This is a genomic window from Pseudonocardia sp. ICBG1034 (assembly GCF_020131375.1).
In the GTDB taxonomy this organism is placed as follows: Bacteria; Actinomycetota; Actinomycetes; order Mycobacteriales; family Pseudonocardiaceae; genus Pseudonocardia; species Pseudonocardia alni.
Window position 1 is genome coordinate 1303047 of record NZ_JAHLEK010000015.1, and the last position, 918213, is coordinate 2221259.

Genomic DNA, 918213 nt, shown 5'->3' on the forward strand with positions numbered 1-918213 from the left:
GTGGTGTGCATGGTCGGGGTCGCCCCGGTCCTGTCGCCGACCGCGCGGGTGCTGGGGCTGTGGCTGCCCGTGCTCGCCGCGGGCGCGGTGCTCGCCGTCTCGGCCGAGCGGCTGCCCGGCCACCGTCTGCGGCCGTACTGGGGGCGGGCCGTCGAGATCGTCGAGTCGCTGACGGCGGTCGCGGTGCTCCCGCTGCTGCTGCAGGTGCTGGGCGTGTTCGCCTGGATGCGCGGACTGGCGGGCTGAGCAGGTGCAGTCGCGTCGGGACCAGGTCCAGGCCTACTTCTACGTCGTCGGGCGGATGACCTCCGCGGTCACCCACGGCCGGCCGGACGTCGTCCGTCCGCCGGGGCGGCGGCTCAGCACCGGGTTCGCCATCGGGGTGCTGGTCGCGGCGGTCCTCTGCGCCGGGTTCGGGGTGTACGGGCTGTTCAAGCCGGGCGGGAACACCTCGTGGCGGACGGCGGGCGCGATCGTCACGGAGAAGGCCTCCGGGGCCCGGTTCGTCTACCTCGACGGGACGCTGCACCCGGTGCTCAACCTGGCCTCGGCACGGCTGGCGACCGGGTCGACCGCGGCACCGACGTCGGTGTCGGCGGCGTCGCTGGCCGGGACCCCGGTGGGGGCACCGATCGGCATCCCCGACGCGCCGGACTCGGTGCCCGCCGCGGCGTCGCTGAACCGGTCCCCGTGGACGGTGTGCGCGAGCCCGCCCGCCGCGGGTACCGTCGGACCACCGACCCTGTCGCTGCTGCTCGGCGCCCCGGCGGGTCCCGAGCCGGCGGACGACGAGGGGCTGCTCGTCGCCACCCCCGACGGCCAGGAGAGCCTGGTCTGGCAGGGCCGGCGCTACCGGCTCGGCGGGGCGGGCGTCGCCGCCGCCCTCGGCTACGACGACGTCGCCCCGGCACCCGTGCAGCCCGGCTGGCTGGCCGCGGTCCCGGCCGGACCGGACCTGGGCGTCCCGGCGGTGGGCACCCCCGGCGCGCCGGGGCCCACCATCGCCGGGAAGCCCAGCCGGGTCGGGCAGGTGTACCAGGTCAGCAACCCCGCGCTCGCCTCCGACGACCTCTACCTCGTCCGTGCCGACGGCGTCGCCCCGCTCAGCCGCACGATGGCCGCGCTGGCGATGTCGGGTGGCGGCAGCACGGTCCGTGTGGGGCCGGCGGACATCGCGGCGGTGCCGCGGTCGTCCGGCCCGGAGCTGGGCCGTGACCTGCCCCCCGTGCCGCCGCGGCTGGTGGTGACCCATCAGGAGGACATCCCCTGCGTCCGGGTCGACGTCGCCGATCCCGACGCCCCGGTGCGGATCGGGACGCTGCCGACGGCGGCCGTCGCGGCGGCCACCGTCCCGGCCGGGACGCACACCCCGGGGCTCCAGGCCGACCGGATCGGCATCCCGGCCGCGTCCGGGGTGCTCGCCCGGGTGGCGGCCGCGCCGGGAGCCGCGCCCGGGGCGGCGTTCCTCGTCACCGACATCGGGGTGCGGTTCCCGGTCGCCGACGACGAGGCGCTGACCGCGCTCGGCATGCAGGGCGGCAGCGCCGTCGCGGTGCCCGAGCAGCTGCTGGAGCTGCTGCCGACCGGCCCGGTGCTCGACCGGGAGCCGGCGTTGCAGACCCGGTCACCGCAGTCGTGACCGTCCGCATGCGACTTGGCGGGGGAAATCCCCACCGATCCGGCGAACGGACGTAAGCCGTTACGTCTCCGGCGAGCGGGACCGATTCACTTCAGGCGTCGGGAACCCGATCGACGGAACGCACCAGGAGGCTCGGCCGGACTGGGCCGGGCCCCGACCCGGAGGACGAACATGGCGCTGACCAAGGCGGACATGCCGCGGATCGAATCGACCGCGGCGCAGCACGACGAGACCGGCAACGGCGTACAGCAGCTCATCCGCACCGCCGCGTCCGAGGTCGAGGGTCAGTTCGACCCGACGTCGAGCGAGCTGGCGAAGGCGACCCACGCGGCCTGGCTCGACCTGCAGGAGTTCGGCAAGAAGGCGCAGGCGGACCTGCAGCACATGGGTGAGGCCATGCGCCGCGCCGCCACCGAGAACATGCAGACCGACGTCGAGAGCGCCGGCAGCGTTCCGCAGGCCAACTGAGCCCGACCCCTCTGACCAGGTAAGGAGTCCCTCACATGGACACCATGTTCTACCAGTACGAGCAGATCGAGGAAGCGCTTGCGGCGATGAAGCGCTCGGCGCAGACGCTGCAGGACGAGACCTCGCAGCTGCGCAGCGCGGTGCAGCAGCTGTTCGGCGCGGACTTCGTCGGTGCCTCGGCGGACCAGTACAACACCACCGCCAACGAGCTCCAGCAGCAGCTGCAGGCCAAGAACCAGTACATCGACGACCTGCACCGTCAGGTCATGGACTCGATGGAGCGCATGCGCGCGTCCGACCGCGCGGGTGTCAACGCGTTCTGATGCCCCGGCCGGTGTCACCCCGTCGGGGTGACACCGGCCTTCGGCCGTTGCGGAGAACGGAGCAGGGATGGGCGAGCACACGAAGGTCGACCGGGCCGCCATCGACGAGGCGGCGGGCAAGCTCGGCAAGCTGATGGACGACATCAAGGCGTTCACCGACCTCGACCCGCACTGGCCGGACGCGGGCAAGTTCTCCGTGGCCCAGTACGTCGAGCGGCGGGTCGACGACCGGCGCAACGCGGTGATCGACCACGCGAAGCGGATGAAGACGATCCTCGAGGCGATGGAGCCCTCGCTCAAGGACGTGTCGAAGATGCTGGTGGACGTCGACTCCGACAGCGCGGCCGCCGTCGGCAAGCGCATCGACGAGATGCGCGCCGACGCCGACGCCGAGATCGTCGAGCGCGCCAACGAGATCGAGCACGAGCAGCACAACTTCACCACCGACGACGAGTCGGAGGCGAGCAACACCTCCGACGGCGACGGGTACGACGACACCCAGGGCCAGATCATCACCGGTGTGCCCAAGGGCGAGGAGGGCGTGGGCAGCGTCCCGCAGGACGAGGTGCTCAACGCCCCCAGCCAGACCGAGGACACCGACCAGGACACCACCGACGACGAGTTCCTGGACGAGTACGAGGACGACCGGCCCGACTCCTGAGCCCGGTCGCCGCCCGCACCGGCTCCACCCTTCCCGAGAGGACACCCAGGACCATGGCCGATCAGACCCGCGTCGACGTCGGCGCCGTCACCGCATCCGCCGACGCCGTCGGTGCCCTGCTGCCCCCGAGCTCCGGCTCCCGGGACCGGCTCGGCGCGGACTGGTCGCCCTCGGGGCCGTTCGCGGCGGCGCAGCAGCTCGACGGGGTGTCCGATGCGCGCGCCCAGGAGCTGCTGAGCTACGTCACCGCGCTCCGCACCGAGCTCGGGGAGTTCGGTGCGTCCCTCGCCGACACCGCCCGCAACCTGGTCGACACCGACGTCGTCTCCGGCACGCGGGTGACCGACCTGCCCGGTGACGAGGTCGTCGATGCCTGACGCCGACGACTCGGACGCGTTCGGCCTCGCCGGACAGGACACCGCACCCCCTCCGGCGTTCAACGCCTCGGACTTCAAGACCTGGACGACGTTGCAGTTCCAGGTCGAGGGCATCGCACCCCAGGAGGGTCAGTCCGCCGCCCCGGAGGCGTGGAAGAAGTTCGGCGACCAGTTCGAGACGGCCGCGAAACGTCTCCAGTCGATCAACGACGACGTCGCCAAGCTGGTCAAGCAGGTCGACGAGGCACTGGAGGGACAGGCCGGGACGGCCTTCCAGGACTACGCCGACGGGGTGCTGAAGGAGAGCAAGGCCTTCGCCGCGGTCCTGGCGGACAAGAAGTACGCCGACACCGTCCGCGGCGTCGGCACCGACATCGCCACCTTCCGGGACACGTGGTGGGAGACGGTCGAGCAGAGCTGGGAGGACCGTCGCGCGGCCCAGGACAAGGTGCGCGCGAAGGCGATCTCGGCGGTGACGCTCGCGGCGGCGGCGGGGGACTCGTCGCTGATCGCCGACGTCGTGCAGACCTACAAGAACGTGGTGCGCCGGATCGAGAACGAGTACGAGGACAAGCTCGTCACGGCACTCCAGAAGCTGCTCGGCGGGCTGGCGGACGACTACTCGACGGCGGCCGGGGACATGGCCGCCCTGGAGATCGTGCGCGGCGAGAAGGCGCGCGGGTCGAAGGAGGCCGTCGCCAAGCTCGACAAGAAGGGCGACGAGGACTCCGACGACGACTCCGAGGGCTCCGGGTCCGACGACGACGATGACGACTCCGAGGGCTCCGGTTCCGGGGACGACGATGACGACACCGGTTCGGACTCCGACTCCGACTCCGACTCGGCCCCGCCCACCGTCGAGGAGCTGGAGCAGCAGATCGAGGACCTCGAGGAACGCGTCGAGGAGCTGGAGACGGGTGGGTCCGGCGACGGTGCCGGTGACGGCGTCGGCGGCTCCGGCGACGGGCTCGGCGACGGGCTCGGCGACGGCGAGGGTTCCGGGTCCGGCTCGGGTTCGGGTTCGGGTTCCGGCTCGGGCGAGGGCTCGGGTTCCGGCGGCACCGGTGGCGCCCACGGCGGGGGCAATGCCGGTGGCGGCGCCCGCGACAAGGCGCTGGACGACGCCCGGAACGCGGCGGGCCAGGCCATCGACGACCTGGCGGGCGGTGGCGGCACCGGCGGCGGCACGGGCGGTGGCGACTCCGGCTCCGGCTCCGGCTCCGGCTCCGGCGAGACCGGGGGCTCGGGCGGGGGTGTCCCGGCCCCCCAGATCCCCGACCTGTCGACGGGCGGCGAGGACACCGGCGGCGCCGGGGGATCGACCGCGGACCCGCAGCGGCAGGCGGCGCTCGACCAGGCGAAGAAGGCCGCCGGCGACGCCATCGACGGTCTCCGCGGCGAGTCGTCCGACCCCACACGCGACAAGGCGCTCGAGGACGCCAGGAACGCGGCGAACCAGGCGATCGACGATCTGTCGGGCAGCGGCTCCGGCGGCACCGGCGACGGCTCGACGGGCGCGGGCGGAGGTCTGACCGGCTCGCCGGGCGGCGGCTCGCCGGGGTCGGGCTCGGGTGGCGGTGCGAGGTCGCCGGGGTCGGGTGGCGGCAGCGGACCCGGCTCCGAGGGCGCCAAGCGCGACCAGGCGCTGGAGGACGCGAAGAAGGCCGCGAACGAGGCCATCGAGGACCTCCAGGACCCGGTCTCCGAGGGCGGCTCCGGGGACGGCAGCGGCTCCGGCGGTGGCCCGGGCTCCGGGGAGGAGAGCGGCAACCCCGCGCACGACCAGGCGATGCGGGACGCGAAGGAGGCTGCCGACAAGGCGATCGACGAGCTGCGTACCGACGACCCGGTCCGCAACGACGCCCTGGACCAGGCCAAGGAGGCCGCGAACCAGGCGATCTCCGACCTCGCCGCCGACGGGGCCGACACGGGCGGCACGGCGTTGGGGCCCGACGACCGTGGTCTGCTCGACCAGGCCCACGGGGCGGCCAACAAGGCACTCGCCGAGCTGGGCCCGGACGCCACGCCCGAGCAGGCGAGGGCGGCTGTCGAGAAGGCCATCGACGATCTCGGCAACCCCACCGGCGACCCGCACCGCCAGGCCGTGCTCGACGAGCTGAAGAAGACCGCGACCGACGCCCTGGGCGACGAGCCGCCCGGTCGCGTCTCGGACGCGATGGACAAGGCCTTCGAGGAGCTCGGCCAGGACGCGGCCGACAAGACCGGCGTCGGGGACGACCCGGGGGCCCGGACCGCGACCGAGGGCGACGGCGCCGGCGGTGGGTCGTCGGCGTCCCCGCCGGACCTGCCGTCGGCCGAGGAGCTGATGGGTGAGTCCGGTGGCGCGGGCGGCGGCGCGGACGACGGTGCCGGTGGTGCCGGTGGCGGCCCGGAGGGCGGCGCGGGCGGAGGCGGTCCGGTGTCGCCGCCGGACCTGCCGTCGGCCGAGGAGCTGATGGGCGAGTCCGGTGGCGCGGGCGGCGGCGCCGACGACGGTGCCGGTGGCGCCGGCGGCGGCCTCGGCGGTGGTGCCGGTGGCGGCCCGGGTGCGCTGGACCCGAGCTCGGCCCGGTTCGACACCGACGTCGCCGCCGAACGCGGGTTCGGCGTGCCGACCGGCGGCGTTCCCCACGGGCAGGTTCTCCCCGCGGCCAACGCCGCGGCCGGCGGACCGATGGGTGGCGGCATGCCGATGGGCGGCATGCCGATGGGTGGCGCGGGGATGTCCCCGCAGGGCATGGGACAGGAGCGTGAGCGCGAGCCGCACACCTGGCTGCAGGCCGAGGGCGGGATCTGGGACGAGGACACCGACCATCTCGCACCCGGTGTGATCGGACGGACCTGACCGTGACCACCCCCGTGCCTCCGGTGGACACCGGGTTCGACGCGATCGTCGCGCAGCTGCTCGCGGCCGATCCCGACGTGCTGTACCGGCGGGCGGACGCCGTCGACGCCGTCGTCGTCGAGCTGGAGACGGCCCGCGACGGGCTGCGCCGCGAGACCCGCCGCGTCCAGGAGGCGATGCTCGGCGCGACCGCGGACGGGTTCGCCGCCGAGTCCGCGGCGAAGGTGGCCGCACTGGAACGGTCGCTGGAGGCCGTCCGGACCTGGCCGCTCGCCCTGCGCGGCGCCGGCGACGAGCTCGCGCGCGCCCGCAGCGCGGCGATGTCGCTGCGCGAGCAGCGCGCCGCCTGGGCCGGCCACCCGCAGGCGGCCGAGGTCGAGGAGACGTTCGCCGCGGCTGCGCGCGCGGAGCTGGCCCGGGTGGAGACGGCCTTCGCCTCCTCGGGCGGTGCGCAGCAGCCGATCGCGGCGGTACCGGGGTCGTCGCCGACCGGCGGGCCGACGGTGTCCGCGGTGTCGACCACCGCACCGCCGCAACCGGAGGTGGTCACCGCGGTGCACCCGGGGGCGGCGGGCCCGACGGCCGGGATCCCGGGGCTGACCACACCCGGCCCGGAGGCGGCGGGCATCCGCGCGGCCGCGCTCCCGGCGGCACCCGGCCCGGTGACGGACGGATCGCCCACGGCGCCGGGGGACACGGCACTCGCCCCGACGGCGTTCGCGCTCGGTGGCCAGACCCTCGGTGCCCCCGCGGCCGTCCCCTCCGGGACGCTGCAGTCCGCGCCGGTGACCCCCGCGCCGATGACTGCCGCGCGGACCACGGCCGTGGCCCCGTCGGGGGTGCTGGGGCGCCCGTCGGACAGCAGCCGCACCGGCACACCGGCGACGGTCACCGCGCCGGCCGGCGCCCTCTCCCCGGAGTCGCCCGGGGCCGACCCGGACCGGTCCGTCGACGACGGCGGAGCGCTGCCCGGAGGGCTGGTCGGGATGGCGGCGGGCGGCGTGCTCGGACGCGGTACGACCGGGGGCAGGACCCCGGCAGGGACCGGGCCGTCCCCCGCCACGGAGCGGACGGACGCGACCCGTCGCGAGGCAGGGCGCACCACCGGTCCGGACGCGGTCGGGTCCGTGTCGCTGCCGGAGGTCGAGGCGCTGCAGGCCACCACGTCCGGAGGCGGCCCGGCCACGCCGTCCGACCGGGTCCGCGCGGGTTCCGGCCCGCTGCCGTCGTCGGTGGGCCTGCCGCCCTCGCCGTCCGTGTCGTCGGGCGGACCGGCGGTGCGGGTGCCGACGCTGCCGGTCACCGGCGACGCGGCGGCGATCGCGACGCTGCCGGTCACGACCCCCACCCCGGACCCCCGGAGCGCCGGACGCCTCCCGCTGTCCCCGGCTGCCGGCGAGGCGGGGATGCCCGGCGGGGCGCCGATGGGCGGACCGTTCATGCCGATGGGGGCCGGGATGGCTGCCGGGATGAACCAGAACGACGACCGCACCCGCGAGACCTCGCTGACCGCTGATCCCAGCAACTGGCAGGACGACGGGGTGCCGGGAGTGCTGGGCCGCAGCTGAGGCCCGGCACCCACCCGCCCGACCACACGAGGAGGAGACACCCATGAGCGACGCCACGGACCACGAGGGGTACTACGCCCGGCGGCTCGACGAGGCCTTCGAACAGGTCGAGCAGGAACGCGCCCGGGTCGGGGAGGTCGGCCGGGTCTGGAAGGAGGAGCAGACGACGGTCGTCGCCAAGGACCGCTCGTTCACCATGACCTTCGACGGCCGTGGTGATCTCGCCGACCTCAGCTTCCACGGAACCCGGTACCGCTCGCTGGCGCCCACCGAGCTCGCGCACCTGATCGTCGGGACGCTGCAGGCCGGTCGGCTGCAGGCCCTGGAGCGCACCGCCGCGATCGTGCAGGAGGGCGGTGGCGCGGAGGGGCTGGACCTGGTCGGGCTGGCCACCGGGAAGGTCGACCCCTCCGAGATGATCGAGTCGCTGATGGGGTCGATGTTCGCCGAGATGGGCGTCGAGGACCCGACCCGGGGTGAGCGTCGTGGCCGATGAGACCTACGTCGACCTCCCCGGCGTGCGGCGCAACGCCGAGGGGGTGCGCCGCATCCGGAGCGACCTGGCCGGGCCGTTGGAGCGTCTGAACGCGCTCAGCGCGGAGTACGAGGGCTGCTGGGGCAGCGACGACATCGGCAGGGCGTTCGGGGAGAAGTACTCCCCGGACTCGACCGAGGCCCGCGCCGGGGTCGGCGAGACGGCCGAGGGGCTCGACATCTACGCCGACAACCTCGAGATCTCGGCGGACAACCTGTCGCGGCTCGACGAGGACAACGCCTCCCACGTCCCTCCCGCGTAGCGCACGCCGGCCCGGGACGCGCCGACCACGGGCCCCGACGGGCCGGCCGACCGCTCCCGCGCGGCATCCACCCGATCCGGTCGCACCGCCGGCGTCGGGCCGTCACAGCATCGGTGGAACGAGGAAGGAGGGAATCCTGCGATGGCAGGACAAGGTGGGTCGACCGAGCTGCCCGACTCCCTCCAGAAGTTCTTCAAGGTCACCCTCGGGATGGAGTGGCCGGAGGGCAACGAGGGCAACCTGCGGGCGCTGAGCGGCGCCTGGGCCGACCTCGCCGCGGCACTGGAGCAGGCCGCGCTCGACGCGCGGCGGTCCGGGGCCGAGCTCGACGACGTCCTGCGCGGCGACACCGGGGCCGCGAACGCGAAGCTCCTCGGTGAGGACTACGCCGCCAGTCTCACCGAGATGGCCCAGGGTGCCGACGAGTTCCGCAAGGCGACGAAGAACGCCGCGGCGGACATCCAAAAGGGCAAGATCATGTTGATCGTGATGGCCGCGATGACCCTCGCGGCCGTCATCGAGCTGATCGCGTCGTTGTTCGGGGCGATCTTCGTCCCGGCCGTCCTCGCCGCCGCCCGGGTCGGCCTCTGGGCGCTGCTGCGGCAGATGGTCAAACAGATGGTCCAGGCGGTCGCGCGGCTCGGGCTGAACAAGGCGACCGCCCAGACGCTGCTGCGTGGCATCTCGAAAGCCCTCGCGGAGGCGACCAAGCGGGCGGCACTCTACGGTGCGGCCGGCGCCGGGATCATGGGCGGCCTCGACGGTCTCATCCAGGTCGGACAGAACGAGGCGGGTGGCCGCGAGGGCTACGACCTCGACTCCATCGGGCACAGCGCGATCGGTGGAGCGATCGGCGGCGCCGGTGCGGGGCTCGCGCGCGCGGCGGCCGGGGGTGTGCGCAGCTGGAGCAACAGCGCGATGCGCAACCTCAACCGGGCCCGTCCGCCCGGAGCCCCTCCCCAGCAGCTCGCCCGCCACGTCCGCGCGTTCGGCATCCTCGGCTACGCCGGTGCACAGATCATGACCGCGCCGGCGTCCGGCGCGGTCATCAACGCGGTGTTCGGCGAGGACTCCAACCCGTTCTTCGGTGCGATCGGCGCACTCGGCGGAATGCGCAGCCGCCCCGGCGGGGACTTCGGCCTCGCGGCGAGCAAGTTCCCCGTCGTCAGCCGGGCGTCCCTGCTGGACCACATGAAGAAGGAGGGGCTGGGCCCCTCGGCGACCCCGCCGCCCTGGATGACCTCCGCCGGTCCCGACGACGTCCTCCGGATCCCCACGACGTCCGACGGGGCGGGGCCGCCTCCCGGTACGCGCCCGTCCGGCGAGGACCCGGCGACGACCCGGGGCGACGACGGGGACTCGTCGGCTCCGTCGCGGTCGTCGGGGCAGGGGGGACCGGAGAGCCGGCCGCCGCTGGTCATCCCGTCGTCGCCGACGGTGAGCTCGGCGTCGACGCCTGAGTCCGTGCCGGCGGCGGTGACCGGCGGATCGTCCGGCACCCCGTCCGGCCCGACGTGGGGCTCGGCCGCCGGCGCCCGCCCGGAACCGGTGTCGGAGCCTCCGGCCTCCTCCGTCGCGCCCGTGTCGGGCGAGTCGACGACCGTGTCGATCCCGGACGGAACACCGGTCCCGGGCAACGGCGACACCAGCGGCGACACGGGTGGCGGCGCCGCGGGCGGCCGCGATGCGCCGGGGAACAGCGCGCCGGGGAACAGCGCGCCGGGTAGCAGTGCGCCGGGTAGCAGTGCGCCGAGCAGTTCTGCCACGGTCGACTTCGCGTCGGGCAGCAGTGCATCGGGCAGCAACGTGCCGAGCAACTCCGCCACGGTCGACTCCGCGCGGGGCAGCGATGCGCCGGGCAGCAACGTGCCGAGCAGTTCCGCCACGGTCGACTCCGCGCGGGGCAGCGATGCGCCGGGCAGCAACGTGCCGAGCAGTTCCGCCACGGTCGACTCCGCGCCGGGCAGCAACGCGCCGGCCACCAACGCGCCGGGGAACAGCGTGCCGAGCAGTCCTGCCGCGGTCGACTCCGCGCCGGGGGACAGGGCGCCGGGCACCGGGGCTCCGGAGAACAGCACGCCGGGCAGCGCGGCTCCCGGGAGTGCCGCACCGGGCAACACCGCGACGGGTGGCGACGCACCGGGCAGCATCGCACCGGGAAGCGACGCTCCGCTCGGCGCCGTGCCCGGTCACGGCGCGCCGGTCGGCGCAGCGCCGGCCGGCACCGCGTCGGGCAGCCCTGCCTCGGGCAGCACCGCGTCGGGCAGCACCGCGTCGGGCAGCACCGCGTCGGGCAGCCCTGCCTCGGGCAGCGCCGCGTCGGGCAGCCCTGCGTCCGGCAACGCCGCGTCCGGGGGCAGCTCGACCGCGCCCCGGACGGCGTCGGACACCCCGGTCAGGAGCACCGGCGGGGAGACAGCGAACCCGGCGGCACCGGTCAGCGAGGGCCGGGACCAGGGCTCCACGCCTCAGCGGGGCAGCGTCGAGGGGGAGGGCACCGGCGGCCGCGGGACCGACGTTCCGGGCCCGGCGGCGACGGTGCAGTCCGACGGCGCCGCCCCGCCCGGGCGGGCCACGACCGGCGACGGTCCCTCCACACCGGACGGAACCCGCGACACCGGCGGGGCCCGTCCGACCGAACCCACCGCCTCCACCGGGACCGTGCGCGACGCGACCACGGACTCCGCCGGCGGTCCGGTCCGCGAGCCGGTCCGGGGCGAGCAGGCGCCCCCGGTGGGCGGCGACGTGCGCACCCCGGAGATCGCCCCGTCCCGCGTCCCCGACGACGCCGACGGTCGTGGGACGGGTGGCCCGGTCGCCACCGCGCAGCCGCCCGCCGTGTCGTCGACCACCCAGCCGGCCACGACTCCGCCGGCCACGTCCGGGACCGGTCGCGACACAGCCGCGACCTCCGGCGTGGGCCGCAGCGACGCCACCCCGTCCGGTCAGGGCTCGGGGGCGAACACCCCCCGCTCCGCCCAGCAGACGCCGTCGACCGGCACGTCGGCGGGGGAGGGGCGCACCGTCGGCGGCGAGTCCGCCACCCGCACGGCCGGTGGTGGGCGCGACGCCGCCCCGGCCGCCGCCGACGGCGCCCGTTCCACGGACACCTCCCGCCCCGGGGGATCCCCGCTCACTCCGGCCGCCGGGGACCGGGCCACCTGGGAGACGTCGGGGTCCCCGTTCACCGACCTCGACCGCACCCCGCCCACCGCACCCGCCGAGCCCGCGGTACTGCCCGCGGTCGTGTCGTCGACGCCCGCGACCGGCACGCCCCCGCCGGTGTCCACCTCGGTCACGGCGGGGTCGGCGCCGGTGGCCCCGGTCCCGACGCCCTCGTCCTCGTCCTCGACCCCGACGTCCCCGTCCCCCTCCCCGGCCGCGTCGTCGTCGAGCCCGACTCCGGCTCCGCCCCAGGCCCCGACGTCCGCCCCGCCCCGCACCGGTACCGACGGTGCCCCGCCGCCCGTGCCGCGCACCGACGGCAGCACGCCGGCCCCGGCACGCACCGCCGGGTCCGGCGGCCCGGACACGACCCGGACCGGCGACCCGGCGTCCGGCGAGCACCGTCCGGCCACCGCCCGCGGTTCCCGCACCCCGGACCCGGACCCGCGCGTCCCGGAGTCCCGCCCGGCCGAGTCCGGCGGGCGCTCGCGCACCCGCGACCGCGACGACGGCACCGTCGTCCTGCCGGTGCCGACCCCGGACCCCGCCGAGGCCGGTCCGCCTGCCCCGCGCCGCGGCGACGACGGGGGGCGGTCCGCCGCACCCCGGCCCGAGCACGGCGCGCCGGTCACCCCGGTCCGGTTCCGCGAGTCCACCACCTCGATCGGCGAGGACGCCCGCGGCCCGATCCGCGACGCCACCGACGCGTTCGTCCGCGACGTCCTGGCCACGCCGCCGGACCGCCGGGCCCCCGCCATGACGATCACCGGCCACGGCAACGGGACCATGCGGCGCACACCGTGGTCGATCGACGGCACCGGCACCGGCCGGGCCCGGGCCGACGCGGTGCGGGCCGTCGTCCTCGAGCGGCTCGACGAGCTCGCCAGGGAGGGCGGCCTGGGGGGCCGGGACACCTCCGAGTTCCGGGTGCTGGCGCGGACGGACGCGACGCCGCTGACCTCCGGCGCGCTGCGCGGCACGAACCGGATCGCGATCATCGACTACACCACCGAGGACGTCACCGGCCCCCGGTCGGAGAGCACGGTGACCTTCTCCTCCGGCCAGCACCGTCCCGGCCCGGGTGCCGACGCCGACATCGTCGCGCTCGCGGGTCAGGTCCGGGAACGCCTCCGCGACGGCGGCCCGGTGCGCGTGGAGATCGTCGGCGACGGCACCGGCCGTCCGGCGCAGCGCCTGGCGCACCGCGGCGGCGCGCTGATCGAGACCTCCGGCCGGGTCGCGAAGACCAGGCTCGGCAGCGCCGAGAAGTGGACCCGTGACCTGCTCCGGCACCCCGCCGACGACCCCCGTCCCCCGGGGCGGTGGGTGGTCCGGCCGCCGTCGGCCGGCCCCGAGGCCCTCCTGGAGCAACGGCGCGCCGCCGGCCGGGAGCGGGCCGACGCCGTCGCGAACCGGCTCCGTGAGCTGCTCGGCGACCACGCCGACGGGGTCCGCATCGTGACCCGGGCCGCGGTCGACCCTGCTTCGGACGGCCCGGCCGGGCCCCCGTCCCGGTCGGTGCGTGCCGTCGTCGAACAGGACGCGCAGCGCCCGCCGGAGGCGGTCGGCCGCCGCGGGCCCGGCGAGGACGGCGTGCTGCGGAACGACGGCGACGGCGCCCACGACGGTGACGGCGGCGGCCCCCGCGACAGCGTCGACAGCGCCCGGAGCGACGCGGCCCCCGCCGGCGCGCCCGTCCGCATCCCGTTCGCCGAGGGTTCCCACCGGATCGCCCACCGCGACCGTGCAGCGGTCGAACGCGCCACCGACGCGTGGATCGACGACGTCGTCGCCGCGCGTGCGGCCGGCGGCCCGACGCCCGCCCTGGTGGTCACCGGGCACGGCAACGGGTCGCGCGACCTCGTCCGCCCGTGGGCCGACCGCACCGGCGCCGAGGTCACCGGCCGCGACCGCGCCCGCTCCGTGCACGACGTCGCCGAACAGCGCCTGGCCGAGCGGCTGCGCACCGATCGGGCGGGCGGCCTCACCCGCGAGGACTTCCGCATCGTCTCCGGCGGCAGCGCCCGCCCGCCCGTCCCGGACGCGTCCGTGGAACAGCACCGCGTCGCCGTCGTCGAGCAGCGCACCGACGACGTCGCCCGTACCGACTCGGTGCACGACGTGGCCTTCGACTCCCACGTCACCCGCCTCGACGACGACGCCCGCCGCGACCTCACCACCGTCGCCGGCGAGGTCCGCGAACGCGCCCGCCTGGCCGCCGCGGCCGGGAACCCCCCGCCCCGGGTGCTGCTCGTCGGCGACGGCATGGGGCACCGCGCCGACCGGGCCCGCGGTACCGCGGAGTCCCTCGTCGGCCGGGCCGACACCGACCGGGCCGGCCGGCCCCGCAACGACGTGGCCCAGCGGCTGGCGACGGGCCGGGCGCGGGCGCTGGCCGCGGCGGTGTTCCTGCGCGGGCAGCTCGCGGACGTCCCCGGGGTCCGGATCGTGCACCGCGCCGCGGTCGACGCACCGGACGGCGTCGTGCCCCGGCCGGGCCGCGGCGTGCAGGCGCACGTCGACGCGCCGCTGCCGCGCACCGTCATGGGCGACCCGCAGGGCCGCCACCTGCAGGACGTGCCCCGCCGGGTGCACGTCCCGCTGCTGGGCGGACGGTTCACCGCCGACGTCCGCCGCGCCCTGGAGATGTGGATCGCCCGGACCGGCGACCCCTCCGCCGTGCACGTGTGGGCCGACACCCGCGCCGACGGTCCCGGCGGGCTCTCGGCGAGGTCCCGGCGCCGCCTCACCGACCTCGGGGTCACCGTCCGCGACGTCGCCACCGACCTCCCGTCCGGTACCCGCGCGACCGACCGGATCCTCAACCACCGGCTCCGCACCGGTTCCTTCACCGGGGTCGGCACGGACGTCGCGCTGTCGGTCGTCCACTCCGAGGGCGGCGTCTGGGCCGACCCGGCCGTGCGCGCCACCGGGGACGGCCCACCCGCCCCCCTCCCCGCGACCATGCCCCGCATGCCCGGCGGCGTCACCGACGGCGAGCCGCTGTTCCCGCTGCTCACCGGCCGCGCGGACGGGCTCGACGGTCCCGGTACCGGGCTGCTCGTCGCCCCGCCCGGCTCGGCGCTGCTGCAGACCCTGCTGAACTCCGACCGGCTCGGCGAGGACGGGTTCCTCACCGGCCGTCTGCAGGAGCACCTCGACGGGCGCCCGGTGGACCTGGCCGCGCGGGCCGACCGCGGCACCGAGGCCGACCTGCGCACCGACCTCGGTTCCGGCCGGTTCCGGGTCGACGACCACGTGCTGTCGCCGTGGACCGGCCGTGACGTGCCCGCTCCGGCCGCCGCGCCCCGCTCGCTGCTGCGGGTGCAGTCGGTGGGGCCCGAACAGCGGCGTGCCGTCGCGGACCTCATCGCGTCGATGGTCCCGGGTGCGTCGGCACGGCGGTCGGGGACGGCGACGTCGTCGCAGCTCGACGCGATGCTCACGCACCGGCCGTCGGCGCTGCACCAGGGGCTGCCCTTCGACGTCGAGGTCGGCGGCCGCCGCTACGAGGCCCTCGTCGCCGTGGACCACGACCCCGGCCGCCGGGGCGAGGGCCCCGACCCCGCCGCGGCGCGGACCGACGGCACCGAGCAGATCCGGCGCGGCACCGACAACCTCGTCGAGGGCCGCTACGACGACAGCAGCCGCGCCGTCCCGATCGCCGGCTCCGGCGGCTCGCTCGCCGGATACGGCGGTGCCGCGGTCACCGCGACCGGGGGCGACACCGTCGGGCACCGGACCCGCAAGACGGTCAACAACGACGTCGGCTACGACGCCAAGCACACCCCGGCCGCCGACGTCCCGGTCCGCTTCACCGTCACCCTGCGCGACGAGTCCGGCGCCGTCGTCGGCCCCGGCCCGCGCGTCCTGGACGGGACCGCCACCGGATGGTTCGACGAGCCGACCCCGAGGGCCGGCGCCCGGCCCGCCGTCGAGCTCGGTCCCGGTGCCGGGCCCGCGCTGTCCGACGCCGCGGTCCTCGACGTCCGCGGACCCGGCCCGGACACGGTCCTGGCCGCGCTGGCAGACCAGCTCCCGCCCGGACTGCTGCAACCGGGGTCCCCCGGCCGCAACCGGCTGCTGCACTTCCTGTCCGACAACCACCTCGCCCACCACTACGAGCGGTTCACCACCGGCTGGGTGCGCTCGGACGAGCTGCGCAACCCCGGCGGACCACCGGTGTACGTCGAGTCCCGGCTGGTGCCGAAGAAGGGGTCGTGGCTGGCCGAGCTCGACGGCAAGACCACCAAGCAGCAGCGCATCGACTGGGGTGTCGAGGGCAGCAGCACCTCCCGGCTCGGTGTCTCCGGGGAGATCCGCGGGGGCTGGCGGTTCTTCCCGAAGGTCGCCTTCCTGCACCTGGGCCCGTACCTCGGGGTGGGCTGGAACCGGAGCCGCGGCTGGGCGGCCACCCACATCGGAGCGTCGCGGCGCAACGTCGACCAGAGCTCCCCGGGCGCCTACGACGTCGAGTTCGTGCGCGAGACCCGGGTGCGGTGGGGGTCGACCAGCGCCGTCGCGCCGCCGGCCCGGACACCGGTCGAGCTGGTCCTCGCCGACTCCCCGCACAACGCCCGCGACGCGGGACTGCCCGTCTCCGAGTCCGTCCGCGACGCACGCAACACCGACCGCCGGACCGACACCCTCCCGCCCTACCTGGCCGCGGGCCTGGGCATCGGCCGGGGACACATGCACTCCCTCGGCGACGCACCGACCCGGCTGCGCGAGCGGATCGACCAGATCATCGCCTCGGTCGGCGGCCCGTTCGCGGCTCTCGCCGACGGCGACGGGACCCACCGCGCGTCGAGGAGCAGCTCGACGGTGCGCGACCTCGGTGAGACCTGGCGGATGCTCGACCACAACACCACCCAGACGCTGCTGGGCACCAGCGCCGACTCCCTCTACGACGGCGGCGTCGACCTCGTGCTCGCGCGCAACCGCTTCCGCAGCACCGAGTACCTGCACCTGAGGATCACCGCCGAGATGCTCGACGTCGGCGACGAGGGCCCGCTCGACGGGATCAGCGTCAAGACCAGTGCCGGCAACCGCACCGAGTCCGTCAGCGGTGCCGCCACCGGGATCGAGGGGACGCTGGGGCTGCGCGCCGGGCTCGGGTTCGAGGCCGGCGCGGTCTACCCGGGCCTGGGGGCACGGGCCTCGGCCGGTCTCGGCCACAGCGACAGCGGCGCCGGCGGCACCATCACCGGCCGGCGCGCGGTCGCCGGTCCCGCCGGGCCCTCGCACCGGGTCACCGGCGAGAACCTCTACACCATCACCGCGGAGCGGTTCAGCGAGACCAACGCGTTCGGGCGGCTCACCGGAATCGGTGCACCCGGTCGGCACGTGAGCCCCCGGACCCCGGTGGAGCTGCCCGACGGCCCGCCGATCCGGGAACCGTTCGCGCTGGACGTGCCCGCCGACGAGATGCTCACCCCGGGCACGCCGCCGGAGGCCCAGGGCATCCGCAGCCGGCCGCGGATCACCATGGACAGCCCGGTCGGTCCGCGGCGCCGGGACTTCGCGCAGACCCTGCTGGCCGACAGCACGTTCACCTGGATCGGTGGGGTCAAGGAGCGCCGCACCGCCGCCGAGGCCGCGCTCACCGCCGCCGCCGGGGGAGACGCGGTGCTGGGCCGGCGCGGGACCGAGGACGGCCGCGCGCTCGAGGCCGTCCTGGCCCCGCAGCGGGTGTCCAACGACCGCGGCGTCACCGAACGCGGGCTCGCCACCCCCGAGCAGGTGCACAAGCGTCGCTGGCGGGACCGGCGAGGCACCGTCGTGTCCACCCTGGGCCTCTACGACCTGCGGGTCGTCGACGTGCGGCACGCGCCGCCGACCGGCCGCGCCCGCAGCGAGGTCGTCTACGGCGGCTACGTCGCGTCGGGCTCGTCGTCGAACGCCCGGGGCGCCCAGGGGCGGGCCGGGTTCGAGGTCAACGACTCGTCGCTGACCGCCCAGGAGCTGGAGCAGTCCGCGCGCCACCCGACCGGGTCGGGCGGGATCCACGGCGGCTACCAGGTCGGCGCCCGCGACACCGCGGCCCAGGGGACCCTCGGTGCGCGGGAGACGTTCGACGACGGGTCCGGGGGCCGGTCGTTCGTCGTGAAGGCCCGTGGGGTGGTCACCCACCGGGCGACGTCGTGGGAGAGCAACCAGCTCCTCGACACCGTGCACACCCCCACCCGCCGGACCGCCACCCGCTACGTCGACCTGCCCGACCACGTGTTCCTGTCCGTCGGCGAGGAGCAGATGCGGGTGTGGGGCCTGCTCCCGCAGGAGGAGCACCGCCCGCACCAGGCACCGGTGGACCTGCAGGTGCCGCCGACGCTGCGCGGCGACGACCCCGTCACCGGTCTGGGCTGGCCCACCGACGAGGCGCTGCGCGCCCCGCTGGCCGACATCAACGACCAGCTGCCCGGGCACTTCGCCGGCCGGCTCGACGCCGACGAGATCGCGCTGCTGACCGAGCGGCTCACCGATCCGCAGCGGGGCATCTCCGCGGCCGACCTGAAGGGGCTGCACAGCAGCCTCGGCGGGGACGGGGTGCCGTTCAGCGCCTCCCGGCGGGGCTTCCTCGTCCACCACGACCTGTCCGGGCACCTGTCGTTCGTGCCGGACACCACCCCGGGAGCGACCCGCGTCGAGCAGGTCGTCCACGACGGGCACGCCCCCAAGGTGGAGCAGTACTTCGCCGACCAGCGCTCGTCGACGTCGGTGCGCAGCTCCGGCCCGGTCGCACAGTTCGGCGGCACCCTCGGCGGCCGGGGCGGCAGCGGCGGTGAGGACCCGTACTACGGCGGCGGCTCCGGCGGGCTCGCCGCGTCCTCGTCGCGGACCGACGTGCACACCGACACCACGTCCGACACCGTCCGGGTGTGGCGCTTCCTCGGCTACGACGGGCCCACCGCGATCATCGGGCAGACCGGTCGTCTCTCGCTGACCGTCACCCGCGACGGCGAGACCATCCCCGGCCCGACCTCGGCGCCGTTCACGCTCCGCCACCGGGTGCCCGCGGCGTTCCTGTCGTCCCTGCCGGACCTGCCGCAGCCGCCCCCGGACCAGACCCGCCGAGCCGGGCCCGGGGGTGACGCGCCGCGGATCGACCCGGACACGGCGATGGGCGTCGTCCGCACCGACGCCGTGGCGATGAGCCGCGCGGTGCAGGACCACCTCGCGACGGTGGACGTGCCGGACGCGTTCCGCCGGCCCGGCGAGGCCGGCCGCCACCAGCTCGACGTGCTGTTCTCGCCCGAACACCTCGACTCCTGGATCCCGTCGATGCTGAAGGGCTCGGCGACGCTCCCGCCGGTCGTCCACCCCACCCAGGTGGGCGTGACGCTGACCCCGCGGATCACGGTGACCCCGGTGTCGCTGCACACCGACGGGGTGTCCGCGGCGATGAACCTCGGCGCCGAGTCCAACTTCCACATCGGGACCCAGACCGCGTCGTCGCAGACCCACTCCGGCGACGTCGTCGGCTCGGTCGTCGGGGAGGGACGCGACGTCGGCAGCAGCCGCGGCGACGCGCGCGCCGACGGCGAGGCGGGGGCCTCCACCAGCAACCGCGGCGGCCAGGCGCCCTTGATCGGGCGCGAGCACGAGACGAAGCTCGGCGACCCCGTCCGGCTGCTCGGCGGCCGGTTCGACTACCGGATCGAGCTGGAGCTGAACCGGCCGGGCCGGGCCCCGGAGACGTTCACGGTACCGACGGTCACCGGCACCGGGATGCGGCTGTTCCTGGCCGAACGCCACGCCGCGGACCTGCTCGGGCCGATGCCCGGGACGGTGCGCACCGCGATGGAGCAGGAGAAGGCCCGCGCCGGCGAGTGGCGGGCCGCCGACACCGCGCTGGTGGAGCTGCAGCGTCGGAACGACCAGCTGTGGCTCGACGCCGGCCCCGGCGGCCGCGCCACCCTGGCCCGGGACCGGGCCACCGAGATCGCGGCGATCGACGCCGACCGCCGGACCGCCGCCACCCGGTTCGACGAGGCGGCCCGGGCCTGGGCGCAGGCCAAGACCGACCTCGACCGCCGCGTCCGCGAGTGGGTGAGCCCCGGTGCCGGCCGCGACGACGCCGTCCCGCCCCCGCCCGTGCGTCCCGCCCCGCCGCCCCCTCCGGCCCGCCCGGCCCCGCCGGTCCCCGCGCCGGCCCGGGACGTCCCGCCGCCCGCACCCACCCGCGCGGCCCCGCCGCCGCCCCCGGGAACCCCGCCGGAGGCCCCCACCCGGCCGGCGCCCGCACCACCCGCACCGCCGGCCCCGGCACTGCCGCAGCGTCCGGCCGCGGCCGGCCCGGCCCCGTCGCCGGTCCCCGGGGGGACGCCCCCGGCCGTGCCGCACCCGTCGGTGCCCGAGGTGCCCACCGACGCCCAGGCCGCGGCGATCGGCCAGGCCCTGCAGGTCTACGACCGGCCGTCCGGCCCGGACGAGGTGCGCGAGGCGTACGCGCAGTGGCGCGGGCGCGGCGAGCCGATGCCGCGCGGCGGCCACTGGTCGCTGGCCGCGGCCGTCGCGAACCCGGACCTGGTTGGTGACGGGCCGGGGGCCCGTGCGATCGGTGTCGAGGCGGAGTTCCTGCGTCACCGGCTGGTGAACCTCGAGGAGTACGTCTCCTCCGGTGACGAGCTCGCCGGGTCCGCGGCGCTGACCGCGGTGGCCGAGATCGGCACGTCGGGCATGACGCTGGAGCTGGTCACCCAGCCGGCCCGCCTGCTCGACGGCGACGCGGGTCGGGTGCCGCTCCACGAGAGCGCGGCGGCGCTGGACCGGGTGCTGCAGCGGCTGGCCGCCCTGACCGGCCCCGCGCCGCTCTCCACGATCTTCCCGTCGCCCGAGTACCGGCTCTCGTCGGAGGCCGACGGGGTCCGGGTCGAGCCCCTGACCGGGTCCGGCGGGGTCACGGTGTCGCCCCACTACACCGCCGGGACCGCCGTCGCCGGTCTCGCGGACCTACTGACCTGGCTGTCCGGCCGTGCGGCGGCGGTCAACGTGTTCCCGGCCCACGCGGCCCGCCTGCACCTGGCGGACGGGCTGGACCTGGGTCGCCGGGTGGCCGCGGACATGATGACCGACCCCGCGTTCGCCGGCCGGCCGCCGCACACCCTGGCCGCGACCCGGACGGCCGTGCACGGCACCGTCGCCGCGCTCTACCTGCAGTTCGCGGCCATGGCCCAGCGCCTGCACGCCGACGGCGGGGTGTCGCTGACCAAGAACTTCTCCGCGTTCAACCTGCGGCACTTCCCCGACCACGTCGTCGAGGGCACCGGCCCGGAGGGCGCCGCCTGGCTGCACCGCAACACGGGCCCGGTGATGGAGCGGTTCGCCTCGACGTTCCGTGCCCTCGACCCGCGGGGACACCGCGGTGACCCCGACCCCGGCCTGCTCGACCGCAGGCTCCCCCCGCGCTGGATGAGCGACTCCGGCCAGAGCACCGCGACCCTGCGCGAGTGGCTGTACGGCGGGCTCGGCGACGACCCGCAGCGCCGCCGGGTGGGCCCCGACGAGGCGCTGGGCATCCGCACCACGCTGCCGGAGCTCGACCACAACCGCACCGCGGACGGCACGCCCCGGCTGACCCCGCCCGCCGCCGTGGGCGAGATGCGCCACGAGGGGCCGCGCACCCTGCGCGTCGGCGGGTCGCCGTTCGCCGGTCCCCAGGACCTGCAGACCGGCATCCGTGAGATCGGTACGGCGAGCCGGGAGGCCTACAGCGCTGCCGAGGCGCTGCTCGCCCAGGCGTCGCTCGCGGCGACGCCGTTCGCCGCCCCGGGGACGTGGGCCCCCGCCCTGCGCGGTGGGGGCCTCGGCGCCGGACTCGACGCGGGGCTGGCCGCCCACGAGACCTGGCGGGGGACCCCGCGGGTCGCGTACGGCTCCGCGGCGACCCCGCTCGCGGCCGCCGTCGCCGACGTCGAGAACGCCTTCGGCGCTCCGCTCGCCCCGGTCGGGGAGGGACCGGCGGCGTTCGGGACGGTCGTCGACCGGATCCGGCGGGCCGGCCACGGGGCCGACGCGATCGTCCACGCCTACCCGGAGGCCGCCGAGCCCGGCCGCTCCTACGGGCGCGGCGACTGGGTCGGGCCGGTGCGTCGCGTCTGGAACGTGGTCAACCACGAGGGCACCGTCTGGCTCGTCGACCCGCGGACCGGCACGGCGACCGTCGCCGGTCCGGACCCGATCCCGCGGATCGGCCGGGTGTTCGCCGTGGGCGCCGATCCCGACGCTGCCCCGATCCGGTTCACCCCCGACGACGCGGCCCGTACCGCTCCGGACGACCCGGGCGCGGGGGCCCGCCCCGAGACCGGCCCGCCCGGCGACGGGCCGACCACCGCGGCCGGTCCGGACACCGGGCCGCCCGTCCCCTCCCGGTCGTGGCGCCCCGGCCCGCTCTGGCGCACGGACGCGACGCCGGCCGCCCCGGTGCTCCGGGACCCGCTGCTGCCCGCGCAGTGGGAGGCCCGCCGTGGCGACGCGACGCCCGGGACCGCGCACACCGAGCAGATCCGCGTCCTGCAGCAGCCGGACGGCACCCTGACCCCGCAGGGCAACCCGGTGACCGTCGACGTGCGCCGCATCGAGGTCGAGCCGGGACGGTGGGTGCGCGAGCTGACCCTGCCGCTGCACCTCGTCGGGGACCCGGCGCACGTCGCCCGCGCCACGGAGCTGGCCACGCAGGCGCTGCGCGACCACGTCGACGGCCGCTACACGCTGCCCGGCGGCGACCAGCTGCACCTGCGCATCGAGCCGACGACGCGGGCCGACGCCAACCGCATCCTGGTGACCTCCGAGCCCGGGTACACCGGGGCGAACTCGACGTCGCTGCACTGGCGGATGGAGCATCTCGAGCGCGGCGACGACCCCGCGCTGGCGGTCGGCCGCACGCTGCACGAGCTGCTGCACCGGGTCGGTCTGCCCGACCGCTACCGGGTCCCCGGCGCGGTCCTCGGCGGGGTCGTCGACGGGACCGGTGTGATGGGCACGGACTGGCGGAGCACGCTGCTCACCGGCACCGACCTGGCCCGGATCGACGAGGTCGCACGCCAGGCCCCCACCCACGACCTCCCGCTGCCGGCGCCGCGGGACGCCACCCCACCCGCCCCGCCCGCCGTGGAGGGCCCGCCGGTGCGCGGCGCCGACGGCGCCCCGATCGCCCCGGACTCCTTCGACTGGGGCACGGCCCGCTCCGGCACCGACGCCCCGGAGGACGCCGGGGACCCGCTCGGGCCGGAGAGCACGCACGGCTCGTCCGACACCGGGAGCACGCACGGCCCCGGCGACGCGACCCGGCTCACCGTCGCGTTCGGCGAGGGTGTCCACCGTGTGGACGCGACCGGGCGGGCCGCCGTGCAGGCCGCCACCGACCGGTGGATCGACGACGTCGTCGCGGCCCGCGCCGAGGGCCGCCCCACCCCGGCGCTGACGGTGACCGGGCACGGCAACGGCTCCCGCTCGGCGTCGCGGGCGTGGGCCGACCGCACCGGTGCCGAGCGGACCGGGCTCGACCGGGCCCGCGACGTCGAGTCGATCGCCCGGGCCCGGCTGCGCGCACGGGTCGTCAGCGGCGCGACCGGCGGGCTCGCGGAACGGGAGTTCCGGATCGTCGCCACCGGGACCGTGCGTCCGCCCGCGCCCGGGGCGTCCCCGGCCGAGCACCGTGTCGCGGTGCTGGGGCGCGACACCACCGACGTCACCGCCGTGGACTCGGTGCGCGACGTGCCGTTCCGCAGCCACGCCACCCGCCTGGACGCCGCCGCCCGCCGGGAGCTGCAGGGCCTCGCCGAGCAGGTACGCGAACGGGCCCGCCTCGCCCGCGACCGGGGGCTGCCGCCGCCGCGGGTCCGGCTCGTCGGCGACGGCATCGGCCACCGCGCCGACCGGCTCCGCGGTGATGCGCGCAGGCTGCTGGGCGACGCCGACACCGACCGGGCCGGTCGCGCGCGCGACGACGTCGCCCACCGTCGCGCCACCGGGCACGGCCGGGCCACCGCGGCCGCGGTCTACCTGCGCGGCCTGCTCGCCGACGTCGAGGGCGGGGTCCGGGTCACCGCCCGCTCCGCCGTCGACGCGCCCGACGGTGTCGTCCCACCGCCGTCGCGCGGGGTGCAGGCGCTCGTCGACCAGCCCGTCCGGCGCACCGTGATGGGCGACCAGGACGGGCGCCACCTCGCCGACGTCCCGCGCCGGGTGCACCTCCCGATGCTGAACGGGCGGCTGGACGCACGGATCCTGCGGTCGCTGGACGTGTGGTCGACGCGGACCGGCGACCCCGCCGCCGTGCACGTCTGGACCGACGCGGGCCGGCTCACCGACACCGCCCGGGTCAGCCTGGAGCGGCGTGGGGTCACCCTCCGCGACGTCGCCACCGAGTTCCCCGCGGGCACCCGACCCGCGGACCGCATCCTCAGCCGGTTGATCGCCGGCGATCTCGACCGGGCCGGGGCCGACGTCGCCGTCGCGGTCCTGCACCGCGACGGCGGCGTCTGGGCCGAGCCCGGCGTCGTCCCGGACACCGCCGGTGCGCTGCCGGACACGATGCCGCGGATGCCACGCGGCCTCGCCGACGGCGAGCCGCTGTTCCCCCTGCTCACCCGCCCCGACGACGGCTCGGGAACGCCGCCCACCGGGCTGATGGTCGCCCCGCCCGGGTCCCCGTTCCTCGGTGCGCTGCTGGACTCCCCGCGTCTGGCCGAGGACGGTTTCGTCGCCGGTCGCCTGCACCACTACCTGGAGACCCGGGGCCTGGTCGACCTCGACGCGCCCCGCGACCCGAACGCGGTGCGCGCGCTGCGCGACGACCTGGAGTCGGGCCGCTACCGCTTCGACGACGACGTACTCGCCCCCTGGACCGGTCCCGACGCCGGTCCCCGGCGCGGCGACGGGCCCGCGGGGACCGGTACGTCGACCCGCGCAGGCGGGCCCGGCCCGGACCGGCTGCTGCGTGTCCGGACCGTCGGCGCCGACCAGCGCCGCGCCGTCGCCGAGCTGATCGACGAGATGGTCCCCGGCCGCCACCGGCGCCGGGACCGGGCCGTGGCCGAGCAGCTCGACGAGATGCTGCAGGCCCGTCCGGAGGCGCTGCACAGCGGCCTGCCGTTCGACGTCCGGGTCGGCGGCCGGGTCTACGAGGCGGTCGTCGCGATCGGCGAGGACCCCACCCGGCCCGGTCCGGCCCGCGGCGCGGACGCCCCCGCGGCCACCGACGGCACCGAGCAGATCCGCCGGGGCACCGCGAACCACGTCGAGGGCCTCGCCCACACCTCGGGCCTGTCGGTCCCGGTCGTCGGCACCGGCGGTTCCATCACCGGCTTCGGTGGCGGCGGGATCACCCTCGGCGGCAGCGACACCGTGCACCACCGCACGCGCAAGACCGTGAACGTCGACGTCGGCTACGACGGCAAGCACGCCCCGGCCGGTGACGTCCCGGTGCGGTTCACCGTGACGCTGCGCGACGACTCCGGGGCCCTCGTCGGACCGGGCCCGCGTACCGTCGCCGGCACCGCGAGCGGCTGGTTCGACACCGCCGACCGCAGGCCCGGCGGGCGGGTCCCCGCCCCGCTGGACGGGACCGCGGGCCCCGCGCTGTCCAACGCCGCGGTCCTCGACATCCGCACCCCCGGCGTCGACGCCGCGCTGGCCGCGCTGGCCGGTCAGCTCCCGCCGGAGCTCGTCAGGCCCGGGACCCCGGGACACAACCGGCTCGCGCACTTCCTGTCCGACAACACCCTCACCCACCACTTCCAGCGGCTGACCGGCGGCTGGATGAAGTCCGACGAGCTGGCCGTCGGCGGTGGCCGGTCGGCGTTCGTCATGGCCCGGCTGGTCCCCAGGGCCGGGTCGTGGCGCGGTCCGGTCGCCGGGAAGACGACGCTGTCCCAGCGCATCGACTGGGGTGTGGAGTCCGGCCGCAGCCGGAGCCGCGGTGTGTCCGGCGAGTTGCGCGGCGGCTGGCGGGTCGCCCCGAAGTTCCTGTTCATGAACCTGGGCCCCTACGTCGGCGCGGGCTGGAACCACCGCCGCGGGTGGTCCGCCAACCACATCAGCGCCTCCCGGCGCAATGTCGACCAGACCCGGCTGCAGGCCTTCGACGTCGACTTCGACCTGGAGATGACGGTCGCCTGGGGCTCGACGAGCGAGACCGCCCCACCGGTGCGGGTCCCGGTCGAGACCCTGCTCGCCGACGACCCGCACAACGCCCGCGACGCCGGTCTCCCGGTCCCCGACGAGATCCGCGACGCCCCCCGTTCGGCCCGCACCGACACCCTGCCGCCCTACATCGCGGCGGGCCGCGGCATCGGTCGCGCCCACGTGCACTCCCTCGGCGACGCCCCGGCCCGGCTGCGGGAGCGCATCGAGCGGATCGCCGCCTCCGAGGAGGGCGGCATGGCCTCGCTGGTCGACCACGACGGGTCGCAGCGCACGGCGTCGAAGGCGGGCACGGTCGAGGGCTTCAGCGAGAGCTGGCGGATGCTCGACCACCAGACGACCCACGCCGTCCTCGGTGCGACGGCCGACCAGCTCTACGACGGCGGCGTGCACCTGCTGTTCTCCCGGGACGGGGTACGGCACACCGAGTACCTGCACGTCCGCGTCGACGCGGTGATGTCCGACGTCGTCGACGAGGGCCCGCGGGCGGGCGTCGCGGTGAAGACCAGCGCGGGCCACCGCAAGGAGTCCACGGCGAGCTCGGGCAGCGCGTTCGACGCCGGGTTCGGCGGCCGGTTCGGCCTGAGCTTCGACGTCGGCCCGATGTACCTGGGCGGGACGGCCCGCGCCGGGTACGCGCACGGCGGCGACGCCGGGGGCGCGGTCGGCACCGTCACCGGCCGGCGCAGCGTCGGGGGCCCCGGCGGCGACGCGCACCGTGTCACCGGCGTCAACACCTACCGGGTCACGGCGGACAGGTTCGCGGTCACCAACGCGTTCGGCCGGGTCACCGGCGTCGGCACGCCGGGCCTGCAGGCCGTCGAGCGGACCCCGGTGCGTGACGTCGCCGAGCCGCCCGTCGTGGAGCCGTTCGCCCTCGACGTGCCCAAGGACGAGATGCTGCGGCCGGACGCGCCGCCGCACCTGCGGCGCATCCCGATGCCGGGCGCCCCGACGGCCACCCCGATCCGGCCGAATAGGACCGACCTCGCCCCGACCCTGCGGCCCGACACGATCATCACCTGGGTCGGCGGGGCGGGCGCCCGGCGCGCGGCCATGGAGGCGGCGTTCGACGCGACGACCGGGGCCGGTGTGCTCGCCCGGTCCGGCACCGACGACGGCCGCGCCCTCGACATGACCTTCGGCCCGGAGCGGGTCGCCAACGACCGCACCGTCACACAGAAGGGGATCGGGACACCGGTCTTCGTGCACAAGGGGCGCCTGTTCGACCGGCGCGGCACGGGCGAGGGCGAGCTGATGCTGTACCGCCCGCGGATCCTGTCGGTGGACCACGCGCCGCCGGTGGACCGCTCCCGCAGCGAGGTCGTCTACAGCGGGGGCCTGGCCTCGGGCGGCAGCAACCGCACGCACACCGTCACCGGGCGTGCCGGAATCGAGGCCAACGACACGGCGCTGACGGCACAGGACATCACCGCCGCGAACGGGCACCCGACCGGATCGGGGGGCGTGCACGCCGGCTACCGGGCGTCGCACCGGGCCGGGCGGTCGCGCGGCACGTCGGGGGCCAGCGAGACCTTCCACGACCTGGGCAGCAGCCGCTCCTACGTGGTCGTCATGGACGGTGTCTTCAAGGCGACGGCCCGCACGACGGTGACCAACCAGCTCCTGGACCTGGTGCGCACGCCCACCGAGCGGACCGCGACCCGCTACGTGGACCTGCCACGGCAGGTCTACGTGTCCGCCGGTGAGGCGCAGCTGCGGGACTGGGGACTGCTGCCCCCGGAGCTCCCTCGACCCGACACCTCCGACGTGCCCCTGCTGGTGCCGTCGCGGCTGCGCGGGACCTCGCCGGTCGTCGGCCTGGGCTGGGCCATGGACGAGGACATCGCGCGCCCCCTCGCCGACCTCGCCGCGAAGATCCCCGGGCACTTCGACGGCGTGCTCCCGGCGGCCGACGTCCGCACCCTGACCGAGCGGTTCACCGACCCGCAGCGCGGGTTCACCGCCACGGACCTGAAGGGCATGCCGGACAGCCTGGGCGGCGACGGCCTGACCTTCACCGGCTCCCGCGGCGGTGTGGTCGGCCACCACGACCTGACCGGGACCCTGCGGTTCGTGCCCGACCCGGGCGCGGACGCCGCGCGGGTGGAGCGGGTCGTCCACGACGGGCACGCGCCGAAGGTCGAGCAGTACTTCAGCGACCAGCGGATGAGCGTGACCGCGGTGTCGTCCGGGACGAGCGCCGACGTCGGTGGCAGCGTGGGAGGCCGGGAGGGCTCCGTCGACGGGAGCCCGCACTACGGCGGCGGGCTCGCCGCCGCGGGCGCGTCCTGGTCCTCGACGGGCCACCGCCCCGACGCCACGGCCCACACCTACCGCGGCTGGCGCTGGCTGGGTTCCGACGGTCCGACCGCGGTCCTCGGCCGCGACGGGCATCTGGAGCTGTCGGTGTCCCGGGACGGGACGACCACCCCGTCGCTGGCCTCGGTGCCGTTCACGCTGCGCCGGCGGGTCCCGGTGTCCTTCCTGTCGACCCAGCCCGACCCGGCGCTCCCGCCGCCGGACCAGATGCGTCCGGCAGCCGACGGGCGCCCCGCGGCGACGGTCGACCCGGAGACGGTCCTCGGCAACATCCGGGGCGACGCGCAGCGCGCCCGGTCCGCGTTGCAGCAGGCGCTGCAGGCCGCGGACGTCCCCCGGGCCTGGACGACCCCGGGGGAGCCCGGCCACCACGCCCTCGACGCGATGTTCACCCCCGAGTACCTCGACACCTGGATCCCGCTGCTGCTCGACGGCCCGACCGACCTGCCGCCGGTCGCGCACCCGAGCCTGCCCGGGTACGTGCTGACGCCGCGGCTGCGCATCGTGCCGGAGTCGCTGTACACCGAGGCCGTGTCGGCCCAGCTCGGGGTCGGCGCGGAGTCCCACTCCATGACCTCGACGGTCGCCGGTCCCTACAGCGACGTGTCCGGTGGCGTCGGCGCCGGGCTGCTCGGGGACGGCCGCACCGTCGGCGAGTCCCGCGGGGACCTGCGCAGCGACGCCCAGGGGCAGGCGTCGGCGAGCAACCGGTCGATGCAGCTGCCCCTGACCGGACGCGAGCACGAGACCAAGCTCGGCGGCTCGGTCCGGATCCTCGGGGGCTCCTACCGCTACGACGTCGAAGCGGTCCTCACCCGGCCCGGTCGCGACGACCTGCACGTCAGGGGTACGACGCGCGGCCCGGACCTGCGCCTGTTCATCGCCGAACGCGACGCCGAGACGCTGCTGGGCCCGATGCCGGCCGATGTCCGTTCCGCGATGACCGAGGAGAAGGCACGCGCGGACGACTGGCGCGCCGCCGACAAGGAGCTCGTCGCGGTCCAGCACCGCTTCGACGCGCTCTGGCTCGGCACCCCCGCGGCGGACCGCCGCCGCCTGGAGAGCCTGCGCGGCGAGCAGACCGGTGACATCGCGACCGACCTCCGCGTGGCCGGTGAGAAGTACACCGAGGCCGCCCGCGGGTGGGCCGAGGCCAAGACCGAGCTGGACCGGCGCACCGCGGAGTGGGTGCAGCGGCGTCCGGTGGCGGCCGCACCGCTGCCGCCCCGGGTGCCGCGGCTGGCCACGATCCCGGAGGGCGAGGAGCCCCCGGCTACTCCGCCCCCGCCGCCGCGCCCCGCCGACACCTCCTCGGGGCGGGCCCCGCGCTCGTCGACGGTCACCGTCCCGGGGCCGGTCACGGACCCCGGGACGGTCGTGCACCCGCTCCTCCCGGCGCCGGAGACGCCGACGCGGCCGCAGATGGACGCCGTCCGCGTCGCCCTGGACAGCCGCGGGCTGCGCTCCGGCCGCGACGACTCGTTCGAGGTCTACCGGCGCTGGCGCGAGCAGGGCCGCCCGGCGCCGGAGTCCCCGACCGAGCTGGCCCGCGCCGCGGTCGAGCACGCCGACCGGAACGGGTACACCGCCGAGGGGCGTCTCACGACCGCGGTCACCGGCCGGGACGGGGTCCCACGGCCGTTCGTGTCGCCGGACCGCTGGGCGCACCTGCTGCAGGGCGACACCGTGGACTCCGCCGTGGCCGTCGTCGAGACCTGGCACGGGGCCCCCCGGTTGCCCGACGCGGGTCACCGCCGCCCGGCGGACGAGGTCGTCGCCGAGGGGCTCGGCACCGAGCTGGTCGCCGTCGGCGACGGCGCGGGCGCGTGGGCCGCGGTGGCCACGGCCGTCCGGAACGCGGGGCACGGCTCCTCGGCCGTCGTGGAAGCCGTCCGGGACACCGGCCGGCGGGGACCGCGCGTCGCTCCCACCACCTGGGTGCTGCTCCAGGACGGGGACACCCAGTGGCTGGTCGACCCGCGTGCGGGCACCGCGACGCGGGTCGGGCCGGACGGTCCGCCCGCCGTCCGCGGGGTGCGCGCCGCCGCGGTCACCGGCGGCCGGGCGCCGCTGCCGCTGCCCACCCACCCGGTTGGGCCGGAGACCGGGCCGCGCCCGGAGCCGACCCCGCTGCGGGTCGCCGAGATCCGGTCGGTGCTCCGGGACCCGCGCGAGGACGCCGGGCCGCCCCGGCCCGCGCGGGATGCGACCGACCTCGACGCCACGGCTCCCGGGCCGCCGGCGGCGGACAGCTGGGTCTCCCCGGACACCCCGGTCTGGGGCGACGACGCCGTGCCCGCCGGGGTGCGCCCGGTCCCCGACCCGACCCCGTGAACGGAGCGCGATGAACACCACCGACGACAGCGGCCCCGACCCCGATGCGCCGGCCGAGGACCGGATCGCCTACCTCGTCGACCCCGCCTGGCGGCCGACCCCGGAGCAGTCCCACCCCGACCCGACCCGGATCGTGGGGGCCTGGATCCTGCGTGCCGACGGCTGCGTCGAGGGGTTCCAGACCAACCCCGACTACGTCCCCGCGGACCCCGGGTCGCCGACCGACCCCGTCGACGCCGTCCTGCAGATCCTGGCCCTGGACCGGGCGGACGGCCTGCGTCCCGAGGACGAGACCCTCGAGCTGCTCGACACCGTCCTGCTCGAGGCCCGTCTCGGGGTGGCCCTCGACGAGACCGGCGTCGCGGTGGTCCGGCCCGCGCCCGGCGGCGGCGTGGTCCCCGTCGTCACCGCCGCCGCGCACCGCGACCGGGTCACCGGCGTCGCGTCCTGGCGCGAGACCACCGCCGCGGAGCTGGCCGCCGCCCTGCCCGCCGAGGGCGTCGACGTCGTGGTCAACCCCGACTCGCCCGCCCCGGCGCTGATCCCGGCCGCCACGCTGCGCTCGCTCACCGGCGGGGCCCCCACCGGCTGACCGGTTCGCGGGGGATCTCCCCCGTGGGACGCGCGCGGGTCCCGTCGCCGCTCCGCGGTGCCGGGGTCCGCACTAGACAGGGGAGGACCGCCGGAACCGACTCTGCCGAAGGGGTGCGATGGAGCCGCGACGCCGTACGGGACCGGTGCCGCGATGAGCGCGGCGCTGGCCGTCTCGCCGATGGGCGGGTCCGGACACCGCAGCCTGGCCGAGGCCGTGGCCGCGGCTCCGGAGGGTGCCGTCGTCAGCGTGGCGCCCGGCACCTACACCGAGCCCCTCGTGCTGCGCCGGGCGATCACCATCACCGCGGAGGAGGGCCCCGGCACCGTCCGGATCGCCCCGCGCGAGGGGGTCGCGGTGGTGCTGGCCGGGCCCCCGTCGGCGACCGCGCAGCTGTCCGGGATCACCGTGCAGGGCGCGCCGGGCGTCGTCGCCGCGGTGCTGGTGACGAGCGGGGCGCTACGGCTCACCGAGTGCACCGTCGCCGGCGCGGGCTGGTCGGCGGTGCTCGCCCGCGACGACGGCGCGGTGCACGCCGGTGACTGCACCCTGACCGCCCCGGCGGGCGCGGGGGTCGTCGTCAGCTCCCCGGTGGGCAGCTCCGTGTCGCTGAGCCGCATCACCGGCGTCGGCACCACGGCGGTCGTGGTGGCCGGGGACGGCGTACTGGACCTGACCGCGACCCGGATCGACGACCCCGCGGGCAACGGCGTGTTCGTCCACGAGCGGGGCCGCCTCACGCTCTCCCGGACCGCGGTGACCGGGGCGGGCAAGCCGGCCGTCGCCGTCGAGCAGGACGGTGCCCTCACCGCCTCCGACCTGCAGGTCACCGACGCCGCCGGGGTCGGCCTGTACCTCGCGAGCAGCTCGTCCGTGCAGGTCGACGGGGCGGGGATCGGACCCTGCGGTGCTGCCGGTGTGCACGTCGACCAGGCCTGCCGCCCGCAGCTGCGCTCGGTCACCGTGCGCGGCGCCACCGGGGCGGGTCTGCTGTGGACCGGCAGGGCCTCGGGCACCGCCACCGGCTGCACCGTCGGCTCCACCGCGGGCGACGGGCTGCGGGTGACCGGGCGCAGCACCCCCGAGCTCGACGCCGTCGAGACCGCTGCCGACAGCGGCGCCGGCGTCGTCGTCGACGACGGCGCGGACCCGTTCCTGCGCCGGCTGCGCGTCCTGGACGCCGGGACCTGCGCACTGGTCGTCTCCGGCGGTGCCCGAGGTCGTCTGGAGAACGTGGAGATCGAGCGGGCCGGCGCCGACGGCGTGCGGGTCACCGACGGGGCGCGCCCGCAGATCGGCGGGCTCACCCTGCGCGGTGCCGCCGGGTCCGGTGTGGCCGTCACCGGCGCGGCGTTGTCGCTGGCCGACTGCCACCTGTCGGCGGTCGGCGGCGACGGCGTCGCCGCCGGCACCGGCGCGGACCTGACCCTGCAGCACTGTCGCGTGGCGGGCGCCCCCGGAGCGGGGTTCCGGCTGGGTGCGGGCTCCGGCGGCACGCTGGAGGAGTGCACCGCCGGCGACGGCGGGGCGGACGGTGTCGTCGTCGCCACGGCCGAACCGGTCCGTCTCATCGGCTGCACCGCGCAGGGCAACGCGGGCGCCGGTCTGCGGGTGACGGCCCCTGCCCCGTCGCTCACCGTCGAACGGCTGACCAGCCTCGCCAACGGGATCCCGGACGCGCCGGGGCCCCGCTCCGGTGGTCCGGCCGCGGCGGCCGCCGGCGGCCCGCAGGAGGCCGTCGCCTCCGCGCCGGGTGCGGCACCGTCCCGGCGCCCGACCAACGACCCGCTCGACGCCCTGCACGCACTCGTCGGGCTGGAGGGGGTGAAGGCCGACGTCACCTCGCTGGTGAACCTCAACAAGATGGCCAAGCGCCGGGTCGACGCCGGGCTGTCCGCCCCGCCGATGGCCCGCCACCTGGTGTTCGCCGGCGCGCCGGGCACCGGCAAGACGACCGTCGCCCGGCTCTACGGCGAGGTCCTCGCCCGCCTCGGGGTGCTGCGGTCCGGGCACCTGGTCGAGGTGGCGCGCGCGGACCTGGTCGCCCAGATCATCGGCGGCACCGCGATCAAGACCACCGAGGCGTTCACGAGCGCGCTGGGCGGGGTCCTGTTCATCGACGAGGCGTACACGCTGTCCAGCGGCCGGGGCGGGACCGGCCCCGACTTCGGGCGCGAGGCGATCGACACCCTGGTCAAGCTGATGGAGGACCACCGGGACGACGTCGTCGTCATCGCGGCCGGCTACTCGAAGGAGATGCAGCAGTTCCTGGAGGCCAACCCGGGCATGGAGTCCCGCTTCAGCCGGACCATCGAGTTCGCGAACTACGACGCCCCCGAGCTGGTCACGATCGTGCGCAGCCAGTGCGAGCGCCACGACTACCGGCTCGCCCCGGAGGCGGAGCAGGCCCTGCTCACCTACTTCGAGCAGATCCCGAAGGACGGCACGTTCGGTAACGGCCGGACCGCTCGCCGGGTGTTCGAGCGGATGGCCGACCGGCAGGCGTCCCGGCTCAGCGCCGGGGGTGCCGTGGCTCCCGCCGACCTGACACTGCTGACCGCGGATGACCTCGAACTCGCCGTCTGAGGCCGTCGCGCGCCGGGGGCACGACCGGTCAGCCGGTGAACCCGGGGTCCTGCATCGCCGTCATCAGCTCGGTCCGCGACCGGTAGCCGGCGCGGGCGAACATCCGGCCCAGCCGGCCCTCCACGCTCTTCTCGCTGACCTGCAGGATCGTGGCGATCGTGCGGTTGCCGAAGCCCTGCCCCACCAGCAGCCCCAGCAGCCGCTCGTTCTCCGCCACCACCGTGGTGCGGCCGGGTACGGTCACGCCGGCACGGGTCATCTGACCGCGGACCCAGTTCCGGCACAGCAGGGCGCCGAGGTCCCCGAAGAGGTCGTAGCACTCCCACAGGTCGTCGGGCCCCACGAGGTCCTGCTCGCCCAGGATGCCGATGACCGTCGCCAGCTCGAGCGGGAGGCCGCGCTCCCGGGCGATCCGCAGGCAGCTCTCGACGGTCGTCGGGTGGCGGTCGACGAGCGAGCGGACGAGCAGGAGGTACAGCTCGGTCCGCGAGGTGCCGAGCACGTCGTGCAACCGTTCCAGCGCCCGGCCCGCGCGCCGCGCGCCGTCGAGATCGCCGCGGGCCATGGCGATGCGCGCGATCTGGAGGTGGCTCGCGTCGGTGCCGATGAGGATGCCGCGCTCCTCCGCGTCGGCCACCGAGCCCTGCAGCCGGTCGACCGCCTCGTCGAGGTCCCCGACGGCGACGTCGGCGACGGCGCGCGGGGCGGCGAGCAGGTGCCGCAGCGAGGACTTCGCCGCGATCGCCTCGTCCAGGAACTCCCGGGCCCGGGTGATCTCGCCCCGGGCGAGCAGCAGGAAGGCGTGGTGCTGCTGCATCAGTTCCAGGCCCGCGTCGTGCCCGACGACGAACCCGCCGACGCGGTAGCGGCGGGCCAGGTCCTTGGCCTCGGTGGTCCGGCCCTCCAGGAACGCCAGCGAGGCCCGGTCGGACAGGCTCAGCATCTCCGGGGTCAGGCCCTCGTCCGCCATGAGCCGGCGGGCCCGGCCGACGTCGCTGAGCAGGAGCAGGAGCGTGACCAGCCCCTGGGTGAAGGCCAGCCGGCGACGGGCGGAGTTGTCGGCCGGCCACAGCCCCGGATCGGCGAGCAGCGTCTCGAACGTCCCCGGACGCCCCGCCCCCAGCTCGGCCATCATCGAGAGCGTGTCCCCGAGGTAGGAGGTCGCCCCCGGTCCGCGCCACGCCCACCGCGTGTCGTCGAGCAGCTCCAGGGCGTCCCGCCACCGGCCGAGCATGAACAGGGCCAGCGCACGCCACGAGGACCGGGCGGCCACGTCGCCGGGGAGCTCGCGGCGGCCGTGGGCGACGGCGCGGAGCCCGTCGAGGTCGCCGAGGCTGCGCATCGAGCCGAGCATCGTCGCACCGGCGTCGACGACCCAGTGCTCGGGCAGGACGTCGCCGAGCTCGTCCAGGACGGACTCGATGGTCGTGACGGCGGTGGCGTAGTCACCGGTGCGGTAGCAGCTGGTGGCGTACATCCAGCGGGCCATCGCCTCGTCGGCGCGGTCGGGCGACAGGTCCGCGGCGGTCAGCCACCAGGCCTTGGTCCGGTGCGGGTCGTCGGCCGCGCGGATCGTGGCCCGCTGGACCAGCTCGGACCGGGCGCGGTCGGTGTCCAGCAACGCGCCCGCCTCGGCGATGCGGTCCGTGAGGTAGTCGGGGTCCTCGGCGTGGGCGACACCCGTCCACAGGGCGACGACGGCGGTGACGGCCACCCAGCGCCGCTCGTAGGGCCGCAGACAGGCCGCGAGCTCGACAGCCACCTGGGGAACCGGGAAACGCCAGCCGTCGTCGGCCCCGCCACGGTGCAGCACCCCGGCGTCGACGAGCTCCTCGAGGTGCTCACGGGCCTCGTCGACGTCGATGTCGAGGCTCGCGGCGAGCAGCCGGGGCAGCGCGGGCCCGAGGGGTGCGAGCAGGGCGACGGCGGTCGCGACCGGCCACATGGCGGGCCCCAGACGGCGGACCGGACGCAGCAGCGGCCCGTCCGGCCGGGGCCCGGGCTCCGGTCCCGGGCCGAGATAGGCGTGCCGGTCGGAGATCACGACCCGGCCGCCCGCCGACAGGCTCCCCAGCAGGTCCAGCACGGCCTCCGGCACCCCCCGCGTCCGCTCGAGCACGAGGTCGACCAGCTCGGGTGCCGGGCGGCTGCGCAGCTGCTCGGCCAGCAGCCTCGCGGTCTGCGCCCGGTCGAGCGGCCGCAGCCGGTGCGAGTCGAGGACGCCGTCGCGGCGCAGAGCACGGACCACCGCGACGAAGGGGCGCAGGAATCCGGGGACGGGTGTCTGGACGGTGAACACCGCCCGGACACCGGCCTCGACCAGGGACGGCACCAGCGCGGCGAGCACCGCGACCGAGTCGGGGTCGCTGCGGTGCAGGTCGTCGACGAGCAGTGTCAGCCGGTGCCGGTCGAGCACCATCGCGATCGGCGCCGCCATCCGGGCGGCGAGGGCGGGGGAGTGCCGCGCGCCGTCGACCGGGTGCAGCAGCGTCGGGGGGACCCGGGCGAGCACCGCCGTGCTGCCGTCGATCACCGGACCGTCGGGGGTGTAGCGCAGGCGCAGGACGTCGCCGCCCTGCTCCCCGACGCGGGCGGCCAGCCGGTCGAGCACGGCCGTGCGCCCGATCCCCGGCGGTCCGTGCACGAGTGCCGAGCGGGTTCCGTCGTCCGGAAGGTCCGGGACGGGCAAGGGTGCCTCCACAGGGCGGTCGTCGACGACGGTGCGACGGGGCGAGGAACTCCTCGCACCACGGGACGACGAGCGGACTTCGGGCGGGGACCACGCCGGCCCCGGGTACCGGTCCCGGCGGTGCCGACCGGGAACCTGCTGTCCAGCGTACCGTTCCGCGGCACATGTCATGATCTTCGCAGCCCGCGAGGCCGCACGACCGGGACGGTGACATGAGCAGGGAACAGATCGAGTTCTGTGGTCGGGACGAGGTGCTGGACGCCCTGCGAGGCACGCCGGAGGCGTCGCTGACGGTCCTCCGTGGACCCACCTCCAGCGGACGTACCGCCCTGCTCACCCGGATCGGTGACGAGCTGCGGGAGTCGGGCTCCACCGTCCTGTTCGTGGACGCGGACCGGGACCACGCCGGCTGGGACCGGTTCGGGGTCCGTCCGCTGCTGGGCGCGGTCGGCCGGTCCTTCGAGCAGCTCGACCCCGGCCCCGAGCTGCCCGGAGCGATGAGGTCGGTGCGCCGCCTGGCCACCGCCGAGACCTACGAGTCGATCGCCGGCCGTTCCCGGTTGCGCGCCGAGACCGGTCGTCTCCTCGCCGCGGTCGGGACGCGGGGTCCGGTCACCCTCGCCGTCGACGACGCCGACCACGTCGCGGCGCCGCTGTTCGTGCTCGCGGAGGCCCGGCGCGCCGGGCACCGGGTGCTCGCCGCGATGCGGTCGGTCCAGCTGCCGACCGAGCAGGTCGCCGAGGTCGGCGATGCCGCCGACGAGATCGTCGACCTCCCGATGCTGTCGGACGAGGCGTCGGTGGAGATCCTGCGACGGGCGGCAGGCGGCCCGGTCGACCCGGGACTCGTCGACGCCCTGCGGGACGCGCTGGGGCTGCTGTTCGGGTGTCCGGGGACCCTGATCCGCACCCTGGCCGCGTTGCGCGAGGACGACCGGGTCGTGCGCGTGGACCGCACCCTCTGCCTCCGCGACGACCGCGCGCCGATCGGGCTCCCGGCCGGCCACTTCCTGGTGGGAACGGTGCGCTCCGCCGGCCGTGCCGCGGAGGAGCTCGTCGCACTCGCCGCCGGGCCCACCGGGCTCCGGATCGCCGACCTCGACGCCGTCGCGGGGGCCACCGGACGGACCGCGGTGGGCTGTGGTGCCCTCGTGGACGCCCTCGCCGCCGAGTCCGCGCTCGAGTGCGACTTCCGGGGTCGGCTGACCCCGCTGTGCCGGGCACTCGGGACGACGGTGCGGGCCGGGCTGGGGGAGGACGCGCTGCGCGACCTGCATGTGCGGATCGGTCGCCGGGTGCAGTCGACGGTCGGGCTCAGCAGCCGTGACGACCTGTCCGCACTCGCCGGCCACGTCGCCGCGGCCGGGACCACGTGGCCCGTCCGGCAGCGGCTGACGGTGGTGCTGCACGACGAGGCCGTCCGTCTCGCCGACAGCGACCCCGACCTCGCCATCAGCCACCTCCGTAGTGCGTGGCGGCACGCGGGGCCCGGACACGGCCGCCGTCGCGTGCAGGCGGAGCTGGTCCGCGCGACCAGGGCCGCCGGCCGCTTCGACGAGCTGGCCGACTTCGTCGCCGACGCCGTCGACGAGGGTGGGTACCGGACGACGGGGTCACGCACCGAGCTGGCCGCGTCCGCCGCGCTCGCCGCCCTGCAGCTCGGCCGCCGGGTGAGCACACCGGTCCGCTCGGCCCTGTCGGGGATCGGGGACCCCTCCTGTCCGCTGCAGCTCTGCGAACGGTGGTGGCGCGGTGAGCACCTCTCGATCGGTGAGCTGGTGCAGGGCTTCGCGCCGCTCGCGCCGGGCGGGCCGGTCCTCGCACTGCGGGACCTGTCCGCGGACTCGCTGCGGGTGCCCGCGGACGTGCGGCACGCGTTCTCCCGGCGACGGCTGGTGCCGATGCTCCGGTGGCTGCTGGGTCCCGACTACCGGCCCCCCGCCGACGGTCCGTTCGCGGCGTTCGAGCGGATGATGGTCGCCTACGGTGACGGGCGCTGGAACCGGGCGCTGTCGGCGGCGCGGGCGCTGCAGACCCAGGAGTCCGCGGACGTGGTCTCCCGGCCGTGGGCGGCGCTGGCCGCCGCGGCCGTCCACCGTTTCCGGGGCCGGGAACGGCGTGCCCACGCGTGGGCACGGACGATTCCCGAGACCGACCACACCGACACCGACACCGCCGTGCCCGCGCTGCGCGAGTGGGCCGAGGCCCGGCTCGCCCACACCGGCGAGAACGCGCTGGAGGCGCTGCCGGCGACCTGGGCGGTGTACAGCGGCGAGCTGCGACGCGGTTCCCGGGGGCCGCACGCCGGGGAGGTCCTGAACTGGCTGGCGATGCTCGCACGCAGCAGCGGCGACGACGGCTGGCGGCGCCGGATCGGGGAGGCGGTCGAGGACGCGGTGGCCGTGGAACCGGAGTCGGTCGGCCCGGAGTACGGCGAGCTCATCGAGGCGATGCTCCACGACGACCCGGCGGCGGCGCGCCGGGGCGTCGCGTGGTGGCGCGAACGGGGCAGCCTGCCGGACCTGGCACAGGCGTGCCTGCAGGCCGCCGACGTCGTCGGGCCCGAGGAGGCGGAGCCCCTCTTGCACGAGGCACTCGCCATCGCCGACGACCTGAAGGCGACCCGGATCCGGCGGTCGGTACGGCGGGCGATGTCGCGGTACGGGATCGCCGTCCGGACCCCGGAGCTCGGCGAGCAGCGGCTCTCCGAGCTGGAGATGCAGCTGGTCGGGCTCATCACCGAGGGCCGGTCGAACCGGCAGATCGCGGCCCGGATCACGATGAGCGAGAAGACGGTCGAGAACCACCTCACCCGGTTGTTCGGCAAGACCGGCTGCCGCAACCGCCGTGAGCTGGTCGTCGCGAACCTCGCGGGCCGTCTCACCGGACTGGGTCCCGAGCCGTGGGAGCCCGGTGCCGGACCCCGTTAGAGTCCGCTGCGTGACCGAATTCGTGAGCCTGTCCGTGGACGAGGGCGTCGGGACGATCCGGATCGACCGCCCGCCGATGAACGCCCTGAACCGCCAGATCCAGGGTGAGCTGCTGGAGGTGGCCGACGAGGCCGCCACCCGCGCCGACGTGCGTGCGGTCGTCGTGTACGGCGGGGAGAAGACCTTCGCCGCGGGTGCGGACGTCAAGGAGATGGCGTCGATGTCCTACTCGGACATGGCGCCGCAGGCGCGGCGGCTGTCCGCCGGGCTGGGCGCGATCTCCACCATCCCCAAGCCGACCGTCGCCGCGGTGACCGGGTACGCCCTCGGCGGCGGCCTGGAGGTCGTCCTCGGCGCGGACCGCCGCATCGCCGGCGACAACGTCAAGCTCGGCTTCCCCGAGATCCTGCTCGGCATCTTCCCGGGTGGCGGCGGCACCCAGCGCGCCGCGCGGCTGATCGGGCCGTCGCGTACCAAGGACCTGATCTACACCGGCCGCATGGTGAAGGCCGACGAGGCGCTGGCGATCGGGCTGGTCGACGAGGTCGTCCCGGCCGACGAGGTCTACACCCGCGCCGTCGCCTGGGCGCAGCAGTTCACCGCGGGCCCCGCCCTGGCCTACGCCGCCGCCAAGAAGGCGATCGACAACGGCCTCGACACCGACCTGCGCACCGGCCTGGACATCGAGTCCGAGCTGTTCGCGGGCGTGTTCGCCACCGACGACGCGAAGGCCGGCATGGCCAGCTTCGTCGAGAACGGCCCCGGCAAGGCCACCTTCACCGGCCGCTGAGCCGTCCCGCCCCCGCCCGGCCGCGCGACGCGCCCGGGCGGGGAGCAGGCCGGCGGCCGTGTTCTGCGAAACTCCTACTCATGAGTTCGGACCCGGCGCCCACCCCGCACGCCACCGCCGAGCAGGTCGAGGCGGCCTGGCACGACCCGAAGCTCGCCAACGTGCTCTACCACGACTGGGAGGCGGGCACCTACGACGAGAAGTGGTCGATCAGCTACGACGAGCGCTGCATCGACTACGCCGCGGGCCGCTTCCGCGCCGCGGCCCCGTGGGACGGCCGCCCCTACCTGCGCGCCCTGGAGCTGGGCAGCGGCACCGGGTTCTTCCTGCTGAACCTGATGCAGGCCGGCGTCGCCGAGCGGGGCGTCGTCACCGACCTGTCCCCGGGCATGGTCGCCGCCGCCACCCGCAACGCCGAGCACCTCGGGCTGGAGGTGGAGGGCGCCGTCGTCGACGGCGAGCACATCCCGTTCCCCGACGACAGCTTCGACCTCGTCGTCGGGCACGCGGTGCTGCACCACATCCCCGACGTCGAGGCTGCGTTCCGTGAGGTCCTGCGGGTGCTGGAGCCGGGCGGGCGGTTCGTGTTCGCGGGCGAGCCCACCACCGTCGGCGACGCCTACGCCCGCAAGCTCGGGCAGTGGACGTGGAAGGCCACCACCACCCTGACGCGGCTCGGCCCGCTGCAGGGCTGGCGCCGCCCCCAGCACGAGCTCGACGAGTCCTCCCGTGCCGCCGCGCTGGAGTCGGTCGTCGACATCCACACCTTCGACCCGGCCGACCTGGAGCGCACCGCGACCCGGGCCGGGGCCGAGGGGGTGCGGGCCTCCACCGAGGAGTTCGCCGCCGCCATGCTGGGCTGGCCGGTGCGGACCTTCGAGGCCGCCGTCCCGCCCGGCAAGCTCGGCTGGAACTGGGCGATGTTCGCCTACCACGGCTGGCAGCGGCTGTCCTGGCTCGACGAGCACGTCCTGAACCGGGTCGTGCCGCGCAGCTGGTTCTACAACGCCCTGATCACCGGTACCAAGCCGAGATGAGCGATCGGCCCCGGCGCGGCGCGCTGTCGGTCAGCATGGACGACGTGGAGCACCCGCTGGAGCCGTTCTGGCGCGGCGTCATCGCCTACCGCCTGCTCACGCTGCTGACCGTCGTCGGCGTGACGCTCTACCACCTGCGCACCGGCTACGAACGTCCGCTCGCCGCGGTCGGCGTGCTCGTCGTGATGGCGGTGTGGACGGCCGTGACGTCCTGGGGTTACCTCGGCGGGCTGCCCGGCGCCCCGGACCGCCGCGGCCTGCTCGCCCTGGCCGACCTCGGCGTCTGCGTCGCGATCATGGCGACCACGCCGCTGGTCGTCCGGGTCGCCCACCTCGACGAGGGCGGCCCCGGCATGGGGTCGATCTGGACCTCCGGCGCGGTGCTGGCCTGCGCGGTCGCGTTCCGGATCACCGGCGGGGTGCTCGCCGCGGCCGTGATCTCGGCGGCGCTGGTGCTGTCCAAGCAGCGGTTCGGGGTGCTGGAGCTGGGCGACATGCAGCTGCTCGGACTGGCCGGGCTGACCGTCGGGTTCGCCGCGCACGTGCTCGACCGCACCGCCGCCCGGCTGCGCCGCCTCGTCGCCGAACAGGCCGCCGCCGCCGAACGCGAGCGGCTCACCCGGGCCGTGCACGACGGAGTCCTGCAGGTGCTGGCGCACGTCCAGCGCCGCGGTGCCGAGCTGGGCGGCGGGGCGACCGAGCTCGGTGTGCTCGCCGGAGAGCAGGAGACCGCGCTGCGTGCGCTGCTGTCCGGGCCGGGGACCACCGACGCGTCCGGGTACCGCGACCTCGCCGCCGCGCTGCGGATCCTCGCCTCGGACCGGGTCACCGTCTCGGCCCCCGGACGTCCGGTCGAGCTGGGCGGGCCGGTCGTCGACGAGGTGGAGGGCGCGGTGCGGGCCGCGCTCGCGAACGTCGCGCTGCACGCCGGCCCGGACGCGCGCGCGTGGGTGCTGGTCGAGGAGCTGCCCGGGGCGGTCGAGGTCAGCGTCCGCGACGACGGCCCCGGCATCCCCGAGGGCCGCCTCGCCGAGGCCGAGGCGCAGGGCCGGATGGGGGTGTCCCGCTCCATCCGTGGCCGCGTCGGCGACGTCGGCGGGACACTGACGCTGGACACCGGACCGGACATCGGGACCGAATGGGTCATCCGGGTCCCCAGGGAGGACACATGAGCATCCGGGTGATGGTCGTCGACGACCACCCGATCTGGCGCGAGGGCGTGGCCCGCGACCTCGCCGAGCGCGGCCTCGAGGTCGTCGCGACGGCCCCGGACGCGCCCGCGGCCGTCCGGATCGCGACGGCCGTGCGGCCGGACGTGATCCTCATGGACCTCAACCTGGGCGTGACCTCCGGCGTGGACGCGATCGCCGCGATCGGGCAGCAGAGCCCGGACAGCCGCGTACTGGTGCTGTCGGCCTCCGGTGAGCACGCAGACGTCCTGGAGGCGGTCAAGGCCGGTGCGCTCGGCTACCTGGTGAAGTCCGCCGGGGTCGACGAGCTGCTGGAGGCGATCCGGCGCACCGCCGACGGCGTCGCCGTGTTCACCCCGGGGCTGGCCGGGCTGGTGCTGGGGGAGTACCGGCGGCTCGCCGACGCCCCGCGTCCCGCCGACGGCGCGCCCGCCGTCCCGGCGCTCACCGACCGCGAGACCGAGGTGCTGCGCCTGGTCGCGAAGGGTATGACGGCCAAGCAGATCGCGGCGAAGCTCGTCGTCTCGCACCGGACCGTCGAGAGCCACGTGCAGAACACCCTGCGCAAGCTGCAGCTGCACAACCGCAGCCAGCTCGTCCGGTACGCCATCGAGCAGGGCCTCGCGGACTGAGCGGGCGGGGCGGTGGGTTCCCTGCGGTGAGCGGAGTGAACCCGTAACGGGGGCCACCCCCATCACGAACAGGTCACGGGACCGGGCAGACTCGGCTCCGCCCCCGACGCTCGACCTCCGGAGAGCCCGTGACCGACCCGAGCGCCCTGATCGGGTACCTGCTCCAGAGCCCCTGGCTGGTGCCCCTGCTCGCCGTCGCCGTGATGTGCGACGGGCCGCTCCCGTTCCTGCCGAGCGAGCCGGTGCTGTTCAGCGCCACGGCCGCCGCACTGGCGGAGGGCGACCGGTGGCGGATCGCGGCCCTGTTCGGTGCCGCGGTGGTCGGGTCGCTGCTCGGTGACGCGGTGCTCTACGGCGCGGGACGCAGCTCCAACTCGGTCGTCCGGGGCGCCCGTCGCGGCGACGGGACCGGCGCCTGGGTCCGCCGCCACTTGCACCGCCGACCGGTCGCCGCGCTGGTCGCGACCCGGCTGCTGCCCGGCGGACGGCTGGCGAGCGTGTCCGCGGCCGGCCGGGTCCGGCTGCCGCTGCGCGCGTTCCTGCCCGCGACCGTCGCGAGCGCCCTGGTGTGGAGCACCTGGATGACCGGCATCGGCGTCCTGGTCGGGCCGATCACGCACGGCGACCCGCTGATGTCGGTGCTCGCCGGGGTCGTCCTCGCGGCGCTCGTCGCCTCGGCGGCGGCCGCGGCCAGGGCGCTGCTGCGGCTGCGCCGTCCCGTCGTCGCGGTCTGACGCCCGCCGGACCCGTTCGCGCCGAACCGGCGGGTTCCGCGCCGTTCGGACGGCCTACTGTGCTGCGGCACATGGCAAGCTGGGCCGTCCGGACGAACGGGGCGGGGAGAACTGAGGACGTGCACGACGACGGCGACCGGGTCTCGGCGGTGGCGGTGGGGCGGCCGGTGGTGCCGCCGGGGGTCGAGGTCGTGGCCCACGTGCCGCCCGTGCCCGCGGAGGGGGCCGCGGCCGCGGTCGACCGCGCCCGGCCCGGTCTGGTCCTGGTCGACCTGACCGGCCCCGAGGGTGTGGCGCCCGCGGTGATCGCCGCCGTGCTCGCCCGCGTGCCGGACGCGGCGGTGCTCGCCGTCGCCGGTGCGGTCGCCGACCACGCCCGGGTCCTCGACGCCGTGCGGGCCGGGGCGACCGGCGTCGCGACCGGTGCCGACCCCCGGGAGCTGGCCGCCGTCGCCGCCGCGGCCGCCGCCGGGCGTCCCGCGTTCTCCCCGGGGCTGGCCGACGTCGTCCTGGAGTCGGTCGCGGCCCCCACGCACGCGGTACCGGAGCTCAGCCCGCGCGAGTCCGAGGTGCTGCGGCTGGTGGTCGAGGGGCTCACCGCCAGGCAGATCGCGGCCCGGCTCGTGCTGTCCCCGCGCACGGTCGAGAACCACGTGCAGCGGCTGCTGCGCAAGTTCGAGGTGCCCGGTCGTGCGGCCCTCGTCCGGCACGCCATCGAGTTCGGACTCGCCTGAACGTCGTTTGTGCGTTTCCACGTACTTCCGTACTTTGAGCTGCGTGAGCGAGATCGAGGAGCGGCTGCGCGCCGTCGAACAGGCCGTCGTGGAGCTGCAGGAGGCCCGGCGGGCCGCCGACCGACCGGACGCCGTCGGGTCCGCGGACACCGCCGTCCCCGACGACGACGCGCTGTGGGCGCTGACCGGGCTGGAGGCCCGCAGCCCCGGCGCGGTGCTGATGGCAGGCAGCGTCGGGCTCCCCGGCGACGAGGGCACCGTCCGCTGGCAGTACGCCCGCCCGGGCGAGGTCCTGCTCGACGCCGACTGGCCCGAGCTGAGCGCGACCCTCGACGCGCTCGCCCACCCCGCGCGGCTTGCGATCCTGCAGCACGTGCTGGGTGGCGTGCACAGCACCGCCGAGCTGCTGGAACAGCCCTCGGTGGGCACGACCGGGCAGCTGCACCACCACCTGCGCCAGCTCGTCGCCGCCGGCTGGCTGGCCTCGACCCGGCGCGGCCACTACGAGGTCCCGGCCGCCCGGGTCGTCCCGCTGCTGGTCACCGTCCTGGCCGCGCACCGATGAGGGGATACGTCACGACCGCCTCCGTCACCGGTCACCGGGTCGGGACCGTCGCGGCCGTCGTCGCCGTGCTGGCCGTGCTCGTCGGGGCGCTCGCCGGCCCGGAGCGCCAGCGGCTCGGCCCGCAGGACGCCGGGGACCCGGCCCTGGCGGACCGGGTCCGGGCCGCCGCCGGGCCGCTCGGCGGCCTGCGGTCGCTCGCCGTCGCCGAGGTCACGCCGACGACGGTCACCACCGCCGGGCTCGGCCCCGCCGACGCCGCGGCCCCCTTCGAGATCGGGTCGGTCACCAAGACCTTCACCGCCGCGCTGTTCGCCGACGCCGTGACCCGCGGCGAGGTCCGCCCGGACGAGCGCCTCGACCGCGTGCTCGGGGAGCTCGCGGGCACCCCGGCGGGCGGGGTGACCCTCGGTGCGATCGCCCAGCACCGCTCCGGCCTGCCGCCGCTGGGCGCCACCGCCGCCACGGGCGCCCTGGCCGCGCGGGCGTTCAACGGCAACCCCTACCTGTCGACGACGACCGCACAGCTGATCGACGACGCCCGCAGCGCCCCCGTCGACCCGCAGCAGCCCCCCACCTACTCGAACTTCGGCGTCGCCCTGCTCGGGACGGCGCTCGTCCGCGCGGCGGGCGCCGCGGACTATCCGGCCCTGGTCCGGGACCGGATCACCGGTCCGCTCGGCATGACCGCGACGACCTTCGCCGCCACCGACGCGCAGATCCCGCCGGACGCGGTGCCCGGCCACCTCGACAACGGGCGCCCGGCACCGCGCTGGTCCGGCGAGGGCTATCTGCCCGCCGGGAGCTCCACGTTCTCCACCGCCGGCGACCTGGCGCGCTGGGCACAGGCCCAGCTCACCGGCGTCGCACCGGGGACCGCGGCGCTGACCCCGACCGCGCAGGACGACCCCGGCACCTCGATCGGCTGGATCTGGGTCACCAGCACGGCCACCGGCGCGGACGGCGCCCGGCACCCGTTCGTCTGGCACAACGGCGGGACCGGCGGGTTCCGCAGCATGCTCGCCCTCGACCGCGAGACCGGTCGGGCCGCGGTCGTCCTCGGCGACACCACGGCCGGGGTCGAGCCGGTCGCCGCGGCGCTGCTGTTCGGCACGCCGCCGTCCGAGGACGCCCCGGACCCGCTGGTCTGGGTGCCGGTCGGCATCGCCGCGCTGTTCTCGCTGCTCGCGCTGCGCCGCGCGGTGCGGGCGGATGCGCGCCTGCCGATCGCCGACGGTCTGCTGACGGCGGCGTTCGGGCTGGTGCTGCTGTGGAACCGTGGTCCGTGGGCGTCGGCCGGCGGCTGGGTCTGGGGCCTGGTGCTCGCCCCGGCCGCGGCGGCCCTGGCGGTCGCGGTGCTGCGCGGCCGGGAGCTCCCGACGGTCCCGCCGCGGCGCGCCGTCACGGCCTGGGGCGGGCTCGTGGTGTCCGTCCTCCTGCTCGCGGCGGCGGTGTGGGCGGGCTGAGCCGCTACGGGCGCGCGGTGAGCCTGGCCAGCGCCGCGTCGAGGACTGCCGGCACGTCCGGCGCGGACAGCACGTCCACCGGGCGGGTGCCGGGTTCGGCGGGCACGGTCGCCCCGCGGGCCGGGCCGAACCCGGTGTCCACGGTCAGCGCCGTCGGCGTCGGTGTCAGCGACCCGGGTGCGACGCACTCCAGCAGCGCCGTCGCGTCGTGCAGGGCGACCGCGTCGCGGCCGTAGCGTTCCCGGTAGAACCGCATGTACGGGGCGATCATCGCGGCCAGCTCGGCGCCGACCGGGTCGGCGTCGCCCAGTGCGGCGACCCACTCCGGGCCCGCGGCACAGCCCAGTGTGGTCTCCAGGGGCACCAGCGCGACCGGCACGGAGCCCTCGCCGGGGTCCTGGGCCAGGACACGGTGCGCGGCCTCCGGGTCGGCGTGGACGTTGAACTCGGCGGCACCGGTGACGTTCCCGCCGCCGATCGCCCCGCCCATGACGACCACCCGCTCGATCCGGCCCACCAGATCCGGGCGCGCGGCCAGCAGGATCGCGGTGTCGGTGAGCGGGCCGATCGAGGCGATCGTGACCGGCTCGGTCGCCTCCTCCAGCACCCGCGCCATCAGGGCGACCCCGGCCCCGGCCACCGGCACGACCGGCTCCGGCAGCGCCGCGGCGCGCCCGCCGAGCCCGTCGGAGCCGTGCACGTGCCCGGCCCGCCGCTCGCGCCGGTGCACCAGCGGCCGGGCGGCGCCGACCCCCAGCGGGACGTCCGGGCGTCCGGCCAGGGCGAGCAACCGTCCGGCGTTGGGCAGGGTGGCGTCCAGGCCGACGTTGCCGAACGTGGCGACGACGGCCCGGACGTCCACCTCGGGACTGCGCAGGGCCAGCACGAGCGCGACGGCGTCGTCGACACCGGGGTCGGTGGAGATGATCAACGGGCGGGGCACACCGGCGAGCCTACGACCGGCCCGCCGGGGAGATCACTCGCTGCGGGTGGGCTCGTCCTCGTGCTCGGCCTCGACCTCGCGGGCGGCCGCTCCGGTGGCCCCGGAGTCGTCGGTCGTCGCGTCGGGGCGGGGGTTGCCCGCCTTGTCGGTGTCGGCGCGGGAGGTGCCGCCGCCTCCGGAGGTGAGTTCGTCGGTACCGACGTCGGTGCCGTCGTCGGGCTGGCGGTGGTCGCTCACGGGCGGACCTCTCGGGTGGGGGACGTGGTCCCCGGGAGGTACCCGTCGTCCGAGGGGTGCACACGCCTAGGGTCTGACGGGTGCGACGTCCGCCGATCCCCGACGCCGACCCGGAGCAGGCGAAGCTGTTCAGCCTCACCTCGCTGCGCTGGATCCTGCGCCACCGCGCGTACAGCCCGTGGTACCTGCGGCGGTACTGGCGGCTGGCGAAGCTCCGGCTGCGGCACCCGCACGTCGTGCTGCGCGGGATGGTGTTCCTCGGCAAGGACGTGACGATCGAGGCCCGCCCCGGGTTCGGCCGGCTCGAGATCGGCCGCTGGGTGCACATCGGCGACGGCACCGCCCTGCGCTGCCACGAGGGCTCGATGCGGATCGGCGACAAGGTCGTGTTCGGCCGGGACAACACCGTCAACTGCTACCTCGACGTCGAGATCGGCGCGACGACGCTCGTCGCCGACTGGGTCTACGTCACCGACTTCGACCACCGCACGGAGGATGTCCGGCGACCGATCAAGGACCAGGGCATCGTGAAGTCGCCGGTCCGGATCGGCGAGGGCTGCTGGCTCGGGGTGAAGACCTCGGTGCTGCGCGGCACCCGGATCGGCCCGGGCAGCGTGCTCGGGGCGCACGCGGTCGCGCGGGGGGACATCCCCGCGGAGTCGATCGCCGTCGGGACCCCGGCCCGGGTGGTGCGCGACCGGCGGGCCGACTACGAGGCCGCGGCCGCCGAGCGCGCCGCGGTCGCGGACATGGCACGCAAGGCCGACCGGGCCCTGCAGGCCCGGCTCGACCGGGCCTGAGCCGGCGGCTCAGGCGTCGAACAGGTTCCCGGTGGGGATCTTGGGGCGGGGGAGCTCGCGGGGCCCGGCCGCGGTGGCGCCGGCGTAGATGCGGGCGGTGTGCCCGGCGATGACCGGCCAGGCGAAGTCGGTGCGCAGCCGGGCCCGGGCCGCGCGGGCCCGGCGGCGGGCGGCGGCCGGGTCGGCCAGCGCGCGGTCCACGGCGTCGGCGATCCCGGGGACGTCGCCGGGGGCGAACCCGAGGCCGGTCTCGCCGTCGCGGACCAGCTCGCCGAGCCCGCCCGCGGTCGAGGCGACGAGGGTCGCGCCCACCGCGGCGGCCTCCAGCGCGACGATCCCGAACGGCTCGTAGCGGCTCGGCAGCACGACGGCGTCCGCGCCGCGCAGCAGGGCGGTCAGCTCGCCGTCGGGCAGGTGGCCGAGGAAGGTCACCGAGCGCGTCACCCGGTGCCGCGCCGCGCGCTCGGCCAGCATCTCCTGCTGCGTCCCGCTCCCGGCGACGAGCAGCCGGGTCCCGCGGTGCCGCCGCCGGATCCGGGGCAGTGCCGCGATCAGGTCCTGGACGCCCTTCTCGTACTCCAGACGTCCGAAGTAGACGATCCGCGGCCCGTCGCCGGCGTGCGCGGGAGCGGCGCGGGACCGCCAGCGACGCGGGTCGATGCCGTTGTGCACCACGTGGACGGCGGCCGGGTCGAGGTCGTGCAGTGCCGACACCTCGGTGCGCATCGCGGCGGAGCAGGTGATGACCTCGTCCGCGCGCTGCGCGAGCCACCACTCGGTGGAGTGCACCTGCCGGTTCAGCGGCCCCGGCAGCCAGCCGGAGTGCCGGCCCGCCTCGGTGGCGTGCACGGTCGCGACCAGTGGGACCCTGAGGACGTCGGCGAGCGCGATCGACGGGTGCGCGACGAGCCAGTCGTGGGCGTGCACGACGTCCGGCCGCCAGCCCGGCAGCAGTGCGCTCAGCGCGTGACGCAGCATCGCGTGCCCCATCGCGAGCGTCCACGCGACCAGGTCGGTGCCGAACTCCAGCTCCGGCGGGTCCTCGGCCACCCGCAGCACCCGCACCCCGTCGACGGCCTCGGTGCGGGTCGGGTGGGTCTCGGCGTCGGTGCCGGTGGGGGCCCGGGAGAGCACGACGACCTCGTGCCCGGCCGCGACGAGCTCGCGGGACAGCGCGTGCACGTGCCGGCCCAGCCCGCCGACGACGACCGGCGGGAACTCCCAGCTGACCATCAGCACCCGCATCGCTAGATCCTGACAAACACCGGACCGGCGGTAACCCCCGGGGCACCGTCCGCTCACCGGGTGAGCGGGTTCGCGGTCAGACCCGTCCCAGGTCCCGGGCGTCCACGTGCCCGAAGGTCGGCAGCGGCGCGTCCGCCCAGGCCGCGACCCGGCGCTGTGCGGCCCGCCGTCGCCCGGCGCGCAGCAGCCCGGACAGCTCCGCCACCCGTCCGGCGTGCAGGTCGGCGCGGGAGCGGGCGTACCCGGCGGCGGAGTCCTTGCTGACCATGAACGCCCAGTCGCTGGACAGGGCGTGCAGCGCCTGATCGGCGAGCAGGTCGGCCAGCGGGTCCCGGAGGGGGCCGGGCAGCGGGGCGGCGAGCAGGTCGGACTGGACCTCGGCGTTCCGCGCGACCAGGTCGGCGACCTGCGGCCCGGCCCAGACCCGCCAGTCCTTGCCCGAGCCCCAGGACGACTCCCGCAGGTCGACCGGGTCGCCGACCAGACCGTCGTCGACGGCGTCGCCGAGGGTGCGCACGGCGACCCCGGCCTCGGGCAGCCTGCGCAGCACCGCGGCCAGCCAGGCAGGTCCCTCGTGCCACCAGTGCCCGAACAGCTCGGTGTCGAACGCGGCGACGGTCAGAGCCGGGCGGCCGCGCTCGGCGCGCAGCGCGGTCAGCCGTGCGACGACGGTGTCGACGAAGTCGTCGGCGTCGCGGGAGACGGCGCGGGCCGCGAGCGCGGGGTCGTAGGGCCTCTTCCGATCGGTCGGTACCCGCCGTCCGGTGACCCGCGCCGGCTTGAGGCCGGACTCGTGGTCCCAGGTGTGGAAGTCGCGGTACTCGGCCGAGCCGGGGTAGCCCTTGCGGGGCGACCACACCCGGTAGGTGATCTCCAGGTCGCGGCCGACGCACACGACGTCGGAGGTCCCGACCGGCCGGGCGAACGCGGTGTCGCCGCGCAGCGCGGGGCCGTCGACGAGGAAGCGGCGCACCCCGGCGGCGGCGTAGTCGTGCTCCATCCCGGGTGCGAAGCCGCACTCGGGCGCCCAGATCCCGGCCGGTCGGGCGCCCAGGCGCAGGGCGTGGTCGTCGAGACCGGCGCGCAGCGAGAACGCCCGCACCCGCGGGTCGAGCAGCGGCTGGAACGGGTGCGCGGCCGGCCCGCCCAGCAGCTCGACGGCGCCGGAGTCGCGCAGACCGCGCAGCGCGGGCGACCCGCCGTGGCGCCAGTGCCGCTCGAACTCGGCCGTCGCCGCCGTCGACACCCGGTGCTCGTGCGCGGCCAGGTCCGGCAGCCGGCCCGCCGCCGAGTGCGCGCGCAGCGTCCACCCGCCGAGCCAGTCGTGCACCCCGCGCAGGCAGTGCGGGTCGTCGAGCTGCGCGGCCAGCACCGGCGTCACCCCGAGGGTGGCCAGGCCGGTGCGGCCCTCCTCGGCCAGCTCCCGCAGCGTCGCGACGACGGGCAGGTAGGAGTGCGCCCAGGACTGGTAGAGCCACTCCTCGCCGACCGGCCACCGGCCGTGCCGGGCCAGCAGCGGCAGGTGCGAGTGCAGGACGAGGCAGAACGTCCCGACGGGCGCGCCGCTCACGGCCGGGTCGCCGTGACCAGCAGGTCGAGCGAGGCGTCGAGGTCGGTGTGGTCGCCGGTGCGCAGCACGAAGTCCGAGCACCGGACTCCGGCGACGTCGACGGCCAGCGCCTGCGGCCACGGCTCCCCGGACAGCGCCAGCCGGGTCTGCGCCTCGATCAGGCCACCGTGGCGGGCGTCGAGCTCGCGCAGCCGCGGGCCGTGGTGCAGCCCCTGCACGACGACACGGCCGAACCCGGCGTCGTCGACCAGGCCGGCCAGCTCGCGCGGGTCGAGCTCGCGGGTGTGGAACGGGTTGAGCGGGGTGTCCCGACCGGGGGAGAAGGTGATCCGGTTCGGCGTCGACACCATGAGCCGCCCGCCGGGACGCAGCACCCGCCTGCACTCGCGCAGGAACCGCTCCTGCTCCCACAGGTGCTCGATGACCTGCAACGACACGACGACGTCGACGCTCCCGTCGGGCACCGGCAGCGCCACCAGGTTGGCCCGGGCCACGCCCACCCGCGGGTAGCGGGCCCGGACGTGGGCCACGGTCGTCGCGTCGTAGTCCAGCGCCAGCACCGAGCGGGCGGCCCCGGCGAGCAGGTCGGCGCCGTAGCCCTCGCCGCAGCCGGCCTCCAGCACGGCGACACCCGAGCAGTCGGCGGCGATGGCCGCGTAGACCACCTCGTGGCGGCGGAACCAGTAGTTCTCGTGGCTGATGCCCGGGACGGTGCGCTCTCCGGTGAGGGGCAGGCTGCTGGTCACCCACCGACTTCACCACGCCCGTCGGGGGGAGTTCGCACCGGTCCCCTCGCTTGCGCTACCGCTCGTCGACGTGGAGCAACGCAGTGTCACCACGGACGTCTGATGACGTGGAGCCCGACCGACATCCCGCCAGGCACGACGGAGGGGGACACATGACCGACATCGCGACCGACGAGGACACGGTGACGCTGACCATCACCGGCCGCAGCGGATCCTGGCTGGTGTCGGGTGTGCTCGGCCGGGAACCGCTGCCGCTCAAGGGGTTGGACGACGGCGCACTCGCCGAGATGCTGTGGGCGATGCTGCCGGTGGCACCGTCGGCGGCGCACGGGCCCGCGTACCCGGCCCCCGCGCCCGGTCGCCGTCACCCGGGCTGAGCCGCAGTCCGGTCGCGCACGTCCGGTTCGCGGTCGGCGCACGGTTCGTGCCGGTCGGCGTGCGGTCGGTCCCCGGACGGGTATCAACCGCCCACCGACGGGTATCCGCCGTACCCCGGGTCCGTGCGGGCCAGGGGTGACGCCGAGGGCGTCGTGCCGAGAGGAGCCCAGGATGAACGATCCGGCGGACGAGAACGAGACGCTGTCGCTCACCATCACCGGGCGGTCCGGGTCCTGGGTGGTGTCGGGTGTGCTCGGCGACGAGCCGGTCGAGCCGCGGGCGATGGACGACGAGGCACTCGGCGAGGTGCTGTCGATGGTCGTACCCGAGGAGGACCGCGTCCACGCCGAGCCCCCGCCCGGCCGCCGCGTGAGCTGAGCACAGGCGTCGGGGCTACAGCCGTCCCCGCAGCAGCGACGCCGCCAGCAGCGCCACCTCGACCTGCAGCCGGTCCTCCCCGACCGGGCGTCCGAGCAGCTCCTCGGCCTTGCGCACCCGGTAGTGGACCGTGTTCTTGTGCAGGTGCAGCCGGGCCGCGGCCTGGATGTAGCTGCCCCCGGCGGCCAGGAACACCCGCAGCGTCTCGCGCAGCTGGTCGGTGCCGGGCTCGTCGGCGGTCAGTCCGGACAGGGTCCGGGCGACCCAGCGGCGCAGGTCCTCGGACCGGTCGGTGAGCAGCGCGGCGACGGCGACGTCGTCGAACCGGACGACCGCGGGCCGGTCGTCGGCGGTCTCGGCGACGGCACGGGCCCGCTGCGCCTCGGCGAGCGAGCCGCGGAACCCGTCGATCCCGGCGGCCGACCCGCCGACGGCGATGCGTACCCCGGCCGGGAGCCGGTCGCGGAGCAGGCCGACGTCCAGCCGCACCTCGTCGGGCCCGGACAGCCACGCCCACAGCGTGCGGCTGTCCGCGAGCACCGTCAGCGGGGTCCGCCCGCACGCCTCGTAGAGCAGCCGGGCCCCGGCCTGCAGCGCGTGCCCGTCGGCGGGGCCGTCGCCGGACGCGGGGGTCCACACCAGCGCCGCGGTGTGCCGGCCCGTCACCGGGATCCCCAGCAGCTCCGAGGCGGCCGCGTCGGTCAGCGGGTCGGTGTCGAGCACCATCCGGACCCGGGTCGCCAGCCCCGCTCCGGACCGGGTGCTCCACCGCCGTCGCTCGGCTTCGTAGATGTCGATGAGCCCGGCGATGACCTCGTCGATGTAGCGGTTCGTGCGCCCGCTCAGCACCGACACCGCGTCGAGCACGTCCGGGTCCCCGTGGTGCGGCCCGGCCCGCAGCGCGTCCAGCGCCCACTGCGCGAACATCTGCTCGCCGAGCCGGTAGGCCCGCAGCAGCGCCTCCAGCGACAGGTCGTGCTGGGCGAACCGGCGGGCGTACTCGGCGGCCGCGGGCGGCACCGTGATGCGGTCCATCGGGATCGAGTGGACGAGCATGTCCATGATCGCGACGAGGTTCGCCGAGGTGCTCGCGACCATCAGCCTGCGCAGCGTCTCGTCGTGCCGGAACTCGGGGATCACCTCGACGAACCAGTCGGTCATCGCGGTCGTCAGCTCGGGCAGCCGGGCCTCGACGTCGCGGGCGACGGCCGCCACGACCTCGTCGACGTGGGCGGACACCCGCGCGACGCTAGCGGGTCGGCCGGGCCCCGGACCGGGGGGCACGTCCCGGTTGTGTCCCCGGCACAACCGGCCGCCCGCGATTCGTGATCGCCGTACATGGCGTCGGTCACACCCGGGGACCTACGTTTCCCCGACACCGATCCCGACGGCGGCCGGCGTACCCGCGCAGCGCCCGGCACCCGTCCCCGGCACCCACCGACCTCCCGCGGACCCGCACGGTCCGGCGGGGGAGCCGTCCTGCCCGGACACCGCCCGCGGACGGCCACCGAACCTTCCACCGGAGAGGACCGCACGATGGGGTTCAAGACGGGGGACTTCCCCCCGGTCGATCTCGACACCTTCCTCGACAGGCCGTTGTTCGAGCGGACCAAGGCGCTCGCCCTGCACTGGACGCAGTACGGCTTCGGGTCGCCGAAGATGATCCCGACGACCTACGTCGTGAAGCTGCTCGTCCTCTACGGCGTCATCGGGACCGCGCTGATCACCTGGACCTCCGGCGTCGGCCCGTTCTGGGACGTGTCGGGCTGGTGGGACCAGCCGGTCGTCTACCAGAAGCTGGTGCTCTGGACGGTGCTGCTGGAGGTCGTCGGCGTCGCCGGGTCCTGGGGGCCGATCGCGGGCAAGTTCAGGCCGATGACGGGCGGCATCCTGTTCTGGGCCCGCCCCGGCACCATCCGGCTCCGCCCGTGGAAGGCCGTCCCCGGTACCGACGGCGACACCCGCACCCTGTTCGACGTCGTCCTCTACCTGGGCCTCGTCGCCTCGCTGCTGACCGCGGTGGTGCTGCCCGGCGTGCCGAGCGCGTCGCTGTCGGCGGTGCTGCCCGACAACACCTCCGGGCTGGTCGCGCCCTGGCTGATGATCGCCCCGATCGTGCTGCTGGTCCTGTGCGGCCTGCGCGACAAGACGATCTTCCTGGCCGCCCGCGGCGAGCAGTACCTGCCCGCGATGGTGTTCTTCGGGACGCTGCCGTTCGTCGACGTGATCGTCGCGGCGAAACTGCTGATCTGCATGGTGTGGATCGGTGCGGGCGTGTCGAAGTTCGGCAGGCACTTCACCAACGTCATCCCGCCGATGGTGTCCAACAGCCCCTGCATCCCCTCGAAGTGGATCAAGCGGGCGCACTACCGGGACGCGTTGTCGGGCGACCTGCGGCCCTCGCGGCTCGCGACGTTCATGGCGCACGTCGGCGGCACGACGGTGGAGATCATCACCCCGCTGGTGCTGCTGTTCTCGACCGACCACCGGCTGACCCTGGCCGGTGTGGTGCTCATGGTGGTGTTCCACCTCTTCATCACCTCGACGTTCCCGCTCGCGGTGCCACTGGAGTGGAACATCCTGTTCGGCTACCTGGCGGTCTTCCTGTTCCTCGGCTTCCCCAACGGCGACGGCTTCGGCGTCGGGGACATGTCCTCCCCGGTGCTGACCGTCGCGATCGTGGCCTGCCTGGCGTTCTTCCCGGTGCTGGGCAATCTGCGACCCGACCTGGTGTCGTTCCTGCCGTCGATGCGCCAGTACGCCGGCAACTGGGCGTCGGCGCTGTGGACGTTCACCCCCGGCGCGGAGCAGAAGCTGAACCGGCTGCCGCACCGGCCCACCACCAACCAGGTCGACCAGCTGCAGGCACTGGGCTACCCGCCGGCGGTCGCCGAGGTCACCATGCAGCAGACGATCGCCTGGCGGTCGATGCACTCCCAGGGCCGCGGCCTGTTCTCGGTCCTGGCCGCCCGGCTCGACGACCTGGACTCCCGCACCGTCCGCGAGGCCGAGTTCGGCTGCAACTCCGTCATCGGGTTCAACTTCGGCGACGGCCACCTGCACGACGCCCAGCTCATCGCCGCCCTGCAGAAGCGGATCGGGTTCGCGCCCGGCGAGTTCGTCGTCTGCTGGGTGGAGTCCCAGGCCATCCACTCGTCGGTGCAGCACTACCAGCTGATCGACGCCGCCCTCGGCGTGGTCGAGCGCGGGTACTGGAAGGTCGCCGACGCCGTCGCCGAGCAGCCGTGGCTGCCGAACGGGCCGATCCCGCTGACCGTCACCTGGCGCGCCCCGCAGCGGGCGACGGCCGGCGACGGCGTCGAGGCCCCGGCCCCCTGAGACCCGGCGGGACGGGCGGAGACACCGCAGCCCGCCCGTCCCGCCGGACCGACACCGCACGACGAGAGGGACACGACATGGGAGACGCACTGGACGGCCGCGTCGCGCTCGTCACCGGCGCGGGCAAGGGCCTCGGCCGGGCGATCGCCCGGCGCTTCGCCGAGGAGGGGGCGACCGTCGTCGTCTCCGACATCGACGGCGACGCCGCGCGGCGCACGGCGCAGGAGATCCCGGACGCCACGCACCTGTCCTGCGACGTCCGCGACGAGGAGCAGGTCCAGGAGCTCGTCGCGCACACCGTCGAACGGCACGGCGGGCTGCACGTCCTCGTCCCCAACGCCGGGGTCGGGCGCCCGCAGCCGCTGCTGGAGATGAGTCTCGCCGACTGGCGGGAGGTCACCTCGGTCAACCTCGACGGTGTCTTCCTGTCGATCCGCTACGCCGCGCCCGCGATCATCGCCTCCGGTGGCGGCACGATCGTCACGCTCGCCTCGGTCACGGCGACGGCGGGCTCCCCGCTGATCGGGCACTACGCCGCGGCCAAGGCCGGCGTGGTCAACCTGACCAGGACCGCGGCGACCGAGCTGCGGCCGTACGGTGTGCGGGTCAACGCGTTGCTGCCGGGCTTCGTCGACACCGACCTGGTGACGTCGGCCCGGCCCGGCTTCGAGGCCGCCCTCGGCCTGCCCGCCGGTGGCTTCGACGGGCTGATCGAGCAGAAGCAGGGCGGCTACGGCACCCCCGACGACGTCGCGGAGGCCGCGCTCTTCTTCGCGAGCGACCGGTCCCGCTTCTGCACCGGCAGCGGGCTCGTCCTCGACGGCGGCCTCGACGCGTCGCTGCTCTGACCCGGTACCCCAGGAGGACGCCATGACCACCGCGACCGTCGTCGGATCCGGGCCGAACGGGCTGGTGGCCGCGGCCCTGCTGGCCCGCGCCGGGGTGGCGGTGACCGTGCTGGAGGCCGCCGACGAGATCGGTGGCGGCACCCGCACGGTGGAGGCGATCGTCCCGGGGCTGCTGGTCGACCACTGCTCGGCGGTGCACCCGATGGCCGTCGGCTCGCCGGTGCTCGAGGAGCTGGGCCTGGACCGGTACGGGCTGCGGTGGCGGCTGCCGGAGGTCGACTGCGCCCACCCCCTCGACGGCGGCGACGCCGGCGTCCTGGTCCGCTCGGTCGCCGGCACCGCGGCCGGCCTCGGGGCGGACGGCGCGCTGTGGCGTGCGCTGTTCACCGGACCGGTGCGCGACTACGACACCTTCTCCCCGGACTTCCTCGGCCCGCTGGTGCGGATCCCGCGCCACCCGCTGCTGCTGGCCCGGTTCGGTGCTCCCACCGTGCTCCCGGCGGAGGTGCTGGCCAGGGCGTTCCGCACCGAGCGCGGACGGGCGCTGTTCCTGGGGTCGGCGTCGCACGCGTTCCGGCCGCTGAACCGGCCGCTGTCCTCGGCGATCGGGCTCGGCCTGTTCACCGCCGGGCACCGGCACGGCTGGGGCGTCGCCGAGGGCGGGTCGCGGGCGATCTCCGACGCGCTCGCCGCGGTGCTCGCCGAGCACGGGGCGAAGGTCGAGACCGGGGTGCACGTGCGGACGGCGGACGAGCTGCCGCCGTCGGACGTCGTGGTGTGGGACGTCGGCCCGGACCGGCTGCCCGCCCTGCTGGGGGACCGGCTGCCGGCACGGGTCGCGCGGGCCTACCGGCGCTTCCGCCACGGCCCGGCCGCGTTCAAGGTCGACTACGCGGTGGCGGGCGGCGTGCCCTGGACACACCCCGACGCGCGACGGGCCGGGACGCTGCACGTCGTCGGGTCGGCGGCGGAGAACGCACTCGTCGAGCGCGAGGTGCACGCGGGCCGGATGCCGGAGCGGCCGTTCGTCCTGGTCGGGCAGCAGTACCTGGCCGACCCGTCCCGGTCGGCGGGCGACGTCCACCCCGTGTGGGCCTACGCGCACGTCCCCCGCGGGTACACCGGCGACGCCACCGAGGCGGTCACCGCGCAGATCGAACGGTTCGCGCCCGGGTTCCGGGACCGGGTCGTGGGCACGATGGTCACCGACCCGGCCGCGTTCGCGGGCAACCCGAACTTCGTCGGCGGGAACATCCTGACCGGGTCCAAGGACCTGCGGCAGCTGCTGCTCGGGCCGCGCACGACGCTGCAGCCCTACGACACGGGGGCGCCGGGCCACTTCCTCTGCTCGGCCGCGACGCCACCCGGCCCGGGTGCGCACGGGATGTGCGGCGCGCACGCCGCGCGTCGCGCGCTCGCCCACCTGGGCCGCTGAGGGCGGCTCAGACGGGTTCGGGCTCCCCGCTGACGGCCACCACCCCGCCGATGTCCTGGCGCAGCCACGCCAGCAGCGTCGCGTCCTCCAGGGTCAGCGGGACCTCCGGCCCGCCCCACCCCAGACGGGTGGTCGGCCGGTGGACCAGCGCGTCCTCCAGCATCGCGGCCAGACCGTCGGTGGCCCGGACGGTGCGACCGCCGTGCTCCACGGTCCGGCTGCCCGGTACGTCCTCGTCGGCGTGCGGCCCCGTGCTGAGCACGTAGCCGGTCCCCAGACGGTCGTCGAACCCCGTCACCTGCACGACGGCTCCCTCCTGCCGAGTGCGCGAGGTGCCGACGGTAGCGAAACCGGACCCCCGATCAGGGGTTGCGGCGTGTGACCTCGTGCGCGCACCAGGTGAGGAGGGCCGCGCGTGAGTACGGTCACGACCTGCCCCGGTTTGCCGGGACGCTACTCGTTGGTAACAATGAACGTCACAGTGGCACGGCGTGCCATTACGGCACCAGCAATGGCAGAGTCACCGGCTACGACGGGCGCGACGCCGCGGCCCACCCCCGCTCCGACCAGAGCGCGCGGCGCAGCACCGTCACGGTGACGCGAGACGATCCGGCCCCGGGACGACCGGGACGGGACGCGACGAAGGACGACGCGGTGTGCGCGTGGGCGCAGGCCGCCGCGGCAGGAGGTCGAAGAGGTCCTATGAAGATCGTGACCCTGGTGAAGCAGGTGGCCGACACCTACTCGGAGCGGAAGCTGTCCGACTCCGACCACACCCTCGACCGTGAGGGTGCCGAGGCGGTGATCGACGAGATCAACGAGCGCGCGGTGGAGCAGGCTCTGCTGCTGAAGGAGGCGCACGACGGCTCCGAGGTCGTCGTCGTGAGCATGGGCCCGGACCGGGCCACCGACGCGATCCGCAAGGCCCTGTCGATGGGCGCGGACTCCGCGGTGCACCTGTCCGACGAGGCCATCCACGGCTCGTGCGCGGTGCAGACCGCGAAGGCGCTGACGAAGCTGATCGGCACCGTCGACGGCTGGGACATGGTCATCGCGGGCAACTCGGCGTCCGACGGCCAGATCGGCGCGGTCCCGGCGATGATCGCCGAGCTGCTCGGCGTGCCGTCGCTGACCCACGCCAACGAGCTCTCGGTCGAGGGCACCACGGTGAAGGCCAAGCGGGAGACCGACGAGGGCGTCACCCACCTGACCGCGGAGCTTCCGGTCGTGGTGTCGATCGGGGAGAAGTCCAACGAGCCGCGCTACCCCTCGTTCAAGGGGATCATGGCGGCGAAGAAGAAGCCGGTGCAGACCCTGGACCTGGCCGGTGCCGGGATCGACGCCTCCGAGGTCGGTCTGGCCAACGCCCTGACCTCGGTCGTCTCCGCGTCGCCGAAGCCGCCGAAGCAGGCCGGCGAGAAGGTCACCGACGAGGGCGATGGCGGCGCGAGGATCGCCGAGTTCCTGGTCGGCCAGAAGCTGATCTGACCCCGGTTCTTCCTGGCTTCCCTCTTCGTTTGGAGATAGAGACTCATGGCTGAGGTTCTGGTCCTCGTCGACCACGTCGACGGCGACATCAAGAAGACCACCTACGAGCTGCTGACCGCCGCCCGCGCGCTGGGCGAGCCGTCGGCGGTCGTCGTCGGTCCCGCGGGCACCGCGGACAAGCTGGCCGACGGCCTGACCGAGCACGGCGCCGAGAAGATCTACGTCGCCGAGACCGACTCCACCGACTTCCTCTCCCCGGAGACGACGGTCCTGGAGTCGCTCATCGGGTCGGCGTCCCCGGCCGCGGTGCTGCTCGCGGCCACCGGCAACGGCAAGGAGGTCGCCGGTCGGCTCGCCGTCCGGACGAACTCCGGGCTGCTGTCCGACGTCGTCGGCGTCTCGGCCGACGGTGTGTCGCACTCGATCTTCGGTGGTGCCTACACCGCCGAGGCGAAGTCGAACACCGAGCACCCGGTCATCACCGTGCGTCCGGGCTCGATCGAGATCGAGGCCGCCGCCGGTGCGGGTGCCCGCGAGACCGTCGAGGTCCCGGCCCCGTCCGGGCGTGCCGCGACCGTGACCGGCCGCGAGCCGATCCAGGGCGGGTCCCGTCCGGAGCTGACCGAGGCGACCGTGATCGTCTCCGGTGGGCGCGGCGTGGGCTCGGCCGACGACTTCACCGTCGTCGAGGGCCTGGCGGACTCCCTCGGTGCCGCCGTCGGTGCCTCGCGCGCCGCGGTCGACTCCGGCTACTACCCGCCGCAGTTCCAGGTCGGCCAGACCGGCAAGTCGGTCTCGCCGCAGCTCTACATCGCCCTCGGCATCTCCGGCGCGATCCAGCACCGCGCCGGCATGCAGACGTCGAAGACGATCGTCGCGGTGAACAAGGACGAGGAGGCGCCGATCTTCGAGATCGCCGACTTCGGCATCGTCGGCGACCTGTTCAAGGTCGCGCCGCAGCTGCAGGAGGAAGTGGCCAAGCGCAAGGGCTGACCCCTTCCGGTCCTCCACCGCGTCGACGCCCGGGTGCCGCCTGCACCCGGGCGTCGTCGTGTGTGCGGGGCCCGTTCACCCGCTTCTGCCTGCGACGACACCTGTCCGGGTCCGTTCACCCCGACGCCACCGACGTGTCGGTCCGCAACCGCTCGGGTGTCGCACCCGGCCGGTACCAAGCCGGGTGTGAACCAGGTGATCGTCTCGACCCCGGAGACCGCGGCCCGGCGGTACTCCCTGCTCCTCACGACCGACGACGGCGACGTCGCCGCGGCACAGGCGCTGCGGCACCGGGTGTTCGCGGGTGAGCTGGGCGCCCGGCTCGACAGCCCCGTCCCCGGCCGCGACGTCGACCGCTTCGACGCCCACTGCGACCACCTCGTGGTCCGCGAGGACGCCACGGGCGAGATCGTCGGCACCTACCGGATGCTCCCGCCGCAGCGGGCGCGCGCCGCGGGCGGCCTCTACGCCGACGGCGAGTTCGACCTCACCAACCTCGACCCGCTGCGCCCCGGCATCGTCGAGACCGGGCGCTCCTGCGTGCACCCCGACCACCGCGGCGGCGCCGTCGTCGGGCTGGTGTGGGCCGGGCTCGCCCGCTACATGCTGCTCACCGGGCACCGCTGGCTGATCGGCTGCGCCAGCGTCTCCCTCGCCGACGGCGGCACCCAGGCCGCCGCGGTCTGGGACCGGGTCCGCGCGAAGCACCTCGCGCCCGAGGAGTACCGCACCGTCCCGCGCCGTCCCTGGGACCCGACCGGCGCCCCCGCGGGCCGGGGCGGCGGCATCCCGCCGCTGCTGCGCGGCTACCTGCGCCTGAACACCTGGGTGTGCGGGCCGCCTGCGCACGACCCGGAGTTCGGTGTCGCGGACTTCCCGGTGCTGCTGGGGATGGACCACATCGACCAGCGCTACCTGCGCTTCTTCCTGGGCGAGGACGCCGCCGGGGTGACGGGCGCATGACCCTCGCCGCCGGGCCGGAGGGCGACGCCGGCGCGCCCCTCCGCCCGCGCCGCCGGTTCCGGCCGCGCGGCCGTGCCTCCACCGTCCCCGTCCCGTCCGCCGGGGCCGCGGTGCTGTCGTCCGCTCCGCCGGGAGCCCCGGCCGCCCCGGTCGTCCCGGCTGTCGTGGGGGACCCCCGTGGCGCCGTGCACCACCCGGCCCGCGCCGCCCTGCGGACCCCGGTGCACCCGCTCGTCGACCACCCCACGCACCCGCCGGCACCGCCCGCGTCGCGGCGTCCCGGCGGGCCGTGGGCGGCATGGTCGCCGTGCACCCCGCAGGAGTGCCTGCCCCCGCGCGCGACGACCGGCACGCTGCGCCTGGCCCGCCGTACCGCGGCACTGCTCTCGGTGCTGGCGGTGGCCGTGACCGTCGTGCCGGCCGCCGCGCTGCTCGGCGCCCGCGTGCTGGACCCGGTCCTGCGGGCGCTGCACCGCGCGGTGCTCCGCGCCGCCGGGGTCCGGCTCGTCGTGCGCGGTGGGCCGCTCGCGCCCGCGGACGGGCGGGGCGCGCTGGTCGTGGCCGACCACACGTCGTGGATCGACATCCCGGCGCTCGGTGCGATCGGCCCGGTCACCATGCTCGCCAAGCGGGAGGTCCGGGACTGGCCGCTGATCGGCGCGCTCGCGGCCCGCATCGGGACCCTGTTCGTACACCGCGAGGGACTGTCCCGACTCCCCGGCACCGTCGCGACCTGCGCCGACGCGCTGCGGGACGGCACGCTGGTCGGTGTCTTCCCCGAGGCGACGACGTGGTGCGGCGCGATCTCCGGGGACTACCGGCGCGCCCCGTTCCAGGCCGCGATCGACGCGGGTGCCCCGGTCCGGCCGGTCACCGTCGCGATCACCACCCCGGACGGCCGGCCGACGACGGCCGCCGCGTTCGTCGGCGAGCAGACCCTCGGTGACACCGTCGGACGGGTGCTGCGGCTGCCCGGCCTGGTCTGCGAGGTCACCGTGGGCGAGCTCGTCGAGCCGGGCCCGCACACCGACCGGCGCGCGCTGGCCGCCCGTGCCCGCGACCGGGTCCGTCACCCGCGACCGGTCACGACCGCCACGGCCGTGTGAGACGGACGGTCGTCCACGACGGGTTCGGCACGCACCGCTGTCACGACGGGGTCTACCCTGGTGGCCGATGACGTACCTGGACCACGCGGCGACCACACCGATGCTGCCCGCTGCCGTCGCCGCCATGAGCGACGCGCTCGGCCGCACCGGCAACGCGTCGTCGCTGCACTCGTCGGGCCGCCGCGCCCGGCGCGCGGTCGAGGAGGGGCGCGAGCGGATCGCCGAGGCGGTCGGCGCGCGCCCGTCCGAGGTCGTGTTCACGACCGGCGGCACCGAGAGCGACAACCTCGCGGTCAAGGGCCTGTTCTGGGCCCGCCGGGCCGCGGACCCGCGCCGCACCCGGGTGCTGGTCTCGGCCGTCGAGCACCACGCGGTCGTCGACGCGGCGGAGTGGCTGGCCACCCACGAGGGCGCCCGGCTGCGGATGCTCGAGGTCGACGCGACCGGCCGCGTCCACCCGGAGACGCTGCGCGCCGCGCTCGCCGAGGACCCCGACGGGAACGCCCTGGTCTCGGTCATGTGGGCCAACAACGAGGTCGGCACCGTCAACCCGGTGCGCGAGCTCGCCGCCGTCGCCCACGAGTTCGGGGTGCCGTTCCACACCGACGCCGTGCAGGCCGTCGGCGTCCTCGACGTCGACTTCGCCGCGAGCGGCGCCGACGCCCTCACCCTCACCGGGCACAAGCTCGGCGGCCCCTACGGCGCGGGCGCGCTGCTGCTCGGCCGCGAGGTCACCTGCACCCCGTTGCTGCACGGCGGCGGCCAGGAACGCGACGTCCGCTCCGGCACCCTGGACGTGCCGTCGCTGGCCGGGCTGGCGACGGCCGTCGTCGAGTCGGTGGCCGCCGCGCCGCGCCGCCGCGTGCACCTGGCCGGGCTGCGCGACGAGCTGGTCCGCGTCGTGCGCACCGAGGTGCCCGACGCGGTCCTGAACGGCGACACCCCCGACTCCCGGGTCGACGGCGGTCCCGGCAGGCTGCCCGGCAACGCGCACCTGTCGTTCCCCGGCTGCGAGGGCGACAGCCTGCTCATGCTGCTCGACGCCCACGGCATCGACTGCTCGACCGGCTCGGCCTGCACCGCGGGCGTCGCCCAGCCCAGCCACGTGCTGCTGGCGATGGGCGCCGACGAGTGCACCGCCCGCGGGTCGCTGCGCTTCTCCCTGGGGCACACCAGCACCTCCGCCGACGTGGCCGCGGTCGCCGGGGCCATCGGGTCGGTCGTGGAGCGCGCCCGCAACGCGAGCCGTCGCACCCCCGCCTCGGTCACGGGCTGAGCCGTGCGGGTCCTCGCTGCGATGAGCGGCGGCGTCGACTCCGCGGTGGCCGCCGCGCGGGCGGTCGCCGCCGGGCACGACGTCGTCGGGGTGCACCTCGCGCTGTCGCGCACCCGGGACGCCATGCGCTCCGGGTCACGGGGCTGCTGTTCCAAGGAGGACGCGGGCGACGCCGCCCGCGCCGCCGACGTCCTCGGCATCCCGTACTACGTCTGGGACCTGTCCGAGGAGTTCACCCGCGACGTCGTGGACGACTTCGTCGCCGCCTACGCCGCCGGGGAGACCCCGAACCCCTGCCTGCGCTGCAACGAGAAGATCAAGTTCGCGGCCGTGCTGGACCGGGCGCTCGCCCTCGGCTTCGACGCCGTCTGCACCGGTCACTACGCGCGGCTGGACCCGGCCGGGCCGGTACTGCGCCGCTCGGCCGACGCGGGCAAGGACCAGTCCTACGTCCTGGCGGTGCTGCGCGCCGACCAGTTGCGGCACGCGATGTTCCCGGTCGGCGACACCCCCAAGCCGGAGATCCGGGCCGAGGCCGCCCGGCTCGGGCTGCGCGTCGCCGGGAAGCCCGACAGCCACGACATCTGCTTCATCCCCACCGGCGACACCCGCGGCTTCCTGGCCGACCGCCTGGGCACCACTCCCGGCGCGCTGGTCGACGCCGCCTCCGGCGAGACCCTCGGCACCCACGACGGCGTGCACGGCTTCACCGTCGGGCAGCGCAAGGGCCTCGGGATCGACCGGCCGGCCGCCGACGGCCGCCCCCGCTACGTGCTCGGCATCGAGCCGGTCAGCGGCACCGTGCGGGTCGGGCCGGAGACCGCGCTCGACGTCACCGCGATCACCGCGCGCACCCCCGTGTGGACCTCGGGCTCGGCGCCGGACGCACCGTTCGGCTGCGTCGTGCAGGTCCGCGCGCACGGCGGCACCGCACCCGCCACCGTCACCCCGCTCGACTCCGCCGTGCAGGTGGAGCTGTCCGAACCGCTGCGCGGTGTCGCCCCGGGGCAGGCCGTCGCCTTCTACCGCCCCGACGACGACGGCGACGTCGTCCTGGGGTCGGCGACGATCACCGGGACGGCCTGACCGAGGTCGCCCGGCGGCGCCTGACCGGCCCCGGGCCCGTCCGGTCGCGGCCACCCCGACCCGCCTCCGCCTGATCGCGGCAGCCCGGGCCGGGACCGCGTGAACGGGGACCGGGCCCGGCCGGCCGCGGCCGCCGGCCCCGGAGCCCACCGCGCCCGCCGGCGCCGTGAGCGCCCTGATCCAGGATCGCCTCTGCGCCGAGATGCACTCCAGCGGGCTGCGCGGAGCCGTTCGAGCCCGCTGACCTGCATCTCGGCGCAACCCGCCCTGCTGCACCGACTGCAACGAGAGCACTGCTCTTGCTTTCGTGCGAGGAATGGCGAACACTGCTCTCATGACGAACCAGCGCTCTCAGGGCCACTACCTCGCCCCCGGCCGCATCACCCGCCGGGTGATGAACCCCCTGGTCGCCGGGCTGACCCGGCTCGGCCTCCCGCTCGCCGGCTCCGCGGTGCTCGGCGTCCGCGGCCGCCGCTCCGGCGAGGTCCGCACCACGCCGGTCAACCCGCTGCGCCACGACGGCGCCCGCTACCTCGTCGCCGCGCGCGGCGAGACCCAGTGGGTGCGCAACCTGCGCGTCGCGGGGGAGGCGGAGCTGACCGTCGGCCGTCGCACCGAGCGGGTGGCCGCGACCGAGCTGACCGAGCCGGCCGCCGTCGTCCCGGTGCTGCGGGAGTACCTGCGTCGCTGGGCCTGGGAGGTCGGGGCCTTCTTCGACGGCGTCGACGCCTCCTCGTCGGACGCCGAGCTCGCCGCCGTCGCCCACCGCCACCCGATCTTCGTCCTGGCCGCATGATCCTTCTCTGCGGAGCCGGGAGCGCCCCCTCGGTCGCCGTGGGCTCCGGGAGGAGGGATCACCGGAGCGACGGACGACGTGATCGGTGAGAGGCTGTCGCCATGAGCGACCGTGACTACCGGGCACCCGGCATCGTGGTGCGCCGCATCCTCAACCCGCTGGTCGGGGCCCTGGCCCAGCGCGGCATCACCCCGGGCGACACCGCCGTGCTCGCCGTCCGCGGCCGGCGCAGTGGCACGATCCGCACCGTCCCGCTGACCCCGGTCCTGCTCGACGGGACCCGCCACCTCATCTCGCCTCGCGGTGAGACCGACTGGGTCCTCAACCTGCGCGCGGCCGGCGGGAGCGCCGAGCTGCGCGGTCGTGGGGGAGCGGAGCCGGTGTCGGCCACCGAGCTCGACGCCGCGGCGGCCGTCCCCGTGCTGCGCGCCTACGTGCGCGGACTCGGCCGGGCCGCCGGGATGCTGTTCGACGACGTCGGTCCCGCCTCCACCGACGCCGAGTTCACCGCTGCGGCTCGGCGGCACCCTGTCTTCGCGCTGCACCGACCGCCTGAGCTCTGACCTCGCGGGCCGACGGCCCTGTGCCGGCCCTGCGGGCCGACCGCCCGCAGCGCCGGCCCCGTGCCGCCCGTGCGGTGTCCATCCTGTGGTCCCCTTCCGGCGCCGCCCCGGTGGTGATCGCCGAAAGTGGAGCGTGGAGTGCAGAGCACTGTGTCCTGCACTCCACTCCCGCCGATCATGTCCGCCCATCCTGCGCCGCCCCGCGGGCCCCGGGGTCGGCCGCGGCGGTCCGGAGTGACGGGGGGAGACTGGGGGTGTGACCGTCCCGGACCCCACCGACCCGCTGGCCGCCGCGCTCGCCGCCGCCGGACTCGGCGACGTGCGTCCCGGTGAGACCCTCCCGCCCCCGCCGCGCATCGAGGTCGTCGACGACGCCCCTGCCGAGCCCGCCGCGCCCCGCGCCCTGTGGCCCGCGGGCGTCGGCACCGGCGTCGGCTCGCTGCCCGGCACCGACGTCCGCGAGGCGTGTGCGCTGGTCACCGGCGAGACCCCGGAGTTCCCGGCGCTGCCCGAGCTGCCCGCCCGCGGTGTCGGCGCGGACATCGTCGGCCGCACGGCCGGGCTGCTCGTGGACCTGGCCGTCGAGGTCGTGCCGACCGGCTGGCGGGTCACCGCGCGTCCAGGTCGCGACCTGCGCCGGGCCCGCGACCTGATGTCCGGCGACCTCGACGCCTTCGACGACGCCTGTGACCGCATCCGCCCGTCCTGGGTGAAGGTCCAGGTCGCCGGCCCGTGGACGCTCGCCGCCTCGGTCGAGCTCGCCGCCGGGCACCGGGTGCTCACCGACCGCGGCGCCGTCCGCGAGTTCGCCGCCAGCCTGACCGAGGGGCTGCGCGCCCACGTCGCCGAGGTGGCGCAGCGGACCGGGGCGACGGTCGTCGTCCAGCTCGACGAGCCCGGCCTGCCCGCCGTGCTCGCCGGGTCGCTGCCGACCGCGTCCGGCTACGGCACCGTCCGCTCGATCGCCGCGCCGGACGCCCAGGACCTGCTCCGGGACCTGATCGCCGGCATCGACGCCCCCGTCGTCGTGCACTGCTGCGCGGACCGCCCGCCGATCCGGCTGCTCGCCGGGACCGGTGCGGCCGCGGTCGGGATCGACGCGACCCGGCCGGCGTTCGCCGGGGCCACCGCCGAGCCGCGCGCGCTCGACGCGATCGGCGAGACCTGGGACAGCGGTGTCCCGCTGTTCCTCGGGCTGCTGCCCGGCACCGCGCCGGCCCGCGAACCGGCGGTCGGCGATCTCGCCCGCATCGGCTACGACCTCGCCGACCGGCTGGGCTTCGACCGGCCGCGGCTGGCCCGGCTCGCCGTCCCGACGCCCGCCTGCGGGCTCGCCGGGGCGACCCCGGCCTGGGCACACCGCGCCCTCGCCCTGTCCCGGGAGCTGGGGAAGGCCTTCGCCGACCCCGACGAGGTCCCGCCCGCCGACGAGCGCTGACCCCCATGCGCTCTGCGCTCGCTCCGGGCCGCCCCTCGAGCTGATCCACTCCCCGCGCGGTGATCCGCGCCGCGCGCGTGTCCGGGCGCGCGCGCCGGGCGGATCACCTCGCGGCGGAGGGATCACGGTGCCGCGGGCGGATCACCGTGCAGCGGCCGGATTGCGGGGCAGAGGGGACCACCGCCCCGCGCGCTGATCCACTCCTCGCGCGCTGATCCGCGCCGCGCGCGTGTCCGGACACGCGCGCGCCGGACGGATCACCGCGCGGGGAGTGGATCGTCGCGCGCGGGGCGGATCAGCGTGCGGAGGAGGGTCCCGCGCCGGTCAGCGCTGCCCGTTCACCTGCTCCGGGCGCACCGCGAGCACGAGCAGCCCACCCGCGACGAGCACCCCGCCGAACAGGTACAGGCTGCTCGCGGTCGACCCGGTGGCGTCGGAGACCACTCCCACCAGCGAGGTGCTCACGGCTCCGGCGACGTTGCCGATCGAGTTCACCAGGGCGATCCCGGCGGCCGCCCCGACGCCGGACAGCAGCGCGGCGGGCAGGCTCCAGAACGCGGCCTGTGCACTGGAGATCGCCGCCGCGGCGACCGTCAGTGCGAGGAGGGCGAGCACCGTGCTCGACTGGGTCAGTCCGACCGCGACGAGCCCGAGCCCGCCGACGACGGTCGGGACCGTGGTGTGCCAGCGCCGCTCGCCGGTGCGGTCGCCGTGCGTGGCGACGGCGACCATCGCCACCACCGCGACCAGGTAGGGCACGGCGGACAGCAGCCCGACGGCCAGGGTGGACTCCACGCCGCTGCGGGAGATGATCGTCGGGAGCCAGAAGCTGATCGTGTAGATCCCCAGCGCGACGGCGAAGTAGATCCCGCCGAGCAGCCACACTGCGGGGCTGCGCAGGGTGCCGCGCACGGAGGCGTGCGCGCCGGACTTCGCGTCGTCGTCGGCGGCGACGGCGGCGGTCACCAGGTCGCGCTCGGCGGGGGTCAGCCAGGTCGCGTCGGCCACCCGGTCGTCCAGGCGGCGGAGCACGACCAGGCCGAGCAGTACCGCCGGGACCGCCTCCACGACGAACATCCACTGCCAGCCGCGCAGGTCGCCGACGCCGTCGAAGACCTGCATCAGCCAGCCGGACAGCGGTCCGCCGACGATCGTCGCGACCGGGATCGCGGCCAGGAAGAGCGCGGTGATCCGCCCGCGCCGGTGGGCCGGGAACCAGTAGGTCAGGTAGAGCAGGATGCCGGGGATGAACCCGGCCTCGGCCACCCCGAGCAGGAACCGCAGCAGGTAGAAGGTTGCGGGCGAGTTCGCCAGCGCCATCAGCCCGGACACCAGTCCCCAGCTGACCATGATCCGGGCGATCCACCGCCGGGCGCCGACCTTGTGCAGGACGATGTTGCTGGGCACCTCGAACAGGATGTAGCCGAGGAAGAACACCCCGGCCCCGATGCCGTAGACGGCGTCGGAGAACCAGAGCTCGTCGTCCATCTGCAGCCGTGCGAAGCCGACGTTGACCCGGTCCAGGTACGAGACGGCGTAGCAGACGAACAACAGCGGGACGAGGCGCAGTGCGACTTTTCGGTACACCCTGTCGCTTTCAGGGCGCTCCGCGGTGCAGGCGGGATCGGGCTGTACTGCCATGACAGGACTCCTCGACGCTGAGGGGTGTGGCGCCCGACACCTTCCGGCATTCTGAATTCAGAAGTCAACCGGAAGGCCGGAGGCGTGTGCCCCGCGGCGGGTCAGGAGGCGGCGGTGCCGGCGTCGTTGTCGTGCTCGGCGGCCAGTGCCTCGAGGATGAGCTGCTCGCCGTGCTCGGCGTGCCGGCGGGCGAGCGACTCGGCCCGCTCCGCGTCGCCGGCGACGACCGCGGCGAAGATCGCGGAATGGTCCTCCCAGACCCAGCGCGGGGCGCTGCCGCGGAACAGGAGCTCGCCCATCACCCGCTGCACGTTGCGCCAGATGACCGCGGCGCTCTCGACCAGCAGCGGGTTGCCCGAGTGCTCGGTGACGAACCGGTGGAAGTCGATGTCGGCGGCGACCATGCCCGCGTAGTTCTTGTCGGCCTCGGCCCGTTGACCGGCTGCGACCAGCGAGAACCCGTACGACGCCTGGTCCGCCGTCAGTCGCCCGGCCGCGCTGCGGGCGGCGTAGCCGTCGAGCACCGCGCGCAGTCCGTAGAGGTGGCGGACGAAGTCGGCGTCGACCGGCGCGACCTCCAGGCCGCGGCGGCCGAAGTCGCGCAGCATGCCCTGGTTGCGCAGCAGCAGCAGAGCCTGCTGCACGGGCTGGCGGGAGACCGAGAACCGCTCGGCCAGCTGCTCCTGGCGCAGCGGGGTGCCCGGGGTCAGCTTGCCGGTGCAGATGTCGTCGACGATCGCGTCGTAGACCTGCTGCACCCGTGAGGGCGGGGCCGGGAGGGCGGTCATCGGGCCGGTCCTTTCGCGCCGTGAGATGTCCCGCGGGACAACGGATCGAGCTTACCCAGCGGCAGGAACTCCAGTCCTTCCGGTTGACTTCTGAATTCAGTATGCCCACAGTCGGTGGTGTACGTCACCCGGTCGTCGTCGCCCGAGGAGGCCCGCTCGATGCCCGAGCACCCTGCGCCCGAAGAGGCGCGCACCGCCGCCGCACTGGTGGCCCGGTTCCTGTACCAGCGCGGGGTCCGCCGCGTGTTCGGTCTGCAGGGCGGGCACATCCAGCCGATCTGGGACCAGCTGGCCCGGCTGGGCGTCGCCATCGTCGACGTCCGTGACGAGGCCGCCGCCGTGCACATGGCGCACGCCCACTCCGAGCTGACCGGCGAGATGGGGATCGCGCTGGCCACCGCCGGTCCCGGTGTCACCAACACCGTCACCGCCGTCGCGAACGCCTCGGTCTCGCGGATCCCGCTGATCCTCATCGGCGGCTGCCCGCCGCGGCCGCAGGCCAACAAGCACCCGCTGCAGGACATCGCGCACACTGCGATCCTCGCGCCGGTCACCCGGCAGAGCCGCACCCTGCGCGTCGCCGACGAGGTGCTGCGTGAGTTCGACGAGGGCTGGTCGCGCGCCCTCGGCGACGCCGGCGAGCCCGGCCCGGTCTACCTCGAGATCCCCACCGACGTGCTGCGCGACACCGTGCCGACCGCCGTCGTCCTCGACGACCACCTGCGCCCGCCGCCGGTGCGCCGCTCGCGCCCGCACCCCGCCGACGTCCTGGCCGCCACCGAGCTGATCGGCGCCGCACAACGTCCGCTGGTGATCACCGGCCGGGGTGCGCGCACCGCACCCGAGGCCCTCGTCCGGTTCCTCGACGCGACCGGCGCCGCCTACCTCGACACCCAGGAGGGTCGCGGCCTCGTCGCGCAGGACCACCCCGCGGTGGTGGGCGCGCTGCGCAGCAGGGCCATGCGCGAGGCCGACCTGGTGATCACCGTCGGGCGCCAGCTCGACTACCAGCTCGGCTTCGGCTCGCCCGCGGCCTTCCCCGCCGCGCGCTGGCTGCGGATCTCCGACACCGCGAGCGAGCTGTTCGACAACCGGCGCGGCGAGGTCGAGATCCTCGCCGACGTCGCGTCCACACTGGACGAGCTGGTCGAGACCGCCGCCGGTGACGGCGCCTGGCGCGACGGGCTGCGCGAGGCGCACCTGGAGCGGTCCTCGGGCTACCGGGACAAGCTCGCCTCCACCCCGCCCGGCGACGACGGTCGCATGCACCCGAACCACATCTTCGCCGCACTGCACGACATCGACCTCGACGGCGCCACCGTCGTCGCCGACGGCGGGGACCTGCTGTCCTTCGCCCGGCTCGGCGTCCCGCCGCAGGCCCGCTACCTCGACGCCGGCGCGTTCGGCTGTCTGGGTGTGGGGGTGCCGTTCGCCATCGCCGCCGCACTGGCCCGCCCGGACCACCCGGCGATCGTCGTCACCGGCGACGGCGCGTTCGGCATCAACGCGATGGAGGTCAACACCGCGGTCCGGCACGGCGCGCCGATCGTCGTGATCGTCTCCAACAACGCCGCCTGGAACATCGAGCGCTACGACCAGGCCGAGAACTACGGCCTCGTCGTCGGCACCGAGCTGGAGCACAACGACTACGCGCGGCTCGCCGAGGGGCTCGGCGCGCACGGCGAGCGGGTCACCGAACCCGGGCAGATGGCCGACGCGCTCACACGGGCCCTGGCCAACGCACCGGCCGTCATCGACGTCGTGACCAGCCGCGACGCTCCGTCCCCGGACGCAGGCAAGGGTCTGGGCTGGGTCCCCGACTACCAGGCGCTCACCCCCTGGAACGACGCCGAGATCGAGCGGAGGAGGTCCTGATGGGACAGATGGAGGAGTGGCACTTCCCGGCCGGGTACGACCAGAGCTACCTGCCCGACCCGGACAGCCCGTACTGGTTCCCGCACCGGGAGACGATGGACCCGGCCGAGCGCGACGCTGCCGTCCTGGTCCGGCTGCAGGAGGTCCTGCGCTACGCCTACGACAGCTCGCCGTTCTACCGGCGCAAATACGACGAGGCCGGGCTCGACATCGGTGACATCACCACCTGGGAGGCCTTCGAGCAGGTCCCGGTGGTCACCAAACAGGAGCTGCGCGCCTCGCAGGAGAACGCGCCGCCCTTCGGCGACTACGTCTGCGTCGACGACGCCGAGCTGCACCACATCCACGGCACCAGCGGCACCACGGGCACGCCCACCGCGTTCGCCATGGGCCGCCGCGACTGGGAGGTCATCGCCGACAACCACGCGCGCATCCTGTGGGGGATGGGCGTGCGGCCCGGCGACACCGTGTTCGTCTCCGCGCTGTTCTCGCTCTACCTCGGCTCGTGGGGCGCGATGAGCGGGGCGGAGCGGCTGCGTTGCAAGGTCTTCCCCTACGGCGCCGGCGCCTCGGGGATGACCGCGCGGGCCGTGCAGTGGCTCGCCCGCACCCGGCCGAAGGCGTTCTACTCGACGCCGTCCTACGCGCTGCGCCTCGCCGAGGTCGCCGAGCAGGAGAAGGTCGACCCGCGCGAGTTCGGCATCGACGTCATGTTCTTCTCCGGCGAGCCCGGCGCCTCGGTGCCCTCGGTCCGCAAGGCGATCGAGTCCGCGTTCGACACCCGCGTCGTCGACTGCGGGACGATGGCCGAGATGACGCCGTTCATGTCGGCGTCGGCGACGGCCGGCAGCCCGGACGGGATGCTGCTGTGGCAGGACATCGTCTGGCACGAGGTGTGCGACCCGGACACCTTCCGCACCGTCCCGTACGGCTCCGAGGGCACCCCGGTCTACACGCACCTCGAACGGACCTCGCAGCCGATGATCCGGCTCGCGTCGAACGACCTGACCCGCTGGGAGATGGGCACCAACGGCTGCGGGCGCACGTACCCGCGGCTGCCCGCCGGCGTCTACGGCCGGATCGACGACATGATCCACATCCGGGGCGAGAACGTGTACCCCACCGAGATCGACAACGTCCTGCGCGAGATCGAGGGCTACGGCGGCGAGCACCGCGTGCACGTCACCCGCACCGGCTCGATGGACGAGATCGTCGTCCGCGCCGAGTGCGCGCCCGAGCACGCCGAGAGCTTCGAGCGCGCGGCCGGCAGCGGACTGCACCGCGTCGTCGGCCTGCGGGTCGGGGTGGAGGTCGTCGCCCCCGACACCTACGAGCGCAGCGAGCACAAGGCCCGCCGCGTGGTCGACGAGCGCGACCACACGAAGCGTCCCTGAACAGGCGATCCCTGTACCCCCCCGTGGCAAGGAGGCCACCGAGCATGTCCGTCACCACCCGTGCACTGGCCCTCGACCCCGACGCACGCACCGCCGACCAGGTGGCGATGTTCGTCGACGGGCAGTTCGTCCCGGCCGCGGCCGGCGCGACCTTCCCGACCGTCGACCCCAACACCGGGCGCACCATCGCCGAGGTCCCGCGCGCCGACGGCACCGACGTCGACCGCGCCGTCGCCGCGGCCAAGCGCGTCGCCGTCGAGTGGCAGTTCACCGACGCCATGGCCCGCGCCGCGCTGCTGCGCAACCTGGCCGCGCTGGTCACCGAGCACGCCGACGAGCTCGCCCGCCTGGAGGCACTGGACTCCGGCCACTACCTGGCCAAGGCGAGCGAGCTCATGGGTGCGATCCCGCTGTGGCTCGACTACTGGGCGAGCCTGGCCGACAAGGTCGGCGGGCGCACCATCGAGGTCCCCGGCAACAAGCTGTCGTTCACCCTGCTCGAGCCGCTCGGCGTGACCGCGCACATCGTGCCGTGGAACTACCCGCTGCTGATCATGGTGCGGTCCTGCGCCCCGGCGCTCGCGCTCGGCAACACCTGCGTCGTGAAGCCCGCCGAGGACACCTCGCTGTCGGCGCTCAAATTCGCCGAGCTGGTCAAGGAGGCGGGCTTCCCGGACGGTGTGTTCAACGTCGTCACGGGGTTCGGCACCGAGGCCGGCGCGTCGCTGGCCGCGCACCCCGACGTCGCGGGCATCACCTTCACCGGCTCCACCGAGACCGGCAAGACGGTCGCCAAGCTCGGCGCCGACCACGTCGCCCAGGTCAACCTGGAGCTCGGCGGCAAGTCCCCGACGATCGTGTTCCCCGACGCCGACCTCGACGACGCCGTCGAGGCCGCCGTGCAGGGCTTCTGCTCGCACACCGGGCAGGTCTGCGTCGCCGGGACCCGGCTGTTCGTGCACGCCGACGTCCGGTCGGCGTTCCTGGAGAAGCTGACCGCGCGCCTGGAGCAGACCCGGGTCGGCGACGGGTTCGCCGAGGGCACCCAGATGGGGCCGCTGGTCTCGCAGAAGCAGTACGACCGCGTGCGGGACTACATCGAGATCGGCAAGACCGAGGGCACCCTGCACTACGGCGGCGGCCGCCCCGCCGGAGCCCCCGAGGGCGGCTACTTCGTCGAGCCGACGGTGTTCGTCGACGTCGCCCATGACGCCCGGATCGCCCGCGAGGAGATCTTCGGCCCGGTCGCCTCGGTGCACTCCTGGAGCACCGAGGACGAGCTCGTCGAGGCCGTCAACGACTCCATCTACGGGCTGTTCGCGGTGCTGCTCGGCAGCGACATCAAGAAGCTGCTGTCCACCGCGCGACGGCTCCAGGTCGGCGGCGTGATGATCAACGACTGGTTCGGCGAGCTGCCGATGACGCCGCACGGCGGGCACAAGCAGTCCGGCACCGGCCGCGAGGAGGGCCTGGAGGCCGTCCACGGATACACGCAGGTCAAGCACATCAGCGTCAACCTCGACCCGTCGCTGCGGGCGGGGTCCGACTGGGCCGGCGCGCCCCTGTAGCCCCGGCGTCACGCCAGAGAGGAGAGCATCCGATGAACGACGCACCCGCTCCCTTCGGAGCACCCGCGGAGACCGCGAACCCGGGTGAGGCCGGCGGCTTCTTCGAGGCCGGGCGGCCCCGGATCGGCGGCCTGCTGCACCCGGTCCGGTTCAGCGACGAGCAGGCGGCCGTGCTGAACGCCGTCGCCGACACCCTCATCCCGCCGGACCCGCGCTGGCCCACCGCGAGCGAGGTCGACCTGGTGACCTTCGTCGGCCGCTACGTCACGCCGTCGGGCTACCGGAACAAGCACTTCCCGTTCGCCGAGGAGGACGCGTTCAAGGTCGGTCTCGACCGGCTCGGGCAGTCCTTCGTGGACGGTGGCACCGCCGCCCGCACCGAGGCGATCGGCGCGCTGGAGTCCGCCGAGGACCCGCTGTTCGAGCAGCTGCGCGCGCTCGTCTACTACGGCTACTACTCCCGGCCCGTGGTGACACTGGCGATCAACCGCAACCTGCCCGCCGGGCGCGACTACCACGGTCCGCCGCTGCCCTACGGCTACCTGCAGACCACCGAGCCGTGGGACGAGGACCTGCTGACCCAGGCCCAGGAGAACGGCTCCTACCTCGAGACCGACGACGTCGTGCGCGTCGACCTGTCCCAGCTGTCCTGGACCACGTGAGGAGTACGTCATGGCTGCCTACGAGGAGACCGATGTCCTGATCATCGGTGCCGGCCCGGGCGGGGCCGGGATCGCGCTGAAGCTGGCCAAGGCCGGCGTGAAGGTGGTGTGCCTGGAGCAGGGCCCGTGGGTCACGCCCCAGGAGCACCCGCACTACCACGACGAGTGGGAGCTGGAGAAGCAGCGCGGCTGGGCCTACGACCCCAACGTGCGCCAGTTGCCCGAGGACTACCCGGTCACCGGGGTCACGACGCCGTACATGATGAACAACGTCGGTGGCTCGACGATGCACTACGCCGGCCACTGGCCGCGCTACAAGCCCGTCGACTTCCGCAAGGGCACCGAGCACGGGCTCGAGGGCACGATCGACTGGCCCATCAGCTACGAGGACCTGGCCCCGTTCTACGACGAGAACGACGAGATCTACGGCATCTCCGGCCGGATCGGGGACCCGTCCTACCCGGACCGCAAGCAGGCCGTGCGGGACCCGGAGGTGCTGCCGGGCAAGCTCGGGCTCAAGTACGCGAAGGCCTCGCGTGACCTGGGCTGGCACTGGTGGCCGTCGGACAACGCGATCATCACCCGGGACCGGGAGAACCGGCAGGCCGACCAGGCGATGGGCAACGAGCTGTCGGGCAGCCCGACCGGGTCGTTGTCGACGCCGGCCAACGCCCACTGGCCCTACGCGATCCGGCACGGCGCCGACCTGCGCACGATGGCCCGGGTCGAGCAGATCAACGCCGCGAACGGGAAGGCGACCGGCGCGACCTACATCGACCGGACCACCGGTGACCGGCACGAGGTGCGGGCGAAGATCGTGGTGCTCGCGGCCAACGGCATCGGGTCGCCGCGGCTGCTGCTGCAGAGCGCGCAGAAGGGGCACCCGGACGGGCTGGCGAACTCCAACGGGATCGTCGGCAAGTACCTGATGCACCACGTGTTCGCGTTCTGCGACTCGTGGTTCGACGAACCGATCGAGGGTTACAAGGGCAGCTTCGGCGCGCCCCTGTACAGCCACGAGTTCTACCACACCGACGTGAGCAGGGGATTCGTCAACGGATTCGGTATGCAGGTGGCGCGCAGCTTCGGGCCGGCCTACGCCGCGATGGGCACGCACACCGGCTACACCGCGCCGTGGGGGGACCGGCACCGCGAGTTCTTCGACGGGCACTTCGCCAACCACCTCATGGTCTTCATGTTCGGCGAGGACCTGCCGGTGGAGACGAACACGGTGACGCTGAACCACGACGTGACCGACAGCTCGGGCCTGCCGGCCGCGCACGTGAACTACGAGCTGCACGCCAACGACATCGCGCTCGCGAAGTACGGGATCGACAAGATCTTCGAGGCCACGCGGGCGGTCGGGGCGGTCGAGACCAACGACACCGGGGTGCTCTACCCGCCGCCGGCCTGGCACCTCATGGGCACCTGCCGGATGGGCAACAACCCCGGCGACTCGGTGCTCAACAAGTGGTGCCAGACCTGGGACGTGCCGAACCTGTTCGTCTGCGACGGCAGCACGCTCACCACGGGTGCGGCGGTCAACCCGACCAGCACCATCGGCGCGCTGTCCCAGCGCACGGGGGAGTACATCCTGCGCAACTGGGACGCCCTCGTCGCGCAGACGACGACGCCGTCCAACGCGGACGCGCCGGACATGTGAGACCGGGGACCGGGCCGGCGCAGCGTGGCGCCGGCCCGGTCGCCGCTCAGTTCAGCTTGCGGGTGCCCTCGGGCAGGCCACCACCGGCGTAGACGTCGGTGGCGAGGTCCTCCAGCGCGGTCAGCGCCACGTTCTGGCTCCACGGCCCGTAGGACACGCGGGCGACGCCCAGCTCCTGCGCGCGCTTCAGCGGGATCGACCCCGGGATGCCGATCAGGTTGACCCGGCGCTCACCGAGCGCCTCGACCAGGCGTCCGACCTGGGTCTCGTCGAGCTTGCCCGGCACGAAGAAGTTCGACGCGCCGGCGTCGAGGTAGGCCTTTCCGCGCTCGATCGCGTCCGCCAGGACGGCCTCGGGGTCCTTGTCGCCCGCCTTGAGGAACGCGTCGGTGCGGGCGTTCAGCACGAAGTCCACGCCCGCCGACTCCGCCGCGGCCACGGCCGCCTCGACCGCCTTCACGGCGTCGGCGAGCGGCTTGACCTGGTCCTCCAGGTTCGCCCCGACGATGCCGACGTCGATCGCGCGGGCCACGGTGCCGCCCGGGTCGCCGTAGCCGGCCTCCAGGTCCGCGGTGACCGGCAGGTCGCCCGCGACCTTCGCGATCAGCCCGACCTCGGCGATCATCAGGTCGCGCGGGATGTTCTCGCCGTCCTCGTAGCCGCGGGAGGCGGCGATGCCGTGGCTGGCGGTGGCCAGGGCCTTCGTGCCCGGCGTCTCGGCGACGACCTTCGCGGTGATCGCGTCCCAGACGTTGACGACGAGCAGCAGCTCGGACGCGGCGTGCAGTTCCTGCAGCTTCGTGGCCTTCTCGGCGGTGGAGGTCATGGGGTCACCGTAGGGCGGTTCCGGGTCCGCCGCCGCGTACCCAGAACTGAGGATCTGTCGTGTCCCTGACAGCGGTGGAGCCGTCCGACCCCGATTCTGGTGCCGTGCTCCGAGACCGGCCCGACAGCCGACACCCGACCGCCCCGCGGGGTGGCCTCGGGTCGTCCGCGCTCGTCCTGGGAGCGCTGGGCTCGGTCTTCGTCGCCGTCGCCATCGCGCTGTCCGCGGTGTCGCCGCTGACCGTCACCGGTCTCGCCCTCGCCTCCGCCGGGGTGGTCCTGACGATCGGCGGTCTGGTGCTCGGCACCCTGGGCGCGGTCCGCGCCTGCCCGGGCCGGTCCCGCACCGCGATCTCCGCCGCGGGGCTGTCGATCGCCGGGCTGGCCGGCGGGCTGATCTGGCTGGCCGCCTTCGTGATCCTCGCCGTCACCGGGCCGGGCCCCGCCCCGCTCGACGGTCCCGACACCACACCGGCCTGTGCGCCGGACGTCTGCCACGTCCACTGACATGCGGGCCGACCGCCCGGCCCGGTCACCGCGGGGCCCGCGCGGCACGGTCGGCAGGGGGCGTCGCCCGGCGGAGGTGAGGGCCTCGATGCGCGAGCACGGCGCCGAGCTCGCCCTCGCGCTGTCGTCGGTGGCCGGCGACGACGTGACGGGCCGCCCGTGCCGGTGCCGGGGGATGGGCGACCTGATCACGGGGTAACCGGTGGTGTGCCACCGATTCCCTGCACCGACGCCGTCGCACGGCGGCAGCCCGACGTGCCCGAGCCGGGCGCCTCCGGCGCGTCCGCGACCACTGTCACCGTCGCGACGCCGACGTTCCTGCCGCAGCACGCCCACGCGCCGTCGCGCCGGGTGTCCGCCGGCGACCCGATCGCGTTCCGGCCGTGGCACGGGCTCGCCGTGCACCGCCCGACGGGACCGGTGGACCGGCTCCGCGCCTGCGACGAGCTCGGCGCGCGGTGCGGCGGTGCGGACTCGGTCGCGGTGACCGGGATGCGGTCCGCCTCGGAACGGCCCGCCTGATGGCCGCCGTGTTCGTCGTCGGCGCGGGGCCGGGCATCGGCCGCTCCGTCGCCCGCCGCTTCGCCGGCTCCGGGCACCCGGTCGGGGTGCTCGCCCGCTCGTCGTCCACCGTCGACGGTCTGCTCGCCGACCTGCCCGACGGGGCGGCCGGCGCCACCGCCGACGTCGCCGACGAGGCCGCGCTGCGCGCCGCCCTCGGCGGCCTGGTCGAGCGGCTCGGGGTGCCCGAGGTCGTCGTCTACAACGCCGGGGTGATCCGCACCGACACCGTCACCGGGCTCGATGCGGCCACGTTGCTCGACACCTGGGCGGTCAACGTCGGCGGCGCGGTCACCACCGCCGCGGCGCTGCTGCCGGCGATGGCCGACGGGGACGGCGGCAGCTACCTGATGACGGCCGGCATGCCGCACCCGCTCCCGCAGCTGACGAGCCTGTCGCTGGGCAAGGCCGGGCTGCGCGCGCTGGCCGAGCTGCTCGACGCCGAGTTCGGGCCGCGGGGGGTGCGGTCGGCGACCGTGACCGTGTGCGGGCCGGTCGCGCCGGGAACCGCCTACGACCCGGACGACATCGCCGAGCACTACGCCCGGCTGCACCGGCTGCCCGCCGGGGCGTGGCCGGTGGACGTGCGCCACGGCGACCCGGCCGACGCGGCGGGCTGACCCCCTCCCCGCCCTGTGGCGTCCTGCTCTGTCGTGCCCCGCCCGCCGTACCCCGCCGCGCCGGGGGCGGGCGCGCCGCGTCGGTTCGGGAGCCGGTGCGGCGCGGCCCGCAGAACGGTCGTGCGCGATTGATCATCGGGTGGAACGGGAACCCGGAACATGCACGTCCCGCCATGCGATCCGGAGGTCGTCCCGTGCCCGAGTTCCCCGCCATCCACCACCTCGCCCTCTCGGTCACCGACCTGGAGGTCAGCGAGCCCTGGTACTCGAAGCTGATCGGCTCCGAGCCCGCGATGACGTTGTCCGACGGGCCGTTCCACCGCCGCGTGTTCGCGCTGCCCTCGGGCCAGCTGCTCGGCCTGACCCGGCACGACTCCGTCGACGCCGGTGACGCGTTCGCCCCGGACCGGCCGGGCATGGACCACGTCGGGTTCGGCGTCGCGGACCGGGCGGAGATCGAGCAGTGGCGCGACCACCTGGACTCGGTCGGGATCGCCCACGACGGGATCGTCGAGGCCGACTACGGCCTGGCCCTGTCGTTCAAGGACCCCGACGGCAACGCCCTGGAGTTCTTCCACCTCGCCTCGTAGCCCCGCTACGACGCCCGCCCACCGGGCCCGTGGGCGGGCGCGGGGTCCTCGGCGGAGCCGGATGTGCCCGAACAGGGCTTGACCTCGAGCGGGGTTCAGCTCCGAGCATGGGCCCATGACCACCGAACCGGCCCGCTGGGCCTACCTCTTCGAGCACCCCGGCGCCGACCCCGACCGTGACCGCCTCGTGCTCGAGTCCGGTGGGCAGCGCTCGATGGTCGTCGCCGTCGCGTCGACCGCGGACGCGCCCGTCGTCGCCGCCGGCCTGGTCCGCGACGAGCGGGTCACCCTGGTCGAGCTGTGCGGCGGCTTCGGCAGCGGTGACGTCGCCGCCGTCGCTGCGGCCGTCGGGGACCGCGCCGCCGTCGGGCACGTCGTGTTCGGCGCCGACCAGATCCCGGCCGCCGCGGCCTACGCGAGCGCCGCGGCCGTCGCGGCGGCCGGTGCCGCGCCCGCGGGGTGAGGGTCCCGAGAGTCGGCCGGGCGGGCCGCCGCACCTGCGGCAGGGTCGGCGTGTGCGGCAGCCCCACCGTCGGCGGGCAGCTCACCTGCTCGAACCGCGCGCTGCGGGCAGCACGACCACCTCGGGCCAGCTGACGACGGTCCGGCCGGCGCCGTAGCGGCGATGGGCCCCGATCGCGTGCTCGTGGCTCGCCAGATGGGCGTCACGACCGCTCGCAGGCGGGTCGGGTCGCGCGGCCGGTCTCGACGAGCGCACGGAGCCGGTCGAGGTCGCCGCGCAGCCCGCGGGCGAGCAGCCACCGCAGCGGGCCGGGGACGAGCCGCAGCAGACCCGGCGGCCGGACGCGCAGCCCCAGCCGGACCCGGCACGAGCCGTCCGGCAGCGGCTCGACCTCGCGCGACCCGTCGGCGTCGACGCCGGACGTGGTCCGCCAGGCGAACCTGCGGCCGGGGGTCACGTCGGTGACCACGCCGTCGTTGCGGGTGGTCCGGCCCGCGGCCCGCAGCACCTCCCGGGTGGTCGTACCCGGCCCCACCGGGCCCGGCGGGGTGGGGACCATCGAGCGCACCCCCGCCCGCCACTGCCGGTCGCGGGCGTAGTCGGCGAGCACGGTCCAGGCGTCGGCCGCCGGCGCGCCGACGGTCGTGGCGGCGGAGACGGTGAGTGTCGTCATGCTCGAACAGTACGATGTCGAAATATTTGAGCACAATGTTTTCGACGGCGACCTACGATCGAGGTGTGCCCGAACGCGATGCCGTCGACGACCTCGTCGACCAGTGGCGACACGAGCGCCCCGACCTCTCCCCGGACGGCCTGGCGGCGATGGCGACAATCGGCCGGCTCGGCCGGTTCGCCGCACTCGTCGCACCCCGGGTCGAGCGGGTGTTCGCCGCGCACGGGCTGCGGACCGGGGAGTTCGACGTGCTTGCCGCGCTGCGCCGGGCCGGTGCGCCGTACGTACTGACCCCCACCCGGCTCAGCCGCGCGCTCATGCTGTCCCCGGCCGCGACGACCCACCGTCTCGACCGGCTCGACGACGCGGGCTGGGTGGAGCGCAACCTCGACCCGGAGAACCGCCGCAGCATCCTGGTCCGTCTCACCGACCCCGGCCGCGAGCTCGTCGACCGGGCCGTCGCCGACCACGTCGACAACGAGCGGCGGATCCTCGGCCCGCTCGGCCCGGACGACCGCGCCCTCCTCGACGGGCTGCTACGACGCCTGCTCGCCGGTGTCGAGGACCCCTGACCGCTCGCCGGGTTCGGCGCTCGCCCGCGCGAGCGCGACCGTCGCCACCACGAGCACGACCACCAGGATCGCGACGAGCAGCCACCCCGCCCCGCCGGTGGCCAGCCGCTCGTCGAGCACGGTCACCCCGACGACCGCCGCGACCACCGGTTCCCCGACGACCACCGCCGGCAGCGAGGCCCCGAGCGCGCCGGCCTGGAACGCGGTCTGCTGCAGCAGCGTGCCCCCGACGATGGCGACCGCGAGCGCCCAGGTCTCCCACGACGTCAGCAGCGCGACGAGCCCGTCGGACAGCGTGTCGACCACACCGAGGGTGAGTGCGGCGACGACGCCGTAGGCGATCCCGGTCGACGCGGCGAGCAGCAGCGCCCGGGCGGTGCCGGTCGCGCTCCGGGCCGCGACGAGGCACGCGGCGAACAGCACGAGCAGCACCGACCCGGTCGGCGCCCAGGCCGCGAGGCCCGCCCGGTCGACCCCGGCGGTCGGCTCGCCGACGGTCACGAACAGCACCAGCGCCACCACCAGCACCGCGGCCCAGACCAGCTCGCGGCGCGACGGGCGCCGCCCGGCCCACCACGCGGCCAGCGGCAGCGCGAACACCAGCTGGGTCACGATGAGCGGCTGCACCAGCAGCAGCGACCCGAACCCGAGCGCGACGGCCTGCATCGCGAACGCGGCGGTGTCGCCCAGCGACCCGGCCAGCCACCGCGGGTCGCGGACCAGCCGCGCCAGCATCCGCAGCCCCCGGTCGTGCGGGTCCGCCGCCGCCGAGGTCTGCTGGGCGACGGCGGCGAGCGCGAAGAGCAGCGCCGACAGCAGCGCGGCGCCGACCGCGGCGACGGTGCTCAGCGGATCAGGAGATCGACGATCCGGCGGGCATGGCCTCGAATCGCATGTCCGGGAACTTGCGCTGGATGATGTCCATCCGCCACTTGTTGGTGAACAGCGCGAGGTGCTCGCCGTCGGCGTCACGGCGCAGGACCTCGCACTCGGACTGCCCGGCCAGCTTCTCGACCGCCTCGGCGTCGACCAGGCGCGCGATCTGGTACGGCAGCCGGTCCAGGGTGACCGGGGCGTTGAACTCGGTCTCCAGCCGCGTGGTGACGACGTCGAACTGCAGCGGCCCGACCGCGGCGAGCACCGGCGCCTGGTCGCCGCGCAGGTCCGAGCGCAGGATCTGGATGACCGCCTCGTTGCCGAGTTGCTCGATCCCCTTGCGGAACTGCTTGTACTTGCCCGCGTCCTTCGCGCGGATCACCGCGAAGTGCTCGGGGGCGAACGCCGGGATCGACGGGAACTCGACCGGGTCGGCGGCGTAGAGGGTGTCGCCGGGGCGCAGCGCGGTGGCGTTGACCAGGCCGACGATGTCGCCGGGGAACGCCTCCTCGACGGTCTTGCGCTCGGCGCCGAACACCGACTGGGCGTACTTGGTGGCGAACGGCTTGCCGGTCGCGGCGTGGGTGAGCACCATGCCGCGCTCGAACCGGCCCGAGCAGATCCGCAGGAACGCCATCCGGTCGCGGTGCGCCTTGTCCATGCCGGCCTGGACCTTGAAGATCAGTCCGGAGGTGGGCGCCTCGAGCGGGCGGTCGTCGCCCTTCACGTCCGGGCGGGGGGCGGGCGGCGGGGCCAGGTCGACCAGGGAGTCGAGCAGCCGGGCGACGCCGATGTTCGACAGCGCCGACCCGAACAGCACCGGGGTGGCCTTGCCGGAGCGGAAGCCCTCCTCGTCGAACCCGGCGCCGATCTCGTCGAGCAGGCCCAGCTCGTCCTGCGCGTTCTGCCAGTACTCCGGCTCCTGCGCGGCGATGGTCTCGGCGTCGACGACCTGCGCGGTGGCCTTGGTGGCGCCGCCGGCGGCCCGGGTGAACGCGGTGTACTCGCCGGTGGTGCGCTCGATGAGGCCCTTGAACTGTCCGGCGATGCCCAGCGGCCAGGTCAGCGGCATCGGGCGCAGGCCGATGGTCTGCTCGACCTCGTCGAGCAGCTCCAGGGCCTCGCGGCCGGGCCGGTCCCACTTGTTGACGAACGTGACGATCGGGACGCCGCGCGAGCGGCAGACGTCGAAGAGCTTGAGGGTCTGCGGCTCGAGGCCCTTCGCGGCGTCGAGCAGCATCACCGCGGCGTCGACGGCGGCGAGCACCCGGTAGGTGTCCTCGGAGAAGTCGCCGTGGCCGGGGGTGTCGAGCAGGTTGATCACGCAGTCGCGGTAGGCGAACTGCAGCACCGCCGAGGACACCGAGATGCCGCGGGCGCGCTCCATCTCCATCCAGTCCGAGGTGACGCCCTTGCGGCCGGACTTGCCGTGCACCGCACCGGCGGAGTCGATGACCTCGGCGTGCAGCGCCAGCGCCTCGGTCAGGGTCGACTTGCCCGCGTCGGGGTGGGAGATCACCGCGAACGTGCGCCGGCGGGCGGTCTCGCCGACGACGCGTGCGTCGGTGGCGGATCCGGGCTGCCGGGCGTCGCTCTCGGTGGTGCTCACACCCGCATTCTAGGCGCCGCCACCGACAGCCCCCGACGACGGCGCCCGGCTCAGGTCGACCACACAGAACACGTTGCCGTCGGGGTCGGCCAGGACGACGAAGTCCGGCTCGGCGGGGTAGCCGTCCCGGTCGGGCAGGGTCGCCCCCAGCGATCCGAGCCGCGCGACCTCGGCCTCCTGCTCGTCGGTGGTGTCGACCAGGAGGTCGAGGTGCAGGCGGGGCCTCGGCTCGGGTGGGGAGGCACTGCGCATCAGGCCGAGTACCCGGTCGCCGCCGGGGCCGGTCAGGGTGCGCCAGGACGGGCTCGCCCACTCCTCGGAGACCTGCAGGTGCAGCGCGGCGGCCCAGAACGCGGCGGCCCGGTCGAGATCGGCGACGCCGACGACCGGGAACCCCAGCCGCAGCACGGCTCAGGCCCCCGCTTCCAGCAGCGCCCGCATGTCGGGCAGGTCGAAGTGCTCGACGGTCGCCCACGCCGACGGGCTGCCGTGGTGCGGGTCGGCCCCCGCGGCGAGCAGCGCGGTCACCGACGGCGCCGACCGGGCGAACAGCGCGGCGGCGAGCGCGGTCTGGCCGCGGTCGTTGGTGTGGTCCGGCGCCGCGCCGCGGGCCAGCAGGTCGACGACGACGGCGTCGTGGCCGTAGTAGGCGGCGAGTATCAGCAGGGTGTCGCCCTTGGGATCGGTCAGGCCGACCGGGACGCCCGCGTCGAGGTAGGCGGCCAGCTGCTCCGCCGCACCCTCACGGGCCAGGTCGAACATCCGGTGCGCGAGTTCCACGGCGGCCTGGTCCACCCCGCCACGGTAGGGGTGCCGCGGCCACCCCGCCGGGCGGCGACCGCGGTACCGGACCGGCCCGCCACCCGTCCGGGAACCCTCGGCGACGGGTGGCTGTCGGGGGTCGCCGCTAACCTGCGCGTCGTGAGCTCCCAGTCCGACGCCCCGCAGGCCCGCGAGCGCCACGCGCAGCTGGCGGCCGAGGTGGCCGACCACCAGTTCCGGTACTACGTGCTGGACGCGCCGGTCGTCTCCGACGGCCAGTTCGACGAGCTGTGGCACGAGCTGCTCGCGCTGGAGGAGGCGCACCCCGAGCTGGTCACGCCGGACTCGCCGAGCCAGCGCGTCGGCGGCACGTTCTCCACCGACTTCACCGCCCACGACCATCTCGAGCGGATGCTGTCGCTGGACAACGCCTTCTCGCCCGAGGACCTGCGCACCTGGCAGGAGCGGGTGACGAAGGAGGTCGGCGAGGACCTGCACTACCTGTGCGAGCTCAAGATCGACGGACTGGCGGTGAACCTGCTGTACACCGACGGGCGGCTCACCCGCGCGCTGACCCGCGGCGACGGGCGCACCGGCGAGGACATCACGCTCAACATGCGCACCCTCGCCGAGGTGCCCGAGCAACTCACCGGCACCGACGAGTTCCCGGTGCCGGGGCTGGTCGAGGTCCGGGGCGAGGTCTACTTCCGGCTGGAGGACTTCGAGCGCCTCAACGCCTCGCTGGTCGAGGCGGGCAAGGAGCCGTTCGCGAACCCCCGCAACACCGCGGCCGGCTCCCTGCGGCAGAAGGACCCGCGGGTCACCGGCTCGCGCAACCTGCGGCTGATCTGCCACGGCCTGGGCAAGCGGGAGGGGTTCACCCCCGACACCCAGTCCCACGCCTACGACGCGCTGGTCGCCTGGGGCCTGCCGATCTCCCCGCGCACGACCGTGCTGCAGGGCATCGAGAAGGTGATCGAGTACGTCGAGCACTGGGGCGAGCACCGGCACGACGTCGAGCACGAGATCGACGGCGTCGTCGTGAAGGTCGACGAGGTGGCGCTGCAGCGCAGACTCGGTGCGACCTCCCGGTTCCCGCGCTGGGCGATCGCCTACAAGTACCCGCCGGAGCAGGCCACCACGCGGCTGCTCGACATCCGGGTCAACGTCGGGCGCACCGGCCGGGTCACCCCGTTCGCGGTGATGGAGCCGGTGAAGGTCGCCGGGTCCACGGTCGAGATGGCGACCCTGCACAACGCCGACGAGGTGCGCCGCAAGGGTGTGCTGATCGGCGACCGGGTGGTCATCCGCAAGGCGGGCGACGTGATCCCCGAGGTGCTGGGTCCGGTCACCGACGTGCGCGACGGCTCCGAGCGCGAGTTCGTGATGCCGACGCACTGTCCCGAGTGCGGCACCGCGCTCGTGCAGCAGAAGGCGGGCGACGTCGACCGGCGCTGTCCGAACGCCCGCTCCTGCCCGGCTCAGCTGCGGGAGCGGCTGTTCCACGTCGCGGGCCGCGGCGCGTTCGACATCGAGGGGCTCGGCTACGAGGCCGCGGTGGCGCTGCTGACCTCGGGCGTGCTGACCGACGAGGGTGACGTGTTCGCCCTGACCGAGGACGACCTGCTGCGGACCGAGCTGTTCCGCAACCAGAAGGGCGAGCTGACGGTCAACGGCCGCAAGCTGCTCACGAACCTGGAGGCGGCGAAGGACCGGCCGCTGTGGCGGGTGCTGGTGGGACTGTCGATCCGCCACGTCGGGCCGACCGCCGCGCAGGCGCTGGGCCGCGAGTTCGGGTCGATGGAGGCCCTGGAACGCGCCGCGGCGCAGGCGAGGGCGGACACCGAGGCGGCCGGGGTCGCGATCGTCTCCGACGGGACGGCGGGGGAGGACGACGCCGCGGCCGAGGCCGCGGCGCCGACGGCCGAGGGGGCCGCCGCCGAGGCGGCCGGCGACGTCGAGACCGCGGAGGCGGAGGCTGCGACCGCCGCCGGGGCGGCGGACTCCCCGCAGGCCGTGGACGGCGCCACGGGTGTGGACGGCGCCGAGGGCGTGGACGGCGCGGAGAACGCCGACGAGAACGCCGCGGCCGCCGAGGCCGCGAAGCAGGAGCGGGCGGCCGCGCGCGCCCGGGCGAAGGCGGTGGCCGAGGCACTCGCCCCGATCGCCGGGGTCGACGGTGTGGGCCCGACCATCGCGGCGGCGGTGCGGGACTGGTTCTCCGTCGACTGGCACCGCGAGGTCGTGCAGAAGTGGCGGGCGGCGGGCGTCGCGATGGAGGACGAGGTCGACGACTCGGTGCCCCGCTTCCTGGAGGGCCTCTCGATCGTGATCACCGGCTCGATGGAGAACTGGTCCCGCGACGAGGCCAAGGAGGCGATCATGGCCCGCGGCGGGCGCGCGGCCGGGTCGGTGTCGAAGAAGACGGCGTTCGTCGTCGCGGGGGAGGCGCCCGGCTCGAAGTACGACAAGGCCGTCGAACTCGGGGTGCCGGTGCTGGACGAGGCCGGGTTCTCGGTCCTGCTCGACCGCGGTCCCGATGCGGCGCGCGAGCAGGCCGCCGACGCCTGACCGCCGGGCCCGGCGCCGTCCGGTCCGCGCCGTCCGGCGACACGGCGTGCGCCACGCCGACGGTGAGCGACCGTTCACCGGGCGTGTTCGTCGTCCGGCGCGGCCCGGTGGCCGGACGTCGACGTCCCCCGGGCGCGCCCGCGCCCGGCCGCGGGCCGGGGTCGATCACCGCCTACTCTCGGTCGCACGGCGGGGCCCTCCCGCGGGAGCACGACCACTCGGATCGGGGAACACACGGTGTTGCAGGCGGCGCTCAACGGCTCACGACCGGCGGACGCGCACCCGGCGCTGCCGACCCTGGCCCGCCACCTCGCCCGCGACGCCCGGGCCGTCGCCCGGCTCGGCGTCACCTCGGTGCACGTGCACCCGCGCGACGACAGCGGTGCCGAGTCGATCGAGCCCGCCGTGGTCGGCGACGTCGTCTCGCTGATCCGCCAGGAGGCCCCGGGCATCGAGATCGGGGTCCCGACCGGGCGCTGGATCCAGCCCGACCCGAAGGACCGTGTCGAGACCGTCCTGTCCTGGGGCCGGCTCGGCTCCGGCAAGCCCGACGTGTGCGGCGTCAACGTGCACGAGCTCGGCTGGACCGAGGTCTGCCACGCCGCGTGGTCGGTCGGCATCGCCGTCGAGCTCGGCGTCTGGACCAGCGGCGACGCCGTCACCCTCCGCCAGAACGGGCTGCCCCCGGGGACCCGGCGGGTGATCGCGGAGTCGACGGTGATCGACCCCGAGACCGCCGTCGCCGAGGGCATCCGGATCCTGCGCGCCCTCGGTCAGCCCCCCGTCCCCGTGCTGCTGCACGGCGAGGAGGAGGGCGCCTGGCCGGTGCTGGAGTACGCGACCCGGGTCAACATCGACAGCCGGATCGGCTTCGAGGACGTCCTGGTCCGCCCCGACGGCTGGCTCGCGACCGGCAACGACGACCTCGTCCGCACCGCCCTGTCGATCCGGGTCTGACCCGCCGGGCCGTCGCCCCGGCCGCTCGTCCACTCCCGGCGCTGCTCCCAGGGGAACTCTCGTGGCTTAGAGCGCTACGAGAGTTCCCCTGGGAGCAGCCCCCGGGCCCGGGCCCGGGGGGGGGGGGGGGGAGGGGTGCGGTGGCGCGGCGGTCAGGCCTTCAGGACCGTCGCGACGATCCCGGCCAGGTGCGCCAGCCGCGCCAGCTCCGACGGCCGGAACACCGGCCCACCCGGCCGCCCGACCACCAGCGTCTTCGGGGGCACCCCGGTCCCGAACGGCGCGGCGGCCAGCTCGGTGTCCATCGCCCGCCAGGGCTCGGGCACCCAGTGGCTCTCGTCGAGGGCGATCGCCCGGTCCAGCGGCAGCCAGGGCAGGTCCCCGGACCGGGTCTCGGGCGCCGCGGAGCTCTCCGCGATCCGGTAGGAGCGGCCGTGCTCGCTGACCGCGACGAGCGCCCACCCCGCGCGGAACAGTCTGGGCACCTCGGCGGCGAGCAGGTCGAGCCCGTGCGCGTGGTCGCCGGCGATCTCGTCGAGCAGCTCCAGCTCGCGGTGGGTGTCCAGCTGCCCGGTGTGCGGGCGCACCGACTCCACCGACACCCCGGGCACCGACTCGGCAGCGGTGATGAGCACGTCCGGCGGCCGGTTGGTCGGCAGCTCGACGGCGATGTCGTCGACCGCCTGGCCGTCGCCACGCTCCACGACGTCCACGCTCAGGATGTCCGCCCCGGCCCCGCCGAGTGCGGACGCGACGGCGCCGAGATTGCCGGGCTTGTCCGGGAGGACGACCCGGAGCAGGAACGACACGGAGTGGATCCTCTCCCTCGACAGCGGGCGCCTCGTCGGCACGCGCATGCACCGCACCGGAGCGGCGGGGAGCGGTTCCGGGCGGGAACGATGATCCTGCCACCCACGGTCCCCTCGGTCACCCGCCACCCGCAGCGGCGTGTGCGCGCCCGGTCACCGGGGGGCGACCGGCCGGTGGACCGGCGGGAATAGACTCGACGGGTAGACCGGCGCGCGCGGGAGCGACCGGGTCGTGTCGGCAGCCGGACCGGCGGTCGCACCGTCGTCGCCGCTGCCACGGCACCGCCACGACCGTCCACCCGCCGTCGTCATCATCGGACACCATCTCGAGGAGGGGCATGACCGCCGATTCCGCGGAGCGGACGGGCGGGGTCATCACCCGGGACGAGGTCGCACACCTCGCCCGGCTGGCCCGCCTGGCCGTCACCGACTCCGAGCTGGACACCTTCGCGTCCCAGCTCGACGTCATCATCGGGTCGGTGGCCCGGGTCGGGGAGGTCGCCGCCGACGACATCCCGCCGACCTCGCACGCCGTCCCGCTGGAGAACGTCTTCCGCCCGGACGAGCGCCGCCCCGGCCTGAGCCAGGAGCAGGCGCTCGCCGGCGCCCCGGCCGCCGAGGACGGGCGCTTCCGCGTCCCGCGGATCCTGGGGGAGGAGCAGTGAGCGACCTGATCCGGCTGACCGCCGCCGAGCTCGCCGAGAAGATCCACTCCCGTGAGGTCTCCGCCGTGGAGGCCGCGCAGGCCCACCTCGACCGGATCGCCGCCGTCGACGGCGAGGTGCACGCGTTCCTGCACGTCGGAGCCGAGTCCGCGCTGGCCGGCGCCGCGCTGGTCGACGAACGGATCGCCGCGGGCGAGGCGCCGGAGTCCCCGCTGGCCGGGGTGCCGCTGGCGCTCAAGGACGTGTTCACCACCTCCGACATGCCCACCACCTGCGGCTCGCGGATCCTCGAGGGCTGGCAGCCGCCCTACGACGCGACGGTCACCGCGCGCCTGCGCGCCGCCGGGATCACGATCCTGGGCAAGACCAACATGGACGAGTTCGCGATGGGCTCGTCCACCGAGCACTCCGCGTACGGCGTCACCCGCAACCCTTGGGACACCTCCCGGGTGCCGGGCGGCTCCGGCGGCGGCTCGGCGGCCGCGCTGGCCGCGTTCGAGGCGCCGCTGGCGATCGGCACCGACACCGGTGGCTCGATCCGCCAGCCGGCCGCGTTCACCGGCACCGTCGGCGTCAAGCCCACCTACGGCCAGGTCTCCCGCTACGGGCTGGTCGCCTGCGCGTCGTCGCTGGACCAGGGTGGGCCGTGCGCGCGCACCGTGCTGGACGCGGCGCTGCTGCACGAGGTCATCGGCGGTCACGACCCGCGCGACTCGACCTCGATCGACCGGCCGGTCCCGGCCGTCGTCGAGGCGGCGCGCCAGGGCGCGACCGGGGACCTGTCCGGGCTGAAGGTCGGCGTCGTGCGCGAGCTGGGGGGCGAGGGCTACCAGCCCGGCGTCCGGGCGGCGTTCGACGCGTCGCTGCGCAGCCTGGAGAAGCTGGGCGCCGAGATCGTCGAGGTCGGGTGCCCGCACTTCGAGTACGGCATGGCCGCGTACTACCTGATCCTGCCGAGCGAGGTGTCGTCGAACCTCGCCCGGTTCGACGCCATGCGCTACGGCCTGCGCGCGGCGCAGGGCCGCTCCGCGGAGGAGGTCATGGCCAACACCCGCGAGCAGGGCTTCGGGCCCGAGGTCAAGCGGCGGATCATGCTCGGCACCTACGCGCTGTCCAGCGGCTACTACGACGCCTACTACGGGCAGGCGCAGAAGGTCCGCACGCTGATCAGCCGGGACTTCGACGCGGCGTTCGCCCAGGCCGACGTGCTCGTGTCGCCGACCGCGCCGACCGTGCCGTTCCCGATCGGGGACAAGGTCGACGACCCGCTGGCCATGTACCTGAACGACCTGGCCACCATCCCGACCAACCTGGCCGGGGTCGCCGGCATGTCGGTGCCCAACGGGATCTCCGAGGGGCTGCCGACCGGTCTGCAGATCATGGCGCCCGCGCTCGGCGAGGCCGTCATGTACCGCGTCGGGGCGGCGTTCGAGGCCGCCCGCGACGCCGACGAGGGCGGTCCGCTGATCGCCCGTGTCCCGGAGGTTGCTGGGGTGAGGGCATGACCACGTCCGTGGAGCTGGTCGACTTCGACGACGTCGTCGCCCGTTACGACCCGGTGCTGGGCATCGAGGTGCACGTCGAGCTGTCGACGAACACCAAGATGTTCTGCGGCTGCCCGACGGAGTTCGGCGCCGAGCCGAACACCCAGGTCTGCCCGGTCTGCCTGGGCCTGCCCGGCGCGCTGCCGGTGGTGAACCGGGCCGCGGTGGAGTCGGCGATCCGGATCGGCCTGGCGCTGAACTGCTCGATCGCGCCGTGGGGCCGGTTCGCCCGGAAGAACTACTTCTACCCGGACATGCCGAAGAACTTCCAGACCTCGCAGTACGACGAGCCGATCGCCGTCGACGGGTTCCTGGACCTGACCCTGGACGACGGCGAGGTCGTCCGGATCGGCATCGAGCGCGCGCACATGGAGGAGGACACCGGCAAGTCGCTGCACGTGGGCGGCTCCGACGGTCGCATCCACGGCGCGGACCACTCGCTGCTGGACTACAACCGGGCGGGCGTCCCGCTGATCGAGATCGTCACGAAGATGATCCCGGACACCGGGGCACGCGCCCCGGAGGTGGCCCGCGCCTACGTCACCGCGCTGCGCGACCTGATCCAGTCCCTGGGCGTCTCCGACGTCCGGATGGACCAGGGCTCGATGCGCGCCGACGTGAACCTGTCGCTCTCGCCGAAGGGCGGCGCGCTGGGTACCCGCACCGAGACGAAGAACGTCAACTCGCTGCGGTCGGTCGAGCGCGCGGTCCGGCACGAGATGGGCCGGCAGGCCGGCGTGCTCGACGCGGGCGGCGAGATCGTGCAGGAGACCCGGCACTTCGACGAGTCCACCGGCCACACCCGCGCCGGGCGGCGCAAGGAGACCTCGGAGGACTACCGGTACTTCCCGGAGCCCGACCTGGTCCCGATCGCGCCCTCGGCCGAGTGGGTCGAGGAGCTGCGCGGCACCCTGCCCGAGCTGCCGTGGGAGCGCCGCCGGCGCATCCAGACCGAGTGGGGCATCTCCGACGAGGAGATCCGCGACCTGGTCAACGGCGGGGCGCTGGAGCTGGTCGAGGCCACCGTGGCGGCGGGCGCGCCCTCGCAGGAGGCCCGCTCGTGGTGGGTGTCCTACCTCGCCCAGCAGGCGAACACCCGCTCGGTCGAGCTCGCCGACCTGGCGATCACGCCGGAGCAGGTCGCCCGGGTGATCGAGCTGGTCGCGTCCGGCGAGCTGACCAACAAGCTCGCCCGCCAGGTCGTCGACGGCGTGCTCGACGGCGAGGGCGGCCCGGACGAGGTCGTCGCGGCCCGCGGGCTGAAGGTCGTCTCCGACGAGGGCGCACTGATCGCCGCCGTCGACGCGGCGCTGGCCGAGCAGCCCGACGTCGCGGAGAAGATCCGCGGCGGCAAGGTGCAGGCCGCCGGGGCGATCGTCGGTGCGGTCATGAAGGCGACGAAGGGCCAGGCCGACGCCAAGCGGGTCCGGGAGCTGATCGTCGAGCGGGTCGGGGCCTGACCCCTCCTGCGCCACACGCACGGGCCCCGGCCGGACACCGTCCGCCCGGGGCTCGTGCGTCAGGAACGCCACCCGCCGTCAGTTCCTCGCCGCGGTCGGCACGGCGGGCCTGCTCGCCGCGTGCGGCTGCTCCGCGGCCACCGTCGTGCTGCTCGGCTGAGCGGCCGGGCCGCTCAGCCGGAGGCGCGGGTCGCCGTCGCGTCGGGGCCGGCGGCGCCCGGGTCCCCGCCCGGTGCCTCGGGCACGTCCCCGGCGAACTCCAGCGGAGCGGCGCCCGGCAGCGGCCTCCCGGCGGGCTCGACGAGGAACCACACGCTGACCAGCCCGACCAGCCCGGCGCCGATCAGGTAGTAGCCCGGCCAGTCCAGGTTCCCGGTGGCGGTCACCGCGGCCTCGATCACCGCGGGCGCCGTCCCGGCGAACAGCGACACCGCCAGGTTGAACGTCAGCCCTAGACCGGCGTAGCGGACCAGGGTGGGGAACTGGGCGGGCAGCGTCGACGGGCAGACGCCCGCGAAGCAGACCAGGATCGCGGCCAGCAGTACCAGGCCGGTGGCCTGCCCGGCGAGCCCGAGCTGCAGCAGCCACACGATCGGCAGGCCGAGCACGACCAGCCCGATGCTCCCGGCCGCCAGCAGCGGGCGCCGTCCGATCCGGTCGCTCCAGCGCCCGACGACGACCACCGCGGCCAGCGCGAGCACGGTGACCCCGACCTGCAGCAGGGTCGCGACCTCCCGGCTGGTGCCGGCCGCGCCGGAGCGGGGCAGGGTGCCGGTGAGGTAGGTCGGCACGTACGCGGTCAGCACGTAGTTGGTGACGTTCCAGGCGATCACCAGACCGGCGGTGACCAGCGCCGCGGAGCGGTAGCGCTTCACCAGGATCCCGAACGCGCGGCCGTGGGTCATCGTGACCAGCGCGGGGGAGCGCTCCATGAGCTGGCGGAACGCCGGCGTGTCCTCCAGGCGCAGCCGCAGGTAGACGCCGGCGATGCCGAGCGGGAACGCCAGCAGGAACGGGATCCGCCAGCCCCAGGCGAGCAGGTCGTCGTCGGGCATCAGGGTCACCAGCGCCGCGGTGACGCCGGCACCGAGCGAGTAGCCGACGATCGTGCCGAACTCCAGCCAGCTGCCGAAGAAGCCGCGCCGCCGGTCGGGGGCGTACTCGGCGACCAACGTGAGCGCGCCGGTGTACTCGCCGCCCGCGGAGAAGCCCTGCAGCATCCGGATGAGCACGACCAGGACCGGCGCCGCGACGCCGATCGTGCCGTGCGACGGGACGAGCCCGAGCAGCACCGTCGCGACGGTCATCAGCAGCACCGTGGCGGCCAGCACCCGCGGCCTGCCCACCCGGTCGCCGAGGTGGCCGAACACGAACCCGCCGAAGGGCCGGGCGACGAACGCCGCCGCGAACGCGGCGAGGGTCAGCACCAGCGACCACCGGCCCGCGTCCGGGAAGAACACCCGGTTCAGCACCACCGCGGCCAGGTAGGAGTAGATCCCGAAGTCGTACCACTCGGCGACGTTGCCCACCGACGCCGCGGTGGCGGCCCGGCGGACGGTGGCCTCGTCCTCGACCGCGGTGTCGAGGATCCGGCGACGGCTCCTGCGCGGCTTCTCGATCATGTGGCCCCTTCGCCGTCCGGGCGCGTGCCGGGACGTCCCGGCATGCGGTGCGGCGCCTGTTCTAACATTGATATATTAGACCGTGCAACAGTGGGCGACAGCGGGATGCAGGATCGGTACCGGGCGGCGTCAGATGGCGCTGGCGCCGCCGCCGGTCGGCGGCTGGATGCGTACGACCCGGTCGTCGGTGGCGCCGGGGGAGCCGCCGTCGCGGTTGACCGTCCCCAGCCACAGCAGGCCGTCCGGAGCGAGGGTGACCGGGCCGATCCGGCCGTAGGTGCCCTCCAGGACCGGCTTCGGGTCGCCGGTGAAGGTGCCCTCGGCGCCCGGGTTGAGCACGAACAGCGCCCTGCCGGTGCTCTGCGCGACGACGACCGCGCCCGGCAGCACCGTGCACCCGGCGACGCCCGGGCGGTCCGGCCAGGTCCAGGCGGGCGCACCGAGCGTGCCCGGCGTGACGCGGTGCAGGACGTCGCGCCCCGGGGTGCGGTCGGTGACCCAGGTGGTCCGCGCCGCGGGGTCGACGCACACCCCGCCCGGCGCGGTGAGCCCGCGGGCCAGGACCGGCGAGGCACGGTCGGGGTTGCCCGGGGCCGGACGGCCCAGGGTGTCGATCCGCAGCACCGCCCCGGCGAGCGGGCCCGCCCCGGCGGGCGTGGCGACGAGCAGCGAGGAGCCGTCGGCGTCGACGGCCAGCGCCCCGCCCGGCGGCAGCCCCTCCAGCACCGGCTTCGGTGCCTCACCGGGTGCGATCCGCCAGACCCGTCCCTCGGACAGGGCGTAGAGCAGGCGGTCCTCGGCGTAGCCGGGGGACAGGACCAGCCCGGTCAGCCCGCCGGCCGGGTCGACCGGCACGGTCGCGACCGGCTGCGGGGTGGCGTCGCGGCGGACCTCGAGCACCCGCCCGGTCCGCCGCTCGGCGACGAGTGCGCGGTCGCCCTGCGGGAGCACCGCCACCGCCCCGACCGGCCCCAGGCAGGCGGCGACGACCTGCGGGTCCGGGTCGACACACGGCTGCGGCGCCGGCGCGGCCCCCTGCTGCTGCGGCGACGGCGCGCCGCTCGGCGGCGGTGTCCGCTCCTCCGGCGCCACCTGCGGCGGCCCGCCGAGCTCGCCCTCTCCTTCGGCCTGGGGGCGCCAGTCGCGGGAGCCCGCGTCGGGGAAGGTGGCGCAGCCGCCCAGCAGCACGACGAGCGTCGCGACGATCAGCAGCAGCCGGGCGGTCACGAGGAACCAGGCTAGGGCCCGCGAGGTGAGTGCCCGGTGAGTACGGTCGGGCGCCATGAGCAGCCCCGTGACCGTCCTGGTGCCGCACACCGTCGGAGCCGAGATCCTGTCCGGTGTGGACGGGCTGGCCCCGGTCGTCTACGACCCGGAGAAGCCGCTGCCCGACGAGGCCGCCCACGCCCGCGTGCTGGTCGCGCCGTTCCTGGCGGGCTCCGACGCCGTCGGGATCATCGAGCAGGTCCCGAACCTCGAGCTGGTGCAGCTGCTCACCGCGGGTGCCGAGACGTGGATCGGCCGGCTGCCGGAGGGCGTCGGCCTCTCCGACGGGCGCGGCGCGCACGGCGGCGCCACCGCCGAGTGGGTGGTGTCGGTGCTGCTGGCCGTCTACCGGCACCTGGACCGCTTCGTGCGTGCCCAGGACCGCGGCGAGTGGGACTACCACCAGACCGAGGAGCTGGCCGGCAAGAAGATCCTCATCGTCGGGGCGGGCGACGTCGGGCAGAAGACCCGGGCCCGTCTGGAGCCCTTCGAGGTGGAGACCGCGCTGGTGGGGCGCACCGCCCGCGACGGCGTCCACGGCTGGGACGAGCTGCCCGCGCTGCTGCCGCACCACGACGCGACCGTGCTGATCGTCCCGCTCACCGACGAGACCCGCGGCATGGTCGACGCGGGTTTCCTGGCCGCCATGCCCGACGGATCGCTGCTCGTCAACGGCGCCCGCGGGCCGGTCGTGGACACCGACGCGCTGGTCGCGGAGCTGGCCTCGGGACGGATCCGGGCCGCCGTCGACGTCACCGACCCCGAGCCGCTCCCCGCGGGCCACCCCCTGTGGTCGGCGCCCGGGCTGCTGCTCACCCCGCACGTCGGCGGCAGCGTGCCGCTGGCGATGCGCCGCGCCTACGGCGTCGCGGCCGAGCAGCTCGCGGCGTTCGCCGCCGGTGACGCGCCGCCGAACCTCGTGACCGGCGCCTACTAGGCGCGCGCCGGTACTGTCGCCGACCATGAGCGGGCCCACGCAGCAGTACGACTGGGGCAACATCTCCGGCGACGAACCGGCGGAGAGGACCCGTCCGGAGCGCATGCCGGTCCCCGCCCACCTCTCCTCCGACATCGGGCTGCTCGTGCTGCGGCTGGTCGTCGGGGCGTCCTTCGCCGCGGCGGGCGCACGCAAGCTGTTCGGCGTCGCGGGCGGGATCGGCCTCGACGCCAGCGCGACCGCGCTCGCCGACGCCGGGTTCACGTCCTTCGCCGGCCCGCTGGCCTGGGTGCTCGCGGTCGGCCAGCTGGTCCTCGGCGTGCTGCTCGTGCTGGGGCTGCTGACGCCCTTCGCCGCGGCGGGCCTGCTCGCGACCAAGGGCGTCGCCGTGGTGGTGGCGCTGGTGCCGGCCCTGTCGGTGCCGCTGTTCGCCTCGGACGGCGCGAACTCCCTGGAGCTGGACCTGCTGCTCGGCGCCGGGGCCGCGGCGCTGGTGTTCGCCGGGGCCGGGCGGATCGCCCTCGACGCCGGGCGTACCTACCAGCGACGCCCGCTGCCGTGGTCGGTGCTGTCGCTGCTGGTCGCGGTCGCGGTGGCGCTGCTGGTCCTGTTCGTGCTGCGCCGGTGACCCCTGCCGACGACGCCTGGCTGCGCCCGCTCGCCCGTCGCCGCCGTCGCGACCTCGCGGTGCGGGCACGCACGCCGCTGACCGGCGGGTACGCCTCCGGCGGGGCCGAGCGGATCGACCTCGACGACGGCACCGCGGTCGTCCTGAAGCGGACCGGTGCGGTGGAGACGGCCGCGCTGCGTGCGGTCGCGGTGGTGAACGGGCCCGTCCGGCTGCCCCGGATGCTCGGCTCCGGCGACGGCTGGGTGCTGCTCGACCACGAGCCCGGCGCGCCGCTGCCGGTCGGGGCCCCGGTACCCGACGACGTGTGGCGCACCCTCGCGCTGGTCCACGCGCACTGGCGGCGCAACCGGCCGCGCGGCGTCCCCGTCGTCGACGACGCCTGGTGGGCGCGGCTGTGCGGGCACGCCGCGGACCGGCTGAGGGCGGCCGGGCACGACACCGCGGCCGCGTCCGTCGTGGCCTGGGCCGGGGACGACCGCGCCCGCACCGCGCTGCGCGCCCTGCCCCGCACCCTGTGCCACGGCGACGCCCACCGCGGCAACGTGGTCGCCGGTCCGGCCGGTGCGGTGCTGCTGGACTGGGGCAACGCCCGCGTCGCGGTGGGGTCGCTCGACGTCGTGGTGCTGGCCGCACCCCCGCCCGACGGCCCGGCCGACGCGCCGTCGGCGCCGGTGCCCGCGGTCTACCGGGACACCCTGTCCGGCGCGCTCGGCGCGCCGGACCCGCCCGCCCTGGTCGCGGTGGAGACGGCGTGGGCGCGGGCGGCGGCGCACGTGCAGTACCTGCCGTTCGCCGCCGACCACCAGGACCCCGACCGGGTCGCCTCGATGGTCCGGGTCGCCGCCGCGGCCCTCGACGAGCTGGGCGACCTGCTCGTCACCGCCCGCCGCGGCTGATCCCGCCACGGGCGGTGGCCGGGCCCTCGGCTCAGCCCTTCGGCTTGGCGGTGCGACGCAGCCGGGTGTTGACGAACTCGCCCATGCCCCAGCGGCCCAGCTCGCGACCGAAGCCGGAGCGCTTCACCCCGCCGAAGGGCAGCCCGGGCAGCGTCGTGCCGTGCTCGTTGACGTAGGCCATGCCCACCTCGAGCCGGTCGGCGATCTCCTGCGCGCGCTCGATGTCGCCGCTCCACACCGACCCGCTGAGCCCGTAGCTCACGTCGTTGGCCAGCGTGACCGCCTCGTCGACCGAGTCGACGCCGTACACCACGGCCACCGGCCCGAAGATCTCCTCGGAGTAGGCGTCCATGTCCTTCGTGACGCCGGTCAGCACGGCCGGGCGGAGGAACGCGCCGTCGCCGTCGGGCACCTCGCCGCCGGTGTGCAGGGTGGCGCCCTGCTCGACGGCGCGACGCACCTGCTCGGCGACGCCGTCGCGCGCCGCGACCGAGGACAGCGGGCCGAGCCGGGTGCCGGAGTCGGTCGGGTCGCCGTGCTCGGTGGCTTCGAACGTCGAGACGAGCACCGACACGAACTCCTCGACCTTGTCGGTCGGCACGATCATCCGCTTCGGGGAGTTGCAGGCCTGGCCGCCGTTCATCAGGCGGGCCCGGGCGGCGACCTTCGCGGTGCGGGCGACGTCGGCGTCGTCGAGGACGATGAACGCGTCCGACCCGCCCAGCTCCAGGACGGCCTTCTTCAGGTTGCGCCCCGCCGTCTCGGCGACCGAGGCACCGGCCCGCTCGCTGCCGGTCAGCGAGATCCCCTGGATCCGCGGATCGGCGATCATGTCGGCGATCTGCTCGTTGGTCGCGTAGACGTTGACGTAGACGTCGTCGGGCACGCCCGCGGTGTGGAAGATCTCGTCCATCACCTCGGCCGAGGCGGCACAGATCGGGGCGTGCTTGAGGACGATCGTGTTCCCGACGACCAGGTTCGGCGCGACGAACCGCGCCACCTGGTAGTACGGGAAGTTCCACGGCATGACCCCGACCAGCGGTCCGATCGGCTCGGTCTGCACCACCGACTCCTGCGCACCCTGCGGGTCCAGGGTCTCCCGGGTCAGCAGGTCCGGGCCGTGCTCGGCGTACCAGCGGTAGATCGACGCAGCGAGCGCGACCTCACCCGCGGCCTCCTTGACGGGCTTGCCCATCTCGGTCGCGATCAGCGCGGCCAGCTCGTCGCTGCGGGCCTCGTAGGCCTCGGCCACCCGGACCAGGATCTGTGCCCGGTCGGCGGCCGGGGTCGCGCGCCACCCGGGGTAGGCGTCGGTGACGCGGCCCAGGACGTCGGAGACCGCCGCGTCGTCGAGCTCGGGGAACGTCCTCTCGGTCTTCCCGGTGGCGGGGTTCGTGGTCACGTAGGCGGTCATGGTGTCCTTCCGTCGCGGGGTGGCGCGGATCGCGCTCCTGCCCGACGGATGTCCGTCGCGGGGGGACCGGCAAACATCGGGTCCGCCTCGTCACCCCACCCCGGCCGCGGGGCAGCGCCGCGCCGCGGCCGCCGCCTCCGGCCGAGACGGTGACCGGGATCCCTGCTCAGCGGCCGACGTTGCGCTGCAGGTGCGCCGGGTAGCGCTCCCCGGCCACCGCGGACGCCGGAGCGGCCGCCTCGATCTCGGCCAGCTCGTCCGCGGACAGCTCCAGCGCGGCGGCCGCGACGTTCTGCTCCAGGTAGGTCCGCCGCTTGGTCCCCGGGATCGGCACGACGTGCTCCCCGCGGCTCTGCACCCAGGCCAGCGCGAGCTGCCCGGCGGTGACCCCGCGGCGCTGCGCGACGGCGGTGAGCGCCTCGACGATGGCCAGGTTCGCGGCCATGTTCTCGTCGGAGAAGCGGGGCAGGCCGCGGCGCATGTCGCCCTCGCCGAGCTGCCCGGTCGAGGTGATCGCGCCGGTCAGGAAGCCGCGCCCGAGCGGGGAGAACGGCACGACGCCGACGCCCAGCTCGGCGCACGTCGGGGCGACCGACTCCTCGATGCCGCGTGTCCACAGCGACCACTCCGACTGCACCGCGGCGGGCGGGTGCACGGCGTGGGCGCGGCGGACGGTGTCCGCGCCGCACTCGGAGAGCCCGTAGTGGCGGATCTTCCCCTCCTCGATCAGCCCGGCGAGCGCGCCGACGGTCTCCTCGATCGGGGTGTCCGGGTCGACGCGGTGCTGGTAGTAGAGGTCGATGTGGTCGACGCCCAGGCGGCGCAGCGACTCCTCGGCGCACCGCCGGACGTAGGCCGGGTCGCCCTGCGCGCCCTGGTTGCCCTGCGCGTCGCGCACGATGCCGAACTTCGTCGCCAGGACCACGCGGTCGCGGCGGTCGGCGATCGCGGCGCCCACGAGCTCCTCGTTGGCGCCGTCGCCGTAGACGTTCGCGGTGTCGAGCAGGGTGACGCCCAGGTCGAGGGCGCGGTGGATGGTCGCGATCGACTCGGCACGGTCGGAGGTGTCGCCGTAGGCCTGGCTCATGCCCATGCAGCCCAGGCCCTGGGCAGAGACGGTGAGATCGCCGAGTCGACGGGTTCCGAGGCCGGTTCCGGTAGCCATGACAACCAACCTAGACGCGAACGGCCCCGGTCCGCAGGAGGGCGGACCGGGGCCGTCGTGCGTGCCGGGTCAGGGGATGCGGCGGACCGCACCGGTGTCGGCGCTGGTCGCCATGTGGGCGTAGGCGCGCAGCGCCTTCGACACGACGCGCTGCCGGTCGACGGGCTGCCACGGCCGCTCCGAGGACTCCATCTTGGCGCGCCGGTCGGCGAGCGTCTCGGCGTCGACGAGCAGCTCCAGCGACCGGGCGCGGACGTCGAGCCGGATCCGGTCGCCGTTCTCCACCAGGCCGATCGTGCCGCCGGCGGCCGCCTCGGGGGAGACGTGGCCGACCGAGATGCCCGACGAGCCGCCGGAGAAGCGGCCGTCGGTGATCAGGGCGCAGACCTTGCCCAGCCCGGCGCCCTTGAGGAACGCGGTCGGGTGCAGCATCTCCTGCATGCCCGGCCCGCCCGAGGGGCCCTCGTAGCGGATGACCAGCACGTCGCCGGGCTTGATCTCCTTCTTCAGGATCGCCGAGACGGCGTCCTCCTGGCTCTCCAGGACGACGGCCGGGCCCTCGAACTCCCAGATGTCCTCCGGGATGCCGGCGGTCTTGATCACGGCGCCGTCGATCGACAGGTTGCCGCGCAGCACGGCGAGCCCGCCGTCGGCGGAGTAGGCGTGCTCCAGGTCGCGGATGCAGCCGCCCGCGGCGTCGGTGTCCAGGCTCGACCAGCGGTTCTCCGTCGAGAACGCCTGCGTGGTCCGGACCCCGCCCGGTGCGGCGTGGTAGAGCTCGACCGCGGTCTCCGACGGGGCCGACGACCGGATGTCCCACTCGGTGAGCCACTGCTCCAGCGACGGCGAGTGCACCGTGTGCACCCCGGTGTTGAGCAGCCCGGCTCGCCACAGCTCGCCCAGCAGTGCGGGGATGCCACCGGCCCGGTGGACGTCCTCCATGTGGTAGTCCGAGTTCGGCGCGACCTTGCTCAGGCACGGCACCCGGCGGGAGACCGCGTCGATGGCTGCGAGGTCGAAGTCGATCTCACCCTCCTGCGCGGCGGCCAGGATGTGCAGCACCGTGTTCGTGGAGCCGCCCATCGCGACGTCGAGCGCCATCGCGTTCTCGAACGCCTCGCGGGTGGCGATGTTGCGGGGCAGCGCGGACGCGTCGTCGTCGCGGTACCAGCGGGTGGCCAGGTCCATCACGGTGCGCCCGGCGTTCAGGAACAGCTCGCGGCGCGCGGCATGCGTGGCCAGGGTGGAGCCGTTGCCCGGCAGGGACAGCCCGAGCGCCTCGGTGAGGCAGTTCATCGAGTTCGCGGTGAACATCCCGGAGCAGGACCCGCAGGTCGGGCAGGCCGAACGCTCGACCTCGGCGAGACCCGCGTCGTCCACCTCGGACGACGCCGACGCCGAGATCGCGGTGATCAGGTCGGTGGGTGCCTGCGCGACCCCGCCGACGACGACCGCCTTGCCGGCCTCCATCGGCCCGCCGGAGACGAACACGGTCGGGATGTTCAGCCGCATCGCGGCGTTCAGCATGCCCGGCGTGATCTTGTCGCAGTTGGAGATGCACACCAGGGCGTCGGCCGCGTGGCCGTTGACCATGTACTCCACCGCGTCGGCGATGATCTCGCGGCTGGGCAGCGAGTAGAGCATCCCGCCGTGGCCCATCGCGATGCCGTCGTCGACGGCGATCGTGTTGAACTCCTTGGCGACCCCGCCCGCCTCCTTGATCGCGCCCGCGACGAGGTCTCCCATGTCCTTGAGGTGCACGTGGCCGGGCACGAACTGGGTGTAGGAGTTGGCGATCGCGACGATCGGCTTGCCGAAGTCGTCGTCGCCCATCCCGGTCGCGCGCCAGAGCGAACGCGCTCCGGCGGCGTTGCGACCGTGGGTGGTGACGCGGGAACGCAGGGCGGGCATCGGTCTTCTCCAGCCGGGTCTTCCGTGGTGGTTCCTGAGGGACCCCGGTGGGCGCGTCGCGGAGCGTGCGCACGAGCCGCCCGGGGGGTGCGGCGCGACGGCGGCGGGGCGGGTCGCGTCCCGCCGGCCGGCGGGCCGATCGCCCGCAACCGTACGCCCCGCGACGGGCGTCAGTGACCCTCGGCCGGATCCTCCGCGTCGCCCACCGCGGCCGGGTCGGCGAACCGGCCGCCGCTGGCGACCGAGAGCGCGGGCAGGTCGCGCGCGTGCACCGCGGGCAGGACGAGGTCGTCGTCCTCGCCCAGCACCGCGCTGACCCGCGAGCGCGAGCCGATCCGCAGACCGCGCACGTCGTCCCAGTCCACGGTGCGGGAGGAGAACGCGCCGCGGACGGTCAGCGTGTCCGGGTCCACGGTGGTGCGGACCCGCAGGATCCAGGCGATCGCCGCGACCGGGGCCACCAGCGCGACCCAGAACCACGGCAGGCTGAACACCAGCGGCGTCGACCCGACGACGGCGACCAGGATGGCGAAGATGGTCAGCCGGCTCGGCTTGAACACCAGCGCGCGCGAGCCCACGCGGAGCTTGCGGCCCTCGTCGCGGACCCGGGGGGTCCACGCCAGCTCGCCGTCCACCTGCTGGGACGCCCCCGGGGCCGACTGCGGCTCGGCAGAGGTGGGGTCGGCGGGGACGGCGCGGTCGTCGGTGCTGCTCACGACCCCAGTGTGACAAATCCGGACCGTGACCCCACGGCCCGGACGGGTGGGGTCGTTTGACTCCGTCCGTGGGACGCGTGCTAGCGTCGATGCATGTTCGCCGTTCGAATTCTCGTACTTCTTGGGCGCGTCGTCGCCTGAGTTCGACCTTCTCGAACGACGACGCGCTCACCCTCGCAGCGCCCGGAGTACCGGGCGGCGGGGGTTTTTTCATGTCCAGCTCCGAGTTCAGCCCATGTCCGGCATCTGATCGACACGATCTCCAGCGAGGCAGACCCAGATGACCACCGTCCCCGCCAAGCCCGGCTCGTCCGGCCCGAAGCCGGGCCCGCCGCCCGGCCGGTCCGCGGCCTCCGGCACGTCCCGCAGCGCGGCCCCGGCACCCGGTGAGACCACCGTGCCCGGTCCGCGCATCGTGGACGAGCCCATGACCGGCGCCCAGTCCCTGGTGCGTTCGCTCGAGGAGATCGGCTGCGAGGTCGTCTTCGGGCTGCCCGGCGGGACGATCCTGCCCGCCTACGACCCGCTCCTGGACTCGACGAAGGTGCGCCACATCCTCGTCCGCCACGAGCAGGGCGCCGGACACGCGGCGACCGGTTACGCGCAGGCCACCGGCAGGGTCGGGGTCTGCATGGCGACGTCCGGGCCGGGGGCCACGAACCTGGTCACCCCGATCGCGGACGCCCACATGGACTCGGTGCCGCTGGTGGCCATCACGGGTCAGCAGACCCGGCCGCTGATCGGTACCGATGCCTTCCAGGAGGCCGACATCACCGGCATCACCATGCCGGTGACCAAGCACAACATGCTGGTGACCGACGCGACGGAGATCCCGCGCGCGATCGCCGAGGCCTTCCACCTGGCGTCCACCGGCCGGCCCGGCCCGGTCCTGGTGGACATCCCGAAGGACGTGCTGCAGGAGCAGACCACGTTCTCCTGGCCCCCGGAGCTGCAGCTGCCCGGCTACCGGCCGACGACCCGGCCGCACGGCAAGCAGATCCGCGAGGCCGCCCGGCTCATCCGCGAGTCGGCCAAGCCGGTGCTCTACGTCGGCGGCGGTGTCCTCAAGGCCGAGGCCGCCGAGGAGCTCAGGGAGCTGGCCGAGCTGACCGGGGCGCCCGTCGTCACCACCCTGATGGCGCGCGGTGTGTTCCCCGACAGCCACCCGCTGCACCTGGGCATGCCCGGGATGCACGGCACCGTCGCCGCGGTCGCGGCGATGCAGCGGTCCGACCTGCTGGTGGCACTCGGCTCCCGGTTCGACGACCGGGTCACCGGCAAGCTGGAGAGCTTCGCCCCCGGGGCGAAGATCATCCACGCCGACATCGACCCGGCGGAGATCTCCAAGAACCGGCGCGCCGACGTGCCGATCGTCGGGGACTGCAAGGAGGTCCTGGCCGACCTGGTCGAGGCCGTCCGTGCGGACCGCGCCGAGCACGGTGAGCCGGACCTGTCGTCCTGGTGGAAGCAGGTCGGCGGCCTGCGCGACCGCTACCCGCTCGGCTACGACGAGCCGACCGACGGGGCGCTCTCGCCGCAGTACGTGATCGAGCGGATCGGCGCGATCGCCGGGCCGGACGCGATCTACACCGCGGGCGTCGGCCAGCACCAGATGTGGGCCGCGCAGTTCGTCAAGTACGAGAAGCCGCGGACCTGGCTGAACTCCGGCGGGCTCGGGACCATGGGCTACGCGGTCCCGGCCGCGATGGGCGCCAAGGTCGGCGAGCCGGACGCCGTCGTCTGGTGCATCGACGGCGACGGCTGCTTCCAGATGACCAACCAGGAGCTCGCCACCTGCGCGATCGAGGGCATCCCGATCAAGGTCGCCGTCATCAACAACGGCAACCTCGGCATGGTCCGCCAGTGGCAGAACCTGTTCTACGGCGAGCGGTACTCCAACACCGACCTCAACACCCACAAGCTGCGCATCCCGGACTTCCCGATGCTCGCGCAGGCGATGGGCTGCGAGGGACTGCGGGTCGAGTCCAAGGAGGACGTCGACCGGGTCATCCACCAGGCCATGGAGATCAACGACCGGCCGGTCGTCGTGGAGTTCGTCGTCGGTGCCGACGCCCAGGTGTGGCCGATGGTCGCCGCGGGCACGAGCAACGACGAGATCAACGTCCGGCGCGACATCCGGCCGGAGTTCGAGCACGACGAGCTGGCCGCGTCGGTCGACGCGGTCGCCGACGTCACCGAGCAGGCCCTGGAGGGCGAGAAGTGAGCGAGCTCCACACCCTCTCGGTCCTGGTCGAGGACAAGCCGGGTGTCCTGGCCCGGGTCTCCGGGCTGTTCTCGCGGCGCGGGTTCAACATCAACTCGCTCGCGGTCGGTCCGACCGAGCACCCCGACGTCTCCCGCATGACGATCGTCGTCGAGGTGGACGAGCTCCCGATGGAGCAGGTCACCAAGCAGCTCAACAAGCTTGTGCACGTCATCAAGATCGTCGAGCTGGAGCCGGACGCCTCGGTGCAGCGCGAGCTGCTGCTGGTCAAGGTCCGGGCCGACGCCACGGTGCGCAGCCAGGTCGTCGAGACCGTGCAGCTGTTCCGCGCCAAGGTCGTCGACGTCTCCCCGGAGGCGGTCACGGTCGAGGCCACCGGGTCGGCCGACAAGCTCAACGCGCTCCTGCGCATGCTGGAGCCCTACGGGATCCGCGAGATGGTGAAGTCCGGGATGGTGGCCGTCGGCCGCGGCCCCCGGTCCATCACCGCCGCGGCCGTCCGCTAGACAGTCGTCGCTACACAACCTCCGAGAGGAACCGTCCCAGAGCCATGAGTGTCAACATCTACTACGACGCCGACGCCGACCTGTCGATCATCCAGGGCCGCAAGGTCGCCGTGATCGGCTACGGCTCCCAGGGGCACGCGCACTCGCTGTCCCTGCGTGACTCCGGGGTCGAGGTGAAGATCGGTCTGCCGGAGGGTTCCAAGTCCCGGCAGAAGGCCGCCGACGAGGGCCTCGAGGTCGGCACGCCGGCCGAGGTCTCCGCCTGGGCCGACGTGATCATGGTCCTGGCGCCCGACACCAAGCAGCGCTTCATCTACTCCCAGGACATCGAGCCGAACCTCAAGGACGGCGACGCGCTGTTCTTCGGCCACGGCTTCAACATCCGCTACGAGCTGATCAAGCCCCCGGCGAACGTCGACGTGGCCATGGTCGCGCCGAAGGGCCCGGGCCACCTGGTCCGCCGCCAGTTCGTCGACGGCAAGGGCGTCCCCGCCCTGATCGCCGTCGAGCAGGACGCCTCGGGCAACGCCAAGGCGCTCGCGCTCTCCTACGCGGCCGGGATCGGCGGCGCCCGCGCGGGCGTCATCGAGACCACCTTCAAGGAGGAGACCGAGACCGACCTGTTCGGTGAGCAGGCCGTCCTCTGCGGCGGTGCCGCCGCGCTGGTCCAGACCGGCTTCGAGGTGCTGACCGAGGCGGGCTACGCCCCGGAGATCGCCTACTTCGAGTGCCTGCACGAGCTCAAGCTGATCGTCGACCTCATGTACGAGGGCGGCATCGCCAACGAGCGCTTCTCCATCTCCGACACCGCCGAGTACGGCGACCTGACCCGCGGCCCGCGCGTCATCACGCCCGCGGTCAAGGCCGAGATGCAGAAGATCCTGGGCGAGATCCAGGACGGCACCTTCGCCCGCGAGTGGGTGGCCGAGGACGAGGCCGGCCGCGGCAACTACACCAAGCTGCAGCAGCAGGGCGCCGAGCACCCGATCGAGCAGGTCGGCGAGAAGCTCCGCGGCCTGATGAGCTGGGTCGGCGAGAAGGCCAAGTGATCCACTGCCGGACGCGTCCGGCAGGATGAATCGCGCGGGCCCCAGACGGCCCGCGGATGCCCGGGCCCGGACGCACCCATCCGGACCAGGCGACGTGGAACCCCCGTACCGGCGACACCGGGCGGGGGTTTCGCGCGTCCGGTGGGGGTGCCGCGCGGCGACCCGTCCGCCCGTCCGGGTCCACGAGGGCCCCCGCGGTCCTAGGATGGTCGACGTTCGCGCACCGACCTCGGGGAGCACTCGCACACCGTGAGCACCGCAGCCACCGACCACCGTCCCGTCGTCCTGCTCGCGGAGACGCTCGCGCCCTCCGCCGTCGAGCTGCTCGGGGACGGCGTCGAGATCCGCCACGTCGACGGCACCGACCGCCCCGCCCTGCTGGCGGCGCTCGCCGACGCCGACGCGCTGCTGGTCCGGTCCGCCACCCGGGTCGACGCCGAGGCGCTGGCCGCGGCCGGCCGCCTCAAGGTCGTCGCCCGCGCCGGGGTCGGCCTGGACAACGTCGACGTCCCCGCCGCCACCGCGCGCGGGGTGATGGTCGTCAACGCCCCGACCTCGAACATCGTCTCCGCCGCCGAGCACGCCATCGCGCTGCTGCTCGCGACCGCGCGCCACATCCCGCCGGCGGACGCCGCGCTGCGCTCCGGGGCGTGGAAGCGCTCGTCCTACGGGGGCGTCGAGCTGGGCGGCAAGACCGTCGGCATCGTCGGGCTCGGCAAGATCGGGCAGCTCGTCGCGCAGCGCCTCGCCGCGTTCGGCATGACGCTGGTCGCCTACGACCCCTACATCGCGCCGTCGCGCGCCGCGCAGCTCGGCATCGAGCTGATGGGCCTCGACGACCTGCTCCGCACCGCGGACATGATCACCGTGCACCTGCCGAAGACCCCGGAGACCCTCGGGCTGATCGGCAAGGACCAGCTCGCGCTCACGAAGCCGGGGGTGCTCGTCGTCAACGCCGCCCGCGGCGGCCTGATCGACGAGGACGCCCTGGCCGAGGCGGTCCGCTCCGGGCACGTCGGCGGCGCCGGGATCGACGTCTACGTCACCGAGCCGACCACGTCGAGCCCACTGTTCGAGCTGGAGAACGTCGTCGTCACCCCGCACCTGGGCGCCTCCACCGCCGAGGCGCAGGACCGGGCCGGGACCGACGTGGCCCGCTCGGTGCAGCTGGCCCTGGCCGGGGAGTTCGTGCCGGACGCGGTCAACGTGCAGATCCACGGCGCCGTCGGCGAGGAGGTCCGGCCCTGGCTGCCGCTGGTGCAGAAGCTCGGCACCACCCTGCACGCCGTCGCCGGGCGCACCCCGACCTCGGTCACCGTCGACGTCGCGGGCGAGCTGGCCACCGAGGACGTCCAGGTCCTCGGCCTGGCCGCGCTGCGCGGGGTGTTCACCCACGTCGTCGAGGACCAGGTGACGTTCGTGAACGTGCCGCAGCTCGCCGAGGAGCGCGGGGTCACCGTGGAGATCACCACCAGCCCGGAGAGCGCCAACCACCGCAGCGTGGTGCAGCTGCGCGGCGCCATGCCCGACGGGGAGAAGGTCACCGTGTCCGGCACCCTGACCGGCCGGGCCGAGGTCGAGAAGCTGGTCGAGATCAACGGACGGCACTTCGACCTGCGTGCCGAGGGCGAGGTCGTCCTGCTGGAGTACGCCGACCGCCCCGGCGTGATGGGCCGGGTCGGGTCGCTGCTGGGGGAGGCCGCGGTCAACATCGAGGCCGCCCAGATCTCGCAGACCACCGACGGCACCGACGCCGTCATGCTCCTGCGGGTGGACCGCCAGATCGACCCGGCGGTGCTGGAGCCGATCGGCGCCTCGGTCGGCGCCCGGACGATCCGGCTCATCTCCTTCGACGACTGAGCGACCCGGGCCCGTCCCGCACTGCGGGAAACGGCTGCGCGGACCCGGCCGCTCGTGGGATCGTGTCTGCTCGCCACGAGCGGAGGGGGACCCGGTGAGCTGGCTGCGGGCACTGGTACTGGCGGGCACGACGGTCGGTGTGGGGTGCCTGGTGCTGCTCGGCGTCGGTTTCGTCACCGGGCTGTCGCTGACCGTGCCCTACGTCGTGTCGGTGATGGCGATCGTGACCGGGCCGCCGTCGGCGACGATGACGATCGGCCCCGGCATGCTCGTCGTCCTCGCCGCGCTCGTCGCGGTGATCGAGGCCCCGGGCCGGGTGCGGGCCCGCCGGGCGCTGCCCCGCGCCGGGCACTGAGCCCGGCGCGGCCGCGCCGCGGGGGCCGGGTCAGCCGCGCGGCGCCCAGCCCAGCGCGGGTCCGAGCGCGCCGGCGATGTCGGTGACGATCTGGACGTAGTCGTCGTGCGGGAAGCCGAACGGCAGCGCGAACACCGCCTCGTCGACCTCGCGGAACCCGGCGTCGGCCCACAGCCGTTCGGCGATCTCGGCGGAGGAGCCGACCAGGTCGCGGGCGAACAGCAGACCGGCCGGGCCCTGCGGGACGCCGACCCGGGCGTCGCGCTCGCGGGCGTAGGCGGCGTAGCGCTCGCGCTGGGCGGGCGTCGCCGAGTCGGTCGGGACGACGACCAGGCCCTGCGACACGCGCCCGGCGGGGTTCGCCTCGCGGTACGCCCGGATCTGCCGGGACTGGATCGTGGCGAAGTCGGTCTCCCCGCCGGAGCGCACGACGTTGCTCGTCAGCAGGTTCAGGCCCTGCCCCGCGGCCCACACGGCGGAGGAGTCGCTGCCCGCGCCGTACCACATCCGCCCGGCCAGACCGGGGGAGTGCGGCTGCACCCGCTCGGAGAACGACTCGATCCCGACCGTCCCGGAGAAGGTGCTCGCCCGCTCCCCGCGCACCAGGCGCAGCAGCCGCGACACCCGCTCGCGGCCGAAGTCCTCGACGTCGGCGGTGTCCGGGTAGAGCGCGTCCCGCACGTGCTCCCACTGCATCGGCGGCCCGACCGAGACGCCCGGGTTCAGCCGGCCGCCGGAGAGCACGTCGACCGTCGCGAGGTCCTCGGCGAGGCGCAGCGGGTTCTCCCAGCCCAGCGGGACCACGGCCGTCCCGAGCTCGATCCGCGTGGTCCGCTGGGTCGCCGCGGCGAGCACCGCGACCGGCGAGGAGATGCCGAACTGCAGGTGACGGTGCCGGACGAAGGCCGAGTCAAAGCCCAGACGCTCGCCGAGGGCGATCATCTCCAGGGTCGTCTCGTGTCCGGGGCGGGGGTCGTCGCCGTCGAAGGAACCGATGGTGAGGAAGCCGAGGCGACGCAGCGGGCGGTCGGGCGTGGGCACGTCCGGGGCAACGACGCCGTCGTCGTGCTTCTTCCCCACCGCCCTCCGGACGGGTGACGGCCGCGGCGGCCGTCCCACCCCTCGGAACGGACCGGAGTCCCCGGAACGGCCGCGTGTCGCGGGTACTCCGACCGCGTGCGGCGCACGCGTCACCCGGACGGGACCACCCCACCGGGTGGCCGAACGATGACCCTGCGTCGGCAGGCGGTAGCGTGCGGCCAGCAGTACGACGAGAGGACGAGGTCATGCGCCTTGCGGTCATCCCCGGTGACGGCATCGGCCCGGAAGTGATCAACGAGGCACTCAAGGTCCTGGGCGAGGTCGCCCGCGACGTGGAGACGACCGAGTACGACCTCGGTGCCGCCCGCTGGCACTCCACGGGCGAGCTGCTCCCGGAGACGGTGCTGACCGAGATCAAGCAGCACGACGCGATCCTGCTGGGCGCGGTCGGCGACCCGTCGGTGCCCAGCGGCATCCTCGAGCGCGGCCTGCTCCTGCGTCTGCGCTTCGAGCTGGACCACCACGTGAACCTGCGCCCCGCGCGGCTCTACCCGGGGGTGCGCGGCCCGCTGGCCGGCAACCCGGAGATCGACCTGGTGGTCGTGCGCGAGGGGACCGAGGGGCCGTACGTCGGCACCGGCGGCCTGCTCCGCAAGGACACCCCGCACGAGATCGCGACCGAGGTCAGCCAGAACACCGCGTTCGGCATCGACCGTGTCGTGCGCGACGCGTTCGCCCGTGCCCAGCGGCGGCCGAAGAAGCACCTGACGCTGGTCCACAAGACCAACGTCCTGACCTTCGCCGGTGCGCTGTGGTCGCGGATCGTCGAGGAGGTGTCGCTGGAGTACCCCGAGGTCTCGGTGGCCTACCAGCACGTCGACTCGACCACGATCCACCTGGTCACCGACCCGGGCCGGTACGACGTGATCGTCACCGACAACCTGTTCGGCGACATCCTCACCGACCTCGCGGCGGCGGTCACCGGCGGCATCGGCCTGGCGGCCAGCGGCAACATCGACGCCAGCCGTACCAACCCGTCGATGTTCGAGCCGGTGCACGGCTCCGCCCCGGACATCGCGGGCCAGGGCATCGCCGACCCGACGGCCGCCGTGCTCTCGGTCGCGCTGCTGCTCGACCACATGGGCCAGCGTGACTCGGCCCGCCGGATCGAGGCCGCGGTCGCGTTCGACCTGGCCACCCGGGACCACGCGGCGACGGGCAACACCTCGTCGATCGGGGACCGGCTCGCCGCGCTCGTGTCGAGCCGTGAGGTCGCCACCAACTGACCCACGCACACACCGACGGGGTGGCACCGGATCTCCGGGGCCACCCCGTCGTCGTGTGCGGGCGGGTCAGACCTGGTTCGACGGACCGGTCAGCAGGGTCACGCCGGCGCCGGCGAAGTTGTCGAGGTCGGCCACGGCGGCCTGTCCCTCGGCGCCGCCCATCCCGGACTGGAACGCCGCCGCGTCGGGGAACTCCAGCACCGCCACGAGGTGGTACGGCGGCTGCGCCCCGTCCGGTCCCGGCGCGGGCCGGGAGACGGTGAACCGCTGCACACCGGGGATCTTCTTCGCCAGCGGGGCGTGCACGGTGTCGTAGTGCCGGTCGAACGCGGCGGCGTCCTCGGGGTGGTTGTACAGAGCGGTCAGCTGGAACACGGGGTTCCTCCTCGCCTCGTCCCGCGACGCTCCGGTGCGTCGCGACTGCCGTCCACCATGGTCCATCCGGCGCCCGCGTGCACCACCCCTCCGTACGGGGTCGATACGCTGGACCGACCATGAGTACTCCAGCCCAGGTCCGGGTGCGGTTCTCCCCGTCGCCCACCGGTACCCCGCACGTCGGCCTCATCCGCACCGCCCTGTTCAACTGGGCCCACGCCCGCCACCACGGCGGGGCCCTGGTGTTCCGGATCGAGGACACCGACGCCTCCCGCGACTCCGACGAGTCCTACCGGGCCCTGCTCGACGCGCTGGAGTGGCTCGGCCTCGACTGGGACGAGGGCGTCGAGAAGGGCGGCCCGCACGGGCCGTACCGGCAGAGCGAACGCGGCGCGGTCTACGCCGACGCCCTGCACCGGCTGATCGACGCCGGCGAGGTCTACGAGTCGTTCTCCAGCGCCGAGGAGATCGAGGCCCGGCACCGCGCCGCGGGCCGTGACCCCAAGCTCGGCTACGACAACGCCGACCGCGACCTCACCGAGGACCAGCGCGCCGCGTTCCGGGCCGAGGGCCGCGCCCCGGTCTACCGGCTGCGCATGCCCGACCACGACATCACCTTCACCGACCTCGTCCGCGGCGAGATCACGTTCCGGGCCGGGCAGGTGCCCGACTTCGTGCTGGCCCGCGGCGACGGCACCCCGCTCTACCCGCTGACCAACCCGGTCGACGACGCGCTGATGGAGATCACGCACGTCCTGCGCGGGGAGGACCTGCTGGCCTCCACCCCGCGGCAGATCGCGCTGCTGGAGGCGCTGGCCCGGGTCGGCATCGGCCACGGCCCCTTCACCTACGCCCACCTCCCGCTGGTCACCGGTGAGGGCAACCGCAAGCTGTCCAAGCGGGACCCGCAGTCGAACCTGTTCCACTACCGCGACCGCGGGTTCGTGCCGGAGGGGCTGCTCAACTACCTCGCGCTGCTCGGCTGGTCGATCGCCGAGGACCGCGACGTGTTCTCCCTCGACGAGATGGTCGCCGCTTTCGACGTGTCCCGGGTGTCGAGCAACGCCGCCCGCTTCGACCTGAAGAAGGCCGAGGCGATCAACGCCGCACACCTGCGCCTGCTCGCCCCCGACGACTTCGCCGAGCGCGTCGTGCCCCACCTCGCCGCCGAGGGGATCACCGACCCCGACCGCTCGGTGCTCGCCGCTGCCGCGCCGCTGGTGCAGGAGCGCAGCCAGGTGCTGTCGGACGCGGCCCGGATGCTGGCCTTCCTCTTCCGCGACGAGGACACCTTCACCCCCGACGACGACGCCGCCGCGAAGAACCTGGGCGCCGACGCGGCCCCGGTACTGGAGGCCGCCGTCGCCGGGCTCACGGACCTGCCGGAGTGGTCGGCCGCCGCGATCGAGGAGTCGCTCAAGACCTCGCTCGTGGACGGTCTGGAGCTCAAGCCGCGGAAGGCGTTCGCCCCCGTCCGCGTCGCCATCAGCGGCCGCACGGTGTCCCCGCCGCTCTACGAGAGCATGGAGCTGCTGGGCCGCGAGCGGTCGCTCGCCCGCCTGGGGGCCGGTGTCAGACGCTCCCAGGGCATGGGTTAGAGTACCTACATCAACGGAGAGCGGGCCTCGCTCCGGAACGGGGCCCGCTTTTCGATGGGGTATGGTGTAATTGGCAGCACGACTGATTCTGGTTCAGTTAGTCTAGGTTCGAGTCCTGGTACCCCAGCGGAAATCACGAGTTCCTCGGAATGATGATTTCTGACAATCGGCACGGTCTCGTCCAAGGTCCCGTCGTCTAGCGGCCTAGGACGCCGCCCTCTCAAGGCGGTAGCGCGGGTTCAAATCCCGTCGGGACTACCACGGACTCCCTCGCAGGGTGTCCGCAATCGAGATCGAGCCGAATGTCCTGGTCCCGTCGTCTAGCGGCCTAGGACGCCGCCCTCTCAAGGCGGTAGCGCGGGTTCAAATCCCGTCGGGACTACTCCACGAAGGCCCCGCTCCACGGAGCGGGGCCTTCGTCGTGTCCGGGGATCCTCAGTGCACAGCCCGGATGCACCCCCGGGAGCCTTCTTCCGGCCTTCTCGGTGCGATTCGGTGATCGCCTCGGGAGAGGGCTCCGGTGCCACATTCGGCACCGGAGCCCTCAGCCGTGGTGACCATGCTCGCAGCCCGGGCCGGAGCGGTGAGCCAGCGATGCGCCGTCGCGTGTACGACGGCTCGGCGACCCGGATCGAACGGCGGGTCTCAGGGTCAAGTGCCCGGCGGAACCCGGTTTCCCTCCGGCGGCACAAATGTCGAGCTGTCCGGCGGAGGCGGCGTCGATGGCGTCGGATCCTCAGGGCACGGCTGGAGGATTCCCGCCCTCTGCACCACCCGGACTGCCCGGAGCGGGAACATCGACTGATGTCGTTGTCGATGCAGTAGTGGTCGGGATGGGCGTCGTCGTCGGGGCCGGGGCCGGCGTCGTGGTCACCACCGGTGGCGGTGCGGGGGCCGGGGCGTCGGTCGTCGTCGGAGCGACCTCGGTCGGCCGGTCCCGGGTCCGTTCCGGCTCGCGCACCGGCTCCTGCTCGTCGGTCGTCGGGGGCGGGGCCTGGGTCGTCGTCGGTACCGCCGGCAGCTCGGGGGTCGCATTGCTGATCGTGCGGTCCTGCGGCCAGAAGAACACCGTGCCCAGCACGGCCAGCGCCGCGACGACCCCGCCGGCGCCGATGAGCAGTGCGGGGGAGCGGCGGACGGGTGCGGGCCCGGGGGCGACGGTGGTCTCCCCGTCGTCGTAGCCGCCGTACCCGCCGTAGCCGTGCACGGCGGTCTGGTCGTAGCCCATCGGCGGCACGACGGGGATGCGGTCGGTGGGCGGGTCGGCGCGGGCGCCCTCGAGGTAGGCGGTGCGGTCGCCGTCGAGCTGGGTCGTGCCGCCGGTCGGCATCCGATCGGTGACCGGGTCCGGGTTCTCCCAGGGCAGCGGGCCGGGGTCGGGGGCGAGCGCGGGACCGCTGCTCGCCGCCACCGCGCCGAACCCGCCCGAGCCGGTGCCGGGGACCGGGTCGGCCGGCCCGAGCGCGACGACGGCGCCCTTCGCGATGGTGTTCTTCGGGTCCGCGTCGACCTGCACGGGACGCCCGAGCCCGGTGGAGACGAGCTCGGCGACCAGCGGGACCCGCGAGGACCCGCCCACGAGCAGCACCACCGACGGCCCGGACGCGGCCAGCCCGGCCGAGGCGATCGCCCGCTGCAGCGCCTCGACCGACTCCTCCAGCCGGGGCCGGATGCGCTCCTCGAAGTCGCTGCGGTGCAGGCGCACCGTCGTGCGGACCTCGCCGAGCCACACCGGGATCGAGACCTCGGTGTCGGCCGACAGGCCCTCCTTGGCCTCGCGGCAGTCGCGGCGCAGCCGGGCCATCGCGGACAGGACGTTCGGGTCGGTCTCGTCGAGCCCCTCGAAGGCGGCCGGGACGGCGTCGCGCACGTGGTCGACGACGGCCTGGTCGAAGTCGGCGCCACCGAGCTGCTCGACGCCCTCGGGCCTGCCGAGCAGCGTGAACCCGCCGCCCGCGGCCTCCTTGCGCACGACGGCGGCGTCGAAGGTCCCGCCGCCCAGGTCGTAGACGGCGACGGTCGCGCCGGGCTCGACCCGCTCGTTCGTCGCGTAGTGCAGCGCGGCGGCCTGCGGCTCGGTGAGGAAGGTGACGGTCAGGCCGCGCTCGGCGAGGGCCGCGGCGAACAGGTCGCACTTGTGCGTGCCCCAGGACGCCGGGTGGGTCACCGCGATGCGTTCGGGCGCGCCGCCCTCGGTGCGCGCGACGACGTCGACGACGTGCTCGGCCAGCAGCGCGGACAGCTGCTCGGGGGCGAAGGACTGCTCGCCGAGCGGGATCGGCGTGGGATCGCCGATACGCCGCTTGAACTCGCGGGCGACGCGGTCCGGCTCGGTCAGCGCGCGGCGCTCGGCGGCCTCGCCGAACAGCAGACCGCCGTCGGGCGCCACGTACACCACGGACGGGATGTCGACCGAGTGATCACCGAGTGTGACCATCTCGACGGTGCCGGAGCCGATGACCGCAGCCGCGGTGCGGGTGGTGCCGACGTCGATGCCCAGCAGGTAACCCATCGTCTCCCCGGTGTGCCGACCATGTCCGAAGGGTCCGGCCCGGTGCCGGACCTCCACACGGTAGTGGAGACCGGAACCGTCACCTCAGTCGCGTCGGTACCGCAGGCAGGGGCCGATCAACCGCAGGCAGGGGCCGATCAGGTGAGCCGGTGCTGCAACGCGTCCGCCGCGGCGAGCAGGTCGGCTGCCCAGCGGACCCCCGGACGGCGCCCGATCCGGTCCACCGGCCCGGACACCGAGACGGCGGCGACGACCTGGCCCGACGCGTCGCGCACCGGGGCCGACACCGACGCCACCCCGGCCTCACGTTCGGCGACGCTCTGTGCCCAGCCGCGGCGGCGGACGTCGACGAGCACGCGCTCGGAGAAGCTCGCGTCGGCGAGGACGAGCCGCTGCGTGGCCGGGTCGCACCAGGCGGCGAGCACCTTCGCCCCGGAGCCCGCGGTCATCGGCAGCCGGGACCCGACGGGCACGGTGTCCCGCAGGCCGGACGGCGGCTCGGCGTGCGCGATGCAGATCCGGTGGATCCCGTCGCGCCGGTAGAGCTGGACGCTCTCGCCGGTGATGTCGCGCAGCCGGGGCAGGACGGCGGCCGCGGCGTCGAGCAGCGGGTCCGGTCGCCCGCCCGCGAGCTGGCCGAGGGTCGGGCCCGGGTGCCAGCGCCCGTCCGGTGTGCGCAGCAGCATCCCGTGCGCCTCGAGCCCGACGGCGAGCCGGTGGGCCGTGGCCCGGGGCAGGCCGGTGCGCTCACAGAGTTCCGCCAGGCCGCACGGCCCCTCCGCCGTCGCCCGGAGAACCCCCACGGCCTTGTCGAGCACGCCGATCCCGCTAGACTGTCCCACGTTCCGATACTAGCTTCCCACGATCTGGGAAGTCCACCGCGATCAGATCACAGAGGAGGCGGGCGTGACCACCGCAGAGAAGCCGCGCACGCTGGCCGAGAAGGTCTGGGACCGGCACCTCGTCCGCAAGGGCGAGGGCGACGAGCCCGACCTGCTCTACATCGACCTGCACCTGGTGCACGAGGTCACGAGCCCGCAGGCGTTCGACGGGCTCCGGCTCGCGGGCCGTCCGGTGCGCCGTCCGGACCTCACCATCGCCACCGAGGACCACAACGTCCCGACCCTCGACGTCCTCGCCCCGATCGCGGACGAGGTCTCGCGGACCCAGGTGGAGACCCTACGTCGCAACTGCGAGGAGTTCGGCGTCCGCCTGCACCCGATGAACGACCCCGAGCAGGGGATCGTGCACGTGGTCGGGCCGCAGCTGGGGCTGACCCAGCCGGGCACCACGGTGGTCTGCGGGGACTCCCACACCTCCACCCACGGCGCGTTCGGCGCGATGGCCTTCGGCATCGGCACCTCCGAGGTCGAGCACGTGCTCGCCACCCAGACGCTGCCGCTCAAGCCGTTCCGGACGATGGCGATCGAGGTGACCAGCGCCGACGGCACGCTGCGCCCGGGGGTCACCTCCAAGGACGTCATCCTCGCCGTGATCGCGCGGATCGGGACCGGCGGCGGGCAGGGCCACGTGCTGGAGTACCGGGGCAACGTCATCGAGAACCTCTCGATGGAGGCCCGGATGACGATCTGCAACATGTCGATCGAGGCCGGTGCCCGTGCGGGCATGATCGCCCCGGACGAGACGACCTTCGCCTACCTCGAGGGCCGCGACCACGCCCCGGCCGGCGACGACTGGGACGCCGCCGTCGCCGACTGGCGGTCCCTGCGCACCGACGACGGCGCCGAGTTCGACCGGGTCGTGCGGATCGACGCCGACGAGCTCACCCCGTTCGTCACCTGGGGCACCAACCCCGGTCAGGGCCTGCCGCTGGGCGAATCCGTGCCCGACCCGGCCGCCATCTCCGACGACGGCGAGCGCGCCGCCGTGGAGAAGGCTCTGTCCTACATGGGCCTCACCGGTGGGACCCCGCTGCGGGAGGTGCCCGTCGACGCGGTGTTCGTCGGCTCCTGCACCAACGGCCGGATCGAGGACCTGCGCTCGGTCGCGGAGGTGCTCGACGGGCGCTCGGTCGCGAAGGGCGTGCGGATGCTCGTCGTCCCGGGGTCGATGCGGGTGCGCTTCCAGGCCGAGGAGGAGGGCCTGGACAAGGTCTTCACCTCCGCGGGTGCCGAGTGGCGCTCCGCGGGCTGCTCGATGTGCCTGGGGATGAACCCCGACCAGCTCGCGCCCGGTGAGCGCTGCGCGTCCACCTCGAACCGCAACTTCGAGGGGCGGCAGGGCAAGGGCGGCCGTACCCACCTGGTGTCGCCGCTGGTCGCCGCCGCGACCGCCGTGCGCGGCACGCTGAGCAGCCCGGAGGACCTGGACTGATGGAGAAGTTCGACACCCACACCGGGATCGGCGTGCCGCTGCGCTGGTCCAACGTGGACACCGACCAGATCATCCCGGCCGTCTACCTCAAGCGGGTCACCCGCACCGGCTTCGAGGACGGCCTGTTCTCCGCCTGGCGCGACGACCCGTCCTTCGTGCTCAACAACGAGCCCTTCGACCGGGGGTCGGTGCTCGTCGCGGGCCCGGACTTCGGCACCGGCTCCTCGCGCGAGCACGCGGTCTGGGCGCTGATGGACTACGGCTTCCGGGTCGTCATCTCGTCGCGGTTCGCCGACATCTTCCGCGGCAACTCGGCGAAGGCAGGGCTGGTGGCCGCCGAGGTCGCCCAGCCCGACGTCGAGCTGATCTGGAAGAAGCTCGAGACCGAGCCCGGCACCGAGATCACCGTGGACCTGGGTGAGAAGACCGTGCAGGCCGGCGACCTGACCGTGCCGTTCGAGATCGACGACTACGCCCGGTGGCGGCTGCGCGAGGGTCTCGACGACATCGGACTGACCCTGCGGCACGAGGGGGACATCACCGCGTTCGAGGGAACCCGGCCCGCCCGGATGCCACGCACTCTGGCCTGATCCGAACACGGGTGGTCACCATGCTCCGACAGATGTCGTGGTGATCACCCGTTCGGCCCTGTACTGACGGATGGTATGCGACCTGGACTCGCGCCGGGATCTGGTGCGCGGCAGGGCGCAGCCTTACCTTTCGTGACCATGAACAAGGCTCAGCTCGTCGATGCGCTGACCGCCCGGCTCGGAGACCGTCGTGCCGCCACGTCGGCCGTCGACGCGATGGTCGAGGTGATCGTGGACGCCGTCGGCCGTGGTGAGACCGTCACCCTGACCGGGTTCGGGGTGTTCGAGCCGCGACGACGCGCGCCGCGCACCGCCCGCAACCCGCGGACCGGGGAGACGGTGCCCGTCGGGGAGACCGTGGTGCCGTCGTTCCGGCCCGGCGCCGCCTTCAAGGAGCGGGTGGCCGCCAGCGAGGCCGCCGCCGCGAACGCGACCAGCGCCCCCCGCCGTACCGAGCGAGCCGCGACGGGCACCGGTCGCAGCACCGCGACCCGCAAGACGATCCCGCCGGACACCGCGGGCGCTCCGGCCGCCGCGGCCGCTCCGGTGAAGAAGGCGGCTGCCCCGAAGAAGGCGGCCGCCTCGGCGAAGAAGCCGGCCCGACGGAAGGCCGCTGCGGAGAAGTAGCCGCGCCACCGCGCAGCCGCGCCGGCGTGACGATCCCGCGCGCGACGGCCTCCGCCCCCCCGGAACGGCTCCTCCACCCGCGCACCCTGCGCCCCGGCCCGCGCCCGGCGGGCCGGAACCAGTGGACCCGTTCGCGATCGCACACGCCGCCGCGGGAACGGCACACCGCCCCGGCTCCGGTCGACCAGTGCACCAGTGCTGCCGACCCGGGGCCGAACAGCTCTCAGGTACTGATCGACGACCGGGAGCGGGACGTCGGGTGCGGGGCGCGGGGAGCGGCTGCGCGCCCGAGCGACGAGTACACGGAACGACAGGCCGGCGGGGTGGTGTGCGGACGGCGTCCGAGGTGCGGCGCAAGCGGTTCGGTGGGCGCGGCAGGGAGGCGCTGAGCGGCGAGGCGGGTCAGGAGGGCGGGCGGCGGTAGTAGTCGGCCGACAGCAGGGCGCCGTCGTCGTCGAAGCCCAGGACCCAGGTGCTGGCCTTGTGCGAGGGCAGGTCGGGGTCGGGGGACCGGCCCGCGGCGGCGAGCAGGTGCCCGACGACGTCCGGGATGACCCCGCCCTGGCTGCACAGCAGCGTCACGCCGGGCTGCGCCGCGAGGGTGCGGAAGCGGGCCAGGCCGTCGGCGGGGGAGACCCAGTAGCCGTGCTCGCCGAGCAGCGGCTCCACGTCCGGTTCGCCCGCGCCGGACGCCTGGGCGTACGGCTCGATCGTCTGGCCGCACCGCAACGGCGGGGCGGTCGCGAGCCGGTCCGGGCCGAAGCGGTCGAGGAAGTCCGCGAGCCGGTCGGCCTGGGTGAACCCGGTACCGGACAGGGGGCGCAGGTCGTCGTCGCCCTCCCAGGCGGTCCGGCTCCCCGCCTTGGCGTGGCGCACGAGCACCACCGTCGACGACGGCGGCCCCACCCGGTCGAGCCGGTCCAGCAGGTCGGCGTCGGTCGGGCGGGTGAGGAGCGCGGCGGCCTCGTCGCGGGACAGCCAGCGCAGGTCGTCGGTCTCGTCGGTGACGGAGAAGCCGTGGTCGCGGACGGCCTCGGCCGCCCAGTAGTGCACGACCTTCTGGCCCTTGCCGGGCACGGCGTACGCGGTGTGGCCGAGCCGGGCGCCGAGGCGGCACCCCAGGTGCGCCTCCTCGGCGGTCTCGCGCAGCGCGGTCAGGGTCAGCGCCTCGCCCGGGTCCTGGTGCCCCTTGGGCCAGGACCAGTCGTCGTAGCGGGGGCGGTGGACCAGGGCCACCTCGACGGTGCCGTCGTCCGCGCGGCGCCACGGCACCGTCCCGGCCGCGACGACGTCGGCGATGCCCGCCGGATCGATCTCGGCGCCGTCGGTCCGGAGCTGTGCGGACAGCATCAGTCCTCGCTGCTGCCGCGGCGGGAGTTCATCATCTCGACCTGGTGGTCGCGGACCCGGATGTTCTCCGAGCCCGGCGCGGGCGACGGCGACCAGGTCCCGTCCGGCCCGAGCGTCCAGCAGCGCGTCGCCGGGTCCAGGCAGGAGTCGAACATCGCGCCGAGCTGGTCGGCCAGCTTCGGGTCGGCGACCCGCAGCATGACCTCGACCCGGCGGTCCAGGTTGCGGTGCATCATGTCCGCCGAGCCGATCCAGTACTCGTCGGCCGAGCCGAAGTGCAGCACCCGGGAGTGCTCCAGGAACGGCCCGAGGATCGACCGGACGGTGATGTTCTCGCTCAGCCCGGGTCGGCCGGGGACGATCGCGCAGATGCCGCGCACCACGATGTCGACCGGCACGCCCGCCTGCGACGCCCGGTAGCAGGCGTCGATGATGGCCTCGTCGACCAGCGAGTTCGCCTTGATCTGCACCCGCGCGCCGGCTTCGCCGGACAGGTGCGCCTCGATCTCGTCGTCGATGCGGCGGACGATGCCGCGGCGGATCCCGTACGGCGCGACGAGCAGGCTCCGGTAGGAGGTCTGGCGCGAGTAGCCGGTGAGGGAGTTGAACAGGTCGGTGAGGTCCGCGCCGATGGTCGGGTCGGCGGTGAGCACGCCGACGTCCTCGTAGAGCCGCGCGGTCTTCGGGTTGTAGTTGCCGGTGCCGATGTGGCAGTAGCGGCGGATCTCCGACCCCTCCTGGCGCACGACCAGGCAGGTCTTGCAGTGCGTCTTGAGCCCCACCAGGCCGTAGACGACGTGCACGCCGGCCTTCTCCAGCTCGCGTGCCCAGCGGATGTTGGCCTGCTCGTCGAACCGGGCCTTGATCTCGACCAGGGCGACGACCTGCTTGCCCGCCTCGGCGGCGTCGATCAGGGCGTTGACGATCGGGGAGTCGCCGGAGGTGCGGTAGAGGGTCTGCTTGATCGCGAGCACGTTCGGGTCGGCGGCGGCCTGCTCGATGAAGCGCTGCACCGACGTCGAGAACGAGTCGTAGGGGTGGTGCACCAGCACGTCGCCCTCGCGCAGGGTCGCGAACACGCTGCGCGGGGTCTCCCGCTCGGCGAAGGCCGGGTGCGTGGCGGGGCGGAACGGCTCGTCCTTCAGGTCGGGACGGTTGACCCCGTGCACCTGCCACAGACCGGTGAGGTCGAGCAGCCCGGGGACGGTGACGACGTCGTTCGGGTCGACGTCGAGCTCGCGCAGCAGCAGCTCCAGCACGTGCTCGGACATCGTGTCGAGCACCTCGAGGCGGACCGGCGGACCGAACCGGCGCCGGGCCAGCTCGCGCTCCAGGGCCTGCAGGAGGTCCTCGTCGCGGTCCTCCTCGACCTCGAGGTCGGCGTTGCGCGTGACGCGGAACGGGTGGACCTCGGTGACCTCCATGCCGTTGAACAGGTCGCCGAGGTGCGCGGAGATGAGGTCCTCGATCGGCAGGAACGTGCACTGCCGGTTCCCGGCGCGGGTGTCGGTGTCCGGCGGGTCGACCGACACCAGACGCGGCACGTTGTTCGGCACCTTGACCCGGGCGAACCGCTCGGTCCTGCCCTCGGGGTCGCGGACGGTCACCGCGAGGTTGAGCGACAGCCCGGAGATGTAGGGGAACGGGTGCGCCGGGTCCACCGCGAGCGGGGTGAGCACCGGGAACACCGTCTCGGTGAAGTAGTCCGACAGCCGCAGGCGCTCGGCGTCGGTCAGGTCCTCCCAGCTGCGCAGGTGGACGCCGGCCGCGTCGAGCTCGGGGAGCAGCTCGTCCATGAACACCTCGGCGTGCGCCCGCGACAGCGCGCGGCTCCGCTCGGTGATCCGGGCCAGCTGCTGGCGCGGGGTCAGCCCGTCGGCGCTGCGCACGGACAGGCCGGTCTCGTCGCGGCGCTTCAGACCCGCGACCCGGACCATGTAGAACTCGTCGAGGTTGGAGGCGAAGATCGCGAGGAACTTCGCGCGCTCCAGCAGCGGCTGGCTGGAGTCCTCGGCCAGGGCCAGCACCCGGGCGTTGAAGTCGAGCCAGGACAGCTCGCGGTTGAGGTAGCGGTCCTCGGGGAGCAGCTCGGCCATCGTCGACGCCGGGGTGGTCGCCCCCGCGGGCGGCGCGATCGGAGCGGCCCCCTGGACCTGCGACGACGCGGCGGCCGGCGGCGCGGGCGGCGCCGCGGGTCCCGGCGGCACGTGCTGCTGGGACGGGATCTCCGCGGCCGGTGCCTGGTCGGCGACGCTGCGGCTCGCGGTGTGCAGCCGCCGCGATGCCGGACGCGGGGCACGGCGCGACGCCGTCCGGGGACGGCCCCCCGGGTGCGCGGAGGTGCCGTTCCGTCCGTCCGGGGTCGCCGAGTCGTCACTCACGTAGCAATTGTTTCGTACCGCTCCGCAACCGTCCACGCGGACACGGCCCTGTCCGGCGATGTCACGTACGTGGTGTGCCACACCGTCGGGCGACGGCGTCACCGGGCGGGGGACATCCGGGTGGGTGAGGTGTGGCGGGCGGCCCGTGCCGGGCGTCGACCACGGCCCGGGTCCACACCCCCACCCCGAGGGCGACGGCGTCGTCGAGGTCGGCGGCGGTGTCGACGTCGCGGCGCAGACCGGGACGGACACCGGGCAGCGGGCGTGCCCCGGAGGCGCTGTGCCGGGCCGCCGAGCCGCGGCCGAAGTGCGGGTCGAGGTCGTGGCCCGGAGCGACGAGCAGCAGCGTTGTGCCCTCGCCGGGGGCGTCGGGCTGGAAGGCGCGGGTCGCGCCGGCGGCGAACAGCACGGCGGCCGCGGCGACGGCGTCGTCGAGCTCGGCCGGGCGCAGCGCGGGCAGGTCGGCCTGCAGCGCTCCCAGCGCGGCGTGCGGGTCGCGCGAGCGCAGCAGCGCGGCACCGTGGCGCAGCGCGCCGTTGAGCCGGCGGCCGGGGTCGGTGACGACCTCCGCGCCGAGCGCGCCGACCTCCATCGCCACCGCCGGGTCCGAGGAGATCACCAGCACGTGCCGGACCGCCGTCGCGGCGACGGCGGCGGCCACCGTGTCGCGGGCCAGGGCCAGCGCGAGCCGCTGGTGCGCGTCGAGATCACCCACCCCGCCGTCGGCGGCACCGCGCAGCCGGGTCTTGGCGCGGGGCAGCGGTTTCACCGGTACGACCAGGTCCACCCGCAGGGTCACGGCCCCAGTCTGGCACCCCGCGTGACACCGTGGGGCCTCTGTGGGGAGACTCCACGGACGAGATCCGGATCATCCCGATCCGCGACGACCCCACGACCCGCCACCGAGGCGGGCAGGAGGAGGCCGCCGGTGGCACGCGAGAAGGGCGGATTCTGGGTCGGTTTCGCCGTCCCGTTCTTCTACTCGATCGGCTGGCTCACCGGCCGGCCGCGATACCAGGGCCGTGAGCACCTCCCGGCCCGGGGCGGCGCGCTGCTGGTCGGCAACCACATCTCGCACCTGGACCCGATCCACACCGGGACCTACGTGCACAGCGCGGGGCGGGTGCCCCGGTTCCTGGCCAAGAGCAGCCTGTGGCAGGTGCCGGTGCTCGGGCAGGTGCTGCGCGGCTCGGGGCAGATCCCGGTCTACCGCGACTCCGCCGACGCCCAGCAGAGCCTGGCCGCCGGGACGCAGGCCCTGGCCGACGGCAAGATCGTCATCATCTACCCGGAGGGCACCATCACCCGCGACCCCGACGGGTGGCCGATGCGCTCGCGCACCGGCGTCGCGCGGATGGCGCTGGCCTCGGACGTGCCGGTCATCCCGATGGTGCACTGGGGGACCCGCGAGGTCCTCGACGGCTACGAGAAGAAGTTCCGCCCGCTGCCGCGCACCGACGTCGTGCTGCGCGCGGGGGACCCGGTGGACCTGAGCGCCTACCGCGGGCGCCCGCTGGACGCCCACGTCCTGCGCGAGGTCACCGACCTGATCATGGGCCGGGTGCGGGAGCTGCTCGCCGAGGTCCGCGAGGAGGACGCGCCGGAGGAGTTCTACCGCCGCCGCCCGGAGAGCGAGGCGGGCCGATGAGCGTCCCCCCGGCCCCGTCGTTCGGGGAGCGTCCGGTCAACGAGCCCGTGCACTCGATCCACCGCGTCGCCGTGCTCGGCGCGGGCAGCTGGGGCACCGCGTTCGCGAAGGTCCTCGGCGACGCCGGCCGCGACGTGCGGCTGTGGGCCCGCCGGGTGGAGGTGGCCGAGGCGATCAACGCCGACCGGCGCAACCCCGACTACCTGTCCGACGTCGCGCTGCCGGACACGCTGCGGGCCACCCACGACGCGGCCGAGGCCCTCGACGGGGCCGACGCGGTGATCCTCGCGGTGCCGTCGCAGTCGCTGCGCGACAACCTGGAGCGCTGGCGCGACCTGGTCCCGGCCGGGGTCACCCTCACCAGCCTGGCCAAGGGCGTCGAGCTGGGGACGCTCAAGCGGATGACCGAGGTCATCGACGACGTCACCGGCGTCGGGGTGGACCGGCTCGCCGTCGTGTCCGGGCCGAACCTGGCCGCGGAGATCGCCCACGAGCAGCCGACGGCCACCGTCATCGCGTGTGAGGACCACGACCGCGCGGTGGCGCTGCAGACCGCCTGTGCGACCGGCTACTTCCGCGCCTACACCAACACCGACGTCGTCGGGGCGGAGCTGGGCGGGGCGGGCAAGAACGTGATCGCGCTGGCGGTCGGCGTCGCGTCCGGGATGGGGCTGGGCGACAACTCGCGGGCGTCGCTGATCACCCGCGGGCTGGCCGAGATGTCCCGGCTCGGGATGGCGCTCGGTGCCTCGCCGCTGACCTTCGCCGGCCTGGCCGGCATGGGCGACCTGGTGGCGACGTGCAGCTCCCCGCTGTCGCGCAACCGCACGTTCGGCGAGCAGCTCGGCCGCGGCGCGAGTCTCGCCGAGGCGGAGAAGGCCAACCACGGCCAGGTCGCCGAGGGCGTGAAGTCCTGCCTGTCGATCTGCGAGCTCGGTGAGCGCGCCGGGGTGGAGCTGCCCATCGCCGACGCGGTGCGCCGCGTCTGCCACGAGGGCATGACCGCCCACCAGATGGCCAAGGAGCTGATCTCCCGGGCCCCGAAGCCGGAGTGAACCCCATGCTCGGAGACGGCACCCGCTGCGTGCGCGGCGGGGAGAACGACGCCCACGCCGTCGGCGATCCGGTGCACCGCGGGCCGGTGCTGACCAGCACGTACCACCTCGGGCGCCCGGAGGAGGCCGACCAGGGCGCGGACTTCTACGCCCGCGCGGACAATCCGACGTGGCGGCAGTTCGAGGCCGCCGTCGGCGAGCTCGACGGCGGGCCGTGCACGGTCTTCCCGTCCGGGATGGCCGCGGTCGCCGCGGTCCTGCGCGCCTTCGCCGGTACCGGGCGCGGCGTGCTGCTGCCCAGCGACGGCTACTACGTCGCGCGCCTGCTCGCCGACGAGGAGCTCGCCCCGCTCGGGGTGCCGGTCGCGTACTGCGCGACCGCGGGCGACTGGGCCTCGGCGATCGCCCGGCACCGGCCCGCACTGGTGATGCTGGAGACGCCGTCGAACCCCGGCCTGGAGGTCTGCGACGTCGCCGCGGTCGCCGCCGCCGCGCACGCCGCCGGCGCGGTCGTCGCCGTCGACAACACCACGTGCACCCCGCTCGGGCAGCAGCCGCTCGCGCTCGGGGCGGACCTCGTCGTCGCCAGCGACACCAAGGCGCTGTCCGGGCACGGGGACCTGCTGCTCGGGCACGTGTCCGCGGCCGACCCGGTGCACCACGAGCGGGTCCGCGCCTTCCGCACCCGCGGCGGCGCGATCGCCGGGCCGATGGAGACCTGGCTGGCGCTGCGCGGGCTCGGCACCCTGGACCTGCGGCTGGCCCGGCAGGCCGAGAACGCCCGCGCGCTCGCCGTCGCGCTGCGGGAGACCCCGGGCGTGCACGACGTGCGCTGGCCCGGGCTGGCCGACGACCCGTCGCACGTGCTCGCCCGGACCCAGATGCGGCGCTGGAACGGGATCCTGCGGTTCACCCTGGCCGACACCCACGCCGTCTCGGACTTCCTGGCCGCCGCCACGCTGGTCGACTCGGCGACGAGCTTCGGTGGGCTGCGCACCGCCGCGGACCGGCGGGCGCGCTGGGGCGACGCGGTGCCGGACGGTCTGGTGCGGCTGTCCTGCGGTGTCGAGGACACCGACGACCTCCTCGCGGACGTGATCGGCGCACTCGGGGGGTGACCCGCGGGACGGTCCGGCCCGACCGCGGCGGCGCTGCGCCGCGACACGAGGTGCCGTCCACGACCACCGACCACGCCGGACGACGAGCGCGTCGTGCCGGACCGGCCGAGCGGGGCTCAGCGCGCGGCGCCGGCGACCCGGACCGGGGCGACCGGCGCCGCGCCGGAGCCGCCCCGGGTGCGGCGGTAGGCCCAGCGGGTCGGCCCCGGCGCGAGCAGCACCGCGGCGGCGACGGCGAGGGTCCGCGGGTCGGTCCGCTCCCGCAACGCGGCCCGGACCCGGGCCCGCGCGGTCGGGACGTCGCCCTCGAACAGCGCGACCCGGGCCCCGACGACGCCGCGGCGGTGCCTGCTCCGGCGCAGCTCCCGCTCCAGCGCGGCGGGCACGGCCGGGTCGTCCGAGTGCGCGGCGGCCGCGCGGACCGCCCGCTCCCGGGCCTGCTCCACGGCCAGCACCGCGGGCCCGCCGCGCGACAGCGACTGCGGGGCCTGGGTGTAGCTCGCGAGGCGCTCGGGCAGGGTCACCATCCGGTGGCCCGCCGCGACGATCCGCAGGAACAGGTGCAGGTCCGCGACGGTCACCCCGGCGTCGTCGACGTGGCCGTGGGCGTCCCACACCTCCCGGCGCACCGCCCCGGTGTAGTACGGGCACGGCCCCTCGATGAGCTCGGGCAGGGTCAGCACGTGCTCCGGGTCCGGTGCGGGCGCCCCGGCGTTCTCCAGGTAGGAGGCGGGCAGCCGTTCCCCGGTCGCGGCGTCGGTGAACCAGGCGTCGCAGGTGACGGCGGCGAGGTCCGGGCGGGAGTCGAGCACGTCGCCGAGCCGGGCGCAGAAGTCGGGCAGCACCTGGTCGTCGGAGTTGAGCAGGGTGACGTAGCGGCCCGACGACTCGGCCGAGGCGCGGTTGATCCCGCCCGCGGCGCCCCGATTGGGCTGGCGGACGAGCACGATCCGCGCGTCGCGCTCGGCGTGGGAGCCGACGATCCGGGCCATCTCGTCGGACATCCCGTTGTCGACGACGACGAGCTCCCAGTCCGGGTCGGTCTGGGCCAGCACCGACGCGATCATCCCCGACACCGCGTGCTCGGTGCGGTACGCGGTCGACAGGAAGCTGAAGCGCGGACGTTCCTGACGGTGGTGGCCCATGGTCGTCCGTTCTGTCGGGGTCGCTGGGATGACCGTCGTACCGGGGCGGCGCCGGTGTTACGCCGCCGCGTCGTTGATCTCCGCCACAGGGGGTAACGATCCCCGGTGGACGGCCGAATGCACCGCCGTACGGACGGGTCTCGGACGGCGGGTGGAGGCGGGGATGGTGCAGCAGACCGCACCGGCCGGGGTGGTCCTGCGGGACACCGGTCCGCGGCCCGGCACCCCGCTGGTGCGCGAGGTCGCCACCCGCACACCGGCGGCCCGGCTGCTGCAGGGGCTGGTGTTCCTGACCGTCGGCGTGGCCTCCTGCGAGGGCTACCTGCTCGACGTCAACGACGTCGTCACCAAGGTCCCCGCGGCGACGCTCGTGCTGGTCTGGCTGGTCGCCCGGCTGCGCCCGTTCCGGATGCCGCGCTTCCACCCGGTCCACGTGCCGCTGGCCGCCCTGGCCGTGGCCGTGCTCGCCTCGACCGCGGTGCACGCCGGCGACACCTTCACCATGACCTACGCCCAGCGCTGGGTGTCGTTCCTGGTCACCGTCACGGTGCTGATCGACGTCTGCTCCCGGGAGGTCCCGGTACGGGTCCCGGTGTGGGCCTCGGTCACCGGCGCGACGGTCGCCGCGAGCGGGGCCCTGTGGAGCTTCCTCATCGAGGGCTCGCCGCGCGCGACCGGGCCGCTGGAGGACCCGAACGACCTGGCCTACGTGCTGGTCTCGGCGGTGCCGCTGCTGCTCGCGCTGTGGCTGCGCCGCCCGCGCCGCGACGGCCGTGTGCGCGCCCCCCGGGCCGCGCAGGTCCTGGTCGGGGTGGTGCTGGTGCTGCTGGTGCTGGGCGCGGCGGTGACCGTGTCCCGCGGCGGGATGATCGCGCTGGCCGTCGCGCTGGTGTGGCTCGCGGTGCGCGGGGCGATCGCGCCGCGGGTGCTCGTCGCGGCCGCCGTCGCCGTCGTGGTCGCCGGGGTCGCGCTGGTCGCGGCCTTCGGTGACGACGTCGGCCGCGCGCTGTCCCAGAAGGACCAGGTCGCCGCCTCCAACATCGACAGCCGGGCGCTGCGCTGGGAGGTGGCGGCCACGCTGCTGCCCGAGCACCCGCTGCTGGGCGTCGGGCCCGGCGGGTTCCGCTCGCACTACCTCGCGGCCTCGCACAACGCCGAGCTGGAGGAGCAGACCCCGGTCGCCCACAACATGTACGTCGAGGTCGCCGCCGAGCTCGGGGTGCTCGGTCTGGCCGGGTTCGTCGGGATGATCGCGGTGGCGCTGTGGTCGGCCGAGCGGGCGGTCCGGGCCGCCGGCCCCGGCCCCGGTCGGCTGCTGCCGCTGGCGGTGCAGACCGCGCTGATCGCGGTCTGCGTCGCCTCGGCGTTCCTGTCCGAGCAGTACTACATGCCCCTGTGGGCACTGACAGCCGCGGCCTGCGCCGTGGGCCTGCGCAGCGAGGGAGCGATCCGGTGAAGGTCCTGCAGGTCGTCAACGAGATGGGGACCGGGGGAGCGGAGCGCGTCGTCGCCGACCTGGCCCGGCACGGGACCGGCCTCGGCTGGGACACCGTGGTCCTGTCCTCGGGCGGGGTGCGGGCCGACGAGCTGGCCGCACAGGGGTACCGCACCGAGACGATGCCGGTGGTGCGCCGCACCCCGGCCGGGATCCTGCGCGGAGCCCTCGCCGTGGCCGCCGCCGTCCGGCGGCACCGCCCGGACGTCGTGCTCGCCCACAACGTGCTGGTCGGTCTGGTCTGCCGGCTCGCCGCGCACACCCGGCGCCGCAGCCCGACGCTGGTGACGGTCTTCCACGGGGTCGCCGCCGACGACTACCCGGCCGCGGCCCGGCTGCTGTCGCGCACCGCCGACGTCGTGGTGGCGGTGTCCGCGGCGGTCGCCGACCGGCTGCGGGCCGCGGGCCTGCACGACACCCGGATCGCGGTTCTGCGCAACGCCGTCACCCCGCCGGTGCTGCCCGGCCGGGCCGAGGCCCGGCGCGCCCTCGACCTGCCCGCCGACGCCGGTGTCGCGCTGTGCGCGGCCCGGCTGGTCCCGCAGAAGCGCCACGACGTGCTGCTCGACGCCTGGCGCTCGCTGCCGGGCCGGCCGGTGCTGCTCCTCGCCGGGGACGGCCCGCTGCGCGCCGACCTGGAGGACCGGGCCGCGGACCTGGGGGACCGGGTGCGGTTCCTCGGGGCCCGCGACGACATGCCCACCCTGCTCGCCGCCGCCGACGTCGCCGTGCTGACCAGCGACTGGGAGGGCCTGCCGATGGTCGTCCTGGAGGCGATGGCCGCCGGGCTCCCGGTGGTCGCCACCGACGTCGACGGCGTCCGCGAGGCGCTCGGCCCGCGCGGCGACGCACCCGCCGCCGGGCTGCTCGTCCCGCCGGGGACCCCGGCCGCCGTCGTCGCCGCGCTGAACAGGCTGGCCGACCCGCGCCGCCGCGAGGTGCTGGCCGCGGCCGGCCGGGCCCGGGTGGCCGCCGAGCACGACCCGGCCGCGCTGGCCGCCGGCTACGACGCGCTGCTGCGCGACGCCCGCGCCCTGGGCACCGGCGGTCCCGGCCGGATCTGGCTCGGCGCGGTCGCCGCGCTCGCGGGACTCGCGACGGCCGTCGCGGTGCTGCTGGCCGTCGCGCTCGGGCCGGGCACCGAGCAGGCCACCGTCACGCTGGTGGCCCGGCCGGACGTCGGCGCCACGATCTCGCTGAACACGGCCCGTCCGGTGGTCTCCACCAGCTACGGCGAGGTCGTCTCGCTGGCCCTGCCCGCACTGCCCGAGATCGCCACCGGGCCGTCGCTGCTGGGCCGCGCGGCCGCCGCGGTGCCCGGCGGCCCCGACCCCGAGCAACTGCGCCGCGCCGTGTCGGTGGAGCTGGTCCCGGCGTCGGGGCTGGCGCGGATCTCGGTGCGTGACCCCGACCCGGCCCGTGCGGCGGCGCTGGCCGAGGCCGTCGCCGACCAGGTCGTGGCGGCCGACGTCCTCGACCCGGCCGGACGCCTGGTCCCGGTCGACCCCCGCGCCTCGGTGACCCCGGTCGCCACCTCGACCACGCTGGCCGCGGCGCTCGCGCTGTCGGCGGGGATCGTCGTCGCCGTCGTGACGGGGGCGGCGCTGCTGCCCCGGCGGCGGGCCACCCCGCATGCGGCGCTGCTGCGTGCCGTCGCCGCGGCGGGCCGCGGCCCGGTCGCGGTGCTGGACGCGGCGGACCCGGTGCTCGTCGACCGGATCCGGCTGCTGGCCGGGACGGACGTGACGCGGGTGGTGCCGGCCGGGCCCGGCCTGGAGACCGACGCCCGGCGGATCACCGAGGCGCTCGCGCTGCGCGACGGCCCGGCGCCCGGACGGGCCCGGCCCGGCGCGGTCGTGGCACTCGCGGACCCGCGGCGCACCCGCACCGACGACCTCACCGGCGCCCTCGCGGCCGTCCCGGAACGGGAGCGCGTGCTGGCCGTCGTCCTGACCTGACGAGCGGTCGCGCGGTCCGGGACGGCCGTCGTGCGGTGCCGGCGGTCCGGTGTGCGGTCCCGGGGAGCCTGCGCCGCGCGGTCACGTCCCGGAGGCCTCATCATCACTCTCGCGTAACCGGGCTTCCGTATGGTCGACTACATCACGGACCTCGTGCGTTCCGGAGGTGGTCGCGTGCCGTACCGACAACCCGTCCCCAGTGGTGCCGAGATGATCGTCCCTGGCGACCTGAGAGCGGTCGATCCGCTCCCCGACGATCCCGTCCCGGCACCGGGGACCGAGCCGCCGACCACGGCTCGCATCCCGGCGGGGTCCCGGGTCCTGCTCCTCAACGCCAGCTTCGAACCGCTGGCCGTCGTCACGTCCAAACGCGCGATCTGCCTGCTGCTCTCCGGCAAGGCCGAATGCCTCCAGGAGGCGCTGGAGGGCGCGGAGTTCCGCTCCGAGTCCCTGTCGCTCCCCGCCCCGTCGGTGCTGCGCCTGTCCCGCTACGTCCGGGTGCCCTACCGCCGCGTCGTCCCCATGACCCGGGCCGGTGTGCTGCGCCGCGACGCCCGCCGCTGCGCCTACTGCGCCAAACGCGCCGACACGATCGACCACGTCGTCCCGCGCAGCCGCGGCGGGGCGCACAGCTGGGAGAACTGCGTCGCCGCCTGCAAGGCGTGCAACTCCCGCAAGGCCGACCGGCTGATCGAGGAGATCGGCTGGACGCTGCGCACCACCCCGGCACCGCCGGCCCGCAACGGAGCCGGGGTCCTGGTGCTGGCCGTGGAGCCGTTGCCGGCCTGGGAGCCGTGGTTGACCGCCGCCGCGTGAACCGCTCGTCCGCGGTCGGGCACACAGGGTCACGAAAGTGGAGATCATGCCCTGATCGTGGGTAACCTCGCCCCGTCATGATCGTTGCATCCTGCGATGCGGCGGACCCGGTGACCGAGCCGGGCACGGGGCGAGGGAGAGCGGGATGCAGGGGCGTGGGCGGCTCGCCGTTCTGGTCGGCACGATCCTGCTCGCGGTCGCGGCGGGACTGGCGTTCTCGCCGGTCGCGGGCGCGGCGCAGCCGGTCGGGCAGCTGCGGCTGGGCCATCTGTCGCCGGGGACCGGTGCCGTCGTCGCGACGATCACCGGCCCCGAGGGCGCCGGTTCCACCGAGCAGGTCGTCGCCCGCGACGCCGCCTACGGCGACGTCACCGGCTACCTGGGGCTCGTCCCGGGTCGTTACACGGTGTCCATGCGTCCGGTCGGGAGCGACCCGTCCGCACCCGCCCCGCTGTCGGCCGGGCTGCAGATCGCGCCCGGCACCGCGCAGTCGCTGTTCTTCTTCGACACCGGCTCCGGGCAGGTCCGCGGCGACCTCGTCACCGACGACCTGACCGCGCCCGCCGCCGGCTCCGGCCGGGTCCGGGTCGTCCAGGGCGCGGAGACGGCCACCCCGCTGCAGGCGCTCGCGGTCGGCGGCCCCCGGCTGGCGACCGACCTCGGCTACGGCGCCGTCACCGAGTACGCGACCGTCGCCGCCCGCACCTGGGACGTGCGCCTGTCCTCCGGAGCCGCGACGAAGGCCGCGCAGCTCCCGGTCGGCGGCGGGTCGGTCACCACCGTCGTGGTGACCGGCGGCCCCGGCGGGACGCTCGCGGTGCACCCGATCACCGACACCCCCGGCCTGCCGGTCGGCGCCGCGCAGCCCGCCGCCACCCACGACGGCACCCCGCTGCCCCGCGGCGGTGTCCCCGCCGGGGCCGGCGGCACGGCGGGCGACGACGGCCCGGGCGTGCTGCCGCTGGTGCTGTGCCTGCTCGCGGCACCGGTCCTGGTCTACGGGACCTCGGTGCTGCGCGCCTCCCGCCGCCGGGCCTGAGGATGTCCGCGCCCCGCACCGACGCCCCCCGCACCGACGGCTCCCGCACCGGTGCGGCCGGCGCCGCCACCCCCGACCCCACGCGGCTCGACGCGACCGGACTGCCCTGGCGGGCGCCGCTGCGCACCCCGACCGCCCCCGCCTGGACCCCGCCGCTGCGGACCCCGCCCGGACCGGTCCGGCGGCTGCGGACGGCGGTGTCCGGGGTGGGTGCCTCCGCCCGTGCCGGGGTCGCCCGGACGCCGGCCGGGCCCGCGGTCCGGGCCGCCGTCGCCGCCGCGGTGCTCGCGCTGCCGCTGATCCCGGTGCTGACCCCGGCGGCGGAGCCGGAACCGGCGTCGCCGCCGATGGTCACCGCCGCCTCGGTCACCGGGCCGTCCGCCCCGGAGGCGACCCGCGCCGCCGCCGTCGCGACGACCGGGGCCCGGGCCGCGCGCCCGGTCGCCCCGCCGTCGGGGCTGGTCGTGCCCGCGATCGGGCTGACCGCGGGCGCACCGGAACAGCTGGCCGTCGGCCCGGACGGGACGCTCGGCGCCCCGGCCGACTTCGGCCGGATCGGCTGGTGGGCCGCCGGTCCCCGGCCCGGCCAGGCCGGGCCCGCGGTGATCGTCGGGCACGTCGACTCGGTCGCCGGGCCCGCGGTGTTCTGGCGGCTGCGCGACATCCCGGTCGGTGCGCAGATCGTCGTCCCGCGCACCGACGGGAAGCGGACCACGTTCACCGTCGACCGGGTCGCGACCTACCCGAAGGACGCCTTCCCCGCCGCCGAGGTCTACGGCGGCACCGCCAACGCCCAGCTCCGGCTGATCACCTGCGGCGGGTCGTTCGACCGTGCCGTCCGCTCCTACACCGACAACGTCGTCGTGTTCGCCTCCGTCCACTGACCGCACCCGCGGAGCCCCGATGACCCGACCCCTGCGCGTCCTGCACGTCAGCCAGCCGGTCGACGGCGGTGTGGCCGGCGTCGTCCGCACGCTGTGCGCCGACCAGCACGACCGCGGCTGGGACGTCCGGCTCGCCTGCCCCGACGGTCCGCTCGCCGACGCCGCCCGCGCCGCGGGGGTACCCGTCGAGACCTGGGCGGCGACCCGCTCACCCGGCCGGTCGGTCCCCGCGGAGGTCCGCACACTGGCCCGGATCGTGGCCCGCACCGCACCGGACGTCGTGCACCTGCACTCGTCGAAGGCCGGGCTGGCCGGGCGGCTCGCCGTCCGCGGCCGGGTGCCGACCGTCGTGCAGCCGCACGCCTGGTCCTTCGACGCCGTCGCCGGGCCGGTCGCCCGCGCCGCCCGGACGTGGGAGCGGGTCGCGGCCCGCTGGACGTCGCTGCTGCTGTGCGTGTCCGCCGACGAGCTCGCCACCGGCCGCGCGGCCGGGATCGGCGGGGCGGCCGTCGTCGTGCCGAACGGGGTCGACCTCGACCGGTTCAGCGCGGCCGGACCCGACGACGTTCGCACCGCGCTGGGCCTCGACCCGGGACCGTGGGCGCTGTGCCTGGGCCGGGTCACCGCACAGAAGGGCCAGGACCTGCTGCTCGACGCCTGGCCGTCGGTCCGTGCGCAGGTGCCCGGGGCGCGGCTGCTGGTCGTCGGCGACGGCCCGGACGCCGCCACGCTGCGGGAGCGCTGCGCGGCCGACCCGCTGCTGCGCGACTCGGTGCTGCTGCACCCGGCGACGACCGACCCCGCGCCGTACCACCGGGCCGCGGACGTCGTCGTGCTGCCGTCGCGGTGGGAGGGCATGCCGCTGGTGGCGCTGGAGGCGATGGCGAGCGGGCGCCCGGTCGTCGGGTTCGCGGTGACCGGCATGGCCGAGGCGGTCGGACCGGCGGGACGGACCGTCCCGCCCGGTGATGTGCCCGCCCTCGCCGACGCGGTCGCCCTCCGGCTGGCCGCGCCCGACCTGGCCGCCGGGGAGGGCCGGGTGGCGCGTGCCCGGGCCGAGGAGCTGTTCGACCGGACCCGGGTGACCGCCCGGGTCGCCGCGCTCGTCGCGGAGCTGGCCGGGCGGGAGTGGCCGACGTCATCCCCGCCGGGCGCGGCTCCGGGAAACGGATCGACGGCCGGGAGCGACTCCGGAGTAGCCGGATGATCGACCGGCCGGAGCAGCGGGGGAGGAACGCGGTGAGCAGGTCGAACGGCGTGGTGCACGATCGGCACGTCCCGGGCGCGGCGCCCGTGGACCCCGGCCCGCCGCCCGCCCGCACGGGCCCGGCCGCCGGGCCGCGTCGCCCGGGGCTGCGGGTCGCCGCGGTCGCGGTGCTCGTGGGCCTGCTGGTGACCGCGCTCGTCGCGGGGGTGTTCGCGCTGCTGCCCGGCCGCTGGGAGGGCCGGGTGGGGCTGCTCGCCCTGCCCTCGGGCTCCACCGGCTCCGCGCTGATCAGCGAGTCCGGGGTGTCCACCAGCTACGGCGAGGTCGTCACCCTGGCGATGCCGTCGATCGCGGACCTGGTGACGTCCCCGTCGACCCTCGACGCCGTCGCCGCCGCGGTGCCCGGCTCCCCGCCCCCCGACGAGCTGGCCGACGACGTGTCGGTGGAGCTGCTCGCCGGTTCCGGCGTGGCCCGGGTGTCGGTCCGGGCGGGCTCCCCGGAGCTCGCCGCGCGCCTGGCCGAGGCCTTCGCCGGCCGCGTCGCCGCCGCCGACCTGCTCGCCCCGGCCGGCACCCTGCGGGTCCTCGACCGGCAGGCCACCCTGCTGGAGAAGGGCCCGGACCTCACGCTCGGCGTCGGGCTGGGTCTGATCGCCGGGACGCTCGCCGGGCTGGGCACCGCCGCGGTACTGGTCCGACGGGTGCGCGCCCGCCGCGGGGACGCGCGTCGCTCGGTGCTCTCGACGCTGGTCGCGGCCGGGCACGGGATCGTCCCGGTGCTGAGCGCCCGCGACGCCGACGCCGGTGAGCGCCTCCTCGTGCTGGCCCGTGCCGCGGGCGGCCCGGTCCGGGTCGCCGCCGGGTCGCCCGGCGTCGCCGACGCGGTGCTCGCCCTGCAGTCCGACCTGGCCCGCGAGCCCGGCACCGGCGCGGGCGGGGGGACCGACGAGTCGCTCGTGCTCGTCGTCGACCGCGCCGCCGACGGGGCCGACCTCGACGCCGCGGTCCGCGCGCTGCGCCCGGGCACCCGGGTGCTCGCCGCCGTCGTGTCCTGAGATGACCGTGACGCCGACCGGGGCCGGCACCGGACCCGACACCGGTCTCGCCCGCAGCGCCACCCGCGGGACCCTGTGGCTCGGCCTGGTCAACCTGCTGGCCAAGGGCAGCCAGATCGTCCTGACGGTCGTGCTCGCGGCGTTCCTCACCGAGTCCGAGCTGGGCCTGGTCACCGTCGCCGTCGCGCTGGTCGGCGTCGGGCAGATCGTGCAGTCGATGGGCGTGTTCGACATCGTCGCGCGCACCGACCGCGACCCCGACGTGATGGCCGGCGTCCTCATGACGGTCTCGGTCGGCATCGGTGCGCTGCTGGCGCTGGCCGGGCTCCTCGGGGCCGCCCCGATCGCGGCCGCGATGGGCGTTCCCGAGGCCGAGCCGCTGGTGCGGATCGCCGCGCTGTCGCTGCCGTTCACCGCGGCGGGCGGCGTGCAGATGGGGCTCATGCACCGCACCCTGCAGTTCCGTCGCCGGATGGTCCCCGACGTCGGGTCCGCGCTGGTCGCCACGGTGCTCGCGGTGTCGCTGGCGGCGGGCGGGTTCGGCGCGCTCTCACTGCCGGTCGGCCTGCTCGCCGGTGCCGTGGTGCTGCCGCTGCTCGGGATCGCCGCCGGGGTGCGCATCCGTCCCTGCTGGGACACCGCGGCCGCCGCCGAGGCGCTGCGCTGGACCCGGGTCGTCGGGCCGGGCGCGGTCGTCGCGGTGCTGCTGGTGAACATCGACTACCCCGCGGTGTCCCGGACCCTCGGCCCGCACGCGGTCGGTGTCTACTCGCTGGGCTTCCGGATCGCCTGGGCGCCGTACGTGATGGTGTCGCTGGTGCTGGGCGCGGTGTCGTTCCCGGTGTACGCCCGGCTGCGCCGCGAGCACCGCGACCTGCGGCCCGCCGTGACCCGGTTCGTCCGCGCACTGCTCGTGCTCACCGGGGTCCCCTACGTGGCGTTCGCCCTGCTCGCGGAGCGGATCGTCGTGCTCGACGGGCGCTGGGCCCCGGCCGCGCCGGTGCTGGTGGTGCTCTGCGGCTACGGCATCGGTTTCGGCGTCCAGTACATGCTGCAGGAGGTCGTACGGGCCGTGGACCGGCCCGGTGCCTACCTGCTGCTGCAGCTCGCCCACCTGGCGCTGCTGGTCGCCGGGCTCGCGCTGCTGGTCCCGCACGGTGTCGTCGCGACGGCCTGGGCGCAGCTGGTCGCGGTGTGGCTGGTGGTCCCGCCCGCGCTGCTCGTGCTGCACCGGGCCGGTGGTCTCCCGCGGGTGTGGCCGGTGCTGCGGACCGCGGGCGGGCTGGTCGCGGCGCTCGTCGCGGGCGGGCTGGCCCACCTCGCCGTCCGCGCCGCGGGGGCCGACGACCCGGCCTCGGTGCCCGCGCTGCTGGCGGCCGGCACCGCCGTCGTCGTGACGGTGGCCGCGGTCGTCGCGGCGACGAACCTCGACCTGCTGCGCGACCTGCGCGGCGGACTGCGCGAGGCCCCGGACGACGGGGCCCGCCCGACCGACCAGGAGGTGGGGTGATGCTCGCACCCGCGCACCGTCTGCACGCGTTCGTCGAGTGGCCGGGCGAGCCGCTGCACGTCGGCGACACCCCGGTCTACGTCGACTTCACCACCAGCGTCCTCGACCGGGACCGGCTGCTCGCCGGCGGCGCCGCCAGCGAGATCGACCGGGGACGCGGCGCGCTCGCCGCCCTGCGCCGGAACCTGCGCCGGGTCACCAATCCCGACGGCGGCACCCGCCGCAATCTCGACGTGTTCCTCGACCGGCTCCGCGCCCGGCACACCCGCCCGACGGTGCTCGTCGTCGGGGGCGGGGAGATCGGCAACGGCGCGGACCGGCTCTACTCCGACCCCGGCGTCGAGGTCCTCGCCTTCGACATCTACGCGAGCCCGCACGTGCAGTTCGTCGCCGACGGGCACCGCATCCCCTTCGCCGACGGCGTCGTGCACGGCGTGGTGGTGCAGGCCGTGCTGGAGCACGTCCTCGACCCGGCGACGGTCGTCGCCGAGATCCACCGCGTGCTCGTCCCCGGCGGTCTCGTCTACGCCGAGACCCCGTTCCTGCAGCAGGTCCACGAGGGCCCCTACGACTTCACCCGGTTCACCGAGTCCGGCCACCGCTGGCTGTTCCGCGGCTTCGACCGCATCGGGTCCGGGGTGGTCGGCGGGCCCGGTGTGCAGCTGATCTGGACGGTCGGCGCCGTCGTGACGGGCCTGACCCGCTCCCGGGCCGCCGGGCGGGCGGTGCGCCTCGCGCTGTTCTGGCTGCGCCTGCTGGACCGGGTCATCCCGGAGCCCTTCCAGTCCGACGGCGCCAGCGGCGTCTGGTTCCTGGGCGCGCGCTCGGACACGCCGCTGCCCGCGTCGGCGATGCCCGGCGAGTACCGGGGCGCCCAGTGAGCCCCGCGGGGCCGCCGCGGGTCGCCCTCGTCCTGACCCAGGACCGGGGAGGGCCGGTCGAGGTGTGCCTGGCGCTGGCCCGCGAGCTGCACCGCACCGGTGCCGCGACGGTCCGGGTGTTCGGCCCGCGCCCCGCCCGCGGCCCCGGCGTGCCGGACGGGCTGTTCACCGAGTCCGGGGTGGGGGACAAGACCGACGTCGCCGCGGGCCGCGCGCTGCTCGGCCGGATCGCGGACTGGGGACCGGACCTGGTGCACGCCCACGACCGCCGCGCCGGCCTCGTCCTCGCGACGGCGGCGTGGCGACGGCGCCGCCCACGGCTGCTGCAGACCTACCACGGGGTGCCCGAGGACGTCGGCGAGGCGTGGTTCCGCGGCACCGCCGGGGCACCCGCCCCGTCGCGCTACACCCGGGCGACGCTCGCCGCGGACGCCGTCGTCGGGCGGGTGCTGGACCGCACCGTGGTCTGCGCCGAACCGATGCGCCGCTTCCTGTCCGGGCGGCTGCGGCTGCCCGCACGGCGCCTCGTGCACATCGACAACGGCCTGGACCTCGGCCCGTCCGACCCGCCCGCCGGGCCGGTGCGCCACCTCGTCACGGCCGGGCTCCTGCTGCCCCGCAAGGGGATCACCGACCTGATCGACGCGTTGGAGCGGCCCGGGGCGTTCCCCGCCGACGCGACCCTCACCGTCGTCGGCGACGGCCCCGAGCGCCCCGCGATCGAGGCCCGCGCGGCCGCCTCGGGCGGCCGGATCCGGCTGCTCGGGTTCCGGGCGGACGTGCCGGAGCTGATGCGTGCCGCCGACGCGGTCGCCGTGCCGTCGCGGATGGAGCAGCAGCCGCTGGTCGTGATCGAGGCGATGGCCGCGGGCAAGCCGGTGCTCGCGACCGACACCGGCGACACCGCGACGATGCTCGCCGCCCCCGGCGCCGCCCGCTTCATCGCCACCCCCGGCGACCCGGAGTCGCTGGCGACGGCGCTGCGCGCGCTGTTCGCCGACCCCGACCCGGGCCTGACGGGGACGCTCCTCGCCGCCCGGGCCGCCGAGCGGTACTCGGCCCCGGCGTCGGCGCGGTCGCACCTGGCGCTCTACCGCTCGCTGCTCGGCGGGCCGGGGCCGGACGGACGGCTCAGCGTCGTACCAGGACCGTCGCGTCGGCCGACCCGACGGTGACCGTGCCCCCGGCCTGCGCCCCGTCGACGGTCCGCAGCCCGTCCGGGACGGGCACCTCGGCGTCGTCGGCGGTGGGGTTGAGCGCCACCCAGCCGCCGGCGAACCCGCGGGTCCACACGCCGGTGCGGCCGTCGCGGACCGCGGGCCCGCTCGCCGCGCCCAGGTCGAGCGACCGGTAGCCCGACCACTCGGGACGGGAGTAGTCGCGGGTCGTCGACGGCGTCCAGCAGGTGCGGGGGCCGCCGAGCAGGGCGGCCCCGGCGAACCCGGCCCGCTCCGCCGCGCCGGGCCGGGCCTCGGGCCGCCCGGCGGTCGCGGTGACCAGCAGGGTCAGGTCCTGCGGCGGGGCGGCGAGCATCTCGTCCCACTGGTGGCCCTGCCAGGTGGTCAGCGCGCCGTCGTCGCCGTACTGGGCGAAGTTCTCCTCCATCGCCCCGCCGAAGCGCGCGTGCCGGGCCCACCGGCCGGGGAACAGCCGCGCCTCGGACAGGTTCGGCACGAGCACCTTGCCCCGCTCGGCGAGTGCGGTCCCGGCCCGGGTCACCAGCGCGTCGAGTCCGTCGCGCAGCAGGGCGTCGGTGGCGGCGGCGTCGGCGGTCCCGGCGACCACGGCGTCGGAGTAGAAGCGCAGGGAGGACATGTCGTTGTCGGCGAACACGCCGTCCCAGCCGTCGCGGACGGCCTCGGCGACGACGCGGTCGGTCCAGGCCCGCTGGTAGCCCTCGTCCCACACGGTCATCTGCCAGTGCTGCGGGTAGGGCGCCCATTCGATGCGCCGCCCCGCGGTGTCGGTGGCGAACCAGGCCGGGTCGGCGGTGGCGCCGTCGACACCGGTCGGCAGGAGCCCGCCGTGCAGCCCGACCTCGGCGTAGCCGCGGGTGGACGACAGGTCCTTGTAGACGAGCAGCGTGATCCCCGGGTCCTGGGCGCGCAGCCGCCGTGCGACATCGGTCTCCCAGGCGTTGAGGACGACCACGCCGTAGCGCCCCGCCGCGTAGCGGACCTGCTCGTCGGTGGGGGTGCCGCCGGTGGCGACCCACAGCCCGCACACCGCGGGGGCCGTCGCGGGCTCGGTGCCGGGCGGCGCGGGGGGAGCGGCCGCGGCGCCGCAGCCGGCGAGCACCGCCACGACCAGCACGAGCGTGACGAGGACGCGGCGGTGACACACGCTCCCGATCATGCCAAGATCCCTGCCCCGGGGCGTAGGGGACGGGAGGGGCCGCGATGACGGAACGGGCGGTCGTGACGGGCGCGTCGAGCGGGATCGGTGCCGCGTTCGCCCGCGAGCTGGGCCGCCGCGGGATCCCGGTGCTGCTGGTGGGACGCGACGCGGACCGGCTGGAGGACGTGGCGGCCGGGGTGCCGCGGTCGCGGACACTCGTCGCGGACCTGGCGACCGAGGCCGGTCTGGCCGCCACCGAGGAGGCCATGGCCGGTGACCCGGTCGGGCTGCTGGTCAACAACGCCGGGACGACGGGCCCGGGCACCCTGTCCGAGCACGCCGACCGCGACATCGACGCCCAGGTCGCGCTGAACCTCACCGCGGTGGCGCGGCTGTCGCGGGCCGCGCTCACCCCGATGCTGCGCCGTGGCCGGGGCGGGATCGTCATGGTGTCCAGCTCGGCGGCGGTGCATCCGACGGCGGGCACCCCGGTCTACTCGGCGACCAAGGCCGCGGTCGAGGCGCTCGCCGGGGCACTGCGGCACGAGGCGGCGCCGCGCGGGGTGCGGGTGACCGTGGTGCGCCCGGGGTTCACCCGGACCCCGTTCCACGACCGGCACGGCGAGGACGTGTCCTGGGTCCCGGCGTGGCGGTGGGCGACCCCGGAGCAGGTGGCCTCGGCCGCGCTGGACGCGAACGACCGGGACACCGCGGTGGTGGAGGTGCCCGACACCCGGCTGCGCGACGCCGCGGGCCGCGTCCTGGGGCCGGTGAAGCGGATGCTCGGCGGGCGCAGTCGTCACTGAAGGTGATCATTCGGTGGCGTAACGCCGCTGTTCCTGCCGGTCGGCGCGGCGTGGGTCGTGGTCATCGCGACACCCCGTAACAACGATCAGCGGTGCGACGACCTCGCCCGTGGTGCGGCCGATCGGGCCGCCGGCCGCGAGGGAGCCACTGGTGGACGTCGAGACGACCGCGCTCGAAGGTGTACTGCTCTTCCGGCCGAGCCCCTTCCGCGACGACCGCGGCTTCTTCTCCCGCACCTACGACGACGCCGTGGCGCGGGAGTGGGGCATCACCCGCGCCGACTACGTCCAGGACAGCCAGTCCCGCTCCGGGCACGGGGTGCTGCGCGGGCTGCACGGCCGCAACCACGGCGGCGAGGGCAAGATCATCAGGGTGGCGCACGGCGCGGCGCACCTGGTCGTCGTCGACGGGCGGCTGGAGTCACCGACGCTGGGTCGCCACGTCGCCGTCCGGCTCGACGACCACGACCTGGTCTCGATCCGGGTGCCGCGCCGGATGCTCGTCGGGTTCCAGGTGGTCGGCGAGGTCGCCGACGTCTGCTACGCCATCGACCGCGTGCACGACCCGATCCAGGCCGTCTCGGTGCACTGGGCGGACCCGGACCTCGGTGTCGACTGGCCGATGCCGCCGTCGGCCACCAGCGAGCGGGACCGGGTCGCCCCGTCCTGGGCGGACTACCTGCGCACCCTCGACGGCGCCCCGGTCGAGGTCCCGGCCCCGCGCGGGGAGGCGGGCCGGTGACGGCCTGCCGGTTCTGCGCGGGCACCGACGGCGAGGTCGTGCTCGACCTCGGCGTCCAGCCGGACTGCAAGACCTTCCCGCCCGCCGCCGACCCGGGCCCGGACGCGGTGTTCCCGCTGCGCATGTGGCTGTGCGACGCGTGTGGGCTGGCCCAGCTCGCCGAGGACCCGGGCGGGATCGAGGAGGTCGTCGGGCTGGAGCCCGCGGCACTGGTCGAGCAGGGCCGGGCCGCCGTCGCCGCGCTCGCCGCGGCCGGGGTCGTCGGGCCGGGCGTGGGCTTCACCGAGTACGGCAGCCCGCACGGCGGCTCCTGGGTGGCCGACCTGACCGCGATCGGCGCCACGCCGGTGGCACCGGGGGAGCGGGCCGACGTCGTCGTCGACAACCTCGGTCTCATGCACGACGCCGACCAGGCGGCGGCCCTGCGCGAGCGGGCCGACCGGCTGCGGCCGGGCGGGACGCTGGTGGTCGGGTTCCACACGCTGCGCGCGATCGTCGACGGGGCGCAGTGGAACGACCTGCGCCACGGCCACTTCGCCTACTACTCGACACCGGCGCTGGCCGCGATGCTGGAGACGGTCGGCCTCACCGCGGTGCGGGCCTGGTGGTTCCCGCTCTACGGCGGCACCGTGCTGCTCACCGCGCGGGCCGGCGGTGAGCCGGAGGACTCGGTGCGGGCGCTGGTCGCCGCCGAGGACGCCGCCGGCATGCGCGACGCGGCGACGGTCGCGACGCTGCAGCGGGCCGCGGACCGGACGACGGCCGGGGTGCGGGGGTTCCTGGAGGCCGAGCGCGCCGCCGGGCGCCCGGTGTGGGGCTACAGCGCGGCGTCGCGGGCGGTGGCGCTGCTGTCGCGGGCCGGGATCGGACCGGACCTGCTGACCGCGATCGCCGACGGCTCGGCGGCCAAGCAGGGCAGGCGCACCCCGGGGACGGCGATCCCGATCGTCGCCCCGGACGCGCTCGTCGCGGCGGTGCCGCGGTCGGTGCTGCTGTTCGTCGACGACCTGCTCCCGGAGGTGCGGCGCGCGCTGCCGCAGGTGGAGGCGACCGGCGGCACGTGGCTGCTGCCCGACGCGGTCCCGGTCCGGGCGTGAGGCGGGGGCGGCACCGGACGCGCGAACGCCCCCGCCTCACGGGAGGAGGCGGGGGCGTTCGTGGAACGTCTCCCGGCGGACCGTCCGGGGACGGAGCGCAGGGGTCAGCGGCGCCGCAGCAGGGCCGAGGTGAGACGGGCGGCGCGACCGGCCGAGCGGCCGGCGGCGGAGCCGGTGCGGGCGTGGAAGGCGCGGCAGGCGGTGCCGCAGATCCCGCAGTCGGTGCCGGCGCGGTAGTGGTCGTGGGTGTCGCGCTCGTGCCCGCAGCGGCACAGGTCGACCGCGACGGGGGTGGCCGCGACGGGCGGCAGCGCGCCGTTCTCCGCGGCGCCGCGCGGCGCCGGGATGGCGACCGGAGTGGTGCCGGTCTCGACGGTGGCGGGGGTCTCGGGCGTGACGCTCATGGGTTCCTCCTCGGTCCGCGACGGCCGTGCGGCCGTTCTGCCCCTGACTTCGCCTGGTCCGTCCGGACCATTAGCGAGAGGGCCGTCGGTTCCCCACATCTGATGACACAGCACCCCCTGTGACTGCGCTGTGTGCGCGCTGAGCCGCTGACCTGCGACGACCGGTGACGTTGTGCGGCATCGGGAGTGGGACCGTGCGGCGGCACGTAACACCGGGGGTCCGGGAACGACGAACCGGACGACCGCCCATGGAGACCGAGGAGACCCGATGCGCAACGCCGTCCCCCCGACCGGGCACGACGACGTCGTGCCCGGCCTGCGCGACGGGCGGCCCCGGCGTCGCGGGCGGCGGGTGCTCGCCGTCCTCCTGGCGCTCGTGCTCGTGCTGCTCCTCGCGCTCGGGGGCGTGGTCGCCTACCTGACCTCCAGCATCGGCGGCGGCATCGCCCGCATCCCGGACGCGTTCCGCGGGATCGACGCCGGCAGCCGTCCGGCGACGTCCGGCGGCACCACGTTCCTGCTCGTCGGCACCGACTCCCGCGCCGAGGCCCCCACCACCGGCACCGACGCCGCCCCGGGCGTCGACGCGGGCTCCCAGCGCTCCGACGTGATCATGCTCGGCACCCTCGCCCCCGACGGCGAGCACGCGAGCGTCGTGTCCGTCCCGCGCGACTCCTGGGTCGACATCCCCGGCCGCGGCATGAACAAGATCAACGCCGCCTACGCGTTCGGCGGCGCCCCGCTGCTCATCGAGACCGTGGAGAAGCTGACCGGGGTGCGGGTGGACCACTTCGGCGTCGTCGACTTCGCCGGGTTCACCTCGCTCGTCGACTCCGTCGGCGGCATCGACGTGCAGGTGGCGCAGGCGACGAGCAACGCCGGCGTGGACTTCCGGGCGGGGGAGAACCACCTGGACGGCGCCCGGGCGCTGGCCTACGTGCGCCAGCGCTACGGCCTCCCGAACGGCGACCTCGACCGGGCCGCCCGCCAGCAGAACGCCATCAAGGCACTGCTCGCGACGGTCCAGGAGAAGGCCACGACCGACCCGGCCGCGCTCTACGCGTTCGCGACCAGCGTCGGCGACGCGGTGAGCGTGGACGACTCGCTGTCCAACACCGGGCTGGTGCAGCTGGCCCTGGAGAACCGCTCCCTGCGCGGCTCGGGTGTGGCGTTCGTGACCGCGCCGGTCGCCGGCCTGGGGCGCGAGGGGGAGCAGTCGGTCGTGTACCTCGACGAGCGGCGCGGCGCGCAGCTGTGGGGGGCGGTGCGCAACGGGTCGGTGGCGCAGTACGCGGACCTGAACCCGACGGAGGCGCTGAGCGCGACGCCGTCGTAGGAGACGACGGCGGCCGGCCCGCCCGGGGAGCGGACCGGCCGTCGCCGACGTCGGTCAGGCCCAGATCTTCCAGGGCGCCTCGCCGCGCGCCCACAGGCTGTTGAGGTACTCGAAGTCCTTGAAGGTGTCCATCGCCGACCAGAAGTCCTCGTGGCGGTGCACGTTGAGCTGCCCGTCGCGGGCCAGGCGCTGCAGCGGCTCGTGCTCGAGCCACACGCCGTCGTCGCCGGGCTCGCCGAGGTAGGAGTCGAGGAACTCGCGGCGGAAGGCGAAGTACCCGCCGGACACGAAGCCGGTCACCTGGGTGGGCTTCTCGTTGAACTCCACGACCCGCTCGCCCTCGACGTTCATCTCGCCGAACTTCGACGTCGGGTGCACCCCGGTGACGGTGCCGATCTTCCCGGACTGCTCGTGCTCCTTGGCCAGGGCGGTGATGTCGACGGTGCCGACGCCGTCGCCGTAGGTGAGGAAGAAGTTCTCGGTGTCGACGTACTGGGCGATCTTCCGGATGCGCGAGCCGGTGGCGGCCTCCAGGCCCGTCTCGGCGAAGGTGATCTCCCAGTCCTCGTCGACGCCGTTGTGGAAGTCGATCCGGTGCCGGTCGGACATGGACAGGGTGAAGTCCGCGGAGCGGGCCCGGTAGTCGAGGAAGTATTCCTTGATCGCCCAGCTCTTGTACCCCAGGCACAGGACGAAGCGCCGGAAGCCGTGCTCCCGGTAGGTCTTCATGATGTGCCAGACGATCGGCCGGTCACCGATCTCGACCATCGCCTTGGGCAGGCTCTCCGATGCCTCGCGGATGCGGGTGCCCTTGCCTCCGCAGAGGATGACGACGGGGGTCTGGGGGTCCATGGGGGGCCTTCCGTTCCTTCGTGGGGAGCGTGGTGGGGCGACGGCGTCGTAGTGGTGCAACCGAACACCACTACCGCACTGTTATCGCCGTCGGGCTGTCTCCCGCCTCACATCGGGCGACACCGGACAGCGCGGGTCGCCTCGCCACGACCTGTCCGCAGGTCATCCAGGGCTCCGGTGGGGACGGGATGATCGGCCCCGTCGTTTCCGTTTCGGAAACGACGGCCGCCCCGCCGGAGGTCAGGTGCGGGTGTCGACGAGGTCGAAGACCCGGATCCGGCCGGCCGGCCGGGCCGCACACGTCAGCGGCCGGTCCACCTCCACGAACCGTTCCCGCACCTGCACCACGCAGTCCGGGTGGTGGAACGCGACCCGCCAGGACGTGTGCCCGGGGGGCCTCCCGTCGGAGTCGACGTCCGCGACGCCCAGGTCGTCCACCCCGGTCGCGCCGGTGACGGCACGCGCGTGGTGCTGGGCGGCCTGCACGGCGGGCGGCAGCGCGGAGCGCCCCCGCAGCAGATTGGGGACGACGAGCCCGCGTCCGTACTCCCGCACGACGGCGGGCCCGTCGGCCGGGGTCACGCCGCCGTAGGTCAGGCCGTGGGGGAGCAGCACCAGGGCGGGGGCGAACCGGCAGCCGCCGATGTGGCTGCACTCCCAGGTGCCCTCGGGGTCGTCGGCGACGAGCGCGGCGGCGAGCGGCCGACCGCGGACGGCGCAGCAGGCGTCGTGCCGGCCGTGCGCGCAGACCAGCACCAGCGGGTCGGGGTGCGGTTCGCCGTCGGTGTGGACGGCGGCGGCCAGCTCGGCGGGGGAGGACCAGGTGCCGGTGCGGACGTCCTCGCGCCCGGGCCGGGCGTCGACGCGGAACCAGCGCCGCCCGGGTGCGACGGCGTCGCGGTCCCGGCGCCCGGGCCGGCGCACGAGCACGACCCGCGCGCCCACCTCCCCGGCCCAGGCCCCGAGCGCCGCCGCGGCGGCGGGATCGAGCCCGGCCAGGGCCTGACGCGGCCACGGCCCGGGGTGCTCGACGAGGAACCAGTGCCGCGCGGGCGGCGCGGTGCCCTCCGCCGGGTCACCGGCCGTGTCGGCGAGCTCGGCGCAGCGCCGGTACTCCCGGGCCGCGGTCACGCCGTGGCCGGGACGAGCACGCCCTCGCGCAGCAGCCGCCGGACGAGGACGATCTGGTCGTCGGCGTCGAGCCCGGGCAGGTCCCCGACGGTGTGCGTGCCGCCGCCGAGCAGGGCCGCCAGAGCGGGTGCGACGAGGGCGGGCAGCGTCAGCGTCTTCTCCGCCAGTTCCAGCACGACCCGATCATCACCCGGGACGAGGCGGTGGTGCACCCCGAGACGCCGGCGCACGGTGTCCCCGGGCGCGAGATCGCGGGCGAACGCGGCGGCGGCGACCGGCCGGACCGGCTCCGGGCGCCCGCCGGACCACACCCGGCCCCGGACCCGGCGCGACACGTCCTCGGCGGGGACGGCGGCGAGGGCACCGGTCAGCGCGGCGCGGACCGCGTCGAGGTGCGGGGCGAGCTGTTCCGGGTCGGCCAGGTCGACGCCCAGCGGCAGGCTCGCGCGCAGCCGCTCGTCGGCGGCGACCAGCGCCAGCAGCGACTCGACCAGCGCGTACCGGGTCACCACGTGCACGCCGACGGTCAGGTGCGCCGAGACGTCGCCGAGTGCGGTGGCGGAGTGCAGCCAGCCGCGGGGGAGGTAGAGCACGTCACCGGGTTCGAGGACCCGGTCGATCACGGGCTCGTCGTCGCGGGCGCGGGCGGCGACGGCGTCGCCGTGGTCGCTCCAGGGCTGGCTGCGCAGCGGGTCGGGGTGGACCGGTGCGTGGACGCGCCAGTGCTTGCGCCCGGCCAGCTGCAGCACGAACACGTCGTGCACGTCGTAGTGGGCGGAGAAGCCCTGGGACTGGGGCGGGGTGATGTAGGCGTTCGCCTGCACCGGGTGGCCGAGGTCCTCGGCGAGCGCGGTGCAGAAGTCGATGACGCCGGGCCAGACGCGGTGCAGCGCCTGCAGGACGACGGTGCTGCCGTCGCCGAACAGCGCGGCGACCCTGTCGTCGCGGACCTGGTCGCCGATCTCGGCGCCCACCCCGCCCGGGCCGGTGAAGTCACCCGAGCCGACGACGGACCCGTTGCGGGCCAGCCGCAGGAACGGGGTGCGCAGCCCGCGGCGGGACAGCAGCTCGTCGACGCCGTCGAGGTCGAGCAGGTCGCGGAACGCGCCGGTGTCCGCGCCGGTGCGCAGCAGCGCGGTGGTGCCCCAGTACCGGGCGCCGAACGTGTCGGTGTCCGAGCCGACCAGCCGCGCGAGGGCGCCGTTCCCGGACGCCGCACGTGCGCCGGCCGGCGCCGGGGTGCCCGCGGGGGGCGATCCGGCACCGGCCGTCGGCTCGCTCAGCTCAGTTCGCACCGCTGTCGGCGCCACCGTCGGCGCCGCCGTCGTGCTGGCCCGGGGTGCCCTCGCCGGCACCGGAGTCCGCGGGGCCCTCGGCGCCGGAGTCCGCGCCGCCGTCGTGCTGGCCGGGGGTGCCCTCGCCGGCACCGGAGTCCGCGGGGCCCTCGGCGCCGGAGTCCGCGCCGCCGTCGGCGCCGCCGTCGTGCTGGCCGGGGGTGCCCTGGCCGGCGCCGGAGTCCGCGGGGCCCTCGGGGCCGGAGCCGCTCGAGGTGGTGATGTCGTCGTCGTTCAGAGCCATGGTGGTCTCCTGGGTCGGTCGGGACGGTCGAGGGGCGGCTACCCCACCGGGAGCCCGGCCATGCACGTGCTCGCACCTCGGAACGACGACGGCGGCGACGCAGGCTGTGGGAGTGCTGCCGCCGGACGGGAGGATCCTGCGCCGGAGGTGCTCCGATCCCGCTGAAGCGAGGGCCCCGTGCTGGTCCGAGGAGGCTCGCCACCGGGACTCTCGTCAGAACTGACGATGTGCGACCCACGCATCCGTTCGGCGGACATGGACTGCCCCTACCGTGGGGCTCCACGGAGTACGAACCGTGGGGGAGGGACGATGACGTCGCTGGACGAGCGTGCCGAGGCGCACGAACGGGTGCCGATGCCGCCGCGATCGTTCCCGACCGGGTCGACGGCACGCCGGCCGCAGGTCCCCGCGCAGCCCGGGGCGGACGACCGGTTCCGGATCCTGATCGTGTGTACGGGCAACATCTGCCGCTCGCCCGCGGCCGAGCTTCTCCTGCGGTCCCTGCTCGTCGGACGGCTCGGAGGGCGGGAGGCCGCGCGGGCGGAGGTGTCCAGCGCGGGTGTGGCCGCCGTCGTGGGGTCGGGGATGCACCCGTTGTCCCGTGCTGAGCTCGCGCCCTGGGGACTCGACGCGCGTGCCGAGGGGTTCCGGGCCCGCCAGCTCGACGATCGCACCGTCGCCGGGGCCGACCTGGTGCTCGGCGCCGGCGTACGGCACCGCTCCACCGTGCTGGAGCGCCACCCGTACCTGCTCGACCGCACCTTCGCGCTGCGCGAGTTCGCCCGCCTCGTCGAGGCCTCCGACACCGCCGTCCTCCCGACGGACCTGGTCGAGCGCGGCCGGGGCCTGGTCGGCCTGGCCCGCGCCGCTCGCGGCACCGTCCCACCCGCCGACGACACCGTCCCCGACCCGATGGGCGGACCCGAGGCTGCACACCACGACGCGGTGCGACGCATCTTCGCGGCCGTGCACACGATCGTCGGCGAGCTCGCCCCGCGGCCGGCCGGCGCGCGCGTTCAGTAGGCGCCCCGCCCGCCCAGCACGGCACCCACGGTCTTCCAGAGGATCAGCAGGTCCAGCGCGGGGGTCCAGTTCTCGACGTAGCGCAGGTCGAGGCGGACCGACTCCTCCCAGGTGAGCGAGCTCCGTCCGCTGACCTGCCAGAGCCCGGTCATGCCGGGTTTGACCAGCAGGCGGCGTCGGGCGTCGTCGGCGTAGACGGCGACCTCGTGCGGGAGCGGTGGGCGTGGCCCGACGAGGCTCATCGACCCGCCGAGCACGTTGAGCAGCTGCGGCAGCTCGTCGACGGAGTAGCGCCGCAGGAACGCCCCGACCCGGGTGACCCGCGGGTCGTGGCGCATCTTGAACAGCGGGCCCTCACCGTCGGGGACCAGCGCGTTGCGCAGGGACTCGGCGTCGATGCACATGGACCGGAACTTCAGCATCCCGAAGGTCCTGCCGTGGGTGCCGACGCGTTCCTGTCGGAAGAACACCGGGCCGCCGTCGACGCTCTTCACCGCCGCCGCGACGAGCACGAACAGCGGTGCCGCGAGGACGAGCAGCAGGCCCGCGCCCAATCGGTCGGCGACGTGCTTGAGCAGCCGCGCCGGCGTCGACGGCCGTGGTCGAGACAGCCGCAGCAGCGGCAAGCCGTCGACCGGGGTGATGTGCATGCGTGGCCCGGCGATCTCCATCAGCCCCGGGTCGACGGCGAGCTCGACCGCGGAGCCCTCCAGCTCCCAGGCCAGCCGGTGCAGACGGGCAGACCCCCAGCCGGGGGCACGGCACACGGCGACCACCCCGTGCGACCCCGCCGTCGCGAACCGGGGGACCGAGTCCAGGTCACCCAGCACCGGCACCCCCTCGATCGCGGGCCCCGCCCCGGTGGGGACGCACACTCCGGTCACGACCCAGCCGAAGTACGGGTCCCGGCGGGTCCGCCGGACCAGCCCGGCGACGGCCTCCTCGTCGCCGACCGCCAGGACCGCGGTCAGCCCGCTGCCCCGGCCGCGGTGCCGGTGCAGCACCTTGCGGAGCCCGAACCGCACCCCCAGCAGGGCCGCCCCGGTCAGCGGGACCAGCGCGAACACCCATTCGCGGACCGACTCCACGAGCAGCCCCAGCCCGATCATCGCGAGCGCGACGTCGGCCAGGAGCACGGCGCGACCGACCCGTGCGAACTCGGCCGACCCCTGTCCCACCACCACCGGATCCCACGCCCGCGCGGCGGGCAGCGCCAGGGCGAGCAGCACCGCCGCGACGGCACCGGAGCCGATGCGCGCCAGATCGGTGGTCGGGTCCCCACCCAGGCCGGCGACCACCGCCACCGCGACGGTCACCCCGACGACCGTCAGGTCGGCGGCCACGACCGTCCGCACCGGGCGGTGCAGCCAGCGCGGCAGGGCCGGCGCCGCACCGACCGTCGTGGTCGTGCTCCCCCCGGTGGACGTGATGATGGGCATCGTCGCCGCCTCCTGGTGCGCGGTCCGTGTTGCGACCTCTCTCGCACCGTGGCGGCGCCACGTTAGCCGTCCTGCGGTCCGATTCCCGACGAAACCGCTGGCCATGCACGATTCGCAGCCGGATGCGTGCGATCAGTGAGGATCATTCCTCCCGACGGAGTACCGCGAGATCCTGCCCGTAACGACTCGCCGATTCCGACGAAGTCGTTGGCACGAACGCGGGGTGAACCTCCGGCGACGGTGCCACGGCGGCGCCCACCGCCGGGGTGCACCCGACCGGTACGGGTCGAGCTGGAGGTCTCGGGTGATGACGGTCGCAGGCTGTCTGCGCATCCTGCGCGAACGATGGCTCGTGGTCCTTCTGGCCACCGTTCTCGGTGCCGTCGCGGGCGGGGGCGCGTTCCTCCTGCTCCCCCCGACCTACACCGCGCACGCCACGCTCTACGTCTCCGCACGCGCCGCGGTCGACACCCAGCAGGCCTACCAGGGGGCGCAACTGTCCGAGCAGCGCGTCCGGTCCTACACCGCGCTGGTGACCGGCCGCCGGGTGACCTCCGACGTGGTCGCGGAGCTCGGTCTGCCGGAACGCCCCGAGGACCTGGCCGACCGGATCACGGCCACCTCCGCGGAGGACTCGGTGCTCATCGACGTCGCCGTCCGGGACGGCGACCCGGGCCGGGCCGCACAGATCGCCAACCGGATCGGCGAGGCGATGACCGGGATCGTCGCCGAGATGGAGACCCCACCGGGCTCCGGTGCCCCGGCCCCCGTCGCGCTGCGGGTCGTCGAGCCCGCCGTCGCACCCGACCGGCCGTCGTCGCCGGGACTGCTGCTCCTGCTCACCGTGGGCACGACGGTCGGACTCGCCCTCGGCTGCGGTGGGGTGCTGGCACGCCGGCTCCTCGACGTGTCGGTGCGCTCCACCGAGCGTCTGGAGGAGGTCAGCGGCGTGCCCACCCTGGTGTCGGTCCCGACCGACACCGCACTGCGCGGGTCGCGGCTCGTCGCCCCCGGGGCCGTGACCGGGCCGTTCGTGGAGGCGTTCCGCCGACTGCGGACCACACTCTCGTTCATCGACGTCACCCGGCCGCGCCGGGTCGTGCTCGTGACGAGCGGCGGCTCCGGGGAGGGGAAGACCACCACCGTCGTCAATCTCGCCGCGACGCTGGCCACGGCGGGACGCCGGGTCCTCGTCGTCGACGCCGACCTGCGTCGCCCCGCCGTCGCGGAGTCGCTGGGCGTGGAGCCGACCGTGGGTCTCGCCGACGTCCTGCTGGGACGGGTGTCGTTCGAGCGGGCGCTGCAGCACGCCGGGTCCGCGGGGGTCTCGGTCCTCGCCGCCGGGTGCCCCGTCCCCGATCCGGGTGAGCTGCTGGCGAGCGACGGCATGACCGCGCTGCTGGCGTCGGCCCGGTCCCGCTTCGACGTCGTCCTCGTCGACACCGCGCCGCTGCTGCTGTTCACCGACGCCTCGGCGCTCGCGCCCGCGGCGGACGGTGTCCTGCTGGTGTGCCGCTACCGCACGGCGACGTATCCGAGGGTCGCGGAGTCGCTGCACGCCCTGGCCACCGTCTCGGTGCGTCCGCTGGGGACGATCCTCACCGCGACCCCGCCGTCGCACGACGCCGAGTACGCCGGCTACCGGCGCGAGCAGCGTTCCGTGCCCGGCGTGGTGGAGAGGACGACCCCTGCCGGCCCCGTACAGCCGGCCAGGGTGGAGTCCGAACCACGGGTCCGCACGTGACCGACGCGGCGACGCCGGTACGGACGCCCGTCGTGGCGGTCCGCCGGCTGCTGCACGGCACCGCGGCGGCTCCACAGGCGACGGCCAGTCTGTACACCCTGGCCGCGACCGCCCTGGTGGCCCGGGAGCTCGACGTGGTCGACTTCGGCCGGTTCGCCGTGGTCCAGCTCGTGCTGATGTTCGCGGTCGGCGTGCAGCGCGCCGGGCTGCTGATACCGGTGATGATCCGGCCCGGTGCGGGGGAGCGCCCGCCGCAGGCCGGGGTCCGTACACGGGTCCTGCTGCAGTCGCTCGCCGCCGCGGCGGTCACCGCGGCGGTGGGCGTCGTCGTCGGCGGGGGAGCGCGCGACATCTGCCTCGCACTGGCCGTCGCCGTCGTGCCGGTCCTCTACTGGGACACCGTCCGCGCGCACCTGCAGGGCACCCGTGGCTACCCCGCGCTCACCCGCGGCGAGCTGACCTGCCTGGTCACCGGCGTGCTCTGGTTCGCGGCGGTTCCGCTGCTCGCCCGTGACGTCCTCGTGGTCGCGGCCGGGCTCGCCGTCGCGCCGGCCGTCGCCGCCCTCACCGTGCTCCCGCCGTGGTCGGCGCGCTGGCAGACCGGCCCCGAACGGCACGGGTCGCGCGCCGGACGCCACCTGCTGCTCGACTACCTCGTCTACACCGGACTGGACCAGGTCGTGCTGGTCGTGGCCGGGGCGTTCCTCACCGTCGTCGCGACCGGCGCCCTGCGGCTGGGACAGACCGCGCTCGGCCCGGTCACGGTACTGCTGCTCGCCTGCGAGACCACCGCCGTGCCCCGGCTGCGGGACCTGTCCGGCGGCCGGTCCCATCGGCTGCGGGTGGCGGCACCGGTCTTCACCGGAGTGGCCCTCGCCGCGCTCGCCTGCGGCGTCGCCCTCGCGCTGCTCCCCGCGGACTGGGGGACGGCCCTGCTGGGACCTACCTGGACGGCCGCCGGGGGTGTCGTCGCGGCGCTCGCCGTGCGTCAGGCGGTGTCCGCGCTGGCGGCGGTCCCGACCCTGGCCCTGCTCACCTCGGGCGCGACCCGCACGATCATCCGCTGCCGCGTCCTCACCGCCCCGCTCGTCGCGGGCGGGAGCCTGCTCGCCCTGGCCGGTGGCGACGTCGTCACCTTCGCCTGGTCCTTCGCCTGCCTGCACCTGGTCGCGTCCGGCGCGTTGTGGGTGGCGGCGCTGCGCCCCGGGGCGTCGCAGGAGGCACGGTGACCGCCGGACCGGCGCCCGACCGGCGGGTCCGCGACGTGCTGCGTCCCTGGCTGCCGACCGTCCGCATCGCGGGGATCGACGTGGTCGACCTCGCGCGCCGCGACCTCGTCGACCGTGCCGTGGACGCCGTCAAGCGCCCGGCCCCGGCACCGACCGTGATGTTCGCCCTGCACGTCGGCGGGCTGAACGAGACCGCGGACCCCGCGTTCGTGCGGGTCATGAATGCGGCCGACTTCGTCTACGCCGACGGTATGTCCGTCGTGCTGCTCGGCCGGTTGGCGGGCGCGCGGTGGATGGAACGCACGACCACGACCGACGTCGGCCCGGAGATCCTCGAGCGGCTCGCCTTCGAGCTCGGCCGCCCGCCCCGGGTCGCGATCGTCGGGGGCCCTCCCGGTCTCGCGGAACGGGCGGTCGCGGTGCTCTCCGGGCGGTACGGCGTGCTCGACGCCGGCACCTGCGACGGCTACCGCGACGACTACACCGCTCCGCTGGCCGCGATCGGTGAGCGCGAGCCGGACCTGCTCGTGGTCGCGATGGGCATGCCGCGGGAGGCGGAGTGGGTCCGCCGCCACCGGGCGGGGATCACTGCCCCGCTGGTGCTCACCGCGGGCGGGCTGCTGGGGTTCCTGACCGGCGACGAGACCCGGGCGCCCCGGCTGGCCGGCCGTACCGGCCTGGAGTGGGTGTGGCGGCTCGCCCAACGCCCGGCCCTCGCCTCGCGCTACGGCCACGGCGCGCTGACCGTCGCCCGGCTCGCACTGCGCGACCGCCGGACGACCGGGGGGCCACCGTGACGGCCGGCCCGGCCTTCCGGCCGGCAGGACTGGTCCTCGCCTACGCCGTGCTGTGGACGGCCGGGCTCGCGGCCGCGTTCTGGGTGCTCGCCGTCGTCGTGCTGCTCCCGGCGCTGCTGCGCGCTCGGCTCGGCGCGGCGTCCGGGGCGCTACTGGTCGTCGCCGTCGCCCTGGTGCTGTCCTCGGCCGTCGGGACCGCCGCCGGATACGCCTCGGCGGACCGGTTCGTCGGGCTGGCCGCGAACGTCGCCGTCTGGGTCGCGCTCGCCGCGATGATCGCCGTGGTCGGGACGGCCCACCCCGACGATCTCCGACGGCTGGTACGCGCGGCTGTCACGGTCGGTGTGCTGCACAGCGTCGTCGCAGTCCTCGCGGTGTGGCTGTATCCGACGCCGTCGCCGGTTCCGCTGCTCGGCGCGTACGCGGGCGCGCTACCTCCCGGGGTCGCCGCGTTCACCACGAACGACCTGGTGGTGCACGGCTGGCTCGACGGCAGCGTCCTGCGCGCCACCGGGATGATGGGCAACACCACGTGGTCCGGGGCGGTGTCCGCGCTGACCCTGCTGGTGCTGCTGCATCCGGCCGCCCGCAGCTGGGCGCGGCTGCCGTGGCGGGTGCCCGCCGTCGTCGCCTGCGCGGTGTCGGTGTACCTGTCCTACAGCCGTGCCACCCAGATCGCGCTGGTCCTGGCCCTGCTGGGGACCGCGCTCCGGCACGTCTGGCGGGCCCACCGGGCGGGCCCCGCCGCGGTCGTCGCGGTGTGCGGGGCGTTCGTCGCGGGGGTGGTCGGGTTCGCGCCCGGCCTCGTCGACGCCGTCACCGAGGTCAACGCGGCCCGCGCCGGGTCCGCGGAGTCCCGCGGTGCCATCTACGCCGCGACCGTGGACCGGCTCGTCGGGCTCGGCGTCCCCGTCCTCGGGTTCGGGCTCAAGCCGCGCGACGACGGCCTCGTGGCGAGCGTCGCCACCCACAGCACGTACCTGGGCCTCGCCTTCCGCGCCGGCCTGCTCGGGCTGGGCGCGCTGCTGGTGTGCGGTGTCGCGCTGTGGCGCGCCTGCGCGGCCCGTTCCGCACTGCCCCGGGCGATCGTCGCGACCGTCGCGGTCTGGGCGGTCTTCGAGGACCTCGACGCCGGGCACCTCGTGCCGGTGTTCCTCGTCGTCGCTCTGGCCCTGGCCCGGCTCGACCCGCCCGCGGCACCCATCGACAAGGAGCACGACCATGCCCGTCACCTCCCGCATCGAGGGCCTCGTCCGCGCCTGGCGCGCCCGGACACGGCGCCTGGCCCGGCTCCGCGCGGTGCCGGAGAACGCCGACATCCGGCCCCGGACGGCGCTCGCGCTGGCCGCGCACCGGCTGGCCGGGCGGCTCCCGGTGCTGGGCCCGGTGCACCGGCGCCGGCACGCCGCGTCCTTCCGTGAGGACCTGCTGCTGCTCAACGACGTCCTCGCCGGGACCCGCTTCGGCGGGCACTACTGGGTGTGGGGCGGCATGCTGCTCGGGTGGGCCCGCGAGGGCGGGCTGCTCGCCCACGACGTCGGTGACGCCGACTTCTGCTTCGACTCGAGCGCCGACGGCGACTTCGCCGCCGCCGTGCCCGCCCTGTACGCCGCCGGGTTCCGGCCGTGGTTCAGCTACCGGGACTCCGACGGCGAGCTGCGGGAACGCGTCTTCGTGCGCCGCGGCTCGAAGTTCGAGTTCTTCCGGCTCACCGCCGCCGACGGCGACCAGGAGTACCGGATGTTCGGCAGCGACGGCGTCGATCCGGTCGAGGTCGTCGGCCGGTTCCCGGCCCAGCGGTCGGAGGTCTTCTCCTTCCTCGGGCGCCACTGGAACAAGCCCACCGACCACGAGGCGCTGCTGGCGCGCCACTACGGCGACTGGCGGACACCCGTGACCGACTGGGACTACCTCACCCAGGACGGCACGGTGGTCACGACCCGGCCCTGGGTCACGGCGCCGGAAGGTAGAGGTTGAACCGGACCGCGGCGTTCGCGTAGCCGAGGCCCAGCTCGGCGCGGTGGACCTCGGCCCCGGGAAAGGCCGAGATCAGCCGCTCCGCGTCCATCGCCAGGTGGTCGTACACCGCGCGGTCGTAGGCGCGCTCGCGGGTGTCGGTGAGCCGGCTGTCCGGGATGTCCAGCACGGCCACTCCGATGCCCGCGTCGTGCATCCGCCGGATCAGGTCGACCGCGGTCTCCTCGGAGTCCATGTAGAGGAATCCGCCGACGGAGAACGCCTGGGTGAGCCCGTAGGACTCGAACTCGAGGTCGTTGAGATCGGCCCAGTGGTACTCGACGTTCGGCAGGTCCCGGCGCTCCCGGGCGACGCGCAGCACGGTCTCCGAGTAGTCGAAGCCGTGCACCGCGCGCACGTGCGGGGCGAGCTGCGCGGCGATCCGGCCGGTGCCGCAGCCCAGGTCGCCGACGACGTCGTCCGGGCCGAGCCGCAGGTGCCGGCGGACCAGCTCCGCGGTGGCGGCGGTGAACAGCTCGTAGTCCCGTGCGGGCATCGTGGCCTCGTAGCCGTTCCAGTCGGCGCGGTCGTCGTCCCGGTCGTTCCACACCGAGCGCCACACGTCGCTGCGTGTCATCGGGACACCACCTCCTGGGAGACCGGGGCGAGCCGGCGCAGGCACCCGCACAGACGCCGGTTCTCCCCCGTGGAGCGGACCGCGAGTCGCCACAGCCGCCGGTCACCGGTGAACTTCGCCGAGACGTTCTTGACGAGGATCTCCTCGTCGACCAGCAACCGCTGCTCCAGCTCCGCCACGTCAGCGGCACCGGGGACGAGCTCCACCAGCAGGAAGTTCCCGCCGCTGGGGTGCACCGCCGCGACGACCGGCAGCGCCCGCAGCTCCTCCGCGAACAGGTCCCGGTCGAGCTTGGTGCGCTCGAACGACGCCGTCAGCTCCGACGGGTACTTCAGCAGCGACTCGACGTAGTGCTCGGCTACCGAGTTCATGTTCCACACCGGCAGGTCGTCGCGGATCCGGGCGGTCCATGACGGATCGGTGCTGTAGACGTAGCCGATGCGCAGGCCCGGTACGCCGAGGGACTTGCTGAGACTGGTGAGCACGACCACGCCGTCGCGGGGCTCGCGTTCCAGGATCGGCACCAGCGAGGGCTCGTCGGAGAAGTCGACGAACGACTCGTCGACGACGACCGTGGTCCCGGTCCCGCGCAGCCGGTCCAGCACGGCGACGACGTCGGCGGTGCGCGCGGTGGTGCCGGTGGGGTTGTTCGGGTTCACGACGACCAGCAGGTCGTGGTCGCGTGCGGCGGCCGCGACGGCGTCGGGGTCGAAGCGGCCGCGGTCCTCGTAGACGCTCGCGCCGGGAAAGGCACGCGGGTACTCACCGAACGTCGGGGACGGGAGCAGCACCCGCTTCCCGATGAAGGCCGCCCGCAGCGTCGGGAAGAACTGGGCCGCGCCGTTGAGCAGCACGACGTTCTCCGGGCGGCAGAGCAGGTGGTGGGCGAGCTTGCGGTCGAGCACGGTCTGTGCGGAGCCGTAGTTCTCCATCAGCCGCGGCAGGTAGGCGCGCATCTGGGAGACCAGCGAGTCCGGCGGGAAGTGCATGTTGCGGATGAACGCGAAGTCGAGCACCTCGTGGTTCCAGTAGCCGCCCCAGGACGACTCCAGCTGCGTCCGGCGCCGCTCCGGGGCGAACAGGTACTCGGCGTTGCGCAGGTCGTTCGGGTCGTCGACCTCGGCCCAGGTCTCGCCGTCGAGCTGCTCGGCGTGGATCCGGGCCTGTCCCATGTAGACGAGCATCCCGAGGATCAGCTCGTAGTAGCACTGGTTGTCGAAGTTCTGCGTGTAGTAGCGCAGGAGCTTGCTGAACACGTCGCGGCAGAACTCCGCCGAGAACCGGTAGAGGTTCAGCGTCTTGAACTTGTCGGTGAAGTCGAACGCCGCGTCCTGCAGCGACGCGGGGATGACCTGGGTGACGACGTCCGACGTGGACACCGTCACGACGGTCCCGTCCAGCCCCATCCGGTACCGGTCGACGAGTGCGACGTTGGGCCGGTCGCACTCGATCAGCCGGCGCATGACGGCCGGCTCGAAGATCAGATCGGACTCCAGGAGGAGCAGGTCGTCGTCGATGTCGATCTGCTCGAAGGCGAGGGCGAGGGAGTAGATGTTGTTGGTCTCGTCGTAGCGGGTGTTGCGCACGAACGAGATGTCCAGGTGTGGGTAGCGGTCGAGCAGGTGCTGTTCGAGCTGCTCGTGCAGGTATCCGGTGACCACCGTGATCGTCATGACGCCGTTGTCGGCCAGGGACCCGACGAGCCGGTCGATGATCGTCCGGTCGCCGACCGTCAGCAGCGTCTTGTGCGTGTCCCGGGTGAGAGGGAGCATGCGGCGGCCGAGTCCGGCCGCCAGGATGATCGCGCGCACTATCAGGTCCTCCCGCCGCCCTGCCGGCCCGCGGGGGTGCCGGTCGTCGGGTGTGGACTCGCACGTGCCCGACCTGCCGTTACCCGTCGAGGGGACCCACCTCCGGGTGGTCCCGCCGCTGCCGCGCAGCGTGATCGGGCGACACGGACAACGGTGACGACCATGACCGCACACCGCGCACCTCTGTTGATCGGACTGCTGTCGGCCGGCCTGCTCGTCGCCGGATGCGGCGGCGCAACCGAGCCGGCGGCCCAGGCACCGGCAGCGCTGTCGTCGGCACCGACCACCGCGCCGCCGCAGCCCACCGAGGACGCCTCCCGTGCGGCCGGACAGGTGGCCCGCTGTACCAGCAACACCGTGCAGGCGTCGGTCGGCACCACCCTCGGCGACAGCCAGAAGGACACCACCATCGTCTGGCGCAACACCTCCGACGCGCCCTGCACGATGACCGGGTTCGGCGGCGTCGACCTGCGCGGTCCGGACGACCCGCAGTTCGGGCCGTCCTACTCGCTGCCCCGGGCGGGGGAGGAGCCCACCGCGGTCGTCGTCAAGCCGGGCGGGACCGCGCACACCGTGATCACGTGGCTGCCCGGGGACAGTTGGACGCCGATCGACATCGTCGTGACCGCGCCGGACGAGACGACGTCGACGACGCTGAAGTGGGACCAGGGCCCGGTCTCCCGTCAGGACGGCGCGACCCGCCCCGGCACCTACATCCACCCGGTGGCGCCCGGCTCCGTCTGACCCCGTCTCGGTCACCCCGTGCCGCGGGTGGCACACACCCCGTCACGGCCGGAGTCGTGTGCGCCACCCGCGCGGGGGTCCCCGATAACGGTCGACCGGCCCTGACCGATGATGCCGGGCGTGGAGATCCAGCAGACCCCGCTCCCCGGATCGGCTCTCATCGACTTGAAGCGACTCTCCGACGACCGCGGCTTCTTCGCCCGCGCCTTCTGCGAGGAGGAGTTCCGCGACGCCGGGCTCGACCCGACGATCACCCAGTGCAACCTCTCGTACAACCACGAGGCGGGCACCCTGCGCGGCTTCCACTACCAGCTGGAGCCCAACGCCGAGGTCAAGGTCATCCGCTGCGTCCGCGGCGCGATCTTCGACGTGATCGTCGACCTGCGCCCGGACTCCGACACCTACCTGCAGTGGTTCGGTGCCGAGCTGTCCCAGGACAACTACCGGGCGATGTACGTGCCGCGGAACTTCGCGCACGCCTACCTCACCCTCACCCCGGACGCGACGACGATCTACCAGGTCTCGACGCCCTACACCCCGGGCGCCGAGCGCGGCCTGCGCTGGAACGACCCGGCCCTGGACGTCGAGTGGCCGCACGCGGTCGACCACGTCTCGGACAAGGACGCGAACTGGCCGCTGCTGGCCGACAACTCCGACTTCCCGTCGGTCACCGGAGCCCGCTGATGCTGATCCTCGACACCGCCCTCGCGAAGCGCGCCGCCGAGAACCGCCCGATCCGGGTCGGCCTGGTCGGCGCCGGGTTCATGGGCCGTGGCCTGGTCAACCAGATCGTGAACTCCACCCCCGGGATGGACGTCGTCGCGATCGCCAACCGCACCGTCGCCACCGCCGTGCGTGCCTACACCGAGGCCGGTCTGGAGCCGGTCGAGGTGTCGACGACCGCGCAGGTCGAGGCGATGGTCGCGAAGGGCGTCCCGGCCGTGCTCGGCGACGCGTTCGCGCTGCTCGCCGCGGAGAACATCGACGTGCTCGTCGACGTCACCGGCGCCGTCGAGTTCGGCGCCCGGGTCACCGTTGCCGCGATCGAGCGCGGGCTGCCCGTCGTCACGATGAACGCCGAGCTCGACGGCACCGTCGGCCCGCTGCTCGCGCACCGCGCCCGCGCCGCCGGGGTCGTCCTGACCGGAGCCGACGGCGACCAGCCCGGCGTCCAGGCCAACCTGCTGCGCTTCGTGCGCGGCATCGGGGTCACCCCGCTCGTCGCCGGCAACATCAAGGGCCTGCAGGACGAGTACCGCACGCCCACCACGCAGCAGGCGTTCGCCGAGAAGTGGGGGCAGGACCCCTACATGGTCACCAGCTTCGCCGACGGCACCAAGGTGTCGTTCGAGCAGGCGATCGTGGCCAACGCGTTCGGCTTCACCGTCGGCAAGCGCGGCATGTACGGCCGCGACCACGCCGGGCACGTCGACGAGCTGACCGCGGCCTACGACGTCGACGAGCTGCGCGAGCTGGGCGGCGTCGTCGACTACGTGGTCGGCGCCAAGCCGGGCCCGGGCATCTACGTGCTGGGCACCCACGACGACCCGAAGCAGCGCCACTACCTGAACCTGTACAAGCTCGGCGAGGGCCCGCTGTACAGCTTCTACACCCCGTACCACCTGTGCCACTTCGAGGTCCCGAACACCATCGTGCGGGCCGTCGACTTCGCCGACGCCGCGCTGAGCCCACCCGCCGGGCAGCGCGTCGACGTCGTCGCCACCGCCAAGCAGGACCTGAAGGCAGGACACACGGTCGACGGGCTGGGCGGCTACGACACCTACGGCGTCGCCGAGTCCTCGCCGGTCACGCGCGCGGAGCGGCTGCTGCCGATGGGCGTCGCCGAGGGGTGCACGCTGGTGCGCGACGTCGCGAAGGACGCCGTGCTCACCTACGACGACGTCACCCTGCCCCCGGGCCGGCTCGTCGACGCGCTCCGCGAGGAGCAGGAGAAGCTGTTCGCCTGAGCGGCCCGCAGGCCGCGGCGCCGGGTCGGTAGGCGCCGCGGCTGCGGAGCACCGCGCCGACGGTCTTCCACAGGATCAGCAGGTCCGGTGCGGGGGCCCGGATCTCGACGTAACGCAGGTCGAGACGGACCGGCTCCTCGCAGGTCAGCGAGCTGCGTCCGCTGACCTGCCACAGGCCGGTCATGCCGGGCTTGACGAGCAGGGCGGGGAGAAGGGGCCACGGACCGCTGGGGTCGGCGTCGTCGCCCGCTCGGTGCCGGGAGTGCACCGTTCGCTGCTCCTGCATTCGACAGGCGGACGCCTACCGTGAGCGACCGCTCCCTCACCGGCGCGCACGTTGCGCCGTTCACCGTAATCCACGCGAAGGGTTGTCATCAGGAGTGACGATCGCGGCGTCTCATCAGAATTGAGTAACGCCCACGCCGCCGGATGCGACAGGTGATCGAACGATCATCCTGCGTGAGGAGGCGACGGGTGCCGTTGCGCCGCTTCGACCGGACGTCCTGGCCCGAGCACGGCCCGCACCGCGACCTGCTCGATCTGCTCGACGACGTCCACGTGCACCACGGCTGCCCGTCGGAGCGTGTGCTCGCCCGCCGGCTGCGGACCTCGACCGCGCGGGTCCGCGACGTCGTCCGCGGCCGTGCCCTGCCCGGCGACGCCGTCGGGGTCCGGGACCTGGTCGCCGCGCTCACCGCGCAGGACCGGGCCGATCCGGCGACGGTGGACCGGGCCGAGGCCCTCACGGTCGCGGCCCGCCGCGAGCGCGACGGTGCCGGACCCTGGCCCGCCGGGCGCCGGACGGGCCGACCGCTCTGGTCGCCTCCGGGCGTCGCTCCGGCGGCGGGTCCCGCGACGACGGGCACCCGCCGGACCGCGGTCGCCGCGCTCCTGCTCGTGCTCACCGCGGCGGTCGCGACGGCCGTCGTGCTGTCGGGGCACCTGCCCTTCTGACCCCGCCGGCCGGTCCGTCCCGTCATCAGAACTGGGGACCTCGGCGGAGTTCGCGATGGATCATCAGAATCGATGATCCGACACATCGCGTAATGATGAGCTAGGCCGTTCGGCCCAGGGCCGTGCGGCCGAAGAGATCATCCACGTCGGGGTTTCCCCTGCTCACCGCACCTCTCGATCACGACACGGTCACGGCGGGTCCCGGGGGCCGGCGCGGACGGCGCAGTCCGGCCGCCACGCGTCGTAACGGGGTGTCGGGACGCGTCGATGGACGCTCCACACGGGAACGATCACGCCCCCAGGGGGCCGGCCGGGACACGCGCCGAGCCCTCCCTCCGGCGTGCCCACCGCACGTTCCCGACCGAGATCTGGGAGGTACGCCGGTGACCGCGAGCGTCGCGTCCGGCACCCCGCAGAACCGGGCGCCCGCCGTGGGGGCCCGGTCGCTGCACGACTTCAGCCGCATCTCCGGCGAGGTCACCGAGCCGCCGCCGGCAGGCGAGACGTACCGGGTGCGGTACCGCAACCTGCACGACGGTCAGGGCCGCCGCTGGGCGGGCACCCTGGCCATCATCGGCGCGAACGTCGCCTTCGAGGTGCTGTTCGTGGTCTGGCTGCTGCAGCCCTCCCACCATCCCGACGTCGACGAGCGCTGGTGGATCCAGGCCGCGAACGTCTTCGTCATCGGCTCCATCGCGCTGGTCGAGACGATGCGGCTGGTCAACGTGTTCTCGCTGTCGCTGGCCTCGGTGCTCGCCCGCGACCCGGTCCCGGTCCGGCCGGACCCGGCGCTGCGGGTCGCGTTCCTGACCACGATCGTCCCCGGCTCGGAGCCGATCGAGATGGTCCGCGCGACGCTGGAGGCCGCGCGGCGGATCCGGCACGAGGGCACCTTCGACGTCTGGCTGCTCGACGAGGGCGACGACCGCGAGGTCCGGCGGATGTGCGCCGAGATCGGTGTCCGGCACTTCTCCCGCAAGGGCGTCGCCGCCTACAACGAGCCGTCGGGTTTCTTCATGGCGCGCACCAAGCACGGCAACTACAACGCCTGGGTGCACGCGGAGGGCCACCGCTACGACGTGTTCCTGTCCGTCGACCCCGACCACGTGCCGCTGGCGAACTACGCCGAGCGGATGCTCGGCTACTTCCGCGACCCCGACGTCGCGTTCGTCGTCGGGCCGCAGTGCTACGCCAACTGCGACAACTTCGTCACCACCGCCGCGGAGTCCCAGCAGTTCCCGTTCCACTCGCTGATCCAGCGGGCCGCGAACGCCTACGGCATCCCGATGCTCGTCGGGACCAACAACGCCGTGCGGATCGACGCGCTGCTCGCCGTCGGCGGGCTGCACGACTCGATCACCGAGGACATGGCGACCGGGCTGGCGCTGCACGCCCGGCGCAACCCGTGGACCGGGCAGCGCTGGCGCTCGGTGTACACACCGGACGTCGTCGCGGTGGGGGAGGGGCCGTCGTCCTGGACGGACTTCTTCTCCCAGCAGCTGCGCTGGTCGCGCGGCACCTTCGTGATCCTGCAGGGCATCTTCCTGAAGCGGCTGCGCCGGCTGTCCCCGCCGCGGGCGCTGCACTACCTGCTGATCACCGCGTTCTACCCGTCGATGGCGATCGGCTGGATCCTCGGCGCCGTCAACGCCTCGCTCTACCTGGCGTTCGGGGTGTCGGGCATCGTCGTCCCGCCCGCGCTGTGGCTGGCGCTCTACGTCGACGCGACCGCGTTCCAGCTGTGGGTCTACATCCGCAACCGCCGCTACAACGTCAGCCCCTACGAGCACGAGAACTCGACCGGGCTGACGGGGATGGCGATGTCGGTGCTCTCCGCGCCGATCTACGCGTCCTCGCTGGTCGCGACGGTGCTCCGGCGTCCGGCGACGTTCGTCGTCACCCCGAAGGCGGAGGCGGCGAGCCCGGACCGCGTCGTCACCTTCGCCCGGCACCTGCGCTGGTCGGGGTTCCTGGCGGCGGCGATCGCGGCGTCGTTCGCGTTCGGCTACGCCAACCTCGACGTCCTCATGTGGCCGGCGCTCGCGCTGGTCGTCTCCCTGGTCCCGATGGCGATCTGGCTGGGCGGCCTGCTGCGCACCCGCGGCCGGGTCGCGTCCGCGGCCGAGCTCGTCGAGCTCGTGCCCGTGATCCCCGAACCCCGTGACGAGAAGATCGGAGCCGTGGCGTGAGACGCCTGCTCTCCCGGGCGGCGCGTGCCGTCCTCGGCCGCCGCAGGCTGATCGCGATGATCGGCGTGCCCACCGTGCTGCTGGCGGTGAACGCCCCGCCCGCGTTCGCCTGGATCTCCGAGGTGCGCCACGAGGCGTGGCTGCACAGCGCCGAGTACACCGCCGCGAACGGCCGCTGGGACGTGGTCGAGCTGCCCGCGGACGTCCGGATCAACGCCATCCACGCCGCGATGCTGCCGACCGGCAAGGTCCTGCTCGTCGCCGGCTCGGGCAACGACCAGAAGCAGTTCGACGCCGGCACCTTCCGCACCCTGGTCTACGATCCGGTCACCGGCGACGCGACGGAGATCGACACCCCGTCGGACCTGTTCTGCGGCGGCCACACCTTCCTGCCCGACGGGAAGCTCCTCGTCGCCGGCGGCACCCAGCGCTACGAGGTCCTCGACGGCTTCGTCACCCGCGCCGCCGGCGCGATGCGGATCCGCAACGAGAACCCCGACCGCGAGCTGCACCTGGACTCCGGCACCGTGTTCCGCGACCCCGACGGACGCGAGTACACCCTCACCAGCCCGGCCCACGTCATGTCCGCGACCAAGACCGGCGAGGGCGACGGGACCGTCGTCACCGCCAGCGAGACCATCGGCTTCGTCGAGTCCACCGAGGAGGGCGCCGCCGGGGTCACCGACCGGCCCGCCCAGTACACGATCCCGTCGCTGGACCCCGGGGACGCCGCGAACGTGTACGGCATGGGCGACAGGATGACCCTGGACAAGCAGGACTTCCAGGGCATCGCCGACTCCTACGAGTTCGATCCGTTCGCCGAGAAGTACGTGCGCGTCGGGGACATGACCCAGAAGCGCTGGTACCCCACGCTCACCGGGCTGCCCGACGGCCAGGTGCTCGCGATCTCCGGTCTCGACGGCACCGGGCAGATCCTGCCCGGCCAGAACGAGGTCTACGACCCGGCGACGAAGCGCTGGACCGACCGGCCCGACCTGTTCCGCTACTTCCCGACCTACCCGGCGATCTTCCAGACCCGGCAGGAGGGACGGCTGTTCTACTCCGGCTCCAACGCCGGCTACGGCCCGGCCGACGCCGGACGCGTCCCCGGGTTCTGGAACCTGGCGGACAACTCGTTCGCCCCCGTCCCGGGGCTGCGCGAGCCGGAGCTGATGGAGACCTCCGGGTCGTCCTGGGCCGGGCCGGTGCAGGACCAGCGGATGGTCGTCGTCGGGGGCGGCGGGGTCGGCGAGTCCCCGGTGTCCTCGGCGCGGATCGACACCATCGACCTGCGCGCGCCGGCGCCCGCGTTCACCCCCGGCCCGGACCTGCGCACCCGCACCCGCTACCCGAGCGTCGTGCAGCTGCCCACCGACGACCTGCTGATCACCGGCGGCTCGGCGGACTACCGCGGCAAGGGCGCGAGCGACATCCTGCAGGCCAACCTGTACCACCCGGGCACGAACACGCTCTCCGCCGTCGCCGACCCCGCGGTCGGGCGCGACTACCACGCCGAGGCGCTGCTGCTGCCCAACGGCCAGGTGCTCACCGCGGGCGGGAACTCCCTGTTCAAGAACGTGGACAACACCAAGCCCGCCCCGTTCGAGCAGCGGCTGGAGATCTACACCCCGCCGTACCTGTTCCACGGCCCGCAGCCGGTGATCGCGACGGCCCCGGAGGAGGCCGGCCTCGGCACCACCATGACCGTGACCAGCCCGGACGCGGCCCGGGTCACCCAGGCCCGGCTGATCCGGCCCAGCGCGGTCACCCACGCGACCGACGTCGACCAGCGCTCGGTGCGCCTCGACATCGCCCGCGGCCCGGACGGCTCGCTCCGCCTCGCCGTACCCGCCGAGCCGACCCTGGTGCCGCCGGGCTGGTACATGCTCTTCCTCGTCGACGACGCCGGGGTGCCGTCCGTGGCGTCATGGGTGCACCTCAGGTGACACACTCCAGCATCGTGCGCTCGCTGCTGGCAGTCTCCTCCGGTGCCCTGGCCGCCGCCCTGACTCTCGTCTCGTGCGGGGCGGGCGCGCCCACCGCGCCCGCACCGGGCGACCCGGCGTCCGCCCCGCCGAGCGCGACGGGGCTGTTCGTGGACCCGCGCAGCGCCGCGGCCGACCAGGTCGTCCGGTGGCGCGACGAGGGCCGCGACGCCGACGCCGACCAGATCGAGAAGATCGCCTCGCAGCCGTTCCCGCACTGGGTGAGCGGCGACGTCGCCGCGGCCCAGGCCGACACGAAGGACTACGTCGACCGGGCCACCGCGGCCGGTGCGCGCCCGCTGCTGGTCGCCTACAACATCCCGCACCGCGACTGCGGCAGCTTCTCCGGCGGCGGCGCCCCGGACGGCGGCTACTACCGGAACTGGGTGACCGAGATCGTCCGCGGACTGGGCGGCACGACGGCCACGGTCGTCCTGGAGCCCGACGCGGTGCCGCACGAGCTGTCCGGCTGCGTCGACGGCGACCTGCGCGACGAGCGCTACCAGCTGCTGTCCGAGGCGGTCGCGGCGTTCAAGACCGCGGGTGCCCGGGTCTACGTCGACGCGGGCAACCCCGGCTTCATCAGCGACGTCGACGCCCTCGCCGGCGCGCTGGAGCGCTCCGGGGTCCGGGCCGCCGACGGGTTCGCCCTCAACGTCGCGAACTTCTACCCCACCCCCGAGGTCGTCGCGTTCGGGCGGCAGCTCTCCGACCGCCTGGGCGGGGCGCACTTCGTCGTCGACACCAGCCGCAACGGCCAGGGTGTCGCCGACGAGGCGTCGCTGGGCGGGGTGCCCGCGTTCTGCAACCCGCCCGGTCGCGGGCTCGGGGCGGACCCGACCACCGAGACCGGCGACGACCGCGTCGACGCGCTGCTGTGGGTTAAGCGTCCCGGCGAGTCCGACGGTGCCTGCCGTCCGGGGGAGCCCGCCGCCGGGCAGTGGTACCCCGAGTACGCCCTCGGGCTCGCGCAGCGCCAGGCCGGCTGACCCGCCCGGGCGGCCGCTCAGTGCCGGCCGCGCCGGACCAGCTCCCGCGCCGTGCGCACGACGATCTGGGCGTCGAGCCAGAGCGACCAGTTGGCGATGTAGTAGTTGTCGTGCCGGACCCGGTCGGCGATCGAGGTGTCGCCGCGCAGCCCGGAGATCTGGGCGAGCCCGGTGAGCCCGACCGGGACGCGGTGGCGGGCGGTGTAGCGCTCGTGCTCGGCGGAGAAGCGTTCGACGAACGACGGCCGCTCCGGGCGCGGCCCGACCAGGCTCATGTCCCCGCGCAGGATGTTCCAGAGCTGGGGCAGCTCGTCGAGCGAGGTGCGGCGGATGAGCCTGCCGACCGGGCCGACCCGGGCGTCGCCCGCGATGGACCACCGGGTCTGCTGCTCGCGCTCGTCGACCGGGCGCATGCTGCGGAACTTCAGGACGGTGAAGGGCAGGTTGTCCAGGCCGATGCGTTCCTGACGGAAGATGACCGGCCGCCCGCTCTCGACGAGCACGGCGAGGGCGACCGCGACCAGCAGCGGTGAGGCCAGCGCCAGGGCGAGCGCGGACACCACGACGTCGCCCAGGCGCTTGAGCCGCCAGGACAGCCGGTTCCTCGGGTCCGCGGGCAGCCGCAGCAGCGGGATGCTGCGCAGCCGTTCGACGCCGGAGTGGTCGTGCACCAGCTCCGAGAGCCACGGCAGCAGCAGGACGCCGAGCCCGTCGCGGCGGGCCTCGATCGCCGCGTCGAGGACGGCGGCGTCGTCGACGCCGTGGCAGGCGAACACGACGACGCGCACCCGGTGCCGGGCGGCGGCGTCCCGGATCCGCGCGGACAGCGCCGCCCGCTCGCGCGCGACCAGGAGGTCGAGGTCCTCGGAGAGGACGTGGCCGAGTGGGCGCAGGCCGTACTCGGGGTGGGCGCGCATGGTCTCGTCGAGCTCCACCGCCCGCGATCCGGTGCCGACGATCAGCGTGGGCTCGCCGACGGCCCACCGGACCCGCAGCAGCCGGGCGGCGAACAGCACCGCGGCCCGCAGGGTCAGGGCGACGAGGGTGGCCAGCAACACGACCTCGACCGGCCCGGCGACGTCGATGCGGGTGTCCAGGTTCTGCTGCAGGGCCATCGCCCCGGCCAGCACGAGCCCCATCGTCACGACGAGGGCGGCCAGCTCGCGGGGCAGGTCGTCGAACCAGGACAGACGCAGCCGGGAGCGGTGCAGACGCGCTGCCGAGCGCACGGCGAGCAGCAGCGCGGAGGCGGCGACGACGCCGTCGTGCCCGGTCGGCGCGACCACGACCGCGGCGGTCCCGACGGCGACGACGTCGGTCAGCACCAGCACCGTCCGGACGAGGCTGACCCGGGCGGCCAGCCTGCGCACCGGCGCCGGGGCGGAGGAGGTGTCGGCCCGGGCGGGCGGCCCGACCGGGCGGGGGCCCCGGCCCGCGACCCGCCGCCGGAGCAGGGGCCGGTGATGGGTACGGGGTGTGGCGCGTGCGGGGCGACGGGCCTGCGTCGGTCCGGCGCTCACGGCCGGCCGGCCGCGCGGAAGATGCACTGCGACAAGAAGATCCACATGATGCGCCGCCCGTTCGTGCGACGGAGCGTTGCGGCGGATGGTGCGAGCGATGTCACGACGAGTAACCACCAATCGCGAGGGCGTGGACCGGAACGGCGCACGGCGTTAACCCATTCAGAGGTATTGCCTGAGAACTGGCCGCACACATGGCGAGGTCGTCGTGCACGCTACGTGCGTTACGGCAGCGAACGTGGGATTCGCATCACTCGTTTGCCCTGGTTGTCTTCTCAAGAAGACGAGCGCTGCGTGACGATAAGTGCCACAACGGAACCCGGGTCGATGCCGTCGATCGACCACGGAGAGTCAGGACCCGGACGCGCCGTCGGTGGTGACCACGAGGCCCGCCGTCGCTGTCACCGCGGCGAGGACGGCGGCGCCGTGCCGGGCTACGACCTGAACTGATCCGCGACGGCCATGACGTACTCGCCGTAGCCCGAGCCCGCCTGCTGCGCCCCGAGGGTGTGGCAGGCGGCGGCGTCGATGAAGCCCATCCGCAGGGCGACCTCCTCGACGCAGGCGATACGGATGCCCTGGCGGTTCTCCAGGACGCGGACGTACTGGCCTGCCTCCATCAGCGACTCGTGGGTGCCGGTGTCGAGCCAGGCGAAGCCGCGTCCGAGGTCCTGCAGGCGGGCGCGGCCCTGTTCGAGGTAGGCGCGGTTGACGTCGGTGATCTCGAGCTCGCCGCGGGCCGAGGGGGTGATGCGCGCGGCGATGTCGACGACGCGGTCGTCGTAGAAGTAGAGACCGGTGATGGCACGGTCCGAGCGGGGGTGCTCGGGCTTCTCCTCGATCGAGAGCAGGGTGCCGTCGGGGGCGGCCTCGCCGACGCCGTAGCGCCGCGGGTCGCGCACCGGGTAGCCGAACAGCACGCAGCCCGCGTCGCCGGAGGCGACCTCGGCGGCGCGGCGGCGCAGCAGGTCGCCGAATCCGGCGCCGTGGAAGATGTTGTCGCCCAGCACGAGCGCCGACGGCCCGCCGCGGACGTGGTCGGCGCCGATGACGAAGGCCTCGGCCAGGCCGTTGGGGTGCTCCTGGGCGGCGTAGGTGATCTGCAGGCCGAGCCGGCCGCCGTCGCCGAGCAGGCGCTGGAACCCGGGCAGGTCGTGCGGGGTGGAGATGAGCAGGATCTCCCGGATCCCGGCCAGCATCAGCGTGGTCAGCGGGTGGTAGATCATCGGCTTGTCGTAGACCGGCAGCAGCTGCTTGGACACCGCCGCGGTCAGCGGGAACAGCCGGCTGCCGGTGCCACCGGCCAGGATGACGCCCTTCACCGGGCGGTCCCGAGGTGGGCGCCGAGCCCGTCTCGCCACGGCGGCATGGTCACCCCGGCCCGGGTCGCGCGGGACAGGTCGAGCACCGAGTTCGCCGGCCGGCGCGCCAGGTGCGGCCGGTCCGCGGCGTACTCGGCGGTCGACACCGGGCGGACGTCGCCGGGGTCGCGGCCGCAGCGGGCGAACACCTCCCGGGCCAGTCCGTGCCAGCTGACCGGCTCGCCGTCGCCGGTCACGTGGAAGGTGCCGTGCCGCCCGGACCCGGCCAGCACGAGCAGCGCCGCGGCCAGGTCGGGGGTGAACGTCGGCCGACCCACCTGGTCGTCGACGACGGCGGGGGAGACCCCGTCGCGGGCCAGCCGCGCCATGGTGGCGACGAAGTTGCCGCCGTCGCCGACGACCCAGCTGGTCCGCACGATCACGTGCCGCTCCGGCAGTGCCGCCCGCACCGCCAGCTCCCCGGCTGCCTTCGACGCGCCGTACACCCCGAGCGGGGACGGCGGGGCGTCCTCGGGCACCGGGCCGGGCGCGGTGCCGTCGAAGACGTACTCGGTGGAGACGTGGACCAGCAGGCAACCGTGCTCGCGGGCCGCCGCGGCCAGGTGCGCGGGGCCCGCCGCGTTCGCCCGCCACGCCGCGCCCGGTTCGGTCTCCGCACGGTCGACGGCGGTGTAGGCGGCCGCGTTGACCAGCACGTCGACGCCGGTGAAGTCGTGCGCGGCGACGGCGCCGGCGTCGCCGATGTCCAGCGCCGCACGGTCGAGTGCCACCGCGCCGGGCAGCGCGGCGACCAGCGCCCGCCCGAGCTGCCCGTTCGCCCCCAGCACGCACGCGCGCACGCGCCCACCTCCCGATCGTCGGGGCCGACTCTGACACGCTGGCGGGGCCGGACAGTGAGCGGGGAGGGGCACGTGCGCATCGTGGTGACCGGCGGGGCCGGGTTCATCGGGTCCTGTTTCGTCCGGGAGGTGCTGGGCGGGGAGCACCCCGAGCTGGCCGGGGCCGGGGTGACCGTGCTCGACGCGTTCACCTACGCCGGCCGGACCGAGAACCTCGCGGCCGTCGCCGACGACCCGCGACTGACGGTCGAGCGCGGCGACATCCGTGACCCCCGGCGCGTCGCCGAGGTGCTCGACGGCGGTGCCGACCTGCTCGTGCACTTCGCCGCCGAGACCCACGTGGACCGCTCCATCGCCGGCGCCGCGGACTTCGTGACGACCAACGTCGTCGGCACCCAGGTCCTGCTGCAGGCCGCGCTGGACGCGGGCGTCGGCCGGTTCGTGCACGTCTCCACCGACGAGGTGTACGGCTCGATCGTGTCGGGCTCGTGGCCCGAGACCCACCCGCTGGAGCCGAACTCGCCCTACAGCGCGGCGAAGGCGGGCAGCGACCTGCTGGCGCGCAGCTACCACCGCACCCACGACCTCGACGTGGTGGTCACCCGCTGCTCGAACAACTACGGGCCGTACCAGTTCCCGGAGAAGCTGGTCCCGCTGTTCACCACCCGGCTGCTCGACGGCGGCACCGTCCCGCTCTACGGCGACGGTCTCAACGTCCGTGACTGGCTGCACGTCTCCGACCACTGCCGCGGGATCGCCCTGGTCGCCGCGGCGGGCCGCGCCGGGGAGGTCTACAACATCGGCGGCGGCACCGAGCTGACCAACCTGGACCTGACCCGCGCGCTGCTCGCCGCCGTCGGCGTGGGGGAGGACCGCATCGAGCGGGTCGCCGACCGCAAGGGGCACGACCGCCGCTACTCCGTGGACTGGTCGAAGATCCGCGACGAGCTCGGCTACGCCCCCCGGGTGCCCTTCGACGAGGGCCTGGCCGCCACCGTGGCCTGGTACCGCGACCACCGGAGCTGGTGGGCGTGAAGGCGACCCCGCTGTCGATCGAGGGCGCCTGGCTGTTCGAGCCGACCACCTTCGCCGACCACCGCGGCTCGTTCACCGCGCCCTTCCAGGGGCCGGCGTTCCGCGACGCGCTCGGGTTCGACCTGACCGTCGCCCAGACCAACCAGTCGGTGTCGGCGCGCGGGGTCGTGCGCGGCGTGCACTACGCCGACGTGCCGCCCGGCCAGGCCAAGTACCTCTACGTGGCCGCCGGCGCCGTCCGCGACGTCGTGGTGGACCTGCGGGTCGGGTCGCCGACGTTCGGGCGGGTCGAGGCCGTCGACCTCGACGCCGCCTCGATGCGGGCGGTCTACCTGTCCGAGGGGCTCGGGCACGCCTTCCAGGCGCTCGCCGGCACCACCGTCGTCGGGTACCTGTGCTCGACGTCGTACACCCCGGCGGCCGAGCACGGGATCAGCCCGCTGGACCCGGCGCTCGCGCTGCCCTGGGCCGAGGGGGTCGAGCCGGTGCTGTCCGACAAGGACCGCGGCGCGCCGACCCTGGACGAGGCCCTCGCCGCGGGCGCCCTGCCGACCTGGGAGAGCTGCCGCGCCCGCCTGGCGGAGCTGCGCGGGTAGCGGCTCAGTTCCCGGCCCACCCGGACCGCACCGCGAAGTAGGCCCGGACGAACGGGTCCCGCGCCGCCCCCTGGGCGACGAGCGCCGCGCGGTGCTGCGCGACCCCGCGCGTCTGGGCGTCGATCTCCGGCGGCAGGACGTCACCGGCGAGGTCGGTGAGCCCCAGCAGCGCGAGCAGCAGGCCGTCGTGCCCGCCCGGCGCCGTCTCGGTGACCAGCAGCGACGCCAGCCGGGTGCGCAGCGCCCGGGCCGGCTCCGGGTCCTGCTCGGTGAGCAGCACCCGGCGGAACAGCCCGAACCGGCGGTACTCCTGCGCCGCGAGGATCCCGTCGGCGACCAGCTGCCCCACGGCCCCGCCCGCCGAGCCCGCGGGGGTCCGTGCGAGGTGCGCCGCGGTGGCGGCGACGGCGTGCGAGCCGGTGTCGGTGCCGTCCCGGGTCACCGCGGCCAGCGCCGCGGCCAGCGCGGGGTGGTCGGGCTCCCCGCCCGACGGCGTCACGGTGTCGCCGCCGTCGGGACCGTCCCCGCCGTCGAGGTGCAGTGCGCCGGCGTCGACCAGGTCGCGCACCAGCGCGACGGGCAGGACCCGCCCGTCGAACCGGTCACCGATCCGGCCGGTCGAGCGGTCGAGCCCCAGCAACAGCAGTTCCTCGGCCAGCAGCAGGGTCCGCACGGCCGAGGACGTTAGTGCCGGCGCGACACCTCGGCGTCACCGGGACGCACACTGCCCGACGTCTGCGACAGCCCGTCCGGGGCGGCAGCTAACCTCCGGCCATGTCGGAGAACACCACCCCGCTGAAGCTGTCGGTCATCGGGTGCGGCTACCTCGGAGCCGTGCACGCGGCCTCGATGGCGGAGCTGGGCCACGAGGTCGTCGGTATCGAGGTCGACGTCGCGAAGGCGGAGTCGCTGGCCGCGGGCCGGGTCCCGTTCTTCGAGCCGGGCTTCGAGGAGCTGCTGCGTCGGTCGCTGGACTCGGGGCGGCTGTCGTTCTCCTCGGACATGGCCGACGCCCGGGGCGCCGCGGTGCACTTCGTGTGCGTCGGCACCCCGCAGCGGCGCGGCGAGTACGCCGCGGACCTGACCTACGTCGAGGCGGCGACGGCGTCGCTGATCGAGGTGCTGGGGCCCGGCGAGCTGGTCGTCGGCAAGTCCACGGTGCCGGTGGGCACGGCCGCCCGGCTGGCCGAGCAGGTCGCGGCCCGGGTGCCGGACGCCGCGCTGGCGTGGAACCCGGAGTTCCTGCGCGAGGGCTTCGCGGTGGCCGACACCCTGCACCCGGACCGGCTCGTCTACGGCGTCCCGTCGCTGTCCGGCGCGGACACCGCGGTGGACGCGGAGAAGGTCCTGGACACCGTCTACGCGCGGATCGTCGCCGACGGCACGCCGAAGGTCGTCACCGACTACGCCACCGCGGAGATGGTCAAGACCGCCGCGAACTCCTTCCTCGCCACCAAGATCTCCTTCATCAACGCGATGGCCGAGCTGTGCGAGGCCACCGGCGCCGACGTGAAGCAGCTCGCCGACGCGATCGGCCACGACGACCGGATCGGCCGCAAGTTCCTCAACGCCGGGCTCGGCTTCGGCGGGGGCTGCCTGCCCAAGGACATCCGGGCGTTCATGGCCCGCGCCGGCGAGCTGGGCGCCGACCAGGCGCTGACCTTCCTGCGCGAGGTCGACAACATCAACATGCGGCGCCGGATCCGGATGGTGGAGCTCGCCCGCCAGGTGTGCGACGACTCCCTGCTCGGCAAGCGGATCGCCGTGCTGGGCGCGGCGTTCAAGCCCGACTCCGACGACATCCGCGACTCTCCGGCGCTGAACGTGGCCGCGCAGCTGCAGCTGCAGGGCGCGAACGTCCGGGTGACCGACCCGCAGGCGCTGCCCAACGTGCGGCGGCACTGGTCGCAGCTGGACTGCGTCGACACCCCGGAGGAGGCCGCCGAGGGCGCCGACGCCGTCCTGCTGCTGACCGAGTGGAAGCAGTACCGCGAGCTCGACCCGGGTTCGTTCGGGAAGGTCGTGCGGACCCGCCGCGTGCTCGACGGCCGCAACGCCCTGGACCGCGAGGCGTGGGAGTCCGCGGGCTGGACCTACCGCGCGCTGGGCAGGCGCAACGTCTGAGGCCGGCCCACGGCCCGCGCCCACGCCGCGAACCCGACGGGGGCGAGCCCGAACTCCCGCGCCCGCTCCGGACCGGCGGCGCGGGGGTGGGCGTCGAGGAAGGCGTGGGACTGCACGAACGCCTCGGCCAGCCCCTCCGCGCGGGCCTGTTCCGGACCCTCGGTCAGGGTGAACGGCACGTCCCAGACCTCGGTGAGCGCCGCGGCCGCCTGCCGGTAGCTCAGGCGCTCGCCGACCAGGTCGAGCGCGACGCCGTCGAACCGGTCCGGGTCGGCGAACGCGGCGGCCGCGGCGGCCCCGATGTCGGCGACCGCGACGAACGGGTGCACCAGGTCCGGGTCCAGCGCCAGCAGCAGCCGCGGCGCGTCGCCCCCGGCCAGGTACATCGACCACGGCACGAAGTTCTCCATGAAGCCGCTGGGCCGCAACCGGGTGACCCACCGGGCCCCGGCCCCGGCGAGCGCCTCCTCCGCGACGGCCTTGGACCGCCAGTAGTGGGCCATGTGCTCGCCCCAGACCGCGGCGTCGACGGCACCGGGGTGCCCCAGCTCGCCGACCCCCGACACCGAGGTGTGCACCACCTGCGCGACGCCCGCCTCCCGGACCGCCGCCGCGATCGCGTCGGCGTGCCGCAGCTCCCGGTCGCCGAGCAGGTCGTCGAGGTCGGGCATCTGCACCGAGAACACCCCGCGGGCGCCGCGGGCGGCCGCCGTCACCGACGCCGGGTCGTCGAGGTCGCCGGTGACCAGGGTGGCGCCGGCGTCGGCGAGCGCCCGTGCCGCGGCGGTGCCGGGGTCGCGGACCAGCGCCCGGACCGGGGTCCCCGCGGCGACCAGCGCCCGTGCCGCCGCCCCGCCCTGCCTGCCGGTCGCGCCCGTGACCAGTACCGGATCGTCCATGTCGCGCTCCTCCCGATGAAACGGGGTGGCCCCCCGTTTTCCGTGGACTACGATATGGAGGACCACCCCGTTTTGTCGAGCCGTCCGGGAGGACCCATGCCGCGCGACGCCACGGCCGCCCCGCGGGCCGACCGCCTCCGCAACCGGGAACGCCTGCTCGGCGCCGCGATGGAGGTCGTCGCACGGGACGGGGCGCAGGCGTCGATGGAGGAGATCGCCCGCCGGGCGGGGGTCGGGTCGGCGACCCTGCACCGGCACTTCGCCTCCCGCCGGGCGCTGCTCGAGGCGGTGTTCGCCGACGGCGTCGACACCCTCTGCGCCCGCGCCGAGGCGCTCTGCCGCGCCGAGCCCGCCACCGCGCTGTGGACCTGGCTCGACGAGTTCGTCCACTACGTCGCGACCACCCGCGGCGTGGTCGAGGTCCTGCTCGCCGAGCCCGCCGAGGACGCCCCGGTCTGCCACACCGACCGGGTCCGGGCCGCCGTCCGCCCGCTGGTGGCCGCCGCGGCCGACGCCGGCGGGCTGCACCCCGACGCCCACCCCGAGGACGTCGTCGCCCTCACCGCGGTGGTGTCCACGGCGGCGGGGGAGGACCCGTCCACCGCACGGAGACTGCTGCGCCTGACCGTCGACGGGCTACGGGGAGCGGGCTGCGGTAGAACGCAGGCGTGACCTCGCACCCCGTCCTCGCCGGCTCGGACCGCGCGGCGTTCGGCTCGCTGCAGCGAGCCTCCACGCCCCGCGCCGAGCGCTACCGCATCGGCAAGGGGCTGCGGAAGGTCGCGCCCCGGTCCGGGCTCGCCGAGTGGTCCGCGCAGCTGCGCCGGGCCGACCCGGTCGACGTCGTCGAGGCACAGAACGCCGGGCGCGTGCACGAGCTCGTCCCGCTGCGGATCCAGCGGATGACCGCATCCCCGCACGCGTTCCTGCGCGGCGCCGCCGCCCTGCACGCCGCGGACTTCGCGGTCCTGCCCGAGACCGGCGTGCACCCCGTCATCTGCGGCGACGCCCACCTGGGCAACTTCGGCTTCTACGCCTCGCCCGAGCGCGACCTGGTCTTCGACCTCAACGATTTCGACGAGGCCCACCCCGGCGCCTGGGAGTGGGACCTGCGACGCCTGGTGTCCTCCACCTGGGTCGCCGGCCGGGACTCCGGCGCGACCGAGGAGCAGTGCGGCGAGGCCGTCACCCGCTGCGTGACCTCCTACGCCGAGCACCTGCGCCATCTCGCCGACGAACCGCTGCTCGCCCGCTCGTTCGACATCATGGACATCGACACCCTGCGCTCGGACGCCGACCACAAGACCTCGCGCCGGGTCATCGACAAGGCCGCCGAACGGGCGCGCCGGCGCACCAGCGACCGCGCGCTGCCCCGGTTCGTGACCGAGGAGGGCGGGGCGCGGCGGATCGTCACCGAGCCGCCGCTGATCACCCACCCCGACGACGAGCACACCGCGCGCATCCTGGCCGCCCTCGACGAGTACCTCGCGACGCTGCCGCCGCACTGGAGCCGGATCCTCGGCGGCTACCACGCCGTCGACGTCGCCCACAAGGTCGTCGGGGTCGGCTCGGTCGGGCTGCGCGCCTACCTCGTGCTCTGCGAGGGTTCCAGCCCCGACGACGTGCTGTTCCTGCAGCTCAAGCAGGCGCGCCGGTCGGTCGTCGCGCCGTTCGTGCACGGCGGCGAGGCCTGGCACGCCCACCAGGGCCAGCGGGTCGTGGAGTACCAGCAGGCCCTGCAGACCGTCTCCGACCCGCTCCTGGGCTGGACGACGATCAACGGCCGCCAGTACTACGTCCGCCAGTTCCGTGACATGAAGGGCGCGATCGTCCCCGACACCCTCGACGCCCCCGCGCTGGCCGACTACGCCGACGTCTGCGGCAGGCTGCTCGCCAAGGGGCACGCCCGCACCTCGGGGGCGTCGATGGTCGCCGGCTACCTGGGGAAGGGCGGGAAGGTGGCCGCGGCGCTCGCGGCGTTCGCCAGGGCCTACGCCGACCAGACCGAAGCCGATCATGACGCGCTGGTCCGCGCAGTGCGGTCCGGGCGGCTGTCGGATCGGACACCTGAGCAGGTGCCGGGCACGGCGATCGGCTAGGTTCTGGCCCCGTGACCGTCGTCGAAACCCTGCTGGTCTTCGTGGTCGCGCCGGCCGTCCTGTACTTCGCGATCTGGGGCTGGATCGCGGTGCGGAACCGGAGCAACCGCCCCCGCTACAACGCGGGTGACCCCTGGCCGTACGAGCCGCTGTTCTGGATCGCCGAGCCGTCCGCCGCGGGGCACCACGCCGCGCACGCCGGACACGGCGACACCGCCCCGTCCGAGGGCGGCGACACCCGAGGAGGTACCGGTGGCAAGTGGTGACCTCGCCGTCTTCACCGGCAACGAGGAGGACCTGCCCGAGGGGTCGGTCGTCACGAACTCCGGTCGCCTGTCGGTGGCCGAGAACTTCGTCGAGCCGTCCGCGGCCGCGCACCCGTTCACCCCGGTGCAGCTGACCCGTCTGGACGAGGCCCTGTACCTGGCCAGCCGCGAGACCGGCCTGCGGTTCGCGCTGTACCTGGGCGACCTGGGTGCCGACGCGCGGGCCACCGCGGTCGATCTGCACGGACGCGTCGACGACCACGAGGACGCGGTGCTCGTCGCCGTGAGCCCCGAGCAGCGGCTGCTGGAGATCGTGACCGGCGCCGACGCGAAGGTCCGGCTCCCGGACCGCGGCGCCAAGCTCGCTCTCATGAGCATGGTCGCGTCCTTCAAGGAGGGCGATCTGTTCGGTGGAATCCTGTCCGGGCTGAGGATGCTGGCGGACCAGGCCGGCAGTCGTCCCTGAGCTGGGGATTCCCGTCCGGTGGACACCACGGGTGGACACCCGGGTGCGTCCGTGGACAGCGCCGCTCCCGCGTGTCCGTCACACGGGGGCGACCGCGATCGGCGCAACGGCTCTAAGGTGTCCCCCATGGTGCGCAGCGGGAGGACCGAGCGGTGACCGGCCCCACCGGCAGCCCGATCCTAATCGTCGACGACCACGAGCTGGTCGGGTCCGCCCTCGCCCTCAACCTGCGCGCCGAGGGCGAGGACGCCACCTTCCAGCCGGTCCGCTCCGCCGCCGCGGTGCTGGAGCACGCCCGGCGCGTCACACCCGGGCTGATCGTGCTCGATCTCGACCTGGGGCGTGACCCGGAGGGCAACCGCATCGACGGCGTCCGGCTCGTCGGCCCCCTCTGCGAGGCGGGCTGGCGGGTGGTGGTGCTGTCCGGCAGCTCCGACGCCGGCCGGGTCGGCGCCGCCCTGGACGCGGGCGGGTTCGTGTTCGTCCCCAAGAACGCGCCGTTCCCGGCGCTGCTCAGCGCCATCCGTGAGGCCCACGCCGGGCGCTCGATCATGCCGCCGGGCCGCCGCGAGCAGTTGATCCGGCTGCACCGCGACCGGGAGCACGAGCGTCGCGACCTGCACGAGAAGCTGGGCAGGCTGACCCAGCGCGAGCGCGAGGTCCTCGCCCTGCTGGCGGGCGGCAAGCGTGCACAGTCGGTGGCCGACCACTTCGTCGTCTCCCTGGCCACGGTCCGGACGCAGATCCGCGCGGTGCTGACCAAGCTGGAGGTCGGTTCCCAGCTGGAGGCCGTCGCGCTCTACCGCAAGGCCGCGGGTATGTGACCCGTTCGGCCCACAACACGGCCACCGAACGTCACCGAGAATGACGAGTCCTATCATCGCTTTCTCATCAGTCCGGCGACATCTTCGGAGCGGAGGGGACGTGGCGTCCGGTTTCCTCGGCGCGCTCCTGGGCCCGCAGCGGCGGGCCCGGTTCCTGGCCGGACACCTGACCGACGTGCTCGTCGTCGCGGTCCTGGCCGTCCTCGTGGTGGCGGTGAGCCGCCCCGCGGTGGTCGACGGACGGGTCGACCTCTCCGACGCGACGGCGGTGCTCACCCTCGTGGCGGCCGCGGTCGGCTCGGCTGCGGCGATCGTCGCGCTGGTGACGGGGCGGCTGTCCGGGGACCCCCGTCCGTCGTGGTTCGGGGCGGCCCTCCTGCTCTACGGCGTCGTGCTCCTCCCGCTGTCCGCGCTGGTCCTGCTGCAGTACCCGGCGGGCACCCCGCGACTGGCGGTGCTGACGATGTTCGTGATCAGCCTGTGCATCCTGGTCGCCGCGCTGCGGCCGCCACCGGCCCTCGGGGCCTGGGGCGGCTGGGCGCTGGCGGCGGTCGCCCTCGTCATCGGCGGGGTCGTCGCATCGCAGGCGGAGAGCCCGTTCACCCGGATGGTGGCGACCTCGCCCCTCTACTCGATCGTGGTGCAGAGCGGCTGGGCGCTGGTCGCGGTGCTGTTCCTGCTCGACGGCTACCGGCGCCCGAGCCGGATCCGGGCCCGGATGGGGCTCGGCCTGCTGATCGTCGCGGTGTCCCAGCTGTACCGGGCGATCGTGCCCGGCCGGGAACCGACGGCCGGCCTGGTCTACCCGTCGCTGCGGGTGCTCGGGATGGCCGTGGTGCTCACCGCGCTGCTGACCATGGCACTGCGGGCGGTGACCCAGATGCAGGACGACTACGACCAGCTCCAGGACACCCTCGGCGAGGCGTCGGCGCTGCTCGAACGGGCCACCGGCCAGACCGCCGAGCGCGACCACGAGTTGCGCAACGGCCTGGCGGGCCTGGCCGGGGCCGCGCAGCTGCTGACGACCCGCCCCGGCGACGACCCCCAGGTCGCCCGGATGCGGGAGGCGGTGCTGGCCGAGCTGAACCGGCTCCGCCAGATGCTGCAGACCCCGATCACCGTCGAGGACACGGTGGCCGACCCGATGGTCGACGAACGCGACGCCGCCCTGCTCGACTACGGCCCGGCCTACGCCCCGGTCGTCCCCTCGCCGGGCGCGGACACCGCCGAGCACGACGTCGGGGAGGCCCTGCGCACCCTGGTGGACCTGCGCGACGGCCGCTGCATCACCCTGGACACCCAGGACGACCTGCCCCCGGTCGCCGCGCCCGAGTCGCTCACCCGCCAGGTCGTGACGAACCTGCTGGCCAACTGCGACCGGCACGCGCCCCGGACCCCGGTCGTGGTGCGGGCCCGCCTCGCCGACGAACCGGGTCTGGTCGCCGTCGAGGTCCGTGACCACGGCCCCGGCCTGCCCGACGGGCAGGAGCAGCTCGAGATCGTCCGCGGGCGGCACGACGAGGCCGCCGGCGGCTCCGGGCTCGGGCTGCACATCAGCGCCCAGCTCGCTCGGGAGCACGGCGGCACCCTGGTGCTCCGTACGGTGGATGCGCCCCGCGGCTGTCTCGCCGTACTCACACTTCCGGTGGCCCGCTGATCGGGTGGCGGCGTGTCCACGACCAGCCGTTCCGTCCACGGAAGGTCTTTTCGTCGCCGCGAGCCATTCCCACGCGCCCCACGCGATCTCATACTGGGTGACGCAACGGCACGGTGCGATGACGCGATGGTCGTCCGCGCTGCCGTTCGCCGGCACGAAGGAGGTCACCATGGCGCACGAGAACGACGGCACCGACCGCAGGACCCCCGCCACCCCCGCGGCCGCGGTCCTGACACCGCCGACGGGCCTGGAGGCCGTCCCGGCGCTGCCCCGGCCGCGTACACCGTCCGAGCCGCGGACCCCGGCCGGTCCGCCCGCGCCCGTCGTCCCGCAGGTGGGACTGTGCACCTGCGGTCACCCGGAGGACCTGCACGACCACTACCGCGCGGGCACCGACTGCGGCAGTTGCGGACCGCGTGTCTGCGCGGGCTACCGCCCGGCCGACGAACCGGCGTCGACGAACCCGCTGCGGCGGTGGCTGCGCCGCCGCTGACCCCATCCCGACACACGAACGGCGCCCCGGGAGCACGACTCCCGGGGCGCCGTCGTGCGTGGGTCAGGGCTGCTCGACCGCGGTGGTCCGCTCCGGGTCAGGGGTGGCCTGGCCGTCGAACTCACGGGCGGCCAGCGCGCGCACGATCCCGGCGCGCCCCTCGGACACGAGCCGGCGCAGCGACGCCGGCTTGGACTGGTCGGCGAGCCAGGCGTCCGCCGCCGCGACGGTCGGCTCCGCGACCGCCCAGGACGGGAACAGCCCGACGACGACGTTCTGCGCGAGCTCCGAGGTCCGGCGCGCCCACACGCCGTCGATCTCGTCGAAGTAGCGCTGGACGTAGCCGTCGAGCAGCCCGGGGCTCACCGTCGACAGTGCGGGGTGGGAGAACCCGGAGATCGCCGACTCGTTGATCGCGTTCGGCAGCGAGTCGTCGTGCACGGCGCGCTGCCACGCCCGCTCCTTGGTCTCCGCGGTCGGGATCAGCGCTCGGGCCCGCTCGGCCTGCCGCGCCCCGGTGGAGGTGGCGTCACGCTCGGCCTCCTCGGCGATCTCGGTCTCGCCGGCCTTCCCGTGCGCGACGAGTGCGTGCAGCAGCCGCCAGCGCAGGTCGGCGTCGACGGTCAGTCCCTTCGGCACGTCGACGTCGAGCAGCCAGCCCTTCATCCGGTCCAGGGTGTTCTCCGGCAGCACCGAGGCGGTCAGCGCGTTGACCACGGCCAGCTGGACGTCCGACCCGGGCGGGGCGGTGTCCAGGCGGAACCGCAGCGCGTCGGTCAGCAGCGGCCAGCCGCGGCCCTGCGCCCACTCCGGGGTGCAGTACGACGCCGTCGCGGTCTGGGCCTGGAGCAGCAGCCGCTGCACGACGCCGATCTCGGACTCGGTGTCGAACCCGCCGGCGACCAGCGTGACGAAGTCACGGGCCTTCAGCTCGGCCTCACGGGTCATCTCCCACGCCGAGGACCAGCACAGCGTGCGCGGCAGCGACTCGGCGATGTCGCCGATCCGGTCCACCAGGGTCGCGAGCGAGCCCGGGTCCAGGCGCAGCGCGCAGTAGGTGAGGTCGTCGTCGTTGACCAGGACGAGCTTGCCGCGGGACAGCCCGACCAGCTCCGGGACGGCCGTGCGCTCGCCGGAGATGTCGAGCTCGACGCGGTGGGTGCGGACGAGCTTGCCGGTCTCCGGGTCGTCGTCGTAGACGCCGACGGCGATCCGGTGCGTGCGCAGCTCACCGGCACCCGGCCGGGCACCGCCCTGCACGACGTCGAACGAGGTGAACGTCCCGGCCTCGTCGACCTGGAACGACGGGCGCAGCAGGTTCAGGCCGGTGGTGCGCAGCCACTGCGCGCCCCAGTCCGACAGGTCCCGGCCGGACGCCTTCTCCAGCGAGCCCAGCAGGTCGTCGAAGGTGGCGTTGCCCCAGGCGTGGGCGGCGAAGTAGTCGCGCAGCCCGGCCAGGAACGGCTCCAGACCGACGTAGGCGACGAGCTGCTTGAGGACCGACGCGCCCTTGGCGTAGGTGATGCCGTCGAAGTTGACCTCGACGGCCTGCAGGTCCGGGATGTCCGCGGCGATCGGGTGCGTCGAGGGCAGCTGGTCCTGCCGGTAGGCCCAGGACTTCTCGAGGTTCGCGAACGTCGTCCAGGCGCCCGTGTACTCGGTCGCCTCGGCCTGGCACAGCACCGACGCCCAGGTCGCGAACGACTCGTTGAGCCACAGGTCGTCCCACCAGCGCATGGTCACGAGGTCGCCGAACCACATGTGCGCCATCTCGTGCAGGATCGTCTCGGCGCGCCGCTCGTAGAGCGTGCGGGTCACCCGCGACCGGAAGACGTAGTCCTCCAGGAACGTGATCGCGCCGGCGTTCTCCATCGCACCCGCGTTGAACTCGGGCACGAACAGCTGGTCGTACTTGCCGAACGGGTAGGTCACGCGGAAGTTGCGGTGGTAGAAGTCGAAGCCCTGCCGGGTCTCGGTGAAGATCCGCTCGTGGTCCATGTGCGGGGCCAGCGAGGCGCGGCAGAAGATTCCCAGCGGGATCTCGGCGTGCTCGTCGCGGTAGGTGTCGTGCCAGCTCGCGTACGGCCCGGCGATCAGCGCGACCAGGTAGGTCGAGAGGATCTCGGTCCGCTCGAAGCGGTGCACGCCGCCCTCGACCGTCGCCGGGGCGTTGGAGATGACCTTCCAGTCCTCCGGCGCGGTCACGGTGAGGGTGTAGCGGGCCTTGAGGTCGGGCTGGTCGAAGCAGGGGAACAGCCGCTTGCAGTCGGCCGTCTCGAACTGCGAGTACAGGTAGACGGCCTGGTCGACGGGGTCGACGAAGCGGTGCAGGCCCTCACCGGTGTTGGTGTAGAGCCCGGTCGCGACGATCGTCAGCTCGTTCTCCGCGGCGAGACCGGGCAGCGCGAGGCCGTCCTCCTCGGTCCACGCGGCGGCGTCGAGCCCGGTGCCGTTCAGCGTCGCCGAGGTGATGCCGTCGCCCACCCACTCGATCCACGTGCTCCCGCCGGGCTCGGCGGCGGTGAAGCGCACCGTGGTCGTCACCGCGAACGTCCGCTCGGAGGGGGCTCCGGCGCCGTCGGTCAGGTCGATCGTGACGTCGTAGGTGGAGACGTCGAGCAGCGCCGCGCGCTCCTCGGCCTGGGCACGGGTGAGGTTGGGCGGGGTCACGTCGTTCGGGGTCCTCTCGGGGAGTGGTGTCGTCGGCATCCAATCACGGTGCCCGGGGCGCGGCCCGTGGAATCCGCGGCCGGTGCCCGGTGTTGCGCCGGGTATGACGACTCCTGCTGCCGACGGCCGTGCCCGCATCGACATCTGGTTCGACCCGCTGTGCCCCTGGGCGTGGCTGACCTCCCGCTGGGTGCTCGAGGTGGAGAAGGTCCGCGACGTCGACGTCACCTGGCACGTCATGAGCCTGTCCGTGCTGAACGAGGGCCGTGAGCTGCCCGAGCAGTACGTCGAGCTCATGTCGAAGGGCTGGGGCCCGGTGCGCGTGTGCATCGCCGCCGCCGAGCTGAAGGGCCCGGAGATCCTGGCACCGCTCTACACCGCGCTCGGCGAGCGCATCCACAACCAGGGCAACAAGGACTTCGACGACGTCATCGCGGGCGCGCTGAAGGAGCTCGGCCTGCCGGAGTCGCTGGCCGAGGCCGCACACTCCACCGAGTACGACGAGAAGCTGCGCGCCAGCCACCACGAGGGCATGGACCCGGTGGGTCTCGACGTCGGCACCCCGACCATCCACGTCGACGGCGTGGCGTTCTTCGGGCCGGTCATCTCCCGGGTCCCGAAGGGCGAGGACGCCGGCCGCCTGTTCGACGGCGCCCGGCTGCTGGCCGAGAACCCGCACTTCTTCGAGCTCAAGCGCACCCGCACCGAGGACCCGTCCTTCGACTACTGAGCCGGTGACGGCGTGATCGCCGCGATCGAGGGGGCCGGTGCCGGACGGGGCACCGGCCCCCTCACCCGTGACGGTCGCCCGGCGGCGCCGCTCGCGATCGCGAACGGGATCGCCCGTTCGGCCGTGGCGGGCGCCGCGGGGGCGCACAGTGCCCGGCCGTGGACACCTGGTTCTCGCGACGGACGACGTCGGTGCTCGCAGCGGTGGCGCTGGTCGCCGGGACGCTCGTGGGCGGGCAGCTCGCGGTCGGCGCCGTGCTGGACCGGGGCGCGCTCGCCGACGCGGTGCCCCGGACGTCGCTGAGCCCGTACTCCGACGGCGCGTTCACCGTGCGGGCCGCGGCGGTGGACAGCCGGGTCGACATCGCCGGGGCCGAGGACGGCTCCTACGTGCTCGGCCACACCCCGGCGGGCAGCGACGTGGTACTCGACCTCGACCTGCTCTCCGGCGACACCGCGCGCCCGTGGTGGGTGCAGCCCGCGACCGGGACGACGCTGGAGCTGGCCCAGCTCGCGAGCTCGGGGATCGCCCGGTTCCCGGCCCCGCAGGGCCCGGGCGGCGGCCGCGACTGGGTCCTGGTCGTCGACGACGTCGCCGCCGGGTACGGCGCGCCCGACGCGGACGCCGTCGCACGGGCGGTGGGGGAGCGGGTGCGGTCCGCGGTGGCGCGGGCGGGGTCCGGCCGCGGCTCCGGGTCGGACGGTCCCGGTTCGGACGGCTCGGCCGGGGGACCGGGCCCGGCGGGGCCCTCCGGCGGTTCCGGCGACGACCAGGGCTCCGGCGACGACCAGGGCTCCGGTGACGGCCGGGGCGCGGATGACGCGGCGGGCGGCGGGGGCCGGGACGGCACGGGCAGCGGCGCCGGCGGCGCCCCGGACAGCGCCGGGCCGGACAGCGGCTCGGACGGCGACGACGGGGACGACGACGGCTCGGACGGCGACGGTCCGACCGGCGGGGACGGCGGCACCGGCGGCGGGGGCGACGACGGCTCCCGCAGCGGCTCCCCGTCGGGCTCCGGCGGTTCCGGCCACCCCTCCGGCGGCAGCGCAGGCGACGGCCCGGCCTCGGGATCGGAGCCGGAGGACCGCGACTTCCGCGGGTCCGGCGGCGACGGAGCCCCTCCCGGCGGGAACGGTGGACCGGCCGATGGCGACGACTCCGCCGAGGGCGGCAGCGGCGGGTCCGGCAGCGACGAGGGCGGCGGCGACAAGGGTCGCGGCGACAAGAGCGACGAGAGCCGCGGGGACGAGCCGGACGACGACCGCGGGAACGGGAGCGGCGATGCCGACGCCCCGGCCCCCGCGGCCCCCGCCCCGAAGCCGGAGACGAAGAAGGAGCCGGCGCCGTCGTCGTCGGCGAAGGCGGCCGACGGCACCTGGGACGAGCTGGCGCAGTGCGAGTCCTCCGGCGACTGGTCCATCTCGACCGGGAACGGCTACCACGGTGGTCTCCAATTCGACAAGGGCACCTGGAGCGACTTCGGCGGCACGACGTACGCCCCCACCGCCGACGGCGCCACGAAGGAACAGCAGATCGAGATCGCGACCAAGGTCCGCGACGCCCGCGGCGGTTACGGATCGTGGCCGGCGTGTGCCGACAAGTTGGGCCTTCCGAGGTGATCGATGGTCCTGTGGTGTGGCGTACGGTCGCTGGCTGCGCGACCGGTGGTCGCGTAGGGTCCGTGGTCCCTCTCCCGGTCGTTCGCAGCACCTGCCCTGCCGACGGCGGCCCGGCCTCGATTCCCTACCCTTGGACCTCATGAGTTCGCCCATCCCCGACGCCCACCGGATCGGGAACCGCTACCGGCTCGACGAGCGGATCGGTGCCGGTGCGATGGGTGCCGTGTGGCGGGGGACGGACGAGCTGCTGAACCGCACGGTGGCCGTCAAGGAACTGCTCGCGGCGGCCCTGCCGTCCGACGAGCAGCTGGAGGAGTCCCGCCAGCGGATCCTGCGCGAGGGCCGGATCGGCGCCCGCCTGCAGCACGCGCACGTGATCAGCATGTTCGACGTCGTCGTCCACGACGACCGGCCGTGGCTGGTCATGGAGTACCTGCCGTCGCGCTCGCTGGCCGCGGTGCTCGCCGAGAAGGGGCCGATCCCGCCGCGGGAGGCCGCCGCGATCGGCCGTCAGGTCGCCGACGGGCTGGCCGCCGCGCACACCGCGGGCGTCGTGCACCGGGACATCAAGCCGGGCAACGTCCTGATCGCCGAGGACGGCCGGGCCAAGATCACCGACTTCGGCGTGTCCCGCGCCGTCGACGACGTGCAGCTCACCCGTACCGGCGTCATCGCCGGCACCCCGGCCTTCCTGGCCCCGGAGGTCGCCCGCGGCCAGGAGCCGACGGCCGCCTCGGACGTCTTCGCGCTCGGCGCGATGCTCTACGCCTCGGTCGAGGGCGAGCCGCCGTTCGGCCTCGACGACAACGCCTACGCCCTGCTGCACAAGGTCGCCACCGGCGCGATCACCCCGCCGCAGGAGGCGGGCCCGCTGACCGCGCTGCTGATGCGCCTGCTCGCCAACGACCCCGCCGAGCGGCCCAGCTCCGCCCAGGCCCGCGAGGCGCTCGCCCGGATCGCCGCGGGCCAGTCCGTCGCCGGTCTCGCGACGCCGTCGACGGCGACCGCGGTGATGGACACCGGCGACGGCGCGGGTGCGCCCGACGGGCTCGAGGCGCAGGGCGGCGGGACCGTGGTCGACGCGCCGGCCGTACCCGCACCGCAGGTCATCCCCGGCCCCGGCGGTCGTGGCGGCCGACGGGGCGGTGCCACCCGCTCCCGGGACGGGCGGGGTCGTCGGACCCCGGTCGTGCTGGGCGCGGTGGCCGTGCTGCTCGTCGTCGGTGGCGGTGTCGCGTTCGGCGTCTACTCGACCAGCCGGCAGCAGGACGCCCCGCCGGTGATCGCCGCCCCGACGACGAGCGGGTCGCCGACGCCGAGCGCGGCCCCGACGACGACGGCCGCGCCGACGACCACCCCGACGCCGACACCGACCACCGCGACCGGCGAGGTCCAGGATCCGGTGTCGTTCGTGCAGAACTACTACCGGATGCTGCCCGGCGACATCGACGGCGCGTTCGCGATGCTCAGCCCGCAGGCGCAGGCCCAGAGCCAGGGCATCCAGGGTTTCCGGACCTTCTACAGCACCGTGCGGAACGTCTACGCCGAGAACCTGCGCAACGCCGGCCCGAACACGGTCACCGCGACCGTCGTGTTCATGCGCAACGACGGCACGACGACCCGGGAGAACTACCGGTTCGTCGTCGGCACCGACAGCGAGGGCCAGGAGATCCTGCAGTCGTTCAGCACGGCCTGACCGTCCCGACCGGTCAGCCGGGGCGCAGCGACGTCACGACGTCCGTGGTCGCGGCGACGATCTGCCGTTGTGCGGTCGCCCGGTCCACGCCCGGCTCGCCGTCGCCGGTCTGCGGGCCGTAGTCCCCGAAGTAGGCGTGCACCCCTCCGTCGACGACGACGAAGCGGGTCCCCGCGGGCAGCTGCGCCCAGGAGTCCGCGATCGCGTCCGGTGTGGCCAGGGCGTCGCGGGAGCCGGACACCGACAGGGCCGCGACCGGCGCTCCCGACACGTCGGCGGCCGGGTAGGACGCCCACAGCACCAGCCCGCGCACCCCGGGCACGTCCAGCGCCCGCGCGGCCGCCACTCCGCCGAGGGAGTGCCCGCCGACCGCCCAGGTACGGACCTCGGGCGCCGAACCGACCGCCCGGCCGACGGCCCCCGGATCGGTCAGTGCGACGCCCAGGGGCGGCGCGGTCACGATCACGCGCACCCCCTGCTCGGCCAGCGGGCGCAGCAGCGCCAGGTAGGCCCGCGGGTCGACCAGCGCCCCGGGGACGAACACCAGGCCCCGGCCGGACGGCGCGGTCGGGCGCAGCTCCCACGTCGTCGCGGTGTGCACCACCGCGACCCGGTCCGACGGCGTGGTCGCGGCGAGCGCGGTCTCGTCGGCCGCGTAGGGACGCAGCCACAGCACGGCGGCGACCAGCGCGACCAGCAGCACCGCTCCGGCGGCCCGCCCGGTCGCCCGCAGCCGTCCGGGCCGTGCCGGGCGCCCCGACCGCACCACCAGGACCAGCCCCACCAGGGCGACGACGGCGAGCAGCACCGGGTAGGCCGGGTGCCCGGCGAGCAGTACCGGGCCCGCGACGACGACGATCCCCACCACGACGACCACGGCCACGATCCCGACCAGCGCCCGCACCGCGACCGCCCACCCGGGCCGGGGCGCCCGGTCAGCCACGGGCCACCGTCGCGGTCACGAACTCCACGATGCGGGCGTTCGCCGCGGCCCGGGTGTGCCGGTCGTGCACCTCGTGGCCCTCGTCGGGGATGCGCAGCAGCTCCACCGGCGCACCGCGCGCGGCCAGTGCCGCGTGGATCGCGAGTGCCTGCGCCAGCGGGACGTTCGTGTCGTGCTCGCCGTGCACGACCAGCAGCGGTGCGGCGATGCGGTCCGCGGCGCGCAGCGGGGACAGCTCCTCCAGCAGCGCGCGGTCCCGCTGCGGGTGTCCGTACTCGGTGGTCGCGGGCCCGCTGATCCACGGCTCGGAGTCGGCGTAGAAGGCGGTCATGTCGGACATGCCGCACACGTCGACGCCGGCCGCGAACAGCTCCGGGAACCGGGTCAGCGCGGCCAGGGTGAGGAACCCGCCGTAGGACCGGCCGCCGACGACGATCCGGCGCGGATCGACGTCGGGCACCCCCGCCAGCAGCCGGGCCGCGGCCCGCACGTCGGCGATCGAGCCCGGCCGCAGCGGGCCGTCGTCGAGCCGGGCGAAGGCCCGTCCGCGCCCGGAGGACCCGCGCACGTTCGGCGTGAGCACGGTGACCCCGGCGGCGACCAGGCCGTGCAGCAGCGGCGCCCAGCCGGGCCGCTCCTCGGACTCGGGCCCGCCGTGCAGCCACACGAACCCCACCCCCGTCGGCGACGACGGCCGGTGCAGCCATCCGGCCAGCCGCAGCCCGTCCTCGGCCGGGAAGCCGACCGCCTCCGGGCGCGGGGGCCGCGGCGTCACCGGGGTGCCGCCGAGCAGCGGTGTGGCCGGGCGCGCGTCGAGCGGCATCCGCACCACGTACGGCGCCACCCCCGGCGCGTGCCCCGCCACCAGCAGTGACACGCCGTCGCGGGCGAACGCCACCCCGGTGACGACGTCGCACGGCGCGGGCAGCCGCTCCGGCCTGCCGCCACGCAGGTCGGCGATCTCGACCTGGCTGCGCCCCCCGACGTTCCACACCAGCGCGGCCCGCGGACCAGCCGGGTCCAGTGCCACGACCTCCAGGTCGGCGCCGGGCCGGACGGCGACCGGGCGGGCGGGGGACAGGCGGTGCTCGCCCGCGGGGCCGAGCGCGACGGCGAGCAGCGCGGTGTGCTCGCGGTCGGCGTCGGTGTGCACCCAGAGCGTGCCGGGGGCGCTGCCGAAGCGGGCGGCCGCGGTGAGCGCCCCGCCGGGCCCGCCGATCACCCGGTCCCGCGTGCCGCGGTGCAGGTCGACCAGCTCCAGGGCGCGCTCCCCGCGGCGGCCGGTGCGCAGCACGACCCGTCGTCCGTCGGCCGACACCGCCTGGACGACGGCAGCCTGCCCGGAGCCGAGCACGGTGGAGGAGCCGTCGCGCACGTCGACCAGGCAGGCGGTGCCGTCGCCCGGTTCGGCGCCGCGCGGGGTCGCGTCGGACAGCACGGTGACGCCCAGCGACCGCCCGCTCGGCGCCCACGCGCCCAGCACGACGGCGGTGGCGTGGGTCGCGATCCCGTCGGCGGGCCCGCCGTCGGGGTCCAGCAGCGCCACCCGGGTGCGGTCGCCGCCGCACGGGGCGACCTGCACCGCGATCCGGCTGCCGTCGGGGGACCAGGACAGCGCGGTCACGTCGGCGTGCGGGCCGGGGGCCTCCAGTACCCGCGCCCCGTCCGGGTCGACCGGTCCGTCCGCCGGCAGCGCCGCGACGTGCACCCGCGGGCGCCCGGTGCGGTCGGAGATCCAGGCGATGCGGGTGCCGTCGGGGGACACCGCGGGCGAGTGGTGCCCGGGCTCGGCCCCGGCGACGGCACGGTCGGGGGCGGTCTGGGTGATCTGCACGGTCTGCCCGGCCTCCACCGATCACATCCCCCGTTCCTGCTGTCGTGTGCTGCGGTTCCGCGCGGCCGGACGCCGAAACTACCCGGTGGGTCCGCACCGGGCTCCACCTCACGTGCGCCGGGGCCCGCCCGCAAGACCCACTGCGTTTCGCCGGTGGTGACAAGCGCTACGGCGAACGAGGGATTCGTTCGTGCGGAACACGAACAAATCCTGGACCTGGACCGCTGCCGGGAGCATGCTCGCCGGAGCCGCCCCCACACCTCCAGGAGCAGACGATGGCCGTCCCCGCCCCGACCCCCGCCGACAAGTTCTCCTTCGGACTGTGGACCGTCGGCTGGACCGCGGCCGACCCGTTCGGCTCGCCCACCCGCCCCGAGCTCGACGTCGTCGAGGCCGTCGAGGAGCTCGCCGAGCGCGGCGCGTGGGGACTCACCTTCCACGACGACGACCTGTTCGGCTTCGCGCCGGACCCGGCCCACCGGGACCGGCAGATCGCACGCCTGCGCACGGCCTGCGAGGCGACCGGCATGACCGTTCCGATGATCACCACGAACCTGTTCTCGCACCCGGTGTTCAAGGACGGCGGGTTCACCTCCAACGACCGGACCGTGCGGCGCCTCGCGCTGCGCAAGGTGCTGCACAACGTCGAGCTGGCCGCCGAACTCGGTGCCCGCACCTTCGTGCTGTGGGGCGGACGGGAGGGCTCGGAGTTCGACTCCGCCAAGGACGTCCGCGCCGCCCTGGACCGCTACCGCGAGGCCATGGACCTGCTCTGCGGGCACGTCCTGGAGCAGGGCCACGACATCCGGTTCGCGATCGAGCCCAAGCCCAACGAGCCCCGCGGGGACATCCTGCTGCCCACCGTCGGGCACGCGCTGGCCTTCGTCGAGCGCCTCGCCCACCCCGAGCTCGTGGGCGTCAACCCCGAGGTCGGGCACGAGCAGATGGCCGGGCTGAACATGACCCACGGTGTCGCCCAGGCGCTGTGGGCAGGGAAGCTGTTCCACATCGACCTGAACGGACAGCGCGGCATCAAGTACGACCAGGACCTGGTGTTCGGCCACGGTGACCTGCTGAACGCGTTCTCGCTGGTCGACCTGCTCGAGTCCGCGGGCTACGACGGGCCGCGGCACTTCGACTACAAGCCCTCGCGTACCGAGGACCGGCGCGGGGTGTGGGACAGCGCCGCGGCGAACATGCGCACCTACCTGCTGCTGCGCGAGCGGGCGGCCGCGTTCCGGGCCGACCCCGAGGTCGTCGCCGCGCTCGCCGAGGCCGGGGTGCCCGCACTGTCCGAGCCGACGCTGGGGGCCGGGGAGACCGTGGCCGACCTGCTGGCCGACCCGGCGCTGGACACCGCGGACCCGGACGCGCTGGGCCGCCGCGGCTACGGCTTCGTCCGGCTCCACCAGCTCGCGTGTGAGCACCTCACCGGGGCACGCTGACCCCGTGCACGAGCGATCTCCCCGCCCGCAGGCCCCACCCGCGCGTCCACCGGCGGTGCGCCGGCACAACCTCGGCCTGCTGCTGGGGGCGCTGCGGGCGGCGCCGTCGTCGCGGGCGTCGCTCGCCGCGGCGACCGGGCTGACCCGCGGCACCGTCGCGGGGCTGCTGGACCCGCTGGTCGCCGCGGGCGTGCTCGCGGAGGGGGAGCCGGACCGCAGCGGGGTCGGGCGGCCCGGGACGCCCCTGGCGTTCGCCGGTACCGGGCCCGTCGTACTGGCCGTGTCGGTCGAGGTCGACGGCGTCGACGCGCTGGTCACCGGTCTGGACGGGCAGGTGGTGCACCGGTCGCGCCGGCGCCGCGACCACCGCGGCCTCGACCCGGATGCGGTGTTCGGGCGGGCCGCGCGGACCGCGGCGAACCTGGCCGCGCGCACCGGCCGCACGGTCGCCGGGGCCGGGATCGCCGTCCCCGGACCGGTGCGCGGCTCGGACGACGCGGCGGTGCTGCTGCGGGCCCCGAACCTGCCCCGGCTCGACGGCTGCCGCCCCGCCGAGCACGCCGGTGCGCTCGGTGAGGTGCCGCTGCTCGTCGGCAACGAGGCCTCGCTCGGGGCGCTCGCGCACCTGGGGCAGGCCGACGACTTCGTCTACGTCTCCGCCGACGTCGGGATCGGTGGCGGGATCGTCGTCGACGGGCGGGTGCTGCCCGGCGCCCGCGGCGTCGCCGGGGAGATCGGGCACGTCGTGATCGAGCGCGACGGGCGGCGGTGTGGCTGCGGCGGCACCGGCTGCGTCGAGGTCTACGCGGGCCTGCCCGCCCTGCTCGGCGATGCGGGCGCCGCCGACGTCGCGGCGCTGCGGACCGCCGCCCGCACGGGGGACCCGGCCGCGACGGGGGCGCTGGCCCGGGCCGGCGCCGCGCTCGGGACGGCGCTGACGTCGGTGCTGCACGTCGTCGACGTCGGCACCGTCGTCCTCGGTGGCAGCTACGCCGAGCTGGGCGCCTGGCTGGTCCCCGCGGTGCACGCGGAGCTGGTGCGACGCGGGGTCGCGACCGGGCCGGACGTCGCCGTGCTCGTGTCCCCGCACGGCCGGGCGGCCACCGTCACCGGGACCGCCCGCGCCGTCGCCGACCGGGTGCTGGGCGAGCCGGACCTGCTGCTCGCCGGCTGAGCCCGTCTCAGGCCAGCACCCAGGTGTCCTTCGCCCCGCCGCCGCGCGAGGAGTTCACGATCATCCCGCCGGGCGGGGCGACCCGCGACAGCGCCGCGGGCAGCACGTCGACCTCGGGCACCCCGCCGGCGCCGGGGGACTGCACCGCGAAGACCCGCAGGTCGACGGCCTGGGGCCGGAGGGCGCCGTCGGTGAAGGTGGGATGGGTGGAGATCCCGACGAGGTCCTGGGCGACCCAGCCGGCCGGGGTGTCCCGGATCGCCGCGGCCACCCGGTCCAGCTCGGCGCGCCCGGCGTGCGGGCCGATCACGATCCCGGCGCCGCCGTAACCGTCGACGGGCTTGAGCACCAGCCGGTCGAGCCGGTCCAGGACCTGCTCACGGGCGAGCGGGTCGACGCAGGGCAGCGTCGGCACCGAGGCCAGCACCGGCTTCTCGCCGAGGTAGTAGCGGATCATCTCCGGCACGTAGGCGTAGACGAGCTTGTCGTCGGCGACGCCGTTGCCGGGCGCGTTGCGCAGCGCGACCCGCCCGCGGGCCATCGCCGCCCACAGCGCGCGGCCGAGCGGCCGGTGGTCGGCGCCGCGGGCGGTCGCGAGCTCGTTCTCGTCCATCCGACGGTAGAGGGTGGTGATCCGGCGCCGCCGCCCGCCGCCGACGAGGAACAGCGCGCCGTCGGTGACCTGCAGCCGGGCCGGGGTCACCAGCGGGACGTCCATCGCCTCGGCGAGCAGCCGGTGCTCGAAGAACGCCGGGTCCACCTCGCCCGCGGTCAGCAGCGCGGCCTCCCCGTCGGGTCCGTCGGGGTCGCCGGCCGCGAGCGCCGCCCGCAGCCGGTCCGGCACGTCGTCGAGGTGGCGCACCTCCGAGGGCGACTCCAGGTCGGGCAGCACGCTGCGGATCAGGCGCCGGCTCATCATCGAGAAGCCGATGCCCGAGGGGACGCGCAGGTTGTCCTCCAGCACGACCCAGCCGTCGGCGTCGTCGCGGACCAGGTCGATGCCGCCCACGGCGATCCGCACCGCGTCCGGCGGCACCAGCGCGCCGGCGCGGGTGCGGCCGGGCGCCTGCTCGACCACCGACGCCGGGACGACCCGGTCGCGCACGATCTCGCGGCGGCCGTAGACGTCGCGGACGAAGCACTCCAGGGCCCGGATCCGCTGCTCCAGCCCGGAGGCGAGGTGCGCCCAGTCCTGCGACTCGATGATCCGCGGCACCAGGTCCAGCGGGAACAGCCGCTCGCCGTCGTCGCCGGGCTCGATGCCGGGCACCGGGAAGGTGACCCCGCGGGCGCGCTGCTCGGTGCGCAGGGCGTTCTCCGCCGCGGCCAGCCCGCGCGGGCCGAGCCGCTCCAGCGACCGGAACAGCCAGCCGTAGCCGGGCCGGACGGCGCCGGTCGCGTCGACGGCCTCGTCGTAGCGGGGTGGGACGTAGCCGTGCAGCAGCTCCGGAGCGGACGGCACGGTCTCCGCCGGTGCCGACGGCGGCCGCTCGCCGTACGTGCGGGCCAGCAGGTCGTCGACGACGTCGGCCAGCGACCCGCGACGCCCGAACGCGCGCCGCTGCGCCGCCGCGCCCGACCCGCGGGCCAGGACGCCCTCGGCCAGTTCGGCGACCTGCTCGTGGTCGCCGACCTCCTCCAGCCACGGCCGCAGCTCCTCGACCAGCGCGCGCAGCTGCACCGACGGGGAGCTCAGCGTCGGGGGACCGCCGGGGGCCCGGCCGATCTCGACGAGGTCGCCCTCCAGCCCGGACCGCGCGGCCCGCCATCCGGCCGCACGCAGCAGCTCGTGCCGGGCGCGGGGCAGCGGCCTGCCCGCCTCGGTGTCGGCGCGGGCACGGGCGACGAGGGCACGGAAGAGTCCCGCCACGAGCACGACGTCGTCGACGTCGGGGCAGGCGTCGCACAGCCGCAGCTCGACGGTCGGCAGGTGCGCGCTGGGGCGGACGTCGAAGTAGAGCATCCCGGCGTCGCTGATCGTCCCGGACGCGATGAGCTCGTCGATCATCGTGTCGTACTCGGCGGCGGTGGTGACGTCGCCGGGCGGCCCTGCGGTGGGCCAGCGCTGCCAGATCATGCTGCGGTAGCTGGCGTAACCGGTGTCGTGGCCGCGCCAGTACGGCGAGCTGGCGGTGATGGCGAGCAGGGTCGGCAGAGCGGGGGAGACCCGGCGCGAGACCTGCACGGCGGTGTCGCGGTCGGGGACGTCGACGTGCACCTGCACCCCGCAGATGTGCTGCTCGCGCACCAGCATCTGGTACTCGTGCTGCATCCGCTCGTACCGGGCTCCGGCGGAGATGTCGTCGCCGGACAGGTCGACCAGTGGCACCGTCCCGGCCGCGACCACACCCAGCCCCAGCGGTTCGGCCGCCTCGCGCAGCCGGGTACGCAGGCGTCGCACGTGGGTGCGCAGCTCGTCCAGCGACGGCGTCGCGGGCGAGTTGGTCTCGACCAGCGACCGTTGCAGCTCGGGGAAGAACTCCGCCCCGTCCAGGTGCTCCAGCAACCGTTCCGCGTCGGGCGCGGCCCGGCGGTCGGCCAGGCCGACCACGTGGAACTCCTCCTCGACCCCCACCAGCGGCACGTTCCCCACGGCCGGTGACGCTAGGTGTCCGCTGTTACGTCCGTGTGTCCCGCGGTGATCGCGCCCGACGCCACTCCGTTCGCTGGTCCGTACGGCGGTATCCGAACGTCTGTCCGGACCAGTTCCCACCTGCTGTTCTCGCTAGCGTGTCCGGATCCGCCGACCCCACGGAGCCGCCCATGACCGCCGGTCGCCGCGCGCGGGCCCTGGTCGCGCTCGTCCAGGTGCTCGGGCTCGCCGTGTGGTTCTCCGCGTCCGCGGTGCTGCCCGAGCTGCGCGCCGAGTGGGACCTGTCCGCGACGGCCGGGGTGTGGCTGACGACGTCGGTGCAGCTCGGCTTCGCGGCCGGCGCGGTCGTCTCGGCGGTCCTGACCCTCGCCGACCGGGTCCCGCCGCAGCGGCTGCTCGCGGGCGGTGCGGCCGCGGCGGCGTCCTGCACGCTGCTGCTCGCCGCCGTCGTCGACGGTCCGGTGGCCGCGCTGGTGCTGCGGACCCTGACCGGGGTGTGCCTCGCGCTCGTCTACCCGGTCGGCATGAAGATCATGACCTCCTGGTCGGACCGCTCGCGCCGGGCCCGCGACCTCGGGGTGCTGGTCGGGGCGCTGACCGTCGGGTCGGCGCTGCCGCACCTGATCGGCGGGCTGCCGGGGCTGCCGTGGCGCGGGGTGCTCGCCGGCGCCGCGCTGTGCGGTTTCGTGGCGGCCGCGCTGGCCCGCTGGTGCCTGCGCCCCGGCCCGGCGCTCGCCCCGGCCCCGCCCCCGGACACCGGCTACGCGCTCCGGCTCCTCCGCGAGCCCGGACCGCGGCTGGTCGTGCTCGGCTACCTCGGGCACATGTGGGAGCTGTACGCGCTGTGGACCTGGCTGGGCGCCGCACTCGCCGGCGGGGACCCCGGCCCGGCGGAGCACCTGCTGGTGTTCATGGCGGCGGGGCTGGGCGGCGCCGCCGGCTGCGTGCTGGGCGGCCGCGCCGCGGACCGCTACGGCCGCGTCCCGGTGATCGCGACGTCATTGCTGGTCAGCGGGGTCTGCTGTGCGGTGTCCCCGGTCGTGCTCGGCGCCGCGCCCCTGCTGGTGGGCGGGTTCTGCGTGCTGTGGGGCGCGGCCGCCGTCGCCGACTCCGCGGTCCTGACGACGGCGACGATCGAGGTCGCCGACCCCCGCTACACCGGCACCGCCCTGACCGTGCAGACCGCACTGGGCTTCCTGCTCACCGTCGCCGGGATCGCGACGGTCCCGGTGGTCGCGGCGGCGGTCGGATGGCAGACGGCGCTCGTCGTGCTCGCCGTCGGGCCGGCGCTGGGCCTGCCCGCGGTGCTCGCACTGCGCCGGTACCTGCCCACCGCGCTCCCGGCCCCGTCCCCCTCGGCCCCGTCCTCCTCGGCCCCGTCCCCCGCGGACGCTCCGGCGGACGCGCCGACCGTCGAGCTCCCACGGATCGCGATGGACGACCGTCCGACGGCGCCGCTGTCCCGCGTCGTGGACGGGCCGCCGACCGTGGAGCTGTACCGCCTGCGCCGGGCGGCGGGACCGGACCCCTCCGGCTTCGCCGACCGCCTCGCGCGGGCGCTCTCCGACCGGTCGCGGACCGCAGCCGCACCGACCGCAGCCGCGCCGACCGCAGCCCCGCCGACCGCAGCCCCGCCGACCGCAGCCCCACCGACCGCAGGTTCGTCGAACCTCGCCACGCCGACGGCCGCCCCACCCGGCTCCGGCGCCGCCGCGGCTGCGCGGCGGCGGGCTCGACCGGGCGGATGACTTCGCCGCGTCGCGTGGCCGGTCGTCGCGGCCGACCACCGCCGACGGGCCATCGCGGCCGACAGCAGCGGATCCGGTGACGTCGCTTACCGGGTGAGCGATTTCGCGGAGGGAACTCTCGTCGCGCGGCGTCGGGAGAGCTCGCCGAGTGGGGTACTCGCCACCCGGCACCTGCAACGCCGGCGCACGACGATCTGCACCGCGGCTCGCGGCTCGCCGGGGGCGACAGGTCCTCTGTCCACGAATCCGCTTACCCGGTAAGCGAATCTGCAGAGGGAGCCCGCAGAACCGGCGCGCCGGAGGGGCCGGCGGCCCGGGCGATCCGCAGCAGGTCCGTGTGCTGTGCCGCCGCCTCGTCGGGCGACAGCGGATCGCCGTGCCCCGGGACGAACACCCGTGTCCCGGTGGCGGCGGGTGCTGCGCCGACGTCGAGCAGTAGCCCCACGGCGGCCGCCCAGTCGCGGCGGTAGGAGTCCGGCCCGAACGACGGCGGTGCCCCGTTCTCCAGCAGGTCCCCGGCGAAGAGCACGCCCGCGTCCGGGACGTGCGCCACCAGGTCGTGTCCGGTGTGCCCGGGGCCGGGGTGCACGAGCTGCACGACGCGTCCGCCCAGGTCGAGCGGGTGCACGGAGGCCGGGCGGGCGCAGACCGGGCGGTCGGGGAGGACCGGGACCGTGGCGGCGAGCGCATCGGCCGTCGCGGCGGCGGAGCTGCCGGACGCCCCGGAGCTGCCGGCGTTCCCGGCGACACGGTAGTGCCGGGTCCAGTGGGCGCGCTGGGCGGCGGCCGTCGCCAGGAGCGCGCCCGCGCAGCCGGCCTGGGCGTACACCGGGGCGCCCGGGAACGCGGCGGTGCCGAAGCAGTGGTCGAAGTGGGCGTGGGTGAGGGCCACGACGACGGGCAGGGCGGTCACCGCGCGCACCGCGGCGGCGAGCTCGGCGCCCTGGGCGGTGTCGCCGCGGGTGTCGATGACCAGGGCGGCGGACGTGCCGAGCACGAGGCCGGTGGTCAGGTCGAGCTCGTCGTGGCGGCGGGCGAGTACCCCGTCGGCGAGCTCGAGCCAGCGCCCGTCCGACCGCTGCCTCTCCGACCGCTGCCCGTCCATCCGGTGATCCTCGCGCTCAGACCGCGATCGCGGTGGACCGGCCCAGGGCGTCGGTTCCCGGGCCGAGCAGCTCCGCGGTCCCGCGGGCCACGCGCTCCGCGGTCCAGGCGCAGGCCAGCGCGTCGAGGACGTCGTCGAGCCGGGCGGCGGTGGGCAGGTCACCGAGCGACGCGGCGGAGGGGACCCACTCCGACAGCGCCGCGACCCGCTGGCCCGCCCCGCGCGCGGTCTTCTTCGACGCGAACGCACGCGACGGTGCCATGGTGCGGAACGTCAGTTCCGGGTGCGCCTCCACCACCGACGACGGCAGTCGCACCTGCTGGAACTCGCGGATCTTCCCGACGATGTACCAGGTCTGCAGGCTGATCTTCTTCCCCGTGACGGCCTGGGCGGCGGTGCAGGCCTCGTCGTAGGAGCCCGCGTCGAGCACCGGGGCGGGCGGGGTCGGGAACAGGGAGGACCGGGCCCGGCCCAGCCGCGCCGACGCGAGGATCTCGGCCTCGCGGCGCTGCGCACCGGCCGGGACCGACAGCGGGATGTCGACCCCGACGGCGTCGCACCCGGCCGTCGCGGCGAGCACCGACGCCGCGTCGGGGACCACCGTCCACGTCACCTCACGTGTCCGTCCGCTGCCGGAGAGCACGCACACCACCCAGCCACCCGGGACCCCGTCCACGCCGCTGATCCGCATGGGGGAGGATCGTGCCCCGTGCGCGTCTACCTGGGCAGTGACCACGCCGGTTTCGAGGTCAAGAGCAAGCTCGTCGAGTACCTGACCGAGCAGGGGATCGAGGCGATCGACGTCGGGGCCCCGACCTTCGACGCCCTCGACGACTACCCGGCCTGGTGCATCGAGACCGCGCGGCGCGTGGTCGAGGACCCGGAGTCCCTCGGCATCGTGCTGGGCGGATCCGGCAACGGCGAGCAGATCGCCGCCAACAAAGTGCAGGGCATCCGCGCCGCGCTGGCGTGGAACGAGGCCACCGCGAAGCTCGCCCGCGAGCACAACGACGCCCAGGTCATCGGTGTCGGCGCGCGGCAGCACAGCTTCGACGAGGTCGTCGCGATCGTCGACGCCTTCCTGGCCACCCCGTTCTCCGGCGACGCGCGCCACCAGCGGCGCATCGACCAGGTCCTCGACTACGAGCGGACCGGCGAGATCGAGCTCCCCGCGTCCTGACCCGGAGCCGGGATGCCCGAGGGACACACGCTGCACCGGCTGGCGCGGCTGCACCGCAAGCTGTTCGTGCGCCGGCCGGTCGGCGTGTCCAGCCCGCAGGGCCGTTTCGGAGCCTCTGCGGCGCTGCTCGACGGCGAGGTGATGACCGGGGCCGAGGCCCACGGCAAGCACCTGTTCCACCGCTACGGCCGCGACCGCGTCGTGCACGTCCACCTCGGGCTGTACGGCACGTTCGTCGAACAGCCGCTGCCCGCACCGGAACCGGTCGGGCAGCTGCGGATGCGCCTGGTCGGGCAGACCCACTACGCCGACCTGCGCGGCCCGACCGCCTGTGAGCTCCTCACCTCGGCCGAGGCCCGCGCCCTGCGGGCCCGGCTGGGTGCGGACCCGCTGCGTCCCGACGCCGACCCGGACACGGTCTGGGCCCGCATCTCGGCCTCGCGCAGCCCGCTCGCGACGCTGCTGATGGACCAGAAGGTGCTCGCCGGCGTCGGGAACGTCTACCGCGCGGAGGTGCTGTTCCGGCACGGCCTGGACCCGCAGCTCCCGGGCCGGTCGCTGGACCGGGAGACGTGGGACGCGATGTGGGCCGACCTCGTCGTGCTCATGCGCGACGGCGTGCGGACCGGCCGTATCGACACCGTGCGTCCCGAGCACGACCCGCGCCGGCGCGGTCGGGCCGGACGGAAGGACCGGCACGGCGGCGAGGTCTACGTCTACCGCCGCACCGGGATGGACTGTCTCGTCTGCGGGACGCCGGTACGGCACGCCGAGCACCAGAACCGCAACCTGTTCTGGTGCCCGGCCTGCCAACCGGCGCGGGTCTAGGGTCGGTCCCGTGGAGCAGAAGCCGATCGAGTGCTGGATGACCGACATGGACGGCGTCCTCGTCCGCGAGGGCAGCATCGTCCCGGGTGCGGACACGCTGCTGTCGCGGCTGCGGGACAAGGGCGTGCCGTTCCTGGTCCTGACCAACAACAGCATCCACACCCCCCGCGACCTGCGCTACCGGTTGCAGGCCACCGGCCTCGACGTGCCGGAGGAGTCGATCTGGACCTCGGCGCTCGCCACCGCCGCGTTCCTCGGCGAGCAGCGCCCGCAGGGCAGCGCCTACGTGATCGGCGAGGCCGGGCTGACCACCGCGCTGCACGACATCGGCTACGTCATCACCGACCGCAACCCCGACTACGTCGTGCTCGGCGAGACCCGCACCTACAGCTTCTCCTCGATCGCGACCGCGATGCGTCTGGTCGAGCAGGGCTCCCGGTTCGTGGCCACCAACCCCGACGCGACCGGACCGTCCCCGGAGGGCATCCTCCCCGCGACCGGCTCGGTCGCCGCGATGATCTCCAAGGCGACCGGGGTCGACCCGTACTTCGTCGGCAAGCCGAACCCGCTGATGATGCGGGCCGCGCTCAACCGGCTCGGCGCGCACTCGGAGTCCACGGTCATGATCGGCGACCGGATGGACACCGACATCCTCGCCGGGCTGGAGGCCGGGATGCGCACGGTCCTGGTGCTCTCGGGCATCACCAAGGAGCACGAGATCGACCGGTTCCCGTTCCGCCCGACGCGGGTCGTCTCCTCGGTCGCGGACCTGATCGACGACGTCTGACCCGGCCCGGACCTGCGGGGTTGCGAACTACACCGATGTGGTTCACCCTCGAACACATGTACGGAGAACTGGTGTCCTGGCAGCGGTGCGCCGGCTGCGGCGCGGAGGCCGAGCTCCCCGGTGACGAGACGGCGGGCGTCGCCGTCCCGTGCCCGGACTGCCCCGGCTCGATGACCGAGGAGTTCAGCTGGGACGCGGTCGCGGCCTGAGCGGCCGCTCAGACCTTGAACCCCAGCGCGCTGGGCTCGCCCCGGCGCAGCGCCGCGACGTGCTCGACGACCGTGGTCAGCGAGTGCAGGTCGTGGCCGTTGCGCATGGCCGAGACCAGCGCGCGCTCGGCGGCCTCGATGCCCTCGGCGGTGTCAACGACCTCGGCGAGCCGGTCCGGCGCGGCGATCAGCAGGCCGTCGTCGTCGCCGCACACCAGGTCGCCCGGGCTCACGACGAGCCCGCCGAACGACACCATCTCGTCGACGGTGCCCGGGTCGTTCGTGCTGCCCGAGGCCGGGCAGGTCCCGCGGGCGAACACCGGCAGCCCGATCCCGCGCAGCCCGCGGACGTCGCGGACCAGCCCGTCGACGACGATCCCGGCCAGCCCGCGCCGCTTCGCCTCGGTCGCGAACAGCTCACCGGACACGGCGCGGTGACCACCCGCCCCGGCGACCACGAGCACCGAGCCGGGGCGGGCCGCGGACAGCGCGGCGAACATCGGCAGGTGGTCGTCCACGCAGGACACCGTCACCGCGGGCCCGGCCATCGACACGTCCGGCACCAGGGCACGGATCGCGGGGTCCACCACGGGGAGCGACTTGTCGGCGTCGCAGATGGAGGACACCTGCAGCTCGCGCAGACGGTCCAGGAGGTCGGTCATGGACGTCATCCTGTCGCACCGTCCGCCGTTGCGCGCCGTCGAGCGTCCGCGGCGCGCGCGGCGATCTCCGAGCGGCGCACCTTCCCGGCGTCGTCGCGCAGCGGGTGGTCGACGACGTCGATGCTCCGTGGCTGTTTCGCCCTGCTCAGACGCCCGTCGAGGAACTCGCGAAGATCGTTCTCGATGCCCGGTTCGGCCTGCACGACGGCGTGCACGACGTGCCCGTAGTCGGTGTCCGGCAACCCGACGACGACGGCGTCCCGCACCCCGGGGTGCGCGGTCAGCGCCGCCTCGACCTCCGCCGGGTACACGTTCGCGCCGCCGACGAGGATCATGTCCGCGCGTCGGTCGGCCAGGTACAGGTAGCCCTCGGCGTCCAGCGAGCCCATGTCGCCGAGTGACTCCCAGCCGTCGCGCTCGCGGGCGGAGGCGCCCAGGTAGTGGTACGTCGGCGCCCCGCCCGACCGCATCCAGATCTCACCGGTGACACCGGGTCCGAGCTCGCGGCCGTCGTCGTCGCGGACGGTGATCTCGCCGCGGGTGACCCGCCCGACCGACCCCGGGTGGGCCAGCCAGTCGTGGCCGTCGATCGCGGTGCCGGCCTGCGACTCGGTGCCGGAGTAGATCTCGAGCACCGTCTCCGCGCCGACCCGGTCGATCCAGCCGCGCTTGACCTCCGGCGGGCAGGGCGCGCCGACGTGCAGCACGGTCCGCAGGGTCGCGGTGTCGCAGGCGGCCCAGTCGGCGTCGGGCAGGCGCAGCATCCGGCTCATCATGGTCGGCACCGCGTAGAGCCAGGTGACGCCGTACGCGGGGATCAGCGCGAGCGCGCGGGCGGCGTCGAACCGGCCCATGAGCACGACGTGGTGGCCCTGGAGCAACGCCATCAGCGTGAACATGAAGGGCGCGTTGTGGTGCAGCGGCGCGGTGCAGCCGAAGACGCCGTCGCGGTCGATGCGCAGCCCGTCGGCGCGGGCCAGGACCTGTTCGACGCAGGCGGCCTGACCGGCGACGATCACCTTCGGGGTACCGGTCGACCCGCCCGAGGTGGGGGCCTTCCAGCTGGGCCCGACGACGTCGGGGAGCGGGCCGTCGGCGTACGAGCCGGCGTCGACCGGGGTGTCGACGACGAGTGCCGGCGCGGCGACGGCGAGCACCGCGTCGCGCTCGGCGGCGGGCAGCCGGGCCGACAGCGGCTGGGGCACCGCGCCGACCTTCCACGCCGCGACCGAGCTCTCGAGGTGCGCGGCGGTGTTCGGCAGCGCGATCGACACCAGGTCCCCGCGCCGCACCCCGCGGTCGGCGAACGCCCTGGCCAGACGGTTGGTGCGGGCGTCGAACTCCGCGCGGGTGCGCACCACACCGGGGCCGTCCGCGGTGTCCTCGGTGACCAGCGGGCGGTCCGGGTCGGCGGCGACGAGCGCGCGCAGCCGGGCGGCGAGCGCGGTCGCGCCGGCGGGCACCTCGGGCTCGGGGAAGCGGGGCTCGCGGAGTCGTGCGGTCATGCGGTCCTCATGGTGGTGCCGGTGACGGCGGGGTCGAGCCGCTCGTCGTCGGGGACCGGTCCGCGGGCCAGCACGTACCGGGCCGCGGCGAGCGAGACGAGCACGATCACCAGCGAGTACCCCACGACGGGCACGATCGACCCGGTCGCGGCCAGCAGCGACTGCCCGACGAGCGGGGCGGTGCCGCCGAACAGCGTGCCCGCCAGCGCGTAGGACAGCGAGATCGCGGTGTAGCGCATCCGCGCGGGGAACGCCTCGGCCAGCATCCCGGCGAGGATCGCGTAGTACATCGTGTGCGGCAGCGTCGCGAGCGCCATGCCGAGCGCGGCCAGCCCGAAGCTGCCGGTGGAGATCAGCCAGAACATCACCGGGAACAGGGGCAGCTCGATCAGCAGCAGCGCGGTGACGACCTTCCGCGGGTTCCACCAGGTCGCCATGAACGCCCCGAGCGGCTGGGTGAAGAACTGCACGGTCGAGCTGATCAGCACGACGTTGAGGAACACCTGGCGGTCGAAGCCGAGGTCGTTGACCGCCCAGGACAGCGCGAACGTGTTCTTGAAGTACGCGGCCGCCGCCACCAGCGCGCACGCGCCCACCGAGACGACCACCAGCATCGTCCGCTCCCGCAGCAGCTCCGCGAGCGGGAACCGCGCCGTCGTGCCGCGCGACCGCATCGCGACCAGCGCCGGGCTCTCCTCGATCCGCAGCCGGATCACCAGCCCGACGACGACCAGCGCCGCCGACACGAGGAACGGCACGCGCCAGCCCCAGGACAGGAAGGCGTCCTCCGGCAGCATCGCGACGAGCGCGAACGAGCCGGTGGCGAGCATCTGCCCCGCCGGGCTGCCCTGCTGGGCGAAGGCGCCGTAGAGGATCCGGCGGTTCTTCGACGCGTGCTCCGAGGCGATCAGCACCGCGCCGCCCCACTCCCCGCCGACGGCGAGCCCCTGCACGAGCCGGGCCACGACCAGCAGCACCGGGGCGAGGACGCCGATGTCGTCGTAGACGGGCAGCAGCCCGATCGCGAGCGTCGAGACGCCCATCAGCAGCAGCGTCGCGACCAGCGCGGTCTTGCGGCCGAGCCGGTCACCGAGGTGGCCGAAGACGATCCCGCCGATCGGCCGGGCGAGGAACCCGACCCAGAACGTGGCGAACGAGGCCAGCACGCCGGCGGCGGGGGAGGCGTTCGGGAAGAACAGCGGCCCCAGCACCAGCGCGGCGGCGGTGCCGTAGATGTAGAAGTCGTACCACTCGATGGTGGTGCCGACGAACGAGGCGATCCCCGCCTTGCGGCGCATCGACGGTGTGCTCGTGCTCAACCCGGTGCCCCCTTGCACTCGTCGTGGAGCGACGGTCACGACCACGCCGTCGTGACCACCGCCACGCAACGGTAGAACACCATTGGGACGCCATCGGGACGCTCTTGCTTCCGTTCCTGTCGTTGTATCGACATGATCGGAGGGTGGAGCTACGGCAGCTGGAGTCGTTCGTCGTCGTCGCCGAGGAGCTGCACTTCGGCCGGGCCGCGGCCCGCCTGCAGGTCTCGGGGCCGCCGCTGTCCCAGCAGATCCGCAGGCTCGAACGCGAGGTCGGTGCCACGCTGTTCGACCGGCACACCCGCGCCGTCGCCCTCACCCCGGCGGGGGCGGCGTTCCTGCCCCGGGCCCGCCGTGCCCTCGCCGCCGCGGACGAGGCCGTCGAGGGGCGCGCGAGGCCGCCGCCGGCGGCACCGGCTCGGTCCGCCTCGGGTTCGCCGGACCCAGCTCCAACGCCTGGCTGTACCGGACCGCCCGCCGCTTCCGCGCGCACCGGCCGCAGGCCCGGCTGGTGCTGGTCACCGGCCGGTTCTCCGGCGAGCTGGCCGAGGACCTGCGCACCGACCGGGTCGACGCCGCGCTGATCCGCACCCCGGTCGACGACGACGGCCTCGTCGTCCACGAGATCGACCGGCATCGGCTCGTCGCCGCGCTGCCCGAGGAGCACCCGCTCGCCGGGCGGGACACGATCGACCTGGCGGAGCTGGCCCACGACCCGTTCGTCACCTACCCGGCCCGGCGGATGGCGGTCATGCGCACGTCGGTCGACGCGGCCTGCCTGCACGCCGGATTCCTGCCGCGCATCGAGCAGGAGGCCCCCGAGACGCACACCCTGCTGTCCCTGGTCGGGGCCGGTGTCGGGGTGGGGCTGGCGCTGGACGCGACGGCGGAGCTGCGCACGCCGGGGGTGGTGCTCGTACCACTGACCGACCCGCCGGAGGTGCCGCTGGCGCTGGCGTGGAAGGCCGGTGCGGTGAACCCGGTGCTGGCGGGGCTGCTGGAGGCGGCCGGTGTGGGTGGGGCGGGGGTGCGGGGTATCGGGCCGGTCTGATCCCCGGCCTCCCGCCCCACCGGCTCAGCCGGTGACCCCGGCCCGGGCGATGTAGTCGATCATCGCCTGGTCCGGGCCACCCGCCGCGGTCACCTCGTCGGGGTTCTCGTCCCGCAGCCGGTACAGCTGCCGCTGCAACGACTCGTCACCACGGTGGAAGGTCGCCAGCAGCTCCGACCACCGCGCGGCGAGCGCCTGCACGCGCGGCTCCGCCGGGTCGGTGCCCGCGTCCATCTCGGCCTGCACGTCGGCGATCAGTCCGGGCCACGCGGCCGCTGCCGTCTCGCCCTCGGTGCGCCGCGCACGGAGCGCGGCGACCTGCTCGGGAGTGAAGTACTGCGCGAAGGTGTCGTTCACCCTGCTCACCTCGTCGATCATCATCAGCACGTCCGACGGGTCGGGGTCCGGCGCGTCCCGGAGCCGGTCGACGACCGCCGCGAGCGTGCCCCGCAGGGCGTGCAGCGCCGCCAGCCGGGCGTCGACCTGGTCCAGGTGCGCGGTGAGGACGTCGGCGAACGACCCGGACGAGAGCAGCCCGCCGATCGCCTCCAGCGGCAGGCCCAGCTCCCGCAGGGCGACCACCTGGTAGACGCTGCGGACGTCGCCGTCGTCGTAGACCCGGTGGCCGGAGGCCGTCCGCGCCGACGGCACGACCAGCCCCCGCTCCTCCCAGTGGTGCAGTGTCCGCACGGTCAGCCCGGTCACCCGGGCCAGCTCGCCCACCTTCACCGGAATCCCCTCCTGTCGGACCGCCACGTCGTGGCGGCATGATGGACGGTGCCGCCTCACGTCGCGTCAGGTGCAAGCCCCGGACGCCACGGTCCCGCCGCGACACGCCGGGTCCCGCGACACGCCGGTCACGGATTCACCCCCGCGGGTGGTCGGCCCCCGCCCACGGTCCGGTCGGGCGATCACCCTTCGCATCGGCAGCCCCGGACGTGGGGACGGAGGGTGTCCGGCGTCCTGGGAGAACCGGTTCCGTCCGTTTCACACCACACTTTTGGCACCCGTGGTGATCGGGTCACTCGTTGGTGTCGCTGCCGTATCCCCGCCGGTGAGCGGCTGCCTACTGTCCGCTTGCCGCGACGCACAGGCGTCCCGGTGGTGCTCACGGGAATCGTGAGACACGTCCGTCCCACCGGACACGATCGGGGAGAAAGACATGCGCAGGAAGCTTGCGGTCACCGGCGTCGCCGTCATCGCCACCATGGTCGCCTTCAGCCCGCTGGCGTCGGCTGCGCCCGCGCCGAAGGACGACGACGGTGACTCCTTCGTCCAGGACGTCGGCAACACCCGGGGCGACCAGTTCGGCCTGGTGAACCTCGACGACGTCAACGTCCTCAACAACGCCAACATCTGCCCCGGCGTCAACGCGGCCCTCGGCAACGTCCTCGGGATCCTCGGCGGCGGGGCGGCGCAGAACCGCGACAACCCGACGTCCTGCGACTGACCCCGACGACGACCTCCGCCCCCTGCCTCCCGCCGCCACGGGACGCAGGGGGCGGTTCCGTCCTGCCCGGCGCCGGCCGGGGCTCAGTGGAAGACGTAGTCCGACGGCTCGACGCGGCGGGTGCGCTCGTCGTACTCGCGCATGTAGCCGGGCCAGTTGGTGACGATGCGCCCGGTGTCGTCGCGGTACCAGGAGTCGCAGCGGGTCCACGCGGTGCCGGGGAAGCGGGCCTGGACCTCCTCGTCGTAGGCCTGCTCGACCTCGGGGCGGACCTCCACGCCGGACGCGCCGCGGCGGGCGGCCTCCTGCAGGGCCTCGCGGACGTAGCGGACCTGGTGCTCCAGGTACCGGATGATCGAGCCGCCGGAGGTGTTGGTGTTCGGGCCGTAGAGCACGAACAGCGACGGGAACCCGGGGACGGTCATGCCGAGGTAGGCGTGCGCGCCGTCGGACCACTCGGTGCGCAGCGACCGTCCGCCCGGGCCGCTGATCTCCATCGGGAACATGAAGTCGGTCGCCGCGAACCCGGTGCCCCAGATGATCGTGTCGACCTCGTGCAGCGTGCCGTCCTCGGTGCGCACCCCGGTCGGCTCGACGGCGGTGATGCGTGACGTCTCGACCGCGACGTTGGGCCGCTGCAGCGCGGGGAGCCAGTGCGAGCTGAACAGGATGCGCTTGCAGCCGAAGGTGTAGTCCGGCCAGACCTTCCGGCGGACCTCGGGGTCGCGCAGCTGGGCCCGCATGAACAGCGTCGCGTAGAGCCGCCCCAGCCTGCCCCAGGTGGCGGGGTGGCGGATCATCAGTGTCAGCGCCTCGCAGTACTCGGTGATGAACCGGCGCCGAGCGGCCTGCAGGCCGGGCACCCGCGCGATCGCGGCCCGCCACCACGCCGGGAACCTCCGGTTCCGTCGCGGCAGGAACCAGTTCCCGGACCGCTGGAACACCGTCATGTGCCCCACCTCGGGGGCGATCGCCGGCACGAACTGCACGGCGCTGGCTCCGGTCCCGATCACGGCGACGCGACGTCCGCGCAGGTCGTGGTCGTGGTCCCAGCGCGCGGAGTGGAACATCGTCCCGGCGAACGAGTCGACGCCGGGCAGGTCGGGGGACACCGGCCGGTTCAGCTGACCGGTTGCGACGATCAGCACGTCGGGGGTCCAGGTGCGGCCGTCGTCGGCGGTGACCGTCCAGGGTCCGTCGGCCTCGTCGCGCCGGGCGTCGACGATCCGCACACCGGTCTGCACGAGCTCGTCGACCCCGAACTCGGCGGCGACACCCCGCAGGTAGGCGAGGATCTCGGGCTGCGGTGAGCAGAGCCGCGACCAGTCGGTGCGCTGGGCGAACGAGTACGAGTACAGATGGCTCGGCACGTCGCAGGCGGCGCCCGGGTAGGTGTTGTGCAGCCACGTACCGCCGATGCCGTCGGCGGCGTCGACGATCGTGACGTCGCGGATGCCGTGGGCCCGCAGCTCGATCGCGGCGGCGATGCCGCCGAACCCGGCGCCGACCACGAGAACGCTCGGTGCGTGCACGGGACCTCCCTGTCTCCGGAATGCAGCAGCGATCACCGTAGCGATGCGGCCCGGGGCCCCGGGTGCCCGTCCCGGCCCGTGCGGGCCGTCTCCGACCTCACACGACGGGGCCGTGCGACCCGGCCCGCGAGGGAGCACAGTGGAGGGTGAACGGCCGACACCGGGCCGGCCGGGAACGGAGCACAGTGATGAGCACCGTCGTCGTCGGCGTGGACGGATCGGACGCGGCCCTGGACGCCGTCGCGTGGGCGGCCCGCGAGGCCGCCGCCCGGCACGCCGACCTGCTGCTCGTGCAGGCCTTCGACGTGGCCGGACTGTACGCGGACGCCGCCGTCGCCCCCCTGCTCGACGACGTCGAGGAGTCGATCCGCGAGGAGTCCCGAGCGACCCTCGACGCGGCCCGGCACGCCGCCGCGCAGGCCGCACCCGAGGTCGCGGTCGACGTCGCCGAGGACCGTCGGGCGCCGTCGACGGCACTGGTCGAGCGGTCCGCCACGGCGGAGCTGCTGGTGCTGGGGTCCGCCGGGCGCGGGGCGATGGGCACCGCGCTGGGGTCGGTGACCCTCGCCGTGGCCTCGCACGCGGGCTGCCCGGTCGTCGTCGTCCGCGGCACGTCGTCCGACGGGCCGGTCCTGGTCGGGATCGACGGCGGCCCGCTGTCCGACGTCGCGCTGGAGCACGCCTTCGCCGCGGCCGCCGAGCACGGCACCGGGTTGGTCGCCCTGCACGCCTGGCACGACGGCCGGTCCCCGGCCCTGCGTGCGACCGGTGCGTTCGACCGGCTGCGCGAGGCCGAGGAGCGGGCGCTGGCCGAGCGGCTCGCCGGCTGGTCGGAGCGCTATCCCGACGTCGCCGTCGAGCGGGTGATCGAGCGCGCCGAGCCGGGACGGGTGCTGGCCCAGCGCAGCGGGGCGGCGCGGCTGGTCGTCGTCGCCACCCGGGGGCGGGGCGGGTTCACCGGGCTGCTGCTCGGCTCGACCGGGCTCGCGCTGGTCCAGCGCGCGGACTGCCCGGTGATGCTGGTCGGGCCCGCCGCGACGGCCTGAGCGGCTACGACCGGAGCGCGGGGTCCAGCGCGGCGGTGAGCGCGGCGACCGTGACGTCGCCGCGGTACCGCTCGCCGTTGACGAACAGGGTCGGCGTGCCGCGCACGCCCGAGCGCACCGCCGCGTTGAACCCGGCCTCGACGCGGTCCTCCGCCAGCCGCGTCGCCGGCCAGACGACCCGGTCCGGCCGCACCCCCGCGGCGACGGCGTGCTCCCGCAGGTCGTCCTGGCGCAGCCGCGGCGGACCGGGGGCGAACAGGGTGTCGTGCATCTCCCAGAACCGGCCGTCGAACCCGGCCATCTCCGCGGCGAGGGCGGCCGCGATGGCGTGCGGGTGCACCTCGTGCAGCGGGAAGTGCCGGAACGCGAACCGCAGCCGCCCCTCGAAGCGGTCGCGGACCTCCTCCAGCACCGGTGCGGCGTCGCGGCAGTAGGGGCACTCGAAGTCGCCGTACTCCACCAGCGTCAGCTCGGCCTCGGGCGGGCCCAGGACGTGGTCGTACGGTCCGACGGGTGGATCCAGGCTGATGACGGCCTCCTCGTTGCGTCCCGCGACGGGCGGTGCAGGATCAGCACATGGCGGTGGTGACCTTAGCCGAGCGCGGCGACCTCTCCGATGCAGCGCGGCGGTTCCTCGGGACCGAGTCCGGATCGGCGGTCCTGCTGGTCGGGGCGGCCGTCGTCGCGCTGCTGTGGGCCAACCTCGGCGGCGGGTACGAGACGTTCTGGCACACACCGCTGGCCGTGTCGTTCGGGGAGTCCGCGCTCGACCTGGACCTGCGGCACTGGGTCAACGACGGCCTGATGGTGCTGTTCTTCCTCTCCGTCGGGCTGGAGATCGCCCGCGAGACGACGCTGGGCGAGCTGCGCGGGTTCCGCGCCCTGGCCGCACCGGCCGCGGCCGCGCTCGGCGGACTCGTCGTGCCCGCGCTGTTCTTCCTCGCGCTCAACGCCGGCGGCGAGGCGGCGGGCGCCTGGGGGATCGCGATCTCCACCGACACCGCGGTGATGCTGGGTGTGCTCGCGCTGCTCGGGCCGCGCTGCCCCGACCAGCTGCGGGTGTTCCTGCTGGCTCTGGCCATCGTCGACGACATCGGCGCGGTGCTGGCGATCGCGCTGTTCTACACCGACGAGGTCGACCTGCTCGCGCTGCTCGTCGCCGTGGTGCTGCTCGCCGGGCTGCTCGCGCTGCGCTGGGTGCGGTTCTGGCGGACGCCGTTCTACGCCGTCGTCGGGATCCTGTGCTGGGTCGCGGTGCTGCGGTCGGGGGTGCACCCGAGCGTGGTCGGCGTGGCGCTCGGGCTGCTGGTCAACGCCTACGCGCCGCGTCGCACCGAGATGGTCGAGGCCGTCCGGATCGGGAAGAACTTCCTGCTCGACCCCACCCCGGAGCGGGCCCGCACCGCCCGCGCGGTCGCGGTCGCCGCCGTCTCCCCGAACGAGCGGCTCCAGCAGGCCATCCAGCCGTGGAGCAGCTACGTCATCGTGCCGCTGTTCGTGCTCGCCAACGCCGGGGTGGTGCTGTCGTCGGAGACCCTGTCGGCCGCGGCGACGTCGATGCTCACCTGGGGCATCGTGCTCGGCCTGGTCGTGGGCAAGCCGATCGGCGTCGCCGCCGCGACCTGGGTCGCGCTGCGCACCGGGCTGGGCCGGGTGCCCGACACGCTGCGCTGGGGTCAGCTGATGGGCGGTGCCGCGCTGTCGGGCATCGGGTTCACCGTGGCCCTGTTCGTCACCGAGCTCGCGCTCACCGACGAGCTGCTCGTCGCCGAGGCGAAGATCGGGATCCTGGCCGGGTCGGTGCTGGCCGCGCTGTCGGGCTGGCTGGTGTTCCGGCTGGCGGGGGAGCGGGGCGGGCAGTGCGCACCGAGCGGCCTGCCGACGCTGCCGCCGCGTCCGTGGCGGCCGGCCGACTGAACTCCGTGGTCCTACGGAGGTCCGCCGGGTCCGCGCGGGCCAGGGTGGCGGGGAACCGAGGAGAGGGGACTCCCGTGTCCGGCGCACTGCGTGCCATCCCGGTGGGGCTGCTCGCCGGGACCTGCGCGGCCGTCGTCGCCTGGTTCCTGATCGGCGACGTCAGCCCCGCATCCGACCTCGCCGACGGGATCCGGGCGTACGACCCGCCCGCGCTGCCGTGGCCCGTCGGGGTGCTCGCCGGGGCGGGGCTGGTCTGCTGCGTCGCCGCCGTCGTCCGCCGGTGGGCCGTGGCGTCACCGGTGGCGCTGTGCGTGGTGGCGGGCCTGCTGGTCGGGTGGGCCGGACGCGTCATGACGGCTGCGTCGATCGGCGCGAACATCGGTGGCGGCCTGATGCTGCTGATCGGGCTGCCGCTGTCCGGGATCCTGGTGCTCGCCGCGGTCGTGACCGCGCTCGTCCTCGCCCGGAGGTCTCAGAGGGACGCGAGGATGTCGAAACCCGACCCGTCGGCGACGGCCATGTAGATGCGCTGCTCGGCGCGGCCGTCGCGTACGGTCACGGGTCCGCGCGGGCCGACGTAGTGGCACCGTCCGGCGGCCTCGGACAGCCGGACCGCGTCGGTGGTGCCGACCCGGTTCACCAGAGCGGCGAGGACCCCGACGCCCTCGTAGCAGGACTCGCCGGGCGCGCACGGCAGCGGTGCGCCGGGGCCGAACCGGCGGGCGTAGCGGGCGCCGAAGGCCAGGCTCTCCGCGGTCGGGAGGGCCTCGAAGTAGCCGGCGGCGGTGAACACGTCCTGCGACGCGCCGGCCCCGGCGCAGGCCAGCATGCTCTCGTCCATCAACGGGGAGAACCGGGCGTACCGGCTCTCCAGCCCGCGCCGGGCGAACTCGCGGTGGAACGCGACGGCGTCGGAGCCGACGAGCAGCGTCAGGATCCCGTCGACGTCGAGGTCGGCCAGGTCGTCCAGCACCGCCCGGTGGTCCGAGGTGCCGAGCGGTACGAAACGGGTGTGGTCGAGCATCGGCCCGCCGGACCCGTCGAGCGCGGCCCGGGTCCGCGCGATCGACCGGTGCGGCCAGCGGTAGTCGTTGCCGATCACCGCCCAGCGCCGGACGCCGATCTCCTGGGCCATCCACCGCAGCGCCGGGGTGAGCTGGATGTCCGGTGTCTCACCGATCGGGACGACACCCGGCGTGGTCTCACCGCCCTCGTAGAGCGCGGTGAACACGTACGGCACCAGCCCGCGCAGCGCCGACGCGAGCCGCACCCGCACCGGGGAGATGTGCCAGCCGACGACGGCGTCGATCGCCCCGGTCCGTGCCGCCTGCGCGACCGCCGTCGCCACCTGCTCCGGCGCCCCGGACCCGTCGAGGATCCGCAGGTGGACGGGGCGGTCGAGGACCCCGCCCACCGCGTTCAGTTCCTCGACGGCCAGCCGGGCGCACAGGATGCACGACGGCCCGTAGATGCGGTCGGAGCCGGCCGAGGGCACGACGAGGCCGACGGTGAACGACGGTCTCGCACTCGACGGCATCGGACGCACCCCCACGGACGCTTCGACGACCGGAACGCCGGCGCGGGGCGGGGTGTTCCCGCCGTCACAGTGCTGCCCCGGAGGAGCTGGTCGTCGGCGACGGCCGTCCTACGGCCCGCGACCTCCGTCTGCACACATCCGGGTGATCGCGGATCGGCCCGTGTTGTCCGGTTCCCGGTTCCGGACCGGTGGCTGGCAGGGTGGCCGCGAGACCGCGGACGTTCGTCCTGCGGAACCGGTCCGCGGCCGCCCTGGCTCGCGGACCAGAGAAGAGGAACCCGATGTCACAGCCGTACGCCGGCGGCCCCGCGCCCACGCCGGCCGACAGCAGCCGGATCGCCGCGATCCTGGCCCACCTGTCGGCGCCGATCGCCGCGGTGCTGAGCGCCGGACTGCTGAGCCTGGTCGGCCCGCTGCTGGTCTGGCTGGTCAAGAAGGACGACCCGTTCGCGCGCCGGGCCGCCGCCGGGGCGTTCAACTTCAACCTGTCGTTCTGGGTGCTGTTCATCCTCTGCTGGATCCTGATCTTCACCGTGGTCGGGATCGTGGTGGCGCTGCCGCTGATGCTCGTGCTGTTCGTGGTGTCCGCGTGGTGCCACGTCAAGGGCGCGGTGCGGGCGTCGAACGACCGGCCCTACGACTATCCGTTCCAGCTGCGCGTGCTGTCCTGAGCGGGGTGGCCCTCAGCCGGCGTCGGCGGGGGTGAACGTCTCCCGGTGGATCAGGCGGGGGGCCATGCGGCGACGCTTGAACGCCCTGACCCCGGCCTCGACCATCGCCGGTGGTCCGCAGAGCCAGCCCGACCAGCCCCGGGCCGATCCGACGTCGTCCAGGAACAGGTCGGTCGGGAGCCCGGTGCGGTAGAAGGTGCCGTCGGGCGGGCTCTCGTGGGAGAGCACGGGAACGACGTTGACGTTCGGGTGGGCCTCGGACAGACGGGCCAGGAGGTCCAGGTCGTAGAGATCGGCCGCGCCGCGGACCCCGTGGTACAGGAGGATCTCGCGGCCCGGTCGGCCGGCGAGCGCGGTCCTCACGATGCCCAACAGGGGGGCCAGCCCCGTACCGCCCCCGATCAGCACCATCGGCTCGCCGCCGTCGTCGTCCTCCGGGTCGAGGAAGAAGTCGCCCAGGGGCCCGGCGGCCCGTACCCGGTCGCCGACGGCGAGCCCGTCGAAGATCCAGCGGTCGGTGGCCGTCCCTCCGGGGACGAGCCGTACGTGCAGCTCCAGGGCCTGGTCGTCGTCGGCGACGTTCGCCAGCGAGTACTGCCGCCGAGCACCCGAGCCCGGGACCGTGAGCTCCACGTACTGGCCCGCGTGGAAGGCGAGCGGGTCGGCCAGGCCCAGCCGCACCCGGCGGGTGTCCCGCGCCATGTCCTCGATGTCGACGACGACGGCGTCCAGATCGCGCAGGGGGTGGGTCCGACGCCCCGCGCTCCCGCCGCCCGGCCCCGACGGTGCGACCTCCGCGTCGGAGCGGAGCCTGGCCTGGCAGGCGAGCGCCAGACCGGCGGACCGCTCGTCCTCGGTCAACGTGCCGAGCGGGGAGTCCCGGTGGTCGACCTCGCCGCTCAGCACGTGCACCTTGCAGGTGCCGCAGGTGCCCTGGTTGCACGAGTTCGGCATCCACGCCCCGGCGCGGAGGAACGCGTCGAGGACCGACTGGTCCGGCCCGCACGTCACCCTCCGCCCGGCGACGGTCGCCGTGAACGCCATGCCCTCACACCTCCCACACGGTGTGCAGGGTGGTCGGACCGCGGAATCCCCAGCCCCAGAACTCGACGTCGGAGGAGGTGTCGCGCTCCAGGTTCGGGATGGCCTCGAGCAGCTCCTCGAGCGCGATGCGCATGACGTGGTTGGCGTAGTAGATCCCGGCGCAGGCGTGGTTGCCCGCCCCGAAGGCCAGGTGCGGGAGCGGGGGACGGTCGATGTCGAACCGGGTCGGCGCCTCGTACCGGTCGTGGTCGTGGTTGGCGGAGCCGTAGGAGAGGATCACCGGGGTGCCGGCCGGGAGGTCGACGCCCGCGACCGTCACGGGCCGGGTCGAGATGCGTGCGGTGGCCGACCAGATCGGCGACGTCCAGCGCATCCCCTCCGAGACCGCTCGCGGGATCAACGCGGGGTCGTCGACGACCCGCTCCATCTGCTCGGGCTCGCCGAACAGCCCGACGAGGGTGGACGCGATCCCGTGTCCGGGCTCCTGCATCGCGCCGAGCAGGTACACGTAGACGGTCGGATAGATGTACTCGCGGTCGCGGGTGCGCCCGGGGGGCATGCCGTCGTGCAGCCAGCGCGAGATCGCGCTGTCGTCGGGGTGGGTGATCCAGTGGTCGATCAGCGGGTCGACCACGGCCTGGATCTCGGCCTTCGCCCGGTCACCCTCGACGAAGCCCTCCGGGTTGGCGAACTCACCGCTCTCGGTCATGGCCGCGTTGGTGAACGAGCGGTTGAGCTTCGCGAACCAGTCGCGCAGGACGTCGGACTCCACGTCGCGGAGCCCGAGGAGGTCACCGAGGGACCGCACACTGACCGGCTCGCAGTACTGCGCGACCAGCTCGGCGCGGCCGTCGTTCTCGAAGCTCTCCAGGTAGCGGCGGGCGATGGGACGGACGAGGTCCTCGACGTAGCGGTCGACCTCGACCGGCTGCAACGCGGGCTCGACCATCCCGCGCAGGTCGGCGTGGACGTCCCCGTTGACCCCGATGATCGCCGGATGTCCGAAGGTGCGCCCGCCCGCCGGGGTGATGACGGCCTCGAAGGCGGCGCTCGTGGCCACCTCGCGGCAGACCTCCTCGGTCGACGCGACGTAGGAACCCAGTACCGGGACGTAGGCGAGTGGTGCCTCGGCGCGCAGCCGCTCGTAGGTCGCGTACGGGTTCCGCTCGAGGTCGGACATCGTCACGTCGTCCAGCCACGAGAGGTCCGGGGTGCGGGCGTCGTTCACCGCCGTCATGGGGGTGGCTCCTTCACTGCGTCGGTTCGGGACGGCGAGAAGGTAGGCGGGGTCGTCGGGGCCTGACGACACCGATCGCGCGGTTTCGGCACCGATCGCGCGAGGAGTTCGGACCTGATCGGTGTCGGTTACGATCGAGGGCATGGCCGCACGCAGGGGTGCGCCACCTCGGGACTGGGACCAGGTGTCGCAGAGCGTCGCTGACGTGTACTTCCCGCACGAGCTGACGCCCATCGGCCCTCACAGCAGGCCTCGGCTCACCCTGCAGACACTCGATCTCGGCCCGGTGCTCCTCGGCTACGTCGGCTGGGGCGCCGACATCGCCATCGACTGCGACTATCCCGGAGCGTACGAGGTCAACATCCCGTTGACCGGTCACTTCGTCAGCCAGACCCGTCGCGGATCGATGACCTCCGTCTCCGGCCAGGCGGCGGTCTTCCGGGCCGACAGCGCGTGCCGGATCACGCACTGGGACGCGACATGCACCGTGCTGGGGGTCAAGTTCGACCGCACCTGGCTCGATCGCGAGGCGGAACGCGTACTGGGCAGTGACCCCGTCCGGGTCGCCGGCGTCCTGCCCGACCAGCTCGATCTCGACCGGGGCGGAGGTGAGGACTGGCGGAGACTCGTCAACAGTCTCGCCAGCCACCTTCGTCGCCCGTCACTGTTCGCCGGCTCTCCCGTGGTCTCCGAGCAGCTGGCCGGCGCGGTGGCCGCGGGATTCCTGCTGACGAGCTGCCCCGACCTGGGCACGGGGTCGCCCGCGCGGCCGCGCACGGTGTCCCGGGTCGTGGACGCGGTCCGTGACGACCCGGCCCGGCCCTGGACCGTGGCGGACATGGCGGTCCTCGGGAGCACCACCGTGCGACGGCTGCAGGAGGGCTTCCAGGAGTGGATCGGATGCTCCCCGATGGAGCACCTCACGACCGTCCGCCTGCAACGGGCGAAGGCGGACCTGGAGAGCCGGACGTCGCACTCGGTCAGCGACGTCGCGGCGAACTGGGGGTTCTCGAGTCCGAGCCGGTTCGCCGCCGCATTCCGCCGTCGCTACGGCCTGTCGCCCTCGGAGTTCCGTCGGCACCACCACGGCGGCTCCCCCTGAGCACGTCGCCGCTGCGGGCGGGCGGCCGGACCACGGCTCGGTGCGGGCGCCGGGCTGGACCACCGGCCGGGGCCGGGCGCTGTCGGACGTCGCTGTCAGCCGCCTCCGGAACGCCGCTCGCGGCGACGTTTCCGCTGGTCGGGGTGGCGGGATTTGAACCCACGGCCCCTCGCTCCCAAAGCGAGTGCGCTACCAAGCTGCGCCACACCCCGTCGCCCGCAGTCTAGCCCCGTCCCGGCCGCGCCCCGGCGCCGCCGTCGACTCCCGGTGTGTCCCGCGCTACAGCGACCGGGCGTTGCTCCCTCCGCTCCCGTCTTCCTAAGGTAAGCCTTCCCTTAGTGAAGGAGGAGCGCCACGTGGCACCGTCCGGACTGCACGACCCCGCCGCCGAGCACGCGAGCTGCGGCGTCGGGCTGATCGTCCGCAAGGACGGGGTGCAGACCCACGACGTGCTCACCCTCGCCCATCGTGCCCTCTGCTCGGTGCCGCACCGCGGCGGGATGTCCGCCGAGGGTGTCGGTGACGGCGGCGGCGTCTCGGTGGACCTGTCGGTGCCGTTCTTCTCCCGGCTCGCCGGCCGCGAGCTGACGCCGGGGCGGTTCGCCGTCGCCAACGTCTTCCTCCCCGCCGACCCCGGACGCGCCGCGGCGGCCGCAGCGCTGGTCACACTCACCCTGACCGCGCACGGCTGCACCGTCCTGGCCGTCCGCGACGTGCCGGTCGACCCGTCGGTGCTGCGCCCGGCGGCCGTGGCACAGCAGCTGCCGGTGCGGCAGTGGATCGTCGAGGTGCCGGACGTCGCGGACCCGGAGCGCCTGGCGCACGGCGCACTGCTCGACATCGAGTCCGTCGCCTACACCGATGACGCCGTCGCCGGTCTCCACCCGCTCAGCCTGTCCACCCGCACCCAGGTCCTCAAGGGACGGCTGAACTCGTGGGAGGTCGTGCCGTACTTCGCCGACCTGACCGATCCGGACCACCGGGTGCGCAGCCTCTACTTCCACACCCGCTTCTCGACCAACACCGACCCGCACCCGTCGATGGCGCAGCCCTTCCGGCTCCTCGCGCACAACGGCGAGCTCAACACCGACCGCAAGAACCGGATCGCCGACGAGGCCCTCGCCCGCGCCCGGGGCCGCCGGATCGTGCGCCCGCCCGGGCAGTCCGACAGCGCGCGGTTCGACCAGACCCTGCACGCGCGCGTGGCGGGCGACGGCCTCGACCTCGTCGCGGCCGTCGTCGCCGCGATGCCCCCGGCCTGGGAGAACGACCGCACGCTGTCCGCGCCGGTGCGCGCGATGCTGGAGTACCGGTCGCTGGTCGAGGAGATCAACGACGGCCCGGCCGCGCTCGTCTTCTCCGACGGCGAGGTCGTCGGCGCCCGCCTCGACCGGCTCGGCCTGCGTCCACTGCGGACCTGCGAGACCGCCGACTACCTGACCGTCTCGTCGGAGGCGGGCCAGTGGGCCTTCCCCGACGACGACGTGCTGCGCCGCGGCCGCATCGAGGCCGGCGGGATGCTGTGGTGGAGCACCCGCGAGCGTCGCAGCTACGACACCGCGCAGACCCTGGAGCTGCTCGCCGCCCGCGCCGACCACGAGGCCCTCCTGGCCGGGGCCCGCACCCCGGCGGCCGCGCTGCCGCCCGCCCCCGACGAGGCCGGTGCCGAGGTCCCCGGGCCCGCCGGGAGCGGTGACCTCACCGTCCACCAGCGCTACGTCGCCTACGGCCTGGACGCCGAGGCGTTCCGCGTCCTGCTCGACCCGATGCTCGACACGGGGACCGAACGCGTCTCCGCCATGGGCTACGGCAACGCGATCAACGCCCTCAGCGACCGCGAGGGCGGCGTCGCGCACTTCTTCTCCCAGCGCTTCGCCCAGGTCACCAACCCGCCGCTGGACCCGATCCGCGAGGCCGACGGCATGACCCTGCGCGTCGCGCTCGGCGCCCGCCCGGTGCACGACGGCCCGTTCCACCGCATCGTCCTCGGCTCGCCCGTCCTCGACGCCGACGGCCTCGCCCGCATCGGCGCCCAGCACGTCGTCCCGGTCGGCCGGTTCGCGCTGCTGCACGAGCCCGGCACGCTGGAGGCCGCGGTCGAGGGACTGTGCGCCGAGGTCGTCGCCTTCGCCCGCGACGGCGGTGGCATCGCCGTCCTCGACGACCGCGCCGTCGCCCGCGACCGGGCCGCGGTCCCCGCGGTACTCGCCGTCGCCGCGGTGAACCGTGCGCTGATCGCGGCCGGTCTGCGTCCCGCGGTGTCGCTGGTCGTCGCCACCGGGCAGGTGTGCTCGGCGCACCACCTCGCCGTCGTGCTCGGGTTCGGGGGCTCGGCGGTGCACCCGCACACCGCGCACCTGCGTGCCGCGCAGCAGCATCCCGGCGACCCCGGCGCGGCGTTCGCCCGCTTCCGTGCCGCCGCGGAGAAGTCCCTGCTCAAGACCATGGCCCGGATCGGGCTGTGCACGATGGAGAGCTACGTCGGCGGCGAGTTCTTCGAGGCCGCCTACCTCGACACCCGCGACCCGGTGCTCGCCCGCTGGCTCCCCGAGGTCGATGCCCCGGTCGGCGGCGCCGGGTTCGCCGACATCGAGCGCTCGGTGCGCGCCTGGCACGCCCACGCGCTGACCGTCACCGGCCCCGAGGACCTCCCGCAGCTCGGCCTGTTCAAGGAACGCTCCGACGGCGCCGGGCACTCCTACGGCGCCGCCGCCGTCACCGCGTTCACCGGCCTCGTCGACGAGCGGACCGGCCTCACCGCAGGCCCGGCCGACCGTGAGCTGCGGCTGCTCCCACTCGCCGCGCTCACCGACTCCCTCGGCCTGCACGACGACGCCTACGTCCACACCGGACTGGGTGCGCTCACCGCCGCCGAGATCGACGCGTCCACCCCCACGCCCGGCTACCGCGAGCTCGTCCGGTCCCTCACCGCCGAGCGTGCGCGACGCCCGTCCGCGCTGCGCGACGTGCTGGTGGGACCGCCGGACCTGCGCGACGGCCGCCCCGCCGAGGTCCTCGACCGGATCGACCCGGCGGGCAACGCGTGCATCGCCGTACGTGGCCTCCGTCGCGACGGCGACCTGCTGCACGTCGACGGCGACGCCGCCCCGCTGGCGTCCTGGCTGGCCGAGCGGTTCGGCGCGTCCGTCGCACGCCTGGACCACGGGACCCTGCGGGTGGTCGCGGCCGGGACGGCGGAGGACTGGCTGGACCTGCTGGTCACCGCCCCCGACCCGGTCGCTCTCGACGACGTGCAGCCCGCCTCGGGGATCACCCGCACCCTGGCCTCGGGTGCGATGAGCCACGGCGCGCTCGTCGCCGGGGCGCACGAGGCCGTCGCGCACGGCACCAACATGGTCGGCGGGCTGTCCAACTGCGGCGAGGGCGGCGAGTCCCGCAGCCGGTTCGGCACCATCCGTGGCTCCCGGATCAAGCAGTTCGCCTCCGGCCGCTTCGGCGTGTGGGCGGGCTACCTCGCCGACCCGATGCTGGAACAGGTCGAGATCAAGATCGCGCAGGGCGCCAAGCCCGGCGAGGGCGGCCAGCTGCCCGGCGCCAAGGTGACCGTCGACATCGCCGCCGCCCGCGGTGCGACGCCCGGCGTCGAGCTGGTGTCCCCGCCGCCGCACCACGACACCTACTCCATCGAGGACCTCGCCCAGCTCATCCACGACGCCACCGCCGCGCGGGTGAGGGTGGTGGTCAAGCTGGTGTCCTCGGAGGGGATCGGGACGATCGCCGTCGGCGTCGCGAAGGCCGGCGCGCACGTCATCAACGTCGCCGGCAACACCGGCGGCACCGGCGCCGCGAACGTCACCAGCCTGAAGTTCGCCGGGCGCTCCGCCGAGCTGGGCGTCGCCGAGGTGCACCAGGCGCTGTCCGCGCACGGCCTGCGCGACGCCGTCGAGCTGCGGTGCTCCGGGGCGCACCAGACCGGCGGCGACGTCGTCGTCTCCGCGCTGCTCGGCGCCGACGGCTTCGAGTTCGGGACGACCGCGCTGATGATGCTGCGCTGCGTCATGGCGAAGAACTGCAACGTGAAGTGCCCGGCCGGGATCACCACCGACGCCGACGCGTTCGACGGCGACCCCCGCGCGCTGGCCCAGTACCTGCTCGGCGTCGCCCACGAGGTCCGCGAGATCCTCGCCTCGCTCGGGCTGCGGAGCCTGCGCGAGGCCCGCGGCCGCGCCGACCTGCTGCACCTGGCGCGGCACCCGTCGCTGGTCGGGCGCCTGGACCTGCGCCGCCTGCTGCACCGGGTGACGACCCCGCAGGTCGCCGACCCGGTGCGGGTCGGCGCCGACCACGACCACGACGAGCGCTGGTCGGCGACCGTCCGCGCCGCCCTGACCCGCGGTGAACCCGGAGTGGACATCGACGGGGGAGCGCTGGGCAACCGGCACCGCTCGGTGGGCGGGCGCCTCGCCGTCGACGTCGAGCGGATGCTGAACCACGAGCACGTCCCGGGGCCGGCACTCGTCGACGACCGTGGCCGCCGCTTCCTGCCGCAGCGGTGGCTGCGGATCCGCACCCGCGGCGCGGCGGGGCAGTCGTTCGGTCTGTTCTGCAACGACGGGATGTGGCTCGCCCACACCGGCACCGCCAACGACGGCGTCGGCAAGTCCGCCTGCGGCGGCACCATCGCGATCCGCTCACCCGGCGCCGTGCACGACGACCGGCCCGGAAGCAACGTGCTCGTCGGCAACTTCGCGCTGTTCGGGGCCACCGGTGGCCGGCTGTTCGTCCACGGGGAGGCGGGGGACCGGTTCGCGGTGCGGAACTCCGGTGCGAGCGCCGTCGTCGAGGGGCTCGGCGACTTCGGCTGCGAGTACATGACCGGCGGGGCCGTGCTGAACCTCGGCGCCGCCGGGTCCGGCCTCGGCAACGGCATGTCCGGCGGGTTCCTCTACCAGTACGACCCGGCCGGGACGGTCGGGTTCTCGACCGACTCGGTCGACGTCGCACCGGTCTCGGGGTTCCACGTGACCGCCGTCCGGCTGCTGCTGGAGTGGCACGCCGAGGCCACCGGCTCGCCGCTCGCCGTCCGGCTGCTCGAGCACTGGGACCGCGAACGCGCGCACCTGCTCGTGGCGACCCCGCGGGCGCTGCGGCTCTACCAGGACGCCGGGGAGATCCTCGCCGCCCGCAGCCGCCGCGAGCTCGTCGACGAGCTCGCCGCCGCCCTCGCCGCGCACCAGCTGCGCCGACACAAGCTCGCCCAGCGCGACGGCGTCCCCGTCGCGTCCGGGGCGGTACCCGACGGCGACGCCGGGGAGGAGATGTTCGTCCTGCTCAACGGCCTGACCGTGCAGACCGTCGCCGAGGAGGTCGCCGCCCGCCGCGGCGTCGACGCCCGCACGCTGCTGCTCACCGAGGACCACGCCGTCCGCACCCGGCTGGTCCGCTACGCCCGCGACGCCCTGGCCGGCTACACCGACGACGAGCTCGCCGTCCTGGTCTCCGACAAGCGCGTCGGCGACCTCAAGCGCTCCCTCGCGCTGCGCGACGTGTACGGCACCGACAGCCCCGGCACCTACGGCTGGATCCTCGCCCAGGACGCCGCCAACACCGCGCGGCTCGGCCGCATCCCGGGCGTCGAGGAGCTGTTCGCGGCCCGCGCCGCACCGGACCTGGTGGGCGCCCCGTGACCGCGCCGCCGCCCCCGACCGAGCTGAGCAGCCTGGCGATCTCGCCGGACGCGCCGTTCACCGCCGAGCAGCGGATCTGGCTGTCCGGCTACCTGGCGGGCGCCCGCAGCGCTGCCGCCGCGCCCGTCCGGAAGGAGACCGGGATGACCCCGGTGCACGTGCTGTACGGCACCGAGACCGGCAACGCCGAGTACGTCGCCGACCTGCTCACCGAGCGCCTCACCGAGGCGGGGGTGCCGTGGGAGCTGCACGAGCTCGACGCCGTCGGCGCCGACGCCCTCGCCGCCATGAGCAGGGTGGTCGTCGTCTGCTCCACCTACGGCGACGGCGAGATGCCCGACAACGCCGACCTCTTCCGTAAGATGATCACCGCCGACGACGCGCCGCGCCTGGACGCGACGTCGTTCGCGGTGTGCGCGCTGGGCGACGAGTCCTACGAGGACTTCTGCGCGGCCGGGCGGCTGCTCGACACCCGCCTCGCCGAGCTGGGGGCGACCCGGATCCTGGAGCGCCGCGACTGCGACGTGATGTGGGAGGACGCCTCCGCGCAGTGGTTCCCCGAGATCGTCGCCGTGCTGGCCGCCGCTCCGGCCGCGACCGTCGCGCCGGAGCCCGCACCCGGGCCGGAGCCGGTCCGCCGCCGCGAACGCCCGGCCCCGGTGCCCGCGGTGCTCGCGCACCGGGTGCGGCTGTCCGGTCCCGCCTCGGACAAGGAGATCCACCACCACGAGTTCGACCTCACCGGCACCGGCCTGACCTACGCCGCGGGCGACTCGCTCGCCGTCGTGCCCGCCAACGACCCCGCGCTCGTCGAGGCGTTCCTGGCGCACCTCGGCCACGACGGCGACGCCCCCGTCGGCGACCGTCCGCTGCGCGAGCTCCTGACCAGCGCATGCGAGATCGTCACCCCGTCGCGCGACCTGCTCGACGTGCTCGCCGAGCGTGCCGCCGACGCCGGGCTGCGCGCCGCCCTGCGCGACGACCGGGCGGCCTGCCTGTGGGACCGGGACCTGCTCGGGCTGCTGCACGCCGCGCAGCTGCGGCTCGACCCGGAGGAGCTCGTCGGGCTGCTGCGCCCGCTCCAGCACCGGGCGTACTCGATCTCGTCGAGCCCGTTGCTGTTCCCGGACCGGGTGCACCTGACCGTCGCCGCGGTCCGCTACCGGTGCGCCGATCGCGCGGTCGGCGGGGTCTGCTCCACCCACCTCGCGGACCGGCTCGCGGTGGGGGACACCGCCGTCGTCTCGCTGCAGCCGAACACCGGGTTCCGGCCGCCCGCCGACGACGTCGACATGATCATGATCGGGCCGGGGACGGGTGTGGCCCCGTTCCGCGCGTTCCTGCAGGAGCGCGCCGCCCGCGGGGCGCGTGGCCGGAACTGGCTGCTGTTCGGCGACCGCCGCTCCGACCACGACTTCCTCTACCGGTCCGAGCTGCTCGGCTGGGCCTCCGACGGTCTGCTCACCCACCTCGACCTGGCGTTCTCCCGGGACCAGGCGGAGAAGGTCTACGTCCAGGACCGGATGCGCGAGCACGGGGCCCGGCTGCACGCGTGGCTGGCCGGGGGCGCCCACCTCTACGTGTGCGGCGACGCGAGCCGGATGGCCCGCGACGTCGACGCCGCGCTGCACGAGATCCTCGCCGCCCACACCGGGGGCGGGGACGGCGCGGCCGAGTTCGTCGCCGAACTCAAGCGCGGGAAGCGGTACCTGCGTGACGTCTACTGACCCGGAGCGTGTCCCGTGACCCTGCCCCACACCGATCTCGACGTCCTGCTCTCCCACCTCGTCGGCGACCGGCTCGACCTCGACGCCGGCACGCTGGCGCGGCACCTGCCGCTCCTCGACGAGGTCGTCGCGACCACCGCGAACGGCAACGCCCTGATCAGCGAGCTCGGCACCTACGCCGAGCCGAGCTTCACCGGCGAGGCGTTCCCGGTCCGGCCCGACGCGGTGACCCTGCGCCTGTCCCGCCCCGCGGTCGCCTCGGTCGTCGCGACCCGCGCCGACGACGGGCGTCGCGAGCCCGCCGCCCTGTGGCTGTTCGACGGCGACGGCGCGGCCGTGCACCGCGCGCACCTGCTGTCACCCGACGCGCCGCTGGTCACCGAGGTGCTCCGGCTCGCCCCGCGCGCCGACGACCCGCCCGCCGCCCCGGCGCCCGGTGCCCCCGACGAGCTCGACCACCTCGGCCTGCTCGACGCGCTCACCGACGGCGGTGGCCGCGTACCCGACGGGCTCGTCCCGGCCACGCCGCCCTGCGATGTCGCCCGGGCCGTGGACCTGCTGTGCCTGCTCTGCGAGCACGGCGTCCCGGCCGGGCTGGCGGTGCCGAACGGCGGCTGCCTCCAGATCGGGACGGGGTCGGTCGACCACGTCGAGACCGGCGACGTCGTCGGCGTCGTGTCCGGACCGGTGCAGTTCGCGTTCGCCCCCGCCGAGGTCGACGCGGTCCGCCCGGTCCGCACCCACGGCCCGCACGGTCCGATGACGACGGTGCTCCTGACCGCCGCGGACGGTCGCTGCCTGGCCCTGTTCGGCCAGTTCGGACTGCCGTCGACCGGAGTCGTCGCGGCCTGGGAACGCATGGTCAGGGACGTGCTCCTGCACCCGATCGGGTGAGTCGTGAACGCGGCCGACCCGGCGGTCGTAGAGACGGGCAACCAAGGATGAACCCGTCAGAAAGGACACCGGGATGCGTCGCACCCTGCCCCGTCTCGCCGCCGTCACCGCCGTCACCGCCCTCGGCTTCGCCGCGACCGCGGGCATCGCGTTCGCCCAGGAGACCGAGGTCCCCGAGCCCTCCACGTTCACCAGCATGTACACCGTGAGCGCCACGCCGGACACCATCATCAACAACGACGGACAGTCCGTCCCCGGCGAGGCCGGCGCGACCGGTGAGTTCAACTTCCGGATCAACTCCGACGACGAGATCATCTGCTACGACATCACCCTGCGCGGGGTGACCGGCGAGTACCAGAGCCCGGCCAAGACCGCGACGCACATCCACGAGGCCGCCGTCGGCCAGCCCGGCCCGCCGCGCCTGGCGTTCCCGAACCCCGAGGGTGACGGCGACGTCCGCACCTCCTCCGGCTGCATGCAGGGCCCGTTCACCACCGGGCTCGAGGGCGACAACGGCCAGGACACCGCGACCGGCTTCTCGCTGAAGCAGATCGAGGCGAACCCGACCGGCTTCACCGGTGACACCCACACCGCCGACTTCGCGGCCGGCACGGTGCGCGGCCAGCTCGCCGCCGTCCCGATGGGCGGCGTCGAGACCGGCGCCGGTGGCTCCTCCTCCGACTCGACCGCGCTCTACGCGGTCGGCGCCGCCGGTCTGGCCGCCGCGGCCGGAGCGGGCGTGCTGATGGCCCGCCGGGGCCGTGCGCAGAGCTGACCACACGCGTGACCGGCGCCCGGGAGCCCTGCTGCTCCCGGGCGTCGTCGCGCTGGTGTTCCTGCTCGTGGGGTGCGCGGCACCGCCCGCCGCCGCCCCCGCCGCTCCCGCCGTTCCCGCGCCCGCGGCACCGTCCGCGGGCGCGCCGCCCGCCGCGGTTCCGGCCTCGGCCGGTGTGCCCGTCTCGCTGCGCATCCCGGCGATCGGGGTGGACGAGGCGGAGCTGCTGCGGCTCGGCATCGCCGCCGACGGCACCGCCGAGGTCCCGCAGGACTACGACCGCGTCGGCTGGTTCGACCGCGGCACCGCGCCCGCCCCGACCGTCCTGCTCGGGCACGTCGACTCGCGTGACGGGCCCGCGGTGTTCATCGACCTGCGGGACCTCGTCCCGGGCGACGTGATCGAGGTCGGCCGCGAGGACGGCTCCGTCGACCGGTACGCCGTCGAGCGGACCGAGCAGATGCCCAAGGACGCGTTCCCGACCTTCGCCGTGTTCGGCGGTGCGTCACCGGACCAGCTGCGCCTGGTCACCTGTGCGGGCGACTTCGACCGGGGGGCGCTCAGCTACCTCGACAACATGGTCGTGCACGCCCGGGCGCTGTGACCGTTGCCCGACGCGCCGAGACGTCCGGTTCCGCCCCCGACGCCCGGTCCGGGACGACACTGATCGGGTGACGGTGCCGCGACAGCGCGACCCGCGCCCGACGGGCGCCGCCGCCGGACGCCCCCGGGCGTCGCGGCTCGCCCGGCTGCGCCGCGTCCCACCCCTGCACCTGCTGCTCGGAGCGACCGGCACGCTGCTGGCGGTCGGCGTCGTGATGGTGCTGTCGGCGTCGGCGGGCGGGCGGACCGTCGCCGACGGGATGGTGCTCACCGTCTTCGTCCGTCACCTGATCTTCCTGCTGCTCGGGGTCGGCGCGTTCGCGCTCGGGATGTGGGTGTCACCGGTCCGGCTGCGCCGGTGGACGCCGTGGCTGCTGTTCGGCTGTCTCGCCGCGCTGGTGCTCGTGCTGGTCCCGGGGATCGGCGAGGTCCGCGGCGGTGCCCGCCGGTGGATCTCGGTCGCCGGATTCACGGTGCAGCCGGGCGAGGCGGCCAAGGTCGTGCTGCTGCTGTGGGGTGCGCACGTGCTCGCGCTGCGCGGTCGCGCCGTGCGCCACGGCCGCTACGCCGTCCTCCCGCTGGTCCCGGTCGCGCTGCTGGCCGGGGCGCTGCTCATGCTGCAGCCCGCGCTCAGCACGACCGTCGCGCTCGGCGTGATCGTGCTGTCGCTGCTGTTCTTCGCCGGTGCGCCGCTGGTGTTGCTCGCGGGCCTGTCCGGCGGGGCGCTGCTCGGCGTCGCCGTCCTGGGGCTCACCGCGGACTACCGCCGCGACCGGATCAGCACCTTCCTGGGCGCCGGCGACGAGCTCGGCGCCGGCTACCAGTCCCGCCAGGCGCTGCTGTCCCTCGCCGACGGCGGCCTGTTCGGCACCGGCCTCGGCCAGGGGCGCGCGAAGTGGGACTACCTGCCCAACGCCGCGAACGACTTCATCTTCGCCGTCATCGGTGAGGAGCTCGGGCTGGTCGGCGGGCTCGCCGTGCTGGCGCTGTACCTGCTGCTCGCCTGGGTCGGGCTGCGCGTCGCCGCCCGCACCCGGGACACGTTCCTGCGGCTGGTGACGGCGGCGACCGCGACCTGGGTGGTCGTGCAGGCCGTGATGAACGTCGGCTACGTCGTCGGACTGCTCCCGGTGACCGGTCAGCAGCTGCCGCTGGTGTCGGCGGGCGGGACGGCGCTGGTCAGCACCCTGTTCCTGCTCGGGCTGGTCGCCAACGCCGCCCGCCGCGTCAGGTAGCCAGGCTGCCGCGCAGCACCGTGGACCCGGCGCCGTCGACGACCCGGAACTCCTCCGCGTCGGCCCGCAGCACCGAGGAGTTGAGGTTGCAGACCATCGGGGCGGTGCCCGTGCCGATGAACTCGCCCGCGCTCACCTCACGCCCGTCCTCGGCCTCGACGACGACGCGGTAGGTCGCACCGGAGCGGAACCCGTCGCCGTCCAGCACGATCTCCACGCCCCAGGTGTGCGGGATCGCGACCGCCGTGGCCTGCACCGCGGGATCCATCGCCTGGACCGTGACCGGCTCGCGGGGGATCCCGTCGTGGTCGCCGACCAGGTACCCGGCGACGCCACCGACGAGCAGCGCGGCCGCGGCCGCCGCCGCGACCGGGGCCCACCGGTTCCGTGCCCGGGCCGCGGCCGACGCCGTGCGCTCGGCCCGCGCCGCCGCCACGATCCGGTCGCCCAGGTCCGGTGGGGGAGCGGGTGTGTGGTCGAGCCGGTCGGGGGCGACCCGGCCCAGTGCGGGCAGCACACTCGCGACCTCGGCCAGCTCCTCGCGGCACGCCGGGCAGCCCTGCAGATGGGCCTCGAGGGTCGCCAGCTCGTCGCCCTCCAGCCGGCCCATCGCGTGGTCACCCAACGACTCCCGCATCGCCCGGTGCTCGTCCGGAGTCACGGTTCCACCCCCATCTCGTCCATCGCCAGTCGCAACGCCTTCAACCCGTAGAAGACCCGGCTGCGGATCGTCCCCACGGGCACCCCCGCCTCCGCGGCGATCTCGGCGTGTGGACGCCCCCGCAGGTAGGCCTCGACGATCGCCTGCCGGTGCTCCGGACGGAGCCGCCGCAACGCCTCCTCGACCAGCCAGCCGTCGACGAGGGCGTCGTCGGCGGGGCCGATGGAGTCGTTCCCGGTCTCGGGCTCGTCGGTGAGCTGACGACGCCAGGGTCGCACGCTCACCCGGCGGATCTCGTCGATGACCACGTTGCGCGCGATGGCGAACAGCCACACCCGCAGGCTCGCGACCGACGGATCATAGGAGTCGGCGCGACGCCAGGCGCGCAGGAAGACCTCCTGCACCGACTCCTGGGCCGCGCCGTCGTCGCCGAGCTGGCGCAGGGCATAGCGGTAGAGTTCGGCTCCGTGCGCGGTGTACGCGGCGCGGAGCCCCGGCTCGGAGTCGAGCCCGGGTTCGGCGGGGCGCGCGTCGACGGAGCGCAGCCTGCGGTGGGGCGCTTTCATCGGTGTCTGCGAACCTCCTGAACGTCCCTGTCCTCGTTGTGTACGCACCCGGGGGCGGGGGTGTTCACGGGGTCGGAGTGGGATACGCTGCGGAGGTCCTGATCGACGAGATCGGGGCATGCGGGCGTAGCTCAATGGTAGAGCCCCAGTCTTCCAAACTGGCTACGCGGGTTCGATTCCCGTCGCCCGCTCCACCATCTGACCAGCGAAAACGCTGATCAGCTCTGATCTTGAGACAGACTTCGTGCATCAAACGTGGTGCGAGTCGGTCCTAGCGTTGACTGCATGGCAGGTCGACAGCCCGCGAGCACGGCTCGCGCCCGCGGCAGCATCACCACGCTTCCGAGCGGCACCATCCGCGTCCGGGTCTACGCCGGGATCGACCCGGTGTCCGGACGCCGGCACTACCTCACCGAGCTGGTCCAGCCGGGGAAGAAGGCGCAGCGCGAGGCCGAGGCCGTGCGGGCCCGGCTGCTCGCCCAGGTCGAGCAGCGCCGCAACCCGCGGACCAACGCCACGGTCGACGAGCTGGTGCGGCGCCACCTCGACCAGTTCGCCGGGGCGCCGAACACCCTGCAGATGTACCGCGGACACGTGAAGAACCACATCTCCCCGTTGCTCGGGCGGATCAACATCGGCCGCCTGGACCCCGAGATCCTGGACTCCTTCTACGCCGAGCTGCGCCGCTGCCGGATCCACTGCTCCGGGTCCGGGCTCGTCGACCATCGGACCCGCCGGGATCACGAGTGCGACGACCGGTGCGGCCCGCACCGCTGCAAGCCGCTCTCGGCGACGACGATCCGGCACATCCACTTCATCCTCTCCGGCGCCTACAAGCGCGCCGTGCGCTGGCGCTGGGTGGCGGTGAACCCGCTCGCCCAGGCCGAGCCGCCGCCGGCCCCGAAGTCGAACCCGCGGCCGCCGAGCGCCGAGCAGGCCGCGCAGCTCCTCAACAAGGCGTGGGACGACCCGGACTGGGGCGCCCTGATCTGGACGGCGATGACGACCGGCGCCCGCCGGGGCGAGCTGTGCGCCGTCCGCTGGACGTGGCTCAACTTCGAGGAGGGCCGCGAGACGCTCTGGTTGCAGAGCGGGATCCGCAAGAGCGACGACGGCTGGGCCGAGGGCGACCTCAAGACCCACCAGCAGCGCCGGATCGCGCTCGACGCCGAGACGGTCGCGGTGCTCACGGATCTGCGCGCCCGGGCGGTGAACCGCGCCGGGATGCTCGGGATCGAGCTGGCGCCGGACGCGTTCGTGTTCAGCACCGCGGCCGACGGCGCCACGTTCCCGACGCCGGACAGCGTGACCCAGCGCTACGACCGGATGGCGAAGAAGCTCGGGATCGTGACGACGTTCCACAAGCTGCGGCACTACTCGGCGACGGAGCTGATCGTGGGCGGGGTCGACCCGCGGACGGTCGCGGGGCGGCTCGGACACGGGGACGGCGGGACCACGACGCTGAAGACCTACACAGCGTGGGTGTCGGAAGCGGACCAGCGGGCGGCGGCCGGGCTGGGGGCGCGGATGCCGGAGCGGCCCACGCGGGTTGATGAGGGGCGTCGTGCTGTTCGGGTGTCGGAGTATCCGTACGAGCAGCTGGCCGACGCGATCATCGCGAAGGTCGGGGCGGGCGAACTTGCGGTAGGCGATCTGCTCCCATCAGCGGTGCAGATCGCCAGAGAGGCAGGCGTCTCGTTGTCTACGGCACGTCGGACTATCCGGCTCCTCAGGGATCGCGGCACGGTGGTCTCCGTTGGAGGCCGCCCGGTGCTCACCGCGGCGGCGCTAAACTGCTGTGCTGACCGCAGACGTTGATCGAGCTAGAGGTGGCGGATATTTCAGGACCCCGTCGACGGGCCGCCGACGAACGTATACTGGATGGTGACACTTCGCGGCCAGTAGGATGCACTCGGGCTCCCAAAGAATCAGCGATTCGCTAGCGAGCCCCGTCGGGCTTCGGCACACCTCCTTGGGTTGCGCGGATTGCAGACTTGATGAGAGTGACGATGTATAGCCTCGATCGGGAATGCGAAGCGGACTCATTTCGACCGACGGGCGCTCGAACAGAATCGTGTTGCTGGGGGAGCGTCTTGTTCGACACCGGAGAAGGCGCGCCGAGCTGCATTCTTGCTTAGCCGGCCGTCCAGTCTGGGGGCGAGTCCATGGGTGTTCGGATTGACGGTGAGCGTCTAGTTGCATGTAGAAGAGTTGTGTAAACTCCACCGAGCCGCAGGCCACGGCCCGGCATCGCCCTGGGGCCCGCGCACCGCACACCCGGAGCGAGGTATCGCCGATTCACACCTCGGGCGGACGTTATCCGAGAAGACGAACCCCGGGTGACGTTGCGTAGCGTTGCTGTTGATCCAGACTTGGAGGCTTGCCGTTTCCGCCGCCGACAGACGGTGCTCGCAGATCAACCTCGATGCGGTAGTAGTTCTCACCCTGTCGGAGGCTCGATCGGAGCACGTCGGTCTTTAGCCAGCCGGTCATCGGTAAAGGACCGAAGGTGCTTCGTGCTACTTCGCGGTACGTACAAGAGTTGCACTCGGCTACCGACAAAATTTGCACGCCTCCTCCGCATAGTCCGGCGGTGTTTATTCGTGCATTCGCTCGCACTTCGCCGTCAATTAGGAGGGGCCCGGCGAACTCGATCCCGGCGCGGGAAGGAAGAAAAGCGCCGCAGTCCGAGTAGTCGATACCTGGATCATTCTTCTTTCCTGGGGTGTAAAGATCCTCTGCGCGGTCGTCTCGATCTCCTGCTGTTTGTGTCGGCCGAGCGCCTGCGAGAAAAATCCTGCTGCTGCCCTGACTTGTTCCGCATCGATCTCTAAGTTCTATCTGGATTGTGCTACCTCCTCCGTCTGATGCTAGATACCGAGTAAGGTCTGGTATTTCGTTCACACTAAGCGGCGCCAGCGGTCCGTTGCTGCACTAATTGCTAAAGTCGTGATGCCATGAATGACTGCTTCCTGACTTTAGGTTGGTAATCCTGATCGTAATCTCATCGTCCACTATAAAAGGGGCGGTTGAATTGGCATCGCCGGTGAGCGTGAGACTCTCCGGCTTCATTGGAATGTAGTACGTCTTACTGAGGAAAATGTGTCCGGTAACGCTGGGGCGCGAAAATTCGCCTGTTATACGTGTGAGAGGGACATCGCCGTCGGCCGAGGATGGTGGGTCGGCCCAGGCGGTGGAGCTTGTGCTGCCGAGGGCGAGAGTAGTGGCCAGTGCTGCCAATAGGATCGATCGTACGCGTCTCCAGCTCCGTCGCTGGCCAGTTGCTCTCGAGTTGCTCATCGTTGAGGATGTCTCCGCGTCTAGAAGGGGGTGTCTCGAACAGACTCGCGGATGACTGCAGCAACGTTACTGGTCAAACTTGGGCTCCCCGTGCTGCCCTCTCGTTCAGGGTCGTGTACATCGTCGCCCTAAGCTGTACGGATGGGCAACATTCTCTCTGTTTCCACGGCGGCACCGAGTCGTGACGCTGCGATCAGGATGGCCAGACTGGCGATCTCGGTTGGGCTCGCTGCTGGTGGGCAAATCAGCGGCCCGGTCGCCTCCGTCTTCTGGCATGCCGGTGAGTTCGGCGAGAGTGAGGAGTGGGTGGTCTCGTTCAAGACCACCGCCGCCCGCTACGACGAGCTGGAGGCGCACCTCATCGAGCACCACGAGTGGCAGAACCCCGAGGTTACGGCGGTGCCGATCGCGCGGGCGTCAGCGGCGTACGTCGAGTGGGTGGAGCGCGTCACCGCGAAGTAGCTCCCGCACGGCGGGGACGTCGCCGTGGTGCTGCCCGAGCCGCCCGGCGACCTCGGCGAGCCGCTGGCGCGGTCGCACCGAGGCGACGTTCCCCATCACCCGCAGGCTGGCCGTGATCGTCTCGGCGGCCTGTTCGACCTCTCCGGCGTCGGCGTAGCTCTGCGCCAGCCACGAGGAGTAGAGCGCCTTGTCACGGGCGTGCGCGTCGCTGTAGCGGCCGAGCGCGCTCTCCAGGACGGGGACGGCGCGCAGCGGCCGGCGGAGTTCGGACCAGCAGCGGCCGGTCATGATGGCCAGCTCGTCAGCGTCGATCCACGCGGCGTAGTCCGGGGTGCGAGCCCCCGCGACGGCGTGGGCATCCTCGGCGAGGCCGAGGCAGCGGGCGGTGGTGTCGGCGTCGCCGTCGAGGGCGAAGGTCCAGGCGGCTCGGGAGTAGAGCAGGGCGCGGACGCCGGGGTCGACGCCGTCCTGGCCGGCGGCCTGGACCGACTTCTCCGAGATCGTCCGTGCGGGCTTGCCGAGCGCGATGAGCTGGTAGGCGTAGAAGGCGAGGGCGTTCCCGGCCAGGCCGGGGTCGCCGGACTCGAGGGCGGCGGCGTGGCTGCGGCGGAAGTGCTCGCGGGCCAGGTCGTGCCATCCGGCGTCGAACGCGGCCCATCCGGCCTGCTGCGACTGCTCGGCGTGCACGGACAGGAGGGCGCGCTGCACGACGTCGCGGGCGGTGCCGCCCTGGAGGATGCGCGCGGAGAGTTCGGCCTCGGCGTTGTACAGGCGATAGGTGTCGGCGCCGCCGAGGGTGTCGTCGAGGCGCCGCAGGCTGGTGAGCCGGTCCGACAGGTCGGTGGCGACGTCGATCGTCGCGGCGTTCGAGTCGGTGTCGCCGAGCACGCTCCCGAGGAGGCCGGAGAGCGCGAGCGAGCCGCTGGCTCGCAGGAAGTCACGTTGCGGCACTGAACTGTCACCGTCCCAGGCGTCGGAGTCCCGATCGGACGGCGTCGACGCTACGGAGACGGGCTCGGCAGGAGCAGGGCATCCACCCGGCATATCCGCGACCGGCCTGGTGACGGCGGGCACGCGCCGGGCCGACTGGACGGGGGCGCCGAGCTGGTCGAGCAGTCGTCGGTACACGGCCTGGGGCCGCTGCACGGAGCCGGTCTCCCAGCGGCCGACGAGCCGGACGTCGAGCTTGGTGCCGCGCTCCTCGTTCGTCGTGAACGCCAACCGCACCACGTGGTCCACGAGGTCCTGCTGCGACCAGCGCTGCACCTCGTCACGCCAGCGCCGGAGCTGATGACCCCAGGGCTCGTCGCTTCTGTCGTGATCCACGCCGACGGCCACCCCCGATCGCTCGCAGAGCTCAGTCTGCTCGCCGCCTTGCTCACGGCGAGCACGGAGACCGGCGAGGTCATCGACATCTATGAGGCCGCCGGAATGCCGAAGCCGGAGCTGAGCGACCTGACCCCGGCATACATCAAGAAGGTTCAGGACGCGTCGAACCCGCAGCTCGCGATCGAAGCGCTCCGCAAGCTCGTGCTCACTGAGTCCGGCCGCGCGACCCGCAGCAACGTCATCCGGGAGCGGGCGTTCTCTGAGCGCGTACGGAAGTTGATGAATCAGTACACGAACCAGCAGCTCACTTCTGCACAGGTCATCGCCGAGCTGGTCGAGCTGGCGAAGGAGGTGCGCGAGGAGAAGGAGCGCGGCGCGACCTTCGACCCCCCGCTGGACGACGACCAGCTTGCGTTCTACGACGCCGTCGCCGACAACGAGTCCGCGCGCTTGGAGCAAAGTGACGATGTCCTCGCCCAGATCGCCCGCGACCTCGTCGGGATCATGCAGCGAGACGTGCGGACGGACTGGACCGTGCGCGACGATGTCCGGGCCAAGCTGCGGTCTTCGGTGAAACGCCTACTCGTGAAGCACAAGTATCCACCGGACCAACAACCTGATGCGATCGTGCTCGTGCTCGAACAGATGGAACGGCTCGCTCCGCGGTTCGTCGATGATGCGGCATAGGACGCGATCTCGGTCGTGAGCGTAGAGATTGAGTTCTCCATGAGCGCGTTACTGTAGGAATCGCCTACCGAGCCCATGAGTGCGAGAAATCCGTGACCTCTGAGTTGCTGCCTGAATCGCGCAGATATGAACTCGAGCCGCGGTCGGAGTGTCGGAGTATTGTTCGCTGGCGATGTTGCCGGTCCAAGCCGCCTACTCGAGCGCGCCGAGGATGAGGTCGGTGTCGCAGCGGTCCGAGCAGCCTCACCCGACGATGCGGCTGGAGAAGACGTCGCGGACCGCGGCAACCCAGAGCACGCCCTCCTCCCTCCGGATCTCGTTGACCCGGCGCAGTTCGGTCTTCTCCTTGCGCAGCTGGCGCAGTTCCTCGGGCTCGGCGGTCGTCGGGCGGTCGTGGCGCTCGCCTCGGTCGGCCTCGGCCTATTCAGCTTTGCAGGGCTTCGTGGTGCACGCCCAGCTGTTCGGCCAGCCGCCGCATCGCCGGCTTGGTGTGGACCTCCCGATATAGGCGGACGGCGCGCTCATGCAGCTCGTCGGGGTACTTCTCAGTGCCACCACGGAGACTCTTTACACGACCCTTTGGCCATGATCTTCGCTCTCCGAGCGAGCGGGGAAGCTCAATGTGCACATGAACCACTAGCACCACGGCTCCCGCTGCACCTGGGGCGGCGCGAGGCCCGAGTAGACCCGGTTGTTGGCGCTGTCGGTCCTAGGTGGTAGGTCATTCGTATGAGTGGCGTGCACCATCTGTCGATGCGTGTCCCGTGGCGGGACCGGCCGTGGGACCAGTTCGTGTGTGACGATCCGCTGGGCAACTCGTCCTGCACGTTGCTGGCCAACGTTGGACCGCGTCGGGAGGACGCGTTCGAGGTCGAGCACGCCGGCGCCGCGATCGACACGCTGGATCAGGACCGCCTGCCGTGCCTGAGCGAGCGTGCGACGTTCATGTCGCCGGTTGGGTACACCGTCACGAAGACCCACCCGTACGCGCGGAACCGCGCCTTGCAGAACCATCTGCACCCGACCGACGTCACCATGCCGGGCTACGCGTTCGAGGCGGTTCCGTTCCGCTGGCTGAATCGGTCCCTGCTCACCAACGAGGTGGGCCTCGGGAGGATCGCCGGGTACGACGGCGCGGCCGAGGCCGCGGTGGACGAAGTCGTCGGTTTCGACGGTGTCGCCTGGGTCATGGATGGGGGCAACCAGCGGGCCGTCCTGTCCTCGTTCTTTGAGTCGGTCGTCCCGCAGGACTCCCTAGTCTTCGTGTACCTCAAGCATTCGCCACTGCAGGAGCAGCGGACGGACCGGCTGCTGGTTGGCGCGGCCCGGGTCTCGGGGGTTACCGCGCCGCCGATGTGGAACCAATCCGGTGCCCCGCCGTTCTCCTCGTCGATGTGGGAGACGGTGGTGGAACACAGCCTCCGGCCGGCGATGGACGACGGGATCCTGCTCCCTTACCAGCAGCTGATCCCCCTACTGGATAACGGGATCGCCGTCGACGGGGCGCTGGCTTGGGCGCCCGAGGGTCGGCAGGTCGAGTTCTCCTACGTCACCGAGCACGTCTCGGACGACGCCGCGATCGAGTCATTGGCTTCGCTGGAGCGTGCGGCGTACGGCATACGCGAACTCGGTGTGGAGGTGCCGGACCGTGCGCTGGATTGGGTGGCCGAGCAGACGCGGCGGCTTTGGTTGGCTCGCGGCCCGGTGCCGGGGCTCTCAGCGGTACTCGGCTACCTGGGTGTCGCCGAGCCGCTCGCGGCGACCAGGGCGGTCCGCGGCTGCACGACGTCCGACCCGAGTGGAAGAGACCCATGGCCGCTGCTCGACGCCGTTCTCGATGATCCGTCAGTGATGCCTGAGGCACTCGCCTCGCACCTGGTGAAGCCGGTTCGCCGGATCTGGTCGAAGCTCCAGGCCGAGCATCGCTCGGTGCTTCGCTTGCTCTCCGGATTCGACCTGTCTGTCGAGACGGTACGGCTGCTGATGAGCGACCAGACCGACGTCCCTCTGCCGCCGGAGGACCTGCTCGTCAACCCCTATCTCGCGAACACGTGCACGCACGGCATGGCCGAGCGTGTCCCGTTCGCGACAGTGGACCGGGCGCTCTACCCGCCCTCTTACGTTCCGTGGTCTCCGGTGGTTCCGGCCGAGGTCTCGCTGGACGGCCCGCTGGACCGGCGTCGGATCGAGGCACTGCTCGCCGAGGTGATCGAGCGCAAGGGAGCCCAGGGAGACACAGTCGTACCGGTCCTGGAAGCGATTGACGCGGCCAACGAGACGAGCCTCGGCCAACCCGCGACGCTCACCCTGCAGGTCTTGATCGGTCTGGGGCTCGATCATGAGGCGGTCCTCGACCTGCCGGACTGGTCGCCGCTCTACAGCATCGAGCTGGGCGGCGACGCGCACGCCTTCAAGCTGACACGGTTTGAGGAGACCACCCGCGCTGTCCGGGAGCCATTGGAGCAGCAGCGGGGACACGCGGCGCTCGGGGCGCTCCCGGACGCGCGGGAGATCCTCGACGCGACGTTCGACGGCGACGAGGATGTGCGGGCACCGACGGCGGGCACGGATTCGGAGCTGGAGGAGCGGGCACGGCAGGAGAAGGCCGAAGGGCTGTCGTCGTTGTACTGCTCTCCACTGTCGGTACTGATCGGGCCGGCAGGGACGGGGAAGACGAAACTGCTGAAGGCGCTCGTAGAGGTCCCGGGAGTGGCCGACGGCGGCCTGCTACTACTGGCGCCGACCGGCAAGGCGAAGGTCCAGCTGGGGTCGAAGATCGGACGGGAGGCGCGGACGCTCGCGTCTTTCCTCACGCCCTCCGGCCGGTACGATGGCGCTACCGGGCGGTATCGGGTGCTCGGCGACACCGCGCCTCGGCAGGGTTTTGGGCTGGTGGTGATCGACGAGGCGTCGATGCTCACCGAGGAGATGCTCGCAGCCACGCTTGATGCCCTAGCGGGGGTCCGCCGCCTCATCCTGGTCGGGGACCCTCGCCAGCTTCCTCCGATCGGGCCAGGCCGGCCGTTCGTCGATCTGGTGGCCGAGCTGTGCCCGGAGAGTTTCGACGGCTGGACCCGGGTAGCCCCGGGTTACGTCGAGCTGCAGGTCCCGCGCCGCCAGTTGCCGGACGGCAGCGTGGATGGGCCGCGGCACGATCTCGAACTCGCAGCGTGGTTCGGCAACGGTGGCCTCGGTGCCGCGGATGACGCCATCTGGGGTGACCTCGTAGAGGATCCCGATCGACCGACGCTGCGCTACGAGCCATGGGGCGATCGGAGCGCCACCGCGGTGCTCGCCGACGTGATGAGCCAGGAGCTGCCGTTGGACGCCCACCCCGACCCGGAACGGGCGTTCGCCCTCACCTACGGGGGAACCGAGAACGGCCAGTATCTCAACTGGGAACCCGGCGCGGCCCAGGATGTCGAGAGCTGGCAGATCCTCTCGCCGACCCGCTCGCGCGTCTACGGAACTGTCGAGCTGAACCGACACGTCAAGCGCACCTACCGAACAAGCGACACAGAGTTCGCCCAAAAGTGGCGGAAGTACAACATCGCCTCGCCGGTCGGGCCGGAGCAGATCGTCCGGGGCGACAAGGTCATGCAGACCGTCAACAAGCGGATGAAGGCGTGGCCGTCGAGGGAGCAGGGCTATGTTGCCAACGGCGAGATCGGGGTCGGGATCGGACGCCTCACGGCCGCACAGAAGCGCCCGAAGCGATCCCTGTGGTTGAACGTCGAGTTCTCCTCGCAGCCCGGGGCCCAGTACGGCTACCGGCCGACGTCCCGCGAGGACCCGCCGCTGGAACTGGCGTGGGCAGTCACCGTGCACAAGTCGCAGGGCTCGGAGTTCGGGACGACGTTCGTTGTGCTCCCGGCACGCGCGAACGTCTCCCGTGAGCTGATGTACACGGCGCTGACCCGGCAGCGGGAGCGCGTCGTGATCCTTCACGAGGGCACGCTCGCGGACCTACGAGACCTCGCGGCCCCGTGGCGCTCCGAGACGGCCCGACGCCTCACCGACCTGTTTGCCACGCCAGATCCAGTCTCGATCAAGCTGCGTGGTCAGGCCCGACGCTACGACCGCAAGCTGCTACACGTTGCGGCGAACGGAGTCCCCATGGCGTCGAAGAACGAGGTGATCATCGCTGGCTTACTGGACCAGCTCGCACCGGGACGATGGGAGTACGAGCGGCCCCTGAGCGGATCCGACGGACGGGAAGTCCTACCCGACTTCACGATCACGACCCTATCCGGTCAGACCGTGTATTGGGAACACGCGGGAATGCTGGACCATCCCGACTACGCTCGGAAGTGGGAGCTCAAGAAGGTCTGGTATGCCGAGAACGGCATCCGTCCGCATTCTGAGGGTGGCGGGCCAAACGGTGTGCTCATGTGGACAGACGATCTTGAGGGTGCCAACGCCCAAGCGTGGCAAGCGCACGCGGCCGAGGTCCTCGGCGTCGATCAGCCGACCGACGGCACGACCGCCGGAGGCGCGAGCGGACGGCGCACCCGCACGAAGCTGGTGCCACGTCGCTGAGCCGGGTTGTGAATGCGTCCTGCGATCCATCCGGGGAACGCTCGGCTCAAAGCCGCACGGCCAAGACCTCTTATGGAACGCCTGCGGCGTGGCCTGCCGGCCCGGTGGCTTAGCACGGCCGGTCTCACGTTCAAGGGCGCTCCGGCTTGCGCTACGCGTCGCCTTCGGCGACCGGCCCTTGAGCGTGAGTCTCGTCGGCCGTGCGGGGACGCCTTGCGGCGGCGGGGAACAAGCGCCCCGCCACCCCAAGGGGTACCCGGGCCGACAGGCCCGACGTCGATCGGAGGCCAGCATGGCGAGCAGCCGGAACTACGTCACCACCAGCACGACGACCACTGTCGCCGAGAGGACGTGACGCGCGGGTTCTCCTCGCTCGGGTCGATCGCGGTCCGCGTCGCCGGGCTCGTCCCGACGCGGGTCGACCTGCGATTCGCCGGTACACCTCAGCAACAGCTCGAGATGTCGCTGGGGACGATCCTGGTCTACATGTCTACGCACCTGACCGCGTTGACGATCGCCGGGAAGTGGGCAGCGGCGGCGCCGCTGGCGCGTGGGCTATCGCACGTACTCCCCGTCGCGCGACGTCTGTCGATGGTGACCGGGCCGTGGTTGTTGTCGGCGATGGTGCGGTTCGCCGGAACCCCGGCGGTGACGACCGAGGTGATGACCGCACAGCCCGGCCGGGACCTGCCGCCGATGCTGCGTGTCCATGCCGGTCCGGTGCCGTGGGAGTTGGCCGACGCGGTCGCATACTCGTCGATGCTCCACGCGTGGCGGATCGCCGCCGATCTGCTCGCCGTCCGAGGCCCCGAGCGCGGTGCATGATCGACATGTGGACAACTCGCCCCGGCGGCTGGCGCGGCCGGGGCGCTGCGCGTCACGCTCGGCTCATGCGATGGCGAGTGGGCGTACTGAGGTCGGGTGCCGAGAACGTCAACTGGACTGACGCGGGGGAAGGCGTCGGCTGGCAGGACGCGCGGGACGAGGCGGTGGAGGCGCTGTACCGGCGCGCGGAGCTAGAAGGGGCGCAGGAGTTCCGGCTGCTCGTGGGGGAGCAGGAGGCGTACTGCTGGCCGGGCGTGACCGAGGCTGGCGAGCTGGACCTGTCCAACGTCCGCGGCATCATGTCGAGCCGCTAGGCGTCAGTCTTATCGAGCGTTCGCGTGCATCAATTGTGGTGCGAACTGCCGCCAAACCCCGGAGATCCAGACGACCCTCGACTTCGACACTCCGGCCACAGAACTGTTGCGCCCGACTTCGTTACGACGCCGGAAATTCAGGTCGGGGCGCCAGGGGGTGCGGCCACCAACATCGAGCCCGCGGTGGGTCTGATCAACCACCAGGATCCGGTCCCTACCGCACTGCGGCCTTCTCGGGCTCCAAAGAGGCCCTTGCGGCGATCGGATGCATGTCGGTGACCCATTCCTCGCGATGCGGCGGACGCCTGTCCTCCTGTCCGTCAAGGCCGAAGGGTAACGCCAGTTTCGGGTCGACCGAGGTTGGTGACGATGCCTCCGTTCGGAACTCTCACCTCTGGTCGATCCGGCCATCGCCCTCTCGGAGAATGAAGCATGCCCGAGCACCGCTCGTCCGATCATCACCCCGACACTTCGCCGGATGATCGGGATGATGACAGCCACGACCTTCCAGGGCGTCCCAACGACGGTCCCGACCTGGTGGTCCGCGGCGTCGCGCCAGTAGCGTCGGAGGCCGCCCCACCCCTGGCTGGAGAGCCAGCCGACAGGACCACACAGGATCCTGTCGCCGATCTTATAGAGAGGATCGAGACCACGCTCGCCGGGACCGCCCGTGCTTTGCAGGACGGCGCAGAGCGCGCCGCCGCCCGCGAACGGGTGATCGACCGCCAGCATGCTGAGATCGAGCGGCTCAAGGCAGTCGAGCGGATCGGCGTGATGCGGCCGGTGATCGTCGAGCTCGGGCGGCTGCGCAACGACCTCCGCCGCCAGGCCCGCTCGTTGCGCCCGGACACGACCGTCGAGCGGTTCGCGAGCCTCCTGGAGTCCTTCGCGGACAGTGTCGCCGACACGCTCGAGGGGTGCGGCGCCGAGCCGCTAGTCGTCGAGCCGGGGTCGCCGTTCGTCGCGCAGCGCCACCGGGTCGCCTCCGTTTTGCCGACAGCCGACCCCAGCCTCGACGCCACTGTGGCCGACGTCGTCGCGGACGGCTACGCCGAGACCGACAGCGGCAAGGTCGTCGCCCCGGCCCGGGTCGTGCTACACCGGCTGACCGAGCCCGCCGCCGAGGGCGCGACGCCGGCGGAGACGCGGACCGGGATCGGTACCCCTCTCGACACCCCCTCCACCGCCACCAGCGAGGTGCCCCCCCATGACTGACGCCACCAGCGGGACCGGCCGGGTCTTCGGCATCGACCTCGGTACCACCTACTCGGCCATCGCCTACATCGACGAGACCGGCCGCCCCACGGTGTGCCGCAACGACAACAGCGCGGAGATCACGCCGTCGGTCGTGCACTTCGAGACGCCGGACAACGTGGTGGTCGGTGAGACGGCCAAGCAGTCGGCGTTCATCGACGCGGACAACGTCGTCAAGCTGATCAAGCGCCGGATGGGCGACGAGATCGAGCTCGAGTTCCACGGGAAGGCCTACACCCCGGAGTCGATCTCGGCGCTGATCCTCAAGCGACTGGCCGCGGACGCGGCGGCGCACACCCAGGGCCCCGTCGAGCAGGCCGTGATCACGGTCCCGGCCTACTTCGGGGTCCGGCAGAAGGAGGCAACCCAGAAGGCGGGACTGATCGCTGGGCTGGACGTCGTCGGCGTGCTGCCCGAGCCGGTGGCCGCGGCCGTGCACTATGACCTCACCAGCGGCGGCGCCGACAAGACGGTACTGGTCTACGACCTCGGCGGCGGCACGTTCGACACCACGGTGATCGAAGTACGCGGCAAGGAGATCACCGTCGTGTGCACGGACGGCGCCACGAACCTGGGCGGGGCGAACTGGGATGAGCGGCTCTCCGAGCACGTCCTGGCGCGCTTCGTGGAGACGGCCCGGCCCGAGGAGCCGCCGCAGGACGACGACGAGTTCCTGCAGGAGGTCGCGATCAAGGTCGAGGACCTGAAGAAGCAGCTCTCGCTGCAGGAGTCGCGGTCGGTGCAGCTGCGCTTCGCCGGCGCCGCGGCCAAGATCGACGTGACCCGCGCCGAGTTCGAGTCGATGACCGCGGACCTGCTCGACCGCTCGGCGGAGATCGTCAAGCGGACCCTGGCCGCGCTGGAGGAGAAGGCTCCCGGTACCCGGATCGACGAGGTGCTGCTGGTTGGCGGGTCGACGAAGATGCCGATGGTCGCCGATCGGCTGACCCGTGAGTTCGGCTGGACCCCGAAGCTGCACGACCCGGACCTGGCGGTGGCCAAGGGCGCGGCGCTGTGGGGCCTGTCCCGCGTGGTGTACCGGCAGCAGCAGGAGGCCCAGCAGAACGCGGACACCCCGGAGCAGGCCGAGGAGCAGGCGGCGGAGGTCGTGCGCCGCGCCGCCCGCGACTTCGGCATGTCCGAGGCCGCGATGACCCGGCTGACCGACAAGCAGACCACGTCGGTCCTGCCCAAGGCGTTCGGCATCAAGCTGCAGGACAATGACGACGCCACCCGCGACTACGTCTTCCACCTCGCCCACGCCAACGACGAGCTGCCGGTCGTCGACCGCCACCTCCCGGCACAGACCACGCACTCGGCCCAGACCCAGGTGCAGATCGAGCTCTACGAGCAGGCCGGCGCGGTCGCCGACGAGGAGCTCGCGGCGAACAACCGGGTGCTCAACGTCGACGGCACGGGCCTGATCAGGGGCATCCCGCCCCAGCCCCCGGGGCAGACCGCCAAGGTCGACATCCTGCTGTCCGTCGACGTCGACGGCCTGCTGAAGGTCACGGCCACCGAGCGCGGCACCGGCCAGAACTGCGTGATCGAGGTGAACGTCGGTCTGACCGCCGCCGAGGTGAGCGACGCGATCGACGCCGTCTCGAAGATCTCGGTGTCGAGCTGACCGTGACCGCGTTCGACCCGAGGGCCTACGAGGACGCCGTCCTCAAGCCGCTGCGCCGCAGCATGCCGCACCTGCCCGACGACCTGCCGGGCCGGTACGCGGTCGAGTCCGGCATGGACGACGCGGCCGTGAAGGCGCGGGTGGACAGCGTCGTGCGGCTGTGGAACAAGCACGCGCTCAAGACGGGCAGCCCGATCGGCATGGTCGCGCAGCTGCTGCTGCGCGAGCACGAGAAGCACGTCTCCGCGGGGGACGCGCTGACCACGGCCGCGTTCTGGCGGTCGCACGCCGCGCAGCGCGAGGCGCGCCTGGGCGGTGCCGTCGCCGAGGTGGCCGAGCAGCTCGACGACATGTACGCCCCGCTGGGCGTGCTCACCGCCGGGCAGCTGCGGGCGGTCGCGGCCGGGCACACCGCCCTGACCGAGGCCGACGTGGAGCGGGCCCGTGACACGGCGGGCCTGCGGGTGGTGGAGCCGGTCGAGCTGCCGACGTCCGGGGTGATGCGGGGCCGGCCCGAGACGCTCGCGAACGCGTTGGCCCGGGCCGGTGTGGGCAGCGTCGCCCAGCTGCTGGTGCCGGACCTGACGTCGTTCGAGATCGTCGCCGGCCTGACCGTGGCCGGCCGCCCGCTCGCCGGCGGGGCCGTCACCGGCCGCGCGCTGGAGTTGGAGAAGCGGCCGGACAGCCCGGAGGTCCGGGCACAGAAGGAGGCCGTGGGCCTGCTCGCCACCGAGACGAAGGCCGGCTCGGACCTCACCCGGATCGCGCTGGTCCTGCTGCTCGCCCCGGTCCGGACCAAACGTGCGGAGGGTGCGCCGCCGCGGGTGCTGTTCGCGATGCTCACCGCCGCACGGCTCGGGAAGGACGACGCGGCGCTGCTCGCGGTCAGCGTGTTCGCGGAGTCCGGCTCTCCGGTGCGGGACCCGGCGGGCGTCGTGCACGAGCTCCTGGCCGAGGGCAGGCTGGTCGCCGCCGAACAGGCGGCCGCGGCGCTGGCCGGCGACGACGGGGAGCAGGCCCGCGCGGCCGCGCGCCGGCAGCGCAGCTCGGTGGAGGACCTGCGAGAGCGGGCCCGGCAGGCGTTGCGCAGCGGCCGTGAAGACGAGGCGGGGTCACTGCTGGGGCAGGCACTCGGCCTGGCCGTGGACCTGCCCGGGCTGGCGGAGGAGGCCGGCGCGGTCCCGGCCGCGCCGGTACTGGCGGTCTCGGCGGCGGCGGCCGGCACTGGCGTGCGGATCTCGTGGCGCCCGGCGCCGGGCCACCGGCCGGACACCGAGTTCGCGGCGGTCCGTGGCACCGGGCGTGCCCCCGCGGACCCAGGCGACGGCGTCGCGCTGCCCGGTACCGGGGCCGGACCGGTCACCGACACCGCGCCGCCGGTCGGGCGCCCCCTGCACTACGCCGTGTTCGCCCGCACGCCCGGCGGACGGTGGTCGCGGCCGTGCACGGCCGAGGCCTGGGTCGTCCCGCCAGTCGGGGACCTGCGGGTCGAGGGCGGGAACGGCGTCGTCACCGGGAGGTGGACCCTGCACCCCGACGCGATCGGGGTCGATGTGCGCCGCACCGAGGTCTCGGCGTCGGGCGGGAGGGGCGATCCGGTCCCGGTGGAGCGGGACCGCGGGTTCCGGGACACCGGTGCCGTGGACGGCGTCCGGTACCGCTACTCGGTCGTCGCCTGCTACCGGGCGACGGACGGCACGGTGCTGCGCTCGGAGCCGGTCGCGACGAACGGGGCCACCCGCCTGGCGGCGAAGCCGGTCCCCACGATGCAGGCGAACTCGGTCACCGGGGACGGGCTCGCGCTGCGGCTGTCCTGGCAGACCCGGCCGGGCAGCGACGTCGTCGTGCGCCGTGCCGACGTCCCCTGCCCGTGGGAGTACGGCGCCACGGTCCCGCTGGACCGGTTGAGCGGCTGGGGCCGCGAGCTCGGGGGCGACCTCACCGAACGCGGCCGCTCCACCGTGCTGACCGCCCCCGTGCCGCCGGGGCGGTCCTACTGCGTGGCGTTCACGGTCGGGACCGGCGAGGCCGTCCGGGGCGCGGAGCAGGTCGTCGACCTCACCGACCCGGTACGCCGGGTGCAGGCCCAGCGCTTCGGCGACGACGTGCAGGTCACCTGGCTGTGGCCGGACGCCGTCGCCGAGGCCGAGGTGCTCTGGCCGGGCGGCCGGCGACGGATCACCGTCACCCAGTACCGCAACGAGGGCGGCTGCCTGCTGCGTGGCGTGCCGGACGTCCGGCGGGTCGAGGTGGGGGCGCTCGTGCTCGGCGGAATCGGGGACGAGACCCGTGCCCCGGCCGTCTCGGTGGAGGTCGACGACCGCCCGCCCCGGCTCGGCTACCGGCTGCACCGCAGCGGAAACCGGATGTTCGGCGGGCTGCGGTGCACGGTCACCTTCGATGCCGACGTACCGGTCCCCGGCGTCGAGGTCGTGCTCGTCGGCGCCAGCGGGCGGGTCATGCCGCGCGACGCCGACGCCGGCGTCGAGATCCTGCGCCGACAGGTCGCGGTCACACCGGGCGTCCCGCTGACGCTGCCGGAGGTCACCCTGCCGCCGGTCCTGCGCAAGCCGTTCTGGCTGCGCTGCTTCCTCGTCGATCCCGGGACGGCGCTGCTCGTCGACCCACCCGTCAGCCAGATGAAGGTGTCGTGATGGCCACCGTTGCCTGCCCGTACTGCTACCACCGGATCGACCAGTCGCGGCTGGCGTACCTGTGCCGCGGTCGCAGCGCCCCGGGTGTCCGGAAGCGCTGCGAGAAGAAGGTCGACGAGGACCGCGCCCGGCTGACCAACATCAGCGTCCCGATGCTGCCGGTCTTCACCGTCGAGGCCCGCCCGCTGCTCGGCAGCCCGGCCCAGGCGGACTGTCCGACGTGCCAGGGGTCGACCGGGATCCGGGCCTGCCCGACCTGCCACACGCCGCTGCCGTCGACGTTCGTCGACAGCCGCAGCCCGATGATCGGGATCGTCGGCGGCAAGGGCGCCGGCAAGACCGTGTACACCGCCGTGCTGCACCACCAGCTGCGGACCACGGTGCGACGGCGCTTCGACGCCGGCATCCGGCTGGTCGGTGACCAGCAGGGCGGGGTGGGCTCCTCCCGGCAGTGGCTGGAGCTCAACGAGGAGACGCTGTTCGACGACGGCAAGCTGTTCGAGACGACGGCCAGCGCGGAGGCCGGGATGCGGGCCCCGGTGGTGATCGAGTGGCGGCAGCCGCGACGCCGGCTCGGCCGGACGACGCTGGACACCACCATGCTGTCGTTCTACGACGCCGCCGGCGAGGACCAGACCAGCCAGGACGCGGTCCACACCCAGACCTACCTCGGTGTCGCGGACGGGCTGGTGCTGCTGCTCGACCCGTGGCAGCTGCCCGGCGCCCGCTCCCGGATCTCCGTACCGGAGGAGAACAAGCGTGACGCCGCCCCGCCGCACGAGGTGCTCGGCATGATCACCGAGATGCTGCGGACCACGCACCGGGTGAAGTCCCGCAAGAAGATCCCGACGCCGCTGGCCGTGGTCTTCGCGAAGATGGACGAGTTCTTCCCGGTGCTCGGCGCGGACCACCCGCTGCTGAGCGCCCCGCCGGAGCGGCCGGGTTACCACGAGCCGGCCGGGCAGGACACCCACGAGCAGGTCCGGGCCCTGCTCTACGAGTACGGCGCCGACGAGATCGACGACCTGCTGGAGCTGAACTACAGCTCCTTCCGGTACTTCGCGGTCTCCGCGCTCGGTGCCCCGCCGGACTACGAGGCGAAGGCGGTCGACCAGGGCGGGGTGCGCCCGTTCCGGGTGGAGGAGCCGCTCCTGTGGCTGCTCAGCAGGTTCAACGTGATCGACCGGGTGACGGAATGACCGCCGGGTTCGGATCCCTCTACTACACCGACTGCGTCCCCGGGCAGGGGTTGCAGGGCGGCGCCGGCTTCCAGTTCCAGGCCGCTACCCCCGGCGTCGCGAGCGAGGCGATGACCGCGGTCCAGCGCGGTGCGCTCTACGAACCGCCGACGGCATGGATGCGCGAGCAGCGGCCGGTGGGCGACTACCCGCGCTCGCTGGCCCACGTCTCGAACGGCGAGCTGTACGCCACCGCGGCCGGCCGCTACCTCGGCCGCGAGGCCAACGGCAGCCGGGAGGGCAACCAGTTCACACACGCCGTGGTCACCCGGCACGAGCAGGACTACGGGGCGCACCGGCCGGCCCAGCTCTGGGGTGCGTCCTGGTGGGTCGCGGAACCCGCGCCCGGTACCGACGCTCCCGGGCTGCCGGCGCTCCCGGCGCCCGGACCGCTGGACACTGAGACGGTCCAGCAGCGGCTGCGCGCGGCGGACGGCGGGGGCGGGACGCTCGTCGCGTTGCTGTCCGCGCTGCACCACCTCGCCGACCCTGAGCGCCGGCGCTCGGTCGTGCTGGTGACCGAGGACCCGGAGCGGGCCGCCTGCTGGCTGGCCGGGGCGACGCTGCTGCTCCCGCGCCGGGCCGCGCTCGCGATCGGGTTCAAGATCTTCGTGGCGGACCCGCAGCGCGGGCAGCACGACGTGATCGGCCTGCACCCGGAGTGGGCGGGTCGCTGGCGCAGTGTCGACCGCGGCAGCGGACTGGCCGTGTTCGACCTCGACACGATGCGCCACACCGAGATCGAGGAGACCGAGGCGGCCCGGTTCTGGGCTCCCCGCTTCCTCGACGACGACGCCTTCGACATCGTGGACGCGGTCGAGTTGGCCGGGCAGTTCACCGACGGCGCACCGGCCGCGGGCCCTAGCGACCGGTTGGTCGCGCTCGTCGCCGCAGCGGGCCGCCCGCTGCAGGGTCCGGCGGAGGTCGAGGCGGCGGCGACCTGGCTGCGCACGTCGGCCGCGTCGGCGACCGAGCTGGTCCGTGACACCGTGCTGGAGGCGGTCCTCGAGACCTGCCCGGACGCGGGAGTGCTGCGGACGCTGGTGGCCGCGTCGTCGTCGAAGGACTGGGGGGCGACGGCCGAGCGGCTGCGGGCCGGGCTGCTCACCCGCGAGGTCGCGGAGGTGGCGGCCGCGTCGACCGGGCTCGCCGCGCTCGCCGCGATCCGCGGGCTCGAACCGCTCGGCGCCAGCGGGCGCACCCCGCGGCCGGGGGTGACCGAGATCGAGCACGCGGTGCGCCGGCTCGACGTCGACCGGATCCCGGCGCTGTGCGCGCTGGCCGACCGGCACCGCCTCGAGCTGTCGGCCGGCTGGGCCGACGGGGCGACGCTGGACCGGGCCGCGCGCTGGTGGGTCACCCGCCCGGAGCCCGAGTTCGCGCACGGCGGCTGGCCGGCGCCCGCGGAGCTGCTCGACCAGGTCCGGGACGTGCTGCGGTCCGGTCTGGCCGGTCCCGACCCGGCCGGCCGGGAGCGGGCGCACGCCGCGATCCACCGCGCGTGGGGTCGCGTGCTCTGGCATCCCGGCGCCGACCTGGCCGACCCGCTGGACCGGGCGCTGGCCGGGTACGCGTTCGGCCGGGCCACCGGTGCCCAGCGGTGGGCGGTGCTGGACCAGGTGCTCGACGCGGTGGCCGCCGACGGCGGCCCGGACCCCGCGGCGCGGGCATGGTCGGTCCTGTTCGCCCGGACCCCGGCGTCCGGCGATGTGCGGGTCGTCCTCGACGGGCTGTACCGGCGCCGGCTCGCGCCGTCCGCGGTCGTCGTCGGCGCGGCGCACGAGGTCGTCGAACGGGCCGCGGAGCCCGGCCCGGACGAGCTGCAGATCGTCGATCTGCTGATCGAGATGGAGGTGCCGCTGCACGGTCTGGCCGGCCGGATCGAGGACCAGCGCCGCGACGTCTGGCGGATCGAGCGCGACCTCACGGCGCGGAAACTGCGCCTGAGGCTCCCGGCCATGGCCGGGGTGCTGGAGACGACCCCGCTGGCGATCCTGCGGGCGCACGCCGGGTCGCTGGCCGAGGCGCTCGAGGCCGCGACGACCACGCACGCGTTCGGGCTCGTCGGGGGATGCCGGCGCGAGACGCTCGGCCCGGTGTACAAGGCGCTGGAGTCACGACTGCCCCGGCCGGGCAGCACGCCGACCGACGCCCAGTGCCGCACGGCGGCGTTCGTGTTCCTGCTCACCGGTGGGGACGCACGCTCGACGCAGCAGGCCGCCGACTTCCGCATCCTGCGCGGACACCTCGCTGACGCCGTGCGCGGCCTCCCGGCCGGGGAGCTGGCCAGGATCGAACGCGCACATGAGACCCGGCTGGGCAAGCCCTGGTCGGAGTGGGTGCGTGAGCAGCAGTCCGGGAAGCTGCGGCGCCTCGCCCGCCGCCTCGCCGGCAAGTCCTCGTCACGGGAGGGATGACCGTGCCGTACGTACTCGGTTTCGTCGCCGTCGCCGTCGCCGTCGCCATCTACGTCTGGCTGTGTGTCCAGGCGTTCGTCTACGTCGTCGCGCCGATGTTGCCGTGGGTGACCCTGTTCGGCGTGGTGGCCGGCACGCTCCTGGTCGTCGTCGTGCTGGCGGCCGGTCTGCTGGGCGCGACCGTCGCGGCCGCGCCGACCGTGACCCCGGCCCACGCACGCACGCGCCTGCCGCGGGTGTCCTCCCCACGCGGGCGGGACGGGGCCTGGGCGCATTACCTGTTCGCGCAGGCCCCGGACGACCTGCGGGCGACGACGGCGTACACCGGGCAGGTCGTGGCCGCCATCTGGGCGTGGGCGGTCGCGCCGATCGCCGCGACGCCGATGTTGCTCGTCGCCGGTCCGCTGCTGCTGGTCCCCGCAGCGGCGCTGATCTCGGGGACGGTGGCGGTACTGGTCACCGCCCTCGTCGTCTACGGGGTGGTGGTCCTCGCGCTCGGCGTGACCTGGCTGCTCTGGCTGACCGTCGCCGGTGCGCTGCGCGCCGTCGACGCCGGGGTACGCAGCCTGCGCCGGGCCAAGGCGACCTGCCACCGGTCGGGCTGCAACCACCGGGGCACCCTGCCCGGCTACCGGTGCGGCTGCTCCGTGGTCCACTTCGACATCCGGGCCGGCCGCCAGGGACTGTTCAGCCGTCGGTGCGAGTGCGGGCGGCGACTGCCGACGACGGTGCTGCAGGCCGCGGCCGGCCTGACACCGGTCTGTCAGAGCTGCGAGCGTGACCTGCAGACCGGGTCGGCGGTGATGACCGACGTCGCGCTGCCGGTGTTCGGCCCGGCCTCGGCGGGCAAGACCCGTCTGGTGCGGGCTGGGATCGTGGCCCTCGGCCGGCACCTGGCTGCTACCGGCGGCACGATGCGCTCCGCGGGCGAGGACAGCGACGCCGTGCTGCGCGAGTCCGAGGAGATCATGCGGACCGGAGCCCGTACCGCCAAGACCGACGCCGGCGCCCCGCCCGCCGCGGTCAGCGTGCGGCTGACCGCCGGCCGGCGCCAGGCGCTGCTGCACCTCTACGACGCGGCCGGTGAGTTCTACTACGACCGGGAGCAGAGCAGCACACTGCGGTTCCTCGACGACGTCGAGGGGCTCGTGTTCGTCGTCGATCCGTTCTCGGTCCGGTCGGTGGCCGGTGCGTTGCGCGGCTCGCTCGCCGAGCGTCTCAGCGCCGCGGATCCGGCGCGCCAGGACCCGGCGGACGCATACCGGGTGACGGCGCTGTGGATGCGTGACGCGGGTACCGCGCTGACCCGGCTCCCGCTCGCCGTCGCCGTGGTGAAGGCCGACCTGCTCCTCGGCCTTCCCCCGGCGGCCGGCCTGGATGCCGACAGCGACTCGGCGGCCGTGCGCTCCTGGTTGCAGGACCAGCAGATGGAGGACCTCGTGGACGAGATGGAACGCGACTTCGGTTCGGTCAGCTACCACCTGGTGTCCTCGCGCGACCCCGGCGTCGACGCGCGCGGTCTGGCAGGCCCGCTCTCGGCGGCGCGGCCGCTGCTGACCCTGCTCGCGCGTTCCGGGCTGACCGTCCCTACGCCGGAGCCGGCGGTGACTCCGTGAGCCGGCCGCCGTCGGTCCCCGTGCCGACGCACTACACGGCGTTCCGGCTCTCGCTGCTTCTGCTCGTGCTCGCCCTGCTCGCGGTGCTCGTGTGGTGGGTGCTGGACCCGATTGTGATGGCAGAGGTCTACGACTTCCTGGGGCTCCCGTGATCCTCGGCATCGACTTGGGGACGACCTACAGCGCGGTCGCTGCCCCGGACGCCACCGGGCGGGCGCGGGTACTGCCCAACCGGCTCGGCGAGCTGACCACACCATCCGTGGTGTCGTTCCCGGGCCCGGGGGAGGCGCTGGTCGGGGGGATGGCCAAAGAACGGGCCGCACACGACCCGGACCACACCGTCGCGCTTTTCAAGCGGCGGATGGGCACCGAATTCCCGCTGGAGTTCCACGGCGAGAGGCACACCCCCGAGTCGGTGTCGGCTGTGCTGCTGCGGGCACTGGTCGACGACGCCCGGGCCGCGCTCGGCGCTGACCTGGACGAGCCGGTCCGCGCCGTGGTGACCGTCCCCGCATACTTCGGCATCCGGGAGAAGGAGGCCACCCAGCAGGCCGCGCGGATGGCCGGAATCGAGGTCCTCGACCTGGTTCCGGAGCCGGTGGCCGCGGCGCTGCATTACGGCGTCGCGGACACCACGGACCGGACCGCGCTGGTCTACGACCTCGGCGGCGGCACCTTCGACTGCACCGTGCTGCGGATCTCCGGCGGAACGGTCACGGTGCTGGCCACCGACGGCGAGAGTCACCTCGGCGGCGCCGAGATCGACGACCGGCTCGGCGACGTCCTGCTGGACCGGCTGGCCGCCGGGCTGCCCGCCGACGTCGACGCGGACGATCTGCGTGACGACCCGGCCCTGCGTGAGGAGGTGCTCGGGCTGGCCGAGGTCGCCAAGCGGACGCTGTCTGGCCGGCAGCGCCACCGGGTGACCCTGCGGTATCAGGGGCACACCGTGCGGACCGAGGTGGACCGGGAGTTGCTGGCCGCCGAGGCCCAGGACCTGGTGGACCGCACCATGGCGATCGTTGAGCGGCTGCTCGTCCGGGCAAGGGGAGCCGGGCTGGACGAGATCGTGCTGGTCGGGGGCTCCAGCCGGCTCCCGGCCGTGTCCGCGGCGCTGTCGGCTCGGTTCGGTCGGACACCGCTGCTCTCCGACCCGGAGCTGGCCGTCGCCCTCGGGGCCGCGGTGCGGGCGGGCGACTCGCAGACCGTCCCGGTGCTGCCCCGTGGCCTTGGGATCCTGTTGCGCGACAGCTACGACCCGGCCGGGCTGCGGGAGTTCGTCGAGCCCGTGCTCGAGGCCGGCACAGCCTTCGGGGTCAGCCGCACGCTGCCGTTCGCCACCGTCGTCGATCGCCAGTCGGCGGTGCGGATCCAGGTCTACGAGCAGGCCGGGGCCGTAGCGTCGGAGGAGGTCGCCCACAACCGCCGGGTGCTCGACGGCGAGTTCACCGGCCTGGCCGACCTGCCGGCCGGATCGCGGGTCGACGTCACACTCGCCATCGGGACCGACGGCCGGTTGTCGGTCTCGGCGACCGACGTCCTGCAACGTCGGGAGCTGGTCCTGCAGGCCTACGTCGACGGCGTCGTGGACGACGCCGACGCCTCGCGGCTGTCGGCGACAGCCGCCTCGCTGGTGATCCGGCAGTGAGTGGGCTCGCGTCTTGGGCTCGCCGCGACTTCGGATCGGCCGGGCTCACTCAGTACCCCCCCGGTCCGCACGTGGGCACAGTCGCCGCTAACCTCGCGTCGACCGCGTTGCTGTGCATCGACGTCAGCGGTTCCATGTCGGGTCGTCCGCTCGAGGAGGCGATACTCGGCGGTGTCCAATTCCTGGACGAGGCCGCCCAGGCCGGGTACCGGTGCGGCCTCGTGTTGTGGCACCACGGGGTCGCGCGTCATGTTCCGGTTACCGCCGAGCCCGAGGAGGTCGGGCGCCAGCTGCGCGCGGCCATCTCGTCGGGCGGCAACGACCTGTGCCCGACACTTCGGGTGGTGATCACAGAGTTGGGGGAGCGGCCCGGGGACCGGGTCGTATGCGTGTTCGGCGATGGGGACGTCGGCCCGGAGGCGCCGGTCGCTGAGCTCGCCGCACAGGCCCGCGCACTCGGGATCCGGTTCGTCGTGCGCGGTCTGGGGTCGGGCGCGGCGGAGTGCCTGTCCCGCACGCTCCTCCCGGACTCCGCCTCAGAACCGGACGCGGGGCCGTTACGGACGGTGCACGACGTGGCCGGCCTCCGCGCGGGCATCGCCTCGATGGCGTCGTCGCTGCGGGGGCCCCGGTGAGCCCGCGCCGCCGCTACTTTGATGGCGTCGCCGGGCTCACCCAGTACCCGGCCGGCCCGCACGCGTCGGCCTGCGCGGAGGCAGTCGAGGGCCCGATCGGGCGGTTCGCCGCGACCGCGCCCGGCGAGCGGCCGCCTACCGGTCCGGGCCCGACCGCGGAACGCCTGCGGCACTACGAGGCCGGAGCGATGATGGCCCGGGCCGGCCTGGCCCGCAGCCGGCCCGACGCCGGCCGGACGGTGGACCGGACGAGCGCCGAGGACATCGTCGTCCTGCCCGGCGCGTACGACCGGGTGCAGGACGTCCTGGACCGCCTCGACCTGCCGTACACGATGCTGCCGCCGGCCGAGCTGGCGGGAACGACGCTGGACCCCAGCCAAATCCTGATCGCGAACTGCCCCGGCGACGTCGGTACCGGGATCGGGGAGGTCCGGCGGTTCGTCGCCGAGGGCGGGACGCTGCTGTCCACCGACTGGGCGCTGGACCGGCTGGTGGCGCAGGCCTTCCCCGGCACGGTCGAGCCGACCGGCGGGAGCACAGCCGACGCGGTCGTCGGGGTGCGGCCCGGCTGCGGGACGCATCCCCTACTCGAGGGTGCCTTCGGGCGCGGCGACAGCGCCCGGTGGTGGCTGGAGGTCGGCTCCTACCCGATCCGGGTGCGGTGGTGGTCGGGGGTCACCGTGCTGCTGGAGAGCGGGGAGCTGCGCCGCCGATGGGGCGCGTCCCCGGTCGCGGTCCTGTTCGGACACGGTCGTGGAGAGGTCTATCACATGATCAGCCACTTCTACCTCCAGCGCAGCGACGAGGCCGGGGCCCGCCCCGGGCGCAGTGCCCGGGAGTGGGCGAAACAGCGGGGCACCCGCTTCCGGCCCGGAGAGCTCGAGGGCATCACCGCCCGGCAGTTGGAGTCCGCGACGAGCAGTGCCCGGCTGCTGCTGAACCTGATCGCGGACAAGCGCGTGCGGGTGGAGGAGGACCGTCGTGCCGCAGGGTGACGCGGCCCGTCTGTGGGGCGCCGTCGGGGTCGTCGCGCTCGTCGTCCTGCTGGCCGGGGTGGCGTCGGTGCTGCTCCGCGGCATCCCCGAGCTCAGGAGCGCGACTGGGCCGACGACGGGTTCGGGTTCGACCACCGCGGCCAGCCCGTCGGTGACGGCGGAGCCGGCCGTACCGGCCGCCGGCGGGCTGGTCTCGATCGACACGGCGGCGGCCGGCCACCCGGAGTCCGCGGCCGTCGTCGACGTGCTGAACCGGCACTTCGAGGCGATCAACCAGGGGGACCACGCCACCTGGACGGGCACCGTCACTGCCCGCCGGGCCGCGGACCAGCCGGACAGCCGGTGGCGGGCGGACTACCGCAGCACCACCGACTCCGACGTGGTCGTCACCGGCCTGGCGAGCTCGGCGTCCGGGGTCGCGGTGGGGCTGCGGTTCGTCAGCACGCAGGACCCCGCCGACGCGCCGGCGGACCTGCCGGTCGGCCGGATCTGCTGGGCCTCGACCTGGCCGCTGACAGACGACGGGTCCGGCCTGCGGATCGACGTCCCGGCCCGCGGCTCGACCAGCATGTCCGCCTGCTGAGACGGCCGTCAGCCGGCGATCGTCAGCACCACCCGGCGGTTCGCCGCGGCGGCCGCGAGATCGTGCACGCCACCCGGCCACTCGTCCACCGCCGGGTCGGTGGAGCCGACCCCCCTGGCGCGCACGTCCTCCCGGGCGACGCCGAGCGCGACCATCCGGTCGGCGACGGCGCCGGCGCGGCGGGACGAGATGCCGGCCTGGTAGGCGGTGTCGCCGAAGTCCGCGCTGTGCCCGGTGACGGTCACCCGCGCCCCGGCGGTCATCGCCTCGACCACCGGTGCGAGCACCCGGTCGGCGCTGTCCAGCAGCGCGGCGCTGCCCGGCGCGAACAGCACCGCGTCCGGCACGGTCACGGTCCGCGTGCTACCCATGGTGACCGTGGCGGTCGCCGGGACCGGCACCATGTCGGCGGGCAGTCCGGTAGCCGCCGTCGCCTCAGGGAGGGGCTCGCGGTCGATCACGAGCCGGCCGGCGGGGACCCCGGCCCGCAGCAGGCTCTCCGACCAGATCCGCTCCAGGTTCGCGCGCACCGGCTCTGGCAGCGGATCCGCCGTCCCACCGATCCCGGACCAGATCACCGCGACGCCGTCCAGGCCGTCGGTGAGCAGGCCGCGGGCGAGCTGGTCGGCGACCTGACCGGGGTCGGCGTCCAGCCCCGCCGCACCGAGGTCGAGGGGGCCGGCCGTCGCCACTCCGTCGGAGATCACCAGCAGTCGCACCGGTCCGGAGCGCGCGGCCTCGTTCAGCGCGCCAATGAGGTCCGACCCGGGAGCGGTCGGAGCTGCCTCCGGTCCGGTGACCAACTGCCACACGCAGTCCGGGACGAGGGCGCGGGCCCGGTCCGCCTGGTCGGATTGCACGCCGGGGGCCGGGTCGAGGGCCAGCCCGCGCAGCACCGTGCGCGGTGCGGCGCCCGTGCCGTCGACGGCGATCACGTCGAGGACGCCGCCCTCGCCGGCGGCCTCGCGCAGGCCGGTGCGAACGGCGCCGGTCGGGACGGGCGGCTGCCCGGACGCGGTCGCGTCGACGATCAGCGCCGTGCGGGGCGCGCCGTCCGGCGGGGGTACCGCGCGGATCCGGGCGCAGTCCTCAGCGTCGGCGCCGGGGGTGGCCGCCGGGTGCGTTCCGGCGGTACCGCACCCGGTGAGTACGGCGATCAAAAGGGCGAGCAGGGTGCTGAGCAGGGCCGGGCGAGTCATCGTTCCTCCAGGGTCTGCCGGGTGATGGCGGCGATCGCGCCGCCGAGGGCGACGGCGGTGTCGTCGGCGTCGTGGCCGTCGAACCGGATCGGTGCGGCGGCGGGGAAGGTGGTGCTCCACTGCGCGGGCACTTCCACGTCCTCGCCCGGGGCGAGCAGCTCGAGGTCGTGCACGTCGTGGGCGGTGAGGACGGCGCGTCCGCGGTCCGCGGTCGCGGGCAGGTCGGCGAGCAGGCCGTCGGACAGCAGCAGCACCGCGCGGTCGCAGGGCCCGCCGGGCTGCGCGCGCACCTGGTCCAGGACCGGGCCGAGGTAGGTGGTGTGGCTGTCCCGCACGGCCGCCGCGACCGCCCCGTCCGCCGGGCGCAGCGCGTCCACGGTGGTCACCGGCAGCCGGACAGCGGACCGTTCGGCGAAGTCGACCACCGTGATCTCGTCGTCTGGGCGGAGGTTGTCGCCGGCCCAGCCGAGCAGCTGGGCGAGCGCGCTGTCCCGGGCTCCGGCGTAGCCGGCCATCGAGCCCGAGACGTCGACGGCGATCACCAGGCGCAGGCAGGACGGCCCCCGGGCGCCGGTCAGCCGCTGGCCGGCCAGGCTCCGGTCGCGCTCCGGCAGCAGCGCCCACCCCGCCGCGGTCAGCAGCGCGACCGCGGCGAGAATCGCGAAGAGCCGGCGCGGTGATCCGGTACGGCGCAGGCGGGCGTCGCTGAGGCCCGTACCGCGCCCCAGTGTGGCGGGCCCGCTCACGACCGGCTCCCAGTGACGTGCCACGGCATCCGGTGTCCGTTCGCGCTCCGTGGAGCCGGCACGACGACCGGAGCGGCGCCGGTCCCGCCCACCGCGGTCAGTCGCCGTCGCAGGTCCTGGAGGATCTGCGCGCTGTCGCCGCTCCCGGCCGGCGGGTATGCGGCGAGGACGTCGATCGCGTCCGCGACGTGCCGGAGCGGGAACGGGATGTGGTGGTCGCCGTCGAGGATCCGCTGCCGCCCGGCATGCGGCAGCGCCCGGCCCTCGGCCCCGCCGGCGTGCGCCGGGACGGCGGGCCCCGCGACGGCGGCGGGTGCGTCCGCCGTCGTGACGACGACCGCGTCGGTGATCAGCGTGTCCCCCGCGACGACGACCAGCTCGGCCGCGGTCAGCGCGTCCTGCACCCGGGTGCGCAGCACGTTCCAGGCGTTCCGGGTGCGCGCGTCGGCGGCCAGCACCGCGGCCGCGGCCCGGGCGGTCCGCCGGCGGTCGGCTCGCACGTCGCGGTCGCGGCGGACGCGGTCCTGGTGCGACTGCGAGACGCCCAACGCGCGCAGCAGCACGTCGAGCACGACGACGAGCCCGAACACCAGCGCCATGGCGGCCGCCGGCACGGCCACCGCGCCGATCCCGGCGCCCGCGGTGAACCGCCAGTGCGCGAGCCACCCGATCACGGCCACGGACGCCGCGGCGAGCGAAAGACCGCTGACCGCGCCGATCCGCTCAAAGCGCCCGACCCCTGGGTAGCCACGCAGCAACCGGTGGGCCAGGGTGCCGCCCAGCCGCGCGCCGGCCACGCCCAGCAGCGGGGTGACCAGCGCCAGCAGGCCGGCGGCCACGTAGGCCGGGGAGTACCAGGGTGACCTCCGGTCGATCTCGGCCGCCCAGGTCGCGAACCAGAACGTCCACTCGAACGCGACGAGCACCACCTCGACTGCGGTGACCCAGCGTTCGCCGACGGCCGGCCGGTGCACGTCGACCGGGGTGGCCAACCGGGCGCGCTCGGCCGCGGCCGCCTCGCGCTCCCGGTCCGCGGCGCCCGGGCGGGAACCACCGGACCCGTGCGCGGCCAGCGCGGCCGCCGCGGAGGTCGCGGTGGACACGAGATCGCGGGCGCCGGTACGCAGGCCGCGCCGTCGCCGTCGCTGGGTGGCCAGGGCTCCGGCGAGGACGGCGCCGCCCACTCCGAGCCGGGCATGGGGGCCGACGCTGCTACCCAGCACACGGGCACGTCGTCGTTCGGTGCTCGGGTACCCGAGCCATCCGGCGGGATCCATCGGTGAGCCTCCTCGTACGGGGTCGATGCCTCGGGTACCGATCCCGGTCCGGCGGGATCCGCGGCGTCCGGGATCGGTAGGAGGGGTGGGGCCACCGGGGACCCGGACGCGGAGGACACCGATGATCACGAGCCTGGTTCTGACGGCTGTCGCGCTGCTGGTGGGCCTGGTGGCCCTGCGTGCGTTCGGAGGCCGGAGCAGGGCGGACGTCACGACGGCGGACCTGGCCGTGCTGCTCTCCGCGGGCGAGGTCGGGCAGGTGCTCTACACGCTGTTGAAAATCGACGCGTCGCTCGGCCTGCCGGCCGGGTCGCTCGTGCTGATCGGCGTCGTGTGCCTGGGGATGGTCGTCGGCGGGGTGCTCGTGCGGTGGATGGCCGCGGTCGTCACCGGGGTCGGTCTGCTGGCGGCGGTGACCGACGCGCTGATCAGCGACGGCCCGGCGCTCGCGGGGAGCCTGCTGCTGACGATCGTGTCCCTGTGGGTGGTCATCCGCCTGCTGCGGCTGATCGTCCCGCGCTGAGCGCGGGCACCGACCAGTCGACAACGGTGTCCGCGCGGACCGGGTCGAGGTAGCTGCGGGCCCGCTCCAGCGGCTCGGCCAGGGCGGCCGAGCCCCACGGGGTGCGCAGCTGGACGGGCAGGCCGAGGGCGGTCCGCCCGGCGCCGGCGGGTACGGCACCGGATCCCGCCGCCTCGGCGGATCCGCCGCGCCTGCCGTGATCGCCCTGTTGCGGGTCCTGACCGACATGGGCGAGCAGCTCGTCGAGGGAGTCCGCGGGCTCGGTGGACGGCTCCGGCAGGCTCGCCCCGCGCACCACCTCTAGCAGCTCACCCAGCTGACGGACGTACCCGAGGGCCGCGGCCGACCGGCACGCCAGCGCGAACCCCTCGGCCGCGATGCCGGCCCATCGGCGGCGGCGCCCCGCATCGGGCAGCGTGAACCGGACCGCGTCCAACGCGAGCGCCGCCGGCAGCGCGACGTCGTAGGCCCGGGCCGTCTCGCCGTCGTCGAACAGCATCCGGGCACGGTGCACGGCGGTGCGGGCGGCGAGCACCCCCGACCCGGCGGCCAGCTGCAGTGACTCCAGCTCCGCCAGCCCGGCCAGCGAACCCGGCCGGTCACCGGCGTGCTCGGCGAGTGCGACGCGCGCGGTGACCACCGTCATGCCCAGCCAGCGCAGCATCCCGTGCCCGGCCCCCGGTGGCGGGTCGTCGAGGCAGAGCCGGGCCGCGGCCAGCGCGGAGCGGGCGGGCAGCGGGGAACCCCGCCGCAGCAGCCACATCGCGTGCTCCAGGTCGACGACGAGGGCCTTGATCGGTTCGCCCGCGTCACGCAGCAGCGCGAGGGTGCACCGGTGCAGCCGGTCGGCCCCAGCCTCGTCCCCGGCCTCCCGGGCCAGCACCTCGGCCATGTGGGACGCGGTCGCGTCCCGGTCGAGGCCGCGCCCGCCCGTCTCCCGCAGCAGGGCCGCGGCTCGCTCGTCGCCTCTGGGGTCACCCGCGTAGACGATGGAGAGCAGCTGGGACCGGACGGTGTCGGCGAGCTCCTCGTCGCCGTCGTGCACGGCCTGCGCGAGCGCCCGGCGCAGCGGCGCCTCGGCGGACACCGCATCCCCCAAGGTCAGGGCGGCGTTGCCCTCGGCGAAGTCGAACCGCGCCCGCCAGCCGGCGACGACCGCCGGATCGTGGTCGAGCGCGTCGTACTCGGCGCGGGCCGTCGCCGCCCACCCGCGGATCTCCGCCATCGGTGCGCTCAGGTCGGCTGTCGCGACGGTCACGAAGAACAGCAGGTGCACGGCCTCCTGGTCGGCGCCGTGGCGCCGGGCGAACGCGCGGGCGGCGAGCGCGTCGTCGCGCAGCCGGCGGGGATCCCACCGCCCGCCCGCGACCTTGAGCACGTCGATCGCGTACACCGACGCGTTCGTCCCGCAGATCCGTGCGTCGTCGAGCTCCCCTGCGCGGGCGAACAGCTCGCAGGCGGTGGTCCAGCGGTCCCGCAGCTCGACGGCGCCCGGCCGGGCGGCCGGATCCGGGAGGGAGGTCAGCAGGTTCGCCGCGGACGCCGCCGCCGCCGCGGCCGACGACGGGTCGCCCGCCGTCTCCCACAGCTCGCCCGCCCGGTCCCAGTGCGCGACCGCGGCACCGTCCCGGTCCTGGGCTTGCGCGATGAGCCCCAGCAGGATCTGCGCCCGTGCCGCTTGTTCCGGGTGGACGTCCGGGTCCAGCCGGCCGGCGACGTGCTCGGCCCGGGTCCGGGCGCCGTCGAGATCACCGTCGTCGCCGTCTAGTTCGGCCAGCCGGAGCGCGGCCGCCGCGGCCGTGGGCTCCCGGTGCGGGGGCGACAGGAACGCGGCGAAACGCGTCACCGCCACGGCCGCCCGCCGGGCCGCCTCGACGTCGTCGTAGGTGCTGGTGAGCACGCCGGCCAGCTCGGCGAGCAGGTCGTCACCGGCCCGTGCGGCGATCCGGGCGAGTTCGGCGTCGTCCGCGTCACCGGCGAGCACCCGTGCCGCAGGGCCGGTCATCCGGCGTCCGGGGCGAGATAGGTGACCAGCGACGCCCACAGCAGCGGCACGTCCTCCACCGCGCCGTGCGCGCGCCAGGCGGCCAGCCGCGCCCGCTGCCATTCCCCGAGTGCGGCCAGCGGGTCGGGGGAGCCGTGCGCGTCGTCCACGGCCATGCCCAGCGCCCGGGTCGGGCAGGTGTCCGGGCGGGTGCGGTCCACCGGCAGCATCCACCGGGTCGCGGTCACCAGCCCGGCACCGGCGTTGATCGCCGCGACCGGCATCCCGGACTGCTCGAAGCCGGCGCTGTCGTCGCTGCCGCAGGCGATCAGCGCGATCCGCGGCGGCGCCGGGAACCGCTCCGGCTCGGCCAGCCACCGGAACGCGGTAAACAGCTCCGCCGCCCGGCCCGGCCCGGTCAGCACCAGACCGGCCGCGGCCGGGGCGTCGTCAGTGCCCGGTTCGGCGTGCCCGTAGTAGACCAGCCGGGACGGCCGCCCGTCGGTCAGCTGCCGGGAGAGCGCGGCGACCCCGAACCGGCCGCGCTGCGGATGGATCACCTCGGCGTCGTCGCACAGCTCCCACCACGGCCCCACCCCACGGGGGCACAGTCGGCCGTGGGTCTCCGGGCCGGGGTCGACGATCCGCAGCACCGGCCCGTCGGCGCCGGCGTCGGGCAGCCGGGACCGCCCGACCTGCAGGGTCGCCGGCAGGCCCGCGACGACCGTCGCGCACTCGACGAGCCTGCGGTCGCCCCGGTCGTCGACGGCCACGGCGTCCCACGGGACCCGGGCAAGCCAGCCGCGGACCGCCACCGAGACCGTGTGCCGCCCGGCGGGCCGGGCGAGCAGCGCGTCGCGTAGCGCCCTCGGGAGCAGCCGCCGGCCCAGCACGACGGCGAGGTCGCACTCCGAGCCCCGCGAGGACAGCGCACCCGACCAGGACCGCTCGGCCAGCTGCTCCGATGTCGGCAGAGCGTCGGTCACCAGCCGGCGGACGAAGCCCATCCGGGGCAGCAGGCCGGCGTCCACCGGTCCGTCCGGCGCCTGCCCGTCGACGACGAGGGTGAGCGCCCACACCACGTCGTCGCCGAGCGGTTCCATCGAGAGCCACCAGGCATGCTCGTTCATCCCCACCACACCCCGGGGCCGGTCAGCGCGTGCTCGGCGGCCAGCGGACGCCAGCCCGGCCGGTCCAGGTCCGGGACCGCGACGTCGGCCGCCGTGACCGGCTCCCCGACGTCCGTCCACGCACGACCGATCGCGGACGCCTGCCGGTCCTCGCCCGCGCGGACGAGGACTGCCCGGCGCAATCCCGCGCACCGGGCGGCGCAGCGCAGGGCGAGGGCGCGGCGCTCGTCGTCCGGGTGGGTCTCGGCGACCTCGTCGTGCAGCGCCTCGGCCTCGCGCAGCGCCTCCGCGGCGACACCGTCCGCCGTCACGCCGGTCCCGGCCAGCCGCACCAGCGTCACCCCGCGGGCGGCCCACCGCAGCGCTCGCGCCCCGACCGCGTCCACCCCGAGGCGGGGTCGCCGGCGGTCGGTCGCGTCGAACACGTCCACGGCGAGACCGCCGGGCCCGGTCGCGGTCGGGCGCAGCCGGGTTCGGCCGCGGAACCGGGTGCCGTCCGGGCTGCGGTGCAGCGTCGAGCGCCCGAGCGGGAACGGGTCGCTGGGTGCGTATACCCGGAACGCCAGGCCCGGATGGTCCGGGCCGCCCGGGCGGGCCCGCACATTCACCTCGATCACGTCCCCGCTGACGGTCCAGCTCACCGTGTCCTCCGCGGTGTCCAGCACCCCGCGCGGCACCTGGTGCCAGTCGACCGATCCCCGGTACCCGGGGTCGTCTGCACCCCCGGCCGCGCCTGCGGCGGCCGGTTCGCGGCCGCCGACCTCGGGGATCGCGGCCAGCGCGGACCAGTCGATCGTGCGCCCGGCGGCACCGAACCGGCGCAGTGCCTCGCCGAGATCCTGTTCGTGGCGCAGCCGGTCGGCCGTCGCCGCGTCGAGTGGCGCCCATTCCAGGGTCGCGACAAGCGCGGATGCGAGCAGCTCGGGCAGTCCCGGCGGGGTCGGCGGCAGGCCGGGGATGCGTGCCAGCTCCGACAGCCGCGCCGCGGTGGCGGCGGAGCCGCTGAGCAGACCCTGCGCGGCGGTGTGTTCCCAAGCGTCGAGTTCGGTGGCGGTCGCCGCCACGCCCTCGTCCAGGTCCAGCAGCGCAGCCGGCAGCACGTCCGGGCCGTGGCGGCGCAGCCAGCGGCACAGCCCGGCCCGGCGCACGGCGGCCCAGCCGGAGCCCGGGCTCCACGCCGTCGTGACGGGACCGTCGGCGGCCCGCCGGACGGCGTCCAGTGCCGCGGGGCCGAGCAGCTCGGCGACCGCGGGGCCGGCCTCCGCCGGGTCGCGCAGCACCAGCAGCGGCGGGTCGTCCGGCGCCGCCGGGTCTAGGTGCACCTCCCCGCCGGGCAATGCGACGATCGCGCGCCCGGCCGGGCAGGCCGGTACCGGCCCGGCCAGCAGCGCCCGTCCGGCACCGGACCGGACGACAATCTCGTCGGCCGTGGCCATCTCAGCTCGCCTCCGGGAGGTCGTGCATGAAGTCGAACACCGCGTCCGCGCTGAGCGCCCCGTCCAGGCCAGCGACGATCTCGGAGTAGAGCTGCCGCCACCCCGCCTCGTCGCCGTCGAGCATCATCGCCGTCATCCGCGGGGTGCGCGGGTCGAGCCCGAGCACCCCGAACGTGCGCTGCTGCGCCTCGGTGAGGTCGGCGGCGGCCGCTGGCGGCTCGTCCGGCGAGCGGTCGGCGGCGGACGAGACCGCCGGCTGAGGTGGGCCGTCGGGCGGCTCGTCGTACTCCAGGAGGTGCCGTTGGAACGCGCCGCGCAGCTCCCGGACGAGCCCGGCCCGGTCGACCGGGGTGTCCCACTCGACCTCCCGGCCGTGCAACCGGTGCCACACCCGACGTGCGACGGCCCTGCCCAGGGACGCGGCATCGAGTTCCAGCACCTCGGCGAGGTCGGTGTTCGCCGTCCACTCGACAGCGAACGCGGCGACGGCGCGGGTCAGATCAGGGTCCGGGCCGACCGGCAGCGGGTCCGCCGCCTCCGACCACGCCGCGAGCAGGCCTACCCCGTCGACGTCGCGGACCAGAGCGCGGCGCGGGTTCGGGCGCAGTGCGTTGGCGACTGCCGTCACCCCGGCCACGTGCCCGGTCACGGCCAGGCCGAGCGGGGCGGCGGCCCGCCTCAGCTCCTCGACGACGATCACCGACGGATCCCCGCCGAGGTAGCGGCGGGTGATGTGGCGTTCCGGCGCCACGCCGGGCGCCGCGATCCGGGAACGGTTGTCGAAGTAGCGGCGGTAGCGCAGGTGGACCGGGCGGTCGGTGCCGGCTTGCCAGTCGCCGGTGCGGCCGTACATCGGCGGTCGCTCGGCCCGGCCAAGGCCGAGACCAACGGCCGATGGCGGGGCGGCGGCCCGGTCCTTCGGCCAGACGCGGTCCCACTCCGGGTCGGCGACCGCATCGAACGCAGGGCGCTCCAGGCGCAGTGTGCGCAACGGTCCCTCCCGATGGGAGCTGGCCTGGTAGCGGTCGGCGGTCTCTGCGAGGTCCGCGACGGTCGGGTATCGCCCGTGCCGCCAGTGGAAAGCACCGACGACGCCCAGGGCCCAAGAGCCGACGTCTCGGGGCGTCACGGTGACGCCGCCGGCCCGCAGCGTGGCGACCGTCTCGTCCTTCATCGTGCGGGCGGTCCGGGACAGGTCCCGGACGACGTCCCAGCCCGGACCGCCGAGCCAGCGCTGCAACGCCACCGCCTCCTCGGGGTCCAGCCGCACAGTCGAGCGGACCCGGCCGCCGCCGGACTCGGTGTGCGCGGCCAGCCCGAGCCACCGGGCCGCCACCGCGCGCCCCAGCCGGCGCCGGGTGTCGCTGGCGCCGAGCCCGTGCATCCATTCCGGCGCCCCACCCGCCGTGTGCCGGGCCCACACCGCGGCGAGGACCTCTTCGAGGGTGACCGTGTGCGTCATGTGCCGCCTTCCCGTTGCCCGTGTCCGGCTGCCCGTGGTCGCCAATGCGCCACCGCATCAGCGCGCAACGGGTGGCTGTAGTGCCGCGCATCGTCCAGCGCGTCGGCGAGAGCGTGGCCGCCGGCCGGCCCGCTCCACGGCGTCCGCAGCTGCGCGGGCAGCCCGAGACCCGTGCGCCCAGGATTCCCGGCCGCGGCGACGACGGCTGCTCCCGACAGTGTGGTGTCCTGCGCCATCGTGGTCGGCGCCGATGCCGGGGGCGCCGTGACATCGGCGAGGTCGGCGAGCGTGCGGGCGAGGTCACCGGGGCCGCCCTCGTCCGGGTCGGCCAGCGCGACCGGGATCGCGTGCCCGCGCACGACCTCGAGCAGCTCGGCGACGAGCCGGGGCCGACCGCAGGCGACGGCGGCCCGGAACGATGTGTCGAACCCGGCGGCCGCCACACCCGCCCAGCGCCGGCGGCGCCCGGCGTCCGGCATCATGAACCGCAGCGAGTCCACGGCCAGCGCGGCGGGAAGGGCGGTTTGCAGCGCCCCGCCGGGGTCGTCGTCGAGCAGGTCGCGGGCCCGGTCCAGCGCGATCCGCGCTGCCAGCAGCCCCGCGCCGAGCCCGAGCAGCTCGTCCTCCAGCTCGGCCAGCCGGTCGCGGCGCTCCTGCCGGTCGCCCGCCAGGTAGGCGATGGCCCCGCGGAGCTGGGCCAGGGTGAACGCCACCCGGACCACGTCGTCGACGGCCGCGGTCCTGGGGTCGTCGCGCAGCCGCTCCAGCTCGGCGATGCTGCGCAGTGCACCCGGCCGGTCGCCGTGATCGGCCAGCCGCACCAGTGCGGCGAGCCCGGCGAACGTGGCGGCGCGTGCGGCCAGACCGTCGCCGGCCGCGGTGCTGGCGGCCCGCTCGAACTGCTCCGCCGCGTCGTCGACCCGCCCGTCGGCCAGTGCCGCGACGGCCTGGAGCGCCAACGCACCGGCCCGGAGCTCCGGGATTGACCAGCGTTCGGGTGAGCCCACCTGCGCTCCGGGCACCGCGGTGCCGTCGCCGGCCGCGCCGACGGCCAGCAGCATCGCCTCGGCCCCCTCGATCTCGTCCCGGCTGCCGGACATCCGCAACTCCGGCAGGGCGGCGTGCAGGAGGGACTCGGCCTCGGTCAGCCGGTAGGCGGTCAGCAGGGCGCGGGCCTCGAACAGGTCGACCCGCGCCAGGTCGATGCGGTTGCCGGGCCCAGGCAGGCCGAGCAGGACGCGTGCGGTGGCGAACCGCGGCAGCGCCTCGGCCACCGGAAGCCCGGCACCGCACGCGAGGTGCGTCGCCAGCGCTCCCAGCTGCCCGGTGAGGTCGTCGGGTCCGTGCCGGTGGCTCAGCGCGTGCGCCGCGCCGACCAGCTCGGCGGCGCGGGCCTCGTCGCCGTGGACGCGCAGTGCCGCGACCGCCTGAGCCGCCGCGGCCGCGGCCTCCTCCACGCAGCCCCGGATCCAGTCGGCGGTCCCGTCATCGGCCGTGTACTCGCTGCGGGCGACCAAGTCCGCGGACTCCGCCCAGAGCGCGAGCGCCTCGTCGATCGGGGTGTCCGGCAGCTCGGCCAGCGCGGCGCAGGCGAACGCCGCGTCGATCGGCCGGTCCTGTTCCCGGAAGCCGTGCTCGGCCATCCGGAGCAGGGTGCGGGCGTCGCCGAGAGCGGGATCGTGGCCGGCGCAGCGGCCGGCCACCCAGGCCCAGTCCGGCAGCGCCTCGGGCAGGACCGCGGCCACGTCGTCGGCGCATCGCCGGACCAGCATGGCTGCGGTCTCCCGGTCGTCGTTCAGCTCCGCCTGCACTGCAGCGGTCATGTCGAGCTCCGCCCGCTCGCGCCGATCACTCGACACGGGCACCTCCGGGGCGGGCGCCCGCCCCGGACGTCCCGCTCAGCGGCGGGCGCGCAGGGGGTCGGGCGTGCTGACGAAGTTGTCGTCGTCGTCGTCTCCACCGGTCATCGCGATCGCTCCCGTTCGGTCGTGTCCGGCGGATGCCGGACACTCCCGGTACCGATCCCGGTCCGGTGGCGACGGTGCGGGCACACGGGAGGGGCTGCCCGCACGGATCGGTCACGTCCACCTCCCACGATCGACGGCGGCGGGTGCCGCGACACCGCAGTCGGTGCCGGTGCGCCGGTCGTTACCGCGGCGGGTGGGCATGTTCCGGTTCGCCCCGGGGCTCAGCCGTCTCCGGCCCGACCAGCGCGTCCAGCCGCCGTTGCAGATCTTCGATCTCGACGTGCCTGGCATGCGTGCCGGTGACCCCGGCCGGTGTACTCCGCTCCCACCGCCGGGCGTGCCCGAGCAGCTCCGCGACCAGCGCGCGGTCGTCCGGACGGGTGCCGGGCGCATCCAGCTCGGCGGCGAGCAGCACCGCCGGGGCGGCCAGCAGTGCGAGCCGGTAGGCCTGCTCGGTAGTCGCGGTGAGCACGGCGTCGGTGCCGGGTTCCTCGAGCACCGAACGAATCCAGCCGAGGCCCTCGGCCGCGTGCCCCCGGGCCCGCTCCGGCGAACCCTCGGCTAGCGCCGCTGCCGCCTGGGCTCCTGCTGCCCGGGAGGCGATCTGGAGCGCGTGGCGCAGCGGCTCGTCGGGGCCGCCACGGTCCCGGAACTCCTGCCGGGCCGGGATGACCACGCTGCGGTATAGCCGCATCGCGAGCGCTAGATCCTCCGGCGACCCGGGGTGCGACGCGAGAAACGCGGCGTAATTGTGCAGGTGGAACCCCACCATGCCGGGGCCGGGCTCGGTGACCCGCCCGGGGTCGAGCTCGACGGCGTCGAACCAGACCCGCCAGCTCGCGCGCAGCCGTTCGTCGAGGACTCCCGGGGACGGCAGTCCGGGCTGCCGTCCGGCGTTGTGCCGCCGGATCGCGTTGATCTCGATGTTCGCCGCGCCGAGGATCTCCGCGGTCGCTCCGCGGTCGAGGCTGCCGGCCCGGTAGGCGTCGATGCAGTCCCCGGCGGCGGTCAGCAGCGTGTTCAGCGGGGCGGACAGGTCGTGCTCGGTGCTGTGCCGCAGGCACTGGACAATGATCAGCGCGGCCCGGCAGCGCACGACCGCCCGGACCGGGTCGTCGTCGGCGAGCACGGATTCCGCGAGTTCCGCGGTGCGCTCGGCCACCTCGACAGCGCCGGTCCGGTGGCGTTCCCGACGCCGCGGAGTGGCCAGCACGTGCCGGACGACGCCGAGCAGCGCGAGGAGCGTCGCGCGCCGGCTCAGCGGGGGTGCGGTACCGAGTGTCGCGGCGTCCGGCGGACGCGGGAGCGGTGGGTCCGGTGTCGCCGGCAGCACCTGCCCGACGAACTCGTGCACCAGCCGGGTCGGCGGGACCAGGGCCTCCACGACGACCTCGCCCGGGCGCCGCTCGGAGAGCCACAGGTGGCTGGAGTCCTGAAGCGACCCGGCCGCGCGCAACCGGCGCAGCAGCCGGTCGACGATCTCGTCGTGGCGCAACCTGCGGGCAAGCTCGGGCCCGGACGGATCGTCCAGACCGAGGGCGGCGAAGGTCGCGTCCACGAGTTCGAGCTCGTTCGGCTGCGAGGGCGAGCGCGGACGGTCCGACGAGCTGATCTCGCAGCGGGTGAAGGGCGTCGAGCCCAGCGAGTCCGCGCGCGGCAGGTCCCATGCCGACATCAGCTCGCGCTGGACTGTGCGCGCGCCGGTGCCCGCCGCGACCAGCGCGGGCTGTGAGCGGAAGGTCTCCACCACCAGCGCCGCCCAGGCCGCGAGGCGCAGCTCCGGATCGAGCGGTGCCCCCGTCGCGTCGCGCAGCAGGGAGAGGGCGTCGTCGATCGACCGCCGCACCGGGTCGAGCAGCCGGTTCACGGCCGTCAACAGCACCGCGGAGCGGGTGTCCGGGCCGAACCGGTTGAGCGTGGCATTGGCGATCTCATTCGGCAGGTTGCCGCGCTGCGCGGTGACACCGACCCGATCGATGATCCCCCAGACCTCACCGGCCGCCGGGCGGACCGACTGGGAGCGGGTCGGTTGTGGCGCTCCGCGGGCGATCTCGGACAGCGTGATCCGGCTGTGGTCGCTGACCCAGGTCCGGGGTCCGAACGGACCGTCTTCCCAGGTGACCCCAAACAGCGGGCCGACCTTACGCGCGAGTCGCGCTGGGACTATCCCCGCGCGGTCTTCGGGGATTTCCGGTATGCGCGCCGGCAGCAGCGTCATGCGATCAACTCCTTGATCGGATCCTAACCGGTAGTGCAGGGCATCGTGGTCGTCTTCGCCGTTTACAAAATCTGCCTCAAGTCGTAAAAAGTATGCATGACCACCTTGTATCGCCGTCCTCCTCGGGTCCGGGCCGGTCTTGCGGCCCTTGGGCAGGGCTCGCGCGCCGAGGTCCTGCGGGCGGTGTGGTGGGAGACGCGCACCGTGCGTGCAGTCATCCACCGTCACGCGCTGCGTGACGGTTGTGATCTCTCGCTGCGTTCCGGATCCACCGTGCTCGGCGCCGGGAGGGGCGTCCCCGGGACCGGCGCCGATCTGGTCGTAGCTGGGGACTGTCCGTGCCGGGACTACGTGATCGACGTGTTGGCGGGAGCCGACCGCTTCCTGGCCGGGCGGAAGCTGTCGAATCCGGCGGGAGCGGTGCGTCGGCACATCCGGATGCGGCTGTCTGGAGACTGGATCCGCGACCGGCGTGCCGCGGCTGGCGCTCAGACCCGGATCGATCGCATCCGCCGGGGCGGACGCGCACGGTTACTACCGGACGAATTCCACCGCGCGCTGCTCGAGTATCTGGTCGACGAGGCTGGGTTGCCTGCGCCGCTTAACGGCGAGGAGCATCTGCTGCGACGACTCGCCGAGCGAGCCGCCGCGGAGTTTGGCGGCAGTACCGACGAGTGGCTGGAGAAGGCGCGGTCAGCGATGCCGGCGGTCAGCCGGGCCGGTCGCTCCGGTCCGCGCTTCCACATGTCTGACGGGCGGTCGTTGACCTGGTGGGATCGCTACGTTGACGAGCCGCTCGGCCGCCGTCCGCACCCGGGTGTCCTCAGCCTGGACACGCCCGACGATGGTGCCCGCATCTTCCACGTCGTGGCCGGAGCCGACTGCGGGTCGACGAATGCGGGACCTGATGAGACCGTCGTACGCGCATTGGTCCTGTTGCCCGCGGATCATGATCTTGTCGAGGGTGTGCGCCGGACCGTGCATGACTTGGTCGGGCTCGAGGCGGTGCCGGCTGGCGTCGCCGCCCGGTTCCTCTCCGACCCACAGCGGATGGATGTCGTCGTCGAGGTGTTGCGCTCCCTCGCCGCGGATATCAGAGCGAGCCGCCCGTCGGTGGCCGTTTGTCGCACCGTGGGGACGTGACCCTGTGACCTCCCCTCTATGGCACTCACTCCGGCTAGCAGGACACCATGAGCACTCGGGAGGTGGTAAACCTTCCATGACCGAGCGGGGCGTGCATCAATCCTGGTGCGAACTCTTGTCGAACCGCGGAGGATCTTGCACCTGCTGAGGTCGCGAGCGCTGCTGTCGTGCAGGTCAGTGGTCTGGGTGGGAGGTCACGGCTGCCTTCCACACTGGCTACGCGGGTTCGATTCCCGTCGCCCGCTCCACGCTCTGACCAGCGCGAAACGCAGTCTGATGCAAGATCGACAGACAGACTCGTGACACGGAGCATGACACGAGCGCCTCTAGCGTTCGTGTCATGGCTCGTCTCCGGCCCAGGCCCGTGGGGCGCCAGAAGGGCAGCATCGACGTCCTCCCGAGCGGCGCGTTGCGCGTGCGCGTGTACGCCGGTCAGGACCCGATCACCGAGCGCCGGCACGACCTCGTCGAGATCGTCCCGGCCGGCCGGATGCCGAGAAGCAGGTGTACGCGGTCCGGGACCGGATGCTGCGTGACATCGAGGAGCGCCGGAGCCCGCGCACCAGCGCGACGGTCGCGCACCTGCTGGACAAGCACCTGGATCAGTTCTCCGGGGCGCCGAACACATTGCAGCTCTACCGCGGGTACGTGAAGAACCACATCGAGCCGCTCGTCGGCAGGCTCGAGGTCGGCGAGCGGGACGCAGAGATCCTCGATTCGTTCTACGCCGAGCTGCGCCGCTGCCGGGATCCACTGCACCGTCGGGCCTGTGGCGGACGGGCCACCAGATCGCCGGCTGAGAGGCCGACGGATCCTGCGACGTGGTGTACTCCGCGCCGCTCGGTGACGAGACGATGGTCATCCTCGAGGGGTCTGGGGGCCCCGATCACCTGGACCTCGAAGACCCCGTACGTGAAGAAGTTCTGGGTCATCACGAACGAAGCGGTACCGACCGCCTGATCCACGGTTCCCCCGCCGCGGACGCCGGCGGGGCCTCGTCGTGCTCCGCCAGGGCTGCCGGGCGGTTCACCGGCGGCTGCGGAGCCGGCACTCCCGTGGCGTCAGCCCGAACCGCGCGGTGAACTCCCGGCTGAAGAACGAGGCGTTGGTGAAGCCGTGCTGCGCGGCGATCCGATGGATCGGCAGGTCGCCACCGCCCGGTCCGGACAGCGCCCGCCGGCACGCGTCGAGACGGCGCGCCTTGATCCATCCGGCGACGGTCAGGTCGTGGCGGGCGAACAGGCGGTGCAGTGTACGGGTGGAGATGTAGAGCTCCTGCGCGATGCACCCGGCATCGAGTCCGGGGCGGGTCAGGTTGTCCTGCACGAACTCCTGCACCTGCACGAGTAGGTCGTGCTGCGGGTCGACCGGGAGGTGCCCGGCCGCCTGATGGTGGTCGGTGGCCGCGAGTACGGCGAGCTCCATCACCTCGTCGGCGAGCCGGACGGCAGTGGTCGGTGCGAGCGGTGTCGACGGGGAACGGTCGTCGGCGAGCCGGTCGAGCATGGGAGCGAGCAGGGTTCCCACCGCGGATGCCGGCGAGACGGTGCGCGCGGTGAGCGCTTCGAGCTCGAGGTCGGTGAACGGTACGCCGTTGCGCGGCCAGGTGTAGACGCGCATGTCCCAGGAGCCGTCGAGGCTCCAGGTGAAGGGGCGGGTGGTGTCGTAGAGCGCGAACCCGCCGTCGGCCACGACGCACCGGCGGCCGTCCTGCTCCAGATAGCCGGTGCCGCTGCGGATCACGCCGACCGCGAACACGTCGGACTCGGACGCCGTGACCAGTGCGCGGGTCCGCCGGAAGGTCTGCGGCACGGACCGGACCCTCGCGACCTGGAGGTGCCCGATGTGCCGGGTCCGCACCGCGCCCCGAAGGTCGGACGGACCGTGCGTGGTGATCTGTAATGGGACGAAGCGGTCCCGGATCAGGTCGGCCCAGTTCGTCAACGAGTCGGCTCGCTCGACCGAGGCGTCGACGGGACCGGAGCTGGGCACTCGCACAGAGTACGAGCAGACGTGGTCCACGTCACTGCGTTGCGGCCGGGTCTGTGCGGCTGGCGCCGTGGTGCAAGTCGGTGGCGGCGGGAGAACACAACCGACGACGACCGGTGCCTAGCGTGCTGTGCGTCACGGTTCCGGCCCGCCCGGGCCGGGCAGAGAGGAAAAGGCGATGACCTCGGTAGCTGAGTACAGGGTGCACGGCAGCACGCCGAACCCGGCCCCGGAGGAGTGGGGGCCGTTCGAGTGGGACGAGCCCCGTCTGGGCAGACAGGTCGCCGGCGAGATGACGGTCTTTCGTCCGCACGGCACCAGCGGTTCGCTGCAGGCCGGATTCTGGCGCACCGGTCCGACCGCGCCCGGTGCGAACCCGGACGGTTCGCACACGATCGTCTACTCGTCCCCGCTGGGTGACGAGACCGCGGTCGTTCTCGAGGGATCGGCGACGGTCACCGTGAACGCCACCGGCGAGAAGCACGAGCTGGTCCCCGGGTCGGTGCTGAGCCACCCCAAGGGCGTCGAGCTGACCTGGGAGGTGCGAGCCCCGTACTTCAAGAAGTACTGGGTGATCTGGGACGGCACCGACGTGAACCCCGCCGCGCCGACGGAGGTCACGGTCGTCAACCACAACGACAACCCGCAGGAGTGGGCCGAGTACCACTTCATCGAGCCCGCCGAGGGGCCGCAGGTGGCGGGGGAGCTGTTCTTCATCCGGGAGGGCGGCTCCACCGGCACGCACCTGAGTGGGGTGTGGCGCTCGGGCAAGGGGATCGCCGGCTCGGACACCGACCCGGACGGCACGCTGCGGACGCCGTACACGGGGGTGCTGGGCGACGAGACGATCCTGCTGCTGGAGGGGGAGGTCGAGGTCCGCGAGACCGAGTCCGGGAGGGTGACGAACTACCGTGCGGGCGACCTGATCGGTCTCAACTCGGGCCAGCACATCACCTGGACGTCGAAGGGGCCGTTCACCAAGAAGCTCTGGGTGATCACCAAGGATCGGCTTCCGGAGTGACGGTCTGCTGCCGGTCCGTTCGCGGACCGGCAGCAGACCTGCCTCCGGCGCCCGGCTCGGCGTCGGGGCCGTCAGGACCGCGCGGGCTCCTGCTCCGTGCCGGCTTCGGCGCTGCCGCCGTTCGGGGGACCGTCGAGCTGGTCGAGCGGGACGTCCTTGAACACCGCGAAGCTCGACGGCTGTTCGGTCATGTACGGGAAATGGAACCCGCACTTGGGGCACTGCTCGCGCAGTACGGCCTGTTCCTGGGCGAGCTCGTACTTCTTGTCCTGCAATTCGTTACAGCAGGGACAGATGCGCAGCAGTCGAGTTCCGACCAGTTCGAAGTTCGTGATGATGTCTTCCATGATCGCGCCGTTGGCTGCCCAGGCCTTGGCGTGCTTGTGGTAGGTGTCGGTGTGCCAGTCGTAGAGCGCTTCCTTGCTGGTCCAGAAGCTGCACTCGTTGTACCAGCTCCGGTCGTCGGGGTGCTCCCACCAGGTCAGGTGCAGGAATCCCGGGAGCTGCATCAGGTGGTGGCGGGTGTCGCCGAAGACCACCTTGAACTTCTCGTAGGCGTCCGGGCTGGAGAATCGGACACGTTGCATGCTGAGGTAGATGGGCACGGTTTCGGATCTCCTCGAGATGGGTGGCGACGTCGTCGGGAATCGACCGGCGGGCGCCCGCATCCGGCGGTGCCGTGTTGCGGGTCGATGACATTCGGAGTGTTTTTCTGGCTACCGGTTGGTTCCTGAGATTAGCGTTCACTCATGGGTTTGCCAGAGCCAATTCACGAGTGGGCAAGGGAGCCACGTGAGACCTGTCGGTAACACCCCGGAGGGCGACGGGCACCTGACCGCTGCCGGCGGCGCGGGCCCCGTGCCGGCGTACAAGGCGTTGTACGAGCAGCTCCGTACCGCCATCCTGAACGGGCAGTTCGCGGCCGGAACCCGTCTTCCCCCCAGTCGCTCGCTCGCCGAGGAGACGGGCCTGTCGCGTAATACCGTGCTCGCGGCCTTCGACCAGCTCCGGTCCGAGGGGTACATCGACGGCCGGCAGGGATCGGGGACCTACGTCGCCCGGATCCTGCCCGAGCAGATGACCACCGCGGAGCCTGCCGTCGGCCCGCGGTCGACCGTGGTGCCGGCCCGGGCCCGGCTGTCGGCTCGGGGGGAACGACTGGTGCGGACCCGGCGGGTGCCGCTGCCCGCGGTGCTGGGCAGCCGGCCGCGCGGCACGTCGTTCCTGATCGGGCTTCCCGCGCTGGACGCCTTCCCGTTCGAGACCTGGGCGAAGCTGTACGCGTCCCGGTTCCACCGGTCGGCGCCGCAGCTCATGCGCTACGACGACCCGGTCGGTTACCGGCCGCTTCGGGAGGCGATCGCGGGCTACATCGGGACGGCGCGCGGGGTGCACTGCACCGCCGAGCAGGTCCTGATCACGACCGGATCGCAGCAGGCGCTGGAGTTCTGTGCCCGGATGCTGCTCGATCCCGGTGACGCCGCGTGGCTGGAGGACCCCGGCTACCTCGGCGCCCGCGCGGCCTTGGTCTCGGCCGGGGCGCGGATCGTGCCGGTCCCGGTCGATGCCGACGGCCTCGACGTCGCTGCCGGGATCCGGTGCGAGCCGGCCGCCCGGCTGGCCGTGGTGACCCCGTCGCACCAGTTTCCGCTGGGACACACGATGTCGCTACCGCGCAGGTTGTCGCTCATCGACTGGGCGAACGATCACGACGCGTGGATTGTCGAGGACGACTACGACGCCGAGTTCAGGTATGCGGGCAGGCCGCACGCTGCGCTGGCCGCCATCGACCCGCTGCACCGGGTCATCTACGTCGGAACCTTCAGCAAGGTGCTGTTCCCCGGGCTGCGGCTCGGTTACGTCATCGCCCCGCACGAGCTGGTGGATGCGTTCGCCGCCGCGCACCTGAGCGCCGACATGCACGCCCACCTGGCGGACCAGGCGGTCGTCGCCGACTTCATCGACCAGGGGCACTTCGCACGTCACCTGCGTCGGATGCGCGTGCTCTACGCCGGACGCCAGCACGACCTGGTGCGCCGGGCGCGGGCCGCCGACCTGCCGCTGGACATCGCCCCGTCGGAGGGCGGCCTGCACCTGGTCGCACGTCTCACGGACGGTCGTGACGACGGGACGGTCGCCCGCACGGCGCTGCGCCGCGGGGTGCACGTCTGGCCGCTGTCCGCGCACTACCTCGGGGACGCGCGCGAGCAGGCCCTGCTGCTGGGCTACGCCGGTACGACGGCGGAGGACATGCGCACGGGGACCGAGGTGCTGGCCGACGTCCTCGGCCGGCGACAGTGACCTCGGGATGGACCCGGTTGAATCCCCCCGGCGTGTCCGGAGAGCGAACGGGTTGACTGCTCTGGCTCGGGTCGGACGTCGTGGTGACGGTAGTGCGCGGTCTCGAGTTCGTCCGGTTTGGCCCCTTGATGTCCGGCGCGCATCAATCGTGGTGCGAACTGCCGCCGAACCGCGTGGGTTCCTGCACCTCCAGTACCCACCGACGTTGCTGTCGTCTCAGGTCAGAGGTTGTGTGAGAGGTTTCGGCTGCCTCTGGCTACGCGGGTTCGATTCCCGTCGCCCGCTCCACCCTCTGACCAGCACGAACGCAGTCTGATGCACCATCGACGGACAGACTCGTGACACGGATGGCTTGTCTCCAGCCCCAGGCCCGCGGGGCGCCGGAAGGGCAGCATCGACGTCCTCCCGAGCGGCGCGCTGCGCGTGCGCGTCCGCGCCGGCCAGGATCCGATCACCGAGCCACCCCCTCGTCCAGCGATCGTCGGCCGTTGCGAACTCGGGTCGCGGAGACGATTCGGTCCACGAGGGTGCCTGCGGTGTGGTCTTCGCGGAGGGTCTGAATGGACTCGAAGAAGTCCTGCAGGGTCTCGTGGACGATCGCGTGCGGCCACGTGGTGCTGGGTCTTGCTCATCCGGGCTCGGCCGTCGGCGGGCGCCACACCGGCGTTCGTCATCGCCCCGATCGCCGCTGCTCTCGGCCCGTCCGCGTCGATCGCGAACCCCCGCACGTTCAGGGGCCGTCCTCTCGAGGTCGTCGGATCAGCTACGAGTGCAGCTGAGGCGGGGCACCGCGGCGCGGCGTCCGGGCCGGTGTGCCGATGACGGGTAGGCCGAGGGGCGAACGAGGCTCCTCCCTTCGTAGGAGCGTGGTCCTCCGCCGGAACGATGCGCAGCATCGGGTGGGATCAATACCGTGCCGTCCCATGTCGCGAACCCGTCGGACCGCGGTCGGTGGGGTCTCCCCGACACCGGACTCGGAGCGCCTCCTGGCGCCGGACCTGGCGCGGGGGGTGATGCTGCTGCTCATCGCCCTCGCCCACTCCCGGATGCTGCACGCGGGTGGGAACCTGCTCGCCAGGCCTGCCGGTGGTGGCCCGGTGGACGTCGCTGTGCAGTGGCTTCTGACCTCGGTCGTCGACGGGCGGGCCGCGCCCCTGTTCGGGCTCCTGTTCGGCTACGGCCTGGTACAGATGACCCGGCGCCAGACCGGCCCGGGTGGGGACGCCGCGAACGCGCGGCGGCTGATCCGGCGGCGCGGTGCCTGGCTGGTCGTGTTCGGCATCGCCCACGTCGTCCTGCTCTACAGCGGTGACATCATCGGTTCCTACGGCATGTTCGCGCTGCTGTTCGCGGGGGTGGTGACCTGGTCGGGGCGTCGGTTGTGGACGGTGTTCGTGGTCACGCTCGTGTTCGGGGTCGCGTCTGCTACTGCTTTGCAACAGTTCGCTGCGGACGCTCCGCTGGCTGTCGGGGCGACCCTGCTCGACAGCGCGGTGCTGCGTGCGTCCGCCCTCGTGGTGTTGCCCCTCGCCGGGTTGAGTGTCGCGCCCGCGGTACTGATCGGGGTCTGGGCCGGCCGGATGCGGCTGCTCGAGCAACCCGACCGCTACCGGCGTCTCCTGACGCGGGTCGTGCTGGTCGGTTTCCCGGTGGCGGTGCTGGGCGCGCAGCCGGTCGCGCTGCAGGCGGTGGGTGTGTGGGCTCCGGGCTCGGTCGTGGCCGGTGGGCTGGCCGAGGTGACGTTCGCGGCGACCGGTGTCGCCGGGGGGCTGGCTTTCACGGCCGCGATCGCGCTCGTGGCGGACCGCCTCGGGCGGCGGCGCGGACCGGTCACGAACGCGTTGGTCGCCTGCGGTCGCCGGTCGATGACCTTCTACATCGCGCAGTCGCCGGTGTGGTTCGTCGCCACCGAGCCGGCGTTGCTCGACCTCGGCGGGCGGCTCGGCGCCGCGACGGCTGCCGCGGTCGCCGTCGCCACCTGGGTGATCACCGTGGTCGTCGCCGCTGGTCTGGATCGCGCGGGCCGGCGCGGGCCGGCCGAGGCTCTGTTGCGCCGCCTCACCTACGGCGCCGGGCGGACTGCTCCGCGTCCGGCGACAGCCTGACCACGTGCGCAGGGCGCGTCAGCATCACTGCGTGTGCGGGAGCTGCAGACAGAACAGGTTCAGTGCCACCTCGCAGGGCTGGACGGCGGTCGCAGGACGGGACGCCGACCGAGCAGCACTCGACGTCGATCACCACGCTGAGGCGGTCCTCGTCGCTCGCAAGGTTGCCCGGGGCGAGATCTCCATGGACCCGGACCGGCCTCCGCGCTGGCACGGTTCCGGCCACTACGCCGGACACTCCGTCGCCGATCACCGCGGGCGGTGTCGTCCGGTCGCGGCAGTCGCCGCGCCGGGCCGGGCCTCCAGGTCGAGGGGATGCCGCGGCGGGTGTCGTCGACGCCCCGGACCCGCACGTTGCGCCGCCCCGGTGCGGGGCGAGGTAGGCGATCCGGGTGCCGTCGGGGGAGATCGACGGGTTCGTGAACTGCGGGTCGGCGAAGAGGTCCTCGATCCCGACCAGTTCGGGCGGCGGACGGTGGGGTGGGGTGGTCATCGGTGTTCCGCCCCGGGTCGCGTCCCGGTCGCGCGGACTCAGGTGAGGAAGACCGGCGGGTTCGCCCCGCGGAGCCGGTAGTCGGGTCGGGGCCGTTCGAGACGGATCGACTCGAGCACGGTGTAGGCGTGGTACTCGGTCTGGCTGGTCGCGCCGGCCAGCCGCTCCCACCACAGCTGCCCGGTGCTCGTCTCCTTCTCCAGCACGTACTTCGTGGCGTGGTTCGCCATCGAGTTGATCCAGTTCTCGGTGCCGACGAAGACCCGGTCCCACCCGGCGCCGTCGAGGACGGTGAGCAGGGCGTCGGAGCGGCTGAACCGCTCGACCGCCGCCGTGGCGCCGTCGAGGACGTCGGCGAAGTACTCCACGCAGGTCCGGACGTCGTCGTAGGTGCCGAAGTGCATGTGGTGGCCACCGACGAAGTAGTCGAAGTCGTACTCGAGGATCTGCGCCTGGGCCTGGTACCAGCCCATGATGTTCTGCGAGGCGTCGCAGTGCATGAAGGTGACGCTGCCGGGGCTGACGATGTCGACGGCGGTCAGCACCTTCTCCGCCGGGGCGTGGATGAAGATGTTGCCCGGGCAGTGGTTCTCCCCCTTGTAGGACAGCTCGAGCGTCACCCCGCCGACGACGAGGGTGAGGTCGTCGTCGAAGACCGTCGTGGGCGGTGGACGCAGCGGGTCGGGGAAGCGTTCGAGGAGCTCCCCGGTGATCCGGTGCGCGATGATCTCGACGTCGGCCCCGTACACGGCAGCGGCGCCGATGTGGTCGGCGTGCCAGTGGCTGTAGACGACGTGGGTGACCGGTTCGTCGGTGACATCGGCGATCGCGGCCAGCATGTTCTCCCCGATCGTCGGCGGAGCGTCGATGGCGACGACGCCGTCGTCGGTCACGACGAACGCGGCGTCGTAGCCGCCGCTGGTGACCCAGTGGAACCCCCCGCGCAGTTGCTGGACGTGGTACCCGAGCCGCTGGAAGCGCTCGCTCCGGAAGTACGGCGGGTAGTACGTGGCGGGGTCGCTCGGGTCGTCCTGCCCGGCGCGCGGGAAACCGTAGTGGTCGATGGCGAAGAACGCCCGCTCGTCGGTCGCGACGATGGGCTTCTGGGGCATGGCGTGGTTCTCCTGGTCGTTCTCGGGGCGCCGCTGGGGATCAGGCCGGGGTGGGGAAGCGCAGGACGGCTTTGAGCACCGCTCCGGAGGCCACGTCGTCGAACGCCGTGTCGATGTCGGCGAAGTCGTAGTGGGTGGTGAGCCGGTCGATGGGGAAGCGCCCGTCCCGGTGCAGCGAGATCAGCTCGTTGATCAGCAGGGCCGACACCGCGTCGCCCTGGATGATCCCGTGCAGGCTCTGCCCGACGGCGAGCCTCGACGCGTCCACCATCGCGTCGGCACCGTCGTGGAAGGCGACGAAACCGAAACGGCCCATCGGGGCGAGCGCGTCGACCCCGGCGGTGAGGTTCTGCGTGCGGCCGCTGGTGTCGAGGGCGAAGTCCGTCCCCCGTGGGACGACCGCGCGCAGTGCGGCCGACAGGTCGTCCACCCGGCCCGCGTCGACGACATGGGTCGCGCCGAGCTCCCGGGCCAGGTCCAGCCGGGTCTGCTCGACGTCCACGGCGATGACGGTCGCGGCGCCCGCGATCCGTGCGGCCATGACTGCTGCCAGCCCGACCGCGCCGGTCCCGAACACCGCGAACGACGAACCGCGCGTCACGCCGAGTGCGGTGAGGACGGCTCCCGCCCCGGTCTGGAACCCGCAGCCGAGCGGTGCCAGCACGTCCAGCGGCACATCGGCGGGGACCTTGACCGTGTTGCGCTGGTGCGCCAGCGCGTACGTCGCGAACGACGACTGGCCGAAGAAGTGCCCGCGGGGCGCGACGCCGGCCGCGCCGTCCGCCGCGTGCAGACCGTTGGTCCCGTCGAGCCGGGCACCGGCGAAGTTGGCGTCCCAGACCCGGTCGCAGTAGGCCGGGTGCGCGGCGACGCACGGCGGGCACACCCCGCACGAGTGAAAGGACAGGACGACGTGGTCCCCGGGCCGGACCGCGGTCACGGCCGCTCCGACCCGTTCCACGACACCGGCGCCCTCGTGGCCCAGCACCACGGGCAGCGGGGTCGCGATCCGCCGTGCGCGGACGTGGGCGTCGGTCGCGCAGATGCCGGTGGCGACGATGCGCACGAGCACCTCGTCGGGGCGGGGCTCGTCGACGGTGATGTCGCGCATCTCGAAGGCGCCGTCCTTCGTCTCCAGGACGGCGGCCCGCGCTGACACGCTCATCCGGCGGTTCCCGTGGTCCCGGCGCGACGGGCGGCGGTGCCGGGGCGATCGATCACGTGGGTCATGGCCTGCTTCCGGTGGCGATGGGTGCGGTGCACTCCATGCACGGTAGGAGCGATTCGGGCAATCCGGATCAGTCGCCCTATCCGACGTCGGGGCGCGTAACCGGGCAGGACGCGGCCTGTGGACCCCGGCGCGGCAATGACGGATCGACCATCCGATCCGCCGGGACGGCGGAGCTTCTAGCGTGTTCCGACGACCGGTGCACCGCCGGGCCGGGGGGAGAGTGGACGTTCGTGACCGAGTCCGACTACGGACAGCGTCTGGAGTTCGGTGTCCGGCTGCCCGGCGGGCCCGACCCGGCGGCGACGGTCCGGCTCGCCCGGGCGGCCGAGGAGCTGGGGCTGGACCTCGTCGTCGTCCCCGACCGGCCGGACCGCCCGGACGCCGAGGCGTGGACGCTGCTGGCCTGGATCGCGGCGGTCACCGACACGGTCCGGCTCGGCACCGCCGGGCACGACGGCGCCGCGCGGAACCCGGCGGTGCTCGCCAGGACCGCCGCCGGCCTCGACCATCTCAGCGGGGGTCGGGTCGAGCTCGGGATCACGGTGGGGGAGCCCGGGAACGACGGCGCGGAGACGATCGACGTGGTCGCCGGACTGTGGGACGTCCTCGAGCACGGGCTCGCCCGCGTGGACGGCCCGCGACACCGGCTCGCCGGGGCGCAGCGGGCGGCACCGGCGCACGACGTGCCGATCACGGTGAGTGGCCCGGATCCGCGCGACCCGGACCTGGCGCGCCTGGCGGGACTCCGCGCCGACGGCTGGTCGGTGCCCCTGGCCGGCGCCGACGACCTCGCCGCCGGTCGGCTCCTCGTCGACGCCGCCGCCCGGGAGGCCGGTCGTGACCCGCGCGAGATCCGCCGGTGGGTGACCGTTCCCCCCGCCGGTGCCGACGGCGGGGCGGCCACGCTGCTGGACCTCGTCGTCGAGCACGGTGTGGGGACGATCGTGCTCGACCCCGGTCCCGGCCGCGACGCCGTGGCGGCGCTGACCCGGTTCGCCCGCGACGTCGTTCCCACGGTCCGGGCGGGCGCCGATGCGGCTCTCCCGCACGGCGCGGGCGGGGTGCGCGTGCGCCGGTCCTCGGCGCTCGCCCGGCGCCGGCCCGGCATCGACTACGACGGCGTCCCGGCCGGGCCGGTCGCCGTCGAACCCGGGGACCTCGCCTACGCCCGCCTGCGCGGCGGATACCTGCGGGGCGGTTCGCCGGGCATCGTACTGCGGGCCGCGACCGTCGAGCAGGTCGTGGACGCCCTGGCGTTCGCCCGCCGGCACCCCGACCTGCCGCTGTCCCGGCGCAGCGCGGGCCACGGGCTGTCCGGGCGCTCCACCAACGACGGCGGCATCGTGATCGACGTGTCGCCGATGAACGCCGTCGAGGTGCTCGACGAGGCGGAGCGCCGGGTCCGGATCGGACCGGGCGCCCGCTGGACCGACGTCGCGACCGCCCTCGCCCGGTACGGCTGGGCGATCAGCTCGGGCGACTACGGCGGCGTCGGCGTCGGCGGGCTCGCCACCGCAGGTGGGATCGGCTATCTGGCCCGCGGGCACGGGCTGACGATCGACCGGCTCCGCGCCGTCGAGATGGTGCTGTCCGACGGCTCGGTGGTGCGGGCCGGCGACACGGAGAACCCGGACCTGTTCTGGGCGGTCCGCGGTGCCGGGGCCAACTTCGGGATCGTCACCGCGTTCGAGTTCGTCGCCGACGAGGTCGGCCCGGTCGCTTTCGCCGCACTCACCCAGGTGGTCCCCGACGTCGCGGGCTACCTCGTCGAGTGGGGCCGGGTGGTCGAGGAGTCCCCGCGCGACCTCACCGGCTTCCTCATCCTGCCCCCGCCGGACGGCCGGCGTCCGGCGGTGGCACTCACCCGCACCGTCGTCGAGTCGGCGGACCCGGACACCGTGCTCGCCCGGCTGCAGCCGCTGGCCGGGCTCGCCCCGATGTACGAGCAGCAGGTGGCGATCACGTCCTACGCCGACATCATGGCGAACGCGAGCGACGACGCACCGGTCTCGCGCGGTGAGCCGGTCTCCCGCAGCGGGCTCGTGCACCACCTGACACCGGAGTTCGCGGCGGTCGCCGCCCGGGTGCTCCGCAGCGGTGCCGTGCACTGGTTCCAGCTGCGCTCGGTGGGCGGTGCGGTCGCCGACGTCGCCCCGGATGCCACGGCCTACCCGCACCGGTCACCGAACTTCTCGCTCGTCGTCATGGGCAGCGATCCCGACGCCGTCGACGCGCAGTGGGCGTCGCTCACGCCGTTCCTCGACGGGCTCTACCTCAGCTTCGACACGAGCCTTCGACCCGAGCGGATCCAGCAGGCATGGCCTGCCCACACCCTCGCCCGGCTCCGGGCGCTCAAGGCGACCTACGACCCCGACGGCGTCTTCGACGACAACTTCGCCCTGACCCCGACCCCGCCCCCGGAAGCGAGTCCCCGATGACCGACTACGGCCACGAGCTGACCTTCGGCTGCTTCCTCACGCCGGTCGCCGTACCCCCGACGCGCCCGGTCGAGCTCGCGCTCGTCGCCGAACGGGCCGGGCTGGACCTCGTCACGTACCAGGACCACCCGTACCAGTCGGCGTTCACCGACACCTGGACACTCATGTCGTTCGTCGCCGCCCGCACCGAACGGGTCCGGATCTGCGGCAACGTGCTCAACCTGCCGTTGCGTCCGGCCCCGGTGCTGGCCCGCGCCGCCGCGAGCCTGGACCTGCTCAGCGGCGGCCGGGTTGAGATGGGGCTGGGAGCCGGGGCGTTCTGGGACGCCGTCGTCGCCATGGGCGGTCCGCGCCTCGCACCCGGCGAGGCCGTCCGGGCGACCGAGGAGGCGATCGCGGTGCTGCGCGGGATCTGGGCGGTCGACGAGCCCGGCCCGCTGCGCGTGCCCGGCGAGTTCCACCACGTCGACGGGGCGAAGCGTGGCCCCGCCCCGGCCCACCCGATCCCGATCCGGATCGGGGCGCTGGGACCCCGGATGCTGCGGCTGACCGGGCGGCTCGCCGACGGGTGGCTGCCGTCGCTGATGTTCCTGCCGGACGGCCCGGCCTCGCTGTCGGAGATGAACTCCCACATCGACGACGGCGCCGCCGGGGCGGGCCGCGACCCGCGCGCGGTGACGCGCTACCTCAACATCGCCGGGACGTTCACCGACACCGGGAAAGGGCTCTTCGACGGGACACCGGGGCAGTGGGCCGAGCAGGTCGCCGACATCGCCCTCACCCACGGGACGTCGGGGTTCGTCCTGGCCTCCGACGAGCCGGGCGCACTCGAGCTGTTCGGCCGGGAGGTCGCGCCCCGCGCCCGCGAGATCGTCGCCGCCGAGCGGACCGGGTGAGCCCGTGCACGATCGGTCACGATCCTCGCCCGGCCGTCGTGCTCCTGCTGACCGTACCGACGCGACGCGGTGCCGAGTGGGACCGGGCGGCCGAGGAGAGTCATGTGTCCCACCGGAACCGGGTGCGGTCCGGCCCCGGGGCGGCGGTCCCGCCGGCCGCCCTTGAGTGTGCCCCAGGGGCACGGTGTCTCGTCGAGCCACGACGACCGACGGGGAGGACCACATGGTGGAGAACGGCGTGCTCCGGTGACGTGGAGTACCCGCGAGATCGCGGAGTTCACCGGCACCAGCGTGAAGGCGGTGCGCTACTACCACGAGATCGGGTTGCTCCCCGAACCCGACCGGGCGCCCAACGGCTACAAGAAGTACGAGGTCCACCACCTGACCCGGCTGCTGCACATCAGGCGCCTCACCGATCTGGGAGTTCCGCTGGCGCAGGTGGACGCGGTGACGCGGGACGGCAGCCACGCGTCGGTCTTCCGGGCCGTCGACGCCGAGCTGGCGAGAACCGTCGCACGCCTGCAGGCCGTTCGCAGCGAGCTGTCCGCGCTGTCGCTGCCGGGCGCGACACCCGAGGTCCCCACCGAGTTCGGTGCCGTCGCACGACGGCTGCGGGAGAACGACCGCGCCTTCCTGACGATCTGCGCCCAGGTCTACTCCGAGGAGTCGATGACCGCGGTCCGGGAGCTTCTCGAGGCCGCCCCGAACGACGAACTCGACGAGGCGTTCCGGGACCTGCCCGAGGACGCCGACGAGGAGCGCCGGCAGGCCCTCGCCGAACGGCTCGCGCTCGTGACGGGGCCCGGCGCCGACGGCTCCGTGGCGTGGCAGCCCAAGGCCGTCACGCCACGGCAGGCCGACGCGGCACGGAAGGTCGTCGGGCACGCCGTGGAGGCGCTGTTCAACCGCGCCCAGATCGACGTGCTGCGGCGTACCCACGAGATCAACGCCCACGAGATCGACGCCCATGAGACCGACGCGGCCGCCGGCGAGCCCTGAGACCCCTTCCGTGCCCCGCCGGCGGACCCGCGCAGCCGCCACACGATCGCATCGCCGCCCGAGCCGGACGGTGACACCGCAACAGGAGAACCCGATGACGAACCAGACCGTGCTCGACGACCGGGGCCGGATCCGCGGCCTCGCCTGGAACATCGACTTCCGCCCGACGAACGCGCTCGCCACCCTGGTCCTGGACCCGGGGAGCTCGGTTCGCGCCGAGGCCGGCGCGATGGTCGCCATGGGTCAGGGGATCGAGCTGACGACCGCGGTCGAGGGCGGCCTGTGGAGCGCGGTCAAGCGCTCCGCCGGCGGCCGCTCGATGTCGGTGTCCACGTTCACCGCGCGGGAGGGCCGGGACCGGCTGCTGCTCGCGCCGCCGACCCCCGGTGATCTGGTCGCCATCGGGCTGAACGGCCAGGCGTACGACATCGCCGGCCACGCCTACCTCGCCGCGTCCCAGGACGTGGCCGTGGACACCCGGTGGGGCGGCGCGACGGCGTTCTTCGCCTCCGACAATGCTCTGGTCGTGCAGGCGAGCGGGAACGGGGTCGCGTTCCTCGGTGCCTTCGGGGCGTTGCTGCCCCAGCAGCTCGCACCGGGGGAGAAGCTGGTCGTCGACACCGGGCACCTGGTCGCCTGGGACGCGTCCCTGCACTACGAGATCCGCAAGGCGGCGAAGAGCGCCTGGAAGTCGATGACCTCCGGTGAGGGGCTGGTCGCCGAGTTCACCGGCCCCGGCAACCTGTTCCTCCAGTCCCGCAACATCCAGGCACTCGCCGTCGCCCTGAAGCGGCACCTGCCCGGCTCGGGATGAGCCGCCGCCGCGCCGCCGGCCCCCGAACGATCACGACATCACCACGACCGAGGTTGCTCGAGAACCATGGACAGCCGTTCCGCCGCCGAGCTCGGCGCGCTCATGACCGAGAAGCTCGCCGGGTTCCAGATCGCCCAGGCCCTCCACGCCGTGGCGAGGCTGGGTATTCCGCAGGCCCTGCTGGACGGGCCCCGCACCGTGGCCGACCTGGCGGCGGGCGCCGAGGTGGACGAGCACCTGCTCGGCCGGGTGCTGCACACCCTGACCGGGCAGGGAGTGTTCACCCACCAGCCGGACGGGACCGTCGCGGTCACCGAGCTGGGGGCCACGCTCGCCCCGGGGACCCGTGGGTCGGTGTACGGCACCGCCCTGTTCTGGATGGAGACGCACTACGCGCCCTTCGCTGCGCTGACCGACGTCCTGCGCACCGGGCGCACCGCGTCGGAGCTGGTCAACGGGATGCCGTTCGTGGAGTTCCTGCAGGCCCACCCCGAGCACGTCCCGGCGCTGACCGCCGCCATGGCCGACGTCACCCACGGCGCGCAGTCCGAGGTTCTGGAGGGCTACCGGCTCCCGCCCGGCACCGTCGCCGACATCGGTGGCGCCGACGGATCGGTGCTGGCCGCGCTGGTCGCCGACGAACCCGACCGTCGCGGATGGCTGGTGGACCTCCCGGCCGTCGCGGAGACCGCGCACGAGCAGCTCGCGACGGCGGGCCTGGCCGACCGGGTCGAGGTGCTGGGTGGGGACTTCTTCGAGTCGGTGCCGTCGGCGGAGGTGTACCTGTTGTCCACTGTGCTGCACGACTGGGACGACGACGACGCGTTGCGCATCCTCGGGCGGATCCGGGCGGCCGCGGCTGCCGGAGCGCGTCTGGTGGTCGTCGAGGTCGTCCTGCCGGACGGGGACGAGCCCCATCTCGGCAAGATCTCCGATCTCGCGATGCTCACGATGGCGGGTGGCCGCGAACGCACGCGCTCGGAGTTCGCCGGGTTGCTCGACCGGTCGGGTTTCGCGCTGGACCGGGTCGCCCGGTCGAGCGTGTCGGGGTACTCCGTCCTCGAGGCGACCGTGCGGGACGCCTGAGTCCGGTGCCGGCCACGGCCCCCGGCGCGGGTCCGTGCCGGGAGCGGTCCTCACTCGCCGTCCCGGACTCCTGGTAGGTGTCGAGGCCACGACAGGAAGGACCGGCACGGCGGGCATCGGCCGTGTTGTCCGTCGTCGCTTCCGTCATCACCGCCCGGCGAGACCGGCGGCCGCGAGGTCGCGGCGGGAGCGCAGCCCGAGCTTGGCGAACACGTGGGACAGGTGATGCCCGACGGTGCGGTCGCTGATCCGCAGCCGGGCCCCGATCTCCCGGTTCGTCAGGTTCTCGGCGGCGAGCTGGGCCACCCGGAACTCCTGCGCCGTCAAGGTCGCCGCGCCCGTTCCTGCGCCGTGGGCACGGCGTGCGGGCGCCGTCGTGAGGCGCTGCTCGCGCCGGGCCCGCTCGATCATCGGGCGGGCTCCCAGGGCATCGAACATCTCGACGGCGGCGTCGAGCTGCCGGCGGGCGTCGCGGCGCCGGCGCTGTCGCCGCAGCCACTCGCCGTAGAGCAGGTGCGCCCGGGCGTGGTCGAACGGGCGCCGGGACGCGCCGGGCTCGTCCAGCGCCGCCCGGTAGGACCGTTCGGCGGTGGGCTCGTCCAGCAGCGCGTGCGCCAGGTGCGCGGTGAACCTCGCCCAGGGCGCGCCGGTGCGCCTGGCCCACGCGTCGAGCGTCGCGGCGCGTCGCTCGCCGATCTCGGGCCGCCGCGCCTGCACGGCGGCCTCGACCGTGTCCAGGCCGGCCAGCAGCGCGACGACCGGATGAGCCGCGGGATGCCCGCGCTCGTCCAGGCGGGACAGCAGGTCGAGTGCCGCATCGGCGCGACCGGCCCCGAGCGCGGTCATCCCGCGGCTCCAGAGCGCCGAGGCTCCGGCCGCACGGTCGCGGCGCGGCCCGGCCAGCTCCAGGGTCCGAGTGGTCAGAGTCTCGACGTCGTCGCGGTCGCCGCGGACGGCGGCGAGCCATCCGAGGCAGCTGCGACACTCCGCGGCGATGTGCTCGGCGCCGATCCGCTCGGCCGACCCGAGCCCCTCGGCCGCGGCGTCCCGGGCTGCGTCCCACCGCCCCGCGGCGATGTCGAGTCGCGCGCTCCGGGCCAGTGCCGCGGCGAGCGAGGTGCGGTCGGCGTGGCTGCGGTGCCGGTTGAGCAGGGTGTGCACGGCATCGGCGAGCGGCTCGTCGATGCCCCAGGCCAGTCCGAGCAGCGAGGCGGGGAGCAGCTGTGACTCCACTCCGGCGATGCGCGCCATGATGTCGCCGAGATCGGCCGACGGTACGGCTCCGACGGGGTCCGTCGCCGGCGTCCACCATGTCCGGACGACGGGGAGGACGTCCGGCAGCCCGGGGGCCGCCAGGTTCGCGAGCCGGGCGAGGGTCTCGCGTACCAGGTCGTCGCGGGCCGCGGACCATCCCGCGTGCAGGGCGGCGACGCCGAGCTCGACGCCGCTGTGCGGATCGTCGAGCTCGACCAGATCGCGAGTGAGTGACCGGTGCGCTCGTTCCAACGATCCCTCGGCGAGCTCGAGCACCCCGCGCAGGCCGCGGCTGGCGCGGGTGGCCCGGTCCTCGTCGGTCAGGCTGCGGGCGTCGGCCAGCAACCGGCGCGCGGTCGTGGCGTCCCCGCCGTGCCAGGCGGCGACGGCCGCACGGGCGAGTCTGCGGGTCGCCGCGGCGGGGTCGGGGGAGAGCTCGGCGGCCCGCCGCAGGATCTCTACCGCACCGGCTCCCGCCGGCGACGTCCGCTCGAGCGCCCCGGCGATCTCCTCGTCGACGTCGTGGACGGTTGCGGCCCGGTGCCAGAGATATCCGCGACCACCCGGGGGGAGCGCGGCGGCCAGGTGCCGGTGGGCGGTCCCGCGATCGGTCGGGGAGGCGCCGGCGTAGACGGCGGCCCGGACGACCGGGTGCCGCAGCGCAGGCCGGTCGGGCGTCCCGGCGAGCAGCCCCGACCGGGCCGTCTCGTCCCAGACCGGCTGCTCGCCGTCGAGGGGACGTGCCGACCGGGCGAGCGTGAGCTGGTCACCGTCGGAACGGGCGGCGGCAAGCAGCACCAGCAGTTCACGTGCCGGGGGCTGCATGGTCTGCAGACGTTCGGCGAAGGCCTTCCGCAGCCGGGGGCCCACGGGCACCGTGCCGGTGAGGTCGCCGTCCGACGTCGGCAGCTCGTGCAGGGCCAGCGGGTTGCCGCCGCCCGCGTCGACCGCCCGGGTGACCGCGGCTCCGTCGATGCCGGGATGTGCGGCGGTGACCAGCAGGGCGGCGTCGTCGTCGGTGAGCGGGCCGACCGGGAGCGGTTCGAGCCCCTCCCACGGTCCGCCCGTGGGCGCGTCGTGGTCGGCGACCAGGACCACGACGGGATCGGTCCGCACCCGCCGGGCGACGAAGCCGAGCACGAACGCGGTGTCGGCGTCGAGCCGGTGCGCGTCGTCCACGACGATCAGCAGCGGACGATCGAGGGAGGGAGCCGACAGCAGGGACAGCACCGCGACCGCGGTGAGCAGCCGGCCCGGTCCACCCGCCGCACCCGCGAGCACGGCGCGGAGCGCGGCGGCCTGGGAGACCGGGAGGGACCCGATCAGGTGCTCGACCTGCCGGAGCAGCGTGTACAGGCCGGCGAAGGGAGTCGCGGACTCGCACAGCGACGGTCGGACCGCCCACGACGTGATGTCGGGGGACAGGGCGGTGACGTGGTCGAGCAGCGCGGTCTTGCCGATTCCCGGCTCGCCCCAGAGCACCAGCGCGCCCCCGGCGCCCCGGCGGGCCCGATCGAGCACCTCGGTCAGGGCGGCGACCTCCGCCTGCCGTCCGACGAGCGTGGCCGGGGCACCGGACGCCGTCATCGGAGGAGGCGCGCGGTCGGCCGGGCCGGGGCGTCGTACTGCAGGAGGTGACCGGCGTCGTCGATCCGCGCCCTCGGCACGGTCCCGGCGTCGGTCTCGTACCACCCGGGCCGCCCCCGGTCCGCGCCGACGTTCATGACGATCCTCCGGTGTCCGATGACATGTCTTTCCTGCATACCCGGGTCGACGATCACGGGCGAGCGTTCAGCGCGCCGAGCGAGGGGCGGATCTGCGCCGCCTCTCGTGCCACCGGACCACCACCACCATCGCGACGTTGACCGTGCCGAGGATCAGCAACGGCGGGCCGCCGGTCTCGGTGGACCGGTCGACGGCCGCGGTACCGCCCCCGGCCATGACGTTGTTGGCGATGCCGGCCAGCACGTTGTTGACGACATGGAACGCGATCGGTGCCTCCAGCCCCCCGCTGATCACCGACATCAGTCCGGTGCTCAGCGCGATCAGCGCGATGTACCCGGCCAACCACGGGTCCGCCGAGCCGTGCAGCGCGGCGAACACCAGCGACGACACGACGAGGCCGACGGCCAGGGCCGGGCGGACGGCGCGTACCCAGCTCGCCGTCGCGGGGAACAGGACGCCGCGGTACATCAGCTCCTCGCCGGTCGCCTGGATCGGGATGGTGAGCAGGGTGACGGCCAGCAGCGCGAGGGTGGTGTCGGTGATCCCGAAACCGGTCCATCCGGTGGCCTCGGGCCCGACCGCGGCCACGGTCCCGAGGCCGGCGGCCACCAGGACGGCGGCGCAGGCCGAGTAGTAGCCGAGCCGGCGCCGGTCGAACCGGCGCTGCGGGCTGAGGAGCACCCGCCACGGGACCCGGGTCATCCACACGAGCAGCAGGACCGCGACCACACCCGTCGCCCCGATGGCGAGGTTGGCGGCCAGCGCCTTCAGCGGGGTGAACTCGGCGGAGAACGCGTCGTCGGAACCCTCGATGGCGCCCACGGCCGACCAGGCCAGCACCTGGGAGCCCAGCAGGACCACCGGCAGGACCGCGAGCAGCACCAGCGGTTTCCACCAGCTCATCCGCAGGTGCGCACCGAACGGCCGCGTGCCGTCGACCACGGCCGGGAGGAGCCGGGTCACCTCGTCGGGTGTGGAGTGCCGTCGTCCGCCGGCAGCGGAACGAGGGCCGGAGACCGGCCTGTGCATGTGAACCTCCCGAGTGCTTCCGTCGAGCAGACGACCTACGCGCACCAGCACACAGCGTGCCCCTGGGGCAGGGTCAAGGGAGCAGCAGCACCGGATCGATCCCCAGGACCCGGTCGTGGCTCCGGGCCCCGGCTGTCACGGGACCAGCAGCAGCTTGCCCCCGGTGTGTCCGGCCTCCAGCGCCCGGTGGGCCTCCGCCGCCAGGCGCAGCGGGAAGGTACGGGCGATCCGGGTGCGCCACCGCCCCGCTGCGATGTGCTCCAGCGCCTCCCGCACCGGGCGAGTGTCCCGGTTGCCGGGGTGCCCCGCGCTGAACGTGACACCCTGGGCGGCCGCGGCCGGATCCGCCAGGGTGACGACGCGCCCGGTGCCGCCGCGCAGGTCGAGCAGCGTGGACACGAGTCCCTTCCCCGCGGTGTCCAGTGCTGCGTCGATCGGGCCGGGAGCGACCGCACGCACGCGGTCCGCGAGGTCGTCGCCGTGCTCCACGGCGATCGCCCCGAGGCTCTCCACGTACCCCAGGCTGGACCGTCCGGAGATCCCGATGACGGTGAGTCCCTGCAGCCGGGCGAACTGCACGGCCGCGCCACCGAGAGCTCCGCTCGCCCCGGTCACGACGATCGTCTCCCCGGGATCCGGCCGCAGGAGCGAGAGTCCGCGCGCCGCGTTGTCCGCGGCGATGACGGTCGCGGCCGCATCGGTGAAGGAGACCCCGTCGGGGATGATCGTGTAGTTGCTGCTGAGCGTGAACTCGGCGTAGGAGCCCTGCGCGAAGCCGTCCGGCCAGCCGGCGACACGCGCACCGACCTCGATCCCGGTGACGTCGTCGCCGAGCGCCGCGACGGTGCCGGCGAACTCGAACCCGATGATCGCCGGAGCCGGCAGATCGAAGCCGCCGGACCGGGCGAGGAGCTCGGCGGGGTTCAGCCCCGCCGCGCGGACCTCGACCAGCACCTGGCCGCGTCCCGGTACCGGGGTGTCCACCTCGGCCTCGTGGAGGACGTCGGCCGCGCCGAAGGACGTGATGACCGCTGCTCTCATGACTGCTGCTCTCCCTGTTCCATCCGTCGTGTGGGGCCCGCGCGCTGCAACGGGGTGTCGTGGTGGCAGAACCACGGCCTCGAGGTGGGGGTTCCGCCGCGAACAGACGTCGGCTTCTTCCTGGCGGCGTCGTGTCGCGAGCGGATCCGGGCACGGATCGGTCGTGGTTCGGACGTCGGCCGACGGTGGGGTACCACCTTCGCGATCGTCGGTGTCGGCTGCGCGGCGAGTGCGGGGACGGGGGCCCACCCGCCCGGCTCGCACGGGTGCCGGGCCCGATGAGGCCGGCGCGGATCGGACTGTTCGTCGTGGTGACGTGCTCCGTTCGTCACGGGTCGATGTCGGCGACCCGGACCAGGGACTTCCCCGTGTTCCGTCCCTCCAGCAACACGAGGGCCGCGGGCGCGTCGGTCAACACGGGGGAGATCTCCTCCCGATGCCTGATCCGGCCGGCTCGGAGCCATCCGGCCAGCTCCTCGATGACGCCGTCGATCCGGTGCAGGTGATCGGTCGCCAGGAATCCCTGCATGGAGATCCGGTTGACCAGGATCCGGCGTTCGATCCGGGGGCCGTCGGCCTCGCCGTCGGGCGGCAGGCCGATGGTGCCGCACACGGCGACGCGGGCGCCGACGTCGAGGTTCGCCAGGGCACCGCCGCGGTCGCCGGGTTCGGCGGAGCTGCGGGCCATGACGATCGTGAACGCCGCACCGTCGGCTCCGGTGGCGAACCATTTCCGTCCGTCGATCCGCCAGCCGCTGTCGACCTGCGATCTCGTCGGCCGGCTTCGGCGTCGCCGTCCGCGGCGCTGTGGTGCGCGGGCGGTCGTTCTTCGTGGTCTCCTCGTCCGAGGGCGCGGCCGCCGTCGGAGAGGAGTGGTGGTCTTCGGCGGGTCCCGCGGCAGTGCCTCGCTCGGGTTCACAGATCGGGGTTCATCCGGTCGGGGCGGGACAGACGCTGCCGATGACCTTGTCCAGCGGCCCGTGTGATCGCCTCGAGTACCCGGTGGCGGTCGAGTGCTGCCGCGAAATCCGGCGCATCGGCGGTTCCGTCGCGGAGGTCGGCGGCGAACTGGGCGTACAGGCGGGCGACCCCCGCTGCGGGTGCGTCGAGTCGCAGGTCAGGAGCCGCGTAAGCGGAGGGGACCTGTAGCACGTGGACAGGCTCGCTGCCGCGGCGCAGCGTGATGGTGAGGTCGGTGAAATGAATGTAGCCCGACGCCGATTCCACACGCACACTGCCCTCGGTGCCCTGGATCTCCCATACCGTCGCCGAGCCGGCAGACTGCCCGGCACTGTAGTGCAGCGAAGTGACGATCCCGCTTTCGAGAACGCCGGCGACGACAATCTCATCCGGCGCGTCCTTCGGCAGCGACGTTTCATCGGAGAGGCGGACGCCGTCACCGCGCTGATTGGCGACGACGGCGGACAGGCTCTCGAACGTGCCCAGCACGCGCGCAAGCGGTTCGAGCCCGTGGCCGACCATGATGCTCAGAAGCGTGGCCCCATGCTTCGCATGAGCCATGTACTCGACCGGCGGATCATATCGGCCGACCCACATGTCGTCGGTCAGATGCGCTCGGATGCTCGTGCTGAGCGGCGTGCCGATCACGCCTTGCGCGATGAGGTCGCGAAGGAAGCGGATCGGCGGGTGCAGGCCGCCCTGTAGCCCGACAACAGTCCGCAGCCGCCGCTCGCGGGCACGCTCCTCCAGCACTGCGGCCTCCGACAGGTTTCTCGCGAGCGGCCATTCGCAATAAACCATCTTGCCCGCGGCCAGTGCATCGGAAACAATCTGCTTGTGCTCCGGCACCTTGACCGCAACGACCACCAGGTCGACCTCCGGGCGCACGACCAGAGCCTCATGTGTGTCGAAGGCGAGATCGGCGCCCAGCCGACGAGCGGTCGCGTTCGCGCTCTCCATACGAGTCGTACTGACGGCGCGGATCTGGAAAGCGTCGAGCGCCTGCAGCGCCGGGACGTGAGCAGTACCGCCCCAACCTCGACCGGCACTGGCCCCGATGAGGCCGACGCCGATCCGGGCATTTGCTGAATTCGTCACAGGATGCTCCGCCTTGTGGAGCCCGGCAACGTTCTCCGGGCTGCGTCACGAGAATCTGTTGCCGGACAAGTGCGTGGGCTCTCGGGCTTCATGGCGGGGAGCAATGATTGCCGTTCGCGTAGCGCCCGCGGGAGTGGGCCCCGAGTGGCTCGAGCGCAGGTTCTACACGCGAGCCCAGTGGGCCTCGAGTTCGCGCGCGACATCGGCCGGACGCTCCAGCATCGGCCAGTGCGAGCTACGCAGCTTGAAGACGGCACGTGCGCGTGTGGCATTACCGAGCTCATCGGCGAAGCGGTGCGGAAGAAACGGATCGTCCAGGCCCCAGATCACCAGCGCTGGTGCGGTCACGTCGCTCAGGCCTGGCTTCCACTCCGCCCCGACCTCGATCGCCGAACGGTAAAGGGCCAGAATGCTTGCTCGCATGGTGGAGTCGAGATGCCGGACCGATTCGTAGGCCGCGTCGCGCGGCATCTGCGCCTCGTTGAGGCTTGCTGCGAACGCCTCGAGGTCGAGGTCCGCCATCCATTGCTCGCCCTCACCCGGCGTCTGCCAGATCTTGGCAAGGTAGTGCCACGGATACTCCGGATCGATCGGTCCGCTGATGCCTGTCCATGTCCGCACCAGATCTGGTCGGACAGATGCGAGACGGCCTGTGAGTAGGGAGCCCCAATCGTGACCGACCAGGTCGACGGGTTCTCCGAGTTCTTCGACCTTCTCGGTGAGCCAATCGAGATACTCTTCCTTGGTCGACGTGAATCCGGCTGGTACGGGTACCCCAAATCCGGGGAGGTCGATCGTCACAACATCTTCGCGTCGAAGACGGAGGCGGACGGTGTCCCAGATCCGGTGGGTATCAGGTACACCATGAACGAGGACAGCTGGCATTTCGGACTCTCCAGTCGAGTGTTGTCGTGGTCGAACGGCCGGTCGGCCGATTCAGGGAAGGAGGACGACCCCGGATCGGGGATATGGGCCGGTACCGCCGTCCGGCGTGCCCGAATCTACGTCCGCTGCCTGAGCTCCGCATCGGTCGCCCTATACGTCACGACTGCCGATGACCAGTTCTCGCGGCCTGTTCGACTCGGGCCATCAGGCGGCTGTTGTGGACGGCGTGCCCGAATCCCGGGGTGTGGTGGGTGCCGTTCGGGATGTCGCGCGCCAGGCCGGCGTACACCTCGCCCACATTGATGGATGCACCGTTCCAGATCGCGGCGGCGGTCGGCCGGTGCCGGCGGCGGGGCTGTCCGGAGCGGTGAAGTCCACGTTCGATGACAGCGCGAGGTCGCCGACCTGGACACCTGCGGGGTGATTTCCGGTCAGCTTCAGCCAGCCTTCCGATCCGCGGACCTCCAGGCTGAAGTGGGCGTCGGGCGCGGGCACGCCCGCCAGGATCTGCACCCCGACCGGGGCGTCCGACGAGGTCTTGGCGATGACGTCGAGGTGCTCCGGCACTTCCCGGAGGGAGATCGCGCCGGTGTCCACCAGCGTCACCTGTGGCCAGAGAAGCTCGGTGCGCGCATCGATCTCGGTGATGTCCCCGAGAACCGCCTCGACGACGTCCAGAACGTGGCCCGCAGCGATCGGCAGGAGTACACGGCCTTGTCGGCCGCGAGGGCTGCGAGCACGAGCTCGCGGTGGGCCGGGACCTTCACGGCCACGGTGACCAGGTCGATCGACGGATCGTGGACGAGCTCGAGCGGGTCGGCACACCACCGTTGAGCGCCGAAGGCCTCGGCTGCGCTGCGGGCGCTCTCTTCGTGCCGTGTCGTCCGGTTCCTCAGCGGTCGATGGCGGCCATGTCCGGCGCGGCATGGCGATCACCGGACGCGGGCGTCAGATCGTCCAGCCGGGCGATCTGCCCGGCGTCGAGTCGGATGCCGTCCGCGGCGCTGTTCTCTTCGAGCCGGTCGACACGCGTGGTGCCCGGAATGGGCGCGATGTCGTCGCCCTGTGCGAGCAGCCAGGCCAGAGCGACCTGTGCGGGCGTGGCTCCGACGTCGACCGCGACCTCGCATACCTCGTCGACGATGCGGAGGTTGCGCGTGAGGTTGTCGCCGATGAACCGAGGGTTCGTACGGCGCCAATCGGCGGCATCCAGGCCGTCGAGGGAGCGGATGCGACCGGTGAGGAACCCGTGCCCGAGCGGCGCATAGGGAACCAGACCGATCCCCAGCTCACGCAGCGTGGGCAACACGTCCACCTCGGGGTCGCGGGTCCACAGCGAGTACTCGGTCTGGACGGCGGCCACCGGATGAACGGCATGAGCGCGGCGGATCGTCGCTGCCGCCGCCTCCGACAGTCCGATGTGGCGTACCTTCCCCGCGGCCACCAGCTCGCTCAACGCCCCCACCGTCTCCTCGATCGGGACGTCCGGGTCGACCCGGTGCTGGTAGTAGAGGTCGATGTGGTCGGTTCCGAGTCGCCGCAGCGACCCGTCGACAGCCGCACGGATGCCGGCGGGCGTGCTGTCCGGGCCCGGTCGGCCGGTGTGCGAGAGGAGGCCGAACTTGGTGGCGAGAACGACCTCGTCGCGGCGGCCCCGCAGCGCGCGACCCACCAGCTCCTCGTTGACGTAGGGCCCGTAGGCCTCTGCGGTGTCCAGGTGGGTGATGCCGAGGTCCACTGCACGACGGATGGTGCGGATCGACTCGGCGTCGCCACGGCCGGCGCCGGTGTAGAAGGCCGACATCCCCATGACCCCGAACCCGATGCGCGAGACCTCGAGCGCTCCCAGCGACGTGACGTGCATCCGATGGTCCTCCCTCGACCCAGTTCGAACTTGACGCTTCAATATCTACTCGCTTCGAATTGAAGGGTCAACAAGTCGCTAGGGTGGGGGCATGGCGAGAACCGCAGCGGCGTCGGAGACGCGATGGCTGAGCCGCGAGGAGCGAGCGGCCTGGCTGGCCAACTCCGCGATCATGATCAGTCTTCCCGCGGCCCTGGATGCACGGATGCGGCGCGAGACCACCCTGACGTTCTTCGAGTACATGGTGCTCTCGGTCCTGTCCGAGGAACCGGAGCGCACTCTGCAGATGAGCGACCTGGCCGCGCGGACGTCGGCGTCGCTGTCCCGCCTGTCGCATGTCGTCGGACGCCTGGAGAAGCGCGGACTGCTCAGCCGGGCCCGGCTCCCCGGCTCCGGCCGACGCACCAGCTCGACGCTGACCGAGGCGGGCTACGAGACGGTCGTCGCCGCGGCTCCCGGACACGTCACAGCGGTCCGCGAGTACCTCATCGACCTGCTCGAACCCCACGAACTGGCGGCGTTGCAGCGCATCGGCACCGCGGTCGACGCCGCCATCGGCCGAGGGGCGCTCGATCCCGACCCGACGTCGTCGGCTCCGTCCGGCACATGACGATCGAGATCGCGGTGGCTCGTGCCTCACCCCGCCCCACGACGACGATCACGCGGGCGCCCGGGTCGTCGGAGGCGATGGTCGCGTCGGCGCCATGCCGGCGGCGGCCGCGGGTTGGACTCGCCGACCCCGCCACCACCTCAGGGTCCTACTTGCTCGCCTGCACGATGGCGCCGGCGAACGTGTCGGGCGCCTCGACCGGGACGAAGTGGCCGACCCCATCCACGGGCTGCACGGTGACCTGCGCGAAGAACTCGCCGACACGGTCGGACCAGGCGCCCGGGAACAGGGGGTCGTGCTCGGCCCAGAGGAACGTCGTGGGGACCATGATCTTCTCGTCGGGGACCGTCTCGCCCAGGTAGCGCGCCACGACGTCTCCGGCTGCTCGGTAGTAGCCGATCGACGCAACGAATGCGCCGGCAGGGCCGTACGCCGACGTCAGGTGCTCGAGCCGGGCGGCGTCCACGATGAAGTCAGGGCCGGACCAGTGGGTCCAGAAGTACTCCAGATAGTCCCGCACGGCGTCGGGGTTCCCGTCGAGGAGCTTCTCGGCCAGGTCGAGATGATGGAATGACTGATACCAGAACTCGCGAAACGGACCTTCGTCGAGTATCCGTGACCCGACGCCTGGAGCTGGTGGCGTGATGACCATGGCGCTGAGCAGGTCGGGCCTGTCCCTCGCGAGCTGCTGACCGACCCTGCTTCCGATGTCGTAACCGCCCAGCACGACTCGGGACAGCCCCAGCTCTTCGATCAGTCCCGTGACACTGCGGGCCTGGGCCACCAGGCTGTAGTGGTCGCCGGGGTCGCGGAGGTGCTTGTCCGAGGCGCCGAAACCGCGCAGGTCCGGCACGACGACGTCGAACTCGTCCCCAAGTCTCTCGGCGACGGACGCCATGTCCGTCCGGTCCCCAGGCCAACCATGAAGCAGGACCACCGGCGGCCGACCGACCGATCCCAGACGGTCGAAGCTCAGGGTGAACCCATCGACCGGGGCGCTCATCGACATGGAGAACACGCTCCTTCCAGCAACGCTTGCCCGTGACCCGAGCCGACACACGCTCTCGCGCGTCGAGCGACCCAGCATCGACGATCGCCTTCCGCGAGCTCCAGTGGCTGGACGGACAACAACCGTCACGATCAGGCCACTCCCTCGACGGCGAGGGACTCGGCATGATCGAGGACGTCGTTCACAGCGGACGAGTCCGCTATGGCCCGTCGGTCGAGCTGCACGGCGTCGGGGGGCGTGCGGTGGAACTTGGGCGAACGGGCCTCGGTGACGGCGCCGGCAGTGGGCGCTGTCGGTATGACGGTTCCGACCTCGACGGTGCGCTGCGCTGTCTCGGCCTCGACCCCGACGACCCAGCCGATGCGCGCGATGCCGATGCGGTCACAGGGTTGTGGAGCGGCCGTGCCCTCGGACCTGCACCAGGCCGGTTCGTCGTCGAGTGCGGCAGTGGCTGTCCGCGGCTGCAGATCTCGGGTCACGCGCGCAGCATCCGATCGTCCGCGGGCGCGGCACCGATCCGCCGTAGCGATGCCTGTGCGAGGGCGCCGTTCGGTCAATGTGCGGCTCCGAGCTCGAGGGCGAGCACACCGGCGATGACGAGCGCGATGCCGCCGAACTGCACCGGGGTCAGAGTGTCACCGAGGAACACCGCGCCGATGACCGCGACGAGCGCAACCCCGGCGGCTGCCCAGATCCCGTAGGCGAGCCCGACCGGCACCCCGGCCTGCAGCACCTGGGAGAGCAGGCCGAACGCACCGACGTAGCCGATGACCACCAGGACCGCAGGGACGAGTCGGGTGAAGCCCTCGGAGAGACGCAGGTTGATCGTGGCCACCACCTCGAGCACGATCGCCCCGGCCAGGAGCAGATAGGGCACGGGTCAGTCCTCCCTGGCGGCGTGGCCGCCGAGGTGGCGGGCCAGGAACCGCTCCAGGGTGCGGTAGAGCTCGATGTTGCTGTCCGGGTTGACGAACCAGTGTCCTTCGCGCTCGTTGAGCAGGTACTCCACCTCGGCACCGCGGGCCCGTAGCGCCTCGGCGACGCGGTCGGCGTTGCGGCGGTGCACGCGGACGTCGTTGGCGCCGTGGATCAGCAGGACGGGGGCGCTGATGTCGTCGACCCGGCTGATCGGGGAACGGGCGAGCATGTCGGCCTCCTGGGCCGGGTCGTCGGGGTCGCCGATGTAGCGGCCGTAGCTGTTCCGCACGGCCTTGCGGGCGAAGGGGACGACCGACCTCGTGAGGTCGGTGAGGTCGGACATCCCGGTGTAGCTGATCGCGGCGGCGAAGCGGTCCGGGGTGAAGGCGGCGCCGACGAGGGCGGCGTAGCCGCCGTAGGAGCAGCCGTAGATCGCGACGCGGCCGGGGTCGGTGCAGCCCTGCTCGACGGCCCAGTCGAGGGCGTCGATGACGTCGTCGTGCATGCGCCCTGCGAACTCGCCGATCGCGGCCTGGGTGAAGGTCTTGCCGTAGCCGGTCGAGCCGCGGAAGTTCACCTGCAGCACCGCGTAGCCGCGGGCGGCCAGGAGCTGGACCTCGGGGTCGTACCCCCAGCTGTCGCGGTACCAGGGTCCGCCGTGCAGCAGCACCACCGTCGGCAGGTCCCGGGGCTCCACCCCGACCGGCAGCGTCAGGTGGCAGGGCAGGTCGAGGCCGTCGCGCGAGCGGACGGTGACCGGGGTGACCGGGGCCAGCCGGGCCGGGTCGAGATGGGGGTGGGGCCGGAACAGGCGCCGCGCCGTGCCGGTGGCGTGGTCGTAGAACCAGGTGACCCGGTGGTCGCGGTCGTGGGTGAAGTCCACGACCCAGCGCAGGCCTGCGTCGTCGCAGGACACGTGGGCGAGATCGCCGTCGGACAGCTCGGCCAGCCGGGGCAGGACCTCGGCGAAGTGCGGGTCGAGGGCGTGGACCACCTGACGGGTGCCGAGGTAGCGGGCGCCGAGCAGCTCACCGGTCGCCGGGTGCACGATCAGCGGCGGCGCGAACCGGGGGTCGGCTGTGGGGCGCTGGGCGTCCAGGTCGAACACCGGGTGGCTGTCCACCCCGTTCTGCTCGCCGGTGTCCAGGTCGAGCCGGGCCAGCCGGGTGCGGTCCGAGCCTCGCGGCGTGCCGATCCACAGCCCTGCTCCGTCCGGCGTCGGCACGCAGGGCAGGACGCCGAAGGGATAGTCCAGGCCGGAGAAGCTGATGACCGGGCGGGCCGTACCACCGGTCCACTCCGACAGCAGGTGGGTGCCGTCCTCGGCGAGGCCGAACGACAGGATCCGTCCGGTCGGTGTCCGCAGCCAGCCGGTCACGTCGCCGGGGCTCTCGGCGAGCACGGTCGACCGGCCCGTGTCGAGGTCGATCTCGTGCAGGTCGATCAGGTCGGGGCGGCGGGCGTTGAGCTGGACGAAGGCCGACGCCGGCCGGTCGGCGCAGAACTGGGTGCCCAGCACCCGGACCCCGGGGAACGGGGTGAGGTCGACGGCGGGCTCGTCCGGCCGGGCCGGGTCGACGCGCATCAGGTGGTGGTTCTCGTCGCCGTCGGTGTCCTGCAGGTGGAGCAGGTGCCGTGAGTCGGGGCTCCAGGAGAACATGTCGATGCTGCGGTGGTCGTCGGAGGTGAGCCGGCGGGCGGCCGGGTCGTCCGGGGAGTCGGTCTCGGGCCAGTCGCCGTCGAGGTCGCGGACGAACACGTTGAGCCGGTCCCGCCACGGGGCGAGGTAGGCGACGGTCGTGCCGTCCGGGGAGATCCGGGCGTCGATGCGGGCGGGCGGGGCGAAGAACTGCTCGACGGTGATCAGGTCGGGCGCGGTCGTCGTCATGGCGGACCTCCGGGGTCGAGGGGCGGACACGGTGCAGTCGAATCCATGCCGTCGCGGCCGGGTCAAGACCTGCCGGTGTGACCTCGGCCCCGCCGGCACCGGCGTCGCGGCGCGCGACGCGGGATTCGTCGCCGTCGACCGGGTACGGGGCTGGTGCCCCGGTCAGGGCGGGTGCGACGTGGCATGACCTCGAACGGGTGAAGCTCCCGGGTGGCTGGGCGATCGCCCAGCCGCAGGTCAGGTCCCGGTCCGGTAGCACCTCGGAGCTGCCGGGTGGGGAGCCGGAGCACCGGTAGGAGTCCACCTGCGGTGTCGATGCCCCCGGGCGTCCTCCACCACCGGATCGGGGCGCGACATCGCGTCCGGCGTGGTCGACCGGTCCGCGTTCGAGCGTCACGCCGCCGCGTCCACGCCGAACAGCCGCTGCAGGAGCACGTCGCGGGGCCGTTCGTCCCGTCCGGTACGCGGGTCGGTCCCGGCGGTGCGCCGAGTCGTGAGACACCCGGGTCCACGGGCCGGACGGCACGGCGGGTCGGCCACGTCGCGGTCACCCGGGCGGCGTCCAGCGGAATCCCTGCGATCGACGGTGCCGTCGTGAGACCTGCGCCCTGCGACCGTGGAACGACACCGCACGATGCCCGGGCGGACCGCCTACGCGACGAGCAGTACCCAGGTCCGTCCCGGGTGCAGGGGCACCTCACGACCATCGGGCGCGGTCAGACGGGTGGGGTCGCCCGCGGCGGGACGGGACCACCGGGCGGGGAACGAACGGCCGTCACGCAGGACCTCGGCGTCGCCCGCACCGACGGTGAGCGCGATCGGGGAGGCCGAGCCTGCGCTGTCCCGGACCGAGGACTCGACGACCCCGACCCGTTGCACGACCACCGTGTCCGCCCGCACCGGCCGCCGGTCCGGACCGGCGACGGCGATCTCGTCGCCGGTCGCGATCGTCCAGGCGTCGTCGGGTGCGCTCCAGGTGACGGTGACGGCGGTGGAACCCACCCGGACCGTGCGCTCCGGGGCGGGGGCACCGCCGTCCGGCGCCGGCCCGAAGCGCAGGCCGATGTCCTGGACCGGCCCGGCCTCCGGCACCCGGCCGCGGAGGTCCGCCAGGTCCACGTAGACGTTCACCGGCGCCGGCCGCCGGTCGTCACGCCGGAACGCCGCCGGGAACCCGCGGGGCACGGCCGGGACCAGCGGCGCGGCGACGAGCTGGTCCAGGACCGGCGGTGCGGCGCCGGAGAAGACGAGGGCCGGGCGGCCGTAGGCGCCGAGCACGCCGATGTCGGTCTCCCGGGCACTGCGCACCGGCCCCACCGAGCCCGGCAGCTGCGAGGCGAACACGGCGAGCAGCCGGGTGAGGCCGCCCTCGACCGGCTCGACGTAGACGACGTCGGCGAACTCGACGCCGTCCCACGGGCGCGCCTGCGCGGTGTTGTCGATCTTGACGGCGAACACTCTCGCTCCGGGCTCGGAGGGCAGCCCGGTCAGTGGTGACAGGAGCGGCGCGGGCGGCGCCGGAGCGGTCGCCGGTGGCGGTACCGGCACGGACGGAGCGCATCCGACGGCGCCCACCAGCAAGAGTCCGACGAGGGCTCTCACCGCCGGGTTCCCACGCACCGGCGCACCGTACTCCGCCCCGTCGTGCGTCCTCCGGTTACCCGGCCGAGCGCGAGCCGGTGCCGGACCGGTCCCGGGGCCTGCCGCCGGCCGACCGCGGCCGAGACGGCCCGGGTGCTCGCTCACGCCGGTGTCGAGCCCTGCTCGGGGACGACGCCGGGTCAGGCCCGTCGGGTTCGACCCGGCCGAGCGGAGGTCGCAGGTCGCGAGGCGGCCCCGGACCATCCGCTCGGGCGCGGGACGGTGCTCAGAACGGGTACTGCGGCAGGTCACCGCGGACCGTGACCCACTGGGTCTCGGTGAACGCCTCGATGTTGGCCTCGGCGCCACCGTGGCGCGATCCGTTGCCCGAGTCCCCGACCCCGCCGAAGGGGGCGACCGCCTCGTCGTTGACCGTCTGGTCGTTGATGTGGACCAGTCCGGACGGGATCCGGTCGGCCAGCGCGAGGCCCTTCATCACGTCCCGGGTCAGGATCCCCAGCGAGAGGCCGTACCCGGTCCCCGCCGCCAGCCGGACGGCCTCGTCGAGGTCGTCGAAGGGGACGACGGGCGCGACCGGCCCGAAGATCTCGTCCGCGTAGGCGGGCGCGGTCAGGGGCACGTCGCCGAGCACGGTGGGGCGGTAGAACAGGTCCTCGTAGCTGCCGCCCGCGAGCACCCGTGCCCCGGCCGACACACTGCCGGTGACGATCTCGTGCACCCGGTCGCGCTGGCCCGCGTCGATCAGCGGGCCGATGGCGACCGCGTCCGAGGCGGGGTCGCCGACGGGAAGCTTCTCGGCCCGTTCGGCCAGCAGCGCCGCGTAGTCCGCCGCGATGCCGGACGCCACCAGATGACGGCTGGACGCCATGCAGATCTGGCCGGCGTGGTTGAACGAGCCGAACGCCCCGACCGAGGTGGCCCGGTCCAGGTCGACGTCGTCGAGCACGACCAGGGCGGAGTTGCCGCCGAGCTCGAGGTGCACCCGCTTGAGCCGGTCCGCCGCGGCCCGGGCGATGGCCTGCCCGGCCCGGGTCGAGCCGGTGAAGGCGATGACCGGGACCTCCGGGTCGTCGACCAGCGCTGCACCGACGTCCGCTCCGCCCGGCAGCACGTGCAGCAGCCCGGGGGGCAGCCCCGCCTCCTCGAACACCCGCGCGAACACGACTCCGCCGCTGACGGCGGTGCGGGGGTCCGGCTTGAGGACCACCGCGTTGCCCAGGGCGAGCGCCGGCGCGATGGCCCGGATCGCCAGGATGATGGGGGCGTTGAACGGCGCGATGACGCCGACGACCCCGACCGGGCGTCGCCGCTCCATCGACAGCCGCGGCTGGGTCGACCGCAGGAGCCTGCCGTAGGGGTGGGCGGCCAGTGCGGCCGCCTCGCGGCACTCCTCGGCGGCGACGGCCCGCGTCTGGAAGCCGGCGAACGGGCGGATCGCCCCGGACTCGCGGATGAGCCAGTCGTGGATCTCGTCCTCGTGCTCGACGAACAGGTCCGCGGCGCGGCGCAGCACCGCGGCGCGGGCGTCGTACGGCTGCGCGGCCCACTCCCGCTGGGCGGCGACGGCCGTGGTCGCCGCCGTGCGGACGTCCGCGGCGGACGCCGCGCCCACCTCGGCCAGGGTCGCGCCGGTGGCCGGCTCGACGGACGGGTAGGTCCCCGCCCCGCCCTCGACCCACCCCCCGGAGTAGATCCGCCCCTGCCAGCGGACGGCGTCCAAGAAGCTCATGCTGTCACCTCGTCGTGGTAGTCCGGTGGAACCCGGGTCGGGGCGGATCACGGTGCGACGGTGACGTCGAGCACCAGGGGTGTCGTGCGCCGCTCCAGCGTCGGTACGACCTTGTCCAGCACCGCGGTCAGGTCGCCGTGGTCGACCACCCTGTGGGACTCGCAGCCCAGCGAGGTCCCCAGCCCGCTGATGCTGATCTCCTCGAACGCGGGCCACGGGGCCGCGCCCGGTGTGCCGGTGGCCGAACCGCGGCCCCCGGCGAGCCGGTCCATGATCGCGTAGCGGCCGTTGGACAGCACGATCACGAGCACTCCGACGCCGTAGTGGGCCGCGCTCCACAGCGCCTGGATCCCGTAGAGGGAGGAGCCGTCCCCGATCACCGCCACGACGGGTCGCTGCGGCGAACCCAGCCGCACCCCCACGGCGGCGGGCAGTCCGAAACCCAGGCCGCCCATGGCGGCGCTGAGGAACCCCAGCGGAGCCCGGGCCGGCACGAGCTCGTGCAGCAACGCCCGGCTCGACGGGGTCTCCTCGACCACCACGGTCTCGCGCGGCAGCCGTTCCGCGAGCGCGGCGAAGACGTGCTCGGGACGCAGCGGCTCGCCGGCGACGGGCGGCGCGACGACCCGGGTGCGGCGGAGGTCCGCCGGTACCGCGTCCCGGGCCGGGACCCGCCGGGCCAGCTCGGCGCACACGGCCGCGGGCGCCGCGACGACGGCCAGTTCGGCAGGGCTGCGCAGTGCCTCGTCCGGATCGTCGGTGATCACGACGATCCGGGTGCCGGGTTCGACGAGCGCCCCGTCCTCGAAGGGGTACTGGCGGAACGCCGCCGCGCCCACCACCAGCACCAGGTCGTGCCCGGCCAGCGACGAGCGCACACCGGCGCGTCCGGCCGGCAGGTGCCCGGCGAAGCGGGGGTGGTCCTGCGGGAAGCCCGCCCGCGCGCCGAACGGCTCCTGCCAGACCGGCATCGCGAGCCGGTCGGCGAGGGCCACCAGCGCCGCCCAGGTCTGCTCGTCGTCGGCGCCCGCCCCGGCCACCAGCGCCGGGGACCGCGACCCGGTGAGCAGCTCGGCGACCGCGTCGCACGCTGCGGGATCGGCAGCGGCGGTGCGGAGCGACCGCACCGGGGCGGCCTCGGCGGCACCGTCGTGTTCGGCGTCCCAGTCGTCCATCGGCACGATCACCACGGCGGGGCCGCGGTGCAGGTTCGCCTCGTGCCAGGCCCGCGCCACGGCTCCGGGCACGTCCTGGGCCCGGACGGGCTCGCACACCCAGACCGCGTGGGGACGGACGAGCTCGTCGAGGCGCTGCCCGGCGAGGAAGGGCTCGAACGCGAGGTGGCGGCGGTCCTGCTGCCCGACCACGACCACCAGCGGTGCCCGGTCGACCTGTGCGGTCGCCAGCGCGCCGACCGCGTTGCCCAGGCCCGCCGTGGTGTGCAGGATCGCCACCGCCGGCCGCTGCCGCGCGAGCGCCCACCCGGTCGCCATCCCCACCACCGAGCCCTCGTGCAGGGCCAGCACGAACTCCAGGTCGTCGGGCAGGTCGGTGAGCAGGGAGATCTCGGTCGAGCCGGGATTCGCGAACAGCGTCGTCGCCCCCTGGCGGCGCAGCATGGCCAGCGTGGCGTCGCGGACGGTCGTCATCGCGCGCCCGTCCCGGTGCCGGCCGCGATCGCGACGTCGGTGGCGGGCTCGCCGATGCTCGCCGCGGCGGCGCGGACGCGCTCGGCGGCGTGCCGCAGGGCGGACCGTTCCTCGTCGGCGAGATCCCACTCGAGGACCTCCTCGACCCCGCCCGGGCCGAGCCGCACCGGCACCCCGATCCCGACGCCGTCGATGCCGTACTGGCCGGTGAGCACGACCGAGGCGGGCCACGGCTCGCCGGATCCGGTGGCGACGGCCTCGACGAGAGCGGCGGCGCCCGCACCGGAGCTCCACGTGGAGGTGCGCCCGGAGTCGAGCGCCACGTGCCGGGAGTACCAGGTGGTCATGTACTCGTCCGCGACGGCGCGCTGCGCATCGGTCAGGACCACCGGCTCGCCGCGCAGCCGCACCCGGCTGTAGAGCGGGACCTGGGCCTCGCCGTGCTCGCCGAGCACCCACGTCTCCACGTCCTGGGGCCGGGCGTCGAGCGCCCGGGCAACCCCCGTCCGCATGCGGAGTCCGTCGTTCACGGTGTAGCCGATGATCCGCCGCGGATCGAGGCCCGTCCGCTGCTGCAGGCGGGTGAGGAGCGCGTCGACCGGGTTGGTCAGCACCATCAGGATCCCGCCCCAGCCCGCCGCGACGAGCGGGTCCACGATGCCGTCGAGGAGCGCGGCGTTCTCGGCGAGGAAGACCGAGCGCGACGCGTTGAGCCGCAGCGGGACGGCGGCGCTCAGCACCACCACGTCGGCGTCGAGCGCGTCGTGCGGCTCGCCCCCGCGGACCGACCGTGCCCCGCCGAACGCGAGCACGTCCTGCAGGTCCATGACGTGGCTGGTGATCATGTTGGGCCGGGAGTCGACGAGTACGACGTCGTAGGGGGTGTCGGTGCGGAGGAGGTTGTAGGCGAGCGACGACCCGATGCCGCCTGCGCCGCCGACGATGACGACCTTCACGAGGTGGGCTCCGTTTCCTGGGTGGTGGAGCGGTCCGCCCGCCGGGGGAAGGCCGCTGCGCGGACCTCGTCGTAGGGGCGGCCCGCGACGCCGGGCCGGGAACGTCCGACGGCGCTGCCGACCACGGCCAGCAGGAACGCCGCGGGGACCGAGACCAGCGCGGGGATGGACAGGGGGAAGATCGCGTTTCCGGCGCCGAGGACGTCCGGGCCGAGTGCCACGAGCACCAGCGAGATGAGCAGGCCGCCGATGATGGCCACCTCGGCTCCCAGCCGGTTGAACCCGCGCCAGTAGATGCTCAGCACGAGGACCGGCGTGAGCGTGCTGGCCGCGATCGCGAACGCGACGTTGGCGAGGAACGCGATGTTCAGGTTGCGGGCACCGAACGCGAGCAGGATCGCGACCACGGCGAGCACGACGCCGGCGATGCGGCCCATGAGCAGCTGCTGCTTCGCGCCGACCGCACCCCGCTTGACCACGTTGGTGTACAGGTCGTGCGCCGCGGCCCCGGACGCCGCGATGGCGATGCCGCTGAGCACCGCGAGGATCGTCGCGATGACGACGCCCGCCAGCACGGCGAACAGCAGGTTGCCGCCCAGCATCTCGGCCAGCCGTGCGACGGCGAGGTTCCCGCCGGGGCTGTCGGCGACGATCTGCTCCCGTCCGACGATGTCGAGCGCGGCGTAGCCGAAGACCGGCAGCAGCAGGAAGAACACCGAGAAGATGATCATTCCGTAGAAGGCCGACGTCCGCGCCGCCCGCCCGTCCCGGGTGGTGAGGAAGCGCAGCATCACGTGCGGCAGCCCCATGATGCCCAGGCACAGGCCGATCATCAGGGACACGTTGTTCAGGGAGTTCGTCAGCGGCAGCGGGTGCGCGCTCACCACGTCGTCCCCGAACCGCTCGGCGGCGACCTGGAGCGGCCCCAACGGGTTCCAGTCGTAGTGGGCGACGACGAACAGCAGCAGGAGGAAGACGGTGGCGAGCAGCAGGACGGTCTTGAAGATCTGGATGTAGGTCGCGGCGACCATCCCACCCATCACCATGTACACCGTCATGAGCACGGCGAGCAGGACGACCGCCAGCTCGTAGGGCACCCCGAGCAGCAGCTGGGCCAGCACACCGGCGCCGACGAACTGGATCGTCATGTAGATGACGCTGGTGACGAGCGTCGTCGACGCGATCGCTCCGCGCAGCAGCCGGCCCTCGAACCGGAAGGCGACCACGTCGGCGAGGGTGAACCGGCCGAGGTTGCGCAACGGGACCGCCACCACGAGCAGCACCAGCAGGAACGCGGTCGGGATGCCGATCGCGAGGTAGAAGCCGGCGAAGCCGGTCAGGGCGACCGCACCGGTGATGCCCAGCAGGGCCGCCGACGAGATCTGCTCGCCGGCCAGGGCCAGCCCGTTGCCCAGGCCCGACACACGACGACCGGCGACGTAGTGGTCGCCCGCGTCCGCCGTGCGGCGCGCCGCGAGGAATGCGAGGACCAGCGTCACGGCGATGATCGAGCCGGCGACGGCGATGGAGGTGATGTTCACGGGGCGATCTCCCCGGCGGTCTCCGCGCGGTTCTGCGCGCGGACGTACAGCCCTGCCGCGACCACGACGAGGACGAAGTCGAGGAAACCGATCACGTAGCCGATCCCGATCCCCCCGACGGTGCCGGCGAAGAGCGGCGTGAACAGCATGAGTACGACCAGCACCAGCAGCAGGACGAAGGCGATGGCGCCCGTCGTCAGACTGCGGCGGATCTGTGCGGAGACGACGGTGTCGTCAGGACCGTGGTGACGCATCGGTGCGTTCCTCTCGACGGACGGACGTTGTCCTTCGGTGCGAGCGGGGACGCTAGGTCGACCGGACCCGGCGGAGAATGGCACTGTCTCTGTATGCGAGACACCGGGCTGCTGCAGACCCTCGACCGGGGGCTGACGATCCTGGAGGTCCTGGCCCAGGCGCGGTATCCGCTGACTCTCGCCGACCTGTCGGAGCGGCTGGGCGTCCACCGTTCCATCACCCACCGCCTGGTGCGGACGCTCCAGGCGCACCACCTCATCGCCCGTACGCCCACCGGGTACGTGCTCGGCACGGGCACCACCGCACTGGGACGGGCTGCGCTGCCCGTGGTGCAGCAGGTCGCGAAGGGCGAGGTCTACCACCTCGCGCGCCGCACCGACCTGACCGCGTTCCTGGTCGTCCGCGACGGGCCGGACGTGGTCACCCTCATCTCGGTGGACACCAGCAGCGCCCGGCTGAACGTCGTCTACAGTCCGGGCGCACGCCATCCCCTGGAGGTCGGTTCACCGGGCCTGGCCGTGCTGGCCGGGGGAGAGGCACGACCGGACGAACGGCCCGAGGTCACCCGCGGTCGCGCCGCGGGCTACGTCGTGACGTTCGGGGAGGTCATCGAGCACCAGGGCAGCGTCGCCGCCCCCATCCGCTCCGCGCCCGGCAGGGCCATCGGTTCGCTGGCCCTCACCTTCGGCCACGAACGTCCGGGCAGCCGGCAGATCGATGCGCTGCTCGACAGCGCCGCCGTGGTCTCCGCCCGCCTCGTCCAGGCGCAGCTGCGCGGCGCCGTCGTCCCGGACCTGGACGCGTCCGGCGACCCGTCGGGAACGCCCTGACCCGGTATCTCCGTCAACGCCGTCGCGCAGGACCGGCCCGCGGTCAGTAGAACCCGTCGCGGGTGGCGCCGAACCGGGAGCCCGAGGGCCGTCCGAGGCTCCGGCTCAGGCGTTCGGCCGTGGCCAGTACGTGCGGCAGGACGGTCTCGACCAGCCTCTCCGGTGAGCACCGGCCGACGCTGGTCGCGGACGCCAGCGCCGCGACGACCGTCCCCGTGTGGTCCCGCACCGGGACCGCCACGGCCATGAGGTCCGGGTCGAGCTCGCCGACGGCCAGCGCCCAGCCCCGGGTCTGCACCTCCCGGAGGATCCCGCGCAACGCCTTCGGGTCGGTGACGGTCCGCGGGGTGCAGGCCGGGGGACCCGCGGCGAGCACCCGGGCGATGGTCGGTTCCTCGGCCCAGGCCAGCAGGACCCGCCCCATCGCGGTCGCCGTGGCCGGGACCCGGGTGCCGGGGGAGACGTCGACCTGCATGATCCGGCGTACCGGCACCCGGGCGACGTAGACGGCGTCCGTGCCGTCCAGCACGGTCAGCGAGGCGGACTCGTCGGTCTGCTCGGCCAGCTGCGTCAGGTAGGGGCGGGCGGCGTCGACGATCGAGTGCGTCGCGGTGTACCGCTGTCCGACCGACAGCACGCGCGGCGTCAGCCGCCAGTGGCCGTGCGCCTGCTCGACGTAGCCCAGGTGCTCGAGGGTCAGCAGGATGCGGCGGACGGCGGGCCGGGACAGGCCGGTCGCCGCCGCCACGTCCGAGCTGGTCGGCCGGGGCCGGTCGGCGTCGAAGGCGAGCAGCACGGCGAAACCCCGCTCGATGCTCTGGATGCGGTCCCGGTCGCCGGCACCGTCGGCCACATGGGTCATTGGGACGGGATTCCTCTCAATTCATCGTGACCCGGTCCGTGCGGGTGCCGTAGGGGCGTTGACCAGCGCGAACTCACCCGACACAGTGGTCGTGAACGCAAAGCGGGCAGTACGTACGCAGAGCGTACAGGAAGGAGCGATCGATGGCGATCGACCCGCGAGAGCTGCGCCGGTGCCTCGGGCACTTCGCCACCGGCGTCACCGTCATCACCTGCCAGGGAGCCGACGGCACGCCGCACGGCGCGACGGTGAACGCCTTCACCGCGGTGTCGCTCGACCCGCCGCTGGTGCTGGTGTCACTGGACCGGCGGTCCCGGCTGTGCGCGCTCGTCGAGCAGGAGCGGCGGCCGTTCACCGTGAACGTCCTCGCCTCGGGGCAGAAGGAGCTGGCGCTGCACTTCGCGGGCCGGCCCAACCAGGACGTCGGCTGGCTGCCCGACAGCGCGTGCGGCGCGCCCCGGCTCGCCGGCGCCCTGGCGCACATCTCCTGCACCCCCTGGCAGGCCTACGACGGCGGTGATCACGTTCTCTACCTGGGCGAGGTCCAGGAGTTCCTGATCCACGACGGAGCCCCGCTGCTGTTCCACACCGGCCGGTTCCACCACCTCGGCGACGACCACGAGCCCGTCCTCTGGGGCGACTCGGCCGACGGCCCGGCGGGCCAGAGCTGGATCACCGGCGCGGCGGTCCGCTGACCACGACCCCCCACGGCGCCGTGCGCCCGTACGGCCCGAACCGCATGCCCGAACGACGAAGGAGTCGACGATGACCCTGCAGCAGGACTCGGTCGCCACCCCCACCGGGGCGGACGGCCGCGTGACCCGGCCCATGACCGGTGACGAGTACGTCGAGAGCCTCCGCGACGACCGCGAGGTCTACCTCTACGGCGAGAAGGTCGCCGACGTGACCACGCACCCGGCGTTCCGCAACGCCGTGCGGATGACCGCGCGGCTCTACGACGCGCTGCACGACCCGACCCGGTCGGAGAAGCTGACCGTCCCCACCGACACCGGCAGCTCCGGCGTCACCCACCCGTTCTTCCGGACCCCGCACTCGGTCGAGGACCTCAGGAAGGACCGCGAGGCGATCGCCGAGTGGGCGCGGATGACCTACGGCTTCATGGGCCGGTCCCCCGACTACAAGGCCGCGTTCCTGGGCACCCTGGGTGCGAACTCCGAGTTCTACGACCCCTACGCCGCCAACGCCCGGCGCTGGTACGAGGAGTCGCAGGAGAAGGTTCTCTACTGGAACCACGCGATCATCAACCCGCCGGTCGACCGGCACCGCCCGCCGGACGAGGTCTCCGACGTGTTCATGCACGTCGAGGAGGAGAACGACAACGGCGTCGTCGTCTCCGGGGCCAAGGTCGTCGCCACCGGTTCGGCGATCACCCACTTCAACTTCCTCGCCCACTACGGCCTGCCGATCAAGAAGCGCGAGTACTCGCTGGTCTGCACCGTGCCGATGGGTGCGCCCGGGATGAAGCTGATCTGCCGGCCGTCCTACGCCCAGCAGGCCTCGATGATGGGCAGCCCGTTCGACTATCCGCTCTCCTCGCGGATGGACGAGAACGACACGATCTTCATCCTCGACAAGGTGCTCATCCCCTGGGAGAACGTGTTCATCTACGGCGACGCGGAGAAGGCGTCGACGTTCTTCCCCGGGTCCGGCTTCCTGCACCGCTTCACCTTCCACGGCGTCACCCGGCTCGCGGTCAAGCTCGACTTCATCGCCGGCCTGCTGATGAAGGGTCTGGAGGTCACCGGCTCCAAGGACTTCCGCGGCGTGCAGACCCGGGTCGGCGAGGTCATCGCCTGGCGCAACATGTTCTGGGCGCTGTCGGATGCGATGTGCGCCAACCCCGACGAGTGGGTGGGCGGGGCGAAGCTGCCCAAGCTCGACTACGGCCTGGCCTACCGCTGGTTCATGACCCTGGGCTACCCGCGGGTCAAGGAGATCATCATGCAGGACCTGGGCGCCTCGCTGATCTACCTGCCCAGCCACTCCGCGGACTTCCTCTCCCCGGAGGTCCGGCCCTACCTGGACAAGTACGTCCGTGGCTCGAACGGGTACGAGGCCGTCGACCGGGTCAAGCTCATGAAGCTGATCTGGGACTCGATCGGCTCGGAGTTCGGTGGGCGCCACGAGCTCTACGAGCGCAACTACTCCGGCAACCACGAGGGCGTGCGTGCCGAGCTCCTGTTCGCCGCCGAGGCGTCGGGCACCGCGTCGGCGATGAAGGGCTTCGCCGAGCAGTGCCTCGACGAGTACGACCTCAACGGCTGGACCGTGCCCGACCTGATCAACAACGACGACGTGCGGCTCTTCGGCCGCAACGGCCGCTGAACCCGGGGCGCGCCATGACCACCACCGACCACGACACCGTCCCCTCCGGCGCCGGGCTCGCCGGCGCGAACGCCACCGAGTCCGCCCGCCTGGGCCTGTCCAGCAGGCGCACCGCGGCGGGCGGCGGCGCCGACGCCGACCGCGTCGCCGCCGTCGTGGGCGCCGCGCTGGAGGGGATCCGGGCGGCGATCCGCGACCACAAGGTGACCTACTCCGAGTTCGACGCGTTCAAGCGCTGGCTCATCGAGGTCTCCGACACCGGCGAGTGGCCGCTGTTCCTCGACGTCTACCTCGAGTTCGAGGTCGAGCGGGTGGCCGCCGAGTCCCAGCAGGGTTCGACCGGCACCATCCTCGGCCCGTTCTGGCTCGACGGCCAGGTCCGGCTGCAGTCCCCGGCGACCCTGCCGATGCGCGAGGACGAGCCCGGCACCCCGCTCGTCCTCGCCGGCCGTGTGACCGGCACCGACGGCACGCCGCTGCCCGGGGCGACGGTCGACATCTGGCACACCGACGACGAGGGCTGGTACTCCGGCTTCGCGGAGAAGCCCCCGGCCGGGAACCTGCGCGGCGTCGTCGCCTGCGACGAGCAGGGCCGGTTCGAGATCCACACCCGCCGGCCCGCCCCGTACACGATCCCGCTGGACGGCCCGACCGGGAAGCTCACCACGACCGCGGGATGGAGCCCGTGGAGACCGGCCCACCTGCACCTCCTGGTCTCCGCCCCCGGGCACCGCACGGTCACCACCCAGCTGTTCTTCACCGGTGACCCCTACCTGGACTCCGACGTCGCCTCGGCGACCAAGCCGGAGCTGGTACTCGACCCGCAGCCCACCGGCGACGGCGACGAGGTCCGCTCGGACCACGACTTCGTCCTCGAACCCGAGTAGTCCGAACGGGTGGGGCGGGCCCCGGCACGGGGCCCGCCCCACCCCTCGGCGCAACCGTGACGTGGAGGTCCCGGTCATGACCGCCGCCCAGGCACCCGAGCGCACCCCGAGCCGGCCCGTCGTCCCGCTGTGGTGGGGCGTCGACGCCGTCCCCGACTCCTTCGGCCCCTGCGTGGTGACCGTCGGTGTCTTCGACGGCGTCCACCGTGGCCACCGACGCCTCATCGACCACGCCCGAGCCGTCGGGCGGGAGCGGGGGCTCCCGGTCGTGCTGCTCACCTTCGACCCGCACCCGGCCCGCGTGCTCGGGGTCGACCGCGACACCGCCGTCCTGACCACCGTGGACCACCGCGCCGAGCTCGCGGCCGCCGCCGGTGTCGACGCGGTCTGCGTACTGCGCTTCACCGCCGGGCTGGCCGCCCGGACCCCGGACGAGTTCGCTCGCGACGTCCTGGCCGGCGGGCTGGGGGCCGCGGCGGTCGTCGTCGGCGCGAACTTCACCTTCGGCGCCCGCGCCGCCGGGGACGTCACCACGTTGGCGACCCTGGGGACGGGGTTCGGCTTCACCACCCACGTGGTGCCGCTGCTGCGCGTGGTCGACGCCCCGTGCTCGTCCACCCACGCCCGGCGGTGCATCCGGTCGGGCCGGCTCGACGCCGCGGCGCGGGCCCTCGGCCGCCCGCACCGGGTCGACGGCGCGCGCCGCGGTGACGTCGTCCGTCCCGAGCCCGGGACGGCGCTCCCACCGCCCGGCCGCTACCACGGCCTCGTCGACGGCAGGGCGGCCGACGTGGAGGTGCTGCCCGACGGGCAGATGCGGATCGTCGCGGCCGCGGGGGACCGGCCGTCACCGGACGCTCCGGTCTCGGTCGTCTTCGCCGGGGACGGCGGCGCGCTCCGATGACCAGCGCGGAGCAGCGCCTCGCCCGCCTGGAGGCCATCGAGGAGATCCGGGCCCTCGACGCGCGCTACTGCCGGGCCCTCGACGACGGCGACTGGGACACCCTGGTCTCGCTGTTCACCGACGACGGCGAGTTCGTCGGCCTCCGCCACGCCCGGGGCCCGGTCGGTCTGCGCCGCTTCTTCGCCGGCCTGGCCCGTGAGGGGCTCACCTCGTTCTGGCACCACGTGTCCAACCTGGAGGTCGAGCTGGACGACGACGCCGTGAACGGCGAGCCCGCGGCGGCGCGTGTCCACTCGCTGCTGTGGCAGCCCTGCGTCCGCGACGGGGTGCCGCACGTGGCCGCCGGTCGCTACGACGACCGCGTCGTGCGCCTCGACGGTGAGTGGCGCTACCGGCGCAAACGCGTCTCGTTCGACTACTTCGCCCCGCTCGCCGACGGCTGGGAGAAGGGCGTGTTCAGCGTCGAGGACGCCGCCGCGACCTTCCGGACGGGCGCGCCCGAACCGGAGGTCGAGTTCGTCCACGCCCCGATCGACCTGGCGCACCGGATCGACGGCCGCGAGGGTGCCCCCGTCCTCGTGCTCGGACCGTCGCTGGGCACCGACCTGCACCTGTTCGACGAGCAGGTCGACGCCCTGGCCGACGACTTCCGCATCGTGCGCTACGACCTGCCCGGGCACGGTGCGAGCCCGGCACCTGCCGGGCCGTACACGATGGCCGGCCTCGCGCGCGACGTCGTCGCGCTGCTCGACCGGCTCGACATCGGCCGCGCCCACTACGCGGGGGTCTCGATCGGCGGCGCCATCGGCCAGCAGATCGTCCTCGACCACCCCGGCCGTCTCGAGACCCTCACGGTGATCGCCTCGGCCGCACGGTTCGCCGAACCCTCCAGCTGGCCGGCGCGTGCGCAGGAGGTCCGGGCGAAGGGGACGGCCGCGATGATCACGAGCCGGGCCGGGGTCTGGTTCACCCACGACTTCGTGCGCACCCGCAACGAGGAGGCCGTCCGGCTGCTGCGGATGCTCGGGGCGACCGACCCGGAGGGCTACGCCGGATGCTGCGAGGCGATCGGCGCCTTCGACGTCCGGCGACGGCTGCCGGAGATCACCGTCCCGACACTCGTGATCGCCGGTGGCGCCGACCCGGCCACACCGCCGGAGATGGCGAAGATCGTCGCCCACGGGGTGGCGGACGGGCGCTACGTCGTCATCGACGGGGCCGCGCACCTCACCAACGTGGAGGCGGCCGAGCGGGTCACCGGACTGGTGCGGAGCTTCGCCGCCGGCCCGCGCGGCGCCGCCGCCCCGACACCGGGCGGAGGAGAGGCTCGAGGAGGTCGGCGCGCGAGCCACTCCTGATCGTGGGCGGGTCCGGTCGCCGGAGCGGCACGGCCGGGAGCCGACGGCGGTCCGTGCCCGCCACGCCGCCCCTCCCGCTGCTCAGCCCGCCCACAGCGGTTCGTCGCGGTCGACGGTCCAGGCGACCATGGCGCTGTCGAGGTAGGCGCGGACCTCCACGATCCGGGCGCCGGGCCGGGCCGATCGAACCGGCGGGCCCGGCGGTAGCCGTTGTCGAACGGCGCCCCGTCGAGGGTCACCGAGGTCGCGCGCAGCTCGGCGACGGTGATCTCCCCGGCGACGTGGAGGTGGCTGACCTCGAGGCGGATCCCGTCCCGCATCAGCGGTCCGGGTCCGCCGTGACCGGCGTTGTCGCTGTCCGGGGTCAGGTCGCGGCGAGCCGGTCGGCCAGCTCGCGGCACACCTCGTCCAGGGTCGCCAGCCCGGCGGCCACCGCGGGCCGGTGCCGCGCACCGGCGCGGACCGCGGCGACCACCCGGCGGATCGGCACCGGCGGCGTGCCGATCCGGATCCGCCGGGTCTCGTGACGGGCCGGGACGTCGGCCAGGCGGGGGACCAGCGCGACGCCGAACCCGCGGGAGACGAGCGCGGCGCCGGTGTCCCACTCGTCGGCGTGGTGGGCGATGTCGGGCGCGAACCCCGCGCCGGCGCAGGCCATCGTCACGAGCTGGTGGTAGGCCCGTCCCGGATTGCTGCAGATCCACCGCTCCGCGGCCGTGTCGGCCAGCGCCACGTCCGCGCGCCCGACCAGCGGGTGGTCCGGGCCGACCAGCAGGTCCAGCGGCTCGTCGAACAGGGTCCGCTGGTCGAACGCCGGGTCGGTCACCGGCGGGAGGCTCGACGTCGCGACGACCACCACGATGTCGGTGTCACCCGCGGCGAGCAGGTCGAACGCCCGCGCCGGCTCGCACTCCAGCAGCTGCAGCTCCCACCCGGGGTGGGCGGTGCGCAGCCGTCCCAGCACCTCCGGCACGACGGCCGCCGCCGCGGTGGAGAACCCGCAGAACCGCAGCGCCCCGCCGGTGTCGCCGTCGCGGTGGGCCGCGAGGTCGGCCTGCGCCCGTTCCCACTGCGCCCGCAGGGTCTCGCCGTGCGTCAGCAGGGTCCGCGCCGCGGCGGTCAGGCGCACGCGTCGTCCGTCGGGTTCGAGCAGCGTCACCCCCAGCTCGCGGGCCAGCGCCTGCATCTGGTGCGACGCCGCCGACGGCGTCATCCGGCACACCTCGGCCGCCGCGGTCACCGTCCCGTGCCGCGCGATCGCGGCCAGCACCCGCAGCCTCCGGTCGATCATTCGCCGAAAGTACAAGATTCCGGGTCCGATTCTGCGATGGACCTGAACGGTTCCCGACGCCCACCCTGTCGTCGTCAGCACACCGCGCAACGGCAGGAGCACGACGGATGGGTGCGTACCGCGCGATCGTCATCGGCCTCGGGGGGCTCGGCTCGGCCGCGCTGCACCGGCTCGCCACCGAGCTCGGTCCGGGGGTCCTGGGTCTGGAGCAGTTCGCGCTCGGCCACCACCGGGGCGCGTCCCAGGACCACTCCCGGATCATCCGGCTCGCCCAGCACCAGGACGCCTACGCCGCCCTGGCCGCACCCGCCTACCGGGCCTGGGCCGCCGTCGAGGAGGAGTCCGGCCAGCGGCTCGTCACCCGCACCGGCGGGCTGGTGATCGAGGACCGGGTCGCCCGGGCGGGCACCGCGACCGGCACCCGCAACATCGAGGGATACACCGCGCTGTTCGACCGCCACGGCGTCGCGTACGAGCTGCTCGACGCCGACGCCCTCACCGGGCGCTGGCCCCAGTTCCGGACCTCCGGCGGCGAGCAGGCCCTGTACCAGGAGGACTCCGGCATCGTCGACGCCGCGCGGGCGAACGCGGTGCACGTCGCGCTGGCCCGGGCGCACGGCGCCGAGGTCCGCCCGCACACCCCGGTCCGGTCGATCCGGGCCGACGGCGGCGGGGTCGCGGTCCTCACCGACGGGGGCACCCTGCGCGCCGACCGCGTCGTGCTGGCCGCCGACGCCTGGACCAACCAGCTGCTCGCCGGGGTCGGGCTGCGGCTGCCGCTCACCGTGCTGCGCGAGCAGGTCACCTACTACGCGACCCCGCACCTGGCCGAGTTCTCGCCCGGCCGCTTCCCGGTGTTCATGTGGCACGGCGAGCACAACTTCTACGGCTTCCCGGTGTACGGCGAGGTCGCGACCAAGCTCGGCCAGCACATGGGCGGCGAGGAGACCACCGCCGACGGCCGCTCGTTCGACCCCGACCCGGTCCGCCGCGCGCGCTACGACGCCTTCCTCGCCCGGCACCTGCCGCGGTTCCGCGGTCCGGAGCTGTACTCGCGGACCTGTCTCTACACCGTCCCGCCGGACCAGGACTTCGTCCTCGACACCCTGCCCGGCACCCCGCAGGTCGTCGTCGCCATCGGGGCGGGGCACGCGTACAAGTTCGCCGCGCTGATCGGTGGGCTGCTCACCGACCTCGCGCTCGGCACGGAGCCGGCGCATCCGGTCGGCGCCTTCTCCGCCACCCGGCCCGCACTGACCGACCCCGCCTTCCCGCGCAGCTTCCACACCTGAGCCCGCCCGTCCCGCGACGAGAGGAGACCCCCGTGAGCATCGACCTCCCGGTCACCCCGGGCCCGGCGCCCGCCCCCCACGACGCCCTGCCCGCCCGGCCGGTCGACCCCGCCACGTTCGGCGACGAGGCCACCTACCGGCACACCCGCCTCCCCGTGGACCAGGCGTCGACCCTGCTGCCCGACGCCTACACCTCGCCGGAGTTCTTCGCCCTCGAACGGGAGCGGGTGTTCGCGACCGGCTGGGTCGCGGTCGGCCTCACCGCCGACGTCGACCGGCACGGCGCCTGCGTCGTCGTCGAGGTCGCGGGGCGGTCGGTGATCGTCACCCGCAACCGGCACGGTGCGCTGCGCGCCTTCCACAACGTCTGCCGCCACCGCGCCACCCGGCTGCTCGACGCCGACGCCCGTGAGGTCGGCAGGCGCGGCCGCATCCGCTGTCCGTACCACAGCTGGACCTACGACACCGACGGCGCGTGCCTGGGCACCCCGCTGTTCGAGGGCTCCGACGTCCCGGCCGGGCAGGAGCCCGTGTTCGACACCTCGGTCGCCACCGGCTTCGACCGCGCCGACCAGGGGTTGCTCCCCGTCGCCGTCGACAGCTGGGGGTTCCTGCTGTTCGTCCACCTCGGCCGCGACCCGGGCCCGTTGCGCGAGCAGCTCGGTGACCTGCCCGCCCGGTTCGCCGACCACCGGCTGGAGGCCTGGTCGCCCCGCCGTCGCCGCCGCTACGACGTCGCGGCCAACTACAAGCTCGTCGGCGAGAACTTCATGGAGTACTACCACCTGCCGTGGGTGCACCCCGAGCTCAACCGGGTCTCCCGGTTCTCCGACCACTACCGCTGGCAGGGCCCCGGCATGTACACGGGCATGTGCACCACCCCGGTGTCGCGCAACACCGAGGCGGGCGGCTGGGACGGCCCGGCGCCGCTGAGCACGCTCGGCCCCGACGACGCGGACAGTGGCCGCTTCGTCTGGCTGTTCCCCAGCTGCGCGCTGGTGGTGCTGCCCAACCACGCCTTCGTGCTGCTCAACCGCCCGGTGGCCGCCGACCGGACGGAGGAGACCGCGGTGCTGCTCACCCACCCCGAGTTCGTCGACGACGAGGACGGCCGTGCGGGGCTCGACCAGCTCGAGGCGTTCTGGGACCTGGTCAACCGCCAGGACCTGGACATCGTCGAGCGGGTCCAGCAGGGCCTGGCGGACCCGGCCTTCCGCGGCGGCCGGATGTGCTTCCGCTTCGAGGAGCCCGTCCACCGCTTCCAGAACATGGTCGTCGACCGGATGGTCGGCCTCGACCGGGTCCCGGCCGGCGACGACGTCACCGCCGTGCGGATGTTCCCGGACCCGAATACTGTCGTCTGATACCTGTCTTGTGACAGCTATTGGGTGTACCGTGACGGCGTGGACGACGACCAGGAGACCCGGCTGTTCGAGCTGGCCGACCGCATCCTCGCGGTCGGCAGGCTCATCCACGCGTCGAAGGAGCCCGCGTTCGCCGGGCAGAGCTGGACCCCGCTGGAGAGCGCGGTGATGCGCGTGGTCGACCGGGAGCCGGGCATCACCGCCGGTGCCGTCGCCCGGGCGACCCGGCTGATCTCCAGCAACACCAGCCGCGCGCTGCGCAACCTCGAGGCCAAGGGCCTGGTGCGGCGCGTGCCCGACCCCGACGACGCGCGCCGGGTCCTCCTGTACCCGACCGACCGCGCCGAGCAGAACCTGCGCGAGCTGCGTCGCATCTGGAGCGAGCTGCTCGACGGGGTCGCCGACGACCCCGCGGGGATCGACACGGCCGTCGTCCTGCTGCGCCGGATCGAGAACGGGCTCGCCGGCGACCCCCGCACCCACACCCAGGAGCAGACATGACCGACCGCACCGCACTCGTCGTCGGGGCCTCGCGCTCACTCGGGCTCGCCCTGGCGGGCGAACTCGCCGAGCGGGGGTTCGACGTCGTCGCCACCGTGCGTGGTGAGACCCCGGAGGCCCTCGCGGCACTCGCCGACCGGACCGGGCGGGTGACCGTCGAGCACCTCGACATCACCGACACCGGGCAGATCGACGCGCTGCGCGAGCGGCTCGGCGACCGCCGGATCGACCTGTTGTTCGTCAACGCCGGCATCACCGACGCCGACGTGCCGGCCGCCCAGGTGCCCACCGAGGTGTTCGTCGAGGTCATGGTGACCAACGCGCTGAGCCCGATGCGGGTCGTCGAGGGGCTCGCCCCGCTGGTCCCGCCCACCGGCACGATCGGTGTCATGTCGTCGCGGCAGGGCAGCATCGGGTTCAACACCCGGGGCGGGCACGAGGTCTACCGGGCGAGCAAGTCCGCGCTCAACCAGCTCATGCGCAGCTACGCCGCCCGGACGGCGCAGGACCCGCGCACGCTGCTGCTCCTGCACCCGGGGTGGGTGCAGACCGAGCTGGGCGGCCCCGGGGCCCGGCTGACCGTCGCGGAGAGCGCGCGCGGGGTGGCCGAGGTCCTGGTGGGCCACGCGCACGACGGCGGCCTGCAGTTCCTCGACCACACCGGAGCGGTCGTCCCCTGGTGAGCCCCGGCACGCCTCACGGTCAGGACAGGTGCGACACCTCCGGCCGGGACTTGTGGCTGTCGTCGTCGCCGACCGCTCCCTGGGCGCCCCGCGGGTCGCACTCCTCGCTCCCGGCCACGCCGAGCCGGACCACCACCGACTTCGACGCCGGCTGGTTGCTCTTCAGCGCGGTGGCGTCGAGCGGGACCAGCGGGTTCGTCTCCGGGTAGTACGCCGCCGCGGTACCCCGCGGGACGTCGTAGGCCACCAGGCGGAAGTCGGACGCGCAGCGCACGTGCTCGTCGCCCTCCCAGCGCGTGATCAGGTCCACGTGGTCGCCTTCGGAGTACCCGAGCGCCGCGATGTCCTCGCGGTGGCAGAACACGACCCGGCGCCCGCCCTCGATGCCGCGGTAGCGGTCCGACAGGCCGTAGATGGTGGTGTTGAACTGGTCGTGGCTGCGCAGGGTCTGGAGCAGCAGGTGCCCGTCGGGGACCTCCAGCACCTCGATCGGCGACACCGCGAACTCGCCGCGTCCGGACCCGGTCTCGAAGGTCCGCGAGTCCCGCGGCGGGTGCGGCAGCACGAACCCACCGGGGCGACGGACGTTCACCTCGTAGCTCTCGCAGCCGGTCACGACGCGGGAGATGTGGTCGCGGATGCGGCGGTAGTCCCCGCGCATCGCCGCCCAGTCGATGCCGTACCGGTCGCCCAGGGTGGCCTCGGCGATCCCGGTGAGGATCGCGACCTCCGAGCGCAGGTGCGGGCTCGCCGGCGGCAGCGGGCCGCGGGACGAGTGCACGGAGCACGTGGAGTCCTCGACCGAGACGAACTGCGGTCCGGACTCCTGGACGTCGCGCTCGGTCCGGCCCAGGGTGGGCAGGATCAGCGCGGTCCGGCCGCCGTGCAGGTGCGACCGGTTGATCTTCGTCGAGATCTGCACGGTCAGCCGGGTGCCGGTCAGCGCCGCGGTCGTGACGTCGGTGTCCGGTGCGGCCTGCAGGAAGTTGCCGCCGAGGCCGACGAAGACCTTGACCTTCCGGTCACGCATGGCCCGGATGCTGTCGACGGTGTCCAGGCCGTGCTCACGGGGCGGGTCGAACGCGAACTCGGCCTGCAGGGCGTCGAGGAAGGAGTCCGGGACGCGCTCCCAGATGCCCATGGTCCGGTCGCCCTGGACGTTGGAGTGGCCGCGGACCGGGAAGAGCCCGGCGCCCGGACGGCCGATGTTGCCCTGGGCCAGGGCGACGTTGACGACCTCCTTGATCGTCGCGACGCCGTTGCGGTGCTGGGTCAGACCCATCGCCCAGCAGAAGACGGTCTTGCGCGAATCCCGCAACAGGGCCGCGGCCCGGGTGATGTCGGCCCAGGACAGCCCGGTGGACCGGGTGACGGCGTCGCGGTCGATCGAGGCGACGTGGTCGCGCCAGGCGTCGAAGCCGCTGGTGTGCCGGTCGAGGAACTCGTGGTCCAGTGCGTCCCACTCGACGAGCAGTGAGCCGATGGCCTGGAACAGCGCGAGGTCGCCGTTGACCCGGACCGGCAGGTGGAGGTCGGAGATGTCGGTGCCGCGTCCGAGGACGCCCGTCGGGGTCTGCGGGTTCTTGAACCGCATCAGCCCGGCCTCGCGCAGCGGGTTGATCGTGAGGATCGTGGCGCCGTTGCGCTTGGCGTGCTCGAGCTGGGTCAGCATCCGCGGGTGGTTGGTGCCCGGGTTCTGCCCGGCGATGACGATCACGTCCGCCTCGAGCAGGTCGGGCAGCGTCACGCTGGCCTTGCCGATCCCGATCGACTCCTGCAGGGCGATCGAGGTCGACTCGTGGCACATGTTCGAGCAGTCGGGCAGGTTGTTCGTCCCGAACGCCCTGGCGAAGAGCTGATAGACGAACGCGGCCTCGTTGGACGCCCGGCCGGAGGTGTAGAAGGTGGCCTCACCGGGGTCGTCCAGGGCGTTCAGCTCGTCGCCGATCAGCCGGAACGCCGCGTCCCAGCCGATCGGCTCGTAGTGGGTCCCGCCCGGTCGCCGGACCATGGGGTGGGTGATCCGGCCCTGCTGGCCGAGCCAGTACTCCGACCGCTCGTCGAGCTCGGCGACGCTGTGGCGGGCGAAGAACTCCGGGGTCGCGCGCCGCGTCGTCGCCTCCTCGGCGATCGCCTTCGCGCCGTTCTCGCAGAACTCGGCCACCGAGCGGTGCCCGGGGTCGGGGTCCGGCCAGGCGCAGCTGGTGCAGTCGAAGCCCTCGGCCTGGTTCAGCTTGAGCAGCGTGCGCGCGGTGCGGGACGGTCCCATCCGCTCCAGCGACCGCTTCATCGACACCGCGACGGCCGTCGCCCCGACGGCGTGGTCCTCGGGCGTGCCGACCTCCAGGTCGGCCTCCGAGTAGTCGTCGCTGTGTCCGTCCATGGGGCTACCTCCGCGTTCGACGACCGTCGGGCGGCGCCCCGTCGGGGGCGCGCCCGCTGTGGACGCGCTACCCGGCCGGAGCGATCCCAACCGTCCACGGACCCGATCGGGGCCGGACCGGTGGCGTGCGCCGGGGCCGCCCCGGGGGAGGAGGATCACGCAGGGTAACCGGTCGGCGGTCCGTCGACCACCGGTCGTCCCGGTCGCCGCGCCCGGCGTCCCCGGTCGCCCGGTTGTCGTGGCGGGCAAACGGATCCGCCTCGTCCTGCGGCGGTCGATCGTTGTCCGAGACGTGGTGCACGCCGACCGGGAGCCCGGCGTGCGGCACCGGCCGGTCCGAGGCGCGTCGCCCCCGCCAGGGCGGTCACGTCCCGGACCGGCCGTCCCCTCGGCCGGGCGTCGTCCGACGATCGCGGGGCCGAGCCCGCACCGGCGCAGCACGCCTATCGGATCCGAAGGAGCCTCAGGTGGACATCCTCGACGTCCGGGACGAGCTGTTCCGGCACCGCCCCGCACGGGCCGACATCGGACGCGCGGAGGCGGCGACGACACTCCGGTTCGCCTGCGCCGGGACCCTCGACCGGACCGTCGGGGCGTCATCGGTCCCGGTGCTGGACGTCCCCGCCGGGTGCGCGCGCGCCGTCGGTCGCCTGGCCCGGCAGATCACCGACCTGTTCGAGATCCCCGTCGTCCGGCTGTCCGCCGAGTCCCTCCGGGTCGTCGCACGGGTCCCGGAGCTGGCCCGCCGCACCCGGCTGTGCGACAGCACCGGCCGCTGGGTCCGCGGCCTGCCGCCGCCGGTCGTCGCGGGCGACGACGCGGTCCTGGCCGGGGCCTGGCGCGCCGCGTTCCTGGCGGCCGGGGCGCTCGGCGGCCGCGGCCGGGCCGGGCTGGAGCTGCTCTGCCCGTCCCCGGAGACGGCGATGGCGCTCGCCGGAGCGGCCCGGCGCCTCGGCGTCGCCGCGCTGACCCGCCCCGGCACCCACGGCGACCGCGTCGTCGTCCGCGACCCCGTCGACGTGCGCGCGGTGCTCGGCCGGATGGGTGCGCCGCGCGCGGCGCAGGCGTGGACCCCCGACCTGCGGCGCGGGACCGGGGAGGTGCCGGTCAGCGGCGCCCTGCACGACGCCAACCGGGAGCGCGCCTCCCGGGCCGCGGCGACGACGACCCTGCGCGTCCAGGCGCTGCTGGCGGACCCGCCCGCCGGGGTGCCCGAGCGACTGCTGGCCACCGGCCTGCTGCGGGCCCGCAACCCGGAGCTGTCGTTGCAGGAGCTGGGCCGCCTCGCCGACCCGCCGATGACCAAGGACGCGATCGCCGGGCGGCTGCGCCGGCTGCTCGAGCACAGCGAGCGCCTCACCCGCTGAGCGCCCTGCCCGACGGCCCGGCCCGCCGTCGCTCAGCCGCGGGCCGCGGCGACCCCGGCCGCGGCCAGCGGTGCGGTCGCCTCGCCCACGGTCGCGAACCCGTCGCCGCGGGTGTCGCCGCGCAGGTGCCGGGCGTGGATGCCCTCGGCGATGACGGCCACCTTGAGGTAGGCCAGGCCGCGGTGGAACGCCCAGTCCCGCGGCTCGCGCCCGGACGCCGCGGCGTAGCGCTCCACCAGCTCGTCGGCACCCGGCATCCGGGGGCTGGTGGAGGCCGCGGCCCCGGCCAGGACCGGGGCGAACACGGGGTCGCCGTAGACGACGTGCAGGGCCAGGTCGGCCAGCGGGTCGCCGAGGGTGGCCATCTCCCAGTCGACCAGGGCGCGCACCACGGTGGGGTCGTCGCGGTCGAGGATGGCGTTGTCGATACGGAAGTCCCCGTGCACGACGGTGTGGTCGCTCTCGGCCGGGCAGGTCGCCTCGAGCAGGCCGTGCAGGGTGTCCACGTCGGGCAGCTCGCGGGTGGCGACGCGCTGCCACTGGCCGTACCAGCGCTCGACCTGGCGGCGCAGGTACCCGGCGGGGCGGCCCAGCTCGGACAACGGGCCGATGGCGACGTCGACGGCGTGCAGCGCGGCGAGGGTGTCGACCAGGGAGAACGCGGTCGCCCGCACGCCTGCGTCGTCGAGGGCGGCGAGGTCGTCCTCGCTGCGCACCACGATCCCGTCGACGAACCCGGTGAGCGCGAACGGCACCCCCAGCACCGACTCGTCGGCCAGCGCCACCGCCGGCGCGACCGGGACCCCGGACCCGGCGAGGGCGGCGACGACCCGGTACTCGCGGCCCATGTCGTGCGCGGACGGGGTCAGCGTGCCGAGCGGGGGGCGGCGCAGGATCCAGACGTGTTCCCCGTCGGTGACCCGGTAGGTGAGGTTGGACCGCCCGCCGGAGACGAGCTCGGCGGTGAGCCCGCCGCGGTAGCCGTCGACGTGCCGGTGCAGGAACGCGTCCAGCGCGGTCAGGTCCAGGCCGTCGGGGCTCATCGGGTGGCCCGCGCCACGGTGCGGCGGGCGATCGACCAGCGGTGGGTCTCCGAGGGGCCGTCGTAGATGCGGAACGGGCGCACCTCGCGCAGGAACCGGCCCAGCAGCACGTCCCCGGAGACGCCGCGCCCGCCGTTGAGCTGCAGGGCCCGGTCGACGACCCGCCACACGGCCTCCGCGGTGAAGGTCTTGGCGATCGAGACCTCCATCCCGGCGGGGCGGCCCTGGTCGAGCTCCCAGCAGGCGCGCAGGATCAGCCCGCGCGCGGCGGCGATGTCGATCTCGTTGTCGGCGATCATCGCCTGCGCCATCCCGAGGTCGGCCAGCCGTGACCCGAACACCTGCCGCTCCGCCGCCCAGGCCACGGCGATGTCCTGGGCGCGGCGCGCGATGCCCAGCCAGCGCATGCAGTGGGTCAACCGGGCCGGGCCGAGGCGGACCTGGGCGTAGCGGTAGCCCTCGTCGACCTCACCCAGCACGGCGTCGTCGGTGACGCGGCAGTCGGAGAACCCGACCTCCAGGTGCCCGCCGTAGAGCGACTCGTCCAGCGTCGGGATGTGGCGGCCGATCGTCATGCCGGGGTTGTCGGCGTCGACGAGGAACATCGTCGCGCCACCACGGTCCCCGGGCACGCCGCTGGTCCGGGCCATGACGATGGCGAACGCGGCGCCGTCGGCGCCGGTGATGAACCACTTCCGGCCGTCGATCCGCCAGCCGCCGTCGACCCGGGTCGCCGTGGTGGACAGCGCGTCGGGGTCGGACCCGGCGCCGGGGGAGGGCTCGGTCATCGCGAAGCACGAGCGCACGCCCCCGGCGGCGAGCGGGGCGAGGTAGCGGACCTTCTGGTCCTCCGAGGCGACCCGCTCGAGCAGGTGGATGTTGCCCTCGTCGGGCGCGGCGATGTTCAGCGCGATCGGGCCGAGCAGCGAGTACCCGGCCTCGGTGAACACCGCGGCGCGGCCGCACATGTCCAGGCCGTGCCCGCCGAACTCGGGGGCTGCGTGCGGGGCGAACACCCCCGCGGCGCGGGCGGCGTCCTGCAGCCGGACCCGCTCCCGATCCGACGGCAGGACGCCGTCGTGGGCCTCCTCGACCGGGACCACCACCTCCCGGACGAAGCGTGCCGTCCGCTCCGCGAGGTCCTGCACGTGCGCGTCCTGGGCGAGGTCGACCGCCATGTCTCCTCCATAGGCTAATGACTGTTAGCCAACTTGTAGCAGCATCGTGGCAGCCGAGGACAGCGCCGGGAGCCGCATCTCACATCACGGCTATAGACTGCTAGCCGTGCGGAGCGATCAGATCCGGTCGGCGGCGCTGGCGGAGTTCGCCCGCCGCGGCTACGAGGCGACGACGATGGCCGACATCGGAGCCGCCGTCGGGATCCGCGGGCCGAGCCTCTACAAGCACGTCCGCTCCAAGCAGGAGCTGCTCGCCTCGGTCATCGACGCCACCATGGACGCGCTGATCCGCGAGCACGACGCCGCGGTGGCCGGGATCGACGACCCGGTCGAACGGCTGCGCCGCGCCGTCGAGGCGCACGTGCGCTTCCACGCCCGGAACCGGGTGGAGGCCTTCGTCGGCAACCGGGAGCTGCGCAGCCTGACCGAGCCGCACCGGTCGGAGATCCTCGCCAGACGCGCCGACTACGAGCAGCGCTTCCGGCGGTTGATCGCCGACGGCGCCGACGCCGGGGTGTTCTCGGTCGCGTCGCCGCAGCTCGCGTCGTACGCGATCCTCGACCAGGGGATGGGCGTCTCGGTGTGGTTCCGCGACGACGCGGGCCCGGGGGAGAACGAGGTCGCCTGGCAGCTCGCGGAGTTCGCGCTGCGCCTCGTCGGGGCCGGGCCCGCCGCACTCAGGCCCCGGTGAACCGGGGCCGCCGGCGCTCGGCCAGCGCCCGCGCGCCCTCCAGGATCGGCATCCGGGCGTCCGGCCCTGGACCGCCGGGGTGGGGACACGGACCGTCGTCACCCGGGCCGGCGTGGTGTCCGCCGACGCCGACCGGGTCACCGCCCTGCTCTACTTCACGCAGGAGGCCGTCCGCACCGGCGAGCCGCCGCGCACCACCGCGGGCCGCGCCGAGGTCACGGTCCAGCGGGTCGACGGCCGGTGGCTCGTGTCCGACCTGCGCAACTTCTAGGCGAGAAGGAGACGTGACCCCATGACGGGTGTCGAGGTGAAGGTCGAGGGACTGACGAAGTCCTTCGGTCGGGCCAACATCTGGTCGGACGTGACCCTGACGCTGCCCGCGGGTGAGGTGTCGGTGCTGCTCGGACCGTCGGGTACCGGTAAGTCGGTGTTCCTGAAGTCCCTGATCGGGCTGCTGAAGCCGGAGCGGGGGTCGATCGTGATCGAGGGCGTCGACCTGTGCAAGTGCTCGGAGTCCGAGCTGTACGAGATCCGGAAGCTGTTCGGGGTGCTGTTCCAGGACGGTGCGTTGTTCGGGTCGATGAACCTGTTCGACAACATCGCGTTCCCGTTGCGGGAGCACACGCGCAAGTCGGAGTCAGCGATCCGCGACATCGTCATGGAGAAGATCGACATGGTCGGTCTGGTCGGTGCCGAGGGCAAGCTGCCGGGTGAGATCTCGGGGGGTATGCGCAAGCGGGCGGGGTTGGCGCGGGCGTTGGTGCTGGATCCGAAGATCATTCTGTTCGACGAGCCGGACTCGGGTCTGGATCCGGTGCGGACGGCGTATCTGAACCAGCTGATCATCGATCTGAACGCGATGACGGATTCGACGTTCCTGATCGTGACCCATGACATCAACTCGGCGCAGACGGTGCCGGACAACATCGGGTTGCTCTATCGCAAGCACCTGGCGATGTTCGGTCCGCGGGAGGTGTTGTTGACCTCCGACGAGCCGGTGGTGGCGCAGTTCCTGAACGGGCGTCGGGAGGGTCCGATCGGGATGTCGGAGGAGAAGGATGCCGCGCAGGCCGCCCGTGAGATGGAGGAGGCGGGTGAGCTGGAGGGTCGTCCGCCGATGAAGCCGCAGCTGGTGGCGTCGACCGGGATGCCGGATCGGCAGGCGGTGCACCGTCGTCGTGAGCGGGTGCAGGAGATGCTGCACGAGTTGCCGTCCTCGGCGCAGGAGGCGATCCGGGAGCAGTACGCCGACGCCGACGCGGCGTCCACCGGTCCGTCGCGGGACGGGACGACCCGGCAGGAGGTGCGGGCGGGGGCGGGCGACGACTGGCCGACCGACGTGCAGCCTCGGGTGCGCGGCTGAGCCGTCGTCAGAGATGCCCGGTCGGACGTCGTACTCGATGCGGCCGACCGGCGCCGTCCTCAAGATTGTGGAGTGGTGCTAACGGCGGAGTGCGCGCCGTCGCTTGTGGTGGCAGGGACCGAGCTGGACTCAAGGAGAACTATGCCGCGCCGCCGCACATCGACCGCCGTCAACGGAGAACTCGACCTCACGGGCCCCGAGCGCGTGGTGGGTCTCGCCCTGTGTGCGGCACTGCTGCAGCGAGCTGTGAACGTGGTCGGCGACAAGCGTCGTGCGGCGCGGGCCGACGCGCAGCAGGCCGTGGTTCGTCAGCTTCTCGACGAGCTGGAGGGCTGTTCGGACACTGCCTGGTGTCGGGAGCTGGTCGACGATCTCGCGGTGACCGATCCCGAGATCCGGGCGGCCGCCGTCGCGCACATGGCCGGCGATCTCGCCGCGCATCTCCGCTCGCGGTCGCGGTCCCTGTTGGTGCTGATCGACGTCTGCATGTTCGATGCCCCGGACGTCCGATGGGATGCGCGGCTCCGGCGAACCGTGCTCGTCCAGCTGACCTCGTTCCTGGAGGTTCTGGATTGGAGGGACATTGACCGGGTCACGGCCGAGATCGCGGCGGTTCGGCGCGCCGTCGCCCGCCGACAGACGAAGTGGGGGCGGGTCGCGGTCGCTTCGACTGTCGGCGTGGGGATCGGCGTGGCGACGATGGGGGCCGCAACTCCTGCGATCGCCGCCGCGGTGGCCGGAGCGGGTCTGAGTGGAGCGGCTGCGACGTCGGCAGGTCTCGCGGTACTGGGCGGGGGCTCTCTGGCAGCCGGTGGATTCGGGATGGCGGGCGGCTCGATCCTTTTGGCCGGTATCGGCGTCGTGTCCGGGCTGGGAGCGGGTGCGACCGGGTCGTGGCTTGCCGGCTGGAGCGCCGGCCGGGTCACCGCCGAGGCGCTCCGTCTGGCTGTCGCCACACGGTTGGTCGTCCTCCACGAAGATCACGACGAGGAACTGGCAAAGCGCATCGTCCTGGCGATGCAGGAACGGCTCGACGACGTGACGGCCGCATTGGACGTGCTGTCCCGGCGTCTGCACGAGCTCCGTGAGGCGAACACCTTGCTCACCGCCGAGAACAGGCAACTCCGTGCCCAGCTCCGCGTCGAGCGCGTCGAGGCCCGCCAGATCGAGACCGCACTCGGCACTGCCCTGGATCGGATCCGTTCGGCGGACCCGAATGATGATGCCGGCGACGACTCGGTCGTCTCCGCGGGGGCGGCGGGTTGATGGACGAGACGATTCTGCGCAACCTCGACACCCAGAGCCGCCGCCTCCGAGAGATCGAGGAGGAGCTGGGCCGGCTCATGGACGACGACGCCATCCGGCCGGTCGCCACGCCGCGGGAGCGGGTGGCGAGGGCCGGGAGTTATGCCGGACTGACCCAGGTCAACGATGCTCTGCGTGGCGCGCGGGGCTGGACCGACGTGGACGCGGCAGCTGCGCTCACCGCAGTACAGCAGGACGCGTTCGACGCGTGGAGGGATCGGGAGCGGCTGCCGTGGGCGATCGACGACCTCGTGGTCGTCGGACTTGCCGGAGCAGTGGGATTCGCCGCGACCTGGTTCGACGCGGACCTGGATCGTGCTCTCCGTCGGCGTCTGGCGGGGCTGAAGGACACGGAACTCATCCGCTCGTGGGAGCGCGACGGACGCCGGTTGGCGATTGATCACACCGGTCCTGGTTTCGGCGGCCCCGACCATCGTGTCCGGTCCTCAGGACATGATCTCGGTCGGCCGATTGCGGCGCTGCGTCAGATCCGTGACGGAGTTTTCACCGGTGTCGCCTGGGACGACGGGATCCGGCATGACGTCGAACGTCCAGGATTCAGGACGGTGGGTTCGCTGACAGAGGCACTCGGCCTGTGGGCGAAGCATCTCGCGGCGGACTTCGTGACCCCGATGAGCCTGCCGTTGCCCGGGTGGACCCTGCTGTACGAGATTCCACACCGTGGACTCCGAAAGTTCGCACACGAGGTCTACCGGGGGACAGAGTTGGGAGCCGGACTCAACATCCGGTCGGGAGCGGTGTCGCCGTCCCTCGCCCTCCTCGCGACCGAGACCATCATCCGGACCCACGTCCACGCTCGGGCCGCGGTCCGCACGGGGAACTCCGGGCTGACCGCGTCCGAAGAGGCACTCCGGGACGAGTTGCTGCTGTCTGCGCACGCGGTGACCGCTGTTGCGAGCATGGGCAAGGCCGTGGCCCGGAGCCTGGTGATGCCCACGGGAAAGATGGCCCTGCGTCATGTCAATGTGCCCGTCCTGCTCAGGCTCGGCATGCTCGCCGTCGACGCCAGGGGGCGGGCCCGCGCCAGGACGGACGCTGCCGCGCCGGATTGGAACACTGTTCTCACCGAGCTGGACCGGATCGACGCCGACATTGCCGCAGGTCTCAACCTTCTTCCGTGACCCGACTCGTCCACGACGGACCGCCATCACGGGAACAGCACGGAGCGCACGTGGTGCGCCTGCGCATCGTCGATGACCGCCTCGTCCACGAGCCTGCGGATGCGGGCCTCCATCTCCTCCTTCCGGCCGTCCGCCCGTACCTCCGGGACCGGAACCCGTTCGGCAGCGGACGGCTCGGGTGCCCGTGTCGTGACGACCGACGGCTTGCGTGGCGACGACGGAGACGGGGCCGGCGGGGAGGCCACGGTTGACGGCGCGTCCGGGATCCCGGCGGCACGGCGGAGCAGGAGCTCGTCCTCACCGGCCATGAGCTGCCCCAGGAACACCTCGCTGCCGTCACCACACCGGACCGAGAGCTTCGGCAACCTGCTGATCGTGGCGGGCTCGGTGTTCAGGGCGACGATGTCGTGGAGACGGGCGCTGCGCAGCCCGGGAGGGGCGTGAGCGAGGTCGGCGACATGACCCGCGAGCACACGCTCCGACGTCACCGCGATGTAGTCGGTCATCGGGCGCAGCGTGTTCGCGAGGAAGAAGCCCCGCATCGCCTCGCCGGGTTGCAGGCAGGCACGGAGCCCGGCCTGGGTCCTGCGCCACTTGCGCGCTGCCCGGTGACCGAGGACGAGGTCGTTGTCCTCGTCGCCGGGGTCGTCGACGTCCTGCTCCGTCGCGGATACGGACCAGAACGACCAACCCGGTGGGGCGGGACCCCATGCGGGGTCGGGTTGCCAGCCGGGCGGCGGCGTCCACCCCTGGGGCGGGACGGGCCAGTTCGGTGGTGGGCGCCATTCGGAGGTGGGCACGCGTGCTCCTGGGGGAGGGGATCACACCGGGACGGCGGTGTGGCCGGCGATGGTGAGACTCGCGCGCCATTCCTCGGCCTCGGCGAGCTCGGTGAACTGCAGGACGTTGTCGCCCTGGTCGGTGCGCCGCAGCACGTCGAGGACCTCCGCCGGAGTGGCGTGGAAGAACTCCCGGCGCAGATTGACACGGTTGACGCGTCGGTCGGCGAGTGCGCGGTGCAGGTGGTTCTCCAGTGCGACGGCGTCGGAGCTGAAGACCAGGGCGTGGATGTCGAACTTGAACGGAACCGAGGCATCGCCCAGCTCCCGGACCCGGTCGTGGGGATCGAGGCGACGGGTCATCCCGATCTTCACCATGTGCTCGCCGAAGGCGCCCACGTTGGAGATCACGTAGACGTGCCCGGTACGGACGTTGGCCTCGCGCGACTCGACGCCCTGGATGGCGGAGTGGAGCTGGTCGAGCTTGCTCTCGGCCTCGGCGACCTTCACCTCGTCACCCTGGGCCCGCCACTTCTCCTGCACCAGTTTCCAATGGTTCTGCTCCTTCATCAGTCTGGCCTTCTCTCGCTCGAACTCCTTACGGGCTGCGTCCTCGTCGCGCTGCCGCTCCCGTTCGGCTCGGATGCGTTCCTTCTCCTGCTCCTGCTGGGCGAGGTAGTCGGCAGTGAGCTCGAGCTCCTCGACCCGGGCGCGGTGGTAGGGCTCGCTGACCCGGATCTGCATGGTGCGCCCGAGCTTGGCGATGGTGTCGCGTGCCTTGGTGAGTCGGTCGATCGACGTCGTGAGCCGGTGGGGACGCATGGTCCGGATGCAGTTGTCCGCCTCGGCGTTGTAGGCACGCAGCATGAGCTTCGTGTAGTCGCGCAGCATCCGTTTGCCTTCGGACGCCGAGCCGTTGACGGTCCACCCGGATGCGGCCAGGACTGCTTCGTCGTTGCGCTGCAGGGACTTGTAGCTGTCCTTGAGCTGCTCCAGACGGGCCTTGTATGCGACGGCGTCATCGAGACGGTGCCGGAACTCGTAGATTCCGGCTTCCTGCAGCATCGCAAGGTCCTCGGTGACGACGATCTGCCGGTCCAGCTCCGCGACCCGCGCTCGACGCTCGGCGAGCTCGGCGTCGACGGCACCTTCCACCTCGGAGGCCCTGGTGCGTGCGGAACTCACGATCCTGTCCGCCACCGTCACCGCCTCGGCGAGGACAGAGCGGCTCTGCTCGGCGATCTCGCGTGCCCGCAGGTGCTGGCCGCGTACGGACTCCGTGGCGGCTGCGAGTGTCGTCCGCACCTCGGCGAGCCGGTCGGCAGCCTGCTCCGCCTCTCTCTCGTAGGCGACGGCGTCCCTGTTCCGTAGCCCCAGGTTCTCCTGTTGTAACCGTTCGATCCGGCGGCGGAGCTCACCGATCTCGTACTGGGCCCGCCGGCCTTCGGAGTGGAGCTGCGATTCGAGTCGGTCGATCCGCTGCCGGAGCCCGGTGTTCTCTCCCTCTACCTCGCGCAGTACTCGCCGGGCCCCGAGCAGCCCGACGGGACGGGCTTCCGGACGTGGTGGTGGCTGGTCTGGACGGCCCATGTCTGCTCCTGACGCAGTGCGGAGTTCTCGTCGATCGTCCCCATTCGCCATCCAGGTTGGCGAGACCTCGTCGTGAGAGCAAACGGGGGCAGTGAGCGGAGCAGTTCCTTCGCAGTCTTCGCAGTTCCCGCCGGTTACCCGGCTGCGATTCACCTCGTACACGCCCTGGCCCCGCGCATCCCCGCCGGGCCAGGGTCGGTCCCACGGCCGACCGCCGTTCACGAGGAGGAGCCCGCATGACCGTCGACCACAAGGTCCGGGTGCACCGCAGCGAGGAGAACCTCGCTCGCACCGACCAGCTCGCCTGGAAGATCGCGGAGGTGGCCGCCTATCCGGTCGCCCCGCCCGCCGAGGTCGCCGACATGGTCGTGAACCGGCTCGTCGACAACGCCGGTGTGGCGACGGCGTCGATGGACCGCGGCCCGGTCGTCGCCGCCCGGGCGCAGGCGCTGCGGCACGCGGCGGCCGGGGACCGTGCGGGCTCGGTCGTGTTCGGCACCCGGGATCGGGTCTGGCCGGAGTGGGCGGCGTGGGCGAACGGCGTCGCGGTGCGGAGCTGGACCTCCACGACACGTTCCTGGCGGCCGACTACTCCCACCCACGGGCGGTCCGGGATGTGCTCAGGGGGAGAGCACGACCAGCGGGCAGTCCGCCGACGGATGGTCCAGCACCGTCGCGGTGACGCCGTACACCGCGGAGATCCGCTCGGGTGTCAGCACCTCGGCGGGGGATCCCGTCGCCACGGCCCGGCCACCGTCGAGCAGGCACAGCCGGTCGCAGTAGCGCGCGGCCAGGTTCAGGTCGTGCAGCGCCACCAGGGTGGGCAGGCCCAGGTCGCGGACGAGCTCCAGCAGCGCCAGCTGGTGGCGGACGTCGAGGTGGTTGGTCGGTTCGTCCATGACCAGCAGCGCGGGCCGCCCGACCAGCGCCCGCGCGACCAGGGCGCGTTGGCGCTCGCCTCCGGAGAGGGTGGCGAACCGGCGCCCGCCCAGGGTGGTGAGGTCGAGCAGCTCCAGGGCGGAACCGACCAGGCCGTGGTCGACGGGGTCGTCGGCGGCCAGCGGCCGCTTGTGCGGCGAGCGCCCCATCGCGACGACCTCGCGCACGGTGAGCGGGAAGTCCGACGGCATGTCCTGCAGGACCACCCCGACCCGCTGCGCAACCCACCGGGCCGGGCGGCTCCGGACGTCGGAGCCGTCGACCAGCACCGAGCCGGACGCCGGGACCCCGACCCGGTAGACGGTGCGCAGCAGCGAGGACTTGCCGCTGCCGTTCGGGCCGAGCAGCCCGACGACCTCACCTGCCCTGACCGACACCGAGACCCCGTCGACGAGGGTCGCCCGCCCGGCGACGACGTGCACGTCGCGGATCTCCAGCGGGGTCATCGGGTGTCCTGCCTGCGGCCGTCGCGGCGCAGCAGCCACACGAAGAACGGCCCGCCGACCAGGGCGGTCACGATGCCGACCGGCAGCTCCTCGGGGATGACCACGGTCCGGGCGACGAGGTCGGCGAGCACGGTGAACAGCGCGCCGACCAGCACCGCGACCGGCAGGCCCCGCCGGTGCCCGGAACCGACCAGGAACCGCACGACGTGCGGCAGCATGAGGCCCACGAACCCGATCACCCCGCTGACCGCGACGGTCACCCCCACCAGGACCGCGACGACGACGAACATCGCCAGCCGGAACCGGTTCACGTCGAGCCCCAGTGCACCGGCGCTCTCGTCGCCGGCCAGCAGCAGGTCCAGGTCGCGGGAGCGGGAGACCAGCACCGTCACCCCGGCGGCGAGCACGGCGGCCGGGACGACCAGCACGTCCCAGCGGGCAGCGCCGAACCCGCCGAGAGTCCAGAACAGGACCTGGGACGCCAGCGTCGGGCTCGGCGCGGTGAGCACCAGCAGGCTGGTCAGTGCGGACAGCACCGACCCGACCGCGACCCCGCCGAGGATCAGCCGCAGCACGGTGATCCGCCCGGCCGAGCGGGCGACCGCCAGCACGACGGCGAGCGTGAGCAGCGCTCCGGCGAAGGCAGCCACGTTGAGGGTGAGCGCCCCCGCACCGAGCAGTCCGAACCGCATGACGACGACGGCGCCGGTCGCCGCGCCCGACGACACCCCGATCACGCCCGGGCCGGCCAGCGGGTTGCGGACCACGGCCTGCAGCACCATCCCGGCCACGGTCAGCGCCGCGCCGACCAGCCCGGCGAGCAGCACCCGGGGCAGCCGGGTGTCGGCGATGATCAGGTCTTCGGCCCGGGACCAGTCCGGGTCGGACACCAGGGCGGTGCCACCGAGCCGGTGGGCCAGGATCCGCCAGGTCTGCGACCACGGCACCGACACCGATCCCGTCGTCAGGGCCAGGCCTGCGGCGAGGACCAGCAGCACGCCGAGGACGGCCACCGCCGCCGTCGTCGACACACGGCCGTGCCCGGCGGTGCCGCGCGGTGCTGGCCCGGCCGCGGGGAGCGGACCGTCCGGGCGCAGCGCCGCGACGAGCTGCTCCCGCCGGGTCACCGGAACCGGTCGGGGTGCAGCTCGCGGGCCAGTCGCTCGACGGCGTCGACCGACCGCGGGCCGGGCTGGGCCTCCGACAGCGGGACGGTGGGGAAGGGGCGCGTCAGCGCGGGCATCCCGGCGACCGCGGGGGTCGCCCGCAGCGTGGCGATCTTCGACTCGACACTCGGGTCCAGGTAGTCGTAGATCAGGACGACGTCGGGGGCGCGCCGCGCGACCTGCTCCCACGACACCTCGCCCCAGCGTTGGTCGAGGTCGGCGAACACGTTGCGGCCGCCCGCGCGCTCGATCATGTCGGTGAGCAGGGCCCGCCCGCCCGCGGTGCGCGGGGCGTCGGTGCCGCTGTTGTAGACGAACACGTCGACCGGCTCGACCGTCCCCAGCCGCTCGGCGACGGCGTCGAGCCGCGTGCGCAGGGCATCGACGCTGCGTCCGGCCCGCTCCGGCACCCCGAAGATCGCCCCGATGCGGGTCATCTCCCCGAACAGGTCGTCGAACCCGGAGCGCCCCTCGCGGCAGGACTCGGGGTTCAGGTGGGTGTCGATCCCCAGCTCCGCGAGCCGGGCGCGGGTGTGTCCGTTCGACTCGGAGAAGCCGTCCGGGTAGCCGGAGTAGACGAAGTCGGGCTCGGCCGCGAGCAGCTGCTCCAGCGACGGCTGACCCGGCGCGAGCACCGGGACGGAGGCGTACGCCTGCGCGTAGCGCTCGCCGATCGGCCGGTTCTTCAGGTACGCGGTGCCGACCATCGACCGCTCCACGCCCAGCTCGAGCAGCAGCTCGGTGGCGTTCGAGGTCAGGGTGACCGCGCGGGTGGGCGGCGCCTGGTAGGTCGTGGTGACGCCGCAGTTGTCGTCGACGACGGGGAACCCGGCGGCCGGGGAGCCCGCGGTGGGGGCGTCGGTGACCGCGGCACCGCAGCCGGTCAGCAGGAGGGCGGTGAGCGCGGCGGTCGCGGCGCGGAGGCGGGGTCGGGACACCGGACCAATGTATGAAAACCTGCTCAGATGTCCATAGTGTCTGGTGTGAGATGGGGCGTGCTCACCCACGGCGCGGGTCCCCGCGACGCCGCGTCCGAGCTGGACGACACCGTCCGGCTCGCGGTGCTCGCCGAGGAGCTCGGGTTCTCCTCGTTCTGGGTCGCCCAGCACCACCTCGGCGCCCAGCAGGGCCACGTGTCCTCGCCGCTGGTCGTCCTCGCCGCGGTCGCGGCCCGTACCGCGCGCATCCGGCTGGGCACGGCCGTCGTCGTCGCGCCGCTGGAGCACCCGCTGCGGCTCGCCGAGGACGCGGCCACGGTGGACGTGCTCAGCGGTGGCCGGCTGGAGCTCGGGCTGGGTGCCGGGTCGGACCCGGGGGTGTGGGAGGCCTTCGGGGCCGACCCGGTGCAGCGGTACGCCCGGCTCGACGAGGCCGTCGACGCGCTGACCGGTGCCGTCACGCCGGCGGCCCCGGGGCTGCGGGACCGGGTGTGGCTGGCGACGTCGTCGGCGGGTGGGGTCGACACGGCGGTCCGGCACGGCCTGGGGCTGCTGTCCGGTCGCCGTTCCGGGCCCGCGGGCCCCGACGACCACCGCTCGGCCCGGCTGCTCGGGCGGTTCCGCGCGGCCGGGGGAGCCCGGGTGGGGCTGTCGCGGCCGGTGCTGCCCGGCGCGTCCCGTGCGGCCGTCCACGCCCTGCTCGCCCCGCACGTCGCCCGGCGCGGGCACGACCCGTCGGCCTGGTTCGCCGCCGGGAACGTCCACGCCGGGACCGGCCCCGAGGTCCTCGCCGCGCTCGCCGCCGACCCGTGCCTGCCCCACGCCACCGAGCTGCTCTGCCACGTCCAGCCCGCCCGGCTGACCCTCGACGAGCTACGCCCCGTCCTGCGGGGGCTGGCGGCTGTGGCGGCCCGGGCCGCTCAGCCGCCGGCCGACACCGGATAGGGCACGAAGGTGCTGCGGTCCTCCAGGATCTGGGTCGCGTGGTCGAGGCGCGGGAAGGCCCGCTGCGGGCAGCGGGTCCGGCTGCAGACCCGGCACCCCGCGCCGATCGGGGTGGCCGCCGCGGGGTTGTCGAGGTCGAGCCCGTCGGAGTAGACGAGCCGGTGGGCATGGCGCAGCTCGCAGCCCAGCGCGATCGCGAACGTCTTGCCCGGCCGCCCCCAGCGGCGCTGCGAGCCGGTGACGGTGCGCGCGACCCAGAGGTAGCGGGCGTCGTCGGGCATCGCCGCGACCTGCACGTCGATCTCGCCGGGGGAGGCGAAGGCGCGGTAGACGTTCCACAGCGGACACGTCCCGCCGCCGCGGGAGAAGTGGAAGCCGGTCGCGGACTGGCGCTTGGACATGTTCCCCGCCCGGTCCACCCGCACGAACGAGAACGGGACCCCGGGCTCCGACGGGCGCTGCAGCGTCGACAGCCGGTGCGCGATCGTCTCGAAGCCCTGTCCGAAGTGGTCGGACAGGCGCTCGATGTCGTAGCGGAAGGTCTCCGCCGTCGTGCGGAACTCGCCGTAGGGCAGGGTCAGTGCGGCGGCGAAGTACCGGGCCAGGCCGATCCGGGTCAGTGTGTGGGTGTCGGCGTCGACGGGCTCTTGCGCGGCGAGGGCCTCGATCGTGTCGTCGTGCTCCAGCAGGGCGAGCTGGGTCGCCATCCGGAACGCCTGCTGTCCGGCGCGGAGTGTGGGCGAGAGCCGCAGCACCCGGTCGACGGGGTCGTAGCGGTGCAGCTCGCCGGCGCCGCCGCGGTCGTCCTCCAGGCCGGCGATGCCGACGCCGTGCACGCTGCGCAGCCGCTCCGCCAGCGCGCGCCGCACCTCGCCGCGCCGGACCCCGATCCCGGTGGCCAGCGACTCGGCGGCGTCGTCGAGCTCGGCGACGTGGTTGCGACGTCGGTAGAAGTAGTCGCGCACCTGCTCGTGCGGGGACGCCGACCGGACCCGGTCGCTGCCGTCGCGCGGGCCGTCGGCCGCCGCGGCCAGGTGCTCGTCGGCGCGCCGCCAGCGTCGGTACAGCTCCAGCACCGCGTCGGCCGCCGAGGGCAGCTCCGCGGCCAGCCGTTCGATCTGGCCCACCGGGACCGACCCGGCGGCCGAGGTGGTCTCGGCGAACACCTCGTGCAGCTCGGCGACGAGGCGCTCGGGCCGCCGGGCCGCGAAGAACGCCGCGTCGACGCCGAACACCTCGGTGATCCGTAGCAGGACCGGCACCGTCAGCGGGCGTGAGCCGTGCTCGATCTGGTTGAGGTAGCTGGGCGAGATCTCCAGGGTGCGGGCCAGCTGGGCCTGGCTCATCGAGCGGGTCTCGCGCAGCGCGCGCAACCGGGTCCCCGGGATGCCTGACGTCGCCATGTCGCGGACTGTAGCCGGGGCACCCTTCGCAACCTTCGCAGAATCCGGCCGGAAGATGCGCAGGAGTTGGCAGCTCGCCACCGTCGCCGGACGCCGGTCCCGGCTCCGATGCTGGTCGCGCCCCGTTCGAGAGATCGCCACACCCTCCGGTCACCACCGGCCGGGCCGTGAGCGCGGACACGGACGAGACCTTCGCAGAGGAGCACGACATGACCGGGACCCATCGCCAGGAGCGGATCGACGAGCTGGAGCGGCAGTGGGCGCAGGACCCGCGCTGGGCCGGAACCACCCGCGGGCACACTGCACAGGACGTGCTGGCGCTGGCCGGCAGCGTCCGCGAGGAGCACACCCTGGCCCGTCTGGGCTCCGAGCGGCTGTGGCGGCTGCTGCACGAGCGCGACTACGTGCACGCACTCGGCGCGCTGACCGGCAACCAGGCGGTGCAGAGCGTGCGCGCCGGGCTGGAGGCGATCTACCTGTCCGGCTGGCAGGTGGCCGCCGACGCCAACCTGGCCGGGCAGACCTACCCCGACCAGAGCCTCTACCCGGCGAACTCGGTGCCGTCGGTGGTGCGCCGGATCAACAACGCGCTGCTGCGGGCCGACCAGATCAGCACCCTGGAGGGCCGTGCGGCCGCCGACGGCGGAGACGACCCGCACTGGCTGGTGCCGATCGTCGCCGACGCCGAGGCGGGCTTCGGCGGTCCGCTCAACGCCTTCGAGCTGATGCGGGCCATGATCGCCGCCGGGGCGGCGGGCGTGCACTGGGAGGACCAACTCGCGTCGGAGAAGAAGTGCGGGCACCTGGGCGGGAAGGTGCTGGTCCCGACCTCGCAGCACGTCCGCACGCTGAACGCGGCGCGGCTCGCGGCCGACATCGCCGACGTGCCGTCGGTGATCGTCGCCCGGACCGACGCCCAGGCCGCCAATCTGATCACCTCCGACGTCGACGAGCGGGACCGGCCCTACCTCACCGGCGAGCGCACCGCGGAGGGCTTCCACCGGGTCACCGGCGGTATCGAGCCCTGCATCACCCGCGGTCTGGCCTACGCGCCGTACTCCGATCTGCTGTGGATGGAGACCTCGGTGCCGGACCTGGAGCTGGCGCGCAAGTACGCCGAGGCGATCAAGGGCGAGTTCCCGGACCAGTTGCTCGCCTACAACTGCTCGCCGTCGTTCAACTGGCGCAAGCACCTCGACGACGGCACGATCGCCCGCTTCCAGCGTGAGCTGGGCGCGATGGGCTACGCGTTCCAGTTCATCACCCTCGCCGGTTTCCACGCACTCAACCACTCGATGTTCGACCTGGCCAAGGGCTACGCCGCGAACGGCATGACCTCGTACGTGGCGCTGCAGGAGCGTGAGTTCGGCGCCGAGGCCGACGGCTATACCGCGATCAGGCACCAGCGCGAGGTCGGCACCGGCTGGTTCGACGCGGTCTCCACCGCGGTCAACCCGGAGTCGTCGACGACGGCGCTGGCCGGGTCCACCGAGTCCGAGCAGTTCCACGGCTGAACGGGTGCGCTGATGCTGCAGACCGACGTCCCCCCGGTCCGCAGGCGGACCGGGCTGCGCGCGGCACTCGCCCGTGCCCGGCCGGGGGCGCGACCGCTGCGCTTCCAGACCGTCACCACCACCGCGGCCGCCCGCCAGGTCGCCGCGCTCGGCCTCGACGGCGTCCACGTGACGGCGGCGACCGCGGGCGCGGAGGAGCCGGTCGCGCTGACCGCGCGGATCGTGCGGGCCACCCCGCTGCCGGTCCTCGTGGACCTGGGCGGTGCCGGCGGCGACGACGACGTCGCCCGGTTCGAGGCCGCCGGCGCGTCCGGTGTGCACCTCGACGACACCGATCCCACCGACCACGCGGCCGACGACGTCGCGGCCCGGGTCCGCGCCGCCGTGCGGGCCCGCCGCGACCCGGACCTCCTGATCGGGGTCCGCACCACCGCCGGCGCTGCCGGCGGCCTGATCGAGACCATCGACCGTGCCCGCGCCTGTGTGGGCGCCGGTGCGGACGTGATCGTCGTCGAGGCGCCCGCGTCGCGGACCGCGTACACGGTCCTGCGCGAGGCCCTCGCCGTCCCGCTGCTCGTGACCGCGACCACGGTCACCGGCGGCGACCCGACCCCCGTCCTGCTGCCCACCGTCACGCAGCTCGCCGCCCTCGGCATGGACGTCGTGATCCACCCCGTCACCGGCCCGCGGGCCCCGGCCGCCACCGACCGTGGCCGCCGGGACCCGCGCGACGCAGGAACACCACGAGGTCCCGCCGGCGCGCTCCCGCCCGGAGCCCACGGCGGCGACCGCACCCGGGACCGCGCCGCGGCTCCCGCCGGAGGAGGACACCGATGACCGAGAACCCGAGGGACACCCACGTCCGGCGCGGCCTGGTGGGGGTCGTCGCCGACACGACGTCGATCTCCGACGTCGACCCCTGCCGCAACGTGCTGCTCTACCGCGGCTACCCGGCGCCCGGGCTGACCGAGCGCCACACGTTCCTCGACGTGGCGCACCTGCTGTGGACGGGTGAGCTGCCGGACGCGGCCGAGCTCGCCGCGTTGGAGCGTCGTGAACGGTCCCTGCGGGCGCTGGACCCCGCGTGTGAGGCGATGCTGTTGTCGCTGCCGACCGACTGCCACCCGATGGACGTGCTGCGCACCGCCGTGAGCCTGATCGGTGCCGTCGACCCCGCGACGGCGGACCGCTCCACCGACGCGAGTGCGGACAAGGCCGTGGAGTTGCTCGCGGTGCTGCCGACGGTCGTCGCGCTGGACCAGCGGCGTCGCCGCGGCCTGGACCCCATCCCACCGGACCCCGGCCTCGGCCACGCCGAGAACGTGTTCCACATGACCTTCGGGGAGGTCCCCGAACCGGAGATCGTGCGGGCGTTCGAGATCGCCATGATCCTCTACGCCGACCACGGCTTCAGCGCCTCCACCTTCGTCGCCCGGACCGTCACCTCCACCCGGTCGGACCTCTACAGCGCGGTCGTCGCCGCGCTCGGCGCGCTCAAGGGCGAGCTGCACGGCGGGGCGAACGAGGCGGTGATGACCCAGTTCGCCGAGATCGGCGACCCCGACCACGTCGACGACTGGCTGGCCGCCCGGCTCGAGGCCGGCGAGCGGGTGATGGGCTTCGGGCACCGGGTCTACAAGCGCGGTGACTCGCGGGTGCCCGCACTGCACACGCAGATGCGACGGGTCGCGGAGCTGCGCGGCGGCCGGGACCTGATGGCGCACTACGAGGTCCTCGCCGGCGCGATGCTCCGGGAGAAGGGGCTGCGCCCCAACCTCGACTACGCCGCGGGTCCGCTGTTCCACCTCATGGGGTTCGACACCCCGCTGTTCACCGCCCTGTTCGCGATGTCGCGGATCAGCGGCTGGACCGCGCACGTGATCGAACAGGCCGCCCACGACGTCCTGATCCGCCCTGTCGCGCACTACGACGGAAAGGCACGCAGGGAGGTGAGTGGCATTCGGTGACCGCCCACCAGCCCGGCGAACCGGACCTCACCGGCGGGTTCGCCGCCCCGCTCGTGGTCGACGACCTGCGGCTCGTCGACGGCGCTGCCGGTGAGGCCGGCGTCGGCACCGCGGTCGGCAGGCGCGCGACCGGGCGGAGGGAATGGGCGGCCTTCCCCGAGAAGCGGCCCGCGCTGTTCAGCCGTCCGGAGCACCCGGGGGCAGCGCCGGATCGGCCTTGAGCGCGACGCCGGACAGCTTGAGCCGCCGCGCCTCGCTCATCAGCAGGGCGAGCGTGGTCGCGGCGGCGGCGTAGCCGGTGCCGTGCGGCGGGCGGACGTTGGAGATGCAGTTGCGCTCGGAGTCGCGGCGGCCCCGGTGGGCGTCGTAGGTGAAGTACAGCCCGAGCGAGTCGACCGAGCTCATCCCCGGCCGCTCCCCGACGAGCACGACGACGTGCCGCGCCCCCACCGCGGTCGCGATCTCGTCGCCGAGCGCGACCCGGGCCTGGGTGGCGACGACGACCGGCGCCACCCGCCACCCGTCGAGCCGGTCGAGGATCTCGGCCAGCATCCCCGGGGCGTGCTCGGCGACCGCGCGGGGCGAGAGCCCGTCGGCGACGACGAGCACCACGTCGTGCTCCCCGCGCGGCAGGTCGGCGCCGTCGGCGAGGCGGCGGCCCAGGTCGGGCCGGGTCAGGTACTCGGTGCGGTCGGCCGGGGCCCCGGCGGCGCGCAGCGTGTCCACCCCGAGCGCGGCGATCCGGTCGGTGAGCGCGTCGACGTCGAGCGGGGTGTGCACGGCGTCGCGGGCCGCGGCGTGCGCGGCGCGCAGCTCCAGCAGCCGGGCGGTCGGCAGCGCGTCCCCGGCCCGCCCGAGTGCCACCCGCGCCCGGGTGGAGGCCCGCAGCAGCTCCAGCGGATCGGACCCGCTCACCGCACACCCGCCGTGAGCGCCCGGACCGCGGACGGCGCCAGCTCCTTGAGCCGCCCGTCCGGCGCCAGCATGTCCATGGTGGACAGCCACCCCTCGAACTCGGGGGCGGGACGCAGGCCCAGCACCTGACGGGCGTAGAGCGCGTCGTGGAAGGACAGCGACTGGTAGTGGAGCATCACGTCGTCGCCGCCGGGCACGCAGATCACGAACGAGCAGCCGGCCGCGCCGAGCAGGGTGAGCAGGGCGTCGGTGTCGTCGGCGTCGGCCTCGGCGTGGTTGGTGTAGCAGACGTCGACGCCCATCGGGACCCCCAGCAGCTTCCCGCACAGGTGGTCCTCCAGCCCGGCCCGGGTGATCTGCTTGCCGTCGTAGAGGTACTCGGGCCCGATGAACCCGACGACGGTGTTGACCAGGAGCGGGTCGAACGCCCGGCACACGGCGTAGGCGCGGGCTTCGAGGGTCTGCTGGTCGACGCCGTGGTGGGCGTCGGCGGACAGCGCGGAGCCCTGCCCGGTCTCGAAGTACATGCAGTTCGTGCCGACGGTGCCCCGGCCCAGTGACAGCGCCGCGTCGTGCGCCTCGCGCAGCATCGCCAGGGTCACCCCGAACCCGGTGTTCGCCGCCTCGGTGCCGGCGACGGACTGGAACACCAGGTCCACCGGGGCGCCGCGCTCCATGATCTCGATGGAGGTTGTGACGTGGGCGAGTACGCAGGACTGGGTGGGGATGTCGTAGCGGGTGCGGACCTCGTCGATCAGGTGCAGCAGGTCGGTGGTGCGCTGCGGTGAGTCGGTCGCCGGGTTGATGCCGATGACGGCGTCGCCGCAGCCGAGCAGCAGCCCGTCGACGATGGACGCGGTCACCCCGGCCGGGTCGTCGGTGGGGTGGTTGGGCTGCAGCCGGGTCGCCATCGTGCCGGGCAGCCCGACCGTCGAGCGGAACGCGGTGACGACCGGGGTGCGCCGCGCGACGGCGATGAGGTCCTGCAGCCGCATCAGCTTGGCGGTCGCCGCGACCATCTCCGGGGTCAGGCCGGGCGCGAGCGCGGTGGTGTCGGTGGTCGGGTCGAGCAGGTGCTCGCGGAACCCGCCGACGGTCATCGACGCGACCGGGGCGAACGCCGCGCGGTCGTGCGAGTCGACGATCAACCGGGTCACCTCGTCGTCCTCGTAGGGGACGACCTGCTCGGTCAGGAACGTCGCGAGCGGCAGGTCGGCGAGCACCGTCTGGGCGGCCACGCGCTCGGACTCCGAGCGGGCGGCGACACCGGCCAGCACGTCCCCGGAGCGTTCCGGGGTGGCCGCGGCCAGCAGCGCCCGCAGGTCCGCGAACTCGTGGGTGTGCCCCCCGACGGAGGCCCTGCGGGTCGTCACGTGAGCTCGGCCTCCGCCTGTGCCAGCGCCGCGAACTCCTCGTCGGGGGCCGCGGCGACCAGGTGGTGTCGGGAGTAGAGCGCGAAGTACAGCATGAACAGGGCGAAGGCGCCGAGGGTCGCGCCCGCCGCGACCGGGTCGACGAGGAACGTCGCGATGACGGCGAGCACGGCGACGGCCAGCGCGAACCCGGTCGTGACGACGCCGCCGGGGGTCCGGTAGGGCCGCGGCATCTCCGGCGCGGTCCGGCGCAGCACGATGTGGCTCACCATCATGAGCACGTAGGACAGGGCCGCGCCGAACACCGCCATGTTGAGCAGCACCGCGCCCTGCCCGGTGAGTGAGAGCAGGAAGCCGATCGCGCCGGGGACGATCAGCGCGAGGGTGGGGGCCTTGCGGCCGTTGGTCACCGACAGCACCCGCGGCAGGTACCCGGCGCGCGACAGCGCGAAGGTCTGGCGGGAGTAGGCGTAGATGATCGAGAAGAAGCTCGCGACGAGCCCGGCCAGACCGACGTAGTTGACGACGACCCCGGCGGTCGACCCGCCAAGCGCCTCGACCAGCGGGTTGCCCGACTCCGACAGCGCCTGTGCGCCGAGCGCGCCGGTCGCGAGCACCAGCACCAGAGCCCCGGTGACGAGCAGGACCAGCATCGCGGCGACGATCCCGCGGGGCACGTTCCGCTCGGGGTCGCGTGCCTCCTCCGCGGCCAGCGGGACGCCCTCCAGTGCGAGGAAGAACCAGATCGCGAACGGCACCGCCGACCAGATCCCCAGGTAGCCGAAGGGCAGGAACGGTGACGCCCCGGCGGCCGTGGTCGGCGCGATGTCGACGAGGTTGGCGGTGTCGAACAGCGGCACCGCGGCGACGGCGAAGATCAGCAGCCCCAGCACGGCGATCGCGGTGATCACGAACATGACCTTGAGCGCCTCGCCGACGCCGGCGATGTGGATGCCGATGAACAGCAGGTAGGCGGCGAGGTAGACCCACCAGCCGTCGGTGATCCCGAACAGGCCGAGCGACTCGACGTAGGCACCGATGAAGGTGGCGATCGCCGCGGGGGCGATGGCGTACTCGATGAGGATCGCGGTGCCGGTCGCGAACCCGCCCCACGGGCCCAGCGCGCGGCGGGCGAAGGTGTAGCCGCCGCCCGCGGCGGGCAGCGCCGAGGACAGCTCGGCCATGCCCAGCACCATCGCGAAGTACATGCCCGCGATGACGACACCGGCGATCAGCAGCCCGCCGAACCCGCCCTGGGCGAGGCCGAAGTTCCAGCCGGAGTAGTCGCCGGAGATGACGTAGCTGACGCCGAGCCCGGCCAGCAGGACCCAGCCCGCCGCCCCGGTCCGCAGCCGGCGTCGCTCCAGGTAGTCCGACGGATCCTGGGCCATGTCGTCCTCCTGGGCGCGTCCGCACCGGCGGGGACCGCCGGGTGTGGGGACAAGCTAGGGAGTACGGGCCGGACCGGGGTAGGGCCGCGCGGGGTAACCGTGTGAAGAGTGTGTGTCCGCCGCGGGGTGCGGGACGGTGCGGCGGTGACGCGCGCACCGCCCCGCACCGGGCTGCTCAGTCCGCGAGCTTGCTGATCGCCTGCGCCCAGAGGAAGAACTTGTTGGTGCCCAGGTCACGGACGGTCGTGATGTTGAACGCCTCCTTGAGGAGCTTCGCGTCGCCCTCGGAGACGCCCTTGAGCGCGTCCACGGGGGCGTCGGCCAGCTCGGCCACGCTCTTGTCCTCGTACGCCTTGTCGATCTTGCCGGCGATGTCGCCCACGGTGGTCCCTTCTCACTGCGGCCCCACGGCCGCGTCGGACGGTTGACGGGACCCACCCTGGCAGCGATCGGTGCACGGTAGAACGATCGCCACCGGCGTCTCGGCGAACGGGTCGGGTGGCCCGACGAACGTGACGGCCGGTCAGCCGTCCAGCGCCGCGTCCACCATCCCGAGCAGGTCCGCCTCCAGCCGTGCCCGCGCCGGCGGGGCCAGGTCCGCCGCCCACAGCGGCCGGCCGCCGATCCCGTCGGCGGCGGCGAGGACCAGCGTGCGCGTCGCCTCCGGCACCCCGTCCGCGGCCAGCGCGGCCTGCCAGCGCTCGTCGTCGAGCCGGGCCAGGTCGAGGACCTCCGGCACCGCCAGCAGCTGCGCGATCAGGGTGAACCGCTCCAGCGCCTCGCCCTCGTCGACCGGGGCCAGGCTCGCCCGCACGTAGGCGCGCACGAGCCGGCCCGGTGTCCCCTCGGGACGGTCGAGGTGGGCGTGGACGGCGTCGCGGAAGGTGTCGAGCTCCACCTGTGCCAGCGCGACGAGCATCGCGGTCTTGCTGGGGAAGTGGTAGACGAGGCCGCCCTTGGAGACCCCCGCCTCGCGCGCGACGAGGTCGAGGGTCGCGCCGACGCCGTCGCGGCGGATGGCGGAGCCCGCGGCGTCGAGCACCAGCCTGCGGGTGTCCTCGGGGGACCGTCCGGACGTGCGACCCATCGGTCCATCCTCCCGTCCCGGGTCGGCGAGGCGGACACCACGTCGAAACTAGACTGACCAGTCGGTACAGTTTCACGCATGTCCGACGTCGTCGCTCCCCGGGAGCTCACGCCCCGCCGCCGCTGGGCTGCCCTCGCGGTGCTGTCGATCGCCGTCCTGGTCCTGGCGATCGACAACACCGTGCTCTACCTCGCGGTGCCCTCGCTGACCGCCGACCTGTCGCCGACGGCGAACGAGATCCTCTGGATCGGCGACGTCTACTCCCTCGCCCTGGCCGGGCTGCTCGTCGTCATGGGGTCGCTCGCCGACCGCGTCGGGCGCAAGCGGCTGCTGCTCGTCGGCGCCGCGGCGTTCGGTGCGGCGTCGCTGTTCGCGGCGCTGTCCACCAGCCCCGCCATGCTGATCGCGGCCCGGCTGCTGCTCGGCGTCGCCGGGGCGACTCTGATGCCCTCGACGCTGTCGCTGATCCGCACCGTGTTCACCGACCCGGCCGAGCGGGCCCGGGCGATCGCGGCCTGGGCGGCCGCGGCGAGCGGCGGCGCCGCGGTCGGGCCGCTGGTCGGCGGCGCGCTCCTGGAGCACTTCTCCTGGGGATCGGTGTTCCTGATCAACGTGCCGATCATGGTCGTGCTGGTCGCGGCCGGTGCGTGGCTGCTGCCCGAGTCCCGCGACCCCGAGCCCGGCCCGTTCGACCTGGTCTCGGCGCTGCTGTCGATGGCCGCGATCGTGCCGGTGGTGTGGGCGGTCAAGCACACCGTCGCCGCCGGGGTCGACGTCACCGGGGTCGCCGCGCTCGCCGCCGGTGCCGGTGCCGGCGTGCTGTTCGTCCGCCGTCAGCGACGCCTGCCGGTCCCGCTGATCGACGTGTCGCTGTTCGCCCGCCCCGCCTTCGCAGGGTCGGTGTTCGCCGGGTTCATGGCGGTGTTCGCCCTGATCGGGACGCTGTTCTTCTTCTCCCAGTACCTGCAGCTCGTGCGCGGGTTCTCGCCGCTGCAGGCCGGGCTCGGGGAGCTGCCGACCACGCTGTCGGCGATCGCCGTCGTCGCCGTCGTGGGGCGGTTCTCGCGCGCGCTGGGGCTCGGCCGGGCGATCGCGACCGCCCTCGCGCTGGTCACCGCCGGGCTGGTCGCCGTCGCGGTCACCGAGGGGTTCACCAGCTACCTGTGGCTGGCGCTGGCGCTGGTCCCGCTGGGGCTCGGCGTCGGCCTGACCCAGACGCTCACCACCGACGCGGTCGTGTCCTCGGTCCCGCCGCGCAAGGCGGGCGCGGCCTCGGCCATCTCCGAGACGGCCCTGGAGCTGGGGGTCGCGATGGGTGTCGCCGTGCTCGGGTCGGTGGTCTCGCTGGTCTACCGCGGGCACCTCACGCTGCCCGACGGGCTGGACCCGGCCGCGCGGGCCGCGGTGACCGACTCGCTCGCCGCGGGCACCCACGCCCTCGACCCGGCCTCGCCGGTCCTCGACGACGCCCGCGCGGCGTTCACCACGGCGATGCAGACGACCTCGCTGATCGCCGCGGCCGTCACCCTGGCCGCCGCGGTCGTCGCCTGGCGGACCATTCCGGCGACGGCCGGTGCGGTCGCGGAGGACGAGCCGTCGCGCCCGGTCACCGACCGGGGCTGAGCGCGCCGAGCACGATGTCGAAGCGGGCCCGCGTCCAGGTCCCGTCCGGGACCCGCCCGTCGGGGGCCGGGGTCCCGGCCGGGTGCCGCTCGAACGTCGTGACCAGTGAGTCCCGCACCCCGAACACGGCGTCGTGGTCCAGCAGCGCGTCGCCGCGCACGAAGATGTGGGTCACCAGCCGGCGCCTGCCCGGCGCGGTGACCAGGAAGTGCAGGTGGGCCGCCCGCATCGGGGACCGGCCCGCGGCCGCGAGCAGCGCGCCGACCGGGCCGTCGTGCGGTATCGGGTACGGGGTCGGGGTGACACCCCAGAACCGGTAGCGGCCCTCGGCGTCGCTGAACAGGTGCGCGCGGCCCGCGACCCGGCCGTCGTCGTACTGGACGTCGTAGCGGCCGTCGTCGTCGGCCTCCCACACCTCGATCCGGGCGCCCGGGACGGAGCGGCCCGCGTCGTCGGTGACGGTGCCCTCGACCAGGCACGGCTCGCCGCGGGCGCCGCCGCTCACGTCACCGCCGAGCGGGACCTCGGGGGAGCCCTCGACGAAGAAGGGGCCGAACACCGTGGCCTCGGTGACCCCGCCCTCGGCGCGGTCGTTCACCGTGATCGTCTGCATCGACAGGCCGAGCACGTCGGAGAGCAGCACGAACTCCTGGCGGTGCCCGTCGGTGACCTCCCCACAGCGGGTGAGGAACGCGACCGCGGCCGCCCACTCGTCCTCGGTGAGCCGCACCTCGCGCACGACGGCGTGCAGGTGGGTCACCAGCGACACCAGCACCTCGCGCAGCCGCGGGTCGGGGCAGGCGTCGAACGACCGGGCCACCCGGTCGACGAGCGCGTCGGCGGGGGACGGGGCCGTCTCGTGCGGGAAACGCATCGGAAATCCTCCCGGAACCGTCGGCCTGAATCGCACGCCGACGCTAGTGCGCGCGATTCCCGGCAGACCAGTGCCGATTCCCTCGGGCGGCATGAGGGAAATCTTCAGTGCCGTTGGCGCAACTGCGGATGGAGTACGCGGCGGCACCGGTGTTGTCTCGGTGGACCGTGTGCCGCGCCGCACAGCGACCCCGCTGAGCTGCGCGTCCACCCCGCCGATCCGCCGACCCGAACCGGGGGACCCGCTCCATGACCACCGCACCGGACCCTGCGCCGCCCCGTTCCAGCCTGCTCCGCGTCGCCGTCGCCAGTGGTGTCGGCACCTCGCTCGAATTCTACGATTTCGCGATCTACGGCACCGCGACCGCGCTCGTGTTCACCGATACGTTCTTCCGCACCGGCGATCCGTGGTTCAGCACGTTCATGGGGCTGGCGACCTTCGGCACCGGGTTCCTCATGGCCCCGCTCGGCGCGGTCCTGTTCGGCTGGGTCGGCGACCGCCGCGGCCGGCGCACCGCGCTCATGCTGACCTTCCTCGGCATGGGCGCCGCGACCGTCCTGATGGGGCTGCTGCCGAGCTACGCGACGATCGGCGTCGCCGCACCCGTCCTGCTGGTGTGCCTGCGCCTGGTGCACGGGCTCTGCCGCGGCGGTGAGACCGGCGGGGCCGCGACGCTGGCGATGGAGCACGCCCCACCGGAGCGTCGCGCGCTGTGGGGCGTGTTCACCGCGCTCGGCTCCCCGGTCGGGACGATCCTGGCCAACGTCGCGTTCATGTTCGTGCTGTTCCTGCCCGCCCAGGACGTGTCGGACTGGGGCTGGCGGCTGCCGTTCCTGTTCGGCGGGGTCGTGCTCGTACTGGGCATCTGGGTGCGGCGCGGGGTGCGGGAGAGCCCGGAGTTCCGGGTCCTGCACGACTCCGGGGTGCTCGCGACCCGGCGCGCCCCGGTCGTCGAGGTCCTGCGGACCGGCTGGCGGCGGGTGCTGCTCGCCGCCGGGGTCAACATCGGGCTCAACTCGACGACCTTCGCCCTGTCGATCTTCATGCTGTCCTACGCCACCGCCGCCGCCCCGCAGGGGCTCGGGCTGCCCCGCCAGCCGATCGTCAACGGCGCCATCCTCGCGCTCGTCCTGCACGGGGTGTTCAACGTGGTCGGCGCCGTCGCCTCGGACCGGTTCGGCCGCCGCCCGGTGATGATGTCCGGCGCGGTGCTCTCGATCGTCGCCGCGCTCTCGATCTTCCCGCTGTCGGCGCAGGGCACCGTCGGCGCGGTCACCCTCGCCATGTGCCTCGGCTTCGCCGCCACCGGGATCCTGTTCGGACCGATGTACGTCTACTTCGGTGAGCTGTTCGGCCGCGAGCAGCGCCAGACCGGGATGGGGATCGCCTTCCACGTCGGCGCCGTGCTGGGCGGCGGGATCTCCCCGCTGGTGGCGAACCGGATCCTCGCCTGGACCGGCGACGCGGTGAACATCGGCTACTACCTGGCCGGCGCGCTGGTGCTGTCGCTGGTCTGCCTCGCCGCACTGCCCGAGACCGCACCGCGCCGTCTCGCCGCACGGGCCGGCGCACAGCCGTCGCCCGCCTCCGTCTGACCCCTCCCACCGACGCGAAGGGACCCTCATGTCCGTCGACGCCCCGCCGCAGACCACCGTCGCCGCCCACCCGTTGTCGATGCTGACCGCCGCCGAGGTCGACCGCGCCCGGGAGATCGTCGACGAGGCGGGCCTGCTCACCCCCGACACCCGCTTCTCCTACGTGATGCCGCGCGAGCCGGACAAGGCCGACGTCCTGGCCTGGGACGGCGTCACCCCGCTGCCGCGTGAGGTGACGCTGCTGCTGACCCGGCTGGAGCCGCTCGCGCTGCGCTCGGTCGTCGTCGAGCTGGGCGGCGGCCGGGTCGTGTCCGACGTGATGCTGGACCCGGCGCAGGTCGGCGTCGGGCCGTGCCTCGACGAGGACTACGCGTTGGTCGACGCCATCGTGAAGGCCGACCAGGGCTGGCTCGCCGCGCTCGCCCGGCGCGGGGTCACCGACGTCTCCACCGTCCGCCCGGTGCCGCTGTCGGCCGGGGTGTTCGGCTACGACGACGAGGTCGGCCGCCGGGTCTACCGGGTGCTGTCGTTCGTCCAGCCCGACCCGTCCACCCCGCCGTGGGCGCACCCGGTCGGCGGCGTGGTCGCGCACGTCGACGTCGACGCCCGGCGGGTCCTGCGCGTGGTGGAGACCCACGTCGCGCACGTGCCCCAGGAGTCCGGCGACTGGGCCGACCCGGCCGTACGCGGCCCGGAGCGCACCGACCTGAAGCCGATCTCGATCACCCAGCCCGAGGGCGTCTCGTTCACCCTCACCGACGACGGCGTGCTGAGCTGGCAGAACTGGACCGTCCGGCTCGGGTTCAACGGCCGCGAGGGACTCACGCTGCACCAGCTGTCCTTCGCCGGCCGCCCGGTCGCCTACCGCGCGTCGATCGCGGAGATGGTCGTCAACTACGGCGACCCCGGTCCCACCCACGGCTGGCAGAACTACTTCGACCTCGGCGAGTACCAGTTCGGCCGGCTCGCGAACTCCCTGGAGCTGGGCTGCGACTGCCTCGGCGACATCACCTACGTCGACACCGTCGTCGTCGACGACCACTGCCGCCCGCGGACCATCCGCAACGCGATCTGCCTGCACGAGGAGGACACCGGCATCCTCTGGAAGCACAATGACATCTTCACCGGGCAGACCCACACCCGGCGCCAGCGCCGGATGGTCGTGTCGTTCTTCGGCACCGTCGGCAACTACGACTACGGCTTCTACTGGTACCTCTACCTCGACGGCACGATCGAGCTGGAGGCCAAGGCCACCGGCATCCCGTTCCCGTCCGGCTGGGACGGCGCCGACCCGCACTTCGACCCGGTCGGCCCCGGCCTCGGCGCCCCGGTGCACCAGCACCTGTTCTCCGCCCGGCTGGACATGACCGTCGACGGCGTCCGCAACGCCGTCGAGGAGCAGGATGCCCTCGGCGTACCGATGGGCGGGGCCAACCCGTGGGGCAACGCCATCGCCCGCAGCCGCACCCGGCTGCGCACCGAGGGCACGGCCCGCCGCGACGCCGCGAACGACCGCAACCGGGTCTGGCGGATCTGCAGCACCGAGCGCACCAACCGGTTCGGCGCCCCGACCGCGTACGCGCTGCTCCCGCAGGGGTACCCGACGCTGCTGGCCGACCCCGCGTCCCCGATCGCCGCGCGCGCCGCGTTCGCCCGCCACCACCTGTGGGTCAGCCGCTACGACCGCGACCAGCTCTGGCCCGCCGGCTACACCGTCAACCAGAATCCCGGCGGCGACGGGCTGCCCGCCTACACCGCGGGCGACCGGTCCGTCGACGGCGAGGACGTCGTGCTGTGGCACACCTTCGGCCTCACCCACTTCGTCCGCCCCGAGGACTGGCCGGTCATGCCGGTCGACCACGCCGGGTTCCGCCTCAGGCCGGACGGCTTCTTCGACCGCAACCCCACCCTCGACGTACCCGACCTCGGCGCGCACGGTCGCCCGGCAGACGGGTGCTGCCCCACCGACGGCACCACCACCGGGAGCTCCGCATGACCGGCACGCTCACCCCCACCGCCGACCTCCTGCTCGACGGCGCCCGCCGCCCGGGCGGCGGCGGGACGTTCCCGACCGTGAACCCGGCGACCGGGGAGGTCCTCGCCCACGTCGTGGCCGCCGACACCGCCGACGTCGACACCGCGGTGGCCGCCGCGGGCCGTGCGGTCCGCGGGGAGTGGGCGGCCGTCCCGCCGTCGGGGAAGGGGGCGCTGCTGACCCGGTTGGCCGACCTCGTCGAGCGCGACGCCGACGAGCTCGCCCGGCTGGAGTCGCGCGAGATGGGCGCCCCGCTCGGCGTCGCGGCGGGACTGTTCGTGCCGAACCTGGTCGCGACGCTGCGGTACTACGCCGGCTGGGCCGACAAGATCACCGGGGAGGTGGTGCCGACCGACGGGTACCTCGGCGCCCGCACCCTGTCCTACACCCGTCGCGAGCCGCTCGGCGTGATCGCCGCGATCGTGCCGTGGAACGCGCCGCTGATGATCCTCGGCTGGAAGCTGGCACCCGCGCTGGCCTGCGGCAACACGGTGATCGTGAAGCCCGCCGAGGACGCGTCGCTGGCCGTGCTGCACCTGGCCGGCCTGGTCGGCGAGGCCGGGTTCCCGCCCGGGACGGTGCAGGTGCTGCCCGGGCCGGGCGGCGTCGTCGGCGAGGCGCTGGTGTGCCACCCCGGCGTCGCGAAGGTCAGCTTCACCGGGTCCACCGCGGTCGGCCGCCGGATCCTGCGCCACTCCGCCACCCACCTGACCCGCACCACCCTCGAGCTGGGCGGCAAGTCCCCGCAGATCGTGTTCGGCGACGCCGACCTCACCGCCGCCGTCGCCGGGATCGCCGCGGGCCTGTTCACCAACCAGGGACAGGTCTGCGCGGCGGGCACCCGCGTGCTGGTCCACCGCTCGGTGTACGACGACGTCGTCACCGGTCTGGCCGAGGCCGCCCGCGCCCAGGTCCTCGGCGACCCCCTGGACCCGGCGACGACGATGGGCCCGCTGGTCAGCGCCGCGCAGCGCGACCGGGTGCTCGGCTACGTCGGGACCGGCCGCGCCGAGGGCGCGACCCTGGTCGCCGGCGGCGAGGTCCCGCCGGGACCCGGCTTCTTCGTCGCGCCGACGGTGTTCGCCGGCACCAACGACCTCACCGTCGCCCGCGAGGAGATCTTCGGCCCGGTCGGCACCGTCATCGGCTTCGACGACGACGCCGCGGCCGTCGGCCTGGCCAACGACTCCGCCTACGGGCTGGCCGCCACCGTCTGGACCCGCGACGTCGGCCGCGCACACACCGTCGCCGCGCAGCTGGAGGCCGGCGCCGTCGGCGTCAACGGCTGGTCACCACTGGCCCCGCAGCTGCCCTGGGGCGGGGTGAAGGCGAGCGGCCTGGGCCGCGAGCTCGGCCACGAGGGGATCCTCGCGAACACCGAGACCAAGACCGTCACCGTCGTCCTGTGAGGAGCAGTCCCGTGACCACCACCGAGAACGCCACCACGCTGCAGGCGCTGGCCCGCCGGGTCGAGGTGCTGGAGGCCGAGGCCGACATCCGGCGCCTGCAGGCCCGCTACATGTGGCTCTGCGACACCCCGATCCCCGAGTACGGCGTGACCGGCGACGAGGAGCGGATCGAGCTCGTCATGAGCCTCTACACCGACGACGCCGTCTGGGAAGGTGTGGGCGAGTACTACGACGGCCAGTTCGGACGGGCGGAGGGAGCGGACGCCGTGCGGGCGCACTTCCGGTCCTTCTGGGGTGAGAAGCGGGATCCCGCGCTGCTGCTCAACGCCCACTACCTCACCTCCGAGCAGATCCACGTGCACGGTGACACCGCCGACGGCCAGTGGATCCACATGCAGCCCTGGCTGTTCTCCGACGGCACCGCGCTGCTGCGGTCGAGCCGGCTCAACAACGCCTTCCGGAAGGTCGACGGCCGATGGCTGATCTCGCGTACCCGGACCGAGAACGTCTTCGTGGCGCCGTTGCCGGCGGGCTTCGCGAGCGACCACCCGTCGGCGTCGGTCCTGATGCGGCCGTGACGTCGGGACGGGACACCGACCGGGCCGGCACCGCAGGCCCGGTCGACCCCGTGGTGCACGTCGTCGACGACGACGACGACCTGCGCCAGTCACTGCGCTTCCTGCTCGGGAGCGTCGGCATCCAGGCGCTGGACTACCCCGACGCGGCCACCTTCCTCGCCGAGTTCGACCCGGCCGAGCCCGCGGTGGTCGTCGTCGACGTGCGGATGCCGGGGATGAGCGGGTTCCAGCTCCAGGAGGAGCTCCTCGCCCGCGAGTACCCGGCCCCGGTGGTGTTCTGCTCCGCGCACGGCGACATCCCGATGTCGGTGCGCGCGCTGCGCGGGGGAGCGGTGGACTTCCTGGAGAAGCCCTACGACACCCAGCGCATCCTCGAGGTCGTCCAGCACCAGCAGGGCCGCGCACGCGAGCTGTTCGCCGCGCACGCGGCCCGCGCCGCGGTCCGGGAGCGGGTGGAGACGCTCACCCCGCGCGAACGCGAGGTGCTGGCGCTGGTCATCGAGGGGATGGCCAGCCAGGCGGTCGCGCACCGGCTGGGCACCAGTGTCAAGACCGTGGACGTGCACCGGGCCCGGATCAAGGCCAAGACCGGGGCGGAGAGCCTCGGCACGCTGGTCCGCGACATCCTCACCCACCGGGTCGAGGTCTGAGCACGCCGGCGACCCGGCAGCCGGTGGCGAGCAGATCGCCGTCCTGTCCGGCCCGGCCGACGAGCTGGACCCCCAGCGGGAGCCCGGCGTCGTCGTGCAGGCCGGGCACGGTGACCGCGGGTAGGCCGAGCGCCTGCCACGGACGGCTGCACACCGGGTCCCCGGTGGCGCCCAGCCCGTACGGGGCGGGCCCCGGCGCGGCGGCGGCGAGCACCGCGTCGTAGCCGTCGACGGCCGCGGCGAGCGCGTCGCCGTGTCGGGCGACCCGGTCGCGGGCGGCGCGGTACTCCGGCTCCGGCATCGCCGCGCCGCGCGCCAGCAGGTCGGCCAGCGGGACGCTCAGCGACCCGGCGTGGGCGAGCTCCGCGGCGCGCTCGCGGGCCGCCTCGAACGCCATGACGACCGGGTGCGCGGCGGTGAGGTCGTCCACGTCGACCCCGTCCAGCGGGTCGACGACCATCCCGGCGGCCCGCAGCCGCTCGGCGGCGTGGTCCACCAGTGCGGCTCGCATCGACGGCTCCAGCGGCCCGGCCGTGCACAGCAGCAGCCGGGGTGCCCGCGGTGCCCGCGCGGCCGGGTCGGGCTCGCCGGTCAGCGCGGCCCAGGCGCACGCGAGGTCGTCGACCCCGGCGGCCAGCACGCCGTGCGCGTCCAGGCTGGGGGCCAGCCCGGTGACGCCGTCGACGGGGTACCGGCCCCGGCTCATGACCAGCGCGGCGATCCCGCAGTAGGCGGCCGGGCGGGTCACCGACCCGGCGGTCTGCGACCCCAGCGCCAGCGGGACGTGCCCGGCGGCGACCGCGGCGGCCGACCCGCTGGACGACCCGCCCGGGGTGTGGCCCGGCGCGGCCGGGTTGGCGGTCGGGCCGGGGGAGAAGTACGCGAACTCGGTGGTGACGGTCTTGCCGACCGGGACGGCACCGGCGCGGCGCCACGCGGCGACGATCGCGGCGTCGTCGGAGGCCGGGGCGGCTCCGGCGCGCAGCACCGAGCCGCAGCGGGTGGGCAGCCCGGCGACGTCGACGATGTCCTTCACCCCGAGGGGGATCCCGCCGAGCGGCCCCGTGGCGGCAGCGGTCGCGGGGCCGGGGACGAGTTCGACCCAGGCGCGGACCTCCGGCTCGGTCGCGGCGATCGCGCGGCGCGCGGCGTCCACGGCGCCGGTCGCCCCGTCGCGCACGGCCGCCCGCAGCGACCACGGCGTCACGACCGCACCCACTCGGCGTCGGCCTCCCAGAAGTCGGTGCCGCTGGGCCCGACCCGGTGCCGCCACGGGGTGGTGCGACGCAGCTGCGGCTCCGTCCGCGCGGTGGCCGCGTCGGCCGCGTCCGGGCCGTCGGCCCCGACCTGCCAGTGCACCCAGCCCAGCTCGCGCCCATCCGCGTCGTGCTCGAACAGGTCGACGTGCCGCCAGCCGTGGCCGTGGGTGTCGACGTAGCAGGTCAGGGTCAGCCGGGTCGGCGGTGCGGACGGGCTCACGGACGCTCCTCGGGGTGGGTCAGGCGCTCAGGCGGGACGTGCCGACGGGGTGGAAGGACCGCTGGAAGTACACGAGCCCGCCACCGCCGTCGCGGGTGCTCACGTGCTCGATCTCGACGAACAGCACGGTGTGGGTGCCCTGGTCCCGCACGCTTCGCACGGTGCCGACGAGCGCGGCCGCCGCGTCGCGCAGCACCGGGACCCCGTGGGTGTCGTGGTCCCAGGAGCCGGTCGCGAACCGCTCCGCGGTCGGCACCCGGGTCGCGCCGGCGAAGTGCAGGGCCAGGTCGGCGTGGTCGTCGCCGAGCACGTTCACGCAGATCCGGCCGTTGCCGACGAGCACCGCGTGCGACCGGCTGGACCGGTTGACGCACACCAGCACGGTCGGCGGGGTGTCGGTCACCGAGCAGGCCGCGCTCACGGTCATCCCGGCCCGGCCCCGCGGGCCGTCGGTGGTGATCACGTTGACCGCGGCGGACAGGTTCGCCATCGCGGAACGGAAATCGGACGGGGACGGGGTCGGTTCGGACACGATTTCCTCCGGTGGGTTCTCGGGCTTCTCTCGACCATTGCGAACGTACGCGCGGAACGCGCCCGGCCGATATCGATAGTCATCCGGAATCGTCTAGGGAATTCCCTTCGTCTCCGACGAGTGGCAGCGCGAACCCGAACCGGGTGCCGCCCCCCACGCGCGGCGCGGCCCAGATCCGGCCGTGCTGGCGGGTGATGATCCGGTAGCTCAGCGCCAGCCCGATGCCGCTGCCGTGCTCCTTGGAGGAGAACGACTCGGCGAACGGGTCCCGGTCGATCCCGCGTCCGCGGTCGGCCACGGTGACCACGGCCTCGTCGCCGTCGACGGCGGTGGTCACGACCAGCTCGCGGCGCTCCGGCGGGAGGTCGGCCGTCTCCTCGACCGCGTTGAAGCACAGGTTCAGCAGCACCTGCCCGGTCAGGACCCGCTCGCAGCGCGCCCGCAGCGGGCCCGGGTGGCGTTCCACCCGCACCCGGACCCCGGCCGGGTCGGCGCGCAGCCCGACGAACCACAGGCAGTCGTCGAGGACGTCGTGCAGGTCGAGGACCTGCTCGGTGTGCTCCAGGTGCCCGACGAACGCCCGCACGGCCGCCACGATCGCGCTCGCCCGGCCCATCTGGCGCAGCGCGCTGCCCAGGCCGTAGCCGATCCGGTCGGCGTCGGCCGCGGACAGCGCACCGCCCCGCACGAGCTCCTCGGTGTGCCGGCGGGTGCCGTCGAGGAAGTTGCCCGCGGCCGCCAGCGGCTGGCCCAGCTCGTGCGCGATCGCCATCGCCATGTCGCCCATCGCGGTGTAGCGGGCCAGGTAGTTCTCCCGGTGTGCCGCGCGCTCGCGGGCCGCCTCGGCCAGCACCCGCCCCGACACGTCGTGCAGGATCATGAGCAGCCCGGACGCGGGGTCGGTCCTGTCGTCGGAGGGCTCGGCGAGCCGCTCCAGGGTGCCCTCCAGCCACACCGGCCCGCCCCGGGTGCCGGGCACCTCCAGCTGGACCGGCACGGTCGGGTCGGCCAGCCGGACCAGCTCGTCCAGCGCCGCCGGGCGGCCGTCGCGGCGCAGCCGCCCGTACTGGTCGAGGTGCCCCAGCGGGGCGCCCGGGTCCATGCCGAACAGCTCCAGCGCGGTGTCGGTGGCGAACCGGATCGCGCCCGACGGGTCCAGGGTGAGCGCGATCGTCGAGGTGTGGCGGGCCAGCGCGTCGATCGACGACGTGGTGCGCCGCAGCGCGCGTTCCAGGCCCTGCTCGTGCTCGATGTCGCGGAACTGCACCAGGATCGCGGGCCCCTGCGCGAGCTCCACCCGCACCGCGACGGCGTCGGTCGGCACCACCCGGCCGGTGCGGGTCCGGTAGTGCCACTCGATGCGGTTGCTGCCCCGCTCGACGGCCTCGTGCAGCCAGGCACGGCCGAGCACCCGGTGGTACTGCGGCGCCGTGCTCGACATGTGGTTGGCCTTGAGCGGGCGCAGCTCGGCGAGGCTCCAGCCGAGCAACCGGCAGGCCGACGGGTTGGCCCACAGGATGTTCTTGGTCGCCGCGTCGTGCAGCAGCACGCACGTCGTGGTCGCCCGCATCATCGCGACGAAGTCGCCGGTGACGAGCTCCGGGGCCTGCGGCTCGACCTGGTCCATCGACCCAGCCTAGGCGGGGACCACCCCGGGCCGCGCTGAAGGAATCCCCTAGCGCCACTGCGGAGGCCCCCTATTCGTGCGAGGGCGGTTGCCGATTCCTGGACGGTCACCGGAATTCCTACTCTCGATGCCGGAAAGCGAATCGAGAAGGAGGTGCGATGGTGAGCGCACAATTGGCCGCGGCCACACCGGCGATCGCGTCGGAGGCGGCGTTCGACACGATGCTCGCCGAGCTCGCGGTGCGCCGCACCGAGTTCCGCGAGCAGCGCCACGTCCCGCGGGACTTCGTCGCGACCCTGAAGCGGGCCGGGATCTACCGCTCGGCCACCCCCGCCGTGTTCGGCGGCGAGCCGCAGCCGCCCGCGGTGTTCCTGGACCGCATCGAGCGGATCTCGGCCGTCGACGGCTCCACCGGCTGGGTCGCGAGCTTCGGCTCCGCGCTGGTCTACCTCGCCGCGCTGCCCTACGACACCCAGGCGCAGCTCTACGCCGACGGCCCCGACGTCGCGTTCGCCGGGGCCCTGTTCCCGCCGCAGGCCGGCGAGCCCACCGCCCGCGGCTACCGCCTCGACGGCCGCTGGAAGTTCGCCAGCGGCTGCTCCGGGGCCGACGTGCTCGGCGTCGGGATGCCCGGCGACGCAGACTCCGACGGCAAGCCCCGCACCGCAGTCCTGCGGCCCGACCAGGCCGAGATCGTCCCCGAGTGGGATGTCGTCGGGATGCGCGGCACCGGCTCGTTCGACGTGGTCGTGCGCGGGGTGGAGGTGCCGCGGGAGTGGACGTTCGTGCGCGGCGGCACCCCGACCGTCGACGAGCCGCTCTACCGCTACCCGACCATCGCCTACGCGGCGCAGGTGCTCGCCGTCGTCGGCGCCGGGGTGGCCCGCGCCGCGCTCGACCACGCCGTGCGCGTCGGCGGCGGCTACGCCGGGGTCACCGGAGCGCCGAAGCTGGCGGACCGGGCGTACTACCGCGACGCCGTCGCCCGCGCCGAGGCGGAGCTGCGGTCGGCGCGGGCCTGGTTCTACGAGGCCACCGGGCAGGTGTGGGACACGGTGCTGGCCGGGGACCCGGCCACCGACCGGCAGAACGCCGAGCTGCGGCTGGCCTCGGCGCACCTGGCCCGGACCTCCTCCGACGTCGTCGCCCGCCTGATCGAGGTCTCGGGCACCGCGCCGATCCACACCGCGCACCCGCTGCAGGACCTCGCGGGCGACGCGCTGGTGCCCAAGCAGCACGCCTTCCTCGGCCCCGCGGTGTTCGACGCCGCCGGAGCCGTCCTCATGGGCCTGCCGGCCACCACCCCCGGCTTCCGCTGACCCGACCGCACCACCCCGAGGAGACCGCCATGGCCGCCCCACCCCTGCGGGTGCTGTTCTGCATCGGCATCAACCAGAACTTCTTCGACCTGCCCACCGACGGCATCACCACCGGCGACGTCTGGGCGGCCTTCGTATCCATGATGGACGGCATCAGGGCGCTGCCCGGCGTCGGCTTCATCGGCGACATCGACGACGACTCGCACATGGTCGGCCCGTCCGACGGCTGGCCGTGGACCTGCTACCTGCTGGCCGACGTCGACACCGCCGACACCGTCAAGGCCGCCTGCAACCTGTTCCGCACCACCGCGGTCGGCGACGGGGACGCGAAGCTCTGGCGCTTCGCGAAGGTCGAGGCCCGTATCGGGCGCGCCCTGACCGTCCGCGACGACGTCGCGCTGCCCACCCGGGGAGACGCCCGATGAGCGCCGACCCCACCGGCGCCGACGTCACCGGCGCCACGGCTGCCGAGCTCGTCCGCGCCGACCGCGTCGCCGGGCGCCTCTACACCGACCCGGAGCTGTTCGAGCTGGAGATGACCCGCATCTTCGAACGGGCCTGGGTGTGGGTCGCCCACACCAGCGAGCTGCCCGGGCCGGGGACCTTCAAGTCCACCCACGTCGGCCGCCAGCCGGTGATCGTCACCCGGGACCGCAAGGGTGAGATCCGCACCCTGCTCAACCGGTGCCGGCACCGCGGCGCCAGCGTCTGCGAGAAGCCGCAGGGCAGGGCCAACGGCTTCACCTGCCCGTACCACGCCTGGTCCTACGGCCTGGACGGCGCGCTGCGCGGCGTCCCCTACCCCGACGGCTACGAGGGCGTGCTGGAGAAGCGGGACCTGTCGCTGCGCCGGCTGCGCACCGAGTCCTACGGCGGCATGGTCTTCGCGACCCTCGACCCGGACGCCGAGCCGCTGGAGACCTTCCTCGGCGACGCCCGGCTGTGGATCGACCGCTTCATGAAGCAGGGCGGCGGCTACCCGGTCAAGGTGCTGGGCAGGCACCGGTTCACCTTCCGCGGCAACTGGAAGATCCAGCTGGAGAACACCACCGACGGCTACCACTTCCCGATCGTGCACCGGTCGTGGATGGCCTCGGTCGACGCCGAGACCGCCGACATGATGTCGTTCATGACCGACCCGACGGCGGTCACCCACGACCTCGGCCACGGGCACAGCGTCATGCAGATGGTGCCCGCCCACTCCGACCTCGACGCCGACGACGGCAGCGAGCCCCTGCAGGCCCGCTTCGACGGCCTCGTCGAGGAGCTGTCGGCCACCCTGGACCCGGCCGCGGTCCGCAAGGTCGTGCGCGCGATGCACGGCACCGGGTTCAACCTGAACCTGTTCCCCAACGTGTCGCTGTCCGCGGCGTTCTTCCGGGTGCTGCGCCCGGTCGCGGTGGACGAGACCGTCATCGAGCACGTCGCCATCGGCCCGGACGGCCCGCCCGAGCTCGACGCCGTCAACCGCGCCCGGTTGCGGATCCACGAGCACTTCCAGGGCCCGTTCGGGTTCGGCACCCCCGATGACGCCGAGGGCTGGGACCGGGTGCAGCGCGGCGCGGCCGCCGCCCCCGACATGCCGATCCTGATCAATCGCGGCTCGGCCCGGGAGAAGGCCGACGCCGACGGACACCCCACCGCGCACGTCACCGACGAGACCGGCATGCGCGCCGCCTACGGGCGCTGGAAGGAGATGATGGGTGATGACTGAGGCACCCGAGAGGGTCCCGGCGCCGGTCCCGACGACCGACCCCGCCGTGGTCCGCGCGATCGAGCTCGTCTGGCGTGAGGCCGAGCTGCTCGACCGGGCCGCCTACCTGCGGTGGGAGAGCATCTACACCGACGACGCCACCTACGTCGTGCCGATCGACCCCGACACCGAGGACTTCGACGGCACCCTCAACATGGTCTACGACGACGCCCGGATGCGGCAGATGCGCGTCGTGCGGATGACCGAGGGCTACGCCATCGCCGCCGTCGACGCCGCCCGGACCGTGCGCACGGTCTCCCGGTTCGTGCCCGAGTCGGTCACCGGCCCGGCGGGCGGCACCGAGGTCGTCCTCCGCTCCGCACAGGTGCTGGTCGCGTTCAAGCGCGACCGCCACGACCTGTGGGCCGCCGACCTGCGCCACCGGATCCGGCTCGCCCCCGACGGGCCCGCGGGCGACCGGATCGTGCAGAAGGTGGTCCGGCTGGTGAACAGCGAGAGCGCCGTCCCGGCCGCGGGGTTCCTGCTGTGAGCGCGGTGCACGCCGTGAGCGCTCCGGTCGCCGTCGTCACCGGCGGAGCCAACGGGCTCGGCCGGGCGGTCGTCGAGCGGCTGCACGCCGACGGCCACCGGGTCGCCGTCGCCGACCTCGACGGCGACGCCGCCCGCACCGTGGCCGGGCGGCTCGACCCGTCCGGAGCGACGGCCGTCGGCATCAGCGCCGACATCGCCGCCCCGTCCGCCGCGGAGGAGCTCCTCGCGGCGGTGCTCGACACGTTCGGCTCGGTCCAGGTGCTGGTCAACAACGCGGCGCTCACCCGCGCCACCCCGCTGCTGGAGATCACCGCGGACGAGCTCGCCGACGTCGTCGGGGTCAATCTGAACGGCACCTTCCGGGCCTGCCAGGTGTTCGGCCGTCACCTCGCCGGGGCCGGCTACGGCCGGATCGTCAACATGGCGTCGCTGGCCGGTCAGAACGGCGGCACCGCCACCGGCGGGCACTACGCCGCGTCCAAGGGCGCGGTCCTGTCGCTGACCAAGGTGTTCGCCCGCGACCTCGCGGCCCGCGGCGTCACGGTCAACGCGGTCTCACCGGGTCCGCAGGACGGCCCGGTCGTCCGGGCGATCGTCGGGGAGGACCGGCTCGCCGACTACACCGCGTCGGTCCCGGTCGGTCGGCTCGGCGACCCGGCGTTCGTCGCCCGGATGGTCGCGCTGCTCGCCGACCCCGCCGCCGCCTCGGTCACCGGCGCCTGCTGGGACGCCAACGGGGGCCTGTACCTGCGCTGAGGGCGCCCACCGAACGAGAGGACTCCTGCCATGACCACGATCCCGGTCCGGGTCGCCGACGTCGTCGACGAGGCGGACGGCATCCGCAGCCTGCGCCTGGTGCGCCCGGACGGGCGGCCGTTCGGGCCGCACCGGGCGGGCGCGCACGTCGACGTCGTCGGCCCGACCGGGGTGCTGCGCCAGTACTCGCTGTGCGGCCCGCCCGACGACGCCGCGTCGCTGCTGATCGCGGTCAAGCGCGAGCGTTCCTCCCGCGGCGGGTCGGCGGCGCTGCACGAGGTCGCCCCCGGCGACGAGCTGCACATCGGGGTGCCCCGCAATCTGCTCGGTGTCGACCCCGACGCCGACCGGCACGTGCTCGTCGCCGGTGGCATCGGGGTCACCCCACTGCTCGGCATGGCGCACGCGCTGCACCGCGCCGGCGCCGACTTCACCCTGCACTACTTCGCCCGGTCGCGGTCCGAGGCGGCCTTCGCCGACCTGCTGGAGACCGGCTTCGCCGGGAGGGTCCGCCTGCACCTGGGCGTCCCGCGCGCCGGGCACGCCGCCGTCCTCGGCCCGGTCGCGGCCGGGCTCGGTCCCGGTGCGGCCGTCTACACCTGCGGGCCGGAGGGCTTCATGGACGGCGTGCGCGCCGTGTTCGCCCCGGTCGTCGGCGACGACCGGGTGCACGTCGAGCGGTTCTCCGCCACCGAGGTCGACACCAGCGGCGACACCGCCTTCACCGTCGCGCTCGACACCGGGGAGGAGTTCGAGGTCCCCGCGGACCGGTCGATCCTCGAGGTGCTCACCGACAACGGGATCGAGGTCTTCCGATCCTGCGAGGAGGGCGTCTGCGGCTCCTGCGTGTCCGGCGTCGTGGAGGGCGTGCCCGAGCACCGCGACAGCTGCCTGTCCGCCGCGGACCGGGCCGCGGGCGACCAGATCGCACTGTGCGTGTCGCGCGCCCGTACCCCGCGGCTCGTCGTCGAGCTGTACTGACCCGGCGGCGTCACCCGTGCTCCCGGCGGAACACCTCACGACCGGCGAACCAGGTCGCCAGGACCCGGGTCCACGCGATCTCGTCGTGCGGCACGGTCAGCGGGTCGGCGTCGAGCACGGCCAGGTCGGCCGAGCGGCCCGGGGTGAGCGCGCCGGTGACGTCGTCGATCCCGGCGGCCCGGGCCGCGCCGAGGGTCGCCGCGTGCAGCGCCTCGGCCGGGGTCAGGGCCTGCTCGGGCCACAGCGCGCCCGGCGCGGTGCCGATCGGGTCGGCCCGGGTGACCAGCCCCTGCAGGCCCGGCCACGGGTCCGGCGATCCGACGACCGGCCAGTCCGAGCCGACGGCGAGCAGCACCCCCGACCGCAGCAGGTCCCGGTTGGGGTGGATGCGCCGCGCCCGCTCCCGCGGCACGCAGGCGCAGATCGCCTCGACCACCGGCGAGGGGAACCACAGCGCCGGGGACAGGTCCGCGACGACACCCAGCGCGGCGAGCCTGCCCAGGTCGGCGTCGGCGACGTACTGGCCGTGTGCCAGGTGGAAGCGGGTGCCGGTGTGCCCGGCCGCCCGGACCGCGGCGACGGCATCGAGGAACACCCGGACCGACCGGTCGCCGGTGCAGTGCACCTTGGCCCCGATCCCCGTCGCCGCGAAGCCCAGCAGGTGCCCGGTGAGCTCCTCGGTGGTCATCGCGGTGTGTCCGCGCCAGTCGTCGCCGTGGGTGTCGTCGGGCAGGTAGGGGTCGAGGAACGCTGCGGTGCGCGAGGGCGGGATGCCGTCGAGGAAGACCTTCACGAACGTCGGGCGGTGCCGTCGCCCGGCCAGCGGCAGCGCCTTCTCGACCAGCTCGGCGCCGACCGGTGCGGACCCGAACACCGGGTCGAGTACCGGCATCGAGGTGACCGCCCAGGCGTCGAGCCGGTCCTCGGAGTCGAGCCGGTGCAGCGCCTGCAGCAGCGGCAGCGACGACGCCGCGTCCTGGAACCCGGTGACGCCGTGGGAGTGCAGGATCCCCACCGCGTGCCGGACCGCCTCGGCGTCGTCCACCCCGTCGCCGTCGGCGGCGCAGACCCGCTCGACGGCGACCGCGGCGGCCTCGACGAGCACCCCCGCCGGGCTACGGCCGTCGGCGTCGCGCAGGATCCGCCCGCCCGCCGGGTCGGGGGTGTCCACGGAGATCCCGGCCCGGTCGAGCGCCGCGGAGCTGACCCAGCGGTTGTGGCAGCTGTCGTCGCGCAGCAGCACCGGCCGGTGTCCCGCGGCGGTGTCGAGGCGGGCCAGCACCCCCGGCGCGGCGAGTGCGTCGAGCAGCCCGCAGTCCCAGCCACCGCCGACCAGCCAGGCGCCCTCCGGGAGTCCGGCCGCGCGCCGGGCGACGGCGTCGAGCAGGGCGCCGACCCCGGCGTCGCCGGCCAGACGCAGCTCGGCGAGCTCCGCCCGGCCGGCGACGAGCACGTGGTTGTGCACGTCGACCAGGCCCGGGACCAGCACGGCGTCGCCGTGGTCGACCCGGTGGGCCCCGGTAGGGGCGGCGTCGAGCAGCTCGTCACCGCCGACGGCGACGATCGTCTCGCCGGCCGTCGCGAGGACGGTGGCGGCCGAGCCGTCGGGTGTGTGGACGCGGGCGGCGCGGTGGACGGTGTCGATCCCGGTCACGGGCGGGTCCCTCCTGGGCGGGGTGCGGGGGAGCGGAACGGATCAGTGCAGGGCGGGGTCGTCGTGTGCCGGTTCCGGTGCGACGGCCGTGCGGCGTGCCCCGCCGAGGACGACGCCCCCGGCGAGCACCACCACGACCAGGGCGAGCAGGACGCCGGCCAGGCCGGCCGACCCGCCGATCAGCGTGGTGAAGTTGACCAGAACCAGGGTGAGGATCCCGGCGATGCCGAGCAGCCCCAGCGTCGGCGCGACCCGGGTGTTCCAGCTGCGGGTGTCGGCCCGGGTGCGGGCGAAGAACACCAGCACCGCGACCGCGGTGAGCAGCATCAGGACGAGCACCGCGACCGTCGCCAACCCGGACATCCAGGGGAACAGCGTGGTGACCGGGTCACCGCCGGCGACGGCGAACAGCGCCAGTACGAGTACCGCGGACACGGTCTGCACGAGCGAGCCGACGTGCGGGGAGCCGTGGCGGGGGTGGGTCCGCGACAGCACCGTGGGCAGCGCCCCGCGGCGACCCAGGGAGAACAGGTACCGGGCGACGGCGTTGTGGAAGGCAAGCAGCGCGGCGAACAGGCTGGTCAGCAGCAGGATCGGCAGCATGTCGGCGAACCACGGGCCCACGTAGGTGGCGGCCGCGGCGAACACCAGCCCGGTCGGGTCGGCCTGCGCGGCGGCCTCGACCCGGCTCGGCCCGAACGCGACGACGACCGCCCAGCTGGCGACGGTGTAGAACGCGCCGATGAACAGCACCGCCACGTAGGTCGCGACCGGCACCGTGCGGCGCGGCTCGCGGGCCTCCTCGGCGTAGATGGCGGTCGCCTCGAAGCCGACGAACGAGGCGACGGCGAACATGACCGCGATGCCGGGTGCCCCGGACAGGAACGTCGTGGGGGAGAACGAGCCGGGCGACCAGCCCTCCGGGCCGCCGGTCACCAGGATCCCGGCGACCAGTGCCGCGACCACCGCGACCTCGACGACGAGCAGCGTGCCCAGCACCTTGGCGCCGACGTCGATGCTGCGGTAGCCCAGCAGCGCGACGACGGCGACGAGCACCGCGGCGAGCAGCCACCACGGCAGCTCCGGTCCGCCGAACTGCACGACGATCCCGCGCAGCGTCACCGCGGCGAGGCCGTACACCGCGGCCTGGATGGCGGTGTAGGCCAGCAGCGCGAGCCCGCCCGCGCCGAGCCCGAGCCGGGAGCCGAGACCGTGGGAGACGTAGGCGTAGAACGCCCCCGCGTCGACGACGAAGTGGCTCATGGCCGCGTAGCCGACACTGAACAGCAGCAGCACCACCGCGACCAGCGCGTAGGCCAGCGGCACACCGGGCCCGTTGGACCCGGCGAGCATCACGGGCAGCGCGCCACCGACGGTGGTCAGCGGGGCCGCGGCGGCGACCACCAGGAAGACGATCCCCGCGACGCCGATGGAGCCGCGCAGCGAGTGCCCGGGGTCAGCCACGTCGCACCCCGCGGTCGGTCGCGGTGCCGGGACGGTTCGCGGTGCGGGTCGGGCGCGGTGTCATCGGGTTCTCCTCGGTCACGGGTGGGAGAAGGCTGGTCCGCGCTCGTGCCTCCGACAAGGCCCCGCGCCGGGCCGCCGCGCCCCCGCCGCACGGGCCGCACCCGTCGGCCCGCACCGGCGATCCGGCCGCCGACCTGCGGATCCGGCCCCGCCGACGGCGACGTCCGCCCCCGGTCCCGCCCGCCCACCCGTGCGCCGACGGTCAAGGCGCACTGCGCCCAGGTCCAAGCCGCCCACCACCCGTCACCCCGGAGGCACCGATGACCGACACCGCCCCGTGGCCCGCCCCGCCCGCGTCCCGCGACCTCCGTGCCTGGTCGCGCACGGTGGGCGACCACTTCCCGTCGCTGCGGCTGACCGCGCACGGCGCCGTCGACCGGTTCGCCGGGCACGGCGTCGTCCGGCGGTCCGGGCCGCTGGTGCTCGGGGACCTCGCCGCGGGCACCGCGCACACGGTGCGGCGCGTCCCGGGCGGCGAGCGCCTCGGCCTGTGCAAGGTCTCCTACCAGCTCGCGGGACGCTCGGTGATCACCCAGGACGGGCACCGCACGGTGCTGCGGCCGGGTGACATGGTCGTCTACGACGTCGACCTGCCCTACGCCGTGGACAACGAGGCGGGGTTCCGCAGCCTGGTGCTGATGCTGCCGCGCAGCGACCTGGGCCTGGACGGCGGACCGGGGGAGGGCAGCGGGGTGCGGATGTCCGACCGCGACGGCCTCGGCCTGCTCCTCGGGCCGATGCTGCGCCAGCTCGCGGCCGCCGAGGAGCTGCTCACCGGGACGCGGGCGCCCCGGGTCCGCCGGGTCCTGACCGACCTGCTGGCCGCGGCCGTCGCCGAGCGCCGTCGCGACGGGCACCCGGCCGGGCCGCTCGCCCCGGTCCTGGACTGGCTCGACGACCACCTCGCCGACGACGACCTCTCACCCGGCCGGGTCGCCGCGGCGCACTACATGTCGACCCGGCGGCTGCAGGAGCTGTTCCGGGCCGAGGGCACCTCGGTGTCGTGCTGGGTGCGCGCCCGCCGTCTGGAGCGCTGCCTGCGCGACCTGCGGGACCCGCTGCTGGCGGGCGAGCCGGTCGGGTCGACCGGGCGCCGGTGGGGCTTCACCGACCCGGCGCACTTCTCCCGCAGCTTCCGCGCCCGCTACGGAGCGACACCGGGGCAGGTGCGGTCCTCGGAGGGCACGACACCCGCCCTGCGGTGACCGGGCGGACCCCGATCAGCGCCGCCGGCGCAGCAGTCGGTGGGCGACGACGGCACGAGCAGCCGACCCGCGCCGGCGGGTCAGTTCCCGCCCGCGCCGCCGCCCGGACGGCCCGGCGTCGCCTCGACGGTGGCCTGCGGCAGCAGGACCTGCTGGCCGTCGTCGAGGCCGGACCGGACCTCGGTGAACTGGTCGCCGACCAGGCCGGGGACGAACTGCCGGGTCACCGCGGCGCCGTCGTCGCCGGGCACGTCGACGACCGAGCGGCCGCCCTCCTGCCGGACGGCGGTGTTCGGCACCCGCAGCACCCCGTTGCGGGCCTCGGTGCGCACGTCGGCCTGCGCGGTCTGGCCGTCGCGCAGCTGCGGGTCGGTGCGGTTCAGCACGACGGTCGCGTAGTAGCTCACGACGCCCGACAGCTGCGTCGCGGTCGGCGCGACCGCCACCACGGTCGCCGGCAGGCTCACCCCGGGCAGCGCGTCGACGGTGACGTCGACGGTCTGGTTCGGGGCGACCCGGGCGGCGTCGCTCTCCTCGAACGGGACGACCAGCTGGTAGGTCTGCAGGTCGTTGAGGGTGAGGAACGGCGCCCCGCCCGCCGCGGACGCGCCGCCACCGGTGGCCCCCGCGCCGCCCGAGGCCGCCGACGCCGACCCGACGGCCTGCGGGATCCGGGCGTCGGTGCCGGGGGCGAGCGCGGTCGCGGCGCTCGCGGCGGGCACGACGTCACCGACCGCGCCGTTGATCGCGGACACGGTGCCCGCGACCGGGGCGCGCAGCAGGGTGTCGTCGAGCGCGCGCTGGGCGTCGGCGAGGGTGTTGCGGGCGTCGGCGACCACGGCGTCCTGCACCGCGACGTCGGCCGGTGCGTCGTTGTTCGCCCCGGTGAGCTGCGAGCGGGCGTCGGACACCGCGCTCTCGGCGTTCGCGATCGAGACCCGGCCGGAGGCGGCGCCGGTGTCGCGGGTGCCCTCGGCCTGCGCCAGCGCCGTCTGCGAGGTGATGACCTGGCCCTTCGCCGTCGTCACGGCCTGCTCGTCGGTGGCGACGGCGGTGCAGGCCGGGTCGGTCGTCGCCGCGCCGAGGCCGGACCCGCCCGAGGTGCCGGACCCGCCGGACAGACCGCCGAGCAGCCCGCCGCCGGACGGGGCGGCTGTGGGCTCCGGGGTCGCGGACGCGGTGCTGCCGCCGGAGCGCTTGCAGGCCCGCCGGTCGGTCTCCAGCTTCTCCTGGGCCGCGGCGAGCTGCTTGCGGTCGAAGGAGAGCTGGACCCTCGCCCGCTCGACGGCGGTGTCGTTCGCCGCGTTCTGCGCCCCGACCTGGTCGCGGGTCGCGGCCAGTACCGACTCGGCCGAGGCCAGCGACGCCTGCGCGGCCTCGACGGTGTTCGCGCCGGTCAGCTTGCCCAGCGACGCCTGCTGCTGGTCCAGCCCGGCCTGCGCGGCGGCGACCTGGGACAGGGCCTCGGCGTCGTCGAGCCGGGCCAGCGGCTGCCCCGCCGCGACGGTCTCGCCGACCTCGACCAGCAGCTCGGTGACCCGGCCGCCGTCGGTGAACCCGAGGTTCTGCTGGGTGATCGACACCAGCGACCCCGACGCCGACACCCCGGTGGAGACCACACCCCGGTCGACGACGGCCGTCGGCGGCGGCTGGTCCCCTCCGGTGCAGGCCGTGAGGCCGACGAGTCCGGCGAGCAGCAGGCTGCCCGCGAGCCGCAGTCGGGTCATGAAGTGCTCCTCGGTGCTGTCGCGGGCGCTGTCACTGGTGCCGCAGGGCGTCGATGGGCCGCATCCGCGCGGCCCGGTTGGCGGGGAAACCGCCCGCGAGCAGACCGATCAGCAGGCTCACCCCGAAGGCGAGCACCACCGATCCGGCCGACACCGTCGGGGCGGGGAAGTCGGGTACGAGGCGGGGCAGGACGATCCCGGCCAGCACGGACACACCGACGCCGACCAGGATCCCGATGACCCCGCCGATGCCGGTGAGGACCATCGCCTCGATGAGGAACTGCTGCAGGATCGCGCGGCGGCGCGCGCCGATGGCCTTGCGGATGCCGATCTCGCGGGTCCGCTCGGTCACCGTGACCAGCATGATGTTGGCGACGCCGATGCTCCCGACCAGCAGCGAGATGCCCGCGACCGCCGCGACGAAGATCGTCACGAAGCTCAGGACCTGCGAGGACTGGTCGAGCAGGCTCTGCAGAGCGGTGACGGTGTAGTCGCGGTCCTGCGGGTCGTCGATGCGGTGCCGGTCGTCGAGGACCGTCGTGACCTGCTCGACCGCCTGCGGCACCGCGTCGGTGGACACCGCGCGCACGGTGATCTGGTCGACGACGTCGCCGCCACCGGTCAGGTAGGCGCGCGCGGCGCCCAGCGGCATGACGGCGACGTCGTCCTGCTGGCCGTTGGCGGCGAGCACGCCGATCACCCGGAACGAGGTGCGGCCGATCCGCACCTCCGAGCCCAGCGCGTCGCCGGCCCGGCCGCCGAACAGCGTCGCCACCGGGTTGGGGCCGAGCACGACGACCTTCGCCCGGGTCGTGGCCTGCCGGTCGTCGAAGAACGACCCGACGACCAGCTCCCGGTTGGTGATGTCGAGGTAGTCGGCGTCGGCGCCGGTCACGCCGCTGCGGACGCTCCCGCCACCGGCCAGCTGCAGCTGCGCCGAGCCGGTCACCGTCGGGCTGACCGAGGCGACCGCCGGCGCGGAGGCCCGGTCCCGCAGGGCGCGGACGTCGGCGTCGGTGAGGTCGCGCGGGGTGCCGCCGCCGCTGATGCCACCGCGGTCCGGGGTGATCTGGATCTGGTTGGCGAGCGGGCCGAACGCGTCGGCGACGAAGCGCTGCAGGCCGTTGCCGAACGCGACCAGCACGATCACCGCGGCGACCCCGATGATGATCCCGAGCATCGTCAGCAGCGACCGCAGCGGCCCGGCCCGCAGGCCCCGTACCGCGATCCGCGCGGACTCCCAGATCGTCATCGGCGCTCGTCACCCACGATCCGGCCGTCGCGCAGGGTCACCACGCGCTTGGCGAACTCCGCGACCTCGGGCTCGTGGGTGATCAGCACGACGGTGCGGCCGCTCTCGTTCAGCTCCACGAACAGGTTCATGACGTCGGTGGTCGAGGCGGTGTCGAGGTTCCCCGTCGGCTCGTCGGCCAGGATCATCGAGGGGTCGGTGACCAGGGCACGGGCCACCGCGACGCGCTGCTGCTGGCCACCGGAGAGCTCGTTGGGCCGGTGGTCGCCGCGGTCGCCGAGCCCGACCCGCTCCAGCGCGCGCCGCGCCCGGCCCCGGCGGTCGCGCCCACCGGCGTAGACCAGCGGAAGCTCCACGTTGGCCAGCGCCGAGGTGCGCGGCAGCAGGTTGAACGACTGGAAGACGAAACCGATCTTCTGCAGCCGGACGTCGGCGAGCCGGTTGTCCGACATCCGGCCGACGTCGATGCCGTCGAGCCGGTAGGCGCCGGAGCTCGGCACGTCGAGGCAGCCGAGGATGTTCATCATCGTGGACTTGCCCGAGCCGGAGGGGCCCATGATCGCGACGAGGTCGCCGTCGTCGACGTGCAGGTCCACGGCGTCGAGTGCGCGCAGCTCGAGGGTTCCGGTCCGGTAGACCTTGGAGACCCCCTCCAGCTCGATCACGATTCCGGAGATTACGCACGGGGCGGTTCCGGGAAATGGTCGGGTCGCCGTCGGGAATGGTGTACAGAATCGCGTCGTCACCCGATCGGGTGGATGGTTGTGCAGGGCCGTCACCTGCGGGTCGTCGATCAGTTAACGCGGAATCGTCCCCATTCGGCGGCCGAGGGCGGGGAGGTGTCCCCGAAACGGCGTCGCGAATTCGTGACCACCTCGTGACCGGTCCCGCCGCGGATGCGGCCGGGCCCGTCCGGCTACGGTGCCGTGGACCGACGCCGGGAGGCCGCATGGGCGAGCGACGACACCTGCTGGAGGGGCTCGCCGGCCCGACCGTCGCGCTGGAGGCGGTGAACCGGGCCACCCACGAGTTCACCGGCAGGCAGGCCCGGCGGGCGGGGCTGCACCCGACCGACCTGTGGGCGCTGCGGCTGCTCGACGTGCACGGCTCGCTCGGGCCGACCGAGCTGGCCAGGCGGCTGGACCTGCGGCCGGCCTCGACCACCGCGCTGATCGACCGGCTCGAGGCGGCCGGCCACCTCGAGCGGGTGCCCGACCCGCACGACCGGCGCCGGGTCACCGTGCGCTCGCGGGAGGAGTCCTTCCGCGCGCGGCTCGCGCAGTGGGAGCCGGTCGTGCGGGCCCTCGACGACGTCGCCCGCCGCCTCTCCGCCGACGAGGGCGAGGTCGTCGAGCGCTACCTGCGCGCGGTCGCCGCCACGCTCGACGAGCTCGGCGCCGGGTAGTCCGGGAGCCGGAACGCGTCGACCGCGCCGGTCGGGGTGGCCCCGAGCAGCCCGGTGACCCGCTTCCCGGCCGGGCTCGCGACGGCCCGGAACGCGGTGCGCAGCGTCCGGATCCCGGCCCGGGTCCGCGGGTTGGCCAGCGTCAGTGGCGGCAGTTTCTGCGCCTGCTCGGTCGCGGGCCTCAGCAGCTCCTCGTAGCGGCGCAGTGCGCCTGTGGTGTCGCCGGGGCGGGAGGCCAGCTCCCCGGCCAGTACGTAGGCACCGATCAGGGCCAGGCTCGTGCCCCCGCCGCCCAGCGGCGACGGGCAGTACGCGGCGTCGCCGAGCAGAACCACCCGTCCCGAGCTCCACTGCGGGGCCGTGACCTGCCCGACGGCGTCGAAGTACATCGGGGCCCCGTCCGGCCCGTCGCCGAGCTCGCGCAGGATCCGCGGGGCGACCCAGCCCGCGTCGGCGAAGGTCTGCCGCAGCACGGTGCGGACGTCGGCGTCGCCGAGGGTCTCCAGGCCGCGCACCCCGGACAGGAAGGTCAGCATGGCGCGTGTGGTGCCCAGGTTGTCCGGGCGCAGGTGCACCCCGCGCGAGCCGGTCTCGTGGAACCAGTTCCACCAGGCGTCGTCGTCGGCGGTGCGGGGGATCGTCAGGTAGGCGCCGTACAGGCCGGTCTCACGGACGGTGACGTCGTCGAACACCAGGTCGCGGGTGCGCGACCGCAGCCCCTCGGCGACCACGACGAGGTCGGCGGTGACCGTGGTGCCGTCGTCGAGGGCGACGCGGGCCGGGCCGTCGCCGGCACCCCGGTCCTCGACGCCGGTGATCCGGGTGCCGAACCGGAACGTCGTGGACGCCGGTGCGGCCTCGACCAGCACCCGGGCCAGCTCGCCGCGCAGGATCTCCAGCTCGGCGGTCGGACCGTCGGTCGACCCGGTCGGGTCCATCGGGATCTCGGCGACCGGGCGCCCGTCGTCGCCGATCACGCGGAAGCCGACCTCGCGGGTGCCGGCGGCCCGCACGGCGTCCTCCAGGCCCATCCGGCGCAGGACCTCGCGGGCGGTGCCGCGGACGTCGATGTTGTGCCCCTCGTCGCGCCGCCGCGGCGCGCGCTCCAGGACGGTCGTCCGCCAGCCGTACGCGGCCAGGCGCAGGGCGAGCGCGGAGCCGGCGATGCCGGCGCCGGAGATGAGGGCGTGCCGGGAGGAGGTCATGGTAGTTAGATGACCGAACTACCGGGTCGGCTAAACCCGCGCGACGATCTCGTCGGCCACCCAGCGGGCGACGCCCTGCGGGAACGGGGCGGGCAGCCCGAGGACCACGTGCCCGAAGCCCGCGCCGACGGCGGCGGACACCCGCTCGCGGGCGTCCGCCGGGTCGTCGTAGGAGACGCCCAGGTGGATCGACCGGGTGATCTCCGCCGGGTCCCGGTCGATGTCGGCGCACAGCTCGTCGAGCAGCGCGCTGCGGGCGACGGCGTCGTCGAGGTCGCCGCCGGGGATGTTCCAGACGTCGGCGTGCCGGGCCGCGATCCGCAGCGTCGCCCTGGCCCGTCCGCCGATCACGATCGGCGGACGGGCCTGCACCGGCTTCGGGCTGCCGAACGCGCCGGTGAGCCGCACCTGCTCGCCGTCGACGTCGAACGGCTCGGTCTCGGTCCACAGCCGCCGGATCACCTTGCAGGCCTCGTCGAGCGCGGTGACGGCGTCGGCGGTGGCGGCGAAGGGCAGGCCGTGCGCCTCGTACTCGCGGCGGGCGAGCGGGTGGTCCGGGCGGGACCCGACGCCGATGCCCAGGTCGAGCCGTCCGCCGGAGACGACGTCGACCGTCGTCGCGATCTTGGCCAGCACCGCGGGTGGGCGGAACCGGTTGCTGGTGACCAGCAGGCCCAGACGCAGCCGTCGGGTCCGTGCGGCGAGCGCGGACAGGGTGGTCCAGCCGTCGAGGGTCGGTCCCAGTGGGTCGCCACCGATCGGCATGAGGTGGTCGAACAGCCAGGCGTGCTCGATGCCGGGCAGTTCGTCGGCCTCCAGCCAGACGCGCAGCAGGTCGTCGTAGGTGGTCTGCATCTGGGCGGTCATGATGCCGATGGACGCTCGGGACACGGGAACTCCTGTGCGGGGCGAGTGCGGACGATGAAACGGAACAGTGTTCCGGGTACGATACGGAACAGTGTTCCGGGCAGCAAGGGAGCGTGCGGTGGGAGTGCAGCGGGAACCGGTCCGGTCCGACGCCCGGCGCAGTCGTGCCGCCCTGCTCGAGGCCGCCGCGGCCGAGTTCGTGACCGCGGGCGTCGATGCGCCGGTCCGGGCGATCGCCGCCCGCGCGGGGGTCGGCGTGGGGACGGTCTACCGGCACTTCCCGACCCGGCCCGACCTGGTCGTCGCCGTCTACCGGCACCAGGTCGAGGGGTGCGCGACGGCCGCACGGACCTGCCTGGACGCCGGTCCGACGCCGTTCGACGCCCTCACGGCCTGGGTCGGGGAGTTCGTCGACCTGCTCGTCACCAAGCACGGGCTGGTCGCGATGCTCGTCCACGACGACGGCCGCTCCGCCGCGCTGCACGAGCTGTTCCTGGAGCGCCTGCTGCCGGCGGCGGAGGAGATCGTCCGGGCGGCGCGGGAGGCCGGGCAGCTGCCGTCCGACGTCACCGCCTACGAGGTGCTGCGGGGGATCGGCAACCTGTGCTTCGGTGCCGAGGACGACTCCGCCTACGACGCCCGCCGCGCCGTCGGCTTCTTCCTCGCGGGCCTCCGGGTTGCGTAACCGGAACAACGTTCCTATATTTCCGGAGGAGGCTCCGTTTCGAGCTCTCCACTCCGTCTCCCGAAGGAGCGCACCATCGTGGACTCCACGATCTCCCTCACCGTCGACGGCCGTCGCCACGAGCTGACGGTCGACACCCGGACCACCGTCCTCGACGCGCTGCGTGACCGGCTCGGCGTGACCAGCGCCAAGAAGGGCTGCGACCACGGCCAGTGCGGTGCGTGCACCGTCCTGCTGGCCGCACCCGGCGAACAGGGGCCGGGCCGCCGCGTGCTGTCCTGCCTCTCGCTCGCCGTCGCCCACGACGACGCCGCGGTCACCACCGCCGACGGCCTCGGCGCCGGTGCGGACCTGCACCCGCTCGCCGAGGCCTTCGTCGCGCACGACGCCTACCAGTGCGGCTACTGCACCCCCGGCCAGATCTGCTCGGCCGTCGGGATGCTGGACGAGGCCCGCGCCGGGCACCCCAGCGCGGTCACCGCCGACCTGTCCGGCGACGGACCGGCCGTGCTGGACCGCGCCGAGATCGCCGAGCGCCTGTCCGGGAACCTGTGCCGCTGCGCCGCCTACTCCGGCATCGTCGACGCCGTCGGTGCCGTGGCCACCGGGACGGGGGCGTCGCGGTGAAGCCGTTCGCCTACACCCGTCCCGGCGACGCCGCGGCTGCGGTCGCCGTCGTCTCCGCCGACCCGTCCGCCGCCTACCTGGCCGGCGGGACCAACCTCGTCGACCACCTCAAGCTGGGCCTGGTCGAGCCGGGCACGCTCGTCGACGTCACCGGTCTGCTGCCCACCGGGATCACCCCGACCCCCGACGGCGGCCTGTCCATCGGCGCGGGCGCCCGCAACACCGACGTCGCCGTGGACCCGCGGGTCCGGCGCGACTACCCGGCACTGTCCGCGGCGCTGCTCGCCGGGGCCTCGGGGCAGCTGCGCAACATGGCGACGACCGGCGGGAACCTGCTGCAGCGGACCCGCTGCTCCTACTTCGCCGACCTCACCGCGCCCTGCACCAAGCGCGACCCCGGGCAGGGCTGCTCCGCGCAGCACGGCTGGGCCCGCCACCACGCGATCCTCGGCGCACCCGAGGGCGGCTGCATCGCGACCCACCCGTCGGACATGGCGGTCGCGCTGGCCGCGTTCGACGCCCGCGTGCACGTCGTCGGCCCGGACGGGGAGCGCACCGTCGCCGCCACCGAGCTGCACCGGCTGCCCGGCGACGACCCGGGCCGCGACACCGTGCTGGAGCACGGGGAGCTGATCACCTCGGTCGAGCTGCCCGCGCTGCCGGTCGCCGCGCACTCCACCTACCGCAAGGTCCGCGACCGCGCCTCGTACGCGTTCGCGCTGGTGTCGGTCGCCGCGGCCCTCGACGTCGCCGACGACGGCACCGTCCGCGACGTGCGGATCGCCCTCGGCGGGGTCGCGCACCGGCCGTGGCGGGCGCACCGCGCGGAGCAGGCGCTGCTCGGCGGGCCCGCCACCGACGAGGCGTTCCGCGCCGCCGCGGCGGCCGAGACCGCCGACGCCCGCGCCGTCGACACCGCCGTCGGCGGCAACGCCTTCAAGATCCCGCTGGTGGCCGGCACGGTCACCGCCACCCTGCGCGGCCTCGCCGCGCACCGGACGGAGGCCGCATGACCAGCACCGTCACCCCCGGCACCACGACCGACGGCGCCGCGGGCACCTCGCACACCCGGATCGAGGGCCCCGCCAAGGTCACCGGCAACGCCGTCTACGCCTACGAGCAGGACGCGGTCGACCCGCTGCACCTGCGCGGCGTCGGCGCGACGGTCGCCCGCGGCCGGGTCCGCGCCGTCGACACCACCGCCGCGGCCGCGGTCCCCGGGGTGGTCGCGGTGCTCACCCCGGACACCGCGCCCCGGATCGACGGCAGCGCCACCCCCGAACAGACGGTGCTGCAGTCCGGCGAGGTGCACCACCGCGGCCAGTACGTCGCCGCCGTGCTCGCCGAGACCGCCGAGGCGGCCCGGGAGGCGGCGGGCCTGGTCGTCGTCACCTACGACGCCGAGCCGGCCACCACCGCGTTCGACCCGGCCTCGCCGGAGGCCTACACCCCCGAGGTCGTCGTCGCGTTCCCGCCGGACGCCACCACCGGCGACCCGGACGCCGCGTTCGCCGCGGCCCCGGTGCAGGTCGACGCCACCTACCGGACGCCGATCGAGTACCACCACCCGATGGAGCCGCACAGCACCGTCGCCCGCTGGGACGGCGACCACCTCACGCTGTTCGAGGCCTCGCAGGCGGTGTGGTCGGCCCGGCGCGAGGTCGCGCAGATGTTCGGTATCGGCGACGACGACGTCACCGTCGTCTCACCGCACGTCGGCGGCGGGTTCGGTACCAAGGGCACGCTGCACGGCGGGTCGGTGCTGGCCGTCGTCGCCGCCCGGGCGGTCCCCGGACGGTCGGTCAAGCTGGCGCTGACCCGCCGAGAGATGACCGACCTGACCGGCTACCGCCCGGCGACCGTGCAGCGGGTCCGGCTCGGTGCCGGGACCGACGGGCGGCTGCACTCCCTCGCCCACGACGTCGTCGAGTCCGGCGCGCGGATGGCCGAGTTCGGCGAGCCGACCGCAGTGATCAGCAGGCACCTCTACGCGTCGCCGCACCGGCGGACCTCGCACCGGGTCGTGCCGCTGGACCTGTCCACGCCGACGTACATGCGCGCACCCGGCGAGGCGCCCGGCAGCTTCGGCGCGGAGTCCGCGCTGGACGAGCTCGCCGTCGCGCTCGGGATCGACCCGGTCGAGCTGCGGATCCGCAACGAGCCCGACGTCGACCCCGACACCGGCAGGCCGTTCTCCAGCCGCAACCTCGTGGCCTGCCTGCGGCGCGGCGCCGAGCGGTTCGGCTGGGCCGACCGGGACCCGCGCCCGCGCACCCGGCTCGTCGACGGCTGGTGGCACGGCACCGGCGTCGCCGCCGCGTTCTTCCCGACCTTCGCGATGCCCGGCTCCGCCGCCGCGATCCGGTACGCCGACGGCGGTGCCGGTGCGCCGGGCCGCTACCGGGTGGACATCGCCGCGGCCGACATCGGGCAGGGCGCACGCACGGTGCTCACCCAGATCGCGGCCGAGGCGCTCGGGGTGCCGCCCGCGCAGGTCGACCTGAACCTCGGCGACACCGGGCTGCCGCACGCGACCATGGCCGGTGGGTCGGCGGGTACCGCGTCCTGGGCGACGGCGATCGTCGAGGCCGCCGACCGGTTCCGCGACAAGTGGGGCACCGACCCCGAGGACGCGGCGGAGGCCGACGGCGTCGCCGGGCACAACCCGGCGATGGCCGAGTACGCGATGGGGGCGCACGGGGCGCACTTCGTCGAGGTCGCGGTGCACGCCGACACCGGCGAGATCCGGGTGCCGCGGATGCTGGGGGTGTTCGCCGCGGGCCGCATCCTCAACCCGCTGACCGCGCGCTCGCAGTTCCTCGGCGGGATGGTGTGGGGGCTGTCGATGGCGCTGCACGAGGAGGGCGTCGTCGACCCGGCCCACGGGCACGTCGTCAACCACGACCTCGCCGGCTACCACGTGGCGGCGAACGCCGACGTCGGCGACATCGACGCCGAGTGGGTCGAGGAGGACGACCCGCACGTCAACCCGGTGGGCGCCAAGGGGATCGGGGAGATCGGGATCGTCGGGGTGGCCGCGGCCGTCGCGAACGCCGCCCACCACGCCACCGGCGTGCGGGTCCGGTCGCTGCCGATCACCCTGGAGCACTTCCTGGGGGTCTGAGCGCGAGCGCCAGGACCCGCTCGGCCCGCTCGGCGAGCCGCTGCGGGTCCTGGGCCGCCGTCGCCGCCCGCAGGCCCCGCGCGTCGAGGCCGCCGGGCACACCGAGGGTGTACCAGCGCTCCAGCAGGTCAACGGTCATCTCGGGGTGGAACTGCACGCCCACGCTGCGACCGGCCACGAACGCCTCGTGTCCGGCCCCGCCGGTGGCGAGCAGCTCCGCCCCGGGCGGCGCGACGAGCTGCTCGGCGTTCCAGCAGAACCACGGCCCGGCCGGGAGGCGGCCGTCGGCCGGGTCGACCGGGTGCCATCCGATCCGGGCGGCCGGCAGCGTCGTCCGGGAGCCGCCGAGCGCCTCGGCGAGGAGCTGGGCGCCGAAGCAGATCGCCAGCACCGGCACACCGGCGTCGTGCGCCCGGCGCAGGAACGCGACCTCACGGACCGCCCACCCCGCGATCCGCTCCCTCGGCCACGGCGCGCCGAGGGTGACCACCAGGCCGGCCCCCGTCGGGTCGGGGAACGCGGCGTCGACGTCCGGGGTGTCGTACCGGTCCGCGGGCACCACCGTCGTCCACTCCGGACGGATCCCGCGTCGTTCCAGGGCCGGTCCCAGCGCTCCGAGGCCGGCGACGTGGTCGTGGCCGATCACGATGGCGCGCACCGGCACATCGTGCCACCGCCCGGGTTTGTGCCGCGCGGTCGTGGGTAGTCCTCCGGCGGCCCGCGCCCGTGTGCGCACGGCGCCACCCCGGACTCCACCGCGTTCCCCGCGGCCGTCGGGTGGCCAGGGCTCCTCCGCGGTCGAACAGCCGGCCCCGCTTCCCGTATCACCTGCACGACCGACGGAGCCGTCGTTGATCCCGCACCACCCGAACTCCCCGGCCTCCCCGTTCACCGAGGGGCTGCGCCACCGCATGCGACTGGCGTGGCGGGCCGGCGCCGCAGCCGGCGCGGCCTGGTACCTCGCCACCCTCGTCCCCGGTGTGCTCGGCCAGTACCCCTACTACGCACCGCTCGGTGCCCTGCTCGTCTGCTACCCGACCGTCTTCGACTCGCTGCGCCAGAGCCTGCACGCCGTGCTCGCCACCGGGCTCGGTGTCGGTCTCGGCGCCGCCGCCCTGCACCTGGGCGGCGCGCAGTGGTGGGCGGTGGCCGCGGCTGTGCTGGCCGGGATCGCGGCGGGTGCCGTCCCCGTGCTGGCCACCGCCCGGGACCTGATCCCGACCGCGGCGTTGTTCACCATCCTCATCGGAGCCACCGACCCGTCCGGGTTCATGGCCGGCTACCTGGGGCAGACCCTGCTGGGGGTGCTCGTGGGGGTCGCGGTCACCCTGGTCCTGCCGCCCCCGCCGCAGAACGCCCGCGCGCACCGCGTGGTGGCGCGGCTGCGTGACGGCATCGCCGACCACCTGCAGGAGATGGCCGAGGTCCTGGCCGAGCAGTGGCCGCCGGAGCGCGAGGAGTGGACACGCCACCGCCACCACTTCGAGCCCCTGATCGACGCGACCCGGGAGGCGGTCCGTTCCGCCGACGCCGGCCGGCGGGCCAACCTGCGGGCACGTGCCTACCGGGCCCGCGGCCAGCAGCTCTACGAGGCCGCGCAGACCCTGGAGCAGCTCGCGGTGCTCGTCCGCGACATCAGCACGGTCCTGGCCCAGACGGCGTGGGCCGAGCGCACCGTGCTCGTCCTCGACCCCGCGCTGCGCACCCCGGTCGCGGAGGCGATGGGCGACCTGGCCACCGCGATCCGGTCGGCGGACCTCGCGCACCTGACCCGCGGCCCCGCACCCGCCGGGCTCGACGGGCACCGCCGCCACCTGGCCGCCGCCCGGGAAGCGCTGGACCGGGTCACCGACCGGCTCGACTCCCAGCGCGCGGGCTGGGAGGACAGCCTCGCCGCGTCGGGGATCGTGCTGCACCTGCGGCGTTGCCTGGACCACCTGCACGCCGGACCGGCCGACCGCAGCCCGGATCTGCATCCGGCGGACCGGTGACGTGTGGGCGGCCGCCGACGGGGTACGTCAGGTCCATGTCGGCGCTCGTACCCGGGGCGTACGCCGGCCCAGGTCCTGTCGGTTGAGATCCTGCAGCCGGCGGGGCCGCCCCCAACCCTGGACCGAGACCTGTCGGAAGGGCGTCGTCGGAGTTCCGCGCCGACGACGACGCCGAGCAGGGGTCAGTCCGCCAGCGGGCGGAACCGGCGCAGCCGCAGGCTGTTGAGCACCACGCACACCGAGCTGAACGCCATCGCCGCCCCCGCGATCATCGGGTTGAGCAGTCCGAACGCGGCCAGCGGGATCGCGGCCGTGTTGTAGGCGAACGCCCAGAACAGGTTGCCCCGGATCGTGCCCAGGGTGCGCCGGGAGAGCCGGACGGCGTCGGCCGCGGCCCGCAGGTCACCCCGGACCAGGGTGATGTCCGACGCCTCGATCGCCACGTCGGTGCCGGTGCCCATGGCCAGGCCCAGGTCGGCCCGGGCGAGCGCGGCCGCGTCGTTCACCCCGTCGCCGACCATCGCGACGACCCGGCCCTGCTCCTGGAGCCGCTCCACCACGGCGAGCTTGTCCGCGGGGAGCACGTCGGCGACGACGCTGTCCGGGCCGGGCTCGATGCCGACCTCACGGGCCACGGTCTCGGCGACGGCCCGGTTGTCCCCGGTGAGCAGCACCGGGCGCAGCCCGAGCCTGCGGAACTCCGCGATCGCCTCGGCCGACGTCGGCTTCACGGTGTCGGCGACGACGAACACGGCACGGGCGGCCCCGTCCCACGCGACGGCGACCGTCGTACGGCCCCGCGCGGCCTCGTCCGCGGCGACCGCGGCGAGGTCGTCCGGCAGCGGGACCGACCACTGCTCCAGCAGCCGCGGACGGCCGACGAGCACGGCGTGGCCGTCGACGACGCCCTGCACGCCGAGGCCCTCGTGGTTGGTGAAGTCCGTGACGGCCGGCAGGTCACCGACCCGCTCGGTCGCCGCACCGGCGATCGCGGCGGCCACCGGGTGCTCCGAGGCGCTCTCGAGGGCCCCGGCGAGGCGCAGCGCGGTCGCCTCGTCGGTGCCGTCGGCGGTGTGCACGCCGGTCAGCGCCATGGTCCCGGTGGTGACGGTGCCGGTCTTGTCGAGCACGACGGTGTCGACCCGCCGGGTGGACTCCAGGATCTCGGGGCCCTTGATCAGGATGCCGGTCTGGGCGCCGCGCCCGGTGCCGACCAGCAGCGCGGTCGGCGTGGCCAGCCCGAGCGCGCAGGGGCAGGCGATGATCAGTACGGCGACGGCGGCGGTGAACGCCGTCGAGGCGAGGGCGCCGGTCAGGATCCAGACCAGCAGCGTCGCGGCGGCGATCACGGCGACGACGGGCACGAACACCGCGGAGATCCGGTCGGCCAGGCGCTGGACCTCGGCCTTGCCGTTCTGCGCCTCCTCGACCAGCCGCGCCATCTGGGCGAGCGCGGTGTCCGAGCCGACCCGGGTGGCCCGCACGACGAGCCGCCCGCCGGAGTTCACGCACCCGCCGACGACGGTGTCCCCGGCCCGGACCTCGACCGGAACCGACTCACCGGTCAGCATCGAGACGTCGACCGCCGAGCGGCCGTCGACGACCTCGCCGTCGGTGGCGACCTTCTCCCCGGGGCGCACGACGAACTCCTCGCCCACGGCGAGGTCGTCGACGGCGACGCGCACCTCGGCGCCGTCGCGGAGCACCGTCACGTCCTTCGCGCCCATCTGCAGCAGCGCGCGCAGCGCGGCACCGGCCCGGCGCCGGGAGCGGAGCTCGACGTAGCGCCCGGCCAGCACGAACGTGACGACCGCGGCGACGACCTCCAGGTAGATGTTCCCGCTGCCGTCGGTGCGCGAGATCGTCAGCTCGAAGGGGTGCACCATGCCGGGCATCCCGGCGGTGCCGAGGAACAACGCGTAGAGCGACCAGGCGAGCGCGGCCGTCGTCCCCATCGAGACGAGGGTGTCCATCGTGGCGGCGCCGTGGCGCAGGTTCGTCCAGGCGGCGCGGTGGAACGGCGCGCCCGCCCAGCCCCAGACCGGCAGCGTCAGCAGCAGCGACACCCACTGCCAGCCGACGAACTGCCACGCGGGCGTCATCGCGAGGACGACGACCGGCACCGACAGCACGGCGGCGCCGATGAGCCGGTTCCGCAGGTCGCGCAGGTCGCGCTCGGGATCCTCGTCGGCTCCGGCGCTCGGCGGGGTGGCGGTGTAGCCGGCGGCCTCGACGGTCCCGAGCAGGGTGTCGAGCCCGACGCCGCCCGGGGCGCTGATCCGCGCCTTCTCGGTGGCGTAGTTGACGGTGGCGGTGACGCCGTCGAGCTTGTTGAGCTTGCGCTCGATGCGGTTGGCGCAGGACGCACAGGTCATGCCGCCGACGGCGAGCTCGATCTCGGTGACGGTGCTGCCCGCGCCGTTCTCGGCGACGGTCCCGGTCGCGGCTGCGCGGGGCAGGGCGGTGACGGGTCCGTGGGCCGGGGACGTGTCGCTCATGGTCGGTCCTCCGGGGGTGACCCGGCGCGGGTGGCGGTGGCGACCCGCGCCGGGTGGGTGGTCAGGGGTGCTCAGACGAGCTGGTAACCCGCCTCGTGCACGGCGTCACGGACGGCGTCGGGGGAGATCTCGTCGTCGCTGGTGACGGTGACGGCGCCGGTCGGCAGGTCGACGGCCACGTCGGTGACGCCGGCGATCTCGCTGATCTCCTCGGTGACCGAGGCGACGCAGTGCTGGCAGGTCATGCCGGTGACGGTGACGGTGTAGCTGGCGGTGCTCATCGTGCTCTCTCCCGTTCGGGGTTGGGGAACATCGGGGTTCAGGACCGGACCAGCCGGGCGATCGCCGCGCTGGCCTCCCGGATCTTCTCCTCGGCGACGGGGCCACCCTCGGTGGCGGCGTCGGCGACGCAGTGCTTCAGGTGCTCGTCGAGCAGACCCAGCGCGACGGCCTCGAGGGCCTTGTTGACCGCGGCGACCTGGGTCAGCACGTCGATGCAGTACTTGTCGGACTCGATCATCTTCGTGATGCCGCGGACCTGGCCCTCGATCCGGCGCATCCGCTTGACGTGCGCGTCCTTGGTGTCGGCGTAGCCGGGCATCGCGTCCTCCTCGGGGTCCACCGTCATCATACCCCTAGGGGGTAACGGTATCCACCGTGGCGGTAGCGTGCGGGGTGTGACGGACCGGACCCGGCTGCTCGTGCTCGTGCTGCCGGTGCTGCTCGGGCTGCTGGGGATGCACGCGCTCGCGGCGCCGCCCGCGTCCTCCGGTGTACACCACGCTCCCGCCGCCGCACCCGTCGTCACGCACGGGGGCACGCTCCACGACTCCCCGGGGCCGTCGCATCCCGGCCCGCACGGGGTCGCGCCCGCCGGGGAACCGGGGGCTGCGCATCCCGACCCGCACGGCGCGCCCCACGACGGGGCGTCGCACCTGCTGCACCTGTGCCTGGCCGTGCTCGCGGCCGGGGTCGTGCTGGCCGCGGCGGTGCTGCTGGCCGGGGTCGTGCCGCTGCCGTCGTCGCGGGGGCCGGCCGGTCCGGGGAGTCCGCGGACCGCACCGGCGGCCCGTCCGCCCCCGGTCCCGCGGCGGCTCGCGCTGCTCTGCGTGTCGCGGACGTGACCGGCCTCCGGCGCGGGAGAGCGCCGGAGCCGCCGAGCACCCACGACACGGGAGTACCGACACATGACACGCACGAACGTGGCGCTCGCCGCCACGGCACTGGCCGCCGCCCTCGTCCTGACCGGCTGTGCCGGCGGGGGAGCGTCCACCCCGCCCGCGGCCTCGTCGAGCAGCGCCGACGTCGCCTTCGCCCAGGGCATGATCCCGCACCACGAGCAGGCGGTCGCGATGGCGCGGCTCGCCGACGGCCGCGCCGGAGCCCGGGTGCGCGACCTCGCCGCCCGGATCGAGGCGGCCCAGGGCCCGGAGATCGGACGGCTCCAGGGGTTCCTGGCCGAGTGGGGCGCCGCGCCCGCCGCGGACCACCACGGCGGTCACGGCGACATGGCCGGGATGGCCGGGATGATGTCCGACGAGCAGATGGCCGCTCTGGGGCGCGCGTCCGGCGCAGCGTTCGACCGGTCGTTCCTCCAGATGATGATCGCCCACCACGAGGGGGCGGTGACCATGGCCCGCGCCGAGCTCGACGCCGGGGTGGACCCGCGGGCGCGGGAGCTGGCGCAGCGGATCGTCGACGCCCAGCAGGCGGAGATCGCGGAGATGCGGACGCTGCTGGGCTGAGCGGAGATCGTCACGGCTGAGGGGTCCGGTGCCGGGAACGGCACCGGACCCCTCGGACGCGGCGATCGTCGTCGCGATGTCAGGTGAACGAGATGTGCACGTGGTCCATGTGGTTCGCCGTCGCCCCGCCCCGGTCCTCCTGGGCCTTCCAGCCGCTGCCGGTGTCGATGCGCTGCTGCCAGATGATGTAGGAGATCCCGAGGTCGTCCCGGTTCTGCCGGGCGTAGGCGGCGAGCCGGTCGCCCGTCGCCTTGTCGACCATGAAGTCCAGGGCCTTGCCGCTGGGGTGGTCGGAGGCGTTGCCGCGGCTGCCGATGCCCAGCACGGAGTCGACGCCGAACAGGCAGCGCAGCTTCTCCCCGGCCGCCGCCACGTTCGCGGCGACGCCCTCCATGCCCGCGGTGCCCAGGGCACACGTGGTGGGCCCGGTCGGGCCGCCACCCGAGGGGGCGCCGGAGGTCCCGGCCGAGGACCGCGCGGAGTCGGCGGCGCGGGCGGCCGCATCCCGTGCCTCGCGCGCGGCGGCACGGGCGCGCTCGCGCGCCTCGTCGCGGGCCTTCACCGCGGAGCCGACCGCACCGTCCGCGGCGCCGACGATCGCGTCGACGTCGACCGGGGGCGGCGGCTCGGCCAGCGACCGGGCCGCGCCGGCGTGCGCCGTCGGCGTGGCCGGGACCGCGTCGGCGAGCGAGGCGTCCGCGGCCGGGGTGCTGAACGCCTGCAACGCGAGGTCGTCGACCCGGGGGAGCCCACCGCCCGTCGCGGCGTGCGCGGCGACGAGGCCGCCACCGGCGAGCGCGGAGGTGAGTGCCTGCAGGGTGCGGGCCCGCCCCGCGCGGCGGTGCCTCCCGCCCCGCTCCGGGCCGAGGTCACGGGTGACGACGGTCGTCGACGGCAGGGGTCGGCTCGGGTCGGTCCGGCTCGGGGAGCGCCGGGCCGCCACGGAGCCGGGGATGTTCCTCGGCACGCAGGGCGTCCTTCCTCGTCGGAGACGGCTGCGCCCGGGTGCCTGGGGAGCGGGGCGCGCGGGTCCTGCTGGGGATCAGGACCGTGACCGTTCCGTGATCGACCGTACGGATCGGGTTGTCCGCGTGGGGCCGGTCCGCGACCACCGGCCGTCGCGGTGCTGCGAGTGGCGTGCCGCTCGGCCGGAAGGATCAACCGTGATCCACCTGTTGCCGAGGTCGGTCAGACGTCCTGGACGTCCCAGGTGCCCGCGGCGTAGTCGAGGGTGACCCGCAGGGCGCCACCGTCGCCGTGGCTGACGTAGACGAGCCGGTCGTCGGTGGCCTCGGCCACCTCGGTCCGCGCGTCGTACAGCCAGGGGTGGCGCCTGCGCAGGCCGATCAGCTCCTGGTGCACGGCCAGGACGTGCGGGTCGGCGCCGGAGGGGAGGGACCCGTCGGCGGGGAACTCGGGGCGGACCGCGTCGTCGCCGCCTGCCCGCTCCTCCTTGACCCCGGTCAGACCGAGCTCGTCGCCGGCGTACACCGACGGCGTGCCGCCGACCGTGCACAGCACGGCGACGGCGAGCTCGATGTGGCGGCGGTCGTGCAGCTGCGACGCGAGCCGGGTGACGTCGTGGTTGCCGACGAAGGTGTTCGGCACCGCGGCGGCGACGAACCGGTCGTGGCGCTGCAGCGCCCACGCCAGCTCGTGCGGGTTGCCGTCGTTGAGGCTCGACCAGATCGCCTTCCACAGCTCGTACTGGGTGAGCGCGTCGATCGTGGTGGCGGCGGTGACCGCGTCGTGCTCGCCGTGGATGACCTCGCCGAGGAACCAGGCGTCCGGGTGGCGCTCGCGGACGCGGGGGAGCACGTCGGCCCAGAAGTCGTCGGGGACGGTGTAGGCGGCGTCGAGCCGCCACCCGTCGGCGCCGCGGTCGAGCCAGTGGCACAGCACGTCGGTGACGTGGTCGCGGACGGCGGGGTTGTCGTGGTCGAGGGTGTGCAGGCCGGGGTGGCCCTCGAAGACGGCGATCTCCCCGTCGTCGGTGTGCCGGAACCAGGCGTCGTCCGGCCCGCCGGGGTCGGCGCGGGCGGCGAGCAGCCGCGGGTGCTCGGGGCCGACGTGGTTGAACACGCCGTCGAGGAGGATCCGCAGGCCGCGTCCCTTCGCCTCCGCGACGAGCGCGTCGAAGTCGGCGTCGGTCCCCAGGCGCGGGTCGATCCGCAGGTGGTCGGTGGTGTCGTAGCCGTGGGTGGCCGAGGCGAACACCGGGCCGAGCAGCAGTCCGTTCGCCCCCAGCGCGACGGCGTGGTCGAGCCAGCCGATGATCCGCCGCAGCGAGTGGTCCGCGCCGTCGCCGCGGTCGGGGTGGGCCCCGGTGAACCCCAGCGGGTACACGTGCCACCAGATCGCATGCCGTACCCAGTCCATCCGCGCGACCCTAGTCGTCGAACGGGTCCCCGGCCCGCGCCCCGCCGAGCGCGCGGAGCAACGAGGCGAACCCGGCCGCCACGTGCTCCTCGGTCGCGACGGCGGCCCGGTCGGCGTCGCCGTCGGTCACCGCGTCGAGGATCGCCCGGTGCTCGGCGGCCGAGGCGGCGGCGCGGTCGTCGTCGTGCAGGGTCAGGTCCCACGGGAACGCCTGCCACAGCGCGGCGATCCGCTCCGGCAGCGCGGGCACGCCGCACCGGTCGTAGAGCAGGAAGTGGAACTCGCGGTTCCGCTCGCGGGCGGCGGCCGGGTCGTCGGCGGGGCGGTCGAGGACGGCACGGGCCCGGGCGAGGTCGTGCCGCGAGACCCGCGGCGTCGCGCGGCGGACCGCGTGGGCCTCGGTGAGCCGGCGCACCACGTAGGTCGCGGTCACCCGGTCCACGTCGACGCCGGCGACCCGCACCCCGCGGTGGTGCTCGGCGACGACCAGCCCCTCGGCGGACAGCAGGCTCAGCGCCTCGCGGACCGGGGTGATGGACGCGCCGAAGCGGCGGGCCAGCTCGTCCTGGCGCAGCGGCGTCCCGCGGGCGAGGCCGCCGCCGAGGATGTCGCGGCGCAGCTCGTCGACGATCCGGTCCCGCTTGGTGCTCACCGCTCGTCGAGCCAGGCGAGGACGGCGTCGGTGTGCTCGCCGACGGCCGGGACGGGATCCATCCGCGCGGTCCGTCCGGCGACGGTGATCGGCGGCTGCAGTGCGCGCAGCGGCCCGACCGGGCTGCCGACCTCGGTCCACCGGTCGCGCGCGGCGAGCTGCGGGTGCTCCAGCACCTCGCCGACCTCGCGCTGCCGGGCGTGCGCGATCCGCGCCTCCACCAGCCGCGCGACGAGCTCGTCGCCGGTCAGGCCCGTGAGCACGGTGTCGATCTCGGCGTGCAGGTCGGGTCGGTTCTCCACGCGGGCCCGGCCGCTCGCGAACCGCGGGTCGGTCGCGACCTCCGGGCGTCCCAGCACGACCTCGCAGAACGTCGCCCACTCCCGTTCGTTCTGGATCGACAGGACGACGTCGGTGCCGTCCCCGGCGGAGAAGGTGCCGTACGGGGCGATCGCGGCGTGGCTGGTGCCGGTCCGCTGCGGGGCGGTGCCGCCATAGCCGGCGTAGTAGAGCGGGTAGCCCATCCACTCCACCAGCGAGTCGAACAGGCTGACCTCCAGGTCGGTGCCCTGCCCGGTGCGTTCCCGCTCGTAGAGCGCGGACAGGATGCCCGAGAAGGCGTACATGCCGGCGCCGATGTCGGCGGCCGGGATGCCGCTCTTCGCGGGCGCGTCCTCGGTGCCGGTGATCGAGACCAGCCCGGCCTCGGACTGGATGAGCAGGTCGTAGGCCTTGGCGTCGCGGTACGGGCCGGACGAGCCGTAGCCGGAGATCGAGCAGGTCACCAGCCGCGGGTACCGCTCGCGCAGCGCCGCGGCGCCGAGCCCGAGCCGCTCGGCGGCGCCCGGGGCGAAGTTCTGCACGAACACGTCGGCCCGGTCCAGCAGCCGCAGCATCGTGGCGCGGCCGTCGGCGGACTTGAGGTCGAGGGTGACCGACTCCTTGGACCGGTTCAGCCACACGAAGTGGCTGGACATGCCGTGGACGGTCTCGTCGTAGTCGCGGGCGAAGTCGCCCGAGCCCTCGCGTTCGATCTTGATGACGCGGGCGCCGAGGTCGGCGAGGTGCCGGGTCGCCAGCGGGGCGGCGACGGCCTGCTCGCAGGACACGACGAGCAGCCCGTCCAGGGGGAGCGCCATCAGATGCTCCGCCCGCCGTCGACGGGCAGGACGACGCCGGTCAGGAACGCGGCGGCGTCGGAGGCGAGGAACACCGCGGCGTCGGCGACGTCACCCGCGTCCGCGAGCCGGGCCAGCGGGATGCCCGCGACGAAGCGCTCGCGGGCGGCCTCGGGGTCCTCGGTACCGAGGAACTTCGGCAGCATCGGGGTGTCGGTGGCGACCGGGGCCAGGCAGTTGACCCGGATGTCGGGCGCGAGCTCCAGGGCCAGGGTCCGGGCGAGGTGGTTGGCGGCGGCCTTGGACGAGGCGTAGGCGCCGAACCCGGGACGGGTCCGCTCGCCCATCACCGAGCCGGTGATCGTGATCGCGCCGCCGCCGGTGCGCCGCATCGCGGGCACCGCGGCCCGAACGCCGAGCCAGACGCCCTTCACGTTGACGTCGAAGATCGCCGAGAACTCCTCGGGGTCGGCGTCGAGCGCGGGGACGGGGAATCCGGTGAGCCCGGCGTTGCAGGACAGCAGGTCCAGCCGGCCGAACGCGGCCTCGGCCCGCTCGACGGCGGCGGCGTTCGCCGCGGCGTCGGTGACGTCGACCCGGAGTCCGACCGCCCGCTCACCGAGCTCGGCGGCGGCGCGCTCCGCCGCCTGCCCGTCCAGGTCGGCGACGACGACCGACGCCCCCTGTTCGACGAACCGCCCGGCCGTGGCCCGGCCGATGCCGGACGCACCCCCGGTGACGATCGCGACCTTGCCCTGCAGTGCGCCCGCGGCCATGACGGCTCCTCGACGTCGAGACGGTGCCTGATCACCGGAATAATGCACGATCCGGCGAGATCATGCATCCTCGAGGTCGAGCCGCGTCGATCAGCACGTTGCGGCCCCGGTGGGGCGGAGACGTGCTGATCGGATCGGCCGCGCGGTCCTCAGCCGACGGCGCGGGCGGCGGCGACGAAGTCGCGGACGCGGGCGTGGTCCTTCACGCCGCGGGACGACTCGACGCCGCTGGAGACGTCGACGCCCCAGGGACGGACGCGGCGCACCGCGGTGGCGACGGTGTCCGGGTCCAGCCCGCCCGCGAGCAGCCACCTCCCGGCCGGTCGCGGGTCGAGCGCCTCGGCGTCCCAGCGCTCGCCGGACCCGGCGACGGGGGAGTCGAGCAGCAGCACGTCCTCGCCGTACAGGCCCACGGTGAGGTCGGGGTCGTGGGCCAGCGAGGTCGCCCGCCACAGGGTGATCGGCGCGCGGGCGGCCGCGGTGAAGTCGTCGCGGGTGTAGCGGCCGTGCAGCTGCAGCACGTCGGCGCCGGCGTCGGCGGTCACCGCCGCGGCCCGGTCGGCGGGCAGGTCGGCGACGACGACGACCGACCGCACGCCGTCCGGCACCCGGGCGACGAGCGCGCCGAGGTCGGCCGGGTCGACGTGGCGGGGGCTCGGCGGGTACACGACGAACCCGACCGCGTCGGCGCCGGCGGCCACGGCCGCGTCGACGTCACCGGGGGTCCGCAGCCCGCACACCTTGACGAACACGCGCCCGACCCTACGGGGCGCCCGGCCTCAGAGCTCGAGCACCAGCCGCGGCGACCGGGAGCGCGACACGCACAGCATCATCACCTCGTTCGACGCCTGCTCCTCCTCGGTGAGCAGCGAGTCCCGGTGGTCCGGCTCGCCGGCGAGGACCCCGGTCTCGCACGTCCCACAGGTCCCCTCCCGGCACGAGGACAGCGTCGCGATCCCCGCGCCCTCCAGGGCGTCGAGGATCGAGCAGCCCGCCGGGACGGCGACGACCGTCCCCGACCCCGACAGCTCCACCTCGAACGCCTCGTCCGGGCCGTCGAGCGCGCCGGGCCGGGCGGAGAACCGCTCGACGTGCACCGGCACGCCGAGACGCTCGCCCTCGGCCTCGACGGCGGCCAGCAGCCCCTCCGGCCCGCAGCAGTACACGGGCCGCCCGGCGGCCGCGGCCAGGATCCCGGCGACGTCGAGCAGCCCGGCCTCGTCCTGCGGCACCAGGGTCACCCGGTCGGGGTGACGCCCGGCGAGCTCGGTGAACGCCATCGACGCCCGGCTGCGCCCGCCGTGGACGAGCCGCCAGTCCGCGCCCGCGGCGTGCGCCGCCGCGATCATCGGGACCAGCGGGGTGATGCCGATCCCGCCGGCGACGAACACGTAGCCCGGGGCGTCGACGAGTGCGAACCGGTTGCGCGGCCCGCGGACGAGCACCGTGTCGCCCTCGGCGACGACGTCGTGCACGTGCGCCGAGCCGCCCCGCCCGGTGGGTTCGCGCAGCACCGCGACCCGGTAGACCGAGCGCTCGCCCGGGTCCCCGCACAGCGAGTACTGCCGGACGAGGTCCGCGGTCAGGACGAGGTCGAGGTGCGCACCGGGCGTCCACTCCGGGAGCTCGGCGCCGGACGGGTCGCGCAGGGTCAGCAGCACGACATCGTCGGCGAGGAGCTCCTTCTTCTCCACCACCAGGTGCAGCTCGAGGTCGGTCACGACGTACTCCAGGTCTCGTGGTCCACCGGGCAGCCCAGCAGCCAGTCCCACAACGGCACCGGGTCGTCGAAGACGCGTTCGGCGCCGCAGTGGCACACCGCGCGCAGCAGGTCGGTGCCCAGCACCCAGTGGATGCGCTGGACACGGTGCCCGTGCAGGACGGGCGGGGCCTCGGGGATCGCGCTCACCGGGCGGGCGCCGGGGACGGGACCGCCGGTGCCGCGCCGGCCATCCGGGCGAGCATCCGGCGCGCGGCGAGCCCGCCGGTGTCGATGTTGACCGACAGCTCCTGGTAGCCCGCCGGCTCGGTCGCGATCACCTTCTCCAGCACGTCGAGCGCCTCGACGTCCTGCAGCACGACGGTGCGGTTCTGCTCGGCGAGGAACGCCGAGACCTCGACGTCGGCGAGGGCGAAGTCGCGCGCGACCATCCAGAAGTCGTGTGTGGAGTGCTCGGTCTCCGGGGTGATCGCGTAGACGACCTCCACGTGGAAGGCGTCCGGGTCGGAGCCGTCGGCGTGCGGGACCGAGCCGACCGGCGCGATCCGGGAGTGCAGCTTGTACAGGCACGGCGGGGTGTACTCGATGTCCTGCCAGCGCGAGATCCGCCCGGACAGACCGGTGGAGCGCTCGTAGAACGGCGGGCACTCGGCGTCGGCCATGTGCCGCGAGACGTAGACGACGCCGGCGTCCTCGTCGACCTCGGTGGAGATCGGGGTGGCGGCGACCTCCGGGGTGCCGATGTAGCCGCCGTGCAGGTAGGTCTCGTGCGACAGGTCGAGCAGGTTGTCCACCAGCAGCGAGAACCGTGCGGCCAGCGGCTCCATCCCGCGCACCGTGGTCCACGCGGCGTCGTCGAGGTAGGTCGCGCGGGGGATGCGCAGGGGGTCGACGCGCTCCGGGTCCCCGATCCAGACCCAGATCAGCGAGTCCTGCTCGACGACGGGGTAGGCCGCCAGCCGGGCCGTGCGCGGCACCCGGTTCTGCCCCGGCACCGCCACGCACTTCCCGTCCGCGCCGTAGGTGAAGCCGTGGTAGCCGCAGACGACGGTGTCGCCGACGAGCCGGCTCGGTGCCTGGGACAGCGGGAACCGGCGGTGCACGCAGCGGTCGGCGTGCGCGGTGACCTGGCCGGCCTCGGTGCGCCAGAACAGGATCGGCTCGTCGCAGATCGTGCGGCCGAACAGCTCGCGGCCGATCTCGGCGGAGTAGGCGGCGACGTACCACTGGTCGCGGGGGATCGAGCTCATGCGGGGACTCCCTGGGTGGTGGGGGTGTCGGATCGGCGGAGCAGCAGGACGAGGGCGGCCGCGCCGACGAACACGCCCGCGAAGAGCAGGTAGAGCGACTGCGGGGTCGCGCCACCGTCGAGCAGCGCCCCGGCCAGGGTCGGCGCGAGGATCGCCCCGGACCGGCCGACCGCGAGCGCGGTGCCGACGCCGGTGGTGCGCACGTCGGCGCCGTAGGAGGTCGGTGCCATCGCGTACAGCCCGGCGACGCAGCCGTTGACGAACAGCCCGACCAGCGCGGCGACGACGAACGCCACCGCGAGCGAGGAGGTGCTGGCGATGAACACGGCCAGCAGCACCGCGGTGGCCAGCAGGTATCCGGCGAGCACGTGCCGCAGCGCGAACCGGGCGGCGAGCAGGCCGAGCCCGGCGGCACCGAAGATGCCGCCGACGTTGAGCAGGGTGCCGCCGGCGATGCCCGCGTCCGGGGAGAGCCCGGCCTCGACCAGCAGGGTCGGCGTCCAGCTGGTGACGAAGTAGAACCCGGCCATCACGCAGAAGAAGCTGATCCAGAGCAGCACCGTGGTGCGGCGCAGCGCCGGGCGCAGCAGCGCCCCGTACCCCGCGGCGACGCCGGTCCGCACCGGGGCGCCGTCGGGGAGGGCGGGCAGCGCCGCGTGCCCCATCCGCGCCAGCAGCGCGTTGACCCGCTCCAGCGCCCCGGCCGGGCGGCGCACGAGCAGGAAGTCCAGGGACTCCGGCAGCCGCCACCAGACCAGCGGGACCGCGGCCAGGGTCGCCAGGCCCCCGGCGAGGAACACCGAGCGCCAGCCGAACTGCCCGATCAGCGTGGCCGCGAGCACGCCGCCGAGGACGGCCCCGATCGCGTAGCCGGTGGAGTTCAGGCTGACCGCGAGCCCCCGCCAGCGGGCCGAGGCGTACTCCGCGGCGACGACGTTGCTGGTGGCGAGGATGCCGCCGACACCGAGCCCGGTGACCAGCCGCAGCGCGCCGAGCTGACCGGGGGACTGCGCCGCGGCCGAGCCCAGCATGGCGAGGCCCGCCACGACCAGGCAGCCGAGCACGATCGGCCGCCGCCCGACGCGGTCGGCCCACGGTCCGATGAGGACCGAACCGGCGGCCATGCCGACCAGGCCCGCGGACAGGAGCAGCCCGAGCTGGCTGCCGGACAGGTCCCACTCGGTGGCGACCGAGCGGCCCGTGAAGGCCATGACCAGCACGTCGAAGCCGTCGAGCACGTTGAGCAGGACGCACGCCGCGACCGCGCCCCACTGGTACCGGGACATCGGTGCGTCGTCGAGCAGGCGGCGGACGGTGTCCGCCGCGGGGGGTGGGCGCATGGTGGGACTCCGTCGTCTCCGCGCGGTCGTGGTGGTGCAGCGAGGATGCGGGGCGACGAAGGCCGCGCCGTACGTTCCTTCCGGAGAATGGAAGGGTTTCAGCGCGTGGAGGTGCTGAGCGCGCGGCTGATCCCGGCGGCGGTGGTGCGCACCAGCGGGGCGAGTGCGCGGGCGGACACGCTGCCGTGCCGCACGACGAGCGAGACGGCCGCGACGACCTGGCCACGGGCGTCGGAGACGGGGGCGCCGACCGACAGCGCGTCGTCGGTGACCTGCCGGTCGCTGACCGAGTGGCCGTCGCGGCGGACGTCGGCGAGCATGCGGCGCATCCGCTGCGGGTCGGTCACCGTGAACGGGGTGTAGCGCTCGATCCGCGCGCCCAGGACCTCGTCCTGCAGCTCCGGCGGCGAGTGCGCGAGCAGCACCAGCCCGACCCCGGTCGCGGTGAGCGCGAAACGCCCCCCGACCCGGGTCTGCACCGGGACCGCGCCGGACCCCGCGAGCCGCTCGACGAACACCACCTCGGCGCCCTCGCGCACCGCGAGCTGCACGTTCTCCCGGGTGACCCGGGACAGGTCCTCCAGGAACGGCAGCGCCGTCTCGCGCAGCGCCTGCCCGCGCGGGGCGAGCGCGCCGAGCTCCCAGACGCGCAGCCCGATCCGGTAGCGGCCCTCGTCGTCACGTTCCAGCGCGCCCCACGCCGCCAGGTCGGCGACGAGCCGGTGCGCGGTCGACAGCGGGACGTCGGCGTGCCGGGCGAGGTCGCTGAGCGACAGCGCGGGCCGGTCGGGGCCGAACGCGTCGAGCAGGCCGAGCGCGCGCACCACGACCGACCCGGTCGGTCCCACCGGGTGGCCGCGACGCGACGTGGTCATGCCCGCCAGTATCAGGCGTCGTAGTCGACCGTGGCGGTGTCGGTCACCGGGCGGGACTGGCAGGTGAGGACGAACCCGGCGGCGACCTCGTCGTCCTCCAGCGCGTAGTTGCGCCGCATGGTCACCTCGCCGTCGGTCACCCTCGCCCGGCACGTCCCGCACACCCCGCCCTTGCAGGCGAACGGCAGGTCGCCGCGGACCTTCTGGGCGGCGTCGAGGACGTACTCGCCCGCCGGGACGGCCAGCGTCGTCGACCGTCCGTCGAGGACGACCGTGACCTGGGCGCCGTCGCCGTCCGGCCCGGGCTCGTGGCGGTCGAGCTCCGGCGGCGGCTCGTCGACGTAGAACAGCTCGCGGTGCACCCGGCGCCGCTCGACGCCCAGCTCACCGAGCACCGCGACCGCGGCCTCGGTCATGCCGAGCGGGCCGCACAGCCACCAGTCGTCGACGTCGCCGGTGTCGACCAGCGCGGTGAACAGCAGCCGCAGCCGGTCGGCGTCCAGCCTGCCGTTGACGATCTCGGCCTCGGTGGGCTCGCGCGAGAGCACGTGCAGCAGGTGCAGCCGCGGGCCGTAGCGGTTCTTCAGGTCGGCGATCTCCTCGGTGAACATCACCGTGTCGGTCCGCCGGTTGCCGTAGACGAGGGTGACGCGGGTGTCGTCGTGCGCGGCCAGCAGCGACGCCGCGATCGACAGCACCGGGGTGATCCCGGACCCGGCGGCGACGAGGCCGTGGTGCGTGCCCGCGGTCAGCTCCGGGGTGAACGACCCGGCCGGCGGCCCGACCTCGACGACGTCGCCCGGGGTCACCTCGTCGACCAGCCAGGCGGAGAACAGGCCGCCGTCGACCCGGCGCACCCCCACCCGCGGCGCGGTCCCGGCGGCGGAGCAGATCGAGTACGACCGGCGCTCCTCGCCGTCGGCGGTGACCTTCCGCAGGGTCAGGTACTGGCCGGGCCGGAAGTCGTAGTGCCCGCGCAGGTCCTCGGGGACGTCGAAGGTGACGGCCACGGCGTCGTCGCACAGCCGGTCGACCTCGGTCACCACGAGCCGGTGGAAGCCGGCGGGCAGCGCGTCGTCCCCGGCCAGCAGGGCCTCGATCTCGTCGTCCAGGGCGAGCGTCGTCCGGCCGTACGCCTGGTTGGCCCGGGCTTGCCACGCCGCCGCGCGCCGCTCGCTCATCGGATCTCCTCGCCGGTCCGGTCGATCACCGGGCGCGCTCCGCTCCTCGCTCGCCGGGGCTCGCTGCGATGCTCACACACCCTCAGATCTCCTTCATGTGCTCGAACGGCTCCCGGCAGGTGGTGCACCGCCGCAGCGCGGTGCACGCGGTCGGGCCGAAGCGCGACAGCTCCTCGGTCGCCCGGGACCCGCACTGCGGGCAGGGCACGACCGTCGACGGCGCGTCCAGCGTCAGCGGGATCGGTCCATCCGTCCGCGGGGCGCTCCCGGGGGGCGCGACGCCGGCCTCGGCGAGCTTGCGCCGCCCGGCCTCGCTGATCCAGTCCGTGCTCCAGGCGGGGGAGAACACCGTCCGCACCTCGACGCGCGCGTACCCGGCCGCGGTGAGCGCGCCGCGGATGTCCGCGCGCATCTCCTCGATCGCCGGGCAGCCGGAGTAGGTCGGGGTGATCGTGACCGTCACGCGGTCGTCCTGTTCGGACACCGAGCGGATCACGCCGAGGTCGTCGAGGGTGAGCATCGGCATCTCCGGGTCGACGACCTGCGCGACGACCGTGCCCGCCCCGCTCACCAGGACGCCCCGGGGTGCCGGCGCGCGAGGCTCTGCAGCACGACGAGCGCGGGCTCCAGCTTCTCGGTGTGCACGCCCTGGCGGCCGCCGCGGCCCCCGACCGTGCCGGTGGCCGGGACCTGCGGCACGGTCAGCGTGGCGCGCCCGATCACCTGCGCGAGGACCGCGTCGACCTCCTCGCGGGTGTCCGCCGGGTCGACGGCGACACCGGCGGCGACCAGGCGTCGCTCGGTGTCGGTGGTGCGGAACAGCTCGCCGAGGTGCGGCCACACCCACTCCAGCGCGTCCTGCATGCGCCGGTGCGACTCCGGCGTGCCGTCGCCGAGGCGCAGCGTCCACCGCGCGGCGTGGTCACGGTGGTAGGTGACCTCCTTGACCCCCTTCGCGGCGACGGCGGCGACCACCGGGTCGGCGGAGCCCGTGAGCCGGTGCAGCAGCGCGAGCCGCCAGGTGGAGAACACCAGCAGCCGGGCGATGGCGCGGGCGAAGTCCAGGTCGTCGGACGGCTCGACGAGCCCGACGCAGCGGAACTCCGACACCTCGCGCCAGTAGGCCAGCGCGTCCTCGTCGCGGCCGGTCAGGTGCCCGGCGCGCGACAGCAGCACCCGGGCCTGGCCGAGCAGGTCGAGCGCGGTGTTGGCGAGCGCGACCTCCTCCTCCAGCTCCGGGGCGTTGGAGACCCATTCGGTCAGCCGGTGGGACAGGACCAGCGCGTCGTCGCCGAGCATCAGGCAGTACTCCGCGAGGTCCGCCGGATCGGTGCCCGCGGGAACCGGCGCGACGATGTCCGCCTCGCTGTCCTCGAACCCCGACCCGAACGCCCAGCGCGGGTCGTCGCCCTCCTCGGTGAGGCCGTCGTAGACGGAGCCGCTCACAGGTGCGGCACCTCCTCCGGGATCGCGTAGAACGTCGGGTGCCGGTAGACCTTGTCCCCGCTCGGGGCGAAGAACGGATCCTTCTCGTCCGGGCTGGACGCGGTGATCGCGTCGGCGCGGACCACCCAGATGCTCACGCCCTCGTTGCGGCGGGTGTAGACGTCGCGGGCGTTGTGCAGGGCCATCTCGTCGTCCGCGGCGTGCAGCGACCCGACGTGGACGTGGTTGAGCCCGCGCTTGCCGCGGACGAACACCTCGTAGAGCGGCCAGGCGCGCCGGCTCGGCTTCGCACCCCGCCCGGTCTCGACACCCGTCGTCGGGACGGCGCCGTGGCCGCCCTCGGTGGTCATGCTCGTTCCGCCTGCGCTGCTCTCGGAGCCCATGTCCTGCTCGCTCATGCCCGTGCCCCCTGCTTCCCGGCCTGCTTCTCGGCGTAGGCCTGCGCCGCCTCGCGCACCCACGCCCCGTTCTCGTGCGCGCGACGCCGGTGGTCCAGTCGCTGCCGGTTCGCCGGCCCCGCCCCGGACACCACGGCGGTGAACTCCGACCAGTCCGGCTCGCCGAAGTCGTGCGCCTGCCGCTCGGGGTTCCAGCGCAGGTCCGGGTCGGGCAGCGTGACGCCCAGTACCGCCGCCTGCGGGACGGTCATGTCGACGAAGCGCTGGCGCAGCTCGTCGTTGGTGTGGCGCTTGATGCCCCACGCCATCGACCGGTGGGTGTTGGGGGAGTCGCCGTCGGCCGGGCCGAACATCATCAGCGACGGCCACCACCAGCGGTCCACCGACTCCTGCACCATGCGCTTCTGCGCCTCGGTCCCCGCGGTCAGGGCGAGCAGCGACTCGTAGCCCTGACGCTGGTGGAACGACTCCTCCTTGCAGATGCGGATCATCGCCCGGGCGTAGGGCCCGTAGGAGCAGCGGCACAGCGGGACCTGGTTCGCGATCGCCGCGCCGTCGACCAGCCACCCGATGACGCCGATGTCCGCCCAGGACAGCGTCGGGTAGTTGAAGATCGAGCTGTACTTCTGCTTGGAGTCGATCAGCTTCTCGGTGAGCTCCTCGCGGTCGACGCCGAGGGTCTCGGCCGCCGCGTACAGGTACATGCCGTGACCGGCCTCGTCCTGCACCTTCGCCAGCAGGATCGCCCGGCGCCGCAGCGACGGCGCCCGCAGCAGCCAGTTGCCCTCGGGCTGCATCCCGATGATCTCCGAGTGCGCGTGCTGGGCGATCTGGCGGATCAACGTCCTGCGGTAGGCCTCGGGCATCCAGTCCCGCGGCTCGATCCGCTGGTCCGCCGCGATCGTCGCGTCGAACCGCTCCTCCAGCTCCGCCGGGGATGGCGCGGTGCTCGTCACTGGACACCTCCGTACCGAATGTTCGTTCGGCTACGAGTGTGGCGGATGACCGGGGGATCCCGCAACCCCGTGTCCCTGAGGCGTCGATCAGCACGTTCTCGCCCCGTGCAGGGCGGAAAGGTGCTGATCGACGCGCGGCGGCGGGTGCCCGACCGGGGACGTCGGGGAACCGGTCGGCGGGCGAGGCGGTCCAAGGGGCATGGATCTCGCGCGACCGTTCCTCGGCGCTGCGGCGGTGCGCGCCGGGGTGGTCACCTCCAAGCAGCTGCGGGGGCCCTGGTTCCGCCCGGTCGTGCGCGGGGTGTTCGTCGCCGCTCACATCCCGGACTCCTTCCTGCTGCGGTGCGAGGGCGCGGCGGTCGCCGTCGGGGCGATCGGGGCCGGGACCGGCCGGGCGGCACTGTGCGGGTGGGCCGCGGCCGAGATGCTCGGCGCGGACTGCGCACCGCGCGGGGTCCCGGTGGAGGTCGTGGTGGCGCTCGGGCATCGGCGCAGCCGGCCCGGACTGGTCCTGAGACACCGCGACATCCCGGCCGCGGACGTCGTGACCGGTGTCCGGATCCCCGTCCCCGGTGAGCGGAGGCCCCGCTACCTACCGGGCCGGACGGTCGTCACGACGTCGCCGGTGCGGACCGCGTTCGACCTGGCCTGCCGGGTCGGGCGGACCGACGCCGTGATCGCGCTGGACGCGCTGGCCAGGGTCGGCGGCTACCCACCGGGGGAGGTCCTGGCGTTCGCCGCCGCCCGTCCGGTCGCCCGGGGGAGCCGGCGGCTCGCGGACCTGGTCGCCCTGGCGGACCCGCTGGCCGAGTCCCCGATGGAGACCCGGGTCCGGCTCGCCCTGCACGACCACGGGATCCGGCGGCCGGTGCTGCAGCACCCGGTGGGCCCGTTCCGGATCGATCTCGCCTATCCCGACCAGCGCTTCGGTATCGAGTACGACGGGGAGCACCACCTGGACCGCAGCCGAGCCCGGGCGGACCTGCGACGGCAGGCGTTCCTGACCGCGCAGGGCTGGGAGATCCTCCGTCCCGAGGCCCGCGTGGTCCTGGCCCACCCCAACCTCCTGGCCGTCGAGGTCCGTCGCCGCCTGACGTCCCGAGGCGGTCACGCGTGATCGATCAGCACGTTTCCGCCCCGTCGCGGGCGAGAACGTGCTGATCGACTGCTCAGCCGTGCAGGCGCAGGAGGCCGGCGTCGGTGGGAGGGAGGGCGCAGGAGCGGTAGAAGGGGGTCAGGTGGGGGGCGAAGTCCACGTGCAGCCAGGTGCAGCCGGCCGCGGTGGCCTGCTCCACGGCCCCGGCGACCAGCGCCCGGCCGATCCCGCGGCGGCGGTACCCGTCGGCGACGACGAGGTCGAGCAGGAACGCGTGCCGGTCGCCGTCCCAGGCGAGGTTGACGAACCCGGCGAGCGCGTCGCCGTCGCGGGCGTCGAGCCAGCTCAGGCTGTGTGCGGCGAGCTGGGCGGACCAGCGTCGCAGGCGTGGGGTCTCGTCGAACCCGGCGGCGTGCAGCGCGGAGAGCGCGACGTCGTCGACCTCGGGGCGGACGCGGACCCGGAGGTCGGTCACGGCGCCGGGACGATGCCGGAGAACGCGGCGCGGACGACGTCCTCGGGCAGGGTGGCGGTCCCGGGGCGGCCGGGGCGGTACCACTCGACGATCGAGTTGATCGTGCCGGACAGCAGTCGTGCGGCCAGGGCCGGGTCGACGTCGGAGCGGACCTCGCCGGCGTCGACGGCGTCGCGGACCAGGGCGCGCACGGCCGCGTCGAACGCACGGCGGCGTTCCAGCGCCCAGCGCTCGGTCTCGGTGTTGCCGCGCACCCGGAGCAGCAGGGTGACGTACGGCAGCTCGGCCATCAGCACCCCGACCTGCGCGGCGACGATCACCCGCAGCCGGTCGGCGGGGGAGCCGGTGCGGGCCTCGGGCAGGTCGAGCACGCCGAACAGCCCCTCGACGGCGCGTTCCAGCGCCGCGCGCAGCAGAGCCTCCTTGCCCGCGAAGTGGTGGTAGAACGACGACTTCGTGATCCCGGCGGCCCGCGAGAGGTCCTCCATCGACGTCGCGTCGTAGCCGCGGTCGATGAACTCGCCGACCGCGGTCTCGAGCAGTGCGTCGCGGCCGCCGCTGGGCCGCCGGGCCCGCTTGACCGGCGAGCTCATCGGCCCTCGAAGACGGGCTTCTTCTTCGCGAGGAAGTCGCTCACGGCCTGCTGGTGGTCGCGCGTGGTCGACAGCCGGACCTGGGCGTCGGCCTCGTACTCCAGGACGGCGGGGAGCTCGTTGACCGCGCCGAAGCGCAGCGCGCCCTTCACCTCGGCGTAGGCGCGGGTGGGCCCGGCGGCCAGCCGGCGCGCGAGCTCCAGTGCGGTGCCGAGGACCTCGTCGGCCGGGACGACGTCGCGCACCAGGCCCCAGTTGCGGGCGTCCTCGGCGGTGAACTGCTCGTTCAGCAGCACCAGCTCCGTCGCCCGGGAGACGCCGACGGCGTGCGCGAGCGACGCCGCGAGGCCGCTGTCGGTGGACAGCCCGATCCCGGTGAACGCGGTCGCGAACTTCAGCCCCTCCGCGGCGATCCGCAGGTCGGTGGCCAGCGCGATGCCGAGACCGGCGCCCACACAGGGCCCGTTGATCGCGGCGACCACCGGCTTCGGTGCCTCGTTGAGCGCGCGGATCAACGGGTTGTAGTGCCGGCGCACGGTGCCCAGTGCGTCGACCGGGTCGGCGTCGAGCGCTGCGGCGTGCTCGCCCAGGTCCTGCCCGACACAGAACGCCTTCCCCGCGCCGGTCAGCACGATCGCGCGCACGGACTCGTCCCCTGCGACCTCGACGACCGCGGGGAGCAGCGCCTCCTTGAGCTCGACGGTGAGCGCGTTGTACTTCGCGGGCCGGTTCAGCGTGACCACCGCGACCGAGGGGTCGGTCTCGTCGCGGGTCACGAGGACGGCGGGATCGGTGCCGGCGGGGGAGGTCATCCGGTGAGCGTAGCGGCCGACCGAACGATCGGTCCCCGGTGCGACGTGAGTCTGGTGCGTCGGCGAGGTCCGGTGCTAGGTTCTCCCGAACGAACGGTCGGTTCAATGCTGACTTCGACGACGAAGCGCGACGGAGGCTCGCCGATGACCATGCTCCGCAGCCACCTCTCCGGTACCTGGCAGACCGGATCCGGGGACGGTCGCCCGTTGTACGACGCGGTGACCGGCGACGAGGTCGCCCGTGTCTCCGCCGAGGGTCTGGACCTCGGCGCGGCCCTGGCCCACGGTCGCCGCACCGGTGGCCCGGCCCTGCGCGAGCTGACCTTCCACCAGCGCGCCGCGCTGCTGAAGGCACTCGGCGGGCACCTGCGCGAGCACCGTGAGGAGCTCTACGCCGTCTCCGCGCGCACGGGCGCGACCCTCGGCGACTCGAAGTTCGACATCGACGGCGGCATCGGGGTCCTGCTCGCCTACGCCTCGAAGGCCAAGCGTGAACTGCCCAACGACACCGTGTTCGTCGAGGGCGCGGTCGAGCCGCTGGGCCGCGGCGGCAGCTTCCTGGGCCAGCACGTGCTGACCCCGCGACACGGAGTCGCGGTGCAGGTCAACGCGTTCAACTTCCCGGTCTGGGGGCCGCTGGAGAAGCTCGCCCCGGCGTTCCTCGCCGGTGTACCCACGCTGATCAAGCCGGCGTCGCCGACCGCGTTCCTGACCGCGAGGCTGGTCGAGCTGATCGTGGACTCGGGTCTGCTCCCCGACGGCGCGGTCCAGTTCGTCGCCGGGTCGCTGGGGGACTGCTTCGACCACCTCACCGGGCAGGACCTGGTGAGCTTCACCGGCTCGGCGTCGACCGCGCAGACCCTGCGCAGCCACCCCGGGATCGTCCGGAACTCCGTGCGGTTCTCCGCCGAGGCCGACTCGCTGAACCTGGCCGCGCTCGGCCCGGACGCGACGCCCGGCACCGAGGAGTTCGACCTGTTCGTGAAGGCCCTGACCACCGAGATGACGGTCAAGGCCGGACAGAAGTGCACCGCGATCCGGCGCGCGTTCGTGCCGCGCGCACACGTCGACGCCGTCGTCGAGGCCGTCACCGCGCGGCTCGCGTCGGTCGTGGTGGGCGCCCCCGGGGCCGAGGGCGTCCGGATGGGGGCGCTCGCGAGCCTCGACCAGCGTGAGGAGGTCCGCCGCAGCGTGAAGGCCCTGCGCGACGCCGGCCGGATCGTGTTCGGCGACCCCGACCGCGTCGAGGTGACCGGCGCCGACGCCGACCGTGGCGCGTTCGTCTCCCCGCTGCTGCTGGTCGGTGACCCGGACCGCGCCGAGCCGCACGAGGTCGAGGCGTTCGGCCCGGTGTCGACCGTGCTGCCCTACGACACTCCTGCGCAGCTGATCGACTACGCCGCCCGCGGCCAGGGCTCGCTCGCCGGGTCCGTCGTCTCCGCCGACCCCGGGTTCGTCCGCGAGATCGTGCTCGGTGTCGCGCCGTTCCACGGCCGCGTGCACGTGCTCAACGCCCGCGACGCCGGCGAGTCCACCGGGCACGGGTCGCCGCTGCCGCAGCTCGTCCACGGCGGCCCGGGCCGCGCCGGCGGCGGCGAGGAGATGGGCGGCGTGCGCGGGGTGTTCCACCACATGCAGCGCACCGCGGTCCAGGCCGACCCCGACTCGCTCGCCGCGATCACCGGCCGCTGGGTCACCGGCGCGCAGCGCCACACCACCGACGTGCACCCGTTCCGCAGGCATCTCGAGGAGCTGCGCCCCGGCGACTGCCTGGTCGCCGGCCCGCGCCGGGTGACCCGGGAGGACGTGGAGCACTTCGCCGAGTTCACCGGCGACACGTTCTACGCGCACATGGACGAGGCCGCCGCCGCGGCGAACCCGCTGTTCGGGCAGCGCGTCGCGCACGGCTATCTGGTCGTCTCGCTGGCCGCGGGCCTGTTCGTCGACCCGGACCCGGGCCCGGTGCTCGCGAACTTCGGCGTCGACGGGCTGCGGTTCCTCACCCCGGTCCGCTTCGACGACGAGCTCACCGTGACCCTGACCTGTAAGCAGCTCACCCCGCGCGAGTCCGCCGGCTACGGCGAGGTCCGCTGGGACGCCGACGTCACGCGGCAGGACGGCGAGTCCGTCGCCCGCTACGACGTGCTCACCCTCGTCGCGAAGAAGGACGCGTGATGACGACCGCCACGAAGCGCCCGGGCGACGCGCCCCCGGCCGAGCTGCTGGACCCCGCCGAGCGGATGTCGGTCGACGAGCTGCGCGCGCTGCAGCTGGAGCGCCTGCAGTGGTCGCTGCGGCACGCCTACGACAACGTGCCGCACTACCGGCGGAAGTTCGACGCCCACGGCGTCCACCCCGACGACTGCCGCGAGCTCGCCGACATCGCTCGGTTCCCGACGACGACCAAGGCCGACCTGCGTGAGACCTACCCGTTCGGCATGTTCGCGGTGCCGCGTGAGCGGATCGCGCGGATCCACGCGTCGTCGGGCACCACCGGCAGGCCCACCGTCGTCGGCTACACCGCGGGCGACCTCGACCGGTGGGCCTCGCTGGTCGCCCGCTCGATCCGCGCGGCGGGCGGGCGCCCCGGGCACCGCGTGCACGTCGCCTACGGGTACGGCCTGTTCACCGGGGGGCTCGGCGCGCACTACGGCGCGGAGAAGCTGGGTGCGACCGTCATCCCCGTCTCCGGCGGGATGACCCCGCGCCAGGTGCAGCTCATCGGCGACTTCTCACCCGAGGTCATCATGCTGACCCCGAGCTACATGCTCACCCTGCTCGACGAGTTCGAGCGCCAGGGTGTCGACCCCCGGTCGACGAGCCTGCAGGTCGGGATCTTCGGTGCCGAGCCGTGGACCGAGCAGATGCGCGCCGAGATCGAGGAGCGGGCCGGCATCCACGCCGTCGACATCTACGGGCTGTCCGAGGTCATGGGACCCGGTGTCTCGCAGGAGTGCGTGGAGACCAAGGACGGCCTGCACATCTGGGAGGACCATTTCCTGCCCGAGGTCGTCGACCCGCTCGACGGCACCCCGCTGCCCGACGGCTCCGAGGGCGAGCTGCTGTTCACCAGCCTCACCAAGGAGGGGCTGCCGATCATCCGTTACCGCACCCGCGACCTCACGACGCTGCTCCCGGGCACCGCGCGGCCGCAGATGCGGCGGATGGCCAAGATCACCGGCCGGTCCGACGACATGATCATCCTGCGCGGGGTGAACGTCTTCCCGACCCAGATCGAGGAGATCGTGCTCCGCACCCCCGGGCTCGCACCGCACTTCCAGTTGGAGCTGACGACCCGGGGCAGGCTCGACGCGATGACCGTGCGCGTGGAGGCCCGCGGCGACACGCCCACCGACCGCCGCGCCCCGGCCGCCGCGGAGCTCGTGCGCGCGGTGAAGGAGACCGTCGGCATCTCCGTGACCTGCGACGTCGTCGACCCCGACACCCTGGAGCGCTCGGTCGGGAAGCTGCAGCGGCTCAAGGACCACCGGGAGCCGAAGGCCTGACCCGTCAGCGGGACTCGTCCTCGAAGATCAGGATCGTCCGCGTCGACACGACCGTCGGCAGCGCCTGCAGGCGTTCGAGCACGACGCTGCGCAGCGCGTCGTTGCCGGTGGTGCGCACCAGCAGCAGCACGTCGAAGTCCCCGCCGACCAGTGCCATGTGCCGGACCTCGGGGATCGCGCGCAGCTGTTCGCGCAGCTCGCGCCAGCTGTTCTGGCGCACCGTCAGCGTCACGTACGCCGAGGTGTGCAGCCCCACCTTGTCCGGGTCGACGAGTGCGGTGAACCCGGTGACCACGCGATCGTCGACGAGCCGGGCGAGGCGGGCGTAGGCGTTCGCCCGCGAGATCGTCAGGCGCTCGGCCAGCGCGCGCCCGGTCAGCCTCCCGTCGCGCTGCAGCTCCGCGACCATCCGCCGGTCGATGTCGTCGAGCACCGGCCCCTCCGTTCGTCTCGCCGCGCCCCGCCGGGCACCGGTGACCCGGACCACTCGTCCGGAGCGGTGCCGCGCTGCGGACCGATCGTCTCGTCATCTCTCTGCTTCGAGTCGATCGTACGGATCATGCGCCATTCTCGAGCCACTGTGTCCGCACGGGGGGGAGTCATCGTGGACGACCGGCGCGAGACCGTCCGCCTGCTGGAACCGGACGGCACCACCGTGCCCGGCGCGCAGCTCCCGCCGCCGGACCGGCTGCTCGCCGGCTACCGCGGCCTGGTGCACGCCCGGCGGCTCAACGAACAGGCCGGTGCACTGGTCCGGCAGGGACGCCTGGCCGTGTACCCGTCCTCGCGCGGCCAGGAGGCCTGCCAGGTGGCCGCGGCGATGGTGCTGGCCGAGGACGACTGGCTCTTCCCGACCTACCGGGACACCGCCGCGATCGTCGCCCGCGGCGTCGACCCGGTCGAGGTGCTGACGATGCTGCGCGGGGACCGGCACTGCGGGTACGACGTCGCCACCCACCGCGTCGCCCCGCAGGCGACCCCGCTCGCGACGCAACTGCTGCACGCGGTCGGCGTCGCCCACGCGGCACGGCTCAAGGGCGAGCCCGACGCCGTCCTGGCGCTCTGCGGCGACGGCGCCACCAGCGAGGGCGACTTCCACGAGGCGCTGAACTTCGCCGCGGTGTTCCGCGCCCCGGTGGTGTTCCTGGTGCAGAACAACAAGTACGCGATCTCGGTGCCGCTGCACCGGCAGAGTGCCGCGGCCCGGCTCGCGGACAAGGCGCTCGGCTACGGCATGCCCGGGGTGTGCGTCGACGGCAACGACCTGCCCGCCCTGCTCACCGTGCTCGACGAGGCGCTGCGCCGCGCCCGCGACGGGGGCGGCCCGACCCTGGTCGAGGCCGACACCTACCGCATGGAGGCCCACACCAACGCCGACGACGCCGGCCGCTACCGCGACGAGAGCGAGGTCGCCTCCTGGGCCGGCCGCGACCCGCTGCTGCGTCTGCGCGCCCGGCTGCGCGCCGACGACCTGCTCACCGACGACGCCGAGCGCGCTCTCACCGACGACGCCGAGCGGATGGCCGCCGACCTGCGCACCGGCATCGCGGCCGAGTCCCCGGTGGACCCCGAGGACCTGTTCGCGCACGTCTACGCCCACCCCACCCCGCAGCTGCGCGAGCAGCGCGACCGGCTGCGCGCCGAGCTGGAGGTCACGCCGTGAACGTCGGACCCGTGAAGCTCACCATGGCGCAGTCGATCAACACGGCGCTGCGCGAGGCGATGGCCGCCGACCCGACCGTCGTCGTGTTCGGGGAGGACGTCGGTCCGCTCGGCGGGGTCTTCCGGGTCACCGACGGGATCGCCGCCGAGTTCGGCGAGCACCGCTGCTTCGACACCCCGCTCGCCGAGTCCGGCATCGTCGGCACGGCGGTGGGGATGGCGATGAACGGGCTGCGGCCCGTCGTCGAGATGCAGTTCGACGCGTTCGCGTATCCGGCGTTCGAGCAGATCGCGAGCCACGTCGCGAAGTTCGGCAACCGCACCGCGGGCCGGATGCGGCTGCCGATGGTCATCCGGGTGCCCTACGCCGGCGGGATCGGCGGCGTCGAGCACCACTGCGACTCCTCCGAGGCGTACTACGCCCACACCGCCGGGCTGACCGTGCTCGCCCCGGCCACGAACGCCGACGCCCACGGCCTGCTCCGCGCGGCGATCGCGTACCCGGACCCGGTGGTCTTCCTGGAGCCGAAGAGGCACTACTTCACCAAGGAGGAGGTGGACACGACCGTCCCGGTGCCGCCGATCGGACGGGCCGTCGTCCGCCGCCCGGGGGTCGACGCGACGCTCATCGCCTACGGCCCGACGGTGCCGGTCGCGCTCGCCGCCGCCGAGGAGGCCGCCCGCGAGGGCCGTGACCTGGGCGTGGTCGACCTGCGGTCGATCGTCCCGTTCGACGACGAGACCGTCTGCGCGCAGGTCCGCCGGACCGGGCGGGCGGTCGTCGTCGCGGAGGCCCCGGGGTTCGCCTCGGTCGCCTCGGAGATCGCCGCCCGGGTCTCCGAGCGGTGCTTCCACCACCTCGAGGCGCCGGTGCGCCGGGTGACCGGGTTCGACGTGCCCTACCCGCCGCCGAAGCTGGAGCGGCACCACCTGCCCGGGGTGGACCGGGTGCTCGACGCCGTCGACTCGCTCGGCTGGGAGGACGCGGCGTGAGTGCCCAGGTGTTCACCCTGCCCGACCTGGGGGAGGGACTGACCGAGGCCGAGCTGGTCCGCTGGCTCGTGGCCGACGGGGACACCGTCGGCGTCGACCAGCCCGTGGCCGAGGTGGAGACGGCGAAGGCCGTGGTCGAGGTGCCGTCGCCGTACGCGGGCACGGTGCTGACCCGGCACGGCGCGGAGGGCGAGACGCTGCGGGTCGGGGAGCCGCTGGTGTCGGTCGGGGACGCCGAGGAAGCCGGGTCGGGCAACGTCCTGATCGGGTACGGCACGTCCGGCGGGCACGAGGGGGTCCGCCGGCGCCGCCGCGTCGCGATGCGTGCCGCCGCGCCCGCGGCTCCGCCCGAGCCCGAGCAGGCTGCCGCGCCCGCGGTCGTGGCGGCATCCGTCGCCGAGCGCGCGCCGGGGGAGCGCCGGCCGGTGCAGTCCCCGGTGGTGCGGCGGCTCGCCCGCGACCACGGCATCGACCTCGCGACGGTCGAGGGGACCGGCCCCGGCGGCATGGTGCTGCGCCACGACGTGGCGCTCGCCGCCGCCCGCGCGGCGGAGGCTGCCGCCGCCGCGCCGTCCGCTGCCGCGTCGGCCGCTCCCGCCGCGCCGACCGCCGCCGCCGCGCCTGCTGCTGCACCGTCCGCTCCGACGACCGGCACCGCACCGGGCCGCGACCCCCGCACCGGGCTCGCGGTGCGGGGGATCGTGCCGCTGCGCGGGGTCCGCCGCGCCGTTGCCGAGACCCTGACCCGCAGCCGCGCCGAGATCCCCGAGGCCACGACCTGGGTCGACGTCGACGCCACCGACCTGCTCGCCCTGCGCCCGCAGCTCACCGGCGCCGACGGCCGCCCGGTCGGGCTGCTCGCGATCCTGGCCCGGTTCGTCGTCGCCGGTCTCGCGCGGTTCCCCGAGCTCAACGCCCGGGTCGACACGCAGGCGGGGGAGATCGTGCACCTCGACGGGGTGCACCTCGGTATCGCCGCGCAGACCGACCGTGGCCTGGTCGTCCCGTCGGTGGCCGACGCCCATCGCCTCGGGATGCGCGGCCTCGACACCGAGATCCGCCGGCTCACCGCAGCCGCCCGGGACGGCTCGGTCACCGCCGCGGAGCTGACCCGCGGCTCGTTCACCCTGAACAACTACGGGGTGCTCGGCGTCGACGGCAGCGCCGCGATCATCAACCATCCCGAGGTCGCGATGCTGGGCGTCGGACGGGTGCTGCCGCGGCCGTGGATCGTCGACGGCGCGGTCGTCCCGCGGTCGATCACCCAGCTGTCACTGGTGTTCGACCACCGGGTCTGCGACGGCGGCACCGCGGGCGGGTTCCTCCGCTTCGTCGCCGATGCCGTCGAGTCGCCGCTGTCCGCGCTCGCCGACCTCTGAGCCCGCCCGGCGCTCAGCGACGGCGGGTGATCACCACCGGCTCGATCCGCTGGGCCCGTCGGCGCGAACACGAGGTCACCGCGTTCCGCGGTGAAGACGTCGTTGTGGTACTCGCCGTCGGGGTGATCACCTCCGACGGCTCCCGTGATGGCGGGGTCACGGATCGGCACAGCTCAGCGTGCCGGGACGACCGTCCACGCCGGGGCCTTCGCCGGGCGGCCGTCCCCGGAGGACCGGCCCCGGAGCCGTCGTCCGACCCAGGGCAGGACGTGGGCACGGTAGTAGGCGAGCCCCGCGGCCGGCCCGGTCGGCGAGGTCGTGGCGACGGTCGTCGCGGGCGTCGCGCCGCGCACCCCGAGTGCCTCCAGCACCAGCCCGGCGGCGCGCAGGTGCCCGGGCGTGCCCAGGTGCAGGCGGTCGTCCGACCAGTAGCCGGGCCTGCGGATCTCGGCGTCGCCGAACACGTCGACGAAGGTGAGCCCGTGTGCGGCGGCGAGCGTGCGCACCGTGGCCGTCAGCTCGGCGCCGCGGCGGTGGACGACCCGTCCCAGCGGGAGCCGGTCCGACGGGTCGGCGCCGCTGAGCAGCACCAGCCGGACCCCCGCCGCCGCGCAGCGGTCGACGGCGCGGGCGGTCAGCGCGGCGAGCCCGGCGACGTCGGTGCGGGGCCGCAGCATGTCGTTGCCGCCACCGTTGAGCGTGATCAGCGTCGGTGCGGGGTCCAGCGCCAGCGCGGCGTCCAGCTGTGGCCCGACGACGTCGGCCAGCAGCCGGCCCCGTACGGCCAGGTTCGCGTAGTGCACCGGTTCGCCGGAGGCGCCGGCCAGCCCGGCGGCGACCCGGTCGGCCCAGCCGCGGGGGACGCCCGCCGCGTCCTCGTCGCCCACGCCCTCGGTGAAGCTGTCCCCGATCGCCACGTACCGCACGGGGTCAGCATCCGCGTCGCGGCCGCCACGGCTCGGCCCGGGGGTGGTGACGGCTGTTACCCTCGGCCCGTGCGCGGTCGGATCATTACCCGGCGCGCCGGCTGAAGCCAGGGAGCCGGCGCGTGGCACGTCGTGCCCGCCGGACCTGGCCGGATCCTGACGTTCGCCCTCGAACACCGGAGATCCGATGAACGCCCCCACCGCCGAGCGCACCCGTCCCGGAAGCGATCCCGCCGAGCACGGTCACGTCGTCTCGCTGCTGCTGACCGACGCCGACGACGGCCTGTACAAGGTCCTCACCACACTGCGGTCGCGCCGCTGGAAGGTCCGCTCGCTGCGGGTCGACATGTCCGGCGAGATCGGCCGGGTCGACCTCGTCGTCACCCGCGACGGCCGGGACGCCGACCTGCTCCTCGAGCAGCTGCGCCGGGTCGTGCCGGTGGTGCGCGCCGACCTGGGCTGATCCGGGGCTACCCCCGAGGGGTCAACCGCGCGTTCGGCAGCTCCGGCGCCGGCAACGTCGACTCCCAGGCGTCCGGGAACGCCCCGAAGCGCCCGCCGTCCCGCCCCCCGGCGGCACGCTCGTCCTGCCACTGCTCCCGGAAGGCCGCGATCTCGTCGTGGGTGGAACCGACGAAGTTCCACCACATCACGATCTGCTCGCCCAACGGCTCCCCGCCGAGCAGCACCAGGCGCGCGCCGTCGTCGCCGGCGTGCAGGTCCAGGGTCGTCCGGCCCGGCGGGAGGTACACGAGCTCGGCGGACGCGGCCGCCGTCCCGCACACCCGCGCCGCGCCGGTGTCGACCAGCACGCCGTGCTCGAACCCGGCGTCGACGTCGAGCGTCACCGCCGCCCCGGCGGGCAGCACGACCTCGGCGCCCAGCAGCGGGGTGAACGTCTCCACCGGCGACGACGACCCGGCCAGCGACCCGAGGAACACCCGCAGCGCGGCGTCCCCGGCCCGCACCCGGGGCGGCGCGTAGTGCTCGAAGCGGGGTGCGGTGTCCCGGTGCGCGGCGGGCAGCGCCAGCCACAGCTGCACCCCGTGCAGCACCTCGGTACCGGGCGTGGAGAACTCCGAGTGTGCGATGCCGGACCCCGCGGTCATCAGGTTCAGCTCGCCCGGGCGCACGACCGCGTGCGCGCCGGTGGTGTCGCGGTGCTCGACCTCCCCGGTGAACAGCCACGACACGGTCGCCAGCCCGGTGTGCGGATGCCCCGGCACGGCCATCCCGCCGGTGTCGGCGACCCGGTCCGGGCCGTAGTGGTCCAGGAAGCACCAGGCCCCGATCAGCGACCGGGTGCGACGGGGCAGCGTGCGGCGCACCGTCATCGCCCGCGGCCCGCCCAGCGGCACGTCGCGCGGGGTCACCAGCTCCGCGGCGGCGGTGTCGCCCCCGCAGACGACCTCCTCCGGCGCGGTCTCGACGTTGCTCACCGTGCCCTCCGCCGGACGGTGGCGACGGCGTCGGGCGTCACCGGGTCGAGGATGTCGGCGTAGCCCTGGTGGGTCGACACCCAGCGCCGCACGTACGGGCAGACCGGCACGATCCGCTTCCCGGCGGCGCGGGTGTCGTCCAGCGCGAAGCGGACCAGGGTGCTCGCGAGCCCGCGCCCGGACAGCTCCGGGTCGACCTCGGTGTGGTGGAAGATCCGCTGCTCGTGGTCGTCGACGTACTCGGCCCGGCCGACCACGGTGCCGTCGAGCAGGATCTCGTAGCGGTGGTGGCCCGTGTCGTGGGTGACCACGGTGTCGTCGGTGTCGCCGGACATGTGCTCAGCCTCTCAGGACGCCCGGCGGCGCACCACGCGGCCGTCGGTGTCGCGCTCGGGGACGGGGTGCGCCGACAGGATCGAGACCCGGTTGAACGCGTTGATGGTGATCGCCGCCCAGACCAGCACCGACACCTCGTCGTCGGTGAGGTCACCGCGGACGGCGGCGTAGGCGTCGTCGTCGAGGTGGGTCCCGGCGGTCCGGGTGACGGCCTCGGCGAGACCGAGCGCGGCGCGCTCGCGCGCGTCGTAGAGGGCGCTGTCGCACCAGGCCGGGAGCAGCGCCATCCGCTGCGGGGTCAGCCCGGCCGCCAGTCCCGACCGCCAGTGCGTGTCCAGGCAGGTCTCGCAGCCGTTGATCTGGGAGACCCGCAGGTTCACCAGCTCCAGCAGGTCCCGGTCCACCCCGGCCGCGGCGGCGCGCTCGCGCACGACCGCGACGACGTCGGTCATCGCCCGGAACACCTCGGGGGTCTGCTTGTCGATCCACACCCGGCCCATGTCACCTCCGAACCCGTCACGCGGCGACGGTGTTCCGGGCGGGTGCTGTCTCGACGGTCACGACCACCGCCACCATCACCACCGCGGCGACGACCGGGGTGAACGGCGCGAACGCCGACAGCCCCAGCAGCCCCGCCAGCACGACGACGGCGGCGCTGCGCCCGGCGGTGAGTGTGGGGCGCAGCGCGAGCGCCCACACCCCGAGGACGAACAGCGCGACCGGCACCGTCAGCGTCGCCCCGGCCGCGGCGGCGGACAGCCCGGTCGCGGTGGTGTCGACGTCGACGGCCACCTCGATGCCCGCCGAGAACGCCCCGGCCGCGGCGAAGACGAGGTAGTGGCCGTAGCCGTGCACCAGCGCCCGTGGCATGGCCCGCAGGTGCTCGTGCTGGTCGCGGGCGAAGTAGACCCACCACATGCCCGCCGCCAGCACGAGCCCGCACGCCGAGAGCAGCAGCAGCGGGCCCAGGTGCTCGGCGGAGGACAGCGCGTCGACCACGGCCGTCGTCGACGCCAGGACCGACTCGCCCAGCAGGATCAGGGTGAACAGGCTGTATCGCTCGGCGATGTGGTGCGGGTGCCACGGCGTCGTCCGCGCCCGCTCGGCGACCACCGGGACCGCCAGCTCGGCCAGCGCCAGCACGACGAACCCGACCGGGTGCGGGTCCACGAGCACCCAGGCGATCCACAGCAGCTGGACGACGACGATGCCGCCCGCGTAGCGCAGCGCCGTGACCCGCAGCTCCGGGTGCGAGCGGGCCGCCCGCAGCCACTGCGTGACCATCGCCAGGCGCATCACCACGTAGCCCGAGACGAGCACGCCGTAGCCCTCACCGGCCATCGCCGACGGGGTCCCCGCGGCCAGCACCAGCGCCCCCGCCATCTGCACCAGGGTGGTGACGCGGTAGAGCCAGTCGTCGACGTCGAAGGCCGAGGCGAACCAGGTGAAGTTCATCCAGGCCCACCAGATGCCGAAGAACACCAGCAGGTACGACCCGACCCCGGCACCGACGTGTCCGCCGGACTCGGAGTGGTGCAGCGCGGCCGACGACAGCGACACCGCCACCACGAACACCAGGTCGAAGAACAGCTCCAGCGGACTGGCCGCCCGGTGGGGCTCGTCCGGGTCGCGGGGGCGCATCGCGCGCAGACCGAGGTTCACACCGGCCATCGTTGCGCGCCGCACTACCCTTCGGCTGCGCCGACACGGGGAAGGACCCACCGATGACCACACCGGACACCACACCGGACGCCCGGCCACGGGTGCTGCGCCGGGCGGGCGACTCCGAGGTCGCCCCGATCGAGCTGTTCTTCGACCTCGTCTACGTGTTCGCGATCGTCCAGGTCTCGCACACGCTGCTGTACCACCTGACCCCGGTCGGGGCGCTGGAGACGGCGGTCCTGTTCGCCGCGGTCTGGTGGCTGTGGAACTACTCGGCCTGGGCGATGAACTACCTGGACCCGGCCCGGCCGTCGGTCCGGATGCTCAACGCCGGGCTGATGCTCGCGGCACTCGGGATGGCCCTGGCGCTACCGGGCGCGTTCGGCGACTCGGGCCTGCTGTTCGCGCTGTGCTTCGCCGCCGCCCAGATCGGCCGCCCGCTGTTCCTGGTCGTGACCGTGCGCGGGCACGTCATGGCCCGCAACTACCGCAACCTGCTGGTGTGGAGCACGGCCGCGTCGGTGCTGATGGTCGTCGGCGCGTTCCTCCCGCCGGTGGCGCGGCTCGTGGTCTGGGCCGTCGCCGTCGCCGTCGACATGGCGGGCCCGCGGTTCGAGTTCCGGGTGCCGGGGCTCGGCCGCACCCCGATGGAGGAGTGGCCGACCGACGTGGAGCACCTCGCCGAGCGCAACCGGCTGGTGTTCATCATCGCGCTCGGCGAGTCGATCCTGATCATGGGTTTCACGCTGTCGGAGATGGAGGTCGTGACCCCCTACGCGGTGGTGATCACCCTGCTCGGGTTCGCCGGACTGGTCGCGCTGTGGTGGTCCTACTTCGCGCTCGCCGGACACGGCACCCGGGCGGCCTCCGGCGACGGGTCGACCCGCGCGGCGCGGGCCGCGTTCGCCTACGCACACGGCCTGATGGTGGCCGGTGCGGTGCTCTTCGCGGTCGCGATCGACCTGCACCTCACGCACCCGGAGAACACCCCGGCCCTGGTGCTGACCTCGGTCGGCGGTCCGCTGCTCTACCTCGTGGGCAACAAGCTCTACCTGCAGGGCCGGACCGGGACGGTCGGGCGGTCCCGCTACGTCGCCGCGGCCGTGCTGGTCGTGGCCGCGGCGGTCGCGCTCGCCGCCGGGCACGCGCTGCCCGCGATCGTGATCGGCCTGGTCGTGCTCGCCGTGGTGGTCGGGCTGGCCGTGGTCACCGAGCTGACCGAGCGGCGGGCCTAGTCCTCCCCGACGGCGTCGCGCAGCGCGTTCTCCAGCACCTCGGTCAGGGCGGGGTGGATCCAGTACTGGACGTCGGCGAGCCGCTGCGCGGTCACGCCCAGCGCCATCGCCTGCACCAGCTGCTGGACCATCGTCGACGCCTGCGGGCCGAGCAGGTGCGCCCCCAGCAGCGTGCCGTCGGGGGCGACGAGGACCTTGCAGAACCCGCGCTGCTCCTCCAGCGCCCAGCCGAAGGCGACGTCGGCGTACTCGTGGAGCCCGACCCGGAACTCCAGGCCCTCCTCGCGGCACTGCTGCTCGGTGCGCCCCACGGAGCCGATCTGCGGGGTGGTGAACACCGCGGCCGGCACGGACCCGTGGTCGACCTCGCGCAGGTCGTCGGGGTGGGCGAGGTTGTGCCCGACGACCTCGGCCTCGTGGTTCGCGACGTGCTTGAGCGGGTGCGGGGTCGAGATGTCGCCCAGCGCCCACACCCCGTCGGCGGTGGTGCGGCCGTGGGCGTCGACGACGACGCGGCCGGCGTCGTCGGTGTCGACCCCGGCGTGGTCCGGGTCGAGCCGGTCGGAGTTCGGACGGCGCCCGGCCGCGACGAGCAGCCGGTCGGCCCGGACCTCGGTGCCGTCGTCGAGGTGGAGCCGCACGTCGCCCTCGCCGCCGGTGACCTTCTCCACCGTCCGGCCGGTGTGGACGGTGAAGCGCTCGCGGGCGGCGTCGGTGAACCGCTCCACGACGGTCTCGTCCATCCCGCCGAGCAGGGTGTCGGCGCTCTCGACGATCGTGACCTCGCAGCCCAGCCCGCCGAACACGTGCGCGAACTCGGCCGCGATGTAGCCGCCGCCGATGATCGCCAGGTGCTCGGGCAGCTCGTCGATCCGCATGATCGTGTCCGAGGTGTGGAACGGGACGCCCGAGTCCGCGACCGGTGGCGGGACGACCGGCCGTCCCCCGACGGCGAGCACGATCCGGTCCGCGGTGAACTCCGCGGTGCCGCCGTCGGTCAGTTCCACGGTCATCGCGCGCGGCCCGGTGAAGCGGGCCGCGCCGTCGTAGACGGTGCCGTGGGCACGGCGGTGGTCGCGGCCCTCGTCGCCGATCGGGTCGAGCCGGGCGAAGACCCGATCGCGGATGTCGCTCCAGCGGATCCGGTCGATCCGGGCGTCCACGCCGTAGGACGACGCCGCCCGCACGGTCTCGGCGACCTCGGCGGTGTAGGCGAGCATCTTGGTCGGGATGCAGCCGACGTTGAGGCAGGTCCCGCCGAACCGGGTCGCCTCGACGTGGGCGACGTCGAGACCGTCGAAGCGGTCGTCGACGATCATGTTCCCGGATCCGGTGCCGACGATTGCGAGATCGTGATGGGCCACCCGCCGAGCGTAGGAAGACCGGCGGCGCCCCGCGCGTCGACGGGCCGAGGACACCGCCGCCATCGGGCGACCAGCGTGCGGTCCTGGCACTCTGGCCACCGGCGGTGGCGCGGCGCCCCGCGGGAGGCGGCCGGTGATGACCGATCCGAAGGAGGGCCCGGGAGGAGTGCCCGGCCTGTCCGCCGCGACCGCGGAGGGCGGCGGCCTGGCCCTGGAGACGGTGCCGCACCCGTCGGGGCCGGTGGCGCTGCACGCCGTCGGCGACGTCGACGTCGCGACCGCGCCGTTCCTGGCCGAGCAGGTGGTCGCCTGGTTCGCCGCGGCCCCGCGGATCGTGCTGAACCTGTCCGCGGTCGGCTTCCTCGGCTCGGCAGGGGTCGCGGCGCTGCTGGACTGCCACCGCGACGCGGCCGCGGCCGGGGTCGTGCTGGAGCTGTACTGCGGCGCGGCGCGCCAGGTCCGCCGGGTCCTGCAGGTGACCGGCACGTGCGAGCACCTGCGGGTGCTCGACCCGCACCCGCCGCCCGAGGGCCCCGGGGGTCACGCCCCGCTGTTCCCGGTGCCCGACTGACCCCGGCCCTCAGCCGAGCAGCTCCCGGCCGGTCCGGTGCCGGTGCAGCACCTGGACGTCGGTCGTGCCCTCCCGCAGCGACGCCGAGGTGTCGGACATGTGCTCCAGCAGCGTGTCCGCGAAGGCGATGACGGCCGGGGTGGGGGCGATGTCGGCCCGCCGCGCCAGCGCCACCGTGCGGTGGATCGCCGGGTTGAGCACCGTGCGCCGCAGCCGCGGCCGCCCGATGAACGTCAGGTCCGGCACCACCGCCACCCCGGTGCCGGCCTCGACCATGCGCAGCACCGCGTCCATCTGACCGCCCTCGACGGCGATCCGCGGCGTGACCCCGGCGACGGCGTAGGCCCGCAGGGTCACCTCCCGCAGGTCGTAGCCCTGGCGCACCATCACCAGGTCGTGCCGGGCGAGCTCGGACACCGTCATCGACCCGCGCGGGGTCAGCGGCCTGCGCGCCCGCGGCGAGGCGACCGAGAGCCGTTCGCGCAGCAGGGGAGCGGTGTGCAGGGTGGGGTCCACACCGTCGGGGGGCACGATCACCAGCGCGACGTCCAGCTCCCCCTGCACCAGCGCCGCCTCCAGCGGCTGCGAGCCGTCCTCGGCGAGCTCGACGGCGATCTCGGGGTGCCGGGCGTGGAAGACCCGCAGCACGTCGGACAGCACGCCGATGCACAGCGACGGCGTCGCCCCGACCCGTACCCGACCGCTGCGCAGTCCGACCATCTCGGCCACCGTCGTGCGGACCATGTCGGAATCGGCGAGCATCCTGCGTGCCAGTGGCAGCACCGCCTCACCGGCCGGGGTCAGCGTGACGGCCGACCCGCGGTTGATCAGCGGGGAGCCCAGTTCGTCCTCCAGCGCCCGCAGCGCGCGGCTCAGGGTCGGCTGGGCGACCCCCACCTGGTCGGCCGCCCGAGTGAAGCTGCGCACGTTCGCCACGGCGACGAAGTACATGAGCTGCTGAAGTGTCACGTGCATAGCTTACGGCTATGGGCGGAGACCGTTTCATGCATTGGACTGCCTTACCCGTTGGTATGTCCACTGGAGGACGTGGTCACGATGTCCGAGAAGTCCCGGGCCGGCGGCGGAGCCAAGCCCGCCGCACCCCGGCGCCCGCGCACGCCCAGTGCGCTGCTGAAGTTCGTGATGGCGGTGAGCGGCGTCGTGCTGCTCGGCTACGTCACGCTGCACATGATCGGGAACCTGAAGATCTTCTTCGGCCCCGAGGCGATCGATCACTACGCGGCGTGGCTGCGCACGATCCTGGAGCCGGCGCTGCCCTACTCGGGCATGCTCTGGATCGTCCGCGTGGTGCTGGTCGTCGCGGTGGTCGCCCACATCTGGTCGGCGACGATGCTCGCCCTGCGTGCGCGCAGGGCCCGCCCGATCAAGTACGCGGGTGGCTCCTACCAGGTCAAGGGCAGCTACGCGGCCCGCACCATGCGCTGGGGCGGCGTGATCATCGCGCTGTTCGTGATCTACCACCTGCTCGACCTCACCGCGGGCACGCTGAACCCGAACGGCGTGCACCTCGCGGTGGCCGACAACCTCGCGGCCGACTTCACCCTCGCCCGCTGGTACGTCACCCTGTTCTACGTCCTCGCGGTGGTCGCGCTGGGCTTCCACGTCCAGCACGGCATCTTCTCGGGCATCCAGACGCTCGGGTGGTCGTCGAACAGCCGTGAGCGCACCATCAAGGTGGTGTCGACGGTCTTCGCCGCCGTGTTGACCCTCGGCTTCATCTCGGTGCCCCTCGCCGTCACGTTCGGAGTGGTCTGACCCATGACTGACGCCTCGTCCCACCACGTTTCCTACGCCGACTACGCGACCGGTGAGCCGGTCGTCGACAAGGCGGTCCCCTCGGGCGCCATCGAGACCCGCTGGGAGCGCCGTCGTTTCGGCGTCAAGCTGGTCAACCCGGCGAACAAGCGCTCGAAGAAGATCATCGTCGTGGGTTCCGGCCTGGCCGGCGGCTCCGCGAGCGCCACGCTCGGCGAGGCCGGCTACCACGTCAAGACGTTCTGCTACCAGGACAGCCCGCGGCGCGCGCACTCGATCGCCGCGCAGGGCGGCATCAACGCGGCGAAGAACTACCGCAACGACGGCGACAGCGTCTACCGGCTGTTCTACGACACCGTGAAGGGCGGCGACTTCCGTGCGCGGGAGTCCAACGTCCACCGGCTCGCCGAGATCTCCCGCCAGATCATCGACCAGTGCGTCGCGCAGGGCGTCCCGTTCGCCCGCGACTACGCCGGTCTGCTCGACAACCGCTCGTTCGGCGGCGTGCAGGTCTCCCGCACCTTCTACGCCCGCGGCCAGACCGGCCAGCAGCTGCTGATCGGCGCCTACCAGGCGCTGGAGCGCCAGGTGAAGGCCGGCACCGTCGAGATGTACGCCCGGCACGAGATGCTGGAGCTGATCGTCGTCGAGGGGCGGGCCCGCGGCATCGTCGCGCGCGACATGGTCTCCGGCGAGATCGAGGTGCACACCGCCGACGCGGTCGTGCTCGCCTCCGGCGGCTACGGCAACGTCTTCTACCTGTCGACGAACGCCAAGGGCTGCAACGTGACCGCCTCCTGGCGGGCGCACCGCAAGGGCGCGCTGTTCGCGAACCCCTGCTTCACCCAGATCCACCCGACCTGCATCCCGGTCTCCGGCGACCACCAGTCGAAGCTGACCCTGATGTCGGAGTCGCTGCGCAACGACGGCCGCGTCTGGGTCCCGAAGAAGCTCGGCGACGACCGCGGGCCGAACGAGATCCCGCACTCCGAGCGCGACTACTTCCTCGAGCGCAAGTACCCGGCGTTCGGCAACCTGGTGCCCCGCGACATCGCGTCCCGGGCCGCCAAGGAGGTCTGCGACGAGAAGCGCGGCGTCGGTCCGTCGGGCCTGGGCGTGTACCTGGACTTCGACGACGCCATCCAGCGGCTCGGCCGCAAGGCGGTCGAGAACAAGTACGGCAACCTGTTCGAGATGTACGAGCGGATCACGGGTGAGAACCCGTACGAGGTCCCGATGCGGATCTTCCCCGCCGTGCACTACACGATGGGTGGCCTCTGGGTCGACTACGACCTGCAGTCGACCGTCCCGGGTCTCTACGTGGCGGGCGAGGCCAACTTCTCCGACCACGGCGCGAACCGGCTCGGTGCGTCCGCGCTGATGCAGGGCCTGGCCGACGGCTACTTCGTCCTCCCGGTCACGATCGGCGACTACCTGGCCAAGAACGAGCTCGACGCCGTCCCGGACGACGCGCCCGAGGTCGTCGAGGCCGTGCAGTCGGTCACCGACCGGATCGACCAGTTCCTGTCGATCAACGGCACCCGCACGGTGGACTCGTTCCACCGCGAGCTGGGCCAGATCATGTGGGACTACTGCGGGATGGAGCGCACCGAGGAGGGTCTGCGCAAGGCGCTGGACCGCATCCCCGAGCTCCGTCGCGAGTTCTGGAACAACGTCAAGGTGCCGGGTACCGGCGCGGAGCTCAACCAGAGCCTGGAGAAGGCCGGCCGGGTGGCCGACTTCCTCGAGCTCGGCGAGCTCATGTGTCTCGACGCGCTCGTGCGTCGCGAGTCCTGCGGCGGTCACTTCCGCGGGGAGAGCCAGACCGAGGACGGCGAGGCGCAGCGCGACGACGAGAACTTCTCCTTCACCTCGGCCTGGGAGTACACCGGCCGCGGGCAGGCTCCGGTCCTGCACAAGGAGGAGCTCACGTTCGAGTACGTGCACCCGACCCAGCGCAGCTACAAGTAAGAGGACCGACGGACATGAAGCTCAACCTGAAGGTCTGGCGCCAGCGCGACGCGGTCGACAAGGGGCGCCTGGTCACCTACACCGTCGACGCCGACGAGGACATGTCGTTCCTCGAGATGCTCGACGTGCTCAACGAGAAGCTGATTTTCTCCGGCGACGAGCCGGTCGCGTTCGACCACGACTGCCGCGAGGGCATCTGCGGCTCGTGCAGCATGGTCATCGACGGCCGGCCGCACGGCCCGCAGCGGGCGACCACCACCTGCCAGCTGCACATGCGGCACTACTCCGACGGCGACACGATCGTCATCGAGCCGTTCCGCTCGGGCTCGTTCCCGGTCATCAAGGACCTCGTCGTCGACCGCGCCGCGTTCGACAAGATGATCCAGGCCGGTGGCTACGTCTCGGTGAACACCGGGTCGGCGCCGGAGGCCAACTCCAACGCCGTGCCGAAGGTCGCCGCGGACCGCTCGTTCGCCGCGGCGAACTGCATCGGCTGCGGTGCCTGCGTCGCAGCCTGCCCGAACGGGTCGGCGTCGCTGTTCCTGGGCGCGAAGCTGACCCACCTGGGTGAGCTGCCGCAGGGCCAGCCGGAGCGCTACGAGCGCGTCGTCAGCATGGTGGAGGAGCACGAGGCCGCCGGGTTCGGCGGCTGCACCAACACCGGTGCCTGCGCCACCGCCTGCCCGAAGGAGATCCCGCTCGACGTGATCTCCCAGCTGAACCGCGACTACCTCGCGGCCACGGTGGGCGGCCGGAAGAAGTAGGACACACCGTCGCGACGGCCCGGGCCACCCCTTCCACGGGGTGCCCGGGCCGTCGTGCGTCGTGGGGAGGGGTCGTGGACGGACTGTTCGGACGGGAGCGGCGTGCGCTCGGGCCCGGCGCGGTGCACGTCCCGGACTGGCTCGACCTCCCCGGGCAGCGCAGGCTGGCCGACGCCTGCCGGGAGTGGGTCCGCGACGGCCCCGGTCTGCGCACGGTGACGCTCCCCGGCGGTGGCGTGATGTCGGTCCGCAGCGTCTGCCTGGGATGGCACTGGCTGCCCTACCGCTACTCGCGCACCCGCGACGACCAGGACGGCGGTGCCGTCCCACCGGTCCCGTCGTGGCTGGCCGACCTCGGCCGGGCCGCGCTGGCCGCGACCGGCCACCCGGACGCGCAGGCGTACCGGCCGGACGTCGCGGTGGTCAACTTCTACGACGGCGACGCCCGCATGGGCCTGCACCAGGACCGCGAGGAACGCTCGCCCGCCCCGGTGGTGTCGCTGTCGGTCGGGCGGGCGTGCCTGTTCCGGCTCGGCTCCGCCGGGCACCGCGGGCGGCCGTGGACCGACGTCGAGCTGTACTCCGGTGACCTCGTCGTGTTCGGCGGGGCGAGCCGGCTGGCGTTCCACGGGGTGCCCCGGCTGCTCGACGACCCCGGACCGCCCGGTACCGGCCTGCGGTCCGGGCGGCTGAACGTCACGCTGCGCGAATCGGGTCTCGACGGCCCGTGACGTGTGAGCCACGTCTCGATGCGACGCCCAATCACGGTCCCGACGTAGATCACATGTGATGTGGGTCGTACTCTCTGGCGACCACCGCACCGTGTGTGCGGCGGGTGTTCACGAGGACACGACGTCGTGTCAGGTCTCTTCGGCGTCGTCGAGACGACAGGAGCTCCCGTACGTGTCATCCACCACTGACGCGTCCACCGGCCGGGCCACCATCGCCGCGCGCACGCTGCGCACGGACCGATGGTGGCTTCCCCCGCTGGCCACCTTCGTGGCGTTCGTCGCCTGGGTCGCCTACGCGACCGTGCGGGCGTTCATGCAGGACTACTACTTCGTCCCCGAGTACGGCTATCTGACGCCGTTCTACTCGCCGTGCGTCTCGACGGGCTGCGTCGAGGAGGCGTCGCACTTCGGCCGGTTCCTGCCCGACGTCTGGTGGCTGCCCTACGCGGCGGTCTCCCTGCCGTTCCTGCTGCTGTTCCGGCTGACCTGCTACTACTACCGCAAGGCCTACTACCGGGCGTTCTGGCTCTCCCCGCCGGCCTGCGCGGTGGCCGAGCCGCACCGCCGCTACACCGGTGAGACGCGCTTCCCGCTGATCCTGCAGAACGCGCACCGCTACTTCTTCTACATCGCCGGGATCATCACGCTGATCAACGCCTACGACGCGGTGCTGGCCTTCGCCAAGCCCGGCGGCGGGTTCGGCCTGGGGCTGGGCAACATCATCCTGGTCGTGAACGTGGTGCTGCTGTTCGGCTACACGCTCTCGTGCCACTCGTGCCGCAGCGCCGTCGGCGGGCGGCTCAACCACTTCTCGAAGCACCCGGTCCGCTACAAGCTCTGGACCCAGGTCTCGAAGCTGAACACGCGGCACAACCAGTTCGCGTGGGCGACGCTGGTGAGCCTCGCCGTCACCGACTTCTACGTCATGGCCGTCTCCGCCGGCTGGATCAGCGACCTGCGGATCGTGGGGTGAGCACCGAGATGGACGAACAGATCGAGCGGCACGACTACGACGTCGTCGTCATCGGGGCCGGCGGTGCCGGCCTGCGGGCGGCGATCGAGGCGCGGCTGCAGGGCAAGCGGACGGCAATCATCTCCAAGTCGCTGTTCGGCAAGGCGCACACCGTGATGGCCGAGGGCGGCTGCGCGGCGTCGATGGGCAACGCCAACCCGAACGACAACTGGCAGGTCCACTACCGCGACACCATGCGCGGCGGGAAGTTCCTCAACAACTGGCGGATGGCCGAGCTGCACGCCAAGGAGGCCCCGGACCGGGTCTGGGAGCTGGAGACCTACGGTGCGCTGTTCGACCGCACCACGGACGGCAAGATCAGCCAGCGCAACTTCGGCGGGCACACCTACCCGCGGCTGGCGCACGTCGGCGACCGGACCGGCCTGGAGCTGATCCGCACCCTGCAGCAGAAGGTCGTCTCGCTGCAGCAGGAGGACCTCGCCGAGACCGGCGACGCCGAGTCCCGCATCCGGGTCTTCCACGAGTGCACGATCACCGAGCTGTTCACCACCGACGGCGCGATCTCGGGCTGCTTCGGCTACTTCCGCGGCGACGGCCGGTTCGTGCGTTTCGACGCCCCGGCGATCGTGCTCGCCACCGGCGGGGTCGGGAAGAGCTACTCGGTCACGTCGAACTCCTGGGAGTACACCGGCGACGGCCACGCGCTGGCCCTGCGCGCCGGCGCGACGCTGATCAACATGGAGTTCCTGCAGTTCCACCCGACGGGCATGGTGTGGCCGCCCTCGGTGCGGGGCCTGCTGGTCACCGAGTCGGTCCGCGGCGACGGCGGCGTGCTGCGCAACACCGACGGCAAGCGGTTCATGTTCGAGTACGTGCCGGACGTGTTCAAGGAGCAGTACGCCACCTCCGAGGAGGAGGGCGACCGCTGGTACACCGACCCGGACAACAACCGGCGCCCGCCGGAGCTGCTGCCCCGCGACGAGGTGGCCCGGGCGATCAACTCCGAGGTCAAGGCCGGGCGCGGGACCGAGCACGGCGGGGTGTTCCTCGACGTGTCGACCCGGCTGAAGCCCGAGGAGATCCTCAAGCGGCTGCCGTCGATGCACCACCAGTTCAAGGAGCTGGCCGACGTCGACATCACCAAGGAGCCGATGGAGGTCGGCCCGACCTGCCACTACGTGATGGGCGGGGTGGAGGTCGAGCCGGACACCGCGATGTCGAAGGTGCCGGGGCTGTTCGCCGCGGGCGAGGTCGCGGGCGGCATGCACGGCTCCAACCGGCTCGGCGGCAACTCGCTGTCGGACCTGCTGGTGTTCGGCCGTCGCGCCGGGCTGCACGCCGCGCAGCACGCCGACGCCGGCCGGCCCGCCGTGGCCGAGTCCGACGTCGCCGCCGCGCTGGAGCGGGCGATGCTGCCGTTCTCCAGCGCCACCGAGGGCGGGGAGAACCCGTTCGTGGTGCAGCAGGAACTGCAGAAGACGATGCACGAGCTCGTCGGGATCATCCGCAAGGGCGACGAGATGGAGCTCGCCCTCAAGAAGCTCGAGGACATCGCCACCCGCACCCGCACCGTCTCGGTCGAGGGGCACCGCCGGTTCAACCCCGGCTGGCACCTGGCCCTGGACCTGCGGAACATGCTGCTCGTCGCGCTGTGCACCGGCAAGGCCGCGCTGGAGCGCCAGGAGTCCCGGGGCGGGCACACCCGCGACGACTTCCCGGTCATGGACTCGGACTGGCGGCACCTGCTGCTGGTGTGCCGGGCGATCGGCGAGGACGACGTCGAGCTGACCCGTCAGGAGCAGCTCCCGATGCGGTCGGACCTGTTCGACCTGTTCGAGATGGACGAGCTGAAGAAGTACTACACCGGAGACGAGCTGGGCGGTCACCGCGCCGACTCCGCGGAGGGGAACCAGTGAGCAGTCACCTGCACCACTTCCGCGTCTGGCGCGGCGACGACACCAAGGGCGAGCTGGTCGACTACCCGGTGGAGGTGAACGAGGGCGAGGTCGTCCTCGACGTCATCCACCGGCTGCAGGCCACCGAGGCCGGCGACCTGGCCGTGCGGTGGAACTGCAAGGCGGGCAAGTGCGGCTCGTGCTCGGCGGAGATCAACGGCCGGCCGCGGCTGATGTGCATGACGCGGATGAACACCTTCGACGACGCGGAGGTCGTCACCGTCACGCCGCTGCGCAGCTTCCCGGTGATCCGCGACCTCGTGACCGACGTGTCGTTCAACTACACCAAGGCCCGCGAGATCCCCAGCTTCACCCCGCCCGAGGGCGTGGCTCCGGGCGAGTACCGGATGGCGCAGGTCGACGTCGAGCGGAGCCAGGAGTTCCGCAAGTGCATCGAGTGCTACCTGTGTCAGAACACCTGCCACGTGGTCCGCGACCACGAGGAGAACAAGGAGGCGTTCGCCGGGCCGCGCTACCTGATGCGGATGGCGGAGCTGGACATGCACCCGCTCGACGCGCACGGCAACCGCGCCGTCGAGGCCCAGGAGGAGCACGGGCTGGGGTTCTGCAACATCACCAAGTGCTGCACCGAGGTGTGCCCCGAGCACATCAAGATCACCGACAACGCGCTCATCCCGCTCAAGGAGCGCGCGGTGGACCGCAAGTACGACCCGCTGGTGTGGCTGGGGGACAAGATCTTCCGGCGCTCCGGGAGCTGAGCGTGCCCGCGCACCCCGGCGGCGGGCGTCGCACCCGCCGCACGGGGTGCGGGGACCGCGCCGGGGGTGCGACGGGTCGCTCAGCGCTCCATCGACCGGCGGATCTCGGCGAGCCGGTCGGCGGCCTTGCGCTCGCGCTCGGCGAACGCGTCCTCCGCCTCCGCGGCGCGCGCGTCGCCGCCCGCGAGCTCCTCGGCGGCCGCCGCGGTGGCGGCGCGGCCCTCGATGCGGTCGCGCACGTAGGAGAACGTGGGGACGCCGTCGTCGGTGTAGTCGGTGACGGGCTCGACCGGGTCGGGGACGGCAGGGTCGGGCACGACCGGCTCCGGGTCGGGGACGGCGGGCAGGTGGGTCGGGTCGGTCATCGGGCCTCCTCGGTTCCGCCCTCGACGGTAGGCGATGAGAACGCCCCCGGTGGGCGGTCGTCACCGGTATGACGACCTTCGCGCTGGTCCCCGGGGCGGGGACCGACACCTGGTACTGGGGTCCGCTGGAACGGGAGCTGACCCGGCGCGGCCACCGCGCGGTGCCGGTCGAGCTGCCCTGCGACGACGACACCGCCGGGCTGGAGACCTACGCCGACGCCGTCGTGGCCGCGGTCGGCGGTGCCGACGACCTCGTGGTCGTCGCGCACTCCTTCGGCGGGTTCAGCGCACCGCTGGTGTGCGACCGGATCGCGGTGCGTGGGCTCGTCCTGGTGACGGCGATGGTGCCGCTGCCGGGCGAGTCCGCGGCGCAGTGGGGCGACGCGACCGGCGCCGGGGTGGCGCTCGCCGAGCAGGACGCCCGCGACGGGCGCGACCCCGACGACGTCGTCGGGCTCTTCTACCACGACGTCGAGGAGTCGGTGGCGAACGAGGCACTGCGTCACGAGCGCGACCAGTCCGCGACGCCGTGGACCCAGCCGTGGCCGCGTGCGGCCTGGCCGGACGTGCCGACCCGGTACCTGCTGTGCCGCGAGGACAAGCTGTTCCCGGCCGCGTTCGTCCGGACGATGCTCGCCCGGCGGCTGCGCGGCGTCGTGCCGGAGATGGTCCCCGGCGGGCACCACCCGATGCTGTCGCACCCCGGCGCGCTGGCCGCGGCGGTGCTCGGTCGCTGAGCGCAGGCGATGATGGCGTCGTGGCGCGCACGCGGATCCGGGAGCTGGTGGTGGTGCACGACGCGGCCTGCGCGCCGTGCTCGCGGATCGCACGGGAGCTGCCGGGCTGCGTGACCGTCCGGGTCCGTGCGCGGTCCTGCCACGAGCCACGGCTGGCCGAGATCTACCCGAACCTGCCGGCCGCCGTCGCCGGGTGCCGGGCGCCTGCGGTCGGTGTGCTCCGCACCGACGGGCAGGTCCGCTGGTGGACCGGGATGCGCGGGATCGTCGGGCTGGCGCCGGTGCTGCGGCCCGGCGCGCTGCCGGTCGCGGCGAGGCTGCTGCGGGAGGCGGCGTCGGTGCGACGCTGAGCCGCCCCGCGTGTCCGCCGCGCCGATCCCGGCGCGGCGGACGATCCTGCATTCCGACGCCCGTCCCCGTCCCCTCCGGAGGAACTCCACCGTGGACCCCATCGTCCGCCCCCTCGACCACGGGCCGGCCCTGCTGTTCTGCCCCGGCGACCGGCCCGACCGGTTCGCCAAGGCGCTCGCCGCGGCCGACGCCGTCATCCTCGACCTGGAGGACGCCGTCGGCCCGGACGACAAGGACGGCGCCCGGGACGCCGTCGTCGCCGCGCTGGCGGAGCTGGACCGCACCCGGGTGGTCGTGCGGGTCAACGCGCCCGGCGCCCCCGCCCACGACGGCGACGTCGCCGCGCTGGCCGTCCACCCCGACCTCACACTGATGCTGCCGATGGCGACGAGCGCCGCCGCGGTGGAGGCGCTGGCCCCGCACCCGGTGATCGCGCTGTGCGAGACCGCGCACGGGGTGCTGGAGGCGCCGTCGATCGCCCGGGCGTCGAACTGCGCGGGCCTGATGTGGGGCAGCGAGGACCTGCTCGCCGACCTGGGCGGGCGCACCGGGCGCGCGGCCGGCGGCGGCTACGGACCGGCCCTCGCCGAGGCCCGCACCCGGATCCTCTACGCCGCCCGCGCCGCGGGCCGGGCCCCGGTCGACACGGTGCTCACCGACATCGCCGACACCGACACCCTGCTCGCCGACACCGTCGATGCGGCGAACGCGGGGTTCGCGGCGAAGGTGTGCATCCACCCGTCGCAGGTGGAGGTCGTCCGCCGCGGGTTCCGGCCCGGCGACGCCGAGACCGAGCACGCCCGCGCCCTGCTCGCCGAGGCGGAGCGGCACCCCGGGGTCTTCCGGTTCGGCGGGGAGATGGTCGACGCACCGGTGCTCGCCCGGGCCCGGGCGACCCTGCGGCTGGCCGAGGCATAAGAGACGGTCATCGCACAGGTCGGGACCATCGATCGCGCGACGGGACTGTGCGGCGCCCGGTCGTCGGCACCCGGTCCGCGGCTGCCGGCGCGGCGACGGCGTCGGCGCGCACCGCCCGACCCGCGACGGTCGGGCGCACCCCGCGCGGCAGCCGCTCCAGCAGCGGGTGCCGATCTCGCGTTCGAGCCGGGCCTGCTGGTGGGACAGCGCGGGCCGGGACAGGTGCAGGGCCGCGGCCGCCCCGGTCGCCGACCCGTGGTCGAGGACGGCCACCAGGCATTCCAGCGCACGCAGTGTCGGCACGGCGACAACCTACGGGCACGGCGGCCCGGCGATGACTAGCGTGGGCGCCGTGACGATCTCCGGGTACGGGTCGTGGCCGACACCGGTCACGTCCGAAGTGGTGGTGACGGCCGCGGTGCGGCTCGGGGAGGTCCGCCCCGACGGTGCGCCCGGCACCGAGGACACCGGCGTGGTCTGGGCCGAGGGCCGCGCCGCGGAGGGCGGCCGGACCCAGCTGGTGCGCCGCACCGGCGGCGACGCCGCGGGCTCGCGCACCGACCTGCTGCCCGAGGGCGCGAACGCCCGCTCGGCGGTCCACGAGTACGGCGGCGGCGCGTGGTGGCTGCACGCCGGCAGCCCCGGCGTCGTCTGGTACGTCGAGTGGGCCGACCAGCGCCTGTACCGGCTCGACCGCGGCGCCGCCCCGGTCGCGCTCACCCCGGAGCCCGCGGTGCCGCGTGGCGACCGCCACGCCGACGGCGACGTCGCCCCCGACGGCACCTGGATGGTCGTGGTCCGCGAGCGCCACCACGCCGCGCACACCCCGGCCGCCGAGGTCGTCAACGAGATCGTGTGGCTCGACGCCCGCGCCCCGTCGGAGCCTGAGGTGCTGGTCGGCGGCCCGGACTTCGTCGCCGCGCCGCGGATCTCCCCGGACGGCGGCACGCTGGCCTGGCTGTCCTGGAACCACCCGTCGATGCCGTGGGACGACGTCGAGCTCACCGTCCGCGACCTGGCGTCCGGGGTGGACACCGTCGTCGCGGGCGGGCCGGGGGAGTCGGTCACCGAGCCGCAGTGGCAGCCCGACGGGTCGCTCACCTTCATCAGCGACCGCACCGGCTGGTGGAACCTCTACCGCTGGCTGCCCGGCCACGACATCGAGGCGCTCGTGCGCATCGACGCCGAGATCGGCGTGCCCGGCTGGGTGCTGGGCGGGTCGCGCTACGCCGTCCTGGAGGACGGCCGCGTCGTGTTCGCCCGCTCCTCGCGGGGCTTCGACGCGCTGGTCGTGCGGGAGGTCGACGGCCGGATCATCGAGCTCGACACCCCGTTCACCGCGATCGGCTCGGTGCGCGCCGACGGGCCCTACGCCGTCGTCTGCGTCGCCGGGTCGCCCACCGCCGAGCCGGGCGTGCACCGCGTCGTGCCCGCCCCGGACGGCGCGGGGGAGCCCGGCGCGGCCGGGGTGCAGACCCTGCGCGCCCCGCGCGACCTCGGCCTGCACCCGGAGACCGTGTCGGTGCCCGAGCCGATCACGTTCCTGTCCTCGGACGCCGCGGGCAGCCCGCGCACCGGCTACGCGCTGTTCTACCCGCCGCCGGCAGGCCACGACGCCCCCGAGGGCGAGCTGCCGCCGCTGCTCGTCGTCATCCACGGCGGGCCGACCGGCTCCGCGACCCCGGTCCTCTCGGTCGCCGTGCAGTACTGGACCAGCCGCGGGTTCGGCGTCGTCGACGTCGACTACGGCGGCTCCACCGGCTACGGCCGCGCCTACCGCGAGCAGCTGAAGGGCGCCTGGGGGATCGTCGACGTCGCCGACTGCCTCGCCGCGGCCCGCACGCTCGCCGACACCGGCCGCGTCGACCCGGCCCGGATGGCGATCCGCGGCGGCTCCGCGGGCGGGTTCACCACCCTGGCCGCCCTCGCCCGCGACGACACCCCGTTCTCCGCCGGGGCGGACCACTTCGGCGTCGCCGACCTGGCCGCGCTCGCCCGGGACACCCACAAGTTCGAGTCCCGCTACCTCGACGGCCTGGTCGGGCCGTGGCCCGCGGCGGAGGCGGTGTACACCGAGCGCTCCCCGCTCACCCACGTGGGGCGTTTCCGCACCCCGCTGATCGTGCTCCAGGGCGACGAGGACGCCATCGTCCCGCCCAACCAGTCGGAGATGATCGTCGACGCGCTGCGCGGGCGCGGGGTGCCGGTCGCCTACCTGCTGTTCGCCGGGGAGCAGCACGGCTTCCGGCAGGCCGCGAACATCCGCCGGGCCCTCGACGCCGAGCTCGCGTTCTACTCCCGGGTGTTCGGGTTCGCGCTGCCCGCGGAGGAGGGCATCGAGCCGGTGGAGATCGAGAACCTGTGAGCGCGGGGCACTTCATCGCCCGCATGTCCCTCGATCCCGCGGCCCCGTCGCGCGGCTACCCGTTCGAGCTCCCCGTGGTCCGGTGGCTGCGCGAGCACGGCGGGCTCGCGCTCTACCCGGGCGTGACGTTCCTGGTGGGGGAGAACGGGTCCGGGAAGTCGACGCTGGTGGAGGCGGTCGCCGTCGCAGTGGGGCTGAACCCCGAGGGCGGGTCGCGGTCGTTCCGGTTCGCGACCCGGGCCAGCGAGTCCGACCTCGGGTCGCACCTGCGGGTCGCCCGGCGGCCGGGCCGGGAGCGCACCAGCTTCTTCCTGCGTGCGGAGTCGTACTACAACGTCGCGTCCGAGGTGGAACGACTCGACCGGGAGCCGGGCGGCCCGCCGCTGCTGCCGGCCTACGGCGGCTCCGGGCACGAGCGCAGCCACGGCGAGTCGTTCCTGGCGCTGCTGCGCCACCGGTTCTTCCCGCGCGGCCTCTACCTGCTCGACGAGCCGGAGGCCGCCCTGTCGGTCACCGGGGCCCTGGCGGTGCTCGCCCGGATGACCGACCTGACCGCGCGGGGCAGCCAGTTCGTCGTCGCCACCCACTCGCCGGTGCTGCTCGCGCTGCCCGGGGCGACGATCCTGGAGATCGGCGACGACGGCGCGGTCCGCCGCGTGGGGTACGACGAGGCGCTCCCGGTCGTCCTGACCCGGAGCTTCCTCGCCGACCCCGACGCGTTCCTGCGGCACCTGTAGGGCGACGGGCCTCAGACCGACGCGCCGCCGGCGGGCACGGGCTCCGGAGCCGCCTGCGCGGTGGCCTTGCGCGGGCCCTGCGACAGCCGCTTCTCCACCAGCCGGGACAGCCCGGTCAGGATCAGGCACAGCCCGATGTAGATGACCGCGACGACGAGCGCGACCTGCAGGATCGGCGACCCGAGCTGTACCTGGCTGCCGAGCTGGCGGGCCACGAGCAGCAGCTCCTCGTAGAGGATCAGGAAGCCGAGCGCGGTGTCCTTCAGGACCACCACCAGCTGCGACAGGATCGTCGGCAGCATCGAGCGGACCGCCTGCGGGAGCAGCACCGAGGACATCACCTGGGTCTTGCGCAGCCCCAGGGCGTAGGCGGCCTCGCTCTGTCCGCGCGGGACCGCGTTGATCCCGGCGCGGAACACCTCGGCGAGCACCGAGCCGTTGTAGAGCATCAGGCCGAGCACGACGGCCCAGAACGCGGTGATCTCGATGCCCGCGCCCTGCGACATGCCGTAGTACATGATGAAGATCAGGACGAGCAGCGGGACGGCGCGGAAGAACTCCACGATCACGGTGCACGGGACCCGGATCCACGCGTGGTCCGACAGCCGCCCGGCGGCGAACACCGCCCCGAACACCAGGGACAGGACCGCCGCGACGGCGAACGCGCGGATGGTGTTCCACAGCGCCTCGAGGATCCGGATCTGGATCGCCTCGTAGGTGATCCAGTCCCACATCCGGCCGCTGAACTGGCCGGTGGCCCAGAAGCGGTAGACGACGAACCCGAGGATCGCCACGATCACCGCGACGCCGACGACGCCGATCGTGCGGTTGCGGGCGCGGGCCGCCGGGCCCGGGATGTCGTAGAGGACCGAGCTCATCGGGCCACCCCCCAGCGGGCGTCGAGGCGGCGCTGCATCCAGGTCAGCGGGGCCACCAGGATCACGAAGATCAGCGCTACCCACAGCAGCCCGACGAGCACGTTGTAGCCGCGCTCGGAGAGGTTCTGGTAGATGCCGCCGGCCTGGAACACCGAGAAGCCGGACGCGATCGTGGTGTTCTTCAGCAGCGCGATCTGGATGTTCGTCATCGGCGGGACGGTGGCGCGCACCGCCTGCGGGAGCACCACCTGGCCGAGGGTCTGGGTGAAGGTGAAGCCCAGTGCCCGGGAGGCCTCGGCCTGTCCGACCGGGACCGTGTTGATGCCCGACCGCACGACCTCGCACACGAACGCGGCGGTGTAGAGGATCAGGCCGACGCTCGCCAGCGCGAAGAAGCTGAGCTGGACGAGCTCGAGGCGGGGGTAGGCGAACGCGAAGAAGAACAGCACCAGCGTCAGCGGGGTGTTCCGCAGGATCGTCACGTAGCCGGTGCCGAAGGCACGCAGCGCGGGGACGGGGCTGACCCGCATGCCCGCCACCAGCGTGCCGAGCAGCAGCGACCCGATCGCGGCGACGACGAAGAGGCCGATCGTGCCGGCGAACCCGCCGACGTAGAGGTCGAGGTTGTCCAGCAGGACATCCACCGGGCGGCTCTCCTTTCTCTGGTCCCGACGTGTCTGGACCCGCCGCGGCCCGGCGGGGTGGTGACGCGGTCACCCCCCCCGCCGGGCCGCGGGCGGGATCAGTAGCGCTCGATGGCCGGCGGCTCGGTCTGGGTACCGGACTTGCCCAGGGTGCCGTCGTAGATGGTCTTCCAGGTGCCGTCGTCGATCGACGCCTGGAGCAGGTCGTTGATCTTGTTGCGGAGCGCGGTGTCGGCCTTCGGGACGCCGATGCCGTAGGGCTCGGAGGAGAACTTCTCGCCGACGACCTTCAGCTGCTCCGGGTTCTGCGCGGCGTAGCCGAGCAGGATCGCGTCGTCGGTGGTGACGGCGTCGACCTGGTTGTTGATCAGCTGGTCGACGCACTGGGTGTAGGTCTGGAACTCGACGACCTGGTCGGTCAGCTTCTGGTCCTTGACCCGCTGGATCGGGGTGGAGCCGGTGACCGAGCAGACCCGCTTGCCCTGCAGGGTCTGGGGGCCGGTGATCGTGTCGTCGTCGGCGCGGACGAGCAGGCTCTGCCCGGCGACGTAGTACGGACCGGCGAACCCGACGCGCTGCTTGCGCTTGTCGTTGATCGTGTAGGTGCCGACGTAGAAGTCGACGTCGCCGCGCTCGATGTTGTCCTCGCGCGCCGCCGACGGGATGACCTTGTAGTCGATCTGGTCGGGGGAGAAGCCGAGACCGCCCGCGACCATCCGGGCGATGTCGATGTCGAACCCGGAGAACTCGTTGGTGGTGGCGTCGCGGAAGCCCAGGTTCGGCTGGTCGTCCTTGACACCGATGACGACGCGGCCGCGCTGCTTCATGGCGTCGAAGGTGGGAGAGCCCTCGACGGTCACGTTCTGCGCGACGGTCGGCTGGTAGCCCGAGCCCTCGGCGCCGGGGGCTCCCTCGCGGCCGCAGCCGGCCAGGGCGAGGGTGGCGGCCAGGGCGGCAGCCACCAGGATGCGGGTTCTCTTCACGTTCGCTCCGCTCGTCGGGGTGGGGTGGGTCAGTGGGAGAGGATCTTGCCGAGGAAGTCCTTGGCCCGGTCGCTGCGCGGCGCGGTGAAGAAGTCGTCGGGCGTGGAGTCCTCGACGATCTCGCCGTCGCTCATGAACACGACGCGGTGCGCGGCCCGGCGGGCGAAGCCCATCTCGTGGGTCACGACGACCATCGTCATGCCCTCCTTGGCCAGCGAGGTCATGGTGTCGAGCACCTCGTTGACCATCTCCGGGTCCAGCGCCGAGGTCGGCTCGTCGAAGAGCATCACCTTCGGCTTCATCGCCAGCGCGCGGGCGATCGCCGCGCGCTGCTGCTGGCCGCCGGACAGCTGCGCCGGGTACTTGTCGCGCTGGTTCGCGATGCCGACGCGCTCCAGCAGCGCCAGCCCGGTCTTCTCGGCCTCGGCCTTGGAGGCGCCGCGGACCTTGAGCGGGGCCAGCGTGACGTTCTCCAGGATCGTCTTGTGCGCGAACAGGTTGAACGACTGGAAGACCATGCCGACGTCGGCCCGCAGGGCGGCCAGCGCCTTGCCCTCCGCCGCCAGTGCGGTGCCGTCGATCTCGATCGTGCCGGTGTCGATCGGCTCGAGCCGGTTGATCGTGCGGCAGAGTGTGGACTTGCCGGAACCGGAGGGGCCGAGGACGACGACGACCTCACCACGGGCGACGTCGAGATCGATGTCGCGCAGCACGTGGAGGTCGCCGAAGTGCTTCTGCACCCCGGCCATCCGCACCATGGGAGTGCTGGACGCGGGCGGGCTGGTCATGCTGCCTCCGGACATGGCGAGAGCCTGGACGGAACGGACATGCGAGTCCACCACCTTGAGGAACCTTTAGGGTCTCGGCCACGTAACGGAAAGGGCGGGCAGCGGTGCACATCCTGCTGATCGAGGACGACGACCGGGTCGCCGCCGCGCTGCGCCCGGCGCTGCACCGGCACGGGATGACCACGACCCGCCTCGACCGCGGCCGCGGCGCCGTCGACCACCTCGACGGCGTCGACGTCGTGCTGCTCGACCTGGGCCTCCCCGACGCCGACGGGCTCGACGTCTGCCGTGCGATCCGCGCCGTCTCCGAGGTCCCGGTGCTGATGGTGACCGCCCGCGGCGAGGTCACCGACCGCATCGCCGGGCTGCACACCGGCGCCGACGACTACCTGGTCAAGCCCTACGACATCGGCGAGCTCGTGGCCCGGGTGCACGCGGTGCAGCGCCGCCGCAAGGTCGGTGACGACGGCACGGTCGCCCCGGCCGGGTCGGCCCCGGTGACCGTCGGCGACGTCCGCGTCGACCCCGAACGGCACGAGGTCACCGTCGCCGGGGAGCAGGTGGTGCTCACCCGCAAGGAGTTCCAGGTGCTGTCGCTGCTCGCCCGCGCCGACGGCGCCGTCTGCACCCGCGCCCAGATCGTCGCCGAGGTGTGGGGGCGCGGCTGGGCGGGCGCGAACCGGACCCTCGACGTGCACGTGGCGACGCTGCGGACCAAGCTCGGCCGCCCCGAGCTGGTGCGCACCGTGCGCGGCGTCGGGTACCGCTTCGCCGCCACCGAGGACTGACCCGTGCGCAGCCGGCTGCTGCTGGTCGTGCTCGTGCTCGTCGGCCTGCTCGCCGCCGGGCTGGGCGTCCCGCTGGCCTGGACCGCCGCCCAGCGCGCCCAGGAGGAGGTCTTCACCGACCGGCTCACCGACACGATCTCCTTCGCCTCCACCGCGCAGCGCCCGCTCATCGAGGCCCCCGCGGGCAGCTCCGCGCTCACCACCTTCACCGACGAGATCACCCGCTACGACGACGTCTACGGGGTCGCGGTGCTCGTGTTCGACCGGACCGGCCGGACACTGACCGCGTCCCGCCCGGCCGAACGGCTGCCCGAGCTGGGGGACTACGCCACCGAGCGGACCGCGGTCGCGCTGGCCGGGCGCCGCTCGTCGACCTACCCGCTGCTGATGCCGTGGGACGCCCGGCCGCTGGTGCTGGCGGAGCCGGTGCTCGTCGACGGCGAGGTCGTCGGCGCGGTGGCGACGGTGTCACCGACCGACGCACTGCGGGCCGAGGCGGTGCGCACCTGGTCGCTGATCGCCGGGGCCGCGGTGTTCGCGCTGCTCGCCGGCACCCTGGTCGCGCTGCCGCTGACCGCCTGGGTGCTGCGCCCGGTCCGCCGGCTCGACGAGGCGATGGGCCGGGTCGGGACGGCCGTCGTCGCCGGGGGGCCGCCCGGTCCGCCGTCGCGGCGCAGCGGCCCGCCGGAGCTGCGCTCGCTGGCCGGGTCGTTCGACCGGATGACCGAGACGGTGCGCGAGGCGCTGGCCGCGCAGCGCGCGTTCGTCGCCGACGCCTCCCACCAGCTGCGGAACCCGCTCACGGCGCTGCGCCTGCGGCTGTCCAACCTCGACGGGCACGTCGACCCGGCCGCCGCCGACGACCACCTCGCGGCGATGGAGGAGGCCGAGCGGCTGTCCCGGGTGCTCGACGGGCTGCTCGCGCTGGCCCGCGCCGAGCGCGCGGTGGAGGACCCGGGTGACGCCGAGGACACCGACCTCGACGTCGTCATCGCCGAGCGGGTGGACAACTGGCGGCCGCTGGCCGAGCACTCCGGGATCGAGCTGCGCCGCAGCGGCCCGCACGGCCTGCACGCCCTGATCGGCGAGCCCGCGCTGGAGTCGGTGCTCGACGCGCTGCTGGACAACGCGCTCAAGTACACCCCGGCCGGGCGACGGGTGCGGGTCGCGACGCTGCGCACCGCGGACCGGATCGGCGTCAGCGTCGTCGACGGCGGGCCCGGCCTGGCGCCGGAGGACCGGGCCCGGGCCACCGACCGGTTCTGGCGGGCGCCCGGTCAGACCAACGTCGAGGGCAGCGGGCTGGGTCTGGCCATCGCGGTGCGGACCGCCGCCGCGGCCGGCGGGAGCCTGCAGCTGGGCGCCGCCCCGGGCGGCGGGCTGCGGGTCACGCTGTGGCTGCGCCCGGGGGCGGCTCAGTAGCCCTTGGTGGCCCGGTAGAACGCGACGGCGCCGTCGTGCAGCGGGATCGGCTGGGTGCCGATCGCCGAGCGGGAGTCGACGGTCACCGCGGCCGGGCTGGCCTGGGCCAGTCGAGGCTGTTCGTCGAAGGCGGCGCGGATGAGTGCGCCGGCCAGGTCGGCGTCCATCCCCTCGGTGACCAGCAGTGCGTTGCGCACCGACAGGCACGACACCGGGCCGGGCAGGCCGTAGGTGTTCGCGGGGACCGTCGCCACCGAGTAGACGGGGTACCGGTCGCGCATGCGGTCGAGCACGCCACCGAGCTCCAGCAGTCGGATCGGGACCTGTGCGGCCAGCTCCCGCACGCCGTCGGTGGGGACCCCGCCGGACCAGAAGAACGCGTCGAGGCCGTTCTCGCGCAGCGCCGCCGCCGCGTCCGGGAGGCCCAGCTCCGCGCGGGTGCCCAGGCCCGCGACGCCGATCCCGGCGACGTCGAGCAGCCGGATCGCGATCGGCTGGTAGCCGCTGCCGCCCGGGCCGATCGACACCCGTCGTCCGCGCAGGTCGGCGATGCTGCGCAGGCCGGAGTCGGCGCGCACGACGATGTGGGTGACGTCGTCGTAGAGCCGGGCCAGTGCGCGCGGCTCGGCCGGGCCGGTGGTGCGGGCGGCGACGTCGGCGGCCACGTCGACCTGGCTGATCGTGACCGCGGCCGCCCCGGTGGTCAGGAGCTCCATGTTCTGTGCGCTGCCCGCGGTCTCCAGCACCTGCGGGGCCGCGGCGAGCCCGAGCCGTTCCCGCCAGATCTCCGACAGCGTGTGCGCGAGGTTGATGTACACCCCCGGCTGCACCCCGCCGGCGATCACCAGCGGGGCGGCGGGCCGCGGCCCGGTACAGGCGGCCAGGCCCGCCCCCAGACCGAACGCCGCCCCCGCGCGCAGCACGGTGCGCCTCGTCAGCGGGGGCCCGGGCCGGTGCACCCGCCCATCATCCCCGACGGCCCCGTCCCGGCGTCGTCGCACCGGGGCGCCTACCCTCGGGTGTGTGAGCCGCAGCTACACCGTGCGCACCTACGGGTGCCAGATGAACGTGCACGACTCGGAGCGGATGGCCGGTCTGCTGGAGGACGCCGGGTACGCCCGGGCCGAGGACCCCGACACCGCCGACGTCGTCGTGTTCAACACCTGCGCGGTGCGGGAGAACGCGGACAACAAGCTCTACGGCAACCTCGGGCACCTGCGCCCCCGCAAGGTCGCGAACCCGGACATGCAGATCGCCGTGGGCGGCTGCCTGGCCCAGAAGGACCGCGACACGATCACGCGGCGGGCCCCGTGGGTCGACGTCGTGTTCGGCACGCACAACGTGCACGCCCTGCCGACGCTGCTGGAGCGGGCCCGGCACAACGAACAGGCGCAGGTCGAGATCGCCGAGGCGCTCGAGGTGTTCCCCTCGACGCTGCCCGCGCGCCGCGACTCCGCCTACGCCGGCTGGGTGTCGATCTCGGTGGGCTGCAACAACACCTGCACGTTCTGCATCGTGCCGTCGCTGCGCGGCAAGGAGCGCGACCGGCGCCCCGGCGACGTGCTCGCCGAGGTGCAGACCCTCGCCGCGGACGGCGTGCTCGAGGTGACCCTGCTGGGCCAGAACGTGAACGCCTACGGCTCGGACATGGGCGACAAGCAGGCGTTCTCCAAGCTCCTGCGGGCCTGCGGCGAGGTCGAGGGGCTGGAGCGGGTGCGGTTCACCAGCCCGCACCCGCGCGACTTCACCTCCGACGTGATCGCCGCGATGGCGCAGACCCCGAACGTCTGCCCGCAGCTGCACATGCCGCTGCAGTCCGGCTCCGACGACGTCCTGCGCCGGATGCGCCGCAGCTACCGCTCGGAGCGGTTCCTGTCGATCCTGGCCGAGGTCCGGGAGTCGATCCCGCACGCGGCGATCACCACCGACATCATCGTCGGTTTCCCCGGCGAGACCGAGCAGGACTTCCAGGACACCCTCGACGTCGTCGAGCGGGCCCGGTTCGCCGCGGCGTTCACCTTCCAGTACTCGAAGCGCCCCGGGACGCCCGCCGCGGACCTGCCCGACCAGCTGCCCAAGGCCGTCGTGCAGGAGCGCTACGAGCGCCTCGTCGCGCTGCAGGAGCGGATCTCCTGGGAGGAGAACCGCAGGCAGGAGGGCACCGAGGTCGAGCTGCTCGTGTCCACCGGCGAGGGCCGCAAGGACGCGGCGACCGCCCGGCTCACCGGCCGCGCCCGCGACGGGCGGCTCGTGCACTTCGCGCCCGGGGACGCGACCGGCATCCGGCCGGGCGACATCGTCACCGTCCGGATCGACCGCGGTGCCCCGCACCACCTCGTCGCCGACGGCGGTGTGCTCACCCACCGCCGCACCCGCGCCGGTGACGCCGCCGAGGCCGGCGAGCGCCCGTCCGGGGCGCCCACCACCCTGGGACTGCCCGCGTTCGGCGCCCCGGTGCCCGAGCCGGTACCCGCCGCGCCGTCCTGCGGCGTCGCCGCCACCACCGGAGGTACCCGATGAGCGACGTGTCCCCGGAGACCCGCGCCGAGATCGACCGGGCCGGGCGCGGTGTCGCCCGCCGGATCGACCCGGGCGCGCGCGCCATGCTGATCGCGGTGGCGATCGTCGCCGCCGTCGCCGCGCTGCTGCTGCCGTGGGTGGCGGGCACCCCGGGCTGGCAGGTGCTGGCCTCCGGCACCTCCGGGCCGCTGCCGACGCTGTTCTCGTTCACGATGACCGGGTTCGCCGTCGTGGTGTCCGCGGCCGCGCTGCTGACCCGGCTGTGGGCGCTCGCGTGGCTCGCGGCCTTCGGCTGCGGGATCTCCTCGGTGAACGGGCTGTGGGCGATCTGGTCGCAGCAGACCGGCGCCGAGGCCGGCCCCGGGCTCGGGATGGTCCTCGGCGTGATCGCGGTCGTCCTGCTGACCTTCGTGTGGGCGGGCGCCGCGCTGCAGCGCGACTGACCCCCTACCGCTCGTCGACCGCCTGTTCGGCGGCGGTCAGCCACTCCCGCCACTGCGCCGCCTGCGCACGGGCCTGCTCGGCGCGCCTGCCGTCGCCGGCCGCCTCGGCCTTCTCCGCCTGCGCCTCGAACTGCTCGACCCGCACCCGGAACTGCTCCACGCGGGCCTGGGCCTCGGGGTCGGTGCGGCGCCACTGCGCGTCCGCGGCGGCGGCGACCTTGTCCTCGATCCCGCGCAGCCGCCCCTCCAGGGTGCGGATCTCCTCGCGCGGGACCTTGCCGATGGCCTCCCAGCGCTCCTGGACCTCACGCAGCCGGGCCCGTGCTCCGTCCGGGTCGGACAGGTCGATCGTCTCGGCCTCGGCGAGCAGGGCCCGCTTCGCCTCGGCGTTCTCGGCGAACTCGGTGTCGCGGGCGGAGAAGTGCTCCCCGCGGCGGGCGAAGAAGCGGTCCTGCGCGCCGCGGAAGCGGGCCCACAGCGCGTCGTCGGCCTCGCGGTGGGCGCGGCCCGCGGCCTTCCACTCGGTCATCAGGTCGCGGTAGGCGGCCGCGGTCGCGTTCCACTCGTCGGAGTCGGCCAGGGCCTCGGCCCGGTCGACGAGCTCCTCCTTGCGGGCCTTCGCGGTGACCCGCTGGCGGTCGAGGTCGGCGAAGTGCGAGCCGCGCCGCCGGTTGAACGCCTCACGGGCCTTCGAGAAGCGCTTCCACAGCTGCTCGTCGGTCTTCTTGTCGACGCCGCGGACGGTGCGCCACTCGTCGAGGATCGCCTTGAACCGGTCCCCGGCCTGCTTCCACTGGGTGGAGTCCGCGGCCATCTTCTCGGCCTCCACGGCGAGCGCCTCCTTGCGGGCGACGGCGTCGTGCCGGGCGCGCTCGCGCTCCTCCTTCGCCGCGCTGACGCCCTGCTCGGCCCGGCCGACCAGCTCGTCGAGCCGCTCGCGCAGGGCGGGCACGTCCCCGACCACGTGCGCCTCGCCGAGGCCCTCGCGCAGCGCGGTGAGCGCGGTCAGCGACGCCTTCGCGTCCCCGCCGCCGGCGATCCGTGCGGCGAGCACCTCGGTCTCGGTGACCAGCGCGTCGAACCGCTTCGCGTAGTGCTCCAGGCCCTCCGCGGGCGGACCGGCCTGGTAGGAGCCGACGACCCGCTCGCCGTCGGCGGTGACCAGGGTGATGGTCCCGTCGTCGTCGGCGCGGCCCCAGCGGCCCGGGTCACCGGCCGCCGAGGGCACCGGCGACGGCAGCGCTGCGGGCGGCGCGGGCGGTGCGACCGCGGCCGGGGTGGGCGCGGGTCGCGCGGCGGGCGGCGGTCCGGGCCGTGGGCCGGGCCGGGGCGGACCCGGCTTCGGCGGGGTGGGCCGGGTGGGCTCGGCACCCTGTCCTGCAGCGTCGGTCGCGTGGGTCTCGGACACCGGTAGGTCCTCCTCGTTCGGCCCGCCGCGGGGGCGGGCGCCCCGGTGCGGATGTCCGTCCGGGGCCGTGCGCGCACCGGGCCCCTCGCGCGGTGCGGAGGCCGGAACGGCGATTCAAGCAGGTCCACCGCCCTCGGGGGAACCGCGTGCCCCCCGGCCGGGTACGGGCGTCGCGGCGGGGGAACGCTGATTACCCTCGGATCCCGTGCCCGCCGCTATCGCCGTCCTGCCCCAGCCCCCGCTCCTCGTCCCCGCCCTGAGCGGCGACGCGGCGGTCGAGACCGAGGGGCTGCGCGAGGCCGTCGCCACCGCCGTGGCGGGTCTGGCCGCGGCCGCGGACAGCTGGGTCGTCGTCGGCGCCGATCCCGGCGGGCGGCGCACCGTCGCCCCGGGTACCCGCGGCACCTTCGCCGGCTACGGCCGCGACGTCCCCGTCGCGCTGCCCGGTCCGGCCGGCCCCGACGAGGGCCCGGAGCTTCCACTCCCGCTGCTGGTCGCGGCCTGGGCCGCGGTGCCGGCCGGGGTCGGGTCGGCGCGCGGCGAGCTCGTCGCGCCGGACGCCCCGGTCGCCGACTGCCTGGCGCTGGGCGCGGAGCTCGCCGGCGAGGGGGTCGGGCTGCTCGTCGTCGGTGACGGCGCGGCCAAGCACACCGCGAAGGCCCCCGGCGGGTTCGACGCCCGCGCCGAGGCGTTCGACGCCGTCGTCGCCGCCGCGTTCGACGCCGGTGACCCCGAGGCGCTCGCCCGGCTCGACCCGGACGGCGCCGCCGCGCTCTGGGCGTCCGGCCGCGCGCCCTGGCAGGTCCTCGCGGGTGCCGCGCGCGGGCGGGCCTGGACGGCGGCGCACCGGCACACCTCGATGCCCTACGGCGTCGCCTACCACGTGGCGCTGTGGGAACCGGCGTGAACGCCCCTCCGTCGACGGCACCGCCGCTCGTGGTCGTGGTCGGGCCGACCGCGACCGGCAAGTCGGACCTCGGGCTGGAGCTGGCACTGGCGCTGGGCGGGGAGGTCGTCAACGCCGACGCGATGCAGCTCTACCGCGGCCTGGACGTCGGCACCGCGAAGCTCGCCCCGCACGAGCGGCGCGGCATCGTCCACCACCAGCTCGACGTCCTCGACGTCACCGAGACCGCCTCGGTCGCGGCCTACCAGCGCGAGGCCCGGGCCGTCGTCGAGGAGCTGCGCGCCGCCGGACGCACCCCGGTGCTCGTCGGCGGCTCGGGTCTCTACGTGCAGGCCGTGCTGGACGAGCTGGAGTTCCCCGGCACCGACCCGGAGCTGCGCGCCGCGCTCGAGGCCGAGCTGGACCGCGACGGGTCCGGCGCGCTGCACGCCCGCCTCGCCGCGGTCGACCCGGTCGCCGCGGAGCAGGTGCTGCCCTCGAACGGGCGGCGGATCGTCCGCGCGCTCGAGGTGATCGCGCTGACCGGCCGACCGTTCCGGGCGACGCTGCCCGGCGCGGGCACCCCCCGCTACGACGCCGTGCTGCTCGGCGTGGACCGCGACGTCGCCGAGCTCGACGAGCGCGTCGCGCTGCGGGTGGACCGGATGCTCGACGACGGTCTGGTCGACGAGACCCGCGCCCTGCTCCGCCACGGGCTGGCGCAGGGCCGCACGGCGTCCCGCGCGCTGGGCTACCGGCAGGTGATCGAGGCCCTCGACCGCGACCCCGCCCACCCCGACCTCGCCGGTGTCCGGGAGGAGACGGTCCGGGCGACCCGGCGGTTCGTGCGCCGCCAGCGCTCCTGGTTCCGCCGCGACCGCCGCATCCACTGGCTCGACGGTGCCGACCCGGACCTGGTGGCCTCGGCGCGCGCGGTGCTCGCTCGTAGGCTGGTGGCATGACCGGCGGCATCGCGTTCAGCAAGGGGCACGGCACGCAGAACGACTTCGTGGTGCTGCCCGACCCGGACGCCGCGCTCGACCTCACCCCGGCGCGCGTCGCCGCGCTGTGCGACCGCCGCCGCGGCCTCGGCGCGGACGGGGTGCTGCGGGTCGTGCGCTGGGCGAAGCTCGCCGGGGAGCCCGGCGTCGGTGAGCCCGCCGACGGCGTCGAGTGGTTCATGGACTACCGCAACGCCGACGGGTCGCTCGCCGAGATGTGCGGCAACGGCCTGCGCGTGTTCGCCCGCTACCTGCACGAGCGCGGCTGGGCCACCGGCGGGCCGGTCGGCACCCGCAACGGGGTGCTCGACACCGCGGTCGGGCGGGACGGGGTCTCGGTCGGGCTCGGCACGGTCGGCGTCGGCCCGGCGTCGGTCGCCACCAGCGGCGACGCGCGTTTCGACGGCATCGCCCTCGACGTCGGCAACCCGCACCTGGCCTGCGTCACCGCGGCCGACCCGGACACCCTCGACCTGACCCGCGCGCCCTCGTTCGACCCGGCGCTGTTCCCGAACGGGGTGAACGTCGAGTTCCTGACCCCGCTGGACGGTCCCGCCGACGGCGGCCGGATCCGGATGCGGGTGCACGAGCGCGGCGTGGGGGAGACCCGTTCCTGCGGCACCGGGACCGTCGCCGCCGCCGTCGCCGCGCTGCGGCACGCCGGGCACTCCGCCGGCGACGTGCAGGTCACCGTCCCGGGCGGGCTGCTGCGGGTGACGGTGGAGGCGGGTACCGACGAACGGACCGGGCCCACGACGCTGCACGGCCCGGCCGTGCTGCTCGCGTCCGGGGAGCTGGACCGGGCGTGGTGGGACGCGCCCGCCTGAGCGTCGCGAATCCGGGCGGACACGGGCCCCGCGACGTGGGAGGATGGGGTCGAGATGACTGATGCCCACACGCACCCCTCCGTGACCCCCTCCGCGTCGAACCCGGTTCCGACGGGTGGCGAGCTCGACCTGGAGGAGCGCACGTCGTTGCGCCGGGTCCACGGGCTGTCCACCGAGCTCACCGACATCACCGAGGTCGAGTACCGCAAGCTCCAGCTGGAGCGGGTCGTGCTCGTCGGCGTCTGGACCGAGGGCACCGCCGAGCAGGCCGAGAACTCGATGACCGAGCTGGCCCGCCTCGCCGAGACCGCCGGTTCCGAGGTAATGGACGGCCTGGTCCAGCGCCGCTCCAGCCCGGACCCGGCCACGTTCATCGGCTCCGGCAAGGTCGAGGAACTGCTCGGAACCGTCCGCGCCACCGGCGCCGACACCGTCATCTGCGACGGCGAGCTGTCACCCGGCCAGCTCCGCCAGCTGGAGGAGCGGCTCAAGGTCAAGGTCATCGACCGGACCGCGCTGATCCTCGACATCTTCGCCCAGCACGCCCGTTCCCGGGACGGCAAGGCCCAGGTCGAGCTCGCGCAGCTGTCCTACCTGCTGCCGCGGCTGCGCGGCTGGGGTGAGGCGCTGTCCCGGCAGGTCGGTGGCCGCGCCGCGGGCGGTGTCGGTATCGGTGGCCGTGGCCCCGGTGAGACGAAGATCGAGCTGGACCGGCGCCGGATCCGCGCGCGCATGTCGAAGCTGCGCCGCGAGATCGGCGCGATGCGCCAGGTCCGCGAGACCCAGCGCGGCAGCCGTCGCCGCAACGAGATCCCGTCGGTCGCGATCGTCGGCTACACCAACGCGGGCAAGTCGAGCCTGCTCAACCAGCTCACCGACGCCGGCGTGCTGGTGCAGGACGCGCTGTTCGCGACGCTGGACCCGACCACCCGGAAGGCGCAGACGCCCGACGGGCACGAGTACACCCTCACCGACACCGTCGGGTTCGTGCGGCACCTGCCGCACCAGCTCGTCGAGGCGTTCCGCTCCACGCTGGAGGAGGCAGCCCGGGCCGACCTGCTGGTGCACGTCGTCGACGGGTCCGACCCGCTGCCCGACGACCAGATCGCCGCGGTCCGCCAGGTGCTCGTCGAGGTCGGTGAGGCTGCGGGCGACACGATGCCGCCCGAGCTGCTCGTGATCAACAAGACCGACGCGGCCGGTGACCTCGCGCTGGCCCGGCTGCGGCACGCCCAGCCGGACGCGGTGTTCGTCTCCGCGCACAGCGGTGACGGGATCCGCCGGCTCCGGGAGCGCATCGCCGAGCGACTGCCGCGCCCGGAGTACGAGGTCGACCTCCTGCTGCCCTACACCGAGGGTGCGCTGGTCGCCCGGCTGCACGACGACGGCGAGGTCCTCGCCGAGGAACACACCGCCGACGGCACCCGGATCCGGGCGCGGGTGAAGCCCGAGCTGGGCACCGCGGTGCTGCCGTTCGCGGTGGCGGGCTCGGCCCTGCCGACCGGGACCGGCACCGACCTGCCGGCGACGGCGGCGGGCCACTGAGCGTCCCACCGGCCGGGCGGCCGGGTCCCGGGACCGTGGCCCGCCGCCTGACCGCGGTCCTCTGCCTGGCCGGTGCGCTCACGGGTGCGGCCGCGCCGCCGCCCGGGGCGACCCCGGCCTGCTCGATCGACGACCCGCGGCTGGCGGAGCTGTCCGGGCTGGTCGCCGAGGGCCCGCCCGGCGCGGCCCCGCAGCGCTACCACGCCGTCGTCGACGGCGGCGGGACCGCGCGGGCGTTCACCCTGGATCCGGCCGGCTGTGCGGTCACCGGCACCCGGCAGGCCGACGTCCCGGTCACCGATGTCGAGGACCTCGGCCTCGGACCGGGCGGGGAGCTGTGGCTCGCCGACACCGGCGACAACGGGGCGCGGCGCGGGTCGGTCCGGCTCGTCGTGCTGCCCCCGGCCGGGCCGCCACGGGTGCACGACCTGGTCCACGCCGACGGTCCGCGCGACGTCGAGGCACTGCTGGTCGGCGACGACGGCGTGCCCCTGCTGGTCGACAAGACCACCGGGGCCGCCGGGGTGTACCGGCCCGCCGCGCCGCTGCGCGACGGCGGGGACCCCGTGGAGCTGCGCCGGGTGGCACAGGTGGTGCTGCCCTGGTCCGGCACCGGCGGCGGGCCGCTCGGGGCCGCCGGGTCGCGCACGGTCACCGGCGGCGGGCTCTCGCCGGCCGGGGCCGGCGGCGGGCGCGCCGCCGTGCTGCGGACCTACACCGACGCCTGGGTGTTCCCGCTGCCCGCCGGCGGACCGGCGACGGCCGACGCGCTGGTCGCGGCCCTGGGCGGGGCACCGCTGCCGGTGCCGTTGCCGGGGGAGGCGCAGGGTGAGGCGGTCGCCCCGGACGGCCGGGGCGCGCTGCACTCCGGGAGCGAGGCGCGGGGCCTGACCGCGGCGGCGGTCACGGTCGTCCCGGGCGCGGTGTCCGCGGCGACCGTTCCGCAGGCACCGGTCGTGCCTCAGCCCGCCGCGGTGCCGGAGTACCGCACGTACCCGTCGTGGCTGCCTGCCGCGGGCGGGGCCGCGGCGCTCGGGGCGCTGCTGGTCGCCGGCGCCGTCGCGATGTCCCTGCACGGACGGCGCCGCCGGTCCCGCTGATCGCGGGAGCGGGCGCCGTCCGAGGAGGTCAGAGGCGGCGCAGGACCGCCACGACGCGGCCCAGGATCGACGCGTCGTCACCCGGGATCGGGTCGTAGGCGTCGTTCGCGGGCATCAGCCAGATGTGCCCGTCCTTGCGGCGGAACGTCTTCACGGTCGCCTCGCCGTCGATCATCGCGGCCACGACCTCGCCCTGCTCGGCCACCGGCTGCTGGCGCACGACGACCCAGTCGCCGTCGGTGATCGCGGCGTCGACCATCGAGTCGCCCTTGACGTTGAGCAGGAACAGCGTGCCCTCGCCGACGATCTCGCGCGGCAGCGGGAACACGTCCTGCACGGCCTGCTCGGCCAGGATCGGGCCACCGGCGGCGATGTCGCCGATGAGCGGCACGAACGCCGGCGCCGGCCGCGCGGAACGCAGGTCGGCGGTGTCGGTGTCGGAGTCCGTCCCGTCGGTACCCGCGATCTGCTCCGGGCTGCGGACGTCGACCGCGCGGGTGCGGTTCGGGTCGCGCCGGAGGAAGCCCTTGCGCTCCAGGGTGCGGAGCTGGTGGTGCACCGACGAGGTGGACGTGAGGCCCACCGCGTCACCGATCTCGCGGACGCTGGGCGGGTAGCCGTACCGGTCCACCCAGTCCCGGATGACGGCCAGGACCTTCTTCTGCCGCGGGGTCAGGCCGCGGGTGTCGGCCGCGGGGTCGGGGAACTCCCGGACCTTCGCGGATCCCCGGTCCGCGGCGGTGCCGGTCACGCCGGGACCACCGTGTCCGGTGTCGTCCGCTGCCATCGCATTCGCCTCCTCGGGGTACTTACGGCGACGACCCTAGCCGCCACGGGCCCGTTCGCCAAACATGCGTTCGAAGTCGCCCGGGGCGTGTCGTGGATTCCGCCGGGCCGCAGTGGTACAACATCGCACAGGCGTTCGATCGAACACTGGTTCGATCGAACGCGGTCCGCGCCGCCGTCCGGCCGCGCGGGGGCGACCGGCAGCGGGAACGGCAGCGGGGGTGGCGATCGTGGGTGCGGCGGTCATCGGGGACGTGACGGTCATCGGGCGGGTCCCGGTACGCACCACGACCGGCGGGGTGCGGCCCGGCCGGGTGCCGGGCGTCGTGCGCCGTGCGGTGGCCGCGTCGGGTGTCCTGCTCGCCTCGGCGGCCGCGGTCGTCGGGCTCGGGGTGCTCGCCGACGTCGCGGTCGCCACCCACGGCCCGGCCGGGCCGCCCGCGGTCGGCGCACCACGCTGAGAACGTCCCCGGCACGGGCGACGACCTGCGGGAACGCGGTTGTTGTCGGTGCCGGGTGCTACACCGCTCGTACGCCCGTTCGACCGGGCTCGGGGAAGGGCCGGTCGGGAGCGGGGGAGACGAGACCGCCCGGGGGACGGGCGGTCCGACGGCAGGAGGAACCATGCGAGAGCTCGACGAGCGGATCCGCGACCACGGGGCGGTCGGCTGCCTGACCGGCGCCCCGGCGCCCGGCACCCCCACCTCGCGCGCCCGGCGCGCCGCCCGGGAGCGGGTGCGGGCCGCCGACGGTCTCGCCGGTGCGGCGGGTGCCGGCTCGTCGGCCGCTGCGCGCGCGGCCCACCGGTGGGCCGCCCACGGGGCGCGCGAGCGCGCACTGACCGAGTCGGTGGCCCGTCATCCCGCCGCCCGTTCCCGGCGCGCTCCGGTGTCCGGCGCCCCCGGGGCCGGTGTCCCGGTGTCCGGTCCCACCGGTGGTCCGAACCCCGCGGTCCGGACGCCCCGCTGCACCGCCGCGGGCCCGGCCCCGGCGGCGACGGCGACCCTGACGCGGCCCGCGCCGGCCGCGGCGCCGCCCCGTCCTCGGTCGGTGGCCGTGCCGGCACCGCGCACCGTCCGTCCGCCGTCCCGGCGCTGCCTGGTCCCGGCCCGCCCGCGTCCGGCCCGCAGCCGCGCCCGCGGGCGCCTGGAACGGTTCCTCGCGGGGGTCGCGGCCCTGCTGTGTGCGACGACCGCGGTGGTGGCGCTCGGGCTGCTGGGCGACGCGGCGGCGGGCTGGAACGCCCCCGCGGCCGCCGTGCCGTCGGTCGGCGCCGTGCGTTGACATCGGCGGCGCCGCGCGGCGCGACGCCGCACCCCGTGGTGCGCACGGCCGTGCGCTGCGGGGCGGTCCGAGGTGGTGACGGTGCGGAGCGACGGACGCCGCGTCGGCGTCGCATCGGGTGACGGCTGCGTGGGGTGGCGCGCGGATGTCGGGACGTGGTCGCCGGGATGTCGCCGGAGGAGTCGGCGACGTGCCGCCGGGCGCGTCCGCAGGGCGTGTCCCCGCATCGGGTGGCCGCCGGTCGCGGTCCCTCCGGCGCGACGGACGGCGCCGCCCGCGACGTTCCTCGGCGCCACCAGCGCCGATGCCCCGCTCCATGATCGTCGGCGACGGACCGGTCGCGGAACGTGGTGTGCGAGGCTCGGTTCCCGATCGGGCGAAGCTCGGCGTGGCACCGGGCCCGGGATGGCGTACCCCTAGATGTAGGGGTTACATTGGTGTCGTTCCGCCACTGGTTGGGGGGACGGATCGCTGCGGAGAGTTTCCGGAACGTCACGGAAGAGGGGTGTGAGCGTCCATGCGCTGCCCGTTCTGCCGACACCCGGACTCCCGCGTGATCGACTCCCGGACCGCCGACGACGGGACCTGCACCCGCCGGCGCCGGTCCTGCACCTCGTGCGGACGACGGTTCACCACGGTCGAGGAGGCCGTGCTCGCCGTCGTCAAGCGCAGCGGGGTGACCGAGCCCTTCAGCCGGCAGAAGGTCGTCGGCGGGGTTCGGCGGGCGTGCCAGGGCCGGCCGGTCGACGAGGACGACCTGCAACAGCTCGCCCACCGGGTCGAGGAGACGGTGCGGGCGCGCGGGGCGGCGGAGCTTCCCAGCCACGAGGTCGGGCTGGCGATCCTCGGGCCGCTGCGTGAGCTCGACGAGGTCGCGTACCTGCGGTTCGCGAGTGTCTATCGGTCCTTCTCCTCCATCGAGGACTTCGAGAAGGAGATCGCCGACCTGCGTTCGGCGGCTGCCGGGGAAGCAGCCGACGACGAGGCCGGTCACCACCCGGACGGCTGAGCGGCGCGTCGTCGTCGCCGGTCGTACCGGGAAGAGAGCCGTCCGCGCACCCCAGCGTGCGGGCGGAGAAGCGTCGGATGTGCGGAGGCAGTTCATGACCGAGACCGTCGGGGGCCCGACGACAGACACCGGTGAGAGCGCGGCGGCCAAGCCGTCGCGTGGCCGCGGGAAGACCGGCGCCAAGCGCGCGCCCGGCCTGACCGTGCAGCGTGTCTTCACCACCGAAGGGGTCCACCCCTACGAGGAGGTGGAGTGGGAGCGCCGCGACGTCGTCATGACGAACTGGCGCGACGGCACCGTCAACTTCGAGCAGCGCGGCGTCGAGTTCCCGCGCAGCTGGTCGGTCAACGCCACCAACATCGTCACCAGCAAGTACTTCCGCGGCGCGGTGGGCTCGGACACCCGTGAGTCCAGCCTCAAGCAGCTCGTCGAGCGGGTCGTCGGCACCTACAAGCGGGCCGGTCTCGAGCACGGCTACTTCGCCACCGAGGGCGACGCCGAGATCTTCGACCACGAGCTGACCTGGATGCTGATCCACCAGGTGTTCAGCTTCAACTCGCCGGTGTGGTTCAACGTCGGGACCGCCAGCCCGCAGCAGGTCAGCGCCTGCTTCATCCTCTCGGTCGACGACACCATGGAGTCGATCCTGAACTGGTACCGCGAGGAGGGCCTGATCTTCAAGGGCGGCTCCGGTGCCGGCCTGAACCTCTCGCGCATCCGCTCGTCGAAGGAGCTGCTGTCCTCCGGCGGCACCGCCTCGGGCCCGGTCTCGTTCATGCGCGGTGCCGACGCCTCCGCGGGCACCATCAAGTCCGGCGGAGCCACGCGGCGCGCGGCGAAGATGGTCGTCCTCGACGTCGACCACCCCGACATCGAGGAGTTCGTCGAGACCAAGGCCAAGGAGGAGGCCAAGGTCCGCGTCCTGCGCGACGCCGGCTTCGACATGGACCTGGGCGGCTCCGACATCACCTCGGTGCAGTACCAGAACGCCAACAACTCCGTCCGCGTCACCGACGAGTTCATGCGCGCCGTCGAGGGGGGCACCGACTTCGGTCTGCGTGCCCGCATGACCGGTGAGGTCATCGAGCGCGTCGACGCCCGCAAGCTGTTCCGCGGCATCGCCGAGGCGGCCTGGAACTGCGCCGACCCCGGCATCCAGTACGACGGCACGATCAACGACTGGCACACCACCCCGGAGTCGGGGCGCATCAGCGCGTCGAACCCGTGCTCGGAGTACATGCACCTGGACAACTCCAGCTGCAACCTGGCGTCGCTGAACCTGCTGAAGTTCCTCGACTCCGACGACCGGTTCGACGCCCGGACCTTCGCCAAGGCCGTCGAGCTGATCATCACCGCGATGGACATCTCGATCTGCTTCGCGGACTTCCCGACCGAGCCGATCGCCGACACCACCCGGAAGTTCCGCCAGCTGGGCATCGGCTACGCCAACCTCGGCGCGCTGCTCATGGCGACCGGCCACGCGTACGACTCCGAGGGCGGCCGCGCGCTCGCCGGGTCCATCACCTCGCTGATGACCGGTGCCGCGTACAAGCGCTCCGCCGAGCTCGCCGGCGTCGTCGGCCCGTACGAGGGCTACGCCCGCAACGCCGAGTCCCACCAGCGCGTCATCCGCAAGCACGCCGCGGAGAACGACCGCATCCGCACCTTCGCCTCCAGCACCCCGGTGCAGAAGCTCGCCACCGAGGTCTGGAAGCAGTGCCAGGACATCGGGCAGGTCAACGGCTGGCGCAACGCGCAGGCGTCGGTGCTGGCCCCGACCGGCACGATCGGCCTGATGATGGACTGCGACACGACCGGCATCGAGCCGGACCTGGCGCTGGTCAAGTTCAAGAAGCTGGTCGGCGGCGGCTCCATGCAGATCGTCAACCAGTCGGTGCGCCGCGCCCTGGACAACCTCGGCTACCAGGCCGAGCAGGCCGAGGCGATCGTCGAGTACGTCGCCGAGCACGGCCACGTGGTCGACGCCCCGGGCATGAAGCCCGAGCACTACGAGGTGTTCGACTGCGCCATGGGCGACCGGACGATCGCCCCGATGGGCCACGTCCGCATGATGGCCGCGGCGCAGCCGTTCCTGTCCGGCGCCATCTCCAAGACGGTCAACATGCCCGAGCGGGCGAGCGTCGAGGACGTCGAGCGGATCTACCTCGAGGGGTGGCGCCTCGGTCTCAAGGCCCTGGCGATCTACCGCGACAACTGCAAGGTCGGCCAGCCGCTGTCCGCGGGCAAGGGCGGCGACAAGAAGGCCGACGCCGAGCCGGAGAAGCACGTCGTCGTCGAGCAGCGGCCGGTCCGCAAGCGGCTGCCGAAGAAGCGGCCCAGCGAGACCGTGTCGTTCACCGTCGGTGGCGCCGAGGGCTACCTCACCGCCGGCAGCTACCCCGACGACGGCCTCGGCGAGATCTTCGTCAAGCTCGGCAAGCAGGGCTCGACCCTGGCCGGCGTGATGGACGCCTTCTCGATGTCGATCTCGGTGGGCCTGCAGTACGGCATCCCGCTGGAGTTCTACGTCTCGAAGTTCTCCAACCTGCGCTTCGAGCCTGCCGGGATGACCGACGACCCGGACGTCCGGATCGCGACCTCGGTGCTGGACTACCTGTTCCGCCGCCTGGCGCTGGACCACCTGCCGTACGAGAAGCGCGCCCAGCTGGGCATCTTCTCCTCCGACGAGCGGTCCGCCCAGGTCGAGAACGACTACGGCACCGGCGAGAAGCTCGACATGGAGGAGTTCCGCTCCTCCGTGCCGACGACCGAGGAGCGCAAGGAGGCCGGTGTCGAGCCGGCGCCGGTCGAGGTCGGCAGCTCCACCGAGCTGCTCGAGCTGCGTCTGGGCAAGGCCGCCGACGCACCGCTGTGCATGACCTGCGGGACGAAGATGCGCCCCGCCGGGTCCTGCTACCTCTGCGAGGGCTGCGGCTCCACCAGCGGCTGCAGCTGACCGACACCGCACCGCGCCGGGGCGGCTCCGACACCGGAGCCGCCCCGGCGCGTGTGGTGGAGGCAGGGATCGGGGACCACGTGACCGAGGACCGCACCGCGGAGGTGGCCGGGCGCCTCGGCGTCGACCCGCGGGTGCTCGCCGTACTCGTCGCCGCCCCGTGGCGCGTCGCGGACGGCCACGACACCGGGCCCGTCGCGGAGCCGGCGGGGGAGCGCGGGACCGTCTACGTCGGTGTCCCGTCCCCGGCGGAGCTGCGCGAGCTCGACCTGCCCGCCGGCGGGCTGCGGCACTTCGGGCTGACCCCGGCCGACCTGCGTCGCGGCGGCTGGACCGACGCCGACCTGCGCTCGGCGGGGCTGCTCCCGCCCGGCGCGACGCCGGACCCGGTGGCCTGGTTCGTCGCCGGGGAGCCGCCGCAGCTGATGCTCGGGTTCGCCCCGGCGGGTCCGGTGCTGCTGGCCCGCCCGGAACCACGACGGGACGGCCGTCTCCCGGTGCTGGACCCGGCGGACGCGGTGGAGGTACCCGTCCTGCCCGGCTGCGACGACCCGGACGGCGACGCCGGGCTCGCCGTCCGCCAGGTGCGCGACGGTCTGCTGCGCCGGGCCCGGCGCCGGCTGACCCACTGCGTGATCTGCCTGCGCCCGGTGCACCGCGCCGCGACGACGCACGGCGCCTGCCACGGCTGTGCCGGCACCTGGCTGGGGTTCGTGTTCTGACCGCGGGCCCGGGGTCAGGTCGCCGAGACCGGTCCCGGCCGCGCCCCGGCGACGCCGGCGGGCGGGGGAGCGGGGCAGCGCAGCAGCTGGCGCCACTGCTCCGGGCTCCACCGCGCCGGGTCGGTGGACCCCAGGAACTCCTCCAGCACCCCGACGAACCGGGCCGGGTCGCTGTGGTGCGGGAAGTGCCCGGCGTCGTCGAAGACCTCCAGCCTGCTGCCCGGCATCGCGGCGTGCGCGGTGCGGGCGTGCGCCAGTGGCACGACGGCGTCCCGGGCGCCCCACACGAGCATGGTCGGCATCCCGCGGGTCAGGTAGCAGCGATCGAGCATGGTCACCACCTGCCCGCGCCAGTCGACGACGGCGCGCAGCGTCCGGATGAACGCCGTCCGGGACGTCGCGTCGGGCAGCGCGTCGACCAGCCGGAGCAGGTCGGCGGCGTCGCGGCCGAGGTCGGCCCCGACCAGGCGCAGCGCGTCCAGGGCCCACCCGAGCTGCCACCGTAGCGGCGGCAGCTGCGAGGCCGCCAGCACCGCGTGCGCACCGGGCAGGCTCACCGCGCGCAGCAGCGACGTGACCTCCGGTCCCGCCCCGCCGGTGCCGACCAGCACGAGACGCTCGGTGCGTTCGGGGTACTGGTAGGCGAACTGCATGGCGACGCCGCCGCCGAGCGAGTGCCCCACCAGCGTCGCGCGGGGCACCCCGAGGACTCCGAGCAGGTCGCGGACCCCGTTGGCGTAGGCGGCGACGGAGTAGTCGGCGCGCGGCTTGTCCGAGTGCCCGTGCCCGAGCAGGTCCGGGGCGATCACCAGGTGCCGGCGGGCCAGTGCGGGGAACACCGCCTCCCACGTGGCCGAGCTGTCGCCGATCCCGTGCACGAGCACGACCGCGGGCCCGGAGCCGGCCACCCGGAACGCCCGCCGGTAGCCGTGCACGGTGCGGAACCGCAGCTCCGAGTCCCGCGGCGGCACGACGCCGAGCCGGTCGCCGACCGGTGCCGGGCGCGAGGTGGGGGCCGCCATCCGCCCGACGGTAGGACCGCCGGGTTACCCCGGTGTTGCCGTCGGCGAACGGCGGTACGGCACCTAGGGTCGACGGCGTGAGCGAGCGCTACCGGGTCGTCCCGGCGTCCTACGTCCTGCTGCTGCGCGGCACCGGTGAACGCACCGAGGTGCTGCTCCAGCTGCGCGCGGGCACCGGCTTCATGGACGGCCACTGGGCCGCCGCCGCGGCCGGGCACGTCGAGGCGGGCGAGGACGCGGCCGCCGCCGCGGTGCGCGAGGCCCACGAGGAGCTCGGCGTCACCGTCGACCCCGCCGACCTCGTCCCGCTGACCGCGGTGCACCGCACCCGGCGCAACGGGAACCCCGTCGACGAACGCGTCGACTTCTTCTTCACCTGCCGACGCTGGGCCGGCGAGCCACGTCGCGCCGAGGACGGGAAGACCGCGGGCCTGGACTGGTTCGCCCTCGCCGACCTGCCCGCCGACACGGTCCCGCACGAACGCGCGGTGCTCGAGGCCCTGCGCGTCGGCGGCGTCGCCGCGATCCGCAGCCACGGCTTCCGGTAGCGGGCTACTCCGGGTCGACGAGCTGGATCTCGACGGTGACGTCCGGGCTGTCGGTGTCGTCGGGGTCGATCGCCCAGTGCAGCACCCAGTCGACCTCGTAGTCGTCGCGCCGCCGGCCGGGCGGGGCGAAGTTGACCCACTCGCCGGCCCGGGGCAGCGTCTGGAACAGGCGCACGAAGTCGGGCTGCTGCCCGATCCTCACCCGCGCGGTGATCGGTGTCTGCGACGACGGGGAGCCCACGGCCGCGATGCTGCCCGACCGGCGCCCCGCGCGCCACGCCCGCCGGTTCAGGGCCGGACGGCGCCCAGGAACCAGCGGTCCACCGAGAAGGGCTCGTCGCCGCAGGACGCGACGCCCGACGCCCACGCGTCGACGTCGGCCCGGGTGAGCCCGCACCGGCCCGGCGCGGCGTCGGCGACCATCTCCCGCAGTGCGGCGCCGTAGCCGGTGGAGGCCGGCCCGCGCATCGGCATCCGGCGCGTCCACTCCCCGTCGAACCCGGCGCGCTGCAGCAGCGGGCCCAGCTCGTAGGGCAGCCGCGACCGCGGCACCGTGGTGCACCACGCGTCGCGGACGCGGCGGTGCCGGTCCTGCCCGGGCCCGGGCCAGTGCAGCGAGGTCCAGTCCGTGTCCAGGACCAGCAGCCGACCGCCCGGGCGCAGGACCCGGTACAGCTCGGCGACGGCCGCCGGCAGGTCCTCGAGGAACTCGAGCACCTGCAGGCAGGCCACCGCGTCGTACGGCCCGCCGGGCAGCGAGCCCGGACCGGCCAGCGCGCGCTGCGTGACGACGGCCCGGGTGCCGCACCGTCGTCGGGCCAGCGTCACCATCACCGGGTCCGGATCGACACCCGTGGCGCCCGGACCGATGGCCCGGGCGACCTCGTCGAGCAGCTGTCCCGGCCCGGTCCCGACGACCAGGATCTGCTCACCGGCCCGCGGATCCAGCAGCTCCAGGGTCCGCTCCCGTTCGGTGCGGGCCTCGGCGGTGTCGTAGGTGTCCGCGACCCGCCGCGCGCTCGCGGCGTCGATCGGCATCATTCCGGCTCGGTGTCTCACCCGCCGGTGTAGCGCGCCGACTCGATCAACGCCTCGACCGACTCGGGTGGTACGCGGAACGAGCGCCCGAAGCGCACCGCGGGCAGCTCCCCGGAGTGCACCAGCCGGTACACCGTCATCCGGGAGACCCGCATCCGGTCGGCCACCTCCGCCACGGTGAGGAACGGCGCGTCCTTCCCGGACCGTTGCTCCGGGATCCCTGCCGCCATGCTGCGCCCCTCCTTCGCCGACCCGCCCCCAGGCCGACCTCTGATCACCGAACGCAGGGACGGTAGCGCGGATCGGACCACCCTCCCGGTGCGAACATGTCCCACCCTCGGGTGGACTGTCCGGAAACTGTCGGCTCTCGGTGTCCGTCCGGACACGCGGGGTGATGACGGGACCCCGTGGGAGGTGCCACGGCCCCGGACGCGCGTGCGCGGTCATCTATCGTCGGGAGGTGACCGCCGCTCCCACCGTGACCGATGACGACCCGGACGGCGACTGGACCGCGCCGGGCGTGTTCCGCAGCGCCCCCGGCGTCTACCGGATCCCGTTGCCGCTGCCGCAGGACGGGCTGCGTGCCGTGAACGTCTACGCACTCGCCGACGACACGGGCTGGACCCTGATCGACTCCGGCTGGGCGATCGACGAGGCCCGCGACCTGCTCGGCAAGGCGCTGGCCGCGCTGGGCTCCGGCTTCGGCGACGTCCGCCGCTTCCTCGTCACCCACGCCCACCGGGACCACTACACCCTGGCCGCGGTGCTGCGCCGCGAGTACGGCACCCGCGTGCTGCTCGGCGCGGGGGAGCGGCCCAACCTGGAGGTCATCACCGATCCCGCCCGCCCGCAGGGCGAGCCCGACCGGACCCGGCTGCTGCGTGCCGGCGCCGCCGGCCTCGTCGACGAGCTCGGCCGGGCCGGGCCGTGGCCGCGTCCGCTCCCCGAGGAGTGGGAGGCCCCCGACGAGTGGATCGCCGACCGTGCCGCCATCGCCGTCGCCGACCCGGCGGGTACCCGCACGCTGACCGCCGTGGAGACCCCGGGGCACACCCGCGGGCACCTCGTGTTCGCCGACGAGGCCCACGAGCTGCTGTTCGCCGGCGACCACGTGCTGCCCCGGATCACCCCGTCGATCGGCCTGCAGCCGTCGCCGGTGGCGAGCCCGCTCGGGCAGTTCCTCGACTCGCTGCGCCTGGTCCGGTCCCGGCCGGACGCGACCCTGCTGCCCGCGCACGGCCCGGTCGGCGGCAGCGCGCACGCCCGCACCGACGAGCTGCTGGCCCACCACGACGTCCGGCTCGCCCAGTGCCGCGACGCCGTCGCCGCGGGCCACCCGACGGCCGATGCCGTCGCCCGGGTCCTGCGCTGGACCCGGCGGGAACACCGGCTGGAGGACATGGACCTGTTCAACCGGACCCTCGCGGTCCTGGAGACCGGGGCGCACCTCGACGTGCTCGCCGACCTCGGCGAGCTGCGCCGGACCGAGGTTCCCGACGCCGCCACCGGGGTCGCCGTCGCCACCTACACCGCCTGACCCGCGCGCCGGGCCACGACACGCCGGGCGCCGTTCACCCGGTCGTCGTGTCGGGGTGGCTCCCCGGAGCGGAATCGGGCAGAGTGAGGCCACCGAAGTCCACTCACGCCACGGAGGTCACCACACCCACATCCAGCACATCAGTACCGCGGGTCCGAGCACCGGCCGCGCTGCGCCGAGGACGTAGGGGAAGACGATCCTCGTCGACGACAGCGGAGGTTGGCAGTGAGCACACGCGGAGTGGTGTTCGTCCACTCGTCGCCGACTGCGGTCTGTCCGCACGTCGAGTGGGCGCTCTCGGGCGTTCTCGGAACGCGGGTCTCCCTCGAGTGGTCCGCGCAGCCGGTGGCGTCCGGTCAGATGCGGGCCGAGTGCACCTGGAGCGGTCCCGCCGGTAGCGGCGGGGCTCTCGCGGGGGCGCTGAGGGCCTGGTCGATGCTGCGGTTCGAGGTGACCGAGGAGCCGAGCCCCGGCGTGGACGGGGAGCGGTTCATGCACGTCCCCGGCCTGGGTATGTGGCACGGCCGCACCAGCGCCAACGGCGACGTCGTGCTGCCCGAGGACCAGCTGCGCACGGTCATGGCCGAGCACGGCGGCGCCGGGCTGTCCCGGCGTCTCGACCAGCTGCTGGGCACGGCCTGGGACGACGAGCTGGAGTCCTTCCGCTTCGCCGGCGACGGCGCGGCGGTGACGCTGCTGACCCACCGGGTCGGCTGAGCCGAGCCGGGCCGGGCAGACTGTCGTCCCATGGGGGGCGAGGAATGAACGGCCGGGCCGCGATCACGGTCGGCGTCCTGCTGGTGGCGCTCGTGGCCGTCGGCGGTGTCGCGTGGACGGTGTCCGGGACGACCCGTTCCGGCGTCGCCCCCGCCTCCGCGCCGCAGACCGTGCCCGACAGCGGCGCGGGCAGCAGCGAGGTGACGATCAGCGCGGGCGCGGCCGAGCATCCGGCGGCCCAGCTGGTGATGCAGCAGGTGCAGCTCTACTTCAACGCCGTCAACGGCCGCGACCACGCCACCTGGACCCGCGTGGTGAACCCCGAGACCGCCGACCGGCAGCCCCGCGAGTCGTGGCTGGAGGGGATCGGCTCCACCACCGACGGCACCATCCGCATCGACCGGATCGACTCCGCGACCGGCGGCGGTGTGCTCGCCCTGGTGCGCTTCATCAGCGTCCAGGACCCGAACGACGGCCCGCCCGGCCTGCATGTCGGCCGGATCTGCTGGCAGGTCGCCTTCCCGATGGCGGGCTCGCCGCCGCGGATGGACGTCGGGAACCCCGACGGGATCCTGCGCGCTCCCTGCTGAGCGGGCGTGCGGGTCCCCGGCCGGGGACCCGCACGGAACCGTCAGGCCTTGGTGAACACCAGCGAGGCGTTGTGCCCGCCGAAGCCGAACGAGTTGTTGACGGCGGCGTCCACGGTCATCTTCCGCGGCTCGCCGGCGACGACGTCCAGCTCGACCTTCGGGTCCTTGTCGGTGAGGTTGAGCGTCGCGGGGACGATGTCGTCGCGCACGCTGAGCAGCGCGATGATCCCCTCGACGGCCCCGGCCCCGCCCACGAGGTGCCCGAGCGCCGACTTCGGTGCGGTGAGCACCGGGTGGTCGCCGAACGCCCGCTTCACGGCGGTCGCCTCGCCCACGTCGCCGACCACCGTGGAGGTGGCGTGGCAGTTGACGTGGACGATGTCGGAGGCGGTCAGACCGGCCCCGGCCACCGCCTTCTGCATCGCCCGGATCTGGCCCTCGCCCTCGGGGTCGGGTCCGGTGATGTGGTACGCGTCGGACGTCAGACCGATCCCGGCGAGGCGGCCGTGCACGGTGGCGCCGCGGGCCTTCGCGAACTCCTCGCGCTCGAGCACGAGCACGCCCGAGCCCTCACCGAGGACGAAGCCGTCCCGCCCGGTGTCGAACGGCCGGGAGGCGCGCTCCGGGTCGTCGTTGCGGGTGGACAGGGTCCGCGACTGCACGAACCCGGCCACGGTGATCGGCACGATGCAGGACTCGGCGCCGCCTGCGAGGACGACGTCGACCTCCCCGTCGCGCAGCAGCTTGTAGGCCCAGGCCAGTGCCTCGGCGCCGGTGGCGCACGCCGAGGCGGGGGAGTGCACCCCGCCCTTGGCCTTGTACTCCAGGCTCACCAGCGCGGCCGGCCCGTTGGGCATGAGCATCGGCACGGTCAGCGGCGAGACCTTGCGCAGCCCGTGCTCCTCGAGCAGGTCGTCCTGCGCGAGCAGGGTCGGCGCGCCGCCGATGCCCGCGCCGATGACGACGGCGAGCCGCTCGGCCTCGACCGCGGCCCCGTCCTCGCCGGGGATCGCGCCGAGCCCGGCGTGCGCCCAGGCCTCCTTGGCGGCGACCATCGCGACCTGCTCGCACCGGTCCATCCGGCGGGCCTGCACGCGGGGCAGGACCTCGGTGGGCTCCACGGCGAGCTGGGCCGAGATGGACACCGGCAGGTCGAACCGCTCGGTCCAGTCGGCCCGGGTGGTTCCCACCCCGGACTTCCCGGCGAGCAGCGCCTCCCAGGTGGAGGCGGCGTCCCCGCCGAGCGGGGTGGTGGCCCCGAAACCGGTGACGACCACTCCGTCGGTCATGACGTCTCCTTCTCCCCGGCGGACAGCGCTACCGGTGCGAGCCCGCCGGTACGGATCACTGGTGCTTGGCGATGAAGTCGACGGCGTCGCCGACGGTCTTCAGCTCGGCGAGCTGGTCGTCCGGGATCTTGGCGCCGAACTTGTCCTCGGCCTGCACGGCGATCTCCACCATCGACAGCGAGTCGATGTCCAGGTCGTCCACGAAGGACTTCTCGGGGGTCACCTCGGCGGTGTCGATGCCGGCGACCTCCTCGACGATCTCGGCCAGCCCGGTGAGGATCTCGGCGTTGTCAGCCACGATGGTTCTCCTTGCGCGGTGGATGGGTGCGGGTGCCAGGTCTCCGGTGCCCCGTCAGGGACAGACGACGACCTGTCCGGCGTAGGACAGTCCTGCGCCGAAGCCTACGAGGAGCAGCACGTCGCCGGACCGTACCCGGCCGGCCGTGCGCATGTGGTCCAGCGCCATCGGGATGGACGCGGACGAGGTGTTGCCGGAGTGCACGATGTCGTCGGCGACGACCATGTCCTCCCGGGCGCCGTGGCGGCGCAGCTTCTTCGCGATCGCCTCGACGATGCGCAGGTTCGCCTGGTGCGGGACGAGCACGTCGATGTCGGCGGGGGTGAGCCCGGCCCGCTCGACGGCGTCGAGCGCGACGGGGGAGATCGCCGTCGTCGCCCACCGGAAGACGGCCTGGCCCTCCTGGTGCAGCTTGTTCGTGGTCTCGCCGAGGATCCGGATGGTCGACGCGTGGTCGCCCGCACTGCCCCAGCTGACCGGGCCGACGCCCACCTCGTCCTCGCCGTCCGCCGGTCCGAGCAGGGCGGCGCCCGCGCCGTCGGCGAAGATGATGCAGGTCGAGCGGTCGTCCCAGTCGACCCAGTCCGAGAGCTTCTCGGCGCCGATGACCAGCACGTGACGGGCCGAACCGGCGCGGATCATGTCCGAGGCGACGGCCGTGGCGTAGCTGAAGCCGGCGCAGGCCGCGTTGAGGTCGAACGCCGCGACGCCGTTCGCGCCCAGGCCGGTCGCCACCTGGGCGGCGGCGTTCGGGATCGGGTTGGGCATCGTGCAGGTCGCGACGATCACGGCGTCGAGCCCGGCCGGGTCGAAGCCGGCGTCGGTCAGCGCCGCCGCCCCGGCCGCCGTCGCCATGGCCGTCAGCGAGGTGCCGGCGTCGGCGATCCGGCGCTCGGCGATCCCGACGCGGCTGCGGATCCACGCGTCGTCGGTCTCGACCCGCTTCTCCAGGTCGGCGTTGGTGACCACGTGCTCGGGCTGGAAGCTGCCGAGGCCCAGGAAACGGGCCCCGGCGACGGTCGGGGTCGCTCGCATGGGGCTCACTTCCCGTGCTCGGAGATCAGGTCGACGGCGGCGTCGAGCTGCTCGGGGGTCTTGAGCGCCAGCGTCGGGGTGCCCTTGACGGCGCGCTTGACCAGCCCGGTCAGCGTCGCGCCCGGGGGCAGCTCGAGGGTCGCGCCGGTCCCGCGGTCGGCGAGGGTCTGCATGCAGGCGTCCCAGCGGACCGGCCGGGTGACCTGCGCGACGAGCCGGCGCAGCGCCTCGGCGCCGGTGTCGACGGTCCCGCCGTCGGCGTTGGACAGCAGCGTGAGCGTCGGGTCCGACACCGGCACCGACGACGCGTGGCTCTCCAGCGCGGCACGCGCGGGCTCCATGTGCGCGGTGTGGAACGCCCCGGCGACCGGGAGCTCCTTGACCCGCGCCTTCTCCGGCGGCGACGCGACGAGCTCGGTGATCGCCTCCTTCGCCCCGGCGGCGACGATCTGGCCCGCCCCGTTGCGGTTGGCCGGGTCGAGACCCAGCTCGGCGAGGCGGGCCAGCACGACCTCCTCCTCGCCGCCGAGCACGGCGGCCATCGAGGTCGGCGCGACGGCGCAGGCGGCGGCCATCTCACGGCCGCGGACCCCGGCGAGGGCGACGGCGGCGTCCTCGGTCAGCACGCCCGCGATCGCGCAGGCGGTGATCTCGCCGATCGAGTGCCCGGCGACGACGGTCCCGGACGGCAGCTCGACCCGCTCGCGCAGGCGGCGCGCGGCCAGCAGGCCCAGGGTGACGATCAACGGCTGGGTGACCGCGGTGTCGGTGATCTCCTCGGCGTCGGCGGTGGTGCCGAGACGCGCCAGGTCGAGCCCGACGGCGTCGGACCAGCCGGCCACGGCCTCCGCCGCGGCCGGGTCCTCCAGCCACGGAGCGAGCATGCCGGGGGTCTGGGCCCCCTGGCCGGGTGCGAGCAGGGCGATCACGGGGACATCACACACCTCTCGGGGGCGGCACCGGGATACCGGTTACGACGAAGTCGGACCACCGAAGTTGTAGGAAACCTACGAACCGCAGGTGTGACCGGGGCCTCGTTACCGATCCGTAGGGGCCGGTGTTTGTAGGGTTCACGACAACGCCCCGCCCACCGGGACACGGACGTCGTCGACCTCCTGATCATGCTCCCCGGTCGGGTCCAGAGGAGTCAGCGGGGTGTGCGCGGCGACGGCCGGGCCGTCGGACGCGCGGGCGGTGCGGTCGGCGACGAGCGCGGCGCGCAGCACGAACGCCTCCCGGGGGTCGGTGGGGGAGCGCCCGACGAGCTCGCCGATGCGGCGCAGGCGGTAGCGCACCGTGTTGGGGTGCACGTAGAGCGCGCGGGCGCAGCCCTCCAGGCTCGCCCCGCCCTCCAGGTACGCGGCCAGGGTGCGCAGCAGTTCGCCACCGGTGTCGTGGAGCGGGGCCAGGACGTCCTCGGCGAGCCGGCGCCGCGCGGCCGGGTCGCCGTGCAGGGCGCGCTCGGGCAGCAGGTCGGCGGCGTCGACCGGGCGCGGTGCGTCGGGGTGACCCGGGGCGGCGGCCAGCCCGGCCAGTGCCTCGGCGACGGCGGCACCCGCGGTGGCCAGATCGGTGCTGGGCGGGCCGGAGACGACCGGTCCGGCCCCGAAGTGCGCTGCGACCTCGGCGAGCACCCGCGCGGTGACCGCGCTCGCCCCCGGGGCCGGCCCGGGCCCGGTCGGCGCCGCACGCGCCGATGTGGTCTCGGCGAGCCGGTCGGCGACCCGGCGCGCGGGCCGCCCGGTCAGGTGCAGCAGGACCACCAGCCGTCGCCCCTGGACGCCGACGAGCACGTCGTGGCCGAGCCGCGCGGCGACCCGGCGCAGCTCGACGATCAGCTGCGGGGACTCGGGGCCGGAGCCGGGTGCGGAGCCGACCAGGCAGTGCACCGGGGCGGCGGGGTCCCAGCCGAGCGCGGCGGCCCGGGACACGAGCGCACCGTCGGTGTCGCCGCGCAGCACGGCGTCGACGACGAGCGCCTCCAGCCGGGCGTCCCAGGCGCCGCGGGACTCCGCGGCGCCGGCGTACACGGTGGCGGCGGCGAAGGCGATCTCCCGGCCGAAGCGCAGCACGGCCTCGGTGAGCTCGTGGCGCTCGGTGCCGTCGTCGGCGAGCGGGGGCAGGTGCTCCTCGAACACGTCCGCGGCGATACGCACCAGCTCGACGGTCTGGCGCAGGCTGATCCGCCGGGCCAGGTCGCGCGGCGCGATCCGGAACGCCTCGGCGGTGAGCGGGGTGGTGCGGTCGGGCTCACGCAGCCAGGACACGAAGTTCGCGACGCCGGTCTGGGTCACCAGGGCCACGCCCGCGCGCTGGTCGGCGGGCAGCCCCGCGAACCACGGGCAGCGCCGCTCCATCTCCGCCAGGCAGGCCGCGGCCAGCCGGGACGAGGCGAGCTCGAGGCGGCGCAACGTCGCGTCCGCGACCGGGTGGCGGTGCACGTCGGGCAGCATGACACGACGATGGACGCACCCACAGGACACGTCACGCTGTACCGCGCCGGCTCGCGGGCGCGCACGGAGACCGGCTGGCTCGACTCGCGGCACAGCTTCTCCGCCGGGGCGCACTACGACCCGGCCAACACCCACTTCGGGCTGCTGCTGCTGCACAACGAGGACCGGCTCGTCCCGGGGCGGGGCTACGACGAGCACCCGCACCGCGACACCGAGATCCTCACCTGGGTCCTCGACGGCGAGCTGGAACACCGCGACAGCACCACCGGGCGGACCGCACGGGTCGGGCCGGGCGGGGCGCAGTACCTGGGAGCGGGATCGGGGGTGCGGCACTCCGAGCACGCGACGCCGGACGGGGGCGTGCGGTTCGTGCAGATGTGGGTGGTGCCCGAGGAACCGGGCGGCGACCCGCACCACCTCGTGCGTGCGGTGCACGCGGGGGAGCGCGGGGACACGGTCGTCCTGGCCTCGGGCCTGGAACGGCACCGCGAGTCGACCCTGCTGCCGCTGCGTCAGCGCGCGGCGGCCCTGTCGGTGGCACGGCTCGCGCCGGGGGCGGCCATGGAGCTGCCGACCGCCCCGTTCGTGCACGCGTTCGCGGCACGTGGGGGCGCGACGCTGGAGGACGTGCCCGGTGACCAACTCGGTACGGGCGACGCGGCCAGGGTCGTCGACGACGGCGGCCGGCGGATCACCGCCGGACCGGACGGGGCCGAGATCCTGGTGTGGGAGATGCACGCAGCGCTGGGGTGGTGACACCCGGGCACCGCGGAACCGGCCGGAGCGCGAGACCTCGGCCGTGACGGGCTGCTGCCGGTCACCACGACGGACGGGTGACCGGACGGCTCAGAGCGGCGTGACCCCGCTGGCCTGCGGCCCCTTCTGCCCCTGCTCGATGTCGAACGACACGCGCTGCCCCTCGTCGAGGCTCTTGTAGCCGTTCGTCTGGATTGCCGAGTAGTGCACGAACACGTCCGCACCACCACCGTCGGGGGCGAGGAAGCCGTAGCCCTTCTCGCTGTTGAACCACTTGACGGTGCCTTCTGCCATTCCTGCTCCCTGGAGATCATCGGCCCGGAGCACCTCGCCCGGAACCGCGGGCCAGCGACGCACACGGTCGACGCCCTGGTCAGGACGGCGAGTCGCGAGGACGAGTGATCACCGCCACCGCCGTCGCGCGGAGCCTATCGTGATCTGCGCCGCCCTGGGAGGGGCGAAAATCGGCGACGGCCCGCCGCCCCGTGCGGGGCGGCGGGCCGTCGTGTGCCGGTGGGGTCAGGCGGCCCCGCCGTCGCCGATCTGCGGGCCGGCGGCCTGCGGGTCGTCGATCTTGTAGCCGGCCGCGGCCTCGGCCGCGGTCTCGGTCTTCACCAGGCCCTGCCTGGCCAGCACCGAGAGCGCGCCGACGACGATCGACTCGGCGTCGACCGCGAAGTGGCGGCGCACGGCCGGACGGGTGTCGGACAGGCCGAACCCGTCGGTGCCCAGCGACAGGAACGGCGCCGGGGACCACTGGCGGATCTGGTCGGGGACCGCACGCATCCAGTCGGAGACCGCCACGACCGGGGCGTCGCCGTGCTCGCCGTCGCCCAGCTTCTGGGTCACGTACGGCACGACCGGCTCGTCACCGGGCTTGAGCAGGTTGGCGTGCTCGGCCTCGACGCCGTCGCGGCGCAGCTCGCCCCAGGACGTCACCGACCAGACCTCGGCGCGGACGTCCCAGTCGTCGGCCAGCATCTTCTGCGCGGTCAGCGCCCACGGCAGCGAGACACCGGAGGCGAGCAGCCGCACCACGGGCCCGTTGCCCTCGGGCGCGGGGGCGAACCGGTGCATCCCGCGCAGGATGCCCTCGCGGTCCACGTCCGCCGGCTCGGCCGGCTGGCGGTAGGGCTCGTTGTAGACCGTCAGGTAGTAGATGACGTTCTCGGGCTTCTCGCCGACCATCCGGCGCAGCCCGTCCTGGACGATGTGCGCGACCTCGAAGGAGAACGCAGGGTCGTAGGCGACGACGGCCGGGTTGGTCGCCGCGAGCAGCAGCGAGTGACCGTCGTTGTGCTGGAGACCCTCGCCGGTCAGCGTGGTGCGACCGGCGGTGGCGCCGACCAGGAAGCCGCGGGCCATCTGGTCCGAGGCGGCCCAGATCGAGTCGCCGGTCCGCTGGAACCCGAACATCGAGTAGAAGATGTAGACCGGGATCATCGGCTCGTCGTGCGTGGCGTAGGACGTGCCCGCCGCGGTGAACGACCCGACCGAACCGGCCTCGTTGATGCCCTCGTGCAGGATCTGGCCCTGCTCGGACTCCTTGTAGGCGAGCATCAGGTCGGCGTCGACCGAGGTGTAGTTCTGGCCGTTCGGGTTGTAGATCTTCTGGCTGGGGAACATCGAGTCCATACCGAAGGTACGGGCCTCGTCCGGGATGATCGGCACGAAGCGCGCGCCGATCTCCTTGTCCTTGATGAGCTCGCGCAGCAGCCGGACGAACGCCATCGTCGTGGCGACCTCCTGCTTGCCGGAGCCCTTCTTGACGAAGTCGTAGACCTTGTCACCGGGAAGCACCAGCGGCTTGCTGGCGGTCCGGCGCGACGGCAGCGGCCCGCCCAGCTGGCGACGGCGCTCCCGCAGGTACTGGATCGCCTCGTCGGACTCGCCGGGGTGGTAGTACGGCGGCAGGTACGGGTCGGCCTCGAGCTGCTTGTCCGAGATCGGGATGCGCTGCTCGTCGCGGAACTGCTTGAGGTCGTCGAGCGTGAGCTTCTTCATCTGGTGGGTGGCGTTGCGGCCCGCGAAGTGCGTGCCCAGGCCGTAGCCCTTGATGGTCTTGGCCAGGATGACGGTCGGCTGGCCGTGGTGCGCGGTGGCGGCGGCGTAGGCCGCGTGCACCTTGCGGTAGTCGTGCCCACCGCGCTTGAGCTTCCAGATCTCGGCGTCGCTCATCGGGTCCACGAGCGCCTTGGTCCGCGGGTCGCGGCCGAAGAAGTGGTCGCGGACGTAGGCGCCGTCGTTCGCCTTGTAGGTCTGGAAGTCGCCGTCCGGCGTGGTGTTCATCAGGTTGATCAGCGCGCCGTCACGGTCGCCGTGCAGCAGCGAGTCCCACTCGCGGCCCCAGATGACCTTGATGACGTTCCAGCCGGCGCCCCGGAAGAACGCCTCCAGCTCCTGGATGATCTTGCCGTTGCCGCGGACCGGGCCGTCGAGGCGCTGCAGGTTGCAGTTGACGACGAAGTTCAGGTTGTCCAGGCCCTCGTTGGCCGCGACGTGGATCAGGCCGCGCGACTCGGGCTCGTCCATCTCGCCGTCGCCGAGGAAGGCCCACACCTGCTGCTGGGAGGTGTCCTTGAACCCGCGGTCGCCCAGGTAGCGGTTGAACCGCGCCTGCATGATCGCGTTCATCGGGCCGATGCCCATCGAGACCGTGGGGAACTCCCAGAAGTCCGGCATCAGCCGCGGGTGCGGGTAGGACGGCAGCCCGCCGCCCGGGCCCGCGTGGGACAACTCCTGGCGGAACCCGTCGAGGCGGTCCTCGCCCAGCCGCCCCTCGAGGAAGGCGCGGGCGTAGATGCCGGGGGAGGCGTGACCCTGGATGTAGATCTGGTCGCCGCCGCCGGGGTGTTCCTTGCCACGGAAGAAGTGGTTGAAGCCGACCTCGTAGAGCGTCGCCGAGGAGGCGTAGGACGAGATGTGCCCGCCGACGCCGATACCCGGGCGCTGCGCGCGGTGCACGGTCATCGCGGCGTTCCAGCGCAGCCAGCGCCGGTAGGTGCGCTCGACGTCCTCGTCGCCGGGGAACCACGGCTCGCGGTCGGTCGGGATGGTGTTGACGTAGTCCGTCGCGGTCAGCGACGGGACGCCCACGTGCTTCTCACGGGCGCGCTGCAGCATCGTCAGCATGAGGTAGCGGGCGCGCTGCTGCCCGGCGTTGTCCAGGACCGCGTCCAGGGAGTCCAGCCACTCGGCCGTCTCCTCGGGGTCGATGTCCGGCAGGTGGGCGGCCAGCCCGTCCCGGATGACGTTGACGCGGCGCTTGTCGTCGCCGGGCGTGCTGCTCTGCGCGGTCAAGGGTTCTCCCTGCCTGATTCCGTCGGTGGCCGGGATCGCCCGGCCCTGTCTGTCCGCCGCCGGCTGTGGGGCGACGTCGCCGGCCGGACTCGACGGTCGTGGCCGTGGCTCGGTCCATCGTGCCTGTTCCGGCGCGGTCCCGAAACTCGTCGTTCACGAAGTCGGGCTCTGGCCGCGAGGATAGGTACTACTCGTACGTAACTGAACGGAGGGCGGGGTGACCTGCGCGTCACCGCGCCGCGGACCGCGAGCCGGTTGCATCCGGTCGTGCCCCCGTGATCGGATGCCCCATCCGATTTCGCGCGAAGGGTGGCGCCCGCACGCGGAACCGAAGACGATGGACTGCGTGAGCAGCGTGAAAGGGGAACGAGTGGTGACCGCGGCAGATGCCGGTGCGTCCGACATCGCGGCAAAGCTCGGCATCGAGCCGGGCATGATCGTCCAGGAACTCGGGTACGACACCGACATCGACGACCAGGTCAGAGAGGCCGTCGAGGACACGACCGGTGAGGAGCTCCTCGACGAGGACGCCCAGGAGGTCATCGACGTCGTCCTCCTGTGGTTCCGCGACGGGGACGGCGACCTGATCGACACCCTGGTCGACGCCCGAACGCCCCTCTCGGACGAGGGCTTCGTGTGGGTCCTGACACCCAAGACCGGCCGTGACGGCCACATCCAGCCCTCCGAGATCGCCGAGGCGGCCCCGACCGCCGGACTGTCGCAGACGTCCAACGCGACGCTCGGGGACGACTGGGTGGGGTCGAAGCTCGTGCCACCGAAGCAGGGGAAGGGCAAGCGCTGAGCCCAGTCGTCGAGGGGGCGGCCGCCCCGGACTTCGAGCTCCCCGACCAGAACCGACAGCCGGTCTCGCTGGCATCGGTCCTCGGGTCGGGGCGCTCGGCGCTGATGGTCTTCTACCCGTTCGCGTTCTCTGGGATCTGCGGCGGGGAGCTGGCGGCGGTCCAGGCATCGCTCCCGGAGTTCCAGAACGACGCCACCCAGGTGCTGGCCATCTCCTGCGACCCGACGTTCTCGCTCGGGGCCTGGGCCTCGTCCGCGGGGTTCGGGTTCCCGCTGCTGTCGGACTTCTGGCCGCACGGGGCCGTGGCGTCTGCCTACGGGGTGTTCGACACCGCCAAGGGGATGGCGCTGCGGGGGACGTTCCTGGTCCGCCCGGACGGCGCCGTCTCGTTCGCCGAAGTGAACGGGCCGGGGGAGCCGCGGGACCAGGACGGGTGGCGTCGGGCTCTGAGTGCCGTGTGAAGATGTCCGTCCCGGGCGCGTAGCTCAGCGGGAGAGCACTCGGTTTACACCCGAGCGGTCGCAGGTTCGAACCCTGCCGCGCCCACTCATCTGACCAGGACTTTCTCCAGTTCCATGATCACGTGGTTCCGCTCGTGGAGCCTTTCGTGGTGCGAGGCCCTCGTATCCTGCTCCACGTGACGGCTGCCGGGAGGTCGCGTGGACGACCGCGAGGGACGATCGAGGAGCTGCCCAGCGGCGCGCTCCGGGTCTCGGTCTACGTCGGGAAGGACCCGATCTCCGGGCGGCGGCACTACCTCCGTGAGACGGTCCCCGCCGGTGCCGGGGCGAAGAAGGAGGCCGAGAAGGTCCTCCGCCGCCTCAATCACGACGTCGACGAGCAGCGGACCCCGCGTACGAGCGCGACGCTGGATCAGCTGCTCGACCGGTACCTGGAGACCCTCGACGTCGGCGCGACCACACACCGCGCCTACACCCGGTACCTGGAGCTGCACGTCCGTCCGTTCCTCGGACGGACGAAGGCCGGCGCCGTCGGTGCGGAGGCGCTGGACTCGCTCTACGCCGAGCTGCGTCGCTGCCGGGACCATTGCTCGGGGTCGGTGACGCGCGTCGATCATCGGACGCCCCGCGATCATGAGTGCGACGACCGGTGCCGTCCGCACCGCTGTCGGCCGCTCGCGCCGGCCACGATCCGGCACATCCACTTCGTGCTGAACGGTGCCTACTCGCGCGGCGTTCGCTGGCGGTGGGTGTCGGTCAACCCGGTCGAGTTCGTCTCCCCGCCCGCCAAACCGCCGCCGGACCCGCAACCGCCGTCCGCGGGGGAGGCCGCGCGGCTGCTGAACGAGGCGTGGCGGGACCTGGACTGGGGTGCCCTGGTCTGGCTGTTCATGACCACCGGGGCCCGTCGTGGCGAGTTGTGCGCGCTGCGCTGGTCGAACGTCGACCTGGAGTCGGGAACGTTGACGATTCGTCGGGCGATCGCCCAGGACGGGCGGGCGTTGCAGGAGAAGGACACCAAGACCCACCAGCAGCGGCGTCTCGCGCTGGACGCCGAGACGGTCGAGGTGCTGCGCGATCACCGGGAGCGGTGCGAGGAGCGGGTCCGGGCGCTCGGGGTCGAGCTGCGGCCGGAGGCGTTCGTGTTCTCGCTGGCGCCGGACGGGTCGGCGAGTCTGGTGCCGGGGTCGGTGACGCAGCGGTACTCGCGGATGGCGGCGAGGCTCGGGTTGGACACGCACCTGCACAACCTGCGGCACTTCTCGGCGACGGAGCTGATCGCGGCCGGGGTGGACGTGCGGACGGTCGCGGGTCGGCTGGGGCACTCCGGGGGTGGGGTGACGACGCTGCGGGTGTACGCGGCGTGGGTGTCGGAGGCGGATCAGCGGGCGGCGAGCGGGCTGGGGTCGCGGATGCCGGAGCGGCCGGCAGGGCCGAGGTCGGAGATCGAGCGGGTGCGGCGGGATCCGCGGTCGGCTAGGGAGCGGTTGGCGGTCGAGCTGCTGGAGCGGATCGAGTCCGGGGCCGTGGCGGTGGGTGGGCATCTGCCGGGGGTCAAGGTGCTGGCCGCCGAGCAGGGGCTCGCGCCGAGCACGGTGCACCGTGCGTTCGAGCTTCTGCGTGAGTGGGGTGTGCTCGTCGGGGCGGCGGGGGAGCGGCCGACGGTCGTTGCATGCCTTGTTGAGGACGTCTTTCCCCAAGCTGTCGAAGTCGATGCTCGACAGCTACCAGACTCGGTAGGTGGATTGGGTGAGAGCTACTTCTCCGTTGTTGTCCGCGGGCCGGACGGACGTCGGTATTCCCCCCGAGTGGTGACGGGTAGCCTTGCTAATCCTGAGACTTTTCGCGCTCATCTGCTCGGCATCGTGCGTATGGAGGATCCGGACAACTCGGATGATGGCGAGTCGTGGATCGGTCGATATGAGGTCGAAGTGTCGCCTCTCGCGACCTCTGACTCGGCAGTCGTGTTTCGCTGGTAGTGCGGACGTGGTCCTCGCGGGGAGTCGAGCCTGCTGTGTGCCCAGAGTTTGAACTCGGCGGGTAGCACCCTGGTTTGCCTCGCCTGTTTGGAGTCTCGGGTCATTTGTCCGAACCTCAACGTTCCGTTATGGAACCGGCGGCGGCACGGCCGGAGCGGCAGGACTCGATAGCTGGAGAGCTGCGCCAGCAACCAGTAGCACCAGTCCGCCAATTACGTAGAAGATTCTCAACTTAATCCTGGAGTGAATGCAGATAGTTTTAGAGCCGATTCCGAATGTGTACGGGCTCGATCTCGATATCGTCTGAGTCAGGCTTACCGACGGCAGAAACTTCTGAATCTCCTCCTCAATGGCTTCGCCATGCTTGACTGCGCCCAGCAGGAGTCGGTGGTACCAGACCTGATCTACGAAGTAGAACGACATCCACAGTGCGAATCCGAACAGAAGAATCAGGGTGGCGAGCTGTATATTGATGCCGAACGCATTGACGGCGGTGCGATCTTTTGCTGCAACAGCTGCGGCGCCGAGAGCAAAAGTTATTGCGGTGAGCGCGAGTTGCCGTATTCGCCATTCGATGTCGTTGAAGTGCTGCTGCACGGCCACGGTCTGTTTCCACACTTCGATGTAGGCTTTTGTCGTCTCCTCAGCAGAGAGAGGTTCGCGGTTAGTTGGTGCCGGTTCCTCTGCGTCTTTCATTCTTCTCCTCGTTTGAAGTCGAACTCTTGTAGAAGCTCAGAAAAGCTGGCTCTGAGAGTGTAGCTAGGCTTGATATGCCGGCTCTTGCCAAGTTCGCGCTCTCGCTCAATGTCTGATTGTGTCCAGTGAGATACACGTCGGAGAAGTTCGTACCCTGACCTATCTTGGGCTAGCCCGTAGGCAGCATGAACGTCGATGGCTCCGACCTGCTGAGCCATTGCGACGTCTTTCATTAGGCTGTCTCCAACGTACACCGTCTCCTCGGGCCTGGTGTCGAATCTGTCCATTATTGAGTTCAGGAGGGCGGCATTGGGCTTCAGTAGCCCGCGCCCGACATGTTCGTGAGTGGTTTTCAGTAGGCCGTATTCGTGGTCAGGCCTTGTGCGGATTTCTCTGGGGTGCACTCCTGACGGAAAGTCATGATCTGGGGACGTATAGAGTGCAGTGAGAACCCCATCGAGACCTGTCTTGCGGATTCTCCACTCGGTCCAAAATGCCAACGACTCGGAATATGCGACAATGGGGACTTGAGCTTTGCGGATAGTCTGTAGCGTTTCCATAACGTCTGGATAGAGGCGAGTTCTGGTGAGGCGTTCGCGATTTTGTGCATGAGCTGCGGCGTCAAACTTGTCGGCCGGAAGTGCTGGGTGGTCGACCAAGGCCATCAGTGAAGGGAGCTCGTTCAGTAGATAAGAATACTCCGTCGTAGATCGAGCTTGATGGATCTCTCGAATCTCTCGTTCGAGCGTTTCTCGCGATACGCCACTGAGGTCTACAAGCCTGTCGAGCAGCGCTGAGAACGAATGGAACCAGATATCAAACCAGTCCCACAGTGTATTGTCGAGGTCAGTTACGAGCAGTCGTACCCGCCGTCGGTCGGTCGAGGCGTCCATGATCCAAATTGTATGGGGCGGCCCTGACAGTTTCGGGCAGGCTATGGCTGTGCCGCCGGTCGCATCGTTCCTGTCGATCGGTGTGGCTTCTGCCTCCGATGGGCTGTCTGGGGATACGCTGACAGGCCTCGTTGCCGACTCTGGAGTGTCACCCTCGTGGCCCCTCGTGGGACCTCACACCGCATCGTGGAGGATCTGCGCCACCGCATCCGCGACGGCGACCTGATGCCCGGTTCCCTCCTGCCTTCGGAGGCGCAGCTGTGCGAGCAACATGGCGTTGCGCGGGGGACTGTGCGGTCAGCGTTGGCAGTGCTCGTGGGTGAGGGCGTCGTCGAGGTCGTCCCAGGCGTCGGCCGCCGGGTCGCCGGAGGCGATGGAGCGGACCGGACCACGGCCTACGGCCGTATCGCCGGAGACCTCATTGACCAGATCGGCGCCGGAACGCTGGCTCCTGACTCGCCGCTACCGAGCGAGGCGACGGTGATGGAGCAGTACGGCGTCTCGCGGAACACTGCGCGACGGGCGTTCAAGGTCCTTGCGGACTCCGGAGTCGTCGTTGTACGGCACGGAGTGGGCGCCTTCGTGCGACCTGCTGAGTCCTAAGCAGGAGCGCTACGGTCGCTCCATGACGAGCTCAGAGGGCGTCTCGCCGGACGTCTGGCATGTGCACGGTGAGCGCGTGATCTACGACAACGAGTGGGTCACCGTCGGGTTGGCCGACATCTCCCAGCCGTCGGGCGAGCGCTTCGAGCACCACACCGTCACACTTCCTGCGGCCGCCATGACCGTCGTCCTGGACGACGACGGCCGCAACGTCCTCTTGTCCTGGCGCCACCGCTTCGTGCCGGACCTGTGGAACTGGGAACTCCCCGGCGGCCTGCTCGACGACGGCGAGTCACCCGCCGAAACCGCGGCGCGGGAGGTCGAGGAGGAGACCGGCTACCGGCCCCGGACGGTCGAGCACCTGGTGACCTTCGAGCCGATGGCCGGGACTGTCCGCAGCGCGCACCACGTGTTCCTCGCTCGCGGTGCCGAACGGGTCGCCGATCCGACCGAACTCAACGAGGGCACGTTCCGGTGGGTGCCGCTCGCCGACGTCCCGGACCTGATCGCGACCGGAAAGGTCGGGAACTCCGGCGCGCTGGTTGGACTGCTGCACGTCCTGGCACTGTCTGGGCCGACAGCCGCATCACGGGCCGAGTAGCTCTCGGATCCGGCGGCGCTGTCGTTCGGACCCGGTCCGGCCGGCCAGGCGACCGGCGCGCTCCGCCTGGGCTCGTGACTCGGCGGCCTCCCCGCGTGCCCGCAGTGCCAGCGCGAGGTCGACGCGCAGGCTGACCTCCGCGCGGCCGAACTGGCCGTCCGGCATCGCGGCAAGAGCGGTGCCCAGGTCGTCGATCGCGGACGTCTCGCCGAGGCGGGCGAGGCAGTGTCCGCGCCACCGGGCGAGGTGTCCGGCGTCGAGCATCAGGTAGGGCAGGGCGTGCTCCGGCTGCGTCGGGAGGGCCGCCGCAGCGGCGTCGAGGGACCGGAGCGCGGCGTCCCGGTCGCCGAGGGCAGCGAGCGCCTCGCCTTGCGCGGCGTGTAGCCAGGCCAGCAGTTCGCGCGGGACCGGGCCGCTGGTGATGTCGTGGGCCGAGGTGATCAGGTCGAGGGCGTCCGCTGCTCGTCCGGCGTCGAGCAGGATGAACGCCTGCTGTGCCCGCGCGTAACCGAGCCCGGCCGGCTGACCGCTCTCGCGTGCCGCCGCGGTGGCGACCTCGTGCAGTCGCCACGCCTCCGGGAGTCGTCCCATGTCGAGGGCCTGCCATCCGGCGAGCGCCGCGGCCTGGCCGAGTTCGTCGGCGGCGTGCTCGCGCGACGTCCCGGGCAGGGCGTTGCGGACCAGGCTCTCCACGGTTTCGACGTGCGCGACGGCCTGGCCGTGCACCGTCGCCCCGCCGAGCCGGCGGTCCAGCAGTCGGATGGTCTGCGTTTGCGAGCGCAGGAGGTCGACCAGGCCGGAGTCGAGGCGGGTGAACTCCGGCAGCTCCAGCGGCTCGGTAACCGGCGCCGCGGCGACCGGCTGCGGCTGCGGTGGTTCAACGAGGCCCAGCTCGACCGCGGAGCAGCGGTACACCTCGCACAGCAGCTCGCGGTAGAAGTCGCCGACGACGCCGCCCTGGTTCTCCCAGACGGCGATGCGGCGCGCGAGGCTCTCGTCCTTCGGGAGCTGCTCGCCCCGTCGGGCGGCCGCGGCTCGCAGCTCGTGCAGCAGCCGAGCCTTCTTCCAGCCGCGCTCCTCGCGGACCCGCGCGAGCCGGTTGCCCATCGACGCCCCCTCGTCCCGAGATCAACGGTGACCCGCTGAGCTGGGGAAATCAACCCTGATGCGGATGGTCGCATCACCTCACGTCACCCCACGTCATCTCCCGACAACACCGTTCACGACTGCAATCTCAGATCACGGAAGGCCCCGGCGATTGACTCCGATCGCCACTCGTGCCTTACTTGTTCAGTACATGTACCTAACATGTACAGATTGGGGTTGTGATGAGTGATCTCCGAGGGACGGAGACGGTGCCGGTGGCGCCGAGGTTCTACAGCGTGGCGAAGGTCGCGGAGCTGCTCGGGATGTCGCCGATGACGGTGTACCGGGCGATCGCGGCCGGTGAGTTCCCGGCGGTCCGGATCCGTGGGCGGCTGATCGTCCCGGCGAAGGCGATCGAGGCGATCGCGGACCTCGCGATCGCCGAGCAGACCGTCGTCGACGCGTCGGGCTGGGTGCCGGTCCAGCACGGGAGCGCGGGCTGATGGGCAGCGTCGGGGTGCTGATCCTGTTCATGGTGCTCGGCGCGGTGATCTGCGCGAAGGCACGGGTCGCGATGGGCGCGGTCGTGTTCTCGCTGATCGCCCTTGTGCTGTTCATCGCTACACCGGTCGGTGCCGGGCTGCCGGACGCGATCTCGACGTTCATCTCGGCGTTCGACCAGGCCGCCACGCCCGCCCTGAACGGTGCGGGTGCGTCGAGCGGGAGCGGGCAGTGAGCCCGGCAGCCGGACCCGACGGGGGAGACCTCGCCCTCACGGCCGGGCAGGCCGAGGACCGGGTGGACCCGCCTGCGGCGGGGCGGAGGGCCGTCCGGCCCGAGTTTGGCCCGGCCTCCCTCCCCGTAAAGGGCGCTGCGCGTCGCTACGCGACCGGACTCCGTCCGGCCCTTGACGGCGAGCCTCCGAGGCCGTGCGCGCTGCGCGCAAGGCGGCGGGGCGAGCGCCCGCCACCAGTGGGCCGGACCAGCCGACCCTCCTCGATCCCTTCGGAGGCCAGCATGACCGCGATCTTCCTGTCCGGCCCGCCTGTCGTGGACCTGGGCGACGACCCCGTCGACCTGGTCGACGTGACCGACCTGGTGTGCCCGGGCTGCGCCGGCCCCGTCGTGGACGCCCCGCCCTCGGACTGGCCCGCCCGCGCCGGCCGCTGCCCGGACTTCTCCCACCTCGACGGGTCGGTGCTGTGCCCGGACTCGTGGGGGCGGGTCCCGGACCCGGTGGAAGCGGCGTCGCTGCGCTACGGCCTCACCGATGCCGGGGCCGTCGCGGCCGTGGACGAGGCGCGCGGGTGGTCAGCGTGAGCGCCCGCCCGTCGCCGGAGTGGACGGTGCCGGAGCGGGTCGTGCGACCCGAGGACCTGGACCCGCGTTTGCTGCGTCCTACCGGGCGGACGGACCGGTTGCAGGTGGTGGTCGAGCACTACGTGCCGGGAGCGGGGCGGTGCCCCGGGTGCGGGTGGCCAGTACTGCGCCGCCTGGAGTGCCCGTCGCGGCAGGTCGCGGTCTGCCTGCTGGACAACCGGCCGCTGCCGGTCCGGCTCGCGCACCTGGCCGACGTCGTGCCCGGCGCCCGCACCGGCCGCGACACCGCCGCGGACCGGGACGAGCAGCGCCGGATCGAGGACGGGCTGCCGGGGCTGTTCGCCGCTCCGGTTCGGGCCCCGGAGCGGGGGCAGCCGTGAGCGAGCAGCAGCAGACGCAGGAGATGGGACGGCCCGGCGACGGGTTCTTGGCGGAAGCACACCGCCGGGCCGCTCTCACCAACCAACAGGAGGTAGGAGAGATGTTCACCGTAGACCCGGGCCCCGTACGGGGCGAGGAGCTGGACTGGCGGGCCCGCGCGGCATGCCGCGACGTCGACCCCGACCTGTTCTTCCCGACCGCCGTCAACGGCGCCACCCTAGCCGCGGAGGAGCGGCGGGCGCTCGCAGTGTGCCGGGTGTGCCCGGTCCTGAACGCCTGCCGGGCGTGGGCCATCGTCGAGCAGCCGCACGGCATCGCCGGTGGGCTGACCGAGGACGAGCGCCGCCGCGCCCGCCAGACGATGCCCCGCCGTACCGGTCGCGCCGAGGCCCCGGCCGTGGTGCCCGGCCCGTCGCTGCGCACCGACCGGGCCCCGGTCATCGCCGCGGGCCACACGGCGCTCACCGCCGGAGCCGACCGCGGAGACATCGCCCGTGTGCTGGGCGTCACCCGCCGGACCGTGGACCGCTGGGCCGCCGCCCTCGCGATCCCTGCTGGGGGTGGTCGGTGATGAGCGAGACGTTCAAGGTCACCGAGTCCGGACAGGCCGCCGGCCGGATCCGAGAGCTGATCCGCCGGATCGCCGTCGAGGTCTTCGGCACGACCGAGACCGAGGTCCCGATCCCCGGATTCACGATCTTCACCGACCGGCGCCTCGACGACCCGCTCGCCGGGATCCGAGCCGCGCTGCTGATGCGCAGCGTCGCCGAAGGACAGCTCTACGACTACGCCCGCACCGCCCGCGCGGCCGGGCGGTCGTGGGACGAGATCGGCGCAGTCCTCAGCCTGCCCACCGGCGGAGTGCCGGTAGGGGAGGCCGCGTTCGACTGGCTCGTATGCGGCCGCGTCCCCGACCCCGAACGCGAGGGGATCCGGTCGTTCCGGACGCCGTCGGCGTTCTGGCGCTGCTCGACCTGCGGCAAGCAGGTCACCGACGACGGCCCGTTCGAGTCCCACCCGACCGACAACGAGACCGGCCACGCCGACACCTGCACCCGCCACCGCGCGGACGTCGCGGCGTGGGCGCAGCGGACGGGATGGACCGACTGATGAGCATCCTGTTCAGCTCCACCAGCCTCGTCCTCGCCGTGTTCGCCGGAGGCGCGCTGCTGGCCTGGTCACGCGGCGCCCGCGGCCTGGCCACCGGGCTCGCCGCGCTCGCCCTGCTCCCCGCCGCGACGATCGTCACCGCCCTCTCGTGGCCCGCCCTCGTCGCCGTGGCCGGGCTGGCCGTGGTGATCGTGTGGCACCGCTGGACCCGCTCCTCCGCGACCGTCTCGCGGTGGGCGTCCCGCTCCCGGCGCAAGGTCGGGGTCGCCTCGTCGTTGGACATCGTCCGGCACGCCGGAACGTTCGCGGTCCGGCGCCGCACCGGCACCGTCCGCCCCTCGCTGGCCGAGCTGCCCCGGTGGCGGCGGGCCCGGCTCGCGACGACCGAGGCCGCGGTCGAGCTGTGCCGCACCGGAGCGCTGCGGGTGTGGGCGCTGGTCGAGGACGTCGTGATCGTCGTTGGCGGCCCCCGCACTGGGAAGACCGGCTGGCTGGCCGGGCGCGTCCTCGACGCCCCCGGCGCCGCGCTGGTGACCTCGACCCGCACGGACCTGCTCGACCTGTGCGCGCCGCTGCGCCGCCAGGCGCGGGGTGAGGTGTTCGTGTTCAACCCGGCCGGCCTCGGCGACCGGACGAGCACGATCACGTTCGACCCGCTGACCGGCTGCACGGATCCGGTGACTGCGACCGAGCGGGCCACCGACATGCTCGCCGCCGTCGCCTCCGGTGGTGGTGGGGATCGGGAGTTCTGGGACGGTCAGGCCCGCCGCGTCCTCGCCGCCCTCCTGCACGCCGCCGCCCTCGGCGACCGGCGGATGGCCGACGTCCTGGGCTGGGTCGCCGACCCCGACGCCGCGGGCCGCGAGGTGCCCGCGTTGCTGCGTCGGTCGGGGGTGACGGCGTTCGAGCAGGACGCGATGCAGTTCATCACCACCAACGAACGCACCCGCTCCTCGATCACCTCATCGGTGATGCCCGCCCTCGGCTGGCTGACCCACCCGGCCGCCGCCGCGGCCGCGGAGCCGGGCGCGGGGTTCGACGTGGCCCGGCTCCTGGACGAGCGGGCGACGGTGTTCCTGCTCGGCGCCGAGGAGGCCCAGACCGCACCGCTGGTGTGCGCGCTGACCGGGCACATCGCCCGCGAGGCCCGACGGCTCGCCGCCGGGCAACCGGCCGGGCGGCTGGACCCGCCGCTCGGGCTGTTCCTGGACGAGGCCGCCCTGATCAGCCCCGTCCCGCTGGAATCCTGGACCGCGGACATGGGCGGTCGTGGTGTAACGATCCTGTGCGCGTTCCAGTCCCGCGCCCAGCTCCTCGCCCGCTGGGGCGAGCACAAGGCCGCGACGATCCTGAACAACACCGCCGCCGTCATGATCTTCGGTGGCACCCGCGACAAGGCCGACCTGGAGTTCTGGTCCACCCTCGCCGGGGAACGCGACGAGCGCGTGTCGACGACCGACGAGCACGGCCGGGTGGCGTCCCGGTCGGTGCGCAAGGTGCCGGTGCTGGCTCCGGCGCAGATCGCGAACCTGCCCGCGGGGCGGGTGGTGGTGATCCGGCGCGGGATTGCCCCGGTGATCGGCCGGGCCCGCATGGCGTGGAAGCGGTCCGACGTCCGTCGTCGGGCGCGGCTGATGCGCCGCGTCGAGGCCGAGTCGCGCCGCCACCGGCGGAACGAGGCGGTCCGGGTGTGGCTCGACGCCCAGCTCGAACGCGCCCTGGTCGTGCTCGCCGCGCGCTGGCCTGCCCGGTTCGGGGAGGCGTTGGAGCGGGTGCGGTCGTCGAACCGGATGTTCGCCGAGCTGCGCGCCATCCGCCACGGCGACAACAACGGCAGTGAGGAGACGGCGTTGGTCGAGCCGATCCCCGGCGAACGGCCGGCCGACGGCCCGACCGGTGACGGGCGGTGGCAGCGATGAACGACCGCTACGAGCTGCTGACCCCGGCCCAGGCCGTCGAGCGCCTCGCGGCCGAGCTGCCCGGCGGGCGGGCTGACGCCGAGCAGGTTGTCGCGTCCTACCTGCGGGACGCGACCGGCGTGCATGGTCGGCCGTCGTCGGGGTGGCGGCTCGATGCGTTCGATCTCGACGACGCCCGCGCCCGGTTCGGATGGGTCGACTTCGCCCACGGCGAGACTGTCGCCGCCGCCCGCGCCCGGGCCGACGCCGCCACGATCGCGGCGACTCGTCAGGCGCGTGGGACGTCGGCGGTCACCGAGCGGGCCCGGCTGGAAGGGCTGCACTCCGACGCGGAGATGTGGGGCTACCGCGCCCACCGGGTCGGCCTCGACGAGCTGACTAACCGGACCGCGTGTGACCCGCAGCCCCGGTTGGTGACCGTCGCCCGGGAGGGGCGGGAGCGGTCGCACCGCGAGGCCACCGCCGCGCACGACGCCCGGGTCCTGGCCGACGAGGCCGCGACCGAGGCGGTGGGAGCCGCGGCCCGCTGTGGACACCCCGCCCGCGAGCACGACCTGCCGGACCACGACCAGCACGAGGAGGACCCGATGACCACCCCGAACGACGACCAGCGCGACCACAGCCCGGACCGGCCGCTCTCGCTTGGCCACGGCGGCCGGCGGGCCCGGTTGTTCAGCGACGACGACCCGGGGATGCGGGCGCTGCGTGAGGAGATGGAGTCCACCGCAGAGCGGGACGCGGTCGAGGATGAGCGCGGTGACCGCGAGCGGGTTATCGACGAGGGGCCCGGGTCGTTCGCGGGCGGTATGTGGCTCACCCCGGACGAGTCGGCGGCTGGCGGAGTCCGTCCGCTGACTGAGGCCGAGGTGCGCCGCTTCTCCGACCTGGTGCGCACCTCCCAGGCCGAGGCGGTCGCCGACCAGATTGACCCCGTCGACAGCGGCTCCCCGGGCTCGGCCACGTCGACCGATGCCGACTCCGACGGGGTGGGGTGGGCTCGGTGACCGCGCCGTCGCACCCGGCTCACCCCGACCCCGCGTCGTCCGACGGTGGGTCGCTGGCCCGGCTCGCTGGGCAGGTCGACACGCTGCGCCGCCAGGTCGCCGAGCTGGAGCCGATCCCGGACCAGGTCGGGGAGCTGGGCCGGCTCGTCGGGCAGCTCTCCGAGGCCCTGGCTGCGGTGACCGCGCGCCGGCGGATCCCGGCGGCGCCGTCGTGGCTGATGGCCCCGGGCGACACCGCGGAGACGCGGCGGCTGCTCGACGAGCTGTGCGCCTGGGCTCAGGCGGTGTTCCTGCGCTACCCCGACGCGGCGAAGGTGCTGCCCGAGTGCTGGCTGTTCCACCCCGACGTTGTCGAGGAGTTGCTCTGGCTGATGCACGCCTGGCTCGCGGCATACCAGGGCCCGGCCGCGTCGGTCGGCGCGGCGGGGGACTGGCACGACCGGCAGCGGCCCGGGGTGGTCAACCGGCTCCGCAAGGAGGCCGGGTCGTGCTCGATCGAGCGCCACCAGACCCGCCCCGGCTGGAGCGCCCCCGCTGGGGCGCCGGTGCCGGTCCCGGGCGTCGACCACGCCGAGCTCATCGCGCGGTGGTGGGCCGGGCAGCGGGACCAGGCCCCGCCCGAGCCCGCCCCGACGGTCGGTGCTGGCCCGATCGGGACGGTCCTGCGATGACCGGCACCGAGTCCCGCGTGGGCCGGTGGGGCCGGGCGTCGGTCTGGCTCCCGGGCCTGGCCGTGGCGATCGGTGCCGCGGTCGCGACCGCGCACGGCCTGTTCGAGGTCGCCGTGGCCGCCCGGGTCCCGGTCGGGGTGGCTTGGATCTACCCGCTGATCACCGACGGCCTGGCGCTGGTCGCCTACACCGCGACGGCCCGGCTGCGGGGTGGTGCGGCTCGCTACGCGTGGTCGGTGGTGATCGTCGCCGCCGGGCTGTCGGGTCTGGCGCAGGCGGTGTTCCTCGCCGGGCCCGCCCCGGCGCCCGGGGCGCCGCCGGTCGAGGCGGACGCGGTGCTGCGGTTCGGCGTCGGGGCGTGGCCCGCGATCGCCGCCGCCGTCGTCGCGCACCTGCTCTACCTCCTCGCCGACACCCACCCCGCCGACGCCCCGGCCGCCGCCGAGGCCAGCCGGGCGCAGCCCGCGCCCGGCGAGGCGTCCGAGCCTCGTGTCCGGGCCACGATCACCGTCCCGCCGTCCGACCGGACACCCGTGGAACACCCGGACACCGCGGGACGCGGGGCAGGTGTCCCGCCCGCGCTGGACGGGCCGGTGATCCCGGACCCGCCGCGGCCGGTGTCCCACCCGGCCCCGCGCCCCGCCGTGCGGCCGAACCGGCCTGCGCGGTCGGCGGCCGGTGGGACGGGCCGGACGGGTGCGGGCGCGCAGGAGCGCGCCCGCACCACCGCACTTACCCACCGCGAGCACCACGGCGCCCTCCCCACCGTCCGCGAGTTGGAGGAGCTGGCCGAAGTCGGCCGGGGCACCGCCGCCCGAGCCCTCCAGCAGCTCCGCGACACCCCGCAGCAGACCCCGAGCGCCCTGCACCTCGTCCCCGACGAGCCCCAGAACAGGACCCACCAGTGAGCACCACCAGCCAGAACACCACCGCGACCGAGCACGACATCAGAACCGAGAGCGACTACCCCGAACAGAGCAACAAGAGCCCAAGATCAAAGCCATCACACCCTTGCATCACGATCCGCGGGGCCGGGCCGGCCTCCGGCCTCCCGGCAACCCCCACCCCCGCCGCGCAGCCCCGCGCGGCCCGCGCCGTGGCCGTCGCGAGGTGGTCGCGGTGCTGAGGATCGTCAACGGCTACAGCCCGGAGTACCTGTTGAAGGAGGTCGCCACCGGGCGGGAGAACTACTACACCGGCGCCGTCGCCGAGGGCGAGCCGCCGGGCCGCTGGTGGGGCGCCGGGGCGGAGAAGCTGGGCCTGCACGGCCTGGTCGAGGCCCAGGACATGCGCGCGGTCTACGAGCGGTTCCTCGACCCCCGGGACGCCGCGTTCGGTGACCCGTCCCGGTGGGACACCGGTGGAACGCTGGGACACACCGGACGCAAGTACCAGTCCGAGGACCAGATCTACGCCGCCGCGCTGGAACACGAGCCGGACGCCTCACCGGAACGCCGCGCCCAGCTCCGGACAGAGGCCGGACAGAAGGCCCGGCATAACGTCGCGTTCTACGACGCCACGTTCTCCGTCCAGAAGTCGGTCACGCTGCTGCACACCGCGTTCGAGGCCCGCGAAGTCGCCGCCCGCCAGGCCGGGGACAAGGACACCGCGGCGGCGTGGGGCGAGTTCCGCAAGGCCGTCGAGGACGCGATCTGGGCCGGGAACAACGCTGCCCTGGAGTTGCTGCAGGACAAGGCCGGGTACACCCGGGTCGGGCACCACGGCGGCGCCGCCGGCCGCTACGCCGACGCCCACGCGTTCACCGTGGCGTCGTTCTTCCAGCACGACTCCCGCGACCGGGACCCGCAGCTGCACATCCACAACACAATCCTCAACCGCGTCGAGGGCCCCGACGGGATCTGGCGCACCGTCGACGGCCGGAGCCTGCACCGCTGGCGCCCGGCCGCCGCGGCGGTGGCCGAGCGCACGACCGAGGAGCGGATCACGGCGTCGCTCGGGCTGATGATGGCGACCCGCCCGGACGGCAAGGCCCGCGAGGTCGTCGGCGTCTCCGAGCAGGCGATGAGCCTGATCTCGACGCGACGGCACAAGGTGACCGCGAAGACCGCCGAGCTGGTCGAGGCGTTCGAGGCCCGCTACGGGCACGCGCCGAACGGCTACCAGCTCGAACGCCTCGCCCAGCAGGCCACCCTCGCCACCCGGGCCCGCAAGTCCCACCACGGCGAGACCCGCGGCGATCTGCTGGACCGGGTCACCGCCCGGATGGACGCCGAGATCGCCGGTGGCCTGGCCGGGATCGCCGACACGGCCCTGGCCGCCCGCCCAGGCGAGGTCGCGCCGATGCAGTGGTCCCCGGCCGAGGTCGTCTCCGTCGCGCTCGCCGAGGTCCAGAACTCCCGGACTGTGTGGACCCGCCCAGACCTCATCCGCGCGCTGAACAGCGCGCTGCCAGACCATCTCGGGATCAGCGACGGCGGCCAGATCGCGAAGCTGCTCGACATCCTCGCCGACGAGGCGATGACCGCCGACCTGGCCACCGTGCAGACCAAACGTCCCGCGGCCGACGTCCTGCCCGATGAATACAAGCTCGCCAACGGCGACTCCGCGTTCGAAGCTCCCGGCGCCACTCTCTACGCGACGGCCGGGCACGTGCACACCGAGCGGATCCTCGCCGGTGCCGCCGGGCGTCACGACGGCGAGCGCCTGCCCGACGCGGTGATCGACCGGTTCCTGATTGGGCTGGGCGCCGAGGGCACCCGGCTTGGGGCCGCGCAGGAGGCCGCCGTCCGCGGCGTTCTCGGTTCCGGGGCGCGAGTCGAGACCCTCGTTGGCCCGCCCGGTACGGGGAAGTCGTTCACCGTCGGGATGATGGCCCGCGCCTGGACCGACCCCGACCCGACCGGCGGTCCGCCGCGGCGGGTGTTCGGGCTCGCGACCGCGCAGGCCGCGACGTCGGTGCTGTCCGAGCAGGGCCTGACCGCGCGCAACATCGCCGCGTGGCTCGCCACTCAGGACCGGCTCACCGCCGGCCGCCCGCGCGACGACACGGATCTGGGGTTCCGGCTGCACGCCGGGGACATCGTGGTGGTGGACGAGTCGGCGATGACCGACACCCCCGCCCTGGCCGCCATCCATCAGCATGTGGAGGCGGCGGGGGCGAAGCTGCTGCTGGTCGGTGACCCGCGCCAGCTCGCCGCGATCGGCGCGGGCGGCGGGATGGATCTGATCTCGCGGGCGGGCGGGGCGCGCTACGAGCTCAACGAGGCCCGCCGCTTCACCCACGCCTGGGAGCGGGAGGCGTCGCTGCGGCTGCGTGAGGGCGACACGACCGTGCTCGACGAGTACCACCGCCGGGGGCGTCTAATCGACTGCGGTCCGCGGGAGGCGGCGGAGGCGTCGGCGGCGCGGGCGTGGCTGGCCGACACCCTGGCCGGGAAGGCGTCGCTGCTGCTGGTCGACACCAACGACCAGGCCGACCGCCTGTCCTCCGAGCTGCGCGCACAGCTGGTCGACCTCGGCCTGGTCGCCGAGCACGGGGTGCGGCTGGGCCGCACCGGCTCCTACGCCGGGGTCGGTGACGTCGTCGAGGCCCGCGCGATCGGGCACGACCTCGCGGGGTACGAGGGCAACACCCGGGCCCCGCACACCCGCGAACGCTTCCGTGTCCTCGGGGTCCGCGACGACGGTGGCCTGGACGTGACCACCGACCTGACCCGCGACGGCGACGGCGCGGGGGAGCGGATGGTGCTGTCGGCGCGGTTCGTCGCCGACGACCTGGCCCTGGGCTACGCCGGTACCCGGTACTGCGGCCAGGGCGCCACCGTGGCGACGAGCCACTCGGTGATCACCGATCGCACCGACCACGCCGCCGCGCTGGTCGGCCTGACTCGCGGCCAGGACGCCAACACCGCCTATGTCTCGACCGTGACCGAGCTGCCCGATGCCGCGGACGGCGGCGACCGTCACCAGCTGCACCGGTCCCCGAAGGCCGTCCTGGCGACGGCGCTGGAGTTGGCCGAGCCGGACCGGTCCGCGCTCGCGGTCGCTGAGGAGTCCGCGGACTGGGCCGGGTCGGTGGCGACGGCGGCGGAGTTGTTCGCTGACGCCGCGCATCAGGCGTCGGTCCGCCGCACCAGCGCGTGGCTGGATCGGCTCACCGACACCGGTGTTCTGACCGTCGAGCAGCGGGACCAGCTCGCGGCCGAGGACGCCTCGACCTCGCTGACCCGCCCGCTGCGCCGCGCCGAGGTTTCCGGCGCCGACCCTTACGCCGTCCTGCGCGACACGGTCGCCGGTCAGCCGCTGTCCGGGGCACGGAACCTAACTAACGTCATCCACGCCCGGATGCGGGACCGGCAGCGGTTCGAACCGCAGGTCGGCTCGTGGGCCGACCGGGTCCCGCAGCTCGACGACCGGCAGATGTCCCGCTACCTCGATCGGCTCGCCGAGCACCTGGACCAGCGCACCGCCGACCTCGGCGCCGAGGCCGCCGCCGAGCCGCCGCGCTGGGCCGTCGACCTCCTCGGCGAAGTCCCCAACCGAGACGCCGCCGAGGCCCGCGCCGGCTGGGAGCGCAGGGCCGGTGCCGTCGCCGCCTGCCGCGCGCTGACCGGCCGCGAGGACACCGACGACGCCGAGTGCGGCCCCGCCGAGGCGCTCGACGTCCTCGGGGCCGCACCGAAGCCGGGGATGGTGGAGCACCACGCGGCCTACTGCGCCGGGTGGGAGGCGCTGGGCCGGCCCCGCGCGGACCGGGAGGAGTTTGAGCTGTCCGACGGCGCGCTGCGGATGCGAGTGCGCGCCTACGAGCGTCAGCAGGCGTGGGCGCCCCGCTACGTCGCCAACGAGCTTGCCGGGACCCGCCAGGCCGCCGAGCACCACCGCGGCGCCGCGACCCTGCACCGCGCCGAGGCCGACGCCGCCACGGACCCGGCCCGCGCCGCCGAGCTGCACCAAGCCGCCGACGGCGCCGCCGCCCTGGCCGCCGAGCTGGACCGGCGCACCGGCGAGCTGGAAGAAGTCGAAGCCGCCCGTGGCCGCTGGCTCCTGCGGACCGCCGTCGACCGGGACAAGCACGACCGCGCGGTGATCGCGCTCGCGCACCGCAACAGCGACCGCGACGCCCCCGACGAACGGGTCACCGCCGACGAATGGCTCACCGCCCACGACGAGGCCATGCGCGCCGAGGACGAGCACCGCCCGATCACCGAGCACGACCTCGACGACACCACCGCCGACGAGCCCCAGGCCGTCGACGACGGCCCGGTCCTGGAGACCGCGGTCCCCGACCTGCGCGAGACCGCCGCGACCGAGCCGCGGGAGCGGCACGAGGACGACGTTCGGGTGCCGACCACCGCCGAGTCCGAGGACGCGGTCACCCGCGCCCGCCGGGCGCTGGACGAGATCCAGGCACAGGAGGTCTACGAGGCCGGCCTCGACACTGCGGAGGCCCGCGACGTCGACCACCACCGCGAGGACCCGTACGCCGACGAGGTCGGCGACGGCGAGAACGACTACGCCGACCGCTGGGGCTGACCCGGATCGGTCACGATCGCCTCGACGACGGCCCGCCACAGCGGCCACCGCTGCGGCGGCTCGTCGTCGGGGCGCACCGGCCACGCCATGTGATAGCCGTCGTCCTCCATATCGAGGTACGCCTCGGCGATCTCCATCGCCGACCACGCCCGCGGGGACCGCCACAGCTCCAACGCCGCGGCCACCGGCGCCGGCAACCGGCCGCCCGGGATCCGCTGCACCGGACCCCACGACGCCTCCACGACCGGACAGCCGTCCGCGCGGGTCCCGGTCTGCACCAGCTCGGCCGGGTTCCAGCGCACGACGTGCTCACCGACCCGCGGCACGTCGACCAGGACGAGCCCCGTCGGTAGTAGCTCGCCGGGGCGCTGCAACGCGATCTGTAGGTCCGCCTGCTCCCAGGCCAGCACCAGCCGCGAGGCGTTCACGAACGACGCGACGAGGCCGAGGGTCTCGACGGCCGTGTGCGCGTCGTCGCCCGGGTAGAACGGCCGCGCGCGGACGTAGCCCGCGTACGACTGACGACCCAGGTCGCTGCAGAACATATGCATGGTCGGGGGCGGGACGAACCCGCCCTCGGCCAGCATCGCATCGGTCGTCGCGACGGCGATGCTCTCCAGCTCGTCCACCAGCTGCTGCTCAGTTAGCCCCATGTCAGCAGAGTGTGAGGTCGAGCCCTGACAGTTTTGGCCCTCGGCTGGCACAGCAGCAGTGTGACGGACCTCGGGAGGAGGGAAATTACCCCTTGCTGCGCGGTTGTCGCATCCTCAACGGGCCGCGAACCGTGCGGCCACGAGAACCGGTTCGACCGTCTCTTGCAGATATGGGTGATCAAGTCCGCCCCAGCGATGCTTTCCCCATGCGCTCGGGTGGGTGAACCGGGCGAGCAGCGTTGAGACACCCCGCACGACAACGCGTGAAAGATGATCCCCGGCGTCTTCGCGGTCATCCACTATCGGCCAGATTGCTTTACCAACCTGCCCCTGGGCGATGACTAGTGTCGGTTCAAGGATCTCGATGGTTGCCGCCAAATGTCGCAGGCAGCGTTTGGTCATCAGATCTGTACCGTGCGACTTGCGTCCGGCGGAGTAGGCCGAGCAAAGTCGCAAATTTGTGGTGGCGCAGGTGTCGAAAACGTGGACTGGTCCGTCCAGGTCGAGTATCTCGCCCGCTCGGTCTCCGCCGACGGGGCGACCGAGGGTGAGGCGTAGAGCATTCGTGACGCCTTGCATATGCGGATTCCGTTGAGTCATAGATCTCGCAGCAGATTTCATGATCTGCTGGCGTCGCTGAGTGATGGAGACGTACTCGTCGCCCTCTCCCATTTCCATTCCGATGACTAGAGTACGGATCGGAACGTCGTCTTCGAAAAGATCGAAGTGTTGGCCGACGTGAGGGAGCTGAGCTTGGGCGTAGGAAACGCCTGGCCGCTTCGTTCCGCGATTAGTAGACAGTGCTGAGCGCTTACATTCGCTCGCGTTGCCGCAGATCATCTCGCCATCGGCGAGCACCTTGCGAGAAAAGTAGTCGTTCAGTCTAGAGATGCGTGCGGAGGTGGTCGATGGCTCACTGCGGAATGACACGACTGCGCTCCCTCTGACTCAGTAGGCCACGCCTCGGACGGTGAAGAGGGTTTCGAACAGCTCCTTATTGGTAGCGCCAGCCACCTGCTCGGTGATGCCGGGGGCGGTGAGGTCGAGGGCGCGCAGGTTGCCGGTCGAGTCGCGGATGACGGCGAGGACCCGGCGGACGTGGTCCGAGTGGTCGGTCGCGTACCTGGACAGCGCGGCCCACTTGGGCGCGGTGTCGGCGAGGTCGTGCCGGTGGGGGTCGACGATGTCGAGGACCAGGTCGTCGCCGTCTCGGTGAAAGAACAGGAAGTCGGGATGCATGAGCTGGGTCTTGTCCCCGAACTCGTAGGGGACGGCCAGGGCGTGGCGGCCGGAGGAGGGGTTGCGGTACCAACCGGCGAGGGTGTCGGAGTCCAGCTCCCGGGCAAGGACCTCGGCCTCCCAGGTGGACCGTGTGGTGTCCACGGGGAAGCGGCCGGCGTTCTTGTGCCGCTCCGGGATCACGTACATGTGGTGGTCGTAGGTCGGGATCTTATCGGTGCCATCGCGGCCGGCCGCCTCGGTGGCGGCGGGGTAAGTCTCGCGGGCTTCGACGGTGGTGGGCTGCATGGCAGCGCCGTCGAGGTGCCACAGCGGCTCGATGAGATCCCGTGTTGAGCGAGGCAGGCGGGCGACGGCGGAGGAATGAGCGTTGCGCCAGGTCTTGATCAGCTCAGCGGCCTGGGTCTCGATGACCTCGGCGAACCCGAGGTCGGCGAGTGCGGCGACGCGGGCGCCGGCGTCGACCTCGTCCATGCCGTGGTCGCACAGCTCGTTGTAGTACCAGGCGGCGGAGCCGTCGGGCAGGAGTCGCATGGCGCGCGTGTAGTAGCCGTCGAGGTCGCGTTCAGCCGTGGCGGCGTCGACCACGGTGGCGGCGCTGGCGGTGATGTCGGCGTCGAGGCCGACGACGACGGTCCCGACGGACAGGGTCATGAGGTCCTCGACCTTGGCGTCGACCTCGTCCTCGCGGGCCGCGTCGGCGGCCCGGACCTGGTTCACGATCCACGCGCGGGCCTTGCCCGATGCACCGTTAACCAGACCGTGCTCGTTGAGCGCAGCCGCGAGGCGCATCAACTGCGCGGTCCGGTTCGGGAAGCTTGCCCGGGGGCGGGTGTAGGAGGGCAAGGTGTCGAGCAGGGTGAACAGCTCCGCGGGGACATCGGAGGAGCGCTCGCAGAGCACGGGCGCGATGAGGACCTCGGTCTCGACGGTCTCGTCTTCGGTCAGCGCGGTGACGACGTTGACAACGTGCTGGGTGTTGAACTGCGGCAGGTAGGCGACGACCTCGTTGAGCCGGTCGTCGCCGCTGTCCACACGGCGGGCGAGCGGGGTACGGACGAGACGCCCGATGAGCTGGGCGATCTCGGTGTAGGACTCCTTGCCCTGGAAGGAGACCAGCACCTCGGCGCGCGGGCAGTCCCAGCCGGTGGTCAGGGCCGACTTGAACAGCACCACCCGAGCCCGGTCGTCGCCGGAGATCGCCTCCGGCGGCAGGTAGCGGACGGTCCGGTCCCCGACGTGCAGCGGGCCGTGGGGGTCGCCGAAAGCGTGCGCGACGGCCATGTCGGAGAGTTCGGGCCAGGCGGACTCGATGGTCGTGAGGATCTCGGCGAGCCGGGCCTGGGTGACGGCGGGCTCGACCTGGACCACGAGCAGCGGCTCGACGAGCCGGTCCCCGGTGGCCTCGTGATGGGCGCGCCAGGCCGCGCCGGCGGCCTTCAGGTCGGCGACGGCCAGGGCGAGCATGGTGTTGTCCGCCTGCTGGACCTCATCGATGGTGCGCAGCAGGATGCGGTCCTTGAGCAGCCCGGAGCGGCGTACGTCCCCGGCGGGGACGTCGACGCGGCGCATGACTCGCTCGGCGGAGGTCATGGCGGCGTTGAAGCGTTCCGGGGTCGCGGAGATGCCGAGAACGATCGGGGCGGCGACTTGGTGGGTGCCGACGTTGGTGGTGCCGCCGTCGACGATGGTGCGGGCGATGGTGCGGCGTTCCTTGTCGCTGGCACCGGCGCCGCGGTGGGCCTCGTCCCAGACGACGAGGAAGTCGACGCCGCGGTCGCGGGCAGTGTTGGAGATCATCTCCCAGGCACCGAAGGTGCGGCGGTCCGAGCGGGTGCCGTCCGGGCGCACGGCGTGCAGGGTGGAGTTCTTCTGCAGCGCCTGGATGTGGACGAAGTACAGGTAGCCTGGTTCCAGGGTGCGCTCGTCGGTGTCGGCGAGGAACCGGATGCGGTTCGCGTCCAGCCTGCCGCCGGACGCCTGGAGGATCTTCCCGATGGTCTGGGCGTTGAGGGAGCGGTCGTCGGTCAGCCAAAGCACCGTGAGGTTCGGCTGTGCCTCCCAGCGCTCGGTACCCAGGTAGAGGGCTTCGAGGACGCCGGTGGCTATGACGGTCTTCCCCGCGCCGGTGGGGGCGGTGAGGGCGACCGCGGTGTGCTCCTGGTCCAGCTCGTAGTCGCGGCGGGCCTTCGCGAGGTTGAGGAGAACCTGGTCGACGGCCTTGCGCTGGTAGTCCTCCAGCGTGAACTTCACCGGGTGCTCCTCTCGACGTTGATCGTGTAGTTGGCGAGGTAGTCCTGGTAGAGCTGCACGGTCTCGACGCCGACGGGCAGCCGCTCCACCGCATGCTGGTACTCGGTGGGGGAGTCGGTCACAATGAAGACCACCGTGGGTGCCTGGTCCTGAGCTGCCGCGGACGCGACCGCATCGGCGAAGGGCGCGAGCGCGTCGATCGTGGTCAGCACGCCGTAGAAGGGTGTCAGCGCCCAACCCGATTCGGGTTCGTCGGCGATCCGCTCGCCCCGGGCTCCAGCCTCGATCCACATCAGGGGGGCAATGGTAGAGAACTCGCGGCCCCGGCGAACTGCCCCGGGGTCGAGATATGTGAGGTGAAAGAACTCTGCGTTTGCCGCGATGCCTTGGCTGTAGACCGACCCGTCAGGACGTACACCCGAAACGACCGTCGTGAGTCTTGGTTGGCAGACGTGCTCAAATACTCCCATCTGTTCCCATTCAGGGTCGCCTGGGTGAAATCCGGATTTCCGGAGTATCTTCGCTTGCTTGGCGCCGACTTCATTATTGGTGACGAGAATGCTCTGACGGGAGCCTCCGTCAGCTTCATTGAGTCGAAGAACGGCTTCAGTTGTCGTGCCAGAGCCGCCGAAGAAATCCAGAACCGTTGCGTCGCTCGGTGCAACCATGGATATCCAGCGCATTAGAACTTCATGGTCTTTAGGAAACGGAAAACGCTTATCGCCTAGAATCTTCACGAGATGGCGGGATCCCATGAATCGCTCTCTAGTGAACGTTGGTCGAGGAGTGGCTTCTGTTCGTTCGTCGAGGAATGCGATCCCCTGTGGTGTCACGTCATCTGATGCGGGAAAATAGATGCGGCCGTCCTCGATGGCCTTCGCCATGGCCTCTCGGCTGAGTGCCCACCCGGCAGCTGGTCGCCGAACGGGCCGCCCTGTCACAGGGTGCATCAAGTCGTACTGGAGATTGGGTCGAGGGTTTGGGCTGCTGAGGTCGCCATTTAGTCGAGCGGCCCGTCCGGGAGCGAGGACAGTGTTGAAGAGTGGAAGCACGCCCTCTAGAGAACTTTTATGTGCGCGCAGCCACTTGCGATGGATTACAGTGGCCGCGGTGGCATCTCCGTCGGCCTCGCGAAAGGCGCGCTTGGCGGACTCAATGACCTCGTTTGCCCCGGCCTTTGGTTCCTTCCATCGGGGACCCTCACGTAGGACGTCGATGTCCCGTGCGTAGGCAAGCATGTAGTCTACTCCGCCGCCACTGAAGCGAGCGTCGTTCTTCATTCCGCCTTGCCACGTAATGTTTGCAATGAAGTTGCGATCACCGAAGACCTGGTCGAGCAACATTCGCAGTCTGTGATGCTCCTCGTCGCCAATCGCTGCGATGATAACTCCGCTCGGCTTGAGCAGGTCTCTTGCGATAAGAAGTCGTCTTTCGAGAAAAGATAGCCACTTAGATGACTTTGCATGGTCGTTCTGGTCGACATGGCGATCGTTATAGATCCAACCGTCGTTTCCGGTGTTGTAGGGCGGGTCGATGTAGATCAGATCGACCTTGCCTCGCCGGGTGGCGCGCAGCGCCTGCAGCACGTGGAAGTTCTCGCCGTTGATCACGATGTGCCACGGCGCGTCGGCGGGGCCCCGCTCGATCCGCTCGACCGAGCGCAGGCCCGGGTAGACAGGCTCGCCGAACTCACGGAGGACAACGAGCCTGTCTGTCGGTACCTGCCCGCCGTCGCCGTCCAGCACCGCCACAGAGCGGGTCGAGTCCGTGAAGCGGAGCACGCGCCAGCTGCCGCTCGTCGACTCGTCCCGCAGCGTCACTGTGACGCCCTTGCGGACAGGATGGTCCGGAAGGCGGACTGCCTCGGGCAGGTGTCGGTCGAAGACCATGCCGAAGCGGCGCGAGCCGCGCAGTAGATCCACCTCGCGGGCGATCCGAGCCCGGAGGGCCTCGTCCTGGATCTGGCCGATGGCCTGGTCAAGGATGCTGCCTTCGTCGCCCACGTCGCTCCCGATGGTCAGGTGTCCGCTCCGGACATCCTGTCGCACGTCGCATCTACAGCCGAAGCGCGGTCCGTTCGCGGTTCGTGTCTCCTGCCGCGCCCGACGCATCCGACCGCCGTGATAGCAGATCCGCTCGGGGCCGCAAGGCCCCGCACCCTGGTGGAACGCCCGCGGCGTGGCCTGACGGCCCGGTGGCTTACTGCGACCGGTGTCGTGCAAGGGTGCTCCGCTGGCGCTGTGCCGCACTGCGCGACCGAACTTCGTGCGGTCCTTCAGCGCGACGCGGACCGGCTGCCGCGTAGATGGCTCGCGGCCGCGGCCTGCCGGGGTTGCTGATGCGATGCACAAATGCGCTACATCCGGCGAGGCGCGGGCCAAATCTACGAAAATCGTCAGGGCGATCGCCTAAGGTGCCCGACATCGGAACGGAGAATCACGATCATGAGTAGATCGCGGATCGAGTGGACCGAAGTCACCTGGAATCCGACGACCGGGTGTGACCGGGTGTCGACCGGCTGTGATCACTGCTATGCCCTGACCCTGGCGAAGAGGCTGAAGGGAATGGGGTCGCCGAAATACCAGAACGACGGCGACCCCCGCACGTCCGGGCCGGGGTTCGGGGTCACCACCCACGAGAACACCCTGACCGCGCCGTTGCGGTGGCGCGATCCGCGGGTGGTGTTTGTTAACAGCATGTCAGATCTGTTCCACGCCCGGGTGCCGACAGAGTTCGTCGCGCGGGTGTTTGCAGTGATGGCGGCGACCCCACAGCACACGTACCAGGTCCTGACCAAGCGCGCGACCAGGCTCCGGCGGCTCGCCCCCGACCTTCCCTGGCCGCCGAACGTGTGGATGGGCGTCTCGGTCGAGAACGCCGCGGTCGCCGCACGGGTGGACGAGCTACGGCAGGTGCCCGCCGCAGTGCGGTTCCTGTCCTGCGAGCCGCTGCTCGGGCCGCTGAACCGGATCGACCTGCGCGGTATCGGATGGGTCATCGCTGGCGGAGAGTCCGGAGCGGGCGCTCGTCCGATGGACCCCATTTGGCCGGTCGGGCTTCGCGATGCCTGCCTGGCCGCGGACGTGCCCTACTTCTTCAAGCAGTGGGGCGGCCCCACCCCGAAGGCCGGCGGACGACTGCTCGACGGTCGCACCTGGGACGAGATGCCCGAAAGCAGTCCTCCGGCGACCGCGTTGGGCTGGACGTGACAACTGTGCGCGAGATCACGCACACTATCGGTGTTCGTGCCTGGTTCCTGTACTTAGGGGCGGGCTGACAGCGACGGCGGGGGCGACGCTTCATGGTGCAGGAGACTCTGTGGCCTTTGGAGCCGCACACCGGGGTGAAGCACGACATCTACGACGGCTATCTCGACGCCTGGTGGCCGATCATCATGCAGTCGTTTGGGTCAGGCACTTACGCCGAGGGATTCGCCGGTCCCGGCGTCTACACTGACGGGCAACCCGGGTCACCGATCCGTGCTCTGCGGCGACTCCAGGTTCTGCGGGCCGCAAAGCCGCACCTGAGTCGCCGGCCGGCCCGGTTCGTCCTCGTAGAGAAGCGGGCCGACCGCGTGGCCGAACTACTTGACCGGTTCCGGGACGAGCTCGGCGACCCGATGCGCGATGGGGAGTACCGCGATCCGTCGTTGCACGTGATCGTTCAGCAGGGGACCTGTGAGCAAACCCTGCCCGAGCTTCTTCGCCGGGTCGGTGTCGGGCGGTTCCCACTACTGGGAGTGCTCGACAGCTTCGGAGGCGGCAGCACCAGTGACCTCATCGGCAAGTTCGCCCGCCAAAATGCAGGGGAGGTGCTGACGACCGTTGAGCCTCAGCACTTCGTCCGCAACCTCGACCCCGCCCGCAGCGACCGGGTGTTTGGCGGCCCGCACTGGCGCGACGTCGAGAAGTACGAAGCGGACGACAAGCGTGCATTCATCGCCCGAGCGCTCGACACCGCAGTGCGCGCGGCCGGGTTCCGCTACGTGATCGCGTTCGGCCTGGAGACGGTCAAGGGCAACGAGCTACTCCTGCAGTTCGCTACCAACCATCCCCTCGGATTGGAGCGATTCAAGGAGAGCCTGTGGCGGGCCGACCCCATCGCCGGTGCTCGATTCCGCGATCCCAACGACCCCGAGCAGATGCTGCTCGACCTCACCCCCGAACGTTCCGTCGCACCGTTGCGCCGACTATTGGAGGAGTACCTCCTCAGTCGCCCCGGCGGCAGCGCAACCTTAGGTGATCTGCGCGACTTCGTGTTCGAGCGGACATTCTACCGGAAACCCGATGTCGCACCCGCTGTCAATGAGCTGCTCGAACGTGGGCTCGCCACTAGTGACCGGCGCCGACCGCGCATCGACTCCCGTACCCCGGCCGCCACCGTCATCACCGCCACTGACACCGAGCAGTACCAGCTCGCCTGAGGTGCGTCGACCTACTGGCTTACACTATTCATAGGCCTAAGGTGGCTTCAATAACTGCGAGCACAGTTACGAAGTATGGCGCGTTACCGTGCATTGAGTCTAGCGGCGGCGGAGATATGAACATTTACGCAAAGTTTGCGACTCTCTACCAATAATGCTCCTGAACTTCGTCCGGCGGGTTTGGCCTCGACTAGCAGGCGCCGCGTGGCCTGGACAAGGTGATGTCGCCGTCGGCGACTTGCGCCCAGAAACTCAAGCGTTGTCGCCAATATCATCAAGCGCCTCAGCGATCGCCGTCATGACGGCTTCATTGGCAGGCGACTCGAACCCCGCTGGCAGCAGCTTGAAGCTGTGTAGACGTTCGTCGCTGTGGCCGCTGTACCCCTGGATCTTGCCGTCTTCGTACCGACTGGGATCTGGTCGAACCTCCAGTAGGCCGAGGCGGTTAAGCATGATGTGCGCCTCGTAGGCGTCACGGCCCACGCCGTAGTGACGCAACCGAGTCTCGCCTGGGATCTTCACCTCTTCTGAGATGGCGCCGAGGGAGGCGATCATCAGAAGAAATGCGAGTTCGGTGTCTTCGAGGTAATGGACCCAGCCTTGAGTAAAGATCGAGACGGGAAGCTGAAATGTATCCTTCTCGGCAGTCTTGGGTATTTGATAGAGCTCGTTTTCTCCCTGTTCACGTACGCCGCCCTCATCCATTAGTAGAAAGCCCTCGTACTTGTTTGAGCCCGCGTTGCTGTTGGGTAGGGCGACTAGTTCCTCTTGGTTGAGGCGGCTAAGGGTCTCGTGGATCTGGCGCCGCTTCTTCGCGGCTACGTCCATGTAGGTATTGGTGCCACGGCTATGCCGGGCGGGTGAAGCGAGCAAATCAACCCAGCCAATTTCGTTATGGGTGCCTCGCAGTAGACGCTTGTTCAACGGGCGCGCACCCAGTTTGGCCACCGAGACCTGGGCCTCGAAGAGGGCGGTCAGGTAGAACCGCAGCGCGGCACCGCGGGGGCTGACGATCCGTGTGGAGGGCGGCCGCAGAGATCGGGACGGGAGTGAGCGATCCGAGTGATCACCGGGCGCTGGCTGGGCCCGACGTACGAACCGACGTCTGATGACCACGCTGTTCAGCTTCGGCTTCGCCTCGGCGAGCACGGCCATGTTGTGGGTGGCCTTGGTGGCCGAAGCCTTCATCGTCCGCAGCCGTGCCTGACGCCTGCCTAGCTGAACACGCTCTGCCCTACTAGGGCTACGTGGAGTCAGCAGCGGAGATATTTCCAAGATCTTTGTCCTTGCTGAGATGAACGTTTTGACCCGCCAGTGGCGCCATGTTCTCGTGCTTACCGCTACGTGGCGCACTGGCGGGTCAAGACGTTCCATCACTCTACACCCACCCATGCCCGAACCTGTGCAGGATGGTGCTCAGGGCCAGCGCAGAGCCGGTTCTGGAAGGAAGTGGGCGGTCTCCGGGTACGAGCCGGAGACCGCCCGATCGAACACCACGTCCCGCTACAGGAAGTAGGGCTCATGACCACAGTACGGCCTTCGGGAGGTTCATCGGGGACTCGCGGCGAGGATCGCCCCGGTCGGCGGCTGCCGCTGCGCTGGCTGGTGATCGGCGTTCTTGCCGCACTTTCCGCCGGCTCGGCATACGCCACTGCCGGTCAGGCCGCCGCGATCCTGGTCGCGGTCGGCGTCGCTGCGGCACTGCACAAGATGCTCGAGTAGTCGAACGGTCACGGATGGCGGGAGGGCCACTGCCCAGCCTGCCGTCCGTGACCAGCGTGCCGAACTATCAACGGGGCTGGCCGATGCGGCCGATGACCTTGAAGACGTGCGCACAGCAGACGGTGTGGTCGCGGTCCGTGGAGCCATCCGTGGAGCGAAACGTTGGTGAGTGACGAGGTTTCGGGCTACCACGGGGCTCGGAGGCTTGGCTGTTGTTGCTGGTCGAGGGCCCAGTCGACGTCGTCGGGGCGCTTCACACCCGAGCGGTCGCAGGTTCGAACCCTGCCGCGCCCACACTCCTGACCAGGGAATCCAGCTTCTGCAAGATCACTTGTCAGTCCGCGTGACACGTTTTAGTACTGCCGTCGATGACGTCGTCGAGAGAGTGCAGTGCCCGTCGTCGCACCTGGACGCCGGGATCCGCTGGCGCCGCACACCCTCTGCTCCCACGAGAGCAGCCTCGTTTCGAGGCCGAAGTGTTTGGCGATGGTGCGGTTCTTCAGACGTCGGACGCTCTCGACACAGGCGGGGCACTGCACGACGGCTCCTGAGAGTCCGTAGTGGAAGGTCCCTCAAGAGATGGCACCGTCGACTCCGAGTACGAAGTGCGGACGGCGCAACCTGCTGCGAACGTCGGATTCTCGTCAACCGTCCCGTCCTGGGTGGGCCGACGACCCGGGACCGGAGGAACCACCCCTGTTCGGCGCGTAGGTCGGCGTGATGCCGACTGTACGGCGACTGGGTCGGAGGGGTCGGCTGTGGTCGGAGGCCCCGGAAGAGCCGCTCGACCTCGACAACCAGCGGCGGTCCGCTGACGGAGGAGTCGCCACCGACCGACTCGACTGCGGCGACGAACTCTGGGCCCGTCGTGGGTCATGGTCGGTCGTCCACGCCGATCCCGACGAGTCGCCGGTCAGGGTGCAGTCCAGTTGGACGACGGTGTCGTGCAGGTCTCCGGCTTCGTGCGGGTGGTGCCGGTGCGGGACTGCCGGGACTTCGCCGTCGTCGGGGCTGCGGTAGCCCGTGACGGTGACCTGCTGCCGGTCGGGGAGTCGGAGATCGAGCGTTGCGCGGTGGTGCCATCAGCCCGCGGGCCGGGGCAGGAACGCGAGGTCGTGCTCGAGATCGATCAGCTCGCCGTTGTCGCCCGTTCGGAGCCCTCCGTCACTGCCAGGCGGCGGGAACCAGGTCCGCTCCCACAGACCAGGTACCGAAGCGGGGGTTTCCGTTGCTGCGGCCGGGGCGAACGCCGAGCCTTCACCCCAGTGGCCGTCGGCGTGGGCGCAGCGCTCGGCGATGACCGCGACGCCGCCCGAGCTCGACGAGACCACGGTGGCGGTGCAGCGGTGGCCGTCGTCGGGCAGCACACCGATCGTCGCCGGGGCCGGCCCGGCATCTGCGGAGTACCCCCGCGTTCAGCCGGGTCGAGCTCCATCGCCGCCGACGGGCTCGGCCCGGACCTGCGATCGTCGGTGGGATCCCGCCACGTGGTGGGAGCTCCACCGGACGGGTGGTCCACGATCGTCAGGATCTGCTGTTCACCCACTGGACGCACGGCGACCGTCAGCCGACGTAGGGTCGCCCGCGCCGTAGCTCATGGCGGGCGATGGATCGCCTGTGTACTGCGTCCGGACCGTCGACGATCCGCAGCACCCGGGCCCAGGCGTAGAAGTACGCGAGCGGGAAGTCGTCGCTCACCCCGGCTCCGCCGTGCACCTCGATCGCCCGGTCTATGACCGCGGTCGCCACGGCGGGCGCGGCCACCTTGATGGCGGCGATCTCGGCGGCGGCGCCCTGCGCACCGTGCTCGTCGATCAACCACGCCGTCTTGAGGACCAGCAGCCGGGCCTGGTCGATCTCGATCCGGGATCGGGCGATCAGGTCCTGGACCACGCCCTGGTCGGCCAGCGGCCCGCCGAACGCCTCCCGCACTCGGGCCCGTTCCACCAGCAACGCCAACGCCCGCTCGGCCATGCCGATCGCCCGCATGGCGTGGTGCACACGGCCGGGTCCGAGGCGGGCCTGGGCGATCCGGAAGCCGTCGCCCTCCCCGGCGAGCAGGTTTGCCGCCGGGACCCGGACGTCGTCGAACACGATCTCACAGTGGCCGTGCTGGTCCTGGTACCCGAAGATCGGGAGCGAGCGGACCACGTCGATGCCCGGAGTTCCGGCCGGGACCAGGACCATCGACTGCTGACGGTGCGGCGCGGCGCCGGGGTCGGTCTTGCCCATCACGATGTAGACCGCGCAGGTCTCGTCGGAGACGCCGGTGATCCACCACTTCCGACCGTTGATCACGTAGTCGTCGCCGTCGCGGACGATCGAGGTGGCGATGTTTCGGGCGTCGGAGCTGGCCACGGCGGGTTCCGTCATCGCGAACGCGGAGCGGATCTCGCCGGCCAGCAGCGGGGCGAGCCACCGTTCGCGCTGCTCGTCGGAGCCGAACATGTGCAGCGTCTCCATGTTGCCGGTGTCGGGCGCGGCGCAGTTGACCGCCTCCGGCGCGATCACCGGCGACCAACCGGTGATCTCGGCGAGTGTCGCGTACTCGACGTTCGACAGTCCCGACACGTCCGGGAGGAACAGGTTCCACAGTCCTTGTTCGCGCGCCGCGCTCTTGAGACGGTCGAGCACGGGAGGGCGGGCATGGTCGCCGTGCGTGCGTCGCCAGACGTCGTACTCGCTCTCCGCGGGGAACACGTGATCGCGCATGAAGTCCCACAGCCGGTCGGACAGTGCGGTCACACGGGGGCTCGGGGCGAAGTCCATGGTCGTTCTCCTGTCGGTCAGTGACCGGACATGCCGCCGTCGACGGGCAGCGTGATGCCGGTGATGTAGGACGCGGCGTCGGAGGCCAGGAAGATCACGGCGCCGTCGAGCTCGTGCTGGCGGCCCATCCGCTTCAGGGACGACGTGGCGTCGATGAAGGAGAGCAGCCCCTCCCGGGGGATGCCAGCGGTCATCTCACTGGCGAAATAGCCGGGAGCGACGGCGTTGACCCGGATACCTCTGCGGCCGGCCCACTGCTGTGACAGATCACGGGTCAGCCCGATCACCGCGGCCTTGCTCGCGGCGTAGGCGGCCTGGGGACTGTAGGACGTGATCAGCCCGAGGACGCTCGCGATGTTGATGATGCTCGAGCCCGGTTTCATCGCCCGGGCGCACGCCTGGGCCATCCAGTAGCTGCCCATCAGGTTGACGTCGACGACCCGGCGGAAGCTCTCCGGCGGTTCCCTCAGTGCCGGGACGGCGGTTCCGAGGCCCGCGTTGTTGACGAGGACGTCGATCCGGCCGAACGCGTCGAGCCCGGTGCGGACCAGCGCGGCGCAGGCTTCCGGATCGGTGACGTCGGTGGCGCGCGTGGCCACCCGGCCGCCGTTCGCGGTGATCACGCCTGCCACCTCGTCCAGCGCCGCGGCGCGTCGGGCCCCCAGCACGACCGCCGCTCCGGCCTCGGACAGGGCCCGGGCGAAACCGGTACCCAGGCCCGAGCTGGCACCCGTGACGACCGCGACCTTCCCGTCGAGCCGGAACCGGTCGACACCCGTGACCGGGGCGGCGCTCACAGCCGGCCCCGCAGGGTCGCGAGCCCGGACTCGGCGAGCTCGACGACACCGGCCGAGACGTCCTCGACCGACTGTCCGCCCATCTCGCCGGCGTCGGCTCGCCTCTGGACACCCTGGATGATCACCGCGAACTTGAAGCGGGCGAAGGCCAGATACCACCCGATGCCGGAGAGGTCCGCGCCGGACCCCGCCGCGTAGCGCTCCAGCAAGTGGGCCCTCCGAGGGAAGCCACCCCCGACGGTCACGAGCGGAACCAGGGGGACCTCTGGCTCGCCGGGTTCGGGCCAGTAGTGCAGGAGGAGCCCCAGGTCGGCCAGCGGGTCCCCGAGCGTGGACATCTCCCAGTCCAGCACCGCCTGCACCCGCCCCGGGTCCGAGCGCTCCAGCACGCAGTTGTCGAGCCGGAAGTCGCCGTGCAGGAGCGCACCGCGACCGGACTCTGGCACCGAGTCCTGCAGCGCCCGCGCGAGCGCGTCGAGCGCGGGAACCCGGCCGGACCCGGAGACCTCGGACTGAGCCGTCCACCGTCGCACCTGGCGGAGGAGGAAGCCGTCCGGTCGGCCGAGGTCGCCGAGTCCGACGGCGGCGGGATCCTGGCCGTGCAGCTGCACCAGCGCGTCGACCAGCGCGTCGGCCATCCGCAGGCGGTCGGCCGGGGTGTCGGCATAACCGGCCGGCAGCTCCGCCCGGATGACGTGCCCGTCGAGCCGCTCCATCACGTAGAACGGCACTCCCAGCAGGGACCGGTCCTCCCGGGCGAGCACGATCCGCGGCACCGGGACCGGACCGTCTGCCAGTGCACGCTGGACGCGGACCTCCCGGGCCATGTCGTGGGCGGTCGGGAGCAGGTCGCCCGCGGGCGGGCGACGCAGGACGAGCTCACCGGCGGGCCCGCGCAGCAGGAAGGTGAGGTTCGACCTGCCCCCGGTGATGAGGGAGAACCCGAAGGTGCTCCACCGTGGGTCACCGGTGGCCTCGGCGAGAGCCGGACCCAGCCGGTCGGGCCGCACGAGGTCGGGGTCGGGATCGGTCGACGGGGTCATCGGTGCGCCTTTGCGGTCGAGGACGGGTCGCCGGTCGTACGGCGGACGACCCGAGTGTCGGCCACCGGGCCCCTCACCTCCCGGGTGACGGCCCACAAAGATCCCGGTCCCGATTGTGGTCCGCGAACAAGCGGCCGGTGGCTACCCTGCGTCGGATGAGCGATGAGGCCGTGGTCCGCATCATCGTTGAGCGGGTCCGGGAGTCGCTCGACGAGACCGTCGCGGCGTCCGTCCTGCGGACCTTCGAGCAGGTCCCCGCCTATGCCGCCGCCGCGGACCCGACCCTGCGGTCGGACCTGTACGACCACGTGGACGCTGTGTTCCGGACCGTCCTCGACGTCCTCGCCGGACGGCGGCCGGCCGAGCCGGAGGACTTCGGGACCACGGCCGCCCACGCCACCCGCAGGGTCGCGCAGGGGGTGCCGCTCGCCGACTTCCTGCGTGCCTTCCGCATCAACCAGGTCCTGCTGTGGGAGGGCGTCGTGCGTGCGTCGGGCTCCGACGAGGCGAGCCGTGAGGTCGCGCTGCGCCTGGCCACCGACGTCATGCAGGCGATCGAGGTCGGCAGCACCACCGCCGCCGAGGCCTACCTGCTCGCACAGCAGTACGAGCTGGCCGAGAGCGACCGGATCGCGCGCGACCTGGTGGAGGACCTGCTGGCCGGTCGCGAGCCCGGGACCGGGCCCTCGCGCGAGCTGGCGGGGCGCACCGGTCTGGACGGCACCGCCCGGCTGGTCGTGTCGAGCACAGTCCTCGCCCCGTCGTCGGCCGGCGGCGGGGCGCTGCGCGACGTCGTGCAGACGTTGCGCAGCGCGGTCGCCGCGACTCGCCCCGGACTGGCGGTCCTGCGCCGGGACGAGGCCGTCGGCATCGCGCCGGTGTCCCGAGCGGGAGCCGCCACCTTCGTCGAGGAGCTGCAGCGGGTGCACGAGAGGCTGCAGCGGCAGGGCGTCGAGGCGGCGACCGGGATCAGCACCGTCCACACCGGAGCCGGATCGGTCGCGCGGGGTCACGCCGAGGCGGTCGTGGCGCGTTCGGGGCTGGCGGGGCGCACCGGTGTGGTCGCCCTGCCGTCGCTGAGCGCCGTCGACTACCTGGTCCTGCGGTCGGACGACACGGTCCGGCGGTTGATCCGGCCGCAGATACGCCAGTTCGTCGAGCAGGACGTCGCCCGCGGTGGTGCGCTCGTCGAGACGCTGCGGCAGTACGCCGCCCACGACATGAACGCCACCCTCACCGCGTCCGCCATGCACATGCACGTCAACACCGCCTACTACCGGCTGGAGCGGATCGCCGAGCGCACCGGCTGCGACCTGCGGCGGTTCGCCGACCTGCAGGAGCTACTGATCGCGGTACGGCTGCTCACGCGTCCCGGTGAGGACGCGTCGTCCCAGCGCTGACCGGCCCGGACGGTCGTTGTCCGCCCACCACAATTCGCTGTGGTGGGCGGACACGATGACCGTGGTGTCCGGGCCCGGGAGCCTTCGACGGAGCCCGTCGACACCAGGAGACCGCAATGTCGCGAACATCCCCACCCCCCGGCGCCGTCCGCCCCTCCCCGTCCCCGGGGGTCCAGCGCCGCTCGCTGACCGCCAGCACCGCGGGGCAGCTCCTCGAGTGGTACGAGTGGAGTGCCTATGCGGTGTTCGCCCCGTTCATTGCCCGCGCCATGTTCGATCCGGCGGACCAGGTGTCCGGGCTGCTGGCGACGCTGGCGGTCTTCGGGGTCGGCTTCCTGATGCGGCCGCTCGGTGGAATCGTCTTCGGTCGCATCGCCGACCGGCGGGGTCGGCGGTTCGTCCTCGTCACCACGATGTTGACCATGGCCTTCGCCTCGGTGGGCATCGGCCTGCTGCCGAGCTATGACTCGGTGGGGATCGCGGCCTCGGCGGGGCTGCTCCTGGCTCGGGTGCTGCAGGGTTTCGCGCACGGCGGCGAGTCGGCCACCGCGAACACCTACGTCGCCGAAATCGCACCGCCTCACCGACGCGGCCAGTGGGGGAGTGTCGTGTTCGTCGCGATCTTCGGCGGATCCGTCCTCGCCTACACGCTGGGTGGTGCGATCACCGGGGTGCTGGACGAATCGGCGGTCGCCGAGTGGGGCTGGCGGGTGCCGTTCCTGCTCGGTGCGGTCCTGGCGCTGGTCGCGCTGTGGATGAGGCGGGGCATGGCGGAGTCCGCCGTGTTCGACGACGGGCCCGCCGCCCCGGCCACGGACATCGACATCGCGAACCCCGTGCGGCGAGGCCGGGCCGGGTCCGTCCTGCTGGTCGTCGCCCTGGTCGCCGGCATCACGGCGGCCCATTACACCTGGACCTCCTACGTCTCGACCTTCGCCATCGTCGAGCGGGGAATGGCTCCGGACGAGGCGTACTGGTCGACGGTGGCGGCGCAGCTCGTCGCGCTCGTGGCGGTGCCGTTCTGGGGCCGGTTGTCGGACCGGGTCGGACGCAGGCCGGTCCTCTACGGGTTCGGCGCGGCGATGATCCTGCTGCAGGTCCCGCTGATGAGCCTGATCAGCAGCAGCTGGTGGACCCTGCTGGTCGCCTCGACGGTCGCGCTACTCGTCGTCGGCGCCGCGGGCGCGCAGCTCTCGTGCGTGATGTCGGAGGTCTTCCCGACCGCGACGCGGACCCGCGACATCGGGTTCGCCTACTCGATCTCGGTGGCCGCGTTCGGCGGGTCCGCGCCGTACCTCAACCAGCTGTTCAACAGCCTGGGCATGACCTGGCTGTCCAACGGCTACGTCGTGCTGCTGTGCGTGGTCACGCTGCTCGCTGTCCGGCGGCTGCCCGAGACCCGGGGCGTCGATCTCGGCTCGGTCCGCTGACCGCACGGGACGGGGGTGTGGCCGGGGCAGCGCGAGGGCGTCCCGGCCACACCCGCTCAGGCGCGGGAGGCCAGGAACTCCGTGGCGAGCCTCCCCAGCGCGTTGGCCGCCTGCGGGCTGTCGCCCGAGAGCAGGTTGCGGTCCCGGTGCACCCGCCCCGAGACGACATCGTCCCGGTTCAGGACGTCGAGCCCTTGGGCGACGAGCGCCTCGCCGACGTACCATTCCATCTCGCCGGGCAGGTACCCGCTCTCGATGCTCGGCCCGGCGTCGACCCGGTCGGGATAGGCGACCACCTCGTAGCCGGTGAACGGGTTGGTCCCGCCGTCCAGCCCTCCGGCGACCAGCGCGGCGGGCCCGTGGCAGATCGCGATCATGGTCATGTCCCGCTCCTGTACCCGTCGCAGGACGTCTCGGACGTCGTGGCTCCGGGGCAGGCCGTTCATCGCACCGTGGCCGCCGGGCAGGTAGACCGCGTCGTAGCCGTCCAGCCCGCGGTCGAGGACGTCGCGCAGCCGCTGCGGCCCGCGAAACCGCGGCAGCATGCGCTCGTAGATCCCGCGGACCGCCTCGTCGTCATGGGGGAAGGCCCAGTGCTCGAACTTGGCCATCGCACCGGACAACGTGGCCACGTCGGTGTCGAAGCCCGCGGCCTCGAGGTGCAGGAGCGGGACCAGGGTCTCCACCGGATGGTTGCCGGTGGAGAACAGGATCCCGCCCCTGATGGGGAGGTAGCGCTCCTCGGTGGCGATCATGAGGATCCGACCGCGCGTCGGCCCGTCCGGCGCCGGGTGGGCGGGTCCGTCGTAGTCCGTCGTCCTCGGTGCGCGCCGCAGGCTCGCCTGCGAGGGGAAGTACGCACCCGCCTCCGCGGGGTCCGGATTGTCTCGTGGTGCCATCGGCGATGCATCCCTTCAGTCGTGGTCCTCGGAGGGCGACGTCCGGTCGCACGGGATCCGTCCCCCGCGTCCGTCGGTAGGGTGCGTGCCGCCGGCACCGGCCCGCCGGCGGAGGAGGGGACGTGACATCCGTCGGCGAACCCCCGGGTACCCCGGTGGGGCGGGTCGCCCTCCGGATCCTGGACCGGGCTCCGGCACTCGCGACGGAACTGGCGCGGCGCATCGGTAGCCAGGTGGACTTCTACCGTACCGGCGACGTCGTGTCCGATGAGGATCTGCGCGATTCGTGCCGGGCCAACCTGGAGTTCATGTTCCGCCGGGTGGCCGGTGAGGCCGCCGTCGACCTCGCTGCACCCCGCGAGACCGGCCGCCGACGTGCCGAGCAGGGCGCGCCTCTGGCCGCGATCCAGAGCGCCTTCCGGCTGGCGGCCTCCCTGGTGTGGGAGTCCGTGGTCGGGGAGGCACGACGCGGCGGCGATCTCGGCGACGCCGAGCTTGTCGCCGCGGCGGCGGGGATGTGGGCGCTGCACGAGCTGTTCACGACCGAGATGGAGAACGCCTACGAGGAGGTGCTCGCGGAGCGGACGACACGACGGGAGCTCGAGAGGTCGGTCATGGTCGAGGCGCTGCTGCAGGGCCGGGTGGTGGACACGGCGTCGGTGTGGCACGTGGCCGACACGGTCGGGTTGCCGCACCACGGCCTGTTCGTCGTGGTGGCCGCCGAGGTGCCCGCTCTGGCCCGGCAGGCCCTGCCCGGGATCGCCGGTCTGCTCCGGGAGCAGGAGCTCGGCTCCGCGTGGTGCCTGCTCCCCGACGCACAGATCGGCATCGTGTCCCTGCGCACTCGCGCCCGCCTCGACGAGCTGGTGGACCTGCTCGGCCGGACCGCCTCGGGCCGGGTCGGTGTCGGACCGGCCTACCGCGCTCTCGCCACGACTCCGCGCTCGCTGCACCTGGCCCGGATCGCGATGGTCAGCAGCGGCACCGGTGCCCCGGCGGTGAACGTGTTCGACCGGTCGCCACTGCCGATGCTCGTGGCGAGCTCGCCGGAGCGCGCACGGCGGACTGTGGACGCCTGCTTCGGGCCGTTGATCGGCGCCGTCGTCCCCGCCGAGGTGGAGGTGCTGCTGACGACCCTGCAGACCTACTTCGAGGTCGCCGGATCCGTCCCCGACGCGGCCCGTCGCCTCGCGTGCCACCCGAACACCGTGCGGCACCGGCTCAAGCGGGTGGAGGCGCGGACCGGCCACTCGCTCGGCGACGCGCGCGGTTCCGCGGAGCTGATCGTCGCGATGCAGGCCTACCGGTGGCTCGCTGCCACCGACGGGGCGGGGCCGCCCACGTCGTACGGGAGCGGGCGGTGAGCGTCCGGCCGGTGCGCCCGCAGGTCACGAACCTGTGCAGGACCGTGCTGCGGAGGCTGCCCGTCCTGGCAGACGAGCTGGCCGAGCGCATCGCGAAGGAGGTCCTGGAGTACGCGGCAGCGGGCGAGGTCCCCCGCGACGACCTGGCGGAGTCGTGTCGCGACAACATCGACTACGTCTTCCGCCGACTCGGAGGCCTGGGACCGTACGAGCTGGCCGCGCCCCGCCGTACCGGGCGCCGCCGGGCGGAGCAGGGGGTTCCGCTCGCCGCGGCCCAGAGTGCCTTCCGGGTCGGGTTCGCGTTCATGTGGGACACGGTGGTGACCGAGGCCCGTCGCGACGGGACCGTCCCGGACGCGCAGCTGGTGGACCTCGCGTCGGAGCTGTGGGCGATCTGCGAGAGCTACACCGGTGAGATGAGCTCCGCCTACCGCGGCGTGGTCGCCGAACGGGTGCTGCGCCGCGAGCAGGAGCGCTCCACCCTGGTCGGGGCGCTCCTCGACGGTCGTCTGTCGGACGGTGTGACCGCGTGGGAGGCGACCAGTCTGCTCGGGCTTCCCTACCACGGCCGGTTCGTAGTGGTCTCGGCCGAGGCCATCGACCTCCCTCGGCAGGCACTGCCCGGAGTCGAACGGCGGCTGGCGGGCCACGGCCTCGGCTCCGCGTGGCGGCACACCCCCGATGAGCAGGCCGGGATCGTGTCGCTGCGCGCGGGAGGAGCGGTCGGGCCGCTGCTGGACGGCCTCGCGGCGCTTGCCTCCGCGCGGGTCGGTGTCAGCCCGGTGTTCGACGCCGTCGATCAGGCCCCGGCCGCCCTGCAGCGTGCACGGATCGCGATGGCGGCGGCGCGGGGCCGCGGTGACGTCCGGCAGTTCGAGGATGCGCCCCTGCCGCTGCTGGTCACCGGCTCGCCGACTGCCGCACGGCGCATCGAGCGGCAGGTTCTCGGCTCCCTGCTGGACCTGCCGGCCGAGGAACGCGACGTGCTTCTGGAGACGCTGCGCGTCTGGTTCGACACCGGCGGGTCGGCGGTGGCGACCGGTGAGCGGCTGTTCTGCCACCCGAACACGGTCCGGCACCGCCTGCGGGCCGTCGAGCACCACACCGGGCGCAGCGTTTCCGACCCGATGAGCTCCGCCGAGCTCTACGTCACCCTCGCGGCCCGTCGGGGCCTCCCGGACGCGTTCGACCCGCTCGGCGACGACCTGGTCGACTGACCCCAGTCCGTCGCGACCGGCTCATCCGGATCGCGGTTGTGATCCGGAACAAGCCGGTGTGGGATATGCGGTTCGCGCCGACAGTGACCACTCGTCGCGTCCCTGTGCAGAGTGAGCGGCGCGACGGCCGCCGGAGGAGCGCACCTGTCGTCACCCAGGATCGAGCGCCGGAGGACACGGTTGGATCTCTCGCACGGCCCGGGCGGACCCGGCTCCACGACCGGGGTGGTCCTCCGATGAACATGCGGCGCGACGGCGGTCCGGAGCCGGAGGACACCGCCGAGCTCGGCGCACCGCTGGACCTGTTGCTCACACGGGCCGCGGGCGGGCTCAGGCACCGGGTCGGGCCGTCCACCTCCACGGCGAAGCTGCTGGTCGGGTTGGCCGCCCGGCCGCGACCCGTGGCGCGCCGCGCCGGGGCACTCGCCGCCGAGCTCGGGCGGGTCGCCCTCGGCGTCTCCGACGTGGCCCCGGGGCCCCGGGACCGCAGGTTCGCCGATCCCGCGTGGTCCACCAACCCGATGCTGCGGCGCACCCTGCAGGCCTACCTGGCCACGTCGTCGGCCGCGCGGGAGATCGTCGAGCAGGCCGGTCTCGACCCGCACGACGCGACCCGGGTCCGGGCCGGGGTGTCGAACCTGATCGACGCGCTCGCGCCGAGCAACAACCCGGTCCTCAACCCGGAGGCACTCCGGGCGATCGTGGACACGGCCGGTACCCACTTCCTGCGGGGGGCCCGCAATCTGGTGCGGGACATGGCCGAACCGCCCCGGGTCCCGCGCATGGTGGAACCCGACGCGTTCGTCGTCGGCGAGACCGTCGCGGCGACCCCCGGCCAGGTCGTGGCCCGCACGCCGCAGTACGAGCTGATCCGGTACACCCCGACCACGACGTCGGTGCGGGAGTACCCGCTGGTGATCGTGCCGCCAGTGATCAACAAGTACTACGTCGTGGACATGGCGCCCGGGCGCAGCCTCGTCGAGTACCTGGTCGGGGAGGGCCATCAGGTGTTCGTGATGTCGTGGCGCAACCCGGACGTCCGGCACGCCTCCTGGGGCCTCGATGTCTACGGCACGGCCGTGCTCGAGGCACTGACGACCGCCCGGTCGCTCACCCGGGCGCCGCGCGCACTGGTGCACGCCTTCTGCTCGGGCGGGATCATCGCGTCGATGGCGCTGGCACATCTCGCCGCCGGCGGTGGCCTCGACACGGTCGCGGGCCTCGGGCTGTCCGTCGCGGTGCTCGACCAGCAGGACACCGGGCTCACCGGCGAGCTCCTCACCCCGGCCGCCGCCGAGGCCGCCGTGCGGGCCTCCGCGGCGCGCGGCTATCTCGACGGACGTGCGCTGGCCGAGGTGTTCGCCTGGCTGCGGCCCAACGACCTGGTCTGGAACTACTGGGTGTCGAGCTACCTGCTCGGCCGCTCGCCGGCCCCGTTCGACGTCCTGTTCTGGAATGCCGACACGACCCGCATGACGGCCGCCCTGCACCGGGGATTCGTCGAGATCGCCCGGGACAACGCGCTGACCCGCCCGGGCGGGGCCACACTGCTCGGCACGCCCGTCGACCTCGCGGCGGTCACCGTCGACAGCTACGTCACGGCCGGGGTGACCGACCACATCTGCCCCTGGCAGGCGTGCTACCGGAGCACGGACCTGCTCGGCGGAAGCAGCCGCTTCGTCCTCTCCTCGGCAGGCCATGTCGCGTCGATCGTCAACCCGCCGTCGAGCACCAAGGCGTCGTTCTGGACGGCGGCCGAGACCCCGGTCGCCGCCGAAGACTGGCACCGGGACGCCGAAAGGGTCCAGGGCTCCTGGTGGCCGGACCTCAGCCGCTGGCTGCACGCCCGGAGCGGCGACGAGGTGGACGCCCCGACCGAGTCGGGCAACGCCGAGTACCCGGTTCTCGAACCCGCGCCCGGAACCTACGTGCACACGACATGAGCCGCGGTGATGACACGGGCAGGCGCCGCGGGCGGGTCACCGGCACCATCCGCGCGGCCGGGCGGGCGCTGCACGTCGACCACCGACCCGGCGCCGCGGGCCGGGTCCCCCTCGTTCTGTGCAGCGGGATCGGGACGAGCTCGACCCTGTTCGATGCGCTCGTCGACCGGCTCGATCCCGACCGTCCGCTGGTGCTGTTCGACGCACCCGGCATCGGGCGGTCGCCCCGTCCGATCGTGCCGTACCGGATGCCTGCTCTCGCCTGCGCGCTGCGCGGAGTGGTCGACCGTCTCGGCTACCGGAGGGCCGACGTCCTCGGCGTCTCGTGGGGTGGTGGCCTCGCGCAGCAGTACGCCGTCCAGAACCCGCGGCACTGTCGCCGGGTCGTGCTCACCGCGACCGCGACCGGGACACTGATGGTCCCGGCCGCGCCGAGGGTGCTGCTGCGCATGGCTACACCTCGCCGCCACCGGGATCCGGAGTACGCCCGGAGCATCGCCGGTGAGATCTACGGGGGTTCGGCACGCACCGCGGGGCCCCGTGTGGCCGACCTGCTGCATCGTGAGCCGCGCGCCACCTCGGTACTGCCCTACCTGTTCCAGCTCGCCGCCATGGCCGGCTGGACCAGCCTGCCGTTCCTGCCATTGCTGCGTCAGCCGACGCTGGTCATGGTCGGTGACGACGACCCGATCATCCCGGAGGTCAACGGGAGGATCATGCAGCGACTGCTGCCGCGAGGTCGCCTGCACCGCTACCGCGGCGGGCACCTGGCCGTGCTCTCCGAAGCCGCCGAGCTCGCCCCGGTGATCGACCGGTTCCTCGACGGTCCGGACTGACCCGGCCCCGCGCCGAGCTGCGCTCGGTGGCCGCGGACGGGCATTGTGCCGTGGCACCGCCAATAGGCAGGGCCGTTGTCCCCGGGACCATCGACGGAGGGGGCCGCAGCCAGCACGCTGGTCCCGACCTCCTCGGTCGACGGCCCGGTCCCGGGCCGCTGCCCCGCGGGAGGAACACGGCCGGCGTGCCTGACGCCGGAGCCGCGACCACACGACGACGACGTCGAGGGAGACATGGCCAACCTCTCGCTGAACCTGGTGTCGAGTGCTCGGGCGCACGGCGACCGCATCGCCTTGTGCATCGACGACACCGAGATCGACTACCGGACGCTGCTGTCCCGCGCTCGGGCGGTCGCCGGGATGCTGCGCGACACGGGCGTCGGGCCCGGCGACCGGGTCGGACTCGTCTCGTCGAATGTCCCCGCCTTCCCGATCGCGTTCTACGGAGCGCTGATCGCGGGGGCCGGCGTGGTTCCGATGAACCCGCAGCTGACGCCGCGGGAGGTCGACTACTACCTCCGGGACTCGGGTGCGTCGGCCGTCGTCGCCCTCGAATCCGTGGCCGGTGCCGCGCGGACGGCCACCTCGGCGCTCGGCGTTCCGTTGATCGAGATCGGGGCGCTCGGGCCGTCGGAGGAGCAGGTCCGGGCGTCCCCGCCGCTCGCCGACCCCGTCGAACGGGCCGACGACGATCTCGCACTGGTCCTCTACACCTCGGGTACCACGGGGCAGCCCAAGGGCGCGGTGCTCACCCATCGCAACATGGCGACCAACGCGGCGACCACGGCGGAGACGTTGCTGCAGGCCACCCCGGACGACGTCATCATGGGCTGCCTCCCGCTGTTCCACGTCTTCGGCCTGACCTGCGGCCTCAACGCGACGATCGTGGCCGGAGCCTCGCTGGTGCTGCTGCCCCGTTTCGACCCGGCCACGACGCTGGACCTCATCGCGGCCAGGAAGGTCACGGTCTTCGAGGGCGTCCCCACGATGTACAACGGGCTCCTGACGGTCGACGGCGACCACGACACGACGAGCCTGCGGACATGTATCTCCGGTGGGGCCGCACTCCCGGTCGAGATCCTGCACGCCTTCGAACGACGCTTCGGCTGCCAGATCCTCGAGGGGTACGGCCTGTCGGAGACCTCCCCGGTCGCGTCCTTCAACCACCCGGGCTCGGACCGCAGGCCGGGCTCGATCGGCGTACCGGTGCGCGGAATGGAGATCAGGATCGTGGACGACGCCGGCGTCGACCTCCCGGCCGGCGAGGTCGGCGAGATCGCGATCCGCGGCGAGGGCGTCATGGCGGGATACCACGGCCGGCCGGAGGCCACGGCCGAAGCAATCCCCGACGGCTGGTTCCGCAGTGGTGACCTCGCCCGCCGGGACGAGGACGGCTTCATCCACATCGTCGACCGCAAGAAGCAGCTGATCATCCGCGGGGGCTACAACGTGTATCCGCGCGAGGTGGAGGAGGTGCTCTACCAGCACCCCGCGATCGCCGAGGTCGCCGTGATCGGCATCAAGCACGACCGCCTCGGGGAGGAGGTCGGCGCCGCCGTCGCGCTACGCCGGGGGGCCACGGCCGACGTCGACGAGATCCGGGACTTCTCCCGTACCCTGCTCGCCGCCTACAAGTACCCCCGACTCGTCTGGCTGGTCGACGAGCTTCCCAAGGGGCCCACCGGCAAGATCCTCCACCGCGAGGTGACCCCGCCGTCGGACGTGACGGCACCGTGATCGGCCGGGGTGTCAAGCCGTGAACATCGTCGTCATGGGTCCTCCCGGATCAGGTAAAGGAACCCAGTGCGATCGACTCGCCACGCGGATGGGCCTACGCCATCTGTCGACCGGGGAGCTCCTGCGCAGTGAGGTGGCCGCGGGCTCCGAGCTGGGCCGTCGGGTCGCGACCACGATGGTGTCGGGATCCCTGGTGCCGGACGAGCTGATCGTCGACGTCGTTCTCACGCGTGTCGCGGCGGCGGTCGGAGCCGGATACCTGCTCGACGGCTTCCCTCGCTCGAGTTCGCAAGCGCACGCTCTGCTCGACGGTCCGGTGCCGCCGGACCGGGTCATCGTGCTGGAGGTCGCCGGGAACGAGCTCGTCCGGCGGATGCTCGCTCGCGCAGCGATCGAGGGCCGGGCCGACGACACTGCCGAGATCATCGCCCACCGCCTCGCCGTCTACCGGGAGTCCGTGCTGCCTGTGGTCGAGATCCTCGCGGCACGCGGACCGGTGACCCGGATCGATGCCGGACGCGCCCCGGATGTCGTGGCGGCCGAGATCACCGCGGCACTGGAGACGGAGTGAGCCGGACGTCGGGTCGACCCTCGGTGCTCGCCCACGCCGACGGGCGCGGCGGATCACCCGACGGCTCGGTCCGGCGACCCCTCCGTTCCGCGCGTGGACGGAGCCGGGACTGCACCGGCGCAGGCCGACCGTCGACTCGTGTCACCCGACTCTGCAGCGCGGCGATCCCGGCGCGCCGGGCCTCGATCCCGTCCGTGATGTGCCGCGGCTGGTCGGTGGTCGCCCGGTGGGGTAGCCCCGGCGGGCCACCGACCAGTGACGACGGCCGGTCCGGTATCGCCGCCGCGACGAGCTGCTGCACCGAGTCGTGGAACCGGCGGTAGGAGTCACTCGACGTCGACATGAGCCGTCGGTCGCTCGAGTTCGCCTCCGGGACGGCGTCGGTGTGTGCACGGGCCGGTCGTTCCGGGGTCCGGGACCGGTGCAGCCGGGCCGACCCGCGGCCGCTCGGAGCGGACCACCGCGGCGAGCCGTCGGCACAGGGTCGACAGAGGACGAGGTCCTGGTCCAGTGCGCGGATGGCGCCGCACCGGGCGCACGGCAACGGGACGTCACCCGGTCGTCGTCTGATCTGCTCCATGGGCACTCCATGTCTGGCGCCCGGCGGTGGCCGGTCTAGCGGGATGCCCGCGACCTGGGGCGAGGATGCGCAGGTCAGTCTCGCGCGACAGCCCACCGTCGAACGTTGTCAGGAGCCACATCGAACCAGCGGGGATCGTGTCGTAGCGGCCATCGACGCGACGCCCGTCGCACACCACGCTGTAGCCGACGCTCGACGGAGACGCATCGTCGGGTGAGTTCGATCCACACCGGTGGGTGCCGCGTGCGAGCCCGGCACGGACGACGAGTAGTAGGGAGACGCGCAGCATGGGCGCTGACCGCGAGACCTTCTTCATCGACGGGACCTGGACCGCACCGGCGTCCGACCGCAGGTTCGACGTCCTCGACGCCACGACGGGGGAGTCGATCGCGTTCGTCCCGGAGGCGGGCGAGGTGGATGTCGACCGCGCTGTCCACGCTGCACGGCGGGCGTTCGAGGCCGGCTGGGGGACCAGTACGGGTGCCGAGCGCGCCGCTGCGCTCATGAGGTTCGCCGACGCGCTGGAGAAGCGGGGTACCGAGCTCGCGACGTCGGTGACGAGACAGAACGGCATGCCCATCGGCCTGGCGAGGTCGCTGGAAGCAGGCTTCGGGGTCGGATTCCTGCGGTTCTACGCCGACCAGGCGGCGCGGCTCGACGAGCCGGATGTCCGCCCGTCGCAGCTGGGCAGCCAGACCCTGGTCGAGCGGTTCCCGATGGGCGTCGTCGCGGCGATCGTGCCTTGGAACTACCCGGTCGTGCTGGCCCTGAGCAAGATCGCGCCTGCGCTTGCCGCAGGCTGCACGGTGGTCGTGAAGCCGTCGCCGAACACCGTGCTCGATTCCTACGTCGTCGCCGAGGCGGCCGAGGAGGCCGGTCTTCCGCCGGGGGTCGTCAACTGGGTGGCTGCCGACCGCGAGGTCGGCGCCTACCTGGTGTCGCACCCCGACGTGGACAAGGTTGCGTTCACCGGGTCGACCATGGCGGGTCGGGCGATCGGCGGGGTGTGCGCGACGTTGCTGCGTCCGGTCACGCTCGAGCTGGGCGGGAAGTCGGCCGCGATCTTGCTCGATGATGTGGACCTGGACGCCGTGTGGCCCGGACTGCAGTTCATCACCATGATGAACAACGGTCAGACCTGTGTCGCCTGCAGTCGAGTCCTGGTGCCGGCGTCGCGCTACGACGAGCTCGTCGACGGCGTCGTGGACAGGCTGCGAGGACTGTCCGTCGGGGACCCGATGAACGAGAACACCCAGATCGGCCCTCTGGCCACCGAGCTGCACCGGGACAAGGTCGAGTCCTACATCGCCAGGGGTCGGGCCGAGGGCAATCTCCTGCTGGGGGGCGGCCGACCGGCCGACGTACCCCCCGGCTGGTTCGTGGAACCGACGGCGATAGAGGTCGACAACTCTGCGACGATCGCCCAGGAGGAGATCTTCGGCCCGGTGCTGTCGGTGATCCGCTACGACGGTGACGACGACGCCGTCCGGCTGGCCAACGACTCGGTCTACGGCCTGGGTGGTGCGGTGTTCGGCTCCGACATCGAACGCGCGAAAGCCGTCGCCCGCCGGGTCGAGACCGGCACGATCGGGATCAACGGCTACCCGGTCGCGCTCGGCTCGCCCTTCGGGGGAGTCAAGGAGAGCGGGATCGGGCGTGAGTTCTCGGCCGAGACCCTCGGCAGCTACCTGAACCTGAAGTCGATCTACGTCAGCTGATCGACGAGCCTTCCCCGGTCGTCGACACCTACCGTCGGACGCAGGGACCGGTGCCTGGTAGCTCGCCGGCGTCCGCCCTCGTTCGGCGACGAGACACAGGAGTGACATGGAGCTGGCGGCCGATTCCGTCGCGCACACCCGGGCCCGCAACAAGGTCGTCACCGCGGCGGAGGCGGTTGCGCTGATCCGCGACGACGACACGATCGTCATCGAGGGCTTCGCCGGTCAGTGCTTCGCCGAGGAGCTGACGCTCGCCCTCGAGGCCCGGTTCCTGCAGTCCGGATCTCCGACCGGCCTGACGATCGCCTTCGCCGTCGCCCAGGGTGACAGGGGTGGCCGGGGTACCGAGCATCTCTGCTACGACGGTCTGCTCAAGTCCGCGCTGGGCGGCCACTGGGGAATGTCGGGCCGTCTCGGTCAGATGGCCGTCGAGAACCGGATCCAGGCGTACAACCTTCCCCAGGGGGTGATCGCCCAGCTGTTCCGTGACACCGCCGCGGGTAAACCGGGACTCTTGACGAAGGTCGGCCTGGGCACGTTCGTCGACCCACGTCACGGCGGTGGCCGGATCAACGACGTCACCACCGAGGACCGCGTCTCCCTCATGGAGATCGACGGCGAGGAGTACTTGTTCTACAAGGCCTTCGAGCGGCTCGACGTCGCCTTCCTGCGCGGCACCACCGCCGACCCGGACGGCAACGTCACGATGGAGCGCGAGGCGCTCACGCTGGAGGCGCGCGCGGTCGCGACCGCCGTCCACAACAAGGGCGGGCTCGTGATCGTGCAGGTCGAGCGCATCGCCGACTCGGGGGTGCTCAAACCGCACGACGTCGTCATCCCCGGTGTCCTGGTCGATTGCGTGGTGGTCGGCAGGCCCGAGCACCACACGCAGACGTGGGCGACCGGATACTCGGCCGCGATGAGCGGCGAGCTGCGGGTGCCTCTCGCCTCGATCCCGCCGCTGCCGCTCGACGAGCGCAAGGTGATCGCCCGTCGCGCCGCGATGGAGCTGCGACCCAACTCGGTGGTCAACCTCGGGATCGGGATGCCGGAGGGCCTGGCCGCCGTCGCCGCGGAGGAGGGCGTGCTCGACCTCATCACACTGACCGCCGAACCGGGGGTGATCGGCGGCATGCCGCTCGGCGGGCTCGACTTCGGGTCGGCAGTCAACGGCCAGGCGATCCTGGACCAGCCGGCCCAGTTCGACTTCTACGACGGCGGCGGACTCGATGCGGCGTTCCTCGGAATGGCACAGGTCGACGTGCACGGCAACGTCAACGTCAGCCGCTTCGGACCGAAGCTCGCCGGTTCCGGCGGCTTCATCAACATCAGCCAGAACGCGAAGCAGGTCCTCTTCCTCGGGACCTTCCTCGCCCCGTGCCGCACCCGCATCGAGGCCGGGAGGATCGTCGTCGACGACGGTGTGGCGGCTCCGAAGTTCCTGCTCGACGTCGAGCAGCGCACCTTCAGCGGCGCGTACGCCGCGGCGGAGGGCAAGCCGGTGCTGTTCGTGACCGAGCGGTGTGTGTTCCGGCTGACCCCCGAGGGACTGGAGCTGATCGAGATCGCTCCCGGTCTCGACCTCGAGCGGGACGTGCTCGCCCACGTCGCGTTCACCCCGTTGATCAACTCCGATCCGGTCCTGATGGACGGGCGCATCTTCCTGGACGCGCCGATGGGTCTGCACCACGACCTGCTGACCGTGCCGTTGGAGGCCCGCTTCGGGTACGACCCCGAGCGCAACATCTTCTTCCTCAACATGGAGGGGATGACGCTGCGGACCCAGGCCGATGTCGACGAGATCTACGCGGAGGTGGACCGACGGATGGCTGCGATCGGCCACAAGGTCCGGGTGGTCGTCAACTACGACAACTTCGACCTGTCACCGGAGCTGACCGACCGCTACATCTCGGCGATCCGAGCGTTGTCGGACCGCTACTACCTCGGCGTGACCCGTTACACGACGAGTTCGTTCATGCGCCTCAAGCTCGGCGGAAACCTCTCCGACCGTGGCATCGCGCCCTACGTCTACGAGAGCCGCGCCGAGGCACTCGGCTGGCTCGACGACCACCAGAACCCCTGACACATCCCCCTCGGGGAGGCCCCGCGGGGCCGTTCCAGGAACAGCCTCTCGGGCAGCCCGACGAAGGACAGGTCGACGGGTTCGCGGCCGCCACCGGTGGCCGAGACCGGATCGTCGCGGGCGAGTTCATCCCGCCCGCACCGAGCCTCCACGATGCGCGCGCTCGTCGGACCCGCGCCTATCGGGGCCCGACCGCCTACAGGTCGAGCACCGTGTCGAGATCGACGAGGACCTACGTCGGTCACCCCGTGGCGGCGCCGTCGCGGGTGTGGTCGGCGATGATCACATCGGAGGCCTTCTCCGCGACCATGTAGACGGCGGCGGCGATGAAGTAGCCGGGGATGCGGGGGAAGACGCCGGCGTCGACGACGCGCAGCCCCTCGACGCCCCGGACCCGGAAACGGGAGTCGAGCACGGCGTGCGGGTCGTCGTCGGCACCGATGGGGGTCGAGCAGGAGGCGTGGTGGCCCCAGGCCTCGTTGCGGACGTACTCGCGGACGGCGTCGCGGTCGCCGGCCTCGGCCTGCCCGGGCAGTGCCTCGTGGTCGACGAGGTCGCCGAGCCGGTCGGCGAGCGACCGGGCGAACTCGATCCCGTCGACGACGGCCTCGAGGTCCTCGGGTCGTCCGTTCCCCTCGTCGAAGTAGGAGAACCGGATCTGCGGCGGCTGGAACGGGTCGGTCGAGGCGAGTGTGACCGTGCCAGCGGTGTTCGTCGTGTGTGCCTTGAGGACCACCCAGGTCACCGCGTCCTTGTGCCGGGTGAAGTCCACCGAGTAGCCGGGGTAGTAGCCGCGGAACCAGACCGGGAGGGAGAAGACGAACAGGTCGGGGTCGGGTGTGGTGGCCCCGGAGGAGCGCTTCAGGAACGCGGCCAGGGTGCCGTTGGTGGTGACCGGCCCGTCCCGTTCGGTGGACCACTCGGTGAACAGGTCGTCCGGGCTCTCGCCGTTCGCAGGCGGGTTCAGGGTGGACCCGGCGAAGATCGGGTACTCGCGGGTGAGCGTGTCGACGACGGTGATCTCGTAGCGGTCCTGCAGGTTCCGTCCCACCCCGGGCAGATCGACGACGGTGGCGATGCCGAGGGACTCCAGCTCCGCACGGGGACCGATGCCGGAGAGCTTGAGCAGCTGGGGCGTGTTGAACGCGCCACCGGCCAGGATGACCTCGCGCGCGGCGTGGACCCGCGTGCGCGGGGCCCGGGCGCGACCGGCCTCGTCCACGGCCGGGTCCGCGCCGTAGAGGTGGTCACCCTCGGCGTACTCGACACCCGTGGCCCGGCCGTCCTCGATCAGGACCCGGGTGACGAACGCGCCGGTGCGGAGCTCCACGTTGCCCGGGTGCTCCGCAGCGGCGCGTAGCAGCCGCTCCCGGGCACCGTTGCGGGCGCCGTTCGACACCGCCACCGGCACGAAGATCATCCCTTCGTCACGGTGGTCGACCGAGCGACGGTCGTTCGGGTCGGCGGGGACGGGTCTGTTCTCGCCGGGGAACATGGCCTCGGTCGCCTGTTCCATGGTGGCGATGATGTCGAGGAACATCGGCTCCCGGCCGCCGACCGACGGTGCGGCCCGGGTGGTGCCGAGCCACCCCGCGGTCCCGTGGCCCGAAGCCGGGTCGACCGGGGTGCCGGGCTCGGCCGCCGGGTCGTGCCAGTGCTCCAGCCGCTCGAACAGCGGGCGCATCCGCTCGGCCGACCATGAGTCGTCACCGGTGAGGTCGGCGATGTGGTCCCAGTCGGCGTTGTTCGGGTACGCGGTGATCATCGCGGAGACGGCGGTGCTGCCGCCGACGGCGCTGCCGCGGGGGTAGAGCACGCCCGACCGCTCGGGGGTGTACTTCGGGTCGCGACGCTGCTGCTGCTCGTCGGCGTAGTGCCGCACGTAGAAGTCCCAGCGCAGCTCGGCGTGCTCGCTGGCCTGGGCGTGGAAGATCGGTGCGTCGTAGACGACGCAGCGGTGGTCGGCACCCGCCTCGAGCGCGAGGACCCGGAAGCCGGCCTCCGCGAGGTTCGCGGCGAGGGGTCCGCCGCCCGCGCCGGTGCCGACGACGATGAAGTCGAACTGGTCGTCCACGTCGTTCCTCCCCGTCCCGGCCCGCCGCCGACCGGCGTCGGGGGGCATTCCTACATCGTCACCGTGTCGAGCGCCCCTGCCGGCCTCGCTCGTGGCGACCTCATCCGTCGGTCGAGGTCGTCAGCTCGGCCCAGCGGTCGGCCTCGGCGCGGACCCTGGCGGTCTGGTGGCGGATGGCGCCGAGCGCGTCGGAGCCCAGGTAGAGCCGGGTGGGCGGGTCCGGCTGCTCGACGAGGGTGAGCAGGGCGCGGGCGACCAGTGCCGGGTCGCCGCCCTGCCGGTGGTTCAGCCGGTCGAGACCGTCGAGGACCCGGCGCACCGAGTCGTAGCCGTCGACGGTGCGCTCGGGACGGCGCGAGCTGCTGCTGTCGAGGAAGTCGGTGCGCACTCCGCCGGGGCAGACGGCGGTGGCCCGCAGGCCCAGCGGGGAGATCTCCTCGGCGAGTGCCTCGGTCAGCATGAGCACCGCGGCCTTGGTGGCGCTGTAGACGCCGGTGGAGGGTCCGGTCACGTCGGCCGAGATGGACGCCAGGTTGAGGATGTGGCCGCGGCGGCGGCGTCGCATCCCCGGCAGCGCGGCACGGATCACCGAGAGCAGACCGAGGACGTTGACGTCGAAGTTGGCGCGCACCTCGGCATCGGAGAACTCCTCGACGGCGCCGAGCACGGAGTAGCCCGCGTTGTTGACCAGTACGTCGATCCCGCCGAAGTGCTCTTCGGCCCGGTGGACGGCCGCGGCCACCTCGGTCTCGTCGGTCAGCGCCATCGGTACTGCGAGGAACCGGTCGGAGCTCCCGACCTCGTCGGTGAGCCGCTCGGGGGAGCGGGAGGTCGCGACCACGCGGTGGCCGGCCGCGAGTGCGGCGTCGGTGATGTGGCGGCCCATCCCCTTGGACGCGCCGGTGACGAACCAGGTCGTGCTGGACATCGGACTTCGGATCCCCTCGTCGTGCGACGGGACCGGGGGTGGCCCTCGACGGCCGCGACGGCCACCCCCGGTCGGTACGGGCCGCGCGGCGGCCCCGGTGTCAGGAGCGGCCGGTGAGGGCCTCGACGGCGAGCCGGCCGAGCGCGTTGGACGCGAGCGGGCTGTCACCGGTGAGCAGCTTCCGGTCGCGGTGCACCTGTCCGGTCATCTCGGTGTTGACGACGGTGAGGCCCTGCTTCTGCAGTTCCTCGGCGACGAACCAGCGCATCCGCCCGGGCAGATACCCGATCTCGATGTTGGGGCCCTGGTCGAGGGCGTCGGGGAAGACGCACACGCTGTACCCGGCCAGCGGGGACGTGTCGCCGTCGGCGAGGGACATCAGGGCGGCGGGGCCGTGGCACAGGGTGATGATGAACTTGTCCTCGTCCAGCGCCCACTGCAGCGCGGCGCGGACGTCGGAGCTGTGCGGGATACCGATGGCGGCGCCGTGCCCGCCCGGGACGAAGACGGCCGCGTAGTCGTCGTGCGATCCGGTGTCGCGCAGGACGTCGGCGAGCTTGCGGGGGTTCTGCAGCTGGGGGAGGAGGTCGGTGTAGGCCCGCTGGACGGCCTCGTCCTCGGCGGGCATCGCCCAGAGCTCCAGCTTGACCATGTTCCCCGAGATCGTCGCGACCTCGATCTCGTAGCCGGCGGACACGAGGTGCATCAACGGCAGCAGCATCTCCACCGGGTGGTTGCCGGTGGAGAAGAACCGGCCGTCGGCGAGCGGGAGGTAGCGCTCGTCGGTACCGATCATGAGGATCTTGCGCGGGCCGGAGGCGACCTTCTCGTGGTCGGCGCCGTCGAAGTCGGTCCTCGGCGGGACGTACTGGCCGAGCGAGTATTCCGAGGGGAAGAACGCGTTGTGCTCGGCGCGGTCGGGGACCGGGGTGCGGGAGGTCATGGCGCTCCTTCGGAACGGGTGCGGGGCCGTGCCGCTACAGGTCCGTCTCGCTCCCGGCATGTGCGCGGGGCTCACCACGGGCCTGTCGGGCCAGCCGGCTCAACAGGTGTCTGAACAGGTCGCGCTCGGGCGGGGCGAGCGCGCCGAGCACGACGTCCTCGGCGTTCCCGACGACCTGTTCGAGGTCGGAGAACACCGAGCGGCCACGCTCGGTGGCGACGATCTTGCGTGCGCGACGGTCGCCGTCGGCGGGGCGCCGTTCGACGAGGCCGTCCTCGACGAGATCGTCGATGACGTAGGGCAGGACCGTGCGGTCGATGCCGAGGTACTCGGACAGGGCGAGTTGGTTGGGAAGCTCCTTGTGGATGACGGCGTACAGGAGCTGGTAACCGCGGGACCCTCGCGGCAGCCGCTCCATGTGCGTGTCGACCTCGGACCGGTACCGGCGCTGCAGCATGCCGATCGACCAGCCGAGGTCGCAGTCGGGTTCCGGGTCCGAAGACACTATGCATCACCTATCAGTTGTCCGTCAACTCATCGCGCGGTCGCGGGGCGCCCGCATCAGACCGTAGAAGGTGGGCGGCCGCGGTGCCCGGCCCCGACGATCAGTCGTCGCTGACTGCGTTCGGCCGCGGCTGCTGGGTCGAGCTCGTCCGCCGTGTGCTGCAGGTGGCCCCGAGCAGCTACCACGCGTCCAAGCCCGCCCGGCCTCGGCGCGGGCCAGGCGGGACGTCGAGCTGACCCCGCCCCGGGTCGGGCGAGGTCGATGTTCCCGACGGTCAGTGCGGCGCCTCCTGGTCGTCGGAATCCCGGAGATGGGCGCGCCGCCTGTCGTCGCTCCTGAACAGCCGGCCCAGGTGCGCGTCGATCGCGGTGAGGGCGTCCTGGGGTTCGATCACGTCGAGCTCGATGAGGGGGGCGAAGCCGGTGAGGGCGAGGAGCAGGTTGGTCTCGGTCGCCGGGTCGCGGTCGGTGTCGATGTGCCCGTCGGCGATGGCCTGGCGGACCAGCTGCTCGACGAGGGTCCGCCCTTGGGCGAGGCCGTGGCGTGCCTGCTCGTGTACGGCGTCGTCGTGCAGTGCCTCCAGGACGTAGGCGGCGCTCATGCGGCTGGTCGCACGGGCGTCGGCATGCAGGGGCAGCATCTCCGCGAGTGTCACCCGCAGCACGTCGCGGGGGTGCGGCTGGTCCCCGAGCTTCCCCAGTCCTCGGCCTATGCGTGCGGAGGTCTGCTCGGATGCGAAGTCCATGGCGAAGGAGAGCATGGCGGTCCGGGAGGCGAAGTAGTGCTGCAGCTGCCCGAGCGACATGCCCGCCTCCTGTGCCACCACGCGCATCGTCAGCTGTGCGACGCCGCGTTGCTCCACCACCCGCCACAGTGCGCGGGCGATCGTCTCGCGGCGCCTGCGGTGGTCCACCTGCTTGGGCAAGCCGGTTCCTCCCTCGTGCCCGGGGGCTCGCCAATACGGTTGACATAATACACTTGACCTATAATCCTGGTTCTACCGGCAGGAAGCGGAGCCCGTGTCCGAGCGGGCACAGGTACGGATCGCGGAGGCACGTGCAGGAGCGCCGGGGGAGGGACATGTGGTGGCCGGCGGCATTCATGACGACCGGCCCCCTCAGGACCCTCCGCTCCGTCGTGCCCGCCCCCTTCGACCAGGTGGTCTGGGACGCGGTGATGCCGGGACCAGGCATGAGGTGTCCGTCGCGACAGGAGGATTGCCGTGGACGGGGTGGTGAGGACGAGGTCCGGCGCGGTGAGGGGTGTGCCGGATGTCGATGTGGTGGCGTTTCTGGGGATCCCTTACGCCGCTCCGCTGCACGGGGCGTTGCGGTTCCGGGCGCCGCGACCGGCTCCGGGGTGGGCTGGTGTGCGGGAGGCACGCGAGTTCGGGGCGTGGGTTCCGCAGCAGGCGATCCCGTCCGCTGTCTCCGGGGCCACCACCGGTGAGCTCGCCGATCTGCGTGGTGCGTCCGGCGCGGAGTGTCTGACGCTCAACGTCTGGACACCGCGAGCACGAGATGGTGCCGGCGGTGACGGGTTGCCGGTGCTGGTGTGGGTGCACGGCGGAGGTTTCGTCGGCGGCTCGGCGAACACTCCGGGCTTCGACGGCACACAGCTGGCGCGGGACGGGGTGGTGCTGGTGTCGGTGAACTACCGGGTCGGCTACGAAGGATTCGGCTGGGTGCGCGACGCCCCCTGGAACCGCGGGGTACTCGACCAGCTCGCCGCGCTGCAGTGGGTGCAGGACAACATCGTCGCGTTCGGCGGTGACCCGGGTCGGGTGACGGTGTTCGGTCAGTCCGCAGGTGCGACCTCGATCGCCGCGGTCCTCGCCGGGGGCCGCGCGGACGGGGTGTTCCACCGCGGGATCGTCCAGAGTCCCGGCCACGTGTTCGTCCCGCCGGAGGAAGCGCGCGCCGTCTCCACGATGATCACCGAGGAGCTCGGTGTCGCCCCGACTGCCGAGGCCCTCGCCGCCGTCCCCGCTGAAGCGATCCACGACGTGCAGTGGAACCCGGTGGCGCTGATGTCCGCCGATCCGGATGCCTGGAGTCATCCGAACAGTCCCTACGGCGTGGTCCTGGACGGTGAGCTGCTCGGCGAGTTGCCGTGGGCGGCGATGCGGCGGGGCGTCGGCCGCTGCATCGACCTGATCTGCGGATGCACCGCGGCCGAGGCGCGCATGTTCACGGCGAACCTGGACCCGGCCGCGGCCGATCCGGCCGGTGTGGCCCGTGGTGTCGGCCTGGATCCGGCCGCGATGGACGCCTATCGCCACGCCCGACCCGGTATCGGCGACAGTGACCTGTCCACGTTGGTGCTCTCCGATGCGTTCTTCCGGCTGCCCGCGCACCAGGTTGCCCGTGCCCACTCCGAGGCCGGCGGTCGCACGTTCTTCTATGAGTTCGGCTGGGTCGGGGATCCGGTGTTGGGCGCCTACCACGGTCTCGACCAGTCGTTCGTGTTCGGTCTCCCGACCGGCCCGCTCGGCTGGGACCTCGGTGCCCGACCCGGGGAGTTCCACACGCTGTCCACGGCGATGCGGTCGGCCTGGACGCAGTTCGCCGCCAGCGGGGATCCGGGCTGGCCGCGGTACCGGCCCGACGAGTGGCTGACCCGGATCTGGGACCTCCCGCCGACCGTCGGCGCGGACCCGACCGCGGTATCGGCCGAGATCTGGCAGCGACACCACCGCACCACGACATCGCAGTGAGGAGGTGCAGGTTCCACATGGCCGCAGTGAACGCGACCGTTCTGGCCGCGCCGGGGGCCGCCGAGCCACCCGCGGTGTTCGTGCACGGTGTGCTGTCCTGGGGCACCGACGACCGCTACGGGTTCGGCCACCAAAGCCCACTGGCCGCACACCGCCGGCTGATCCTGATGGACCGCCGCGGTCACGGCGACAGCCCCGACCTCGAGGGCCCGTACCGGACCGACTACGCGGTCGACGCCGAGGACGTCATCGCGCTCCTCGGCGACGGCGCCCACCTCGTCGGACACTCCTACGGCGGGGTCGCCGCGATGCTCGCCGCCTCCGCCCGGCCCGATCTCGTCCGGTCGCTGTGTCTGATCCAGCCCGGGGCGCTGCGTGTCGCCGAGGACGAACCGGTGGTGCGGGACATGCTCACCCGGGCCCGCTCCTCCACCGCGTCACTCCCTGCCGGCCTCACCGCCGCGGACTACCTGCGCCTGTCCACCGAGCCGCTCGGGATGCCCGCACCGCCCGCGACTCCGCAGCGGCTGCGTGTGGCCTGGACGTCCATGGGGGAGCGGCCCTGCTGGGAAGCCGAGATCGACCTGGACCCGCTCGCTGCCGCATCGTGGCCGGCCTCGGTGATCGTCGGCGACTGGGCCGGGGCGCCCGCGGAGTATCGACGCCTGGCCGGCGAACCGTTGACGGCGGCGGCCCGCGTCCTCGCCGAGCGCATCGGCGCCGAACTGCTCACCGTGCCGGGCTTCTACCCGCAGACACAACAACCGGATGCGATCAACGACGCGCTGGCCACCCTGTGGGCCGTGGCGTCGTGACCGAACTGCACCGTGGCACCCGTCGGGAGACGGCCGAGATGCGCCGCGTCGTCACCGATGTCTCGGCCGATCCAGCGCTGCGTCGAGGCTCCGCGCAGCCGGCAGGTGTTCGACACCCCCACCGTACGGCGCCCCGAACGGGCGCAGCCGGGCGGGCAGGCCTCGCCCGCCGAGCTCGGCCGTGCCACAGCGGCGCTCGCCGCGAATCCGGCCACCACTACCCGTCAGATGTTCGTCCACCACCGGAGATGGAGCAGATTCCATGACGCAGTACTTCCTGACCCTCCCGCACGACACCGCCGACGAGCCGACGATGGAGTCGATGCAGGACATGGACCCGGCCGAGCTGGAAGCGCTCATGACCGCCGTGGAGAAGTTCAACACCGACCTGAACGAGGCCGGCGCTTTCGTCACTGCGGGCGGTCTGGAGCCGCCGTCGACCGCGGTCACGGTCGAGACGACGAGCACCGGAACGACCCGGACCCCGGGGCCCTTCGTGAAGGCCGACCAGTACGTGGGCGGCTTCTGGATCATCGAGGCGGCCGATCAGGAGGCGGCACTGGTCTGGGCCGAGCAGGCCTCGGCCGCTCTGCACTCCCGGGTCGAGGTTCGCGCCCTGCAGTCGGCACCGGAGTAGACCTGGCCCCGACACGAGGACGCGCCCGCCGGACCGTAGGACGGTCCGGCGGGCGCGTGTGCAGGACCGCGCCTCGCTCGCCGACCCGGTGCGTGCCCCCCGATCCCGTTACCCGGCTCCCGATCGTACGCGCCGAGTCGTCGCCCCGAACGGGTCTGCGGGGGAGAACGCGTGAGTCACCCGACGGATTCAGTGCTCGAAGCTTCTCGCCGTGGAGCGTGCCGGGCGAGACGGGCCAGCACGTACACCTGTGCCACGATCGCGGCCGAACCGACAAGCGCGGCAGTCAGCGACGCGGGCAGCATGAATGCGGTGTGTGACACGAGGATCCCGCCGATGAGCCGGATCCGGTGCCGGTCGCCCCACCGGGGTGCTGCCTGCCACCGCAGCACCAGCCACCCGAACGGGACGGCGGTCATCAGCCCGACGACCAGCCGCTGGGCGGGGGACATCAGGTCGCCGAGCAGCATCGTGGGGCCGAGGCCGAGCGGGAGCAGCGTGGTGAGGAACGCCATGGTCAGGTACCCGGACACGACTCCGACCAGGGTCGGGTGAGGCGTGTTCCGGGCCCCGCGAACGCGGGCGGTGACGTCGCAGCGGGGGAGGACCACCAGCGCGACCACGCCGAGCGTCGCGATGAGCGCGAGGAACAGGAGCGTGAAGCCCCAGGGGGTCCGGTAGCCGGGGTCCTCGGTCGCCGAGATCAGGTGGCGGAGCCCGAACACGCCCAGGACCGCGAGGGCGCCCACGCCGGCCAGGCCCCGGTTGCCGAGGTAGGGCCGGTCCCGTTGTGCCGGGAAGAGGAGGTCGGTGAGGGTGATCGGAACCAGGACGCTGAGCACGACGTGCACGCCGATCTGTGATTCCCAGTAGGTCCAGTTCACACCGAGCGCCCGGAATCCCCAGTCTGCGGCGCCGTACATGCGAGGGCTGGTCAGGGCCTGCAGGCCCAGGCCGTCCTCCGCGAGCTGGTAGGCCACGCCCAGCAGTACGAGGCTCGGCCAGGTGCCACCGGCCCGCACGGTCGCCTCGCGGAGCACGAGGACGCCGGCGCCGTACATCATCATCAGCAGCGGCACCAGCAGCCAGGTGAACGGCACCGCGACTGCGGTGAAGGTGAGCTCCGCGCACACCGTGGTCAGCAGTGCGAGCGTCCAGGGCGCCCGGTTCCACCGCCGGTTCCCCGACCGGTTCATCCGGTGGCCGCCTCTCTGCGTGTCGGGTGGTGCGGTCCCGGTGGGGGCAGCGACCGTCGTGTGTGCAGGAGCTCGTCGAGCTTCGCGTTCTGGGCCTTCGCCATGGCCGTGGCCGCCCGTTCGACGACCGCGCGTTCGGTCGGGTCGTCCGGCATCGGTGGGGCGAGATCCGGATGCAGGCGCGAGGCGCGCAGCCAGGCGTCGATGTCCGGGTTCGCTGCCCAGCGCAGCTGTTCCGCGTTCGCCGAGAGGGCGAACCGGAGCCAGTCCACGTCGCTGCTCGGGTAGGGGGTGACGGGGCAGAGTTCGTTGCGCACGGTGTCGTCGGGACCGGTCACCTCGACGTGTGCGACGAGTGCGGCGCTGAACACCGGCTGGCATGCGCGGACCGGCTGCAGGGTGATCAGCCCGTCCTGGAAGATCGGTACGACGGGCAGCTGCTTCACGGCGTCGGCGGTGCAGTCCACGTGCAGCACCTGGCGGCCGGTCGGGAGCGTGCCGCCGTCGAGTTCGATGGCGTTCGGGTCGATGCGTGTGACCCGGCCGAGGCGGACGACGTCGGTGATCCTGCGCAGCTGGTCCAGCTCGGCCCGGGAGACGGTGGCGCAGCGGAACGCCGTCGGCCGCTCGTCCGGAGAGATCCTCAGCAGCGCTCCCGCCGCGTCGAGCCGGTCGAAGAGGTCGCGTACCGATTCGGCGCCCATGATCGCGGAGTGCTTCGCGGCGTGGTCCGCTGCGATGTCCGCGGCGCGGCGCAGCGGCATCGGCTGCACCGTCGCACGGTCGATGAGCCACGGCGCGCGGGGCATGATCCAGGTCAGGTCGGCGGGGTCGACGCCCTGCTCCAGCAGCCAGAGGCAGGCGTCGATCCCGGTCTTGCCCGCTCCGACGACGACGTAGCGGTCGGAGGGCTCGCGAACGGCGGGCAACTCGTTCGGCGGCACGACTCGGATCCCGTCGGCGACGGGGAACGCCGGCGGCCGCATCGCGGGCACCGTGACGCCCTGGTAGGTGGTGTCCACGATCCTGCGCCGCACGGTCACCCGGTACCGGGTGCCCGAGGTCGTCACGTGGAACCGTCCGCCACCCCGGTACTCGGCCATCGGGAAGTAGGAGACCCGCCCGGACGGCAGGAACGTCCGGCGCATCACCTCGTCGAAGTAGTCGCAGATCTCGGCGGCGCCCGCCAGCTCGTACATCCCGGCGTTCCAGCCCGTCCGGTCGACCCGGTCCTCGCCGAGCGGGCGGGAGTTCACGCCGTACATCGCCGACGGTTGGTGCAGCCGTACGAAGGGGTAGGCGACGGTCCAGTGCCCGCCGGGTCGGTCGTAGCGGTCGACCATGGTGACGGTCGCCCGCGACTCGCTCAGCACCGTGTCGACGAACGCCATCGCGGTCGCACCTGCGCCGATCACGAGGTAGTCGGTGTCGATGTCGATCACCATCGTGTCGCTCCTGTCTCTCAGTCCGTCCGGCCGGTCGGCTCAGCCCGAGGCGGCCATCGCGGCGATGGCGCCCTTCGTCCGGGCGATCGCCGTGCGCACTGCGGGACCGACGGCCTGCCCCGTGGCGATGTCGCCCATCCGTGTGCGGACCTGCCTCCGGTGACCGGTGGGCAGCGCGCGGCGCCACAGCCTCGCGGCGTGCAGCACGCCGATCAGGGCAGCGGTGCGCTCGTCGGGCTCGTGCCCGTCGAGGACGGCGTCGGCGAGCCTGCTGCGGATCTCGGATGCCGCCGAGGGGTCCTGTGTGGGGTAGCGGTGCGCCGGGATGAGACCGAGCAGCCGGCCGCGTCGGCGCCGAAGCACGCCGCGTTCGACGAGCGCGGCGATGGCGCGACCCGGCGCCCCGGCGCGCGTCCGTCGCAACAGCGTCGAGACCTTCACCCGGCCCGCGACCTCGGCGAGGACGGTGTCGAGGTGCCCGGCCCCTGTCGGAGCCGGGTCCACGACCGTGACGACGTCGTCGTCCCCCACGGCGATGCGCTCGGCGAGGGCCAGCTCGACGACGACCGCACCGGCCACGGCCCAGTCCAGGCCGAGACGGGTCCCGCCCCTGCCGGTGTCCTCGTCGAGGGCGATCAGGACGACTTCCTCGGCGACGGTGAGCATGGGGATGTCCTTTCCGGTCCGGCGGGCGGTGCGGGGCGGATCACCGGGTGGCGAAGTCCCGGATCGCTGACTGCGTACGCTGTAGCGAACTACGCGTACACTGTCTCCACGAGGACGTGAGTCGGTCAACGAATTGTGCAGAAACGCCGCTGCGAAGCGAACTAGTGCAGTGGAAGTGAACTAGTACACTTTCGCCGCTGTCGACGACTACGCTCGGGAGGTCCGCATGCCGGAGGACGCTCAGTCGGAGCCGCTCTACCGGCGGATCGCCGGGGAGTTCACCGCCCGGATCCGATCCGGTGATCTGAGGCCGGGGGACCGGATCCCGTCCATCCGGCAGATCGCCGACCGGTGGAACGTCGCGATCGCGACCGCGACGAAGGTTCTTGCCGTGCTGCGCGACGAGGGCCTCGTCGAGGCGAAGGTGGGCTCCGGCACGGTCGTCAGCGCCTCCGCGAACGGACCGCGCCGGCCGGGCCGGGCGCACACGTCCGCTTCCCGGCCGTTCCCGCCGCGTCCGGCCGGCGGAGCGAAGCAGGCGCTCAGTCGCGAGCACGTGCTGCGGACGGCTGTCGCGATCGCCGACGTCGAGGGTGCGGGCGCGGTGTCCATGCGGCGGGTCGCCGCCGAGCTCGGCGTGGGAGCCATGTCCCTCTATCGCCACATCGCGAACAAGGACGACCTGATGATCGAGATGGCCGATCTGGTCTTCGGGGAGCTGGAACTCCCCGACCCGGGGCCCGACGGCTGGCGAGCCAGGCTGGAGCTGATCGCGCGGTGGCAGTGGGGGCTGTGCCGGCGACACCTGTGGCTGCCCCGAGCGGTGTCGTTCACCCGGCCCTCGATGGCGCCGAACATGATGGCGCACACCGAGTGGACCCTGCGGGCGCTCGAGGGTCTCGGCCTGTCACTGCGCACGCGGATGCAGGAGGCGCTCGCACTGCACTCGTTGGTGATCAACGCTGCACTGTCCACAGCGGACGAGGTGGAGGCCGAGCAGGAGACAGGTGTGTCGCTGGGCCGGTGGCTGCAAGCGCAGCGTGCACGGACCGACGCGCTGTTCGCCGGCGGACGCTTCCCCTTGCTGGCGCAGGTCCATGAGCAGGTCGTCCCCGACGTCGACGAGCTGTTCGACTACAGCCTGGCCCGGCACCTGGACGGGTTCGCGGTCCTGGTGGGGGAACCGCCGTCGAGCGACTCGCGGCCGGCCCCGTGACCGCCGGCTCCGTGCCGGGACTCCTCGACGGGTCAGCCCGTGACGGGTTCGAGCAGCACCACCGGCACCTCCCGGCCGCCGGTCAGGACGGCGCGCTCGCGCAGGCCGGCGAAGAACGGGTACAGCCCGTCGGCGTAGGCGAGCCAGTCCGCGCGTTCGGTGCCCTCGGCGACGCGCGCGGTCATCAGCGTCCGGCGGGCCCCGTCCTGCAGCTGCACCGTCGGATGGGCGGTCAGGTTGTGGAACCAGCCGGGGTGCCGGGCCTGCCCACCGGCCGACGCGCCGAGGGCGTAGACGCCGCCGCGCTCGATCCGCATCAGGGCGGTCTTGCGCAGCGTGCCCGACCGTGCCCCGCGGGTGGTCAGGACGACGACGGGGCCGCCCAGCATGGTCGCACCCTCCCGGCCGTCGGTGCGTTCGTAGAGCTCGACCTGGTCGCGGGTGGTGGGGTCGGAGCTGGGGACGTACTCGCCGTCCAGCAGGTTCGGTGTCATGCGGGGTCGTTCCTTCCGTGGTGGGGTCCCGGGCACTGCGGGCCGGGTCAGAGGGTGATCACGGTCTTGCCGACGCTCCGGCCGCTCTCGACGAGCGTGTGTGCGGCCCGCATGGCCTCGGGGGTCAGTCCCTGCAGCGTCGTCGTCCCGGTCGGACGCAGGCGGCCCGCCACGACGTCGCCTGCCGCGCGGGCGAGGATCCGGCCCTGACGGGCGGCGTCGCCGCCGGTGACGATCGTGCTGAACACCGTCTCGCCGTGCAGCGACAGCGACCTGCCTGCGAGCGCCTCCAGGTCCCAGCGCCCCGGCGCGTCGACGAAGGAGAGGTGCCCGAACGGGCGCAGCAGCTCGACGAACGAGGTGAGCCGGCTGCCGGTGTCCGAGGTGGACAGCACGAGGTCGACGGGGCCGACCCCGGCGTCGCGCAGCTGGGCGGCGAGGTCGCCGTGGTGGTCGACGACGAGGTCCGCCCCCATGGCGGTGGCCCACTCCCGTGTCTCGGGCCGCGACGCCGTGCCGATCACGAACGCCCGCGTCCACGTCGCCAGCAGCTGCGTGGCCATCGAGCCCACACCGCCCGCGGCGCCGACGACCAGGACGGTCCCGACTCCGGCGGGCAGTGCGTCGCCGTCGCGGACGAGCGCCTCCCACGCGGTGAGCACGCCGATCGGCAGGGATGCGGCGTCGGCGAACGCGAGCTCGTCGGCGATCGGGGCGACGACCCGGTGGTCGACCGCGACGCGTTCGGCCCAGCTCCCGTCGCGGGTGATGTCGCCGGTGCCCATCACCCGGTCCCCGACCGCGAACCCGGTGGCCGCGGGCCCGGTCGCGACGACGACGCCGGCGAACTCCCATCCGAGGACGACGCGACCGCCCGGCGGCGCACTGCGGGTCCGCCGGATCGCGGCCTCGCCGGGGTTGATACCGATCGCCCGCACCTCGACCAGCAGGTCTCCGGCACGCAACCGCGGTTCGGCGACGTCGACCAGGTCGACGGCGAACGCGTCGAGCGGGTGCGCCCGCTCGTAGGCGAGTGCCTTCACCGCGCTCCTCCGGCCGGGTCCTGGCGCAGGGCGTGCAGGGCCGAGAGGGGGCCGCCGACCTGCATCAGCCGTCCGCCGTCGCGCAGCGGTCCGACGTCGACCGGGGCGAACCCGATGCGGTCGGCGAGCTCGTGGAACGTGGCCTTGGCCGCGGTGTCGTCGCCGGCGTGGAACAGCAGCTGCCGCCCTTCCGGGTGCCGGGGGTCGGCGGCGATGTAGCGGGCGTGGAGGGTGTTGAACGCCTTGACCACGCGTGCGCCGGGGGCCAGCGCCGCCACGAGCTCGCTCGGCGTCGCCGCGCCGGGACCGACGTCCGCCGACCCCGGCATCCGGTTGGTCGTGTCCACGAGGATGCGTCCGTCCCAGGGCGGGAGGCCGGCCAGTGCGTCGCCGATCCGCGGCCACGGCACGGTCAGGAACACCATGTCGGCCCGCGCGGCGTCCTCGACCGGCGCCGCCCGCACCGACGACCCCAGCCGCGCCGCGACATCGCGCAGCGAGTCGGGGCCGCGGCTGTTGCTCAGGGTCACGGTGTGCCCCGCCCTCACCAGATGACCGGCGACGGCCTGCGCGACCGTCCCGGCGCCGATGGTTCCGAACCGCACGAGAACCCCTCCTTTGATGATGGACGACATCAATAACTACACGACCGGAGGTGGAGGCCGTCAAGCCGGACGGCCGATTTTGATGGTGGGCATCATCGAAAATCGTCTAGACTCGGCCGGGTCCTGGCCTGGGAGGTGGTCGACATGCCCCGCGTCACACGGGAGCAGAAGCAGCGCAACCGCGAGCGGATCCTGGCCGCGGCGGGCGAGGGGTTCCGGCTGCGCGGCATCGACGGCACGGGCATCGACGGACTGATGAAGTCGGCGGGCATGACCCACGGCGGCTTCTACAACCACTTCGCGTCCAAGAGCGACCTCGCCGTCGAGGTCCTGCATCAGGGCTTCATCGACTCGCTGGCGGTGCTCGACGGCCTCCGCGCGGCACACCCCGGCTCGGCGCGTGCCGCCCTGGACGGCATGATCGACCAGTACGTCGACGCCGAGCACCGGGACCACCCCGAGGCCGGCTGCCCCTCGGCCGCACTCGTCTCCGACGCGGGACGGCACGGCGCCGACGCGCAGGCCGAGTACCGCCGTGGCCTGGACGGCTACTTCGACGCCATCGCGGACATGGTGATCGAGTACGGCCGCGAGACCGGTACCGAGATCACCCCGGCCGAGGCCAGGGAGCAGGCGGTGGCACTGTTCAGCCAGATGGTCGGCGCGCTCCTGCTCTCCCGGGCGGTCGCCGACGTCGCCCCGGACCTGTCGGACGAGGTCCTCGCGGCCAACCGGAACCGGCTCAAGGACCGGTGAGCGCGCGCCGCAGCGAGGTCACGGGTTGATGATGCGCCGCGCGTCCGCGTGGCGATCGTCGGCGGCTCAGGTCCCCGCGCGCTCCACCGGCGCCTCCCGGCGAGGTGGGTAGGCACCACGGATGCGGTGCAGGGTGTCCGTGACGACGGCGCGGACGTCGGCCTCCTGCAGTGGGGCCGGGCTCAGCGCCGAACCGAGCGAGAAGCCCTCGACCAGGGTGAGCAGCAGGAGCGCTTCACGGTGGAGTGCCTCCTCGTCGATCACACGGTCGGCCAGTGCCGCGCGCAGGAGCGACCGGATCGCCTCCGCGGCCGTGCGCGAGGTCGTGGCGACCTCGGATGCGAACTCCGGGTCGGTGCGCGCCATCACCCGGTACTCGACGAGTGCGATGTTCTCCTTGCGTTCCTGCTCGCTGGTCGGCGCGACGAGGACGACCAGCTCGGCGACCCGGGTCGCCGGGTCGCCGGACAGACCCGGGTTGCGGTTCTCGGCACGCTGGATGAGGACGCCCAACGTGAACGACATGACCTCCCGCAGGTTGTCACCGAAGTAGTGCCGGATGCTCCCGATGGCCAGACCGGAGCGTGCGGAGATCCGCGCAAGGGTCACCGAGCGGAGTCCGTGTGCGGCGATCTCGTCGATCACGGCGTCGGCAACCTGCGCACGCCGGGCATCCGGGTCCACGCGTCTGGGCATGGCACCACTCTATCGCCCGATGTGGCATGGGCATGCTACTTTTCTAGCACGTTCATGCTAGAAACAGCGTCGGTCAGGGCGTAGCACCCACCCGGCCCGCGCCGCCGTCGAGCCCGGACCCGACCAGGAGAGACATGTCCTCGTACCGCCGACGCCCGCACCGATCGCGACGGACCGTGCCGCGTCTCGCCGCAGCCGTCACCGTCATCCCCCTCGTCCTGTCGGCGGCCTGCACGTCGGCGCCCCCTCCGGAGTCCGGTGGGCAGTCGGACATGGCCGCCTACCTGACGCAGGAACTCGACTGGGGCGGCTGCACGGACACCGCGACCAACGCCGCGGACGCCGAGCTGTTCGCGAACCCCGCACTGGAGTGCGCGTCGGTCGAGGTCCCACTCGACTACGACGCTCCGGCGGGGGAGAGGGCACAGCTCGCCCTCACCCGTGTCCCCGCCCGGGGAGAGGCCGAGGGATCGCTGCTGATCAACCCCGGCGGCCCCGGAGGGTCCGGCACCAGCTTCGTGGCGTCCTTCCTGCCCCAGTGGCAGAACAGCCCCGTCGCCGAGCGCTTCGACATCGTCGGCTTCGACCCGCGCGGGATCGGGGCGTCGACCCCGGCCCTCGACTGCTACACCGACGAGGAGTACGACGCCGGAGACGTTCCCCGGTTCGGCGCCGTCTACGACATCACCAGCGCCGAGCAGGCGGCGGACCACGCGCAGCGCTGCATCGAGGGCTCCGGAGGCGTCGAGAACCTCGTCAACGCCGGATCGGCGAACGTCGTGCGTGACATGGACATCATGCGGGAGGCCCTCGGCGACGAGCGGCTGACCTTCCTCGGCTACAGCTACGGCTCCGAGATCGGCGCCATGTACCTCACCGCGCACCCCGACAAGGTCCGTGCCGTCGTGCTCGACAGCGCCGTCGGCCCCGACTGGACACCGAGCGAGCTCCGCCTCGCCCAGTTCACCGCCTCCCAGGCCCGGTTCGACGAGGTCGCCGCGCTCTGCGCCCGGTCACCCGACTGTGTCCTCGGGTCCGATCCCGCGGCGGCGAACGAGCGTCTGCACGAGATCGTCGCGCCGCTGGTCGAGACGCCGGCGCCCACCGCCGAGGGCAGGGACGTGAGCGTCTGGGACGTCTACCTCGGGATCACGGCGGGCCTGGCGGCGGAGGCCCACTGGCCCTCGCTGATCTCCGCTCTGACCGCGCTCGACGCGGGGCGGGCCGAGGAGATCCTCGCCCTGCGCGACGGCTTCTACAGCCGCACCGCCGACGGCGTCTACACCACCGACATCGATACGAACATCGCCGTGCGCTGCATGGACTGGCCCCGCCTGACACCGGAGGAACAGACCGCGCACGCGCGCGAGGTCGCGGACGTCGCGCCGATGTTCGGCATCGACCTGCTGACGGCGGGGACCTACCACAGTGAGTGCGAGGCGTGGCCGGCCCCGCCGACGCGCGACGTCCCGTGGCTCCCCGCCGATCTCGAGGGCCTGCCCGAGGCGCTCGTCGTGTCGGTCACCGGTGATCCCGCGACGCCGTATCCGGGTGGCGTGTCCATGGCGCGAACCCTCGGCGCGAGCCTGCTCACCGTCGACGGCAAGCAGCACGGTGCCTACCTCCTCGGTGGCAGCACGTGCGTCGACGATGCGGTCAACGCCTATCTCCTCGACCTCGAGACCCCGCCGGCCGACGCCCGATGCAGCCTCTGACCCGCTCGGGACCCCGTTCCGGCAGACAGGAGAAGGTGACGATGGCCCTGCGACCCGTTCGACTCCACCAGGCACTGAGCCGCACCGTCCACACGATCACGCTGCCGGACCCCGACGGCCCAGCCGTCTGGGCCGTCGAGACCTGCACCATGGAGGATCACCGCGCCCGGCTCTACCGGGACGGGCAGCGCACCAGCACGGCCGAGATGCCCGCCACCTTCACCGTTCCCGGAGGGAGGATCGAGGTCGACGCCGGGTTGTACGGCGTCACCCGGGTCCATCTCGTCACCCCCGACGGGCGGGAACGCAGACTGGCCCCGGCGCCGGGGACCCTGGAGTACCGTCGCGCAGCCCTGACCCGGGACCACCCGCGGACGAGCCGGGCGATCGCGGTCACCGCCGTGTTGATCCTGCTGGTCAACCTCGTCCTCGCCGCACCCGTATGGCTCGAGATGGTCACCTCGATCCCGGAGGTGGCGGACCGGGTCGGCACGTTCACCTCACCGGTGCTCCTACCCGGCTGGCTGCTCGGGACCCTCGCGGTCGCCGGTGTCGTCGCCGCCGTGGAACGAGCAGTCACCTGGCGGCACCACCGCGTCGTCGACGCCGAGACCCTCTGGACCTCGCTCTAGCTGCCCCCTCCCATCCCGCAACCCCACCGGCCCCGGACCGGAGCCGCACCGACGTCCGGTCAGCGGTGGCCGGTCATCGCCGGTCCTGGACCTGGGAGGGGTCCAGCGGTGCGTTGTCGCAGTAGCGCATGCCGTGGTGCTGGTCGGTGCGCGGCCCCTCCGGTCCCCATCCCCAGCAGCAGTCGTTGCCGGCCAGGACGGACGCCGACTCCCCGGCGGCGGGGGTCGCGACCGTGGCCCCCGCCGCCGGGACCCCGGCGCCGACCCCGACGGCGAGGGCGACGGCCACCGACACCCTGCCCACCGTCGACCTGATGCTCGTGCGTGATTCTGCTCGATCCATGCCGGCAATGGTCCGGATGTCGCTCGGGAGGGGGCCCGAACGTGAGGCTGGGGCAGGTGCCGTCAGCTCGCGGCCGGGGTCGCGAGCCGACAGGCCAGCCGGGTCGCCTCCGGACGCGACAGCTTTCCGACCCGGTTCTGGGGCAGGGCGTCCACGACGAGCACGTGTTCGGGCCACTTGCCCTTCGCCAGTCCCTCGGCGTCCAGATGTGCCCGGACGGCGTCGAGGTCGATGTCGGGCCGTGACGTCACGAGCAGGGCGGCCACACGTTCCCCGAGGACGTCGTCCGGGACCGGCACCACGCACACCTGCTCGACCGACGGGTGCCGGGCGAGGGCGCTCTCCACCTCGTGGATGTCGATGTTGCGCCCGCCACGGATGATGATGTCCTTCTCCCGGCCCCGCACCGACACCCGGCCGTCGGCGTCGACGGACATCAGGTCGCCGGTCGTGAGGTAGCCGTCCGCGGTCAGGTCGGGCGGTGCGAGCGCGCCTGCCCCGGCGTAGCCGGCGAACAGCGACGGGCCTCGGACCTGGGCCCGCCCGACCGTGCCTGCCGGGACCCCGGCCCCGTCGGCGTCGACGACGCGCAGGTGGGTCCCCGGGAACGGCACACCGTCGGTCCCGAGCCGCACCTCCTCGGGGTCCGACGGCGAGGACGTCGTGTGGCCCAGGCACTCGGACATGCCGAACACCCGCAGGAACCGGGTGCCCAGCCGCTGCTCCGCACGGGCGAGCGCACCGCGGTCCATCGGTCCGCCGCCGACGGTCATGGCCGTCATCGCCGACAACATCCCGGCCTCGGGGGCCTGCATGCCCATCTGCAACGCCATCGTGGGCACGCACATCGTCCACCGGGCCCCGTGCGTGGCCAGGAGCTCCACGGCCTCCGGCGGACTCCAGCGCTCGGCGAGCAGGATCGGTCCGCCGAGCATGAGCGGCAGGTAGAGCCCGAAGCAGACGGCTGCGGCGGAGGACAGGGGGACCAGGGCGCCGACCGGATCGCCCGCCCGCAGGCCGACCGCCTCGACGGTGGCACGCCCGGCGTAGCGCAACGCCGCCTCGGTCTGGACCACCCCCTTCGCGCGGCCGGTCGACCCCGAGGTCAGGCCGATCACCACGCCGTCGCCCCACCGGCCCGGCCGGGTCTCCGCCCGGCCGGTCAGGGTCCATCCGTCCAGCACCGTGGCCCGTGCCGGACCCACCGAGCCGGTGTCCCAGGTCGAGGCGCTCCATGGTGAGGTGATCGCGACGTCCGGGTCCAGGTCCTCCTGAGCCGCGGCGAACTCCGGCGCGGTCGCATGGCCGCTCAGCAGGGCGAGCGTGCCGTCCACCCGTCCGACGGCGAGGGCGCAGACCACGGTCCGCCAGGTGTTCTCGGCCTGGAGCAGGACGGTGGGCCGCGGTCCGGTGCAGCCCGCCAGCACCTCGGCGAGCTCCCCGGCCGCCGCGAGGGTGGTCGCGAGGTCGTGCGGGCCGGCGCCGTCGATCGCGACGACCTGGCCGGGGTCGGCCCCGGCCCGGCGGTCCAGTTCGGTGACCAGCGCGCGCATCTCAGCCCTGCACCATCTCGCGCTCGTCGCCGAGCAGGGCGATCCGCCTGCCCCGCATGGACCCGACGTGTGCCACGGCGGCCTTCCACTCGTCGCTGGCGAGGGCCGCCCGGGCCGACTCCTCGTCGTCGAAGCTGAGGACCGACAACCCGTCCCACCCCTCGGAGCGTTCCTCCAGTGCGCTGCTGACGGCCGTGTGGCGCCACGCGCGCAGGCCGGGCAGCGGGTAGGTCATCTCCGCGTGCTCGCCGCGCCACCAGGTGATGAACTCGTCGTGGGTCCACTCCGGTGGACGAGCGGCGAGCAGGACGAGATTGAACATGACGCCTCCTTGCGCAATGGCCGGCGGTACCGCCGGCTCAGATCGACTCGATGTCCAGCTGCGGCGAGCGACCGATCATCAGGGCCGCCACCCGGTCGTCGGCGTCGAGCCGGGCCGAGGCGACGAAGGTCGACTCGAAGGCGCCGGCGCGCCGGGCCTGGCCGAGGACCAGCTCGTCCCGGCCGACGACGGCCTCGGACAGGACGTGGTGGGTCAGCACACCCTTCTCGCGCTGGGCGAGATAGCCCTCCAGCTCGGCACGCCCACCGTGGAAGTCGGTGGCGGCCCCGCCGCCGGTGCCGAACACGATCGAGAACCGGAACCCCGGTGCGATCAGGTCGAGGATCCGCTCCGGGGTGTCGGAGTCGATGGTGCCGAACCAGCGGGACAGCACGCTCCGCGTCGCCGCGCTCACGCCGCCGCCTCCGGCTGCGGGTACAGGGAGAAGCTCGGGTGGAAGAAGACCTGGTAACGGGCGATCAACCCGCCCGGCGAGACGAGCGCGACCCCGGAGAACGCCCCGGTCCGACGACCGTCCTGTTCGGTCACGACGCCGTACACCATCTCGAGGTCGCCGTCGACCGAGCTCCGGAGCACACCGTGACGCCGTCCGACGGGGGGACGCCCGGAGATGTAGGCGGCGAGGTCGGCACGCCCGGACCCCGTCACCTCCCCGCCCGGGAGCGCGATCAGGAACTCGATGTCCGGCTCGACGAGGTCGAGCCCGCGCAGCGGCTCGGTCCCGTCCAGCCGGGAGTAGTAGTCGACGATGACCATGCGACCGTCCTCTCCGACGGGGGCGTGTGAAGAGAATGACTTGAATTCAATTCAATACGACCATACGACCCGGCCCGGGCCGGTACAAGAGGGCTCGGCCCGCGGACGGACTCAGAACTCGGAGGGCCCCTCGTCGACCATGCGGACGCAGCAGCCGCCGATGAACCCGGCGATCGCCGGCAACTCCAGCGAGCCGTCCGGGCGGTACCACCGCCAGACGCTCACGACCAGGCCGAGCAGGCTGCGCGCCATCATCAGCGGGTCGTGCCGGGCGAACTCGCCCCGGTCGACGCCGTGCTGCACGAGGTCGGCCCAGTTGCGCTCGATCCGGGCGACGAGCTTGCGGCACGCCTGGCGCTCGGCCTCCTCCCGCTCCGAGGAGCGGCGACCGGCCAGCAGCGCGATGTTCGCCTGCAGGATCCGGTTCTGCTGCACCTCCTGCGGTGACACCTCGAAGGCCGCCCGCACCGCAGCACGCAACCCGTCGTGCGCCGTCGACGACTCGGCGACCGCGGCCCGGAACGCCTCGTCGGAGTTGCGCAGCCCCAGTCGCATGATCGTCAGCAGGCAGTGCGTCTTGGACTCGAAGTAGTGGTAGAGCGCCGGCTGGCCGATGCCCACCCGGGTGGCGACCTCGGACCACCGGGTGGCCTCGAAGCCGACCTCCCCGAAGCACTCGACGGCGGCGGCGAGAATGGCCGGCCGCTTCGAGCGGGGACCGTCGTCGGGCTCGGTGAGCGCGGCGATGCTCATCGTCGGGCCCCTTTCGCGTGGCGGTCGCGCCAGCGTAGCCGTTCGCCCGAACCGGCTTCGGGTCACGTCCGCGCGGCACCGAGCACCTCGTCGAGCAGGGCCGCGGCGCCGGCGGGCTCGCCGTCCGGCAGCACCCGGCTGGTCGCGGCCCGCCGGACGTGCAGGTGGGCCGGATGCTCCCAGCTGAACCCGATGCCACCGTGCACCTGGACGTTCTCGGCCGCCACCCACGTGTACGCCCGGCCGCAGACCAGCGCGGCGGTGCGGGCGGCGATCGGGAGGGCGGCCTCGTCGTCCGCCGCGCAGGCCGCCGCCCAGAGCGACGCCGACCGGGCCGCCTCGAGCTGGACCAGCATGTCCGAGCACCGGTGCTTCACCGCCTGGAAGGTCCCGATCGGCCGGCCGAACTGCACGCGGTCGCACGCGTGCCGCACGGCCATGTCCAGGGCCGCGCCGGTCCCGCCGGTCTGCTCGCAGGCCAGCGCGGCGAGGGTGCGGTGACGGGCCCTCGACAGGACCGCGGCGGCGGTGTCGGGCCCCGCGACGAGCCGGGCCGGGCTCTCGTCCAGACCGACCTCGGCCAGCGGCCGGGTCGGATCGAGCGCGCGGACCCCGGCGGCCGTCGTCCCGGGGGACCCGGCGTCGACCGCGAGCACGACCGGCCCGTCCGGCGAGGAGGCGGCGACCAGCAGGACGTCGGCCTCGGCCCCGTCGACGACCAGGTCCTTGCGACCGGTCACCCGCCAGCCGTCCGGGGTCCGGACGGCCCGCGCCGGGGCGTCGGCCGACGCGTCGTGCACCGCGACGGCCGCCGTCGTCCCGCCCGACACCAGCCGCCCGATCAGCTCGTCCTCGCCGGTCCCGGTCAGCACGCCCAGCGCCGTCACCGACGTCGACAGCCAGGGGAGGCGGGCCAGCGAGCGGCCCATCTCCTCGGCGACGACGGCGACCTCGCGGAACCCCGCGCCGGCACCGCCGAGGCGCTCCGGGACGTCGAGGCCCGCGGCGCCGAGCTCCCCGGCGAACCGCCGCCAGACCCTCCGCCGCTCCTCGGGGCCGGCCGGGCGGCCGTGCAGGACCCCGTCGGCGTCGCCGTGGCGGCTGAGGAAGTCGCGGACGACCTCCCGCAGCGCCTCGGCGTCGCCGTCGGGGGTCAGGGTCGGGACCGGAGCCCGGGCCGGGGCCGGGGTCGGCGCCGCGGTCATCGGACGGGCTCGGCGTCGTCGGCGACCTCGGCGAGCACGTCGGCGAAGCGCTCGCGGGCCCGGGCCCGCAGCGTCGGCCGGATGTAGGGCGGGAAGAGGCCGTCGTCGGGCTCGGTCCCCCGCAGCAGCGCCTGCGCGAGGTTGATCTTGTGGACCTCGGTGGCGCCGTCGGCCAGTCCCATGTGGAACGACTCCATGACCCACTTCCCGAACGGGAGCTCCTGGGAGATCCCCAGCGACCCGTGGATCTGGATGGCGCGCCCGGCGATGTCGGCGAGGACCTTCGGCATCGCGGCCTTGACCGCCGAGATGTCGGCACGGACCCGCTTGTAGTCGTCGTAGCGGTCGATCCGCCACGCGGTGCGCAGCACGAGCAGCCGGAACTGCTCGAGCTGGATCCACGAGTCGGCGATCATCTCCTGGACCAGCTGCTTGTCCGCCAGGCGCGTGCCCTTGCTGCTGCGCGACACCGCACGGCGCTTCATCATCTCGAAGGCCGACTGCACCAGACCGACGGTGCGCATCGCGTGGTGGATGCGGCCGCCGCCGAGCCGGGTCTGGGCGACGGCGAACCCCTCGCCCCGCCCGCCGAGCAGGTTCCCGGCCGGCACCCGCACGTCGGTGTAGCGCAGGTACTGGTGGGTGCCGACCGGCTCGTCGTGGCCCCACACCGACACGTCGCGCACCCGTTCCAGGCCCGGCGCGTCGGCCGGGACCACGAACATCGACATCGACCGGTGCGGCGGCGCGTCCGGCTCGGTCACCGCCATCACGATGAGGAACTCGGCGAACAGGGCGTGGCTGGAGAACCACTTCTCGCCGTTGATCACCCACTCGTCGCCGTCGAGCCGGGCGGTGGTCCGGAACCCGGTCGGGTCGGACCCGCCGTGCGGCTCGGTCATCGAGAAGCAGGACACGATGTCGCCCTCGACCAGCGGGTCGAGGTAGGTCCGCTTCAGGTGGTCGGTGCCGTAGTGCGCGAGGATCTCGGCGTTGCCCGAGTCCGGGGCCTGGCAGCCGAACACGACGGGGCCGGAGTGGGTCCGGCCCAGCTTCTCGTTCAGCAGGGCGAGACGCAGCTGCCCGTAGCCCTCGCCGCCGAGCTCCGGACCGAGGTGGCAGGCCCACAGCTTGCGCTCCCGGACCTGCTGCTGCAGCGGTCTGATCAGCGCGTTGCGGACCGGGTCACGCGGGTTCCACGCGTGCTCGACCACCTGGTCGACGGGCTCGACCTGCTCCCGCACGAACGTCTCGACCCAGTCGAGCTCGGCCTGCCATGCCTCGTCGGACTCGAAACCCCACGACATACCTGGTCCTCCTCAGCGTGTGAGCACCGTGCAGGCGGAGATGCCCGGTGCCCCGTAGACGTGTGTGAACCCGACCCGCGGCCCGCCCGGGACCTGTCGGGGGCCGGCCTCGCCGCGCAGCTGCAGCACGTTCTCGTGCACCTGCCGCAGGCCCGACGCGCCGATCGGCTCCCCGTTGGCCAGGCAGCCGCCGTCGGTGTTGACCGGCAGGCGGCCGTCGACCGCGGTCGCGCCGGACCGGATGAGCTCGTCCTGCTCGCCGTCGGCGCACAGCCCGGTCTCGGCCATGTGCATCAGCTCGGCCCCGGACTCGGTGTCCTGCACCTGCGCGAGGTCCACCTCGGACGGGGCGATGCCGGCCTGCTCGAACACGGCGCGGGCGGCCTCGACGGTGGGGGAGTCGGCGCGGTCGGTCGCCAGCCACGGTGAGAAGACCTCGAACGAGCCGTAGCGCCGGCTGCGGAACGCCGCGCCGCGCAGGAACACCGGGCGGTCGGTGTGCTCGCGGGCCCGGTCGGCCCGGCACAGCACCAGCGCGACCGCGCCCTCGCCCGGCGAGCAGTACATGTACTGGGTCAGCGGGTCGGAGATCATCGTCGAGGCGGCGATCTCGGCCGCGCCGAGCTCCTTCCGGCGCCAGGCCATCGGGTTGGCGGCCCCGTTGCGGAACGCCTTCTCCGCGACCAGGGCGAGCAGGTCCGGAGCCATATCGTGCTCGTGCAGGTAGCGCTGGATCTTCATCCCGAAGAACTGGGTGGTCACCATGAGCCCGGTCTCGCCGTACCAGGAGCCGATGCCGTGGTCGGCCGGGTCGGTGTCGAAGGCGCCCCGGGGGTGCTTGTCGAAGCCGATGACGATGCCGAGGTCGTGCGCCCCGGAGGCGATCGCGGCCTGGGCGGCGATCAGTGCGGAGCCACCGGTCGCGCAGCCGTTGTGGACGTTGATGAACGGCAGGCCGGTGAGCCCGAGCTCGGACACGAGCGTGTCGGCGTCGCCGGCCGAGTGCGAGCCCCCGAAGCCGAAACCCATGTCGGAGAACCGGAGGCCGGCGTCGGCGAGCGCCGCGCGCGCGGCGTGCACGGCCTGCGCCCGCCCCGGGACGCCCTCGGTGCGGCCGAACCGGTGCATCCCGGCCCCGATGATCGCGACTCCGGTCATGAGAGGTCTCCCGCGGGGGCGAAGGCGAAGGTGTGCGTCGGTCCGTCGTCGGCCCGCCGGAACGGGACGATCGCGAGCTCCATCGGCATGCCGATCCGCAGCCGGGCCGGGTCGGACTCGGTGAGGCGGGCCTCGACCAGCAGCTGCCCGTCGAGCTCGACGTAGCCGACGCCGTAGGGCTCGTGGCCCGCGGTCCCGGTGTAGGGCGGCTTGGGCCGGAACCCCTGCACGGTCCAGGTCCACAGGGTCCCCGTGCGGTGCAGCGGCACGTCGGCCATCCGGTCGCCGGAGCAGCGCGGGCAGCCGGTCTGGCGGGGGAAGGTGTGGGCCCCGCAGTCGGTGCACCGGCTGCCCAGCAGCGCCGGGCCGTCGGGGGTGTCGGTCAGCAGCCCGTCGTCCACGAACGTCACGGCGCGGCCAGCCGTCCGCCGTCGACGGCCAGCAGGCTGCCCGTCGTGTAGCTCGCCGTCGGCCCGCACAGGTAGAGCGCGGCGCCCACGATCTCGGACGGTTCGCCGACCCGCCGCGACGGCCAGCTCCGGGCCATCTCGTCGACGGCCGCCATGTCCCAGGAGGCGCTGATGTCGGTGCGGAACGGCCCGGCCACGATGGTGTTGACCCGGACCGTCGGGCCGTACTCCTGGGCGAACCCCGCGGTGAGCGTGTTGAGCGCCGCCTTGGCCGCGGCGTAGGGGAGGTCGCCGGCGGTGGGGCGGCCCGAGGCCATGGAGGAGATGTTCAGCATCGCGCCGCCGCCCCGTGCGGCCATCCGCCTGCCGGCGACGGCCATCATCCGGAACGGGCCCTTGAGGTTGACCGCGACGATCTTGTCGAACAGCTCCTCGGTGACGCCGTGCAGGCTCGGGTACACCGGCGCGATCCCGGCGTTGTTGACCAGGACGTCGACCGGCCCGAGGCCGTCCTCGACCTCGTCGAGCAGACCGTCCAGCCGGTCCCACTCGCCGACGTGCGCGCCGTGCCCGGTCACCCGCCGCCCGGTGGCCTCGGCCAGCTCGGCGGCCAGCCCGGTGCAGGCGTCCTTCTTCCGGGAGACGATCGCGACGTCCGCACCCGCGGCGGCGAACGCGATCGCGATCTCCCGGCCCAGGCCGCGTGAGCCGCCGGTGACCAGCGCCCTCCGCCCGGCCAGCGGGGCGCCTGCGGCGCGGGCCCGTGCGACGGCCTCGGTGACGGTGCTGCCCGTCGCGGTGGTGCTCATCGGGGGACGTCCTTCCATGCCACACCGCGGTCGGCGCGGGGTTCCGGCGGGAGGCCGAGCAGCCGCTCGGCGATGATCGTGCGTTGCACCTCGTCGGAGCCCCCGGCGATCCGGTAGCCCGGTGCGCCGAGCACGTGCTCCACCCAGCGGTGGGTGCCGTCCCCGGCGTCGGCGACCAGCCTCGGCCCGAGGACCTGCGCGGCGGCATCGGACACGAGCGCCAGCCGCTGGGCCCACACGAGCTTGCGCAGCGAGCCGACGGCTCCGACGTCGGTGCCGGCCAGCCGGGCCTCGCGGTCACGCTGGGCGGAGAGCTCGGCGATCCGTTCGGCGACCCAGACCTCGCCGAGGACCCGGCGGACGTCGGGATCGTCGGTCCGGCCGAGCGCCCGCGCGTCGCCGAGCAGGTCGGCGAACCCGCCGCCGAGGTCGGCGTTCGCACCCGAGTGGCCGCGTTCGAAGCCCAGGGTGGCCAGGGTGACGCCCCACCCGCCGCCGACCTCGCCGAGGCGCAGCGTGTCGGGGATGCGGACGTCGTCGAGGAACACCTCGCAGAACGACGTCCCGCCCGACATCTGGCGCAGCGGCCGGACCTCGACGCCGGGGGTGTCCATCGGGAGCAGGAACGCGGTGAGGCCGCGGTGCTTGACGGCGTCGGGGTCGGTCCGGCAGATCAGCTCGCCCCAGCCGGCGAACTGCGCCCCCGAGCTCCAGACCTTCTGCCCGTTGACGACCCAGCCGTCGCCCTCGCGGACGGCCCGGGTGCCGAGCCCGGCGAGGTCGGAGCCCGCCGAGGGCTCGGAGAACAGCTGGCAGGCCAGCTCGTCGCCGCGCAGCAGCGGGGTGACCAGCAGCTCGCGCTGGGCCGGCGTGCCGAACAGGCGCACGGTCGGGGCGACGAGTGCGGTGCTGACCGAGGTGAGCTCGTGCTGACCCGGGGTCTCGAACTCGCGCTCGACCTCGGCGAACACCTCCTCGTGCAGGTCGCTGAGCCCGGCGCCGCCGTCCTCGAGCGCCCAGGTCAGGGCGCCGTACCCGGCGTCGTACCGGGTCCGCGTCCAGTCCTGGACGCGTGCGATCAGGGCCCGTTCCTGCTCGTGCGGCAGGTCGTGGAACACGGCCACCGAGCGGTCGTGGCGCTCGCGGCGCGGGGGCAGGTGCCCGGCGACCCAGGCCCGGGCGGTACGGCGGAACTCCTCGAGCTCGGCGCGGCTCGGCGGGGTGGTCGGGGTCATCGGGCGGTCCACCCCCCGTCGACGGTCAGGACCTGACCGGTCATGTACGAGCTCGCCGGCGTCGCCAGGAACAGCAGGGCGGTGTCGAGCTCGTGCGGGCGTCCGGGACGTCGCAGCATCGTGTTCCTCCCGATCCAGCGGACGGACCGCTCGTCGGCGAACAGGTCGGTGTTCATCTCGGTCGCGAACCAGCCCGGGGCCAGCGCGTTGACCCGGACCCGGTCGCCGCCCCAGTGACCGGCCAGCTCGCGGGTGAGCCCCAGGAGCCCGGCCTTGGAGGCGGCGTAGCTCGCCCCGCCGAGCGGCGCGGCCGACACCAGCCCGAGCACCGAGCCGATGTTCACGACGGACAGGCCGTCCGGCCCCGGGTGCCGGGCGGCGAGCTGGGACAGGTGGAAGGGGGCGACGAGGTTGGTGTCCAGCACCCCGGCGAAACCGGCCGCGGTCTCCTCGGCCGGCGGGCCGGAGCCCTCGACGCCGGCGTTGTTGACCAGGACGTCGACCGTCCCCGAGCCGAGCGCCCGCGCCGCCTCGATCAGGTTCTCCCGGTCGGCCCCGTCGGCGACGTCGGCGACCACCGGGTGCAGGCGGTCGTCGCCGTCGGCGACCTCGGCCAGGCGCCCGGCCCGCCGCGCGGCGACGACGACGGTCGCGCCCGCCGCGGAGAGCACGCGCGCGAACCGTGCGCCCAGCCCGGAGGACGCCCCGGTGACGACGGCGGTCCGGCCGGTCAGGTCGAACAGCTCCGCAGGGGCGGGGGCCCGGCCCTCGGCCGTCACGACGGATCCCGGTCGAGCAGGGCGGCGGCCGAGCCGATGAGCGCGCGGATCGTGGGCGGCAGCTGCTCCTGGACCGGGTCGTGGTGGCGGCCCTCGCGGTGCCGGCGCAGGTTGTGCCCCATGATCGCGGCCATCTTCAGCCGCCCGAGCGCGCGGAACCAGGTCGTGCCGGCGGCGGTGCCGCCGTCGTGGCCGCGGGCGGCCCGGTAGGCGTCGTCGAGCTCGTCCTCGTCCGGGAGGCCCGAGACGACACCGCCGACGCCCGGGAACAGCGCGCCGTCGGTGAACACCCCGAACCAGCCGAGGTCGACCCGCGGGTCGCCCAGCCCCCAGATCTCCCAGTCCACCAGCGCGGTGGGCGTGGTGCCGGTGCACAGCAGGTTGCCGAGCCGGAAGTCGCCGTGCACGAGCACCGGGGGAGCGGGCTCGGGCACCGTCGCGGCGAGCCGGTCGAGGAGCTCCGCCGCTCCCGGGCGGATCCCGGCCGGGACCGCGTGCATCGTCCGCGTCCAGCGGGCGAGCTCGTCGGCCGGCCCGGCGACCTCCGGCGGGACGCCGCCGGCCCGGACGACCCCCGCGACGAGCCGGTCGACCGGGACGGCGTGCAGCGCCCCGAGGACACGCGCGGCCGCGAGCATCCGCAGCCGGCCGAGCACGTGATCGGTGTCGGACGGCTCGAGGACGGGCTCGGACGCCGTACCCTGCGCGAAGTCCATCGCGAACCACGCCGGTGCCTCGTCGCCGCGGGCGACGACGGCCGGCACCGGTACCCCGCTGCCGGCCAGCGCCGAGAGCACGTGGGACTGGCGCAGGACGTCGTGGCGCCCGACCGGTTCGCGGCCGGGGGGCACCGCCTTGACCACCAGCGGCATCCCGCCGGCGTCGATGCGGTAGGTCAGGCCCGAGCGGCCGCCCTCGAGCGCCGTCAGGGGGCCTGCGGCGCCCGCGCCGAGCTCGGCGCGCACCCGGGCGGCGAGCTGCGGATCGGCGTCCGCCGGGGTGTGGGTCCGGGGCATCGCTGTCCTCCTCCTCGAGGTCGGTCCACCGGGACACGGGCGCCGACGACCAGCGCGGTGCGCCGGACCGCCGACACCACTCTCGTGCGGGTCAGCGACCCGTCCACTTGGGCTCGCGCTTCTCCAGGAACGCGGCGACGCCCTCGGCGGCGTCGTCGGAGTTCAGGGTGACGCCGACCGCGAGGTGCTCGAGCACCATGAGGGACGCGATGTCGGCGTCGAGACCGCGGTCGACCGCCATCTTGGTCAGCTTCATCTGGAACGGGCTCTTGTCCGTCAGGTGGCTGATGAACTCCTCCACGGTCGCGTCGAGCTCGTCCGCGGGAGCGCTGGCGTTCACCAGGTCGAAGTCCGCGGCCTCGGTGCCGCTGAGCAGCTTGCCGGTGAGCATCAGCTCCTTGGTCTTGCGGATGCCGAGCATCCGCGGCAGCCGGTAGATCGGGCCGGCGCCGCCGAACAGGGCACGACGGATGTGGAAGTCACCGATCTGCGCGGTGTCCTCGGCGATCGCGAAGTCGCAGGAGATCATGACCTCGAACCCGCCCGCGGTGACGTAGCCCTCCAGGACCGCCACCGACGGCGTGGACATGTTGTAGAGCCGGTCGCAGACCTTCGCCGAGACGACGGCGACGTCCATCGCGGTGCTCGTCCCGATGAAGTCCGCCTGCAGGCTGTCGAGGTCGAAGCCGGAGGAGAAGGTGTTGCCGCGCCCGCGCACGACGGCCACCCGCAGCTCCGGGTCCGCCTCGATCTCGGTGATGATCTCGTCGAGCCGGTGCAGCATCGGGACCGTGATGCAGTTGCGCTTGTGGGGGCGGTTGAGCCAGATCCGCGCCACGTGACCGTCACGCTCGAACTGGATGTCGTCCTCGACCGTCATGCCGTCCTCCGTAGTTGAATTGAACTCAGTTAAGGTTGCGTGACCGATCCGGTCGTGTCAAGGGGTCGGGTCCGGCCGGTCGGGGCCCAGCAGTCCCCGGATCGGTTCCGGGCCCGCCCGGCCGGCGTTCCAGCCGTCCCAGTGCACGACCTCGTCGGGCCCGGGCCGGGCTGCGGGTCGGAAGTCGGTGCCGACCGTGAACGCGAGCGGGGTGAGGCAGACCTGCTGCACCCGGTCGAAGGGGATGTCCAGCACCTCGGCGACGTCCCGTTCGCGGGCCAGGTGCATGGTCGTCCAGCAGGTGCCGAGGCCGCGGGCGCGGGCGGCCAGCATGAAGCTCCACATCGCCGGGAGCACCCCGCCGAGCAGTGAGCTGCTCGTCATCGCCGCCGCGCCGTCCAGTCGTGCCCCGTCCAGGCAGCCGATCACGATCGTCCCGACCTCGTGCAGGGCGCGTTCGAGGGCGTCGGCCGAGCGTGCGGTCCGCTCCTGCATGCGCTGCTCGGTCGGGTCGGTGCGGGGCACCCGGCCGATGTAGCCCGCCGACTCGCGGTAGCTGTCGCGGTAGACCTCGGAGTAGATGCGGGCCACCGCTCGCCGCCGTTCCGGGTCTCGGACCACCACGAACCGGGTCCGGGCCACCGCCGACCCGGCAGGGGCCTGCATCGCCAGTCCGACGCACTCCCGGATGAGCGCGACCGGTACGTCGCGCGTGGTGTCCAGCCTCCGGCGCACGGCTCGGGTGGTGGACAGTGCCTCGTCGATGAGCATATCTTGAACCAATATCAGTTCAAGTTCTGTGTCAAGTGTGCGGAGGGAACGGATGACCGAGCGTCGGTTCGAGGGCTCGACGGTGCTGCTGACCGGGGCGACCGGTGGTCTCGGCGCGGCCGTCGCCGAGCGGCTGGTCGGCGAGGGGGCGGAGGTCGTGCTGACCGACGTCGACGAGACCGGCTGCGTCGCGCTCGCCGGGCGTCTGGGTGGGCGTACCCGGACGGCGGCGCTCGACGTCTCCTCCGAGAGCGACTGGGAGCGCGTCGTGGCCGGCGCGGGGCCGCTCACCGGGCTGGTGAACAACGCCGGGATCGGCAGCCTGGGCACCGTGGTCGGCGAGTCCCGGACCCGGTGGGACGAGGTGGTGGCCGTCGACCAGCTCGGCACGTGGCTGGGAATGCGGCACTGCGGGCCGGTCATCGAGCGGTCCGGCGGGGGCTCGATCGTCAACGTGGGGTCGATCCTGGGCACCACCGGGGGCCTCGGCAACAGCTTCGCCTACGCCGCGGCCAAGGGGGCGGTCCGGTCGATGACCCGCAATGCCGCCCTGCACTGGGCCGAGGCCGGGGTGCGGGTCAACGCGGTCGTCCCCGGCTTCGTCGGCACCGACCAGCTCCTCGGTCGCTTCGCCGGCACCGACCGGCACCGGGCGATGCTGGCGAACACCCCGATGGGCCGGCTGGGGCGGCCGGAGGAGGTCGCCGCCGCGGTCGCGTTCCTGCTGAGCCGCGAGTCCGGCTACACGACCGGGTCGGAGCTGGTGGTCGACGGCGGGTGGTCGGCCCGCTGACCGGTGGCGGGGTCAGGTCCGGCCCGGTCGGGCACGAGCACGGCCCGCCCGAGCACCCGCCCGGCGCGCAGGTCGTCCAGCGCGCGGGCCACGTCGGAGAGCGGGTAGGTGGTCGTCCGGGAGCGGATCCGGCCCTCCCGGGCCAGGCCGACGGTCGCGACCAGCTCGTCGCGCGAGCCCCAGAACGGCAGGCGCAGCCGGGCCCCGGACGGCAGCGGCCCCGGCTTGCTCACCGGCAGCACGCCCCCCGCCCCACCGACGACCACCAGCTCGCCCGCGGTGCGCAGCAGCGGCCCGGCCCCGTCCAGGGTCGCCTGGGCGCCGACGAAGTCCAGCACGACGTCCGCGCCGCGCCCGTCGGAGACGACGTCCACCACGGACGCCACCTCGGCCGGCCCGCAGACGGCGTGCGCACCGCACTCGCGGGCGAGGTCGAGCGCCGCGGCGCGGGTGTCCACCGCCACGACCCGGGCGCCGGTCAGGGCGCGCAGCACGCCGACGGCCAGGTGCCCGAGGCCACCGACCCCGACCACGACCGCGACCGCCCCGGGGTCGCCCAGGAGGTCCATCGAGCCGGCCACCGCCCGGTACGACGTCAGGCCGGCGTCGGTGAGCGCCGCCGCCTCGGCGGGGTCGAGCCCGTCGGCGTCGACCAGCCGGGCCGCGTCGACGGCGATCTCGTCGGCCATCCCGCCGTCGACGCCGAGCCCGAGCCCCGCCGGTAGCTCCCGCCTGCGGTCGCAGTCGTTCGTGGCCCCCGAGGCGCACCGGCGGCAGCGCCCGCAGCCGTACGGGGCGTGCACGACCACCTGCCGGCCGAGCAGCCCCGGGTCGGTCCCTGCGCCGAGATCGGTGACCGTCCCGCAGATCTCGTGCCCGAGGGTGAACGGGGGCTCCCACATCGCGGTCGGCGCATCGAGGACGTGCAGGTCGCTGTGGCAGATGCCCGCGGCGAGGACCCGCAGCCGGACCTGGTCGGGACCGATCGGCGGCGGCGGCAGCTCGAGGAGCCGGGCCGTCCCCGTCGCCGTCATCCGGTAGGCACGCACGGTGGCTCCTGAGGTGATCGGTGGTGGTCGGTCATACCGCGGTGTACCCGCCGTCGACCGGGACGGCCGCCCCGGTGACGAAGGAGGCGGCGTCGCTCAGGAGGAACACCACCACGTCGGCGACCTCCCGGGGGTCGGCGGTACGGGCCTGTGGCGCCGTCACCCGGCCCGGCACGCCGGTACGGGACTCCGGGGTGAGCCCCGGGTGCCGGGCGCTGTTGCGGGCGAGCCCGGTCCCGACCGGGCCGGGGCAGACGCAGTTGGCCCGCACACCCCGGTCGGCGTACTCCGTGGCGATCGACCGGGTGAGGGCCAGGACGCCCCCTTTCGACGCGTCGTAGGCCGCCGACCGGCCCGCCGCCACCAGCGACGCGACCGAGCCGACGGTGACGACGGCGCCCCCGCCCGCCCGGACGAGGTGACCTGCTGCGGCGCGCACGGCGAGGAACGTGCCGGTCAGGTTGACGCCGACGACCGTCTCCCAGGTGGCGAGCGTGGTCTCTCCGGTCGGCGTCCCGTCGGTGACGCCGGCGCAGGTGACCAGGCCGTCGATCCCGCCCAGCTCGCGCGCCGCCCGGTCGAACGCCCGCGTCACCGCGTCCTCGTCGCGGACGTCGCACCCGATGTGCCGGCGCCCGCCGACCGCCGGGGCATCGGCGTCGACGTCCAGGCCGGCCACGGAGGCACCTGCGGCGCCGAGCCGGTCGCAGACCGAGCGCCCGATACCGCTCCCGGAGCCGGTGACGACCACTCTGCGACCCGCCATCGGCAGGCTCACGCCGGCTCCGCGGCCCGGCCGGTCGCGTCCTCGGCGAGGGTGCCTCCCGAGGTCTCCCGCAGGACCGCGATCACGCCGAGCCCGACGAGCGCGGCGAACACCAGGTAGAACGCCGGGGCCAGGGTGTTGCCGCTCAGTGACACGAGCGAGGTCGCGATGACCGACACCAGTCCGGACCCGATGACACCACCGATGTTGAACCCGATCGAGACACCCGTGTAGCGGACCCGGGTGGGGAACAGCTCCGAGTACAGCGTGTAGATCACGCCCTGGCAGATCCCGAACGGCACGTTCAGCACGAGGGCGGCCACGACGGCCAGCCCGATCGACCCCTGCTGCATCACCCAGTAGCAGGGCACCGCGAGCACGGCGAAACCGACGAGTCCGGCGGTCAGGACGGTCCGCCGGCCGAAGCGGTCGCTCAGCGCGCCCGCCCACGGGATGAGCCCGATCGGGAGCAGCACGATGAGCACGATCAGCCACAGTGCCCCGGTGAGCGAGTATCCGAGCACGGCCGAGAGGTGGACGAGCAGGTAGACCGAGCTGAGCCCGCCGGCCGTCATCGTCGCGTAGGCGACGCCGATCACACCGAACACCGACCGCCGGTGGTCGCGCACGACCTCGGTGATGGGCGCCTTGGGCGGCTCGGAGGTGTCGATCATCTGCTGGAACAGCGGCGAGTCCTCGACCCGCATCCGGTACAGGACCGCGCCGACCAGCAGCGGACCGGCGATGAGGAACGGGATGCGCCATCCCCAGGCCGCCAGCTGTTCGGGCGTGGTCAGCGCGGTCACGGTGCCCACGACGGCCGCCGCACCGGCGAGACCGAGCGCGATGCCCACCGAGGTGGCCGATCCGAACAGGCCCCGGCGCGTCGACGGAGCGGACTCGGTGGCCAGCGACGCCGCACCTCCGATCTCCCCACCGGCGGAGAAGCCCTGCCCGATCCGCAGCACCGTGAGCAGGATCGGGGCGAGGACCCCGACCTGCGCATAGGTGGGCAGCAGTCCGGTGAGCACGGTGGCGACGCCCATCACGGCGACGGTGACCATCAGCACCGTGCGGCGACCGCGGCGGTCACCCAGGCGGCCGAAGAACAGCCCACCGACGGGCCGGGCGAGGAAGCCGCTGGCCACGACCGTCAGCGTCGCCAGGACCCCGATGAGCCCGTCCTGGGAGGGGAAGAACAGCGGGGCGAGCACCACCGCGAGGTAGCCGTAGATGGCGAAGTCGTAGTACTCGATGGCCGTGCCGACGGCCGCGGCCGTGCTGGCTCGGCGACCGATCCGGGCGGCGTCCTGGGAGGTCGTGCTCGACATGGCGCTCCTTTGCGCGCTGGAGGGATCCGGGGTGATGGTGCGGTCAGTGCGGGGCGGCGCCCGGTGGGAGGTCGGTCCGCCGGCGGGCGGCGTCCGCGGCGGCGAGCCCGAGGACGACGGCCGGTGCGAGTCCGCCCGCATAGGCGTTGCGGTAGAGGCCGCCCACGTCCGCGCCCGCGGCGTACAGCCCGTCGAGCACACCGCCGCCGGAGGACCGGACCCGCCCGCGTCCGTCGGTGTCGATCCCGGCGAACGGGAAGGTGATCGCCGCGGTCGCCTCGACGACGTAGTACGGCGGTTCGTCCAGCGGGCGGGGGAGGACCGACCGCGGCGGGCGCGGACGCCCGCCGGAGGCGAGCCGGGCGATCTCGGCCGCGATCCGCGGGCCGTCGTAGCCCCACTCCGGCGGTACGTGGGCGAAGTCCTCCGCCGACCCGGCCACCACGCAGCGGGCGCCGCGCCGCCGGGCCAGCTCGAACTTGTCGTTCGCCGGGCCGCCTGCCACGTAGGGCGCCCGGACGCGTTCGCGGTGACCACGGGCGTCGGTCACCAGCAGGCCCCGGCACTCCGGCTGGTCCACGAGCGCGATCGTGGTCAGGTGGTCCCCGAGGCTCTCGTCGACGAACCGGTCGCCCGCGAGGTTGAACAGCAGGGCGTGCTCGCTGTAGTACAGGGCCGCCTCGACGTACAGCTCGGGCGTGAGGTGGACGCCGGCCGGCACGAGGTGGCCGTAGAAGCCGCCGCCGGAGCCGGTGACCCGGGCACCGGCAGCCGTCGCGAGGCGCAGGCCGTCCCCGGTGCTCCACGGGGTGGACCGTGCGGCGATGTCGCGGGCCCGCGGGTGCACGAGCTCGGCCCGCAGGTCCGGGTCGGCGGGGAACCCGCCGGTGGCGAGCAGCGTCGTCGTCGCGGTGACGTCCTGCCGGGTACCGTCCGCGGTCACGATCCGTGCGCCGGCGACGCGACCGGTGGGGTGCGTCAGGAGCCGCTCGGTGCGGGCGTCCAGGAGGATCTCACCGGCACCCGCGACGCGTCGGCGGCAGGCGGCGACGAACGCGCCCGTGTCGATCCGGTGGCCGGTGCCGTAGCGCAGCACGGGCACCGCGGGCCCGAGGTCGACCCCGAGACCACGGACGAAGTCGAGAGCTGCGGGGAACCCCGCGACCACGGCGTCCCGCAGCTCGGGGGAGCCGCCGGGGTTGACCTCCGCCATGACCTCGGGGGTGGCGGCCGTCCACAGGTAGCCGGCGTACCGCGCGGACCCGCCCAGGTCCGGGGCGCGGTCGACCAGGACCACCCGCAGCCCGTGCCCGGCGGCGCGCGCCGCCGCCGACAGGCCCGCCATGCCGCCGCCGAGGACCAGGAGATCGGCCCGGGATGCCGTCCGCGGCTCGTCCATGGTCCCCCCGTCGGCACGACGTAGCGGAGTGCAGGTGAATTGACTTCAGTTAGGCTAAGAGTCCGAGGAGGGGGCGTCAAGCGATCGGGCCCGACGGCCGTCGGCGGACGCCCGCGTCCGTGCGGGTGCGAGACCGGGCGCAATGCGAGGGGCGGACGCGTACGGCGGCATCGCCTCGCGGGGTTTATCCGCGTCCACGACGGGTCACCCCGACGGGTGGAGTTGACACGGCCAGAGCCGATCGGGACGCCGGACGAGTCGGAGCGCAGCACCGACGGCGCGTCCCCCGCCCCGTACGCCGCCACGGTCGACGACGCCGACGTCGTCGACCACTTCCGGCGTCTCACACCGGCGCTCCTGGACTGCGCGACGGTCGCCGAGGTGCTGGACCGGGTGCTCGACGCCGTGACACGCGTCGTGCCCGTGGCGGCGATGGTGAGCGTGACGATGCGCGACGACGAAGGCCACTACTACACACCGGTGTCCACCGGCGGGCCGGCCGAGGAGGTCGACGTCGTGCAGTACCGCAGTGGTCGCGGTCCCTGCGTCGACGCCGCCCGGGAGGACGGCCCCGCGTCCGCGGTGTCGGACGACCTGCGGCGCGAGGAGCGGTGGCCCGAGCTGGCCGGGACCGCGGTGGGTCACGGGTTCCTCTCGGTGGCCGCGGTCGAGCTGCTCCCCGACGCCCGGCCGCCCCGGCTGCCGGGGGCGCTCAACGTGTACGCCTCCGAGCCGCAGGCCTTCGGCCGCGCCGACCTCGACCGCCTGACCATCCTGGCCGGCTACGCCTCGCTCGCGCTGGCGACCACCGACGCGATCTCGGCCGCGGAGCTCAAGCAGGCACATCTGCAGACGGCGATCGAGACCCGTGATGTCATCGGCCAGGCCAAGGGCATCCTGATGGCCCGCCGCGGGCTGGACGCCGACCAGGCGTTCGACCTGCTGCGCCGGACCTCGCAGGACATCAACGTGAAGCTGGCGCGCCTGGCCCGCACCGTCGCCGAGCGTCCCCAGGACATCGACTCCCTCTAGCGGTCCCGGGCCGGCGTTTGGGCACCCGTGCAGCGGGCAGACGCGCCGCATCCCGAGCACCGGCCCCGGGGCGGTGCGAGGGCCAGGCCGGGGCGGTTGAGTTGGTACAGCCGTCCCGGCCGAACGCTCCTGCCCGGCCGGGCCTCGGGCGGGCACGTCCGCCGTCCCGCCGACGCGGTGGGGATCTCACCTGTGGACCGCCCCTGAATGAACTCCTCGAGTGTGGTGTCGAGCGCGATGCCGTCCTGCAGGAAGGTCTCGGCGAGCAGGAGGCCCCGTCGGCGACGTCGGGATGCTCGAAGTGGTGGTCCTCGATCTCCTCGGCCGGCACGGGGGCCGACCTGGGTGAGCGCCCGGCGAGCGCCGACTACGCGGTCGGCTCCGAGTTCGCGAACGCCGAGGACTTCCGGACCCGGCCGGCCCACCCGGCCCATCTCGCGGTACCCCGGGACCACGTCCGGTCCGTGCGCAGCGTCCAGTTCCTGGTGGCCGACCCGGGCTGACCCGGGGCGGGCGGCGGGTCAGTCGCGCGGGTCGCGTTCGGCCCGCTCGCGACGGAGCCGGTCGAGGTCGTCGTTCGCCAGCGCGCTCCAGAACCTCAGCGCGGCGTGCTCCATCTCCAGGCCCAGCTCGATCGTGATCATGCGCGGCTCGGCCCACTCCTCGCGACCGTGCCGGGCGACCATGTCCTCGTAGTCGGCGATCCGGGTCTCGTGCTGGCGGATCTGCTCGCGGGCGAGCTTCTCGACGTCGTCGGGGGATCCCGCCTCGTTGAAGAACAGCTTGAGCTCGGCGATGTCGCGCATCTGGAAGTGCTCGGCGGTGGGCGCCGCCAGCCACTCACGCAGGGCCGCCCGGCCCTCGTCGGTCAGGGAGTAGGTCTTGCGCCGCCGTCCGTGCTCCTCGGTGTCGAGGGCGAGCAGGCCGGCGTCGGCGAGCCGGTCCGGCTCGGAGTACAGCTGCGCGTGCGGAAAGTGCCAGAAGTAGCCGACGGAGCGGCTGACCGCGCGCTTCAGGTCGTACGGCGTCGAGGGCCCGCGCAACGCGATCATGCCCAGGACCAGATACGACGTCGTGGACAGTCGCATCCGCGCTCCTCTCGTGCCGGCCGGTGCTCCGCGGACTCTAGACGAGGCGGGTCGTCGATCCGCGGATGCGGCTCGACCCTCGCACGTGCGTCCCGCCACCGACGACCGCCCCTCCTTCTGCCGGATGTCGCCGGACGGGGTCGCTCCCGACGCCGGTGGAATCCGGGGCTTCCCCTCTGACCATCTGAACCGTATGGTCTGAAACAGACTAACGACGAGGGGGTCGGATGGACCTGGTGACGACGCTGCGATGGGCGGTCGAGCGCAACCCCGATCGGCCGGCGGTACGCGGAACCGGCAGGTGGCTCTCCTATCGGGAGTGGGACGCGCGGACCGACCGGCTGGCCGGAGCCCTGCGGAGCCTCGGCGTGGAGCGGGGGGCCCGGGTGGGCCTGGTGATGCACGGTGGCGAGCAGCTCGCGAGCCTGCACCTGGCCGTGCAGAAGCTCGGCGCGGTCTCGGTGCCGCTCTCGACCCGGTTCGGGGTCGAGGAGCTCGGCTACTGCCTGGGCGACGCCGACGTCCGCCTGGTGGTCGCCGACGCCGCGCACGCCGAGCGGGTCGACGCCGCCGGCCTGGGGGACCTGCTGCGGGACGTGGCGGCCGTCGACGAGCTCGCCGAGCGGCTCGACAGCCCCGTCTGCGTCGCCCCGGGCGAGTCGGACCTCAGCGTCATGCTCTACACGTCGGGGACCACGGGGAAGCCGAAGGGTGTCCCGCGTACCCACCGGGCCGAGCATCTGGCAGCGGTCGCGCACGTGATGCAGACCCGGCAGCGGCAGGGGGTCGCGACCCTCGGGGTGATGCCGCTGTTCCACACGATGGGCCTGCGCACGCTGCTGGCCTCCGTCGTGGTCGGGGGCACGTGGGTGGGCCAGCCCGCGTTCGACGCCGACGAGTCGATGCAGCTGATCCTCGAGGAGAACGTCGGTTCCCTGTACCTGGTGCCGACGATCTACTGGTCGCTGCTGCGCACCGGACGGCTCGGGGACGCCCGTGCGCTCGACAACCTCGCCTACGCCGGCGCCGCCATGACCCCGTCGCTCGCCGAGAAGCTGGTCGAGCAGGTCGCGCCCACCTCGTTCGTCAACCACTTCGGTTCGACCGAGATCTACACCTTCACCATCGGGCCCGACGTCGCCGCCAAGCCCGGCTGCGCCGGGCGGGCGGGGCTGTTCTCCCGGGTCCGGCTGATCGCGCCCGACGCGGGCGCCCCGGTCGACGAGGAGGTCCCGCGCGGGACGCAGGGTCAGGTGATCGTCTCGATGGCCTCGCCCGAGGCCTTCGGCGGCTACCGGAACCGGCCGGACGCGAACGCCAAGGCCATCCGGGACGGGTGGTACCACACCGGTGACCTCGCCGTCGCCGACTCCGACGGCGACCTCTGGGTCTCCGGCCGCACCGACGACATGATCAACTCCGGTGGCGAGAACATCTACCCGGACGAGATCGAGTCGGTCCTGACCCGCTGTCCCGCCATCGACGACGTCTGCGTGGTCGGGCTGCCCGACGAGCGCTGGGGACACGCGGTGACCGCGTTCGTGGTCCCCGTCCGCGGGACCGACCCGCTGGCCGCGGCCGAGCAGGCCCTGGCCTGGGCCCGGGATCAGCTGCCGTCGCTGAAGCGGCCGAAGCGGGTGATCGCCGTCGACTCGATCCCGCGGTCCGGGGTCGGCAAGACGCTGCGCCGCACGCTCGTCGCGGGCGAGTACGACCTGAGGGGAGAAGCACGTGTCTGATGTGTCCGATGTGTCCGTGGCCGCCCGCACCTGGGTCCCCAGCCGGGACGAGGACGCCGCGCTGGTCACCGGCCGGGGCGCGTTCCTCGACGACCTGGACCCGCTGCCCGGCACGCTGGTCGCCACCGTCGTGCGCTCCACCCGTCCGCACGCCCGGCTGCGCTCGGTCGACCTGAGCCGCGCCCGGGCCCATCCGGGGGTGGCGGCGGTGATCGGCCCCGATGAGGTGCGCGCCGCGCTGCGGCCCTTCCCCCTGTCGACCGGCGCGGTGATGCCCTACCTGCCCACCGGTGTGGACAAGGTGCGCTTCGTCGGCGAGCCGATCGCCGTCGTCGTCGCCTCGGACCGCTACGTCGCCGAGGACGCCGCCGAGCTCGTCGCCGTCGAGTACGACGACCTGGGTGCGGTCACCGCGGCCCGCGCCGCGCTGGAGCCGGACGCGCCGCTGCTGCACGAGGACGCCGGGTCCAACGTCGCCACCGACCGGACCTTCTCCTTCGGCCCCGTCGAGGAGCGGTTCCGCGACGCCGCGCACGTGGTGACCGGCCGCTACGACTTCCCGCGCTACTCCTCGGTGCCGATGGAGTGCTACTCGGTCATCGCGCAGTGGAACGAGGGCGACGCCGGCCCCTCGGTCGAGGCCTGGGCGAACTTCCACGGACCGTTCTCGATGGTCCCGGTCATGGCCGGCGCGCTCGGTATCCCGACGTCGCGGGTGCGGCTGCACGTCCCCGCCGACATCGGCGGCAGCTTCGGGATCAAGGCCGGCATCTACCCGTACGTGGTGCTGATGGCGCTGGCCTCGAAGCACTCCGGCACGCCGGTGCGGTGGGCCGAGGACCGCGTCGAGCACCTGATGGCGAGCTCCACCGGTGCGGACCGGGCGATGACCTTCTCCGCCGCGGTCGACGCCGACGGCACCGTGACGGCCCTGCGCACCGACCTGATCGACAACGTCGGCGCCTACCTGCGCCCGCCGGAGCCGTCCACGCTCTACCGCTGCTACGGCAACATCACCGGGCCCTACCGCATCGACGCCGTCGAGATCCGGGCCCGCGCCGTGGTCACGAACACCATGCCGACCGGGCTGAACCGCGGCTTCGGCGGCCAGCAGCTCTACTTCGGGCTGGAGCGGCTGATGGACGCGGTCGCCGCGGCGACCGGGCTCGACGTCGTCGAGGTGCGGCGCCGCAACCTGGTGTCGGCGTTCCCGCACGAGACGGCGACCGGGGGCGTGTACGACTCCGGCGACTACGCCGCGGCGCTGGACCTGGCCGTGAAGAACGCCGACCTGGCCGAGCTGGAGCGCCGGCGGGAGGCGGCCCGGGCCGAGGGCGCCTTCTACGGCATCGGCACCGCCCTGGTCGTCGACCCGTCCGGCACCAACATCGGCTACGTCGGGCTGGCCACCCCGGCCGAGGACCGCAAGCCGGGCCGGGACAAGTCCGGCTCCACCGAGCACGTCCGCATGTCGGTGGACCTGCAGGGGATCGTCACCGTGCTGCTCGGGTCGGTCCCGCAGGGCCAGGGCCACGCCACGGTGGCGCGCAAGGTCGCGGCGCAACGGCTCGGGCTGCCCTCGGAGCAGGTGCGGGCGGTCGTCGACATGGACACCGCGACGACCCCGTGGACGGTCACGTCCGGGTCGTACTCGTCGCGGTTCGCGCCGCTCGTCACCAGCGCGGTCGTCGCCGCCGCGGACACCATCGCCGCCACGGTGAAGGCGGCCGGGGCCACGCTGCTGGAGGGGGCCGACCCGGGCGAGCTGACCCTGCTCGACGGGAAGGTCGTCCACCCGGACGGCCGTTCGGTCGCCTTCCGGCACGCCGCAGGCGTCGTGCACTGGGACCCGGCGTCGCTGCCCGACGGCGTGCCCGCCCGGCTCTACGCCGAGGCCGAGTTCTCCCCGCGGGAGACCCGCGCGGCCACGGCGGACGACCGGATCAACTCCTCGCTCTGCTACGGCTTCGTCGCCGAGATCGTCGCGGTGCGGATCGACCCGGACACCCTGGAGATCGAGGTCGACCGGGTGTCCTCGGTGCACGACGCCGGGACCGTCCTCGACCAGACCCTGCTCGACGGCCAGGTGTACGGCGCGCTCGTACACGGCCTCGGCGGTGCCGCCTACGAGCAGTTCACCCACGCCGACTCCGGGCAGCCGACGGCGGCGACGTTCCTCGACTACCTGTGCCCGACCAGCGCCGAGGCCGGGTTCGACCTGCGTACCGACCACGTGGTGACCCCGTCACCGCTGACCCCGCTCGGCGCCAAGGGCTGCGGCGAGGGGTCGTCCATGAGCTTTCCCGTGGCCTACGCCAACGCCGTCGCCGACGCGCTGGCACCCCGCGGGATCGACATCACCCGCCTGCCGCTGCACGGCGAGGTACTGCACCAGCTGCTCACCGAGAAGGAGAACTCCTGACATGGCACTCACCGGCGGCGACGTCGTCCTGACCCGCGAGCACGACGGGCGGGTCGCCTACCTGACCCTGTCCCACGGCAAGTACACGGTCGTCACGATGGAGATGCGCAGGCTCGTCGCCGAGCGCTTCGCCGAGATCGACCGGGACCCGCAGGTCCGCGTCGTGGTGGTCCGCTCCGACGGCCAGCACTTCACCTCCGGCGGCGACATCGCCGGGTTCATGGAGGTCGACCCGATCGACCTCACCGACCTCGGCCAGGACGTCACCGCCCCGGCCCGCAGCACCAAGCCGGTGATCGCCGCGATCGACGGCTACTGCTTCGGTGTCGGGCTGGAGATGGCGCTGTCCTGCGACATCCGGCTCGGCACCGGCCGCACCCAGCTCGCACTGCCCGAGATGAACCTCGGCATGATCCCCGGCTCCGGCGGCACCCAGCGCCTGGCCCGGCTGATCGGCCTGTCCCGGGCGAAGTTCCACATCATGACCGCGACCCGGATCCAGGCCCAGCAGGCGCTCGACTGGGGCATCCTGGCCGGCCTGTACGACGACCGCGACGCGCTCTACGCCGAGGTCGACGCGCTGGCGCTGAAGATGGCCGGCTTCTCCCCGGCCGCGCTGCGCACCGCCAAGGAGGTCCTCGACCGCGGCGTCGACGGCCCGCTCTACACCGGCATCGAGCTGGAGCGGAAGGCCTACTCGATGCTGCGGGCGACCGAGGACTTCGCCGAGGGCGTGAAGGCCTTCGGGGAGAAGCGCACCCCGAACTTCACGGGCCGCTGATGAAGGCCGCACCGTTCGCCTACGTCCGCCCCGGCCGGCTCGACGACGTGCTCGGCGAGCTCGCCGGCGGCGACGGCAAGGTGCTGGCCGGCGGCCAGTCCCTGGTGCCGGTCCTCGCGATGCGCCTGGGCCGCCCCGGCACCCTGGTCGACATCACCGCCGTGCCCGAGCTGACGTCGGCGGGACCGGACCGGGACGGGTACCGGATCGGCGCGGCGGTGCGGCAGCGCGCGGTCGAGCACGACCGGGCCGCCCATGCCGTCCCGCTGATCGGGATGGCCATGCCGTTCGTCGGGCACCGGGAGCTGCGCAGTCGGGGCACCGTCTGCGGCAGCCTCGCCCACGCCGACCCGGCCGCCGAGCTGCCCGCCGTCGCCTGCTGTGCGCAGGCGACGGTCGAGCTGGCCGGCCCGGCCGGGCGGCGGAGCATGCCCGCCGAGGAGTTCGTGACCGGCGCGATGACCACCGCGGCCGGGCCGGAGGACGTCGTCGTCGCGGTCACGTTCCCGCACGCCCGGCCGGGGGAGGGGTTCGGGTTCGCCGAGATCGCCCGCCGGCACGGCGACTTCGCGCTCGCCGGCGTGGTCACCCGGGTCCGGGTCGGTGACGACGGCGCGGTGACCGAGGCCCGGCTGACCGGGTTCGGGATCTCCGACCGCGCCGTCACCCGCGACGTGACGCCGCTGCTCACCGAGCACGAGGACGACCTGCGTCCGGCCACCGCCGCGCTGGCCTCCGACGTCGTCGACACCGGCGGGGACACCCACGGATCCACCGGCTACCGGCGCCGGTTGTTCGGGGTCCTCGCCGCCCGCGAGCTGTCCCGTGCGCTGCACCGCGCCCGGGACCGGAAGGAGCGTTCATGACCACGGTGGAGCCGAGGCGGGCACGTACTGCGGAGCCGCGGGACCGCGTCGCCGCCGACGAGCCCGTCGGGATCACGATGACGGTGAACGGCACCGGGACGACCGTCACCGTGCCGCCCCGCGCGCACCTCGGTGACGTGCTGCGCGAGCAGCTCGGCCTCACCGGCACCCACCTGGGCTGCGAGCACGGCGTCTGCGGCATGTGCACCGTGCTCGTCGACGGCGAGGCTGCCCGCGCCTGCCTGCTGTTCGCGGTGCAGTGCGAGGGCGCCGAGATCGTGACCGTGGAGGGCCTGGGCACCCCCGAGGACCAGCACCCGCTGCAGCAGGCGTTCTCCGCCCACCACGCGCTGCAGTGCGGGTTCTGCACCCCCGGGATGCTGATGAGCAGCTACGACCTGCTCAGCAACACCCCGGAGGTGGAGAGCGAGGAACTGCCCGAGCAGATGTCCGGTGTGCTCTGCCGGTGCACCGGCTACCGCGGGATCCTCGCGGCCGTCGACGACGTGCGGCAGCGCCACCCGGACGGGGTCCCCGGGCCCCGGGCGTGCGGCGCGCGCACCCTGGTCGGGCGGGGGACAGGTGGCGGCAGCGGCGCCGGAGCCCCCGCCGAGGAGGTGCCGGCGGCGGCGCTCGCGCAGGAGGTGCGGCTGCCCTCCGGCCCGCCGTCCGCGGTCGTCGAGGTCACCAGCGCGCTCCGGCAGCCGGTCGAGCGGGTCTGGGCGGTGCTCGACGACTTCGACCTGCTCGCCCGCTGCCTGCCCGGTGCCCGGCTCACCGAGGTGCTCGACGGCGACCGCTACCGGGGCCGCGCCGTCGTCGCGCTCGGCCCGGTGAAGCTGTCCTTCGACGGCCTGGCCCAGGTCGTCGAGCGGGACCCGGCCGCGCACCGGCTGCGGTTCCACGCCCAGGGCGCCGACGCCGGCGGCAGCGCCACCCAGGCCGACGTCGTGCTGGCGGCCGAGGCCGGGCCGGACGGTGGCACGGTCCTGACCGCGCACGCCGACGTCCACCTCACCGGCCGGGTCGCGCAGTTCGGCCGGGCGCTGGCCGGTGACGTCTCGCGGCGGCTGTTCGAGCAGTTCGCCACGAGCGTCGACGAGGCCGCGGAGACCGGATCGGTCACCGAGCCGGGCCGCGGCGCGCAGCTCCGCCTGGTGGCGGGCACCGTCCGCGACACCGTCCGCGCACTCGTCCGCCGCGGGTTCGCCCGCGTCCGCGCGCCGCGGCGCCGGTAGCCGTCCCGCCCCCTGTCCGATGAGTGATCGCAAGGAGGCGACACGATGACCGCACCGACCGACGAGCCCGCCGAGGGCTCCACCGCCGCACCGCCCACCCCACCGGCCGAGCAGCGGCCGTCCCGGCGCATCGAGCCCGGTCCGGGCATCCGGTCCGGGGTGCGCGGCCTGCCCCGGCGGCTCACCCCCGCGACGATCGGGGCCGGGGTGGTCGCGGCCGTCTTCGGCTGCACCGGCCCGGCGCTGATCGTGATCGACGGCGCCGCCGCGAACGGGCTGGACGGCCGGCTGATCGCGTCGTGGATCTTCGGGATCTACGTCTTCGGTGGCCTGATCTCGCTGTTCCTCGCCCTGCGCTACCGGATGCCGGTCGTCGGCGCCTACTCCATCCCGGGCGCGGTGCTGGTGGTGGGGGCGCTGGGGACGTTCCCGTTCTCCGCCGTCGTCGGGGCGTTCCTCGTCGCAGGGCTGGTCGTGCTCGTGCTCGGGCTGTCCGGCCTGATCGGCACCGTGTCCCGGTGGCTGCCGCAGCCGATCGTGATGGCGATGATCGCCGGGGCGCTGATCCGGTTCGGCACCGGGGTGGTGACCGCGGCCGAGTCCGCGCCCTGGGTCGTCGCCGCCGCGGTCGCCGGGTTCCTGCTGCTGTCCCGGTTCGTGCCGGCGGTACCCGGCGCGCTCGGCGCGCTGGTCGCCGGGCTGGCCGCGGCCGCGGTCACGGGCGGTTTCGCCTCGCAGGCCACCGCCGTCGACGGCTGGACGGCACCGGTGCTCGTGGCGCCGACGTTCGACCTCGCCGCGATCCTGGCCGTCGGGATCCCGCTGGCGGTCCTGGTGATCGCCGCGGAGAACGCCCAGGCCTACGGTGTGCTGCTCAGCCAGGGCTACCGGCCCCCGATCAACGCGATGACGGTCGTCAGCGGTGTGGGCGGGCTGCTGGCCCCGCTGACCGGCGGCCACAACGCCAACGTCGCGGGCCCGATGACCGCGATCTGCTCGGGCCCTCAGGCCGGGCCGGACCCCGAGGCCCGGTACGCCGCGAGCGTCGTCAACGGCGTGCTGTTCATCGCGTTCGGCGTCCTCGCCGGGATCGCGGTCACCGCGGTCACGGCGCTGCCGACCGAGCTGGTGGCGGTCGTCGCGGGGCTCGCCATGATCGGGGTGCTGGTGTCGTCGTTCCGGGGGGCGTTCGGTGAGGGCCGGTTCCGGACCGGTGCGCTCACGGCCCTGGTGGTGGCGATGAGCGGGGTCGCGCCGCTGGGGATCTCCAGCCCGTTCTGGGCGCTCGTCGCGGGGGTCGCGATCTCCGCGGTGGTCGAGCCGGGTGACTTCAGGGTGCGGTCCGAGGCCGGATGAACGCGTGCGCGCCGGCACGGTGACACGGTATGGAACAGATGGCCCGGGGTGATCCGTGGAACTGCATCAACTTCGGTACTTCGTGACGATCGCGCACGAGGGGAGCTTCACTTCCGCGGCCGCCCGTCTGTATCTGTCCCAGCCGTCGTTGTCGGTGCAGATCCGCAAGCTGGAGCAGGACGTCGGTGCTCGGCTGTTCGAGCGGACCGGCCGGCACATCGTGCTGACCGCGGCCGGATCCGCGCTGCTCGAGCACACGGAGATCGCGCTCGCCGAACTCGAACGCGGCCGGGAACGGGTGGCCGAGGTCAGCGGTCTGCGCGAAGGTGAGGTCCGGGTCGGCGTGTTGCCCAGCATCGGCGCGCGGATGCTGCCCGAGGTGCTGGCCCGGTTCCGGCGCGCGCACCCACTGGTCGGGGTGCGGATCGTCGAGCACGACATCTCCCGGGAGTTCGAGCAGCTCGTACGCTCCGGGGAACTGGACCTGGCGATGACCCGGATGCCGCTGACCCTGAGCGGGCTGTGCGTCGACGTGCTGGTCCGCGAGCCGGTGCTCGTGCTGGTTCCCGCCGCGCACCGGCTGGCCGGCCGAGCGGAGGTCGCGCTCGCCGAGCTGGCCGGCGAGGATCTCGTCGGGATGCGTACCGGGTACGGCCTGCGCGACCTCGCCGATCAGTTGCTGGCCGAGGCCGGTGTCCGCCCGCGGGTGGTACTGGAGACCGGACAGTTGGCGATCGTGCACGGGATGGTGGCGGCCGGCATGGGGGTCGCGCTGCTGCCGAGGATGGCCGCGGGCGACGGCCCCACGGTCCCGATCGCCGACTCCTGTGCGTTCCGTGAACTGGGCGTGGTGTCGCGGGCCAGCGCGCACGTGTCCCCGCCGGTACAGGCGTTCCGCCGGTTGCTGCTGCGCACGGCGCGCGAGTGAGGGCGGAGCTCGGCCACGCGTCCGCTACCGGTGGACGACAGCTCGTCCGTCCCGCTCGCCGGTCCAGCGGGCGACCGCGTCGGTGTCGACGTCCAGGAGGTCGAGCGCCCGACCGGTGGTGTGCTCGACGATGTCGGCGACGCTGTGCGGGTGTGCGTAGAAAGCGGGCACCGGCGGCATTACGATCGCGCCGGAGGCGGTGACCTCGGACATCAGCCGTAGGTGGCCGGCGTGCAACGGGGTCTCCCGCAACAGGAGCACCAGGCGCCTGCGCTCCTTGAGCACCACGTCCGCGGCCCGCACCACGAGCGACTCGTCGTAGCTGGCGGCGATCCCGGACAGCGTCTTCACGCTGCAGGGCGCCACCAGCATCCCGGCCGTGCGGAACGAGCCGGAGGAGATCGGCGCGCCCAGGTCGCCGTCGGAGTGCACGACGTCGGCGAGTGCGCGCACGTCGGCGACGCTGTGGTCCGTCTCGTAGCCGATGGTCGCCCGCGCCGCCTTCGTCAGCACCAGGTGCGTCTCGACGTCGGGCACCTCGCGCAGAAGCTCCAGCGCCCGGATCCCGTACACCGCCCCGGACGCCCCGGTGAGCGCGACGATGATGCGTCTCATCGGAGGTCCCCCAGCTCCGCGAGATGGCGCTCGAGAGCCGACGGGTCGGCCGGGGCCACCGTCATCTGCCGGTAGCGGTCCCGGTCGGCGGCCGGGACGGTGGCGTCGAGGCCCAGCTTCGCGGTGAGCCCCTGCTCGGCCGAGGGATCCAGGCTGCTGCCCTTCGCGTTCGGCACCACCAGCAGGTCCCGGTCGGGTTGGGTCCGGGTGGCCACCGCCCAGGCCACCTGCTCGTCGTCGATGATGTCCACGTCGTCGTCGACGACGGTGACCTGCTTGATCGTGGACGCGGTGAGGAACAGCGTCATCATCGCGGTGGTCGGCGCTCCCGGCGTGGGCCCGCGGAGCGCGACGACGGCGGTGAGCCGGCACGAGCCGGACTCGGGTAGCCGCAGCGCCGCCACGTCCAGCCCGGCCCGGCGCAGGGCCCGCAGGCAGGCCGCCTCGCGCGGTACGCCGCCGGCGTAGAAGTGCTCGCGGCCGCCGGAGAGGATCGTCTGGAACACCGCGTCGTCACGGTGCCAGCCGTCCATCAGCTCGATCACCGGGGCGGGGCCGCCGGGACCGTAGGTGCGCGGATACTCCCCGAACGGACCCTCGGCCTCGCGGCGTCCGGCCCGGAAGCGGCCCTCCAGCACGAACTCCGCCCGGGCCGGCACCAGCGCGTCCACGGTCGGGGCGGCGACCAGCTCGACCGGAGGGGCCAGCGCGTTGGCCACGGCGTAGTCGTCGAGCTCGCGGTCGGCGGGGGACTGGCTGGCGAGTACGAGCGCCGGGTGCACCCCGACCACCAGGGCGACGTCGAGGTCGTGACCCGCCGCCTCGGCCTCGGTGAAGATCCTCCGCAGCCGCCCGGGCAGCAGCAGCGCACGCAGCTCCCGCTCGCCCGCGGCCAGCAGCCGGTTGATCGAGAGGTTCATCCGCCCGCTGACCGGGTCGCGGACGGCCAGCAGCGCCGAGGTCAGGTACCTGCCGCCGTCCTCGGAGTGCTGACGGGTCAGCGGCAGCGCCGAGAGCATCCGGTCGCCGTGCATGCGGTTCGCCAGCACCGGGGCCCCGGACGCCTCCACCTGCGGGCAGTGCTCCGGGGCGTCCAGGGCGGCGGCGAAGCGGTCGGCCACCCCGGCCGGTTCGCAGCCCAGCACCAGACCGAGGTGCGTCCGGCTCGGCACGGTGTTCCCCACCAGCGGGAACTCCGCGCCGATCACGTCGCCGAACCGCACGGCGCGCCGCCCGTCGGCACGGGTCAGCACCGCGGCGACGTCCTGGTCCGGGTCGATCGGGGACCTCAGCCGGGCGAGCTCGCCGCGGCCGTCGAGCACGTCGAGCCAGGAACGCAGGTCGGAGTTCACGTGAACACCCCACCGCCGTCGACGACGACGGTCTGGCCGGTGACGAACCCGGACGACGGCGAGGCCAGCCACATGACGGCGCCGACCAGGTCGCCCGGGGTCATCTCGCGGCCCAGCGCCCGTCCCTTCGCCGCCGCGGCGATGTAGTCGCCGGTGTTGAGTGTCCGGCTGGCGGCGTCGCTGACGAGGCCGGGCGCGACGCCGTTGACGGTGATCGCGTCGGATCCGAGCTCACGTGCGGCGGCCCGTGTGAGCCCGTCCACGGCGGCCTTGGAGGCCACGTAGTGCGCGAACCCGGGCGCACCCATCCGCGCCACGGTGGAGGAGATGTTGACGATCCGTCCGCCGCCGCGGGCGCGCATGGCCGGCGTCACCGCTCTGATCGCCTGCCAGGTGCCGCGCACGTTGACCGTCAGCACCCGGTCCCAGGACTCGGTGGTGAGCTCGGTCAGGTGCGACTTGGTGCCCAGGCCCTGGTAGATCGCGGCGTTGTTGACCAGCGCGTCGATCCCGCCGAACTCGGCGCCCGCGGTGGCGACGACGGTCTCCCAGTCGGCGTCGGAGGTGACGTCGGCCGTCACGAACACGACCGTCCCCGGTCCGGCGGAGCTCACCCGGTCGGCCAGGGCGGTCCCTACGTCCGCGGCCCCGGCGACGTCGGTGGCCACGACGTTCGCGCCCGCCGCGGCGAACGCGGCGACGTAGTCGCCGCCGATCCCGCCGCCCGCGCCGGTGACGAGGACGGTACGGCCCGCGTGCTCGTTGCTCCGCTCGTTCGTGCTCATCGTGATCCTCCCGGGAGTGCCTCCGGCCGGTCGGCCGCGGCGGTGGGTGACGGTGTCGGAACGGCGCCCGGCGGGCCCTCGCGGTCGAGCGCGCCGCGTGTCTCCGGGACGCACGCCGCCCCGATCAGGAACAGCGCGACGACCACGGCCAGGAACAGCGCCAGCCGGCTGGGGATGTCGGGCACGGTCGGGCTGGCCAGGCTGACGAACGTGGTGGTCAGCCCGCCGATGGCGAACCCGCCGTTCCAGATCAGGGCGGTCGCGGTCGCCCGCAACCGGGTCGGGAACAGCTCGTTGAGGAAGATCGGCACCGCGGCGATGGGGGCGTTGGCCAGCATCGTGATCAGCAGGCCGTAGCCGAGCAGCGCCCCGGTGTCGTCCGGCCCCAGCCCACCCATGGCCAGTGCGAGCAGCGGCAGTGCCACCAGGTTCACGATGCCGGTGGCCAGGAACACCGGCCGACGGCCGAACCGTTCGGAGGCGTGCCCGGCCAGCAACGCGATCGGCAGGATGGCCAGGCTGGTCCAGACCAGCAGCAGCCCGCGCGCGCCCGCCGGCAGCTGGTTGATCTCGGCCAGGAACGTGGGCAGGTAGCCCGAGGTGAGGTAGTACTGCGCGCCCGCGCCGATCACCAGCGCGGTGGCCGCGACCAGCGTCCGCGGCCGCACCGCCGTCGGCAGGTCCCGGGCCCTGGCCGGCGGCTCCGGGGCCGCACCGGCGGCCCGCGCCCGCGCGGCGGCCCACACCGGGGACTCCTCGAGCAGCCGGAAGAACGCGAGGCTCGCCAGCGAGGCCACCAACCCGGTGAAGAACATGATCCGCCAGCCCCACACGTCGAACGCGGGTCCGGGGAAGGCCGAGGACACGGCCAGGAACACCAGCGACGCGATGACGGCGCCGAGCCCGGGCCCGCCGCCGGCGACCAGCCCGGAGACCAGGCCGCGCCAGCGCTGGGGCACCGTCTCGGTGCCGAGGGTGTGGGTCGAGGCGACGACGCCGCCGACGAGCAGGCCCTGCACCAGGCGGAGCGCGACGAACACCAGCGGTGCGGCGACACCGATCGCGGCGTAGGTCGGCAGCGTGCCCATCAGGGCGGTGGCCAGACCGACGCCGCCCACGGTGACCAGCATGGTCTGCTTGCGGCCGTGCCGGTCGGCGTAGCGGCCGAACACCGCCCCGCCCAGCGGGCGCATCACCAGGCTCACCCCGAACGAGGCGAACGTGGCCGCGAGCGTGAGTGTGGGGCTGTCGGTGGGGAAGAACAGGGGGCCCACCGTGGAGGCCACGTAGAGCAGGATGAACAGGTCGAACAGATCGAACGCGAAGCCGACCGTGGACGCGGTGCCCGCGGTGACCATCTGACGGGTCGTCGGCGCGGGGACCGGGGCCGGGCCGGGCACGGCGGCGCTCACCAGGTCACCGGCAGCCGCCGGACGCCGAGGTGGCGCCCTCCGCCCTCGAGCGGGTCGGTCCGCTCGACGTCGCCGTCCACCCGGAACCCGGGGATGCGCTCCAGCACGACCTGGACCGCCGTGCGGATCTCGAGCTTGGCCAGGGCCATCCCGGGGCAGGTGTGGATCCCGGCGCCGAACGCGAGGTGCCGGTTCGGCCGCCGGTCGATGACGATCTCGTCGGCGCGGTCGAAGACCTCGGGATCGCGGTTGGCCGAGGCGAACAGCAGCAGCACCCGTTCGCCCGCCTTCATCTGCTGACCGTGCAGGCAGGTGTCGGCCGTGAGCTGTCGCGGGAACCAGTGCAGCGGGGTCTCGTGGCGCAGGATCTCGTCGATCATGGAAGGGATGAGCTTCGGCTCGTCGAGCAGCCGCTGCTGCACATCCGGATGCTCGGCCAGGTACAACAGCGTGTTGCCCAGACCGAGCGCCGTGGAGTCGTGCCCGGCGTAGGTCAGGATGAACATCATGTTGGCGAGCTCGTCGTCGGTCGCCCCGAGCTCGCGGTTGGCCTCGACGAGTCCGGTGAGGAAGTCCTCGCGTGGGTTCTCGCGCCGGTCGGCGAACAGGCCGACCCAGTACCGGCACACCCGGTCGATGATCTCCGGGCCGCGGGAGCCGGAGGCGTGGGTCAGGAACTCCTCGGAGTAGCCGCGGATCTCTTCGGTGTCCTCCGGACCCAGATCGTAGAGCCGGGTGATGACCTCCAGCGGAAGCGGAGTGGCGAGCTCGGCGGCGAGTTCGGCGCGGCCCCGTCCGGCGAACCCGTCGACGAGGCGCTCGGCGATGGCGCGGACCGCCGGTTCCATCGTCTTCGCCGCGGCGCCGCTGGTCAGCGGCGCGATGAGCTCGCGGAACCCGGCGTGTTCGGGCGGATCGTGGTCGATCGGGGGGAACCGGCTCCCGGACACCGGGGGCAGGTAGACGCCGCCGGTCGAGGAGTAGGTCGTGTGGTCGGTAGCGGCGTCGCGGACGTCGGCGTACCGCGAGATCGACCAGTAGCCGCCGTGGCGCTCGCCGTGCGAGACCGGGCAGTGTCGGCGCAGCTGCGCGTAGGTCGCGTAGGCGCGCTCGGGGGACAGACCGGGATCGTGCGGATCGAAGTGCGGGAGGACCTCGCGCGGACTGTTGTCGGGCACCGTTGCCTCTTCTCTATCCTCGGCTCTCCACCCGCTGGCGCGGTGTGCCCCGAGTCTGCGCGGCAGAGCGCCGCCCGACGATGCGCAGCTGGCTATGCCAGCGATAGTCGTCCGGCCAGGTCCCGACCACCGGGTGCGGGTGCGGCCCCGGCGGGACCGCCGTGCGGGACCCACCGGGCGAGCAGGTCCCGGCCGGACGATCCGTCGACGACCGGCAGGAGGCCGGCCCCGGTGGGTCAGGGCGTGGCGACCGGAGCCGGCCAGACGAAGCGGTCGTCCTCGGCGTAGTCCTCGCACCGGGCCCGCAGCGCCGCGGTGACCTGGTCGGGGGCGTCCGCCCCGACCAGGAGCCGGAACGGGCCGTCGGGCGCGTGGACGTGCCGGCGCAGGGCGTCGACCGCCTCCGCGACGGGCGCCCCGAGCGGCCCCTCGGCCCGCCACGGCACCTCGGCCGTCCCGAACAGCTCACGCCGCAGGTCGTCGTAGACCGCCGACGGGGTCGCGAAGTGCATCCCCGCGCCGGCCCAGTCCGTGTCGAACCCGCCGAGCTGGGCCACGGTGACGCGGACGCCGAACCGGGCCACCTCACCGGCGAGCGCCTGGGAGAAGCCCTCCAGCCCCCACTTGCCCGCGTTGTACAGACCCAGGGTCGGCATGGCACCGACCGCGCCGGTCGTGGAGATCTGGACGATGTGTCCCGCACCGCGGGCGCGGAGATGGGGCAGCACCGCCTGGGCGACCCACAGCGGTCCCAGCAGGTTCGTGTCCACGATGTCGCGCGCCTCCGCCTCGCCCGCCTCCTCGACCGCTCCGACGAGGCCGTAGCCGGCGTTGTTGACGACGACGTCGAGACGCCCGAACCGCGCGACACCGGCCGAGACCGCGGCCCGGACCGCGTCCCGGTCGCGGACGTCCGCCGTCGCGACGTGCAACGCCGACGGGAACTCCGTACGCAGGTCGGCGAGCGCGTCGGCCTGCCGGACGGTCGCCACCACCCGCTCGCCGGCGGCGAGCGCGGCCTGCGTCAGAGCCCGGCCCAGCCCGCGGCCGGCGCCCGTCACGAACCACACGGGTCGTTCGGTCACGGGACTCTCCTCGTCGCGACGCACACTCATGGCATCTACGATACGGAACGTTCCGTATCGATTGCTATCCTGATCGCGTGGACGACGACGGCCGTGACCGACCGCCGGTGCCGACCGGCCGCTCCGAACGGGCGCGCACGGCCGCACTCGAGGCGGCCCTGGCACTGGCGGTGGAGCTGCCGTACCCGCAGGTGACGATGGAGGCGATCGCGGCACGTGCCGGCGTCGGCAAGGCCACGCTCTACCGGCGGTGGCCCCACCGGGGGGCCCTGCTGGTCGACGCCGTGGCCCACCGCAACGCGCGCGCGGCCGTCGGCGACGGGGGGATCCCGGACACCGGTGACCTGCAGGCCGACCTCTCCGCGGTGTTGCGCGCGGTCGTCGACGAGCTCGCGGTTCCCGCATGGGACGCGCTGCTGCGGGCGCTGTGCGTCGAGGCGCTCGTCGACACCGCGGTCGGTGCGCAGGTGCTGGAGGAGGTCTTCGCCCCGCAGATCACCCTGTTCGCCCGGCGGTTCGCGACGGCGAGGACCACCGGCCACATCGACGGCTCCGTGGGGGACGTCGAGGCGTTCGAGCTGTTCGTCGCGCCGCTCTTCCACCGGTGGCAGCTGCGGACCGGGGCGCTCGACCACGCCTACGCCGACGCCGTCGTCCGGCGCGGCTGTCGCGCGCTCTCGCCCTGAGTGCCGCTAAGAGGAGGAGCGGGGGTGCAGCGTCGGAGCCGTCCGGTCGTACTCCGCGGGCCAGTCCCGGCCCGCGGGGGTGAGCCGCACCCGTGGCAGGCCGCCGTCCGGCCCGCCGGCGGGCTCCACGTGGCCGAGCTCCCGAACGGTCGCGGCGAACTGCAGCGCGATCGACTCCTGCACCTCGGAGACCTCGCCCGTCCCGAAGACGACGACGGCTGGAGCGGCGGCGTCGCCGCTCGCCTCCACCCGGCGCAGGAACTCGGCGAGCCGGGAGTCGGACTTGGCGCTCATGGGCCGACGGTAGCCGTCGGCAGGGTGCCGCGGGGACCACCGGCCGAACGGGGGTCGACGCCGAGGGCCCCCGCACCCGCCGTACCCGTGCCGCGCATGATCACCCGGGCCCTGGTCGGCAGGATGGACGTGGTCCGGGATCAGCCGGGCGTGCCGGCCGAACACCTGGATCGCGTGATGCCGTCGATGCCGTGTTCACGAGGTCGGGGTCCAGGTACCGGCGGTACACGTCGCGCGGCCACGAGTCCGTCGTCGCGAGCGAGGCCGCCTGCACGAGCGCGTCGAGGGTGTGGGCCTCGAAGGTCCGGCCGTCGGTCAAGCACTGCCGATAGGCACGGGCTGCGGTGGCACAGCGTTCGTTGCCAACCGGGTACAGGAGCACGAAGGTGCCCGCGTCCCAGCGGTCCTCCGGCTCGTCGAGCATCCGGAGCGCGAGGAGGTGGCCCAGCCAGATCTGTTGGAGGGGGAGTACCGACAGACTGGGGTACGACGCTTCGTCGAACACGGCGGTGCGTCCCGCGATCGTGCGGTAGAAGCCGTCCTTGTCCGACGCCGGCGTCCCGGCGAGGTCCTCGTGGTACTTGACCTCGATGCCGAGGAAGCTGCGGCCCCGGTCGCCGTCGTATTCGATGAAGACGTCGAATGCGGACCGATTCGCCGTGTAGGCGGGGTTGCCGCGGCCGGGCGACCACTCGAAGCGGATGTCGCGGACTCTGCGGATGTCGGGCCAGATCAGGCGCAGCGTCGCGGTTGCCAGTGTCGGATCCGACGCCAGGGGGCCGAACAGGTTGAAGCACAGCGGTTGGCTCGAGAGCAGGTCGGCCCACAGCCGTGGCCGGGACAGTAGTGCTCCGGTGCGGGGTGCGTCCGCCACAGCTTGTTGCACCTGGTCCCGGGCCTGCGGCGAGAGGAAGTTGTGCAGCTCCGGTGGATCGGCGACGGAGGTGTGCAGGCGGGAGCCGAGCTCTTCCCCATCGTGTCGGCCGATCGGGAGCGACTGCTCCTCCCGCCACAGTGCCTGATGTAGGCGTGCCCGTTGCTGCCACGGGTTGTCTCCGCGGATACGGGCCCGGTGCGCATCGAGGATGTCCCGCCTCACCATGCGCGTAGTAGATCGGAAGGGACCTCCCGGCGGTAGCCCAGCGGTGGTCACGGGCACAGGCCACAGCTCGGCGCGTCGGCACCTGAGCAGAACACGTCAGTTGCGAGTGGAGGTACGGTGCAGAGCGATCTCGGAGGCGGTGAGGAGATCCGCCACCGCGGTGACCTCGGCGGAGAGACCGGCGGTGCGGTCCACCTCGTCGTCTGCTCCCGGGGCGCGGCCGGTCGGGGCGTCGTGGAGCAACTTCTGCCGCAACCGTCGTTCCTCCGCCCGGCGGCTCCTCTCGATCGCATCCTCCGCAGCCATCCGCTCCCGGTGCTGCGTCAGCCGCGCTGATGCGCCGAGGATCTCGGTCAGGTGGCCTTCGACTGCGTCGAGTCGCCGTGCCTCCTCCGCGACATCGGCCAGCGTCGTTCTGGCGATGTCCTGTAACGCCTCGTGCTCCAGTGCGGCCTCGGCGTCGCGACGCCGCCGATCCACTGTGAGGCAGCGTCCGGCGCCCAACCAGAGCAGGACAGGCAGCTGCCGGGCGATGTCGATCGTCCGGTCCTGCCACGGCGCGGTCATAGCGATCTTTCCGGCGAGGATGCACAGCCGCCACGCCGCGGCGTCGTCGGGTGTCACGACATATGACCGCGGCTCACGTAGCCGTCTGGTTCGTGCGAGGGCGCGCTGGTCGGCGATCCGGTGGATTCCGCGAATGCTGGGGCGCATCAGCAACGGCACCGCGATCAGGAGGACGACCACGCCGAAGAGGAACGGACCCGGTCCCGTCCCTGTGATCATCACCAGGACGACGCCGATCAGCGCGATCCATCCGAGAGCCACCGCGGCCCGTTCTGTGACGCCCGTCCGATACGGGGGAAGAGAGGCCGTTCCGTCGGACCGTACGCCGAGACCGAGCGTCGGATCCGCCACCACGAACCAACCGCGCTGGTTCCCGGGGGTGCGGAAATGCGCGAGACAGGGAAAGAAGGGGAGCGTCTCCCGCTCAGGAATGTCCTCGACCACCATGCTCGTTCCCGAGGATGCATCGTCACTGCATTCGCCTCACCGCCGCGCCCGATGCGGCGCCCGGAGGACGTCGCAATGCCGATCTTGGCGGGCGTCGGGCCGTGATTCCGCACGACGCTGCGAAGTCTCATCAACTCTGATGATGTCGGCGGCCGGTGCCGGAACAGCCGGCACCTCACCGCGCGACGACGACGATCCCGTCCTCGTCGGAATAGAGGATCTCGCCCGGGGTGAAGTCGACCCCGCCGAACGTCACGGTGCCGTCGACCTCCCCGGCCCCGGTCTTGCCGCTCTTGCGGGGATTCGTGCCCAATGCCTTGAGGCCGAGGGGGAGCGCGGCGAGTGCGACGGTGTCGCGGACGACCCCGTTGACGACGATCCCGGCCCAGCCGTTCGCCACCGCCAGGCCCGCGATGACATCGCCGATGAGCGCGCAGTGGGTCGAGCCGCCGCCGTCGACGACCAGGACGGCTCCGTCACCGGGGCCGTCGAGCGTGGCGCGGAGCAGGGCGTTGTCGTTCTCGCACCGCACGGTCCGCACGGGACCGGCGAAACGGGAGCGTGCGCCGAAGGAGCGGAACTGGACGTCGCAGGAGCGGACGGCGTCGGCGAGGTCGTCGGCGAGGTCGGCGGTGGTGCGGCGGCCCAGGAGGAACTGCGGGTCGATCGACATGGTGCCCACTCTCGTCCGGACCGGGCCCGGTGTCAGCGTGCGGGTCCCGGCGCGTCCGAACGGGGCGACGGAACGGCCGAACGGGACCCCGCTCTGTGACCGTGACCGCGCTCCGTAACCGGCGCGCGTCCGAATCGTTGAATCGGCACGGCTACCAAAGGGGGGCGTCGTGCCAGGACCGAGATGGGACCCGGACTCGGGTCGCTGGGTGCTCGGGGACGAGTCGTCCCCGGTGACCCGACGTGGACGTCGCCGATCGGTCGAGGTGATGGACCGGTCCGACGATGTCGTCGAGGCGTCGGCCCGGGACCTCTCGCCCGAGGACCTCGTCGCCGGGATCGTCTTCCCGTCCGCCCGGGAGCCCGGGCCGGGGCCGGTCGCGCCCCGCGGACGTCCCCGGCCGATCACGGAGCGTGACAGTCTGGCCCGGCCAGGAGCGGACCGGACCGACCACGGCTCCCGGGGCGGGCGTCGTCGCGCACCGGAGACTCCCGGACCGGACGCGCCCTCGGCCGATCCGTACCCCGAGGGCCCGTATGCCGGGGAGCCGCGCCCCAGCGCGACGACTCCGCCCCGGCCGCTCCCGGTGCGCCGGCCGCCGGCGGTCACGTCGCCGCCCGGGTACGACCACGGTGGGCGTCCCCGGCACGGCGGACGGCGTCGGGCCGAGGAGCGCGACGCCGGGCCGTACGGCGTGGACGGGTTCGCGGTCGCCGGTCCCGGTGACGCCCCCGCCCCGTGGGACGGCCCGGAGACCGGACCGGGCCCCGACCCCCGCGACGGCCGGCCCCGGCCGATGGACCCGCACGACCTCGGGTACGACCCGCGCGACCTCGACCTCGACCTCGACCGGGACGGAGCGGAACCCGACCCGGCCCCCGGTCCCGGCGACGTCGTCGTCGAGGACCCGCCGCGCCGCGGACGCCGCCGCGCCGTGCAGGAGGACGCCCGCCGCCGCCGATGGCCGTGCGTCGTCGGCGTCGCCGCGGCGGCTGCCGCGGCCGTGCCGATCGGGCTCGCCGTGTTCGGTGGCACCGAGGACGAGACCCCGGCGGCGTGGCGCGAGGGTTCGGTCGCGTTCGGTGCGTCGACCGGTGGCGGCCAGCCCGGCGTCGTCCCGGCCACCGAGGTGTCCGCGGCACCCACGGCCCCCGCGGCGGCCCAGATCACCTACGAGGTCACCGGGTCCGGCTCGGGGGTCACGATCACGTTCGGCCGCGGCACCTCGGTCGCCCAGGTCTCCGGCGCGGACCTGCCGTGGGAACGCACCGCCCCGGCCGCCGGCGAGCCCACCGACTACTCGGTCACCGCCGCAGGCGGGTCCGGCGAGCTCTCCTGCCGGATCCTCGTCGACGGCGCCGTGATCTCCGAGGAGTCGGCCGACGGCGACTACTCCGCGGTCTCCTGCAACGGACGCCGCTGACGGCGGGCGGTCACCGGGGCCGCTCGTCCCGGAGCAGGGACGAGCGGCGCTCCTCCGTCCTGTTCCGCGGGTCACCGACCGGGGGCCGGCTCCCGCAGGGCCGCGTCCCGCGGGGTTCGCGAGGTGCTCAGTGCGGCGTCTCCCGGAACCGCTTCCGCGACGCCTCCAGCTCGGCCTCGGCCGCGGCCCGGTTCGCCCAGTCGGCGCCCTCGACGCTCTTGCCCGGTTCCAGGTCCTTGTAGATCTCGAAGAAGTGCTGGATCTCCCGGCGGTGGAACTCGGGCAGGTGGTGGATGTCGCGCAGGTTCTCCAGGCGGGGGTCGTGGGCCGGGACGCAGAGCAGCTTGTCGTCGCCGCCCGCCTCGTCGGTCATCCGGAACATGCCGATGGTGCGCACGAGCACGAGGACGCCGGGGAACAGCGGCTCGCCGGTGGTGACGAGCAGGGCGTCGAGCGGGTCGCCGTCCTCCCCGAGGGTGTCCTCGACGAAGCCGTAGTCGCCCGGGTACTGGGTGGCGGTGAACAGCGTCCGGTCGAGCCGGATGCGCCCGGACTCGTGGTCCACCTCGTACTTGTTGCGGCTGCCCTTCGGCACCTCGACCAGCATGTCGAACTCCACGGGGTCCTCCTCGACGCGGCGGCGGAACGGCAGGTTCAGTCAGTACACGGTCGGCCGCCCCGATGCACGTCCCGGCGCGCCGGACGGCCGGGTCATGAGCGATTCCGCTCCCACGACTCCCATGCGGAGAAGTCGCCGAGCCCGGCCCGGGTCAACCGTCGGGCGAAGGCGAACAGCGCCGGGCAGTCGTCCGGGTACACGTCCAGGGACTCGCGCAGCTGCGGCCCCAGGCACGGCAGGTCGGTGAACAGTCGTCGTGTCCACACGGTGCGCACGGCGTCGTCGGCACCGGTCAGGGGGCCGAGGTCACGGACTCCGGTGAGCAGCGCGACGAGGGCGTCGTGGGCGGCGACGGTGCGGGCCGCGGCGGCGACCTCGCCGAACCCGGTCCAGGCCAGTTCCTCCAGACGGTCTGCCAGGCCGTCCCGGTGGGCCCGGAACGGCGCGGCGAACCGGGCCACCGCGGTGTCCCGCTGCGCCCGCCCGCCGACGAGGTCGGCCACCACGTCCCGGAACAGGACCGCGTCCTCCACCATGGGGCGAGGCTAGGCGCCCTGGTGCGCCCCCCGGATGTGCGCTGCCAGCCGGGCCCGGACGTCCGCCACGACGTCCGGAGGGCCACCGCGCAGGTCGTAGGCGTGGTCGGCGCCGGGGACGTCGATGTGTTCGACCAGCGCACCGGCCGCCCGGAGACGGTTCGCGTAACGGACGGCCTCGTCGCGCAGTGTGTCCAGCTCGGCGGTGACGACGACGGCCGGCGTGATTCCGGTGAGGTCGGCGTCGTCGCCCGGAGCGGCCGGGGAGGCCAGCGGGTTGCGGGCGGCCTCCGGTAGCGGGAGGTAGGCGGCGTTGAACAGCCGGGAGATCCGCGGTCCGATGAGGGGCTTCGCGGTCCGTGCCCGCTTCGTCCCGGGCTCGCTGGCGAGGTCGAGTGGCGGGTAGTGCAGCACCTGCAGTGCGATCCGGGGTCCGCGGCCCGTGGCGAGGACGTGGCGTGCGGCCGCGGCGGCCAGACCGCCGCCCGCGCTCTGTCCGCCGACCGTCAGGCGGCCTCCGTCGCCGCCGTGCGCGGTCTCCGGGGCTGCGGCCCAGGCCAGGACGTCGAGCGTCTGCTCGACCGCAGCCGGGAACGGATGCTCGGGAGCGAGGACGTACTCGACGTCGAGCACGGTCACTCCGGTCGCGGCGAGTGTCCGGCACCATTCCTGGTCCTGGTGACGGCCGGGCAGGACGTAGCCGCCGCCGTGCAGGTTGACGTGCACCGGGCTCCCGTCCCCGCCGGGGTACACCGTCACCGGAGCCGCACCGTGCCGGGTGGGCGCGCTCAGCGTGCGGGTCCCGGCGGGCGCGACCCGCGACCGTGGTCCACCGGGCGCGTGGCGGAGCAGTCCGATCGCGGCCCGCACCAGCAGCGGGTTCACGCGTGCACCCGGTCGGATCCGGGATCGGTGCGCGCGGCGAAGCCGGGGGGCAGCTCGTCGGGGCCGACGGCGACCACGGTCTCGTCGTCGACGCCGACGAACTCGAACAGGGTGATCTTCGCGAACTCGGGGATCGTCTCGATCGGGTGGGTCGGCCCCGCGTCGCGCAGCTCCCGCATGCGGTCGAGGTGGTCGTTCTGGAAGCAGACGGTCTCCGTGCCGTCGTCGGCGACCCAGCGCGGGAAGAAGATGGTGCCGTGCAGACGCCGCCGGGCCGGCATCACGCAGACCACGACCGAGGTGCCGGTCGGCTCGTTCCAGGACAGCTTGTAGACGCCCTCGTCGAGCCGGACCAGGTCCACCTCCTGGTCGCGCACCCAACGCCCGCCGACGTGACCGCTGTGGATCCGGTAGTCGATGGTGTGGTCGTTCTTGACGTACATCTCGTACTGCCAGCCGGTGTCGTAGGTGTAGATGAACCGGTGCCCGACGACGGCGGTCAGATCCTCTTCGTCCATGGCAATAGTATTGCCTCAAAACTATTTTGTGGGCAATGCGTCGTGCGACACTGCCCCGGTGACGACGACCGCCGCGCTGATCGGCCGCGAGCTCGGCCCGCTGCGCCGGACCCTGCTGCGCCGCACCCGCATCGCCGCCGATCTGCCGGACCTGTCCGAGGCCCAGATCGAGCTGCTCCGCACGCTGGCGGCGGAAGGGCCGCTCGCGCCGAGCGAACTGGCGGCGGCGCTGCGTCTGGCACGGTCCACGGTGAGCAACCTGCTGCGCACGCTGACCGCCGCCGGATTCGTCGAGCGGCGGGCGGGGGCGAACCAGCGGACGGTGGTCGTCACCGCCTCCGCGCGGGCGGCCGGGGCGCTGGAACGCTACGACGCGGCGGCCGAGGCCCTGCTCGGTGCGGCGCTCGACCGCCTCGCCCCCGCCGAGCGCGCCGCCCTGGCCGCCGCCGCTCCTGTGCTGGCCCGGCTGACCGGCGCGCTCGACGCCGGCTGACCCGGCCTCCTCCCTGCGATGGAGACCCGGATCGTCCTCCGGACCGATTCGCCGGGCCGCGCCGACGGGCAGGCTCGCAGGTGTCTGTCCCCGAGCCACCGGCGAAAGGCCCCACGATGACCACCGAGAGCCCGGCCATGGTCCGCCTGCGCGACGCCGTCGGCCGCACCGTCGCGGCCGGCACCGCCCGTGCCACCCTGCTGATGGACATGTCCGGGACCCGCGCCGTGGGCGAGGCGCTCCCGCGGCGCCGGCGCCCGCTCCCGGCCCTGGCGCGGGCCGTCCTGCGCCGGGTGCCGCGGCAGGTCGTCACCAGCGGGGTCCTCGACCTCACCCGGCGCCGCGCGATGGTGGGCCACGACCACATCGCGTTCGTGCAGATCGAGGACCGGGTCTGGAGCGGGCGGCCCGGCCGCAGGCTCGACCGGCTGGGCCTCACCGATCCCGGCCGGATCGTCACCCCGCTGGCGGCGTTCGACCGGCTCGCCGACGTCACCGAGGCCCACGACCACGGCGTCGTCGCCGACCGCGGCGAGCGGTGGCGACGCCTGACCGTCACCACCGGCGACGGCGAGCCGGGCGAGGTGTGGCTCGACGGCGCCCACGTGCGCCGGATCCGGCTGCCGGAGCAGCGCCAGGACTCGACGACGGTGACGCTCGATGCGTTCGGCACCGACGTCGACGACCGCGACTGGACCCGGCTGCCCGGCTGAGAGCCCGGGTCAGCCGGCGGCTGCGGTCATCCGCTCGTTGTCCCGGCGCACCGTGCGGGCGGCGAGGAACAGCCCTGCCGACGCGATCGCCATCGACAGCGGCACGATCACGGCGAGGGCCTGCCGCAGCCCGTTCGCCGCCGCGTCGGCCGGGCTCGCGCCCGCGGCGAGGGCGTCCGCGGCGAACGCGTCCGACAGGGCACCGGCGATCACCGGCCCGACCGCGCCGCCCAGCAGGTAGAACGCGGCGAAGAACACCGCCGTCGCCGTCGACCGCAGCCGCGGCCCGACGACGTCGGCGACGGCCGGGTAGGCCGAGGTGTAGTAGAGATACTGCAGCAGCCAGCCGGCGCCGAACAGCACGACGAACGTGCCGGTCGCCTCCGGTCCCACGGACAGCGCGAACCAGGTCAGCGGGACCGACACCAGCGTCGCCACCGCACCGACCAGCACCCGCGCACCCGGCGAGCGGCGGGCGGCCCGGTCCGACACCCAGCCGCCGACGAGCAGCCCGGCCAGCCCCGTCACACCGACGACGACGCCGGTCAGCACCGCCGCCCCGGTCAGGGACGCACCGAAGTAGCGCTGGAACAGCGGCACGGTGAACGTGTTGACCGAGTAGGCGGCGAGGTTCGCGCCGATCCCGGCGACGATCAGGAACCACATCGTCGGGACGGCCAGGATCCGCCGGAACGGCCGGTCGACCGGAGCCGGCGTCGCCTCGACCGTGGTCGTCGACGCCGGTTCGGACGCCCCGCGGCGGGGCTCGCGCACCAGGAAGAACCCGGCCGCGATGAGCAGCCCGGGGATCGCGGCCAGCACGAACGGGGCCCGCCACGTCCCGAACGCCTCGGCGATCGCACCGACCGAGAAGTAGGCGAGCACGAGCCCGACCGGCAGCCCGAGCTGGAACAGCCCGAACGCCCGCGCCCGCTTCCCCGCCGGGTAGAGGTCGGCGATCGTGGAGTTCGCGGCGGGCGCGTAGCTGGCCTCACCGATACCGACGCCGACCCGCATCAGCAGCAGCGAGACGTAGTTCCAGGCCGCGCCGCTCGCGGCCGTCAGCAGGCTCCACGCGACGATGCCCCACCCCATGATCCGGGCCCGCGAGCGGTGGTCGGCGAGGCGCCCGAGGGGGAGCCCGCACAGGGCGTAGACGACGGTGAACGCCGCGGCCAGGACGCCGATCTGCAGGTCGGAGAGCCCGAACTCGAGCTTGACGGGCTCGGCGACGATCGCCGGGACGGCCCGGTCGTAGAAGTTGAACGTGTTGGCGGCGAACAGCAGCGCCAGCACCCGGCCGGCGTTGGGGGCCTGTTCGCCCTGCCCGGTGGGCAGGAAGCGTTCCCGTTCGGTCGTCATGTGACCCCCGGTCCTCGGCGTGGACGCGTCGTTGCGGCCACGCCGGCCAGACTGCCCGACGGGGACGAATCCGTCACCGTCCGCGGCTCACACCCTGGTCGGAGTCACCACCATCGACCGGGTCCGGGCCGCGGTGTGGTCGGCCGGGCGCAGCCCGACGGCGCGCCGGGAGCGCGCCGAGGCCAGGGCGAGCACCGTCGCGGCGGCGACCAGGGCCACCGGCACGGCCACCACTCCGGCCGGGAGGACCCGGTGCAGCGAGCCCGTCGCGGCGACGGCGAGCACGAAGACCGCGATGCGGGCTCCGGCGCCGGGGTTCCAGCTGCGCCCGGCCGGGTCGACCATGCCCGACACCCAGTTGGTGACGACCCCGGTGAAGTAGTTGGTGGGGGTGCCGGCCGGACCGATCCGGCGCAGCGCCGCCCCCTGCAGCCCCATCGCCAGCGTCGCCGTCCCGATCATCGGCTCCACGGGGAAGGCGTGTCCCGGCCCGCCGAGCAGCCACGCGAGGCCGAACGCGGACAGGACCGCGAGCTCCAGGCCGAGCGTGACACCGACTGCGCCCCGGGCCGGCAGCCTCCGCTCGGCCAGACCTGCCGTCACGGTGCCGGCGACCAGGCCCAGAACGTAGCCGCCCAGCGCCCAGGCCGCGGGGGCGAGCGCCGCGACCGACCCCAGCCCCCGGCCGAGCGCGACGAAGCTGCCGGTCATGGCGCTGACGACCACGTCGTGGAACGCCGTGAACGAGGCCCCGTCCAGGGCACCCGCCGCCGCGGCCAGCAGCAGCGGTACCGCCGCGAAGATCCGGGTCGTCCGCTTGTCATGATCTGTGGTGAGCACGGCGGCAGCATTCGGCCGTTCGGCCTAAGGGGACGCTAAGTGGGGGGGCAATGATCAGCTCGCCGCCCGGCCGAGTCCCCGCCCACCCGGCCTGCGCGGTGTGCCGAGGACTCGGATGGTTCGATCACCCCATGCTGCGTGCCGAGCGGACGAGCGTATGGCGCCGCGACTACGAGTTCACACTGGACGGCGCGCCGGTCAGCACCTTCAGCTCGCACTGGTGGCGCTCCGGCGGGCAGATCCAGGTCGAGGGCCGCGAGTACCGGATCGGATCGACCGTCTGGGGCAGGACCTACACGATGACCGACTCCGCGGGGACCGTCGTCGCCACGGCGGAGCGGGCTGGTCGCAAACACTGGACCGTCACCGCCGACGGCCGGTCCTACCGCTTCCGTCGGGCCTCGGTGTGGAGCTCCGAGCAGCACCTCGTCGAGGGCGACCGGACCGCGGGGACGATCCGGAAGTCGAGCTGGTGGCGCGGCGGGGCCGAAGCGACCTTGCCGGGTCTGAGCCTGCCGGCGCAGCTGTTCGTCGTCGCGGTCGTGCTCTCGGTATGGGAGCAGCAGAACGCGGCCGCCGCGTCGAGTGGGGGAGGCTGAACCGGTGGGCGAGTGTCCGGACGGATCTGTCCCCGGCCGGCGGTGCCACCCTCCGACACGATGCCCGCTCCGGGTCAGGACGCCACGACGCTCGCCGCCCGGAACGTCTCGCCCGGCATCGCGCGGCCCAACTTCCAGGTGATCGCGATCGGCTTGCTGCCCTGGTGGGAGACGTATCGGCAGGCGCCGAGGCACAGGAACGGCGCGCCCGGGCCGATGTCGTCGCCGGGGGAGTCCCGGACGAACAGCACCACGTGGCTGCCCTGCTCGGCATGGGTCAGGTAGCGCCGGCCCGTCCCCGTCTCCGGGGAGGCCGCGTTCTGCGACTCCCAGTGGAACAGGTCGGGCTGCAGCGCGAAGTCCCGGTACATCGTGGTGGGGGAGAAGTCCCGCTCGGACTTGTGCAGGTTGACCAGCAGCGCGTCGACCCGCGGGACGTCGGCCCAGACCACGCCGGTCGCATGCCCGGATGCCTTGCGGTCGAAGGAGGCCCAGTCCAGGGCGGCCAGGATCTCCTCGCGCCGGTAGTGCGCGTGGCTCTGCAGCGGCACGTTCTGCAGCCCCTCGCCCAGCGATCGCGGCAGGTGCCGGGCCTGGTCGAGCGTGTACGCGGTCAGCTCGCGGATCTCGGCGCAGACCGCGGGGTGGCGGCGCAGGTGGTCGACCCCGGCCTGGTAGCTGTCGAACCCGCCGCGGTCGGGCCAGAGCTGGAAGAACAGCATCCGGGCCAGCCGCTGCTCGCGCTCGGTCAGCTCGGCGTAGCCCGGACCGGCCGGGTCGGCGACGCGGGCGTAGACGGCGGCCCGCTCGGGGTCGTCGACGTGGGTCAGCATGGCGAGCCGCCGGAGCAGCGCGGTCTCGTCCGGTCCGGTGGCCGGGACGGTCAGGCCCGCGTCGCGGCGGAGCGCCGTCCAGGAGCCCTTGCTGCGGTAGACGTCGGCCAGCTCGCCGCCGGACTCGTGCAGGTAGCGGGCCAGGGCCGACTCGCCGTGCGAACGGACGTCGGCGATGAGGTCCCTGCGGGACAGGCGTAGCCGGCTGCGCACGTTGTCCAGCACGATGTCGCGGGCGACCGGGTCCAGCACCATCGCCGAGCCGGACGGCAGGAACGGGAAGCCCTCCTCGACGTCGCGGACGACCCCGGCCCGGCTGCTGCCGGTCAGAGCCCGGAAGCGCAGGTCGAAGCGGAACTCGCGGCGGTGCTGGCCGATGAAGTCCAGGACGGTGAGCACCGCCTTGTCCGGAGCGCGTCGCAGCCCGCGGCCGAGCTGCTGGAGGAACACCGTCGCGCTCTGGGTGGGGCGCAGCAGCAGGACGGTGTCGACCTGCGGCACGTCGAGCCCCTCGTTGAACACGTCGACGGCGAACAGGCAGTTCACCCGACGGTCCCGCAGCCGCCGCAGGGCGCCGTCACGGTCGTCGAGGGCCGTCTGCCCGGTGACCGCCTCACTGGGGATGCCGGCCGCGGTGAACACCCGCGCCATGTACTCGGCGTGCGCGACCGAGACGCAGAACCCGAGCGCCCGCATCGCGGTCACGTCGGTGACCTTGGCCCGGGTCTCGCGGACGACCTTGGCGGCGCGGGCGTCGTTGCCGGTGTAGAGGCCGTCGAGGGAAGTGGTGTCGTAGCTGCCGCGCTTCCACTCGATCCCGGTGAGGTCGACGTCGTCGGCGACCCCGAAGTAGTGGAAGGGCACCAGCAGGTCCGCCGACAACGCGTCCCACAGGCGCAGTTCGGCGGCGGTACGCCCCTCGAAGAACAGGTCACGGACGTCGACGCCGTCGGAGCGTTCGGGGGTCGCGGTCAGACCCAGGAACTCGGCGGGCCGCAGGTGGTCGAGCAACGCGCGGTAGGTGGGCGAGGCCGCGTGGTGGAACTCGTCGATCACGACGACGTCGAAGTGGTCGGGCGGGATGTTCTCCACCCCGTAGGACGCCAGTGACTGCACCGAGGCGAACACGTGGTTCCAGCGCTGCGGGCGGTCCCCACCGACGTAGGTCTCGCCGAAGGCGCCGTCGGCGAGCACGGTGCGGTAGGTGCGCCGGGACTGGTCGAGGATCTCCTTGCGGTGCGCGACGAACAGCAGCCTCGGGTGGGCGTGGCGCAGGCGCGCGTAGTCCAGCGCCGCGACGACGGTCTTGCCGGTCCCGGTCGCGGCGACGACGAGGTTGCGGTGCCGGTCGTGCACCTCGCGCTCGGTCGCGAGGGCCTCGAGGATCTGCTCCTGGTGCGGGAACGGGCGGACCTCCAGCCCGGACAACGGGGTGGTGTCGTCCTGGTGACGGCCCAGGGCGTCGGCGAGACGCTGCGAGTCGGCGGGCAGTTCCGGGTCGTAGGAGTCGAAGTCGGGCGCAGCCCAGTAGGAGTCGAACGTCGAGGTGAACTTGCGGATCAGCTCCGGCGTGGCCACCGAGGACAGCCGGACGTTCCACTCCAGGCCGTCGACCAGCGCGGACCGCGACAGGTTCGAGCTCCCGACGAACGCGGTGTCGAAGCCGGACTCCCGGCGGAACAGCCACGCCTTCGCGTGCAGCCGGGTGGTCGCGCTCGCGTAGCTGACCTTCAGCTCGGCGCCGTGCCGCCGGACGAGCTCGTCGACCGCCCGCTGCTCGGTGGCGCCCATGTAGGTGGTGGTGATGACCCGGAACGGGACGCCACGCTCGTGCAGGACGTCGAGCTCGGTCTCCAGCAGCCGGATGCCGTGCCAGCGGATGAACGCGCACAGCAGGTCGACCCGGTCGGCGCTGGACAGCTCGGACTGCAGCGCGGTGTGCAGCTTCGGTTCGCCGGCGGCGTTGGTGAACAGCGCCGCGTCCGACAGCGGGGTCAGGGGGCGCCGGACCTCGTGCACCCCGGGTGCGATCTCCCGGGTGAGCGCGATGAGCTGCTGCAGGTCGGCGGAGAGCTGTTCCTCGCGCTCGACCTGGGCGAGCAGCCGGTTGACCAGCGCGACCCGCTGCTCCGGATCCCGGTCGGCCAGCGCCTGCTCGACGACCCCGGCCACGTGCCGGGACAGCACCCGCGGCTGGGTCGCCTCCTCGACCTCGTCCCAGCGCGGGGTCAGGTCGCCGACGGCGGCGAGGGCGGTGTCGAGCCGGGCGGTGCGCAGACGTTCGTGCGCCCCGGCTCGCAGGGGTTCGCTCACGCCGTCAGCGTGCCGGGTGACCCCGGCGGACACACGGGCGTCGCGCATCGTCGCCGGCCAGCCGGCGTGTCATCCCGCCGTCCCCTCCCCGGCCCGCACGCCGGTCCCGCCGCCCACCCGCGGGGGCCAGGAGGAACGCCGCGTCCGCACCCGCACCCCGCCGGTGACCCGGCCGCCCGACAGGTCCCCCACGCGCAGGCAGAAGTGGGTCCACATGTGCAGCTGGATCTCCTTGCCGACCCGCAGCACGTCGAACACCAGCCGAGGGCCGGTCCCCGGGCCGCGACCACGTCTCGATCCGGAACGCGACGCCCCGACCGGTGTCGTGGGCGGAGAACTCGACCTGCCCGGCCTCCAGGTGCCCGGCCAGCGTCGCGAACCGGAACGAGGTCGTGTCGCGGTGCACCACCCGTACCGGCCCGTTCCACGGCGCCGGCATGTGCACGACGTACTCGTCACCGACCGCGACCTCGCCGAGCCGCCCGCGCTTCTTGCGGAAGGTCACCACCTCCGACGGGGCGGCACGGTCGAGGTCGGCGCACACCCGGTCCATCAGCGCGGCGGCGTCGAGGCCGCTGTCCCGGACGTCGACGGTGAACACCCGGTGCAGCAGGGGACCCGAGCCCTCGCCGACGGTCTTGAGGTGCGCGTCGACGAACTCCTCCGGCAGCGCCGGCGGGAGATCGGAGGCGTCACCGGTGTCCTCGGCGCGGTCGACGTGCGGGAGGCGTCGCAGGTAGCGGGTGGCGGTGAGTGCGAGGCCCGCGGGGTAGCGGAGCACGGCCCCGGCGCGGGCCACCGGGCCCGGCTGGGGGGTCGGCTCCGAGCGCCGCGCGGTGGTGAGCCGGGTCTGCCTGGCGTAGTGCTCCACCGCATCGACCAGCCGTTCCGGCTCGGCGACGGTCACGGTGACCCCGGGGTGGCGCAGCGCACCGAGGGGGTCGAGCGCCGGGACGGGGCGGTGGAACCGGATGCACGCCCCGCGCTCGGTGGCGCTGCCGAAGGTCACGCCCCGGTCGGCGAGCGACAGCCGCGCCCCGAGGGCCTTGGCCGCCCGGAACGGGCCGGTGACCTGGGCGCCCGCGAGGTTGCGGACCGGCGTGACCAGCGAGAAGTGGCCGAAGCGGACCCGCAGGCCGTCGTCGTCGAGGTCGACGTGGGCGTCCGTGGGGTCGCACACCCCGAACGGCAGCAGCGCCGCGCCGAAGCGCGGGTCGAGGTCGAACGGGTGGCGTCGTGGCGACGCGGCGAAGTCGGGCACGCCCGCGGGTACCCGCTGCACCCGGATCGACGCCGGTCGTCCGTCAGCCCCGCGCCCGCTTCATGATCACCACGACCTCGAGTGCCTGCCCGTTGCCCGTCGAGGGCACGAGGGTCCCGACCGCCTCCCACCCCTGCGAGCCGAGCTCGTTGAGCTCCTGCTCCATCCCGGGGTAGTCGAAGCCCTTCCAGCCGAGCTTGTACTTCAGCACCTTGTGTTCGAACATCGGTCGTCCTCTCCGTTCAGGGGTGGTCAGGTCAGGGGGTGGTCTGCAGCAGCGCCGCGAGGCGGACCAGGACGTCCACCTGGGCCGGGTTGTAGAGCTCCCGCATCGCCGCGCTCGTCGTCTCCGCGAGGACCTGTGCTCCCCGCGGGGCGTCGTCGTCCGGGCCGACCAGGCCCGGATGGGCCTCCCGTATCCGGCGCACGTGCGGCGCCATCCGCTCGGCGAGGTCGGCGCGGACCTCCTCACCGGAGTCGGCGGGCAGGCGGTCGAACTCGCCGTCGGTCGGGTCGGCCGGCAGGTCGCGCAGCAGCTCGCCGTAGGCGGTCAGCTTGCGTGGCCCCATGAACCGGCTCATGAGCAGCATCACCGACCGGTCGGACTCGGTCAGCGCGGCCGCCTGCGCCGGCGCCATGGCCACCGGCAGGTCCGCCGGAGCACGTCGGTCGATGATCGTGGCGAGCTCGAGGCGGGCCCGCTGCAGCCGTTCGATCGTGGCGGCGAGCTCGGCGTCGAGCGTGCGCAGCGCCTGCTCGGGATGGTCGCCCTCGTCGAGGGTGTCCGCGATCTGCGGCAGCGAGAAGCCGAGGTCGGCCAGCCGCTTGATCCGCAGCAGCCGCACGAGGTGCTCGACCCCGTACTGCTTGTAGCCGTTCGCCCGTCGTGCGGGCTCGGCCAGCAGCCCCACCTCGTGGTAGTGCCGCACCGCCCGCAGGCTGGTGCCGGCCAGCTCGGCCACCTCCCGGGTGCTCCACGTCATGGGGTGAGCCCACACCGTGCCGTCGCGGCACGGTCAAGCCGGCAGTGACCTGAACCACACGACGGGCCCTCGGGCTTGAGTGTGCCGTGGCGGCACGGCCTTCCCTCGTTGCAGCACATCACGACGAGGGAGGACGACATGACCATGACCGAGCCGCAGCACGACCGGACCCGCGACCGCGCCACCCCGAGCCTGCTCGACCAGATGGGCGGGACCGCGGGGTTCGTCTACTCGACGATCCCGGTGATCGTGTTCGTGACGGCGAACGCGTTCCTGTCGCTCCCGCTGACCATCGGCATCGCCGTCGCGACCGGGCTGGCGCTGTTCGGGTACCGGCTGCTGCAGCGGGAGAAGTTCAGCTCGGCGGTCGGCAGCCTGCTCGGCGTCGCGCTGGCGGCCGGGATCGTCGCCTGGACCGGGTCGGCGCGCGACTTCTTCGTGATCGGAATCTGGGCCTCCCTGGCCGGGTTCGTCGTCACGGCCGGGTCGCTGCTGGCCCGCCGGCCGATCACCGGCGTGATCTGGAACGCCGTCCACGGGGGCACGCACCCCTGGCGCTCGACGCCCGCGGTCCTGCGCGCCCACGACCTCGCCACCGGTGCCGCGGCGCTGGTGCTCGGTGCGCGGTTCGGGATCCAGCAGTGGCTCTACGTCGCCGAGGCGACCGGTGGGCTGGGGATCGCCCGGGTCGCCATGGGCACCCCGCTGACCGTGCTGGCCGCGCTGGTGGTCGTCTGGGCGTTCCGGCGCAGCACCAAGGCCCTGGTCCGGTGAGCACGCTGCGACGCAGCCCGGCGCTGTGGCTCGCCGCCTACGGGCTGACCCTGCTCGGCGGCGGGATCATGGCGGCGGTCCTGCCGCTGCTGGTCCTGCAGCGCACCGGGGACGTGCTGGCCGCGGGCGTGCTGGCGACGGTGACGACCACGGCGTCCGCGCTGACCGGGCTGGTCTCGGGGCTGGTCGTCGACCGCGTCGACCGCAGGCTGGTGACCGTCGTCGCCGGGGTCCTGGGGGCCGCGGTGGTCGCGGCGCTGCCGGTCGTCGACGCGCTGTGGGGGCTGGGGATGACCGCCTTCCTGGTGCTCGGGGTGCTGGGCGCGGTCGTGCGGGTGCCCGCGATGACCGCGCAGGAGGTCCTGCTCCCGGCGCTGGTGCGGCTCGACCCGCGGCCGGGCCGCCTCGACCGGCTGATCGCGCTGCGGGAGAACCTGTCCAACGTGCTGCTGCTGGCCGGCCCGGCGATCGGCGGTCTGCTGGTCGCCCTGGCCGGCCCGGCGTCGACGGTGCTTGTGGTGACCGCGTCGACGAGCCTGCTCGCGGCGCTGACCGCGGCGCTGCTGGACCCGCGGGCAGGGCGGGTCGAGGGGGTTCTGCGCACCGCTCCGGGGGGTGCGGTGCGCAGGGCCGTGCGGGATCTCGCGGCGTCGTGGGTGTTCCTCGCCGGGCAGCGGCTGGTGCTCGGGGCGACGCTGGTGTCGGCGGTGCTGGTCGCCGTCATCGCGGCCCTGCAGACGACGCTGATGCCCGCCTACTTCACGGCGCTGGACCTGCCCGCGCTCGCCGGGCTGACGCTGAGCGCGCTCGCCGCGGGCGGGCTGGCCGGCTCCGTGCTGTACGCGGCGCTGGTGAACCGGGTGCGCCGCCGGACCTGGTTCGTGGTCGGGATGCTCGGCTTCGGCACCGGCTTCGCGCTGGTCGGGAGCCTGGCCTCGCCGTGGGTGGTGCTCGGCGCCGCCGCGCTCGTCGGGTTCACCAACGCCCCGGTCGGCGCTGTGCTCGGGGTCCTCACCATCGAGGCCACCCCGGACGCCCTGCGCGGCCGCGTCCTCGGGGCGCAGAACACCCTGCTGCTCGCCGCGCCCGCACTGACCGCGGCGCCGGTCGCGGCGCTGGCCTCCGCGGTCGGCCTCGGCGCCGCCGGGATCGCGCTCGCCGCGGTCGCGGTCGGCACCGCGCTCGTCGCGCTGGTGGCGCCCGCCTTCCGTGACCTCGGCGAACCGGGTACGGCCGACGCCGCCGCCCCGGCCCCGGCGACGGCGGGTGCCCGGTGAGCCGGCGGCTGCGGCCGCTGCGCCGCCACCGGATCCCGACCGCGTTGTGACCGCCATCCCGACCGCCGCCACGACCCCGGAGACCACCATGGCCCTGCCCGACCGGATCCCCGCCCGCGACCTGCTGCGCATGCCCGACCGCACCGCCGCCACGATCTCCCCGGACGGCACCCGTATCGCCTTCCTGGCCCCGTGGAAGGGACGCCTGAACGTGTGGGTGTCCGATGTGGATGGCAGCGGCGAGCGCTGTGTCACCGCCGACGAGACCCGCACCGTGCTGCGCTACCTCTGGACCGACGATCCCCGCTACCTGCTCTACCTGCAGGACACCGGCGGCGACGAGAACTGGCACGTGTTCCGCGTCGACCTGACCGCGCCGGACGCGCCTGCGGTGGACCTCACCCCGTTCGAGGGCGCGACGACCTTCGGCCTCGAGCAGCGCCCGGAGCGGCCCGGGAGGCTGCTGCTGCAGAGCAACGCCCGCAACCCCGTGGAATTCGACCTGTGCGAGCTCGACGTCGCGACCGGGGAGATGACGGTGCTCGCGCAGAGCCCCGGCGGCGGCGACGGCTGGATCCTCGTCGGCGACGAGCTGCTGCGCGAGACCCTCACCGCGGACGGCGTCGCGCAGGTGTGGCGCGGCGACGACCTGGTCGCGACCGTCGACGGTGACGCCCATCCGATCGGCGTGTACCCCTACGAGCCGACCCCGGACGGCACCGGCATCTGGGTCGGCACGTACGGCGACGGCGACCGGCTGCACCTCGGCCGGCTCGACACCACCACCGGCGAGGTCACCGAGGTCGACCGGCACCCCGAGCACGACATCGACATCCGTGCCCAGATCTTCCCCAGCCTGCCGTCGGCGCTGATCCGGCACCGGGCCACCGGGGAGCTGCTCGGCGTCCGCTACCTCGGGGCGCGTCAGGAGATCCGCGCGGTCGACCCCGGTTTCGCCGAGGCCCTCGACGCGCTGCGCGGCCTGTGCGACGGCGACCTGTCCGGGGTCTCCGGCGACGTCGACGGGCGCCGCTGGGTGGCGACGTTCGCCCACGACCGCGACCCGCAGACGTGGTTCCACGACCACGCCACGGGGGAGTCGCGGCTGCTGTTCCGGCCGCGCCCCGACCTCGACCCGGCACAGCTCGCACCGATGGAGACCGTCACGATCACCGCCCGCGACGGACGGGAGATGCCCGCCTACCTGACGCTGCCGGTCGGCGTCGCGCCCGAGGGGCTGCCGCTGGTGCTGATGCCGCACGGCGGGCCGTGGGCCCGGGACTGGTGGGGCTTCGACGCGAGCGTGCAGCTGTGGGCGAACCGCGGCTACGCGGTGCTGCAGCCGCAGTTCCGGGGGTCCTACGGGTTCGGCCGTGCCCACATGGAGGCCGCGGTCGGGGAGTTCGCCGGCGCCATGCACGACGACCTGATCGACGCCGTCGACTGGGCCGTCGCCCGCGGGTACGCCGACCCGGACCGGGTCGCGATGTTCGGCGGCTCCTACGGTGGCTACGCGACCCTGGTCGGGGTCGCGTTCACCCCGGACCGCTTCGCCGCGGCGGTGGAGTACGTCGGCATCTCGAACCTGGCGGACTTCCTGCGCACCGTGCCGGAGTTCACCCGGCCCGGCCTGGTCAACAACTGGTACCGCTACGTCGGCGACCCGGCCGACCCGGCGCAGGAGGCCGACATGCTGGCCCGCTCGCCGGTCACCCGGGTCGACGACATCCGCACCCCGCTGATGGTGGTGCAGGGCGCCAACGACGTCCGGGTGGTGCGCGCCGAGTCCGACAACCTCGTCGCGGCGCTACGCGGACGCGGGGTCGACGTCGACTACCTGGTGTTCGACGACGAGGGGCACGCCATCGTCAACCCGGAGAACCTGGCCACCATGTTCGAGGCCGCCGACCGCTTCCTCGCCACCCACCTCGCGCCCCGCGCGGACCGATGAGTCCGTCCGCCCGGCGCGGTCCACCCCGGTGGAGAACCCACCCCGCCGGAAGGACCCGTCCATGACCACCCCCGAGCTCGTCGAGATCACCGCCCGCCCCACCGCCGTCGTCCGCGGCACGGTCCCGGTCACCGACCTGCCCGCGTTCTTCGACCGCGCCTACTCCGTCCTCCCCGGGACCGTCTCCGGGCAGGGCGTGACGGTCACCGGCCCGGCGTTCGCGCTGTACCGGGGGCCGCTGACGGCGACCGCCGACCTCGAGACGGGGTTCCCCACCGACCGCGAGGTCACCCCGGACGGCGACGTCGTCGCCGGCGCGCTGCCCGCCTGCCGGGTGGCCCGCGTCGTGCACGCCGGTTCGTTCGACGGGCTCGGCGCCGCCTGGCAGCGGCTGGGGGAGTGGGTCGCCGGCCAGGGCCTGCGCGGCGGCGACGTGTTCTGGGAGGTCTACCTCACCGAGCCGTCGCCGGACATGGACCCCGCCGACCTGCGCACCGAGCTGAACATTCCGGTGACCTGACCGGAGCGGCACCGATCGGGAGGAGTGGGACCGCGGATCGCGGGTAGGCGCTGAGCGACCCTGTCGTCGCCGCAAGAGGACGTGTTCGTGACCGATACCGCCGCCGTGGTCGCCCAGCTCCGTGTGCTGGAGCAGCTGACCCGCACCGAGAACCGGATCGCGGGCCTGCGCACCGTGCAGGCCCGCACCGACGAGACCCGCCGCGAGCTCACCGACAACGCCCGCCGCGCCGAGGCCCGCCTCGGCCGCATCCAGGACGCCCTGCGCGAGCTCGACGCCGTACCCGACCTGGTCGGTGCCGTCGGCGGCCGGATCCTCGCGTTCGTGAAGAGCCAGGTCGAGCAGGCCCAGCGCTTCGACGAGGCGCTGCTCGGCGACCTCGCGCTGGAGCGGCAGCTGCAGGACCGCGCCCGCTACCTGCAGGCGCTGACCGCGTCGGGGCCCGACCGGGTGCACCGCCTCGCCGGTGAGCTCGTCGAGGCCCACACCGAGACCGTCGAGTGGCTGACCACCGTGCTCGCCGAGGAGGCCGTCGGCGGGCCCGCACCGCTGCGGGCCACCCCGCTGCAGGTCGTGCGCGGCGCCGTCACCGACGTCGTGCGGCTACCGGCCCGCCTCGGCGTCGTCGGCCTGAACCGGGCCGGGCACGAGCTGACCCGGGCCGGGGAACGGGTGCGGCGCACCGCGTCGGCACTCGGCGACGGCGCCGACCGCGCCGGGCGCGACGCCGCCGACGTCCTCGGGTCCGGGCTGGACGCGGCCCTGGAGCGCGCCGAGGACATCGCCCGCCGCGAGCGGGCCGGCGACACCGCCCGCGCCCTGCACGACACCCGCCGGTCCCGCGGCGCGCTCGGCGCCGGCGAACTCCCGGTCGACGGCTACGACGACCTGTCCGTCCCCGACGCGGCCCGTGCCGTCCGCGAGCTCGACACGCCCGAGGACGTGCAGGCCGTGCTGCGCTACGAGGAGCAGCACAAGAACCGGGCGGGCGTGCTCACCGCGGCCCGCACCCGGCACGCCGAGGTGGCCCGCGAGACGGTCGCGCACTGACGTGGCGCCCATGCTCCTGACCCCGCCCGGGGTGTACCGGCCGCAGTCGGACTCGCAGATGCTGGCCCGCGCCGTCGCCGTCTCCGGGCGGGCCCGCGGGGCCGTGCTCGACCTGGGCACCGGCACCGGGACCGTGGCGCTCGCCGCGGCCCGCTGCGGTGCCGGCGCGGTCACCGCGGTCGACCTGTCACGGCGCGCCGTGCTCGCGGCACGGGTCAACGCCCGGCTGCACCGCACCGCGCTGACCGTGCACCGCGGTGACCTGTTCGGCCCCGTCGACGGCCGGCGGTTCGACCTGGTCACCGCCAACCCGCCGTACGTGCCGTCGCACACCGACCGGCTCGTCCGGTACCGCCGGGCCCGCAGCTGGGACGGCGGCCGCGACGGCCGCGCCGTGATCGACCGCATCTGCGACGGCGTCGCCGCCCACCTCGGACCGGGCGGCGCGCTGCTCATGGTGCACAGCGCCGTCTCCGGGGTGCAGGCCTCGCTGGACCGGCTCGCCGCGGCCGGGCTCACCGCGCGGGTCGCCGACCGGTCCCGGATCCCGCTCGGCCCGGTGATGCGGGCCCGCACCGCGCTGCACGAGGCCCGCGGCCTGGTCGAGCCCGGCGCCGCCGACGAGGAGCTCGTGGTGATCGAGGCCGTCCGTGGGTCGTGAGACCGGCGCCGGGCCCGCCCGGGTGCGGCTCACCGACGACGGCCCGGTCCTGGTGACCGGCCCGGTGGAGGTCGAGCTGCCCGACGGCACCCGGGTGACGTCGCGGCGCCCCGTCACCGCGCTGTGCACCTGCCGGCGCACCCGCCGCCCGCCGTTCTGCGACACCAGCCACCGCACCCGCGTGCGACAGGAGGACCCGACGTGACCGCACCCCCGCACCCGGGCACCGGGACCGCGCCGCTGCCGGCGGCGCGCGGCCCGCTGTCCGGCGCCGTCCTGGCCCGGCTGGGCGGCGACCCCGCCGCGTTGCCCGCCCCGGGCGACGCCGACCCGTGGGGCGAGGACCTGCACCTGGCCCTGCACTGCTGCTACGAGCTGCACTACCGCGGCTTCGCCGGGGTCGGCGACGAGCACGAGTGGGACGTGGCCCTGCTCGGCCTGCGCGTAGCGCTGGAGGACCGGTTCCTGACCGCCCTGCGTGCCGCGGTCCCGCCCGGCGACGACGTCGACGCGACCGTCGCCGAGCTGCTCGTCGAGCCGGTCGGGCCGGGCGCGGAGACCGGCGTGACCCACCACCTGCTGCGCCGCGGCGAGCTGTGGCAGCTGCGCGAGTACGTCGTGCACCGCTCGATCTACCACCTGAAGGAGGCCGACCCGCAGGCCTGGGTGATCCCGCGGCTGCCCCCGGCCGCCAAGGCGGGCCTGGTCACCGTCGAGCACGACGAGTACGGCGCGGGCGACGCCGCGGGCATGCACGCCGTGCTGTTCGCCGACATGATGTGCGACCTCGGCCTGTCCGACGCCTACGGCGCGCACGTCGACGCCGTCGGCGCCGAGACCCTCGCCGAGGTCAACTTCATGTCGCTGTGCGGGCTGCGGCGCAGCCTGCGCGGCGCGCTGGTCGGGCAGTTCGCGCTGGTCGAGCTGACCTCCTCGCCCGGGTCGGAGCGCCTGGTCCGCGCGATGCGCCGGCTCGGCTGCGGCCCCGCCGCCCTCCGCTTCTACGACGAGCACGTGGAGGCCGACGCCGTGCACGAGCAGGTCGTGCGCCGCGACGTCCTCGCCCCGCTGCTGCGGACCGAGCCGGGCCTGGCCGCCGACGTCGTGTTCGGGATCCGGGCCGCCGGGCTGCTCGGCGACCGGCTCGGCGGGCACGTGCTGGCCCGCTGGGCGGCGGGGGAGTCGAGCCTGCGCCGCCCGCTCGACGACGGGCCGGGCCGGTGACCGCCGCCCCGGTCGAGCTGGAACAGGGCTCCTTCTGGGACGACACCGACGAGCTGCGCGCCCGCCTCGCCGAGCCGCTGCCGCGGATCCCGCCCTGGTTCGGCTACGACGCGCTCGGCTCGCAGCTGTTCGAACAGATCACCGAGCTGCCGACCTACTACCTGACCCGGTGCGAGCGGGCGCTCCTGGAGCGGTACGGCACCGACATCGCGGCCCGGCTGGGCTGCCCACGCGTCGCCGAGCTGGGGTCCGGGAGCGCGAAGAAGACGCGGCTGCTGCTCGAACACTGCTCGGCGGCCCGGCCGACGACCTACCTGCCGATCGACGTGAGCCGCGAGATGCTGGTGCTCAGCGCCGAACGCATGGCGGACCTGCCGGGGCTGACCGTCACCGGGTTGTGGGGGCGTTACGAGGCCGGGCTCGACCGGCTTCGCAACGACGGCGGCGCCCCGGTGGCGGTGCTGTTCCTCGGCGCGAACATCGGCAACACCACCGCCGACGAGCGCTCCGCACTGCTCGCCCGGATCGGCGCCACGCTGCGCCCCGGCGACGCGCTGCTGCTGTCCGCGGACCTGGTCAAGCCCGCCGCGGTGTTCGAGTCCTGCTACAACGACCCGCCCGGGTACGACGCCTTCGCCCGGTTCCGGCTCAACCACCTCGACCACCTCGCACGCCGGTTCGGCGGGAGCGTCGCCCTCGACGCGGTGCACCCGGCGGCGCACTACGACACCGCCACCGACGTCGTCGACGGGCGGCTGTGGGCGCGCCGGGACCAGACCGTGGTGCTGCCCGGCCTGGACCGGACGCTGGAGCTGCGTCGCGGCGACAGCGTCAACGTCGGGTTCTCGGCGAAGTTCGAGCCCGACCGGCTGCGCACCGACGTGGCCCGGCACGGGTTGCGGGCCGAGGCCGAGTGGGTCGACGACGAGCACCGCTACGGGCTGTTCCTGTTCCGTCGGGACTAGAGCACCAGGACGACCTTGCCGGTCACGTGACCCTGTTCGACCAGGGCGAGCGCCGCCCCGGCCTCGGCCAGCGGCCGGACCTCGCGCACCAGCGGGTCGAGCTCCCCGGCCGCGACGAGTGCGGCGAGCGCGTCGAGCACCGCGGTGCTGCGGTCGCGGGTGACGTCGCGGCCGCCCAGCTGCGCGGCCAGCGGCTTGTCCGCGATCGAGTACAGCGTCGCGGGCGGGACGAGCCCGGCCACCGCGCGCAGGGCGTCGCCGCCGACCAGGTCCAGGGCGCCGTCGACTCCGCCGGGCGCGGCCGCGCGGATCCGGTCGGCGACGCCGTCGCCGTAGGCCACCGGGACGGCGCCGAACCCGGCGAGCAGGGCGTGCTTGCCGGGGCTCGCCGTGCCGACGACCGTCAGCCCGCGGCGGCGGGCCAGCTGCACCAGAGGCAGGCCGACCCCGCCGCCCGCCCCGTTGACCAGCAGCGTCGCCCCGGCGGGCAGGTCGAGGTTCGTGAGGGTGTCCCAGGCGGTGCCCGCGGCGACCGGCAGCGCCGCCGCCTGCTCGGGCGAGACCCCCGGCGGGCGGTGCGCGGCGAACCCGGCGGTGACCCGCGCCCGCGGTGCCCAGCCGCCCTGCATGTCCGGGCAGCCGCCGAACACCTCGTCGCCGGGGGCGAACCCGGTGACGCCGTCGCCGACCTCCAGCACGGTCCCGGCGACCTCGCGACCGAGCACCGCGGGCCCGGCGACGCCGTAGTCGCCGTCGCGCATCCGCCAGTCGCCCGGGTTGACCCCGGCCGCCCGGACCCGCACGAGCAGCTCACCCGGCCCGGGCCGCGGCTCTGAGACCTCGACGAACGCCTGCCGCTCCGGGCCACCCGCCGCCACGAACCCGTACCCGCGCACCCGCCACCTCCGTGATCGGTCCTGGGGCCCACGCTACGTCCGGCGGGCCCGGGATGCGCGAAGATCACGATCCGGTATACCGTTAGCATATGCAACGGACTGTGCCGACCGCGTCCGACCGCCTCCTCCGGGCCCGTGACCGGTTCGTCGCCTCCGACCCCGGCCTCGTCCGGCTCGTCTCGGCGGTCCGCGCCGTGCTGGCGATCGCCAGCACGCTGGGCGTGGAGTACCTCGTCGCGACGACGACGGGCACCCCGCCACTGGTGCCGATGATGCTCGGGGCGGTGGTGGCGATGCTGGCCTCGTTCGGGATCTTCGACGCCACCCGCGCCGGGCAGGCGGTCACGCTGTGCTTCCTGGCCCTGTCGATGCTCGCCGGGATGGGCGTGGCGCTGCTCGTCGACCGGAACCGGCTCGCGTCGCTGACCGCGTTCGTCGTGGTCGTGTTCGTCGCGGTCTGGGTACGGCGCTTCGGGCTGCGGTACTTCGTGTGCGGCATGGGCGGGTTCATGGGCTACTTCTTCGCCCTGTTCCTGAGCCTGCGTCCGGAGATGCTGCCCGGGGTCGCGTTCGTCGTCGCGGTCGCGATCGTCTGGGTGATGCTGCTGACGCTGGTGCTGCTCCCGATCCGCAACGACCGGGTGCTGCGCCGGATGCTGCGCTCGTTCGAGGCGCGGCTGGCCGGGATCGCGGGGACCGTACTGTGCGTCGCCGACCTGACGCCCGGTACCGCGGAGCGGCAGCGGGCCGAGGCCCGGCTGGCGAGCCTGCTGGAGCGGGTCACCGAAGCGGCCCTGGTCATCGACGGGCAGCTCGGGGCCCCCGGCGCCGTCGCCGACGACGACGCCGCCCGTGACGTCCGCCGCGCCGTCCTGGACGCGGAGCTGGCCGTCGCCGCCTCGGCCCGGACCGGCCCGGACGTGCTCGGCCCCGGGACCGAGCGGGACACCGGCACCGCCGGCTCGCCACGCGCGCTCCTCGCGATGCTGCACCGGGGGCGCTGGGACGCGGTCGCGCAGCAGGCGCCGGCAGCGGCGGACCGGACGGCGGCCCCCGGCCCGCGCCGGCTCCTGCTCGACGTCGCGGTGCTCGCCGGGGCCCGCGCGGAGTGGGCCGGGGCCCTCGCCGCCACCCCCACCGGCGCGGGTGCCCCGACGGTGGAGGAGGCGGATGCGTTCAGCCCGGCCGTGCAGCTGTTCGGCGGTGGCCTGCCCGGGTCCGCGGGGACGGTCACCCGGCTGCACCGCCCACCCGACGGGACCCGGCCCGCGTCGCGGCTGTCGCTGACCACCCGGCAGGCCGTGCAGGTCGCGGTCGCCACCGCCGTCGCGATCGCCGTCGGGGACGCGCTGTCGCACCAGCGCTACTACTGGGCGGTGCTGGCCGCGTTCATCGCGTTCACCGGCACCGCGACCGTCGCGGAGACGGTCCGTAAGGCCGTGCATCGCATCCTCGGCACCATGATCGGGCTGGTCGGGGCGATCGCACTGGTGCCGGTGCTCGGGCCGGACGTCGCCGTCGTGCTGCCGGTGATCCTGGTCAGCATCTTCGGCGCGCTCTACCTGTTCCGGCTCTCCTACGTACTGATGATCTTCTTCATCACGCTGATGCTGGGTGAGCTGTACGCGTTGCTGGGCACGTTCTCGGTCGACCTGATGGTGCTGCGGCTGCAGGAGACCGTCGTCGGCGGGGTCGTGGGCTGCGCGGTGTCGGTGCTGGTGCTGCCCACGCGCACCCGCTCCGCGGCAGGCGAGGCGCACCGCGGGCTGCTCGACGCGCTGACCGGGCTGCTGGAGTCGGTCGACCGCACCCTGCGCCACCCGGGTGCCGGCGACGACCTGTGGGCCGCGGCCCGCGCCCTCGACGCGGCGGTACACCAGACGCTGCTGCTCGGCCGCCCGCTCACCCGGACCTGGCTGGGCGCCACCGACCGTGACGTCGCGCGGTGGTTGGCGGCCTGCACCGCCGTGGCCGCGCACGCCCGGCGGCTCGCCCGCTCCGCGCGGCCCGGCGCCGGGACCCCGGCGGTGACCGGGGCCTGCGCGCGGCTCGCGCAGCTGACCGCGGCCGCCGTCGCGGGGCGACCGGTGCCCCCGGGTAGCTGTGACGCCGTGGTGGACCTGCTGGTCGGCGCCGCCGCGGGCAGCGGCCGGACCGCCGTGCTCGCCCGCGAGGCCGGGCTGCTCGCCGCCGAGCTGCCCGCCCTGCTCGAAGGCGCCCGGCCCGACGACCCCGCGGACGGGGCGCCCGCGGTCGGGCGGGTCCGCGGGCCTGGCGGTGCACCGGCCGCGGCGGCGGTCACCGTGGTCGACGCCGCCGGCCGCCAGCTCGACCGGGTCACCACCGCCGACGACGGGTCCTTCGCCGTGCACGTCGCCGCCGGGACCCACCTGCTGGTCGCCGCTCCGGTGGCGGCCGGGACCGCGCCGTACGGCGGGCACGTGGCGCTCGGGCCGGGGACGGTGCTGGCCGACGTGGTGCTGGACGACGGCACCGCACCCGGCGTCGTGCCCGGCGCGGTGCGGCGCGGGGCCACCCGTGCGGCCGCGGCGCCGACCGGTGCCACACCGGTGCGCGGACCGGCACGCAGTGTCGGGCGGTCGTGCGTCCGGCACGCCTGAGCCGGCCCCCGACCCGGCACGCCGAGGCCCCGGCCGCGTCCGGTCAGGCCGTGGCCGTCCGGACCCCCTCGGCCGCGGGGCGGTGTCGGCGGGACAGCAGGACCGCGGCCGTGGTGGCGACCGTGGGCACGGCGAGGAGCAGCAGCACAGGGGCACCCGTACCGCCGAGCAGGTCGGTGTGGAGCACCAGCGCGAAGGCGAAGCCGACGGTGTTGTTCAGGGCGTGCAGGACCACGGCCGTCTCGAGCCCGCCCGTGCGGCAGGTGATCAGCGCTGCGCCGACGCCGAGGCTGAGGTAGTGGATGTTGAGCCACGGGTTGCCCTGGACGTGGATCGCGGCGAACAGCACCGCCGACACCACCACGCCGAGGACCAGCGAGGTGCGCGGGTCCCGGCTCCAGCTGCTCGCGACGCGCAGGACGAGCCCCCGGAACCCGAACTCCTCGCCCGCCGCCTGCAGCGGGGTCAGCAGCAGGGTGACGGCGAGCAGACCCACCAGGTCCACGGTGGAGAACCGCGCGGGCTCGACCGGGGTCACGAGCGAGACCGCGGTGATGCAGAGGACCGAGAGCGGGCCGGCGAACACCAGTGCCCGTCCGAACTCGTCGAACCGGAACCGGGAGACGACCGAGACCAGCGAGCGCCCCCGCACGCCGTAGAGCAGGCGCTGCACGACCATGCTCCAGGGGATGAGCACCGCGACCGAGGCCGCTCCGGCGGCCTGGAAGACGATCGTGACGTCGTCCCCGCCCAGCGTCGGGTTGACCCGCCCCATGGCCAGATCGATCCGGGCCGCCAGCCACGTGATGGCGGATCCGGCCCCGAACAACCCGACGACCACGAGCGTGATGGCCGCGATCCCCCGCCCGACCTGACGACGGTCGCCGACCAGAGCCCGGTGGTAGGGAACGTCCCCCGGGTGTCCGTCGGTCCGCGCGGAACGGACCGCCCGCGCTGCCACGGTGCCGCCTGCCATGCTGTTCTCCCGTCCTCCGGTGCCGGTGGCGCGCATCCGGCGCCGCGAGCGAGTGCACACGTTGACGCGACGTCACACTCAAGACCCGGCAGGGGGTGCAGATGGCCTGGAGCACCAGGGAGCTCGCCGAGCTGGCAGGCACGACGGCACGCACGGTCCGTCACTACCACCAGATCGGACTGCTGCCCGAGCCGGAGCGGCGGAGCAACGGCTACAAGCAGTACGGCGTGAACCACCTGGTCCGGCTGCTGCGGATCGCGCGGCTCGCCCAGCTCGGGGTCGGTCTGCAGACCGTCGCGCAGCTCGGCGACGACGAGCATCCGGTGGAGGCGCTACGGGCGCTGGACGCCGAGCTCGTGGAGCAGATGGACCGGTTGGCCGGCGCACGTGCAGAGATCGCCACGATGCTGAGCGAGCAGCTCGCCACGGACCTGCCGCCGGAGTTCGCCGTGACCACGGCCGTGCCGATGTCCGACGCCGACCGGCGTCTGACGTCGGTCCTGGGACGGCTGCTCGACCGCGACGAGCGTAGGGCCTACGCGGACCTGCTGGCCTCCGACTCCCGCAGCGACGTCGACGACGACTTCGAGCACCTCGCCGCCGATGCGGGGGACGCCGCCCGGCAGGATCTCGCCGTGCGGATGAGCGCGCGCCTGAGGACGCTGCGTGCGGACCACCCCGGCGCCTTCACCCTGGGCTCGTCGGATCCCCGGCGCTTCCACCGGACCGTGGAGCAGGTCTCGCAGGAGCTCTACAACCCGGCCCAGCTCGACGTCCTGCGCCGGGTGGCCGTGCTGTTCCGGCGAGGCTAGGGCGACGGTGTTCACGGGGGCGGGACGAGCTCCGCGTCGAGACCCTCGTTGACGCTCGCGAGCGTGTACACGGGTGGGTCAGCCACACCATGAACTGGGTGTCGGAGGACCGGATCTCCATCCCGATCGCCCGCGAGACCCGGTCGAGCGTGTAGAGGGTCGTGTTGCGGTGCAGGCCCAGCCGTCGCGCGGCCGCGTCGAGGTTGCCCGACTCGGCGATGTAGGCGAGCACCACGCTCTCCGGGCTGCGGTTGTGCCCGTCCGCGCGGCGCAACGGGGCGAGCACCTCGCGGGCGAACCGCCGTCCGTTCTCGGAGTCGGCGACCTCGCGCAGGGCGACGAAGATCCGCAGGTCCTCGTAGCCGATCACCGGGGCGGCGTCGACCCGCCGGGGCCGGGGGCGCCGAACGCCACGCGTGCGGTACCGGACAGCTTCGCCTGCACCGCCGTCGCGACCGCACCGGCCAGCGCGCGCGGCTCGTTCCCGTCGGCTCCGGTTCCGACCGGCGCGACCACGACGAGCTTGACGCCGAGCTGCGCGGCCAGCACGGGGGCGCTGCCGCGGTGCTCGATGCGCTCGGCAGCCCGGGCCGCGGCCTGGAACCGGCGCACGGTCCGGGAGGAGGAAGGCCACATCTGGGTCGGCGTCGACGACGAGCCCGCCGCTCGCCACGAGCCCCACACCCGCGGTGGGCCCGGGTCAGCCGTCCCCACGCTCCGCGGCGAGTGCCTTCCCGGCGCGCACGAGCACGTCGAGCTGGGCGCGGTTGTACAGCTCCCGCATCGCCCGGCCGAGGGTCTGCTCCGCCCGCTGCTCACCGACGGGTGCGTCGGTGTTCGGCGCGACCAGGCCGGGATGGGTCTCGTAGAGCGCGCGCATGTAGGGCACCATCCGGTCGGCGAGCTCCTGGCGGGTGGCCTCGTCGGCGTCGGCCGGGAGCGTGTCGAACCGGTTCTGCGTCGGGTCCGGGCGGGCGGCGGCCAGCATGTCCGCGACGGCCTGCAGCCGCTCCGACCCCAGCACCCGCGGAAGGACGAGGGTGAGCGACCGGTCGGCTTCGGACATCGGCTGGTCGGCGGCCGCGGCGAACTCGGTGGGCAGGTCGGTGGGCGCGGCACCGTCCAGGATCAGGGCCAGCTCGGTGCGGGCCTGCTGCAGCCGCTCGATGGTGGCGGCCAGCTCGGCGTCGAGCGCGCGGGCGGCCTCCTCCGGGTGGGCGTCGGCGTCGTTCATCTCGGAGATCTGGGTCAGCGAGAACCCCAGGTCGACGAGCCGCTTGATCCGCAGCAGCCGGACCAGGTGCGCGACCCCGTACTGCTTGTAGCCGTTCGTGCGCCGCTCGGGCTCGGCCAGCAGCCCGATCTCGTGGTAGTGCCGCACCGCCCGCAGGCTGGTCCCCGCCAGCTCGGCGACCTCTCGGGTGCTCCAGGTCACGACGTCCCCCTCGTCCGGTTCCTGCTCCTTCCTGAAGCCTGCCGTATCCGGCGGGTCAGCGTCCCGAGTGGGCCTCGGCGTAGTGGTCGAAGAACAGCGCGGCGGTCAGCTCGCCGCGCCCGGAGACCCCGAACTTCGCGAACAGCCGCTTGACGTGGTCGAGCACCGTGTACTCGCTCATCCCGCACTCGCGTGCGATCCGCCGGTTCGACGCGCCCCGGACGAGCGCGGCGAGCACCTGCCGTTCACGCGGGGTGAGACCCTTGCTGCGCACCACGAGGTCGGCGACCTGGTGCGGGCGCACCTCCTCCACGACGACGGCGAGCGCCCCACCCAGCGGCGACGCCCGGAACGACAGCCACCGGCCGTCGGTCAGCGGGACCGTGCCCTCGGCCGACAGGCCCGCGGCCCGGCGGGCCGCGACCGCCTGCACGACCTGCGGGACGGCGTCGCCGCCGAGCAGGGCACGGGCGTCGTCGGACAGGTCGAGCACCCGTCCGTCGGCGTCGGCGAGGATCGTCCCGGCCGGGGCACCGCCGACCAGGTCTCGCCCCGTCCGCACCAGCGTGTCGCGCAGGGCCTCGCCGAGCGGGCGGGCGACCGCCGTGGCCGCGGCGACGTCCGCGGCGGCGAACGTGCCGCCCGCCCGCAGCAGCACCGCCGCGCCCCAGGTGGTGCGGCCGTCGTGCAGCGGCACCCGCAGCTCGTCGGTGAACCCGCGCGGGACCAGGACGTCGCGGTAGCGGGCGCTGGCCGCCGGGTCCCCGCCGGTGACGGCGCTGAGCGCCCCGGCCCGGCCGGTCGCGGCGACGTCGGTCAGCTTCAGCACGTCGTCGACGCGGTACTCGTTGTCGAACACCGCGTTCTCGAACGCCGCGTCGCGCTCCGCGCCCACCAGCACGCAGTCCGACCACAGCAGCGTCGCCGGGTCCAGCACCGCCCACACCGCGAGGTCGGCCGGGACCCGGCGGGCGAGCGCCGCGGCGGCACGGCGACGCAGCTCGGCGTGATCGGTCACGGGGCCACCCCCCTGGAAGCAGGGATGGGACCGGCGCCCGCCGCTCCCTACGGTCGTCCCAGCAGCACACCCCACAGGAGGCCGCCATGGAAGCCAGGATCATCACGACTGACGACGCCGACGCGTTCGGCATGCCGCACACCCGCGCCGTCCCGCTCGCGACCGGCGCCGACACCGGCGACGCCTGGGAGGCACTCGAGCTGACGCTGGGCCCCGGGGCCGCGTCGCCGCCGCACACGCTGTCCGCGGACAAGGTGTTCTACCTGGCCGCGGGCGAGCTCGACGTCGACCTCGACGGCGTCACCCACCGGCTGCGCGCCGGGGACGTCGCGCACGTCCCGGCCGGGGTGCTGCACCGCTACCGGGCCGACACCGACGCCCGGCTGGTCGTGCTGGTGACGGGGGCGACGCAGGTGCCGTTCCTGCGCGGGATGAGCGAGCTCGGGCGCTCCGGCCCGCCCGCGCCGGACGCGGTCGCCGCGCACGCCGCGGGGCACGGGGTGCGGATCGCGGCACCGTCGGCGGGCTGACCGGACGGTCCCCGTGATGCCAGACTGCGCCGGAGGAGGTCGGCATGGCGGTGGTGGTGATCGTCGGCTGCGGCGCGATGGGCTCGGTGTACGCCGGGCTGATGGCCGACGCCGGGCACGAGGTGCACGCCGTCTGCCGGCGCGCCGGGCACACCGCGGCACTGCGGGAACGCGGCCTGCGGGTGACCGGGCACAGCGGTGACCGCACGGTCGGACTCGCCTCGGCGGTCCTCGACGCCGCCGACGTCGCCCTCGACCGGCCCGCGGACCTGGTGGTCGTCGCGACCAAGGCCTACGACGTCGCCGTCGCCGCGCGGTCGTGCGCGCACCTGGTCGGCCCGGGCACGGTCGTGCAGACCATCCAGAACGGGCTCGGTTCCCCGGAGGTCGCGGCCGCCGAGCTGGACCCGGGGCGGATCGCGGTCGGCGTCGTCGGCGGGTTCGGGGCGTCGCTGCCCGAGCCGGGCGTCGCGCACCACAACGGCATGGAGATGGTCCGCTTCGGCCCGTGGGACGGGCTGCCCGCCGCCCAGCTGGAGGCCTCGGCGGAGATCTGGCGGTCGGCGGGGTTCGGCGTCGCGCTGTACACCGACCTGGGCCGGATGGTCTGGGAGAAGCTGGTCATGAACGCCGCGTTCTCCGGGACGACCTGCCTGACCGGGCTGACCATCGGCGGGGTGCTCGACGACCCCGACGCCTGGGCGGTCGCCCGCGCCTGCGCCGAGGAGGCCGTCGCGGTGGCGCAGGCGTCCGGCGTGACGCTGCAGGTCGGCGACCCGGTCGAGCACGTCCGCCGGCTCGGCGGCGCCATCCCGCACGCCCGCCCGTCGATGCTGCTCGACGCGCTCGCCCGGCACCGCTGCGAGGTCGACGCCATCAACGGGGCGGTGGCCCGCGAGGGCGCCCGGCTCGGCGTGCCGACCCCGGTCAACGACACCGTCGCCCGGACCGTCCGGGCCCGCGAGAGGACCTGGCTGTGACCGAGCACCTCATCCGCTACTCCGGCCGCGGCGGCTTCAGTCCCGAGGTGATCGCGCACGCGCGCGGCACCACGATCACCACCGAGAGCGGCCGGGAGCTGCTCGACTTCACCTCCGGGCAGATGAGCGCGATCCTCGGGCACTCGCACCCGGAGATCGTCGCGACCGTCCGCGACCAGGTCGGACGGCTCGACCACCTCTACAGCGGGATGCTGTCGCGGCCGGTGCTGGAGCTGTGCGAGCGGCTGTGCGCCTCGGTCGGCGGCGGCCTGGACCGGGCGATGCTGCTGACCACCGGCGCGGAGTCCAACGAGGCCGCGATCCGGATGGCCAAGCTCGTCACCGGCCGGCACGAGATCGTCTCCTTCGCCCGGTCCTGGCACGGCATGACCCAGGCCGCGGCGAACGCGACCTACGTCGCCGGCCGCGCCGGGTACGGGCCCGCCGCCCCCGGCAACTTCGCGCTGCCGGTGCCCGACCGCTACCGCCCCGACCTCGTCGACGACGCCGGGGAGCTCGACTGGCGCCGCCAGCTCGACCTCGGGTTCGCCCTGATCGACGCCCAGTCCGTCGGCAGCCTCGCCGCCTGCATCGTCGAGCCGGTCCTGTCCTCCGGCGGGGTCGTCGACCTGCCGCCGGGCTACCTGGCGGCGCTGCGCGACAAGTGCCACGAGCGCGGCATGCTGCTGATCCTCGACGAGGCCCAGACGGGTCTGTGCCGCACCGGCGACTGGTACGCCCACCAGCGCGACGGCGTGGTCCCCGACATCCTCACGCTGTCGAAGACGCTCGGGGCAGGCTTGCCGCTCGCCGCCGTCCTCACCACGGCCGCGATCGAGCAGGTCGCGCACGAGCGCGGCTTCCTGTTCTTCACCACCCACGTCAACGACCCCCTCCCGGCGGCGGTCGGGCTCACCGTGCTCGACGTGCTCACCCGCGACCGGCTCGACCTGCGCGCCCGCGAGCTGGGCACGCTGCTGCAGGACGGTCTGCGGGACCTGGCCCGCACGACCGGGACGATCGGCGACGTCCGCGGCCGCGGCCTGCTGGTCGGGCTGGAGCTGGCGGGCTCCGACACCGACGCGCTCGGGGCGGCCGTCACCGCGCGGTGCGCCGAGCTGGGTCTGCACATGAACATCGTGCAGCTGCCCGGCATGGGTGGGACGTTCCGGATCGCGCCGCCGCTGACCGCGACCGAGGCCGAGATCCGCCGCGGCGTGGACATCCTCGGCACGGCCCTGGGGGAGGTGGCTCAGCCCTCGACGGCGGCCGCGAGCCGGTCCGGTGGCGCAGCGACGTGACGGCTCGCGCTCGGCGACCTCCCGGTCACGGGGCCCGGATACCCGTCAGCGCGGCGTGACGATCGTCAGCTTCCCGTCGGGCCGGACCCGGACCGCAGCCCCGGCCGGGTCGCCGGCGAGCAGTTCCGGCAGCTCGTCGTCGCGACCGCACCCGATGAACCGCGCACCGCCGTCGTCGAGCCTGCCGACGACGACCGCGTGCCGGCTGCCGTCGCGGTCGTGGCGCACCGTCCAGGTCTCGACGGTCGCCGTGCCGTCGGCGGCGGTCGTCGTCGGGACGGTGGGAACGGCGTCGAGCCGGGCCTGGAGCGCGGCGCTGTCGTCGTCGCGCCAGGGGGCGGGGCGGGTGGAGTAGACCCCGGCGGAGTACTTGGACAGGAACCCGCCGTTCGCGCCGACCAGGCCGTACGTGCCCGGGTCGGCCCGCAGGCGTCGTACGACCTCGGCGACCGCGTGCATCGAGTAGTCGTTCCCCGGCCCGCCGAAGAACGGCAGCCCACCGGTGACGGTGAGCCCGCGCGGGTCGTCGGCGGCCAGCCCGAGGGGGGCGGCGACCGAGGACACCGCGATCGGGAAGCAGGAGTACAGGTCGATCGCGGCGAGGTCGTCCACGCCGGTCCCGGCGCGGTCCAGGGCGTGCCGGACGGCGGCCTCGGCCGCCGGGTAGGCGCCCAGGTCGGGGCGGTCGAGCACGGCGCGCTCGGTGAGGTCGGCGTGGCCGTGCAGGAACACCCACCGCTGCGGGTCGATCCCCAGGTCGTGGGCGGTGCCGACCGAGGTGAGGACGACCGCGGCGCCCTGGTTGACCTGGTCGCGCGAGACGAGGAACCGCGGGTACGGGTCGGTGATCATCCGGTTGCGGTCGTCGGTCGTGACGAGCTCGTCGGGCGTTCGGGCCTGCGGCGCGGCGGCGTGCGGGTGCCCGGCGGCGACCCGGGTGAACGGCGCGAACAGCGCGCCCATCCCGTGGGCGTAGGCGTCCCGGCCGAGGCCGAGCCGGGCGCGGCGGGCGTTCTCGCACAGCGCGTAGTAGGCGGCGGGGGAGAGCACGCCGTGTGCCTCGGCGACCGGGCTGCGCAGCTCCGAGCCGTACCCGCGGTCCTCCAGCGTGCCGCCGACGTGCTCGCCGTGGTCGGGCCGCTCGGCCTCGGGGCGCGACATCAGGTCCCGCACGGTCGACATCGCCTCGGCCCCGACGAGCAGCACCGCCCCGGCCTCCCCTCGGGCGATCGCGCCGGCGAACTCGGTGACCAGCCGTTGCGGGGACTGCCCGCCGACGACGTCGAGCACCGCCCGGCGCGGGTCGGCGCCGACGCGGCGGGCGACCGCGCGCGGGTAGTTGTCCGCCCGGCCCAGCGGCGCGACCGCCCCGGGCAGCGACATCTCGAACTGCCGCACCCCGGCGACGACGGTCAGCGCCGCCGCGACCGCGGCCGGGTCGGCGCCGGTGTCGGCGAGCGCCGCGGCGGCCGCGGCGGCGCCGAGCCCGACCGGTGACAGGGCGGCGTAGCCGGGCTCGCCGATCCGCTCGGAGGCCTCCCCGACCCCGACGACGACGGGTGTCCGCGGGTCGAGGCTCATCCGACCAGCCCCGCGAGCGCGGCGATGCGCTGCTCGCAGTCGCGCGCCATCTCCCGGGTGATCTCGCCCGCGCCGCGCAGCTCGGTGAACGCGCCGACGACCTGCCCGACGAAGAACGACTGCAGCTCCTCCGCGCCCGCGTTCCCGGCGTCGGCGGCGGCGTCGATGCTGGACCAGGCCTGCAGGGTCAGCAGCGGTTGCAGCGGCATCGGCAGCGGCGCCGGCGCGCCGGGCGCGGACCACGCGTCGTGGTAGGCGCTGCGCAGCTGCCGGGCGGGCTTTCCGGTCCGGGCGGGGGAGCGGACGGTGTCGCCGCTGCCCGCGGCCAGGAACTTGCGCTTCACCGACTCCGGCGCCACGTCCTCCACACTGGACAGCCACACCGAGCCGCACCACACCCCGGCCGCACCGAGCGCGAGCGCGGCGGCCATCTGGTCGCCCGAGGCGATGCCGCCCGCGGCCAGCACCGGACGGTCCCCGGCGACACCGACGATCTCCGGGGTCAGCACCGTCGTCGCGATGGTGCCGGTGTGCCCACCGGCCTCGGTGCCCTGCGCCACGAGCACGTCGACCCCGGCCGCGAGCTGCCGTTCGGCGTGCCGGCGGCTCCCGACCAGCGCGGCGACGACCGTCCCGGCGTCGTGCGCGCGCTCCACGAGGTGCGGCGGCGCGGTGCCGAGCGCGTTCGCGACGAGCGCGGGCCGGTGGGCGAACACCGCGTCGAGCTGGGCCTCGGCGCCGCGCCGACTCATCCCCGCCGCGATCGCGTCGCGCCCGGGGTCGACCGGCAGCCGCGGGATGCCGTAGCGGTCGAGCAGGTCGTCGACGAAGGCGAGGTGCTCGGCCGGGAGCTGCGCACGCAGCGCGGCGACCAGGTCCTCCCGGTCGGCCCCGGGGTCGGCGGTCTTCTCCGGGACGAGCAGGTCGACCCCGTAGGGCCGCCCGTCGAGCTGCTCCTCGATCCAGGTCAGCTGCGCGTCGAGCTCCTCGGCGGTGTAGGAGACCGCCGCGAGCACCCCGAACCCGCCGGCACGGCTCACCTCGGTCACCACCGCGGGGGACCGGTTGAACCCGACGATCGGGTGCTCGACGCCCAGCAGATCGGTCAGCGCTGTCCTGATCACACCGGTGAGCGTATTACGGACGGACACCGTCCAGAAGTGGGTCGGTGGTCACAGCACCGTCTGGCAGGATCGCCGCCGTGCCCCCGCCGTCGCGCCGCAGCGGACGTCCGCGCGACCCGGACGTCGACCGTCGCGCCCTCGCCGCCGCTCGCGAGGTCTACGGCGAGCGCGGCTGGTCCGGGCTGTCGCTGGAGGAGGTGGCCCGCCGGTCGTCGATCGGGAAGGGGTCGCTGTACCTGCGCTGGCCGACCCGGGCGGCGCTGCTGGTGGCGGCGGTGCGCGACCGGGCCCGCTTCGTCGCCGACATCGACACCGGCTCGCTGCGCGAGGACCTGGTGACCTTCGCCGAGCTGTGGACGGCGTTCGCCACGAGCGACGACGGCCGGCTGGTCGAGCGGCTGCTCGTGGACTCCCACCGGGTCCCGGAGATCGCGGGGGCGCTCGCCGACGACGCCTATCCCGAGCACGTCCGCGGCGCCCGGACGATGGTGCGCCGCGGCATCGAGCGCGGCGAGCTCCCGGCCGGGACGTCGGTGGCGCTGGTCGCGGACCTGGTCGCGGGGGCGGTGCGCAACCACGTCGCGACCACCCCCGCGCACCTCGCCGCCCGCGACGACGCCCGGGGTCACGCGGTGGCGGTCGTCGACACCGTCCTGGCCGGGGTGCGGGCGCGGGCTCAGCCCTCGCCGTAGGCGGCGGCGATCTCCTGCGGCCCGGCCCACCGGCTGTAGGTGGGGCCCTGCGGCCAGCCCTCCGGCGAGTCCTGCCAGACCTCCTGGCGGCCGTAGGGCAGTACGTCGACCAGCGGGAACAGGTAGGACAGCTGCTCGGTGCCGCGGCCGTCGGTGTGCCAGGTGCGGAAGACGCGGTCGCCGTCGCGCAGGAACACGTTGACCGCGAAGCCGCCCCCGGGCGGGGCGCCGACGTCGGTGCCGAAGCTGCTGTCGGCCGTCGAGTACCAGGTCATGGTGTTGCCGACGCGACGCCGGTAGGCCAGCGCCTCGTCGATCGGGCCCTGGGTGACGATCACGAAGCGGGCGTCGAACTTCTCCAGACCGGCGAGCCGGGTGAACTGCGAGGTGAACCCCGTGCACCCGCCGCACTGCCAGTCGGCGCCGTCGTGCCACATGTGGCTGTAGACGATCAGCTGCGGGTGGCCGTCGAAGATCTCGGCGAGGCGGACGGGGCCGTCCTCGCCGCGCAGGACGTAGTCGGGCATCTCGACCATCGGCAGCCGGCGACGGGCGGCGGCGATGGCGTCGAGCTCGCGGGTGGCGGCCTTCTCGCGGACGCGCAGCGCGGCGAGCTCGCGCTCCCAGGTGGCGGTGTCGACGACGGGGGGCAGGGCGGTGGTGGTCGGCTCGGTCATGTGAGGGGTGACCGGCGTCGCGCCCGGAACTCATCGCTCACAGACCGCGCACAGGAACCGGACAGGAGCGCGACAGAGCCGTGGACGACGGTGGTCCGCGTACCTCCACGACTCGAGGAGACCCCCGTGAGCACCGCGACCCCGGTCCGACCGGGACGGCACCGCGACACCCCGCCGCCGTCCGTCCCCCCACCCGTCCCACCCACCGGCTCCGGCCCGTCCGTCGCGCCGCCCGGGCGGGTGGCGCGGCTGCTCCGCGGAGCCCACGACGGCCCGCGCTGGGCGCGGCCGGGGCTGCTGGTACTGCTCGCCGCGACCGCAGTGCTCTACCTGTGGAACCTGTCGGCCTCGGGCCATGCCAACGACTTCTACGCCGCCGCGGTGCAGGCCGGGACCCAGTCGTGGAAGGCGTGGTTGTTCGGGTCGCTGGACTCCGGGAACGCGATCACCGTCGACAAGCCGCCCGCAGCGCTGTGGGTGATGGTGGCCTCGGCGCGGCTGTTGGGGTTCTCGTCGTGGAGCCTGCTCGTGCCGCAGGCCCTGATGGGTGTGGGCGCGGTGGCCCTGCTGCACGCGACGGTGCGGCGGTGGGCCGGGCCCGCCGCGGGTCTGCTCGCGGGCGCGGCGCTGGCGCTGACCCCGGCGGCGGTGCTGATGTTCCGGTTCGACAACCCGGACGCGCTGCTGACGCTGCTGCTCGTCGTCGCGGCCTGGGCCGGCTCGCGCGCCGTCGACGCCGCCTCGGTGCGGGCGTCCACCTGGTGGCTGGTCGCGGCCGGGTCGGCGGTCGGGTTCGCCTTCCTCACGAAGATGGGGCAGGCGCTGCTGGTCGTCCCGGCGCTCGGGCTGGTGTACCTGGTCGCGGGCTCGCCGCGGCTGCGGACCCGGATCCTGCAGCTGGGTGCCGCGGTGGCGGCGATGGTCGTCTCCGCGGGGTGGTTCATCGCGCTGGTGGAGCTGTGGCCCGCGTCCGACCGGCCCTACATCGGAGGATCGACGACGAACTCGCTGCTCGAGCTCGCGCTGGGCTACAACGGCCTCGGCCGGCTGCTCGGCGGCACCGGCAACGGTGGCGGCCCCGGCGGGGGAGGCGGTGGTGGCGACACCGGCTTCGGCGGCGCGGCCGGTCCGTTGCGGCTGTTCACCGGTGAGCTCGCCTACGAGATCTCCTGGCTGCTGCCGGCCGCGCTGATCCTGCTCGTCGCCGGGCTGTGGGTCACCCGGCGGGCGCCGCGGACCGACCGGACCCGTGCGGCGCTGCTGCTGTGGGGTGGCTGGACCCTCGTCACGGCGGCGGTGTTCTCGATGATGAGCGGCACGATGCACCCGTACTACACGGTGGCGCTGGCCCCGGGGCTCGCCGGAGTGGTGGCCGTCGGCGGGGCGGCGCTGTGGCGGGAGCGGGGTGCCCGGTGGGCGCGGATCGTCGCCGCGACGACGGTGCTCGTCACCGGTGGCTGGGCGGTCGCGCTGCTGGTGGTGAGCGCGGAGTCGTTCTCCTGGCTGTGCCGGCCGGTCGGGGTGGTCACGGTGGTCGCGGCGGGGCTGATGCTCGCGCCCGGCCGGGGGCGAGCGGTGGTGCGGTCCGGTCTGGTCGCGGTGCTGGTGGCGGGGATGCTCGGGACCGGGGTGTACGCGGTGGCGACGGCGTCGACCGGGCACACCGGCAGCATCCCCTCGGTCGGGACGGTGTCGAGCTCGTTCGGCACCACCGCCGGTTCGTCCGGCGGTCCCCGCCCGGGCCCGGCCGGCCCGGGTGCGGCCGTCGGCGCGGACGGGTCCGGTGGTGCCGGGGCGACGTCCCCGGGGCAGGGCGGTGGCGGGCCCGGCCCCGGCGGCGCGACCTCGGTGGAGCTGACCTCACTGCTCGCCGCGACCCGGTCCTCGTCCGGGACGACCTGGGCGGCCGCGGTCGCCACCTCCCAGACCGCCGCGTCGCTGGAGCTGGCGAGTGGGACCGCGGTCATGTCGACCGGTGGGTGGGCCGGCAGCGACTCCGCCGTCACCCTCGCCGAGTTCCAGTCCTACGTGGAGCAGGGCCGGATCGCCTACTACGTGGCGGGCGGCCAGGGCGGCGGCCCCGGTGGGCAGAGCGACTCGACGAGCAGCCGGATCGCGACCTGGGTCGCCGAGCACTACGCGGCGACGACCGTCGGTGGTCAGACCGTCTACGACCTGTCCGCCCCGACCTCCTGACACGCTCGTCGCCACCTCGCGCACCCCATCGGATCGGTGGGGTGCGCGCGGCGTCGAGGTCAGGTCGGTGCGCGCGGTGGTGGTGCGGGCGGTGGCGGTTGTGGTGCCGGACCGCGGTAGCGGTGTCCGGTCGGGGTGACGGTGACCACGATGCCGTCCGGAGCGCGGAAGACGTTCCAGCCGGGTTGTTCGCGGACGTGGTTGTGGAACTCGCACACTCCACGCCCGTTCTCCAGCTCGGTGCGTCCGCCGTCGGCATCCCGCCGGATGTGGTCGAGGTGGCGGATGGGTGCGTCGCAGTAGGGCTCGGTGCACCGGTTCTCCGCGCGTGCTGTCACGAGGGTGGCGAGGAGTCCGGTGAAGGTGCGTCTGCGGGAGTCGCCGCCGATCACGAGGCCCTGGTCGGTGAGCAGGCGGCGCAGGGACTTCGTCCCCTCCGGGGTGGCGAGCAGGTCGGCGGGGACGGGTCCGAGGCCGGGGATCTCGGCGGGCAGCGGGGAGGTGGGGTCGAGCAGGGCCTGGATCGGGACGGTGACCTGGATTTCGAGGTTCACGGCGGTCGCGGTGGCCTGGCCGATGACGCGTTCGACGAGGGTGTCGGCGAGGACCTGTCCGCGGGTGCGGGTCAGGGGCTGCGGGTCGACCTGGACCTCGACGAACGCCTTCTGCAGCGCGGCCAGGCAGGCGGCGCCCTGTTCGACCGGCACGTACGCGGTCAGGTAGCTCATCGCATCCGGCGCGGGCCGCAGGGTGACCCGGCGCTCGACCCTGGCGGCGTGGACGCGGGCGCGGAACCGGGCGGGGGCGATCTCGGCGACCAGACGCCGCGTCATCGCCCGCAGGCGCCCGATCCCGTAACGGGTCAGGTCGTGCACGGCAGTGAGCCGGGCATCGATCCGCGCGCGTTGGGTGGTGTCGAGGTCGCGGCATTCGACGGCGATCGCGGTGACCTCGGCGGCGCTGAGCTGCCCGGTCTCATGGAGGCGCCGGACGTCGTCGAGCCCGGCGCGCAGGTCGCGGGCGTCGGCGACGCGGGTGCGGGCCTCGGTGGTGGAGACCCGGCAGGCCAGTTGGATCTGGGCGACGACGCTGCGGTGGATCTTGTCGACGTCGGTCCGGTCGTCGACGCGGTGGCTGTCGACATGGGCCTGGGCGAAGGCGCGGATCCGGTCCGTCTGCAGTGCGGCGAGCGATGCCCGGAGAGTCTCGATCTCCTGGATCTGGTCGATCAGCTCGGCTTCGGACAACGTGGAGGTGTCGGCGGCGAGGGCGTGGTCGAGGTGGAACCGGAGCAGGGTGAGGTCACCCGAGGGGAACCCGCCTGCGAGCACGCCGGTGGCGTGGGCGGGTGGTTCCTGGGTGGCGGTCACACCGTCGACAACACTCGAACGTGTGTTCGATCCCTAGTTTTCGTTCGCTATCGCGAATCCTTGAGCTGGGGTGATGTCTCCGGCACGAGAGGGAAGCACCTCCATGCCGGTTCTCACCTGGACGGCGCGACCACCGTCGGCCAGGTGGCGGGGGACGGGATCACCCGACTCCCCGGGGGCGGCTGGTGGGGTGGACATCGCGCATCAACCCGTTCGTCGTCGGCCCCGCCGGCAAGGCCCACGACCGACGGGGCGGCACGAGCACGACGCAGGTGCGACCAGCGGGGCACGCCGCCCGACGACCGACCTCGGTGCCCCTGAACAGCGGCGCTCCGACAGCCCCACCCGGTCGGGACGGTGGGCTCGACCGGGTCCCACGCGAACCCCGGGACCTCAGCCCCACCTCTCCCGCACCGAGGTGAACACCTTCTGCCCGTACGAGAACTCCACGACGTTCCCGTCCGGATCGGTCAGCGCGCAGATGTACCCCACCGGCCCCGGCATCTGCCGCGGCTCCCAGTGCAGACACCCCGCGTCGCGGGCGCGGTCGGCGGCGGCGTCGACGTCGCCGCGGGTCGGCACCTCGATCCCCAGGTGGGCGAAGGGGCGCAGCAGCCCCAGCTCGCCACCCTGCTCGGCGTCGAACGACACCAGGACCAGCACCATCGGCGTCTGGACCTGACCGGCGTTGGACAGCCAGGCGCTCCGCCCGGCGTCGTCGGAGAAGCGTTCGACGACGGTGAGGGGTGTCATCGTCGTGTAGAAGTCGATGGCGGCGTCGAGGTCGCCGGTGGGCAGCGCGACGTGGGTCCACCGTGCCTCGGTCAGCTGTGCGTCGGTCACGGGGATTCTCTACCCGACGACGCCGCGGTCGTGCAGCCCGCCGATGGTGCGCTCGTCGAGACCGAGGACGTCGGCGAGTACCTCGTCGGTCTCCCGGCCCAGCTCGGGGGCGGCGCCGGCGTCACCGTGGTCGGCGTCCCACCGGATCGGCGAGCGCGCGGTGATACCGGTGGCGCCACCGGGGAGCGCCAGATCGGCGAGCAGCGGGTGCCCTCCGGCGCGGTGCTCGGCGACGACGTGGGTCATCCCCTGGTAGCGGCCCCACAGCACGCGGGCCCGGTTCAGCTCGGACTCCACGGTCGCCGAGTCGCGCGCGGCGAACCACGGCCGCAGCACCGCCGCGATCGTCTCGCGCAGCCGGTAGCGCTCGGTCTCCGAGGTCAGGTCGGCGTCGAGGGCGGGCTCCAGTGCGGCGAACACGTCACCGGTCCCGGTGACCGACACCAGGGCGTTCCACTGCGCCGGGGTCAGCGCGACGACCATCACCCGGTTCCCGTCGGAGCAGGCGAAGTCGACACCGAAGCTGCCGTAGACGTGGTTGCCGTGCCGCGGCCGCTCGTGCCCGCGCTCGTCGGCCTCGGAGAGCCAGCCCAGGTTCGCGACGCCGGCCAGCGCCACGTCGGACAGCGCGATCTCGGAGTACACCCCGGCGCCGGTGCGGGAGCGCTGGTACACCCCGGCGAGCACGGCCGTCGCGACCGACATGCCGGTCACCAGGTCCCACGCGGGCAGCACGTGGTTGACCGGGGCCGCGCCCTCCTCGCTGCCGGTGATCTGCGGGATCCCGACCTCGGCGTTGACGGTGTAGTCGACGGCGGGGCGGCCGTCCGGGTAGCCCTGCACGCGCACGTGCACCAGGTCCGGGCGACGCGCGACGAGCGCGTCGTTGGCCATCCAGCGACGGCCCACGACGTTGTCGACGAGGACACCGCGGTCCGGGCCCGGCGCCGTCGCCAGGCCCAGGACGAGCTCGCGGCCCTCGTCGGAGCGCAGGTCGATGCTGATCGACCGCTTGCCCTTGTTCAGCGAGGCCCAGTAGTAGGAGTCGCCGGTGCCGTGCCCGGCGGCGGGCCAGCGACCGTGGTCGGGGCCGCCCCCGAGCGGGTCGATGCGGACGACCGAGGCCCCGAGCTGCGCGAGCGTCATGCCACCGGTGGGACCGGCGACGAAACTCGCGCACTCGACGACGTGCAGACCGGACAGCGGACGCGACATGGCGACCATCCTGCCCGGCGACGGGGCCGGACGGATCAGAGGTGTTCGATCAGCCGCTGACGGGCCAGGCGCTCGACCATCTCGGGGAGCGCTGCGGCGGAGACGACGTCGAGGTCGCGGCGGGAACCGCGCACGACGTGGTCGACGAGGTCCGGGGAGAAACGACCGGCGAACTCGGCGGTGAGCCGGTCGACGGCGCCCCGGACGGTGGGGTCGGTGACGGGTGGGTGGACGGAGGCCTGCACAGGAATGGTCGTTTCGGTCGAGGTGGTGTCCGGTACGCGGCGGAGTGCCGCGCCGCGCGGGATCGCGCGGTGCCGGTACGGGGTCGGTGGCACCGGCCGTGGCCGGGGCGCCGGGTGGGCGCCTCCCGGGGACGGTCCGGGCGGTTCGTCGCGGCCGGCGTGTCACCGGGCGCGATCGACTGGCGCCACCGTATCGGACGTACGGGTCGCGCGTCGACCGATTACGCGGGCCCCGGCTGATCGCGGTCCAGGTGGACCTCGCGGTCGGGCTCGACCGCGGCGACCCCGGTGACACCCCGCAGGACGTCCGGGTCGTCGCACGTCCCGACGACCACCCCGACCCCCGTGAGCACCTTCTCCACCTGCAGCCCGGCGGCCGCGCAGGCCCGCGCGACGTCGTCGGCGACGTGCCCGTCGGCCACCGACACCAGCAGCCTCCCGGTCGTGCTCATCGGCCCGGGGCCCGGACGAGGCCCGCGCCGACGTCGCCCGAGGGCAGCGGCAGCCGCTGGGCGGCCTGCGTGAGCTGGGTCCACAGGTCGCGCCCGCGGGCCCCGGTGCGCTGCGACCACAGCGCCGCGATCCCGGAGACGTGCGGGGTGGCCATCGAGGTGCCCGAGATCGTGTTGGTGCGTTGGGGCATCGGCCACGACGAGTACACGTCCACACCGGGGCCGGCGATGTCGACCTGCCCGCCCTCGACCGCGGAGCTGGCCGCGGAGAAGTCGGCGATGGCCAGCGCGGCGTCCACCGCGGCGACCGCCATGATCGACGGGCTGTTCGCCGGGACGCCGACGAAACCGACGTTCCCGGTCGAGCGCTCGGCGTTGTTGCCGGCCGCGGCGACGATCAGGGTGCCCGCGTCCAGCGCGCGCCGCCCGGCGTTCTCGTAGGCGGCGGAGACCTCGTCGAGGTCCGCGCCCAGCGACATCGAGACGACCTGCGCGCCGGAGGAGATCGCCCACTCGATGCCCTCGAGGATGCCGGCGTCGGTGCCGGAGCCGTCGTCACCGAGCACCTTGCCGACCAGGATCCTCGCCTCGTGGGCGATGCCGTAGCGGCGTCCCGAACCGGGGGCGAGCGGCCCGCAGGAGGTGCCGATGCAGTGCGTGCCGTGCCCCTGCACGTCGGCGACCTCCTGGCCGTCGACGAACGAGCGCGACTCGATCTGCCGCCCGGCGAAGTCGGGGTGGCCGAGGTCGAGGCCGGTGTCGAGGACGGCGACGGTGATCCCGGCGCCGGTCTCGGCGGCGACGTCCGCGCCGGTGGCCTGCAGCCCCCAGGTGACCTGGTCGTTGTCGGCGAACCGGGCCGCGACGGGCGCGTCGGCGGTCTCCGACGCGGCGGCGCGCTCGGCCAGGAAGCCCGCCGCGTCGGCGAACCCGCGCAGGTAGTCGGCGCTCAGCCCGGGCCCGGACAGGGCGCGCAGCACGCGTTCCGGCTCCACCGACAGCACCCGGCGGTCGGCCCGCACGGTGCGCAGCCGGGCCGGGTCCAGCTCGGCGACGGCGACGCCGAGCCGGGCGAACAGCGTCGGGTGGGCCCCCGGTGTGTCGTCGCGGCTGCTGGTCACCTCGGACAGGCCGGTCAGCTCCGCCACCGCCGAGCGTGCCGTGTCGTGGTCGGCCACCAGGTCATCGCTGAGCACCAGCAGGTACCGGCCGGTCAGCGTGCCTGCGGTCCGGCCCGGGACGGCCGCGTGCGGGTCCACCATGTCGCCTCCGTCGATCGACTCGTGACCACCCATCGTGCCCCAGTGATCGCGCTCCGGCACGGTCTGCGGGCGAACGGGTGGTGACGGCTCAGGGCCGCTGCCCGACCGTGTCCGCCAGCAGCGCCTCGGCGACCACGTGCAGCTTCCGGTTCGTCTCGTGCGAGAGCCGGCGCAGCAGGGTGAACGCCTCGTCGGCGGAGCAGCCGCGCTGGGCCATGAGGGCCCCCTTCGCCTGCTCGATGCTGACGTGCCGGGCGAAGCGGGCCCGCAGGTGACTGTTCTCGGTGTCCAGGGCGCGGGCCAGCGCCGCGGCGGGGAGGTCGCTGCCGTCGGCGCCGGGGCTGATCAACCCGGTGACGTCCTCGATGTGGTGCAGCACCCCGATGACCCGCCCGTCCGGTGCGGCCAGCGGGGAGTTCACCGTGACCCACACCCGTTCGACGAAGCCGGGCGTGCCCGTCGCCGCGGGCACGTCGTGACGCTGCACCGGCAGGTGGTCGCGCAGCCCGAGGCGCAGCACCCGCGACAGCGACGCCGTCAGCCTGGCGACGCCGTCGGCGCCGGGCCGGTCGGGGTCGTCCGGCAGCGCGGCCGTCAGCGGCCTGCCGACCAGCTCGCCGGACGCGCGCAGGGTCGCCGCACAGAAGGCCGCGTTCGCCCCCACGACCATGAGCTCCCCGTCGACGACCAGGTACGGGGAGCGCGTGGCACGGAACACGGGATCGTCGCAGCAGGCGCGCAGGATCTGCGCGTCCGAGGACCCGGAAAGCATCTCGACCTCCGCCGCGCCGGAACGCGACGGTTCGGCGGGTGCCGCGGCGAGCGGCACCGGAGACCTGGCCCGGCGCGTCCGGCAGATGATGTCTGCGGAAACGGTTCCCGGGTGGACCCCGGGATGCCGGGCCGGTTGCTTGACCCTGCGTGCTCGCGTCCGGAACCTGACGGTTCGCGGACGTCGGGAAGAACGGTAGGACAGTGCGTCACGCCTGCTGACAGCGGGTGTCCGATTACTCCGGACGCCGCGTTCGCGACCCCCGGATGCACTGACCGGATAGTCCAATCCATATCTCGAGTTACGGTAGGGTCGGGCCGACCCCACCCCGGAAGCCCCCAGGAGCAACGATGCTCGGTCTGATGCAGGACCGTCCCCTGACGCTGCCGCACGTCTTCCACCGTGCCGAGCAGTACTTCGGACACAAGGAGATCGTCACCGCCACCCCGGCGGGGACGGTCCGCACCACCACGGTCGCCGAGTGGGCCGTACGCACCCGCCGGCTGGCCACCGTGCTCGACACCCTCGGCGTCTCCGCCGACGGCCGGGTCGGGACGTTCTGCTGGAACACCGACCGGCACCTGGAGCTGTACCTGGCGGTGCCGTGCACCGGCCGGGTCCTGCACACGCTCAACCTGCGGCTGTTCCCCGACCAGCTCGTCTACGTGGCCGACCACGCCGAGGACGAGGTCGTGTTCGTCGAGCGCTCCCTGCTCGGCCTGTTCTGGCCGCACGTGGACCGGATGACCACGGTGCGCCACGTCGTCGTCATCGACGACGGCGCGCCGACCGAGATCCCCGACGACCCGCGCATCCGGCTCTACGAGGAGCTCCTGGCCGCGGCCGAGCCGTTCGCGGGCCGGTTCGTGGTGGAGGACGAGAACACCGCCGCCGCCATGTGCTACACCTCCGGCACCACCGGCAACCCCAAGGGCGTCGTCTACTCGCACCGCTCGACGCTGCTGCACTCGCTCGCGACCCTGTTCGCCGACGGCGTCGGGCTCTGCGAGCGCGACGTGGTCCTGCCGGTCGTCCCGATGTTCCACGCCAACGCCTGGGGCCTGCCCTACGGCTGCCTGCTCGCCGGCACCTCGCTCGTGCTGCCCGGGCCTGGCATGACTCCGGACGCGGTCCTGACGCTGATCCAGGACCACCGGGTCACCGTCGCCGCGGGCGTCCCGACGATCTGGATGGGCCTGCTGCCCAGGCTCGGCGAGTACGACTGCTCGTCGCTGCGGGTCCTGCTCTGCGGCGGCTCGGCGGTGCCGAAGTCGATGTCGGAGGGCTTCCGCACCGCGATCGGCCTGCCGGTCCTGCAGGGATGGGGGATGACCGAGACCTCGCCGGTGGCGACCCTGGGCGTGCTGCGCTCCCAGCACGACGACCTGTCCGACGACGACAAGGCCACCGTGCGCGCCCTGCAGGGACCCCCGGTCCCGCTCGTCGACCTGCGCATCGCCGACCCCGAGACCGGTGCCGAGCAGCCCTGGGACGGCACCACCAGCGGTGAGGTGCAGGTGGCGGGCCCGTGGATCGCCTCGGAGTACTACCGCGGCGAGGGCGGCGGCACGCAGTTCACCTCCGACGGCTGGCTGCGCACCGGCGACGTCGCCGTCGTCGACGGCTCGGGCTACGTCAAGCTCGTCGACCGCACCAAGGACCTGGTCAAGTCCGGTGGTGAGTGGATCAGCTCGGTGGAGCTGGAGAACGAGATCATGGCGCACCCGAAGGTCGCCGAGGCCGCGGTCATCGCGATCCCGCACGAGCGCTGGGTGGAGCGCCCGATGGCCTGCGTCGTGGTGAAGGACGGCGAGACCCTCACCGCCGACGAGCTCCTCGCCTTCCTCACCGACCGGGTCGCCAAGTGGTGGCTCCCCGACGCCGTCGAGTTCATCGACGAGGTGCCCAAGACGAGCGTCGGCAAGTTCTCCAAGAAGACCCTGCGGGAGAAGTTCGAGGGCTACTCGCTGAGCTGAGCGGCCGCCTCGCGGTCCGTGGTCCCGGTGCGTGGCGCCGGGACCACGGCCGCGCCGCCCTGCTCGGGGATGACGCCGTCCGGGACGGCCGCGGCGGCCCCGGCGAGCAGGTCGAGGCAGTGCACCTCGCCGCACCCGTCGCCGACGACCACCGTCCCGCCCCCCACCGCGACCGCGGTCAGGGGCGCGTCCAGCGGCACCCGGCCGAGCGCCGTCGCCGAGGTCAGGTCCCACAGCACCGCCGTGCCGTCCGAGCCCGCGGTCACCGCGCGGCACCGGCCCGCACCGGCGGCCGCGGTCAGGTGCGCCGCGTCGGCGCGCACCGTCGTCACCGCGGCCGACCCGGCCCGCCAGACGTGCACCCGGCCGTCGGCGTCGCAGACCACGCCGTGGCAGCCGTCGTCGTCGACGGCGACGGCGGTGACCAGCCCGGCCGGCAGCGCCGCCGTGACCACCTCCGCCGAGGCGGGCCGCCAGCAGGCCAGCAGGCCGTCCGCGGCGAGCAGCACCGTCGCCCCGCCGGGGGTCGGCGCGGCCACCCGCGGTGCCGACGGCAGGCGGGTGGTGCGGAAGGCCCGCCCGCTGCGCGCGTCGCGCACGGCGACCGTGCCGTCCGGCTCACCGGTCACGACCAGCGCGCCCCGCCCGGCCAGCACACGGCCGGGCAGCGACACCGCACCGGCCCGCACCCCGGTCGTCGCGTAGCGCTCCTCGACGGTGGCGGTCCCGGTGACGGCGAACAGCCTCGTCCCGGACGGGTCGAACCACAGCGGGCCCGCACCGGCCGGGACGCCCCAGCGGCGCGCGCCGGTGGCCGGGTCGTGCGCGAGCAGCCCGTCGGAGCGGCGACCGGCCGAGACGACCAGGCCCGAGCCCGCGGCGACCGCACCGACCGCGGGGGAGACCCCGGCGTGCCCGCCGGCACCAGGCCGGGCCCGTGCCGGGTCCCAGACCAGGACGCGGCCGTGGTCGTCCCCGGTCGCGACGACGGTGCCCGCGGCGTCGGCGGTGACCGCCCGCACCGCGGCGCCGTGCCCGGCGAGCTCGGCGACCGGGCCGGGGCCGGTGGTCGGGACGAGCTGCACGGTCCCGTCCACCCTTCCGACGACGACCCGGCCCTCACCGGCGCACGCGGCCGCGGTGACCGCGACGCCGTCGCCGGGGACGTCGAGCCGCACCGCGTCCTGCGGCACCCCGTCGACCAGCTCGAACACGTGCAGCGCACCGTCGGCGGTGGCCGCGAGCAGCTGCCCCGCGGTCGGCACCACCACGGCGACCACGGCGGGCCCGCCCTCCAGCAGCCCCAGCGGGGCCCCGGTGGTCGGGTCCCAGGACCGCAGCGTGCCGTCCACCCCGCCGGACACGACGGTGCCCTGGCCGGTCGCGGTCAGCGCGGTCACCGGGCCGGCGTGGCCGCGGGCGACCGAGACGGCCGCGCCGCTGGTCACGTCCCACACCCGCACCGCGCCGTCGGCGCCGCCCGCGACCACCCGGGTCGGGGCGGTCCCGGTCACCGCGAGCGCGGTCACCGGGCCGGGCCGCCCGGCCAGGGTCGTGACCTCGGCGCCGCGGGCCGGGCCGTCGGTGGCCAGCACCCGCACCTCGGGGTCGTCACCGGCGAGGGCGACCAGGCCGCCGTCGGGGGACAGGGCGACCGTCCGGGCGTGGACCGTGGAGGCCGGGGGCCGCGGACCGCCGGGCCCGGCGAGCGGGTCCGGGACCGCGTGCCCGGTCCCTGCGTCCCAGGCACCGCTCTCACCGGAGGCGTCGAGCGACAGCAACAGGCCGTCCGGTCCGGCGAGCAGCGCGACGACCGCGTCCCCGTGGCCCTCCAGGACCCGGCTCAGCGCGGCCGACGGCGGCCGGGTGCGCCAGCGGGTGGTCAGCGCGGGGACGCCCTGGGCGGTGAGCCGGGCCCGGGCGGCCCCGGCCAGCGCGGCCTCCCCGGCCAGGACGGCCCCGGCGAGCAGGTGCTGGGCGACCGGCGCGGTGCCGGAGCGGCGCAGGTGGTGCGCCTCGAGGTCCAGGACGCGGCGCAGCGCCTCGGGTGTCACCCCGTCCGGCGCGACGTCCGGGTGCTCCCCGTACGGCGGTTCGCCGGCGGCGATGCGCCGTTCCAGTCCGTCCCAGAACGTCTCGACGGCCATGCGTGTGAGCCCTCCCCGGGGTCGCGTTCGGTTACCTGTCGTGGCCCCGCGCCCCATCGTTAACGCGGGAGGGGGTGTCGCCACCGAACCGGCGGTGACCGGCGGCGAGCCCTCGGTGACCGGCGCGCGGCCCGTGGGTGTCGGGGGCAGGGGCTACCGTCCGTCCCGTGCCCGCCACCACTCGTGCCGTCCTCCCGCTCGCCGAGATCGCGGTGTTCGCGCCGCTGGTCGTCGCGCGCCGCACCGCCCGGATGCTCACCTCGGGCTTCCCGCCCCCGGCGCGTGAGGTCCGCGAGATCCACCGGATGTGGGCCGAGAAGGTCGACGGGTTCTCCCGGGCCGCGGTCGTCCTGGTCACCTCGAAGCCCGGGCCGGAGACTCTCGTGCGGGCGCTGGAGCCGATCCGCACCCGGGTGCGGGCCAACGCCCGCCGTCTAGGCTGACCGCCCGGCGAGCACTCGGGGGTGCGGTGTGACGGAGGGGACGGCGGTCCGGCGCGGACGGCGGCCGATGAGCGACCGTCGCCGCACCCTGCAGCGCCTGGAGATCTCCCGGGCCGCGATCCGGCTGTTCCGCGAGAACGGCGTCGCCGCGACCGGCGGGGAGCAGATCGCCGAGGCGGTCGGGCTGTCGGCGCGCACGTTCTGGCGCTGGTTCCGCACGAAGGAGAGCTGCGTCGAGCCGGTGCTGAGCCTGGCCACCGACGCGTTCACCGCGAGCCTGGCCCGCTGGCCCGCGGGCGTCGGGCTGACCGAGCATCTCGCCGCGGACTATGCCGAGCACCCCGACGCGGGCCCGGACGACGGCGACCTCGTGCTCGCCGTGATCCGGATGAGCCGCGACGAGCCCGCGCTGCGCGCGATCTGGCTGGTCGTGCAGGAGCGGGCCGAGCCGGTCCTCGCCGGGATCCTCGCCGGCCGGTTCGGCCGTGATCCCGGCGACGTCGCCGTGCGGGTGCAGGCCGCCGCGCTCAACGGGGCGCTGCGGGTCGCGACCGAGGACATCGCCGCCGCCACCGCCGACGGGCGCCGTCCGCCCGCCGCGCAGCTGCGCGAGCGGCTGTCGGCGGCCGTCGACGCCGCGACCCACGGCGTCGACGGCGAACGCGCGGCCGGTCAGGGGCCGACCCGCAGCACGTAGCCCGCGCCGTTGACCGCGACGAGCACGGAGCCGTCGTCGGCCGCGGCGACCCCGGCGAACGGGGCGGGCCGGGCGGCCGCACCGCTGCGGCAGTCCGCGGGCACGTGCGGTGGGCGCACGTCGAAGGGCAGCCCCGACGCCGCGACGGTGACCGTCCGGTCGGCCGGGTCGATCCGCAGCAGCCGTCCCGCGGCGGCCTCGGCGCACCACAGCGCGCCCCCGGCCACGGCGATCCCCTCCGGCCGGTGCAGACCCGCGGCGAGGACGGATCCGGCACCGGCGCCGTCGGGGCCGCGGGTGAGCCGCACGACCTGCCCGCCGCCGGTCAGCGTGGCGTAGCCGGTGCCGGTCCCGTCGACGGCCACGTCCACCGGCCCGTCGAGACCCGTGGCGAGCACGGTGGCGGTGCCGTCGTCGGCGAGGTGCAGGACCCGCCCGGCGCCGGTCTCGGCGACCAGCAGCCCGTCCCGGCAGGAGGCGACGCCGGTCGCCCCGGCCAGCCCGTCGGCCAGCGGGGTCCAGGAGCCGGGATGCCCGCGCCACACCCCGGTGCCGGTGGTCACGACCGTGTCACCGTGGTGCCGGGCGAGTCCGCGGACCCCGCCGCGGACCTCGGTGACGACATCGCCGAGCGCGGTGACGGCGCCGCCGGCCACCCGGGCCAGGGAGAAGTGGTCGGCGACGAGCGCGCCCGCACCGTCGGCGGCCACGCCCCAGGGGCCGCACAGGCCCGCCGGCAGCGCCGTGGTCACCGTGCCGTCGACACCGGCCCGGACCAGCCCGCCGTGGAAGGCGCCGGTCACCCAGGCCGCGCCGTCGGCGGTGAACACGACGTTGTCCGCGCCGCCGACGCCGGTGTCGAGGGTGGCGGTGACCCGCCCGCCGTCGGCGGTCCACAGGGCGCCGCGGTCGCCGTTGGACAGGATGCGCAGCCGCCCCGCGGGGTCGAAGCGCACGGCCACCGGCCGGTCCAGCCCGGTCAGCAGCCGTTCGGGGGTGCCGCCGTCGGGGTCGACCCGCCACACCTCGCCGGAGAGCAGGTGCGGGTAGTACAGGAGCCCGTCCGGGCCGACCTCCATCGCGTTGCCGAGCGCGAGCCCGGTCGCGAGCACCCGCGGCGGCCCGCCCGCCGGGTCGATCTCCAGCAGCCGTCCGTCCGGGCACAGCTCGTTGACGAACAGCCGCCCGCGGTGCCAGGCGATCCCGTCCGGTGCGGTGATCCCGTCGGCGACGACGGCCGTCGCCCCGTCGGGGGCCCGGCGCCACACCAGCCCGGCGGGCAGGTCGACCACGAACAGCTCGCCGTCGGCACCGAACACGAGGTCGTCGGGGGCGGTGAGCGGCCCGTCCGGCCCGAGCACCGTCTCGAGCCCGCCGGTCGCCGGGTCGAACGCGGACACGGTCCCGCCGAGGAACTGCGCGATCCACAGCCGGCCGTCCGGACCGGTCACGATCCCGTTGGAGGCCCACAGCGGGTTCGGCGGGCACAGCGGCGCGGCGCGCAGCCCGGGTGCGGTCCGCACGGGTCCCCGGTCCGGTCCCGCGACCGGGCGCACGCTCACGCGTCCCCGCCGGAGAGCACGTCGTCCATCCCACCGGCGCGCCAGTCGCGCAGGATCTGGTGGAACTCGACCGGACCGCCGCCGAACTGCTCGCTGCGCGTCCGCGGGCGGCCCTCGAAGTTGTAGTAGCCGGGCGTGCACCCGGCGAGGAAGGCGTGCTGGTCGCGGGCCCGCTCGCGGATGGTGGCGACCCACGCCGCCTCCGCCGCGGCGGTCGGCTCCACGACCCGCACCCCGCGCCGCGCGGCCTCGGCGCAGACCGCCGCGATGTGCCCGGCCTGCTCGTCGAGCACGTGCGCGAAGTTCACCGACGCCGAGTTCTGCCCGGCGCCCACGTGGAACAGGTTGGGGAAGCCGCGGCTGACCCAGCCGTGCAGGGTGGACAGCCCGTCGGCCCAGTGCTCGGCGAGGGTGACGCCGTCGCGACCGCGGATGTCGGCCCCGGCCCGGGTGGCGGGGTCCGCGCCGAGCTCGAACCCGGTGGCGAACACGATCGCGTCCACCGGGTACTCGACCCCGTCGACCACCAGGCCGTCGCGGGTGATCCGCTCGACGCCCTGCCCGGCCGTGTCGAGCAGGGTCACGTCCGGCCGGTTGAAGGTCTGCAGGTAGGTGTCGCTGAAGGTGGGCCGCTTGCACATCTGGCGGTACCAGGGCTTGAGCGCCGCGGCCGTCGCCGGGTCGGCGACGATGTCGTCGACCCGGGCCCGGATCTCGTCCATCTTCTCGGCGTCGGCGATCTCGAGCGCCTCGGCCGGATCCTCGGCGCCCCGGGTCCGGGCGAGCCGCTGCGCGCCCCGGATCGGGGCGGTGTCGGTCCACCTGTCCGCGACGCCGTCGGGGCCGGACGAGCCGTGCGGCGCCGGGCGCATGTCCATGAGGTGCAGGAAGTCCTCGCGACGGCGGCGCTGCCAGCCCGGCGTGAGCGCCCGCCACCAGGCCTCGTCGTAGGGGGCGTCGTCGCGGGTGTCGACCGACGACGGCGTCCGCTGCACGACGTAGAGGTGCCGCGCGGCCCCGGCCAGGTGCGGGACGCACTGGATCGCCGTCGCCCCGGTACCGATCACCGCGACAGAGCGGTCGCCGATCCGGTCGAGCGGGCCGCCCCGTTCGTCGCCACCGGTCCAGCCGTAGTCCCACCGGCTGGTGTGGAAGGTGTGCCCGGCGAAGTCGGCGATGCCGGGGATCCCGGGCAGCTTGGGCCGGTTGAACGGCCCGGAGGAGATCACGACGAACCGGGCGGTGACCTCGTCGCCGCGGTCGGTGCCGACCTGCCAGGCCTGCGCGGCGTCGTCCCAGACCAGGGTGGTGACCTCGGTGTGGAACAGCGCGTCGCGGTGGAGATCGAAGCGCTCGCCGATGGCGCGGGCGTGCGCCCGGATCTCCCCGCCCGGTGGGTAGCGGCGGCTCGGCATCCCGCCGATCTCCTCCAGCAGCGGCAGGTAGATCGAACTCTCGATGTCGCAGGCGATGCCGGGGTAGCGGTTCCAGTACCAGGTCCCGCCGAGGTCCCCGGCGACGTCGACGATCCGGATCCGCTCGTGGCCGGCCTGCCGCAGCCGGGCCGCGGCGACCAGCCCGCCGAAGCCGCCGCCGACGACCAGCACGTCCACCTCGTCACGGACCGGGTCGCGGTCGGTGCGCTCGGACCACGGGTCGTCGGCGTAGAAGCCGAACTCGCCGGTCGAGGGCCGGTACTGGGCGGTGCCGTCGGGGCGCAGCCTGCGGTCGCGCTCGGCGCGGTAGCGCTCCCGCAGCCGGTCCAGGTCGGCCGCGGTGGGGTCGGTGGTCCCGGTCGTCGTCACGCTCGTGGCTCCCTCGACGTTGCATGATCACGTGCCCTACCAGCGTGGCACAAACTGCCAAATAGGCACTGTGAGACGAGCGTCTCGTGGCCGGCCCCGGCCGATCTCCTTACTGTCGGGCAGTGACATGAAGACACTCGACGACACCAGACGCGGGCGGGCGCCGATGAGCGACCGCCGGCGCGAGCTGCAGCGCCTCGAGATCTCCCGTGCGGCTGTGGCGCTGTTCCGGGAGCACGGCGTGCACGCCACCAGCGGCGAGCGGATCGCCGAGGAGGTCGGGCTGTCCGGCCGGACGCTGTGGCGCTGGTTCCGCACCAAGGAGAGCTGCGTGGAGCCGCTCCTCGCGCGCAGCATCGACGCCGTCGTCGCGACGCTGCGGCGCTGGCCGGCGGGGGTGGGTCTCGACGAGCACCTGCTCGCCGAGTACCGCCCGCCCCAGGACCCGGTCGACGCCGCCGACGCCGACGCCGCGATGGCCGTCATCGCGCTGTCGCGCACCGAGCCCGGGCTGCGGGCGGTGTGGCTGGCGGTGCACGAGCGGGCCGAGCCGGTGCTCGCCGAGGTGATCGCGGCCCGCGCCGGCCGCGAACCCGGCGACCTGGACGTCCGGGTGCACGCCGCCGCCGTCGCCGCCGCCCTGCGGATCAGCGGCGAGGACCTCGCCGTCGAGCTCGCCGCGGGCGTCCGGTGCGCCGACCCCGTCGACCGACTCGGCCGCGCCCTGCGCGCGGCCACCACGACCCTTCCCCGGGCAGGAGATCCCGCGTGACCACCACCCCGTCCCGTACCGAACCGGTACCGGCGAACCGGACCGGACCGCTGATCGCCGTCCTCGTCGGCGCCGCGTTCGTGATGATCCTCAACGAGACCGTGCTGAGCGTCGCGCTGCGTGACCTGAGCGTCGACCTCGGTGTCCCCGCCACCACCACCCAGTGGCTGACCAGCGGCTTCCTGCTGACGATGGCCGTGGTCATCCCCACCACCGGCTACCTGCTCGACCGCTTCACCCCGCGGCAGGTCTTCCTCACCTCGCTCGGGCTGTTCACCGCGGGCACCGCGATCGCCGGGTTCGCGCCCGGCTTCGCGGTGCTGCTCGTCGGCCGCATCGTGCAGGCCGGCGGCACGGCGATGATGATCCCGCTGCTGATGACCACGATCCTGCGCCTGGTGCCCGCGGAGCGCCGCGGCGCGACGATGGGCACGATCACGATCGTCATCGCGGTCGCGCCCGCGATCGGCCCGACGATCGGCGGCGCGATCCTGTCCGGTCTGGGCTGGCGCTGGATGTTCTGGCTGGTCCTGCCGCTGGCCGTGCTCGCCACGGCGGCCGGCGCCCGGTGGCTGCGCATCGACGGCGGCGGCCGACCGGTCCCGCTCGACGTGGTCTCGGTGCTGCTGTCCGCCGTCGGGTTCGGCGGCCTGGTCTACGGGCTGTCCTCGCTGGGCGGCCACGGCGGCGGGGGGCTCCCGCCGTGGGCGCCGGTCGTCGTCGGGCTGGTCGCGCTGGCGGTGTTCGTGCTGCGCCAGCTGCGGCTGATGCGCTCCGACCGCGCGCTGCTGGACCTGCGCCCGTTCCGGCGCCGCCAGTTCGTCGTGGCGCTGGTGCTCACCGCGCTGGTGCTGCTGTCGCTGATCGGCGTCGCCGCGGTGCTGCTGCCGCTCTACCTGCAGACCGTGCTCGGGACGAGCACGCTGGTCTCCGGGCTCGTGGTGCTGCCCGGCGGGCTGCTGCTCGGACTGCTCGGCCGCCCGGTCGGCGCGCTGTTCGACCGCGTCGGCGCCCGCCCGCTGGTGATCCCCGGCGCGGTGCTGATGGCGACCGGTCTGCTGCTGTTCTCCACCCTCGGCCCGGGCACCCCGCTCGGCGTGGTCGTCGGCTTCCACCTGGTCCTGATGGGCGGGCTCGCGCTGATGATGACGCCGCTGATGACCGAGGCGCTCGGCTCGCTGCCCGACGAGCTGTACTCCCACGGCAGCGCGATCCTGTCCACGCTGCAGCAGGTCGCGGGCGCGCTGGGGACGGCGCTGTTCGTCACCGTCGCCGCGCTGGGCTCGGCGAGCGCCGCCGGGGCCTCCCCGGACGCCGACGGGCTGCACGCCGCGTTCGCCGTCGCCGGCGGGGTCGGGGTGCTGGCCGTCCTGCTGTCCCTGCTCGTCCGCCGCCGCACCGTGGCGGAGGCCCCGGTCAGCTGAGGGCGGCGCGGTGCTCGCGCTCGGTGGCGGCGCTGAGCACCTGCACCTTGTCCCCGACCCGGAGCCCGGCGAAGAACTCCTCCGCCGGCTCCGGGTCGAGCTTCACACACCCCGCCGACGCCCGGTCCCGGTCGCCGCCGTGGAACGCGACCCCGCCGTCGGCGAAGAACACCGACCACGGCATCGGGGCGGGCTCCCCGTCGGGTGTCTCGAACTCGCCGCTGCGGTGGTCGGCGGCCTTGCGGTACACCCGGAACGAGTGCCCGACCGGCGTCTCCTGGCCCGCCCCGCCGGAGGCGACCGGGACCGGGCCGTAGGACACGACGCCGTCGGTGACCAGCCAGGCCCGCTGCGAGTCCAGGTCGACACACGCCCGCGCCGACACCGAGCACGGCGTGCCCGGCACCTGCGCTTCGGCGTGCGCCTGCCGCGCGACCTGGCTGTTCTCACCCTCGGTGGCACCCGAGGAGGTCTCGGAGGCGGCGGTCGCGCCGGCGTCCGCCGCGGCGACCCCGGCGCCCGCGACCCCGGCCAGGAGGACCAGCCCCGCCACCATGCCCGCCGCCCGCCGGCGCCCGATCGGATCCGTCACCGGCGCTCCCCGCTCGTCGAAGTCCGTCACCTCTCCAACGCACGGACGGGGATCCCGTGACGGTCGGCAGGCATTCGGTGTCACCGACGGGTGACCGTCGGTGACCGGACGGGTCACGTCCCGGCGGGCATGTGCACCGGGTCGCCGACGGCGATCGCGCCGGAGGTCAGCACCCGGCAGACCGCGCCGCCGCGGTCGTGCAGCGCGCGGCGCGCCCCCGGCCCGACGGCGGTCTCCATCACCCGGCACGGTGCGGCCTTCCGCACCACCTCCAGCTCGACGTCGCCGAGCCGCAGCAGGGTGCCGGGCGTCGTCGGGACGGTGCCGTGGTCGACGGTGACGGTGCGCCGGGTGCCGCCCGAGGGCACCGGGGCGCCGAGCGCGTCGGCGGCGGCGTCGAGCTCGTCGCGGCTCTGCACCGAGATGTGCCGGTGCCGGGTGCCGAAGAACCGGTCGCCGACGACACCACTGCCCGCGACGACCTCGACCCGCTCGACGTCGTGCATCGGCGCACCCCGCTCCGCGGCCACGTGCAGCCCGAGGACCCTCACTCCACCGTCACCGACTTCGCGAGGTTCCGCGGCCGGTCCACGTCGCGTCCGAGCGCGACGGCGGCGTGCCGGGCCAGCAGCTGCAGGGGGATCCCGAGCAGGATCGGCGCCAGCTCCGGCTCGGTGCGCGGCACCCGCAGCACGGCGTCGGCGAGCCCGGCGGGCAGCTCGGCGTCGGTCACCGCGATCACCGGCCCGCCCCGGGCCCGGATCTGCTCGATCGTGCCGACGTTCTTCGCGAGCAGCTCGTCGTCGGGCACCACGACGACGCTGGGCATGTCCGGGGTGACCAGCGCCAGCGGGCCGTGCTTGAGCTCGGAGGCGGGGTAGGCCTCGGCGTGGCAGTAGGAGACCTCCTTGAGCTTCTGCGCGCCCTCCCGCGCGACCGGGCCGCAACGGGTGCGCCCGACGAAGAACATCGACGACGCGTGCGCCCACCGCTGCGCGACCGCGGCGACCGTGCCGTGGGCGGCGTCGTCGGCCAGGACGGCCTCGACGTGGCGGGGCAGCGCCGCGAGCCCGTCGAGCAGCCGCCGCCCGTCGGCCACCGAGAGGTCCCGCACCCGGCCCAGCAGCACCGCGAGCATCGCGAACGACACGCTCATGGTCGTGACGGCCTTGGTCGAGGCGACCGACACCTCCGGCCCGGAGTGCAGGAACACCCCGGCGCCGCACTCGCGGGAGATCGCCGACCCGATCACGTTCACCGCGCCGATCACCCGGCCGCCCTTGCGGCGCAGCTCCTGCACCGCGGCGAGGGTGTCGGCCGTCTCGCCGGACTGGCTGACCGCGACGTAGAGGCAGTCCGGGTCGACGACCGGGTTGCGGTGGCGGAACTCGCCGGCCGGTTCGGCCGCCGCCGGGATCCGGGCCAGCTGCTCGACCAGCCCGGCGCCGATCTCCCCGGCGTAGTACGCCGACCCGCAGCCCAGGAACAGCACCCGGCGCACCCCGCGCAGCTCGCGCGGGCTCATCCCGAGCCCGCCCAGGCGGGCGGTGGCGAACCGGGTGTCGAGCCGCCCGGCCAGCGCGCGGCGCAGCGCGTCGGGCTGCTCGGCGATCTCCTTGGCCAGGAAGTCGGGGTGCCCGCCGAGCGCGTAGTCCTCGGAGCCGGTGTCGACGGTGGTCGGGCTGATCCGGGTGGAGCCCTCGACACCGTCGGCGCGCACGGTGACGATCTCGCCGTCGTCGAGGAACACGACCTTCCGGGTGTGCCGCACGACCGCGGCCAGATCGGAGGCGACGACCATCTCGCCGTCGCCGATGCCGAGCACGATCGGGCTGCCGTTGCGCGCGACGACGATCTCGTCGGGGGTGCGGGCGTCGAGCACTGCGAGGCCGTAGGTGCCCTCGACGCCGGCGAGCGCCGTGCGCACCGCATCGGCGAGGGTCGCGGCCCCGCCGTCGAGGGCCTCGGCGACCAGGTGCGCGAGCGCCTCGGAGTCGGTGTCGCTGCGCAGCACGACCCCGCGGGCGGTGAGCGCGGCACGCAGCGCGTCGGCGTTCTCGACGATGCCGTTGTGCACGATCGCGACCCGCCCGGACGCGTCGGTGTGCGGATGCGCGTTGGCCTCGCTCGGCTCGCCGTGGGTGGCCCACCGGGTGTGCGCGACGCCCGACCGGCCCGGGGGAGGGGCGTCACCCAGCAGCGCGCGCAGGTCCTCCACCCGCCCGGCGGTGCGCCGCACCGTCACCCTCCGGCGGTGCGCCACGGCCAGGCCCGCCGAGTCGTAGCCCCGGTACTCCAGCCGGGACAGCCCGTCGAGCAGCACGCCCGCCGCCTCCCGCGGCCCCACGTAACCCACGATCCCGCACATGCACTGTCCCCCGTCGTCCGCTCAGCCGTAGACGATCCGGCGCAGCCGCCGCTGGGAGACGTCACCGGGGCCGACCACCCGCGCGGCGAGCTCGGCCGCGATCCGCGGCCAGATCTCGTCGTTGCGCCGGTCGCGGGCCTGCAGCTCGCGGTGCCGGCGGCGGACGAACTCCTCGGTGGTCTCGCCGAAGTAGGCGACGACGTCGGCGACCACGCGGGCCGCCACCGGCTCGGCGAGCCCGGTGGTGGCGGCCACGTGCCGCACGAGATCCGGATCCACGCCGCCGATCCTGACCGGCCGCGGGGCGGAGAGCCAGGAATCTGCCCGGAATCGGGCAGGGATCAGCGATCGCGGGCGATCCGGAAGGTGAACTCCAGCAGCCGCCACTCCCCGTCGGGCTCGACGCCGTCGGGCATCGGGCCGCTGCGCGGGGCGAAGTCCACGACCAGGTCCTCCTTCACACCGAACACCGTGTCCGAGTCGAGGTGCTCCCCACCGGCGACGAACAGCTGCGTGATCAGCTGCCGGTGCCCCGGCGCCTGGATGAGGAAGTGCAGGTGCGGCGCCCGGAAGGGGTGCCGTCCGGTGGCGTGCAGCATCTCCCCGACCGGTCCGTCGGCCGGGATCGGGTAGGCGGCGGGCAGGATCGAGCGGAACCGCAGCCGGCCCGCGTCGTCGGTGCGGAACCGGCCGCGCAGGACGGGGCCCTCGGTCTCGGGCAGCTGCAGGTCGTAGAAGCCGTCCTCGTCGGACTGCCAGATGTCGACGACCGCCCCGGCGACCGGCTCGTCACCGGTGTCGGTGACGACCACGTCCACCCACAGCGGGGTGCCCTTCTTCCCCGCGGAGACGTCGGTTCCCTGGTCCAGCTCCGGCGGGCCGTCGGTGTAGAACGGCCCGAGCACGGCCGAGGACGTGGTGTCCGGGGTGCGGGAGTTGGTCAGCACGTCCACCACACTGGACAGCCCGAGGGTGTCCGAGAGCAGCACGAACTCCTGGCGCCGCTCGTCGGTGAGGTGCCCGGTCCGGGTGAGGAAGTCGATCGCGGCCTGCCATTCGTCCTGGGTCAGGTCGTGCTCGCGCGCGTAGCCGTGCAGGGTGGCCGCGAGCGCGGCCATCAGGGTGCGGAGCCGCTCGTCGGGCCCGCCGAACGACGCGGTGACCTGCGCGGTCAGCGCGTCCAGGGTGGCGCGCACCGGGTCGCCCGGCCGCTCCCCGGTCCAGGCCCGCCCGAGCAGGACGCGCACGCCGTCGCGGGTCACCGGCACCGGGTTCGGGTACGGCCGGGCGACGGCCTGGTCGGCGAGCCGGTCCAGGTCGGCCTCGTCGACGCCCAGCCCGGCCAGCGACGTCGGCCCGCCCGCGGCGACGAGCAGGTCGAACACCGTCCCGGCCGGGTCCGGTCCGAGCGCCTCGGCGATCCGCGGTGCGGCGGCGGCGTTGTGGGCGATCACGTGCGGCAGCAGTACGGCGTGGGTCGGGGCGTGCGGCAGGTCCAGGGAGCCGCCGACGGTGTGGGCGAGCTTGTGCTGCAGCGCCATCCCCGCCCGGTCCAGGCAGGTCCCGGCCAGCCACGCCCCGCGGAGCAGCGCGTCGGTGTCGCCGTCGCGCAGCCCCGCGGTGAGCAGCCGCACCGACTCCAGCGCGGCGGCGTCGGTCAGCGGGTCGCGGTCGACGCTCCACAGCGCCTCGACGGCGTGTGCCAGCGCGTTCACCGCGCTCGGTACGCCCACCCGCGACGGCAGGTCGGCGACGAGCGTCGTGTCGTAGACGACGGTCTCCGGCCGGATCGCCGGGTCGGTCCGGGTGGTCTTCACCCCCGGCGTGTCCACCCCCAGCTCGCCGAGCACCGCGGTGCACTCCGAGCCCGAGTACGTCGTGGGGACGACGACCTGGTCCGCACCGGTCCGCACCGCGAGCGCCTTGGACAGCCCGATCTGCGAGCCGCCCCCGATCGCGACGACGCAGTCCGCCCCGGCCGCGGTGAACGCCGCCAGCGCCTCGTCGGTCACCGTCACCGGGGTGTGCACGGCGGCCCGGTCGAACCGTCCGGCGAGCAGCGACCCGAGCGCGGCCCGCGCCCGGTCCGCCGCGCCCGCGGGGTGGCGGCCGCCGACGAGGAACACCCGCGACCGGCCGAGCCGTGTCACCTCCGCGGCGAGGTCGTCGATCGTGCCGGGGCCGAACACCACCCGCGCGGGGGAGGGTTCGTGGACGAAGCCGGTCATGCGGTCACCTCCGGGGTCCGGTCCAGGATGCTCGCCAGCACCTCGCGCAGCGCGGCCGCCGGGTCGGCGACGAGCGCGTCGCTGCGCCAGGCGACGTGGGCGTCGGGGCGGACGAGGACGCAGCCGTCCTCGCCGACCTCGCGCAGCCGGGCCCAGTCGTCGTAGAGGTCGGTGTGCTCGCGGCCCGGGCCGACCACGTGCGCGGCCAGGTCGATCCCCAGCTCGGCGGCGACGGTGTCCGCGGCCGTGGCCCAGGTGCCGCCCGCGATGCCGGTGAGCAGCGCGAACCGGCCCTTGCCGGTGATGTCGTGGGTGGAGACCCGGTGCCCGTCGCGGCCCAGCCAGCAGTGCGGCAGCCGGTGCCCGGGCCGGGTCGTCGGCCGGTAGAACAGCTCCGGGTCGCGCTCGGGCGGCGGCTCGGGAGTGCCGTCGGCGACGACGCCGGGGCCGGTGTAGGCCTGACCCATCTCGACGCCGTGCGCGTTGAACTCGTAGTCCTTGGCCTCCAGCGCCGCCCGCAGCTCGGCGCGCCGCCGGGCCCCGGTGGGGGAGTCGTCGGCGCGGGCCGCCATCGAGGCGCGCATGGCCTCGGGATCGGCGCCCGGGGTGAGCCCGAGCGCGGTGAAGATGGGGCCGAACTCCTCCACCGAGCGGTTGGCGCGACGCACGATCTGCTCGCCGACGGGGGCGCGCTCGGCGTCGTAGGAGTCCAGCAGCCCCGGCCCGGCGGTGCCGCGCAGCACCATCGCGAGCTTCCAGCACAGGTTGTAGGAGTCCTGGATCGAGGTGTTGGAGCCCAGCCCGTTCGACGGCGGGTGGCGGTGCACGGCGTCACCGGCGCAGAACACCCGGCCCGACCGGTAGCGGGTGGCCCACTGCTCGTTGACCGTCCACACCGAGGTCGAGCGGATCGTCACCGGCACGGAGTCGTCACCGATCAGGTCGTGGACGATCGCCGTCGCCGCGGCGTCGTCGAGCTCCGGCGGGGGACCGGCGAGGTCGTAGCCCCAGATCGCCATCCAGCGGGTCCACGGCCGCACCATGCGCAGCACGCCCATCCCGATGCCGCCGACGTCGGCACCGGGCTGCAGCACCCAGTACAGGACACTCGGCCGGTGCTCGACCAGCGCGGTGAGGTCGGCGTCGAAGACGATGTTCATGCTGCCCGCGAGCTCGCCGCGGCCGTCGAAGGGCAGGCCCGCGTCCCGGGCGACGGCGCTGCGCCCACCGTCGGCGCCGATCACGTAGCGGGCCCGGATCGTCAGCTCCGCCCCGGTGAGCCGGTCCCGCGCGGTGACGGTGACGCCGTCGTCGTCCTGGACGTGATGCAGGTACTCGGTGTCGAAGCGGACCCGGCTGCCGCGCTCGGCGGCCCGGCCCACCAGGATCGGCTCGAGGATGTTCTGGGGCAGGTCGCAGTGCGACGACGGGCTGGCCAGGGTGTAGTCGGCGCGTCGCGCGGGGTGGGTGCCCCAGGTCCGGACCCGGCCGAGCTCGTCGCCGGCGAGCGCGGTGCAGAACACCGTCTCGCCCATGAGGTGCGACGGCGTCCCCTCGGCGACGACGTCGGCCTCCACCCCCTGGTCGCGCAGGATCTCGACGGTGCGCTGGTTGGTGATGTGCGCTCGCGGGGTGTCGGCGGTCCACCGGTACTTGGTGATCACGAGGTGGTCCACGCCGAGACCGGCGAGGAACAGGGCGGCCGAGGAGCCCGCGGGCCCGCTGCCGATCACGAGGACGTCCGTCGTCACGGTGCTCACCGGCGCATCATCGTTGAAGAGTCAACGATCGTCCAGGTCCGTCGTCCGGATCCCCATCGCGCGTCCGGCCTCGGGGGAGATGTCGTCGGAGATCCGGGTGATGAAGGCGTCCATCGCGTCCTGCATGCGCGAGCGGAACGACGACAGCAGCGCCAGTGTCGCGACCGGCTGCAGCTGTTCGACGGTCTGCTGGATCCGGGGCGCGTCGCCGGCGGGCAGCCCGGCCTCGACGTGCTCGTCCCACACCTGCCGGGCGAACAGCTCGACGAACATCTCGGCGACGGCGCCGGTGTGGTCGTCGAGGCGCCGGCGCAGCCCCACCAGCGCCGCGGGCGGGATGCCCAGCCGTACGGCCTCCGCGGCGGCCCGGGCGAGGTCGGGCCGCAGGATGCGCAGCCGTCCGTGCGCCGCGGTCTCGACGACACCCGTCGCGCACAGGTGCCGGACCAGCTCGTCGGCCGACACCGCGTCCGGGTCGAGCCCGAGGTGGGTGGGCAGCTCCGTCCCGTCGACCTCGACGGGCTCCTCCGGCTGCCACGGGGCGAGCATCCCGCGGTAGAGCCGCAGCGCCTCCTCGGCGGTCCGTTCGGGGTCCTGGGTGACGAGCACCTCGATCGCCCCGAGGGAGAAGCCGCGCCGGCGCAACCCGTTGACCAGGTCCAGCCGGTCGAGGTGGGTGTCGGTGTAGCGGGCGGCCCGGCCGGCCCGCTCGCCCGGCGGGAGCAACCCGCGCGTGATGTAGGACCGCACCGTCCGCACGGTCATCCCCGCCCGGCGGGCCAGCTCCTCGATCGGGAAGTCCGCCACCCGGACGATCCTAGACAGTCGATCTCGACATCGTTGACGGAGAAACCGATGTAACGTTCCTGCAGGTCGGAAGCCGACGCCGTCCTCACTGGTGACGGGGGTGTCGCCGTCCCAACTTGCCGTCACCACCGAGATCGGGTCCGATGGTCCCCGACCGCGACGACGAGGTGGGTCATGACCGACGCCGTACTGCCGAGGGGGCTGCGCCGCGCACGCAAGGCGGCCGCCCGTTTCACCACGCCACTGCTGCCCGACGACTACCTGCTGCTGCTCAACCCGCTGTGGTCGGCGCGGGAGCTGCGCGGGCGGGTGGTGAAGGTCGTGCCCGAGACGGCCGACGCCGCGACACTGGTCATCCGCCCCGGCCTGGGGTGGTCGTTCGACCACCGCGCCGGCCAGTACGTCGGGATCGGCGTCGAGGTGGAGGGCCGATTCCACTGGCGGTCCTACTCGCTGACCTCCGAGCCGCGCCGCGACCGCAGGCACATCTCGATCACCGTGAAGGCGATGCCGGAGGGCTTCCTGTCCCGCCATCTCGTCGACGGCGTCGGGCCCGGCACGGTGGTGCGCCTGGCGCTGCCGCAGGGCGAGTTCGTGCTGCCCGACCCGCCACCGGAGCGGCTGCTGTTCCTCACCGCGGGCAGCGGCATCACCCCGATCATGGCGATGCTGCGGACCCTGGACCGTCGCGACACCGTCACCGACGTGGTGCTCGTGCACTCGGCCCCGCGCGACGGCGACGTCATCTTCGCCGACGAGCTCGACGCCCTGTCCGCGCGGCACCCGTCGTTGCGGGTGCAGCTGCACCTCACCGGTGAGCACGGCAGGCTCACCCCCGACGGGCTGGCCGAGTACTGCCCGGACTGGCGCGAGCGCAGCACCTGGGCGTGCGGCCCGGAGGCGATGCTCGACGAGGCCGAGGACCTGTGGGAGTCCGCGGGCCGGGGCGCAGCGCTGCACGTCGAGCGCTTCTCCGCGTCGTTGCGCGGGGGTGAGGCGGAGGGCGGCACGGTCACCTTCGTCCGCCGCGGTTCCGCCGCCACCTCCTCGGGCGACGGCGACGCCACCGTCGACATCGACGGCGCCACCACCCTCCTCGACGCCGGGGAGCAGGCCGGCCTCGACCTGCCCTACGGCTGCCGGATGGGCATCTGCCACACCTGCACCGTCGGCCTGCGGTCGGGCTCGGTGCGCGACCTGCGCGACGGCACCGAACGCCGCGGCGACCCCGACACCCCCGCCGAGAGGATCCAGACCTGCATCACCGCCGCCGCCGGTGACTGCGTCCTGGAGATCTGACACCGAGACCCGACACCGCTCACACCCAGGAGGAACGTCGTGGCCATCTCCGACGTCAAGGAGTTCGCCCACCTCACCGAGGCCGACGTGGAGGCGATCGGGCACGAGCTCGACGCGATCCGCGCCGACGTCGAGGAGCGTCGCGGCCAGCACGACGCCGACTACATCCGCACGATGATCACCTGGCAGCGGCGGCTGAACGTCGCCGCGCGGGTCACGCTGTTCGGCAGCCGGATCCCGCCGCTCTGGTTCGCCGGCACCGCCATTCTCTCGGTCGCGAAGATCCTGGAGAACATGGAGATCGGGCACAACGTCATGCACGGCCAGTGGGACTGGATGAACGACCCGGAGATCCACTCGTCGACGTGGGAGTGGGACAACGTGTGCCCCGCCGAGCAGTGGCGGCACTCGCACAACTACCTGCACCACACGTACACGAACGTGATCGGCAAGGACAAGGACGTCGGCTACGAGATCCTCCGGGTCCGCGCCGACCAGCCCTGGCACCCCGCCTACCTGGGGCAGCCGTTCTGGAACGTCCTGCTGATGCTGCTGTTCGAGCACGGTGTGTCGCTGCACGACCTCGACGTCGACGGCCTGCTGAAGATGCAGCTGGAGGACCCCGAGGAGTTCCGCCGCAAGCTGCTCGACGTCGGCCGCAAGCACGCCCGGCAGATGCGCAAGGACTTCCTGCTGTTCCCGCTGCTCACCGGCCCCGCCGCGGTCTCGACGCTGACCGCGAACGCCACCGCGAACGTCGTCCGCAACATCTGGTCCTACGCGATCATCTTCTGCGGGCACTTCCCCGACGGCGCCGAGGTCTTCACCGAGGAGGAGCTGGAGGGGGAGACGCGCGGCGAGTGGTACCTGCGTCAGCTGCTCGGCTCGGCCAACTTCACCGGCAACCGCCTGATGCACGTCATGTCCGGCAGCCTCGGCTACCAGATCGAGCACCACCTGTTCCCGGACCTGCCGTCGAACCGGTACCCGGAGATCGCGGTGGAGATCCGGGCGCTGTGCGAGAAGTACGACCTGCCCTACACCACGGGCCCGTTCCCGCGGCAGTTCTGGCAGGCCACACGGTCGATCTGGCGGCTGTCGCTGCCCGCCCGCGGGATCCGCGAGTCCGAGCACCGCCGGGAGCGCCGCGGGCTGCGGCGCCGCCCGGCGGCGGCCCGGGCGGCCTGACTCAGTGCGTCCGCGGTCGCCGTCCGGCGGCCGCGAGCGACACCGCCAGCACCGCGACGAGCACGAGCATCCCGGCCGGCGCCAGCACGGCCCAGGGGGCGCGCTCGACGTAGGGCATGCCGTCGGCCAGCAGCCGTCCCCACTCCGGGCTCGGCGGCTGCGGGCCGAGGCCGAGGAACCCGAGCGAGGCCAGCGCGAGCGCGGTGCCCGGCAGCCGCAGCATCGCGTGCCGCACCAGCGGGCCGGCCGCGGCGGGCAGCACGTGCGCCCCGAGCGCGCGGGCGGGCCCGACGCCCAGCACGGGCAGCACCCGCACGTGCGGCTGCGCCCGGATCTCGGCCACCAGCGACGCCGTGTGCGCGGCCAGCGGCGCCCAGCTCACCAGGGCGACGCCGACCGCGGCCCCGACGGCCGACGGGCCGAGCACCGCGGCGACGACCAGACCGGCGAGCACCGGCGGCGCCGCGTTCGCGACCTCGGCGAACCCGGTCGCGATCCGTGGCGCCAGCCCGATCAGCACGCCGACGACCAGCGCCGCCAGCACGACCAGCAGCGCGGTCCCGGTGGTGAGCAGCGCCCCGTGGGCGACCCGGGCGAGCAGGTCGCGCCCGACGGCGTCGCTGCCGAGCGGAAGGGCCGCCGAGGGCGACGCCAGCCGCGGGTGGGCGGAGGTGAACGGGTCGCGCGGCAGCCCGGCGAGCACGACGAGCGCGAGCACCCCGCCCGCGACCCCGGGCACGACCCAGCGGGAGCGGCGCACCGCCGTCACCGCGGTGGGGACGGGCACGTCGCCGGTGCGGGCGGCCCGGCCGAGCACCGCCCGGCGGGCGGCCCCCGCCCCGGCGCCGGCGAGCACGGCGACGGCGAGCAGGGCCAGCACCCCGCCCTGCAGCAGCGGTAGGTCCAGGGTGGCCGCGGCGCCGAGGGTCGTGCGCCCGAGCCCGGGCACGGCGAAGACCTGCTCGACGGCGACGGCCCCGCCGGTGAGCCCGACCAGCACCAGCCCGATCTGGGGCAGCACCGGCGCGGTCGCGCGGCGCAGCACCGCCGCGGCGGTGCGCCGGCGCGGCAGCCCGGCGGTCTGCCAGGTGCCGACCCACGGTTCGGTCGCCGCGGACGCGACGGACTCGGCGAGCAGGCGTCCGACCAGGCCGCCGGCGGGCAGGCCCAGCGCCAGCGCGGGCAGGACCGCGTACTGCGGGCCCGCCCAGCCGTAGGGGGGCAGCCAGCCGAGCCAGACCGCGACGACCACCAGCAGGAACGTCGCGAGCAGGAACTCCGGCAGTGCCGTCAGCGCGGCGCCGGCCGCACCCGAGCCTCCCGCCGTCCCGGCCCGCGCGCCGCGCACACCGCGGCGCAGGGCCGGGACGACCAGCACCGCCGCCACCAGCGCGGCGACGACGAGCGCGAAGCCCACCAGGGTCAGCGACACCCCGAGCCCGGACAGCACCGACCCGAGCACCGGCGCACCGGAGGCCCACGAGGTGCCCAGGTCCCCGGTCGCGACACCGGACAGCCAGCGTCCGACGACCACCCACGGCCCGGCGTCGAGCCCGAGCTCCGCGCGGATCGAGGCCAGCGCCGCCGGCGTCGCCTCCTGCTCGGCGGAGCGGGCCCGCAGCACGGCGAGCTCGGGGGAGCGCTGCGACAGCCAGGGCAGCACACCGACGCCGGCGACCACCGCGGCCCCGGCCAGCACCCGCGACAGCGCGACGACGGCGCCGTCGCGCGGCCCGGACCGCCGCGGCCGGACCGGCGCCGGGACGGCCACCGCGGTCACGGCGCCCCCAGCACCGTGTCCGTGGTGACCAGATCGCGTTCGCGGGGGTCGCGGGCGACCCCGTCGACGCGCGCGGACTCGCCCTGGATCACCCGCTCGTGCAGCAGCGGGACGGCGGCGTCGGCGGCGAGGACGGCGGCCTCGGCGCGGGCGGTCGCGGCGCGGCGCTCCGGTCCGGCCTCGGTGGCCGCGGCGCGCTCCAGCGCGGCCTGCACACCCGGGTCGCAGAACTGGGAGATGTTGAACCCGCCGCCGCAGCCGAAGTCGCTGGCCAGGTAGGCGACGGGGTCGCCGGAGTCGAGCACGGTCGCGCGGGACAGCACGAACGCGTCGAACGCGCCGTCGAGCGCGTCGGCCTCGATCGCCGCGTACTCGCGCACGTCCTGGGTGACGACGAACCCTGCCGCCTCCAGCTGCTGCTCCAGCAGCACCGCGACCTCGGGCAGCTCGCTGCGGTCGGTGAAGGTGCCCAGCGTGATCGGCACGCCGCGCACCGCCGCGGGCGCGGGGCGGGCGGCGAGCGCCTGCGCGTAGGAGGGGTCGTCGCGCAGCGGCGCGGCCCACGGCAGCGCGGGCCCGAGCAGGCCCTGCGCGACGTCGGCGCGTCCCTCGTAGGCGCTCGCGACCAGCGCGGCGCGGTCGACGGCGGCACGGGCGGCGGCGCGCACGGCGGGGTCGGCGAACGGCCCCCGGGCGGTGTTCAGGTAGAGCGTGTTGGTGCGCGGCATGGGGACCTCGTGCACCAGCGCGGGGTCGAGCAGCGGGTACTGGCCGGGCGGGACGGCCTCGACGACGTCGGCGGTGCCGGTGCGCAGCGCCGCCGCGCGGGCGGTGCCGTCCGGGACGAAGGTGACGTCGACGCCGGCGACGCGGGCGGGCTCGCCCCAGTAGCCGTCGTGGCGGTCGAGGGTGGCCGAGGTGGTGCCCTGCACCGCGGTGAGCCGGAACGGGCCGGAGCCGTGCCCGACCGGGTCCACGCGGTCCCCGGTGTAGGCGGCGGGGGCGAGCACGGACAGCTGCGGGCTGGACAGGCGCTGCGGGACCAGCGGGTCGGCCACACCGGTGGTGACCAGCACCGCGTCGTCGCCGTCGGCGCGGGCGGTCAGGTCGACACCGTCGAGGATCCGCGGGGGCGGCGAGGCCCGGGTCGCACGGGTGAGCACGTCCGCGACGTGCGCGGCGGTCAGCGCGGTGCCGTCGTGGAAGACGACGTCGTCGCGCAGCGTGAACCGCCAGGTCGTGGGGTCGACGCGGGACCAGGAGGTGGCGAGCATCGGCAGGGCGTCGCCGGCGGCGTCGAGCTGCACCAGGGTCTCGGCGGTGCGCCAGCGGGACAGCTTGAACGCGTCGTCGCTGAAGGGGGTCAGGCCGGAGCGGGGTGGCTGCAGCATCGCGACGGCGACGCGGTCGCCGACCGCGCCCGTCCCGCCGGTCTGCGGTGGGGCGGCGAAGCATCCGGTGAGCAGCAGCGCGGACGCTCCGAGCGCGAGGGCTGCCGCGATGCGGCGGGGTCGGGGCACAGGTGTCCTCCGGGTTCGTGGGTGGTGGGACGGTTCAGACGGACAGGGGGGCCGTGGCGCCGACGAGCGCGGCGACGGCGGGGTGCTGCGGCGCGGCGAGCAGCTCGGCGGTCGGCCGGTCCTCGACGACCAGGCCGTCGTGCAGGACGACGGTGCGCGGGCAGAGCGCCGCCGCGACCGCCAGGTCGTGCGACACCAGGAGCAGTCCGGTGCCGCGAGCGGCGCAGGTGTCGGCGAGCAGGTCGACGACCTGGTCGCGCAGCGCCGGGTCGAGCCCGCTCACCGGCTCGTCGGCGAGCAGCAGGCGCGGCCCGACGACGAGCGCGCGCGCCAGCGCGACCCGCTGGGCCTGACCCCCGGACAGCTCGCCCGGACGCCGGTCGGCCAGCGCCGCGGGCAGGCCGACGTCGTCGAGCGCGGCCGCCGCCGCACGGGTCCGCCCGGCCGCGGACCGGGTGGCCGGGCCCCCGAGGCGGCGCAGCGGTTCGGCGACGAGCTCGCGCGCGGTCATCCGCGGGTCGAGCGACCCGGCGGGGTCCTGCGGGACGTACTGCACGGCGCGGCGGAAGGCACGCAGCCGCCGCACGGGTCCGGGACGGACGTCCGCGCCGTCGGCGGTGACCGACCCCGCGTCGGCGGGCTCGAGGGCGAGCAGGATCCGGAGCAGCGTGGACTTCCCCGCCCCCGACGTCCCGGCCAGGGCGACGCGCTCGCCCGCGTGCACGGTGAGGTCGACCCCGCGCAGCGCGGGCACCGGCGCCGGGCGACGCCGTCCGGGCCCGGGGTGGACGCGGTGCAGGCCACGGGCGACGAGCAGCGGGCCACCGGGGCCGGCGGACGCCGCGGGAGCGGGCCGCCGGGTGTGTGCCGGCAGGGGAGCGGGATCGACGACGCGCCCCCCGCGCAGATGCACGGCGCGGTCGCAGAGCTCGTGTGCGGCGGCGGTGTCGTGGCTGATGAACAGCAGAGCGGTCCCGGAACCGGCCAGGCCGGACGCCAGCAGGTCGAGCACGCGCCGCCGGTTGACCGGGTCCAGGGCCGTGGTCGGCTCGTCCGCGACCAGCAGGTGCGGGCGGCAGGCCAGGGCGAGCGCCAGCTGCACGCGCTGGCGCTGCCCGCCGGACAGCTCGCCGGGATGCCCGCCCAGGACGCGGCCGGGGTCCTCGATGCCGGTCGCCGCGAGGGCCTCCCGCAGGGCCCCGGGCCGGTCGTCACCCCCGTTGGCCCGCACCGCGGCACGCAGCTGGGTCCCCACCGCCACCAGGGGATTGAGCGCGGTGCGGGTGTCCTGCCCGACGGCCGCCAGCCGGACCGCGCGGTCCCTCCGCGCGGCCGGGACCGCGCCCACGTCGGTACCGCCCAGCAGGACGCGGCCCCGCAGCGACGCGACGGCGGGGAGGCGCCCGAGCACCGCGGCAGCGGTCAGGGACTTGCCGGACCCCGACGGGCCGAGGAGCGCGACCCGCTCACCCGGTCCGACCCGCAGGCCCACCCCGTCGACGACGTCGCGACCGCCGATGGTGACCGTCAGCGCCTCGATCGCGAGCAGGGGGGTGGCGGAGCCGGGTCCGTCCGGGTGAGTCGACATCACCAGAACGATAACCACGACGGTTATCGTTTGTCCCCGATGTCCCGGTCACACGCGCCGGCCCGGTCCCGGACGGGGTGCGACGACGCCGCGCCTGCGGCCCGTCGGCCGAGCAAGCCGGGGCTGCAGCGCCACGAGCCCGCTGGCCTGCGACGATGCAGAAAACCGACCCCCCTGTGAACGGCGTCCGACGGGCCGTGTAACTTTCTTCCCGTCAGCGAGTGAGCCGGACAGAACGGGCCCTGAGGGGTTCGGTCAACAGGCCCCGCGGACAGCGACCCCCGGTGGTTCATCGAGTTTCTCGGTGTGATTGTCTTGGTGGGTCAAGGCGATCCGTCTTCAGGATCCTGCTTCCTTGTGTGGGGGTGGGTGAGTGCGGTGCGGGTGTCTTTTGAGAACTCAACAGTGTGTCGAGCTATTTTGATTCGGTTTGGCGTTTTGTGCCAAATTGTTTGTTTGGTTGCAGCATTCGATCCCGTCGGGTGTTGTGGCCAGTTGTTTGTTGCAAGTCAGGGTTTTGTTGGAGAGTTTGATCCTGGCTCAGGACGAACGCTGGCGGCGTGCTTAACACATGCAAGTCGAGCGGTAAGGCCCTTTCGGGGGTACACGAGCGGCGAACGGGTGAGTAACACGTGGGTGACCTGCCCTCCACTCTGGGATAAGCCCGGGAAACTGGGTCTAATACCGGATAGGACCACTGATCGCATGGTTGGTGGTGGAAAGTTTTTTCGGTGGGGGATGGGCCCGCGGCCTATCAGCTTGTTGGTGGGGTGATGGCCTACCAAGGCGGTGACGGGTAGCCGGCCTGAGAGGGCGACCGGCCACACTGGGACTGAGACACGGCCCAGACTCCTACGGGAGGCAGCAGTGGGGAATATTGCGCAATGGGCGGAAGCCTGACGCAGCGACGCCGCGTGGGGGATGACGGCCTTCGGGTTGTAAACCTCTTTCGCCAGGGACGAAGAGCAATTGACGGTACCTGGAGAAGAAGCACCGGCCAACTACGTGCCAGCAGCCGCGGTAACACGTAGGGTGCGAGCGTTGTCCGGAATTATTGGGCGTAAAGAGCTCGTAGGCGGTGTGTCGCGTCGGCCGTGAAAACTTGGGGCTTAACTCTGAGCGTGCGGTCGATACGGGCATCACTTGAGTTCGGCAGGGGAGACTGGAATTCCTGGTGTAGCGGTGAAATGCGCAGATATCAGGAGGAACACCGGTGGCGAAGGCGGGTCTCTGGGCCGATACTGACGCTGAGGAGCGAAAGCGTGGGGAGCGAACAGGATTAGATACCCTGGTAGTCCACGCCGTAAACGTTGGGCGCTAGGTGTGGGGACCATTCCACGGTTTCTGTGCCGCAGCTAACGCATTAAGCGCCCCGCCTGGGGAGTACGGCCGCAAGGCTAAAACTCAAAGGAATTGACGGGGGCCCGCACAAGCGGCGGAGCATGTGGATTAATTCGATGCAACGCGAAGAACCTTACCTGGGTTTGACATGCACCAGACATCCCTAGAGATAGGGCTTCCCTTGTGGTTGGTGTGCAGGTGGTGCATGGCTGTCGTCAGCTCGTGTCGTGAGATGTTGGGTTAAGTCCCGCAACGAGCGCAACCCTTGTTCCATGTTGCCAGCACGTAATGGTGGGGACTCATGGGAGACTGCCGGGGTCAACTCGGAGGAAGGTGGGGATGACGTCAAGTCATCATGCCCCTTATGTCCAGGGCTTCACACATGCTACAATGGCTCATACAGAGGGCTGCGAGACCGTGAGGTGGAGCGAATCCCTTAAAGTGAGTCTCAGTTCGGATCGGGGTCTGCAACTCGACCCCGTGAAGTTGGAGTCGCTAGTAATCGCAGATCAGCAACGCTGCGGTGAATACGTTCCCGGGCCTTGTACACACCGCCCGTCACGTCACGAAAGTTGGTAACACCCGAAGCCGGCGGCCCAACCCTTGTGGAGGGAGCTGTCGAAGGTGGGACTGGCGATTGGGACGAAGTCGTAACAAGGTAGCCGTACCGGAAGGTGCGGCTGGATCACCTCCTTTCTAAGGAGTCCCATCATGTGGTGGGGCACCACGATGCTCTGTGAGTTGTGCTCATGGTGAGTCTGTGGTTCCTTCATTGAATCGCATTTGCGGCCTCGTTCGTGGGTCGGGTGCGTTGGGTGGAACGCAGTACGTCGGACCGTTTGGCTTGGCACACTGTTGGGTCCTGAGAAGACATCCTGTGGTTCTTCGGAGCTGGTGGGTTGTTTTCTTTGGCCGCTCAGGTCGAGGGTTGTCCTAACGCCCCGGTTGGTTCCGGGTGTGGTGGTTTCTTCTTGGTCTGGTGTGGTTGTGGGTTGAGTGTTGCATAGTGGATGCGAGCATCTTGTTGTGGTCAAGTTGTTAAGAGCACATGGTGGATGCCTGGGCATCAGGAGCCGATGAAGGACGTGGGAGGCCGCGATAGGCCTCGGGGAGCTGTCAACCGAGCTGTGATCCGAGGGTGTCCGAATGGGGAAACCCAGCGCCCGTCATGGGGCGTTACCCGTACCTGAATTCATAGGGTGCGTGGAGGGAACGTGGGGAAGTGAAACATCTCAGTACCCACAGGAAGAGAAAACAATAGTGATTCCGTGAGTAGTGGCGAGCGAAAGCGGAAGAGGCTAAACCGTGTCCGTGTCAAGCCGGCAGGCGTTGCGGGTGCGGGGTTGTGAGACGTGTCGTTCATCTTCTGCCGAGGGTGGGACAGCAGGAATCTGTGTTAGCGGAACGACTCTGGGATGGTCGGCCGTAGTGGGTGATAGCCCCGTACGCGAAAACATTGGGTTCTGTTGTGGGCGTGTTCTCGAGTAGCAGCGAGCCCGTGAAATTCGCTGTGAATCTGGCGGGACCACCCGTCAAGCCTAAATACTACCTGGTGACCGATAGCGGACAAGTACCGTGAGGGAAAGGTGAAAAGTACCCCGGGAGGGGAGTGAAATAGTACCTGAAACCGTGTGCTTACAAGCCGTCAGAGCCTTTCGGGGTGATGGCGTGCCTTTTGAAGAATGAGCCTGCGAGTTATGCTTCGTGGCGAGGTTAACCTGTGTGGGGTAGCCGTAGCGAAAGCGAGTCCGAATAGGGCGTGTGAGTCGCGGGGTGTAGACCCGAAGCGGAGTGATCTACCCATGGCCAGGGTGAAGCGTCGGTAAGACGTCGTGGAGGCCCGAACCCACCAGGGTTGAAAACCTGGGGGATGAGCTGTGGGTAGGGGTGAAAGGCCAATCAAACTTCGTGATAGCTGGTTCTCCCCGAAATGCATTTAGGTGCAGCGTCGTGTGTTTCTCACCGGAGGTAGAGCACTGGATGGCCTAGGGGGCCGACAAGCTTACCGAAGTCAGCCAAACTCCGAATGCCGGTGAGTGAGAGCGCGGCAGTGAGACTGCGGGGGATAAGCTTCGTGGTCGAGAGGGAAACAGCCCAGATCACCGGCTAAGGCCCCTAAGCGTGCGCTAAGTGGGAAAGGATGTGGGATCGCCCGGACAACCAGGAGGTTGGCTTAGAAGCAGCCACCCTTGAAAGAGTGCGTAATAGCTCACTGGTCAAGTGGTCCTGCGCCGACAATGTAGCGGGGCTCAAGCGCACCGCCGAAGCCGTGGCAATGACACTTTTGTGTTGTTGGGTAGGGGAGCGTCCTGCATCTGGTGAAGCCCGGGAGTGATTTACGGGTGGAGGGTGTGGGAGTGAGAATGCAGGCATGAGTAGCGAATGCAGAGTGAGAATCTCTGCCGCCGGATGACCAAGGGTTCCTGGGCCAGGTTGTTCCGCCCAGGGTGAGCCGGGACCTAAGGCGAGGCCGTCAGGCGTAGTCGATGGACAACGGGTTGATATTCCCGTGCTCGTGATAGTGCGTCCATGCCGAGGCTGGTGATGCTAACCATCCGAACCCACCTTCGCTCCTTCGGGAGTGTTGTTTGTGGGGGAGCGTGGGATCCGATCTGGTAGTAGGCAAGTGATGGGGTGACGCAGGAGGGTAGCTCCGCCACGCGGTGGTTGTCGTGGTGTAAGCCTGTAGCCCGAGTCCTAGGTAAATCCGGGGCTCATCAAAGGGTGAGAGGTGATGCGTAGCCGATTGAGGCGAAGAGGGTGATCCCATGCTGTCGAGAAAAGCCTCTAGCGAGTGCTGTTGCGGCCCGTACCCCAAACCGACACAGGTGGTCAGGTAGAGAATACCGAGGCGATCGAGCGAACTGTGGTTAAGGAATTCGGCAAAATACCTCCGTAACTTCGGGAGAAGGAGGGCCGGTTGTCTTGAGGCTCCTTGCGGGCTAGGGACGGCCGGTCGCAGAGACCAGGCCCAAGCGACTGTTTACTAAAAACACAGGTCCGTGCGAAGTCGCAAGACGATGTATACGGACTGACGCCTGCCCGGTGCTGGAACGTTAAGAGGACCTGTTAGCTCTTCGGGGCGAAGCGGAGAATTTAAGCGCCAGTAAACGGCGGTGGTAACTATAACCATCCTAAGGTAGCGAAATTCCTTGTCGGGTAAGTTCCGACCTGCACGAATGGCGTAACGACTTGGGCGCTGTCTCGACCACAGACTCGGCGAAATTGCACTACGAGTAAAGATGCTCGTTACGCGCGGCAGGACGGAAAGACCCCGGGACCTTTACTATAGCTTGGTATTGGTGCTCGGTTCGGCTTGTGTAGGATAGGTGGGAGACTGTGAAATCGCCACGCCAGTGGTGGTGGAGTCGTTGTTGAAATACCACTCTGGTCGAATTGGGTGTCTTAACCTCGGGCCATGATCTGGTTCAGGGACAGTGCCTGGTGGGTAGTTTAACTGGGGCGGTTGCCTCCCAAAGAGTAACGGAGGCGCCCAAAGGTTCCCTCAGCCTGGTTGGCAATCAGGTGTTGAGTGTAAGTGCACAAGGGAGCTTGACTGTGAGACTGACGGGTCGAGCAGGGACGAAAGTCGGGACTAGTGATCCGGCACCACCTTGTGGAAGGGGTGTCGCTCAACGGATAAAAGGTACCCCGGGGATAACAGGCTGATCTTGCCCAAGAGTCCATATCGACGGCATGGTTTGGCACCTCGATGTCGGCTCGTCGCATCCTGGGGCTGGAGTAGGTCCCAAGGGTTGGGCTGTTCGCCCATTAAAGCGGTACGCGAGCTGGGTTTAGAACGTCGTGAGACAGTTCGGTCCCTATCCGCCGCGCGCGTTGGAGACTTGAGGAAGGCTGTCCCTAGTACGAGAGGACCGGGACGGACGAACCTCTGGTGTGCCAGTTGTCCCGCCAGGGGCACGGCTGGTTGGCTATGTTCGGGAGGGATAACCGCTGAAGGCATCTAAGCGGGAAGCCTGTTCCAAGATGAGGTCTCCCACCACCTTCGAGTGGGTAAGGCTCCCAGTAGATGACTGGGTTGATAGGCCGGAGATGGAAGCCCTGTGAGGGGTGGAGTTGACCGGTACTAATAGGCCGAGGGCTTGCCACAACGAGTTGTTCGCATCCACTGTGTGACCCTGAGTCCACAACCATCCACACTGTCCCCGGGTACGCCCGGGGCAGGTGTGGAGTCGGTTTGTGTGCTCGACCCTCGTCCCGGGTTCGGGGTGGGGTGATAGTTGGATAGTGTTGTCGGTGGTCATTGCGGTAGGGAAACGCCCGGTCCCATTCCGAACCCGGTAGCTAAGCCTTCCAGCGCCGATGGTACTGCACTCGCCAGGGTGTGGGAGAGTAGGTCGCCGCCGACATTCAACTTTCATGGGATATGCCCCGGACCTCCGAGTCCGGGGCATTTCTCGTTTCCGGGCCGTTTCTCGGTCCGATGCGTGATACCCGGCCCGGCCCGGGTGTCGGTGTGTCCGTGGTCCGGGCGTGCCGCTCCCCCGGCGGAGTCGGGAGTCGCATCTCGGTCCGGTCCTGCTGGTGGGCCGGCCGCACCTCGCACACCTTCCTGTGACCTCGCACCCGCTGCAGGGCCTGCGAGGTCACAGAAACGTGTGCGACGTGGGATGCGCGGAGGGTGACCGGCGGGATCACAGGCGCCGCGGGCGTCAGAGATCGGCGCCCACGGCGTCGTCGACACACGAGAAGCCGTCGGCGCGCAGCAGCGCCGCGAGCTCGCGGTGGACCCGGGCCGGCCAGAGCAGACCCCCGTAGACGAGACCGGACCCGCCCGACGGGCCGCGTCGAGCGAGGTCGAGCCCTGGCCGCGCACCGTCCTCACCGCGCACGTCGTCGGTCTCGGGACGCGCGGACGGAACACAGACGGGGGTCGGGTGGAACCGGACGGGCCTCGTGTACGACAGTGACGGTATGGACTGTCAGGGCTACCGCGAGGTGCTGTCCGCCCGTCTCGACGGTGAGGCGGGCGACGACGAGCGCGCGGCGGCCGAGGACCACCTCGCCGGGTGCGCGTCCTGCCGCGTCTTCGCCGACGGCGCCGACCGGCTCGGACGGCTCGCGCGGGTCGGTCCGGCGGACCCGGTCCCCGATCTCACCGACCGGGTACTCGCCGCGCTCGGCGTCTCCGCCCCGGCACCGGCACCACCGCTCCCGGCCGTCCCACGGTTGAGCTGCCTCGACGGCGGCTGCTGCAGCGGGTCGGCGGGACATGACCCGGTGGGCGCGGCGACCTCGGCCTGCGGGTGCGCGAGTACCTGCGGCTGCGGCTGCCAGCAGGGCGCGCCCTGCCGCTGCGCCGTGCGCGCCGCCTAGGGGAGCGGTGCCGACCGGGTCGGCCGGTCCGGTGCTGCCGGAACCGCCGGGCGGCGGGCTCGCCGACCGGCCCCCGGAGCCACCCCGTCGGTGGCGCCGCGGCCGGCGCGGTCGTGATGCAATGGCGGTCCCGACATCCCGGCACCGCAGTGACGACGAGGGAGCCGCATGAGCGCACCGCGTACGCCCGGCCCGGGCGCGCTGTCCCCGCAGGCGTCACCCGAGCTCGCCGACGAGCTCACCCGCATCGCATGGCGGGTCGACCGCTGGATCGACCCCGGCCCCGCCTCGGTCGTCGCCGGCGCGGGGGTCGCCGCCGTCGTCGCCGCCCTGCTCATGCCCTGGTCCACCCGCGGCGCCGGGTGGGAGGTCCTCGTCGGCCGGGCCGCGATGGGCCCGCTGCCGTGGCTGTTCACCGTGGTCGCGGTCGTCGCGGTGGGGGTGTCGGTGCTCGCCCTCCTGACCCGGTTCTGGCCGCTGGCCTGGACCGCGGCCGCCCTCACCGGCGTCGGCGCGATCACCGGGCTCTGGGCGGTGTGGTCGCGGCAGACGGCGGTCGCCGGCACCGACGACATCGGGCCGGGCCTGATCGTCACCGTGCTCGGGGTGCTCGTGCTGTTCGGCACCTGGGCGCGCACCGTCGTCGCCTGCGGGCCGCGCGCCCCGCACGGCCCGCCCGCCTGACCCGGCAGGTCAGGCCACGAGCGCGGGGACCCGACGCGCGGCCAGGTCCTCCAGGACACCGACGGCGTCCTCCACCGGCGGCAGCGCCAGCATCGCGCGCTGGGCCGAGCGCATCCGTGCGCGGACGTCGTCGTCGCCCAGGAGCCGGGCGCACGTCGCGGCGACCTCGGCGGCGTCGGGCGTGCAGTGCGCGCCCAGCCCGAGCTCGGCGATCCGGCGGGCGTTGTGCTCCTGGTCCCCGAACTGCGGCAGCACCGCCAGCGGGACGCCGTGCCGCACGGCCTCGCGGACGCCGTTGTAGCCGCCGTGGGTCAGGAACAGGTCCGCGACCTGCAGGAGCAGCGGCTGCGGCACCCACGGCGCGGGATGCACGTGTGCGGGCAGTGCCAGGTCGTCGACCGGAAGGCCGCCGGTGGACAGCACCACCTCGGCGTCGAGCCGGGACGCCGCCTCGGCCACCGTGCGCAGTGCGGCGTGCGGGTCGACGGGGGCGCGGCGCTCGGCACGCCCGGCCATCGCCGGCATCGCCGTCCCCAACCCCGCGACGACCAGCGGCCGGCTCCCGGGCAGCGCGCCGACCCAGCCGGGCAGCGTCTCTCCGCGGGAGACCTGGTCGTCCTGGCGGAACGCCCGCGCCGGCGCGATCTGCGGCCCCGCCAGCGAGAACTGCGGCGGCATGCAGTCCAGCCGCCCCCACCGGTGCAGCGCGGCCGGGTCGTCCGGGGCGGCGAAGCCGAGCTCGTCGCGACGCTCCGCCAGCGCGTCGGCCACGACGTCCGGCGAGAGGACGTTGCCCGCACCCGACGGCGCCGCCACGCACGGCACCCCCAGGTGCTCGGCCACCAGGAACCCCGCGGTCTCGCCGCCGTCGCGCAGCACCAGGTCCGGCGTCCCGTGCGACTCCACCAGCGCGAGCAGCGCCCGGGCCGAGCCCGTCACCTGCGGACCGGCGAACAGGGTGGGCAGCAGCGCCGTCGTCACCTCGGTCGCGGTCAGCGTCGCCAGCGCGGCGGGCCCACCGAGCCGGGCGAGGGCCGGGCCGAGGTGCTCGGCGGAGTCGGCCATCGTCGCGAACACCGGCTCGACCACGACCGGCGCACCGTCGAACACCCCCGCGATGTCGGGCGGGCACGCCACCACGACCCGGTGGCCCGCGTCGCCCAGCGCGCGGGCGAAGGGGAGCACGGCCCGGCCGTGCGAGGGGGAACCGGTGACACTGCAGAGGACGAGCACCCGATCATGATCGACCCGATCGTTGCGGTAAGCAAATGATCAGGTGCGGGTCCAGCGGCCCAGCACCATCAGCGTCCGGGTCCCGGTGACCGTGCCGTTGCGCCGCAGCCGGTCGATCACCTCCTGCAGGTGCGCGAGATCGCGGACCCGGACCTGCACCAGGGCGTCGAGGTCACCGGCCAGGGTGTAGACCGCCTGCACCTCCGGCTGGCGCGACGCCGAGTCGACGATCTCCGAGACGCTCGCGGTGCCGGCGTAGCGGATCTCGCTGAACGCCTCGACCGGCCAGCCCAGTCTGGCGTGGTCGACCTGCACGGTGAACCCGGTGATCACCCCGGACTCGCGCATCCGGTCGACCCGGCGCTTGGTCGCGGCGGTGGACAGCCCGACCCGCTCGGCCATGTCGGCGTAGGTGCGGCGCGCGTCCTCGTGCAGCAACCGCAGGATCGCATGGTCCAGGTCGTCGACCTCGGTCTCGGGCACGGCACCTCCAGCGCAACGGATCCACGGTCTCGTGGCCTGCTGACGGTATCCGTTGCGTATCCGCGGCGATCGCCACCGCAGGCATTGTGTCGGGGCCGTCGTCGCGCTGTCCTGGTGCGGACGCGCCGCCCGACTCGCCGAGGAGCCGAGAATGACCGTGCTGGACGACAAGTACCTCGCCGCCCACGGTCGGGCCCCGATGAGCGGGATCCAGGCGCTGGTCCGCCTCGTGCTCGAGCAGGCCCGCCTCGACACCGCCCGCGGGTTCGACACCGCCTCGTTCGTCTCCGGCTACCAGGGCTCCCCGCTCGGCACCTTCGACGCCGAGCTCGGCCGCGCCCGTGCCCACCTCGACGCCGGGCGCGTGGTCTTCCGGCCCGGGCTCAACGAGGAGCTCGCCGCCACCGCCGTCGCGGGCACCCAGCTGCTCGACGCCGTCCCCGGTCGCCGCCACGAGGGCGTCGTCGGCTGGTGGTACGGCAAGAACCCCGGCCTCGACCGGGCCGCCGACGCGATCCGGCACGGCAGCCTGGCCGGCACCGCCCGGCTCGGCGGCGCCGTCGCCGTCATCGGGGACGACCCGTCGTGCAAGTCCTCCACCGTGCCCAGCTCCTGCGAGCCGATGGCGCAGTCACTGGCGATGCCGCTGCTCGCGCCCGGCTCGGTGTCCGAGGTGATCGAGTTCGGGCTGCACGCCGTGGCGCTGTCCCGGGCCACCGGCCTCTGGACCGGCCTGAAGATCATCGCCGACGTCGCCGACGCGTCCTGCACCGTCGACCTCGGTGCGCTGCGCCCGGAACTGCTCGGCGTCCCCGCCCCGCCCGCCACCGACCGCGCGCAGTCCGGCCCGCTCGTCGGTCCCGCCGCCGTCGAGGCCGAGCACGACCAGCTCACCCGCAGGCTCGATCTGGCCCGCCAGTACGCCCGCGAGACCGGGCTCAACCGCGTCACCTTCACCTCCCGCGACCCGCACCTCGCCGTGCTCGCCTCGGGGACCGGCTACGCCACCGTGCTGCGGGCGTGCGAGGACCTGGGCCTGGGCGAGGCCGAGCTCGACGCGCTCGGGGTACGCCTGATCCGCCTCGCCATGCCGTTCCCGGTCGACGCCGACGCGCTCGCCGGGCTCGTCGGGGGCTGCGCCGAGGTGCTCGTCGTCGAGGACAAGGTGCCGTTCCTGGAGGGCCACCTGCGCGACGCGCTCTACGGACGCGACCACCGGCCCACGGTCACCGGCCGCCGCGACGAGCGCGGCCGCCCGCTGCTGTCCGCCCGCGGCCAGCTCGGCGCCGAGGACGTCGCCCGTGCCCTCGCCGCCCGGCTCACCGCCGCCGGGCGGATCCTGCCCGCCGCGGCGACCGCGCACCTGGAGCGCCTCGCACCGCCCAGGCCGTCGCGGATCGGGCTGGACCTGCTCGGGAACCGGACGCCGTACTTCTGCTCCGGCTGCCCGCACAACACCTCCACCCGCACCGGCGACGACACGCTCGTCGGGGTCGGGATCGGCTGCCACGCGATGATCGCCCTCGACGGCGAGCACCGCGGCCACCAGATCGGGCTGACGCAGATGGGCGGCGAGGGCGCCCAGTGGATCGGCCTGGCCCCGTTCACCGACGACCGCACCCTCGTCCAGAACCTCGGCGACGGCACCTTCCACCACTCCGGCTCGCTCGCGATCCGCGCCGCCGTCGCCGCCGGGGTCACCATGACCTACAAGCTGCTCTACAACGACGCCGTCGCCATGACCGGCGGGCAGCGCGCCGAGGGCCGGATGAACGTCCCCGACATCACGCGCTCGCTCGCCCTCGAGGGTGTGCGCCGGATCGTCGTCACCACCGACAGCCCGCGTGACTACCGCGGCATCGCCCTCGACCCGATCGCGAGCGTGCGTCACCGCGACGAGCTCTCCGCGGTCGAGGAGGAGCTGAAGGCCCTCGACGGCGTCACCGTCCTGATCCACGACGACCGCTGTGCCGCCGAGGAGCGCCGCCTGCGCAAGCGCGGGAAGCTGCCGGCCCCGGCCGAGAAGGTGCTGATCAACGAGCGGGTCTGCGAGGGCTGCGGTGACTGCGGCGAGGCGTCCACCTGCCTGTCGGTGCTGCCGGTGGAGACCGAGTTCGGTCGCAGGACCGCCATCCACCAGGCGTCCTGCAACACCGACTACTCCTGCCTGAAGGGCGACTGCCCGTCGTTCCTCACCGTGGTGCCCGGCACCCGGCCCCGCCGGGAGATCCCGGCGCTGCCGGTCACGCTCGTCGCCCCCGAGCCGCGGGTCGACCCGGACGCGACCCTGATCCGGATGCCCGGCATCGGCGGCACCGGTGTCGTCACCGCCTCGGCGATCCTGCAGATGGCCGCCCACCTCGACGGGCTCTTCGCCGCGGGGCTGGAGCAGGTCGGGCTCGCGCAGAAGGGCGGCCCGGTCGTCTCGGACGTCCGGATCTCCAAGCAGCCCCACCACGGGATCCTGCGCGCCTCCCGCGGCACCGCCGACGTGCTGATCGGCATGGACCTCGTCGGCACCGCCTCCGACGCGACACTCGCGGTCGCCCGGCCCGGACACACCGTCGCCGTCGTCAACACCTCGCTCGTACCGACCGCGGCCATGGTCACCGGCCGCGTCGTGCTGCCCGGCTCCACCGACGACGCCGTCGAGCGGATCGGCGTGGTCACCCGGGACCTGCTCGCCGTCGACGCACAGACGCTGTCCGAGGCGCTGTTCGACGACCACCTCCCGACCAACATGCTGCTGCTCGGTGCCGCCTACCAGCACGGGGTGCTCCCGGTGTCGGCCGAGGCGCTGGAGGAGGCGATCCGGGTCAACGGCGCGGCCGTGGAGACCACGCTGACGGCGTTCCGCTGGGGCCGGGCCGCCGCGATCGACGCCACCGCCGTGCACAGCGCGCTCGTCACGCCGCAGCCGGCCCCGGTCGCCGTCGACGAGGCGTCCGCGGCGCTGGCCCGCTCGGTCGCCGCGGGCACCGGGTTCACCGACCTGCTCGCCACCCGGATCGCCGACCTCACTGGCTACCAGGACGCCGCCTACGCCCACCGCTACGCCGAGGAGGTGCGCCGGGTCGCGGCCATCGCCGCCGCGCGGGCCGGGGACGCGGCCGGGGAGCGCGTCGGCGCCGCCTACGCCCGCGGCCTGCACCGGCTCATGGCCTACAAGGACGAGTACGAGGTCGCCCGGCTGCACCTGGACCCGGTGGAGACCGCCCGCCGCGACGCCGCGTTCGGGCCCGACGCCCGGGTGTCGGTGATGCTGCACCCGCCGGTGCTGCGCGCGCTGGGGATGAACCGCAAGATCGCTCTCGACGGACGGCTGGCCGCGCCCGCGTTCCGGGCACTGCGCGCGGCCCGGAGGCTGCGTGGCACCCCGCTGGACGTGTTCGGCCGGGCCGGGGTCCGCCGCGTGGAGCGTGAGCTGGTGGGGGAGTACCAGACGCTGGTCCGCGCGGCGCTCGACCACCTGGCACCCGACACCGTCGAGGCGGTGGTCGAGGTCGCCGGGACCGCGGAGCTGGTGCGCGGCTACGAGGACGTCAAGCTCGGCAACGTCGAGCGGTTCCGCGAGCAGGCCCGGGCCGCGCTCGATGCCCTGACCGGCTGACTCTCAGCGACTCGCGCGGGCGGGTCTCAGGCGCCCCTCAGCGTTGCGGCGCACAATCGCCGCCGTGGGGGAACGCGCGACGGCACGGCAGTGGCTCGACCGGATCCCGGGGGCGGCCCGCCTCCGGCGTCACGCCCGGGGTGGACACGGGAGTACCTGGGAGCGGGGCCGTCGCCGGGGCGGGGCGTCCGCGGCCGCGGGACGGCCGTGGCGCGCCCGGGTCGACGGCCGGACCGCGCGGCGGCTCGGCGCGGCGGTGCTGGCCGGGGGACTGGTGCTCGCCGGTTGCGCCGCACCGGCCGCGGCCGGCCTCGCCGCGGTCGCGTCCACCGTCCCGGACGGCGCCACCGGCGACCTCCCCGACGCCGCGACACTGCCGGCCGCGACCGTCCTCACCGACCGCGACGGCACCCCGATCGCCTACCTCGACGAGCAGTACCGGATCCCCGTGTCCTACGACCGGATCGCCCCGGCGATGGTCGCCGCGATCGTGGACGTCGAGGACCGCCGGTTCTTCGACGAGTCCGGGGTGGACCCCGTCGGCACCCTGCGCGCGCTGGTCACCGACGCCGCGGGCGGCGCGGTGCAGGGCGGCTCCACCATCACCCAGCAGTACGTGAAGAACTGGCTGATCGACGTCGTCGACCGCGACGACCCCGCCGCCCAGCGGGCCGACCACGCCGACACCCCCACCCGCAAGATCCGCGAGGCGGTGCTGGCCCAGCGCCTGGCGCACGGCACGTCCAAGCAGGACGTGCTCGCCGGGTACCTCAACACCGTCGAGTTCACCGGCAACGTCTACGGCGTCGAGGCCGCCGCGCGCGCCTGGTTCGGCACCGACGCCGCGCACCTCACGGTTCCGCAGGCCGCGCTGCTCGCGGGCGCGGTCAACAACCCCACCCTGTTCGACCCGTTCCGCCACCCGCAGGCCGCGACCGACCGGCGCAACACCGTGATCGCGGCCATGCGCGACGCCGGGTCGCTCACCCCCGCCCAGGCCGCTGAGGCCACCGCCGCGCCGCTCGGGGTGCGCGCCGGCGGGCCGCAGGTCCCGGGGCACAACTGCTACGGCGCCACCGACGGCGCCGGGTTCCTCTGCGAGTACGCGGTGTCCGAGCTGGAGCGGGCCGGGTTCACCGAGCAGCAGCTCGACACCGGCGGCTACACGATCCGCACCACCCTCGACCCGGCCGCGACGGCGTCGGCGCAGCAGGCGGTCGACACGAACGTGCCGCGCACCCAGGACGGCGTCGCCAACACCCTGGCGCTGATCCGGCCCGGCCACGGCGACGCCGCCACCGGCGACCACCAGATCCTCGCCATGGTCGCCAACCGGCGGCCCGGCACCGATGCCACGGCCGGCGACACCACCCGCGACCTCGTCGCCGCGCCGTCGAACGTCTTCGGCGCCGGGTCCACCTTCAAGATCTTCACCACCGCCGCGGCGCTGGAGGCGGGCACCGTCGGCTACGACAGCACGCTGCCCGACCCGGCCTCGGCGTGCTTCCCCGGCGCCGGGAGCAGCTGCTACCCCGTCGGCAACGACACGCCGGACTACCCGGACCCGATCCCGCTGCCCGTCGCGCTCGCGACCTCGCCGAACACCGCGTTCGTCGACCTGGAGGAGCGCACCGGCATCGCGAAGGTCGTCGACATGGCGCGCCGGCTCGGACTGCGCGACACGCTGGCGTCGAACGCGGCGGGCGGGACGCCGGACCCGTCGTCGCCGGACGCGCGGATCTCCCAGCCGCAGTCGGCCTTCTTCGCCGACCTGCCGTCGTTCACCCTCGGGGTCAGCCCGGTGTCCACCCTGGAGATGGCGAACGTGGCCGCGACCGTCCAGAGCGACGGCGTGTGGTGCGCCCCGGACGCCGTGCTGTCGGTGACGGACCGGGACGGCGCCGCGGTGCCGGTGAACCGGCCCGCCTGCGAGCAGGCCGTCGCCCCCGGGATCGCGCACACCCTGTCCGCCGGGCTCGGCGGGGACACCGTGTCCGGTACCTCGGCGGCCGCGGCGCGGGCCGCGGGCTGGACGCGGCCGACGATCGGCAAGACGGGTACGACCAACTCCTCGGAGTCGGTCGCGTTCGTCGGGGGCACCGGGGGGATCGACGGCGTCGCCGGGTCCTCGATGGTGTTCGCCGACGGCCCGAACCCGTCCGAGATCTGCCCCGGGGACCCCGTGCACCTGGGCGACTGCGGGCACGGCGCGTTCGGCGGGACCGTCGCGGCGCCGCCGTTCTTCGCCGCCGTCGAGCCGCTGGTCGCCGGGCGGGCCGACGTGCCGCTGCCCGACCCGGACCCGGCCTACCTGCAGCCCCGCAACGGGTGACCGGGACTACTTCAGCAGTTTCTGGACCTCGCGGAAGCGCGGGTGCGCGGCGTCGCGCAGCCACTCGAACAGCACCATCTCCGAGGTGACGATCTCGGCTCCGGCCGCGCGGGCGCGCTGCAGCGCCAGCTGCTCGTCCTCGACGAACCGTGAGCCGACCGCGTCGGCGACGAGCACCACCCGGCGGTCGTCGGCGAGCAGCTCCAGCACGGTCTGCAGCACGCAGACGTGCGCCTCCACCCCGGCGACGACGATCTCGCCGCGGCCGGGCGGGAACAGCACGTCGTCGTCGGCGGCGAAGCGGGTCTTGGGCATCACCAGGTGCGGCAGCCCGGCGAGCCGCTCGACGGTCGGGCCCAGCTTCTCCGGGACCTGTTCGGTGGCCAGCACGGGGACCTCGAGCAGGGTCGCGGCCTCGGCGAGCCGGGCGGCCCGGGCGACGACACGCTCGCCGTCGCGCATCGCGGGGACCAGGCGCTGCTGCAGGTCGACCAGCAGCAGGACGGCGTTGCCTGCGTTCATCAACACGCCTCCGACGGTACGGGCAACGCCGTCGCGGTCAGCTCCGCGACGCGTCGATCACCCGGTCCAGCACCGCCCGCAGCTCCTCCAGCTCGGGCAGCGGCATCCCGAGCCGCTCCACGATCGCCGGCGGGATCGCCTCGGCCCGCGCGCGCAGCGCCCGGCCCGGGTCGGTGAGGGAGACCGCCATCGTCCGCTCGTCGCCGGGGACCCGGCGGCGGTCGACCAGTCCGGCCGCCTCCAGGCGCTTGAGCAGCGGCGACAAGGTGCCCGGGTCGAGGGCGAGCGCGCGGGCCAGCTCGCCCAGCGAGCGGGGGGAGTGCTCCCACAGCGCGAGCATCACCAGGTACTGCGGGTGGGTCAGGCCCACCGGCTCGAGCAGCGGCCGGTAGAGCGCGATCACGTTGCGGGCCGCGACGGCGAGGGCGAAGCAGACCTGGCGGTCGAGCCGCAGCAGGTCCCCGCCGGTGTCGCCGTCGGTCGCGTCGCCGTCACCCGTGTCACCGTCACGCGTGTCACCCTCGTCCGGGGATGCGCTCGCCATGACGGACATCGTACATTGTTGGTGCACCAAGAATTGGGGGACCAACTGTGAACGAGCGGCCGAACCCACTGCGGTGGCTGGCCTACGTCTACGGCGCCGGGCTGCCCGCCCGGCACCGCGGCTGGGTGCTGCACGACGTCACGACCCGGACCTGGCAGCTGCGCCACCTCGTGCGCACCACCGTGCAGCTGCTGCCGGTCGGGGTGCTGCTGTACCTGCTCATCCCCGGCCCCGTGTACGTCCGGGCACTGTCGGTGCTGGCCGGGGCCATCCTCGGCTACTTCTACTCGGTGGCCTACATGTACGAGTCCGCCGAGCACCGCGTCGCGAAGGCCGGGTACCCGGTCGGGCACGCCGCGGCCGTGCGGGAGCAGGCCGACGCGGGGAATCGGGACGCGGCCCGGGAGCGCTACGAGCGGCGCTGGCGCGGCTGAGCCCGGACGCACGGCAGGATGGACGCGTGCGCACCGTCCTCGACCTGCTCCGGCTGCTGGCCGACCGGGCCGACGGCGGTGCCCGCGACGGTGAGCTGGACCGCGTCGTCGCGGAGCTGGCGGCCTCCGAGCCGGAGGCCGGCGCGCTGACCCTGCGGGTCCGGGCGGCGATGGACGCCGGGCGCCGCCGCGAGTCCGAGCTCGCCGCGCTGGTCGGCATCGCCCGCGACCTCGCCTCGGAGTCCGACCCCGGCTCGGTGCTGCAGGCGATCGTGCGCCGGGCCCGCGGGCTGCTCGGCACCGACGTCGCCTACCTGACCCTGCACGACCCCGAGCGCGGGGACACGTTCATGCGGGTCACCTCCGGGTCGGTCTCACACCGCTTCCAGTCGCTGCGGCTCCCGCTCGGGGCCGGGCTGGGCGGTCTCGTCGCGGCCAGCCGCACCCCGCACTGGACCGGTCGCTACGCGGGCGACGACCGCTACCGGCACACCGAGGAGATCGACACCGCGGTCGCCGAGGAGGGCATCGTCGGCATCTGCGGCACCCCGCTGCTGGTCGACGACGAGTTCGTCGGTGTCCTGTTCGCCGCCAACCGGTCCGCCCGGCCCTTCACCGCCGAGGACGTCGCCCTGCTCGGCTCGCTGGCCGCGCTCGCCGCGGTGTCGCTGGTGCAGACCCGCCGCCTCGCCGACACCGCCACCACGCTGCGCGAGCTGCGCGGTGCGCACGCCGCGATCGCCGAGGCCGCCGACGCCCACGACCGGTTCGCCGGGGTCGTCCTGGAGGGCGGCGACGTCGGCGACATCGCCGAGGCGCTCGGCAGGCTGCTCGGCGGGTGGGTCGCGGTGCTCGACGGCGACGGCGCCACCGCCGCGGCCCACGGCCCGGTCCCGCCCGGCCTGGACGCCCGCGCCGCGGCCCGCCGCGCCGGGGAGCGCGACGGCGGCGGTCGTCCGGTGCCGGTGCCGTGCGCCGGCGGCGTCTGGGTGACCGCGGTGATCGCCGGTGGTCAGCGTCTCGGGACGCTGCTGCTCGGCGGGCTCGGCGCCGGGGACCCCCTGACCCCCGGCCAGGTCCGCACCATGGAGCGGGCCGCGATGGTCACGGCGCTGGTGCAGCTGTTCGCCCAGCGCGCCGACGAGGCCGACCGGTCCGACCGCGCCGACGCCCTCACCGAGCTCCTCGCCGCGTCCGGGGCCCCGCGACCGACGACGCTGACCCGGCTCGCCGCGCTCGGGGTGTCGCCCCGGCGGCCGCACGTGCTGCTGGTCTGCCGCTGCCACCCCGCCCGGCGACGGGCGCTGGGCCGGGAGGCGGCCGCTCTGGGCGGCCGTTCCGGGCTGGTCGGGGAACGGGACGGCACGGTGGTCGTGCTGCTGCCGGGCACCGACCCGGCCGCGGCCGGTGCCCGGCTCGCGCGTCCGGCGTCGGAGCAGGACCCCGACGGGGCGGTGACGGTCGGCGGTGCCGGCCCGCTGCAGCCGGCCGACGGCGTGGACGCGGCGCTGGCCGAGGCCCGTCGCTCGGCGGAGGCGCTGGTCGCGCTGGACCGGGAGGGGGAGTGCGCGTCGGCGTCGGACCTCGGGTTCGCCGGGCTGCTGCTCGGCGGGCGCCCGGACGTCGCCGGGTACGTGCGCGGCATCCTCGGGCCCGTCGCCGAGCACGACGCGCGCCGCGGCAGCGAGCTGCTGCGCACCCTGGAGGCCTACTACGCCGCGGGTGCCAGCCCGACCCGGGCCGCGGCGGCACTGCACGTGCACGTGAACACCGTCGCGCAGCGGCTCGAGCGGGTCGCGTCGCTGCTGGGCCCGCGCTGGCAGGACCCGGACCACGGGCTGGAGCTGCAGCTCGCGTTGCGGCTGCACCGGCTGGGCACACCGCGACCGGAGGGGACACCGTGACCGACCGCAGCGCCGACCCGACCACCGACCTCGGCACCGACCTCGCGGCCGTCGCGGCGGGGCTCGACGCCGAGGACCCGCTCGCCGGGTACCGCGACCGGTTCCTGCCCGCCGACGGCGTCGTCGCCTATCTCGACGGGAACTCCCTCGGTCGTCCGCTGCGGGCGACGGCCGAGCGGATGGAGCGGTTCGTGCGCGCGGACTGGGGCACCCGGCTGATCCGCGGCTGGGACGAGGGCTGGGTCGACCGGCCGCGCAGCCTGGGGGACCGGATCGGGGCGGCCGCGCTCGGTGCCGCGCCGGGGCAGGTCGTCGTCGCCGACTCCACGACCGTGCTGCTCTACAAGCTGGCCCGGGCCGCCGTCGACCACCAGGCGGCGGCGGGGCGCCGCGAGATCGTCGTCGACACCGACAACTTCCCGACCGACCGCTACGTGCTCGAGGGCATCGCCGCCGAGCGCGGCGCGGTCCTGCGGTGGATCACCACCGACCCGGCCTCGGGCGTGACGCCCGAGCAGGTCGCGGCCGCCGTCGGGCCGGACACGGCGCTGGTGCTGCTGTCCCACGTCGCCTACCGCTCCGGGTTCCTCGCCGACGCGCCCGCGATCACCCGGACCGCCCACGACGCCGGCGCCCTGGTGCTCTGGGACCTGTCGCACTCGGTCGGGTCGGTCCCGGTCCGGCTCGACGCGTGGGGCGCCGATCTCGCCGTCGGCTGCGGCTACAAGTACCTGAACGGCGGCCCGGGCGCCCCGGCGTTCGGCTACCTCGCCGCCCGGCACACCACGACGCTGCGCCAGCCGATCACCGGCTGGTTCGGCCACCGCGCACCCTTCGCGATGGGGCCCGGCCACGAACCGGCGCCCGACGTGCGCGCCCTGCTCTCCGGCACCCCGCCGGTGCTGGCATCGGTGCCGCTGGAGTGCGGGGTGGAGCTGCTGGAGCAGGCCGGGATCGACGCCGTCCGCGCCAAGTCGGTGCGGCTCACCGGGTTCGCCCTCGACCTCGCCGACACCCTGCTCGCCCCGCACGGCGTCACCGTGGCCTCACCGCGCGACCCGGACCGCCGCGGCGGGCACGTCACGCTGCGCCGCGAGGACCTCGCCCAGGTCAACGCCCGGCTGTGGGAGCGGGGGGTCATCCCGGACTTCCGGGCCCCGGACGGCATCCGCATCGGGCTCGCGCCGCTGTCGACCTCGTTCGCCGAGGTCCTCGCCGGGATGACCGCGCTCGCCGAGGAGGTCGCCCGATGAGCGACGACGGCACGAACACCCGGCCGGTCGAGGACGGTGTGGTCCGCGAATTCGGTGAGAACCTGTCCTACGGCGGCTACCTCGACCTGGACCGGGTGCTGGGTTCGCAGCACCCCCGCAGCCGCCCCGAGCACCACGACGAGCTGCTGTTCATCGTCCACCACCAGCTCTACGCCGTGCGGACGGCGATGTGACGGGCCCTCACGGCACCTGCGCGCGCCGCCGCGCCGAGAGCCCGGACCGGTACTGCCGCGGTATCGCGTGCCCGCGGAAGTCCTGGTCCAGGGCTGCGTTCAGCGTCCAGTACGGGTCCACCAGGTGCGGCCGCGCGATCGCGCACAGGTCCGCCCGGCCGGACGCGATGATCGTGTTCGCGTCCTCCACGCTGGACACCGCGCCGACGGTGATCGTCGGGACGCCGGTCTCCTGACGGATCCGGTCCGCGAACGGCGTCTGGTAGAGCCGCCCGTAGGCCGGCTTCGCCTCGGTGCTGGTCTGGCCGGTGGAGACGTCGACGATGTCCGCGCCGTGCGCATGCAGCATCGGGGCCAGCGCGACCGCGTCGTCGCCGTCGAAACCGCCGTCGACCCAGTCGGTGGCGCTGATCCGGACGCCGACCGGCTTGTCGTCGGGCCACTCCGCGCGGACGGCGTCGAGGATCCGCAGGGCCAGGCGGGCCCGGTTCTCCAGCGGGCCGCCGTAGGAGTCGGTGCGCCGGTTCGACACCGGCGACAGGAAGCTCGACACCAGGTAGCCGTGCGCGAAGTGCAGCTCGACCAGGTCGAACCCGGCGGAGTCGGCGCGGCGGACCGCCTCGACGTGGTCGGCGACGACCCGGTCCAGGTCGGCCTCGGTCGCCTCGCGCGGGACGGCGCTGTCGGACCGGTAGGGCAGCGGCGAGGGCGCCAGGATCTCCCAGTTGCCGTCGTCGAGGGGCTCGTCGATGCCCTCCCACATGACCTTGGTCGAGCCCTTGCGCCCGGCGTGCCCGATCTGGGCGCCGATCCTCGCGTCGGTGTTCTCGTGCACGAACCGCACGACCCGGGCCCAGGCGTCGCGCTGGGCGTCGGTGTAGAGACCGGGGCAGCCGGGGGTGATCCGGCCGTCGGCGGAGGTGCAGATCATCTCGGTCATGACCAGGCCGGCGCCGCCCTGGGCGCGCCCGCCCAGGTGCACCAGGTGCCAGTCGGTCGGCACGCCGTCGACGGCGGAGTACTGCGCCATCGGCGAGACGACGATCCGGTTCGGCAGCGTCATGCCGCGCAGCCGGTAGGGGTGGAACATCGGCGGGGTGCCGGTCTCGACCTCGAGACCCAGGTCGCGGGTCCGGTCGGCGAGCCAGGCGTCGATCCGGCCGACGTAGCCGGCGTCGCGGAGCTTCAGGTTGTCGTAGGTGACCCGCTGCGAGCGCGTGAGCAGCTGGAACACGAACTGCCGGGGGTCCAGGTGCCGGTAGCGGCGGACGCCCTCGAACCACTCCAGGCTGGTCTGTGCGGAGCGCTGCAGCGATTCGACGACCGGCTTGCGGTCCTCCTGGTACGCCTTCAGCGCGGCCTCGACGGTCGGCTCCCGGTCGATCGCGCCGGCCAGGCCGATCGCGTCCTCCAGCGCGAGCTTGGTGCCCGAGCCGATGGAGAAGTGCGCGGTGTGCGCGGCGTCGCCGACGAGCGCGACGTTCCCGGCGCGCCAGGACTCGTTGCGCATCACACCGAAGGACAGCCAGCCGGAGTTGTTGCCGATCAGGCCGTGGCCGTCGAGCAGGTCGGCGAAGACCTCCTCGCAGAACCGCAGGGAGCGCTCGTCGTTCTCGCCCGGGCGCCGCTCGGCGGCGGCGAACTCGGCGAGCCCGGCGCGCTCCCAGGTGGCCTCGTCGGTCTCGACGATGAAGGTGGAGCGCTTCCCGTCGAAGGGGTAGATGTGCGCCCAGAACAGCCCGAACCGGGTCTCCACGAACTGGAAGGTGAAGCAGTCGAACGGACGGGTGGTCGCGAACCAGACGTAGCGGGCGGTGCGCCGGTCCAGGCTCGGCCGGAACTCCTCCGACAGGGCCTCGCGGATGCGGGAGTTGACGCCGTCGGCCGCGATGACCAGGTCGTTCTCGCGGCGCAGCGTGTCCAGATCGGGCGCCTCGGTGCAGTGGCGCACGTCCACGCCCAGCTCCGCGGCGCGCTCGCCGAGGATGCCGAGCAGCCGCTTGCGCTCCAGCGCGGCGAAGGCGTGCCCGTCGCTGCGCTCGCGGGCGCCGAGGACGTCGACGTCGATCGCCGACCAGTGCCGGAACTCCGCGGAGATGCGTTCGAGGGATTCCGGGTCGGCGGCCGAGATGTTGTCCAGGGTCTCTTCGGAGAACACGACGCCGAAGCCGAAGGTGTCGTCGGCGCGGTTGCGCTCGTAGACGACCACCTCGCGCGACGGGTCGGTCTTCTTCAGCAGGATGGCGGAGAACAGCCCGCCGGGGCCGCCGCCGACGGACGCGATGGAGTGGGCGCTCACGGGAGGTTCACCAGTCCTTCCTGGACGACCGAGGCCAGCGGGCGGCCGTCGGCGGAGTAGAGGCGGGCGGTGCCGAGCCCGGTGCCGCGGGTGGCGACCGGGGAGGTCTGGACCAGCGCGACCCACGAGTCCATGCGGCCGTCGTGGTGCCACCACATGGCGTGGTCGAGGCTGGCGGTGACGACGCCGTCGTCGGCCCAGGCGGCGCCGTGGCGGCGCAGGATCGGTTCCAGCAGCGTGTAGTCGCAGACGTAGGCCAGCGCGCTGCGGTGGATCGCCGGGTCGTCGGGCAGCCGCTCCCAGGCCCTCAGCCACACGGTCTGGCGGGCGACGCGCACACCGTCGTGGGTGGTGTAGAGCGCCGACGGGGCGTGCCGGATGTCGAAGGAGCGGTGGTACCGCCAGTACTCGGCGTCGCGGGTGTCCGCTCCGACCAGCACGTCGGCCGTGCTCGGCAGCTCGTCGGGGTCGCCCGCCTCCGGGGGCAGGGTGTCGGCGTGCTCGACGGCGCCGTCGACCGGCACCGCGAACTGCGCCATCGCCCGGAAGATCTCCTTGCCGCCCTGCAGGCCGCGGACCGCACGGTGGGAGAAGCCGCGGCCGTCGCGGACCCGCTCGACCTCCCAGCGGGTCGCGGTGTGGACGTCGCCGGCGCGCAGGAAGTAGCCGTGCAGGTTCGCGACGCGGCGGTCGTCGCCGACGGTGAGGGTCATGGCCCGCTCGGCCTGGGCGACGAGCTCGCCGCCGTAGGCGCGGCCCGACGGGATGACCTGGTGGTGGGCGAGGAACGCGTCGTCCCCGTCCTTGGTCAGGTCCAGCGCCGCGAGCAGCGGGGCGACGGACCTCTCGCTGGTGGAGGGCATCGGAGTGGTCATGCGCGGCGGTACCCCTCGAGGCTCGCGTCGTCGACCTCGGGGAGGTTGACGACGATGTTGTCCGGCGTCCGGCAGGTCAGCCACACCAGTTCCTCGGTGGTCGACATGTTGCCCTCGACGTGCGGCATGAACGGCGGGACGAACACGAAGTCGCCTTGCGCCATCTCGATCCACTGCGCGTAGTCCTCGCCGAACCAGATCCGGCCGGTGCCCGACAGCACGTAGCCGCCGGTCTCGGCCTCACCGTGGTGGTGCGGCAACGAGCGGTAGCCCGGCTCGTTGGAGACCCGGCCGAACCAGATCCGCGTGGCCGGGGTGTGCTGCGGCGACACGCCCGAGACGCGGACGCAGCCACCGGACTGGCCGGTGCCGGTGTCCTCGGACCCGGCGCGGGTCACGACGGGCACGGCGGACCAGGCGAGCTCGGTGCCGTCCTGCTTGCTCTGCTCACTCATGCGCACTCCTCGAACTCGATGCGGATCGGTGTGGTCAGGACGCCGACGCCCTGCAGCGACACCTCGACGACGTCGCCGTCGGCGAGGAAGCGGGGCGGGCTCGTCGCGGCGCCCACCCCGGCGGGGGTTCCGGTGAGCACGACGTCGCCGGGGGACAGACGGGTGAACGCCGAGATGTAGGCGAGCAGCGCGGGCGCGTCGAACACCAGGTCCGCGGTGTCGCCGGACTGCACGACCTCGCCGTTGACCCGGCAGGTCAGTGCGAGCCCGGCGGCGGGGTCCAGCTCGTCGGGGGTGACGAGGACCGGGCCGAGCGGGGTGGTCGCGTCGAACGCCTTGCCCGGGAGCCACTGCCCGGTGTGGTGCTGCCAGGTGCGCACCGACAGGTCGTTCGCCGTGGTGTACCCGGCGACGCCGGCCGACGCCTCGTCCCGCGTCGCCCGGTGCAGCGGGGCGCCCACGACGACGGCGAGCTCGGCCTCCCAGTCCGGACGCCCCGCCCAGTCCGGCAGCGTCACGGTGTCGGCGGGGCCGGTGAGGGTGTCGGCGAACTTGGTGAACAGGGTCGGGTGCTCGGGCAGGTCCCGGCCCATCTCGCGGATGTGCCCCGCGTAGTTGTGCCCGCAGCAGACGATCTTCGACGGCCGGGGGACGACCGGGGCGAGGCCGCCGGCGGGGGTGGCGGGACCCTCCGCGGGGGACGGGGCGGCGACCGCGCGGGCCGTCCGGAGACCGTCCGGGTCGCGGAGCAGGTCGCCGACGTCGGAGTGGGGGAGCACCGCCCACTCCGCTCCGGCGGCGACGGCGGCGACGGTCCCGTCGCCCGACCGCAGGGTCGCCAGACGCATCCCGACCTCCTGATGTGTCGTGTCCTTGACGGCAAACACTGAAACACGATGAACGCAGCCTGGGCAAGCGCGGCCGCGCGATCTGCGTCAGGCGGACAGTGGTCGCGTTTCGTGGCCATGACGTGCCGATCTCGGCTGTGGCCGGAGCATATGTGGGGGTTGCCTGCTCCCGGCGTCGCATGCTCTGATGACTGTCGTCACGTCAGCGACATACGGCTTGAGCCGGGAGAAGGGGACGCCGTGACCGACCAGCCGTTCTGGAACCCCAAGACCGAGCTCATGCCGCGCGCGGACCTGGTCGAGCTGCAGCTCGCGAAGCTGCGCCGGGTCCTGGCCTGGGCGAAGGACCGCAGCCCGCACTACCGGCGCACCCTCGCCGGCGTCGACCCGGACCGGATCCGCACCCGCGACGACCTCGCCCGCATCCCGTTCCTCACCCGCGAGGAGTGGATGGCCTCGCAGGAGGCGCACCCGCCGTTCGGCGAGCTGCCGGTCACCGGCGCCCACGACGCGATCCGGCTGCACACCACCTCCGGCACCTCCGGGCGCACCCCGCTGCGTGCGCTGGACTCCCGCAAGGACTGGTCCTGGGCGGCGGAGATGTGGTGCTACGCGCTCTGGGGCGCCGGGGTCCGCCCGCACGAGGTCGGCTACGTCGCGTTCGGCTACGGCTCGTTCATCGGGTTCTGGGGCCTGCACAACGGGCTGGAGAAGATCGGGGCGCTGACCATCCCGGGCGGCGCGCAGTCCACCGCCCAACGGGTGCGCCAGATCCACGACTTCGGAGCGACCGTCGTCGCGTCCACCCCGACCTACGCGCTGCGCCTGGCCGCCGAGGCCGAGGAGCTGGGCATCGACCTGGTGAACGGCCCGGTCCGCCGCGTGATCCTCTCCGGTGAGCCCGCCGGGTCCATCCCGGAGACCAAGGCGCTCATCGAGCGGAAGTGGGGTGCGGCGGCCTACGACACCGCGGGCATGACCGAGGTGTCGACGATCGTCATGTTCACCCCGGCCGAGCAGCCCGGCGGCTGTCACGTCATCGAGGACCACCTCCTGGAGGAGGTGATCGACCCGGAGACCGGGCGTGAGGTCGGCTACGGCGAGCGCGGCGAGCGGGTCTGCACCTCCTTCGGGCGCTCGACCACCCCGCTGCTGCGCTACCGCACCGCCGACCTGGTCGTGAAGGTCCCCGGCTCCCGGACGACGTCCGGCCGCACCTGGGACCTCTACGAGGGCGGGATCATCGGCCGGGTCGACGACATGAAGCTCGTCCGCGGCACGAACGTCTACCCGGGCGCCGTCGAGGCGATCGTCCGGGGCTTCGACGGGATCGAGGAGTTCCAGATCCGCATCTCCCGCCCCGGCGACCGCGACGAGATCGAGCTGCTGCTGGAGCCTGCGGCGACCGTCGACGACACCGGGTGGGACCTGCTGTCCGGGCGGGTCGCCGCCGAGCTGGCGGACTCCCACGAGGGCCTGCGCTTCCACGTCCGCCGCGCCGCGACCGGTGAGCTGCCCCGCTTCGAGCTGAAGGCCAAGCGGCTCACCGACCTGCGTCCGGCCGTCTGACCGGGCCCGCCGCCGACCCGACCCGCGAGGAGCCCGCCATGAGCACGACCACCACCACGACCACCGCGCCGCCCGCCCCGCGCGCCGCCGCCGACCGGGCGACGGACCTGCTCGGTGCCCCGCTCGACGACGCCGAGCAGGCCCTGCTCGACGTCTACGACCGGATCGTCGCCGCGCTGCGCCGCGACGACCTGCCGCCCTGCGTGGCGGCGAACCTGCGCGCCGCGCTCGCCCCGGTCGCCGTCGCCGTCACCGACCTCGGCCTGCGCTTCGAGCACCTGACCGACCTGGGTGTGTAGTCGCGCGGTGCGCTCCGCGCAGCGCCGATCGGACAGCGACCACGCCCACGGGATAGGCGCCACGCGATCCGGTGCCTAGCGTCGGTGCCGACGACCACCTCCCACCACCACGACCACCACGACGAGAGGACGGCCATGGCCGAACGGTCCTTCGCCGCCGAGGTGCAGAAGCTGCGCGCCGGGGCCGGCGAGACACTGCACGTCGAAGGCATCCTGGCCGTGACGAAGGCGCTGCTGCAGTCCGGCGTCGCCTACGTCGGCGGCTACCAGGGCGCGCCGATCTCGCACCTCATGGACGTCCTCGGCGACGCCCGCGAGATCCTCGACGAGCTCGACGTCCGGTTCGAGAACTCCGCCTCCGAGGCGACGGCCGCGGCCATGCTGGCGGCGTCGGTGCACCACCCGCTGCGCGGCGCGATCACCTTCAAGTCCCCGGTCGGCACGAACGTCGCCTCCGACGCACTGGCCAACCTCGCCTCCGGCGGGGTCACCGGCGGCGCGCTGGTGATCCTCGGCGAGGACTACGGCGAGGGCTCCTCGATCATGCAGGAGCGGGTGCACGCGTTCGCGATGAAGTCGCAGATGTGGCTGCTCGACCCGCGCGCCGACACCACCGCGATCGTGAACGCGGTCGAGTCCGGGTTCGCGCTGTCCGAGGCGTCACACACCCCGGTGTTCCTGGAGCTGCGGCTGCGGTCCTGCCACCTGCACGGCGGGTTCGTCGCCAAGGACAACGTGCGGCCGCCGATGACCGTCGCCCAGGCCGCGGACGCCCCGCGGCGCAGCGTCGACCGGATCGTGCTGCCGCCCGCGTCGTTCGCCCACGAGCGCGAGAAGCTGCAGGACCGCTGGCCCCGGGCGGTGGAGTTCATCCGCGAGCACGGTCTCAACGAGCTGTTCCCGGGCGACGGCACCGCCTCCGACGTGGGCATCATCGTCCAGGGCGGGCTGTACAACACGCTGAACCGGTCGATGGAGCTGCTCGGTGCCTCCGACACGCTCGGCCGCACCCGCGTCCCGACCTACGTCATGAACGTGACCTACCCGGTCGTCGACTCCGAGATCGTCGAGTTCTGCTCCGGCAAGCGTGCGGTGATCATGGTCGAGGAGGGTCAGCCCGACTACATCGAGCAGAACCTGCACGCGATCCTGCGCCGCGCCGACGTCCCGACGGTGCTGCACGGCAAGGACATGCTGGCCGCGGGCGGCGAGTACACCGCCCAGGTCGTCACCCGCGGCCTGGAGCAGTTCCTCGGCAAGTACGCCCCCGACGTCGTCACCCACCGGCCGTCGCTGCTGCGCGACCCGGCCGATCCGGCGAGCCCGTTCGCGCCGCGGGTCGCCGCCGAGGTCGTGCGCCCGCGCCCGCCGGGCCTGTGCACCGGCTGCCCGGAGCGCCCGATCTTCTCCGGCCTCAAGCTGGCCGAGCGCGAGACCGGGCAGCACCAGATCTCCGCGGACATCGGCTGCCACCTGTTCGCCATCAACGCCCCGTTCGACCTGGGTGCGACGACGATGGGCTACGGCATGGGCGCCGCGGGCTCGGCCGCGCTGGCCGGCGGCGGTGCCGAGAAGCGACCGGTGTCGATCATGGGCGACGGCGGGTTCTGGCACAACGGGCTCGTGTCGGGCGTCGGGAACGCCGTGTTCAACAAGTCCGACCAGGTCATGGTGGTCGTCGACAACGACTACGCCGCCGCCACCGGCGGGCAGGACGTGCTGTCCAGCCACGCCGACTCCGAGCGCCGCTCGACCAGGCACCCGATCGAGACGGCCGCGCGTGGTCTCGGCATCACCAACGCCACCACGATCGACCACACCTACGACGTCGCCAAGGTCCGCGACACCTTCCTGAAGGCGTTCCGCCGCAAGGAACGCGGCCCCGAGCTGCTGGTGATGCAGTCGGAGTGCCAGCTCAACCGGCAGCGCCGCGTGAAGAAGGACCGCGCCGCGAAGCTGAAGCGCGGCGAGCGCGTCGTGCGGGAGCGGTTCGGCGTCGACCTGGAGACCTGCACCGGTGACCACGCCTGCATCCGGATCTCCGGCTGCCCGTCGCTGACGATCACCGACAACCCGGACCCGCTGCGCACCGACCCGATCGCGACCGTGCTCGACTCCTGCGTCGGGTGCGGGGTGTGCGGCAACAACGCCCACGCGGCGGTGCTGTGCCCGTCGTTCTACCGCACCGACGTCGTCGACAACCCCACGGCCGGGGAGCGGGTCCGCGCCCGCCTCCGGTCCTGGTGGATCACCCTCGTCGGGCGCGGCCTCGATCGCCGCGCCGCCCGGATGGAGGCAGCCTGATGCCCACCGTGATGCCCGCACCGGCGGGTCCCACCGGGTCCTGGTACACCGGGAGCCGCCCGATCACGCTCGCGATCCTCGCGATGGGCGGCGAGGGCGGCGGGGTGCTCGCCGACTGGGTCGTCGCCGTCGCCGAGGCCGCCGGCTACCACGCGCAGACCACCTCGGTCGCCGGCGTCGCCCAGCGGACCGGGGCGACCGTCTACTACGCCGAGCTGCACCCCCCGGTGCCCGGGACCGACTCGGCCGACGGCGCGGGCCGGGCCGAGCCGGTGCTGTCGGTGTTCCCGACGCCCGGCGAGGTCGACGTCGTCGTGGCCTCGGAGCTGATGGAGTGCGGCCGCGCGGTCCAGCGCGGCTTCGCCACCCCCGACCGCACCACGCTGATCACCTCGACCAACCGCGTCTACTCCATCGACGAGAAGATGCACCTCGGCGACGGTCGCGTCGACTCCGCCGAGCTGGTCGCCGCCGCGGGCCGCGCCGCGCAGCACCTGGTCGCCGCGGACTTCGCCGCGATCGCCGAGGAGCACCGCAGCGTGATCTCCGCGGCGTTGTTCGGGGCGCTCGCCGGGTCCGGGGCACTGCCCTTCTCCCGGGACCGCTTCGAGCAGGCGATCCGCGACGCCGGCAAGGGCGTCGAGCCGAGCCTGGCCGCGTTCGCGGGCGGGTTCGACGCGGCCACCGCCGCGCTCGCCCCCGCCCCGCCCGCGCCCCGCGCGCCGGCGACGGTCGACATCGCGATCGGTCCGCGGCCCGTCTCCGCCGAGGAGCGCAAGGAGCGTGAGGAGGCGCGGCGCAACGACATCGCCGCGACCGACCCGGAGTCACTGGTGGGCGAGGACCTGCGCCCGCTCGCCCGCACCGTCGCCGACCTCCCGGCCGCGGCGCGTTCCACGGTCCTGCACGGCCTCGTGCGGACCGGCGTCTACCAGGACCTCGACTACGCCGCCCGCTACCTCGAGCGGGTCCGCGCGTTCGCCGCCGTCGACCCCGACCCGTTCGGCGACGCCCGCCTCACCACCGAGGCGGCCCGGCACCTGGCGCTGTGGATGTGCTACCAGGACACGATCCACGTCGCGCTGCAGAAGACCCGCGCGCGGCGGCTCGAGCGGGTCCGCGACGAGGCCGGGGTGACCTCGGCGCAGCTGTCCCGGGTGCGCGAGTACCTGCACCCGCAGGCCGAGGAGATCACCGACACGCTGCCGTACCGGCTCGGGAAGGTGCTGCGCCGCTCGAGGGCGTTCACCCGCGCCGTCGACCGGGTCACCCGCGAGGGCATGGTCCTCGACACCACCTCGGTGACCGGCTACGCGATGCTCGCGACGATGGCGCGGATGCGGCCGCTGCGGCCGCGGTCGCTGCGGTTCGTCGAGGAGCAGAAGGCGATCGAGGCCTGGACCGCGCTCGCGCTCGACACCGTCGCCGCCGACGCGGACCTCGCCGTGGAGATCCTCGTCTGCCAGAAGGTCCTCAAGGGCTACGGCGAGACCTACGCCCACGGCAACGACAGCTTCGCCCTGCTCAACCAGGCGGCACGGCAGCTGCGCGGCCGTACCGACGCCGCCGCGGTGCTCGCCCGGCTGCGTTCCGCGGCCCTGGCCGACGAGGACGGCGCCGCCCTGCGGCAGCAGCTGTCCGGGGCCGGCCTGCCCACCACCGTTCCGTCGAGGAAGAGGAAGCACTGACATGACCACCGGCACCACGACCGGCACCGCGTCCGACGTCGAGCTCATCAACCCGGACACCCTCGCGAAGCCGTCCGGCTTCACCCACGCCGTCCGCCACGGCGACACCGTGCACCTCTCCGGTCAGACCGCGATGGACGCGAGCGGGAGCATCGTCGACGGCGACATCGTCGACCAGTTCCGGCAGGCCCTGTCCAACGTCGTCACCGCCCTGCGCGCGGCGGGATCCGAGCCCGCCGACCTGCTGTCGGTGCGGATCTACCTGCTCGACGTGCCCGGCTACCAGGCCCGCGGCAAGGAGATCGGCGCGATCTGGAAGGAGCTGTGCGGGCGGACCTACCCGGCGATGACCGGCGTCGGCGTCACCGCCCTCTGGCAGCCGGAAGCCCTGATCGAGATCGAGGCCGTCGCGGCGCGGCGGGCCTAGCTCCTCCCTCCCCGGGCTCGCTCGCGTCCCCGGAGTTCGCGCGTGCCGCGTCACGCGCGGGCTCCGGGGACGCGCGCGAACCGTCCCGGGCAGGTCAGGGGCGGGGGAGGCGGGCGGCCACGGGGGCGAAGTCGGTCAGGTCGGGCCAGGTCCAGCGGACGACGCCCCGCACGCAGGGTTGTGCGCGCAAGGCGTCCTCACGGACCTTCTCCCGGCGGAGCGCGTCCCCGGGGGTCTCGCCGGGCCGCAGCCATCGGCCGTACTTCTCCATCCCGTCGAACTCGCCGACGAGCCCGGCCTCCGGCCACCAGAAGTCGACCGTCCCGACGTGGCGGCCGCCGGCGTCGTCGATCCGGTGCTGCAGGACCGGGGCCGGCACCCCGAGCGCGTCCATCAGGACCCGGCTGCGGGACTCGCCGGGCCCGTCGGCGCGGCCGTCGGCGAACGCGACGACGGCGCGGGCCCGCCCGATCCCGTGCCGCCCCGCCGCCGTCCGCAGCGTCCCGGCGAGGTCGGCGGGCGTCACGAGCCCGCGGTGCAGGGCGGCATCGGCGACGGTGACGGCCGTGTCGAACGGCGCCGACCGCGCGACGTCGACGACGGTGCGGGCCACCGACGTCGTCGCGAGCCCGTCGACGAGCACGGTGTCGCACGCCCGGACGGGCCCGGTGTGGACCTGCAGGCGGCGGCTCCTGCGCCCACCGGAGGTCCGGTCGCGGACGACGTGCACCACCTGCAGGTCCACCCCGCCGACCGGCAGGCCGTGCCGGACGGCAGCCGAGACGCCGCAGACCACCGCCCCGGGCGCGAGCAGCGGGAGGGTCGCGGCGACCAGCGCCCCGTGCCGGCCCGCCGCGTCCCGCCACAGCGGATCGTCGTGGTCGAGGTAGGCCCCCGGACGCAGCGGCAGCCACTCCCGGGAGCGCAGCGCGCGCCGGACGTCGTCGTCGGTCACGCCCCGGCGGAGCAGGTCGCGGCGCAGCAGTGGTCGGCCCATGTCCACGAGCCTCGCCGAGTCCCCGGGTCTCCGACCCCACGAATCCGAGACCTGTGGACAACGTCCCCGTCGTCGCGCGGGGTTCCGGTGTCCGCGCGCAGTACGACGCGCGCGAGCACCGGGGACGCGCGCGAGCGCGGCCGGGTGGGCTGCGGCGGAGTGGGTCAGGGGTCCAGGACGGTGCTGACGTGTTCGCGCGCCGGCCCGGCGAGGCGGGCGCGCAGGTCGCCGAAGAGCTCCTCGGCGCGGTCGCCGACCCAGCTCTCGGGCAGTGCCTCCAGCGGCAGGCCCGGGTCGAGGTAGGGCAGGCGTCGCCAGACCGTCACGAGCGTCACGAAGTCGGCGAAGGCCTGCTCGGGCTCGCCGTCGGCGTCCCGCCAGGCGTGCAGCACCGGCTCCTGACGGGCGACGAAGGCGGAGTACTGGGCCGCGAGGGCGTCGAGGTCCCACCAGGACGCGACGGTCTCGCGCAGCGGACGGCCGGCGACGTGCCGGCTGCGGAACAGCTCCGTGTAGCCGCGCAGACCGGCGCGGTCCAGCGCGTGCGAGACCTCGGCCTCCAGGTGTGCCGGGGCGACCCACAGGCCCGGGGCGACCGTGCCGAGGCCGAGCCGGATCAACAGGCTGCGCAGCTGATGACGCTGGTCGCGGGCCGACTCGGGCACCGAGAAGGCCACCAGCAGCCAGCCCTCCCCGGCGGCGGCGCGTCGGCGGGAGAAGATCCGCTCGTCGCCCTCGGCGAGCACGTCGGCCAGCGCGGGGGACAGGCGGTACCCGGCGGCGCCGCCGACCTTCTGCGGTTCGAGGAGGCCGCGGCGCTTCAGCCGGGACACCGCGGACCGGACGGCCTGGCCGTCCACCCCGAGCCCGCCGAGCAGCCGCACCAGCGACGCCACCGACAGGGCCCCGCCGCGCTCACGGGCGTAGAGCCCGTACACCGACACGATGAGCCGACGCGGGGGGACGGGAGCGAGGATCTCGTCCGGTTCGGCGACGGTCGTCACGACGACATCGTACGGGCGTGCCCGCACCCCCGGGCGAGCGCGACGCGCCGCACCGTCCGGGAAGGACGGTGCGGCGCGTCTCGGGGGAGCGGAGCTCGTCACCCCGCGGCCCGCAGCGGGGTGGCCCGGCGCCGGGGCGCGTCCGCGGTGACCGGTGCGTGCCGGGCGGTCAGGTCGGCGGTGATCCGGGCGTAGGCACCCGGGTCGACCGGCAGGAGCCACTCGCCGAACCGGCGCCGGCGGCCGATGCCCGCCCCGAGGTCGGACAGCATCTCGTCGATGTTGTGCAGGGAGAACGGGATGATGTTCGTGCCGCGGGCGTGCTTGCCCTCGGTGCGTTCCTCCATCCAGCGCAGCCGCTCCTGGACGAACGCCCGGCGCTCCTCCACCGACGGCAGGTCGATCCCACCTGCCAGGTGCACACCGATCCACAGCGCCGCGACCTCGGCCGACAGCGGGGACAGGAACGACGAGTTGTACCCGCAGAAACTGAGGTCCGCCACGGTGTGCGGGTGGATCTGGCGGTAGAGCTCGAAGTTGCCGCGCTCGTCGACGAGCCGGTCCCGCACGTCCTGGGACAGGAACGGCACCCGCTGGTGGAACCCCGTCGCCGCGACGACGACGTCGGCCGCGATCTCGGTGCCGTCCTGCAGGATCGCGACGGGCCTGCCGTCGCGGGCACCCAGCGCGCTGATGAGCGTGTCCCGGTGGACGGTGATCGAGCCGTCGGCGACGGCCTCGTAGAAGCCCTCGGTGGCCAGCGACACCGTGGACCGCGCGATGTCCTCCAGCGAGCCGTCCGGGACCAGGCCCAGCTTCCGCAGCTTCAGCTGCCGCACGATCTGGCCCTGCAGACTCGCCATCATGCCGTTGCGGACGCCCCGCCCGGCGCCGTGCAGGAACTTCTCGAAGCCGGCCAGCTGGGCGTAGCGGAACAGGCCCTCGCCGAGCCGGGTGAGCAGCAGGTACTTGTAGTTCAGAGCACCGCCGATCCGGCGCGGCATCTTCCACAGCAGCTCGCGCGCGACGACCGTCGTCGAGCGGGACACCGAGTCCAGTGCCACGGCCACGTCGCAGGAGGACTTGCCGTAGCCGATCACGACGACGTCGCGGTCGCGGGCGTCCTCGATGTCGGTGAAGTCCGACGGCGGGCAGTACCGCCCGCCCGCGGCGCGGTACTCCTCCGTGCCGGGGAAGGCGGGGAGGAACGGCTCGGAGAAGATCCCGTTCGCGACGACGAGGTGGTCGAACCCGCCCACCCCGGCGGCCGCTCCGGTGGTGGTGACGGTCCAGCCGCCACCGTCGCGCGGCTCGGCGGACAGCACCTCGGTGTCCGTGCGCACCAGGTCGCGGATGCCGAAGTGGCGGGCGTAGGCCTCCAGGTACTCCTGCACCTGCTGCCCGCTCGGCCACTCCGGGTAGTGCCTCGGCATCGGGAAGTCCGACAGCGAGTAGGTGCCCTTGTCGTTCTGGGTGGTCAGGCCGGGGTAGCGGCGGCTGGCGCTCCACACCCCGCCGACGTCCGGCGCCTTCTCGAACACGGTGACGTCGTGACCGAAGCCGGTCAGGACCTTGGCGGAGGAGAGGCCGGCGAATCCGGCCCCGACGACGGCGATCTTCATGGTGGTCACTCCGAAGCGGTCGCGAGCTGGGGGATGGCGGGGACGGCCTGCTCCGGGCCCATGGCGGAGTAGCCACCGTCGGCGGCCCAGTCCGCGCCGGTGACGGCGGAGGCGGCCGGGGAGAGCAGGAACGCGACGACGGCGCCGACCTCGTCCGGGTCGGCGACGCGGCCGGTGAGGTGGAACGGGGCGGCGACGCGGTCGGTGTGCGCGCGGTCGGAGCCCGACAGGTCGTCCATGATCTTCGACCAGGTCCAGCCGGGCGAGACCGAGTTGACCCGGATCCCGTCGGCGGCCAGGTCCATGGCCATCGAGCGGGTGACCTGCACCAGCGCCGCCTTGGACGCCGGGTAGACCCACCGTCCGGTCTGTGCGACCTTCGACGAGATCGAGGTCAGGTTGACGACCGCGCCGCCGACCGCGGCGAGGTGCTCCCGTGCGGTGCGGGTCGTCTGGACGGTGCTGACCAGGTTGACGTCGAGGGCGCGCAGCCAGTCGGCGCGGACGGTGTCGGCGCCGTCGTCGAGATAGCTGCACGCCAGGTTGACCAGGCCGTGCAGGCCGGACGGTGCCGCGACGGCGGAGACGCAGGCGTACACCGCGTCGTCGTCGGTGATGTCGGTGAGGTGGAACGAGACGCGCTCGCCGAGCTCGTCGAGCAGCGGCTCGGCGCCCGCGGCGTCGACGTCGGCGATCGCGACCGTCGCACCGGCGGCGTGCAGGGCGCGGACGACACCGTGTCCGACCAGGGTGGATCCGCCGGTCACGAGGATCGTGCGGCCGTGCAGGTCAGTCATGGGAGCCTCCGAAACAGAACGGTCATCTAGCGGACCCGTGATGGCAGTCATCTTTTGGCTATATAGTCGGGGTGACTATCCCCACCACGCGGTCGCTGTCCGGGGGACGCGGCCGGGACGACGGAGCCGGGGTCGAGCACGAGGAGGTGCCATGACCGAGGTGCTGAGCGGTTTCTGCCGGGTGGACTCGCCCGATCTGGAGGAGGCGCGCGAGCGCGTCGGCGAGGTGTTCTGCCCGCACCGGCTCGAACCCGTCGACCGCGGCACCCCGACGCCGGTCCGGTTCAACACGGCCGGGTTCGGGGCGGTCGGGCTGTCGTACCTGTCCTACGGGGCGTCGGTGCGGATCCGCCCGCAGCCGCTGCGCTCGTTCGTCCTGGTGCAGATCCCGCTGTCGGGCCGGGCGCTGGTGCGCACCGGCGGGACCGAGGTCGTCTCCGACCCCACGACGGCGTCGGTGCCCGACCCGGACGCCGGGCTGGACATGACCTGGGAGGCCGGCAACGAGCAGCTGATCGTGCGGATCGAGCGCGCGGCCCTGGACGCCCAGCTGCACCGCATGCTGGGGCGGCCGCCGTCGAAGCCGCTGCGCCTGGCGACCAGCGTCGACCTGCGGACGCCGGCCGCCCGGTCCTGGCTCTCGACCGTCGACATGGTCCGCACCGACCTCGACGGGCCCGGCGGCCTCACCCACCCCGTGCTGCGCGCCCAGGTCGAGCAGCTGCTGATGGGCCAGCTGCTCGCCGCGGTGCCGCACTCGGCGACCGGGGAGCTGCTCGCCGTCGCCGACCCGGCACCCGCGGTACCGAAGGTGATCCGCCGGGCCGAGGCGCTCATCGAGGGGCACGCGCGGGAGCCGCTGACCGTCGACGACGTCGCCGAGGCCGTCGGGCTGTCCGTGCGCAGCCTGCAGGAGGGCTTCCGCCGCCACCTCGACACCACGCCGACCGCGCGGCTGCGCGACGCCCGCCTCGCCGGGGTGCGCACCGAGCTCGCCGACGCCGACCCCACCCGGTGCACCGTCTCGCAGGTCGCCGCGGACTGGGGGTTCGGGCACCTCGGTCGGTTCGCCGTCGCCTACAGGGAGCGGTTCGGCGAGTCGCCGTCGGACACCCTGCGCGGATAGGCCCACGTCGCGCGGACAGTCACCGCGCACAACGGATGGCCGCACACGCATCGGTGCGACGAAGCTGTCCGGCACGCCCCGCCCGACCTGGAGGTCCCCCGTGTCCGTGCTCTCCGCCCTGCTCGACGCCGCCCGTTCCGGATCGGTGCGGGTCGTCGACCTCACCACGCCGTTGCAGTCCTCGACGCCGATCCTGGAGCTGCCCGAGCCGTTCGGGCAGACCAGCCGGTTCGAGCTGGAGGAGATCTCCCGCTACGACGACCGCGGCCCGGCCTGGTACTGGAACAACATCCGCACCGGTGAGCACACCGGCACCCACCTCGACGCGCCGAACCACTGGATCACCGGCAAGGACGGCCTCGACGTCTCGCAGGCGCCGTTGTCGACCCTCGTCGCACCGGTCGTGGTGATCGACCGGACCGCCGAGGTCGAGAAGGACGCCGACTACCTGCTGCAGATCGCCGACGTGCAGGCGTGGGAGGCCGAGAACGGCCCGCTGCCCGAGGGCGGCTGGCTGCTGCTGCGCACCGGGTGGTCGGCCCGCGGTGAGGACGAGGCGGCCTTCGCCAACGCCGACGAGAACGGCCCGCACACCCCGGGCGTCGCGCCGGAGTGCGCGCGGTGGCTGGCGCGCGAGACCCCGATCACCGGCCTGGGGGTGGAGACCGTGGGCACCGACGCGGGGCAGGCGCCGAACCTGGAGCCGGCGTTCCCGTGCCACTCGGAGCTGATGGGCGCCGACAAGTGGGGCCTGACCAGCCTGCGCAACCTCGACCAGCTCCCGGCGACCGGCGCCGTGCTCGTGGTGTGCCCGCTGCCCATCGTCGGCGGCTCGGGCAGCCCGGCGCGCGTGCTCGCGCTCGTCGAGGGCTGAGCCGTGCACGCCACGTACGACGCCGTCGTCGTCGGCGGCGGGATCAACGGCCTGGCGGCCGCCGCACGGCTGGCCCGGTCCGGCTGGTCGGTCGCCCTCGTCGACGACCACGACCGGATCGGCGGGTTCGTCGCCGCCCAGGAGCACGACGGGTTCGTCCGCGACACCTGGTCGAGCTGGCACCCGCTGTTCGTCACCGGCCCGGCCTACGCCGCGTTCGGTGCGGACCTGCACCGGCACGGCCTCGCCTACGCCAACACCGACGGCCCGCTCACCGCGACGGTCGCGGGTGACGGCTCGGTCGCGCTCGCCCACCGGTCGGTCGACGAGACCGTCGCCGGGTTCGCCGAGGCCGCCGACCGCGACGCCTACCGCGCCATGATCGACCGCTTCGGCGCGCACGCCGCCGGGATCGGCGGGCTGCTCGGCTCCGAGCTGCACGCCCCCGGCACGCTCGGCCCGGTCGCGACCCTGGCCCGCGCCGCGGGCGTCGCCGGGATGGAGACCTACGCCCGCGACACGCTGACCTCCGGCCGGTCCTGGATGCGCGCGCGGTTCACCGGTCCGGAGACCGACCGGCTCTGGGCGCCGTGGCTGCTGCACGCGGGCCTGGCCCCGGACTCCGCGTCCGGCGGGCTGATGGTCCCGATCTTCGCCGCGACCATGCACGGCGCCGGGCTGCCGGTCGTCGCCGGCGGGGCGGGCCACTTCCTCACCGCCTGGGAGCGGCTGCTCGACGAGCTCGGCGTCGCCGTGCACACCGGCCGCCGGGTCGAGCGGGTCACGGTCGGGTCCGGGCGCGCGACGGGCGCCGCCGGCGACGGGTTCGCGTTCCGGGCGCGCCGTGCGGTGCTGGCCTCGGTGACCCCGCCCGCGCTCTACGGCTCGCTGCTCCCGCCCACCGTGGTGCCCCCGCCGGTGGCCGAGGCCGCCGCCCGCTACCGCCCCGGCCGGGCCGCGATGCAGGTCCACGTGACGCTGTCCGGGCCGGTCCCGTGGGCCGACGCCCGGCTGGCCGGGGTGCCGCTCGTGCACGTCTCCGACGGCTCGGCCTCGACCGCGATCGCCTGCGCGGAGGCGGAGGCGGGGCTGCTGCCGCGCCGGCCGACCGTCGTCGTGGGGCAGCAGCACGTGCTCGACCCGACCCGGGTCCCCGAGGGTGCCGCCGCGCTGTGGCTGCAGCTCCAGGAGCTGCCGTTCGCGCCGGTCGGGGACGCGGCCGGCGAGCTGGACACCGCCGACGGCTGGGACCGTACGCTCGCCGAGGGCTACGCCGAGCGCGTCCTCGACCGGGTCGCCGCGCACGCGCCGGGCCTGCGCGAGCTCGTCGGCCGGGTCGACGTGCTCGACCCGACCGCCATCGCCGCGCACAACCCGAACGCGCTGTGCGGGGACCCCTACGCCGGGTCGGCCGAGCTGGACCAGAACTTCTGGTGGCGACCGCTGCCGACGGGCGGCGGGCACGCGACGCCGGTGCCGGGTCTCTGGCAGATCGGCGCGTCCACCCACCCCGGCCCGGGGCTGGGCGGGGCGTCGGGGTTCCTGGTCGCCGACCGGCTCACCGCCCCCGGCCCGCTGGCCCGGCTGCGGTCGCGCCTCACCGTGGCCTGAGCGCGCCGCAGCCCGGCACGGACCGCCGCCGGTCGCGACCGCCGGGGGTGGAGCACGCGGTGCGTCGCACCGGGCGTCCCACCCCCGGCGGTCATGCGCGGTGCCGGCGCGCGGTGTCCGAGGGCAGCTCCCCGTACCGGTCGCGGTAGTCGTGGGCGAAGCGCTCGAGGTGCCCGAACCCGCAGGCGTGCGCGACGTCGGCGACCGTCGTCGCGCCGGCCTCGACCAGGGCGCGGTGTGCCCGGGCCAGGCGCACCTCGCGCAGCACCGTCGCCGGGCCGGTGCCGAGCCTGCGGCGGAACTCCTCCTGCAGCCGTCGCACGCCGACCCCGGCGGCGCGGGCGATGTCGGCGACGGTGACCGGCTCGGCGTGGTGGGCCTCGATCCAGGCCAGCGCCCGGTCGACGGCGTCGGCGGGCCCGGCGGCGGCCTCGTCGCGCAACGCGTCCGACGCCGTGTGCGGCTGGGTCAGCAGCACCGCGGTGAGCAGCTGCTCCGACAGCACCCGGCGGACCAGCGGCGCGGGCCGCCCGCCGCACTCGGTGAGCACCGCGCACGTGGTGCGCCAGGCCTGCTCGAGCAGCGACGGCGGCGCGGCCGGCGTCGCCGCCCCCGGCGGGAGGAACCGCAGCGCGTGTCCTGGCGGGCGCCCGGTGAGCGCGGCCAGCTGCTCCTCCAGCCGCCCCGCACCGGCCGAGACGACCAGCGCCCCGGCGACCGGGTCGGGTTCCATCACGGTGTGCGCGTCGGCGGCCAGCACGAACGGCCCGGGCACGATCCCGCCGTCGGCGATGCCGGGGGCGCGCACCCGCATCGGGCCCAGCGGCACCGTGAGCGCGAACCGGTTGCGGGTGGGGAAGGCGTCGACGGTCACCTCGGCGCCGTAGCGCACGAACGCGACGTTGATGCCGTCGAGCCCGGCGACCGCGACCGCCCCGTCGGGACGGCCGCGGCGCACACCGATCTCGTGGACCACCGTGACCTGGGCGACCTCGTCGCGCAGCTCGGCGAGGCGGTCGCTGCGCCGCGCCGGCAGGGCGGGCGACGACGGCTCGGTCACGGTCACCTCCGGCTCAGACCGGGAGGCGGATGCCCCGCGCCTCGAGCCGGGGGAGCACCTCCTGGGCGAAGTATCCCAGCTCACCGAGGTAGTCGACGAACGACAACGTCATTCCCGCGAACCCCGCCTCGTGGAAGGCGACGATCCGGTCGGCGACCTCGTCGGGGGTGCCGACGAGCGGGCAGGAGCCGTGCCCCGCGGCGAAGCGGTGCCGGAAGGTCTCCAGCATCTCGGGGGTGAAGGACTGCGCGTGCATCCCCTGCAGCCGCATCAGGTTCTCCACCGCGGCCCAGTCGGCGTTCTCGTCGGCGTAGTACCGCAGGTAGTCCTCGGCCTCGGCGCGTGTGGGACGGCAGACGACGTGGCCGAGGGTGAACGTCCCGACCCGGCGGTCGTACTGCTCGCGGGCGCGGTCCCGGATACCCGACACGATCGCCGCACCGTCCTCGGGCCCGCCGACCACGGTGAACGCGACGTCGGCGTTGCGGGCGGCGTAGTCGCGGCCCTGTGCCGACGACCCGGCGTTGAGCACCGGCAGCGGCCCGTCGTGCGGCTTCGGCATGCCCTCGACCCCCTCGAGCCGGAAGAAGCGGCCCTCGTGTCCGAAGCGGCCCCGCTCGGTCCAGATCCGGTGGATGACGTCCCACCACTCCTGGGCCAGCTCGTAGCGGGCGTCGTGGTCGGTGGGCAGGGTCGTGCCGAGCGCCCGGTACTCGGGCTCGTTCCAGCCGGCGACGATGTTGATCCCGGCGCGCCCCTGCCCGACGAGGTCGGCGGTCGCGAGCTGCTTGGCGACGACGACCGGGTGGTGGAAGGCGGTGTGCACCGTCGCGAAGACGGTGATCCGCCGGATGCGGGCGAGCAGCGCGGCGGCCAGCGTCGTCGGGTCGAGGACGCCCTCGTGGAAGTTGGTCTCGCCGCCGTAGCCGATCCAGCGGGCGATCGGCAGCAGGAGGTCGATCCCGACGGAGTCGGCCAGCTCGGCGAGCCGGAGGTTGTCCTCCCAGCTGCCCGACCAGCGCTCCGGCACGCGGGTGACCGCGAGGCCGGAGGAGCAGTTGGCGGAGAACAGCCCGAGCTTGAAGCCCTTGCCGTCCGCGACGGGCTTGACCATGGTCGCTCCTGGGATGGGGTCGTGGAGTGGTGCGGCGAGTGTGGGCGGCGTCGCACCCACTCCACGATCCGATCCGCGCGGCCGCTGGCCGGACCGCGCACACCCCCTGTCACGAGTGCGTGGCGGCACCCCGCGGCACCAGTGCCATGACGATCGCGCCCAGTACGGCGGGGATCGCGAAGGCGAGGAAGTTCGCGGCGAACCCGGCCCCGGTCGCCATCACGACGCCGCCGTAGAGCGGGCCCGCGATGGCCCCGATCCGGCCGATCCCCAGTGACCAGCCGAGCCCGGCGGCGCGCAGGTGCTCCGGGTAGAAGGTGGCGGTGTAGGAGTTGACGATGATCGTCGTGCCGATCGTGCAGGCCCCGGCGACGGCGATCAGGCCGAGCAGCACCGGCGTCGGGAAGCGGTTCATCAGCAGCAGGATCGACGCCGCCGCGGTGAGGAACATGCCGGTGACGACCGGGCGCGGCCCGACCCGGTCGGCGAGCGCCCCGAGCAGCGGTGCCCCGACGATCGCGCCGAGGTTGAGCGCCAGCAGGAACGCCAGCGCCCCGCCCAGCGGGTAGCCGGCCTGGCGCATGATCTGGGCGAGCCAGGTGTTGAGGCCGTAGACCAGCAGCAGCCCGAACCCGGTGCCGACCCAGAACAGCAGCGTCCCGCGCAGGTGGTGGCGGTCGAGCAGCGCCCGCAGCCCGGCGCGGCCGGTGCCGGCCGGGGCGTCGCCGGGGACGGGCATCCCGTAGCGGGCGGCCAGCGCGGCCGCCTCCTCGCGGCGACCCCGCCCGACCAGGTAGGACACCGACTCCGGCAGCACCGCGGCGACGACGACCAGCAGCACCGCGCCGACCCCGGCACCGATCCAGAACAGCGCCCGCCAGCCCAGCTGCTCCAGCAGCACGATCCCGGACAGCGCCGCGACGACACCACCGACGGAGTAGCCGGAGAACATCAGCGCGTTCGCCGCGTTGCGCCGCCCCGCGGGGGCGTACTCGACGGTGAGCGCGATCGCGGTCGGCACGACACCGCCCAGCCCGACGCCCGCGACGAAGCGCAGCAGCCCGAACACCTCGGGCGACGGCGCGAGCGCACACAGCGCCATCGCGGCCGAGAACCAGGCGATGCAGAGGATCATCAGCCGCCGCCGCCCGATGCGGTCGGTGAGCGTCCCGGCCAGCAGCGCGCCGACGAGCATGCCGACCAGCGCCAGCGAGCCGATCCAGCCCGCGGTACCCGCGTCGAGGGCCCACTCGCCGGAGATCAGGGTGGGCAGCACGGTGCCGTAGACGATGAGGTCGTAGCCGTCGACGACGATCGCCGTCCAGCACAGCGCGATGACCCAGGCGCGGGAGCGGGTCCCGGTACCGGGTGGCGCGGAACGGTCGGACACGTCGGTCATACGTACCTCCTCGGACGGCTTCGTCGAGGACGCACCTTATGTCGTTTACGTGCCGCACGTCACCATCCAGGCATGACGAACGGCGTCCGGGTCCGGTCGCGCTGCGTCCGGACCCGGACGGCCCCGCACCACGGGCGACCCCGGTACGGGCGGCGGCCCCGGCAGGGGGTGCCGGCTCAGTCCGTCGGGGCGTCGACCCCGGTCCCGGCGTCGTCCGGCTCCCCGGCGCCCCCGACCGGTTCCGGTTCGGCCGCGCCCTCGGACGTGGTGTCCGCGGACTCCTCGCGGTCGGCCTCGGTGTCCCCGGCGTCGATCCGCCGGCCGAGCACCCGTTCCTCGAGCTCGTCGAGTGCGCGCTCCGGGTCGATCGGGGGGCTCTCGCGTCCGGTGTCGTTCTCGTCGTCGCTCACCCGACGGGGATACCCGGACGCCGCGAGGCCCATACCGGGCGCGGAAGCCTCAGATCCCGACGGTCGGCTGGTCCAGGCGGACCCGGGCCAGGCGCTCCACGAGCTCGGGCAGCGCGCCCACCGGGCTGCCCCGCAGGTCGTCGCAGGCCTGCGCGACGGCGGCGACCACGGCGTCGCGGCTGATGGCGGGACCGAGCTCGTCGAGCAGCCGACTGACGGCGTCGGTGGCCCGGGCGAGGTCAGGCGTCACCGCAGGCCACCGGCGGACCGGCGGCAGCTGTACGTCCGACGACGACACGAACGGAGTCCGGAACGGATACCCATCTGCGTGTCGGTCATGACGATCCTTCCGTCGATCTTCACCCGGTCGAGGGGTGGTTACCCCGGGAGCGGGCACCTCAATCGCGTCGGGACGGGTGAACCCGCGACCACGGAGCGCGATCATGACACCCTGTCCCGCTCCGGTACGGACCGCACGAGGCACTGTCCGGCGGGTTCCACCACCGCCGCGCCGCCGCCGGACGACCGGGTCAGGCCCCGCCGTGCTCGTCCCGTCCCCGTGGCGGGTCGAGCAGGCCGTGGTGCAGGGCCCGCAGCACCGCGCGGGTCCGGTCCCGCGTCCCCAGCTTCGCCAGCACGCTGGACACGTGGTTCTTCACCGTGCCCTCCGCCAGCACGAGGACCTGCGCGATCTCGCGGTTGCTGTGCCCGGCGGCGAGCAGCCGCAGCACCTCGACCTCGCGGGCCGAGAGGTCCTGCGGGGCGAGACCGGACACGTCGTCGGACGGGGGCGGGCCGTCGCGCACCGCCCGCAGCAGCCGGTCGGTGACGGCCGGGCTGATCAGGGTGCCGCCGTCGGCGAGGGTCCGCACCGCGCCGACGAGCTGGTCCAGGGTCACGTCCTTGAGCAGGTAGCCGCGGGCCCCGGCGCGCAGCGCGGACAGGACCAGCTCGTCGTCGTCGAAGGTGGTGAGGACGAGCACCGGCACGTCGAGCCCACGCGAGCGCAGCTCCGCCAGCGCCCACAGCCCGTCGTGACGCGGCATGCGCAGGTCCAGCAGCACCACGTCCGGCCCGTGCACGGCGACGGCGGCCACCCCTTCCGCGCCGTCCCCGGCCTCGGCGACGACCTCGACGCCGTCGGCCAGGCCGAGCAGCCCGCGGATGCCGTGGCGCACCAGGGTCTGGTCGTCGACGAGCACGACGCGGACCGTCGTGGCCCCCGGCCCGGCACCGCCCGGGCCCGCACCGGCCCTCACGGCAGCTCCGCGGTCACGGCGAACCCGCGCGGTACGGCCGGGCCCCAGTCGACGGACCCGCCGAACGCCCCGGCCCGCTCGGCCAGGCCGCGCAGCCCGTTGCCGGGGACCGCGCCGGCGGCGGCGCCACGGCCGTCGTCGCGGGCGGCCAGCCGCAGACCGCCGCCGGGCACGGGGGACAGGTCGATCCAGACGGTGTCGGCGTCGCCGTGCCGGATGGCGTTGGTGAGGATCTCCTGCACGCAGCGGACCACCGCGAGGGTGCGTTCCTCGTCGGCGGCGACCCCGTCGGCGACGTTCACGTGCACCACCGGGCGGGGCAGCTGCTCGCCGATCCGCTCCAGGGTGGCGGCCAGGTCGGGGGCGCGGCTGCGCAGCTGCCCGACGGTCGTGCGGACGTCGGCGAGCAGGTCACCGGCCAGCGCACGGGCCCGCGCGACGTGCCCGCCAGGGTCGTCGCCGGTGTGCGTCGCGATCTCCAGCTCCAGGGCGAGCGCGGTGAGCTGGTGCCCGACGAGGTCGTGCAGCTCCCGGGAGATCCGTAGCCGCTCCTGGGCCCGGCTGGTCTCGGCGAGCGCGGCGCCCGCGGCCGCGAGCTCGGCGTGCGCGGCGGCGAGGCGTCGTCGCGACTCCTCCTCGCGGTGCAGCGCCACGATGAGCAGCACCGAGGCGCTCTGCAGCAGCAGGTAGATCGCACCGGTGACCGCCGCGACCTGCACCGAGCTGCCCGCGACCAGCGCCGCCGCCGCGGCGACCCCGACGTTGCCGACGACGATCGCGGCGGTCACCGGGCCCCGCAGGTGGTAGGTGGAGACGGACGCGGTGACGACCAGGAGGATCGGCAGCCAGCCGAACTGCGCGCCGAGCAGGACCAGCGCCGCCGAGGCGAGCACCATCAGCGCGAGCAGCACGCGGACCGCGACCACCCCGACGACCTCGTCCAGCCAGCCCCCCACCACCAGCGCGAGGAGGAACGCGGCGTAGGTGGCCCACCACAGCCACGGCGGGCCCAGGGGGCTCGCGACCCCGGCGGCCTGCTCCAGCGCCACCGGGACGGCGAGGATGCCGCACAGGACGGTCATGATGAGCCCGGCCACGACGTTCGGGTCGATCCGGCGCATACCGGACACGGTAGGCCACGGTGCGGCGCGGGCACCGGTGCCGGAAGTCATGGTCCGGGGTCACGACGTCCGGCACTGACCCCGGCGCCGTCCGGCCGCCACCGTGGACGGCATGGATGCGATCGAGGTGCACCGGCTGCACAAGCGCTACGGCGACACGGTGGCCGCCGACGGGGTCGACCTGTCGGTGCCCGCGGGGTCGGTCGTCGGGCTGCTCGGACCCAACGGAGCCGGCAAGACGACGACCGTCGAGTGCGTCGCGGGGCTGCGCACCCCCGACTCGGGCACGGTGCGGGTGCTCGGGCTGGACCCGCACCGCGACCGGCGCGCCGTCCGCGCCGTCCTGGGGGTGCAGCTGCAGGAGGCCGCCCTGCACGACATGCTCACCGCCGCCGAGCTCGTGCACCTGCACCGGTCCCTGCACCGCACCGGGCGCGACCCGGCGGAGCTGCTCGACGCGGTCGGGTTGTCCGCGCACGCCGGGACCCGCTTCGACCGGCTCTCCGGCGGCCAGGCGCAGCGCCTGTCGGTGGCGCTCGCGCTGGTGGGGTCGCCCCGGGTGGTGGTCCTCGACGAGCTGACCACCGGCCTGGACCCGGCGTCCCGGGAGACCGTGCTCGACCTGGTGCGTGACCTCGCCGCCGACGGTGTCGCGGTGCTGCTGGTCAGCCACCGGATGGACGAGGTCGAGCGGCTCTGCGACCGGGTCCTGCTGCTCGACGCGGGCCGGGTCGTCGCCGACGCGACCCCGGCCGGGCTCGTCGCGGCCGCCGGGCTCGGGGAGTACGTCCGGTTCCGGACCGACGCCGCGTTCGACCGGGCCGCGTTGCTCGCCCTGCCCGGCGTCGCGGAGGTCTCCCGGGTCGGGCACGACGTCACCGTGACCGGCGGGGGCGGGCTGCTGGGCCCGGTCGGGGCCGAGCTCGTCCGGCAGGGCGTCGTGGCCACCGGGCTGCGTGTCGAGCGCCCCGGCCTCGACGAGGCGTTCCTGGCGCTCACCGGACACCGGAGCCGTGCGGACCGCCCGGCGACGGCGGGGGAGGTGGCGGCATGAGCGCCCCGGCCCGGTCCGGGCTGCCGCTCGCCGGGTGGCGGGCGCTCGTCGCCGCCGAGCTCAGGATGGTCGCCCGGGACACCGCGGGCCTGGTGGTCCCGTTGGTGCTGCCGCTGCTGATCCTGGTCATGGTCGGGGCCACCGCGCCGGAGCTGCCCCCCGACGTCCTCGGCGGCCGGTCGGTGGTGGAGGTCGTCGGGCTGCCGGTCGCGATCGCCACGGTGCTCGCACTGGTCGGCATGGTGAACGTCCCGAGCTTCGTGGCGGCCTACCGGCGCAGCGGGGTGCTGCGCCGGCTCGGGGTCACCCCGGCGGGCCCGGTCCCGGTGCTGGTGGCGCAGGCGGTGGTCGGGGTCGGGCAGGTCGCGGCCGGTGCCGGGGTCGCGCTGGCGGTCGCGGTGCCGGTGTTCGGCGCGCGGATGCCCGCCGCGCCGTGGGCGGCGCTGGGCGGGCTGGTCCTGGCCACGGCGGCGTTCTTCGCGGTGGGCGCGCTCGTCGCGGCGCTGGCCCCGACGGCGAACGCGGCCGTCGCGGGCGGTGTTCTGCTGTTCTTCGGCACCGGGCTGCTCGGTGGCATGTTCGGCGACCCGCGGAGCCTCCCCGGACCGCTCGCCGGGATCGGCCGGACCCTGCCCTACGGCGCGACGTCGGAGCTGCTCGGGACGGCGTGGCGCGGGGTCCCGCCGGACACCGGCGCCGTCGTCGGGCTGGTCGTCGCGGTGCTGGTCGGGGCGGTGGGCGCGGTCCGGTTGTTCCGCTGGGACCGCTGACGACCTGCGCGTTCGGTCCGCGGGACCGAACGTGGCGCCGATGTTCGGTCCCGACGACCGAGGAATCGTGCGCCGATCTCCCTATCGTCTGCCCCGACGTTCCGTCAGAGCCGACGCGAGGAGGAATCCGATGCGGACCTATGCACTGTCCGAACCGGTGGACGGTCAGCACACCTGGCACGACGGCAAGCGCTACGCCTGGCTGCTGGGTCTGCTGGTCCCGGTCCTGCCGTTCCTCGCGATCGGTCTGCACCTGGCCACCGGCTGGTCGGTGGCGCTGTGGCTGGGTCCGATCGTCGTGCTCGGCATCGTCCCGACGATCGACCTGTTCGCGGGCAAGGACCCGACGAACCCGCCGGACGAGGTGATGGAGGAGCTGGAGGAGGACCGCTACTACCGCTGGGTCACCTACGCCTACCTCCCGCTGCAGTACGCGGGCCTGTTCGCCGGGATGTTCTACATCGCCACCGCCGGGGCGCCGGTCGTCGGCAACATCGGTCTCGCGGTCACCCTCGGCACCGTCGCCGGCGTCGCCATCAACACCGCCCACGAGCTGGGCCACAAGCGCGAGGACGTGGAGCGCTGGGCCGCCAAGATCGCGCTCGCCCCGAGCTTCTACGGCCACTTCTACGTCGAGCACAACCGCGGGCACCACGTGCGCGTCTCCACCCCGGACGACCCGGCCTCGGCCCGGATGGGCGAGAGCTTCTACCGCTTCTGGCCGCGCACCGTGTTCGGCTCGCTGACCAGCGCCTGGCGTCTGGAGCGCAAGCGCTACGCCCGCCGCGACCGGCACCCGTTCCGGATCGGCAACGACGTCCTCAACGCCTGGCTGATGTCGGTGGTGCTGTGGGGCGCGATCATCGCCTCGTTCGGCTGGGGCGTGCTGCCCTACCTGCTGATCCAGGCCGTCTTCGGGTTCACCCTGCTCGAGCTGGTGAACTACATGGAGCACTACGGGATGCTGCGCCAGAAGGTCGGCCCGCCGGACCGCCGCCGCTACGAGCGCGTGCTGCCCGAGCACTCCTGGAACTCCAACAACATCGCCACCAACGTGCTGCTCTACCACCTGCAGCGACACTCCGACCACCACGCGAACCCGGTCCGCCGGTTCCAGACGCTGCGCGACTTCCCGGAGGCCCCGGTCCTGCCGACCGGCTACACCGGGATGATGCTGGCCGCGACCGTCCCGCCGGTGTTCCGCCGGCTGATGGACCCGCTGGTGGTGGCGCACTACGACGGCGACCTGCGCTACGCCAACCTGCAGCCCGGCAAGCGTGACGAGCTGCTCGCCGCCTACCCGCCGCCCGCCGACCCGGCCCCGGTCGCCGACACCGCCGCCGACGTCACCCGCCGCGCGCAGAGCGACGCCGTCACCGCGGCCCGCTGCCCCGGCTGCGGGTACACCTACGAGGTCGCCGCGGGCAACGAGGCCGAGGGCTTCCCGGCGGGAACCCCGTGGTCGCAGGTCCCCGACGACTGGTGCTGCCCGGACTGCGGGGTCCGCGAGAAGGTCGACTTCGTCGCGCTGACCACCGAGGAGGTCTGATGCGCATCGTCGCCGACCTCGACGCCTGCCAGGGCATCGGGATGTGCGAGGCCATGGCCGACGGCTGGTTCGAGGTGGGGGCGGACGACGTGGTCGTCGTCCGCGACGAGCACCCGCCGGAGTCCGAGCGGGCCCACGTCGACGCCGCCGTGCGCGCCTGCCCCGCCCGCGCACTGGCCCTGGAGAACTGAGCACCTCGCCGCGACGCCCGCCCGGCACCGGATCCCCGGAGCCGGGCGGGCGTCGCGCTACGGTCGGCCCCGTGTCGACGGTGACCGCCCTGCTCGCCCGCCTCGCCACCGAGGTCCGCGACGACGTCGAGGCGCTCGGTGCGCGGGTGCTCGTCGAGATCGACGCCGGGCTGCCCGAGCTCGGCCGCGACCCCCGCGTGCGCGAGCTGCTGGTCGCCACCGTGCAGGGCTCCCTGGAAGGGGCGCTGGTCGTGCTGACCGGCCGGGCCCAGGACGACGTGCCGCTGCCCCCGGTCGCCGGGGAGCTCGCCCGCCGACTCGCCCAGCAGGGGGTCCCGGTCACGGTCGTCCTGCGGGCCTACCGGCTGGGCCAGTCGGTGTTCCAGCAGGAGCTCATCGGCCGCATCGCCGGGTCCGGGCTGGGGACAGCCGAGGTCGGGGACGCCGTCCGTGCGCTCACCGCGGTCGCCTTCGGCTACGTCGACCGGGTCTCCGAGGAGATGGTCGCGGTCCACCAGGCCGAACGTGACGGCTGGGTCCGCCGCCGCGACGCGGCCCGCCTCGCGATGGTCGACGCGGTGCTCGCCGGGCGCGGTGGCACCGTCACCGAGGTCGAGGCGGCGCTCGGGCACCCGGTCGCGGGGGAGCACCTGGCCGCGGTGCTCTGGGTCGACCCGGACGCCCCCGATCCCGGCCGGGCCCTGGAACGTGCCGTCGCCGACGTCGGCGCCGCCCTCGGCTGCACCCGCGCCCCGCTCGTCGTCGCCCCGGACGCGGTCACGTCCTGGGCCTGGTACCCGGGCACGGGCGGGCCGGCGACCCTGCCGCCCGGACCGGTGTCGGTCGCGCTCGGCGGGCCCGGCCGCGGCCTCGACGGGTTCCGCGGCGCGCACCGCCGGGCCCGCCGGGTGCAGGAGGTGGTCACCGCCGCCGCTCCCGCCGCCCGGCTCCCGGTCACCACCGCCGACGACCTCGGCCCGCTGCTGCTGCTCGACGCGGGCACCGACCTGCTCGCCGACCGGGTCGCCGAGATCCTCGGCGACCTCGCGATCGACGACGAGCAGCACGCCCGGCTCCGCGACACCCTCGCCGCCTACCTGCGCGGCGGCGGCAGCCTCGTCGCGGCGGCGGGCGAGCTGCACCTGCACAAGAACACCGTGCAGTACCGGCTGCGCCGCGCCGAGGAGGTCCGGGGCCGGCCCCTCGGCGACGACCGGCTCGACGTCGAGGTGGCGCTCCTGGCCTGCCGGGTCCTCGGGGCGACCGTGCTGCGCCCGGCCGACTGACCGGCTCCGCGCGCCGACCCGTCGGCTGCCCCGGTGATCCGCCGGGCCACGGTGATCCGCCGGCTTCGCTGATCCGCCGGCTTCGCTGATCCGCCGGTCGCGCGTCGGCCCGCCGGTCGCGCGTCGGCCCGCCGGCTGCGTGCCGGCCCGCCGCCCCGGCAGCAATCCCTCCTGCCGCGTGCCGATCCGTTGTCCGCGTGCTGATCCACCGGCCGCGCGGTGATCCGTTTCGCGCGCGCGTCCGGACACGCGCGGGCAACGGATCACCACGCGGGGCACGGATCATGCTGCCCGCGGGAGCCGCTGCGCGACGCCGGCGAAGTCGTCGAGCTCGTCCCAGGTCCAGCGCACGACCGTCCGGATACCGGGCCGGGCCCGCAGGGCGTCCTCCCGCCGTTTCTCCCGGACGACGGCGTCGGCCGCGCTCTCTCCCGGGCGTCGCGACCGCCCGTACTTGCCAAGGCCGTCGAACTCCCCGACCACCCCGTGGTCGGGCCACCAGAAGTCGACGACCCCGGTCCGGTGGCCCCGCTCGTCGAGCACGGGATGCTGCAGCACCGGGCTCGCCACGTGCAGGCGGGCCATCCGGACGCGACTGCGTGACTCGCCCGGTCCGTCCGCGCGGGCGTCGGCGAAGGCGACGACCGCCCGGGCCCGGCCGACGCCGTGGCGCCCGCAGGCGGCGAGTACCGCATCCCGCAGCCGGTCCGGCGTGACGAGGTGGCGGTGCAGGGCCGCGTCGGCGACGGCCACGGCGGTCTCGAACGGTGCCGTGCGGGCCACGTCGACGACGGTGCGGGCCACCGACGTCGTCGCGATGCCGCGGACGTCGACGACCTCGTCGGCGGACAACGGGGAGGCGTGCACGCGCAGCCGCGGCCCGCCGCGCCCGCCGGACGCGCCGTCCCGGGTGACGTGCACCGTGGTCAGAGGCACGCCCCAGACCGGCAGGCCGTGTCGAACGGCGGCGGACGGACCGCTGACCACGGCCCCGGGGGCGAGCGAGGGGACCGTCGCCTCCACCAGCGTCGCGTGCCGCGTCGAGGCGAACCGCAGACGCTCGTCGCCGGTCTCCAGGTACACACCGGGGCCGATCCCCGTCCATCGCCCGCTGCGCAGGGCGGCGCGGATCTCGGCCTCGGTCGTCCCGAGTCTCAGCAGGTCGCGGCGCAGCAGCGGTTCGTCCACGGCCCCGACCCTGCCCGCGCCCGGCGCCCGCGCCGGAGCGGATCCGCCACCTGTGGAGCATTCCCGCGATTGTGGACGGGCACCCGATGATCGCCCTGTCGCGCGGTGATCCGCTCGGCGCGTGCGTCCGGACACGCGCGCCGAGCGGATCACCGCGCGCGCAGCGGATCATGGCTCGGGCGGAGGACCGGCGCGCGGGCGACCGATCAGCGTGCGGGCGGCGGAGCACCGCGGCAGCGGCGGACCTGTGGAGGGGCCGGGCGGGCGGTGGGTCAGAGCTCGCCCGCGAGCACCTCGTGGCCGCGCAGCCGGGGCAGCCGCAGCACGACGGCGTCGCGGTCGTCGCGGGTGGGGCGGGTGCAGTGCGGGCAGCGGACCCCGGCGGCGTCGCCGTGGCGGGCGGCGCGGCACAGGGGCACGACGGTGGCCGGTGCGGGTGCCTCGTGAGCAGGCATCGGCGTACCCCCGGGACGTCGTCGTCGTGTGGTCACCCCAGGCTAGCGCAGTCGGTGTGGTCCCCGTCACCCCGTCGTCGTCACGCCGCGGTCGGCGAGGTGGGTCCGGTAGAGGCCGGCGTGCCGGTCCGCGGCGGCGGTCCAGGTGTGGTCGGCGGCCAGCGCGCGACCGGCGGCCGCCCGCCGCGGGTCGGGGGCGGCCAGCGCGTCGGCGAGCGCGGCGGCGAACCCGGCGGGGTCGCGGGCGAACCGTGCCGCGTCGCCGAACACCTCGCGCAGCACCGGCAGGTCCCGGGTCACCAGCGGGACCCCGGCGGCCAGTGCCTCCATCGCGGCCAGGCCGAAGCCCTCCTTGGCCGACGGGAACGCGAACGCCGCCGCACCCGCCATCAGGCCGGGCAGCGCGTCGTCGTCGACGGGGCCGAGGATGTCCGGGACGACGCCCAGCTCGTCGGCCCGGGCGAGCACCCGGGCGCGGTAGTCGCGGTAGTCGAACAGCGTCTCGCCGCCGCCGATCACCAGTCGTGCACCGGGCCCGAGCAGCGCCATCGCCTCGACCAGGTCGGCGGTGCCCTTGCGCGGCTCGATCCCGCCGACCGAGAGCACGTAGCGGCCGAACCGGGCCCGCCACGGCGCGCCGGCGCCGGCGGCCCGGGCGAACCGGGCGGCGTCGACGCCGTTGCCGATCACCGTCGCCTCCCGGCCCCAGCCGGCGCGCACCTCCGCGGCGACGGCGCGGGAGACGCACACCAGCGCGGCCGGGTGCACCAGCGCGCGTTCGTGGCAGGCGGCCAGCTCGGGGGTGCTGAACTCGTCGAGGTGGTGCACGGTGCGCAGCAGCGAGCCGTAGCCGTGCGCGCGGCCCTCGGCGTTGGCGGACAGACAGTCCTGGGCGTGCCGCACGTCGACCGCGGGGGCGTCGGCCAGCCCGGCGGCCAGCAGGTCGATCGAGCGGAGGATGCGGGCACCGACCGTCTCGCCGTCGATCTCCGGAACCGGGACCAGATGCACCGCGACGCGGGGGTCGACGGCTCGGAAGAAGCCGGTGTCCCCGCCCCGGGCCAGGGAGAACACCGCGACCTCGTGCCCGGCGGCGGCGAGCGCCTCGGCCAGCGCGAGGGTGTGCACGACCCCGCCGCGCGGCTTGGTGGAGTAGGTGGACAGCCGTATCCGCACCGCTCAGCCCCGGTACAGGTCGGGTCGGCGTTCCTTGAGGTGGTGCAGCACCGCGCGGGCGGAGGCGATCATCTCGTCGGGTTCGACGTCGGTGACGGCGAGCCCGCCCTTGGACCAGGTGCGGGCCAGGATGTCCCCGCCCGGCCCGACGACCTTCGCCCGGCCCAGGAAGTGCAGGGAACCGTTGCGCCCGCTCTGGTTCGCCGAGAGCAGCAGCACCTGGTTCTCGGCGGCGCGGGACTGGTCGTAGAGGTCGAACAGCCGGGCCTGGCGGTCCTGCGCCATCCGGGGGGCCCGGTTGGTCAGCGAGGTCGGCCAGGCCGACAGGCAGGCCAGCAGCTGCGCGCCGTCGAGCGCGAGCGAGCGGGCCGACTCGGGGAAGGTCTTGTCGTGGTCGATGAGCATCCCCATCCGCCCGGCGGGGGTGTCGAACGCGGTGAACCCGTCCCCGGCGGCGAACAGCCCGGCGACGCCCGCGGGCTGGTGCACCTTGCGGTGCCTGCCGAGCACGCCGTCCCCGGTCAGGCAGACCGCGGAGTTCCACCGCACGCCCGGCTCGGGGCCGGCCTCGCAGAACCCGACGCACACCACCATCTCCCGGGCGAGCGCGGCGACCGCGCGCACCTCGGGGCCGTCCGGGTCGAGCTCGGGCGGCAGCACCGCGCCGTCGTCCGGGTCGGCGGGATCGGGGCTGCGCAGGTCGTGCACGTAGCCGCCGAGCGCGCCGTCGGGCAGCACCAGCACGCTCACGCCCTGCTCCCGGGCGTGCGCGACGATCACACCGATCCGCTCCAGGTCGAACGCGACGTCGCGGGTGAAGTTCGCGGCCGCCGCGGCGACGCGCACCTCACACCCCCGCGCGGACCGGGCCCGGCCCGTAGGTCGCCGGACGGCGGTCACGCAGGTGCCCCATCACGCGGCGGGCCGCGTCCACCTCCGCGTCCACGTCGACGGTCGCGACGGCGAGTCCGGCCTCGCTGCCGGTCGTCGCCAGCACCTCGCCCCCCGGGTCGACGATCTTGGCGCTCGCCACCAGCTGCATGTCGCCGAACGTACCGGCCTGGTTGGCCGAGACCCAGACGAACTGGTTCTCCAGTGCCCGGGAACGGTCGTGCAGGTCGAAGCGACGGGCCCACCGGTCCTCGGCGAGGACCGGGGCACGGTTGGTCCGCGACGCCGGCCACGCGGACAGGCACAGCACGGTCCGGGCGCCGTCGTCAGCCAGTGCACGGGCCGCCTCGGGGAACGCCTTGTCGTAGCAGATCATCATGCCGGTCCGGCCGTACGGCGTGTCGAACGCGGCGAACCGGTCACCCGCGGCGTAGCTGGAGTTCTCGTTGATCGGCTGGTGCACCTTGCGGTGCCGCCCGAGCACCCCGTCCCCGGTGACGGCGACACAGGAGTTGTAGGGCCGCCCGCCGGACGCGGCGTCCCCGGTCTCGCAGTACCCGGCGGCGACGACCATGTCCCCGGCCAGTGCGACCAGCCGCCGGACCTCCGGTCCGTCCGGGTCCAGCTGCGGGGGCCGGTCGGCGGGGGTGCCGGGCACGTCGTGCAGCGACGACAGGTAGCCGCCCATCGCCGCCTCGGGAAGCGCGAGCACCTGCACCCCGGCCGCGCGGGCCCGGTCGATCGTGGCGGCGATGCGGGCGAAGTCCTCGTCGAGGTCGCGGACGAAGCCCTGCGCGGCGGCGCCGAACGTCGTGGGCGTCATCGAATCTCCTCGGGGTGGTGGACGGGGGCGCCGGCGCGGCCCATGCCGGTGACACCCGCGGTGACGGCCTCGGTCTGCTCGCCGTCGGGCCAGCGCAGCCGGACCCCGGCACCGGCGACGAGCTCGCCGCACTCGGCGGAGACCGCGGGGCCCGCGTCGGGGGCGGGTGCGCCGGGGTCGTCCGCGGTGAGCAGGCCGAACCCGGGGAAGCAGGTGAACCAGTCGCCCGCGGTGGCGCCGTCCGGCCGGGGGACGGCGGCGACGTCGAGGACGGCGCCGACGCCGGAGGCCTCGGCGAGCATGCCGAGGGTGCCGGCGAGCCCGGCCATCGACACGTCCTTCGCCGCGGCGGGGCGGTGCGGTGCGTCCGGACCGATGGCGCCGACGGTCGCGGCCAGCTCGGCGCGGGTGCGCGAGGTCGTCGAGTCCCACTGGCGTCCGGTGTAGCCGGGCCGCCAGCCGCCGCCGAGATCGGTGGCGAGCCGCACCCGGTGCCCGGGCCGCCCGCCGCCGGCGGGGACGGGGCGGTCGGTGCGTCCGAGCGCGGTCAGCGACAGCGCCGCGGGCACGTCGAGCTGGGTGTGCCCGCCGAGCAGCGGGACGCCGTAGGCGTCGGCCGCCGCGCGTACCCCGCTCAGCACGCGGTGGGCGAAGGAGGCGTCCCGGGCGCCGACGGCGTCGAGCAGCCCGACCGGGGCGGCACCCATCGCCGCGAGGTCGTTGACGTTGACCAGCACCCCGGCCCAGCCCGCCCACTCCGGGTCGCGCTCGACCATCGCCGGCACGATCGCGTCGCAGCAGGCCACGACGTCGGTGCCCGGCACGGGGGCGCCGTCGTCGCCGACGAACCCGGCCGGGCCGAGGCCGCCGACCAGCGCACCCAGCGGTGCCTTGGTGGCGACGACGAGGTCCTGGACGCGGGTCACCGGCCACCGCATCGTGACGTGCGGGGCCCCGGCGACCTCGCAGTCGCGGACCCGGGTCCAGCCGAGCCGGTCGAACAGGACCGCGCCCGCGGCCTGGACGTCGGCGTCGAAACGCAGGACGCCGGCGGCCTCGGCACGCGCGCAGGCGGCGCGCACCAGTGCTGCCCCGACGCGGACCCCGGTGCGGCGTCGCGCGGTGGGGGCGACGACCAGCCTGCTGCCGGTCCACCACCCGATGTCGGGGTGGGCCGCCCGGGCCGGGCCGAGGCGCACCCCGCCGAGCAGGGTCCCGTCGGCGTCGTGGGCGAGCAGGACGACCACGCGCGGGTCGGCGTCGTGGTCGTCGAGGTCGGCGGTGGGCCGGTCGGGGAACAGCCCCTGTTCGACGCAGAACACCGCGCGGCGCAGCGCCCGGTACCCGGCGACGCCGGAGTCGCCCGCGTCGTCGGCGCGGGCCTCGCGGATAGTCACCGGCGGGGTGTCGGTGCCGGCGACCGGGCGGCCGCCGAGCAGCTCGTCGGCGATCCAGCGGGGGGCGGGGGTCAGGTGACGGGGCGCCCCGCTCACGAAGCGGGGGCGGGGGTCGGTGGTGCTCATGGCTCAGCCCCCCGCCGCCGACAGCGCACTGCACGCCCCGCAGGCCGCGCAGCCCGCGGCCTGGTCGGCGCCGCGCATCCCGGCGGCGCGGAGCACCGCGGCGACCCGGCCGGTGACGTCGGCGAGCAGGTCCGGGTCGGGAGCGGGAACCCCGTCGGCGAACGCGAGGGTGCCGGGCAGCGGCCGGTAGGGGACCACGAAGGGGTACACCCCGGCCGCGACGAGCTCCGCGGCGCCGGCGACGAGCTCGTCGGGGTCCTCCCCGAGGCCGACGATCAGGTAGGTCGACACCGAGTTCGGGCCGAACACCCGTACGGCCTCGTCCCAGGCCGCCCGGTACTGGGACAGCCCGACGGTGGCCTTGCCGGGCATCCAGCGGCGGCGGACGTCGTCGTCGAGGGACTCGACGTGGATGCCGATCGCGTCGGCGCCCGCGGCGGCCAGCTCGGCGAGCACGCCGAGGTCGTCGGGGGCGGGCGGCTCGCACTGGACCTGGATCGGCAGCCCGGGGACCCGTTCGCGGATCGCGCGCACGCAGCGCAGCAGGTGCCGGGCACCGCGGTCGCGACCGTTGGAGGTGCCGGTGGTCAGCACCATCTGGCGCACCCCGTCCAGGCGGACGGCGGCCTCGGCGACCTCCGCGAGCTGGTCGGGTGTCTTGACCGCCGTGGTGGCGCCGGACTCCAGGGACTGCTCGATGGCGCAGAAGCGGCAGCGGTCCGCCTCGCCGTAGCGCACGCAGGTCTGCACCACGGTGGAGGCGAGCACGTCGTCGCCGTGCAGGCGGGCGATCTTCTCGTAGGAGATGCCGTCGGCGGTGGTGAGGTCGTAGAACGCCGGCCGGGCGACGGTGTCGACGGCGACGCCCATGTCGGTCACGCCGCCGCCGGGCTCGCGGCGCAGCAGCCGCCCGTCCCGGAGCCGGTAGGGGGAGTCGGCGACGATCGGCACGGTGGTGGCCAGCCCGTCGACGAGCACGTGACCGTCGGCGGACGGCCCGGCCCCGCCGGGGCGGCGGAGCGGGATGACCGACCCGAGGTCGGTCACGCCGGTGGGGCGCCCAGGTCCGGTGTCGGACACGGTGTCGGGGTCGAGCCCCACGCCGCGGACGGCCAGCTCGGCGCGGGCCCGCAGACCGGGCTCGGTACGGGACGGTGCGGACATGCGGACGGACCTCCGGGGATGTGACGGGCCGGGTACGGCGGGGTGCGACCGGCGCACCCGCCCGCGCCGAGATGCAGCCCACGGCTGCCGCGACGGACGACGCGGCGCCCTGAGCTGCATCTCGGTGCGGATGCGGGACGCGGTGGCGTCCCGCCGTGTCCTCAGAGCTGGTACGTCGAGTTGATGATCGCGCCCTTGCGGGCGTAGTGGATGAGCGCGTCCTGGACGTCGAGCGGGTGCGTCGGGATGACGCCCTCGATCAGGTCCTCCTCACGGGCACCGTGCAGCGACAGCCCGAAGCGGCAGCAGAACACCTTGCCGCCCTCGCTCATGAACGTCTTGAGCTGGTCGTTGATGTTGTGCTCGCCGGGGAACGCGGACGTGCCGGTCGTCGGGAAGCCGCGGGTGGCCAGGCAGTTCAGCGAGCCCGGACCGTAGAAGTACATGGCCGACTCGAACCCCTTGCGCAGCGCACGGGTCGCCTGCAGCACGGCCACGAAGCTGACCGAGGACTCGTGCGCGATGCCGTGCACCAGGGTGAAGTAGGTCTCGCCGTCCTCGGCCTGCAGGTCCGGGAAGACCTTCGTGCCGCCGTAGATGCTCGAACCTTCGGGCAGCGAGGGGTGCGGGATCTCCTCGAGGCTCTTCTTCTCGACGTCGGACAGCTCGGCGCTGGTCATGGGGATACTCCTCGTGGTGTGACGGATCCACGCCGGGAATACGGGTGCGTGGGAGCGCCGGGGTAGGGAGAATGCGATGGAATCGGGTCCCACCGTTTCCGGCGAGCACTACGACACCAGTGATCTGTTGCCGGAACGTTGAGAGCGGACTACGACGACAATTCCGGATCAGCTTTTTGTGACCGTCGTGTTGCGTAACACGGGGCAATGTTCCCGTCGTCCGAACGACACGATTCGGTAATACGACAGGTCGACCGTGGGGCCGTTCCCCTGATCCCCCACGAGGAGGCCCCATGACCGCGGTGATCCGGCGCGAGGACCGGCGCACTCCGCCGACCGAGCTCGACGGCGAGCACCGGACGGTGGTCGTCGTCGGCGGCGGACAGGCGGGGCTGTCGATGAGCCGCTGCCTGGACGTGCGCGGCATCGACCACCTCGTGCTCGAACGCGACGTCGTCGCCTCCTCCTGGAAGCGGCACCGCTGGGACACGTTCAGCCTGGTCACGCCGAACTGGCAGTGCGACCTGCCGGACTTCCCCTACGCCGGGCCGGACCCGCACGGGTTCATGGTCCGCGGCGAGATCGTCGACTACCTGGAGGCCTACCGGGCGTTCGTCGACCCGCCGCTGCTCGAGGGCGTCGCGGTGACCCGGCTGCACCGTGACGAGCGGGGGACCTTCGTCGTGGAGACCTCCGCCGGGACGTGCACCGCCGACCAGGTCGTCGTCGCCACCGGCGGCTACCACACGCCGCTCACCCCGCCGCTGTCCGAGCCGCTGCCGGCCGGCATCACGCAGATCGGGTCCCAGGACTACCGCAACCCCGGCCAGCTGCCGCCGGGGGAGGTGCTGGTGGTCGGGTCCGGGCAGTCCGGCGCCCAGATCGCCGAGGACCTGCACCTGGAGGGGCGCAGGGTGCACCTCGTCGTCGGGCACGCGCCGCGGGTGGCTCGCTTCTACCGGGGCCGTGACGTCACCGACTGGCTCGACGAGATGGGTTACTACCGGATGCCGGTGACCCGGCACCCGCGCCGCGAGGCCGTGCGCGCCCAGGCCAACCACTACGTCACCGGGCGCGACGGCGGTCGCGACATCGACCTGCGTCGCTTCGCCGCCGAGGGCATGCAGCTCTACGGTGCGCTGACCGACCACGCGGGCGGCCGGCTCACCTTCGCCCCCGACCTGGAGTCCTCACTGGACCACGCCGACGAGGTCAGTGAGTCCATCAAGGACACCATCGACGGCTGGATCGCCGAGCAGGGTGTCGACGCGCCGGTCGAGGAGCGCTACACCCCGGTGTGGCGTCCGGAGCGCGAGGTCACCGAGCTGGCGCTCGACGGCTCCGGGATCACCTCCGTGGTGTGGTGCATCGGGTTCCGGCAGAACTTCTCCTGGATCGACCTGGGGGTGTTCACCGGCCGTGGCTCGCCGGTGCACAGCCGGGGCGCGACGGCCGTCCCCGGGCTGTTCTTCCTGGGTCTGCCCTGGCAGTGGACCTGGGGGTCCGGGCGGTTCTCCGGGGTGGGCGCGGACGCGGCGTTCCTCGCCGAGCGGATCCGCTCGCAGCGCGGTCTGACCTCGACCGGCGGCCGCGGCGACGTCTGCAACGTCCTCGCCCTGGGGTCCTGAGTGGACAATCCCGACGACTCGTCCGACCTGGGGGGCGCCTCCGGCTGGGGGCGGGTCACGGCGCCGGCCGACGTCGAGCCGGAACCGCCCTTCGGTGAGCCGTGGCAGGGCCGGGCCTTCGCGCTCACCGCGCTGACCATGGGTCGCATCTCCGGGCGCAACCTGGACGCGTTCCGGCACGCACTGTCCCGGTTGGACCGCGCCCGCTACCACGACGACGGCTACTACGGCCGCTGGCTGCACGCCGCCGAGCTGATGCTCGTCGACTCGGGCGTCCTGGCGCGCGGCGCGGTGGAGGCACGGGCCCGGCGCGGTCGCGGCGAGGACGTGCCCGAGCCGGCCGACCCCCCGGTCGCGAAGCCCGACTACGCGCCCACCGCGCCCGGGTCGCTGCGGACCGTCGACGCCGCGCCGCGCTTCGCCCCCGGCGACCCGGTCCGCGCCCGCCGCGAGCCCCCGGACGTCGCTCCGCCCGCACCGTCGGCGGGCCCGGTCGGCCGCGGGCCGTGCAAGCTCCCGCGCTACCTGCGCGGGACGCCCGGCGCCGTGACCGCGGTGCGGCCCGCACACGTGCTGCCCGACACCCACGCGGTGTTCGCCGGTGAGCACCCCGAGCACGTGTACACCGTCGCGTTCGCCGCGCCGGACGTGTGGGGCCCCGGCGCGGACCCGCACGTCACCGTGCACGCCGACCTGTTCGAGTCCTACCTGGAGCCACGATGACCGACGACGATCCCGGTCCGGCGCTGCGCACCGCGGCGCTGGAGGAGCTGCTGGTCGAACGGGGGCTGGTGGACCCGGCCGTCGTCGACGGGTTCGTGCGCACCTACGAACGCGACGTCGGCCCGCTGAACGGCGCGACGGTCGTCGCCCGCGCCTGGACCGACCCGCGGTTCCGGGAGTGGCTGCTGCGCGACGGCACCGCGGCCATCGCCTCGCTGGGGTTCACCGGACCGCAGGGCGAGCACATGGTGGTGCTCGAGCAGACCGAGCAGGTGCACCACGTCGTGGTCTGCACGCTGTGCTCCTGCTACCCGTGGCCGGTCCTCGGGCTGCCCCCGAGCTGGTACAAGGACCCCGCCTACCGCGCCCGGGTCGTGCGGGAGCCGCGGACCGTGCTCGCCGAGATGGGGCTCGACGTGCCCCCGGAGCGGCGGATCGAGGTGTGGGACTCCTCGGCCGAGGTCCGCTACCTGGTGCTGCCGCGCCGGCCCGCGGGCACCGACGGACTCACCGCCGAGCAGCTCGCCGGGCTGGTCGGGCGGGACGCGATGGTCGGGGTCGCCGAGGCGGTGGAGCCGTCGTGAGCGCTCCGCTGCTCGACGTCGCGGGCCCCGCCGCCCCGCCGCGCGCCAACGGCGAGCTGGTGTTCACCGCGCCCTGGGAGGGACGCGCGTTCGGGCTGGCCGTCGCGCTCGCCGAGGCGGGGGTGTTCACCTGGGACGGCTTCCGCGACCGGCTGGTCGCGCGGATCGCCGCCGACCCCGCCGCCCCCTACTACGGCTGCTGGCTCGCCGCCTGCGAGGACGCGCTCGTCGCCGCGGGTCGGCTGGGCGGGGCCGACGTGTCCACCCGGGCCGCGGGCCTCGCCGCCCGCCCGGCCGGGCACGACCACGCCGGGCACGACCACGCCGTTCACGGCCATGGGCACGGCCACGGTCACGGCCGGTAGGAGAACGTCCACCCGTGGTGACGGAATGGTGCGGTGGACGCATTCCGCGCACTACCCCACGCGAATGCGGAACGGAACCGGGCCGACCCGAACGGGGCCGTGCGCGACCCGGCCGGTGTCACCGCTCGATAACCGATCATGTCTTCGCGGGGCCGATGCCCCGATGCGCGGATAGATTGGGGTCATGAGCGGATCCGGGTCGGTGGTCCTGCGGACCGTCGCCTGGTGTGCCGGGGTCCTGCTGGTGGGTGCCGGAGTGCTGGCCGCCGTCGTCGTCGGGTTCGGCGCGTTCGTCGCGCCGGGGGAGGCGCGCGCGTCCCGCGAGATCGACCCGGCCACCGAGTTCGCCCGGCTCGTCGTCGACGACCCGGCCGCCGCGCTGCGTTCGTGCACCCCCGCCCGCGGGACCCTCGTCGACGCGCTGTCCGGCGCGCTCCCGGTCGGTGCGGTGCCCGGCGCCGACCGGTTCACCGCGACCGACGGGGACCTCACGTTCGTCTCGGCGCCGATCACCGGCACGCTGCGCGGCGCCGGGGACCGCGCCGTCTGGGTGTGGGGGCGGCAGGGCTTCGCCGCCGTCACCGACGACGCGCGCGCCCTCACCCCCGGGCTCCCCGGGCCGTCGCTCTACGCCACCGGCCCGGACGCGGCCGGCGCGGTCCGCTCCGCGACCTGTGTGGAGGCCGCGCAGCGCGCCGACCGCTCCGGCAGCGCGCCGACCCAGGGCCCGGTCGCGCCGCGCTGAGACGGCTCAGCCGCCGGGCAGGATCAGGCAGCTCGACGTGGCCTCGCCCAGCAACCGGCCCCCGGCGTCGGTCAGCTCGGCCCGGGCCAGCGCGGTGCGGCGCCCGGCCTGCACGACGTGGCCGGTGCACGTCACGGTGCCGGTGTCGACGGTGATCCGGCGCAGGAAGCGCACCGACAGGTCCAGGCTGGTGTAGCCGGTCCCGGCGGGGAGCGTGGAGTGCACCGCGCACCCGCAGGCGGAGTCGAGCAGCGTGGCGTACACCCCGCCGTGCACCGAGCCGATCGGGTTGTACTGGTGCTCGCCGGGCTCGAAGGCGAACGCGACGCGCCCGTGCTCGGCGGAGACGGCCCGGAACCCGACGAGGCTCGCGATGGGCGCCCCGGGGAGGCGGCCGTCGACGATCCGGCGCAGGTACTCCAGTCCGTCCAGACCGGACGCGGCGGCGGCGAGCACCATCGGGTCGGTCCACTCGTGCTCGCGGCGGCGCGTGGCGGTGGCCGGGCCGGTCGTGGGTTCTGCTGCGGAGGTCATCGTGGCTCCTGCTCGGGGACGGGGGCTCCGGGGCCCGGTTCGAGGTGGACGTCGTCGGCGCGGCCCAGGCGGTGTCCGGCGGCGCACACGCTCACCAGGCGTACCGGGGCACCACAGCCGGTGTGCACGCGGACCACGGGCGGGCCGGCGTCGCCGGCGAGGTGCCGGTCGCCGAAGTCCATGAGCGCGGCCAGGACCACGCCCAGGTCGCGGCCGCGGCGGGTCAGGCGGTACTCGGCGCGGGTCCGGGCGCCGGGCTCGCGGTAGTCCACCCGTTCGACGACGCCGTCGCCGACCAGCTCGGACAGCCGCCGACTCAGGACGGTGCGTGCGACGCCCAGGCCGTGGGCCAGCTCGTCGAAGCGGGCGACCCCGCGGCCGAGGTCGCGCACGATCAGCACCGTCCACGGGTCGGCCAGCAGCGCCGCGGTGCGGGCCACCGAGCACACCTGGGACGCGGCCGCCGTCCGTGCGTCCATCCCCGCCTCCTGGGTATCGCTGCGCTACTCAGATGGCAGGGTAGCCCGGCGCGGCGCACGGCGACAGTGCCCGGTCCCGTCGTGCGCGATTGATCGTGCGCACAGCGGGAAGTCGGGAGGGGACAACACACGAGCACGAGACCGAGGAGGAACCCACGGTGGCGAACGAACTGCAGGGCCGGACCGTCGCGATCCTGGCCACGGACGGCGTGGAGAAGGTCGAGCTGGTCCAGCCCCGCGAGGAGCTGCAGAAGGCCGGCGCCCGGGTCGAGGTGGTCTCGCTGTCCACGGACCCGATCCAGTCGATGTCGGCCGACATCAACCCGGACGAGAAGCTCGACGTCGACCGGGCCGTCGCGGACGTGTCCGCCGACGACTACGACGCGCTGGTACTGCCCGGCGGCACCGTGAACCCGGACAACCTGCGCGCCGACGCCACCGCGGTGGCGTTCGTGAAGGCCTTCGTCACGGCGGGCAAGCCGGTCGGCGCGATCTGCCACGGCCCGTGGACGCTGGTCGAGGCCGACGTGGTGAAGGGCCGCACCCTCACGTCGTTCCCGAGCATCCGGACCGACCTGCGCAACGCGGGCGCGACCGTCGTCGACGAGCAGGTCGTCAACGACAGGGGCCTGGTCACCAGCCGCAACCCCGACGACCTTGACGCGTTCTGCGCGAAGCTGATCGAGGAGTTCGCCGAGGGGAAGCACCCGGTGCACCCGGAGGGTGCGACCGCCTGACCCACCCGCACGACGCCGACGGGCCCGGCACCCCGAGCGGGTGCCGGGCCCGTCCGCGTCCGGGTCAGCCCTCGACGGGGCCGGCCATCTGTGCGGCGTCCTCCGGGTGGTCGCGGCACCGGTCGGTGTCGGGGCGCGCCTCCAGCCGCTCGTCGTCGATCTGCTCGCCGCACACGTCGCAGCGTCCGTGCTCGCCCTTGTCCAGACGGGTCAGCGCTGCCCGGACCCGCGCGGTGCGGGCCCGGCGGGTGTTCTCGTCGAGGTCGTGGGCCATGGTCTCGTAGGCCCGCGAGCCTTCGTCGCCGAAGTCGAGACCCTCGCCGACGCGGTCGTCACCCGGCGCCGGCCGCTCGGTCACCGCCGAGCTGTCCTCCAGCTGGTCCAGCTCCTCGGTCAGCAGGGTGCGTGCCCGCTGCGCGTCCATCGGGTCTCCTCTCGTGCCGCGCGACCGGACGGCCGCACGGGGACCGGACTACCCCACCGGCGGGCGCGCACACGCACGCCGTTTCGCCCCGGGCGACGCGGGTAGGCGCGGCGTGGCCGACGGGCGCGGCCGTGGTCCTCCCCGGTCGCACCGCCGGCGCACCGTCCCGGCCCGTCGGCGGGTTCGTCCCGTCGCCGGTCACGGACCGATCGAGAGGGAGCCCCGTGTCCGACAGTCCGCCCGCCCAGCAGCAGAGCCCGCCCGGTGACACCGGTGCGATGGACCCCCGGCCCCGCGACGAGATGCGCGGCTACCAGGGCCGCGACCTGCTCGCCGGCACCGTCGCCCTGGTCACCGGCGGTGACTCCGGCATCGGGCGCGCGGTGTGCGTCGCGTTCGCCAAGGAGGGCGCCGACGTCGCCCTGGCCTACCTGGAGGAGCACGACGACGCCGAGCACACCGCCGGGCTCGTCCGCGCCGAGGGGAGGCGCTGCCTGACCCTTCCCGGGGACCTCGGGGACGCCGCGCACTGCGCCGACATCGTGCGGCGCACCGTCGAGGAGCTGGGCGCGCTCGACACCGTCGTGAACAACATCGCCACCCAGGAGCCGGTCGACGCGCTCACCGACATCGAGGACGACGCCTGGCTGCGGACCTTCGAGGTCAACATCCACAGCTACTTCCGGGTCACGAAGGCGGCCCTGGAGCACCTGCCCGACGGCGGCGCGATCGTGAACACCGGATCGATCAACGGCCTGCGCGGGAACAGGAGCCTCATCGACTACTCGGCCACCAAGGGCGCGGTGCAGTCGCTGACCTACTCGCTCGCGCAGTCGCTGACCCCCCGCGGCATCCGGGTCAACTGCGTCGCCCCGGGTCCGGTGTGGACGCCGCTGATCCCGGCGACCATGCCGCCCGACACGGTCGACGGATTCGGCGAGCAGACCCCGATGGGTCGTCCCGCGTCCGCGGACGAGATCGCGCCGTCATTCGTGTTCTTCGCGGCGCCGCGGCTGTCGTCGTACTACACCGGTGAGGTGCTCGCACCGGTCGGAGGGGAGACCCTGCCGGGCTGAGCGTCCGGGCCCCGCCGCGGCCGGCGGCCCGGCGGGATTCCTCTAGTCGTCGGCCAGCCGCTCGCGCAGCCGCGCGAGGGTCCGTGACAGCAGCCGCGAGACGTGCATCTGCGAGATGCCCAGCTCGGTGGCGATCTGGGACTGGGTCCGGTCGCCGTAGAAGCGCAGGACCAGCATCCGACGCTCCCGTTCGGGCAGCTCGTTGAGCGCCGCACGCATCCCGGGGCCGTGCGCCGCGAGGTCCAGGGCCGGGTCGTCGGAGCCCATCCGCTCGGCGAGCGACAGGCCCTCACCGGAACCGTCGTCGCCGACCGGCGCGTCCAGGGACTTGGCGTGGTGCGACTCCAGCGCGCCGAGCGCATCGACGACCTCGCCGACCGGCACGCCCGCCTCGGCCGCGATCTCCGACGGGCGGGGCGGGCGACCGAGCCGCTGCCCCATCTCGTCGGCGACCCGGCCGACGGTGACGGCGAGCTCCTTGAGGTCGCGCGGCACCCGCACCGCCCACGAGTAGTCGCGCAGGTGGCGCTTCATCTCACCGCGGATGCTCGGCACCAGGTAGCCGAGCGGGCCGCCGGTCGCCGACGCCGGGTCGTAGCGGTCGACCGCCTTGACCAGGCCGAGCATTCCGGCCTGCTCGATGTCCTCGACGCCCCGGCCGGGGGCGGCGAAGCGCCGCGACAGGTTGCGCACGAGCGGACGGAACTCGCGGATCACGTGCTCGCGCAACGCATCGCGGCCCGGCGTGCCCGGTTCGGTCACGGCCAGCTGGTCGAGATCGGGGATCAGGTCGTCGTAGCCCCGCCGGCCGTCGCGGGAGGTCGTCGCGGGCCGGGTGGGTAGAGTGGGACTCTGCATGGTCCCTCGCAATCGCCGATGGCAGGTGCGGGGTCCGCTGCACGGTTGAACGGATCTCGTATGGACCGGTGGGCGGGCGGACCCGCGTCGGCGGTGTCCTACGTGCCCGGTGCCGGCAGCCCGACCGTAACCCCGGTCCGGGCGGTCCACAACCCCGGGGCGGGGACCGCGGTCCGGCTCAGGCCCGGGCGTGCGGCGGCGTCACGAACACCGCGGTGTCGTAGTAGGTGCGCAGGGCGGTGACCGTGCCCGAACCGTCCTCGTCGGTGGCGTCGGTGAGATCGAGGACGGTGACACCGCGCACGGTCACCGGGCCGCCCCCGGCGAGTACGGCGTCGCTGTGCCATTCCAGTGCGACCGAGTCCCCGGTCTGCACGGCGTGGCGGAAGGTCGTCGCGACGTGGTCGAACGGGGAGCGGTACTCCTGCCAGAACGCTCGGAGATCGGTGCGGGCCCCGCGGCCGTCGAGGCGCTCGGCCGTGGCGTCGTCGCGGAAGCGGGCGAGCAGGTCCTCCGCCCCGCCGTCCCGCTCGAACGCCTGCAGTGCGTCGGCGAAGCCGCGGACCCGCCGGTCGGTGAGTGCCGTGTCGTCGGGGCCGGGGTGGTCGCGGCCGGAGTCGTCCAGGTCGGTGTCCCGGTGCGGTGTGTCGCCGGGCGCGGCGTCGGCGGGTGCGGAGTCGTCCGGTGCGGTGTGTCGCTGCATGGTGCGCGACTACCCGCCGGAGGCGTTCCGACCCGTCTCGGACCGGACGCGTCCGGCGGGCTGCCGTCGGGGCCGCGACACCGGCCCCGGCAGGTCCGCTCAGGCGTCGGTCTCGACGACGGTGGCGCCCTCGGCGGCGCGCTGGACCGCCTCGCAGCCCTTGTGGGCGGCCGACTTGCTCTCGTAGGCCTCGCCGACGGCGACGACCTGCCCGTTGCTCGCCTTCAGCCGGAACCGGAACTTCCCGCCCCGGTCCTCGTACACCTCGAACTTGCCTGCCACAGGGGCCTCCTCGGCTTGATCGACCACCGATGGTTGGTGCGAATGGCCGCGCACGTTAGCCCAGATGGCGTTGCGACGGGCAACGGAGTGTGCCCCTCGTCGGGGCGGGCCGGGCAACCCTCCCGGCGTGTGAGGGTAGAGTCCGGTCCTTCGACGGCCTGGCCGGTGCACGTGCCGGGCCGTCCCGGCGGGAAGAGGAGGGTGCCGTGGGTCAGGACGACCGTCCCGCCGATCCCGATCGGGTACCGGTCACCCGGGTCGAGGTGCTGGACTTCGTGGGTGAGCTGTTCGGCCACGGTCCGGTGCCCCGTGCGGCGCTGCTGGCCGCGGCCCGCGCCGAGGACGCCAGGGCCCGCCTGCACGAGGTGCTCGACGACGCCCTGCCGGACCGCCCGCTGACCGGGCTGGACGACCTGTGGCGCCACGTCGACGTGCCCGAGGACCTCGGCGCGGTGCGCGGACTGCCGTCGCCGCGCTAGTCGTCCGCGTCGCCGGTCCGCGGCTCGGACAGCGCCCGCAGCTCGCGGGAGAGCAGCTCCAGCCCGTGGATCCGGGCGTGCAGCGCCTCGATCCGCGACTCGGCGGCGGTGCGGTAGAGCGCCAGCCGGTCCCGGGCGTCGTCGCCGACCGGGCGGCCCGCGTCGAGGTCGGCGCGGGCACCGTCGATCACCGCCATCAGCGCGCGGATCTGGTCCAGGCCGAGGTCGAGCGGCTTGAGCGTCTTGACGAACCGCAGGCGCTCGACGTCGTCCTCGGTGTAGAGACGGAAGCCGCCGGTGCTGCGGGCCGACGGCGTGACCAGCCCCAGCTCGTCCCAGTGCCGGATGGTGCGCAGCGACAGCCCGACACGCGTGGCCACCTCACCGATCTGCTGCACCACACCACCTCTCTCTCCCGTGCGGCCCCGACCGTACCGCCGGACCGGGGCCGGTCTCAGCGGGCTCTCAGCGGGGCGGGCCTTCTCAGGGGCGCCACAGCGAACCGTCCCTAGCGTCGTCGACATGCCGACTGCACTGGTCACCGGAGCGAGCCGCGGGCTCGGCGCCGTCTACGCCCACGAGCTCGCCGAGCGCGGATGGTCCGTCGTCCTCGTGGCGCGCGACGCCGCCCGCCTCGCCGACGTCGCCGAGCGGATCGGCCGCGCCACCGGCGCCATCGTCGAGATCCTGCCCGCCGACCTCACCGACCCGGCCGGGCTGGCCGCCGTCGAGCGCCGGATCACCGACCGGGACCTGCCGATCGAGCTGCTGGTCAACAACGCGGGCGTCGAGACCGACGCGGTCTTCGCCGAGGCGCAGGTCGAGGCGCTGACCGGCGAGATCGACCTCAACGTGACGGCCCTGATGCGCCTCACCCGCGCCGCGGTCCCGGCGATGACCGCCCGCGGCCGCGGCGGCGTGCTCAACATCGCGAGCTTCGCCGGGTACCTGGCCTCGGGCGGCAACGCCTACGGCGCGTCGAAGTCCTGGGTGCTGGCGTTCACCGACACCGTCGCGGCGTCGCTGCAGGGCACCGGCGTCACCGTCACCGCGGTCGCCGCGGGCCGGATCCGGACCGACGACGACCCGCAGGGCCCGCTGTGGCTCGACCCCCGCGACGTCGTGCGCCGATCGCTCGACGACCTCGCCCGCGGCCGCACGCTGTCCGCGCCGGGCTGGGTGTACCGGGCGCTGGTCGGCTACCTGGAGGCGCCGCGCACCGCGCTGCGGCTGGCCGCACGGGTGGCGGGCCGGGGCCGGGAGCGCTGCGAGCGCCTGGAGCGGGGGAGCGGACACACGCGGCCGTCGCCGGTCCCGACGCCGTTCCGTGACGCGCCCGCCCCCGCCCGGCCGCAGCCGGCTGTCGCGGTGCACGCGGTGGGCCCGGCGACGCCGGTGCCGCCGGTCCTCCCCGAGGAGCCGGCGCGGCCCGCGCACGTCGCCGCCGCGACCGTCCCGGCGCCGCGCGTGTCGGGTACCGGCCCGCTGCCCGTCGTGACCGGTCCGGCCGGGACCGGGGCCGCCCCGGTCCGCCCGGCCGCCGCGCGGGCGGCCGCCTCCGCGACGGCCCGCGCCGCTGTCCGCAGGCTGCCCGCCGCCCCGCGTCCGGTGCAGCCGGCCCGCGACGCCGCGACCGTCCGGCTCGCCGCGGGGTGAGGACCGCGCCCCGCCCGCCGGTCTCGCGGCCACCCCGCGGGCCCACGACGACGGCGCCGCCCGCCGGGGAGATCATCGGCGGAAACGGACAGATGTGACGAGACTCGCGTACCCCCCACTGTCGGAACCCGGAGTCATGCCCTAGCGTTCTGCACAGTCGAAGGGGAGTACTCCCGAACACGGCGTCGCCGTCATCACGGCACCGGCCCGAGCCGGTCCCGGTTGCGCCGGTCCACCGCGGTCACCGCGGCGGGCGGAGGAGACCTTCAGCGCCCCTACCTGCGCTGGAGGACCCTGTCATGAACGTTCCGCTCTGGGTGTGGCTGGCGACGCTCGCCGTCGTCGTCGGCATGCTCGTGTTCGACTTCGTCGGACACGCCCGTGACCCGCACGAGCCCACGCTGCGCGAGTCGGCGATCTGGTCGGCCGGCTACATCGCGATCGCCCTGCTGTTCGGCGTCGGCGTCGGCGTCTTCTCCGGCTGGCAGTATGGCGGCGAGTACATGGCCGGCTGGCTGACCGAGAAGGCCCTGTCGGTCGACAACCTGTTCGTCTTCCTGCTGATCATGACCAGCTTCGCGGTGCCGAAGGTGCACCAGCAGAAGGTGCTGCTGATCGGCATCGCGATCGCGATCGTCATGCGCGGTGCGTTCATCGCGGTCGGCGCGGTGATCATCGAGCAGTTCGTCGCGGTCTTCTACCTGTTCGCGGTCATCCTGTTCTGGCTCGCCTGGTCCCAGATCCGCGAGGCGATGTCCTCCGACGACCACGAGCAGGCCGACGCCGGTGACTCGAAGCTGATCCGCCTGGTCCGCAAGGTGCTGCCCACCTCCACCGAGTACGACGGCGCGAAGCTCGTCACCCGCGTCGACGGCAAGCGGCTCCTCACCCCGATGGCGCTGGTCATCGTCGCCATCGGGCTGACCGACCTGCTGTTCGCGTTCGACTCGATCCCGGCGATCTTCGGCCTCACCCAGGAGCCGTTCCTGGTGTTCACCGCGAACGCCTTCGCCCTGCTCGGCCTGCGCCAGCTGTACTTCCTCATCGGTGGCCTGCTGGAGCGCCTGATCTACCTGGCGCACGGCCTCGCGGTGATCCTGGCGTTCATCGGCGTGAAGCTCACCCTGCACGCACTGCACGAGAACAACGTGCCGTTCATCAACGACGGGCAGCCGGTGCCGGTGCCCGAGGTGCCGATCTGGCTGTCGCTGCTGGTCATCACCGGGACGATCGCCGTCGCCGCCGTCGCGAGCCTGGTCGTCTCCCGGCGCCGCGCCGCGGCCGCCCCGGAGGTCGCCGGACCCGACACCGACGGCGCGGACGACGCGACCGTGGACGCGGGTCAGATCCCCAGCACCACCCGGGCGACCGAGAAGTAGATCAGCAGCCCGGTCGCGTCGACGAGCGTCGTGACCAGGGGAGCGGACACCACCGCCGGGTCGATCCCGACCCGGCGGGCCAGCAACGGCATCGTCGCGCCGACCGTCGCCGCCCAGCCGCAGATCGCCACCAGCGTCACCGCCACCACGACGGCGACCTGGACCCCGACCAGCAGCGACGCGACGGCCAGCCCCAGCGCACCGAGCAGGGTGCCCAGCAGCAGACCGACCCGCAGCTCCCGCCACACCACGGCGGGCAGGTCGGCCAGGCGCACCTCCCCGACGGCGATCGCCCGGACCGCCGCCGACGCGGACTGGGCACCCGCGTTGCCGCCGGTGCCCACGAGCAGCGGGATGAACAGCGCCAGCGCGGTGACCTGCTCGAGTGCGTCCTCGAAGATCTGCAGCACGTTGACCGTCAGCACCGCGGCGAGCAGCAGCACCGCCAGCCACACCGCGCGGGTGCGCGCCAGCTTCGTGACCCGCACGTACATGTAGTGGCCCGACCACGGCGCCGCACCGGACTGGCGGGCGACGTCCTCGGTGTCGGCGCGCTCCAGGATCTCGACGGCGTCGTCGATCGTCAGCAGACCCAGCAGCCGGTCCTCCGAGTCGACGACCAGCAGGTCGAGCAGGTTCGCCTCGCCCATCAGGCGTGCGGCGTCCTCGGCGGCGTCGGTGGCCCGCACCCGCGGCGCCCCGTCGTCGACGAGGTCGGCGACGGCGACGTCCGGCCGGGCCAGCACCAGGTCGCGCAGCGAGACGGTGCCGGTCACCCGGCGCCCGGCGTCGGTGACGGCGAGGGTGTACACCGTCTCGGCCTGCGCGCCCTTGCGCCGCACGACGGCCAGCGCCTCGGTCACGCTGCTGTGCAGCGGCACGGCGACGGTCTCCGGCGTCATCACCCGCCCGACCGAACCGTCGGGGTAGCCGAGCAGCGCCGCGGTCATCGACCGCTCCCCGGCCGACAGCCCGGCCAGCACCCGGTTCGCGACCTTGGCCGGCGCCTCGCCGAGCATCCGGGCGCGGTCGTCGGGGTCCATGTCCTCGACCAGGGCGGTTACCGCGTCGTCGCGCAGCCCCGCCAGCAGCTCCTGCTGGTCGACCGGGTCGAGCTCCTCGAACACGTCGAGCGCGCGGTCCTTGCCGAGCAGCCGGAACACCCAGCCCGCGTCGACCGGTTCCATCCGGGCCAGCGCGTCGGCGATCTCGTGGGCGGGCCGTCCGTCGAGCCGGTCGAGGACTCCGGCGGGGTCGTGGCGTTCGACGAGATCGGTCCAGCGTTCCATGCGGGTGATCCTGCCGCCGGGGCCTGCCGCGTGCAGCGGCGGGAGTATGTCCGTTTCGGTAGGATCGGTGACGTCTACCGCACATCCCGGATGACTGCCCCCGGGAGCGGGAACCCGGTCGGTGGCACCGAGGAGGTCACGATGTCCGTCACACCCCCGCCCCTGCCGCCCCCGTCGCCCGGCGGCGGGACCGGCGACCCCGACCCACGCCCGGTGGCGCGCCCCCTGGACCGCGACGAGGAGCTCCGGCTCTCCGGCCTCGAACAGGAGCTGCGCCGCTCCGACCCGGACCTGGACACCGAGCTGACCGCACCGCACCGGCCCGCGCGCGTCGCGGGCGGCCGCGCGGACCGGATCCTGCAGGCCGTCGCGATCACCGTGATCGTGCTGGTGATCGTGCCGGGCGACTGGGTCGCCGGGCTGCTGTCGTTCGGGCTGCTGCTCGGGATCCCGGCGGCGATGGCCTGGATCGCCGTCCGTGCACACCGGGAGAACGTCGCCCGGGAGCAGGCCGAGGGCCGCGACGACGAGCGCGCCTGACCCGCGCCCGGTGCCGCGGCGCCGGTCACGGGAGCGCGGTCAGGTCGTGGGCGGGGCCGCCGTCGCCGCCTCGGTCGGGTCGGTCGTCGAGCGGACGGCCGGCAGCCCGAGGTGCTCACGCAACGTCGTCCCGGTGTACTCGGTGCGGAACGACCCGCGCTCCTGCAGCAGCGGCACGACCCGGTCGGCGAACTCGTCGAGCCCGCCCGGGGTGACGTGCGGGACCAGCACGTAGCCGTCCGCGGCGTCGGACTGCACGGCGTCGTCAATCGCGTCGGCGACCGTCCGCGGGCTCCCGACGAAGGTGTGCCGCCCGGTCACCTCGATCACCGTCTCGCGCAGGGACAGGTTCTTCTCCGCGGCGAGGGCACGCCACTGGTCGGCGACGGCCTTCGGGTCCCGGTACTGGCGCACGCTGGCCCGGCCCTTCGACACGAGCTCGCCCTCGACCGGGTCGAACTCCGGCAGCGGGCCGTCCGGGTCGCGCCCGGACAGGTCGGTGTTCCACAGCTGCTCGGCGAACACGATCGCGGTCTGCGGGCTGACCTGCTGGGAGCGGATCACCTCGGCGCGCTCGGCGGCCTCGGCGTCGGTGTCGCCCAGCACGTACGTCGCGGCGGGGAGGATCTTCAGGTCGTCCCACGCCCGGCCGTAGCGGGCGAGGCGGCCCTTCACGTCGGCGAGGAACGCGCGTCCGGCCTCCGGCTCGGCGTGCCGGGAGAAGATCGCGTCGGCCGACGCGGCGGCGAACTCGCGACCCTCCTCGGAGTCACCCGCCTGCAGGATCACCGGGCGGCCCTGCGGGCTGCGCGGCAGCGAGAACCGGCCGTGCACGTCGAACTGGTCGGAGGTGTAGGCGAACTCCCCGCGGTCGTCGGGACCGGTGCGCGAGTCCCAGATCGCGGCGGTCGCGGCCAGCTGCTCCTTGGCCCGGGAGTAGCGCTTCTCCTTCGGCAGGAAGCCGCCGCGGCGGAAGTTCTCGCCGGTGAACGCGTCCCACGAGGTCACCACGTTCCAGGCGGCCCGGCCGCCGGACAGGTGGTCCAGCGACGCGAACTGGCGGGCGACGTCGTAGGGCTCGGTGAAGGTCGAGTTGATCGTCCCGGCCAGGCCGAGCCGGTCGGTGACCGCGGCCAGCGCGGACAGGACCGTGAACGTGTCCGGGCGGCCCATCACGTCGAGGTCGTAGATCTCGCCGCGGTGCTCGCGCAGGCGCAGGCCCTCGGCGAGGAACAGGAAGTCGAACCTCGCCCGTTCGGCCGTGCGCGCGAAGTGCGCGAACGACTCGAACTCGATGTGGCTGCCGGACGCCGGGTCGCTCCACACGGTGGTGTTGTTGACGCCCGGGAAGTGTGCGGCCAGGTGGATCTGCTTGCGCGCCATGAACGGCCTCCCGAGGGGTTCAGCGGTCTCCTACCGGTGCAACACCGTGCGGCCGGTCGTGTTCCCGCCCGGCGTGGTCGCGGACGACGGAGGCCCCGACCCCGCGGGTCATCGCTTGCCGGCGCTCCAGGCGTAGGGCAGGTCGGTGCCGTTGAGGACGTGGTCCCCGACCGTCTGCAGCTTGTAGATCAGCGGGTTGTGCGTGGAGATCACCCGGGCGTTGCGCCAGTGCCGGTCCAGGCGCAGCTTCTCCGAGGTGATCGACGCGCCGCCGACCTCGAACAGCTGGGTGGTGGCGTCGAGCACGGCCGGGATGACGGCGGCCTGGGCGTGGGCGACGTCGAGCTCCACGCGGTCGAGCAGATCGGGGTCCTCCCCGCCCGCGTCGAGCAGCCGGTCGAGCTGGTCGGCGATGGTCAGCACCAGGGCCCGCGACGACCACGCCGCGGCGGACAGCCGCCCGACGACCTGCTGGACCAGGGGGTCGTGGCGGGGCAGGTCGGCCGCGGCGTGGGTGAAGGTGCGGGTGCGCTCCCGCACCCAGCCGGCGACGTCGTCGGTGGCGCGACGCGCGATGCCGGCGAGCACGGCGAGCTGGACGAGCTGCAGGTAGGACGTGCCCCAGGACCGGCCGGCGGAGCCGTAGCCCGGACCGAGGACCCGGTCGGCGGACACGGCGACGTCGGTGAACACGGTGGTGCCGCTGGCGGTGAGGCGCTGGCCGAAGCCGTCCCAGTCGTCGTGCTGGACGACGCCCTCGGCGTCGCCGTCGACGAGCACCGAGATCCGCTCGCCGTCGAGGTCGGCGGCGACGAGGATGCGGTCGGAGTAGAGGCTGCCGGTCGAGTAGTACTTCGTGCCGTTCAGCCGGTAGCCGCCGTCGCCGTCCGGGGTCAGCGCGGTCCGGTAGCGGTCGATCGCGCCGACGCCGGGCTCGGTGATGGCGTTGCCGACGAGCTCACCCCCGGCGACGGCGGCCAGCCGGGCGTCGCGGTCCGGGCCCGGGGCGGCGAGCAGCAGGTCGTCGACGTACCACCAGTGCACACGCAGCGCCTGGGGCAGGTTCGACTCGGCGGCGGCCAGGTCGACGAGCAGCCGGAACTGCTGGCGGACGGTGGCGCCGTAGCCGCCGAGGGCGACGGGCAGCCGCAGCGCACCGAAGCGTTCGGCGCGCAGGGCGGCGACCTCGTCGTGGGCGAGGGTGCGGCCCTGCTCGCGGGTCACCGCGCCCTCGGCGATCCGGGCGAAGACCGGTGCGAAGACGGCGTCGAGCTGCTCGTCGGTCCAGGCGGTCCGGCCCGCGACGCCGTCGGTGCCGGCGGGGGCGGGGGAGGTGGTGGTCATGAACGGTCCTTCCGGAGAGGGGCGCGCGGCGGTGGGCGACGACGGCGGGGCCACGGCGGGGTGCGCGGGCCCGACGGGCGCGCGGAGCGGGACGGGTGCCGCCCGGGGACGACTCGGGAGGTCGCCTCGGGACGACGGCTCAGGGTCGACAGAGTGCCGACGCCACGCGCGTGAGGTCGACATGCCCCCGCGTGGTCAGCAGCACCGATCCGGTCACGGTCGCCACGCTAGCCGCCACCCCGGGTGTCGCCCAAGCCTCCGGCGACCCGGATCACTCGCATCCTGCCTGGTGGGAGCCGTGATCGCGGCCGTCCGGACAGGTGTCCCGAGGTGTGAGAGATCTACTGTGGACGGTTCGCGATCGATGGGTGGGACGTCGTGCCGATCCTGCGGGCGCCGCCCGGGTCAGACGGTGAGCGCCAGCCCCCGGGCGCGCAGCACCCGTCGCTCCAGGGGGCGGAAGACCAGCAGTTCGACCCCGATGCCGACGATGAGGATCAGCAGGATCGCGGCGAACACCTGCACGATGTCGTTCACGTCGGCACCGTTCTTCAGGTAGGCGCCCAGTCCGACCCCGAGCGCGGGTCCGGCGGCGATGATCTCCGCCGCCATGAGCGACCGCCAGGAGAACGCCCAGCCCTGCTTGCAGCCGGCGAGGTAGCCGGGCAGCGCCGCGGGGAGCAGGACGTGGCGGGCCATCCGGTACCCCGTCGCGCCCAGGACCTGGCCGGCCCGGGGCAGGATCGGCGGCACCTGGTCGATGCCCGCAACCAGGCCGTTCGCGATCGAGGGGACCGAGCCGAGCAGCACCACGAAGAAGATCGTGGCGTTGGTCAGCCCGAACCACAGCACCGCGGCCGGCACCCAGGCCACCGAGGGCAGCGACTGCAGACCGGTGAGCAGCGGGCCGATCGCCGCACGCACCACCGGCACCTTCGCGACCACCACACCGAGCGGGGTGGCGATCACCAGGGCGAGCAGGAAGCCGAGGGCGGCGCGGCTGACCGAGGTCCACAGGATCGACCAGATCTCGCCGCTGGCGACGGTCTCGCCGAACGCCTCGGCCACGGCGCCGGGGGCCGGCAGCTTGTACTCGGGCGTGACCGCCGAGGCCCAGACGAGCTGCCAGACCACGACGATCAGGGCGAGTGCGACGAGCGGCGGCAGCCAGGTCCGCAGCAGCCGCTGCCACCACGGGGTGGTGCGCTCGACCGGGGTGTCGAGGGCGTCGAGCCCGGCGACCGCGGCCGCGGAGTCCCGGTCGTTCTCGACGACCGTGATCGAGGTGTCCTCACGCGGCATGGCTGGTGATCACCTGCCGCAGTCGTCCGGTGATGTCGTCGTGCAGCTCGGCCTGGGCCTCGGCGTCGTGGCCGTCGGCGGGCACCGTCCACTCCCGCACCACGGTGCCGGGCCGCGAGGACAGCAGCACCACCCGCTCGGCGAGCCGGACCGCCTCGCGGACGTCGTGGGTGACGAACACGATCGTGGTGCCGGTGGCCCGCCAGACGCGCAGGAGCTCGCCCTGCAGGACGTCGCGGGTGATCGCGTCGAGGGCCGCGAACGGCTCGTCCATCAGCAGCAGCCCGCCGGTGCCCTGGTTCTCGCCGAGACCGGTCGCGGCGGCGAGTGCCCGGGCCAGCGACACGCGCTGGCGCATGCCGCCGGACAGCTCGTGCGGACGCTTGCCGCCCATGCCCTCCAGGCGCACCAGCGACAGCAGCTCCTCGGCGCGCTCCTGCCGGGCCGACCGGCCGTGCCCGGCGAGCTTGAGCGGCAGCTCGACGTTGCGCAGCGCGGTCAGCCACGGCATGAGCGCGGCCTCCTGGAACATGAACGACGGCCGGGCGGACCCCACCGTGACCTCGCCCGCCGTCGGGGCGTCGAGCCCGGCGAGCAGGTTCAGCAGCGTCGACTTGCCGCAGCCGGACGCACCGAGCACACAGACGAACTCGCCGGCGCCGACCCGCAGGTCGATCCCGTTGAGCGCGGTCACCGCCCCCGGCCCGGTGCCGAAGGTCTTGGCGACCCCGGACAGGGCCACCGCGGTGTCGCGGGTCCGGGGACGTCGGGTGGTGAGGTCGACGGTCATCGGTGGGTTCCCCTCGTGGGTGGTGGTGTCAGTTCCGGGCGGCGAGGCCGGCCGGGTCCACGGCGGCCTCCCCGGAGCTCGTCCGGACGGCATCGACCGCGGTCGGGTCGAGGAAGCCGGTCAGGTCCGCCTCGCTCTTCGCGATGCCCGCCGTGACCGAGTCCTTCGCCAGCTGCGGGAAGGTCGAGGCGAGCGGGTCGGAGTCGAAGGACAGCTCGGTGAACGCGCGGTCGAGGATGTTGGCCGCCAGCGGCTTGCCGGTGATCTCGCCGATCGCCTCGTTGGAGACGGTCTTCGCCTGCGCGGGGTCGTCGCGGATGAGGGCGATGGCCTTCTGCTCGCCGCGCAGGATCGCCTCGACGGTCTCGGGGTGCTGCTGCAGGAACTCGGTCCGGACGATGACGACGGTCGTCGGGAACTTCCCGCCGGGCCACAGGGACTTCTCGTCGACCAGGACCTTCGCCCCGGCGTCGACCAGGCGCGAGCTCCACGGCTCGGGCAGCCAACCACCGGCCACCTTGCCCTGCTTGAACAGGTCGAGGGTCTGCGGGTTCTCGATGTTCTGCACGGTCACCGCGTCCGGGCCGGAGCCGATCGGGAGGTTGTTCTCCTTCAGCCAGGTCTTGAACGCGATGTCCTGGGTGTTGCCGAGCTGCGGCGTCGCGATGATCGTGCCCTTGAGCTGCTCGGGTGAGGTGATGTCGGGCCGGGTGACCAGCTGGGCGCCGGCCGAGGTGGAGCCCGCGACGAGGCGCACGGCCTCGCCGCCCGACTTGGTGAACGCGTTGATCGCCGGGCCGGAGCCGATGAACGCGACGTCGATCGAGCCGCCGAGCAGGGCGTTGACCTGGTCCGGACCCGCGTTGAACGTCTGGGTGGTGAGCGTCGTGCTCCCCAGCTCGGCGGCGAACAGGCCCTGCTTCACACCGACCAGGGCGGGGGCATGGGTGATGTTCGGGAAGTAGCCGAGGCGGACCTCGGTCGCGGGGGAGGTGGCGCCCGCGGCGGTGGTGCTCTCGTCGGCGCGGGAGCAGCCGGCCAGCAGCCCGAGCGCGGTGAGGAGCGCGAGCAGGACGGCGGCGGTGCGCGCCCGGGATCCGGGGCGCAGGACGTGCGGGGACATCGCGGAACGGGGTCCTTCCGTGGGGGGCGGGCGGTCGGGGACGACCGCGGCGCGCCGGGGCCGGCCGGCCCTGGGAGGGCGTGCCGGGGTTCGGGACGGGTGGCGGGCCGGAGTGGTGTCCGGCGGGCGGTTCCCGGTCCGGCGGGTGCGTCGCACGCCGGGTGCGTGGCGTTACGGCCTGCGGGACGGGGACCGGTCAGCGACAGAGTTCGCTGTAGGCGGGGGCGCGCCGGCTCGGCCAGAACGGCTCGAGGCCGGTCGGGCGCAGGGGCACCGCGTGCCACGCGGTGCGCGTCTGCCGCTGGGGGACGGGGGCCGTCGCGTCCCCCACGAGCCGTGCGGTGCGCGAGGGCCGCCGCTGGCTCGTCGTCACCCGACCAGGGTGCGCGGTGGTCACCTCTCCGGACAACCCGGAGTCCACCAACCAGGAACGGCCGCGGGATGTCCGGACACCTTCCGCGGCATCCGGGTGATGATTCCGCAGGTCGGGAGGTCTGCTGCGGTGCGGGTCACTCGATCGCGATGCGGGTTGACACCGTCGGGCACCGGATACCTACAGTCGGGACGCACACCATCCGGAGCGGCCGAGAGACCCGGCTCGACGACGCCGCAGCAACCCCCCGCAGCACGCGGGTGCGGGTGCTCCAGCCGGGTCCGATGGAGGATCCCATGCGCACGGTCGCCGAGCAGGTGCGCGCCGCGCACCATCCCCGGTACCGCCGCCACGTCGACCTGATGCGGGTCGCGGGCGCCACCTGTCGGGCCTGACCGGCGTCCCGCCGGGCGCCCACCCGCCCCGCCCCGGCCGTCCACGACGGCCACCCGTCCCGGCCGCCGCGGTCCGCGGTCCGCTCCGACGTCCTCTTCGTCCCGTCGTGCCCCCCCCCGGGCGACGAGAAAGCGATGCCGTATGTCCACATCGGACACCACTACCGGCGGCCCACTGCACCTGGCCGTCGCCCTCGACGGCGCAGGCTGGCACCCCGCCGCCTGGCGCGACCCCGCCGCACACCCCCGTGGGCTGTTCACCGCCCGCTACTGGACCGACCTGGCCCGCACCGCCGAGCGCGGGCTGCTGGACCTGGTGACGATCGAGGACGCACTCGGCCTGCAGTCCGGGGACCACCTGAGCGGCGCCGACCGGCGCACCGACCGGGTGCAGGGACGCCTCGACGCCTCGCTGGTCGCCGCCTTCCTCGCTCCGACGACGTCGCGGATCGGGCTGGTCCCGACCGTCACCACCACCCACACCGAGCCGTTCCACGTCGCGTCCGCACTGTCGACGCTCGACCACGACAGCCACGGCCGCGCCGGGTGGCGGGTGCAGACCTCGGTCCGCGCCGACGAGGCCGCCCACTTCGGGCGCCGCAGCGTCCCCGGCCTGCGCCGTGCCGACCTCGGCACCCCGGCCGCCCGCGAACTCGTCGCCGAGCTGTTCGGCGAGGCCGCCGACGCCGTCGAGGTCGTGCGCAGGCTCTGGGACTCCTGGGAGGACGACGCCGAGATCCGCGACGCCCTGACCGGGCGCTTCGTCGACCGGGACAAGCTGCACCGGGTCGACTTCGCCGGGGAGCACTTCGGCGTCGCCGGGCCGTCGATCGTGCCGCGCCCGCCGCAGGGCCAGCCGCTGGTCGTGTCGCTGGCCCACGGCTACGACCCGGCGCTGCTCGCCGCCCGGGTCGGCGACGTCGTGTTCACCACACCGCACGACGCCGACGACGCCGCGCGCATCGTCTCCCAGGTCCGCTCCGCGGAGGCCGCCGCGGGCCGCACCGCGCCACCGCTGCGGATCCTCGGCGACGTCGTCGTGGTGCTCGCCGGCACCCAGCGGGCCGCCCGCGAGCGGCTCGCCCGGCTGGACGCACTCGACCCGCTCTCCTCCGACGCCGCGATCCTCGCCACCACCCCCGCCGGGCTCGCCGACACCCTGCTGTCCTGGCGCCGCGCCGGGCTCGACGGCTACCGGCTGCGCCCGGCCGTCCTGCCGGCCGACCTCGACGCCGTCGTCGACGGCCTGGTCCCCGAGCTGCAGTCCCGCGGCGCGTTCCGCACCGCCTACGGCGAGACCACCCTGCGCGAGCGCTTCGGGCTGCCCAGGCCCGCCAGCCGCTACGCCGCCGGGGCCGGGTCCGCCGCCGTCCCGACCTCCTCCGGAGCCACCGCATGAGCAACAGGAAGCAGATCGTGCTCGGCGCCTACTTCCCGGGCGTCAACCACGACACCGTCTGGAGCGACCCGGCCTCGGGCAGCCACATCGCCTGGGAGTCGTTCGAGCACTGGGCGCGCACCGCCGAGCGCGGGCGCCTCGACCTGCTCTTCCTCGCCGAGGGACTCCGGCTGCGCACCCGCGGTGGGGAGATCTTCGACCAGGACGTCGTCGGACGCCCGGACACCTTCACCGTGCTCGCCGCGCTGGCCGCGGTCACCGAGCACATCGGTCTGGCCGGGACGATCAACTCGACCTTCAACGAGCCCTACGAGCTGGCCCGGAAGTTCGCGACGCTGGACATCCTGTCCGGCGGGCGCGCGGCGTGGAACGTCGTGACCAGCTCCGACGCCCCCACCGGCGAGAACTTCCGCCGCGGTGCCTACCTCGGCCACCACCAGCGCTACGAGCGGGCCGGGGAGACCCTCGCCGCGGTCCGCGCGCTCTGGGACTCCTGGGGTTCCGACGCCGTCGTCGCCGACCCCGCGTCGGGCACCTTCCTGCGCGACGGCCACGTCGGCGACTTCGCGGTCTCGGGCAACCAGTTCGACATCGCCGGGCGCTTCACCACCCCGCGCAGCCCGCAGGGCCACCCGGTGGTGCTGCAGGCCGGCGAGTCCCCGGCCGGTCGCGACTTCGCCGCCGCGTCCGCCGACGCGATCTTCTCCCGGTACCAGAAGTTCGACGAGGCCCGCGCCTTCTACGACGACGTCAAGGCCCGGGTCCGCAAGGCCGGCCGGGACCCCGACGAGGTGCGGATCCTGCCCAGCGCCGGCGTCGTGCTCGGCGACACCGACGCCGAGGCCCGCGAGCGTCACGAGCACATCCACGACCGGCAGGTCGACCCGTGGACCTCGATCGTGCTGGCCGAGATGGTCTGGAACCGCGACCTGTCCGGCTACGACCCGGACGGCCCGCTGCCCGACGTCGAGCCCACCCCCGACGCCCCGACGTGGATCGAGGGCCGGGCCCCGCTGACCCAGGACGCGCACGCGACCGTCGCCGCCTGGCGCGAGCTCGCCGACGCTCACGGGTACTCGCTGCGCGACACCGTCAAGCACGTCTTCGACCGCGCGGTGTTCGTCGGGACCCCGGAGCACGTGGCCGACGAGATCGACCGCTACGTGCAGAACGACGCCTCCGACGGCTTCATCCTCGGCTCCCACGTCAGCCCGTCCGGCCTCGACGAGGTCGTCGACCGGGTCGTGCCGATCCTGCAGGAGCGCGGGGTGTTCCGGACCGACTACACCCCGGGCGCCACGCTGCGGGAGAACCTCGGGCTCGCGCACCCGTCGCGCTTCGGCGAGCGCCGTGCGGCGGTGGCGTCGTGATGCGCCGGTTCCGGTTGTGGCGGGACCTGCCCGCCGGCCGCTCGGCCGTGCTGCTCGCGGCCACCGCGCTCACCCTCACCGCCTGCGGCTCCGGCGCCGGTGGCTCCGCCGCCGACGCGGGCCCGCCGCAGCCGGGCGGGACGCTGGTGTTCGCGGTGTCCTCGGACCAGGGTTGCGCCGACCCGCAGCAGGTGCAGAGCAACGACTCGATCTACTCGCTGCGCCAGGTCGTCGACTCGCTCACCGACCAGGACCCGTCCACCGGCGCGATCGTGCCCTGGCTGGCGACCCGCTGGTCGTCCGACGCCGACGCCACCGCCTGGACGTTCACCCTGCGCACCGGCGCCACCTTCTCCGACGGCGCGCCCGTCGACGCGGCCGCGGTGAAGACGAACCTCGACCGGGCGGTGCAGCTGGGCGCCCGCGGCAGCCTCCCCAAGGGCTACCTGGCCGGGTACACCGGCACCGACGTCACGAGCCCCACCGAGTTCACCGTCCGGTTCGCGAAGCCCAACGTGCAGTTCCTGCAGGGCACCTCCACCCACAGCCTCGGCCTGCTCTCCCCGGCCAGCGCCGTCCGCTCCGACGACGAGCGCTGCGCCGGCGTCGTCGGCTCCGGTCCGTTCACCCTCGAGCGCTACGCCAAGAACGACGTCACCGTGCTCGCGAAGCGGGCCGGCTACGACTGGGGCTCGCAGCTGTTCACCCACCCCGGCGAGGCCTGGCTCGACCGGGCCGAGTTCCGCGTCGTCCCCGAGTCCGGGGTGCGGGCGGGCAGCGTGCAGTCCGGTGAGGTCGACGCGATCGCGAGCGTCGGCCAGCAGGACGAGGCCCCGCTCACCGGGGCCGGGGTCCAGCTCCCGGCCCGGCCGAACCCGGGCCTGCCGTTCGGGATCACGTTCAACCAGGGCACCCCGCTCGGCGCCGACGCCGCCGTCCGCGAGGCGGTGAGCCGGGGCATCGACCGCAACGAGGTCGTCGCCGCGGTCTACCCGACCCAGACGCGGGCGGCGACGAGCCCGCTGTCGTCGACGACGCCGTCCTACGCCGACCAGTCCGCGCTCGTCGGCTACGACCCGGCCGCCGCCACCGCCGCGCTCGACCGCGCCGGGTGGGTGCCCGGCCCGGACGGCATCCGCGCCAAGGGCGGGCAGCGCCTGACCGTGCCGCTGACGTTCGCCCAGAACATCGGCACCACCAAGCCCGCGCTGGAGCTGATCCAGCAGCAGCTGCGCCGGATCGGGATCGACGTGGCGCTCCGCGAGATCCAGATCGCCGAGACCCAGGCCGTCCTCGACGGCGGGGACTTCGTCGCCGCGTGGGGCAACCTGACCCGGGCCGACCCGGACATCCTGCGGTCGACCTACGGCACCGACGGGACCAACCGCTACCGGCTGCCCGCCGGGCCGCTCCAGGCCCCGCTGGCGGAGCAGGCCGCCACGGTCGACCCGGCGCGACGCGCGGCACTCGCCGGGCAGGCGCAGAAGCTGCTCGCCGAGCGGTTCGACACCGCGCCCGTCGTCGAGCTCACCACCGTGCTCGGCGTCGGCCCGGACGCCCATGGCGTCGCGTTCGACGCGTCCTCGCGCATCCAGCTGCACGACGCCTGGAAGTCCGACGCGCGATGACCGTCCCCTACCTGCTGCGCCGCCTCGGGCTCGCCGCCGTCGTGCTGTGGGCGGCGTGGACGGTCAGCTTCATCGTGCTCTACCTGCTGCCCGGCGACCCGGTCGCGACCATGGCCTCGGGCGACGGCGAGCCGGTGTCGCCGTCGGAGCTGGACGCCCTGCGCGCCCGCTACGGCCTCGACCAGCCGCTGCCGGTGCAGTACGTGACGAAGCTCTGGGCGGCGCTGCACGGCGACCTCGGCACGTCGTTCGCCAGCGGGCAGGACGTGCGGACCGCGGTCGCGCAGGCCCTCCCACCGACCCTGCAGATCGCCGCCGCCGGGCTGCTCGTCGCCGTCGTCGGCGGCACCGCGGTCGCGCTCGCCGCGACCTGGGCCCGGACGCCGTGGCTGCGGCAGGTGCTGGCGTCGCTGCCGTCGCTGGCCGTGTCGCTGCCGGTGTTCTGGGTCGGGCTGATGCTGGTGCAGCTGTTCTCGTTCTCCCTCGGCTGGCTGCCCTCGGTCGGCGACCGCGGACCGGAGTCGCTGATCCTCCCGGCGGTCACCCTCGGCCTCCCGACCGGCGCGCTCGTCGCCCAGGTGCTCGCGAAGAGCCTCACCCAGGCGCTGGATTCGCCGTACGTCACCACCGCCCGCGCCAAGGGGGTCGGCACGGCCGCGGTGCACCTGCGCCACGCCCTGGGCAACGCCGCGATCCCCGCCCTCACCGTGCTCGGCTACGTCGTCGGGAACCTGCTCGCCGGGTCCGTCGTCGTCGAGACGGTGTTCACCCGGCCCGGCCTGGGCCGGCTCACCGTCGCCTCGGTCGGGGCGCAGGACATCCCTGTCGTGCAGGGCATCGTGCTGTTCGCGGCGCTCGCGTTCGTCGTGGTCAACCTGCTCGTCGACCTGGCCTACCCGCTGCTCGACCCGCGGGTCGCCGTCGCCCCCGGGAGCACCCGATGACCCTGCTCGACCGCGCCCCCCTCGCCGCGCCCGGCGTCCGTGACACACCGCCCCCGGCCGGTCGACCGCCGCGGGCCCGGCTCGGGCGGTTCCTGCGCTCCCGGCCCGGGCTGGTGCTCGCCGGGGCGGTCGTGCTGCTCGTGCTGACCGCGGCGTTCGTGCCGTCGCTGCTCGCGCCCGGCGACCCCGCGGTCGGTGACACCGCGCGCCGGCTCGCCCCGCCCGGGCCCGGCCACTGGTTCGGCACCGACCACCTCGGCCGCGACGTCTGGACCCGGGTCGTGCACGGCGCCTCGCTGTCGCTGCAGGCCACCGTGATCGCGGTCGCCGTCGCGCTCGTCGCGGGCGGGCTGATCGGGCTGCTCGCCGGGTTCGCCGGCGGCTGGGTCGACGAGGTCCTCATGCGCGGCGTCGACGTGCTGCTCGCGATCCCCGCCATCCTGCTGTCGCTGGCCCTGATCACCGCGCTCGGCTTCGGGACGGTGAAGGTCGCGATCGCGGTCGGCGTGGCGAGCGTCGCGAGCTTCGCCCGGGTGATGCGCGCCGAGACCCTGCGGGTGCGCCGCGCCCTCTACGTCGAGGCCGCTCGCGCGGTCGGCACCCGCTGGTACGTCTCGCTGTGGCGGCACGTGCTGCCGAACGCGGCCGGGCCGGTCGTCGTGCTCGCGGTGCTGGAGTTCGGCCTGGCGATCCTCGCGGTGTCCGCGCTGAGCTTCCTCGGCTACGGCGCCCCGCCGCCCGCCTCGGAGTGGGGCTCGCTGGTCGCCGACGGCCGCAACTACCTGGCCGTCGCCTGGTGGGTGTGCGCGATGCCCGGCCTGGTCATCGCCGCGACCGTGCTGTCGGTCAACCGCATCTCCCGCGCCCTGGACGGCGAGTGGGGGCGGTCAGGATGGGGACGGACACGGTGAGCGCCCTGCTGCAGGTCGAGGGCCTGGAGGTCACCTACGCCGGGAGCGGCGGGCCGGTCCACGCCGTGCGCGGGGTCGACCTGACCGTCGCACCCGGGGAGGTCGTCGCCGTCGTCGGGGAGTCCGGGTCGGGCAAGACCACCCTCGCCGCCGCGGTGCTCGGGCTGCTGCCCGCCGCCGGCGCCGTCACCGCGGGCACCGTCTCCCTCGACGGGACCACCCTCACCGGGCTGTCCGAGCGCGCGTACCGGTCGGTGCGCGGCGCCCGGATCGGGTTCGTCCCGCAGGACCCGGGCGTCGCGCTGAACCCGGTCCAGAAGGTCGGCGTGCAGGTCGCGGAGGTGCTGCGCACCCACGGGCTCGCCGACCGCCGCTCCGCACCGGCCCGTGCCGTCGAGCTGCTCGGACAGGCCGGTCTCGACGAGCCCGGGACCCGCGCCGGGCAGTACCCGCACCAGCTGTCCGGCGGGATGCGCCAGCGCGTGCTCATCGCGATCGCCATCGCCGCCGGGCCCGCGCTGGTCGTCGCCGACGAGCCGACCAGCGCACTCGACGCGACCGTCGCCCGGCGGATCCTCGATCACCTCGACACACTGCGCCTCGACCTCGGCACCGCGCTGCTGCTGATCACCCACGACCTCGCCGTCGCCACCGACCGGGCCGACCGGATCGTCGTCATGCGGCACGGGCGGGTCGTGGAGCAGGGCACCCCGGCCGAGCTGCTCGCCGGGGCCCGCGACCCCTACACCCGGGAGCTGCTCGCCGCCGCCCCCGGTCTCGCACTCACCGCCCCGCCGGTGCTCCCGCCCGTCGACACGGCGGGGACCCCGGTCGCCGAGGTCCGCGACCTGGTGAAGGAGTTCCCGCTGCCGCGCGCCCGCGGCTCCTGGACGCGGCGGACCCATCGCGCCGTCGACGGGGTGTCGTTCACGATCGCCCGCGGCGAGACCGTCGCGCTGGTCGGGGAGTCCGGATCGGGCAAGTCGACGACGGCGCGGCTGCTGCTGCGCCTGGAGGACCCCACCTCCGGGCAGGTGCTGCTCGGCGGCGACGACGTGACCCGCGTCCGCGGTGAGGCGTGGCGGGCGTTGCGCCGCCGCGCCCAGCTGATCTACCAGAACCCCTACGCCTCGCTGGACCCCCGGTTCGCCGTCCGCGAGATCGTCACCGAGCCTCTGCGGGCGTTCTCCGTCGGGTCGGCCGCCGAGCAGGCCGACCGCGCCGCGGAGCTCGTCGACCGGGTCGCGCTCCCGTCCGGGATGCTCGACCGGCGGCCGGGGGAGCTGTCCGGCGGTCAGCGTCAACGCGTCGCGATCGCCCGGGCGCTGGCGCTGTCGCCGGACCTCGTCGTCGCCGACGAGCCGGTGTCCGCGCTCGACGTCTCGGTGCAGGCCCAGGTGCTGGAGCTGCTCGCCGAGCTGCAGGAGCGGGACGGCCTGTCCTACCTGTTCATCTCGCACGACCTCGCCGTGGTCCGGCGGGTCGCCCACCGCACCGGCGTGATGCGCGACGGTCGGCTCCGCGAGCTGCGGCCCACGGCGGAGCTGTTCGACGACCCGCGCGACGACTACACCCGGGAACTGCTCGCCGCGATCGCCGGCAGGAAGGCCGCGGCGCCGTGAGCCGGTACATCGACACCGTCCTGTCCCGGCGGCGTCACATCGACTACGTGCGGATCTCCTCGACGCTGTGTCGGCCGGTCGATCGACCCGACGGATCGACACCGACACCTCGTCACCAGGAGACATCCCATGAGCGTTCCGACCCTGCCCACCGCTGATCCGGGAACCCAGCTGCTCGACGGGCTCGACGCCCTCGTGCGTCGCCACCGCGCGCTGCGCGGCGGTGGCGACCCCGGCAACGACGCCCTGCACGCCGAGCTGATCACCGCCGAGGTGGCCCAGCAGCTCGCGGCGGCCCGTTCCGCGTTGCGCCGCCGCCCGCGCGTCGCCTGACCCGTTCCGCCGGGACGCGGCACGCCCGTCGCGTCCCGGCGGACCCGGGACGACACCGGGATGCAGCTCAGGGGGCGCGGGGTGACCCCGGGCGCCCGCCGGGATGCATCTCGGCGGGCGCGGGAGCGCGGCGCGGTGCCACCGGGCCGTCCGGCGTGCGGGCCACCGCCGGACGCGATGCTGCTCAGGACGTCGTGATCCGGCCGAGGACGGCCACGGTGCGGGCCCGCTCGGCGGCGTCGCCCACCGGGCTGACGAGCAGGTCGGTGGCGCCGGCGTCGGCGTAGCGGGCGATCCCGTCCGCGATCACGTCCTCGTCCCCGGCGACGACGAGCCCGCCCGGCGAGCTCAGCCCCTCCCGTTCCAGCACCCCGGCGTAGGACGGCAGCCGGGCGTAGTCCGCGTAGTCCGCCGCGGCGGCGGCCCGCACCCGGTCCGGCTCGGTCGTCGCCGACACCGGCACCCCGACGACCACCCGCGGCGACGGCCGTCCGGCGGCCGCCGCGTCGAGCAACGGCCGGACGTGCCCGGAGATCGTCCGCGGCCCGGTGAGGAAGGTGATGGTGCCCGTGGTCCGCTCACCCGCCAGCCGCAGCATCCGCGGGCCCAGCGCGCCGAGCAGCAGCGGGACCTCCGGCGCGGCGCCGGGCACCGCGGTGTCCGCCGGATCCGACCCGGGACCGGACGAGCCGGGGACCCGTTCGCCGCGCAGCAGCGGGGCGAGCACGTCGAGGTGGTCGGACAGTGCGGCCACCGGCCGCGTGAACGGCACGCCGTACACCTCCAGCAGCCCCGGGTGGCTGACCCCGAGCCCGAGCGTGAGCCGCCCGCCCGACGCCGCCTGCACGGTCAGCGCCTGCGCGGCCAGCACCCGCGGGTGCCGCGGCTGCACGACGACGACCGACGCGCCCAGCTCGACGTCGGGGACCTCCCTGGCCACGGCGGCGTACAGGGTGAGCGTGTCGAACCCGTAGCCCTGCGGCAGCCACACCGTGCGCAGTCCCGCCGCGGCGACCGCCCGGGCGCGGTCCACGATCTCCTCCACCAGGTTCGCCGACCCGGAATCCTCGAGCCCGGCCGCGAGGTTGACACCGATACCGATCATGGACCCACCGTGCGACGCCGGCCGGGCCCGGACCAGGAGCGAACCGATGGGGGTACCCGTGGTGACAGGATCGGCGACGGCCCGGTCACGGACCGCGACGGCGGACCGCCGCCGTGAGCTGGGCGCCTGCCTGCGCTCCTACCGGGAGCGGGTCGCACCGGCGACGGTCGGGCTGCCCGACCGCGGTCGCCGGCGCACGCCGGGGCTGCGCCGCGAAGAGGTCGCGGCGCTCGCCGGGGTCGGTCTGACCTGGTACACGTGGCTCGAACAGGGGCGGGTGACCGCCTCCGACGAGGTCCTCACCGCGGTCGGCCGGGTGCTGGGCATCGACGGCCCCGGGATCGCCCACCTGACCCGGCTGTCCCGCGACGGGGGACCGGCGGCGGGCACCGCACCGGAGGAGCTGGCCCCGGTGCTCGCGAGCTGGCCCGATCACCCGGCGGTGCTGCTCGACGCCCGGCTCGGCGTCGTCGCCGCCAACGACGCGTGGGAGGCCGCGGTCGGCCGGCCCGCCGACGACGACCCGGGGCGGCGCCACGTGCTGTGGCAGCTGGCGGCCGACCCCGCGGCGCGGGCCCGGTTCGAGCCGGATCCCGGACCGGCGGTGCTGTCGTGCCCCGGCCCCGGACCCGACGAGCTGCTCACCGCACTGCACCGCCGGTTCCGGATGGCCTCGGACCTCGACCCCACCGATCCGGGCACCCGCGGGGTCCGCGACGCCCTGCGCGCCGACGCCCCGGAGCGGGCGCCGCTGTGGGAGTGCCGTGGCGTCGGCGCGTTCGGGCGGCCCCGGGTGCGTCTGGGCGGCGTCGACCGGACCGCCTACCTGCTCGGTGAGGCCGGGGTGCCGGGTGCGGCGATCCTGGCACTGCTGCCGTCCTGACCGGCTGCCGCCCTGACCCGCTGCTCGCGCACCCCTCGCGCGGCCGTCGCACCCGCCGCGGCGGGTGCGACGGCCGCACGCGGGGTGCGACGGGGCTACTTCACCTCGTTCAGCCGCCCGGTCGCGACGTCGAACACGAAGCCGCGGACGGCGTCGGTGCGCGGGACGAACGGGTTGGCCCGGATCCGGGCGACCGACTGGCGCACATCGGCGTCGAGGTCGTCGAACGCCTCGGCGGCCCACTGCGGCTTGATGCCGGTCTCGTCGCGGATGGAGGCCTTGAACCCGTCGTCGGTGAAGGTCAGCATCCCGCAGTCGGTGTGGTGGATGAGGATGATCTCCTCGGTCCCCAGCAGGCGCTGGCTGATCGCGAGCGAGCGGATCTCGTCGTCGGTGACCACACCGCCCGCGTTGCGGATGACGTGGGCGTCGCCCTCGTTCAGACCGAGGATGCGGTAGACGTCCAGCCGGGCGTCCATGCAGGCGACGACGGCGACCTTGCGGGCCGGCGGCAGCGGGAGCGGGCCGGAGAAGCTCTCGGCGTAGCGGGCGTTGTTCTCGAGCAGTTCGTCGGTGACGGACACGGGGTCCTCCGGAGTGTGCGGTCGGTGGCGCGGGGGTCGTACCCGCGCACGGGGCACGGGGCGGCCACGCGGCGACCCCGCGGGGTCGCTACGCGGCCCACCGACAGAGCTCGTCGAACGCCACGATGCGCCGGCCCGGCCAGAACGGCTCCAGCAGCGTGCGCATCACCGCATGATTCGATCGCGATACCCGGTCCGGAGCAAGGAACCGTCCACCGGGTGGGCGTGCGGCGGGGCGTGTCCGGACACGCCCCGCACCGGCTCACTCCGGCCCGGTGAAGAACTCCAGGGCGATGTTGTCCGGGTCGCGGAAGGAGACGCCGCTGCCGTAGTGCGCCTTCTTGACGCCCTCGTGGGCGATGCCCAGATCGGTCAGCTTCTGGGCCCACTGCTCCAGCTCGGCGTGCGAGCCGACCGCGAAGCCGACGTGGTCGAGGCCGGTGCGCTCCTCGTCGAACGGCTCGCCGGACTCGCGGCCCTGGTGGGTGTGCAGACCGAACAGCATCCCACCGTCGAGGGCGAAGACGGTGTGGTGGAAGCGGCCGCCCTCCTCGTCCTCGTCCAGGACGGGCTCGGCGCCGAACAGCGCCGCGTACCAGCGCGTGCTGCGTTCGAGATCGCTGACGGTCAGGGCGACGTGCTGCAGACCGGGGAAGGCCACGGTGTCCCTCGCTTCGTTGCGTGCGGGTGTCCGCATGTGTCTATCAGCCGGAAGCGGCCGCGGGGCCCCTCCGACCGGAGGGTCGTCACGGTGCCGGAAGGGCCGGGTACCCGATCGGGGTCCGGTCGCCCTCCCAGCCCCAGCGGCGCACCGGGACCGAGGTGACGTCGTAGGCGTCGACGGCGAGGTCGGTGTCGATCCGGGTGATCGAGCCCCAGTCGGCCTGGTCCGGGTCGTCGGCGGTGTCGATCCGGGTCGCGACGACCTGCTCGGTGGTGGTGCGGCGCATCGCCGCGAAGCTGCCCCCGGCGACGTCGGCGAACGACACGTCCACAGCGAACCCGAGCGACGACGGGCCCAGCACCAGGTAACGCGGGGTCTGCACCAGCCCGGCCCGGACGGCGGGCAGGTCGCGCAGGCAGGGCGCCGACCAGAGGATCGACCAGTCGACGTAGACCGGGCCGTCGGCGTCGCGCAGCATCGGCACCACCGGCGCCGGGGTGATCATCCGCGGGGCGGCGGCGGCCACCCAGCCACCCGGCCCGACGGCGGTGTCGACGGCGTGCACCCGCACCCGGTCGACGTCCGCCGGGAACGCGGAGACGGGCACCCGCACGGTGCGCCAGCCCGGCCGGTCCAGCGGCACGGCCTCCTGCACCCGCTCGGTGGGGTAGGTGCCGCGGGCACCGGTCGCGGTGTCGTCGAGCGACACGCGTCCGTCCGGGCCCGGCGATCCGGCCCGGGCGTACTCCAGCTCCAGGGTGTTGCCCTGCCCGGTCCGCCCGGCGACGTCGACCGACAGCACCCGGTCGCCCGGCCCCGGCGCGACGGCGAACCAGCGGGTGCGGAGCTCGCCGGTGGTGCCCGGGCCGCCGTCGAGACTGCCCCAGGCGAGCCCGCCGCGCGGCGGGTCGTCGACCCAGCCGCGGCCCTCGGTGAACCCGGTGAGGGTGTCGGCGCCGCCGGCGGCGGGCAGCGCGCCCGCGTCGACCGGGACCGTGACGTGGTCGAGGATCCCGCAGGTGTCGCGGCCGGTCAGCTCGCTCCACATCTGTCCGCCGACGCTGTAGCCCCCGCCCTGGCGCACCGGGGCGACGACGAAGGACTCCACCACCACCGACACTCCGGTGACCAGGGCGACCACCACGATCCCGGCGGGCAGCGCCGCCGCGGCCCGGGCCGTGGAGTCCCGCCGTGTCCGGTGTCCTCGGCGTACCGACCGGTGTACCGCGACGGCGGACACGGCCAGCACCACCACCGCCACCACGGCCCACACCGCGGGTGAGTTCAGCGGCGCGAACGGCCCGTCGGCGCGCGGCACACCCCAGCCCGACCACAGGAACCACTCGTTGCGTCCGGAGAAGGCCAGCGCGACCAGCACGACCGCCGCCAGGGTGCCGGCGGCGGCCGCGCCGCGCACGGTCGGGTCGGCGGGCCGCCGGGCCGCGGTCACCACCAGCACCGCCCCCGCGGCGACGGCGAGCGCCCCGGTCCCGGCGAGCGTCCCGAAGTAGTGGGTCCACTTCGACGGCGCCGGGGTGAGCAGCACGAACCCGAGTGCGAGTCCGGCCAGGGGGACCGGTGTCCACCGCAGACCGGGGCCCCACCGGTGCGCGCCGCGTGCGACCAGCGGCAGCGCCGCGACCAGCATCGCGACGGCGAGCAGCACCGGCACCCGGCGGCCGAGGCCGCCCTGCTCGGTGCCGAACCCCAGCAGGTAGCTCCAGCGGCGCAGCTCCTGGAACCACGGTGTGGCCGGGCCGTAGAACTGGTGCATCTCGGTGGCCCGCGCGACCGTGTACAGGCTCTGCCCGGTGAAGACGGGGGTGAGCCCGGCCGCGGCGATCCCGGCCGCGGCGACGGTCGCCGCGACCCCGACGGCGAGCCCCCCGCCGCCGTGGCGGGTGACCCGCCGCCACAGCGCCGGGAGCAGCAGCGCCAGCGGACCGGCGACGGTCACCGCCGACGGAGTCACCGCCAGTGCCAGCCCCGAGGCCAGGGCGGCGGCCGCGGTCCACGTCCCGCCGCGGCGCCCGGGCCGGGCGGCGGCGCGCAGCGCACAGCACAGCGCCGCGGTCGTCGCGAGCGCCGCGAACGGCTCCGGGCGGACCCCGAGGTTCAGCGGCAGCCACCACGCCAGCAGCGTGACGCCGAGCGTGCCCCGCACCCAGGCCCGGCGGTGGTGGCGCGCCAGCACCGCGGGCAGCGCGACGCGCGACAGCAGCAGCCACACCGCGATCCCGGCCAGCACCGAGGGCACGCGCAGCACCAGCGGCCCCACCCCGGTCTCGGCCAGCGCCCGCACCAGGCGGATCACCAGAGTGTACGGCGCCTCCGAGGCGTTGCCCCAGCGGTAGACGTTGCCGAAGTCGCCGGTCGCGGTGCCCGTCGCGTTGCGCGCGATCGCCTCGGTGAAGCCGTCGTCGGTGGACAGCGGCCCGAGCACCGTCCACACCGCCAGGGTGACGACGACGAGCACGTCCGCGGCGGCCCGTCCGATCCCGGCCGGGGTGGCCACCGCGGCCAGCCGGGCCCGCCGGAGCCGGGCCGCGCCACGGCGGCGCCGGAACCGGTCACCGGCGAGGCGGGCCAGCAGCACAGCGGCGAGGGCGGCGGCGAGCCACTGCGACCCGATCAGCACGGTCTTGGCCGGCGACGACGCGGCGGCGAACCAGTCCGCGGTGCGCGCGGTGACCCGCAGGCCGTCGGCGTCGGCGGGGGAGAGCTGGGTGGTGAACGCGGCGACCGCGCGCACGACGTCGCCGGGGAACGCGAGCGGGGCGGCGTCGCCGAGGGTGACCCGGGACCCGGCCTCGTCGGTGTCCAGGACCAGCCCGCAGGCGTCGCCGGGCGGGACGGGGGCGCGCAGCAGCTCACGGCCCCCGACCAGGACCCGCAGCTCCCCGCCCGGTCCGGTGAGCACGGCGAACCCGATCCCGGTGGCGCCGGGCCGCTCCGAGCCCACGACGGTCGTCGCCGTCCCGGTGTCGGTCGAGCGGGCCTGCGCGGTGCGCAGCACCCGGCAGCCGACGTCGACGCGCACCGCCTCCGGCGCGTAGGGCTGGAACGCCGCCGTCGTCGACACCGGCTGCTCGCCCGCCCGGGGCCAGGTCACGGTCGTGCTGCGGGTGTCGACGGGGGCGAACGGCACCAGCGCCGCGAGCAGGCCCGCGAGCAGGCCGGCGAGCAGGGTCGCGACCACCAGGCGGCGGGGGACGGAGGGCGGGGCGGGGTGGTCTGAGGGGTGCATCGACTTCCGGATCGACTCGGCGGGGGAGCGCGGCGGGGCCGGCCCGCCCGTCAGACCGCGGTGACCGGCACCGTGTGCCGGCCGGTCGCGCCGTCGGGGATCGAGACCTGTTCCCGTTCCGTCTGCACCGTGCCGGTCCGGTCGGTCGCGCGCACGCGCAGGGTGTGCTCGCCGGGTTCCAGTTCGATCTCGGTGCGCCACATCCGCCAGGTGTCGGCGCCGACGTCGGCGCCGAGGCGGGCCGGGACCCAGGTCCCGCCGTCGACGGCGACCTCGACCCGGGTGATGCCCACGTGCGGCGCCCACGACGTCCCGGCGACGACGACCCGCCCGGCCGGGACCGACGCCCCGGCGACCGGGGTGTCGATGCGGGACTGGGTCTTCACCGGGCCCTCGCGAGCCCAGCCGCGTTCGGCCCAGTACGCGGTGGCCGCATCCCAGGTGGTCACCTCGATGTCGGTGATCCACTTGCAGCCGGAGACGTAGCCGTAGAGGCCGGGGACGACCATGCGCACCGGGAAGCCGTGCTCCACCGGCAGCGCCTCGCCGTTCATGCCGAACGCGAGCAGGGCGTCGCGGCCGTCGGTGACGACGTCGACCGGGGTGCCGGTGGTGAACCCGTCGACGCTGGTGGACAGCAGCTGCTGGGCCCCGGGCCCGATCCCGGCCTCGGCGAGCAGGTCGGCCAGGCGCACCCCGGTGAACCGCGCGTTGGAGATCAGCGCGCCGCCGACCGGGTTGGACACGCACACCATCGTGATCGGCACCTCGACGACCCGGCGGGCCCGCAGCTGGTCCAGGGAGAGGGTCAGCTCGCGCTCGACCATGCCGTGCACACGCAGGGTCCACGAGGCGGTGTCGACCCGCGGGACCTGCAGCGCGGTGTCGATCCGGTAGAAGTCCGCGGTCGGGGTCAGCCAGGCCGGTGCGCCCGGCAGGGTCGCGTCCGGCGGGAGCGCCGGTACCGGCGGGGCGGGCGGCAGCGCGAGTGCCGCCGGCCCCGACGTCGACGGCGCGGCGGCGAGCAGCCGCCCGGCGACGGTCGCCCCCAGTGACACGACGGCGACCCCGCCGGCCAGCGAGAGGGCCTGCCGGCGCGACAGCGGGGCGGCGGCGCCCAGGCCGTCCCGGGCCGCCCGGGTGAACGCGGCGTGCACCGCGAGGAACACCGTCGGCCCGACGAGGAGCGCCACGGTGGGGGCGAGCAGGTCGACCGGCCGGAACGCGGGCGCGAGCACCGTGGTGACCAGGGCGGTCACCCCCATCGCGACGAGGACCGCCACGCCCGGGGCGGGCCGTCGCCGGGCCAGGAGCCCGGCGGCCACGCCCAGCCCGGTGATCACCAGCGCCATCCCGGTCAGCAGCGCGAGCTTGTCGGCGGTGCCGAACGTGGCGATCGCGAACTGCTTCAGCCACTCCGGGGTCAGCCGGACGAACTGGTCGCCGACGGTCAGGAACGGCGACGACGCCGGCGCCACCAGCCCCGCGACGAGGTCGCCCACGGCGAGGGCCGAGCCGACGCCGAGCAGACCGGTGACCACCGCCCGCGGCCGGGTGAGGGACGCGGCGGGGTGGAGCGGGGTCGCGGTCACAGCAGGGTGTTCGCACGACGACGGGCCCGGGGTTCGCACCCCGGGCCCGTCGTCTCGTGCTGTCGGTCGTCAGCTCTTGGGCATGAGGACCTTGTCGATCACGAACACGGTGGCGTTCGCGGTCGGGATGTTGCCGCAGAGGATGTTGGCGGTGTTGCCCTGCCCGTCGGTGACGGTGGGGGCCTCGGCGGTGCCGCCGATGGTGAGGTCGCCGCCGGCGAGCTCGGTCAGGGTCTTCTTCTCCACGATGCCCGCGGCGTCGAGGCGCTCCGGGGTCACGTGGTAGGAGAGCAGGCCCTGCAGCTGGGTGGTGTCGGCGAGCAGGGCGTTGAACTTCTCCTCGCCGAGCTGCTGCTGCACCGCGGCGAAGGCGTCGTTGGCCGGGGCGAAGACGGTGATGCCCTGCTGCTGGTTCAGGGTGTCGGCCAGGCCGGGGACCTTGCCGACGGCGGTGACCAGCGTGGTCAGCAGCGGGTTGGTGCTCGCGGCGGTGGCGACCGGCTGCGGGCCCATCGAGTTCAGCGAGCCGGGCTCGTCGCCCTGCGGCAGCTGGCTGCAGGCCGGGCCGAAGACGTCGTCGTTGGTGGTGACGCCGTCGGCGGCGGCGGTGGTCGCCGGGGCGGAGGAGGAGGCCGGGGCCGCCGCGGGCGGGGCGGAGGTGTCGCTGCCGCCGCCACAGGCGGTGAGGCCGAGCGAGAGGGCGGCGAGCAGGCCGACGGTGGCGAGGGTGCGAGAGGCGCGCATGGCTGATTCCCTTTCGAGGAAACTGTCTGTCCTGTATGGACTTCACTGAATTGTTCGGGCGGTGGGTCCGGGCGGTTCGGCGGTTCCGGAAGTTTTTTCGGATACTTCTTCCGGGTGGCGTGGAACGATTCAGACGACGGTGATGATCGTGCTCGGCCACCCCGTCGCGCCGTCCGGGATCGGGTCGACGCGGACGTCGGTCTGGACGAGCCCGCGGCGGTCGGTGGCCCGGGCGGTGAGGGTGTGGCTGCCGGGGGAGAGGTCGAGCTCGGCCCGCCACATCCGCCAGGTGTTCGGGTTGACCTCGGTGGCCAGCTCGGCCCGCACCCACGGGCCGTCGTCGGCGCGGACCTCGACGGCGGTGATCCCGACCGGCTGCGCCCACGCGACCCCGGCGACCTGCACACGTCCGGCCGGGAGCTTCGAGAAGCCGACCGGGGCGTCGATGCGGCACTGGGTCTTGATCGGGGCGCGCTCGGCCCAGCCCCGATCGCGCCAGTACACGCTGCGCTCGGCGAAGGTCGTCAGCTCGATGTCGGCGAGCCACTTGGTGGCCGAGACGTAGCCGTAGAGCCCCGGGACGACCATGCGCACCGGGAAGCCGTGCTCGACCGGCAGCGCCTCGCCGTTCATGCCGAGCGCGAGCAGCGCGCCCCGGCCGGGTTCGAGCACGGTCGCGGTCGGGGTGCCCGCCGTCCAGCCGTCGCGGCTGGTGGAGACGATCTGGTCCGCGGACGGGTCGACCCCGGCCTCCAGCAGCAGCGGGGCCAGCTCGACGCCGACGAAGTCCGCGGTGGACACCAGGTTCCCGCCGACCGTGTTGGACACGCAGGTCATCGTGATCGTGCGCTGCACGAGCGGCCGTCGCAGCAGGTCGTCGACGGTGAGGACGAGCTCGCGCCCGACCCGGCCGTGCACCCGCAGCGACCAGTCCTCGGCCCGCACGGCCGGGATCGTGAGGGCGACGTCGATGCGGTAGAAGTCGGAGTTCGGCGTCACGAACGGGACGGTGCCGAGCTGGGGGAACGCGGCCGACGCGGGTACCGGCGGGGCGGTCTCGGCGAGCGTCGCCGCGGCCAGCCTGCCGGTCAGCGCGGCCCGCGAGGCCGCGATCCCGCTGCCCGAGGAGGACAGCGCCAGGCCGGCCCCGCCCGCGACGAGCGTCCCGGCGGCGACGGCGGCCGAGGCCCCCGCGAGCACGGTGCGCCGGGGGACCCCGTCACCGCTCCCGCCGCTCCCGGTGCGGGTCCCACCGTGACGGCGGGCGAGGCGGTCCAGCCCCCGCTGTACCGCCACGCCCACCACCAGCGCGACGACCGGGGCGGCCAGGTCGGTCGCGGTGGGCACCGGACCCGTCAGCACCGCGGCCACCGCGAGCAGCCCCAGCGCGGCGACGACCGCGGTCCCCACCGCGGGCCGTCGGCGCGCCGCGAGCCCGGCCAGTGCGCCGAGCAGCACCAGCAGCACGCCGATCCCGGCGAGCAGGACCGGCTTGTCGGCCGTCCCGAACGCGGACTTGGCGAACTCCACGACCGGCTGCGGCGAGAGCCGCACCACCGCGTCGCCGACGGCCACGAAGGGCGACGACGCCGGTGCCACCAGGGCCGCCACGAGATGCCCCGATGCCACTGCCGCGGCGATCGCCAGCAGTTCCACCAGGATCGCCACGGAACGCGACGGAAGGGCCAGGGGCCCGTTTCCCTCGGTCCGGTTCTCGGTCAGCACAACCGTTCTTCGGAACCGGCGGCGGAAACGGTTCGACCGGGTTCCGACGATTCCGCCGCGGAACGGGTCAGGCCAGGCCGAGCGAGTCCGGCTGCACCGGGATCGGGGCGTCGGCGCCGAGCCCCTTCTGCGCCGCCGCGGTCCGGACGGCCTCGATCACCAGCGGCAGCGCGGCCCGTCGTGCGGTGGTGGTGCGGTAGGCCAGTGACACCGTGCGGGTCAGGGCGTCGCCGAGCGCGACGATGTCGACCCCCGGCGGGCGCAGCGCCAGGCCCAGGTCGGTCACCAGGGTGACGCCGAGCCCGGCCGCGACCATCGCCATCGCGGTGGCCTGCTCCTCGACCTCGTGGTCGATCCGCGGCTCGAAGCCCGCGCTCTGGCAGGCCAGCCGGGCCGCCTGCCCGAAGTGCGACCGGGCGGGCGACACGATCCACGGGTGCTCGGCCAGCTCCGACAGCATCACGCTCGCGGCCGGCACGGCCCCGGCGGGCACCGCCGCGTAGACCCGCTCGACGGCGATGACCGCCCGCTCCAGGCCCTTATCCCACGTCATCGGGTAGTTCGAGTAGTCGATGACGAACGACAGGTCGAGCTCGCCGTCGCGCACCGCGGCCGCGGTCTCCTCCGGGGCGAGCTCGCGGGTGCGGACCTCGACACCGGGGTGGGTACGGGCCAGCGCGGTCAGCGCGTCGGGCAGCAGGCCCGAGGCGACCGAGGCCCACACCCCGGCGGTGAGCTTGGCCGCAACGGTCTCGCCCGCCTCCTCCAGGGCCTGGGTGGCGCGCTCGACCGAGGCGAGGATCTCCTCGGCGTGCTCGGCCAGCAGGACCCCGAGGTCGGTGAGCTGGACCCGGCGACCTCTCCGCTCGAACAGGCGGGTCCCGACGTCGCGCTCGAGCTGCGCGAGCTGCTGGGACACCGCCGACGCCGTGTAGTGCAGCGCGGTCGCCGCCGCCGTGATGGTTCCCCGCCGGTGCAGCTCGCGCAGCATCCGCAGCCGAGACAGGGACAGCTCCATGTCGCTGAGCCTATTGCGCTGTGCAGGAACGGTGAACAGCGCCGTGAATGATCCGTAAATGGACGCGGGACCGGGTGCGACCCCAACCTGGGGCCACCGGTCGGGAACGACTGCGGCCGGGGGACGACGAGGTCCGCGATGTCGACGAGACCGGAACGGCCCCTGGCGGCGACGACCGGTGCAGCACGAGCAGGAGGTGGGTCGCCATGACGACGATGCAGAACCCGGCCGGGAGCACCCCGCAGACGGCGGCCACGGCCGCCCCGTACGTCGCCGGCGCCCCGGCGCCCACCGTCGCTCCGGTCGTCCGCCGCCCCGAGCCGTACATGCGCCTGCAGTGGAACGACGCCGTGACCGGCGCCGTCGGCTACCTGGTCGTGCACACCCTCCGGGCGGGCCTCGCCACCGGCGGCACCCGGATGCGGGCCGGCTGCACGTTGTCCGAGGTCGAGGACCTCGCACGCGGCATGGCCAACAAGACCGCCACCTTCGACCTGCCGATCGGCGGGGCCAAGGGCGGCATCGACTTCGACCCGAAGGACCCGCGCGCCGTCGAGGTGCTCGAGCGGTTCTGCGAGGCCATGCGCCCCTGGATCGACGCGCACTGGGTGACCGCGGAGGACCTCGGCGTCCCGCAGCACCTGATCGACGAGGTCTTCGAGAAGATCGGCCTCGGCCAGAGCTACCACGCCGCGATCAGCCGCGCCGCCGACCCGGCCGCCACCCTGGAGCGGGTGCGCACCGGGCTGACCGCCGAGGTCGACGGCGGGTTCGAGCTGGGCGACGTGATCGGCGGCTACGGCGTCGCGCACGCCTGCCTGGCCTCCGCGGTGTCCTGGGGTCAGATCCCGGCCGACACCACGGTCGCGATCCAGGGCGTCGGCACGATGGGCGGTGCGGCCGCCTACTACCTGTACGAGGCCGGGATGAAGGTCACCACGCTGGCCGACGCCGCGGGCACCCTGCACTGTGCCGACGGCCTCGACGTGCCCGCGCTGCTGGACCTGCGCGACGGCTTCGGCGAGATCGACCGCACCCGGCTGCCCGCCGGTGTCGAGCAGCTCCCGCGCACCGCGATCCTCTCCGCCGAGGTCGACATCCTGGTGCCGGCCGCGATCTCCTACGCGATCACCCCGGACAACTCCTACGACGTCCGCGCCCGCGTGGTCGTCGAGGCCGCGAACGCCGCGACCACCCCGGAGGCCGAGGCCATGCTCGCCGCCCGCGGCGTGCCGGTGCTGCCGGACTTCGTCGCCAACGCCGGTGCGGTCGCCTGGGCCTGGTGGCTGCTGCTCGGTGAGGTCGACGACGACCCGCAGAACTCCTTCGACCGGCTGCGCACCGTGATGCACGCCAAGGTCGCGCAGCTGCTGGCCGCGTGGACCGAGGACGGCGTCACCCCGCGCGAGACCGGGCACCGCTGGGCCGACGACCCCGCCCCGACCACCGGGCCGGTCGTCATCCCCTGACCCGCTCCACCCGCGGCGCCCCGTGACGCCGCGCGGCACCCGTGCACCCGGGGCCGCGCGCCGGGACGGGGCCGCCGCGCGTGCCGGGGCCCGTCAGCCGGCGAGGGCGGCGATGCGGGCGGCGAAGGCGCCCAGATCGTCGAGACCGCCGTCCCGGATGCTGCGGGCGAGCAGGTCGTCGTCGACCTCGGCGTAGAGGTGCACGATGAGGTCGCGCGCCCCGGCGAGCGCCACCATCCGGCCGGCGAGCCCGTCGTCGAGCACCCCCACCTCGGCGAGCACGCGGAAGGCGTCGCCGTAGTCCCGCGGGGTCCGGTGGCCGTCGGCGGCGATGACGTGGTTGGCCAGGTCGATGCAGATCTGCGCGGCCGTCTGCACCAGGTGACGACGGCGGAACGGGTCGGGGGCGTCCTCGGCGAGCAGGTCCCGGTAGTGCTCCAGCATCACCAGCAACCGGCGCACGCGGTCGGCGTCGACCATCAGCGCAGCCCTTCCCTCGCGACACGGGCGAGGAAGGAACGGGTCGTCTCCTCCAGGACGGGGCGGAACTCGATCCAGCGCATCCGAGCGTCCACCTCGAACCGGACCCGTGCGACCTCGTCGGCGCTGAACAACAGCCGGCCGGACTCCGCGACCCGGCCGCGCAGCTCGAGGCCCGCGCGCCCGAGGTCGACGACGTCGACCCCGGTCCCGAGCACAGCGGCCAGGTCGGCGGCGAGCAGCTCGGTGGCGACGGGAGCGGGCTCACCGGCGAACAGCACCGCCACGTCGTGGTCGCTGTCCGGCCGCGGGGCCCCGCCGGCTCGCGACCCGAACAGATAGGCCACCGCGACGTCGTGCGCGGTGAACACCGGGCCGAGATCGGGATCCACGACGGTCATCGTGGCACACCCCCGTGTCCCGTCGTGGGCATCGACCCGGATGCTCCTCCCATGACCCCCGCGACCCCGCCGCAGATCGTCCTCGGCACCATGAACCTCGGCACCCGCGTCGACGAGGCCACCTCGTTCGCGCTGCTCGACCGCTTCGTCGAGCGCGGCGGGGTGTGGCTCGACACCGCCGACGTCTACGCCTTCTGGAACGACCCGGCCGGGGAGATCGGGGCGAGCGAGCGGGTGCTCGGCGCCTGGCTCGCCGCCCGGCCCGGCGTGCGCGAGCAGGTCCGGATCTCCACCAAGACCGGGGTGCGCGGCGGGCTCGGCGCCACCGCGGTACGCGACGCGGCCGCCGGCAGCCTGGCCCGGCTCGGCGTCGAGGCCGTCGACCTGTTCTGGGCGCACACCGAGGACCGCGCGACCGACCTCGACGAGACCGTCGCCGCGCTCGGCGCCCTGGTCACCGACGGGCTGGCCGGGCGGCTCGGGGCGTCCAACCACGCCGCGTGGCGGGTGGAGCGGGCCCGTGCGAGCGCCGCGGCACAGGGCGTCGCCGGGTTCGACGCCGTCCAGTACCGGCACTCCTACGTGGTCCCGCGGCCCGGTGCGGCGCTGCCGGACTCCGGGCACATGCTGCTGACCGCCGACGCCGCGGACCTCGCGACCGCCGAGGACCTGACCCTGTGGGCCTACACCCCGCTGGTCAACGGGGCGCTGACCCGCACCGACCGCGCCCTGCCCGACGCCTACGACCACCCCGGCACCACCGCGCGGCTGGCCGCGCTCGACGCCGTCGCCGCCGACACCGGCGCGACCCGTAACCAGGTCGTGCTCGCCTGGATCACCACCGGCGGCCACGGCCGGACCGGGCTCGCGGGCGAGCAGGCCGTCGGGCCGGCGTGGCCGCTGGTCGGGGTCAGCCGCGCCGCCCAGCTCGACGAGGCCCTCGACGCCCGTGACCTGCACCTCACCGAGGAGCACCGGGCCCGGCTCGACGGCGCGGCGTGACCGCGGCCGGGGCGCGCCGCGGCGGGGGTGCTCAGCCCCGGCGGTCGTCCCGGTCGCGGTCCGCGCCGAACTCCCGGTCGTGGCGCAGCCGGGCGTCGACGTGCTGCTCGGCGCGTCGCGCCTCCCGGGTCGACGCGGCCGCCCCCACCGGGTAGCCGGCCTTCATCACCCGGGTCTCGCACGCCTCGACCACGTAGACCGTCGAGTAGAAGTAGCCGATCACCGCGCCGGAGGCGATGGCGCCCAGCCGCACCCACGCCGGGCCGGGCACCACCAGGAACAGCAGGACCAGCAGCGGGATCAGCTGGACCGTCGTGCGGAGGAGGTGGCGCAGCACCCAGGTGCGGGTCGTGACGTCGTGCAGCACCCAGCGCCGGTTCCGGACCGGCAGCCGGGCACCGAAGGCGTAGGCCACCCAGCGGAACGGGTTCGGACGCCGGATCCGGTCGTCCATCGGACGTCCCCCCTCATCGGATCGTGCACCCGGGTCAGACACCCGGATGCCGGACGAGCACGGCGAACGGGTCCGTCCAGTGCCGCCCGCCGTTCTGCGGGGCGACGGTCACGCCGTCGGCACCCGGCAGCGGCTGCGGCAGCGGCCTGCCCGCCGCCGCGTCGGCCACGAGCTCGCGGACCCGCTGCCCGGCCCGATGGTAGAACTCCAGCTGCACCGCGCGGCCGAACAACCCGAAGCCGAGCCGGAACAGGGGGTTCGGGATGTGCGCGGGCCGGGAGAACGCGCGGATGACGAACTCGACGTCGCCGGTCGTGAGGTCCTTGACCACCTCGTAGGTGAGCCTGCCCTCCTCCAGGTGCCCGTGCAGCGTCTCGTAGGTCCAGCCCCAGACGCGCCGGCCGTCGACGGTCTCGTCGACGAGACCGGTCACGCGGACGCCGAGGTGGAAGCGCATCGGCCCGAACCGGCCCTCCAGCAGCATGTCCCGCCCCAGCAGCGGGTCGGACGGGCGGAACACGCCGCGCAGCCGGTTCGGGGCGGTGAACTGGTAGTCGCGCAGCACCGCGCAGGCACGTTCCCACGGGCCGTCGGGGACCGGGTCGCCGGGCGGCTCGGTGCCGACCAGGGCCCGGCCGTGGTCGACGTGCCAGCGCGGGTCACGGGTGTCGGTGGGGGTCTCGGCGTCGTCGAAGTTCACGCCGCGTGCGGCGAGCCCGTCCAGGTCGGCGCGACGGTCCCCGGGGGCGGGGCGCTTCAGGACCGACGGCCCTTCTCCTCGCGCCGCATCGAGTCGCCGATCAGCCAGAACATCGACGGCCACAGGCCGACGAAGACGGCGCGGCGTTCGGCGTTGCCGCGCTCGTCCTGGTCCACGGTCTTCGCGCGCAGCCACAGCGCGATGGAGAAGCCCACCGAGCCGAGGGAGAACCACTGGAGCTGGGCACCGCGCAACCCGACCCGGTGCAGGACACGTCCGACCGTCATGGCGGTTCCTTCCCCGCTCCCGGCGGATGTAATCCCGCAGAGGGGGTATGTCCACGCCGTGCGGACTTCCAGGACGGCCACGACGAGAGATCGGACCACCCCGGTGACGGGGGACCGGCGGTCCCGGCGGGTGTCGGCGGTGCTGCGCTGGCCGGTGGGCCTGGCGCTGGTGTCGTGGCGCTACTTCTGGCGCACCACACCGATCCACCGCAGCGACGTCGTCGGGGACCTGGGGGACCTGCCACCCGCCTCGCCGCAGGGCGCCGAGGGCGACGACGTCCAGCGCCCGTCGGACGGGGTCGGGACCCTGCTGCACCGGCGCTACAGCGTGCGCATCCGCGGGTCCCGGCTGAGCCCCGAGGAGCTCATGACGCGCCTCGCCGCGGACCCCGACCGCTGGTCACCGGAGTTCGCGGTGTTCCGCCGCACCCGTGGTGAGCCCGGCGGGATGGCGGTCGGCGACGAGTTCCTGATCCGCATGCCCGGCCCGTGGGACGGCCCGGTGCGGGTGGCCGCCGCCGGGCCGAGCGCGTTCTCCTTCGTCACCCTCGACGGGCACCTGGAGGCCGGCCGGATCGAGTTCCGCACCCGTCGCGACCCGGACCACCCGGAGATGCTGCGCTTCGACATCGAGTCCTGGGCGCGGCCCGGGGACCGGCTGTCGCACGTGCTCTACAACACCCTGCGGGTGGCCAAGGAGGTGCAGTTCAACATGTGGACGCACGCCTGCATCCGGGCGGCCGCCATCGCGGGCGGCCGCCCGGACGGCGGCGTGACGGTGCGCACCCGGCGGTTCGCGACCGCCGGATGACGCGGCGGGCCTCACCGGGCGGCCCGCACCTCACGGATCATGACGACCCCGAGCCCGGCGACGGCGATCCCGCGCAGCAGCTCCACGTGCAGCCCGCTGAGCACCGGGGCCTCCGGCAGCGGCACGAACAGCAGCAGCGCCCCGGCCAGCGCGGCCGCGCCGATCCAGCGCGGCACCCCGGCGGTGCGCATCAGCGCCACACCCGTCAGCGCCAGCCCGGCCAGGAGGACCAGCCCGCCGACCATCTGCAGCAGAGCGAAGCCGGGGGCGGCGAGGATGCTGCCGTCGTCGGGGACCAGCTCCGGGGCGGCACGGGCGATCGCGGGCGCCACCAGCCCCTCGACGACGAGGTGGCCCTGCGCGCTCAGCGCGTTGCCCAGGAAGTACAGGCCGAACCCGAGCGTGCCGAGCACACCGGCCCGCGGGGCGAACCAGCCCCAGGCCGCGGGCAGGCCCATCATCAGCGCGAGCGAGCCGGCGTAGATCGACAGCTGCGCCCACGGGGAGCCGGGGGCGAGCAGGGACGCGACGGAGTGGGCGTTCCCGTCGACGACGGGGTGGGCGACGCCACCGGCGAGCGAGAGCACGGCGGAGGCGAGCAGCATCATGCCGCCGCCCACCACCAGGCGTCGCCGGGCGGGGTCGACGGCGGGAACGGCCGGGGCGGTGGGGGCGTCCTGCACGGTCACGGTGGATCCTTCCGGAGAGGCGCGTCCGGTCGGTCCGGCGCGACGGGACCACCGTGCGCCCGGCCGCTTGCAGCCCGCTTGCGGACGGGCTGCGGGCGCCGCGGGCACTGTCGCCCGGGCGCGGGGCGGGGCAGACTCGCCGATCATGAGCACCGACGCTCCCGCCTTCACCGAGATCTCCTACGACGTCGACGACCGGGTCGCCACGATCACCCTCGACCGCCCGGACCGCCTCAACGCGTTCACCCCGACGATGGCCCGCGAGCTGATCGCCGCCTACGACCGCGCCGACGCCGACGACGCCGTCCGCGCGATCGTCCTCACCGGCCGCGGCCGCGGCTTCTGCGCCGGCGCCGACCTGGGCCGCGGCGGGGCGTCGTTCGACCCCACCGACCCGCAGCGCGCCGCCGACCGGGCGGGCGTCGGCACCATCGGCGGCGTCGTCCGCGACGGCGGCGGCACCGTGACCATGCGGATGGCGGCGCTGCGCACCCCGGTGATCGCCGCCGTCAACGGGCCGGCGGTCGGCATCGGGGCGACGATGACGCTGCCCGCCGACATCCGGCTGGCCGGGGCCTCGGCCCGGTTCGGGTTCGTGTTCGCCCGCCGCGGGCTCGTCCCCGAGGCCGCGTCGAGCTGGTTCCTGCCGCGCATCGTCGGCGTCTCCCGGGCCATGGAGTGGGCCGCGACCGGCCGGGTGTTCGACGCCGCCGAGGCCCTCGACGGACGTCTGGTCTCCCGTGTCCTGCCCGACGACGAGCTGCTCGGCGCCGCGTACGCGATCGCCCGCGAGATCGCCGACAACACCTCCGCGGTGTCGGTCGCGCTGACCCGCCAGCTGCTGTGGGGGATGCTCGGCGCGCCCACCCCGTGGGACGCCCACCGCGCCGACTCGGCCGCGATCGCGCATCTCGGGCAGGGCCGCGACGTCGCCGAGGGTGTCACCTCGTTCCTGGAGAAGCGCCCGCCCGCCTTCCCCGACACCGTCTCCGACGACTACCCCGGCCACGTCCTGCCGCACTGGCCCGCGCCGCCCGCCGACCTGACGGACTGACATCCGGGTGCGCCGGCGACCCACGGCGCCCCTACCGTGGCCTCGATACGCCTGCGCGTCGCCCGCCGGCGGCCGTGGTCCACCGTCACCCTGCACGCCCGGGTCGCCGGGCGGGGGTGACCCCGGTCCCGCTCCGTTGCGCCGGGCGGGGGTCGTCTGTTCGGGTGGGCGGTGTGGAGCACTCGGAGCTGACCCGCCGGCGGTGGCTGGACCACGGCCGCCTGTCGTCGCACGCCTGTCGCTGACCCGGCCCCGCGCACCGACTCCCCGCTCCGCCTCACCCACCGGCAGGTCCCGTGTCCAGCTCCGCCGTGTCCGATCCCGCCCCGACGTCCGGTGCCACACCGCGCCGCGCCGCCGTCGCGAGCCTCGTCGGGACCACCATCGAGTGGTACGACTTCTATCTCTACGCCACCGCCGCGGCGCTGGTGTTCGCCCCGCTGTTCTTCACCGACGCCGACCCGGCGACCGGCGTGCTCGCCTCGTTCGCGACCTACGCCGCCGGCTTCGGGGCGCGGCCGATCGGCGCCGTCGTCGCCGGGCACCTGGGCGACCGGATCGGCCGCCGCGCCGTCCTGGTCGGGTCGCTGGTGCTGATGGGCGTCGCGACGACGCTCATCGGGCTGCTGCCGACCTACCCGACCGTCGGGCTGCTGGCCCCGGTGCTGCTGGTGGTGCTGCGGCTGGCCCAGGGGCTCGCCGTGGGCGCGGAGTGGGCAGGTGCGGTGCTCATGGCCGTCGAGCACGCCGAGACCGAGCGCCGGCGCGGCCTGTTCGGCAGCTTCCCGCAGATCGGCTCCTCGGCGGGGATGCTGCTCGCGTCGGGCGTCTACACCGCGGTGCTCGCGATCGCGGGCAGGGAGGCCTTCCTCGCCGGGGCCTGGCGGATCCCGTTCCTGCTCAGCGCCGTGCTCGTCGTGGTGGGGCTGGCCATCCGGCTCACCCTCGCCGACCCCGCGGTGTTCACCGCCGCCCGCGACGCCGGGACGCTGTCCCGCCGCCCGGTGCTGGAGGTGCTGCGCACCGACTGGCGCACCGTGCTGCTGACCGTCGGCAGCCGGATCGCCCAGAACTCCGTCTACATCCTGGCGACGACGTTCGCGCTGACCTATCTGGCCCGGGGCGACTCGGGCGCTGCCGAGGGCGCCGGGCTGACCGCGGTGATCATCGCGTCGGCGATCGGGCTGTTCTCGACGCCGCTGTGGGCGGTCCTGTCCGACCGGGTCGGCCGCAAGCCGGTCTACCTGGCCGGCGCGATCGGGGCGCCGCTGTTCCTCGGCGCCTTCTTCCTGCTGCTCGACACCGGGTCCACCGTGCTGGTCGTGGTCGCCATGGTGGTGCTGGTCAACCTCTTCCACGACGCGATGTACGGCCCGCAGGCGGCCTGGTACGGCGAGCTGTTCGACACCCGGCTGCGCTACAGCGGGGCGTCGCTGGGCTACCAGATCGGGTCGGTCATCGGTGGTACGACGCCGCTGGTCGCCACCGCGCTGCTCTACGCGGGCGGCGGGACCCCGTGGCTGATCTGGGGGTACTTCGGGGTGCTGTTCGCGATCTGCGTCGTCTCGACCGTCCTGCTCCCCGAGACCCACCGCGGCGGGCTGCGCACCGCCCGGGAGAAGGTGTCGGCATGACCGGCCGCATCCTGCTCAACGCCTTCGACATGGCCTGCGTGGGCCACCAGTCCGCCGGGCTGTGGCGCCACCCGTCCGACGAGGGGCACCGCTACACCGACCTCGACCACTGGACCTCGCTGGCCCGGATGCTGGAGGACGGCGGCTTCGACGCGCTGTTCCTCGCCGACGTCCTCGGCGTCTACGACGTCTACGGCGGCTCCCGTGACGCCGCCGTCCGCGCCGCCGCGCAGGTCCCGCTCGCCGACCCGCTGCTGCTCGTCCCCGCGATGGCGGGGGTCACCTCGCGGCTCGGGTTCGGGGTGACCGTCTCGGTCGCCTACGAGCACCCCTACGCGCTGGCGCGGCGGCTCACCACCCTCGACCACCTGACCCGCGGCCGGGTCGCGTGGAACGTCGTCACGTCCTACCTGGACTCCGCGGCGCGCAACCTCGGCCGGTCCGGGCAGATCCCGCACGACGAGCGCTACGAGCTCGCCGAGGAGTTCCTGGAGGTCTGCTACAAGCTGTGGGAGGGCTCCTGGGACGACGACGCCGTGGTCCGCGACCGTGCCCGCGGCGTGTTCACCGAGCCGGACCGGGTGCACGACATCGCCCACCACGGCCGCTGGTTCGACGTGCCCGGCCCGTTCCTGTCCGAGCCGTCCCCGCAGCGCACCCCGGTGATCTTCCAGGCGGGCGCGTCGCCGCGCGGTGCCCGGTTCGCCGGCACCCACGCCGAGGCCGTGTTCGTGTCCGGTCCGTCGCCCGCAGTGGTCCGCCGCTCGGTCGACGCGGTGCGCGCCGAGGCCGCCCGCGCCGGGCGGGACCCGCGCTCGGTGAAGGTCTTCGCGATGCTCACCGCGATCGCCGGGGAGACCGACGAGGCCGCCCGCGCGACGCTGGCCGAGTACCTGGAGCTGACCGACCCGTCCGCGGCGCTGGCGCTGTTCGGCGGCTGGTCCGGCGTCGACCTGGCCGGGGCCTCGCCGGAGCAGAAGCTCGAGTACGTGCAGACCGACGCGACCCGCTCGGCGCTGGCGTCGTTCACCGGGCCGGACCGCGACTGGACGGTGGGGGAGCTGGCGGAGTTCATCACCGTCGGCGGGCGCGGGCCGGTCGTCGTCGGGTCGGGGGCGGGTGTCGCCGAGGAGCTGGAGCGCTGGGCCGACGAGGCCGACCTCGACGGCTTCAACCTGGCCTACGCCGTCACCCCGGGGACGATGGCCGACGTCGTCACCCACGTCGTGCCCGAGCTGCGCCGACGGGGCCGGATGCCCGCCGCCGCCGACGCGGGCGGCCCCACCCTGCGCGAGCGCTACGGCACCGGCGACGGCGCCCGGCTCGCGAAGGACCACCCCGGGGCGGCGCACCGTACGCTCTGACGCCACGCCGTGATCACCGGGTGCGGAGCGCGGGGAGCAGCTCCCTCACCCGGCCGCTCCACTCCCGGTGACCATGGTGCCGACGGTCGCGTTCCGCGCTGCGGGGCCACCCCGCAGGGGACGTCGCGCCCCCCGACCAGGTGGCACTGCACCACCGACGCGTGACGCCCCGCGCCGTCGCCGTACCGCCGTGTTCACCTCGGTCCCGGCCGGGGTGGCGATCGGGGGAGTGCGGGCATGGTGGGGTGGACGGGCAGCCGGGGCGCGACGGTGGCGGCGGCGGTCGTGATCGGGGTACTGGTACCGGCCACCCAGCAGGCGTCCGCGGCCCCCGCCCGGGAGGCGCACCCCGTCGCGGCCAGCGCGCCCGCGGCAGGGGCCGGGTCCGCCGCATCCGGGTCCGCCGCACCCGGTGCCGGCCCGGGCCCGGCCGCGGCGCCCGTCGCCCCGGCCCCGCAGGCCCCCGCGATCACCCACCGCGAGGAGCGGGTCGACACCCCGGCCGGGCCGGTGACCGTCGACATCGTCGTCGCCGACCTGAACCGGTCCGAGCTGCGCGCCACCCTGCTCACCGGCGCAACGGTCGGGGAGCGGTCGTCGGTGCCCGCGCACGCCCGGCGCGGCGGCGCCGTCGCCGCGATCAACGGCGACTTCTTCGACCTGGCCCGCAGCAACGCCCCGGCCGGCCCCTCGGTCCGCGACGGCCGGGCACTCACCTCCGCCGTGCCGCCCGGGCGGCGGCTCGCCCCGGGCGTCCCCGGCGCCCGGCAGGGCGACGTCCTCGCCATCGACGACGACGGCACCCCCCGCCTGGACCGGCTCACCCTCGACGCGTCCGCGACCGGGCCGAAGGGCCGCCTGCGCATCGACACCCTCAACGCCTACGCCGTGCCCGTCGGCGGGATCGGGCTGTTCACCTCCGACTGGGCGGGCGACCGGGCCGCCACGCTGTGCGGCAGCGACACCGACCGGGACGCGCCGTGCGCACCGGACCGGTTCGAGGTCGTGGTCCGCGACGGCGCGGTCACCGCCGTCGGCCCGCCCGGCGGGGGAGCGGTCCCGACCGGGGAGCAGGTCCTCGCCGGCCGCGACCAGGGCGCCGCCGCGCTGCGCGGGCTCGCCGTCGGCGACCGGGTCACCGTGCGGCAGGCGCTCACCGCCGCGTCGGGGACCGTGCCGCGGACCGCGGTCGGGGCGTCACCGATCCTGCGCGACGGCACACCCGTCGCCGGGCTGGACGCCCGCTCGCGCGACCCGCGCAGCGCCGCGGGCCTCACCGCGCAGGGACGGCTGATCCTGCTCACCGCCGACGGCCGCGAGTCGACCTCGGTCGGGATCACCCTGGCCGAGACCGCCGAGCAGCTGCGCCGGGCGGGCGCCGTCGACGGCGTCAACCTCGACGGCGGCGGCTCCTCGACGATGGTGTTCCGCGACCAGGTCGTGAACAGCCCGTCCGAGGACGCCTACCGGCTGGTGCCCAACGCGCTCGGCGTCGTGGAGAACTGAGCGTCCGGGTCGCGGGCCACGGTGACCCCGAGCATCGCGAACAGCTGCTCCACCAGCCAGTCCCGCAGCTCGGCGTGGGCGGGCACCCGGCCCGCCTCCAGCCACACCAGCACCGAGCCCTCGACCAGCGCGACCCAGCCGCGCAGGGTCATCAGCTGCAGCGGGGTCGGGTCGGGGACGCCGCCGCGCACGCACAGCAGGTCCACGATGTGGTCGCGCACGCCGTCGACCATGGCGTCGGTCTCCCCGGTGGAGACGACCGAGCCGCTGCGCAGCAGCGCGACGTAGGCCCGCGAGTGCCGGCCGACGACGTCGAGGAACACGTCCAGCGCGTCGGCCAGCTGCCCGTCCAGCGGACCGTCGGTGGGCAGCGCGACCCGGTCGATGAGCTCCTCGGCGACGCTGCCCAGCGCCGCCACGTGCAGCTCCTCCATCCCGGAGAAGTACCGGTAGAACAGCGCCCGCGACACGTCCGCGGCCCGGGTGACGTCCTCGACGGCCACCTCCTCCGGCGAGCGGGCGCCGTAGAGGTCGAGCGCGGCGGACACGAGCTGTGCGCGGCGGGCCTCGGGCGACATGCGCCGGGGTGGACGTGCGGGTGAGGTCATCACCGACGAGGGTACGGACCCCACGCCTCAGCGCCCGAGATCGACGACGATCGTCCCGTCCGTGGCCCGCCCGACGCACAGCGCGGTCAGGCCCGGCCCGGCCGGGTCGCCCACGGTGGTGCCCTCCACGAGCCGGACGTGGCAGGTCCCGCAGAACCCCTGCCGGCACGAGTACGGCACCTCCGGGCGCAGCGCGCGGACCGCGTCCAGCGCGGTGCGATCGGCGGGGACCGCGACGTCCGGGCCACCGGCGATCCGGACGGTGAACGGGCGGCCGTCGCGGATCGGGGGCGGGGAGAACCGCTCGGAGTGGAACCGCTGCCCGGCGGGGAGCGCCCGGCGCAGCGACTCGATCATCGGCGGCGGGCCGCAGCAGTAGACGGCGGCGTCGGCGTCGGTCCCGGACAGCAGCGCGGCCGCCGACGGGACACCCGCGACGTCGTCGGGGCGGCGCAGGACCCGGTCCGGGGCCAGCGCGGCGAGTGCGTCCGACAGCGGCATCGACGCCCGGTCCCGGCCGGTGTGCACCAGCCGCCACGGCACCCCGGCGGCGTGCGCGGCCCGGACCATCGGCGCGATCGGGGTGATCCCGATGCCGCCGGCGACGAACAGGTACGACGGCGCCGTGGCCAGCGGGAAGGCGTTGCGCGGGCCGTGCAGCCGCAGCCGCACCCCCGGGCGCAGGGCGTGCATCTCGTGCGAGCCGGTGCCCCCGGGCACCTTCCGTACCGCGATCCGGTACAGCGACCGGTCGTCCGGGTCGCCGCACAGCGAGTACTGGCGCATGACCCCCGAGGGCAGCTCGACGTCGACGTGCGCGCCGGGCCGCCAGCCCGGAAGCGGCTCGGTGCCCGCCGGGACGAGGTCGAGCTCGGCGACGTCGGGGCAGGGACGGCGCACGGCGTGCACCTCGACGAGCAGGGTGCGGTCCACCGGGGTGACCGGGCGGCGACGCCGGGCACCGGCCGTCGCGAGGGTCTGGGTCACCGCGGTGAGCACCGACAGCGCGGTGGCCCCGCGGTTCGGGTGCGGCGGCGGCGCGGTCGAGCCGGTGCCGGGCAGCAGCGCGGGACTCACGCCGCGGACCCCTCGGCCGGGCCGGCGTGGCCCGCCTCGGCGGCGCGGGCGGCGGGGGAGACCGCGAGGTAGGCCACCGCGGCGTCGGTGTCGCCGTGCGCGGCCGGGTGGAACCGCGGGCTGAGATAGGTCAGGACGGCGCGGGTGAACAGCCACGGTCCGGGCACCAGCCCACGCCGGGAGTCCCGCAGGTAGTCGCGCAGCCGGGCCCGGCGCTGCGGTGTCCCGCGCAGGTGCGGGTCGCGGGCGCACAGGTGCCGGGTGCCGTCGACCCACAGCTTCGCCAGCGCCGGGCCGGCCACCGCCATCGCCCGGATCCGGCGCAGCCAGCGGCCGTCGAGGTGGGTGTAGAGGTCGTGCGCGACGTTGCGGTGCTCGACCTCCTCGGCGCCGTGCCAGCGCAGCATGTCCAGCATGTGCGGGTCGGCCCCGGCCGCGTCCAGCGCGGCGGAGTCGAGGATCCAGGAGCCGAGGACGGCGGTGAAGTGCTCGATCGCCGCGATCAGCCCGACCCGCTCCACCAGCCACTCCCGGGCCGCGTCGCCGGTCAGGCCGCGGTCGCCGAGCAGCTCCTTGAAGATCCACTCGACCTGCTCGACGAAGCGGGTCACGTCGACGCCCGCCTCGACGAGGTGGTCCAGCGCCCCTTGGTGAGAGGTCGCGTGCACGGCCTCCTGGCCGATGAACCCGCGCACGTCCTCGGCCAGCGCCTCGTCGCGGACCATCGGCAGCGCGCGGGAGAAGACCTCCACGAACCAGCGCTCGCCCTCGGGCAGCAGCAGGTGCAGCACGTCGATCAGGTGCGAGGCGAACGGCTCGCCGGGGATCCAGTCGGTCCGCAGCTCGGCGAAGTCGAAGCGGACGTCGCGGGCCTGCAGGGCGATGCGGTCGGCGGCCGGGTCACCGGCGGCGGGGCGGTTCACGGCGGTTCTCCTCTCGGACGGGTTCTCAGCGGGTGCCGTCGACGCGGGCGAGCGCGCGGACGAGGCCGGGGGACAGCCGGGACGCGAGCAGCCCGACGTGCGCCTCGGCGGTGACCGGGGCGACCGGCAGGTCCCGCTCGACGGCGCGGACCAGGCGGGCGGCGACGCGCTGCGGGGTGTACCCGCGCCGGGAGTAGGCGGCCGCGGCGTCGCGACGGCGGACGGCCTGGGTGGCGTCGTCGGTGCCGGCGAAGCGGGTCGCCCCGGTGATCGGGGTGTCGACGAACCCGGGGCACAGGGCCGTGACCCCCACCCCGGCGCCCGCCAGCTCGGCGCGCAGGCACTGCGACAGCATCAGCACCGCCGCCTTGGTCGTGGCGTAGGCCGGCAGCGAGCGCGACGGGAGGTACGCCGCCGCCGAGGCGGTGTTGACGATCGTGCCGCCCTCGCCGTGCGCGGCGAGCAGCGCGCCGAAGTGCCGGCAGCCGTGCACGACGCCCCACAGGTTCACGTCGACGATCCGCTGCCACTCCTGCGCCGTGGTGTCGGCGAACGACCCGGCGACGGCGATCCCGGCGTTGTTGACGACGAGGTCGGGCACCCCGTGCTCGGCCGCGACCTGCTCGGCGAGGGCGGCGACGGCGGCCTCGTCGGCGACGTCGACGACCGCGGCCACCGCGCGCCCGGGCCCGTGCCGCCGGGTCACCAGGTCGACGGTCTCCGCGGCGCCGGCCTCGGAGACGTCGGCGACGACGACCCGGCCCCCCAGATCGGCGACCTGGCGGGCGATCTCGCGGCCGATCCCGCTGCCCGCCCCGGTGACGACGGCGAGCCCGCCCTCCCAGCGCGACGCCCGGCCCGGCCGTCCCCCGGTGCGGACCAGGGCGGCGCCCCGGGCCCCCGCCCGCGCCAGCGCGGGCGCGGCGGTCCCGCCGCTGCGCTCGGCGACGAGCTCGCGGACACACCGGGCGATCACGCCCGCGCGCCGGCGGACGATCCAGTGCCCGCCGGGCAGGTAGCGGACCCGCAGGTCGGGGGCGTAGCCGGCGGCGCTCGTCGCCATCGCGGGGGTGACGTAGGCGTCGCCGAGCGGAGCCAGGATCTGCACCGGGACGTCGGTGCGGCGCGGCTGCGGGCGGCCGAGCCGCCGCGGCAGGTTCCGCCGGTAGAGCTCCAGGCCGTTGACCGCGTCGCGCACCGAGGGGCGCGGGATCCGCTCGGTCCGCGCCACCAGCGCGCCGAGCAGCCCGCTGCGGATCATCAGCTCGGGCAGCACCGGCACCCGGAACGCCAGGGTGTACCAGGAGTGCAGCGCCTGGGTGAGCACCGGCCGCAGGTCGCGGAGCCCGCGGCGGCGCAGGAACAGCGCCACGTGGTCCAGGCACGGGCCGGAGATCGAGGTGAACGACGCGACCCGGCCGTCCATCGCCGAGGGGGTGCCGTCCTCGCGCGTGACGGCGTGCCAGGTCTGGATCGAGCCCCAGTCGTGGGCGAGCAGGTGCACCGGGGCGTCGGGGGAGACGGCGTCGGTCACCGTGCGCAGGTCGGCGGCGAGGAGTTCCAGGTCGTAGCCGGCCGGGGCGCCGGGAGCGGCCGAGCCCCCGTGCCCACGCACGTCGTAGGTGACGACGTGGTGGTCGGCGGCGAGGTCCGCGGCGACGCGGTCCCACACGTGCCGGTCGTCGGGGTAGCCGTGCACCGCGACGACCGTCGGGTGCGACGGGTCGCCCCGTTCCTCCACGACCAGCTCCAGGCCGTCCTGCGTGGTCACCGTCCGGGTGCGGCTCGCGGACTCCACCTCGTTGTGAGACACACCGTCATCGTAGAAAACGTGTCAACAAGGCGCCACTCCCGGCCCGTCATCCGTCCCGGTGGCCGGGCGGGGCACCGCGCCGACGACGGCTGCGCCGCCGGGTCAGCCCCGGTCGTCGGCGGTGCGGGTGGGGTGCGGCGCCCGCCCGGCCGCCCACATCGTCCCGACCCGGGCGGCCACCGCGTCGTGCGCGGCCGCGGCCGCGGTCCCCGTGGTTCGGACCCCGGCCAGCGCGTAGAGCAGCTCGCCGTCGGCGCCCAGGTCGAGGTCCAGGACGCCGTGCACCCGGGCGAGCTCCAGCACCAGCGCCGGGGCCGTGGTGCCGGCCGCGGCGGCCGCCCGGCGCAGCGGCCCCTCGTCGGCGCCGGGCAGCGTCCGGGCACCGAGGGCGGCGGCGAGCAGGCCGAGCGCCGCGACGTCGGCCGGCCCGACCGGGACCAGGCACAGGTCCGGGCACGGCCCGGGGCCGTACCCGGGGCGGTGCTGGGCGGCGCGCAGCGGACCGGCCATCCGGCGCCAGCCGCGCAGCGCGTCCGCGGTCCCCGCCGGGGCGTCCGCGTCGCGCGCGAGCGACACCAGCGCGCACCCCAGGCGCCGGTCGGTGCGGTCCCACGCCCCGGGGTCGCGTGGCACGGCCCGCACCACCGTCCCCGTCGCCGCACCGGTCATCGCGCCTCCTCGTCGGCCCCTCGGTGACGCAGGTCGCCCGGTCCCCGCGCCCCGTTACCCGGCGTGGTCAGAACTGACGAGGGGCGTAGGTTCGAGCGGTCGTCCCCGTCCCACGAACAGAGGTCCCGCGTGTCCACCGCTCCGCCCACCTGGTTCACCGACGCACTCGCCGAGCCGGGGGAGCCCGGTCGCACCGAGAGCGACGGCGTCGAGATCCGCTTCCGCAGCTGGGGCACCCCGGGCGGGCCCGGCGTGCTGCTGGTGCACGGCGGCGCGGCGCACCTGCACTGGTGGGACCACATCGCCCCGCTGCTGGCCGAGGGCACGCGCCGGGTCGTGGCGGTCGACCTGTCCGGGCACGGCGACTCCGGGCGGGCGCCGTCCTACGACCTGGACCGCTGGGCCGTCGAGCTGCGTGCGGTGATCGACGCGTCGGGTCTCGGCCCCCGGCCGACGGTCATCGGTCACAGCATGGGCGGGTTCGTGACGCTCACCGCGGCGCTGCGCTACGGCGACGCGCTGGCCGGCGCCGTCGCCGTCGACTCCCCGGTCCGGGACCGGTCGCCGGAGGAGCGGGCCGCCCGCGAGCAGCGGGCGTTCGGCCCGGCGAAGGTGCACCCCGACCGCGACGCGCTGATCGCCCGGTTCCGCACCATCCCCGAGCAGCCCGGCGACCTGCCCTACGTGCACCGCCACATCGCCGAGCACAGCATCCGCGCGGTCGACGGCGGCTGGAGCTGGAAGTTCGACCCGGCCATCTTCGCCGGCATCTCGCTGACCCCCGGTGACCTCGGGCGGCCCGGCTGCCGGATCGCGCTGTTCCGGGCCGAGCACGGCCTGGTCCCGGCGGACATGGGGGAGATGGTCGTCGACCGGATGGGCCGGGCGGCGCCGGTCGTCGAGATCCCCGGGGCCGGGCACCACGTGATGATCGACCAGCCGCTGGCCCTGGTGACCGCGCTGCGGACGCTGCTCGCGGACTGGGAGCACTCGGTTCCGGTGGTGGCCCCCGCGATCTAGGGTGGCCCCATGACAGAGCAGTCAGAGCTGACTCCTTCCGGACCGGCCCCTTCCGAGGAGGAGGTGCTCGTCGAGCGGCGGGACGGCGTCCTGCTGATCACGATCAACCGGCCCCGTGCGAAGAACGCCATCGACGAGAAGGTGGCGCACGCCGTCGCCGCGGCCGTCGACGAGCTCGACGCCGACCCGGACCTGCGGGTCGGCGTGCTCACCGGGGCGGGCGGGGTGTTCTCCGCCGGGATGGACCTGAAGGCGTTCCTGCGCGGTGAGCGCCCGTCGTTGCCCGGCCGCGGGCTGTGCGGCATCACCCGGCGTCCGCCGGTCACCCCGATGATCGCCGCGGTGGAGGGCTGGGCGCTGGCCGGCGGGTTCGAGATCATGCTGGCCTGCGACCTCGTCGTCGCCGGGCGCGGCGCCCGGTTCGGGGTGCCGGAGGTGAAGCGGTCCCTGGTCGCCGCCGCGGGCGGCGCGCTGGAGCTGGCGAACCGGGTCCCCCGGGCGCTGGCCCTGGAGATGCTGCTGACCGGCGACCCGATCGACGCGACGCGCGCCGAGGCCGCCGGGCTGGTCAACCGGGTCGTCGACGACGGCGGCGCGCTGGACGCGGCGCTGGAGCTGGCCGGGCGGATCGCCGTGAACGGCCCGCTCGGGCTGGCCGCGTCGAAGCGGATCGTGCGCGAGAGCCCGGACTGGGGCGCGGACCGCTGGGAGCGCCACGACGCGGTCGTCGGCCCGGTGTTGTCCTCCGAGGACGCCCGCGAGGGCGCGACCGCGTTCGCCGAGAAGCGCGACCCGGTCTGGCGCGGCCGCTGACTCAGGCGACGAACGCCTCCCAGATCAGGAAGGCGTTCAACCCGACCACGACCGCGGCGACGACGACCGCCGCGGTCGTGGTGACGCGGTGGTTGACCAGGTCGCCCATCACCTCGCGGCGGGCGGTCAGCCACACCAGCGGGACCAGCGCGAACGGGATGCCGAACGACAGCACGACCTGGGAGAGCACCAGCGCCTGGGTCGGGTCGATCCCCGTGCCCAGCACCACCAGGGCCGGGGCGAGGGTCAGCAGCCGGCGCAGCAGCAGCGGGATCCGCCGCCGCAGGAACCCGGCCATGATGACCTGCCCGGCGTAGGTCCCGACGCCCGACGACGCGAAGCCCGAGGCCAGCAGCGCGATGGCGAACCCGTACGCGGCGACGGCGTCGAGCTCGCTGCCGAGCCCGGCGAAGATCCCCTCCAGGGTGTCGGTGCCCGGCACATCGGTGCCCGCGAACAGGGCTGCCGCGACGACCAGCATCGACAGGTTCACCAGCCCCGCGACGCCCATCCCGAGCACGATGTCGGTGCGCCCGACCCGCAGCAGGAACCGGGTGTCCTCGGGCCCGCGGGCGACCAGGCGGCCCTGGGTCAGCGCGGAGTGCAGGTAGATCACGTGCGGCATCACGGTGGCGCCGAGGATGCCGGTGGCGAGCACCAGCGAGCCGACGCCGTCGAAGCCGGGGACCAGACCTGCGGCCAGCGCGGGACCGTCGACGTCGGTGCGCACCACGGTGGACACCAGCCCGACCATGATGATCGCGAGCAGGAACACGATCGCCCGCTCGAACGGCCGGTGCCCGCGTGACTGCAGGCCCAGCAGCACGAAGGCGATCACGCCGGTGATCACCCCGCCGGTGAACAGCGGGATCCCGAACAGCAGGTGCAGGGCGACCGCGCCGCCGATCACCTCGGCCAGGTCGGTCGCGATCGCGACGAGCTCGGCCTGGGCCCACATGAACCGGTTCCGCCACGGGGTGAGGTGCTCGCGGCACAGCTCGGGCAGGTTCTTCCCGGTCGCGAGCCCGAGCTTGGCCGAGAGCGACTGGATGAGCATCGCCATCAGGTTGGCGACGACGATCACCCACACCAGCAGGTAGCCGTAGCCGGCGCCGGCGGAGAAGTTGGTCGCGAAGTTGCCCGGGTCGACGTAGGCGACGGCGGCGACGAACGCGGGCCCGAGGACGGCGAGCCTGCCGCGCCAGCCGCGCCGGCGCAGCTGCTCCACGCTCACCGGTGCCGCCGCTGCGGCGGTGTCCGTGCTCGTCATGTGCGCCCCCGCGAGGTGATGAGGTCCGGCGAAGAAGCAGTGTAGGCACGGCTAACTCCGCTGGTACAGAACTGTGACGGTGCAGGCCGTGCGGCTCACAGGTAGCGGTGCATCACGTGCAGGCCGGTGGTCGTGCCGTCGGGCAGGGTGAAGGCGTCGGGCACCGTGCCGACCGTGGCGAAGCCCAGCGAGTGCCACAGCGCGACCGCGCGGGTGTTGGTCGCCACGACGGCGTTGAACTGCATCGCGGAGTAGCCGTCCGCGCGGGCGAGGGCCAGCACGTGCTCGCCGAGCGCGCGTCCGGTGCCGCGCCCGGCCTCGCCCGCGTCGACCGCGAAGCTCGCGGTCGCGACGTGCGAGCCCGGTCCGGCCTGGTTGGGCCCGGTCTTCGCGGTGCCGACGACCCGGCCGTCCCGCACCGCCACGACGACCCGCGCCGGCGGCGGGAGCATCCACATGCGGGTGACCCAGGCGTCGTCGGCGTCGGGCGGGACGGTGTAGGTGCGGCCCTCGGCGAAGATCGGTCGGAGCACGGCGAGGACGGCGGGGAGGTCGTCGTCGGTGGCGGCGCGGATGTGCATGCGCTCAGGGTAGGTAGAGGTCGCGCGGGCCGGCGTCGAGCGCCTCGACGTCGCCGCCGGTGTGCTCGGCGAGCCAGTCGGCGAAGGCGCCGGTCTCCGGCTCGGCGACGGCCACGGTCAGCGTGACGTCCGTGCCGTGCGTGACGTCGCACAGCCGGTACGGGGAGTGGCGCAGGTCGTGCTCCAGGCGGCCGGCGCGGTCGTGGCCGACGGCGAGCAGCAGCTCCCGGTGCCGGACCCGGCGCAGCTCGCCGACCGTGTCCAGGGCTGCGGTCAGGGCGCCGGAGTACGCGCGGACCAGCCCGCCCGCGCCGAGCTTCGTCCCGCCGTACCAGCGCGAGACGACGGCGACGACGTCGGTCAGCCCGCGCCGGGTGAGCACCTCCAGCATCGGGACGCCGGCGGTGCCCGAGGGCTCGCCGTCGTCGCTGCTGCGGGCGGTGAGGTCCCCGGTGCCGGGGTCACCGATGCGCAGTGCGGTGCAGTGGTGGGTGGCGTCCGGCCCGGCCCGGCGGACGCGGTCGATCACGTCCTGGGCGGTCCCGACGTCGGCGACCCGGGCGACGGTGCAGAGGAAGCGCGACCGGGCGATCTCGGTCTCCGCGCTCCCGTCGCGGGCGATCACCCGCACGCCGCGACCGGCCTCACACCGTGACCGCGCTCGCGATCGGCGGCGCGTCGGGATCGATTCAGTGCATCCTGGGCGTGTCCGGTGACGAGGCCGCCCGCCTCACCCGGCGGGCTCCCTCGTCCACACCAGGCGGTTCCACCGCCGACATCGAAGGGACCCCCACCCATGAGCGACACCCTCCGCGTCCTGCGTTCCGGTCTGACCCGCGTGGCGCGCCGGATCGACGACTACACCCTCGCGGCGTTCAACCCGGTCTACCCGACCCCCGCCGACCGGGAGCGCTGAGGGCGCCCCCGGCCGGGGGAGTGCGGTCAGTCCTGCTGCTCCGGCGCGGCCAGCTTCAGCGGTCGCAGGTACACCCACAGCACGAACAACGCCCCGATGACCAGCATGCCGATGCCGGTGTCGAGGTTGAGGTTCGTCCCGCCGGTCTTGGCGAGGTTCTCCGGGTCGTCGCCCGACACGATCCCCATGACCAGCAGGACGATGCCGTAGACCCCGAACAGCAGGGCGATCACCGAACGCAGGTCGAACAGGTTCGCCGCGGTCGAGGAGACCGGGGCGTCGGTCCCGTGGTGGTCGGGGTGGTTCTCACTCTTCGAGCTCATCGCAGGTCTCCGCTCAGCCGAACACGACGTAGAGGACGACGGTCAGGGCCAGCACCAGCGCGCCGAGGACGTTCGGACTGCGGTACCAGCCGGCGTCGTCACCGTCGGTGGAGTGGGTGCGCGCCTCCTTCGGGGTCAGGCTCCAGGTCAGGCCGACCAGTTCGGCGTCCGGCTTCGGGGTGGTCACCATCGAGACCCCCGCGGACACGCCGACACCGACGACGAACGCCGCGATGGCGCCGACGAAGCTGCCCGCCTGGCTGGACATCGTCCAGACCTCGGTGCGGACCAGGACGTCGACCAGCACCGCCGCGGTGGTGCCGGAGAGCAGGCCGATCCAGGCCGACGGCCCGGTCATCCGCTTCCAGAACAGGCCGAGGATGAAGATCGCGAACAGCGGCGCGTTGAAGAAGCTGAACAGCGACTGGATGTAGTCCATCAGGTTCGCCGACCCGGACGCGATGAACGCGGTGCCGATCGCGAGCACGCAGCCGATGATCGTGACCAGCCGGCCGACGCCGAGGTAGTAGCGGTCGGCGCGGCCCGGGCGCACCCAGTCCTGCCAGATGTCGTAGGTGAACACCGTGTTGAACGAGCTGATGTTCGCCGCCATGCCGGCCATGAACGCGGCCAGCAGACCCGCGATCGCGACGCCGAGGATCCCGTTGGGCAGGACCTCCTTCATCAGCAGCGACAGCGCGTTGTTGTAGGTGATGCCCTCGACGGCGTCGCCGCCGCCCGACTTCACCGCGGCGATCTGCGGGACCAGGATCCCGGCGATCATGCCCGGGGTCACGATGACCAGCACGACCAGCGCCTTCGGGAAGGCACCGATGATCGGGGTCCGCCGCGCGGCGGACATCGACTTGGCCGACAGGGCGCGCTGGACCTCGGCGAAGTTCGTCGTCCAGTAGCCGAAGGACAGCACGAACCCGAGGCCGAACACGATGCCCAGCACCGACAGGAACGGGTTCGCGATCTCGGTGAGCGGGGTGCCGGGCCAGGCGTTCAGGTCCGCACCGGCGCTCGGGCCCTCGGTGACCGCACGGGTCAGGCCGTCCCAGCCGCCGACCCGGTTGAGCCCGGCGACGGTCAGCGGGATCAGCAGCGCGAGGATCACGAAGAACTGCAGGACCTCGGTGTAGATCGCGGCCGACAGCCCGCCGAGGGAGATGTAGCCCAGGACGACGACGGCCGCGACCGGGATCGCCAGGTACAGCGACCAGCCGAGCAGCGCCTCCAGGACCAGGCCCAGGGAGAACAGGTTGACCCCGGCGATCAGGATCGAGGCGACCGCGAAGATCACCGCCTGCACCCGCTGGGTGGTCTTGTTGAACCGCTTGAGCAGGAACTCCGGGACGCTGCGGGCCTTGGAGCCGTAGTAGAACGGCATCATCACGATGCCGAGGAACACCATCGCCGGGATCGCGCCCAGCCAGTAGTAGTGCACCGTCGGGATGCCGAACTGGGCCCCGTTGGCCACCATGCCGATCAGCTCGATCGCACCGAGGTTGGCCGAGATGAACGCCAGACCGGTGATCCAGGCCGGCATCGACCGGCCGGACAGCAGGAAGTCGAGGCTGGAGGACACCGAGCGCCGCGCCGCGAAGCCGATGCCGAGCACCAGTACGAAGTAGAACGCGACCAGCAGGTAGTCGACCAGGTTCGGGTTGAGGCGCAGGACCTCCTGGGCGGTCATGCCGCGTCCTCCCGGGACGTCCCCGGGGCCCGCCGGGCCGTCTCGTGATGATCCATCTCGGGTAGCTCCTCGCCGTCGAGTGCGTGCGCTGCCGGTCCGCCGGCCGGTGGTGCACGACGGCACGTTGCGCGGACCAACGCACAAGCTAGACCGCACTCGATCAGAAGTGAACACTTTCGCTCGAATTCGAGACCGCTCGGTGACCTCCGCGCACGGTTCGACCGGGTCTCGACACGCAGGGTCGACCCTTGCCGCACGTTCGGTTGTGTTGCATTCTGTGCGGGTGAAGTCCCGACGGTGTCCGGCCCGGACGCGATGAGCCTGCTCGCCGAGCAGCGGCGCGAGGTGATCGTGGAGCAGGTCCGCACCCGCGGCGCGGTGCGGGTGTCCGAGCTCGCCGACCACCTCGGCGTGTCCGAGATGACCGTGCGCCGCGACCTCGACGTGCTGGCCCGGCGACGCCTGGTGGACAAGGTGCACGGCGGCGCGACGGCCGTCGGCGAGCACACCACCTCCGAGCCCGGGTTCGCCGCGAAGTCGGTGTGCGAGCTGGAGGAGAAGGACGCCATCGCCGCCGCGGCCGCCGAGCTGGTGACCCCCGGCGCCGCGATCGGCCTGTCCGCGGGCACGACGACCTGGCGGCTCGCCCAGCTGCTCGCCGCCGTGCCGCGGCTGACCGTGGTGACCAACTCCGTCGCCGTCGCCGACGCGTTCCACACCGGTGGCGCCGACGCCCGCGGGACCACGGTGATCCTCACCGGGGGCGTGCGGACGCCCTCGGAGGCACTGGTCGGCCCGGTCGCGATCACCGCGCTGCGCTCGCTGAACCTGGAGACGGTGTTCCTCGGGGTGCACGGCATGAGCGCCGCGGCGGGCTTCTCCACCCCGAACCTCACCGAGCGCGACACCAACCGCGCCCTCATCGAGTCCGGCAGCAGGCTCGTGGTCGTCGCCGACCACACCAAGTGGGGCACCGTCGGGATCTCGACGATCGCCGAGCTGTCCGAGGCCGACGTCCTCGTGACCGACTCCGGTCTGGCCGACGCCGACCGTGCGGTCCTCGAGGGCGAGGTCGACCACGTGATCATTGCCCGCCCCGGAAGGTGACGCCCGTGCAGAAGGTGCAGAAGCTGACCACCCGGATGGCCGACGGCCGGGAGATCATCTGGTTCGACGGCCCCGACCACGCCCCCCGCGACCCGGCCGATCTCGTCGACGCCCGCGACCTCCCGCGGGTCGTGCCCGCCTCCCAGCTGCGGTACGACGCGCCGGCCGGGGAGTGGGTGACGATCGCCGCGCACCGCCAGGACCGGACCTACAAGCCGCCGGCCGACCAGTGCCCGCTGTGCCCCAGCCGCGACGGCCGCCACACCGAGGTGCCGAGCCCGGAGTACGGCGTCGTCGCGTTCGAGAACCGGTTCCCGTCGTTCGGGTCGGCGCCCGGCGCGCCGCTTCCCGAGCCGGGCGCGGTGCCGCAGGCGGCGTCGGGCCGGTGCGAGGTCGTCTGCTTCACCGACGACCACGACACCCCGTTCTCCCGGCTGACGCCCGACCGCGCCCGCCTGGTGCTGGAGGCCTGGGCCGACCGGACCGCCGAGCTGGGCGCCCGGCCGGGGGTCCGCTACGTCTTCCCGTTCGAGAACCGGGGTGCCGAGATCGGCGTGACGCTGTCCCACCCGCACGGCCAGATCTACGCCTACCCCTACGTCCCGCCGTTCCCGCAGCGGATGCTCGCCCACGTCGCCGCGCACCGGGAGGCGACCGGGGAGAACCTGTTCGACACGCAGCTGGCCGCCGAGCGGGCGGGGGAGCGGGTCGTCGTCGCGGGGGAGCACTGGACGGCGTTCGTGCCGCAGGCGGCGCGCTGGCCGGTCGAGGTGCACCTGTACCCGCACCGTCCGACCCCGGACCTGCCCGCCCTCGACGAGGCCCAGCGCGCCGAGTTCGCGACCCTCTACCTCGACGTGCTGCGCCGCCTCGACGCCCTCTACGACGACGAGCTGCCCTACGTCGCGGGCTGGAACCAGGCCCCGGTGCTGGAGTCCGACGGTCGCTCCGACGCCCGGCTGCACCTGCGCCTGCACTCGATCCGCCGGGCGCCCGGGAAGATCAAGTACCTGGCGGGGTCGGAGTCCGGCGCGGGCGCGTTCATCTCCGACGTGCTGCCCGAGGCGGTCGCGGAGCGGCTGCGTTCGCTGTAGCCGGGGTCGGACGGCGGCTGCGGAACGCGCGGTGATCCGTTGTCCGCGCGCGTCCGGAAGCGCGCGTCCGGCGGATCTGCGCGCGGAACGCGGATCATCGAGCGGGACGTGGACCGCGGACGTGCTCCGCCCCGACGTGCGTCGAGGCCGGTACCCCTCCCCAGGGGCACCGGCCTCGGACGTCGGTGACGCGGTCGGTCAGACCCGGACCGCGTTGTGGAACGGCATCGCGTCGATGTCGGAGTACTTGACCGGCTCGCCGCTGGTGGAGGCGTGGAGCACCTTGCCGTTGCCGGCGTAGATGCCGACGTGGCTCACCGGGGAGTAGAAGAACACCAGGTCGCCGGGCTTGAGCTGGCTCTTGGAGACCGGGGTGCCGTCCATCTGCGACTGCGCGCTGGAGGTACGCGGCAGGTCGACGCCGATCTGCTCGAACGCCCAGACCATCAGACCGGAGCAGTCGAACGCGCTCGGGCCGGTGGCGCCCCACTTGTAGGGCTTGCCGAGCTGCTGCTTGGCCTGGGCGAGCGCCTGGACGCCGTCCGAGGAACCGGTCAGACCGCCGACGATGTCGCCGAGCCCGCCGCCGTCACCGTCGTCGTCACCGCCGCCGCCGTTGCGGGCGGCCGCCTCGGCGGCCTTCGCACGGGCCTCGGCCGCCTTCGCGGCGGCCTCCTTCTGGGCGACCGCGGCGATGCGGGCCGCGTCGGCCTTCTCGAACGCCTGCGGGACCGACGCGGTGACGTGCTCGAAACCGCTGGTCAGGGTGGACGCGGCGTCGCTGGTGCCGGTGCCGCCGTGCTCGGAGCCCGCGGCCGGGACCGACAGCTTCATCGTGGCCTCGTCGGCCGCGCCGGTGAGGTCCATGTCCGCGGAGGTCTCGGGGGACTGCTCCGGCGAGCTGAGCGTCGACACGACGCCCATGACCGCGGTGGCGCCGACCAGGGTGGCCGACATGGTCGCGACGACCGCCCGCGGGTGACGCCCGAGCGGCCCGGTGTCCGAGGTGCCGCGGAGCAGGCCGATCGCGGTCCGCGAGGTGACGCCGGCGGGGGTGTCCGGCACGTCGCGGGTGATGACGGTGTCGACGCCGGACGCGGCGGGGAGGCCGGTCGCGGGGGTGTCGATGCGCTCCAGGTCCGGGCCGGGGGCCTCGGAACGGCGGGCTCGGCGGCTGCCGGGCGCGGGGGTGTCGAAACCGGCCTCGGAGTACCGCGCGAGCAGATCGGCGGCGGAGATGCCCGCGCCGGCGTCACGGTCCCGGCGACGCCGGGGGACGTCGCTCTCGGGTGTATGGAGGTCCGGGGTGAGTGCAGTGGTCATTCGGGGGTCCTCGCCACCCCGGATCCGCCCCGGTCCTCGTGACCGGACACGGCTCCGCCCGCTGCGTGCTGGGTGGGCGCCAGGGGGAGTGTCGGCCAGCGGGGAGCGGGGGACCGACCAGGCGCACCAGCCGACATCTCGTCGACCAGCCAGGAGCGACCGTAACCGCTCCGTGACACGCGCACCGACCGGGCTCGCCGGGTGTGCGGCGAACGGCCGGTCCGGAGCGACCCACGCACCGGACCCGCGTCCAACGGTGGGTGCGGTGCGCCGTTCGGGTCGTACGGTCGGTGTGCTGCGCCGAACGGTGTGTGCGAGCCGGTGTCGCGGTGCGCACCGTGACCGGGAAAGCCCCGGACGGACCAGCCCGTCACGAACCCGGCACGCCCGCCGGCCACGCCCGGGCGGCACCTCCTCCGGTGACTGCGCCGGGAGGCCGTCCGGGCCGTGGCGGACGGAGCAGCGCGCGGGAGGTGTCCCGTGCCTGGTGAGCGCGGGTACCGGGTGCTCTGCCACGATCGGGGTGCGTGCCGACCGTGACCGGCGTGGCGCGCACCGGCCGGCCCGACGCCGGGGTCCGGTGCCCGGGGCGGGATCCCGGTGCGGCGCGACGTGACGTCGGCCGCACACGGTGAACCGGGCGGCGGTCCGCGACGTAGGCACACGGGGTCATGTCCGCGAGCGGACGGGTCCCCGGGGCCGGACCACCGACACGGACCCACCGACGAGGACACACGACCCGGGAGGTCGCAGCAGTGCCGGACCGAGCAGGCGGCCCCGTCTGGGTGGGCGAGCTCGCCCACCGCCGTGCCGAGCACGGCACGGGTCGTGGGGCCGGTGACCTCGTCGTCCCGCCGCGGTTCGGCTCGGCCCGGCTGCTGGTGACCGACGGCGGCGTGCCCGTCGGGCAGGCCGACGTCCCGCTGCACGAGGGCCGGGCGCGCGCCGCCGACCTGGCCCGGGCCGCCGCGGCCGTCGCCGGGCGTGAACCGCCGGGGGAGCCTGCGGTGTCGGCCGAGCCGCTCACCGTCGTGGTCGCGACGCGGGGGCGGCCGGAGAGCGTGCGCCGCTGCCTGGCCGCGGTGCTGGCAGGCGACCACCCGGACGTGACCGTGCTCGTCGTCGACAACGATCCGCCCGACGAGCGCACCCGCGAGGTCGTCCGTGACTGCGCGGACCCGCGGGTCCGCTACGTCCGCGAGCCGCGCCGGGGTGTCTCGGTCGGGCGCAACCGCGGCCTCGCCGAGGCCCGCACCGCGGTCGTCGCGTTCACCGACGACGACACCGAGCCCGACCCGCGGTGGGCGTCGCGGATCGCCGGGTCCTTCGCCGAGGACCCGGGGCTCACCGCGCTGAGCGGGCCGGTGCTCGCCGCGCGGCTGGAGACCCCCGAGGAGCGGGCCGCCGACGTCGCGCTGGCCTGGAACAAGGGCTTCCTGCCGCGCCGGTTCCGGCTCGACGACCCGCCCGCGGACTCCCCGGTGTTCCCGTTCTCTCCGGGCCTGTTCGGGATCGGCGCCAACCTGGCGGTGCGCGCCGAGCCGGTCCGTGCGCTCGGCGGGTTCGACGAGGCTCTGGGACCGGGCCGGCCCACCCGGGGCGGTGAGGACATCGAGCTGCTGGTCCGGATCGTGCTCGACGGTGGCACCCTGGCCTACCTGCCCTCGGCGTGGGTGTGGCACCACCACCGGCCGTCGCCGGGGGAGCTGCGCGAGCAGATGGGCGGCTACGCGCTGGGTCTGGGCGCGTTCCTGGGCAAGGTCGCACTGGACCCGCGGGCGCGCCGGCTCGCGGTGCGCCGGTTCCCGGCCGCGGTCGGGCGCCTGCGTGACATCGTGCGCCGCGAGTCCTCGACGCCGGCGACGGTCGCGCGGGCCCGGCAGGAGCCCGCGCCCGCCGCGGTCGGCGCGCCCGGCCCGACCCCGGGGCCGGTCCCGATCGCGACCGAGGAGCGCCCGGCGCCGCAGGACGTCGCCGCGCTGCCGGGCGGCGCGGGTGCCCGCAAGCTGCGCGGGCTGGTGTCCGGTCCGGCGCTCTACCTCCAGGCGCGCCGTCAGGTGCAGGCCGAGGGCGGGACGACCCCGCCGCTGACCGGCCCGGCCCGGCCGCTGCGGCGGCGCTGACCGCGGTCCGGGCCCGGCGGGCCCGCCACCGGGCGCCGACCCCGGGGTCACCGGCCCGACGGCGGACCGGAGCCCGGGATCAGGTCCCGGTCCAGCTCGGGGTGCCGCCCTGCCCGAACCCGGCGACCGTCGTGCGGAAGTCGGTCGATCCGTAGACCCGGTCGACCACCGCGGTGTCGTCGGCGGACCGGTCGTCCAGCAGCCGTTTGGTCGCCCAGATCGTCAGGGGTGCGCCGGTGGTGAGCCGCCCGGTGAGCGCGTCCAGTCCCGCGTCGAGGTCGTCGACGACGGCGTGCAGGAACCCCGGCACCCGCGCGGCCTCCGCTGTCTCCAGCATCCGCGCGGTGAGCAGCAGGTCCGCGGTCAGCGGTCGGCCCAGGGCCTCGACCATCAGGTCCAGGGTCCGCGCGGACAGGCAGTTGCCCAGCGTGCGGGCGATCGGCACGCCGAACCGGGACCCGGGCGTCGCGATGCGCAGGTCGGCCGCGCAGGCGATGCCCAGCCCGCCGCCGACGCAGTACCCGGCGACCGCGGCCACGGTGGGCACGCCGACGGCGCGGACCCGGTCGAGCACGGCGGTGACCCGACGCTCGTAGGCCACCCCGTCGGCGCCCGAGGTGAACGCGCGGAACTGGCCGATGTCGGTGCCCGCGGCGAAGGCCCGGCCGCCCTCGCCGCGCACGACGAGCGCCCGGACCTCCGGGTCGGCATCGGCCCGCTCGCACGCCGCCACCAGCCCCTCGTACATGTCCCAGGTCAGTGCGTTGCGCCGCTCGGGACGGCGGAAGGTCACGGTGAGTACCCCGGCCGCGAGCTCCGCGGTCACCTCCGGGCTCACGCGTGGCCCCCGCGTGCGGGGTCGGACAGCTCGGCGAGGACGTCGTCGGTCGCCGCGCCGAGCGGGGGCCCGGCGGTGCCCCGCCGCGCGGGGGTGCGGGAGAAGCGCATCGGCGACCCCAGCTGGCGGACCGCGGGCAGGGTCGGGTGCGGGGCGTCCCAGAAGAAGTCCCGGCCGGTGAGCAGCGGGTCGGTGAAGACCTCGTCGTAGCCGGCGATGGACGCGCAGGGGACCCCGGCCGCGTCGAGCGCGGCGAGCACGTCGGACGACGACCGGGTGCTCGTGACCGTCTCGATGCAGTCGATCAGCGCCACCCGGTTCGCCAGCCGCGAGCCGGGGTCGGCGAAGCGCGGGTCGCGCTCGAGGCGTTCCAGCCCGAGCGCAGCGCACAGCGACGTCCAGAGCCGGGTGGTGTTCGCACCGACCGTCACGTGCCCGTCGCGGGTGCGGACGGCCTGGTAGGGGGCGTAGCGCTGGTGGGCCGAGCCCTGCCGCGTGGGCACCTCCCCGTCGCCGAGGTACATGCCGGCCTCCCACACCGCGAGCGAGACACCCGACTCCAGCAGCGAGACGTCGATGTGCTGACCGGTCCCGGAGCGGTCCCGCTCGCGCAGCGCCGCGGTCACCGCGAGCGCCACGTAGAGCGCGGTCACCAGGTCGCAGACCGGCACGCCCACCTTGACCGGGTCGCCGTCGGGCTCCCCGGTCACGCTCATCAGCCCGCTCGCGGCCTGCGCCATGATGTCGAGCCCCGGCCGCGTCGCGGCCGCACCGTCGACACCCCAGCCCGACGCCGAGGCGTACACCAGCTCCGGACGGCGCTCGGCCAGGGCTGCGTAGCCGAGCCCGAGCCGGTCCATCGCGCCCGGACGGAGGTTCTCCACGACCACGTCGGCGCGGTCGACCAGCGCCAGGAACGCGGCGCGGCCCCGCTCGTCCTTGAGGTCGAGGACGACGGACTCCTTGTTGCGGTTGAGCCGCAGGAACGGGGAGCTCTCGCCGTCGAGGAACGGGCCCGCCGCCCGGGTCGGGTCGCCGGTGCCCGGTGGCTCGACCTTGACCACCCGGGCTCCGAGGTCGGCGAGCTGCATCGTCGCGAACGGCGCGGCCATGAAGGCCCCCACCTCCAGCACGAGCACTCCGGTCAGCGGTGGGTCGGTCTGCATCGGCAGCCCTCCGGGGTCGTCGGCGTCGGCCTTGATATACGGTATACGGAAACGCGGGAGAGGTGGGTGCGGTGACGGCGGTGCACACGGGTACCGGTGGCCGGATCGTCGCGCCGCCGTCCATGGCGGAGCTGGCGACCGACGCCCTGCGCGCGATGATCTTCTCCGGCGAGCTCGCGCTGGGGGAGCGGCTGGTCGAGGCGCGCCTGACCGAGCGGCTCGGGGTCTCCCGCCCGCCGTTGCGTGAGGCGCTGCAGACGCTGACCCACGAGGGACTGGTCGTCGCGCACCCGCGGCGCGGCGCGACCGTGCGCACGCTGACCCGGCACGACGTCTACGAGATCGTGACCCTGCGCGAGGACCTGGAGGCGCTCGCCGTCCGCCTCGGTGTGCCGGTACGCGTGCCCGAGCGGCTGGAGCGCTGCCGGGCGGCCCTGGCGGCGTTCGAGGAGGTCGGCCGGGCCGGCGACGAGAGCAGGTTCCTGCACCACAAGTTCGAGTTCCACCTGTCGCTGGTCGCACTGGCCGGGCACTCGCGGCTGACCGAGGCCTACCGGGCGCTGTCGTTCCAGATGCAGCTGTGCATGGCGATGAACCGCACCGCCCGTCGCGAGTCGCTGCTGGAGAACGTCGAGCGGCACCGTGAGCTGCTCGCCGTGGTCGAGGCGGGGGACCCGGAGGTCGCGCAGCGGGCCCTGACCGAGCACGGCCACACCTCGTTCCTGCTCGACCTCGTCGACCGGCTCGACGGCGGTACGCCGGAGTCCGAGGAGTGGCTGGCCCGCCGACGCGGGGCCTGAGCTCCGGTCGGCGCTCACGCGAGCGTCCCGCCGATGCCCTCGGCGGCGGCCCGCAGCAGGGCGGCCGCCTCGGGGACGCGGTCGTGCCCGAAGCGGTGGATCGGGCCGGACACCGACAGCGCCGCCGGGCTGGACACCCCGGCGAGCGGGACGGCCACGCAGAACACGCCGACCTCCTGCTCCTCGGCGTCCACGGCGAACCCGGCCCGGCGGATGCGGTCGAGCTCGTCGAGCAGCCGGTCGGGGTCGACGACGGTGTGGTCGGTCGCCGCGGGCAGTCCGGTGGAGCCCAGCAGCCGCCGTGCCGCGGGTGCGGGCAGCTGGGCGAGCAGTGCCTTCCCGACGCCGGTGCTGTGCAGCGGCACCCGTCGCCCGACCTCGGTGAACGTGCGCATCGAGTGCGGCCCGGGCACCTGCGCGGTGTAGACGGCGCGCTCCCCGTCGAGCACGGCCATGTTGGCGGTCTCGCCGAACCGCTCCGCCACCGCGCGCAGGTCGTCCCCGGCGCGCACCCCCAGCACCCGCGACGCCCGGTCCCCGAGCCCGATCAGCCGGGGTCCGAGGGTGTAGCGGCGGTTGGTGACCTGGTGGGCGTGGCCGAGCTCGCGCAGGGTCGCGACGATCCGGTGGATCGTGGGCTGCGGCAGGTCGACGGCCACGGCGAGCTCGCTGATCGACAGCTCCCCGTCCGCCTCGGCCAGCACGTCGAGGATCCGGAAGGCCCGGACGACGGACTGGACGCCACCGCCCGGGCCTGCTCCCGTTCCCGGCACCGGATCAGCCCCAGCCGGGGACGACGAAGATCAGCCAGCTCAGCAGCGGCGCCACCGCGCACATGCTGAAGCCCCAGATCATGAGCCCGCGGAACACCCGGTCGGTCCGGTCGGCCGGCGCGTTCGCGACGACGAGCGCCCCGCTGGTGGAGAACGGCGAGGAGTCCACCACCGACGACGACAGCGACAGCGCGATGATCAGGCCGACCGCGCCCACCTCGCCGGCGAGCAGGAACGGCACGGCCAGCGGGATCAGGGCGCCGAGGATGCCGGTGGTCGAGGCGAACGCGGACACGATCGCGCCGATCAGGCAGATGATGATCGCGGCCAGCAGCGGGGACCCGATCGTCGTCACGAGGTTGCCGAGCCAGTCGATGGTGCCGACCCGCTCCATCAGCGACACGAAGGTCACGATCCCGCAGATCAGCAGCACCGTCGGCCACGCGACCTGCCCGACGGCCGCCTTGGCCGACGACGGCGAGATGACCGAGAGGACCGCGGCCACGGTCAGCGCGGTGAAGCCGACGTCGAGGCCGAACGCGAGTGCGCCGACGGCCAGGGCGACCAGGCCCAGGATCGTGAACACGTGGTCGCGTTCGAGCGGGCGGTGCGGCTCGTCGTCCGGGCCGACCGGCTCGGCGGCCCCGGACCCACCCGACCCGGACCCGCCGGTGACTGTCCGTGACCGGCCGTGCGGCACGGCGCCGCCGCCCAGGGCGAGCGATGTGCCCGGCTCGGCGGCCACGGCGACCCGGTCGCCGCCGGCGCCCGAGGATCCCGCGGCATCCCGGGAACGGCGGAGCAGTTCCCGCCCGCCGAACATCAGGAACACGACGACGCTGAGCACGAGATTGAACACGAACGACGAGACGAACAGCAGTCCCGGATTGCTCGGCAGGTTGTTGCGGGCGACGACACCGTTCACGATGCTGCCGAAGATGCTGATCGGTGAGAAGCCGCCGGCGCTCGCCCCGTTGATGATGAGAAGGCCCATCAGCATCGGGTTGATCTTGTAGCGCTGGGCGAATCCCATGCCGATCGGCGCGATGATGGCGACCGCGGCGGGGACGACGGCGCCGACCGCGGTCAGGACCGCGGTGACGCCGAACATGACCCACGGGATCAGGGCGATCCGGCCGCCGACGGCCCGAACGGCCAGCTGGACCAGGCGATCCACCGTCCCGTTGCCCTTGGCGATGGCGAACAGCAGGGTCACGCCGACGAGGATCACGAACAGGTCGCCGGGGAACCCGCCGACGATGTCGTCGGTGTCCTCCCCGACGAACGCCGTACCGACGACGAACGCGGCGACGAAGGCCAGCGCGCCCATGTGGACCGGGAGGATCGTCGCTATCAGGAACACCAGGGCGAGTGCCACGATGGTGATGAGTTCGATGGACATCGTTTTCCTCTGGGGTCGGCACTGACGCAGACAGGAACTGATGACGCGGTCCGTGCGACGTCGCCGGGCCGCATTTTCCGCAATGCGGAAAACGAATTCGATATCCCGAGTATCAGCAGGATCACACACGCCCGTCAAGCGGCGTCGATGCCGCCCGCCGAGGTGCGTGCCGGCCCTGCTGCACCCTCTCGACGGCAGACTGTAGACGGTATACCGTCATCAGCGCGAGACCCGGATTCCGCCATCCGGAACCATCGGTCACCGAACGTGGAGGACCTCATGACGTACGCAGCCGGTCGGCACTTCCTGCAGATCCCCGGCCCGACGAACGTGCCGGACTCGGTGCTGCGCGCGATGTCGGCCGCGACGATCGACCACCGCGGCCCGGACTTCCAGGCGCTGGGGACGGAGCTGCTGCGCGACGTCCGCCCGGTCTTCGGCACCACCGGCCCGGTCGTGATGTACCCGGCCACCGGCACCGGGGCGTGGGAGGCGGCCCTGGTCAACACCCTGAACCCGGGGGAGACGGTGCTGTGCTTCGAGACCGGGCACTTCGCCACGCTGTGGCAGGAGATGGCGGGCCGGCTCGGGCTCCGGGTGGACCTCGTGCCCGGCGACTGGCGGCACGGGGCGGACCCCGCCGTCGTCGCCGAGCGGCTCGCCGCCGACACCGGCCGTCGGATCGCCGCGGTCTGCGTGGTGCACAACGAGACCTCGACCGGTGTCACCAGCCGGGTCGCCGAGATCCGCGCCGCGATGGACGCCGCCGACCACCCCGCCCTGCTGCTGGTCGACACCATCTCCTCGCTCGGCTCGATGGACTACCGGCACGACGAGTGGGGCGTCGACGTGACCGTCGCCGGCTCGCAGAAGGGGCTGATGCTGCCGCCGGGGATGAGCTTCAACGCGATCAGCGCCAAGGCCCTGGAGCGCTCCCGCACCGCGACGATGCCGCGCATCTTCTGGGACTGGGGCCCGATGCTCGCGGCCAACGAGCGCGGCTTCTTCCCCTACACCCCGAACACCAACCTCATGTACGGGCTGAAGGAGGCGCTGCGCCTGCTCCACGACGAGGGCCTGGGGAACGTCTTCGCCCGCCACACCCGCCACGCCGAGGCCACCCGGGCCGCGGTGCGGGCGTGGGGCCTGGAGGTGCTGGCCCTCGACGAGCGCGAGTACTCCAGTGCGCTCACCGCCGTGCTCGTCCCCGACGACGTCGACGCCGACAAGGTCCGCGCGGTGATCCTCGACCGCTTCGACATGTCGCTGGGCGCCGGTCTCGGCCGCCTCGCCGGGCGCATCTTCCGGATCGGCCACCTCGGTGCGTTCAACGACCTCACGCTGGCCGGGACCCTCGCCGGTGTCCAGATGGGCCTCGGTCTCGCCGGGGTGCCGGTCGCGGGCTCCGGCCTCGACGCGGCGCTGGAGCGGCTGCAGACCGACTGACCCGCCCCGACCGCCCCCGCACCGTCGCGAGAGGACGCCACCCCATGACCGCCGAGCTGACTCGTCCCGCCACCGCCACCACCGCCGTCCCGGGTCTGGAGGAGACGCTCCGGTCCCGGGTGACCGGCGAGGTCGCCTTCGACGACTACAGCCGCCACCTGTTCTCCCGCGACGCGAGCATGTACGCGATCACCCCGCTCGGAGTGGTCTTCCCCCGTACCCACGACGACGTCGCCGCGGCCGTGCGCACCGCGGCCGAGTTCGGCGTGCCGGTCGTCCCGCGCGGTGCCGGCACCAGCCTGGCCGGCCAGACCGTCGGACCGGGGCTCGTGCTCGACCTGTCCCGGCACCTCAACCGGATCGTCGAGCTCGACCCGGTGGCGCGCACCGCCGTCGTCGAGGCGGGGGTGGTGCAGGACCAGCTCAACCGGGCCGCGGCCGCGCACGGGCTGATGTTCGGCCCGGACACCTCCACGAGCAACCGGGCCACGATCGGCGGGATGATCGGCAACAACTCCGCGGGCAGCGGGTCGCTGACCTTCGGGATGACGATCGACCACGTCCGCGCGCTCGACGTCGTGCTGTCCGACGGCTCCACCGCCCGGCTGGAACCCGTCGACGCCGACGAGCGCCGCCGTCGCGCGGCCGCGGACACCCTGGAGGGCGCCCTCTACCGCGAGCTCCCCGCGCTGGTCACCGAGAACGAGGACGCGATCGCCGCGGGCATGCCGCTGTTCTGGCGCCGGGCCTGCGGCTACCGGCTGGACCGGCTCGCGGGCTTCGCGGAGTCCGGGACGTTCGACCTGGCGAAGTTCGTCGTCGGCGCCGAGGGCACGCTGGTGCTGGCGACCCGCGCCGTCGTCGACCTGGTGCCCAAGCCCGCGCGGACGGTCTACGCCGTCGGCCACTTCGACACCGTGCACGGCGCCGTCTCCGCCACCACCGACGCGCTCAGCTGCGATCCGCACCAAGTCGAGATGATGGACAGGACCATCCTCGACCTGTCCCGCCGCAAGATCGAGTACGCCGATCTGGGCAACCACCTCGTCGGTGACCCGGCCGCACTGCTGTTCGTCTCGTTCTCCGGCGACGACGAGGCCGGACTGGTGGCGAAGCTGCGCGCGCTGGCGGCGCTCTGGGAGCGCCACGGCCACGGCTACCACACCCTGGAGCTGGTCACCCCCGCCGAGCAGGCCGCGCTGCTCAAGGTCCGCAAGTCCAGCCTCGGGCTGCTCATGGCGGCGGGGGAGGGCACCCGGCGCCCGCTGGCCTTCGTCGAGGACACCGCGGTGGCCCCCGAGCACCTGGCCGAGTACACCGCGCGGTTCAAGCAGATCCTCGACGAGAACCGCCTCGAGGCGGGGTTCTACGGGCACTGCTCGGTCGGCTGCCTGCACATCCGCCCGTTCGTCGACCTCACCGACCCGGCCCAGGTCGCCACGATGCGCCGGGTCGCGGAGCGGATCAAGGACCTGGTCGCCGAGTACGGCGGCGTGAACTCCTCCGAGCACGGCGACGGCCTGGCGCGCTCGGAGTTCAACCGCGAGATCTTCGGCGACGAGCTGTACGAGGCGATGCGCCGGGTGAAGGCCCTGTTCGACCCGGGGAACGTCATGAACCCCGGCAAGATCGTCGACGCCCCGTCGATGACCGAGAACCTGCGCGACCGCGACGCGCTGCCGCCCGCCCCGCGGCTGACCACGGCGCTGTCGTTCGAGGTGATCGGCGGCCCCGGCGTCACCGGGATGCGCGACGCCGCCGACCGCTGCATGAACATCGGCCTGTGCCGCAAGACCACGGCCGGGGTGATGTGCCCGTCCTACCAGGTCACCCTCGAGGAGGAGCACTCCACGCGCGGCCGGGCGAACGCGCTGGTCAAGGCGCTGTCCGAGCCGGACCCGGCCGCCGGGCTCGCCGACGGTCGGCTGCACGAGATCCTCGACCTGTGCCTGATGTGCAAGGCCTGCAAGAGCGAGTGCCCGATGGGCGTGGACATGGCCTCGCTCAAGGCCGAGGCGCTCCACCAGCAGCACGCGGTGCACGGCACGCCGCTGCGCTCGCGGCTGTTCGGCGCGATCCGCACGCTGAACCGGCTCGGGTCGGCGACCGCGCCGCTGTCCAACCTGCCCGGCCGGGTCGGGGTGCTGCGCCGGCTCGCCGAGCGGACCGTCGGGATCACCGCGCGCCGCCCGCTGCCGCGCTTCGACCGGGACAACCTGGTGCGGTGGTTCCGGCGCCGTGACCCCGCGCGGGCCGCCGCACCGGCCGGGACCGTCGTGTGGCTGGCCGACTCGTTCACCACCTTCACCGAGCCGCACATCGGGCGGGCCGCGATCGGCCTGCTGGAGCGTGCCGGGTGGCGGGTCGAGCTGGCCGGCGGCGGCTGCTGCGGCCGGTCCAGCCTGTCCAAGGGACTGCTCGACGACGCCCGTCGCAAGGCGACCGGCCTGGTCACCTCGCTCGCCCGGGACACCCCGGCCGACGCGCCGATCGTCGGCTGCGAGCCGTCGTGCGTGTTCACCCTGCGCGACGAGACCCTCGCCCTGCTCCCGGACAGCGCCGAGGCCCGGTCGGTGGGCGAGCGGGTCCGCCAGGTCGAGGAGCTGCTCGTCGAGGCCCTCGACGACGGCCGCCTGGTCCTGCCGGAGCGGTCGGCGCTGAGCGGGCGGCGCGTGGTCTACCACGGGCACTGCCACCAGAAGGCCGAGGTCGGGACCGCGGCGACGCTCGCGCTGCTGCGCCGCATCCCCGGGCTGGAGGTCTCCGAGATCGACTCCGGCTGCTGCGGGATGGCGGGCTCGTTCGGCTTCGAGGCCGAGCACTACGCGACCTCGATGGAGGTCGGCCGGGACCGGCTGCTCCCGGCGATCGACGCCGAGCCCGCCGACACCCTGGTCGCCGCGACCGGCGTCTCCTGCCGCCAGCAGATCTTCCACGGCGCCGGGCGCACCGCCTGGCACCCGCTGGAGCTGGTGCGCGAGGCACTCGGCCCGGCCGGGACGGTGTGAGCGGATGCGACTGGTCCGCTACGACTCCGGCCAGGGCCCCCGCACGGGGCGGGTCGAGACCGGCGGCGACGGCGACGTCGTCCGCGAGCTGGGCCCGTCCGGGCCGGGGGCGGTCGCCGGGCGGCTCGCCGAGGTCGTCCTGCTCGCCCCCTGCGACCCCCGCACCATCGTGTGCGTCGGGAGCAACTACCCCTGCCAGCTCGCCGAGAAGGGGCGCCCCCGCCCGGAGCGGCCCGCGCTGTTCCTCAAGGCGCCCAACGCCGTCGTCGGGCCGGGGGAGCCCGTGCTGCGCCCGGCCGGGGTGCAGCGGCTGGAGTACGAGGGCGAGCTCGCGGTGGTGATCGGTCGCCGGGCCCGTGACCTGGACGAGCGCGCCGCCTGGTCGCACGTGCTCGGCCTGACCTGCGCCAACGACGTCACCGCGCACGACTACCGCGCCGACGGGCAGTGGGCGCGGGCGAAGAGCGCGGACACCTTCTGCCCGCTCGGGCCGTGGATCGAGACCGAGCCGGGCGCGGGGCCGTGGGGGCTGCGGACCACGCTGAACGGCCGCACCGTCCAGGAGGCCGACACCGGGACGATGATCTTCGACGTCGCGCGGATCCTCGCCCACGTGACCCGCTGGATCACGCTGCAGCCCGGCGACGTCGTGCTCACCGGCAGCCCCGGCGGGGTCGGGCCGATGACCGCGGGGGACCGGGTCACCGTCGAGATCGACGGCGTCGGGACCCTGGAGAACCCGGTCGCCGACCGGCCCGCGCCCGTCCCGCACTGAGCCGGCGCGGCCCGCCGCAGCCGGCCCGGCTCAGGCCCGGCCCACCGGCTCCGGCGTGTCCAGCTCGGTGGGAGCGGGAGCGCCCGCCACCCCGGCCGCGCTGCGGTAGACGTCGCCGAGCCGGGCCGCCCACGGCGCCGCCGCGAACCGGTCGAGGAACCGCCGCCGGGCCCCGGCCCCGAGCCGGGCGCGCAGCTCGGCGTCGCGGGTCAGCCGCACCAGCTCGTCGGCGATCCGGGTGGCGTCGACCGGGGCCAGCAGCCCGGTCTCGCGGGTCACGATCTCCGGGATCCCGCCGACCCGCGTCGCGACCGCCGGGGTCCCGGTGCCGTGGCCGAGCAACAGCATGCGGGGCATCGTGTCGTGCCGGGTCGTGTGCAGCTGCACGTCGGCGGCGCGGAGCAGCGCGACCGGGTCGGTGCTGCGGCGGAACGCCACCCGGCCGGACAGGGCCTCGTCGGCGGCGACGCGCGACTCCAGCCACGGCCGCAGCGGCCCGTCGCCGCCGAGCACCACGGTGAGCGGCTCGTCCGGTCCGATCCCGGCGACGGCGTCGAGCAGCATGTCCTGCCCCTGGCCGCGGCGCATCGGCGCGACCGAGACGGCGACGACCTCGTGGCCGTCCACGCCGAGCCCGCGCCGCAGACGCTCCCGCTCCTCGGGCGTGCCCTCGCCCGGGTCGGCGGCGCCGTCCGGGATCACCGACAGGCCCTCGGTGGACCCGGCGGCGCGGCGGTACCAGTCGCGCTGCAGGGCGGACGTCGCGATCGTGCGATTCATGAACCGCTTGCGCGCCAACGTCTTCGCGGTCCGCCGGAGCTGGTCGCCGCGGTCGGCGGGGTGCTCGTGGATGTGGTGCAGCGTGGACACCGCGGGCACCCGCAGCCGGGCCGCGGCGGCCGAGCCCACGACGTCGGGCCGGGCGCCGTGGGTGTGCACCAGGTCGACACCGTGCTCCCGGAACGCGGCGAGGACCTTCAGCACGGCACGCGGGTCCCACGGCGCGACGTTCAGCTCGACCGGTGGCGCCCCGGCGCGGGTCATGCCCTCGGCGACGTCGGAGTGCCCGGACGGGGCCAGCGCGACGACCACCACCCGGAACCCGGCGTCCGGGGCCGCGGCGGCGAGGTCACCGAGCGCGGCGGCGACGCCGCGGTCGTCGAGCGACTCGACGAGGTGTCCGATCGTCAGGGTCCTGCTGTGTTCGCTGGTGGGCACGGTGACGTGGCCTCCCGGGGTGGCGCTGCGGGGTCGGTCGTCGGCGGTCGGCCGGTGACCCGGTCGTGGCTCGCCGGTCACCATGACACTACCGAGTGACGACGTCGCGTGACGGGGTCGGACGCTGCGCGCATCGGGCGACACCGGGCGGGGGGTACCTGCCGATCGGGGGAGTGCCGGGGAGCGCCCGGGGTCCGTTACGGTCACTCCGGTGCGCACGGTTCTCGTGATCGGGATCGGGGCCGGTGACCCCGACCACCTCACCCTCCAGGCGGTCCGCGCCCTGCGCCGGGCCGACGTCGTGTTCGTCATCGACAAGGGCCTCGACGGCGGGGGGTCGCAGGACGACCTGCTGGCCCTGCGCACCGAGCTCCTGCGGCGGCACCGCCCGGACGGCGGGTACCGGCTGGTCACCGCGCCCGAGGTGGGCCGGGACCGCGGCACCGAGGTCGAGCGCGACGACGAGCGGTACCGCGACGTCGTGGTCGACTGGCAGGACCGCCGTGCCCGGCTCTACCGCGAGATGCTCGACGCCGAGCTGGCCGACGGGCAGACCGGCGCCTTCCTGGTCTGGGGTGACCCTTCCCTCTACGACGGGACACTGCGCCTGCTCGACCGGGTCCTCGCCGGCGCGGGGGAGCAGTGGTCGGTCGAGTCGGTCGCCGGGATCTCCAGCGTCGCCGCCCTCGCCGCCGCCCACCGGCTGATCCTCAACCGGGTCGGGCGCCCCGTCCTGATCACCACCGGGCGCCGGATCGCCGAGGGGATGCCCACCGACGTCGACGACGTCGTCGTGATGCTCGACGGCCGCACCGCCTTCGCCACGCTGCCCGACGAGCAGCGCCGTGAGCTGCACATCTTCTGGGGCGCCTACCTGGGTACGCCCGACGAGCTGCTCGTCGCCGGGCCGCTCGTCGAGGTGACCGACGAGATCCTGAAGGTCCGGGCCGAGGCCCGGGAGAACAAGGGGTGGATCATGGACACCTACCTGCTGCGCCGGGGTGCCGACGAGCGCTGACCCGCCGCGGCCCGACGACGAGGAGGTCGCATGCGCTACGCCGACGGACCCACCACCGAGGCCACCGCCCGGGTCGCCGCACCGCCCCGGGCGGTGTGGGAGCTGGTGACCGACCCGGGGTTCCTGGCCCGGGTGTCGACCGAGATGCAGCGCGCCTCGTGGGGCGAGGGTGACGAGCCGGGCCTCGGGGCCCGGCTGCACGGCCACCACCGCCACGACGCGATCGGGGAGTGGAGCACCGTCTCCACCGTCACCGGATGGGAGCCGGGGCGGCTGTTCGAGTGGACCGTCGAGCCCGGTGGCGACGGGGGAGCGACGGCCGTGTGGCGGTTCGAGCTCACCCCCGACGGCGACGGAACCGTGTTGCGCCAGTGGGCCCGGATGGGTCCCGGGCCGTCGGGCCTCTCGCAGGCGATCGAGCGGTGGCCGGACAAGGAGGAGCGGATCGTCGAGGGCCGGCTGCGGGAGTGGCGGACCGGGATGGAACGCAACCTCGACGCCGTCCGCGAGCGCCTCGGCTAGTTCCCCGTCCGGGGTGACGGCCACGCACCGGGACGTGCGAGCGGTGGCCGTTCTGCGACGACCCGTCACCCCGGCGTCACCCGCTCGTTGAACGGAGGGGATCTCCCGCGATCCTGAGAACACGGAGCGTGTTCGTCGTAGATCGTTGAGCCGTTCGGTCCAGTCGGCCTGTCACTCGGCGTCCGGAGCCGACCCGTGATCGCCCGGGTCGCCGAGATCCTCTCAGGAAAGCAACCTCGACGGGTCACCGTTTCGTACCGTCCCGAACCGGACGAGCCGGGTGACCCGGCACGATCCGGCCGCTCCCCCAGGGGTGCCCCCGCACCCCGGCCACGCCGGTGCCCGCGCCGTCCTCCACCGCTCCCCAGCACCCTCGCCCACGGCGAGGCGGAAGGACCGCTCGAGATGGGCAAGCACACCCGGACCGGCCTCCGTTCGACCGGCGTCGCCGCGGCGGTGGCCGCCGGCCGGTCCCTGCGCGGACGGCGCAGGCACGCCGCTCCCTCCGCGGGCACCGCGCGCCGGATCGCCGCCCCCGCGACGCTCGCCGCGCTGCTGCTGACCACCGGTGCGACGACCGGGACGGCGTTCGCCGGCACCGGGGCCGACGACGGTTCCTCCGGCACCTCGGCGGACTGCCCGGACGGGTCCACCCCGATGGGCGGCTCCTGTTCCGGCGGCGCCTCGGGATCCGAGTCCTCGTCGGGGTCCTCCGGCGGGCTGGGTGACCTCGTGACCGGGGCGGACGTCGTCGGCTCGGTGCTGGGTGCGGGCGGCTCGGGATCGGGCCCCTCGGGCGGGGACTCGTCGGACCAGGGGTCGGGGACGACGAGCGAGACGTCCGGCAAGGACTCCGGCGGCGAGGACTCCGGCGGCGACGACTCGGCCGGCAAGGACTCGGCCGGCAAGGACTCGGCCGGCAAGGACTCGACCGGCAAGGACTCCGCGGGCGAGGACTCGGGCCGCGAGGACTCGACCGGCGAGGACTCGGGCGGCAAGAGATCCGGCAGCGATGGTTCTGCCGGCACGAGCTCGGGCGGCTCGGACTCGGGCGGCTCGGACTCCGCAGCCCCGGCCGCGGGCACGAAGGACTCCGGCAGTCCCTCCACCGGTCCGCTCGACGCGGTCCCCGGCCTCGGCGACCTCACGAGCGGCCTCGGCACGGGCGTCGACCTGAACACCCCGACGAAGCCCCTGACGTCGCTGCCCGACCCGGCGCAGACCCTGTCCGACGCCGGTTCCTCGGTGCCCGGCGCCGGGCAGGCCGGCTCGCTGGTCGACACCGCGGTGGGCGCCGCGGGCACCGTCGTCGGCACCGACACCGGCAACAGCCCGTTGGCCGGCCCGACCGACACCCTCACCGGTCTCGGCGACGTCGTGCCGGAGCTGCCGTCGGTCCCCGGCGTCACCGACGGCAGCACCGACGAGCTCCCCGACGTCCCCGGCCTCACCGCGGGCGGACCGCTGGAGGGCCTCAACGAGATCGCGGGCCTGCCCGACACCACCCCGCTGACCGGCAGGGACGGTCCACTGCCGGACCTGTCCGGCGTCGCGCGCACGGCGGGCCTGCCGGACTACTTGGGTCTCGGCGGCCTGCCGGACGTGGCCGGTGTCGTCGGTGGCCCGAGCACCGGGCCCACGCAGGTCGACCTGGCGTCGAAGAACACCGACGGCGTGGCCGGGACCGCCACCGTCGACTCCGACACGGTCTCCGGCACCGCGACCGGCATGGACCCGGACGCCCGCTACGTGTCGTTCTTCTACGGCGCGACCTCCAGCGCCACCAACAACAACCCCTGCATCCTCGACGGCACCAACCCGCTGCCCGGCGGCCAGACCGTCGGCGAGTGGGAGGTCGACGAGAACGGCAACGGCACCCTGGAGGCGCCCAACCCGTCGGGGAACATGTACAAGCTGACCGGCGGCACCATGTCGATCCGCAAGGTCGAGCACGGCTTCGACAAGGCCACCGCCCCGCCGGTGAACCCGCTGTCGTACTCGCTGTCCAGCTGCGGCGCGATGGAGCGGGTCTCCACCGCCGACCCGGTCACCGACGCCGTCCCGAAGCTCCCGACGGCGAACGTCCCCGGCACCCCTTACGTCTCCGGTCCGGGTCTGCAGGGCTGATCGACGCGCGGGCGGCGCGGTGCTGTGGTCGGATCGGTCCGTGCTCGGCAGCGCTCTGGATACCGTCCTCGACCGCACCCTGGTCCCCGGCTACTCACGGATCGGGTACCTGCTGCGGCGCCCGGGGTGGAGCGGTGACCGCGCCGACCCGCCGCGCGGCGCCCTGACCGGGCGCACCGCGCTCGTCACCGGCGCGGGCGGCGGGCTGGGGGAGGCGATCGCGACCGGGCTCGTCCGGCTCGGTGCGACGGTGCACCTGCTCGTCCGCTCCCGGGACAAGGGGGTCGCCGCGCAGGACCGCATCCTGGCCGCCGTCCCCGGCCTGTCCCGCGACCGGCTCCCGGTGCAGGTCTGCGACCTGGGTGAGCTCGCCGACGTGCGCGCGTTCGCGACCCGGTTCGCCACCGAGGTCGACGCGCTGGACGTCCTGGTGCACAACGCCGGGCTGCTCCCGCCCGAGCGCAGCGAGACCTCCGAGGGCAACGAGCTGACCCTGGCCGTGCACGTCCTCGGACCGCTGCTGCTGACCCGGCTGCTCACCGACACCCTCGCGGCCGGCGCCGAGCGGTCCGGAACCGACTCCCGGGTGATCATCATGTCCTCGGGCGGCATGTACGCCCAGCCTCTGCGTGACGACGACCTGCAGTTCCGCACCGGTGACTACGGCGGCACCGCGGCCTACGCCCGCACCAAGCGGATGCAGGTCGTCCTGACCGGTCTGCTCGCCGACGAGCTGGCCCCCCGGCACGTCACCGTGCACGCACTGCACCCCGGGTGGGCCCGCACCCCGGGCGTCACCGGGTCGCTGCCGCTGTTCGACAAGGTCGTCGGCCCCGTGCTGCGCACCCCGGCGCAGGGCGCGGACACCGCGGTGTGGCTCGCGGCCGCGCCGTCGTCGGCGGTCGGGACCGGCCGGTTCTGGCACGACCGCGCTCCGCGCCCGGCGCACTACCTGTCGCGGACCCGGGAGACCCCGGCCCAGCGCGAGCGGTTCCGCGCCGAGGTGGACCGGCTCACCGGCTGAGCCCGGGCGCCTCCAGCAGGGTCCGGGCGGCGCGCGTGACGTGGTCCAGCACCGTGTCCGGGGCGGCCCGCCCGACCGCGCCGCCGGGCAGCAGCGGCTGGACCAGGCTCAGCCCGAGCAGCCAGGTCAGGACCAGCTCCGCGCGCAGTTCGGCGTCGGCCCGGTCGGCGGCGCCGGTGGCCTGCGCGGCGAACGCCTCGGTGAACGCCCCGGCCAGCTCCACCCGCACGGCCGCGGCCGCCTCCGACGTCCCGGCCGAGCGCACGACGGGCCCGAACAGGTCGCGCTCGGGCCCGTCGCCGCCGTCGAGGATCGACCGCAGCAGGCGGGTCAGGAGCTCCTCGGGCGGGCCGTCGTGCAGCACGGCGAGGGCGCGCTCGGCGGCGACCCGGGCGAACAGGGCGTCCTTGCTGCCGAAGTAGCGGAAGAGCAGCGCCTGGTTCACCCCGGCCCGGTCGGCGATCGCGCGGACCGAGGTGCGGTCGTAGCCGTGCTCGGTGAACAGGTCCGCGGCCGCGGCGAGCAGGGCGCTGCGGGTGCTGTCACCGGAACGGGCGGACGGGGCGGCGGTCACGGGGGAGTGCTCCTTCGTACGACGGGTGCGGCGCGGGAACCGGCCGCGGCGGATCCGGTGTCGGCGACCGTAGCGTCCGGGCGCCGGCGCATGGCGCGGCGCGGCGCGGGGTACGCACGGTCGATACCGAACACCGCCCGACACACGGCCACACCGAGGAGACCCGCGACCGATGGCATCCGCTTCAGGTGACGAGAACGAGTTCCAGCCGGAGGCGCCGGACATGGCCTCGGCGATGCAGCTGGACACCGACGAGGCGCTGACCGGTCCGTCGGACACCGACCCGCTGGACTCCGGCTACGTCCCGCCGGACCGTCCCTACGGCGTCGAGGACAACGCGGTGACCGCGGCGGGTCAGGAGGAGGGCGAGTCGCACGAGGCGCGACTGGCCCGGGAGCTGCCCGACGAGCTGCCCGAGGGCGACCCGGGCCGCTCCGGCCGGCTGACCGCCGCCGCCGACTCCGCGGCGGGCGACCCGGCCGTCGACGGCGCCGGGACCGACGTGGGCGTCGACGGCGGCGCGGCCAGTGCCGAGGAGGCCGCCGTGCACGACGTCGACGAGGGCATCGTGCCGGTGGTCGACGAGTCCCCGGTCGGGGACCCGGAGGTCAGCGACCAGCTCGCGCGCGACGCCGACCACGCCGACGAGGCGGCGGCCGATGCCGAGTGGGACGCCTCGACCGACCCCGAGTGGGCCGAGCAGAACAGCTGAGCGGCACCCGGCACGCACGAGGGCCCCGGTACCGCGTCGTGCGGTCCGGGGCCCTCGTCGTGGGTGGGAGCGCGCGCTCAGGGGGTGGTGGGGCCCGCCGCGCTACCGGTCAGCCGGGCGATGGCGCCGTCGAGGTCGAGGTGGTCGTGCTCCTCGCCGAGGTCGACGATCTCCAGCGTCGAGTCGACGAACTGGGCCAGCAGGTCGCGGTCGACCTCCAGGACGGCGGACCCGCCGTCGGAGCGGATCTCCAGCTCGACGACGTCGTAACCGTCGATGCGCCGGGGCGCCATCCGGATGTCACCGATGCCGGTGGGCGTGGTCAGGCCCTCGATCACGAGGTCGCGGGCGACGAGCCACTCGATCCAGCGGTCGGAGGACCGGCGCACCGAGAACGAGATCGCGAACGGGTCCGAGGCGCGGTACGCCCAGCGGCTCACGATCGGCGACGCCTGCCCGTGCAACACGGTGAAGACGTCCTGCTGGACCGACTCGCTGGCCATCGTGCTCCGCCTCTCCTGGACCCCCCGGCCGCCGCGGTACCGCGACGACCTCACACGGAACATCGTCGGAACGGGCCCGGACGCTGCACCCGGCGCCGGGTTTCACCCGTTCGCGCCAACTGTCATTCACCTCACGGTACCCAAGGCGCGCAAAGGGTGTAACGCGAGGCCGGGTTCCGGCGAGGGGCGCCGTCCGGTACGAGACCCGGTGACGCTGGGTGCCGGTGCGGGCCGACCCTCCCGTCAGCCGCGGTCGACGCGGTCGACCACCCAGATCCCGCCGGTGCCGGAGCGGACCGGCTGGGTGAGCCGGATCGTCGAGCGCTGCGCCGACCGGCCGTCGGTGGCGGCGTACACGCCGTTGCCGAGGCGGGTGACGGTCGGGTTCCGGTAGCCGAGCTCGCTGCCGACGTAGGAGATCGTGACCTCCTCCGGGTCGAGCAGCCACGGGTCGCCGCCGGCGTCGGACTGCTGCTGCATCCGCTTCGCGGTCGCCGCGTCGCCCGCGGGCCACATCGGCGACGCCGCCGCGGCCGCCCCCGGGGCGCCGGTGCGGCCCGTCCCGGTGCCACCGCCGTCGGTGCCGCCGCGCCCGGGTGCGGGCGCGGCCGTCGTGCGGGACGGGTCGGCGGTGCGGCTCGGCGTGGGGGTCGTCGTCGGCGTGGGCGTCGGGGTCGGTGTCGGGGTGGCGGTCGGCGCCGTCGTCGGGACCGGCGACGGGGTGCGCCACGCCGCGGGCAGCTCGCCGTTGCCGCAGCCGGCCAGCAGCAGCACGAGGACCAGCAGCGCCAGCCCCACGAGCACGCCGCGCAGCAGCAGCCGCGGCCCGTACCGGCCCACCCGCAGGCGGGACACCGACACGTCGGGGGTCGGCACCTTCGGCAGGTTCGGCACGGTCACGCGGGCACCTTACGATCACCGGCCCGCCCGGGCGGGCCGACCTCGCCGCCACCATCGCGTGATCGGCGCCGCACGGTCGGTGCCCGGCCGGCGGCGGCCGTCGCGCACTGCCGGGGCGCCGGTGGAGTGACTAGGGTCGCGGTACGGCCGCACGGGCGGCCCCGCACGACGGGCCCGGGGCACGGGCCCCCCGCACGAGCCCACCGAGGTGCACCCCATGGCGACCGGCAGCCCGGCGACGGAGAAGTTCCTCGCCGCCCGCGACTTCCTGCTGACCCACCGCGAGGACTACGACACGGCCTACCGCGACTTCCGCTGGCCGGAGCTCGAGGAGTTCAACTTCGCGCTCGACCACTTCGACGTCGTCGCCGCCGATCCCGAGCGGGGCGCGCGGAAGGCGCTGTGGATCGTCGAACAGGACGGCTCGCAGGCGCACTGGACGTGGGCGGAGCTGTCCGAGCGGTCCAACCGGGTCGCGAACTGGCTGCGTGCGCAGGGCGTCGCCCGGGGCGACCGGATCATCCTGATGCTCGGCAACCAGCTGGAGCTGTGGGAGACGCTGCTGGCGGCGATGAAGCTGGGCGCCGTCGTGATCCCCGCGACCACCCTGCTCACCCCGGCCGACCTGCAGGACCGGGTGGACCGCGGGCGGGCCGCGCACGTCGTCGTCGGGGCGGACGACGCCGGCAAGTTCGACGACGTCGACGGCGACTACACCCGCATCGCCGTCCGCGGCGCCGTGGCGGGCTGGCGCGACTACACCGGCGAGGCCTACTCGGCCGCCGCCGAGTTCACCCCGGACGGCGCCACGAAGGCGTCGGACACGCTGCTGCTGTACTTCACCTCCGGCACCACGGCGAAGCCGAAGCTGGTGGAGCACACCCACACGTCCTACCCGGTCGGGCACCTGTCGACGATGTACTGGATCGGCCTCGAGCCCGGCGACGTGCACCTCAACATCTCCTCGCCCGGCTGGGCCAAGCACGCCTGGTCGAACGTGTTCGCGCCGTGGATCGCCGAGGCGACGGTCCTCGTCATGAACTACGCCCGGTTCGACGCCGAGTCCGTCCTGTCGGTCCTGGACTCCTGCGGCGTGACCAGCTTCTGCGCCCCGCCGACGGTGTGGCGGATGCTGATCCAGGCCGACCTGTCCGGGCTGGCGACGCCGCCGACCAAGGTCGTCGGGGCGGGGGAGCCGCTCAACCCCGAGGTCATCGAGCAGGTCGAGAAGGCGTGGGGCCTGCGCATCCGCGATGGGTTCGGCCAGACCGAGTCCTCGGTGCAGATCGGCAACCCGCCGGGGCAGCCGGTCAAGCCGGGCTCGATGGGCAGGCCGATCCCCGGGTTCGTCGTCGCACTGGTCGACCCGGCCACCGGGAAGGTCGCCGACGAGGGCGAGATCTGCCTGGACCTCGACCACCGCCCGACCGGTCTGATGGTGGGCTACGCCGACGACCCGGAGCGCAACGCCGAGGCCATGGCCGGCGGGTTCTACCACACCGGCGACGTCGGCTCCCGCGACGAGTCGGGCTACATCACCTACGTCGGCCGGGCCGACGACGTGTTCAAGGCCAGCGACTACCGGATCAGCCCGTTCGAGCTGGAGAGCGTGCTGATCGAGCACCCGGCGGTCGCCGAGGCCGCGGTCGTGCCGTCCCCGGACCCGGTCCGCCTCGCCGTGCCGAAGGCCTACGTGGTGCTCGCCAAGGGGCACGAGCCGACCGAGGAGACGGCGACGGCGATCCTGCAGTTCGCCTACGACAACCTCGCGCCCTACAAGCGGATCCGCAGGCTCGAGTTCTTCGAGCTGCCGAAGACGATCTCCGGCAAGATCCGCCGGGTCGAGCTGCGCGGCCGGGAGGGCGAGATCCACGCCGACCCGGCCGCGACGCCGCCCACCGAGTACACCCTGTAGACCCGGCGGGGCCGGGTCACCCGTCGCCGAAGTGACCCGGCCACTGCTGGTAGGGGATGCGGGTGATCTCGAGGACCTCGCCCATCCGCGACCACTCGTTGCGGCCCAGGCGGGCCAGCGGGGCGAGCCGGTGGATGTCGGGCAGGGAGTTGCCGCGCTCGTCGGTGACGAACACGCTCTCCTCGATCGCGGCGTGTACGACCCGGCCGATGACGACGGTCGAGTTGCCGAGCTCGATGTTCGCGTGCAGCACGCACTCCAGGGCGACCGGTGACTCGGCGACCCGCGGCGGCGCCACGACCGACGACGCCTCGGCCGTCAGCCCGACCGAGGAGAACTCGCTGATCTCGGCGGGGAAGTCGGTGCCGGTCGCGTTGATCTTCTCGAACATCGGCTCGTTCGCCAGGCAGACGACGAACTCGCGGGTCTCCGACACGTTGCGCAGCGAGTCCTTCTTCCCGACCGACGTGAACTGGATCATGGGCGGGTCCACGCAGGACACCGTGAAGAACGAGTGCGGGGCGAGGTTGTCGACGCCGTCGGCCGAGCGGGTGGAGACCCAGGCGATGGGTCGGGGGACGACGACGCTGGTCAGGAGCTTGTAGAACGGGCCGCTGCCCATCTCGTCCGGCTTGAGGTCCGTGCGCATGCCCATGATCCTGCCCGGCCTGCCCGCACCCTGCGCGCGCGCCGCTCTAGGTTCGGCGCATGGGAACACGTGGCCGCGCGGCCGGACTGGCCGCCGGCATCGCCGCCGACGCACTGCTCGGGGACCCGCGCCGGGGCCACCCGGTCGCCGGCTTCGGCACGCTCGCCGCCCGGCTGGAGGGCCGGATGCACCGCGACGCCGTCGCACCCGGGGTGGCCTACACCGCGATCCTGGTCGGGTCGGTGGTCGCGGCGGGGGTGGTCGCCGAGGTGGCCGCGACGCGTGCGGGGGCCCGGGCCGAGCCCGTCGTGCGGGCCGGGCTGACCGCCGTCGCCACCTGGGCCGTGCTCGGCGGGACCTCGCTGGTGGGGGAGGGTGCCGCGCTGGCCGCGTCGCTCGACTCCGGTGACCTGGCCGCCGCCCGCGCCCGGATCCCGCACCTGTGCGCGCGCGACCCGGAGCTGCTCGACGCCGACGGCATGGCCCGCGCCGGGGCCGAGTCGCTGGCCGAGAACACCTCCGACGCCGTCGTCGGGCCGCTGGTGTGGGGCGCGGTCGCCGGCATCCCGGGGCTGCTGGGCTACCGCGCGGTGAACACCCTCGACGCGATGGTCGGCTACCGCTCCGCCCGGCACGCCCGCTTCGGGTGGGCCTCGGCCCGTCTCGACGACGTGGTCAACCTGGCCCCGGCCCGGGTCACCGCGGTGGTCACGGTGGCCGTCGCGCCGCTGGTGGGTGGCTCGCCCGCGTGCGCGCTGCGGGCCTGGCGCCGCGACGCCGCCGGGCACCCCAGCCCGAACGCCGGCCCGGTCGAGGCGAGCGCCGCCGGTGCGCTCGGGCTGCGTCTGGGCGGGCCGACGGTCTACGCCCACGGCACCGAGGCCCGCCCGTCGCTCGGCGACGGGCACCCGCCCCGGGTGGCCGACCTGCACCGCGTCGCGCGGCTGTCCCGGCTGGTGGCCGGGGCGGCCGGACTGCTCGCCGTCGCGACGGCGGCGGAGCTGGGGCGGCGGCGCGGCTGAGCCGGTCGCCCCGGCCGCGGTGCTGTGGCGCCCGGAGTCCGTTCACCGCGCGAACCGTCTCCGGCGACAGCGGTCCGTTCGGGTGGCCCCGGCGGCCCGCCGCCCGGGTCCCGGTGAGTCCGGCCGATCTCCACGCCTACCCGGTCGGTGAGGGTGGATCGTGGGAATTCGCTGACCAGGTAAGCGAGTTCGGAGAGAGCCTGCCCGGAGGGGGCGGCCCGGCGCACGGCCGGCGGGGCACGGCCGACGGGCCACCATGTCGGACGGGTGAGATCGCTTACCGGGTAAGCGAATCCGGCCGGGGCCCGCGACGGGTGTGGCGCGGTGCGGGATCAGCCCGAGCCCGGGCCGGACCCGGCGGCGGCGTCGCGGGTGGTGCCGGGGGCGCTGTCCTCGGCCCGGTCGGCGGGGACGGGCTCGTCGCCGAAGCCGTCGCGGCCGGAGAGCTGGTCCCGCAGGCTGCCCGCCGTCTCGCGCTTCCCGCTGCGCTGCAACAGTTCCAACCGGATGAACAGCACCAGGGCGACCAGGGCGACGGCGCCGAAGGTCAGCCACTGCAGGGCGTAGGAGAAGTTGCTGAACGGCGCTCCGCCCCCGACCGGCTCGACCGGGATCGGGTCCAGCACGCCGGGCTGGCCGGCCTCCAGCACGACGACGCCCTCGACCGGGGTCAGTCCGGTGGCGGCGGCGACCGAGCGGGAGTCCGACACGTAGACCTGGCGGGTGCCGTTCTCGACCAGCGGCGGGCGGCCCTGCGGGTCGGTCTCGTCCAGGCGCAGCCTGCCCTCGACGGTCACCGGTCCGGCGGGCGCGGCGGCGTAGTCGGGCACGGCGCCCCGGTCCGCGGCCGGGACCGACCCCCGGTTCACCACGACGGTCCGGCCGTCGGTGAGCCGGAGCGGCGTCAGCACCTCGAAGGCGGGCGCGCCGTCGACGACCCGCAGGCGGACCAGGGTCTCCGCGGCACGGTCGAAGGTGCCGGCCAGGGTGACCCGGCGCCACTGGTCGTCGGCGCCGATCGCCGTACCGGGCGGGACGAGCGTGTCGAACCCGACGGCTGGGGTCGCGTCGGCGGTGGCGATGGCCCGGCTCTGCGCGGAGCGCTCGGACTCACGGTCGAACTGCCACGGCGCGAGCAGCGTGTAGCAGGCGACGGCGAAGGCCAGCACCGCGACGACGAACGCGATCCACCCGGGACGCAGCAGGAAACGCACGCGGCCCAGGGTAGCCGCGCCCGCAGGCGTTCCCGCCGGGGCGATACTTCCGGCCGTGGTGGTTCAGGGAGCGGTCCTCGTCGCGGGGACGACGTCGGACGCGGGCAAGAGCGCCGTCGTCGCCGGTATCTGCCGGTGGCTGCACCGGCGCGGCGTCTCGGTGGCGCCGTTCAAGGCGCAGAACATGAGCAACAACTCGGTCGTGACCCCGGACGGCGGCGAGATCGGCCGCGCGCAGGCGATGCAGGCCTTCGCCAGCGGCATCGCCCCCTCGGTCGACCTGAACCCGGTGCTGCTCAAGCCCGGCGGGGACCGGACCTCGCAGGTCGTCGTGCGCGGCCGCGCCGACGGCCAGGTGTCGGCGCTGTCCTACCGGCACCGCACCGCGGCGCTGTCCGACGTCGTCGCCGACTCCCTGGCCCGGTTGCGTGCCCGCCACGACGTCGTGGTCTGCGAAGGCGCGGGCTCGCCCGCGGAGATCAACCTGCGGGCCACCGACCTCGCCAACATGGGCTTCGCCCGGCGCAACGACCTGCCGGTGCTGGTCGTCGGTGACATCGACCGCGGCGGGGTGCTCGCGCACCTGTTCGGCACCCTCGCCGTGCTCGACCCGGCCGACCAGGCGCTGATCGCCGGTTTCGTGATCAACAAGTTCCGCGGGGACCCCCGCCTGCTCGACCCCGGCCTCGACCGGCTGCGCGAGCTCACCGGGCGGCCGACGCTGGGCGTGCTGCCCTTCGCCGAGGGCCTCTGGCTCGACGCCGAGGACTCGCTCTCGGCCGTCGCCGACGGGGTGCTCGGACGCCCGGCCCCGCCGCGCGGCGGGCAGTGGCTGCGGGTCGCCGTCGTCCGGTTCCCGCGGATCTCCAACGCTACCGACGCCGAGGCGCTGGCCTGCGAACCGGGCGTCGCCGTGCGGTACGTGACGGAGCCGTCGCGGATCGCCGACACCGACGTCGTCGTGCTGCCCGGGACCAAGGCGACCGTGTCGGACCTGGCCTGGCTGCGCGCGTCCGGGATGGCCGACGCGGTGCGCGCGCACGCCGCGGCCGGGCGCCCGGTGCTGGGGATCTGCGGCGGGTACCAGATGCTCGGGCACACGGTCTCCGACCCGGACGGCGCCGAGGCCGCTCCCGGCACGACCGTCGCCGGGCTGGGGCTGCTGGACCTGGAGATCGCGTTCGACCCGGTCAAGCACCTCGCCACCCCCACCGCGACGGCGTGGGGCGAGACCGTCACCGGCTACGAGATCCACCACGGCCGCGTCGTGCGCTCCGGCGACCCCGGCCTGATCGGGGACGAGGGCAGCGACCGCGGCAACGTCCTGGGCACGCACTGGCACGGCCTCGCCGAGAACGACGGCTTCCGGCGGTTGCTGCTCGCCCGCCTCGCCGACGAGGCAGGACGGACCGGGTTCGTGGTGGCACAGGACACGTCGTTCGCGGCCGAGCGCACCCGGCAGGTGGATCTGCTGGCCGACCTGGTCGAACACCACCTCGACACGTCGTCACTTGAACATGTGATCGGACACGGTGCGCCGCCGGACCTCCCGGTGCTGACCTCCGGTCTGGCAGCCTCACCCGCGTGAGCACGAGCACCGCCCCCGCCGCCGGACCTCCCCGCTTCCCGTTCTCCGCCGTCGTCGGCCACGACGACCTGCGGCTGGCGCTGCTGCTCAACGCCGTGCACCCGGGTGTCGGTGGTGTCCTGGTACGCGGGGAGAAGGGCACCGCGAAGTCCACGGCGGTGCGCGCGCTGGCCGCGCTGCTGCCCTCGCACGCGGTCGTCGACGCCTGCCGGTTCGGCTGCGACCCCGCCGCGCCGGACCCGTCCTGCCCGGACGGGCCGCACCCGGCGGGCGCAGCGGGCGGTCCTCGCCCGGCCCGGCTGGTCGAGCTGCCCGTCGGCGCGACCGAGGACCGCCTGGTCGGCTCGCTCGACCTGGAGAAGGCGCTGTCCGAGGGCCGCCGCGCCTACCAGCCCGGCCTGCTCGCCGACGCCCACCGCGGGGTGCTCTACGTCGACGAGGTCAACCTCCTGCACGACCACCTCGTCGACCTGCTGCTCGACGCCGCCGCGATGGGCCGCGCGCACGTCGAGCGCGACGGCGTGTCCGTCTCGCACGCGGCCCGGTTCCTGCTGGTCGGCACGATGAACCCGGAGGAGGGCGAGCTGCGCCCGCAGCTGCTCGACCGGTTCGGGCTGACCGTGGAGGTGCGGGCCAGCCGCGACGTCGACACCCGGGTCGAGGTGACCCGGCGGCGGATGGCGTTCGAGGACGACCCGGCCGGGTTCGTCGCCCGCTTCGCCCCGGACGAGACCGCCACCGCGGCCCGGCTCCGCGCCGCGCAGGCCCACGTCTCCGCCGTCGCGGTGAGCGACCGGGAGCTGCGTCGGATCGCGTTCGTGTGCGCCCGGTTCGACGTCGACGGCATGCGCGCCGACCTGGTCATCACCCGGGCCGCGGCCGCGCACGCCGCCTGGGAGGGCCGCGACGCGGTCACCGCCGACGACGTGCGCGTCGCCGCCCGGCTCGCGCTGCCGCACCGCCGTCGTCGCGACCCGTTCGACGAGCCCGGCCTGGACCCGGCCGAGCTGGACCGCGCCCTCGCCGACGCCGAGGACCACCTGGGCCCCGAGGACGACCCGGACCCCGACGACGACCCGGACCCCGGCGGCCCCGGCCCCGACGACCCGGCCGGGCCGCAGGACGGTCCGGACGGCCCCGACGCCGGCGAGGAGCCCGACGACGCCGACCCGACCGGGGACACGCCCCCCGCCGGCGGCGACCCGCGCGGTGACGGCGGGACCGGCACCGGTGCGCGCGCCGAGGCTCCCGGCACCGACGGCACCGACGGCGCCACCGACCCGGCGACGCCCGGCGACGACCGGGCCCCGGAGACCGCCGAGGCCCCGGCCGGCGGCGACGGCGGGGACGGCCGGGCCGTCGTCGTCGGGGACGCTGCGCGGCTGCACCGGGCGACGGTCCGGAAGTTCACCGTCCCCGGGCTGGGCGCGGGCGCGCCGGGCCGCCGCTCCCGGGCCCGCACCGACGCCGGTCGCGTCGTCCGTCCGTCCGGGGCCGGGACCACCCGTGCCGCGGACCTGCACCTGCCCGCGACCGTGCTCGCCGCCGCGCCGCACCAGGCCGGGCGCGGGCGCCGCGGGCCGGGCCTGCTGGTCCACCGCGACGACCTGCGCCGCGCCGAGCGGGAGGGCCGCGAGGGGAACCTGGTGCTGTTCGTCGTCGACGCGTCCGGCTCGATGGCCGCGCGCAAGCGGATGACCGCCGTCTCGGGGGCCGTGCTGGGCCTGCTCCGCGACGCCTACCAGCGCCGGGACAAGGTCGGGCTGGTCACCTTCCGGGCCCGGTCCGCGGAGCTGGCGCTGCCACCGACGTCGTCGGTGCCGACCGCCCAGCAGCGCCTGTCCCGGCTGCGCACCGGCGGGCGGACCCCGCTGGCCGGTGGCCTGCTCAAGGCCCGCGCCGTGCTCGACGCCGAGCGCCGCCGCGACCCGCGCCGCCGCCCGCTGGTCGTGCTGCTCACCGACGGGCGGGCCACGGTCGCCGCCCGCGACGGCGGGGACCCCGTCGCCGACTCCCGCCGCGCCGCCGGGCTGCTGGCCGCGGACGGGGTGCACACCGTCGTCGTCGACTGCGAGGCGGGCCACGTCCGCCTCGGGCTCGCCGCGCCGCTCGCCGCCGCCGCGGGCGGCGAGCTGGTGACACTCGACGAGCTGACCGCCGACAGCGTGGGCGACCTGGTCCGGGAGACCCGGTCCGCCCGCGCCGCCTGAGAGGAGACCACCGTGCCGCAGGGACAGGTGTCCGTCACGCCCACCGACGGGCTCACCACCCGCCAGCGTCGCAACCGGCCGCTGCTGGTCGTGCACACCGGGGTGATGAAGGGGAAGTCGACCGCGGCGTTCGGGATGGCGCTGCGCGGCTGGAACCAGGGCTGGTCGATCGGGGTGTTCCAGTTCGTGAAGTCCGCGAAGTGGAAGGTCGGCGAGGAGGAGGCGTTCCGCGCCCTGGGCGAGGTCCACTCCCGGACCGGGCAGGGCGGGCCCGTCGAGTGGCACAAGATGGGCTCGGGCTGGTCCTGGTCGCGCAAGGCCGGCAGCGAGACCGACCACGCCGCCGACGCCGCCGAGGGCTGGGCCGAGATCCGCCGCCGGATCGGGACCGAGGCGCACCGCGTCTACGTGCTCGACGAGTTCACCTACCCGCTCAAGTGGGGCTGGATCGACGTCGACGAGGTCGTCGACGTGCTCACGAACCGGCCCGGGCAGCAGCACGTCATCATCACCGGCCGCGACGCCCCGCAGGCCCTGGTCGACGCCGCCGACCTGGTCATGGAGACCACGAAGGTCAAGCACCCGATGGACGCCGGGCAGAAGGGCCAGCGGGGGATCGAGTGGTGAGCACGGCCCGCGCGCTGGTCGTCGCGGCGCCGTCGTCGGGGAGCGGGAAGACCACGGTCGCGACCGGGCTGATGGCCGCGCTGTCGCGGCGCGGCACCCGGGTCGCACCGTTCAAGATCGGGCCGGACTACATCGATCCCGGCTACCACACCCTGGCCGCGGGCCGCCCGGGCCGGAACCTCGACGTCGTCCTGCAGGGCGCCGACCGGCTCGCCCCGCTGGCCCGGCACGGGGCCCGGGACGCCGACGTCGCCGTCGTCGAGGGGGTGATGGGCCTGTTCGACGGCCGCATCGCCGACGGCGCCGGGTCCACCGCACAGGTCGCGGCGGCCCTGGGCGCGCCGGTGGTGCTGGTCGTCGACGTCCGGGGGCAGTCCCGGTCGCTGGCCGCGCTGCTGCACGGTTTCCGCAGCTTCGATGACTCCGTGCAGGTCGCCGGGGTGATCCTGAACCGGGTCGGGTCCGACCGGCACGCGCAGGTCTGCCGGGCCGCGGCCGAGGAGGTCGGGCTCCCGGTGCTGGGCGCGGTCCCGCGCCGTGCCGAGCTGGCGGTGCCCTCGCGGCACCTGGGCCTGGTCACCGCCGCCGAGCACGGCACCGCCGCGACCGCCGCGGTGGACGCGATGGCCGCGCTCGTCGCCGAGCACGTGGACCTGGACGCCGTCCTCGCGCTCGCCCGCCCGCTGCCCGGCGGACCCGTCTGGGACCCGGCGGCCGAGCTCGGGACGGACCCGGTGCCGGGCCGTCCGGTGGTCGCGCTCGCGGGGGGCCCGGCCTTCGGGTTCGGCTACGCCGAGCACGCCGAGCTGCTCAGCGCGGCCGGTGCCGACGTGACGACCTTCGACCCGCTGCGCGACCCCGCGCTCCCGGCGGGCACGGCCGCGCTCGTGCTGCCCGGCGGCTTCCCCGAGGAGCACGTCGGCGCGCTCGGGGACAACGCGCCGCTGCGGGCACAGGTCGCCGCGCTGGCCGCGTCCGGGGCGCCGGTGCACGCCGAGTGCGGCGGGCTGCTGTACCTGTGCCGCGACCTCGACGGGACACCGATGTGCGGGGTCCTCGACGCGTCGGCGGGGATGACACCGCGGCTCACCCTCGGCTACCGCGACGCGGTCGCGGTGTCGGCGTCGCCGCTGTTCGCGGCGGGTGAGCGGGCCGGGGCGCACGAGTTCCACCGGTGCGCGGTCACCCCGAGGGCCGGGGCCACCCCGGCCTGGGCGTGGCGCGGCGGCGAGCCGGAGGGCTACGTCGACGCCCGGGTGCACGCGTCGTTCCTGCACACCCACCCGGCCGGGGTGCCCGGCGCCGTCGCCCGGTTCGTCGCGGCGGCCCGCGCCGGCGCCCCGGCCGCGCTCGCATGATCACCGGCCGGGGAGCGGAGCGTCCGCGGGCCGAGCGCTCCGCTCCACGGCCGGTGGTCACCGTCGGGGTGGGGCTGCGGCCGGGCACGTCCGAGGCCGCGGTACGCGCGCTGCTGGACCGGGTCGCCGCCGCGCACGGGCTGGAGCTCGGGGACGCCGCAGTCGCCACCCTGGACCGGCGGGTGTGGGAACCGGGGTTGCGGGCGGCCGTCGCGCCGCGGGAACCGCACGGGTTCGCGGCCGCCGCGCTGGCCGCGGTCGCGGTGCCGCGGCCGGATGCCCGGGTCGCCGCGGCCGTCGGGACCCCGTCGGTCGCAGAGGCCGCCGCGCTGCTCGCCGCCGGCGACGGGGCCCACCTGGTCGTCGGTAAGACCGCTGGTCAGGGCGTCACCGTCGCCGTGGCCGCCCGATCGGCGGATGTGGGATTGCCCTCCGGGGTCTCCTCCGAAACATGCGGGCCCGGCTATCGTCCGGCGTCGCCGTCGAGCGGGGGGCCCGCGCAGGGAACCGCTGCCACCGCCGGGCGTCGGAGTCCGGGAGAGGAACGTCGTTGAACGCGCACCACGAGCAGTACCTGGTCGGGCTGGACCTGGCCGGCCGCCGGGCCGTCGTCGTCGGTGGGGGACAGGTCGCCCAGCGCCGTGTCGCCCGCCTGATCGCCGCGGGAGCGGTCGTCGAGGTCGTCTCGCCCGAGGTCACCCCGGCGGTCGAGGGCATGGCCTCGGCCGGGGAGATCACCTGGACGGCCCGCCGCTGGACCGACGGCGACCTCGCCGGCGCCTGGTACGCGATCGCGGCCACCGACGAGGCCGCGACCAACGCCGCCGTCGTCGCCGAGGCCGAGCGGGACCGCGTGTTCTGCGTCCGCGCCGACGACGGCGACAAGGGCACCGCGGTCACCCCCGCCACCGGCGGCTACGACGGGCTCACCGTCGGCGTGCTGGCCCGGGGCGCGCACCGGCGGTCCGCGGCCGTGCGCACCGCGCTGGTCGAGGCGCTGGCCGCCGGTGTCGTCGACGAGTCCGCCGAGCCCCCGCAGGCCGGTGTCGCGCTGGTCGGTGGCGGCCCGGGCGACCCGGAGCTGATCACCGTGCGCGGACGGCGGCTGCTGTCCCGCGCCGAGGTCGTCGTCGCCGACCGGCTCGGCCCGCGCGACATCCTCGACGAGCTGTCCCCCGAGGTCGAGGTCATCGACGCCTCGAAGATCCCCTACGGCCGCGCCATGGCCCAGGAGCGGATCAACGAGCTGCTCATCTCCCACGCCCGGGCCGGGAAGTTCGTGGTCCGCCTCAAGGGCGGTGACCCGTTCGTCTACGGCCGCGGGTTCGAGGAGGTCCAGGCGTGCGCCGCGGCCGGGGTGCCGGTGACCGTCGTCCCGGGCATCACCAGCGCCTTCGCCGCACCGGCCGTCGCCGGGACGCCGGTGAGCCACCGCGGGGTCGCGCACGAGATCGTCGTCGTGTCCGGGCACGTCGCGCCGGGTGACCCGCGCAGCCTCACCGACTGGACCGCGCTGGGCCGGATGACCGGCACCATCGTGCTGATGATGGCCGTGGAGCGGCTCGGGAAGTTCGCCGAGGCGCTGATCACCCACGGCCGCCCGGCCGACACCCCGGTGCTGATCGTGCAGGACGGCACCACCCGGATCGAGCGGTCGGTCCGCGCGACGCTGGAGACCGCCGAGCAGGTCGCGGCCGAGCAGGAGATCAGCCCGCCGGCGATCGTCGTGATCGGGCCCGTCGCGGGGCTGCAGGCGCCCGTCGGGGGGTGACCCCGACAACTCGTTGCACACTGCAAGTTTGCAATGTGCAACGATCGCGGGCGTGACGGACGAGATCGATGACGTCGTCGACGCGGTGATGACCGCGAGCCGGGCGATGCTCTCCGTGGTGGCCCGGTCCCTGGCCGCCGCGGGCGAGCACACCGGCGGTGACACGGCCGGCGACGTGACCCTGCCCCAGTACCGCGCGCTGGTCGTGCTGGCCCAGTACGGCACCCGGCGACCGGCCGACCTGGCCAGGGCGCTGACCGTGTCGGCGTCGACGGCGACCCGGATGTGCGACCGGCTGGTGACCCGCGGCCTCGTCGCGCGCACCCGCACCGGTGACGACCGCCGCGAGGTCGCCGTCGCGCTCAGTCCGGCCGGACGGGCGCTCGTCGACGAGGTCACCCGGCTGCGCCGCGCCGAGATGCACCGGCTGCTCGCGACGCTGCCCGCCGCCGAGCGCACCGCGGTCCGCGACGCGCTGCGCCGCTTCGCCGAGGCCGCGGGCGAGGTCGGCGAGACCGACTGGGCCGTCGCGCCCGTGCCCGCCGAGGACGGTGCCCGGTGACCGCGGTCCGCGCGCTGCACCGCGCGCTCGTCGGCACCCGGCCCGGGCTCGTCGGCCTGGCGACGGTCATCGGGATCGGCGCCGGCATCGGGTCGGTGCTGTTCCACGAGCTGATCCTCGGTGTGACGTGGCTGGTCACCGGCCGGGAGGACTTCTCCGACGCCGGCCGGGTCGCCTCGCCGCACCTGCCCGGGCTGGGGGTCTGGTTCCTGCTCGTCGCCCCGGTGCTCGGCGGCCTCGTGTACGGCCCGCTGGTCCAGCGGTTCGCGCCGGAGGCCCGCGGGCACGGGGTGCCGGAGGTGATGCTCGCCGTCGCGCGCCGGGGCGGGCGGATCCCGGCCACCGTCGCCGCGGTGAAGGCGCTCGCGTCGGGGATCTGCATCGGCACCGGCGGCTCCGTCGGCCGGGAGGGCCCGATCGTGCAGATCGGCTCCGCGCTCGGCTCGGCCATCGGGCAGTGGCTGCGGGTGCCCGCCACCCGGCTGGTCCTGATGGTCGCCTGCGGCGCCGCGGGCGGGATCTCCGCGACGTTCGACGCCCCGATCTCCGGGGTGGTGTTCGGCCTGGAGCTGATCCTGCGGTCGTTCAGCGCCGAGGCGTTCGGCGTGCTGGTGATCAGCTCGGTGGTCGCGAACGTCGTCGCCGAGGTGATCGCCGGGGACCGCGCGATCCTGACCCTGCCGCACTTCGACCTGGGCAGCCCCGCGCAGCTGCCGCTCTACGCGCTGCTCGGGCTGCTCGCGGGGCTGCTGGGCTGGGCCTTCGCCCGCATCCTCTACGCCGTCGAGGACGCCTGCGACGCCGTCTGGCGCGGCCCGGAGTGGCTGCGCCCGGCCGCCGGCGGGCTGCTGCTCGGCGCGCTGCTGCTGGCGCTGCCCCAGATGTACGGCGTGGGCTACCCGGTGCTGGAGGCCGCGATCGGCGGCCGGTACGTCGTCGGGTTCCTGCTCCTGCTCGTCGTCGGGAAGATCCTCGCCTCCAGCCTCACCATCGGCATCGGCGGCTCCGGCGGGGTCTTCGCGCCGTCGCTGTTCGTCGGCGGCACCGCCGGGACCGCCTTCGGCTACGCCGCCGCGGGCCTGTTCCCCGCGCTCGACCTGCACCCCGGCGCGTTCGGCCTGGTCGGCATGGCGGCGGTGTTCGCGGGGGCCGCGCACGCCCCGATCACCGCGGTGCTCATCGTGTTCGAGCTCACCGGCGACTACGCCCTGATCCTGCCGCTGATGGCCGCCGTCGTCCTGGCCACCGGCCTGTCGAACCTGGTGTCGCGGGACAACATCTACACGCTCAAGCTGCTGCGACGCGGGATCGACCTCGCCGCCGACACCCCGACCGACGAGGCACTGCGCCGGGTCGTCGTCGCCCAGGTCATGCGGCCCGCCGACGGCACGACGCCCGACCCGGAGCTGCCCGCCCTGGACCCGCACGGCTCCGTGCACGACGTCCTCGGGGTGCTCGCCGCGCACCGGGGCGCCGCGCTGCCCGTGCGGGAGGGGCCGGACGGGCCGCTGCTCGGGACGCTGACCGAGCACGACCTGCTCGACCATCTGCGGGGAGTGGCCGGGCGGGGGACGGTTGACCGCTAACCCGGTCGCGTGATGGGCTCCGGCCGACGACGGAACAGGAAGCCGGTGCGAGTCCGGCGCGGTCCCGCCACTGTCACCGGGGAGTGCCCTCCCCACACCGGCGCCACCGCCCGCGAGGGTGGGAAGGCCGGGGAGGGCGTACCGATCCGGGAGCCAGGACACTGCCCGTCGTCGCGGATTCCCACTGATGAGGGCGCGGACCCTCGAGGAGGACATGCGATGAGCCACGACCTGGCGGTGCTCGGTACCGATCCGTCCGGCGACGACGCGTCCCGCACGGGTGCGCACGACCTGTTGGCCGAGGCCGGGACGGTCTTCGCCTTCCCGCAGGCCGAGTCGACCGCCCTGTTCTACGCCGAGGCGTGGCGGGTCGAGCCGGTCACACCGCGCGACGCCGTCGCCCGGATCGGGGCCTGGGCCGCCGCCGGGCCCGCCGATGCCGCGGTGCTGCTGGTCGGGGGCGACCCCGCGGGCGACGCCGCGCTCGGCGCCGTCCTCGACGGTCTGGCCCGCACCGCTCCCACGCTGCGCGTCCGGATCGCCGAGGGCAGCCGCGTCGCACCGCCGCACCGCAGCCCGCTGATCGGCTGAACCCACCCGGGGCCCGGGCTCAGGCCCGCCAGCTGCCCAGCGGGTCGGCCCGGGTGAGGTCAGGATCGGCGGCGTCGAGCGTGCGGGTGCGGCCGGGGCCGGTGAGCGCGGTCTCGAACCGCACGGTGACCCGCCCGTGCCCGGCGCCCTGGACCCAGCCGTGGCCGTGCTCGGGGTGGGCGACGTCGTCGCCGGCGCGCCAGGGCCGGTCCGGGTCGGGTTCGCGGTCGGGCCGGTCCGGGCGGATCGGGCCGGGCGCGTCGCCGGGCTCCTCGGTCGCGCCGGTCCCGGTGGCCGCGTCGTTCTCCGGAGCTGCGTCGAGCACGGTCACCCCCGCCGCGGCGGCCGGGCGGGCGGCCGCGGGCGGGGCGTCGGGGGCCGGGGCCGTCGTCCACCCGCTCTCCGACGGCACCGCGTCGAACAGCGCCAGTGGCGGCTCGTCGCCGAAGCCGGACACCGACACCCCCAGCAGCCGCACCCCGCCCTCGCCGACGGCGCCCTCGGCCAGCCGCCGGGCCACCGCGACCAGGGTCGCCAGGTCCCGGGTCCCGAAGGGGGTCGTCTCGGACCGGGTGTGGGTGGTGAAGTCCCCGGTCCGCGCCTTCACCGTGACGGTTCGGGCGGTCCGGCCGTCGGCGACCAGGCGCCGGTGCACGGCGACGCAGATCGACTCCACCGCGGTGTGCACCGCGCTCATCGCGGTCAGGTCGGCGTCGAAGGTCGTCTCCGCGCTGATCTGCTTGGCCGCGCCGCGCGGGGCGACCGGACGGTCGTCGACACCGCGGGCCAGGCGGTGCAGCTCGGACCCGACGGCACCGCCCAGCACCCCGGCGACCTCGCGGGCGTCCATCGCGGCGAGCTGTCCGATCGTCTCGATCCCGATCTTCCGCAGTGCCTCGCCGGAGACCGGCCCGATGCCCCACAGCGACCGCACCGGGAGCGGGTCGAGCACGGCGGCCTGCTCGGCGTGGGCGATCACCCGCAGCCCGTCCGGCTTGGCCAGCTCGGAGGCGATCTTCGCGACCTGCTTGCCCGACCCGGCACCCACCGAGGCGGGCAGCCCGGTGCGCTCGCGCACCGCGCCGCGCAGCCGGGTGCCCCACTCCCGCACCCGGTCCGGGGAGGCCCCCACGAGGTCGGGCGGCTCCACGAACGCCTCGTCGACCGACACCGGCTCGAGCACCGGGGAGAACTCGCCGAGGACGGCCATGACCTCCTCGGACAGCGCCTTGTACAGCGAGAACCGGGGCGGCAGGACGGTCGCGTGCGGGCAGCGCCGCCGCGCCTGCCCCATCGGCATCGCCGAGCGGGCCCCGAACACCCGCGCCTGGTAGCTCGCCCCCGCGACGACGCCGCGCGGTCCCGCGCCGCCGACCAGGACCGGCCGGTCGGCCAGGGTGGGCCGGGTCAGCTGTTCGACGGAGGCGAAGAACGCATCCATGTCGAGATGCAGCACCCAGCGGTCGGCCGCCGCGGTCACCTCACCATCACCCGTGCATCGTGCCCCGGCGCACCGACAGGACCGCGTCGCCGTCGGCGACGGTGACGACCGGGGCCACCGGTCCCGCCCCGGCGACGGCGCCCGGGTGGTCGTCGAGGCCGGTGGCGACGTCGGCGACCCACCAGCTCCCGCCGGTGCCGGTCCAGCCCAGCACCCGGGCCGGGGCGTGCGGCGGGGACAGCGTGATCGCGTCCATCGGACTCGACAGGCCCTCGCCGGTGGCCTTGAGCAGCGCCTCCTTGCGGGTCCAGGTGACCAGGAACCCGGTGCCGTCGGGCGTGCCCGCGGCGAGCTCGGCGGGGGAGAGGGCGTGCCGGACGAGACCGTCGAGGCCGGACAGCGGGCGGTGCGCCTCGACGTCGACGCCGACCGGGCCGGTCCCGACCGCGACGCCGACCAGCGAGCCGGAGTGGGTCAGCGAGAACCCGGGGTCGTCGCCGCGCCCGGCCAGGCGAGGCTTGCCGTGCGGCTCCCCGCAGCGACAGGTCCGGTCCAGGACGAGCGCGGCGGGGTCGGCGTCGAGCCGCTCGGCGAGCACGAGCCGGGCCAGGGCGTGCGCGGCGAGGTAGCGGGCGCGGTCCTCGTGCCTGCGCAGTGCGAGGAGCCGCTCGCGTTCATGGGCGTCCAGCAGCGCGACGAGGTCGGCGCGGTCGCCGGGATCGGCCGGGGCGGCCCACCAGACGGTGACGGTCACGGCGTCCAGCCTTCCACGTCGCTCCCGCGCCGGGCCGCACCGCCGGGAGTGATCACGGATCGGGCACGCGGAGGGTCGCCCGCCGACGTCCCCGGTGCCCGATCCGTGATCGTGCCCGTCCCCTCAGCCGCTGCGGCGGGCGGCGAAGTCCGTGCGGACGTGGGCCGGGCGGGCCTGCGGGGCGGGCCCCGCCGTGCGCGGTGCCGGCGGGCCGCCCGGGGCGCCGGACCGGCCGCGCCTCGCCGCGCGACGCTCGGCGCGGTTGGCGGGGGTGGGCGCCCCGGCGGGACCGGTGTCGGCGGTGGGGACAGGGGTGTGTCGGGTCGTGGGCATACGACCTCCTCGGAGCATCGGGTCGGACTCGGACCGGGTGCGGAGGGCCGGTGACGCGCGGGGACGCCGGAAGGGCCGCACGAGGGCGGCGACGGTTCCGGGCCCGGTGGACGTCACGGGCCGGCGGCGGAGCGCGGAGATCGACTCCGCGGGCCGCTCAGAGGAACCGGATCAGCATGGCGGCGACGCTACGACGACCGCCCGGGCCGGGGCCACCGGTTTTCCCGGGGGCCGCCGACCTATCGTCGCGGGCATGGAGACGGCGGACGTGCTGGTGGTCGGCGGCGGCATCGCCGGGGTGTCGGTCGCGTGGGAGCTGGCCGCGCACGCCCGCGTCGTCCTGACCGAGGCCGAGCAGGACCTGCCGGTCCACTCCACCGCCCGCTCGGCCGCCACCTACATCCCCGGCCACGGCTCCGGCCCGTTCCGCGCGCTGATCGACGCCTCCGGGCCGCGATTCGCCGCGCTGCCCGGGCAGCTCGGCACGCCGCCGCTGCTGTCCCCGCGCCCGGTCCTGCACCTCGCCGACGACGAGCAGGCCGCGGACCGCCTCGCCACGACGCTGCGCGAGCAGCACGGTGAGCCCGGCGCCCCGGTCGCCCTGGACCCCGCGCAGGCGTGGCGACGCGCGCCGGTGCTGCGCCGCGCCCCGCGTGCGGCCGCGTGGACCGCCGGCGCCTGCGACGTCGACACCGCGGCCCTGCACGACGGCTACCGGCGCGGGCTGCGCGCCCGCGGTGGCACCGTGCTGCGCGGCGCCCGGGTGGCCGCGCTGGACCGGGACGGCTCCGGCTGGAGCGCGACGACGACCGGCGGGCACCGGGTGCGGGCGGGAGTGGTCGTCGACGCGGCCGGGGCCTGGGCCGACGCGGTGGCGGCGCTGGCCGGCGTACCCGGCGCCGGGCTGACCCCGTACCGGCGCACGATCGCCGCCTGCCCGGTCGGCGACCCGTCGGTGCTCACCGTCGACGGTGCCGTCCTGCCGATGATCGCCGACGCCGCCGAGCGCTGGTACCTCAAGGCCGAGGCGGACGTCGTGCTGGTCTCCCCGGCCGACGAGACCCCGGCCGAGCCGGGCGACGCGCGGCCCGACGAGCTCGACGTCGCCCTCGCCCTGGACCGGGTGGGCTCGGCGACCACGCTCGGGCTGCGGTCGGTCCGGACCGCGTGGGCGGGGCTGCGGACCTTCGCCCCCGACCGCGCCCCGGTGCTGGGCGCGCGCCCGGAGCACCCGGGGTTCTTCTTCGTCGCGGGGCAGGGCGGGTCGGGCATCGAGTCCGCCCCGGCACTGGCGGCGCTGGCCGCCTCGGTCGTCCTGGGCCACCCCGCCCCGGCCGACGTCGAGCTCGACCCGGCTGTGTGCTCGGTCACACGGCCGACGTAAGCGGTCGCTTACCCATGGCTGGCACCATGGTCCCCATGGCGCTGACCACCACCGGCACCGAGACGCACGACCTGTTCTCGGGCGACTTCTGGACCGACCCGCACCCCGCCTACGCGGCCCTGCGCACCGAGGAGCCGGTGCGCGAGCTCGCACTGCCGGACGGCAAGGCGTGGCTGATCAGCCGCTACGCCGACGTCCGTGCGGCGTTCGTCGACCCGCGGCTGAGCAAGGACTGGCGCTGGACGCTCCCCGCCGACCAGCGCGAGGGCCAGCCGGCCGCGCCGATCCCGATGATGATCCTGATGGACCCGCCGGACCACACCCGGCTGCGCAAGCTCGTCGGTCGCTCGTTCACCGTGCGGCGGATGAACGACCTGCAGCCCCGGGTCGAGGAGATCACCCAGGAGCTGCTCGACGCGCTGCCCGCCGAGGGCCCCGTCGACCTCATGCGCCAGTACGCGTTCCTGGTCCCGGTGCTGGTCATCTGCGAGCTGCTGGGGGTGCCCGCCGAGGACCGCGACATGTTCTCGGCATGGTCGTCGGTGATGGTCGACGACTCCCCGCAGGAGGAGAAGTTCGCCGCGATGGGCAGCCTGAACGGCTACCTCGCCGAGCTGATCGAACGCAAGCGCACCGAGCCCGACGACGGCCTGCTGTCCGGCCTGCTCGCCGTCAGCGACGCCGACGGCGACCGCCTGTCGTCCGAGGAGCTCGTCGCGATGGCGACGCTGCTGCTCATCGCCGGGCACGAGACCACGGTCAACCTGATCGGCAACGGCGTGCTCGCCCTGCTGACCCACCCCGAGCAGCGCGCCCGGCTGCAGGCCGACCCGTCGCTGATCACCTCGGCGGTGGAGGAGTTCCTGCGCTTCGAGTCGCCGGTCGCCAACGCCCCGATGCGGTTCGCCAGCGAGGACGTCGAGTACTCCGGGGTGACCATCCCGGCCGGGTCGACCGTCATGCTCGGCCTCGCCGCGGCGAACCGGGACCCGGAGTGGCTGGAGGACCCGGAGCGGCTCGACATCACCCGGGACTCGTCGTCGGGGGTGTTCTTCGGCCACGGCATCCACTTCTGTCTGGGCGCACAGCTCGCCCGCACCGAGGGGCGGGTGGCCATCGGCAAGCTCATCGCCCAGCGGCCGGACCTGGCGCTGGCCGTCGATCCGTCCGAGCTCGTGTACCGCGAGTCGACACTGGTCCGGGGCCTGTCCCGGCTGCCGGTCACACCGGGCGAGCCCGCCTGAGGGCGCCGCCGCCGGGCGCGACCGAGGAGGGTGCGCCCGGCGGGCGGTGTCGGACCGGCCCGGCAGCCGTCGGCGCAGCGGGGCGGTGCCGGCGCAGCGGGCGGTGTCAGCGCAGCGGGGCGCCGGTCTTCTCCCGCACCTCGTCGGCGCCGACGCCGGGCGCGGTCTCGACCAGCTCGAGCCCGTCCGGCGTCACGTCGATGACCGCCAGGTCGGTGACGATCTTCGTGACGCAGCCCAGGCCGGTGATCGGCAGCGAGCAGCGCTCGACGATCTTGGGGGACCCGTCCTTGGAGACGTGGTCCATCATCACGATCACCGAGCGCGCGCCGTGGACGAGGTCCATCGCCCCGCCCATCCCCTTGATCATCTTGCCGGGGATCGCCCAGTTCGCGAGGTCGCCGTTCGCGGCGACCTCCATCCCGCCCAGGACGGCGACGTCGAGCTTCCCGGCCCGGATCTGGCCGAAGCTCTCCGCGGAGCCGAAGAAGGCGGCGCCGTCGGCGACGGTGACGGTCTCCTTGCCGGCGTTGATGAGGTCGGCGTCGACCTCCTCGTCGGTGGGGTAGGGGCCGACGCCGAGGATCCCGTTCTCCGAGTGCAGGACGACCGTCCGGCCCTCGGGGATGTGTCCGGGCACCAGGGTCGGCATGCCGATGCCGAGGTTGACGTACGCGCCGTCGGGCAGCTCGGCCGCGACCCGGGCGGCCATCTCGTCACGGTTGAGGGCCATGGTCAACGCACCGTCCTGAACTCGACCGGCTTCTCGACGCCGGGGACGTGCAGCACGCGGTGCACGTGGATGCCGGGGGTGTGCACCGCGTCGGGGTCGATCTCCCCGGGCTCGACCAGGTGCTCGACCTGGGCGATCGTGGTCCGCCCGGCCGCGGCGCAGTCCGGGTTGAAGTTGCGCGCCGCGCGCCGGAACACCAGGTTTCCGTGCCGGTCGCCCTTCCAGGCGTGGACCAGCGCGAAGTCCGGGGTGAGGGCGCGCTCGAGGACGTAGGTCACGCCGTCGAACTCGCGGGTCTCCTTCGCCGGGGACTCGACGGCGACCGAGCCGTCGGACGCGTAGCGCCAGGGCAGCCCGCCCTCGGCGACCAGCGTGCCGACCCCGGCCGGGGTGTAGAACGCCGGGATGCCCGCGCCACCGGCCCGCAGCCGCTCGGCGAGCGTGCCCTGCGGGGTCAGTTCCAGCTCCAGCTCACCGGCCAGGTACTGGCGGGCGAACTCCTTGTTGTTGCCGACGTAGGAGCCGATCGTCCGCCGGATGCGCCCGGCGGTGAGCAGGGTGCCGAGGCCGAAGCCGTCGACGCCCAGGTTGTTCGAGATCGTCTCCAGGTCCGTCGCGCCCTGCTCCAGCAGTGCCGCGATCAGCACCGTCGGAACCCCGGACATGCCGAACCCGCCGACCGCGAGCGACGCCCCGTCGCCGATGTCGGCGACCGCGTCCGCGGCGGATGCCACCACCTTGTCCATCACGCACCTCCGTCGCCGGCGAGGGTACGCGGTGTACGACAGACGCACAAGCGTTCGCTGTGCGAACACCGTCCGACGGGTCGGGACCCACCCTCCGCGCGCCGAGGTGCAGCTCGGGGGTGTCCGAGAGGCCGACCGGGAGCTCTGAACTGCATCCCGGTGACGTTCCAGGGGCGGGGGTGCCCTCTCACGGTGCCGAGCCCAGCTCAGCGGGGCCCGAGGGTGCCCCGCACCCCGCTGAGCTGCATCTCGGCGACCGCCGCCGTCGCGGCGCACCGTCGGCCGGGCGGGCGCGGCGTGGGTCAGGCCGGGGCGGGGGCGGTGTGCGGGTCCCCGACGGCGATCTCCCCGCCCGCGGCGACCTCGGCGTAGACCCCGGCGCACGCCCAGACCCCGCCGACCTGCGGGATCTCGATGCGGTTGTTCTTCGCGATCGTCCGCAGGGTGTCCGGGTCGTCGGGCAGGTCGCCCTGGGGGAGCGTGGTCATGACGCAGCGCATGGTGGCGAAGGAGAACGTGATCCGGGCGTCGTCGCCCAGGGCGCTGGTGCTGCCGGGCCAGTCGTTCTCGACGAAGCCCGCCCCTTCGTCGCGCAGCACGATGTTGGGGCGGTAGCGGAGCGGGTCGAAGGTCGCGTCCGGGTTCAGCTCCCGCAGCCGGTCCAGCGTCGACTCGGTGAGCACGTGCAGCGACGACAGGTCGAAGAACGTGCCCGGCGCCCCGAACGCGGAGATGTCGAACCGGCTGATGACCTCGCCGGAGTCCTCGTGCCGGGTCGTCGTGTCCTCGATGAGCTTGCGCGGCGCGAGCTGCTGCGGGGTGAGGCCCTCGATGTCGGGCCACAGCTCCTCGAAGTAGCTCCCCTCCGGGGGGACCGAGATCAGCGAGACGTCGCGGCCCAGCGCCGCGGAGAGCGCGGCGTCGAGGCCCTCGTCGTCGCTGCGCAGCACCGAGCCGTCCGGGAAGGTGATCTCCACCGGTGGGGTGGGCTCCCCGACGGCCGGCTCGGCCACGAACCGTGCGGAGAAGCTCAGCAGGCCCAGCCAGCGCTTGGGCACCTTGGCGCTGGCGATGATGCCGGTCCCGTTGTCGAGCACCGCGTAGGCGCGGTCGCCGAGCAGCCCCCGTTCGGTGATGGTGGCCCGGGTCAGGGACTCCCCGAGCATCGACTTGACCGGATAGCGGTAGAGCGCTGCGACCGTCATGTCCGGTGTATATCGGCCCGTCCGTTCGACGTGCACGGCCCGAACGGACGGGCCCGCGGGAGCGGTCCTCAGCTGAGGACGCTCCTCCGGTCGACGGCCGCAGATGCGCGGCCCTCGGCGCCCGATTCACCCGGACGTCGCAGCTCAGTGGCCGAGCAGTGCCGCCCGCAGCTCGTCGGCGGAGGCGTACACCGTCGTGGCGCCCGCGGCCTCCAGCTCGCCCGGCTCGGCGTAGCCCCAGCCCGCTCCGGCACAACGGAGGCCGTGCTCGGCGGCGCCCTCGACGTCGTGCAGCCGGTCGCCGACCATCAGCGGCTCGTCCGCGCCCGAGGGGGACCCGAGCCGGCGCAGCGCCTCGGCGACGACGGCGCCCTTGGTCGGCCGGTCCGCGGCGCGGGTGTCGCCGACGATCTCGGCGAACAGGTCGGTCCAGCCGTGGTGGGCGAGGATCTTGCGGGCCGAGGTCTCGCCCTTGCTGGTGGCCAGGGCCATCGTCACGCCGGCCGCGGACAGGGCACGCAGCAGCTCCGTGACGCCGGGGTAGGGCGTGCAGTCCAGGCAGCCGTCCTCGTCGCCGTAGAGGCGCCGGTACACCGGCAGCACGGCGGCGGTGCCCTCGTCGCCGAGGATCGGGGGCAGGCTGCGGTAGAGCGGCGGACCGAGCAGGTGTGTGCCGAGCGCGGACTCGGGGACGTCCAGGCCCACCTCGTCGATCGCGCGGCGCATCGAGCCGAGGATGCCGGGGGCGGAGTCGACGAGGGTGCCGTCGAGGTCGAGCAGGATGTGGGTCAGCACGTCGGGTCATTCTGCCTCCCGGGAGACCCGGCCGTCCCTTCTCCCCGAACGGTCGCAGGTCGTACACTTGTACGCATGGCGAACACACTGCTCGGGCCGCTGTCCGGCACCGACCGGGTCGACGGCCTGCTCGACGACGGCGCGTGGATCGCCGCCCTGCTGGAGGTCGAACTGGCGCTGTCGGCGGTCGCCGCCGAGCAGGGCGCGGTCACCGAGCACGACGCCGACGCGGTGGAACGCGCCGTCGCCGCCGTCGCGGGCGTCGACCCGCACGCGCTGGCCGCCGAGTCGGTCGAGGGCGGCAACCCGGTGATCCCGCTGGTCAAGCGGCTCAAGGCGGCCGCGGCGCGGATCCAGCCCGGCGCCGAGCGCGCGGTGCACCCGGGCGCCACCAGCCAGGACGTCATGGACACCGCGCTGATGCTGCTCACCCGACGGGCCGGGCACCGCGTCGTCGCCGACCTCACCGCCTGCGCCGACGCCGCGGCCGCGCTCGCCGCCACCCACCGCGACACCCCGTGCGCCGCCCGCACCCTCGGCCAGCAGGCGCTGCCCACCACCTTCGGCCTCGTCGCCGCCACCTGGTGCACCGGGCTGGACCGGGCCCGCACCGGGCTCGACCGGGTGCTCACCGCGCTGCCGGTCTCCTACGGCGGCGCCGCGGGCACCCTCGCGGCCGTCCACCCGTTCGGCCCGGCCGTCGCCGACGCGCTGGCCGCGCGGCTCGGCCTCGCCCCGCAGGGCGTGCCGTGGCACACCGAACGCAGCCGCATCGGCGAGCTCGCCGGGGCGCTCGGTGTCGCCGCCGGGGCCTGCGCCAAGCCCGCGGGCGACGTCGTGCTGCTGTCCGCCACCGAGCTCGGCGAGGTGTCGGAGTCCGCGCCGGGGGACTCGTCGTCGATGCCGCACAAGCGCAACCCGGCCGCGGCCGTCACCGCCCGAGGCGCCGCGAAGCGCGCCCCCGGCCTGGTCGCGACGCTGCTCGCCGGCGCCGAGCAGGAGTTCCAGCGTGCCGCCGGTGCCTGGCACGCGGAATGGGAGACGCTCGTCGCGCTGCTGCGGGTCACCGCGGGCGCCGCGGCCCGGCTGCGGGTGAGCCTGGAGGGACTGCAGGTGCACCCCGAGGCGATGGCCCGCAACCTCGACCTCGCCGCGGGCGCCCAGGGCCACGGCACCGGGCACGCCGCCGACCTGGTCGACACCGTCCTCGCCGGGCGGCCGGCGTGAGCACCCCCGAGGACGTGGGCGCCCCGCGCACCGAGCAGGTCCGCTCGCTGGCCAGGGGGCTGGCCGTCATCCGGTCCTTCGACGCGCAGCGCCCGCAGCAGACCCTCGCCGACGTCGCCCGTGCCACCGGGCTCACCCGCGCCGCGGCGCGCCGGTTCCTGCTCACCCTGGCCGAGGAGGGCTACGTCCGCACCGACGGCAGGCTGTTCACCCTCACCCCGCGGGTGCTCGAGCTCGGCTGGTCCTACCTGTCCGCGATGGGCCTGCCCGAGATCGCGGCCCCGCACCTGGAGCGCCTGGTCGCCACGGTGCGCGAGTCCGCGTCGGTGTCGGTCCTCGACGGCGACCCGCACACCGGATACGACGTCGTCTACGTCGCCCGCGTCCCCACCTCGCGGATCATGACCGTCACCATCACCATCGGGACCCGCTTCCCGGCCTGGGCGACGTCGATGGGCCGCGTCCTGCTCGCCGCGCTCCCGCCCGCCACCCTCGACTCCTACCTCGGCGCGCTGGAGCCCGCGGCGCTGACCGCGCACACCGTCTCGACGCCCGGGCAGCTGCGCACCGAGCTGGACCGGGTCCGCACCGACGGGCACTGCGTCGTCGACCAGGAGCTGGAGGCCGGGCTGCGCTCGGTCGCGGTGCCCGTCCACGACCGCGCCGGGAGGGTCGTCGCGGCCGCGAACGTCTCCACCCACGCCTCCCGCAACGACGCCGACGGCCTGCGCGCCGACATCCTGCCCGAGCTGCGCGCCTGTGCCGCCGCGATCGAGGCGGACCTGCGTGCCGCCGGGTGACCGGGAACAGACCGCGCCCGCGGTGGGTTGGCCCTCCCAGGAGCTGATCACGAGCGACGGAGGCACGGTGAGCGGACGTCTGCACCTGGCGGTCGAACTCGGAGCGGCGGGGCGTCACCCCGGCGCGTGGCGGCTCGGCGGCGCCGACCCGGCCCGGCTGTTCACCGCCCCGTACCACCTGGACCTGGTCCGCACCGCGGCGCGCGGCGGGCTCGACCTCGTCGCGCTGCCCGACTCGCTGCAGCCGCCCGGGGCCGACCCGGCCGCACTGCCCGGCACCCTCGACGCCGTCGCCGTCGCCGCGCGGGTCGCGCCCGCCGTCCCCGGTATCGGGGTCGTGCCGACGGTGACGGTCACCCACACCGAGCCGTTCCACCTGTCCAAGGCCGTCGCCACCCTGGACTTCGTGTCCACCGGGCGGGCCGGCTGGCAGCCCGACGTGTCGCGCACGCAGGCCGAGGCCGACCTGTTCGGCCGTGCGCGCGCCGACCGCGACGCGGCCTCGCTCTGGCGGGAGGCCGGCGAGGCGATCGAGGTCGCCGCCCGGCTGTGGGACTCCTGGGAGGACGACGCCGAGATCCGCGACGCCGCCACCGGCCGCTTCGTCGACCGCGACCGGCTCCACCACATCGACTTCACCGGCGAGTTCTTCTCCGTGACCGGACCGTCGATCACCCCGCGCCCGCCGCAGGGGCAGCCCCTGACCGTTCTGCGCGGCGACGAGACCGAGGCGCTGGCGACCGTGGGCCGCTACGCCGACGTCGTCCGGGTCGCGGCCGACACGGTCGCCGGTGCCGCCGAGGCCCGGGACCGGGTGCGTGCCGCCGTCGCCGACGCCGGGCGCCACCCCGAGCAGGTCACCGTGCTGCTCGACGTCGAGATCCTGCTGGGCGACGACGCCGCCGCGCGGCTGCGCGAGCTCGACGCACTCGCCCCCGCGGACGCCGACACCGCCCCGGCGACGCTGCGCCACGTCGGCGACCCGGCCGCACTCGCCGCCCTGCTGCGCGACGCCGCAGAGGAGCGCGCCGCCGACGGGTTCGTCCTGGTCCCGCTGGCGCTGCCGTCCGGGGTGGACGAGATCGTCGACGGCCTGCTGCCCGCACTCGGCGACGCCTGGACGCCCGCCCCCTACGACGGCACGCTGCGCGACCGCTTCGGGCTCGCCCGCCCCGCGGACCGGTACACCCGGACGGCGGGCTGACCGGCACACTCGCCGGGTGCGCGTCCTCACCGCCGACGACCGGCTGCGGGCCCTGCTCGCCCGCCAGCTCCTCACCGGGCGAGCGGCCCTGACGGTGCCGCGCGCCCTGGAGCGCATCGGCGGGCTGCAGACCCAGCACGCCCCGTCGGGCTACCTCGGACTCTGGTCGCGGCTCATCGGCTTCGAGCGGCCCGCACTGACCGCGATGCTCCACGACGGACGCGTCGTACAGGCCTGGGCGATGCGCTCGACCATCCACATGCTCAGCCGCCGCGACCACCGGGTGTTCACCGCCGCCGTCCGCGCCGAGCAGCGCGCGGACTGGCTGCGGCTGTCCCGCGACGTCACCGACGCCGACATGACCGCCGCCGCACGCGTCGTCGGCGGGCTGCTGGCCGACGGGCCGCGCCGGCACGCCGAGATCACCGCCGCACTCGCCGACGCGGGCCTGCCCGCGGGCGTCTTCCCCGGCGTGCAGCACTGGATCGGGCTCGTGCGGGTCCCGCCCGCCGGCACCTGGGCGACCCCGCGCGCCCACGTCTACGGCCTCGCCGCGCCCGGCCCGGAGCCCGGCCCCGCCGCGGCACGGGCCGCGCTGGCCCGCCGCTACCTGCGGGCCTTCGGGCCCGCGTCCGCGCCGGACGTCGCGCGGTTCGCCGGCTGGCCGGTCCGCGTCGCCCGCGCAGCCCTGGCGGGGGAGGACCTGCGCCCCCTTGCCGCCGAGGACGGCACCGCGCTGCTCGACGTGCCGCGCGCCCCGCTGCCCGGGCCCGGCTCCCCGCTGCCGGTGCGCTTCCTCGGCCCCTACGACGCGGTGCTGCTGCTCGGGCACGCCGCGGCCACCGGGATCGTGCCCGCCGAGCACCGCCACCACGTGTTCGCCACGACCCGGCCCCGCTCGGCGCCGGTGTTCCTGCTGCACGGCCGGGTCGCCGGCACCTGGGAGCACCGCGACGGCCGCGTCGCCACCACCCCGTTCACCCCGCTCGACGCCGCCGACCGGCGCGCCGTCGACGACGAGGCCGAGCTGCTCACCGCCTGGTACCGGGACCCGGGGCCGGGAGCGCCCCCGGCGTGACGCACGATGGGATCATGACCGGCACGACGCAGCCGAAGCCGACCAGGCCCGCACCGGGCACCCGGGAGCGGCTGCGGCGCGCGCCGGTCGAGTCCGGTCTCGGGATGGCGCCCGACCCGTCGTCGACCCCGGAACGCGTGGTGGTGCGCGCCCCGCTGCACGACGGCGTCCGCACCGCCGACGGCCGGGTCCTCCCGGTGCTCCCGGCACTGCTGGCCGACGCGGGCCTCGGCTACCTCGTCTTCTCCACGGCGCGGCTCACCGGAGGCGCGCCCACGGTCGACCTGCGCCTGGACGCGGCCGGGGTCCCCGCACCGGACGCGCGGTGGCTGCGCGCCGAGCTGACGCTGCTGCACCTCGACGACGAGGTCGGCGTCGGCCGGGCCGAGATGCGCGACGACACCGGGGTCGCCGTCGCGCACGTCGTCGCCACCTTCGCGCTGACCGGTGCCCCCGCGGGCCCCGGCGGGCTCGCGACCGCGCCCGCGCCCGCGACGGGGACCACCGACGCCGGCACCGACGCCCGGGCCGCGCTGCCGCCGTTCGACGCCACCCGGCTGCGGACCGAGCACCTCGAGCGCGACGCCGACGGCGACGTCGTGTTCACCCCCGGCCCGTCGACGACGAACCTCAACGGCACCACCCACGGTGCGGTCCTGTCCGGACTCGCCGCCGCGGTCCAGTCCGCGCACCCCGGCGCCGCGGACGCCCGGCCGTTGTCCACGACGGTGGAGTTCCTGCGCCCGGTGCAGGTCACCGACCGGTTGCGGGCCCGCACCGTCGTGATCCGCGACGGCCGCCGCTTCCGCACCCTGGGCACGGAGCTGCTGCTGCCCGACGGACGGGCCGCGGTGCGCGCCGTCGGCACCGCACTGCGCCGATGATCGCCCGGACGGGTCGTCGCTGTTAGCGTCGTCACCGTCCCCGGCTCGGAGGTGCGCACGTGTCGACCCCGCAGGTCCCCGCCCCACGACCCCACCGGATCGCCGTCATCGGGTCCGGACCGTCCGGCCTGTACACGGCCGAGGCGCTGCTGGCGGGTGACCCGTCGGTGCACGTCGACGTGATCGACCGGCTGCCCGCGCCCTACGGTCTGGTCCGCTACGGCGTCGCCCCCGACCACGTGAAGATGAAGTCGGTGATCCGCGCGCTGGTGCGGACCTTCGACGACGGCGACCGCGTCCGGTTCCTCGGCAATGTCCACGTCGGCCCCGGCGGCATCCCGGGGGAGGCGCTGCGGGAGCATTACCACGCCGTCGTGCACGCGACGGGCAGCGCGGTCGACCGCGACCTCGGCGTCCCGGGGGAGGATCTCGCGGGCTCGGTCGGCTCCGGTGCGTTCGTGTCCTGGTACTGCGGGCACCCCGACGCGGTCGGTCCCGGCCCGCTGCTCGACCGCCCCGGCGTGGTCGTGGTCGGCGCGGGGAACGTCGCCGTCGACGTCGCGCGGGTCCTGGCCCGCCCCGCCGACGACCTCGCCGCCACCGACGCGCACGACGCGGTGCTCGACGCGCTGCGGGCGAGCGCGGTCACCGACGTGCACGTACTGGTCCGGCGCGACCCGCTGCACGTGAAGTTCACCCCCGCCGAGCTGCGCGGTCTCGGCGGCCTCGACGACGTCGACGTCGTGGTGCACGACGACGGCCTGCTCGCCGCGGGCGTGGCCGAGCCGGAGGAACGCCGGATGCGCCAGAACATCGAGATGCTCACCGAATGGGCCCGCCGGTCCTCCACCGGCGCGTCCCGGCGGATCCACCTGCGGTTCCTGCGGTCCCCGGTCCGGCTCGTCGACGACGGAACCGGCCGGGTCGGCGCCGTCGAGATCGAACGCAACGCCCTCGGCGACGACGGCCGGGTGCGCGGCACGGGGGAGCGGGAGACCCTGGAGGCGGGCCTGGTCGTGCGGGCCATCGGCTACGCGGGCGAGCCCATCGAGGGGCTGCCGTTCGACGCGGCCACCGGCACCGTCCCGCACGAGGCGGGACGGGTGCTGCTCGGCGGGGAGCCGGTGCGCGGCAGCTACGTGGCCGGGTGGATCAAACGGGGCCCGACCGGGGTGATCGGCACCAACAAGGGCGACGGCGCGCAGACCGCGGAGTCGGTGCTGGCCGACCTGCCGACCCTGTCGACGCCGCCGCGGCCGGGCGGCGTCGCCGTCGTCGAGCGGATGCGCTCCTACGGCGTCGACCCCGTGCTGTGGGAGGACTGGCTGCGTCTCGACGCCGCCGAACTCGCCCTGGGGGAGCGGCGCGGCGGCACCGACCGGGTCAAGATCGCGGACCGGGCGGAGATGCTGGACGCCGCCCGCCGCCACAGCTCGCGGTCGTAGCGGCCGGTTCCCGCACGGGCGCCGTACGGCTCAGTACGGGTCGACCGCCATGACGCAGGACATCGCGCCCATGCCGCGGGAGAAGTCGTCGGCCTCGTCGGGGGTCATCGACATGGTGCAGGTGACCGAGCTGTAGGCGACGCCCTCACGGACGTCGACGCAGAACTCGCGCAGCGTGCGGCCACAGCTCTGCAGCGCCGAGGCGATCTGCATGACCCCGGCCATCCCGTCGCCGGTGACGACGGTGTGCCGGCGGGGCATCCGGGACGCGATGTCCGCGGCGCCACCGGAACCGGTGGGGAAGGTGAAGGTGGTGGTGGGACGGTCGGCGGTGATGCTCATGATCGTGTGGCTCCATGCGTTGCGCGAGAGAGAAGCGGGAACGCGAGCCAGGTCTCGTGGATCCTCACCGCGGTGTGCGGGAGGGAAGCGCCGGGATTGCGGCGCGGGCGCGTCGGCGGCCTGGATCAGCCGACGCGCAGTGCTACTACCGCGAGAAGTCGTGCGGGCAGCGCTGCGGCCGGAGCAAGGGTGTGCTCGACGGTGCGCATGACGATCACACTAGCAACCGGATGCGGCCTGCGCCACAGGGGATGCCCCCACTAGCCTCATCGGTGTCCGCCACGCCCTGACCCGAGGGGGAGCCCCACCGTGATCACCGCGATCGTCCTGGTGCACACCGCCGCCGACCGGATCCCCGAGACCGCGCAGGCCATCGCGGACCTCGACGGCGTCTCGGAGGTCTACTCCTGCGCCGGTGACGTGGACCTGATCGCGATCGTCAAGGTGCGCGAGCACGAGCAGCTCGCCGACGTGATCGCCAGCCGGCTCAGCCGGATCGACGGCGTCGTCGGGACCGACACCCACATCGCGTTCCGGTCCTACTCCAAGGCCGACACCGACGCCGCGTTCGCCATCGGGCTCGACTGAGCCCGGCCCCCGCGGGTCAGGCCGACGCGAGCTCGGTCGAGAGCGCGGCCCAGCGGGCCAGCAGGTCCGCGGCCGCACCGGAGTCCACCGCCCCGGCGACGGCCTCGAGCGCCGCCCCGACCGACGCGGTGAGGTCCGCACCGACCCCGCGGTGCGCGGCGAGCGCCCCGGCGGCGTTGAGCAGCACGGCGTCGCGCACCGGTCCGGTCTTACCGGCCACCAGGTCGCGGACGACGGCGGCGTTGACCTGCCGGGTGCCGCCGCGCAGGTCCTCGGCGGTGGCCACACCGACCCCGAGGTCGGCCGGGTCGAGCCGCTCCTCGCGGACGGTGCCGCCGTCGCTGATCCAGACGGTGCTGCGCCCGGTGGTGGTCAGCTCGTCCAGCCCGTCGTCGCCGCGCACCACCAGTACCGACTTGCCGCGCCGGGCGAAGACCTCGGCCATCGTCGCGGCGTGCCGGGGGTCGGCGCAGCCGATCAGGCCGGTCTCCGGCTGGGCCGGGTTGGACAGCGGCCCGAGCAGGTTCATCGCGGTCGGGACGCCGAGCTCGCGACGGACCCCGCCGGCGTAGCGCATGGCGGGGTGGAAGGACTGCGCGAAGCAGAACGCGATCCCCAGCTCCGCGGCGCACCGCTCGACCGCGGACGGGGTCAGCTCGATCGCGACGCCCAGCTCCTCCAGCACGTCGGCCGTCCCGCACTGCGACGACGCCGCGCGCCCGCCGTGCTTGACCACCGGCGCACCCGCCGCCGCGACGACGATCGCCGCCATCGTGGAGATGTTCACCGTGTGCGCCTGGTCCCCGCCGGTGCCGACGACGTCGACCGAGCGCCCGGGCACGTGCACCCGCAGCGCGTGGGCCAGCATCGCGTCGGCCATGCCCGAGATCTCCGCGGGTGTCTCGCCCTTCGCGCGCAGCGCCACGAGGAACCCGGCGAGCTGCGCCGGGGTCGCCTCGCCGGCGAAGACCTGACCCATCGCCCAGGTCGCCTCGTCGGCGGTGACGTCCTCGCCGCGCATCAGGCGGCCGATCACGGAGGGCCAGGTGGGTGCGCTCACGACGTGAGGTGTCCTCTGTCTCGCTACTGCTGCGGGGTCAGGGTGCCGGGCCGGTGGTCGCGCAGGACCTGCGCGACGACCTCGGCCGCCTCGATCGGGTCGAGCGGGTGCACGAGCACGGCGTCCGCCTCCGACCAGGTGGCGAGCCAGCGGTCGTCCCGGCGGCGGACGGTCAGCACGATCGGGGGGCAGTCGACGATCTCGTGACGCAGCTGCTTGGCCACGCCCATCCCACCGGTCGGCTGCGCCTCGCCGTCGAGGACCAGCAGGTCGGCCTCACCGGCGTCGCAGGCCGCGAGGACCTCGGCGATGCCGGCCGCCTCCACCCAGCGCACCCGGCCCACGTCCGGAGCGGGCCGCCGCCCGACCGCCTCGATGATGCTCTCGCGGACCTCGGGACGGTGGCTGTAGACCAGCACCGTGCTGGTCCCCGTCACCGATCCGGCCGCGCTGCCGATCTCTGCCGCTCGTCCGCTCACGCCGGGGATACTAGGGGAACCCTCCGTCGCCCCCGAACGTTGTCGTGCCGGCGGTCCGGGACGGGGCCGCCCGGTCGCCCCGACCTGGCGAAGCGTTGCCGATCATGGGGTCCGTTCGCCGATCGTGATGTGGCGAGGGGTATCCCGACAAGCCGTAGAAGTTCGGCTCGGGTCATAATGCCCGACGTGACGACAGCGGCACCCAACATCAGCGCGCGGATCCATTCGCTGAACCGCCCCAACCTGGTCAGCATCGGCACCATCGTCTGGCTCTCCAGCGAGCTGATGTTCTTCGCCGGGCTGTTCGCGATGTACTTCACCGCGCGGGCGCAGAACGACGGCCCCTGGCCGCCGCCGCCCACCGAGCTCGACGTCCCCTACGCGCTCGCGATCACGATCGTGCTCGTGGCGTCCTCGTTCACCTGCCAGTTCGGCGTGTTCGCCGCCGAGCGTGGCGACGTGTTCGGCCTGCGTCGCTGGTACGCCCTGACGCTGGCGATGGGGACGTTCTTCGTGCTGGGCCAGGCCTTCGAGTACTACACCCTGGTCACCTCGCACGAGACGACGATCGCGTCGAGCGCCTACGGGTCGGTCTTCTACCTGGCGACCGGCTTCCACGGGCTGCACGTGGTCGGCGGCCTGGTCGCGTTCGTGTACCTGATCATCCGCACGAAGCTCAGCAAGTTCACGCCCGCCCAGGCCACCGCGGCGATCGTGGTGTCGTACTACTGGCACTTCGTCGACGTGGTGTGGATCGGGCTGTTCGCCACGATCTACTTCATCCGCTGACCGATCGCGCCGCCCGTTCCCTGACAGCACCCGCCACGACGTCGAGGTTGGAAGACCCCCAGCGATGACCGAGAACCAGAACCCACCACCGGCCGACCGGCCGGACGAGAAGGCCGGGGGCCGCACCCGTCCGCACGGCAAGATGAAGCGCCGCATCGCCGGCGCCCTCGCCATCGGGCTGGGCCTGCTGTCCGTCGGTTTCCTCTACGCCGCCTTCGCGCCGCAGCCGCAGGTCGCCCAGGCCCAGCAGGACACCGCGCTGATCGCCAAGGGCGAGCAGCTCTACAACAACACCTGCATCACCTGCCACGGTGCGAACCTGCAGGGTGTCCAGGACCGCGGCCCGAGCCTCATCGGCGTCGGTGACGCGGCGGTCTACTTCCAGGTGTCCTCGGGTCGTATGCCGATGGCGCGCCAGGAGGCCCAGGCGGCCCGCAAGCACCCGCTGCCGATCTTCGACCCGGAGACCCAGGAGGGCCGGGCGAACCTCGAGGCGCTGGGCGCGTTCGTGCAGGCCAACGGCGGCGGGCCGGTCACCCCGGCCGCGACCGGCGAGGCCCTGCGCGGCGACGACCCGGGTCGCGGCGGCGTGCTGTACCGCCTGAACTGCGCCTCGTGCCACAACTTCACCGGTGTCGGCGGCGCGCTGTCGTCCGGCAAGTACGCTCCCGCGCTCGAGCCGGCCAGCGAGGAGCAGATCTACACCGCGATGCAGACCGGTCCGCAGAACATGCCGCGCTTCTCCGACCAGCAGCTCACGCCGCAGGAGAAGCAGGACATCATCGCGTACATCAAGTCGGTGAACCACGCCAACGACCCGGGCGGCTACTCGCTGCTGGGTCTCGGTCCGACGGCCGAGGGTGTCTTCATCTTCGCCGTCGTGATGTCCGGTCTGGTCGGGTTCGCGATCTGGTTGGGGGCGAAGAGTTGAGCAGCGAAGTCAGCACCGGGTCGGAGCGTCGTCCGACCAAGGAGGAGCTCGACGCGATGTCGCCCGAGCAGCTGGCCCGTCTGGCCGGTGAGCTCGACGAGGTCGAGGTCGTGCACAACACGCCGGCGTTCCCGATCCCGGGGACCCGCGCGGAGAAGCGCGCCGAGCGTTCGGTCGCGCTGTGGTTCGTCATCTCGGCGATCTCCATGATCGCCTTCGTGGTCGCGTTCATCGCGTGGCCGTGGGAGTACGTCAACGTCGGCGAGCCCGGCCACGCGCTCTACAACCTCTACACCCCGGTCATCGGCTTCACCTTCGGCTTCTCGGTGCTGTCCATCGGCATCGCGGTCATCCAGATGGTGAAGAAGCTGTTCCCGGAGGAGACCTCGGTCCAGCAGCGTCACGACGGCCCGTCCACCGACGTCGACCGCGCCACCTTCCTGGCCCAGGTCGCCGACGCCGGCAAGGGCACCACGATCGGGCGTCGCAAGCTGATCATCCGCAGCGCCGGCCTGGCCGCGGCCGTGGCCGGTATCGGCACCGGTGTGGTCGCTCTCGGCGGCATCATCCGGAACCCGTGGGCCGAGGGCGACGACGCCCCGCTGTGGCACACGGGCTGGCGTCCGGAGAACGGCGAGACGGTGTACCTGCGCACCGACACGGGTATCCTCTCCGAGATCGCCCGAGTGCGACCCGAGGACATGGAGCCGGGTGCCATGATGACCGTCTTCCCGTACCGCGAGAGCGAGCGGGGCAACGAGGAGGAGCTGCTCCACGCGCAGCGCGCCTCGGACGCGCCGGTCATGCTCATCCGTCTCCGCCCCGGGACCGAGGTCACGAAGCGCCCCGGTCAGGAGAATTTCAACTACGGTGACTTCTACGCCTGGTCGAAGGTCTGCACCCACCTCGGGTGCCCGACCTCGCTGTTCCAGGCGCAGGACAACCGCATTCTCTGCCCGTGCCACCAGTCGCAGTTCCTGGCCACGCAGGACGCCGAGCCCGTCTTCGGGCCCGCCGCCCGGCCGTTGCCGCAGCTGCCGATCACGGTGAACGAGGAGGGCTACTTCGTCGCCCGCAGCGACTTCGTGGAGCCCGTCGGACCCGCGTTCTGGGAGAGGCCGAAGACGACATGAGTTCGATCACGACACCCACCACCTCCTCAGGTGGCCTCGCGGCCAAGGGCGGCGCGGCACTCGACCAGGCGGACCAGCGCTACCACGCGGCCGCCGGACTGCGGAAGCAGTTCAACAAGGTCTTCCCGACCCACTGGTCGTTCATGCTGGGCGAGATCGCCCTGTACAGCTTCATCATCGTGCTGCTGTCGGGCACCTACCTTGCGCTGTTCTTCGACCCCTCCATGCAGGAGGTCGTCTACAACGGGCCGTACGACCCGCTGCGCGGCGTCCACATGTCGCGGGCCTACGAGTCCGCGCTGGAGATCTCGCTCGAGGTCCGCGGCGGCCTGTTCATGCGTCAGCTGCACCACTGGGCGGCGCTGCTCTTCGTCGCGGCGATGATCATCCACATGTTCCGGGTGTTCTTCACCGGCGCGTTCCGCAAGCCGCGTGAGGCCAACTGGACCATCGGCGTCGTGCTGATCCTGCTGGGCACCTTCGCCGGCTTCACCGGCTACTCCCTGCCGGACGACCTGCTCTCGGGCGTCGGGCTGCGGATCGCCTCGGGCATCACGCTGACCGTGCCGATCATGGGCACCTGGGTGCACTGGGCGCTGTTCGGCGGCGAGTTCCCCGGGACCGAGATCATCCCGCGGCTCTACATCATCCACGTGCTGATCCTGCCCGGCATCATCCTCGCGCTGATCGCCGTGCACCTCGGCCTGGTGTGGTACCAGAAGCACACCCAGTTCCCCGGCCCCGGCCGGACCGAGAACAACGTCGTCGGCGTGCGGATCATGCCGCAGTTCGCGGCGAAGGGCGGCGCGTTCTTCTTCGTCGTCGCCGGTGTGCTGGCCCTGATCTCCGGGCTGTTCCAGATGAACCCGATCTGGCACCTCGGCCCGTACGACGCCTCGCACATCTCCGCCGGGTCGCAGCCGGACTTCTACATGCTGTGGTCCGAGGGCATGGGCCGGATCTTCCCGCCGTGGGAGTTCTACCTGTTCGGGACGTACACGATCCCGGCGGCGTTCATCCCCACCGCGGGCTTCCTGCCGGTGCTGTTCGTGCTCGCCGGGGCCTACCCGGCCATCGAACGGCGCTTCACCGGGGACGACGCGCTGCACAACCTGCTGCAGCGTCCGCGCGACGTGCCGGTCCGGACCGCGCTCGGCGCCATGGCGATCTCGTTCTACCTGTGGCTCGTGATGTGCGGGTTCAACGACTGGATCTCGTACTTCTTCCACATCTCGCTGAACGCGACCACGTGGGCCGGCCGCATCGGTCTGCTCGTCGTGCCGCCGATCGTGTACTGGGTGGCCTACCGCTGGTGCATCGGTCTGCAGCGGTCGGACCGCGCGGTGCTGGAGCACGGCATCGAGACGGGCATCATCAAGCGGCTGCCGCACGGTGAGTTCATCGAGGTGCACCAGCCGCTGGGCGGCGTCGACTCGCACGGCCACGCCATCCCGCTGGAGTACCAGGGCGCCTCGGTGCCCAAGCGGATGAACCAGCTCGGGTCGGCGGGTGAGCCGGTCTCCGGTTCGCTGCTCACGCCGGACCCGGTCGAGGAGTCCCGCGCGCTGGCCGTGGCCCGCCACGAGGCCCACGAGCGGGAGCTCGAGGAGTCCCGCCGGCGCCACGAGGCGCGGGCGGAGCTCGAGTCCCGCAGCGGTGAGCTCGCGGGCCGCCCGGACGACGGTGGTCGTCCGCAGCAGCCGCGCGACTGAGCACGGTCCGGGCCCCGGCCCGGAAGCACTCCACGGCGGCCCCGCCGGAGACACGGTCTCCGGCGGGGCCGCCGTCGTGTGCCGGTGCGTCGTCGTCCGTCCGGCGGGGCCGCCGTCGTGTGTGCGGGCTGCGCGCGGTCGGACGCCGCGGCCCGTGTGTCCGGCCACGGCGTCGTCGCCCGGGGCGCCGTCGGGAGGACCGCGGATCGCCGTCCTCAGACCCCGGCGGGCTCGTCGGGGGAGCGGTCACCGGTGCGGTGCGACGCCTCCCGGGCCCGGTCGGCCCACTCCCGCCAGGCACCCCCGCCCCGGGCCGGCTCCGCCCAGGGCGGGTCGCAGTACACCAGCCGGGTCCCGCCGGTGGTGAGCCAGCGGTGCAGGATCCGGACCTCCTCCGACGGGGCCCCGCGCAGCGGCCCGTCGCCGGGCAGGACCGTCTGCGCGCCGGTCCGCAGCGCCTCGACGACCGGCATCGGCCGCACCCCGCGCGGGGCGTTGCCCGCCGCGGCGAGCCGTCCGTGGCGCAGGACGGCGAGCTCCCAGCCGCCCCGGCCGTCGGGCCGGGCACCGACCAGCTCGTCGATGCCCGCGAGCGCGGCCAGGGTGCCGCCCCGGTCGACCCCGGCGGCCAGCGTGGCCAGCCTGTCCCGGGCCCGTGCGGCCGCCTCGTAACGCCCGCCGGCCGACCGGTCGTCGACCTCGGTGGCCAGCACCCGCAGCGGGCCGTCGTCCCGCCCCGCGACGAGGTCGCCCCAGGCGTGCACGGCGGGCGCGTAGTCCTCGACGGGCTGCAGGCCGGCGCACGGGGCGGCGCAGCGGCCCAGCTCGTGCAGCGCGCACGGCGTCGCCGAGGGGTTCCGGGCCGGGATGCGGATCGTGCACCGGCGCAGCGGCAGTGCGTCGAGTGCCGCGTCGAGCACGTCGGTCGCAGCCCGCTGCGACCCGAACGGGCCCAGGGCACCCGCCCGCGGGGTGGCGACGACCGACAGCCGCGGGAACGCCTCCGCCGTCGGCGCCACCCAGTAGGCCCGGCCGGGGTTGCGCGAGCGCCGGTTGTACGGCGGGCGGTGCGCGGCGATGAGCGCCAGCTCGCGCACCGAGGCCTCCAGGGCGTGCGCGCAGACCACCGCGTCGACCTTCTCGGCGCGGGCGAGCATGTCGCGGACCCGGCGGCGCTTCTCCCCGGCCGTGAAGTACGACCGCACCCGCCGGTGGAGGTCGCCGCTGGTGCCGACGTAGAGCACCTGGCCGTCGCCGCCGCGGAACAGGTACACACCGGGCTCCGAGGGCACGTCGTTCGCCAGGTGCCTGCGGCGCCGCTGGGTGGTGGTGGGCCGGTGCGGGGCCCGGTCACGGACGAGCTGCAGCAGCTCCTCCAGGCTCTGCACACCGAGGTTCCCGATCCGCTCCAGCAGGTGGTGCAGCACCTCGACGGTCGCCCGGGCGTCGGTCAGCGCCCGGTGGTCCGGGGTGGTGGCGCAGCCGAAGTGCCGGGCCAGCGTGCCCAGCTTCACACTGGGGCACTCGGCGTGCGGGAGCACGGCCCGGGCGAGCCGGGCGGTGCACAGGACCGGCGGGCCGGGCCAGGGGCGCTCGAGGCGCTCGCAGGCGGCCTTGAGGAACCCCGTGTCGAACGGGGCGTTGTGGGCCACCAGCACCGCGCCGCGGAGCATGTCGAGCACCGAGGGCAGGACCGCGCCCAGCGGTGGCGCGTCGTGCAGCATCGCGTTCGTGATGCCGGTCAGCCGGGTGATGTCGGCCGGGACCCGTACGCCCGGGTCGACGAGGGTGCCGAGCTCGGAGATCCGGTTGCCGCCGCGCACCGCGACGGCGCCGACCTCGGTGATGGCGTCGGTCCGGTGGCTGCCGCCGGTGGTCTCCAGGTCGACCACGCAGAAGGTGACGTCACGCAGTGGCGTGCCCAGCTCGTCGAAGGTGAGCTGCGGGGAGCAGGAGGTCACGCCCTGCACCGTAGCCGTGGGGTCCGACAGTATGTTCGAACACCCGGCCCCGGTCCGGGGGAGCCGGGGCGCGGACACCGATCCGGGGACGTCCCGGCTGCGGACGGCCACGCCGACGGCGATCCGGGCCGGGCGGGGATAACCTGGACCGATGGCGTACGACGACACGGAGCGACCGGAGCCCACGTGCTCCGGGGTCCCGTCGTGCGCCGCGGACACGGCCGCGAGCGACTGGCCGGAGCTGCCCGCCCCGCTGCGGGCCCGGCTCGCCGAGATCGCGGGTACCGCGCTGGGCGGGCTGCCGCCCGGGGACGTCCCCACCCCGCTACGCCGCTTCGCCCGGTTCACCCCCGCCAAGCGGGCCCGTCTCGGCGGGCAGGTACTGGTGGCCCGGCTGCAGCAGGACACGGCGTTCCGGGCGGCCGTGGTGGCGTGGTGGGCCGAGAACCGGCCCGGTGAGCTGGAGCTGCCCGAACCCGCCACGACACGACCCGCCGGCGACCCGCCCGTGCCCCCGGGCGGGCCCGGGGCACCCACCCCGGACACCGGAGCCGCTGAGGGAGCCGGCCCGTCCGGTCGTCCCGCGGCGCAGCACGCAGCCGCGTCACCGGTGGACGGGGCGACCCCCGCCGCGGAGGCCGCGTCCGTCGCGGATCCGCTGCCCGCACCCGTCGACAAGCTCGACGCGGCCGCGGTCGCGCTGCTCACCGCCGATCCGCTCGCGCACCGGCGGGTCGCCGAGGTGGGGCAGACCGCGGACCTGGCGAACCTGCGCGCCGAGCGCGACGAGGCCCTGGCCAAGGTCGACAAGCTCACCGCCGAGCTCGAACGGGCGCGCGCCGAGCTGGTCGAGGAACGGGAACGCGCACGGGCGCTCGTCGGGGAGCGGGAGACCGAGTACCAGCAGATGCGCCGCCGGGTCAGCGACCAGGGCGCGCGGTTGCGTGCCGCACTCGACGCCCGCACGGAGCTGGAGGAGGAGGTCGCGCGGCTCCGCGGCGGCGTCGACGACGAGCTCGCCCGCTCCCGCGCCGAGACCGCCGCCGAGCGCGAGCGGGCCGACCGGGAACGCCGCCGGGCCGACGCCGCGGCCGGTCAGGTCGCCGCCGCCCGCCAGGCGGCCCGCGAGGCCCGGCGCGGCGACGAGGTGCGCCTGGAGCTGCTGCTGGACACCGTCAGCGGCGCGATCTCGGGTCTGCGCCGCGAGCTCGACGTCGGCGCGGGCGGACCGCGGCCGGCGGACCTCGTCGCGGGACCGGGCGACCGCGGGACCGGCGCGCGCGTCGCGGCCCCCGTCGACGGGCTGGCCGCGCTGGACGCGCTGCTGACCGTGCCGTCGGTGCACCTCATCGTCGACGGTTACAACGTCAGCAAGACCGGCTACCCGGACCTGCCGCTGGCCGATCAGCGCTCCCGGCTGGTGGCCCAGCTCGGCGCACTGGGTGCCCGCACGGGGGCCGAGATCACCGTGGTGTTCGACGGGGCCGCCGTGATCGCCGCGCCGGTGCGCGGCAGCCGCGGGGTGCGGGTGCTGTTCAGCGACGCCGGGGTGATCGCCGACGACGTCGTCCGCGACCTCGTCGCCGCCGAGCCGGCGGGCCGGCCGCTGCTGGTCGCGACGTCGGACCAGGAGATCGTGCGCTCGGTGCGCCGCCGGGGCGCGCACACCGTGGCGTCCGCGGTGCTGCTGCGCCGCCTCGGCGGGTGAGCGCTCACCCCACGTCACGGTGCCGGGGCCCGTGCCCGGCCGGCGGGACCACCGGCATCGGCAGCGCCGTACGTCCGGCTCGACCGGGCGCCGGTGCGCCCGGCTCGACCAGACGCAGGTGCGGGATGAGGCCGCCCCCGGCCAGCACCTGCAGTGCCCGGCGCTCCGGCTCGGCGAACTCCAGCGGGGCGACGGTCGTGGCCACCGTGCCGGCCGGCAGGTCGACGGGAAGGTAGGGGATCGGCCGGTCGTCCTCCGGGACCTCCAGCAGCACCCCGATGACGCAGGCACCGCACGCGGCACCGCGGACCTCGCAGCGATCGCAGTCGACGATCATGGCTCCTCCTTCGTCGGACCCGAGGTGGTCGAGCACCGCGGACGCTAGGGGAGGGGTCCGACAGAATGGCCGCGCCGGAGAAGAAACCGGGGCGGGGCCGTCACCGCGGGCCGCCGCGCTCGTTCACCTGAACAGCACGACATCCTCACCAGCTGTGCCGTCGAGCGAGCACCACCACTCGTACGGAGCAGTGCCACCCCGGCGGGCGACCGACCCGGTCACGCAACGGTGAGGACGCGGAACTCGTCCGCTCCCCGGAGTGTCGGACGGCGGCCCGCATCCCCGACGCGCAGCGCGCGTGCGGAGCCGCCGTCCCGACCCCCGCCGATCCCGCCGCCGGGGACCACCGGCGGCCGGCGCCCCGCCGAGGACTAGCGTCGCCGACCGTGGCGCGCACGCTGCTGGTGACCAACGACTTCCCGCCCCGGCCCGGCGGCATCCAGTCCTACCTGTCCGACCTCGCCCGCGCGCTCCCGCCGGACTCGCTCGCGGTCCACGCACCCGCCTGGCGCGGCGCCGCCGACCACGACGCCGCGCTGCCGTTCCCCGTGCACCGGCACCGGTCGCCGCTCATGCTGCCGGTCCCCGAGGTCGCCCGGCGCGCCGCGGAGCTGGCCCGCGAGCACGACGCCGGGACCGTCTGGTTCGGCGCGGCCGCGCCGCTGGGGCTGCTCGGCCCGTACCTGCGCCGCCGGGCCGGGGTGGAGCGGGTCGTCGCCACCACGCACGGCCACGAGGTCGGCTGGTCGATGCTGCCCGGCGCGCGCCGGGCGCTGCACCGGATCGGCCGTGACGCCGACGTCGTCACCACGGTCTCGCACTGGACCCGCGGCCGGCTCGCCGGCGCGCTCGGCCCGGACGCGGCGCTGGAGGTCCTGCCGCCCCCGGTGGACACCGTCCGCTTCGCACCCGACCCGGACGCCCGTGCCGCGGTCCGGGCCCGGTACCGGCTCGGCGACGCACCGGTCGTGACGTGCGTGTCCCGGCTGGTGCCGCGCAAGGGCCAGGACGTGCTGGTCGCGGCGCTGCCGCGGATCCGCCGCCGGGTGCCGGGCACCCGGCTGCTGCTCGTCGGCGGCGGGCCCTATCGGGACCGGTTGCGCACACTGGCGGCACGCGCCGGGGTGACCGACGCCGTCGTGCTCACCGGCGGGGTCCCGGCCGCCGAGCTCGCCGCGCACCACGCCGCCGGGGACGTGTTCGCCCTGCCGTGCCGCACCCACCTCGGCGGGCTCGACGTCGAGGGGCTGGGGATCGCGCTGCTGGAGGCCGCGGCGTCGGGGCTGCCCGTCGTCGCGGGGGACTCCGGCGGCGCGCCGGAGACCGTCGAGGAGGGTGTGACCGGCCACGTCGTGCCGGGACGTGACGTCGCCGCCGTCGCCGACCGGGTCGCGGACCTGCTCGGCGACCCCGCCCGGGCGACGGCGATGGGCCGCGCCGGACGGGCCCGCGTCCGGCGGGTCTGGGGCGGGCCGTCGTCGGCGGCGCGCCTGCACGGCTTCCTGACCGGCCACGACGGGCCGCGCTGAGTGCGCGACCCGTCGTCGACGGCGGGGGTCAGCCCTTGTCGGCGGTGGTCCCCGCGTAGAGCGCCTCGATCTCGCCGGAGTAGGACTCCACGACGACCTTGCGCTTGACCTTCATCGTCGGCGTCAGCTCGCCGCCGGCCTCGCTGAAGTCGTGCGGCAGGATCGTGAACTTGCGGATCTGCTCGGCCCGCGAGACGGCCTGGTTGGCGTCCTCGACCGCGGCCGCGATCTCGCCGCGCAGCTCCGGGTCGTCGACGAGGTCGGCGGCCGAGCTGCCGTCGCCCGCGGGCTTGCCGTTGCGCTCGCGCCAGCCCGGCAGGGCGTCCGGGTCGATGGTGACCAGCGCGGAGATGAACGGCTTCTGGTCGCCGATCACGATGCACTGCCCGACCAGCGGGTGCGCCCGCAGCCGGTCCTCGAGCACGGCCGGCGCGACGTTCTTGCCGCCGGCGGTGACGATGATCTCCTTCTTGCGGCCGGTGATGGTCAGGAAGCCGGCGTCGTCGAGCTCGCCGATGTCGCCGGAGTGGAACCAGCCGTCGGACTCCAGGGCCTCCTTCGAGGCCTCCTCGTTCTTCCAGTAGCCGCGGAAGACGATGTCGCCGCGCAGCATGATCTCGCCGTCGGAGGCGATCCGGACCGCGCAGCCGGGGACCGGGCGGCCCACCGAGCCGACACGCTGGGCGTCGAGGGTGTTCAGGGTGATGCCCGCGGAGGTCTCGGTCAGGCCGTAGCCCTCCAGCACGGGCAGCCCGATGCCGCGGAAGAAGTGCCCGAGCCGGCCCCCGAGCGGGGCCGAGCCGGACACCGCGGCCTTGACCCGGCCGCCGACGGCGGCGCGCAGCTTGCCGTAGACGAGCTTGTCGAACAGCGCGTGCCGGGCCTTGAGCAGCAGGCCGGGCCCGCCCGCGTCGAGCGCCTCGGAGTAGGCGATCGCGGTGTCGGCGGCCGCGTCGAAGATCTTGCCCTTGCCGTCGTTGTGCGCCTTGAGCCGCGCGCCGTTGTAGACCTTCTCGAACACCCGCGGCACCGCGAGCAGGAAGGTCGGCCGGAAGTCCGCCAGGTCGGGCAGCAGGGTCTTCACGTCGGGGGAGTGGCCGACGATCGTGCGGGTGGACAGGCAGCCGCACTGGATGGCCTTGCCGAACACGTGCGCGAGCGGCAGGAACAGCAGCACCGAGTCCCCGGGCTCGAACAGGTGCGGGATCGTCGCGGCGATCGTGCGGATCTCGGCGACCAGGTTGCGGTGGGTCAGCTCGCAGCCCTTGGGGCGGCCGGTGGTGCCCGAGGTGTAGATCAGGGTGCACAGGTCGTCGGCGCGCACCCCGCCGCGCCGGGCGTGCACCACGTCGTCGGGGGTGTCCGCGCCGAGGCCGCGCAGCTGCTCGACGGCCGAGGGGGCGTCCGGGGCCGACGCGGCGGGCTCGATCTGCCAGACGGTGCGCAGCTCGGGCAGGTCTCCGCGGACCTTCTCCACCGACGCGGCGTGCTCGGCGGTCTCCACGACGATCCCGACGGCGCCGGAGTCGGACACGATCCAGGAGATCTGGTCCGGCGAGGAGGTCTCGTAGATCGGCACGGTGACCCCGCCCGCGGCGAGGATCGCGTAGTCGAACAGGGTCCACTCGTACCGGGTCCGCGACAGCAGCGCGACCCGGTCCCCGGCCTGCACACCCGCGGCGATCAGCCCGGCGGCGATCCGGGTGACCTGCTCGCCGAACTCGGCCGCGGTCACCTCCGACCAGCTCCCGTCCGCGCCCTTGCGGCGGTAGAGCACGTCCGACGGGTGCTGCGTGGCGTTGTCGAACACGGCGTCCGAGAGCGATTCCTCGTCTCCCACGGACACCGCGGCGGGAACGCTGTACTCACGCACGGGGATCGACCTCCTGGCGGCCTCGACAGGCTGAACGCGGTCGCCGCGACGGCTGCGGCGACACCTCGGAGCAGAACCTACCGGAGAGTAGGGTCCACGTACATCGATTCGGACATAACGGATCGGTCGGTGGTGCCGCCGGTCCGGTCCGGGCCGCGACGGTACCCGTGACCGGCGCCGTCGCACGGGGTGGCACGCTGACCGGGTGCCCGCGATCGACGTGATCGACGAGACCTTCCTGGCCGTGCCCCGCGAGCGGGTCGCGGCGGAGTTCGCCGACCCGGCCCGGTGGCCGTCGTACTGGCCCGACCTGCGCCCCGAGGTCGCGCACGACCGCGGACCGGCCGGGCTGCGCTGGACCGTGACCGGCGCGCTCGTCGGGACCATGGAGGTCTGGTGCGAGCCGGAGGGCGACGGCACCGTCCTGCACTTCTTCCTGCGCGCGGACCCGGACGGCCCGCCGCCCGGTGGCCGGCTGCGGCGCCGCCGGTGGCTGCGCGCGGAGTCCGACCGGCGGCACCGCGCGTTCAAGGCGCACGCCTTCGCGCTCAAGCGGCGCCTGGAGGGCGGGCGCCCGGCGGGCGTCGCGCCGTCGGCGTTCCGGCCGGACCGGACGGCCTGAGCGTGCGGCTGCACGTCGTCACCGACGTCCACGGCGCCACCGTCCCGCTCGCCCGCGCCGCCGAGGGCGCCGACGGGGTGCTGGTGCTCGGCGACCTGCTGGAGTTCATCGACTACCGCGACCCGACCAACGGGATCATCTCCCGGCTGCTCGGGCCCGAGGTGGCCGCGGAGTTCGGCCGGATGCGCCGGATCGGGGCGCCGCGCGCGCAGGTGCTGGGCCTGCTGGAGCGCTCCTGGGCCCGGTTCGCCGACCCGGCCGCCGCCGTCGCCGAGGCCGTCGCCGCGCAGTACGCCGAGGTCTTCGGGGTCCTGGGCGGGCTCGGGGTGCCGGTCTGGGCGATCCCGGGCAACGTCGACGTCCCCGACGCCTGGCCCGATACCGACGGCGTCACCCGCGCCGACGGACGGGTGGTCGAGATCGGCGGTCGCCGGTTCGGCTTCCTCGGCGGGGTGCCGCTCCCGCCCGGGATCGACCCGCGCCGCACCGGCCCCTGGCGGCCGCACTTCGTGACCCACGAGGACTGGACCGCGCGCCTGGACGCACTCGGCCCGGCCGACGTGCTGTGCACCCACGTCCCGCCGGCGCACCCGGGCCTGACCTACGACGTCGTCACCCGCCGCGCCGAGATCGCCAGCGCACCGCTGGCCGCGCGGATCCGGGCCGAGCAGCCGTCGCACGCCCTGTTCGGGCACGTGCACCAGCCGCTGCACCGCCGCGCGCGGATCGGCCGCACCGAGTGCGTCAACGCCGGACACTTCCGCGCGCACGGCACGCCCTACGTGCTCCGGTTCTGACCACCGGATAGCCTCCCGCCATGGCCGACGCGACCTCGTCCTCGATCCACATCGACGCCCCGCCGGAGCGGGTCATGGCGGTGATCGCGGACTTCGCGTCCTACCCCGAGTGGACCGACCAGATCACCAGCGTCGAGATCCTCGACGCCGGTGCCGACGGCCGCGCCCGCCAGGTCCGCTTCGCGATGGACGCCGGGGCCATCAAGGACACCTACACCCTCGACTACGACTGGGCCGCCGACGACCGCTCGGTGTCCTGGACGCTGGTCAAGGGCGGCATCCAGCGCGCCCAGGACGGCGCGTACCGGCTGGTCGGCGACGCCGGCGGCACCACCGTCACCTACGAGCTCAGCGTCGAGGTCAACTTCCCGATGATCGGGATGCTCCGTCGCAAGGCGGAGAAAGTGATCATCGACGCCGCACTGAAGGGCCTCAAGCGCCGCGTCGAGAAGGGCTGAGCCGGTCGGCGGCGCCCCGGACGCGATCGTTAGGCTCCGCGCTGTGCGCGTCGTGCTCTTCACCGGCAAGGGCGGGGTCGGCAAGACGACCCTGGCCGCCGCGACGGCCGCGCACGTGGCCGGGACCGGCAGGTCCGCGCTGGTCGTGTCCACCGACCCGGCGCACTCCCTCGGCGACGCGCTGGACGCCGAGCTGGGCGCCGAGCCCACCGAGGTCACCGAGAACCTGTGGGGCGCCCACATCGAGGCCCGGCACCTGCTCGAGGGTGCCTGGGGCGACCTGCAGGGGCACCTGCGCACGATGCTCGCCGGGGCCGGGGTGGACGAGCTCGTCGCCGACGAGCTGACCGTGCTGCCCGGCGTCGAGGACCTCCTCGCGCTGGTCGAGGTGCAGCGCTACGCCGAATCGGGCCGCTTCGACGTCGTCGTCGTCGACTGCGGGCCGACCGCGGAGACGCTGCGGCTGCTCACCCTGCCCGAGGCGCTGTCGGGCTACCTGGAGCGGCTGTTCCCCGCGCACCGCCGCGCCGTGCGCGGCCTGGTCGCCGGGCTCGCCGGGGCCAGGGCCGACGGCGCGGGCTGGGACCGCACGATCGACGCGCTCGGGGTGCTGGCCGAGCAGCTGCGCGGGCTGCGCGGCCTGCTCGCGGACCGCTCCCGCACCTCGATCCGGCTGGTGCTGACCCCGGAGCGGGTCGTCGCGGCCGAGACCCGCCGCACCCTGACCGCGCTCGCCCTGCACGAGCTGCGGGTCGACGGGCTGCTGGCGAACCGGGTGATGCCCGGCCCGCCGCCGTCGCTGCGCGGGCCCGCGGCGCGCTGGCTGCGCGAACGCGCCACCGAGCAGCAGTCCGTGCTCGCCGAGCTGGGCGAGCTCGGTGCGGACGTGCCGGTGACCGCGGTCCGCTACACCGCCGCCGAGCCGACCGGCGTCGGTGCGCTGCGCGAGCTGGCCCTGTCGGTCTACGGCGACGACGACCCCGCGGGCACCGCCGACGGCGCCCCGCCGCGGCCGTTGATGGAGCTGCGCCGCACCGCAGGTCACGGCGTCTCGGCCGACACCGAGTTCGAGCTCGACGTGGCGCTGCCCGGCGCCCAGGACGCCCCGCTGGACCTCGCCCGGGTCGGCGACGACATGGTCGTCGGCATCGGGTTCTCCCGGCGCGTGGTCTCGCTGCCGTCGGTCCTGCGCCGCTGCGAGGCCACCGGTGCCCGGCTGGAGGGCCGCGGCTCCGACGCCCGCCTGGTGATCTCCTTCGTGCCCGACCCGGGCACCTGGATGACCTCGTGAGCGGCCGTGACACGCGGGGCGGCACCCACTGCGGCGATCACGGTGGCATCCCGGAGGACCTGCGGGTCACCGCGGTGGCGCTGCTCGACCGGCTGCGTGTGGCCACCGAGACGATGTCGGACTCGCTGCGGGCCGCCGGGAGCGATCCCGGCCCCGGCGATGCGGGCTCCTGCACCGCCTGCCCGGTGTGCGCGCTGATCGCCGTCGTGCGGGGGGAGCGGTCGGAGCTGGTCACCCGGCTCGCCGCCCACGCCGGCGGGCTGCTCGCCGTGCTCGTCGCGGTGCTGGAGGAGGCCGCCCCGCCCGCACGCCAGGAGCCCCGCCGCCCGCACGGCGGCGGACGCTCCGTGCAGCGGATCGTGGTGCACCGGACGTGAGCCCCCGGATGTCCGATGTCCGCACCATCGGGGTGGACGTCGGGGGCACCAGCGTGCGCGCGGGCGTCGTCGACGCCGAGGGGGAGATCCTCGACTCCGCCTCCGCGCCGACCCCGCGCACCGACGACGCGCTGGAGGCGGCCATCGCCGGCGCCGTCGACGAGCTGCGGCGCAGGCACACCGTCGCCGCCGTCGGGCTCGCGCTCGCCGGGTTCGTCGACGCCCCGCGCGGCCTGGTCCGCTACGCGCCGCACCTGTCCTGGCGCGACGCCCCGGTCGCCGAGCGGATCGGCGACCGGCTCGGCGGGATCCCGGTCGTCGTGGAGCACGACGCGAACTCCGCCGCGCTCGCCGAGCGGCGCCACGGCGCCGCGGCCGGTGCCTCGGTGGCGCTGGTGATCGCGCTGGGCACCGGGATCGGCGGCGCCCTGCTGCTCGACGGCGAGCTGTTCCGCGGCGCGCACGGCGTCGCACCCGAGCTGGGGCACCTGCGGGTCGTCCCGGACGGGCGGGCCTGCCCGTGCGGCAAGCGCGGCTGCTGGGAGCGCTACTGCAGCGGGACCGCCCTCGGCGCCACCGCGCTGGAGATGCTCTCGGGCGGCGACGTGCCGGGCCCGTCCGGGCTGGCCCGCGAGGCCGCCGTCGACCCGGGGCGGGTCACCGGCAAGCGGGTCGCCGCGGCCGCCCGCGAGGGGGACCCGGTCGCCCGCGCCGCCGTCGACGACATGGGACGCTGGCTGGGGGAGGGGCTCTCGCTCGTCGCGGACGTCTTCGACCCGGACCTCGTGGTGATCGCGGGCGGGGTGTCGGCGTCGGCGCCGCTGTTCCTCGACGCCGCCCGCGAGCACTACGCCCGCATCCTCACCGGGGCGGGCAACCGGCCGCTGGCCCGGATCCGGACCGCGCAACTCGGCGCGGCCGCCGCCGTCGTGGGCGCGGCGACGCTGGCCCGCGAGAGCCTGCGGCCCGGCGCCCGGCGCTGACCGCGCTACAGCCGCGAGCCGTCGTCCCAGGGGTCGGGGCCCTCGTCGGAGTCGGGGCTCCACAGCCGCAGCAGCAGCCAGCCCAGGCCGGCCGCGATGAGCACCAGCCCCAGCGGCAGCGGCCAGGTCCCGCCGACGCCGATCAGCCCCGGCGCGATGCACAGCAGCAGCCCCACCGCGATCAGCCCGCCACCCACGACGGCCGGTGGTCCCGGCCGCGGCAGCGGCGGCGGCTCCGGCGGGTGGTAGTGGTCGTCCGGGTCGGCACCCGTGCCGGTGCCCGGGTGCGGGGCGGCCGGGCCGGGCCGGTGCGCGGGCCGGTCGGCGCCGCCCGCCGCGCCCGCGGCGTCACCGGCGTCGCCGCGGTCCGTGCGGTCGGCGCGCTCCACGGGCTCGGCGGGCCAGTCCGGTACCGAGCCCTCGTCGCGCCAGGCGGCGACGATCGCGTCGAAGTCGTCGTCGGGCCGGTCCTCGCGGTCACGCGAGGGGTCTGCGGAGCTCATACCGGTCCGTCCCTCCCCGCTCGCGGCGGCTCCATCCTGTCACGGCCCGTGTCCCGCCCGACACCGCCCACGGGCCCGCGCGGGCGCTGCGCGGGGACCGCCCGACCCCGGTGACCACCGCCCCGTTGTGAGGAGGTGTCGACGCTCCGTAGGCTGTCGCCGAAGTCGGTAGGGAGGCAGCGCAGGGTGCTGTACTGGTGGTCCAAGTTCGTGCTGCTCGGCCCGTTGATGAGGCTGTTCTGCCGGCCGGAGGTGCGCGGTGCCGAGAACGTGCCCGGTGGTGCCGGCGCGATCCTCGCCAGCAACCACCTCGCGGTGGCCGACTCCTTCTTCCTGCCGTTGATGCTGCCGCGCCGGGTGACCTTCCTCGCCAAGCGCGAGTACTTCACCGAGCCCGGGATCCGCGGCTGGTTCAAGAAGCAGTTCTTCACCGGCGTCGGGCAGGTCCCGGTGGACCGTTCCGGTGGGTCCGCGGCGCGCGCCGCGATGGACACCGCGGTCCGGCTGCTGAACGAGGGCAAGCTGCTCGGGATCTACCCGGAGGGCACCCGCTCGCCCGACGGGCGGCTCTACAAGGGCAAGACCGGCGTCGCCCGGATGGCCCTGGAGGCCGGGGTGCCGGTCATCCCGGTCGCGATGGTGGGCACCGACAAGGTCAACCCCATCGGCTCCAAGATGTGGCGCCCGCGCAAGGTGAGGATCGTGATCGGCGAGCCGCTGGACTTCTCCCGGTACGAGGGCATGGCCGGGGACCGGTTCATCGAGCGCTCCATGACCGACGAGATCATGTACTCGCTGATGGAGCTGTCCGGGCAGACCTACGTCGACCTCTACGCGGCGTCGGTCAAGGAGAAGGCCGCGGCCGGTGCTCCACCGCCCGCGCCGTCGCGTCCCGCCCCGCAGCGGCCGGACGCGAACGTGCCCGACTCCCGCGCCTCCTGATCGACTCCGGAAGTGCGTCTCGGCGATCTGACCCACCGATGTGGAGCTGGGCGAGGGCTCCTTTGTCGGTGAGAGCCCGTGGTGGACCGACCTGTCGCCCGGCAGAATCCGGCGGTCGGTGACCTCTCGGGAAGCGAAGCAGGCGACCGAGCCGGCTGGAGCCGGACGGCGACCCGCTCACCTGTCCGGTCAGTGGAGCTTCCGGCTTGCGAGAAGGGCGTCGAGCATGCTCGTTTCGATCCGGTAGGTGGACGACCTCCTCTACGATCGAAGGTGGTCGAGCCGTGGGGGAGCTGAGTGGCGGACGAGCAGGCAGCGGACGTCGTGGAGTTCTGGCGTTCGGTGGAGTTGTTCACTTTCCAGCGTGTCCCGCGTGCGGCCCGGGTCGGCCCGGGGCAACCGCCGACCGCCTTCGACATCGCGGGGCCTGGCCCCTTGCCGTGGCAGGAGGGCCACGAGGCTGCTCGGCGTGACGCCGGCCCGGACAGGGAGTGGCGTTACGTCGTCCATGCCGGTCTGTTCGATGCAGTCCGCGTCCAGCGTGAGATCGTCCGGGTGTTCGGAGAAGACCGGGCGGGGCCCGAACGACGCTCCGGGCAGGGCGCGCTGTTCGCCTTCGCGATCGGGGCGGACGGCTACCTCGTCGAGAACTCCGCTGCGCTGTCGTCGTGCGCGTGGGCCGTCGGGCGGCTCCGGGCACCAGGACCGCGCGCGAGGAACTGGCTCGACGGGTTCGAGCAGGAGGGCGAGGCGTTCGCAGCGGCGTTGAACAGGCTGTCTGCTCCGTCGCCCGCCGCCTCCGATGCCCCGAGTTCGCCCGACCCGCATGGTTCAGAGGAGGCCTCGGGTGCCCGTCGGGTCGCCCGCGCGGTCGGACGACACGTCAGCGGTGCCGCGACTGACGCGCTCAACGAAGGGGCGAGGACGCTCGGCGGTCTCGTCACCGGTGCCGCCTCGGTGGCGATCACCGGGGTGGCCGGACCGCTGGTCGGCGGCTACGCGGGCTCCGCCGCCGGCACGTTCGCCGAGAAGCTGCTGACGATCACGCGACCCGACGGGAATGGAACGCACGCCGGGCCGACACCTCAGGAAAGCAGGCCACCCCGTCCCCCGGCCACGACGATGACCGCCGGTTATCTGGCGACATTCGTGGCGGAGTTGGCGCGACTCCTGCATATCGACCGCAGCCTGGAGCCCACCGGTATCCGCGTCGTGCTCCAGTCGGTTCCGACATCGCGACGGTACGACGACGACACGTCACCGATGCTGAACAGTTTCATCGGAGCCGACCTGTCCCGGATCGCTGCCGCGCTGCGCAGCGGTGACGCCGGAGATGCGCTCCGGCGCTACCTCACCCCGGACCGCGGCATCGATTTGGGTCGGCGAATCGACACGTTCGTGGACGGTGCCTCCGTCCTGGCACACGTCGAGCCGTCGATGCGTCCGCCGGGTCGCTGGCCGGTCGGCCGACAGAACCCGCTGGCGATCGGTCAACAGCTGGCGGTCAACCGGATCGTGGGTGAGCTGGCAGACGGCACGGGAGTGACGACCGTCAACGGACCTCCCGGGACGGGCAAGACCACGTTGCTCCGTGACGTCGTCGCCGCAGTGGTGGTTCGTCGTGCCGAGACCCTCTCCGCCCTCCCGTCGCTGGACGCGGCCTTCGTCGGGGAGGTCTCCTATGTCGACAACGGAGTACGCCGCCGCGTACCGACTCTGCGTCCGGACCTGACCGGGTGGGAGGTCGTGTTGGCCACGAACTCCAATGCCGCGGCCGAGAACGTCACCCACGAGCTGCCGAGCGCGCCGGAGGACGAGATCGACCGGCTCCGGACCGTCGGGCACTTCCCGGACCTCGCGTCCCGGTTCCTGGACAAGCCGGCCTGGGCACTCGTGGCCGCGGCCCTGGGAAATCGGAAGAATCGACGTCGCTTCGCTGACATCGTCTGGTGGCCCGGGGACACCGAACAGGTACCGGGTATCCGGGTTCGACTCCGCGCGGCAGCCGACGATCCGACGTCCTGCGAGGGCGAATGGGCGGCGGCTGTCGAGGCATACCAGCAGGTTCGCGACCGCGTCGAACGGCTGACGTCACACCGCCAGACTGCTGCCGACGCGCTGCGACGACACACCGGCCACCCGGAGAGACGGAGGGCCCTGGCCGCCGACGCGCTGCAGGCGGAAGCGATCTCGGTCGCCGCGGACCGACGGCAGGAGCAGAGCGTTCGGGAACAGAACGCCTGTGAGCTCCGTAATGCTCAGGTGGACAGTGAGATCGCGTCGCACCTGCTGGAGGAGCCCGGGTGGTGGGCACGGTCATGGACTCTCGGGGCGGCTCACCGATCCTGGCGGCGCAGACATGCCGAGCTCCTCCGACGACGCGTCGAGACCCTGACGTCGGTGAACGCCGCTGCGCTGCAGCTCGAGCACGTGAGGAGAGAGGCCGACCTCGCCCGCGCCGAGCTGGTCGCCGTACAGCAGGCATTGCAGGCAGCGGACCAGGTTGCGGACCAGGATGCCGTGATCGTTGCCGAGGCCCGCTCGCGCTGGCCGCAGCACGTTCCCGCCGGAGACCCGGATGACCCGGGGTTCCAGCGTCACGCCCCCTGGGCGGACGCGGAGATCGAAGCTGCGCGTGCCGACCTGTTCGAGTCGGCCCTACGGCTGCACCGTGCGTTCATCCTCGCCACTGCACGCCGCATCCGCCCTGCCCTGATCGCTGCCAACAAGATCATTGGTGGCGACCTCTCCCCGGATCGTCCGGTCGCTCGCGCCGCATGGCAGGCGTTCTTCGTGATGGTTCCGGTGGTGTCGACGACCTTCGCCTCGTTACCCCGCTTGTTCGAGCACCTCGGGCGGGAGGACCTCGGGTGGCTGCTGGTCGACGAGGCGGGTCAGGCCACGGCGCAATCGGTGGTCGGCGGGCTGTGGCGGGCGCAGCGGGCTGTGCTGGTCGGCGATCCGATGCAGCTCGAACCGATCGTCCCGCTCCCCGTGCCCGCTCAGACCGCGCTCGCGAACCGCCATGGGGTCGACCACCAGTGGCTGCCGGAGCGGCGTTCGGCCCAGCTCGCGGCCGATCGGCTCAACCGGTTCGGGACCACCGTGGGGTCCCCTGACGGGGAGGAGATCTGGGTGGGTGCACCACTCCGGGTTCACCGGCGGTGTGATCGACCGATGTTCGACATCGCCAACACGGTCGCCTACGCGTCCTCGCCGATGGTCTTCGCGACTCCGGTGCGGGAGCCACGCCCGTGGCGGCCGAGCCAGTGGATCGATGTGCGGGGTCCGGTCACGGACAACGTCGTCCGCCCGGAGATCGAGCGGTTGGCGGCCCTCGTCGCTGAGCTGACGGCCGGTGGATGCACCCGCGAGGAGATACTGGTGATCGCACCGTTCCGCACCGTCGTCGGTGCTGTGAGGAAGCGGCTGTCGGGGCTACTGGAGGACGATCGAATGGGGACCGTTCATACAGTGCAGGGCAAGGAGTCACCGGTCGTGATCCTGGTTCTCGGCGGATCTGCCGGCGCCCGTGCGTGGGTGGCTGAGAAGCCGAACCTGTTGAACGTCGCGGTGTCCCGGGCGCAGGAGAGGTTCTACGTCATCGGTGATCGCGCGGACTGGGGCCGTCGGCGGTTCTTCAGCTCGGCGGCGGAGTGGCTGCCGGTGTCGTCCGACGGATGAGCTCGATGCCCGGGCTCGGTCGGTCCCGATATCGCGCGAGCGCAGTACGATCGCCGCACTGTTTCGTATGGGAGGCGCGATGTCCGCCGGAACCCACCAGGCCGTCACGCTGGCCGACGTGAGTGCACGTCGGGACTACATCGTGGACGTCGGGCGCCGTCATGGTGTTTACAACATCCGTGTCTTCGGTTCCGTCGCGCGTGGCGAATCGACCCCCACCAGTGATCTCGACCTGCTGGTCGACCTGGAACCCGGCCATGGTTATGTCGACATGGTTTCCTTCGCGCTCGCGGTCGAGGACTCACTTGGGGTTCTCACACAGGTCGCCACGGTGAACGGTCTCAAACGCCGTGTCCGTGATCAGGTTCTCGCCGAGGCGGTGGCAGTGTGACTGTCTTCTCGAAGATCGCTTGTGATGGAGGGATCCCTGTTGGTCCGACGTGACCAAGAGCGGATCGCGGACATGTTGGAAGCCGCTGAGAAGATCCGGGTCCGGGTTGCGCGCGGCCGCGCGCGGTTTGATGCCGACGAGGACTTGCAGATCGTCTTGACACATCTGATCCAGGTGCTCGGTGAGGCTGCTGCACGCGTGAGCCCCGAGCTGGCTGCTGCTCATCCGCACCTGCCGTGGCGGGCACTGGCGGGAATGCGCAATCGTGTCGTGCACGAGTACTTCGAGATCGATCTCGAAATCCTCTGGTCTGCTGCGTCTCAGGAAGTCCCGGCCCTGGCGGTCCAGCTGCGTGCGGTTCACACAACGGAGGACGCCTGACCCGGAGCGGTCCCGATCACGGCAACAGAGGCACGTACGCTCGTCGGGCGGCACAGCTCAACGACCGAACCCGAGCCCAGGACGGCAATGCGCTTCTTCTACGACACCGAGTTCATCGAGGACGGCACGACGATCGACCTGGTGTCGATCGGGATCGTCGGCGAGGACGGCCGCGAGTTCTACGCCGTGTCCACCGAGTTCGACCCGGACCGGGCCGGCAAGTGGGTGCGGGCCAACGTGCTGCCCAAGCTGCCCTCGCCCAGCGACCGGGCCTGGATGTCGCGGGCCCGGATGCGCGAGGAGATCCTCGACTTCTGCACCGGCGCCCCCGGCGACGTCGAGCTGTGGGCCTGGATCGCCGCCTACGACCACGTGGCGCTGTGCCAGCTGTGGGGTGCGATGCCCGCGCTGCCGCGGCCGATCCCGCGCTTCACCCGCGAGCTGCGCCAGCGGTGGGAGGACGCGGGCCGCCCGGCGCTGCCCCCGCCGCCCGCCGAGGCGCACGACGCGCTCGCCGACGCCCGGCACAACCTGCGGCGCTGGGAAGTGATCGCCGAGACCCTCGCGACGGGGGCCGCGCCCCGGTAGGGATCGGCCCCGGCCTAGGCTGGGCCGCGTGAACTGGTCCGTCGACGCGCCGATCGACGTCCTCCCGGAGCTGCCGCCGCTGCCCGCGGACCTGCGCTCCGCCCTGGACGACGCGCTCTCCCGCCCCGCCGCCCAGCAGCCCGAGTGGCCCGACCCGTCGCAGGTGGGCGACGTGCGGAAGGTCCTCGAGTCCGTCCCGCCGGTGGTGCTGCCGCCGGAGGTCGACCGGCTGCAGTCGCGGCTCGCCGACGTCGCGAACGGTGAGGCGTTCCTGCTGCAGGGCGGCGACTGCGCCGAGACCTTCGTCGACAACACCGAGCCGCACATCCGGGCGACGATCCGCACGCTGCTGCAGATGGCCGTCGTCCTGACCTACGGCGCCTCGATGCCGGTGGTCAAGGTCGGCCGCATCGCCGGTCAGTACGCCAAGCCGCGCAGCTCGCCGATCGACGCGAGCGGGTTGCCGTCCTACCGCGGGGACATCGTCAACGGGCTCGCCCCGGACGCGCAGGGCCGCATCCCGGACCCGTCGCGGATGGTGCGCGCCTACGCGAACGCCTCGGCGGCGATGAACCTGGTCCGCGGCCTGACCGCGACCGGGCTGGCCGACCTGTCCAAGGTGCACGACTGGAACAAGGACTTCGTCCGCACCTCCGCCGCGGGCGTGCGCTACGAGGCCGTCGCCGCCGAGATCGACCGCGCGGTCCGCTTCATGGACGCCTGCGGGGTGCGCGACCACAACCTGCACCAGGTCGAGTTCTACGCCAGCCACGAGGCGCTGCTGCTCGACTACGAGCGCGCCATGCTGCGCCTGGACCTGGAGCGCGACCCCACAGGCGGGGAGTCGCCGAAGCTCTACGACCTGTCCACGCACTTCCTCTGGATCGGGGAGCGGACCCGTCAGCTCGACGGCGCGCACGTCGCCTTCGCGGAGCTGCTGGCCAACCCGATCGGCATGAAGATCGGCCCGACGACGACGCCCGACCAGGCCGTCGAGTACGTCGAGCGGCTCGACCCGCACAACCGCCCGGGCCGGCTGTCGCTGATCTCCCGGATGGGCAACGACAAGGTCCGCGACGTGCTCCCGGCGATCGTCGAGAAGGTGACCGCCTCCGGGCACAAGGTCATCTGGCAGTGCGACCCGATGCACGGCAACACCCACGAGGCCTCGACCGGCTACAAGACCCGGCACTTCGACCGGATCGTCGACGAGGTGCAGGGCTTCTTCGAGGTGCACCGCTCGCTCGGCACGCACCCCGGCGGCATCCACGTCGAGGTCACCGGCGAGGACGTCACCGAGTGCCTCGGCGGTGCGCAGCGGATCTCCGACACCGACCTCGCCGGCCGGTACGAGACCGCCTGCGACCCGCGGCTGAACACCCAGCAGAGCCTGGAGCTGGCGTTCCTCGTCGCGGAGATGCTGCGCGGCTGACCCGTCCGTCCCCGGGGCGGCTCCACCCGGAGCCGCCCCGGTGGTGTGTCTCAGGCCCCGGTGCTGGCCCGGGCCGCGAGCCGCGAGGGCAGCAGGGGAGCGGCGGCGCCGTCGCCGTCCCCGGCGAGCACGGCGGCCAGCCGCTGGGCCGCGGCCCGGCCGAGCTCCTCCGCCGGCAGCGCCACACTCGTCAGCGACGGCGCCGTCACCTGGGAGTACGGCAGGTCGTCGAACCCCGCGACGGCGATGTCCCCCGGCACGGCCAGCCCGAGCCGGTGCGCGGCGGCCAGCACGCCGTAGGCCATCGTGTCCGCCGCCGCGACGACCGCGGTGGCCCCGGCCGCCCGCCAGCGCGGCAGCGCCTCGGTGCTGACGTCGGCGGCGGCGTCGAGGGTCAGCCCGGCCCGGGTGCCGTCGTCGAGGACCCGCAGGCCGTGCTCGGCGGCGACCCGGGCGAGCAGCTCACGGCGCACGGTGAAGGTGGCCGAGGGCGTCGAGCCCTCGAGGTAGGCGAGCACCGTGTGCCCGGCCTCGGCGAGGTGTGCGACCAGCGCGCGCACGCCCGGTTCCAGGTCGAAGGTCACCGTGGCCGCGCGGCCCTCGAAGCCGGGAGCGTCCATCAGCACCAGTGGCGGACCGCCCGCTTCGAGGTCGTCGAGGAACGTGGGCGACGGTGCGTGCACCAGCAGCCCGGCCGGGCGGAACGCCGCGACCCGGCGGACGTCGTCGGCGCCGGGCTGTTCGCCGCCCTCGATCACCGACAGCATCAGCTGGTGCCTGCTGCCCAGCGCCTGCCGGATCCCGGTGGTGACCCGCCCGAAGTAGGGGTTGGGGAGGTCGGGGGCGAGCAGCACGACGAGGTCGGTGGTCCCGCGGGCGAGCGAGCTCGCCGCGTGGTCGACCACGTAGCCCAGCTCGTCGACCGCGGCGCGGACCCGCTCGGTGATCACCGCGGACACCCGTCCGCGCGACTTGCCGTTCACCACCAGCGACACGGTGGACACGCTCGTCCCCGCCCGCCGGGCCACCATCGCCGCGGTCACCCGCCGGCCCACCGGTCCTGCCATCCGGCGAGCCTACCCGGACGCGCCACACATCAAGCGCTTGACGTCATGCGCTTGACAAGTCACAGTCGACACGTCCGGACCGCCCCGGACGACCACGACGACGAGGTGGGACACCGGAGATGACCGAGAAGATCGTCCTGGACTGCGATCCGGGCCACGACGACGCGATCGCGCTGCTGCTCGCCCACGGCGACCCGCGGATCGAGCTGCTCGCCGTCACCACGGTCGTCGGGAACCAGACGCTGGACAAGGTGACCCGCAACGCGCTCTCGGTCGCGACCCTGGCCGGGATCACCGGCGTGCCGTTCGCGGCCGGCGCCGACCGCCCGCTGCTGCGGGAGATCGCCGTCGCCGCCGACATCCACGGCGAGAGCGGCCTGGACGGCCCGGAGCTGCCCGCACCGGCGTTCGCCGCGGTGGACACCCACGCCGTGGACCTCATCGTGGAGACCGTGCTGGCCCACGAGCCGGGCACCGTCACCCTCGTCCCCACCGGCGGGCTGACCAACATCGCGCTCGCCGCCCGGCGTGCCCCCGAGATCGTCGACCGGGTCAAGCGGGTGGTGCTGATGGGCGGCGGCGTCGCCGTCGGCAACCGGACCCCGGTGGCCGAGTTCAACATCGCCATCGACCCCGAGGCCGCCGCGATCGTGTTCGAGGCGGGCTGGGAGGTGGTCATGGTCGGGCTCGACCTGACCCACCAGGCGCTGGCCGGTCCCGAGGTGCGCCGCGCGATCCGCGCCGTCGGGACCGGCCCGGCGCGCTTCGTCGACGAGCTGCTGGACTTCTTCGCCGCCACCTACCGCGACGTCCAGGGCTTCGAGGCCCCGCCGGTGCACGACCCGTGCGCCGTCGCCCACGTCATCGACCCGACGATCGTGCGGGCGTTCCCGATGCCGATCGTCGTCGAGACCGCGGGCCGGCACACCACCGGGATGACGGTCGCCGACCGGCGCGGCCCGGCCCCGCAGGGATGCCGGACGCACGCCGCGCTCGAGCTCGACCACGCCCGCTTCTGGGGGCTCGTCGTGGACGCCCTGCGCGCCATCGGCGACCCCGCCCTCCCGGCCACCACCGTCGCTGCAACGGAGCGGATCGCATGACCACCCCCGACCGCCGCCCGGTCGTCACGCTCGTCGTGGCGGTGCTGGCCGCCTGCGTGGCGTTCCAGCTCAACGCCTCGATGCTCAGCCCCGCACTGGTCACCATGGCCCGCGAGCTGGGCACCGACGACGCCACCGTCGGCCTGTCCCAGACCATGTTCTTCACCCTCGCGGCGATGTTCTCGCTGTTCCTGCCGCGGCTGTCCGACATCGCGGGGCGCCGACGGGTGCTGCTGGTGATGCTCGCGGTCATGCTGGTCGGCAGCGTCGTCGCCGCCCTCGCCGTCAGCGTGCCGATGCTGTTCGCCGGCCGGGCCCTGCAGGGCATCACCGGGCCGGTCGTCCCGATCTGCCTGCTCATGCTGCGCAGCGAGATCGCCGACCCGCGCCGCTACGGGATCGTGCTCGGCCTGATCACCGCCGTGAACGGCGGCGTGGCCGGTCTCGACGCGCTGCTCGGCGGCTGGCTGGCCACCCACCACGGCTTCCGCTCGATCTTCTGGGTCATCGCCGCGGTCACCGTCGTCGCGCTGGTGCTCGTCGCCGTGTGGGGCGTGGAGTCCCGCCCCTCGCAGGGCACCCGGATGGACTGGCGCGGGGTCGTCCCGCTGGTCGTCGCGGTCGGCGCGCTGCTGCTGGCCTTCGACGAGGCCGCCGCGCTGTCCGACGCGCACCGGGGTCTGGTCACCGGGTACGCGCTGCTCGCCGTCGTCGCCGCGGTGGTGTTCTGGCGGCTGCAGGGCCGCACCGCGCAGCCGCTCGTCGCGCCCGAGGACCTGCGCCGGCGCGCCACCTGGGCCACCCTCGGCACCACGCTGCTGACCATGACCGGCGTGTTCGCCGTGGTCAACGGCCTGGTCGCGTCGATCGCGCAGAACCCGGCGGCCGGGTTCGGGCTCGGAGCGGACCTCACCGCGCTCGCCCTGCTCGCCCCCTACGCGCTGATCGGCTGGCTGGTCGGGCCGTTCGCCGGTCGCCTGGCCCCGGTGCTCGGCTACCGCACCGTCCTGCGGGTCGGGCTGGCCGGCAGCGTCGTCGCCACCGTGCTGCTGGCGGTCGTGGGCGTGCACTCGTTCGCGGTGCTGGTCGTCGCGACGCTGCTGCTCGGCGTCACCTACGCCGGCATCGCCAACATCATGCTGAACGGCCTGGGCGTGCTGCTCTCGCCCGCCGACCGGCCCGGCATGCTGCCCGGGCTCAACGCCGGCGCGTTCAATCTCGGCGCCGGGATCAGCTTCGTGGTGCTGCCCGCGGTGCAGGTCGCCGTCGGCGGGGCCGGGCAGACCGGGGTCGGCGGCTACACCGCGGGCATGCTGGTCGGGGCCGCGTGCACCGCGGGCGCGTTCGCGCTGTCGCTGCTCATCCCGCGCCCGGCGGCCGCCGAGACCGGCGCCGCGCACGACGTGGTGGACGCCCGATGAGCCGGGTGCTGGTCGTCGGCTCGCTCAACGCCGACCTGGTGGTGCGCACCGAGCGCTTCCCGGGGCCGGGGGAGACCGTGGCCGGGTTGGACCTGACCGTGGGCCCCGGCGGCAAGGGTGCCAACCAGGCCGTCGCCGCCGCCCGGCTCGGGGCCGCCGCGGGGGTCGGCGTGGGGATGGTCGGCGCGATCGGCGACGACGACCACGGCCGGACCGTCCGCGACGCCGTCGCCGCCGCCGGTGCCGACGTCGACGGGGTCACGGTGCGGACCGGCACGGCCACCGGCACCGCGGTCATCACCGTCGACGCCGCGGGCGACAACACGATCGTCGTCTCGCCCGGCGCCAACGCCACCCTGGAGCCGGGGGACCTGCCCTCCTTCGACGACGTCGCGGTGCTGACCCTGTGCCTGGAGATCGGTGTCCCGACGGTGCTGGCCGCAGCCGGGGCCGCCCGGGCGGCCGGGACCACGGTGCTGCTGAACCTCTCGCCCTACGCCCCGGTTCCCGCCGAGCTGCTCGCCGCCACCGACGTGCTCGTGGTCAACGAGCACGAGGCCGCGCTGCTGGGGGAGCACCCGGTGCCCCGGTCGGTCGTGACACGCGGGGCCGCGGGCTGCGAGGTGCACGACGCGGGAGCGGCTACGGTGTCCACAGTGGATGCGATGCGGGCGGACGTGGTGGACACCACCGGGTCCGGCGACGCCTTCCTGGCGGCCGTCGCCGTGCGGCTCGCCGCGGGGGACGACCTGCCGGACGCCGCGCGCTACGCCGTGCGCGCCGGTGCCCTCGCGGTCACCGTCGACGGGGCGCAGCTGCCCGCGATCGGCGACGCCGAGCGCACCCGCTTCGGGCTGTAGGGCCCCTCGAACGCCGGTGTCCCGGCCGGGCCGCCACCCGGCCGGGGCGCCGGCTCCCACCCGCGACGCGGACTCAGAGCACGGTCAGGGTGATCGTGTCGCCGGGCTCGGCGTCGCCGCCCGCCCCCGGGTCCTGACCGACGACGCGGCCGTCACGGCGGCCGAAGGGGAAGCTGCGCTCGATGTCGACCTCGAAGCCGTCCTGACGCAGCAGCGCCTCCGCCTCGTCTGCCCGCATGCCGATCACGAACGGCACGGAGGTGGTGGGCGCCGCGGGCTCGGCGGTCGGCGCCGGGGGCGGCGGTGCCGGCTCGGCGCCCCGGCTGGTCACCAGGGTGACCGCGGCACCACCGGCGAGCCGGGTCCCGGCGGGCGGGTCGGTGCGGATCACCGCACCGGCGGGGACCTCGCTGCTGAACTCCTCGGCGCTCGTCGAGCGCACCGGGGTCAGCCCGGCGCGGCGCACGGCGTCCTCCGCGGTGTCCACGGCGCTGCCCGCGGGCACGTCGGGCACCGCGGGACGACCGGTCGACACCACCAGGGTGACCGTGGTCCCGCGCAGCACCCGGGTCTCCGGGGCCGGGTCCACCTGCGCGACGAGGTCGGGCGCCACGTCGTCGTCGGCCCGTTCGGTGACCGTGGGTGTCAGGTCGGACTCGGCGACGAGCGCGGTCGCCCGCTCGCGGTCCAGACCGGTGACCGCGGGCATCGTGGTCCAGCGGCCCGACCCGAGCCACCAGGCTCCCGTCCCGGCCAGCGCGGCCAGCAGCAGGAGCAGCACCATCCACAGCGCGAACACCCGGCGGCCGCGACGGCGGCGCCCGGCCAGCTCCTCGCGGGTCATCGGCTCCGGCTGCCCGGCGGGGGTGACGGCGGTGCCGTGCGCGCCGCGGGCCCGGGTCTGCACCCGGGTGCCGCCGGGGCCCGGCGCGGCGGCGTCGAGCGGCCGGTGGCGCAGGGGGCCTGCGGGGAGGGTGGGGCCGTCGTCGGGCGGGGGCGGGCCGGGCGGGCGCGGCGTCGCGGTCCGGGGCAGGCCCAGCCGGTCGGCCATGTCCAGCAGCTCGCGGCGGAAGTGCTCCGCGTCGACCGGGCGCTGCTCGGGGTCCCGCGAGGTGGCCCGGGCGACGAGCGCGTCCACGGCCGGCGGCAGCCCCGGGACCAGCGCCGACGGCGGCGGCACGTCCTCGTTCACGTGGCGGTAGGCCACCGACAGCGGGTTGTCGGCGGTGTAGGGCGGCTGCCCGGTCAGCATCTCGTAGAGCACGACCCCGGCGGCGTAGACGTCGCTGCGGCCGTCGGCGCGACCGGACACGACCTGCTCGGGGGAGAGGTAGGCCATCGTCCCGAGGATCATCCCGGCGTGGCTGACCCCCGCCTCGGCGGCCGCGGTGAGCAGGCCGAAGTCGGCCACCTTCACCTCGCCGCCGGAGGAGATCAGCACGTTCTCCGGCTTCACGTCGCGGTGCACCATGCCGAGCCGGTGCGCGCGGGCCAGCCCGGCGAGGACCGGTTCGAGCACCCGGACCGCGGCCGGGAGCCCCAGCGCACCGCGGGCGCGCAGCACGTCGCGCAAGGTGCCGCCGTCGACCAGCTCCATGACGACGAACAGGCTGGCCTCGCCCAGTGGCCCCGCGGGGACGGTGCCCCGGTCGTAGACGGCGACGACGCACGGGTGGTCGATCCGGGCCGCCAGCCGCGCCTCCCGGTCGAACCGGGTGCGGAAGGCGTGGTCCCCGGCCATCCGCGGGTCCATCACCTTGATCGCGACGGCGCGTTCGAGACGGGTGTCGGTGCCGTGGTGCACCGTCGACATGCCGCCCCGGGCCAGTACCGGGCCGACCCGGTAGCGACCGTCGAGCAGCACCTCGCCGGGGCCGTCGGCGGCGAGCCGCCCGGCCCCACCCGGGGCGCCGGGATCGACCGGACCGGACGGTGAGCTCATCGCGGGTCAGGTTACCGGTGGGGATCGGGTCGGCCGTGCAGGTGGTCGGCGTAGGACCCCACCGGGTCGGCCGGTCCGGTGGGAGTCGGCGCCGCCCGGGGCGGTGTGGGACAGTGTCCGGCTGTGAACGAGTCCCTCCCCGCCGCTGTCACCGAGGAGACGCTGAGCGTCGCCGAGGTGGCCGACCGCCTGTCGATCCCCGTCTCCCGGGTGCACCAGCTCGTCCGCGACGGGCAGCTCCTGTCGTTCAAGAACGGGCACGACGTCGTCGTCCCGACCGCGCTGCTCGACGACGACGGCGTCGTGCGCGGGTTGCCGGGCACGATCGTCGTCCTCCGCGACGGCGGCTACGACGACGACGCCATCCTGAGCTGGCTGTTCACCGAGGAGGAGTCGCTCTCCGGTGCCCCGATCACCGCGCTGCGCGCGGGCCGGCACAAGGAGATCAAGCGCCGCGCCCAGGCCATGGCCTTCTGAGGGTTCTCCCCGGCCCGGCTCACCCGCGGGACGGACGCCCGGCGCGTTCGCGCGCCAGCTGGGTCCCGCGGGCGGCCAGCGCCCGGCCGAGCCGGGGCAGCGCGACGGCGGCCCGGCGCCGGTTCGGCACCGCGACCCGGTGGGTCAGCACGTCGTAGCCGGCGTCGGCGATCTCGTCGAGGATCTCCGCGTACAGCACCCGGGCGGCGCCGACGCAGGCCCGCGACACCGGCTCCAGCATCGGGATCCCCGGGTCGGCCCGCCGGTAGGTGGCCCGGGTCCGGGCGACCAGGTGGGCCAGGGCGCGGCGGATCCGCGGGTCCGGGCGCCCGGTGCGCCGGCTCCAGGCCAGCAGCTCCCGGTCGACGCCGAACGCGGCGAGCTCGTCGGCGGGCAGGTACACCCGGCCGCGGTCGAGGTCCTCGCCGACGTCGCGCAGGAAGTTCGTGATCTGGAACGCCACGCCCAGCAGCGCGGCGTGCGGCTCGGCCTCCGCCCGCGGCACGACCGTCCCGAGCACCGGCAGCGTCTGCAGCCCGATCACGGCGGCCGAGCCGTGCACGTAGACGGCCAGCTCGTCGTCGGTGGCGTAGTCGGAGACGGTGAGGTCCATCCGCATCGAGACCATGAAGTCCCGGAACAGCGACGCGTCGAGGTCGTGGCGGCGCGCGGTCTCGGCGACGGCGAGCACCTCGGGCCTGCAGCCGGGCAGCGGGGCGCCCGCCAGTGCGGCCGCCAGCTCCGCGTCGAGCGCGTCGAGCCGGGTGTGCGGGTCCCCGCCGCCCGCGCCGTCGGGGTCGTCGACGATCTCGTCGGCGAAGCGGGCGAAGCCGTAGAGGGCGTGGATGTCGACCCGTCGTGCCGGGGGCAGCAGCCGGGTCGCCAGGAAGTAGGTGCGCCCGTGCTCGGCGTGCAGCGCGCGGCAGGCCGCGTAGGCGGCCCGCAGCTGAGGGTCGGTCAGGCCGGCGGCGTCGAGCTCGACGCGCCCGGCCCGCTCAGCCGCGGACGCCCGCATCGGCGGTGGGCGCGGTCGACGGTGCCTCCGGGGCGCCCCGGCGCAACCCCAGCGGGTCCGGGCGGAGCAGCGACACCGCGGCCAGGACACCGGCCACGGCACACGCCAGCAGGTAGTGCGGCACGTAGAGGGCGGTCTCGCCGTCGGGGAAGTACACGATCATCAGCCAGACCGAGCCGACGACCACCCACTGCAGTCCGCGCGCGCTCCACGGGGACATCGCGAGCAGGCAGAACCCCCAGCTCAGGTACCACGGCAGCGTGGTGGGGGAGAGCACGGCGGCCAGCGCGAGGGCGATCGCGGCGTTGCGCACCGCGGCCCGCGGGTCGTCGCGGCCGCGCCACCACAGCAGGGCGATCAGCAGGCCCATCACCAGCGCGCCGAGGAAGCGGAACGTGTCGACGAACGCCTGGGTGTTCACCTCACCGGCGAACATCCCGGCCACGCTCGCGGTCGCCTGACCGAACGCGGTCGGCACCGACAGCCAGTTCACGATCATCGACGGGGCGCTGAGCGCGGGCAGCCAGCCCAGCCCGAGACCGGTGAGCCAGGTGGCGCCGCCGAACACGACGCCGAACACGGCCACCGACGGCACCCCGGCCCGGACCAGCCGCGACCAGAACCCGCCGGACAGCTTCGCGGCCCACACCAGCACCAGGAACGGCAGCACGATCCCGGCCGAGGCCTTCACCGCCATCGCCAGCGACGCGACGACGATCGCCCACACGAACCGCTGCCGCAGCGCCAGCAGCGCCGCCAGCGGCAGCAGGCCGACGACCAGCAGGTCGTTGTGCACCCCGCCGACCATGTGCACGACCATCACCGGGTTCGCCACGGCCAGCCACAGCGCGACCGCGGGGCGCCCGCCGAGGCGCCGGGTCAGCGCGGGCAGCACCGCCACGAGCAGCAGCAGCCCGGTGACCAGGGTCAGCCGCATCAGCACGACGCCGAGCAGCACGTTCTGGCCGGCCAGCAGGACCACGCCCTGCGCGAGCAGGATGAACAGCGGCCCGTAGGGGGCGGGGGTGTCCTGCCAGAAGAAGTGGACGTTGTCGGTGAAGATCCCGCCCATGGTGTCCGGCCCGACGACGTACGGGTCGTACCCGGCCAGCGGCAGCGCGCCCTGGGCGAGGTAGCTGTAGGGGTCGCGGGTGAACAGCGGCGCCGTGACGAGCATCGGCAGCATCCACACCGCCGCCGTCGTCAGCACCGCGCGGCCACCGGCGCGACGGGCGAGCACGGCGCGGCCCAGCCGCACCCACGCCCACACCATCAGCACCAGGCCGACGTAGATCACGATCGTCGCGAGCATCGCGCCGTGGCCGTAGCGCCAGAACGACAGCGCCGAGTTGCCGATCACCGGGTCCCGCATCGGGATCCCGCCGCCGCCGAACGAGCCGAGGAACATCAGCACGGTCCCGGCCAGCCCCAGCAGCAGGACGCCCCGCGGCGGCGAGCCGAGCCGCTCGACCAGGCCGGGGCCCGCGGGGTGCGGTGCGGGTGGCGGGGGCACGACCGCGCCCGCGCCGGGGTCCGGCGCCACCGGTTCGGGTGCCGCCGGGCGGGGGAGCGGGGGCGAGGGCTGAGCCGTCATCGTGTCCGTGTGTGCTGGTCGGGCATCGTCGTGAAGCATGATTCCACGCCCCTCGGCGCTCGTACTCGGCGCCCGCCCGCAGTGCCCCTCCTCAGGGCCCCGTGCGTGCGGCGGCCCCGCGTCCGGCGTGCTCGGCCGGGCGCGGACCGGTGATCCGTTCGGCCGCGAGCCGGCCGGAGATCAGTACCGGCGGGATCCCGACGCCCGGGGTCGTCCCGCACCCGGCGAGCACCGCGTTCGCCGTCCCGCGGACCAGGTTGCGCGGCCGGAACGGGCCGGTCTGGGCCAGTGTGTGCGACGCCGAGAACGGCGTGCCCGCGGCCATCCCGGCGGCCGCCCAGTCCTGCGGGGTCCACATCCGGGTCCAGCTCGGCTGCGCGGAGGGGTCCACCAGCCCGCGGTCGGCGAGCACACCGAACAGCTCCTCGGCGTACGCCGGGCCGACCCGGTCCCAGTCGATGCCGGGCGCCACCGCGGTGTTCGGGCACGGGGCGAGCACGCTCATGACCTCGCGCCCGCCGGGCTGCAGCGACGGGTCGGTCAGCCCGGGTCGGGTGACCAGCAGTGACGGGTCGGACATCAGCCGTCCCTCGTCGATGATCTCGCGGAAGGTGCCCGCCCAGGAGCCGCCGAAGGAGATCGTGTGGTGGTGCTGCGCGGTGCCGGGGGCGGGCGCGGGCATCCCGGCGTGCACGACGACGGCGCTGGGCGACCAGCGCAGCCCGACCGGGCGCCGCGGGGCCCCGCCGAGCAGGGCGTAGGCCGCGGGGAGCTCCGGGGTGAGCACGACCGCGTCGCACGGGGTCAGCGACTCGTCGGCGCCGTCGGGACCGGTGTGCCGGACCGCGGTGACCCGGTTCCCGGAGCGGTCCAGGCCGGTCACGGTGCGGCCGTAGTGGATCTCCGCTCCCGCGTCGGCGGCGGCGCCGGCCAGCGCGGTGCCCATCATCCGCATGCCGCCGCGCGGGAAGTACACGCCCGCGACGGTGTCCATGTAGGCGATCACGCCGTAGGCGCCGAGCGCGTCGCGCGGGGAGACACCGGCGTAGAGCGCCTGGAAGGAGAACACCCGGCGCAGCCGCTCGTCGGGCAGGAAGCGGTCGATCCGCTTCCCGAGCCGCCCGAAGCCGCCGAGTGCGGCGAGCCGGGCCAGGTCGGGGCCCAGCAGCGACAGCGGCGAGTCCATGTTCGCGCCGATGAAGTTGTCCATCTCGGCGCGGTAGAGGTCGGTGAGCCAGCGGCGCAGCCGCCGGTACCCGGCCGCGGAGTCCGGGCCGCACTGCTCGCGGATCTCGTGCTCCATGGCGGCGGCGTCGGTGTGCACCGCGATGGCCGAGCCGTCGGCGAACTCGGCCCGGTACGCCGGGTCGAGCCGGACGAGGTCGAGCCGGTCCGCGGTCGTCTCGCCGACGGCGGCGAAGGCGGAGTCCAGCAGCTCCGGCATGGTCAGCACGGTCGGCCCGGTGTCCAGGGCGTAGGTGCCGTGGTCGTCGGTCACGTCGAGCCGCCCGGCGCGGCCGCCGGGGAAGCCCTCCCGCTCGACGATCGTGACGCGGCGGCCCGCGCCCAGCAGGTGCAACGCCGTCGACAGTCCGGCCAGCCCCGCCCCCACGACGACGACGTGGTCGGTGCGCCCCTCGATCCGCCGCACCCCGCTCACCAGGCCCGCCGGGTCGCGCGCTCGGCCAGCTCGAACAGGTGTGAGCGGCCCGGTTCGGCGACCGGTGCGGAGTCGAGGGCGTCGAGCGCGGCGCCGGTGAGCGCGGCGATCCGCTGCTCCACCGACTGCACCGCGCCCAGCTCCGACAGCGCGGAGCGGGCCCGGTCCAGGCTCGCGGCGTCCAGGTCGGGGTCACCGAGCGCGGAGAGGACGACGTCGGCTGCGGCGCGGTCCCCGCGCTGCTCGGCGCGCTGCAGGGCCGCGGCCACCAGCAGGGTCCGCTTGCCCTCACGCAGGTCGTCCCCGGCGGGCTTGCCGGTGACCCGCGGGTCGCCGAACACGCCCAGCAGGTCGTCGCGCAGCTGGAAGGCGACGCCGATGTCGGCACCGTAGCGCCGGTAGGCCGCGACGACCCGCGGGTCGGCCCCGGCGATCGCCGCGCCCAGGTGCAGCGGCCGCTCCACGGTGTAGGCGGCGGTCTTGAACCGGTCGATGGTCAGTGCGGTCGACTCGGCGGTGTCCCCGGAGGCCTGGGCCAGCACGTCGAGGTACTGGCCGGACAGCACCTCGGTGCGCATCGCCCGCCACGGCTCGGCGGCGCGGGTGTGGGCGCCCTCGGGGAGCGCGGCGGCGTGGAACATGTCGTCGGCCCACACCTGGGCCAGGTCCCCGATGAGGATCGCGACGGCGGCGCCGAACCGGGCCGGCGGGCCCGACCAGCCGTTCGCCGCGTGCATCCGGGCGAACTCGACGTGCACCGTGGGCCGGCCGCGCCGGGTCGAGGAGGCGTCCATCAGGTCGTCGTGGACCAGCGCGCACGCCTGGATCAGCTCCAGCGAGGCGATCGCGCTCAGCACGCCCTGCGCGTGCGGGTCGGCCGGGTCACCGCCCGCGCCGCGCCAGCCCCACCAGGCGAAGGTGGGCCGCAGCCGCTTCCCACCGCCCAGGACGAACCCGGCCAGTGCGTCGGCGGCCGCCGCGACGACCGGGTCGATGCCCAGCACCTCGGTGCGTCGGCGGTCCAGGTACCCGGCCAGCACCCGTTCCACGTGCTGGGGCAGCGCGTCGTCGAGCGGCGCCGGACCTGCCGTGGACAGGCCCGGGGATCCGGACGGACCGGACGGTGCGGACACGGGGGAGACGGGGTCGGCCACGACGACCAGGCTATCGGTGCACCCGGGACCCGGCCCGTCGATGCCGTCGTGGTGCACGTCATGGCGGGGCGCGGGCGGTGCGCGCCGGTCGGTGGACGACCGACCGGCGGTGCGCACCGTAAGGTCGTCGGGGTGACGACGAGCTCCGCATCCACGGTGACCGAACGGATCAACGTCGACCGCCCCTTCTTCGCGGTGGAGTTCTTCCCGCCCAAGGACGACCGGGGCGAGGCGGAGCTGTGGCGCGCCATCCGCCGCCTCGAGGTGCTCGACCCCGCCTACGTGTCGGTGACCTACGGCGCGGGCGGTTCCAGCCGCGACCGCACCGTGCGCACGGTCGAGCGGATCGCCACCGACACCACGCTCTGCTCGATGGCGCACCTGACCGCCGTCTCGCACTCGACCGACGAGCTGCGCCACGTGATCGGGTCGCTGGCCGCCGCGGGCGTCCGCAACATCATGGCGCTGCGCGGGGACCCGCCCGGCGACCCGCTCGGCGAGTGGGTCGCCCACCCCGAGGGGCTCGAGTACGCCGACCAGCTCGTCGCGCTGATCAAGCGGTCCGGCCCGTTCTGCGTGGGCGTCGCCGCGTTCCCCTACGGCCACCCGCGCTCGGCCGACCTCGACGCCGACACCGAGCGGCTCGTCGGGAAGTTCCGGGCGGGGGCGGAGTTCGCCGTCACCCAGCTGTTCCTGGAGCCCGACGGCTTCCTGCGGCTGCGCGACCGGGTCGCCGCCGCCGGTTTCGACCAGCCGATCATCCCCGGCATCATGCCGCTGACGTCGGAGAAGACCTTCCACAAGGGGCCCGAGCTGTCGGGCTCGCCGCTGCCGGCGGCGCTCGTCGAGCGGCTCGCGCCCTACTCCGGTGACACGGCGGCGTTCCGCGCCGCGGGCATGGAGGTCACCGGCGAGCTGTGCGAGCGGCTGCTCGCCGAGGGTGTCCCCGGGATCCACTTCTACTGTCTCAACCGGTCGACGGCGACGACCGAGCTGGTCGAGCGTCTCGGGCTGGCGCCGCGCCACGAGGGCACCCGGCTCTCCACGCCGGCCTGACCGTCCGCGGCGGGGCCCGCACCGGCCCGCCGCGGTGAGCCCGCCCCGGCGGACCCGGCCCGGCCACCGGGTCCCCGGCCGGGACCGCCCGGCCCGGTGGTTCCGGCCCGCCGGACGGGCGGGTGGTCAGGAGGCCGGGCGCACCAGGTGCAGGTCCGGTGCCGGGCGGGCGCCGACCGGCCCGACATCGGCCCAGGTCGTCTTGCCGCCGCGGTGCCGGCGCACCCCCCAGCGCTGCGAGAGCCGGCCGACGATCTGCAGCCCGCGTCCGCGGGTCGCGGTGGGGTCGTAGGGCTGCTCGCGTCCGCACACGACCGAGCCGTCGCGCACGCGCAACCGCACCGCGCCGTCGCGCACCCGTGCGGTCACCAGCATCGGGGTGTGCGCGTGGTCGACACCGTTCGCCACCAGCTCGTGCAGCACCAGCGTCGCGTCGCCGACGGTCACGTCGTCCACCAACGGGGTCAGGAACCGCGTCAGCTCGTGCCGGGCCGTGCGGCACGCGGCCGCGTCGGGCTCCACCCTGAGGATCCAGGACTGCGCGGTCACGGGCCCGCCCCCTCCACGTCCTGCCGGGCCGGCCCGCCCGACGCGACCCGATTACCCGATGTGCCCGCCTCGCACACCCCCGCGGTCGCCCACCCGTGGGCGGACCGGAGCGGGTACGGTCACGGGTCCGACGCGTAGAGCCAACTGCGCGTGCCCGCAGCCGCGAGCACGACGTGGAGGCTCCGCTTGCGCATCGCCGTCATCCGTACCCCCGAGGTCCCGCGAACGTGCGGCGCGGGGATCACCGCCGCCTCGCTGGCCGCCGCCGGTCACGCGGTCCGGGTGTTCACCGACGTCCCCGACGACCCCGACCTGACCGCCCCGGCCGGAAGCGGCACGCTGCGCGTGCAGCCGTGGGACGCCGGGCAGGACACCGCACTGGCCGCGGCCTGGTCCGACGACCCGCCCCAGGTGGTGCACGCCATCGGACCGCGCGCCGGGGCCGCCGCCGTCGCGACCGGGGTGCCGGTCGTGCAGGTCTATCCGGCCGACTGCCCGGGTCCGGCCGCGATCCCCGCGGCCCGGACCGGGTCCGCGCAGGGGGCGGCCCGCGTGCTCGCCTCCAGCGAGGAGCAGCACGCCGCCCTGCTGCGCCGCGGGGTGCCGCGGGCGGTGCTGCGGACGGTGCCCGCCGCCGTCGACACCGACGTGTTCACCCCCGACGGCCCGGCGCTGCGCCGGGACGACCGGCCGCGGCTGCTCGCGGTCGGCTCGCTGGCCGACGGCGCCGGGATGGACACGGTGATCCGGGCGCTGTCCCGGATCCGCACCGCCGAGCTGCTCGTCGCCGGCGGCGCGGCGGACCCGGATCCCGACCGCGCGCGCCTGTTCGGCATCGCCCGCGAGGCCGGCGTCGCCGGGCGCGTCCGCTTCCTCGGGCCGGTCGAGGGCGGCCTGATGCCGCGGCTGCTGCGCTCGGCCGACGCCGTGGTCGCCGCACCGGAGCGCGACGTCGGGGTCGGGCCGGTCCTGCAGGCGATGGCCTGCGCGCGGGCGGTCGTCGCGACGAGCGTGGGCGGGCTGCAGGACGTCGTCGTCGAGGGGGTGACCGGGGTGCTGGTCCGCCCGTTCCGGCCCGCCGAGCTGGCGGTCGCGCTGCGCGGTGTGCTCGGCGACGACGCCCTGCGCGCCGGGCTCGGGATCGCGGGCCGGGACCGTGCGGTGTCGCGGTTCGACCGGGCGCGGATCGCCGGTGCCCTGACCGTCGTCTACGGCGAGCTGGTCGGTGAGCCGGCCGCCGAGCCCGCCGAGGAGGACGACCCCGAGGACCGCGCTCCGGTCGGCGCCGCGGGCTGACCCGACGGCCACGCCGGGGCGCGGAGGTCCCGGACCGCGCCCTCGACGGCCGCGTGCCGGTGCGGCCCGGGTGCCCCGGGCCGGCGGATGACCTGGAAGTGCCCGGTACGGCGGACCCGCCGGGCCAGCGCGACGCGGTGCCGGGGCGGGGCGACCAGGCGGCGGTGCACCCGCTGCAGCCCGGCCCCGCCCGCGAGCGCGACCGGCAGCGCCACGACCACGTGCCACCACGACGTCGCCCAGAAGTGCACGGTCGCGACGAACAGCGCGGTCCAGCCGAGCGCGGCCGTCCGGAGCAGCGTCAGCCGCAGGCGCAGCGGCCGGTCGCGGCAGCCGCGTCGCAGGACCGGGGCGGTGCGCGTGAGCACCCACAGCCAGTACAGCGCGAGCAGGGTGAGCGCGAGGTAGCCGGTGACCCGTCGGAGGTCCATGTGGCCCCCCCTCGGCCCCGGTCCACTCGGTGTTACGGCTCACACACGCAGTGTCGGTATGGGATGCGGTGTCCGGTACCGCCTGCGCCGTGCGAGTGATCATCCGCGTGACTGATGAGCAACGCTAACCGTCTGCTCCTAGCGTGATCGTCATGCGCACAGCCGACGATCAGTGGGACATCACCAGCAGCGTGGGCGCCACCGCCCTGGCCGTCGCCGCGGGGCGGGCGCTGGAGACCCGTCGCGCCGACCGGCTGGTCGACGACCCCTACGCCCAGCGGTTCGTCGACGCGGCCGGGACGCTGTCGGCGGCACCGCGGGACCCGGACGACGCCGCCGACCCGTGGGTCGTGCAGGCCGGCTACCAGGGCGTGCGCTCCCGGTTCTTCGACGAGGCCCTGACCGGTGCCGGGACGACCCAGGTCGTGCTGCTCGCCGCGGGCCTCGACGCGCGGGCCCTGCGCCTGCCGTGGCCCGCCGGGACCACGGTGTTCGAGGTCGACCAGCCGAAGGTGCTGGACTTCAAGGACGGGGTCGTCGCCGGAGCGGGGATCACGCCGACCGCGCGCCGGGTCACCGTGCCGGTCGACCTGCGCCACGACTGGCCCGCCGCGCTCACCGCGGCCGGCTTCGACCCGGACCGGCCGACCGCCTGGCTGGCCGAGGGCCTGCTGCCCTACCTGCCCGCCGACGCCGAGCGGCTCCTCTTCGAGCGGGTGCACGCGCTGTCGGTGCCGGGCAGCCGGATCGCCGTCGAGCACTTCGGCGACCAGGTGGAGCGGATCGCGGACGATCCGTCGTTCCGCGAGGCGGCCCAGGAGATGCTGCACACCACCGACGTCCGCGAGCTGTTCTTCGCCGAGCCCCGGGCCGAGTCCTGCGACGACTGGCTCCGCCGCCACGGCTGGACGGTCACCGCCCGCCCGGTCCGCGAGGTCGCCGCGGGCTACGGGCGGCCGCTGCACGACACGGTCACCGACACCCTCGGCTCGGCGACGCTGCTGTGGGCCGACCGGCCCTGAGCGGCGGGCTCAGCGGGCGGCACGGGCGTCGACGAGCAGGGCCAGGTGCAGCGCGGTCCGCACCTCGGGGTCGGTGAGGTCGAGGCCCAGCAGGCCGGACAGGCGGCGCAGCCGGGCGTAGGCGGCGGGGCGGCCCACCCCGAGCCTGCGGGCGACGTCGGCGACGACCCCGCCCGCCCCGACCAGGGCCCACAGCGTGTCCCGGGCGTCGGCGCGCCCGGCGGCGGGCAGCGCCGCCACCGGGCCGAGCACGTCCGCGGCGAAGCCGAGCAGGGCCGGGTCGTCGCCGAGGCGGTGCACCAGCCCGCGCAGCGCGGGCACCCGGACGGGACCGCGGCCGCCGGTCGCGGCGTGCGCGGCCGCGTCGTCGCGGGCCCGGCGCAGCAGGTCCGCCACGGCGGCGAACGGGCCGGGCCCGGCCGCCGCCGCGGCCACCGTGGTGGGCAGCGCGGCGAGCAGCGGGCCGCCGTCGCCGGGTACGAGCACGACCAGCTCACCGGGTGCGGGGGAGACCACCGTCGCCCCCGGTGCGACGACGGCGAGCGCCGCGTCGACGGCCTGCTCCGAGTCGACGGCCTGTTCCGGGTCGACGGCCCGACCGGGGGCGTCGTCTCCGGTCGGGCGCAGCGCCACCACCGACAGCGGAACCTCGGTGTCCAGCCCGGCGGCGCGGGCCCGCACCGCCAGCCGTCCGGCGTCGGACGGCACCGCGACGGCAAGGTCGGCCACCAGCGCGTCGCGGGCGGACCGCAGCAGGCCCTCCGGCGACGGGTCGAGCAGCGACACCGCGTCCGCGGCGGCGTGGAGCAGTGCGCGGACCCGGTCGGCGGTGCCCGGCGTCGGCCGCGACGGCACCGCCAGCCGCCCCCACCGTGCGCCGGGCCGCCCGACCGGCGCGGTCACCCAGCCCTCCGGCCCGGCGGGCCCGGCCAGCCGCGAGCGCGCCGCCCAGTCCCGCAGGTCCGGTCCGCCCGCGGTGAGCAGCACCCGGTGCGCGAGGTCCTCGCACACCACGGGCGCGTCGATCCGGCGGGCCAGCTCGTCGACCACGCGCTTCGGCGGCACCCGGTGCAGGGCGAGCGAGCGGAACGCGGCCTCGACGCCCGGCGGCTCCGGGTCGTCGTCGCGGTGGGCGACCCGCCCCAGCACACCCGCGACGATCTCGGCGAAGCGCACCGTGCGCCGCAGCTCCACCAGCGGGAACCCGGCCGCCCGGGCGGCCTGTACCAGCCCGGCGGGCAGCGACGGCAGCTGCCGGCCGATCTCCACGACCAGCCCGACCGCCCCGGCGGCCCGCAGCGCGTCGACGTAACGGGCGGGGACGGTGGTCGGGTCGGCCACCGGCACCCCGACCGAGAGCACCAGCACCCCCGGCGGCAGCGTCCCGGCCGGGTCGGCGACCTCGCTGACGTGCACCCAGCGCACCGGCGTGCCCAGCGCCGCCCGCCCGGCCCGTACGGCGGGCGCCCCGGCCCGGACCTCCGGACGGGCCAGCACGTCGGCGATGGTCGGGTGCACCGGGATCCACTCCGTCCGCCGCGCGGTCGAGGACGATACGGATCGTATCCCTGACCGGGGTCGCCGCGGCGCCGACGATCAGAGGCGTACCGCGCCGCTACCGAGGGAGCCCCACGTGACCGCCGTCGAGAACACGACCCGGACCGAGGCCGGAGCCACCCCGGACGCGCCCGTCCTCTCACCGCACGCCGACGCCGCCGGGCGGCATCTCTGGATGCACTTCGCCCGGATGCACGGCCGGGACGGCGCTGCCCCGATCCCCGTCATCACCCGCGGCGAAGGCGTGCACCTGTGGGACGACCGCGGCCGCCGCATCCTCGACGGCCTCGCCGGCCTGTTCGTCGTGCAGGCCGGCCACGGGCGGCGTGAGCTGGCCGAGGTCGCCGCGAAGCAGGCGTCGGAGCTGGCGTTCTTCCCGGTCTGGGGCTACACGACCCCGCCCGCGGCCGAGCTCGCCGAGCGGCTGGCCCACCTCGCCCCCGGCGACCTGAACCGGGTCTTCTTCACCTCCGGCGGCGGCGAGGCCGTCGAGAGCGCCTGGAAGGTGGCCAAGCAGTACTTCAAGCTCCGCGGCCGCCCGCTCAAGCACAAGGTGATCTCCCGGGCGACGGCGTACCACGGCACCACCCACGGGGCGATGGCCGTGACCGGGCTGCCCGCGATGAAGAAGGACTTCGAGCCGCTGGCGCCCGGCGGGTTCCGCGTACCCAACACCAACCTCTACCGCCACCCCGAGTTCGACGGCGACGCCGAGGCCCTGGGCCGCTGGGCCGCCGACCGGATCGAGGAGGCCATCGCGTTCGAGGGCGCGGACACCGTCGCCGCGGTCGTGCTGGAGCCGGTGCAGAACTCCGGCGGCTGCCTGACCGCGCCGCCGTCGTACTTCGCCCGGGTCCGCGAGATCTGCGACCGGCACGACGTGCTGCTCGTCGCCGACGAGGTGATCACCGGCTTCGGCCGCCACGGCGCCCCGTTCGCCAGCGCGAAGTTCGGGTTCACCCCGGACATCATCACCTGCGCGAAGGGCATGACCTCCGGCTACGGGCCGCTGGGCGCGATGATCGCCTCGGAGAAGGTGATCGAGCCGTTCCTCGCCCCCGGCGTCACGTTCCCGCACGGCTACACCTGGGGCGGGCACCCGGTCTCGGCCGCCGTCGCGCTCGCGAACCTCGACCTCATGGAGCGCGAGGACCTCTACGGCAACGTCCTGGCCCACGCCGGCGCGTTCGGCGCGACCCTCGACCGGCTCCGTGACCTGCCGATCGTCGGCGACGTCCGCGGCGACGGCTACTTCTGGGCGATCGAGCTCGTGCGGGACCGCGACACCCGGGAGACCTTCGGCCCGCAGGAGCGGGAGCGGCTGGTGCGCGGGTTCCTGCCCGGGGCCCTGTTCGAGGCGGGCCTGTACTGCCGCCCCGACGACCGCGGCGACGTCGTGATCCAGCTGGCGCCGCCGCTGATCGCCGGGCAGCCCGAGTTCGACGAGATGGAGCAGATCCTGCGGCACGTGCTCACCGAGGCGCAGAAGATCGTGTGAGTCGGCGGGCGACCGCCGCGTCGGGTTGTTGCCGAACCCGCGGGTAACTAGGTTGACCCCCGCAGGCGCCGCACCGCGGCGGTGCATGCCGACGGGGGGCTCCATGACGACCGACGACCTCACCGGCGGACGCGAGGTCGTGGTGACCCAGGCGCGGTCGCACACCGAACGCGGCATCCTGCGGCGCTGGGCCGAGGAGCGGCACCCGGGCGCGACGGTCGTCGGGATCGGGGCGAACGGCGAGGTCCCGTCCGCACTGGGGGAGGCCCTGCACGGCGACGACACGGTGATCGTCCCGGCCCGCGTGGCCTGGGTGACCCCCGAGCCCGAGGACGGCGGCCCGGTCCGCAAGCTCACCGGGCTCGCGACGTCGGCGGTGATGCGGATGGCGTGGTCGCCGCTGCACCCGTCGATGGCCCGGCACCGCCCGGACGCGGCGCGCGTCGTGGCGGGGGAGCCGGCGACCGTCGCCGACCTGGTGTCGCGGTTCGTCGCCCAGGAGAGCGGGCGGCCGGGCAGCAACGGCTTCACCCGGTTCGTCGCCCGCCAGGCCGTGCTGGCCTGCGACCGCGCGGAGCGGCGCATCCTCGGCGACCGCTACAAGGTGCCGCGCCGGATGGTCGAGCAGATCACCTCCTCGGCCCGGTTCCCGGCCCTGGTCGAGCGGCTCGCCCGCCAGACCGGCAGCCCGGCCACCGAGGTCGAGCAGCGCCTGGAGTCCTGCCTGCACGAGATGGCCGCCGTGCAGAGCCCGCCCGCCATCGACCTCTTCCGGGCGATGATGGGGCCGATGCACGCCAAGGCCTGGGACGTGCAGGTCGACGAGTCCGGGCTGGAACGGCTGCGCGAGCTGAACAAGGAGCACGCGCTGGTGTTCCTGCCCAGCCACCGCTCCTACGCCGACCCGCTGCTGTTCGCCGAGGTGCTGCACGACCGCAACTTCCCGCGCAACCACGTCCTGGGCGGCAACAACCTGTCGTTCTGGCCGATGGGATCGCTCGGGCGCCGCGCCGGGATCGTGTTCATCCGCCGCACCTTCGGCGGGGACACCGTCTACAAGGCCGCGATCCAGGAGTACCTGGGGCATCTGCTCGCCAAGCGCTTCAACCTGGAGTGGTACATCGAGGGCGGCCGCAGCCGCACCGGCAAGCTGCGCAAGCCCCGCATCGGGCTGCTGCGCTACCTGGTGTCCGCGCTGGAGGAACGCCCCGAGCTCGACGCGGTGCTCGTCCCGGTGTCCATCGTCTACGACCAGCTGCACGAGGTCGGCGCGATGGCCGCCGAGCAGCGCGGCGGGCAGAAGAAGGCCGAGGGCCTGGGCTGGCTCTACGGCTACTTCCGCGACCAGCGCCGCCACATCGGCACCGCCCGGGTGCGCTTCGCCGAGCCGTTCGCGCTGCGCCGTGCGCTCGCCGACGCCGGCCCCGGCCGGGCCCAGCTGGAGAAGGTCGCGTTCCGGGTGTGTGCGGGCATCAACCGCGTCACCCCGGCGACGGCGACCTCGCTCGCGACGTTCGCACTGCTCTGGGCGCAGGACCGGGCGCTGACCCTGCAGCAGGTCCGGGAGGTCGTCGCGCCGCTGGCGGACTACCTGGAGGCCCGCGGCATCCCGGTGCCGATCGCCGAGCTGCGGACCCGGCACGGCCTGCGGATGACCCTCGACCGGCTCGCCGAGGCCGGGGTCGTCACCATCTACGACGGCGGCACCGAGCCGGTCTTCGCCGTCAGCACCGGCCGCCATCACGTCGCCGCGTTCTACCGCAACGGCGCGCTGCACCACCTGCTCAACCGGGCGATGCTGGAGATCGCGCTGCTGCGCGTCGGCGACGCCGCCCCCGACGAGGACATCGTCGAGGTCGCGTGGCGCGAGCTGGCCCGGCTGCGCGACCTGCTCAAGTTCGAGTTCTTCTTCTCCACCCGCCGCGAGTTCCGCGCCGAGATCATCGGTGAGCTGGACCTGGTCGACCCGCAGTGGCGGACCCGGGCGGCCGACCCGGCCGACGTGCGCGGTGCGCTCCGCCAGGCTCCGCTGCTGGTCGCGCCGGGCGTGCTGCGGTCGTTCCTCGACGCCCAGCTCGTCGTGGCCGACCGGCTGGTCGCGCTGGGCGAGGAGCCGATGGCCGAGGAGAAGGAGTTCCTGGAGGACTGCCTCGGCGTCGGCCGGCAGATGCTGCTGCAGCAGCGGCTCGACCGCGCCGACTCGGTGTCGCGCGAGCTGTACGCCACCGCCGTGCGCCAGGCCGACAACCGCGACCTGCTCGGCGAGCCGGAGTCCGGCACGGCCGGGGCGTCGCTGGGGGAGCGGCGCGCCGCCTGGCTGGCGGAGGTCAGCGCGGTGATCCACGATCTGGGACGGCTGGGCGAGCTGCAGCGCGTCCGACTCGAGGTGGTCCTCGGCTCCGGCGGGACGACGGCGTCCGAGGCGGTCCCGGCGTCACCGGTGGTCCCGCCCTCCGGGGCGAAACAGCGTGCGGAAGGGGATACGGGTGTCGCCAGCTGACGGGACGCCGGCCGGGGACACCCGGGACCGGCTCCGGGCCATCCGGGAGGCGGAGCCGGGACCGGGGACGGTCGCGTACTTCGACTACGACGGCACCGTCATCGACGGCTACTCCGCGGGGGCCTTCTACCGCAAACGGCTGCGCGAGTTCGACGTCGGGCCGGTCGAGATGGTGCGCACCGTGCTGTCGGGCATGCGCGGGATCCGCACCGACGACGACTTCAAGGAGTTCCTCTCCATCACGCTCGCGACCTGGAAGGGCCGCAGCGAGGACGAGCTCCACGCCCTCGGGCGGACGCTGTTCCGTGACGAGATCGCGGGCTCGCTGCACCCGGAGGTGTGGGAGCTGGTCGCCGCGCACCAGGAGCAGGGCCACCAGGTCGTGATGGCGTCCTCGGCGACGCGGTTCCAGGTGCAGCCGATGGCCGACGAGCTCGGCGCGGACCGGGTGCTGTGCACCGAGCTGGAGGTGCGCGACGGCGTGCTCACCGGCCGGGTCGCGGGCACCTCGCTGTGGGGCACCGGCAAGGCCGAGGCGGTCCGCGCCGACGCCGCCGCGCACGGTGTCGACCTGGCGGGCTGCTTCGGCTACGCCAACGGCACCGAGGACGCGGAGTTCCTGTCGGCCGTCGGCCACGCGGTCGCGGTGTCACCGACCGACTCGCTGCGCGCGCTCGCCGGCGAGCGGGGCTGGCCGGTGCTCGACTGCGCACCCCGCGGCGGGCTGTTCCCCAGCGTCACCGACGTCGCCCGCACGGCCGTCTTCTACGGCGGCATGGCCGGCGGGCTGGCCGCCGCGGCCGGGGCCGGGCTGCTGCACGGCTCGCGCCGCCGGTTCGTCGACATGGCCGGCTCGGTCGGTGCCGACGTCGCGTTCGGGCTCGCCGGGATCGACGTCGAGGTGACCGGCGCGGAGTACCTGTACTCCGCCCGTCCGTGCGTGTTCGTGTTCAACCACCAGTCCAAGTTCGACGTGCCGGTGCTGATGAAGCTGCTGCGCGAGAGCTTCACCGGCGTCGCGAAGAAGGAGGCCGCGCAGATCCCCGTGTGGGGGCAGCTGTTCTGGGCCGCCGACGTCGCGTTCATCGACCGCTCCAACTCCCGTGCCGCCCGCGCGGCGCTGCAGCCGGCCGTCGACAAGCTGCGCGACGAGGGGATCTCCCTCGCGATGGCTCCCGAGGGCACGCGCTCGCCGACGCCCCGGCTCGGCCCGTTCAAGAAGGGCGCGTTCCACATCGCGATGCAGGCCGGGGTGCCGATCGTGCCCGTGGTCATCCGCAACGCCGGGGAGATCATGTGGCGCGGCGCCCAGACGTTGCGCGGCGGGACCGTGCAGGTCGCCGTGCTGCCCCCGGTGGACACCTCGTCCTGGGTCCCCGAGGACGCCGGGAAGTACGCCGAGGAGGTCCGCGGCCGGTTCCTCGACACCCTCGCCGCGTGGCCGGAGCGCCGCATCGCCCAGCAGTACGACCGCAGCGACCACGGCCAGGAGGACCCGGCATGAGCGACTCCCCGGCGGGCTGGGGTTCGGCCCGCGAGATGTCGCCGTTCGAGGTCATGATGTGGCGGGCCGAGGGCGACGACCCCCGTTTCCGGTCCCCGGTCCTGGCGGTCGAGCTGCTCGACGCCAAGCCCGACTGGGACCGGCTCGTCGCCGCCGTGGACTGGGCGACGCGGATGGTCCCGCGCTTCCGCGAGCGCATCCGGGAGCCGCTGGGCGGGCTCGGTACGCCGTACTGGATCCACGACCTCGAGTTCGACCTGCACTACCACCTGCGCCGGGTGCGGATCCCCGGCGCCGGACCGGGCTTCTGGGCGGAGCTGTCCCCGATCGCCGAGCAGTTCATGATGACCCCGTTCGACCGCGAGCGGCCGCCGTGGGAGGCCATGCTCGTGGAGGGGTTGCCCGGCGGGCGTGCGGCGTTCCTGCTGAAGCTGCACCACGTGCTCACCGACGGCCTGGGCGTGGTCCAGCTCCTGTCGCAGCTGCACAGCCGCAGGCGGGAGCACGACGACACCAAGCCGCAGCCCGCCGCGCCCGAGCCGACCTCGCCCGACCCGCTCGCCGAGGTCGACCGGCTGGTCCGCCGCGAGGCCGGGATCGTCCCGGCGGCCGCCCGTGCCGCCCGCGACGTCGTCGGCGCGCTCACCCACCCGCTGTCGGCGGCCCGCGACACCGCCCGCTACCTGGACTCGGCGCTGCGGGTGCTGTCCCCGCCGCCGGGCAGAGGTTCGGAGCTGCTGCGACCGCGGGGCATGTCCTGGCGGTTCGTGGCGCTCGACGTCGACTTCGCCGACCTGCGGGCGGCGGGCAAGTCGGTGGGCGGCTCGTTCAACGACGCCTTCGTGGCCTCGCTGCTCGGCGGGTTCCGGCTCTACCACGAGGCGATGGGGCACCCGGTCACCGGCGACGCGACGCTGCGCACCTCGGTACCGGTGTCGGTGCGCCGCGAGGGCGACGCCGCAGGCGGAAACCGCTGGGCACCGGCCCGGCTCGCCGCGCCGATGGGCATCGCCGACCCGGCCCGGAGGATCCGGGAGGTGGGGGAGCAGATGCGTGCGGCCCGCGAGGAGCCGGCACTGGAGAGCCCCGACGTCGTCGCGCCGCTGCTGGCCCGGCTGCCCGGCCCGCTGCTGACCCTGGTCGCGGGCGGGTCGACGCAGGGCAACGACCTCCAGGCGTCGAACGTGCCGGGGCTGCGGTCCGAGGCGTTCCTCTGCGGCGCCCGGATCGACCGCGTCTACCCGTTCGCGCCGCTGCCCGGCTGCGCCGCGATGATCTCCGTGGTCACCCACGGGGACCAGTGCTGTGTCGGCGCGAACGTCGACGCGGCCGCCATCACCGATCGCGAGGAGTTCGCCCGCTGCCTGGCCGGCGGTTTCGCGGAGATCCTCGCGCTGCAGCCCGGGGCCGCGGAGCCCATGATCGTCGGATGAGCGCGTACCACGTCGGCGGCTCGGGGGAGCCGCTGCTGCTGCTCCACGGGATGACCTCGTCGTGGCGGGCCTGGAAGCCGTTGCTGCCGATGCTGGAGGAGCACCACGAGGTCTGGGCGGTGACCATGCCCGGCCACCTCGACGGCCCGCCGATGCCCGAGGGCGAGTTCAGCGTCGACCTGCTGGTCGACGGCCTGACCGAGCAGCTCGACGCGATCGGCGTGCCCGAGCGGCCGCACGTGGTCGGCAACTCCCTCGGCGGCTGGGCCGCGCTGGAGCTGGCCCGTCGCGGCCGGGCCCGGTCGGTCGTCGCGCTGTCCCCGGCCGGGGCCTGGTCGGTGCCCGCGGACCTGTACCGGCTGCTCGCGACGTTCCGGATCGGGGCGCTGCTCGCCGGCTGGGCACCGGTGCGCGCGCTGGCCTCGTGCGGGGTGATCCGCAGGCTGCTGCTGCTCACCCTGGCCGAGCACACCGATCGCTACACCCCCGAGGAGGTCGCGGAGCTGTTCGACGACCTCGCCGGCTGCACCATCCTGGAGCCGCTGCTGTCCGCGGCCCGGATGGACACCGCGATCGCCCCGTTCGAGCAGCTGCCCTGCCCGGTGCGGATCGCCTGGTCCGGCTCCGACCGCACCATCCCCTACGGCCGCTACGGCCGCCCGATGATGGACGCCGTCCCCGGCGCCGAGCTGGTGGTGCTCCCCGGCGTCGGGCACGTGCCGATGGTGGACAACCCGGCGCTGGTGGCCTGGACGATCCTGCAGCACACCCGCTACCAGGTCGCGTCGTGACCGGCCCCGTCAACGCCCCCGCCGACCTCTCCGCCGCCCTCGACGGCTGGGCCCCCGGACCGCTCGTCGGCACCGACACCGTCACCCCGTGGTCGGTCGCCGCGTTCTCCGGGCTGCTCGACCTCGACCCGGTCGCCGCCGACGGGGACCCGCTCCCGCCGCTGTGGCACTGGCTCGCCTTCCTCGACACCCCGCCGATGTCCGCGCTCGGCGAGGACGGCCACCCCCGCGAGGGCCACTTCCTGCCGCCGGTCCCGGACCGGCGACGCATGTTCGCCGGCGGACGCCTGACCTGGCACGCCCCGTGGCGGGTCGGCGAACCGGTGACCCGCCGCCAGGAGCTCGGCCCGGTCCGGGTCAAGCAGGGCCGCAGCGGCGAGATGGCGTTCGTGACGACGCGGGCGGAGTTCCGCCGCGGCGACACGCTGCTCTGCGTCGAGGAGCAGGACATCGTCTACCGCTCGCAGCCGGCCGGCACCGTCCGGGGCACGGTCGCGCCGGACCCGGCGCCGCGCCCGGAGCACGAGTGGGCCTTCACCGTGCCGACCGGCCCGGAGCTGCTGTTCCGGATGTCGGCGCTGACCTACAACACCCACCGCATCCACTACGACCTGCCCTACGTCACCGGCGTCGAGGGCTACCCCGGCCTGGTCGTGCACGGCCCGCTGTTCGCCCTGCTCGGCCTGGAGATCGCGCGCCGCCACCGCCCGACGGCGTTCGTGCGCGGCTTCGAGTACCGCCTCACCGCACCGGCTTTCGCCGGCGCCGACGTCTGGGTCGGCGGGACCCCGCACGGGGACCGCATCGACGTCGCGGCCGGGTCCGACGGGGCACCGGAGTCGGTGCGGGGGAGCATCGAGCTCGCGACCTGAGCCTGCCCGGGTCGCGCCCCGGTGCACCACGGCTCCGCCGTCAGTTCTCCCCGGTCCCGGTCCCGGTCGCTGCCCCGCCCCCGGTCATCGCGGCGATCGCCTCGGTGACGGCCTGCTCCACCCGCTCACCGTCGACGCCCGTCCGGGTCAGGACACCGTCGCCGTCCTCCTGCTCCAGCAGGGCCAGCAGGACGTGCTCGGTGCCGACGTAGTCGTGCCCCATCCGCAGTGCGTGCCGGAAGGTCAGCTCCAGGGCCTTCTTCGCGGCCGGGTCGAACGGGATGAGAGCGGGCACCGTCGTCGCCCGTTCCGGGAGCGCGGCGACGGCGGTCCCGCGCAGCGCCGTGGTGTCGGTCCCCAGTCCGGTCAGCAGTGCGACGGCCAGCCCCTGCGGCTCGGCGAGCAGCCCGAGGACCAGGTGCGCCGGGGTGATCCGGTCGTTCCCGGCCGTACGGGCCTCGTTCTGCGCGGAGACCACGACGTTGCGGGCCCGCGGGGTGAACCGCTCGAAGCCCTGGGCCATGTTCTCCGGGGCGTCCGGACGGGGGACGAACCGCTTCTGCGCGGCCTGCTTGGAGACCCCCATGCTGCGGCCGATGTCGGTCCACGACGCCCCGGCCCGGCGGGCCCGGTCCACGAAGTGGCCGATCAGGTGGTCGGCGACCTCGCCGAGGTGGTCCCCGGCGAGCACGGCGTCGGAGAGCTGCTCCAACGGGTCCTGGTGGACCGAGGTGATGGCCTGGATGAGGTCGTCGAGGCGGACGGTGCCCCCCAGGGGCGTCGGTGACGTCATGCGTCAACCGTAAGTTGACGACGGTGGTTCGTCAACCTCGGGTTGACGATCACTCGTGTTCGGGCAGCAGGGGCACCTGCAGTCCCTCGTCGTGGCCGAGGCGGCTGGCGCGGCCCACCGAGGCCGAGCCGAACCGGCTCCGGACGGCGTCGAGCGCGGTGTCCAGGGCCGGGCCGGCGTGGGCGTCGAGGGGGAGCTCCAGCTGCAGGGCGTCGTCGCGGTCCAGGTTGGTCAGCGACAGGCCGAGCAGGGTGATGCCGCGGGCGTGGATCTCGGGAAGGGCGTCGCTCAGCAGCCGGCGGGCGGCGGAGAGGATCGTCGGCGTGTGCGCGGTCGCGACCGGCAGCGTGTGCGACCGCGTCATCCGGGCGTAGTCGCCGAACCGCACCCGCAGCACGACGGTGCGGCAGACCCGGCCGCCCGTCGCGGCCCCGCCCGCGTCACGCGGCCCGGACGGGCCGTCGCTGTCGAGGTTCTCGTCCGGCTCGTCGCGGTCGGACCCGCGGGGGGCGCGCAGGCGCCGGGCCAGCCGGTCGACGGTCGAGGCCAGGATGCCGTCGAGCTCGGCGTCGGTGCGCGGGCGGCGACCCAGGGCCCGCTGCGACCCGATCGAGCGGCGTGTCCGGTGCGTGTCCACCGGGCGGGGGTCCCGCAGGTGCGCGAGCGCGTGCAGGTGCCGTCCCGCGGCCGGCCCCAGGTAGGACACGAGCGCGGCCTCGCCGAGCGCGGCGACGTCGGCGACGGTCCGCACGCCCACCTCGTGCAGCCGCCCCGCCGTCACCGCCCCGACGCCCCACAGGCTGCGCACCGGGAGCGGGTGCAGGAACTCCCGCTCCCGCGCCGGGTCGACGACGAGCAGCCCGTCCGGTTTCGACGCCCCACTGGCCACCTTGGCGAGGAACTTGGTGCGGGCCACGCCGACGCTGATCGGCAGCCCCGCCTCCCGGGCGACCCGCTCGCGCAGCCGCGCGGCGATCTCCCGGGGCGTGCCCGCGATCCTCGCCAGACCGCCGACCTCGAGGAACGCCTCGTCGATCGACAGTCCCTCGACCTCCGGGGTCGTGTCGCGGAACAGCGCGAAAACCCGGCGGCTCGCCTCGGAGTAGGCCGCCATCCGCGGCGGGACGACGATCGCCTGCGGGCACAGCGCCCGCGCCTGGCGGCCGTTCATGGCCGTCCGCACGCCGTGCGCCTTCGCCTCGTAGCTCGCGGCCAGCACGACACCGCCGCCCACGACCACCGGCCGCCCCCGCAGGCGCGGGTCGTCGCGCTGCTCGACCGACGCGTAGAACGAGTCCAGGTCGGCATGCAGGATGGTGGCCAGGCCGCGCACGAACACATGTTCGCATGCGTCGGGGTCCGCGGCGAGCGGCTGCGCCCGACGGCTCAGGCGCCCCCGGTCCGGCTGCGCCAGCGTTCCCGGGCCCGGCGTGCGGCCTTGGCCACCGCGGCGTCCGGGTGGTGCTCGCCGAGCGCGGCCAGCACCTCGCCGACCCGCGGGTGGTCCAGCTGCCACACGGCGTCGAACACCCCGAGGGTCTCGGGCGGGAACTCGGCGGCGAACGCGTCCGGCCAGTCCTCGGCGTCGACGGTGTCCAGCGCGACGGCCAGCACGTCGATCGAGGCGATGAGCAGCAGCTCCGGCTCGACGGCGTCGGCGTCGATCTCGCCGCGCGCGACCAGCCGGCGCGCCACCATGCCGCGGTGCGGGCCGTCGAGGTGGTCGTGCAGCAGGGTGTCGACGGCCTCGGCGCCGAAGCGGTCCGCGGCCACGCCGGTCGCGGTGAGGGCGACGAGCAGGGTCTGGCCCGGTGCGAGCGCCGCCGCCACGAACTCGGCCACCGCCCGCGCCGGATCGGGCTGCGCGGCGTGCCAGGCGTCGATGTCGCGGCGCCACTCGTCGGGCGGGACCTCCCCGGCCAGCTCGACGATCTCCGCGGCCGAGGCGACCGCCGGGTCCGGCCGGGTCGGGTAGTGCAGGTCCTCCGCGGCGAGCAGCAGCAGCGCGCACGCGACCCCGCCCGGGGTGAGCTGCACGATCCCGCCGACCCGGATCCCGTCCGCCCCGTCGGGCTCGTGGCGCGACCCGGCCCATTCGACCAACCCGAGCCGCTCCAGCTGCTCCAGCAGCGTCGCGGTCCGGAGCGAGGCGACGTCGGCGTCCCCGTCCGCGTCCTCGGTCCAGTCGAGCAGCACGTCCAGGGCGTGGCGCAGGTCGTCGTGGTCGACACCGTCGTCGACGTGGCGCAGCAGGAACAGCAGGGCCGGGGTCGCGTCCTCCGACGGCGGACCCTCCTCGGCGCGCAGCAGCGCCTCGATCGCCTCGTCGTCGATCTCGCCGGTGAACACCACGTCCGCGTCGGGTGCGGTGTCGTCGACCGGCGCCGGCGCGGCCTCCCGGACGGGCAGGTCCGGGTCCGCGGTGTCCTCGGCGGCGACGTGCGGCCAGCCCGTCGACAGCGCGCCCACCTCGCGGGCGGCGAGCACCAGGTCCTCGTGGGCGGAGGTGTCATCCAGCCCGGCGAAGCGCGGCACCGCCACCAGCCGACCCGACTCCCGCCGGACGGCGCCGGCGCGCACGCTCGTCTCCAGCACCCAGGTCAGGGTCCGCAGCCGGGTCGAACGGTCGAGGCGGACGACACGGTCCGGCTCGTCGCCGGTGCCGAGCAGACCGACCAGCTCGCGGGCGTCGGCCAGGCGCAGGTTGCCCGTCGCGGTCAGGGACCGGCCGCGCGGGCCGCACCAGCCGGCCAGTGCCCGCGCATCGTGCAGGATCCGGGCCTGCGCCGCGGACGCCGCCCGGTCGGCGGGCGAGGGGATCCGCACCGGGTCCGGGTCGTCGCCCAGCTCGGTGAGCAGCGGCGACCCGGCCCCGGCCTCCAACTCGTCGTACTCCTCGACGTACTCGCCGCACAGCCGCCGCACCTGCGACGGCCGCGGCGAGCCCGGGGCGAGCAGCCCGCGCTCGTCGAGGAACTCCACGAACGCGGCCACGCTGGCGGGCACCAGCCGCACCGGCAGCCGGTGCTCCAGCACGATGTGCGGGCACCAGCCGTCGAGGAAGGTCTCGACGTGCTCCAGCGGCCAGTCGGCGAGGTCGCCGTCGCCGGCGAGCCACTTGTACTGCAGCAGCAGCTCCGCCGACATCGGTTCGGCGACCACCTCGTTCTCGGTCAGCCACGCCGCGAACCCGTCGAGGAGCTCCTGGGCGGCCGCGTGGAACTCGTCGTCGGAGTCCGGGCCGAACCGCATGCGCATGGCCCGAGTGTGCACGCCCGGCACCGGCCACCACACCCACGGGCGCCGATCGGCGTGTCCGGAGCAGGTCGTGCCGCGGGCGGGCAGGATGGGCCCGGACATGACCACACTGTTCGCCCTGCTGATCGCCGCGACCGCGATGGTCGGCAACACCGTCGCCGCCCTCTGGGAGGCCCGCGGCAGCAGGCTGGCGAAGTACGGGCGCCCGGTGTGGCTGCAGCCGTGGTTCCTGGCCGGGCTGCTCGCCGACGTCGTGGCCTGGGTGCTCACCGTCGCCGCGCTGCGGTACCTGCCGGTCTTCGCGGTGCAGTCGATCCTGGCGGGCGCGATCGCGCTGACCACGCTGGCCGACCACGGCTGGAACCCGTGGAACCTCATCCGGCGCGACCGGTGGGCGGTCGCCGCGGTGCTGGCCGGGCTGGTCGTGGTCGCCGCGAGCGCCGAGCCGGACCGCCCGGACGCGCTGCCCCCCGTGGCCACCCCGGTCCTGCTGGTGTCGTTCGTGGTGATCCTGGCCGTCGCCCCGTTCGTGTGGCGGGCCGGGCGGCCGATGCTGCTGGCGCTGCTGGCCGGGCTGGGCTTCGGCGGGACCGCGCTGGCCGTCCGCGCGATCCACCCCGGCCCGCTCCGGTGGGAGACCGCGGGCAGCCTGCTGCTCGACCCGTTGGTGTACGGCGTCGTCGCGATGGGTGTGCTCGGGGTGCTGGCCTTCGCCCGCGCCCTGCAGGACGGCGCCGTCGGCCCGGCGACGGCGGTGCTGTCGGTGACCGAGGTGGTCGTGCCCGGTCTCGTCGGGATCGCCCTGCTCGGCGACCGGATCCGGCCCGGCTGGGAGGGGGCGGCGCTGGCCGGGGTCCTCGTCGCGCTCGGCGGGGTGATCGCGCTGACCCGCCCGGACCCGGAGTCGGTCCGCCGCCGCGTGCACTGAGCCGCGGCCCGGGGAACAGCTCCGCCCGGCTGGGGTGTTGCCCCCACATGACGAGCACCCTCACCGCCCACGACGCGTGGCGCGCCGCGCGCGAGCAGACCCTCCGCGAACCGCACGGCTGGCTGTCGCTGACCGCGCTGCACTGGCTCGACGACGGTGACGGTGCCGTCCCCGGGCTGCCCGGGACCTGGCGCGCCGCGGGTCCCGACGAGGTCGCGGTCACCGCCGTCGCGGCCGACGGGGTCGTGCTGCCCGGCGCGACCGGCCCGCTCGACGGCACCGCGCACGTCCGGCCCGTCGACGGCGCCCCCGGCGTGATGGTCGCGGTGGGGGAGCGGGTCGTCGAGATCGCGCGGCGCACCGACTCGTGGGCGCTGCGCGTGCGCGACCCGCAGGCCCTCACCCGGACCGCGTTCACCGGGGTGCCCGCCTGGCCCTACGACCCGGCCGCCGTCGTCGACGCCGTGTTCACCCCCTACGACGCGCCGCGGACGGTGACGGTCGACGCCGTCGTCGCCGGGTTGCAGCACTTCCCGACCGCGGTCGGCGAGGTCGCGTTCACCTGGGCCGGTGCTCCGCAGCGGCTCGTGGCGCTGGCCGGCAAGGACGGCGGCCTGTCGCTGCACTTCCGCGACGCCACCTCCGGGGACACCACCTACGGTGGCGGCCGCATCGTGGCGACCGACGACCCGGCGCCGGACGGGACGCTGGAGGTGGACCTGAACCGGGTGGTGAACCTGCCGTGCGCGTTCACCGCCCACGCGACCTGCCCGCTGCCGCCCGCCGGCAACACCCTGGACGTGCCGGTCGAGGCGGGCGAGCGGACCCCGTCGTCTCCCGGCGCGGCCTGACGGGGGCGGACGTCCTGCAGGTCCCGACCTGCCCGGGCCGCCCCGCGCGGGGTCGCGGACCTGCCGGCGGACGACCGGCCGACGCCGCGACCCCGCGACCCGCTCAGGAGAAGAAGCGCTGGTGGAGGTCGGTCACCAGGAGCGTCAGGAACAGCGCCGAGGAGGAACCGAGCAGCACGTTCGACAGCCACCCGGACCGGCCGGCGGCCGGGATGCGCCGCGAGTTGAGCAGCAGCATCAGGGTGACCGCGAGGAACGGCATGAACACCGAGCCGAGCACGCCGTAGACCAGGGTCAGCCCGAAGGGCCGGTCGATGAACAGCAGCATCATCGGCGGGAAGGTCAGCCAGAGCAGGTAGCCGCGGAAGGGCCGCGACCGCTCGACGACGGTGGAGACGAACGCGCCCTCGCGGCTGCCGCCCGCGGCCTCGCCGTCGGCCGCGACGGTCGCCGTCCCGCCCACGGCGGCCTCGGTGCCGGCCGTCGCGGCGGCCTTCCCGTGCGGCAGGCGCAGCGTGCGGACCAGGTCGGCGAACAGCAGGCCCACGCCGTTCCAGACGCCGAACAGCGAGCTGGAGGTGACCGCGAGGAAGCCGACCAGGAACAGGATGCGGGCCCACTCGCCGTAGCTCGCGCCGAGCGCCTCGCCCAGGGTCAGCAGGCCGCGGTCGTTCTCGGTGAGGTCCTGGCCGAGCAGCATCGTGGAGCCGACGACGAGCATCGCGACGACGAAGACGCCGGTCATCGTGTAGCCGACGGCGTTGTCCAGGCGCATCATCGACAGCCAGCCGGTGCCCTTCCAGCCCTTCGCGAACATCCAGTACCCGTAGGCGGCCATGGTGATGGTCCCGCCGACGCCGCCGATCAGGCCGAGGACGTAGACCGTCGACCCGGCGGGCAGCGTCGGGACCAGCCCGGTCGCGAGGTTCCCGAGGTCGGGGGACACCAGCACCGCCACCGACACCACGGACACGAACTTGACCAGCACCAGCACGGTCATGAACTTCTCGAACACGTGGTAGCGCTGCGCCCACACCAGGGCCAGGCCGACGACGCCGGCGATCATCGCCCAGTAGCGCACCGACAGCCCGCCGAACAGCGCGTTGAGCGGCAGCCCGACCGCCGACATCGCGGTGGCCCCGTAGACGAAGCCCCAGATCACGATGTAGGCGGCGAAGAAGCCGGTGGCCCAGCGGCCCAGGTGTCGCCAGCCGTCGAGCAGTGTCGAGCCGGACGCGAGGTGCCAGCGCCCGACACCCTCGCCCAGCGCCAGCTTCAGGACCGTGCCGAGCACCGCGGCCCAGAGCAGCGCCGTGCCGTACTGGGCGCCCGCGACCATCGTCGCGACCAGGTCGCCCGCGCCGACGCCGGTCGCCGCGGCCAGCAGACCGGGGCCCAGGCTGCGGAACCGGGCGCGCCCGGTCGGTGGGATCAGGGGTTCGGACGGGTGTCGCTGCAGTCCGGTGGCGTCGTTGCTCATGCTCGGGCTCCTCGTTGCGCCGGAGGTGGTGACGCGACGGTAGGAGCGCGCCCGGCGCCGCCCGGCGGTTCTTAACCGGGTCTTGGGAGTCTCATCCGTGCAGCTCGCGGTACGCGGCCGCGGCCCCGGGGTGCAGCGGTACGTCGCCGGTGTCGACCAGCGCCGGCTGGTCGAGGTACTGGGTGCCCAGCGCCGAGGCGGGCACGAGGTCGGGGGCACGCTCGACGAGCAGGCGGGCCACGGCGCCGGCGTCGGCGTCCGGCAGCCGCGGCGCGGCGACCAGCAGGTTCGCCACCCCGACGGTGGCGACGGGGCCGGGCGCGCCGTACGCCCCGGCGGGGACGGCCGCCGCCGTGTAGGGGCCGGTGCCGAACCGGGCCCGCAGGGCGGGCAGGTGCTCGGCGAGGGGCAGCAGCCGGATCGCCCGGCGTGCCGCGAGCTCCCCGACGGCCGGGGTCGGCACCCCGCCGGACCAGAGGAAGCCGTCGATCCGGCCGTCGGCCAGCGACGCCGTCGCCGTCGCGAGGTCGAGCTCGCGGGCCCGGACCCGGGTGCCGGACACGGCGAGCAACCGGGCCCCGGTCAGGGCGGCGCCGGACCCGGGGGCGCCGAGCGACACCGGCCGGTCGGCGAGGTCGGCGAGCCGGGTGAAGGGCGTGTCGGCCCGCACCGCGAGCTGCAGGTAGTTCTCGTAGACGCGGCCGATCGCGCGCAGCTCCAGCGGCGCGGTGAACGGTGCGGCCCCGGCCCGCGCGGCCAGCACGAGGTCGGTCAGCGCGAGCCCGACGGCCGCCCCGCCGCGGGCGACGAGCACGGCGTTGTCCCGCGACCCGCCGGTGACGACCGGGCGCAGCGCCGGTCCGGCCGGGGCGGCGACCCCGGCGAGCAGCGCGGAGAACTCGGCGTAGAACCCACCCGGCTCGCCGGCGGCCAGCGGCAGCGCGGCGTCCGGGCCGGGGGAGCACGCGGCGAGCAGCCCGAGCAGCCCGAGCCCACCGAGGACCGCGCGCCGGGGGAGCCGGGTGGCCGCGTCCCCCGGGGAGGCCGCCCGCGGCCCGGTCACCGCGCCCGCCCCAGGACCAGGGTGGCCAGCAACCCGCCCCCCGCGGCGGGGCCCAGGTCGAGGCGCCCGCCGTGCGCCGCGGCGAGCCGGTCGGCGATCGCCAGCCCCAGCCCGGAGCTGCCCCCGGCGCCGGGGGAGGCTCCCTGCCAGAACCGCTCCCGGGCCCGGCCGAGGTCGGTCCCGGCGATGCCGGGGCCGTCGTCGGCGACCGAGACCGTGACCCCGTCCGGGCCGCCCGCCCAGCGCACCCGCACCGTCGTGCCCGCCGGGGTGTGCCGGACCGCGTTGTCCAGCAGCACGTCCAGCACCTGTTCGAGGTCGGTGTCCGGCCAGTCGACGTCGACCGCGTCGTCGACCGCGTCGTCGGGCCCCCCGTCGAGGCGGCCGGCGCGTCCGTCGAGCACGACCCCGGCGGCGTCGGCGGCCGGGCGCCACGCGTCGACCCGGCCGGCGGCGACCAGCCCGGCGTCGCACCGGGCCGGGTCCGCGGCACCGGCCGCGACCGCCGAGGCCGTCGCCTCCGCGGAGGCCAGCCCGAGCATGCCGTCGAGCAGCCGTTCCAGCCGGTCGACCTCGCCGAGCGTCGAGTCGTAGGCGGCGCGCCCGCCCGGCCCGACGTGCGGGTCCAGGCCGTCCGCGCGCAGCCGCAGCGCCGCGAGCGGGTTGCGGATCTGGTGCGAGGCGTCGGCGACCAGCCGCCGCTGCTCCTCCGCACCGGCCCGCACCGACGCCGACATCCGGTTGAACGACTCGGCGAGCGCACGCAGCTCCACCGGCCCGTCGGACACCGTGATCTGCTCCCCGGCCCGGCCCTGCGCGACGGCCCCGACCCCGCGGGCCAGCGCCCCGACCGGGCGCAGCACCCAGCGGGCGAGCAGCAGCGCGATCGCGGCGAACACCGCCGCGGCGGCCAGCGCCCCGGCCAGCACGAGCACCCACGTCACGGTAACGTCGGACGCGGCCCGCGACGGGTCGGCGCGCAGCAGCACGGCGCCGTCGGCCCTGGTGCCGGTGCCGACCGGCTGCCACAGCAGCACCGGGTCCCGGTCGAACGGGGTGAGCCGGGCGGGCGCGTCGGCGGGCTGGTTGCGCAGTGCCGCGTCGAGCGCCGCGGGCACACCGGGGTCGCCGGGTCCCAGACCGGCGGACACCACGGTGCGGCGCTGCGCGTCGACGACGAGCACCCCCTCGCCGTACAGCTCGGCGTGCCGGCGGGCGCCGCGGTCCAGGTCGTCGCGCACCGTGTCGTCGCCCCCGGCCACCAGCGCGGCGAGCGCGACGAAGCGGTCCAGGTCGTCGGACCGGGTCAGCGTCCACACCTGGGCCCGCGCGGTGGCGCGCTGGTCGAGCAGGGGGGCGACGAACGCGGCCACGGTCAGCAGGGAGAACAGCGACAGCACCAGCAGCAGGCGGCGGCGCACGCCGTCACCGGCCCAGCCGGAAGCCGAACCCGCGCACCGTCGCGAGCAGCCCGGGCCGGTCGAGCTTGGCGCGCAGCGCGGCGACGTGCACGTCCAGCGACCGGGACGCGGCCATGCTCCCGTCGCCCCACACCTCCTCGAGCACCTGGCGGCGGCTCACCGCGACCCCGGGGCGGCGGGCCAGCGCGGCCAGGACCGCGAACTCCGTCGCGGTCAGCGCCGTCTCGGTGCCGCCGACGGTGACCCGCCGCGCGTCGAGGTCGACGCGCACGTCGTCCGCCTCGACCACCCCGGGGGCCGCCGTCCCGGCCGGGACCCGGCGGGCGACGGCGTCGATCCGGGCCAGCAGCTCGCGCAACCGCACCGGCTTGACCAGGTAGTCGTCGGCGCCCAGGTGCAGGCCGCGGACGACGTCGTGCTCGGCCGAGCGCGCCGTCAGGACGATCACCGGCACCGCCGAGGTCCGGCGCAGGCGGTGCAGCAGGCCCAGGCCGTCGCCGTCGGGCAGGCCCAGGTCGAGCAGCACCAGCTCGGCCTCGCCCAGCAGCTCGGCGGCCTCGGCCGCGGTGGCCGCGTGCAGCACGCCGTGCCCGCGGGCCCGCACGGCGTCGACCACCGCGCCGGCCACGCCCGCGTCGTCCTCGACCACCAGCACCCGCACAGGGCACGAGCTTGCCGCACCGCGCGGCGGTTGCAACCTCCCCGCAACCGGTGTCGTGGATCACGCGTGTGGTGTTCACTCGGCTCCGTTGCCCCGACGACCGCGGCAGGACGGCGAGCGCCGCCCCGGTCGTGGCGAACCGCTCGCAGGAGGTGCCCGTGACCACCACGCAGGAGAAGACGGCGGCACGCACGACCGCGGAGGGCTGGCTCACCGCCTTCGCCGACGCCCTGTCCGCCCGTGACATCGACCGCGCCGTCGCGCTGTTCGCCGACGAGAGCTACTGGCGCGACCTGGTCGCGTTCACCTGGAACCTGAAGACCGTCGAGCACCACGACGGCGTCCGCGACCTGCTGACCCACACCCTGGACGCGACCGACCCGTCGCACTGGGAACTGTCGAAGGAGCCGACCGAGGCCGGTGGTGTCACCGACGGGTGGTTCACCTTCGAGACCGCCGTCGGGCGCGGCTCCGGGCACGTCCGCATCGTCGACGGGAAGGCGTGGACCTTCCTCACCACCCTCGACGAGCTCAAGGGGCACGAGGAGCCCCGCGGGGAGAACCGGCCGTTCGGCACCGAGCACGGCGCCAACCCGGACCGGGTCACGTGGAAGGAGCGCCGCGAGGCCGAGCTGGCCGAGCTGGGTCGCACCCGCGACCCCGAGGTCGTGATCATCGGCGGCGGCCAGGGCGGTATCGCGCTGGGCGCCCGGCTGCGCCAGCTCGGCGTCGACACGATCATCGTCGAGCGCAACGAGCGGCCCGGCGACTCGTGGCGCAAGCGCTACAAGAGCCTCGCCCTGCACGACCCGGTCTGGTACGACCACCTGCCGTACCTGAAGTTCCCGGACAACTGGCCGGTGTTCGCGCCGAAGGACAAGATCGGCGACTGGCTGGAGTTCTACACGCGGATCATGGAGCTGAACTACTGGGGCTCCACCACCGCGCGCAGCGCCGAGTTCGACGAGGCGTCCGGCCGATGGAGCGTCGTCGTCGACAAGGCGGGCGAGCAGATCACCCTGCGCCCGCGTCAGCTGGTGATCGCGCTCGGCGTCTCCGGCAAGCCGAACATCCCCGACTTCCCGGGCAGGGAGCAGTTCCGGGGCGAGGTGCAGCACTCGTCGCAGCACCCCGGCCCGGACGCCTACCGGGGCAAGAAGGTCGTGGTCATCGGGTCGAACAACTCCGCGTTCGACATCTGCGGGTCGCTGTGGGAGGTCGGCGCCGACGTCACCATGGTGCAGCGCTCGTCCACCCACATCATCAAGTCCGACACGCTGATGGAGTACGGCCTCGGGGACCTCTACTCCGAGCGCGCGGTCAAGGCGGGCGTCGACACCCACACCGCCGACATGATCTTCGCGTCGCTGCCGTACCGGATCATGCACACCTTCCAGAAGCCCGCCTACGACAAGGCCCGCGAGGTCGACGCGGACTACTACCGGCGGCTGGAGGAGGCCGGGTTCGAGCTGGACTTCGGCGACGACGACTCCGGCCTGTTCATGAAGTACCTGCGCCGGGGCTCGGGCTACTACATCGACGTCGGTGCCGCCGAGCTCGTCGCCGACGGCAAGGTGAAGCTGGTCCGCGGGCAGATGCAGGAGTTCACCGAGAAGGGTGTGCGGCTCGCCGACGGCACCGAGCTCGACGCCGACCTCGTCGTGTTCGCGACCGGCTACCGGTCGATGAACGGCCTCGCCGCCGACATCGTCGGCCAGGACGTCGCGGACAAGGTGGGCAAGGTGTGGGGCCTCGGCTCGGACACGACCAAGGACCCCGGTCCCTGGGAGGGCGAGCAGCGCAACATGTGGAAGCCCACCCAGCAGCAGAACCTGTGGTTCCACGGCGGCAACCTGCACCAGAGCCGGTTCTACTCGCTGTACCTGGCGTTGCAGCTCAAGGCGCGTGAGGCGGGCATCGACACCCCCGTCTACGCGCTGCAGGAGCGCCACCACCTCTCCTGACCGCCGAGCGGGAGAGACCTGTCGGGACGGTCACCGCCGCACTACGGTGCGGTGGTGACCGTCCCCGACATCGCGGTGCAGACCGCGCGGGCGCTCTGGGCCGAGCTCGAACCGGTCCACGACGTCGTGTACTTCGCCCCCGAGGCGCGGGCCGCCGCTGAGGCGGCCGGGTTCCGCGGGTTCTGGCGCGGCTACTTCGCGATGCGCGCCGCCCCGCTGGGGCCGGTGGGCGCGGCTCCGGTGACGGCCGCGTTCCACGGCTTCCACCCGTCGATGGTCGCCCGTGCGCTGCCCGGGGTCTGGTCGCTCGGGACCCCCGACGGGGCGCTCGCGGCCCGGCTCGCCGGTTCCGCCGCCGCGCTGCGCCGGTCCGGGCTCGACGGCGCCGACCCGGCCGCGCTGCACCGGGCCGCGGAGCTCGCCTGGGCCGCCGCCGGGGAGATCGACGCCGACGGCCGCGTCCTCGCCGCCGCGAACGCCGCGCTGCCCCGCCCCGACGGCGACCTCGAGGCCCTCTGGCAGGCGTCGACGACGCTGCGCGAGCACCGCGGGGACGGTCACGTCGCGGTCCTGGTGGCGCGGGGTGTCGGCCCGGTCGCCGCGCACCACCTCAAGATCGCCGCCGGGGAGACCGACGGCGAGTGGCTGCGCACCGCCCGCGGCTTCGGCCCGGACGCCTGGGCGGCCGGCGCGGAGGACCTGCGTGCCCGCGGCTGGGTCGACGCCACCGGCGCGCTCACCGCCGCCGGCGCCGACGAGCACGACGAGATCGAACGGCTGACCGACCGGGCCGCCGCCCGCCCGTGGGCCGCACTCGGACCGGAACGCACCGCCGAGCTCGCCGCGCTGCTGGCGCCGATGGCCACGACGGTGCTCGCCGCCGGGGACGTGCCCGTACACGGACCGGTCGGGCTCGTCCGGGACGGCCGATGAGGACCGCCACGACGGTCGAGGCCTCCGGCGGTGACTGGCGCGAGACCGTCGAGTTCGTCGTCGAGGCCGAGAGGCTGGGCCTCGACGACTGCTGGGTCGCCGAGGCGTGGGGGTCCGACGCGCCGTCCGCGCTGGGCTACCTCGCCGCGAGAACCGAACGCATCCGGCTCGGTTCCGGGGTGATCCAGGTCGGCACCCGCTCGCCGGTCGCGATCGCCCAGGCCGCGCTGACCCTGCACGACATGTCGGAAGGCCGGTTCCTGCTCGGGCTCGGCCCGTCCGGCCCCCAGGTGATCGAGGGACTGCACGGGGTGCCGTTCGCCCGCCCGCTCACCCGGCTGCGCGAGACGATCGAGGTGGTCCGGGCCGCCTGCGCGGGGGAGCGCATCGCCTACGACGGCGAGACCGTCGCGATCCCGCTGCCCGGCGGTGAGGGCCGCCCGATGCGGCTGTCGACCACGCCGGTGCCGGACCTGCCGGTGTTCGTCGCAGCGCTGTCGCCGCGGATGCTGGAGCTCACCGGACGGGTCGCCGACGGCTGGCTGGGCACGAGCTTCGTCCCGGAGGGCGCCGACGCCTACCTCGCCCATCTCGACACCGGTCTGCGCGCCGCCGGGCGGGACCGGTCCGCGATCGAGGTCTGCCAGGGCGCCGAGGTCGCCTTCGCCGCCGACGAGGCCGACCAGGCGGCGATGGTCGACGCCCGCCGCCCCGGCATCGCGTTCAGCCTCGGCGGGATGGGCACCGCGCAGCGGAACTTCTACTTCGACGCCTACCGCCGCCAGGGCTGGGGTGAGCGGGCCGACGCCGTCCGCGCCGCCTGGCAGGGCGGGGACCGGGCCGGCGCCGCGGCCCTGGTCACCGAGGAGATGGTGCTGGGGACGACGCTGGTCGGCACCGAGGAACGGGTTGCCGCGCGGTTGCGGGACTGGGCCGCCGCCGGCGTCGGCACCGTCCGGCTCTACCCCGCGGGGGAGACCCTCGACGAGCGCCTCACCACCCTGGCGCGGGCCGTCGAGCTGGCCCGCGCCGCGGGGTGATCACACGTCGGCGGCGCGCTTCTCGGCGAACCGGCGCCACGCCGTCCAGACCAGGCCGGCGAGGAGCAGCAGGTACAGCACCACGGTGATCGGGCTCGACACCAGCACCGCCGGGTCGTTGTCGGAGTTGCCCATCGCGTCGCGCAGCGAGTACTCCGCCAGCGGCCCGAGGATCACCGCGATCAGCACCGGCGCGACGGGGATGTCGTAGAGCCGCATCGCCAGCCCGAGCACGCCCACCACCAGCATGATCACCAGGTCGACCTGGCTCGCCCCGGAGGCGTACACGCCGAACGCGGCGAACACCGCGATGCCCGCGTACAGGTAGGACTTCGGGACCCGCAGCAGCTGCGCCCACAGCGGCGCGAACGGAAGGTTGAGGATCAGCAGCACGATCATCGCCAGGAAGAACCCGGCGAGCAGCGCCCACACGATGTCCCCGGAGCGCTCCAGCAGCAGCGGGCCCGGCTGCAGGCCGTACTGCTGGAACGCGGCGAACAGGATCGCCGCCGTCGCGGAGGTGGGCAGGCCCAGCGCGAGCAGCGCGCCCATCGCGGTGCCCGCGGTGGCGTTGCCCGCGGCCTCCGGAGCCGCGACGCCCTCGATGGCGCCCTTCCCGAAGGTCGGCTCGGCCTTGCGCCGGTCGAGCCTGCGCTCGGTCCCGTAGGCCAGGAACGTCGGTACCTCGGCGCCACCGGCCGGGATGACACCGAACGGGACGCCGATCGCGGTGCCGCGCAGCCACGCGGGCAGCGCCTGGCGGAACTCGGCCTTCGACAGCCACCATCGGCCGGTCGGCATGACGGCCCTGGTCTCCTCGGCCCGGCCGACCTTCGCGGCCTGGCTGAACACCTCGCCCAGCGCCAGCAGCGACACCGTGATCACGACGATGGAGACGCCGTCGAGCAGCGGGGAGAACCCGAAGGAGAACCGCGGGGTGCCGGTCGGCTGGTCGATCCCGACCAGGGCGAGGGTGAGTCCGATCGCGAGCGCGGCGACGCCGCGGATCGCCGAGTCGGCGACGACGGCGGAGATCGCGACGAAGGCGAACACGGCGAGGGCGAGGAACTCGGCGGGGCCGAAGCCGGTGGCGAGCCGGGCGAGGGTCGGGGCGAAGAACACGACGAGCGCCGAGGCGACCATGCCGCCGATGAACGCGCCGATCGCGCCGGTGGCCAGCGCCTGGGCCGCCTTGCCGCGCAGGGCCATCCGGTGGCCCTCGAAGGTGCTGGCGATGGCGGTGGAGTTGCCGGGGGTGTTCATGAGGAACCCGGCGATGGAGTCGCCGAACAGGCCACCGAAGTAGATGCCGGTGAACATGATCAGCGCGCTGGTCGGTTCGAGGACGAAGGTCAGCGGCAGCAGCAGCGCCACGGCCATCGCCGAGCCCAGCCCCGGCAGGACCCCGACCGCGGTGCCCATCAGCGCACCGAGGAACACGAACAGCAGTGCGGACGGGCTGAGGATGTCGGCGAAGCCGCCGAGCAGGTCGGTCAGCTGTTCCACGGTCAGAACCCTCCGACGAAGCCGGCGGGCAGCGAGATCCCGAGCAGCATGCTGAACACGACCTGGACCGCCGAGGACACGGCGAGCCCGCCGAGCGCCATCGCCGGCCAGCGCCGGTTGCCCAGGGCGGCGGCGACGGCGACGAACAGCCCGGTCGCGGACAGGATCCAACCCAGGTGGGGCAGGACGACGATGAACGCGGCCACGCCGCCGACCGCGGTCAGCACGGCCGGGGCGTTCACCCCGGTGTCGACCGGCGCGTCCCCGCCTGCGGCGCCGTCGCCGTCACCGGTGCCCGCCGCGGCCGGGGCCGGGGCGTCGAACTCCGGCCGTGGCCGCAGGATGTCGAACGCCAGCAGCGCGGCGACCACGTAGCACAGGATCGCGACGATCCACGGCATGGTGGTCGGGCCGAACAGGCCGCCGTCGCCGACGACCTGCATGGTCAGTGTGCCGTAGGTGAGGAAGACCCCCAGCGCTGCGAGGATCGCGGGCACGACGAGCGCGCCCCGGGACAGGTGTGCAGGACGGCTCATGCCAGCCCCAGCTCCTTCAGGAGGTCGTCGATGCGGGACTGCTCGGAGACCAGGTAGCGGTCGTAGTCCTCGCCGTAGGTCTCGCTGCGCACCCAGCGGTTGCGGGTCACGGCCTCGCCCCAGGACTCGGTCCCGACCATCTCGCGGGCGATCTGCTCCAGCTCCGCGCGGGCCTCGGGGCTGATCCCGGCGGGAGCGACGAGCCCGCGCCAGTTGACGAGGTCGACCTGGGGCATGCCCAGCTCGTCCATGGTCGGGGCGTCGACGCCCTGCAGCCGTTCGGGCGCGACGACCGCCAGCACCCGCAGCTGCCCGGACTCCACCAGGTCGCGGAAGTCGTTGTAGCCGGAGATCCCGACGCCGACGGTGCCGGCCGCGGTCGACAGCAGGCTCAGCGTGAGTTCGCCGCCGCCGGGGTGCGGGGTGTAGACCATCCGCTCGACGGGGATCCCGCGGGCCTGCGCGAGCTGGGCGGCGACCATGTGGTCGATGCCGCCCGCCGAGCCGCCGCCGACCGGCAGCGCGGCCGGGTTCGCGGCCCAGGCGGTGAGCATGTCGTCGAGCGTGCGGAACGGTGACTCGGCCGGGACGGCGACGACCTCGAAGTCCTCCGCGAGCCGGGCGATCGGCGTCGTGTCCTGCAGGCTGATCGCGCTGCCGGACTGACTGATCCCGCCGAGCATGACGGTGCCGGTGACCATCATGGTGGTCTCCTCGCCGGCGAGACCGGCGAGCTGGTTGAGGCCGATGGTCCCGGCGGCACCCGGGATGTTGACCACCTGCACGGTGTTGACGATGTTCCCGGTGCGCATGGCCTGCTGCGCCTCGCGGGCGACCAGGTCCCAGCCGCCACCGGCGGCCGCGGGGGCGATGAGGGTGAGGTTGGAGCGCGCCGCCTGTCCCTCCCCGGACCGGGCGGCGTCGGCGAAGGCGGTCACCGCGAGTGCGGTGACGAGGACGATTCCCAGGGCTGCGATGACCTGCCGTCGTGGCATGGGGGCAGACGTTGGCACACGTCCGCTCCGTCCTCCACTGTCCGGATCGGAAACTCTACGACCTCTGTGACCAGAACGAACTTTTCTCCGGTATGTCCGTTCGGCGTGGTTAGTCTCCGTCCCGTCCGCGAAACGCCTGATGGGGAGCGACATGACGATCTGCGTGGCCTACGGCCCGACGCCCGAGGGCGACGCCGCCCTGGACCTGGCGGTCCGCGAGTCCCGGCTGCGGGGCGCCCCGCTGACGGTGCTGGCCACCGGCCGCCAGGAGCTGTTCGACGCCGACGGCACCGGGACCCACGACCACGTCTCGCTCGAGGTGGCCATCGGGTCGCGGCTGGCCGGGCTGCGCGCCGAGGGCGACCCGACCACCGCCGTGCGCGTCGTCGACGACGGCGGCGACCCCGCCGAGGCGATCCTCGACCTGGCCGCGCAGGAGGACGCGCAGCTGCTCGTGGTCGGGGTGAGGCGGCGCAGCCCGGTCGGCAAGCTGCTCACCGGCAGCACCGCGCAGCGGATCATCCTGGACTCCCCGATCCCGGTCCTCGTGACCCACGCGGCGCGCTCGTAGGCTCGACTCTCCCCAGGTCAGGCGTGCCTCACCGGGTGTCGGACGGATCACGAACGGGTGTGGGTGCCCCGAGGGCGGGGCACTCCCGGTGCGTCCCGAACCGACATCGGAAGGAGCGGTGAGCACCATGGCCACCCCGATCACGAGCCCGCTCGACAGCGGCGCCACCGACATCACCGGCCGCGTGCTGCAGGAGACCCTGGTCGACCTCGTCGACCTGTCCCTGGTCGCCAAGCAGGCGCACTGGAACCTCGTCGGTCGTCAGTTCCGCGACATCCACCTGCACCTCGACGAGCTCGTCGACCTGGCCCGCGAGCACGGCGACGCCGTCGCCGAGCGGGCCGCCGCGATCGGTGTCGCTCCCGACGGCCGCGCGCGGACCGTCGGCCGCGACACCGGGCTGCCCGAATACCCGGCGGGCTACGTGTCCGACGAGGACACCGTGCTCACGATCTCGGCGACCGTCGACGCCGCCGTCGACCGGCTGCGTCCGCGCATCGAGCAGGCCGGCAAGGCCGACCCGCTCACCGAGGACCTGCTCATCGAGCTGGGCCGCGCGCTGGAGGAGGCCCGCTGGATGTGGCAGGCACAGGCCGCCGGCTACCGCGGCGAGGTCTGAGCAGCACCCGCACGACCACCGGCCCCGGGCGTCCCCACCACGACGTCCGGGGCCGTGGTGTGTCCGGGGCCGTGGAGTCCGGGGTCCGGCTCAGCGCACCGCCGTGGCGGCCGCGGTGACCGTGGCCCGCCAGATCGCCATCGCCGCCCAGAGCACGAACACCCCGACCGGCAGGGGCAGGGCGTCGGGAAGGTCCGCACCGTAGGACGGCCGTAGTCCGCCGGTCCGCCACACCCGCCCTGCCTCGTTGACGGCGTCGGCCGTGGTGAGCAGGGCGAAGCGGCGCCCGATCCCCGAACCGGTGAGCCGGTAGGTCAGGTCGCCGAGCTCGACGGTCCACCGCGGGCGGGAGAGCGGCCCGTCCGGGTGGTCGACCGATCGCTGGATGTGCGCCCGGATGTCGCCCTCCAGCGCGAACCGGGCGATCCCCTCCGACCGCAGCGCGTAGGGGTGTCCGTCGATGACGAGGTCCCGGTGGGAGTGCCAGGCCCGCGCGCTCCACCCGGTGACGGCCCGGCCGTCGGCGGTGACCTCGTAGCGCACACGGAGCAGGCCCGCCGGGGTGGAGGTCGCACGCAGCTGCACCCGCCCAGCGTGCCACCGGCGCCACCGCCGCGGGAGGATCACGCGGTGAACCGTGCGGTGGTCCTCGCATTGCTGGCCGCGTGCGCCGGGGTGGTGGACGTCTGGGCCGTGGTCGCACTGGGCGGCGCGTTCGCCGGCGTCGTCACCGGCAACCTCGTGACGGCCGGGCACGCCCTCGCCGTCGCCGAGCCGGCCCGGCTGCTGCCGCCTGCGGTCGCGGTGGCCGGGTTCGTCGTCGGCGTCGCGCTGTGGTCGCTGCTGCGACGCCGGTGGCCGACGGCGGTGTCGGTCCCGCTCGTCGCCGAGCTGGTGGTGCTCGTCGTGCTCGCGGTGGCCTGGCCGCTCGCCCCGGGCGCGACGCTCCCGCTGCTCGCCGGCGCCGCACTGGCGATGGGCGGGCAGAGCAGCGTCGCGCAGCTGCTCGGACAGTCCACGACCTACATGACCGGCACGCTGACCGGCGCCGTGTCCGACCTGGCCACCGGCGACGGGCGGCGGTGGCCGGCGCTGCGCCAGCTCGCGGCGATCGTGCTCGGCGCCGTCGCCGGCGGGCTGGCGCTGGCGCACCTGCCGGCCGCCGTCCCGGCGCTGGCGGCACTGCTGGCCGCCGCCGCGGTCGTGGTCCGTGCCGTCGGGGACCGGCGGGTGCAGGATGATCAGGTGGGGCCCTCCGCCCCGCAGGACGACGACGTCGAAGGAGCACCGACCGTGCCGCTGCACCCGCAGGTGGAAGCCCTCCTGAACCTCATGGCCGAACAGGGCGGGGCGCCACCGGAGACCATGACCGTCGCGCAGAACCGCGCGATGATCCGGGAGATGGCCGCGGTGTCCGGTCTGCCCGAGCCGGTCGCGGCGGTCCGCGACGACCGCGCCGGCGACGTGCCGGTGCGCATCTACACGCCCGAGGGCACCGGCCCGTTCCCGGTCCTGGTCTTCTACCACGGCGGCGGCTGGGTGATCGGCGACCTCGACAGCCACGACCCGGTCTGCCGGTCGCTGGCCAACCGGTCCGGCGCCGTCGTCGTCGCGGTCGACTACCGGCTCGCCCCCGAGCACCCGTTCCCGGCCGCCGTCGAGGACGCCGTCGCCGCCCTGGAGTGGGTGCACGCCCACGCCGCGGAGTTCGACGGCGACCCGTCCCGCATCGCCGTCGGTGGCGACTCCGCGGGCGGGAACCTCTCGGCCGTCGTCGCCCAGCACGCCCGCGACCACGGCCCCGCCCTGCGGTTCCAGCTGCTGGTCTACCCGGCCGTCGACGCCGCCGACCAGAGCCCGTCGATGACCGAGAACGCCCAGGGCCCGCTGCTGACCGTCGCCTGGATGGAGTGGTTCATGGGCCACTACCTCACCGGCGACCAGGACGCCCTGGACCCGCGCATGTCCCCGGCCCGCACCACCGACCTGTCCGGGCTGCCGCCCGCGCTCGTCGTCACCGCCGAGTTCGACCCGCTCCGCGACCAGGGTGCCGCCTACGCCGCGGCGCTGAACGCCGCGGGCGTGAAGGCGGAGCTGCGCGAGTCGCCGGGCATGATCCACGGGTTCCTGCAGTTCGGTGCCGCGGTCGACGACAGCCGCGCCCTGCTCGACGAGGCGGGGGCCGCCCTGCGCGCCGCCCTGGCCTGACCCGCTGCGCCTGCACCCCGGGGTTGCCCCCAGGGGCACTTTCGTGGCTTAGAGGGCTACGAGGGTGCCCCTGGGAGCAGCCCGGGTGGGGGTGGCCGGCCACGCAGCGGCGTGGGAATGCCCGTCGCGGGCCGGTCGTTGCCGATGCTCAGAAGGCCGTCCGACCCGAGGAGCACCGTGCCCCGCCTGTCCCCGCCGGTGGCGTTCGCCGCCGTCGCAGCGACGTTCGTCTGGTTCCTCGCCGCGTCGTCCGCGCCGTCCCCGCTCTACGTCGTCTACCAGGAGCAGTTCGCCTTCACCGAGTTCACGCTGACCACGGTGTTCGCGGTCTACGTCCTCGCGCTGATCGCCGCCCTGCTCGTGGCCGGGTCGCTGTCCGACCACATCGGACGCAAGCCGGTGCTGCTCGGTGCGATCGCGCTGGAGGTCGTGTCCCTGGTGCTGTTCCTGCTGGCCGACGGCGTCGGCTGGCTGCTCGTCGCGCGCGTCGTCCAGGGCGTCGCGACCGGCGCGGCGACGGCGACGCTGCCCGCGACGCTGGTCGACCTCGCCGCCCGCGGTGACCGGCCGGACCGGGCGGGCGCGATCAACGGGACCGCTCCGCTCGCCGGGCTGGCGCTCGGTGCGCTCGGCTGCGGCCTGCTCGTCGAGTACGCGCCCGCCCCGACCCGCCTGGTCTGGGCGCTGCTGCTCGCCGGCCTGGTCCTGGCCGCCGTGCTGGTCACGCTGATCCCGGAGACGATCGACCGTCGGCCCGGGGCGCTCGCGTCGCTGCGCCCGCGGGTCGGGGTGCCGCCGCGGGTGCGGGCCGGCTTCGTCGCGATCGTGCCGATCCTGCTGGCCAGCTGGGCGCTCGGCGGGCTCTACCTGTCGCTCGGGGGCTCGGTCGTCGCGCAGGTCTTCGGGGTGCACGACCACCTGGTCGGCGGGCTCACCGTCGTCGCGCTCGTCGGGACCGGCGCGGTGACGGCGTTCGCGCTGCGCGGGCGGGTGCCGTCGACGCTGCTCGTCCCGGCGGCCGGGCTGCTGGCCGTCGGCACCGTCGTCACCCTGGCCGGGGTGTTCACCGGGCTGCTCGCGCTCGCCGCCGTCGGCGCGGTCGTCGCCGGGCTCAGGTTCGGTGCGGCCGCCTACGCCACGTTCGGGACGATGTCCTCGCTCGCGGCCCCGCACGAGCGCGGTGAGCTGTTCGCCGCCCTCTACACACTGGCCTACCTGGCGTTCTCGGTGCCGGCGATGGTCGCGGGCGTCGCCGCGACGCTGGGCGAGCTGCGCCCCACGGCGCTGGTGTACGGCGGCGTCGTCGCCCTGCTGGCCCTCGTCGCGGCCGTGCTGGGCCGCCGTGTGCCGGTTCCCGCGACCGGAGAACCGGTCCCCGCGCCGACCTGCGGAGCCTGATCGGCGGACGGCGCGAGCGGTATGCGTTACTCCGTCCGTCGGTGAACGCGGGCAGGCGACCACTCGTCGCGTACTCCGCGGTGGGCGGGTGTCACGGGTTGTGACCGATGGTCTCGGCGTGGTTACGGTGTCGGCCGCTCCGGGTCCTCCCCGCACTCCGGCCCGGGCGGCACCTGCTCCCCGAGGTAGAGGAACGACCATGGCTGGACGACACCGCAAACCCACCGAGACCGGCCGGAAGGTCGCCCGGATCAGCGCGTTCGCCGCGATGGCGGCCGCCCCGCTGGGCGTCGCCGGGACCGCCTCGGCGGCCGAGTCGACCTCGTCGGCCCCGTCGGTCGAGCGCTCGGCCACCTGGGAGAAGCTCGCGCACTGCGAGAGCACCGGCAACTGGGACGCCGACACCGGCAACGGCTTCAAGGGCGGCCTGCAGTTCACGCCGTCGACCTGGAAGGAGTTCGGCGGCCGTCAGTACGCGCCGAGCGCCGAGCAGGCCACCAAGGCCCAGCAGATCGAGATCGCGAAGAAGGTGCAGGACGAGCAGGGCTGGAAGGCCTGGCCCGCCTGCACCAAGAAGCTCGGCTGGCGCTGACGCGCCACACTGACGGCATGGATCTGGACGCGGTACGGCGGATCGTCGCCGAGGACTCCGGGCTGTGCACCGTGGCGGTCGTACGCGCCGACGGCCGCCCGCACACCTCGCTGGTCAACGCCGGTGTGCTCGACCACCCCGTCACCGGCGCCCCGGTGGCCGCCTACGTCACCTACGGCCCCGTCAAGCTGACGGCGTTGCGTGCGCGACCCGCGACGTCGCTGCACTGGCGGGCCGGGTGGCGCTGGGCGGCCGTCGAGGGCAGCTCCGAGATCATCGGGCCGGACGACCCGCGGGACGGCGTCGACGTGCCGCAGCTCCTCCGGGACGTGTTCGTGGCGTGCGGCGGGACCCACGACGACTGGGCCGAGTACGACCGGGTGATGGCCGAGCAGCGGCGGGCCGCGGTGCTCGTCGTGCCGGAGCGGGTGGTCGGGAACCACTGACCGGACGGCCCACTGCCCGATTTCCACTTGCCTGTCCGGTACATCACGCGGTGCGATGGTCCGCGTGAGGATGTCGTGACGGCCGCGCAACCGGGCCCGCAGCCGGTCGGCCCGCTCGGGACGGCGGAGCGCGCACCGGCGCCGGACCTCGCCCGCGGGGCGATGCTGTTGCTCATCGCGCTCGCGAACACGCCGTTCTACCTGTACGGACGGGCCCACTCCGAGGCCGGTTTCCACCCGGTCGACGGTTCGCCCGTCGACCGGGTCGTGCAGGCCGCGCTGATCATCGGCGTGGACATGCGGGTGTACCCGATGTTCGCGTTCCTGTTCGGCTACGGCCTCGCAGTGATCCGTCGGCGTCAGGCCGAGGCCGGGGCGCCGGACGCCCGGGCCTTCGCAGTGCTCCGCCGCCGCAACCTGTGGCTGATCGCGTTCGGTCTCGTGCACGCGCTGCTGCTGTGGGGCGGCGACGTCCTGGGCGCGTACGGCCTGTGCGGGCTGGTGCTGACCTGGCTGTTCCTGCGACGCTCCGACCGGACCCTGCTGGTGTGGTCGGCGCTGGGCACCGTCGTCCTCACGGCGTTCGCCGCGTTCTCGCTGTACGGGGCCTGGGCGGTCGTCGTCGGGGGAGTGCCGGTGCAGGCCGGCGGGCTCCCCGCCTTCGTGACCGCGAGCGCCTCGGCCACCGACCCGCTCACGGCGGCGCTGGACCGGATGCTGCTGTGGCCGTTCATCGTGCTCGGCCAGGGACTGTTCGGGCTCGCGGTACCGGTCGCGATGCTCCTCGGGGTCTGGGCCGCCCGGCGCAGGGTGCTGGAACGGCCGGCCGAGCACCGGCGGCTGCTGTGGCCGGTGGCCGTCGTGGGGGTCGCGGTCGGCTGGCTCGGCGGGCTGCCGCACGCGCTCGCCCACGTCGGCGTGCTGCCGGAGCTCGGCACGGTGGTCTGGGCGTTCACCGCCGTACAGATGGTCACCGGTCTGGCGTGCGGGATCGGCTACGTCGCGGTGTTCGGTCTGCTCGCCGCCAGGCTCGAGGGGCGGCCACCGGGGCGGGTCGGGTCGGCGGTGACCGCGCTGGGCAGGCGGTCGATGACCGGCTATCTGGGACAGTCCGTGCTGTGCGCGCCGGTCCTCGCGGCCTGGGGGCTCGGGGTGGGTGGGCTGCTGGGCAGCGCCGGGATGGCCGTCTACGCGGTCGGGGTGTGGGCGGTGACCGTCGTCGTCGCCGTCGGACTCGAACGGGCCGGCCGCACGGGCCCGGCCGAGCAGCTGCTGCGACGGTTGGTGTACCGGCCGGGCCGGTGACCCGGCGGTCGGGAGCGGCCGTCGGTGCCCGACCGCGGACCCGGCGGAACCGCCGCGGCGCGGGCCTCGTCCAAGCCGCATGACCACCTACGCCCACGACCCGGTCGCCTCGACGATCGTCGCCTGCTGGCCCACCGGCGACGGCGCCGTCGCCCACCGGGCCGCCCGCGTCCCGAAGTCCCTCGACCACTCCCTGGCCCGCCGCACCGCGAAGGCGCTGAGCGCCCTGTCGACGCACCTGTGGGCCACCTACGCCGACCAGGCCGCGCACGAGCTCGACCCGGAGGCGCTCGCCGCGGCGGTGCGGCACCCGAACCAGCCGGTCGGGGACCTGCTGCGCGTCATGGAGGACGGCTGTGCCGAGACCGCGCACCTGCTGGGCCGGATCGTGGCGCGGGCACCGGGGCGGGCGTTCCGCGAGGCCGTCGCCGCCGACGTCCGCGCCGAGACCGACGCCGTGCTCGACGCCGACGACGGCGTCCTCACCGGACGCTCCGCCCAGGCCGTCGTCCACCCCCGGTGCGACGCCCCGGCCGAGCAGCTCCTCGTCGCCCACTCGCTGCTGCACGACGACCCGTTCGGCCCGCCCGCGATCGCGACGTCGGTCGAGCCGAACGCGGCCGCCGTCGCGACCCTGCGCTGGCTGCGGGCCTCGGCCGCGCTCGTCGCGGAGCGGGTCGGGCACACGGTGCCCGACGTCGTCGCGCTCGCCGAGGCGATCGGGCACGAGGACCTCGCGGTGACCCGGCACGTGCTCTGCACCCTCGCCGGGACCGGTGAGGAGGAGGTGGTCCTCGACCTGCTCCAGGAGGCCGTCCTGGCCCGGCAGGGCTGGTTCGTCGTGTGCCCGGAGCCGGCGCCGGACCCCGAGCGGGGCCACCGGGCGGTCTCGACCGTGCTGGACCCGCTGGACCCGGCGTCGTGCCTGCTCGACGGCCTGGTCCGCGGGCTGCACGGCTGTTTCCGGGTGTGGCTCGACGACGTCGTGGCCCGGGAGACCCCCGGCACCGACCCGCGGCTGGTCGGGACCGCCCGGACCGCGGCGCTGCGCCTGCGCTACACCGACGAGGTGCGGCGCTCGGTCCGGGCGGGCCGCTGAGCGGCTCGGCCGGCGACGACCGGCCCGGCCGGCCACCGGGCGTCGCCGGGGCGCGGGTGGACGATCACGCCGTTCCGGGCCGGCGCCCCGCGAGCAGCTGCACCGCGGTCCCGGCGACCGGCAGCACCAGCAGCAGCGCGAGCGCCGCGGCGAGCCCGACGACGGCGGCGAACCCGCCGATCACCGCCGCCCCGATCCCGGCGCCGGTGAGGAAGCACAGTGTCGCCACCCCGATCGCGCCGCTGCGCCGGTCCTGCGACACCGCGGTGCCGACGGCGGCGATCATCGCGGGCTGGCCGGTGCCGAACGCCAGCGTCACCAGCATCGGCGCGAGCGCCAGCACCCACGGCAGGTGGCTCGCCACCCCGGCCACGGCCACGACCAGCCCGACGACGGTCGTCGCGCACGCGCACGTCAGGGTCTGCCGCGGCCCGATCCGGGCCTGCAGGAACGCCGACGCCGCCGGGCACACCAACGCCACCACCGCCGAGGGCACCAGCACCAGCCCGGTGGCCAGCGGGCTCCAGCCGCGCTCGGCGAGCTCCAGCGGGATGCCCAGCAGCAGGGCGAACCAGCTGGCGGGCACCGCCGAGGCGCACAGCGAGCTGCGCACCACCGTCGCGTTGCCGACCACCCCGCGCGGCAGGAACCCGTCGGGCCGGGCCCGCACCCACAGCGCCGTCACCGGGACACCGACCGCGAGCAGCACCCCACCGGCGACGGCCGCGACCGCACCCGCGCTGGGCGACTGCACCAGCAGCACCAGCCCGGTCACCGCCGTCGCGACGATCACCGCACCCACCAGGTCCACCCGGGCGCCGTCGCCGCGGACCACCGAGTGCCGCCACAGGTAGGGGACCGCGAGCAGCGCCAGCACGGGCAGCGCGACCGCGGCCCGCCAGCCGCCGACCGTCGTCAGCGCCCCGCCGATCAGCGGGCCGAGCGCGGACAGTGCGGCCGAGATCCCGGCCAGCCGCCCGAGCACGCCGCCGCGTCGTTCCGGCGGGGTCCTGGCGGCCAGCAGCGCCGAGGCGAGCACCGGGACCGACGCCGCGCCGAGCCCCTGCACGATCCGGGCGGCCATCAGCAGACCGAAGCTCGGCGCGGCCGCCGCGGCGAGCGCTCCCAGCCCGAGCAGGCCCACCCCGACACACAGCGGCACCCGGATGCCGACGGCGTCGGCGAGCCGTCCGTGCACCGGCGTCGCGACGGCCAGCGCGACCGCGTACCCGCTCACCATCCAGGTCGCGACCGCGGTGTCGACGCCGAGTCCGTCGGCGAGCAACGGCAACGCGACCGTCACCCCCGACGTCGAGGTGCCGGCGAGGCCGAAGAGCAGTCCGAGCACGATCGACAGGAGCACACGTCGATCCTCACCCCCGGACGCGACCGGTGCACCGTGATTCGCTGTGAACCGTGCCGAACCGACCCGTCATCCGCCCGGCGACCGCCGAGGACGCCGACGCCTGCGCCGCCGTCTACGCCCCCTACGTCCGGGACACCGCGATCAGCTTCGAGGCCGAGCCGCCGGGCCCGGTGGAGATGGCCGAGCGGATCGCCGCCGCCCGGGAACGGCACGCCTGGCTGGTCGCCGTCGGCCCCGGCGGTGAGGTGCTCGGCTACGCCTACGGCGGGCCCTGGAAGTCCCGCGAGGCCTACGCGTGGACCTGCGAGGTCTCGGTCTACCTGGCCCCGTCGGCGCAGGGGCGGGGGCTGGGCCGGGCGCTGTACGAGGCGCTGTTCGCCGAGCTGGTCGCGCGCGGCATGGTCGTCGCCGTGGCGGGGATGACCGTGCCGAACGAGGCGAGCGCCGCGCTGCACCGCGCCCTGGGGTTCAGCGAGGTCGGGACGTTCCGCGGTGTCGGTTGGAAGCACGGGGCCTGGCGCGACGTGACCTGGTTCCGGCGGGCGCTGGTCGAGGCGCCGCCGGACGGCCCCCGGGACTGACACCGCCGGACGCGTGCGAGGATCACCGCCCGTTGCGCCCCGCACCGTTCCGGCCCACCGGCCGGGACCGGCGCCGGCGCGCCCCGCCCGTGACCCGGGCCGGGGGAGCGGTACCGCACGGGGAGCAGCATGGACGGCCTGCGCCGTGAACTCGACGGACGCCAGATCGGCATGATCGCCGTGGGCGGCGCGATCGGCACCGGGCTGTTCCTCGGCTCCGGGCTCGCCATCTCCATCGCCGGGCCGGCGGTGATCGTCGCCTACGTCGTCGCCGCGGTCGTCGCACTGGTCCTGGCCTACGCGTTGGCCGAGATGGTGGTGCGCCACCCCGAGGCCGGGGGGTTCGGGCCCATCACCCAGCGCTACCTCGGGCACGGTGCCGGGTTCGTGCAGCGCTGGATGTACTGGGCCGCGCAGGTCGTGAACATCGGCAGCGAGGTCGTCGCAGCCGGGCTCTACCTGACGTTCTGGTATCCCGACCTGCCGCTGTGGATCCCGGTCGTCGGGTTCTCGGCGGTGATGCTCGCGGTCAACGCGGGCGCGGTCCGCTTCTTCGGCGAGACCGAGTACTGGTTCGCGATGATCAAGGTCGTGACGATCGTGGCGTTCATCGCCGTCGGCCTCGTCGCGATCGTGTTCGGTCTGCCCGGGCAGCAGCCCGTGGGCCTCGGCGCGCTCACCGCGCACGGCGGGTTCGCCCCGAACGGCCTCGGCGCGATCTGGCTCGCCCTGACCGTGGTGACCTTCTCGTTCCTCGGCACCGAGGCCGTCGCCGTCACCGCGGCCGAGTCCTCGGACCCGGTCCGCGACATTCCGCGCGCGGCCCGGCGCACCGTGGTGCGCCTCGCGGTCTTCTACGTCGGGGCGATGCTGGTGGTGGTGACCCTGCTGCCGTGGAACACCGTGACGACCGGCGACGACGTCACCGAGTCGCCGTTCGTCCGCCTGTTCGCACTGGCGGGGGTGCCCGCGGCGGCCACGGTGATGAACGTCGTGGTGCTGACCGCGGCGCTGTCGGCGATGAACACGAACCTCTACGTGACCGCGCGCATGACCTACTCGCTGGCCCGCGACGGCTACGCGCCCCGTTCACTCGCCCGGGTCAACCGGCACGGCGCCCCGCAGCGGGCGCTCGCGCTGTCCGCCGTCGGGCTGGCGCTCGCCTCGCTGGTCTCGGTGTTCGCCGAGGCCACCGCCTTCCCGCTGCTCGTCGGGCTGGCCCTGTTCGGGGCGCTGGTGACCTGGCTGCTGATCTTCGCCGCGCACCTGGCGTTCCGCCGGTCCGGCGCGGGGCAGGAGTCCCCGGTACGGCTGTGGGGCGCCCCGTACACGACCGTCGCGGCGATGCTGTTCGTCGCCGCGGTGCTGGCGACGACGCCGTTCACCACCCAGTTCGCGACGGCGGCGCAGGCGGGTGTGCCCTTCCTGGCCCTGCTCGTCGTGGTCTACCTGGTGGTGCGGCGCCGCCGCCGGCGGGTCACGCCTTCTTCAGCTCCGAGTGGAGCTTGAGGACGGTCTGGCCGTCCTCCTGCTCCAGCACGTAGGCCGGGTTGTCCTCGGTCCCGTTGCGGGACTGCTTCGACCCGTCGATGGTCTTCTCGATGCGGTCGGTGGAGTGGTCCACGACCTTGCCGGTCGGGGTGCCGTTGCCCCAGTTCCACGCGACCCACGTGCCCTTGGCGAACTTCTGCGTCATGGGACCGGATACCCCCGCGCCGGCCGGTCAACCCGGCACGGGGGAACGCCTCACCAGATCCGGACGCGCCGGTCCGGGTCGGTGTAGAGCCCGTCGTCCTCGGTCACCCCGAACGCCTCGTGGAACGTGTCGAGGTTCGTGACGACCGCGTTGCACCGCAGGTCCGGCGGCGAGTGCGGGTCGGTGGTGAGCCGCCGGATCGCCTCGGCGTCGCGGGTCACCGCCCGCCACACCTGCGCCCAGCCGAACAGCACCCGCTGCTCACCGGTCAGGCCGTCGATCACCGGCGGCTCGGAGCCCTCGTGCGCGATCCCGTAGGCCTTCAGCGAGATCGTCAGCCCACCCAGGTCGCCGATGTTCTCGCCGACCGTCAGCGAGCCGTTGACCTTGTGGTCGGGCAGGCCGGCCGGGGACAGGCCGTCGTACTGGTCGATCAGCATCTTCGCGCGGGACTCGAACTCGGTCCGGTCGGCGGCCTCCCACCAGTCGGTGAGGTTGCCGTCGCCGTCGTAGCGGGAGCCCTGGTCGTCGAAGCCGTGCCCGATCTCGTGGCCGATGACCGCGCCGATGCCGCCGTAGTTCGCGGCGTCGTCGGCGTCGGCGTCGAAGAACGGCGGCTGCAGGATCGCGGCCGGGAACACGATCTCGTTGAGCCGCGGGTGGTAGTAGGCGTTGACCGTCTGCGGGGTCATCAGCCACTCGCCGTGGTCGACGGGGCCGCCGAGCTTGGCGTACTCGAAGTCGTGACGCCACTCCGCGGCCCGGCCCGCGTTGCCGAGCAGGTCGGCCGGGTCGATCTGCAGCTCGGAGTAGTCCTTCCAGGCGTCCGGGTAGCCCACCTTCGGGGTGAACTTGCCGAGCTTGTCCAGCGCCCGCTCCCGGGTGGCCGGGCTCATCCAGTCCAGGGTGGAGATCGACCGCCGGTAGGCCTCGACGATGTTGTCGACCAGCTCGGTGATGCGCTCCTTGGCCCGCGGCGGGAAGTGCCGCTCGACGTAGATCTTCGCGACTGCCTCGCCGAGCGCGCCCTCCACCAGCGACACCCCGCGCTTCCACCGCTCGCGCAGCTCCGGGGTGCCGGACAGGGTGCGGCCGAAGAAGTCGAAGTCGGCCTCGACCAGGTCGGCGGACAGGAACTCCGCGCACGACCCGGCGACGGTCAGCGCCAGCCACGCCTGCCACTGCTCCAGCGGGCGCCCGGCCCACAGCTCACCGGCCGCGGTGACGAAGCTCGGCTGGCGGACGATGACCTCGTCGTAGGCGTGCGTGGGCACCCCCAGCGCGGACTCCCACTCGGCCCAGTCGAAGCCCGGGGCGGCGGCGCGGAGCTCGTCGCGGGTCATCAGGGTGTAGGTCTTCTCGGCGTCCCGGTTGAGGACCCGGTCCCACGACGCGTCGGCGAGCGCGGTCTCCAGGTCCATGACCTGCTCGGCGACGCGCTCCGGCTCGGCCAGCCCGACCAGCTCGGCGAGGCGCCGGAGGTGCTCGACGTACTTCGTGCGGATCTCCGGGTCGCCCTCGTCGCCGTAGTACGACTCGTCGGGCAGCCCCAGCCCGGCCTGGTTGAGGTTCACCAGGTAGCGGGAGGAGTCCTTGAGGTCGGTCGCGATGAACTCGCCGAACAGCGCGGCGCGGCCCTCGCGCTGGCGCCGGCCGAGCACGGTCGCGAGCGCGGCCCGGTCGGTGGCGGCGTAGATCTCGTCGAGCAGCGGGCGCAGCGGCGCGGTCCCGAGCTCCTCGGCCCGCTCGACGTCCATGAAGGACCGGTACAGGTCGCCGATCTTGCGGGCCTCGGTGCCGGGCTCCGACGACGAGGCGCACTCCTCGACGATCTCGTGCACCTGGTCCTCGGCCCGGTCGCGCAGGACGCGGAACGCGCCGTCCTGCGAGCGGTCGTCGGGGATCTCGTGGGTCGCCAGCCACCGGCCGTTCACGTGGGCGAACAGGTCGTCCTGGGGGCGGACGTCCGGGTCGACCCAGCTGAGGTCGAGACCGGACGGTCGCGAGTTCGGGGCGGACTCGGTGGTCGTCATGGGTCCATCCTGCCTGTCGGGTCCGACGGTTTCGAGCAGCCGACGACGACACGCCCGCGCCGCCCGGCCCGTCGGGGGAGAGCGGGTGCTGGGCGGGTGGTACCCCGTGGCCGTCGGCCCAACCGCGGCACGCGTGTAGAACCGTCACCGATGACCGACATGTGGGACGACCTGTTCGAACCCCCGGACCCCGCCGACGTCCTCGGGGACCTCCACGAGGTCGCGACGAGCGTCTTCGACCTCTGCTACGACGGCTCCGAGCCGGAGTGGGCGGCGTGGGCCTGGTCGATCCTCACCCGGGCCGGACTGGCCGCCGCCGGCACCGAGTACGAGCGCGGCGAGCTGGTGCTGCGGCTGCTCGCGCTGAACATGTTCCACCGCGAGTTCTGCGCCCGCGCCCTCGACCTGGGCGTGCCGGGGGAGTGGGACGTCGACCCCGACCGCGTGCTGGGCGACCACCCGCGCCTGCACCCGGTGCTGCTCGGGATCATCGCGGAGCGGCGCAGCCTGGACCTCGCCGACTCCACCGACCCCGGGGACCTGGACTTCGACGTCTCGGTCGCCGCGACCGCTCTCGACGCGCTGGTGCGCTCGGAGTACCGGCGGGTGGTGCCGCTGCTGGTGCAGGCGGCCGGGCCGGTGGACCTGGCCGCGTCGGTGTGGGCGTCCACCGGGGAAGGGGCGCGGTTCCCGCTGTCCGACACCGCGGTCCGGGAGCTGACGGCCGCGCTCACGCCCGCCGGGCACGCCGCGCTGGAGTGGGTCCGGGGCGGCGCGCGCCGGAGTTGACCGGACAGGTCACCGCACAGTGGACACCCGGTTGTCGACCGCCGAACGGCGCACGCACCATCGCGGACGTGACGATCCACCTCGACGCGCCGGTCACCCGGCCCCGCACCACGCCCGCCATCGACCTCCTGGAGGGCGAGCGCCTGCTCGCCCGCCTGCCGGGGGACGGGGCGGACCGATGTGGCGGGGACTTCGAGGCGTTCACGCTCACCCCGCTCGGACGCACCCTGGGCGCCGAGATCACCGGGATCGACCTGCGGGAGCAGGTCGACGAGCAGCTGCGGGCCGAGCTGCACCGGGCACTGCTGGAGTGGAAGGTCCTGTTCTTCCCCGGCCAGCACCTGACCAGCGAGCGGCAGCGTGAGCTCGCACTGCTCTGGGGCGACCTGGAGACCAACCCGATGCTCGACACCGGTGACTCCGCCGACGTCGTCCGTTTCGGCACCGGGAAGCGCACCTACGAGAACATCTGGCACGCCGACACCACGTTCCGCACCGCTCCGGCGATGGGCGCCATGCTGCGGATGGTGCAGACGCCGCCGTTCGGCGGGGACACCATGTGGGCCGACATGGCCGTCGCCTACGACAACCTCACCGACGAGGTGAAGGCACGCGTCGACGACGCCGTCGCGGTGCACGACATGGTGCCCGGCTTCGCCCGGTTCCTGGACCCGGAGCGGCTGGCCCGCGGCCACGCGCTGTTCCCGCCGGTCACCCACCCCGTCGTGCGGACCCACCCGGAGACCGGGCGGCGCACGCTGTTCGTGAACGCCTCGTTCACCACCGCGATCGTCGGTCTGCCGCGCGAGGAGTCCGACGCGCTGCTGCGGCACCTGTTCGCCCAGGCCCACGTGCCCGAGTTCCAGGTCCGCTACCGCTGGTCGGAGGGGACGCTCGCGTTCTGGGACAACCGGGCGACCCAGCACTACGCCGTCGGCGACTACCACCCGCACACCCGGGTCGCCGAGCGTGTCGCGATCGCGGGTGACCGACCCTTCTGAGGCCCGGCCACCCGAGTTCGAGTTGCCGAACACGGGGGCCCCTCGATACTGGGAGGAGGCGGTCCACCAGAGCGGCCGCCACCGCGAACCGGTCGGTCCCGGCGTGTCCACACGCAGCAGGATCGGCGCCTCCCACGAGCGTCCGTACGCGCATCCCGCCCCGCCGCCACCACCCGCGGCGGGGCGTGCGTCGGCCTGCTCCGACCGCGAAGGAGCACCCCCGTGCCCGCGATCCTG

The 918213-nt window shown here is 74.3% G+C and carries 824 protein-coding genes, 6 tRNA genes, 3 rRNA genes, 8 pseudogenes and 1 riboswitch (2 of these 842 running past the window's edge); of the genes and pseudogenes, 455 read left to right on the forward strand and 386 right to left on the reverse strand.

Annotation, left to right across the window (positions count from 1 at the left end; all coding sequences use genetic code 11):
* The 13 genes from eccD to KPF22_RS07815 form a co-directional block, all read left to right on the forward strand.
* Positions 1-246: the 3' end of a type VII secretion integral membrane protein EccD gene (gene eccD, locus KPF22_RS07755; RefSeq protein WP_208823487.1), read on the forward strand. The gene continues 1155 nt to the left of window position 1, outside the view; only the last 246 of its 1401 coding nucleotides appear in the window; its start codon lies beyond the left edge, outside the window; it ends in the stop codon at positions 244-246.
* Positions 247-250: 4 nt separating this feature from the next.
* Complete coding sequence (gene eccB / locus KPF22_RS07760; protein ID WP_208823485.1) at positions 251-1639, forward strand: type VII secretion protein EccB; 1389 nt, start codon at positions 251-253, stop codon at positions 1637-1639.
* A gap of 171 nt (positions 1640-1810) precedes the next feature.
* Positions 1811-2107: a type VII secretion target gene (locus KPF22_RS07765; protein WP_208823483.1), complete on the forward strand. Its 297-nt coding sequence runs from the start codon at positions 1811-1813 to the stop codon at positions 2105-2107.
* Between the two features lie 35 nt (positions 2108-2142).
* Positions 2143-2430: a WXG100 family type VII secretion target gene (locus KPF22_RS07770; RefSeq protein WP_208823481.1), complete on the forward strand. Its 288-nt coding sequence runs from the start codon at positions 2143-2145 to the stop codon at positions 2428-2430.
* A gap of 67 nt (positions 2431-2497) precedes the next feature.
* A complete protein-coding gene (locus KPF22_RS07775; protein ID WP_224401594.1) occupies positions 2498-3091 on the forward strand; it encodes a hypothetical protein in 594 nt (197 codons plus the stop codon).
* 53 nt (positions 3092-3144) lie between these two features.
* A complete protein-coding gene (locus KPF22_RS07780; RefSeq protein WP_208823460.1) occupies positions 3145-3468 on the forward strand; it encodes a hypothetical protein in 324 nt (107 codons plus the stop codon).
* Positions 3461-6313 (forward strand): hypothetical protein, encoded by a 2853-nt coding sequence (locus KPF22_RS32665; RefSeq protein WP_305080312.1) that lies wholly within the window; start codon positions 3461-3463, stop codon positions 6311-6313. The genes KPF22_RS07780 and KPF22_RS32665 overlap by 8 nt, the downstream gene beginning before the upstream one ends.
* A gap of 2 nt (positions 6314-6315) precedes the next feature.
* A complete protein-coding gene (locus KPF22_RS07790; protein WP_224401595.1) occupies positions 6316-7881 on the forward strand; it encodes a hypothetical protein in 1566 nt (521 codons plus the stop codon).
* 43 nt (positions 7882-7924) lie between these two features.
* The gene (locus KPF22_RS07795; RefSeq protein ID WP_208823454.1) at positions 7925-8377 is read left to right on the forward strand and encodes a YbaB/EbfC family DNA-binding protein; all 453 of its coding nucleotides are present in this window, start codon (positions 7925-7927) and stop codon (positions 8375-8377) included.
* Positions 8367-8678, forward strand: a complete 312-nt coding sequence (locus KPF22_RS07800) for a WXG100 family type VII secretion target (protein WP_208823452.1) — start codon at positions 8367-8369, stop codon at positions 8676-8678. Before KPF22_RS07795 ends, KPF22_RS07800 begins: the two co-directional genes overlap by 11 nt.
* Positions 8679-8819: 141 nt before the next feature.
* Positions 8820-30644 (forward strand): toxin glutamine deamidase domain-containing protein, encoded by a 21825-nt coding sequence (locus KPF22_RS07805; protein WP_224401596.1) that lies wholly within the window; start codon positions 8820-8822, stop codon positions 30642-30644.
* Positions 30645-30654: 10 nt separating this feature from the next.
* A complete protein-coding gene (locus tag KPF22_RS07810) occupies positions 30655-31236 on the forward strand; it encodes a type VII secretion system-associated protein (RefSeq protein ID WP_224401597.1) in 582 nt (193 codons plus the stop codon).
* Positions 31237-31389: 153 nt separating this feature from the next.
* Positions 31390-33822: a right-handed parallel beta-helix repeat-containing protein gene (locus KPF22_RS07815; RefSeq protein WP_208822526.1), complete on the forward strand. Its 2433-nt coding sequence runs from the start codon at positions 31390-31392 to the stop codon at positions 33820-33822.
* A gap of 28 nt (positions 33823-33850) precedes the next feature.
* Here KPF22_RS07815 and KPF22_RS07820 read toward each other — a convergent pair whose 3' ends face one another.
* The gene (locus KPF22_RS07820; RefSeq protein ID WP_224401598.1) at positions 33851-36511 is read right to left on the reverse strand and encodes an AAA family ATPase; all 2661 of its coding nucleotides are present in this window, start codon (positions 36509-36511) and stop codon (positions 33851-33853) included.
* 212 nt (positions 36512-36723) lie between these two features.
* On the opposite strand from KPF22_RS07820, the gene KPF22_RS07825 reads away from it, so the two are divergent.
* From KPF22_RS07825 to KPF22_RS07865, 9 genes are all read left to right on the forward strand, one after another.
* Positions 36724-39441: a LuxR C-terminal-related transcriptional regulator gene (locus KPF22_RS07825; RefSeq protein ID WP_208822530.1), complete on the forward strand. Its 2718-nt coding sequence runs from the start codon at positions 36724-36726 to the stop codon at positions 39439-39441.
* Between the two features lie 10 nt (positions 39442-39451).
* Positions 39452-40231 (forward strand): enoyl-CoA hydratase/isomerase family protein, encoded by a 780-nt coding sequence (locus KPF22_RS07830; protein ID WP_062397269.1) that lies wholly within the window; start codon positions 39452-39454, stop codon positions 40229-40231.
* A gap of 80 nt (positions 40232-40311) precedes the next feature.
* Positions 40312-41268: a class I SAM-dependent methyltransferase gene (locus tag KPF22_RS07835; protein WP_178376251.1), complete on the forward strand. Its 957-nt coding sequence runs from the start codon at positions 40312-40314 to the stop codon at positions 41266-41268.
* Complete coding sequence (macS, locus tag KPF22_RS07840) at positions 41265-42440, forward strand: MacS family sensor histidine kinase (RefSeq protein WP_208822531.1); 1176 nt, start codon at positions 41265-41267, stop codon at positions 42438-42440. The genes KPF22_RS07835 and macS overlap by 4 nt, the downstream gene beginning before the upstream one ends.
* On the forward strand, positions 42437-43090 hold the full coding sequence (locus KPF22_RS07845; RefSeq protein WP_224401599.1) for a response regulator transcription factor: 654 nt from the start codon (positions 42437-42439) through the stop codon (positions 43088-43090). Before macS ends, KPF22_RS07845 begins: the two co-directional genes overlap by 4 nt.
* Before the next feature lie 128 nt (positions 43091-43218).
* Positions 43219-43824, forward strand: a complete 606-nt coding sequence (locus KPF22_RS07850) for a DedA family protein (protein WP_224401600.1) — start codon at positions 43219-43221, stop codon at positions 43822-43824.
* Positions 43825-43895: 71 nt separating this feature from the next.
* The gene (locus KPF22_RS07855) at positions 43896-44558 is read left to right on the forward strand and encodes a response regulator transcription factor (protein WP_224401601.1); all 663 of its coding nucleotides are present in this window, start codon (positions 43896-43898) and stop codon (positions 44556-44558) included.
* A 43-nt stretch (positions 44559-44601) separates the two neighbouring features.
* Positions 44602-45123, forward strand: a complete 522-nt coding sequence (locus KPF22_RS07860) for a helix-turn-helix domain-containing protein (protein WP_224401602.1) — start codon at positions 44602-44604, stop codon at positions 45121-45123.
* Positions 45120-46586 carry a serine hydrolase gene (locus tag KPF22_RS07865; protein WP_224401603.1) on the forward strand — a complete coding sequence of 489 codons (1467 nt, stop codon included), beginning with the start codon at positions 45120-45122 and terminating at the stop codon, positions 46584-46586. Before KPF22_RS07860 ends, KPF22_RS07865 begins: the two co-directional genes overlap by 4 nt.
* Before the next feature lie 4 nt (positions 46587-46590).
* Here KPF22_RS07865 and KPF22_RS07870 read toward each other — a convergent pair whose 3' ends face one another.
* Together KPF22_RS07870 and KPF22_RS07875 are read right to left on the reverse strand one after the other, a co-directional pair.
* Positions 46591-47529, reverse strand: coding sequence for a nucleoside hydrolase (locus tag KPF22_RS07870; protein WP_224401604.1), 939 nt, complete (start codon positions 47527-47529; stop codon positions 46591-46593).
* Positions 47530-47562: 33 nt separating this feature from the next.
* Positions 47563-47766 carry a hypothetical protein gene (locus KPF22_RS07875; protein ID WP_062397246.1) on the reverse strand — a complete coding sequence of 68 codons (204 nt, stop codon included), beginning with the start codon at positions 47764-47766 and terminating at the stop codon, positions 47563-47565.
* Between the two features lie 80 nt (positions 47767-47846).
* On the opposite strand from KPF22_RS07875, the gene KPF22_RS07880 reads away from it, so the two are divergent.
* Positions 47847-48566: an acyltransferase gene (locus tag KPF22_RS07880; protein WP_224401605.1), complete on the forward strand. Its 720-nt coding sequence runs from the start codon at positions 47847-47849 to the stop codon at positions 48564-48566.
* A gap of 9 nt (positions 48567-48575) precedes the next feature.
* Here the strand turns inward: KPF22_RS07880 and KPF22_RS07885 are convergent, their stop codons facing one another.
* The 3 genes from KPF22_RS07885 to KPF22_RS07895 form a co-directional block, all read right to left on the reverse strand.
* Positions 48576-49811 (reverse strand): glycosyltransferase family 4 protein, encoded by a 1236-nt coding sequence (locus tag KPF22_RS07885; RefSeq protein ID WP_224401606.1) that lies wholly within the window; start codon positions 49809-49811, stop codon positions 48576-48578.
* A 76-nt stretch (positions 49812-49887) separates the two neighbouring features.
* On the reverse strand, positions 49888-51381 hold the full coding sequence (locus KPF22_RS07890; protein WP_208822547.1) for a glycoside hydrolase family 57 protein: 1494 nt from the start codon (positions 51379-51381) through the stop codon (positions 49888-49890).
* Entirely contained in the window at positions 51378-52127 is a 750-nt protein-coding gene (locus KPF22_RS07895; RefSeq protein WP_224401607.1) for a bifunctional 2-polyprenyl-6-hydroxyphenol methylase/3-demethylubiquinol 3-O-methyltransferase UbiG, read from the reverse strand. Before KPF22_RS07895 ends, KPF22_RS07890 begins: the two co-directional genes overlap by 4 nt.
* A 152-nt stretch (positions 52128-52279) precedes the next feature.
* Between KPF22_RS07895 and KPF22_RS07900 the strand changes: the two genes are divergently transcribed.
* Entirely contained in the window at positions 52280-52504 is a 225-nt protein-coding gene (locus KPF22_RS07900) for a hypothetical protein (RefSeq protein WP_062397238.1), read from the forward strand.
* 172 nt (positions 52505-52676) lie between these two features.
* Positions 52677-52883, forward strand: coding sequence for a hypothetical protein (locus tag KPF22_RS07905; protein WP_062397236.1), 207 nt, complete (start codon positions 52677-52679; stop codon positions 52881-52883).
* 15 nt (positions 52884-52898) lie between these two features.
* On the opposite strand, the gene KPF22_RS07910 is transcribed toward KPF22_RS07905, so the two are convergent.
* Positions 52899-54122: a CdaR family transcriptional regulator gene (locus KPF22_RS07910; RefSeq protein ID WP_224401608.1), complete on the reverse strand. Its 1224-nt coding sequence runs from the start codon at positions 54120-54122 to the stop codon at positions 52899-52901.
* Positions 54123-54419: 297 nt separating this feature from the next.
* Here KPF22_RS07910 and KPF22_RS07915 point away from each other — a divergent pair, with 297 nt between their 5' ends.
* The 3 genes from KPF22_RS07915 to KPF22_RS07925 all read left to right on the forward strand — a co-directional run bounded on the left by KPF22_RS07915 (position 54420) and on the right by KPF22_RS07925 (position 58505).
* Positions 54420-56222, forward strand: coding sequence for a DUF3556 domain-containing protein (locus KPF22_RS07915; RefSeq protein WP_224401609.1), 1803 nt, complete (start codon positions 54420-54422; stop codon positions 56220-56222).
* 77 nt (positions 56223-56299) lie between these two features.
* Positions 56300-57070: an SDR family NAD(P)-dependent oxidoreductase gene (locus tag KPF22_RS07920; RefSeq protein WP_073578461.1), complete on the forward strand. Its 771-nt coding sequence runs from the start codon at positions 56300-56302 to the stop codon at positions 57068-57070.
* 22 nt (positions 57071-57092) lie between these two features.
* The gene (locus KPF22_RS07925; RefSeq protein ID WP_208822555.1) at positions 57093-58505 is read left to right on the forward strand and encodes an NAD(P)/FAD-dependent oxidoreductase; all 1413 of its coding nucleotides are present in this window, start codon (positions 57093-57095) and stop codon (positions 58503-58505) included.
* Between the two features lie 7 nt (positions 58506-58512).
* Here the strand turns inward: KPF22_RS07925 and KPF22_RS07930 are convergent, their stop codons facing one another.
* On the reverse strand, positions 58513-58809 hold the full coding sequence (locus tag KPF22_RS07930) for a hypothetical protein (protein ID WP_062397226.1): 297 nt from the start codon (positions 58807-58809) through the stop codon (positions 58513-58515).
* 398 nt (positions 58810-59207) lie between these two features.
* On the opposite strand from KPF22_RS07930, the gene KPF22_RS07935 reads away from it, so the two are divergent.
* The 9 genes from KPF22_RS07935 to KPF22_RS07975 all read left to right on the forward strand — a co-directional run bounded on the left by KPF22_RS07935 (position 59208) and on the right by KPF22_RS07975 (position 68214).
* Positions 59208-59993, forward strand: a complete 786-nt coding sequence (locus KPF22_RS07935) for an electron transfer flavoprotein subunit beta/FixA family protein (protein ID WP_224401610.1) — start codon at positions 59208-59210, stop codon at positions 59991-59993.
* Between the two features lie 45 nt (positions 59994-60038).
* The gene (locus KPF22_RS07940; RefSeq protein WP_224401611.1) at positions 60039-60986 is read left to right on the forward strand and encodes an electron transfer flavoprotein subunit alpha/FixB family protein; all 948 of its coding nucleotides are present in this window, start codon (positions 60039-60041) and stop codon (positions 60984-60986) included.
* A gap of 186 nt (positions 60987-61172) precedes the next feature.
* Positions 61173-61949 carry a GNAT family N-acetyltransferase gene (locus tag KPF22_RS07945; protein ID WP_374107467.1) on the forward strand — a complete coding sequence of 259 codons (777 nt, stop codon included), beginning with the start codon at positions 61173-61175 and terminating at the stop codon, positions 61947-61949.
* Positions 61946-63055, forward strand: a complete 1110-nt coding sequence (locus tag KPF22_RS07950) for a 1-acyl-sn-glycerol-3-phosphate acyltransferase (protein ID WP_224401612.1) — start codon at positions 61946-61948, stop codon at positions 63053-63055. The genes KPF22_RS07945 and KPF22_RS07950 overlap by 4 nt, the downstream gene beginning before the upstream one ends.
* Positions 63056-63122: 67 nt before the next feature.
* Complete coding sequence (locus KPF22_RS07955; protein ID WP_208822566.1) at positions 63123-64331, forward strand: cysteine desulfurase family protein; 1209 nt, start codon at positions 63123-63125, stop codon at positions 64329-64331.
* Positions 64332-64334: 3 nt separating this feature from the next.
* Positions 64335-65417, forward strand: a complete 1083-nt coding sequence (mnmA, locus tag KPF22_RS07960) for a tRNA 2-thiouridine(34) synthase MnmA (protein WP_224401613.1) — start codon at positions 64335-64337, stop codon at positions 65415-65417.
* 334 nt (positions 65418-65751) lie between these two features.
* Positions 65752-66213, forward strand: coding sequence for a nitroreductase family deazaflavin-dependent oxidoreductase (locus KPF22_RS07965; protein WP_224401614.1), 462 nt, complete (start codon positions 65752-65754; stop codon positions 66211-66213).
* Positions 66214-66314: 101 nt separating this feature from the next.
* Positions 66315-66776 carry a nitroreductase/quinone reductase family protein gene (locus KPF22_RS07970; protein WP_224401615.1) on the forward strand — a complete coding sequence of 154 codons (462 nt, stop codon included), beginning with the start codon at positions 66315-66317 and terminating at the stop codon, positions 66774-66776.
* A gap of 403 nt (positions 66777-67179) precedes the next feature.
* Positions 67180-68214 (forward strand): methionine synthase, encoded by a 1035-nt coding sequence (locus KPF22_RS07975; RefSeq protein WP_224402394.1) that lies wholly within the window; start codon positions 67180-67182, stop codon positions 68212-68214.
* 324 nt (positions 68215-68538) lie between these two features.
* Here KPF22_RS07975 and KPF22_RS07980 read toward each other — a convergent pair whose 3' ends face one another.
* Entirely contained in the window at positions 68539-69855 is a 1317-nt protein-coding gene (locus KPF22_RS07980) for an MFS transporter (RefSeq protein WP_224401616.1), read from the reverse strand.
* A gap of 101 nt (positions 69856-69956) precedes the next feature.
* The gene (locus KPF22_RS07985) at positions 69957-70643 is read right to left on the reverse strand and encodes a GntR family transcriptional regulator (RefSeq protein WP_208822574.1); all 687 of its coding nucleotides are present in this window, start codon (positions 70641-70643) and stop codon (positions 69957-69959) included.
* Between the two features lie 159 nt (positions 70644-70802).
* Here KPF22_RS07985 and KPF22_RS07990 point away from each other — a divergent pair, with 159 nt between their 5' ends.
* Genes KPF22_RS07990 through KPF22_RS08010 form a run of 5 tightly spaced genes read left to right on the forward strand, consistent with a single transcriptional unit; the run spans position 70803 to position 77805 of the window.
* Positions 70803-72518, forward strand: coding sequence for a thiamine pyrophosphate-binding protein (locus KPF22_RS07990; RefSeq protein WP_224401617.1), 1716 nt, complete (start codon positions 70803-70805; stop codon positions 72516-72518).
* Positions 72518-73912 (forward strand): phenylacetate--CoA ligase family protein, encoded by a 1395-nt coding sequence (locus tag KPF22_RS32670; protein WP_280118216.1) that lies wholly within the window; start codon positions 72518-72520, stop codon positions 73910-73912. Before KPF22_RS07990 ends, KPF22_RS32670 begins: the two co-directional genes overlap by 1 nt.
* 44 nt (positions 73913-73956) lie before the next feature.
* A complete protein-coding gene (locus KPF22_RS08000; protein WP_224401618.1) occupies positions 73957-75480 on the forward strand; it encodes an aldehyde dehydrogenase in 1524 nt (507 codons plus the stop codon).
* A gap of 32 nt (positions 75481-75512) precedes the next feature.
* Positions 75513-76142 (forward strand): gluconate 2-dehydrogenase subunit 3 family protein, encoded by a 630-nt coding sequence (locus KPF22_RS08005; protein WP_208822581.1) that lies wholly within the window; start codon positions 75513-75515, stop codon positions 76140-76142.
* A 10-nt stretch (positions 76143-76152) separates the two neighbouring features.
* Positions 76153-77805, forward strand: coding sequence for a GMC family oxidoreductase (locus KPF22_RS08010; RefSeq protein WP_208822583.1), 1653 nt, complete (start codon positions 76153-76155; stop codon positions 77803-77805).
* A gap of 46 nt (positions 77806-77851) precedes the next feature.
* On the opposite strand, the gene KPF22_RS08015 is transcribed toward KPF22_RS08010, so the two are convergent.
* Entirely contained in the window at positions 77852-78631 is a 780-nt protein-coding gene (locus KPF22_RS08015; protein ID WP_178376269.1) for an isocitrate lyase/phosphoenolpyruvate mutase family protein, read from the reverse strand.
* Between the two features lie 104 nt (positions 78632-78735).
* Here KPF22_RS08015 and KPF22_RS08020 point away from each other — a divergent pair, with 104 nt between their 5' ends.
* The 5 genes from KPF22_RS08020 to KPF22_RS08040 all read left to right on the forward strand — a co-directional run bounded on the left by KPF22_RS08020 (position 78736) and on the right by KPF22_RS08040 (position 81371).
* Entirely contained in the window at positions 78736-79137 is a 402-nt protein-coding gene (locus tag KPF22_RS08020) for a hypothetical protein (RefSeq protein WP_224401619.1), read from the forward strand.
* Between the two features lie 207 nt (positions 79138-79344).
* Positions 79345-79659 carry a hypothetical protein gene (locus KPF22_RS08025; RefSeq protein WP_224401620.1) on the forward strand — a complete coding sequence of 105 codons (315 nt, stop codon included), beginning with the start codon at positions 79345-79347 and terminating at the stop codon, positions 79657-79659.
* Positions 79659-80318 (forward strand): SDR family oxidoreductase, encoded by a 660-nt coding sequence (locus KPF22_RS08030; protein WP_208822589.1) that lies wholly within the window; start codon positions 79659-79661, stop codon positions 80316-80318. Before KPF22_RS08025 ends, KPF22_RS08030 begins: the two co-directional genes overlap by 1 nt.
* 194 nt (positions 80319-80512) lie before the next feature.
* Entirely contained in the window at positions 80513-80908 is a 396-nt protein-coding gene (locus KPF22_RS08035) for a VOC family protein (RefSeq protein ID WP_224401621.1), read from the forward strand.
* Positions 80909-81023: 115 nt separating this feature from the next.
* Positions 81024-81371, forward strand: coding sequence for a DUF6506 family protein (locus tag KPF22_RS08040; RefSeq protein WP_224401622.1), 348 nt, complete (start codon positions 81024-81026; stop codon positions 81369-81371).
* A gap of 202 nt (positions 81372-81573) precedes the next feature.
* Here KPF22_RS08040 and KPF22_RS08045 read toward each other — a convergent pair whose 3' ends face one another.
* Positions 81574-82044 carry an SRPBCC family protein gene (locus tag KPF22_RS08045; RefSeq protein WP_224401623.1) on the reverse strand — a complete coding sequence of 157 codons (471 nt, stop codon included), beginning with the start codon at positions 82042-82044 and terminating at the stop codon, positions 81574-81576.
* Positions 82045-82109: 65 nt separating this feature from the next.
* On the opposite strand from KPF22_RS08045, the gene KPF22_RS08050 reads away from it, so the two are divergent.
* Positions 82110-82616 (forward strand): MarR family transcriptional regulator, encoded by a 507-nt coding sequence (locus KPF22_RS08050; RefSeq protein ID WP_224401624.1) that lies wholly within the window; start codon positions 82110-82112, stop codon positions 82614-82616.
* Here the strand turns inward: KPF22_RS08050 and KPF22_RS08055 are convergent.
* The 4 genes from KPF22_RS08055 to KPF22_RS08070 are packed head-to-tail and all read right to left on the reverse strand — an operon-like array spanning position 82581 to position 85896.
* Positions 82581-83465, reverse strand: a complete 885-nt coding sequence (locus tag KPF22_RS08055) for a DMT family transporter (protein WP_224402396.1) — start codon at positions 83463-83465, stop codon at positions 82581-82583. The genes KPF22_RS08050 and KPF22_RS08055 overlap by 36 nt on opposite strands.
* Positions 83466-83469: 4 nt before the next feature.
* On the reverse strand, positions 83470-85101 hold the full coding sequence (locus KPF22_RS08060) for a peptide chain release factor 3 (RefSeq protein WP_062397186.1): 1632 nt from the start codon (positions 85099-85101) through the stop codon (positions 83470-83472).
* Between the two features lie 9 nt (positions 85102-85110).
* Entirely contained in the window at positions 85111-85509 is a 399-nt protein-coding gene (locus KPF22_RS08065; protein ID WP_224401625.1) for a VOC family protein, read from the reverse strand.
* A 3-nt stretch (positions 85510-85512) separates the two neighbouring features.
* Positions 85513-85896: an ankyrin repeat domain-containing protein gene (locus KPF22_RS08070; protein WP_224401626.1), complete on the reverse strand. Its 384-nt coding sequence runs from the start codon at positions 85894-85896 to the stop codon at positions 85513-85515.
* A 126-nt stretch (positions 85897-86022) separates the two neighbouring features.
* Here KPF22_RS08070 and ligA point away from each other — a divergent pair, with 126 nt between their 5' ends.
* Both ligA and KPF22_RS08080 read left to right on the forward strand, forming a co-directional pair.
* Complete coding sequence (gene ligA, locus KPF22_RS08075; protein ID WP_308010372.1) at positions 86023-88434, forward strand: NAD-dependent DNA ligase LigA; 2412 nt, start codon at positions 86023-86025, stop codon at positions 88432-88434.
* A 237-nt stretch (positions 88435-88671) separates the two neighbouring features.
* Positions 88672-89391, forward strand: a complete 720-nt coding sequence (locus KPF22_RS08080) for a 3-keto-5-aminohexanoate cleavage protein (protein ID WP_208819667.1) — start codon at positions 88672-88674, stop codon at positions 89389-89391.
* A gap of 152 nt (positions 89392-89543) precedes the next feature.
* On the opposite strand, the gene KPF22_RS08085 is transcribed toward KPF22_RS08080, so the two are convergent.
* Entirely contained in the window at positions 89544-90200 is a 657-nt protein-coding gene (locus KPF22_RS08085) for an amino acid-binding protein (protein WP_073578441.1), read from the reverse strand.
* A 338-nt stretch (positions 90201-90538) separates the two neighbouring features.
* Between KPF22_RS08085 and gatC the strand changes: the two genes are divergently transcribed.
* The 3 genes from gatC to gatB are packed head-to-tail and all read left to right on the forward strand — an operon-like array spanning position 90539 to position 93869.
* Positions 90539-90865, forward strand: a complete 327-nt coding sequence (gene gatC / locus KPF22_RS08090) for an Asp-tRNA(Asn)/Glu-tRNA(Gln) amidotransferase subunit GatC (protein WP_020622204.1) — start codon at positions 90539-90541, stop codon at positions 90863-90865.
* The gene (gatA, locus tag KPF22_RS08095; RefSeq protein ID WP_208819669.1) at positions 90862-92370 is read left to right on the forward strand and encodes an Asp-tRNA(Asn)/Glu-tRNA(Gln) amidotransferase subunit GatA; all 1509 of its coding nucleotides are present in this window, start codon (positions 90862-90864) and stop codon (positions 92368-92370) included. The genes gatC and gatA overlap by 4 nt, the downstream gene beginning before the upstream one ends.
* Positions 92367-93869, forward strand: coding sequence for an Asp-tRNA(Asn)/Glu-tRNA(Gln) amidotransferase subunit GatB (gene gatB, locus KPF22_RS08100; protein WP_224401627.1), 1503 nt, complete (start codon positions 92367-92369; stop codon positions 93867-93869). The genes gatA and gatB overlap by 4 nt, the downstream gene beginning before the upstream one ends.
* A 173-nt stretch (positions 93870-94042) precedes the next feature.
* Here the strand turns inward: gatB and KPF22_RS08105 are convergent, their stop codons facing one another.
* On the reverse strand, positions 94043-95491 hold the full coding sequence (locus tag KPF22_RS08105) for an MFS transporter (RefSeq protein WP_224401628.1): 1449 nt from the start codon (positions 95489-95491) through the stop codon (positions 94043-94045).
* A gap of 129 nt (positions 95492-95620) precedes the next feature.
* A complete protein-coding gene (locus KPF22_RS08110) occupies positions 95621-96718 on the reverse strand; it encodes a glucose dehydrogenase (RefSeq protein ID WP_224401629.1) in 1098 nt (365 codons plus the stop codon).
* 55 nt (positions 96719-96773) lie between these two features.
* Between KPF22_RS08110 and KPF22_RS08115 the strand changes: the two genes are divergently transcribed.
* From KPF22_RS08115 to KPF22_RS08125, 3 genes are read left to right on the forward strand one after another with little or no spacing between them, the layout of a single operon-like run.
* Complete coding sequence (locus KPF22_RS08115) at positions 96774-97694, forward strand: 2-hydroxyacid dehydrogenase (protein ID WP_224401630.1); 921 nt, start codon at positions 96774-96776, stop codon at positions 97692-97694.
* A 25-nt stretch (positions 97695-97719) separates the two neighbouring features.
* Entirely contained in the window at positions 97720-98322 is a 603-nt protein-coding gene (locus KPF22_RS08120; RefSeq protein ID WP_224401631.1) for a DoxX family membrane protein, read from the forward strand.
* On the forward strand, positions 98319-99221 hold the full coding sequence (locus tag KPF22_RS08125) for a phosphotransferase (protein WP_208819679.1): 903 nt from the start codon (positions 98319-98321) through the stop codon (positions 99219-99221). The genes KPF22_RS08120 and KPF22_RS08125 overlap by 4 nt, the downstream gene beginning before the upstream one ends.
* A gap of 31 nt (positions 99222-99252) precedes the next feature.
* Here KPF22_RS08125 and KPF22_RS08130 read toward each other — a convergent pair whose 3' ends face one another.
* From KPF22_RS08130 to KPF22_RS33010, 4 genes are all read right to left on the reverse strand, one after another.
* Positions 99253-100635 (reverse strand): NAD-dependent succinate-semialdehyde dehydrogenase, encoded by a 1383-nt coding sequence (locus tag KPF22_RS08130; protein WP_062397164.1) that lies wholly within the window; start codon positions 100633-100635, stop codon positions 99253-99255.
* A 166-nt stretch (positions 100636-100801) separates the two neighbouring features.
* The gene (locus tag KPF22_RS08135) at positions 100802-101800 is read right to left on the reverse strand and encodes an aldo/keto reductase (RefSeq protein ID WP_208819681.1); all 999 of its coding nucleotides are present in this window, start codon (positions 101798-101800) and stop codon (positions 100802-100804) included.
* Between the two features lie 69 nt (positions 101801-101869).
* On the reverse strand, positions 101870-103711 hold the full coding sequence (ilvD, locus tag KPF22_RS08140; RefSeq protein WP_062397159.1) for a dihydroxy-acid dehydratase: 1842 nt from the start codon (positions 103709-103711) through the stop codon (positions 101870-101872).
* 170 nt (positions 103712-103881) lie between these two features.
* Positions 103882-104427, reverse strand: a complete 546-nt coding sequence (locus KPF22_RS33010; RefSeq protein ID WP_208819683.1) for a PH domain-containing protein — start codon at positions 104425-104427, stop codon at positions 103882-103884.
* Positions 104428-104707: 280 nt separating this feature from the next.
* Between KPF22_RS33010 and KPF22_RS08150 the strand changes: the two genes are divergently transcribed.
* The 5 genes from KPF22_RS08150 (at position 104708) to KPF22_RS08170 (ending at position 110421) form a co-directional block, all read left to right on the forward strand.
* Positions 104708-106651, forward strand: coding sequence for an acetolactate synthase large subunit (locus KPF22_RS08150; RefSeq protein WP_179761992.1), 1944 nt, complete (start codon positions 104708-104710; stop codon positions 106649-106651).
* Positions 106648-107157, forward strand: coding sequence for an acetolactate synthase small subunit (gene ilvN / locus KPF22_RS08155; protein WP_062397155.1), 510 nt, complete (start codon positions 106648-106650; stop codon positions 107155-107157). The genes KPF22_RS08150 and ilvN overlap by 4 nt, the downstream gene beginning before the upstream one ends.
* 44 nt (positions 107158-107201) lie before the next feature.
* Positions 107202-108206 (forward strand): ketol-acid reductoisomerase, encoded by a 1005-nt coding sequence (ilvC, locus tag KPF22_RS08160; protein WP_208819684.1) that lies wholly within the window; start codon positions 107202-107204, stop codon positions 108204-108206.
* A gap of 249 nt (positions 108207-108455) precedes the next feature.
* The gene (serA, locus tag KPF22_RS08165) at positions 108456-110066 is read left to right on the forward strand and encodes a phosphoglycerate dehydrogenase (RefSeq protein WP_208819686.1); all 1611 of its coding nucleotides are present in this window, start codon (positions 108456-108458) and stop codon (positions 110064-110066) included.
* Positions 110067-110160: 94 nt separating this feature from the next.
* Positions 110161-110421, forward strand: a complete 261-nt coding sequence (locus tag KPF22_RS08170; RefSeq protein ID WP_224402440.1) for a hypothetical protein — start codon at positions 110161-110163, stop codon at positions 110419-110421.
* Between the two features lie 30 nt (positions 110422-110451).
* Here the strand turns inward: KPF22_RS08170 and KPF22_RS08175 are convergent, their stop codons facing one another.
* Positions 110452-111462: an LLM class flavin-dependent oxidoreductase gene (locus KPF22_RS08175; RefSeq protein WP_224402398.1), complete on the reverse strand. Its 1011-nt coding sequence runs from the start codon at positions 111460-111462 to the stop codon at positions 110452-110454.
* 245 nt (positions 111463-111707) lie between these two features.
* Here KPF22_RS08175 and KPF22_RS08180 point away from each other — a divergent pair, with 245 nt between their 5' ends.
* A complete protein-coding gene (locus tag KPF22_RS08180; protein WP_062397147.1) occupies positions 111708-112748 on the forward strand; it encodes a 3-isopropylmalate dehydrogenase in 1041 nt (346 codons plus the stop codon).
* A 66-nt stretch (positions 112749-112814) separates the two neighbouring features.
* Here the strand turns inward: KPF22_RS08180 and KPF22_RS08185 are convergent, their stop codons facing one another.
* Positions 112815-113123, reverse strand: a complete 309-nt coding sequence (locus tag KPF22_RS08185; RefSeq protein WP_062397145.1) for an EthD family reductase — start codon at positions 113121-113123, stop codon at positions 112815-112817.
* 119 nt (positions 113124-113242) lie between these two features.
* On the opposite strand from KPF22_RS08185, the gene gltX reads away from it, so the two are divergent.
* The 4 genes from gltX to KPF22_RS08205 all read left to right on the forward strand — a co-directional run bounded on the left by gltX (position 113243) and on the right by KPF22_RS08205 (position 115103).
* The gene (gene gltX, locus KPF22_RS08190) at positions 113243-114721 is read left to right on the forward strand and encodes a glutamate--tRNA ligase (protein ID WP_208819688.1); all 1479 of its coding nucleotides are present in this window, start codon (positions 113243-113245) and stop codon (positions 114719-114721) included.
* Between the two features lie 55 nt (positions 114722-114776).
* Positions 114777-114848, forward strand: a tRNA-Gln gene (locus tag KPF22_RS08195).
* Between the two features lie 58 nt (positions 114849-114906).
* A tRNA-Glu gene (locus KPF22_RS08200) sits at positions 114907-114982 on the forward strand.
* A 48-nt stretch (positions 114983-115030) separates the two neighbouring features.
* A tRNA-Glu gene (locus KPF22_RS08205) sits at positions 115031-115103 on the forward strand.
* Positions 115104-115457: 354 nt separating this feature from the next.
* Here KPF22_RS08205 and KPF22_RS08210 read toward each other — a convergent pair.
* Together KPF22_RS08210 and KPF22_RS08215 are read right to left on the reverse strand one after the other, a co-directional pair.
* Positions 115458-117233 carry an Hsp70 family protein gene (locus tag KPF22_RS08210; protein WP_224401632.1) on the reverse strand — a complete coding sequence of 592 codons (1776 nt, stop codon included), beginning with the start codon at positions 117231-117233 and terminating at the stop codon, positions 115458-115460.
* 137 nt (positions 117234-117370) lie between these two features.
* Positions 117371-118075 (reverse strand): IclR family transcriptional regulator, encoded by a 705-nt coding sequence (locus tag KPF22_RS08215; protein WP_208819692.1) that lies wholly within the window; start codon positions 118073-118075, stop codon positions 117371-117373.
* Between the two features lie 64 nt (positions 118076-118139).
* Between KPF22_RS08215 and leuC the strand changes: the two genes are divergently transcribed.
* From leuC to KPF22_RS08230, 3 genes are all read left to right on the forward strand, one after another.
* Positions 118140-119567 (forward strand): 3-isopropylmalate dehydratase large subunit, encoded by a 1428-nt coding sequence (leuC, locus tag KPF22_RS08220; RefSeq protein WP_208819693.1) that lies wholly within the window; start codon positions 118140-118142, stop codon positions 119565-119567.
* A complete protein-coding gene (gene leuD / locus KPF22_RS08225) occupies positions 119567-120157 on the forward strand; it encodes a 3-isopropylmalate dehydratase small subunit (protein WP_178376291.1) in 591 nt (196 codons plus the stop codon). The genes leuC and leuD overlap by 1 nt, the downstream gene beginning before the upstream one ends.
* Positions 120158-120295: 138 nt before the next feature.
* On the forward strand, positions 120296-120784 hold the full coding sequence (locus tag KPF22_RS08230; protein WP_208819695.1) for an HU family DNA-binding protein: 489 nt from the start codon (positions 120296-120298) through the stop codon (positions 120782-120784).
* A gap of 402 nt (positions 120785-121186) precedes the next feature.
* Here KPF22_RS08230 and KPF22_RS08235 read toward each other — a convergent pair whose 3' ends face one another.
* The 3 genes from KPF22_RS08235 to cofC form a co-directional block, all read right to left on the reverse strand.
* A complete protein-coding gene (locus KPF22_RS08235; RefSeq protein ID WP_224401633.1) occupies positions 121187-122134 on the reverse strand; it encodes an NUDIX hydrolase in 948 nt (315 codons plus the stop codon).
* Positions 122134-124515 carry an RNA degradosome polyphosphate kinase gene (locus KPF22_RS08240; RefSeq protein ID WP_224401634.1) on the reverse strand — a complete coding sequence of 794 codons (2382 nt, stop codon included), beginning with the start codon at positions 124513-124515 and terminating at the stop codon, positions 122134-122136. Before KPF22_RS08240 ends, KPF22_RS08235 begins: the two co-directional genes overlap by 1 nt.
* A gap of 61 nt (positions 124516-124576) precedes the next feature.
* The gene (gene cofC / locus KPF22_RS08245; RefSeq protein WP_208819804.1) at positions 124577-125308 is read right to left on the reverse strand and encodes a 2-phospho-L-lactate guanylyltransferase; all 732 of its coding nucleotides are present in this window, start codon (positions 125306-125308) and stop codon (positions 124577-124579) included.
* Positions 125309-125443: 135 nt separating this feature from the next.
* On the opposite strand from cofC, the gene KPF22_RS08250 reads away from it, so the two are divergent.
* The 3 genes from KPF22_RS08250 to KPF22_RS08260 are packed head-to-tail and all read left to right on the forward strand — an operon-like array spanning position 125444 to position 128336.
* Positions 125444-126163: a 1-acyl-sn-glycerol-3-phosphate acyltransferase gene (locus KPF22_RS08250; protein WP_208819699.1), complete on the forward strand. Its 720-nt coding sequence runs from the start codon at positions 125444-125446 to the stop codon at positions 126161-126163.
* Positions 126160-127218, forward strand: a complete 1059-nt coding sequence (locus KPF22_RS08255; protein ID WP_178376295.1) for an NAD(P)H-dependent glycerol-3-phosphate dehydrogenase — start codon at positions 126160-126162, stop codon at positions 127216-127218. The genes KPF22_RS08250 and KPF22_RS08255 overlap by 4 nt, the downstream gene beginning before the upstream one ends.
* Positions 127219-127223: 5 nt before the next feature.
* Positions 127224-128336, forward strand: a complete 1113-nt coding sequence (locus KPF22_RS08260) for a cystathionine gamma-lyase (protein ID WP_208819701.1) — start codon at positions 127224-127226, stop codon at positions 128334-128336.
* Positions 128337-128452: 116 nt separating this feature from the next.
* Here KPF22_RS08260 and KPF22_RS08265 read toward each other — a convergent pair whose 3' ends face one another.
* On the reverse strand, positions 128453-129481 hold the full coding sequence (locus KPF22_RS08265) for a glycosyltransferase family A protein (RefSeq protein WP_208819703.1): 1029 nt from the start codon (positions 129479-129481) through the stop codon (positions 128453-128455).
* 163 nt (positions 129482-129644) lie between these two features.
* Between KPF22_RS08265 and KPF22_RS08270 the strand changes: the two genes are divergently transcribed.
* The 10 genes from KPF22_RS08270 (at position 129645) to KPF22_RS08315 (ending at position 141501) form a co-directional block, all read left to right on the forward strand.
* Positions 129645-130937, forward strand: a complete 1293-nt coding sequence (locus tag KPF22_RS08270; RefSeq protein ID WP_224401635.1) for an O-antigen ligase — start codon at positions 129645-129647, stop codon at positions 130935-130937.
* A complete protein-coding gene (locus KPF22_RS08275) occupies positions 130934-132934 on the forward strand; it encodes a glycosyltransferase family 4 protein (protein ID WP_224401636.1) in 2001 nt (666 codons plus the stop codon). Before KPF22_RS08270 ends, KPF22_RS08275 begins: the two co-directional genes overlap by 4 nt.
* 210 nt (positions 132935-133144) lie before the next feature.
* Positions 133145-133750 carry an HNH endonuclease gene (locus KPF22_RS08280; protein WP_083474296.1) on the forward strand — a complete coding sequence of 202 codons (606 nt, stop codon included), beginning with the start codon at positions 133145-133147 and terminating at the stop codon, positions 133748-133750.
* 145 nt (positions 133751-133895) lie between these two features.
* Positions 133896-134789 (forward strand): DUF4397 domain-containing protein, encoded by an 894-nt coding sequence (locus KPF22_RS08285; protein ID WP_208819707.1) that lies wholly within the window; start codon positions 133896-133898, stop codon positions 134787-134789.
* Between the two features lie 2 nt (positions 134790-134791).
* Complete coding sequence (locus tag KPF22_RS08290; RefSeq protein ID WP_224401637.1) at positions 134792-135673, forward strand: class F sortase; 882 nt, start codon at positions 134792-134794, stop codon at positions 135671-135673.
* A 19-nt stretch (positions 135674-135692) separates the two neighbouring features.
* Positions 135693-136880, forward strand: coding sequence for a glycosyltransferase (locus KPF22_RS08295; RefSeq protein ID WP_224401638.1), 1188 nt, complete (start codon positions 135693-135695; stop codon positions 136878-136880).
* Positions 136881-136912: 32 nt separating this feature from the next.
* Positions 136913-137935 carry a hypothetical protein gene (locus KPF22_RS08300; RefSeq protein ID WP_208819711.1) on the forward strand — a complete coding sequence of 341 codons (1023 nt, stop codon included), beginning with the start codon at positions 136913-136915 and terminating at the stop codon, positions 137933-137935.
* A 1-nt stretch (position 137936) separates the two neighbouring features.
* Entirely contained in the window at positions 137937-139445 is a 1509-nt protein-coding gene (locus KPF22_RS08305) for an oligosaccharide flippase family protein (protein WP_224401639.1), read from the forward strand.
* Positions 139445-140326: a methyltransferase domain-containing protein gene (locus KPF22_RS08310; RefSeq protein WP_208819715.1), complete on the forward strand. Its 882-nt coding sequence runs from the start codon at positions 139445-139447 to the stop codon at positions 140324-140326. The genes KPF22_RS08305 and KPF22_RS08310 overlap by 1 nt, the downstream gene beginning before the upstream one ends.
* The gene (locus KPF22_RS08315; protein WP_208819717.1) at positions 140323-141501 is read left to right on the forward strand and encodes a glycosyltransferase family 4 protein; all 1179 of its coding nucleotides are present in this window, start codon (positions 140323-140325) and stop codon (positions 141499-141501) included. Before KPF22_RS08310 ends, KPF22_RS08315 begins: the two co-directional genes overlap by 4 nt.
* Here KPF22_RS08315 and KPF22_RS08320 read toward each other — a convergent pair.
* Entirely contained in the window at positions 141458-142681 is a 1224-nt protein-coding gene (locus KPF22_RS08320) for a putative glycoside hydrolase (RefSeq protein ID WP_208819718.1), read from the reverse strand. The two genes, KPF22_RS08315 and KPF22_RS08320, sit on opposite strands and share 44 nt — an antisense overlap.
* 44 nt (positions 142682-142725) lie before the next feature.
* Here KPF22_RS08320 and KPF22_RS08325 point away from each other — a divergent pair, with 44 nt between their 5' ends.
* The 3 genes from KPF22_RS08325 to KPF22_RS08335 all read left to right on the forward strand — a co-directional run bounded on the left by KPF22_RS08325 (position 142726) and on the right by KPF22_RS08335 (position 145308).
* Positions 142726-143469 (forward strand): SDR family oxidoreductase, encoded by a 744-nt coding sequence (locus KPF22_RS08325; RefSeq protein WP_208819721.1) that lies wholly within the window; start codon positions 142726-142728, stop codon positions 143467-143469.
* A 151-nt stretch (positions 143470-143620) separates the two neighbouring features.
* Positions 143621-144211, forward strand: a complete 591-nt coding sequence (locus KPF22_RS08330; RefSeq protein ID WP_208819724.1) for a dTDP-4-dehydrorhamnose 3,5-epimerase — start codon at positions 143621-143623, stop codon at positions 144209-144211.
* Positions 144208-145308: a class I SAM-dependent methyltransferase gene (locus tag KPF22_RS08335; RefSeq protein WP_224401640.1), complete on the forward strand. Its 1101-nt coding sequence runs from the start codon at positions 144208-144210 to the stop codon at positions 145306-145308. The genes KPF22_RS08330 and KPF22_RS08335 overlap by 4 nt, the downstream gene beginning before the upstream one ends.
* A 104-nt stretch (positions 145309-145412) precedes the next feature.
* Here the strand turns inward: KPF22_RS08335 and KPF22_RS08340 are convergent, their stop codons facing one another.
* Positions 145413-145712 (reverse strand): hypothetical protein, encoded by a 300-nt coding sequence (locus KPF22_RS08340; protein ID WP_224401641.1) that lies wholly within the window; start codon positions 145710-145712, stop codon positions 145413-145415.
* 268 nt (positions 145713-145980) lie between these two features.
* On the opposite strand from KPF22_RS08340, the gene KPF22_RS08345 reads away from it, so the two are divergent.
* Positions 145981-147048: an LCP family protein gene (locus tag KPF22_RS08345; RefSeq protein WP_224401642.1), complete on the forward strand. Its 1068-nt coding sequence runs from the start codon at positions 145981-145983 to the stop codon at positions 147046-147048.
* Positions 147049-147102: 54 nt separating this feature from the next.
* On the opposite strand, the gene KPF22_RS08350 is transcribed toward KPF22_RS08345, so the two are convergent.
* The 4 genes from KPF22_RS08350 to KPF22_RS08365 all read right to left on the reverse strand — a co-directional run bounded on the left by KPF22_RS08350 (position 147103) and on the right by KPF22_RS08365 (position 150609).
* Entirely contained in the window at positions 147103-147900 is a 798-nt protein-coding gene (locus KPF22_RS08350) for a glucose-1-phosphate cytidylyltransferase (RefSeq protein WP_224401643.1), read from the reverse strand.
* A 240-nt stretch (positions 147901-148140) separates the two neighbouring features.
* Positions 148141-149031 carry a sucrase ferredoxin gene (locus KPF22_RS33015; protein WP_224401644.1) on the reverse strand — a complete coding sequence of 297 codons (891 nt, stop codon included), beginning with the start codon at positions 149029-149031 and terminating at the stop codon, positions 148141-148143.
* Positions 149028-150326: a JmjC domain-containing protein gene (locus KPF22_RS08360; protein ID WP_224401645.1), complete on the reverse strand. Its 1299-nt coding sequence runs from the start codon at positions 150324-150326 to the stop codon at positions 149028-149030. Before KPF22_RS08360 ends, KPF22_RS33015 begins: the two co-directional genes overlap by 4 nt.
* The gene (locus KPF22_RS08365) at positions 150316-150609 is read right to left on the reverse strand and encodes a hypothetical protein (RefSeq protein WP_224401646.1); all 294 of its coding nucleotides are present in this window, start codon (positions 150607-150609) and stop codon (positions 150316-150318) included. Before KPF22_RS08365 ends, KPF22_RS08360 begins: the two co-directional genes overlap by 11 nt.
* A gap of 309 nt (positions 150610-150918) precedes the next feature.
* Between KPF22_RS08365 and KPF22_RS08370 the strand changes: the two genes are divergently transcribed.
* Entirely contained in the window at positions 150919-151632 is a 714-nt protein-coding gene (locus KPF22_RS08370) for a hypothetical protein (protein WP_224401647.1), read from the forward strand.
* On the opposite strand, the gene KPF22_RS08375 is transcribed toward KPF22_RS08370, so the two are convergent.
* On the reverse strand, positions 151626-153071 hold the full coding sequence (locus KPF22_RS08375) for a sugar transferase (RefSeq protein ID WP_208819741.1): 1446 nt from the start codon (positions 153069-153071) through the stop codon (positions 151626-151628). The two genes, KPF22_RS08370 and KPF22_RS08375, sit on opposite strands and share 7 nt — an antisense overlap.
* A gap of 307 nt (positions 153072-153378) precedes the next feature.
* Here KPF22_RS08375 and KPF22_RS08380 point away from each other — a divergent pair, with 307 nt between their 5' ends.
* The 4 genes from KPF22_RS08380 to KPF22_RS08395 are packed head-to-tail and all read left to right on the forward strand — an operon-like array spanning position 153379 to position 158262.
* Complete coding sequence (locus KPF22_RS08380) at positions 153379-154815, forward strand: polysaccharide biosynthesis tyrosine autokinase (RefSeq protein WP_208819743.1); 1437 nt, start codon at positions 153379-153381, stop codon at positions 154813-154815.
* Positions 154812-156044 carry a hypothetical protein gene (locus KPF22_RS08385; RefSeq protein ID WP_224401648.1) on the forward strand — a complete coding sequence of 411 codons (1233 nt, stop codon included), beginning with the start codon at positions 154812-154814 and terminating at the stop codon, positions 156042-156044. Before KPF22_RS08380 ends, KPF22_RS08385 begins: the two co-directional genes overlap by 4 nt.
* Positions 156041-156841, forward strand: coding sequence for a WecB/TagA/CpsF family glycosyltransferase (locus KPF22_RS08390; RefSeq protein WP_224401649.1), 801 nt, complete (start codon positions 156041-156043; stop codon positions 156839-156841). Before KPF22_RS08385 ends, KPF22_RS08390 begins: the two co-directional genes overlap by 4 nt.
* The gene (locus KPF22_RS08395; protein ID WP_224401650.1) at positions 156838-158262 is read left to right on the forward strand and encodes an O-antigen ligase family protein; all 1425 of its coding nucleotides are present in this window, start codon (positions 156838-156840) and stop codon (positions 158260-158262) included. Before KPF22_RS08390 ends, KPF22_RS08395 begins: the two co-directional genes overlap by 4 nt.
* A gap of 530 nt (positions 158263-158792) precedes the next feature.
* Here the strand turns inward: KPF22_RS08395 and KPF22_RS08400 are convergent.
* The gene (locus tag KPF22_RS08400) at positions 158793-159434 is read right to left on the reverse strand and encodes a class I SAM-dependent methyltransferase (RefSeq protein WP_208819753.1); all 642 of its coding nucleotides are present in this window, start codon (positions 159432-159434) and stop codon (positions 158793-158795) included.
* Positions 159431-161245, reverse strand: coding sequence for an aminotransferase class I/II-fold pyridoxal phosphate-dependent enzyme (locus KPF22_RS08405; RefSeq protein WP_208819755.1), 1815 nt, complete (start codon positions 161243-161245; stop codon positions 159431-159433). The genes KPF22_RS08400 and KPF22_RS08405 overlap by 4 nt, the downstream gene beginning before the upstream one ends.
* A gap of 162 nt (positions 161246-161407) precedes the next feature.
* Between KPF22_RS08405 and KPF22_RS08410 the strand changes: the two genes are divergently transcribed.
* The 3 genes from KPF22_RS08410 (at position 161408) to KPF22_RS08420 (ending at position 163956) form a co-directional block, all read left to right on the forward strand.
* Positions 161408-161989, forward strand: a complete 582-nt coding sequence (locus KPF22_RS08410) for a DUF4232 domain-containing protein (protein WP_224401651.1) — start codon at positions 161408-161410, stop codon at positions 161987-161989.
* 120 nt (positions 161990-162109) lie between these two features.
* Positions 162110-162673, forward strand: a complete 564-nt coding sequence (gene rfbC / locus KPF22_RS08415) for a dTDP-4-dehydrorhamnose 3,5-epimerase (RefSeq protein ID WP_208819759.1) — start codon at positions 162110-162112, stop codon at positions 162671-162673.
* A complete protein-coding gene (locus KPF22_RS08420) occupies positions 162673-163956 on the forward strand; it encodes an NAD(P)H-dependent oxidoreductase (protein WP_224401652.1) in 1284 nt (427 codons plus the stop codon). Before rfbC ends, KPF22_RS08420 begins: the two co-directional genes overlap by 1 nt.
* Positions 163957-163984: 28 nt before the next feature.
* On the opposite strand, the pseudogene KPF22_RS08425 reads toward KPF22_RS08420, so the two are convergent.
* Positions 163985-164182 (reverse strand): annotated as a pseudogene (locus tag KPF22_RS08425) (sugar transferase); the annotation flags it as partial.
* A 248-nt stretch (positions 164183-164430) separates the two neighbouring features.
* On the opposite strand from KPF22_RS08425, the gene KPF22_RS08430 reads away from it, so the two are divergent.
* The 4 genes from KPF22_RS08430 to KPF22_RS08445 all read left to right on the forward strand — a co-directional run bounded on the left by KPF22_RS08430 (position 164431) and on the right by KPF22_RS08445 (position 170073).
* Entirely contained in the window at positions 164431-164910 is a 480-nt protein-coding gene (locus KPF22_RS08430; RefSeq protein ID WP_224401653.1) for a hypothetical protein, read from the forward strand.
* A 383-nt stretch (positions 164911-165293) separates the two neighbouring features.
* Positions 165294-167099, forward strand: a complete 1806-nt coding sequence (locus KPF22_RS08435; protein ID WP_208819765.1) for a glycosyltransferase family 2 protein — start codon at positions 165294-165296, stop codon at positions 167097-167099.
* Positions 167096-169045 (forward strand): kelch motif-containing protein, encoded by a 1950-nt coding sequence (locus KPF22_RS08440; protein ID WP_224401654.1) that lies wholly within the window; start codon positions 167096-167098, stop codon positions 169043-169045. Before KPF22_RS08435 ends, KPF22_RS08440 begins: the two co-directional genes overlap by 4 nt.
* On the forward strand, positions 169042-170073 hold the full coding sequence (locus KPF22_RS08445) for a glycoside hydrolase family 6 protein (protein WP_224401655.1): 1032 nt from the start codon (positions 169042-169044) through the stop codon (positions 170071-170073). The genes KPF22_RS08440 and KPF22_RS08445 overlap by 4 nt, the downstream gene beginning before the upstream one ends.
* A 17-nt stretch (positions 170074-170090) precedes the next feature.
* On the opposite strand, the gene KPF22_RS08450 is transcribed toward KPF22_RS08445, so the two are convergent.
* The 3 genes from KPF22_RS08450 to rfbD form a co-directional block, all read right to left on the reverse strand.
* Positions 170091-171593: an exopolysaccharide biosynthesis polyprenyl glycosylphosphotransferase gene (locus KPF22_RS08450; RefSeq protein WP_224401656.1), complete on the reverse strand. Its 1503-nt coding sequence runs from the start codon at positions 171591-171593 to the stop codon at positions 170091-170093.
* A 434-nt stretch (positions 171594-172027) separates the two neighbouring features.
* Positions 172028-172915 (reverse strand): glucose-1-phosphate thymidylyltransferase RfbA, encoded by an 888-nt coding sequence (gene rfbA, locus KPF22_RS08455; protein WP_224401657.1) that lies wholly within the window; start codon positions 172913-172915, stop codon positions 172028-172030.
* The gene (rfbD, locus tag KPF22_RS08460; RefSeq protein ID WP_208819774.1) at positions 172912-173754 is read right to left on the reverse strand and encodes a dTDP-4-dehydrorhamnose reductase; all 843 of its coding nucleotides are present in this window, start codon (positions 173752-173754) and stop codon (positions 172912-172914) included. Before rfbD ends, rfbA begins: the two co-directional genes overlap by 4 nt.
* A gap of 72 nt (positions 173755-173826) precedes the next feature.
* On the opposite strand from rfbD, the gene rfbB reads away from it, so the two are divergent.
* Both rfbB and KPF22_RS08470 read left to right on the forward strand, forming a co-directional pair.
* Positions 173827-174789, forward strand: coding sequence for a dTDP-glucose 4,6-dehydratase (gene rfbB / locus KPF22_RS08465; protein WP_208819776.1), 963 nt, complete (start codon positions 173827-173829; stop codon positions 174787-174789).
* Complete coding sequence (locus KPF22_RS08470; RefSeq protein ID WP_208819778.1) at positions 174786-175385, forward strand: dTDP-4-dehydrorhamnose 3,5-epimerase family protein; 600 nt, start codon at positions 174786-174788, stop codon at positions 175383-175385. The genes rfbB and KPF22_RS08470 overlap by 4 nt, the downstream gene beginning before the upstream one ends.
* Before the next feature lie 4 nt (positions 175386-175389).
* Here the strand turns inward: KPF22_RS08470 and KPF22_RS08475 are convergent, their stop codons facing one another.
* Positions 175390-176058, reverse strand: a complete 669-nt coding sequence (locus KPF22_RS08475) for a GPP34 family phosphoprotein (RefSeq protein WP_208819780.1) — start codon at positions 176056-176058, stop codon at positions 175390-175392.
* A 101-nt stretch (positions 176059-176159) separates the two neighbouring features.
* Here KPF22_RS08475 and KPF22_RS08480 point away from each other — a divergent pair, with 101 nt between their 5' ends.
* Positions 176160-177509, forward strand: a complete 1350-nt coding sequence (locus KPF22_RS08480; RefSeq protein ID WP_208819782.1) for a UDP-glucose/GDP-mannose dehydrogenase family protein — start codon at positions 176160-176162, stop codon at positions 177507-177509.
* Here KPF22_RS08480 and KPF22_RS08485 read toward each other — a convergent pair.
* Positions 177479-178408 (reverse strand): NmrA family NAD(P)-binding protein, encoded by a 930-nt coding sequence (locus tag KPF22_RS08485; RefSeq protein WP_208819784.1) that lies wholly within the window; start codon positions 178406-178408, stop codon positions 177479-177481. The two genes, KPF22_RS08480 and KPF22_RS08485, sit on opposite strands and share 31 nt — an antisense overlap.
* 96 nt (positions 178409-178504) lie before the next feature.
* Here KPF22_RS08485 and KPF22_RS08490 point away from each other — a divergent pair, with 96 nt between their 5' ends.
* The 7 genes from KPF22_RS08490 (at position 178505) to KPF22_RS08520 (ending at position 184213) form a co-directional block, all read left to right on the forward strand.
* Positions 178505-179080: a TetR/AcrR family transcriptional regulator gene (locus KPF22_RS08490; protein WP_208819786.1), complete on the forward strand. Its 576-nt coding sequence runs from the start codon at positions 178505-178507 to the stop codon at positions 179078-179080.
* Positions 179077-180507 carry a DUF2252 domain-containing protein gene (locus tag KPF22_RS08495; RefSeq protein ID WP_208819788.1) on the forward strand — a complete coding sequence of 477 codons (1431 nt, stop codon included), beginning with the start codon at positions 179077-179079 and terminating at the stop codon, positions 180505-180507. Before KPF22_RS08490 ends, KPF22_RS08495 begins: the two co-directional genes overlap by 4 nt.
* Before the next feature lie 11 nt (positions 180508-180518).
* Complete coding sequence (locus KPF22_RS08500; RefSeq protein ID WP_062397046.1) at positions 180519-180773, forward strand: hypothetical protein; 255 nt, start codon at positions 180519-180521, stop codon at positions 180771-180773.
* Complete coding sequence (locus KPF22_RS08505; RefSeq protein WP_208819790.1) at positions 180760-181239, forward strand: DUF5130 family protein; 480 nt, start codon at positions 180760-180762, stop codon at positions 181237-181239. The genes KPF22_RS08500 and KPF22_RS08505 overlap by 14 nt, the downstream gene beginning before the upstream one ends.
* Before the next feature lie 152 nt (positions 181240-181391).
* Positions 181392-182063 (forward strand): response regulator transcription factor, encoded by a 672-nt coding sequence (locus tag KPF22_RS33020; protein WP_208819792.1) that lies wholly within the window; start codon positions 181392-181394, stop codon positions 182061-182063.
* 100 nt (positions 182064-182163) lie between these two features.
* Positions 182164-183720, forward strand: a complete 1557-nt coding sequence (locus KPF22_RS33025; RefSeq protein WP_224401658.1) for a sensor histidine kinase KdpD — start codon at positions 182164-182166, stop codon at positions 183718-183720.
* Between the two features lie 118 nt (positions 183721-183838).
* Complete coding sequence (locus KPF22_RS08520) at positions 183839-184213, forward strand: hypothetical protein (protein ID WP_208819796.1); 375 nt, start codon at positions 183839-183841, stop codon at positions 184211-184213.
* Positions 184214-184276: 63 nt separating this feature from the next.
* On the opposite strand, the gene pepN is transcribed toward KPF22_RS08520, so the two are convergent.
* The gene (pepN, locus tag KPF22_RS08525) at positions 184277-186883 is read right to left on the reverse strand and encodes an aminopeptidase N (protein WP_208819810.1); all 2607 of its coding nucleotides are present in this window, start codon (positions 186881-186883) and stop codon (positions 184277-184279) included.
* A 103-nt stretch (positions 186884-186986) separates the two neighbouring features.
* Here pepN and KPF22_RS08530 point away from each other — a divergent pair, with 103 nt between their 5' ends.
* From KPF22_RS08530 to KPF22_RS08540, 3 genes are all read left to right on the forward strand, one after another.
* A complete protein-coding gene (locus tag KPF22_RS08530) occupies positions 186987-187613 on the forward strand; it encodes a DsbA family protein (protein WP_073575559.1) in 627 nt (208 codons plus the stop codon).
* 158 nt (positions 187614-187771) lie between these two features.
* Complete coding sequence (locus tag KPF22_RS08535) at positions 187772-189232, forward strand: transglycosylase family protein (protein ID WP_224401659.1); 1461 nt, start codon at positions 187772-187774, stop codon at positions 189230-189232.
* A gap of 139 nt (positions 189233-189371) precedes the next feature.
* Complete coding sequence (locus KPF22_RS08540; protein WP_208826731.1) at positions 189372-190928, forward strand: serine/threonine-protein kinase; 1557 nt, start codon at positions 189372-189374, stop codon at positions 190926-190928.
* 13 nt (positions 190929-190941) lie between these two features.
* Here KPF22_RS08540 and KPF22_RS33030 read toward each other — a convergent pair whose 3' ends face one another.
* Both KPF22_RS33030 and KPF22_RS33035 read right to left on the reverse strand, forming a co-directional pair.
* Positions 190942-191871: an alpha/beta hydrolase gene (locus KPF22_RS33030; protein WP_208826733.1), complete on the reverse strand. Its 930-nt coding sequence runs from the start codon at positions 191869-191871 to the stop codon at positions 190942-190944.
* Positions 191864-193723: a prolyl oligopeptidase family serine peptidase gene (locus KPF22_RS33035; RefSeq protein WP_208826735.1), complete on the reverse strand. Its 1860-nt coding sequence runs from the start codon at positions 193721-193723 to the stop codon at positions 191864-191866. The genes KPF22_RS33030 and KPF22_RS33035 overlap by 8 nt, the downstream gene beginning before the upstream one ends.
* A gap of 257 nt (positions 193724-193980) precedes the next feature.
* Here KPF22_RS33035 and xylA point away from each other — a divergent pair, with 257 nt between their 5' ends.
* Together xylA and KPF22_RS08560 are read left to right on the forward strand one after the other, a co-directional pair.
* Positions 193981-195150 (forward strand): xylose isomerase, encoded by a 1170-nt coding sequence (gene xylA / locus KPF22_RS08555; RefSeq protein WP_208826737.1) that lies wholly within the window; start codon positions 193981-193983, stop codon positions 195148-195150.
* Between the two features lie 4 nt (positions 195151-195154).
* Positions 195155-196324, forward strand: coding sequence for an ROK family protein (locus KPF22_RS08560; protein WP_208826739.1), 1170 nt, complete (start codon positions 195155-195157; stop codon positions 196322-196324).
* A 7-nt stretch (positions 196325-196331) separates the two neighbouring features.
* On the opposite strand, the gene KPF22_RS08565 is transcribed toward KPF22_RS08560, so the two are convergent.
* Positions 196332-198917: a carboxylate--amine ligase/circularly permuted type 2 ATP-grasp protein gene (locus tag KPF22_RS08565; RefSeq protein ID WP_208826741.1), complete on the reverse strand. Its 2586-nt coding sequence runs from the start codon at positions 198915-198917 to the stop codon at positions 196332-196334.
* Between the two features lie 170 nt (positions 198918-199087).
* Between KPF22_RS08565 and KPF22_RS08570 the strand changes: the two genes are divergently transcribed.
* Complete coding sequence (locus KPF22_RS08570; RefSeq protein ID WP_224401660.1) at positions 199088-200665, forward strand: MFS transporter; 1578 nt, start codon at positions 199088-199090, stop codon at positions 200663-200665.
* 250 nt (positions 200666-200915) lie between these two features.
* On the opposite strand, the gene KPF22_RS08575 is transcribed toward KPF22_RS08570, so the two are convergent.
* Positions 200916-201770: an MBL fold metallo-hydrolase gene (locus KPF22_RS08575; RefSeq protein WP_224401661.1), complete on the reverse strand. Its 855-nt coding sequence runs from the start codon at positions 201768-201770 to the stop codon at positions 200916-200918.
* A gap of 16 nt (positions 201771-201786) precedes the next feature.
* A complete protein-coding gene (locus KPF22_RS08580; RefSeq protein ID WP_208826858.1) occupies positions 201787-202461 on the reverse strand; it encodes a DUF429 domain-containing protein in 675 nt (224 codons plus the stop codon).
* A gap of 18 nt (positions 202462-202479) precedes the next feature.
* Here KPF22_RS08580 and KPF22_RS08585 point away from each other — a divergent pair, with 18 nt between their 5' ends.
* Genes KPF22_RS08585 through KPF22_RS08600 form a run of 4 tightly spaced genes read left to right on the forward strand, consistent with a single transcriptional unit; the run spans position 202480 to position 204774 of the window.
* A complete protein-coding gene (locus KPF22_RS08585; protein ID WP_224401662.1) occupies positions 202480-202950 on the forward strand; it encodes a ribose-5-phosphate isomerase in 471 nt (156 codons plus the stop codon).
* Between the two features lie 12 nt (positions 202951-202962).
* Entirely contained in the window at positions 202963-203778 is an 816-nt protein-coding gene (locus tag KPF22_RS08590; protein ID WP_208826854.1) for an Fpg/Nei family DNA glycosylase, read from the forward strand.
* A 46-nt stretch (positions 203779-203824) separates the two neighbouring features.
* Positions 203825-204565 carry an HAD-IIA family hydrolase gene (locus KPF22_RS08595; protein WP_208826864.1) on the forward strand — a complete coding sequence of 247 codons (741 nt, stop codon included), beginning with the start codon at positions 203825-203827 and terminating at the stop codon, positions 204563-204565.
* A gap of 56 nt (positions 204566-204621) precedes the next feature.
* A complete protein-coding gene (locus tag KPF22_RS08600) occupies positions 204622-204774 on the forward strand; it encodes a hypothetical protein (protein WP_168172127.1) in 153 nt (50 codons plus the stop codon).
* An 8-nt stretch (positions 204775-204782) separates the two neighbouring features.
* Here KPF22_RS08600 and KPF22_RS08605 read toward each other — a convergent pair whose 3' ends face one another.
* Genes KPF22_RS08605 through KPF22_RS08615 form a run of 3 tightly spaced genes read right to left on the reverse strand, consistent with a single transcriptional unit; the run spans position 204783 to position 208260 of the window.
* Positions 204783-205436 (reverse strand): RraA family protein, encoded by a 654-nt coding sequence (locus KPF22_RS08605; protein ID WP_224401663.1) that lies wholly within the window; start codon positions 205434-205436, stop codon positions 204783-204785.
* A 5-nt stretch (positions 205437-205441) separates the two neighbouring features.
* Entirely contained in the window at positions 205442-206941 is a 1500-nt protein-coding gene (locus KPF22_RS08610; protein WP_224401664.1) for an AMP-binding protein, read from the reverse strand.
* A complete protein-coding gene (locus KPF22_RS08615; protein WP_224401665.1) occupies positions 206938-208260 on the reverse strand; it encodes an MFS transporter in 1323 nt (440 codons plus the stop codon). Before KPF22_RS08615 ends, KPF22_RS08610 begins: the two co-directional genes overlap by 4 nt.
* A 143-nt stretch (positions 208261-208403) precedes the next feature.
* On the opposite strand from KPF22_RS08615, the pseudogene KPF22_RS31935 reads away from it, so the two are divergent.
* Positions 208404-208574, forward strand: a pseudogene (locus KPF22_RS31935) (LysR family transcriptional regulator); the annotation flags it as partial.
* Positions 208575-208717: 143 nt separating this feature from the next.
* Positions 208718-209308, forward strand: a complete 591-nt coding sequence (locus KPF22_RS08625) for a LysR family substrate-binding domain-containing protein (RefSeq protein WP_255624527.1) — start codon at positions 208718-208720, stop codon at positions 209306-209308.
* 24 nt (positions 209309-209332) lie between these two features.
* Here KPF22_RS08625 and KPF22_RS08630 read toward each other — a convergent pair whose 3' ends face one another.
* A complete protein-coding gene (locus KPF22_RS08630) occupies positions 209333-210037 on the reverse strand; it encodes a MerR family transcriptional regulator (RefSeq protein ID WP_224401667.1) in 705 nt (234 codons plus the stop codon).
* A gap of 433 nt (positions 210038-210470) precedes the next feature.
* Here KPF22_RS08630 and KPF22_RS08635 point away from each other — a divergent pair, with 433 nt between their 5' ends.
* Positions 210471-210758 (forward strand): hypothetical protein, encoded by a 288-nt coding sequence (locus KPF22_RS08635; RefSeq protein ID WP_062396993.1) that lies wholly within the window; start codon positions 210471-210473, stop codon positions 210756-210758.
* An 83-nt stretch (positions 210759-210841) separates the two neighbouring features.
* On the opposite strand, the gene KPF22_RS08640 is transcribed toward KPF22_RS08635, so the two are convergent.
* The gene (locus KPF22_RS08640) at positions 210842-212290 is read right to left on the reverse strand and encodes an NAD(P)/FAD-dependent oxidoreductase (protein ID WP_208824938.1); all 1449 of its coding nucleotides are present in this window, start codon (positions 212288-212290) and stop codon (positions 210842-210844) included.
* 188 nt (positions 212291-212478) lie between these two features.
* Between KPF22_RS08640 and KPF22_RS08645 the strand changes: the two genes are divergently transcribed.
* Positions 212479-213336, forward strand: coding sequence for a universal stress protein (locus KPF22_RS08645; RefSeq protein WP_208824940.1), 858 nt, complete (start codon positions 212479-212481; stop codon positions 213334-213336).
* 4 nt (positions 213337-213340) lie between these two features.
* Here KPF22_RS08645 and KPF22_RS08650 read toward each other — a convergent pair whose 3' ends face one another.
* Positions 213341-213865 (reverse strand): thioredoxin domain-containing protein, encoded by a 525-nt coding sequence (locus tag KPF22_RS08650; RefSeq protein WP_208824995.1) that lies wholly within the window; start codon positions 213863-213865, stop codon positions 213341-213343.
* A 47-nt stretch (positions 213866-213912) separates the two neighbouring features.
* On the opposite strand from KPF22_RS08650, the gene nhaA reads away from it, so the two are divergent.
* Entirely contained in the window at positions 213913-215253 is a 1341-nt protein-coding gene (nhaA, locus tag KPF22_RS08655) for a Na+/H+ antiporter NhaA (protein WP_208824942.1), read from the forward strand.
* 74 nt (positions 215254-215327) lie between these two features.
* The gene (locus KPF22_RS08660) at positions 215328-215777 is read left to right on the forward strand and encodes a hypothetical protein (RefSeq protein WP_224401668.1); all 450 of its coding nucleotides are present in this window, start codon (positions 215328-215330) and stop codon (positions 215775-215777) included.
* Here the strand turns inward: KPF22_RS08660 and KPF22_RS08665 are convergent.
* The gene (locus tag KPF22_RS08665; protein WP_208824946.1) at positions 215726-216790 is read right to left on the reverse strand and encodes a substrate-binding domain-containing protein; all 1065 of its coding nucleotides are present in this window, start codon (positions 216788-216790) and stop codon (positions 215726-215728) included. The genes KPF22_RS08660 and KPF22_RS08665 overlap by 52 nt on opposite strands.
* 281 nt (positions 216791-217071) lie before the next feature.
* On the opposite strand from KPF22_RS08665, the gene KPF22_RS08670 reads away from it, so the two are divergent.
* On the forward strand, positions 217072-217461 hold the full coding sequence (locus KPF22_RS08670) for a DUF4870 domain-containing protein (RefSeq protein WP_224401669.1): 390 nt from the start codon (positions 217072-217074) through the stop codon (positions 217459-217461).
* 12 nt (positions 217462-217473) lie between these two features.
* Here the strand turns inward: KPF22_RS08670 and KPF22_RS08675 are convergent, their stop codons facing one another.
* Positions 217474-218505, reverse strand: coding sequence for a 2Fe-2S iron-sulfur cluster-binding protein (locus KPF22_RS08675; protein WP_224401670.1), 1032 nt, complete (start codon positions 218503-218505; stop codon positions 217474-217476).
* 4 nt (positions 218506-218509) lie between these two features.
* Positions 218510-219742, reverse strand: a complete 1233-nt coding sequence (locus tag KPF22_RS08680; RefSeq protein ID WP_224401671.1) for a cytochrome P450 — start codon at positions 219740-219742, stop codon at positions 218510-218512.
* A gap of 142 nt (positions 219743-219884) precedes the next feature.
* Here KPF22_RS08680 and KPF22_RS08685 point away from each other — a divergent pair, with 142 nt between their 5' ends.
* Entirely contained in the window at positions 219885-220844 is a 960-nt protein-coding gene (locus KPF22_RS08685) for an AraC family transcriptional regulator (RefSeq protein WP_208824955.1), read from the forward strand.
* A 135-nt stretch (positions 220845-220979) separates the two neighbouring features.
* Here the strand turns inward: KPF22_RS08685 and KPF22_RS08690 are convergent.
* Positions 220980-221056: transfer RNA gene (locus KPF22_RS08690), tRNA-Pro, on the reverse strand.
* A gap of 144 nt (positions 221057-221200) precedes the next feature.
* Between KPF22_RS08690 and KPF22_RS08695 the strand changes: the two genes are divergently transcribed.
* The 6 genes and pseudogenes from KPF22_RS08695 to KPF22_RS08720 all read left to right on the forward strand — a co-directional run bounded on the left by KPF22_RS08695 (position 221201) and on the right by KPF22_RS08720 (position 231726).
* Positions 221201-226492 (forward strand): glutamate synthase-related protein, encoded by a 5292-nt coding sequence (locus KPF22_RS08695; RefSeq protein WP_224401672.1) that lies wholly within the window; start codon positions 221201-221203, stop codon positions 226490-226492.
* Positions 226489-228219, forward strand: a complete 1731-nt coding sequence (locus KPF22_RS08700; RefSeq protein WP_224401673.1) for a sulfite reductase flavoprotein subunit alpha — start codon at positions 226489-226491, stop codon at positions 228217-228219. The genes KPF22_RS08695 and KPF22_RS08700 overlap by 4 nt, the downstream gene beginning before the upstream one ends.
* A gap of 15 nt (positions 228220-228234) precedes the next feature.
* Positions 228235-229113: a hypothetical protein gene (locus KPF22_RS08705; RefSeq protein WP_208824957.1), complete on the forward strand. Its 879-nt coding sequence runs from the start codon at positions 228235-228237 to the stop codon at positions 229111-229113.
* Positions 229114-229309: 196 nt separating this feature from the next.
* Positions 229310-229681 (forward strand): annotated as a pseudogene (locus KPF22_RS33580) (CHRD domain-containing protein); the annotation flags it as partial.
* A 193-nt stretch (positions 229682-229874) separates the two neighbouring features.
* On the forward strand, positions 229875-230492 hold the full coding sequence (locus KPF22_RS08715; RefSeq protein WP_208824961.1) for a sortase domain-bontaining protein: 618 nt from the start codon (positions 229875-229877) through the stop codon (positions 230490-230492).
* Between the two features lie 67 nt (positions 230493-230559).
* Positions 230560-231726, forward strand: a complete 1167-nt coding sequence (locus KPF22_RS08720; protein WP_224401674.1) for an FtsW/RodA/SpoVE family cell cycle protein — start codon at positions 230560-230562, stop codon at positions 231724-231726.
* On the opposite strand, the gene KPF22_RS08725 is transcribed toward KPF22_RS08720, so the two are convergent.
* Positions 231719-232387 (reverse strand): anti-sigma factor, encoded by a 669-nt coding sequence (locus KPF22_RS08725; protein WP_224401675.1) that lies wholly within the window; start codon positions 232385-232387, stop codon positions 231719-231721. The two genes, KPF22_RS08720 and KPF22_RS08725, sit on opposite strands and share 8 nt — an antisense overlap.
* The gene (locus tag KPF22_RS08730) at positions 232384-232953 is read right to left on the reverse strand and encodes a sigma-70 family RNA polymerase sigma factor (RefSeq protein ID WP_208824968.1); all 570 of its coding nucleotides are present in this window, start codon (positions 232951-232953) and stop codon (positions 232384-232386) included. The genes KPF22_RS08725 and KPF22_RS08730 overlap by 4 nt, the downstream gene beginning before the upstream one ends.
* A 120-nt stretch (positions 232954-233073) precedes the next feature.
* Here KPF22_RS08730 and KPF22_RS08735 point away from each other — a divergent pair.
* From KPF22_RS08735 to cutA, 3 genes are all read left to right on the forward strand, one after another.
* Positions 233074-233147 (forward strand) — tRNA-Gly (locus tag KPF22_RS08735).
* A gap of 91 nt (positions 233148-233238) precedes the next feature.
* Positions 233239-234771, forward strand: coding sequence for a tyrosine-type recombinase/integrase (locus KPF22_RS08740; RefSeq protein ID WP_224401676.1), 1533 nt, complete (start codon positions 233239-233241; stop codon positions 234769-234771).
* 1623 nt (positions 234772-236394) lie between these two features.
* Positions 236395-236715, forward strand: a complete 321-nt coding sequence (gene cutA / locus KPF22_RS08745; RefSeq protein ID WP_224401677.1) for a divalent-cation tolerance protein CutA — start codon at positions 236395-236397, stop codon at positions 236713-236715.
* On the opposite strand, the gene KPF22_RS08750 is transcribed toward cutA, so the two are convergent.
* Positions 236671-238041, reverse strand: coding sequence for a hypothetical protein (locus tag KPF22_RS08750; protein WP_224401678.1), 1371 nt, complete (start codon positions 238039-238041; stop codon positions 236671-236673). The two genes, cutA and KPF22_RS08750, sit on opposite strands and share 45 nt — an antisense overlap.
* Here KPF22_RS08750 and KPF22_RS08755 point away from each other — a divergent pair.
* The 15 genes from KPF22_RS08755 to KPF22_RS08825 all read left to right on the forward strand — a co-directional run bounded on the left by KPF22_RS08755 (position 238033) and on the right by KPF22_RS08825 (position 259076).
* Positions 238033-238731 carry a DUF3387 domain-containing protein gene (locus KPF22_RS08755; RefSeq protein ID WP_224401679.1) on the forward strand — a complete coding sequence of 233 codons (699 nt, stop codon included), beginning with the start codon at positions 238033-238035 and terminating at the stop codon, positions 238729-238731. The genes KPF22_RS08750 and KPF22_RS08755 overlap by 9 nt on opposite strands.
* Positions 238732-239460: 729 nt before the next feature.
* Positions 239461-243270 carry an ATP-dependent RecD-like DNA helicase gene (locus KPF22_RS08760; protein ID WP_224401680.1) on the forward strand — a complete coding sequence of 1270 codons (3810 nt, stop codon included), beginning with the start codon at positions 239461-239463 and terminating at the stop codon, positions 243268-243270.
* Positions 243271-243621: 351 nt separating this feature from the next.
* The gene (locus KPF22_RS08765; protein ID WP_224401681.1) at positions 243622-244095 is read left to right on the forward strand and encodes a hypothetical protein; all 474 of its coding nucleotides are present in this window, start codon (positions 243622-243624) and stop codon (positions 244093-244095) included.
* Between the two features lie 65 nt (positions 244096-244160).
* On the forward strand, positions 244161-244409 hold the full coding sequence (locus KPF22_RS08770) for a hypothetical protein (RefSeq protein ID WP_224401682.1): 249 nt from the start codon (positions 244161-244163) through the stop codon (positions 244407-244409).
* Positions 244410-244841: 432 nt separating this feature from the next.
* Entirely contained in the window at positions 244842-245624 is a 783-nt protein-coding gene (locus KPF22_RS08775) for a nucleotide exchange factor GrpE (RefSeq protein ID WP_224401683.1), read from the forward strand.
* Positions 245617-247290, forward strand: coding sequence for an Hsp70 family protein (locus KPF22_RS08780; protein ID WP_224401684.1), 1674 nt, complete (start codon positions 245617-245619; stop codon positions 247288-247290). Before KPF22_RS08775 ends, KPF22_RS08780 begins: the two co-directional genes overlap by 8 nt.
* A 2-nt stretch (positions 247291-247292) precedes the next feature.
* The gene (locus KPF22_RS08785) at positions 247293-249944 is read left to right on the forward strand and encodes a hypothetical protein (protein WP_224401685.1); all 2652 of its coding nucleotides are present in this window, start codon (positions 247293-247295) and stop codon (positions 249942-249944) included.
* Positions 249944-251143: a zinc ribbon domain-containing protein gene (locus KPF22_RS08790; RefSeq protein WP_224401686.1), complete on the forward strand. Its 1200-nt coding sequence runs from the start codon at positions 249944-249946 to the stop codon at positions 251141-251143. Before KPF22_RS08785 ends, KPF22_RS08790 begins: the two co-directional genes overlap by 1 nt.
* Complete coding sequence (locus KPF22_RS08795; RefSeq protein WP_224401687.1) at positions 251140-253599, forward strand: GTPase-associated protein 1-related protein; 2460 nt, start codon at positions 251140-251142, stop codon at positions 253597-253599. The genes KPF22_RS08790 and KPF22_RS08795 overlap by 4 nt, the downstream gene beginning before the upstream one ends.
* Positions 253596-255215 (forward strand): hypothetical protein, encoded by a 1620-nt coding sequence (locus KPF22_RS08800; protein WP_224401688.1) that lies wholly within the window; start codon positions 253596-253598, stop codon positions 255213-255215. Before KPF22_RS08795 ends, KPF22_RS08800 begins: the two co-directional genes overlap by 4 nt.
* A complete protein-coding gene (locus KPF22_RS08805) occupies positions 255212-255367 on the forward strand; it encodes a hypothetical protein (RefSeq protein ID WP_224401689.1) in 156 nt (51 codons plus the stop codon). The genes KPF22_RS08800 and KPF22_RS08805 overlap by 4 nt, the downstream gene beginning before the upstream one ends.
* Positions 255364-256863: an Hsp70 family protein gene (locus tag KPF22_RS08810; RefSeq protein ID WP_224401690.1), complete on the forward strand. Its 1500-nt coding sequence runs from the start codon at positions 255364-255366 to the stop codon at positions 256861-256863. Before KPF22_RS08805 ends, KPF22_RS08810 begins: the two co-directional genes overlap by 4 nt.
* Before the next feature lie 71 nt (positions 256864-256934).
* Positions 256935-257498, forward strand: a complete 564-nt coding sequence (locus KPF22_RS08815) for a VWA domain-containing protein (protein ID WP_224401691.1) — start codon at positions 256935-256937, stop codon at positions 257496-257498.
* Positions 257495-258493, forward strand: a complete 999-nt coding sequence (locus tag KPF22_RS08820; RefSeq protein ID WP_224401692.1) for a hypothetical protein — start codon at positions 257495-257497, stop codon at positions 258491-258493. The genes KPF22_RS08815 and KPF22_RS08820 overlap by 4 nt, the downstream gene beginning before the upstream one ends.
* A complete protein-coding gene (locus KPF22_RS08825; protein ID WP_224401693.1) occupies positions 258480-259076 on the forward strand; it encodes a hypothetical protein in 597 nt (198 codons plus the stop codon). Before KPF22_RS08820 ends, KPF22_RS08825 begins: the two co-directional genes overlap by 14 nt.
* A gap of 8 nt (positions 259077-259084) precedes the next feature.
* On the opposite strand, the gene KPF22_RS08830 is transcribed toward KPF22_RS08825, so the two are convergent.
* Genes KPF22_RS08830 through KPF22_RS08840 form a run of 3 tightly spaced genes read right to left on the reverse strand, consistent with a single transcriptional unit; the run spans position 259085 to position 262298 of the window.
* Positions 259085-260275, reverse strand: coding sequence for an OmpA family protein (locus KPF22_RS08830; RefSeq protein ID WP_224401694.1), 1191 nt, complete (start codon positions 260273-260275; stop codon positions 259085-259087).
* Positions 260272-261021 carry a vWA domain-containing protein gene (locus tag KPF22_RS08835; RefSeq protein WP_224401695.1) on the reverse strand — a complete coding sequence of 250 codons (750 nt, stop codon included), beginning with the start codon at positions 261019-261021 and terminating at the stop codon, positions 260272-260274. The genes KPF22_RS08830 and KPF22_RS08835 overlap by 4 nt, the downstream gene beginning before the upstream one ends.
* Positions 261018-262298: a hypothetical protein gene (locus KPF22_RS08840; RefSeq protein WP_224401696.1), complete on the reverse strand. Its 1281-nt coding sequence runs from the start codon at positions 262296-262298 to the stop codon at positions 261018-261020. Before KPF22_RS08840 ends, KPF22_RS08835 begins: the two co-directional genes overlap by 4 nt.
* A 121-nt stretch (positions 262299-262419) precedes the next feature.
* Here KPF22_RS08840 and KPF22_RS08845 point away from each other — a divergent pair, with 121 nt between their 5' ends.
* The gene (locus tag KPF22_RS08845; protein WP_224401697.1) at positions 262420-262821 is read left to right on the forward strand and encodes a hypothetical protein; all 402 of its coding nucleotides are present in this window, start codon (positions 262420-262422) and stop codon (positions 262819-262821) included.
* Here KPF22_RS08845 and KPF22_RS08850 read toward each other — a convergent pair.
* The 6 genes from KPF22_RS08850 to KPF22_RS08875 form a co-directional block, all read right to left on the reverse strand.
* Positions 262787-264826: a hypothetical protein gene (locus KPF22_RS08850; RefSeq protein ID WP_224401698.1), complete on the reverse strand. Its 2040-nt coding sequence runs from the start codon at positions 264824-264826 to the stop codon at positions 262787-262789. The two genes, KPF22_RS08845 and KPF22_RS08850, sit on opposite strands and share 35 nt — an antisense overlap.
* Positions 264823-265935 (reverse strand): hypothetical protein, encoded by a 1113-nt coding sequence (locus KPF22_RS08855; RefSeq protein ID WP_224401699.1) that lies wholly within the window; start codon positions 265933-265935, stop codon positions 264823-264825. Before KPF22_RS08855 ends, KPF22_RS08850 begins: the two co-directional genes overlap by 4 nt.
* Positions 265932-267371, reverse strand: coding sequence for a hypothetical protein (locus KPF22_RS08860; protein ID WP_224401700.1), 1440 nt, complete (start codon positions 267369-267371; stop codon positions 265932-265934). The genes KPF22_RS08855 and KPF22_RS08860 overlap by 4 nt, the downstream gene beginning before the upstream one ends.
* A 1-nt stretch (position 267372) precedes the next feature.
* On the reverse strand, positions 267373-268833 hold the full coding sequence (locus KPF22_RS08865; protein WP_224401701.1) for a hypothetical protein: 1461 nt from the start codon (positions 268831-268833) through the stop codon (positions 267373-267375).
* A complete protein-coding gene (locus tag KPF22_RS08870; RefSeq protein WP_224401702.1) occupies positions 268830-270656 on the reverse strand; it encodes a hypothetical protein in 1827 nt (608 codons plus the stop codon). The genes KPF22_RS08865 and KPF22_RS08870 overlap by 4 nt, the downstream gene beginning before the upstream one ends.
* 325 nt (positions 270657-270981) lie before the next feature.
* Positions 270982-273018 carry a hypothetical protein gene (locus KPF22_RS08875; protein WP_224401703.1) on the reverse strand — a complete coding sequence of 679 codons (2037 nt, stop codon included), beginning with the start codon at positions 273016-273018 and terminating at the stop codon, positions 270982-270984.
* A gap of 96 nt (positions 273019-273114) precedes the next feature.
* On the opposite strand from KPF22_RS08875, the gene KPF22_RS08880 reads away from it, so the two are divergent.
* Together KPF22_RS08880 and KPF22_RS08885 are read left to right on the forward strand one after the other, a co-directional pair.
* On the forward strand, positions 273115-274161 hold the full coding sequence (locus KPF22_RS08880; protein WP_224401704.1) for a hypothetical protein: 1047 nt from the start codon (positions 273115-273117) through the stop codon (positions 274159-274161).
* A 525-nt stretch (positions 274162-274686) separates the two neighbouring features.
* Positions 274687-275121 (forward strand): hypothetical protein, encoded by a 435-nt coding sequence (locus KPF22_RS08885; RefSeq protein WP_224401705.1) that lies wholly within the window; start codon positions 274687-274689, stop codon positions 275119-275121.
* Between the two features lie 66 nt (positions 275122-275187).
* Here the strand turns inward: KPF22_RS08885 and KPF22_RS08890 are convergent, their stop codons facing one another.
* Complete coding sequence (locus KPF22_RS08890; RefSeq protein ID WP_224401706.1) at positions 275188-276153, reverse strand: helix-turn-helix domain-containing protein; 966 nt, start codon at positions 276151-276153, stop codon at positions 275188-275190.
* Positions 276154-276328: 175 nt separating this feature from the next.
* On the opposite strand from KPF22_RS08890, the gene KPF22_RS08895 reads away from it, so the two are divergent.
* Positions 276329-277171, forward strand: a complete 843-nt coding sequence (locus KPF22_RS08895) for a cupin domain-containing protein (RefSeq protein WP_224401707.1) — start codon at positions 276329-276331, stop codon at positions 277169-277171.
* Between the two features lie 71 nt (positions 277172-277242).
* Here the strand turns inward: KPF22_RS08895 and KPF22_RS08900 are convergent, their stop codons facing one another.
* Positions 277243-277758, reverse strand: a complete 516-nt coding sequence (locus KPF22_RS08900; RefSeq protein WP_224401708.1) for an antibiotic biosynthesis monooxygenase — start codon at positions 277756-277758, stop codon at positions 277243-277245.
* A 205-nt stretch (positions 277759-277963) separates the two neighbouring features.
* Between KPF22_RS08900 and KPF22_RS08905 the strand changes: the two genes are divergently transcribed.
* Entirely contained in the window at positions 277964-279472 is a 1509-nt protein-coding gene (locus KPF22_RS08905; RefSeq protein WP_224401709.1) for a PLP-dependent aminotransferase family protein, read from the forward strand.
* Between the two features lie 923 nt (positions 279473-280395).
* Positions 280396-281577, forward strand: coding sequence for a DUF418 domain-containing protein (locus tag KPF22_RS08910; RefSeq protein ID WP_224401710.1), 1182 nt, complete (start codon positions 280396-280398; stop codon positions 281575-281577).
* Positions 281578-282108: 531 nt separating this feature from the next.
* On the opposite strand, the gene KPF22_RS08915 is transcribed toward KPF22_RS08910, so the two are convergent.
* Positions 282109-283182 carry an MBL fold metallo-hydrolase gene (locus tag KPF22_RS08915; RefSeq protein WP_224401711.1) on the reverse strand — a complete coding sequence of 358 codons (1074 nt, stop codon included), beginning with the start codon at positions 283180-283182 and terminating at the stop codon, positions 282109-282111.
* A 40-nt stretch (positions 283183-283222) separates the two neighbouring features.
* Complete coding sequence (locus KPF22_RS08920; protein WP_224401712.1) at positions 283223-284347, reverse strand: NAD(P)-dependent alcohol dehydrogenase; 1125 nt, start codon at positions 284345-284347, stop codon at positions 283223-283225.
* Between the two features lie 296 nt (positions 284348-284643).
* Here KPF22_RS08920 and KPF22_RS08925 point away from each other — a divergent pair, with 296 nt between their 5' ends.
* The 5 genes from KPF22_RS08925 (at position 284644) to KPF22_RS08945 (ending at position 290646) form a co-directional block, all read left to right on the forward strand.
* Positions 284644-286851: an LLM class flavin-dependent oxidoreductase gene (locus tag KPF22_RS08925; protein ID WP_224401713.1), complete on the forward strand. Its 2208-nt coding sequence runs from the start codon at positions 284644-284646 to the stop codon at positions 286849-286851.
* A complete protein-coding gene (locus KPF22_RS08930; RefSeq protein WP_224401714.1) occupies positions 286848-287747 on the forward strand; it encodes an LLM class flavin-dependent oxidoreductase in 900 nt (299 codons plus the stop codon). Before KPF22_RS08925 ends, KPF22_RS08930 begins: the two co-directional genes overlap by 4 nt.
* Positions 287748-287993: 246 nt before the next feature.
* Entirely contained in the window at positions 287994-288746 is a 753-nt protein-coding gene (locus KPF22_RS08935) for a MerR family transcriptional regulator (RefSeq protein WP_208823012.1), read from the forward strand.
* Positions 288747-288840: 94 nt separating this feature from the next.
* Positions 288841-289560: a TIGR00266 family protein gene (locus KPF22_RS08940; protein ID WP_208823014.1), complete on the forward strand. Its 720-nt coding sequence runs from the start codon at positions 288841-288843 to the stop codon at positions 289558-289560.
* A 66-nt stretch (positions 289561-289626) separates the two neighbouring features.
* Positions 289627-290646 (forward strand): methyltransferase, encoded by a 1020-nt coding sequence (locus KPF22_RS08945; RefSeq protein WP_224401715.1) that lies wholly within the window; start codon positions 289627-289629, stop codon positions 290644-290646.
* Positions 290647-290793: 147 nt separating this feature from the next.
* On the opposite strand, the gene KPF22_RS08950 is transcribed toward KPF22_RS08945, so the two are convergent.
* The 10 genes and pseudogenes from KPF22_RS08950 to KPF22_RS08995 form a co-directional block, all read right to left on the reverse strand.
* On the reverse strand, positions 290794-293487 hold the full coding sequence (locus KPF22_RS08950) for an AAA family ATPase (protein WP_224401716.1): 2694 nt from the start codon (positions 293485-293487) through the stop codon (positions 290794-290796).
* Positions 293484-293624 (reverse strand): hypothetical protein, encoded by a 141-nt coding sequence (locus tag KPF22_RS08955; RefSeq protein WP_224401717.1) that lies wholly within the window; start codon positions 293622-293624, stop codon positions 293484-293486. The genes KPF22_RS08950 and KPF22_RS08955 overlap by 4 nt, the downstream gene beginning before the upstream one ends.
* A 67-nt stretch (positions 293625-293691) precedes the next feature.
* Entirely contained in the window at positions 293692-294588 is an 897-nt protein-coding gene (locus tag KPF22_RS08960; protein WP_224401718.1) for a CPBP family intramembrane glutamic endopeptidase, read from the reverse strand.
* Between the two features lie 201 nt (positions 294589-294789).
* Positions 294790-295695, reverse strand: a complete 906-nt coding sequence (locus tag KPF22_RS08965) for an NADP-dependent oxidoreductase (RefSeq protein WP_224401719.1) — start codon at positions 295693-295695, stop codon at positions 294790-294792.
* A 328-nt stretch (positions 295696-296023) separates the two neighbouring features.
* Positions 296024-296383, reverse strand: coding sequence for a hypothetical protein (locus tag KPF22_RS08970; protein WP_224401720.1), 360 nt, complete (start codon positions 296381-296383; stop codon positions 296024-296026).
* A gap of 227 nt (positions 296384-296610) precedes the next feature.
* A complete protein-coding gene (locus KPF22_RS08975; protein ID WP_224401721.1) occupies positions 296611-297753 on the reverse strand; it encodes a Gfo/Idh/MocA family protein in 1143 nt (380 codons plus the stop codon).
* A 162-nt stretch (positions 297754-297915) separates the two neighbouring features.
* Positions 297916-298638, reverse strand: a complete 723-nt coding sequence (locus KPF22_RS08980; RefSeq protein WP_224401722.1) for an alpha/beta fold hydrolase — start codon at positions 298636-298638, stop codon at positions 297916-297918.
* Positions 298639-298842: 204 nt separating this feature from the next.
* Positions 298843-299343 (reverse strand): annotated as a pseudogene (locus KPF22_RS08985) (gfo/Idh/MocA family oxidoreductase); the annotation flags it as partial.
* Positions 299241-299534: a Gfo/Idh/MocA family oxidoreductase gene (locus KPF22_RS33585; protein WP_224402400.1), complete on the reverse strand. Its 294-nt coding sequence runs from the start codon at positions 299532-299534 to the stop codon at positions 299241-299243. The gene KPF22_RS33585 and the pseudogene KPF22_RS08985, both read right to left, overlap by 103 nt.
* On the reverse strand, positions 299531-300502 hold the full coding sequence (locus KPF22_RS08995) for an aldo/keto reductase (protein ID WP_224401724.1): 972 nt from the start codon (positions 300500-300502) through the stop codon (positions 299531-299533). The genes KPF22_RS33585 and KPF22_RS08995 overlap by 4 nt, the downstream gene beginning before the upstream one ends.
* A 91-nt stretch (positions 300503-300593) precedes the next feature.
* Here KPF22_RS08995 and KPF22_RS09000 point away from each other — a divergent pair, with 91 nt between their 5' ends.
* Positions 300594-301112 carry a MarR family winged helix-turn-helix transcriptional regulator gene (locus KPF22_RS09000; protein ID WP_224401725.1) on the forward strand — a complete coding sequence of 173 codons (519 nt, stop codon included), beginning with the start codon at positions 300594-300596 and terminating at the stop codon, positions 301110-301112.
* A 148-nt stretch (positions 301113-301260) separates the two neighbouring features.
* Here KPF22_RS09000 and KPF22_RS09005 read toward each other — a convergent pair whose 3' ends face one another.
* The 10 genes from KPF22_RS09005 to KPF22_RS09050 all read right to left on the reverse strand — a co-directional run bounded on the left by KPF22_RS09005 (position 301261) and on the right by KPF22_RS09050 (position 312658).
* A complete protein-coding gene (locus tag KPF22_RS09005; RefSeq protein WP_224401726.1) occupies positions 301261-302121 on the reverse strand; it encodes an alpha/beta fold hydrolase in 861 nt (286 codons plus the stop codon).
* Between the two features lie 131 nt (positions 302122-302252).
* Positions 302253-302600 carry a hypothetical protein gene (locus tag KPF22_RS09010; protein WP_224401727.1) on the reverse strand — a complete coding sequence of 116 codons (348 nt, stop codon included), beginning with the start codon at positions 302598-302600 and terminating at the stop codon, positions 302253-302255.
* 74 nt (positions 302601-302674) lie between these two features.
* Positions 302675-302998: a multidrug efflux SMR transporter gene (locus KPF22_RS09015; RefSeq protein WP_208823057.1), complete on the reverse strand. Its 324-nt coding sequence runs from the start codon at positions 302996-302998 to the stop codon at positions 302675-302677.
* 3 nt (positions 302999-303001) lie between these two features.
* On the reverse strand, positions 303002-304927 hold the full coding sequence (locus KPF22_RS09020; RefSeq protein WP_224401728.1) for a S9 family peptidase: 1926 nt from the start codon (positions 304925-304927) through the stop codon (positions 303002-303004).
* A 651-nt stretch (positions 304928-305578) separates the two neighbouring features.
* Positions 305579-306772 (reverse strand): DUF3048 domain-containing protein, encoded by a 1194-nt coding sequence (locus KPF22_RS09025; RefSeq protein ID WP_224402401.1) that lies wholly within the window; start codon positions 306770-306772, stop codon positions 305579-305581.
* A 22-nt stretch (positions 306773-306794) separates the two neighbouring features.
* Positions 306795-308258, reverse strand: coding sequence for an aldehyde dehydrogenase family protein (locus tag KPF22_RS09030; RefSeq protein ID WP_224401729.1), 1464 nt, complete (start codon positions 308256-308258; stop codon positions 306795-306797).
* 47 nt (positions 308259-308305) lie between these two features.
* The gene (gene mdlC / locus KPF22_RS09035; protein WP_224401730.1) at positions 308306-309907 is read right to left on the reverse strand and encodes a benzoylformate decarboxylase; all 1602 of its coding nucleotides are present in this window, start codon (positions 309905-309907) and stop codon (positions 308306-308308) included.
* The gene (locus KPF22_RS33040) at positions 309904-310863 is read right to left on the reverse strand and encodes a malate dehydrogenase (protein ID WP_208823063.1); all 960 of its coding nucleotides are present in this window, start codon (positions 310861-310863) and stop codon (positions 309904-309906) included. The genes mdlC and KPF22_RS33040 overlap by 4 nt, the downstream gene beginning before the upstream one ends.
* Complete coding sequence (locus KPF22_RS09045) at positions 310860-312404, reverse strand: cation acetate symporter (protein WP_224401731.1); 1545 nt, start codon at positions 312402-312404, stop codon at positions 310860-310862. Before KPF22_RS09045 ends, KPF22_RS33040 begins: the two co-directional genes overlap by 4 nt.
* Entirely contained in the window at positions 312401-312658 is a 258-nt protein-coding gene (locus KPF22_RS09050; protein ID WP_208823067.1) for a DUF485 domain-containing protein, read from the reverse strand. The genes KPF22_RS09045 and KPF22_RS09050 overlap by 4 nt, the downstream gene beginning before the upstream one ends.
* Positions 312659-312751: 93 nt before the next feature.
* Here KPF22_RS09050 and KPF22_RS09055 point away from each other — a divergent pair, with 93 nt between their 5' ends.
* Positions 312752-313489, forward strand: a complete 738-nt coding sequence (locus KPF22_RS09055) for an IclR family transcriptional regulator (RefSeq protein WP_208823069.1) — start codon at positions 312752-312754, stop codon at positions 313487-313489.
* Between the two features lie 43 nt (positions 313490-313532).
* Here the strand turns inward: KPF22_RS09055 and KPF22_RS09060 are convergent, their stop codons facing one another.
* On the reverse strand, positions 313533-314351 hold the full coding sequence (locus KPF22_RS09060) for an IclR family transcriptional regulator C-terminal domain-containing protein (RefSeq protein ID WP_062396943.1): 819 nt from the start codon (positions 314349-314351) through the stop codon (positions 313533-313535).
* Between the two features lie 143 nt (positions 314352-314494).
* Between KPF22_RS09060 and KPF22_RS09065 the strand changes: the two genes are divergently transcribed.
* The 5 genes from KPF22_RS09065 to pcaD all read left to right on the forward strand — a co-directional run bounded on the left by KPF22_RS09065 (position 314495) and on the right by pcaD (position 319846).
* On the forward strand, positions 314495-315046 hold the full coding sequence (locus tag KPF22_RS09065) for a flavin reductase family protein (RefSeq protein WP_208823083.1): 552 nt from the start codon (positions 314495-314497) through the stop codon (positions 315044-315046).
* Between the two features lie 70 nt (positions 315047-315116).
* Positions 315117-316697, forward strand: a complete 1581-nt coding sequence (locus KPF22_RS09070; protein ID WP_208823085.1) for a 4-hydroxyphenylacetate 3-hydroxylase family protein — start codon at positions 315117-315119, stop codon at positions 316695-316697.
* Positions 316698-316711: 14 nt separating this feature from the next.
* A complete protein-coding gene (locus tag KPF22_RS09075; RefSeq protein ID WP_224401732.1) occupies positions 316712-317584 on the forward strand; it encodes a dioxygenase in 873 nt (290 codons plus the stop codon).
* A 76-nt stretch (positions 317585-317660) separates the two neighbouring features.
* Entirely contained in the window at positions 317661-318488 is an 828-nt protein-coding gene (locus KPF22_RS09080; RefSeq protein WP_208823090.1) for an adenylyltransferase/cytidyltransferase family protein, read from the forward strand.
* Positions 318485-319846 (forward strand): 3-oxoadipate enol-lactonase, encoded by a 1362-nt coding sequence (gene pcaD / locus KPF22_RS09085; RefSeq protein ID WP_224401733.1) that lies wholly within the window; start codon positions 318485-318487, stop codon positions 319844-319846. The genes KPF22_RS09080 and pcaD overlap by 4 nt, the downstream gene beginning before the upstream one ends.
* Before the next feature lie 364 nt (positions 319847-320210).
* On the opposite strand, the gene KPF22_RS09090 is transcribed toward pcaD, so the two are convergent.
* The gene (locus tag KPF22_RS09090) at positions 320211-321137 is read right to left on the reverse strand and encodes a LysR substrate-binding domain-containing protein (RefSeq protein ID WP_208823092.1); all 927 of its coding nucleotides are present in this window, start codon (positions 321135-321137) and stop codon (positions 320211-320213) included.
* 107 nt (positions 321138-321244) lie between these two features.
* On the opposite strand from KPF22_RS09090, the gene solA reads away from it, so the two are divergent.
* The 4 genes from solA to KPF22_RS09110 are packed head-to-tail and all read left to right on the forward strand — an operon-like array spanning position 321245 to position 324977.
* Entirely contained in the window at positions 321245-322429 is a 1185-nt protein-coding gene (gene solA / locus KPF22_RS09095) for an N-methyl-L-tryptophan oxidase (RefSeq protein WP_224401734.1), read from the forward strand.
* Positions 322430-322461: 32 nt separating this feature from the next.
* Positions 322462-323793 carry an aromatic ring-hydroxylating dioxygenase subunit alpha gene (locus KPF22_RS09100; RefSeq protein WP_224401735.1) on the forward strand — a complete coding sequence of 444 codons (1332 nt, stop codon included), beginning with the start codon at positions 322462-322464 and terminating at the stop codon, positions 323791-323793.
* A gap of 39 nt (positions 323794-323832) precedes the next feature.
* Positions 323833-324294, forward strand: a complete 462-nt coding sequence (locus KPF22_RS09105) for a MarR family winged helix-turn-helix transcriptional regulator (protein WP_224401736.1) — start codon at positions 323833-323835, stop codon at positions 324292-324294.
* A complete protein-coding gene (locus KPF22_RS09110) occupies positions 324291-324977 on the forward strand; it encodes an SDR family oxidoreductase (RefSeq protein ID WP_073577358.1) in 687 nt (228 codons plus the stop codon). Before KPF22_RS09105 ends, KPF22_RS09110 begins: the two co-directional genes overlap by 4 nt.
* A gap of 19 nt (positions 324978-324996) precedes the next feature.
* On the opposite strand, the gene KPF22_RS09115 is transcribed toward KPF22_RS09110, so the two are convergent.
* Positions 324997-327360, reverse strand: coding sequence for an FdhF/YdeP family oxidoreductase (locus KPF22_RS09115; protein WP_224401737.1), 2364 nt, complete (start codon positions 327358-327360; stop codon positions 324997-324999).
* Positions 327361-327827: 467 nt separating this feature from the next.
* On the opposite strand from KPF22_RS09115, the gene whiA reads away from it, so the two are divergent.
* Positions 327828-328727, forward strand: coding sequence for a DNA-binding protein WhiA (gene whiA, locus KPF22_RS09120; RefSeq protein WP_208826472.1), 900 nt, complete (start codon positions 327828-327830; stop codon positions 328725-328727).
* A 32-nt stretch (positions 328728-328759) separates the two neighbouring features.
* On the opposite strand, the gene KPF22_RS09125 is transcribed toward whiA, so the two are convergent.
* The gene (locus KPF22_RS09125; protein ID WP_208826475.1) at positions 328760-329770 is read right to left on the reverse strand and encodes a phosphotransferase family protein; all 1011 of its coding nucleotides are present in this window, start codon (positions 329768-329770) and stop codon (positions 328760-328762) included.
* On the reverse strand, positions 329767-330948 hold the full coding sequence (locus KPF22_RS09130) for an acyl-CoA dehydrogenase family protein (protein ID WP_208826477.1): 1182 nt from the start codon (positions 330946-330948) through the stop codon (positions 329767-329769). Before KPF22_RS09130 ends, KPF22_RS09125 begins: the two co-directional genes overlap by 4 nt.
* 106 nt (positions 330949-331054) lie before the next feature.
* On the opposite strand from KPF22_RS09130, the gene KPF22_RS09135 reads away from it, so the two are divergent.
* The 5 genes from KPF22_RS09135 (at position 331055) to KPF22_RS09155 (ending at position 335449) form a co-directional block, all read left to right on the forward strand.
* Positions 331055-331639 (forward strand): TetR/AcrR family transcriptional regulator, encoded by a 585-nt coding sequence (locus KPF22_RS09135; protein WP_208826479.1) that lies wholly within the window; start codon positions 331055-331057, stop codon positions 331637-331639.
* 79 nt (positions 331640-331718) lie between these two features.
* Entirely contained in the window at positions 331719-331910 is a 192-nt protein-coding gene (locus KPF22_RS09140; RefSeq protein WP_224401738.1) for a hypothetical protein, read from the forward strand.
* A gap of 21 nt (positions 331911-331931) precedes the next feature.
* On the forward strand, positions 331932-333002 hold the full coding sequence (locus tag KPF22_RS09145; RefSeq protein WP_224401739.1) for an ABC transporter ATP-binding protein: 1071 nt from the start codon (positions 331932-331934) through the stop codon (positions 333000-333002).
* A 141-nt stretch (positions 333003-333143) separates the two neighbouring features.
* Complete coding sequence (locus KPF22_RS09150; RefSeq protein WP_224401740.1) at positions 333144-334268, forward strand: hypothetical protein; 1125 nt, start codon at positions 333144-333146, stop codon at positions 334266-334268.
* On the forward strand, positions 334268-335449 hold the full coding sequence (locus KPF22_RS09155) for a hypothetical protein (protein WP_224401741.1): 1182 nt from the start codon (positions 334268-334270) through the stop codon (positions 335447-335449). The genes KPF22_RS09150 and KPF22_RS09155 overlap by 1 nt, the downstream gene beginning before the upstream one ends.
* A gap of 26 nt (positions 335450-335475) precedes the next feature.
* On the opposite strand, the gene KPF22_RS09160 is transcribed toward KPF22_RS09155, so the two are convergent.
* Positions 335476-336249, reverse strand: coding sequence for a hypothetical protein (locus KPF22_RS09160; protein WP_224401742.1), 774 nt, complete (start codon positions 336247-336249; stop codon positions 335476-335478).
* A 21-nt stretch (positions 336250-336270) separates the two neighbouring features.
* A complete protein-coding gene (locus tag KPF22_RS09165; protein WP_224401743.1) occupies positions 336271-337413 on the reverse strand; it encodes a DUF4041 domain-containing protein in 1143 nt (380 codons plus the stop codon).
* A gap of 264 nt (positions 337414-337677) precedes the next feature.
* On the opposite strand from KPF22_RS09165, the gene KPF22_RS09170 reads away from it, so the two are divergent.
* Together KPF22_RS09170 and KPF22_RS09175 are read left to right on the forward strand one after the other, a co-directional pair.
* Positions 337678-337830 (forward strand): hypothetical protein, encoded by a 153-nt coding sequence (locus tag KPF22_RS09170; protein ID WP_224401744.1) that lies wholly within the window; start codon positions 337678-337680, stop codon positions 337828-337830.
* A gap of 224 nt (positions 337831-338054) precedes the next feature.
* Positions 338055-338315, forward strand: a pseudogene (locus tag KPF22_RS09175) (MmgE/PrpD family protein); the annotation flags it as partial.
* A gap of 123 nt (positions 338316-338438) precedes the next feature.
* Here the strand turns inward: KPF22_RS09175 and KPF22_RS09180 are convergent.
* From KPF22_RS09180 to KPF22_RS09190, 3 genes are read right to left on the reverse strand one after another with little or no spacing between them, the layout of a single operon-like run.
* Positions 338439-339203 (reverse strand): ABC transporter ATP-binding protein, encoded by a 765-nt coding sequence (locus KPF22_RS09180; protein WP_224401745.1) that lies wholly within the window; start codon positions 339201-339203, stop codon positions 338439-338441.
* Positions 339200-340330, reverse strand: coding sequence for an iron ABC transporter permease (locus KPF22_RS09185; protein WP_224401746.1), 1131 nt, complete (start codon positions 340328-340330; stop codon positions 339200-339202). Before KPF22_RS09185 ends, KPF22_RS09180 begins: the two co-directional genes overlap by 4 nt.
* The gene (locus tag KPF22_RS09190; RefSeq protein WP_224401747.1) at positions 340327-341307 is read right to left on the reverse strand and encodes an ABC transporter substrate-binding protein; all 981 of its coding nucleotides are present in this window, start codon (positions 341305-341307) and stop codon (positions 340327-340329) included. The genes KPF22_RS09185 and KPF22_RS09190 overlap by 4 nt, the downstream gene beginning before the upstream one ends.
* Before the next feature lie 45 nt (positions 341308-341352).
* On the opposite strand from KPF22_RS09190, the gene KPF22_RS09195 reads away from it, so the two are divergent.
* Positions 341353-342252, forward strand: a complete 900-nt coding sequence (locus tag KPF22_RS09195) for an LLM class flavin-dependent oxidoreductase (RefSeq protein ID WP_224401748.1) — start codon at positions 341353-341355, stop codon at positions 342250-342252.
* Here KPF22_RS09195 and KPF22_RS09200 read toward each other — a convergent pair.
* Positions 342228-343655, reverse strand: coding sequence for a short-chain fatty acyl-CoA regulator family protein (locus KPF22_RS09200; protein WP_224401749.1), 1428 nt, complete (start codon positions 343653-343655; stop codon positions 342228-342230). The genes KPF22_RS09195 and KPF22_RS09200 overlap by 25 nt on opposite strands.
* A 209-nt stretch (positions 343656-343864) precedes the next feature.
* Between KPF22_RS09200 and aceA the strand changes: the two genes are divergently transcribed.
* The 4 genes from aceA to KPF22_RS09220 are packed head-to-tail and all read left to right on the forward strand — an operon-like array spanning position 343865 to position 347357.
* Positions 343865-345169, forward strand: coding sequence for an isocitrate lyase (gene aceA / locus KPF22_RS09205; RefSeq protein ID WP_224401750.1), 1305 nt, complete (start codon positions 343865-343867; stop codon positions 345167-345169).
* Between the two features lie 12 nt (positions 345170-345181).
* The gene (locus tag KPF22_RS09210) at positions 345182-346006 is read left to right on the forward strand and encodes an isocitrate lyase/phosphoenolpyruvate mutase family protein (RefSeq protein WP_224401751.1); all 825 of its coding nucleotides are present in this window, start codon (positions 345182-345184) and stop codon (positions 346004-346006) included.
* On the forward strand, positions 346003-347136 hold the full coding sequence (locus tag KPF22_RS09215; RefSeq protein ID WP_224401752.1) for a bifunctional 2-methylcitrate synthase/citrate synthase: 1134 nt from the start codon (positions 346003-346005) through the stop codon (positions 347134-347136). The genes KPF22_RS09210 and KPF22_RS09215 overlap by 4 nt, the downstream gene beginning before the upstream one ends.
* Complete coding sequence (locus KPF22_RS09220; RefSeq protein WP_224401753.1) at positions 347133-347357, forward strand: hypothetical protein; 225 nt, start codon at positions 347133-347135, stop codon at positions 347355-347357. The genes KPF22_RS09215 and KPF22_RS09220 overlap by 4 nt, the downstream gene beginning before the upstream one ends.
* Here the strand turns inward: KPF22_RS09220 and eutC are convergent.
* The 5 genes from eutC to KPF22_RS09245 form a co-directional block, all read right to left on the reverse strand.
* The gene (gene eutC, locus KPF22_RS09225; RefSeq protein ID WP_208825296.1) at positions 347314-348051 is read right to left on the reverse strand and encodes an ethanolamine ammonia-lyase subunit EutC; all 738 of its coding nucleotides are present in this window, start codon (positions 348049-348051) and stop codon (positions 347314-347316) included. The genes KPF22_RS09220 and eutC overlap by 44 nt on opposite strands.
* Entirely contained in the window at positions 348048-349424 is a 1377-nt protein-coding gene (locus KPF22_RS09230) for an ethanolamine ammonia-lyase subunit EutB (protein WP_208825299.1), read from the reverse strand. Before KPF22_RS09230 ends, eutC begins: the two co-directional genes overlap by 4 nt.
* On the reverse strand, positions 349421-350815 hold the full coding sequence (gene eat, locus KPF22_RS09235; protein ID WP_224401754.1) for an ethanolamine permease: 1395 nt from the start codon (positions 350813-350815) through the stop codon (positions 349421-349423). Before eat ends, KPF22_RS09230 begins: the two co-directional genes overlap by 4 nt.
* 175 nt (positions 350816-350990) lie before the next feature.
* Positions 350991-351197 (reverse strand): hypothetical protein, encoded by a 207-nt coding sequence (locus KPF22_RS09240; protein ID WP_208825303.1) that lies wholly within the window; start codon positions 351195-351197, stop codon positions 350991-350993.
* Positions 351198-351338: 141 nt separating this feature from the next.
* A complete protein-coding gene (locus tag KPF22_RS09245; RefSeq protein WP_224401755.1) occupies positions 351339-351902 on the reverse strand; it encodes a TetR/AcrR family transcriptional regulator in 564 nt (187 codons plus the stop codon).
* A 78-nt stretch (positions 351903-351980) separates the two neighbouring features.
* Here KPF22_RS09245 and KPF22_RS09250 point away from each other — a divergent pair, with 78 nt between their 5' ends.
* Entirely contained in the window at positions 351981-353525 is a 1545-nt protein-coding gene (locus KPF22_RS09250; RefSeq protein WP_224401756.1) for an MFS transporter, read from the forward strand.
* Here KPF22_RS09250 and KPF22_RS09255 read toward each other — a convergent pair.
* On the reverse strand, positions 353509-354399 hold the full coding sequence (locus tag KPF22_RS09255; protein WP_224401757.1) for a dioxygenase: 891 nt from the start codon (positions 354397-354399) through the stop codon (positions 353509-353511). The genes KPF22_RS09250 and KPF22_RS09255 overlap by 17 nt on opposite strands.
* Positions 354400-354647: 248 nt before the next feature.
* Between KPF22_RS09255 and KPF22_RS09260 the strand changes: the two genes are divergently transcribed.
* The 5 genes from KPF22_RS09260 to KPF22_RS09280 are packed head-to-tail and all read left to right on the forward strand — an operon-like array spanning position 354648 to position 360666.
* Positions 354648-355994: an MFS transporter gene (locus KPF22_RS09260; protein ID WP_208825311.1), complete on the forward strand. Its 1347-nt coding sequence runs from the start codon at positions 354648-354650 to the stop codon at positions 355992-355994.
* A gap of 28 nt (positions 355995-356022) precedes the next feature.
* Positions 356023-357990 (forward strand): primary-amine oxidase, encoded by a 1968-nt coding sequence (locus KPF22_RS09265; protein ID WP_224401758.1) that lies wholly within the window; start codon positions 356023-356025, stop codon positions 357988-357990.
* Complete coding sequence (locus tag KPF22_RS09270; RefSeq protein WP_208825315.1) at positions 357987-359438, forward strand: aldehyde dehydrogenase family protein; 1452 nt, start codon at positions 357987-357989, stop codon at positions 359436-359438. Before KPF22_RS09265 ends, KPF22_RS09270 begins: the two co-directional genes overlap by 4 nt.
* A gap of 11 nt (positions 359439-359449) precedes the next feature.
* Complete coding sequence (locus KPF22_RS09275; protein ID WP_224401759.1) at positions 359450-360016, forward strand: nuclear transport factor 2 family protein; 567 nt, start codon at positions 359450-359452, stop codon at positions 360014-360016.
* Positions 360013-360666 carry a response regulator transcription factor gene (locus KPF22_RS09280; RefSeq protein ID WP_224401760.1) on the forward strand — a complete coding sequence of 218 codons (654 nt, stop codon included), beginning with the start codon at positions 360013-360015 and terminating at the stop codon, positions 360664-360666. The genes KPF22_RS09275 and KPF22_RS09280 overlap by 4 nt, the downstream gene beginning before the upstream one ends.
* Here the strand turns inward: KPF22_RS09280 and KPF22_RS09285 are convergent.
* The 4 genes from KPF22_RS09285 to KPF22_RS09300 all read right to left on the reverse strand — a co-directional run bounded on the left by KPF22_RS09285 (position 360644) and on the right by KPF22_RS09300 (position 364304).
* Positions 360644-361873, reverse strand: coding sequence for an amidase (locus KPF22_RS09285; protein WP_224401761.1), 1230 nt, complete (start codon positions 361871-361873; stop codon positions 360644-360646). The two genes, KPF22_RS09280 and KPF22_RS09285, sit on opposite strands and share 23 nt — an antisense overlap.
* Positions 361870-362145: a hypothetical protein gene (locus KPF22_RS09290; protein ID WP_224401762.1), complete on the reverse strand. Its 276-nt coding sequence runs from the start codon at positions 362143-362145 to the stop codon at positions 361870-361872. Before KPF22_RS09290 ends, KPF22_RS09285 begins: the two co-directional genes overlap by 4 nt.
* A 19-nt stretch (positions 362146-362164) precedes the next feature.
* Positions 362165-362635: a flavin reductase gene (locus KPF22_RS09295; protein WP_224401763.1), complete on the reverse strand. Its 471-nt coding sequence runs from the start codon at positions 362633-362635 to the stop codon at positions 362165-362167.
* 121 nt (positions 362636-362756) lie between these two features.
* A complete protein-coding gene (locus KPF22_RS09300) occupies positions 362757-364304 on the reverse strand; it encodes an ATP-binding protein (RefSeq protein ID WP_208825326.1) in 1548 nt (515 codons plus the stop codon).
* Between the two features lie 158 nt (positions 364305-364462).
* Between KPF22_RS09300 and KPF22_RS09305 the strand changes: the two genes are divergently transcribed.
* Genes KPF22_RS09305 through KPF22_RS09330 form a run of 6 tightly spaced genes read left to right on the forward strand, consistent with a single transcriptional unit; the run spans position 364463 to position 369605 of the window.
* Positions 364463-365623, forward strand: coding sequence for an acyl-CoA dehydrogenase family protein (locus KPF22_RS09305; RefSeq protein WP_224401764.1), 1161 nt, complete (start codon positions 364463-364465; stop codon positions 365621-365623).
* A 29-nt stretch (positions 365624-365652) separates the two neighbouring features.
* Positions 365653-366048 (forward strand): hypothetical protein, encoded by a 396-nt coding sequence (locus KPF22_RS09310; RefSeq protein WP_208825330.1) that lies wholly within the window; start codon positions 365653-365655, stop codon positions 366046-366048.
* Positions 366045-367337, forward strand: coding sequence for a Rieske 2Fe-2S domain-containing protein (locus tag KPF22_RS09315; protein WP_208825332.1), 1293 nt, complete (start codon positions 366045-366047; stop codon positions 367335-367337). Before KPF22_RS09310 ends, KPF22_RS09315 begins: the two co-directional genes overlap by 4 nt.
* Positions 367330-367866: an aromatic-ring-hydroxylating dioxygenase subunit beta gene (locus KPF22_RS09320; protein WP_208825335.1), complete on the forward strand. Its 537-nt coding sequence runs from the start codon at positions 367330-367332 to the stop codon at positions 367864-367866. The genes KPF22_RS09315 and KPF22_RS09320 overlap by 8 nt, the downstream gene beginning before the upstream one ends.
* A gap of 14 nt (positions 367867-367880) precedes the next feature.
* The gene (locus KPF22_RS09325; protein WP_208825337.1) at positions 367881-368624 is read left to right on the forward strand and encodes an SDR family NAD(P)-dependent oxidoreductase; all 744 of its coding nucleotides are present in this window, start codon (positions 367881-367883) and stop codon (positions 368622-368624) included.
* Between the two features lie 30 nt (positions 368625-368654).
* Positions 368655-369605 carry a PDR/VanB family oxidoreductase gene (locus tag KPF22_RS09330; protein WP_208825339.1) on the forward strand — a complete coding sequence of 317 codons (951 nt, stop codon included), beginning with the start codon at positions 368655-368657 and terminating at the stop codon, positions 369603-369605.
* Positions 369606-369615: 10 nt separating this feature from the next.
* On the opposite strand, the gene KPF22_RS09335 is transcribed toward KPF22_RS09330, so the two are convergent.
* Both KPF22_RS09335 and KPF22_RS09340 read right to left on the reverse strand, forming a co-directional pair.
* Complete coding sequence (locus KPF22_RS09335; RefSeq protein ID WP_224401765.1) at positions 369616-371259, reverse strand: amidohydrolase; 1644 nt, start codon at positions 371257-371259, stop codon at positions 369616-369618.
* A 42-nt stretch (positions 371260-371301) separates the two neighbouring features.
* A complete protein-coding gene (locus KPF22_RS09340) occupies positions 371302-372723 on the reverse strand; it encodes an APC family permease (RefSeq protein WP_224401766.1) in 1422 nt (473 codons plus the stop codon).
* Positions 372724-373046: 323 nt separating this feature from the next.
* Between KPF22_RS09340 and KPF22_RS09345 the strand changes: the two genes are divergently transcribed.
* A complete protein-coding gene (locus tag KPF22_RS09345) occupies positions 373047-373991 on the forward strand; it encodes a helix-turn-helix domain-containing protein (RefSeq protein WP_224401767.1) in 945 nt (314 codons plus the stop codon).
* A gap of 80 nt (positions 373992-374071) precedes the next feature.
* Here KPF22_RS09345 and KPF22_RS09350 read toward each other — a convergent pair whose 3' ends face one another.
* From KPF22_RS09350 to KPF22_RS09360, 3 genes are read right to left on the reverse strand one after another with little or no spacing between them, the layout of a single operon-like run.
* Entirely contained in the window at positions 374072-375718 is a 1647-nt protein-coding gene (locus KPF22_RS09350; RefSeq protein ID WP_224401768.1) for an HlyD family efflux transporter periplasmic adaptor subunit, read from the reverse strand.
* Positions 375719-375749: 31 nt separating this feature from the next.
* Positions 375750-376970, reverse strand: a complete 1221-nt coding sequence (locus KPF22_RS09355) for an ABC transporter permease (RefSeq protein WP_208821044.1) — start codon at positions 376968-376970, stop codon at positions 375750-375752.
* On the reverse strand, positions 376967-377635 hold the full coding sequence (locus KPF22_RS09360; RefSeq protein WP_062396789.1) for an ABC transporter ATP-binding protein: 669 nt from the start codon (positions 377633-377635) through the stop codon (positions 376967-376969). Before KPF22_RS09360 ends, KPF22_RS09355 begins: the two co-directional genes overlap by 4 nt.
* 284 nt (positions 377636-377919) lie before the next feature.
* On the opposite strand from KPF22_RS09360, the gene KPF22_RS09365 reads away from it, so the two are divergent.
* On the forward strand, positions 377920-378375 hold the full coding sequence (locus KPF22_RS09365; protein ID WP_224401769.1) for a MarR family winged helix-turn-helix transcriptional regulator: 456 nt from the start codon (positions 377920-377922) through the stop codon (positions 378373-378375).
* Here KPF22_RS09365 and KPF22_RS09370 read toward each other — a convergent pair.
* Both KPF22_RS09370 and KPF22_RS09375 read right to left on the reverse strand, forming a co-directional pair.
* Positions 378327-379580 (reverse strand): FAD-dependent monooxygenase, encoded by a 1254-nt coding sequence (locus KPF22_RS09370; RefSeq protein WP_224401770.1) that lies wholly within the window; start codon positions 379578-379580, stop codon positions 378327-378329. The two genes, KPF22_RS09365 and KPF22_RS09370, sit on opposite strands and share 49 nt — an antisense overlap.
* Positions 379581-379610: 30 nt before the next feature.
* On the reverse strand, positions 379611-380435 hold the full coding sequence (locus tag KPF22_RS09375) for an LLM class flavin-dependent oxidoreductase (RefSeq protein ID WP_255624553.1): 825 nt from the start codon (positions 380433-380435) through the stop codon (positions 379611-379613).
* Positions 380436-380565: 130 nt separating this feature from the next.
* Here KPF22_RS09375 and KPF22_RS09380 point away from each other — a divergent pair, with 130 nt between their 5' ends.
* The 4 genes from KPF22_RS09380 (at position 380566) to KPF22_RS09395 (ending at position 384883) form a co-directional block, all read left to right on the forward strand.
* Positions 380566-381132, forward strand: coding sequence for a TetR/AcrR family transcriptional regulator (locus KPF22_RS09380; RefSeq protein ID WP_208821038.1), 567 nt, complete (start codon positions 380566-380568; stop codon positions 381130-381132).
* A gap of 78 nt (positions 381133-381210) precedes the next feature.
* Positions 381211-381759 carry a 2Fe-2S iron-sulfur cluster-binding protein gene (locus KPF22_RS09385; protein WP_208821036.1) on the forward strand — a complete coding sequence of 183 codons (549 nt, stop codon included), beginning with the start codon at positions 381211-381213 and terminating at the stop codon, positions 381757-381759.
* Positions 381756-382772, forward strand: a complete 1017-nt coding sequence (locus KPF22_RS09390; RefSeq protein WP_208821034.1) for a xanthine dehydrogenase family protein subunit M — start codon at positions 381756-381758, stop codon at positions 382770-382772. The genes KPF22_RS09385 and KPF22_RS09390 overlap by 4 nt, the downstream gene beginning before the upstream one ends.
* Positions 382769-384883, forward strand: coding sequence for a xanthine dehydrogenase family protein molybdopterin-binding subunit (locus KPF22_RS09395; protein WP_224401771.1), 2115 nt, complete (start codon positions 382769-382771; stop codon positions 384881-384883). The genes KPF22_RS09390 and KPF22_RS09395 overlap by 4 nt, the downstream gene beginning before the upstream one ends.
* On the opposite strand, the gene KPF22_RS09400 is transcribed toward KPF22_RS09395, so the two are convergent.
* Positions 384855-385541: a gamma-glutamyl-gamma-aminobutyrate hydrolase family protein gene (locus tag KPF22_RS09400; protein ID WP_224401772.1), complete on the reverse strand. Its 687-nt coding sequence runs from the start codon at positions 385539-385541 to the stop codon at positions 384855-384857. The two genes, KPF22_RS09395 and KPF22_RS09400, sit on opposite strands and share 29 nt — an antisense overlap.
* Positions 385542-385734: 193 nt before the next feature.
* Here KPF22_RS09400 and KPF22_RS09405 point away from each other — a divergent pair, with 193 nt between their 5' ends.
* Positions 385735-386874: an FUSC family protein gene (locus tag KPF22_RS09405; protein ID WP_208821028.1), complete on the forward strand. Its 1140-nt coding sequence runs from the start codon at positions 385735-385737 to the stop codon at positions 386872-386874.
* 182 nt (positions 386875-387056) lie between these two features.
* On the opposite strand, the gene KPF22_RS09410 is transcribed toward KPF22_RS09405, so the two are convergent.
* From KPF22_RS09410 to KPF22_RS09420, 3 genes are all read right to left on the reverse strand, one after another.
* Positions 387057-389249: a cation-translocating P-type ATPase gene (locus KPF22_RS09410; RefSeq protein WP_224402403.1), complete on the reverse strand. Its 2193-nt coding sequence runs from the start codon at positions 389247-389249 to the stop codon at positions 387057-387059.
* 194 nt (positions 389250-389443) lie between these two features.
* Positions 389444-389653, reverse strand: coding sequence for a heavy-metal-associated domain-containing protein (locus tag KPF22_RS09415; protein WP_224401773.1), 210 nt, complete (start codon positions 389651-389653; stop codon positions 389444-389446).
* Positions 389654-389691: 38 nt separating this feature from the next.
* A complete protein-coding gene (locus KPF22_RS09420) occupies positions 389692-389973 on the reverse strand; it encodes a metal-sensitive transcriptional regulator (RefSeq protein WP_073577472.1) in 282 nt (93 codons plus the stop codon).
* A 76-nt stretch (positions 389974-390049) separates the two neighbouring features.
* Here KPF22_RS09420 and KPF22_RS09425 point away from each other — a divergent pair, with 76 nt between their 5' ends.
* Entirely contained in the window at positions 390050-390496 is a 447-nt protein-coding gene (locus tag KPF22_RS09425; protein ID WP_208821022.1) for a DUF6153 family protein, read from the forward strand.
* A gap of 63 nt (positions 390497-390559) precedes the next feature.
* Positions 390560-391117, forward strand: coding sequence for a DUF305 domain-containing protein (locus KPF22_RS09430; protein WP_208821020.1), 558 nt, complete (start codon positions 390560-390562; stop codon positions 391115-391117).
* 79 nt (positions 391118-391196) lie between these two features.
* Here KPF22_RS09430 and KPF22_RS09435 read toward each other — a convergent pair whose 3' ends face one another.
* The 16 genes from KPF22_RS09435 to paaA form a co-directional block, all read right to left on the reverse strand.
* On the reverse strand, positions 391197-392084 hold the full coding sequence (locus KPF22_RS09435; protein ID WP_224401774.1) for a hypothetical protein: 888 nt from the start codon (positions 392082-392084) through the stop codon (positions 391197-391199).
* A 221-nt stretch (positions 392085-392305) separates the two neighbouring features.
* A complete protein-coding gene (locus KPF22_RS09440) occupies positions 392306-393496 on the reverse strand; it encodes an alpha-amylase family glycosyl hydrolase (RefSeq protein WP_224401775.1) in 1191 nt (396 codons plus the stop codon).
* A gap of 10 nt (positions 393497-393506) precedes the next feature.
* The gene (locus tag KPF22_RS09445) at positions 393507-394148 is read right to left on the reverse strand and encodes a GntR family transcriptional regulator (protein WP_224401776.1); all 642 of its coding nucleotides are present in this window, start codon (positions 394146-394148) and stop codon (positions 393507-393509) included.
* On the reverse strand, positions 394145-395287 hold the full coding sequence (locus tag KPF22_RS09450; RefSeq protein WP_208821014.1) for a CaiB/BaiF CoA-transferase family protein: 1143 nt from the start codon (positions 395285-395287) through the stop codon (positions 394145-394147). Before KPF22_RS09450 ends, KPF22_RS09445 begins: the two co-directional genes overlap by 4 nt.
* On the reverse strand, positions 395287-396042 hold the full coding sequence (locus tag KPF22_RS09455) for an SDR family oxidoreductase (protein WP_208821012.1): 756 nt from the start codon (positions 396040-396042) through the stop codon (positions 395287-395289). The genes KPF22_RS09450 and KPF22_RS09455 overlap by 1 nt, the downstream gene beginning before the upstream one ends.
* 149 nt (positions 396043-396191) lie before the next feature.
* Positions 396192-396794 carry a phosphoribosylanthranilate isomerase gene (locus tag KPF22_RS09460; protein ID WP_208821010.1) on the reverse strand — a complete coding sequence of 201 codons (603 nt, stop codon included), beginning with the start codon at positions 396792-396794 and terminating at the stop codon, positions 396192-396194.
* A gap of 27 nt (positions 396795-396821) precedes the next feature.
* Positions 396822-397763 carry a PDR/VanB family oxidoreductase gene (locus KPF22_RS09465; RefSeq protein ID WP_224401777.1) on the reverse strand — a complete coding sequence of 314 codons (942 nt, stop codon included), beginning with the start codon at positions 397761-397763 and terminating at the stop codon, positions 396822-396824.
* Complete coding sequence (locus KPF22_RS09470; RefSeq protein ID WP_073577386.1) at positions 397760-397951, reverse strand: hypothetical protein; 192 nt, start codon at positions 397949-397951, stop codon at positions 397760-397762. Before KPF22_RS09470 ends, KPF22_RS09465 begins: the two co-directional genes overlap by 4 nt.
* Positions 397948-399012 (reverse strand): aromatic ring-hydroxylating dioxygenase subunit alpha, encoded by a 1065-nt coding sequence (locus tag KPF22_RS09475; protein WP_208821008.1) that lies wholly within the window; start codon positions 399010-399012, stop codon positions 397948-397950. The genes KPF22_RS09470 and KPF22_RS09475 overlap by 4 nt, the downstream gene beginning before the upstream one ends.
* A complete protein-coding gene (locus KPF22_RS09480) occupies positions 399009-400352 on the reverse strand; it encodes an MFS transporter (RefSeq protein WP_208821005.1) in 1344 nt (447 codons plus the stop codon). Before KPF22_RS09480 ends, KPF22_RS09475 begins: the two co-directional genes overlap by 4 nt.
* A 98-nt stretch (positions 400353-400450) precedes the next feature.
* On the reverse strand, positions 400451-401227 hold the full coding sequence (locus KPF22_RS09485; protein WP_083474260.1) for an IclR family transcriptional regulator: 777 nt from the start codon (positions 401225-401227) through the stop codon (positions 400451-400453).
* Between the two features lie 11 nt (positions 401228-401238).
* Positions 401239-402408, reverse strand: coding sequence for a 1,2-phenylacetyl-CoA epoxidase subunit PaaE (paaE, locus tag KPF22_RS09490; RefSeq protein ID WP_224401778.1), 1170 nt, complete (start codon positions 402406-402408; stop codon positions 401239-401241).
* 82 nt (positions 402409-402490) lie between these two features.
* Positions 402491-402979: a 1,2-phenylacetyl-CoA epoxidase subunit PaaD gene (gene paaD / locus KPF22_RS09495; protein WP_224401779.1), complete on the reverse strand. Its 489-nt coding sequence runs from the start codon at positions 402977-402979 to the stop codon at positions 402491-402493.
* A complete protein-coding gene (gene paaC, locus KPF22_RS09500; RefSeq protein WP_208821001.1) occupies positions 402976-403854 on the reverse strand; it encodes a 1,2-phenylacetyl-CoA epoxidase subunit PaaC in 879 nt (292 codons plus the stop codon). The genes paaD and paaC overlap by 4 nt, the downstream gene beginning before the upstream one ends.
* Positions 403851-404252 carry a 1,2-phenylacetyl-CoA epoxidase subunit PaaB gene (gene paaB / locus KPF22_RS09505; RefSeq protein WP_224401780.1) on the reverse strand — a complete coding sequence of 134 codons (402 nt, stop codon included), beginning with the start codon at positions 404250-404252 and terminating at the stop codon, positions 403851-403853. Before paaB ends, paaC begins: the two co-directional genes overlap by 4 nt.
* Entirely contained in the window at positions 404249-405208 is a 960-nt protein-coding gene (gene paaA, locus KPF22_RS09510) for a 1,2-phenylacetyl-CoA epoxidase subunit PaaA (protein WP_208820999.1), read from the reverse strand. Before paaA ends, paaB begins: the two co-directional genes overlap by 4 nt.
* A 199-nt stretch (positions 405209-405407) precedes the next feature.
* Between paaA and KPF22_RS09515 the strand changes: the two genes are divergently transcribed.
* Complete coding sequence (locus KPF22_RS09515) at positions 405408-406325, forward strand: endonuclease domain-containing protein (protein ID WP_224401781.1); 918 nt, start codon at positions 405408-405410, stop codon at positions 406323-406325.
* Between the two features lie 52 nt (positions 406326-406377).
* Here the strand turns inward: KPF22_RS09515 and KPF22_RS09520 are convergent, their stop codons facing one another.
* Genes KPF22_RS09520 through KPF22_RS09530 form a run of 3 tightly spaced genes read right to left on the reverse strand, consistent with a single transcriptional unit; the run spans position 406378 to position 408184 of the window.
* Positions 406378-406779 (reverse strand): GNAT family N-acetyltransferase, encoded by a 402-nt coding sequence (locus KPF22_RS09520; RefSeq protein WP_208820994.1) that lies wholly within the window; start codon positions 406777-406779, stop codon positions 406378-406380.
* A complete protein-coding gene (locus tag KPF22_RS09525) occupies positions 406776-407372 on the reverse strand; it encodes a TetR/AcrR family transcriptional regulator (RefSeq protein WP_062396736.1) in 597 nt (198 codons plus the stop codon). The genes KPF22_RS09520 and KPF22_RS09525 overlap by 4 nt, the downstream gene beginning before the upstream one ends.
* Positions 407369-408184 carry an enoyl-CoA hydratase/isomerase family protein gene (locus KPF22_RS09530; protein WP_224401782.1) on the reverse strand — a complete coding sequence of 272 codons (816 nt, stop codon included), beginning with the start codon at positions 408182-408184 and terminating at the stop codon, positions 407369-407371. The genes KPF22_RS09525 and KPF22_RS09530 overlap by 4 nt, the downstream gene beginning before the upstream one ends.
* A gap of 144 nt (positions 408185-408328) precedes the next feature.
* Between KPF22_RS09530 and paaZ the strand changes: the two genes are divergently transcribed.
* Positions 408329-410359, forward strand: coding sequence for a phenylacetic acid degradation bifunctional protein PaaZ (gene paaZ, locus KPF22_RS09535; protein WP_224401783.1), 2031 nt, complete (start codon positions 408329-408331; stop codon positions 410357-410359).
* Positions 410359-411690 (forward strand): phenylacetate--CoA ligase PaaK, encoded by a 1332-nt coding sequence (paaK, locus tag KPF22_RS09540; RefSeq protein WP_208820987.1) that lies wholly within the window; start codon positions 410359-410361, stop codon positions 411688-411690. Before paaZ ends, paaK begins: the two co-directional genes overlap by 1 nt.
* 4 nt (positions 411691-411694) lie before the next feature.
* Here paaK and KPF22_RS09545 read toward each other — a convergent pair whose 3' ends face one another.
* Positions 411695-412099 (reverse strand): Lrp/AsnC family transcriptional regulator, encoded by a 405-nt coding sequence (locus KPF22_RS09545; RefSeq protein ID WP_208821063.1) that lies wholly within the window; start codon positions 412097-412099, stop codon positions 411695-411697.
* Positions 412100-412294: 195 nt separating this feature from the next.
* Here KPF22_RS09545 and KPF22_RS09550 point away from each other — a divergent pair, with 195 nt between their 5' ends.
* The 3 genes from KPF22_RS09550 to KPF22_RS09560 are packed head-to-tail and all read left to right on the forward strand — an operon-like array spanning position 412295 to position 415724.
* Positions 412295-413353, forward strand: coding sequence for a thiamine pyrophosphate-dependent enzyme (locus KPF22_RS09550; RefSeq protein ID WP_374107468.1), 1059 nt, complete (start codon positions 412295-412297; stop codon positions 413351-413353).
* Between the two features lie 23 nt (positions 413354-413376).
* Positions 413377-414345 (forward strand): alpha-ketoacid dehydrogenase subunit beta, encoded by a 969-nt coding sequence (locus tag KPF22_RS09555; RefSeq protein ID WP_224402405.1) that lies wholly within the window; start codon positions 413377-413379, stop codon positions 414343-414345.
* The gene (locus KPF22_RS09560) at positions 414342-415724 is read left to right on the forward strand and encodes a dihydrolipoamide acetyltransferase family protein (protein ID WP_224401785.1); all 1383 of its coding nucleotides are present in this window, start codon (positions 414342-414344) and stop codon (positions 415722-415724) included. The genes KPF22_RS09555 and KPF22_RS09560 overlap by 4 nt, the downstream gene beginning before the upstream one ends.
* A gap of 173 nt (positions 415725-415897) precedes the next feature.
* On the opposite strand, the gene KPF22_RS09565 is transcribed toward KPF22_RS09560, so the two are convergent.
* A complete protein-coding gene (locus tag KPF22_RS09565) occupies positions 415898-416650 on the reverse strand; it encodes an SGNH/GDSL hydrolase family protein (RefSeq protein WP_208820981.1) in 753 nt (250 codons plus the stop codon).
* A 187-nt stretch (positions 416651-416837) separates the two neighbouring features.
* Between KPF22_RS09565 and KPF22_RS09570 the strand changes: the two genes are divergently transcribed.
* Entirely contained in the window at positions 416838-417113 is a 276-nt protein-coding gene (locus KPF22_RS09570) for an ACT domain-containing protein (RefSeq protein WP_208820980.1), read from the forward strand.
* Between the two features lie 7 nt (positions 417114-417120).
* On the opposite strand, the gene KPF22_RS09575 is transcribed toward KPF22_RS09570, so the two are convergent.
* The 4 genes from KPF22_RS09575 to KPF22_RS09590 are packed head-to-tail and all read right to left on the reverse strand — an operon-like array spanning position 417121 to position 420096.
* The gene (locus KPF22_RS09575) at positions 417121-418089 is read right to left on the reverse strand and encodes a pirin family protein (RefSeq protein WP_208820978.1); all 969 of its coding nucleotides are present in this window, start codon (positions 418087-418089) and stop codon (positions 417121-417123) included.
* On the reverse strand, positions 418086-418424 hold the full coding sequence (locus tag KPF22_RS09580; RefSeq protein ID WP_208820976.1) for a GNAT family N-acetyltransferase: 339 nt from the start codon (positions 418422-418424) through the stop codon (positions 418086-418088). Before KPF22_RS09580 ends, KPF22_RS09575 begins: the two co-directional genes overlap by 4 nt.
* 12 nt (positions 418425-418436) lie before the next feature.
* Positions 418437-418925: a carboxymuconolactone decarboxylase family protein gene (locus tag KPF22_RS09585; RefSeq protein WP_208820974.1), complete on the reverse strand. Its 489-nt coding sequence runs from the start codon at positions 418923-418925 to the stop codon at positions 418437-418439.
* Positions 418926-418941: 16 nt separating this feature from the next.
* Complete coding sequence (locus KPF22_RS09590; protein WP_224401786.1) at positions 418942-420096, reverse strand: low temperature requirement protein A; 1155 nt, start codon at positions 420094-420096, stop codon at positions 418942-418944.
* A gap of 53 nt (positions 420097-420149) precedes the next feature.
* On the opposite strand from KPF22_RS09590, the gene KPF22_RS09595 reads away from it, so the two are divergent.
* A complete protein-coding gene (locus KPF22_RS09595) occupies positions 420150-421322 on the forward strand; it encodes a low temperature requirement protein A (RefSeq protein WP_224401787.1) in 1173 nt (390 codons plus the stop codon).
* Here the strand turns inward: KPF22_RS09595 and KPF22_RS09600 are convergent.
* A complete protein-coding gene (locus KPF22_RS09600; RefSeq protein ID WP_224401788.1) occupies positions 421319-422686 on the reverse strand; it encodes a mycothione reductase in 1368 nt (455 codons plus the stop codon). The genes KPF22_RS09595 and KPF22_RS09600 overlap by 4 nt on opposite strands.
* A gap of 136 nt (positions 422687-422822) precedes the next feature.
* Between KPF22_RS09600 and KPF22_RS09605 the strand changes: the two genes are divergently transcribed.
* Positions 422823-423257, forward strand: a complete 435-nt coding sequence (locus tag KPF22_RS09605) for an STAS domain-containing protein (protein ID WP_224401789.1) — start codon at positions 422823-422825, stop codon at positions 423255-423257.
* 9 nt (positions 423258-423266) lie between these two features.
* On the opposite strand, the gene KPF22_RS09610 is transcribed toward KPF22_RS09605, so the two are convergent.
* Complete coding sequence (locus KPF22_RS09610) at positions 423267-424226, reverse strand: LysR family transcriptional regulator (RefSeq protein ID WP_224401790.1); 960 nt, start codon at positions 424224-424226, stop codon at positions 423267-423269.
* An 87-nt stretch (positions 424227-424313) separates the two neighbouring features.
* On the opposite strand from KPF22_RS09610, the gene KPF22_RS09615 reads away from it, so the two are divergent.
* The 7 genes from KPF22_RS09615 (at position 424314) to KPF22_RS09645 (ending at position 432146) form a co-directional block, all read left to right on the forward strand.
* Entirely contained in the window at positions 424314-425033 is a 720-nt protein-coding gene (locus tag KPF22_RS09615; protein WP_178372991.1) for a succinate dehydrogenase cytochrome b subunit, read from the forward strand.
* A gap of 3 nt (positions 425034-425036) precedes the next feature.
* On the forward strand, positions 425037-427004 hold the full coding sequence (locus KPF22_RS09620; protein WP_208820964.1) for a fumarate reductase/succinate dehydrogenase flavoprotein subunit: 1968 nt from the start codon (positions 425037-425039) through the stop codon (positions 427002-427004).
* A 14-nt stretch (positions 427005-427018) separates the two neighbouring features.
* Positions 427019-427768, forward strand: coding sequence for a succinate dehydrogenase/fumarate reductase iron-sulfur subunit (locus KPF22_RS09625; RefSeq protein ID WP_224401792.1), 750 nt, complete (start codon positions 427019-427021; stop codon positions 427766-427768).
* Positions 427769-427842: 74 nt separating this feature from the next.
* Positions 427843-428499 carry an alpha-ketoglutarate-dependent dioxygenase AlkB gene (locus KPF22_RS09630; RefSeq protein WP_224401793.1) on the forward strand — a complete coding sequence of 219 codons (657 nt, stop codon included), beginning with the start codon at positions 427843-427845 and terminating at the stop codon, positions 428497-428499.
* Positions 428500-428671: 172 nt separating this feature from the next.
* On the forward strand, positions 428672-429472 hold the full coding sequence (locus KPF22_RS09635; protein ID WP_073577414.1) for a hypothetical protein: 801 nt from the start codon (positions 428672-428674) through the stop codon (positions 429470-429472).
* An 8-nt stretch (positions 429473-429480) separates the two neighbouring features.
* Positions 429481-431388: a fumarate reductase/succinate dehydrogenase flavoprotein subunit gene (locus tag KPF22_RS09640; protein WP_224402406.1), complete on the forward strand. Its 1908-nt coding sequence runs from the start codon at positions 429481-429483 to the stop codon at positions 431386-431388.
* Positions 431385-432146: a succinate dehydrogenase/fumarate reductase iron-sulfur subunit gene (locus tag KPF22_RS09645; RefSeq protein ID WP_224401794.1), complete on the forward strand. Its 762-nt coding sequence runs from the start codon at positions 431385-431387 to the stop codon at positions 432144-432146. Before KPF22_RS09640 ends, KPF22_RS09645 begins: the two co-directional genes overlap by 4 nt.
* Positions 432147-432226: 80 nt before the next feature.
* Here the strand turns inward: KPF22_RS09645 and KPF22_RS09650 are convergent, their stop codons facing one another.
* Positions 432227-432511: a hypothetical protein gene (locus KPF22_RS09650; protein ID WP_224401795.1), complete on the reverse strand. Its 285-nt coding sequence runs from the start codon at positions 432509-432511 to the stop codon at positions 432227-432229.
* A 68-nt stretch (positions 432512-432579) separates the two neighbouring features.
* Between KPF22_RS09650 and KPF22_RS09655 the strand changes: the two genes are divergently transcribed.
* The 3 genes from KPF22_RS09655 to KPF22_RS09665 all read left to right on the forward strand — a co-directional run bounded on the left by KPF22_RS09655 (position 432580) and on the right by KPF22_RS09665 (position 434517).
* Positions 432580-433248: an alpha/beta fold hydrolase gene (locus KPF22_RS09655; protein WP_208820956.1), complete on the forward strand. Its 669-nt coding sequence runs from the start codon at positions 432580-432582 to the stop codon at positions 433246-433248.
* Between the two features lie 20 nt (positions 433249-433268).
* Positions 433269-433598, forward strand: coding sequence for a hypothetical protein (locus KPF22_RS09660; protein WP_224401796.1), 330 nt, complete (start codon positions 433269-433271; stop codon positions 433596-433598).
* 91 nt (positions 433599-433689) lie between these two features.
* On the forward strand, positions 433690-434517 hold the full coding sequence (locus KPF22_RS09665) for a CoA ester lyase (protein ID WP_224401797.1): 828 nt from the start codon (positions 433690-433692) through the stop codon (positions 434515-434517).
* Between the two features lie 222 nt (positions 434518-434739).
* On the opposite strand, the pseudogene KPF22_RS31955 reads toward KPF22_RS09665, so the two are convergent.
* Positions 434740-434820 (reverse strand): annotated as a pseudogene (locus KPF22_RS31955) (LysR family transcriptional regulator); the annotation flags it as partial.
* 49 nt (positions 434821-434869) lie between these two features.
* Here KPF22_RS31955 and KPF22_RS09675 point away from each other — a divergent pair.
* Together KPF22_RS09675 and KPF22_RS09680 are read left to right on the forward strand one after the other, a co-directional pair.
* Positions 434870-436882: a prolyl oligopeptidase family serine peptidase gene (locus KPF22_RS09675; RefSeq protein ID WP_224401798.1), complete on the forward strand. Its 2013-nt coding sequence runs from the start codon at positions 434870-434872 to the stop codon at positions 436880-436882.
* 23 nt (positions 436883-436905) lie between these two features.
* Complete coding sequence (locus KPF22_RS09680; RefSeq protein ID WP_208820952.1) at positions 436906-437619, forward strand: AAA family ATPase; 714 nt, start codon at positions 436906-436908, stop codon at positions 437617-437619.
* 11 nt (positions 437620-437630) lie between these two features.
* Here the strand turns inward: KPF22_RS09680 and KPF22_RS09685 are convergent, their stop codons facing one another.
* From KPF22_RS09685 to KPF22_RS09700, 4 genes are all read right to left on the reverse strand, one after another.
* On the reverse strand, positions 437631-438497 hold the full coding sequence (locus KPF22_RS09685; protein WP_208820950.1) for an amino acid ABC transporter permease: 867 nt from the start codon (positions 438495-438497) through the stop codon (positions 437631-437633).
* Entirely contained in the window at positions 438494-439141 is a 648-nt protein-coding gene (locus tag KPF22_RS09690) for an amino acid ABC transporter permease (protein WP_208820948.1), read from the reverse strand. The genes KPF22_RS09685 and KPF22_RS09690 overlap by 4 nt, the downstream gene beginning before the upstream one ends.
* 98 nt (positions 439142-439239) lie before the next feature.
* The gene (locus KPF22_RS09695) at positions 439240-440124 is read right to left on the reverse strand and encodes a glutamate ABC transporter substrate-binding protein (RefSeq protein WP_208820946.1); all 885 of its coding nucleotides are present in this window, start codon (positions 440122-440124) and stop codon (positions 439240-439242) included.
* Positions 440125-440153: 29 nt separating this feature from the next.
* Positions 440154-440882 carry an amino acid ABC transporter ATP-binding protein gene (locus KPF22_RS09700; RefSeq protein ID WP_062396680.1) on the reverse strand — a complete coding sequence of 243 codons (729 nt, stop codon included), beginning with the start codon at positions 440880-440882 and terminating at the stop codon, positions 440154-440156.
* Between the two features lie 134 nt (positions 440883-441016).
* On the opposite strand from KPF22_RS09700, the gene KPF22_RS09705 reads away from it, so the two are divergent.
* Positions 441017-441700: a response regulator transcription factor gene (locus KPF22_RS09705; protein ID WP_208820944.1), complete on the forward strand. Its 684-nt coding sequence runs from the start codon at positions 441017-441019 to the stop codon at positions 441698-441700.
* 3 nt (positions 441701-441703) lie between these two features.
* Entirely contained in the window at positions 441704-443122 is a 1419-nt protein-coding gene (locus KPF22_RS09710; protein WP_224401799.1) for a HAMP domain-containing sensor histidine kinase, read from the forward strand.
* Here KPF22_RS09710 and KPF22_RS09715 read toward each other — a convergent pair.
* On the reverse strand, positions 443116-444045 hold the full coding sequence (locus KPF22_RS09715; RefSeq protein WP_308010374.1) for a TAXI family TRAP transporter solute-binding subunit: 930 nt from the start codon (positions 444043-444045) through the stop codon (positions 443116-443118). The genes KPF22_RS09710 and KPF22_RS09715 overlap by 7 nt on opposite strands.
* 100 nt (positions 444046-444145) lie before the next feature.
* On the opposite strand from KPF22_RS09715, the gene miaB reads away from it, so the two are divergent.
* Together miaB and KPF22_RS09725 are read left to right on the forward strand one after the other, a co-directional pair.
* Positions 444146-445642: a tRNA (N6-isopentenyl adenosine(37)-C2)-methylthiotransferase MiaB gene (gene miaB, locus KPF22_RS09720; RefSeq protein ID WP_208820938.1), complete on the forward strand. Its 1497-nt coding sequence runs from the start codon at positions 444146-444148 to the stop codon at positions 445640-445642.
* The gene (locus KPF22_RS09725; protein ID WP_208820936.1) at positions 445639-446085 is read left to right on the forward strand and encodes a hypothetical protein; all 447 of its coding nucleotides are present in this window, start codon (positions 445639-445641) and stop codon (positions 446083-446085) included. The genes miaB and KPF22_RS09725 overlap by 4 nt, the downstream gene beginning before the upstream one ends.
* A 4-nt stretch (positions 446086-446089) precedes the next feature.
* Here KPF22_RS09725 and KPF22_RS09730 read toward each other — a convergent pair whose 3' ends face one another.
* A complete protein-coding gene (locus KPF22_RS09730; RefSeq protein ID WP_208821050.1) occupies positions 446090-447325 on the reverse strand; it encodes a DUF349 domain-containing protein in 1236 nt (411 codons plus the stop codon).
* A 373-nt stretch (positions 447326-447698) separates the two neighbouring features.
* Here KPF22_RS09730 and KPF22_RS09735 point away from each other — a divergent pair, with 373 nt between their 5' ends.
* The 5 genes from KPF22_RS09735 to KPF22_RS09755 are packed head-to-tail and all read left to right on the forward strand — an operon-like array spanning position 447699 to position 452852.
* Positions 447699-448400, forward strand: coding sequence for a hypothetical protein (locus KPF22_RS09735; RefSeq protein ID WP_208819097.1), 702 nt, complete (start codon positions 447699-447701; stop codon positions 448398-448400).
* Complete coding sequence (gene miaA / locus KPF22_RS09740) at positions 448397-449341, forward strand: tRNA (adenosine(37)-N6)-dimethylallyltransferase MiaA (protein ID WP_224401802.1); 945 nt, start codon at positions 448397-448399, stop codon at positions 449339-449341. Before KPF22_RS09735 ends, miaA begins: the two co-directional genes overlap by 4 nt.
* Complete coding sequence (gene dapF, locus KPF22_RS09745; RefSeq protein WP_224401803.1) at positions 449338-450207, forward strand: diaminopimelate epimerase; 870 nt, start codon at positions 449338-449340, stop codon at positions 450205-450207. Before miaA ends, dapF begins: the two co-directional genes overlap by 4 nt.
* Before the next feature lie 54 nt (positions 450208-450261).
* Positions 450262-451752: a GTPase HflX gene (gene hflX / locus KPF22_RS09750; protein WP_208819094.1), complete on the forward strand. Its 1491-nt coding sequence runs from the start codon at positions 450262-450264 to the stop codon at positions 451750-451752.
* A 35-nt stretch (positions 451753-451787) separates the two neighbouring features.
* The gene (locus tag KPF22_RS09755) at positions 451788-452852 is read left to right on the forward strand and encodes a hypothetical protein (RefSeq protein ID WP_208819093.1); all 1065 of its coding nucleotides are present in this window, start codon (positions 451788-451790) and stop codon (positions 452850-452852) included.
* A 28-nt stretch (positions 452853-452880) separates the two neighbouring features.
* On the opposite strand, the gene lexA is transcribed toward KPF22_RS09755, so the two are convergent.
* Complete coding sequence (gene lexA, locus KPF22_RS09760) at positions 452881-453639, reverse strand: transcriptional repressor LexA (RefSeq protein ID WP_062396661.1); 759 nt, start codon at positions 453637-453639, stop codon at positions 452881-452883.
* Positions 453640-453868: 229 nt separating this feature from the next.
* On the opposite strand from lexA, the gene KPF22_RS09765 reads away from it, so the two are divergent.
* The 5 genes from KPF22_RS09765 to KPF22_RS09785 all read left to right on the forward strand — a co-directional run bounded on the left by KPF22_RS09765 (position 453869) and on the right by KPF22_RS09785 (position 459609).
* Positions 453869-454099 carry a hypothetical protein gene (locus KPF22_RS09765; protein WP_208819092.1) on the forward strand — a complete coding sequence of 77 codons (231 nt, stop codon included), beginning with the start codon at positions 453869-453871 and terminating at the stop codon, positions 454097-454099.
* 163 nt (positions 454100-454262) lie between these two features.
* Complete coding sequence (locus KPF22_RS09770; protein WP_208819091.1) at positions 454263-454922, forward strand: hypothetical protein; 660 nt, start codon at positions 454263-454265, stop codon at positions 454920-454922.
* Between the two features lie 517 nt (positions 454923-455439).
* A complete protein-coding gene (gene nrdR, locus KPF22_RS09775; RefSeq protein WP_062396654.1) occupies positions 455440-455931 on the forward strand; it encodes a transcriptional regulator NrdR in 492 nt (163 codons plus the stop codon).
* Positions 455932-456025: 94 nt separating this feature from the next.
* Complete coding sequence (locus tag KPF22_RS09780; protein ID WP_224401804.1) at positions 456026-458887, forward strand: vitamin B12-dependent ribonucleotide reductase; 2862 nt, start codon at positions 456026-456028, stop codon at positions 458885-458887.
* Positions 458888-458967: 80 nt separating this feature from the next.
* The gene (locus KPF22_RS09785; RefSeq protein ID WP_224401805.1) at positions 458968-459609 is read left to right on the forward strand and encodes a hypothetical protein; all 642 of its coding nucleotides are present in this window, start codon (positions 458968-458970) and stop codon (positions 459607-459609) included.
* Positions 459610-459623: 14 nt separating this feature from the next.
* On the opposite strand, the gene KPF22_RS09790 is transcribed toward KPF22_RS09785, so the two are convergent.
* On the reverse strand, positions 459624-460631 hold the full coding sequence (locus KPF22_RS09790) for an alpha/beta fold hydrolase (protein WP_224401806.1): 1008 nt from the start codon (positions 460629-460631) through the stop codon (positions 459624-459626).
* A 77-nt stretch (positions 460632-460708) separates the two neighbouring features.
* Here KPF22_RS09790 and KPF22_RS09795 point away from each other — a divergent pair, with 77 nt between their 5' ends.
* On the forward strand, positions 460709-461179 hold the full coding sequence (locus tag KPF22_RS09795; protein ID WP_224401807.1) for an NUDIX domain-containing protein: 471 nt from the start codon (positions 460709-460711) through the stop codon (positions 461177-461179).
* Between the two features lie 4 nt (positions 461180-461183).
* On the opposite strand, the gene KPF22_RS09800 is transcribed toward KPF22_RS09795, so the two are convergent.
* Genes KPF22_RS09800 through KPF22_RS09810 form a run of 3 tightly spaced genes read right to left on the reverse strand, consistent with a single transcriptional unit; the run spans position 461184 to position 462447 of the window.
* Positions 461184-461420, reverse strand: a complete 237-nt coding sequence (locus KPF22_RS09800) for a hypothetical protein (protein ID WP_062396644.1) — start codon at positions 461418-461420, stop codon at positions 461184-461186.
* Between the two features lie 47 nt (positions 461421-461467).
* Positions 461468-462220, reverse strand: coding sequence for a methyltransferase domain-containing protein (locus tag KPF22_RS09805; RefSeq protein WP_224401808.1), 753 nt, complete (start codon positions 462218-462220; stop codon positions 461468-461470).
* 14 nt (positions 462221-462234) lie between these two features.
* A complete protein-coding gene (locus tag KPF22_RS09810) occupies positions 462235-462447 on the reverse strand; it encodes a helix-turn-helix domain-containing protein (RefSeq protein WP_224401809.1) in 213 nt (70 codons plus the stop codon).
* Positions 462448-462677: 230 nt separating this feature from the next.
* Between KPF22_RS09810 and KPF22_RS09815 the strand changes: the two genes are divergently transcribed.
* From KPF22_RS09815 to KPF22_RS09825, 3 genes are all read left to right on the forward strand, one after another.
* Positions 462678-463754 (forward strand): MBL fold metallo-hydrolase, encoded by a 1077-nt coding sequence (locus tag KPF22_RS09815; protein ID WP_224401810.1) that lies wholly within the window; start codon positions 462678-462680, stop codon positions 463752-463754.
* Between the two features lie 225 nt (positions 463755-463979).
* Entirely contained in the window at positions 463980-464471 is a 492-nt protein-coding gene (locus tag KPF22_RS09820; protein WP_043277342.1) for a DUF3145 domain-containing protein, read from the forward strand.
* Between the two features lie 44 nt (positions 464472-464515).
* A complete protein-coding gene (locus KPF22_RS09825; RefSeq protein ID WP_062396637.1) occupies positions 464516-465061 on the forward strand; it encodes a hypothetical protein in 546 nt (181 codons plus the stop codon).
* A 41-nt stretch (positions 465062-465102) separates the two neighbouring features.
* On the opposite strand, the gene KPF22_RS09830 is transcribed toward KPF22_RS09825, so the two are convergent.
* The 5 genes from KPF22_RS09830 to KPF22_RS09850 form a co-directional block, all read right to left on the reverse strand.
* Entirely contained in the window at positions 465103-466350 is a 1248-nt protein-coding gene (locus KPF22_RS09830) for a beta-ketoacyl synthase (protein ID WP_062396635.1), read from the reverse strand.
* 55 nt (positions 466351-466405) lie between these two features.
* Entirely contained in the window at positions 466406-466648 is a 243-nt protein-coding gene (locus tag KPF22_RS09835) for an acyl carrier protein (RefSeq protein ID WP_020623056.1), read from the reverse strand.
* Positions 466649-466702: 54 nt separating this feature from the next.
* A complete protein-coding gene (locus KPF22_RS09840) occupies positions 466703-467683 on the reverse strand; it encodes a beta-ketoacyl-ACP synthase III (protein WP_208819085.1) in 981 nt (326 codons plus the stop codon).
* A 5-nt stretch (positions 467684-467688) separates the two neighbouring features.
* The gene (locus KPF22_RS09845; protein WP_100878358.1) at positions 467689-468612 is read right to left on the reverse strand and encodes an ACP S-malonyltransferase; all 924 of its coding nucleotides are present in this window, start codon (positions 468610-468612) and stop codon (positions 467689-467691) included.
* A gap of 141 nt (positions 468613-468753) precedes the next feature.
* On the reverse strand, positions 468754-470136 hold the full coding sequence (locus tag KPF22_RS09850) for a CdaR family transcriptional regulator (protein WP_208819083.1): 1383 nt from the start codon (positions 470134-470136) through the stop codon (positions 468754-468756).
* A gap of 9 nt (positions 470137-470145) precedes the next feature.
* On the opposite strand from KPF22_RS09850, the gene KPF22_RS09855 reads away from it, so the two are divergent.
* The gene (locus KPF22_RS09855) at positions 470146-470892 is read left to right on the forward strand and encodes a pirin family protein (protein ID WP_224401811.1); all 747 of its coding nucleotides are present in this window, start codon (positions 470146-470148) and stop codon (positions 470890-470892) included.
* Between the two features lie 90 nt (positions 470893-470982).
* Here KPF22_RS09855 and KPF22_RS09860 read toward each other — a convergent pair whose 3' ends face one another.
* Together KPF22_RS09860 and aceE are read right to left on the reverse strand one after the other, a co-directional pair.
* Complete coding sequence (locus KPF22_RS09860) at positions 470983-471186, reverse strand: cold-shock protein (RefSeq protein WP_073577448.1); 204 nt, start codon at positions 471184-471186, stop codon at positions 470983-470985.
* A gap of 225 nt (positions 471187-471411) precedes the next feature.
* The gene (aceE, locus tag KPF22_RS09865; RefSeq protein ID WP_224401812.1) at positions 471412-474192 is read right to left on the reverse strand and encodes a pyruvate dehydrogenase (acetyl-transferring), homodimeric type; all 2781 of its coding nucleotides are present in this window, start codon (positions 474190-474192) and stop codon (positions 471412-471414) included.
* A 370-nt stretch (positions 474193-474562) separates the two neighbouring features.
* Between aceE and KPF22_RS09870 the strand changes: the two genes are divergently transcribed.
* The 4 genes from KPF22_RS09870 to KPF22_RS33045 all read left to right on the forward strand — a co-directional run bounded on the left by KPF22_RS09870 (position 474563) and on the right by KPF22_RS33045 (position 477434).
* Positions 474563-474994, forward strand: coding sequence for a DUF3052 domain-containing protein (locus KPF22_RS09870; protein WP_020624178.1), 432 nt, complete (start codon positions 474563-474565; stop codon positions 474992-474994).
* On the forward strand, positions 474991-475455 hold the full coding sequence (locus KPF22_RS09875) for a peroxiredoxin (protein ID WP_224402407.1): 465 nt from the start codon (positions 474991-474993) through the stop codon (positions 475453-475455). Before KPF22_RS09870 ends, KPF22_RS09875 begins: the two co-directional genes overlap by 4 nt.
* A 13-nt stretch (positions 475456-475468) precedes the next feature.
* Positions 475469-475540, forward strand: a tRNA-Val gene (locus KPF22_RS09880).
* Positions 475541-475631: 91 nt separating this feature from the next.
* A complete protein-coding gene (locus KPF22_RS33045) occupies positions 475632-477434 on the forward strand; it encodes a tyrosine-type recombinase/integrase (protein ID WP_224401813.1) in 1803 nt (600 codons plus the stop codon).
* A gap of 126 nt (positions 477435-477560) precedes the next feature.
* Here the strand turns inward: KPF22_RS33045 and KPF22_RS09890 are convergent, their stop codons facing one another.
* Together KPF22_RS09890 and KPF22_RS09895 are read right to left on the reverse strand one after the other, a co-directional pair.
* Entirely contained in the window at positions 477561-478130 is a 570-nt protein-coding gene (locus tag KPF22_RS09890) for a hypothetical protein (protein ID WP_224401814.1), read from the reverse strand.
* Complete coding sequence (locus KPF22_RS09895; protein WP_224401815.1) at positions 478127-479023, reverse strand: HAD family hydrolase; 897 nt, start codon at positions 479021-479023, stop codon at positions 478127-478129. Before KPF22_RS09895 ends, KPF22_RS09890 begins: the two co-directional genes overlap by 4 nt.
* 186 nt (positions 479024-479209) lie before the next feature.
* On the opposite strand from KPF22_RS09895, the gene KPF22_RS09900 reads away from it, so the two are divergent.
* Positions 479210-479626, forward strand: a complete 417-nt coding sequence (locus tag KPF22_RS09900) for a GntR family transcriptional regulator (protein WP_224401816.1) — start codon at positions 479210-479212, stop codon at positions 479624-479626.
* A gap of 22 nt (positions 479627-479648) precedes the next feature.
* The gene (locus KPF22_RS09905; RefSeq protein ID WP_224401817.1) at positions 479649-480227 is read left to right on the forward strand and encodes an NUDIX hydrolase; all 579 of its coding nucleotides are present in this window, start codon (positions 479649-479651) and stop codon (positions 480225-480227) included.
* Here KPF22_RS09905 and KPF22_RS09910 read toward each other — a convergent pair.
* A complete protein-coding gene (locus tag KPF22_RS09910; RefSeq protein WP_224401818.1) occupies positions 480213-481334 on the reverse strand; it encodes a hypothetical protein in 1122 nt (373 codons plus the stop codon). The two genes, KPF22_RS09905 and KPF22_RS09910, sit on opposite strands and share 15 nt — an antisense overlap.
* 275 nt (positions 481335-481609) lie before the next feature.
* Between KPF22_RS09910 and KPF22_RS09915 the strand changes: the two genes are divergently transcribed.
* From KPF22_RS09915 to mobF, 11 genes are all read left to right on the forward strand, one after another.
* Positions 481610-481816, forward strand: a complete 207-nt coding sequence (locus KPF22_RS09915; RefSeq protein WP_308010375.1) for a helix-turn-helix domain-containing protein — start codon at positions 481610-481612, stop codon at positions 481814-481816.
* A complete protein-coding gene (locus KPF22_RS09920; protein ID WP_224401820.1) occupies positions 481816-482049 on the forward strand; it encodes a hypothetical protein in 234 nt (77 codons plus the stop codon). Before KPF22_RS09915 ends, KPF22_RS09920 begins: the two co-directional genes overlap by 1 nt.
* Positions 482050-482330: 281 nt before the next feature.
* The gene (locus KPF22_RS09925; RefSeq protein ID WP_224401821.1) at positions 482331-482633 is read left to right on the forward strand and encodes a DUF2066 domain-containing protein; all 303 of its coding nucleotides are present in this window, start codon (positions 482331-482333) and stop codon (positions 482631-482633) included.
* Positions 482630-483013 (forward strand): hypothetical protein, encoded by a 384-nt coding sequence (locus tag KPF22_RS09930; protein ID WP_224401822.1) that lies wholly within the window; start codon positions 482630-482632, stop codon positions 483011-483013. Before KPF22_RS09925 ends, KPF22_RS09930 begins: the two co-directional genes overlap by 4 nt.
* Complete coding sequence (locus KPF22_RS33590; RefSeq protein WP_374107469.1) at positions 483010-483585, forward strand: WhiB family transcriptional regulator; 576 nt, start codon at positions 483010-483012, stop codon at positions 483583-483585. Before KPF22_RS09930 ends, KPF22_RS33590 begins: the two co-directional genes overlap by 4 nt.
* Positions 483585-484124, forward strand: a complete 540-nt coding sequence (locus KPF22_RS09940) for a hypothetical protein (RefSeq protein WP_224401823.1) — start codon at positions 483585-483587, stop codon at positions 484122-484124. The genes KPF22_RS33590 and KPF22_RS09940 overlap by 1 nt, the downstream gene beginning before the upstream one ends.
* Positions 484124-486043, forward strand: coding sequence for a type IV secretory system conjugative DNA transfer family protein (locus KPF22_RS09945; RefSeq protein ID WP_224401824.1), 1920 nt, complete (start codon positions 484124-484126; stop codon positions 486041-486043). Before KPF22_RS09940 ends, KPF22_RS09945 begins: the two co-directional genes overlap by 1 nt.
* Positions 486040-487047 (forward strand): hypothetical protein, encoded by a 1008-nt coding sequence (locus KPF22_RS09950; protein WP_224401825.1) that lies wholly within the window; start codon positions 486040-486042, stop codon positions 487045-487047. The genes KPF22_RS09945 and KPF22_RS09950 overlap by 4 nt, the downstream gene beginning before the upstream one ends.
* A complete protein-coding gene (locus KPF22_RS09955) occupies positions 487044-487718 on the forward strand; it encodes a hypothetical protein (protein ID WP_224401826.1) in 675 nt (224 codons plus the stop codon). Before KPF22_RS09950 ends, KPF22_RS09955 begins: the two co-directional genes overlap by 4 nt.
* Positions 487715-488626 carry a hypothetical protein gene (locus KPF22_RS09960; protein ID WP_224401827.1) on the forward strand — a complete coding sequence of 304 codons (912 nt, stop codon included), beginning with the start codon at positions 487715-487717 and terminating at the stop codon, positions 488624-488626. The genes KPF22_RS09955 and KPF22_RS09960 overlap by 4 nt, the downstream gene beginning before the upstream one ends.
* 211 nt (positions 488627-488837) lie before the next feature.
* Positions 488838-493214 (forward strand): MobF family relaxase, encoded by a 4377-nt coding sequence (gene mobF, locus KPF22_RS09965; RefSeq protein ID WP_224401828.1) that lies wholly within the window; start codon positions 488838-488840, stop codon positions 493212-493214.
* Here mobF and KPF22_RS09970 read toward each other — a convergent pair.
* From KPF22_RS09970 to KPF22_RS09985, 4 genes are all read right to left on the reverse strand, one after another.
* Positions 493193-493867, reverse strand: coding sequence for a hypothetical protein (locus tag KPF22_RS09970; RefSeq protein ID WP_224401829.1), 675 nt, complete (start codon positions 493865-493867; stop codon positions 493193-493195). The genes mobF and KPF22_RS09970 overlap by 22 nt on opposite strands.
* Before the next feature lie 114 nt (positions 493868-493981).
* Positions 493982-494797 carry a hypothetical protein gene (locus tag KPF22_RS09975; protein WP_224401830.1) on the reverse strand — a complete coding sequence of 272 codons (816 nt, stop codon included), beginning with the start codon at positions 494795-494797 and terminating at the stop codon, positions 493982-493984.
* Positions 494798-494815: 18 nt separating this feature from the next.
* A complete protein-coding gene (locus tag KPF22_RS09980) occupies positions 494816-497359 on the reverse strand; it encodes a DEAD/DEAH box helicase (protein ID WP_224401831.1) in 2544 nt (847 codons plus the stop codon).
* The gene (locus KPF22_RS09985; protein WP_224401832.1) at positions 497356-499362 is read right to left on the reverse strand and encodes a site-specific DNA-methyltransferase; all 2007 of its coding nucleotides are present in this window, start codon (positions 499360-499362) and stop codon (positions 497356-497358) included. The genes KPF22_RS09980 and KPF22_RS09985 overlap by 4 nt, the downstream gene beginning before the upstream one ends.
* A gap of 441 nt (positions 499363-499803) precedes the next feature.
* Between KPF22_RS09985 and KPF22_RS09990 the strand changes: the two genes are divergently transcribed.
* Both KPF22_RS09990 and tcmP read left to right on the forward strand, forming a co-directional pair.
* Entirely contained in the window at positions 499804-500568 is a 765-nt protein-coding gene (locus tag KPF22_RS09990; protein ID WP_255624243.1) for a DUF5131 family protein, read from the forward strand.
* A gap of 92 nt (positions 500569-500660) precedes the next feature.
* On the forward strand, positions 500661-501782 hold the full coding sequence (gene tcmP / locus KPF22_RS09995) for a three-Cys-motif partner protein TcmP (protein ID WP_224401833.1): 1122 nt from the start codon (positions 500661-500663) through the stop codon (positions 501780-501782).
* Positions 501783-502034: 252 nt separating this feature from the next.
* Here the strand turns inward: tcmP and KPF22_RS10000 are convergent, their stop codons facing one another.
* Positions 502035-502970, reverse strand: coding sequence for a hypothetical protein (locus KPF22_RS10000; RefSeq protein WP_224401834.1), 936 nt, complete (start codon positions 502968-502970; stop codon positions 502035-502037).
* 333 nt (positions 502971-503303) lie between these two features.
* Between KPF22_RS10000 and KPF22_RS10005 the strand changes: the two genes are divergently transcribed.
* The gene (locus KPF22_RS10005; protein WP_224401835.1) at positions 503304-503504 is read left to right on the forward strand and encodes a hypothetical protein; all 201 of its coding nucleotides are present in this window, start codon (positions 503304-503306) and stop codon (positions 503502-503504) included.
* 1082 nt (positions 503505-504586) lie between these two features.
* Here KPF22_RS10005 and KPF22_RS10010 read toward each other — a convergent pair.
* The 4 genes from KPF22_RS10010 to KPF22_RS10025 all read right to left on the reverse strand — a co-directional run bounded on the left by KPF22_RS10010 (position 504587) and on the right by KPF22_RS10025 (position 508113).
* Positions 504587-504871, reverse strand: a complete 285-nt coding sequence (locus KPF22_RS10010; protein WP_224401836.1) for a hypothetical protein — start codon at positions 504869-504871, stop codon at positions 504587-504589.
* A 196-nt stretch (positions 504872-505067) separates the two neighbouring features.
* Positions 505068-506273, reverse strand: coding sequence for an acyl-CoA dehydrogenase family protein (locus KPF22_RS10015; protein ID WP_224401837.1), 1206 nt, complete (start codon positions 506271-506273; stop codon positions 505068-505070).
* 17 nt (positions 506274-506290) lie between these two features.
* Positions 506291-507070, reverse strand: a complete 780-nt coding sequence (locus tag KPF22_RS10020) for an SDR family NAD(P)-dependent oxidoreductase (protein ID WP_224401838.1) — start codon at positions 507068-507070, stop codon at positions 506291-506293.
* Positions 507067-508113: a phosphotransferase family protein gene (locus KPF22_RS10025; protein ID WP_224401839.1), complete on the reverse strand. Its 1047-nt coding sequence runs from the start codon at positions 508111-508113 to the stop codon at positions 507067-507069. Before KPF22_RS10025 ends, KPF22_RS10020 begins: the two co-directional genes overlap by 4 nt.
* Before the next feature lie 155 nt (positions 508114-508268).
* Between KPF22_RS10025 and KPF22_RS10030 the strand changes: the two genes are divergently transcribed.
* Both KPF22_RS10030 and KPF22_RS10035 read left to right on the forward strand, forming a co-directional pair.
* A complete protein-coding gene (locus tag KPF22_RS10030; protein ID WP_224401840.1) occupies positions 508269-509513 on the forward strand; it encodes a CdaR family transcriptional regulator in 1245 nt (414 codons plus the stop codon).
* A gap of 116 nt (positions 509514-509629) precedes the next feature.
* Entirely contained in the window at positions 509630-510943 is a 1314-nt protein-coding gene (locus KPF22_RS10035) for an MFS transporter (RefSeq protein ID WP_224401841.1), read from the forward strand.
* 56 nt (positions 510944-510999) lie between these two features.
* On the opposite strand, the gene KPF22_RS10040 is transcribed toward KPF22_RS10035, so the two are convergent.
* Positions 511000-511842, reverse strand: coding sequence for a DJ-1/PfpI family protein (locus tag KPF22_RS10040; protein WP_224401842.1), 843 nt, complete (start codon positions 511840-511842; stop codon positions 511000-511002).
* A 122-nt stretch (positions 511843-511964) separates the two neighbouring features.
* On the opposite strand from KPF22_RS10040, the gene KPF22_RS33050 reads away from it, so the two are divergent.
* The 8 genes from KPF22_RS33050 to KPF22_RS10080 all read left to right on the forward strand — a co-directional run bounded on the left by KPF22_RS33050 (position 511965) and on the right by KPF22_RS10080 (position 523891).
* Positions 511965-513206, forward strand: a complete 1242-nt coding sequence (locus KPF22_RS33050; protein ID WP_224401843.1) for a CdaR family transcriptional regulator — start codon at positions 511965-511967, stop codon at positions 513204-513206.
* The gene (locus tag KPF22_RS10050; RefSeq protein ID WP_224401844.1) at positions 513203-514423 is read left to right on the forward strand and encodes a CdaR family transcriptional regulator; all 1221 of its coding nucleotides are present in this window, start codon (positions 513203-513205) and stop codon (positions 514421-514423) included. The genes KPF22_RS33050 and KPF22_RS10050 overlap by 4 nt, the downstream gene beginning before the upstream one ends.
* A gap of 236 nt (positions 514424-514659) precedes the next feature.
* A complete protein-coding gene (locus KPF22_RS10055) occupies positions 514660-516366 on the forward strand; it encodes an alpha/beta hydrolase (RefSeq protein ID WP_224401845.1) in 1707 nt (568 codons plus the stop codon).
* A complete protein-coding gene (locus KPF22_RS10060; protein ID WP_224401846.1) occupies positions 516363-517202 on the forward strand; it encodes an alpha/beta fold hydrolase in 840 nt (279 codons plus the stop codon). Before KPF22_RS10055 ends, KPF22_RS10060 begins: the two co-directional genes overlap by 4 nt.
* Before the next feature lie 234 nt (positions 517203-517436).
* Positions 517437-518939 carry a long-chain fatty acid--CoA ligase gene (locus KPF22_RS10065; protein ID WP_224401847.1) on the forward strand — a complete coding sequence of 501 codons (1503 nt, stop codon included), beginning with the start codon at positions 517437-517439 and terminating at the stop codon, positions 518937-518939.
* A gap of 34 nt (positions 518940-518973) precedes the next feature.
* Positions 518974-519510 carry a nucleoside monophosphate kinase gene (locus KPF22_RS10070; RefSeq protein WP_224401848.1) on the forward strand — a complete coding sequence of 179 codons (537 nt, stop codon included), beginning with the start codon at positions 518974-518976 and terminating at the stop codon, positions 519508-519510.
* An 867-nt stretch (positions 519511-520377) separates the two neighbouring features.
* Entirely contained in the window at positions 520378-521808 is a 1431-nt protein-coding gene (locus KPF22_RS10075; RefSeq protein WP_224401849.1) for an aldehyde dehydrogenase, read from the forward strand.
* A gap of 106 nt (positions 521809-521914) precedes the next feature.
* A complete protein-coding gene (locus KPF22_RS10080; RefSeq protein ID WP_224401850.1) occupies positions 521915-523891 on the forward strand; it encodes an acyl CoA:acetate/3-ketoacid CoA transferase in 1977 nt (658 codons plus the stop codon).
* 241 nt (positions 523892-524132) lie between these two features.
* Here KPF22_RS10080 and KPF22_RS10085 read toward each other — a convergent pair whose 3' ends face one another.
* The 5 genes from KPF22_RS10085 to KPF22_RS10105 all read right to left on the reverse strand — a co-directional run bounded on the left by KPF22_RS10085 (position 524133) and on the right by KPF22_RS10105 (position 529266).
* A complete protein-coding gene (locus KPF22_RS10085) occupies positions 524133-525965 on the reverse strand; it encodes a GMC family oxidoreductase (RefSeq protein WP_224401851.1) in 1833 nt (610 codons plus the stop codon).
* Positions 525966-526065: 100 nt separating this feature from the next.
* Complete coding sequence (locus tag KPF22_RS10090) at positions 526066-526893, reverse strand: SDR family NAD(P)-dependent oxidoreductase (RefSeq protein WP_224401852.1); 828 nt, start codon at positions 526891-526893, stop codon at positions 526066-526068.
* Between the two features lie 100 nt (positions 526894-526993).
* The gene (hchA, locus tag KPF22_RS10095) at positions 526994-527836 is read right to left on the reverse strand and encodes a glyoxalase III HchA (protein ID WP_255624245.1); all 843 of its coding nucleotides are present in this window, start codon (positions 527834-527836) and stop codon (positions 526994-526996) included.
* 34 nt (positions 527837-527870) lie between these two features.
* On the reverse strand, positions 527871-528341 hold the full coding sequence (locus KPF22_RS10100) for a MarR family winged helix-turn-helix transcriptional regulator (protein WP_224401854.1): 471 nt from the start codon (positions 528339-528341) through the stop codon (positions 527871-527873).
* Positions 528342-528615: 274 nt separating this feature from the next.
* Complete coding sequence (locus KPF22_RS10105; protein ID WP_224401855.1) at positions 528616-529266, reverse strand: TetR/AcrR family transcriptional regulator; 651 nt, start codon at positions 529264-529266, stop codon at positions 528616-528618.
* Positions 529267-529575: 309 nt separating this feature from the next.
* On the opposite strand from KPF22_RS10105, the gene KPF22_RS33055 reads away from it, so the two are divergent.
* The 3 genes from KPF22_RS33055 to KPF22_RS10120 all read left to right on the forward strand — a co-directional run bounded on the left by KPF22_RS33055 (position 529576) and on the right by KPF22_RS10120 (position 532509).
* Complete coding sequence (locus KPF22_RS33055) at positions 529576-531057, forward strand: carboxylesterase/lipase family protein (protein ID WP_224401856.1); 1482 nt, start codon at positions 529576-529578, stop codon at positions 531055-531057.
* A 17-nt stretch (positions 531058-531074) separates the two neighbouring features.
* Positions 531075-531872, forward strand: a complete 798-nt coding sequence (locus KPF22_RS10115; protein ID WP_224401857.1) for an alpha/beta fold hydrolase — start codon at positions 531075-531077, stop codon at positions 531870-531872.
* Positions 531873-532134: 262 nt separating this feature from the next.
* A complete protein-coding gene (locus KPF22_RS10120; protein WP_224401858.1) occupies positions 532135-532509 on the forward strand; it encodes a YciI family protein in 375 nt (124 codons plus the stop codon).
* Positions 532510-532685: 176 nt separating this feature from the next.
* On the opposite strand, the gene KPF22_RS10125 is transcribed toward KPF22_RS10120, so the two are convergent.
* The 3 genes from KPF22_RS10125 to KPF22_RS10135 are packed head-to-tail and all read right to left on the reverse strand — an operon-like array spanning position 532686 to position 535816.
* Positions 532686-533705, reverse strand: coding sequence for a hypothetical protein (locus tag KPF22_RS10125; protein WP_224401859.1), 1020 nt, complete (start codon positions 533703-533705; stop codon positions 532686-532688).
* A complete protein-coding gene (locus KPF22_RS10130) occupies positions 533702-535150 on the reverse strand; it encodes an NAD(P)/FAD-dependent oxidoreductase (RefSeq protein ID WP_224401860.1) in 1449 nt (482 codons plus the stop codon). The genes KPF22_RS10125 and KPF22_RS10130 overlap by 4 nt, the downstream gene beginning before the upstream one ends.
* Positions 535151-535189: 39 nt before the next feature.
* Positions 535190-535816 (reverse strand): GPP34 family phosphoprotein, encoded by a 627-nt coding sequence (locus KPF22_RS10135; protein ID WP_208819052.1) that lies wholly within the window; start codon positions 535814-535816, stop codon positions 535190-535192.
* Between the two features lie 226 nt (positions 535817-536042).
* Here KPF22_RS10135 and KPF22_RS10140 point away from each other — a divergent pair, with 226 nt between their 5' ends.
* Positions 536043-537032, forward strand: coding sequence for a GntR family transcriptional regulator (locus tag KPF22_RS10140; protein WP_224401861.1), 990 nt, complete (start codon positions 536043-536045; stop codon positions 537030-537032).
* 32 nt (positions 537033-537064) lie between these two features.
* Here KPF22_RS10140 and KPF22_RS10145 read toward each other — a convergent pair whose 3' ends face one another.
* From KPF22_RS10145 to KPF22_RS10155, 3 genes are read right to left on the reverse strand one after another with little or no spacing between them, the layout of a single operon-like run.
* Positions 537065-537526 (reverse strand): nitroreductase/quinone reductase family protein, encoded by a 462-nt coding sequence (locus tag KPF22_RS10145; protein ID WP_208819050.1) that lies wholly within the window; start codon positions 537524-537526, stop codon positions 537065-537067.
* 47 nt (positions 537527-537573) lie between these two features.
* Complete coding sequence (locus KPF22_RS10150) at positions 537574-538569, reverse strand: alcohol dehydrogenase catalytic domain-containing protein (protein ID WP_224401862.1); 996 nt, start codon at positions 538567-538569, stop codon at positions 537574-537576.
* Entirely contained in the window at positions 538566-539174 is a 609-nt protein-coding gene (locus KPF22_RS10155) for an NADPH-dependent F420 reductase (protein ID WP_224401863.1), read from the reverse strand. The genes KPF22_RS10150 and KPF22_RS10155 overlap by 4 nt, the downstream gene beginning before the upstream one ends.
* Positions 539175-539318: 144 nt before the next feature.
* Between KPF22_RS10155 and KPF22_RS10160 the strand changes: the two genes are divergently transcribed.
* Positions 539319-539930 carry a TetR/AcrR family transcriptional regulator gene (locus tag KPF22_RS10160; RefSeq protein WP_224401864.1) on the forward strand — a complete coding sequence of 204 codons (612 nt, stop codon included), beginning with the start codon at positions 539319-539321 and terminating at the stop codon, positions 539928-539930.
* A 66-nt stretch (positions 539931-539996) separates the two neighbouring features.
* Here the strand turns inward: KPF22_RS10160 and KPF22_RS10165 are convergent, their stop codons facing one another.
* Positions 539997-540626: a TetR/AcrR family transcriptional regulator gene (locus KPF22_RS10165; protein ID WP_224401865.1), complete on the reverse strand. Its 630-nt coding sequence runs from the start codon at positions 540624-540626 to the stop codon at positions 539997-539999.
* A 134-nt stretch (positions 540627-540760) separates the two neighbouring features.
* Here KPF22_RS10165 and KPF22_RS10170 point away from each other — a divergent pair, with 134 nt between their 5' ends.
* Together KPF22_RS10170 and KPF22_RS10175 are read left to right on the forward strand one after the other, a co-directional pair.
* Positions 540761-542341 (forward strand): alpha/beta hydrolase, encoded by a 1581-nt coding sequence (locus KPF22_RS10170; RefSeq protein ID WP_224401866.1) that lies wholly within the window; start codon positions 540761-540763, stop codon positions 542339-542341.
* A 41-nt stretch (positions 542342-542382) separates the two neighbouring features.
* Positions 542383-542973 carry a hypothetical protein gene (locus KPF22_RS10175; protein ID WP_224401867.1) on the forward strand — a complete coding sequence of 197 codons (591 nt, stop codon included), beginning with the start codon at positions 542383-542385 and terminating at the stop codon, positions 542971-542973.
* A gap of 73 nt (positions 542974-543046) precedes the next feature.
* Here KPF22_RS10175 and KPF22_RS10180 read toward each other — a convergent pair whose 3' ends face one another.
* The 16 genes from KPF22_RS10180 to KPF22_RS10255 all read right to left on the reverse strand — a co-directional run bounded on the left by KPF22_RS10180 (position 543047) and on the right by KPF22_RS10255 (position 556291).
* On the reverse strand, positions 543047-543268 hold the full coding sequence (locus KPF22_RS10180) for a hypothetical protein (protein ID WP_224401868.1): 222 nt from the start codon (positions 543266-543268) through the stop codon (positions 543047-543049).
* A 110-nt stretch (positions 543269-543378) separates the two neighbouring features.
* On the reverse strand, positions 543379-544869 hold the full coding sequence (locus tag KPF22_RS10185) for a class I adenylate-forming enzyme family protein (protein WP_224401869.1): 1491 nt from the start codon (positions 544867-544869) through the stop codon (positions 543379-543381).
* 1 nt (position 544870) lies between these two features.
* Positions 544871-545191 carry an EthD domain-containing protein gene (locus tag KPF22_RS10190; protein WP_073577293.1) on the reverse strand — a complete coding sequence of 107 codons (321 nt, stop codon included), beginning with the start codon at positions 545189-545191 and terminating at the stop codon, positions 544871-544873.
* A gap of 37 nt (positions 545192-545228) precedes the next feature.
* Positions 545229-545606: a hypothetical protein gene (locus KPF22_RS10195; RefSeq protein WP_224401870.1), complete on the reverse strand. Its 378-nt coding sequence runs from the start codon at positions 545604-545606 to the stop codon at positions 545229-545231.
* Positions 545603-545968 (reverse strand): nuclear transport factor 2 family protein, encoded by a 366-nt coding sequence (locus KPF22_RS10200; protein ID WP_208819041.1) that lies wholly within the window; start codon positions 545966-545968, stop codon positions 545603-545605. The genes KPF22_RS10195 and KPF22_RS10200 overlap by 4 nt, the downstream gene beginning before the upstream one ends.
* A gap of 111 nt (positions 545969-546079) precedes the next feature.
* Positions 546080-546721 carry a TetR/AcrR family transcriptional regulator gene (locus KPF22_RS10205; RefSeq protein WP_208819040.1) on the reverse strand — a complete coding sequence of 214 codons (642 nt, stop codon included), beginning with the start codon at positions 546719-546721 and terminating at the stop codon, positions 546080-546082.
* Positions 546722-546783: 62 nt separating this feature from the next.
* Positions 546784-547926: an acyl-CoA dehydrogenase family protein gene (locus KPF22_RS10210; protein ID WP_224401871.1), complete on the reverse strand. Its 1143-nt coding sequence runs from the start codon at positions 547924-547926 to the stop codon at positions 546784-546786.
* Entirely contained in the window at positions 547923-549233 is a 1311-nt protein-coding gene (locus tag KPF22_RS10215) for an acyl-CoA dehydrogenase family protein (protein ID WP_208819038.1), read from the reverse strand. The genes KPF22_RS10210 and KPF22_RS10215 overlap by 4 nt, the downstream gene beginning before the upstream one ends.
* Before the next feature lie 12 nt (positions 549234-549245).
* The gene (locus tag KPF22_RS10220; RefSeq protein ID WP_208819037.1) at positions 549246-550391 is read right to left on the reverse strand and encodes a thiolase family protein; all 1146 of its coding nucleotides are present in this window, start codon (positions 550389-550391) and stop codon (positions 549246-549248) included.
* Entirely contained in the window at positions 550388-550801 is a 414-nt protein-coding gene (locus tag KPF22_RS10225) for a Zn-ribbon domain-containing OB-fold protein (RefSeq protein ID WP_224401872.1), read from the reverse strand. Before KPF22_RS10225 ends, KPF22_RS10220 begins: the two co-directional genes overlap by 4 nt.
* The gene (locus tag KPF22_RS10230) at positions 550798-551610 is read right to left on the reverse strand and encodes an SDR family NAD(P)-dependent oxidoreductase (RefSeq protein WP_224401873.1); all 813 of its coding nucleotides are present in this window, start codon (positions 551608-551610) and stop codon (positions 550798-550800) included. Before KPF22_RS10230 ends, KPF22_RS10225 begins: the two co-directional genes overlap by 4 nt.
* Positions 551607-552845, reverse strand: coding sequence for an acyl-CoA dehydrogenase family protein (locus KPF22_RS10235; protein WP_224401874.1), 1239 nt, complete (start codon positions 552843-552845; stop codon positions 551607-551609). Before KPF22_RS10235 ends, KPF22_RS10230 begins: the two co-directional genes overlap by 4 nt.
* Complete coding sequence (locus tag KPF22_RS10240; protein WP_224401875.1) at positions 552842-553624, reverse strand: SDR family NAD(P)-dependent oxidoreductase; 783 nt, start codon at positions 553622-553624, stop codon at positions 552842-552844. The genes KPF22_RS10235 and KPF22_RS10240 overlap by 4 nt, the downstream gene beginning before the upstream one ends.
* A complete protein-coding gene (locus tag KPF22_RS10245; RefSeq protein WP_224401876.1) occupies positions 553621-554640 on the reverse strand; it encodes a phosphotransferase family protein in 1020 nt (339 codons plus the stop codon). The genes KPF22_RS10240 and KPF22_RS10245 overlap by 4 nt, the downstream gene beginning before the upstream one ends.
* Positions 554641-554731: 91 nt before the next feature.
* Entirely contained in the window at positions 554732-555520 is a 789-nt protein-coding gene (locus KPF22_RS10250; protein ID WP_073577283.1) for an enoyl-CoA hydratase/isomerase family protein, read from the reverse strand.
* 57 nt (positions 555521-555577) lie between these two features.
* Positions 555578-556291 (reverse strand): nitroreductase family protein, encoded by a 714-nt coding sequence (locus tag KPF22_RS10255; protein WP_224401877.1) that lies wholly within the window; start codon positions 556289-556291, stop codon positions 555578-555580.
* Between the two features lie 52 nt (positions 556292-556343).
* Here KPF22_RS10255 and KPF22_RS10260 point away from each other — a divergent pair, with 52 nt between their 5' ends.
* Entirely contained in the window at positions 556344-557084 is a 741-nt protein-coding gene (locus KPF22_RS10260) for an SDR family NAD(P)-dependent oxidoreductase (RefSeq protein WP_224401878.1), read from the forward strand.
* On the opposite strand, the gene KPF22_RS10265 is transcribed toward KPF22_RS10260, so the two are convergent.
* Genes KPF22_RS10265 through KPF22_RS10280 form a run of 4 tightly spaced genes read right to left on the reverse strand, consistent with a single transcriptional unit; the run spans position 557033 to position 561629 of the window.
* Complete coding sequence (locus tag KPF22_RS10265) at positions 557033-558133, reverse strand: alcohol dehydrogenase catalytic domain-containing protein (protein WP_224401879.1); 1101 nt, start codon at positions 558131-558133, stop codon at positions 557033-557035. The genes KPF22_RS10260 and KPF22_RS10265 overlap by 52 nt on opposite strands.
* A gap of 31 nt (positions 558134-558164) precedes the next feature.
* A complete protein-coding gene (locus KPF22_RS10270) occupies positions 558165-558911 on the reverse strand; it encodes an SDR family NAD(P)-dependent oxidoreductase (RefSeq protein WP_224401880.1) in 747 nt (248 codons plus the stop codon).
* Positions 558908-560230, reverse strand: a complete 1323-nt coding sequence (locus KPF22_RS10275; protein WP_208819028.1) for an MFS transporter — start codon at positions 560228-560230, stop codon at positions 558908-558910. Before KPF22_RS10275 ends, KPF22_RS10270 begins: the two co-directional genes overlap by 4 nt.
* Positions 560231-560273: 43 nt before the next feature.
* Positions 560274-561629: an FAD-dependent oxidoreductase gene (locus KPF22_RS10280; protein WP_224401881.1), complete on the reverse strand. Its 1356-nt coding sequence runs from the start codon at positions 561627-561629 to the stop codon at positions 560274-560276.
* Between the two features lie 222 nt (positions 561630-561851).
* On the opposite strand from KPF22_RS10280, the gene KPF22_RS10285 reads away from it, so the two are divergent.
* On the forward strand, positions 561852-562661 hold the full coding sequence (locus tag KPF22_RS10285; RefSeq protein WP_208819026.1) for a GAF and ANTAR domain-containing protein: 810 nt from the start codon (positions 561852-561854) through the stop codon (positions 562659-562661).
* 521 nt (positions 562662-563182) lie between these two features.
* Here KPF22_RS10285 and KPF22_RS10290 read toward each other — a convergent pair.
* Entirely contained in the window at positions 563183-563749 is a 567-nt protein-coding gene (locus KPF22_RS10290; protein ID WP_208819025.1) for a PadR family transcriptional regulator, read from the reverse strand.
* A 227-nt stretch (positions 563750-563976) separates the two neighbouring features.
* Between KPF22_RS10290 and KPF22_RS10295 the strand changes: the two genes are divergently transcribed.
* The 7 genes from KPF22_RS10295 to KPF22_RS10325 are packed head-to-tail and all read left to right on the forward strand — an operon-like array spanning position 563977 to position 573079.
* On the forward strand, positions 563977-565488 hold the full coding sequence (locus KPF22_RS10295; protein WP_224401882.1) for a class I adenylate-forming enzyme family protein: 1512 nt from the start codon (positions 563977-563979) through the stop codon (positions 565486-565488).
* Entirely contained in the window at positions 565481-567910 is a 2430-nt protein-coding gene (locus KPF22_RS10300; protein WP_224401883.1) for a xanthine dehydrogenase family protein molybdopterin-binding subunit, read from the forward strand. The genes KPF22_RS10295 and KPF22_RS10300 overlap by 8 nt, the downstream gene beginning before the upstream one ends.
* A 1-nt stretch (position 567911) precedes the next feature.
* Positions 567912-568691 (forward strand): enoyl-CoA hydratase/isomerase family protein, encoded by a 780-nt coding sequence (locus tag KPF22_RS10305; protein ID WP_208819023.1) that lies wholly within the window; start codon positions 567912-567914, stop codon positions 568689-568691.
* On the forward strand, positions 568691-569557 hold the full coding sequence (locus tag KPF22_RS10310; protein WP_208819022.1) for a xanthine dehydrogenase family protein subunit M: 867 nt from the start codon (positions 568691-568693) through the stop codon (positions 569555-569557). The genes KPF22_RS10305 and KPF22_RS10310 overlap by 1 nt, the downstream gene beginning before the upstream one ends.
* Positions 569554-570795 carry a 2Fe-2S iron-sulfur cluster-binding protein gene (locus KPF22_RS10315; RefSeq protein WP_224401884.1) on the forward strand — a complete coding sequence of 414 codons (1242 nt, stop codon included), beginning with the start codon at positions 569554-569556 and terminating at the stop codon, positions 570793-570795. Before KPF22_RS10310 ends, KPF22_RS10315 begins: the two co-directional genes overlap by 4 nt.
* A gap of 45 nt (positions 570796-570840) precedes the next feature.
* Positions 570841-572151 carry a benzoate/H(+) symporter BenE family transporter gene (locus KPF22_RS10320; protein WP_224401885.1) on the forward strand — a complete coding sequence of 437 codons (1311 nt, stop codon included), beginning with the start codon at positions 570841-570843 and terminating at the stop codon, positions 572149-572151.
* A gap of 55 nt (positions 572152-572206) precedes the next feature.
* On the forward strand, positions 572207-573079 hold the full coding sequence (locus tag KPF22_RS10325; protein ID WP_224401886.1) for a LysR family transcriptional regulator: 873 nt from the start codon (positions 572207-572209) through the stop codon (positions 573077-573079).
* A gap of 24 nt (positions 573080-573103) precedes the next feature.
* Here the strand turns inward: KPF22_RS10325 and KPF22_RS10330 are convergent, their stop codons facing one another.
* The 6 genes from KPF22_RS10330 to KPF22_RS10355 form a co-directional block, all read right to left on the reverse strand.
* Entirely contained in the window at positions 573104-573694 is a 591-nt protein-coding gene (locus KPF22_RS10330; protein ID WP_224401887.1) for a UbiX family flavin prenyltransferase, read from the reverse strand.
* Positions 573691-575046: a UbiD family decarboxylase gene (locus KPF22_RS10335; protein ID WP_224401888.1), complete on the reverse strand. Its 1356-nt coding sequence runs from the start codon at positions 575044-575046 to the stop codon at positions 573691-573693. Before KPF22_RS10335 ends, KPF22_RS10330 begins: the two co-directional genes overlap by 4 nt.
* Positions 575043-575831: an SDR family NAD(P)-dependent oxidoreductase gene (locus tag KPF22_RS10340; RefSeq protein ID WP_224401889.1), complete on the reverse strand. Its 789-nt coding sequence runs from the start codon at positions 575829-575831 to the stop codon at positions 575043-575045. The genes KPF22_RS10335 and KPF22_RS10340 overlap by 4 nt, the downstream gene beginning before the upstream one ends.
* Positions 575828-577243 (reverse strand): MFS transporter, encoded by a 1416-nt coding sequence (locus tag KPF22_RS10345; protein WP_224401890.1) that lies wholly within the window; start codon positions 577241-577243, stop codon positions 575828-575830. The genes KPF22_RS10340 and KPF22_RS10345 overlap by 4 nt, the downstream gene beginning before the upstream one ends.
* Positions 577240-578421: a cytochrome P450 gene (locus tag KPF22_RS10350; RefSeq protein ID WP_224401891.1), complete on the reverse strand. Its 1182-nt coding sequence runs from the start codon at positions 578419-578421 to the stop codon at positions 577240-577242. Before KPF22_RS10350 ends, KPF22_RS10345 begins: the two co-directional genes overlap by 4 nt.
* Positions 578422-578657: 236 nt before the next feature.
* On the reverse strand, positions 578658-579506 hold the full coding sequence (locus tag KPF22_RS10355) for an SDR family NAD(P)-dependent oxidoreductase (protein ID WP_224401892.1): 849 nt from the start codon (positions 579504-579506) through the stop codon (positions 578658-578660).
* A 77-nt stretch (positions 579507-579583) separates the two neighbouring features.
* Between KPF22_RS10355 and KPF22_RS10360 the strand changes: the two genes are divergently transcribed.
* Positions 579584-580192, forward strand: coding sequence for a TetR/AcrR family transcriptional regulator (locus tag KPF22_RS10360; protein ID WP_224401893.1), 609 nt, complete (start codon positions 579584-579586; stop codon positions 580190-580192).
* Between the two features lie 6 nt (positions 580193-580198).
* On the opposite strand, the gene KPF22_RS10365 is transcribed toward KPF22_RS10360, so the two are convergent.
* From KPF22_RS10365 to rraA, 4 genes are all read right to left on the reverse strand, one after another.
* Complete coding sequence (locus KPF22_RS10365; protein WP_224401894.1) at positions 580199-580486, reverse strand: hypothetical protein; 288 nt, start codon at positions 580484-580486, stop codon at positions 580199-580201.
* 100 nt (positions 580487-580586) lie between these two features.
* A complete protein-coding gene (locus KPF22_RS10370; protein ID WP_224401895.1) occupies positions 580587-581588 on the reverse strand; it encodes a hypothetical protein in 1002 nt (333 codons plus the stop codon).
* Between the two features lie 96 nt (positions 581589-581684).
* Positions 581685-582602, reverse strand: coding sequence for a hypothetical protein (locus KPF22_RS10375; RefSeq protein ID WP_224401896.1), 918 nt, complete (start codon positions 582600-582602; stop codon positions 581685-581687).
* A 175-nt stretch (positions 582603-582777) separates the two neighbouring features.
* Positions 582778-583275 (reverse strand): ribonuclease E activity regulator RraA, encoded by a 498-nt coding sequence (gene rraA, locus KPF22_RS10380; RefSeq protein WP_224401897.1) that lies wholly within the window; start codon positions 583273-583275, stop codon positions 582778-582780.
* A gap of 268 nt (positions 583276-583543) precedes the next feature.
* On the opposite strand from rraA, the gene KPF22_RS10385 reads away from it, so the two are divergent.
* Complete coding sequence (locus KPF22_RS10385) at positions 583544-584698, forward strand: MmpS family transport accessory protein (RefSeq protein ID WP_224401898.1); 1155 nt, start codon at positions 583544-583546, stop codon at positions 584696-584698.
* 127 nt (positions 584699-584825) lie between these two features.
* Here KPF22_RS10385 and KPF22_RS10390 read toward each other — a convergent pair whose 3' ends face one another.
* The 4 genes from KPF22_RS10390 to KPF22_RS10405 form a co-directional block, all read right to left on the reverse strand.
* On the reverse strand, positions 584826-585317 hold the full coding sequence (locus tag KPF22_RS10390) for an inorganic diphosphatase (protein ID WP_062396543.1): 492 nt from the start codon (positions 585315-585317) through the stop codon (positions 584826-584828).
* 92 nt (positions 585318-585409) lie between these two features.
* Positions 585410-585853 carry a DUF3632 domain-containing protein gene (locus KPF22_RS10395; protein ID WP_224401899.1) on the reverse strand — a complete coding sequence of 148 codons (444 nt, stop codon included), beginning with the start codon at positions 585851-585853 and terminating at the stop codon, positions 585410-585412.
* Between the two features lie 9 nt (positions 585854-585862).
* Positions 585863-586738, reverse strand: coding sequence for an alpha/beta hydrolase fold domain-containing protein (locus KPF22_RS10400; RefSeq protein ID WP_224401900.1), 876 nt, complete (start codon positions 586736-586738; stop codon positions 585863-585865).
* On the reverse strand, positions 586735-587256 hold the full coding sequence (locus tag KPF22_RS10405; protein ID WP_062396536.1) for a phenolic acid decarboxylase: 522 nt from the start codon (positions 587254-587256) through the stop codon (positions 586735-586737). Before KPF22_RS10405 ends, KPF22_RS10400 begins: the two co-directional genes overlap by 4 nt.
* A 58-nt stretch (positions 587257-587314) precedes the next feature.
* On the opposite strand from KPF22_RS10405, the gene KPF22_RS10410 reads away from it, so the two are divergent.
* Both KPF22_RS10410 and KPF22_RS10415 read left to right on the forward strand, forming a co-directional pair.
* Complete coding sequence (locus tag KPF22_RS10410) at positions 587315-587749, forward strand: MarR family transcriptional regulator (protein WP_224401901.1); 435 nt, start codon at positions 587315-587317, stop codon at positions 587747-587749.
* A 116-nt stretch (positions 587750-587865) separates the two neighbouring features.
* On the forward strand, positions 587866-588462 hold the full coding sequence (locus tag KPF22_RS10415; RefSeq protein ID WP_224401902.1) for a hypothetical protein: 597 nt from the start codon (positions 587866-587868) through the stop codon (positions 588460-588462).
* Positions 588463-588471: 9 nt separating this feature from the next.
* Here the strand turns inward: KPF22_RS10415 and KPF22_RS10420 are convergent, their stop codons facing one another.
* Complete coding sequence (locus KPF22_RS10420; protein ID WP_224401903.1) at positions 588472-589824, reverse strand: MFS transporter; 1353 nt, start codon at positions 589822-589824, stop codon at positions 588472-588474.
* 87 nt (positions 589825-589911) lie between these two features.
* Complete coding sequence (locus tag KPF22_RS10425) at positions 589912-590664, reverse strand: DUF1275 family protein (RefSeq protein WP_208819013.1); 753 nt, start codon at positions 590662-590664, stop codon at positions 589912-589914.
* Positions 590665-590795: 131 nt separating this feature from the next.
* Here KPF22_RS10425 and KPF22_RS10430 point away from each other — a divergent pair, with 131 nt between their 5' ends.
* Positions 590796-591263 (forward strand): hypothetical protein, encoded by a 468-nt coding sequence (locus KPF22_RS10430; protein WP_073577257.1) that lies wholly within the window; start codon positions 590796-590798, stop codon positions 591261-591263.
* A 74-nt stretch (positions 591264-591337) separates the two neighbouring features.
* Here the strand turns inward: KPF22_RS10430 and KPF22_RS10435 are convergent, their stop codons facing one another.
* From KPF22_RS10435 to KPF22_RS10450, 4 genes are read right to left on the reverse strand one after another with little or no spacing between them, the layout of a single operon-like run.
* Complete coding sequence (locus KPF22_RS10435) at positions 591338-594409, reverse strand: DUF3427 domain-containing protein (protein WP_224401904.1); 3072 nt, start codon at positions 594407-594409, stop codon at positions 591338-591340.
* A 4-nt stretch (positions 594410-594413) separates the two neighbouring features.
* The gene (locus KPF22_RS33060; RefSeq protein ID WP_224401905.1) at positions 594414-595691 is read right to left on the reverse strand and encodes a DUF1990 family protein; all 1278 of its coding nucleotides are present in this window, start codon (positions 595689-595691) and stop codon (positions 594414-594416) included.
* Positions 595692-595713: 22 nt separating this feature from the next.
* Complete coding sequence (locus KPF22_RS10445; protein ID WP_208826080.1) at positions 595714-595896, reverse strand: DUF4177 domain-containing protein; 183 nt, start codon at positions 595894-595896, stop codon at positions 595714-595716.
* 31 nt (positions 595897-595927) lie between these two features.
* Complete coding sequence (locus tag KPF22_RS10450) at positions 595928-596653, reverse strand: MerR family transcriptional regulator (RefSeq protein ID WP_224401906.1); 726 nt, start codon at positions 596651-596653, stop codon at positions 595928-595930.
* 138 nt (positions 596654-596791) lie between these two features.
* On the opposite strand from KPF22_RS10450, the gene KPF22_RS10455 reads away from it, so the two are divergent.
* The 9 genes from KPF22_RS10455 (at position 596792) to KPF22_RS10495 (ending at position 605075) form a co-directional block, all read left to right on the forward strand.
* On the forward strand, positions 596792-597427 hold the full coding sequence (locus tag KPF22_RS10455; protein WP_100878273.1) for a DUF3159 domain-containing protein: 636 nt from the start codon (positions 596792-596794) through the stop codon (positions 597425-597427).
* Positions 597424-598704 carry an MFS transporter gene (locus KPF22_RS10460; protein WP_224401907.1) on the forward strand — a complete coding sequence of 427 codons (1281 nt, stop codon included), beginning with the start codon at positions 597424-597426 and terminating at the stop codon, positions 598702-598704. Before KPF22_RS10455 ends, KPF22_RS10460 begins: the two co-directional genes overlap by 4 nt.
* 46 nt (positions 598705-598750) lie before the next feature.
* On the forward strand, positions 598751-600655 hold the full coding sequence (locus tag KPF22_RS10465; protein WP_224401908.1) for a S9 family peptidase: 1905 nt from the start codon (positions 598751-598753) through the stop codon (positions 600653-600655).
* Between the two features lie 61 nt (positions 600656-600716).
* Complete coding sequence (locus KPF22_RS10470; protein ID WP_208826085.1) at positions 600717-601175, forward strand: GyrI-like domain-containing protein; 459 nt, start codon at positions 600717-600719, stop codon at positions 601173-601175.
* Between the two features lie 87 nt (positions 601176-601262).
* A complete protein-coding gene (locus tag KPF22_RS10475; protein ID WP_224401909.1) occupies positions 601263-602225 on the forward strand; it encodes a ferritin-like domain-containing protein in 963 nt (320 codons plus the stop codon).
* A gap of 10 nt (positions 602226-602235) precedes the next feature.
* A complete protein-coding gene (locus tag KPF22_RS10480) occupies positions 602236-602886 on the forward strand; it encodes a HemK2/MTQ2 family protein methyltransferase (RefSeq protein ID WP_208826089.1) in 651 nt (216 codons plus the stop codon).
* Positions 602876-603091, forward strand: a complete 216-nt coding sequence (locus tag KPF22_RS10485; RefSeq protein WP_073577251.1) for a CDGSH iron-sulfur domain-containing protein — start codon at positions 602876-602878, stop codon at positions 603089-603091. Before KPF22_RS10480 ends, KPF22_RS10485 begins: the two co-directional genes overlap by 11 nt.
* Entirely contained in the window at positions 603088-604110 is a 1023-nt protein-coding gene (locus tag KPF22_RS10490) for an iron-containing redox enzyme family protein (RefSeq protein ID WP_208826091.1), read from the forward strand. The genes KPF22_RS10485 and KPF22_RS10490 overlap by 4 nt, the downstream gene beginning before the upstream one ends.
* Positions 604107-605075, forward strand: a complete 969-nt coding sequence (locus tag KPF22_RS10495; protein WP_224401910.1) for an L-histidine N(alpha)-methyltransferase — start codon at positions 604107-604109, stop codon at positions 605073-605075. The genes KPF22_RS10490 and KPF22_RS10495 overlap by 4 nt, the downstream gene beginning before the upstream one ends.
* Here the strand turns inward: KPF22_RS10495 and KPF22_RS10500 are convergent.
* The gene (locus KPF22_RS10500; RefSeq protein ID WP_224401911.1) at positions 605072-605971 is read right to left on the reverse strand and encodes an NADP-dependent oxidoreductase; all 900 of its coding nucleotides are present in this window, start codon (positions 605969-605971) and stop codon (positions 605072-605074) included. The genes KPF22_RS10495 and KPF22_RS10500 overlap by 4 nt on opposite strands.
* Before the next feature lie 89 nt (positions 605972-606060).
* On the opposite strand from KPF22_RS10500, the gene KPF22_RS10505 reads away from it, so the two are divergent.
* Complete coding sequence (locus KPF22_RS10505) at positions 606061-608592, forward strand: FUSC family protein (protein WP_224401912.1); 2532 nt, start codon at positions 606061-606063, stop codon at positions 608590-608592.
* 43 nt (positions 608593-608635) lie between these two features.
* Here the strand turns inward: KPF22_RS10505 and KPF22_RS10510 are convergent, their stop codons facing one another.
* Positions 608636-609568 carry a CPBP family intramembrane glutamic endopeptidase gene (locus tag KPF22_RS10510; protein WP_224401913.1) on the reverse strand — a complete coding sequence of 311 codons (933 nt, stop codon included), beginning with the start codon at positions 609566-609568 and terminating at the stop codon, positions 608636-608638.
* A 101-nt stretch (positions 609569-609669) separates the two neighbouring features.
* On the opposite strand from KPF22_RS10510, the gene KPF22_RS10515 reads away from it, so the two are divergent.
* The gene (locus KPF22_RS10515; RefSeq protein ID WP_224401914.1) at positions 609670-610380 is read left to right on the forward strand and encodes a MerR family transcriptional regulator; all 711 of its coding nucleotides are present in this window, start codon (positions 609670-609672) and stop codon (positions 610378-610380) included.
* A 91-nt stretch (positions 610381-610471) separates the two neighbouring features.
* Here KPF22_RS10515 and KPF22_RS33595 read toward each other — a convergent pair.
* The 4 genes and pseudogenes from KPF22_RS33595 to KPF22_RS33065 form a co-directional block, all read right to left on the reverse strand.
* Positions 610472-610750, reverse strand: a pseudogene (locus KPF22_RS33595) (helix-turn-helix domain-containing protein); the annotation flags it as partial.
* Positions 610747-610992 (reverse strand): hypothetical protein, encoded by a 246-nt coding sequence (locus KPF22_RS10525; RefSeq protein WP_224401915.1) that lies wholly within the window; start codon positions 610990-610992, stop codon positions 610747-610749. The pseudogene KPF22_RS33595 and the gene KPF22_RS10525, both read right to left, overlap by 4 nt.
* A gap of 88 nt (positions 610993-611080) precedes the next feature.
* Positions 611081-611815: a MerR family transcriptional regulator gene (locus tag KPF22_RS10530; protein WP_224401916.1), complete on the reverse strand. Its 735-nt coding sequence runs from the start codon at positions 611813-611815 to the stop codon at positions 611081-611083.
* 55 nt (positions 611816-611870) lie between these two features.
* A complete protein-coding gene (locus KPF22_RS33065; RefSeq protein WP_224401917.1) occupies positions 611871-612833 on the reverse strand; it encodes a helix-turn-helix transcriptional regulator in 963 nt (320 codons plus the stop codon).
* 86 nt (positions 612834-612919) lie between these two features.
* On the opposite strand from KPF22_RS33065, the gene KPF22_RS10540 reads away from it, so the two are divergent.
* Genes KPF22_RS10540 through KPF22_RS10550 form a run of 3 tightly spaced genes read left to right on the forward strand, consistent with a single transcriptional unit; the run spans position 612920 to position 615644 of the window.
* Entirely contained in the window at positions 612920-613363 is a 444-nt protein-coding gene (locus tag KPF22_RS10540; protein ID WP_178373221.1) for a cupin domain-containing protein, read from the forward strand.
* A gap of 44 nt (positions 613364-613407) precedes the next feature.
* The gene (locus KPF22_RS10545; RefSeq protein ID WP_224401918.1) at positions 613408-614343 is read left to right on the forward strand and encodes a ketopantoate reductase family protein; all 936 of its coding nucleotides are present in this window, start codon (positions 613408-613410) and stop codon (positions 614341-614343) included.
* Positions 614334-615644, forward strand: coding sequence for an aspartate aminotransferase family protein (locus tag KPF22_RS10550; RefSeq protein ID WP_224402409.1), 1311 nt, complete (start codon positions 614334-614336; stop codon positions 615642-615644). The genes KPF22_RS10545 and KPF22_RS10550 overlap by 10 nt, the downstream gene beginning before the upstream one ends.
* A 45-nt stretch (positions 615645-615689) precedes the next feature.
* Here KPF22_RS10550 and KPF22_RS10555 read toward each other — a convergent pair whose 3' ends face one another.
* Both KPF22_RS10555 and KPF22_RS10560 read right to left on the reverse strand, forming a co-directional pair.
* Positions 615690-617225 (reverse strand): acetyl-CoA acetyltransferase, encoded by a 1536-nt coding sequence (locus KPF22_RS10555; protein WP_224401919.1) that lies wholly within the window; start codon positions 617223-617225, stop codon positions 615690-615692.
* Entirely contained in the window at positions 617222-618349 is a 1128-nt protein-coding gene (locus tag KPF22_RS10560) for a nitronate monooxygenase (protein ID WP_224401920.1), read from the reverse strand. The genes KPF22_RS10555 and KPF22_RS10560 overlap by 4 nt, the downstream gene beginning before the upstream one ends.
* Before the next feature lie 77 nt (positions 618350-618426).
* On the opposite strand from KPF22_RS10560, the gene KPF22_RS10565 reads away from it, so the two are divergent.
* Positions 618427-619041, forward strand: coding sequence for a TetR/AcrR family transcriptional regulator (locus KPF22_RS10565; protein ID WP_208826650.1), 615 nt, complete (start codon positions 618427-618429; stop codon positions 619039-619041).
* On the opposite strand, the gene KPF22_RS10570 is transcribed toward KPF22_RS10565, so the two are convergent.
* A complete protein-coding gene (locus KPF22_RS10570) occupies positions 619026-619718 on the reverse strand; it encodes a DUF899 family protein (RefSeq protein ID WP_224401921.1) in 693 nt (230 codons plus the stop codon). The genes KPF22_RS10565 and KPF22_RS10570 overlap by 16 nt on opposite strands.
* 126 nt (positions 619719-619844) lie before the next feature.
* Between KPF22_RS10570 and KPF22_RS10575 the strand changes: the two genes are divergently transcribed.
* Entirely contained in the window at positions 619845-621914 is a 2070-nt protein-coding gene (locus KPF22_RS10575) for a glycosyltransferase family 39 protein (protein ID WP_374107470.1), read from the forward strand.
* Between the two features lie 59 nt (positions 621915-621973).
* Here KPF22_RS10575 and KPF22_RS10580 read toward each other — a convergent pair whose 3' ends face one another.
* The 7 genes from KPF22_RS10580 to KPF22_RS10610 form a co-directional block, all read right to left on the reverse strand.
* Positions 621974-623284, reverse strand: coding sequence for an HNH endonuclease signature motif containing protein (locus KPF22_RS10580; protein ID WP_224401922.1), 1311 nt, complete (start codon positions 623282-623284; stop codon positions 621974-621976).
* 393 nt (positions 623285-623677) lie between these two features.
* On the reverse strand, positions 623678-624127 hold the full coding sequence (locus KPF22_RS10585) for a VOC family protein (RefSeq protein ID WP_224401923.1): 450 nt from the start codon (positions 624125-624127) through the stop codon (positions 623678-623680).
* A gap of 9 nt (positions 624128-624136) precedes the next feature.
* Positions 624137-625342, reverse strand: a complete 1206-nt coding sequence (locus tag KPF22_RS10590) for a CoA transferase (protein ID WP_224401924.1) — start codon at positions 625340-625342, stop codon at positions 624137-624139.
* A gap of 35 nt (positions 625343-625377) precedes the next feature.
* Positions 625378-625587, reverse strand: coding sequence for a hypothetical protein (locus KPF22_RS10595; RefSeq protein WP_062396439.1), 210 nt, complete (start codon positions 625585-625587; stop codon positions 625378-625380).
* A 221-nt stretch (positions 625588-625808) separates the two neighbouring features.
* The gene (locus tag KPF22_RS10600) at positions 625809-626039 is read right to left on the reverse strand and encodes a hypothetical protein (RefSeq protein ID WP_208825390.1); all 231 of its coding nucleotides are present in this window, start codon (positions 626037-626039) and stop codon (positions 625809-625811) included.
* Positions 626036-627301, reverse strand: a complete 1266-nt coding sequence (locus KPF22_RS10605) for a S8 family serine peptidase (RefSeq protein WP_208825388.1) — start codon at positions 627299-627301, stop codon at positions 626036-626038. Before KPF22_RS10605 ends, KPF22_RS10600 begins: the two co-directional genes overlap by 4 nt.
* A gap of 88 nt (positions 627302-627389) precedes the next feature.
* The gene (locus KPF22_RS10610) at positions 627390-628073 is read right to left on the reverse strand and encodes an ANTAR domain-containing protein (RefSeq protein ID WP_224401925.1); all 684 of its coding nucleotides are present in this window, start codon (positions 628071-628073) and stop codon (positions 627390-627392) included.
* Between the two features lie 350 nt (positions 628074-628423).
* On the opposite strand from KPF22_RS10610, the gene KPF22_RS10615 reads away from it, so the two are divergent.
* Positions 628424-630049 (forward strand): long-chain fatty acid--CoA ligase, encoded by a 1626-nt coding sequence (locus KPF22_RS10615; protein WP_224401926.1) that lies wholly within the window; start codon positions 628424-628426, stop codon positions 630047-630049.
* Here KPF22_RS10615 and KPF22_RS10620 read toward each other — a convergent pair.
* On the reverse strand, positions 630034-632196 hold the full coding sequence (locus KPF22_RS10620; RefSeq protein ID WP_224401927.1) for a WD40 repeat domain-containing protein: 2163 nt from the start codon (positions 632194-632196) through the stop codon (positions 630034-630036). The two genes, KPF22_RS10615 and KPF22_RS10620, sit on opposite strands and share 16 nt — an antisense overlap.
* A 167-nt stretch (positions 632197-632363) precedes the next feature.
* Between KPF22_RS10620 and KPF22_RS10625 the strand changes: the two genes are divergently transcribed.
* Positions 632364-632639 (forward strand): hypothetical protein, encoded by a 276-nt coding sequence (locus KPF22_RS10625; protein WP_224401928.1) that lies wholly within the window; start codon positions 632364-632366, stop codon positions 632637-632639.
* 67 nt (positions 632640-632706) lie between these two features.
* Positions 632707-633336: a TetR/AcrR family transcriptional regulator gene (locus KPF22_RS10630; RefSeq protein WP_208825379.1), complete on the forward strand. Its 630-nt coding sequence runs from the start codon at positions 632707-632709 to the stop codon at positions 633334-633336.
* On the opposite strand, the gene KPF22_RS10635 is transcribed toward KPF22_RS10630, so the two are convergent.
* A complete protein-coding gene (locus KPF22_RS10635) occupies positions 633312-634859 on the reverse strand; it encodes a hypothetical protein (protein ID WP_224401929.1) in 1548 nt (515 codons plus the stop codon). The genes KPF22_RS10630 and KPF22_RS10635 overlap by 25 nt on opposite strands.
* A 35-nt stretch (positions 634860-634894) precedes the next feature.
* Positions 634895-636703 (reverse strand): NAD(P)/FAD-dependent oxidoreductase, encoded by a 1809-nt coding sequence (locus KPF22_RS10640; RefSeq protein ID WP_224401930.1) that lies wholly within the window; start codon positions 636701-636703, stop codon positions 634895-634897.
* A gap of 166 nt (positions 636704-636869) precedes the next feature.
* On the opposite strand from KPF22_RS10640, the gene KPF22_RS10645 reads away from it, so the two are divergent.
* Positions 636870-637475 (forward strand): TetR/AcrR family transcriptional regulator, encoded by a 606-nt coding sequence (locus KPF22_RS10645; protein ID WP_208825373.1) that lies wholly within the window; start codon positions 636870-636872, stop codon positions 637473-637475.
* Positions 637472-638899, forward strand: coding sequence for a DHA2 family efflux MFS transporter permease subunit (locus KPF22_RS10650; protein WP_224401931.1), 1428 nt, complete (start codon positions 637472-637474; stop codon positions 638897-638899). The genes KPF22_RS10645 and KPF22_RS10650 overlap by 4 nt, the downstream gene beginning before the upstream one ends.
* Here KPF22_RS10650 and KPF22_RS10655 read toward each other — a convergent pair.
* The 7 genes from KPF22_RS10655 to KPF22_RS10685 all read right to left on the reverse strand — a co-directional run bounded on the left by KPF22_RS10655 (position 638892) and on the right by KPF22_RS10685 (position 646654).
* Positions 638892-639491 (reverse strand): L,D-transpeptidase, encoded by a 600-nt coding sequence (locus KPF22_RS10655; RefSeq protein ID WP_224401932.1) that lies wholly within the window; start codon positions 639489-639491, stop codon positions 638892-638894. The genes KPF22_RS10650 and KPF22_RS10655 overlap by 8 nt on opposite strands.
* A 113-nt stretch (positions 639492-639604) precedes the next feature.
* The gene (locus tag KPF22_RS10660; protein ID WP_208825368.1) at positions 639605-640042 is read right to left on the reverse strand and encodes an MOSC domain-containing protein; all 438 of its coding nucleotides are present in this window, start codon (positions 640040-640042) and stop codon (positions 639605-639607) included.
* Positions 640039-641859, reverse strand: a complete 1821-nt coding sequence (glmS, locus tag KPF22_RS10665; RefSeq protein WP_208825366.1) for a glutamine--fructose-6-phosphate transaminase (isomerizing) — start codon at positions 641857-641859, stop codon at positions 640039-640041. The genes KPF22_RS10660 and glmS overlap by 4 nt, the downstream gene beginning before the upstream one ends.
* Positions 641860-641880: 21 nt before the next feature.
* The gene (locus tag KPF22_RS10670) at positions 641881-642138 is read right to left on the reverse strand and encodes a hypothetical protein (protein ID WP_083658930.1); all 258 of its coding nucleotides are present in this window, start codon (positions 642136-642138) and stop codon (positions 641881-641883) included.
* 62 nt (positions 642139-642200) lie between these two features.
* Complete coding sequence (locus KPF22_RS10675; protein WP_224401933.1) at positions 642201-644087, reverse strand: maleylacetate reductase and hydroxyquinol 1,2-dioxygenase domain-containing protein; 1887 nt, start codon at positions 644085-644087, stop codon at positions 642201-642203.
* On the reverse strand, positions 644084-645847 hold the full coding sequence (locus KPF22_RS10680) for an FAD-dependent monooxygenase (RefSeq protein ID WP_224401934.1): 1764 nt from the start codon (positions 645845-645847) through the stop codon (positions 644084-644086). The genes KPF22_RS10675 and KPF22_RS10680 overlap by 4 nt, the downstream gene beginning before the upstream one ends.
* A 21-nt stretch (positions 645848-645868) precedes the next feature.
* A complete protein-coding gene (locus KPF22_RS10685) occupies positions 645869-646654 on the reverse strand; it encodes a MerR family transcriptional regulator (RefSeq protein WP_208825359.1) in 786 nt (261 codons plus the stop codon).
* A gap of 174 nt (positions 646655-646828) precedes the next feature.
* On the opposite strand from KPF22_RS10685, the gene KPF22_RS10690 reads away from it, so the two are divergent.
* Together KPF22_RS10690 and KPF22_RS10695 are read left to right on the forward strand one after the other, a co-directional pair.
* A complete protein-coding gene (locus tag KPF22_RS10690) occupies positions 646829-647953 on the forward strand; it encodes a ferredoxin reductase (protein WP_224401935.1) in 1125 nt (374 codons plus the stop codon).
* 39 nt (positions 647954-647992) lie between these two features.
* Positions 647993-649141 (forward strand): fatty acid desaturase, encoded by a 1149-nt coding sequence (locus tag KPF22_RS10695; protein WP_224401936.1) that lies wholly within the window; start codon positions 647993-647995, stop codon positions 649139-649141.
* A 1-nt stretch (position 649142) separates the two neighbouring features.
* Here KPF22_RS10695 and KPF22_RS10700 read toward each other — a convergent pair whose 3' ends face one another.
* From KPF22_RS10700 to KPF22_RS10710, 3 genes are read right to left on the reverse strand one after another with little or no spacing between them, the layout of a single operon-like run.
* Positions 649143-650921: an ABC transporter permease subunit gene (locus tag KPF22_RS10700; protein ID WP_224401937.1), complete on the reverse strand. Its 1779-nt coding sequence runs from the start codon at positions 650919-650921 to the stop codon at positions 649143-649145.
* Positions 650918-652441 (reverse strand): ABC transporter substrate-binding protein, encoded by a 1524-nt coding sequence (locus KPF22_RS10705; protein WP_224401938.1) that lies wholly within the window; start codon positions 652439-652441, stop codon positions 650918-650920. The genes KPF22_RS10700 and KPF22_RS10705 overlap by 4 nt, the downstream gene beginning before the upstream one ends.
* Positions 652442-652475: 34 nt before the next feature.
* Positions 652476-654029 carry an ABC transporter ATP-binding protein gene (locus tag KPF22_RS10710; RefSeq protein WP_224401939.1) on the reverse strand — a complete coding sequence of 518 codons (1554 nt, stop codon included), beginning with the start codon at positions 654027-654029 and terminating at the stop codon, positions 652476-652478.
* A gap of 517 nt (positions 654030-654546) precedes the next feature.
* On the opposite strand from KPF22_RS10710, the gene KPF22_RS10715 reads away from it, so the two are divergent.
* The 3 genes from KPF22_RS10715 (at position 654547) to rrf (ending at position 659740) form a co-directional block, all read left to right on the forward strand.
* Positions 654547-656066, forward strand: a 16S ribosomal RNA gene (locus KPF22_RS10715).
* A gap of 332 nt (positions 656067-656398) precedes the next feature.
* A 23S ribosomal RNA gene (locus KPF22_RS10720) occupies positions 656399-659481 on the forward strand.
* 142 nt (positions 659482-659623) lie between these two features.
* Positions 659624-659740, forward strand: a 5S ribosomal RNA gene (gene rrf, locus KPF22_RS10725).
* Together the 16S, 23S and 5S rRNA genes form the textbook arrangement of a ribosomal RNA operon.
* A 303-nt stretch (positions 659741-660043) precedes the next feature.
* On the opposite strand, the gene KPF22_RS10730 is transcribed toward rrf, so the two are convergent.
* Complete coding sequence (locus KPF22_RS10730; protein ID WP_224401940.1) at positions 660044-660223, reverse strand: hypothetical protein; 180 nt, start codon at positions 660221-660223, stop codon at positions 660044-660046.
* Positions 660224-660305: 82 nt separating this feature from the next.
* On the opposite strand from KPF22_RS10730, the gene KPF22_RS10735 reads away from it, so the two are divergent.
* Positions 660306-660707, forward strand: a complete 402-nt coding sequence (locus KPF22_RS10735) for a zf-HC2 domain-containing protein (protein ID WP_224401941.1) — start codon at positions 660306-660308, stop codon at positions 660705-660707.
* 168 nt (positions 660708-660875) lie between these two features.
* Positions 660876-661391 (forward strand): hypothetical protein, encoded by a 516-nt coding sequence (locus KPF22_RS10740; protein ID WP_208825809.1) that lies wholly within the window; start codon positions 660876-660878, stop codon positions 661389-661391.
* Between the two features lie 9 nt (positions 661392-661400).
* Here KPF22_RS10740 and KPF22_RS33070 read toward each other — a convergent pair whose 3' ends face one another.
* Together KPF22_RS33070 and KPF22_RS10750 are read right to left on the reverse strand one after the other, a co-directional pair.
* On the reverse strand, positions 661401-662624 hold the full coding sequence (locus KPF22_RS33070; protein WP_208825807.1) for a glycosyltransferase: 1224 nt from the start codon (positions 662622-662624) through the stop codon (positions 661401-661403).
* Between the two features lie 39 nt (positions 662625-662663).
* Entirely contained in the window at positions 662664-663107 is a 444-nt protein-coding gene (locus KPF22_RS10750) for an Lrp/AsnC family transcriptional regulator (protein WP_179762271.1), read from the reverse strand.
* A 151-nt stretch (positions 663108-663258) separates the two neighbouring features.
* On the opposite strand from KPF22_RS10750, the gene KPF22_RS10755 reads away from it, so the two are divergent.
* Together KPF22_RS10755 and KPF22_RS10760 are read left to right on the forward strand one after the other, a co-directional pair.
* The gene (locus KPF22_RS10755) at positions 663259-666717 is read left to right on the forward strand and encodes an indolepyruvate ferredoxin oxidoreductase family protein (RefSeq protein ID WP_224401942.1); all 3459 of its coding nucleotides are present in this window, start codon (positions 663259-663261) and stop codon (positions 666715-666717) included.
* A 64-nt stretch (positions 666718-666781) separates the two neighbouring features.
* Positions 666782-669049 carry a transglycosylase domain-containing protein gene (locus KPF22_RS10760; protein ID WP_224401943.1) on the forward strand — a complete coding sequence of 756 codons (2268 nt, stop codon included), beginning with the start codon at positions 666782-666784 and terminating at the stop codon, positions 669047-669049.
* 6 nt (positions 669050-669055) lie between these two features.
* Here KPF22_RS10760 and KPF22_RS10765 read toward each other — a convergent pair whose 3' ends face one another.
* Together KPF22_RS10765 and KPF22_RS10770 are read right to left on the reverse strand one after the other, a co-directional pair.
* On the reverse strand, positions 669056-669571 hold the full coding sequence (locus KPF22_RS10765) for an isochorismatase family protein (RefSeq protein ID WP_224402411.1): 516 nt from the start codon (positions 669569-669571) through the stop codon (positions 669056-669058).
* A 37-nt stretch (positions 669572-669608) separates the two neighbouring features.
* Entirely contained in the window at positions 669609-670115 is a 507-nt protein-coding gene (locus tag KPF22_RS10770; protein WP_224401944.1) for a MarR family winged helix-turn-helix transcriptional regulator, read from the reverse strand.
* 47 nt (positions 670116-670162) lie between these two features.
* Here KPF22_RS10770 and KPF22_RS10775 point away from each other — a divergent pair, with 47 nt between their 5' ends.
* The 4 genes from KPF22_RS10775 to KPF22_RS10790 are packed head-to-tail and all read left to right on the forward strand — an operon-like array spanning position 670163 to position 673900.
* Positions 670163-670549, forward strand: coding sequence for a DUF5313 family protein (locus tag KPF22_RS10775; protein WP_224401945.1), 387 nt, complete (start codon positions 670163-670165; stop codon positions 670547-670549).
* Positions 670550-670575: 26 nt separating this feature from the next.
* Positions 670576-672453, forward strand: a complete 1878-nt coding sequence (locus KPF22_RS10780) for a helix-turn-helix domain-containing protein (RefSeq protein ID WP_224401946.1) — start codon at positions 670576-670578, stop codon at positions 672451-672453.
* Entirely contained in the window at positions 672450-673706 is a 1257-nt protein-coding gene (locus KPF22_RS10785) for an aminotransferase class V-fold PLP-dependent enzyme (RefSeq protein ID WP_224401947.1), read from the forward strand. The genes KPF22_RS10780 and KPF22_RS10785 overlap by 4 nt, the downstream gene beginning before the upstream one ends.
* Positions 673703-673900 (forward strand): hypothetical protein, encoded by a 198-nt coding sequence (locus KPF22_RS10790; RefSeq protein ID WP_224401948.1) that lies wholly within the window; start codon positions 673703-673705, stop codon positions 673898-673900. Before KPF22_RS10785 ends, KPF22_RS10790 begins: the two co-directional genes overlap by 4 nt.
* A 7-nt stretch (positions 673901-673907) precedes the next feature.
* Here KPF22_RS10790 and KPF22_RS10795 read toward each other — a convergent pair whose 3' ends face one another.
* The 4 genes from KPF22_RS10795 to KPF22_RS10810 are packed head-to-tail and all read right to left on the reverse strand — an operon-like array spanning position 673908 to position 678377.
* Positions 673908-676199, reverse strand: coding sequence for a bifunctional salicylyl-CoA 5-hydroxylase/oxidoreductase (locus tag KPF22_RS10795; RefSeq protein WP_224401949.1), 2292 nt, complete (start codon positions 676197-676199; stop codon positions 673908-673910).
* Entirely contained in the window at positions 676196-677074 is an 879-nt protein-coding gene (locus tag KPF22_RS10800) for an acyl-CoA thioesterase II (RefSeq protein WP_208825771.1), read from the reverse strand. The genes KPF22_RS10795 and KPF22_RS10800 overlap by 4 nt, the downstream gene beginning before the upstream one ends.
* Positions 677071-677529 carry a cupin domain-containing protein gene (locus tag KPF22_RS10805; protein WP_208825768.1) on the reverse strand — a complete coding sequence of 153 codons (459 nt, stop codon included), beginning with the start codon at positions 677527-677529 and terminating at the stop codon, positions 677071-677073. The genes KPF22_RS10800 and KPF22_RS10805 overlap by 4 nt, the downstream gene beginning before the upstream one ends.
* Positions 677526-678377 (reverse strand): fumarylacetoacetate hydrolase family protein, encoded by an 852-nt coding sequence (locus KPF22_RS10810; RefSeq protein WP_224401950.1) that lies wholly within the window; start codon positions 678375-678377, stop codon positions 677526-677528. Before KPF22_RS10810 ends, KPF22_RS10805 begins: the two co-directional genes overlap by 4 nt.
* Positions 678378-678617: 240 nt before the next feature.
* Here KPF22_RS10810 and KPF22_RS33075 point away from each other — a divergent pair, with 240 nt between their 5' ends.
* The 5 genes from KPF22_RS33075 to KPF22_RS10835 all read left to right on the forward strand — a co-directional run bounded on the left by KPF22_RS33075 (position 678618) and on the right by KPF22_RS10835 (position 684664).
* The gene (locus tag KPF22_RS33075) at positions 678618-679946 is read left to right on the forward strand and encodes a phenylacetate--CoA ligase family protein (RefSeq protein WP_224401951.1); all 1329 of its coding nucleotides are present in this window, start codon (positions 678618-678620) and stop codon (positions 679944-679946) included.
* A gap of 38 nt (positions 679947-679984) precedes the next feature.
* Entirely contained in the window at positions 679985-680245 is a 261-nt protein-coding gene (locus tag KPF22_RS10820) for a hypothetical protein (protein WP_224401952.1), read from the forward strand.
* Positions 680246-680329: 84 nt separating this feature from the next.
* Positions 680330-682549: an indolepyruvate ferredoxin oxidoreductase subunit alpha gene (locus KPF22_RS33080; RefSeq protein WP_224401953.1), complete on the forward strand. Its 2220-nt coding sequence runs from the start codon at positions 680330-680332 to the stop codon at positions 682547-682549.
* Positions 682549-684237, forward strand: coding sequence for an indolepyruvate oxidoreductase subunit beta family protein (locus KPF22_RS10830; RefSeq protein ID WP_224401954.1), 1689 nt, complete (start codon positions 682549-682551; stop codon positions 684235-684237). The genes KPF22_RS33080 and KPF22_RS10830 overlap by 1 nt, the downstream gene beginning before the upstream one ends.
* 1 nt (position 684238) lies before the next feature.
* The gene (locus KPF22_RS10835; RefSeq protein WP_224401955.1) at positions 684239-684664 is read left to right on the forward strand and encodes a RidA family protein; all 426 of its coding nucleotides are present in this window, start codon (positions 684239-684241) and stop codon (positions 684662-684664) included.
* A gap of 94 nt (positions 684665-684758) precedes the next feature.
* On the opposite strand, the gene KPF22_RS10840 is transcribed toward KPF22_RS10835, so the two are convergent.
* The 4 genes from KPF22_RS10840 to KPF22_RS10855 form a co-directional block, all read right to left on the reverse strand.
* Positions 684759-685661, reverse strand: coding sequence for a hypothetical protein (locus KPF22_RS10840; RefSeq protein ID WP_224401956.1), 903 nt, complete (start codon positions 685659-685661; stop codon positions 684759-684761).
* A gap of 164 nt (positions 685662-685825) precedes the next feature.
* Entirely contained in the window at positions 685826-686665 is an 840-nt protein-coding gene (locus KPF22_RS10845; protein ID WP_224401957.1) for a PaaX family transcriptional regulator C-terminal domain-containing protein, read from the reverse strand.
* Positions 686666-686763: 98 nt separating this feature from the next.
* Entirely contained in the window at positions 686764-688287 is a 1524-nt protein-coding gene (locus KPF22_RS10850) for an NAD(P)/FAD-dependent oxidoreductase (RefSeq protein ID WP_208826366.1), read from the reverse strand.
* 5 nt (positions 688288-688292) lie between these two features.
* Positions 688293-689084 (reverse strand): SDR family oxidoreductase, encoded by a 792-nt coding sequence (locus KPF22_RS10855; protein WP_208826337.1) that lies wholly within the window; start codon positions 689082-689084, stop codon positions 688293-688295.
* A gap of 151 nt (positions 689085-689235) precedes the next feature.
* On the opposite strand from KPF22_RS10855, the gene KPF22_RS10860 reads away from it, so the two are divergent.
* The 3 genes from KPF22_RS10860 to KPF22_RS10870 all read left to right on the forward strand — a co-directional run bounded on the left by KPF22_RS10860 (position 689236) and on the right by KPF22_RS10870 (position 692695).
* Positions 689236-690210, forward strand: a complete 975-nt coding sequence (locus KPF22_RS10860; RefSeq protein WP_224401958.1) for an AraC family transcriptional regulator — start codon at positions 689236-689238, stop codon at positions 690208-690210.
* Between the two features lie 100 nt (positions 690211-690310).
* The gene (locus KPF22_RS10865; RefSeq protein WP_224401959.1) at positions 690311-691084 is read left to right on the forward strand and encodes a cyclase family protein; all 774 of its coding nucleotides are present in this window, start codon (positions 690311-690313) and stop codon (positions 691082-691084) included.
* Between the two features lie 3 nt (positions 691085-691087).
* Positions 691088-692695 (forward strand): NAD(P)/FAD-dependent oxidoreductase, encoded by a 1608-nt coding sequence (locus KPF22_RS10870; protein ID WP_224401960.1) that lies wholly within the window; start codon positions 691088-691090, stop codon positions 692693-692695.
* A gap of 91 nt (positions 692696-692786) precedes the next feature.
* Here KPF22_RS10870 and KPF22_RS10875 read toward each other — a convergent pair whose 3' ends face one another.
* From KPF22_RS10875 to KPF22_RS10905, 7 genes are all read right to left on the reverse strand, one after another.
* The gene (locus tag KPF22_RS10875; RefSeq protein ID WP_224401961.1) at positions 692787-693755 is read right to left on the reverse strand and encodes an AraC family transcriptional regulator; all 969 of its coding nucleotides are present in this window, start codon (positions 693753-693755) and stop codon (positions 692787-692789) included.
* Between the two features lie 13 nt (positions 693756-693768).
* Positions 693769-694869: an LLM class flavin-dependent oxidoreductase gene (locus KPF22_RS10880; protein WP_224401962.1), complete on the reverse strand. Its 1101-nt coding sequence runs from the start codon at positions 694867-694869 to the stop codon at positions 693769-693771.
* Between the two features lie 109 nt (positions 694870-694978).
* Positions 694979-696268, reverse strand: coding sequence for an aromatic acid/H+ symport family MFS transporter (locus KPF22_RS10885; RefSeq protein WP_224401963.1), 1290 nt, complete (start codon positions 696266-696268; stop codon positions 694979-694981).
* Between the two features lie 176 nt (positions 696269-696444).
* Positions 696445-696678 (reverse strand): hypothetical protein, encoded by a 234-nt coding sequence (locus KPF22_RS10890; protein ID WP_208826345.1) that lies wholly within the window; start codon positions 696676-696678, stop codon positions 696445-696447.
* Between the two features lie 49 nt (positions 696679-696727).
* On the reverse strand, positions 696728-696928 hold the full coding sequence (locus tag KPF22_RS10895; RefSeq protein ID WP_208826347.1) for a hypothetical protein: 201 nt from the start codon (positions 696926-696928) through the stop codon (positions 696728-696730).
* Between the two features lie 280 nt (positions 696929-697208).
* Entirely contained in the window at positions 697209-697937 is a 729-nt protein-coding gene (locus KPF22_RS10900) for a response regulator transcription factor (RefSeq protein WP_224401964.1), read from the reverse strand.
* Positions 697934-699058: a sensor histidine kinase gene (locus tag KPF22_RS10905; RefSeq protein ID WP_224401965.1), complete on the reverse strand. Its 1125-nt coding sequence runs from the start codon at positions 699056-699058 to the stop codon at positions 697934-697936. The genes KPF22_RS10900 and KPF22_RS10905 overlap by 4 nt, the downstream gene beginning before the upstream one ends.
* A 112-nt stretch (positions 699059-699170) precedes the next feature.
* Here KPF22_RS10905 and KPF22_RS10910 point away from each other — a divergent pair, with 112 nt between their 5' ends.
* The 5 genes from KPF22_RS10910 (at position 699171) to KPF22_RS10930 (ending at position 703908) form a co-directional block, all read left to right on the forward strand.
* On the forward strand, positions 699171-700112 hold the full coding sequence (locus KPF22_RS10910) for an ABC transporter ATP-binding protein (protein WP_224401966.1): 942 nt from the start codon (positions 699171-699173) through the stop codon (positions 700110-700112).
* Complete coding sequence (locus KPF22_RS10915) at positions 700109-700882, forward strand: ABC transporter permease (protein ID WP_224401967.1); 774 nt, start codon at positions 700109-700111, stop codon at positions 700880-700882. Before KPF22_RS10910 ends, KPF22_RS10915 begins: the two co-directional genes overlap by 4 nt.
* Before the next feature lie 130 nt (positions 700883-701012).
* Positions 701013-702431, forward strand: a complete 1419-nt coding sequence (locus KPF22_RS10920) for a fatty acid desaturase (RefSeq protein WP_224401968.1) — start codon at positions 701013-701015, stop codon at positions 702429-702431.
* Entirely contained in the window at positions 702431-702622 is a 192-nt protein-coding gene (locus tag KPF22_RS10925; RefSeq protein WP_224401969.1) for a ferredoxin, read from the forward strand. Before KPF22_RS10920 ends, KPF22_RS10925 begins: the two co-directional genes overlap by 1 nt.
* Positions 702623-702693: 71 nt before the next feature.
* Entirely contained in the window at positions 702694-703908 is a 1215-nt protein-coding gene (locus tag KPF22_RS10930) for a CdaR family transcriptional regulator (RefSeq protein ID WP_224401970.1), read from the forward strand.
* A 282-nt stretch (positions 703909-704190) separates the two neighbouring features.
* Here KPF22_RS10930 and KPF22_RS10935 read toward each other — a convergent pair whose 3' ends face one another.
* From KPF22_RS10935 to KPF22_RS10970, 8 genes are all read right to left on the reverse strand, one after another.
* Positions 704191-705096 (reverse strand): hypothetical protein, encoded by a 906-nt coding sequence (locus KPF22_RS10935; RefSeq protein WP_224401971.1) that lies wholly within the window; start codon positions 705094-705096, stop codon positions 704191-704193.
* Positions 705097-705368: 272 nt separating this feature from the next.
* Positions 705369-705551 carry a hypothetical protein gene (locus KPF22_RS10940; RefSeq protein ID WP_157818271.1) on the reverse strand — a complete coding sequence of 61 codons (183 nt, stop codon included), beginning with the start codon at positions 705549-705551 and terminating at the stop codon, positions 705369-705371.
* 66 nt (positions 705552-705617) lie between these two features.
* Complete coding sequence (locus KPF22_RS10945; RefSeq protein WP_224401972.1) at positions 705618-706727, reverse strand: MSMEG_0565 family glycosyltransferase; 1110 nt, start codon at positions 706725-706727, stop codon at positions 705618-705620.
* Positions 706728-706730: 3 nt separating this feature from the next.
* Positions 706731-707573 carry a carbon-nitrogen hydrolase family protein gene (locus KPF22_RS10950; protein ID WP_208824307.1) on the reverse strand — a complete coding sequence of 281 codons (843 nt, stop codon included), beginning with the start codon at positions 707571-707573 and terminating at the stop codon, positions 706731-706733.
* A gap of 1 nt (position 707574) precedes the next feature.
* Positions 707575-708441: a carbon-nitrogen hydrolase family protein gene (locus KPF22_RS10955; RefSeq protein WP_224401973.1), complete on the reverse strand. Its 867-nt coding sequence runs from the start codon at positions 708439-708441 to the stop codon at positions 707575-707577.
* Complete coding sequence (locus tag KPF22_RS10960) at positions 708438-709964, reverse strand: MSMEG_0567/sll0787 family protein (protein WP_224401974.1); 1527 nt, start codon at positions 709962-709964, stop codon at positions 708438-708440. Before KPF22_RS10960 ends, KPF22_RS10955 begins: the two co-directional genes overlap by 4 nt.
* A 3-nt stretch (positions 709965-709967) precedes the next feature.
* Positions 709968-711128: an MSMEG_0568 family radical SAM protein gene (locus KPF22_RS10965; protein ID WP_224401975.1), complete on the reverse strand. Its 1161-nt coding sequence runs from the start codon at positions 711126-711128 to the stop codon at positions 709968-709970.
* A 161-nt stretch (positions 711129-711289) separates the two neighbouring features.
* Positions 711290-711808, reverse strand: coding sequence for an MSMEG_0572/Sll0783 family nitrogen starvation response protein (locus KPF22_RS10970; RefSeq protein WP_178374012.1), 519 nt, complete (start codon positions 711806-711808; stop codon positions 711290-711292).
* Positions 711809-712101: 293 nt separating this feature from the next.
* Here KPF22_RS10970 and KPF22_RS10975 point away from each other — a divergent pair, with 293 nt between their 5' ends.
* From KPF22_RS10975 to KPF22_RS10995, 5 genes are all read left to right on the forward strand, one after another.
* On the forward strand, positions 712102-713436 hold the full coding sequence (locus KPF22_RS10975) for an MSMEG_0569 family flavin-dependent oxidoreductase (RefSeq protein ID WP_224401976.1): 1335 nt from the start codon (positions 712102-712104) through the stop codon (positions 713434-713436).
* Positions 713437-714159, forward strand: a complete 723-nt coding sequence (locus KPF22_RS10980; RefSeq protein WP_224401977.1) for an SH3-like domain-containing protein — start codon at positions 713437-713439, stop codon at positions 714157-714159. It abuts the gene before it with no gap.
* Entirely contained in the window at positions 714156-714743 is a 588-nt protein-coding gene (gene nthA, locus KPF22_RS10985) for a nitrile hydratase subunit alpha (RefSeq protein WP_224401978.1), read from the forward strand. The genes KPF22_RS10980 and nthA overlap by 4 nt, the downstream gene beginning before the upstream one ends.
* Positions 714740-715108, forward strand: coding sequence for a nitrile hydratase accessory protein (locus tag KPF22_RS10990; protein WP_224401979.1), 369 nt, complete (start codon positions 714740-714742; stop codon positions 715106-715108). Before nthA ends, KPF22_RS10990 begins: the two co-directional genes overlap by 4 nt.
* Positions 715109-715292: 184 nt before the next feature.
* Positions 715293-715853, forward strand: a complete 561-nt coding sequence (locus KPF22_RS10995; protein ID WP_224401980.1) for a hypothetical protein — start codon at positions 715293-715295, stop codon at positions 715851-715853.
* Between the two features lie 6 nt (positions 715854-715859).
* Here the strand turns inward: KPF22_RS10995 and KPF22_RS11000 are convergent, their stop codons facing one another.
* Positions 715860-716387, reverse strand: a complete 528-nt coding sequence (locus KPF22_RS11000) for a PaaI family thioesterase (RefSeq protein ID WP_208824322.1) — start codon at positions 716385-716387, stop codon at positions 715860-715862.
* Complete coding sequence (locus tag KPF22_RS11005) at positions 716384-716866, reverse strand: helix-turn-helix domain-containing protein (protein ID WP_224401981.1); 483 nt, start codon at positions 716864-716866, stop codon at positions 716384-716386. The genes KPF22_RS11000 and KPF22_RS11005 overlap by 4 nt, the downstream gene beginning before the upstream one ends.
* 158 nt (positions 716867-717024) lie before the next feature.
* Between KPF22_RS11005 and KPF22_RS11010 the strand changes: the two genes are divergently transcribed.
* Positions 717025-717603 carry a type 1 glutamine amidotransferase domain-containing protein gene (locus KPF22_RS11010; RefSeq protein ID WP_224401982.1) on the forward strand — a complete coding sequence of 193 codons (579 nt, stop codon included), beginning with the start codon at positions 717025-717027 and terminating at the stop codon, positions 717601-717603.
* Positions 717604-717667: 64 nt separating this feature from the next.
* Here the strand turns inward: KPF22_RS11010 and KPF22_RS11015 are convergent, their stop codons facing one another.
* Positions 717668-718027, reverse strand: a complete 360-nt coding sequence (locus KPF22_RS11015) for a TraR/DksA C4-type zinc finger protein (protein WP_224401983.1) — start codon at positions 718025-718027, stop codon at positions 717668-717670.
* A 278-nt stretch (positions 718028-718305) separates the two neighbouring features.
* Here KPF22_RS11015 and KPF22_RS11020 point away from each other — a divergent pair, with 278 nt between their 5' ends.
* Positions 718306-719103, forward strand: coding sequence for an SDR family oxidoreductase (locus KPF22_RS11020; RefSeq protein WP_224402412.1), 798 nt, complete (start codon positions 718306-718308; stop codon positions 719101-719103).
* 42 nt (positions 719104-719145) lie between these two features.
* On the opposite strand, the gene KPF22_RS11025 is transcribed toward KPF22_RS11020, so the two are convergent.
* The 3 genes from KPF22_RS11025 to KPF22_RS33085 form a co-directional block, all read right to left on the reverse strand.
* Positions 719146-719961, reverse strand: a complete 816-nt coding sequence (locus KPF22_RS11025) for a sigma-70 family RNA polymerase sigma factor (protein ID WP_224401984.1) — start codon at positions 719959-719961, stop codon at positions 719146-719148.
* A gap of 178 nt (positions 719962-720139) precedes the next feature.
* Positions 720140-720664 (reverse strand): nuclear transport factor 2 family protein, encoded by a 525-nt coding sequence (locus tag KPF22_RS11030; protein ID WP_208824331.1) that lies wholly within the window; start codon positions 720662-720664, stop codon positions 720140-720142.
* 99 nt (positions 720665-720763) lie between these two features.
* Entirely contained in the window at positions 720764-720946 is a 183-nt protein-coding gene (locus KPF22_RS33085; protein WP_178374004.1) for a DUF1508 domain-containing protein, read from the reverse strand.
* Positions 720947-721152: 206 nt separating this feature from the next.
* Between KPF22_RS33085 and KPF22_RS11040 the strand changes: the two genes are divergently transcribed.
* Positions 721153-721425 (forward strand): hypothetical protein, encoded by a 273-nt coding sequence (locus KPF22_RS11040; RefSeq protein ID WP_224401985.1) that lies wholly within the window; start codon positions 721153-721155, stop codon positions 721423-721425.
* Here the strand turns inward: KPF22_RS11040 and KPF22_RS11045 are convergent.
* Positions 721422-721823 carry a MerR family transcriptional regulator gene (locus KPF22_RS11045; RefSeq protein ID WP_062396303.1) on the reverse strand — a complete coding sequence of 134 codons (402 nt, stop codon included), beginning with the start codon at positions 721821-721823 and terminating at the stop codon, positions 721422-721424. The two genes, KPF22_RS11040 and KPF22_RS11045, sit on opposite strands and share 4 nt — an antisense overlap.
* 124 nt (positions 721824-721947) lie before the next feature.
* Here KPF22_RS11045 and KPF22_RS11050 point away from each other — a divergent pair, with 124 nt between their 5' ends.
* Positions 721948-723081 carry an SDR family oxidoreductase gene (locus KPF22_RS11050; RefSeq protein WP_224401986.1) on the forward strand — a complete coding sequence of 378 codons (1134 nt, stop codon included), beginning with the start codon at positions 721948-721950 and terminating at the stop codon, positions 723079-723081.
* A 299-nt stretch (positions 723082-723380) separates the two neighbouring features.
* Positions 723381-724460, forward strand: a complete 1080-nt coding sequence (locus KPF22_RS11055) for a TerC family protein (RefSeq protein WP_224401987.1) — start codon at positions 723381-723383, stop codon at positions 724458-724460.
* Here KPF22_RS11055 and mgtE read toward each other — a convergent pair.
* Positions 724424-725749 (reverse strand): magnesium transporter, encoded by a 1326-nt coding sequence (gene mgtE, locus KPF22_RS11060; protein ID WP_062396298.1) that lies wholly within the window; start codon positions 725747-725749, stop codon positions 724424-724426. The two genes, KPF22_RS11055 and mgtE, sit on opposite strands and share 37 nt — an antisense overlap.
* Before the next feature lie 141 nt (positions 725750-725890).
* On the opposite strand from mgtE, the gene KPF22_RS11065 reads away from it, so the two are divergent.
* Entirely contained in the window at positions 725891-726289 is a 399-nt protein-coding gene (locus KPF22_RS11065) for a DUF3040 domain-containing protein (RefSeq protein WP_224401988.1), read from the forward strand.
* Between the two features lie 39 nt (positions 726290-726328).
* Here KPF22_RS11065 and KPF22_RS11070 read toward each other — a convergent pair whose 3' ends face one another.
* The 6 genes from KPF22_RS11070 to KPF22_RS11090 form a co-directional block, all read right to left on the reverse strand.
* Complete coding sequence (locus KPF22_RS11070) at positions 726329-727672, reverse strand: NtaA/DmoA family FMN-dependent monooxygenase (RefSeq protein WP_178373997.1); 1344 nt, start codon at positions 727670-727672, stop codon at positions 726329-726331.
* A gap of 108 nt (positions 727673-727780) precedes the next feature.
* Complete coding sequence (locus KPF22_RS11075; protein WP_224401989.1) at positions 727781-729016, reverse strand: acyl-CoA dehydrogenase family protein; 1236 nt, start codon at positions 729014-729016, stop codon at positions 727781-727783.
* A gap of 139 nt (positions 729017-729155) precedes the next feature.
* Entirely contained in the window at positions 729156-729254 is a 99-nt protein-coding gene (locus tag KPF22_RS33600; protein ID WP_374107471.1) for a putative leader peptide, read from the reverse strand.
* A gap of 167 nt (positions 729255-729421) precedes the next feature.
* Positions 729422-730318, reverse strand: a complete 897-nt coding sequence (locus KPF22_RS11080) for an ABC transporter permease (protein WP_208827073.1) — start codon at positions 730316-730318, stop codon at positions 729422-729424.
* Positions 730308-731108 (reverse strand): ABC transporter ATP-binding protein, encoded by an 801-nt coding sequence (locus tag KPF22_RS11085; protein WP_224401990.1) that lies wholly within the window; start codon positions 731106-731108, stop codon positions 730308-730310. Before KPF22_RS11085 ends, KPF22_RS11080 begins: the two co-directional genes overlap by 11 nt.
* A 28-nt stretch (positions 731109-731136) precedes the next feature.
* Complete coding sequence (locus KPF22_RS11090; RefSeq protein WP_224401991.1) at positions 731137-732231, reverse strand: ABC transporter substrate-binding protein; 1095 nt, start codon at positions 732229-732231, stop codon at positions 731137-731139.
* 669 nt (positions 732232-732900) lie between these two features.
* On the opposite strand from KPF22_RS11090, the gene KPF22_RS33605 reads away from it, so the two are divergent.
* The 8 genes from KPF22_RS33605 (at position 732901) to KPF22_RS11125 (ending at position 741206) form a co-directional block, all read left to right on the forward strand.
* Positions 732901-732999, forward strand: coding sequence for a putative leader peptide (locus KPF22_RS33605; RefSeq protein ID WP_318299301.1), 99 nt, complete (start codon positions 732901-732903; stop codon positions 732997-732999).
* Between the two features lie 142 nt (positions 733000-733141).
* On the forward strand, positions 733142-734398 hold the full coding sequence (locus tag KPF22_RS11095; RefSeq protein WP_208821962.1) for an LLM class flavin-dependent oxidoreductase: 1257 nt from the start codon (positions 733142-733144) through the stop codon (positions 734396-734398).
* Positions 734395-735768, forward strand: a complete 1374-nt coding sequence (locus tag KPF22_RS11100; RefSeq protein WP_224401992.1) for an NtaA/DmoA family FMN-dependent monooxygenase — start codon at positions 734395-734397, stop codon at positions 735766-735768. Before KPF22_RS11095 ends, KPF22_RS11100 begins: the two co-directional genes overlap by 4 nt.
* Positions 735768-737396 carry an ABC transporter substrate-binding protein gene (locus KPF22_RS11105; protein WP_224402413.1) on the forward strand — a complete coding sequence of 543 codons (1629 nt, stop codon included), beginning with the start codon at positions 735768-735770 and terminating at the stop codon, positions 737394-737396. Before KPF22_RS11100 ends, KPF22_RS11105 begins: the two co-directional genes overlap by 1 nt.
* Positions 737393-738340, forward strand: coding sequence for an ABC transporter permease (locus tag KPF22_RS11110; RefSeq protein ID WP_208821968.1), 948 nt, complete (start codon positions 737393-737395; stop codon positions 738338-738340). The genes KPF22_RS11105 and KPF22_RS11110 overlap by 4 nt, the downstream gene beginning before the upstream one ends.
* Positions 738337-739251, forward strand: coding sequence for an ABC transporter permease (locus tag KPF22_RS11115; RefSeq protein ID WP_224401993.1), 915 nt, complete (start codon positions 738337-738339; stop codon positions 739249-739251). The genes KPF22_RS11110 and KPF22_RS11115 overlap by 4 nt, the downstream gene beginning before the upstream one ends.
* Entirely contained in the window at positions 739248-740873 is a 1626-nt protein-coding gene (locus KPF22_RS11120; protein WP_374107472.1) for a dipeptide ABC transporter ATP-binding protein, read from the forward strand. Before KPF22_RS11115 ends, KPF22_RS11120 begins: the two co-directional genes overlap by 4 nt.
* A 129-nt stretch (positions 740874-741002) precedes the next feature.
* Complete coding sequence (locus KPF22_RS11125) at positions 741003-741206, forward strand: hypothetical protein (protein WP_208821978.1); 204 nt, start codon at positions 741003-741005, stop codon at positions 741204-741206.
* A gap of 184 nt (positions 741207-741390) precedes the next feature.
* Here the strand turns inward: KPF22_RS11125 and KPF22_RS11130 are convergent, their stop codons facing one another.
* On the reverse strand, positions 741391-742311 hold the full coding sequence (locus KPF22_RS11130) for a TIGR03564 family F420-dependent LLM class oxidoreductase (RefSeq protein WP_224401995.1): 921 nt from the start codon (positions 742309-742311) through the stop codon (positions 741391-741393).
* A 46-nt stretch (positions 742312-742357) separates the two neighbouring features.
* On the opposite strand from KPF22_RS11130, the gene KPF22_RS11135 reads away from it, so the two are divergent.
* On the forward strand, positions 742358-743194 hold the full coding sequence (locus KPF22_RS11135) for a helix-turn-helix domain-containing protein (RefSeq protein ID WP_224401996.1): 837 nt from the start codon (positions 742358-742360) through the stop codon (positions 743192-743194).
* A 95-nt stretch (positions 743195-743289) separates the two neighbouring features.
* Here KPF22_RS11135 and KPF22_RS11140 read toward each other — a convergent pair whose 3' ends face one another.
* From KPF22_RS11140 to KPF22_RS11170, 7 genes are all read right to left on the reverse strand, one after another.
* Positions 743290-743778 carry a carbonic anhydrase gene (locus tag KPF22_RS11140; protein WP_100878199.1) on the reverse strand — a complete coding sequence of 163 codons (489 nt, stop codon included), beginning with the start codon at positions 743776-743778 and terminating at the stop codon, positions 743290-743292.
* Positions 743779-744040: 262 nt separating this feature from the next.
* Positions 744041-744475: a VOC family protein gene (locus KPF22_RS11145; RefSeq protein WP_224401997.1), complete on the reverse strand. Its 435-nt coding sequence runs from the start codon at positions 744473-744475 to the stop codon at positions 744041-744043.
* A 49-nt stretch (positions 744476-744524) separates the two neighbouring features.
* The gene (locus tag KPF22_RS11150) at positions 744525-747689 is read right to left on the reverse strand and encodes an arabinosyltransferase domain-containing protein (protein ID WP_224401998.1); all 3165 of its coding nucleotides are present in this window, start codon (positions 747687-747689) and stop codon (positions 744525-744527) included.
* A gap of 50 nt (positions 747690-747739) precedes the next feature.
* A complete protein-coding gene (locus KPF22_RS11155; RefSeq protein ID WP_224401999.1) occupies positions 747740-749281 on the reverse strand; it encodes a sulfite oxidase in 1542 nt (513 codons plus the stop codon).
* A gap of 69 nt (positions 749282-749350) precedes the next feature.
* Positions 749351-750025, reverse strand: a complete 675-nt coding sequence (locus KPF22_RS11160) for a fasciclin domain-containing protein (RefSeq protein WP_224402000.1) — start codon at positions 750023-750025, stop codon at positions 749351-749353.
* A gap of 129 nt (positions 750026-750154) precedes the next feature.
* Positions 750155-751693: a molybdopterin-dependent oxidoreductase gene (locus tag KPF22_RS11165; RefSeq protein ID WP_224402001.1), complete on the reverse strand. Its 1539-nt coding sequence runs from the start codon at positions 751691-751693 to the stop codon at positions 750155-750157.
* A gap of 124 nt (positions 751694-751817) precedes the next feature.
* Positions 751818-752768 carry a LysR family transcriptional regulator gene (locus KPF22_RS11170; RefSeq protein ID WP_062396203.1) on the reverse strand — a complete coding sequence of 317 codons (951 nt, stop codon included), beginning with the start codon at positions 752766-752768 and terminating at the stop codon, positions 751818-751820.
* 326 nt (positions 752769-753094) lie between these two features.
* On the opposite strand from KPF22_RS11170, the gene KPF22_RS11175 reads away from it, so the two are divergent.
* Positions 753095-754237, forward strand: a complete 1143-nt coding sequence (locus tag KPF22_RS11175) for a Glu/Leu/Phe/Val dehydrogenase (RefSeq protein ID WP_062403389.1) — start codon at positions 753095-753097, stop codon at positions 754235-754237.
* A gap of 93 nt (positions 754238-754330) precedes the next feature.
* Here KPF22_RS11175 and KPF22_RS11180 read toward each other — a convergent pair whose 3' ends face one another.
* Positions 754331-754717, reverse strand: coding sequence for a DUF86 domain-containing protein (locus tag KPF22_RS11180; RefSeq protein ID WP_224402002.1), 387 nt, complete (start codon positions 754715-754717; stop codon positions 754331-754333).
* Positions 754717-755118 carry a nucleotidyltransferase domain-containing protein gene (locus tag KPF22_RS11185; protein ID WP_208822000.1) on the reverse strand — a complete coding sequence of 134 codons (402 nt, stop codon included), beginning with the start codon at positions 755116-755118 and terminating at the stop codon, positions 754717-754719. The genes KPF22_RS11180 and KPF22_RS11185 overlap by 1 nt, the downstream gene beginning before the upstream one ends.
* Positions 755119-755169: 51 nt before the next feature.
* On the opposite strand from KPF22_RS11185, the gene KPF22_RS11190 reads away from it, so the two are divergent.
* A complete protein-coding gene (locus KPF22_RS11190; protein ID WP_208822004.1) occupies positions 755170-756120 on the forward strand; it encodes an aldo/keto reductase in 951 nt (316 codons plus the stop codon).
* A 31-nt stretch (positions 756121-756151) separates the two neighbouring features.
* Here the strand turns inward: KPF22_RS11190 and KPF22_RS11195 are convergent, their stop codons facing one another.
* From KPF22_RS11195 to KPF22_RS11205, 3 genes are read right to left on the reverse strand one after another with little or no spacing between them, the layout of a single operon-like run.
* Positions 756152-756574, reverse strand: coding sequence for a DUF5313 family protein (locus KPF22_RS11195; RefSeq protein ID WP_208822007.1), 423 nt, complete (start codon positions 756572-756574; stop codon positions 756152-756154).
* Positions 756575-756608: 34 nt separating this feature from the next.
* Positions 756609-757274: a DUF1990 family protein gene (locus KPF22_RS11200; RefSeq protein ID WP_224402003.1), complete on the reverse strand. Its 666-nt coding sequence runs from the start codon at positions 757272-757274 to the stop codon at positions 756609-756611.
* Positions 757275-757330: 56 nt separating this feature from the next.
* The gene (locus tag KPF22_RS11205; RefSeq protein WP_062403384.1) at positions 757331-757561 is read right to left on the reverse strand and encodes a hypothetical protein; all 231 of its coding nucleotides are present in this window, start codon (positions 757559-757561) and stop codon (positions 757331-757333) included.
* Positions 757562-757664: 103 nt separating this feature from the next.
* On the opposite strand from KPF22_RS11205, the gene KPF22_RS11210 reads away from it, so the two are divergent.
* Positions 757665-758372 carry a DUF1990 family protein gene (locus tag KPF22_RS11210; RefSeq protein ID WP_224402004.1) on the forward strand — a complete coding sequence of 236 codons (708 nt, stop codon included), beginning with the start codon at positions 757665-757667 and terminating at the stop codon, positions 758370-758372.
* Positions 758373-758383: 11 nt separating this feature from the next.
* Here KPF22_RS11210 and KPF22_RS11215 read toward each other — a convergent pair whose 3' ends face one another.
* Positions 758384-759061, reverse strand: a complete 678-nt coding sequence (locus tag KPF22_RS11215; protein WP_208822013.1) for a hypothetical protein — start codon at positions 759059-759061, stop codon at positions 758384-758386.
* Positions 759062-759206: 145 nt separating this feature from the next.
* On the opposite strand from KPF22_RS11215, the gene KPF22_RS11220 reads away from it, so the two are divergent.
* The 4 genes from KPF22_RS11220 (at position 759207) to KPF22_RS11235 (ending at position 764619) form a co-directional block, all read left to right on the forward strand.
* Entirely contained in the window at positions 759207-760115 is a 909-nt protein-coding gene (locus KPF22_RS11220) for an enoyl-CoA hydratase-related protein (RefSeq protein ID WP_208822016.1), read from the forward strand.
* Between the two features lie 296 nt (positions 760116-760411).
* A complete protein-coding gene (locus KPF22_RS11225; protein ID WP_224402005.1) occupies positions 760412-761749 on the forward strand; it encodes an MFS transporter in 1338 nt (445 codons plus the stop codon).
* The gene (locus KPF22_RS11230) at positions 761746-763113 is read left to right on the forward strand and encodes an LLM class flavin-dependent oxidoreductase (RefSeq protein ID WP_208822020.1); all 1368 of its coding nucleotides are present in this window, start codon (positions 761746-761748) and stop codon (positions 763111-763113) included. The genes KPF22_RS11225 and KPF22_RS11230 overlap by 4 nt, the downstream gene beginning before the upstream one ends.
* A 237-nt stretch (positions 763114-763350) precedes the next feature.
* Positions 763351-764619 (forward strand): phosphodiester glycosidase family protein, encoded by a 1269-nt coding sequence (locus KPF22_RS11235; RefSeq protein ID WP_208822023.1) that lies wholly within the window; start codon positions 763351-763353, stop codon positions 764617-764619.
* On the opposite strand, the gene KPF22_RS11240 is transcribed toward KPF22_RS11235, so the two are convergent.
* The 5 genes from KPF22_RS11240 to KPF22_RS11260 form a co-directional block, all read right to left on the reverse strand.
* Positions 764577-765227 carry a TetR/AcrR family transcriptional regulator gene (locus KPF22_RS11240; protein WP_224402006.1) on the reverse strand — a complete coding sequence of 217 codons (651 nt, stop codon included), beginning with the start codon at positions 765225-765227 and terminating at the stop codon, positions 764577-764579. The two genes, KPF22_RS11235 and KPF22_RS11240, sit on opposite strands and share 43 nt — an antisense overlap.
* A gap of 27 nt (positions 765228-765254) precedes the next feature.
* Complete coding sequence (locus KPF22_RS11245) at positions 765255-766304, reverse strand: PDR/VanB family oxidoreductase (RefSeq protein WP_224402007.1); 1050 nt, start codon at positions 766302-766304, stop codon at positions 765255-765257.
* Positions 766301-767227 (reverse strand): metal-dependent hydrolase, encoded by a 927-nt coding sequence (locus KPF22_RS11250; RefSeq protein WP_208822026.1) that lies wholly within the window; start codon positions 767225-767227, stop codon positions 766301-766303. Before KPF22_RS11250 ends, KPF22_RS11245 begins: the two co-directional genes overlap by 4 nt.
* A 25-nt stretch (positions 767228-767252) precedes the next feature.
* Positions 767253-769040: an SDR family oxidoreductase gene (locus KPF22_RS11255; RefSeq protein WP_224402008.1), complete on the reverse strand. Its 1788-nt coding sequence runs from the start codon at positions 769038-769040 to the stop codon at positions 767253-767255.
* A 102-nt stretch (positions 769041-769142) separates the two neighbouring features.
* Positions 769143-769709, reverse strand: coding sequence for a hypothetical protein (locus tag KPF22_RS11260; RefSeq protein ID WP_208822029.1), 567 nt, complete (start codon positions 769707-769709; stop codon positions 769143-769145).
* A 129-nt stretch (positions 769710-769838) separates the two neighbouring features.
* On the opposite strand from KPF22_RS11260, the gene KPF22_RS11265 reads away from it, so the two are divergent.
* Positions 769839-770729: an alpha/beta fold hydrolase gene (locus KPF22_RS11265; protein WP_208822032.1), complete on the forward strand. Its 891-nt coding sequence runs from the start codon at positions 769839-769841 to the stop codon at positions 770727-770729.
* Between the two features lie 9 nt (positions 770730-770738).
* Positions 770739-771542 (forward strand): crotonase/enoyl-CoA hydratase family protein, encoded by an 804-nt coding sequence (locus KPF22_RS11270; protein WP_208822035.1) that lies wholly within the window; start codon positions 770739-770741, stop codon positions 771540-771542.
* Between the two features lies 1 nt (position 771543).
* Here KPF22_RS11270 and KPF22_RS11275 read toward each other — a convergent pair whose 3' ends face one another.
* From KPF22_RS11275 to KPF22_RS11295, 5 genes are all read right to left on the reverse strand, one after another.
* Positions 771544-772812: an Nramp family divalent metal transporter gene (locus tag KPF22_RS11275; protein WP_224402009.1), complete on the reverse strand. Its 1269-nt coding sequence runs from the start codon at positions 772810-772812 to the stop codon at positions 771544-771546.
* A 95-nt stretch (positions 772813-772907) separates the two neighbouring features.
* Complete coding sequence (locus tag KPF22_RS11280) at positions 772908-773393, reverse strand: GNAT family N-acetyltransferase (RefSeq protein ID WP_062396171.1); 486 nt, start codon at positions 773391-773393, stop codon at positions 772908-772910.
* A gap of 4 nt (positions 773394-773397) precedes the next feature.
* Positions 773398-774024: a YigZ family protein gene (locus KPF22_RS11285; RefSeq protein ID WP_208822038.1), complete on the reverse strand. Its 627-nt coding sequence runs from the start codon at positions 774022-774024 to the stop codon at positions 773398-773400.
* A gap of 311 nt (positions 774025-774335) precedes the next feature.
* A complete protein-coding gene (locus KPF22_RS11290) occupies positions 774336-774632 on the reverse strand; it encodes a hypothetical protein (protein WP_224402010.1) in 297 nt (98 codons plus the stop codon).
* Positions 774633-774645: 13 nt separating this feature from the next.
* Positions 774646-776331 carry a sodium:solute symporter family protein gene (locus KPF22_RS11295; RefSeq protein ID WP_208822041.1) on the reverse strand — a complete coding sequence of 562 codons (1686 nt, stop codon included), beginning with the start codon at positions 776329-776331 and terminating at the stop codon, positions 774646-774648.
* A gap of 315 nt (positions 776332-776646) precedes the next feature.
* On the opposite strand from KPF22_RS11295, the gene KPF22_RS11300 reads away from it, so the two are divergent.
* Positions 776647-777438, forward strand: a complete 792-nt coding sequence (locus KPF22_RS11300; protein ID WP_208822112.1) for a DeoR/GlpR family DNA-binding transcription regulator — start codon at positions 776647-776649, stop codon at positions 777436-777438.
* A 14-nt stretch (positions 777439-777452) separates the two neighbouring features.
* A complete protein-coding gene (gene galT / locus KPF22_RS11305; RefSeq protein WP_224402414.1) occupies positions 777453-778532 on the forward strand; it encodes a galactose-1-phosphate uridylyltransferase in 1080 nt (359 codons plus the stop codon).
* A 198-nt stretch (positions 778533-778730) separates the two neighbouring features.
* Here galT and KPF22_RS11310 read toward each other — a convergent pair whose 3' ends face one another.
* A complete protein-coding gene (locus KPF22_RS11310; RefSeq protein ID WP_224402011.1) occupies positions 778731-779855 on the reverse strand; it encodes a C40 family peptidase in 1125 nt (374 codons plus the stop codon).
* Positions 779856-780610: 755 nt separating this feature from the next.
* Between KPF22_RS11310 and KPF22_RS11315 the strand changes: the two genes are divergently transcribed.
* Positions 780611-781978: a glycosyltransferase family 2 protein gene (locus tag KPF22_RS11315; RefSeq protein ID WP_224402012.1), complete on the forward strand. Its 1368-nt coding sequence runs from the start codon at positions 780611-780613 to the stop codon at positions 781976-781978.
* 79 nt (positions 781979-782057) lie between these two features.
* Here KPF22_RS11315 and KPF22_RS11320 read toward each other — a convergent pair whose 3' ends face one another.
* Together KPF22_RS11320 and KPF22_RS11325 are read right to left on the reverse strand one after the other, a co-directional pair.
* Entirely contained in the window at positions 782058-782816 is a 759-nt protein-coding gene (locus KPF22_RS11320; protein ID WP_224402013.1) for an enoyl-CoA hydratase, read from the reverse strand.
* Entirely contained in the window at positions 782813-783982 is a 1170-nt protein-coding gene (locus tag KPF22_RS11325; protein ID WP_224402014.1) for a CaiB/BaiF CoA-transferase family protein, read from the reverse strand. The genes KPF22_RS11320 and KPF22_RS11325 overlap by 4 nt, the downstream gene beginning before the upstream one ends.
* Before the next feature lie 71 nt (positions 783983-784053).
* Here KPF22_RS11325 and KPF22_RS11330 point away from each other — a divergent pair, with 71 nt between their 5' ends.
* On the forward strand, positions 784054-784782 hold the full coding sequence (locus KPF22_RS11330) for a GntR family transcriptional regulator (RefSeq protein ID WP_374107473.1): 729 nt from the start codon (positions 784054-784056) through the stop codon (positions 784780-784782).
* A 14-nt stretch (positions 784783-784796) separates the two neighbouring features.
* Here KPF22_RS11330 and KPF22_RS33090 read toward each other — a convergent pair whose 3' ends face one another.
* Together KPF22_RS33090 and KPF22_RS11340 are read right to left on the reverse strand one after the other, a co-directional pair.
* On the reverse strand, positions 784797-785555 hold the full coding sequence (locus KPF22_RS33090) for an IclR family transcriptional regulator (RefSeq protein WP_224402015.1): 759 nt from the start codon (positions 785553-785555) through the stop codon (positions 784797-784799).
* Between the two features lie 4 nt (positions 785556-785559).
* Positions 785560-786957 carry an SLC13 family permease gene (locus KPF22_RS11340; RefSeq protein WP_208822053.1) on the reverse strand — a complete coding sequence of 466 codons (1398 nt, stop codon included), beginning with the start codon at positions 786955-786957 and terminating at the stop codon, positions 785560-785562.
* A gap of 279 nt (positions 786958-787236) precedes the next feature.
* Here KPF22_RS11340 and KPF22_RS11345 point away from each other — a divergent pair, with 279 nt between their 5' ends.
* Genes KPF22_RS11345 through KPF22_RS11355 form a run of 3 tightly spaced genes read left to right on the forward strand, consistent with a single transcriptional unit; the run spans position 787237 to position 792186 of the window.
* The gene (locus KPF22_RS11345) at positions 787237-788403 is read left to right on the forward strand and encodes an alanine--glyoxylate aminotransferase family protein (RefSeq protein ID WP_224402016.1); all 1167 of its coding nucleotides are present in this window, start codon (positions 787237-787239) and stop codon (positions 788401-788403) included.
* Between the two features lie 44 nt (positions 788404-788447).
* Entirely contained in the window at positions 788448-791411 is a 2964-nt protein-coding gene (locus KPF22_RS11350; RefSeq protein WP_224402017.1) for an FAD-binding and (Fe-S)-binding domain-containing protein, read from the forward strand.
* Between the two features lie 4 nt (positions 791412-791415).
* Positions 791416-792186 carry a fumarylacetoacetate hydrolase family protein gene (locus KPF22_RS11355; protein ID WP_224402018.1) on the forward strand — a complete coding sequence of 257 codons (771 nt, stop codon included), beginning with the start codon at positions 791416-791418 and terminating at the stop codon, positions 792184-792186.
* A gap of 30 nt (positions 792187-792216) precedes the next feature.
* Here KPF22_RS11355 and KPF22_RS11360 read toward each other — a convergent pair whose 3' ends face one another.
* Positions 792217-793404, reverse strand: a complete 1188-nt coding sequence (locus tag KPF22_RS11360; protein WP_224402019.1) for a glycosyltransferase family 4 protein — start codon at positions 793402-793404, stop codon at positions 792217-792219.
* Between the two features lie 211 nt (positions 793405-793615).
* On the opposite strand from KPF22_RS11360, the gene cobF reads away from it, so the two are divergent.
* The 4 genes from cobF to KPF22_RS11380 all read left to right on the forward strand — a co-directional run bounded on the left by cobF (position 793616) and on the right by KPF22_RS11380 (position 798095).
* On the forward strand, positions 793616-794422 hold the full coding sequence (gene cobF / locus KPF22_RS11365) for a precorrin-6A synthase (deacetylating) (RefSeq protein ID WP_208822065.1): 807 nt from the start codon (positions 793616-793618) through the stop codon (positions 794420-794422).
* A gap of 30 nt (positions 794423-794452) precedes the next feature.
* Positions 794453-794944, forward strand: a complete 492-nt coding sequence (locus tag KPF22_RS11370) for an SRPBCC family protein (RefSeq protein WP_208822068.1) — start codon at positions 794453-794455, stop codon at positions 794942-794944.
* Between the two features lie 405 nt (positions 794945-795349).
* Positions 795350-797071 carry a hypothetical protein gene (locus KPF22_RS11375; RefSeq protein WP_224402020.1) on the forward strand — a complete coding sequence of 574 codons (1722 nt, stop codon included), beginning with the start codon at positions 795350-795352 and terminating at the stop codon, positions 797069-797071.
* A gap of 40 nt (positions 797072-797111) precedes the next feature.
* A complete protein-coding gene (locus KPF22_RS11380) occupies positions 797112-798095 on the forward strand; it encodes an SDR family NAD(P)-dependent oxidoreductase (RefSeq protein ID WP_208822075.1) in 984 nt (327 codons plus the stop codon).
* Here KPF22_RS11380 and KPF22_RS11385 read toward each other — a convergent pair.
* The gene (locus KPF22_RS11385) at positions 798085-798669 is read right to left on the reverse strand and encodes a TetR/AcrR family transcriptional regulator (RefSeq protein ID WP_224402021.1); all 585 of its coding nucleotides are present in this window, start codon (positions 798667-798669) and stop codon (positions 798085-798087) included. The genes KPF22_RS11380 and KPF22_RS11385 overlap by 11 nt on opposite strands.
* Positions 798670-798841: 172 nt before the next feature.
* Between KPF22_RS11385 and KPF22_RS11390 the strand changes: the two genes are divergently transcribed.
* Entirely contained in the window at positions 798842-799381 is a 540-nt protein-coding gene (locus tag KPF22_RS11390) for a DUF5709 domain-containing protein (RefSeq protein WP_179759803.1), read from the forward strand.
* A 77-nt stretch (positions 799382-799458) separates the two neighbouring features.
* Here the strand turns inward: KPF22_RS11390 and KPF22_RS11395 are convergent, their stop codons facing one another.
* Positions 799459-799884 carry an SsgA family sporulation/cell division regulator gene (locus KPF22_RS11395; protein ID WP_062396127.1) on the reverse strand — a complete coding sequence of 142 codons (426 nt, stop codon included), beginning with the start codon at positions 799882-799884 and terminating at the stop codon, positions 799459-799461.
* A gap of 243 nt (positions 799885-800127) precedes the next feature.
* Positions 800128-800784: a hypothetical protein gene (locus tag KPF22_RS11400; RefSeq protein WP_062396124.1), complete on the reverse strand. Its 657-nt coding sequence runs from the start codon at positions 800782-800784 to the stop codon at positions 800128-800130.
* Positions 800785-801001: 217 nt separating this feature from the next.
* On the opposite strand from KPF22_RS11400, the gene KPF22_RS11405 reads away from it, so the two are divergent.
* The gene (locus KPF22_RS11405) at positions 801002-802699 is read left to right on the forward strand and encodes an AMP-binding protein (protein ID WP_224402022.1); all 1698 of its coding nucleotides are present in this window, start codon (positions 801002-801004) and stop codon (positions 802697-802699) included.
* A 16-nt stretch (positions 802700-802715) separates the two neighbouring features.
* On the opposite strand, the gene KPF22_RS11410 is transcribed toward KPF22_RS11405, so the two are convergent.
* Entirely contained in the window at positions 802716-803348 is a 633-nt protein-coding gene (locus KPF22_RS11410; RefSeq protein WP_208826306.1) for a flavin reductase family protein, read from the reverse strand.
* Positions 803349-803407: 59 nt separating this feature from the next.
* On the opposite strand from KPF22_RS11410, the gene KPF22_RS11415 reads away from it, so the two are divergent.
* On the forward strand, positions 803408-804370 hold the full coding sequence (locus tag KPF22_RS11415; RefSeq protein WP_208826308.1) for a cobalamin biosynthesis protein: 963 nt from the start codon (positions 803408-803410) through the stop codon (positions 804368-804370).
* A 332-nt stretch (positions 804371-804702) separates the two neighbouring features.
* Here the strand turns inward: KPF22_RS11415 and KPF22_RS11420 are convergent, their stop codons facing one another.
* The gene (locus tag KPF22_RS11420; protein ID WP_208826311.1) at positions 804703-805584 is read right to left on the reverse strand and encodes an SURF1 family protein; all 882 of its coding nucleotides are present in this window, start codon (positions 805582-805584) and stop codon (positions 804703-804705) included.
* Positions 805585-805642: 58 nt separating this feature from the next.
* On the opposite strand from KPF22_RS11420, the gene KPF22_RS11425 reads away from it, so the two are divergent.
* The 9 genes from KPF22_RS11425 (at position 805643) to KPF22_RS11465 (ending at position 815877) form a co-directional block, all read left to right on the forward strand.
* Positions 805643-807172, forward strand: coding sequence for a cobyric acid synthase (locus tag KPF22_RS11425; protein ID WP_224402415.1), 1530 nt, complete (start codon positions 805643-805645; stop codon positions 807170-807172).
* Positions 807169-809382 (forward strand): putative cobaltochelatase, encoded by a 2214-nt coding sequence (locus tag KPF22_RS11430; RefSeq protein ID WP_224402023.1) that lies wholly within the window; start codon positions 807169-807171, stop codon positions 809380-809382. Before KPF22_RS11425 ends, KPF22_RS11430 begins: the two co-directional genes overlap by 4 nt.
* Before the next feature lie 12 nt (positions 809383-809394).
* Entirely contained in the window at positions 809395-810009 is a 615-nt protein-coding gene (gene cobO / locus KPF22_RS11435; RefSeq protein WP_208826315.1) for a cob(I)yrinic acid a,c-diamide adenosyltransferase, read from the forward strand.
* The gene (locus KPF22_RS11440) at positions 810003-811367 is read left to right on the forward strand and encodes a cobyrinate a,c-diamide synthase (protein WP_224402024.1); all 1365 of its coding nucleotides are present in this window, start codon (positions 810003-810005) and stop codon (positions 811365-811367) included. The genes cobO and KPF22_RS11440 overlap by 7 nt, the downstream gene beginning before the upstream one ends.
* Entirely contained in the window at positions 811364-811921 is a 558-nt protein-coding gene (locus tag KPF22_RS11445; protein ID WP_224402025.1) for a cobalamin biosynthesis protein, read from the forward strand. The genes KPF22_RS11440 and KPF22_RS11445 overlap by 4 nt, the downstream gene beginning before the upstream one ends.
* Positions 811918-813138, forward strand: a complete 1221-nt coding sequence (cobA, locus tag KPF22_RS11450) for a uroporphyrinogen-III C-methyltransferase (protein WP_224402026.1) — start codon at positions 811918-811920, stop codon at positions 813136-813138. The genes KPF22_RS11445 and cobA overlap by 4 nt, the downstream gene beginning before the upstream one ends.
* Positions 813139-813190: 52 nt before the next feature.
* On the forward strand, positions 813191-813700 hold the full coding sequence (locus tag KPF22_RS11455) for a MarR family winged helix-turn-helix transcriptional regulator (protein WP_083658079.1): 510 nt from the start codon (positions 813191-813193) through the stop codon (positions 813698-813700).
* Entirely contained in the window at positions 813697-815286 is a 1590-nt protein-coding gene (locus tag KPF22_RS11460; protein ID WP_208826322.1) for a chloride channel protein, read from the forward strand. The genes KPF22_RS11455 and KPF22_RS11460 overlap by 4 nt, the downstream gene beginning before the upstream one ends.
* Positions 815283-815471, forward strand: a riboswitch (cobalamin riboswitch). (Overlaps the previous gene by 4 nt.)
* 34 nt (positions 815472-815505) lie before the next feature.
* Positions 815506-815877 (forward strand): hypothetical protein, encoded by a 372-nt coding sequence (locus KPF22_RS11465; protein ID WP_224402027.1) that lies wholly within the window; start codon positions 815506-815508, stop codon positions 815875-815877.
* Positions 815878-815896: 19 nt separating this feature from the next.
* On the opposite strand, the gene KPF22_RS11470 is transcribed toward KPF22_RS11465, so the two are convergent.
* The 3 genes from KPF22_RS11470 to KPF22_RS11480 all read right to left on the reverse strand — a co-directional run bounded on the left by KPF22_RS11470 (position 815897) and on the right by KPF22_RS11480 (position 818405).
* Positions 815897-817318 (reverse strand): DNA polymerase IV, encoded by a 1422-nt coding sequence (locus KPF22_RS11470; protein ID WP_208826331.1) that lies wholly within the window; start codon positions 817316-817318, stop codon positions 815897-815899.
* 46 nt (positions 817319-817364) lie between these two features.
* Positions 817365-818072: a 4'-phosphopantetheinyl transferase superfamily protein gene (locus tag KPF22_RS11475; RefSeq protein ID WP_224402029.1), complete on the reverse strand. Its 708-nt coding sequence runs from the start codon at positions 818070-818072 to the stop codon at positions 817365-817367.
* 123 nt (positions 818073-818195) lie between these two features.
* Positions 818196-818405: a hypothetical protein gene (locus KPF22_RS11480; RefSeq protein ID WP_224402030.1), complete on the reverse strand. Its 210-nt coding sequence runs from the start codon at positions 818403-818405 to the stop codon at positions 818196-818198.
* A gap of 253 nt (positions 818406-818658) precedes the next feature.
* On the opposite strand from KPF22_RS11480, the gene KPF22_RS11485 reads away from it, so the two are divergent.
* Both KPF22_RS11485 and KPF22_RS11490 read left to right on the forward strand, forming a co-directional pair.
* The gene (locus tag KPF22_RS11485; RefSeq protein ID WP_224402031.1) at positions 818659-819789 is read left to right on the forward strand and encodes an FAD-binding oxidoreductase; all 1131 of its coding nucleotides are present in this window, start codon (positions 818659-818661) and stop codon (positions 819787-819789) included.
* A gap of 35 nt (positions 819790-819824) precedes the next feature.
* Positions 819825-821033, forward strand: a complete 1209-nt coding sequence (locus tag KPF22_RS11490) for a cytochrome P450 (RefSeq protein ID WP_208824659.1) — start codon at positions 819825-819827, stop codon at positions 821031-821033.
* A 106-nt stretch (positions 821034-821139) separates the two neighbouring features.
* Here the strand turns inward: KPF22_RS11490 and KPF22_RS11495 are convergent, their stop codons facing one another.
* The 4 genes from KPF22_RS11495 to KPF22_RS11510 form a co-directional block, all read right to left on the reverse strand.
* Positions 821140-821766, reverse strand: a complete 627-nt coding sequence (locus KPF22_RS11495) for a 3-oxoacid CoA-transferase subunit B (protein ID WP_178372860.1) — start codon at positions 821764-821766, stop codon at positions 821140-821142.
* Between the two features lie 2 nt (positions 821767-821768).
* Positions 821769-822512 carry a CoA transferase subunit A gene (locus tag KPF22_RS11500; RefSeq protein ID WP_208824663.1) on the reverse strand — a complete coding sequence of 248 codons (744 nt, stop codon included), beginning with the start codon at positions 822510-822512 and terminating at the stop codon, positions 821769-821771.
* A gap of 302 nt (positions 822513-822814) precedes the next feature.
* Positions 822815-823717 carry an MOSC domain-containing protein gene (locus KPF22_RS11505; protein ID WP_224402032.1) on the reverse strand — a complete coding sequence of 301 codons (903 nt, stop codon included), beginning with the start codon at positions 823715-823717 and terminating at the stop codon, positions 822815-822817.
* A 144-nt stretch (positions 823718-823861) separates the two neighbouring features.
* Positions 823862-824512, reverse strand: coding sequence for an HAD hydrolase-like protein (locus KPF22_RS11510; protein WP_208824667.1), 651 nt, complete (start codon positions 824510-824512; stop codon positions 823862-823864).
* Positions 824513-824587: 75 nt separating this feature from the next.
* Here KPF22_RS11510 and KPF22_RS11515 point away from each other — a divergent pair, with 75 nt between their 5' ends.
* The 6 genes from KPF22_RS11515 (at position 824588) to KPF22_RS11540 (ending at position 831150) form a co-directional block, all read left to right on the forward strand.
* A complete protein-coding gene (locus KPF22_RS11515; protein WP_208824669.1) occupies positions 824588-825739 on the forward strand; it encodes a lyase family protein in 1152 nt (383 codons plus the stop codon).
* Positions 825736-826539 (forward strand): IclR family transcriptional regulator C-terminal domain-containing protein, encoded by an 804-nt coding sequence (locus KPF22_RS11520; protein WP_224402033.1) that lies wholly within the window; start codon positions 825736-825738, stop codon positions 826537-826539. Before KPF22_RS11515 ends, KPF22_RS11520 begins: the two co-directional genes overlap by 4 nt.
* Before the next feature lie 67 nt (positions 826540-826606).
* Entirely contained in the window at positions 826607-827743 is a 1137-nt protein-coding gene (locus KPF22_RS11525; protein WP_224402034.1) for an LLM class flavin-dependent oxidoreductase, read from the forward strand.
* A 16-nt stretch (positions 827744-827759) separates the two neighbouring features.
* Positions 827760-828821 (forward strand): winged helix DNA-binding domain-containing protein, encoded by a 1062-nt coding sequence (locus tag KPF22_RS11530; protein WP_208824670.1) that lies wholly within the window; start codon positions 827760-827762, stop codon positions 828819-828821.
* A 14-nt stretch (positions 828822-828835) separates the two neighbouring features.
* Positions 828836-829705, forward strand: coding sequence for a PaaI family thioesterase (locus KPF22_RS11535; RefSeq protein ID WP_208824672.1), 870 nt, complete (start codon positions 828836-828838; stop codon positions 829703-829705).
* Between the two features lie 59 nt (positions 829706-829764).
* Entirely contained in the window at positions 829765-831150 is a 1386-nt protein-coding gene (locus KPF22_RS11540) for an FAD-dependent oxidoreductase (RefSeq protein WP_208824674.1), read from the forward strand.
* Between the two features lie 30 nt (positions 831151-831180).
* Here KPF22_RS11540 and KPF22_RS11545 read toward each other — a convergent pair whose 3' ends face one another.
* Positions 831181-831492 (reverse strand): hypothetical protein, encoded by a 312-nt coding sequence (locus KPF22_RS11545; RefSeq protein ID WP_208824676.1) that lies wholly within the window; start codon positions 831490-831492, stop codon positions 831181-831183.
* A 309-nt stretch (positions 831493-831801) separates the two neighbouring features.
* Here KPF22_RS11545 and KPF22_RS11550 point away from each other — a divergent pair, with 309 nt between their 5' ends.
* Positions 831802-832080 carry an Lrp/AsnC family transcriptional regulator gene (locus KPF22_RS11550; protein WP_060711495.1) on the forward strand — a complete coding sequence of 93 codons (279 nt, stop codon included), beginning with the start codon at positions 831802-831804 and terminating at the stop codon, positions 832078-832080.
* Between the two features lie 16 nt (positions 832081-832096).
* Here the strand turns inward: KPF22_RS11550 and trpD are convergent, their stop codons facing one another.
* Together trpD and KPF22_RS11560 are read right to left on the reverse strand one after the other, a co-directional pair.
* Entirely contained in the window at positions 832097-833140 is a 1044-nt protein-coding gene (gene trpD / locus KPF22_RS11555) for an anthranilate phosphoribosyltransferase (protein ID WP_224402035.1), read from the reverse strand.
* Between the two features lie 23 nt (positions 833141-833163).
* Positions 833164-833559, reverse strand: coding sequence for a hypothetical protein (locus KPF22_RS11560; protein ID WP_373324244.1), 396 nt, complete (start codon positions 833557-833559; stop codon positions 833164-833166).
* Positions 833560-833796: 237 nt separating this feature from the next.
* Here KPF22_RS11560 and KPF22_RS11565 point away from each other — a divergent pair, with 237 nt between their 5' ends.
* The 4 genes from KPF22_RS11565 to KPF22_RS11580 all read left to right on the forward strand — a co-directional run bounded on the left by KPF22_RS11565 (position 833797) and on the right by KPF22_RS11580 (position 838184).
* Positions 833797-834408 (forward strand): heme-copper oxidase subunit III, encoded by a 612-nt coding sequence (locus KPF22_RS11565; protein ID WP_062396094.1) that lies wholly within the window; start codon positions 833797-833799, stop codon positions 834406-834408.
* A gap of 64 nt (positions 834409-834472) precedes the next feature.
* The gene (locus KPF22_RS11570) at positions 834473-835339 is read left to right on the forward strand and encodes a c-type cytochrome (protein WP_208824679.1); all 867 of its coding nucleotides are present in this window, start codon (positions 834473-834475) and stop codon (positions 835337-835339) included.
* A complete protein-coding gene (locus KPF22_RS11575; RefSeq protein WP_224402037.1) occupies positions 835336-836472 on the forward strand; it encodes a ubiquinol-cytochrome c reductase iron-sulfur subunit in 1137 nt (378 codons plus the stop codon). Before KPF22_RS11570 ends, KPF22_RS11575 begins: the two co-directional genes overlap by 4 nt.
* The gene (locus KPF22_RS11580; protein WP_208824681.1) at positions 836469-838184 is read left to right on the forward strand and encodes a ubiquinol-cytochrome c reductase cytochrome b subunit; all 1716 of its coding nucleotides are present in this window, start codon (positions 836469-836471) and stop codon (positions 838182-838184) included. The genes KPF22_RS11575 and KPF22_RS11580 overlap by 4 nt, the downstream gene beginning before the upstream one ends.
* 215 nt (positions 838185-838399) lie before the next feature.
* Here the strand turns inward: KPF22_RS11580 and KPF22_RS11585 are convergent, their stop codons facing one another.
* The gene (locus KPF22_RS11585) at positions 838400-840145 is read right to left on the reverse strand and encodes a DEDD exonuclease domain-containing protein (protein WP_224402038.1); all 1746 of its coding nucleotides are present in this window, start codon (positions 840143-840145) and stop codon (positions 838400-838402) included.
* 151 nt (positions 840146-840296) lie between these two features.
* Between KPF22_RS11585 and KPF22_RS11590 the strand changes: the two genes are divergently transcribed.
* On the forward strand, positions 840297-841853 hold the full coding sequence (locus KPF22_RS11590; RefSeq protein WP_224402039.1) for an NYN domain-containing protein: 1557 nt from the start codon (positions 840297-840299) through the stop codon (positions 841851-841853).
* Between the two features lie 4 nt (positions 841854-841857).
* On the opposite strand, the gene KPF22_RS11595 is transcribed toward KPF22_RS11590, so the two are convergent.
* Positions 841858-842190: a hypothetical protein gene (locus KPF22_RS11595; protein ID WP_224402040.1), complete on the reverse strand. Its 333-nt coding sequence runs from the start codon at positions 842188-842190 to the stop codon at positions 841858-841860.
* Between the two features lie 386 nt (positions 842191-842576).
* Here KPF22_RS11595 and KPF22_RS11600 point away from each other — a divergent pair, with 386 nt between their 5' ends.
* Positions 842577-843719 (forward strand): glycosyltransferase family 4 protein, encoded by a 1143-nt coding sequence (locus tag KPF22_RS11600; RefSeq protein ID WP_208824687.1) that lies wholly within the window; start codon positions 842577-842579, stop codon positions 843717-843719.
* A gap of 28 nt (positions 843720-843747) precedes the next feature.
* Here KPF22_RS11600 and KPF22_RS11605 read toward each other — a convergent pair whose 3' ends face one another.
* Positions 843748-845592, reverse strand: coding sequence for a long-chain fatty acid--CoA ligase (locus tag KPF22_RS11605; RefSeq protein ID WP_208824689.1), 1845 nt, complete (start codon positions 845590-845592; stop codon positions 843748-843750).
* Positions 845593-845797: 205 nt separating this feature from the next.
* Here KPF22_RS11605 and KPF22_RS11610 point away from each other — a divergent pair, with 205 nt between their 5' ends.
* From KPF22_RS11610 to KPF22_RS11635, 6 genes are read left to right on the forward strand one after another with little or no spacing between them, the layout of a single operon-like run.
* Positions 845798-846214 (forward strand): hypothetical protein, encoded by a 417-nt coding sequence (locus KPF22_RS11610; RefSeq protein WP_062396088.1) that lies wholly within the window; start codon positions 845798-845800, stop codon positions 846212-846214.
* 2 nt (positions 846215-846216) lie between these two features.
* The gene (locus KPF22_RS11615; protein ID WP_224402041.1) at positions 846217-847011 is read left to right on the forward strand and encodes a metallophosphoesterase; all 795 of its coding nucleotides are present in this window, start codon (positions 846217-846219) and stop codon (positions 847009-847011) included.
* 20 nt (positions 847012-847031) lie between these two features.
* Positions 847032-847469, forward strand: a complete 438-nt coding sequence (locus KPF22_RS11620) for an SRPBCC family protein (RefSeq protein ID WP_020623841.1) — start codon at positions 847032-847034, stop codon at positions 847467-847469.
* Between the two features lie 43 nt (positions 847470-847512).
* Complete coding sequence (locus tag KPF22_RS11625) at positions 847513-848760, forward strand: ArsA family ATPase (protein WP_208824693.1); 1248 nt, start codon at positions 847513-847515, stop codon at positions 848758-848760.
* Positions 848757-849137: a hypothetical protein gene (locus KPF22_RS11630; protein WP_208824695.1), complete on the forward strand. Its 381-nt coding sequence runs from the start codon at positions 848757-848759 to the stop codon at positions 849135-849137. Before KPF22_RS11625 ends, KPF22_RS11630 begins: the two co-directional genes overlap by 4 nt.
* An 8-nt stretch (positions 849138-849145) precedes the next feature.
* Positions 849146-850120 carry an ROK family protein gene (locus KPF22_RS11635; protein WP_208824723.1) on the forward strand — a complete coding sequence of 325 codons (975 nt, stop codon included), beginning with the start codon at positions 849146-849148 and terminating at the stop codon, positions 850118-850120.
* 5 nt (positions 850121-850125) lie between these two features.
* Here the strand turns inward: KPF22_RS11635 and KPF22_RS11640 are convergent, their stop codons facing one another.
* Positions 850126-850623 carry a hypothetical protein gene (locus tag KPF22_RS11640; protein ID WP_208824697.1) on the reverse strand — a complete coding sequence of 166 codons (498 nt, stop codon included), beginning with the start codon at positions 850621-850623 and terminating at the stop codon, positions 850126-850128.
* 186 nt (positions 850624-850809) lie between these two features.
* Between KPF22_RS11640 and KPF22_RS11645 the strand changes: the two genes are divergently transcribed.
* The 6 genes from KPF22_RS11645 to KPF22_RS11670 all read left to right on the forward strand — a co-directional run bounded on the left by KPF22_RS11645 (position 850810) and on the right by KPF22_RS11670 (position 858041).
* Positions 850810-851565: a 1-acyl-sn-glycerol-3-phosphate acyltransferase gene (locus KPF22_RS11645; protein WP_208824700.1), complete on the forward strand. Its 756-nt coding sequence runs from the start codon at positions 850810-850812 to the stop codon at positions 851563-851565.
* Between the two features lie 297 nt (positions 851566-851862).
* Positions 851863-855249 carry a DEAD/DEAH box helicase gene (locus tag KPF22_RS11650; protein ID WP_224402042.1) on the forward strand — a complete coding sequence of 1129 codons (3387 nt, stop codon included), beginning with the start codon at positions 851863-851865 and terminating at the stop codon, positions 855247-855249.
* A 79-nt stretch (positions 855250-855328) separates the two neighbouring features.
* Positions 855329-855640: a nucleotidyltransferase family protein gene (locus KPF22_RS11655; RefSeq protein ID WP_224402043.1), complete on the forward strand. Its 312-nt coding sequence runs from the start codon at positions 855329-855331 to the stop codon at positions 855638-855640.
* A gap of 24 nt (positions 855641-855664) precedes the next feature.
* Positions 855665-856021 (forward strand): DUF86 domain-containing protein, encoded by a 357-nt coding sequence (locus tag KPF22_RS11660; RefSeq protein WP_224402044.1) that lies wholly within the window; start codon positions 855665-855667, stop codon positions 856019-856021.
* A gap of 87 nt (positions 856022-856108) precedes the next feature.
* Positions 856109-856609: a polyadenylate-specific 3'-exoribonuclease AS gene (locus KPF22_RS11665; RefSeq protein WP_062396083.1), complete on the forward strand. Its 501-nt coding sequence runs from the start codon at positions 856109-856111 to the stop codon at positions 856607-856609.
* Between the two features lie 28 nt (positions 856610-856637).
* Complete coding sequence (locus KPF22_RS11670) at positions 856638-858041, forward strand: class II 3-deoxy-7-phosphoheptulonate synthase (protein ID WP_208824702.1); 1404 nt, start codon at positions 856638-856640, stop codon at positions 858039-858041.
* A 50-nt stretch (positions 858042-858091) separates the two neighbouring features.
* Here the strand turns inward: KPF22_RS11670 and KPF22_RS11675 are convergent, their stop codons facing one another.
* Positions 858092-859108, reverse strand: coding sequence for a LacI family DNA-binding transcriptional regulator (locus KPF22_RS11675; protein WP_224402045.1), 1017 nt, complete (start codon positions 859106-859108; stop codon positions 858092-858094).
* 119 nt (positions 859109-859227) lie between these two features.
* On the opposite strand from KPF22_RS11675, the gene KPF22_RS11680 reads away from it, so the two are divergent.
* Genes KPF22_RS11680 through KPF22_RS11690 form a run of 3 tightly spaced genes read left to right on the forward strand, consistent with a single transcriptional unit; the run spans position 859228 to position 862492 of the window.
* Positions 859228-860211: a nucleoside hydrolase gene (locus KPF22_RS11680; protein WP_224402046.1), complete on the forward strand. Its 984-nt coding sequence runs from the start codon at positions 859228-859230 to the stop codon at positions 860209-860211.
* Positions 860208-861632 (forward strand): MFS transporter, encoded by a 1425-nt coding sequence (locus KPF22_RS11685; protein WP_224402047.1) that lies wholly within the window; start codon positions 860208-860210, stop codon positions 861630-861632. Before KPF22_RS11680 ends, KPF22_RS11685 begins: the two co-directional genes overlap by 4 nt.
* Positions 861629-862492 (forward strand): ribokinase, encoded by an 864-nt coding sequence (locus tag KPF22_RS11690; RefSeq protein WP_224402048.1) that lies wholly within the window; start codon positions 861629-861631, stop codon positions 862490-862492. The genes KPF22_RS11685 and KPF22_RS11690 overlap by 4 nt, the downstream gene beginning before the upstream one ends.
* A 73-nt stretch (positions 862493-862565) precedes the next feature.
* On the opposite strand, the gene pknB is transcribed toward KPF22_RS11690, so the two are convergent.
* Positions 862566-864434: a Stk1 family PASTA domain-containing Ser/Thr kinase gene (gene pknB, locus KPF22_RS11695; protein ID WP_224402049.1), complete on the reverse strand. Its 1869-nt coding sequence runs from the start codon at positions 864432-864434 to the stop codon at positions 862566-862568.
* A 123-nt stretch (positions 864435-864557) separates the two neighbouring features.
* On the opposite strand from pknB, the gene KPF22_RS11700 reads away from it, so the two are divergent.
* Positions 864558-864911 (forward strand): Rv2175c family DNA-binding protein, encoded by a 354-nt coding sequence (locus KPF22_RS11700; RefSeq protein WP_062396076.1) that lies wholly within the window; start codon positions 864558-864560, stop codon positions 864909-864911.
* 19 nt (positions 864912-864930) lie between these two features.
* On the opposite strand, the gene KPF22_RS11705 is transcribed toward KPF22_RS11700, so the two are convergent.
* From KPF22_RS11705 to KPF22_RS11720, 4 genes are all read right to left on the reverse strand, one after another.
* A complete protein-coding gene (locus KPF22_RS11705; protein WP_208827079.1) occupies positions 864931-865926 on the reverse strand; it encodes a phytoene/squalene synthase family protein in 996 nt (331 codons plus the stop codon).
* Positions 865907-867520 (reverse strand): polyprenol phosphomannose-dependent alpha 1,6 mannosyltransferase MptB, encoded by a 1614-nt coding sequence (gene mptB, locus KPF22_RS11710; protein ID WP_224402050.1) that lies wholly within the window; start codon positions 867518-867520, stop codon positions 865907-865909. Before mptB ends, KPF22_RS11705 begins: the two co-directional genes overlap by 20 nt.
* Before the next feature lie 91 nt (positions 867521-867611).
* On the reverse strand, positions 867612-869171 hold the full coding sequence (gene crtI, locus KPF22_RS11715; RefSeq protein ID WP_224402417.1) for a phytoene desaturase family protein: 1560 nt from the start codon (positions 869169-869171) through the stop codon (positions 867612-867614).
* 5 nt (positions 869172-869176) lie between these two features.
* Complete coding sequence (locus KPF22_RS11720; protein WP_208821950.1) at positions 869177-870277, reverse strand: polyprenyl synthetase family protein; 1101 nt, start codon at positions 870275-870277, stop codon at positions 869177-869179.
* 189 nt (positions 870278-870466) lie between these two features.
* Here KPF22_RS11720 and KPF22_RS11725 point away from each other — a divergent pair, with 189 nt between their 5' ends.
* Positions 870467-871390, forward strand: coding sequence for a methylenetetrahydrofolate reductase (locus KPF22_RS11725; protein ID WP_062396074.1), 924 nt, complete (start codon positions 870467-870469; stop codon positions 871388-871390).
* 126 nt (positions 871391-871516) lie between these two features.
* Here the strand turns inward: KPF22_RS11725 and KPF22_RS11735 are convergent, their stop codons facing one another.
* The gene (locus KPF22_RS11735) at positions 871517-871939 is read right to left on the reverse strand and encodes an ATP-binding protein (RefSeq protein WP_208821806.1); all 423 of its coding nucleotides are present in this window, start codon (positions 871937-871939) and stop codon (positions 871517-871519) included.
* Positions 871940-872125: 186 nt separating this feature from the next.
* On the opposite strand from KPF22_RS11735, the gene KPF22_RS11740 reads away from it, so the two are divergent.
* Positions 872126-873235 carry a glycosyltransferase family 4 protein gene (locus tag KPF22_RS11740; protein WP_224402051.1) on the forward strand — a complete coding sequence of 370 codons (1110 nt, stop codon included), beginning with the start codon at positions 872126-872128 and terminating at the stop codon, positions 873233-873235.
* Here KPF22_RS11740 and KPF22_RS11745 read toward each other — a convergent pair.
* A complete protein-coding gene (locus KPF22_RS11745; protein ID WP_224402052.1) occupies positions 873148-873666 on the reverse strand; it encodes a hypothetical protein in 519 nt (172 codons plus the stop codon). The two genes, KPF22_RS11740 and KPF22_RS11745, sit on opposite strands and share 88 nt — an antisense overlap.
* A gap of 152 nt (positions 873667-873818) precedes the next feature.
* Here KPF22_RS11745 and KPF22_RS11750 point away from each other — a divergent pair, with 152 nt between their 5' ends.
* Entirely contained in the window at positions 873819-874688 is an 870-nt protein-coding gene (locus KPF22_RS11750; RefSeq protein ID WP_208821816.1) for an SAM-dependent methyltransferase, read from the forward strand.
* Positions 874689-874697: 9 nt separating this feature from the next.
* Here KPF22_RS11750 and KPF22_RS11755 read toward each other — a convergent pair whose 3' ends face one another.
* Positions 874698-876206 (reverse strand): PucR family transcriptional regulator, encoded by a 1509-nt coding sequence (locus KPF22_RS11755; RefSeq protein WP_224402053.1) that lies wholly within the window; start codon positions 876204-876206, stop codon positions 874698-874700.
* A 115-nt stretch (positions 876207-876321) separates the two neighbouring features.
* Between KPF22_RS11755 and KPF22_RS11760 the strand changes: the two genes are divergently transcribed.
* The 6 genes from KPF22_RS11760 to KPF22_RS11785 all read left to right on the forward strand — a co-directional run bounded on the left by KPF22_RS11760 (position 876322) and on the right by KPF22_RS11785 (position 884843).
* Positions 876322-877743, forward strand: coding sequence for an aspartate aminotransferase family protein (locus KPF22_RS11760; protein WP_224402054.1), 1422 nt, complete (start codon positions 876322-876324; stop codon positions 877741-877743).
* 103 nt (positions 877744-877846) lie between these two features.
* The gene (locus tag KPF22_RS11765; RefSeq protein ID WP_224402055.1) at positions 877847-880243 is read left to right on the forward strand and encodes a glycerol-3-phosphate 1-O-acyltransferase; all 2397 of its coding nucleotides are present in this window, start codon (positions 877847-877849) and stop codon (positions 880241-880243) included.
* Positions 880230-881747, forward strand: a complete 1518-nt coding sequence (locus tag KPF22_RS33095; protein ID WP_208821829.1) for an HAD-IB family hydrolase — start codon at positions 880230-880232, stop codon at positions 881745-881747. The genes KPF22_RS11765 and KPF22_RS33095 overlap by 14 nt, the downstream gene beginning before the upstream one ends.
* Positions 881744-883180: a wax ester/triacylglycerol synthase domain-containing protein gene (locus tag KPF22_RS11775; protein WP_224402056.1), complete on the forward strand. Its 1437-nt coding sequence runs from the start codon at positions 881744-881746 to the stop codon at positions 883178-883180. Before KPF22_RS33095 ends, KPF22_RS11775 begins: the two co-directional genes overlap by 4 nt.
* Positions 883177-883971, forward strand: a complete 795-nt coding sequence (locus KPF22_RS11780; protein ID WP_208821835.1) for an alpha/beta fold hydrolase — start codon at positions 883177-883179, stop codon at positions 883969-883971. Before KPF22_RS11775 ends, KPF22_RS11780 begins: the two co-directional genes overlap by 4 nt.
* Positions 883968-884843 (forward strand): MaoC family dehydratase N-terminal domain-containing protein, encoded by an 876-nt coding sequence (locus KPF22_RS11785; protein ID WP_208821838.1) that lies wholly within the window; start codon positions 883968-883970, stop codon positions 884841-884843. Before KPF22_RS11780 ends, KPF22_RS11785 begins: the two co-directional genes overlap by 4 nt.
* Before the next feature lie 40 nt (positions 884844-884883).
* Here KPF22_RS11785 and KPF22_RS11790 read toward each other — a convergent pair whose 3' ends face one another.
* From KPF22_RS11790 to KPF22_RS11800, 3 genes are read right to left on the reverse strand one after another with little or no spacing between them, the layout of a single operon-like run.
* Positions 884884-885636, reverse strand: coding sequence for a Clp protease N-terminal domain-containing protein (locus KPF22_RS11790; RefSeq protein ID WP_224402057.1), 753 nt, complete (start codon positions 885634-885636; stop codon positions 884884-884886).
* A 49-nt stretch (positions 885637-885685) separates the two neighbouring features.
* Positions 885686-886975: a DNA polymerase IV gene (dinB, locus tag KPF22_RS11795; protein WP_208821844.1), complete on the reverse strand. Its 1290-nt coding sequence runs from the start codon at positions 886973-886975 to the stop codon at positions 885686-885688.
* A gap of 47 nt (positions 886976-887022) precedes the next feature.
* Positions 887023-888996: a hypothetical protein gene (locus tag KPF22_RS11800; RefSeq protein ID WP_224402058.1), complete on the reverse strand. Its 1974-nt coding sequence runs from the start codon at positions 888994-888996 to the stop codon at positions 887023-887025.
* Here KPF22_RS11800 and KPF22_RS11805 point away from each other — a divergent pair.
* Together KPF22_RS11805 and KPF22_RS11810 are read left to right on the forward strand one after the other, a co-directional pair.
* Entirely contained in the window at positions 888995-889822 is an 828-nt protein-coding gene (locus KPF22_RS11805) for a hypothetical protein (protein ID WP_208821850.1), read from the forward strand. The two genes, KPF22_RS11800 and KPF22_RS11805, sit on opposite strands and share 2 nt — an antisense overlap.
* A gap of 47 nt (positions 889823-889869) precedes the next feature.
* Positions 889870-890673, forward strand: a complete 804-nt coding sequence (locus tag KPF22_RS11810) for a DUF1684 domain-containing protein (RefSeq protein WP_224402059.1) — start codon at positions 889870-889872, stop codon at positions 890671-890673.
* Between the two features lie 103 nt (positions 890674-890776).
* On the opposite strand, the gene KPF22_RS11815 is transcribed toward KPF22_RS11810, so the two are convergent.
* The 4 genes from KPF22_RS11815 to KPF22_RS11830 all read right to left on the reverse strand — a co-directional run bounded on the left by KPF22_RS11815 (position 890777) and on the right by KPF22_RS11830 (position 895298).
* The gene (locus tag KPF22_RS11815; protein WP_224402060.1) at positions 890777-892153 is read right to left on the reverse strand and encodes an Nramp family divalent metal transporter; all 1377 of its coding nucleotides are present in this window, start codon (positions 892151-892153) and stop codon (positions 890777-890779) included.
* 91 nt (positions 892154-892244) lie between these two features.
* Complete coding sequence (locus KPF22_RS11820) at positions 892245-893216, reverse strand: TAXI family TRAP transporter solute-binding subunit (RefSeq protein WP_224402061.1); 972 nt, start codon at positions 893214-893216, stop codon at positions 892245-892247.
* Positions 893213-894637, reverse strand: coding sequence for a HAMP domain-containing sensor histidine kinase (locus KPF22_RS11825; protein WP_224402062.1), 1425 nt, complete (start codon positions 894635-894637; stop codon positions 893213-893215). The genes KPF22_RS11820 and KPF22_RS11825 overlap by 4 nt, the downstream gene beginning before the upstream one ends.
* Positions 894638-894641: 4 nt before the next feature.
* Positions 894642-895298 carry a response regulator transcription factor gene (locus KPF22_RS11830; RefSeq protein ID WP_208821864.1) on the reverse strand — a complete coding sequence of 219 codons (657 nt, stop codon included), beginning with the start codon at positions 895296-895298 and terminating at the stop codon, positions 894642-894644.
* Between the two features lie 158 nt (positions 895299-895456).
* Between KPF22_RS11830 and KPF22_RS11835 the strand changes: the two genes are divergently transcribed.
* Genes KPF22_RS11835 through KPF22_RS11845 form a run of 3 tightly spaced genes read left to right on the forward strand, consistent with a single transcriptional unit; the run spans position 895457 to position 899235 of the window.
* A complete protein-coding gene (locus tag KPF22_RS11835; RefSeq protein WP_208821867.1) occupies positions 895457-897262 on the forward strand; it encodes an NAD(P)/FAD-dependent oxidoreductase in 1806 nt (601 codons plus the stop codon).
* A 54-nt stretch (positions 897263-897316) separates the two neighbouring features.
* Positions 897317-898195 carry a hypothetical protein gene (locus KPF22_RS11840; protein ID WP_224402063.1) on the forward strand — a complete coding sequence of 293 codons (879 nt, stop codon included), beginning with the start codon at positions 897317-897319 and terminating at the stop codon, positions 898193-898195.
* Positions 898192-899235 carry an LLM class flavin-dependent oxidoreductase gene (locus KPF22_RS11845; protein ID WP_224402064.1) on the forward strand — a complete coding sequence of 348 codons (1044 nt, stop codon included), beginning with the start codon at positions 898192-898194 and terminating at the stop codon, positions 899233-899235. The genes KPF22_RS11840 and KPF22_RS11845 overlap by 4 nt, the downstream gene beginning before the upstream one ends.
* Here KPF22_RS11845 and KPF22_RS11850 read toward each other — a convergent pair whose 3' ends face one another.
* From KPF22_RS11850 to KPF22_RS11860, 3 genes are read right to left on the reverse strand one after another with little or no spacing between them, the layout of a single operon-like run.
* Positions 899236-900741: a tripartite tricarboxylate transporter permease gene (locus KPF22_RS11850; protein ID WP_224402065.1), complete on the reverse strand. Its 1506-nt coding sequence runs from the start codon at positions 900739-900741 to the stop codon at positions 899236-899238.
* Between the two features lie 2 nt (positions 900742-900743).
* Positions 900744-901277, reverse strand: a complete 534-nt coding sequence (locus KPF22_RS11855; protein ID WP_208821874.1) for a tripartite tricarboxylate transporter TctB family protein — start codon at positions 901275-901277, stop codon at positions 900744-900746.
* Positions 901274-902272, reverse strand: coding sequence for a tripartite tricarboxylate transporter substrate binding protein (locus tag KPF22_RS11860; protein WP_224402066.1), 999 nt, complete (start codon positions 902270-902272; stop codon positions 901274-901276). The genes KPF22_RS11855 and KPF22_RS11860 overlap by 4 nt, the downstream gene beginning before the upstream one ends.
* 151 nt (positions 902273-902423) lie before the next feature.
* On the opposite strand from KPF22_RS11860, the gene KPF22_RS11865 reads away from it, so the two are divergent.
* Together KPF22_RS11865 and KPF22_RS11870 are read left to right on the forward strand one after the other, a co-directional pair.
* A complete protein-coding gene (locus KPF22_RS11865) occupies positions 902424-902843 on the forward strand; it encodes a universal stress protein (RefSeq protein WP_208821877.1) in 420 nt (139 codons plus the stop codon).
* Between the two features lie 127 nt (positions 902844-902970).
* Positions 902971-903462 carry a Dps family protein gene (locus KPF22_RS11870; RefSeq protein WP_208821880.1) on the forward strand — a complete coding sequence of 164 codons (492 nt, stop codon included), beginning with the start codon at positions 902971-902973 and terminating at the stop codon, positions 903460-903462.
* A 90-nt stretch (positions 903463-903552) separates the two neighbouring features.
* On the opposite strand, the gene KPF22_RS11875 is transcribed toward KPF22_RS11870, so the two are convergent.
* Complete coding sequence (locus tag KPF22_RS11875; protein WP_161152389.1) at positions 903553-904047, reverse strand: hypothetical protein; 495 nt, start codon at positions 904045-904047, stop codon at positions 903553-903555.
* Between the two features lie 57 nt (positions 904048-904104).
* Here KPF22_RS11875 and KPF22_RS33610 point away from each other — a divergent pair.
* The 7 genes and pseudogenes from KPF22_RS33610 to KPF22_RS11905 all read left to right on the forward strand — a co-directional run.
* Positions 904105-904656: pseudogene (locus KPF22_RS33610) on the forward strand (DUF1275 family protein); the annotation flags it as partial.
* Between the two features lie 138 nt (positions 904657-904794).
* Positions 904795-905670, forward strand: coding sequence for an alpha/beta hydrolase (locus KPF22_RS33615; protein WP_374107487.1), 876 nt, complete (start codon positions 904795-904797; stop codon positions 905668-905670).
* Between the two features lie 177 nt (positions 905671-905847).
* Positions 905848-907068 carry an MFS transporter gene (locus KPF22_RS11885; protein ID WP_224402068.1) on the forward strand — a complete coding sequence of 407 codons (1221 nt, stop codon included), beginning with the start codon at positions 905848-905850 and terminating at the stop codon, positions 907066-907068.
* A 199-nt stretch (positions 907069-907267) separates the two neighbouring features.
* Positions 907268-907660 (forward strand): transglycosylase family protein, encoded by a 393-nt coding sequence (locus KPF22_RS11890; protein WP_224402069.1) that lies wholly within the window; start codon positions 907268-907270, stop codon positions 907658-907660.
* 17 nt (positions 907661-907677) lie between these two features.
* Positions 907678-908106 carry a pyridoxamine 5'-phosphate oxidase family protein gene (locus KPF22_RS11895; RefSeq protein ID WP_224402070.1) on the forward strand — a complete coding sequence of 143 codons (429 nt, stop codon included), beginning with the start codon at positions 907678-907680 and terminating at the stop codon, positions 908104-908106.
* 75 nt (positions 908107-908181) lie between these two features.
* Entirely contained in the window at positions 908182-909411 is a 1230-nt protein-coding gene (locus KPF22_RS11900; protein ID WP_224402071.1) for a DUF418 domain-containing protein, read from the forward strand.
* 79 nt (positions 909412-909490) lie between these two features.
* A complete protein-coding gene (locus KPF22_RS11905; protein WP_224402072.1) occupies positions 909491-910510 on the forward strand; it encodes a hypothetical protein in 1020 nt (339 codons plus the stop codon).
* A gap of 64 nt (positions 910511-910574) precedes the next feature.
* Here KPF22_RS11905 and KPF22_RS11910 read toward each other — a convergent pair whose 3' ends face one another.
* The gene (locus tag KPF22_RS11910) at positions 910575-911873 is read right to left on the reverse strand and encodes an MFS transporter (protein ID WP_224402073.1); all 1299 of its coding nucleotides are present in this window, start codon (positions 911871-911873) and stop codon (positions 910575-910577) included.
* A gap of 53 nt (positions 911874-911926) precedes the next feature.
* Here KPF22_RS11910 and KPF22_RS11915 point away from each other — a divergent pair, with 53 nt between their 5' ends.
* Positions 911927-912457 carry a GNAT family N-acetyltransferase gene (locus KPF22_RS11915; protein ID WP_100878103.1) on the forward strand — a complete coding sequence of 177 codons (531 nt, stop codon included), beginning with the start codon at positions 911927-911929 and terminating at the stop codon, positions 912455-912457.
* Between the two features lie 129 nt (positions 912458-912586).
* Complete coding sequence (locus tag KPF22_RS11920) at positions 912587-913966, forward strand: amino acid permease (protein WP_224402074.1); 1380 nt, start codon at positions 912587-912589, stop codon at positions 913964-913966.
* Here the strand turns inward: KPF22_RS11920 and KPF22_RS11925 are convergent.
* Both KPF22_RS11925 and KPF22_RS11930 read right to left on the reverse strand, forming a co-directional pair.
* A complete protein-coding gene (locus KPF22_RS11925; RefSeq protein ID WP_062396049.1) occupies positions 913935-914153 on the reverse strand; it encodes a DUF2945 domain-containing protein in 219 nt (72 codons plus the stop codon). The two genes, KPF22_RS11920 and KPF22_RS11925, sit on opposite strands and share 32 nt — an antisense overlap.
* Before the next feature lie 50 nt (positions 914154-914203).
* Entirely contained in the window at positions 914204-916186 is a 1983-nt protein-coding gene (locus KPF22_RS11930; RefSeq protein ID WP_224402075.1) for a M13 family metallopeptidase, read from the reverse strand.
* 150 nt (positions 916187-916336) lie between these two features.
* Here KPF22_RS11930 and KPF22_RS11935 point away from each other — a divergent pair, with 150 nt between their 5' ends.
* The 3 genes from KPF22_RS11935 to KPF22_RS11945 form a co-directional block, all read left to right on the forward strand.
* Complete coding sequence (locus KPF22_RS11935) at positions 916337-916975, forward strand: hypothetical protein (RefSeq protein WP_224402076.1); 639 nt, start codon at positions 916337-916339, stop codon at positions 916973-916975.
* Positions 916976-917043: 68 nt separating this feature from the next.
* Positions 917044-917976: a TauD/TfdA family dioxygenase gene (locus KPF22_RS11940; RefSeq protein WP_224402077.1), complete on the forward strand. Its 933-nt coding sequence runs from the start codon at positions 917044-917046 to the stop codon at positions 917974-917976.
* Between the two features lie 222 nt (positions 917977-918198).
* Positions 918199-918213 carry the start of an HAD family phosphatase gene (locus KPF22_RS11945; RefSeq protein WP_208821944.1) on the forward strand. The gene runs 651 nt beyond the window's last position, so only the first 15 of its 666 coding nucleotides appear in the window; the start codon lies at positions 918199-918201; its stop codon lies off the right edge, out of view.

Coding starts and splice junctions, on each gene's coding strand:
- KPF22_RS07765 (WP_208823483.1), top strand. CDS start 1,811: ATGGCGCTGACCAAGGCGGACATGCCGCGGATCGAATCGACCGCGGCG.
- KPF22_RS07770 (WP_208823481.1), top strand. CDS start 2,143: ATGGACACCATGTTCTACCAGTACGAGCAGATCGAGGAAGCGCTTGCG.
- KPF22_RS07775 (WP_224401594.1), top strand. CDS start 2,498: ATGGGCGAGCACACGAAGGTCGACCGGGCCGCCATCGACGAGGCGGCG.
- KPF22_RS07780 (WP_208823460.1), top strand. CDS start 3,145: ATGGCCGATCAGACCCGCGTCGACGTCGGCGCCGTCACCGCATCCGCC.
- KPF22_RS32665 (WP_305080312.1), top strand. CDS start 3,461: ATGCCTGACGCCGACGACTCGGACGCGTTCGGCCTCGCCGGACAGGAC.
- KPF22_RS07795 (WP_208823454.1), top strand. CDS start 7,925: ATGAGCGACGCCACGGACCACGAGGGGTACTACGCCCGGCGGCTCGAC.
- KPF22_RS07805 (WP_224401596.1), top strand. CDS start 8,820: ATGGCAGGACAAGGTGGGTCGACCGAGCTGCCCGACTCCCTCCAGAAG.
- KPF22_RS07810 (WP_224401597.1), top strand. CDS start 30,655: ATGAACACCACCGACGACAGCGGCCCCGACCCCGATGCGCCGGCCGAG.
- KPF22_RS07815 (WP_208822526.1), top strand. CDS start 31,390: ATGAGCGCGGCGCTGGCCGTCTCGCCGATGGGCGGGTCCGGACACCGC.
- KPF22_RS07825 (WP_208822530.1), top strand. CDS start 36,724: ATGAGCAGGGAACAGATCGAGTTCTGTGGTCGGGACGAGGTGCTGGAC.
- KPF22_RS07835 (WP_178376251.1), top strand. CDS start 40,312: ATGAGTTCGGACCCGGCGCCCACCCCGCACGCCACCGCCGAGCAGGTC.
- macS (WP_208822531.1), top strand. CDS start 41,265: ATGAGCGATCGGCCCCGGCGCGGCGCGCTGTCGGTCAGCATGGACGAC.
- KPF22_RS07845 (WP_224401599.1), top strand. CDS start 42,437: ATGAGCATCCGGGTGATGGTCGTCGACGACCACCCGATCTGGCGCGAG.
- KPF22_RS07855 (WP_224401601.1), top strand. CDS start 43,896: ATGGCAAGCTGGGCCGTCCGGACGAACGGGGCGGGGAGAACTGAGGAC.
- KPF22_RS07865 (WP_224401603.1), top strand. CDS start 45,120: ATGAGGGGATACGTCACGACCGCCTCCGTCACCGGTCACCGGGTCGGG.
- KPF22_RS07885 (WP_224401606.1), bottom strand. CDS start 49,811: ATGCGGGTGCTGATGGTCAGCTGGGAGTTCCCGCCGGTCGTCGTCGGC.
- KPF22_RS07900 (WP_062397238.1), top strand. CDS start 52,280: ATGACCGACATCGCGACCGACGAGGACACGGTGACGCTGACCATCACC.
- KPF22_RS07905 (WP_062397236.1), top strand. CDS start 52,677: ATGAACGATCCGGCGGACGAGAACGAGACGCTGTCGCTCACCATCACC.
- KPF22_RS07915 (WP_224401609.1), top strand. CDS start 54,420: ATGGGGTTCAAGACGGGGGACTTCCCCCCGGTCGATCTCGACACCTTC.
- KPF22_RS07920 (WP_073578461.1), top strand. CDS start 56,300: ATGGGAGACGCACTGGACGGCCGCGTCGCGCTCGTCACCGGCGCGGGC.
- KPF22_RS07925 (WP_208822555.1), top strand. CDS start 57,093: ATGACCACCGCGACCGTCGTCGGATCCGGGCCGAACGGGCTGGTGGCC.
- KPF22_RS07935 (WP_224401610.1), top strand. CDS start 59,208: ATGAAGATCGTGACCCTGGTGAAGCAGGTGGCCGACACCTACTCGGAG.
- KPF22_RS07940 (WP_224401611.1), top strand. CDS start 60,039: ATGGCTGAGGTTCTGGTCCTCGTCGACCACGTCGACGGCGACATCAAG.
- KPF22_RS07950 (WP_224401612.1), top strand. CDS start 61,946: ATGACCCTCGCCGCCGGGCCGGAGGGCGACGCCGGCGCGCCCCTCCGC.
- KPF22_RS07955 (WP_208822566.1), top strand. CDS start 63,123: ATGACGTACCTGGACCACGCGGCGACCACACCGATGCTGCCCGCTGCC.
- KPF22_RS07965 (WP_224401614.1), top strand. CDS start 65,752: ATGACGAACCAGCGCTCTCAGGGCCACTACCTCGCCCCCGGCCGCATC.
- KPF22_RS07970 (WP_224401615.1), top strand. CDS start 66,315: ATGAGCGACCGTGACTACCGGGCACCCGGCATCGTGGTGCGCCGCATC.
- KPF22_RS07980 (WP_224401616.1), bottom strand. CDS start 69,855: ATGGCAGTACAGCCCGATCCCGCCTGCACCGCGGAGCGCCCTGAAAGC.
- KPF22_RS07985 (WP_208822574.1), bottom strand. CDS start 70,643: ATGACCGCCCTCCCGGCCCCGCCCTCACGGGTGCAGCAGGTCTACGAC.
- KPF22_RS07990 (WP_224401617.1), top strand. CDS start 70,803: ATGCCCGAGCACCCTGCGCCCGAAGAGGCGCGCACCGCCGCCGCACTG.
- KPF22_RS32670 (WP_280118216.1), top strand. CDS start 72,518: ATGGGACAGATGGAGGAGTGGCACTTCCCGGCCGGGTACGACCAGAGC.
- KPF22_RS08000 (WP_224401618.1), top strand. CDS start 73,957: ATGTCCGTCACCACCCGTGCACTGGCCCTCGACCCCGACGCACGCACC.
- KPF22_RS08005 (WP_208822581.1), top strand. CDS start 75,513: ATGAACGACGCACCCGCTCCCTTCGGAGCACCCGCGGAGACCGCGAAC.
- KPF22_RS08010 (WP_208822583.1), top strand. CDS start 76,153: ATGGCTGCCTACGAGGAGACCGATGTCCTGATCATCGGTGCCGGCCCG.
- KPF22_RS08015 (WP_178376269.1), bottom strand. CDS start 78,631: ATGACCTCCACCGCCGAGAAGGCCACGAAGCTGCAGGAACTGCACGCC.
- KPF22_RS08030 (WP_208822589.1), top strand. CDS start 79,659: ATGGCCGCCGTGTTCGTCGTCGGCGCGGGGCCGGGCATCGGCCGCTCC.
- KPF22_RS08040 (WP_224401622.1), top strand. CDS start 81,024: ATGACCACCGAACCGGCCCGCTGGGCCTACCTCTTCGAGCACCCCGGC.
- KPF22_RS08045 (WP_224401623.1), bottom strand. CDS start 82,044: ATGACGACACTCACCGTCTCCGCCGCCACGACCGTCGGCGCGCCGGCG.
- gatC (WP_020622204.1), top strand. CDS start 90,539: ATGACCGCCGATTCCGCGGAGCGGACGGGCGGGGTCATCACCCGGGAC.
- gatB (WP_224401627.1), top strand. CDS start 92,367: ATGACCACGTCCGTGGAGCTGGTCGACTTCGACGACGTCGTCGCCCGT.
- KPF22_RS08105 (WP_224401628.1), bottom strand. CDS start 95,491: ATGATCGAGAAGCCGCGCAGGAGCCGTCGCCGGATCCTCGACACCGCG.
- KPF22_RS08115 (WP_224401630.1), top strand. CDS start 96,774: ATGAGCAGCCCCGTGACCGTCCTGGTGCCGCACACCGTCGGAGCCGAG.
- KPF22_RS08120 (WP_224401631.1), top strand. CDS start 97,720: ATGAGCGGGCCCACGCAGCAGTACGACTGGGGCAACATCTCCGGCGAC.
- KPF22_RS08130 (WP_062397164.1), bottom strand. CDS start 100,635: ATGACCGCCTACGTGACCACGAACCCCGCCACCGGGAAGACCGAGAGG.
- KPF22_RS08135 (WP_208819681.1), bottom strand. CDS start 101,800: ATGGCTACCGGAACCGGCCTCGGAACCCGTCGACTCGGCGATCTCACC.
- ilvD (WP_062397159.1), bottom strand. CDS start 103,711: ATGCCCGCCCTGCGTTCCCGCGTCACCACCCACGGTCGCAACGCCGCC.
- KPF22_RS08150 (WP_179761992.1), top strand. CDS start 104,708: ATGACCACCGTCCCCGCCAAGCCCGGCTCGTCCGGCCCGAAGCCGGGC.
- ilvC (WP_208819684.1), top strand. CDS start 107,202: ATGAGTGTCAACATCTACTACGACGCCGACGCCGACCTGTCGATCATC.
- KPF22_RS08180 (WP_062397147.1), top strand. CDS start 111,708: ATGCGCCTTGCGGTCATCCCCGGTGACGGCATCGGCCCGGAAGTGATC.
- gltX (WP_208819688.1), top strand. CDS start 113,243: ATGAGTACTCCAGCCCAGGTCCGGGTGCGGTTCTCCCCGTCGCCCACC.
- KPF22_RS08210 (WP_224401632.1), bottom strand. CDS start 117,233: ATGGGTTACCTGCTGGGCATCGACGTCGGCACCACCCGCACCGCGGCT.
- leuD (WP_178376291.1), top strand. CDS start 119,567: ATGGAGAAGTTCGACACCCACACCGGGATCGGCGTGCCGCTGCGCTGG.
- KPF22_RS08230 (WP_208819695.1), top strand. CDS start 120,296: ATGAACAAGGCTCAGCTCGTCGATGCGCTGACCGCCCGGCTCGGAGAC.
- KPF22_RS08235 (WP_224401633.1), bottom strand. CDS start 122,134: ATGCTGTCCGCACAGCTCCGGACCGACGGCGCCGAGATCGATCCGGCG.
- KPF22_RS08255 (WP_178376295.1), top strand. CDS start 126,160: ATGAGCGTCCCCCCGGCCCCGTCGTTCGGGGAGCGTCCGGTCAACGAG.
- KPF22_RS08260 (WP_208819701.1), top strand. CDS start 127,224: ATGCTCGGAGACGGCACCCGCTGCGTGCGCGGCGGGGAGAACGACGCC.
- KPF22_RS08265 (WP_208819703.1), bottom strand. CDS start 129,481: ATGGGCCACCACCGTCAGGAACGTCCGCGCTTCAGCTTCCTGTCGACC.
- KPF22_RS08270 (WP_224401635.1), top strand. CDS start 129,645: ATGGTGCAGCAGACCGCACCGGCCGGGGTGGTCCTGCGGGACACCGGT.
- KPF22_RS08280 (WP_083474296.1), top strand. CDS start 133,145: ATGATCGTCCCTGGCGACCTGAGAGCGGTCGATCCGCTCCCCGACGAT.
- KPF22_RS08285 (WP_208819707.1), top strand. CDS start 133,896: ATGCAGGGGCGTGGGCGGCTCGCCGTTCTGGTCGGCACGATCCTGCTC.
- KPF22_RS08290 (WP_224401637.1), top strand. CDS start 134,792: ATGTCCGCGCCCCGCACCGACGCCCCCCGCACCGACGGCTCCCGCACC.
- KPF22_RS08295 (WP_224401638.1), top strand. CDS start 135,693: ATGACCCGACCCCTGCGCGTCCTGCACGTCAGCCAGCCGGTCGACGGC.
- KPF22_RS08305 (WP_224401639.1), top strand. CDS start 137,937: ATGACCGTGACGCCGACCGGGGCCGGCACCGGACCCGACACCGGTCTC.
- KPF22_RS08310 (WP_208819715.1), top strand. CDS start 139,445: ATGCTCGCACCCGCGCACCGTCTGCACGCGTTCGTCGAGTGGCCGGGC.
- KPF22_RS08320 (WP_208819718.1), bottom strand. CDS start 142,681: ATGATCGGGAGCGTGTGTCACCGCCGCGTCCTCGTCACGCTCGTGCTG.
- KPF22_RS08325 (WP_208819721.1), top strand. CDS start 142,726: ATGACGGAACGGGCGGTCGTGACGGGCGCGTCGAGCGGGATCGGTGCC.
- KPF22_RS08340 (WP_224401641.1), bottom strand. CDS start 145,712: ATGAGCGTCACGCCCGAGACCCCCGCCACCGTCGAGACCGGCACCACT.
- KPF22_RS08345 (WP_224401642.1), top strand. CDS start 145,981: ATGCGCAACGCCGTCCCCCCGACCGGGCACGACGACGTCGTGCCCGGC.
- KPF22_RS08350 (WP_224401643.1), bottom strand. CDS start 147,900: ATGGACCCCCAGACCCCCGTCGTCATCCTCTGCGGAGGCAAGGGCACC.
- KPF22_RS08365 (WP_224401646.1), bottom strand. CDS start 150,609: ATGGCTCTGAACGACGACGACATCACCACCTCGAGCGGCTCCGGCCCC.
- KPF22_RS08370 (WP_224401647.1), top strand. CDS start 150,919: ATGACGTCGCTGGACGAGCGTGCCGAGGCGCACGAACGGGTGCCGATG.
- KPF22_RS08375 (WP_208819741.1), bottom strand. CDS start 153,071: ATGCCCATCATCACGTCCACCGGGGGGAGCACGACCACGACGGTCGGT.
- KPF22_RS08380 (WP_208819743.1), top strand. CDS start 153,379: ATGACGGTCGCAGGCTGTCTGCGCATCCTGCGCGAACGATGGCTCGTG.
- KPF22_RS08400 (WP_208819753.1), bottom strand. CDS start 159,434: ATGACACGCAGCGACGTGTGGCGCTCGGTGTGGAACGACCGGGACGAC.
- KPF22_RS08410 (WP_224401651.1), top strand. CDS start 161,408: ATGACCGCACACCGCGCACCTCTGTTGATCGGACTGCTGTCGGCCGGC.
- KPF22_RS08420 (WP_224401652.1), top strand. CDS start 162,673: ATGCTGATCCTCGACACCGCCCTCGCGAAGCGCGCCGCCGAGAACCGC.
- KPF22_RS08480 (WP_208819782.1), top strand. CDS start 176,160: ATGTCGGAGAACACCACCCCGCTGAAGCTGTCGGTCATCGGGTGCGGC.
- KPF22_RS08485 (WP_208819784.1), bottom strand. CDS start 178,408: ATGGACGATCCGGTACTGGTCACGGGCGCGACCGGCAGGCAGGGCGGG.
- KPF22_RS08490 (WP_208819786.1), top strand. CDS start 178,505: ATGCCGCGCGACGCCACGGCCGCCCCGCGGGCCGACCGCCTCCGCAAC.
- KPF22_RS08520 (WP_208819796.1), top strand. CDS start 183,839: ATGACGCGATGGTCGTCCGCGCTGCCGTTCGCCGGCACGAAGGAGGTC.
- KPF22_RS08530 (WP_073575559.1), top strand. CDS start 186,987: ATGACGACTCCTGCTGCCGACGGCCGTGCCCGCATCGACATCTGGTTC.
- KPF22_RS08540 (WP_208826731.1), top strand. CDS start 189,372: ATGAGTTCGCCCATCCCCGACGCCCACCGGATCGGGAACCGCTACCGG.
- xylA (WP_208826737.1), top strand. CDS start 193,981: ATGGCCGTCCCCGCCCCGACCCCCGCCGACAAGTTCTCCTTCGGACTG.
- KPF22_RS08570 (WP_224401660.1), top strand. CDS start 199,088: ATGACCGCCGGTCGCCGCGCGCGGGCCCTGGTCGCGCTCGTCCAGGTG.
- KPF22_RS08575 (WP_224401661.1), bottom strand. CDS start 201,770: ATGGACGGGCAGCGGTCGGAGAGGCAGCGGTCGGACGGGCGCTGGCTC.
- KPF22_RS08580 (WP_208826858.1), bottom strand. CDS start 202,461: ATGCGGATCAGCGGCGTGGACGGGGTCCCGGGTGGCTGGGTGGTGTGC.
- KPF22_RS08590 (WP_208826854.1), top strand. CDS start 202,963: ATGCCCGAGGGACACACGCTGCACCGGCTGGCGCGGCTGCACCGCAAG.
- KPF22_RS08595 (WP_208826864.1), top strand. CDS start 203,825: ATGGACGGCGTCCTCGTCCGCGAGGGCAGCATCGTCCCGGGTGCGGAC.
- KPF22_RS08600 (WP_168172127.1), top strand. CDS start 204,622: ATGTACGGAGAACTGGTGTCCTGGCAGCGGTGCGCCGGCTGCGGCGCG.
- KPF22_RS08605 (WP_224401663.1), bottom strand. CDS start 205,436: ATGACCGACCTCCTGGACCGTCTGCGCGAGCTGCAGGTGTCCTCCATC.
- KPF22_RS08610 (WP_224401664.1), bottom strand. CDS start 206,941: ATGACCGCACGACTCCGCGAGCCCCGCTTCCCCGAGCCCGAGGTGCCC.
- KPF22_RS08635 (WP_062396993.1), top strand. CDS start 210,471: ATGCGCAGGAAGCTTGCGGTCACCGGCGTCGCCGTCATCGCCACCATG.
- KPF22_RS08645 (WP_208824940.1), top strand. CDS start 212,479: ATGAGCACCGTCGTCGTCGGCGTGGACGGATCGGACGCGGCCCTGGAC.
- nhaA (WP_208824942.1), top strand. CDS start 213,913: ATGGCGGTGGTGACCTTAGCCGAGCGCGGCGACCTCTCCGATGCAGCG.
- KPF22_RS08665 (WP_208824946.1), bottom strand. CDS start 216,790: ATGCCGTCGAGTGCGAGACCGTCGTTCACCGTCGGCCTCGTCGTGCCC.
- KPF22_RS08670 (WP_224401669.1), top strand. CDS start 217,072: ATGTCACAGCCGTACGCCGGCGGCCCCGCGCCCACGCCGGCCGACAGC.
- KPF22_RS08675 (WP_224401670.1), bottom strand. CDS start 218,505: ATGGCGTTCACGGCGACCGTCGCCGGGCGGAGGGTGACGTGCGGGCCG.
- KPF22_RS08680 (WP_224401671.1), bottom strand. CDS start 219,742: ATGACGGCGGTGAACGACGCCCGCACCCCGGACCTCTCGTGGCTGGAC.
- KPF22_RS08685 (WP_208824955.1), top strand. CDS start 219,885: ATGGCCGCACGCAGGGGTGCGCCACCTCGGGACTGGGACCAGGTGTCG.
- KPF22_RS08730 (WP_208824968.1), bottom strand. CDS start 232,953: ATGAAAGCGCCCCACCGCAGGCTGCGCTCCGTCGACGCGCGCCCCGCC.
- KPF22_RS08740 (WP_224401676.1), top strand. CDS start 233,239: ATGGCAGGTCGACAGCCCGCGAGCACGGCTCGCGCCCGCGGCAGCATC.
- cutA (WP_224401677.1), top strand. CDS start 236,395: ATGGGCAACATTCTCTCTGTTTCCACGGCGGCACCGAGTCGTGACGCT.
- KPF22_RS08760 (WP_224401680.1), top strand. CDS start 239,461: ATGAGTGGCGTGCACCATCTGTCGATGCGTGTCCCGTGGCGGGACCGG.
- KPF22_RS08770 (WP_224401682.1), top strand. CDS start 244,161: ATGCGATGGCGAGTGGGCGTACTGAGGTCGGGTGCCGAGAACGTCAAC.
- KPF22_RS08775 (WP_224401683.1), top strand. CDS start 244,842: ATGCCCGAGCACCGCTCGTCCGATCATCACCCCGACACTTCGCCGGAT.
- KPF22_RS08780 (WP_224401684.1), top strand. CDS start 245,617: ATGACTGACGCCACCAGCGGGACCGGCCGGGTCTTCGGCATCGACCTC.
- KPF22_RS08790 (WP_224401686.1), top strand. CDS start 249,944: ATGGCCACCGTTGCCTGCCCGTACTGCTACCACCGGATCGACCAGTCG.
- KPF22_RS08795 (WP_224401687.1), top strand. CDS start 251,140: ATGACCGCCGGGTTCGGATCCCTCTACTACACCGACTGCGTCCCCGGG.
- KPF22_RS08800 (WP_224401688.1), top strand. CDS start 253,596: ATGACCGTGCCGTACGTACTCGGTTTCGTCGCCGTCGCCGTCGCCGTC.
- KPF22_RS08830 (WP_224401694.1), bottom strand. CDS start 260,275: ATGACTCGCCCGGCCCTGCTCAGCACCCTGCTCGCCCTTTTGATCGCC.
- KPF22_RS08840 (WP_224401696.1), bottom strand. CDS start 262,298: ATGGATCCCGCCGGATGGCTCGGGTACCCGAGCACCGAACGACGACGT.
- KPF22_RS08845 (WP_224401697.1), top strand. CDS start 262,420: ATGATCACGAGCCTGGTTCTGACGGCTGTCGCGCTGCTGGTGGGCCTG.
- KPF22_RS08850 (WP_224401698.1), bottom strand. CDS start 264,826: ATGACCGGCCCTGCGGCACGGGTGCTCGCCGGTGACGCGGACGACGCC.
- KPF22_RS08855 (WP_224401699.1), bottom strand. CDS start 265,935: ATGAACGAGCATGCCTGGTGGCTCTCGATGGAACCGCTCGGCGACGAC.
- KPF22_RS08860 (WP_224401700.1), bottom strand. CDS start 267,371: ATGGCCACGGCCGACGAGATTGTCGTCCGGTCCGGTGCCGGACGGGCG.
- KPF22_RS08865 (WP_224401701.1), bottom strand. CDS start 268,833: ATGACGCACACGGTCACCCTCGAAGAGGTCCTCGCCGCGGTGTGGGCC.
- KPF22_RS08870 (WP_224401702.1), bottom strand. CDS start 270,656: ATGACCGCTGCAGTGCAGGCGGAGCTGAACGACGACCGGGAGACCGCA.
- KPF22_RS08875 (WP_224401703.1), bottom strand. CDS start 273,018: ATGACGCTGCTGCCGGCGCGCATACCGGAAATCCCCGAAGACCGCGCG.
- KPF22_RS08880 (WP_224401704.1), top strand. CDS start 273,115: ATGACCACCTTGTATCGCCGTCCTCCTCGGGTCCGGGCCGGTCTTGCG.
- KPF22_RS08885 (WP_224401705.1), top strand. CDS start 274,687: ATGCTGCGTGACATCGAGGAGCGCCGGAGCCCGCGCACCAGCGCGACG.
- KPF22_RS08895 (WP_224401707.1), top strand. CDS start 276,329: ATGACCTCGGTAGCTGAGTACAGGGTGCACGGCAGCACGCCGAACCCG.
- KPF22_RS08900 (WP_224401708.1), bottom strand. CDS start 277,758: ATGCAACGTGTCCGATTCTCCAGCCCGGACGCCTACGAGAAGTTCAAG.
- KPF22_RS08910 (WP_224401710.1), top strand. CDS start 280,396: ATGTCGCGAACCCGTCGGACCGCGGTCGGTGGGGTCTCCCCGACACCG.
- KPF22_RS08915 (WP_224401711.1), bottom strand. CDS start 283,182: ATGCCCCAGAAGCCCATCGTCGCGACCGACGAGCGGGCGTTCTTCGCC.
- KPF22_RS08920 (WP_224401712.1), bottom strand. CDS start 284,347: ATGAGCGTGTCAGCGCGGGCCGCCGTCCTGGAGACGAAGGACGGCGCC.
- KPF22_RS08930 (WP_224401714.1), top strand. CDS start 286,848: ATGACCGACTACGGCCACGAGCTGACCTTCGGCTGCTTCCTCACGCCG.
- KPF22_RS08940 (WP_208823014.1), top strand. CDS start 288,841: ATGACGAACCAGACCGTGCTCGACGACCGGGGCCGGATCCGCGGCCTC.
- KPF22_RS08945 (WP_224401715.1), top strand. CDS start 289,627: ATGGACAGCCGTTCCGCCGCCGAGCTCGGCGCGCTCATGACCGAGAAG.
- KPF22_RS08950 (WP_224401716.1), bottom strand. CDS start 293,487: ATGACGGCGTCCGGTGCCCCGGCCACGCTCGTCGGACGGCAGGCGGAG.
- KPF22_RS08955 (WP_224401717.1), bottom strand. CDS start 293,624: ATGAACGTCGGCGCGGACCGGGGGCGGCCCGGGTGGTACGAGACCGAC.
- KPF22_RS08965 (WP_224401719.1), bottom strand. CDS start 295,695: ATGAGAGCAGCGGTCATCACGTCCTTCGGCGCGGCCGACGTCCTCCAC.
- KPF22_RS08970 (WP_224401720.1), bottom strand. CDS start 296,383: ATGGCCCGCAGCTCCGCCGAACCCGGCGACCGCGGCGGTGCCCTGGCG.
- KPF22_RS08980 (WP_224401722.1), bottom strand. CDS start 298,638: ATGCCAGCTGTCCTCGTTCATGGTGTACCTGATACCCACCGGATCTGG.
- KPF22_RS08995 (WP_224401724.1), bottom strand. CDS start 300,502: ATGCACGTCACGTCGCTGGGAGCGCTCGAGGTCTCGCGCATCGGGTTC.
- KPF22_RS09000 (WP_224401725.1), top strand. CDS start 300,594: ATGGCGAGAACCGCAGCGGCGTCGGAGACGCGATGGCTGAGCCGCGAG.
- KPF22_RS09005 (WP_224401726.1), bottom strand. CDS start 302,121: ATGTCGATGAGCGCCCCGGTCGATGGGTTCACCCTGAGCTTCGACCGT.
- KPF22_RS09020 (WP_224401728.1), bottom strand. CDS start 304,927: ATGACGACGACCGCGCCCGACCTGATCACCGTCGAGCAGTTCTTCGCC.
- KPF22_RS09025 (WP_224402401.1), bottom strand. CDS start 306,772: ATGGTCCGGGGCCGCCTCGCGACCTGCGACCTCCGCTCGGCCGGGTCG.
- KPF22_RS09030 (WP_224401729.1), bottom strand. CDS start 308,258: ATGAGCTTCTTGGACGCCGTCCGCTGGCAGGGGCGGATCTACTCCGGG.
- mdlC (WP_224401730.1), bottom strand. CDS start 309,907: ATGACGACCGTCCGCGACGCCACGCTGGCCATGCTGCGCCGCCAGGGG.
- KPF22_RS09050 (WP_208823067.1), bottom strand. CDS start 312,658: ATGCGTCACCACGGTCCTGACGACACCGTCGTCTCCGCACAGATCCGC.
- KPF22_RS09055 (WP_208823069.1), top strand. CDS start 312,752: ATGCGAGACACCGGGCTGCTGCAGACCCTCGACCGGGGGCTGACGATC.
- KPF22_RS09060 (WP_062396943.1), bottom strand. CDS start 314,351: ATGACCCATGTGGCCGACGGTGCCGGCGACCGGGACCGCATCCAGAGC.
- KPF22_RS09065 (WP_208823083.1), top strand. CDS start 314,495: ATGGCGATCGACCCGCGAGAGCTGCGCCGGTGCCTCGGGCACTTCGCC.
- KPF22_RS09070 (WP_208823085.1), top strand. CDS start 315,117: ATGACCCTGCAGCAGGACTCGGTCGCCACCCCCACCGGGGCGGACGGC.
- KPF22_RS09075 (WP_224401732.1), top strand. CDS start 316,712: ATGACCACCACCGACCACGACACCGTCCCCTCCGGCGCCGGGCTCGCC.
- KPF22_RS09080 (WP_208823090.1), top strand. CDS start 317,661: ATGACCGCCGCCCAGGCACCCGAGCGCACCCCGAGCCGGCCCGTCGTC.
- pcaD (WP_224401733.1), top strand. CDS start 318,485: ATGACCAGCGCGGAGCAGCGCCTCGCCCGCCTGGAGGCCATCGAGGAG.
- KPF22_RS09090 (WP_208823092.1), bottom strand. CDS start 321,137: ATGATCGACCGGAGGCTGCGGGTGCTGGCCGCGATCGCGCGGCACGGG.
- solA (WP_224401734.1), top strand. CDS start 321,245: ATGGGTGCGTACCGCGCGATCGTCATCGGCCTCGGGGGGCTCGGCTCG.
- KPF22_RS09110 (WP_073577358.1), top strand. CDS start 324,291: ATGACCGACCGCACCGCACTCGTCGTCGGGGCCTCGCGCTCACTCGGG.
- KPF22_RS09115 (WP_224401737.1), bottom strand. CDS start 327,360: ATGGACGGACACAGCGACGACTACTCGGAGGCCGACCTGGAGGTCGGC.
- KPF22_RS09125 (WP_208826475.1), bottom strand. CDS start 329,770: ATGAGCCCCGACGGCCTGGACCTGACCGCGCTGGACGCGTTCCTGCAC.
- KPF22_RS09130 (WP_208826477.1), bottom strand. CDS start 330,948: ATGGCGGTCGACCTCGCCCAGGACGCGCACGTGCAGGACCTCGCGGAG.
- KPF22_RS09145 (WP_224401739.1), top strand. CDS start 331,932: ATGACGGGTGTCGAGGTGAAGGTCGAGGGACTGACGAAGTCCTTCGGT.
- KPF22_RS09150 (WP_224401740.1), top strand. CDS start 333,144: ATGCCGCGCCGCCGCACATCGACCGCCGTCAACGGAGAACTCGACCTC.
- KPF22_RS09155 (WP_224401741.1), top strand. CDS start 334,268: ATGGACGAGACGATTCTGCGCAACCTCGACACCCAGAGCCGCCGCCTC.
- KPF22_RS09180 (WP_224401745.1), bottom strand. CDS start 339,203: ATGACCCCGCTGGAGATCCGCGACGTGCACGTCGTCGCCGGGCGGGCG.
- KPF22_RS09200 (WP_224401749.1), bottom strand. CDS start 343,655: ATGGCGACGTCAGGCATCCCGGGGACCCGGTTGCGCGCGCTGCGCGAG.
- aceA (WP_224401750.1), top strand. CDS start 343,865: ATGACCGGGACCCATCGCCAGGAGCGGATCGACGAGCTGGAGCGGCAG.
- KPF22_RS09210 (WP_224401751.1), top strand. CDS start 345,182: ATGCTGCAGACCGACGTCCCCCCGGTCCGCAGGCGGACCGGGCTGCGC.
- KPF22_RS09215 (WP_224401752.1), top strand. CDS start 346,003: ATGACCGAGAACCCGAGGGACACCCACGTCCGGCGCGGCCTGGTGGGG.
- eat (WP_224401754.1), bottom strand. CDS start 350,815: ATGGCCCAGGATCCGTCGGACTACCTGGAGCGACGCCGGCTGCGGACC.
- KPF22_RS09245 (WP_224401755.1), bottom strand. CDS start 351,902: ATGGGTCGCACGTCCGGACGGTCCCCCGAGGACACCCGCAGGCTGGTG.
- KPF22_RS09250 (WP_224401756.1), top strand. CDS start 351,981: ATGTCCGACGTCGTCGCTCCCCGGGAGCTCACGCCCCGCCGCCGCTGG.
- KPF22_RS09255 (WP_224401757.1), bottom strand. CDS start 354,399: ATGCGTTTCCCGCACGAGACGGCCCCGTCCCCCGCCGACGCGCTCGTC.
- KPF22_RS09260 (WP_208825311.1), top strand. CDS start 354,648: ATGACCACCGCACCGGACCCTGCGCCGCCCCGTTCCAGCCTGCTCCGC.
- KPF22_RS09265 (WP_224401758.1), top strand. CDS start 356,023: ATGTCCGTCGACGCCCCGCCGCAGACCACCGTCGCCGCCCACCCGTTG.
- KPF22_RS09270 (WP_208825315.1), top strand. CDS start 357,987: ATGACCGGCACGCTCACCCCCACCGCCGACCTCCTGCTCGACGGCGCC.
- KPF22_RS09295 (WP_224401763.1), bottom strand. CDS start 362,635: ATGGCGAACCTGTCCGCCGCGGTCAACGTGATCACCACCGACGGCCCG.
- KPF22_RS09300 (WP_208825326.1), bottom strand. CDS start 364,304: ATGGACCAGGTCGAGCCGCAGGCCCCGGAGCTCGTCACCGGCGACTTC.
- KPF22_RS09305 (WP_224401764.1), top strand. CDS start 364,463: ATGGTGAGCGCACAATTGGCCGCGGCCACACCGGCGATCGCGTCGGAG.
- KPF22_RS09310 (WP_208825330.1), top strand. CDS start 365,653: ATGGCCGCCCCACCCCTGCGGGTGCTGTTCTGCATCGGCATCAACCAG.
- KPF22_RS09315 (WP_208825332.1), top strand. CDS start 366,045: ATGAGCGCCGACCCCACCGGCGCCGACGTCACCGGCGCCACGGCTGCC.
- KPF22_RS09320 (WP_208825335.1), top strand. CDS start 367,330: ATGACTGAGGCACCCGAGAGGGTCCCGGCGCCGGTCCCGACGACCGAC.
- KPF22_RS09330 (WP_208825339.1), top strand. CDS start 368,655: ATGACCACGATCCCGGTCCGGGTCGCCGACGTCGTCGACGAGGCGGAC.
- KPF22_RS09345 (WP_224401767.1), top strand. CDS start 373,047: ATGACCGACACCGCCCCGTGGCCCGCCCCGCCCGCGTCCCGCGACCTC.
- KPF22_RS09350 (WP_224401768.1), bottom strand. CDS start 375,718: ATGACCCGACTGCGGCTCGCGGGCAGCCTGCTGCTCGCCGGACTCGTC.
- KPF22_RS09355 (WP_208821044.1), bottom strand. CDS start 376,970: ATGACGATCTGGGAGTCCGCGCGGATCGCGGTACGGGGCCTGCGGGCC.
- KPF22_RS09365 (WP_224401769.1), top strand. CDS start 377,920: ATGGGCGAGCGACGACACCTGCTGGAGGGGCTCGCCGGCCCGACCGTC.
- KPF22_RS09370 (WP_224401770.1), bottom strand. CDS start 379,580: ATGACCTCCTCCCGGCACGCCCTCATCTCCGGCGCCGGCATCGCCGGC.
- KPF22_RS09375 (WP_255624553.1), bottom strand. CDS start 380,435: ATGCAGACCACCTACGACGACCTGCTGCGCGTCTGGCTGGAGGCCGAC.
- KPF22_RS09395 (WP_224401771.1), top strand. CDS start 382,769: ATGACCAGCACCGTCACCCCCGGCACCACGACCGACGGCGCCGCGGGC.
- KPF22_RS09410 (WP_224402403.1), bottom strand. CDS start 389,249: ATGACCTGTGCGTCCTGCGCCAACCGCATCGAGCGCAAGCTCAACAAG.
- KPF22_RS09415 (WP_224401773.1), bottom strand. CDS start 389,653: ATGAGCACCGCCAGCTACACCGTCACCGTCACCGGCATGACCTGCCAG.
- KPF22_RS09420 (WP_073577472.1), bottom strand. CDS start 389,973: ATGCCCGGCTACGCCGACACCAAGGACGCGCACGTCAAGCGGATGCGC.
- KPF22_RS09430 (WP_208821020.1), top strand. CDS start 390,560: ATGACACGCACGAACGTGGCGCTCGCCGCCACGGCACTGGCCGCCGCC.
- KPF22_RS09440 (WP_224401775.1), bottom strand. CDS start 393,496: ATGGACTGGGTACGGCATGCGATCTGGTGGCACGTGTACCCGCTGGGG.
- KPF22_RS09450 (WP_208821014.1), bottom strand. CDS start 395,287: ATGGCGCTCCCCCTGGACGGGCTGCTCGTCGTGTCCTGCGAGCAGGCC.
- KPF22_RS09455 (WP_208821012.1), bottom strand. CDS start 396,042: ATGGCCGCGGGCGCACTGCAGGGCAAGGTCGCGATCGTCACCGGGGGT.
- KPF22_RS09475 (WP_208821008.1), bottom strand. CDS start 399,012: ATGAGCTCGATCCCCCGCGACCAGTGGTACGTCGCCGCCTACTCCGCC.
- KPF22_RS09480 (WP_208821005.1), bottom strand. CDS start 400,352: ATGCGCCCACCCCCCGCGGCGGACACCGTCCGCCGCCTGCTCGACGAC.
- KPF22_RS09485 (WP_083474260.1), bottom strand. CDS start 401,227: ATGACCACGTCGCGTCGCGGCCACCCGGTGGGACCGACCGGGTCGGTC.
- paaE (WP_224401778.1), bottom strand. CDS start 402,408: ATGAGCGAGCGGCGCGCGGCGGCGTGGCAAGCCCGGGCCAACCAGGCG.
- paaB (WP_224401780.1), bottom strand. CDS start 404,252: ATGAGCGAGCAGGACATGGGCTCCGAGAGCAGCGCAGGCGGAACGAGC.
- KPF22_RS09515 (WP_224401781.1), top strand. CDS start 405,408: ATGGATCTCGCGCGACCGTTCCTCGGCGCTGCGGCGGTGCGCGCCGGG.
- KPF22_RS09525 (WP_062396736.1), bottom strand. CDS start 407,372: ATGAGCTCGCCGGTCAAGCGGGCCCGGCGGCCCAGCGGCGGCCGCGAC.
- KPF22_RS09530 (WP_224401782.1), bottom strand. CDS start 408,184: ATGACCTCCCCCGCCGGCACCGATCCCGCCGTCCTCGTGACCCGCGAC.
- paaZ (WP_224401783.1), top strand. CDS start 408,329: ATGACCATGCTCCGCAGCCACCTCTCCGGTACCTGGCAGACCGGATCC.
- paaK (WP_208820987.1), top strand. CDS start 410,359: ATGACGACCGCCACGAAGCGCCCGGGCGACGCGCCCCCGGCCGAGCTG.
- KPF22_RS09545 (WP_208821063.1), bottom strand. CDS start 412,099: ATGGTCGCGGAGCTGCAGCGCGACGGGAGGCTGACCGGGCGCGCGCTG.
- KPF22_RS09555 (WP_224402405.1), top strand. CDS start 413,377: ATGGCGCAGTCGATCAACACGGCGCTGCGCGAGGCGATGGCCGCCGAC.
- KPF22_RS09570 (WP_208820980.1), top strand. CDS start 416,838: ATGAACGCCCCCACCGCCGAGCGCACCCGTCCCGGAAGCGATCCCGCC.
- KPF22_RS09580 (WP_208820976.1), bottom strand. CDS start 418,424: ATGTCCGGCGACACCGACGACACCGTGGTCACCCACGACACGGGCCAC.
- KPF22_RS09585 (WP_208820974.1), bottom strand. CDS start 418,925: ATGGGCCGGGTGTGGATCGACAAGCAGACCCCCGAGGTGTTCCGGGCG.
- KPF22_RS09590 (WP_224401786.1), bottom strand. CDS start 420,096: ATGGCCGGTGTGAACCTCGGTCTGCGCGCGATGCGCCCCCGCGACCCG.
- KPF22_RS09595 (WP_224401787.1), top strand. CDS start 420,150: ATGACCACACCGGACACCACACCGGACGCCCGGCCACGGGTGCTGCGC.
- KPF22_RS09605 (WP_224401789.1), top strand. CDS start 422,823: ATGACCGATCCGAAGGAGGGCCCGGGAGGAGTGCCCGGCCTGTCCGCC.
- KPF22_RS09615 (WP_178372991.1), top strand. CDS start 424,314: ATGTCCGAGAAGTCCCGGGCCGGCGGCGGAGCCAAGCCCGCCGCACCC.
- KPF22_RS09620 (WP_208820964.1), top strand. CDS start 425,037: ATGACTGACGCCTCGTCCCACCACGTTTCCTACGCCGACTACGCGACC.
- KPF22_RS09625 (WP_224401792.1), top strand. CDS start 427,019: ATGAAGCTCAACCTGAAGGTCTGGCGCCAGCGCGACGCGGTCGACAAG.
- KPF22_RS09640 (WP_224402406.1), top strand. CDS start 429,481: ATGGACGAACAGATCGAGCGGCACGACTACGACGTCGTCGTCATCGGG.
- KPF22_RS09650 (WP_224401795.1), bottom strand. CDS start 432,511: ATGACCGACCCGACCCACCTGCCCGCCGTCCCCGACCCGGAGCCGGTC.
- KPF22_RS09655 (WP_208820956.1), top strand. CDS start 432,580: ATGACGACCTTCGCGCTGGTCCCCGGGGCGGGGACCGACACCTGGTAC.
- KPF22_RS09680 (WP_208820952.1), top strand. CDS start 436,906: ATGTCCCTCGATCCCGCGGCCCCGTCGCGCGGCTACCCGTTCGAGCTC.
- KPF22_RS09685 (WP_208820950.1), bottom strand. CDS start 438,497: ATGAGCTCGGTCCTCTACGACATCCCGGGCCCGGCGGCCCGCGCCCGC.
- KPF22_RS09700 (WP_062396680.1), bottom strand. CDS start 440,882: ATGGTGCGGATGGCCGGGGTGCAGAAGCACTTCGGCGACCTCCACGTG.
- KPF22_RS09725 (WP_208820936.1), top strand. CDS start 445,639: ATGAGCGACGTGTCCCCGGAGACCCGCGCCGAGATCGACCGGGCCGGG.
- dapF (WP_224401803.1), top strand. CDS start 449,338: ATGACCGGCGGCATCGCGTTCAGCAAGGGGCACGGCACGCAGAACGAC.
- hflX (WP_208819094.1), top strand. CDS start 450,262: ATGACTGATGCCCACACGCACCCCTCCGTGACCCCCTCCGCGTCGAAC.
- lexA (WP_062396661.1), bottom strand. CDS start 453,639: ATGGCAGCGGACGACACCGGACACGGTGGTCCCGGCGTGACCGGCACC.
- KPF22_RS09770 (WP_208819091.1), top strand. CDS start 454,263: ATGCGAGAGCTCGACGAGCGGATCCGCGACCACGGGGCGGTCGGCTGC.
- nrdR (WP_062396654.1), top strand. CDS start 455,440: ATGCGCTGCCCGTTCTGCCGACACCCGGACTCCCGCGTGATCGACTCC.
- KPF22_RS09780 (WP_224401804.1), top strand. CDS start 456,026: ATGACCGAGACCGTCGGGGGCCCGACGACAGACACCGGTGAGAGCGCG.
- KPF22_RS09790 (WP_224401806.1), bottom strand. CDS start 460,631: ATGGCGGCCCCCACCTCGCGCCCGGCACCGGTCGGCGACCGGCTCGGC.
- KPF22_RS09805 (WP_224401808.1), bottom strand. CDS start 462,220: ATGATGCCGATCGACGCCGCGAGCGCGCGGCGGGTCGCGGACACCTAC.
- KPF22_RS09810 (WP_224401809.1), bottom strand. CDS start 462,447: ATGGCGGCAGGGATCCCGGAGCAACGGTCCGGGAAGGACGCGCCGTTC.
- KPF22_RS09825 (WP_062396637.1), top strand. CDS start 464,516: ATGAACGGCCGGGCCGCGATCACGGTCGGCGTCCTGCTGGTGGCGCTC.
- KPF22_RS09830 (WP_062396635.1), bottom strand. CDS start 466,350: ATGACCGACGGAGTGGTCGTCACCGGTTTCGGGGCCACCACCCCGCTC.
- KPF22_RS09840 (WP_208819085.1), bottom strand. CDS start 467,683: ATGCGAGCGACCCCGACCGTCGCCGGGGCCCGTTTCCTGGGCCTCGGC.
- KPF22_RS09850 (WP_208819083.1), bottom strand. CDS start 470,136: ATGCTGCCCGACGTGCACCGCCACCCGGTCGCGGACGCGACGTTGCGC.
- KPF22_RS09855 (WP_224401811.1), top strand. CDS start 470,146: ATGGACGCACCCACAGGACACGTCACGCTGTACCGCGCCGGCTCGCGG.
- KPF22_RS09860 (WP_073577448.1), bottom strand. CDS start 471,186: ATGGCAGAAGGCACCGTCAAGTGGTTCAACAGCGAGAAGGGCTACGGC.
- KPF22_RS09890 (WP_224401814.1), bottom strand. CDS start 478,130: ATGAAAGACGCAGAGGAACCGGCACCAACTAACCGCGAACCTCTCTCT.
- KPF22_RS09895 (WP_224401815.1), bottom strand. CDS start 479,023: ATGGACGCCTCGACCGACCGACGGCGGGTACGACTGCTCGTAACTGAC.
- KPF22_RS09905 (WP_224401817.1), top strand. CDS start 479,649: ATGACGAGCTCAGAGGGCGTCTCGCCGGACGTCTGGCATGTGCACGGT.
- KPF22_RS09910 (WP_224401818.1), bottom strand. CDS start 481,334: ATGGGCAACCGGCTCGCGCGGGTCCGCGAGGAGCGCGGCTGGAAGAAG.
- KPF22_RS09920 (WP_224401820.1), top strand. CDS start 481,816: ATGGGCAGCGTCGGGGTGCTGATCCTGTTCATGGTGCTCGGCGCGGTG.
- KPF22_RS09925 (WP_224401821.1), top strand. CDS start 482,331: ATGACCGCGATCTTCCTGTCCGGCCCGCCTGTCGTGGACCTGGGCGAC.
- KPF22_RS09940 (WP_224401823.1), top strand. CDS start 483,585: ATGAGCGAGACGTTCAAGGTCACCGAGTCCGGACAGGCCGCCGGCCGG.
- KPF22_RS09945 (WP_224401824.1), top strand. CDS start 484,124: ATGAGCATCCTGTTCAGCTCCACCAGCCTCGTCCTCGCCGTGTTCGCC.
- KPF22_RS09950 (WP_224401825.1), top strand. CDS start 486,040: ATGAACGACCGCTACGAGCTGCTGACCCCGGCCCAGGCCGTCGAGCGC.
- KPF22_RS09960 (WP_224401827.1), top strand. CDS start 487,715: ATGACCGGCACCGAGTCCCGCGTGGGCCGGTGGGGCCGGGCGTCGGTC.
- KPF22_RS09970 (WP_224401829.1), bottom strand. CDS start 493,867: ATGGGGCTAACTGAGCAGCAGCTGGTGGACGAGCTGGAGAGCATCGCC.
- KPF22_RS09990 (WP_255624243.1), top strand. CDS start 499,804: ATGAGTAGATCGCGGATCGAGTGGACCGAAGTCACCTGGAATCCGACG.
- tcmP (WP_224401833.1), top strand. CDS start 500,661: ATGGTGCAGGAGACTCTGTGGCCTTTGGAGCCGCACACCGGGGTGAAG.
- KPF22_RS10000 (WP_224401834.1), bottom strand. CDS start 502,970: ATGAAGGCTTCGGCCACCAAGGCCACCCACAACATGGCCGTGCTCGCC.
- KPF22_RS10005 (WP_224401835.1), top strand. CDS start 503,304: ATGACCACAGTACGGCCTTCGGGAGGTTCATCGGGGACTCGCGGCGAG.
- KPF22_RS10015 (WP_224401837.1), bottom strand. CDS start 506,273: ATGGACTTCGCCCCGAGCCCCCGTGTGACCGCACTGTCCGACCGGCTG.
- KPF22_RS10025 (WP_224401839.1), bottom strand. CDS start 508,113: ATGACCCCGTCGACCGATCCCGACCCCGACCTCGTGCGGCCCGACCGG.
- KPF22_RS10030 (WP_224401840.1), top strand. CDS start 508,269: ATGAGCGATGAGGCCGTGGTCCGCATCATCGTTGAGCGGGTCCGGGAG.
- KPF22_RS10035 (WP_224401841.1), top strand. CDS start 509,630: ATGTCGCGAACATCCCCACCCCCCGGCGCCGTCCGCCCCTCCCCGTCC.
- KPF22_RS10040 (WP_224401842.1), bottom strand. CDS start 511,842: ATGGCACCACGAGACAATCCGGACCCCGCGGAGGCGGGTGCGTACTTC.
- KPF22_RS10055 (WP_224401845.1), top strand. CDS start 514,660: ATGAACATGCGGCGCGACGGCGGTCCGGAGCCGGAGGACACCGCCGAG.
- KPF22_RS10060 (WP_224401846.1), top strand. CDS start 516,363: ATGAGCCGCGGTGATGACACGGGCAGGCGCCGCGGGCGGGTCACCGGC.
- KPF22_RS10065 (WP_224401847.1), top strand. CDS start 517,437: ATGGCCAACCTCTCGCTGAACCTGGTGTCGAGTGCTCGGGCGCACGGC.
- KPF22_RS10070 (WP_224401848.1), top strand. CDS start 518,974: ATGGGTCCTCCCGGATCAGGTAAAGGAACCCAGTGCGATCGACTCGCC.
- KPF22_RS10075 (WP_224401849.1), top strand. CDS start 520,378: ATGGGCGCTGACCGCGAGACCTTCTTCATCGACGGGACCTGGACCGCA.
- KPF22_RS10080 (WP_224401850.1), top strand. CDS start 521,915: ATGGAGCTGGCGGCCGATTCCGTCGCGCACACCCGGGCCCGCAACAAG.
- KPF22_RS10090 (WP_224401852.1), bottom strand. CDS start 526,893: ATGTCCAGCACGACCTGGTTCGTCACCGGCGCGTCCAAGGGGATGGGC.
- hchA (WP_255624245.1), bottom strand. CDS start 527,836: ATGACCTCCCGCACCCCGGTCCCCGACCGCGCCGAGCACAACGCGTTC.
- KPF22_RS10115 (WP_224401857.1), top strand. CDS start 531,075: ATGGCCGCAGTGAACGCGACCGTTCTGGCCGCGCCGGGGGCCGCCGAG.
- KPF22_RS10120 (WP_224401858.1), top strand. CDS start 532,135: ATGACGCAGTACTTCCTGACCCTCCCGCACGACACCGCCGACGAGCCG.
- KPF22_RS10125 (WP_224401859.1), bottom strand. CDS start 533,705: ATGAACCGGTCGGGGAACCGGCGGTGGAACCGGGCGCCCTGGACGCTC.
- KPF22_RS10130 (WP_224401860.1), bottom strand. CDS start 535,150: ATGGTGATCGACATCGACACCGACTACCTCGTGATCGGCGCAGGTGCG.
- KPF22_RS10135 (WP_208819052.1), bottom strand. CDS start 535,816: ATGCTCACCGTCGCCGAGGAAGTCGTCCTGATCGCCCTCGACGAGGAC.
- KPF22_RS10140 (WP_224401861.1), top strand. CDS start 536,043: ATGCCGGAGGACGCTCAGTCGGAGCCGCTCTACCGGCGGATCGCCGGG.
- KPF22_RS10145 (WP_208819050.1), bottom strand. CDS start 537,526: ATGACACCGAACCTGCTGGACGGCGAGTACGTCCCCAGCTCCGACCCC.
- KPF22_RS10160 (WP_224401864.1), top strand. CDS start 539,319: ATGCCCCGCGTCACACGGGAGCAGAAGCAGCGCAACCGCGAGCGGATC.
- KPF22_RS10165 (WP_224401865.1), bottom strand. CDS start 540,626: ATGCCCAGACGCGTGGACCCGGATGCCCGGCGTGCGCAGGTTGCCGAC.
- KPF22_RS10170 (WP_224401866.1), top strand. CDS start 540,761: ATGTCCTCGTACCGCCGACGCCCGCACCGATCGCGACGGACCGTGCCG.
- KPF22_RS10175 (WP_224401867.1), top strand. CDS start 542,383: ATGGCCCTGCGACCCGTTCGACTCCACCAGGCACTGAGCCGCACCGTC.
- KPF22_RS10185 (WP_224401869.1), bottom strand. CDS start 544,869: ATGCGCGCGCTGGTCACCGAACTGGACCGCCGGGCCGGGGCCGACCCC.
- KPF22_RS10190 (WP_073577293.1), bottom strand. CDS start 545,191: ATGTTCAATCTCGTCCTGCTCGCCGCTCGTCCACCGGAGTGGACCCAC.
- KPF22_RS10200 (WP_208819041.1), bottom strand. CDS start 545,968: ATGGTCATCGTCGACTACTACTCCCGGCTGGACGGGACCGAGCCGCTG.
- KPF22_RS10205 (WP_208819040.1), bottom strand. CDS start 546,721: ATGAGCATCGCCGCGCTCACCGAGCCCGACGACGGTCCCCGCTCGAAG.
- KPF22_RS10210 (WP_224401871.1), bottom strand. CDS start 547,926: ATGACCGCGGCGCCGACCCCGGCCCCGGCCCGGGCTCCGGTCCCGACC.
- KPF22_RS10215 (WP_208819038.1), bottom strand. CDS start 549,233: ATGTCGTGGGGTTTCGAGTCCGACGAGGCATGGCAGGCCGAGCTCGAC.
- KPF22_RS10220 (WP_208819037.1), bottom strand. CDS start 550,391: ATGACCGGAGTCGCGATCATCGGGGCCGGGATGCACCGGTTCGGCCGC.
- KPF22_RS10230 (WP_224401873.1), bottom strand. CDS start 551,610: ATGAGCACCACCGCGACGGGCAGCACCGTCACCGAGGCCGTCGCACGG.
- KPF22_RS10235 (WP_224401874.1), bottom strand. CDS start 552,845: ATGACCCCGACCACCCCGCCGAGCCGCGCCGAGCTCGAGGAGTTCCGC.
- KPF22_RS10245 (WP_224401876.1), bottom strand. CDS start 554,640: ATGCCCCGGACCCACACCCCGGCGGACGCCGATCCGCAGCTCGCCGCC.
- KPF22_RS10250 (WP_073577283.1), bottom strand. CDS start 555,520: ATGACGGTCGAGGACGACATCCAGTTCGAGCGTGACGGTCACGTGGCG.
- KPF22_RS10255 (WP_224401877.1), bottom strand. CDS start 556,291: ATGCTCATCGACGAGGCACTGTCCACCACCCGAGCCGTGCGCCGGAGG.
- KPF22_RS10260 (WP_224401878.1), top strand. CDS start 556,344: ATGACCGAGCGTCGGTTCGAGGGCTCGACGGTGCTGCTGACCGGGGCG.
- KPF22_RS10275 (WP_208819028.1), bottom strand. CDS start 560,230: ATGTCGAGCACGACCTCCCAGGACGCCGCCCGGATCGGTCGCCGAGCC.
- KPF22_RS10280 (WP_224401881.1), bottom strand. CDS start 561,629: ATGGACGAGCCGCGGACGGCATCCCGGGCCGATCTCCTGGTCCTCGGC.
- KPF22_RS10290 (WP_208819025.1), bottom strand. CDS start 563,749: ATGCGACTGTCCACGACGTCGTATCTGGTCCTGGGCATGATCGCGTTG.
- KPF22_RS10295 (WP_224401882.1), top strand. CDS start 563,977: ATGGACCTGGTGACGACGCTGCGATGGGCGGTCGAGCGCAACCCCGAT.
- KPF22_RS10305 (WP_208819023.1), top strand. CDS start 567,912: ATGGCACTCACCGGCGGCGACGTCGTCCTGACCCGCGAGCACGACGGG.
- KPF22_RS10310 (WP_208819022.1), top strand. CDS start 568,691: ATGAAGGCCGCACCGTTCGCCTACGTCCGCCCCGGCCGGCTCGACGAC.
- KPF22_RS10315 (WP_224401884.1), top strand. CDS start 569,554: ATGACCACGGTGGAGCCGAGGCGGGCACGTACTGCGGAGCCGCGGGAC.
- KPF22_RS10320 (WP_224401885.1), top strand. CDS start 570,841: ATGACCGCACCGACCGACGAGCCCGCCGAGGGCTCCACCGCCGCACCG.
- KPF22_RS10330 (WP_224401887.1), bottom strand. CDS start 573,694: ATGAGACGCATCATCGTCGCGCTCACCGGGGCGTCCGGGGCGGTGTAC.
- KPF22_RS10340 (WP_224401889.1), bottom strand. CDS start 575,831: ATGAGCACGAACGAGCGGAGCAACGAGCACGCGGGCCGTACCGTCCTC.
- KPF22_RS10365 (WP_224401894.1), bottom strand. CDS start 580,486: ATGAGCGCCAAGTCCGACTCCCGGCTCGCCGAGTTCCTGCGCCGGGTG.
- KPF22_RS10370 (WP_224401895.1), bottom strand. CDS start 581,588: ATGGTGAGGCGGGACATCCTCGATGCGCACCGGGCCCGTATCCGCGGA.
- KPF22_RS10375 (WP_224401896.1), bottom strand. CDS start 582,602: ATGGTGGTCGAGGACATTCCTGAGCGGGAGACGCTCCCCTTCTTTCCC.
- rraA (WP_224401897.1), bottom strand. CDS start 583,275: ATGTCGATCGACCCGCAGTTCCTCCTGGGCCGCCGCACCACCGCCGAC.
- KPF22_RS10385 (WP_224401898.1), top strand. CDS start 583,544: ATGGACCGGTCCGACGATGTCGTCGAGGCGTCGGCCCGGGACCTCTCG.
- KPF22_RS10395 (WP_224401899.1), bottom strand. CDS start 585,853: ATGGTGGAGGACGCGGTCCTGTTCCGGGACGTGGTGGCCGACCTCGTC.
- KPF22_RS10405 (WP_062396536.1), bottom strand. CDS start 587,256: ATGGACGAAGAGGATCTGACCGCCGTCGTCGGGCACCGGTTCATCTAC.
- KPF22_RS10415 (WP_224401902.1), top strand. CDS start 587,866: ATGACCACCGAGAGCCCGGCCATGGTCCGCCTGCGCGACGCCGTCGGC.
- KPF22_RS10420 (WP_224401903.1), bottom strand. CDS start 589,824: ATGACGACCGAACGGGAACGCTTCCTGCCCACCGGGCAGGGCGAACAG.
- KPF22_RS10430 (WP_073577257.1), top strand. CDS start 590,796: ATGCTGCGTGCCGAGCGGACGAGCGTATGGCGCCGCGACTACGAGTTC.
- KPF22_RS10445 (WP_208826080.1), bottom strand. CDS start 595,896: ATGTTCGAACACAAGGTGCTGAAGTACAAGCTCGGCTGGAAGGGCTTC.
- KPF22_RS10450 (WP_224401906.1), bottom strand. CDS start 596,653: ATGACGTGGAGCACCCGGGAGGTGGCCGAGCTGGCCGGCACCAGCCTG.
- KPF22_RS10455 (WP_100878273.1), top strand. CDS start 596,792: ATGACCATGACCGAGCCGCAGCACGACCGGACCCGCGACCGCGCCACC.
- KPF22_RS10470 (WP_208826085.1), top strand. CDS start 600,717: ATGACCACCCCCGAGCTCGTCGAGATCACCGCCCGCCCCACCGCCGTC.
- KPF22_RS10480 (WP_208826089.1), top strand. CDS start 602,236: ATGCTCCTGACCCCGCCCGGGGTGTACCGGCCGCAGTCGGACTCGCAG.
- KPF22_RS10505 (WP_224401912.1), top strand. CDS start 606,061: ATGCAACGGACTGTGCCGACCGCGTCCGACCGCCTCCTCCGGGCCCGT.
- KPF22_RS10510 (WP_224401913.1), bottom strand. CDS start 609,568: ATGGCAGGCGGCACCGTGGCAGCGCGGGCGGTCCGTTCCGCGCGGACC.
- KPF22_RS10515 (WP_224401914.1), top strand. CDS start 609,670: ATGGCCTGGAGCACCAGGGAGCTCGCCGAGCTGGCAGGCACGACGGCA.
- KPF22_RS10540 (WP_178373221.1), top strand. CDS start 612,920: ATGGAAGCCAGGATCATCACGACTGACGACGCCGACGCGTTCGGCATG.
- KPF22_RS10545 (WP_224401918.1), top strand. CDS start 613,408: ATGGCGGTGGTGGTGATCGTCGGCTGCGGCGCGATGGGCTCGGTGTAC.
- KPF22_RS10555 (WP_224401919.1), bottom strand. CDS start 617,225: ATGAGCCTCGACCCGCGGACACCCGTCGTCGTCGGGGTCGGGGAGGCC.
- KPF22_RS10570 (WP_224401921.1), bottom strand. CDS start 619,718: ATGACCGAGCCGACCACCACCGCCCTGCCCCCCGTCGTCGACACCGCC.
- KPF22_RS10590 (WP_224401924.1), bottom strand. CDS start 625,342: ATGTCGCGTCCGCTGTCCGGTCTGCACGTCGTCGAGTGCGCGAGTTTC.
- KPF22_RS10600 (WP_208825390.1), bottom strand. CDS start 626,039: ATGAGCACGACCGGGAGGCTGCTGGTGTCGGTGGCCGACGGGCACGTC.
- KPF22_RS10605 (WP_208825388.1), bottom strand. CDS start 627,301: ATGGTGGACCCGCACGCGGCCGTCCCGGGCCGGACCGCAGGCACGCTG.
- KPF22_RS10610 (WP_224401925.1), bottom strand. CDS start 628,073: ATGCTTTCCGGGTCCTCGGACGCGCAGATCCTGCGCGCCTGCTGCGAC.
- KPF22_RS10615 (WP_224401926.1), top strand. CDS start 628,424: ATGCTCGGTCTGATGCAGGACCGTCCCCTGACGCTGCCGCACGTCTTC.
- KPF22_RS10620 (WP_224401927.1), bottom strand. CDS start 632,196: ATGGCCGTCGAGACGTTCTGGGACGGACTGGAACGGCGCATCGCCGCC.
- KPF22_RS10630 (WP_208825379.1), top strand. CDS start 632,707: ATGAGCGACCGTCGCCGCACCCTGCAGCGCCTGGAGATCTCCCGGGCC.
- KPF22_RS10645 (WP_208825373.1), top strand. CDS start 636,870: ATGAGCGACCGCCGGCGCGAGCTGCAGCGCCTCGAGATCTCCCGTGCG.
- glmS (WP_208825366.1), bottom strand. CDS start 641,859: ATGTGCGGGATCGTGGGTTACGTGGGGCCGCGGGAGGCGGCGGGCGTG.
- KPF22_RS10675 (WP_224401933.1), bottom strand. CDS start 644,087: ATGACCGGCTTCGTCCACGAACCCTCCCCCGCGCGGGTGGTGTTCGGC.
- KPF22_RS10690 (WP_224401935.1), top strand. CDS start 646,829: ATGACCGACGCCGTACTGCCGAGGGGGCTGCGCCGCGCACGCAAGGCG.
- KPF22_RS10710 (WP_224401939.1), bottom strand. CDS start 654,029: ATGTCGACTCACCCGGACGGACCCGGCTCCGCCACCCCCCTGCTCGCG.
- KPF22_RS10735 (WP_224401941.1), top strand. CDS start 660,306: ATGGACTGTCAGGGCTACCGCGAGGTGCTGTCCGCCCGTCTCGACGGT.
- KPF22_RS10740 (WP_208825809.1), top strand. CDS start 660,876: ATGAGCGCACCGCGTACGCCCGGCCCGGGCGCGCTGTCCCCGCAGGCG.
- KPF22_RS10755 (WP_224401942.1), top strand. CDS start 663,259: ATGACCGTGCTGGACGACAAGTACCTCGCCGCCCACGGTCGGGCCCCG.
- KPF22_RS10765 (WP_224402411.1), bottom strand. CDS start 669,571: ATGAACGCAGGCAACGCCGTCCTGCTGCTGGTCGACCTGCAGCAGCGC.
- KPF22_RS10770 (WP_224401944.1), bottom strand. CDS start 670,115: ATGGCGAGCGCATCCCCGGACGAGGGTGACACGCGTGACGGTGACACG.
- KPF22_RS10790 (WP_224401948.1), top strand. CDS start 673,703: ATGAGCGACGACGGCACGAACACCCGGCCGGTCGAGGACGGTGTGGTC.
- KPF22_RS10800 (WP_208825771.1), bottom strand. CDS start 677,074: ATGACCACTCCGATGCCCTCCACCAGCGAGAGGTCCGTCGCCCCGCTG.
- KPF22_RS10805 (WP_208825768.1), bottom strand. CDS start 677,529: ATGAGTGAGCAGAGCAAGCAGGACGGCACCGAGCTCGCCTGGTCCGCC.
- KPF22_RS10810 (WP_224401950.1), bottom strand. CDS start 678,377: ATGCGTCTGGCGACCCTGCGGTCGGGCGACGGGACCGTCGCCGCCGTC.
- KPF22_RS10820 (WP_224401952.1), top strand. CDS start 679,985: ATGAGCACGACCACCACCACGACCACCGCGCCGCCCGCCCCGCGCGCC.
- KPF22_RS10830 (WP_224401954.1), top strand. CDS start 682,549: ATGCCCACCGTGATGCCCGCACCGGCGGGTCCCACCGGGTCCTGGTAC.
- KPF22_RS10835 (WP_224401955.1), top strand. CDS start 684,239: ATGACCACCGGCACCACGACCGGCACCGCGTCCGACGTCGAGCTCATC.
- KPF22_RS10840 (WP_224401956.1), bottom strand. CDS start 685,661: ATGGGCCGACCACTGCTGCGCCGCGACCTGCTCCGCCGGGGCGTGACC.
- KPF22_RS10850 (WP_208826366.1), bottom strand. CDS start 688,287: ATGAAGATCGCCGTCGTCGGGGCCGGATTCGCCGGCCTCTCCTCCGCC.
- KPF22_RS10855 (WP_208826337.1), bottom strand. CDS start 689,084: ATGACTGACCTGCACGGCCGCACGATCCTCGTGACCGGCGGATCCACC.
- KPF22_RS10860 (WP_224401958.1), top strand. CDS start 689,236: ATGACCGAGGTGCTGAGCGGTTTCTGCCGGGTGGACTCGCCCGATCTG.
- KPF22_RS10880 (WP_224401962.1), bottom strand. CDS start 694,869: ATGGTCAAGCCCGTCGCGGACGGCAAGGGCTTCAAGCTCGGGCTGTTC.
- KPF22_RS10885 (WP_224401963.1), bottom strand. CDS start 696,268: ATGACCGACGTGTCCGACCGTTCCGCGCCACCCGGTACCGGGACCCGC.
- KPF22_RS10905 (WP_224401965.1), bottom strand. CDS start 699,058: ATGCGCCGGATCGACCCGAACGTCGTGGCCGGGCTCATCATGACCGTC.
- KPF22_RS10910 (WP_224401966.1), top strand. CDS start 699,171: ATGGATGCGATCGAGGTGCACCGGCTGCACAAGCGCTACGGCGACACG.
- KPF22_RS10915 (WP_224401967.1), top strand. CDS start 700,109: ATGAGCGCCCCGGCCCGGTCCGGGCTGCCGCTCGCCGGGTGGCGGGCG.
- KPF22_RS10920 (WP_224401968.1), top strand. CDS start 701,013: ATGCGGACCTATGCACTGTCCGAACCGGTGGACGGTCAGCACACCTGG.
- KPF22_RS10925 (WP_224401969.1), top strand. CDS start 702,431: ATGCGCATCGTCGCCGACCTCGACGCCTGCCAGGGCATCGGGATGTGC.
- KPF22_RS10940 (WP_157818271.1), bottom strand. CDS start 705,551: ATGCCTGCTCACGAGGCACCCGCACCGGCCACCGTCGTGCCCCTGTGC.
- KPF22_RS10955 (WP_224401973.1), bottom strand. CDS start 708,441: ATGACGCCCACGACGTTCGGCGCCGCCGCGCAGGGCTTCGTCCGCGAC.
- KPF22_RS10960 (WP_224401974.1), bottom strand. CDS start 709,964: ATGAGCACCACCGACCCCCGCCCCCGCTTCGTGAGCGGGGCGCCCCGT.
- KPF22_RS10965 (WP_224401975.1), bottom strand. CDS start 711,128: ATGTCCGCACCGTCCCGTACCGAGCCCGGTCTGCGGGCCCGCGCCGAG.
- KPF22_RS10970 (WP_178374012.1), bottom strand. CDS start 711,808: ATGACCAGCGCCGAGCTGTCCGACGTCGAGAAGAAGAGCCTCGAGGAG.
- KPF22_RS10975 (WP_224401976.1), top strand. CDS start 712,102: ATGACCGCGGTGATCCGGCGCGAGGACCGGCGCACTCCGCCGACCGAG.
- nthA (WP_224401978.1), top strand. CDS start 714,156: ATGACCGACGACGATCCCGGTCCGGCGCTGCGCACCGCGGCGCTGGAG.
- KPF22_RS10995 (WP_224401980.1), top strand. CDS start 715,293: ATGAGCGGATCCGGGTCGGTGGTCCTGCGGACCGTCGCCTGGTGTGCC.
- KPF22_RS11000 (WP_208824322.1), bottom strand. CDS start 716,387: ATGACCTCCGCAGCAGAACCCACGACCGGCCCGGCCACCGCCACGCGC.
- KPF22_RS11005 (WP_224401981.1), bottom strand. CDS start 716,866: ATGGACGCACGGACGGCGGCCGCGTCCCAGGTGTGCTCGGTGGCCCGC.
- KPF22_RS11015 (WP_224401983.1), bottom strand. CDS start 718,027: ATGGACGCGCAGCGGGCACGCACCCTGCTGACCGAGGAGCTGGACCAG.
- KPF22_RS11020 (WP_224402412.1), top strand. CDS start 718,306: ATGGACCCCCGGCCCCGCGACGAGATGCGCGGCTACCAGGGCCGCGAC.
- KPF22_RS11025 (WP_224401984.1), bottom strand. CDS start 719,961: ATGCAGAGTCCCACTCTACCCACCCGGCCCGCGACGACCTCCCGCGAC.
- KPF22_RS11030 (WP_208824331.1), bottom strand. CDS start 720,664: ATGCAGCGACACACCGCACCGGACGACTCCGCACCCGCCGACGCCGCG.
- KPF22_RS11050 (WP_224401986.1), top strand. CDS start 721,948: ATGCCGACTGCACTGGTCACCGGAGCGAGCCGCGGGCTCGGCGCCGTC.
- KPF22_RS11055 (WP_224401987.1), top strand. CDS start 723,381: ATGAACGTTCCGCTCTGGGTGTGGCTGGCGACGCTCGCCGTCGTCGTC.
- mgtE (WP_062396298.1), bottom strand. CDS start 725,749: ATGGAACGCTGGACCGATCTCGTCGAACGCCACGACCCCGCCGGAGTC.
- KPF22_RS11065 (WP_224401988.1), top strand. CDS start 725,891: ATGTCCGTCACACCCCCGCCCCTGCCGCCCCCGTCGCCCGGCGGCGGG.
- KPF22_RS11070 (WP_178373997.1), bottom strand. CDS start 727,672: ATGGCGCGCAAGCAGATCCACCTGGCCGCACACTTCCCGGGCGTCAAC.
- KPF22_RS11075 (WP_224401989.1), bottom strand. CDS start 729,016: ATGACCACCACCTCCCCCGCCCCCGCCGGCACCGACGGCGTCGCGGGC.
- KPF22_RS11080 (WP_208827073.1), bottom strand. CDS start 730,318: ATGCCGCGTGAGGACACCTCGATCACGGTCGTCGAGAACGACCGGGAC.
- KPF22_RS11085 (WP_224401990.1), bottom strand. CDS start 731,108: ATGACCGTCGACCTCACCACCCGACGTCCCCGGACCCGCGACACCGCG.
- KPF22_RS11090 (WP_224401991.1), bottom strand. CDS start 732,231: ATGTCCCCGCACGTCCTGCGCCCCGGATCCCGGGCGCGCACCGCCGCC.
- KPF22_RS33605 (WP_318299301.1), top strand. CDS start 732,901: ATGCGCACGGTCGCCGAGCAGGTGCGCGCCGCGCACCATCCCCGGTAC.
- KPF22_RS11095 (WP_208821962.1), top strand. CDS start 733,142: ATGTCCACATCGGACACCACTACCGGCGGCCCACTGCACCTGGCCGTC.
- KPF22_RS11100 (WP_224401992.1), top strand. CDS start 734,395: ATGAGCAACAGGAAGCAGATCGTGCTCGGCGCCTACTTCCCGGGCGTC.
- KPF22_RS11105 (WP_224402413.1), top strand. CDS start 735,768: ATGCGCCGGTTCCGGTTGTGGCGGGACCTGCCCGCCGGCCGCTCGGCC.
- KPF22_RS11110 (WP_208821968.1), top strand. CDS start 737,393: ATGACCGTCCCCTACCTGCTGCGCCGCCTCGGGCTCGCCGCCGTCGTG.
- KPF22_RS11115 (WP_224401993.1), top strand. CDS start 738,337: ATGACCCTGCTCGACCGCGCCCCCCTCGCCGCGCCCGGCGTCCGTGAC.
- KPF22_RS11125 (WP_208821978.1), top strand. CDS start 741,003: ATGAGCGTTCCGACCCTGCCCACCGCTGATCCGGGAACCCAGCTGCTC.
- KPF22_RS11130 (WP_224401995.1), bottom strand. CDS start 742,311: ATGATCGGTATCGGTGTCAACCTCGCGGCCGGGCTCGAGGATTCCGGG.
- KPF22_RS11135 (WP_224401996.1), top strand. CDS start 742,358: ATGGGGGTACCCGTGGTGACAGGATCGGCGACGGCCCGGTCACGGACC.
- KPF22_RS11145 (WP_224401997.1), bottom strand. CDS start 744,475: ATGCGGACACCCGCACGCAACGAAGCGAGGGACACCGTGGCCTTCCCC.
- KPF22_RS11150 (WP_224401998.1), bottom strand. CDS start 747,689: ATGCACCCCTCAGACCACCCCGCCCCGCCCTCCGTCCCCCGCCGCCTG.
- KPF22_RS11160 (WP_224402000.1), bottom strand. CDS start 750,025: ATGCGCGCCTCTCGCACCCTCGCCACCGTCGGCCTGCTCGCCGCCCTC.
- KPF22_RS11170 (WP_062396203.1), bottom strand. CDS start 752,768: ATGGAGCTGTCCCTGTCTCGGCTGCGGATGCTGCGCGAGCTGCACCGG.
- KPF22_RS11175 (WP_062403389.1), top strand. CDS start 753,095: ATGCGCCTGCAGTGGAACGACGCCGTGACCGGCGCCGTCGGCTACCTG.
- KPF22_RS11180 (WP_224402002.1), bottom strand. CDS start 754,717: ATGGTCGACGCCGACCGCGTGCGCCGGTTGCTGGTGATGCTGGAGCAC.
- KPF22_RS11185 (WP_208822000.1), bottom strand. CDS start 755,118: ATGACCGTCGTGGATCCCGATCTCGGCCCGGTGTTCACCGCGCACGAC.
- KPF22_RS11190 (WP_208822004.1), top strand. CDS start 755,170: ATGACCCCCGCGACCCCGCCGCAGATCGTCCTCGGCACCATGAACCTC.
- KPF22_RS11195 (WP_208822007.1), bottom strand. CDS start 756,574: ATGGACGACCGGATCCGGCGTCCGAACCCGTTCCGCTGGGTGGCCTAC.
- KPF22_RS11205 (WP_062403384.1), bottom strand. CDS start 757,561: ATGACGGTCGGACGTGTCCTGCACCGGGTCGGGTTGCGCGGTGCCCAG.
- KPF22_RS11220 (WP_208822016.1), top strand. CDS start 759,207: ATGAGCACCGACGCTCCCGCCTTCACCGAGATCTCCTACGACGTCGAC.
- KPF22_RS11230 (WP_208822020.1), top strand. CDS start 761,746: ATGACCGGCCGCATCCTGCTCAACGCCTTCGACATGGCCTGCGTGGGC.
- KPF22_RS11235 (WP_208822023.1), top strand. CDS start 763,351: ATGGTGGGGTGGACGGGCAGCCGGGGCGCGACGGTGGCGGCGGCGGTC.
- KPF22_RS11240 (WP_224402006.1), bottom strand. CDS start 765,227: ATGACCTCACCCGCACGTCCACCCCGGCGCATGTCGCCCGAGGCCCGC.
- KPF22_RS11260 (WP_208822029.1), bottom strand. CDS start 769,709: ATGACCGGTGCGGCGACGGGGACGGTGGTGCGGGCCGTGCCACGCGAC.
- KPF22_RS11270 (WP_208822035.1), top strand. CDS start 770,739: ATGACAGAGCAGTCAGAGCTGACTCCTTCCGGACCGGCCCCTTCCGAG.
- KPF22_RS11275 (WP_224402009.1), bottom strand. CDS start 772,812: ATGACGAGCACGGACACCGCCGCAGCGGCGGCACCGGTGAGCGTGGAG.
- KPF22_RS11280 (WP_062396171.1), bottom strand. CDS start 773,393: ATGCACATCCGCGCCGCCACCGACGACGACCTCCCCGCCGTCCTCGCC.
- KPF22_RS11290 (WP_224402010.1), bottom strand. CDS start 774,632: ATGAGCTCGAAGAGTGAGAACCACCCCGACCACCACGGGACCGACGCC.
- KPF22_RS11295 (WP_208822041.1), bottom strand. CDS start 776,331: ATGACCGCCCAGGAGGTCCTGCGCCTCAACCCGAACCTGGTCGACTAC.
- KPF22_RS11300 (WP_208822112.1), top strand. CDS start 776,647: ATGAGCCTGCTCGCCGAGCAGCGGCGCGAGGTGATCGTGGAGCAGGTC.
- KPF22_RS11310 (WP_224402011.1), bottom strand. CDS start 779,855: ATGACCACTGCACTCACCCCGGACCTCCATACACCCGAGAGCGACGTC.
- KPF22_RS11325 (WP_224402014.1), bottom strand. CDS start 783,982: ATGCAGACCGACCCACCGCTGACCGGAGTGCTCGTGCTGGAGGTGGGG.
- KPF22_RS11340 (WP_208822053.1), bottom strand. CDS start 786,957: ATGTCCATCGAACTCATCACCATCGTGGCACTCGCCCTGGTGTTCCTG.
- KPF22_RS11345 (WP_224402016.1), top strand. CDS start 787,237: ATGACGTACGCAGCCGGTCGGCACTTCCTGCAGATCCCCGGCCCGACG.
- KPF22_RS11350 (WP_224402017.1), top strand. CDS start 788,448: ATGACCGCCGAGCTGACTCGTCCCGCCACCGCCACCACCGCCGTCCCG.
- KPF22_RS11355 (WP_224402018.1), top strand. CDS start 791,416: ATGCGACTGGTCCGCTACGACTCCGGCCAGGGCCCCCGCACGGGGCGG.
- KPF22_RS11370 (WP_208822068.1), top strand. CDS start 794,453: ATGCGCTACGCCGACGGACCCACCACCGAGGCCACCGCCCGGGTCGCC.
- KPF22_RS11375 (WP_224402020.1), top strand. CDS start 795,350: ATGGGCAAGCACACCCGGACCGGCCTCCGTTCGACCGGCGTCGCCGCG.
- KPF22_RS11390 (WP_179759803.1), top strand. CDS start 798,842: ATGGCATCCGCTTCAGGTGACGAGAACGAGTTCCAGCCGGAGGCGCCG.
- KPF22_RS11395 (WP_062396127.1), bottom strand. CDS start 799,884: ATGGCCAGCGAGTCGGTCCAGCAGGACGTCTTCACCGTGTTGCACGGG.
- KPF22_RS11405 (WP_224402022.1), top strand. CDS start 801,002: ATGGCGACCGGCAGCCCGGCGACGGAGAAGTTCCTCGCCGCCCGCGAC.
- KPF22_RS11410 (WP_208826306.1), bottom strand. CDS start 803,348: ATGCGCACGGACCTCAAGCCGGACGAGATGGGCAGCGGCCCGTTCTAC.
- KPF22_RS11415 (WP_208826308.1), top strand. CDS start 803,408: ATGGGAACACGTGGCCGCGCGGCCGGACTGGCCGCCGGCATCGCCGCC.
- KPF22_RS11445 (WP_224402025.1), top strand. CDS start 811,364: ATGATCACCGGCCGGGGAGCGGAGCGTCCGCGGGCCGAGCGCTCCGCT.
- KPF22_RS11465 (WP_224402027.1), top strand. CDS start 815,506: ATGAGCCACGACCTGGCGGTGCTCGGTACCGATCCGTCCGGCGACGAC.
- KPF22_RS11470 (WP_208826331.1), bottom strand. CDS start 817,318: ATGGATGCGTTCTTCGCCTCCGTCGAACAGCTGACCCGGCCCACCCTG.
- KPF22_RS11480 (WP_224402030.1), bottom strand. CDS start 818,405: ATGCCCACGACCCGACACACCCCTGTCCCCACCGCCGACACCGGTCCC.
- KPF22_RS11485 (WP_224402031.1), top strand. CDS start 818,659: ATGGAGACGGCGGACGTGCTGGTGGTCGGCGGCGGCATCGCCGGGGTG.
- KPF22_RS11490 (WP_208824659.1), top strand. CDS start 819,825: ATGGCGCTGACCACCACCGGCACCGAGACGCACGACCTGTTCTCGGGC.
- KPF22_RS11495 (WP_178372860.1), bottom strand. CDS start 821,766: ATGGCCCTCAACCGTGACGAGATGGCCGCCCGGGTCGCGGCCGAGCTG.
- KPF22_RS11500 (WP_208824663.1), bottom strand. CDS start 822,512: ATGGACAAGGTGGTGGCATCCGCCGCGGACGCGGTCGCCGACATCGGC.
- KPF22_RS11505 (WP_224402032.1), bottom strand. CDS start 823,717: ATGACGGTCGCAGCGCTCTACCGCTATCCGGTCAAGTCGATGCTCGGG.
- KPF22_RS11515 (WP_208824669.1), top strand. CDS start 824,588: ATGGCGAACACACTGCTCGGGCCGCTGTCCGGCACCGACCGGGTCGAC.
- KPF22_RS11535 (WP_208824672.1), top strand. CDS start 828,836: ATGACCGGCACGACGCAGCCGAAGCCGACCAGGCCCGCACCGGGCACC.
- KPF22_RS11545 (WP_208824676.1), bottom strand. CDS start 831,492: ATGAGCATCACCGCCGACCGTCCCACCACCACCTTCACCTTCCCCACC.
- KPF22_RS11565 (WP_062396094.1), top strand. CDS start 833,797: ATGCCCGACGTGACGACAGCGGCACCCAACATCAGCGCGCGGATCCAT.
- KPF22_RS11570 (WP_208824679.1), top strand. CDS start 834,473: ATGACCGAGAACCAGAACCCACCACCGGCCGACCGGCCGGACGAGAAG.
- KPF22_RS11580 (WP_208824681.1), top strand. CDS start 836,469: ATGAGTTCGATCACGACACCCACCACCTCCTCAGGTGGCCTCGCGGCC.
- KPF22_RS11590 (WP_224402039.1), top strand. CDS start 840,297: ATGGCGTACGACGACACGGAGCGACCGGAGCCCACGTGCTCCGGGGTC.
- KPF22_RS11595 (WP_224402040.1), bottom strand. CDS start 842,190: ATGATCGTCGACTGCGATCGCTGCGAGGTCCGCGGTGCCGCGTGCGGT.
- KPF22_RS11620 (WP_020623841.1), top strand. CDS start 847,032: ATGGCCGACGCGACCTCGTCCTCGATCCACATCGACGCCCCGCCGGAG.
- KPF22_RS11635 (WP_208824723.1), top strand. CDS start 849,146: ATGTCCGATGTCCGCACCATCGGGGTGGACGTCGGGGGCACCAGCGTG.
- KPF22_RS11640 (WP_208824697.1), bottom strand. CDS start 850,623: ATGAGCTCCGCAGACCCCTCGCGTGACCGCGAGGACCGGCCCGACGAC.
- KPF22_RS11655 (WP_224402043.1), top strand. CDS start 855,329: ATGTCCGCCGGAACCCACCAGGCCGTCACGCTGGCCGACGTGAGTGCA.
- KPF22_RS11660 (WP_224402044.1), top strand. CDS start 855,665: ATGGAGGGATCCCTGTTGGTCCGACGTGACCAAGAGCGGATCGCGGAC.
- KPF22_RS11665 (WP_062396083.1), top strand. CDS start 856,109: ATGCGCTTCTTCTACGACACCGAGTTCATCGAGGACGGCACGACGATC.
- KPF22_RS11675 (WP_224402045.1), bottom strand. CDS start 859,108: ATGGCAGGACCGGTGGGCCGGCGGGTGACCGCGGCGATGGTGGCCCGG.
- KPF22_RS11680 (WP_224402046.1), top strand. CDS start 859,228: ATGACCGAGAAGATCGTCCTGGACTGCGATCCGGGCCACGACGACGCG.
- KPF22_RS11685 (WP_224402047.1), top strand. CDS start 860,208: ATGACCACCCCCGACCGCCGCCCGGTCGTCACGCTCGTCGTGGCGGTG.
- KPF22_RS11690 (WP_224402048.1), top strand. CDS start 861,629: ATGAGCCGGGTGCTGGTCGTCGGCTCGCTCAACGCCGACCTGGTGGTG.
- pknB (WP_224402049.1), bottom strand. CDS start 864,434: ATGAGCTCACCGTCCGGTCCGGTCGATCCCGGCGCCCCGGGTGGGGCC.
- KPF22_RS11705 (WP_208827079.1), bottom strand. CDS start 865,926: ATGCGGGCGTCCGCGGCTGAGCGGGCCGGGCGCGTCGAGCTCGACGCC.
- mptB (WP_224402050.1), bottom strand. CDS start 867,520: ATGACGGCTCAGCCCTCGCCCCCGCTCCCCCGCCCGGCGGCACCCGAA.
- KPF22_RS11745 (WP_224402052.1), bottom strand. CDS start 873,666: ATGGACCTCCGACGGGTCACCGGCTACCTCGCGCTCACCCTGCTCGCG.
- KPF22_RS11750 (WP_208821816.1), top strand. CDS start 873,819: ATGCGCACAGCCGACGATCAGTGGGACATCACCAGCAGCGTGGGCGCC.
- KPF22_RS11765 (WP_224402055.1), top strand. CDS start 877,847: ATGACGACCGACGACCTCACCGGCGGACGCGAGGTCGTGGTGACCCAG.
- KPF22_RS11775 (WP_224402056.1), top strand. CDS start 881,744: ATGAGCGACTCCCCGGCGGGCTGGGGTTCGGCCCGCGAGATGTCGCCG.
- KPF22_RS11780 (WP_208821835.1), top strand. CDS start 883,177: ATGAGCGCGTACCACGTCGGCGGCTCGGGGGAGCCGCTGCTGCTGCTC.
- KPF22_RS11790 (WP_224402057.1), bottom strand. CDS start 885,636: ATGACGTCACCGACGCCCCTGGGGGGCACCGTCCGCCTCGACGACCTC.
- KPF22_RS11805 (WP_208821850.1), top strand. CDS start 888,995: ATGACCACACTGTTCGCCCTGCTGATCGCCGCGACCGCGATGGTCGGC.
- KPF22_RS11800 (WP_224402058.1), bottom strand. CDS start 888,996: ATGTCCGGGCCCATCCTGCCCGCCCGCGGCACGACCTGCTCCGGACAC.
- KPF22_RS11810 (WP_224402059.1), top strand. CDS start 889,870: ATGACGAGCACCCTCACCGCCCACGACGCGTGGCGCGCCGCGCGCGAG.
- KPF22_RS11815 (WP_224402060.1), bottom strand. CDS start 892,153: ATGAGCAACGACGCCACCGGACTGCAGCGACACCCGTCCGAACCCCTG.
- KPF22_RS11845 (WP_224402064.1), top strand. CDS start 898,192: ATGAGGACCGCCACGACGGTCGAGGCCTCCGGCGGTGACTGGCGCGAG.
- KPF22_RS11855 (WP_208821874.1), bottom strand. CDS start 901,277: ATGAGCCGTCCTGCACACCTGTCCCGGGGCGCGCTCGTCGTGCCCGCG.
- KPF22_RS11860 (WP_224402066.1), bottom strand. CDS start 902,272: ATGCCACGACGGCAGGTCATCGCAGCCCTGGGAATCGTCCTCGTCACC.
- KPF22_RS11865 (WP_208821877.1), top strand. CDS start 902,424: ATGACGATCTGCGTGGCCTACGGCCCGACGCCCGAGGGCGACGCCGCC.
- KPF22_RS11870 (WP_208821880.1), top strand. CDS start 902,971: ATGGCCACCCCGATCACGAGCCCGCTCGACAGCGGCGCCACCGACATC.
- KPF22_RS33615 (WP_374107487.1), top strand. CDS start 904,795: ATGGCCGAACAGGGCGGGGCGCCACCGGAGACCATGACCGTCGCGCAG.
- KPF22_RS11890 (WP_224402069.1), top strand. CDS start 907,268: ATGGCTGGACGACACCGCAAACCCACCGAGACCGGCCGGAAGGTCGCC.
- KPF22_RS11895 (WP_224402070.1), top strand. CDS start 907,678: ATGGATCTGGACGCGGTACGGCGGATCGTCGCCGAGGACTCCGGGCTG.
- KPF22_RS11905 (WP_224402072.1), top strand. CDS start 909,491: ATGACCACCTACGCCCACGACCCGGTCGCCTCGACGATCGTCGCCTGC.
- KPF22_RS11920 (WP_224402074.1), top strand. CDS start 912,587: ATGGACGGCCTGCGCCGTGAACTCGACGGACGCCAGATCGGCATGATC.
- KPF22_RS11925 (WP_062396049.1), bottom strand. CDS start 914,153: ATGACGCAGAAGTTCGCCAAGGGCACGTGGGTCGCGTGGAACTGGGGC.
- KPF22_RS11930 (WP_224402075.1), bottom strand. CDS start 916,186: ATGACGACCACCGAGTCCGCCCCGAACTCGCGACCGTCCGGTCTCGAC.
- KPF22_RS11935 (WP_224402076.1), top strand. CDS start 916,337: ATGACCGACATGTGGGACGACCTGTTCGAACCCCCGGACCCCGCCGAC.